Here is a 917,331-nt window from a genome sequence, read left to right on the forward strand (position 1 = left end):
GCGAGGAAATGAAGCTGGTGGAGCGGTATCGGGAACTGTCGGAGAGCGACCGGATCGCGATGCGGTATCTGGTGGATGCGATGAGGAGTGTTTCGCGGTTTTGAGCAGACCTGTCTACCGTGAGAGCCATTTGGCTTTTACGGTGGCCAGGCTGGTCAGCTTTCCTGCATCGGCGTCGGCAATGCCGAGGTCGATTGCTTGGCGGAGGGCCAATTGTCGAATGATCAACTGGAAGTAATTTTCTGCATACGAACTGTTACTTGGAATGATTTCAACGACGCTTCGTTCGGCGTTACGAGTTTTGCTCATGATGAGAGTGTCCCATTCGAATGAGTTCTCCTGTAGGAGCGAGCATGCTCGCTCCTACAGGGGACCGGGTTTATCTCTTCAGTTGCAAGTACCCACAACTGGAAACGGTCGCTGTACCTGTATCAAATCAGGCATGTCCCGCCATTTGATCCACGCGTGATATTGGTAATGCAACAAAGGCACCGTGACGCCGGCCCAATGCAATGCACTCAAGCTCGGCAAGTCTTCTGCCGTCGTTGTCTGCGTATTTCGCAACATTGGCACAACCTCATGACTCAACCACTGCCTCAAATTACGGTTTTCGGGGATGAAGTGGTGAACCAGTAACGCGTATCCCCCTGATTCGCTGACCATCAGTGATTCGAGCGTTTTGCCGTTTATCAGTGTCCAGACATGGCGGCGCTGATCGGGATCGAGCTTTTGGATGAGCCGTTCATTCAGCGGTATACCCATCAGGCGACCAAGATCCTGAACACAGAACCAGGCTTGATGGTCCTGCATGAAGGCATGGAGGAAGCGGTTGTGGCGGGTGAAGGCGGTGGGGGTGAAGCACGTAGGTGGCGAGTTTTGAGCGTTCGTAGACATGACGTGATTTCCGTTTTGAGTAAAAACCTCGCCACCAATCCTTCGACAGATTGGGTGGCGAGCCGAGTGGCGTTCGAAGTCGGGACACTTTCGGTCAAAACGGAAGGCAAAAGGCCCGCGCCACACGGCCCACCATGAAGCAGAACTGAAGGCATAAAACAGCCACAGTTCCATGGGCAACGCGCAAGCACCGTTTTGACTTGTTCCGGCTTCGACCCCGGATCGCTGATTGTGCAGCGAAGGGGGCAAAGCCTATAGGTCAGGCGCTCGCGGCGCCAAGTCTACTCTGGCGACGCTTGTTGTAGGAATGAGAGTCTTCGCAAGCAGGCAGGGTCTGTAGGGATTTTCTGTTTTTGCGCGACGTGCAGTGAAACAACACCTGAGGTGCCGTTTTTCCTTTATTTATTCGAAACCAAGGAATGAACTGCAGGTTTTCTCCATGCTGATCGAATTTTCGGTTTCCAATTACCGCTCCTTCCGCGACAGGCAAACCCTGTCGATGGCGGCAACGCCTCGTCTAAGCAAGACTCGCAATCTTTTCTCACCACCCACGAACTCAGAGAGGCTTCCTGACCTATTGAAGGTGGCTGCAATTTACGGCCCGAACGCCTCCGGAAAATCGTCGTTGATACGGGCGATGGGGGTAGTTGGCCGTTTGCTGGTCACGACCTCAGGCTCGAATGGCGAACCGCTCCCGGTCTCACCTTTTCGCTTTGATCGCGCACTGAAGAATGAACCCAGTGTTTTCGAATACAACTTCATCCAATCAGGGCTGCGCTATCGGTTTGTACTTGGATTGACCGGAGAGAGGATTGTTCAAGAACAATTGGTTGCCTATCCGAGAGGAAAAGAAACCCTCCTTTATGACCGCCACTTCGATGCTGAAGGCGAACACTATGTTTTCGGTAAAACGCTGGAGGGTGGCAAAGAGGTCCATTGCGCATGGCGGCGCTTGACTAGCCCAAAAATGTTGTTTCTCGCCCAAGCTGTAACCAACAGCAGTGAAGAATTGCGCCAGTTGCGGGCTCCATTCAGTTGGTTTCAAACCGGGCTTCTCGTGGTTGAACAAAACACTATGATAGGACTGTCTGCGGCATCTATCAGATTTCTTAAGATGGTGTCAGATCACAAAAACGACCTGCGGGACTTTCTTAAAGCGCTGGATATCCCGGTATCAGCCATCGAACTCAATTCAGACGAAGCCGATTCGACCCAGAACAATAAAAAAATCACGCTGAAGGATTTCTTTGCCGCTGCAAAAAAGGACAAGTTGACCCTGACGCACACCAGTATTTCGGGCGATGCGGATTTCGATTTTTCCGAAGAGTCGTGCGGGACAAAGAGCCTGATCGGCTTCTGGTTGCCCTGGTTCATGATGAGTCAGGCAGGTGGTAGCGGAGTCCTTTGTGTTGATGAACTGGACAGTAGCCTGCACTCTGAAATCGTTACTGATTTGATCGGCAAGCATTTGGACAGTGGTCTGGATACTCAGTTGATCTTTGCCACTCACGATACGCATCTTATGAACAAAAAGATCTTACGTCGCGATCAGTTCTGGATTACTGAACGTGATGCTCAAGGCGCCACAAGCCTGTTTTCTGTTCATGACTTTGAGGGACGGGAAAGTGAGGATTTGGAGAAGCGCTACTTTGAAGGCCGTTATCGCGGGTTACCGCTGATAAGGCAGGGATAAGTATGAAAAGTTCGAGCAAATCCTTTGATCGCAAGGCCCCCCGATTCAAACCTCAGCCAAAAGTGCTGGTGCTGTGCGAGGACAGCCAATCAGGGAAGCGGTATCTGGAAGACGCTGCATTTCATTTTCGAGCCAAGGCGCAGGTTGAGATCGTTCACTGTGGAGTAACACACCCAAGCGGTATTGTAGAGCGAGCCGTCGTCCGGCAAAAAAGCTTCGACAAAGTGTTTTGTGTTTTGGATCGCGATACGCATCTCTGCTTTCAGCGCGCAATGAATATTGCCAGCTCCCATCCCAAGATCAGAATCATTGCTTCATATCCCTGCTTCGAGTTCTGGCTTCTTCTGCACTTCGGTTTTAACCGAAAGCCGTTCAGGTCTGTCGGGAAACATTCACCGGGTGATTTGGTGGTGAAGAGTCTGAGAGAGAAACCCAGCATGGAAAAGTACGATAAGGGCAAAGGCACCCGATGTTTCGCCCAACTGCTGGGTGAGCCGTTTGCAACGGCGAGAGTGCTGGCACCGAGGATTCTTGCTGACGTCGTTATCAGTGGTGAACCTAACCCAAGTACCGAAATCCACTTGCTCATGGACGAATTCGAAACGCTTTCAAAACCGCAACTCATCTAAGGTTATCAACCCCTGCCCGCATCTCTACGGGCAGGGTGTTGGACCGAAAGGTGAAATGTTTACCGACTCACCTTCCACGCATCCCCCGCAGGCGCCGAACCGTGGTCATACGGCTTGGCGATCCACATGTACAGCAGCCCCAGGCCGATCACGATGGCAGTGCTCAGGACCATGGCGTAGTTGATGTACCACGCGGCGTCCGGGGTACGCGGCCAGGCCATGTTGATGATGGCGCCGATGCCGTAGGCCAGGGCACCGATGTTGACCAGCCAGCCCCAGGCGCCGAGAGTGAATTTGCCGCTCGGTTTCCAGCCTTTCATGCGTGCGTACAGGGCGCCGAGCACGATCATCTGGAACGCCAGGTAGATGCCGATGGCGGCGAAGCTGACGATGGTGGCGACCGCATCCTGCAGGAAGAAGCCGAGGATGATGATCAGCGCCGGCAGCACGCCGGAGACGAACAGCGCGGCAACCGGCACCTGGGTGTTAGGCGAAATCTTCTTCAGCAGTCGGCTGCCAATCACCATCTCGTCACGGGCGTAGGAGTACAGCAGGCGACTGGCCGCCGCTTGCAGGCTGATGACGCAGGAGATGAAGGAAATCATCACCACGCCCATGACCATTTTCGAGCCCACCGGGCCGAAGGCGTTGTTGAGGATGGTGCCCACCGGGTCCTTGTCGGTGCCGTCGATCACGGCCTTCATGTCCGGTACGGCGAGGATCAGCGCCAGGCAGGCGAACATCGCCGCGACACCGCCGATGTAGATGGTCATGCGCATGGCCACCGGGATTTTCTTGCTCGGGTTCGGGGTTTCTTCGGCCACGTCGCCGCAGGCCTCGAAGCCGTAGTACAGGAACATCCCCGCCAGCGAGGCAGTCAGGAACGCCGGCAGGTACGAGCCGTTGACGCTGATGTCGAAGGTGTTGAACAGCACGCTGATCGGCTGATGACGTTCGAAGATCAGCAGGTACACACCGACGATCACCGCGCCCACCAGTTCGCAGAGAAAGCCGAACATGGCAATGCGCGCCAGCACCTTGGTGCCGCTGAGGTTGACCAGGGTGGCGAACAGCGTCAGCACCAGGGCAATGACGATGTTGGTGTTGTTGCTCGGCTCAAAGCCCAGCATTGCTGCGAGGTAAGGACCGGCGCCGACCGCAACGGCGGCGATGGTCACGCACAGGGCGATGGAGTAGATCCAGCCGACCATCCACGCCCAGCGCTTGCCTACCAGGCGACGGGCCCAGGGGTACACACCACCGGAAATCGGGAACTGCGAAACCACTTCACCGAAGATCAGGCACACCAGCATCTGGCCGCAACCGACCAGCAGATAGGCCCAGAACATCGGTGGCCCGCCGGCGGCGAGGCACAGGCCGAAGAGGGTATACACCCCTACGACCGGGGAGAGGTAGGTGAAGCCCAGGGCGAAGTTTTCCCACAGGCTCATGCTGCGGTTGAAGTTGGAGGTGTAGCCCAGTTTGCGCAGTTGCTCGGCATCGCTGTCGGCAACGACTGAAGTGAGATCGGATGATGAACTCATAAGTGTGCTCCGGAAAATCGGCAGATTTCGGATGTCCGAAACCGTGGCAGGGCCTTGGCGGCGCTGCCCGGATCGGTGGTTTTTGTTGTGTTTGAAACCTGGTGGTGCGTAATGCCGGTCTCGGCCCTGAAACCGTGGGTGACTCCATCGCGGGCAAGCCTTGCTCCCACAGGTTTTGTAGCGCGACAAAAACCTGTGGGAGCAAAGCTTGCTCGCGATGCTTTTAACGCTGTTAGTGCTTGAACATCACATGGCGAACGACGGTGTAGTCCTCCAACCCATACATCGACATGTCCTTGCCGTACCCGGACAGCTTCTGACCGCCGTGAGGCATTTCGCTGACCAGCATGAAGTGCGTGTTGACCCAGGTGCAGCCGTACTGCAGGCGGGCCGACAGACGATGGGCGCGACCCACATCGGCGGTCCACACCGAGGACGCCAGGCCGTAGTCCGAATCATTGGCCCAGCCCAGAACCTGTGCCTCGTCGCTGAATTTCGTCACGGACACCACCGGCCCGAACACTTCGCGGCGAACGATTTCGTCGTCCTGTTGCGCGTCGGCCAGCACGGTCGGCTCAAAGAAGAAGCCATTGCCATCCACTGCCTTGCCGCCGGTGATCAGGCGAATGTGCGGTTGCGCGATGGCGCGCTCGACGAAACCGGCCACGCGGTCGCGGTGTTGCGCGGTGATCAGCGGGCCGAGTTCGGTCGACGGATCATCCTGCACGCCGTACTTGATGCTGCTCACGGCGGCACCGAGCTTCTCGACGAACTTCTCGTAGATGCCTTCCTGTGCATAGATGCGGCAGGCGGCGGTGCAGTCTTGCCCGGCGTTGTAGAAACCGAAGGTGCGGATGCCTTCCACGGCCGCATCGATGTCAGCGTCGTCGAAGATGATCACCGGGGCCTTGCCACCCAGTTCCATGTGCATGCGTTTGACGCTGTCGGCGGTGCTGGAAATGATGTTCGAGCCGGTGGCGATGGAACCGGTCAGCGACACCATGCGCACTTTCGGGTGGGTGACCAGCGGGCTGCCAACGGTTGGACCACGACCGAATACGAGGTTGAGTACGCCAGCCGGGAAAATGTCCGACGCCAGTTGCGCCAGGCGCAGGGCGGTCAGCGGGGTTTGCTCCGACGGTTTGAGCACCACGGTATTGCCGGCGGCCAGGGCCGGGGCGATTTTCCAGGCGACCATCATCAACGGGTAGTTCCACGGCGCGATGGAGGCAATCACGCCCACCGGGTCGCGGCGGATCATCGAGGTGTGGCCTGGCAGGTACTCGCCACCGGCCGAACCGCTCATGCAACGGCTGGCGCCGGCGAAGAAACGGAACACGTCGGCGATCGCCGGGATCTCGTCGTTCAGTGCGGCGCTGTAAGGCTTGCCGCAGTTGTCCGACTCCAGCTTGGCCAACTCTTCGCCGTGGGCTTCGATGGCGTCGGCGAGTTTGAGCAGCAGCAGCGAGCGCTCCTTTGGCGGGGTCTGCGACCAACTGTCGAACGCGGCATCGGCGGCGCGCACCGCGGCATCGACCTGGGCTTCGCTGGCTTCGCTGATTTCCACCAGCACTCGGCCCAGCGCCGGGTTGAACACCGGCTGTGCGGGGCCTTCGCCGTTGACCAGTTGGCCGTTGATCAGGAGTTGGGTTTGCATGGTTTTGTCCTCTTCAAAGCTGTTCTTGTTTTGAATACGGTCCCTGTAGGAGCGAGCCTGCTCGCGATAGCGGTCTGACCGGCGACATCTGTGTTGAATGTCAGTCAGTCATCGCGAGCAGGCTCGCTCCTACAGGGGATAGTGGATGTCTGTTGTTGGTTTACTTCCCGCCACTCCCCGCGACGCTTTCACCGCCCCGGGTCAGGTAATAGGCGCCGAGAATCGGCAGCATGGTCACCATCATCACCAGCATCGCCACGACGTTGGTCACCGGCACATCCCGTGGGCGGCTGAGCTGGTTGAGCAGCCACAGCGGCAGGGTCCGTTCGTGGCCGGCGGTGAAGGTGGTGACGATGATTTCGTCGAACGACAGCGCGAACGCCAACATGCCGCCGGCCAGCAACGCCGAGCCCAGGTTCGGCAGGATGATGTAGCGGAAGGTCTGCCAGCCGTCGGCGCCGAGGTCCATCGAGGCCTCGATCAAACTGTGGGAAGTGCGGCGCAAGCGGGCGATGACGTTGTTGTAGACGATCACCACGCAGAAGGTCGCGTGGCCGACGATGATGGTGAACATCCCCGGCTCGATCCCCAGCGTCTTGAAGGTCGCCAGCAGGGCAATCCCGGTGATGATTCCCGGCAGGGCAATCGGCAGGATCAGCATCAGCGAGATCCCTTGCTTGCCGAAGAAATCCCGGCGGTACAACGCCGCCGACGCCAGGGTCCCAAGGACCAGGGCAATCAGCGTGGCGATCGAGGCGATTTGAAGCGACAGCTTGATCGCTTCCAGCACGTCGGGCCGGGCGAACGCCACGCCGATCCACTTCAGGGTGAAGCCCTTGGGCGGAAAGCTGAACGCCGCGTCTTCGGTGTTGAAGGCGTACATGAAGATGATCAGGATCGGGAAGTGCAGGAACACCAACCCGCCCCAGGCTGCGATTTTCAGGCCTAAAGAGGCTTTCTCAGAGTGCATCGAAGGCCCCCAGACGTTTGACGATGGACAGGTAGATGGCGATCAGCACGATCGGCACCAGGGTGAACGCGGCGGCCATCGGCATGTTGCCGATCGCACCTTGCTGGGCATACACCATGCTGCCCACGAAGTAGCCCGGCGGGCCCACCAGTTGCGGCACGATGAAGTCGCCCAGGGTCAGCGAAAACGTGAAGATGGAACCGGCGGCAATCCCCGGCACCGACAGCGGCAGGATCACCTGCATGAAGGTCTGGCGTGGCTTGGCGCCGAGGTCGGCGGAAGCTTGCAGCAGCGACGGCGGCAGGCGTTCCAGCGAGGCCTGGATCGGCAGGATCATGAACGGCAGCCAGATGTAGACGAACACCATGAAGCGGCCCAGGTGCGAGGTCGACAAGGTACTGCCACCCACGCCCGGAATGCCCAGCACGACGTGCAACAGCGACTCCATCCCCAAGTGCTGGACGAACCACTGCGCCACGCCGCCCTTGGCCAGCAGCAGCGTCCAGGCATAGGCCTTGACGATGTAACTGGCCCACATCGGCATCATCACCGCGATGTAGAAAAACGCCTTGGTCTTGCCGGTGGTGTAGCGCGCCATGTAGTAGGCAATCGGGAACGCGACGATGGCGCTGGCGATGGACACGACGATGGCCATGCTCAGGGTGCGCAGGATGATGTCGAAGTTCGAGGGCTGGAACAGCGCGGCGAAATTCGCCAGGGTCAGGTCGGGAGTGACCGCCATGGTGAAGTCGTCGAAGGTGTAGAAGCCTTGCCACAGCAGCGTCAGCAAAGAGCCCAGGTAAATGGCGCCGAACCACAGCAGCGGCGGTACCAGCAGCATCGACAGGTACAGGTTCGGCCGGCGATACAGCAGGTTGGAAAACCTGCGTAGCGCGGAGCCGCCCGCTGTCGTTTCAGAGATAGCCATGGTGTTCATCTCACACCCCGCTCGCCAGGGTGTCGTGCAACGGGATCATGGCCTCGCGAGCCCAGCGCGCGGTCATGCGTTGCCCGGTCTGGTGCTGGGCGCTGGTGTCGAGCCATTGGTTGTTGGCCTGGCTGATGTTCAGGGTCTGGCCGTTATCCAGCTTCAATTCATAGCGGGTGGCGCTGCCCTGGTACTGGATGTCGTGCAGGAGCCCGGTGATCTCGATCTCGTGACTGGCCAGCGGGCCGTTGGCGAAACGCACGTGTTCCGGGCGGATCGAAAACGGCTGTGGATTGCCGCTCAACTCACGGGCCAGGTCGCCGCGAATCACGTTGGAGGTGCCGACGAATTCTGCGACGAAGGTGGTCGACGGTTTCATGTACAGGTTGCGTGGTGAGTCGACCTGTTCGATACGGCCTTTGTTGAACACCGCAACGCGGTCGGACATCGACAGCGCTTCGGTCTGGTCGTGGGTAACGAAAATGAAGGTGATGCCGAGCTGGCGTTGCAGCTTCTTCAGCTCGCCCTGCATTTGCTCGCGCAGCTTCAGGTCCAGCGCGCCGAGGGGTTCGTCGAGCAGCAGCACTCGCGGGCGGTTGACCAGGGCACGGGCCAGGGCCACGCGCTGGCGCTGGCCGCCGGAGAGCTGTACCGGCTTGCGCTCGCCGTAGCCGCCGAGGGCGACCATGTCGAGGGCTTCTTCGGCGCGCTTGAGGCGTTCGCCCTTGGCCACGCCCTTGACTTTCAAACCGTAGGCGACGTTGTCGCGTACGTTCATGTGCGGGAACAACGCGTAATCCTGGAACACGGTGTTCACGTCACGCTGATACGGCGGCAGCCCGGCGGCTTCCTCGCCATGAATACGGATGGAGCCTGCGCTCGGTTGTTCAAAACCGGCGATCAGGCGCAGACAGGTGGTTTTGCCCGAACCCGAAGGCCCCAGCATGGAGAAAAACTCGCCGTCCTGGATGTCGATGGAAACCCGGTCAACGGCTTTCACTTCGCCGAACTGACGGGAAACGTTGGTGAACTGGACTGCAAGCGTCATGGTGCGGTGCTCCAAAAAGGCGAGGGCCGTCGCAGCGGCCCTGCCTGGACTTCTGAAATCTTCATTGATGATCGTTCCCACGCTCCGCGTGGGAATGCCTCCCCGGACGCTCTGCGTCCGCTTCGGCGTGTGACGCAGAGCGTCACTGGCTGCATTCCCACGCGGAGCGTGGGAACGAGATGTGTGTGTTATCTGCCGCCCATGATCGCGATGTAGTCCTGGGTCCAGCGGCTGTACGGCACGAACTTGCCGCCCTCGGCCTGCGGGGTTTTCCAGAAGGCGATCTTGTCGAAATTGTCGAAACCGTTGGTCTTGCAGCCCTCGGCGCCGAGCAGTTCGCTTTCCTTGCACGCCGCTGGTACCGCTGGCAACGAGCCGAACCAGGCCGCTACGTCACCCTGGACTTTCGGTTGCAGCGACCAGTCCATCCACTTGTAGGCGCAGTTGGGGTGCTTGGCGTCGGTGTGCATCATGGTGGTGTCGGCCCACCCGGTAGCGCCTTCTTTCGGGATGGTCGAGGCGATCGGCTGTTTCTCGTTCACCAGGCCGTTGACCTGATACGGCCAGGCGCCGGAGGCGACCACGCCTTCGTTCTTGAAGTCGCTCATTTGTACAGTGGTGTCATGCCAGTAGCGGTGGATCAGCGGCTGCTGCGCGCGCAACAGATCGAGCACCGCCTTGTATTGCTCTTCAGTCAGTTCGTAGGGGTTCTTGATCCCCAGTTCCGGCTTGGCGGTCTTCAGGTACAGCGCCGCGTCAGCGATGTAGATCGGGCCGTCATAGGCCTGAACGCGGCCCTTGTTCGCTTTGCCGTCCGGCAGGTTTTCCGCGTTGAACACCACGCCCCAGCTATCCGGCGCGGTCTTGAACACGTTGGTGTTGTACATCAGCACGTTCGGGCCCCACTGGTACGGGGTGCCGTAGACCTGCTTGTTGACCACGTACCACGGCGCATCTTTCAGGCGCGGGTCGAGGTTCTTCCAGTTCGGGATCAGCGCGGTGTTGATCGGCTGCACACGCTTGCCGACGATCAGGCGCAGGGAGGCGTCGCCAGAGGCGGTGACCAGGTCGTAACCGCCCTTGGCCATCAGGCTGACCATCTCATCGGAGGTGGCGGCGGTTTTCACGTTGACCTTGCAGCCGGTTTCCTTCTCGAAACCGGTGACCCAGTCGTAAGCCTTGTCGCTTTCGCCACGTTCGATGTAGCCGGGCCACGCCACAATATCCAACTGGCCTTCGCCGGCGCCGACAGCCTTCAGCGGCTCGGCGGCCTGGACACAGGCACTGGCCAGCAGCGCGGTGGTGATTGCACTGAGCAGTGCGGTCTTGTGCACGAACATGGGAATTCCCTCTTCTTTAAATTATGGTCGGGGCAGTTTTGAACGTGGTGAAGCATGCCGTTGGCGGCTTGTTATTAGCGTAGTCAGAGATGTTGCCCGTGGCGCGCCATGATGTGCCGCACCACGCTGTAGTCCTGCAGTGAATCGCTGGACAGGTCCTTGCCGTAGCCCGAGCGCTTGAGGCCGCCGTGAGGCATTTCGCTGACCAGCATGAAATGGCTGTTGATCCAGGTGCAGCCGTACTGCAGGCGCGCGGCGACCTGCATCGCCTTGTCCAGGTTCTGCGTCCAGACCGAGGACGCCAGGCCGTATTCCGAGTCGTTGGCCCAGTCCACCGCATGCTCCAGTTGATCGAAGCGGGTCACGGTGACCACCGGGCCGAACACCTCGCGCTGGACGATTTCGTCGCTCTGTTTGCAGCCGGCCAGCAAGGTCGGCTGGTAGTAGAAACCGGCGCCTGAATGCACAGCCGCACCGGTCACTCGTTCGATGTGTGGCTGGCCGAGGGCGCGTTCGACGAAGCTGGCCACGCGGTCGCGCTGGCGGGTGCTGATCAATGGGCCGATTTCGTTGTCGGCGTCGCGCTTGCCGGCAAAGCGCAGGCTGCTCACTGCCGCACCGAGTTCCGCCACCAGACGGTCGTGAATTCCGGCCTGTGCGTAGACCCGGCACGCGGCGGTGCAATCCTGGCCGGCGTTGTAGTAACCGTAGGTGCGCACGCCTTCGACCACGGCCTGGATGTCGGCATCGTTGCAGACGATCACCGGGGCCTTGCCGCCGAGTTCAAGGTGCGTGCGCTTGAGGGTTTTCGACGCGGCCTGAAGGATTTTCTGGCCGGTGACGATGTCGCCGGTCAGCGACACCATGCGCACCTTGGGGTGGCTGACCAGATGGCTGCCGACGCCTTCGCCACCACCACACACAATGTTGATCACACCGGGTGGCAGGATCTCGGCCAGTGCCGGTGCGAGCGCGAGGATCGATAGCGGGGTATGTTCGGAGGGTTTGAATACCAGCGTATTGCCGGCGGCCAGGGCCGGGGCGATTTTCCACGCGGCCATCATGATTGGGTAGTTCCACGGCGCAATCGACGCCACCACGCCAATCGGATCGCGGCGCACCATGCTGGTATAGCCCGGCAGGTATTCGCCGCTGAGCTGGCCGGTCTGGCAACGCACGGCACCGGCGAAGAAGCGGAATACATCGACCGTGGCCGTCAGGTCATCCTGACGGGCCAGGTGCAGTGGCTTGCCGCAATTGAGGGCTTCGAGGCGGGCGAGCAGGTCGGCGTTTTTTTCGATGGCGTTGGCGATGTCGAGCAACAGGTTCGAGCGTTGCTGCGGCGTGGTCCGCGACCAGCCGGCGAAGGCGCGGTGGGCGGCAAGGATGGCGGCTTCGACTTGTTCGGTGCTGGCTTCGGCGATTTGCGTCAGCACTTCCCCGGTGGCGGGGTTGAGGATCGGTTCGACAAAACCCTGGCCCGCGACCAATTCGCCATCGATCAACAACGCGGTGAACAACGGGGTCTGCGCGCCAGCCATTTTTCGGGTTCTCTTTTCTTGTAAGGCCATGCTGCTCCCTGTGACTGGGGGCCGGCCGTCTTATATAGATGGATCAAGACTAGTGCGCGGACCCGAGGTCGACAAATTCTAAATACTGAAGGTGGCGTTCGATTAAATAGATGGCTTGCGTCCGCCGTGGGGTTGCTCGCGGGCGACGGTCAGGAATGGGTCCACCAGCGCCGGGCGTGCGGTGCCGCGACGCCAGGCCAGGCCGACGTCGAGGGTCTGGCTGAGGTCGGCGATCGGCCGCGCTTCGATGATGTCGCCCTCCAGCGACCACGGGCGGTAGGTCATGTCTGGCTGAATCGACACGCCCAGCCCGGCGGCCACCAGGCTTCGCACCGCTTCGGTCGAGGCGGTGCGCAAGGTGATGCGTGGCTGCAGGGACGCTGCCGTCCACATGCGCTGGGCGTTGCGGTCCATTTCATCGACGTTCAACTGAATCAAGGGCTCGCGGGCGACGTCGGCGAGGTTGATGCTGTCGTGTTCCAGCAGCGGGTGCTGGGCTGGCAGCCATAGTCGGTGGGGCGAGTGGGTCAGCACTTCGGTCTGCAAAGCGTGGCGGTCTTCGAGGTTGGAAAGGATCAGCACGCCGACATCGATCTCGCCGCTGACCAGCAAATGCTCGATGTACGGGCGTTCGTCCTCCATCACGCGGATTTCCACGTTGGGGTAGGCGCGCTGGAAGCGGGTGAGCAAATCCGCCAGGTAGTAACCGGCTACCAGACTGGTTACCCCGACGATCAATTGCCCGGCCACCTGGTCGGTGCTCTGTTGCAGGCTGCGCTTGGCGTTATCGACGGTGGCGAGAATCAGGTGTGCCTGGCGCAGGAACTGATGGCCCTGGTGGGTCAGGGTCATGCCCTTGGCGTGGCGGCTGAACAGGCTGACGCCAATTTCCTCTTCCAGTTGCTGGATCGCCAGGGTCAGGGTGGACTGGGAAATGAACGCGGTTTGCGCGGCGGCGGAGATCGAGCCGGTCTCGGCCACGGCGATGAAATGGCGGATCTGACGCAAGGTCATCATGGGATGGGTACCCGGTGGGCTGTTTTTATCGATTCGGTCGAGTGTATATCGAATTTTCCGAAAGCAGCTGCAAGCCGTGAGCTTCTAGCTGCAAGTGAAGGGGCAGCGGAGCAACATCTGGAAGCACTCTCGCGGGCGGGCGTCGGGCACTTTCGAACTAGGCTGGGGGCCTTATTAGCCGGATAAATCCTGTTACGGAGGCGCAAATGAACACCCGTGGATTGCTTGATCAACTGTTGAAATCGGGTCAGGAGCTTTTGCAGAACAAGGCCGGTGGCACACAGAACAAGAGTGCCGGCGGTCTCGGCAGCCTGTTGTCAGGGGCGGGCGGTGGCGCTTTGGCGGCTGGCGCGATGGGGCTGCTGCTGGGCAGCAAGAAGGCGCGCAAGGTAGGCGGCAAAGTCGCGGTTTATGGCGGTCTCGCCGCGTTGGGCGTCCTGGCCTACAAGGCCTATGGCAATTGGCAGGCCCAGCAGGGCGCGGCGCCGAAAAATGAACCGCAGACTCTCGATCGCCTGCCCGCCGCACAAGTGGAGCAACACAGCCAGGCGATTCTCAAGGCCCTGGTGGCGGCAGCCAAGGCGGACGGTCACATCGACGAGCGTGAGCGCGAGCTGATCGAAGGCGAATTCGTCAAACTCGACAACGATCAGGAGCTACGGCACTGGCTGCACGCCGAGCTCAACAAGCCCTTGGACCCGAGCGACGTTGCCCGCGCCGCCCGCACCCCGGAAATGGCGGCGGAGATGTACATCGCCAGCGTCATGCTGGTGGACGAGGAGAGTTTCATGGAGAAGTCCTACCTCGATGAGCTGGCGCGCCAGCTCAAGCTGGAACCTGGGTTGAAGGCCGAGCTGGAGAAGCAGGTGCGTTTGGCTTCCGCGTAGGTCTCCAGGCCGCCATCGCGGGCAAGCCTTGCTCCTACAGGATTCTGGTTGGCAGAAATTTTGTGAACGACGCGATCCTGTAGGAGCAAGGCTTGCCCGCGATGGCGTACTCAACCACACCTCATCTCTCAATGACCAATCCGCCGCCCCTTTCTGCCAAATCACCACTGGCACAAATCCCCCGCGATAGCCGACAGTCCCCCTCCAAAGCCAATCCCTGCCATACGCGGGCGGGATGAGCAGTGGCGCGCAACTGTCTTATAAATGGAACACCGCCCTCGGCTATACTCCCCCACATTTGGAAACAACCCGAGGACAGCCTGTGAAGAACTGGACGTTGCGCCAACGCATTTTGGCGAGTTTTGCAGTCATCATCGCCATCATGCTGTTGATGGTGGTCGTCTCGTATTCGCGGCTGTTGAAGGTTGAAAGCAGTGAAGCCAGCGTGCGTGATGATGCGCTGCCAGGGTTGTACTACAGCTCGATGATTCGCGGTGCCTGGTCCGACAGCTATCTGCGCATACAAGCCATGCTCGGCCTTGAAGAAGGGCAGGGCTTCAATGCCCAGGATGCGACGGATTTCAGTACCTACGCGGCTCGCCTGCAAGAGCAGATGGACCTCTATCGCGAAACCATCACCGACGATCAAGACCGGTCCGAGTACGCCGCGTTCGTGAAGTCCCATGAGGACTATCACCGGATCCTCGCGGCGGTGATCGACCTGCACAAGCGCAACCTCGACGCCGATGCCATCAAGCTGTTCAACGACGAACTGACGCCGGCCTGGACCAATGGCCGGGTCAAGCTCAGCGACATCCTGCGCCACAACAAAGCCGTGGCCGACCGGGATATCGCCGCCATCGACGACTCGGTGCTGACCGCCAAGGTCATCATGGGCATTTCCCTGCTGATCGCCGTGCTGGCGGCCGGTCTCTGCGGCCTGCTGTTGATGCGCGCGATCATGGCGCCGATGAACCGTATCGTGCAGATCCTCGAAGTGATGCGCACAGGCGATCTCAGCCGTCGCCTGAACCTGGACCGCAAGGACGAATTCGGCGCCGTGGAAACCGGCTTCAACGACATGATGACCGAGCTGACTTCCCTGGTGTCCCAGGCCCAGCGCTCGTCGGTACAGGTCACCACCTCGGTGACCGAGATTGCCGCGACCTCCAAGCAACAACAGGCCACCGCCACTGAAACGGCGGCTACCACCACCGAGATCGGCGCGACCTCCCGGGAAATTGCCGCCACCTCGCGGGACCTGGTGCGCACCATGACCGAAGTCTCCACCGCTGCCGACCAGGCGTCGGTGGCCGCCGGTTCCGGGCAACAAGGCCTGGCCCGCATGGAGGAAACCATGCACTCGGTGATGGGCGCGGCCGATCTGGTCAACGCCAAGCTGGCGATCCTCAACGAGAAGGCCGGCAACATCAATCAGGTGGTGGTGACCATCGTCAAGGTCGCCGACCAGACCAACCTGCTCTCGCTCAATGCCGCCATCGAGGCCGAAAAGGCCGGTGAGTACGGTCGCGGTTTTGCCGTGGTCGCCACCGAAGTGCGCCGTCTGGCGGACCAGACCGCCGTCGCCACCTACGACATCGAGCAGATGGTGCGCGAGATCCAGTCGGCGGTGTCGGCCGGGGTGATGGGCATGGACAAGTTTTCCGAGGAAGTGCGCCGCGGCATGGCCGAGGTGCAGCAGGTCGGCGAACAGCTGTCGCAGATCATCCATCAGGTGCAGGCTCTGGCGCCTCGCGTGTTGATGGTCAACGAAGGCATGCAGGCCCAGGCCACCGGCGCCGAGCAGATCAACCACGCGCTGGTGCAGTTGGGTGATGCCAGCAGCCAGACCGTCGATTCCCTGCGCCAAGCCAGTTTTGCCATCGATGAGCTGAGCCAGGTGGCCGTCGGGCTGCGCAGCGGCGTTTCGCGATTCAAAGTCTGATGAGCGAGCTCACCGCCAAGCGCACCGCCGTGAAACAGCCGTTGCAGGTGCTGTTTCTGGTGTTTCACATCGGCAGCGAGCGCTACGCCCTGCGCGCGACCGAGGTGGCGGAAGTGCTGCCACGGCTACCCTTGAAGCCGATTGCCCACGCGCCTCAATGGGTGGCCGGGGTGTTCGCCTGGCGCGGCGCGGTGGTGCCGGTGATCGACCTCAGTGCGTTGACCTTTGGTACGCCTGCCCAACTGCGCACCAGCACGCGGCTGGTGCTGGTGCACTACCAGGCGGATGAGAACCTGCCGGCGCAACTGCTCGGGCTGATCCTGGAACAGGCCACCGGCACCGTGCGTTGCGACCCCGCTGATTTCCAGCCCTATGGCCTGGACAATCCACAGGCCCCTTATCTTGGGCCGGTGCGCAAGGATCAGCAGGGGCTGCTGCAATGGGTGCGGGTCGCCGATCTGCTGGATGAGCGAGTTCGCGCGCTGTTGTTTCCGACGCCACCGCTGGACCTAGCGTTGCTTGAGGACCCGTCATGAGCAGCGATCAGCGTTTTTTCGATTTCCTCAAGGAACGCATCGGCCTCGATGTGACCTCGGTGGGTCCGGCGATCATCGAGCGTGCGGTGCGCCAACGCAGCCTCTTGTCCAATGCGCAGACGGCCGATGAATACTGGCGCACCCTGCAGGGCTCCAGTGATGAGCAGCAGGCGTTGATCGAAGCGGTGATCGTTCCGGAGACCTGGTTTTTCCGCTATCCGGAATCCTTCGCCACCCTGGCGAAACTGGCGACCCGGCGCCTGGCCGAGATCAACCACCTGCGCGCCCTGCGGATTCTCAGCCTGCCATGCTCCACCGGCGAAGAGCCGTACTCGATCGCCATGGCGCTGCTGGATGCCGGGTTCAAGCCGCACCAGTTCAAGGTCGAGGGCATGGATGTCAGCCCGCTGTCGGTGGAAAAGGCCCGGCGTGCGCTGTATGGCAAGAATTCCTTTCGCGGCGAAGACATCGCCTATCGCGACCGTTATTTCACCGCTGAAAACGACGGTTATCACCTGAGCAATCGCGTGCTGGATCAGGTCCGCCTGCAGGTCGGCAATGTCCTTGATCCGGGCTTGCTCGCCAACGAGCCGCCCTATGACTTCGTGTTCTGCCGCAATCTGCTGATCTATTTCGATCTGGCGACGCAAAAGCAGGTGTTCGAAGTGCTCAAGCGCTTGACCCATGTCGATGGCGTGCTGTTCATCGGCCCCGCCGAAGGCAGTCTGCTGGGGCGCCTGGGCATGCGTTCGATCGGTATCCCGCAGTCCTTCGCCTTCAGTCGCCAGAATGCTGCGGAGCCTGAGCCGTTGCCGACCATCAATCCCGCGCCATTGCCGACGCCTGTGCCCGTGCGGCAACCGGCGCGTCCTGTCGCGCCGCCACCGGTTGCCCGGCGTCCGTTCGCCAGCGTTGCGCGGCCCGTGTCTACAGAAAAGCCTGGCGGCGCCGATAGCGCGGTATTGCTGGCGAACATTGCCGGGTTGGCCAACGAAGGCAAAAGCGCCGAAGCCCGTGCCGCGTGCGAGCGCTACCTGCGCGAACACGAGCCCGTGGCGCAGGTGTTCTACTGGCTGGGGTTGCTCAGTGATGTGGGCGGTGATGTGCTGCAGGCCCAGGGTTTTTATCGCAAGGCCTTGTACCTTGAACCGCAACATCCCGACGCGTTGATGCATCTGGCAGCCCTGCTGCAAGCCCAGGGCGATAGCGTCGGTGCCAGACGATTGCAGGACCGCGCCGCCCGCAGCGAGCGCGCCGACAGTGAGCGTAAACGATGATTGCCTCCGACACCTTTAGCGTCACCCATGAAGATGCCCAGGCCATCGACGATTGCTGGAACCGTATCGGTATCCATGGCGACAAGTCCTGCCCGCTGCTGATCGAACACATCCATTGCCGCAATTGCGCGGTGTACTCGGCCGCCGCGACGCGCCTGCTGGATCGCTACGCGTTGCAGCAGGATGATCGCGCCCAGGTCGCGCATACCCTCGAAGACGAGGTGAAAACCCGCTCGCTGCTGATGTTCCGCCTCGGCGAAGAATGGCTGGGCCTGGCGACGCGCAGCCTGGTGGAGGTGGCGCCGCAACAAGCCATTCATTCGCTGCCGCATCAGCGCTCCCGCGCCTTGCTCGGGGTGGCCAACGTTCGTGGCGCGTTGGTGGCTTGCCTTTCTCTGGGCGAATTGCTGGGGCTGGAGAGTGTCGCCAGCGTGGCCTCTGGCGCGCGGGTCATGCCGCGCATGTTGATCATCGCGGCCCACGGCGGGCCGGTGGTGGTGCCGGTGGATGAGGTGGACGGTATTCACGCCATCGACGAGCGCGTCCTCGAAGCGGCATCACGCTCGGGTAGCCAGGCCAATGCGAAATACACCCGTGGCGTCTTGCAATTCAAAGGTCGCAGCCTGCGCTGGCTGGATGAAGAGCAGTTGTTATCCGCCGTGACCCGGAGCCTCACATGACCCCCGAGCAAATGCGCGACGCCTCTTTGCTGGAACTGTTCAGCCTGGAAGCCGAAGCCCAGACCCAGGTGCTGAGCGCGGGCCTTTTGGCGCTGGAGCGCGACCCGACCCAGGCCGATCAACTCGAATCCTGCATGCGTGCAGCGCACTCGCTCAAGGGCGCGGCGCGGATTGTCGGTATCGATGCCGGCGTCAGCGTGGCGCATGTCATGGAAGATTGCCTGGTCAGCGCCCAAGAGGCGCGGCTGTACCTGCGTCCTGAACACATCGATGCCTTGCTGCAGGGCACTGACCTGCTGATGCGCATTGCCACGCCGGCCAATGCGCCGCAGCCTGAGGACATCGAAGCCTATGTCACCTTGATGGCGCGCTTGCTGGACCCGGCAGCTGCGGCGATTCCGGTCCTGCCTGCCGCCGCGCCGATGATGGCCGAGTTGCAGCTTGAAGCGCCCAAAGTCGAGGCGCCGCTGGTTTCGGAAATGGCGCCGGCCGATGAAGCACAATCGGTGGAGTCCGTCGCCACCCCCAAAAAAAACAGACGCACCACGGAAACCGGCGAGCGTGTGTTGCGGGTCACCGCCGAACGCCTGAACAGCCTGCTCGACCTGTCGAGCAAATCCCTGGTGGAAACCCTTCGACTCAAGCCGCACCTGGCCACCATGCAGCGCCTCAAGCGCATGCAGAGCAACAGCCTGCGGGCGCTGGAAAATCTCAATGGCTATCTCAAGGACCATGCCCTGAGCCTCGAAGCCCAGGAAGCCCTCGAGGATGCACGGCGGTTGCTGGCCGAATCCCAGCAATTGCTGGCGGAGAAAAACGCCGAACTCGATGAGTTCGCCTGGCAAGCCAGCCAGCGCGCGCAGGTGCTGTACGACACCGCCCTGGCGTGCCGCATGCGCCCGTTCGCCGATGTGTTGACCGGCCAGGTGCGGATGGTCCGTGATTTGGGGCGCAGCCTGGGCAAGCAGGTGCGACTGGAGATCGAGGGCGAAAAAACCCAGGTCGATCGCGATGTACTGGAAAAGCTTGAAGCGCCGCTGACCCACCTGCTGCGCAATGCGGTGGATCACGGTATCGAAACCCCCGAGCAACGACTGCTGGTCGGCAAACCGGAGGAGGGGGTGATTCGTCTGCGCGCCTCCCATCAGGCCGGATTGCTGGTGCTGGAACTGAGTGACGATGGCCATGGCGTCGACCTGGAGAAGGTCCGCCGCAGCATCGTCGAACGCCAATTGTCGCCGCCGGAAACGGCCGCGCAACTGAGCGAAGAGGAACTGCTGACGTTCCTGTTCCTGCCCGGATTCAGCCTGCGCGACACCGTCACGGAAGTGTCCGGGCGCGGCGTCGGCCTCGATGCGGTGCAACACATGGTGCGTCAGCTGCGCGGTGCGGTGGAGCTGGAGCAGACGGCGGGTCAGGGCAGTCGTTTCCATCTTGAAGTGCCGCTGACCCTGTCGGTGGTGCGCAGCCTGGTGGTGGAGGTGGGTGACGAAGCCTATGCCTTCCCGCTGGCCCACATCGAACGCATGTGTGATCTGGAGGCCACGGACATCGTGCAGGTCGAGGGCCGTCAGCACTTCTGGCATGAAGGACGGCATGTCGGCTTGGTCGCGGCCACTCAGTTGCTGCAGCGTCCGGCGAGCCAGGGCAATCAGCAGACTTTGAAAGTGGTGGTCATCCGCGAGCGCGATACGGCTTATGGCATTGCGGTCGAACGTTTTATCGGCGAGCGAACCCTGGTGGTGCTGCCGCTGGATGAGCGTCTGGGCAAGGTGCAGGACATTTCCGCCGGGGCCTTGCTCGACGACGGTTCGGTGGTGTTGATCGTCGACGTCGAAGACATGCTGCGTTCGGTGGACAAGTTGCTCAATACCGGGCGCCTGGAACGCATCGCCCGCCAGGGCAATCAGGCCGCCCAGGCGGCTCGCAAACGCATCCTGGTGGTGGACGATTCCCTGACCGTGCGCGAACTGCAACGCAAGCTGCTGCTCAATCGCGGCTACGACGTGGCGGTGGCGGTCGACGGCATGGATGGCTGGAATGCCCTGCGCTCGGAAGCGTTCGATCTGTTGATCACCGACATCGACATGCCGCGCATGGATGGCATCGAACTGGTGACGTTGCTGCGCCGGGACAACCGCCTGCAATCGCTGCCGGTGATGGTGGTGTCCTACAAGGATCGCGAGGAGGATCGCCGCCGTGGACTGGATGCCGGGGCCGACTATTATCTAGCCAAGGCCAGTTTTCATGATGACGCCTTGCTCGATGCAGTCGATGAGCTCATAGGAGGAGCGCGGGCGTGAAAATCGCAATCGTCAACGATATGCCCATGGCCGTGGAGGCCTTGCGCCGGGCGCTGGCCTTCGAGCCCGCGCACCAGGTGATCTGGGTGGCCGGCAATGGCCGCGAAGCGGTGCAAAAATGTGCCGAGCAGACACCTGACCTGATTCTGATGGACTTGATCATGCCGGTCATGGACGGGGTGGAAGCCACCCGGCGGATCATGGCCGAAACGCCCTGCGCCATCGTCATTGTCACGGTGGATCGCCAGCAGAACGTGCACCGGGTGTTCGAAGCCATGGGCCACGGAGCACTGGACGTGGTCGATACTCCGGCCCTCGGCGCCGGCAACGCCCAGGATGCGGCGGCGCCGTTGCTGCGCAAAATCATGAATATCGGCTGGCTGATCGGCGACAAGAGCCATCGTGAACGACGCGACCCTGCTCCCTTGCGCAGTTCCGCCTCGCGTCAGAGCTTGATCGCCATCGGCTCGTCCGCCGGTGGGCCGGCGGCGCTGGAAGTCCTGCTCAAGGCGCTGCCACGGGATTTTTCCCCCGCCATCGTGCTGGTGCAGCATGTCGACCAGGTGTTTGCCGCCGGCATGGCCGAATGGCTGGCCAGCGCCAGCGGCCTGAACGTGCGGCTGGCCCGGGAGGGCGAGCCACCGCAAAGCGGCACTGTGCTGCTGGCGGGCACCAATCACCATATTCGATTATTGAAGAACGGCACGCTGGCCTACACCGCCGAGCCGGTCAATGAAATCTACCGGCCTTCGATCGACGTGTTCTTCGAGAGCGTGGCCAGTTACTGGAACGGTGATGCGGTCGGCGTTTTGCTGACCGGCATGGGACGTGATGGCGCACAGGGGCTTAAACTCCTGCGCCAGCAAGGTTACCTGACCATCGCACAGGACCAGGGCAGCAGCGCGGTGTATGGCATGCCCAAGGCGGCCGCGGCCATCGATGCCGCATCGGAAATCCGTCCGCTGGAGAAGATAGCGCCACGATTGCTGGAGATCTTCCCAAAGTGACTACTATTAGCAGCAATCCTGGCTTATGCAGTTTTCAGGTGAACGCACATGAATGAATTACAGCTCGACGACTTCAAGACTGACGAAAATGCCGCCATGGTGTTGTTGGTGGACGATCAGGCGATGATCGGCGAGGCCGTTCGGCGCGGGTTGTCGAACGAAGAAAACATCGATTTCCACTTCTGCGCCGACCCGCACCAGGCCATCGCCCATGCGGTGCGGATCAAGCCGACGGTGATTCTGCAGGATCTGGTCATGCCTGGCCTGGACGGGCTGAGCCTGGTGCGCGAATACCGCAATCACCCGGCGACCAAGGACATACCGATCATTGTGCTGTCGACCAAGGAAGACCCACTGATCAAGAGCGCGGCGTTCGCGGCCGGGGCCAACGATTATCTGGTCAAGCTGCCGGACAACATCGAATTGGTGGCGCGCATCCGCTACCACTCGCGCTCCTACTTGACCCTGTTGCAGCGTGATGCGGCCTACCGCGCGCTGCGGGTCAGCCAGCAGCAATTGCTCGATACCAACCTGGTGCTGCAACGCCTGATGAACTCCGACGGCCTGACCGGGCTGTCGAACCGCCGGCACTTCGACGAATACATGGAACTGGAGTGGCGGCGCTCGCTGCGCGAACAGAGTCAACTGTCGCTGCTGATGATCGACGTGGATTACTTCAAGACCTACAACGACACCTTCGGCCACCTGGAGGGCGACGAAGCCCTGCGCAAGGTCGCCGCGGCGATCCGCGACGCCAGCGCCCGGCCATCCGACCTGCCGGCCCGTTACGGCGGCGAGGAATTTGCCCTGGTATTGCCCAATACCTCCCAGGGCGGTGCGCGGCTGGTGGCGGAAAAACTGCGCATGACCGTCGAAGCCCTGAAAATCCCGCACATTTCCCCGAACGAAGGCTCGAGCCTGACCATCAGCATCGGCCTGGCAACCACCACCCCGACAGCCGGCAGCAATTGCCGGGAACTGATCTCGGCGGCGGACAAGGGGCTGTATCTGGCGAAGAACAATGGGCGTAATCAGGTGGGGATTGGCTGAGCAGTATTGACTGAACCCAGACCTTGCAATCATCGATGACTAGTTAGAGAGAGCTGACAAATTATTCTCAGTGGACAGAGAATGATTTGTCAGCTTTTGACGATTATCCAAGGCCTACTGGTGTGCCGCTTGCGGTACAAGCTCAAAGTCTGATTTGGGCATTTGGCAATCCGGACACAACCAATCATCAGGAATATCTTCCCAGAGCGTACCCGGTGGTATTCCGTTTTCGGGATCACCGGCCATTGGGTCGTACTCATATCCGCACACCGTACAGCTTATTATCTGTTTATCGTTCGACATGTTTTGTCCTTTGGGTTTTTCAGAGTGCAACGGTTGCTATTAGTCCGACGGCGCCCAAAATAAAACCAATCAGGGCGCCTCTTTCCGGTACTTCCTTCAACATGGCATATATCACGATGGGCTCAAGAATAAGCAGGAGTGTCAGGGATGCCACTGTAACGATCCAGATGTTTCCGGTGGCCTGATAACCCAGCCAGTAAGCGAAAATCAGGCATATGCCTGCAATGCAGATAAGTATTATGGGCTTCAGGAATATCAATGGCGTTTCGGTTGGACGTCCCGTAAGTTTTGATGCATATACCTCGCTGTAGATGGTTAATATTTCGCCGATGATCATGAGTGTCAGTGCGGCTGCCATGTAATAGTTGTTTTTCATGTTCGGCCTTTTGCTAGCGCTGATAAGATCGCTTCGATAATGGGGTTGCTGTGTATTTGTAAGGGGGTAAGAAATACAGCGCAACTCCTAATTAAGTAGGATTGCTCCGGTTTTATTGAGGTAATTTCCTACAGCGTTAACAAGCTGCTCAACACTTTGTGAGTAAGTGTCGAGAAATAGTTCAGGTATTAAAAAAGAAGAAAATTCTGTAGGACTTAGTTTCGGGTTTTCAGTCCGCGAGGGGTGCATCAGGATGCGCAGAAGGCGAGATTTCGACACATGACCGCCAGGCGGGCTGCCGTCCCAGCCTGTTTACGTTATACTCGCCGGCTTTCAAAAGTTCGCCTACGAGTGCTGCCCGCCATGGAAATCAACCCGATCCTGAACACCATCAAGGACCTGTCCGAGCGCTCCGAAACCATTCGGGGGTATCTTTGACTACGATCAAAAGCATGAGCGTCTGACTGAGGTCAATCGCGAGCTTGAAGATCCGAGTGTCTGGAACAAGCCTGAATACGCCCAGGAGCTGGGCCGCGAGCGCGCTGCGCTGGCGCAGATCGTCGAGACCCTGGACGAGCTGTCCAGTGGCCTGGCCGATTGCCGCGACCTGCTGGACATGGCTGTCGAAGAAAACGATGAAGGTGCGGTCGATGATGTGATCGCCGAGCTGGCCCGTCTCGAAGAGTCGCTGGCCAAGCTGGAATTCCGCCGCATGTTCAGCCACGAAATGGACCCGAACAACGCCTACCTGGACATCCAGGCCGGTTCCGGTGGCACCGAGGCCCAGGACTGGGCCAACATTCTGCTGCGCATGTACCTGCGCTGGGCCGACAAGCGCGGTTTCGACGCGACCATCATGGAGCTGTCGGCCGGTGAAGTCGCCGGGATCAAGGGCGCCACCGTGCACATCAAGGGCGAGTACGCCTTTGGCTGGCTGCGCACCGAGATCGGCGTGCACCGTCTGGTGCGCAAGAGCCCGTTCGACTCCGGCAACCGTCGCCACACCTCGTTCTCCGCTGTTTTCGTCTCGCCAGAGATCGATGACAAGGTGGAAATTGAAATCAACCCGGCAGACCTGCGGATCGACACCTATCGTTCTTCCGGTGCCGGTGGTCAGCACGTAAACACCACCGACTCGGCCGTACGTATCACCCACGTACCGACCAACACCGTGGTCAGCTGCCAGAACGAACGTTCCCAGCACGCCAACAAGGACACCGCCATGAAAATGCTGCGGGCCAAGTTGTACGAGCAGGAAATGCAGAAGCGCAACGCCGCTTCCCAGGCGCTGGAAGACACCAAGTCGGATATCGGCTGGGGTCACCAGATCCGTTCGTACGTGCTCGATGCTTCGCGGATCAAGGATCTGCGCACCAACATCGAACGCAGCGATTGCGACAAGGTGCTCGACGGCGATATCGACGAATACCTGGAAGCCAGCCTGAAGTCCGGGCTGTAAAAAACTTGTGACACCGGATCGCCCGAAACACCGCGATCCCTGTAGGAGCCAGCCTGCTGGCGATCCCCGGCCGCAGGCCGGGGGCAACGAACCCGTGATGGAATCTTTAAAGACATGAGCGACCTAGAACTCGACCCGCAAGCCCTGCAACAGGAAGAAAACTCCCTGATCGCCCTGCGCAAGGAAAAGCTTGCTGCCGAGCGCGCCAAGGGCAACGCCTTCCCGAATGACTTCCGCCGTGAAAACTACTGCGATGCCTTGCAGAAACAGTACGCGGACAAGACCAAGGAAGAGCTGGCAGAGGCTGCAATCCCGGTCAAGGTTGCCGGTCGCATCATGCTCAACCGTGGCTCGTTCATGGTGATCCAGGACATGACCGGTCGCATCCAGGTCTATGTCAACCGCAAGACCCTGTCCGAAGAAACCCTGGCAGCGGTGAAAACCTGGGACATGGGCGACATCATCGCCGCCGAAGGCACCCTGGCCCGTTCCGGCAAGGGCGACCTGTACGTTGAAATGACCCACGTGCGCCTGCTGACCAAGTCCCTGCGTCCGCTGCCGGACAAGCACCACGGCCTGACCGACACCGAACAGCGCTATCGCCAGCGTTACGTTGACCTGATCGTCAACGAAGACGTGCGCCAGACCTTCCGCGTGCGTTCGCAAGTCATCGCCCACATCCGCAGCTTCCTGATGAAGCGTGACTTCCTGGAAGTGGAAACGCCGATGCTGCAAACCATCCCGGGCGGTGCGGCAGCCAAGCCGTTCGAAACCCACCACAACGCGCTGGACATGGAAATGTTCCTGCGTATCGCACCGGAGCTGTACCTCAAGCGTCTGGTGGTTGGCGGTTTCGAGAAAGTGTTCGAGATCAACCGCAACTTCCGTAACGAAGGCGTTTCGACCCGTCACAACCCTGAATTCACCATGTTGGAGTTCTACCAGGCTTACGCCGACTACGAAGACAACATGGACCTGACCGAAGAACTGTTCCGTGAGCTGGCGCAGCTGGTTCTGGGCAGCACCGACGTGCCGTACGGCGACAAGGTGTTCCACTTCGGCGAACCGTTCGCGCGTCTGTCGGTGTTCGACTCGATCCTCAAGTACAACCCGGAACTGACCGCTGACGACCTGAACGACATCGACAAGGCCCGTGACATCGCCAAGAAAGCCGGTGCCAAGGTGCTGGGCTTCGAAGGCCTGGGCAAGCTGCAGGTGATGATTTTCGAAGAGCTGGTCGAGCACAAGCTGGAACAGCCGCACTTCATTACCCAATACCCGTTCGAAGTGTCGCCGCTGGCCCGTCGTAACGATGACAACCCGAACGTCACTGACCGCTTCGAGCTGTTCATCGGTGGTCGTGAAATCGCCAACGCCTACTCCGAGTTGAACGACGCGGAAGACCAGGCCGAGCGTTTCATGGCGCAGGTGGCCGACAAGGACGCCGGCGACGATGAAGCCATGCACTACGACGCCGACTTCGTTCGCGCGCTGGAGTACGGCATGCCGCCAACGGCGGGTGAAGGCATCGGCATCGACCGTCTGGTGATGTTGCTGACCAACTCACCGTCGATCCGCGACGTGATCCTGTTCCCGCACATGCGTCCGCAAGCGTAACGGGTTCAATAAAAAAACCGCCTCGTACAGGCGGTTTTTTATTGCCTGTCTGGTACAAACGTATCAAATAGTTACTTTTGAAGTAGAGAGAGGAATTCCCGTCGTGATCCATGCAAGGGCTCAAGAAGGTGCAGCGGGTATCGCCACTGCGGTCGCTGAGAGTGTTCAGTACCAGGGTCGCAAGGCCAGCCGTCAGGGCAGCGAACAGCGACGGCAGGAGATTCTCGATGCGGCGATGCGTATCGTCGTGCGCGATGGCGTGCGTGCGGTGCGTCACCGGGCCGTGGCCGCCGAGGCCAATGTGCCGCTGTCGGCGACTACTTACTACTTCAAGGACATCGACGACCTGCTGACCGATACCTTCGCCCAGTACGTGGAGCGCAGTGCGGCGTACATGGCCAAGCTGTGGGACAACAACCAGGGCCTGCTGCGCGAAATGATCGCCAGTGGCGATGGCAGCCCCCAGGCGCGCAAACACCTAGCGGACCAGCTGGCGCGGCTGATGACCGATTACGTTCACCGGCAACTGGTGACCCGTCGCGAGCATTTGATGGCCGAGCAGGCCTTCCGCCAGGAAGCGCTGCTCAATCCGCGCCTGGCCCAGTTGGTGCGTTCCCACCAGCAAATCCTGCTGCAGGGCTCCTGCCAGCTGTTCGAGGTATTGGGTTCGCGCGAGCCGCAGCAAGATGCCAAAGTGTTGACGGCTATAATCGGACGGATGGAGTATCAGGGCCTGCTCAACGACGCCGAGCCGGCCGCCGAAGAGGAAATGCTCGGCATACTGACGCGTTATATGCATTTGGTGCTGGCTTCGGTTTAATCCCTGTAGGAGCGAGCCTGCTCGCGATGGTCTGACATACAAATATTTGTTGTCTGACACACCGCCATCGCGAGCAGGCTCGCTCCTACAGAGGTTGGCGTTGTGTTCAAAAGGGAGTGTTGAATGAAAGCCTGGCGTGTCGTAGCGATCGCCTTGTCGTTCCTGCTGCTCAGTGGCTGCCTGGTGACCTTCAAGGAGCCGCTGCCCACGAGTGAGCCTGCGCCCAAGGGGCTGCTCGGCAAATGGACCAGCACCAACGCCTGGGGCGAGCCGGTCAACCTGGAACTGACCCGCGTCGGCGACAACCGCTATCAGGCTGTCAGCTACTTCAGGGCCAGGCCCGGGGAGCGCGAAGCCTATCCGTTCACGGTGTCGCGCCACGGCAGCCGCTGGTATCTGTCGGCGAAGGTGCCGGCCCAGTTCGGCGGGCATTTCACCATTGCCGGGTTCGAACTCACCGATAAGCATGAATTGGTGGTCTACAACCTCGACCTCGAGCAAATCAAACAGGTCTTGGGGCAGAAAACGCTCAGTGGCGAAAGCTTCCATACCGATGATGGCGATGGCGTGTTGATCGACAGCCATATGGACCAGGTGTCCGCCTATCTCGACGACCCGGCCAATTCCGATGTGTTCGTCGAAGCGGTACGCTACCAGCACCAGGCCAAAGCCAAATAACCATCACGTTTTCTTCAGGAGTTACCGGTGGACGATTACCAGCAGTCGATACGCATTCTGTCCGATCGCATTGTGCTGGCGCAGACGCCGATCCGTGTCCTTGATGCGGTCAAGTGGGACGACACCATCCGCAAGGGGTTCCTCAAGGCCAAGGGCAAGGAAATGCCGGCGGTGGATCGTGACTACTACCTCAACCGACCGCTGTCGTTCGACTCCAGCAAAGTGAAGCTGGAGTTCCAGAACATCGAGCGCGACATCACCCGCCAGCTCGGCCAGTTCAACCCGGTCGGCCAGATCATGCGCCGCATGTGCAAGGAATACCGGATGGTGGTGCGCATGCTCGAAGCGCGCGGCACCGAGGACTTCGGCCTGATTTCCCAGGAACTGTACGGCGCGGCCTCCGACGCGTTCCATGCCGGCGACCCGACGCTGTCCGATCTGGGCATGATGTTGTCCGAGTACCTGAACAACATCGACGGTCGTGGCGATCTGAAAGACGAGCCGAAGACGATGACTGCCAAGGATGCGGTCGAGATGCTGCAGCATCGCTTGAACAAGGTGTTCGGCGAGGCCGAAGAAACCATTCGCGTGTTCGAGTCCGACGGGATCGTCGCCGATGCGGCGGCCGGCGCCGATTACATCAAGATTCGCACCGACGCGATGTTCAACCAGCGCGATGTGCGCGCCCTGGAAGTCCACGAAGGCCTGGTGCACGTCGGCACCACCCTCAACGGCCTGAACCAGCCGATCTGCACCTTCCTGGCCAAGGGCCCGCCCTCGTCGACGGTGACCCAGGAAGGCCTGGCGATCCTGATGGAAATCATCACCTTCGCGTCCTACCCGAGCCGCCTGCGCAAACTGACCAACCGCACCCGCGCCATTCACATGGTGGAGGAGGGCGCGGACTTCCTGCAGGTGTTCGAATTCTTCCGCGAACAAGGCTTCGAAATGCCCGAGAGCTACAGCAACGCCAGCCGCGTTTTCCGCGGCTCGACGCCGACAGGTCTGCCGTTTACCAAAGACTTGTCCTACCTCAAGGGCTTCATCATGATTTACAACTATATTCAGCTGGCCGTGCGCAAGGGCAAGCTGGAGCAGATTCCGTTGCTGTTCTGCGGCAAGACGACGCTGGAGGACATGCGCACCCTGCGCCAGTTGGTGGATGAAGGCATGGTGGTGCCACCCAAGTACCTGCCGGAGCAGTTCCGCGACATGAACGCGTTGTCGGCGTGGATGTGCTTCTCCAACTTCCTCAACCACCTGAGCCTGGACCGGATCGAGGCGGATTACTCCAACATTTTGTGATCGACACGTCCCCTGTAGGAGCAAAGCTTGCTCGCGATGACGGCGCTACATTCAACGCATGCATTGCCGGATATACCGCCATCGCGAGCAAGCTTTGCTCCTACAGGTACCGTGTTTCAGCCCCATTTCCTGCGAGGTTTCATCGGATGAGAATCCTCGGCATGCTCTGCCTCCTCCTGGCCCTGAGCGGTTGCAGCTCTCTGCTGTTCTACCCCGAGCCCGGCCAGTTGTTCACTCCGGAAAAAGCCCATCTCGAATACCGCGAAATCACTCTGACCACCGCCGATGGCCTCAAGTTGAACGCTTGGTGGCTGCCAGCGAAAAAGGGCGTCGAGGTCAAAGGCACGGTGCTGCACCTGCACGGCAACGGCGGCAATCTGCCCATGCACTTGGGGGGTAGTTACTGGTTGCCGGAGCAGGGCTATCAAGTGCTGTTGATTGACTATCGCGGTTACGGCCTGTCCGAAGGCAAGCCGAGCCTGCCGGCGATCTATCAGGACATTGATGCAGCCTTCAAATGGCTCGACGAAGCGCCTGAGGTCAAGGGCAAGCCGCTGATCCTGCTCGGGCAGAGCCTGGGTGGTTCGATGGCTGTTCACTATCTGGCCCAGCATCCCGAACACCAGAAGCAACTCAAGGCCTTCGTGCTCGATGGTGTTCCCGCCAGTTACCGCAGTGTCGGCCAGTACGCGCTGAGCAACTCCTGGTTGTTCTGGACGTTCCAGGTGCCGTTGTCCTGGCTGGTGCCGGACGGCGACAGCGCGATCAACTCCATGGCCCAACTCAAGGGCGTGCCAAAACTGATCTACCACAGCATCGACGATCCGATCGTGCCCCTTTCCAACGGCATCCGTCTGTATCAAGCTGCGCCGCCGCCGCGCGTCCTGCAACTGACCCGTGGCGGCCATGTGCAGACCTTCGCCGACCCTGTCTGGCGCAAGGTCATGCTGCGCTACCTTGAAGACCCGCAGCATTTCAACGGCCTGCGCCGCCTGGCAGAAGTGCCCAACTACCCGGCACCCCAGAATTCAGAAGATGAACCACCAGAGAGCCCGCAATGAGTGAAGAACGTAACGCCATCCCGCTGATCATCACCGGTATCTGCAGCATCCTCGGCACTGTCGGTGCCCTGTGGTGGTACGGCTACCTGCACTTCGCCAAGCCTGAGGATGCGTTGCTGCTCAACGAGTTCACCATGCTCAAGACCGTGCCGGGGGAAGACTACCGGGTCTCCCTGGAGCCGGCGGCGCAAGTGGCACAGTGCATCGATGGGGTGTTGGTGTTGTTTGATACCGAGCAGAAGGGATTGACTGGCGTGCTGATCAACGACAAGAAGAAAGCGGTGCGGTGCATGGGGCAGGAAACCCCGCAGAAACTGCAGCCATAAACCAATCCAGTGTAGGAGCGAGCCTGCTCGCGATGGCGGTCTGACATTCAACATTGATGTTGATTGATATACCGCTATCGCGAGCAGGCTCGCTCCTACAGGTTTATGTGAAACGACGATTTATTGGGTGTTGGCACTCACCGCGGACCGCGGGATCACCGGCTGGTTGTCATTGGAAATCGTCACTTCCACCCGACGGTTCTGCGCGCGACCCGAGACGCTGGTGTTATCCGCCACCGGATACTCCTTGCCGTAACCCTGAGCAACGATGCGCGTCGGATCGACGCCCATCTTCACCAGCGCCATGCGCACCGAGCTGGCGCGACGTTCAGACAATGACTGGTTGTGCGACGCCGTACCGGTGCTGTCGGTGTATCCCTCGACGATCACTTTGCGATCCGGATTTTCCTGAAGGTACTGCGCCAGTTTGTTGATGTTCATCATGCCGTTGGATTTCAGCTCGGCCTTGTCAGTGGCAAACAGCACGTCACCGAAGGTCACCAGCGTGCCGCGATCGGTCTGTTTGGCGTTGAGGCTGTCCTGCAGTTGTTTGATCTGCTGGTCACGCGCATCCAGACGCGCCTGGGCCCGTTGCGCAGAGGCGTCTTTCATCTGGGCCTCGGCGGTGCGCAGGGCGATAGTCTGCTTCGCCACTTCGACACGCTGGTTGGTCAGGTACGCCAGTTGATCGACCTTGGCCGGGTCTTCCTTATCCAGATAGGCCTTGTCGGCCTTGTCCAGGTAATCGCTGGCGTCCTTGGTTTCCAGGGCCGCGACTTTGCTCGCTTGCGGGTCGGCTTGCAGGGCGCTGTAGTTGGTGCGGGCCTGCTCAAGGCTGGGGTTCGGTGGCGTCGAACACGCCGCCAGCGCAATGCTGGCGGCCAGCAGGGCGGGGATCATCAAATGTTTGGAATGGATGTTTTTGGAAATCATGGCTTCGTCCTTTTAGTCGATTGAAGAGTGCGTCGCGCGTCGTTACTGGACGGTGCGCTGGCTTTCCTGACGCAGTTCCTGAACCCCTTGGCGAGAGTCCTTCACCGTCTGTTTGGCTTTCATCGCCTGGGCCTTGCGCTCGGCCACGCGAGCGTCCCACTCAGCCTGTTCGGCGAGGGTCCGGGCCTGGTCGTATTGCTTGTCGTGCATGGCGATTTCGGCTTGTTTGAGCTTGTCCTGGGCGGCCTTCATTTCCACGGCGGCGAACTCGGTACCGCCTGCGCTGACCGCGCTGTTGACCGCTGATTCGGACACGGCGAACTGTTCGCTGGGTGGATTGCCGGCACAACCGGCCAGCACGAGGCTGCCGCCGATGGCCAGGGCTGCCATTTTCAGGCCGTGCAACGGGGTGAACGAGGATTTGCCTGTGCGGGTTTTCATGGTTTTCAACTCCATTGGGCTTACTCCTGAACAACTGAAAAATCCATCCTGGGCAAGGAGCCGCAACCTTCGTTTTCGGGGCGTTTTGAAACGGCCGTCCCAGGCGTGGTTACTTGGGTTGACCCGGGGCGTTTTTTAAAAGTTCAGAGAAATTGGCCAGGGGTTGGAAAACCTTTGACCGAATGGGCAGGGCTTTGGAGCGAGGATTTTGACGTTTGTAGGAGCGAGCCTGCTCGCGATGGACTTCGATACACCGCGTTGATTCAGGCATCACGCGTTATCGTTGACGACCATCGCGAGCAGGCTCGCTCCTACAGGGTGATCACAGGAGAGAATCAGTGTTTCTGCTTGTCGTGACCGGCCGACAAATCGTGCAGGTGACGACGCGACAACGCCAGGAAACGCGGCGTCGGGCCGATGTCTTCATACAGCGGATCGCCTTCCTCATCCGTGGCGACCACGGTCGAACCCTTCACATAGGGAAAGCTTTTTTCCAGCTCTTCCAGCGCGGCGCCAATCAGTTCGCCGAGCAGTTCTTCCGGTTGCCGCTTGGGGTACATGTCGATGATTGCCGCCAGTCTTGCGGCCGCTTCCACGTCCAGATGAATCGAGTAGCCGGTGTCGGTCAGGCGACCCTTGGCATTTTCTTCCCAGTGATGAGCCAGCTCGCGGATTTTCATAATGACCTCGTGGCACGCCTGCTCGTGGCAGGCCGGTGGGTGTCCGGCATTGGCCGGCGAAAGCCGTTGTACGGCTTATTGTTCAGACTAGCTTCTGCCTTGAAGGTTTAAAGACCCTTCGTCGTCCGGGTTGTAAGAAACGGCCTGGAACGGCACTCTGGCCAGTGAATGAGTGACTTGGCCGCCCGGATTCTTTGCTGGAGAACTGCTGATGACCGATATTGATGCACGCTTGCGCGAGGACGTTCACCTGTTGGGTGAACTGTTGGGCAACACCATTCGTGAGCAGTACGGGGAGGGCTTTCTCGACAAGATCGAGCAGATCCGCAAGGGGGCCAAGGCGGATCGTCGCGGCTCGATGGACGCCGAATTGAGCGCGAGTCTCAATCAACTGACTGAAGACGAATTGCTGCCGGTGGCGCGGGCGTTCAACCAGTTTCTCAACCTGGCCAACATCGCCGAGCAATATCAGCTGATTCACCGCCGCGACGAGTCGCAACCCGCGCCGTTCGAAGCTCGCGTGCTGCCGGAGCTGCTCGCTCGCTTGCGCGCAGAAGGCCACAGCGCCGAATCCCTGGCCCGGCAATTGGGCCGCCTGGAAATCGAGCTGGTGCTCACCGCGCACCCGACTGAAGTCGCGCGCCGCACGCTGATCCAGAAATACGACGCCATCGCCGCGCAACTGGCGGCTCAGGACCATCGTGACCTGACCACCGCCGAACGCGCGCAGATCCAGTCGACGCTGCAGCGCCTGATCGCCGAGGCCTGGCACACCGAGGAAATCCGCCGCACACGTCCGACACCGGTCGACGAAGCGAAATGGGGTTTCGCGGTGATCGAACATTCGCTGTGGCACGCCATTCCCAATTACCTGCGCAAGGCCGACCAGGCCCTGCATGCCGCCACCGGCTTGCGCCTGCCACTGGAGGCCGCGCCGATTCGCTTTGCCTCGTGGATGGGCGGCGATCGCGACGGCAATCCCAACGTCACCGCTCCCGTCACCCGTGAAGTGCTGCTGCTGGCGCGCTGGATGGCGGCCGATCTGTACTTGCGTGATGTCGATCATCTGGCCGCCGACCTGTCGATGCAGCAGGCCAGCGAAGCCCTGAAGGCCAAGGCGGGCGAGAGTGCCGAACCCTATCGTGCGGTGCTCAAGCAGTTGCGCGAACGCCTGCGGGCCACGCGCAACTGGGCGCATTCCGCGTTGACCGCGCCGGTGCCCGCCACCGCCGATGTGCTGCTAGACAACCGCGATCTGCTCGACCCGCTGGAGCTGTGCTACCACTCGCTGCACGAATGCGGCATGGGCGTGATCGCCGATGGTCCATTGCTTGATTGCCTGCGCCGGGCGGTCACTTTCGGTCTGTTCCTGGTGCGTCTGGACGTGCGCCAGGATTCGTCGCGCCATAGTGCGGCCATGACCGAAATCACCGATTACCTGGGCCTCGGTCGCTACGAAGACTGGAGCGAAGAGGCGCGCATCGACTTCCTCACCCGCGAACTGAACAACCGTCGACCGTTGCTGCCCGCCCACTACAAACCGTCCGCCGACACCGCCGAAGTCCTGGCCACCTGCCGGGAAATCGCCGCCGCGCCCGCCGCATCCCTCGGTTCCTATGTGATCTCCATGGCCGGTGCCGCCTCCGATGTGCTGGCGGTACAACTGCTGCTCAAGGAGTCCGGCGTGTTGCGGCCGATGCGTGTGGTGCCGCTGTTCGAAACCCTGGCTGACCTCGACAACGCGGGCCCGGTGATCGAAAAACTGTTGCTGCTGCCGGGCTATCGCGCACGCCTGCAAGGGCCACAGGAAGTGATGATCGGCTACTCCGATTCGGCCAAGGACGCCGGCACCACGGCGGCGGCCTGGGCTCAGTATCGGGCGCAGGAGCGTCTGGTGGACATCTGCCGCGAGCAACAAGTGGAACTGCTGTTGTTCCACGGCCGTGGCGGCACCGTGGGCCGTGGCGGCGGCCCGGCGCATGCGGCGATTCTGTCGCAGCCACCGGGATCGGTGGCGGGACGTTTCCGCACCACCGAACAGGGCGAAATGATTCGCTTCAAGTTCGGCCTGCCGGACATCGCCGAGCAGAACCTCAATCTGTATCTGGCCGCGGTACTGGAGGCGACCTTGCTGCCGCCACCACCACCGACGCCCGAGTGGCGGCATCTGATGGACGAACTGGCCGCCGACGGTGTCAGTGCCTATCGCGCCGTGGTGCGGGAAAATCCGCAATTCGTCGAGTATTTCCGTCAGTCGACTCCGGAGCAGGAACTCGGTCGCCTGCCGTTGGGCAGCCGTCCGGCCAAGCGTCGCGCCGGTGGTATCGAAAGCCTGCGGGCGATCCCATGGATCTTCGGCTGGACCCAGACACGCCTGATGCTGCCGGCCTGGCTCGGCTGGGAAGCGGCCCTGAGCAAGGCGCTGGAGCGTGGCGAGGGCGAGTTTCTGGGGCAGATGCGTGAGCAGTGGCCGTTCTTCCGCACCCGCATCGATATGCTGGAGATGGTGCTGGCCAAGGCTGACTCGGACATTGCCCGGTCCTACGACGAGCGTCTGGTCGAGCCGGAACTGTTGCCGTTGGGCGCGCACTTACGCGACCTATTGTCGCAGGCATGCTCGATCGTTCTGGGGATGACCGGTCAGTCTCAACTACTGGCACATAGCCCGGACACCCTCGAATTCATCCGCTTGCGCAACACTTACCTGGACCCGCTTCATCTATTGCAGGCCGAATTGCTGGCCCGCTCACGACAACAGGAAGTGGCGCAGGGCAGCCCGGTGGAGCAGGCGCTGCTGGTGTCTGTGGCAGGGATTGCCGCCGGTTTGCGTAATACCGGCTAAGGTTTTTGCCGTGGGGTGAGGCATCCGGCGCGGGCGTCGGATGCCGATTGCTGGCGGCTGAAAAAGTACGGCCAGGCGACAGTTAATGATGGGGTTGCGACGATTGGAACCGCGCCAAATGGTCGCAGCAGGCAGCGGTTTCTCCGACTTTTGGCGGCTTGTGTGGGCGCAGCCTGCTGTGTATCTTGATCAGCCTTTGGCCGTTTGGGCGGTCACGACCCTTTTTTGAGATTGGCCCCACGAGGCGAATCTGACGTTATCCATATAAAAAATTGAGGAGCACATCGATGCGCGTCATTCTGCTGGGAGCTCCCGGGGCCGGTAAAGGTACTCAGGCTAAGTTCATCACCGAGAAATTCGGCATTCCGCAAATCTCCACCGGCGACATGCTGCGTGCCGCCGTCAAGGCCGGCACCGAGCTGGGCATCAAGGCCAAGAGCATCATGGATGCCGGCGGCCTGGTCTCCGATGACCTGATCATCGCCCTGGTCAAGGACCGCATCGCCCAGGCCGACTGCGCCAAGGGTTTCCTGTTCGACGGTTTCCCGCGCACCATTCCTCAGGCTGAAGCCCTGGTGACTGCCGGCGTGGAGCTGGACGCGGTTGTTGAAATCGCCGTTGAAGACGAGGAAATCGTTCAGCGTATCGCCGGTCGCCGCGTTCACGAGGCCAGCGGCCGCGTGTACCACATCGTCTACAACCCGCCGAAAGTGGCCGGCAAGGACGACGTCACCGGTGAAGACCTGGTGCAGCGCAAGGACGACACCGAAGAAACCGTGCGTCATCGCCTGTCGGTCTACCACTCCCAGACCAAGCCGCTGGTGGACTTCTACCAGAAGCTGTCGGCAGCCAACGGCAAGCCGAAGTACAGCCACATCGAAGGCGTCGGTTCGGTAGAAGCGATCACCGCCAAGGTGCTTGCAGCCCTGAGCTGAAAAACCTGATCCGCTGCATCATCCACGGCCCGCTTGCGGGCCGTAGTTGTTTATACTGACGCCCTTTTTCCGATTTCTCTTTTTACCAACCCTCTTGTGGAAACATCGATGAGCACCTTGCTGGCCCTGGACACCGCGACTGAAGCTTGCTCCGTTGCCTTGCTGCATGACGGCAAAGTGACGAGCCATTACGAGGTGATCCCGCGCCTGCATGCGCAGAAGTTGCTGCCGATGATCCAGCAATTGCTGGCCGATGCTGGCACCACCTTGCAGGCTGTCGATGCCATCGCCTTCGGGCGCGGGCCGGGTGCATTCACCGGTGTGCGCATTGCCATCGGCGTGGTGCAGGGGTTGGCCTTTGCTTTGGATCGTCCGGTGTTGCCGGTGTCGAACCTGGCTGTTTTGGCCCAGCGCGCCTATCGCGAGCACGGTGCCAGCCAGGTCGCCGCTGCCATCGATGCGCGCATGGACGAGGTGTATTGGGGCTGCTACCGCGAGACGGCGGGGGAGATGCGACTGGTTGGCGCTGAGGCAGTATTGCCACCGGAAGCGGCTGCATTGCCGGCCGACGCCAGCGGTGAGTGGTTCGGCGCGGGCACCGGCTGGGGGTATGGCGAGCGTATCGCCGTCAACCTGAGCGGCCAGGATGCGGGCATGCTGCCCCACGCGGAAGATCTGCTGACGCTGGCGCGGTTTGCCTGGGCGCGTGGTGAAGCGATCGTGGCCGATGAGGCGCAGCCGGTTTACCTGCGGGACAAGGTGGCGACGCCTAAAGCGCGATAGTCCGAGACCGAGTTGCCCCAATCGCGGGCAAGCCTTGCTCCCACAGGTTTTTGTCGCTCCCCGTTTATGTGAACGACAAAAAACCTGTAGGAGCAAGGCTTGCCCGCGATTGCGATCTAAAGGACTGCACCAATCGTCGTTTTCTAACCGCAGCTTTTAAACCTTTTGCCTTTTATGTGTTCTAGTTATCACTCGGCGGTTTGCGAAGTGGAAGTAGCGCCACTAAACTGCCATCACTGATACCGAGCATGCACTTATGCGTATAGACGGCATTTCCTCTCAGTCCTACCCCATCAAGCGCAAGCCCCGCAAAGGCCATGTGGTTGAGGACGAGGCCGTCGATATCGAAGGCGAGCTGGAGTTTCCCTCCGAGGCGCAACTGGCCGCCCGCGCCAAAGCCGCCGCGCAACGCCTGAGCAATCTTCCCGCCCGTCAGCAGGACATGCTCTATCACCGCGCCATGAGCAAGAGCGTGGCGATGGCCCTGGCCAGTTACCTGAGCACCGCCGGTTTCGTCGATTGGGAAGGTGAAGTGCTGGGGCTCGATCTGTACATCTGATGCTGCCTTACTACCTCGGTTGCCCGTCCTGGAGCGAAAACGCCTGGCGTGATTACCTTTATCCACAAGACGCCAAGCCTGCCGAGTTTCTCGATCTCTATTCGCAAGTATTCAATGCCGTAGAAGGCAACACGACCTTCTATGCGAGCCCGGCTGCCGGCACCGTGCAGCGTTGGGCTGAAACGATGCCCGAACATTTTCGCTTCACTGCCAAGTTTCCCGGTGACATCAGTCACGGCGGCGATCTGCGCGAGCAACTGACTGCCGCTGAAACCTTCACCCGATTGCTCAGCCCCCTCGGTGAGCGGGTGTCGCCGTTGTGGTTGCAGCTGTCGAAAAGCTTCACGCCGCAACGCCTGCCCGAACTTGCCGGGTTTATCGATGCCCTGCAACGGCCGTTGGCAGTGGAAGTGCGGCACGATGATTTCTTCGCCAAGGGCGACAGTGAGCGAATGCTCAATCGCCTGTTGCTGGACCGTGGCGTCGAGCGCATCTGCCTCGACCCGCGCGCGCTGTTCAGTTGCACATCGACCGATCCTTCGGTGCTGCACGCCCAATCGAAAAAACCCAGGGTGCCAACGCGTCCCGCTGCTTTCACCCAATTCCCGCAAGTGCGTTTCATCGGCCATCCGCAACTGGAGGCCAACGATACGTTCCTGACGCCCTGGGTGGAGAAAATCGCCCTGTGGATCGAGGAAGGCCGCACGCCGTATATCTTCCTGCACACCGCCGACAACGTGTTGGCGGCGAAGCTGGCGCAGCGTTTCCATGCGCGATTGATGCTGCGATTGCCTGGCTTGCCGGCGCTGCCTGAGCTATACAGGGAGCCCGCCGCCGAGCAACTTGGCCTGCTCTGAAGGCGGATTCGTTCCCCTTTTTCAGGAGCCTGCCAATGGATGCGCAAACCCTTCGAGCCCAAGCGTTCAAAGCCCTGCACGAACGTGACGGGATTTTTGTGATGCCCAACCCGTGGGATGCGGGTTCGGCAAAAATGCTGGCGGGCCTCGGTTTTGAAGCGCTGGCGACCACCAGTGCCGGATTCGCTTTTTCCCGGGCGCGGCCCGATGGTGGCCTGACCCTGGACGACACTCTGGAAAATGTCCGGGCGATCGTGGCGGCCACCGATCTGCCGGTGTCGGTGGATCTGGAAAACGGTTTTGCCGATGATCCCGCCGAATCCGCACAAAGCATTGTGCAGGCTGCTGGCGCGGGGGCCGTCGGTGGTTCGATCGAAGACGCCACGGGCCGTCCGGACGCGCCGATCTATTGCTTCGAACATGCCGTGGCCCGGGTCAAGGCCGCGGTCGCTGCCGTGCGTAGTTTGTCTTTCCCCTTTACGCTGACCGCCCGGGCCGAGAATTATCTGCATGGCAATCCGGACCTTGATGACACGATTCGCCGCCTGCAAGCGTTCGCTGAAGCGGGTGCCGATGTGCTTTATGCGCCGGGATTGCGTAGTGCTGAAGAAGTCCTGGCCGTGGTCCGTGCCGTGGCGCCGAAACCCGTCAACGTGTTGATGTCAGGCGGATTGAAGCTGACGGTCGAACAGCTCGGCGAGATGGGCGTCAAGCGAGTCAGCGTCGGCTCGGCGCTGGCCTTGGCGGCATTGGGCGAGTTCTACCGCGCCGCTGAAGAGATCAAGACGTCGGGCACGTTCGGATTCACCTCGCAGTCCATGCCATACGCCAAGGCCAATCAGTTTTTCAAAGGCTGACGATCAGGCGGCGAGACGCAGGTTCTGCAGGACGATCGGGCGCGCCCAGCGGTTATCGAAGTCGAGTTCTTTTTGTTGCTTGACCATTTCTTCCGGCGAGAACGGCGGGAAGGGCTTGTCCAACAGATCGAGCTCGAATTCGGCGATCGGCAGGTGCAGTGCACGCGGTTGTGGCGCTGGACCGGCTTCGGGTGCAGGTTGACCGGCGGTCAGCACGATCGGGCGTACCCAGCCGCTGTCGAAGTTTTGCTGGCGTTGCTGGGCGACGATTTCTTCCGGCGGGAACGGTGGGAACGGCTTGTCGGCCAGATCCATCTCGAATTCGGCGATCGGCAGGAACAGTGGCTCGGGCGGGCGAATCTCGTTGTCCTTCACGTCGCATTCGCGCTGGGCAACGATGTGTGCCAGCAGGTCGCTGCCAACAGTGGGCTCGACCGGACTTTCCAGATCCACCGGTGGAAAATCGAGCGATTTCGGAAGGACATCCTCACCCGACTGTTCGGCCAGCGCTCGGGCAAAGAAATCCTGCCAGATATGGCTGACGCCGCTCAGTGCCTGGGTGTTTCGCAGGTTGTAGTCGCCGTAGGGCGAGATAAAACCTGTGATGATGGGTTGAATGTCTGACATTTCTCTCGGTCGACGCTCAGCTCTGGCAAAATGCTCGATAGTTTTGTTATCGGCAGTTTTTGCGGATCATTAATTTTTTGAGCGTGTTTTCTGATGATTGATCAACCGGCGGCGTGCCGCATCCGTGTCGAAGCCCTGGGCGAGACTTTTCAGCCACAGGCCGAGCACTGGGCCGAGCGCCTGGGCTTGCCGTTGCAGGTGGATGACGGTGAGTTTGCCTTGCAGGTCGGCGAGCAGGGCCTGCAGCTGCAACAGCTCGGCCCGGATGCGCCGGGGCCGGTGCGGGTGGACTTCGTCGAGGGCGGCGCGGCGCATCGGCGGTTATACGGTGGCGGCAGCGGGCAGATGATCGCCAAGGCCGTCGGCATCGCCCAGGGCGTGCGTCCACGGGTGCTGGATGCCACGGCGGGGTTGGGCAAGGATGCATTCGTGCTGGCCAGCCTGGGTTGCGAAATGAGCCTGATCGAGCGTCAGCCACTGATCGGTGCCTTGCTCGAAGATGGCCTGGCCCGTGGCGCGGAAGATTTCGACGTGGCGCCGATCGTTGCGCGCATGCGTTTGCTCAAGGGCAACTCGATCGAAGTGATGAACAACTGGGAAGGGGAGCCACCGCAGGTGATCTACCTTGACCCGATGTTTCCGCACCGAGAGAAAACCGCACTGGTGAAGAAGGAAATGCGCCTGTTCCGGCCACTGGTGGGCGATGACCCGGATGCACCGGCGCTGCTCCAGGCGGCACTGGCCCTGGCGACCCACCGGGTGGTGGTCAAGCGCCCGCGCAAGGCGCCGTGCATTGAAGGGCCCAAGCCGAGTCATGCGTTGGATGGCAAGTCCAGTCGGTATGACATTTATCCCAAGAAGGCGCTCAAGCCTTAAGACTGAGTTGCCCCAATCGCGAGCAAGCTTTGCTCCCACTGGGCTTGAGGCGTTCACAAGTGTTGAACCCTGCACAAAACCTGTGGGAGCAAGGCTTGCCCGCGATAGCGTCGCCACTGACACTAAAAATCCACAGGGTTACTCAGGCCGATAAGCCCGCATAAACAACCCCACCACCTCCCGCACATGACTCTCGGCCGCTTCATCGGTCAACGGTTCGCCACAACCAAAGAGCAGCCGGAAATTCGCCGCCCCCTTGAGCAGGCAGAAGAAGTGCTCCGCCGCATTGAGCGGTTTGTCGATGCTCAAGGCGCCACTCTGGTCCACCTTGCTCAGCAGCCTCTCCATACCCTGCAACATGCGTTGCGGGCCTGCCTCGAAGAAGATCAGCGAGAGTTTCGGGTCCTGGCTGCCCAGGGCCATGATCAGGCGATGCAGGTTCACCGATTCGTCGCTGTTGATCAGGTGATGAAAGCCGCGGGCAATGTTCAGCAGCACGGTTTCCACCGCTACGCCTTCGGGCAGTTCAAAGAACAGCGGCGGCAATTGCTCCTCGCACTTGGCCACCACGGCGGCGGAGAACAGCGTCTCCTTGTCGTTGAAATGGCTGTAGACCGTCAGCTTCGAAACGCCTGCTTCGGCGGCGACAGCATCCATGCTGGTGTTGGCATATCCCTTGGTGAGAAACAGCGTCTTGGCCGCGTCGAGGATCGCCTGGCGCTTGGCCAGATCCTTGGGGCGGCCTGGGCCGTTGGGTACTGAAGGATTGTTCGGCATATGCGCTTTTATTACTGGACTGGTGAGTTTGCTATTAATAACATACTGGCCAGTATAATTATTCCTAGCACCATTGGCGAAAGGTCCTTCACCATGTTCCGCTATGCCTTGCCCCTCGCGTTGCCTGTCAGTCTGGCGTTTTTGTTGACGGCGTGCGGTCACGAAGAAGCGCCGCCAACCAGCGTGCGTCCGGCCATGGTGGTCCAGCCAGAGCCTTCGGCACAGGCGACGGAAAGCTACCCCGGTGAAGTCCGCGCCCGCTACGAGCCGGACCTGGCGTTCCGCATCGGCGGCAAAGTCAGCCGACGACTGGTCGAGGAAGGGCAGCGGGTCAAAGCCGATCAGCCTCTGGCCGAACTCGATCCCCAGGACGTGCGCCTGCAGCTGGAAGCGACCCGCGCCCAGGTGGCTGCCGCCGAAGCCAATCTCAATCTGGTGCGCGCCGAACGTGACCGCTACAAGACCCTGATGGACCGTCAGATGGTCAGTCGTTCGCAATACGACAACGCGGAAAATCTCTATCGCTCCGGCGAAGCCCGCCTCAAGCAGATCAAAGCCGAATTCAATGTCTCGACCAACCAGGCCAGTTACGCCGTGTTGCGTGCGCCTCAGGATGGCGTCGTGGCCAAGCGTGCGGTAGAGGTCGGTCAGGTGGTGGCGGCGGGGCAGACGGTATTTACCCTGGCCACCGATGGCGAGCGCGAAGTGTCTATCAGCCTGCCGGAGCAGAACTTCGGTCGCTTCAAGGTCGGCGAGCCGGTGTCGGTGGAACTGTGGACGCAACCGGGTCAGCGTTTCGCCGGACACATCCGCGAACTGTCGCCGGCTGCCGATCCCAAGTCCCGCACCTTCGCCGCACGCATCGCTTTCAACGCCGGCAAGGTCCCCGCCGAACTGGGGCAGAGCGCCCGGGTTTTTGTGCAGAACGCCGAGACCGTGCCGCTGTCGGTGCCGCTGTCTGCGCTGACCGCTGAAAACGGCGTGACCTATGTCTGGGTCGTCAGCGCCAACAACACCCTGAAAAAGACCCCGGTGCGGGTCGGTGCCTTCGGCGAGAAAACCGTGCCGGTGCTCGAAGGTCTCAACGCCAGCGACTGGGTGGTGGCCGCCGGCGTCCATGTGCTTCTGGATGGGCAGCAGGTGCGCCCGGTGGATCGCTCCAACCGCGTGGTCAATCTGGCGGACAAGGAGTAATCCCCGATGGGCTTCAATCTTTCCGAATGGGCGCTGCGTAATCGCCAGATCGTACTGTTCCTGATGCTATTGCTGGCCATCGTTGGTGCGCTTTCCTACACCAAGCTCGGCCAGAGTGAAGATCCGCCGTTCACTTTCAAGGCCATGGTGATTCGCACCAACTGGCCGGGCGCCACGGCGCAGGAAGTTTCGCGCCAGGTCACCGAGCGCATCGAAAAGAAGCTGATGGAAACCGGCGAATACGAACGCATTGTGTCGTTCTCCCGCCCCGGTGAATCCCAGGTGACCTTCATCGCTCGCGACTCCATGCACTCGGTGGAGATTCCCGAGCTCTGGTATCAGGTGCGCAAGAAGGTCAGTGACATTCGCCATACCTTGCCACCGGGCATTCAGGGGCCGTTCTTCAACGATGAATTCGGCACCACCTTCGGCAACATCTATGCGCTGACCGGCGACGGCTTCGATTACGCCGTGCTCAAGGACTACGCCGACCGCATCCAGATCCAGCTGCAACGGGTCAAGGATGTGGGCAAGGTCGAGCTGCTTGGTTTGCAGGACGAAAAGATCTGGATCGAACTGTCCAACGTCAAGCTCGCCACCCTCGGCTTGCCCCTGGCGGCGGTGCAGCAGGCGCTGGAGGAACAGAACGCGGTATCCACCGCCGGCTTCTTCGAAACCAGCAGCGAGCGATTGCAGCTACGGGTGTCGGGGAATTTTCAGACCGTCGACGAGATAAAAAACTTTCCGATCCGGGTCGGTGATCGCACCTTCCGCATCTCCGATGTGGCGGATGTGCGCCGTGGCTTCAACGATCCTCCGGCGCCGCGCATGCGCTTTATGGGCGAAGACGCTATCGGTCTGGCCGTGGCCATGAAGGACGGTGGCGACATTCTGGTACTGGGCAAGGCGCTGGAAGTCGAGTTCGCCCGCATCCAGAAAAACCTCCCGGCAGGCATGCAGCTGCGCAAGGTGTCCGATCAACCGGCGGCGGTGAAAACCGGGGTTGGCGAGTTCGTCCAGGTGCTGGTGGAAGCGCTGGCGATCGTGTTGCTGGTGAGCTTTTTCTCCCTCGGCGTGCGCACCGGCATGGTGGTGGCCCTGGCCATCCCGCTGGTGTTGGCGATGACGTTCGCCACCATGTATTACTTCGGCATCGGTCTGCACAAGATTTCCCTCGGCGCGTTGGTGCTGGCACTGGGGCTGCTGGTGGACGACGCGATCATCGCCGTGGAAATGATGGCGATCAAAATGGAGCAGGGCTTCGACCGGATCAAGGCGGCGAGTTATGCCTGGACCAGCACCGCGTTCCCGATGCTCACCGGTACGTTGATCACTGCCGCCGGCTTCCTGCCGATTGCCACCGCACAATCGGGCACCGGCGAGTACACCCGTTCGATCTTCCAGGTGGTGACCATCGCGCTGTTGGCGTCCTGGGTGGCGGCCGTGGTGTTCGTGCCGTATCTGGGGGAAAAACTCCTGCCGGATCTGGCGAAAATTCATGCAGCGAAACACGGCCCCGATCAGCCCGATCCTTACGGCACGCCGTTTTATCAGCGAGTCCGAGGCGTGGTGGAGTGGTGCGTGCGTCGGCGCAAGACGGTGATCGCGGCGACGGTGTTGCTGTTCATCGCGTCGGTGTTCCTCTTCCGTTTTGTGCCGCAGCAGTTTTTCCCGGCATCCGGCCGACTGGAGTTGATGGTCGACCTGAAACTGGCGGAAGGCGCGTCCCTGAGCAACACTGCCGATGAGGTCAAGCGCCTCGAAGCCTTGCTCAAGGACAAGGCCGGGATCGACAACTACGTGGCCTACGTCGGCACCGGTTCGCCACGTTTTTACCTGCCGCTGGATCAGCAACTGCCGGCAGCGAGCTTCGCCCAGTTTGTCGTGCTGGCCAAGACCATCGAGGAACGCGAAACCCTGCGCAGCTGGTTGATCACCACCCTCAACGAGCAATTCCCGGCCCTGCGCTCGCGGGTCACGCGCCTGGAAAACGGCCCACCCGTGGGCTATCCGGTGCAGTTCCGGGTGACCGGTGAACACATCGAGGAAGTTCGCGCGCTGGCCCGCAAGGTCGCGGCCAAGGTGCGGGAAAACCCTCATGTCGCCAACGTGCATCTGGATTGGGAAGAACCGAGCAAAGTCGTCTACCTGAACATCGATCAGGACCGGGCGCGGGCGCTTGGGGTGAGCACGGCGAACCTGTCGAAGTTCCTGCAGAGCTCGCTGACCGGATCCAGCGTCAGCCAGTATCGCGAAGACAACGAGTTGATCGAGATCCTCCTGCGCGGCACCGTGCATGAGCGCACCGAGCTGTCGTTGCTGCCAAGTCTGGCGGTGCCGACCGACAACGGTCGCAGCGTCGCCCTGTCGCAGATCGCGACTCTGGAGTACGGCTTTGAAGAAGGCGTGATCTGGCACCGTAATCGCCTGCCCAATGTGACGGTGCGTGCCGACATCTACGGCAAGGAACAACCAGCGACCCTGGTGAAGCAGATCATGCCGACCCTCGACCCGATCCGCGCCGAACTGCCCGACGGCTACCTGCTGGATGTCGGCGGCACCGTGGAGGATTCCGAGCGGGGGCAGAAGTCGGTCAACGCCGGCGTGCCGATGTTCATCGTGGTCGTACTGACGTTGCTGATGCTGCAGCTGCGCAGTTTCTCACGCACGGCGATGGTGTTTCTGACAGCGCCCTTGGGCTTGATCGGGGTGACGCTGTTCCTGATGGTGTTCCGCCAGCCGTTCGGGTTTGTCGCCATGCTCGGGACCATCGCCTTGTCGGGGATGATCATGCGTAATTCGGTGATCCTGGTGGATCAGATCGAGCAGGATATCGCCGCAGGGCTCAAGCCTTGGCAGGCGATCATCGAAGCGACGGTGCGCAGGTTCCGGCCGATTGTCCTGACCGCGCTTGCAGCGGTGCTGGCAATGATCCCGTTGTCGCGCAGCGTGTTCTTCGGGCCGATGGCGGTGGCGATCATGGGCGGGCTGATCGTGGCGACGGCGTTGACGCTGTTGTTCCTGCCGGCGTTGTATGCGGCGTGGTTCAGGGTCAGGAAAGAGCAAGTCTGAGTCATCGGAACAACTGTGGGAGCGAGCTTGCTCGCGATGGCGGTTTATCAGTCAACGTTGATGTTGGCTGATATGGCCTCATCGCGAGCAAGCTCGCTCCCACAGGTTTTTTTGCGTTGTGGCTTAGAGCGTGCCGAACACTTTCTTGGCCAGGCTGGTCGCCGCAGCCGCCGGATCCTTGCGAATCACTTCTTCCTGCTTGCCGATCATTTCAAACAAGCCATTGAGCGCCTGTTCGGTGACGTAGTTTTCGATGTTGGCGCTCTTGGCGTCGATCACGCCCATGGTCGCGGCCTGGCCGGCGAAGGAGTTGTACTGTTGGGCCAGCCCCACCTTGTCGGTGGCTTGCTTGACGATCGGCAGGAACTTGGCGCGGATCTGTTCGCGGCTGGTCTTGTTCAGGTATTGAGTGGCCGAATCGTTGCCGCCGCTGAGAATGCCCTTGGCGTCTTCCACGGTCATTTTCTTCACGGCGTCGACGAGGATCGGCTGGGCCTGGACCACGGCGGTTTCCGCTGCCTTGTTCATGCTGGTTTCCAGTTGATCGACCTGATCACCCATGCCGAACTGCTTCATTTTGCTGGCGACCTTGCCCAGCTTGCCCGGCAGCTCGATCTTCACATCCGGGTTGTTGCTGAAGCCGCCCGGGGTGCCGAGTTGTTTCACGGCCACTTGCGCGCCTTGGGTCAGGGCGTCCTTGAGGCCGCCGGTGGCATCTTTTTGCGACAGGTCACTGAGGGACAGCGCGAGGGCGCTGGCGCTGATCATCAAACCTGCGCACAGGCCGGCAAAGCGGAGGGTAGGGCGGAGCATGGCAACTTCCTTTTTCAAAAAATTAGCGGGCAGCGTCGACGCGGACCTTCACCGGTTGCGGGTCTGAGCCATCCAGGCGCACGGCATGGTTCTCGGTGGTGATGAACAGCAGCTTGCCATCGACTTCGATGCGCGCGTTGATCGAGTAACGGTGATTGGGTTCGATCTGCTGAGGGTCGTAGGTCAGGTGGAACGGCAGCGGCACCTGGCCTTTGACCGGGCCACGTTGTTCGTCGATGACCTTGGCCGGAGCATCGGCCAGCGAAATGTCTTGCAGGCTGACGCTGAGGATTGCGGTGGGTGGCAGGGCTATGCGCTGCAGGTAGAAGACTTCGCCATCGAGGCTGGCTTTGGGGGCAGGCTGCATGGAGTGGCAGGCTCCCAGCAGTGCGGTCATGGCCAATAGAGAGAGTTTTTTCATTGCAGATTTCCTTCTCATGTAGGAGCGAGCCTGCTCGCGAATGGGGCGACATTCAACACTTTAGTCGTCTGACACACCGCTATCGCGAGCAGGCTCGCTCCTACAGGTTTTACATCAGGTCTCGGGCTGTGTAGCCGGCTGATCCGCCGCATCTTCGCTGCGATGCACCGCCACCTGCCGGATCGACAGGCGAATATCAGCCGGCAACACCCGTTTGGCCGCACCTTCGGCCAATTCACCGAGCAGCTCGTGATAGCCCAGCTTGCCGGCCTCGTCGCGCTTGAGCACCTCGAGGTCGAGCATCGTCTGGATGAAGTGGCGGAACAGGCTCTTGTCGAAGAACTCCGGCGCGTTCAGGCCGTGCAGGATCGACAGGCGCTGGGCCATGACCGTGCACAGGTCTTCCAGTTCTTCGGCGCTGATGCTGTTCTGGCCGCTGTTGAGCAGCAGGGAAACGGTCATGTAGAAGCGCTGCAGGGTCTGGGCGATGCTTTTCGACAGCAGGGTTAGCAGCACGAAATGCCGAGAGCTAGGCGCCGGACGCAGGTAGACATCGTTCTCGAAACGCAGCAGGCCTTGTTCGACGAAGGCTTCCAGCCATTGATCGATGACGGCATCCAACTCGTCCATCGACCAGCGTATGAACAGCTCCGACTGCAGGTAGGGATACAGCGCGCGGGTGTAGCGCAGGATCTGTTCGCGGCTCATGCGCGACGCGCTCTGGAAGAAGCTCGCCAGCAAGGCCGGCAGCGCGAAGATGTGCAGCACGTTGTTGCGGTAGTAGGTCATCAGGACGGCGTTTTGCTCGTCCAGATACAGAATCTTGCCCAAGGCGTCGCTCTGTTCCGAGAGCAGATCCATGTCCTTCACATGCTCGATCAGCGCTCGGCCGTCACCTTCCGGCAGGGTGGTGTGCGGCGAGTAGGGCACCTTGCGCAACAGCGCCAGATACAGGTCGAGCACCCGCGCCATGGCGCGATCGTCCAGCGCCAGGCGACTGGTGGACAGCAGCGCCAGGGCCACCAGGTTGACCGGGTTGATCGCCGCCGCTTCGTTCAGATGCTGTGCGACTTTCTCGCCCAGGCGGTTGGTGGTTTCGTTGAGCCAGGCCGGTTTGAACTGCGGGCCGAGTTCCTGCTTGCGCCAGTCCGGTTGTTCGCCGTCGAGGAATTCCGCCAGCTTGATCGGCTCGCCGAAGTTCACCGCCACCTGGCCAAAGCGCTGCTTGAGCGCGCCGATGACTTTGAAGATGTCGAAGATCGATTCTTTCTTCTTGCTCGCCCCGCGCAGCTCGCCGAGGTAAGTGCGGCCTTCCAGTACACGCTCGTAGCCGATGTACACCGGCACGAACACGATCGGTGTGCGTGAGGAGCGCAGGAAGCTGCGCAGGGTAATGGCCAGCATCCCGGTTTTCGGTTGCAGCATGCGCCCGGTACGCGAGCGGCCACCCTCGACGAAGTACTCCACCGGGAAGCCCTTGGTGAACAGGGTGTGCAGGTATTCGTTGAACACCGAGGTGTACAGCGGGTTGCCCTTGAACGTGCGGCGCATGAAGAACGCGCCGCCACGACGCAGCAGGCCGCCGATCACCGGCATGTTCAGGTTGATCCCCGCGGCGATGTGCGGTGGGGTCAGGCCATTGCGGAACAGCAGGTAGGACAGCAGCAGGTAGTCGATATGGCTGCGGTGGCACGGTACGTAGATCACCTCGTACCCCGGGGCAATCTTCTGCACGCCTTCGATGTTGTTGAGCTTGATACCGTCGTAGATCTTGTTCCAGAACCAGCTCAGCACCACTTCCAGGAAGCGAATGACGGTGTAGGTGTAGTCCGAGGCAATTTCGTTGCCGTAGCGCAGGGCCTGGGCCTTGGCTTTATCCGGGGAGATGTTTTCGCGCTCGGCTTCGTCGAGGATCGCCTGCTTGACCAGCGGCTGGTTGACCAGGCCCTTGACCAGGTTGCGCCGGTGGGAAATGTCCGGGCCGATGACGGCGGTTTTCAGGTTGCGGAAATGTACGCGCAGGATGCGTTGGGCCATGCGCACGGTGCGTTCGTGGCCCTTGTTGTGCTCGATCAACTCGCGCAGGTGAATCGGCGCGGAGAATTGCACACGGGTCTTGCGCCCCAGCACGATGATGCTCAGCAGGCGACGCAAACGGCCGGTGACGGCCCAGCTATCGGCGAACAGCAGTTTCCACGGGCTCGATTCGCTGTCCGGCGACTGGCCCCAAAACACGCTGACGGGAATGATCTGCGCATCTTCGGCGGCGTTCTGGCTCAGGGCGCTGACCAGGCGGGTCAGGGTTGGCGGCGCGCCGCGTTTGTCCTGGCGGCCGAGCCAGTCCGGATCCGGCGTGAGGTAGAAGAACGCCGCCGGTTCCAGCAGGTTACCCACCGATACCGGCAGTACCGGGCGCGGCAGGCCGGCCTTGCTGCATTCGGTGTCGACCACGGCCAGGTCGGTCAGCGAAGGGTTTTGCAGGACGTAGAACACCGGACGACTGCGGTCGAGGTTGAGGGTGAACGACGACTGGTTGATCGTCTCCGAGCGAACCCAGAGGTACAGCAGTCGGCGCAGGGTGCCAAACACAAGACGGCGGAACGGGGAACGGGTCATACGGCATCTGCATGAGTGAATAAAACCGAGCGTTTGCTCGGGAGCGCGATAGTGTGCCGGATTCGCCGAAAATCGGCAAAAAAGCGGGCATCAAACTGCTGTTGAGAGTTTAAACGTCTGACATATACTCGGCGCTCTGTCGCCTGCCTGCATTAGGCCAGCATGTGCGGCTGATGTTCCCGAGGCTTTCCTGCGAAAAGCCCGATCAATAATAAAAAAGGAGTATGAACAGATGGCAACACGTGAAACCGGCAGCGTGAAGTGGTTCAACGACGCCAAGGGTTACGGCTTTATTCAGCGTGCGGACGGGGTGGATGTGTTCGTGCACTACCGCGCCATTCGCGGCGAAGGCCACCGTTCGCTGACCGAGGGGCAACAGGTCGAGTATGCGGTGGTGGAAGGGCAAAAGGGGTTGCAGGCTGAGGATGTGGTGGGGTTGTAAATCGACTCTCAAGATCACACAAAACCCTGTAGGAGCAAGGCTTGCCCGCGATGGCGGTGTGTCAGTCAGCATAACGTTTACTGACACACCGCCATCGCGGGCAAGCCTTGCTCCTACAGGAGTGCGGTGAGTTCGATTATGCGGTCTTCCAGGTGATCTCTTCTTCACCATCGGCGCTGATGCGAATCCAGCGATCCGCCGTTTCTTCACTTTCTTCCTCGACCCAGGTGCCCGGTGCGCAGCGCACTTCGACGTTCAGCGCGGCAAAGGCGGCGCGGGCGCAGGCGATGTCGTCCTCCCACGGCGTCTCGTCGCTTTCCAGGTACAGGCTGTTCCATTTGCCGACGGCCTTGGGCAACCAGGTCACCGGCACGTTGCCGGCCTTGCACTTGTAGGTCTGGCCTTTCTGTACCCAGTCGCTGCACGGGCCCAACGCGGCGCCCAGCCAGGCGGCGATGGCCTTGTGGTCGACGTCGGCGTCTTTCAGGTAAATCTCGATATCGGGTTGGCGCATGGATGTCCTCACTGCGTGTCTGAAAAATCCATTCGCGGATTTTGTCGGTCTTGAGCCGCTGCCCAAGACCAGAATTGATAACTATTGAAGAACGAAATAATCGTAGCGCATCGAGACGGTGACCTCGAACGGCTCCACCTGCTCGATGACTGCTGCCCGGCGCTCGGCACTGGCCCGCCAGCCGTGGGGCGTCATGGCCAGCAGGTTCGCCCGGTCCTGGCCGCTGGCCAACGTCAGCTTGAATTCCAGTGTTTCGCTGTGCGCCAGCGCCATGCCTTCGGGCACCAGGGCCAGATGCTTGTCGTCGGTGTATTCCCGGACTTCGTCGTACAGTCGCTCGCGCAACTCCATCAGGTGGCCGCTGGTCGGTCCGACTTTCATCAGGCCGCCGCCAGGGCTGAGCAGGCGTTTGGCCTCCTGCCAGTCCAGCGGGCTGAAGACGCTGGCCAGGAACTGGCAGCTGCCCGACGCCAGCGGCACCCGGGCCATGCTGGCGATCAACCAGGTCAGGTTCGGGTTGCGTTTGCAGGCGCGCTTGACCGCTTCCCGGGAAATGTCCAGGGCGTAGCCATCGGCATCCGGCAGGGCGTCGGCGATTTGCGCGGTGTAGTAACCCTCGCCACAACCGATGTCGACCCAGCGCGCCGGCGCATAACCTGCCGCCAGTTCCGCCAGGCGTTTGGCCACCGGCGCATAGTGCCCGGCGTTGAGGAAATCGCGACGCGCTTCAACCATCGCCTGGTTATCCCCAGGGTCACGGCTGTTCTTGTGCTGCACCGGCAACAGGTTCAGGTAACCCTGGCGTGCGCGGTCGAAGCGATGCCCGGCGGGGCAGACCACGCCGTTGTCCACCGCGTTGAGCGGTTCGCTGCAGATCGGGCAAGCGAGCATCAGGCGAGCAACTTGACGAGGGTCTGGTAGTAGATTTCGGTCAGCACATCGAGGTCGGTGGCCAGTACGCGCTCGTTGACCTGATGGATGGTGGCGTTGACCGGACCCAGCTCGACCACTTGCGTGCCCATGGTCGCGATGAAGCGGCCGTCGGAGGTGCCGCCGGTGGTGGAGGCCTTGGTTTCGCGACCGGTGATGTCCTTGATGCTCGACGACACCGCGTCCAGCAGCGCGCCCGGCTCGGTGAGGAACGGCAGGCCGGACAGCGCCCAGTCGATGTGCCAGTCCAGGCCGTGCTTGTCGAGGATGTCGGCGACGCGCTTTTGCAGGCCTTCGACGGTGGACTCGGTGGAGAAACGGAAGTTGAACACCGCCACCAGATCACCCGGGATCACGTTGGTCGCGCCGGTGCCGGAGTTGACGTTGGAGATCTGGAAGCTGGTCGGCGGGAAGAAATCGTTGCCATGGTCCCAGTGCTCGGCGGCCAGCTCCGCCAGCGCCGGGGCGGCGAGGTGGATCGGGTTCTTGGCCAGGTGCGGATAGGCCACGTGGCCCTGCACACCACGCACGGTCAGCTTGGCGCCGAGGGAGCCGCGACGGCCGTTCTTGACCACGTCACCTACGAGTGTGGTGCTCGACGGTTCGCCGACGATGCACCAGTCCAGGCGCTCCTTGCGCGCCGCCAGGCGTTCAACCACCGCCTTGGTGCCGTGGTGCGCCGGGCCTTCTTCGTCGCTAGTGATCAGGAACGCGACCTTGCCCTTGTGATCCGGGTAGTCGGCAACGAAACGCTCGGCCGCCACGGTCATGGACGCCAGGCTGCCTTTCATGTCCGCCGCGCCACGGCCGCAGAGCATGCCGTGTTCGTCGATGACGGCGTTGAACGGGTCGATCTGCCAGGCGGTCACCGGGCCGGTCGGGACCACGTCGGTGTGGCCGGCGAAGCACAGCACCGGGCCGTCGTTTTTGCCATGGGTGGCCCAGAAGTTATCCACATCTTCGATGCGCATCGGTTCCAGCATGAAACCGGCATTGCCCAGGCGCTGCATCATCTGCTTCTGGCAATCGGCGTCCACCGGCGTCACGGACGGACGGCGGATCAGGTCGATGGCGAGTTGGAGGGTCGGCGAAAGGTCGGCGTGGGCCGTCATGGAAAACTCCGGAAGCTGTAGATATGTAGGAGCGAGCCTGCTCGCGATGGACGTTAACGATGACGCGTGAAATCTGGATGACCGCGTTGCTCTTACGTTTTTCGCGAGCAGGCTCGCTCCTACAGGTATTGGGGCAGGCCAATGGGGCGAGGCCCCGCAAAATGGCGCTTATCTTAAAGCAAAACGGCGACCATTGGCCGCCGTTTAGTGCATCGGTGAAGATTTAGACCGCTGGCGCCGTTTCGGCTTCGGCAGTCGGTTTTGGCAGCGACGACAGGAAGGCCATGATCAGCGCCGCCAGGTACGGCAGCGACTGCACCAGCAACATGGTGACCCAGAAGCGCATGTCGTTGCTCGGCATGCCGTTGACCAGGAAGATCCCCAGCGCCGCGCCCCACAGCAACAGCATGATGAACAGCTCTTCCCGGGCTTCCGAGATCGCTACCCAGAAGCCGTGGTTATCGGCGTTCTTCGGCGTGCGGAAAAATGGAATGCTGCTGGTGAAGAAGCCGTACAGCACCGCCTTGGCGATGGTGTGCGACAAGGCCAGTCCCGCCAGGGCCGCGCAGAACGCATCCTTGAGGTTCACGCCCACGGCGCGACGGTAGAGGAAGATGATCTTGCCGACCTTGAACACGAACAGCGCCAGCGGCGGGATCGCGAAAATCAGCAGCGGCGGATCGACCCGCTGCGGCACGATGATCATCGCCGCCGACCACAACAAAGCACCGACGGTGAAGAAGATGTTCATGCCGTCCGCCACCCACGGCAGCCAGCCCGCGAGGAAGTGATAGCGCTGGCCACGGGTCAGTTCGGTGTCCTTGCCGCGCAGCAGGGCGCGGGTGTGGCGCTTGATGATCTGGATCGCGCCATAGGCCCAGCGGAACCGCTGCTTCTTGAAGTCGATGAAGGTATCGGGCATCAGGCCCTTGCCGTAGCTGTCGTGGTAATAGGCTGCCGACAGACCTTTCTCGAACACCCGCAGGCCCAGCTCGGCGTCTTCGCAGATGCACCAGTCGGCCCAGCCCAGCTCTTCGAGCACCGAGCGCCGGGTCATGGTCATGGTGCCGTGCTGGATGATCGCGTCGCGGTCGTTGCGGGTGACCATGCCGATGTGGAAGAAGCCCTTGTATTCGGCGTAGCAGAGCTTCTTGAAGGTGCTTTCGTTCTGGTCGCGGTAGTCCTGCGGCGACTGCACCACGGCGATTTTCGGATCGGCGAAGTGCGGCACCATGTGCTTGAGCCAGTTGGGGTGCACGCAGTAATCGGAGTCGATCACCGCAATCACTTCGGCATCCTTGGCGGTGTGCGGAATCAGGTAGTTCAGCGCGCCGCCCTTGAAGCCGGCCAGGGGCGCGACGTGGAAGAACTTGAAGCGCGGGCCGAGGGTTTCGCAGTAATCGCGCACCGGTTCCCAGACCGCCGGGTCCTTGGTGTTGTTGTCGATGATCAGGACTTCGAAGTCCGGATAGTCGAGGTTGGCCAGGGCGTTGAGGGTCTGTTTGACCATCTCCGGCGGCTCGTTGTAGCACGGCACATGGATCGAGACTTTCGGGCGGTAGCTGGAATCACCCACCACCGGCAGGAACTCCCGGCGCCGCTTGTGGATCCACACCGCCTCGGCCAGTTCGTGTGCCTCGGTCAGCAGCACGATAAACACCCCGAGGGCGCCGAGGGCGAGGAGGAAGCCCACGGTCAGGCTGAACCAGGTGCTGTATTGCTGGCTGTAGTCGTAACCGATCCACACCAGCACCGAACCGCAGAGGAAGGCGATAAAGGTCAGGAAGGTGCGGCCACGCTGGCGCAGGGCCGAGCCGTCGATCATCAACAGGGTCAGCGACAACAGCGCCAGCACCACCGAGCCGATGGCCAACACGCGCCACTGTGGAATCGCGACCACCGGGCCTTCGAAGTTGAACTTCTGCTGACGCGCGGCGTTGAACACGCCCCAGTAAGCGCCCACCGAACCTTCGTCACTGGCCTTCCACGGCTGGTCGAACGCTTCGATCACGAAGTAGTTGAAGCCCTGGCGGTTGAGCTTGTTGACCAGCGTGCGCAGGTAAATTGCCTGGTCTGCCGGCGACGCATCGGCGCCACCGCGCATGCGGCCGTTGCTCGGCCAGCCGATTTCGGACAGCAGCAGCGGCTTTTTCGGGAACATCTTTTTCAGGTCGCGGGCGCGATCGAGGACGAACTGCCCGGCCTTGTCCATCGGGATGAATTCCCAGTAGGGCAGGACGTGGGCGGCGATCAGGTCGACGTGCTTGGCCAGTTCCGGGTGTTCTTCCCATACGTGCCATTGCTCGGACGTGGTCACCGGCACCTTCACGGCGGCACGGACGCGGTCGAGTAGGACGCTGAGTTCTTGGGCGGTGATTTCCTTGCGGAAGATCGCTTCGTTACCCACCACGACACGCACAACGCTACGGGAGGAGTTGGCCAGTTCGATGGCGCGGGTGATTTCCCGCTCGTTGCGTTCCTGGTCCGGGCTGATCCAGATCCCCAGGGTCACCCGCAGGCCGAACTCTTCTGCAAGCTTTGGAATGTCTTCCAGCGTGCCATCAACCGAGTAAATACGGATGTTGTCCGTCAGCTTGCTCATGATTTCCAGGTCACGGCGCATCTGATCGTCAGTCGGGTACTGCTGTTTCTGTGGGAATTGGCCCTGCTGGAACGGCGAGTAGGAGAAGCCGGAGATCTGTTCAGGCCAGTTGGGGGCGGTGACCGGGCGGTTGATCAACGCCCAGAAGCCGGTAAACAAGGCGGCGATGGCGAGCACCACGACCAGGTTGAGTCCAAATTTACGGGATGACATGGTTATTTCGGGTTCCAAAGGCTGTGGAACGAGGGAACGGTTGGTTGCCGCAAAAGGGCGCGCATCCTACACCGGCAGTTCACTGAACGTACATCGGACAGGGAAATGCATGATGTTGGGCAATTTTGATTCACATAAGTTCTTACACATGCAGCTTGAAACTTAAAACTTGTAGCGGCGAAGCCCTATAATGCGCGCCGGTTTTTGAGGTGACGGTCATGAGTACAGAAGATCCGCGGTTTGCAGGCATCGCCCGCTTGTATGGCATCGAGGGGCTCGAGCGCCTGCGGGCGGCCCACGTGGCGATCGTCGGCGTGGGTGGCGTCGGTTCCTGGGCGGCGGAAGCCATGGCCCGGTGCGGTGTCGGCGAGATTTCGCTGTTTGATCTGGACGACGTCTGCGTCAGCAACGCCAACCGTCAACTGCACGCGCTGGACAGCACCGTTGGCAAGCCCAAGGTCGAGGTGATGGCCGAGCGCCTGCGCGGGATCAACCCGGATTGCACCGTGCATGCAGTGGCGGATTTCGTCACCCGAGACACCATGGCCGAGTACATCACGCCGAATATCGACTGCGTGATCGACTGCATCGACAGTGTCAACGCCAAAGCGGCGCTGATCGCCTGGTGCAAGCGCCGCAAGATCCAGATCATCACCACGGGTGGTGCGGGCGGGCAAATCGACCCGACGCTGATCCAGGTCTGCGACCTGAACCGGACGTTCAACGACCCGCTGGCCTCGAAAGTGCGCTCCACCCTGCGCCGCGACTACGGCTTCTCACGCACCGTGACCCGCCATTACAGCGTGCCGTGCGTGTTTTCCACCGAGCAGCTGCGCTACCCGAAACCGGACGGCAGCATTTGCCTGCAGAAGAGTTTTGTCGGTGATGGCGTGAAGCTGGACTGCGCCGGAGGTTTTGGCGCGGTGATGATGGTGACGGCGACGTTCGGCATGGTCGCGGCGACCAAGGCGGTGGACAAGATTGTGGCGGGAGTGCGGCGGCCGGCGGATCGGGTGAAGCCTCAAGCTTGATGGGTGTGGCTGATGGCCTCTTCGCGAGCAAGCTCGCTCCCACAATGGATCTGTGTCGAATACAAATCCCCTGTGGGAGCGAGCCTGCTCGCGATGGCGATTAACCGGCCAACTCATTCATCCGCTGAAGCACTGCATTCAAACCATTACTGCGCGACTGCGATAACTGCCGCCCCAGCCCCAACTGATTGAACCAATCCGCCAGATCCACCTGCTTGAGCTCAGCTGCGGACAGTCCGTTGACCCGCGCCAGCAGCAACGCCACCAGCCCACGAATCAACCGCGCATCGCTGCCGGCCCTGAACAGCCAGTGGCCATCCTTCAGTTCACCCACCAGCCACATCTGGCTCTCACAGCCGTGCACCCGATTGGCCTCGCACATTTCCACTTCGCTCAGTGCGGGCAGGCGCTCGCCCCACTGCATCAACAGGCGCGCCCGTTGTTCCCAGCCCGGCAGATCCTGAAAGGCTTGCAGCGCGGCCATGGCTTCGGCGGGCAGGTTCATCGCAGCAGCTCCAGCGACTGATCCAGCGCTTCAAGGAATCGCTCCAGATCCTCGGAATCGTTGTACAGCGCCAGAGACACGCGAATCGCCCCGGCCAGTTCGAAGCTTTTGAGCAGCGGCATGGCGCAGTGGTGACCGGCGCGAACGGCGATCCCTTGTTCGGTCAGCAAGTGCGCCAGATCCGAGTTATGCACACCCTCGACGGTAAAACTGGCCAGCGCCACTTGCGGCTTGCCCAGCAGGCGGATGCCGCTGCGTGATGCCAGGCCCTTGAGCAGGCAGTCATGCAACGCCGCTTCATGGGCGGACACGGCGTATTGATCGAGTCCGTTGAGGTAGTCCAGGGTCGCGCCCAGGCCGATGATGCTGGAAACCGGCGGTGTGCCTGCCTCGAAACCCAACGGCGCCGGCCGAAAGCGCGCGTCGTGGTAGTTGGCGTCCAGTACCATCTCGCCGCCGAATTGCCAGTGGCGTAGCTGTTGCAGGGCTTCGTGGCGTCCGAACAACACACCCAGGCCGTCGGGGCCATAGAGTTTGTGACTGGAAAACACATAGAAGTCGCAACCCAGTGCCTGCACGTCATGGCGACCGTGGACCACGCCCTGGGCGCCATCGATGACCGTCAAGGCATTGTGTGCCTTGGCCAAGGCCAGCAATGCCGGCAACGGTTGCCAGGCACCGATCACGTTGGACAGCTGGCTGACGGCCAATAGGCGAGTGCGTGGGCCGATCAATTGTGCCGCGGCTTCGAGGTCGATCACGCCGTCGCTATCCAGCGGCAGGATGACCAGTTTCAAATCGCGTCGGTGTGCCAGTTGCTGCCATGGCAGCAGGTTGGCGTGGTGCTCCAGGGCGCTGATGACAATTTCATCTCCCGGTTGGAAAAGAGGTTCCAGGCCATAGGCCAGGAGATTCAGCGCCGATGTAGCGCCGTGGGTAAAGATGATCTGCCCGCTGTCACCGGCATTGAGCCATTGCGCGGCTTTGCGGCGGCTGTCCTCGAACGCCTGGGTGGCGTGGGCGCCGGGCAAGTGTTGCGCGCGATGCACGTTGGCCGCGCCGTTGGCGTAGTAGTGCGCCAGGGCGTCGAGCAGGGCTTGGGGCTTTTGTGTGGTGGCGGCGTTGTCCAGATAGGTCTGGGCTTGCCGTTGCAGCGCGGCGATGGCCGGGAAATCGGCGCGCCAGGGGGAGAGAATCATCATCGTGTTCGGCCTTTACGCCTGCCCCCTGTAGGAGCGAGCCTGCTCGCGATGGATACATGGACGACACGGGCTGTCTGATGCCGCGCGTTATCGTTGACGTCCATCGCGAGCAGGCTCGCTCCTACAGGGAGGCGGGTGGTCGTGTGGCTTAGTTGTGAGCGTGCAGCGCTTCGTTCAGTTCGATGGCCGATTTGTGGGTTTTGCACTCCACGGCACCGGTCTCCGAATTGCGACGGAACAGCAGGTCGGTCTGGCCAGCCAGTTCACGGGCTTTCACCACTTTGACCAGTTGGTTTTTCTCGTCCAGCAGCGCCACTTTGGTGCCGGCGGTGACGTACAGGCCCGACTCAACGGTGTTGCGGTCGCCCAACGGGATGCCGATACCGGCGTTGGCGCCGATCAGGCAGCCTTCGCCAACCTTGATGACGATGTTGCCGCCACCGGACAGGGTGCCCATGGTCGAGCAACCGCCGCCCAGGTCCGAACCCTTGCCGACGAATACGCCCGCGGATACGCGGCCTTCGATCATGCCCGGGCCTTCGGTGCCGGCGTTGAAGTTGATGAAGCCTTCGTGCATCACGGTGGTGCCTTCGCCCACGTAGGCGCCTAGGCGCAGGCGCGCGGCGTCAGCGATACGCACGCCGGCCGGTACCACGTAGTCGGTCATTTTCGGGAACTTGTCCACCGAGAACACTTCCAGCAGCTCGCCGCGCAGACGGGCTTCGAGTTGATGCTCGGCAAGTTCCGACAGGTCGATGGCGCCCTGGCTGGTCCAGGCCACGTTCGGCAGCAGCGGGAAGATGCCGGCCAGGTTCAGGCCGTGTGGCTTGACCAGGCGGTGGGACAGCAGGTGCAGCTTGAGGTAGGCCTCAGGGGTCGACGACAACTGGGCGTCTTCGGCCAGCAGGGTGGCGACCAGCGGCTTGTGGCTCTCGGCCAGGCGGGTCAGCAGTGCAGCCTGGGCAGCGTCGACACCCTTGACGGCTTCAGCCAGTTGCGAGGCTTGGGCAGTGGTGAAGGCGATGGCCTGGTTGCCTTCGCTGTAGCCCAGGATCGGCGCGATGGCGGCGACCAGTTCGGCCGACGGGTTGAGCAGTGGCTGTGCGTAGAACACTTCCAGCCAGGCGCCTTGACGGTTTTGAGTGCCGACACCGAAGGCCAGGCTGAACAGGGTAGTGGACATGTTGATACCTCTAACAAATTGAAACGGGCTGCTTACTTCAGAGCTGCCGCGTAGATATCTGGCTTGAAGCCAATCAGGGTTCGTTCACCGAGATCGAGCACCGGGCGCTTGATCATCGAGGGTTGTGCGAGCATCAGTCCGATGGCTTTCGACTGGTCGAGATCGGCTTTGCGTTCGTCATCGAGCTTGCGAAAGGTCGTGCCTGCACGGTTCAACACCACTTCCCAGCCGTGCTCGTCGCACCATTGGGTCAGGTGTTCACGGTCGATACCGACCGCTTTGTAATCATGAAAGTCGTAGCTGACAGCGTGTTCATCGAGCCAGGTGCGCGCCTTTTTCATGGTGTCGCAGGCTTTGATGCCGAAAAGGTGCAACGTTTTGCTTGAAACGGTCAAGGAATCGCCCCCTTTACAGGTGCTGGAGAAAAAAGGTGACGGATTATGCCATGACCGGACGGTTTCGCGGCGGCTGTGGTCGGGTTTGTCATGCATAAAACCCGGACCCTGTAGGAGCCGAGCTTGCTCGCGATGGTCGTTAACGATAACGCGGGGCACCAGACAGCCCGTGTCGTCCTGGCGTCCATCGCGAGCAAGCTCGGCTCCTACAGGGATTGTGGCGTGCGCGTGCGACATAGGTGCAAGGGTCATCAGCAGTCTAAGCGTCTAATATGGCACTTCTACGCTGTCGATTGCCCGGGAACCACGCTTTATGCAAACCGCTTACACCGTCCTGATCCTGTTGATGCTGGTGGGGGTTTCACGCCTGATCGGACGGGTTGTTCCGCTGCCGCTGCCCCTGGTGCAAATCGCCGCGGGTGCATTGCTGGCGTGGCCGACGCTGGGGTTGCATGTGGCGCTGGATCCCGAGCTGTTTCTGTTCCTGTTCCTGCCGCCGCTGTTGTTTTCCGATGGCTGGCGCATGCCCAAGCGCGAGTTCTGGCGCTTGCGCGGGCCGATCCTGACGCTGGCGGTGGGCCTGGTGCTGTTTACCGTGGTTGGCGCCGGGTATTTCATTCACTGGCTGTTGCCGGATATTCCACTGGCGGTGGCGTTTGCGCTGGCAGCGGTACTGTCGCCCACGGATGCCGTGGCGGTTTCGGCCATTGCCCAGAATCGCCTGCCTACACCCCTGATGCATATGCTGCAGGGCGAGGCATTGATGAATGATGCTTCGGGCCTGGTGACGTTCAAGTTCGCCCTGGCGGCGGCAATCACTGGCGTCTTTTCGCTGGCCAACGCCAGTGTGACCTTCGTGTTGGTGGCGGTAGGCGGGCTGGCCATTGGCGTCGCCTTGAGCTGGCTGGTCGGGCGCTTGCGCTCCTGGATGATCGCTCGAGGCTGGGATGATCCGGCCACCCATGTGGTGTTCATGTTGCTGCTGCCATTCGCCGCTTATGTACTGGCCGAGCGTGTAGGTGCGTCGGGCATTCTTTCGGCGGTGGCGGCGGGGATGATGCAGAGCTGGCTGGATCTGCTGCCACGCCAGACCAATACCCGCCTGCTCAATCGCAGCGTCTGGTCGTTGCTGGAGTTCGCCTTCAACGGTCTGATCTTTCTGCTGCTGGGTTTGCAGCTTCCCGACATCATCAAGGCGGTGGCCAGCCATGAAGATTCGCTGTGGCCGACGCTGCTGTATCGCGGTTTCGACGTGCTGGCGATTTTCCTGGTGCTGCTGGTGTTGCGGTTTGTCTGGGTGCAGAGCATCTGGCGGCTGTCTATTTTTGTACGGCGCCTGCGTGGGAAGGAGGAGATCACCCGGGTGCCGAGCGCGCGTTCCTGCTGGCTACTGACGGTCGGTGGTGTTCGCGGTGCGGTGACTCTGGCGGGTGTGATGTCGGTGCCGATGTTTATGGGCGCGAGTGCCTTTCCGGAACGCGACCTGCTGATTTTCATCGCTGCCGGGGTAATTTTGATGTCGTTGATTGCCGCGTGTATTGCCTTGCCGCTGTTGCTGCGCGGTATCGACAAAGGCCCGGACGACAAGCGTCGCAATGAAGTGCGCGACGCCTGGCGCAAGACGGCCGAAGCGGCGATTCATTCGCTGGAAACCGAAGAGGTCAATCCGCAGGATGCGGCTCAGGCCGCGCTGGCGGCGGAGCTCAAGGCACGGATCATGTCCGAGTACCGGCATCAACTGGAGGTGTTCAACGACTCCGCCGAGGCCCAGGCCCTGGCGTTTCAGATGGACTTGCTGGAGCGGCGCTTGCGTTTGAAGGCGCTACGGGCGCAGCGCCTGGAGTTGTACAGCCTCAGTCGGCAGCACCAGATTGGCGATGACGTGTTGCGTGAGGTGTTGGCGGAGCTTGATCTGAGTGAGGCCAAGCTCGGTCAGGTGAAATAAAATTCGGCCCCTGTAAGAGCAAGGCTTGCCCGCGATGGCGTCCTGAAGATCGCAATCGCGGGCAAGCCTTGCTCCTACAGGGGTAATGCTTACTTACGGCGCTGGATGAAATCGCGGATACGCTCGGCGGCTTCAACACATTCGGCCAGCGGCGCAACCAGCGCCATGCGCACCCGCCCGGCTCCCGGGTTTACCCCATCCACATCCCGCGACAGGTAGGAGCCCGGTACCACGGTGACATGCTCCTGCTCGAACAGGTCGCGGCAGAAGGCTGCGTCGTCACCAGCGACATTCGGCCACAGGTAGAAGCTTCCGTCGGGGCGCTGTACGTCCAGTACCGGGCTGAGAATCTCCAGTACGGCGTCGAACTTCTCACGGTACAGCGCACGGTTGGCGCGAACGTGCACTTCGTCGTTCCAGGCGGCAACGCTGGCCAGTTGCGTCTGCACCGGCATCGCGCAGCCGTGGTAGGTGCGGTAGAGCAGGAAGCCCTTGAGGATGTCCGCATCACCGGCGACGAAACCGGAGCGCAGGCCCGGCAGGTTGGAGCGCTTGGACAGGCTGTGGAACACCACGCAGCGCTTGAAATCCTTGCGACCCAGTTCGGCGCAGGCGCTGAGCAGGCCCGGTGGCGGGGTTTGCTCGTCGAAGTACAGCTCGCTGTAGCACTCGTCGGCGGCGATCACGAAGTCATGCTCGTCGGCCAGGGCGATCAGCTTTTTCAGGGTCTCGACCGGGATCAGGGCGCCGGTGGGGTTGCCCGGCGAGCACAGGAACAGGATCTGGCAGCGTTTCCAGATGTCTGGCGAAACCGCGTCGAAATCGGGGTTGAAGCCGTTTTCGTCGAGGCACGGCAGGTAGTGTGGCTGGGCGCCAGCCAGAAACGCCGCGCCTTCGTAGATTTGATAGAACGGGTTCGGGCTGACGATCAGCGCATCGTCACCCCGATTGACCACGGTCTGGGTGAACGCAAACAGCGCTTCACGGGTACCGTTGACCGGCAGTACGTTACGCGCCGGGTCGATCCAGCCGTGGGGAACGCTGAAACGGCGCTCGCACCAGGCGGCAATGGCTTCACGCAGCTCTGGAATACCGAGGGTGGTCGGGTATACCGCCATCTTTTCGAGATTGCTGGCCAGGGCTTCGGCAACAAAGGTAGGTGAACGGTGTTTCGGTTCGCCGATGGACAGCGCGATGGCACGCTTGTCCGGATTGGGGGTGACGCTGCCGAGCAGGGCGCGGAGTTTCTCGAACGGGTAGGGCTGCAGCTGGGACAAAGCGTTGTTCATTGGTAAATCTCGTTCGGTGGGCGCTGGTCCCTGTAGGAGCGAGCCTGCTCGCGATGGTGGTCAATGATTACGCGTGATTGCAAGGACAACGCGGCGTCATTGAGTTCATCGCGAGCAGGCTCGCTCCTACAAAGGGCAGGCCGTTATTAAGTCAGATGCTGATGCGCGACAGTTTGATCTCGGGTTCCTGGTTGACGCTCAACTGTTCGACGATCGCATCCTGCAGGCGACTGCACAGCAGCGGGTCGGACAACGGCTGGTTGTTGGCGTCGGTGATGAAGAATACGTCCTCCACGCGCTCGCCCAGGGTGGCGATCTTGGCGTTTTGCAGCGACAGGTGGAACTCCAGGAAGATCGTGCCGACTCGGGCCAGCAAGCCCGGGCGGTCGGGGGCGGTCAGTTCCAGGACGGTCACCGGACGCTGCGCGTCGTTGTGGATCGTCACCTGTGGCGCAAAGGCAAAATGCTTGAGCTGGCGCGGCACCCGCCGCTGAATGATCGTCGGGTAGTCATCCGGGTTGCGCAGGGCTTCGGTGAGGCCGTCGCGGATCTGCTTGACCCGTGCCGGGTTGTCGCCGATCGAGTCGCCATCGGTGTCGAGCACGATGTAGGTGTCGAGGGTGAACTGGCTGCTAGAGGTGATGACCCGGGCGTCATGGATGTTCAGGTTGAGCTGGTCCATCGCGGCCACGGTCACGGCGAAGAAGTCGTGCTGGTCCGGCGCGTAGATGAAAATCTGCGTGCCGCCTTCGAATTCCCGCTGCGTGGTTTCCTTGATCAGCACCAGTGGTCCGCCGTCGGCCGGCTGCTGGAGAATCGCATCGGTGTGCCAGGCGACATCGCCGGCGGTGTGGCGCAGGAAATAGTCATCGCCCAACTGCGTCCACAGCTGTTCGACATCGTCCGGATCGGTGCCCCCGCGCGCCAGAATGTCCAGGGCCGCGCTCTGGGTCTGGCGGATTTGCTCTTCGCGATCCACCGGGTTTTCCAGGCCGCGACGCAACGCACGCTTGGTCTCGGTGTACAGCTGGCGCAGCAGGCTGGCGCGCCAGGAGTTCCATAGCGTCGGGTTAGTGGCGTTGATGTCGGCGACCGTCAGTACGTACAGGTAATCGAGGTGGGTTTCGTCGCCGACGATCTGCGCGAAATCGTGAATCACCTGCGGGTCGGACAAGTCCTTGCGCTGGGCAGTGGTCGACATCAGCAAGTGGTTCTGCACCAGCCAGACGATCAGGCGGCTGTCCCAAATGGGCAGTTGGTGACGCTGGCAAAAGGCCTCGGCATCCACCGCACCGATTTCCGAGTGATCGCCATGCCGGCCCTTGCCGATGTCGTGGTAAAGGCCGGCCAGGTAGATCAGCTCGGGCTTGGGCAATTTGCCCATGGTTTTGGCGGCCAGCGGGAATTTTTCCGATACCTGGGTGTACTGCAGCTTACGCAGGTGTTTGATCAGGTTCAGGGTGTGCGCATCGACGGTATAGATGTGGAACAGGTCGTGCTGCATCTGCCCGACGATAAAACCGAATTCGGGCAGGTAGCGCCCGAGGATGCCGTAGCGGTTCATGCGGCGCAGGTTGCGGTGGATACCGATCTTGCACTTGAACAACTCGATGAACAGGCTGGTGTTGCGGATGTCATTGCGGAAGTCGTCGTCGATCAGGTGGCGATTTTCCCGCAACAGGCGAATGGTATCGGCGCGTACGCCCTTGATTTCCGGCTGTTGGGCCATCAATACGAAGATTTCCAGCATGGCGAAAGGGGTACGGCGGAACACGTTGTCGCTGCGCGCCTCGATGTAACCGTCGTGCAGCTGGAATCTCGAGTTGATCGGCTGCGGCTGCGCTTCATCTTCCGGTGCGAGGATGACTTCTTCGAAGTGCTGGATGATCAGGTCGCTGAGCTGGGCAATGCTCATGACCACCCGGTAATACTGCTGCATGAAGTTTTCGACGGCCTGCTTGACGTCATCGCCTTCGAATCCCAGCAGCTTGGCAATGGTGCGCTGGTGATCGAACAGCAAGCGGTCTTCGGCGCGGCCGGCGAGCATGTGCAGGGCGTAGCGCACTTTCCAGAGGAACTCCTGGGACGAAGCCAGCAGGGCGTTTTCGCTCTCTACCAGGAAACCTTCGCCGGCCAGTGCCCGCAGGTTCAGGGTCCCGTATTCGCGACGGGCGACCCAGAGAATCGTCTGGATATCCCGCAGGCCGCCAGGCGAGCCTTTGACGTTGGGTTCCAGGTTGTATTCGGTGTCGTTGTACTTGTGGTGGCGGGCCTTCTGCTCGGCGCGCTTGGCCAGGAAGAAGTCCTTGCTCGGCCACATGTGCGCCGTGCTGGTGACCTCTAGCATGCGTTGGCGCAGGTGTTCGGGACCGGTGATGGTCCGGCTTTCCATCAGGTTGGTCACCACCGTCAGGTCTGCCCGGGCTTCGACGGCGCATTCCTCGACCGAGCGAACGCTCTGGCCGACTTCCAGGCCGATATCCCACAGCAGCGTCAGAAAACGCTCGATGGAGTCGCGGAAAACTTCGTGGTCGGCGCTGTCCAGCAGGATCAGCAGGTCGATATCGGAATAAGGGTGCAGCTCGCCACGACCGTAGCCGCCGACCGCGACCAGCGCGATGTCGGCGTCTTTGCTCCAGGTGAACTGGTCCCAGGCCTTTTGCAGGATGTTGTCGATGAACCAGGCGCGATCCTCGATCAGCCGGCGGATGTCCCGGCCGTTGCGAAAGCGCGTATCGAGCACTTCCCGGGCCTGGCGGATCGCCTTCTTGAAAGCCGAAATCGGGCTTGCCTTCAGGGCCAGTTCAGCCTGGAACTGGCCGCGGTCGAAGAGTTCGGGGTCCACCTGCGGCATCGATTGGCTTTCCTGTCTATATAAGAACGGGGTGCTTTGTTGCGGATCAGGCCGAAACGCGGGCGATGGTGTCGTCGCTGCGCAGGGTGAAGATCTCGTAACCGGTTTCGGTCACCAGCAGGGTGTGTTCCCACTGCGCCGACAGCTTGCGGTCCTTGGTGATCGCGGTCCAGCCGTCGCCCAGCACCTTGGTGTCGGCGCGGCCCTGGTTGATCATCGGCTCGATGGTGAAGGTCATGCCAGCCTTCAGTTCCATGCCGGTGCCGGCGCGACCGTAGTGCAGGATCTGCGGTTCTTCGTGGAAGACTTTACCGATACCGTGGCCACAGAACTCGCGAACGACCGAGAAACCGTTCTTCTCGGCGTGCTTCTGGATCACTTCACCGATATCGCCCAGGCGGCAGCCAGGCTTGACCAGCTCGATGGCCTTGTACATGCATTCCTGGGTGACTTGCGACAGGCGTTCGGCCCACACCGGCACGGTGCCTACGTGGAACATGCGGCTGGTGTCGCCGTGGTAGCCGTCCTTGATGACAGTGACGTCGATGTTCAGGGTGTCGCCATCCTTCAGCGGTTTATCGTTCGGGATGCCGTGGCAGACCACGTGGTTGATCGAGGTGCAGATCGATTTCGGGAAGCCCTTGTAGTTGAGCGGGGCAGGGATGGCTTTCTGCGCGTTGACAATGTAGTCGTGGCAGATCTGGTTCAGCTGATCGGTGGTCACACCCGGTTTGACATGTTCTGCAATCATTTCCAGCACGTCGGCGGCGAGTTTGCCGGCAATGCGCATTTTTGCGATGTCCTCGGGGGTTTTGAGGGTGACGGTCATACAGGCTCTCTCTCTGCGCTCGACGGCGCTTCTAAAACTGGACGGGCGGTGCACGATTGAACGTTGCAGCCCTGAAAAACGCGATTCTAACAGACGATCAGCGCAAAACCGCGCCTCTGTCCATCGCTTCTCTCTATAGAATGGTGCATTCCGGGCGGATTCCAATGGCTGAACGGCCACGACTGCCTGGATTTCATAATCCGGGTTCCGTTTTTTTCGGCCCTGTGGTATAAAATGCGCCGCTTTCCGGGGATGCCCCGTAAAGCTTAAATCCACACACGTGTCGACACGATGACCTGGGTGCCTTCAGCTGATGCTGACGGGTTGGTCATTGGGATACGTGGAGGCCAAACCCGACTTATTAAGGAACTATCATGTCCCAAGTCAACATGCGCGATATGCTGAAGGCCGGTGTGCACTTCGGTCACCAGACCCGTTACTGGAACCCGAAAATGGGTAAATACATTTTCGGCGCGCGTAACAAGATCCACATCATCAACCTTGAAAAAACCCTGCCAATGTTCAACGAAGCTCTGACTTTCGTAGAGCGTCTGGCCCAGGGCAAAAACAAGATTCTGTTCGTCGGCACCAAGCGTTCCGCTGGCAAGATCGTTGCTGAGCAAGCAGCACGTTGCGGCTCGCCGTACGTCGATCACCGCTGGTTGGGCGGCATGCTGACCAACTTCAAAACCATCCGTGCTTCCATCAAGCGTCTGCGTGACCTTGAAGTACAAGCCGAAGACGGTACTTTCGCCAAGCTGACCAAGAAAGAAGCGCTGATGCGCACTCGTGACCTGGAAAAGCTGGATCGTTCCCTGGGTGGTATCAAGGACATGGGCGGTCTGCCAGACGCTCTGTTCGTTATCGACGTTGATCACGAGCGCATCGCGATCACCGAAGCCAACAAGCTGGGCATCCCGGTCATCGGCGTAGTCGATACCAACAGCAGCCCTGAAGGTGTTGACTACATCATCCCGGGTAACGATGACGCCATCCGCGCTATCGAGCTGTACATGGGTTCGATGGCTGACGCCGTCATCCGTGGTCGCAACAACGTTGCTGGCGGCACCGAAGTTTTCGTTGAAGAAGCTCCGGCAGCTGCAGCTGAGTAATTGACGCCCTGGCGTTGACTCAGTAAGCAAAAAGGGGGCTTGGCCCCCTTTTTGCCACCTTGAAAACCATTTGTCGGCGCCCACTGCCTTATTTGTAACGTGCGGCAGCTAACAAAGGTGGTTCGGGAAGAATTGAACGCCCGTTCGATCGGGTGGAATGGTTGAAAACCTATCCAAGAGGATTTTGAAATGGCAGAGATTACTGCAGCGTTGGTCAAAGAACTGCGCGAGCGTACCGGCGAAGGCATGATGGACTGCAAAAAAGCCTTGACCAAGGCTGGCGGCGACATCGAGAAAGCCATTGATGACATGCGCGCTTCGGGCGCCATCAAGGCTGCCAAGAAAGCTGGCAACGTTGCCGCTGAAGGCGCAATCGCCATCAAGGCCGACGACAAGTCCGCTGTACTGCTGGAAGTGAACTCGCAGACCGACTTCCTGGCCCTGCAAGACGATTTCAAAAACTTCGTTGCTGCCAGCGTAGAAAAAGCTTTCGACGAAAAACTGACCGACGCAGCTCCGCTGATCGCCGCTCAGGAATCGGCTCGTGAAGCCCTGGTGGCTAAAGTTGGCGAAAACGTCAACATCCGTCGTCTGATCCGCGTAGAAGGTGACGTTGTCGGCACCTACCTGCACGGTAACAAGATCGGTGTTGCTGTTGTCCTGAAGGGCGGCGACGTCCAGCTGGCCAAAGAAATCGCCATGCACGTGGCTGCCAGCAACCCTGAGTTCCTGCTGCCATCGCAGGTTTCGCCAGAAGCCATCGAGCGCGAGAAGGCTGTATTCCTGCAGCTGAACGAAGACAAGATGAAAGGCAAGCCAGCCGAAATCGTCGAGAAGATGATCGCTGGCCGTATCACCAAGTTCCTGGCCGAAGCCAGCCTGGTTGAGCAAGCTTTCGTGATGAACCCGGAAATCACCGTTGGTGCTCTGGCCAAGAAAGCCGGCGCTGAAATCGTTTCCTTCACCTACTTCAAGGTCGGCGAAGGCATCGAGAAGCCAGTTGATAACTTCGCTGAAGAAGTTGCTGCTCAACTGGCTGCCGCCAAGCAATAAGACGGTTTTTTAACTGTCGCCCTGAAGAGGCTGCCCGCTCACGCGCGCAGCCTCTTTTCAGATGGGGCACCAATTTTTTATTTGGTTTCCGTTTGGAACTGGCTTACAAAGCCATGTTCCGATGGCGCTGAAGCAGCGCCACGCTAGAGTGAACGCCAGCTGAAAACAGCTCGCAAAGAATTTTTTAATATACGCCGCAGGAGAGACTCGCAATGGCTCAGCAGGGCAGTGGTTATCAGGCTCGCTATAAACGCATTCTGCTCAAACTTAGCGGCGAGGCCCTGATGGGCTCGGAAGAGTTCGGGATCGATCCGAAAGTTCTGGATCGCATGGCGCTGGAAGTTGGCCAACTGGTCGGTATCGGCGTTCAGGTCGGTCTGGTCATCGGTGGTGGCAACCTGTTCCGCGGCGAAGCGCTGAGCAAGGCAGGCATGGATCGGGTGACCGGTGACCACATGGGCATGCTGGCCACTGTGATGAACGCCCTGGCAATGCGCGACGCGCTGGAACGTGCCAATATCTCGGCCATCGTGATGTCGGCCATTTCCATGGTTGGCGTGACCGATCACTACGACCGTCGCAAGGCCATGCGCCACCTGAATTCCAAGGATGTGGTAATTTTCGCGGCCGGTACCGGCAACCCGTTCTTCACCACGGATTCGGCAGCCTGCCTGCGTGCGATCGAAATCGACGCCGACGTCGTGCTCAAGGCAACCAAGGTTGACGGCGTATACACCGCTGACCCGTTCAAAGACCCGCATGCCGAGAAGTTCGATCATCTGACCTACGATGAAGTACTGGATCGCAAGCTGGGTGTGATGGATCTGACGGCCATTTGCCTGTGCCGTGACCACAAAATGCCGTTGCGCGTATTTAACATGAACAAACCCGGCGCCCTGCTGAACATCGTGCATGGCGGCGCTGAAGGCACCCTGATCGAGGAAGTTCAACAATGATCAACGAAATCAAGAAAGACGCTAAAGAGCGCATGCAGAAGTCGGTGGAATCGCTGGCGCACAACTTCGGCCGCATCCGTACCGGCCAGGCTCACCCAAGCATTCTGGAAGGCGTGATGGTGCCGTACTACGGCTCCGATACCCCGATCAAGCAAGTGGCGAACATTACCGTCAAGGACGCCCGTACCCTGCAAGTCGTTGCCTTCGAGCGCAACATGCTGGGCGCCGTTGACAAGGCTATCGGCAGTGCCGGCCTGAACCTCAATCCGACCAACCTGGGCGAGCTGCTGCTGATCTCCATGCCGGCGCTGACTGAAGAAACCCGCAAGGGCTTCACCAAGCAGGCTCGCGATGTGGCTGAAGACGCCCGTGTCGCAGTGCGCAACATCCGTCGTGATGCCATTGGTCAGATCAAGGACTTGACCAAGGAAAAGGAAATCAGTGAAGACGAAGAGCGTCGTGCGACTGGCGAAATCGATGATTTGACCAAGAAGTTCGTGGCTCAGATCGATGCCGATCTGGCGCAGAAAGAAAAAGACCTGATGGCCGTATAAGGGTCACGTGTTAATGGATAAGACCAAGTCGGTTGCGCCGTCCGCGGTGCCGCGCCATGTCGCGATCATCATGGATGGCAATAATCGCTGGGCGAAGAAACGCTTTATGCCGGGTGTCGCCGGGCATAAAGCGGGTGTGGATGCAGTTCGTGCGGTCATCGAAGTGTGTGCCGAGTCCGGGGTTGAAGTCTTGACCCTGTTCGCCTTCTCCAGTGAGAACTGGCAGCGCCCGGCCGATGAGGTCAGTGCCTTGATGGATCTGTTCTTCAAGGCATTGCGTCGCGAGGCCAAGCGCCTGAATGAAAACAACATCAGTTTGCGCATCATTGGCGATCGTTCGCGTTTTCATCCCGAGCTTCAGGCTGCCATGCGTGAAGCCGAGGCCATGACCGCCGGCGCCAATCGTTTCATCCTGCAGATCGCCGCCAATTATGGCGGTCAGTGGGATATCGCGCAGGCTGCCCAGCGATTGGCCCGTGAAGTCCAGGCTGGGCATCTGCGTCCGGAAGATATTACCCCGGACCTGCTTCAGACCTGCCTGGCTACCGGGGATCTGCCGCTGCCGGACTTGTGCATTCGCACCGGTGGCGAACACCGCATCAGTAACTTCCTGCTGTGGCAATTGGCTTATGCCGAGTTGTACTTCTCCGACCTGTTCTGGCCGGACTTCAAACACGACGCCATGCGCAACGCGCTGGCCGATTTCGCATCCCGCCAGCGTCGCTTCGGTAAAACGAGTGAGCAGGTTGAGGCTGGAGCCCGGGTTTAATGCTTAAACAACGAATCATCACCGCACTGATCCTGTTGCCGATTGCCCTGTGCGGGTTTTTCCTGCTCGAGGGTTCCGCCTTTGCGATGTTCATCGGGCTGGTCGTGACCCTGGGGGCGTGGGAGTGGGCGCGTCTGGCCGGATTCACTGCGCAATCGTTCCGTGTGGTATTTGCCGCGGTGGTCGCGTTGTTGCTTTTCATCATGTACATCCTGCCTGGGCTCGCACCGTGGGTACTGGGCGCATCCGTGCTCTGGTGGGCAGTGGCGACGTATTTGGTGCTGACCTATCCGCGTTCCAGCGAGCATTGGGCCAGTGCGGCCTGCAAGCTGGTCATCGGCCTGTTGATCCTTTTGCCGGCCTGGCAAGGCCTGGTCCAGATCAAGCAGCAGCCTTTGGGTAACTGGCTGATCATGGCGGTGATGGTGCTGGTCTGGGGGGCTGATATCGGCGCCTACTTTTCGGGCCGGGCCTTCGGCAAGCGCAAGCTCGCGCCACAGGTCAGCCCCGGCAAGAGCTGGGAAGGCGTTTATGGTGGTCTGGTCCTGAGTCTGGTCATCACCGTGATCGTCGGATTTTTCCGTGACTGGACGGTTGCTCAACTGTTCAAGGGCCTGATCGGTGCGGCCCTGATCGTGTTTGTCTCGGTCGTCGGCGATCTCACCGAAAGCATGTTCAAGCGCCAGTCGGGGATCAAGGACAGCAGCAATCTGCTGCCCGGCCACGGTGGTGTGCTCGATCGAATCGACAGCCTGACTGCGGCCATTCCGGTATTTGCCGTGCTGCTATGGATGGCTGCACCGTGAGCCGTCCTCAGCAGATTACCGTTCTGGGGGCGACCGGATCGATCGGCCTCAGTACTCTGGATGTCATCGCGCGTCATCCCGATCGCTATCAAGTCTTCGCCTTGAGCGGTTTTACCCGTTTGAAAGAGTTGCTGGCGCTTTGCGTGCGGCACGTGCCGCGTTTTGCCGTGGTACCTGAAGTCGCTGCGGCTCGTAGCCTTCAGGACGATTTGCGTGCCGCAGGTCTGTCCACCCGTGTGCTGGTGGGCGAAGAGGGGTTGTGCCAAGTGGCTGCCGACCCGGAAGTCGATGCGGTCATGGCGGCTATCGTCGGCGCGGCGGGCTTGCGTCCGACGTTGGCCGCAGTCGAGGCGGGCAAGAAAATCCTCTTGGCCAACAAGGAGGCGCTGGTCATGTCCGGCGCCTTGTTCATGCAAGCGGTGCGAAAGAGCGGCTCCGTATTGCTGCCCATCGATAGCGAACACAATGCAATTTTCCAGTGCATGCCGCAGGACTTCGCCCGCGGCCTCGGTGAGGTCGGTGTGCGCCGGATTTTGCTGACGGCGTCTGGCGGTCCGTTCCGGCAAACGCCCATGGCAGAGCTGGCGCATGTTTCCCCTGAGCAGGCATGTGCCCACCCGAACTGGTCCATGGGGCGCAAGATTTCGGTCGACTCGGCCAGCATGATGAATAAGGGGCTGGAGCTGATCGAGGCTTGCTGGTTGTTCGACGCCAGGCCGTCCCAGGTGGAAGTGGTGATTCATCCGCAGAGTGTGATCCATTCCCTGGTCGACTATATCGACGGTTCGGTATTGGCGCAGTTGGGCAACCCGGACATGCGCACCCCAATCGCCAACGCGCTGGCGTGGCCTGAGCGAATCGATTCGGGTGTGCCGCCGCTGGACCTGTTCGCCATCGCGCGTCTTGATTTCGAAGCGCCGGATGAGGAGCGTTTCCCTTGTCTGCGTCTTGCCCGGCAAGCAGCCGAGGCAGGTAACAGCGCACCGGCAATGCTCAATGCGGCAAATGAAGTCGCTGTGGCGGCGTTTCTCGACGGACGGGTTCGTTACCCGGAAATCGCGAGTATCATCGAGGAAGCACTGAATCTTGAGCCTGTGGTGGTCGTGGATGATCTCGAAGCAGTGTTCACCGCCGATGCCAAGGCGCGTGTGCTGGCCGAGCAGTGGTTGAGTCGTCACGGGCGCTAAGTGTTGCAATGCGTTGGCCCGTGCGGCACCAGACAGGAATGCGGAGAAAGTAGATGAGCGCACTCTATATGATTGTCGGCACCCTGGTTGCACTGGGCGTGCTGGTTACCTTCCACGAGTTCGGCCATTTCTGGGTCGCGCGTCGCTGTGGGGTCAAGGTGCTGCGTTTCTCCGTGGGCTTCGGCATGCCACTGTTGCGCTGGCACGACAAGCAGGGCACCGAGTTCGTGGTTGCCGCCATTCCACTGGGCGGTTACGTGAAGATGCTCGATGAGCGTGAAGGCGAGGTGCCTGCCGACCAGGTCGAGCATTCCTTCAATCGCAAATCGGTACGTCAGCGTATCGCCATTGTGGCGGCCGGTCCGATCGCCAATTTTCTGCTGGCTTTGGGGTTCTTCTGGGTACTGGCCATGCTCGGCAGCCAACAGGTGCGCCCTGTCATTGGGGCCGTGGAGTCCGGCAGCATTGCCGCCAAGGCCGGATTGAATGCGGGACAGGAAATCATCTCTATCGATGGCGAGCCAACGACTGGCTGGGCAGCGGTGAACCTGCAGCTGGTCCGTCGTCTGGGGGAGAGCGGAACCCTGCAGGTACTGGTCCGTGAACAGGGCTCCAGTGTGGACGTACCTCATGAACTGATCCTGGACAAATGGCTCAAGGGGGCCGAAGAGCCTGATCCCATTCAGTCGTTGGGTGTTCGTCCATGGCGTCCGGCATTGCCTCCGGTCCTGGCCGAGATCGATCCGAAAGGTCCTGCGCAGGCCGCTGGTCTGAAAACAGGGGATCGATTGCTGGCACTTGATGGCAGGTCGCTGGATGACTGGCAGCAGGTGGTCGATACCGTGCGTGCGCGCCCTGATGCCAAAATCCTGCTGCGGATCGAGCGAGATGCTGCTCAAATCGACGTCCCTGTGACGCTCGCTTCCCGCGGCGAGAAAAAAGCACCGAGTGGTTACCTGGGGGCAGGGGTGAAGGCGGTGGATTGGCCGCCGGAGATGGTTCGTGAGGTCAGTTACGGTCCCGTGGCCGCGATTGGCGAGGGGGCTCGACGTACCTGGACCATGAGCCTGCTGACCCTCGATTCGCTGAAGAAAATGCTGTTCGGCGAGCTCTCGGTAAAAAACTTGAGTGGACCGATAACCATTGCTAAAGTGGCGGGCGCTTCGGCCCAGTCGGGTGTCGCAGATTTCCTGAATTTCCTTGCTTATCTGAGTATTAGCCTGGGGGTTCTGAATTTGCTGCCCATTCCTGTGCTGGATGGGGGGCATTTGTTGTTTTATCTGATTGAGTGGGCGCGTGGTCGTCCCTTGTCGGATCGGGTGCAAGGTTGGGGGATACAGATCGGAATCAGTTTGGTGGTCGGAGTGATGTTGCTCGCTCTGGTCAACGATCTAGGCCGTCTGTAACGTCGCTGAATTGCGAATCTGCCGCATTTTGCGGCAGTTTGTTTATTGCCAGTTGGAATAAGAAAGGACTTCATGAAACGTCTGCTGCTAACTGCGGTTCTCACCGTATTGATGATCGCCGAAGTTCACGCCGAGTCCTTCACTATCTCTGATATTCGCGTTAATGGCCTCCAGCGGGTCTCCGCGGGTAGCGTCTTTGGTGCTTTGCCGTTGAACGTCGGTGAACAGGCGGATGATCACCGTCTGGTGGAAGCCACTCGTGCATTGTTCAAAACCGGTTTCTTTCAAGATATCCAGCTGGGTCGTGATGGCAACGTTCTTGTCATTACGGTAGTCGAGCGTCCGTCGGTTGCCAGTATCGAAATCGAAGGCAACAAGGCGATCTCCACTGAAGACCTGATGAAAGGCCTCAAGCAATCCGGTCTGGCCGAAGGCGAGATCTTCCAGCGCGCCACCCTCGAAGGTGTGCGTAACGAGCTGCAGCGTCAGTACGTTGCACAAGGTCGTTACTCCGCAACCGTTGATACCGAAGTGGTACCACAGCCGCGCAACCGCGTAGGCCTGAAGGTAAACATCAACGAAGGTACCGTTGCCGCTATCCAGCACATCAACGTGGTGGGTAACACTGTCTTTCCTGATGAAGACCTGATCGATCTGTTCGAACTCAAGACGACCAACTGGCTCTCGTTCTTCAAGAATGACGACAAGTACGCTCGTGAAAAGCTCTCCGGTGACCTGGAGCGCCTGCGTTCCTACTACCTGGACCGCGGCTATATCAACATGGATATCGCTTCGACCCAGGTGTCCATCACCCCGGACAAGAAACACGTCTACATCACCGTCAACATCAACGAAGGCGACAAGTACACCGTACGTGACGTCAAGCTGAGCGGTGACCTGAAAGTGCCGGAAGACCAGGTCAAGTCCCTGCTTCTGGTACAGAAAGGCCAGGTGTTCTCGCGCAAGCTGATGACCACCACCTCCGAATTGATCACCCGTCGTCTGGGTAACGAAGGCTATACCTTCGCCAACGTCAACGGCGTGCCACAGCCTCACGATGATGACCACACCGTGGACATCACTTTCGCTGTCGACCCGGGCAAGCGTGCCTACGTCAATCGCATCAACTTCCGCGGCAACACCAAGTCGGAAGACGAAGTGCTGCGTCGTGAAATGCGTCAGATGGAAGGCGGCTGGGCTTCGACCTACCTGATCGACCAGTCCAAGACCCGTCTGGAACGTCTGGGCTTCTTCAAGGAAGTGAACGTTGAAACCCCGGCCGTACCGGGCGTCGACGACCAAGTTGATGTCAACTACAGCGTGGAAGAACAGGCATCCGGTTCGATCACTGCCAGCGTCGGTTTCGCCCAGAGCGCGGGTCTGATCCTCGGTGGTTCGATCACCCAGAACAACTTCCTCGGTACCGGTAACAAGGTCAGCATCGGCCTGACCCGTAGCCAATACCAGAGCCGCTACAACTTCGGTTATGTCGATCCCTACTGGACTGCCGATGGCGTGAGTCTGGGTTACAACGCGTTCTACCGCACCACCGACTACAAAGACCTCGACGTCGACGTAGCAAGCTATGCCGTAGACAGCCTGGGTGCAGGTGTGAGCGTCGGTTATCCGATCAGCGAGACTTCGCGTCTGACCTTTGGCTTGACGGCGCAGCAGGACAAGATCAACACCGGTATCTACACCGTCGACGAGATCTTCGACTTCGTTAACCGCGAAGGCGACCAGTACCTGAACTTCAAGGCTTCGGCCGGCTGGTCCGAGTCCACCCTGAACAAGGGCGTGCTGGCGACTCGTGGTCATTCCCAGAGCCTGGTGCTGGAAACCACGACCCCGGGCAGCGACCTGTCGTTCTTCAAGCTCGACTACCGTGGCCAGTTGTTCCAGCCTTTGAGCGAAAACTACACCATGCGCCTGCACACAGAGTTGGGCTATGGTGATGGTTACGGTTCGAGTGATGGCTTGCCATTCTACGAAAACTACTTCGCCGGTGGTTTCAACTCGGTTCGTGGCTTCAAGGACAGTACTCTGGGTCCACGCAGTACCCCGAGCCGTGGTCAGGCCATTACCGGTAACGCCGGTACTCAGTTTGACCCGGATCAGGATCCGCTGCCGTTCGGTGGTAACGTCCTGATTCAGGGTGGTGCGGAACTTCTGTTCCCTCTACCGTTCGTCAAGGATCAACGTTCCCTGCGTACCTCGGTATTCTGGGATGTGGGTAACGTATTCGACTCCAAATGCTCGGACGTCACCAACGCCGATGGCACGAAGTCCAATACGCAGTGCAATGACATCAGCCTGAGCAATATGGCCAGTTCTGTCGGTGTGGGTGTGACCTGGGTCACCGCACTGGGTCCTCTGAGTTTCGCGTTGGCTATGCCAGTCAAGAAACCGGATAACGCTGAGACTCAAGTGTTCCAATTCTCCCTCGGTCAGACGTTCTAAGCGTCTGACCCAAGATAACGACAATGGATTTTGTAGGAGTGCATCGTGCGTAAGTTGACTCAATTGGTTCTCCTGGCTTCCGTACTGGTAGCAGGTCCGGCGTTTGCCGATATGAAAATCGCCGTTCTGAACTATCAGATGGCCCTGCTGGAATCCGATGCGGCCAAGAAGTACGCCGTGGATGCCGAGAAAAAGTTCGGTCCTCAACTGACCAAGCTCAAGTCTCTGGAAAGCAGCGCCAAGGGTATTCAGGATCGCCTGATGGCCGGTGGTGACAAAATGCAGCAAGGCGAGCGTGAGCGTCTGGAGCTTGAGTTCAAGCAAAAGGCTCGTGACTTCCAGTTCCAGTCCAAGGAACTGAACGAAGCCAAAGCCGTCGCCGATCGGGAAATGCTGAAGCAGCTCAAGCCAAAACTGGATAGCGCTGTGGAAGAAGTCATCAAGAAAGGTGCTTATGACCTGGTCTTCGAGCGTGGCGCAGTTATTGATGTCAAACCTCAGTACGACATCACGCGCCAGGTTATCGAGCGCATGAATCAGCTGAAGTAATCCATGACAGCGACCATTAAACTCGGCCAATTGGCCGAGTTCCTCGGCGCCACCCTGCGTGGCGACCCAGAGAAAGCAATTACTGGGCTAGCCACCTTGCAGGAGGCTGGCCCAGCTCAGTTGAGCTTTCTTGCAAACCCCCAATACCGAAAATTCCTGGCAGGCAGCCAGGCGGCAGCGCTGTTGCTCAAGGCCGCTGACGCCGAAGGTTTTGCCGGAAATGCATTGGTCGTGCCTGATCCGTACGCGGCCTACGCTCGGGTGTCCCACCTGTTCGACCCCAAGCCCAAGGCGGCTGTCGGCATTCATCCGACCGCGGTGATTGCGGCGGATGCGGTAGTCGATCCGGCTGCGAGCATCGGTGCTTTTGTCGTCATCGAAAGCGGGGCGCATATCGCGGCGGGTGCCACCATCGGTGCGCATTGCTTTATCGGCGCACGCAGCGTTATCGGTGAAGGCGGCTGGCTCGCACCTCGCGTCACCCTGTACCACGATGTGCGCGTCGGCAAGCGAGTGGTGATTCAATCCGGTGCCGTACTCGGTGGCGAGGGTTTCGGATTCGCCAATGAAAAAGGCATCTGGCAGAAAATTGCCCAGATCGGTGGCGTGCTGGTCGGCGATGACGTGGAAATTGGCGTGAACACCGCCATCGACCGTGGTGCGCTGGCTGATACGATCATTGGCAATGGCGTGAAGCTCGACAACCAGATTCAAATCGCTCACAACGTTCAGATCGGTGACCACACCGCCATGGCGGCGTGCGTGGGAATCTCCGGCAGCACTAAAATCGGCAAACATTGCATGCTCGCCGGAGGCGTTGGCCTGGTCGGGCATATCGACATTTGCGACAACGTTTTCATCACCGGGATGACCATGGTGACCCACTCGATCACCGAGCCGGGTGCCTATTCTTCCGGTACGGCGATGCAGCCGGCAGCCGAGTGGCGCAAAAGCGCGGCACGCATACGTCAGCTCGATGACATCGCGCGGCGCTTGAGACAGCTTGAAAAGCAGACAGGGGAAGTGACCCCTGGCGGTAATGCTTCATCAGATGGCTGATACCATTTCCATATCAAGCGTGCGCAGCCGCTAGACTGCGTTCTTGATTTGCTAGAGGAGTGCGCGTTCATCGCGCGCTCCCAATCTTTACATAGGCTTCCCCCCGAAATGATGGACATCAACGAGATTCGCGAATACCTGCCTCACCGTTACCCGTTCCTGCTGGTGGATCGGGTCGTGGATCTGGATGTGGAAGAGAAGCGCATTCGCGCCTACAAGAATGTCAGCATCAACGAGCCGTTCTTCAATGGTCACTTCCCCGCGCATCCAATCATGCCGGGCGTGCTGATTATCGAGGCGATGGCTCAGGCCGCCGGGATCCTTGGTTTCAAAATGCTCGATGTGAAGCCGGCCGACGGCACCCTCTACTACTTCGTTGGTTCCGACAAACTGCGCTTTCGTCAGCCAGTATTGCCGGGCGATCAGCTGATTCTCGAAGCCAAGTTCATCAGCTGCAAGCGTCAGATCTGGAAGTTCGAGTGCCAGGCTTCGGTCGATGGCAAGCCGGTCTGCTCCGCCGAAATCATCTGCGCGGAACGCAAACTATGAGTTTGATTGACCCTCGTGCAATCATCGATCCGACGGCCGTTCTGGCCGACGGTGTCGAGGTCGGCCCGTGGTCGATCGTCGGCGCAGGTGTGGAAATCGGCGAGGGGACGGTCATCGGGCCGCACGTGATTCTCAAAGGTCCGACCCGAATCGGTAAGCACAACCGCATCTACCAGTTCTCATCGGTAGGCGAGGACACGCCGGACCTGAAATACAAGGGCGAAGAAACCCGCCTGGTGATCGGTGATCACAATGTCATTCGCGAAGGCGTGACCATTCACCGCGGGACTGTGCAGGATCGTTCGGAAACGACCCTGGGTGATCACAACCTGATCATGGCCTATGCGCACATCGGTCATGACAGCGTCATCGGCAATCACTGCATCCTGGTCAACAACACCGCGCTGGCGGGCCACGTCCATGTGGATGACTGGGCGATCCTGTCCGGCTTCACCCTGGTGCACCAGTATTGCCATATCGGTGCCCACAGCTTTTCCGGCATGGGCACGGCCATCGGCAAGGATGTTCCTGCTTATGTCACGGTGTTCGGCAATCCCGCCGAGGCCCGCAGCATGAACTTCGAAGGCATGCGTCGCCGTGGATTCAGCGAAGATGCCATTCACGCCCTGCGTCGTGCCTACAAGGTTGTTTATCGCCAGGGTCTGACTGTAGAGCAGGCGCTCGCCGAACTGGCTGAACCGTCGACCCAGTTCCCGGAAGTCGCTGTATTCCGTGACTCCATCCAGTCTTCGTCCCGCGGCATCACCCGCTGACCATGGCCAATCTGCGTATTGCGCTGGTGGCGGGTGAGGCTTCCGGCGACATTCTCGGCGCGGGTCTCATGCGCGCGCTCAAGGCTCGCCATCCGGCGGTTGAATTCATCGGTGTCGGCGGTCCGTTGATGCAGGCTGAAGGCCTGGCGTCCTACTTTCCGATGGAGCGCCTGTCGGTCATGGGCCTGGTGGAGGTACTGGGTCGCCTGCGCGAGTTGCTGGCACGCCGCAAGAAACTGGTGGCAGACCTCATCGCGGCGAAGCCGGATGTGTTCATCGGCATCGATGCGCCGGACTTCAACCTCAATATCGAACTCAAGCTGCGTCAGGCCGGGATCAAGACCGTGCATTACGTCAGCCCGTCGGTCTGGGCCTGGCGGCAGAAGCGGGTGCTGAAGATTCGCGAAGGTTGCGATCTGATGCTGACGCTGTTCCCGTTCGAAGCGAAATTCTACGAAGAGAAGGGTGTGCCAGTGCGATTCGTCGGGCACTCCCTGGCCGATGCCATTCCGCTTGAAGCCGATCGCGCCGCCGCACGAGCCGAACTGGGTTTGCCCGACGGACCGCTGGTGGCATTGATGCCAGGCAGTCGTGGCGGTGAAGTCGGTCGCCTTGGTGCACTGTTCCTCGATACTGCGCAGCGCCTGCGGGCCATGCGCCCTGGCGTGCGCTTCGTCTTGCCTTGCGCCAATGCGGAGCGACGCGCGCAGCTGGAAGAAATGCTGGCCGGTCGCGACCTGCCACTGACCCTGCTTGATGGCAAGTCCCACCTCGCCCTGGCCGCCTGCGACGCCGTGCTGATCGCCTCCGGAACCGCGACCCTGGAAGCCTTGCTGTACAAGCGGCCCATGGTGGTCGCCTATCGCCTGGCACCGCTGACGTTCTGGATTCTCAAACGCATGGTGAAAAGCCCTTATGTGTCCTTGCCGAACTTGCTGGCCCAGCGTTTGCTGGTGCCCGAGTTGCTGCAGGATGAGGCGACGGTCGATGCCTTGGCGCAGACCCTGTCACCACTGATCGAAGGTGGGCAGGAACAAACCCGCGGCTTCGACGAAATCCATCGTACCCTGCGCCTGGATGCCTCCAATCAGGCGGCGGACGCGGTACTGAACCTGATCGGCCAGACACGATGAGTAAAACAAGCATGCAGATGGGGCTGGATTTCACCCTGGTTGCCGAAGTTGAAGAGTTGGTTGCCGGTGTCGATGAAGTCGGTCGCGGCCCGCTCTGTGGTGCAGTCGTCACGGCGGCGGTGATTCTCGATCCGAATCGTCCGATCCTGGGCCTGAACGATTCGAAAAAGCTCACCGAAGCCCGTCGCGAAAAGCTCTACGACGAGATCTGCGAAAAAGCCCTGAGCTGGTGCATCGCCCGCGCGGAAGTCGAAGAGATCGATGAGTTGAACATTCTGCACGCCACCATGCTGGCCATGCAGCGTGCGGTAGCCGGTCTGCACATCCAGCCGAAGCTGGCGATGATCGACGGTAACCGCTGCCCGAAACTGCCGATGCGTGCCGAAGCCGTCGTCAAGGGTGACAGCAAGGTGCCGGCCATCGCGGCGGCATCGATTCTGGCGAAGGTCAGTCGTGATCGCGAGATGGCCGCCTTCGAACTGATTTACCCGGGTTACGGCATTGGCGGCCACAAAGGCTATCCGACGCCCGTTCATCTGGAAGCGCTCGTACGCTTGGGCCCGACCCCGATCCATCGACGCTCGTTCGCCCCGGTACGGCAAGCCTACGAGGCGCGAGAAAGCCTGATCGAGAGTTAGTCGCCAGGCTGATTTTTTTTAGCGAGGCCCGGTACAATCCGGGCCTTGTTGTTTTCATGACTCACAGGATCACTATGCCGGCTTCATTCGTTCACCTGCGCCTGCACACTGAATACTCCCTGGTCGACGGTCTGGTGCGGATCAAACCGCTGGTCAAGACCCTGGTCGGCATGGGCATGCCTGCTGTCGCTGTGACCGACCAGAACAACATGTGTTCCCTGGTCAAGTTCTATAAAAACGCCATGGGTGCCGGGATCAAGCCGATCTGCGGCGCCGACCTGTGGCTGTCGAACAAGGATCCGGATGCCCCGCTGAGCAAGATCAGCCTGCTGGTGATGAATCCCCTGGGCTACCGCAACCTGACCGAGTTGATCTCACGTGGCTACATCGATGGCCAGCGCAACGGTCTGGTGATCGTCGAGCGTGAGTGGGTGGCCGAAGCCAACGAAGGCCTGATCATGCTGTCCGCGGCGAAAGAGGGCGAGATCGGACAGGCGATGCTCAGCGGCAACCCGGGTGAGGCCGAAGCCCTGGCGCGTGAGTGGATGGCGGTGTTTGCGGACCGTTTCTACCTGGAAATCCAGCGCACCAACCGTCCCAATGATGAAGAACAACTGCACGGCGCGGTGGCGCTGGCAGACAAGCTCGGCGCACCGCTGGTCGCGACCAACGACGTGCGGTTTATCAAGCAAGGCGATTTCGAAGCCCACGAAACCCGCGTTTGCATCGGCGAAGGCCGTGCCCTCGACGATCCACGGCGCTCGAAGAATTACAGCGATCAGCAATACCTCAAAAGCGCCGAGGAAATGGCCGAGCTGTTCAGCGACATTCCCGACGCGCTGGAAAATACCGTCGAGATCGCCAAGCGTTGCAATATCGATGTGAAGCTGGGCAAGCACTTTCTGCCGGACTTCCCGACGCCCAATGGCATGGGGATCGACGACTACCTGCGTCATGTTTCCCACGAAGGCCTGGAAGAGCGTCTTGCGGTGTTGTGGCCGAAGGACACCACGCCCAATTACGAAGAGAAGCGCCAGGTCTACCTCGACCGTCTGAAGTTCGAGCTGGATATCATCATCCAGATGGGGTTCCCCGGTTACTTCCTGATCGTTATGGACTTCATCAAGTGGGCCAAGAATAACGGCGTGCCGGTCGGCCCGGGTCGTGGATCGGGTGCCGGTTCGCTGGTGGCCTACGTGCTGAAGATCACCGATCTTGATCCGCTGGCCTACGACCTGCTGTTCGAACGTTTCCTCAACCCGGAACGGGTTTCCATGCCCGACTTCGACGTCGACTTCTGCATGGACGGTCGCGACCGGGTGATCGAGTACGTGGCCGACGCCTACGGCCGTAACGCGGTGAGCCAGATCATCACCTTCGGCACCATGGCCGCCAAGGCGGTGGTGCGCGACGTGGCGCGGGTGCAGGGCAAGTCCTACGGCCTGGCCGACCGCCTGTCGAAGATGATTCCTTTCGAAGTGGGCATGACCCTGGAGAAAGCCTACGAGCAGGAAGAGATCCTGCGCGATTTCCTCAAGGTCGACGAGGACGCCAAGGAAATCTGGGACATGGCGCTCAAGCTCGAGGGCGTCTGCCGTGGTACCGGCAAGCACGCCGGTGGTGTGGTAATCGCACCGACCAAACTCACCGACTTCTCTCCGATCGCCTGTGATGAAGAGGGCGGCGGCCTGGTCACCCAGTTCGACAAGGATGACGTCGAGGCAGCCGGCCTGGTGAAGTTCGACTTCCTCGGTCTGCGGACCCTGACCATCATCAAGTGGGCGATGGAAACCATCAACCGCGAGCAGGCCAAGCAAGGCCTGGATGACCTGAACATCGACTTCATCCCGCTCGATGACAAGAAAACCTACGAGCTGCTGCAGAAAGCCGAAACCACCGCGGTGTTCCAGCTTGAATCGCGGGGCATGAAGGAGCTGATCAAGAAGCTCAAGCCCGACTGCCTGGAAGACCTTATCGCACTGGTGGCGCTGTTCCGTCCCGGCCCGCTGCAATCGGGCATGGTGGATGACTTCATCAACCGCAAGCACGGTCGCGCCGAACTGGCCTACCCGCACTCGGACTACCAGTACGAAGGCCTCAAGCCCGTATTGGCACCGACCTACGGCATCATCCTGTATCAGGAACAGGTGATGCAGATTGCCCAAGTCATGGCCGGTTACACCCTCGGTGGTGCGGACATGCTGCGTCGAGCCATGGGTAAGAAAAAACCCGAGGAAATGGCCAAGCAGCGCGGCGGTTTCATTGAAGGTTGCGCCACCAACAATATTGATCCTGACCTGGCCGGTAACATCTTCGACCTGGTGGAAAAATTCGCCGGTTACGGGTTCAACAAATCTCACTCTGCGGCCTACGGCCTGGTGTCCTACCAGACTGCCTGGCTCAAGACCCACCACCCGGCACCGTTCATGGCCGCGGTGCTGTCGGCGGATATGCACAACACCGACAAGGTCGTGACCCTGATCGAGGAAGTGCGCAGCATGAAGCTGCGCCTCGATGCGCCTGACGTGAACACCTCAGACTTCAAGTTCACGGTCAACAACGATGGTCGTATCGTCTACGGCCTGGGGGCGATCAAGGGAGTGGGCGAAGGTCCGGTCGAAGCCATTGTCGAAGCCCGTGCCAGCGGCCCGTTCAAGGATCTGTTCGATTTCTGCGGGCGCGTCGACCTCAAGCGCATCAACAAGCGAACCCTTGATGCCCTGGTACGCAGTGGTGCACTGGATCGTCTGGGGCCGTACTTCCATGACGAGCTCAAGGCTTACCAGGCCAACATCGACCGCAACCGCGCGGTGCTGCTGGCGGCGATGGAAGAGGCGATCAAGGCGGCCGAACAGACCGCACGCACCGCTGACAGTGGTCACGCCGACCTGTTCGGCGGCCTGTTCGTCGAAGAAGATTCAGACGTCTATGCCAATCATCGCAAAGCCCGGGAGCTGACCCTCAAGGAGCGGCTCAAGGGTGAGAAAGACACGCTGGGCCTGTACCTGACCGGTCACCCGATCGACGAGTACGAAGGTGAAATCCGCCGTTTCGCGCGCCAGCGCATCATCGATCTGAAACCTGCCCGTGATACCCAGACGGTTGCCGGCATGATCATCGCCTTGCGGGTGATGAAGAACAAAAAGGGCGACAAGATGGGGTTCATCACCCTGGATGACCGCTCGGGGCGCATTGAAGCGTCGCTGTTTGCCGACGCGTTCCACTCGGCGCAGGCCCTGTTGCAGACGGATGCGATGGTGGTGGTCGAAGGCGAAGTCAGCAACGACGACTTCTCCGGTGGCCTGAGGTTGCGGGTCAAGCGGGTGATGAGCATGGAAGATGCGCGCACCAATCTTGCCGAGAGCCTGCGCCTGAAGGTTCAGACCCAGGATCTCAAGGGTGATCAGCTACGCTGGCTGGGTGACCTGTTCAAGCGTCATCGCGGTGCGTGCCCGATCACCATGGAGTACACCAGCCCCGATGCGAAGGCCTTGCTGCAGTTCGGCGAGGGCTGGCGAATCGATCCGGCGGATGCGTTGATTCAAGCCTTGCGTGACCAGTTCGGGCGAGACAACGTCTTCCTCCAATACCGTTAACGGTCAGTGCTATCAGTTTGCCCTGATCTTGACCCGAATTTTTAATCTCGACCTGAACGCGCCTCTCCCTTAAGGTAGGGCGCGAATAGACAACCGGCCGGCCCAAGCTCTCTTGGATGTCGACCCAAGACGGACGCCTATGAACCCGAATTTTCTTGATTTCGAACAGCCGATCGCCGACCTGCAAGCCAAGATCGAAGAGTTGCGCTTGGTCGGTAATGACAATTCGCTGAATATCGGCGATGAGATCTCCCGCCTGCAGGACAAAAGCAGCACGCTGACCGAAGACATCTTCGGCAAGCTGACCAGCTGGCAGATCGCGCGTCTGGCGCGTCACCCGAAGCGCCCCTATACCCTGGACTACATCGACCACATCTTCACCGAGTTCGATGAATTGCATGGTGACCGCCACTTTTCCGACGACGCCGCCATCGTGGGCGGTATCGCGCGTCTGGAAGACCAGCCAGTGATGGTGATCGGTCACCAGAAGGGCCGCGAAGTGCGTGAAAAGGTTCGCCGCAACTTCGGCATGCCGCGTCCGGAAGGCTACCGCAAGGCTTGCCGCCTGATGGAAATGGCCGAACGCTTCAAAATGCCGATCCTGACCTTCATCGACACGCCGGGCGCTTACCCGGGTATCGACGCTGAAGAGCGTAACCAGAGCGAGGCGATTGCCTGGAACCTGCGCGTCATGGCTCGCCTGAAAACTCCGATCATCGCCACCGTGATCGGTGAAGGTGGTTCCGGCGGTGCGCTGGCGATCGGTGTCTGCGATCAGCTGAACATGCTGCAGTACTCGACCTACTCGGTGATCTCGCCGGAAGGTTGCGCTTCGATTCTGTGGAAAACCGCGGAAAAGGCACCGGATGCCGCCGAAGCCATGGGCATCACCGCCGAGCGCCTCAAAGGTTTGGGTATCGTGGACAAGGTGATTAACGAGCCCCTGGGCGGTGCGCACCGTGATCCGGCGGCTGCGGCTGCTTCGATCCGTGCCGAACTGTGCTCGCAACTGGCGATGCTCAAGAAGTTCGATCACAAGGCGCTGCTAGACCGTCGTTACGAGCGTCTGATGAGCTACGGTCTCTAATCGGGCCTCGCTTCATCCATGTGGGAGCGAGCTTGCTCGCGATAGCGGTATGACAGCCAACAAATTTGTTGAATGTTAAACAGCCTTCGCGAGCAGGCTCGCTCCCACAGTTGTTTTGTGTAAAAGGGTCGATATGAGCCAGTCCATGCCTGATTTAGCCGTCAGACTCATGCAGAACCTCGCACCCTGGCGCAACGCCAAAACCTGGCGCATTGCCTTCTCCGGTGGCCTTGACTCCACAGTCCTGCTTCACCTTCTTGCACACCTCGCAAAAACCGAATCCCTGCCAGCGCTGAGCGCTCTCCATGTCCATCACGGCCTTCAGGCTGCAGCAGACGCGTGGCCGCAACACTGTCAGTCGATCTGTGATGTGTTGGGCGTGCCGCTGCAGGTCGTTCGCGTTCAGGTTCAACCCGGCGCCAGCCTAGAACGGGCGGCCCGGGAGGCGCGATATGCCGCTTTCGTTGAGGCCATTCAGGCTGATGAACTGCTGCTGACCGCCCAGCACCGTGACGATCAGGCAGAAACCCTGCTGTTTCGCCTGTTGCGTGGCGCCGGTGTGCGAGGGTTGTCCGGTATGCCACGTCAGCGCCCGCTGGGGGGAGGGCATCTATTTCGGCCGTTTCTCGACATCACCCGGGCCGAACTGGAGGCCTACGCCAGAGAGCACCAGTTGCACTGGATCGAAGACCCCTCCAACCAGGATCGCCAGTTCTCACGCAACTACCTGCGTCATCAAGTATTCCCTGTATTGACCTCGCGCTGGCCACAAGTGGCGGCGACCATGGCCCGCAGCGCAGAACATCTGATTGAGGCGCAGGGGCTGCTCGATGATCTGGCACGGATCGACTTGAGTCAGGCACTCAATGCCAGTGAGTTCGATTGGCTGGGCGTGCCATCCCTGGAACTGGCACCACTGGCAAGTCTCTCCGCCGCCCGTCAGCGCAATGCTCTCAGTCACTGGCTTGCGCCGCGCACACGGATGCCCGATAGCGACCATTGGTCGGGTTGGGAGAATTTGCGCGACGCTTCCGGCGATGCCCGGCCAATCTGGCGTCTGGCGGATGGGGAATTGCATCGGGCGGGTGGGCGAATCTGGTGGCTGTCGGGCAGCTGGTTGCGTGCAGCGCCCGTGGTTGAAGCGTGGTCCGATCCCTCGCAACCGCTGATTTTACCCGGCAACGGCGTAATTACGCTGACCGGGCAAATCCCCGATGGGCCTTTGCAGATCCGCTATCGTGAAGGGGGAGAGGTGATGGACGTTCCGGGGCGCGGACATCGCGACCTGAAGCGTTTGCTCAATGAAAGCGGGCTCCCGCTGTTCGCGCGCGGCAGATTGCCGCTGCTGTTCGCAGGCGGGCAATTGCTGGCGATCGCCAATCTTGCAGGGCTCAATGGCGGTCCATCGGGTCGTTGGAATTTGCACTGGCAGCCCGGGGACGAAGATCAAGGTTTGAGATGAAAGGGGCATTCCGGTAGACTACGCTCCCTTCTTGATACAACTTCTGTGGATTCGCCTGAATTGCAGGAGTTGCCGATTACCAAGCAGTCTTTGCTGGGCGATTCCAAAAAATGTGTAGCGAGCAACGTACCGGTGTTTCATCTACCGGTCTGTCCCAACGCGGCGGTTTTTTTGAAAGGTGCACTGTGATTAATGCAGGTGATCGGGGGCTTCGGCCTTCCTTCGCTTTCCCCGGCGGCTCGGACCGCTTTAACGCAGACTTCTAGGGTTTTTCATGACGCGCTACATATTCGTCACGGGCGGTGTTGTTTCTTCATTGGGGAAAGGCATTGCATCGGCATCCTTGGCGGCCATCCTGGAGGCGCGGGGACTTAAGGTCACCATGCTGAAGCTGGATCCGTACATCAACGTCGACCCGGGCACCATGAGCCCGTTCCAGCACGGCGAAGTGTTCGTCACCCACGACGGCGCCGAGACCGACCTGGATCTGGGTCACTACGAGCGGTTCATCCGCACGACCATGACCCAGAACAACAACTTCACCACCGGTCGCGTCTACGAGCACGTGCTGCGCAAAGAGCGCCGTGGTGACTACCTGGGTGCAACCATCCAGGTGATTCCGCACATCACCGACGAAATCAAGCGCCGCATCATCAAGGGTGCTGGCGATGCCGACGTGGCCATGGTCGAGATCGGCGGTACCGTGGGTGACATCGAGTCGCAACCGTTCCTCGAGGCCATCCGTCAGCTGCGTTTCGAAGTCGGCGCCAAGCGCGCGATGCTGATGCACCTGACGCTGGTGCCGTACATCGCCACCGCCGGCGAGACCAAAACCAAGCCAACCCAGCACTCGGTCAAGGAACTGCGCTCCATCGGCCTGCAGCCTGACGTGCTGGTGTGCCGCTCCGATCACCCGATCGATGTTTCCTCCCGTCGCAAGATCGCGCAATTCACCAACGTTGAAGAACGTGCGGTCATCGGTCTGGAAGACGCCGACACCATCTACAAGATCCCAGGCATCCTGCACGCACAGGGGCTGGACGATTTCGTCGTCGAGCGTTTCGGCCTGCAATGCGGCGGTGCCGACCTGTCCGAATGGGACAAGGTCGTCGATGCCAAGCTCAACCCTGAGCACGAAGTCACCATCGCCATGGTCGGCAAGTACATGGAACTGCTGGACGCCTACAAGTCGCTGATCGAAGCGATGAGTCACGCCGGCATCAGCAACCGTACCAAGGTCAACCTGCGCTACATCGATTCCGAAGACATCGAAAACCAGGGCACTGCGCTGCTGGAAGGCGTCGACGCGATCCTGGTACCTGGCGGTTTCGGTCTGCGTGGCGTGGAAGGCAAGATCACTGCCGTTCAATACGCTCGTGAGAACAAGGTGCCGTACCTGGGTATCTGCCTGGGCATGCAAGTGGCGGTCATCGAGTTCGCTCGTAACGTCATGGGCTGGAAAGACGCCAACTCCACCGAGTTCGATCGTGCCAGCGGCCATCCGGTAGTGGGCCTGATCACCGAGTGGGAAGACGCCACCGGCGCGGTTGAAGTGCGTACCGAAGCGTCCGACCTGGGCGGCACCATGCGCCTCGGCGCTCAGGAATGCCTGCTCGAAGCCGGTTCCAAGGTGCACGATTGCTACGGCAAGGACGTGATCGTCGAGCGTCACCGTCACCGCTACGAAGTGAACAACAACCTGCTGCCACAAATCATGGAAGCCGGCCTGAAGATCTCCGGTCGTTCCGGTGATGGCGCGCTGGTTGAAGTGGTAGAGGCACCGGATCATCCATGGTTCGTTGCTTGCCAGTTCCACCCGGAGTTCACCTCGACGCCTCGTGACGGTCACCCGTTGTTCAGCGGTTTCGTTAAAGCTGCTTTGGCACAACACCAGAAGAAGGCGTAAACCTGATGGCGCAGAAGATCATCCGCGTAGGCGAAATCGAGATTGCCAACGACAAGCCGATGGTGCTGTTCGGTGGCATGAACGTGCTGGAAAGCCGCGATATGGCGATGCAGGTCTGCGAAGAATACGTGAAGGTTACCCAGAAACTGGGTATTCCTTACGTGTTCAAGGCCAGCTTCGACAAGGCCAACCGTTCCTCCGTCAACTCTTACCGTGGCCCCGGCCTGGAAGAGGGCATGCGGATTTTCCAGGACATCAAGCAAGCCTTCGGCGTACCGATCATCACCGACGTCCACGAGCCTGAGCAGGCCGCGGTCGTCGCTGAAGTCTGCGACATCATCCAGTTGCCGGCCTTCCTGTCGCGCCAGACCGACCTGGTGGTCGCGATGGCGAAGACCGGTGCGGTGATCAACATCAAGAAAGCCCAGTTCCTCGCGCCTCAGGAAATGAAACACATCCTGAACAAGTGCGTGGAAGCAGGTAACGATCAGTTGATCCTCTGCGAGCGCGGTTCGAGCTTCGGCTACAACAACCTGGTCGTCGACATGCTGGGTTTCGGCATCATGAAGCAGTTCGAATACCCGGTGTTCTTCGACGTGACCCACGCCCTGCAAATGCCGGGCGGTCGCGCTGATTCCGCGGGTGGTCGCCGTGCCCAGGTCCTCGACCTGGCGAAAGCCGGCATGAGCCAGTCTCTGGCCGGTCTGTTCCTGGAAGCCCATCCGGATCCGGACAACGCCAAATGCGACGGCCCTTGTGCCTTGCGTCTGGACAAACTGGAGCCATTCCTGGCCCAGCTCAAAGCGCTGGACGAACTGGTTAAGAGTTTTCCGACGGTAGAAACCGCGTAATCCTCATTTCTCCGGTAAAGTACCGCACGATTTAACGCTCAGGCCCTCGGGCCTGAGCCTTATCGTCCGCAAGTCTGCCCCGCTGTACATCGCTTGCCGACGGTAAAAGATTTCCTCTAGCTGCGTCGTTTTCGTCAACTTTGGAGTGTTTACAACAATGGCTAAAATCGTCGACATCAAAGGTCGTGAAGTTCTCGACTCCCGTGGCAATCCCACCGTGGAAGCGGATGTGCTTCTCGATAACGGCATCATCGGCAGCGCCTGCGCGCCGTCCGGTGCTTCCACTGGCTCGCGTGAAGCACTCGAGCTGCGTGATGGCGACAAGAGCCGTTACCTGGGCAAGGGTGTCCTCAAGGCCGTAGCCAACATCAACGGCCCGATCCGCGACCTGCTCAAGGGCACTGACCCAAGCGACCAGAAAGCGCTGGACCTGGCGATGATCAAGCTGGACGGCACCGAAAACAAAGCGACCCTGGGCGCCAACGCGATCCTCGCCGTTTCCCTGGCAGCAGCCAAGGCCGCCGCACAGGATCAGGACCTGCCGCTGTACGCTCACATCGCCAACCTGAACGGCACCCCGGGTGTCTACTCGATGCCGGTTCCGATGATGAACATCATCAACGGTGGCGAGCACGCCGATAACAACGTCGACATCCAGGAGTTCATGGTTCAGCCGGTTGGCGCCAAGTCCTTCTCGGAAGGCCTGCGCATGGGCACCGAAATCTTCCATCACCTCAAAGCCGTTCTGAAGGCCCGTGGCCTGAGCACTGCCGTGGGTGACGAAGGTGGTTTCGCGCCTAACCTGGCTTCCAACGAAGACGCCTTGAAAGTGATCTCCGAAGCCGTCGCCAACGCCGGCTACAAGCTGGGCACCGACGTGACCCTGGCTCTGGACTGCGCGGCCAGCGAATTCTACGAAGACGGCAAGTACAACCTGTCCGGCGAAGGCCAGGTGTTCACTGCTGAAGGTTTCGCCGATTACCTGAAAGGCCTGACCGAGCGTTACCCGATCATCTCCATCGAAGACGGTCTGGACGAGTCCGACTGGGCTGGCTGGAAGATCCTCACCGACAAGATCGGCGAGAAGACCCAGCTGGTGGGCGACGACCTGTTCGTGACCAACACCAAGATCCTGAAAGAAGGCATCGACAAGAAGATCGCCAACTCGATCCTGATCAAGTTCAACCAGATCGGCACCCTGACCGAAACCCTGGAAGCCATCCAGATGGCCAAGGCTGCCGGTTACACCGCCGTTATCTCGCACCGTTCGGGCGAAACCGAAGATTCGACCATTGCCGACCTGGCCGTGGGCACTTCGGCAGGCCAGATCAAGACCGGCTCCCTGTGCCGTTCCGACCGCGTTTCCAAGTACAACCAACTGCTGCGTATCGAAGAGCAGTTGAACGGCAAAGCCAAGTACAACGGTCGTGGCGAGTTCCGCGGTTGATTGATGGCTGAAAAAAAGACGACAGATTGTGTCGTAATATTCGCTACGGCGACGTTTTTGCCACTAATCTGATGCCTTATAAGCACAAGCCTGGGTCTTCCAGGCTTCGTGCTATCAGTCGCTTCATGTTTTGCTGTGGCGGTCTTTTTCCACTGGATACCTGATATTCGATGCGCAGTCCCAATTGGTTGTTCCTCGTCTTGCTCCTGTTGCTGGCTGGCCTGCAGTACCGCCTATGGGTGGGCAATGGTAGCCTGGCGCAAGTGGCCGAGCTGACGCAGCAGATTGCGGATCAGCAAGCCGAGAACCAGGCGTTGCTTGAGCGCAACCGGGTGATGGACGCTGAAGTCAGTGAGTTGAAAAAGGGCATGGAGACCGTTGAAGAGCGGGCTCGCCATGAACTGGGCATGGTCAAGGACGGTGAAACCCTTTACCAGTTGGCACAATGAACCAGTCCCTGCCGGCCTTCTGGGCCGTGATTCCCGCCGCGGGCGTCGGTGCCCGTATGGCCGCGGACCGTCCCAAGCAATACTTGCAACTGGGCGGGCGCACTATTCTCGAACACAGCCTTGGCTGTTTCCTTGATCATCCATGCCTCAAAGGTGTGGTGGTCAGTCTTGCTGTCGATGATCCTTACTGGCCGAACCTGGCTTGTGCCAGCGATCCGCGCATTGCCCGTGTCGAAGGTGGTGCCGAACGTTCCGGTTCGGTGCTCAATGCCTTGCTGCATTTGCACGGGCAGGGCGCTGGTGATGAAGATTGGGTGCTGGTTCACGATGCGGCACGTCCCAACTTGAGTCGTGACGATCTGGATAACCTGCTCGCCGAGCTGGCGGATGATCCAGTGGGTGGTTTGCTGGCGGTGCCAGCACGGGACACGCTCAAGCGGGTCGACAAACACGGTCGTGTCGTCGAAACCGTGGACCGCAGCGTGATCTGGCAAGCCTATACGCCACAGATGTTTCGTCTTGGTGCCCTGCATCGGGCGTTGGCGGACAGCCTGGTGGCAGACGCAGTGATCACCGATGAAGCGTCGGCCATGGAGTGGACGGGCCAGTCACCGCGCCTGATCGAAGGACGGTCCGACAACCTCAAGGTCACTCGCCCCGAGGATCTCGAATGGCTGCGTCAGCGCTGGGCCAACCGCCGCTAACACACCCGGTATTCAGGCCTCTGCGCCAACCCTTCCTTCAAGTAATCCACCAGCTTGCGCACCTTCGGCGACAGATGCCGCTGCTGCGGATACAGCGCCCAGACTGCCGTATTCGGCGGTTGATGCGCCTCGAGCAGCGAAATCAACGCGCCGCTTTTCAGATGTTCCAGCACGTAATAATCCGGCAGCTGGCACAACCCGACACCCTGTAGCGCCGCATCCAGCACCGCCTGCCCGCTGTTGCAGCGCCAATTTCCCTGTACTCGTTGCGAAAATTCCCGCCCGTTCTGCTCCAGTTGCCACAGGTCCGAACTGCCAATGAGGCAGTTATGCCGGCTCAGCTCCGACAAGCTGTGTGGACGACCATAACGTTCCAGGTAGGAGGGCGAGGCACAGAGAAACATGCGCCGTGGTGCCAGGCGCGTGGCGACCAGTCGCGAGTCCTGCAGGCGTCCCAGGCGAATGGCCAGGTCCAGGCCTTCATGCACCAGGTCCAGTTGGCGATTGCTCAGTTCGATGTCGATCCGCAGTTGCGGGTACAGCCCCATGAATCGCGTCACCAGGGGCACGATGAAGCGTTCGCCGTAGGCCACGGCACAGGTCATGCGCAACATGCCTTTGGGCTCGCTGGTCAGATCGCCCACGGCTCGCAGTGCCTCTTCGCGGCCATCCTGCAGGCGCTGGCAGTGTTGCAGGAAGGTTTGCCCGGCTTCGGTCAGCGCGACCCGGCGAGTACTTCGATAGAGCAGTCGTGTTTGCAAACGCTCTTCGAGACGTACGATTTGACGACTGATATGGGAGGAAGAAACCCCCAATCGTTCGGCAGCCGCGGTGAACTGGCTGCATTCGGCAACGGCAACGAACTCATCTATACCTTCCCAACGACTTTCGGACATCGATGATTATCCCTGTACGGCAATAATGTTTTGCTTTTGTCCGGATTATTCACTGTGGGGCGCCGTATTACACTCCCTGTCTCGTTTTAATTCACTGGAGAAGCACCATGATCAAGTCGCGCGCTGCCGTTGCCTTCGAGGCCAAGAAACCTCTGGAGATCGTTGAAGTGGATGTCGCCATGCCCAAGGCGGGTGAAGTGTTGCTGCGCGTGGTGGCTTCCGGTGTCTGCCATACCGATGCCTACACACTGTCGGGCGCTGACCCGGAAGGTATTTTCCCGTCGATTCTCGGTCATGAGGGCGGGGCGATCGTTGAGGCGATCGGCGAGGGCGTAACCTCCGTAGCCGTGGGCGATCACGTGATTCCGCTGTACACCCCGGAATGCCGCAAATGTAAGTTCTGCCTGTCGGGCAAGACCAACCTGTGTCAGGCGATTCGTGCCACTCAGGGCAAGGGTTTGATGCCGGACGGTACTTCGCGTTTTTCCTACAAGGGCGAAGCGATTTTCCACTACATGGGGACTTCCACCTTCTCCGAATACACGGTGCTGCCAGAAATTTCCGTGGCCAAAATCGCCAAGGAAGCGCCGCTGGAAAAAGTCTGCCTGCTGGGCTGTGGCGTCACCACCGGTATCGGCGCAGTACTGAACACCGCCAAGGTGAAACCGGGTGACACCGTGGCCATTTTCGGCCTCGGCGGCATTGGTCTGTCGGCCGTGATCGGCGCGGTCAAAGCCAAGGCGGCTCGCATCATCGCCATCGACATCAACCCGGCCAAATTCGAAATCGCCAAACAGCTGGGTGCAACCGATTGTGTAAACCCGAAAGACTTCGACCGTCCGATCCAGGAGGTCATCGTCGACATGACCGACGGCGGCGTGGACTTCTCCTTCGAGTGCATCGGCAATGTGCAATTGATGCGCGCTGCGCTTGAGTGCTGCCACAAGGGCTGGGGCGAGTCGGTGATCATCGGTGTCGCCGGTGCCGGCCAGGAAATCTCTACCCGTCCATTCCAGTTGGTCACCGGTCGCGTCTGGCGCGGTTCGGCGTTTGGTGGCGTGCGTGGCCGTACCGAGCTGCCAAGCTACGTGGAGATGTCCGAAAAAGGCGAGATCCCGCTGGATACCTTCATCACCCACACCATGGGCCTGGAAGATATCAACAAGGCATTCGACCTGATGCATGAAGGAAAAAGCATTCGCTCCGTCATTCATTTCTGAGGTCTGCCATGAGCCTTGAAAATATTTCCTGCCAGAAAAGTTTTGGCGGCTGGCACAAACGTTATCGGCACCGCTCCGACGTGCTCGGCTGCGACATGGTGTTCGCCGTCTATCTGCCGCCGCAAGCGGAGCAGGGCGGCAAGCTGCCGGTGCTCTACTGGTTGTCGGGCCTGACCTGCACTGACGAGAACTTCATGCAGAAGGCCGGCGCCATGCGCGTGGCCGCCGAACTGGGGCTGATCATTGTTGCGCCGGACACCAGCCCTCGCGGCGCCGACGTGCCGGGTGATCCGGACGGTGCCTGGGACTTCGGGCTCGGTGCGGGGTTCTACCTGAATGCCACCCAGGAACCCTGGTCGCGCCACTATCGGATGCATGACTATGTCGTGCAGGAATTGCCGGCATTGGTCGAAAGCCATTTCCCGGCATCGGACAAGCGTGGCATTAGTGGCCACTCCATGGGCGGTCATGGTGCGCTGGTTTGTGCATTGCGCAATCCGGGGCGTTATCTGTCGGTGTCGGCGTTCTCGCCGATCAACAACCCGATGGACTGCCCCTGGGGGCAAAAGGCGTTTTCCCGCTATCTGGGCGAAGACCGTTCGAAATGGCGTGAGTGGGATGCCTGTGCCTTGATCGCCGAGGCAGCTGAAAAACTGCCGTTGCTGGTCGATCAGGGCGATCGCGACGATTTCCTTGCCAACCAGCTCAAGCCTGAAGCCCTGCAGCAGGCGACCAAACTGGCCGGTCATCCGCTGACGTTGCGCTTGCAACCGGGCTACGACCACAGCTACTTCTTCATTGCCAGTTTCATCGAAGATCACTTGCGGCATCACGCGCATGCTCTAGGTGCTCAATAGCAGGTAGAATCACGCCCTGACAAAAATCGGGGCGTTTTTTTATGCGTATTGGCCACGGCTACGATGTACACCGTTTCGCTGAAGGCGATTTCATTACTCTGGGCGGCGTGCGGATCGCACACGGCTTCGGGCTGCTCGCTCATTCAGACGGTGACGTCTTGCTGCATGCCTTGAGCGATGCCTTGCTCGGCGCAGCCGCACTAGGCGATATCGGCAAGCACTTCCCGGACACCGACCCGCAGTTCAAGGGTGCCGACAGCCGTGTGCTGCTGCGGCATGTCGTTGCACTGGTCCACGCCAAAGGTTGGAAGATCGGCAACGTCGACAACACCATAGTCGCCCAGGCGCCGAAAATGGCCCCGCATATCGAATCGATGCGCGCGCTGATTGCCGCGGATCTTCAAGTTGAGTTGGATCAAGTGAACGTGAAAGCCACCACTACCGAGAAGCTGGGCTTTGTCGGTCGCGAGGAAGGCATTGCCGTGCATTCCGTTGCCTTGTTGCTGCGCGCATGAATGAACTGCAATTGCTTGGCCCACGAGCCTACGGCGACGCCCTCGGTACGGCGGTATTGAAAGCCATTGCCGAAGATTTTCAGGTCGACGAAGTGCTCGATATTCCCCTGAGCGGCGACGGCGAGCACCTGTGGATCTGGGTGGAGAAGCGTGGTCTGAACACCGAGGAAGCGGCGCGGCGCATTGCCAAGGCCGCCGGTGTGCCATTGCGCACTGTCAGTTACGCGGGGCTCAAGGACCGTCAGGCACTGACCCGGCAGTGGTTCAGTGTGCAACTGCCAGGCAAGGCCGATCCCGACCTGTCGGCAGCGGAAAACGATACGCTGAAAATCCTCAAGACCAGCCGGCACAAACGCAAGCTGCAACGCGGCGCTCATTCGGCCAACGGCTTCACCTTGCGCCTGACCCAGTTCGCTGGCGACAAGGATGCGATCGAAGCCCGCCTGCAACTGATCGCCAAACACGGCATCCCCAATTATTTCGGTGCTCAGCGCTTCGGGCATGACGGCGGTAACGTGGTCGATGCCCGTGCCTGGGCCGCGCGCAAGGCCTTGCCGGAGCAGCGCAATGTGCGTTCGCGCCTGCTCTCGACTGCTCGCAGTTTTCTGTTCAACCAGGTCTTGGCTGCGCGCGTTGCCGACGGCACCTGGCAGCGCGCACAGGTCGGTGATCTGCTGGCGTTCACCGACAGCCGCAGCTTTTTCCCCGCCGGTGAGGCCGAATGCAGCGACCCGCGCCTGGCGATTCTCGATCTGCACCCGACCGGGCCGCAGTGGGGTGAAGGTGACTCGCCGACCACGGGCGCTGTCCATGAACTGGAGCAGGCTATCGCCGCTCGCGAAGCCGACCTTCGCGATTGGTTGATCAATGCCGGAATGAGTCACGAACGTCGAATCCTGCGGCTGCCCATTGCCGGGTTGACGTGGCATTATCCCGAGCCTGACATTCTGCAACTGGAATTCGTCCTGCCGGCCGGATGCTTCGCCACCGTATTGGTGCGCGAGCTTGTTGATCTGGTGCCGGTAGGGCAGACGGACAGCCCATGCGTATTCTGATTTCTAACGACGATGGGGTAACCGCACCCGGTCTCGCCGCGCTTCATGCTGCGCTGGCGGATTACACCGAATGCGTGGTTATCGCCCCGGACCAGGACAAAAGCGGCGCCAGCAGCTCGCTGACGCTCGACCGCCCGTTGCATCCGCACACGTTGGCCAACGGCTTCATCAGCATCAACGGCACGCCGACCGACTGTGTGCACCTGGGCCTCAACGGTTTACTGGAGCGTGACGTGGACATGGTGGTGTCGGGGATCAACCTGGGCGCCAACCTGGGGGACGATGTCCTGTATTCCGGAACCGTGGCGGCGGCGCTCGAAGGGCGTTTCCTCACGCGTCCCGCGTTCGCCTTTTCGCTGGTCTCGCGTCAGGTCGACAACCTGCCGACGGCCGCCTACTTTGCGCGAAAACTGGTCGAGGCCCAGGCGGATCTCGATTTGCCACCGCGCACGGTTCTGAACGTGAACATTCCCAATCTGCCGCTGGAACACATTCGCGGTGTGCAACTGACACGCCTGGGTCATCGCGCCCGCGCCGCCGCGCCAATGAAAGTGGTCGACCCGCGTGGCAAGGCAGGGTACTGGATCGCCGCCGCCGGGGACGCTGAAGATGGCGGGCCGGGCACCGATTTCCATGCGGTGATGCAGGGCTATGTGTCCATCACGCCACTGCAACTGGATCGCACCTTCAATGAGGCATTCAGAAGCCTGGATGGCTGGCTGGAGGGGCTGCGCTAATGTCTCGTGAGCAAGACGATATGCTGCGTCGCGGCATCGGCATGACCTCGCAGCGTACCCGCGAACGCCTCATCCAGCGCCTGTACGAGGAAGGGGTTTCCAACGCCAAAGTGCTGGAAGTCATCCGTCGTACTCCGCGTCACCTGTTCGTCGATGAAGCGCTGGCGCACCGTGCCTACGAGGACACGGCGCTACCGATCGGACATAACCAGACCATCTCCCAACCTTATATGGTGGCTCGCATGAGCGAGCTGCTGCTGGAGGCGGGCCCACTGGACAAGGTGATGGAAATCGGCACCGGTTCGGGCTATCAGACGGCAGTGCTGTCGCAGCTGGTTGAACGGGTCTTCTCCGTCGAACGCATCAAGGTGCTGCAGGATCGGGCCAAGGAGCGTCTTGTCGAGTTGAATCTGCGCAACGTGGTGTTTCGCTGGGGCGATGGCTGGGAAGGCTGGCCGGCGCTGGCCCCTTACAACGGCATCATCGTGACCGCCGTGGCGACCGACGTACCCCAGGCATTGCTCGATCAACTCGCGCCCGGGGGGCGTCTGGTGATTCCGGTGGGGTCCGGCGAGGTACAGCAATTGATGCTGATCATTCGCGAGGAGCAGGGTTATTCCAGGCGTGTTCTGGGGGCGGTTCGCTTCGTCCCGTTGCTCAACGGACCCCTGGCCTGAGCATTTATTCAAGCACGCTGAATTCTCTTCGATGGTCTTTGTCTTACTGCGGCATCGATGAGTTAAACAGGCTGTTTTGTGTAACGGCAAACGTGTGCGCGAAGCCATTTCGCTTCATTAAGAGTAAAGCCCGCACGGGCCGTTATACTTGCGACATTTCGTGCCGACACATGGGCAAATCATATTTTCAGCCACCACAAAGGGAGCGGCGGGTGAGTCTCACAGTCATTGCGCAGCGTATGGGTAAAACGAGCTTTCAGCGCCTGGTGACTGGCCTTGTCATGAGCACCTTGCTGGTTGGTTGTTCCAGCAATAAATCCAGCGACGTACGCGTCGTCGACCGCAACAATGCCGTGGCCCAGCGCCCGGCAGTGACCACGGGGCAGTACGTTGTCCGCCCGAAAGACACCCTGTTCTCGATCGCCTTTCGCTACGGCTGGGACTACAAGGCCCTGGCCGCGCGTAACAACATTTCCGAGCCCTACACGATCCATCCGGGTCAGACGATTCGCTTCGATGGCCGTAGTGGTTCAACGTCGACGGCGGTCGTGAGCTCGAGCAATTCAACACCGTCGTCCTCGAGTAAAACCACGGTGATTCGGCGTCCGGTCGACGGTGCTACGACCACCACGCCGGCGGTTGCACCGTCCGTCGCGAACAAGCCGGCGCCCGCACCTTTGCCGCCTCCCGGCCCAGCCCCAACGGGCTGGGGATGGCCTTCTAATGGCATTTTGATTGGAAAATTCTCTTCAAACGGTAGTTTGAATAAAGGAATTGATATCGCCGGAGATTTGGGACAGCCTGTTTTAGCTGCGTCTGATGGGACAGTGGTATACGCCGGGAGTGGCTTAAGGGGCTACGGCGAATTGGTCATCATCAAGCACAGCGAAACCTACGTCAGTGCCTACGGTCATAACCGCAGGTTGTTGGTTCGGGAGGGGCAGCAGGTCAAGGTTGGACAGACAATTGCCGAAATGGGGTCAACGGGTACAGACCGGGTGAAACTGCATTTTGAGATTCGCCGCCAAGGTAAACCTGTAGATCCGCTGCAATTCCTGCCACGCCGTTGATTGCTACCAGCCTGTTCCGTCGCGTAGAGGGGACAGGCTCCAGCGTTGCCAAGGATAAAGGCGCCGCTTGAGCTTGGGGTCGAACTCACCAAAGGACTATAACAATGGCTCTCAGTAAAGAAGTGCCGGAGTTTGACATCGACGATGAGGTTCTCCTGATGGAGACCGGCATCGATACGGATTCGATGTCGAATGATGAAGGGGCGGCTTCACCTTCCGTTCGTGCCAAATCCAAACACTCCGCTTCGTTAAAGCAACACAAGTACATTGACTACACTCGGGCGCTAGATGCCACGCAGCTGTACCTCAATGAAATCGGCTTTTCCCCGCTATTGTCCCCCGAAGAAGAAGTTCATTTTGCGCGCCTGTCGCAAAGTGGAGATCCGGCCGGGCGCAAACGCATGATCGAAAGTAACCTGCGGCTGGTGGTGAAAATCGCCCGGCGTTACGTCAATCGTGGCTTGTCGCTGCTTGATCTGATCGAAGAGGGCAACCTGGGCTTGATCCGGGCGGTGGAGAAGTTCGACCCGGAGCGCGGCTTCCGCTTCTCGACTTACGCAACCTGGTGGATTCGTCAGACCATCGAGCGCGCGATCATGAATCAGACCCGGACCATCCGGTTGCCGATCCATGTGGTCAAGGAGCTCAACGTGTACCTTCGGGCCGCACGGGAACTGACACAAAAACTCGACCATGAACCCTCACCCGAAGAAATCGCCAACCTGCTGGAAAAACCGGTGGGAGAGGTCAAGCGGATGCTCGGCCTGAACGAGCGGGTTTCTTCGGTCGACGTCTCGCTGGGTCCGGATTCGGATAAAACCCTGCTGGACACCCTCACCGACGATCGTCCGACCGATCCATGCGAACTGCTGCAGGATGACGACCTGTCCCAGAGCATCGATCAATGGCTGTCTGAGCTGACCGACAAACAACGCGAGGTGGTAGTTCGCCGCTTCGGTCTGCGCGGCCATGAGAGCAGTACCCTTGAAGACGTAGGTCTGGAAATTGGCCTGACCCGGGAACGGGTCAGACAGATTCAGGTGGAAGGCCTGAAACGACTTCGGGAGATCCTGGAGAAAAATGGCCTGTCGAGCGAGTCGCTGTTTCAATAACAGCTTCGTATAGCTGGCAACAAAGAGCCCCGACTGTTCGGGGCTTTTTGTTGCCAGGGAGAAAACCGCTGCAAAGGCCGGAATCGCTCGGGTTTGCGGACGAGAGTTGTAAGCCATCGCTTACTCTTTTCGTAAGTGTTCGTTATTTTTACAGAGAGGCAGTCGGCCTGTGGTGTTGCCAGATGATTTTATGTAATTGAAAAACAAGAGAAGTTTATAAGGTTAACGGCGTGTGACAGGCTGTTTTGACCCAGAAGAGTGGTTGCTCTGATTCAGGATCGGATTAGTATCCGGGGTGTGTAAACGGACATGCACACCCTTCAAGGATGAAGGGGCAAGGACATCGCAGGAAGCGATTCATCAGGACGATGAAAAGGAAACACAGGGAATAGGGAAAGAAAGTGGGCGGGTCAAACCGCCCCTTTTTTTTGCCTGCAAAAAAGCAAAAAGGCCCTTGTGGGGCCTTTTTCGGGAACGCGCGGGTAATCAGCGTTCGAGGTGTTCGATCTTGTTTGGCTTGCCATCCCAGTCGGCGGAATCCGGCAGCGGATCCTTGCGCTCGGTGATGTTTGGCCAGACTTCAGCCAGTTCCAGGTTCAATGCCAGGAAGTTTTCCATACCGGCTGGGACTTCATCTTCGGAGAAGATGGCCACAGCAGGGCATTCAGGTTCGCACAGTGCGCAGTCGATGCACTCATCCGGGTGAATCACCAGGAAATTCGGGCCTTCGTAAAAGCAGTCCACCGGACAGACTTCTACGCAGTCGGTGTACTTGCACTTGATGCAGTTGTCGGTGACGACGAAGGTCATTTCTAATTTTCTCCTCAGGCGCGGCTTGCTGCGCCCCTTCACGTGGGGGTCGCAAGGTTCGGGAGCGATAGTCTGCTGGCCAGGCTAATAGCCAGCAGCATCCCAAACCGCGCGAGATTCTAACAGCTTGCAAGCCGGTGCGTTAGATCCGTGTCTTTAGTGTATAGAGCATTTCGAGTGCACGCCGTGGCGTCATGTCGTCCAGATCGAGCTTGGCCAAGTCATCCAGCACCGGGTGCGGCAGGCTGGCGAACATATCGCTCTGCAGTGGCGCGGCCGGTTTGCCTTTGGCGGGTTTGGGGGCTTCATGGGGCAGGGCAGTGTCTTCCAGGCGGCTCAAATGCTCACGGGCGCGCAGAATGACCTCGCTTGGAACGCCCGCCAGTTGTGCCACTGCCAAGCCGTAACTCTGGCTCGCAGGCCCGGGCAGCACGTGATGCAGGAACACGATGCGTTCGTTGTGCTCGGTGGCATTGAGGTGCACGTTGGCTACCAGCGGCTGAGCTTCAGGAAGGACTGTCAGCTCGAAGTAATGGGTGGCGAACAACGTGTAGGCGCGCAAGTGTGCCAGTCGCTCCGCTGCTGCCCAGGCCAGGGACAGGCCGTCGAACGTACTGGTGCCGCGTCCGACTTCGTCCATCAGTACCAGGCTGCGCTCGGTGGCGTTGTGCAGGATGTTGGCGGTTTCGCTCATTTCCACCATAAAGGTCGAACGCCCACCTGCCAGGTCATCACTGGAGCCGATCCGGGTGAAAATCCGATCGACCAGCGACAACTCACAGCTGGCCGCTGGCACGAAACTGCCGATGTGGGCCAGCAGCACGATCAATGCGGTCTGACGCATGTAGGTGGATTTACCGCCCATGTTCGGACCGGTAATGACCAGCATGCGCGTGTTGTCATCGAGGTTCAGGTCGTTGGCCACAAATGGCGTGGTCAGCACTTGCTCAACCACCGGATGACGACCCTGGGTGATGCGCATGCACGGCTCGCTGACGAAACGCGGGCAGTTCAAATCGAGGTTCAGCGCCCGCTCGGCCAGGTTGCTCAATACATCGAGTTCGGCGAGTGCCGAGGCGGTGTCCTGCAGCGGTGGCAGTTGAGCGATCAGGTCTTCGAGCAGCGCTTCGTAGAGCATCTTTTCCCGGGCCAGGGCACGGCTCTTGGCCGACAGCGCCTTGTCTTCGAAGGCCTTGAGTTCCGGCGTGATAAAGCGCTCGGCCCCCTTGAGCGTCTGGCGGCGGATATAGTCCGCCGGCGCCGATTCGGCCTGCTTGCTTGGCAACTCGATGAAGTAACCGTGGATGCGGTTGTAGCCGACCTTCAGGTGCGACAGGCCAGTGCGGGCTTTTTCACGGGCTTCGAGGTCGATCAGGAATTGCCCGGCGTTTTCGCTGAGCGATTGCAACTCATCGAGTTCGCTGTCGTAACCGGTCTTCAACACGCCGCCGTCACGGATCACCGCTGGCGGATTGTCGATGATGGCCTTTTCCAGCAGTGCAGCCAGTTCGGGGTAGGTGCCGGTGGTCTTCGCCAGCGTTTGCAGGTGCGGTGCTTCCAGCTCGGTCATCGCCACTTGCAGCTCGGGCAGCGCACCGAGGGCGTCACGCAGGCGTGCAAGGTCTCGCGGGCGAGCATTACGCAGGCCGATACGCGCAAGAATCCGCTCGATGTCGCCGATTTCCTTGAGTTGCGGCTGCAGCCTTTCAAAGCGATAGCCGTCCAGCAGGCAGGAGATCGACGTCTGGCGTGCCAGCAAAACGCTCAGATCGCGCAGCGGGCGGTTCAGCCAGCGGGTCAGCAGGCGGCTGCCCATGGCGGTCTGGCAACGATCGACCACCGATTGCAGCGTGTTGTCGCGACCGCCGGCCAGGTTGGTGTCCAGTTCCAGGTTGCGACGGCTCGCGCCGTCCAGCACCACGGTATCGTCCAGGCGCTCATGACGCAGGCTGCGCAAATGGGGCAGGGCGGTGCGCTGGGTTTCCTTGGCGTAGGCCAGCAGGCAACCGGCGGCACCGATGGCCAGGGTCAGGGTCTCGCAGCCAAAACCTTTGAGGTCCTGGGTGGAGAATTGCTGACACAGGCTTTTAAACGCCGAATCACGCTCGAAATCCCAGGGCGCGCGACGGCGAACACCGCGGCGTTTCTCCGCCGGCAGGTCTTTCGGCCAGTCATCCGGGATCAGCAGTTCCACCGGGTTGACCCGCTCCAGTTCCGCCAGCAGGTTTTCCCAACCCTTGATTTCCAGCACGCTGAAGTTGCCGCTGGTGATGTCCAGCACCGCCAGGCCAAACAGGCGCTCATCGCCGAGAACGGCAGCGATCAGATTGTCGCGACGTTCATCCAGCAGCGCCTCGTCACTCACCGTTCCCGGCGTGATGATGCGCACCACCTGACGCTCCACCGGCCCTTTGCTGGTGGCCGGGTCGCCAACCTGTTCGCAGATCACCACCGACTCGCCAAGCTTCACCAGTTTCGCCAGATAGCCTTCGGCGGCATGGTAAGGAATCCCGCACATTGGAATCGCCTGCCCAGCCGACTGGCCGCGGGCGGTCAGGGTGATGTCCAGCAACTTGGCGGCCTTCTTCGCGTCCTCATAGAAAATCTCGTAGAAGTCACCCATGCGGTAGAACATCAACTGATCTGGGTGCTGGTTTTTCAGGCGCCAGTACTGCTGCATCATCGGGGTGTGGGAGGACAGATCGGAAACGGCTTTATTCATTGGGAATCGGAAAACTCGATGAAAGGTGTGGGACAAGGATGGGGCATCGGCCCGGCTTTTCCGCGATGGGCGCAAGATTAACATGGGCGGTCCGCCGGACGCAGACATGAACGCTGCACGGTCCCTTAATGCGTTTTTATGCGCAATATATGCAAATCAGCATTTGTCTTCCCTGAGAAGAACCCTCATTATGCGCGTTATGCAAAAACGCAATGTTTCTACCGTCCTCAGAGCACTGCTCGACCAACACGGGATCTCCCCCACGGAGCTTCACCGTCGTACCGGCGTGCCTCAATCAACTCTTTCGCGGATCCTCAGCGGGAAGATCGTCGATCCCTCGGATAAACACATCTCGAAGATTGCTGACTACTTCTCGGTGAGCACCGACCAGTTGCGTGGCCGCGCGGATGTCGCGCAGGCAGCTGCTGGCGGACGCGATCAATCACATTCGGAACTCAAGGACATAAGTCTGTGGGACGACGATACGCCCGTCGATGACGACGAGGTGTCGGTCCCCTTTCTTCGCGAGGTTGAATTGGCCGCGGGATCAGGAAGATTTGTCATTGAAGAGAGCGAGCGCGCTAGCTTGCGCTTCGGCAAGCGCAGCCTGCGCCATAACGGTGTGCAGTTCGACCAGGCAAAATGCGTGACCGTGCGTGGCAACAGCATGCTGCCGGTGCTGCGCGACGGCGCCACGGTCGGGGTCAATGCGGGTAAGTCCGGTATAGGCGACATCATTGATGGCGACCTTTATGCGATCAACCACAACGGCCAACTGCGGGTGAAACAGCTCTATCGCCTGCCAACCGGCATTCGCCTGCGCAGCTTCAATCGCGATGAGCATCCCGACGAGGACTACAGCTTCCAGGAAATGCAGGAAGAGCAAATCGTGATCCTCGGCCACGTCTTCTGGTGGGGCATGTACGCCCGGTAACCCATCACAGTCAGACAAAACCCGCCCTCAGGCGGGTTTTTTTTCGCCTTCCAGAACCTGCCTTCGCCTTTGATTACGGGGTTTTTCATGCGTTGGTGCATTTTCTGTGCATAAATAAATGCATTAACGCATTGACTGTATATGCATCCATGCATATTCTTTGTCTCAAGCCGCTACACAAAGTGGCTCGAAACGAAGCTCTTTAGTTCCACCAAAAGGCAGCGATGAACCGGCCTCAACGGTTCAGAGGGTTGGCAACTGACCCGGGTGTGCAGCGTAAAGCACCACAAGCAGTTATCCGGCGGGCAGGTGGGCCGCGGTCGGAGGAACAATTTGAACAGACCCGTACCGCGCCAGTAGCGCCGAAAGGTCGACGCGAAGGACCGCATTGCTGAAAAGCCCGATTCACGTCGGGCTTTTTGGAATGCCTACCTCGATAAACGACTTTCGAATCAAGTCTCCAAATCTTTCATCAATCACTCCGGGAGGCGTGACATGACAAACGAGCAACAAGCGTTGCTGGACATGCCGATCTGGCTCGTCATCGTCCTCGCCCTGGTGGGCGGGGTATCCGGCGAAATGTGGCGCGCCGACAAGGACGGCGCCCGCGGTTGGTCCTTGCTGCGCCGTCTGGCCTTGCGCTCCGGGGCCTGCATGGTCTGCGGGGTCTCGGCCTTCATGCTGCTGTATGCCGCCGGGATGTCGATCTGGGGCGCGAGCGCTTTTGGATGCCTCACCGCGATGGCGGGGGCGGATGTGGCCATCGGGCTTTATGAACGCTGGGCGGCCAAGCGCATTGGGGTTTGCGAGGTGCCGTCACGTGACTCTCGCTCCGATCAACAGTGACCCCATCGACCCATGAACAGGAAGTTTTTATGGCCCTAGTGATCGAAAAACCTTCGCAGCTTTTTGCCGCGATTGTCGCTGCGCTGCGCAGTTCACCATTGAGTATCAATGTCGGCAGTCGTGAGGATTTCATCGATGCAGGCGATCAGCCATGGGTATTGGTCGCCATTGAACGTAACGCAGCGAATGACCGCGCCAGTGATGGGCGCATCGCCCACGTGCTGACGATTTCCCTGCAAACCGTGACGCGTCCCGCATACCCAAGCCTTGCCGCCTGCGACTTGACCAGCGCACTCAAGAATCTGGTCACGGATAACCGATGGGGATTGTCGGGCGATCAATGTGATCTGCCCGCGAACCTGGACGCGATCCCGTCTTCATTGATCAACGGCACACAGGCGTTCCCTGCATGGACCCTGTCCTTCACCCAAACACTGTATTTCGGCACACCGCTGCTGGACGACCCCCTGGGCACGCCCAAATTCGCCCGCACCTGGGAAGTTTCGGACATCGACGACCCGGACCAATACACCGAACTCGAGGACTGAGCCATGTTCGATGCACTTTTACGTCTGCAGCTTGGCCCGATCATTGAACGCCTGGCGGAAATGGAGGCCGAGCTCGAAGACCTTTACCGACGCACTGACAGTCTGTGCCGGATTGGCGTCTGCCAGGAGGTCGATGCCGCGAGCAATACATGCCGGGTGCTGCACGGCGAATTGCTGACCCCGGCCATTCGGTTTTTCAATCCCAGCGCCGGGGCGCAAAGCGAATCGCGGATTCCCTCCATGGGAGAGCAATGCCTGCTGCTGAACCATGGCGCCGGCGAAAGCAGCGCGCAATCCGTTGCTTTATTCGGGCTCAACGGCAATCGGTTTCCCCCGCCCTCGACACAAGCATCGCTGACGCGTCGCCTCTATGGGGACGGTACGGAAAGCAGTTACGACGATGCCAGCCATGCGCTGCACTGGAAGAACGGCCCGGCCGCGTTCAACGGTAATCGCGAATCGCTCGACTTGAGCATTGGCCCGGCACACCTGGCAATGAGCCCTCAATCCATCGAATTGCAACTGGGCACAGTCGGTATACGGCTGGATGCGTCCGGTGTGCACCTGAGCGGCCCGTTGGTGGATCACCAGGGCCGCGTGATCAGCTCGGCATAAGAGTATTTCCAATGATAGGAATCGACAGAAACACCGGTGCGACCGTCGACGACTGGCCGCAGTTTGTGCAGCGCGCTACCCGGGCGCTGACCACACCTTTGGGTACACGCCAGAAGCGGCCGTTGTATGGCTCTGCCATCCCGGATCTGTTGGGGCAGAACCTGGGCGACGACGTGCTGATCCTGGCCCAGAGCCACGCCGCGCAGGCGTTCTATAACAGCCAGAACGGCATCAACGATTTCAAGCCGCAGGTCATTGTCGCCAGCCGTCACGGCGCGGGGTTGCTCCTGCGTTTCGCTGGCACCTGGCAAAACCGGAATCAGACGTTTGAGGTGGTGACATGAGCATGTTGATACCGGGTCAGAATCAACTGACCGAGCCGGAGATCGTCACGGTCGAAGCGTTCGAGGATCTGCTGGCTGAGTTCAAGACCTTTGTCGTCGAGTACGTCGGCGCCCGCGCTCCGCAGAGCGCAGCGAAACTCAAGGTCAGTCTGGAGAACGAAAGCGAACTGTTGACCCTGGCCCTCGAAGCGTTTTGTGTGCGCCTGCAATTGCACGAGCGCAAGTACAACGCTCGCATCAAACAGATGCTGGCGTGGTGGGCGACGGGGAGCAATCTCGATGCCCGCCTGGCAGACATGGGGCTGGAGCGTCAGTTGCTCGACCCCGGCGACCCGGCGGCGTTCCCGTCGATTGCGCCTGTGTACGAAAGCGATGATGACGCGCGGTTGCGTTATTACCTGGCGCCCCACGCACCGGCTGCCGGCTCGCGCATGCAGTACCGCCGCGAGGTGTTCACCCTTGGCGAGCGCCCGATGGTGAGGGTTGATTCCGCCGCGGCAGGCCAGGTGACGGTGACCTACACATTCGCTCCCGACGGGTTTGCCGCGCAAGTCAAGGATGGCAACGGACGGCGCACGACACCGGGTGACGTCATGGTTACGGTGCTATCCCGGGAGGGAGATGGAACAGCCTCCGCAGATTTGCTCGACGGCGTGCGCCGGCACTTCGATCGACCTGATGTGCGGCCGGAAACGGATCGGGTCACGGTGCAGAGTGCACGCATCAAACCCTACAGGATTCGGGCAACTGCCAGGATCAACTCCGGTCCCGACTCCGGTTTGACGAAAGTCGCTGCGCAGCAACAACTGCAAGCCTATGCCGACAGCTGCCATCACCTTGAAGGAAGAGTCGATCCGAGCTGGATCGACTACACACTGCATGGCGCTGGTGCAGTTCAGCTGGAGATTCTCGAGCCGCTGGCGCCGATTGTGGCGACGGCCTTCGAGGCGCCTTACTGCACCGGCATCGAGGTGGAGGTGCTTACGCTATGAGTGACTCTGCCTCTCGCCCGAGCTTGTTACCCGCCAACAGCAGCGCACTGGAAAAGGCACTCGACCTCGGGTTCGGCGACTTGCTTGATCGCATTGCGCCGCCGTTTCCCGAGTTGATGGACCCGACCACCACACCCTTGGCGTTTTTGCCCTATCTCGCGGCGGATCGGGGTGTCAGCGAGTGGAGTACCGAAGCGGTTGAGGCGGAAAAGCGTCTGACCGTTGAACTCGCCTGGCCCACGGCACGCCGGGCCGGTACACGACAGGCGCTGGAAAACGCCGCCAAAGGCTTGCGCCTGATACCTGAAGTTCGCGCCTGGTACGAGCAGGTGCCACCGGGCCAGCCCTACAGCTTTTCCGTCAGGGCCTTCACCGAACAGCCTTACAGCGAAGCCATCGATGCCCGTCTCGACCGTCGGCTGGCAGACGCCAAAAGTGAACGCGACACCCTGTCCGTGTCTGTCGGCTTGAGTGCCTTCGGCAGCCACGTCATCGGCGCATCGACGGTGTGCGGCGAGCTGACCACGGTTTTTCCCATCGTCATCGAAGGGCTGGAAGTGTCAGGCGATGTCTTCATGGCTGCCGGACTCTACAGCGTCGAAACATCCACTATTTATCCTCAGGGGGCCTGAATGGCTGACTATTACACCCTGCTAACCAACGCAGGGATTGCCTACGAAACCGCCTGCAAGGCGGCGGGCACGCCAATCAAACTGTCGCAGATTTCGGTCGGTGACGGTGGCGGCGCGGTCTACAACCCGGCGGCGACCGCCACCGCGCTCAAGCGTGAAGTGTGGCGCGGGCCGCTCAATGCGCTGTTCCAGGACGATAAGAACCCGAGTTGGTTGCTGGCCGAGGTCACGATTCCGCCTGAAGTGGGCGGCTGGTATGTGCGTGAAGCCGGGCTCTGGACCGACACCGGGATCTTGTACGCCATCGTCAAATACCCGGAGTCGTTCAAGCCGGTATTGGCGACGTCGGGGTCGGGGAAAGAGTTCTACATTCGCTCGATTTTCGAGACCAGCAATGCGTCGTTGGTGACGTTGTTGATTGATGACACGGTGGTCAAGGCGACGCGGGCGTGGGTTGTGGACTATGTGGCTGCAGAGTTGAACAAGCTTGACGCCAAACAATCGGTTCGAGTCGCGACCACGGCCAACATGGTTTTGAGTGCACCCCAAACAATTGACGGCGTGGCGGTAATCGCTGGTGATCGAGTACTGGTTAAAAACCAGACATTGGCGAAAGACAATGGTTTGTATGTTGTAGCCAATGGTGCCTGGTCGCGGTCGGAGGATGCCGACAGCAGTGTGGAAGTGACGTCGGCCCTGCAGGTTTCAGTTGAGCAGGGGGCAACGCAGGCTGACACTCGTTGGCAGTTGGTAACCGATGGGGTGATTGTTCTGGGTACCACGGCATTGGTCTTCCAGAACGTGACTTATGGTTTTGCTCCATTGGCATCACCCGCCCTCGTAGGTGTGCCCACCGCACCAACGGCTGCATTGGGCGCCAACACCACGCAAATCGCCACTACTGCGTTTGTCCAGCAGGAAATGGCCGCGGACCTGGCAACCATAGCGCCGCTGATGGATGGTGCGGCGGCAGTCGGAACAAGTACCAAACTGGCGCGTGAAGATCATCGGCACCCTATGGATACGTCGCGGGCACCCTTAGCCTCGCCCATCTTCACCGGAACTCCAACCGCTCCGACCGTCTCCCGATTTGATGCAAGTCTTAAACTGATGAACGCGTCGGCAGTTGCCAGTCGCGGCCACCAATTCTCTGCGTTCAACGCCTTTTCCGGCGCGCTAACAGGGGTTGTCTCGCATGTTGGTGGCGTTGTGCATTGTTCCGGTACAGGCCCCAATTCCTACAGTTTGCCTGACTCGACGGCCAATGTGATTCCGGCGGGGGCAACCGTACGAGTGCAGAATTGGGGTGTGACTACCCTGGGATTGGCGATTCAAGGCACCGATAAAATGCAGGAAAACATCGACGGGTCATGGACGACCACAACTCGCTCGATTCCTCCCGACACCTTTGTTGATTGCCTCTATATCGGCAACGGTCTGTGGTTACTCACCGGGCCTGGGGTATATGGGAAAACACGTTCATTCGGCGCATCGTTCAGTGACCTGGCCGGTTATCAGAAATTGCCAAGCGGGTTGATCATTCAGGGAGGGTTGGCGAGTAATGTCGGGCAGGCGACCAATGGCCCGGTACCTGGGCCAGTTCAGGATCTGACGTTTCCGGTGACCTTTCCGAATGCTGTTCTTTGGTGGGCGGTAAGCATGGGGTTTACGACCATGACCACGAGTTCGTCTTTTGCTCCGGGAATGTTGCCGTTATCGACGTCGATCTTTCGGGTTCAGAACAATTACACGGCATCTGCGGGAATGATTCGGTGGATTGCAATTGGATATTAAGGAGGCGCCAATGTTTTTTTGCTCTAAATCGGGTGGGTTCTACGATCCCGCAATAAATGGTTCGGCTATTCCAGAAGGGGCCGTTGCAATCACTCGTGATGAACACGCAGCACTGCTAAAGGGAAATTCAGAGGGAAAACGTATAGGTAGTGACGACGAAGGCCGTCCATTGTTGTTGGATCCTTTGCCGTTGACTGGAGATGAGTTGGCGGTCAATGCGCGAGCTTGGCGTGATGGTGAGCTGGATCTATCTGATCGAGTAGTCAGTCGGCATCGCGACGAAACTGAAGAGGGAGTAGTGACCACATTGACCGCCGAACAGTACGCTCAGCTTCAGATTTACCGCATGGAATTGCGCAATTGGCCAGCGTCCAAGGGCTTTCCCTTGATAGAGCATCGGCCCTCCGCGCCGGCCTGGATCTTGGACCTTCATAAATAAACGCCCCGCACCGTCGGGGCGTTTTCTTATCCGCCAAACAAGCCCCCCCCCAACAGCCCCTTACCCAAGGGGCTTTTTCATTCATGGAGTAACACAAATGGCAGAACGCCAAACCTACACCGTGCTCGTCCCATTCCCCACGGGGCGTGGTCACTGGTCGAGCATCGGCCAGGAACTGCAATTGCTCGACGTGGAGGCCAGTGCGTTGCGCAGCGCCGGTCGCCTGGAGCTGAAAAAGACCGAGGCTGCCGAGTCGGCCTCTCCATCCACTGCGGCCAAAAAGGCCGCTGCCAAGAAGGCTGAATAACCATGGCTGAGGTTTTGAACTTCGAGCACAACGGCATCACCGTCAATGCCACCGAATCTCCCGAGGCCATGGGTGGCCTGGGGGACAACGTCATCGGTCTGATCGGCACCGCGCCAAAGGCCGATCCACTGATTCCGCGCAACGCGCCGTTCCGCATCAACAGCTTCACCACCCAGGCGCTGCTCGATCCGACCGGCAGCGAGGAGGGTACGCTGTATCACGCGGTGTTCCAGATCCTGAAAGTGGTCAAGGTGCCGATCTACGTGGTCATTGTCGAAGAGGGCGATACCCCTGCCGACACGCTGAACAATGTCATTGGCGGGATCGAACCGCTGACAGGTCGCAAACTCGGTCTCGCCGCGTTGAGCGGTGTAGCTGAGGACCTGACCATCATCGGTGCGCCGGGCTTCACCGGTACCAAGGCCGTGGCTGGCGAATTCGCGTCCTTCGGCAAGCGCATCAAGGCTCGTGTGGTGCTCGACGGCAAGGACGCTGCAGTCGCCGATCAAGTGACCTACAGCCAGGAACTGGGCGGCGCGGAGCTGGGTTTCGACCGCTGCCTGCTGGTGCACAACATGCCGTCGGTGTACTCCAAGGCCGCGAAGAAAAACGTGTTCCTGTCGCCGTCGAGCCTGGCCATCGCGGCCCTGGCCAAGGTCAAGCAATGGGAAAGCCCTGGCAATCAGGTGACCTACGCCGAAGACGTTTCGCGGGTGGTGGAATACAACATCCTCGACACCTCCACCGAAGGCGATCTGCTCAATCGCTACGGCATCAGTTACTACGCCCGCACCATCCTCGGTGGCTTCTCGCTGCTGGGTAACCGCTCGATCACCGGCAAGTTCATCAGCTATGTGGGTCTGGAAGACGCCATCAGCCGCAAGCTGGTCAAGGCCGGTCAGAAAGCCATGGCGAAGAACCTGACCAAGTCGTTCATGGATCAGGAGGTCAAGCGCATCAACGACTGGCTGCAAACCCTGGTCGCCGACGAAACCATTCCCGGCGGCAGCGTGTACCTGCACCCGGAATTGAACAGCGTCGAGAAGTACAAGAACGGCACCTGGTACGTGGTCATCGACTACGGTCGCTACGCGCCGAACGAGCACATGGTTTATCAACTCAATGCCCGCGATGAAATCATCGAGCAGTTCCTGGAGGACGTTCTCTAATGTTTACCAACCGCGTAAGACAGGCCATCGCGGCCACCCTGCAAGGCCTGCCGTTGTCGGCGACGGTGGAGGAGTTCACCCCGCCGAAAATCGAATTCGATATGGAGCCTCAGTCCGGTGGGCGTTTCATCGCCGAGGAAATGGCCAAGAGCGGTAAGGTGCTGGGAGCCACTCTTGTACTGCAAGGTGCTGGCCCGGAAATTTTGCTGGCATTGGGTGTGAAACTGGGTGACGACATTCTGTTGAATGTGCGCGAAGCCGGTCAGGATCAGGATGGAAATACCTGGTTCACCTATCACACTGTTGGCGGCAAGCTTAAATCCCTCGCTGAAGCGAAGTTGAAGATGGGCGACAAGCCCACTACCACGCTTGAACTGTCCTGCCGCACTTACAACCGCCTGGAAAACGGCATCCCGGTGATCGACATCGACGTGCGCACTCAGAAGTTCGTGCTCAACGGTGTCGACATTCTCGGCGACGCCCGCCGCGCCGTCCTGCTGCCGTAACACTCAAGGCGCAAAACCTGTGGGAGCGAACCTGCTCGCGAAAGCGGTGTATCTGTCTGCGGTGATGCCGGCTGGCAGTTTGCATTCGCGAGCAGGCTCGCTCCCACAAGGAACCTGGCAATTCGCCCCTCATGTGAACCATCAAGGAATTCATTCATGTCCTGGACACCTCCTGTTCATGACCTGCTGTCGCCAATCACTTCCGACGACAATGTGCAGATCGAACACATCCAACTCAAACCCTTGTACTACGCCGCACAGAAAGAAGCCCTGGCCCGTGTGGGCGACGATGAAGATGACCAGTTTTTTGAACTGGCGCTGCTGGCCACCGGGCTTTCGGTCAAGGAACTCGACCAACTCAAACGCCCGGACTACGTGAGCATCGCTCGATACGTACACGAGATGTCGACCTTGCCGGCCTCGCACTTTCTCAAGCAAGCCGCCGATGGTGAACAACCGTCGACCGACCCCGATGCCGTGACGTTGCTGCAACCGCTCGCCGTCGCGGGACGCACCTTGACCGAACTGACCCTGGAAATGCCGGCATTGCGTGCCACCAAAGCGATGAAAAAACTCAAGACGCCCAAGGAGCGTGCCGAGTTCATCACCGCCCATTGCACCGGCCTGATGATCCCCGATCTGGCCCTGTTGACCGTGCCTGACTGGACTCAATTGCAGGTGCGTATCGACGATTTTTTAAATCAACCGGCGGCCTTCTTTCGGAGCGCGACATCGAAGTGATCCTCGATGTGGTGCCGCTCATTTACCGGGTAAGTGAGACGGAGATTCTGGAGTGGGACGTCGCAAAGGCGTTGCGCCGCTACGACATAGCGATCACTCGCCTTGGCGTGAAACAGGAGTAGAGCGGCATGGCAGACACAAAATATTCGCTCATGAATGCAGGCATCAATGCCGCAGAGATGACGCTCGGTGAAGTCAGCCAGGGTGTCACTGTAACGAACAGTGCACCAATCAATGGGCTAATTCAGGCACTGATCACGTCCAGCCTCAAGATCGGCCTGCTGACCTCGGCTATCGAGTCGTTGAATCTGACGCTGTCGTTGCAACGTTCGATGTTGAGGGCACCAGTTGCAGATGCGAAAAATGCATCAGTCAGTGGACAAACAGCGGCCGATAAATCGCCAGGTCGCATTGAGCCACCCGACATGCTCAAACCGGCAATGGCCATGGATTCGGCATTGGCAGACTTGCGCAGTGTGGCTCAACTGACCCGACCTCAGAGCGATGGCATGGGGCAGTCAAACCTGCAAATGGCAACTACCCCGATGGTGGCGGCTGGGGGTACCAGTGCGGTTGATTTGACAAGACTCGAAAGCCTGGCCGCCAGCGCTGGTATCGGCAAAACACTTGCGAATACTTCGGACAGGCAGTTTGAATTGCTGCATTTCGCCAGCGATGCCGCAGTGACTGCGGCAGCGTTCAAGGTACCGGCCCTGGAGGTCGGTGAAATGATGGCCGGTTGGCGTACGTCCATGAAGCTCAGCGGTGTTGAGGCATTTGATCTGGCGGACGCCACCCATCATCTGGGCAAAATACCCGGTGTTGCGCAAGCAGCTGACATTGGGGCGGTATTACAGCGTCACGGTAGTACGTCCGCAGCAGCAGGCCTGATGCCCGAGCAAGCCGCGGCACTCACGGCGGCATTGCTGAACACCGGGACGCAAAAGGCCGATGCCGGCAGCGCATTCAAGAGCATCATCACGGCTCTGGGCAAGGGCGATCAGGTATCAGTGAAGGAGCGAGCGGCCTGGGGTCAATTGGGCATTGACCCTCGCGAAGTGGCGAGGCTTCTGCGCGATAAGGATCAGGCTCCGGGCGCCGTGATGTCGGTGCTGGCGGCGCTGAACGCAAAGCCTGTCGAGAATCGCTCGATGCTGGCGACAACGCTGTTTGCCAACGGTGATGAAGCGGCGCTGCGACTGTCGCAAAATCTTGCGGATTTGAATGAAGCTTTCTGGCAGGTGAAGGACAAACGCCAGTACGCCACTTCCGAGCTGGGAGACAAGGGTTCCATCAGGCAGTCGGCATTGGCGCAGTCCAATACCCGGCAAGGGCAATTGAACATCTTCAACGCACAAAGTGATCGTTTGTCGACAGTGACTGGCGATGCACTGGCCCCTATATCGGATATCGCGCTTTCCTCCCTCGGTTCATTGGCCGACAGCCTGAGTAATTTGGCCAAATACAGTTCGGCAGCCACCGCTGTCATCGTGGTGGCCGCTGCGGCAGTGAAGTCGCTGGTGGGTTGGCTGTCCAAGGCAGTCGTGGATGAGATGTCCAATCGAGCGGCCAAGCGGGTATTGGGTGGTGCGGCGGCCCGTCTCCGTCGCCGGTCTGGTGGCGTGCCTGCCGAGGGCCTCAGGGGTGAGTTTCACGCCGGTACGCAGGAAATGAACGCAAATCCGGGTACCGGTTCTACCGATAAACTGAACAGTTTTTCAGGCGGGCGAGAAGTGCGGGCCCCCGGCGCACGTTATGCGCTCAGTCCTGTTGCTGCATTGCGTCCTCTGGCTGGCAAGGCGTTTGGCCCGCTGAAGATCATCAGCGCCGTCGCTGACGTGACCGAAGGGGTCGTTGCCGGTGACGCCCGCATGGTCGGTGCGGGACTGGGGGCTGCCGGTGGCGGTTGGGCCGGAGCTTCTGCCGGCTCGCTCGCAGGCGCTGCATTGGGCAGTTTCGTTCCTGTTGTCGGCACGGCTATCGGCGGGCTTCTTGGTGGGCTGATCGGTGGTTGGTTGGGGAGCGAGTCCGGTGCGTCTCTCGGGGCGAAGCTGGCGACCCCGGCAGCCGATCGACTCGGTTCGCCCGCTCAGGTCAGCAACGACCTGACCAGTACCCGCACGGACAATCAACCCATTACGTTCAATTCCACGATCCAGATCAACGGTCAGGATCTGGCCAGCGCCAGGGAGTTGGCGAATCTTGTGGTGCAAACGACGCTGGGGCAGTTGGGCCAGCTCATGCCGACCAACGCCCTCGCCACACGACGTGATACGGCCCTGACAGATGGAGCGGTTTGATGAAACAGCAAATGGCACTGGGCAGTTTCATTTTCGGCCTGTCCAGAAATTTCGCTTACAGCACTCTGCAGCGTAAGTCTGACGGGGGCTGGATGAACATCGACATCATGTCCAGCAAACCCAGGTCCAGCCAGACCGGTCAAGGCTTGCAGAGCCTGATCATAGGAGGCAAGTCGATGTACGCGCTGGCGATGGAACGCCTGGATGAATTGCGTGCCTTGCAGGCGTTGCGAGTGCCGTTGCCGTTGGTCGACGGGATCGGTCGCAACTGGGGCCTGTGGCGCATCAGCAACCTGACGGAAAACCAGAGCCTGATCATCGATGACGGCACGGCGATGGTGATCGATTGGACGATCGAACTGACGGAGTACACCAATGCGTAGAGTCAGAAGCATTGCCGGAGATTCTGTGAGTTTGCTGCTATTTCGGGAACTGGGTCGCAGTGACGATGCGGTGGAGGAAGCGCTCTGGCGACTCAATCCGACATTGGCGGAGCAGGGGGCCATATTGCCGGCGGGTGTCTGGGTCAGCCTGCCGGAAATTGATTCCCGACCCATTGTGACCCGGCCTATTTCGGCCTGGGATTAAGGAGGCTCCATGGCGCTTGGATTCACCCCGGCAGTGGAAATTTATGGTGCCAACGCGACACTGCTCAACGAACGTTTGATCGACTGGCAGCACATCGACGCGGCAGGAATCGAATCCGATCAGTTGACGCTGACCATCGATCTGCATGGATTGGAGGGACTTCCAGATCTGGGTGGGAAAATCGGCTTGCGGGTCGGTTATCTGGAGACGGGAATGGTGGATAAAGGCGAGTTCGTGATCAGCCGGCGTACACCCAAATTGTTTCCCCTCACGCTGACACTCGTGGCCACGGCAGCGCCCTTCAGGGCGGCGGACGAAACGGGTTTCAAACTGCGTCGGTCCGTCAGCCATGGCCCGACAACACTCGGCGCGCTGTTTCGTCAGTTGGCTTCGCGGCACGGTTTTTCTCCCCGTGTCGCGCCCGATCTGGCCTTGATCAGGATCGAGCACATTGATCAAGCCAACGAAACCGATATGGGGTTTCTGACACGTCTGGCCTGGATTCACGACGCGGTGGCCAAACCGGTCAACGAACTCTATGTGCTGGCGCGGCGTGGGCAAGCCAAATCACTGTCGGGCAAGGTACTGCCCAATGTCAGGCTATCAGTGACGATGAACAATCGTCCGGATGACCACGCTTTCATCGCCGCGAACCTGGATGAGACCGCCCGGGCGAAATATCAGGGTTGCAAAATGAGTTGGTGGGACGCTGCCGCTGGCAAGGAGCGCATTGTCGAAAGTGGCATTGCGCCTTTCAAGAGTATGCGTCGGCGTTGTCAGAATGCAGAGGAGGCCCGGGCAGCCTGTGAGGGCGAAGTTCGCAGGATGATGCGTGAGGCACTTAAGGTGAACATCGATTGTCCTGGCAATCCCGCTCTGTCCGCCGAAGGCATCGTGGTGCTGGACGACACCTGGCCCGATTTCATGCGTGGGCGCTGGTCAATCGACAAGGTCACGGCCAGTGGCAATCGAAAAGACAGCTATCGCTGCAAAATCGCGGCGACTTGCCTGGGCTCGCCGACATAACACGACGCAACAATTGCAGAGTCCACTCACACGGGGTGTGGCTGTAACTTCGTGCTCAACAGGGTTGTTAGTCCGAGGAAACTTACGAACGTGATTGCCGGGCAATCCCAGGCGGATGGATCCTCCATAACTCATCGGAGCGAGCGATGTATCTTACCGAACAGCAGTTACTCAAGATTTTCCCCGACGCCCGCTCTCAAGCGGGCGTTTTCATTTCAGTGCTCAATAGCGCCATGGCCCATCGCAACATCAATACGCCCTCGCGCATTGCAGCCTTTCTCGCTCAAGTCGGCCACGAGTCGGGGCAATTGCGATACGTGCGTGAGCTGGGCAGCGATCAATACTTGAGCAAGTACGACACCGGCTCGCTGGCTTCCCGGCTGGGCAATACCCCGGAGCCTGATGGCGACGGTCAACGTTATCGCGGTCGCGGCCTGATCCAGATCACCGGCCGCAACAATTATCGTCAATGCAGCCTTGGGCTGTTTGGTGATGAGCGTCTTTTGGCATCGCCTGAATTGTTGGAACAGCCGCAGTGGGCCGCTGAATCCGCGGCATGGTTCTGGGAACAGAATGGCCTCAATGAGCTGGCCGATCGTGATCAGTTCAACAGCATCACTCGCCGTATCAACGGCGGGCTGAACGGGCTGCAGGATCGCTTGCAGCTCTGGGCGCGGGCGAGGGCGGTGTTATGCCAGTCTTCGGTTTGATGCCTTTCGCTTATCGGTGGGTTGGTGCTGCTGTGATGCTGGTCCTGTTGACTTGTGGCTCGGCGGCGCTGGCCTGGAGGGTTCAGGACTGGCGATACGGTCGGCAATTGGCAGATCAGGCTCGATTGCACAGTGAAACTCTGAATCAACTGAACCTGGTTGCAGCGGCGCAGCAACGAGCCGAGCAGAGCAAGCGCCTGGCCCTTGAGCAGCAGCTGTCGGCCAGCGAACAAACCCATTACCGAGTGTTGAGCGAGGTTCAACGTGATCAGGATCGCCTGCGTGATCGTCTTGCCACTGCTGATGTGCGGTTGTCAGTCCTCCTCGATGCCAGTGGCGCAGCTTCAGTCGGTGCAGTGCCAGCCGCCTCCAGCGCCGGCGGCGTGGGTCCTGGCGCCGTACGCGCCCGACTTGACCCGGCGCATGCTCAACGAATTATCGCCATCACCGATGCGGGCGATCGCGGATTGATCGCTTTGCAGGCTTGTCAGGCTTATGTGAGGGCGCTGATCCGCTAACATTTTGATCGGCCCTGTAACTTGCAAGCGCGATGCGCTCGTGTACGGTAGGTCTAATTGCGCCCCATCAGGAGATGACCGTGAAAGTAATCACCCAACTGGCCGCCGACCTTGGCAGGCATTTGCAGATACTCAACGCCCATGTCTCCACGGCCGAATCTTGTACCGGCGGCGGGATCGCCGAGGCCATCACCCGAATTCCCGGCAGCTCGGCGTGGTTCGAGGCCGGTTATGTCACTTACTCCAATCTGCAAAAGAACATGCAATTGAATGTTCCGGTGGAATTGTTCACGACTGTAGGGGCCGTCAGTCGTGAGGTGGTCGAGGCAATGGCCAAGGGGGCGCAGGAAAAAAGTCGCGCATTCTTTTCCGTGGCGGTCAGTGGTATCGCCGGGCCGGACGGTGGTTCACCGAGCAAGCCGGTGGGCACGGTGTGGCTGGCCTGGGGCGTGGGTGAGCGGGTGTTCAGCGAGCTGCAACACTTCACCGGTGACCGTGACGAGGTCCGCCGACAAACGGTGAAGGCCGCGCTAGAGGGGTTGCTGCGGTATGCCGCGGCAGAAATCTCAAATCAGGGGTAGGCGATCCTCGAACGCTGTGGAATAATACTGGCTACTTATACAGGTGTTGGCCGTCAGGCCTTATTGATTACGTGAGGACTTTAATGGACGACAACAAGAAGAAAGCCTTGGCTGCGGCCCTGGGTCAGATCGAACGTCAATTCGGCAAGGGTGCCGTAATGCGTATGGGCGATCAGGACCGTCAGGCGATCCCGGCCATCTCTACTGGCTCTCTGGGTCTGGACATTGCTCTGGGCATTGGCGGTCTGCCAAAGGGCCGCATCATTGAAATCTACGGTCCTGAATCTTCCGGTAAAACCACGCTCACCCTGTCCGTGATCGCTCAGGCTCAAAAAGCTGGCGCGACCTGCGCATTCGTCGACGCCGAACACGCCCTCGACCCTGAATATGCCGGCAAGCTGGGCGTCAACGTCGACGATCTGCTGGTTTCCCAGCCGGACACCGGCGAGCAGGCCCTGGAAATCACCGACATGCTGGTGCGTTCCAACGCGGTTGACGTGATCATCGTCGACTCCGTGGCGGCGCTGGTACCAAAGGCTGAAATCGAAGGCGAAATGGGCGACATGCACGTGGGCCTGCAAGCCCGTCTGATGTCCCAGGCGCTGCGTAAAATCACCGGTAACATCAAGAACGCCAACTGCCTTGTGATCTTCATCAACCAGATCCGTATGAAAATCGGTGTGATGTTCGGCAGCCCGGAAACCACCACCGGTGGTAACGCGCTGAAGTTCTACGCCTCGGTTCGTCTGGACATCCGTCGCACTGGTGCGGTGAAAGAAGGTGATGAAGTCGTCGGTAGCGAAACCCGCGTCAAAGTTGTGAAGAACAAGGTGGCTTCGCCGTTCCGTCAGGCCGAGTTCCAGATTCTTTACGGCAAGGGCATCTACCTCAATGGCGAGATGATCGACCTGGGTGTCCTGCACGGTTTCGTCGAGAAGTCCGGCGCCTGGTATGCCTACAACGGCACCAAGATCGGTCAGGGTAAAGCCAACTCGGCCAAGTACCTGGCGGATAACCCGGACGTTGCAGCGGCGCTCGAGAAACAACTGCGCGACAAGCTGCTGACTCCATCTGCAATAGCTGAATCCAAGGCCTCTGCAGTTAAAGAGACCGAAGACGATCTGGCTGACGCTGATATCTGATTGATCCGATGACCGCCGTACTCGATACACTCGTCGCGGTGCGGCGAACCGCCATGGACCTGCTCGCGCGACGCGAGCACGGTCGAGTCGAGCTGACGCGCAAACTGCGTCAGCGTGGCGCTCTCCCCGAAATGATCGAAACAGCGCTCGACCGATTGACGGAAGAGGGCTTGCTTTCCGAAACCCGTTACCTCGAAAGCTTCGTGTCCTACCGGGCTCGTTCCGGCTATGGTCCTTTACGCATTCGTGAAGAGTTGAGCCAGCGTGGCCTGCAACGCAGTGATATCGAACTGGCCTTACGCGAGTGTGGTATCGACTGGCAGACGCAATTGGAAGACACCTGGCGGCGCAAGTTTTCCGAGTTGCCGATAGATGCGCGGGAGCGTGCCAAACAGGGAAGATTCCTGGTCTATCGGGGGTATTCAATGGAAATGATCAGCCGCTTGCTCAGCGGCCGAGGCATGGACGACTGAATGAAAAGGCCCGCTATTTCGATAGCGGGCCTTTTTTTGCCTCAGGTTACCTTCGAAGGTTCTCGCGAGCGTTGTTGGGTCTGGGACTGAAGTTGAGGCTGCTCCCGGTTTTCCGGCAGGTTGATGTAGTCCACCAACTCTCGTAACCGGCCATGGTCGCGGGCGTTGAAGGTGAAGGACAGTCGAGCCAGGTGGCTGAACTGTGCTTCATCGTGTTCTTCATCGCTGTAGGCGTGCTGGTGGAAGTGATCGCTCAGGCACAAGTCCGCGAATGCTTCCTGCATATGTTCGAGTGCACTGTCACTGAGCCTGTGATTCATACGAATCACGAACTGATGCTTGAGCCAACGGCTGGAGTGGAAGTTGCTGTAGAACTGGTTGATGTGTTCGACCGCCTCCTCGGCGCTATGGACCAGCCTCACCAGTTTCATGTCAGTGGGCAGGATGTAGCGATTTTCCTCCAGCTGCTGGTGGATGAAATCCAGCGCCCCTTGCCAGAATTTGCCACCGGGTACGTCCAGCAGCACCACCGGCACCAGTGGGCTTTTGCCTGTCTGGATCAGCGTCAGTACTTCCAGCGCTTCATCCAGCGTGCCGAACCCGCCAGGGCAGAGCACCAGTGCGTCGGCTTCCTTGACGAAGAACAGCTTGCGGGTGAAGAAGAAGTGGAAGGGCAGCAGATTGGTAGTGCCGTTAACGGTGGGGTTGGCGTGTTGTTCGAATGGCAGGGTGATGTTGAAGCCCAGGCTGTTGTCTCGTCCAGCACCTTCATGGGCCGCGGCCATGATGCCGCCACCGGCACCGGTGATGACCATCATTTCCGAGCGCGCGAGCGCGGCGCCGAGTTCTCGGGCCATTGAATAAAGCGGATGTTCACTCGGAGTGCGGGCCGAGCCGAATACCGTGACCTTGCGTCGCCCCTTGAACTGTTCCAGTACCCGGAAGGCCTGCTCCAGTTCGCGCAGAGCCTGCAGCGTGATCTTGGCATTCCAGCGATTGTGGTCTTCCTGGGCCATGCGCAGCACGGTCAGGATCATGTCGCGGTAGATGGGGGTGTTCGGGCTGTTGGGTGAAACCAGGTTGAGTTGTTCTTCGACCTTGCTGATGAGGTCGTGGCCGCTTTCCTGAAAATGACGGCTCAGGAGGTCATTCGGTTGGTAAGGCATTCAACTTCTCCTTCTGCACAGAACCCCAGGCTCCGACAACGCATTCGTCGACGCCACGACACTTCCTGTGTCGCTGTCTGCCCAGGCCCATGCCTGGGCGATTCACTTGACCCGAACAGACATCGGGTCGTCCATACAGGCTCTGTTTTTCCCTTGGATGAAAGAAACGTTCGCGTGACACAACGGGAAACGGGCAGCCCCCTTCAGCCCTGAAACACAATGGTAGATACCTTGAAATCTAGACCCTTGTGGTGATTTGCGCTGAGTTGATCATTGCGCCGCAAAGTCTTTCCTGGCAACCGCTTATTGACGATTTACAAGGTAGTTTCACCACTCGTCCGAACCTGCGCCGTACGTGTCCCACTCTGATTTACTAAGTTACAGGCGTCATACGACAGCTTTGCGTCAAGCGCAGAGCCAACGGTACAAGCGGTACAGGGATTGATCGCTCAACGAGAGCGAGGTGCCAGGAGGCGGGAAGCATGGCCAGAGTCGTTCTGGAAATAGAGATCGATGCGCAACTGTATCGATTGCTCAAGTCATCGGCCGAGACCAATCATTTGAGTCTTGAAGAAGAGTGCTGCCGACGACTGGAGGCGGGGGAGCGCCGCTCGCGTTACTTGCAGGCACTGCTGGCAGAATTGCGCGCCGAGGATGAACAGCGGCGCGCCAAATCCCACTGATTACTTTTTCTTCGGCGTCGCTTTCGGGCAGTCCGATTCCTGGAAGCTTGCCGAGCCGATCGGACGATTGGATTTTACTTCGGTGAAGTCGTAACGCATGACCGCACCTTTCGCCATCAACTTGCGGTAGCCGGGGTTGTTGCAAACCGAGGCGCCAAGCTGGAAGTACACCGCTTTAGGATCGGCGCGCATTTTCTGAGCGTGGCTGCTTTGTACGCTCAGGTGGTTGATCAGTGTTTTGCCTTCAACGGTGTAACCCTGATCAAGAATGTCTTCATTGATCGCCCGTGGCGTGCCAACGCTGCTTTGTGCGGCGACATTTTGCAGCTCTTTGTTCAGATTCTGCTCACTCAGAGACGCGGCCTGAGCGCTGAAGGACGACGCCAGCAGAATGGCAGCGGTGGGGACGATAAGGCGCAGCATGAAACTCTCCTGGTTCAGTGACTGGTGGTTCGACCAGCCACGTGACTGTGCGTTCAGTGGCGGCGAATTATAGGGGAGCCCGTCCGGACGGTACAGGCTTGCGCCGGCGGCTCTGGTAAACTGCCGGTCTTTATTTGCCCCGCCGAGTGCCGTTCGTGTCGAGTTTCCCTGTCTGCCGGTGTTGCCTTTGATGAACCACGCCCCCAACGCCGTAGCCCGTCTGCGTGACCAACGCGAAGATGAAGGTATCAAGCCACTTCAGGCCCGAGGCTGGCGCGCGCCCCGTTGCCGAAACTGCAGAGTGATCGAGAGCCATTGCCTGTGTGCCTGGCGCCCGCAGGTCGAGACCCGTTCCGGGGTCTGCCTGATCATGACCAGCAAGGAAGTGTTCAAGCCCAGCAATACCGGTTGGCTGATTGCCGATGTAGTGCGCGATAACCATGCATTCATCTGGTCGCGGACCGAAGTCGATCAGCAGTTGCTGGCGTTGCTGTCCGATCCGCAATGGCAGCCTTATCTGGTATTTCCTGGCGAGTACGTCGCCCCGGAACGCGTCACCAATACGGTGATGGCAGATAGCAGCAAACGCCCGCTGTTCATTTTGCTGGACGCGACCTGGACCGAGGCACGCAAAATTTTCCGCAAAAGCCCTTACTTCGATGCGCTGCCGATCCTCAGCCTGCTGCCCGAAAAACACTCCCGCTATCAGTTGCGCCGGTCTACCCGCAGTGAGCACTTGTGCACCGCCGAGGTCGCGGCGTTATGCCTGGACCTGGCGGGCGATGTGCAAGCTGCATCGGCACTGGACGCTTATTTCGATGTATTCAGCCAGCATTACCTCGATGCCAAGCGACAACTGGACATGAATGTTGAAACGCCGGCTCATGCCGAGTTGTTGCCATTTGTGCAAAACAGTGCGGCGGTCACGGGCTGATTGTCGCCCATACTGCAAAGAACTGTACCGGGAATGCGGCTTGACCACCCCGGCTTCGCTGGGCATGCTTGGCGCCGATTAGGGCACGGCCTGGATTTGATACACCGTATGTATTGGTGTTGAACGTGCCCTGTAGGTGCAGCTCCGTGGCTGTACTTCGCGTTGTTTGAAAACAGGATCACTTGAACATGTCCACATACGAAATCCTGATTGCCGATGACCACCCGCTTTTTCGTTCCGCCCTGCATCAAGCGTTGACCCTGGGACTTGGCCCGGATGTCCGTCTGGTGGAAGTGGCGAGCATTGCCGAACTGGAAGCCCGCCTGACCGAGAAGGCCGACTGGGATCTGGTACTGCTGGACCTGAATATGCCGGGGGCTTACGGTTTTTCCGGGTTGGTTCTGCTTCGTGGCCAATATCCACAAATCCCGGTGGTCATGGTCTCGGCCCAGGAAGAAGCTTCGGTGATGGTCAAGTCCCGTGAGTTTGGCGCCAGCGGCTTCATCCCCAAGTCCAGTGACCTGAGCGTGATCCAGAAAGCGGTGCGCTCCGTGCTGGATGCCGACGTATACTGGCCCGCGCAGGCATTCGAAGCGGTCAGCGTTTCCGAAGAGGCCAAGGCGGCCAGTGAAGGCCTCGCCAGCCTCACACCCCAGCAGTTCCGGGTGCTGACCATGGTCTGCGAGGGTTTGCTGAACAAGCAGATTGCTTACGAGCTAGGTGTTTCCGAAGCGACCATCAAGGCTCACGTGACTGCGATTTTCCGCAAGCTGAACGTACGAACCCGTACCCAGGCTGCATTGCTCCTGCAACAACTTGAGTCAATTTCGAGCCACTAAGGGCTGGTACCTTCACGCTTTTTTGACTTGGGTTAATCTAGTTTCCTCACTCCTTTTCTGGTCAGTTACCTACTCTTATGTCCCCTTTCAAAGGCCAGACCGGCCTTAAACGCATCCTCAATGCCTCTGGCTATTCCTTTGATGGCCTGCGCGCCGCCTTTACCGGCGAAGCGGCTTTTCGGCAACTGGTGTTGCTCAACGTCATCCTGATCCCCTTGTCGTTCTTCCTGAACGTCAGCCGCGTCGAGCAGGCGTTGCTGATTGCCGTCTGCCTGTTGGCCTTGATTGTCGAGTTGCTCAACTCTGCAGTGGAAGCGGCGATCGATCGCATTTCCCTTGAGCGGCACCCGCTCTCGAAAAACGCCAAGGACATGGGCAGCGCCGCGCAATTGGTGGCACTGACCATGATCGCGCTGGTCTGGGCGCTGATTCTGCTTTAAGCGATTGCCGGCAAAACGATCTCGTCGCTGCGCTGAACCCCGGCGGTAAAAGCGCGGCACAGATCGAGAAACTCGCGCATTGCCGAGGTCTGGTACTTCTGCTTGTGCCAGATGAAATAAAACTGCCGCGCCAAGTCCAGGTCCGGTGTCTCTACCGGTACCAGGCTGCCACGACGGAATGCATCGCGCAGTGCCAGTCGTGAAATGCAGCCAATCCCCAACCCGGACTCCACCGCACGCTTGATCGCTTCAGTGTGTTCCAGCTCCAGGCGAATGTTCAGCGCACTGTGGTGGTGACGCATGGCCTGATCGAATGTCAGCCGCGTGCCGGAGCCTTGCTCGCGCAGAATCCAGGCTTCATGGCTCAATTCATTCATGGTCGCGATGCCGCGTTGCGCCAGCGGATGTTGAGGGGCGCAAAACACCACCAGCTCGTCTTCGACCCAGCTCTGCACTTCGATGTCGGGGTGGCTGCAATCACCCTCGATTAGACCCAGATCAATTTCGTAGTGAGCGACCTGTTGCACAATATTGGCAGTGTTCTGTACATGCAGCTTCACCTGGCTTTCCGGGTGGCGCTGCATGAAACCACCGATCAGGAGGGTGGCCAGGTAGTTGCCGATGGTCAGCGTCGCACCAACGGCCAATGAACCGAATCCGGATTTGCCATTGAGCAGGTCTTCGATTTCCTTGGCCTGGTCGAGCATCGCCACCGCTTGCGGCAGCAGCTGCTTGCCGAGGGCGTTGAGGCTCAACCGTTTGCCGGCGCGGTCGAACAGCTGGCAGCTGGACTGACGCTCCAGTTCGGTGATCGATGTGCTCGCTGCCGATTGCGAGAGATTCAGCAGCCCGGCAGCGCGGGACACGCTCTCCTGCTGGGCGACGGCGACGAAAACTTGAAGTTGACGGAGAGTAAATCGCATATCGATATAACCGATAACCCTTATCTTAATAATCCATTTAACAGATATTCTCTCTGCTATTAGAATGCGATGCAATTGCGCGCCGTCCATAGAGCGCGGAGCATGCGCAGATAATCTCCAGGAGTCCCCGTACATGAGCAACATGAACCACGAGCGTGTCCTCAGTGTTCATCACTGGAACGACACTCTGTTCAGCTTCAAGTGCACCCGTGATCCGGGCCTGCGCTTCGAGAACGGTCAGTTCGTGATGATCGGCCTGCAACAACCCAACGGCCGCCCGCTTATGCGCGCTTACTCGATTGCCAGCCCGAACTGGGAAGAGCATCTCGAGTTCTTCAGCATCAAGGTGCCAGACGGCCCGCTGACTTCCCAGTTGCAGCATCTGAAGGAAGGCGACGAGATCATCATCAGCAAGAAGCCTACGGGCACGCTGGTGCTGGATGACTTGAAGCCTGGCAAACACCTGTACCTGCTCAGCACTGGTACCGGCCTGGCGCCATTCATGAGCGTCATCCAGGATCCGGAAACCTACGAGCGTTTCGAAAAAGTGATCCTGTGCCACGGCGTACGTTACGTCAACGAAGTCGCTTACCGCGAGTTCATCACCGAGCACCTGCCGCAGAACGAATTCTTCGGTGAAGCGTTGCGTGACAAGTTGATCTACTACCCGACTGTGACCCGCGAGCCGTTCGAGAACGAAGGTCGCCTGACCGACCTGATGCGCAGCGGTAAGCTGTTCAGCGACATCGGTCTGCCACCGATCAACCCGCAGGACGACCGCGCCATGCTGTGCGGCAGCCCGAGCATGCTTGACGAGACCAGCGAAGTGCTCAACAGCTTCGGCCTGAAAGTTTCGCCACGCATGCGCGAGCCGGGTGATTACCTGATCGAGCGTGCGTTCGTCGAGAAATAAGCGGCACTCAAACCTGTGGGAGCGAGCTTGCTCGCGATGACGATCTGCCAGTCAACATGGATGTTGAATGTCTAACCGCAATCGCGAGCAAGCTCGCTCCCACAAAAGCAAAAACCCGCATTGCCCGAGAAGGCAATGCGGGTTTTTTCGTTTCTGGTGCCTAGACCTTTGCGGGAATGACTTCCAGGACCCGGATCGAATCCGCTGTCGGATAGTGCCAGCGCACATCCAGATCCCAGAACTGCGCCCCATATTCCCGTTCCGGGGCGGGCGTCTGGTACGCCGGGCGAGGATCCTGCGCCAGACACTGCTCAATCAACTCAACCAGCGGCTCTGCAAGGCGCTGAGCGTGCCCGTGAGCCTGTTGCAGGGCGCTGTCGGCCCACTGCACGGGAATCAGCTGCGGCGCGGCACTGGCGATGCTGTTGGAGGCGCTGTCGATGATGTCGGCGTAAGGCACGTAGGGCTTGATGTCGAGAATCGGTGTGCCATCCAGCAGGTCGATGCCGGATATCCACAGGCGATTGGCTTCGACCTTGTCCAGTTTGACCACGGATTGGCCGATGCCATTGGGCCGATGCGTCGCGCGAGTGGCAAACACACCCATGGACTTGTTGCCGCCCAGGCGGGGAGGGCGGACCTTCAGGCGGGGCTTTTCTTCCAGGGCCTGGTGAAACAGGAACAGCAGCCAGACGTGACTGACCTGCTCCAGCCCCTGCACCGCATCACCCTGATCGAAAGGTGCCACCAGTTCCAACACACCACGCGCGGCCGGGGCCAGCTGTGGCTGGCGCGGGATGGCGAACTTCTCCTTGAAGCATGAGTGCACGAAGCCGATGGGGGAGACGTTGTAGGTCATGGTTTGCGGTCGAGGCAGAGAAGGGGCGGGCATGATAACCCGATCGACCCGGCGTCAGTTGTGCCTGTGCTGGCGTCTTCGCGAGCAAGCCCACAATGATTTGTGTGTAGTAGAAGACTTCTGCTTTACCACCAAACCCTGTGGGAGCGAGCTTGCTCGCGATGGCCACACTGCCGATCTAGAGACTGAACCCACCATCCAGCGGAATGATATTCCCGGTCATGTATGCCCCCGCCGTGCTCGCCAGGCTGATCGCCAACGCCGCCATTTCCTCTTCGCGCCCCCAGCGTTTCATCGGGATCAGCGCCGTATCCTGCGCCATTGCCTGCTCATCATTGACGATGTGCTGGGTCATTTTGCTGGGAAAGCGTCCCGGTGCGATCACGTTGACGTTGATGTGCTGGCTCACCAACTCCCGCGCCAGAATCCGTGACAACTGATGCAGGGCCGCTTTGCTCGGCCCGTAGGCGTACGCTTGCTCGCCAAAGGACGAAATCCCTGCCACTGAACCGATGTTGATGATCCGCGCCGGATTCTCCGGTGAACCGGCCTTGCGCAGCAGTGGCAGGAATTGCTGGATGCAGTTGAAGACAGACGTCACGTTGAGCTGCATGACTTTTTCCCAGCCCTTGATCGGGTAGCTCTCCAAAGGCGCGCCCCAGGTGGTGCCAGCGTTATTGACCAGAATGTCGAGATGGGAGATCTGTTCACCCAGTCGCGCGACCAGTTGCAGTACGCCTTCTTCAGTGGCCAGGTTGGCCGCCACGCCATGGCATTGGCCATAGGCACCGAGTTCGTCGGCGGTTTGCAGGCAGGCTTCGACATCACGGGCGCAGACATAGACCGTGGCGCCGGCCTCGACAAAGGCCTTGGCGATCATCTTGCCGATGCCACGGGTACCGCCGGTGACCAGAGCGACGCGGCCTTGCAGGGAGAAGTAGGGGTGCATGGCAAATCCTGAGAGCTGAAGGTCATTACACCCTAGTCGTAGGTCGCAGGAAGGGGAGCCACTATTTTTGTGCGGAATGGGAATTCATACAGCCCGCTCTTGTAGGAGCGCAGCTTGCTGGCGATGGCGATCTCAAGGACGCCATCGCCAGCAAGCTGTGCTCCTACAAGGGGCAATGGCGATTATTGCGGACGCACGCGCAAGGTCAGACCCTTGAGGAAGTTGCGCAGCAACTGGTCGCCACACGGGCGGTAGTTGGTGTGGCCGAACTTGCGGAACAGCGCGCTCAGCTCGGGTTTGGACACCGGAAACTCCGCGGCCTTGAGGATCGCGTGCATGTCGTCTTCCTTGAGTTCGAAGGCCACCCGCAGCTTTTTCAGGATGATGTTGTTGGTCACTGGCACTTCAATCGGCATTGGCGGACGGCTTTCGTCCTTGCCGCGCTTGAAGACCACCAGACCGTCGAGGAAATGCGCCATGACGTCGTCCGGGCAGCGTACGAAGCCTTCCTCGTCTTCCTCTTTCTTGTCCAGGTAGGACACAACATCTGCCAGGCTCACGTCCATGCCGCCGAGCTTGATGATCTCGACGACTTTCTTGTCGCTGATGTCGAGCATGTAGCGCACGCTGCGCAGTACGTCGTTATGAATCATGTGTGCAGTCCTGATATTCAGCTGTGGGCACCGCAACCAGGCGCGGTGCCGAAATGTTTGGCGGCGTGGGAAGCCTTAGAACTTCTCTTTGCCGGACAGGTAGCGCCATTGCCCCAATGGCACTTTTCCGATGGACACGCCGCCGATGCGGATACGACGGATGCCCACGACCTTCAGGCCGACGGCCTGGCAGAACAGGGCGATCACGCCCGGTTGTGGATTCTTCATGGCGAAGCGCAGGCGGTTTTCGTTCTGCCAGCTGGCTTTGACCGAAGGCAGTTCCTTGCCCTTGTACGTCAAACCGTGCTGCAGGCGGTTGAGACCATGCTCGACCATGTCGCCTTCTACCTCGACCACATATTCCTGCTCGATTTTCGCGGCATCGGCCGTGAGCTTGCGCAGGATCTTCCAATCCTGGGTGAACACCAGCAGACCGCTGGCATTGGGTTGCAGGTCGGTGCTGGCGGTCAGGCGCAGGAAGTGGCCCTTGAGCGGGCGTTTGGCGAAGCGGTGCTCTTCGCTCAGGGTGTCGGCGCGCAAGGTCGCCATGGCGGTCTCGGCGTCCATGCCCGCGGGCACGTTGAGCAGAATGGTGACCGGCTCCGGTGCTGTGGCCTTGGCGTCCTTGTCGAGTTCGACTTTCTGGTCGCCGACCTTGAACTGCGGCTCGTCAATGACTTCGCCGTCCACGGTGACCCAGCCGCCTTCGATGAACAGTTCGGCTTCCCGACGGGAACAGCCGACGAGTTCTATGAGGCGTTTGGAAAGTCGAATCGGGTCAGTCATGACGGGGCCGTAACAAAAAAAAGGGTGGGCATTGTACCTGCGTGGCGCGGGTTAATCCCGGAACCATTTTGCCGCAGGGGCTTTTTGTGGGAACGAGCCTGCTCGCGAAAGCGGTGTGGCATCGAACATTGATGGCGACTGATAGTCCGCTATCGCGAGCAGGCTCGCTCCTACAGGTGTTTTATGTTGGGTCAGCCATTGCCTGCTACTTGCTGGTTCTGGCGAAACCGCATGTGCAGTAACGGATATGGCTGCCCCATGCCATCGACCTCCGAACGACCGATCACCTCGAACCCCTGCTTGAAATAAAACCCCAGCGCCTGCGGATTCTGTTCGTTGACATCCAGTTCGTCGGCGTTCAGGTGTTCCATGGCGTAGCGCAGCAACTGCTTGCCCAGTCCCTGGCCGCGATGATTCGGGTCGATGAACAGCATTTCGATCTTGCCCGCCGCGACCCCGGCGAACCCGGTGATGCGCTGGCGCGAGTCTTTGGTGCAGATCAGCATCACCGCGTCGAGGTAGCGGGTCAGCACCAGATTCTTCAACAGTTCGATGTAGCTGTCCGGCAGAAAGTCGTGAGTGGCGCGCACCGATGCTTCCCAGACGCGTGTCAGTTCTTCGTAGTCGCTCAGTTTCGGTGTCTGTATGACCGAATGTTGGCGCATGCCCGTCTGCCCCTTGTGTTGTTAGCGATGAGAGTCCATTCCACACAAAACGATAGCCGTAAAAAAGCCCCGCATCTTGTTAAAAGAGCGGGGCTTTGAATTCAGGGCAACTCCTGTGGGAGCGAGCCTGCTCGCGATAGCGTCGAATCAGTCAACAAAGATGTCGAATGTGCTGACGCTTTCGCGAGCAGGCTCGCTCCCACTAGATCTGTTCGGCCCAGAGGTCGTATTCGTCGGCGTCGGTCACCTTGCACCAGACTTTGTCGCCTGGCTTGAGGTTGCTGCCGTTGTCGATGAACACGTTGCCGTCGATTTCCGGGGCGTCGAAGAAGCAGCGGCCAACCGCGCCCTGCTCGTCGACTTCATCGACCAGCACTTCGATTTCACGGCCGATGCGCATTTGCAGGCGCGCCGAACTGATTTCCTGCTGGTGCGCCATGAAGCGCTCCCAACGGTCCTGCTTGACGTCATCTGGCACCACTTCCAGGTCCAGGTCGTTGGCTGGCGCGCCGTCCACAGGCGAGTACTGGAAGCAGCCAACGCGGTCGAGCTGGGCTTCGGTCAGCCAGTCCAGCAGGTACTGGAAGTCTTCTTCGGTTTCGCCGGGGAAGCCGACGATGAAGGTCGAGCGGATGATCAGGTCCGGGCAGATTTCGCGCCAGTTCTTGATACGCGCCAGGGTCTTGTCTTCGAACGCCGGGCGTTTCATCGACTTCAGCACTTTCGGGCTGGCGTGCTGGAACGGGATGTCCAGGTACGGCAGGATCTTGCCGGCGGCCATCAGCGGGATCAGCTCGTCGACGTGCGGGTACGGGTAAACGTAGTGCAGGCGCACCCAGACACCAAGGGTGCTCAGGGCTTCGCAGAGTTCGGTCATGCGGGTTTTCACCGGCGCGCCGTTCCAGAAACCGGTGCGGTACTTCACGTCGACGCCGTAGGCGCTGGTGTCCTGAGAGATCACCAGCAGCTCTTTCACACCGGATTTGACCAGGCGCTGGGCCTCGTCGAGCACGTCACCCACCGGACGGCTGACCAGTTTGCCGCGCATCGACGGGATGATGCAGAAGCTGCAGCTGTGGTTGCAGCCTTCGGAAATCTTCAGATAGGCGTAGTGGCGCGGGGTCAGTTTGATCCCCTGCGGCGGCACCAGGTCGATCAGCGGGTTGTGATCCTGCTTGGGCGGCACGACTTCGTGCACGGCGTTGACCACTTGCTCGTACTGCTGTGGACCGGTCACGGCCAGCACGCTCGGGTGTACGTCGCGGATATTGCCTTCTTCCACGCCCATGCAGCCGGTCACGATGACCTTGCCGTTTTCCTTGATCGCTTCGCCGATCACTTCCAGGGACTCAGCCTTGGCCGAGTCGATGAAGCCGCAGGTGTTGACCACCACGACATCGGCGTCCTGGTAGGTGGACACAACGTCATAACCTTCCATGCGCAGTTGGGTCAGGATGCGCTCGGAGTCGACCAGTGCTTTGGGGCAACCCAGGGATACGAAGCCAACTTTCGGATTGGCCGGCGCAGGAGTGGTGGACATGTCTAACCTCGGTATTTGTGACGCCTCCAGCCTCTCGCCGATAAAGGCGGGGGCAAGGCGACAGACGGACGCTTTTTTGCGCCTCTGATCAAAAAGTGCGCAATTCTATCGATCAGTCGTTCACTTGACCAGCTTTATGCAGGGAAATACGACGAGTGCTGCGCTATGCTTCGCGCCGTTGGGCTTTACCGATTTTTTACAGTCAACAAAACGTCTGTAACAACAGGTAAAACAGCGCATGCTGCATCAAAAAGCATAGTGCTTCGTTCGAAGAAGCCGGTCTGGGAATCAGGAGTGTTGGATGGGTCAGGCAAGTAGTCACGCGGCGGGCGCCGGGCATTCGGCGGCAAAGCCGATCGGCATGCTGGTGGCGGCGGTCGGGGTGGTTTATGGCGATATCGGCACGAGCCCGTTGTACACCCTCAAAGAGGTGTTCTCCGGTGGCTACGGTGTGCCGGTTACCCATGACGGCGTGTTGGGGATCCTGTCGCTGATCTTCTGGTCGCTGATCTGGGTCGTGTCGATCAAATACATGATGTTCGTGCTGCGCGCCGATAACCAGGGCGAAGGCGGGATCATGGCGTTGACCGCGCTGGCCCGGCGAGCGGCGGCGGGGCATGCAAAGCTGCGCACTCTGTTGGTGGTGTGCGGGCTGATCGGCGCGGCGTTGTTCTACGGCGACAGCATGATCACCCCGGCGATTTCAGTACTCTCGGCCATTGAAGGTCTGGGGCTGGCATTCGATGGCATTGACCATTGGGTGGTGCCCATTTCACTCATTGTGCTGGTCGCACTGTTCCTGATCCAAAGCCACGGCACCGCGCGCATCGGCATCCTGTTCGGGCCGATCATGGTCACCTGGTTTCTGGTGCTTGGCGCGCTGGGTGTCTACGGCATCCTGCAGCACCCGGAAGTGATCAAGGCGGTGAACCCGGTGTGGGGCGTGCGTTTCTTCATCGTGCACCCGGGCATGGGCGTGGCGATCCTTGGCGCGGTGGTACTGGCGTTGACCGGTGCCGAAGCGCTGTACGCCGACATGGGCCACTTCGGTCGCAAGCCGATCGCTCGCGCCTGGTTCATCCTGGTGCTGCCGGCGCTGGTGCTGAACTACTTCGGTCAGGGGGCGCTGCTGCTGGGTGATCCGGAAGCCGCGCGCAACCCGTTCTATCTGCTGGCGCCGAGCTGGGCGCTGATTCCGCTGGTGGCGCTGTCGACCATGGCCACGGTCATTGCCTCCCAGGCGGTGATTTCCGGTGCGTTCTCGCTGACTCGCCAGGCGATCCAACTCGGTTACATCCCGCGCATGCACATCCGACACACCTCCAGCGCCGAGCAGGGCCAGATCTACATTGGCGCGGTGAACTGGTCGCTGATGGTCGGCGTGGTGCTGCTGGTGCTGGGTTTCGAATCGTCCAACGCCCTGGCCTCGGCCTACGGCGTGGCGGTGACCGGGACCATGCTGATGACCAGCATCCTGGTGTCGGCGGTGATGTTGCTGTTGTGGAAGTGGCCGCCGGTGCTCGCGGTGCCGGTCTGTCTCGGGTTCCTGCTGGTCGATGGCGTGTACTTCGCCGCCAACGTGCCGAAAATCGTTCAGGGCGGTGCATTCCCGGTGATCGCCGGTCTCGCGCTGTTCGTGCTGATGACCACCTGGAAGCGCGGCAAGCAGTTGCTGGTAGACCGTATCGATGAGGGCGGGCTGCCGCTGGATATCTTCATCAGCAGTATCGCCGTGCAGCCGCCGCATCGTGTGCAGGGCACCGCCGTGTTCCTCACCGCACGGCCGGACGCGGTGCCCCATGCGCTGTTGCACAACCTGTTGCATAACCAGGTGTTGCACGAGCAGGTGGTGCTACTGACGGTGGTCTACGAAGACATCCCACGGGTACCGCCGAACCGGCGCTTCGAGGTCGATTCCTATGGCGAAGGGTTCTTCCGGGTGATCCTGCACTTCGGTTTCACCGACGAGCCTGATGTGCCGCAGGCGTTGAAGCTGTGCCATCTGGCGGAACTGGATTTCAGTCCGATGCGCACCACGTACTTCCTCAGTCGCGAGACGGTCATTGCTTCCAAACTGGTGGGCATGTCCCGCTGGCGCGAGGCGCTGTTCGCCTTCATGTTGCAGAACGCCAACGGTAACTTGCGCTTCTTCAATCTGCCGTTGAACCGGGTGATCGAGTTGGGGACGCAGGTGGAGATGTAAGTCGCCTTTCTGTAGGAGCGAGCCTGCTCGCGATGAGCCTGAGTGCACCGCGGGCATTCAGGCAGCCAGCGTTATCGTTGACGACCATCGCGAGCAAGCTCGCTCCTACAGGGGGCGGTGTTGAATGAAAAAGCCCCCGCAGCCAGAGGTTGCGGGGGCTTCTTTTTCAGCGCGGTTCAGGTCACTCCTGCGCTGTCGCTTCTTCCTTGGCCTGGCGCTTCTCGATCACATCCACCAGGCGCTTGGCCAGCGCCGGATAGTTCTCGTCGAAGTGGTGACCGCCTGGCAACTTGATGGCTTCTCCTACCGCGGTTTTGTCGGTGCAACCGCTCTCGTCGGTTTCTTCTTCACCATAGATGCACACCACTTTGGCGGCTGGCAGCTTGGCCATTTCCGGACCGGTGGCGGCTTCCTTGCCGGCGTTGCCCAGCCAGCCTTCGACTTCGATTTCGAAGCTGCCGGTGCGGGCGAAGGCCAGCAGGATGATTGCGTCGACGCGCTGTTGTTCAGCTTCGGGCAGGCGGTTGTAGATGGCCGGCAAGACGTCGGCACCGAACGAGTAGCCTGTCAGGATGAAGCGCTTGGTGCCCCATTTCTGCCGGTAGTGCTGCATCAGTTCGGTCAGGTCCAGGGCACTTTGCTCGGGGCTCTTGTGCTGCCAGTAGTAGCGCAGGGTGTCGATGCCGACCACCGGATAGCCGATCTTGGCCATTTCGCCCGCGACATCGCGGTCCAGGTCGCGCCAGCCACCATCGCCGGACAGGAACAGGGTCACGGTGTCCTTGGCCTGGCCAGCTGGCACTTCGACCACAGGGATTTGCAGGCCGCCGGCGGCCTTGTCGCCGCCGACGAGGATTTTGCGCAGTTCGTTGTTCAGCACCTGTGGCAGGTTGATGTCGTAGTCGCTGATGCTGGTTTCGGCGTTCGGCTGGTCACGTACGAAGCCGGCACTGGTGTCGTCCGGGTTGTCGTTCCAGGCCACCAGCCAGTGGCCGTGGGCGGCGCTTTTCGGCAGCAGATGGGTGCAGCCGGGTTTTTCCAGGGCCAGGTCCACGGAAACGGCCTGGGCCTTGTCGTTCTTCTGTTCGGACAACCAGCGCCACGCCAGCACGGCACCCGGGCCGATACCGCTGACCAGCGTCGCCGGGCCTTTCAGCTCACGCAGGCCGGTTTGCAGGGCGCGGCTTTGCAGCAGGCAATCCTTGGGCAGGATCACCTGAACGATCTGCGCAGAGCCGCTGCGGCTCAGGGTCAGCAATTGTTTGTCGCTGAGTTTCTGGTCTTCGTTGACCGCCACCAGCACCTGGGCGCGTGGCGTGTTGCCCGGGATGACGCGGGTCATCACGGTGCCGTCGGCCGGGGTCAGTTGTTCGAGGGTCGGCTCCGGAGCCGGGCGCTTCAGGTACCAGTAGCCACCACCGAGAATCAGGGCCAGCACAACCAGCGTGCCCAGTACGTAGCGCAAGGAGCGTTGAATCATCAGCGTTTCACCAATCCAGTCAAGCCGCCCGCGATCAGGGCAGCAGTGTCGGCCAGGGCAACCAGCGGATCGAGTCCGGCGGGCACGGCCATATAACGGGGTTCCCAGTCAGGCTGGAATTTGTCTTTGAAGCGGCGCAAGCCTTGGAAGTTGTAGAGCTGCTCACCACGGCGGAAAACCATCGAGCCCAGGCGCTGGGTCAGGGGTGCACCGCGACGGGGTTGCAACCCCGACAATGGCACCATGCCCAGGCTGAAACGCGCGTATCCGTGACTCTTATAGTGTTGGATCAGGCCGACCATCATGAACTCCATGGTCAGCTTGGGGGCGTCCGGGTGCGCGCGCATCAGGTCGAGGCTGGCCAGGTCATGGCCGTAGGTCTCGAGCAGGTTGGCGAACGCCACCGGGCGCCCTTCGAAACGAATCACCGCAATGCGGAAATACTTGAGGTAGTCATCGCTGAATCGGCCGAGGGAGAAGCCTTTCTCGCGCACGTTCTTGCCGGTCAGCCAGGCGTCGGAGATGACCTTGAGCTCATCCATCGGGGCGTGGCCCGGTTCATGGATCTCAAGCGACAGGCCATCGCGCGTGCCCCGGTTCCAGGTGTAGCGCAGGTCTTTCATCTCCTTGCCCTTGGCTTCGAGATCAAAACGCTGCAGATCGACCCGGGCTTCTTCACCGAGCTTGATCGCGGTCAGGCCGATGTCCATGTAGTAGGGCAGGTTTTCGGCGCGGACTTGATAGAACACGGGACGGGCGTGGTGGATGTCGCACAGGTCGCGGAACTGCCAGATCATTTCCGCCCGTTGCTGGCCAGGGCCGATCGGGTCGTACAGTGCCACGAGGCTGCGGCCACGGCGGGCGTACATCAGGAACGCCTGGTCGTTGGGGTGAAACAGCAGCGCCTTGTCACCGGTCAGCGCCAGGCCGCCATCGGGTTGCGCCGAAGCCATGAGGATCTTGTGTGCACGCTCCAGTTCGTCGGGGGTGGGCAGGTGAATCACCGGGCGCGCGGTGCGCAGCAGCCAGGTCAGGGATACAACTACCAGCAACACCGCGGCACCCAGCAGCGAACGCAGGCCACGGGGGGCGTCGGCATCGAGGGTGAACTGCCACCACAGTTGATGGCTGTAGGGAACGTCCTGATAGGCAAACAGCAGCAGCCAGATCGAGGCGGCCAGTACGCAAAGACTGGCGACCAGATACAGCGGCGAAAAGGGCAGTTCGGTCAGGCGGCTGGGGCGATAGAACGACGTCCGGAAAACCCCCAGCAAGGCAGCGGTCAGGGTCATCAGGGTGGCTTCTTCCCAGTCGAAGCCCTTGAGCAGGGAGAGCAGGGCGCCCACCAGCAACAGAATGGTGGTCAGCATCCACGCCGCCGACAGTCGGCGGCGCAGGCCCTGGGCCAGCAGCAGGCACAGTACGCCGATCAGGCTGGCACCGAAGTGCGAGGCGTCGACCAGGCGATGGGGAATCAGAAAGCCGATGTGCTCCAGGCGGGTGTCGATTTCCGGTGTGGCACCGGAAAACAGCAGCACCACACCCGACAGGAACACCAGCACGGCGAGGATCGGAGCTGCCAGACCTGAGGCGGCACGCAGGGTCTGGCGCGTCTGGAACAGGCGTTGGCCTTCATTGATCAGCAACAACAGGCACGCCACCAGCATCGGCAGCACGACATAAATCAGGCGATACAGCAGCAAGGCGGCGGCCAGCGGCGCGGCACCGAGGGTGTCGGAAAAGGCCGCGAGCAGAATCGCCTCGAACACCCCGACACCGCCCGGTACGTGGCTGAGCACGCCTGCGGCCAGCGCCAGCAGGTACACCAGCAAAAAGGCACCGAAGGGTGGCGCTTCCGGCAGCAACAGATACAGCACGGTGGCGGCGGCGGCCACGTCCAGCGCGGTGATCACCAGTTGCAGGAAGGTCAGTCGACGCCCCGGCAGGCGCAGCGTGCGGCGACCGACCTTGACCAGCAGGTTGTCTGCGTAGGGTTGTTCCGGCAGGCGACGACGATAAATACCTATCGCGAGTACCGTGGACAGCAGCAGTACGGCGCCTGCAATGGTGCCCAGCAAGGTTTCCGAGAGCCCCAGTGCCACGGAGGCGCCGGGCAGGTTGCTCAGGGTGGCCAGCGCGGCCAGCGGCGGCAGGGCGCATCCGAGCGAGAGGCTGGCGAACAGCGTCATGTGGGCGACTTCGGTCGCTCCCAGGCCATGACGTGCATATAGACGGTAGCGAACCGAACCACCGGAAAGCATGGACAGGCCGATGGCATTGCCGATGGCAAAGGCGGTGAAGCCGCCCAGTGCAAGTGTGCGCGGTGCCAGCGTTACGCCAGCATAGCGGCTGGCCGACCATTCGTAGCCCAACAGTATGATGAAACCGGCCACGGTCGCGCCCAGCGCTCCGAGCAGGGCGGGTTTGGGGACTTCGAGGATCGAGTCGTGCAGCGCATCCAGATCCAGTTCGCTCAGCAGGTGACGACAGGCAATCAGTGCGATGGCAAACAACAGCAGGGTAACCGCCAGGCCGATGGGCTGTCGGTACTTGCTGATACGATCAAGCAAGCGCAACCGTTCAGCCTTGATCGGTTGTGTTGCAGTAGCGGTGTCTTGTACATCAGACGTGTTGGCGCGCATCAATCACCTCTTGGATTGTGCGCGACAGGATGGAGGTATCCAGCCAAGTTACCAATCCCTGTAGAAAAAAATAATCACAAATATTAACGCCTATCACCAAGTCTCGGCGATGGCGAATCATCAGTCGTGGGGTGTTCGGCCGCGATTTCAGCATAGTCTGAACTCGGCGTTCTGGTGACCACCAATGATTGGCGACACAGTGACAGATCATTGTTGCGAAAGGACTTTTTCAACAGACACAAAAAAGGCCACTCTTTCGAGTAGCCTTTTCTGATGTTTGGTTGCGGGAGCCGGATTTGAACCGACGACCTTCGGGTTATGAGCCCGACGAGCTACCAGGCTGCTCCATCCCGCGTCTGTGAGGCGGCATTCTATAGAGATACGCCGGGGTGTCAACCGTTAATCTCGAACCTGGTCAAATAAACGTAAAAGTGCGGCGAGCGGTCGCAGGGCTGGCTTAAGCTGCGGAATCTGAAAGGATTCTCATTCCTGCAACGCAGGCTTCAATTGCTCTGGTGCATTTGATCAAAGCTTTTGAGCAAAAACAGACGCGCACAAAAAAGGCCACTCTTTCGAGTAGCCTTTTTTGATGTTTGGTTGCGGGAGCCGGATTTGAACCGACGACCTTCGGGTTATGAGCCCGACGAGCTACCAGACTGCTCCATCCCGCGTCTGTGTGGCGGCATTCTACAGAGGATTGACAGGCTGTCAACTGCAATATCGATAAAACCTCTTCAGGTTCAATCAGTTAGCATTTTCAGGCGCGCACGGATCGGCCTGAGAGGCAGGTGTGGCAAGGCTTCAGGCTCTATCAGAGGATGTTCGCTGATTGAAAATTTAAATTTTCACGGCGCCTTCTCCTACGGTCATCGGAGAACATTCAGACTACTGGTGCTATATACAGGTGTCGGTGAGATACTCCCAACCTGACACGGCCCATCGCCATTTCTTCCTCTCCAGTACCGCTTTGATATGAGCCAGCGAAAAATCATCCACGTGGATTGTGACTGCTTCTACGCCGCCATCGAGATGCGTGACGACCCCAGGTTGGCCGGAAAACCGCTGGCCGTGGGCGGGGCCGCGGATCGCCGTGGCGTGATCGCTACCTGTAATTATGAGGCGCGTGCATATGGTGTGCGTTCGGCCATGTCTTCGGGGCATGCGTTGAAGCTGTGTCCGGACCTGACCATCGTCAAGCCGCGGATGAATGCCTATCGGGAAGCGTCGAAGGAAATTCATACGATCTTTCGCGATTACACCGACATCATTGAGCCGCTTTCCCTCGACGAGGCCTACCTTGATGTGTCGGACAGCGCCCATTTCGGCGGTAGCGCAACGCGTATAGCTCAGGACATCCGCCGGCGTGTGTCGAATCAGCTGCACATCACTGTCTCGGCGGGCGTGGCGCCGAACAAGTTTCTCGCCAAGATTGCCAGTGACTGGAGAAAGCCCAACGGCCTGTTCGTCATTACACCGGATCAGGTGGAAGACTTTGTCAGTGGTTTGCCGGTGAGCAAGCTGCACGGGGTCGGTAAAGTCACTGCCGATAAATTGGGCAAGCTGGGTATCAGCGATTGTGCGCAATTGCGGCAGTGGGACAAATTGGCGCTGGTGCGCGAGTTCGGCAGTTTTGGCGAGCGGCTCTGGAGCCTGGCTCGCGGTATCGACGACCGCCAGGTGCATAACGACAGTCGCCGTCAGTCGATCAGCGTCGAAAACACCTATGACGTCGACCTGCCGGACTTGAGGAGTTGCCTGGAGAAATTGCCTGAGCTGCTCGATACCCTGGCTGGTCGCATGGCGCGGATCGACAGCAGCTACCGCCCGGGGAAGCCGTTCGTCAAAGTGAAGTTTCATGATTTCACCCAGACCACATTGGAGCAGGCCGGGGCAGGGCGGGACTTGGGCAGTTATCAGTTGCTGCTGACCCAGGCGTTCAATCGAGGTGGCAAGCCGGTGCGGTTGCTGGGGGTGGGGGTGAGGCTGGAGGATTTGCGGGGCGGGTTTGAGCAGATGGAGTTGTTTGAGTTGTAGGAGCGAGCATGCTCGCGATGGACGTCAACGATAACGCGGGCTGTCTGAATGCCTGCGGTGCCTGCAAGTCCATCGCGAGCAGGCTCGCTCCTACAAAAATCTCAATTCGGCCCCGGATCCGCCACCAATCGCCCGGCATCCCTGGTCAGGGACTTGAGGAATTCGGTCTGCAGCTCGGGATCGTTGCGGGTCAGTTCGATCAAACTCTGTTCCAGCTCGCTGGCTTCTTCTTCCAGACCCAGTTCCGACAGGCGCTTGACCCGGTGTACCCACTGGCTCACTTCATCGTCTTCCAGGTCGTCGTAAATCAGTCCATGAGCTTCGAGCAGTTTGCTGCGCAGCTTGCTGCTCAAGGCCAGGGACGAGTCTGTGTGCACGTCATCCGTGGGGTTCTCGACGCGGATCTGCAGCGTGCTCAGATGGTTCAGGTCATGTTCGGCGAACGGGCTGTCCAGCAGATTCAGGCGCAGGACGCCATTCTTGTCGGTACTCAGCTCGAAGGTTTCCTTGCCGGCCTTGACCTCCACCGGACGCTCGCTCCAGGGCAGGCTCGAGTATTCGGTGCGCTTGTCGCGCTGGACTTCGTCGATCCCCGCCAGGTTCTGCTGCGCACGACCGTGAGATTGCACGTTCATGAACGGATTGAGCCCGGCGAAACCGTAGTTCAACCAGTCCTTGGTCATGCTATCGGGAAGGTTGCCCAGGGCGAACACGTTGACCACGTTCGCGCCGATACCGCCCACCACGGCCACCGCGCCCAGCGGGATCTCGTAGATCTCCCGCCACGGCTGGTAGGGTGTATAGCGATCGTAATGGCGGGTGACTTCGTACTCAGTGACTTCGAAAGTCTTCTGCTCGTGGATTTTCACCCGACGTTGCGGCAGCTCGAGCACCTTGGGCTCACCGACATCGATCTGCAGGCTGTGATCGAGCAGTTTGCGCTCGACACGTTCCTCGTGCTCGCTGCGTTGTGACATGTGATTGGCACAGCCGCTGAGCAGCAGGGTGCCGCACAGGGCGGCACCACCGAGGCCTAAGGTGTTTCGCTTGAACATGACGTCTCTATCTGGTTTCAGCGGCGGACACGGGCCTGAAGGAACGACAGTACGTCGGCAACCGGCAGCGCTTGCGGCTCGGCTTCGGTACGGCTCTTGTATTCCAGGTTGCCTTCGGCAAGGCCGCGGTCGCTGACCACGATCCGGTGAGGAATGCCGATCAGCTCCATGTCCGCGAACTTGATGCCCGGGCTGGTTTTCTTGTCGCGGTCGTCCAGCAGTACTTCGAAGCCGGCAGCGGTCAGTTGCGCATACAGCTTGTCGGTGGCTTCGCGAACCAGATCGGTTTCGTAGCGCAGTGGCACCAGGGCGATCTGGAACGGCGCCAGGGTGTCGCTCCAGATGATGCCTTTGTCGTCACTGTTCTGCTCGATGGCAGCCGCCACCACGCGGGAAACGCCGATGCCGTAGCAGCCCATTTCCAGGGTCACCGGCTTGCCGTTCTCGCCCAGCACTTCGCACTTCATCGCCTTGCTGTACTTGTTGCCCAGCTGGAAGATGTGTCCGACTTCGATGCCGCGCTTGATTTCCAGGGTGCCCTTGCCGTCCGGGCTAGGGTCGCCGCTGACCACGTTGCGCAGGTCGGCAACGGTCGGAACCGGCAGATCACGTTCCCAGTTCACGCCGAAGTAGTGCTTGTCGTCGATGTTGGCACCGATGCCGAAGTCGCTCATCAGTTCGACAGAGCGGTCGATGATGATTGGCAGTGGCAGGTTCAGCGGGCCGAGGGAACCGGCGCCGGCGCCGATGGCGTCACGCAGTTCGGCATCGGAGGCCATGACCAGCGGGCTGGCGACGCCAGGCTGGTTGGCGGCCTTGATTTCGTTCAGTTCGTGGTCGCCACGGATGATCAGGGCAATCAGCTTGCCTTCTTCTTCGGCGTGCACGATCAGGGTCTTGATGGTCTTTTCAATCGGCAGATTGAATTTCTCCACCAGCGCGGCAATGGTCTTGGTGTCTGGGGTGTCGACCAGGCGCAGCTCTTCGGTCGGCGCGGCGCGGGAGGTTTCGCGCGGTACGGCTTCGGCCTTTTCGATGTTCGCGGCGTAGTCGGATCCGTTGCTGAAGACGATATCGTCTTCGCCGGACTCGGCCAGTACGTGGAATTCATGGGAGCCGGCACCGCCGATCGAACCGTTATCGGCTTCAACCGGACGGAACTTCAGGCCCAGGCGGGTGAACACGTTGCAGTAGGCTTCGTGCATGCGGTCGTAGGTGACCTGCAGCGAGGCCTGGTCGGCGTGGAACGAGTAGGCGTCCTTCATGATGAATTCGCGGCCGCGCATCAAGCCGAAGCGTGGGCGGATCTCATCACGGAATTTGGTCTGGATCTGGTACAGGTTGATCGGCAGCTGCTTGTAGCTGCTGAGCTCGTTGCGCATCAGATCGGTGATGACTTCTTCGTGGGTCGGGCCTGCGCAGAAATCACGGCCATGACGGTCTTTGAGGCGCAGCAATTCAGGGCCGTACTCTTCCCAGCGTCCGGATTCCTGCCACAGTTCGGCCGGTTGGGTACCTGGCATCAATACTTCCAGAGCGCCAGCGGCGTCCATTTCTTCGCGAACGATCTTTTCGACCTTGCGCATCACTCGCAAGCCCATCGGCAGCCAGGTGTACAGGCCCGAGGCGAGTTTGCGGATCATGCCGGCGCGCAGCATCAGCTGATGGCTGATCACGACCGCGTCGGAAGGCGTTTCTTTCTGTGTGGCGAGCAAAAATTGACTGGTACGCATGGTTGGCCGTTATCGATAGCTGATGACGAGAAATGACGGAGCATTGTACGGGCGAGATCCGCTGTCGTACAGGCGTGCGGTCAGTGGTGTGGGAGAGGGCGAATATCGCTCCGCCTCTCCCATGTTTGCTGCGGTAACAATCCGCGAGTGCTTTTTACGATTCTTCCGCGACCTGTGCGGGAACAGGCTCCGGCGTCGGTTTCGGGCCTTCGCGGCGGCTTTCCTGGAACCAGTGCAGGGCGATCAGGACCAGGGTAGGAACACCCAGCAAGGCGGTGATCAGGAAGAACTGGTGGTAGCCGAATTTCTCTACCATGACCCCGGAGTAACCGCCGATCAGGCGTGGCAGCAAGAGCATGATCGAGCTGAGCAGGGCGTATTGGGTGGCGGAGAATTTGAGGTTGGTCAGGCTCGACAGGTAGGCGACGAACGCTGAAGTGGCCAGGCCCGAGCTGAAGTTGTCCAGGGAGATGGTGAGGATCAGCATCTTCAGGTTGGGGCCCATGTCGGCCAGCATCAGGAACAGTATGTTGGTGGCTGCCGACGCGGCGCCGCCGATGAACAGGATCGGCAGGATGCCAAAACGCACGATCAGCAGGCCGCCCATGCCAGCACCGACCAGGGTCATGATCAGGCCGAAGATTTTGCTGACGCTGGCGATCTGGTCCTTGGTGAAGCCTTGATCGATGTAGAACACGTTCGCCATCACGCCCATGACCGTATCGGACATCCGGTAGGTCGCGATCAGCCCGAGCAGCAGCAGTGCCTGCCAGCGATAGCGCAGGATGAAGTCATTGACCGGAGTCAGGACCGGCGCCAGGCCGCGGCGTCCCATGGACGACAGGCACAGGGCGGTCAGCGTGATGTAGAGGATCGCGCGCAGGAAGGCGCGGTCCTGGAGCAGCAAGTCAAGCAGGCTCACACCGTTGAACAGGACGCTGGCGAAGTCGGTGTTGTAGAGCTGGGTGAACATGGCCGGTACGGATACCAGCAACACGATCAGGACGAAAACCGAGGCCAGCTGGTGGACGAAGCTGTAGCGCCCGGCCTGCAGTTGGGTGCGCAGCGGCACCGGTGGTTCGCGCATGAACAGGCTGGTCAACAGCGCCGGAACCATCAGGGCGCCGAACAAGATGTAGGTGCCGGCCCAGGCGGAATGCTGATAGTTGAAGCCGGTAGAGCCAAAGCCCTCGGCAAAATACAGGGCGCCGGCGGTCGCCAGCAGCGCCGCGATTCGATAGCCGGACATGTAGCTCGCCGCCAGCGCCGCCTGGCGATTGTCTTCGGCGATTTCCAGGCGGTAGGCGTCGACCGCGATGTCTTGTGTGGCCGAAGCGAAGGCGACGACCACCGCGATGGCGATCAGCCAGGAGAGATGCTTTTGCGGGTCGCAGAAACCCATGCCGATCAGGCCGAGGATCACCAGACTCTGGGACAGCACCAGCCACGACCGTCGTCGCCCCAGCTTGCCGAGAAACGGCAGGCGCCATTGGTCGAGCAACGGTGACCAGACCCATTTGAAGGCATAGGCCAGACCGATCAGGCTCGCGTAGCCGATGGTTTCACGAGCCACACCGGCTTCACGCAGCCAGACCGAAAGCGTCGAGAACACCAGCATGTAGGGCAAGCCAGCGGCGAAACCCAGCAACAACAGTACGAGCGTCGAGGGGCTGGCATAGGCAGCAAGCGCGGCGCGCCAGGTTTTACGGGGCATGGGCTGGAGTCTGCCTCAAGAAATACGAAAACAAAGCGCGCACTCTAACCGCTGTGCTCTACCGGGCGCCACCCATGGCGCTGAATATCAACACGATTGTTCAGGATACTGATCCCCTCCATGCGCAATCGAGCGCGTTGTTCGTCCCCGGACGGGCTGCCTGCGGGCAGGCTGAGGCGCCCACCTGCCCCCAGAACGCGGTGCCAGGGCAATTTGCTGTCGCCGGGCAGTTGGCTCAGCGTCCGACCCACCCAGCGCGCAGCGCGGCCCAGCCCAGCGAGCTCTGCCAACTGACCATAGCTCACCACCTTGCCTTCGGGCACTTGTGCGAGCGTCAGGTAGAGCGCCGTGCGTCGGATTTGTGCCGGGCTCTCGGGTTCAGTGGTGGGTTCGTTCACGTGCAGGCTTCCGAAAAAATGTTCCTGAAAAAAGCGGTACCGTTTGTAGAGTAAATCCTGGATCAGCAGATGAGAAATGAACTCAACAGAAATCGTCGGGTCAGTCGTAGCCAGGGCGTTACTCCCGGGATAATGCCGACTTTTTCGCAAACCGAGTCTGTTTTTGCTTATGTTGTCCAGAACTTTGCTGTGCCTCGCTGTTATCAGTGCTTCCACTCCCTTGCTTGCCGATACTGTCTGGTTGAAGAACGGTGACAAGCTGAGCGGCAAGATCATCCTGTTTGACGGTGGCAAGTTGCTGGTCCAGACCGAATACGCCGGAGCGGTCCCGATCGACTGGAAACAGGTCAAGACGCTGGAAAGTGATCAGGAGTTGCTGGTCAAGCAGGACGCCTACACCGGCGAGAAGGCCAAGTCGTTGCACGCCGCCGAGGACGGCAAGGTGATCCTGGCCAACGGCGATGCCCCCAAAACCGTCGAACTGGCGAGTGTCCAGCAGATCCTCAAGCCCAAGCCGGTGGTCGAGGATCTGGTGTGGAAGGGCAATATCGATGCGGCCCTCGATTACCAGCGGGCCGACAAGGACACCGACGACTACGACATCGATTTCAAGACCACGGCCCGTCATGGTCGCTGGCGGCATACCGCGGAAGGCGAATACAACCGCGAGTTTCAGGATGATGTGGTCACCACGGACAATTGGCGGGCCGAGTATTCCCTGGACCGCTTTCTGACGGATAAATGGTTTTGGCAAGGTCGACTGGTCTACAAGCGCGACAAGGTTGAAGACCTGTCCCGTCAACGCACTGTGGGTACCGGTCCTGGCTACCAGTTTTGGGATGACGAGTTGGGCGCGTTCTCTCTCGGATCACTGGTCAATCGCACCGACTATGAGTTCGCCGATGGCAGCAAGGAAAACTTCTATTCGGTCGCCATGAAGTGGGACTACAACCGCTATCTGATCGGCAAGAAAGTGGAGTTCTTCACCAATGGCGAGGTGGGCAAGCCGCTGTCCGGCGTGGCCGACTACGCGCTGGATTCGGAGGTGGGCCTGCGCTACAAGGTGACGGACTGGGCGTCGCTCAATCTCAAGGCCGAGCGTGACATCATCAGCGGAACCGACGATGCCGATCTGGACAAGACCCGGTACACCGCAGGGTTTGGTGTGACCTGGTAAATCACTGTCGGCTGCAGGATCCAATCGCGGGCAAGCCTTGCTCCTACAGAATTTACGCAATCCTGTAGGAGCGAGGCTTGCCCGCGATAGCATCAGCACTTTCGAAATCGCCTCATGAGCAAAAATACACAGGCACAAAAAAGCCCCGCTGTTGAGGGCGGGGCTTTTTACTAAAGCAAGGACAAGTTAGATAACTTGTACTTCTTCAGCTTGCATGCCTTTCTGACCGCGAGTAGCGATGAAAGAAACCTGTTGGCCTTCTTTCAGGCTTTTGAAGCCGTCGGATTGGATAGCTTTGAAGTGAACGAACAGGTCGTCACCGGATTGTGGAGTGATGAAGCCGAAGCCTTTTTCATCGTTGAACCACTTAACGGTACCGGTTTGGCGATTAGACATGGTGTAACTCCTTGAACAAAGATAACTGCGACTCAGGAAGAACCCTGGCCGAGACTGAGTGCAAAGAGCAGGAAAAATTCTTGTAGACGGTTGGATCGAAATTCAACATATCGTGTAGAGATTCTCAGTGACACAAGCAGCACAGTGACGCCACCTTAACCCTTTTTCCGAAACGTGCCAATGCTTCGTGCGAAGGTTTCTCGGTTTTCATGATCGACGGTGCGCCGTATTGTCTCGAAGGTCCGTAAATCGTGCGTGATCGTCGAGAATTGTGCCCGGCACTTTGAACCCGGGGGCGCACCCCGGTAAGATGCCGGACAGTTTTTTCCACCTCGCTATTCAGGACACCGCCATGAGCATCAAATCGGACAAGTGGATTCGCCGCATGGCGCAAGAGCACGGCATGATCGAGCCTTTCGTTGAGCGCCAGATGCGCGGCAGCGACGACAGCCGTGTGATCTCCTACGGCGTGTCGAGCTACGGCTACGACGTTCGTTGCACCAATCACTTCAAGGTGTTCACCAACATCAACTCGGCCATCGTCGACCCGAAGAACTTCGATGCCGGCAGCTTCGTCGACATCCATAGCGACGTCTGCATCATCCCGCCGAACTCCTTCGCCCTGGCCAGCACCGTCGAGTACTTCCGTATTCCGCGCAACGTATTGACCATCTGCCTGGGCAAGAGCACCTACGCCCGTTGCGGCATCATCGTCAACGTCACCCCGCTTGAGCCGGAGTGGGAAGGTCACGTGACCCTGGAGTTCTCGAACACCACCAACCTGCCGGCGAAGATCTACGCCAACGAAGGCGTGGCGCAGATGCTGTTCCTTGAGTCCGACGAAGAGTGTGAAGTGTCCTACAAGGACCGTGGCGGCAAGTACCAGGGCCAGCGTGGCGTGACCCTGCCACGGACCTGAGTCAGCCGTCCGACAAAAACGGGGAATTCCTGGGCGGGCGTACACTCTATGGAGTGTACTGCTCCGATCCGCGCAAGGCGGATCGGGCCATCGCTCAGGAGTGCTTTATGAAGATCGACCCGCGAATAAGTGCCGAACTGGCAAGGCTTGAGCCCAATCAGGTTGGCGTTTTGGCCTGGTCCTTGTTGGCACACCCACCGATCAGTATGTCAGGGGGCATCCCTGGCCAACCTGATCCCGATACCCCCAATGAACAACCGACCGAGCCCGGTGAGCCTATGTTGCCGGATGAGCCGCCTCCCGCGCCCGTAGCCTGATTTGTCTTTCTGTAGGAGCGAGCCTGCTCGCGATGGACTGTCAGTCGACACCGCGGTGCCTGACCCACCATCGCGAGCAGGCTCGCTCCTACAGGGGGTTGCTGGTTACTTGAGGTTACCGCTCAGGAACTGCTTCAAGCGCTCGCTCTTCGGATTGCCCAGCACGTCTTCCGGCGCGCCTTCTTCTTCCACCCGACCCTGGTGCAGGAACAGCACCTGGCTCGACACCTTGCGCGCGAAGCTCATCTCGTGAGTCACCATGATCATGGTCCGGCCTTCCTCGGCCAGGCCCTGGATCACCTTGAGCACTTCGCCCACCAGCTCCGGGTCCAGCGCCGAGGTCGGTTCGTCGAACAGCATGACTTCCGGTTCCATGGCCAGCGCCCGGGCAATCGCCACGCGCTGCTGTTGACCGCCGGAGAGGAACGCCGGGTACTGATCGGCGACCCGTGCCGGCAATCCCACCTTGTCCAGGTAGCGGCGGGCGCGGTCCGTGGCTTCCTGCTTGCTGCAACCCAGCACGCGGATGGGCGCCATGGTGATGTTTTCCAGCACGGTCATGTGGCTCCACAGGTTGAAGTGCTGGAACACCATGGCCAGGCGGGTGCGGATCCGTTGCAGTTCATTGGGATCGGCGACATGCATGCCATGGCGATCCTTGATCATGCGGATCGACTGGCCGTCGAGGCTCATCGCGCCGTCGTTGGGCTGTTCGAGAAAGTTGATGCAACGCAGGAAGGTACTTTTGCCCGAGCCGCTGGCGCCGATCAGGCTGATGACGTCGCCGGTGTTGGCCTTGAGCGAAACACCCTTGAGCACCTCATGATCGCCATAGCTTTTATGCAGGTCTTCAATGGTCAGTTTGTACATGTAACAAGCATCCTCAAGGCGAAAGTAGGTAGCCGCTGCGATAGGCTTCGGCGCCCGCGACGTGGGCGATCACCATGCCGGCGGTGGCCATGCGTCGCAGCGAGCGGGCGTACATCAGACCGCTGGCGGTGCAGCGCACCGATGTGACGCTGTCGGAAATGGGGTCGATGATTTCGGCGATCAGTTGACCGGCTTCCAGGTATTCCCCCGGCAGCGCGGTGAACACCAGCAAGCCGCCAACCGGAGTGGCGACGGGCTCGACGCCGGCCAGTGGAGTGGCCGGGTAGGGCAGGTCGGGCAGTGGCGCCGGTTCGCCCGCGATTGCGCCGTAATGGATCAAGTAGTCAATCAGCGCCTGGCTGTCGAGGCTGGCCAGCGGGTGATTGACGTCGCCCTGGCCGCGCAGTTCGACGGTGACGGAAAAGCTCCCCAGTGGGATATCGAAGTGCTCGCCGAAGCGTTCCTTCAATTGCCACCACAGCAAGGTGAAGCATTCGTCGAACGACTGACCGCCGGAGTCGGTGGCCAGCAGGCTGGCTTCGGCACCAATGTAGCGCGCCAGCGGTTCGACCTGGGACCAGGCTTCGGGGGTGGTGTACAGGTGGGCGACCGCTTCGAAGTCGCAATGCAGGTCCAGCACCATGTCTGCATCGCAGGCCAGCCGTTGCAGGGTCAGGCGCTGGGATTGCAACTGGGTGCTGGCGGTCTGCCGCGCCAGAGCCTGGCGCAGGCTGTTGCGGATCAATTGCAGGTTGTGCTGCGGATCATCGCCGAGCTGGCCTTCGATCTCGTTGCCGACTTCTTCGCTCAGGTCGACGAACCAGCGATTGAAGTTCTGCCCGCTTTCCAGCTCGTAGCGGCCCAGCGGTACATCCATCAGCACCTGTTCCAGGCCCACCGGGTTGGCGACCGGGACCAGCACGATCTCACTGCGCAGGCGGCCGGCGGCTTCCAGCTCCGCCAGGCGTTGCTTGAGGTGCCAGGCCACCAGCATGCCGGGCATTTCATCGGCGTGAAGGGACGACTGGATGTAGATCTTGCCTCGGGCGCTTGTAACGGCAGGCGACGATGTCGGCCCGAAGTGGAAGCTGTGGATCTGTCGCGCTGTCCCCGGCACGGGGGACAGCAAGTCATGAATCTGGTGGCGCATCTGTTGTTCCCTGAAACAGGAGAGGTCCTAGTGGGTCGGCCCGAGGAAGGCCAGCCAGCGGCGTTCGGCGAGGCGGAACAGGCCAACCAGCGCAAAGGTGACGGTCAGGTAGATCAGCGCGGCGATGCCGAACGACTGGAAGGTCAGGAAGGTCGCCGAGTTGGCGTCCCGAGCCACTTTCAGGATGTCCGGAATGGTGGCGGTGAACGCCACGGTGGTCGAGTGCAGCATCAGGATCACTTCGTTGCTGTAGTACGGCAACGAACGACGCAGGGCCGAAGGCATGATCACGTAGGCATACAGCTTCCAACCGGTCAGGCCGTAGGCTTTCGCCGCTTCGACTTCACCGTGGGCCATGCTGCGAATGGCTCCGGCGAAAATCTCGGTGGTGTAGGCGCAGGTGTTCAGGGCGAACGCCAGGATGGTGCAGTTCATCGCATCGCGGAAAAAGCTGTCGAGCAGCGGTTGCGCGCGCACCGCGGCCAGGCTGTAGATCCCGGTGTAGCAGATCAGCAGCTGGATATAGAGCGGCGTGCCACGGAACAGGTAGGTGTAGAACTGCACCGGCCAGCGAATGTAGAAGTGCGGCGAGACCCGGGCGATCGACAGCGGAATCGAGACGATGAAACCGAAGAAAATCGACGCGCTGAGCAGCCACATGGTCATGGCCAGGCCGGTGATGTTCTGGCCGTCGCTGTAGAGGAAAGGCCTCCAGTATTCCTGCAGGAGTTCGATCATCGTACGGCCTCCCGTGTGCCGGCAGCGTAGCGGCGTTCGAGTCGGCGCAGGATGAAGTTGGACGCGCTGGTGATCACCAGGTAGATCAAGGCGGCGAGTACCAGGAAGTAGAACAGTTGATAGCTGCTTTTACCGGCGTCCTGCGCGGCCTTGACCAGATCGGCCAGACCGATGATCGATACCAGTGCGGTAGCCTTGAGCATGACCATCCAGTTGTTGCCGATACCCGGCAGGGCAAAACGCATCATTTGTGGAAATACCACGATCCAGAAGCGCTGGCCGCGTTTGAGGCCATAGGCGGTGGCGGCTTCGACCTGGCCCCGTGGTACCGCGAGAATCGCGCCACGGAAGGTTTCGGTGAAATAAGCGCCATAAATGAAGCCCAGGGTGATGACCCCGGCACTGAATGGGTTGATCTCGATGTATTCCCATTCCAGATAGTCGGTCAGCGACGTCAGCCAGGTTTGCAGGCTGTAGAAGATCAGCAGCATCAGCACCAGGTCCGGCACCCCGCGAATCAGCGTGGTGTAGCACAGGGCAGGCACGCGCAGCAGTTTGACTTTTGACAGCTTGGCACTGGCGCCGAGCAGGCCGAGCAACACGGCCACCAGCAGCGACATCGCCGATAATTTGATGGTCATCCAGGTGCCTTGCATCAGCAAAGGACCGAAGCCCTTGAGGCTGAAGGCCGAGAGCCCCAGATTTTGTAATAGGTCTTCGAACATAAATCAGCAACCTGATCGGAAGAAAAAAGCGCCCATCGTGAGATGGGCGCCGGGCATTATTTGCCGCTGTACAGATTCAGATCGCCAAAGTGTTTCTTCTGAATGGTGGCGTAGGTGCCATCATCGTGTAACGCTTTGATACCTTTATCCAAAAGGGCTTTCAGCTCGGTGTTACCTTTCTTAATGCCGACGGCGGTTTTGGCTGGCAACAGAGGGTCATCAACCGGCTTGCTGACTTCGAAATCGGCACCCTGTGGCGACTTCAGGAAACCCAGTTCGGCTTGCAGCATGTCCTGGATGCCGGCGTCGAGACGACCGGAAGTCAGGTCGGCGTAAACCTGATCCTGGTTGGCGTAGGCCTGGGTTTTCACGCCAGCCTTGTCCAGGATGGCCTTGGCGTAGGCTTCCTGAATGGTGCCTTGCTCGTAACCGACGGTCTTGCCTTTGAGGGAAGCGGTGTCGGTTGTGATGCCGGAGCCTTTCTTGTACACCAGAGCGGTCGGGCCGGAGAACAGCTCGCTGGAGAAGTCGATGACTTTTTCGCGGGCTTCGGTGACGGTCATCGAAGAGATCACGCCGTCGAATTTATTGGCCTTGAGGCCTGGAATCATGCCGTCGAAATCGCTTTCGACCCATTTGCACTTGACCTTCAGCTCAGCGCAGATTGCGTTGCCCAGATCGATATCGAAGCCCACCAGGCTGCCGTCGGCCGCTTTGGACTCGAACGGAGCGTAGGAAGGGTCAACACCGAAGCGCAGTTCCTTGTATTCCTTCGCCAGCGCAGAGCCAGCAGCTACGCACAATGCCAGTGCAGACAGGGTCAGCAATGCTTTTTTCATTATTCAATCCCTAAGAACCAATATGAGCGCTTGTGGCGCAGAATTATTGTTACTGGTAAGCGTAAGACTTAATGAAGGTAGCAATTTCCGAACCAGAGTGCCGAACAAGCGTTTAAAAGGTATTCAGGAAATTGCCGGATGGGATTAGTGCACGAAAATGGGCGCCGTGAAAAGCCTGCACTGTTGTGGATCAGGTTGATGTGAAAATCTAAAAGATCGCAGCCTGCGGCAGCTCCTACAGAGATTGGTGTAGGAGCTGCCGCAGGCTGCGATCTTTTGATCTTACTTGCCCGGCGTCAGGGTCAGGCGCTGGGTGCCGTACACCCGATCAAAGTTCTGCGGTTGCATCGGCAGGCTCATGTACTGCCCCTTGAGCCACGGGTCGATGCTGTTCAGATAATACGGGCTTGCCGGGTTGCCGGACTGGCCGGTGGCGATCTGGCCAGTCAACGGTTCGGTCTGGCCGAAGTCGACGATGAAGCGCATCGCGGGCGCCAGCGTGGTGTTGAAGTCCTGGCCCCAGGCAAATGCAGCGGTGTTGAGCGTGGTGTGATCGCCACCGGCCGGCAGCGGGCCGCGCACCGTCTGGCCGCTGCTGTTCTTCCATTCGTAGCGGTGCAGCTTGCCCCACTGCCAGGCGTTGTGGCTGCCGCCCAACTGACTGTCGCCAGCACTGATCGCCGCAGCCAGGCTACGGGCGAGGATGGCCGGTTTGTCTTCTTTCTGCGCGGTGCGCAGGTCATCCCAGAACGGGCTGTCTTCGCGACCCAGCAAGTGATCGGCCTGCGCGGCGTAGGACAACTTGCCGTTGGCGATGAAGGCCTTCCACGTCGGACTGGTTTCCGGGCCCAGTTCGTCGAGGAAAATCTGTTTGCTGCTCTCTTGCAGGAACAGCTCGTAGACCGCCGCGTCGGCGGAGGTCGGGCTGAGCTTGCCGTCGAATGCCATCAAGCGGGTAAAAGCTTCGCGCGCCTTGTCGCGCTCGGCCACCGGTAAGGCGTCGATGGCTTGTTTGAGCGGTTGGGCCATGCCCGGGGCTTCAAACATTTTCTTCAGTTTGGCGGCGAAGGTGGTGGTCTGGTCGTACTGCATGGCGATCAGGCTGCGCGTGTCATGTTTGCCGGCGCCGGCCAGCTCCGCCATGCGCTCGCCGCGTTCCGGCGCTGCCCAGGAATTGGACAATTGCATGCCATAACCATGGGGAATGACGCGCTGGTTGGCGGTGCCGAGCCAGCCTTGGGCCGGATCCTGATCGTAAGGGTGCAGCATCGGATCGGCGTAACCGTCCCAGTCGTAACGACCCTCCCAGCCCGGCGATGGCAACAAGCCTTCGCCTTCACGGCGGTTCGGATAGCGCCCGGTGACCTGCCAGCCGATGTTGCTGGCGTCGGCAAACACCAGGTTCAAGGCGATGGCGCGGATCTCGCGGCTGGCGTCGGACGCGCGCTCGACGTTTTGCGCGCGGGACAGATCGAAAAACGCGTCGAGGGTTTTGTCGTCGGTGAAGCTCGGAGTCTGCAAGGCCAGGCCGAAACCGCTGCCCTGGGCCAGGCCTTGGGCGCTGTTGAGCAACGGGCCATGGGCGGTTTCGTACACGGCTTCGCGAATCGGCCGCTGGCCTTTGACGAAATAGGTTTCGTTGCGCACGACCGCAGGCGTCCATTTGCCTTTGGTTTCATAGGCCAGACCATTGCCCTGACGTTTGATTTTCTCCAGGAACAGGTCCTGGTTGTCGCCCATGACGTTGGTCATGCTCCACGCGACCTTGCCGTTGAAACCGCCAAGGACCATTGGCAAGCCGGCGATGGTCACACCGGACGCCTGATATTTAGTGGTGCGAATCTGCACGTAACTGAACAGCGACGGCACGCCCATCGGACCGTGGCTGTCGCTGGCCAGCAAGCTCTTGCCGCTACGGCTGCGCTGTGGAGCGATGGCCCAGTTGTTCGACGAGGTGGCGCCCAGCAGATTTAGCTCGGACAGCTGGCTGGTGGCTTTGTTGATCTCGGCCAGCCCCGGTACTTGTCCCGTGAGCTTGATGCCCTGGAGCTTTTCGCTTTCGGCCAGCGGCAGTTTTTCATCCGGCGCGGAAGGGGTCAGCCATGCCAGCTTGTCGGTGGTGACCGTCTGGGCCAACACCAGCGAGGCAATTTCTTCGGGCAGGTTGGCCGACTGGCTGAAATTCAACAGGCAGAAAATCAGCGCGGAGTCTTCCGGTTGCCAGTATTCAGGCTTGTAACCGCTGGCGGCGAGGTCGGCCGGCAGTTTGTCGCGGTAGCGGAACAGGTAGGCGTTGACCCCGCGGGCATAGACCTCGAAGAAGCGCTTGAGGCGGGGGGACGATGCCTTATACAACTCGCCGGCACTCTTCTTCAGGTTGACGGCGCGCATGTAGCGGTCGGCATCCAGCAGGTCTGAACCGTGCATTTCGGCCAGGCGTCCCTGGGCCAGCAAGCGCAGGGTGACCATTTGCGTGATGCGATCGCTGGCGTGCACGTAGCCGAGGGTGAACAACGCGTCATGGAAGCTGCTGCTTTCGATCAACGGCACGCCCATGGCATTGCGTCGCACCGAAACGTTCTGCGCCAGGCCCTTGAGCGCCTGCACGCCGGTAGCGGGTGGGAGCGTGTCCTGGGCGTTGAAGCTCTGACAGCCTGTCAGGCTCAAGACCCCCGCCACTGCTGCGGCAACGCCGAACCGGGGTAGAAAATGTGTAAGGGCTGGCGAGGCCATGGCAAAGCTCCTGCGGGGGTGGTAGCGCAATAAAGCCGCTACGTTAGTGAGCGGGCAGTGGCCGCGCAAGCGGGGGACGAGGTTATTTCAGGATTTGTCTGAGAATCGAAAAGATCGCAGCCTGCTGTGCAGGTTTAGCCAGCTCTACAGTGGATTGGCGCACACCTTGTATGAGCTGCCGAAGGCTGCGATCTTTTGACCTTCAACCCAACCTTCTGGAGCAACACGGGCATGGAGCTAAGGACCAACGCAGCACTGATCATCATCGATCAGCAGAAAGGCATCCTGCATCCCAGGCTCGGTCGCCGGAACAATCCCCAGGCCGAGGAGCGCATTCTCGAACTGCTGGCGCATTGGCGCCGCAGCGGGCGGCCGATCGTGCATGTACAGCACTTGTCCCGCTCTGAGGATTCGGTGTTCTGGCCGCAGCAATCGGGGGTGGAGTTTCAGGAACGGTTTGCGCCATTGCCCGGTGAACAACTGATTCAAAAGCAGGTGCCGGATGCGTTTTGCTCGACGGCGCTGGAGGCGTACTTGCGCGGAGCGGGGATCGGGCAGTTGATCATCGTTGGCGTGGCCACTCACAACTCGGTGGAATCCACGGCGCGTACGGCGGGCAATCTGGGGTTCGATACCTGGGTGGTGGAGGATGCGTGCTTTACCTTCGACAAGGCTGACTTCTTTGGAAATGCCCGATCAGCCGAGGAGGTGCATGGGATGTCGCTGGGGAATTTGCATGGGGAGTATGCGACGGTGGTCAGTACTGCGCAGATTCTGGGGAATGGATGAAACCCTGTAGGAGCGAGCCTGCTCGCGATGGTCGTTAACGATAATGCGTACTGACTGGTTCAACGCGGCGTTTTCGAGTTTTTCGCGAGCAGGCTCGCTCCTACAGGGGGGATTCAACAGGCGAAAATGAATTCAGCCCGAAGCATCAAGCGCCGTGGCACTTCTTGAATTTCTTGCCGTTGCCGCAAGGGCAAGGGTCGTTGCGGCCGACGTCTTTCAGGGCGTTACGTACCGGCTCCTGAGGCGCGTGGTTGCAGTGCGGGCCGTGGACATGGCCATGGTCGTGATCATGATCGTGGTGGTCATGATCGTGGTTGCAGTCTGGGCCATGGACATGGGGTTGCTGGGTCATCGGGGTTACTCCGGAATTAGATCGGCGGGGATTATTACGCCATTACGCGCCAGGTGCACGTAATGGGCGATGAATAAACCGGTTTCCATCTCACCTTCCAGACGATAGGGAATACCCTGCGGGGAGTTTTTCAGCTGCTTGACCAGGTCCTTGACGTGGGGCCACAGGTTGGTGCGGATCGGGACCTTGTAGAAACGGCTGCTCTTGGGGTCGACGGTGATCCAGTGTTCATGCTCGCCTTCGGCCAGCAGGATGCCGCCCAGGTGCACGCGATACTCCAGGCCGCGCACGGTCAGGTCGCTGTCGTTGCGGTTATCGATACGAAAGTGCAGTACGAACCGCTGTTCCATCAGCTTGGCCTTTACCACTTCAACCTTGACCAGATGCACCTCTGGGTCAGGTTCATCGGTGCTGAACCAGGAGGCGCAGCCGCCGAGCCCCAGGCAAAGGGTCAATATAAGCAGGCCGTGTGCGAGTCGCCGGGTGAGCATGGTCGTTCCTCTTCCTTGAACCCCAGTCTAGTCGTTAAAAGATCGCAGTCTTCGGTAGCGCCTGCAGGCGTCCAATGCGGGCGTTGCCGCAGGCTGCGATCTTTTGACGTTGCCTCAACCGCCGAAGTACCCCGAGCAACACTTCTTGAACTTCTGCCCGCTGGCGCAAGGGCAGGCGTCGTTGCGCCCGACATTGAGCGGTACGGTGGGGTCGATGAAGTACCAGCGGCCGGCGTTCTGCACGAATGACGAGCGCTCGCGATGACTGTGTTCGCCGCTGCCGTCATGCCAGCGCGCGGTGAAGGTGACGAAGGCGTGTTCCGGCTGGCCGCCGAGCACTTCCGAGCTTTCCACTTCCAGGCCCAACCAGGTGCTCTGGGCGCTCCAGTCGCTGATCGATTGCCGATCGAGTCCGGACTGCTGGGCGGGCAGGGTGGTCGCCACCAGATAGTCGATCAGGCCCAACACATAAGCGCTGTAGCGCGAACGCATCAGGGCTTCGGCGCAGGGTGCCGGATGACCCTCATGGTAATGACCGCAGCAGGCATCGAGCAGCGTGCCGCTGCCGCAAGGGCAAATGGATGTACTCATTGCGTTACCACCAATATTTCCCGAAGTTTTCCGGATTGGCCCAGAACTTCGAGTTGAGCCAGTCGGGGACTTGCTTGTATTCAAGCAGATCGTAGGTGAACAGCGTCAGCACCTGATCGTCGCGTTGAAAACGCTCGCTGGCTTGCAGCGCCAGGGAGAAGAAATCCGTTTCCTGCCAGCCGCTGGCCGGCAGGTCGGCCAGTACCGCGATGCGGCTGGCGTTGAGGTTGCGGATGCCTCCGAGCAAATTCAGGCCATCGCGCTTGGGCAGGTGTTCGAGGCAATCGACCACCAGCGCCAGGTCAAACCGGCGCGCGGCCAGTTCATCCGGCAATGGCCCGGGTGCCGCGTGCGCCACGCAGCTGTCCGGGTGCGCGAGCTTGAATGCCTCGAGTGCCGGGAACTCGCTGGCGCCGATCAGCAACAGGCGCGAAGGGGCGTAACGGTCCAGCAAAGCGGCCAGCGCCTGCTGGGGTGTGCGCGAAGAAATACCTGCAATCATTGGAGACCCTCACTCAGATCTGCCAAGACTAGCCTGCCTGCAAGTCCGAGCCTAGAGCGTGTTTAAGGTAAAAGTGGCGATCGCCCGAGAACGTGGGATGAAACTGCAATGGCCTATTGCTGGCGGAGTTTTAAACTCCGGTCTTTACTCCCTGAATCGGTTCTAAGCCGATCATTCAGGAGAAAACTCGATGAGCATAGTTCGGACAGCATTACCCCTGGTTCTGCTAACCAGTGTTTTGACTGGTTGCGCAGGTTTGCAGAAAACCGACTGGCCGATCTGTGCGGCAGTCGGAGGTGTCGTGGGTGCGGGGCTCGGTGCCACCGAGAGTTCGTCATGGGCAGGCTGGGGTGCGCTGGTTGTCGGTGGTACGGCAGCGGCCTATTGCTGGGTTCATGGTGATGGCGACGAAGATGGCGACGGCGTACCGGATAGCCGTGACAAGTGCCCTGGCACGCCACATGGCGTGAAAGTCGATGCCGACGGCTGCCCACCGCCAGCGCCAGCTCCTGTTGTTGAAGAAGCCGTGGTGGTCAAGGAAGAAACCATCGTCATCCGTGATGTTCACTTCCAGTTCGACAAGGCAACGCTCACACCGTCCGACAAACAAGTACTCGACAAGATCGCCACTCGTTTGAAAGCGGAAGCGCCTACTGCCCGGTTGAGCGTCACTGGCCATACTGACAGCGTGGGCAGCGATACCTATAACCAGAAACTGTCGGATAAACGCGCTCACTCGGTGGTTGAGTACCTCATCCACGAAGGCGTGCCACGCAGCAACTTTGTGTCTGTTACCGGTGCGGGTGAAAGCCAGCCGGTTGCCGATAACAAAACCGCCGACGGTCGTGCGCAAAACCGTCGCACGGAAATCAAAATCCAACGCTAGATCCCTCGCATCCGTGGCTTGTGCAGTCGCGGATGCGGGTCTTTACTCCTGTGTAACCGGCATCGGCCGGTGACACAGGAGCTTTCAAAATGAGCAATCTCACACGGACCGTCTTGCCGGTTCTGCTGCTCGGCAGCCTGTTGACCGGTTGCGCTACTCACAGTGATGGCACTGCCCCCCTCAATCAACGTACCTGGCCGATCTGCAGCGTCATTGGCGGACTGGTGGGCGGAGGCCTGGGCGCCATCGAAAGTGGCGGTTGGGCGGCCGGTGGGGCAGCGCTCGGTATCTTGAGCGGTGGTTTGATTTGCTATGCCCAGGACGGCGACGAAGACGGCGATGGCGTTTTTGATCGACGGGATCGCTGCCCCGACACGCCGGCCAACACCCCCGTGGACCATCGCGGTTGCCCGCTGCCGCAATACCCGGCCAGCGTGAAAGCCGAACCTGAACCCGTGCAGTCCGAAGTCATCACCCTGAGCGATGCCGGCGATGTGCTGTTCGCCTTCAACCAGTCTGACCTGACCCCCACCGCCAAAAGCCAACTCGACTCGATCATGGGCAAGCTGGAGGACGCCAGCGTGGTCAGTATCAAAGTGGTTGGGCATACCGACAGCGTCGGCTCGGATGCCTACAACCAGGGACTGTCGGAGCGACGCGCCAGCAGTGTTGCGCAGTACCTGCTGAGTCAGGGTGTGGCGCCGGCCAAACTCACCAGTGAAGGCAAGGGTGAAAGCGAGCCGGTGGCGGATAACGCCACCGATGAAGGCCGCGCGAAAAACCGTCGAGTGGAGTTGCACATCAATCGTTGAGCACCGGAATAGAGCCGTCGGGCGCGAATTCACTGCGTCTCGACGGCCGTTCGGCGTTCTTCATCAAGTTTTTTCGCTTGCCCTCTGGCTTATCCCGCGCGGAAGCCGTTACTGTGCGCCCAAACAATAATTCTCATCGGGGGCGTGTATGAAGGTGCTATGGGGGCTGGGAAAGCTTCTCACCCTGCTGTTCTGGCTGGTGGTGCTGGTCAATCTGCTCATGCCGTTCGTTTACCCGCTGCACCCGCTGGTCAATCTGGCCGGCGCCCTGTTGGCGGGCCTTCATCTTCTCGAGGCGCTGCTGTGCTTTCGCACCCTCAGAGGCCGCGAGCATCCCTGGCGTGATCGCCTGATGATTGTCCTGTTCGGCGTTTTCCACTTGCAAACCATTCCAGCCCCTACCGCATCCAAGGCTTCCCATGCGTAAACTCTGTCTGCTCGCTGCACTCATCAGTCCATTGGCCTGCGCCCAAGTGGTGAGTGTCGAAACCAACTCGCTGATGCGCCTGCCCAACACCGCCAGCACCCTGCAACTGGAACGTCTGGTAGTGGCCGACTTCGGCACCTTGCTGATTCCTTCGAACGTCACCGAACTCAACGTGGGTGAACTTCATCTGGGGCGTGAAGCGCGAATCGCGATCGTGCCTGGCGAACAGGCGCTTGAGTTGAAGGTCAGCCGCGCTGATTTGTCCGAAGGCAGCCAGATCACGGCTCGTGGTGCGCCAGGCACTTATCAGAAAGCGGCCCGCTCGGGGCGTAACCTGAATCTGCAGATCAAAGCCCTGAACGCGCCACAATTGCTGGTGGATGCCCGCGGTGGCGCCGGGGCGCCGGGGTTTTTCGGGCTGGACGGGGCCAACGGTGAGGCGCCGGGTTGTGCCTGGGGTCAGGCCGGTCGCGGCGCCGATGGCAGCGACGGCAGTAACGGACAGCCGGGGGCGCCGGGGGCGCTGGTCAAGCTGGCCGTGCCGCATGACTACCCGGCGGAGCGGATCAAGGTTCAAGTGGCCGGTGGTGCGGGTGGCCCAGCAGGTCCTGGCGGCAAGCCGGGCGCTGGCGGCAAGGCCAAGGGCTGCATCGTCTATACAACCGATGGCGGCAAGAGCGGCAAGCCAGGGGCCGACGGGCAACCGGGGGCTGCGGGAGCGGCGGGGTCGGTGACCGTGCAGCGGTTGTAAACATGATCTGAAAGATGTGTTGCCGGATCGATAGTCTTCGCGGGCAAGCCTCGCTCCCACAGGATTTCACCGTCCTTGTAGGAACGAGGGTTGCCCGCGAAGCTTTTAAAATGTCGGTCGAACCGCGGCAATCGCCACAACCACCAACCCCACCAGCAGATTGATCCCCACCACCCGGCGAATCCGCCCCAGCACCGACGCCCCGGCCGACCAGTCCTGCGCCTGCACGGCATTGCGCAATTCCGGCAGCATCAACGCCTGAATCCGGATGAACAGCGCTGTCATCACCAGATACAGGCCCATCATCACCTGCACGTAGCGCGGCGCGTGCTCAAAACCGGTGAAGTGCAGGTTCAGCATGACCACGCCGCTGACCGGCAGCAGGATGACCGCGCCCCATATCCAGCGGAAAAAACCTTGAAATACTTCTACCCACAGCTTCAGCCGGGCGGGTCCTTCCAGTGCCTTGACCGCCGCGGGGCGCAAGACGATCCAGGCGAAAAACATGCCGCCTACCCACACCAGCGCGGCGAGGACATGCAGGCTATAAACAAGGCTAAAAGCGGTCATTGGGGTACTCCGTTCTGCGCGGGATTGATTAGCGGGGTATGATAGCGGCCGATCCGAACCACTGAAAATTTATCCAGCGTTTTTTGCGCCCGACAATCCATGATCAGCACTGAACTCAAAACCACGATCCAGGGCGCTTATTCGCGTTTTCTCGAAGCCAAGAGCCTCAAGCCGCGTTACGGCCAGCGCCTGATGATCGCCGAAGTCGCCAAGGTCCTCGGTGACATCGACACCGACGACGAAGGCCGGCGCAGCGGCGAGCCGGCGATTGTCGCGGTGGAGGCCGGCACCGGTACCGGCAAGACCGTGGCCTACAGTCTGGCGTCGATCCCGGCCGCCAAGGCCGCCGGCAAGCGCCTGGTGATCGCCACGGCCACCGTGGCCCTGCAAGAACAGATCGTCTACAAGGACCTGCCGGACCTGATGCGCAACAGCGGGTTGAATTTCAGCTTCGCTCTGGCCAAGGGGCGAGGGCGTTACATGTGCCTGTCCAAGCTCGACATGTTGCTCCAGGAAGGCCACGCGCAAACCGCCACCGCGCAGCTGTTCGAAGAGGAAGGCTTCAAGATCGAGGTGGACGAGGCCAGCCAGAAGCTGTTTACCAGCATGATTGAGAAGCTCGCCGGCAATAAATGGGACGGCGACCGCGACAGCTGGCCCAATGCGCTGGAAGATGCCGACTGGGCACGCCTGACCACTGATCACAGTCAGTGCACCAACCGTCATTGCCCGAACTTCGGCCAGTGCGCCTTCTACAAGGCCCGTGAAGGCATGGGCAAGGTCGACGTGATCGTCACCAACCACGACATGGTACTGGCCGACCTGGCCCTGGGCGGCGGCGCGGTACTGCCGGACCCGCGCGACACCATCTATGTATTCGACGAAGGCCATCACCTGCCGGACAAGGCCATCGGCCATTTCGCCCATTACACGCGCCTGCGTTCCACCGCCGACTGGCTGGAAACCACCGCCAAGAACCTCACCAAGCTGCTGGCCCAACACCCGCTGCCGGGGGATCTGGGCAAGCTGATCGAGCAGGTGCCGGAGCTGGCGCGGGAGATCAAGACCCAGCAGCAATTCATGTTCACCGCCTGCGAGCAGGTCGCCGATTTCAAACCCGGCGAAGACGTCGAAGGCCGCGAGCGGCCGCGTCACCGTTTCGTGGGCGGGGTGATTCCCGAGCACATGCGTGAGATGGGAATCGAGTTGAAGAAAGGCTTCGCCCGCTTGACCGACCTGTTCACCCGACTCACTGATCTGCTCAAGGAAGGCATGGACGGCGAGGTCAATATCGGCATCGCCAGCAATCAGGCCGAGGAGTGGTATCCCTTGTTCGGCAGCCTGTTGTCCCGCTCTTCGGGCAACTGGGAGTTGTGGACCGCGTTCACCGTCGAGGACCCGGAAGACAACCCGCCCATGGCGCGCTGGCTGACCCTGGCCGAAAGCGGTTCGCTGTTCGACATCGAGGTCAATGCCAGCCCGATCCTCGCGGCGGAAATGCTGCGGCGCAATCTGTGGAACGTCGCCTATGGCTGTCTGGTGACCTCGGCGACCTTGACTGCCCTGGGCACCTTCGACCGTTTCCGTATGCGTGCCGGCCTGCCGAAAAAGGCCGTGACCGCCGTGGTGCCCAGCCCGTTCCATCACGCCGACGCCGGTGTGTTGCGGGTGCCCAATCTCAACGCCGATCCTCGCGATGCAGCGGCGCACACCGCGGCGATCATCCGCGATCTGCCGGAACTGGTCGAAGGCTCGCGGGGCACGCTGGTGCTGTTTTCCTCGCGCAAACAGATGCAGGACGTGTTCGACGGTCTGGACCGCGACTGGCGCAAGCAAGTGTTCATTCAGGGCAATCTGTCGAAGCAGGAAACCCTGAACAAGCACAAGGCGCGGGTCGACGGCGGGGATTCGAGCGTGTTGTTCGGCCTGGCGAGTTTCGCCGAAGGGGTCGACTTGCCCGGTGCCTATTGCGAGCACGTGGTCATCGCCAAGATTCCGTTCTCGGTGCCCGACGATCCGGTCGAAGCGGCACTGGCCGAATGGATCGAAGCCCGGGGCGGCAACCCGTTCATGGAAATCTCCGTGCCGGACGCCTCGCTGAAACTGGTCCAGGCCTGCGGGCGCCTGCTGCGTACCGAAGAAGACCGCGGCACCATCACCTTGCTCGACCGGCGCCTGGTGACCCAGCGCTATGGCAAGGCGATTCTCAATGCGTTGCCTCCCTTCCGCCGAGAAATTTCCTGAGTCACCGGTGGGCAAATTTGCCCACCGCGTTGTCTATCTCTCTGCCACCGCTTTTCCACTGGCCCATTGAGGTCGTTAGGGAGAATTTCGTTCTCATGATTCGCCGTTCGTTACCTGCCGTATTTGCCTTGATCTTCGCGGCCCCATTGCTGGCGGCGCCTGCCGGTCAGCAAACCCTGTTCAACTTCGTCCGCCCCGCCGACGTGGTGCGGGTGGTCACCGAGAACGCCGACCTGCCTCAGTCCAATGCCGAGCAAACCCCCGAAGGCGAAGTGCTGCGCCGGGTGACCTTCAATCCGGTAGCCCGCCCGACCTTGCGTTTGAGCCCGCAAAGCGGTGCCTGGGACTGGTCTCAGTCCGGGATGATGAGCCTGCGCATCCAGAGCGCAATGAACTGGGCGATCACCCTTTATGTGCAAATCCAGAGCAATGACGGCAAGACACTGATCAGTCGCGTCGACCTGCCGGCAGGGCCGGCGCAGACACTGCTGGTGCCGCTGGTTGCGACTTCGCCGCTGAGCCAGGGCATGAAGGCCGGGCCTTTGATGCCGGTGACGGTCGAAGGCCAGCGGGTATTGCTGGCCAGCAGCAGCGGCGAACTCGATCGCAACCAGGTGGTATCGGTCAGCCTGTCGATGGACCAGCCAAAGGCAGCCCAGAGCATCCTGCTCGAGCGCTTCGGTGTGGATGACGGCGAGGCAGCCACCAAGGCGGCATACGGCAATCTGGTGGACGCCTACGGTCAGTCGACCCGGGCGAAATGGCCGGAAAAAGTCAGCAGCGATGAACAACTCAAAAGCGCGGCTGGCAAGGAACAGCAGCAACTGACGAGCTGGCTGGCCGAACGCGCCAAGGCACCGCTGGACAAATTCGGTGGCTGGACCCAGGGCCCGGCGTTCAAGGGCAGCGGTTTCTTCCGGACTGAAAAGCGTGACGGTCGCTGGTATCTGGTGACGCCGTTGGGCTATCCGTTCTACTCGCTGGGCGTCAACACCGTTGCGGCCGACGTCAACCAGACCTACGTTGCCGGGCGTGAGTGGATGTTCGAATCCCTGCCCAAGGCCGGCGAACCACTGGCCAGCCACTTTGGCGAAGGGGATAACCGTGGCGGCAATGGCGTCGATCAGGGGCGTGGCTTCAACGCCGGACGCTGGTATGACTTCTATGGCGCCAATCTTCAACGTTTGTACGGCGATCCCTGTGGGTCGGGTAATAGCAAGGCCGGGGTTGCCGAAGCCGCCAAGGCCGATGCCGCGGAGACCACTGTAGAAAAAGCTGCAGAGAAACCATTAGTACCGACGACTGCCGAAGCAGGTGTCGCTGAAGCCGCGAAGGCCGATGCGCAACAGGCCGCTGAAGTGAAGGCAACGGAGCCGGTACCTGCGCCGTGCAAGGCGGTTGTCGATGAAAAGCGCTGGGCAAGCCGAGCCCTCGATCGCCTGCAAGCCTGGGGATTCAACACGGTTGGCAATTGGAGCGCTCCGGTCCTGGGCGATGCGGAGCGCGTCCCATACACTCTGCCGCTATCGATCGTCGGCGATTACACCAGTATCAGCACCGGCAACGATTGGTGGGGCGGTATGCCCGATCCGTTCGACCCGCGTTTTGCCATGGCAACCGAGCGTGCCGTGGCCATCGCCGCCCGTGATCATCGCGACGATCCGTGGCTGATCGGTTACTACGCCGACAACGAACTGGCCTGGGCCGGTCCCGGTGACGATCCGAAAGCCCGCTACGCCCTGGCCTACGGCACCCTGAAGATGACCACCGACGTGCCGGCCAAACGTGCGTTCCTCAAGCAGCTGCGCGACAAATATCGCAATCAGGAAGGCCTGTCCAAAGCCTGGGGCATCGATCTGCCAGCGTGGGAGTTGATGGAAGATCCGGGGTTCGTGCCGCCACTGCCAAGCCCCGAACACCCGGAAATCGAAGCCGACTTCAAATACTTCCAGAAGGTGTTCGCCGACACCTATTTCAAAACCATTTCCGACTCACTGAAGTGGCACGCGCCGAATCAGTTGCTGCTCGGTGGCCGCTTCGCCGTCAGCACGCCAGAGGCCGTGGAATCCTGCGCCCGATACTGCGACGTACTGAGCTTCAATCTGTACACCCTGCAGCCTCAGGATGGCTATGACTTCGCCAAACTGCGCAGCCTCGACAAGCCGGTGCTGATCACTGAATTCAACTTCGGCTCGACCGATCGCGGCCCGTTCTGGGGCGGCGTGACACCAGTGGCGAAGGAAGAGGAGCGTGGCCCGGCTTACGCAAACTTCCTGAAACAGGCGCTGAACGAGCCGTCGATTGTCGGTGTGCACTGGTTCCAATACCTCGACCAGCCAGTCACCGGACGCCTGCTGGATGGTGAGAACGGTCACTTCGGCCTGATAGGCATCACCGATCTGCCGTTCCAAGGCTTTGTCGATAGCGTGCGCAAGAGCAATCTGGCGGCTGTCGATCAGTTGGCTATTGAGGCGAAAAAGGCCAGTGCCGAGGCCGATAAAGCCCGCCACGATGCCGAAGGCGGGCGCGAGGCTGAGGCGGGCAAGGGGCCGGGGAAGGGCGCGGGTGGGCATTCCGGCAAGGGTCATTAAGCAAGGTTTGGAACCGCGTCATCGTTCATCGCGAGCAAGCTCGCTCCCACAGGGATCTTCAGTACGACCTGGATCCACTGTGGGAGCGAGCTTGCTCGCGATGGCAGCCTGACAGGCAACATACATTTCTGAGCACTGTTGAGGGCGATTTACCGCCCGGCCCGCCCCTGTTCCCAAAATCCTCAGGGGCTGGAACAATGCGGGCCACTTTTTAGAGCGTTCAGCCGGGGAGTCACGGGTGCAGATTCAGGGTCATTACGAGCTTAAGTTCGAGGCAGTGCGTGAGGCGTTCGCGGTGCTGTTCGACGATCCTCAGGAACGGGGCGCGGCGCTGTGCATCAAGGTCGGTGGCGAAACCGTACTCGACCTGTGGTCCGGAACTGCGGACAAGGATGGCACCGAAGCCTGGCACAGCGACACCATCGTCAACCTGTTCTCTTGCACCAAGACCTTCACCGCCGTGACTGCCTTGCAACTGGTGGCCGAAGGCAAGCTGCAACTGGACGCCCCGGTTGCCCGCTACTGGCCGGAATTCGCCGCCGCCGGCAAGGAATCCGTCACCTTGCGCCAACTGCTCTGCCATCAGGCCGGGCTGCCGGCATTGCGCGAGTTGCTGGCCCCCGAAGCGCTCTACAACTGGCAAACCATGGTTGACGCCCTGGCGGCCGAAGCGCCCTGGTGGACGCCGGGCGAAGGCCATGGCTATGCGGCAATCACCTATGGCTGGCTGATCGGCGAACTGCTGCGGCGGGCCGACGGGCGCGGGCCGGGGGAGTCCATCGTGGCCCGGGTGGCCAAGCCCTTGGGGCTGGATTTCCATGTCGGCCTGGCGGATGAAGAATTCCATCGCGTGGCGCATATCGCCCGTGGCAAGGGCAACGTCGGCGATGCCGCGGCCCAGCGCCTGCTGCAAGTGACGATGCGCGAACCGACCGCCCTGAGCACTCGCGCCTTCACCAATCCGCCTTCGGTGCTGACCAGCACCAACAAGCCGGAATGGCGACGCATGCAGCAACCGGCGGCCAATGGCCACGGTAACGCGCGCAGCCTGGCCGGTTTCTACGCCGGTCTGCTCGATGGCAGCCTGCTTGAAGGCGAAATGCTGGACGAACTGACCCGCGAGCACAGCATTGGCGAGGACAAGACGCTGCTGACCCGGACCCGTTTCGGCCTGGGCTGCATGCTCGATCAACCGGATGTACCCAACGCCACTTACGGGTTGGGTCCGCGCGCTTTCGGGCATCCGGGGGCCGGTGGCTCCATCGGTTTTGCTGACCCGGAACACGATGTGGCCTTCGGTTTTGTGACAAATACGCTGGGACCGTACGTCTTGATGGATCCTCGCGCGCAAAAGCTTGCGCGGGTACTGGCCACTTGTCTGTAAACCCGGTCCGATGGTCCGGAATTCGGAACCCGAGCGCCTTTTAAGTTTCTAATCATGCGTTTAAGCGGGCCGTAAATGGCCTGATTTTTTTGACTTCATTTTTGTGGATATCCAATGTCAACCAAACCAACCCTCGCCTTGGCACTGTGCATCGCTGTTACCGGTTGTGCACAGAATCCTAAAAATGATGCGGATGGCGGCAGCTGGTGGCCGTTTAACTCCAGCGACAAAGTTGCCTCCAAGGAGCCAGCTCCGGCCCCGGTCAAGCCTGTAGCGGCGCCCGTCGCCAAGGCAGACACCGATTCGGGTAGCAAGTGGTGGTGGCCGTTTGGCGGCAAGGATCAAAGCACCGCCAAAGCCGTGCCGATGCCGGATCCGAAAGTGACCCAGGCCTGGCTCGACGACTACGAGCCGCGCCTGCGTACAGCGATCAAGGACAGCAACCTGCAACTCGAACGCCGCGAAAACGTGCTGGTGGTGATCGCGCCAGTCGAAGGTTCGTTCAACCCGGACCGTCCGGCCATGCTGCTGCCGGTGACCCTGGGGCCTTTCACCCGCGTGGCGAAAATCCTTGAGGCTGACCCTAAAACGGCCGTGCTGGTGCTTGGTCACAGTGATACTTCGGGCGCCGCGCCGGCCAACGTGAAACTGAGTCAGGAGCGTGCACAGGCCGTGGCGGCAATCTTCCGCCTCAGTGGTTTGCAGCGTGATCGCCTGAGTTTGCGTGGCTTGGGCGGTGATGCCCCGCGTGCGGCCAATGACAGCGCCGAAGGCCGTGCCCTGAACCGTCGCGTGGAAATGCTGGTGACGCCGCAGGAGACCATGGTCGCGCTGTTGAGCAAATACAACATGCCAGCCCCGGCGCCTGTGCGCATGGTTGCGGCTTCGGACGTCAAACCGGCTGCCAAGCCAGTGACGCCTGCACCTGCCGATGCGAAGAAAGCCGTCGCATCGACTGCGAAAAAAGCCCCGGCGAAGAAAGCCGCCAAGGCGCCAGCCAAGAAAGCACCGGCCAAAACCGCAACTCCGGCGAAAAAGACTGCACCGGCCAAAGCCGCTGCCGACTCGAAAAAAGTCACTACAGCCGCCGATACCACAAAGAAGTGATTTGCTAACCAAAAGGAATGCGCCATGACCAAGGCCCTGGCTGATATGCGCCGCGATTACACCCGTGATGGCCTGACCGAGGCGCAAGCCCCGACCGAGCCCTTCGCGCTGTTCCATCAATGGTTCGCCGACGCGGTGAAAACCGAGCAGGCACCGGTGGAAGCCAACGCCATGACCTTGGCCACTGTCGACCAGGACGGTCGACCGCATTGCCGCATCCTGCTGCTCAAGGGGCTGGATGCGCAGGGTTTCACGTTCTTCACCAACTATGACAGTGCCAAGGGCCAGCACCTGGCCGCGAACCCGTTTGCGGCCATGACCTTTTTCTGGCCGACCCTGGAGCGTCAGGTGCGCATCGAAGGGCGGGTGGTGAAGGTCACGCCTGAAGAGTCCGATGCCTACTATCAGGTTCGCCCACTGGGCAGTCGCCTCGGGGCCTGGGCTTCACCGCAAAGCCGGGTGATTGCCGATCGCGCCGAGCTGGAAGCGCTGCTCAAGGACACCGAGCAACGTTTCAGCGACAGCCAGCCTCATTGCCCTGAGCACTGGGGCGGGTATCGACTGCTGCCGGAGCGCATCGAGTTCTGGCAGGGGCGTGCGAGCCGCCTGCACGATCGCCTGAACTACCGTCAGCAGGGCGCCAACTGGATTCTTGAACGTCTGGCACCCTAAGCAGTCTACCGATCGGGATAACCTGCTGCGGCGGCCTCGAGCCACTGCGGCAGGTCCCGACGCTTGATCTTTTGCGCTTGAGCGTTCGCCAGTTGCTGGAGCATGAACGCTTTTTTGCGTTCGTCGCTGCCAGCGAGCGCCAATGCCAGATCGCGATCCATCCAGCGTTTGATCCGCACGTACAACCACCAATGGAAGTACAGCCCGGCGACGGTCGTGATGAAAATGATAAAGTAATCCATGAAAATCCTCGGCCAACGGCGCAGATTGCCGAATTTACCGCTAGTGTGTGGGAATTCGCCAAGCGCCTGTACTGGAACTGAATAAAACCATCTTTATCCGGGCGATGCCGTGACAGGCGTCAAGCCGCGGGTTTTAATGATTACCTGTCCTTTGGAGTTGATGCTATGCGTAAGTCTGTTCTGCTGGTTGCTTCCTTTTCCACGATGGCGATGTTGCTCACTGGCTGCCAATCGAGCCTGACCGGTGACTCCTACTCCCGTGACGAAGCGCGTCGCGTGCAGACCATTCGCATGGGCACCATCGAAGCGTTGCGTCCGGTGAAAATCGAGGGCACCAAGACTCCGATCGGTAGCGTCGCCGGTGCAGCGGTGGGTGGCGTTGGCGGCAGCGCCATCGGTGGCGGCAAAGGCAGCATCGTTGCTGCGGTCATCGGTGCAGTTGCCGGCGGTCTGGTGGGTTCGGCGGCCGAAGAAGGCCTGACCCGTACCCAGGGCGTCGAAATCACCGTGCGCGAGGACGACGGCAGCATGCGCGCCTACGTGCAACAGGTTCAGGAAAACGAAGTGTTCCGTGTTGGCGAGCGTGTACGAATTTCCACCGTCGATGGCACTAGCCGCGTTTCGCACTAAGCGGCAACACGGATAAAGAAAACCCCGATCAGGTGACTGATCGGGGTTTTGTTTTTTTCGGGGCGTGTCGCCCGGCCTACGCGGGTTGCAGCACTTTCTTGCGACTGGCCATCGCCGTGACCGCATAACCGATCAATGCCGCCATGATCGAACCGGTGAGAATCCCCATCCTGTCCATGCCGGCGTATTCGCTGGCGCCCGGTACGAAGGCCAGGGAGCCAACGAACAGGCTCATGGTGAAACCGATGCCGCAGAGGATCGCCACGCCCAGCACCTGGCCCCAGTTCGCGCCCTGGGGCAGGGCGGCGATGCCGGTTTTCACCGCCAGCCAGGTCAGGCCGAATACACCGACGGTCTTGCCCAGCAGCAGGCCGATCGCAATGCCCATCGGCACGTAGTGCGTGAAGCTTTCGGCGGTAACGCCGCTCAGGGACAGGCCGGCATTGGCAAAGGCGAACAGCGGCAGGATGCCGTAGGCCACCCACGGATGCAGCGCATGCTCCAAAGTCAGCAGCGGCGACTGCTCCGCGTTTCGGGTGCGCAGGGGAATGCAGAAGGCCAGTGTCACGCCGGCCAGCGTGGCGTGCACGCCGCTCTTGAGCACGCAGACCCAGAGGATCAGGCCGACGATCATGTACGGTCCGAGCTTGACCACACCGAGCCGATTCATGCCGATCAGCGCCGCTATGCAGGCCGCGGCCAGCGCCAGGGACAGGGTGGACAGGGCGCCGGAATAGAAGATCGCGATGATGATGATTGCGCCCAGATCGTCGATGATCGCCAGGGTCATCAGGAACAGTTTCAACGACACCGGAACCCGTTTGCCCAGCAGCGCCAGTACGCCGAGGGCGAAGGCAATGTCGGTGGCCGTCGGGATGGCCCAGCCATCCAGAGCCGGCGGGTTGTCACGGTTGAGGAACCAGTAGATCAATGCCGGCACCACCATGCCGCCGATGGCTGCGGCGCCGGGCAGGACGATTTGCGATGGCTTGGACAGTTGGCCGTCGAGGACTTCACGCTTCACTTCCAGGCCGATCAGCAGGAAAAACAACGCCATCAGGCCGTCGTTGATCCACAACAGCAGCGGCTTGGCGATTTTCAGCGCGCCGATTTGCGCCACGACAGGCGTGTCCAACAAACCGTTGTACAGCCAGGACAGTGAGGAGTTGTTGATGATTAGAGCCAGAACGGCTGCGGCGATCAGCAGCAGGCCGCTGGCAGCTTCCAGCTGAAAGAAACGTGTGAAAGTGCTACGCAGAGGCAAGGTTCGCTCTCCATCGATAAGGTCAAAAGGTGGGACACCCTAACCCGTGCCCTTAGTTGTTAAAACAAAAGTTATATTCTTTTTTGTTATATGTCGTTACAGAACGCCCCGGCCTTACCGACCTGAGCCTAGCAGTTGCCGGGCGTATTGAACCCCAGCTGTACCTGTGCGCGATGTAGGTTTAATCCTAAGCTTGACGTTTGAGTCAGACTCCCGCCGATACAACGAGAACAATTGCCATGAGCGACAACCGACAGTGGGCCCGCGAAGCCATCCGGATCATCGAAGCCGACTTCCAGCGTAGCGCCGACACCCACCTGATCCCTTTGCCACTGCCGGGCTTTCCGGGCATCGAGTTGTATTTCAAGGATGAGTCGAGCCATCCCACCGGCAGCCTCAAGCACCGCCTGGCTCGCTCATTGTTCCTTTATGCGCTGTGTAACGGCTGGCTCAAGCCCGGCGCGCCGGTGATCGAAGCCTCCAGCGGTTCGACGGCGATTTCCGAGGCGTACTTCGCCCGGTTGCTGGGAGTGCCATTCATTGCAGTGGTGCCCGCCAGCACTTCCAAGGAAAAGATCGCGCAGATCGCCTTCTACGGTGGCCAGACTCACCTGGTGAACGATCCAACGCAGATCTACGCCGAATCCGAGCGCCTGGCGCGGGAACACGACGGGCATTTCATCGACCAGTTCACCTATGCGGAGCGCGCCACCGACTGGCGGGCGAACAACAACATCGCCGAATCGATCTTTCAGCAGATGCGTTTTGAGAAGCACCCGGAGCCGAGCTGGCTGATCTCAAGCCCGGGCACCGGCGGCACCACGGCTACCCTGGGACGTTATGTGCGCTATCGCCAGCATTGCACCCGTGTGCTGTGTGCCGATGCCGAACGTTCGGTGTTCTTCGATTACTACCAGACTGGCGATGCCAGCCTGCGCCTGGACCATGGCTCGCGTATCGAAGGCATTGGCCGGCCACGGGTGGAAGCCTCGTTCCTGCCCAAGGTGATCGATGCGATGGTCAAGGTGCCGGACGCGTTATCGCTGGCCGCCATGCACTACCTGGCCGAACGACTGGGGCGGCATGTCGGTGGATCGAGCGGCACCAACCTGATCGGTGCCCTGATGGCTGCGCAACAGATGGCGGCAGCGGGGGAGACGGGGTCGATCGTGGCCATCCTGTGCGACAGCGGTGAGCGTTACGCCACGACTTACTACGATCAGAAATGGCTCAAGGCCGAGGGGTATGAGTTGAGTGGTTTGATGGCGGCCGTTGCTGCAACGGTCGAGCGCGGTGAGCCGCTGCCGGCGAGTGTGTTGCGGGCCAATATCTGAAGTCGGACACTCCCCTGTAGGAGCAAGGCTTGCCCGCGATGGCGGTGGATCAGTCAACAATTCTGTTGAACTTGATTCCGCCATCGCGGGCAAGCCTTGCTCCTACAGGGTTTTGTGCTGTTTCGAGGGCTGCGGTCAGGCTTCGAGGCCCAGGATGTCGCGCGCCACAGCCTCGGCAATGCGAATCCCGTCCACACCCGCCGACAGAATCCCTCCCGCGTAACCCGCGCCTTCCCCGGCCGGGAACAGACCCTTCACGTTCAGGCTCTGCATCGACTCATTGCGGGTGATCCGCAGGGGCGACGAGGTACGGGTTTCGATCCCGGTCAACACCGCATCGTGCAGTGAGTAACCGCGAATCTGCTTCTCGAAGGCTGGCAAGGCTTCGCGAATGGCCTCGATGGCGAAGGCCGGCAAGGCCAATGCCAGATCACCCAGGGCAACCCCGGGCTTGTAGGACGGTTCAACGCTGCCCAGCTCGGTGGACGGCTTGCCGGCGATGAAGTCGCCGACCAGTTGCGCCGGCGCTTCGTAATTGCTGCCACCCAGGACAAAGGCGTGGGATTCCAGGCGTTCCTGCAACTCGATCCCGGCCAGCGGGCCACCCGGATAGTCGACTTCCGGGCTGATGCCGACGACGATCCCTGAGTTGGCGTTGCGCTCGTTCCGCGAGTATTGGCTCATGCCATTGGTCACCACGCGGTTCGGCTCGGACGTGGCCGCCACCACCGTGCCGCCCGGGCACATGCAGAAGCTGTAGACCGAACGGCCGTTCTTGGCGTGGTGCACCAGCTTGTAGTCGGCGGCGCCGAGTTTCGGGTGGCCGGCGTATTTGCCCAGGCGCGCCCGGTCGATCAGCGACTGCGGGTGCTCGATACGAAAGCCTACCGAGAACGGCTTGGCTTCCATGTACACACCACGGCCGTGGAGCATGCGGAAGGTGTCCCGGGCACTGTGGCCGAGGGCCAGGATCACGTGTTTCGAATGAATCTGCTCGCCGCCATCGAGTTCGACGCCCACCAGTTGGCCGTCTTCGATCAACACATCGGTCACCCGCTGCTGGAAGCGCACTTCGCCGCCCAGGGCACGGATTTCCTCACGCATGGTTTCCACGACACCGGTCAGACGGAATGTACCGATGTGCGGTTTGCTGACGTAGAGGATTTCTTCCGGCGCACCGGCCTTGACGAACTCGTGCAGGACCTTGCGACCGATGAATTTCGGATCCTTGATCTGGCTGTAGAGCTTGCCGTCGGAGAACGTCCCCGCGCCGCCTTCGCCGAACTGCACGTTGGACTCGGGGTTGAGCACGCTCTTGCGCCACAGGCCCCAAGTGTCCTTGGTGCGCTGGCGCACATCAGGGCCGCGTTCGAGGATGATCGGCTTGAAACCCATCTGTGCCAGCAACAACCCGGCGAAAATCCCGCAGGGGCCGAAGCCGACCACCACCGGGCGCGTGCTCAGGTCAGCCGGCGCCTGGCCGACCATTTTGTAGCTGACATCCGGGGCCACGTTGACGTTACGGTCATCGGCGAACTTGCGCAGTACCGCGGCCTCATCGCGAACGTTGAGGTCGATGGTGTAGATGAAGCACAGCTCGGAAGACTTTTTGCGCGCATCGTAGCTGCGCTTGAACAAGGTGAAGTCGAGCAAGTCATCGCTGGCGATGCCCAGGCGCTGCACGATGGCAGGGCGCAGGTCTCCATCGGGATGGTCGATCGGCAGCTTGAGTTCGGTGATTCGTAACATGGCGGGATCCGGTTCGCGGGGCGCACAACTGCGCCAGGGCGTTTGAAGCCGGCGATTATAAGCCGCAAAGACCGGGTCCCGTGAGGCCTAAACGATCAGTCGTCGCGCGAACCGCCGAAATACCCGCAGCCGCGTTGCACCTGGCCGTTGATACGCAACTCGGCGCTCATGTGCTGGACGCTGCCGCTGTCGGCACAGCGTTGTGGGGCGACCCACAGTTCGATGTGCTGATTGTTGGCTTCGGTGCTGAGGTTGAAGCGGCCATCGCCCAGTTGCTCTTCGACATAGGGCACCGCCAAAGGAGGCTGGCCGGCGCGGTCAATGACCATGCCTTTGCCGCTGACACTCACTTTCCATTCAGGGCTGTGACCGGCAGCACGCAGGATCAGCTTTTTGAAATCGGGGTCTTCACAGGCATTGCCCGAGCGCTGGACGCGGTAAAGCTTTTCGAGGTCCAGTTGCCCTTCGCCGGAGCCGGTCACGATTCTCCCACGCACGTCGGCAAACAGTTGTCCTTTGGCATCGGCCAGGCTCGCGGCCTGCTGAAGGACGCTGGTGCCACCGGTGTCGTTGACCGCATAACGCTGTTGCTGGCCGCAGGGCTGGAACAGCAGCTTGCCATCGGCGGCGCTCAGTTGGCCCTGCATGCGGGTCTGGCCAGCGTGGGAGGCGCTTTCCCGGGAGCCGTCGAACAACTGGCAGGCCGCGAACAGGGGGAGCAGGGCAACAACGACTAAGGAACGGACAACACGCATCTTGGGGTCTCCTGACAAGTGCCGCCACGTTACGCAGACTGACCGTTCATCACAACCCGCGAGTGGGATTTGTCGGGGTGCGATGTCGTGCAGGACAGATTCGGCTTTACTTCAGGCGTCAGAGAAAAAGGGGTTGGGAGTACCCTTGTCGGCCTTTTCGTTACAGGAGGTGTTATGAGGGGATCAGGCAAACTGATTTTTGCGGCATTGGGAATGATGATGGTGCTGCCCTGTGTCGCAGCCGAATTCGACTTTTCGTCCAGTTCGGACTTCACCGAAATAAACCTTGAGTTGAAACAGATCGATGATCCGAATCCGCAGGCCATCATGCTCAAGGTCATGTTGAGCCATGACGCGCAGCGCCGGCTGGAGCAGGTGTCGAGTCGAGCCATACATGAGCGCTTGCGGTTATCCATCAACGGCATAGAGGTGTCGAACTCGACGATTCAATCGGCAATCAAGGGGCCCGGCATGATGATATCCGTACCGCGCGAGATCGCCCGGGACCTGCTACCCACACTACTGGAACCGTCGGCGTCCTGATGCGACGCTGAGCCAGCGCCGCATTCAGTGACTGCTCAGATGTGAAAGGTCTGACCGGTCTGCAGGCCTTCGACACTTTTCGCGTAGGCCAATGCCACATCGGCCGCCGGAACCGGTTTGAAACCACGGAAGTACGGCGCGTATTTGCCCATGGCTTCGACCAGCACGTTGGGGCTGATCGAGTTCACGCGCAGGCCGCGCGGCAATTCGATGGCGGCGGCGCGGACGAAGCTGTCCAGCGCGCCATTGACCAGTGCCGCCGAGGCGCCGCTGCGAATCGGGTCGTGGCTCAGCACACCGGTGGTGAGGGTGAACGAGGCGCCGTCGTTGGCGAACTCGCGACCAATCAACACCAGATTGACCTGGCCCATTAGCTTGTCTTTCAGGCCCAGGGCAAAACTCTCTTCGGTCATTTCAGCCAATGGGGCGAAGGTGACGTTGCCGGCGGCGCAGATCAGCGCGTCGAACTTGCCGGTTTGCTCGAACAGTTTGCGAATCGAGGCGCTGTCGCTGATATCCACCTGGAAATCACCGCTTTTGCGGCCGATACGCACGATTTCGTGGCGTTGGGACAGTTCCTTGTCGATGGCCGAACCGATGGTGCCGCCTGCACCGATCAAAAGAATTTTCATGCTGCCGTTCCTCCAGTGGTTTGAATGTGGGTTCAGTTTAGAGTGGTTTTTTCCACTGATAAGCGCGCTAATAGGCAACCTTTGGTTTTCTATTGGAAACAATCCATGAGTGAAATGGATGATCTGGCGGCGTTTGCGGTGTTGGTTGAAGTGGGTAGTTTTACCTTGGCCGCGCAACAGCTCGGCTGCAGCAAAGGGCAGTTGTCCAAGCGCATCAGCCAGCTGGAAACGCAGTTTTCCGTGGTGTTGCTGCAGCGCACCACCCGGCGTTTGAGCCTGACAGCGGCAGGCGCGGCATTGTTGCCGCAAGCCCAGGCGCTCGTAGTGCAGGTGGAGCGGGCGCGTCAGGCGCTGGCGCGGTTGAAGGACGACATGGCCGGTCCCGTGCGCATGACGGTTCCGGTGTCGCTGGGGGAAACTTTCTTCGATGGTTTGCTGCTGGAGTTCTCCGCCAAATACCCCCAAGTGCAGATCGAACTGGAGCTCAACAACAGTTACCGCGAACTGTCCCGCGACGGATTCGATCTGGCGATCCGCGCCGACGTCGCCAGTGACCAGCGATTGGTGGCGCGCCCACTGTTGGCCTGGCACGAAATGACCTGCGCCAGCCCGGCCTATCTGGAGCAATACGGTGAGCCGCAGACACCTCAGGCGTTGGCCGAGCACCGCTGCCTGCTCAACAGCCACTACAGCGGCCGCGAGGAATGGCTTTACCACCAGCAGCACGAGTTGTTGCGTGTGCGCGTTTCCGGGCCGTTTGCCAGCAACCATTACAGCCTGCTGAAGAAAGCGGCGCTGGCTGGCGCGGGGATTGCCCGCTTGCCGTCGTACCTGCTGCCACAGGAATTGGCTGACGGACGATTGCGCTGGCTCCTGCGCGATTATCAGACCCGGAGCATGCCGATGTACCTGGTGCATCCGTATCAGGGCGGCTTGCCGAAACGCACGCAGGTGCTGGCGGATTATTTGATGGGGTGGTTCAAGCGCAGTGGGGAGGCGTTGGATCGACTATAGATCGTCACACAACCCCTGTAGGAGCGAGCCTGCTCGCGATGGACGTTAACGATGACGCGGGCTGCCTGAATCAGCGCGGCGCTCTCTGGTTCTTCGCGAGCAGGCTCGCTCCTACAGGGGATCCTGACGGTTGGCGAGGTTGTGGCAGACATAAAAAAACGGCCCGAGAGGGCCGTTTTTCATTACCGCAATGGCTTAACCCCCGAGGTACGCTTCGCGCACTTTCGGGTCGGTCAGCAGGGATTCACCAGTACCTTGCATCACCACCCGACCGTTTTCCAGCACGTAGGCGCGGTCGGCGATTTTCAGCGCCTGGTTGGCGTTCTGCTCCACCAGGAACACCGTCACACCGTCCTTGCGCAGTTGTTCGATGATGTCGAAGATCTGCTGGATGATGATCGGTGCCAGGCCCAGCGAAGGCTCGTCGAGCAGCAGCAGCTTGGGCTTGCTCATCAGCGCACGACCGATGGCGAGCATTTGCTGTTCGCCGCCGGACATGGTGCCGCCGCGCTGGTTGAAGCGCTCTTTCAGGCGTGGGAAAAGTCCGAGGACCTTGTCCATCTGTTCCTGATAGTCGCCCTTGGCGGTGAAGAAACCACCCATGGAGAGGTTTTCTTCCACGGTCAGGCGGGAAAACACCCGACGACCTTCCGGAACGACCGCGATGCTCTTGCGCATGATCTGCGAAGAGTCCTGGCCGACCAGTTCCTCACCCATGTAGCGAATGCTGCCGCTGTGGGCCCGCGGCGAACCGCAGAGGGTCATCAGTAGCGTGGACTTGCCGGCACCGTTGGCGCCGATCAGGGTCACGATTTCGCCCTGGCGGACCTCGACGTTGACGCTGTGCAGCGCCTGGATCTTGCCATAGAAGGTGGAAACGTTTTCGAACTGCAGCATTTACGCTTCCCCCAGGTAGGCTTTGATCACTTCAGGATTGTCGCGGATCTGTTCCGGCGTACCGTCGGCCAGAGGCGTGCCCTGGTTGATTACGACGATGTGGTCGGAAATGCTCATGACCAGCTTCATGTCGTGTTCGATAAGCAGCACGGTGACGTTGTGCTCCTCACGCAACACGCTGATCAGCGCCTTCAGGTCCTCGGTTTCCTTGGGGTTCAGACCGGCAGCCGGTTCGTCGAGCATGAGGATCCGCGGGCGGGTCATCATGCAGCGGGCGATTTCCAGGCGACGTTGCTGGCCGTAGGCCAGGGTGCCGGCCGGGCGGTTGGCGAAATCGCGCAGGTTGACCTTGTCCAGCCAGTACTCGGCGTATTCCATGGCCTCGCGCTCGCTCTTGCGGAACGACGGGGTCTTGAACAGGCCGGACAGGAAGTTGGTGTTCAGGTGACGATGCTGGGCGATCAAGAGGTTCTCGACCGCGGTCATGTCCTTGAACAGCCGCACGTTCTGGAAGGTACGCACCACGCCTTTGAGGGCGATCTTGTGGCCGGGCAGGCCTTCGATCGACTCGCCGTCCAGCTTGATGCTGCCGCCACTCGGCTTGTAAAAGCCGGTCAGGCAGTTGAACACGGTGGTCTTGCCGGCGCCGTTGGGGCCGATCAAGGCAACCACTTGTTTTTCCTTCACGCTCAAGGCAACGCCGTTGACCGCCAGCAGGCCGCCGAAGCGCATGCTCAGATTTTCTACTTTAAGGATCTCGCGACTCATTTGCGCAGCTCCATGTGAGGACGTTGCATGGGCAGCAGACCCTGAGGGCGCCAGATCATCATCAGTACCATCAAGGCACCGAACATCAACATGCGGTACTCACTGAACTCACGCATCATTTCCGGCAGCAGGATCATCACCACCGCAGCCAGGATCACACCCAGCTGCGAGCCCATGCCACCCAGCACAACGATGGCGAGAATGATCGCCGACTCGATGAAGGTGAAGGACTCCGGGGTGATCAGGCCTTGACGAGCGGCGAAGAAGCTACCGGCGAAACCGGCGAAGCTGGCGCCCAGGGTAAAGGCCGACAACTTGATCACGGTCGGGTTGAGACCCAGTGCACGGCAGGCGATTTCGTCTTCGCGCAATGCTTCCCACGCGCGCCCCAGGGGCATGCGCAGCAGGCGATTTATGACGAACAGTGCAAGCAGTGCCAGGAGCAACGCCACCAGATACAGGAAGATCACCTTGTTGATCGAGTTGTATTCCAGGCCGAAATACTCGTGGAAGGTCTGCATCCCTTCGGCGGCCTTGCGTTCGAAGGTCAGGCCGAAGAACGTCGGCTTCTCGATGTTGCTGATGCCGTTCGGACCGCCAGTCAGGCCGGTCAGGTTACGCAGGAACAGACGGATGATTTCACCGAAGCCCAGGGTCACGATCGCCAGGTAGTCGCCGCGCAGACGCAGCACCGGGAAGCCCAGCAGGAAGCCGAAAGTGGCCGCCATCAGGCCGGCAATCGGCAGGCAGATCCAGAAGCTCAGGCCGTAGTAGTGCGACAGCAGCGCGTAGCTGTAGGCGCCGACGGCGTAGAAACCAACGTAACCCAGGTCGAGCAGACCGGCCAGGCCGACCACGATGTTCAGGCCGAGGCCGAGCATCACGTAGATCAGCACCAGTGTCGCGATGTCCACCGCGCCACGGGAGCCGAAGAACGGCCAGACCAGGGCACCGGCGATCAGGGCGATGATCAACCAGCGCTGAGTGGTCGGCAGAGTCAGGAAGTTACTGGCCTTGGCCGGAATCAGCGGCATGCGCGGCGAAGAGCGCCAGGCCGAGCTGATTTGCTGGTCGAACAGGACACGCAGGAACATCAGCACCGAACACACCGCGATGGTGATCAGGGTGGCGGTGCTGGTGCCGTGCACTTCCAGGTTGATGCCGACGATGGTCAGCTTCAGACCCAATACCGGATAGGCCACGGCCCATACCAGCAAGGCGCTGAAAAACGCCTGTTTAAGATTCCTAGTCATACTTTCTCAACCTCCGGACGGCCCAGCAGGCCGGTTGGCCGGAACAACAACACCAAAACCAGCAGGCCGAAGGCGACGACGTCCTTGTACTGGTCGCCGAAGATGTCGGCACCGAAGGCTTCCGCCACACCCAGTACCAGCCCGCCGAGCATGGCACCCGGGATGCTGCCGATCCCGCCCAGTACCGCTGCGGTGAAGGCCTTGAGGCCGACCAGGAAACCGGCGTTGGGGTTGATCACGCCGTATTGCATGCTCAGCAGCACGGCCGCGATGGCCGCTAGCGCGGCACCGATGACGAAGGTCAGGGCGATGATGTTGTTGGTGTTGATACCCAGCAGGTTGGCCATCTTGATGTCTTCGGCACAGGCGCGGCAGGCGCGGCCCAGGCGAGAGCGGGAGATGAACAGGGTCAGGCCGAGCATGGCGACCAGGGTCACCACGAACACCACGATTTGCATGTAGGAAATCAGCACTTCATGTGCGCCACCTGGGCCGAAGGCAATGTTGCCCGGAATCAGGTTGGGGATGGATTTGTCCTTGGAGTCTTGCGCCAGCAGAACGGTGTTCTGCAGGAAGATCGACATGCCGATGGCGGAAATCAGCGGAATCAGACGGTTGCTGCCGCGCAGGGGGCGGTAGGCGATCCGTTCGATGCTGTAGCCGTAGGCACTGGTGACGACGATGGTCGCCAGGAAAGCGGCGGTCATCAACAGTGGAACACTGTCGAGTCCCAGCATGGCCAGCCCGGCAATGGCGATGAACGCCACGTAGGAGCCGATCATGTACACCTCGCCGTGGGCGAAGTTGATCATTCCAATGATGCCGTAAACCATCGTATAGCCGATGGCGATCAGGGCATACGTGCTGCCAATGGTCATGCCATTAACCAGCTGTTGGAAGAAGTGATAGATGTCAGGCATTACAGCGCTCCTAAAAACCTGATACGCATTTCACTGGTGGAGTCATTTTCCCGCCCGAGCCCCGTGGATCTGCATCCACTTCGAATTCGGGGTTTGCCAGCGAACCGCTGATGACGGTTTTGAGATTTTCAGGTGGGGAGACTAGCGGATCACGCCAGCGCGGCCCAAATACGTTCGTAAAACAAAGCCCACGGCACGCCGTGGGCTTTATTGGCAGTCAGTCAGGCAGGGCCTTACTGAGGCGAAGCTTCAGTTTTTGGTTTGCCGAAGTGCCACTCGTAAACCACGAATTTGAAGTCTTTCAGGTCGCCCTTGTCGTCGAAGCTCAGGTCGCCGGTTGGAGTCTTGAAGGTGCCTTTGTGGATTTCTGCAGCCACTTTGGCGGTGTCTTCGGACTTGGCAGCCTTGATGCTTTCGGCGATCACTTCCACAGCCGAGTAGGCCGGGAACACGAACGGACCGCTCGGGTCTTCTTTCTTGGCCTGGAATGCTTCTACCAGAGCCTTGTTCGCAGGGTCTGCGTCGAAGGACTTCGGCAGGGTTACCAGCAGGCCTTCGGAAGCGTCCTTGGCGATCTGCGAGATGGAGTCGTTACCCACGCCTTCCGGACCCATGAACTTGGCTTTCAGGCCTTTTTCCTGGGATTGACGCAGGATCAGACCCAGCTCCGGGTGGTAGCCGCCGTAGTAGACGAAGTCGACGTTGGCTTGCTTGAGCTTGGCGATGATCGAGGAGAAGTCCTTGTCGCCGGCGTTGACGCCTTCGAACACGGCAACCTTGACGCCTTTGCCTTCCAGGGTTTTCTTCACGGCGGTGGCGATGCCTTCACCGTATTGCTGTTTGTCGTGCAGAACGGCAACGATTTTCGGTTTTACGTGATCGGCAATGTAGTTACCGGCGGCAGGGCCCTGGGCGCTGTCCAGACCGATGGTACGGAAGACCATTTTGTAACCACGGGCGGTGATGTCCGGGCTGGTGGCAGCCGGGGTGATCATGATCACGCCTTCGTCTTCGTAGATGTCCGAAGCCGGTTGGGTGGAGCTGGAGCACAGGTGGCCGACCACGAACTTGACGCCGTCGTTGACGACCTTGTTCGCTACCGCTACCGCTTGTTTTGGATCGCAGGCGTCGTCGTATTCAACGGCTTCGAGTTTCTTGCCGTCTACACCGCCTTTGGCGTTGATTTGTTCGATGGCCATTTTGGCGCCACTGAACTGCATGTCGCCGTATTGGGCTACAGGACCGGTTTTAGGGCCGGCGATGCCGATCTTGATGGTGTCAGCTGCGAACGAATGGCTGGCAACCCCGGCCAGAACCATAGCGGCAAACAGTTTGGAAATCTGCTTAGTAGCCTTAGTCATAGTGCTCCACTCTTACTGTTGTAATTTTTATAGTCCTGGCGCCGTGGGCAACAGAACCGGGTCAGTATCGACGACATTCCCCGGAAAAGCCCCTCGGCAACTGTACCGGTACAGTGTAGAGCGCCGATCGTCAGCCTGGGAAGCTGGCGCCGGGGGGCAAAACCTGAGCGTGTCGCGTATTTGAAAGAAAAAGACAGAATTGCGGCGGGCTTTTGACGGGTTAATAGCCAGATTCCGTGCATTCCTTGGCTTTCCTGCGCTTTTCATTCGGTACTGCTAATTGCAACCGGGTTTTTCTGCCAGACCACCGACGTTATCATTGCGCCAATTTCTTTTCCGGACAGACCCATGAACGAAGAACCTAGCACCCTCTATGCCAAGCTGCTTGGTGAAACCGCATCTATTTCGTGGAAGGAACTGGAGCCGTTCTTCGCCAAGGGTGCCCTATTGTGGGTCGACCCGGCCCTGGATTTGATCGCCGCCGCAGAGGCCATGGCCACCGATGATGGCGAGAAAGTGGCCGCCTGGCTGGCCGCCGACAAGGTCGCGAAGCTGTCTGAAACGCGGGCGCTGGATCTTTTCGAACGCGATCCGGTGTTGTGGGCGGTGGTTGTTTCGCCGTGGATCATGATCCAGGAAAGAGCAAGGGATTGACTGCGCGCACCGTCATGGTGCGCATCGCTCGCGGCTAAAAGTGTGTAGCCGAGTAGCGTGATGGCACGTTGCCGTAGAGAAAGGCCACAGCCTCACGGTGACGTAAACGTAACGGGAACAGTTGAACGGGCAGCCTGAGGGCTGCTTGATTGTTTCTGGATGTTTAACTTGTGTTGAATCCGAGATTGCCATCGCGAGCAGGCTCGCTCCCACAGTGGTCGGGTGAACACAGAATTGTGAACACCCTGGAACCCTGTAGGAGCGAGCCTGCTCGCGATCAGCGGCGACTCGGTCCCATGTCAGGCCGAGTAGGTCTTGCCCGTATGGTTATTCAGCGAAATAACCTTGGTCTTGCCAATGCGATGACGGTAGATCTCGCGCAGGTATTTGATCGCTTTCTTCACGCAATCCCGGGACAGGCGGATGTCGTTGATCGAGACGAACTTGTCCTTGTCGTTGATCAGCTCGCGGTATTTCTTTTCGTACATCGGCTTGATCGCGTACCAGTTGGTATCGAGGATCTTGGCCGGGTTTTCGAACTCGTTGAGCAGATCGTCGATGCGTGCTTCATCGAATTCCTCGTTGATGATGAAGTCGAGGATCGAGTGATCCAGGGTGTCATCGAAACGGTACGGGTTACGGGCAAAGCAGCGCTTGATGAAGGCCACGATCAGGGTCAGGAAGTCATCCGACAGGCACGGGCTCTTGGCGATCAGGGTGGTCAGCGACAGGTTGGCCGAGGCACCGATCACCAGTGCATAACGCTTGAGCGTGGTGTTGGGGAACAGGCTGTTGAGGTGGGTCTTCAGCCGGTTCAGGTCCATGTAGGACAGCTTGTAGTCCTTGGGCAGGGACACGATCGACACCACCGACGAGCAGTTCTTGAAGAAGTGCAGGTCGTGCAGCGCCGCAGCGTCGTAACCCGAGTTCTTGTACTGCTCCAGCGATGCGCGGTAGCGCTTGGACTCGATCGGCAGCAGGCTGATGCCTTCGATGGCCTGGGTCACCTTGTTGAAGTGCGGCAGGTCGATGGAGCGGAAGAACAGATCGTCGATGTTCAGGCGCTGTGGTTCTTTGTCGAACACCTTGAACTTGTCGCTGGTCGGCGCCGGGGTTTCCGGGACCACGGATTCGGCGTAGGCAATCGCCACCGGGCCGGCCAGACTCATGAACAGGTCGTTGGCGTCCAGGCGAATGGTTTCGCCGATGTCGATGCCGGCACGACGGAAATAGTTCTGGTCGTAGTCAGTCGTGACCGCCTGCGCTGTCAGAATGTTGAAGATCTGCTGCGAGATGTACTGGTTGGCGTGCTTTTCCATGGCATTGACATCAATGTTCTGGATGTTGCCGTCATCGTTCTCTTCGGCGTAACGCATGATGTCGTTGGAAATCAGCATCATCGCGTTCCACGGGCGGATGCGACCCATGACACTGGCTTCGCTGCTGTCTTCGTTGGCGAAGTTGTAGGAGAAGTCCCACTCTTCCGACAGGTATTTGCACAGCAGGCGACCGGCGTTGATGTGCAGTGCTTCGGACATTTCGCTGCGATGATCGGAAATGTTCGGCAGCACGCAGATGCCGCTGGTGAAGATCGGTTCGAAGACGAAGGAGTGGCCGCTTTTGCTGTCGTGCTCGTCCATCGGCTTGGTGTCGAACGTCTTGTTCATGTACGAGTGCTGCTGGGCCAGGCCGAACTCCGAAGCCATGCCCGAACCGGTACCGCCACCGGCACTGAAGATCGAGAAGTACAGGCGCGACTGGTTGGCCTTGATGCCGCAGCTGTCGATCAGGTACGAGTGAATCATCTTCCAGTCGGGGCTGGAGAAACGCTGGGTGTCCTTGTTCAGGATGATCTTGGCCAGGTATTGGCCGAGGATCGGCGCGTTACCGGCACCACCGGCGTGGACTTCCGACAAGTCCATGATTTTCATTTTGCTGTAGTCGCGCAGGAAACCGCTCTTTTCGCCCTTGCGCGAGAAGCGGATGCGACCGGCGATGTCTTTGTCCAGGTCGCCAAGCATGACCAGCGGCTCGACCAGGAACACAGGTTTGGTGGCCTTGTTCGGCATCAGTCGCAGGTTGTTGCGGATCCACTGCGCGGGGCTGTAGCCCTTTTCGGCAAAGCGTTTGTCCGGCGACAGGCGGTCTTCGTTGTTGAACTCGTTGAGGTAGAACTTGCGCGCGTTGTACACCAGCTCCGCGACATCCAGCGCGATATTCGAACCGCAGCGGCCCAGGCCGATCAGGCACACCGACGGGAATTCCTGGTCGTTGTGCTGCTCGTTGTCGCCTTCCAGGTGCGGCGGGCGCGGGAACACCATGTCGCGCAGGCCGTCGAGGTTGTCGAGGATGCGATCGGTGTTGGTCTCGGTGAAATAGAGATATTGCTGGGTGGCCAACGGGCGGGAGGGGAGCAATGGCTTCGGCGAGACAGGAGTGTTTGCCGCGGGGCTCAAGGTCAGGTCGGAAACCGCAGTGGCCGGATTATTTTTGGAAGTCATTGTTCGCCATCTACCTGGGCTGTTTTGGTCGAACGACAGGTTGTCGTCGTACCGTCACGGAATGAGAACTCGCGTCTTTTATCAGCGCGTATTGGGTCCGAGCGTCAGGGGCACAGCCTGGGCATCGCTCGGGGAAATCCTTTTCTAGTCATGTTGAATCGGCCAGTATTCGGCGATCTTTAATCAAAAAGAGGCGAAATGATGTCAACGCTACCTTCGTTGGGGTTTGCCGGAATCGGTCTGATGGGGCTGCCGATGTGCCGGCGTCTGCTGGCCGCGGGTTATCCGCTGACGGTGTGGAACCGTAATCCGGCCAAGTGCGCGGCACTGGTCGAAGCCGGTGCCCGCCAGGTCGCCATCCCGGCCGAACTGTGCCAGCACGCCGACGTGGTGATGCTGTGCCTGGCGGACACCTCGGTGGTGCGCGAGGTGGTGTTTGGTGCGACGGGGATTGCCGAGGGCGCGAAAAGCGGCCAGTTGCTGGTGGATTTCTCCAGCCTTGAACCCACCGCGACGCGGGAAATGGCAGCAGAGCTGCACAGTAAAACCGGTATGGGCTGGCTCGATGCGCCGGTGTCCGGTGGCGTGGTCGGTGCCGAGGCGGGCAGTCTGGCGATCATGGTCGGCGGCGATGCAGTGGATCTTGAGCGAGTGAAACCCGTTCTGTCGAGCCTGGGACAGCGGGTGACGCACATGGGCGCGGTCGGGGCGGGGCAGGTGACCAAGGCTTGCAATCAGATGATCGTGGCCTGCAACGCGCTGGTGATTGCCGAAGTGGTGGCGCTGGCGGAGCGTTCCGGAGTCGATGCCAGTCTGATCGCCGAGGCGCTGGCCGGTGGCTTTGCCGACTCCAAGCCCTTGCAGATCCTCGCCCCGCAGATGGCCGAAAGTCGTTTCGAGCCGGTGAAGTGGCACGTGCGAACCTTGCTCAAGGATCTGGATACAGCCGTGAAGTTTTCTCGCGAACAGGGTTCGGCGACGCCGGTCAGCGGCCTGGCGGCGCAACTGATGCGACTGCACGGTGCTCAGGGGTATCTGGAAAAGGATCCTTCTACATTAGTGCGGATGTACCGTGAACCAGACTCAGCGAAGTGAGGGTGTAGCGGTTCTTGCGCTGATTGATCTCGTTCAGCACTGGATGTAGTTCGGCCAGCGGCACAGGGCGGCTGAGCAGGTAGCCTTGGGCGAAATCGCAGTCGTGGCTTTCGAGAAACTGGTATTGCTCGAAGGTTTCGACGCCCTCGGTCACCACTTGCAGGTGCAGGGTATGGGCCATGGCAATGATCGCCTGGACGATCTCCATGTCCTGGGTTGATTTGGGGATGTCCTGAATGAACGAGCGGTCGATTTTCAGCGTGTTGAGTGGCAGGCGCTTGAGGTAGGCCAGGGACGAATATCCCGTGCCGAAGTCATCGATAGAGAGCGCTACGCCCAGGGCACGAATCTGCTGCAGCAACTCCAGGGTATCGGCGATATTGCCCATCAGCGCATTTTCCGTAACCTCCAGTTCCAGCCGTTGCGGTGTCACTCCGGTGCTGCGCAATACCTGCTCGATTTCACCCGCCAGTTCAACCCGGGCCAGGCTCAGGGGCGAGCAGTTCACGGCGATTTTCATTGTCTCGCAACCCTGGCGCGATAACTCGCCCAGGTCTTCGCAGGCCTTGCGCAGGACCCAGTTGTCCAGTTCGCTGATCAGGCCATTGGCTTCGGCCAGGGGGATGAAACGGTCGGGAGCGAGGAATCCGTGTACCGGATGTTGCCAGCGAATCAAGGCTTCCAGCTTGCTGACTTCGCCGGTTTTCAGGTCGTAGATCGGCTGGTAATAGAGCATCAGACCCGCGCCTTCGCGCAGGGCATGGCGCAGTTCTTCTTCCAGTTGCAGCTCCAGCGTGGCGCGGGCCTTGAGGTTGGCGCTGAAGAAATTCAAGCCGTTACGACCACTGCCCTTGGACTGATACAGGGCCAGGTCGGCATTTTTCAGCAATTCATCGCAGGTCTTGCCATCCTCGGGAAACAGGCTGATGCCGATGCTGGTGGTCATGACCATGCGCCGCCCGGCCAGCTCGATCGGCTCCTTCATTTTCAACATGATGTTCTGGGCCAGTTGGCGCGCCTCTTCGCGATCATGCAGGTTGATCAGCATGCAGAATTCGTCGCCGCCGAAGCGCGCCACCACATCTTCGTGGCTGCGCAGCGAGCTTTTGATGTGGCCGGCGAGCACTTTGAGCAGTTCGTCGCCGGCATCGTGTCCGAGGCTGTCATTGATGCGCTTGAAATGGTCGATGTCGAGAAACAGCACCGCCAGCATGCCGCCGGTGTGGGTCTTCTCGATGAGCTTTTCGGCGAAGAGTTGGTTGAAACCACGGCGGTTGATGAGGTTGGTCAGCGGATCGAAGTGCGCCACCTGTTGCAGGGATGCGCGGGCCTGATCCAGCTGACTGAGCAATGAATTGACCCGTTGCAGGTCGTTTTCCTTGTGTTGCAGCTTCTTGTCTGCCAGCGCCGCACTGATGCTGCTGCCAATGATCAGCAGGGCCATGACTGCGACCGTCAGGCCCAGTTGAAAGTGATTGTTTTCCGCAGGCTGCGTCAGGACGCTGCCCGCTGGCAGCACCAGATCGAAGGCCGCCATCCCGGTGAAGTGCATGCTGACAATGCCGGCGCCCAGGACCAGGCTGGCGCAGTACTTGAGCAGTTGATGAAACATGCCGGTGCCGTTGCGCAGGTAGCTCGACAACAGCAGTGCCGCCAGGCTGGCGCCAATCGCAATCACGATGGACAGGGCGAACAGGACAGGTTGGTAGTAGACGACCGCCTGCGAGCGCAGCGCGGACATGCCGACGTAATGCATGGTGGCGATGCCCAGGCCGACCCAGATCGAAGCTTTCAGGCAATGCCGGAAGTTCAGGGCCGGGCGACTGAGGGTTTGCATCGCCAGCCGTGCAGCGAGCAGGGCGATGAACAGGGAGGCAAGGGTGACAGGCAGTTGGTAGTGGATGTTGATAGGGGCCTGAAAGGCCAGCATGCCGATGAAATGCATGGCCCAGATGCCACCGGCCAGGCATCCGGCACCGACCCAGCGCCAGAGTCGGCGGGACGCGGGTTTTTCCGCGTGTGCGACCCGCTCCGCCATGTCCAGCGTCGCGAAACTGCCGGCACAGGCGACCAGAAAAGCCAGTAGAACGAGAAAAGGGTCATGCATGCAATTGAGAATGACCTGTCCGCCCTCTGGCAGCCCAGCAATGAAATGCAGACCCAGCCACTCCATAACATGCCCCGTCTTGTTGCCTTGACCGGCGCAAGGACACCGGAGAGTGCCTTGGAGTATAGAGGGCGTGCACAGGCTGCAAGAGGTGATGGCACTTTAGGGTCAATAAATTTGTTATTAACCCTATAGCGTTCGGTGCTAAGAATCAGGCGCTTAGTTGCTCAACAACGGCTGCGGTGGGCTCCAGAGGCGGCAAACCGAATGCCGCGCGTGCCGCGTCACAGTCGGTATTGACCTGACCATCGACCCAGGAGGCCTCGAATTCCCGACAAGGGGTCGAGCGTTGCTCATAAATCGTGCATTTCACTTCGCTTCCCACTTCCCCCTCCAGGCTGGTGCAGCGTGGGGATTTGCAGTTGGTACCCAGCATCGCCACCCGGCTGGGGGTGATTTGCTCGACAAGCTCATCGGGCACGGTTCCGCCGGATGAGGCGCATTCACCCCAAAAAAATGACACGCGAAAGAAGGAACAGCAGGCACCGCAATTCAGACACGGACTGACTTCGGACATGGGTAATTATCTAAGGAGGAGTGGGGAGGCCGGGGGGCTGACAAGGCCGCTATTCTAGGCTTCGCCAGCGGCTTGGAAAGGGGGGTAGAGAGGTATTTTTCAACGGCTGGACGTGCGGTCACAACCACCGCTGCGCACGGAAGAACATTGGACTTCACGGGTGTGCTTGGGCGAACGTTCGCCATGGGCTGATATCAGCCGGGCGAATAATGACAGACAGTTGCGACGGGCCTGTCTAGATTGCAGATTCCGGGGAAACGACGCCCCAATAACAATAAAAGAGACGGACCCATGCAGAACTCGACCCAAGCGGCGAATGCCTGGCGCATTCTGTTCCTGTTGTTCCTGGCCAATCTGTTCAACTTTTTCGACCGCACCATTCCCGCCATCATCATCGAACCGATCCGCATGGAATGGCACCTCAGCGACTTTCAGCTGGGGATCATCGGTACTGCATTCACCATTGTCTACGCGATTGCCGGCCTGCCTCTGGGGCGGATGGCCGATACCGGCTCGCGCAGCAAGTTGATGGGCTGGGGATTGGCGGCGTGGAGCGGGCTGACGGCTGTCAATGGCATGGTGGGCAGTTTCTGGAGCTTCCTGATCGTGCGCATGGGCATCGGCATTGGTGAAGCCAGCTACGCGCCAGCCGCCAATTCGCTGATCGGCGATCTGTTTCCGGCCCATCGCCGGGCGCGGGCCATGGGGATCTTCATGCTCGGCTTGCCACTGGGGCTGTTGCTGGCGTTTTTCACCATCGGCGCGATGGTCAAGGCGTTCGACAGCTGGCGTGCGCCGTTCTTTATTGCTGCCGTGCCGGGGCTGATCCTGGCGATCTTCATGTTTTACATCAAGGAACCCAAGCGCGGTGCCGCCGAGAGTGTGCAGGTGTCACAGGAGAAGGTCGACCGGCCGATCCGCCGTGTCCTGGCGGTACCGACGTTCCTCTGGCTGGTGCTGGCCGGGTTGTGCTTCAACTTCGCCACCTATGCCTGCAACTCATTCCTGGTGCCGATGCTGCAGCGCTATTTCCTGTTGCCGTTGCAGGAGGCTGCAGTCGCGACCGGGGTCATCGTCGGTGTGACCGGCTTGGTGGGCCTGACGTTGGGGGGATGGATTGCGGACAAGATTCACCAGCGCGTCGCCAACGGCCGCCTGCTGTTTGCCGCCTTCAGCCTGATCATTTCCACCTTGTGCACGGCATGGGCGCTGCATTCAGGGCGGATCGAGATTGGCGTGTTTGTCGCGGTGTTCAGTCTGGGCTGGCTGTTTGCGTACAACTTCTACACCTGCGTTTATACGGCGATGCAGGATGTGGTCGAACCACGTCTGCGGGCCACGGCCATGGCGTTGTTCTTTGCCGGCTTGTACCTGTTGGGTGGTGGGCTGGGGCCGGTGGTAGTCGGCGCCTTGTCCGATCACTTTGCGCACACCGCCATGTTGGCGGCGGGTGCCGAGCAAATGACCGAGGCGTTCAAGGCGGTCGGCCTGCATGACGCGATGTACCTGATTCCGGTGGCGCTGTTTTTCACCATGGTGTTTCTGGTGCTGGCGTCGCGGTGTTTTGTGCGGGATGCGAAGCGGATGAAGGATGGGTTGGGGGTTGTGGTTGAGCCTGAGAGAACTGCAGCGACTGCTTGATTGCTATCGCGAGCAGGCTCGCTCCTACAGGGATTTTGCATGCACTGACGTTCAAATGTAGGAGCGAGCCTGCTCGCGATGAGGCCAACTTCAGCAACACAAAACTCAAGCAAACAAAAAGGCCCGCATCACTGCGGGCCTTCTTTTTTAGCGGTGGAGCAGGGGGCTTAACCCGCCACCAACACCCGAATCGCTTCCAGTCGCAGCGCCGCCTTGTCGAGCATGGCCAAACCTTGCTCGCGTTGTTTGCGCAGGGCGACCAGTTCGCTGTCACGAACCGTCGGGTTGACCGCTTGCAACGCGGTCAGGCGTGCCAGTTCCTCATCGGTATCGGCAGCCAGACGACGTTGTGCTTCCGCCACGCGCTCGGCATGACGCGGGAAGACTTTGTCTTCGCCGGCGTTGATCCGAGGCGTCAGTTGATCGCGTTGGGCCTGGATGAATTTGTTGGCGCTGGCGCGCGGCACGCTTTCGAGTTGATCGTTCAAGGTTTCAAACGCGACACGGGCCGACAGGTCGTTGCCGTTGGCGTCGAGCAGGCAGCGCAGGGCGGCTGGCGGCAGGTAACGACCCAGTTGCAGCGAGCGTGGGGCGACCACTTCGCTGACGTAGAGCAGTTCCAGCAACACCGTGCCGGGCTTGAGCGCCTTGTTCTTGATCAGCGCCACGGCGGTGTTGCCCATGGAGCCGGACAGCACCAGGTCCATGCCGCCCTGCACCATCGGGTGTTCCCAGGTGATGAACTGCATGTCTTCGCGGGACAGCGCCTGGTTGCGGTCGTAGGTGATGGTCACGCCTTCGTCGTCGCCCAGCGGGAAGCTGGCGTCGAGCATTTTTTCGCTCGGCTTGAGGATCAGGGCGTTTTCCGAATGGTCCTCGCTGTCGATACCGAACGCATCGAACAGGGTTTCCATGTAGATCGGCAGGGCGAACTGGTCATCTTGCTCGAGAATCGCTTCCACCAGCGCATCACCTTCGCCCGCGCCGCCCGAATTGAGTTCCAGCAGGCGGTCGCGACCGGTGTGCAGCTCGGCTTCCAGACGCTCGCGCTCGGTGCGCGCTTCGTTGATCAGCGCTTGCCACTCACCGTCGTCGGCCTCTTCCAGCAGCGGCAGCAGGCGTGGGCCGAACTGATGCTGCAGGGCGTTGCCGGTCGGGCAGGTGTTGAGGAAGGCGTTCAGCGCTTCGTGGTACCACTGGAACAGACGCTCTTGCGGGCTGGTTTCCAGGTACGGCACGTGCAATTGGATGGTGTGCTTCTGGCCGATCCGGTCCAGGCGACCGATACGCTGCTCGAGCAGGTCCGGGTGGGACGGCAGGTCGAACAGCACCAGGTGATGGGAGAACTGGAAGTTGCGGCCTTCACTGCCGATTTCCGAACAGATCAGCACTTGCGCGCCAAATTCTTCGTCGGCGAAGTACGCGGCGGCGCGGTCACGCTCAAGGATGTTCATGCCCTCGTGGAACACCGTGGCCGGGATGCCGGAGCGTACGCGCAGGGCGTCTTCCAGGTCCATGGCGGTTTCGGCGTGGGCGCAGATCACCAGCACTTTGGTGCGCTTGAGCATTTTCAGCTGGTCGATCAGCCATTCGACACGCGGGTCGAATTTCCACCAGCGCTCTTCTTCACTGGCGTCCGGCTGGGCCTGGAAGCTGACCTCCGGGTACAGCTCGGCGTGATCGCCCAACGGCAGTTCGAGGTATTCGTCCGGGCACGGCAGCGGGTACGGGTGCAGTTTGCGCTCCGGGAAACCCTGCACCGCGGCGCGGGTATTACGGAACAGCACGCGACCGGTGCCGTGACGGTCCAACAGTTCGCGCACAAGGCGGGCGCTGGCTTCGGTGTCGCCGTCGTTGACCGCGGCCAGCAAGGCTTCGCCTTCGTTGCCGAGGAAACCGTTGATGGTCTGGTGGGCTTGCGGCGACAGGCGGCCCTTTTCCAGCAACTCCTGAACAGCCTCGGCGACCGGACGATAGTTTTCGCTTTCGGCACGGAAGGCGTTCAGGTCGTGGAAGCGATTCGGATCGAGCAGGCGCAGACGAGCGAAGTGGCTGTCCTGGCCCAGTTGTTCCGGGGTTGCGGTCAGCAGCAGCACGCCAGGGATCGTCTCGGCGAGTTGCTCGACCAGCGAGTATTCAGGGCTGACCTGATCTTCGTGCCACACCAGGTGGTGGGCTTCGTCGACCACCAGCAAGTCCCAACCGGCTGCGAACAGCGCATCCTGGGCCTTTTCGTCGTCCACCAGCCACTCCAGCGCAACCAGTGCCAGTTGGGTGTCTTCGAACGGGTTGGAGGCATCGCTTTCGATGAAACGCTCCTCGTCGAACAGCGCGACTTGCAGGTTGAAGCGGCGGCGCATTTCCACCAGCCACTGGTGCTGGAGGTTTTCCGGTACCAGGATCAGCACGCGATTGGCGCGACCCGACAGCAGCTGGCGATGGATGACCAGACCGGCCTCGATGGTTTTGCCCAGGCCCACTTCGTCCGCCAGCAGAACCCGTGGTGCGATACGGTCAGCCACTTCCCGGGCGATGTGCAATTGGTGCGCGATCGGTTGTGCACGCACGCCACCCAGGCCCCACAGGGAAGACTGAAGCTGGCGGCTGGTGTGTTCCAGCGTGTGGTAGCGCAGGGAGAACCAGGCCAGCGGATCGATCTGCCCGGCGAACAGGCGGTCGCTGGCCAGACGGAACTGGATGAAGTTCGACAGTTGGGTTTCCGGCAGGGTGACAACTTCGTTCTGTGCATTGAGGCCGTGGTAAACCAGCAGGCCGTCCATGTCATCGACTTCGCGAACGGTCAGTTTCCAGCCTTCGAAGTGGGTGATGGTGTCACCCGGTGAAAACCGCACACGGGTGAGGGGCGCATTCCGTAGCGCGTACTGGCGGGTGTCGCCAGTGGCCGGGTAGAGCACGGTCAACAAGCGCCCGTCCTGTGCCAGGACGGTGCCCAAACCCAACTCCGCTTCGCTGTCACTGATCCAGCGTTGCCCCGGTTGATACTGCTGCGCCATGCTGCCTGACTCCCACCTTGAAAAAGCGGGCTATGTTAACGGAACAGGTCTTAAGACCAAAGGAATACCTGTGCCGCCGCCGCTGTAGAGGGCGGTCTTTTGCTCGAAAAGACCTCAAGTGATCGTAGTCGGTGACATCTTGTAGAGTGCCAAATGGGTCACAGTTTGCGACCGATGGCTCAAGTCGCCTGCGCCGCAGCCGACATCCTGCCGACAGGAGACCAAAAATTATGCTGCCACCGATGCTCCCCCTGAGTGCCGTGCCGGTCACTTCCCAGCACGATCCGATTCGCCCGCGCCCGGACATCGCACCTGTGGTGCCGATGCAGGAGAGTTCCACCGACAGCACCATCGACCTGAGAAATCGCGATCCTGAAGACGCCGTCCTGCTGTTGCGCGAAGAGCAACGTAAAAAGCAGGAGCGCGAGCGTCGCCGTCGCGAAGCCGATGAGGATCCCGAAGCCCACCTGGCGATTCCCGGCACTGAGCTCAATGCCGACAACACCGTGCCGGTTGCGCCATTGATGGAAGATCAGCCGCGCCAGGGGTTGTGGGTCGATATCGAGATTTGAAGTCGCGTCTGGTCAGCGTCGTCGTCAGACCGCATTATTGGCGCAGTGCTGCCCGATGACGGGGCAGCTGAATTTCATTCCAAGCGATGCACTGAACGCCATGAGCCAAGACGACAAGCTGATCGACCTCAACGCCGAACGCGCCAAGCGTGTCCATGACCTCAACGAAAAACGCCTTAACGAAGTGCGCCAGGCGTTCGAGCAGGCCATGCCGTTGGGCACTGCGAAGAAAAAACCGAAGAACAAGTCAAAGAACAAGCCGAAAAAGCGCTGATCTCTTCCCTGCATCCCTGCATCCCTGCATCCCTGCATCCCTCCCTGCATCGAATGATGCAGGTCAGTTTTTCCCCTTCTTTAAGCCCGGTCCCGGGCAACATTGATCCCGGTCAATATTTTCTCCTGCGCGATTGGTTAACTTAGCTCCATCGCAACAAGGCAACCGCAGGAGACGCGTCATGTTTTTCGACAACGTGGTGATCGCCGGAGTGCTGACCGTCAGCCTCATGCTGATGTTTTTTGCAGGACTTGGAGTTTTTATCTGGAAGGACTCGCACAAGCGGGGCAAACCGTAGTTCTTATCAGATGTAATGAGCACGCAAGGCATTTTGGGCAACTTCGGTTGCCCTTTTTTTTGCCTGCGATTTCTGGCAGGTACACAAAACAACTGTAGGAGCCGAGCTTGCTCGCGATAGCGGTTTAACATTCAACATGGATGCTGAATGTTATGGCCCTATCGCGAGCAATCGAGCGTCGACCGGCTGCTCCTACAGGAGTTGGGTTGTCAGCGATTTCTACGCTAATAAAAAAGGCGCGGTCCTCACGGAGCGCGCCTTTTTAGTTCAACTATTTATCAGCTACCCAGCGCCTTCGACGCCAGCCAGAACAGGCCGGCCGACAGGGCTACGGTGGCGGGCAGGGTCAGAACCCAGGCCAGCAGGATGGTTCTGACAGTGCCGCCTTGCAGGCCGCTCTTGTTGGCGACCATGGTCCCGGCCACGCCCGAAGACAGCACGTGGGTGGTGGACACCGGCAGGCTGAAGATGTTGGCCAGGCCGATCATGCACGCGGCGGTGATCTGCGCGGACATGCCCTGGGCGTAGGTCATGCCTTGCTTGCCGATCTTCTCGCCGATGGTCAGGACCACGCGTTTCCAACCGATCATGGTGCCCAGGCCGAGGGCCAGGGCCACCGCCAGAATCACCCAGAATGGCGCGTATTCGGTGGTGGTGGTCAGGTCTTTACGCAGCTTGTCCAGGTCGGCCTTTTCGCGGGCGGCGAGGCCTGGCAGCTTGGCGACTTTCTTCGCGGTGTCATCCAGGCACAGCAGGTAGCGACGCACTTCGATACGGCTTTCCGACGGCAGCGAGTGGTAATCCGCAACGCCCTTCAGGGTGCCGAGCAAGGCATTGATGGTCGGTTCGGTCTGCTGCGGGTTGCAACGGAATTTCTCCGGCAAATCGCCTTCCACACTCTTGCCCAGGGCCAGGAATTCGCCCAGGGAGTCGGCATTGCGCTTGTAGAACTGGCTCAAGTGCAGGGTCGCATCGCGGGTGCGTTCGATCTGGTAGGTGGTGCTGTTCAGGTCGAGTACGAACTGCGCTGGCACGATACCGATCAGGACCAGCATGATCAGGCCGATACCTTTCTGGCCATCGTTGGAACCGTGCACGAAGCTCACGGCCATGGCCGAGATCACCAGTACCAGGCGGTTCCAGAACGGCGGATGCTTCTTGTCGTCGACACTGCGGCGCTGTTCCGGCGTCTTGTGCATCTTCGACAGCGGTCGCCACCATTTAAGACCGATCAGTACCAGGGCGGCGACCAGGAAACCTGCCATTGGCGAGAACACCAGCGACATGGCGATGTCGATCGCTTTCTGCCAGTTCACCCCGTCGGCCAGTGGAATGTCGTTGATCAGGGCGTTGGCCAGGCCCACGCCGAGGATCGAACCGATCAGCGTGTGGGAGCTCGAAGCCGGGATACCGAAGTACCAGGTGCCCAGGTTCCAGGTGATGGCCGCGGCGAGCAACGAGAAGACCATTGCCAGACCATGGCCGGTATTGACGTTTATCAGCAGTTCTACCGGCAGCAGGTGAACGATGGCATACGCCACGCCAACGCCGCCCAGCAGCACGCCGAGGAAATTGAACACGCCGGAAAAGAACACCGCCAGATGCGGCGGCATGGCTTTGGTGTAGATAACAGTGGCGACCGCGTTAGCGGTGTCATGAAATCCATTGATGAACTCAAAGGCGAGAACAAAAGCCAGGGCGAGCAAGAGGCTCACAAGCACCCAAGCATCCAGTCCGCTGAATAAATCGATCATGAAGGTTTTCTGACCCGGTCATAAGGGGGCGCGATTATGCCAGAAAAGACAGTGAATCGATGCACTAGCTGCTCATCGGTAACATTCTTCAATGAATTTTCTTGCGGTTGCACCCTCGAATCTGGCGGTTTTTCGGGGTTTGCAAGTCATTGAATTTCCTCGCAAACACTGGTGGCGCAAGGGTTGCGCCTGCGTGAAAGGTCGGTTTGGAGGCTTGTATGAAATTTCTGAAAGGAGGGTCAGAAATGAGCCTCGTACCCTGTCAGATGGGCAAGGTAGCTGCTGCCCGCTCATGGCGGGCGCAAAAGGCAACATCAATACTTCCCGCTTTTAACGGAGGTAAAAACAGACCCTGGAAGGCATCAAGCCGGAGCAGTCATGGCTCTTCGGCTTTGAGTTCCTTTTCCATTTTTTCCAGTTCCTGCTTGAAAACCTGATCCTGAACGGTGGCGCGCTTGCGCCAGGGTTTGCGTTCCGGTTCGGGTTGGGCGGCGTAGGTGGTGACTTCCCCGCCGTAAACTTCCTTGTAACGTTGTTCCTGGCGCTCAAGTTCCGCGCGCAGTTCGTCTTTCGTCACAGTGCTACCTGATTGAGTTGAGATAAATTCTGGTGAAACGCGCTGCGCTCAATGTATTGATCACGCTCGACAAGAGGACAACGCCCATGCAGGCATCGTTTGCGACAGGGTGATCAATACGTCCATGTTGCAGGCGGCTACGGCACCAGAGATAAATAGCTGACGTAGCATCAGTTTCCTTTTTTGGCGAGCGCGCAGGCTTTGCAATGTCGCGCCACCGAGTAGCGGCATCGGTGAATGAAGAAACACCGGGCTACTGATTTGCATTATAGCGAGCGATTCACAGAACTCTATCGCCAAACACTTAAAAGTGGATATTGCAGCGTGAATGTTTTGTTGCCCGCAAGTTTAGCGGCAACTAGCGAATGGCTGAGGTCATTGCGCAGCGATGCATTTCTGACGCCATTAAGTCGAACAACTTAGGCAACTACATCGACCTTAAATCATCATCCGGCTTGCGCGGATAGATATAGAGAAGCACATATTAACTGGCGCTGGTCACCCAGTGGTGAAGGCGAGCGGTTGCGATTATCGGTCGAGCGTTCGATAATCGCCCAATGTCGCCTGGCCGGGCTTGTTTGCGGGGGCCGTGACGCCTGTAATAGTCGCAGATCCGTACAGGAAAGGACCTTAAATGAATGATCAACTGCGCAACTCCTTCGCCTCCGTGGCGCCACCGATCGTGGCATCGCCTGCCAAGCGGATTCAGGCGCTGACCGGCGACCCGGACTTCATGACCTCGCTGGCACGCGGTCTGGCGGTGGTGCAAGCCTTCCAGGAGCGCAAGCGCCACCTGACCATCGCCCAGATCAGCCACCGCACGGAAATTCCCCGCGCCGCCGTACGGCGTTGCCTGCATACCCTGATCAAACTCGGTTACGCCACCACGGACGGCCGCACCTATTCACTGCTGCCCAAAGTGCTGACCCTCGGTCATGCCTACGTCTCCTCGACGCCATTGGCGGTATCGGCCCAGCCTTATCTGGACCGCATGAGCGAACAACTGCACGAAGCCTGCAACATGGCCACCCTGGAAGGGGATGACATCTTGTACATCGCCCGTTCCGCGACCACCCAGCGCCTGATCTCGGTCGATCTCTCGGTGGGCGGGCGCCTGCCGGCCTACTGCACATCGATGGGCCGGATTCTGCTGGCCGCGCTGGACGACACTTCGCTTCAGGAATACCTCGACCACGCCGACCTGCAAGCCAAGACCAGCCGCACACTGCACACCCCCGAGGCCCTGCTCGAATGCCTGCAGGAAGTCCGCAGACAGGGTTGGTGCATCGTCGATCAGGAACTGGAACAAGGCCTGCGTTCGATTGCCGTGCCGGTGTACGACGCCTCAGGTCAAGTGGTCGCGGCCCTCAACGTCAGCACCCACGCGGGGCGGGTCAGCCGCAACGAGCTGGAGCAGCGCTTCCTTCCCGGCCTGTTGAGTGCCAGTCGCGACCTCAGTGCGCAGCTGTTTGCCTAAGCTGTTCGATAATCGCCCGGAGTCGTTTTCGGTGAATTGACGCAATTTCCTGCGGGTTAATACTGTCGCGGCTGCGCCAGCATCGGCTGGCACCTGTTCGACTGCGTACCGCATGGAATAAAAATAATGAACCAGCCTCAGTCTGCTGTAGGAAACGTCCTCGACGTACAGTCCTTCATCAATGCTCAACCCATTTCACGCTACCAGTGGCGTGTCGTGATCCTGTGTTTTCTGATTGTGTTCCTCGATGGCCTCGATACCGCGGCCATGGGCTTCATCGCCCCGGCCCTGTCGCAGGACTGGGGCATCGACCGCGCCAGCCTCGGCCCGGTGATGAGTGCCGCGCTGATCGGCATGGTCTTCGGCGCACTGGGCTCAGGCCCTTTGGCTGACCGTTTCGGGCGAAAAGTCGTACTGGTCGGCGCCGTGTTGCTGTTCGGCGCGTTCAGCCTGGCCTCGGCCTACAGCACCAGCGTCGATCAGTTGCTGGTGTTGCGCTTCCTCACCGGCCTGGGGCTGGGCGCCGGCATGCCGAACGCCACCACACTGCTGTCCGAGTACACCCCGGAGCGCAAGAAATCCTTGCTGGTGACCAGCATGTTCTGCGGGTTCAACCTCGGCATGGCCGGCGGTGGTTTCATTTCCGCCAAGCTGATCCCGGCGTTCGGCTGGCACAGTCTGCTGCTGATCGGCGGGATCTTGCCGTTGATCCTTGGCGTCGTCCTGCTGCTCTGGCTGCCGGAATCGGCGCGCTTTCTTGTCGTGCGTAACCGTGGCACCGACAAAGTGCGCAAAACCCTGGCACCCATCGACCCGGCCGTGGTGGCTCAGGCCTCCGCGTTCAGCGTGCCGGAACAGAAAACCGTTAAGGCCCGCAACGTGTTCGCCGTGGTCTTCTCCGGCACCTACAGCGTCGGCACCTTGTTGCTGTGGCTGACCTATTTCATGGGCCTGGTGATTGTTTACCTGCTGACCAGTTGGCTGCCGACCCTGATGCGCGACAGTGGCGCAAGCATGGAGCAGGCCGCGTTCATCGGCGCGCTGTTCCAGTTCGGCGGGGTGTTGAGTGCGGTGGGTGTCGGCTGGGCCATGGACCGCTTCAATCCGCACAAGGTGATCGGCACTTTCTACCTGCTGGCCGGGGTGTTTGCCTACGCGGTGGGGCAGAGTCTGGGCAGCATCACGCTGCTGGCTACCCTGGTGCTGGTGGCCGGGATGTGCGTCAACGGCGCGCAATCGGCGATGCCCTCGTTGGCGGCACGGTTTTACCCGACCCAGGGGCGTGCCACGGGCGTGTCGTGGATGCTCGGGATTGGTCGTTTCGGCGCCATCCTTGGTGCCTGGATGGGGGCAACATTGCTGGGACTGGGCTGGAATTTCGAGCAGGTGCTGACGGCGCTGGTGATTCCGGCCGCTGTGGCAACGGCGGCGGTGGTGATCAAGGGTGTGGTCAGTCATGCGGATGCGACCTGACAGGTTGACCCGGAATCTCCATTGGTTTTGATGGCCTCATCGCGGGCAAGCCTTGCTCCCACAGGGATCACACTTGACCCCGTGGGAGCAAGGCTTGCCCGCGATGCTTTTCGAATCGGTAGGTGCGTAACAATGTGTTCGATAATCGAACGCTCAGTCGATTATCGGATTGTTTGAGGTTTTTCACAGGCTTAATCTTCAGTCATCCGGCGCTGCGCATCGGCGCCTTTTTCCACTGTCGGTTAACAACAAACGGGAGCCTGCCCCAAATGGCTGAGATTCTTTCGCTGCACGACGCGGTGAAGCAATTCGTGAATGACGGCGATACCGTCGCGCTCGAAGGCTTCACCCACCTGATCCCAACGGCGGCGGGTCACGAAATCATTCGTCAGGGCAAGAAAGACCTGACCCTGGTACGGATGACGCCTGACCTGATCTACGACCAGTTGATCGGTGCCGGTTGTGCTCGCAAGCTGGTGTTCTCCTGGGGCGGCAACCCGGGCGTCGGTTCCCTGCACCGTCTGCGTGACGCCGTCGAGAAGCAGTGGCCGCATGCGCTGGAAATCGAAGAACACAGCCACGCCGACCTGGCCAACGCCTACGTTGCCGGCGCTTCCGGCCTGCCGTTCGCGGTGCTGCGTGCCTACGCCGGTTCCGACCTGCCGAAGGTCAACCCGCTGATCAAGTCCGTCACCTGCCCGTTCACCGGCGAAGTGCTGGCTGCCGTGCCTTCGGTGCGCCCGGACGTCACCGTGATCCACGCGCAGAAAGCCGACCGCAAGGGCAACGTGCTGCTGTGGGGCATTCTCGGCGTGCAGAAAGAAGCCGTGCTGGCCGCCAAGCGCTGCATCGTCACCGTTGAAGAAATCGTCGACGACCTCAATGCGCCGATGAACTCCTGCGTCCTGCCGACCTGGGCCCTGAGCGCGGTCTGCCACGTACCGGGCGGCGCGCATCCGTCCTACGCCCACGGTTACAACGAGCGTGACAACCGCTTCTACCAGGCCTGGGACCCGATTGCCCGCGACCGTGAAACCTTCACCGCGTGGATCAACGAATTCATCCACGGCAGCGCTGACTTCAGCGAGTTCAAGGCCAAGCTGGCCGCCGCTTCGGAGGCGAAGTAATGACTTACACCACCAATGAAATGATGACCGTCGCCGCTGCCCGTCGCCTGAAGAACGGCTCGGTGTGCTTCGTGGGCATCGGCCTGCCATCCAAAGCGGCCAACCTGGCCCGCCTGACGTCTTCGCCCGACGTGGTCCTGATCTACGAGTCGGGCCCGATCGGCGCCAAGCCAAGCGTGCTGCCACTGTCGATCGGTGACGGTGAACTGGCGGAAACTGCCGACACCGTGGTGCCGACTGGCGAGATTTTCCGCTACTGGCTGCAGGGCGGTCGCATCGACGTCGGCTTCCTCGGCGCCGCCCAGGTCGACCGCTTCGGCAACATCAACACCACCGTGGTTGGCGATTACCACTCGCCGAAAGTCCGTCTGCCGGGCGCTGGCGGTGCACCGGAGATTGCCGGTTCCGCCAAGAGCGTGCTGATCATCCTCAAGCAATCGGCGCGTTCGTTCGTCGACAAGCTGGACTTCATCACCTCGGTCGGCCACGGCGAAGGCGGCGACTCGCGCAAGCGTCTCGGTCTGCCAGGCGCAGGGCCAGTGGGGATCATCACCGACCTGTGCACCATGGAGCCGGAAGCCGGCACCAACGAATTCGTGGTCACCGCACTGCACCCGGGCGTGACCCGCGAGCAAGTGGTTGCCGCCACCGGCTGGCCGATCCGTTTCGCCGACAGCGTTGCCGTGACCGCCGAGCCGACTGAAGTCGAGCTGACCGCGCTGCGTGACCTGGAAGCCCGTACCGCTGCCGCCCACGGCCAAGCCCCTGGAGAAGCGTGATGCGTGACGTCTATATCTGCGACGCGATTCGCACCCCCATCGGCCGCTTCGGCGGCGGCCTGTCGGCGGTCCGCGCCGACGACCTGGCCGCCGTGCCGATCAAGGCGCTGATGGAGCGCAATCCGTCGGTGGACTGGACGGCGGTGGACGAGGTGTTCCTCGGCTGCGCCAACCAGGCCGGTGAAGACAACCGCAACGTGGCGCGCATGGCGCTGCTGCTGGCCGGTCTGCCGGAAACCATTCCGGGCGTGACCCTCAACCGCCTCTGCGCTTCGGGCATGGACGCGATTGGCACCGCTTTCCGCGCCATCGCCAGTGGCGAGATGGAGCTGGCGATTGCCGGTGGCGTCGAGTCGATGTCCCGTGCACCGTTCGTGATGGGCAAGGCCGACGCCTCGTTCTCGCGCAACATGAAGCTCGAAGACACCACCATCGGCTGGCGCTTCATCAACCCGCTGATGAAAGCCCAGTACGGCGTGGACGCGATGCCGCAGACCGCCGACAACGTGGCTGACGACTACAAGGTCTCCCGCGCCGACCAGGACGCCTTCGCCCTGCGCAGCCAGCAACGCACCGCCGTCGCCCAGGCTGCCGGCTTCTTTTCCGAAGAAATCGTCGAAGTACGCATTGCCCACAAGAAGGGTGAAACCGTGGTCAGCCAGGACGAGCATCCTCGCGCCGACACCACCCTGGAAGCCCTGACCAAGTTGAAGCCGGTCAACGGCCCGGACAAAACCGTCACCGCCGGCAACGCTTCCGGCGTGAACGACGGCGCTGCCGCCTTGATCCTCGCTTCGGCGGAAGCGGTGAAAAAACACGGCCTGACCGCCCGCGCCAAAGTGTTGGGCATGGCCAGCGCCGGTGTTGCACCGCGCGTGATGGGCATCGGCCCGGTGCCGGCCGTGCGCAAACTGACCGAGCGCCTGGGTGTGGCGGTCGGCGATTTCGACGTGATCGAACTCAACGAAGCGTTTGCCAGCCAGGGTCTGGCGGTGTTGCGTGAGCTGGGGATCGCCGACGACGCACCGCAGGTCAACCCGAACGGTGGCGCAATTGCCCTTGGCCATCCACTGGGTATGAGCGGCGCTCGTCTGGTACTGACGGCGCTGCATCAGTTGGAGAAAACCGGTGGCAAGAAAGGCCTGGCGACGATGTGTGTCGGCGTCGGCCAGGGTCTGGCACTGGCGATCGAACGCGTCTGATGGACTGCACTTCCCCCCTGTAGGAGCGAGCCTGCTCGCGATCGCAGTGTGTCAGTCAGCTCTGATGTCACTGACACACCGCGATCGCGAGCAGGCTCGCTCCTACAAGGGAGGGATTTCCCATGAGGGAATCGTGTTGATGCTGTATCTGTGGAACGGGACTGTTGCAAAGTATGTCTAGACTCTCACTGTCCCCATTGAGTGAAAAACAATGACAACGCCAACCGCATCACCCGCGCTTTACACAGGCGAAGAGCGCCGCAAACGGATCTTTGCCATTGTCGGTGCTTCGTCCGGCAACCTCGTCGAATGGTTCGACTTCTATGTCTACGCCTTCAGCGCACTGTATTTCGCGCCGGCCTTTTTCCCTTCCGACAATCCCACGGTGCAGCTTGTAAACACCGCGGGCGTGTTTGCCGCCGGGTTCCTGATGCGCCCGATCGGCGGTTGGATCTTCGGCCGCGTCGCCGATCGGCACGGCCGCAAGAACTCGATGCTGATTTCGATTTTGATGATGTGTTTTGGCTCGTTGCTCATTGCTTGCCTGCCGACCTACAGCAGCATTGGTATCTGGGCACCGATCCTGTTGCTGTTCGCCCGTTTGCTCCAGGGCTTGTCCGTGGGCGGTGAATACGGCACCACGGCCACGTACATGAGTGAGGTGGCCCTCAAGGGCCAGCGCGGTTTCTTCGCCTCGTTCCAGTACGTGACGCTGATCGGTGGGCAATTGCTGGCGGTGCTGGTGGTGGTGATCCTGCAGCAGTTCCTGTCCGAAGAGGAGTTGCGCGCCTACGGCTGGCGGATTCCATTCGTGGTCGGTGCGTGTGCGGCACTGGTTTCGCTGTACCTGCGTCGTTCGCTGAAAGAAACCACCAGCAAGGAAATGCGTGAGAATAAGGACGCCGGCAGCATCGGCGCATTGTTCCGTGACCATAAAGCCGCCTTTATTACCGTGCTGGGTTACACCGCCGGTGGCTCGCTGATTTTCTACACCTTCACCACGTACATGCAGAAGTACCTGGTGAACACCGCCGGCATGCCCGCCAAGACCGCCAGCTACATCATGACCGGCGCGCTCTTTCTCTATATGTGCATGCAGCCGTTGTTCGGCATGCTCGCCGACAAGATCGGCCGGCGTAACTCGATGCTCTGGTTCGGCGCCCTCGGGACGTTGTGCACCGTACCGATCCTGCTGAGCCTGAAAAGTGTCGGCAGCCCGTTCCTGGCCTTCGTGCTGATCACCCTGGCCCTGGCGATCGTCAGTTTCTACACCTCGATCAGCGGCCTGGTAAAAGCCGAAATGTTCCCGCCGGAAGTGCGCGCACTGGGCGTTGGCCTGGCGTATGCGGTGGCGAACGCGATCTTCGGTGGCTCGGCGGAATACGTGGCCCTTAGCCTCAAGGCCGGCGGCATGGAAAACTCCTTCTACTGGTACGTGACGGTGATGATGGCGATTGCCTTCCTGTTCAGCCTGCGCCTGCCGAAACAAGCCAAATACCTGCACCACGACCTTTGATCCATACGCGGGCCCTGGCGGGCCCGCGCCTCCAGGGACTGTTTATGAACCAGCGACCGGGCAATCAATTGTTCGATGCCTATTTCACTGCCCGCGATATGCGTGAGGTGTTCAGCGATCAGGGCCGGGTCCAGGCCATGCTCGACTTCGAAGCGGCGCTGGCCCGGGCCGAAGCGCGGGTCGGATTGATTCCGCAGAGCGCCGTGGCCCCCATCGAATCCGCCTGCCAGGCCGGGCATTTTGATTTTGCCGCCCTCGGCGAAGCGATTGCCATTGCCGGCAACTCGGCGATTCCGCTGGTCAAGGCATTGGGCAAGCAGATTGCGGCCAACGATGCCGAGGCCGAACGTTATGTGCATCTGGGCGCAACCAGCCAGGACGTGATGGACAGCGGCCTGGTGCTGCAACTGCGCCGGGCGCTGGAACTGATCGACAGCGATCTGGCGCAGCTGGGACAAACACTGGCTAACCAAGCCGAACGTTATGTGGCGACACCGCTGGCCGGGCGTACCTGGCTGCAACACGCGACACCGGTCACCCTCGGCATGAAAATCGCCGGTTGGCTGGGGGCGGTGACCCGCAGTCGCCAGCGTCTGCAAGAACTCAAGCCGCGCCTGTTGGTGCTGCAGTTCGGCGGCGCATCCGGCACCCTCGCGGCCCTGGGCGACAAGGCGATGCCGATTGCCCAGGCGCTGGCCGAAGAACTGCAACTGAGCCTGCCTGATCAACCGTGGCACACCCAGCGTGATCGTTTGGTGGAGTTCGGCTCTGTTCTGGGTTTGATCGCCGGCAGTCTTGGCAAACTCGGCCGCGACATCAGCCTGTTGATGCAGACCGAAGCGGGCGAAGTGTTCGAACCGTCGGCGCCGGGCAAGGGCGGTTCCTCGACCATGCCGCACAAGCGCAACCCGGTGGGTGCGGCCGTGCTGATCGGCGCCGCGACCCGCGTGCCCGGCCTGCTCTCGACTTTGTTCAGTGCCATGCCCCAGGAACACGAGCGCAGCCTGGGCCTGTGGCACGCCGAGTGGGAAACCTTGCCGGAGATTTGCTGCCTGGTGTCCGGCAGCCTCAAGCAGGCGCTGCTGGTGGCCGGTGGCCTGGAAGTGGATGCCGAGCGCATGGCGCGCAACCTCGATTTGACTCAGGGCCTGGTGCTCGCCGAAGCGGTGAGCATCGTGCTGGCGCAGCGGGTAGGGCGCGATACCGCGCATCATCTGCTGGAGCAATGCTGCAAACGCGCCGTGGCCGAACAGCGTCATCTGCGCGCCGTGCTCGGCGACGAACCGCAAGTAACCGCCGAACTGTCGGCACAAGAACTCGATCATCTGCTGGACCCCGCCCATTACCTCGGTCAGGCCCGTACCTGGGTCGAGCGAGCGGTGGCTGAACATTCTGCATTGACTGCCTGAAGGAGATTGCTGTGGCTTTCGTACAACTCGCCGATGGCGAACTGCATTACCAAATTGACGGCCCGGTGGATGCGCCGGTGCTGGTGCTGTCCAACTCCCTGGGCACCGACCTGCACATGTGGGACGCGCAAATTCCGGCGTTCAGCGAGCATTTCCGGGTGCTGCGTTTCGACACCCGTGGCCATGGCAAATCGCTGGTAACCCCCGGGCCGTACAGCATCGAGCAACTGGGCCACGACGTGCTGGCGCTGCTGGATGCCTTGCACATCGAGCGCGCGCATTTCTGCGGGCTGTCCATGGGCGGTCTGATCGGCCAATGGTTGGGTATCAACGCCCCTGAGCGCCTGAACAAACTGATCGTGTGCAACACCGCGGCGAAAATCGGCGATCCGTCGATCTGGAACCCGCGCATCGAAACCGTGCTGCGTGATGGCCCGGCGGCCATGGTGGCGCTTCGTGACGCGTCGATCGCCCGCTGGTTCACCCCGGACTTCTCCGAAGCCAACCCGGCGGCGGCCAAGCAGATCACCGACATGCTGGCGGCCACTTCGCCTGAAGGTTATGCGGCCAATTGCGCAGCAGTGCGCGATGCCGATTTCCGCGATCAATTGTCGTCGATCAAGGCACCGTTGCTGGTGATTGCCGGCTCTCACGATGCGGTCACGCCACCGTCTGGCGGGCATTTCATCCAGGAGCATGTGTCGGGTGCCGAATACGCCGAGTTCTATGCCGCGCACTTGTCCAACGTTCAGGCAGGCAACGCGTTCAGCGAGCGTGTACTGGCGTTTCTGACGGCTCGTTGAGAGGGGATTTTCGTGGACGAGAAACAACGTTACGACGAAGGCATGAACGTGCGTCGCGCGGTGCTGGGCGATGCTCACGTCGACCGCAGCCTGAGCACCCTGACCGAGTTCAACTCGGAGTTCCAGGAGATGATCACCCGCCATGCCTGGGGTGACATCTGGACCCGCCCGGGCCTGCCGCGCCACACCCGCAGCCTGATCACCATCGCCATGCTGATCGGCATGAACCGCGAAGGTGAACTGAAACTGCACCTGCGCGCCGCCGCTAACAATGGCGTCAGCCGGGGGGAGATCAAGGAAGTGATCATGCAGAGCGCGATCTACTGCGGGATTCCGGCGGCCAACGCCACGTTCCACCTGGCGGAGTCGGTGTGGGATGAGTTGGGGGTTGAATCGCGGGAGTGATCCTGGCGATTTGCGGCGCCTGATCTGACGCCATCGCGGGCAGGCTCGCTCCCACAAAGGTTTGGTGTGAGCACCGATTCTGTGTTCACCAACAAACCCTGTAGGAGCAAGGCTTGCCCGCGATGGCGTCCGTGAGATCGCCATCGCGGGCAAGCTTTGCTCCTACAGGAGGGCGGCGGTGTTTACAGCAGGCTGATCGGGTAGCCGATGATCACGCGGTTCTCATCGAATTCGTTGTTGCTGTAGTCCCGGCGCATGGTCGAGTTGCGCCATTTCACGTTCAGATCCTTCAGCGCACCGCTCTGCACGGTGTAGCCCAGTTCACTTTCCCGTCCCCATTCCTTGCCGTCGGTGATGCTGCCGGTGTGTACGTTGTCGCCGCTGATGTAGCGGTTCATCAGGGTCAGGCCGGGCACGCCGAGGGCGACGAAGTTGTAGTCGTGGCGCACCTGCCAGGATTTTTCCCGGGCGTTGTCGTAGCTGGAGTTGAAGCTGTCGTTGGCCAGGGTGCCGCCGCTGGTGCCGTTGACCCGCATCCACGGGCTGTCGCCGGTGAGTTTTTGCAGGCCGACGTAAAAGGTGTTGCCGCCGTATTTCGCCGAAAACAGGCCATACATGGTCTTGTTGTCCAGGTCCCCGGCGCGGGCGCTGCCGTCATCCTTGCCGTAGAAGAAACCGAGGTTGGCGCCCAAGGTCCAGTCGCCAAGGGGTTGGCTGTGGGTCAGGTTGATGAACTGCTGGCTGTAGATGTCCTTGAGCTCGGCATTCCATACACCGATCTGGGTGCGCTTTTCGTTGAACAGGTACTCGCCACCCTGGAAGTTGAAGCGGTCTGAGGTGAACGCGGCTTTGCCGGTCATCGACATGTCGTCCATGCTGCTGTCGTCACGCGGGCTGTTCTGACGGAACTGCCCGCCGTAGAGCGTCAGGCCGCTGATTTCCTTCGAGGTGATCTGCCCGCCACGGAAGGTTTGCGGCAGCGAGCGGCCGTCGTCGGAGCGCAGGATCGGCAGCACCGGCATCCAATCGCCGACCTTCACTTCGGTTTGCGACAGCTTCGCCTTGAACGCCACGTTGGTGCGACCGAAGTTGTCCGCCGGACGACCGTCGTGGTCCAGCGGCAGCAGTTGCGTGCCACCGGTGCCTTTGCCGCCATCGAGTTTCACCGAGTACAGCCCCAGCACATCCATGCCAAAGCCGACGGTGCCCTGGGTGAAGCCGGACTTGGCGTCGAGGATGAAGCTTTGCGTCCACTCTTCAGCCTTGCCCTGCGCCTTGGTCGGGTTGGTGAAGTTGCGGTTGATGTAGAAGTTGCGCAGGTTGAGGTTGACCTTGGCGCCTTCGACGAAGCCTGCCTCCTCGGCTTGGGCGGGCAGGGCTGTGCTGGCCAGGGCGACGGCGATCAGGCCGGGAACGAAATACTGGGAGGTGGAAGGCGTCATGGGCTCGGGTCTCTCTGATTCTTGGGGGTGAAACGGGTTAGCGCCGCAGCCGGGAAGGATGCAGACATGCAATCGACGGGTTGGGGGAAAGCCTTGGGGATCAGCCGGACAGGGCAGGGCGCGGGGGCATGGTGTCGAACCTGTTGTTATTGGTTTTGTAGGCCGATGGTGATGTGAATGTACTAGGTGGTTCAATCTGGAAAAGCGGGTTTTGGGCGATTATCGAACAAAGTTTGGCTTGGGTTTTGTAGTGACTATGCGGGCCTCATCGCGAGCAGGCTCGCTCCTACAATGGATCGCATTCTTTCTGGAGAAAGCGGATCAACTGTAGGAGCGAGCCTGCTCGCGAAGGGGCCAGACCTTCCACCACACCCTTTCCAGCTGGCAACAAAAAAGCCCACCAAGTCGGTGGGCTCTTTGTGTTCACAGCGCTATCAGAACATCCGCATCTTCGGCGCTTCTTCCTTCAACGGCTCGTTCTTCGCCGTCTGTTCGTTCCAGCCACCACCCAGCGCCTTGTACAGGTTCACCTGGCTGATCAGCTGCGCCAGACGGTCGGTGATCAGCGACTGTTGGGAAGCGAACAACTGACGCTGGGCATCGAGGAAGGTCAGGTTGCTGTCGACACCGATGCGATAACGACGCTCGGCGAGACGGTAGTAGTCCTGGTTGGCGCTGACCAAATTGCGCTGAGCCTGTACCTGATCGGTGTAGGTACCACGCGCGGCCAGGCCGTCGGCGACTTCCTGGAAGGCCGTCTGAATGGACTTCTCGTAGTTCGCCACGCCGATGTCTTTCTGGATCTTCGAGTAATCCAGGCTGGCGCGCAGGCTGCCGGCGTTGAAGATCGGCAGGTTGATCTGCGGCTGGAACAGCCAGGTGCCCGAACCACCCTTGAACAGACCGGACAGGTCCGGGCTCAGGGTGCCGGCGTTGGCGGTCAGGCTGATGCTCGGGAAGAACGCAGCCCTTGCGGCGCCGATATTGGCGTTTGCAGCCTTGAGGTTGTACTCGGCCTGCAGGATGTCCGGACGACGCTGCAGCAAATCGGACGGCAGGCCGGCCGGTACTTCGCTCAGCAAGTCATCGTTGAGCGGTTGGGCCGCTTGCAGGTTGGCCGGTATGCCGGTGCCGAGCAGCAGCACCAGGCTGTTTTCATCCTGGGCGACCTGACGGGTGTACTTGGCCAGTTGTGCACGGGCGTTTTCCACCGAGGTGCGCGACTGCGCCAGGTCCAGGGCCGAGGCGACACCCACTTCGTTGCTGCGCGAGGTTAGCCTGTAGCTCTCCTCGAACGCGGCGAGAGTGTCCTGGGTTACTTTCAGCAGCTCCTTGTCCGCCTGCCAGGTCAGGTAGGCGTTGGCCACGCTGGCCACCAGGCTGATCTGGGTGCTGCGCCGGCCTTCTTCGGTGGCGAAGTACTTCTGCAGGGCCTCTTCGCTCAGGCTGCGAACCCGACCGAACAGGTCGAGTTCATAGGCGCTGATGCCGACGGTGGCCGAGTAGGAGCTGACGATGCCCGAGCGACCGGTCTGCGAGGAGTTTTCCGGAATCTTCTGGCGGCTGCCGCTGCCATCGGCCGAAACGGCCGGGTACAGGTCGGCACGCTGGATGCGGTACTGCGCGGCGAAAGCATCGATGTTCAGGGCCGCGACACGCAGGTCGCGGTTGTTTTCCAGGGCGACCTGGATCAGCTGTTGCAGTGCCGGGTCATGGAAAAACTGCTTCCAGCCTTGCTCCGCGGCGGCCTGTGCAGGCGCCTGGGCCGGCGAGTACGCCAGGCCCTGCGGATATTGATCGGCCACCGGGGCTTGCGGTTGCTGATAATCGGGAATCAGCGAGCAACCACCGAGCACAAACGCGGCAACAGCCAGGGAAAGTAGCGACTTGCTCATTAGCCAGCCTCTTTAGAAGGTTCAATGGCATCGTCCTGGCTGGCGGTTTTGCGCTGGCCCAAAGACGATACGGTGACGAAGAACAGCGGGACCCAGAAGATCGCCAGTACGGTGGCGGTGATCATACCGCCAATCACACCGGTACCGATGGCATGCTGGCTACCGGAGCCTGCGCCCGTGGAGATCGCCAGTGGCACCACGCCGAGCACGAACGCGAGCGAGGTCATGATGATCGGTCGCAGACGCATGCGGCAGGCTTCGATCGCCGCATCGCGCAGGCTGCGCCCATGTTCATGCAGCTCCTTGGCAAATTCGACAATCAGAATCGCGTTTTTCGCCGCCAGACCGATAGTCGTCAACAAGCCCACCTGGAAGTACACGTCGTTGGACAGGCCGCGCAGGCTGGTGGCCATCAGCGCACCGATGATCCCCAGCGGTACTACCAGCATCACCGCAATCGGAATCGACCAGCTTTCATACAGCGCCGCCAGGCACAGGAACACCATCAGCAGCGACAACGCGTACAACGCCGGAGCCTGGGAGCCGGACAAACGTTCCTCATAAGACAGACCGGTCCAGGAGATACCGACACCCGCTGGCAGTTTCTTGGCGATGGCTTCGACTTCGGCCATGGCTTCACCGGTGGAATAACCCGGCGCCGGAGCACCAAGAATTTCCATCGCTTCCACACCGTTGTAGCGGGCCAGTTTCGGCGAGCCGTAGATCCACTCGCCCTTGGCGAACGCCGTGAACGGAACCATGGTGCCTTCGCGGTTACGCACGTACCACTTCTGCAGGTCTTCCGGACTCATGCGCGCGCCTGGCTTGCCTTGCACGTACACCTTCTTCACCCGACCACGGTCGATGAAGTCGTTGACGTAGCTACTGCCCAGGGCAATCGACAGGGTGTTGTTGATGTCGGCGATGGTAATGCCCAGGGCACTGGCCTTCTCGTCATCGATTTCCAACTGGTACTGCGGTTCGTCGTTCAGGCCGTTCGGACGCACTTGCGCCAGCACTTTGCTTTGCGCGGCCATGCCGAGGAACTGGTTGCGCGCTTCCATCAACTTGTCGTGACCGATACCGGCGCGGTCCTGCAGGAACACGTCGAAACCGGTGGCGTTACCCAGCTCCAGTACCGCCGGCGGGGCGAAGGCGAACACCATCGCATCGCGGAAGGTGAAGAAGTGCTGCTGGGCGCGGGCCGCAACCTTGAACACATTGTTATCGGCGTTACGCTCGTCCCACGGGCGCAGCATGATGAACGCCATACCCGAGCTCTGGCCTCGGCCGGCGAAGTTGAAGCCGGTCACGGTAAACACCGAGTTCACTGCATCGCCTTCACCGCCATCCTTGCCCGGACGCAGCAGGAATTCACGCATCTGGTCCACGACCACTTGGGTGCGCTGGGACGTCGAGCCGGCCGGGGTCTGTACCTGGGCGAACAGTACGCCCTGGTCTTCTTCCGGCAGGAACGCGGTCGGAATGCGGGTGAACAGCCAGATCATGCCGACAACGATGATGAGGTAGGCCAGCAGGTACGGTGCCTTCTGCGCCAGCATGTTGCCCACGCCGCGCTCGTAGCTGCGTACGCCACGGTCGAAGTTGCGGTTGAACCAGCCGAAGAAGCCGCGTTTGGGTGTGCCGTGCTCGCCTTTCGGAATCGCCTTGAGCATGGTGGCGCACAGTGCCGGGGTGAAGATCAGGGCCACCAGTACCGACAGGGCCATGGCCGAAACGATGGTGATCGAGAACTGCTTGTAGATCACGCCGGTGGAGCCGCTGAAGAACGCCATCGGCAGCAGTACCGCCGACAGTACCAGGGCGATACCCACCAGGGCGCCCTGGATCTGCCCCATGGATTTCTTGGTGGCTTCCTTGGGTGACAGGCCTTCTTCGCTCATCACCCGTTCGACGTTTTCCACCACGACGATGGCGTCGTCCACCAGCAAGCCGATGGCCAGCACCATGCCGAACATGGTCAGGGTGTTGATGCTGAAGCCGGCGGCCGCGAGGATGCCGAAGGTACCGAGCAATACCACCGGCACGGTCATCGTGGTGATGACGGTGGCACGGAAGTTCTGCAGGAACAGGAACATCACCAGGAACACCAGCACGATCGCTTCGACCAGGGTTTCAACCACACCCTTGATCGATTCGGTCACCACCGGGGTGGTGTCGTACGGGAACACCACTTCCATCCCTTGCGGGAAGAACGGCTTGAGGTTGTCGATGGTCTTGCGCAGGGCTTTTGCGGTGTCGAGGGCGTTGGCACCGTTGGCCAGTTTCACCGCAAGGCCAGAAGCCGGTGCGCCGTTGAACTGGGCGTTGATGCTGTAGTTCTCGCCACCCAGGCCGACTTCGGCGACATCTTTCAGGCGAACCTGGGAACCGTCCTTGTTGACCTTGAGCAGGATCTTGTTGAACTGCTCGGCGGTCTGCAGACGGGTCTTGCCGATGATCGTCGCGTTCAGCTGGGTGCCGGGCAGCGCAGGCAGGCCGCCGAGCTGGCCGGAGGAGATCTGCACGTTTTGCGCGGCGATGGCGGTCTTGACGTCGATCGGGGTCAGGTTGAAGTTGTTCAACTTGGCCGGATCCAGCCAGATACGCATGGCGTACTGCGAACCGAACACCTGGAAGTCACCGACACCCGCGGTACGCGAGATCGGGTCCTGCATGTTGGACACGATGTAGTTGGACAGGTCGTCCTTGGTCATGCTGCCGTCGCGGGACACCACGCCGATCACCAACAGGAAGTTTTTCACTGCCTTGGTCACGCGGATACCCTGCTGCTGCACTTCTTGCGGCAACAGTGGGGTGGCCAGGTTCAGCTTGTTCTGTACCTGAACCTGCGCGGTGTCGGAGTTGGTGCCTTGCTCGAAGGTCGCGGTGATGGTCATGGTGCCGTCGGAGTTACTTTCCGACGACACATAACGCAGGTTGTCGATACCGTTGAGTTGCTGTTCGATCACCTGGACCACGGTGTCCTGCACGGTTTGCGCCGATGCGCCCGGATAGGTCACGGAGATGGCGATGGCCGGCGGTGCAATGCTCGGGTACTGGTTGATCGGCAGCCGCAGGATCGACAGTGCCCCGACCAGCATGATCACCAGGGCAATTACCCAGGCGAAAATCGGACGGTCGATAAAGAATTTCGACATGGTTTAATCCTTTTTACCGCTGGAAGCCTGTTCAGCTGCCTTGGCGGGTGCCGGGCTCGCGGTTCCGGCAGGGGCACCGACGTTGGTTGCATCAGTGGCCTTGACTTCGATGCCTGGCTTGACGAATTGCAGGCCTTCGGTGATCAGGCGGTCGCCGGCCTTCAGGCCGTCTTCGATCAGCCACTGATTGCCGACGGTACGGCTGGCCTTGAGCTGGCGCAGTTCGACCTTGTTGTCGGCACCGACGACCAGTGCGGTCGGCGTGCCCTTGAGGTCGCGGGTCACGCCTTGCTGCGGGGCCAGGATCGCTGCGCTGTTCACACCGGCTTGCAACTGGGCGTGAACGAACATGCCCGGAAGCAGGGTGTGGTCAGGGTTCGGGAACACTGCACGCAGGGTCACGGAGCCAGTGGTCTGGTCGACCGAGACTTCGGAGAACTCCAGCTTGCCGTCCAGTTTGTACTGGCTGCCGTCTTCGAGGGTCAGCTTGACCTTGGCGGCGTTGACGCCGGCCTTTTGCAGGCGACCGCTTTCCAGTTCGCGGCGCAATTGCAGCAGTTCCACGGAGGACTGCGTCACGTCGACGTAGATCGGGTCAAGTTGCTGGATCACGGCCATTGCTTCGGTCTGACCGTTGCTGACCAACGCGCCTTCGGTCACTGAAGAACGGCCGATACGACCGGACAGTGGTGCGTAAACCTTGGTGTAGCGCACATTGATCTGGGCGGTTTGCAGGGCGGCTTCCGACTGCAGGCGGTTGGCCACGGCGGTGTCGTATTCCTGGCGGCTCACAGCCTGCTCGTTGACCAGTTGCTGGTAGCGGTCAGAGATCGACTTGGTGGAGCGCAGGTTGGCTTCGGCACTTTTCAGTGTCGCTTCATAAACCGACGGGTCGATCTGGTAGAGCTGCTGGCCTTCCTTCACATCGCCGCCTTCCTTGAACAGGCGCTTGAGAATGATGCCGTTGACCTGCGGACGCACTTCCGCGATGCGGTACGCACTGGTGCGGCCCGGCAGATCGGAAGTCAACGTAAACGTTTGCGGTTGCAGGGTGACGACGCCGACCTGAGGCGGTGGTGCGGCCGGTGCCGCTTCTTCCTTTTTGCATCCGCTGAGCAGCGATGCCAGGGCAATGGCGGCGACCAGAGCGGTAACAGCTGGCTTGAATTGCATGAAAATCCTCGGGTCAGGCGCGTTGGAGAACGCTCAAGAAAACATGGAAGGTTAAAAAATGAGTGCCGGGTGGATAAGTAGCTTGCTAAGGAATATACTTACGTTCATGGTTGTTTGTAAATACCTTGGCTAGGTATCCTCGCCGTTACAGAGGCCGCCGCAAGGTCCGAATTGTAGGCCCGGGGACGGGAGCCCAGAACGCTCGCCCCACTTTTCTTCAGCGGATATTCAGACATCGCTGAAGCACCCTGATTGAGGTTGTACTGCCATGGTCCGTCGCACCAAAGAGGAAGCTCAAGAAACCCGCAACCAGATACTCGAAGCGGCTGAAAAAGCCTTTTACGAGCGGGGCGTGGCCCGTACCACGCTGGCGGACATCGCGACCCTGGCCGGCGTCACTCGCGGGGCCATCTACTGGCACTTCAGCAACAAGGCCGATCTGGTCCAGGCCATGCTCGACAGCCTGCACGAGCCCCTCGATGAATTGGCCAAGGCCGCCGAGAGCGAAGACGAACTCGACCCCCTGGGCTGCATGCGCCGTCTGTTGATTCATTTGTTTCATGAAGTTGCACTGGATCCCAAGACCCGGCGCATCAATGAAATTTTGTTTCACAAGTGCGAATTCACCGATGAAATGTGCGACCTGCGCCAACAGCGCCAGACCGCCAGCCTCGACTGCAACATGCGCATCGGCCTGACCCTGCGTAACGCCGTCAATCGTGGGCAACTACCGCCAGACCTCGACACTGCCCGAGCGGCCATCAGCATCCATGCCTATATAGACGGCCTGCTGTACCAATGGTTGCTGACCCCCGAAAGCTTCGAACTGCACACCGACGCCGAGCGTTGGGTCGATATCGCCATCGACATGCTGCGTTTGAGCCCCAGCCTGCGTAAATGAAACAACATGCGTAATTGCCACTACGGGTGTCAATCGTTGAAGCCGTAGATGAACAGTTCTTCACGGGCGCTGCGGCAGAAGGCTGCTTTTATATACTTACGATTGCCAGGTTGACAGTTCGCAGGCTCGGTAATTTGTAGGGATTTTGTGTCGGCCCCTGTAGGAGCAAGGCTTGCCCGCGATGGCGGCCTGACAGCCGACCAATGTCTTCCAGATGTACCCCAACCTCCTGTAGGAGCGAGCCTGCTCGCGATGGTCGTCAACGATAACGCTGGCAGCCTGACACCCCGCGGTGTTCCGTCGTCCATCGCGAGCAGGCTCGCTCCTACAGGGGACCGCGATCTGCTTTTGCTTTGGCTTTTGATCTTGATCTTGATCTGCCCCGTCGGAAGGCCGAGTGGAGGTGTTCATCCGGGGGGAAGGCGCGCAGCGCCGTGCGGCGAAGCCGCACACATCGAGAGGAGGTGCAGCGAAGCAAACCGGAGGCGATGCCCCCGGGTGAATACCGGAGCGAGGGTATGCCGAGCCTAGGCGAGGCACCGTACGTCAGGGGATCGAGCGCTTTGGTTACTTTCGCGCTCTTCGAAAGTGACCCGCCGTAAGGGCGGAACCTTAAGTGGCCGTTACCAAAAAAATGGATATGTACACCGTCAACAAAAGCATGGCCGGCTGCCAGGCCGCCATCGCGAGCAGGCTCGCTCCTACAAAGAGCAGGTCAAACCCACGATAAATAAAAAGCCCCGGCTCTCTCGAGTCCGGGGCTTTTACGTTTCAACGACTGACGATTACAACGTCGGATAGTCGATGTAACCCACCGGCCCCTTGCCATAGAACAGCTCAGGACGTGCCTCATTCAACGGCGCATCCGCCTTCAAGCGCGCCGGAAGATCCGGGTTGGCAATGAACGGAATACCAAACGCCACCGCATCCGCCTTGCCCGCTGCCAGCCAGGCGTTGGCGCTGTCCTTGGTGAAGCGTTCGTTGACGATGTACGGGCCGCCGAAGGCTTCCTTGATTTGCGGGCCGAGGCTGTCGGCGCCTTCTTTCTCGCGGGAGCAGATGAAGGCGATGCCGCGTTTGCCCAGTTCACGTGCGACGTAGGTGAAGGTTTCGGCCAGGTTGTCGTCGCCCATGTCGTGGGAGTCGGCACGCGGGGCCAGGTGTACGCCGACACGGCCGGCGCCCCAGACTTCGATGGCGGCGTCGGTCACTTCCAGCAGCAGGCGAGCACGGTTTTCCAGGGAGCCGCCGTATTGGTCGGTGCGCTGGTTGGTGCTGCTTTGCAGGAACTGGTCGAGCAGGTAGCCGTTGGCGCCGTGGATTTCCACGCCGTCGAAACCGGCGGCCTTGGCGTTTTCCGCGCCGACGCGGTAGGCGTCGACGATGTCGGCGATTTCAGCGGTTTCCAGGGCGCGGGGCGTTGGGTAGTCGGCCAGCGGGCGAACCAGGCTGACGTGGCCTTTGGGCTGGATGGCGCTCGGGGCGACCGGCTTTTCGCCGTTCAGGTACGACTCATGGGACACCCGGCCCACGTGCCACAGTTGCAGGAAGATCTTGCCGCCCGCGCCGTGGATCGCCTTGGTGACGTTGGTCCAGCCGCGGACCTGGTCGTTGGACCAGATGCCCGGGGTGTCCGGGTAGCCGACGCCCATCGGGGTGACCGAGGTGGCTTCGCTGAGGATCAGGCCGGCGGAGGCGCGTTGCACGTAGTACTCGGCCATCAGCGCGTTGGGCACACGGCCTTCGTCGGCGCGGCAGCGGGTCAGCGGGGCCATGATGATGCGGTTGGACAGCTCGAGGTCGCCCAGTTTGATCGGATCGAAAATCGTCGTCATTTACTAGCTCTCTTATGGAGATCAGTGGGTAGCAGGTGCCAGTTCGGGATTACCGCTCTGACGGAAAGTGATCAGGGTCAGGACCAGGGCGAACACCGCCAGTGCAGCGGCCGCCAGGGGCACGCTGGTCAGGCCGTAGCCGTGGGCGATGACGCTGCCGCCGACCCAGGCGCCCAGGGCGTTGCCGACGTTGAAGGCGCCGATGTTCAGGGTCGAGACCAGGTTCGGTGCGGCCTTGCCGTAGGTCACCACGTTGACTTGCAGGGCAGGCACGGCGGCGAAACACGCGGTGGCCCAGAGGAACAGGGTGATTTCGGTGGGGATCAGCGCGACGCTGGTCCAGGTCAGCACCGTGGACACCACGGCCATCGCGATGAACACGCCGATCAGCGTCGCGGCCAGGCCTTTGTCGGCCAGCTTGCCGCCGATGATGTTGCCGACGGTCAGGCCCAGGCCGATGAGCATCAGGGTCCAGGTCACGCCGCGGGGGGAGACGCCGGTGACGTCACCCAGCAGCGGCGCGACGTAGGTGAACAGGGTGAACACGGAGGCGGCGAACATCGCGGTCATACTCAGGGACAGCCAGATACCGGCGCCTTTGAGGGCACGCAGTTCGGCACGCATGTCGAGTTTCTCTTCATCGCGCTTGGCCGGCAGGAAGCGAATCAGGCCGATCAGGGCGATCACGCCAATCACGGTCACTGCCCAGAAGGTCGAGCGCCAGCCGGCTTGCTGACCGAGGGCGGTGCCCAGCGGTACGCCCAGCACGTTGGCCAGGGTCAGGCCGGTGAACATCAGGGCCACGGCAGACGCACGCTTGTTGGCCGGCACCAAACTGGCGGCGACCACCGAACCGATGCCGAAGAAGGCACCGTGACACAGGGCGGTGACAACCCGGGCGAACATCAGCACGTTGTAGTCGGTGGCCACCGCACAGAGCAGGTTGCCGACAATGAAAATGCCCATCAACGCCACCAGGGCGGCCTTGCGCGGCAGCCTGGCGGTGGCCAGTGCCATGAACGGCGCACCGATGGCCACGCCCAACGCATAACCGGTGACCAGCCAGCCGGCACCGGGGATCGACACACCGAGGTCAGCCGCCACGTTGGGCAGCAAGCCCATGATGACGAATTCGGTCGTACCGATGGCGAAGGCGCTTAGCGCCAATATGAGTAGCGGGAGGGGCATGGTTTGATTCCTTTTCGGCCTGCTGACGTAAAGGGTCAGAGCTCTTTGCTGAAGGTTTTGAGGAACTCCTGGATGGTTTCCTCGTTACGTTTGAAGAAGTGCCACTGGCCGACTTTGCGGCTGCTGATCAGGCCGGCGCGTTGCAGGGTCGCCAGGTGCGCGGACACCGTGGACTGCGACAGGCCGCAACGTTGATCGATCTGCCCGGCACACACGCCGTGCTCGTTGCTGTGAGACTGATCGGGGAATTCGACGTCCGGGTCTTTTAGCCAGTGCAGGATTTCTCGCCGTACCGGGTGCGCCAGGGCTTTTATTATTTCGTCGAGATTGATGGTCATGATGTAGGGCTCGTGATGTGTAAAACGCTATATCGCGATGAAGCGAAATTTAAATCGTTATTTCGCGATATGCCAATATGATTTCGATCTCACGACCGAGCAAATCGGTATATCGGGTTATAACGATACGTTGGCTGTAACGTTACAAGGGGGCAGTGCTAAGCTGCGCGCATGAACTATCTCGCACATCTTCATCTCGGTGGCCAGCGCCCCGGTCAATTGCTCGGCAGCCTGTATGGCGATTTCGTCAAGGGACGGCTGCAAGGGCAGTTCGAGCCGGAGATCGAAACCGCCATCCAGTTGCATCGCAGCATCGATGTCTTCACCGACCGCCACCCGCTGGTGGATGCCTCGCTGTCGCGCTTTTCCCTGACCCGCCGGCGTTACGCGGGGATCGTCCTCGACGTGTTTTTCGACCATTGCCTGGCACGGGACTGGCGGCAGTACGCGGACCGCCCGCTGGAGCAGTTCACCTCGGACGTGTACCGGGTGCTGTCCAGCCAGCAGCAATTGCCGGAGCGCCTGGCGAGGATCGCGCCGCACATGGTGGCTAATGATTGGTTGGGGTCGTATCGGGAATTTGAAGTGCTGGAGCAGGTGTTGGGGGGGATTTCACGGCGCTTGACCCGGCCTGAAGAGCTGGCGGCGGCGATGCAGGAATTGCGGGTGTTGTATGAGCCGTTGAGCGAGGATTTCCGGTTGTTCTATCCGCAGCTTCAGGCGTTCGCCCAGAATCCGCCAACACCTTAAACCCATTGTAGGAGCGAGCCTGCTCGCGATGACGATGTTCCATTCAACATCTTCATTGAATGTTGAATCGCTATCGCGAGCAGGCTCGCTCCTACAGGATTTTGTGTTTCTTCAAGGGAATCGTGTCAGGCCGCAATCGCAGGCCGCATTGGCGCTCTTTGGGTTTCCGGAACCGTCCCGAACAACGCCTTCTGCACCGCCTGCTGCGCTTCAAACGCCAGTGCCGCGCGCTCACGGCCTTCGCAGGCGATCGGCTTGAGCAAGCGAATCTCCACCTCACCGCGATCATTGGCAAACAGGCGCATCAGGTGCGAGAGCAGGTCGTCGTCGCCAATGAATGGCGCCAGCATGTCGGGGTCGCCGTTGCGCAGGTAACGGATCGCCACCGGCTGCAACTTCACCTCGGAATCGATCGCCGCCGACAACAGGCGACCATGGAAGGTGCGCAGGGAACGGCCGTCGGTGGTGGTGCCTTCGGGGAACATCAGCAGCGCGTGTTCCTGCTGCAGATGGCGAGTCATCTGTTTGCGGATCAACTGGCTGTCGCCCGAGCCGCGGCGAATGAACAGGCTGCCGGCCTTGGCCGCCAACCAGCCCGCCACGGGCCAGGTGCGAACCTCGGCCTTGGACAGGAACGACAGCGGCGTGAGCATCCCCAACAGCGGGATGTCGGTCCAGGACACATGGTTGCTGACCCACAGCATCGGGGTCTTCGGCAGTTCGCCCAGGACCCTGATGTCGAAGGGCAGGGCATTGCTCAAACGGGCCATGAAAAACCGCGACCAGCGCTGGCGACGCTCCATCGAATGGGCCAGCCCCAGGCGTTCGAACACGCCGAACACACTGGCCATGCACAAGCCCAGCACGACCACCAGCAGCACCCGGGCGATTCGCGCGTAAACGCGCAACCGACGCATCACACGGCCGCCTTGAAGTGCTTGGCGTAGCGCGGGCACAACTCGTCGCGCTTGAGCAGGATGAACACGTCGGCCACCTGGAAATCTTCGTCCCAGCAAGGCTCGCCGCAGATCTTCGCACCCAGGCGCATGTAAGCCTTGAGCAGCGGTGGCATTTCGGCGATGACGTTGGACGGGATGTCCAGCGCGGGCAGTGGTTTTTTCGGCTCGGCGCGCAGGTGTTCGGTGCACAGGTAGCGTTCGCGCAGACGCTGCATGATCGCGTGGGCCTGGATGCCGCCGTCCTGCATCGGGATGCTCGCGCAGCCCATCAGATAGCTGTAGCCGCCCTGGTTCAGCACTTCGGCCAGTTCACCCCAGAGCACGGCGATGGTGCCGCCATTGCGGTAGGCCGGGTCGACGCAGGTGCGGCCGATTTCCAGGATCGGGCCTTTGAGATGAATCAGGCCATGCAGGCTGAATTCTTCTTCGCTGTAGAACTTGCCCAGCGTGGTGGCGGCGGTGTAGTCGAGCAGGCGAGTGGTCGCCACCAGGCGCCCGGTGTTCAGATCGCGCACGCCGATGTGGAAGCAGTGAATGTCGTAGTCATCCATGTCCAGACCCAGCTCCGCGCCCTTCAGCTTGGCGTTGAATTCGCCGCTGAATACGTTGAAACGCAAGGCCTGTGCTTCTTGCAGCGCCTGGGCGCCGACCAGGCGTTCGGCTTGCAGGCGGCGTTCACTTCCGGTGTCGCTGATGCGGGCGATCTGAGTCATGGCGATTCTCCGTGCGGGCTGCTCACCCGTCTGTGGGTTACAGCGGATCGACTTTCTTTATCCAGCCTTGTTGTGCAAAGTCAGGCTATGTAGCCCCGGTGTCATCGCCGTTAAGCTTTGGTGATGCTTATATGACAGCCCTCAAGGAGCCTCCTATGCCCTGGCAAACCCTGTTGAACCGCCGCGATCGCCTGCCCGCCGAACCGGACCTGGGCGAGGGATTCGCGACGCTGCTGCAGTTGTTGGGCAACGTCACCCCGTTCGAATTGGCCGTGGCCGGTGGACGCTTGATGGCGACTCCGGGGCTGGCGTTTCTGGTGGGCTATCAGGCGGCGTTGCGCATGCTCTGGCCGAGCGCGCCCCACAGCCTTGGTGCCCTGTGCGCGACCGAGCAACGCAGCTTGCGACCGGCCGATATGCAGACTCGGCTGAGTGATTTGCGCTTGAGCGGGCGCAAGGATTTCGTCACGGCGGGCGACGCGGCCGACTGGCTGCTGGTGGCCGCTCGCAGCGAGCAACCGGGCGACGATCCGCGTCTGAGTCTTGCGGTGGTCTATCCCGGTGAACCGGGTGTGCGCGTGGAAAAGCTCCCGGCGATCCCGTTGATGCCGGACGTCAGCCATGGCCGGTTGATTCTGGATGGCGCGCTGTGCGAGTTGCTGGCCGGGGATGGCTGGGATGCTTACGTCAAACCGTTCCGCACGCTGGAAGACATCTATGTGCTCAGTGCGATGACGGCCTGGTTGTATGGCGTTGGCCAGGAGTGCGACTGGTCGCAATGTTTGCAATTGCGCTTGCTGGCGCTGTTGGCCGGGTGTGCGGAAGTCAGTCGACAGGCGCCGGGCAATGCGGCGGGGCATGTGTTGTTGGGTGGGTTGTTTACGCAGTTCGAGATGCTCAAGGGTGAGATCGATCAAGCGCTGGCCGATGGGCCGCCAGCCTGGGCGGCGATGTGGCAGCGCGATCATGCGGTGATGGATCTGGCGGCGGGGGCGCGGGGCAAGCGGTTGGCCAAGGCGTTGGCGGGATTGTCTTCTGCCTGAAGGGCCCCATCGCGGGCAAGCCTTGCTCCCACAGGTTTAGCGTCTATCGGATATTCGCGACAGACGATGAACCTGTGGGAGCAAGGCTCGCCCGCGATGCGATTTCAAGGGCAAAACAAATCCCGGAACTGTCATCAACGTCGACTAGGCTCAGCAGGTTCATCCCCAAGAGCCCCCGCCATGTCCAAAGGCTTGTCCCTGCTCTTCATCCTGCTGCTCAGCCTCTCGGCACACGCTGAAAACTGGCCCGCCGAACAATGGCCAACCGCCCGACCACCACCGGTCCGGCACTTGCGGCACTTGAGACTTACGCCTTCCCACCCCGAGATGACACCACTCGCCAGGGCATCCGCACCGACGCCTTGCTGGTGATCCGCGACGGCCAGTTGATCTATGAACGCTACGTCGGCCCGACCACCGCCAATACACCGCACCTGACCTGGTCGATCAGCAAAAGCCTGATGGCCACGGTACTCGGCGTGGCCTATGGCGAAGGCAGGTTCAAGCTCGATGACCCGGCCGCCAAATACTATCCACCGCTGCAAAAGCACCCGGACCTGACGATGGCCGATCTGCTGCACTGGGCCTCGGGCCTGGACTGGCAGGAAGACTACGAATACGCCCCGCTGAAATCCTCGGTGGTGGCCATGCTCTATACCCGTGGCCACCCGGACATGGCCGCGTTCACCGCCAGCCACGACAACTTCGCCGAGCCGGGGCAGGCGTTTCGTTATTCCAGCGGCGACAGCGGTCTGTTAGCCGCCGCGTTGAAAACCATCGTCGGCCCGGACCGTTATGCGGACTATCCGTGGACCGCTTTGTTCGAGCCACTGGGCATCCGTCATGCGGTCTGGGAAAGCGATGCCACGGGCACCTTCGTCGCCTCGTCCTATGCCTACCTCACTGCACGGGATCTGGCCCGCATCGGCCTGTTGATGGCCCGCGACGGTCGCTGGGGTGATCGGCAGTTGCTGCCCAGGGACTGGGTCGCGTTCAACCGCGAGCCGTTCGCTCGTTATCGGGCCCATCAGGATGATGCGGTGCCCGGAGGTCATTGGTGGCTCAATCGGGCAGTGGACGGTGCCGCAAAGCCCTGGCCCGACGCGCCCGACGACACCTTCGCCGCGCTGGGCCATTGGGGGCAGGCGTTGTACGTGATCCCCAGCGAGAACCTGGTGATCGTCCGTTACGCCGATGACCGCGATGACAGTTTTCAAGACAACGAACTGCTCAAACTCGCGCGCCAGGCCTTTGCCGGCAAGGTGCAGCCATGAGCGGTTCTCTGCGTCGTCATCCAATCCGTTCGCTGCTACTGATCCTGCTGCTCGCCTTGCTTGGCTGGATCTGGCATGAGCGCGTGGCCTTGTGGGCATTCCCCGACATCATCAGCGCCTACACCGCCAAGGAATATTGTTCGTGTCGGTATGTGATGAACAACGATGCGCAGTACTGCCAGGGTTATGTGAAGCAGTGGTTGCCCATCAGCGGTTTCACCGATGATGCCGCGACCAAGCGCGTCACCGTCAGCGGCATGGGGCGCAGCAATAGCGCCGTGTGGATTGGCGAGCGCCAGGGCTGCCGCCTGTCACCATAATCGACCTGTAGGAGCGAGCCTGCTCGCGATGAAATCGACAACACCGTTGGGTGTCAGGCAGCCAGCGTTATCGTTGGCGACCATCGCGAGCATGCTCGCTCCTACAGGTATTTCTGTACTCCTGCTTCTGTGGTTCCACACCGTGGAACCACATTCGATTGTCCTCGTGCGCGACTCGCGGTTATCTGGCGGTGAGCGCGACCTGCCTTGATGTGTCGCGAAATCGCCGCGAACAAAAAGAACGGGAATTCACCCGGCACGAGGACCATTTCATGACCCGACATCAGCACATCCTTGCCTGGCTCAACGACGTCGCCAGCGACCTGCACGCCACCCGCCAGGACATTCACGCCCACCCGGAACTCGGCTTTGAGGAAAACCGCACCTCGGCGCTGGTCGCCCGGTCGCTTGAAGAATGTGGCTATGAAGTGCACACCGGCATCGGCAAGACCGGCGTGGTCGGCGTGCTGCGCAATGGCAGCAGTTCGCGCAAGCTGGGGATACGCGCCGACATGGATGCGCTGCCAATCATCGAAAACACCGGCGTGGCCTACAGCAGCCAGCACCGGGGTTGCATGCACGCCTGCGGGCATGACGGCCACACCACCATGCTGTTGGGCGCGGCCCGCTATCTGGCGGCGACCCGTCAGTTCGACGGCACCCTGACCCTGATTTTCCAGCCCGCCGAAGAAGGCCAGGGCGGTGCCGAGGCGATGCTCGCTGACGGCCTGCTCGAACGTTTCCCCTGCGATGCGCTGTTCGGCATGCACAACATGCCGGGGCTGCCGGCGGGGCACCTGGGCTTTCGCGCCGGTCCCATGATGGCTTCGCAGGATCTGTTGACCGTCACTATCGAAGGTGTCGGTGGCCACGGCTCAATGCCCCATCTGGCGGTGGACCCGCTGGTGGCGGCGTCCAGCGTGGTCATGGCTCTGCAAACCGTGGTCGCGCGCAACATCGATGCGCAGCAGGCGGCGGTGGTGACGGTGGGCGCGCTGCAAGCTGGCGAAGCGGCCAACGTCATTCCACAGCAGGCCATTTTGCGTCTGAGCCTGCGGGCGCTGAATGCCCAGGTGCGTGAGCAGACCCTCGAACGCGTGCGCGGGATCATCGAATCCCAGGCCGCCAGTTTCGGCTGCACCTCACGCATCGAACATCGCCCGGCCTATCCGGTGCTGGTCAACCACGACGCCGAAACCGAGTTCGCCCGCCAGGTCGGTGTCGAGCTGGTGGGTGAAGACGCCGTGGACGGCAACACCGCCAAACTCATGGGTAGCGAAGATTTCGCCTGGATGCTGCAACGCTGCCCCGGCGCCTACCTGTTCATCGGCAACGGCGTGTCGCGGCCGATGGTGCACAACCCGGCCTACGACTTTAACGATGACATCCTCCTCACCGGCGCGGCGTATTGGGGCGCGCTGACCGAGAGCTGGCTCAAGCCGGCCTGACCTTTCCACTTTCTACTGCCGCTGGACCGGGCGTGCCTCGTCGCGCCCGTTAAAACCCAACAGGTTTCTGGAGAGTTCCCCATGCACAGTTCAAGCACTGGCGTTTCGCGTACCCGGCAGGTGGTCGCCGCCGTTATCGGCAACGCGCTGGAATGGTATGACTTCATCGTTTACGGTTTTCTGGCGAGCATCATCGCCCGGCAATTTTTCCCCTCCGACGACGACTACGCCTCGCTGTTGATGGCCCTGGCGACCTTCGGCGTCGGCTTCTTCATGCGCCCGGTGGGCGGCGTCCTGCTGGGCATGTATTCCGACCGCAAAGGGCGCAAGGCGGCGATGCAGCTGATTATCCGCCTGATGACGGTGTCCATCGCGCTGATCGCCTTTGCGCCGAACTACGCTGCGATCGGCATGGGCGCGCCGCTGTTGATCGTGGTCGCGCGGATGCTGCAAGGCTTCGCCACGGGCGGCGAGTACGCCAGCGCCACGGCGTTCCTGGTGGAGAGCGCACCGGCCCATCGCAAGGGGCTGTATGGCTCGTGGCAATTGGTCGGGCAATGCCTGGCGGTGTTTGCCGGGGCGGGGATGGTGGCGTTGTTCACCCATCTGCTGTCGCCCGAGGCGCTGGACAGTTGGGGCTGGCGGGTTCCGTTCATGATCGGTCTGCTGATCGGCCCGGTGGGTCTGTGGATTCGCAAGCACATGGAGGAGCCGGAAGAATTCCTCGAGGCGCGCAAACAGGCCAAGGGCACCGGTCCCGGTTTGCTGCAAGTGATCCGCGAACATCGGCGGGCGATCCTGGTGTCCATGGGTCTGGCCTGTGGCGCGACCGTGTCGTTCTACGTGGTGCTGGTGAACATGCCGACCTTTGCCCACAAGAACCTGGGCCTGCCGCTGGATCAGGTGCTGCTGGTGCAGATGCTCGCGGTGGCGCTGATGACCGTGGTGATCCCGTTGTCCGGCGCGCTGTCTGATCGCCTTGGCCGTCGTCCGGTGTTGATGGCGTTCACCCTGGCGTTTTTCCTGATGGTCTATCCGTTGTACGTGTGGGTCGCGGCGGCGCCTTCGGTGGAGCGCCTGCTGGTGATGCAATTGCTGCTGTGCAGCGCGATTGGCGGCTTCTTCGGTCCGGCGCCGACGGCGCTGGCCGAGCAGTTCCCGGTCGAAGTGCGCTCCACCGGCGTCTCGGTGGCCTACAACGTCGCGGTCATGATCTTCGGCGGTTTTGCCCCGTTGATCGTCACCTGGCTGAGCAAGGTCCTGGCGACGCCGGTAGCCCCGTCTTTCTACGTGTTGTTCACTTGCCTGCTGACGCTGTTGGGTACCTACTGCATGCAGGAGAAGCCGCGAGCCACGAATTCTGTCGCACTGAACCTTGAGGTGAAATCTTGAGCATCCATCCGATTGTTGAAATGGACGCCGAAGCGTTGTCCCGGGCCATTCACGAAAGGGACGTGTCCTGCCGTGAGGTGATGCAGGCGTATCTGGCGCAGATCGAGCGCTTTAATCCGCAGGTCAATGCGCTGGTGTCCCTGCGTTCGGAAGAGGAACTGCTGGCCGAAGCCGATGCTTGTGATCGACAACTGGATCAGGGCCAGTCCCGCGGCTGGATGCACGGCATGCCGCAAGCGATCAAGGATCTGGCGGCCACCGCCGGCTTGCGCACGAGCATGGGTTCGCCGCTGTTCGCCGAGCAGGTGCCGGCACAGGATGCGATCAGTGTGGCGCGTGTCCGCGAGAGTGGGGCGATCATCATCGGCAAGACCAACGTCCCGGAATTCGGCCTTGGCTCGCAGACCTACAACTCGGTGTTCGGCACCACTACCAATGCCTACGATCACTCGCGGGTGGCCGGTGGCAGCAGCGGCGGGGCGGCGGTGGCGCTGGCCTTGCGCATGCTGCCGGTGGCAGATGGCAGCGACATGATGGGTTCGCTGCGCAATCCGGCCGCATTCAACAATGTCTTTGGTTTTCGCCCGTCCCTGGGGCGCGTGCCCCACGGTCCGGCACCGGAGGTGTTCGTCCAGCAGTTGGCCACCGAGGGGCCGATGGGCCGTACCGTCACCGACATCGCCCGGTTGCTCGGCACCCAAGCCGGTTACGACCCGCGCGTGCCGCTGTCGCTGACCGGCAGTCCGGACATTTTCCAGCAACCGCTGGCACAGGATTTCCGCGATGTCCGGCTCGGCTGGCTCGGCGATTACAATGGCTACCTGCCGATGGAACCGGGTGTGATGAGCCTGTGCGAGTCGGCGCTGCAGGATTTCGCGACGCTGGGCTGCAAGGTCGAAGCCTGCCAGCCGGATTTCTCCATGGAGCGCCTGTGGCAGACCTGGCTGGTGCATCGGCATTGGCTGGTGCAGGGCAGCCTTGGTGGGTTGTACGCCGATCCGCAGAAACGCCAGCAACTCAAGCCCGAAGCCCAATGGGAAATCGAGGGTGGCTTGCGCCTGAGTGCCTTGGACGTCTACCAGGCCTCAGTCAGCCGCAGCGAGTGGTACCGCGCCTTGAACGAATTGTTCGAACGTTACGACTTCCTGCTGCTGCCCACTGCCCAGGTGTTCCCTTTTGATGCACAGACCCAGTGGCCGCGCGTCGTCGGCGGGCGGGACATGGACACCTATCACCGTTGGATGGAAGTGGTGATTGGCCCGACCCTGGCCGGTCTGCCAGCCATGAACGTGCCTGTTGGATTCAACGCGGCCGGCCTGCCGATGGGGCTGCAAATCATTGGCCCGGCCCAGGCTGACCTCGCTGTGCTGCAACTGGCCTATGCCCACGAGCAACTGACGCAATGGGTCAAGCGTCGGCCGCCCGCTTGTCTGCAACTGGCCTGAGTGTTCGAGATGGGCCTGTAACTTGCTGTAACTTGTGAAAGCAGCCTATGTTGGTCAGGCGCTAATCGGGAGATCGAACACATGGACAGCAAGGTAGAAAGCGGCAGCGTACGTTCCGTGGAGCGCGCCCTGGCGATCGTCGAGTTGCTCGGCGAGCATCAGGCGCTCGGCCTTGAGCAGTTGCACTATCTGACTGCCCTGCCCAAAGCCACGGTGTCGCGCATGTTGCTGACCTTGCAGGAGCAGGGCTGGGTCTATCGCGGCTTGAGCGACCGGCAATACCGGCTGTGCGCCAAGCGCCTGTTTGGCGACAGTCAGCAACGCTTCAAGCGGCGCCTGGTGGAAAGCGCAGCGCCCTTGCTGGTGGAGTTGAGTGAGCGCACCGGGCTGGTGGCGGACCTGTCGTGCTTTGATGGCGAACGGGTGGAGGTCATGGAGAGCTCGATCCCTTCGGCGTTGCGCAAACGCTATCCGAACAACTGCCAGATCGTCGGTCACCACGCCAGCCTGTTTCATTCCGCCATGGGCCGTGCCTGTCTGGGCGAGCTGCAAAGCCATGAAGTCGAGCGCCTGGCGGCCCGTGAGCGCATCAGCGACGAGTCCCTGTTCCGTGTCACCGGACAATCCCTGCACCAAGGCTTCGGCCAGCGCACCGAGGGCCACTGGGAATACCCGGTGCGCCTGCCATTCCTGATCCGCGCGGTGGCACTGCCAATTCGCGCCGATGGCCGTTTGGTGGGCAGCATGGCGCTGCACTGGCCGATGGACGAGGCGCCGGTGGAGCGGGTGCTGAGCCTGCATCTCAATAGCCTGGCTGCGACCATTAACGATGTGCAGCGGGTGATGGCCTGACACGTAACCTGTAGGAGCGAGCCTGCTCGCGATGGTCGTCAACGATGACACGGGAAACCTGACACCCCGCGGCGCTCTCAGGTTCATCGCGAGCAGGCTCGCTCCTACAGGCTTGCTTATTGCTCAGGGGCAGTTAAGGTTCAGCACAGGTTTATCTGCCCCACGGGTTTCTATGTTCAAGCGGTCTGTCACTCAAACCCTCGCCATCCTGCTATTGGCCGGCGCCTCCCTGTCGGCCCGTGCCGATTGGTATCTGGACGGCGAGTCCTCGCGGCTGTCTTTTGTCAGCACCAAAAATGGCAATCTGTCCGAAGTGCAGCGCTTCCTGGTCTTGCACGGCAAGGTCGAGCCCAGCGGGTTGGCGCAGGTAGAGGTCGAGCTCGACTCGGTCAACAGCGGCGTCCCGCTGCGCGATGAGCGCATGCGCAAGGAACTGTTCGAGATCGAGAAATTTCCCGAGGCCCTGATCACCACGCAAATCGATCTGCGCCCGATCAACGACCTGGCCTCCGGCGCGCAACTGGAACTGCGCCTGCCCCTGACCGTCGACCTGCACGGTCGTCAGCACACCTATAACGCCCAACTGCTGGCCACGCGTCTGGATGACCGGCGCTTTCAGGTGGTGACTCTGGAGCCACTGGTCATCAATGCCGAAGACTTCGACATGGCACCGGGTGTGGAAGCGCTACGCAAGATCGTCGGGCTGTCGGCCATCAGCTTGTCCGTACCCGTGGGTGCGGTGCTGATTTTCACGGCGCGCTGACATGGCCGGCCCGATCTTTCCCTGGCGCGAAGGCAACCACTTCGAATTGCTGATCGATGGCCCGCAGTTTTTCCCGCGCATGCTGGTGGCGATTGCCCGCGCCATCGAACAAGTCGAACTGGAGTTGTACCTGGTGGAGGCGGGTGCCTGTGCCGAAGCCATGGTGCAGGCGCTGGTCCAGGCGGCTGAGCGTGGGGTCCGGGTGCGCTGCCTGTTCGATGACTACGGCAGCCTGGCGTTTACCCTGGCACTGCGTCAGCGCCTGATGGGCGCGGGGGTGGAGTTGCGTTTCTACAACCGCCTGAGCTGGCGGCGCTGGGTCGGCAACTTCTACCGCGATCACCGCAAATTACTGCTGGTGGACCAGAGCCTGGCAGTGGTTGGCGGCACCGGCGTCACCGATGAGTTCTGGACGCCGGGCGAAGACGTCAGCGAGTGGCATGAGGTGATGGTGGAAATCACCGGCCCGCTGGTGACCGACTGGCAACTGCTGTTCGACCGCCAATGGATCGCCAACCGCCATCGCCGCGCCTGGAAACCAGCCTCGCATTTCGGCCTGCCGCGCCTGCCCCGGGTGCCATCCGTGGGCGAGGGCATGGGCCGGGTTGCCTATGCCGACGCCCGCCAGCACCGGGACATCCTGCAATCGTTGGTGCGTGCGTTGAACAGCGGCCAGCGGCGCATCTGGCTGGCCACGCCGTATTTCCTGCCCACCTGGAAAGTCCGTCGCTCCCTGCGCCGCGCGGCCTCCCGTGGTGTCGATGTGCGGCTGCTGTTGACCGGACCACGCACCGATCACCCGTCGGTGCGCTACGCCGGGCATCGCTACTACCCGCGCCTGCTCAAGGCCGGGGTGAAAATCTTCGAATACCAGCCGTGTTTCCTGCACCTGAAAATGGTCCTGATCGATGACTGGGTGAGCATCGGCTCGTGCAATTTCGATCACTGGAATTTGCGGTTTAACCTTGAGGCCAATCTCGAAGCGCTGGATCCCGGGCTGACGCGGTCGGTGAAAGCGAGTTTCGAGCGGGACTTTGCGTTGAGCCAGGAGGTGAGTCTGGACGAGTGGCGACGCCGGCCGCTGTGGAAGCGGGTCAAGCAGCGGGTGTGGGGATGGGTGGATCGGTTGGTGGTGAATCTGTTGGATAAGCGCGGATAGTCGCCACCCCAAAAACCACTGTAGGAGCGAGCCTGCTCGCGATGAGGCCATCACATTCAACATCGTTGTTGACTGTCAGGCCGTCATCGCGAGCAGGCTCGCTCCTACAGGTTTATTGCGGTGTTTGAAGGATTACAGCAACTCAAAACTCTGCTGCGTCACGTCCTGGGAATCCAGGCCGATCTGCACGTTGAACTTGCCAGGCTCCGCCGCGTATTTGAGCTGGGCGTTGTAGAACTTCAGGTCGTCCTCGCTGATGGTGAAGTGCACGACTTTCTGTTCGCCGGCCTTGAGCATCACTTTCTGGAAGTTCTTCAGTTCCTTGATCGGGCGGATCATCGAGCCGGCCACGTCCTGGATGTACAGCTGCACCACGGTTTCGCCGTCACGCTTGCCGGTGTTCTTCACCGTGACGCTGGCGTCGAGCTTGCCGGTCTTGTTCAGCGTGGTCGCCGACAGGGCCATGTCGCTCAAGCTGAAGTCGGTGTAGCTCAAGCCGTAGCCGAACGGGAACAGGGGGCCGGTGGTGTCATCGAAGTACTGCGAGGTGTAGTTGCCCGGTTTGCCCGGCGTGAACGGCCGGCCAATGGTCAGGTGGTTGTAGTAGGTCGGAATCTGGCCTACCGAACGCGGGAAGCTGATCGGCAGCTTGCCCGACGGGTTGTAATCGCCGAACAGCACGTCGGCGATGGCGTTGCCGCCTTCGGTGCCGGTGAACCAGGTTTCCAGGATCGCATCGGCCTGTTCCTTCTCCTGGAGAAGGGTCAGCGGACGGCCGTTCATCAGCACCAGTACCAGCGGTTTGCCGGTGGCTTTCAGGGCACGGATCAGTTCGCGCTGGTTTTCCGGGATGTTCAGGTCGGTGCGGCTCGACGATTCGTGGGACATGCCACGGGACTCGCCCACGGCAGCAACCACCACGTCAGCGTCCTTGGCCGCTTTCACCGCTTCATCGATCAATTCGTTGGCCGGACGCGGGTCATCGACCACTTCCGGGGCATCGAAGTTGAGGAAGTTCAGGTAGCCGAGGATCTGCTTGTCGCTGGTGATGTTGGCGCCACGGGCGTAGATCAGGTTCGACTTGTCACCGATCACGTTGCTCATGCCATCGAACAGGGTCACCGATTGCGCCGGTTTACCGGCGGCGGCCCAGCTGCCCATCATGTCGATCGGCGCCTTGGCCAACGGGCCGACCAGGGCGACTTTCGCGGTTTTCTTCAGCGGCAGGGTTTCATTGCTGTTCTTCAGCAACACCTGACTGCGACGGGCCACGTCACGGGCCTCTGTACGGTGCAGGCGGCTGTCGGCGTAGGTATCGGCCGGATCATCCTCGGCCTTGCCGATGCGCAGGTACGGGTCCTTGAACAGGCCCATGTCGTACTTGGCGTCCAGCACCGCACGTACGGCGTTGTCGATGTCGCTCTGCTTGATCTCGCCGGACTTCAGCAGCCCTGGCAGCTCCTTGCCGTACAGGGTGTCGTTCATGCTCATGTGGATGCCGGCCTTGATCGCCAGCTTCGCCGCTTCGCGCCCGTCGGCGGCGACGCCGTGCTTGATCAGCTCGAAAATCGCCCCGTGATCGCTCACGGCCAGGCCCTTGAAGCCCCACTCCTTGCGCAGCAGGTCGTTCATCAGCCAGGTGTTGGCGGTGGCCGGCACGCCGTTGATCGAGTTCAGCGCGACCATCACCCCGCCGGCACCGGCGTCGATGGCGGCGCGGTACGGTGGCAGGTAGTCCTGGTACATCTTGACCGGGCTCATGTCGACGACGTTGTAGTCGCGACCGCCCTCGACCGCGCCGTACAGGGCGAAGTGCTTGACGCTGGCCATGATGCTGTCGGCGGCGTTGGCGCCGGTGCCCTGGAACGCCTTGACCATCACCCCGGCAATGCGCGAGACCAGGTAGGTGTCTTCGCCGAAGCCTTCGGAGGTGCGGCCCCAGCGTGGGTCGCGGGAGATGTCGACCATCGGCGCGAAGGTGATGTCGAGGCTGTCGGAGGCGGCTTCCTTGGCGGCGATGCGCCCGGACAGGCCGATGGCGTCCATGTCCCAGCTGGAAGCCAGGGCCAACGGGATCGGGAAAATGGTGCGATGGCCGTGGATCACGTCGTAGGCGAAGAACATCGGGATCTTCAGCCGGCTACGCATGGCCGCGTCCTGCATCGGACGGTTTTCCGGGCGGGTGATCGAGTTGAACGTGCCACCGATGTTGCCGGCGGCGATTTCCTTGCGGATCAGCTCCCGGGGCATTTCCGGGCCGATGCTGATCAGGCGCAACTGGCCGATTTTTTCTTCGAGGGTCATCTGCTTCATCAGGTTGCTGATGAAGGCGTCCTTGTTTTCCAGCGGCGGGGGTGTCGTGGCGGCCAATACGTTATGACTGGCCAGGCTGACGAGCAGGCCCAGCAAACACAGCTTCTTCATGAATAGTTTTCTCAAGGGCCCAAACGGCGTTCGAGGCGCCGGTCAGCCAAAAGTTAGGGAGCGTCTATTGTTGTTCGGGTGGCTTTCCAAATACGGCAGTCAAAACCTGAGCCGAAAACGGCGGTGCCTGCCGGATGTTTTTTGCGCAGGGCATCTTTTAGCCCATTGTCCCGATGCAATCCAGTGGCGCGGCCGATTATGCCCCAAGAGCCCGCCGAGAGGGTCGCCGGTTGTTTTTTCCATGAAATGTGAAGGGAGCATCACTGTGATGAATGTACGACAGTCCTACCGGTCGCGGCTGCAAGTCGCCACGTTGCTGGTGATGGCCACGTTGCTGACCGCCTGCGGCATCAACAACATCCCGACCCTCGATGAGCAGGCCAAGGCCGCCTGGGGCCAGGTGCAGAACCAGTATCAGCGCCGCGCTGACCTGATTCCCAACCTTGTGGAGACCGTCAAGGGCTACGCCGCCCATGAAAAAGACACCCTGACCGCCGTCATCGAGGCCCGGGCCAAGGCCACATCGATCCAGGTCGATGCCTCCACCCTGGACAACCCGGAAAAGCTCAAGCAGTACCAGCAGGCCCAGGATCAGCTCAGTGGTGCCTTGAGCCGCTTGATGGTGGTGTCCGAGCGCTACCCGGACCTCAAGGCCAACCAGAACTTCCTCGCCCTGCAATCGCAGCTTGAAGGTACCGAGAACCGGATCAGCGTGGCCCGACGCGATTTCATCCTCGCGGTGCAGAAGTACAACACCGAGATCCGCACCTTCCCCGGTCGCCTGTGGCACGCCGTGATGTACAGCAGCTTGCCGGTGCGCGAGACGTTCGAGGCCACGCCGGGTTCGGAGAAGCCGCCCGAAGTCAAATTCTGAACTGGATGAATAACTCTGTAGGAGCTGCCGAAGGCTGCGATCTTTTGATTTTGATTTTTGGAAGATCAAGATCAAAAGATCGCAGCCTTCGGCAGCTCCTACAGTTGGACCGATGAGGTTGCTCATGCGCGTGATGAAGATGGGCCTGGTGCTGTTGCTGTGGGTACTGGCCCTGGCGGCTCAGGCGGAATTGAAATTCCCCGAGCTGACCGGGCGGGTGGTGGACACCGCCCAGATGATCGAGCCCTCGGTGCGCGATCAGCTCACGCAACAGCTTCAGGCCCACGAGAAAGCCACCGGTGAGCAGTTGGTGGTGGTTACCTTGCCGGACCTGCAAGGCACTGACATTGCCGACTTTGGCTATCAACTGGGCCGTTATTGGGGCATCGGCCAGAAGGACAAGAACAACGGCGCCTTGCTGATCATCGCCCGGGACGAGCGCAAGTTGCGCATCGAAGTCGGCTATGGCCTGGAAGATCGCCTGACCGACGCGCAGAGTTCGGTGATCATCCATCAGGTGATCACTCCGGCGTTCAAGGCCGGTAACTTCAGCAAAGGCATCAGTGACGGCGTGGCCGCGATGCTGGTGGTGCTGGGCGGCAATCCTCTGGACGAGCCATCGACGGTGTACGAATCCAGCGGCGATCCGAATGACGATTTCGTCTCGCGGCATCCGGCGCTGTTCGTATTTCTGGTGTTGTTGTTCATCCTGACGGTGTTTGTCTGCCAGATGCTCGGTATCCTTCCCGCCGGTCGCGGCGGTTCGGGAGGCTCGGGCGGTTTCGGCGGTGGCCTGGGCGGTGGCGGTTTTGGCGGCGGTGGAGGCGGGGGCTTCAGCGGCGGCGGGGGCAGTTTCGGCGGCGGTGGTTCGTCCGGCGGCTGGTAACAATAAAAATGAGCAGGCACTTCACGACATGGCATTACTGACTGAACACGAACAACGCAAAGTCGCCGAGGCAATCGCCCGGGTCGAGCGCGACACTGACGCGGAACTGGTGACCGTGCTCGCCGCCCGTGCCGACGACTATGCGTACATCCCGCTGCTCTGGGCCAGCCTGCTGGCGCTGGTGGTGCCGGGGATCGTGCATTATCTGACCGGCTGGTTGACCCTGCACAGCCTGTTGCTGGTGCAATGGATCAGCTTCATCGTCCTGTGTCTGCTGTTCCGGCTGCCGAAAATCACCACCCACCTGATCCCGCGCTCGGTGCGCCACTGGCGTGCCTCGAATCTGGCGCGCCGGCAGTTCCTCGAACAGAACCTGCATCACACGGTGGGCAGCACCGGCATTCTGATTTTTGTCTCCGAAGCGGAGCGTTATGTGGAAATCCTGGTGGATGAAGGGATTTCCAGTCGGCTGGACAACAAGAACTGGGACGCGATTGTCGCGGCGTTTACCCGGCAGGTGCGGGAAGGGCAGACGTTGCAGGGCTTCGTCAATTGTGTGGAGGCCTGTGGCGAATTGCTCAAGGTGCACGTGCCGGTGACGCAGGTGCGCAATGAATTGCCCAATCGCCTGGTGGTCCTGGGCTGAACCCGATCCCCTGTAGGAGCGAGCCTGCTCGCGATGGTCGTCAACGATAACGCGGGGATTCAGGAGAAACGTGGTGCTCTTGAGTTCATCGCGAGCAGGCTCGCTCCTACAGGGGCGGCGCCGTTCGTAAATAACTGCGTGTCCTGAAACGCCATCCCCCCTAAAATACCCGCCATTCCCGATCCGCCCCGCCCTGAGGCCGTTTTTTCCATGTCTGCTACCGCTACTCCCGCCAGCCTCGCGCCGGATCATCACGCCCAGTTCATCGATCTTCTGCAATCGAGCCTTGAGCAAAACGCCTTCATCAAACTGGTGCTGGCCAAATACGCCGGCGAAGAAGCGGACCTGCAGCGCATCATCATCAAGGCGGTGACGGTCAAGGCGCAGCCGTGCCTGTCCTTCGTCTATCGCTATAAAACCCGCGATATCACCAAGAACCTGCCCGTTACTGAAGGCGTTGCGACCATTGCCGGGCTGTTGCCGGCGGCGTTCAAAAATGCGCATTTGTTGTCCGTGACCGACGAAGCCCAGCTCGAATACAGCAAAAAGGGCAAGAGTTCGCTGTTCAAGAGCAAACCCCAGCAATTGCGTGAGGCGCCGTCCGCCGAGCACAACCGTGAGAAAAACCGCTTCCTCGAATTGAGCCGGCCATTTCTCGCTGACCTGGGTGTGACCAACAAGCAGCATGAGCTGATCCCGGCGATGTCGCGCAAGTGGAAGCAGATCAACAAGTTCATCGAGGTGTTCAGCCATGCGCTGACGTCATCGCCGCTGGCGCTGGACAAACCGGTGCGAGTGGCGGACTTCGGCTCGGGCAAGGGTTACCTGACCTTCGCCATCCACGACTACCTGCGCAACACCCTGAAGGCCGAAGGCGAAGTCACCGGTGTCGAGTTACGCGAAGACATGGTCACCCTGTGCAACACGGCGGCGGCCAAGCTCGATCATCCGGGGCTGGTGTTCAAGTGCGGTGACGTGCGCAGCGTGGCGCCGAGCGAACTGGAAGTGATGATCGCGCTGCACGCCTGCGACATCGCCACCGACTATGCGATCCACACCGGCATCCGTTCCGGTGCGTCGATCATCATGTGCTCGCCGTGCTGCCACAAGCAGATCCGCCTGCAAATCCAGAGCCCGGCACTGCTCAAGCCGATGCTGCAATACGGTTTGCACCTGGGCCAGCAGGCGGAAATGGTCACCGACAGTCTGCGGGCGTTGTTCCTCGAAGCCTGCGGTTATGAAACCAAGGTGTTCGAGTTCATCTCACTGGACCACACCAACAAGAACAAGATGATCCTGGCGGTCAAACGCGCCGAGCCGGTTGATCCGGCCCAGCTGTTGGCGAAGATTCAGGAATTGAAGGATTTCTACCGCATCACCGAGCATTGCCTGGAAACCTTGCTGCGGGCCGATGGTTACCTGAGCTAAACCAAACCCACTGTAGGAGCGAGCATGCTCGCGATGGTCGCCAACGATAACGCTGGCTGCCAGGTATCCCGCGGAGTCTGTGCTTCCATCGCGAGCATGCTCGCTCCTACAGGGTTTATGTCGTGGCGACGCGCGCGGGTTGAACGGCGGTCTTGCGCCCGAGCATCACGGTCACGATCACGCCCGCCGCGAACAGCCAGGTGATCGGCTCGACATGCTCACCGAAAAACAGTGCTGAAAAGGCGATGGTGAAGAAGATCTGCAGCAACTGGATCTGACTGACCCGCGCAATCCCGCCCATGGCCAGCCCGGCGTACCAGGCGAAGAAACCGATGAACTGCGAAAACAGCGAGACGTAGCCAAACGCCCACCAGGTTTTGGCCGAGACTTCGCCGTGATGTTGCAGTGCCAGGTACAGCACCGGGCCGATCAGCAGCGGCGTCGACAGCACCAGTGCCCAGCAGATCACCTGCCAGCCGCCCATCTCCTTGGCCAACCGGCCGCCTTCGGCATACCCCAGGCCACCCACGGCAATCGCGCCAAGCATCAGCAAGTCACCGGCCTGAATGCTGCCGGCACCGCTGATCAGCGCATAACCGAGTACCAATGCACTGCCCAGTGCAGCGCAGGCCCAGAAGGCTTTCGACGGACGTTCGTGGGACAGCCACGCGGCATACAGCGCCACGCACAGCGGTTGCAGGCCATTGACCAGTGCACCGTGAGACGCCGGCAAGGTTTGCATGGCCCAGGCGGACAGCACCGGAAAACCAAGAATCACCCCGGCGGCTACCAGGGCCAGGCCCTTGACCTGTTTCCAGGTCGGCCATTTTTCCCGGCGCCACAGCAACAGAATCGCCGCCGGCACCGCCGCGAACAGGGCTCGCCCCAGGCCATTGAGCAGCGGATGAAGTTCTTGCACGACGATTCGCGTGAAGGGCAGGGTGAGGCTGAAGATGACGACGCCGAGCAGGCCCAGGGCCATGCCGGTGTTTTCGCGGGAGGACATGATGGCAACCGGAATTGTTGTGATTGGAAGAGCCTTCATCTAGCCATAAACGGCAGGTTACGCGCTGTTACAGCTAGGCAAAGAGTTAGGCGTACAGTTCAAGGACGCTATCGCGGGCAAGCCTTGCTCCTACAGGTGCTGCGCCGTTCTTCAGACCGATACAAAACCTGTAGGAGCAAGGCTTGCCCGCGATGAACGATAACGCGGTTTACCAAGTAATAGCCGGCTGTTACCCGACCCGCCGGATAAGGACTACCTTGAATACTCCTGCATGCCTACACATGTTCCAGAGGAGTCCTCCCCATGGCCGCTAAAAAGATTCTGATGCTGGTCGGCGATTTCGTCGAAGACTATGAAGTGATGGTTCCATTCCAGGCGCTGTTGATGGTCGGCCATACGGTGCACGCCGTCTGCCCGGACAAGAGCGCCGGCCAGACCGTGCGCACGGCCATCCACGACTTCGAAGGCGACCAGACCTACAGCGAAAAACCCGGCCACATGTTCGCCCTCAACTTCGACTTCGCCAAGGTCAAGGCCGAGGATTACGACGCCGTGCTGATCCCCGGCGGCCGTGCACCGGAGTACCTGCGCCTGAACGAAAAAGTCCTGGAGCTGGTGCGCGCCTTCGACAAGGCCGGCAAGCCGATCGCCGCCGTCTGCCATGGCGCACAATTGCTTGCCGCCGCCGGGGTTCTGGAAGGCCGCGAGTGCAGCGCTTACCCGGCCTGCGCCCCTGAAGTACGTCTGGCCGGTGGTACCTTTATCGACATTCCGGTGACGGACGGCCATGTGCAAGGCAATCTGGCCACTGCGCCGGCCTGGCCCGCCCATCCGAACTGGCTGGCCGGTTTCCTCGGCTTGCTGGGCACCAAAATCACCCTGTAACGAGGAATCCCGTCCATGTGCGAGCTCTACGTCAAGGCCGACCCGATTCTCTACGAGTCGCGTTCCCGCTCGCTGCGCATCTGTGGGGTGGTGACGACTTTGCGGCTGGAGAATCAGTTCTGGGACATCCTCAGCGAAATCGCCGAGGTCGATGGCATGACCACCAACCAGTTGATCGCCAAGCTGTATGAAGAGGTGATGGATTACCGCGGCGAAGTGGTGAATTTTGCCTCGTTCCTGCGGGTGAGCTGTACGCGGTATTTGAGTCAGCGGCGGGTGGCGGCGCCGGAGTTGGCGGTGGTGCGGGCGGTGGTGAAGTAGATAGGACTGTGGTGACTTCATCGCGGGCAAGCCTTGCTCCTACAGGCCATACGACGCTGAGCTGTAGGAGCAAGGCTTGCCCGCGAAGGGGCCGGTACAGGCGACAAAGATCCTGGGCTGGTCTTTACTCTGAAACGCCCAACCTCTCATTCGCCAAGGAGAAAGAGCATGTCCGGATGGTATGAAGTGAGCAAAAGCAGCAATGGTCAGTTCAGGTTCGTGCTGAAGGCGGCGAACGCCGAAACCATTCTGACCAGCGAGCTGTACACCACCCACGCGGCTGCCGACAAAGGCATCGCCTCGGTCCAGGCCAACAGCCCGCTGGATGAGCGCTACGAGAAAAAATCCACCAAGGATGGCCACCCCTATTTCAATCTCAGGGCCGGCAACCACGAGATCATTGGCAGCAGCGAGGCCTATTCCTCGGCGGCTGCGATGGAAAAAGGCATCGCCAGCGTGAAGGCCAACGGCCCGACCAAGGTGATCAAGGACAAGACCCTGCCGGTTCTCTGAACTCAACACCTATCCCTGTAGGAGCGAGCATGCTCGCGATTGCGGTGTGTCAGTCAGTACTCATGTGGCTGACACACCATCGCGAGCATGCTCGCTCCTACAGGGATCACCTTAAACCTCCACCGGTACCGCGAGTTTCGGATTCCCCAACGCATGGGTCTTCGAATCATAAAACCGCAACTCAACCCCCGTCCCCTCGAACACCTTCGCGTAATGCCGCTTCTGGTGCAGTATGAACGCCTGGCTGCGCGGGTAAATCGAAATCGCCACAACCTTGGGTTTCGCCTGGCGCAAGGCCTGCACGATATGGCCGTCCTGCTCGCCCAGCCCATGGCCGAAAATGCACAACCCGTCGCCATGGCTTAGCAACTGCGCGTGGCAGAACGACAGGTAATCCGAGCTGCGGATGGTCTTGAGCTTGTCCGCGCTCGACCCTTCGTTGACGAACAGCGGCACGTCGTCGAGGGTCTTGATCGTATTGTTGATGGCGAAATTGCCCAGCAGCGTGCCTTCGGTCGACGTCATCCGGCGCGCGGTACCGTCCTGATTGCGCACCAGGTGCAGGCCGCCGTGCAGGTACAGCAGGCGGGTCTTGTCGGTAGCGGTGGCACTCAGATCGAAGGACGGTTCCGTGCCCTCGAACAGGTCGCTGATCGCATCCGGTTGATGCTGAATGGCCCAGTGGTTGAGCAGGTCGTAGTTGGTGGTGAACACCGTGCGATAGCTGGCCAGTTCCCGATTGATCGTCTGCAGGGTCGACGCTTCGACCAGGCGCCAGGGAATGTGTACCGCATGCACGGTGTTGATCAGCGCTTCCTTGATCGCGTAGTAACGATTGCGCGGGGCGGCGGAGCTGACGGCCAGTGCCTTGTTGACCCGGCTGGTGGTCTTCAGTGCTCCCAGCACCTGCTCGAAACTGCGCGTCTGCATGGCGTCGAACACGCTCAGTTCCGACGGGCTCAGCGGTTTTTCTTCGACGGTGCGGGCGTTTTCGAACAGCGAGTCGTAGCCGAAATCGTCCCACACCGCGCGACTGGCGCCGTTGCCCACCAGCAAGCCGGCGAACGCAGCGCTGTTGCGCAAGGTGTTCCAGTCTTCAAGGTGGGCGTCGACATCCAGGAAATCGGTCATTGCGGTCACAGTCTCGAAGCAAAAGGTCTGATGGGCGGCGACTTTATCACGACCGGGGGCCCGGACCACGGCACGGTCCGGACGAACAGCGTTATGCTGCGACTTCGCCCGAGTTGACATCGCGAGTCCCTGATGCTGCAAAAAAGCCTGATCCGCCGCCTCGACCTGATCACCCTGCAACTGTTCGTCGCCGTCCATGAAGAAGGCACCCTGACCCGTGCCGCCGCGCGCGAGGCGATTGCGGTGTCGGCGGCGAGCAAGCGCTTGATGGAACTGGAAGAGGCGCTGGGCATTAGCCTGTTCGTGCGCCAGGCCAAGGGCATGACGCTGACGCCGGCCGGTGAAACCTTGCTGCACCATGCCCGGCAGATGCTGTTCAACGTGGAGAAGATGGGCCTGGAGCTGGGCGAGCACAGTCACGGTGTGCGCGGTTACGTGCGGATGCTCGCCAACCTGTCGGCGATCATTCAGTTCCTCCCCGAAGACCTGCGGGATTTTTCCGAGCGCCATCCGCAGGTGAAAACCGACCTTGAGGAACGGCCCAGCTCCGGGGTGGTTCAAGGGGTGCTCGATGGCGTGGCCGACCTGGGAATCTGTTCCAGCGACAGCGACATCAAGGGCCTGCACAGCGTGCTTTATCGTCAGGACAAACTGATGGTGCTGATGCTGCCGGATCACCCATTGGCCAGTTGTTCGAGCCTGGCATTTGCCGATACGCTGGACAGTGATTACGTCGGTCTGCACGCGGCCAGTTCGATCAATATGCGCACCCATGCAGCGGCGCGGGAGGCGGGCAGGGTCTTGCGGGTACGCATTCATGTGCCGGGTTTTGACGCCATGTGCCGCATGATCCAGGCCAACATGGGCATTGGCGTGCTGCCGCAACGGGCCTATGAATTGTTTGGCCGGGCGTTGGGGTTGCATGCGGTGCCGTTGACCGATGACTGGTCGGACCGGGCGTTGATTCTGGTGGTGCGGGATGAGGCGTTGTTGTCGCCGGTGAGCCGGATGTTGTTTGAGCATTTGCGTGGGCAGGCCTGAAGGTTCTCTGTTGAATTCACTGGCCTCATCGCGGGCAAGCCTTGCTCCCACAGGGTTTTGTGTTGGACAAAACTCTGCGGCTGGCCGAAAACCCTGTGGGAGCAAGGCTTGCCCGCGATAGCGATTTCAAGTCAATCACCTGCGTTCGCATTTCGCGAACGCTCGTTGCCAACTGAAGGTTGGATTCCATTCCCCATCGTCCTCTAGCCTTGGCCCCATATTCCAAGAACAAGAGGTACCCCGCGATGACTGCCCCCTTGAGTGCAATCAAAGTGATCGAGATCGGCACGCTGATCGCCGCGCCATTCGCCGCGCGCATGCTCGCCGAGTTCGGCGCCGAGGTGATCAAGATCGAAGCCATGGGCCAGGGCGATCCCCTGCGTAAATGGCGCAAGCTGCACGAAGGCACCTCGCTGTGGTGGTACCTGCAATCGCGCAACAAGAAGTCCCTGGCGCTGAACCTCAAATCCCCCGAAGGCATCGAGCTGGTCAAGCAACTGGCGACCAGTGCCGATGTGCTGATCGAAAACCTGCGCCCCGGTGCGCTGGAAAAACTCGGCCTGGGCTGGGATGTACTGCACGCGCTCAACCCCAACCTGACCCTGGTGCGCATCTCCGGCTACGGCCAGACCGGTCCCTACCGTGATCGCCCGGGCTTCGGCGCCATCGGCGAGGCCATGGGCGGCATCCGTTACACCACCGGCACCCCGGGCTCACCGCCGGCACGGGTGGGCGTCAGCCTGGGCGATTCGCTGGCGTCGTTGCACGCGGTGATCGGTGCGCTGATGTCGTTGCTGCGGGTCAAGACCGGGCAGGGCGTGGGGCAAATTGTCGATGTGTCGCTGGCCGAAAGCGTGTTCAACGTCATGGAAAGCCTGGTGCCGGAGTACGACATGCTCGGCCATGTCCGTGAACGCACCGGCGGCGCCTTGCCGGGCATCGCACCTTCCAATACCTACCTCACGGCGGACGGCGCCTACGTGGTGATCGCCGGCAACAGCGACCCGATCTATCGTCGCCTGATGCACACCATAGGTCGCGCAGACCTGGCCGAAGACCCCGAGTTCGCCCATAACGATGGGCGTGCGGCCAAGAGCAACCTGCTCGACGCGGCCATCACCCACTGGACCAGCAGCCTGCCGATCGACGACGTGCTGGTAGCGCTGGAGGCCGCTGAAGTGCCGGCCGGGCGCATCTATTCGGTGGCCGACATCGTCGCCGACCCGCACTATCAGGCCCGGGACATGTTGCTCAATGCCGAGCTGCCGGGCGGCGCCACTGTGAAAATGCCGGGCATCGTGCCCAAACTCTCGGAGACCCCGGGTGAGGTGAACTGGTCCGGCCCCGGACTGGGCCAGCACACCGATGGAATCCTCGCCCAACTGGGCCTGACCGGGGCCGACATCGAACGCTTGAAAGTCGAAGGAGTGGTGCAATGATCACGGATTATTCCGACAGCCTGATCGTTCAGGAAGTCTCCCCTCGCGACGGCTTGCAGATCGAGCCGACCTGGGTCGAAACCGTCGACAAGATTGCCCTGATCGATCAGCTGTCGCTGGCCGGATTCAGCCGCATCGAAGGCGGATCGTTCGTATCGCCCAAGGCCATTCCGGCGCTGCGCGATGGCGAACTGGTGTTCAAGGGCATCACCCGCCAGCCGGGGGTGATCTACGTTGCGCTGATCCCCAACCTCAAGGGCGCACAGCGGGCACTGGCCTGCAACGCCGATGAGCTGAACCTGGTGATGTCCGCCAGCCAGACCCACAACCTGGCCAACATGCGCATGCGCTGCGAAGACTCGCTGGCGGCGTTCGGCGAAATCGTCCAGTTCGTGCAGGGCTCGAAGGTGCGACTCAACGCCAGCATCGCCACCACCTTCGGCTGCCCGTTCGAAGGCCGGATCGATGAGGACCGGGTGCTGCAAATCGTCGACGCCTACCAGGAACTCGGCATCCCGGGCATCACCCTGGCCGACACCACCGGCATGGCCAACCCGCGCCAGGTGGATCGGCTGGTGCGAAGGGTCTTGCAGCGGGTATCGCCGGCGGACCTGACCCTGCATTTCCACAACACCCGCGGCCTGGGCCTGTGCAATGTGCTGGCGGCCTACGAGGCGGGTGCTCGACGCTTCGACGCAGCGCTAGGCGGGCTTGGCGGTTGCCCGTTCGCACCGGGGGCCTCGGGGAATATCTGTACTGAAGACCTGGTCAACCTGTGCGATGAAGTCGGGATTCACACCGGTATCGATTTGCCGCTGTTGCTGAAGTTATCGCGAGGGCTGCCGGCGTTGCTTGGCCATGAAGTGCCCGGGCAACTGGCCAAGGCCGGGCGTAATTGCGATTTGCATCCGATCCCCACCTGACCGCAATCCCCTGTAGGAGCGAGCCTGCTCGCGATGGACGTTAACGATAACGCTGGATGCCTGTTACCCCATGGCGTTCTCAGGTTCATCGCGAGCAGGCTCGCTCCTACAGTGAAATCGAACATTTACCAGACAACAAAAACAATCGGACACCCCAAGGGAAGTCCGCCTGGAGAAACGCAATGAGCCTTAATGCAATGGAGGCCGGGGCGAGCCCGGCCGTCAGCCACGACGAAGAAAAAGCCCTGGTCAGCAAGGTCGCCTGGCGGTTGATGCCGCTGATCATGGTCTGCTACCTGTTCGCCTTCTTCGACCGCATCAACATCAGCTTCGCCAAGTTCCAGTTGCAGACCGACCTGAGCCTGAGCGACACCGCCTACGGCCTGGGTGCCGGGTTGTTCGTGGTCGGTTATGTGATCTTCGAAGTGCCCAGCAACATGATGCTGTACAAGGTCGGAGCCCGGCGCTGGATCGCCCGGATCATGATGTCCTGGGGCCTGGCCACCGCCTTGATGGTGTTCGTCAACAGCGAATGGCAGTTCTACGCACTGCGCTTCGTGATAGGTGCGATGGAAGCCGGTTTTGCCCCGGGCGTGCTGTACTACCTGACGCTGTGGTTCCCGCAGCACTATCGCGGGCGCATCACCTCGATGCTGTTCCTCGCTTCCGCCTTTGCCGGTCTGGTGGGCGCGCCGTTCTCCGGGCTGGTGCTGCAACACCTGGATGGCGTGCTGCAAATGCGCGGCTGGCACTGGTTGTTCCTGCTCGGTGGCGTGCCGTGCATCGGCCTTGGCTTGCTGGTGCTGACCCTGCTCAAGGACCGCATTGAAGACGCCCATTGGCTGACCGCTTCGGAGAAGACGCTGCTGGCCAGTCGCATCGCTCACCATGAACCGCACAAGTCCGGCGGCTCGCTGCTCGCGGCCCTGAAGATTCCGGGCTTCCTGACCCTGGGCCTGATCTACTTCCTGATCCAGGTCGCCTCCTACGGCCTGAACTTCTGGGCACCGCAACTGATCCGCAGCGCGGGGACCGAAAGCCCGGTGATGATCGGCTTGCTGACCGCCATCCCCTACATCTGCGGTGCCATCAGCATGGTGGTGATCGGGCGCTTGTCCGATGCCTCGGGCGAGCGGCGCAAGTTCGTGGCCGGCCTGGTGGCGGTGGGTGCACTGGGCTTCTTCAGCGCGGGGATCTTCGCCAGCCACACGACCTTCCTGATTGTCGCGCTGGGCCTGCTGGGTGCCGGGATCATCGCCTCGATCCCGAGCTTCTGGACCCTGCCGCCAAAACTGCTCGCCGGTGCGGGAGCAGGTGCCGCAGGCGGGATCGCGGTGATCAACACCCTCGGCCAGTTCGGCGGCATTGTCAGCCCGGTCATGGTCGGGCGGATCAAGGACATGACCGGAAGCACCACCCCGGCGCTGTATGTCATCGGCGTTTGCGCGCTGATCGCCGTGGCGCTGCTGATGTGGGGATTGCCGCAGAAGCTGCGGACCCTCGACAAGATTTAAGGATTCGCAGGCTACGGCAGCCCCCACAAGGACCACGCACCCTTGTAGGAGCTGCCGCAGGCTGCGATCTTTTGATCTTCAAGAAGTCACAGTCACCGATTTCCCCAGCGCATCACAAAACTGAATCAACACCACCCCGCCAACCAACATCAACGCCCCGGCCAATCTCGGCAAGGTGACATGCCGCTCCAGCAACCCAAACCACCCAAAGTGATCCAGCACCAGCGACGCCACCACTTGCCCCGCCAGTGACAGGGCCAGGAACCCCGAAGCCCCCAACTTGGGCAACAGCACCACCGCCAGCGAAATGAAACACACCCCGAAAGCCCCTCCGGCCCACATCCACAGTGGAGCCCTGGTCACGAATGCCAACGAAGGCAGTGGCAAGCGCAGCGCCAGGATGATCGGCATCAACACCACAATGCTCACCAGCAACGACGCCAACGTCGCCCACAACGGATGGCCCAGGCCACGCCCCAGGTTGAAGTTGATCGCACTCTGGAAAGGCACCACCGCCCCGGCAATCACGGCGAGTAAAAGAAAACCGATTCCGTGCAGCGTACTCATGTTCAGGCTCCAACAGGTTTTGCTGGACTCTAGGGTATTCATCGAGCAGATTTAAATTCCGTTTTGTTATCCAGAACATGCATCAGATGAATGATCTGCGGCGTATCGACCTTAATCTGCTGGTGATCCTCGACGCCTTGCTCAGCGAACAGCACGTGACCCGCGCAGCTGAACGCCTGCACCTGAGCCAACCGGCGGTCAGCCATGCCCTGGCGCGGTTGCGCGATCTGCTGGGCGATCCATTGCTGGTGCGAGCCGGCGCCAGCCTGGTGCCGACTCCGCGAGCGCAGGAGTTGGTGGCGCCACTGACCGAAGCCCTGGCCCAGGTGCAATCGCTGCTGGCGCCAAACGCCTTTGATCCGACCACCGCCAAACGCACTTTTCGCCTGGCGATGTCCGACTATGGCGCCGCCATCGTCCTGCCGGGGTTGATTCGTCAATTGCGTCGCGAAGCGCCTGGCATCGATCTGCAGATCAGCCACGCCAGCCGTGAAGGCATGCTCGAAGGCGTGCTCAACGGTGACATCGATGTCGCCGTCGGCGTGTTTCCGGAAATGCCCAACGAGTTGCGCAGCACGCCGCTGTTCGAAGAGCACTACGCGTGTTTGCTGGACCGCAACACACTCAATGGTGACCTCGATCTGCCCACTTACCTGAGTCGCCCCCACGTGCTGCTGGAAATGCGCGGCAGCGGCACCCCGGAAATCGAACGCGCATTGACCGCACTGCGTGAGCGCCGCCGAGTGGCGATCAGCCTGCCGCACTGGAACGTTGCGCCGGATCTCATCAGCGGCACCGACTTGATACTCACCGTCGCATCCCGGGCCCTGCGCGACATTGATGAATCATCACTGATCGTTGTCCCGCCACCGTTTCACATTCCCTCGTTCAGCTTTGTGCTGGTGTGGCACAAGCGGCGGGGTGGGGATCAGGCGTTGAATTGGTTGAACGGGCTGATTGGGGGGAGAGGGGAAGGCTGAATTGATGATTACCAAAGAGCAGGTGGAAGGCGACGTGTGTGAAAGATTCGAAGAACCTGTAAGCGATCTTTACGAACGCGATAGGGAATCAGATAGGGGCGATCGGTCATGACCCATTCCCGGGTGCCGGGTAAACGCCCTTCATGGCCGGTCGCTGGAAAGTGAGCAAGATGGTCCACGCTGGCGAATACAGCCTGGACGAAATCTGCGGCAGCCTTTGGATTCTCTTTTGCGATGTATGCGGCTTCGTCATCAAGATTTTTCAACGCCGTACGTAGCCACTCAACGCGCATTGGTTGTCCACTTGTCAGCGATAGCTTTCACTTCATCTGTTGTTGCGAAGTCACCGGCATCGGCTTCTTTCAGTGCTTTCTGAATCTCTTCTATTTGCCAAGCTTCCCGGGCCAGGTACTCCCGTAACGCATCCACGGCCAAAAATGATTTGCTGCGGCCAGTTGCCTTGGAAAGGCTGGCGAGGGTATCGGCGATTTCATCGGGTACGCGCAGGGACATGACTGACATGATGATCTCGGTGTAGTTGTTTGTAATACAACATACTACACCGTAGTTGCCGGGTAACGGCCAGCCCGTTCGTCTGTCGAGATCTTTCAGTCAACACCCAATAACCTGATATAGACTGGCCACCATTCACCAAACAGTTCAAAAGGACTTCCCATGACCCCATCGCTGCTAATGGCCGTGCTTGCCTCGGGTTTCATTTATGGCATCACCCCGGGGCCGGGTGTGCTGGCGGTGTTCGGGATTGGCGCGGCCCATGGGCGGCGGGCGGGGGCCGGGTTTCTCTGCGGGCATTTGCTGGGCGATGTGATCTGGTGCAGCACGGCGCTGGTGGCGATTGTCGGGGCGCGGGAAATCGGCAGCACCGCGTTCGATGTGCTGGGTGTGCTCAGTGGCCTGTATCTGTTCTGGCTCGGCTGGCGTGCGGTGCGGGCGCGTCGCAGTGGTGTCGAGGCGCCAGAAGGGCCCGCGCGACAGCCCTTCTGGCATGGCATCCTGTTCGGCCTGACCAATCCCAAGGCATACCCGGTAGCAGTCGCCACCTTCACGGCCTTGTTGTCGAGCCGCGCCGAGTTGCTGACCTGGTCGATGCTGCCGTGGCTGATTTTCCTGAGTTTCGTCGGTGGGCTTATCGCCTACGCTATCCTCATCGGCATTGTCGGGGCGCGACGGGTGCGCACCTTGTATCAACGCCATGAGCTGGCGATTACCCGGTTGTGCGGGGTGATGTTTATCGGTTTCGCCATCAACGCCCTGGCGCATGCCTTGCCGGGGCTGGTGACGAACAAGGCTTGAAGCTGATCGCAGGATTGCATCAGTGGCACGGGTTTCGGTCAGGGATGGTTTCTTATCGCGGTATCGTTCGGACACGCTCTCGGCACCATGACCATCAGTAATTCCGCTCCGTTGGCGAGCTACATCGACCTCTTGCTGGACGCCGTTTGCGCGGTGGATAAACAAGGCCGTTTCGTTTTTGTCAGCGCCGCCTGCGAGCGCGTTTTCGGTTACAGCCCGGACGAGTTGATCGGTCGCCAGATGATCGACCTGGTGCACCCGGCCGACCGTCAGCGCACCCTCGATGCCGCGCGGGACATCATGGGCGGCGAGCCCAAGCTCAATTTCGAGAACCGTTACCTGCGCAAGGATGGCCGGGTGGTGAACATCCTCTGGTCGGCGCGCTGGTCGGAGGTCGATCAGTTACGCATCGCCGTGGCCCGCGACATCACCGAGCGCAAGCAGGCCGAGTCCCGGCAGGCGGCGCTGTACGCAATTTCCGAAGCGGCCCATGCGGCGGAGGACTTGCTGGCGCTGTTCAAACGCATCCACATGATCATTGGCGAATGGCTGCCGGCGCTGAATTTTTCCGTGGCGTTGTATGACGAACACTGCGCGGAGCTGAATTTTCCCTATCACGTCGACGATCACGAGCCGCAGCCCGAGCAGCCCGGCACGATCACCGGGCGCCTGTGTGCCGAGGTGATTCGCACGGGCTTGCCGATCCTGTTGACGCCGGACCAGGACATCCCACCCACGGGTTTCGAAACTTTGGTTACCGGGCAGAATTCGCCCTGTTGGCTGGGTGTGCCGCTCAATTCGCAAAACGGCACCATCGGCGCGCTGATCGTTAAAAGCATTCCCGGCGGCGAGCGCTACACCGAGCAGGACAAAGAGCTGCTGCAGTATGTCTGCGCCCAGGTGGCGACGGCGATCGAGCGCAAGCAGTTGCATGCGCGCCTGCAACGCATGGCCCAGTACGACCAGTTGACCCAGCTGCCCAACCGCGAATTGCTGCGTGACCGGCTCAAGGCTGCACTGGAGTCGGCCCGCGAGGAGTGTGGGCGCATGGCGCTGCTGTATGTCGACCTCGACCGCTTCAAGCAGGTCAACGATACCCACGGTCATGCAGTGGGCGACATGTTGCTGCAAACCGTCGCCAATCGGCTCAAGGGTTGCGTACGGGAAACCGACACGGTGGCGCGTATCGGCGGCGACGAGTTCGTGGTGTTGTTGCACAGCATCCACGCCTCGGGCGATGCCGACACCGTGGCCGGAAAGATCCGTCAGGTCCTGGCCCAGCCGTTGCGCCTGGATGGGCACAACCTGCACATCCAGCCCAGCATTGGCGTGGCGCAATACCCGGAAAACGGCACGGAAGAAAAGCAGCTGTTCAGGCACGCCGACGAGGCCATGTATACCGCCAAGCGCGCGCATCACTTGCGGCTGGTCTGAGTGCCGGCTGCCGTTCGTCGCACTGTCGGCGCAATTTTCTAAACCTTTTGGGACGCATAAATTCAGAATCTATGCGGGCGCAAGTTCGCCAAGATCATTACCAAGAGGTAGAGAATCATGCCTAACTCAAGAAACTCGCACTCGGATCACATGGCCAACGATCGAACCAAGACGACTGAAGCGGGTCGCAAAGGTGGGAAAACCACCACCACGACTGTCGACAAAGAGCCAAAACCCGATATGAGCCGTAAAGGTGGACAGGGCGGGCAAAAATCCCGCTAGTGGATGCAGGTGGTTTTGATTGAGAAGCGGGGGCGAAAGCTCCCGTTTGAATTGTTAAAGGAGGGCGCGACCATGAACCCTGTGGCCACCCGTTTTCGCAACAGCGTTTTTGTCACTGTGTTGGGGTTGTGCGCTGGCAGCGCTTTCGCCCAGACCCCTGTTGAATTCATCAATGATGCCTCGGTGCAGGGTGTCGCCGAAATTGAAGCCAGTCGCCTGGCGCACCAGAAGTCCGAATCCAAAGAGGTCAAGGATTACACCATCATGGTGATCAATGACCGCACCACCGCCAATCAGCATCTGGCGAAGATCGCCAAGCAGCTGGATCTGCCGGTGGCTCCCCGCGAAGAGGTGGTGGACAAGGCCAAGGCCTTGATGCCTGAAGTCATGGACGGCACCAGTTTCGATGAGGCTTACGCGGCCAATCAGGTGAAAACCACCGAGCAAGCCATCGAACAGCTTGAGCAAACCGCGCAGACCACCGACGTGCCCGAGATCAAGGCATTCGCCGAGGAAACCCTGCCCAAGCTGCAGACTCACTTGCAAATGGCCAAGGCGTTGCAGGCCAGTCGCTAGCCCTTTGCGTGCGCGGGTGAGTCCGGCTCACCCGCGCATACATCCTCAGCAATCATTCAGGCCGTGCTTGCCTTTTTCTTCGACGACGGTGCCGTCGATGGAGACGGTCTGGCCTTCGCCCAGGCTGCGGTAGTGCTTGCGCAGTGCTTCCAGTTCCTTGAGATCCAGAGCCTCGAGCCCCAGCATCGCGTTCTGCGCTTCCTTCGTCACCCGCAGCAATTCATCGACTTTCAAATGCAGGATGTCAGTGTCGCGGTTCTGTGTGTTCTGGATCAGGAACACCATGAGGAAGGTGATGATGGTGGTCGAGGTGTTGATGATCAGTTGCCAGGTGTCGTTGAAACCAAAAATCGGCCCGCTCAGCCCCCACAGGAAAATCAGGATGATCGCCCCCAGGAACGTCCCTGGACTGCCAGTCCACAGGGCAAGTTTTTGTGCGATTTTTGCGAATTTCATGGCCGTGTTCCTTAAGTGAAGGCACCTGAATTTCAGACAGTGACGGCGAGCTGAAAATTCTGCTTTTCTCTGGAAAAGCACGCCTCGGCCATGGGGTAAGATGCTTGCGCATCCACGACAGGAGAACGCCATGAGCTGGTCCGCCAAGCAATACGTCGCTTTTGAAGATGAACGCACCCGTCCCGCCCGTGACCTGTTGGCGGCGATTCCCGCTGGGGAAATACGCTCGGCCGTCGACATCGGCTGCGGTCCGGGTAACTCCACCGAATTGCTGGTGGAGCGCTTTGCCGGTGCCTCGGTGCGTGGGTTGGACAGTTCGGCCGACATGATCGAGGCGGCCCGCAAGCGCTTGCCGCAGGTGCAGTTCGATATCGCCGACATCGACACCTGGAATGATCAGGGGCCGTTCGATGTGATCTTCGCCAACGCCGTGTTGCAGTGGGTGCCCGATCACGCCACGTTGCTGCCTTCGCTGGTGAGCAAGCTTGAACCCGATGGCAGCCTGGCGATCCAGATGCCGGACAACCTCAATGAGCCTTCGCACCGGTTGATGCGTGAAGTGGCTGCTGATGGTCCATGGGCCAGTAAGCTCGCAGGCGCTGCCGGCCAGCGAACCGAGATGGAAAGCGCCAGCGGTTACTACTCGATCCTCAAGGCCTGTTGTTCTCGCGTCGATGTGTGGCGCACCACTTACCATCATCCGTTGGCCGGTGGTGCCTCGGGTGTGGTCGAGTGGTTCAAGGGCAGCGGCCTGCGGCCGTTTCTCGAACCGCTGGATGAGGTGGAGCGGGCGCAGTACCTGAAGCAGTATCTGGCGGCCATCGAAAAAGCCTATCCGGCGTTGCCTGATGGATCGGTGTTATTGCCGTTTCCGCGGTTGTTTCTGGTGGCGACGCGTTGATGTGCAAAAGGGGCGGATGACAATCGTGTCATCCGCCCCTTTTCTTCGAGCTTCAGGAAATCCTCAGCGGTGAACGCTGACCAACATCATCATCGGCCGCTCCCGCTCTTCGGCCAGTGCCGGCAGGGCCGTCACTTGTGCATCCGTCGGCCCCCATTCATTGACATGCCGGATGCTGAAACCGGCGGCAATCAGGGTGTTGAGCAAGGTACCGATCGTGCGGTGCTGCTTGATCACGCCGTCCGCCAGCCAGTTGGTCACACGTTCGCCTTGCAGTTGATAGCTATCGACGGGCCAGCTCTTGCGACCGTCGGCATCGGTGATCCAGCCGGGGTTGCGCGGTGCCATGAAGATGGGGTGTTCGATGGAGAACACAAAGTGCGAACCGGGCTTGAGGGCGGTGTAAATATTGGCGAATAGACCCGCCAAATCCTTGATGTAGTGCAGGGCCAGGGAACTGTAGGCCAGATCGAAACTGGCGGCTGGCAGGTCGAGATGTTCCAGGTCGGCGCGTTCGTAGCGGATGTTGCTGTTGGGTGTTGTGCTGCGCGCCTTATCGAGCATTTTTTCCGACACGTCCAGGCCGAGCACGCTTTGGGCGCCTTGTTCACTGGCCCAGCGGCAAAACCAACCATAGCCGCAGCCGAGGTCCACGACCTTCAAGCCTTGCATGGGCGGTAGCATGGCCTTCAGTGCGGGCCATTCCGGTGCGGCATCAAGGCCATTGATGGAACGGGCCATCTGGCTGTAGCCGTGGAAGAAGTTGGAGTCGTCGTAGATATTTTGGGTCATGTTCTGGGCGCTCCGTTGAAATCGTTTGTATCCATATCGATTGTTGCCCATATGCAGCCTGCGTACTTTGAACTTGCTGCATGCAGAGAAACGTCATTGGCTGGCGGGATGGGAGCGCCATCCTCTATAAGAATCTCCAAGTGCCCCTCAATGGCTTCGCGAGCCATGACTATCACGTCGTCCAGGTTCTCAGCGGCGGAAAAACAACCTGGCAAGTCGGGGACTTCCACGCCCCATGCGTGTTGGGCGTCTCCCTTTGAAATCGCTATTGGGTAAAGCATCTTTGCGTCCTCCATGGACATGGTTGCCAGTTCTATTAAATACAAAGGGCGCCTTGACGGGCGCCCATTGGGGCATCACGACGGTTCTGCATCCATGCGTCGAGCAATAACGTCCAAAACATCGCAGCCATCGCGCAGCGGAATGCAGCAGAGCAATGCAAAGTCGCTGAGGATGACCGAGTCAGTGGTGATATCACCCCGCATCGCGAGATTTTCTAGGATCTGCGTCACGGCCCGAATTCTGTAACTGGCCGTGCTGAGCAGGGAGTGGAGGGGTTGTGTGGTATTCACAAAAAGCGAGGGGAGATCGTCGGCGTTACTGGTTAAGGCCATGAACTCTTGCATGAGTAAAGCTCCACTTAGTTGAGGTTTACCAGCCAATCGTCGCCAAACGAAAGGGTGGCAACTGTACGCAGGTTGGCGAACCGGAGTGGAAGCCGGCAGATCTTGAGATCTCCCGCGTACAGTTGCCATAAAACGACAACTTTACAGATGCAAAAACGCCTGCAAGCAAGCCAGTGCGCTTTTGCATTCCACTTCAGGTCGCCAAACCCGACACGCCAATTTGGCGCGCTGGGACTATAGGCCTCGTGGCAAAAGCGCAGCAATGCGGGAGTTTACGGACAATTCCCAGATTATTGTAGGACGTTGCCTTATTTAGAAATTGCTTCGGCAAGATCCAGAGATTCACTAAATTCCGCCCACAAAAAAACCGGCCATCAAGGCCGGTTTTTTCTTTACCTGCATCTCCCGTCAAAAACCGTCGAAAATCACTCTTCACCAATCCCCATTTCTCTATTCTCAAACACAGACCGCACAGCTTCTACAACACGTGCCGCCTTATCCTCATCCTCAAGCTGCGGATACTCTTTCTTGAGCTTGCCCGATGCCACCCAACCATTTTCCTTGATGGAGCGAATGATGCGATTTGCATCCTGGTCCGGCATCTCCAGCACTTCCTTCAACTGCTCCTGTGCCCGCTGAAAGATCATCAGTACTCTGGCTTCATCCGCCATTTCCTTTTTTATCGTGTGCTCGATGACGCGAGCGGTGTACAGGATGTGTTCGGTCAGATCGGGATAGCGCCATGCAAAGCGCGCGTCCTCGTATTCATCGAAGATGAAGTTGCTGCGGGTACCGTCCTCGTAGGTCACCAGTTCGCCGAATCGATAGGCCGTCGCGTAACGCCGCATGAACGGTCGCGAGAAAACTTCGAGCGTACGGTCGTATCCGGCCCTGAAGTCGATCGAACTTGTGATGGTGGCGGACACCGGCAGTATTACGCCGTCTGGCACTGCCTTGTCCCTGCCCAGAGTGTCGTTGATCAGGAAACGGTGAATCCGGCCGTTGCCATCGCGCATGGGATGGATGTACACGAAGCCGAATGCCAACACGGCGGCGCGTGCCACTGACTCCGCACCACGGGTGGCAACTTCAAACTCGTTGAGTCCTGCCAATAGCTGCGCGAGGTCCGCAAAATGGGGGGCGATGTAATGCACGATGTCCTCGCGCATGGTGGCTTGCCCCACAAACACCGGAGAGCGCCGCAAGCCCAGGCCGATAGCATCATGCCCAAGAATACCGGCTTGCAGTGAATGCAGACTGTCGTTACTCAATGGGTTTTTGATATGGCCGCAATGCTGCGCGATGACATGGGCAAAGCGCTGGATGCGATCGGCTTGGTCGGCTTCTTTTTCGATGAGAAAGCTCGCGCGCGATTCCTTGAACGTCAGCCAGCTGGCCGTACGCATCAGAATGTCGGCGCCGAAAGCCTGATCCAATTCTCCCAACGCTTCGCGTAGATCGAATTGCAGAGCTTCCTGCACAGGCGCCGTTCGGCGAATCAAGGGGCAGTACTGAGGCGTTCCCGGCAGGTTGTTGTTGATTCGCCAACGCCGTGCTCGTAGTGGTTCGCAGCGAGTCAGGTAATCCTGTGGCGAAAGCAGATCAACGTAGCCGCCATTGGTCACGTCAGGTACATCCAGGTGTGCCCCTGTCAGCCATTCGTAGAGGAACCCTGTGCGGCGGGCGTATTGGCCGAAAGGCTCCCGTCGACACCAATCTTCAACAGGCTGTGGACCTATGGCCGCAAACAGGCGGGCGAAAAACTCGAGGTGAATTTCTTCATATTTGAGGCCGAATTCGAAATGTCCCGCGAAATCATCCGCGGGCCGGTAGCTTGGCGGATATCGATTTTCCACATTACCGTCGATTTCGCGATGGACACGTACGGTGCCGATCATGGATTCGACACGTAGAGGCTGTACCAATGCGATGTTGTAACGGGTCGCGAGGGTCTTGAAACCTGTTTGCATTATCGAAATCCTTTATTGGCGCAATAAAAACGCTAACAGATCGTCGATCTTATGCGAAAACGCTAATTTCGAAAGTATGAAAAAATTAATGTCGGAAGAAATTTGATAACAAATCTGTGTTTTTCGAAAAAAACACTAACAAACTCAGAGTAGACGCTTTCGCCCCGGCGCATTTGTTCATTGATCAGCGGGAAATGAGTAAACGATTCATTGCTCCATCTCACCAAACCCCAGACACAAAAAAACCGGCCATCAAGGCCGGTTTTTTCTTTACCTGCATCCCCCGTCAAAAAATGACGTGAGACAAAAATTGGATTGGAGCGGGTGAAGGGAATCGAACCCTCGTTATCAGCTTGGGAAGCTGGAGTAATGCCATTATACGACACCCGCTCGGAGCGGTGACTTTGTACCAGATGTGACTGTGGAAATGAAGTTTTTCTTTGCGCTGGACGGCTTTGGACCGCGTGACGGTCAATCGCGGGCAAGCCTTGCTCCTACAGGGCGGGGCTTGCTCGCGATGACGCTGTTTCAGATGGCCAATGCATGGTGGTCCTGGACGTGGTTGTAACGCGGTCGAGCTTCATACTGCCCAGGCTTCAGGAACCCCATCAGTGCGTTGCGGCTGTCTCGGCAGGCGGCTTTGTGTTCCAGGTCGAGAAAGTGGCCGGTGGCCTGCAGGGTGCTGAAGGTGCCGTGTTGCACGTGGTTGGCGAACAGCCGGGCGTCTTCGGCGCTGGTGTACTCGTCCCATTCGCCGTTCATGAACAGCACCGGCACGTTGATTTTCTTTGCCGCGTTCAGGTAGCACTGCCGATCACTGTGCAACACGTCGTTGATGTGGAAGTGCATTTGCCCGTACTCGTGCTCGGCCAGGGAGCTGACGTGCTTGTAGTTGAAGCGCTTGAACAACGATGGCAAGTGTTTGCCAATGGTGTCGTTCACCAAGTGTCCAACCCGCTCGCCGTCCCGGCTGCCAAGGTAATCGACGCCACGTTCGAGGTAGTCGAGCATGTGCGCGTTGACCACCGGGGAGAACGAGCTGATGACGGCTTTTTCGATCCGGCGTGGCCGTTGCGAGAGTGCGACCAGAGTCGCGGCGCCGCCCCAGGAAAACGACAGCACGTGTTCGGCGGCGAAGTGGTCGATCAGCTCCAGGAGGATCTGCCCTTCGATTTCCTTGGTCAGCATTTTCTCATGCAGGTTGTGGGCTTTTGACTGGCCCGCATAGGGCTGGTCGTAGCAGACCACATTGAATTGCGGATAGAGGTTTTTCACGGTTTGAGCAAACGACGCAGTCGTGGACATCGAGCCGTTGACCAGAATGATGGTCTTCTCTGCGGCGCCTGCGCGATAGAACTCCGTGTAAACCCGATATTGACCCTGTATATCCAGCACAGCGATTTCTGGCCTCATGTCATAAGACTCCTGGCAAGCGGGTATGCGCGCAAATGAGATTGCACGAGCTTTGTGACAGGTAGGCATATGCCTGGAATTTTTGGAGGCCCATGTCGATCCATTGCAGCCGGTCGACGGGTATTGTTATTGGCGGGCAGTCTGCCGGGTGAGGCCGGAACCCATGGGTTCCTACCGGCAAAAAGTTTCTTAGAAGTATGTTGTGACTCGTCGGTCACATTTCGGCCGACGTCCTGATTCAAGCAGGGGTCACATCATTGCGCAAGTGCCGTTGGTAAATTGTTCGACAACTTTCTGCTGAGCGGTCGCGGGCTTATATCAGAGCGATCTCTTCATCGCGCAGTGGGCGGTATTCGCCCGGTTTCAACGTTTCGTCGAGCACCAGCGGGCCCATGCGTTCGCGATGCAGGCGCAGCACTTTGTTGTCGAAGTGACCGAACATGCGCTTCACCTGATGGTAGCGACCCTCGACGATGCTAAGTCGTGCGGATTTCGGTCCCAGCAGCTCTAGCCCGGCCGGTTGAGTGGTGAGGTCTTCGAAGGCGAAGTACAGGCCCTCGGTGAATTTGACGGCGTATTCCGGGCCGATGTCCTGCTCGGTCTCGACGTAATAGACCTTTGGCAGTTTGGTCTGTGGCTGGGTCAGGCGGCGTGACCAGCTGCCGTCGTTGGTGATCAGCATCAGCCCGGTGGTGTTGAAATCCAGGCGACCGGCAATGTGCAGTTCGTCCTTGTCCGGTTCATGAATCAGGTCGAGCACGGTGGGGTGCTGCGGATCGCGGGTGGCGCTGACGCAACCGGCGGGTTTGTACAGCATGAAGTGGCGCAGCGGCTTGCCGGTTTGCAGGACTTCGTCATCGACTTCGACACGACTGAACTCGCGGACCTCGGCATGGGGGTCGCTGACGATTTTTCCGTCGATCCTGACACGCTTTTCCACCAGCAACAGACGCACCTGCTTGCGGTTGAAGCGGGGCAGGTTGCTGAGGAAACGGTCGACGCGCATGACTCAAGTATCGATGGGGAAATGGGCGCGCATCTTACTTGATCGGCCGGGAGGCTGCTTGCAACTGCGCCTCGACCTCGGCGCAGCGCGGGCACAGGCAGGCGGCGTTACGCAGCTCGAGCGGCAGCGCTTCGAGTACCGCAGGGTCGATGCTGACGCCGTAGCACCAGCACGCCCGATCGGCGGTTCGCGGGTCGGCCAGGGCGCAGTCGTTGCGGGCGCCGCAGGCCGGGCAGAGGTCAGGCTGGCTCATCATGGATACGCATAGCTGGAGTGCGGCAGTTCCACACAGGTTCGGTTACGGCCACTTTGCTTGGCCCGGTACATCGCATGATCGGCCCGCGACAGCAGGGTGTGCAAGGTGTCGTCGTGTTGCAGGGTGGTCAGGCCGATACTGACGGTCAGATGCAGGCTGCGGCCATCGTAGCTGTAGGCCTGTTGCTCCACATGTTGGCGAATTTTCTCGGCGATCATCTTGCCGGTTTCGCCATCGGTGTCCTTGAGCAGCACGATGAACTCTTCGCCACCCCAGCGGCAGACGATGTCTGAATGGCGCAGGCAGCTTTCCAGGTCCCGGGCGAAGCCGATCAGCACCTGATCGCCGGCCATGTGGCCGTAGGTGTCGTTCAGGGCCTTGAAATGGTCCAGGTCCAGCAGCAACGCCGTCAGCGGCTTGGGCTCGCGCTGGGCCTCGTGCATGGCTTGCGCGGCCAGCAGGTCGAAGCCGCGACGGTTGGGCAGTTCGGTCAAGCTGTCGAGGGTGGCCTGGGTCTGAATCCTGTTCTGATAACGCTTGATCACCTGATGGATCAGCGCCAGCACGGTCAGCGTGACGATCAGGCAGATCAGCAGGTTGAGGTACAGCGAGCGGCGGATGTCACTGAGATCGCCGTCTTCGCGCTTGTCGACGAACAAGTACCAGTTCAGTTCCGGAATGAACCGCACGTTGAGGAAATGTCCCTGGCCCTCGCCTGAATATTCGTAGCTGCCGCTGTGGGGCTTGGGCAACTGGCTGACCAGGTTTTTCATGCTGTCGAGTTCACCCAAGGTGCGTCCGGCCAGCGCTCCCTCCGGACCGCCCTCGGCACCCGTGAGTACCAGGCGCCCGAACGTGTCGACGAAGTACACGCTGCGCTGATAGCGCTGCTGGTACTTGTCGATCAGCTTGATCACCGCATCGACCGTCAGCCCGACCCCTGCCGCACCGATGAAACGGTCGTTGTAGTCGTAGACCTTGTAGTTGATGAAGACCGTCAGGTTGTCCTTGTTGGCCAAATCAGGATCGACGTTGATTTCGTAGGGATCCTTCATGTCCCGCACACGGAAGTACCAGGTATCGCGCGGTTCCGTGGCCTTGACCTGCTTGAGCACACCTTTGGCGTGGTAGTAGGTCAGGCTGGCGTTGGAGACGAAGAAGGCGGTGTAGGCGCCGTAGTGGGTCATGACCTCGTTGAGGTAGCGGGTCATCTGGTCGGTGTCGCGTTCGCCGTTGACCACCCAGTCGCGCATGAAGGTGTCGCGGGCCATCATCGAGGAAATCAGGATCGGCCGGACCAGGTCTTTCTGGATTTCCGAGTAGACGGTGTCCGAAGTCAGCGGCAGCTCGGTGTTGACGATGTTGTCGCGGATCGACGCCCGTGAGGCGTAGTAACTGAGGAAGGAAGTGGCCAGGAAGCCCGCGCCCAACAATGCGACCAGCGTGAGGATCAATGAACGTTGAGAGTACAGCGGCGAGCGCAGCGGCATGGCAATTCCATTGGCAATAATCCGATGGCATGCATTCTAGTGGTAACGGCCGGGAAATAGCTGCTTCATGTGTGCTGCGAATGGTCTTGGATTGCACCCGGACCTTGTAGGAGCGAGCCTGCTCGCGATGGCGGTGTGTCAGTCGACATTCATGTTGGATGTGACGACGTCATAGCGAGCAGGCTCGCTCCTACAGGTTCCGGGTTAGCCCAGGGTTTTCAGGTATGTTCGCCACCCACCGAGATGACTGATATTGACCGCGCCTTCCAACCCATACGCCTCACAAATGAACCCGCTCTCCCAGCGCCCGTCCGCCAGTTGCACCTTGCCCAACCCCAGCGGCGCCGGGATGCCGGTGAGGAACGAGCCCAGTTCGCTGCTGGGCAATTCCCACACTTCTACGGCAATCGCCACGCCGCCGTCCTTGACCCGCACCATACCCGGACGAAACGGCGGGCCACCGGCCAGGGCATAGAGCTGATAATCAGGTGAGCTGAAGGTCGTTTCCAATAATCGCGCGCCACGCCGCTTGAGCTGCCAGTTCAACGCCAGGCCATCCAGATGCGCGCCACAGACCACCAGTCGCGCACGATCATTGCGAGCGGCAGCAGCAGGTGCAGGCATCGACAAACCTTGCAGGGCATCGGCCACGCTCAGTAGGTATTGATCGGTAAACGCCCGGCCAAACAGCGTCACGCCCCAGGGCAGGCCGTTGTCCATGAAACCGCTGGGCACGGCGATGGCGGCGTAGTCGAGCAGGTTCATGAAGTTGGTGTAGTAACCCAGTTCCGAATTGCGCAGCACGGGCTCGGCATCCAGCTCAGCCAGCGTGACAGGGCGGCCAATGGTTGGCGTGACGACGCAATCGAGTCCTTCCAGCGCCTTGTCGCACAGGGCTTTCAACGCTTGCAGCCGGTATTGGGCGCGGAAGGTCTGTACGCCGCTGACCGCCGGGGCCTTGGCCAACACCGCACGAATCACCGGCAGCACCGCTTCGGGATTCTGCTCCATCAATTCACCAGCCACGCTGTAGCGCTCAGCCACCCACGGCCCTTCGTATAGCAAGCGCGCCGCTTCGAGAAACGGTGACAGATCCAGCTCTACCGCCTCGCCGCCCAGCGCCTTCAGCTGCTCGACGGCATGAGCAAACAACGCCGGACCTTGAGTGCATCCGAAGAACTCCAGGTCTTGCGCCCGGGGCACGCCAAAGCGAAACGCACGTACCGCCCCGAACGCCGAACCGTCATTCCACAGTGGATTGCTGCGGCTGTATTCGTCCCGTGGATCGAGGCGTGCGGTAAGCGCCAGCAACTGACTGGCCTCCCGGGCGGTGGCGGTAAAGGTGGTTACGCAATCGAGCGTGCGACAGGCCGGCACGACACCCGCCGTGGAGATCAACCCTTTAGTCGCTTTCATCCCCACCAGGTTGTTCAACGCCGCCGGCACGCGTCCGGAGCCTGCGGTGTCGGTGCCAAGGGCAAAACTCGCCACGCCAAGCGCCACGGCCAGCGAAGAACCGGCGCTGGAACCACCCGACGGATACTCCGGCAGCACGCTGTTGGGGCAAACGCCGTAGGGCGAGCGACTGCCATTGAGGCCGGTGGCGAACTGGTCGAGATTGGCCTTGCCCAGTGGAATCGCGCCCAGGGCCAGCAGTTGTTCGACGATGGTGGCAGAGCGCTGCGGCACGTAGCTGAAGGCCGGGCACGCCGCCGTGGTCGGGATGCCGGCCAAATCGATGTTGTCCTTGATCGCAAATGGCACGCCGTACAGCGGCAGGCTGTCGATGTCACGACCGTCGAGCGCGGCGAGATAGGGTTCCAGTTCTTTGACGCTGAGCAGATGAATGAACAGGTGATAGTCCGGGTTCAGCGCGGCAGCTTTTTCCCGAAGAGTCAACAGTAGTTTGCGCGGCGTGGTCTCGCCGGTGCGGTAGGCAGTACGCAGGGCATCAAGTTGCAAATTCATGGTGTGTGTCCTTTTCAAAATGGGTTCAATCGAGAGCCAGCACCACGACGCGCTGTCCGGCGCGCACCGCCGAACCCGGTTGCACGCGGATTTCGCGCACCACGCCAGCGGTGGGCGCAAGTACCGGGATTTCCATCTTCATCGACTCCAGAATCACCAGCACATCGCCGGCCTCGACACGGCTGCCGATGTCCACCTGCACTTGCCAGAGATTGCCGGCGATGTGGCTGTCGACGCTCATTTCACCGACGGCCAGTGGGGCGTCTTCGCTGGTTTGTGTGGCGGCTTCTTCGCTCTCGAAGTGCGCCTGGCCGCTGGCGATCCAGCGCTCGCGCTCGGCGTTGAATGCGCCTTGTTGCTGCTCGCGAAAGGCCGCGATGGTCTGCGCCTCTTGCGCCAAAAACGCCTGGTAATCGGCGAGGTTCAACTGGCTGTGCTCGATATCCAGATCGAAGCGCCCGAGGGGGAAGTCACGACGGATGCGCAGCAGTTCATCGGCGCTCACCGGGTAGAAACGGATCTGGTCGAAGAAGCGCAGCAGCCAGGGTTTGCCATCGAACGCGGCGACCTCGCGGTAGCGGTTCCACATCTGCAAGGTCCGACCCACGAACTGATAACCGCCGGGGCCTTCCATGCCGTACACGCACATGTAGGCGCCGCCGATGCCCACCGAGTTTTCCGCGGTCCAGGTGCGTGCCGGGTTGTATTTGGTGGTCACCAGACGATGCCGCGGATCGAGGGGCGTGGCCACCGGCGCGCCGAGGTAGACATCCCCCAGGCCCATCACCAGATAGCTGGCGTCGAACACCGTGCGCTGCACTTCATCGAGGTTCCGCAGGTCGTTGATGCGGCGGATGAACTCCAGGTTGCTCGGGCACCACGGCGCGTCCTTGCGCACGGTGGTCATGTATTTCTCGATCGCCAACTGGCAGGCCGGGTCGTCCCAGGACAGCGGCAGATGGACGATGCGCGACGGCACTTGCAGGTCGTTGGCGGCGCACACGGCGTCCCATTCGCCAGCGACGATGCCCAGCAGATCGGCGAGCGGCAGTTGCTCGGGCTGGTAGTGCAGTTGCAGCGAGCGGATACCGGGTGTGAGGTCGATCACGCCGTGCAGGTTTTTGCCTTCCAGGGCCTGCATGAGGGCGTGGGCGCGGAAGCGTAAAACAAGATCCAGTTCGGGTGCGCCAATCTCTAGAAGCAGGTGGGTGTCGCCGGAAAGCCTCGCGACCAACCTCGTATCATCCTGCCCAATATCCAACACCACAGGCGACACAAGCCCCTGCAGGAGCGAGCCTGCTCGTGATTGCGGTGTGTCAGTCACGGTGATGTCGGATGTGAAGCCCTCATCGCGAGCAGGCTCGCTCCTACAGGGGGTAGTCCATTTCAGGGCGAGATGGCGGGCGGTCTTGAGATCGACAGGATGGAATTGCACCTTGTCCCCGGCCTTGAGCTGCCCCAACTGCCACAGATCTGCCTCGATCACCGTCACCGGGCACACGAAGCCGCCCAGGCTCGGCCCATCCGGCCCGAGGATCACCGGCATGTCCCCGGTGAAATCCACCGCGCCAATCGCGTAGGGATTGTCGTGAATGTTCGACGGATGCAGCCCGGCCTCGCCACCGTCGGCACGCACCCATTCCGGTTTCGGGCCGATCAGGCGGACACCGGTACGGCTGGAATTGAAATGCACTTCCCACTGGGTCGCAAAGAAGGTGCCGATGTAGTTTTCCGTGAAGTACTCCGGTGCACCGTGGGGGCCGTAAATCACCCGGATGTGTCGCACGGCAGGCAGTTCGCTGACCTGATGCTCAGCCAGTTGCGCGCCATTGCTGCGGTCGTTCAATGCCGGCACATGCAACACATCACCGGTGCGCAAGGCGCGTCCGCCATGGCCGCCGAACTGGCCGAGGGTGAAGGTGCTTTTGCTGCCCAGATAATCCGGCACTTGCAGACCACCGCGCAGGCACAGGTAGCTGCGTGCGCCCGCACCGGCGATGGTGCCCAGGCTCAAGGTCGCGCCGGCGGGAATCAGCAACGCCGTGTTCATGGCGACGGTTCCACCGTTCAACGTCAGCGGGATCGCTGCGCCGGTTACCGCCACCACGGCCGCGCAATTAAAGCGCAGCATGGGTCCGCTCATGGTGATTTCCAGCGCGGCGGCACCTTCTTCATTACCGAGCAAAAGATTACCCAGCCGCAGGGCGCGACTGTCCATCGGTCCCGAAGGCGGCACGCCCACGGCCCAGTAACCCAGGCGACCGGGGTAGTCCTGGACGCTGGTCTGGGTGCCGGCGCTGAGCACTTCAAAAGTGTTGGACTGATAGATCAGGTTTTCCAGGCAACGGGTCCACGGCTGGCCGCTGGCGAACGGCGCATCGAGCAAAATCTGCCGCAGGTAATCGCGGTTGGTTTCCACCCCGTAGAGCAGGCTGTCGCCCAGCGCCTGATGCAGATCGGCGCGGGCTGCTTCGCGGGTTGGCGCCCAACTGATGACCTTGGCGATCATCGGGTCGAAGTACGGCGGGATCTCGCACCCGGCCTCCACCCAGGTGTCGATGCGCAAGTGCTTGCCATCGGCAGCGGGGAAATTCACGGCGGTAAGCAGGCCGGGGCTCGGCTGGAAATCACGGCCCGGATCTTCTGCATACAGACGTGCCTGGATCGCATGGCCGTCGGCTTTCAAACCCTGGCTCAGTACGTTCAACGGCGGCAGATCACCGGCCGCCAACTCGATCATCCAGCGCACCAGATCCACGCCCCACACCTGTTCGGTGACTCCGTGCTCCACCTGCAAACGGGTGTTCACTTCGAGGAAGTAGAAGCGCTGGTCATCACTGTCGAACACGAATTCCACGGTGCCGGCACTGCGATAGTTCACCGCCTTGGCCAGCTTGATCGCCGCTGCGCACAGTTCATCGGCCATGCCTTCAGGCAGGTTGGGTGCCGGGGTTTCTTCGAGGACTTTCTGATTGCGCCGTTGCACCGAGCAATCGCGCACGCCGAGAGCGATCACTTCACCTTGGCCGTCACCGAACACCTGCACTTCCAGATGCCGGGCGCGCTGGATGTATTTCTCGATGAACACGCCAGCGTCACTGAAGTTGTTCTGCCCCAGGCGTTTGACCGCTTCGAAGGACTCGCTCAACTCGGCGGCGTCGCGGCACACACGCATGCCGATGCCACCACCGCCGGCGGTGCTTTTGAGCATCACCGGATAACCGACCTGTTCGCCGGCGAGCAGCGCGGTTTCGAGGCTGTCGAGCAGTTCGGTGCCTTCGAGCATCGGCACGTCGTGTTGCCTGGCCAGGGCGCGGGCGGTGTGCTTGAGGCCGAATACCCGCAGTTGCTCGGGTGTCGGGCCGATGAAGGCGATGCCGGCCGCTTCACAGGCTTGGGCAAACGCGGCGTTTTCCGAGAGAAAGCCATAGCCGGGGTGGATCGCCGTGGCGCCACTGGCTTTGGCTATGGCGAGGATTTTTTCCACCGCCAGATAAGTACCGGCAGCCGCGCCTTCACCCAGGCTGTGGGCTTCATCGGCTTGCAGGATATGCAGGCTGGCGGCATCGGCTTCGGAGTAAACGGCGACGCCCGGGACTTGCAGTTCACGCAAGGTGCGCAGGATGCGACAGGCGATGGCGCCACGGTTGGCAATCAGGACTTTTTCGAACATGGCATGACCCCTGGAGGGGATGCGGGCCGTCCCGCAGTTTTTCGATGAGCGCCGGGGTCGTCCCCGGCGGCAGAATCCATTTACTTGAGCACACCGCCGAACCCCTGTAGGAGCGAGCCTGCTCGCGATGGTCGTGAACGATGACGCGCACATCCAGATGCCCAGCGGTGGCTTCGCGTTTTTCGCGAGCAGGCTCGCTCCTACAGTGGAGGGTGGTGGTCTTGAGGTTTTAGGCACTGCCCCGAACGGGCCTGGCACAGGGCAAACAACCAGTGACGCAACCGCGCGAATTTCAGTTCCATACCAACAGCTCCGCAGGGGTCGGGTTGTAGGCGTTGCATGGGTTGTTCAGTTGCGGGCAGTTGGAAATCAGCACGATCACGTCCATCTCGGCGCGCAGGTCGACGTACTTGCCCGGTGCGGAAATCCCGTCTTCGAAGGTCAGCCCGCCGTCGGCGGTGACCGGTACGTTCATGAAGAAGTTGATGTTCGGCCCGATATCACCCTTGCCCAGTCGCCCATCGTGGACGCAGGCGCGCAGGTAGTTGTCGCGGCAGCTGTGCATGTAGCGTTTTTCCAGGGCGTAGCGCACGGTGTTGCTCTCTTGCGCGCAGGCGCCACCCAGGGTGTCGTGGCGCCCGCAGGTGTCGTCGACGATGGTCAGCATCGGTTTGCCGAGGTTGGAATACAGCACGCTGCCGGTGCTCAGGTAGACGCTGTTCTGCCGGCGCAGGGTGCGTTGCACGTCGTAGCGTTCTTTCGGGTTGGCGAGGCTGTAGAACAGCGTATCGACCGCCTGATTGCCTTCCAGGTCGAGGATGCGCAGGGTCTGGCCGGCCTTGACCTCCATCAGCCAGGGTTCGCCGGCGGGGATGGTGGCGCGGTAGATCGCGGCTTCGGGTTGCTTGGCAGCGGTAGCGAGTGCAAGTGACATGGCAACGATCCTCAGGCGAACAGGCGGTCGGTGTTGATGAAGCCGCGCTCGTTTTCCGGGCGCGAAGTACGGCAGTGTTCGGCGACGCTGGGGTCGGCGTTCATCCAGCTGAGCTTCAAGGGTTTCGGTGCGTATTGCGGCGAGGGATCCATCGGGTGTTGCAGGGCGGTGAGCACCACCAGCGTGTCCATCGGCGCGTACAACTCGATGTAGTCGCCGGCCTTGGAGTTGCCTTCGACAAAGTGGAAACGTCCGTCTTCATCGACGTTCACCCGGCTGAACAGGTTGAGCGTCATCAGCAGGTCGGACAGGCCCAAACCCCACTTGCCCAGCTCTACGAGCAGGTTGTCGGTGCCGTTGCGAAAGAAGCCGTTGCGCAGCTCCTGATAGCGCCCGGCGCCGTATTTTTCCGCGACTTCCTCGGCGCACAGCACACCGCCGAGGCTGTCACTCCAGCCGCAGGTGTCGGCGGTGATCGCTGCCAACACGCGGCCCATGTCCGAGTACAGGCAATGGCCCGTTGTGAGCTTGGCGGTGTGCTGGCATTTAAGGCTGTCGGGCAGGTTCAGGCGCTCGGTTTTTTCGTTGGCATTGAGCAACGTCAGGCTGACATTGGCGCCGCCACGAATATCGGTCAGGCGCAGCAATTGGCCGCGCTTGAGCACGAATGAACGATGGCCGCCACCGGGAAGCATTTCTTCGGCGAAGGGCGGGAACAGTTGGGTTGAATCAGTCATTTGCAGATTCCTCTAAGCGATACGAAGCGTGCCTGCCAATGGCGCCGGCAGGGCGTCGACGGCGGCGCGGCTGGCGCGGCGGTCGCTGTTCAAAGGGATGTCGTAGGTGATGCGCGCGCCATAGGCGCCGGGGGCGTGCGGGTCGAGGCGGACCTTGTCGAACACCAGCAAGCGGGTGCCGAGGCTGAAACCTTCGGACAGGTCGTGGGTGACCATGAATACGGTCAGCCGGGTCTCGCGCCACAGCTCCAGGAGCAAGGCGTGCATGTCTTTGCGAATGCCCGGATCGAGGGCGCCGAACGGCTCGTCGAGCAGCAGCACGCGGGGTTTCATGATCAGCGCCTGGGCGATGGCCAGTCGTTGCTGCATGCCACCGGACAACTGCGCCGGGTACTTGTCCAGCGAGTGGCCGAGGCCGACTTTGTGCAGCAGCACCGAGGCCTGTTCGCGGGCCTGTTTTTTAGCGCTGCCAAACAGCCGGCCAAGCAGTGGCGAACGCGGCAATTCAAGACCCAGGGCGACGTTGTCCAGCACGCTCAGGTGTGGGAACACCGAGTAGCGCTGGAACACCACGCCACGGCTGGCGTCCGGTTCTGCGGTCAGTGGTTGGCCGTCGAGGAGGATCTCGCCGCGACTGGCTTTTTCCTGACCGAGCAACAAGCGCAGGAAGGTCGATTTACCGCAGCCGGAAGCGCCGACGAGTGTGCAGAACTCACCTTCGTTGACGTTCAGGTTCAGGCCTTCCAGCACGACTTGATCGGCGTATTGCTGCCAGACGTTCTTGACGGTGATGAAGCTCATTTGGCGGCCCCCTCATACCAGGGGAACGCACGGCGGGTCAGGTATTTGAGCCCCCAATCCATCAGCCAGGCGAGCAGGGTGATCCACACCACGTAGGGCAAAATCACGTCCATCGCCAGATAACGCCGCACCAGGAAAATTCGATAGCCGAGACCGTCGGTGGAGGCGATGGCTTCGGCGGCGATCAGGAACAACCACGCCGAGCCGAGCATCAGCCGCAAAGAGATCAACAGGCGCGGCAGCAATTGCGGCAGCACCACGCGCAGCATCAAAGTCCAGGTCGAGGCACCGAGGGTCTGGGCCTTGATCAGCAACTCCACGGGAATTTCCCGGGCGCGCTGTTCCAGATCACGGGCCAGGGCCGGGGTGATGCCGATCACGATCAGCATCACTTTCGACAACTCACCCAGGCCAAAGACGATGAACAGGATCGGCAGGATCGCCAGCGGCGGCACCATCGACAGCATCGTCAGCAGTGGCGACAACGGCGCGCCGAACAGCGGCAGGGTGCCGGCGGCGATACCCAGGCACAGCCCGGCGAGCGCGCTGATGCCCAGGCCGATGGCCAGGCGTTGCAGGCTGGAGGCGGTGTCTTGCCACAGTAGATATTCGCCGGTGCGGCTGTCGGCGACGAAGGCCACGCGTTTCACCGCATCGGTCATTTGCACGGCGCTGGGCAGCAGCTTGTCGTTGGGGTTGTCCATCAGCCGTTCGGCCGAGCCCATGAAGTAGGCGAGCAGCACTAGGGCGAACGGCAGGATCACCAGCAACAGGCGACTCGGGCGATCCGGGTGGCGATTGATCAGGCGCATGGCCAGGTCCTCTTGTTACAGCTTGGCGTCGGCAGCCATCTGCACGTAGCTGGGGTCGAAGCGCAGCTTGAGGTTGCCCTTGTCACCGCTGGTCACGCCGTTGGCGAAGGCCATGCCGACGGCGCTGGTGTCTTTGGCGCCTTCACCCAGCAAACCGTGCTGGAACGAGAATTCGGCGACCTTGCGCATGGTTTCCGGCAGTTGCTTGCTGGTGCTGAACGCGAGGGCTTCCTTGGGCGTGGCGAACAATTTGGTGGTGTCCAGTTGCGCCTGGAAACCGGCCAGGTCGGTGCCCGAAGCCTTGGCCATATGTTCGAGCGCGGCGTTGCTGGCGGCGTTTTTCGCGTTCATCAACTCGACCACTTCGAACCAGGCACCGGTCAGTGCCTTGCCCAGGGCCGGGTTGTCTTTGAGGGTCTGGGAGTTGACCACCATCATGTCCATGATTTCGCCGGGGATCTGGCTGGAGTTGAAGACTTCAGTCACCGCAGGCTTGGCCTTGATGTCCGAGAGCATCGGGTTCCAGGTGGTGACAGCGTTGACCTGAGCGGTGTTGAAGGCCGCCGAGATGTCGGCGTCGGAGGTGTTGACCACTTTCAGGTCTTTTTCGGTGAGGTCCACCGAGTCCAGGGCGCGGGCCAGCAGGTAATGGGAGACCGACAACTCCACCAGATTGACGTCCATGCCCTTGAGGTCGGCGACTTTCTTGCCTTCGCCCTTGAGCACGATGCCGTCGTTGCCATTGGAGAAATCGCTGACGATCAGTGCGGTGCTGTCGACGCCACCGGCGGCTGGGATGGTCAGTGCATCCATGTTGGTCATGGTGCAGCCGTCGAACTGGCCGGCGGTGTACTGGTTGATGGATTCGACGTAGTCGTTGAGCTGCACCACATCGATCTTGATGCCGTACTTCTTCGCCCATTTATCGACGATGCCCTGGCTGCCGGCATATTCCCAGGGCATCCAGCCGGCATAGATCGTCCAGCAGACGCTGAAGTGGTCTTTCTGTGCGGCATGGGATTGGGTGCTGAGCAATGCTGCAAACGCAGCGGCGAGGAGGGCGGGGAAACGTAGTCGGGACATCTCGGATTCTCCAGTTGATCAAGGGCGGGCAGAAGGCAACGCGGCACCGCGAACGGTGGCTTGTCTCCCGGGCTTTTGTCCCGCCGTGTAACCTCAACTGGAGGTCGCCAACTCTCGGACCAGTCACTCGCCAGTGCGAGCCGGAACCCTAGTCAGCCATTGCAAATTGTGGTGCCGCGAACCTGTGATGACTCCTGCACGGCTTTGCTAAAGCGAGAGCCGTGCCAAGTCGGCGCAAGTGCTCTGGCGCGGGGATTACGCGATTGATGACTGGAGAAGGGGAGGCCGTGTTGCCTTTTGATGGTGCGTCGACGCACTGCAATGGGACGTGTCGGCCGCTGATCTGAAGGTTGCTGGCGCGATGCACTTGCTCGGCGTTTTCGAGTCAAAACAGGTATCGGTCGGCTTGTCTCGGCCGGAGGTCTTTCAGGAGGCCGCCATGTTTCGTCGATTGTTGTTCGCCGCTGTATTGGGTCTTGGTTTGTCCGGCTGCTATTACTATGCCGGTGACTATGACTACTACTCCTCGCCTTACTACTACCCCGGCTACGCGCCGTATTCCTACTACTACGGTCCGCGTTATTACTACGGCGGCCCGCGGTTTTATGGCGGCTATCGCTATTACTCCTGCTGCGGGCACGGCGCGCGTTATTACGGCGGTGGATATCACCACGGCCACCATTAATCGGCGCGTGAATGGATGAAAAACCTTTCATCGGCGAGATGTTTCAACTTGTTTCCGGAACGCACCAGATTCCGAATCCAGTGTCAGATATTGTGACAGTCACTGAATGATCGGCTGTCGCCTGCCAGCGTCGCTGGTGCGGCTCACTCGCGGTCCAGGAGGCCGCCATGTCCTGTCGAAAGCAGCTACGCCGAATTCTATTGACTGCTGTGTTGGGATTGTCCCTGGGCGGGTGCGTGCCCTATTACGATGAGGGAGGCAGCTACTACAGTTCCGAGGTCTATACGTCGCCTGCGCCGACGTATTACTCCGGTGGCTCGTACTACTCGAACGACGGGTATTACACGCCACCTCGCCGGTATTACTCACCGCCGGCCAGGTATTACCAGCCAACCCCGCGCTACTACTATCAGCCCCGGGTTTATCAGCCATCGCCGCGCTATTACCAGCAATCGCCGCGTTACTACCAGTCGCGCCCGGACTCCCGGGCGTATCAGAACCATGGATGGGACGGTCGCAACCGTGGGAACTGGGATAACGATCACCGTGGTGGTGGACGCAACGACAATCATGATCGGCGAGGCGACCGTAATGGACATGGCGATCATGATGACCGGGGGAATCACCGTTAATCGGACCTGAACGCAACCTCTTCTGTAGGAGCGAGCCTGCTCGCGATGGAGTGTCAGTCGACACCACTGTGTCTGATACACCATCGCGAGCAGGCTCGCTCCTACAGTTGGTTTTGTTCAGTACTCGGAGAGATCGGCCAGTGGATGCCGGCCTTCCCATACTTTGTGGAAATGCGCCTGCACCACCGCATCCGGCACATTGTTGATATCCGGCCAATGCCAGTGCGGTTTCTGGTCCTTGTCGATCAAACGCGCGCGTACCCCTTCGCTGAATTCCGGATGACGGCAGCAATTGAGGCTCAGGGTGTATTCCATCTGGAAAACCTGCGCCAACGACATGTGCCGGGCGCGGATGATCTGTTCCCATACCAGATGCGCGGTCAAGGGCGAGCCTTCGCTCATGGTCCGGGCGGCGCGGCCGAGCAACATATCGGTGTGATCGCGCAGTGCGCTGATGGCTTTCCAGGCGCAGCGCACATCACTGACATCCAGCAGTTCATCGATGCGCTGGCGGCGTGGCAGCCACTTGGCTTCCGGCATCTGCGCGGCAGCTTCCTGCTGCAGGGCCTTGAGCAGGCTGTTGAGCTGCATGGGCGTCTGCTCCTGCCAGTTCAACTGCAACAGGCCTTCGATCAGATCCTCCTGCTGGTCATCGCGCAGGAAGCGATCGGCCAGGTCCAGGTCGATCGCATCGCGACCGTTCATGTGCGCGCCGGTCAGACCGAGAAACAGGCCGAGCTTGCCGGGCAGGCGCGACAGGAACCAGCTGGCGCCGACGTCGGGGTACAGGCCGATGCTGATTTCCGGCATCGCCAATCGACTGCTCGGGGTGACAATGCGGATGCTTGCGCCCTGCAGCAGGCCCATGCCACCGCCCAGCACATAGCCATGGCCCCAGCAGATCAGCGGCTTGGGGTAGGTGTGCAGGCTGAAGTCCAGGCGATATTCCGCGTTGAAAAATTGCGCAGCCAGCGGCGGCACCTGGCCCGGGCTGGCGCGGCAGGCCTGCACTAGGCTGCGCACTTCACCGCCGGCGCAAAAGGCCTTGGCGCCGTTGCCACGCAGCAGGACGCAGACGATTTGCGGATCCTTGGCCCAGGCGCCCATCCGGTCGCGCAGGGCGTTGATCATGGGCAGGGACAGGGCGTTAAGTGATTGTTCAGCATCCAGACTGGCAATGCCGATGCGGGCGCCGTCGGTGCCGGTGAGTTCTTCGAAGTGCAGATTCATCATGACCTCGATCGGGAATTTGAGGGATAAGTATGATCGCTGTGTGGGAAAGTGCCGGATCCGTGTCAGATCAATTGACAAGCGCGATGGGCCTTCTTAGGGTTCGCCCCATTGTTTTTGCCGGATGTAACCATGACTGCTGATGACCGTATCAAACTCGAACCGAGCTGGAAGGAGGCACTGCGTGCCGAATTCGACCGGCCCTACATGGCAGAGTTGCGTAATTTCCTGCAAGAGGAGCGGGCGGCCGGCAAGGAAATCTATCCACCAGGCCCGTTGATCTTCAACGCCCTCAACTCGACGCCGCTGGACAAGGTCAAGGTGGTCATCCTCGGCCAGGACCCGTACCACGGCCCGGGCCAGGCCCATGGCTTGTGCTTCTCGGTGCAGCCGGGAGTGCCGACGCCGCCGTCACTGCTGAACATCTACAAGGAACTGAAACGCGACCTGAACATCGACATCCCCAACCACGGCTACCTGCAAAGCTGGGCCGATCAGGGCGTGCTGATGCTCAATACCACCATGACCGTGGAGCGCGCCAACGCCAATGCGCACAAGGACAAGGGCTGGCAATTCTTCACCGACCGGATCATTGAAGTGGTCAGCCAGACGCAGCCGCATCTGGTGTTCATGCTGTGGGGCTCCCATGCCCAGAGCAAACAGAAGCTGATCGATGCCACCAAGCACCTGGTGCTGACCTCGGTGCATCCGTCGCCGTTGTCGGCGTATCGTGGTTTTCTGGGATGCGGGCATTTCAGCCGGACTAACAAGTTTCTGGAGCAGAATGGCGAGATGCCGATTGATTGGCGGTTACCGCCAATCTGATGCGTTGACGGGGCCGGCCCCTTCGCGAGCAGGCTCGCTCCCACAGTGGATTTGTGGCGTTCACAAAATCTTTGTGGGAGCGAGCCTGCTCGCGAAGGGGGCGACTCGGTCTATCGGGAAGACTCAGGTTGCCGGTTCCAATACTTGAACAATGGCTCCGCCAGAAACAGCACAAACAACAGCCGCATCACCTGCATCGCCGTCACCAGCGGCACTGACAATTGCAGGGTCTCTGCCGTCAGGCTCATCTCCGCAATCCCGCCCGGCATCATCCCCAAAGTCAGCGAGCGCAAATCCAGGTGGGTCAGGGCACTCAGGCCCAGTGCCGCCGCTGTCGCAATCAACATGGTCAACACCGTGCCGATCAGGGTTCGGCCCATGAACGAGGGCGCGCGGCGGAAAAACTGACGGTTGAAATGACAGCCCAAACCGCTGCCGATCAGCCATTGGCCGATCTGGCTGCCACCATTGGGCAGACCGATGTGCAAGTCCCAACCGATGCTCACGGCGGCACTGACCAGCAACGGTCCGAACAGCCAGGGGTTGGGTTGGCGCAGGCGTTCCCAGATCCAGGCCGCCAAGGCGCCAGCAGGAAACAGCACCGCCAGCCAGCGCCAATCGATGCTGCCGGCGTGGGAAATCGGCGCGCCGTCGCCCAACAGGTATTTGAACGCCGCCGGCACACAGAGCACCACCACCAGCACCCGCAGGCTCTGGCCCGCCGCCACGCGGCTGAGTACCGCGCCGTTGCGGGCGCCGAGGTTGACCATCTCCCCGGAGCCGCCGGGCATGCTGGAGAAAAACGCGGTGGCGCGATCTTCTCCGGTGCGCCGCATCAGCCAGACCCCGACCACTGCGGACAGGCTGGTGACCAGTGCACCGAAGAAGATCAGACCGAAATGACTCAGCACCTGCTCCATCACCAGCGGGGTGAAGTGCAGGCCAATACCGATACCGACAATCCACTGGCCACACTTGCGGCCGCCAGGGATTTCCGCCAATTGCCAGGGGGTCAGGCAGCGCACCAGGATGATCGCCAGCAACGAGCCGACCATCCATGGCAGCGGCCAGCCGACCTGACTGGCGAGGTAACCGCCCAGCGCGCCGACCAGCGGCGTACCCCACCAGGCGTTGAAGGGTGTTCGATCAGACATCGGCAATAGCGCGCCGCGCAACCGAACGTTTGCGCCAGATTCGCAGCAATGGCACCAGCAGCATGATCACGGTCAGTACCCAGACACCGAAGGTGATCGGGCTCGACCAGAGGATCTCCAGCGCACCGTTGGAAATCGACAGCGCACGACGCAGGTTCTGCTCCATCAGACCGCCGAGGATGAACCCCAGCAGCACCGGCGACAGCGGGAAATCCAGCTTGCGCAGGATGTAGCCGAAGATGCCGATGCCAACCATCAGGAACAGGTCGAAGGTGGTGGCGTGCACCGCGTAGACGCCGATCCCGGTGATGATCGCGATCACCGGCACCAGTGCCCAGTTCGGCACGGCGAGGATGCGGGTGAAGATGCGGATCATCGGGATGTTGAGGATCACCAGCATGATGTTGGCGATGAACAACGAAGCGATCAGGCCCCAGACGATGTCCGGTTGCTGCTGGAACAACAGCGGGCCCGGTGTGATGTTGTACAGCGACAGGGCGCCGATCATCACTGCCGTGGTGCCCGAACCCGGAACGCCGAGGGTCAGCATCGGCACCAGCGCGCCGCAAGCCGAAGCGCCGATGGCGGTTTCCGGGGCGGCCAGGCCGCGCATGTCGCCCTGGCCGAAGGTGCCCTTGGTGCCGGCGATGCGTTTTTCGGTCATGTAGGCCACGGCGCTGGCGAGGGTCGCGCCCGCACCGGGCAGCACGCCCATGATGAAACCGAACACACCGCAACGGATGTTCACCACGAACACCGCCGAAGCTTCCTTGAGGTTGAACATCATGCGCCCGGTGGCTTTCACCGCTTCCTGGCCGCGATGGGTTTTTTCCAGCAGCAGGAGGATTTCGCTGATGGAGAACAGACCCAGCACCAGCACCACGAACTGAATGCCGTCGGTGAGGTGGATGTTGTCGCCGGTGAAGCGGTAAACACCGCTGTTGGCGTCGATGCCCACCGTCGACAGGAACAGGCCGATCAGCGCGGCGATGAAGGTTTTCAGCGGGCGATCACCGGCCATGCCGCCCAGGCAGACAATCGCAAACACCATCAACACGAAGTATTCCGCCGGGCCGAAGGCAATCGCCCATTTCGCCAGCAGCGGGGCGAACAGCACCATGCCGCAGGTGGCGATGAAGGCGCCGATGAACGAACTCCAGGCCGACAGCGACAACGCGACACCGGCCAGGCCTTTGCGGGCCATCGGATAACCATCGAGGGTGGTCATGACGGTGGAGGCTTCGCCGGGAATGTTCAGCAGGATCGAGCTGATCCGGCCGCCGTATTCGCAACCCAGGTACACCGCCGCCAGCAGGATCAGCGCCGATTCCGGTGGCAGGCCGAGGGCGAAGGCGATGGGGATCAGCAATGCCACGCCGTTGATCGGGCCCAGGCCCGGCAGCAGGCCGACGACGGTGCCGATCAGGGTGCCGGTCAGGGCCGTCACCAGGTTGTAAGGGCTCAGCGCGACGCCGAAACCCTGACCCAAATAACCAAGCGTATCCATATCAGTTCTCCAGAACGTCGAGCAGGCCCAGGGGCAGCGGCACGTCCATCAACTTGTCGAACAGCAGGTACAGACCCACCGCCATCAGCGTGGTGACCACGATGCTGGGCAACCAGCGACCGCCATACAGACGGGCCATGGGGATGCCGATCAAGATGCTGCTGAGGATGAAACCCAGGGGCTCGAACAGCCCGGCGAAGATCAACAGCAGCACGACGCAGAGGCCGATCTTGTTCAGGGTTTCACGGTCGAGTTTCGGGTCGTCTTCGCTGTGCACGATGGGTGTCGGGCGAAACGCCATGTACAGCAGCGCGCAGCCCATCAGCCCGAGCATCAACAATGGAAAGGCCCGAGGCCCCACCGGTTCGTAGGAATATTCGGCCTGGTAGGGCCATGCCATCAGTGCCAGCCCCAGGCAGACCAGAAGCAGCACCGAAGCGAAAATGCGTTGTAAGAGCATGAGGAACTCCTGTGCCACGGCCCCGCGAAACGGGGCCGTGGCCGCTAGACAGAGGCGATCACTGGATCAGGCCGAACTCTTTGGCCAGCACTTTGTAGTCTGCTACCTGCTTCTTCACGTAGGTGTCCAGCTCCGGGCCGGTCATGGCGAACGGGAACAGCTCACGCTGGTCGCGCAGCTTGGCGAACTCTTCGGAGGCCAGCAGTTTGTCGAAGGAGGCTTTCCACCAGGCGTAGTCCTCGTCGCTGACTTTCGGCCCGAGGTAGAAGCCGCGCACCACTGGCCAGACGATGTCGTAGCCCTGCTCGCGGGCGGTCGGAATGTCTTTCATCTCCGGCTCGTCCAGGCGCTTGTCGGCGAACACCGCCAGCAGACGCATGTCACCGCTCAGGATGTGCGGCATGGAGTCGGAGATGTCGGTGCTGCCGACCTGGATGTGACCGCCGAGCAGGGCGGTGGCGATTTCACCGCCGCCTTCGAGGGCGACGTAACGCAAGTCGCGCGGGTTGATGCCGGCAGCCTTGGCGATCAGTGCGGTCTGCATCCAGTCCTGGCTGCCGACGGTGCCGCCGGAGCCGATCACCACTTTGCTCGGATCTTTCTTCAGCGCCTGTACCAGATCGTCGAGGTTCTTGTAGGGCGAATCGCTTTTCACCGCGATGGCACCGTAGCTGGTACCGACGGCCGCCAGCCAGCGTACGTTGGTTTCATCGAAGCGACCGAACTTGCCTTGTGCCAGGTTCAACAGCGAACCGCTGGACCAGGCCACCAGGGTGCCGGCATCCGCCGGGCGCTGGGCGACCACCGCGTTGTAGGCCACCGCGCCGACACCGCCGGGCATGTAGGTCACGCGCATCGGTTTGGTCAGCAGTTTTTCGTTAACCAGCGCGCTTTGCGCCAGTTTGCAGGTCAGGTCGAAACCGCCGCCGGGCGAGGCTGGGGCGATGCATTCCGGGCGTTTCGGCTCGGCCATCAGTTGGCCGGCAAACAGCACGCAGCTGGCGGCGAGGGCGAAACGGCGCAGTGATCGATTCATTTTCTGTGTCTCCTTCGGAGTTATTGTTTTTTGGGACGATTCAGATGCGACGATTTCGCGCGGCGCCGTCGTGTACCTGCCTGAAGAGGCAGAACGACAGGCGGCCGGCTTCGGCGCTGGCAAGGGTAAACATCGGATGTGGCGGGGGAGGGCAAGCCTGGGGCTGTGTGGGCAGCATGCTGCAGTACCTCGGTTATTGTTCTTATGGCGAAAACGCTTCATGGCGTTTTTCGGGCGCTACATTCAAAAAACAGAGAGCAAAAGGCGGGTGGAATATTCAGGTCGAAACATTCCTATCCCGACTCTAACCAGCGAACCTTTCGCTAACCTTTCATCGGGCTTTCAAGGTTTTTCGGGCTTCACAGCGGCGGATGCCGCTGTAAACTCCGCGCCAAAGAGTGGCGTCGACCATTCCCTGAACGAGGTAACTATCCATGCGTGTCCTGCTCGTCGAAGACCATCTGCAGCTCGCCGAAAGCGTTGCCCAGGCGCTCAAGAGCACCGGTCTGACCGTGGATGTGCTGCACGATGGCGTGGCGGCCGATCTGGCGCTGGGCAGCGAGGATTACGCCATGGCGATCCTCGATGTCGGCTTGCCGCGCATGGATGGTTTTGAAGTGCTGGCACGCTTGCGCGCACGGGGCAAGAACCTGCCGGTGCTGATGCTGACCGCGCGCAGCGACGTCAAGGATCGTGTCCATGGCCTCAACCTTGGCGCCGACGATTACCTGGCCAAGCCTTTTGAACTCACTGAACTCGAAGCCCGGGTCAAGGCGTTGTTGCGTCGCAGTGTGCTGGGTGGCGAGCGCATGCAGCGCTGCGGCGTGCTGGCGTATGACCTCGACACGCGGCGCTTCACCCTGGGTGAAGAACTGCTGACCCTGACGTCTCGCGAGCAGGCAGTGCTCGAAGCCTTGATCGCCCGCCCCGGTCGAGTCATGAGCAAGGAACAATTGGCCTCTCAGGTCTTCGGCCTCGATGAAGAGGCCAGTCCCGATGCCATCGAAATCTACGTGCATCGCTTGCGCAAGAAACTCGACGGGCAGTCGGTGGCCATCGTGACTTTCCGGGGTCTCGGTTACTTGCTGGAAAGCCGCGATGCATAAGCCCAGCAGCCTGCGCTGGCGCTTGCTGTGGAACCTGGCGCTGTTGCTGGTGGTATTGATGCTGGCCAGCGGCTTGAGCGCCTACTGGAACGGTCGCGAAGCGGCGGATACTGCTTACGACCGAACCCTGCTCGCGTCGGCGCGGACCATTGCCGCCGGCGTTACCCAGCGTGACGGCACATTGAGCGCCGATGTGCCTTATGTGGCGCTTGATACCTTCGCCTACGACAGTGCCGGGCGGATTTTCTATCTGGTCAACGACATCAACCAGAAACTGATTTCCGGATACGAAAACCTGCCGCCACCACCGCCGGGGACGCCGCGTACCGATGACTATCCAGCGCTGGCGCGGTTCTACAACGCGACCTATCAAGGCCAGAATGTTCGTGTGGTCAGTCTGCTCAAGCCCGTCAGTGAGCCGAACATGAACGGCATGGCGGAAATCCGCGTGGCGGAAACCGATGAGGCTCGCGTGAGCATGGCCCGCAGCCTGGCGGCGGACACTTTGCTGCGTCTGGGAATGCTCGCCGTAGGGGCGCTGATGATTGTGTGGTTTGCAGTGAGTGCGGCCTTGCGTCCGCTGGAGCGTTTGCGCACGGCGGTGGAAGAGCGGCAGCCGGATGACTTGCGTGCTTTGCCCTTGGTGGAAGTCCAGCACGAGTTGTGGCCGCTGGTGCGCGCGCTCAATCACTTTACCGAACGCCTTCGCGGGCAATTCGAGCGTCAGGCACAGTTCATTGCCGATGCCGCCCATGAACTGCGCACGCCGCTGGCGGCGCTCAAGGCGCGACTGGAACTGGGCTTGCGCTCGACCGAGCCGCAAACCTGGCGCGAGACTCTGGAAACCGCAGCCCAGGGAACCGATCGCCTGACTCATCTGGCCAATCAATTGCTCTCGCTGGCGCGGGTCGAAAATGGCGCGCGGGCGATTGCCGAGGGTGGTGCGCAGTTGCTGGACTTGAGTCAGTTGGCGCGGGAGCTGGGCATGGCCATGGCGCCGCTGGCCCATAAGCGCGGCGTGGCGTTGGCGCTGGAGGCCGACGAACCGGTCTGGCTGCGGGGCGAACCGACCTTGTTGAACGAGCTGTTGAGCAATCTGGTGGATAACGCCCTGGCTCATACGCCACCGGGCGGCAATGTGATTCTGCGGGTGACGGCGCCGGCTGTGCTGGAGGTTGAGGACGACGGGCCGGGCATTCCTCTTGATGAGCGGGATCGGGTGTTCGAACGCTTCTACCGACGCAATCAACACGTGGCCGGCTCAGGCCTGGGGTTGGCCATTGTCGGGGAAATCTGCCGCGCGCATCTGGCGCAGATCAGCCTGCACGATGGTGAGCAGGCGGGGTTGAAAGTGCGGGTGAGTTTCGTTGCCGGGGAGTGATATTGACTGGACTGGCCTCTTCGCGAGCAGGCTCGCTCCCACAAAGGCTCATGGTGTTGAATGGATCAAATGTGGGAGCGAGCCTGCTCGCGAAGGGCGCGATGCGGTCTTCAATCAATAAAACATCGACCGATTTTCTTCCAGATCGGCACACATCGCCTTGTTCTCCGGGTCGATCCCGAGCTTGTTGAAGGCTGGCACGCTGAATGGATCAATGCGCGCAATCGGGTGGTCGGTGTCCTTGTGGCAATACAGGCTGGCCACCTGCACCAGGTCGACGTAATCCACCTGCGCCGATTGTCGCTTGAAATTCAGGTACAGCTGCGGCACCTGCACCAGCACATCCGGAAACTCCCAGACCCTGAGCAGTTTGTCGCCTAGCAGCGGATGAATGTGATCGATCACGTGGTTTAGGCTGACCGGATCGGACAGCAGTTCGTAGTGATCTTCGGCGTAGGTCAGGATCGGCAGCACGCCAATCTGATGCACCAGTCCGCCCAACGCCGCCTGGTCGGGCTTGAGCTGGGTGTAGCTGCGGCACAAGGCGTAGCTGACGCCGGCGATTTCCAGGCTTCTGCGCCAGACATCGCGCATCTTCTGTTCCACCACTTCGGAGCGGGCATGGAAAATCTGCTCCATGACCAGGCCGATGGCCAGGTTGCTGCTGTAGTTGATGCCCAGGCGGGTGATCGCCGTATGCAGGTCGGTGACTTCCTGGGTCGCGCGCAGCAGTGGGCTGTTGACCACTTTGATCAGCCGCGCCGAAAGCGCCGCATCGCGACCGATCACTTTGCTCAGATCACTGATACCGATGTCAGGGTCTTCAGCGGCCTTGCGAATCTGCAACGCCACTTCCGGAAGTGTTGGCAGAACCAGGTCATCGTTATCGATGGCCTCAACCAAATCCTTTTGGACCTTTTCCGCCAGCTCGCTCATTTCGTTTCTCTAGGTGTTGCCAAAAAGGTGTCGCTGAACAGTGCCGTGCTTAACGCTGGATTTCGCGGTCGCGGTCGAGTTCGTAAGGCAGGTCGAGCACGTGCAGGGCCGGGCCATCGAGGGCGCCGACGTGCAGATCACCGGACTCGGCGGCCTCGGCTTGCAGGACCGCCAGCAGTTCGATGTGCTGTCCGGCACGGGCAGCCAGCACCACCTCGCCGATCGAGCTGGCATGAGCCGGGGAAAACAGCTGGGTGCCGGGTTCAGGCAATTCACCGGCGTCCAGTTGCACGCGATACAGGCGACGCTTGAGTTTGCCCAGGTACTGCATCCGCGCGACGATTTCCTGGCCGGTGTAGCAGCCTTTCTTGAAACTCACGCCACCGACGGCTTGCAGGTTGAGCATCTGCGGGATGAACAGCTCGCGGGTGCCGGGCATCACCTGGCCGATCCCGGCGCGGATCTGGCCCAGCAACCATTGATTCAGATCGCCTTCGGCCAGCAGGGCGCCGAGCTTGCCCTTGATGACGTCGGCTTGATCGGCGGCTGCCCAGACTTCCGCGCGATCAGGCGAAACGCGAATGGCGATCAACCCGGCATGACGCACGACACTGTCGGTCTCTGCCGGCAGTTCAAGACCCAGGCTGATCAGGGCGGCATCGCCATGGTCGACGCCGAAGCGTACCCAGGCGGCGCTTTCATCGGTCAGCTTGGACTTGGAGAACACCGCGTACTTTTTCAGGTCCGCCAGTTGCGGTTCCAGCAGCTCGCTGGCCATCGCAAGCAGTACGCCGTCGCCTTCGAGCAGGATGCGGAAACTCGATTGCATCCGGCCTTTCTGCGTGCAGCGCGCACCGAGGCTGGCTTGGGTATCGCTCAGGTAATTGAGGTTGCAGGTCAATTGACCTTGCAGGAACTTGGCAGCGTCCGCGCCGCGGACCGCCAGAACACCTTCATGAGACAGCGTGCAGAAAAAAGCAGAATCGGCCATGGGTCATCGCAGGGTAAAGAGTCTGGCGGACATGATAAGGGGGCGCCCTTGAAATGGGTAGTTCACAAAGGATCGCCGGTGCCCGACCAAAGCCGACTGTTCGATCAGACACAGGGCTGTATACTTGCGGCCTATTTGAGGAGCGCTCCATGGTCGAAGATGTTGAACTGAACCGCCTCTTTTGGCACAGCCGCCGCGGCATGCTTGAGCTTGATGTGTTGCTGGTGCCGTTCACGAAAGAGGTTTACGCAACGCTCAACGAGGTGGATCGCGCGTTGTACGTCCGACTGCTGACGTGTGAGGATCAGGACATGTTCGGCTGGTTCATGGAACGGAGCGAATCCGAGGATCCTGAACTGCAACGCATGGTTCGCATGATTCTGGATCGTGTCCAGCCCAAGTAATTCGTTTGAGTGCCGCTGGCATGCCTCTTGGCAGTTGCTGGCGGCGTATCTTCTGGCCCAGCTGTTCGCGCTGGGTTCATTGTTTCTACTTTCCATTCCGCTTTGGGCCAGTCTGCTCGGCGCCTTCGGCTGCCTCCTGCATGGCGCCTGGGTTTTGCCGCGTCAAATACTCTTGATTCACCCAAAGGCATTTCGCGGTTTGCGGCGCGATGCCGACGGCTGGCAGTTATGGAATGAGTCGGCGGGATGGCAACCGGTGCAATTGCGGCCCGACAGCCTGGCGCTGCCGTTGATCGTGGTGCTGCGTTTTCGCTTGCGTGGTGAGCGGCGAGTGCGGGCTATCTGTGTACCCCGGGATTCGCAGGCGGCGGACGTGCACCGCCGCCTGCGGGTTCGACTCAAGTTCAGTCGGCGTAGGTGGGCGGCACCAGAATAGTGTCCAGGGCGACCGGCAGCATTTTCGGATAGTCGAGGGTGTAATGCAGGCCTCGGCTTTCCTTGCGCTCCATGGCTGACAGGATCATCAGTTCGGCCACCTGAGCCAGGTTGCGCAGTTCGATCAAATCGCGGCTGACTTTGTAGTTGCTGTAAAACTCGTCGATCTCGTCGAGCAACAGGCGCACGCGATGCTGCGCTCGTTGCAGGCGCTTGTTGGTGCGCACGATCCCGACGTAGTCCCACATGAATCGCCGCAGCTCATCCCAGTTGTGCGCGATGATCACGTCTTCATCGGAGTCGGTGACCTGGCTCGCATCCCAGACGGGCAGGGCGACGGGTGCAGCGACCTGCTGTAACTGCTCCATGATGTCTGCCGCCGCCGAACGGGCGTAAACGAAACACTCAAGCAACGAGTTGCTGGCCATGCGATTGGCGCCGTGCAGGCCGGTGAAGCTGGTTTCGCCGATGGCGTACAGCCCCGGTACATCGGTGCGGCCATTCTGGTCGACCATGACGCCGCCGCAGGTGTAGTGCGCTGCTGGCACCACGGGAATCGGTTGCTTGGTGATGTCGATGGAAAACTCGAGGCAGCGTTCGTAAACGGTCGGGAAGTGGGTCTTGATGAAGCTTTCGGACTTGTGGCTGATGTCCAGATAAACGCAGTCGACGCCCAGGCGCTTCATTTCATGGTCGATGGCCCGGGCGACGATATCTCGTGGGGCCAGTTCAGCCCGTGGGTCGAAGCGCTGCATGAAGCGTTCGCCATTGGGCAGCTTCAAGTGGGCACCTTCGCCACGCAGGGCTTCGGTGATCAGGAAGCTCTTGGCTTGCGGGTGATACAGGCAGGTGGGGTGGAACTGGTTGAACTCCAGGTTTGCCACCCGGCAGCCGGAACGCCAGGCCATGGCGATGCCGTCGCCACAGGCTCCATCGGGGTTGCTGGTATAGAGGTAGACCTTGGCGGCGCCTCCGGAAGCGAGGATCACGAAACGGGCACCATAGGTGTCGACTTCGCCGGTGCCGCGATTGAGCACGTAGGCACCTAGGCAGCGATCACCCTCCAGGCCGAGGCGTTTTTCCGTGATCAGGTCGATGGCTACCCGTTGTTCCAGCAGTTCGATGTTCGATCGCTGCTTGGCCTGGGCCAGCAGGGTTCTGAAGATGGCTGCGCCGGTGGCATCGGCAGCGTGGATGATGCGCCGATGACTGTGGCCGCCTTCACGGGTCAGGTGAAATTCGAATCCACCGTCTTCGGTGCTCGATTGGTCATCGCGGGTAAACGGCACCCCCTGATCGATCAGCCATTGAATCGCTTCTTTACTGTGTTCGACCGTAAAGCGCACGGCATCTTCATGGCACAGGCCACCACCGGCATTGAGGGTGTCATCGACGTGGGACTCAACGGTGTCGGTGTCGTCCAGCACGGCCGCGACGCCGCCCTGGGCCCAGAAGGTCGAGCCGTTGGCGAGGTCGCCCTTGCTCAGTACCGCAATGCGCAAATGACCGGGCAAGGTCAGCGCAAGGCTCAAGCCGGCAGCGCCGCTGCCAATTACCAGAACATCGTGTTGAAACTGTTGGCTCATTTCAGGATTCCGCTCAAGGCGACCCGGTTCGGGGGAGGCGCTGGACAACTGGACAGGCGAGTCGGGTTTGCGCACGGCCCACTAGTATATAGAGGGGTGGGGCGGCACAATAGCCGAGCCCATATGGCATTGTGAAACTACTGTGACGAGAAAAACCCGACGCTTCGTCGGATGGTTTTTCCACTGATTTGCCCGTTTGACGACTGTATCGTGGATTTAACAGTCTTTTTCTATTCACAGTTGCACAATGTCGCCGTCACACAGCTATAAATGTGTGGAACTTTTGCCAAAGGCCCAAGATCAATAGACGGTTGCCTGAAACAAGGGACAGTGTCGGGATCGTGGAGGGTTCGTGATTGGATCCTGCCGGTGAAACTGACAACAAGATTATTTGCGCAGCCGGGGCATCTCGCGCTGCGTTTTTCGTGCGTGCCGAATCAGAGCCCGCAGGAAACTTGCCCGGAGGGGGAGAACTTTTGCGAAAAGCCCGAGTCTATGTTTGCAAGCCCGGTCGTTTAGTTTTGCAAGCCTCCTCCGTGCTTATCGAGGAGTGTTCATGCTAACCCAGGAAGAGGATCAGCAACTGGTCGAACGCGTACAGCGCGGCGACAAGCGTGCTTTCGATCTGCTAGTGCTGAAATACCAGCACAAAATTCTCGGGTTGATCGTGCGTTTCGTGCACGACACCCATGAAGCCCAGGATGTGGCGCAGGAAGCCTTTATCAAGGCGTATCGCGCACTTGGAAATTTTCGCGGCGACAGCGCGTTTTATACGTGGCTTTACCGCATCGCCATCAACACGGCGAAAAACTATCTGGTTTCACGCGGCCGTCGGCCGCCGGATAGCGATGTCAGTTCCGAGGATGCAGAGTTCTACGATGGCGATCATGGCCTCAAGGATCTCGAGTCGCCAGAGCGGGCTTTGCTGCGGGATGAGATCGAAGGCACCGTCCATCGAACCATTCAGCAACTACCTGAAGATTTGCGTACGGCTTTAACTTTACGTGAATTCGACGGTCTGAGTTATGAGGACATTGCGAGCGTCATGCAATGTCCGGTGGGCACCGTGCGCTCCCGGATCTTCCGCGCCCGGGAGGCCATCGATAAAGCCCTGCAGCCGTTGTTGCAGGAAAACTAAAGACAGCGGCGACAGCCAAGAGAGGAACGCCATGAGTCGTGAAGCCCTGCAGGAATCGCTGTCCGCAGTGATGGATAACGAAGCGGACGAATTGGAACTGCGTCGGGTACTCAGTGCCTGCGACGATGTTGAAACCCGTGAAACCTGGGCTCGTTATCAGATCGCTCGGGCGGCGATGCACAAGGATCTGCTGCTTCCACGTCTGGATATCGCAGCAGCCGTTTCCGCAGCCCTGGCTGACGAAGCGGTGCCGGCCAAAGCCACCCGTGGTCCATGGCGCAGCCTGGGTCGTCTGGCCGTTGCTGCTTCGGTAACGGTTGCCGTGCTGGCAGGTGTTCGTCTGTATAACCAGGACGAAATCGCCGGTGTGGAACTGGCTCAGCAATCCACCCAGCAGAATCTGGCTGCCCCTCAAGTCAAGGGCCCGGCCGTTCTGGCAGGCTACAATGAGAGTTCGGACGCCACCGGCCCCATGGCCAACGGCGTATTGCAAGGTCAGCCGGGCTGGCACGATCAGCGTCTTCCAGGCTACCTGCGTCAACATGCGCAACAGGCTGCATTGAAAGGTACCGAGAGCGCTCTGCCTTACGCGCGTGCAGCAAGCCTGGAAAACCGTTAAGGAGGATCATGCGCGCCATACCTCTACTTTCGCTTCTGCTTGGTGGCTGGTTTGTTGTTCCAGCCCATGCCGATGAAGCTCAGGACTGGTTGACCCGTCTTGGCCAGGCCGAGCAACAGCAAAGCTTTCACGGTACTTTCGTCTACGAGCGCAACGGTAGTTTTTCTACCCATGACATCTGGCACCGCGTCCAGGACGGCAAAGTCCGCGAGCGATTGCTCCAGCTGGATGGATCTGCGCAGGAAGTCGTACGCATTGATGGACGTACTCAATGCGTCAGCGGCACCCTGATAGCGGGGCTTGGGGATTCACCAAACTCCGCAGCTCGTGCACTCGATCCTCAAAAGCTCAAGAATTGGTATGACCTTGCTGTCATCGGCAAGTCGCGCGTGGCCGGGCGTCCGGCTGTAATCGTATCGCTGACGCCTCGTGATCAGCACCGCTACGGGTTTGAATTGCATCTGGACAAGGAAACCGGACTGCCACTCAAGTCCTTGCTACTTGATGACAAGGGGCGATTGCTGGAAAGGTTCCAGTTCACGCAATTGGATACCTCCGGTGTTCCCTCCGACAGTGACTTGCAACCGGGCTCCGATTGCAAGGCCGTCAACCTGGAAAGCGACAAAGCCTCTGCGGTCAAGGCCGCGCAGGTCTGGCATTCGGACTGGCTGCCGCCTGGCTTTGAATTGACTAGTAGCACGGCGCGCAAGGATCCCGAGACCAAAACCCAGGTCAACAGCCTGATGTACGATGATGGTCTGGCGCGTTTTTCGGTGTTTCTGGAGCCACTGAATGGTGCCACGGTCACAGACACCCGCACTCAACTGGGGCCAACCGTTGCCGTTTCCCGCCGGCTGACCACTCCGCAAGGCGAAATGATGGTGACCGTTGTCGGAGAGATTCCGGTCGGTACCGCGGAACGGATTGCACTATCGATGCGTTCCGATGCTGCCACCACCAAGCAGTGAGCTGAAATCGAAATGTTTCGTGAGCATTTCAGTTTGCAAATCCCCTCAGAATTTTTTATAGGTCAGAGCCCCTCGGCTCTGGCCTTGTTTGTTGTTCCCGAAACAAAGATACCGGCGTATCTTTTCCCGGGTTCCTTGTTCCATATCGCTTAACCATGCTCGTCGTAACGGGAGCCGTATGTCGATACCACGCTTGAAAGCTTATCTCTCCATTTTTGCCACCGTGTTTGTGCTCGGTCAGGCAGTCGCTGCGCAAGCGGCGGAGTTGCCCGACTTCACGCAACTGGTCGAGCAAGCCTCGCCCGCGGTCGTGAACATCAGTACCACGCAAAAACTGCCGGATCGCAAAGTGAGCCAGCAGATGCCTGATCTCGAAGGCCTGCCACCGATGCTGCGCGAGTTCTTCGAACGCGGCATGCCGCCGCAGCAGCGTTCTCCTCGCGGCGATCGTCAGCGTGAAGCGCAGTCCCTGGGATCGGGATTCATCATTTCGTCTGACGGCTACATCCTCACCAACAATCATGTGATTGCCGATGCCGATGAAATTCTGGTTCGTCTGGCCGATCGCAGTGAAATGAAAGCCAAGCTGATCGGCACCGATACGCGTTCCGATGTGGCGCTGTTGAAGATCGAAGGCAAGGACTTGCCGGTCCTGAAACTGGGCAAGTCCCAGGATCTGAAAGCCGGTCAATGGGTCGTGGCGATCGGCTCGCCGTTCGGCTTTGACCACACGGTGACCCAAGGTATCGTCAGCGCCGTGGGTCGCAGCCTGCCGAACGAAAACTATGTGCCGTTCATCCAGACCGACGTGCCAATCAACCCGGGCAACTCCGGTGGGCCGCTGTTCAACCTGAATGGCGAAGTGGTGGGGATCAACTCGCAGATCTACACCCGTTCCGGCGGCTTCATGGGCGTTTCCTTTGCTATTCCGATCGACGTGGCCATGGACGTTTCCAATCAGTTGAAAAGCGGCGGCAAAGTCAGCCGTGGCTGGCTGGGCGTCGTGATCCAGGAAGTGAACAAGGATCTTGCCGAGTCGTTCGGTCTTGAGAAACCTGCAGGTGCTCTGGTCGCCCAGATCCAGGACGATGGTCCGGCAGCCAAAGGTGGCTTGCAAGTCGGCGACGTCATCCTGAGCATGAATGGTCAGCCGATCGTGATGTCCGCCGATCTGCCGCATCTGGTGGGTGCACTGAAGGCCGGTTCCAAGGCCAATCTCGAAGTGATTCGTGACGGCAAGCGCAAGAACGTCGAACTGACCGTTGGGGATATTCCTGACGAAGATAAAGACCTCAGCGTGTTGCCAAAATCCGGTGCCGAAAGCAGCAGCAATCGTCTCGGTGTTTCGGTCGTCGAAATCACCGCCGAGCAAAAGAAAACCTACGACCTCAAAGGTGGTGTGGTGATCAAGGAAGTTCAGGATGGACCTGCCGCCATGATTGGCCTGCAGCCGGGGGATGTGATTACCCACCTGAACAATCAGGCCATCGAGTCCACCAAGCAGTTCACCGAGATCGCCAAGGCGTTGCCGAAGAATCGCTCGGTGTCCATGCGCGTACTGCGTCAGGGTCGCGCGAGCTTCATCACCTTCAAACTGGCTGAATAATCCGGTTGCTGGCTGAATAAAAAACCGCCTCGAAAGAGGCGGTTTTTTATGACCGGAATGAAAGGTTGTCCGACTCGTCAGCCCATCATGTCCTTGATCATTCGCTCCTGTTCCATCAACTCACGCTGGCGGGCATCGATCCGCGACGATAGCGGGAAGTTGCTGCCAGCCTTGCGCTTGGCAAAATCCAGTTGCTGAATGGCCTGACGGTAGTCGCCGACCAAGGCGAAGTATTCGGCACGAGCCTGATGCAGGCCGATGATGTTGCCCGAAAGGCCGCGAGTCTCCGCCACCTGGTACCAGACATCCGGATCGTCCGGGCGCGACTTGAGTAAGGCTTCCAGCGCTTTCTCGGCATCGGCGGCACGGTTCTGTTTCAGCAACAGGTCGACACGCACCTGGTTGAGCGGATAGTTGCCAGGGTATTGGGCCAGCATCCGGTCCATTCGGGATTGAGCGTCCGGCAGGCGATTGTTGGTGATGTCCAGATCGATCTGCGCGAGGTTGTAAATGATCTCGTTGGGCGATTTGGCGAGCAAGGGCTTGAGGTTTTCCCGTGCTTCGTTCAACTGGCCGCCCTTGATCTGGGCGATGGCCAATCCATAGCGTGCGACATCGTTTTTCGGATTTTCATCCAGGAGTGCGCGGAATCGCTTGGCGCCAAGTCCGGGGGTTTCCTCATAGATCAGTTGGACACGCGCGCGGATCAGTTGATAACGCAGGGTGTCTTCAATACCACCCTGAGGGGCCTGTTCGGCGCGGTTGCGGGTGTCGGCGATTCGAGATTCGGTCACCGGGTGAGTCAGCAGGAATTCTGGCGGCTTGGCATCGAAGCGGTACTGGCGGCCAAGGCGTTCGAACATTGTGGGCATCGAGCGCGGGTCATAGCCGGCCTTTTCCAGATTGAGAATACCGATGCGGTCGGCTTCCTGTTCGTTTTGCCGCGAGAAACGCCGTTGCTCCTGAATGGCCGCTGCCTGGGTACCGGCAATGGCGGCGATCCCGGCGTCGCCGGCACCGGCGGCGGCGATCACGATCCCCGCTAGCAGCGCTGCCATCATCGGCACTTGCATGCGCTGTTGGGCTTCCACGCCACGGGCAAAGTGGCGTTGCGACAAGTGAGCCAATTCGTGAGCCATTACCGAGGCGTATTCGCCTTCGGTCTGGGCGTTGAGGAACAGGCCGCCGTTGACCCCGACAATGCCGCCCGGTGCGGCAAAGGCGTTGAGTTGCGGGCTGTTGATCAGAATGAATTCAAGGCGCCGGTCATTGACCTGACTGGTCTCTACAAGGCGATAAACACTGGATTCGACATAGTCCTTGAGCTGCGGATCGTTGAGCTGCGCGACCTGGCTTCGCAGCAGCGCCAGCCACGCACGGCCTAGTTGGTATTCCTGTTGCGGCGAGACGATGGCAGAGCTGGCGTCACCGAGTGACGGCAGATCGTCGGCAAAGCCCGGTGAGGCGAGCAGGCAAGCGAGCGTCAGCAGGGTGGGGCGCAAAAAAGTCATGCACAAAGCCTTAGTCGACAAAGACCTTACTGTAGCCGGACACCAGCGTTGCGACCAGATATTCTAGGCAGCTCAATCATCTGAAACGGAGTGATGCAATGATCGACGCTGTAGCCCATGACGTTGAACTGGACGCCAGTGGCTTGAATTGTCCGTTGCCACTACTCAAGGCCAAGATGGAACTCAATCGGATGGCCAGTGGCGCGGTGCTCAAGGTGATCGCCACGGATGCGGGCTCGCAGCGCGACTTTCGCACCTTTGCCCGTTTGGCCGGTCATACGCTGCTTCGTGAAGAAGATGAGTCGGGCGTTTACCGCTACTGGTTGAAAAAGGCCTGAAATCCGCGGCGTTTGTTCTTAAGGATTATTGATGTTCAAAGTGTTACGCGACTGGATTCAGCGCTACTTCTCCGATGAAGAAGCCGTGGTTCTGGCAGTCCTCCTGTTTTTGGCCTTTACCGCCGTCCTGACGCTGGGAGGCATGCTTGCGCCCGTGTTGGCCGGGATGGTGCTGGCGTATCTGATGCAAGGGCTCGTGCTGAGCCTCGAACGCTTGCGTGTTCCGGGCGGGGTGGCGGTAGGGCTGGTCTTCGCGCTGTTCATGGGCGTGTTGCTGGTGTTCATCGTGGTCGTGGTGCCGCTGCTCTGGCATCAATTGATCACCTTGTTCAACGAGCTTCCCGGCATGCTCGCCAAGTGGCAATCACTGCTGTTGTTGCTGCCTGAACGCTATCCGCATCTGGTGTCGGATGAACAGGTGCTGCAAGCCATCGAAGTGGCCAGGGGCGAGATCGGCAAGTTCGGACAGTGGGCGCTGACATTCTCGCTGTCGAGCCTGCCGCTACTGGTCAACATCATGATCTATCTGGTGCTGGTGCCGATCCTGGTGTTTTTCTTTCTCAAGGACCGGGCAATGATCGGTGAGTGGGTGCGTGGTTACCTGCCACGTGAGCGAGCGTTGATCACCCGTGTCGCCCACGACATGAACCGGCAGATCGCCAACTATATTCGCGGCAAGGTCATTGAAATCATCATTTGCGGCGGCGTGACCTACATCGCTTTCGTCATTCTGGAGCTCAACTACGCGGCACTCCTGGCGTTGCTGGTCGGTGTCTCGGTGGTGGTGCCCTACGTCGGGGCCGTGGTGGTGACCGTGCCGGTGCTGTTGATTGCGCTGTTCCAGTGGGGCTGGAGCGATCAGTTCATCTATTTGATGGCGGTGTACGGGATCATCCAGACACTGGACGGCAACGTGCTGGTGCCGTTGCTGTTCTCGGAGGCAGTCAATCTGCATCCGGTGGCGATCATCTGCGCGGTGCTTTTGTTTGGCGGGCTGTGGGGGTTCTGGGGGGTGTTCTTTGCGATTCCCCTGGCGACCCTGTTCAAGGCGGTGCTGGATGCATGGCCGCGCAAGGAACCGATCGTGGCGCCGCTGCTTTAGGCAAAAAAAGATCGCAGCCTTCGGCGGCTTCTACAGATACATGCGAACCTCTGTAGGAGCTGCCGAAGGCTGCGATCTTTTAGGGGTCAGGCCTTGTTCAGGGCCTGAGCCGCAGCCAATACCGCATCAACGTGACCGGGCACCTTCACGCCACGCCATTCCTGGCGCAGCACACCGTTCTTGTCGATCAGGAAAGTGCTGCGATCCACACCCATGTATTCCTTGCCGTAGAGCTTCTTCAGCTTGATCACGTCGAAAAGCTGGCATAGCGCTTCTTCCTTGTCGCTGATCAGCTCGAAGTTGAATGCCTGCTTGGTCTTGAAGTTCTCGTGGGATTTCAGACCGTCGCGCGATACACCGAAGACTTCGGTATTCGCCGCTTTAAATGCGTCGAGCTGGTCGCGAAAGCCTTGACCTTCAGTGGTGCAGCCCGGGGTGCTGTCCTTCGGATAGAAGTAGATCACCACCTGCTTGCCCTTGAGTGCCGCCAGGCTGACGGTTTGCCCGCTGGTGGCGGGGGCTTCGAAATCGGCAACCGGTTGGTCGATGGCAACGGCCATGAAAGTTTCCTTACATTGGGTTTTGAGGGCGCCACGGTTCGATCAGCGCATCCAGGTTCAGCGCATCGGCGAAATCCAGGAACTGATCGCGCAACCAGCTGATTTGCACGCCGGCCGGCAAGGTCACGGTAAAGGTGGCGTTGAGCATGGTGCCGCCGGTTTGTGGTGCCTGATACGTATCGCAGGTCAGGTTTTCCAGCTCGACGTGGTGATCCATGAAGAACTGGCACAGCTCGTTGATGATGTCCGAGCGATAGGCCGAGCTGACATAGGCGACATATGGCAGGGCTTGCGGACGGTTTTCCAGGGCGGCACTGCGCACCACATTGACGGTGAAGGCGTGTCGTTTGGCAAGGATCGGCAGGCTGCCTTCCAGGCGTGCCAGGGCGTCCCAGCTGCCGGAGACTTCAAGGACCAGCGCACTGCACTCGCCATGACGGGTCAGGCGGGAGGTGACCACGGCGCAGCGGTTTTCATGGCTGGCGCGGCACAGGACGTTAGTCAGCTCCATGGGGTTGGCGCCGAGGGCACTGATGACAAGGAATTGTTCGCGAACTGTGGGGGTGGACATGCAGCATTCCTAAAGCGATGAGCGGTCGGTACTTCTATCGGTTTGTTTTTCCCGGAGTGAGCCTGCGGATGCGAATCGCAAAGCCCCTGGCGCAGGTTGCAATGTGCTCCAGTATGGCAGGAACAGAGGAATGGCAACGCTGGAATGGGGCTTGTGATACCGAAAATGGAGGCTCAGACCTGACGAACGAGCCTGTCAGTACCGATCAAAGTCTGAAGGGTAGCGAAAAGCGGCGCCAAGGGGAATGGCGGCAGCGCAGTACTTCGCTTGTACAAGCATCTTGGCGCCAGTACCATTACGGCTCTCTTTTTCCGGCAGGAGCGGTTGCATGATTGCGGGCAGTATGGTGGCACTGGTCACACCCATGGATGCACAAGGTAATCTCGACTGGGACAGCCTGAGCAAACTGGTGGACTTTCACCTGCAAAACGGCACCCACGCCATCGTGGCGGTTGGCACCACAGGTGAATCCGCCACTCTTGATGTGAACGAACACATCGAAGTCATCCGTCGCGTCGTGAAACAGGTCAATGGTCGCATCCCGGTGATCGCCGGTACCGGCGCCAACTCGACCCGCGAAGCCATCGAGTTGACCACCAATGCGAAGACCGCCGGCGCCGATGCGTGCCTGCTGGTCACTCCGTATTACAACAAGCCGACCCAGGAAGGCCTGTACCAGCACTTCAAGGCTATCGCCGAAGCCGTCGACATTCCGCAGATCCTCTATAACGTCCCCGGCCGCACCGCGTGCGACATGCAGGCCGAGACCGTGATCCGTCTGTCGACCGTCAAGAACATCATCGGTATCAAGGAAGCCACCGGCGACCTGAAGCGTGCCAAGGCGATCATCGACGGTGTCAGCAGCAATTTCCTTGTGATCTCCGGGGACGATGCCACCGCAGTCGAACTGATCCTGCTGGGCGGCAAGGGCAATATTTCGGTTACCGCCAACGTCGCCCCGCGCGAGATGGCCGACCTGTGCATCGCCGCCCTGAACGGTGACGCCGAGAAGGCGCGTGCCATTCATGAAAAGCTGATGCCTCTCAATAAAACCCTGTTTATCGAATCCAACCCTATCCCCGTGAAATGGGCGCTGCATGAGATGGGCCTGATGCCGGACGGTATCCGTCTGCCGCTCACCTGGCTCAGCGCCGAATGTCACGAACCGCTGCGTCAGGCCATGCGTCTGTCCGGCGTCCTGGCTTAATTGAGGAAGTACAACGCATGAAGCGAATGGCCGGACTTTCCGCACTTGCCTTGATCATCTCCAGCACCAGTGGCTGTGGATGGGTCTGGGGCCCGGAAGGTTATTTCCGTGACCGTGGTAGCGATTACCTGGAAGCAAAACAGACTGCACCGATGCAAATGCCGCAGGATATCCAGACCTCCAAGCGCCTGGATCCGCTGCTGCCAATCCCGCGTAACGTCGCCGATGACACCGCCAAGGGCGAGTTTGTCGTTCCTCGTCCGCTGCCGTTGTCTTCCGTTGCCGATGCCAGTGCCTATTCCCTTCAGAAGAGCGGCGATTCGCGCTGGATCCTGGCGCAAAACCCGCCGGCCGAAGCCTGGCCCGTGGCCGTGCAGTTCTTCCAGGACAACGGTTTCCGCCTGGACGAGCAGCGCCCGCAAACCGGCGAATTCACCACGACCTGGCAGCATTCCGACGAATTGTCTGCAGCGGTGGCCAAGCGCTTGAGTGCCGCGGGTGTCGCGTCTGACAGCGAGATCCGTGCCCGCGTGCGTATCGAGCCGGGTGTGCAGCGCAATACCAGTGAAGTTTACGTAGTCACCGCCGAGCGTCCTGCCGGCAGCACTGACGACGTGGCCTTCACCAACCGTTCGGTCAACACCGGCCTGGACGCGGCGTTGGTCGATGACATGCTCGCGAGTATGAGCCGTATTTCGGAGAAGGGCGGTTCGGTCTCCATGCTGGCTTCCCGTGATTTCGACACCCCGAGTCGAGTCAGCCTGAGCGAAGACGGCAGCGGCAACCCTGTGCTGAACGTCGGCTCCGACCTGGATCGCGCATGGTCGAGTGTCGGCCGCGCTCTGGAACAAGGCGAGTGGCGTGTGGAAGACATCAACCGCAGCCTGGGCCTGTACTACATCAACCTGGCTGAAAAGGCCGAGAAGAAAGACGACAAGCCTGGTTTCTTCAGTGGTCTGTTCGGCAGCAAGCCGGACAAGGAAGAGCGTGAAGCCCGCGCCGAGCGTTATCAGGTCCGCCTGAGCAAGGTGGGCGATAGCGTCCAGGTCACCGTAGAGAAAAACATCAATACCGTGGCGCCGGCTGACGTGGCGCGCAAAGTGTTGAGCGTGATTCAGGACAATCTGGGCTGATCACATGCGTTTTGCCGTTCTCGGCAGCGGTAGCCAAGGGAACGGCACGCTGGTAGCCAGTGCTGATACCTATGTGCTGGTCGATTGTGGTTTCTCCCTGCGGGAAACCGAAAAACGCCTGCTGCGCCTGGGTGTGAACCCTGCGCAGTTGAGCGCGATACTCGTGACCCACGAACATGCCGACCACGTGCATGGCGTGGGTTTGCTGTCTCGGCGCTACAATTTGCCTGTCTATCTCAGTCGCGGGACCTTGCGCGAGATGCGCAAGCCTGTGGAGCCCACCGGCTTCCTGGCGGATGGTCAGCAACTGCAGATCGGCAACCTGAGCATCGGTGTCATTGCCGTGGCCCACGATGCACAGGAGCCGACGCAGTATGTATTCAGTGACGGTGAACGGCGCTTCGGCCTGTTGACCGACCTGGGTTCGTATTGCAACAAGGTACTGGAGGCATATCGGGATCTCGATGCGCTGATGATCGAGGCCAACCATTGCCGAGACATGCTGGCTCGTGGTCACTACCCGTACTTTCTCAAGCAGCGGGTGGGCGGCGAGCTAGGACATTTGAACAACCATCAGGCGGCATTCCTGGTGGCCGAGTTGGGCTGGCAAGGCCTGCAACATTTGGTCCTGGCCCATCTGAGCAGCAAGAACAACCTGCCGCGGCTGGCCCGGCAATGTTTTGTCGACACCTTGGGGTGCGACCCGGACTGGCTGCAATTGGCCGATCAAGATTCAGGGCTCGACTGGCGACACATCGCCTAGCCCATCTACTTAGCAAGCGGAGCCCATCATGGAAAAACGTGAAGAACTCTACCGCGGCAAAGCCAAGTCGGTTTACAAGACCGACGACGCTGACCGTCTGATCCTGCTGTTTCGCAACGACACTTCGGCGTTCGACGGCAAGCGTATCGAGCAGCTCGATCGCAAGGGTATGGTGAACAACAAGTTCAACGCCTTCATCATGCAAAAACTCGAAGCCGCCGGCGTGCCGACCCAGTTCGACAAGCTGCTGGGAGACAACGAATGCCTGGTGAAGAAGCTGGACATGATCCCGGTCGAGTGCGTCGTGCGTAACTACGCCGCCGGCAGTCTGGTCAAGCGCCTGGGCGTCGAAGAGGGCATGAAGCTCAACCCTTACACCTTCGAACTGTTCCTGAAGGACGACGCCAAGGGCGACCCGTTCATCAACGAATCCCACGTCGTGGCCTTCGGTTGGGGTACCGCCGAGCAACTGGCTCGCATGAAAGAGCTCTCGCTCAAGGTCAATGAAATCCTGAGCAAGCTGTTCGATGACGCTGGCCTGCTGCTGGTCGACTTCAAGCTCGAATTCGGCGTGTTCAGCGATGGCTCCATCGTCCTGGGCGACGAATTCAGCCCGGACGGCTGCCGTCTCTGGGACAAGGACACCAAGAAGAAGATGGACAAGGACCGCTTCCGCCAAGGCCTCGGTGACGTCATCGAAGCCTACGAAGAAGTCGCCAATCGTCTGGGCGTACCGCTTTAACCGACGCAAGCATCTGATAGCACAGAAATATTTCGCGAAAGGGGGTTCGCTTCCGGCGAAAGTGTTGTTATGATGCGCGCCGTTGGAGAGATGCCAGAGTGGCCGAATGGGACGGATTCGAAATCCGTTGTACCTTCGCGGGTACCTAGGGTTCGAATCCCTATCTCTCCGCCATTATTGAACAAGACTAAGCCCCTGAAATGGTTAAACATTTCAGGGGCTTTTTCATTTCTGTCGTTTAGTCCGTGGAATTTTCAGCGTCACCGATAATCGAGTGATGTGACTTCATTTGCATTAAACGTAAAAAATGCCGGCACCATTTGTTCTATCGCATAGACGCCAATTGTTACACCTCCCTAAACTGTCGACAGTAAACAGGCGCTGGGGCAATGGATGAACCGCAACGAACTACGCAAGGCCGACATCAATCTGATGGTGGTGTTTGAAACGCTGATGCTCGAGCGCAACGTCACCAAGGTGGCAAACAAGTTGTTTCTCGGCCAGCCCACCATCAGTTCGGCGCTCAACCGCTTGCGTACGATGTTCAACGATCCGTTGTTCATTCGCGTCGGTCATCGCATGGAGCCCACCGCACGGGCCGAAGAGATCTTTCGACACTTGTCGCCAGCACTGGATTCATTGTCGGTGGCCCTGAGCCTGACCCACGATTTCGACCCCGGCAACAGCACCATGACCTTCCGTATCGGCATGTCTGATGACGTCGAATACGGACTGCTGCCGCCGCTGCTGCACGCGCTGCGGCAGGAAGCGCCGAAGTTAGTGTTCGTGGTGCAGAACGTCGATCACTGGCGGATACCCGATCTCCTGGCTTCCGGCGATATCACCGTCGGCATTTCCCAGACCCGCGGTCTGCCAGCCAATGCCAAGCGCAAGCTGTTACGACACATCTATCCCAGCGTGCTGCGTGCGGACGCCTCGGACACGCCGCTGACCCTCGACGAATACTGCTCGCGTCCCCATGTATTGGTCTCCCACATTGCCAACGTCAGCGGGTTCGCCGATGAATGGCTGGCGCAGATTGGTCGTTCGCGTCAGGTGGTGCTATCGGTGCCGCAGTACAGTTCGTTGCCTGCGTTGCTGGCCGGTACCGATCTGATTGCCAGCCTGCCGGATTACACCGCCGAAGCCATGGCGGTGTCCGGTCAACTGTTCAAGGAGGGTTTCCCGTTCAAGACCCCGACGCTGGAGCTGTCGATGGTTTGGCTCAGTCACGTCGACAGCGATCCGGCCGAGCGCTGGCTGCGCTCACGAATCGAAACGTTCATGGGCGAGCGCAATCTGTTGTCGCTACCCCAGTAAGCGTTACATGTAAGAGTTTTCCACCCATTTACAGGAGTCACGCCATGCCTCACCTGCACCTGGAATACACCGCCAACCTGCCGGACCTGAATGCCGATGTCGCCTTGATGCGGCTCAACAATACGCTGGTGGGGTCGGGTCAGTTCGGTGCCGAATTTGACATCAAGAGCCGGGCGGTCAAGGTCGAGACTTTCAAGGTCGGCACGGCATTGACGGAACGGGCATTCGTGCATGTGAAACTGGCGCTGTTGAGTGGGCGCTCGCCGCAGATCAAGCAGCAATTGTCCGAAAGCCTGTTGGCGGTGGTGAAGGAGTTGTGTGAGTGGCCGGCGGGTGTTGAAGTCCAGCTGTGCGTGGAGATTCTAGACATTGACCGCGAGTCGTACACCAAGACCGCCATCGGCGTTTGAGTCCGCCAGGGCAAGCAAGGTTGATACCCAAAGGGAGACTGCTGAGCCCTTGGGATCTGAACCAGAGCTGAACGGATCTCAAATAAATCGAAAACTTCACTTGAATTTGCATAGCCAACTAATCGTTGGCTTCTTTTTCACGAAAAATTGATGGTCGGCTGCCTACAGTTATGCTGTCGCGGTAAATGAATTTTTCACATTTATCGACGGCATTTCTTTTCAGGAACAGCCGATTGCCATGTTGAAGATTAAAGCCGTGCGCCCGGAGTGGGTGACACTGATTGCCAGCGCCTTTTTATTGACTGCCTTCAATTTTGTGTTGTGGCAGCACCTGTTCGAAATCACTGCAGCTGACGGAAAGGGCGTGGTGATGCGCGTGGCCTTCGGCGCAATGATCCTGGCGGCCTTCAATATAGTGTTGACGTTGCTGGCGTTCCGTCCTGTCATGAAGCCGGTCTTGACCCTGCTGTTCATGGTCAGCGCCGGCGTGGCGTACTTCATGAGCCAATACGGCGTATTGATCGACGCAGGCATGTTCCGCAATTTCGCCGAAACCAATGCCACGGAAGTGCGCGATTTACTCTCGTTGAAGTTGTTTGCCTATATTTTGTTATTGGGTGTTTTGCCGTCCTGGTTATTGTGGAAAACACCGATTGATTTCCGCCGCTGGCACCGCGAACTATTAAGTAAAGTCCTGGTGACTATTGCGTCGGTTGCAGTTATTGGCGGGGTGGCCCTGGTTAACTATCAGGGCCTTTCATCGTTATTTCGCAATCACCATGAATTGCGCCTGATGGTCGTGCCCAGCAATTACATCGGCGCCTCGTTCGGTTATCTGCGTGAACAGGTAGCGTCCGCGCATCAGCCTTTTGTCAAAATCGGCGAAGACGCCCAGCGCAACCCGGCTTTGCAATCACGCACCCGTAAATCCCTGACAGTGCTTGTGGTCGGGGAAAGTGCACGGGCGGAGAACTTTGGCATTCTCGGTTACAACCGTGACACCACGCCAAAACTGAACAAGGAAGCCGGCCTGATCGCATTCACCGATGTGCACTCCTGTGGCACGGAGACTGCCGTGTCCGTGCCCTGCATGTTCTCCAACATGGGGCGCAAGGATTACAACGCCAGCAAGGCGAAGAATGAAGAAGGTTTGCTCGATGTGCTCAAGCGCGCAGGCCTTGATGTTATCTGGCGCGATAACCAGTCAGGCTGCAAAGGTACTTGCGATCGTGTCACTCTCCAGGATGTCAGCAACCTGAAAGATCCCGCCTTGTGCGCCAATAGCGAATGCCGCGATGAAATCCTGCTGCAAGGCCTGCAGCATTTCATCGATAACCTGAATAAAGACACCGTATTGGTATTGCACCAGATGGGCAGTCACGGTCCTGAATACTTCAAGCGCTACCCGAAAGAGTACGAACACTTCACCCCTGTCTGTGAAAGTAATGCGCTGAACAATTGCAGTCGCGAAAGCATCGTCAATGGCTACGACAACACCCTGGTCTACACCGACCATGTGTTGTCGAGCCTGATCGATATCTTGCGCAGCAATCAGGGCAAGGTGGATACCGCGATGCTGTACCTGTCGGACCACGGCGAGTCCCTGGGTGAATACAACCTGTTCCTGCATGGCACGCCTTACATGCTGGCGCCGGAACAACAGAAGCACGTGGCCATGCTGGCCTGGTTCTCCGACAACTATCAGAAGTCGTACTCGGTGGACACCCACTGCCTGCAATTGAACCGTGAAAAGCCGCTGAGCCAGGACAACCTGTTCCATTCAATGCTGGGTCTGCTGGAGGTCAACAGCAAGGTTTACAACCAGGATCTGGACATGTTTGCCGGATGTCGCGGGCCGGTGATCGACGGCGTGCTGGCCAGGGACTGAATGCACCAATCTTTCAATCAACGGCCGCCAACTGGCGGCCAGGCACCGATTATCAAGAGCAACGATCACCCAGAGCCATCGCCCATGTCCACCCAGTCTCTCACCGCCATTGAGCTTGAGTTTGCCCGGCGCTACGACCAGGAGCACGCCCGCGTCTGTCTGCAGCCACGGGTACAGGGCCTGAGCGGGCGCCTGGCGTTCTGGCGCGAGCAGCAGCTGGTGCGTCATGCGTTGAGGGTCGCGGGTGAGCCGGGGTTGATCCTCGATGTGGCATGCGGAGTGGGGCGTCTGTGGCCCGTGCTGGCCGAGCACGCCAATCGGGTCATTCTCGCCACCGATCCTTCCCAGGACATCCTCGATCATGCCCGGACCCATCATCCCCAAAGCCTGTTGAAGCGGGTCAGGACCTTTCAAAGTTCGGCCTTTACCATCGGGCTGTCGGAAAATGCGGTGGACAGCATTTTCTGCATGCACCTGTTCCAGCATCTGGCCAACCCCGAACATCGCCTTGCGATACTCGGCGAGTTTCACCGGGTCAGTCGCGATTCGGTGATCGTGGCGGTACAGGTCGAAGGTCGTTTCAAGGCTCGGAGTACAGGTGTTGAAGGCCTTGCAGTCGATTCGATGGTGAGCAAGGGCGAGATAGAGGCCGAATTCAGGCAAGCCGGTTTCCGTGTGCTCGGCCATCAGGACTTCCTGCCCGTGTGTTCGCCGATGCGGGTCTACGTGCTTTGTAAGATCGGATAGTCCCACTTTGTCAGACTATTCTTTTTGTTAAGCAGGTATTTTCGCCGATGCTCTCGTTCAGTGGATGCGCGGAAATCGCCGGGGGCGATATATACTGCGCGCCATTCTTCAAGGGAGAGCCGTGTGGCCATCGAAATTCACTGGATTCGCGACAACGATAGCCTTGGCCGGTTTTGCGCCGAATGGCAGCAACTGCCCTACGTTGCCCTCGACACCGAATTCATGCGGGTCGACACCTTCTATCCGATAGCCGGCCTGTTGCAGGTGGGTGATGGCACGCGCGCTTACCTGATCGATCCGCTGACCATCGACAACTGGCAGCCTCTGGCCGCGTTGCTGGAAAACAGGGCGGTGGTCAAGGTTCTGCATGCCTGCAGCGAAGACCTTGAGGTCCTGCTGCGCTTGACCGGCAGCCTGCCGGCGCCGATGTTCGACACGCAACTGGCCGCCGCTTACCTGAACCTGGGTTTTTCCATGGGCTATTCGCGACTGGTACAGGAAGTGCTCGGTATCGACCTGCCCAAGGGAGAAACCCGTTCCGACTGGCTGCAACGCCCGCTGTCCGAGACTCAAATCAGCTACGCCGCCGAAGATGCCGTGCATCTGGCGGAAGTGTTCCTACGCTTGCGTCCGAAACTTTCCGACGACAAATACGCCTGGGTTCTGGAGGATGGCGCCGAACTGGTGGCCAACCTGCGCCGTGAGACCGATCCGTACGAGGTCTATCGAGACGCCAAGCTGGCCTGGAAACTGTCCCGGGCGCAACTTGCCGTGTTGCGTGAGCTGTGCGCCTGGCGTGAAACGCAAGCACGTGCCCGTGACCTGCCGCGTAACCGGATCATTCGTGAACATTCGCTATGGCCACTGGCGCGCACCCAGCCGGATAACCTTGGCGCCCTGGCGAAAATCGAAGACATGCACCCGCGTACCGTGCGTCAGGACGGCGAATTTCTGCTTGATCTGATCAAGCGCTCTGGCAGTGTGTCGCCCGATCAGTGGCCACCCGCCGTGCCGGAGCCATTGCCGGTGGACGCTGCCGCGCTGCTCAAGCAGATGAAAGCCATCGGCCAGTCCGAGGCCGAGCGACTGGACATCGCACCAGAACTGATGCTGCGCAAGAAAACACTGGAAGCGCTGCTCAAGAGCGGCTTCCCCAATGGTCCCTACCAATTGCCTGATTCGCTGCGTGGCTGGCGCCGCGAATTGATGGGCCAGGCGCTGCTCGACAGCCTGGCCACCGCCGGAGAACAGCCTTGAAACGTATTTGCTCCATCTATCGCAGTTCGAAGAAAAACGAGATGTACCTCTATGTGCTCAAGAGCGACGCACTGGAGCGCGTACCGGAACCTCTGCTGGCCGCTTTCGGCAAGGCGATCCACGCATTCGATCTGGTGTTGACCCCCGAGCGCAAACTCTCGCGCGAAGACATCGGCGTCGTGCTGGAGAACCTCGAAAATCAGGGTTACCACCTGCAAATGCCGCCAGCCGAAGAGGAATACATCGAGCACTTGCCTGAAGAGTTGCTGCGACGCAACGATCCGGTTTGATCAGCCGACCGGCTCTGTTCTGAGCCCTGGTGAAACACTGGAATGATATTGGCGATGGCCGCGACGCGCCGCAAAAGGGCGTCGGCGGCTATCGGCAGCGCTTTTTTGAAAGGTTGAAGCATGCGCGTTCTGATTGCCGAACACGACCACCCTGTTTACACCCAGCTATTGCGTGAAGCCGCGCCGGACCTTGAGGTACTGACCAGCGGTGACTCCGCCGAACTGTCCCGTCAGGCCGCCGAGTGTTCGATCTGGCTCGGCCAGCCCGACCTGCTGGCGACGCTGTTGCGTCAAGGCCACCAACCGCAATGGATGCAGTCGACCTGGGCAGGCATCACGCCATTGCTCGTCGAGGGTTTGCCACGCAACTATCGGCTGACCCGGGCGGTGGGGATTTTTGGTCAGGTCATGGCCGAATACGTGCTCACCTACATGCTCGGTCATGAACGTGAAGTGCTGGCGCGACTGGTCAGCCAGGTCGAGCGCAAGTGGGACAGTCGCCACGGCCAGAGCCTGGCGGGGCGCAAGGTGCTGATCGTCGGTACCGGTGACATCGGCCAGACCGTGGCGCAGTTCCTGGTGCCCTTCGGTGTGGAGTTGTACGGCGTCGCCAGCGAGGCCCGGGTGCAAGCACCGTTTGTCGAAGTCGGTTCACTCAGCGATTTACCCCGGCTGGTGGGACAGGTGGATTACGTAGTCAATCTGCTGCCAAACACCCCGAGCACCCACGATATCTACGATGCAGCGCTGTTCAAGCAGTTCAAGCCGACGGGATTGTTCATCAACGCCGGACGCGGCGTGGCGGTGGTTGATGCGGATCTGGTGGAGGCCTTGAAAGAAGGGCATCTGGCGGGTGCGGTGATCGATGTCTGCCGCCAGGAACCGCTGCCTCAGCGCCATCCTTTCTGGACGGCCTGGGGTTTGCTGCTGACAGGTCACAGCTCGGCCCCGACTTCGCCGTCATTGATGACAAAGCTGTTTGTCGAGAACCTGCGGGCCTGGCAGGCGGGCGAGGCATTGCGCGGGGAAGTGGACTTCAATCGCGGGTATTGAACCGCCCCGGAGCCTGTAGGAGCCGAGCTCGCGATGGCGGCATAACAGTCAACAGTGATGTTGAATGTCATGGCCTCATCGCGAGCAAGCTCGGCTCCTACAGTCGTTCTGCGTTGTGGCTTAGAGAGAGAAATCCCCTTCGGCAGCCAGCTCGCTCAACGGACGACGCGGGCTAGGTTCTTCACGCGCCTGCAGATACTCGGCCAGCGTCGCCTTGTCCCCCAGTTTGCCGATCGCCACGGCGGCGTGCAGGGCGTAACCCTCGGGAATGTTCAGGGTCTTGCGGGTCAGTTCCTGGTCGAAACCAGCCATGCCGTGGGTGTGCCAGCCGCTGATGCTCGCTTGCAGCGCGAGGTGACCCCAGGCGGAACCGGTGTCGAAGGTATGCCACAGGGCCGGGGTTTCTTCGGTGGCGCCGGGTACGGCGAAGGTGGTTTTCGAGATCACGATCACCAGGGCCGAGGCGTGTTGCGCCCAGCTGCGGTTGAACTCGTTCAGCAAACCCAGGTAACGCTCCCAGTTTGGCGTGTCACGGCGGGCATAAAGAAAGCGCCACGGCTGCGAGTTGTACGCCGATGGCGCCCAGCGCGCGGCTTCGAAAAAGCTCAGCAGGGTCTCGACGGGAATGGCTTCGCCGGTGAAGGCGCGAGGCGACCAGCGATCGGTGAATTGAGGGTGGATGGCGTAATCGGCAATGCGCGGGTTTGCACTCATCAAGAGATTCCTTGCTACGTTTGAAAGTGAGGGTGACTTGAACCTGCGGGCGCAGTTGAGCTGGGCGATGAGGTTTGTCGAGAGCCGTGGCGATTCACCGTAATGCAACGCGGTCGAGCGTTAATGGCACGCGGGTAGGGCGCCTTGCGACTGGCAAAGCTACTGGCCTGTGGGAAAACTGACAAGTCCCGATCTACCGGCAGTCGCCAATGCTTGGCCCCGGAAGCCTTGGGCACTAGACTGGCGGCCTTTTCACCACCTGATGTTGATGCTTGAGCCATGGCCGCCAAAGTCGAACCGTTCTGGATACGTAAAACCCTCGATCAACTCGATCAGGAGGAATGGGAGTCGCTGTGCGATGGCTGCGGTCTGTGCTGCCTGCAAAAGCTCGAAGACGAAGACGACAACAGCGTTTATTACACGCGTATCGCCTGCAAGCTGCTGGACCTGAAAACCTGCCAGTGCACCGACTATCCGAACCGCCGCGACTCGGTGCCCGACTGCATCCAGCTGACGCCAGGCAAGGCCGATGAATTCAAATGGCTGCCGCCGACCTGCGGTTATCGCCTGGTCAGCGAGGGCAAGGACTTGCCGCTATGGCATCACCTGGTTTGCGGTGATCGCGATGCCGTGCATCACGAACGAATTTCCCAGTCCGGGCGTATGCTCGCCGAAGGCAGCGTGCCGGAAGAGGATTGGGAAGACCATCTGATCTTCCGTGCGGGCTGATCGTCCAGGCGAGTTCAGGTTTCACCAAGGAGTGTGTATGGCTGTGGGATGGCGGCAAGCACTGGTCGTTGGGTTACTGACCCTCGGTTCACCCGCATGGGCGGCGAAGAAGGTTGATCTGGATTACCACGTGCGCCTGTTGCCGCAGAGCGATCAGGCAGAAGTGCGCCTGACCCTGGCCCAGGGCTCGGCGGTGCGCAGTCTGGATTTCGACCTTGGCGACGGCAGCCGTTACAGCGATTTCAAGGCCGACGGCCAGTGGCAACTGACACCTGGCGCGCAGGCCCGTGGCGTCTGGCACCCGGCCACGGACAAGGCCAGCCTGACGTACCGTGTCCACGTCAGCCACGGCCGCAAGAACGGCAGCTTCGACACGCGCATGACGCCGAACTGGGCGTTGATGCGTGGTGAGGACCTGGTACCACCGGCCAGGCTTGATCAGCAGGATGGCATCGAGTTGGTTTCACGCCTGGAGTTCGAATTGCCCAACGGCTGGAAAAGCGTCGAAACCGCCTGGCCGCGTATCGGCAAGAACAAGTTCCGAATCGACAACGTCTCCCGATTGTTCGACCGGCCGACCGGCTGGATGCTCGCCGGCAACCTCGGCAGCCGCCGCACTCGCCTGGGGGAAACTGAAGTCACAGTGGCTTCGCCCCAGGGGCAGGGCATGCGACGCATGGATGTGCTGACCCTGCTGACTTTCGTCTGGCCGCAGGTTCAGGCCGTCTACCCACGACATCCCGCCAAATTGCTGATAGTCGGTGCCAACGATCCGATGTGGCGTGGCAGCCTCGCGGCCCACGAGTCCATTTACCTGAACAGTCGCCTGCCTTTGGTCAGTGAGAGCGGCAGCAGCGCTTTGGTGCGGGAGTTGGCGCAACTGTTCGGGCGAATCAACGACAAGCAGCGCAGCGAGTGGATCAGCGAGGGTTTTGCCGAGTATTACGCCATCGAACTGGTGCGCCGCGCCGGTGGCATGAGCGATGAGCGTTATCAGAGTTTGCAGGCTCGGTTGACCAAGACCGGTCAGAAAGTCACTACCTTGCGCGGCGAGCAGATCAGCCCGGCGCAGATTGCAAAAGCCGTGATCTTGATGCAGGAACTGGATCGCGAGATTCGCCTGAAGACTCGCAACAAGCGGTCGCTGGATGATGTGTTGCGCGGGGCGATGCGGTTGGGGAGCCTGGATACCAAAGAGTTTGTTCAGCTCTCGGAGAGTGTGATTGGCGATTCTTCCAAGGTCCTGGATACCGAGTTGATTCAGTAATACCGCTATCGCGAGCAAGCTTTGCTCCTACAGGATTGGTGCATTTCACAATTCCTGTAGGAGCAAAGCTTGCTCGCGAAAAGGCCATCAGCCCCCGCGAAGATTAAGGATCAAACCCCGGCCTTCGGCGATTTCAACGAATCATTGCCGGTTACCGTCGCGGTCTTGGTCGCTGCTTCGGCATTGGCCTTCAACTGGCTAAGTTCCTCACCCGCCCGCTGAATCTTCGCCCTTACGTTGTTCATGTCCTGACGGCTTTTTTCCAACAGGCTTTTCGCCGAGCTATGGCCGGTGATGCCCCGGGCCAGTGCGACGCCGCCGATGGCCACCTGAATCAGGCCGAAGATACCGCCACGCCGCAAGCCCTTGCCGACCATGACCACGCCGCCGGCCAGGGAGCCCAGGCGTTCCCAGCCCTGAACGTTCTGTTCGGAAGGGCTCTGGAATGGGGTGGATTCGATGCGTTCTACGCGTTTGAGTTCGCTCATGATCTGTCTCCAGGCAGGAAAGGCTGCGTCGTGGGTCGATAGTTAAGCTGACTGCCGAAATTGCCCGCTTGTTCCATCCAATCTTGCGCACATCAGCGGAATTTCGGACCCGAGCGGGTGTTGAGGCCCTTGGCCATGCGGTCATAGAGCACGACGTTGACCGTGGCGGCCAGGTTCATGCAACCGGTGGTGGGGATATAGACCACGTCTTCGCACCAGTCGCGGATCTCTTTGTCCAGCGAGCCGTCTTCCGGGCCGAAGATGTACAGCGCACGGTCCGGGTGGGTGTACTCGGGCAACGGGCGGGCGCCTTCGACCAGCTCCACGGCAACCGGTACGCAGTTGAGGGGCAGGATCTTTTTCAGGTCGTCGATGCCGATCAGCGGGATGTCGTAGTGCACGCGCTTGGTGTCGGTGACGAAGTCGGCGGCGCGTTCATAGCGCTTGCCGGTGTAGAACACCGACGCCACGCCATAGCAGCCAGCGGCGCGCATTACGGAGCCGACGTTTTCCGGTGATTTTGGGTTGTACAAACCAATGCAGCTGTACCGTTTGTCTGCCACGAGCGGGGTGCCTTTCGGGAAAAAAGCGCGATTATACGGGGATTGGCTGGCAGCGGTCAGTTTGGAGATTGGCGGTGTGTGAGCGATCGCTATCGCTGGCAAGCCAGCTCCCACAGGAGCTGTGGCGTACACAGAATGTGTGATCACCACCCATCACTGTGGGAGCTGGCTTGCCAGCGATGAGGCCGGTTCTGGCGCTGAGGATTATTCGTCTTTCTTCATCAAGCCAGCCAACGCAGCAAACGGATTATGCGTCGCCTTGGCAATCTTCGGCGTGCTCAGCGAGCCCTCGCCAAAGTACTGCTGGTCGGTATAGCGCGAGTGCTCGTTGTCATGGCAGTACAGGCACAGCAACTCCCAGTTCGAACCGTCCTGGGGGTTGTTGTCGTGGTTGTGATCTCGGTGGTGCACCGTCAGTTCGCTCAGGCGCTTGCCGGAGAATTCCCGGGCACAGCGGCCGCACACGTGGGGGTACATTTTCAGGGCCTTGTCGCGGTAGCCCATTTCCTTGTCGCGCTGGTTGTCGGCGAGGATGCGATCCAGCTTCGACGTGTTGGTTGGGGTGGACGAACTCATGGGTTCACCTTTGTTGAAGACTAATGACGGTTATACAGCAGAGTTTAGCTCAGCCCTTGAGCTTCTCGGCAATCCAGATGGTGTGGCGGGTGCCCCGGTTGCCGTGGGCGAACACCTGTACTTCCTCGGCCTTGAACCCGGCTTTTTTCAGTTTGTCGGAAAACTGTTTGTCGGCGCTGGCTGACCAGACCGCCAGTACGCCCTTTGGTCGCAGGGCCTTGGCGCAGGCGCTCAGGCCACCGGCGGAGTAGAGCCAGCTGTTGGCCCTCTGGGTCAGGCCTTCGGGGCCATTGTCGACATCGAGCATGATCGCGTCGAAACCCTGCGGCTCGGCTTGCAACACTTTGGCCACGTCTTCCAGGCGGATGACGGTGCGCGGATCAAGCAACGGGTTCCCTGCTTTCTCACCCAGCGGTCCTCTATTCCACTCCACAACACCGGGCACCAGTTCAGCGACTACCACTTCAGCGTTCTTGCCCAGGTGCTTGAGCGCCGAAGCAAGCGTGAAGCCCATGCCCAGGCCGCCGATCAGCACCCGCGAATTCGGGCGTCCGGCGACCTTGCGGCAGGGGATCTCGGCCAGGGCATCTTCTGAGCCGTGCATGCGGGTGTTCATCAGTTGCCCGCCGTCGCCGCCCTGGATCTTGATGACGAAATCCTCACCGTATTCGAACAGGCACAGGGCACCGCCGTTCTCGGGAATAGGGGTGGTGTCGAGCAGAACGAAACGTTTCATGGGGCTCACTTGAGGAGAAAATGGCAGCAGGGGGAAGGCAAACACGCGCAGTTGGGAGTAGCCTGCAAATGACCACAAGGCCAACGGAGCCATTGATGAAGCGCACCATTCTAACGGCCATTGCCCTGGCCGCGCTCTCGATTACTGCAGTGCAGGCCCAACAGTTGCAAACCACGCCCGTCAGTCCCTCGCCGATGCCAGGTTCCCCCGGCACCGCGACGCCCACGCCGTATCCGCAAATCACCCCCGCGCCGCTGCCCAAGGTCGGCCCCGGCAGCAGCGGTCCACCGTTGGTCCCTATCGAAAGGCCGAGCCCGCCGACCAAGGATCAGCCGGTGCCGGGGATCGAGCAGAACCCGCCGAAGGTCAAGTCGCCCGGCGGCTAGACCTGCTGCGACAGCAGTTGCCCATCGACCATGCGCAAGCGTTTGGAAAGGGAGACGGCGAGGGCGCGGATGATCTTGGCGGCGATTTTCGGGGCGTCGTTGAGCATTTTTTCCAGCGAGTCCTTGCCCAGGTTGAGCAACTGACAGTTGCTCGCCGCCACGCAACTGGCCGAGCGGCGTTCGCCATCGAGCACCGCCATTTCGCCGAACGAGCGGCCACTGCGCAAGGTGGCGATGGTCACCAGCTGTCCGTCACTGGTGGTCTTTTGCACGGCCACCTGGCCGGTGTGGATGATGCACATGAAGCTGCCGGCATCTCCCTCATGGAAAATCTCTTCGCCCTGGGCAATGGTGCTGATGCTGAAATAGCCCGAGGCCGCGGCAAAGTCGGCCGGCAACAGCTGATTGAACAGGCCGCAGTCCATCAGCCAGTCGCGGATTTCGTTGTTCAGATGAGTGGTTTCTGCCATGTCGTGCGGTCTTTGTTGTTGTGTTGGTTCCAGGATTTGGCATTGCCCTGTAGGAGCAAAGCTTGCTCGCGATGAGGCCGCTACATTCAACATCAGTAGTGGCTGACACGCCGCCATCGCGAGCAAGCTTTGCTCCTACAGAAGCGGTTTTGGCGTACGAAACTAAGACCTGTGCGCCAGGCCAAGTTCCTCACGCAATACCCAAAACCTTGAACAAAAATGCGTATTCGAGCGCTACGTCACGCAATCCCTGGTATCGACCACTCATGCCGCCATGCCCCGCGCCCAGTTCGGTCTTGAGCAGCAGGAGATTGTTGTCGGATTTGGTCGCGCGCAACTTGGCCACCCACTTGGCCGCTTCCCAGTACTGAACGCGGCTGTCGTTGTAGCCGGCGATGACCAGGGTCGCCGGATACGCCTGCGCGGTGACGTTTTCGTACGGTGCATAGGCCTTGATCCGATCGTAGACGTCCGGCTCCTGCGGATTCCCCCACTCGTCGTATTCGGTGACGGTCAGTGGCAGGTCCGGATCGAGCATGGTGTTGAGCGCATCGACGAACGGCACTTCGGCAATCGCGGCGCCAAACAGCTCCGGCCGTTGATTTAGCACGGCCCCGATCAACAGGCCACCTGCACTGCCACCGCTGATAGCCAGTTGTGGCGCGGTGGTCAGTCCGGCGGCGATCAGGTGCTCGGCACAGGCGATGAAGTCGCTGAAGGTGTTGTGCTTGTGTTCCTGCTTGCCGGCGCGATACCAGGCTTCACCCAGCTCGCCGCCGCCACGCACGTGGGCGATCGCGAACGCCACACCGCGATCGAGCAGGCTGAGGCGGGCATGGGAGAACCACGGGTCGAGGCTTTGCCCGTAGGCACCGTAGCCGTACAGATAAAGCGGCGTGGGCTTGCCGAGCGCTTCGCGCTTGACCACCAGACTGATCGGCACTTGCGTGCCATCGGGCGCCGTGGCCCAGAGGCGCTGGCTGACATAGGCATCGGCGTCGAACGGGCCGAGCACCGGCGTTTCCTTGAGCACCTTCTGCTCGCCGTTGACCAGTTCGAGCTGGCGGATCTGGGCCGGACGGTTCAACGCTTCATAGCGCAGGCGAATCCGTTCGCTGACGAATTCCAGGCTGTTCTGCACATGCAGGCTGTAGGCGGCGTCCGGCAGTTGGACCCGGTAGCTCGGCAAGTCCTGCGGGTGAACTTCGATGATCGGTAAGCCGCCTTCGCGCAGGCTCAAGGTCATGGCACCGGCGTTCAGGGTCATGCCGTCGATCATCACCGTATCGCTATGGGCAATCAGGTTTTGCCAAGTGGATTCGATGGGGGCGGCGCCGGTATCGACCGAGGTGTACAGGGCGAAATTGATACCGTCGCGGTTGGTGCGGATGAACCAGGTCCATTGGCCGTCGAGGGCGCCGTGGTCGACGTCGTATTCGTGGTCCTCGACCCGTGGCGCGATGCAGGTAAAGGCCTGCTGCGGGTGGTTGGCGTCCAGCACCCAGACTTCGCTGGTGGTCTTGCTGCCCACGGACAACAGCAATTGCTGCTCCGAGCTTGAACGGTAGCAATGCATGAAGAAGCGCCCGTCCGGCTCGTGGAACACTTCTTCGGCCGCCGTGCCGTCCAGGCGGTATCGGTACAGTTTGTGCGGGCGGTGCGTGTCGTCCAGCTCGCCGAAAAACAGGGTCAGGCTGTCATTGGCCCAGGTCATGCTGCCGTCGCAATCCTGGAATTCCAGTTCACTGACACGACCGTCGGACAATTCCTTCACGAACAGGGTGTAGATCTCATCGCCCGTGGAGTCGATGCTGTAGGCCAGTCGCTGGTGGTCCGGGCTGACGCTGAATGCGCCCAGAGAAAAGAAGCCGCCATTGGCCAGCACATTCGGGTCCAGTAGCAGCTGCTCCTGGCTTTCATCGAGGGTCAGGCTGTCATCGTCCGGGCGCGGGCAGCGATAGTGCCGGGCATATTCATCGCCCGCGGTGGTACGGGTGTAATACAGGTATGGCCCCCATGGCGAGGGCAGGGACAGGTCGGTTTCGAGAATCCGGCCCTTGATCTCCTCGAACAGGGTTTCGCGCAGCCCGGCCTGATCGGCGGTTTGCGCTTCCTGGTAACTGTTTTCGGCCTTGAGATAGTCGAGAACTGCTGCGGTATCGCGTTCCTGCAGCCAGGCATAGGGGTCGGCGCCTTCAGCCTTGTGGGCGATCGGGGGGAGGGTGGCGTTCGCTGATAAGGACATGAATGGCTCTCGAACAATGTACGAAACGGGGTTGATAACCTGTAGGAGCGAGCCTGCTCGCGATGGCGGACTGATAGACAACATTGATGTTGAATGTACCGACCTCATCGCGAGCAAGCTCGCTCCCACAGGTGCTATGTCAGGCCCAACAGGCATTGGTGCAGCCTGACGTGCGAAAAGCCGTTATCATAAGCGCCTCTTTGCCTGCCTTGCCATGGACACCATGACCGAGAACGACTATCTGATCGCTTGGGGCCTCTACGCCTTTGCCGCCTTGGGCTGCCTGTTGGTGTGGATGCGACTGACCCGCTGGATGTGGCGCTGGTTGCGCGAGCCGCTGCGGGTGCTGATGGCGGTGCTGCTGTTCAGCCCGACCATCATCGACCCGGTCAAGGAAAAGGTGGCCCCGGCCATCGCCATTACCGCCCTGGACCTGCTGTTCAAGGTCGGCAATAACGCCTGGCGGGCGATTTCCGATCTGTTCATGTACGGCATGATCGCTTTTGCCATCTATCTGGTGTTCGTGGCTATCCGCTTCCCCATCGAGCGCGCTTCCAGGGCTCGCAAGGAACAGGCTGCCGCCGCCAAGGCCGCTGCCCAGGCCGATGACCCGGAAGAAGAGCATCCCTTTGGTGGTGCCGGCAATGATCGCTACGGTCGACCGCCGGTGCCGAGCAATCCCCAGCGTATGCGGGTCGAACCCCGCCTGTAACCTTGCCCCTGGCTTTAAGCGAGAGTCCAAGCATGTGTGAGTTATTGGGCATGAGCGCCAATGTCCCGACCGATATTGTGTTCAGTTTTACCGGGCTGATGCAGCGCGGCGGGCGCACCGGTCCGCACCGGGACGGTTGGGGCATCGCGTTCTACGAAGGCCGGGGCTTGCGTCTGTTCCAGGACCCGGCGGCGAGTTGCGAGTCGGAAGTGGCGAATCTGGTGCAACGCTATCCCATCAAGAGCGAAGTGGTGATCGGCCACATCCGCCAGGCCAACGTCGGCAAAGTCTGTTTATCCAACACCCATCCGTTCGTCCGTGAGCTGTGGGGTCGCAACTGGTGTTTCGCCCACAACGGCCAGTTGGCGGATTTCCAGCCAACCGCCAGTTTCTACCGTCCCGTCGGCGATACCGACAGCGAAGCGGCGTTCTGCGATTTGCTCAACCGAGTACGTGCCGCGTTCCCTGAACCGGTGGAAGTCGAAGAGCTGCTGCCGGACCTGGTTGCCGCCTGCGCCGAATACCGCAGCAAAGGCGTGTTCAACTGCCTGCTCAGCGATGGCGACTGGCTGTTCTGCTATTGCTCGACCAAGCTGGCGCAGATCACCCGTCGTGCTCCGTTCGGCCCGGCGCGCCTGAAGGATGTCGATGTGATCGTCGATTTCCAGGCTGAAACCACGCCGAACGACGTCGTCACGGTGATTGCCACCGAACCTCTGACCGAAAACGAAACCTGGACCCGCTATGAGCCGGGCCAATGGAGCCTGTGGCGACGTGGTGAATGCGTCAGCCAGGGCAAGACCGAATAAGGACCTGTTCCATGTTGCTCAGTTATCTACGGCTGGTGTTGTTCGCGGCGGGCCTGTTGATCGGTGTCCAGGTGCCGGGTTTTCTCAGCGACTACACCAAGCGGGTCGAAGCGCACCTGATTGAAGCCCAGGCCGGCTTGAGCGGATTCCAGAACACCGCCAACCAGTTCTTCAAGGGCGATATGCAGGCACTGGTGGCCCATTATCGTGCCAGTGAAGACCCGATCTTTCGCAGCGATGCCGAGAGCCTGAACAACCTGCTGACCCGTCAGTTGGCGCTGGACAAGCAATTCCAGGCGATGCAGGGCCCGTGGTACATCCGCTTGCTGCAAGTGGTGCTGGCCGCCGATCCGGACATTCGCAAGGAAACCTGGAACGGCTACAGCTACCAGATCCTGCTGACGCCTGAAGCGATGATCTGGGGCATGAGCGGTGCGTTGTTGCTGTCGTTCGGTCTGGAATGCCTATACCGTTTGATCGACTGGGTGGTGCTGGGCGGCAAGCGCATGCGCCAGAGCCGGCCGATCGAAGAGCGGGATTTGCGGGGGCTCTGACTGTGGGAGCAAGGCTTGCCCGCGATGGCGATCTCAAGAATGTCATCGCGGGCAAACCTTGCTCCCACGGATTGGATTTGTCTCCAGCCACTGTCAATTGGCTAAAACGATGTAACGCTCACCCACCCTGCGCGCATACTCCTCCAACACCTGCCGGCACAACGCCACAATCTCCTCGACCCATTCCGCGCCCACCCGCCACGACACCACCACCTGCAGATCCGGCGGACGCTGGTCGATGTCCAGCAAGGTCAATTCCCCTCGCGCCAGTTCCTCGGCCACCAACACCGGCGGCAAGGCACCGATGCCGAAACCGTCGCGCAACAACCGGGTAATCGCCGACACCGAGTTCACGCAGTTCAGCCTCGGCGCCATGACCCCATTGGCCTGCATCAAGGCGAGCACTTCCTGATGGGGATGGGAGTTTTTCGAATAGGTGATGATTCGTTCATTGCCCAGGTCGGCGACGCCTGAGTACTCGCGGTTGTATAGGGAGTTGCTGGCGGCGATCCAGCCTATCGGGTGGCTGGCCAGCTCCAGGCTGCGCACGCTTTCCTGACGCAACAAATCGGTTTGCAGGGCCACATCGAGAAAGCCTTTTTGCAGCTGATCGCAGAGGTTGAGCGAGGTATCGGCGACCAGTTCGATTTCCACCAGCGGATAGAGATCGGTCATCTGCGCCACCAGCGGGCTGAGCCAGGTGTGGATCACGGTGTCCATCACTCCGATGCGCACACGCCCGGACTTGCTCGAGCGGGTTTCGATCGAGTGCTTGAGCGCCTGCATGGTGTCCATCATCTGCTCAGCGTAATCGAGCACTTTCAGTCCTTCGGGGGTCAGGCTCACGCCCCGGGAATCGCGCACGAACAGCTTCACCCCCAGTTCACTTTCGAGCACGGCAATGCGGCTGGAAATCGACGCCTGGGTGGTGAAGAGCTTGTCGGCGGTCAGGCGAAAACTCTTGAGGCGGGCGACCCAGACGAAGGTCTCGAGAAACTTCAGGTTCATGGGATAAAAATTTCTTATGTCTAAGGCGGGTTTTTATTAGTTGGACGAGGTGGGGGCACGCGCCCAAAAATCTGGCCATCCGGTTCCCACGATAGGCGTCGTCGGGGCTCAGAACAATACCAATAAAATCAGCGCGGAGATTTGCCATGAGTGCGCCCGACACCACCGCCATTCCAAAGGCCACGGCTCGTCCCGGACCTTTCGACTGGTATCGCAACATCAATCAGCAGGAACGTCGCACCTTCTGGAGCTGCAAGATCGGCTATGGCCTGGACGGCATGGACACCCAGATGCTCAGCTTCGTGGTGCCGACCCTGATTGCCATGTGGGGTATCACCACCGGCCAGGCCGGGCTGATTCACACCAGTACCCTGATCGCCTCCGCCATCGGCGGCTGGGTGGCGGGGATTCTCTCCGACCGCATCGGCCGCGTGCGCACGCTGCAATTGACGGTGCTGTGGTTTGCCTTTTTCACCTTCCTCTGCGGCTTCGCCCAGAGCTACGAGCAACTGCTGATCGCCCGGACTCTGATGGGCTTCGGTTTTGGCGGTGAGTGGACGGCCGGTGCGGTACTGATCGGTGAAGTCATCCGCGCCAAGGACCGTGGCAAAGCCGTGGGCATGGTGCAGTCCGGCTGGGCACTGGGTTGGGGCCTGACTGCGATTCTCTACGCGCTGCTGTTCTCGGTGTTGCCACCGGAAGACGCCTGGCGCGCGCTGTTCATCCTCGGCATCGTCCCGGCGATTTTCGTGATCTTTGTTCGCCGCCTGGTCAAGGATCCGGAAATCTATCGTGAAGCCAAGGCCAAGGAAGCCCCGGCGAACCCTTCGAAGTTCTACGAGATCTTCGCGCCCGGCATGCTCTTCACCACCGTACGCGCTTCGCTGCTGACCACCGGTGCGTTGGGCGGCTACTACGCGATCACCTCCTGGCTGCCGACTTTTCTGAAGAATGAGCGGGGTTTGAGCGTACTCAACACGAGCGGTTATCTGGCGATGGTGATCGTCGGTTCCTACGTCGGCTACGTCATCAGCGCCTACCTGACCGACATCCTCGGCCGGAAAAAGAACTTCATCCTGTTCGCCGTTGGTTCGTTCACCATCGTCCTGCTGTATACGCAAATGCCGGTCAGCAATGGCGTGATGCTGTGGCTGGGCTTCCCGCTGGGTTTCTTTGCCTCGGGGATTTTCAGCGGCATGGGCGCGTTCCTCACCGAATTGTTCCCGACACGCATTCGCGGCTCGGGCCAGGGCTTCTGCTACAACATCGGCCGCGCGCTGGCGGCGTTGTTCCCGCTGCTGATCGGCCTGCTCAGCCAGAAAGTGCCGCTGAGTGTGGGGATTGGCGCCTTTGCGGCGGTGTCCTACGGCGTGGTGATCCTTGCGGCTCTGAGTCTGCCGGAAACCCGTGGCAAGCAACTCGATGCCCAGTAACTGATAACCTGCGGGCAAGTCCTACGGACATGTCCCGCAGCTGAAAAGAATAAAACCTACAGGAGTGTTCATCGTGAGCCGCCTGCTATTGAACTGCGACATTGGCGAGAGCTTCGGCAACTGGACCATGGGTCTGGACGCGGAAGTCATGCCCTTCATCGATTGCGCCAACATTGCCTGCGGTTTCCATGCCGGCGACCCGAGCATCATGCGCAAGACCGTCAGCCTGGCCCTCAGTCACGGCGTGCAGATCGGCGCGCATCCGGCCTATCAGGACCTGGTGGGGTTCGGCCGTCGCTCCATGGCTTATGCCGCCCAGGAACTCCAGGACATCCTGCATTACCAGATCGGTGCCCTCGATGGCATCTGTCGTGCCCAGGGTGGGCGGGTCAGTTACGTCAAGCCACACGGCGCCATGTACAACGACATGATGGCCAACCCGGCCCAATTGCGTGCGGTGCTGCAAGCGGTGGCCGCTTATGACCGCAGTCTGCCGTTGATGTTGATGGCCACTAAAGACAACAGCGCCGCGCAGCGATTGGGCGACGAGTACGGCGTGACCCTCTGGTTCGAAGCCTTTGCCGACCGCGCCTACGACAGCGCCGGCATGCTGGTCTCGCGAAGCCTGCCAGGAGCGGTGCATCACGATTCGGAGACCATCATCGGCCAGGCGCTGACCATCGCCCGTGGCGAACACCTCACCGCCAGCGACGGCAGTGCCTTGCACTTGCAGGCCAACACCCTCTGCGTGCACGGCGACAACGCCAGTTCGGTCGCCGCGGTACGGCGCATTCGTGAAGCCTTGAATCAGCAGAGTGCATCATGAAATTGCGCGTGGAAGTGGTCTCGCTCGATTGCCTGATGGTGCGTCTGTTCGATGAAATCGCCGAAGCGAACATGCCGTGGATGCTGGCCGCCAGCGAAAGCCTGCGAGCCGCGTTCGGCGCGCAGTTGATCGATCTGGTGCCGTCCTATACGACCTTGATGGTGCATTACGACCTCACCGCGTTGAGCCCGGCTCAGGCCCGGGAATTGATCGCCACGGCCCTGATTGATCTGTCGCCCAACGCTCGAAGCCGCGGCAACTGCCATGTGTTGCCGGTGTGGTACGACTTGAGCGTTGGCCCGGAACTGACGCTGTTGTCCCGGCGCAGCGGGTTGGCGGTGGAGGAGGTGATCCGCCGTCACAGTGAGCGTGAATACCAGGTGTTTGCCCTGGGATTTGCACCGGGGTTTGCGTTCATGGGATTGGTAGAAGAAGTGCTCGCCGCACCACGGCTGAACACACCCCGCAAGAAAGTCGCCGCCGGTAGCGTCGGCATCGCCGAACGGCAGACGGCGGCGTATCCGGTGGTGTCGCCGGGGGGCTGGAACCTGATCGGCCGCACACCGGCCAAACTGTTCGACCGCAACCGTGACGGCTACAGCCTGATGCAACCGGGTGACACCGTGCGCTTCGAAGCGGTCGGGCACGCTGAATTCATCAATCTGGGCGGTGACGATACGCCACTGGAGGGCCAGGCATGAGCCGTCTGATGATTGAGGCGAGTACGCCGCTGTGTTTGTTGCAGGATGCCGGTCGATTCGGCGTGCGCCATCTGGGCGTGACCCAGGGCGGCGGGCTGGATTGGCGCTCGATGTCCTGGGCCAACTGGTTGCTGGGTAACGGGCTGGATGCTCCGGTGATCGAAATCACCTTGGGCGGCTTTACCGTGATTGCGGAGGATGATTGCGTACTGGCCTTGGCAGGTGCTGATCTAGGGGCGCTGCTGGACGGCGAACCACTGGCACCGTGGCGCAGCTTCAGGCTGGGCAAAGGGCAGCGTCTGCAATTTACCCAGCCCTTGCTTGGCGCGCGTGCCTACCTGGCAGCGCCGGGTGGCTTCGAGGCACCGAAGGTGCTGGGCAGCAGCGCCACGGTGGTTCGCGAAGAGTTGGGTGGCCTGGATGGCATGGGGCGGGCGCTGAGCAAGGGCGCACGGCTGAGCTATTCAGGCAACCCGGTGATGTTGCTGCGGGCGTTAACCCCGGAACAACAGCCGGACCTGACCTTGGATGCGCCTCTGGATTTGATACTCGGTGCACAAATCGGCGAATTCAGCGGCCAAAGCCTGTTCGATGCGTTCAACAGCGCGTGGAGCCTCGACAGCCGGGGCGACCGGATGGGAATTCGCCTGTTGGGCACGGCGTTGCAGTATCAGGGCAAGCCGATGATTTCCGAAGGTATTCCACTGGGGGCGGTGCAGGTGCCACCGGACGGGCAACCGATCGTGTTGCTCAATGATCGGCAGACCATTGGCGGGTATCCACGGCTGGGGGCGTTGACGCCATTGGCGTTGGCCCGGTTGGCGCAATGCCTGCCGGGGGCGCAGGTGCGGTTGCGGCCGGTGGTGCAGGAGGTTGCCCATCGGGAGCAGGTCGATTATTTGCAGCGTTTTTCAAACCGCTAGAAGCATCGCGGGCAAGCCTTGCTCCTACAGGATTTGAGCCGTGCCCAATAATTCCGGCACATTCAAATCCTGTAGGAGCAAGGCTTGCCCGCGATGGCGTCAGTCCCGACAACCGAGATTATTTGGAAAGAAACCGCATCCCTTCCTCCAACCCCCGCAACGTCAGCGGATACATCTGGTCCTCGATCAAATCCCGAACAATGTTGGTCGACGAGGTATAGCCCCAAGTGTCTTTCGGGTACGGATTGATCCAGATGAGTTTCTTGTACTTCTCCTTGAAACGCTGCATCCACACATACCCGGCTTCTTCGTTCCAGTGCTCGACGCTGCCGCCGGGCTGGGTGATTTCGTAGGGCGCCATGGCGGCGTCGCCGATGAAGATCACTTTGTAGTCGGCGCCGTACTTGTGCAGCAGGTCCATGGTCGAAGTGCGCTCGGACGTGCGGCGCATGTTGTTCTTCCACACCGACTCATAAATGAAGTTGTGGAAGTAGAAGTACTCCAGGTGCTTGAACTCGGTCTTGCAGGCCGAGAACAGCTCCTCGCAGATCTTCACATGGGCGTCCATCGAGCCACCGATGTCGAACAGCAACAGCAGCTTGACGGTATTGCGCCGTTCCGGACGCATCTGGATGTTGAGCAATCCGGCGTCCTTGGCGGTGTGGTCGATGGTGCCGTCGATGTCCAGCTCTTCCGCCGCACCCTGGCGGGCAAACTTGCGCAGACGGCGCAGGGCGACCTTGATGTTGCGCGTGCCCAGTTCCACCGAGTCATCGAGGTTCTTGTATTCGCGCTGGTCCCAGACCTTGACCGCCTTGCCCTGGCGCTTGCCGGCGTCGCCGACCCGAATGCCTTCCGGGTTGAAACCGCCGGAGCCGAACGGGCTGGTGCCACCGGTGCCGATCCACTTGTTGCCGCCGGCATGGCGTTCCTTCTGTTCTTCCAGGCGTTTCTTGAACTCTTCGATCAGCTTGTCCAGGCCGCCAAGGGACTGGATCGCCGCCCGCTCTTCGTCGGTCAGGGATCGCTCGAATTCCTTGCGCAGCCAGTCTTCGGGAATCAGCGCCTGCAGGTGATCGTCGAGTTTATCCAGGCCGTTGAAGTAGGCACCGAAAGCCCGGTCGAACTTGTCGAAATGGCGTTCGTCCTTGACCAGGATCGCCCGGGACAAGTAGTAAAACTCGTCCATGTCGGCGAAGGTCACGCGCTGCTTGAGCGCGTTGATCAGGTCCAGCAACTCGCGCACCGACACCGGCACCTTGGCTGCACGCATTTCATTGAACAGATTGAGCAACATGGCGTTGACCCTTGGTTAGCGGTACTTAGCGAGAGCCGCGACGGCTCATGAACGCCAGGCGCTCAAGCAATTGCACGTCCTGTTCGTTTTTCACCAGGGCACCGGCCAGGGGCGGGATAGCCTTGGTCGGATCGCGTTCGCGCAGTACCGCTTCGCCAATGTTGTCGGCCATCAGCAGCTTCAGCCAATCCACCAGTTCGGAGGTCGAAGGCTTCTTCTTCAGGCCCGGCACCTTGCGTACGTCGAAGAACACGTCCAGTGCTTCGCTGACCAGGTCTTTCTTGATGTCCGGGTAGTGAACATCAACGATTTTCTGCAGGGTGGTGCGGTCGGGGAAGGCGATGTAGTGGAAGAAGCAGCGGCGCAGGAAAGCGTCCGGCAGCTCTTTCTCGTTGTTGGAGGTAATGATGATGATCGGACGCTTCTTGGCCTTGATGGTCTCGTCGATCTCGTAGACGTAGAACTCCATCTTGTCGAGTTCTTGCAGCAAGTCGTTGGGAAACTCGATGTCGGCCTTGTCGATCTCGTCGATCAGCAGGATCACCCGCTCCTCGGACTCGAAGGCTTCCCAGAGCTTGCCCTTTTTCAGGTAGTTGCGAACGTCGTGAACCTTGTCCACGCCCAGTTGCGAATCGCGCAGGCGGCTGACCGCGTCGTACTCGTACAGGCCCTGATGGGCCTTGGTGGTGGATTTGATGTGCCAGGTAATCAGCTTGGCGCCAAAGGATTCGGCCAGTTGCTCGGCGAGCATGGTTTTGCCGGTGCCGGGTTCGCCCTTGACCAGCAGTGGCCGCTCCAGGGTGATGGCGGCGTTGACCGCCAGCTTCAGGTCATCGGTGGCGACGTAGGCCTGGGTGCCTTCGAACTTCATCTGCTAAATCCTCGAACGGTAAATGCCGGCCTGAGCGAGGCAGGGCGGGGCGCAATAAGGCGCAACAAAATGGTCAGCCCCGACTATAACGCGGCGCCCGGTCGACTGTGAACGCAGACGGCTTATTCAGTCTCTGAATGGAGCGTCACATCTTGACTCAGCCCGCATCCGGCTTCGGTCGTTCATAGCGGGCATTGAACGCCTGGATGAAGCCATTGCGTAAAATCTGCAAAAACGCTTCGAACGCGCTGATATCTCGCTGGTGGACGCTGCCACTGAGCTCGACGCGCGTGGCGAACTGGTTTTTACCCTGGTTCTTCAGGACGGTTTCAGTCCCTCCCACCAGGGCTTCCCACACCGAACGGAACAGACTCTTTTTCTCGTTTTCCACGTCCTGCTGCCAATTGAATACATCGACGTCGCGCAGCAGCGGTTTGATATAGCCGGTCAGGCGGCCTTTTTTGGAGTCGGCTTCGATGACTACATCACCGTGGCCTGCATTGAAATCGAACTTGCCGTAGGCCGAGGCAAAGTCATTCAGGCGCTTGAGTTCGATGTTCATGGCGCGCAAGCGAAATTCAAAGTCTTCGAAGTTGCTCAGCGGGTCGAATGTGGCGCTGGTTTCCAGCGGCGCATGGCCCAGCAACAGGGCCTTGCCTTCAAAACGGGCGTCGCGCTTGCCTTGGGTGTCGACCACGTTGGTCAGGTTGTAGATGTGGGCGTTGACCTTCGTGGCGTTCATGTTCACGGGTGGTTTGGAGTTGAAGTTGCGAAAGCTGATTTTGCCGTCGTCGATCCGAACATCGTCCAGTGTGATGGGCAGCAGTTTTCCCAGTTGGGCGCGCCAGTCGGTGCCTTGACCGGTTTGCGAGTTTTGCTTGTTGGCGCCACCGTCGACGAAGTTCACTTCGGGTTTGACGAATTTCACCCTGGCCACCACGGCATGGTCATGCCAGAGCGAATGCCAGCTGACCGAAAGATCGATCAATGGTGCATCGACGAAAGGGACCGGTACTTTCCCTTCGACCTTGACGATTTTCAGGCCATTGATTTTGTAGGCCCCGCGCCACAAGGCCAGGTCCACGTCGGCGATCTGGCCGCGGTAGTCGCCCATGTTCGCCAGCCGGTCATTTAGGTAGTCGCGCACCAGAAAGGGCAGGGCGAAGTGCAGGGCAATCAGCAGCGCAACGAAGCCGACGAGGGTCCACAGAGGCCAGCTGTATCGACGTTTCATGCTCGCAATTCTCTGGCAATCTAAAGCCATTGACTGCGCTGATAACCGGACGTTCGACCGACTGGACGACCACGGGCAACAGGCTTACCTTTGTGCGCTTATCAAATGCTGTATCAAGGACCCCGTCATGAGCCGTATTTTCGCTGACAACGCCCACTCCATCGGCAATACGCCGCTGGTGCAGATCAACCGCATCGCACCGCGCGGTGTGACCATCCTGGCCAAGATCGAAGGGCGTAACCCGGGGTATTCGGTCAAGTGCCGGATTGGCGCGAACATGATCTGGGACGCCGAAAGCACCGGCAAGCTCAAGCCTGGCATGACCATTGTCGAACCGACTTCCGGTAATACCGGTATTGGCCTGGCCTTCGTCGCGGCGGCTCGGGGCTACAAATTGATGTTGACCATGCCTTCGTCCATGAGCATCGAGCGACGCAAGGTGCTCAAGGCGCTGGGAGCGGAACTGGTGCTGACCGAGCCGGCCAAGGGCATGAAAGGCGCGATCGAGAAGGCCGGTGAAATCGTTGCCAGCGATCCTTCCAAATACTTCATGCCGGCACAGTTCGATAACCCTGCCAACCCGGCCATCCATGAAAAAACCACCGGTCCCGAGATCTGGAACGACACCGACGGCGCGGTTGACGTGCTGGTGGCAGGTGTCGGGACAGGCGGAACCATCACCGGTGTATCGCGGTATATCAAGAATACCCAGGGCAAACCGATTCTCTCGGTGGCGGTGGAGCCCATGGTTTCGCCAGTGATCACCCAGGCGTTGGCCGGTGAAGAGATCAAGCCAAGCCCGCACAAGATCCAGGGGATCGGTGCCGGTTTTGTGCCGAAGAATCTGGATCTGTCGATCGTCGATCGGGTGGAGCTGGTCAGTGACGAAGAGTCCAAGGCCATGGCCCTGCGCCTGATGCAGGAGGAAGGCATCCTGTGTGGCATCTCTTGCGGCGCGGCAATGGCGGTGGCGGTGCGCCTGGCCGAGACTCCGGAAATGCAGGGCAAGACCATCGTCGTGATCCTGCCGGACTCCGGGGAGCGTTACCTCTCGAGCATGCTATTCAGCGACTTGTTCACCGACCAGGAAAATCAGCAGTAAGATTTTGACGATAGGCCGCTGTGGTGCAGGATTCACCACAGCGTTGGGCTTTCGAAGGCGAATCAGAACAGCCAATGTTCAGCGGTCACGTGTTAAGAAAGGCTTTATTGCGCATTTAATGATACTGAATGTTGCAGAAGGCAGTTTTTCCCCGAAGTCGGTCGTGTTTATATGGCTGCTGCAATGCCGGGCGAATGGTGTTGTGCAAAGCGTTTATTACCAAGGAGTTGTAGATGACTGTATCCCTTGCCGCGAAGGCGTCGTTGTTGCTGCTGTTTATCGGCAGCACCCTCTATGTGCATTTGCGTGGCAAGGCGCGATTGCCGGTACTTCGTCAGTTCGTCAATCATTCGGCATTGTTCGCTCCCTATAACGCCTTGATGTACCTGTTCTCCGGCGTTCCTTCCAAACCTTATCTTGATCGCAGCAAGTTTCCTGAACTTGACGTGCTCAAGGACAATTGGGAGGTCATTCGCGACGAAGCGATGCATCTGTTCGACGAGGGTTATATCCGCGCTGCGGAGAAGAATAATGACGCCGGTTTTGGTTCGTTCTTCAAGAAAGGCTGGAAGCGTTTCTACCTCAAGTGGTACGACAAACCCCTGCCTTCGGCCGAGCTGCTGTGCCCGAAAACCGTGGAGCTTGTTAGCGCTATTCCGAACGTCAAGGGCGCCATGTTTGCGCTGTTGCCGGGCGGGAGTCACCTCAATCCCCACCGCGATCCGTTTGCCGGGTCGCTGCGTTATCACCTGGGTCTCTCGACACCCAACTCCGATGACTGTCGAATCTTTGTCGACGGCCAGGTTTACGCCTGGCGCGACGGTGAGGATGTAATGTTCGATGAGACTTACGTGCACTGGGTCAAGAACGAAACCGACAAGACCCGGGTCATCCTGTTTTGCGACATTGAGCGGCCGCTGAGCAATCGCCTGATGACCCGCATCAATCGCTCGATCAGCGCTTTTCTGGGGCGCGCCACCGCACCGCAGAACCTGGACGATGAGCGAGTGGGCGGGATCAACAGGGCCTATGCCTGGAGCAAGAACTCCAGCGACAAGGTCAGTGGCGTGGTCAAGCAGTGGAAGCGTCGTAATCCCAAGGCTTACAGGGTTTTGCGACCAATACTGGCGGTGGTAGTGCTGGCTGGCCTGATCTATTGGCTGTTTGGCTGAGCGACAGCTACTTCACACGTAAAGAATAGGGATCGTCTTCAGGCGATCCCTATTTTGGAATTTGTGGGAACTTTCTTACAAATTTGTAGTATCATTCTCCCCCGCAAATGCCATCATGTTTCAAGGTGTTTGCTCAGAGCCCGCCGCAGAGCAGGCCTGCACCCCGGCACCCCTTGCCATTAAAACCTTCGAACACCTTGCTTGCCCGCCTTTGTCCCCGGAGCTGGTTCGTTATTACATGGAGTTTTTGTATGTCCACTGTTCAAAAAACTACCCAAGCCATTCCCGAAGTCAGTGAGCCTCGCTGGGTGTCATTGCGCTGAGTTGCCTTGCCGCAAGCGCAGTGCGATACGCGACCTTGCTCGTTGCATCGGTGCCTTATTAAACGCATCGATGTGTGAGATGAAGGTAATCATTGAGTAGTTGTTTTGACAGATCGACCTCGCATCACGTTGATTTCATCCCAAAAATGCTGATCAACATCGATAATTGTCGAACACAGGGAAGGAATTTTTTGTGGGTATTCAGGAATCCAGTGTTCTGCGGGCTTGCATCAGTTCAACGTTAAGCCAATACGAGACTACCGACGAAGTCGCGGTACTGATGTGTTCATACAATGGCGCATCATTTATTTCGGAACAGTTGGCGTCTATCCAACGGCAGACTCACCGTAACTGGAGTGTCTATGTTTCCGATGATGGCTCTCAAGACCAAACGCTGGCGATCCTGCAGGCAACAATCAAGCAGTGGAAACCCGGGCGCCTCCAGGTTTTTGAAGGACCTCGTCGAGGTTTTGTTGCCAACTTTCTTTCCCTGACCTGCCGCCCAGATATCAGAGCCAATTTTTATGCGTGGGCCGATCAGGACGATGTCTGGAAAGACGATAAGCTCGAAAAGGCGCTTGCCTGGCTAAAGACGATTCCCTCGCATATTCCAGCGCTTTACTGTGGCCGTACCGAGCTTATCTGTGAGTCCGGGACGCCGTTTGGCTATTCACCCCGGTTTGTACTTGCACCGCATTTCTCCAATGCACTGGTTCAAAACATTGGTGGTGGCAACACCATGGTGTTTAACCAGGCAGCGCGCGAACTACTCCAGGAAGCAGGCGACCAGATCGATGTCCCTTCTCATGACTGGTGGGCGTATCAACTGATTTCCGGTGTGGGCGGGGCTGTCCACTATGACCCGGTTCCCACTGTGCTATACCGTCAACATGATGAAAATGTGGTCGGAACGAATTCCGATTGGAAGGCGCGAATCAAGCGTTTGCGCATGGCCTTCCAGGGACACTTTCATCGGTGGAATACCCAAAATATCAATGCGCTGGAGTCCATGCACCATCGACTGAGTCAAGAGCATCGCAAGAAGCTCGACGAGTTCAAGGTGGCTCGAGCCCAATCACTTCCTTTAAGGATCCTGGGGTTCAAGCGTGCTGGTTTGTATCGACAAACCCTGCTTGGAAACCTGGGGTTGATCCTCGCAACTTTACTGAAAAAGATTTGAAAAATGACCATCTTGGTAACTGGCGGCGCAGGCTTCATTGGGGCCAACTTTGTACTGGATTGGCTGGCTCATCACGATGAAACCGTGATCAACCTGGACAAGCTGACCTACGCGGGCAACCTGGATAACCTGAGCAGCCTGGCAGGTAACGAGCGGCATGTTTTTGTGCGTGGCGATATTGGCGATAGCGCCTTGGTCGCTCGCTTGCTGCAAGAGCACCAGCCTCGCGCCGTCCTGAACTTTGCCGCCGAGTCCCATGTCGATCGCTCCATCCACGGTCCCGAAGACTTTATCGAGACCAACATCGTCGGCACTTTCCGAATGCTGGAAGCCGTGCGTGCCTACTGGAAGGGCCTGGCTTGCGATGCTCAACAAGCGTTTCGTTTTTTGCATGTGTCCACCGACGAAGTCTACGGTTCGCTGGCCAAGGACGAGGCCGCATTCAGTGAAAGCCACCAGTACGAACCCAACAGTCCCTACTCGGCCAGCAAGGCCGCCAGCGACCACTTGGTTCGTGCCTATCATCACACCTACGGCCTGCCGGTACTGACCACCAACTGCTCGAACAACTACGGGCCGTATCATTTCCCGGAAAAACTGATTCCGCTGATGATCGTCAATGCGCTGGCTGGCAAGGCCTTGCCGGTCTACGGCGACGGTCAGCAGATTCGTGACTGGCTGTATGTAAAAGACCATTGCAGTGCCATTCGTCGCGTACTGGAAGCCGGAAAAGTTGGTGAGGTCTACAACGTTGGTGGCTGGAATGAAAAGCCGAATATCGACATCGTGCACACCGTCTGCACCTTGCTGGATGAGATGCGTCCACGTATCGACGGCCAGCCTTACAGCGCTCAAATCACCTACGTAACAGATCGTCCCGGGCATGATCGCCGTTACGCCATCGACGCTCGCAAGCTTGAGCGTGAACTTGGCTGGAAGCCGGCGGAAACCTTCGAGACCGGCATTCGCAAGACTGTCCAGTGGTATCTGGATAACCAGGAATGGGTCAGCAATATCCAGTCCGGGGCCTATCTTCAATGGGTAGAGAAAAACTACGCCGGACGCACGGCATGAAAATCCTGTTGCTCGGTAAAAACGGCCAGGTAGGGTGGGAATTGCAGCGAAGCCTTGCCCCACTCGGCGAGCTGCTCACCCTGGACTCCCGAAGCCAGGACTACTGCGGTGACCTGAATGATCTGCCGGGGATTGCCGCCACCGTCAAGCGCTTTGCCCCTGACGTTATTGTTAACGCGGCGGCGTATACGGCTGTCGACAAGGCCGAAAGCGAATCCGGTCTGGCCCGTCGGATCAATGCCGAAGCACCTGCGGTTTTAGCCCGGGAGGCCCTGCGCCTGAATGCCTTGCTGGTGCATTACTCCACTGATTATGTATTTGCGGGCGATGGAAATACGCCGTGGCAGGAAAGCGATCCGGTAGCGCCGCTAAGTGTTTACGGTGCCAGCAAGCTGGCCGGTGAGCAGGCGATTCAGGCCAGCGGTTGTGCTCATCTGATCTTCCGCACCAGTTGGGTGTATGGCGCGCGCGGTAACAACTTCGCCAAGACCATGCTGCGCCTGGCCAGGGAGCGTGACAGTCTGAACGTGATCGACGATCAGTTCGGTGCGCCAACCGGGGCTGAGTTACTGGCCGATGTCACCGCGCATGCAATCCGTACCATGAACTCAAATCCCGAGTTGGGCGGGCTTTATCACCTTGCTGCCGCAGGCGAAACCACGTGGTGCCGTTACGCCCGATGGGTACTTGAGCAAGCTGAACTGGCAGGTATATCCCTAAAAGTATCGCCGCAAATGATCGGAGAGATTGGAACCAAGGACTATCCGACACCAGCGCAACGCCCGGGCAACTCCCGCTTGAATACTCAGAAACTGCAGAAGGCCTTTGCGCTGACATTGCCTGAATGGCAAGTCGGCGTGACACGGATGCTCACGGAAATACTAGAGAAGTAATCATGCTTAAACGTAAAGGGATCATCCTGGCCGGTGGTTCAGGCACTCGTCTGCACCCCGCAACATTAGCAATCTCCAAACAGTTGCTGCCGGTGTATGACAAGCCGATGATCTACTATCCGCTGAGCACACTGATGTTGGCAGGCATCCGCGATATTCTGATCATATCCACGCCGCAGGATACTCCACGGTTCGAGCAACTGTTAGGCAATGGCCACAGCTGGGGATTGAACATTTCCTATGCTGTACAAGCCTCTCCAGATGGACTGGCGCAGGCCTTCATTATTGGTGAAGAGTTCATCGGTAACGATCTGTGTGCGCTGGTACTCGGAGACAACATCTTTCACGGTCACCATTTTGACGAGTTACTGCAAAGCTCAATGGCGCGAAAGGATGGGGCTACTGTTTTTGCCTACCACGTCAATGACCCGGAACGTTATGGGGTCGTGGAGTTTGATGCTCTAGGCAAGGCTGTCAGTCTTCAAGAGAAACCACTCAAACCCAAGTCGAACTACGCAGTAACCGGTTTGTACTTCTATGACCAACATGTCGTAGACATTGCCAAGAGCATCAAACCGTCTCCGCGAGGCGAGCTGGAAATTACCGACGTCAACCAAATCTATCTGGAGCAGGGCAACTTGTCGGTAGAAATCATGGGGCGTGGTTACGCCTGGCTGGACACCGGCACACATGATTCCTTGCTGGAAGCCAGCCACTTCATTGCCACGCTTGAGCATCGTCAAGGCCTCAAGGTCGCTTGTCCGGAGGAGATTGCCTTCCGGCAGAAATGGATTGATGCCGAACAACTCGAAAAGCTCGCAGCTCCCTTGGCGAAAAATGGCTATGGCCAATATCTGCGCCGCATTCTTTGGGAAACCGTTTACTAATGAAAGCCATACCCATGAACATCCCGGATGTTGTGCTGTTTGAACCAACGACATTTGGTGATGAGCGCGGTTTTTTTTATGAAAGTTTCAATCAGCGCATTTTTGAAGAAGTGATAGGTCGTACTGTTCAGTTTGTGCAGGACAACCATTCCCGTTCCAGCAGAGGCGTATTGCGCGGCCTGCATTACCAAATACAGCAGGCTCAAGGAAAGCTCGTGCGTGTGGTTCAGGGGGAGGTGTTTGATGTCGCCGTTGATATTCGTCGCAGTTCCGCCACTTTCGGGAAGTGGGTTGGTGCTCACCTGTCTGCAGAGAACAAGCGGCAGCTATGGGTGCCGGAAGGTTTTGCCCACGGATTTGTAGTGCTCACGCAGACAGCGGAGTTTCTCTACAAAACGACGAATTACTATGCGCCAGCGCATGAGCGTTGCATACGTTGGAATGATCCGGAACTGGGGATCGACTGGCCTATCAGCGAGGCTCCGGCACTATCGCCAAAAGATCAGCAAGGTGCTCTCCTGGCGCAGGCAGAGGTGTTTGATTAATGCAGCACTTTTCAACCTCTCCATTAGAGATGGGGGCCAGTGTTTGGCGTAACAGAGCACTGATAGCTGCGCTGACCAAAAGAGAAATATTGGGGCGTTATCGTGGTTCAATTTTTGGATTGCTGTGGTCTTTTTTCAATCCAATTCTAATGCTTTCGGTCTACACGTTTGTATTTAGTTTTGTTTTTAAAGCTAGATGGGGTTTGAGTGAGAGCGGTTCGAAAACGGAATACGCACTTGTCTTATTTGCTGGGATGATCGTTTTTAATGTTTTTTCGGAATGCGTCGGACGTGCACCTGGCTTAATACTGTCGAATATTAATTATGTGAAAAAAGTGGTGTTCCCCTTGGAGATTTTACCTTGGGTTTCACTGATTGCATCCTTGTTCCACAGTTCGATTAGTATTGTTGTGTGGTTGGGTTTTTATGTGATTTTCTTTGGTCTACCTGGTTTTACTGCGTTGCTTCTGCCTCTTGTTGTATTACCGCTGATGGTGTTCTCAGTGGGGCTGTCCTGGGTGCTTGCATCTTTAGGTGTGTATCTGCGTGATATATCTCAAGTTATCGGTGTTGTAATAACCATGTTGATGTTTCTTTCCGGAATATTCTATTCGGTATCATCATTGCCTGTTGAATACCAGGAAATTATGCGGCTGAATCCTCTTGTTTCTATCATTGAGCAAGCAAGAGGGGTGTTGATTTGGGGGCAGAGCCCTGATTATTTATTTTTGCTCAATTATATGGTGCTGGCGCTAATTTTTTCTTGGCTTGGTTTCGCCTGGTTTCAGAAGACGCGAAAAGGATTTGGTGATGTCCTCTGAAGAAAAAAAGGCCGTTCCAACTGAATCCTCGATCGCTTCGATGAGTCTTGTCCAAGCAAATGAGAAAGGAAAGGTCGCAATCCGTGTGGTCGATCTGAGCAAGTGCTTTCAAATTTATGAGAAGCCTAGCCATCGGTTACTGCAGATGATAACTCGAGGGTACAAAAAGTATTTTCGAGAATTTTGGGCTTTGAAAGGTGTTTCTCTAGAGGTCAAGAAAGGGGAAACCGTAGGCATTGTTGGTCGCAATGGCAGCGGAAAATCCACGCTGCTGCAATTGATCTGCGGTACTTTGAATCCCAGTGGCGGAGATATTCAAGTAAACGGTCGGATCGCCGCGCTTCTCGAACTTGGTTCAGGATTCAACCCGGAGTTCACTGGGCGTGAGAACGTGTATATGAATGCAGCCGTTCTCGGGCTTACGAAAAAAGAAATTGATGCGCGTTATGCAGAGATTGAAGCTTTCGCCGATATTGGTCAGTTTATTGATCAACCGGTTAAAACATACTCCAGTGGGATGGCAGTTCGTCTCGCATTTGCGGTGGCTATCAATTCGGATCCCGAAATTCTAGTGGTTGATGAAGCACTTTCAGTGGGGGATGAACTATTCCAGCGTAAGTGCTACTCCCGTATAGAAGCAATAAAAGCACAAGGTGCTACGATTCTATTTGTTTCCCATTCTGGGAATATTGTAGTTGAGCTCTGTGATCGAGCGGTTCTTATGGACGCCGGAGAGTTGCTGTTGGTTGGGCGGCCAAAAGATGTCATAGGCAAATACCAGCAATTGCTTTACGCACCAGAAAGCAAGCGTGCAATAATTCGAAGCAGTATTGCCGCGGCTGCTCCTGTCATGGTTGGCTCAAATACTTCGGCTGTAACCAAGGTTCAAAAGGTTGAAGATTTCCTCGATCCAGGACTTCAGTCGGATTGTATGGTGGAAACTGAATCTCAGGGGGCTCATATTAGAAGTCCAGGTATAAAGACCCTGGGTGGTCGACCTGTTAATACACTAGTGCGTGGTCGAAAATATAAATATTGTTATCAGGTTTTTTTCTCTCAATCTGCGACGCTGGTTCGGTTTGGTACTGTTATAAAGACCAAGTCAGGGTTCCCTTTGGGGGGAGTGCTATCAGTATCATCGCAAGATCGCACCATTCCCCACGTGAGCGCGGGTACAACAATTGACGTTGAGTTTGAGTTCAATTGCATATTAAGTTCGGGAGTTTACTTTTTTAACGCCGGAACATTTGGAGCGGTAGGTCAGGATGAAACGGTGCTACATCGGTTGATTGATGCCGTTGCATTTCGCGTATTACCGATCGAGCAGGATCTTGTGACCGAAATCATCGACTTTGGCTTTTCACCCAGGATTGTGATCAATGAGTAATTTTTTCTCTGGGCTTTTTATTTCCAGCCCAAACAAAGGTGGTTTGTTTTTAGTTGATGAAAACAAGGTCTATAAACTAGATGATTTTAGTACGACTGGATTGAGCCGTTCTGCCGAATATCTGGTCAGAGGGTCTCAGCCTGCTTCCCTATTCGTTTATGGCGAACAAACGCTTGAAATAACAGAGTCAAATTTCAGCTTTCATGATATTCATGATGCACTTGTCGTTGGTGAGCATGTTTATCTCGTTGCCACGACCGGGAACGAAATTATCAAGTTGAGCATGAACGGCGTTGAGGAACAGCGCTGGGTTTTTCCAGGTGAAGTTGACTCCTTGCATATCAATTGCCTCGCAGTCTGGGGTGGCGCTGTTGTGTTCTCTGCATTCGGGGCGTTTTCAGAGCACCGAGGTTATAAGGGGAATACCAAGGGGGCCGGTTATGTACAAGATCTGAATACCGGTAATCATTTGGTTGTGGGACTTTCGCAGCCTCATAGCCTAACCACTTTTGGCGAGAATCTTTTAATCGCAAACTCTGAACAGAAGGAACTTTGTGAGTATTCTCCGTCCGGTGAACTACTGCGTTCAAAGAGTCTTGGGGGATACACTCGTGGTGTGTGTGTCAGTGATAAATACATCTATGTAGGGCTGAGCAAGTCCCGAAATATCAATGCATCGGGCGTAGAAACGGCAACGCTCGTTTGTCTTGATATTGAATCTTGGCATGAGTTGGGTCGCATACAAATTCCAAGTGATGAAATCTACTCGGTTGAGTTGATCGCCGATAAACCTGAGCTATTGAGTTTCGTAGCAAAAATTTCGAGCAGTACCTCCTATAAATACTCGGCCATGGTAGGAGAGCAGGAAAAGAAAATTGCAGGGCTCGATCAGGCGATTGCCGAGAGTGAACAAAAAATACTGGGGCTAGGCGAAGTAGTCAGCGAGCGTGAAAGGCATATAGCCATTCTAAAAGACTCAGTAAAATCGCTTGAGACTCAGATATCTCATCTCAATCACACTTTGGAGTCGCGCGATCAATGGATGGCAAAGTCAACTCAACTATCGAGTGAGCGGCAGCGGCAGATCGAGGAACTTGAGACTCTGGTGCTTGAGCGTAATGGACGGGTGATGGAGTTGAACAAGCTCGTAGAGGCTCGTGAAACTCAGCTTGCGGAACAGAGTCTGGTTTCTGCACAACGCGACAGGAGCATCGCTGAGAGTAAACAAAAGATCTTGGGATTGGGCGAGATTGTTGGTGAACGTGAAAAACATATAGCCCTTCTAAAGGACTCAGTAAGTGAGCTTGAGAAGCTGGTGCTTGAGCATAATAACCGGGTATTGGAACTCAATAAACTCGCCGGGACACGCGCAGCTCAACTTGAGGAGCAGGATATAATCTCTACGCAGCGCGATAAAAGGATTGCGGAGCTAACCGGTACAATACTTGAGTATGAGCAGAAAGTCCTGACGCTTGAGGCAAATGTCAAGGGCCAGGAAAGGGTTGTGCTGGACTTGAGCAAGTCGCTGGACGAGTCCCATGAGAAGGTCAAAGAGCTTGATGACTTGTTAGTCCGAAAGGAAGAGCACATCGAAACACTTGACCAGAGTATTGTCGCGAAAAATCAGGGGCTATTTGAGTTTGAGCAGGCATTGAGCGAAGCGCAGGCGAAGCTCCATATTCTTGATGAGTTATTTTTAGATCAGGATCTCCAGATAGCAGATCTGGATGAACGCCTAGTAAATAACGAAAAGAGCTTGTTGGCTTCTGGTCAGGCTTTGATTGATGAACAATTGAAGTTGGAAGCACTTAATACTGTGCTGGGACAGCGAGATGAGCAAAATGTTCATCTTACCCAGTCGATAGCAATTCAGTTGGAAGAAATTTCAATTCTGAGTCAAACGCTCGCCGAACGCGAGTCTCAGGTTGCCAGATTGACCGAGTTGAGTTTAGAACAAGTAAATAGAATTACCTACCTTGAGCAATCTGCATTGGAGGGCGACAAGAAGCTCTCCGCTTTGAGCCTGGAACTGGTCGATCATCAAGCGCAAAAAGAAGAGGTGATTCGCCGGGGGCTTTGGGCGCTCAGACTAACAGAAGAGTTGAAGGCGGCTCAGGAACAAGTTTCTGGAATGGGTAGTAGTAACTCGTGGCGGTTGACGATGCCGTTAAGAGAAGCGAGTCGTTGGGTTTTTTCGCCCATTCAACAAAGCAAGCGTTATGTGAAATTAACGCTGAAAAGTTTAAAGCGGATGTATCAAAAACTCCCTTTTAAATCGGCAACTAAAGCGGCGCATAGAAACTTCGTTATCAAGAATTTTCCATTTGCTGTAACTGCTGCGGATATGAAAGCTGATGCTGAAACCTTTGTTGCTGGCGCGAGGGTGATCGAGCTTCAAGAATGCAGTGATCTTGAGGGCTTGGCAGCTAATATCAGCATAGATACTTCTTCTCGGCCACTAGTGTCAATTGTAATTCCGATTTATGGGAAATGTGATTTCACACTTCGGTGCCTGGCTTCTGTTGCACTAAATACCACTGGCATTCCCTTTGAAGTCATAGTTGTTGATGACTGCTCGCCGGATAACTCTGTTGAGTTGTTGCAGGCAGTGAACGGTATCAGATTGGTTTGCAACGAAACGAATCAAGGATTTATTCGCTCTTGCAACGCCGGTGCGCAGGCGGCAAAAGGGAAGTATGTATGCTTTCTTAATAATGATACAGAGGTAATGCCGCGTTGGCTCGAGGAGCTAGTCAATACTTTTCACGAATTTCCCGGCACCGGTCTGGCTGGTTCAAAGCTTGTCTATCCTGATGGCACTCTTCAAGAGGCGGGGGGATTATCTGGGAAGATGGCAGTGCTTGGAATTATGGCCGAAATCAGAATCCGGATCTGCCGATTTATAATTATGCTCGTGAAGTGGATTACTGTTCCGGTGCGTCTATTCTTATTCCGAAAGATCTCTTTGTCGAGTTGGGTGGGTTTGATGAGCACTATTTGCCGGCCTACTGTGAAGACGCTGACCTGGCTCTGAAAGTTAGAGATGCAGGTTACCGTGTAATCTATCAGCCTTTGTCCGTTGTGGTGCACTACGAGGGTGTCACTTCCGGGACAGACGAGACACAGGGTGTTAAATCATACCAAGTCGTGAATATGCAAAAAATGTTCACGCGCTGGGAAGCTCGCTTAAAGACACATCAACGAAATGGTCAAGACCTTGATCTTGCAAAGGACCGCATGGCTACCCGCCGGGTATTGATCCTGGACCATTGCACTCCAACACCGAATGAGGATGCGGGCTCCGTACTGGCTTTCAATACGTTTCTATTGTTCAGGGAAATGGGATTTCAAGTCACATTTATTCCAGAAGACAATTTCTTGTATATGCCGGGTTATACGGAAACCTTGCAACGAGTGGGCATAGAGGTGCTGTACAGGCCCTATGTCAAGTCGGTTGAAGAGCATCTAATGGAAGCTAAGGATCGGTATGATCTCGTTTATTTGCTTCGCCCGATGGTGGTCGAAAGGAATCTTGAGCTTGTTCGCAAACTCTGTCCGCGAGCTAAGGTTCTTTACCATACGGTTGATTTGCACTTCTTGCGTATGGAGCGAGAGGCGAAGTTGCTTAACGACTCGGCCAAAGCAAACGCTGCGGTAGAAATGAAGGAAATCGAGTTTGCGGCAATCCGCAATGCGGATGCTTCAATTGTAGTCAGCACCAATGAACTTGAGTTGCTTCGTCCTCAACTACCGAATGAAAAAATACACCTGTTTCCTTTGATTATGGACATCACAGGTACTGAAGCAAGCTTTAACGCCCGGCGAGACATCGTGTTTGTCGGTGGTTATCAACACACGCCTAATGTTGATGCTGTTCAGTACTTTGTCGCTGAGGTCATGCCGCATTTGCGCAAGCGTTTGCCAGGTGTGCGTTTTTATGCCGTGGGTAGCAAGCCCCCTGCGGAGATTAAAGCACTCGAGAGTGAAGATGTCGTTATTACTGGCTTTGTTGAGGATTTGCCGCCGCTGTTGGACAAAATGCGCGTGTCTGTTGCACCGTTGCGTTATGGCGCAGGCATCAAGGGCAAGATAGGCACTGCAATGGCCCACGGTCTTCCCGTTGTTGCGACATCCTTAGCGGCGGAAGGGATGTCGCTCAGTGCCAACGAAAACATTCTAGTGGCTGATGATGCGCAGTCCTTTGCAGAAGCGATTGTACGTCTCTATGAAGACGAATCACTTTGGAATGAATTGAGTTTGGCTGGCCAGGATTTTGCGCTTCAGGAGTGGGGTGTAGAGGCGGCTTGGGTATCATTAAGCAAAATTCTTGATGATATTGGTTTTAGTACAGTGCGCTCTCAGTTACCTCTAAGTTCTTATTCATTTGCTAAAAAAGATTTGGCGTATGATAAGAGTGCGTGAGCTTTGGCTGCTGCTTTAAGGGAATTATTTTTGGGCTGACTTGGAAGATTTGGCATGACAGTTTTTTTAGAAAGTGCATTCACTGTCGGGTCTTCAAGTCAACTCGTTTTGGATTTAGGCTGATGCGTGATTTAAATAATCCGGCAATTAATTATCGTCCAGATATCGATGGTCTACGTGCTGTCGCGGTTTTGTCGGTAGTGCTCTACCATGCTGGGGTGGGTGTTTTTAGTGGCGGATATATTGGCGTCGACGTTTTTTTTGTAATCAGTGGTTTTTTGATTACACGTCTACTCTTGGACGAAGTTAAAAAAGAGGGGCGACTGAGCTTCAAACGGTTTTACCTGCGCAGGGCTAGAAGGCTATTGCCAGCATTCTTCTTTACGCTGGTTTGTTCCACGATTTTTGCGATTTTATTGTTTTCTCCGAAGCTGTTGGAGAGCTATGGTGCTTCGCTAATTAATTCACTGTTATCTATATCAAATATTTATTTTTACTCTGAAAGTGGCTATTTTGATTCGGCTTCTTCTATGAAGCCGCTGCTGCATACATGGTCGCTGGGTGTTGAGGAGCAGTTTTATTTAGTTTGGCCAGTTTTGATTGGTTTTCTCGCGTCCAGGAAGTGGTTGGCCCCTGTTGTTGTTATCGCTTTGGGGTTGATTAGCTTGTGTTTTGCGCAAGCAATGTTGAGTAAACAGCCAGATGCTGTATTTTTTCTGATGCCATTCAGGGTCTTTGAGTTTTCAATTGGTGCCATTACCGTGTGGTTGCTGCAGGCCAAGCCAAAGAATAATGCGCTTCTGGAGTTATTGCTTTGTGTTGGTCTGGTTTTAATTGTGTTCTCGATTTTCTTTTACGACGAAAGAACACCGTTTCCTGGTGCAAGCGCGTTGTTGCCATGTATTGGCGCAGCACTCTGTATCTATGCAGGGCAAGCCCGTTTTACCGGAAGACTATTAAGTAATAAGCTCCTTGTCGCGTTGGGGTTAATTAGTTATTCGTTGTACTTGGCTCATTGGCCTGTGGTGGTGTTTTATAAGTACTATATTGGCGGCGTAAGCTTTTCCATGCTTCAAACCTGGCTTTTGATCGCTGCTTGTGTCGTCATTGCTATAGCAATGTATCACGGTATCGAGAAACCTTTTCGACGGAGTCGTCAGTTTAATTCAGGCTTTTTGGGCGGCAGTGTTTTCTTTGCGCTTTCAATTAGCTATTTGTCCGCTTCAATGTGGGCTGAAGATGGCTGGGGTTGGCGAAGCTGGGCAACCTCAGGCAGTATTTCCAGTGAGGCAGTGAAAAATGGAAAAGAACTTAGATTTAAAGTAAGGCAGGAGATCTGTCAGCGAAAGGGTTGGGCTTCATGTGATGAATTCATCCCTGGAACTGTCAATGCGCTGGTTTTAGGGGATAGCCATGCGGTTGATGCCTTGAATGCTTTCCAAAAGATATACCCGAAACATAATTTTGTAATGTCTACCTTGGGCGGTTGTCCGCCTTTTCGAGAAATAGAAAAAATTACATTGCCCAATCATCCAGGGCTCGAAAAATGTAAAGAGCTAAATCTTTCTAGGTTTGATGTCGAGTACCTAAAGCGTTTTGATTATATCGTTATAAACGTTCTTTTCGGGTGGTATACACCCGACCATTTACGCAGCTATTTGAGTTTTCTAAAAGAAAACGATATTCAAAAGGTGGTTGTGGTTGGTGACTATTTGGTTATGAAGAAGGATATGTATGAGCTTCTCAATCAATATGGTTTCAACTCGAATGCGTTGAGGGCGTGGGTTGACGAAAGTGCGAATGTCGAATCCTCATTGAAGCCAGAAGTGGAGGAGGCCGGTTATTTTTACTTGAGTAAGCGTCAGGCTTTATGCAAGGGTCAGGGTTGTGAGTTGTTTGATGACAAGAACATACCCTTTACTTATGACGAAAATCATTTGTCATACGAGTTTGCGTCGCGACTCGCTTTAGATTCAAAAAGTACTCTGGACCGTTATTTGGGGTTTGTCCGAAAAGAGCATTTAGCTGCGTTAAATGAAAGCCCTGAGAAGTCAGGGTCGAAAGTTATGGTGGCTACGTTTAGCTCCGAAGGTCATGCTGGAGAGAATTCAGTTTTGTCCCTTTTTCCTGCCTCTATAAACCAGTGTCAAAACGCAGAGAGGATAAATGTGCATTGGGATGTACGCGGCCTTGAAAGTGGGGATTCAATGAAGACCCAAGTATGGGTCAAGGACCTTGATGGGAAGGAAAAGTTATTCGTTTCTGGAAGCAATGCCGGAGATGAGGTTACTGGGGCGTGGGCCCGCCCAGGCATAATGTTTACTCTGAAAAATGCGGATACTGGGGCAATTCTGAATCAGGTTAAATTGCGGGGGCAAAGCTGTGTCAAGTCATGACTTAATATCTGACAATAGTTAATTTTTTATGGTGATTTGCAAAGTATCAAAGGAGTGACGCCAGTGTGCTGGAAAAATCGTCGCTTCGATCAATGCTTGGTTTAAGCAGGCCAAAAGGTCAATAACTTGAAAAGTACAGCATGAAAAAACTTCTTGTTACAGGTCTGACCGGCTTTGTCGGAAGGCATCTCAAAGCAATGCTCGGGGTCGCCATTGATGGCCCTTGGCAGCTCATCGCACCGAAGTCGTATGATCTGCTCGACAGCGCATCACTGGACGCCTGGCTGCAGGACGATTGCCCGGACGCTGTTATTCACCTGGCCGGGCAAACCTTCGTGCCTGAAGCGTTTCGCGACCCTCTGCACACCCTGCAGGTAAATTTGGTCGGTACCCTTAACTTGTTGCAGGCACTCAAGAAGAGGGGGTTCTGCGGAACATTTTTATATGTCAGCTCTGGCGATGTTTACGGTCAGGTGGATGAATCTGATCTGCCGATCAGCGAGAGCTTGCCGCCTCGCCCGCGCAATCCTTATGCAGTGAGTAAGGTTTCCGCTGAATTACTTTGCCAACAGTGGAGTTATAGTGAAGATTGGCGAATTATTATTGCTCGCCCTTTTAATCATATTGGTCCCGGGCAAGGGGAATCTTTCGTTATTCCAAGTACCGCACGTCAACTGATTCGCATACGTCATGGATCGCAATCATCCCAACTCCAAGTGGGAGATGTTGATGTAACTCGTGATTTTCTGGATGTCAACGATGTGTTGCGTGCCTATTTTTCCTTGTTGGAGTGTGGACGTAACGGTGAGATTTACAATGTCTGTTCAGGTGCTGAATCTCGAGTTAGAGATTTGATCATGCAGATGGCAGATTTGGCCGGGGTTGAAGTGCAGTTGACGCAGGATGTTAATCGGTTGCGTCGTTCGGAGCAGCGACGTGTAGTCGGGTGCTCAATGAAGTTACAAAAAGAGACTGGGTGGAAACCCCAGGTCTCTATCAAGGAAACACTTTCGAGTGTGCTCGCTGACTGGGAAGCAAGAGAACTAAAGAATGTCTAAATCTGTATTGATTACTGGTGTTACCGGCCAAGATGGCGCTTATCTAGCAAAAATGTTGTTGGAGAAAGACTATGAGGTTCATGGTCTGGTCGCTAGACGCAGTAGCGATACTCGCTGGCGTTTGCGTGAGTTAGGCATTGAAGATCAGATTCGTTATCACGAAGGTGATTTGGCTGACGCTTGCTCCATCCAAAGGGCGGTAATCAAGTCCAAACCGGATGAAATCTACAATCTCGGCGCTCAGAGCTTTGTCGGTAGCTCCTGGGATCAACCGGTGACAACCGCCATTGTTGATGGTCTTGGTGTCACCCATCTGCTTGAAGCAATTCGTCAGTTCGCACCGCATACACGTTTTTATCAGGCATCGACCAGCGAGATGTTTGGATTGATTCAGGCGGAGCGTCAGGATGAGAACACTCCGTTCTATCCGCGCAGTCCGTATGGTGTCGCCAAGGTTTACGGCCATTGGATAACTGTCAATTATCGCGAAAGCTTTGGCATGCATGCGTCCAGCGGCATTCTTTTTAACCATGAATCACCGCTGCGTGGTATCGAGTTTGTTACGCGTAAAGTGACTGATGCTGTGGCTCGCATCTCGCTTGGCAAGCAGAAAGAGTTGCGGTTGGGCAATATTGATGCGAAGCGCGACTGGGGATTCGCAGGTGACTACGTCGAAGCCATGTGGCTGATGTTGCAACAGGATCAGGCTGACGATTATGTCGTCGCCACCGGTGTAACAACCACTGTTCGTGATATGTGCAAATTGGCCTTCGAGCATGTTGGCTTGGACTATCAAGACTACGTTGTCATTGACCCGCAATTTTTCCGCCCAGCGGAAGTTGAAGTGCTGCTGGGCAATCCGGGCAAGGCTGAAAACAAACTTGGCTGGACACCTAAAACAAGTCTGGCGAGCCTTATTGATATGATGGTTGAAGCTGACCTGCGCCGCGTTGGTCGGGAGTAAGTTCCATGATTATTCCCGTCATTCTTTCTGGTGGTGCTGGTACCCGTTTATGGCCGGTATCGCGTGAAGATCATCCAAAACCCTTCATGCGTTTGCCGGATGGTCAGACTCTGCTCGAGAAAACATACCTTCGTGCTGCCAGTTTGATTGCCGAGGATTGCGAGATCGTCACGGTGACTAATCGTGAGCATTACTTTGAAAGCCGCGATCACTTCGCCAGAACCGGGCTCGGTCACCAAGCCCGCTTTTTGCTCGAGCCACAGGGACGCAACACTGCTTCGGCGATTGCTGTCGCTGCCTTAGTCCTTGCTTCCGAGCAGGGAGACAACGCAGTAATGGTGGTCATGGCGGCGGACCACCTCATAGGTGATTTGCCCGGATTCAAGGCGGCAACCGAGCAAGCAGTAACGTTGGCTCGACAGGGTTACCTTGTGACTTACGGCATTCGTCCTACTGCGCCTGAAACCGGCTTCGGATACATCGAAGCGGGTGACGCATTGGATCAGGCCGGCGGGCGCCGTGTAGTGCGTTTTGTTGAGAAACCGGATCTGGTAACTGCTCAGGAGTATCTGGATAGCGGCAGCTTCCTTTGGAACTCCGGCATGTTCTGCTTTACCGTCGGCAGTCTGATTAACGAGTTACAACAGCATGCCCCCGAGTTGCTGTCGCTAGCCCGTGACTGTGTGGCGCAAAGCCCGCGTTCCACCGGGGCGAATGCGCAAATGCACGAGTTGCACGCGCAACGTTTTGCAGCCATGCCCAATATATCCATTGATTATGCGCTGATGGAGCGCTCGTCCAGGGTGGCAGTGGTACCGGGTACATTCGACTGGAACGACATTGGTTCATGGACGGCAGTTCGTGATTTGGTCGAGTCGGATGATCTACAGAACCGTGCACTATGTGATGCAATCTTTATCGATAGTCGCAATACCTACGTTCAAAGCCAGGGGCGCGTGGTTGCGACTGTGGGGGTGGACAATCTCATTGTTGTAGAGACTGCCGATGCGGTGTTGGTGGCACATGCCGATCGGGCCCAAGAGGTTCGTCAGGTTGCCAGGCACTTGAAACTGAAAAATCACCAGGCTTACCGTTTGCACCGCACAGTTTCGCGTCCCTGGGGAACTTACACGGTGCTTGAGGAAGGGCCGCGCTTCAAGATCAAACGCATTGTCGTTAAACCTGGGGCCGCACTTTCGCTGCAGATGCATCATCATCGCAGCGAGCACTGGATAGTGGTGCAAGGTATGGCAAAGGTGGTCAACGGTGGTGAGCCTCGTTTGGTAAACACTAACGAGTCAACCTTCATTCCTGCGGGACATCAGCATCGTCTTGAGAATCCCGGCGTAATTGACTTGATGATGATCGAGGTGCAAAGCGGTGAATACCTCGGTGAGGATGATATTGTGCGTTTCGAAGATCAATACGGTCGGGTTCAGTAATTGAAACTGGATTCCTGCGTTTTTGGAGGGGTCCAGATCAGGTAAGCAACTAGCGTGCGCAAGGGCACACCCGCCCGATGATTGATACGTCAATATCTATTTTTGATAGGCGTGCTGACTTTTTTAGAGACGGTGGAGCCGTGTCGATGAGAAAAAGTTTGGCGTTGGTTTTCTGGGGTGAGTGTGAATTTCGCGGTTTTGTAAACAGTCGATCAGACTATTTTCATAAATATAGAGGTGATGTGATGCGTGTAAAATTTTTTATGCTTTCGGTTCTGACCCTGGCCTTGGTTGGTTGCGGTGAAGATAAAGTGTCGACCAAGTCTGTCGTCGATAGGGCTGATGCTGCAGGAGTAAAAAACTTGGGTGTTATCACCGTTTCCAAGGATCCTTCTGCAGAGATTAGTTGCGAAGGTTCTGTTGTGAATGTCAAGTGGGATGCCAGTAAGGCAGGCGTTACAAAGGATAAAACTGAAGTGCAGATTTGGGTTCAACCTGTTACTGGGGAGCCTGTGCTTTTTGTTGAGGGAGGCGTGGTTGGGCAAGCTAAAACAGGCAGCTGGATAAGCCCAGGAGTCAAGATTGTTGCTAAAATGAAGAGTGACAAATCTATTGTTGATGAGTTTGTTGTTGCCGGTAAAAAGTGCTGATTTTTCAGCCCTTTGATTGGTTTAAATGGATTTCAAGGCTTTTTGGATTAAGTGTATAGCTGACTTTTTGAATGAGAGTTTGGCTTTAAAATAATATTGTCTGTAGTGGTTTCTGGCTTTTAGACGCGTGGAAGCTCGAGTCGGCGTTAAAAGTAGTACGGTGTCGCGATGATATTAATATAAAAGGTTCTTTAGAAAGCTGTAAGGCTCAGAGAACTATAAATCGTGATGTCGAGACTTGGAAATTGCTTCATATTTTTGTAGTAAACGGGGGGTGATAGGTGCAAGTTCAGCCGATATTTATTATAGGTAGTTATCGATCGGCAACAAGTCTGATGGGGTGGGTGTTAGGTCAGCACACCAAAATTTTTCCGTTGGAAGAGACTCACTATATCTACAGGCTGAGTTGCGATGCAGTTTCGCAACATGAGCTAGGAACAAAAGGATTGGCTCGTTCGTTTCTTGCATCGGCCAATATCTCTCGCAGATCATATTGTGTGGCTGCAGGTGTTTCTTGTAATGATCTGATATTGCAGTCACGTCACGATATTGTTGAAAGTGCCAAGCTTCCCCAACATGCAGCAGATGCTTCGGATCATGTAAAGTTTTGCGTTACACCAGATAAAAATCGTTGGGTCGATGCGACGCCAGAGAATGCTCATTATGTTTATTCCTTGTTGCGGATGTTTCCAAAGGCAAAGTTTATACATATATTGCGTAACCCGAAATTGGTGGCGAGCTCTCTGATGAATTTTAGCGGGGTGGGTGCCAACGATTATGAAGAGGAGAACGCCTACAATACTTGGACGCGTCTGGTAGGGGCTTGTCAACTTGCGGAAAAAGCGTTTGGGTCAGAGGTGGTAAAACGAATTTACTTTGATGATATTTTGACTGACCCGGAGTCGGTTGTTAGAGAGTGCTTGGAGTTCGTTGGTGAAGAATATCAGCCTGACTGTTTGGGGCCTTTTTCGTTGAAGGTCAACTCGTCCAGGCATAAGCAACCCCAGGATATTTCTATTGAAGGAAATATTAACGACTCCAGACCCTACGTTAGAAATGCTTTCAAGCTCTATCAAGAGTTGCTGCAGAATAAAGATCTAAAAAACAAGGGTGACCTGAAATCATTACGTCTGTGCAAACAGAAAGATGCTGATTTGATTTTCTCGAGAAGTCAGAAAGGTATTGATTACATCAATGGAGATCGCGCACGTTTGCTCGCTGAAAATAGCCGCTTGCAGGCTGAAAGCCTGAAGCTAAAGGTTGAGCTAATGCGGGCACGTCTAAAAGTTATTGATTGGGGGCCGCAAGCTGTTTATGCAGGTCAGCCATTTAATGCTCAAGCTAATGGTGCTTCGGCACTTTGGATTAAAGTAAGCGGGCTTGAAGAAGATGTGGATGTTGAGTTGGGTGGGACACTATTGCCAACGTTCGTGGCGGATGACTTTAGTGTTATTACGGTGGAGGTTTCGCGCTCATTGACAAGTATTCCATGCGCTATTCCACTGACTTTTAAAGAAAAAGAAAGTGGAGCCGTTGTAGGAGAGCTTGAATTGTCAGTTCTACCTTTTGCCAAACATAAGATGTTTAGTTAATTGAAATGTCGGTTTGCTTTTCCCTTATGACTTGAGGGGTAGCAAAGGCCTTGTCAATAATCTGGATGCCGCGCCAAAGGTGCGGCATCCAGAGGGGCAGGGTATTTATGACTTCAAAATATCCACCATCTTCCCAACCGACTCTCCCACCGTCATTTCCCCCACCCCAAGTTCAATATCCGCAGCCAGCGGCGCCTCATACGGACTCCCCACCCCCGACAAATTCGGCAACTGACCCGATCTCGCCTTCTTGTACAACCCCTTCACATCCCGCTGCTCGCACACCTCCAGCGGTGTGCTGACATAGACCTCGACAAAGTTTTCCTCGCCAATCAACTCCCGCGCCATTTGCCGTTCTCTTCTGAACGGTGAAATGAATGCGGTCATGACCACCATCCCGGCATCCATCATCAGCTTTGCCACCTCGGCGATTCGGCGGATGTTTTCTACCCGATCGGCGTCGGTAAAGCCCAGATCCTTGTTGAGCCCCTGGCGGACGTTGTCGCCGTCGAGGAGGTAGGTGCGATAACCCTTGGCGTGCAGCTCGACTTCCAGAGCATTGGCCAGCGTCGATTTGCCCGAACCGGACAATCCGGTGAACCAGATGACCTTGCCCTTGTGGCCGTTTAGCTTCTCGCGGTTTTCGCGGCTGATCGAGAGCGCCTGTTTATGCACGTTTTGCGCACGGCGCAGGCTGTGGGTGATCATGCCGGCGGCGACGGTGGCATTGCTGATGCGGTCAACCAGGATGAAGCTGCCGAGGGTTTTCGAGTGCTGGTAGCTGTCGTAGACCAGCGGTTTGCTGATGGCGAAGGTGCAGACGCTGATGTCATTGAGTAGCAGTTGGGTGCTGGCGTCATGGGCCAGGGTATTGATGTCCACGCGATACTTGATGTTGGTGATCGACGCGGAGGCCCACTGCGAGGCCAGTTTGATGTCGTAGTTGCGACCGTGCAGGCCTGCGTCTTCGCTCATCCACACCAGGATGGCCTCGAACTGGTCGGTGGTCTCCAGTGGTTTGTCGCTCAGGGAAATGATGTCGCCCCGTGAGGCGTCGATCTCGCGGTCGAGCCGCAGAGTGACAGCGTCGCCCCGCTCAGCGTGTTGCATCGCGCCATCCATGCTGACAATTTCAGCGACCTTTGCCGTTTGCCCCGAGAGGGTCACCCGGACCTCGTCGCCGACGCTGACCTTGCCTTCACCGACGTAGCCGCTAAACCCTCGGAACGTCGCGTCGGGGCGGTTGACCCACTGCACGGGAAACACCAGGCGATCGGAGGTGGGCGCCGTGATTTCTGCCGTTTCGAGATACCCCATGAGCGTGGGTCCCGAGTACCAGGGCGTACGACTCGATCGCTGGGTGATGTTGTCACCTTTGAGCGCGCTGAGCGGAATGGCGGTGATTTTTTCAAAGCCCAGGGTTTGCGCGTAGGACTGAAAGGATTCAAGGGTGCGCTGGAAGGTGTCTTGGTCGAAGTCGATCAGGTCCATCTTGTTCACCGCCAATACCACCTGACCAATGCCCATCAATGAGGCCAGGTAGGCATGACGTCGAGTCTGGGTCACGACACCCTGGCGTGCGTCGACGAGCAGGATTGCCACGTCGGCGGTGGAAGCGCCTGTGACCATGTTGCGGGTGTATTGCTCGTGACCGGGCGTGTCGGCAACGATGAATTTGCGTTTGTCGGTGGCGATATAGCGATAGGCCACATCGATGGTGATGCCTTGTTCACGCTCCGCCGAGAGGCCGTCGACCAGCAAGGCGAAATCGATGTCGGCACCTTGGGTGCCATATTTTTTCGATTCGCTTTTCAGGGTGGCCAACTGATCGTCGGTCAACTGCCGGGACTCCCACAGCAGGCGACCGATCATGGTGCTTTTGCCATCATCGACACTGCCGCAGGTGATGAACCTGAGCAGGTCTTGACCTTGCTGCTGTTCCAGGTAGGCCTCAATAGTCGAAGGCATTTGTGGGGCTGTTGCCAGTGCTTTGGGTGCCATCAGAAATATCCTTCTTTCTTTTTCTTTTCCATGCTGGCGGAGCTGTCGCTGTCTATCGCCCGCCCTTGTCTTTCGGAATGGGGGGAGCCGAGCAGTTCAAGCACAATCTCGGCGACGGTCGCGGCGCTTGATTCCACGGCGCCGGTCAGGGGGTAGCAACCCAGCGTGCGGAAACGGATAGTGCGGGCTTCGATTTTTTCACCGGGCAGCAACGGCATGCGCGCGTCGTCCACCATGATTGTCATGCCGTTGCGTACGACAACAGGGCGTTGCCGGGCGAAGTACAGCGGTACCAGGGGAATGTTTTCCTGATAGATGTATTGCCAGATATCGAGTTCGGTCCAGTTCGACAACGGGAACACGCGAATGCTTTCCCCCGGTTTTTTGCGTGTGTTGTAGAGGTTCCACACTTCGGGGCGCTGCTGTTTCGGGTCCCATTGGTGGCTCTGGCTGCGAAACGAAAAGATGCGTTCCTTGGCACGGGATTTTTCCTCATCCCGGCGTGCGCCGCCGAACACGACGTCAAACTTGTACTTTTCCAGGGCCTGTTTGAGGCCTTCGGTCTTGGTGATGTCGGTATGCAGTGCCGAACCATGGTCGAACGGATTGATGTCCTTGCTGATGGCCTCCGGATTGATGTGCACCAGCAGGTCCATGCCGCTCTCACGCGCCATCAGGTCGCGGAACAGGTACATCTCCTGGAATTTCCAGCGCGTATCGACGTGCAGCAATGGCAGCGGCGGCGGAGAAGGGTAAAAGGCCTTGCGGGCCAGATGCAGCATCACCGCGCTGTCCTTGCCCATCGAGTAAAGCATGGCCGGGTTTTGCGCTTCGGCAACGGCTTCACGAATGATCTGCAGGCTTTCGGCCTCCAGGCGGCGAAGATATGGAGTGCGTATTTTCAGAGGGGCGAGTGTGCCGGTGCGAGGGCTGTCGTCCAGCGTGGCCGGGTAGCCCAGCAGTCCCAGCTTGACGTTATCTGGCGCCATGACTTGTCGGCATACCTTCACCAGGCGACCACTGGGAAAAACCACGATGCTCTTGGCGATATGCGTCTGCAGCTGTTGCAGTGCGCTGGCGAGCTGATGTGGATGCGCCAGCTGAAAGCCAAGCGGAAGCCAGTAGCGAGCACCACGAGCGTCGTTGGCATGCAGGACATCCTGCCCGTCAGCGGTGCGGTGCAATTGGGCAAAAAGCACCAGTTTGCGTTTGGTGCGGGCCTTTTCTATTTCCCAGTCCAGGATCGAGGGCGTCGGCTGGCGCCCGGACTCGTCGACGAGACGCTGGGCACTCAGTTCTTCGGGAAGCAGCGCAAGTTCATGCAACCGCCGTTCGGCGGTGCGTTTGGTGTCTGCCTGGTTGATTCGGTTCAAATGAATGAAGGCCAGCTGTGTATCCCATACAGCGGGGGCGTCCAGCCCAAAAAGATCGGGGTTTGCCAAAAAAAGTTCGTCCTTGTCGCAATATGTTGTTTTGATTCTTTTGATGGTTTTTCAGATGTTGAAAAACGGTGCTGAAGATTGGTGGTGAATTAGATCACATCTTGCGACACGCCTTCTCGGGGATTTAATCAGTTCACCGGGGTTCGACGCGTTGATCACAATCAACTTATTGCCATTTGTGTCGGGCGCTGGTTATAGTCAGTCCACTTCAGGTCCGACGACCTGTCTTCTAGACCTCTCAAAAAGATCAGCCCATGCCTGCATCCCTCATCAACGCGGTAGTCGATTCAGCGGTCAACGCTGGCGTCGTGCCGTGCGGGAATCAGCAGCCTGTGCAGATCAGTCATTACCCCCCTCCTGTCAGTCGCACCCCAGTGTGCGCGGTGGTTTCACCGCCAGGTGTTGGCATCCGGGGCTGATCGGCGTTTTCTGCTGACCCCTGCCGCCCGCCTAAAAAAACGACTGAATTTCAGCTTCGGCTGAGTTGGCTTTTTGCCTGACTACAGGTGGTATTCATGTTTGCTTTTTCTCGAAAGTCCGCGCTCGCGGCGGCTTCCACGAGCCTGTTCGTCCTGCTGTGGAGCAGTGGCGCGATCTTTTCCAAATGGGGCCTGGCCCACGCGTCACCCTTCGCCTTTTTGCTGTTTCGTTTCGTCATCGCCTTGTGCGGGTTGTTGCTGTTGGTGCCGTTGCTCAAGCTGAAGTTGCCCAAGGGCGGCAAACCGATGCAGTACGCGATGGCCACCGGCGTGGTGTTGTTGGGGGCCTATCAGATTTTCTATCTGCTGGCCCTGGACCTGAAGGTCACGCCGGGGGTGATGGCGACGATCATGGGCGTGCAGCCGATTCTCACGGTGGTGATCATGGAGCGCCAGCGCTCGGCCAGCCGGATGTTCGGTCTGTGCCTGGGGCTGGCCGGGTTGATCATGGTGGTTTACCAGGGCATCGGCCTGGCCGGCATGTCATTGACCGGGATGCTGTTCGGCCTGCTGGCGCTGGCGAGCATGACGTTCGGTTCGATCATGCAAAAGCGCATCACTGACAATCCGCTTGGCACGCTGCCGGTGCAGTACCTCGCGGGACTGCTTTTGTGTGGGGTGTTCGTGCCGTTCCAGCCGTTTCATTTTGAACACAGCAGCGGGTTTATCGTGCCGGTGTTGTGGATGGGACTGGTGGTGTCGGTGCTGGCGACCTTGCTGCTGTATCGCCTGATCGCCCGGGGCAATCTGGTGAATGTCACCAGTCTGTTTTACCTGGTGCCTGCGGTGACAGCGGTGATGGACTACCTGATCTTCGGCAACAAACTGGCGGCCTTGAGCCTGTTGGGGATGCTGCTGATCATCATCGGACTGGTCTTCGTGTTCCGTAAAAACGCGTGAATCCCCACAGGTCCGGAGCTTTGCTTCGGACCTGTGGGAGCAATGCTTGCTCGCGATAGCGGTGGTTCAGTCGACATTAATGTTGGATGGGACTCGGTCATCGCGAGCAAGCTTTGCTCCTACAGGGGATCAGGGCATTTTCATTTGGCCAGCGTATGCTCGGCCCGCACCGAATGCATGAACGCCTGCATCGCCGAGGATTGAATGCGATGGCGCCGGGTGATCAAGCCATAGGGCGGCAGGCGTGCCTCGAATTTGATCGGCAGCACCGCCAGCAAATCACGACCCGGGTAATCCTCCACCACGGACACTGGCGTCACGCCCAGCATGTCGGTCTGCTGGATCAATGAGAGCAGGGTCATGATCGAAGTGGTTTCGACGATGCTGCTGGGGATGTCAACCCGCGCGTTGTGAAACACCTGATTGATGATCGCGCGCATCGGGCTTGGATGTTGTTGCAGTACCCAGGTCTGGTTCTGCAGCTCCGCCCAGCTCAGTTGGGTTTCCTGCGCCAACGGATTTTGTGCGCCACAAATCACGCACAAGGCTTCTTCACCCAGGCTGTCAAAGAGCAATTCTTCGGCCCGCGCCCCGACAGGGATTCGCCCAAGCACCACGTCCAGTTGATCCTGCAACAGCGCCTGCACCAGCACGTCGCTGGTGTCGACCTGAATGCTCATGGACAGTCGCGGATGGCTCTGCTTCAAGGTCGCGATGGTGCGGGTCAACAATCCCGAGGCCAGTGCCGGAATCGCCCCGACAGCGACCCGGCCAAGGTTGCCCGATTCCAGCGCCACCAGTTCCTCGCGCATGCCACTGAGCTCGGCAAAGACCATGCGCGCGTAGTAGATGACGGTTTCCCCGAACGGGGTCGAGCGCATGCCTCGAGGCAGACGCTCGAAGAGTTCGACACCGAGCAGGTCCTCGGCCTCGTGCAACATCTTGGTCGCTGCCGGCTGGGTCATGCCGATATGGTCGGCGGCGCGGCGCAACGAGCCGAACTCCTGCAATGCCAGCATCAGGCGCAGCTGGCGCAGACGCAGTCGACTGTGGATCACGTTAGCTACAGGAATTCGTGTCATGGGCCGCGCTCGCAAAAAAGACTGCGGCAAGCCTGACAACAAATGTCAGGCGTTGCCAGCATTGCCGTGTCACAGCACCGATTTGGGCTTGGCAACGGGAGATTTGCGCAGCCCCATCAGCGATTGCACGGCTTTGGAAATCAACGGCCAGAACAGCATCAGCAGGGCTGCCGTGGTCAGACTTCCCACCAGCGGGTTGGACCAGAAAATCCCCAGTTGCCCGTCCGAGAACAGCATCGACTGACGGAACGCATCTTCCGCCTTGTCACCCAGCACCGCCGCCAGTACCAGCGGTGCAATCGGGTAGCCGAGTTTCTTGAACAGATACCCCAGCGCGCCGAAACCCAGCATCAGCACCACGTCGAAGAACGAGTTGTGCACCGAGTAGGCACCAATGGCACAGACCATGATGATGATCGGCGCGATGATCGAAAACGGAATGCGCAGGATCGAGGCGAACAGCGGCACGGTGGCCAGCACCACGATCAGGCTCACCACGTTGCCCAGGTACATGCTCGCAATCAGCCCCCAGACAAAATCATGCTGCTCGACGAACAGCGTCGGGCCGGGATGCAAACCCCAGATCATCAGGCCGCCGAGCATCACCGCCGCCGTGGCCGAACCGGGAATGCCCAGGGTCAGCATCGGCAGCAGGGCGCTGGTGCCGGCGGCGTGGTCGGCGGTTTCCGGGGCGATCACCCCTTCGACTTCGCCCTTGCCGAAGTTGTCGCGGTTCTTCGAAAAACGCCGGGCCAGGCTGTAGCTCATGAACGAGGCTGCGGTCGGTCCGCCTGGAGTGATGCCCATCCAGCAGCCGACCAGCGTGCTGCGCACAATGGTCCACCAGTAACGGGGCAACTTGGCCCAGGTGCGCAGGATTACCATCGGCGTGATACGCGCATGTTCGCCACGGAACACCAGGCCTTCTTCGACTGTGCAGAGGATTTCGCCGATGCCGAACAGGCCGATCACCGCCACTTCGAAGCTGATACCGGTCATCAGCACCGGCTGGTCGAAGGTCAGGCGCAGGTTGCCGGACACGGTGTCCATGCCGACCGCTGCCATGGCGAAACCGATCATCATTGCCACCACGGTTTTCAGCGGCGGGTTCTTGCTCATGCCGATGAAGGTGCAGAACGCCAACAGGTACACCGCGAAGAACTCCGGTGAACTGAACGACATGGCGAACTCGGCGATGCGAGTCGACAGGAAGGTCAGCAACAACACCCCGCAGAGGGCACCGATCAGCGCCGAGCTGAACGCAGCGGTCAGCGCTTCGGCGGCGCGGCCTTCGCGGGCCATCGGGTAGCCGTCGAAGGTCGTCGCCACCGATGAGGGCTCACCGGGAATGTTGAACAGAATCGAGGTGATCGAACCACCGAACAACGCCCCCCAATACATGCACGACAGCAAAATGATCGCCGACACCGGTGACATGGTGAACGTCAGCGGCAGCAGCAACGCCACGCCGTTGGGGGCGCCGAGGCCGGGCAACACACCGACCAGAATGCCCAGCAGTACGCCGACCACCATCAGGCCGATGTGGCCCGGGGTCAGGATCAGGTTCATGCCTTGCAGCAGGGAATCGAATTCGCTCATTTGAAATGTCTCCCGATCAGGGCAATCAAGTCGCCCAGGGGACCGGCATCCAGGGGGACCTTGAACCACAGCGCGAACACCAGGTAGCTGAACAGCGCCGCGCCGATGGACACGCTGGCGATCATCCACTTGCCATAGGGCTTGGCGCGCACGGTGTCACGCCACATGAACCAGGCGATGAACACCACAGAGGCCAGGTAGATGCCGGTGAACGGCATGGCGCCGACGAACAGGGCAATCGGCAGGAACACCGACATCACTTGCCTGAACGCACTGCGGCTGACGAAGGAAACGCTCAAGGCTTGCCAGCGCACCAGGGCCAACACGCCATTGGCGATGCTGGCTGCGCTCAGCAGCAGGCCGATATAGAAGGGGAAGTAACCTGGCTCGGGGCCGGCGTCACCCCAGCCGATGCCTTGTTCGTAACTGCCGAACATCACCACCACACCCAGCAGGGTGGTGAACAAGGCCAGGCAGAGTTCGACCCAACGGGTGCCGACCAGCGCCGGTGAATCCGAAGAATGGGACATGAAAAAATCTCCAGCAGGTGACGGCCGCCCGCGAGCGAGCGGCCGTGGCAACATCAGTTTTTCAGCCAGCCGGCTTCCTTGAACACCGGCGTGACACGGGCGGTGTCGTGCTCGATGTAGGCGGTCAACGGCTCACCTTCGAGGAAGGTCGGTACCAGCGCGTTCTGCTTCACGTAGGCCTTGAACTCATCGGTCTGGGTGACTTTGCGCATCAACTCGACGTAGAACGCCCGTTGTTCGGCACTGACGTCGCCGGGCATGAACACAGTGCGCGGGAAGCGGTACTGATCGATACCCAGGCCCTGTTCATGGCAGGTCGGTACGTCGGCCCAGGATTTATCGCCGGCGACTTTCTCGGTGTAGGCCATGCGCTCCTTGCTGAACACGCACAGCGGTTCGACCTGGTCGCCGCGCCATTGGCTGATGCTTTCGCTGGGGTTGTTGACGTTGGCGGCGATGTGTTTACCGGCCAATTGGGTCGCGGCTTCGCTGCCGCTCTTGAACGGGATGTACACCAGTTTGCTGTTGTTGGTCTGGTTGAGCAGCAGGGTCAGGGTCTGGTCGACGTCCTTGGACTGGCTGCCGCCCATGCGCAGGTTCGACGGATCGGCCTTGACCGCCTCGTAGAAGCCCTTGGCGTCTTTCCACGGCGCGCCCTTGTAGCTCCAGAGAATGAAGTCATCCTCGGCCACGGCGGCAATCGGCGTCAGTTCCTGCCATTGGTAGCCGAGCTTGGACACCAGCGGCAGCAGGTAGATGTTGTTGGTGCCGATCACCAGTTTCTCGGCATCGCCCTTGTTCATCTTCATGTCGAGGAAAGCTTCGGCGCCATTGCCACCGCCCTTGTTGAGGACGATGGTGTTCACATCGAGCAGCTTGTGGGTGGTGATGATCGACTGGATCAGGCGACCGAGCTGGTCGGTACCGCCACCAGGTCCACCGGCGACGACGATTTCGACGTTCTTGTCCGGTTGCCAGGCAGCCTGGGCGAAGGTGGGTAGGGCGCCGGCGGCGATCAGGGTGCAACCAAGAAACAGACGGGAGGTGCGACGGACGAATGCATTTCGCATGGAAGGGCCTCGTTGTTTTTGTAGTTGTTATGAGTGACTTGTCTGTGCGGTAAAGCCGCAAGCCTGGCCCGAGTGTGGGAACGTCGTGCCGCCGCGTCTACTCAAAACAATACATACACCGATAGCCTGGGGTTATAGCTGCCAGGTGCGAAGCTTGAAACGCTCGCGCAATGACCCGGAATAGAGCGGTTGCTGTAACAAGTGGAAACAGAGCTAATGCGCTGAAAGCTCATTGAAAGCGGGCTATGCCATAACCCAAGGCTATCGCCGTATTTCCAGGTTTGATTAGACGGTTATCGCTGGGCCTTCGATAGTACGGACCAAGGCCGCTCCCCTGTAGGAGCGAGCACGCTCGCGATGGTCGTCAACGATGACACGGGGTGCCTGACACCCCGCGGTGCTCTCAGGTCCATCGCGAGCAGGCTCGCTCCTACACAGAACACGGCAAAGTTGTCCCCGACAAAAATAATAAAAGAGGTACGCACCATGGCTCGTCCCAGTGCTTCCCTGCAGTTGCCCGGCACCGACGCTCCGTCCGCCGCCATCCCGCAGGCCAACACCCTCAAGGCCAGCAATGTGCGCTGGCGGATCTTCGCGATCATCTTCGCGCTGACCATGGTCAACCTGATCGACCGGGTGTCGCTGTCCATCGCCATGCCCACCATCGCCCATGAATTTTCCCTGTCTCCGAGCATGCAGGGGCTGATCCTCAGCAGCTTTTTCTGGGCCTATGCGTTGTTACAGATTCCCGGCGGCTGGTTGATCGATCGCTTCGGCCCGCATCGGGTGATCGGATGGTCCACCGGCTTGTGGGGCGCGTTCCAAGTGCTGGCGGCCTTTGCCACCGGAGGCCTCTCACTGCTGTTTGCCCGCGTGGCGCTGGGGGCTTCGGAAGCGCCGTTGTTCCCCTCCGGCGGCAAGCTGATTTCCCTGTGGCTGGCGCCCAGCGAACGCAGCCGTGGCGCCGTGCTGATGGACAGCGGCAGCCCGCTGGGTGTGGCGCTGGGCGGCTTGATCATCGCCTTCCTGATTGCCTCGCTCGATTCCTGGCGCCTGGCCTTCGTGATTGCCGGCGTCGCGACCCTGGCCCTGGCCTGGCTGGCGTGGCGCTACCTGCGCGATGACCCCAACAGCCACCCGCAGGTCAACGCGCTGGAACTGGAAAAAATCAACGCCGGACGCGCCACGCCGGCCGCCGAAGCCGCCCGCGCGCCGGTCAAGGGGCTGGGCATCGCCTTCCGCTCCTTGAGTGGTCTGCTGATCGGGCGGGCCAGCTGGGCCATGGTGTATTTCGGCCTGTTGACCTGGGGCCCGAGTTATCTGTCCCAGGCCCGTGGCTTTGATATCAAGGGCATTGGCGCAGCGACCTTCGTGATTTTCATCTGCGGCGCATTGGGCTCGCTGACCGGTGGTTTTCTCTGTGATGGCTTGATCCGCAAAGGCGTGCGGCGCGGTGTTGCGGTCAAGAGCCTGCTGGCGTTCTCCGGCCTGGTGGCCCTCGGCGCCTTCCTGCTGTTGCCGACCCTGAGCAGTCCTTATGCGGCCGTGGCGATGCTGGCCCTGACCGCGTTTTTCCTGATGTGGGGCAGTCTCTACTGGAGCTTCCCGGCACTGTTGGCGGCCCCGGCACGGGTCGGCCTGATTGGTGGCGTGATGAACATGGCCGGCAGCACCGGCGGTATCGCGGTGCCGATCCTGGTGGGCGTCATCGTGCAAATGAGCGGTGGCTTCGCGCCGGTGCTGGGGTTCTTCGCGGTGTGCTCGGCAGTGTTCGTGCTCGCCACCCTGTTCATCAGCCTGGATGAGGTGCGACATGGCTGAGTCTTCCAGAAACCTTTGGAAAGGCCCGATCATCGATGCCCATCATCACTTCTGGGACCCGACGATCAATCACCATCCGTGGCTCGCACCCGAGGCCAGCATCCCATTTCGCTATGGCGATTACAGCGCGATCAAGCGGCGTTATTTTCCCGAGGATTATTTCGCCGATGCCGGTCCCCACAACGTCGTGCAAACGGTGTACATCGAGACCGAGTGGGACCCGCAGGATCCGATTGGCGAAACCCGTTTCGTCGAGAAGCTGGCCGCCCGCTACGGCGTGCCCAACGCCATCGTCGCCCAGGCCTGGCTCGATCATCCGGACGCCATCGCGGTGCTCGCCGAACAGGCCGCTTTCAAGTGCGTGCGCAGCGTGCGACACAAGCCCGGCGGCCCGACGTCGCCGGCCGAGGTTGGCCATGTGCGCAGCCTGATGAGCAATGAACACTGGCGTCGCAGTTATGCCGCGCTGCAAGGCCTGGGGCTGCATTTCGATTTGCAGACGCCCTGGTGGAACCTGCACGAAGCCGAACGGCTGGCCCGGGATTTCCCCGGCACCACGCTGATCCTCAACCACGCCGGCCTGCCCAGCGATCGCAGCGCCGAAGGCCTGGCCGGCTGGCGCCTGGCAATGTCGCGGCTGGCCCAGTGGCCGAACGTGCAGGTGAAGATTTCCGGCCTCGGCCAGGCCGGTCGGGCATGGCGAGCCATCGACAATGCCTGGATCGTGCGTGAAGTGATTGCCATGTTTGGAAGTGGCCGGGTGATGTTCGCCAGCAACTTTCCGGTGGACAGCCTGTGCGGCTCGTTCGATGACATCTACAGCGGTTTCAAATCCATCGTCGCCGATCTGCCCGTGGCCGATCAGGAGCGACTGTTCTACAGCAACGCGCAGCGCATCTATCGCTGCGAGCCTTGCGCCATTGACCGGGCGCAGCCTGAACCCATGAGGAGTGAAGCATGAAAAAAACCACCATCGCGATGGTCCTGGGGGACCCGGCGGGCATTGGCCCGGAGCTGATCGCCCGCCTGCTTGCCGAGCCCGAAGTGCGCAGCAAGGCGCAGGTGATTCTGATCGCCGACGAGGCGGAAATGCGTCGCGGCATGGACATCGCCGGCGTGCAGTTTCCCTATCGCCAGGTGGCGTCGCTGGAGCAGTTGTCGTTCGTCGACGACACGCCGCTGTTCTACGATTTTCGCGGGGATGCCGTCGGCGAATTCCCGCGCAGCGAAGCCAGTGTGATTGGCGGTCGCTACAGCCTCGACACCTTGGAAAAAGCCCTGCGCCTGACCGAAGCCGGGATTACTGATGCGGTGCTGTTCGGCCCGCTGAACAAGACCTCGCTGCACATGGCCGGCATGGCTCACAACGATGAGTTGCACTGGTTCGCCGAGTTGCTGGATTTCCACGGGCCGTTCTGCGAGTTCAACGTGCTCGACAACCTCTGGACTTCGCGGGTGACGTCCCACGTGGCGCTGTCGGAGGTCTCGGGAATGCTTAGCGAAAAGCGGGTAGTGGAGGCGATTCAACTGATCGACACCGCGCTCAAGCGCAGCGGCCTGGAAAAACCGCGCATCGGCGTCTGCGGCTTGAACCCGCACAACGGCGATAACGGCTCGTTCGGTCGCGAAGAACTGGACATCATCGGCCCGGCGGTGCGCACGGCTCAGGGGCTGGGGATTGCCGCCGAAGGGCCGTATCCGGGGGACACGATTTTCCTGAAGGTCCAGGGTGATGCCAGTGCCTTCGACGCGGTGGTGACCATGTATCACGACCAGGGCCAGATCGCGATCAAGCTGATGGGCTTCTCCCGTGGCGTCACGGTTCAGGGCGGCCTGCCAATCCCCATCACCACCCCGGCCCACGGCACCGCCTTCGACATCGCGGGGCAGGGCAAGGCCAATGTCGGCGCAACCCGCCAAGCCTTCGAAATCGCCTGCCGGATGGGTGCCAACAGCTACTGACACAACACAAAACCCTGCAACACCCCAAATCACTGTGGAAGCGAGCCTGCTCGCGATGACGGCCTGACAGACACTATTGCAGTGACTGTCATACCGCTTTCGCGAGCAGGCTCGCTCCCACATTTCTTTGAATTGATCACAAAACCCGACAACACTCCACCCACTGTAGGAGCGAGCCTGCTCGCGATGACGGCCTGGCAGACACTATTGCAGTGACTGGTAGAACGCTATCGCGAGCAGGCTCGCTCCTACAGGTTCTTGGCTGATAACCCGATCTAGCGGATAACCGGAAATTGCTATCACCCCAGGTTATCGCCGGATACGCATAAGTGATTATCCGCCGTTCCCTGGCGCTGGCTAAAGTCGCTCCATCGAATGCCGCAAGCCGCCAACCACGCGGTTCCAGGCACACGACTCACAATGACAAGAAGCGCCAGCAAGGAACTGTATTCATGAAAATCAAAGCGATCCGTACCCGCGTATTCGAGTGGAAAGGCAAAGTCGTTCCCCCTCAGGCGCACTTCTGCACCAACGCCAGTGACATCCTCTTCGAGCGCGGCGACGCCATGGGCTCGTTCCGTTTCCACGGCTGGCTGGTGGTGGAGGTCGAGACCGATAACGGCCTCGTCGGCATCGGTAACTGTGCCCTGGCACCTCGCGTGGCCAAGGAAATCATCGATACCTATCTGGCGCCGATCGCCATCGGCGAAGACCCGTTCGACAACGAATACATCTGGCAGAAAATGTACCGTCAGAGCCACGCCTGGGGCCGCAAGGGCATTGGCATGGCGGCCATCTCGGCCATCGACATCGCGATCTGGGACATCATGGGCAAGGCGGTGAACAAGCCGGTGTTCAAGCTGCTGGGCGGACGCACCAAGGAAAAGATCTGGACCTACGCGTCCAAGCTCTATGCCAACGACAACCTCGACCTGTTCCTCGAAGAAGCCCAGGGCTATCTGAGCCAGGGTTTCACCGCGCTGAAAATGCGTTTCGGCTACGGCCCGAAAGACGGCCCGGCAGGCATGCGTCGCAACATCGAGCAAGTGCGCGCGTTGCGTGAACTGGCCGGCCCCGACGTCGACATCATGCTCGAGTGCTACATGGGTTGGACCCTGGAATACGCCCGACGCATGTTGCCAAAACTGGCCGAATTCGAACCGCGCTGGCTGGAAGAACCGGTGATTGCCGACGACATCGAAGGCTACATCGAGCTGAAAAAAATGGGGATCATGCCGATCTCCGGCGGCGAGCACGAATTCACGTCCTACGGCTTCAAGGACCTGCTGGAGCGCCGCGCCGTCGACGTGATCCAGTACGACACCAACCGTGTCGGCGGCATCACCGCCGCGCGCAAGATCAACGCCATGGCCGAAGCCTGGTCGGTGCCGGTGATCCCCCATGCCGGGCAGATGCACAACTACCACCTGACCATGTCTACCACCGCCTCACCGATGGCCGAGTTCTTCCCGGTGTTCGATGTCGAGGTCGGCAACGAACTCTTCTACTACGTGTTCAAGGGCGAGCCGCAGCCGGTCAACGGCTACATCCAGCTCGACGACAACAAGCCGGGTCTGGGCCTGGAAATCTCCGATGAGTACCTGAGCGACTTCAACATCATCGAGTGACCTTGCAGCGCCGCCCACGGGCGGCGCCATCCACGACTTTGCGGAGGCCGACATGCGCCTGATTCAATTCGAAAACACTAACGGTCAGCGCCATGTGGGCGTTGTCGATGGCTCGCAGGTACGGGTGCTCAATGACACCCGCAGTACCCGCGAACTGGCACTGGCAGCGATCCGCGCCGAGCGCAGCCTGCAAGACGAGGTGGCGCTGCGTGGCGCCGACGCCGGCCTGGACTATGCGCAATTGCTGCAGGAAGGACGGGTGCTGCCGCCGCTGGACCATGAAGACCCGGCGCATTGCCTGATCAGCGGCACCGGCCTGACCCACCTGGGCAGCGCCTCGACGCGGGACAAGATGCACCAGCAGGACGGTGCGGTCGAAGCCGGCATGACCGACACCATGCGCATTTTCAAATGGGGTCTGGAAGGCGGCAAGCCGGCGCAGGGCCAGGTCGGTGCGCAACCCGAGTGGTTCTACAAGGGCGACGGCAGCATCGTCGTGCGCCCCGGTGCCGACTTCCCGGTGCCGCCGTTTGCCGAAGATGCCGGTGAAGAGCCGGAGCTGACCGGGCTCTATGTGATCGCCGATGACGGCCAGCCCTATCGCCTCGGCTATGCGCTGGGCAACGAGTTTTCCGACCATGTGATGGAGCGGCGCAACTACCTGTACCTGGCCCATTCAAAACTGCGTAGCTGCTCTTATGGTCCGGAGTTGCGCGTTGGCGAGTTGCCCCGGCATCTGGTCGGCACCAGCCGCATCAAGCGCGACGGCCAGACCATTTGGGAAAAGGAGTTTCTCAGCGGTGAGGACAACATGTGCCACAGCCTCGCCAATCTGGAATTCCATCACTTCAAGTACGCGCAGTTCCTGCGTCCCGGCGATGTCCACGTGCATTACTTCGGCACCGCCACGCTGTCATTTGCCGACGGGGTGAAGACCCAGCCGGGGGACCGCTTCCAGATCAGCCTCCAGGAGTTCGGTGCACCTTTGGTCAACGGCATCGGTGAAAGCGCCCAGCCACTGCCCATCGGTCAGGTACGTGCGCTTTGAAACTGCAAAGGAAATACTCATGACCACGATTCTGGGACACAACTACATTGGCGGGCGGCGCAGTGCCAACGGCACCGTGCAACTGCAAAGTCTCGACGCCACCACCGGCGAACCCTTGCCGGCCCGGTTCTTCCAGGCCAGCGAAGCCGAAGTGGACGCAGCTGCCAAGGCCGCCGCCGTGGCCTACCCGATCTTTCGCAACCTGAGTGCGGAAAAACGCGCGACCTTTCTCGATGCCATCGCCGATGAGATCGACGCACTGGGCGATGATTTCGTCGCCACCGTGTGCCGTGAAACCGCGCTGCCGGCCGGGCGCATTCAAGGTGAGCGCGGTCGCACCAGTGGTCAGTTGCGCCTGTTCGCCAAGGTGCTGCGTCGTGGCGATTTTTGCGGCGCGCGGATCGACCGCGCCTTGCCCGATCGCCAGCCGATGCCACGCCCGGACCTGCGTCAGTACCGCATTGCCCTGGGGCCGGTGGCGGTGTTCGGCGCCAGCAACTTCCCGCTGGCCTTTTCCACCGCCGGAGGTGACACGGCGTCGGCGCTGGCCGCCGGCTGCCCGGTGGTGTTCAAGGCCCACAGCGGGCACATGGCAACGGCGGAGTGGGTCGCCGATGCGATCATCCGCGCCGCCGAGCGCACCGGGATGCCGGCGGGCGTGTTCAACATGATCTATGGCGGTGGTGTGGGAGAGTGGCTGGTCAAGCACCCAGCCATCCAGGCGGTGGGCTTCACCGGTTCACTCAAGGGCGGCAATGCCCTGAGCCATATCGCGGCAACGCGGGCGCAGCCGATACCGGTGTTCGCCGAGATGTCGAGCATCAACCCAGTGTTCCTGCTGCCCGAAGCGCTGGCGGTTCGCGGCGAGCAGATCGCCGCGCAACTGGCCGGTTCGGTGACGCTGGGCTGCGGTCAGTTCTGCACCAATCCAGGGTTGGTCATTGGTCTGCGTTCACCGCAGTTCAGTCAGTTTCTGCAGGCGTTTTGCGCCAATATGAACGAGCAACCGCCGCAGACCATGCTCAATGCCGGCGCATTGGCCAGCTACAGCCGAGGCCTGGGTGAACTGCACGAGCATCCGGGCCTGACGCATCTGGCGGGCAAACCGCAGCAGGGCAATCAGGCGCAGCCGCAGGTGTTCAAGGCCGATGTCAGCCTGCTGCTCAAGGGCGATGAATTGCTTCAGGAAGAAGTGTTCGGGCCGACCACCATCGTCATTGAAGTCGAGGATCGGGCGCAGTTCGCCGAAGCCTTGCACGGTCTGCGCGGGCAACTGACGGCGACGTTGATCGGTGAGCCGGATGAGTTGCTGGAGTACCGCTGGCTGGCGGAAGTGCTGCAGGAAAAGGTCGGGCGGATTCTGCTCAATGGCTATCCGACAGGCGTCGAGGTCTGTGATGCGATGGTTCACGGCGGGCCGTACCCGGCAACCTCCGATTCGCGAGGGACATCGGTGGGCTCGCTGGCCATCGACCGCTTCCTGCGGCCGGTGTGCTTCCAGAATTATCCGGATGCGTTGCTGCCCGAGGCGTTGCAGGATGCAAATCCGCTGGGGATTCGGCGGTTGGTGGATGGGGAGGTCAGTTCTTTGGCTTTGTAGTGTTTGAGCCGACGCTATCGCGGGCAAGCCTTGCTCCTACAGGATCTGTGTTGTGTGCGAACTTTGTGTACGACACACATCCTGTGGGAGCAAGGCTTGCCCGCGATGACTGAGTCAGCTACACCACAAAATTATCTGGTCACCACTTCAATTTTCTTTGCGGCAGGCTTCAACACCAACCACAACGCCGCCCCAATCAGCACCCCGCCATAAATGTGCGCCATCGACAACGGCTCATCCAGAAACAACGCCCCCCACAACACCCCGAACGGCGGAATCAGGAAGGTCGTGGTCATCGACTTCACCGGCCCGACCGAGCTGAGCAGGCGGAAGTAGATGATGTACGCAAACGCCGTGCACACCAGGCCCAGCCCCAGCAACGACAGCCAGACATTCCAGCCGCCCCAGCTCGCCGGTGGCTGGGTGATCACGCTGTAGCCAAACAAGGGCAATACGAACAGGGTCGCCCCGAGCATGCTGCCCAGCGCCGACAGGCGACTGTCCAACCCACCGGCCTGATCCAGCCAGCGGCGGGCGAGGAACCCGGCAAAGCCGTAGCAGGTGGTGGCCATCAGGCAGGCGAGGGCGCCCATCAACAGTTCCATGTCGAAGGCCACGGGACCTGCGCGGGTCAGGATGCCGACGCCGAACAGTCCGAGAAACACGCCGCCGAGCTTGGCGGAGGAGAGCCGTTCGTGGAAGAACAGGCCGCCGATCAAGACCCCCATCAAGGGCGTCGTTGCGTTGAAGATCGCCGAGTAACCGGCCGGCAGCACCTGTGCCGCCACCGAATACAGGGTCGCGGGAGCCCCGGAGTTGATCACCCCCAGCAGCATCACGGTTTTGAGCTTGCCCTTGAAATCCCAGCGCACGCGCATCAGCCCGAGAATCACCAGCAGGCCTACGGCGGCGATGGACACGCGAAAAAACGCCGTGGGGATCGTGCCAATCACTGGGGCGATGATGCGCATGAAGAGAAAGCTCGCTCCCCAAATGGCCGCCAGCGACAGTAATCGGAATAAATCGACGGGGTTCACGGCGCGCTCCAGGCATGATCGGGACGAGAGTGTTGCCGAGCGCCTGATCGATGGCAACCGGAAAACGGGCATTTAACTCCGCAGGGCGGCGATGACGCGGCAACGGAAAATTACACTTCTCCTGCACCCGCTTCACTGGCTAAGCTCAGGGCTCGAAAATTCCCGCAGAGGTCTCACCATGCCGCAGCATTGGCCAGCCGCCGACATCGCCCGTTTGATCCTCGACGGCTTTGACGATTACCGCGAGCATTTCCGCCAGATCACCGACGGTGCCCGGGCCCGTTTCGAACAGGCCCGGTGGCAGGACACGCAATCGGCGTCGGCGGCGCGGATCAATCTGTATGAAGAGAAGGTCGGCGAGACGGTGCAACGCCTGCACGTCGCTTTCGATGACGACACGCTGGACGTCAGCTGCTGGCCACTGGTCAAAAGCGCCTACATCAAACTCATCGACCTGCGTTTCGACGATGAACTGTCGGAGACCTGGTACAACTCGATTTTCTGCGGGCTGTTCAGCCACGACCTGATCAGCGACGGCTGCATGTTCATCCACACCACCCGGCCGAGCCTGCGCCGGGCCCGGGCCGCGCAAACCCGCACCTATAAACCCCAGGGCCAGTTGTCGGGCATGCTGGCGAGCATCTTTGCCGATTACCGCTTCAGCGAGGAGTACGCCGATCTGCCGGGCGACCTGCAGCGCCTCGAAGCGCAACTGCGTGAGAACCTGCCGGACTGGGTGTGCAAGGACCCAGACTTGAGCGTCGAGCTGTTTTCCTCGGTGCTTTACCGCAACAAGGGCGCGTATCTGGTGGGGCGCATCTACACCGCCGATGAACAGTGGCCGCTGGCGATTCCGCTGCTGCACCTGGAAGGTCGCGGTATCCAGATCGATGCCTTGATCACCGACGAAGCCGACGTGTCGATCATCTTCTCGTTCACCCGTTCGTATTTCATGGTGGATGTGCCGGTGCCGGCGGAGTTCATCGGCTTCCTCAAGCGCATCCTGCCGGGCAAGCACGTTGCCGAGCTGTACACCTCGATCGGCTTCTACAAGCACGGCAAGTCCGAGTTCTACCGGGCGCTGATCAATCACCTGGCCAACACCGACGACCAGTTCATCATGGCCCCCGGCGTGCGCGGCATGGTGATGAGCGTGTTCACCCTGCCGGGCTTTAACACCGTGTTCAAAATCATCAAGGACCGCTTCTCGCCGTCGAAAAACGTCGATCGTGCCACGGTGATCGAGAAGTATCGGCTGGTGAAAAGTGTCGACCGTGTCGGACGCATGGCCGATACCCAGGAGTTCGCCGACTTCCGCTTCCCGCTGAGCAAGTTCGACCCCGCGTGTCTGGAAGAACTGTTGGAAGTCGCGCCATCGACCGTGTCGGTGGAAGGCGACACGGTGCTGATCCGCCACTGTTGGACCGAACGGCGCATGACGCCATTGAACCTGTACCTGGAAAACGCCAACGAGGCGCAGGTGCGCGAGGCGCTCGATGATTACGGCCTGGCGATCAAGCAATTGGCGGCGGCGAACATCTTTCCCGGCGACATGCTGCTGAAGAACTTCGGCGTGACCCGCCACGGTCGCGTGGTGTTCTACGACTACGACGAAATCTGCTTCCTCACCGAAGCCAACTTCCGCCACATCCCGCCGCCACGCACGCCCGAGGACGAAATGGCCTCCGAGCCCTGGTATTCGATCGGGCCGCTGGACGTGTTCCCGGAGGAATTTCCGCCGTTTCTGTTTGCCGACTCCGGGCAGCGCAAGTTGTTCGATAAGCTGCATGGAGAGCTGTACAACGCCGATTACTGGAATGGATTGCAGGAGGCGATTCGGGCGGGGAAGGTGATTGATGTGTTTCCGTATCGGCGCAAGGGCCTGGATAACGCGTAGTTCTTGCTGACGCCTTCGCGAGCAGGCTCGCTCCCACAGGGATGGCCGATAACCTGTGGGAGCGAGCCTGCTCGCGATCGGCCGCGCAGCGGCCGTAAAATCTGCGACAATCTGCGACCTTGCGCCACTACACGACCGAATTGCCTACCCGATGACCGACGAATCGCCCTCCATCGACAAACTGCTGAAAAACCTCGATCACGCCATGCTCGCCGACCGTCACCGGTTGCGGCGGCAGTTGCTTGAGCTGCGCAAGAAACCCGACGAGGCCAAACTGGCCCAGTGGGTGGCGCGGATGCAGGCGTCCTGCGATCAGGTGCTGGCGCGCAAGGCCAGCCTGCCGGTGATTCGTTACGACGACAGCCTGCCGATTGCCGCCAAGCGCGACGAAATCAAGCAGGCGCTGGAAAAGCACCAGGTGCTGATCATTGCTGGCGAAACCGGCTCGGGTAAAACCACCCAGTTGCCGAAAATCTGCCTGGAAATCGGTCGCGGCCAGCATGGCCTGATCGGCCACACCCAGCCGCGCCGTATTGCCGCGCGCAGCGTGGCCAGTCGGGTCGCCGAGGAACTGGGCACGCCGTTGGGCGCGCTGGTCGGCTATCAGGTGCGCTTCGAGGACCAGAGCGACGCCAATACCCTGGTCAAACTGATGACCGACGGCATCCTGCTGGCGGAAACCCAGAACGACCGCTTCCTGGAACGCTACGACACGATCATTGTCGACGAAGCCCACGAACGCAGCCTCAACATCGACTTCCTGCTCGGTTACCTGAAAACCCTGCTCCCGCGCCGCCCTGACCTGAAAGTCATAATCACCTCGGCGACCATCGACCTGGAGCGCTTCTCCAAACATTTCGATGATGCACCGATTGTCGAAGTCTCCGGCCGCACCTTCCCGGTGGAAACCTGGTATCGCCCGCTGACCCTGGAGCAGGACGAAGAGGGCAACCGGGTCGAGGACGACCTGACCGTGGATCAGGCAATTCTCGCCACCCTCGACGAAATCGCCGCCTATGAACGCAGCGAGCGTCGCAGCCCCGGCGATGTGCTGGTGTTCCTGCCCGGCGAGCGCGAGATTCGCGACGCCGCCGACATGCTGCGCAAGGCGCAGCTCAAGCACACCGAGATCCTGCCGTTGTACGCGCGGTTGTCGCCGGCCGAGCAGCAGCGGATTTTCCAGTCGCACCCGGGGCGTCGCGTGGTGCTGGCGACCAACGTCGCGGAAACCTCGTTGACCGTGCCGGGCATCCGCTACGTGATCGACAGCGGTACCGCGCGCATCAGTCGCTACAGCTACCGCGCCAAGGTCCAGCGCCTGCCCATCGAAGCGGTTTCCCAGGCCAGCGCCAACCAGCGTAAAGGCCGGTGCGGGCGGGTCGAGCCGGGCATTTGCGTGCGCCTGTACAGCGAAGAAGATTTCCTCGCCCGTCCGGAATTTACCGATCCGGAAATCCTGCGTACCAACCTTGCCGCGGTGATTCTGCAGATGCTGCACCTGCGCCTTGGCGAGGTGAGCGCATTCCCGTTTATCGAGCCGCCGGATGGCAAGGCCATCAGCGACGGTTACAACCTGCTGCAAGAACTCTCGGCCGTGGACCGCAACAGCCAGTTGACCCCGCTCGGTCGGCAACTGGCGCGCCTGCCGGTGGACCCGCGCATGGGCCGCATGTTGCTGGAAGCGGCGAAGCTGGGCAGCTTGCAGGAAGTGCTGATCGTCGCCAGTGCCATGTCGATCCAGGACCCGCGCGAGCGACCGCCGGAGCGCCAGCAGGCGGCGGATCAGGCCCACGCGCAATGGAAGGACGCCGACTCGGACTTCGCCGGGCTGGTCAACCTGTGGCGCGGCTTTGAAGAGCAGCGCCAGGCGCTGACTGCCAATCCACTACGAAACTGGTGCCGCAAGAATTTCCTCAATTACCTGCGTTTGCGCGAGTGGCGCGACTCCCATCGCCAATTGAGCCTTATCTGCCGCGACATGCAGTTGAGCCTCAACAAAGAGCCGGCGGATTACCCGAAACTGCACAAGGCGGTGCTGGTGGGGCTGCTCAGCCAGATCGGCCAGAAAACCGAAGACGGCGACTACCTCGGCGCCCGTCAGCGGCGTTTCTGGATTCACCCTTCGTCGGGCATAGGCAAGAAGCGCCCGCAATGGTTGATGACCGCCGAACTGGTGGAAACCACCAAACTCTATGCGCGGATGGTGGCCAAGATCGACGCCGACTGGATCGAGCCGCTGGCCGGGCACCTGATCAAGAAGAACCACTTCGAACCCCATTGGGAGAAGAAGCGCGGCCAGGTGGTGGCCTACGAGCAGATCACCCTGTTCGGGCTGATCGTGGTCGGGCGCCGGCCGGTGCATTACGGCCCGGTCGACCCGGTGGTGTCCCGCGAATTGTTTATCCGCGAAGGGCTGGTGCGCGGCGAGATCCAGTCGAAGGCCAAGTGCCTGGCGGCCAATGCGCGGTTGCTGGAGCAGCTAGACGAGCTGGAGGCCAAGGCCCGTCGGCGTGACATTCTCGCCGACGAAGAAACCCTGTTTGCGTTCTACGACGCGCGGCTGCCGGCGGAGATTCACCAGACCGCGACCTTCGATAGCTGGTATCGGGTCAACAGCCAGAAAGACCCGCAGCTGCTGATCATGCGCGAGGAAGACGTACTGGCCCGCGAGGCCAGCGAAGTCACCGCCCTGCATTACCCGGACACCCTGCACATCGGTGATCTGGAACTGGCCCTGAGTTACCACTTCGAGCCCAATCATCCACGCGATGGCGTGACCCTGCGCGTGCCGGCGCCACTGTTGCCGATGCTGCCGCCGGAGCGTCTGGAATGGCTGGTGCCGGGTCTCATTGAAGCCAAGTGCATTGCACTGGTGCGCAACCTGCCCAAGGCCTTGCGCAAGAACTTCGTGCCGGTGCCGGACTTCGTCAAGGCCGCCTTGCAGCGCATGACCTTCGCCGAGGGTTCGTTGCCCCAGGCCTTGGGCCGTGAGCTGCTGCGCATGACCGGTGCGCGGGTCAGCGATGAAGCGTGGGCGGAAGCGGCACAGCAGGTGGAAAGCCATCTGCGCATGAACCTGGAAATCGTCGACGGCCAGGGCAAGTTCCTTGGCGAAGGTCGCGATCTGGCCGAGCTGACCGCGCGTTTCGCCGAAGCCAGCCAGGCGGCGCTTGCCGTACCGCAAACAGCGAAAAGCCAGCAGCCGGTGGAGCCGAAAGTGTTCGCCGCCGTGGCGGAGAAAACCCAGCAGAAGATCGCCGGGCTGTCGATGACGGTCTATCCAGCGCTGGTGGAAGAGGGCGGTACGGTCAAGGAAGGGCGTTTCTCGACGCCGGCCGAGGCCGAGTTCCAGCACCGTCGTGCGTTGCAGCGCCTGTTGCTGCAACAGCTGGCGGAGCCGGCGAAGTTCCTGCGCGGCAAGTTGCCGGGCCTGACCGAGCTGGGACTGCTGTACCGCGACATGGGCCGCGTCGATGCGTTGGTGGAAGACATCCTGCTGGCCAGCCTCGACAGCTGCATTCTCGACGGCGAAGACCCCTTGCCTCGCGATGGCGCGGGCCTTGCGTCACTGGCTGAGCGCAAGCGCGGCGCCTGGACCGAGCACGCCGAACGCGTGGCGAAGCTGACCCTGGAAATCCTCAAGCTCTGGCACGGCCTGCAAAAGCGCTTCAAGGGCAAGATCGACCTGGCGCAAGCCGTGGCCCTGAATGACATCAAGCTGCAGCTCAGCCAACTGGTGTATCCGGGCTTTGTCCGGGAAACGCCGATGCTGTGGCTCAAGGAGCTGCCGCGTTACCTCAAGGCGATCGAGCAGCGTTTTGAAAAGCTCGGCTCTCAGGTGCAGAAGGATCGGGTCTGGAGTGGCGAATTGGCCAATCTCTGGACTCAGTACCAGGCTCGTGCCAGCAAGCACGCCCAGGAAGGCAAGCGTGATCCGCAGCTGGAGCTGTATCGCTGGTGGCTGGAGGAATACCGGGTTTCGCTGTTTGCCCAGCAACTGGGGACCAAGGTGCCGATCTCCGACAAGCGCCTGAGCAAGCAGTGGAGCCAGGTGGAGCCCTGACCCGTCCCCTGTAGGAGCGAGCCTGCTCGCGATGGTCGTCAACGATAACGCTGGGTGCCTGACACCCCACGGCGTTCTCCAGTCCATCGCGAGCAGGCTCGCTCCTACAGGTATTGCGTTGTTCTTGAGAAAGGCGCCAAAAGTTAACGTTTATGGCAAACTTCGCGACCATAAACGCCGTTTTCGCGACCATGAGCCTTCGACCGTGTTGCGTGTCGGAATAAACGTTGCCAGTTTTGCGTCCCCAGGATGGGAATAGATCCTTTGTGTATTGGTACGTCGGTGCCAATGCTTTCTGCCTGAACAGATTAGAGACACGACCATGCATAACGTCGTCATCAGCGGCACCGGCCTTTACACCCCAGCCAACAGCATCTCCAACGAAGAGCTGGTTCAGTCTTTCAATGCCTATGTGGCGCAATTCAACGCCGATAACGCTGACGCCATCGCCCGTGGCGAAGTCGAAGCGTTGACTGAGTCCAGTGCCGCGTTCATCGAAAAAGCCTCCGGCATCAAGAGCCGCTTTGTCATGGACAAGGACGGCATCCTCGACCCGCAACGCATGGCGCCACGCCTGCCGGAGCGTTCCAACGACGAATGGTCGGTGCTGTGCCAGATGGCCATCGGCGCTGCCGAACAAGCCTTGCAGCGTGCCGGCAAGACCGCCGCTGACATCGACGGCGTGATCGTCGCCTGCTCCAACCTGCAACGCGCCTACCCGGCCATCGCTATCGAGGTTCAGGAAGCGCTGGGCATCCAGGGTTTCGGTTTTGACATGAACGTGGCGTGCTCCTCGGCGACCTTCGGCATCCAGGCCGCCGCCAACAGCGTCCAGTTGGGCCAGGCCCGGGCGATCCTGATGGTCAACCCGGAAGTCTGCACCGGTCACCTGAATTTCCGCGACCGCGACAGCCATTTCATCTTCGGTGATGCTGCCACGGCGGTGATCATCGAGCGCGCCGACCAGGCCACGTCCAAGTATCAGTTCGACATTGTCAGCACCAAGCTGCTAACCAAGTTCTCCAACAACATCCGCAACAACTTCGGCTTCCTCAACCGCGCGGCGGAAGAGGGCATCGGCGCCAGGGACAAGCTGTTCGTCCAGGAAGGTCGCAAGGTGTTCAAGGAAGTCTGCCCGATGGTGGCCGAGCTGATCGGTCAGCATCTGGAAGAAAACCAGTTGAACGTCAGCGACGTGAAGCGCTTCTGGCTGCATCAGGCCAACCTCAGCATGAACCACCTGATCGTCAAGAAACTGCTGGGCCGCGACGCCACCGAGCAGGAAGCCCCGGTGATTCTCGACACCTACGCCAACACCAGCTCCGCCGGTTCCGTGATTGCCTTCCACAAGAACCAGGACGATTTGCAGGCCGGTTCGCTGGCGGTGCTCAGCTCGTTCGGTGCCGGTTATTCGATTGGTAGCGTGATTCTGCGTAAGCGTTGATTCTGCGGTTCACCCGCAACCCTGTAGGAGCGAGCCTGCTCGCGAAACGGTCTGTCAGGCGCATTGATGTTGAATGTGCCACCGCCTTCGCGAGCAGGCTCGCTCCTACAGGGGGCGTGTGGTTTTCAGGTGCGCGGCAAGCGAATGACCGCGGTCAACCCGCCCCCCGGGGTTTCTTCCAGGCTCAATTGCCCACCCAGCCGTTCCGCCGCCTCGCGCGCAATGGTCATACCCAGACCCACGCCGCCGGAATTGCGATTGCGTGAACCTTCCAGGCGAAAGAAGGGTTCAAACACCGCTTCGCGCTGCTCCGCCGCGATTCCCGGCCCACGGTCGATGACTCTGATCAACAACTGGTTGCGATGATCTTCCAGGGTGATCAATGCCTGTCCGGCATAGCGCAGGGCATTGTCCATCAGGTTGTTGATGCAGGAACGCAACGCCATCGGCTGCACCTGCAGCGGCGCGCAGTGGCCACTGGTCTGAACGTCGGCGCCCTGGTCCTGGGCGTTTTCACTCAAGGATTCGATCAGCGCCTGCACGTCCATCAGTTGCAGCGCCTCGCTGGTTCGCTGTTCGTGCAGGTAGGTCAGGGTGGCGTCGAGCATGCCGATCATGTCGTCCAGATCCTGGCGCATCTGACCCTGCAGCTTGTCGTCGTCAATCTTCTCCAACCGCAGCTTGAGCCGCGACAACGGTGTGCGCAGGTCGTGGGACACCGCGCCGAGCATTCGCGAGCGCTGCTTCACCTGCTCGATGATGCGTCGCTGCATTTTGTTGAAGGTGTTCGCCGCTTGACGAGCCTCTCGGGGACCGGACTCCTCCAGGGGCGGGATGTCGAGGTTTTCACTCAAGCGCTCGGCGGCGTCGCTCAGGCGCTGAATGGGCCGACTGAGCAATTTGGCGCCGTACCAGGCCGCAATGATCAGCGAGATCAATTGGAAGGTGAACGGCACCACCGGCCCGCCGAACCACGGTCGTGGTGGTCGGTTTGCGAAACGCGGATCCGGTGGCGGGCGTTGTCCGTCGAAACCTTCGGCGGAGGCGGAGGGCGGCGGTGGGGGAGGTGGTGGCGGGCCGTAATGGTGAAACCAGGTGAAGGCCAGCAGGTGCGCGATGATGATCGCCAGCATCAGCACGCCGAACAGGCGGCTGAACAGCGTATCGAAGCGCCCGCGCATCAGCCGATGTCTCGGGCGTCGAACAGATAGCCTTCACCGCGCACGGTTTTGATCAACTGGGGAGCTTTCGGATCATCCCCGAGCTTTTGCCGCAGGCGCGACACCAGCAGGTCGATGCTGCGATCAAAGGCTTCGATCGAGCGACCACGGGCGGCGTCCAGCAGTTGCTCGCGACTCAGAACCCGGCGCGGGCGCTCGATGAATACCCAAAGCAGCCGGAACTCGGCGTTGGACAATGGCACGACCAGGCCATCGGCGGAGATCAACTGGCGCAGCACGCTGTTGAGCCGCCAGTTGTCGAAGCGAATGTTCGCCCGTTGTTCGCTGCGGTCATCACGCACCCGGCGCAGGATGGTCTGGATCCGCGCCACCAGCTCCCGGGGTTCGAACGGCTTGGCCATGTAGTCGTCGGCGCCCAGTTCCAGGCCGATGATCCGGTCGGTGGGTTCGCAGCGGGCGGTGAGCATCAGGATCGGGATATCGGACTCTGCGCGCAGCCAGCGGCACAGCGACAGCCCGTCTTCGCCGGGCAGCATCAGGTCCAGCACCACCACGTCGAAATGCTCAGCCTGTAGCGCCTGACGCATCGCAGCGCCATCGGTGACGCCGCTGGCGTGGATGTTGAACCGGGCCAGGTAGTCGATCATCAGTTCGCGGATCGGAACGTCATCGTCGACGATCAGGGCGCGAATGCTCCAGCGTTTGTCGTCGCCGGGTGCTTTTTGTTCGTCGTTCACAGGTGCGTGGATGTTGTGCATGCGTGCGTTCATCTGTCAGGTTGGCTGCCAACCACAAAGATAGGCCGCGAGGTGGTGGTTCCAGCATAGGCGCCCGGCCCGCGGGCGAAAAGTGCTGCGTCAGGACGTGTTGCGGCTGGGGAGGGTAGCGGGCATGGGTGTTGTGGACGTGTCGGTAATGTACCGGGCTCGACACAATTGGCGCAAAAGCTAGTCTTGGCTGAGCGTTCTCGATGATTTACCGATCATCGGGTCCCCCAGCGGCGCCGGTTCCGCTACAATGCGCGCCGATTTCGACTTGCCTGAGAGCCCGCTCATGTCCGCCTGCCAGACTCCTATCATCGTCGCCCTGGATTTCCCCACCCGTGACGCCGCACTGAAGCTGGCCGATCAGCTGGACCCGAAACTGTGCCGGGTCAAAGTCGGCAAGGAACTGTTCACCAGTTGCGCTTCGGAAATTGTCGGCACCCTGCGTGACAAGGGCTTCGAAGTGTTCCTGGACCTCAAGTTCCACGATATCCCCAACACCACCGCCATGGCCGTTAAAGCGGCCGCGGAAATGGGCGTGTGGATGGTCAACGTGCACTGCTCCGGTGGCCTGCGCATGATGGCGGCCTGCCGTGAAGTGCTGGACAAGCGCAGCGGCCCGCAGCCGTTGCTGATCGGCGTGACCGTGCTGACCAGCATGGAGCGTGAGGATCTGGCGGGTATCGGCCTGGATATCGAGCCACAGGAACAAGTGCTGCGCCTGGCAGCCCTGGCGGAAAAAGCCGGGATGGACGGCCTGGTGTGCTCGGCCCTGGAAGCCCAGGCCCTGAAGTCGGCGCATCCGACGCTGCAACTGGTGACCCCGGGGATTCGCCCGGCGGGCAGCGCCCAGGACGACCAGCGCCGCATCCTGACCCCGCGTCAGGCGCTGGAAGCCGGTTCTGACTATTTGGTGATTGGCCGTCCAATCAGCCAGGCGGCGGATCCTGCGCAGGCATTGGCTTCGGTTGTGGCCGAACTGGCCTAAACACCACGAAACCTGTAGGAGCGAGCCTGCTCGCGATAGCGATGTGTCAGTCAATATTAATGTCGACTGACACACCCTTATCGCGAGCAGGCTCGCTCCTACATGGGTTACTGGGTTAAACCTTCAGCACCAACTTCCCGAAATTCTCCCCGCTGAACAACTTCATCAGCGTCTCCGGGAACGTCTCCAGCCCTTCGACAATATCTTCCTTGCTCTTGAGCTGCCCCTTGGCCATCCAGCCGGCCATTTCCTGCCCGGCGGTGGCGAATTGTGCGGCATAGTCCATCACCACGAAGCCTTCCATCCGCGCGCGGTTGACCAGCAGCGCCAGGTAGTTGGCCGGGCCCTTGACTGCTTCCTTGTTGTTGTACTGGCTGATGGCGCCGCAGATCACCACTCGTGCCTTCATGTTCAGGCGGCTCAGTACCGCGTCGAGAATGTCGCCGCCGACGTTATCGAAGTACACATCGACGCCTTTCGGACATTCACGCTTGAGGCCGGCGATGACGTCTTCGTTCTTGTAGTCGATGACGCCGTCGAAACCCAGCTCATCGATCAGGAACTTGCACTTGTCCGCACCACCGGCGATGCCCACTACGCGGCAGCCCTTGATCTTGGCGATCTGCCCGGCAATGCTGCCCACCGCGCCGGCTGCGCCCGACAGCACGACAGTTTCGCCCGCCTTCGGGGCGCCAACATCGAGCAGGGCGAAGTAGGCGGTCATGCCGGTCATGCCCAGTGCGGAGAGGTAACGCGGCAGAGGAGCGAGTTTCGGATCGACCTTGTAGAAGCCTCGTGGCTCGCCGAGGAAATAGTCCTGCACGCCCAGTGCACCGTTGACGTAGTCCCCCACGGCGAACCCGGGGTTGTTCGACGCCACGACTTTTCCCACGCCCAAGGCGCGCATCACTTCGCCCAGACCGACCGGAGGGATGTAGGACTTGCCCTCGTTCATCCAGCCACGCATGGCCGGGTCCAGGGACAGGTATTCGTTTTTGACCAGGATCTGGCCCGCTGCCGGCTCGCCGACCGGTACCTCCTGATAGGTGAACGTCTCGCGGGTAGCCGCACCGACCGGGCGTTTGGCGAGCAGGAACTGGCGATTGGTCTGGGAAGTCATGTCAGGCACTCAAGATGAATGAAGCCTTGTAGATAGACGTTCAACGGCGAGGCCGCAAGTTTGGCTGATGGGGCGAATACGGTTCGATCCAGTGCAGTGATAGTTGGTACGGGAGTTCCATCACTGCAACTCATGGGCACTCAACCGGCCCTCTGATAGTGCTGCCGTGCCGGGGAACGCTGTGGCTAGACTGGGAAAACAATCACCCTCGCCAACTTTTCCCTTGAGGACATAACGATGAGCATGACTTTTTCCGGTCAGGTCGCTGTAGTGACAGGCGCCGCCAATGGTATTGGTCGCGCCACGGCCCTGGCGTTCGCCGCCGAAGGCCTGAAGGTGGTGGTGGCTGACATGGACACGGCGGGGGGCGAGGGGACGGTTGCGCTGATTCGTACAGCGGGCGGCGAAGCGACCTTCGTGCGCTGTAACGTCACTGTGGAAAGTGAAGTGAAAAATCTGATGCAAGAGGTGATCAATACCTACGGGCGTCTCGACTACGCCTTCAACAATGCCGGGATCGAAATCGAGAAGGGCAAGCTGGCGGATGGCACCATCGATGAGTTCGACGCGATCATGGGGGTCAATGTCAAAGGTGTGTGGTTGTGCATGAAGTACCAGCTGCCGTTGCTGCTGGCCCAAGGCGGTGGCGCGATCGTCAACACCGCGTCGGTGGCGGGCCTCGGGGCTGCGCCGAAGATGAGCATCTATGCGGCTTCCAAGCATGCGGTGATCGGCCTGACCAAGTCGGCGGCCATCGAATATGCCAAGAAGAAGATCCGGGTTAACGCGGTGTGTCCGGCGGTGATCGATACCGACATGTTCCGCCGCGCCTATGAAGCCGACCCGAAGAAGGGCGAGTTCGCCAATGCCATGCATCCGGTAGGTCGTATCGGCAAAGTCGAGGAAATCGCCAGTGCGGTGCTGTACCTGTGCAGCGACGGCGCAGCATTCACCACCGGGCACTCGTTGGCGGTAGATGGTGGCGTGACCGCGTTCTGATTTCCGTAGCGACATCGAACCTGTAGGAGCGAGCCTGCTCGCGATGGCGGTGTGTCAGGCAACGTGTTTGTCGACTGACACACCCTTCGCGAGCAGGCTCGCTCCTACAGTTTTTTGTATGTTGCAAAGGGTTAAAAGCAACGGCTTCAGCGGCGTTGTCGCACACCTCGGCCAGCACTCCTGTGATTAACTCCCTCTCGCATAACCAACAGGAGGTTGCCTGCTCATGGAATTGAGAATCGATCGACAGGCCATGGTGCCGGTCGTACAGCAAATCGTCGACGCGCTGGTCTGCACAATCCATTGCAATCAAATGATGCCCGGTACACGCCTACCGTCGGTACGGGCAATCGCACGAATCAACTCGCTCAACGAGTTCTGTGTCGTCCAGGCTTGCGAGCGACTGGTCGCGCAAGGCGTACTGGAGCCGTGCCATCGCGCTGGTTACCTCGTGTCAGCTCCGGCCTCTGTTGTGGCCAGTGACGCCGGATGGATCGGAGACGCTGAATTCGATCCTTGCCATTCCTCGTGCGAGTTGCAACTGGGGGCTGGAAGCCTGCCCGACAGCTGGCGTGAATCGGATGATCTGGCTTATGCGATTCGCGAGGTCAGTCGTACCGACATGGCCGGCCTGTTCAACTACAGCTCGGCACTGGGCCTGCCGCGTTTGCGCCAGCAGATTCAGAAGTGCCTGAAGCCCTTGGATATCCACGTTGAAGACAGCCGGATTCTGACCACCGATGGGGCCAGCCAAGGGCTCGATCTGATCGTGCGGACCTTGCTCAAGCCGGGCGATTGCGTCGTGGTGGAAAGCCCCGGTTGTCCGGTGTTGTTCGAGCTGCTCAGGCTGCACGGCATCAGCATGCGGCAGGTGCCGCGCACTCCGCTGGGGCCGGACCTCGCAACCCTGGATGAGCTGTTCGCGAAACATCGACCGCGCGCATTCTTCATCAATAGTTTTCATCACAATCCCACCGGAACCAGCCTCGTGCCGGAGGTAGCCAGGCAGGTACTGAAACTGGCCAGAGAGCATGACGTGCTGGTGATCGAGGACGACGTCTATGCGGACCTGCACAGCAGTTGCGGCGAACGCCTCGCAGCGCTGGATGAGAACGTGATCTACGTGGGCAGCTACTCCAAAACACTCAGTAGCGCCCTGCGAGTCGGCTTTATCGTGGCCACTGCCGAGTCGATCGAGCGACTGGCCAGCGTCAAGATGATCACCAGCATGGGCACCTCTGGATTTAGCGAGTCGGTGCTCGCGTGCCTGTTGGCCAACGGCGCCTATCGCAAACTGGTGCAACGTCAGCGGCAGCGCCTGAACAACGACAGGCTGGCGCTCCTGCAGCTGCTCGAAGACGCCGAATGGGAAGTGTTCGGCAAACCGGTGGGCGGTTTGTTTGTCTGGGCGCGCTCACGCATGGGGGACTGCGCTCAGGTGCGGGCCCAGGCGCGACGTTGCGGCATCGTGTTGTCGTCGACAACTGCCTTCAGTTCCGAGGGCACGGTCAGTGACTGGCAGCGCATCAATGTAGCTTGCGCGGGCGATCCACGCGCCCGGGCTTTTATTCAGGCCACCACTCCGGATCGACCTCAAGCGTTCTGAAAACGACGCGGGCGTAGCTTTTTGCCATTATTCCGGCGCCAGAGTCTTGTGTTGCTCAAGGGCCGTTGCGAATCTGCGTCAATCAATTCTGGCGGGGGACCAAGTCCAATGATTTCGGCCGTGCAAGGACGTTTTGCCAACCTGGGTATGGCAAAAAAAATGGGTGTCGGGTTTGTACTGGTGCTGTTGCTGACTGCCCTGGTGGCGGCCATCGGTGTCTGGTCCCTGCAAACCATCAGCTTGCGCTTCGACGGGCTCAAGCAGATGTCGTCGCTCAACAGTGGCTTGTTGAAGGTGCGTCTGCTGGAGCAGGAGTATGCCTTGCACGGCAACCCGAAAACCGTCGACGCCTTGCACGAAGGCGTGGATGGCTTGATTGCACTGGCCAATCAGCTAAAGGGGGAGTCGGCAGCCAATGTGCCGGTGATGAACGATGTCGAGCAGTCGCTCGGCGCCTATCGCAAGGCGTTCGATGAGTTTGTCTCCCTCAGCCAGGCCAAGGACCTGGCGCTGGAAATGGCCAGTTGGTCGGTCTCCAGCGTGGCCAACAATCTCGACGTGTTGCAGTCCGGGCTGGCCGATGACGGTACTTACACGCTGAAGACTTCCGAGGGCAAGGACGGTTCGCAATTCATCGAGCAGGCCAGTCAGGTCAGTCAGGTATCGCGCTTGATGCTGCAAGCGATGAACGAAGCGCGTGTGCGCCTGGATCAGAGCCGCAAGGGCGATGACAGCGCCGGCCAGGGCAAGATCGAACAGGCCAGTCAGGCGCTGGCTCAGGCCGAACAGCTGAAAACCACGGTGAAGGATGAGGGGTATCAGACCGTACTCAATGAAGTGACCGGTCATATCGCCAGTTTCAGCGACAAACTCACCGAGTACACGGGCCTGTTGGAGCAGGAAAAGACCGTCTATCAGCAATTGCATCAACGCGCCGCCCAGGTCATGGAGCGGGTTGACCAGGCCTATGTCGCCGAAGACCAGTCGATGCAGGCCGAGCTGAAAAAGAACTCCTTGATGATTATCGGTTCTTCCGCGCTGGCGTTGCTGGTTGGCCTGATTGCGGCGTGGGTGATTACCCGCTTGATCGTCGGGCCGCTGCGTAGCGTGATTCGCGTGGCGCAGCAGATTGCATCGGGGGATTTGAGCGGTACGGTCGAGGTGAACCGTCGGGACGAGATCGGCCAGTTGATGCAGGCCATGCAGCAAATGGGCGCCGGGCTTAGCCAAATCGTCAGCGGCTTGCAGGCCGGCATCGAGCAATTGGCCACGTCAGCACAATCGTTGTCCGCGGTGACTGAACAGACCAATCTTGAAGTCAGCAGCCAGAAGGAAGAAACCGAGCAGGTCGCCACGGCCATGAACCAAATGACCGCCACCGTGCACGATGTCGCGCGCAACGCCGAGGAGGCTGCCGTGGCGGCGCAGACGGCGGATGGCAAGGTCGAAAGTGGTCAGCTCGTGGTGCGTCAGAGCATGGCGCGGATCGAACAATTGGCGGATTCGGCCACGTCGGCCAGTTCGAGCATCGAAAGCCTGAGCGCGGAAATCCAGAACATCGGTACCGTGCTCGGTGTGATCAAGAGCGTGGCCGAACAGACCAACCTGCTGGCGCTCAACGCGGCGATCGAAGCCGCCCGGGCCGGTGAGCAGGGCAGGGGCTTTGCCGTGGTGGCCGACGAAGTGCGCGCACTGGCCAAACGGACCCAGCAATCGACCGAGGAAATCGAGCGTCTGGTCAGCGCCTTGCGCTCGGCGGCGCAGACGTCCGTGCAGCAGATCCAGAGCAGCGGCGATCTGGTGAAACTGGCGGTCAGCGATGCACTGCAGACCGAAAGTGCGCTGGGCAGCATTGCGGCGGCGGTGTCGTTGATTCAACAGATGAACCAGCAGATCGCCGCGGCTGCCGAAGAGCAGAGCTCGGTGGCCGAAGAGATCAATCGAAGTGTCACGAGTATTCGAGCCAGCGCCGATCAGTCTTCACTGGCGATGCAGGGGAATGCGGCGTCGAGTATCGAGCTGGCACAGCTGGGGGTTGAATTGAAGGGGATGGTGGGGCACTTCAGGCTGTAACCTGGATCGTAGTCCCTGTAGGAGCGAGCCTGCTCGCGATGGACGTCAACGATAACACTGGGGGCCTGACACCCCGCGGTGTTTTCGAGACCATCGCGAGCAGGCTCGCTCCTACAGTTGTTTCGGTGATCAGTCGTAAATCACTTTCTTTTTCCAGTCCGCATCCGCTTCAACGTCCTTGAGACCTTCGGTCAACTGGTTCACTTCGCCTTCCGTTGGGGCAATGCGGTCCATGACCTGCTCGTTGGCGCGGGCCAGGAGTTTTTCCAGATACTCCAGTTGTTCGGCGTAGATCTGCGGCTCCTGTTGCTTGCGCAAGTACTGCACGCCGCGTTCGAACGCCAGACGCGCCTGGCCTGGCTGATTCTGTTGCAGCGCGTGCTGGCCGAGGTTGTTGAAGAACTCGATGTGCAGCAGCACCAGAATGTGGCGCACTTCACGGATCCAGCGCTTGGCCTCGTTCGGTGGCAGGAAGCCGTCCTGTGCCGCGCGGGTGATCTGGCCATGCAGGGCTTCAAGCAGGAAGCGTACATCCTTGGCCTTGGCTTCAGTCTGGATCGGTGCCGGCGGGTTGTTGACCGGGATCGATTCGCCCTGGCCCACCAGCGCTTCGAGCTCGACAATCCGCGCCTTGAGGTTGGAACTGGTTTTTTCGAGGTTCAGCAGGCGTTGGCAGACATTCAATTCCAGGCGCGCCAGCAGCAGCTTGAGTCCCGGTGTCATTAACTGGCCCGGGAATGTTTCGGTGATCTCTCCGCAACGACGCAGGCGATCGTTGAGTTCAACCTTGGTGCGGGCCCTTTCCAGCTTGTTGTTCTCCACCACATGGTTGATGTAGCCAATGGCGATCAAGAGTGCGATCCCGGCTACGACGAGCAGGGTGATCATGAGTGGTGTCACCGGTAAGACCTCTTCTATGGGAGTTCGCTTGCGAGTGTATGAGCTTGGCATTTGAGCGCCTAGCGCCGCTCGACGAGTTGGATCAATGTGGCTACGCCTGTATCGGCCGTAGACCGGCCTAATTAAATGCTGGCATTTGTTTAGCACATTGCCATCACTCATGGTCGCCGACTATAACGCCTTGGCGAGTGTCAGAATATAGGCGCCAGACAACGGACAGCGCAAAAGCCGGAGAGGGGCTGAAAAGCAGGGCCAAGTCATTGATTTAAAAAAATTTATAACAGGGGGTTGACGACCTTCCAAACCATCCATAGAATGCGCGCCACTTGCAGCGTAAAGCACACAGCGAAACGAAGCAGGGAGTGAATGTTGTAGCGTGTCCCCTTCGTCTAGTGGCCTAGGACACCGCCCTTTCACGGCGGTAACAGGGGTTCGAGTCCCCTAGGGGACGCCAATGCGGGAATAGCTCAGTTGGTAGAGCACGACCTTGCCAAGGTCGGGGTCGCGAGTTCGAGTCTCGTTTCCCGCTCCAATTTTAAACAGCGTTGCTTTCGGGCAGGGCTGAGTGAAACCAGAACCAAGTCTTCGGATGCGGATCTGGACACCGAAACACACACCATGTGTTCCGGGTAGCGTGTCCCCTTCGTCTAGTGGCCTAGGACACCGCCCTTTCACGGCGGTAACAGGGGTTCGAGTCCCCTAGGGGACGCCATTTGCGGGAATAGCTCAGTTGGTAGAGCACGACCTTGCCAAGGTCGGGGTCGCGAGTTCGAGTCTCGTTTCCCGCTCCAAATTAAACGAAAACGCCGCTCAATAGAGCGGCGTTTTTGTTTGCGCGTGATTTGTACCTGCATAAAAAGGGCCCGCCAGTCAGACTGCGCGGGCCTTTTGCATTCCGGCCTTTTTTACATCGACAGGATCAACCGTCCCGCAAACAAAATCAGGATCACGCCCATGGTTCGCTCGAACCAATGCCCCATGCGCAAAAACAGCAAGCGCACCCGGCTGCTCGAAAAAAACAGCGCCACGATTACAAACCACAAGGCGTTCACGCCGCACATCCATACCCCGTATAGCGCCTGAATCGTCAGCGGTGTCGTGGTGCTGATGATGGTGGTGAAGATCGCCAGGAAAAACAACGTGGCCTTGGGATTGGTGGCATTGGTGAGAAAGCCGGTGGTGAATGCCTTGAACAGGGTTTGCTCGACCACTGGGCTGTCCGCTTCTTTTTCACCGTCGAGCACGGATTTGGGACGGCTGCGCAACAGGCTGACACCCAGGTACAGAATGTAGGCACCACCAATCACTTTGGCTGCGGTCAGCAACCATGGAGTGGTGTGCATCAGCGCGCCGACGCCCAGCAAGGTGTACAGCACATGCACGGAAATGCCGGCGCCGATACCCAGTGCCGTGCAGATACCTATCCAGCGACCAAAACGCACGCTCTGGCGGATGGTTACGGCGAAGTCCGGTCCGGGAGCGACTACGGCCAGAAAGTGGATGGTCGCCAGCGCCAGGAACTCGCCCAGATAATTGGAAAGCATTTCAACTCCAGAAGGTCAGGGGGGAAGCGGTACCGCGATAGCCGACGAAAAAAGAGAGACTCAAGCGCGGATCGTTCAGGCCCGGTGTCACCGCGTGCATGCGCCGTGAGTTGAACATGATGAAATCCCCCGGCTCGGGGCGAACTTCCAGAGTCGGCGTTCCCAGCAGGACGGGGTCGATGCCGTAACTGTTCCCGCGCATTTCGTCAAACCGTTCCGGCGAAATGTCGTGGTCCCACATCTGCAGGGCGCCGCCTTTGGTGGGCATGTTCAGATAGACATTGCAGGCGAACTGCGCCGAAAGGCTCCTGGCCTGAAAGCTGTCCGGCGCGTCCTTGGCGAAAATGTCGTGATGGGCGAGAAAACACACGTCGGGTTTCACCACCCGGGAAAGCCCGACATACATCTTGCGTCCGTAGAGGGTTTCCAGGTGAGCACCTGCTGGCCAGGACTCATCGAGCATGCAGCGCAGGGTGTCGACCGGGGAGGCGTAGGGCGCGCAGCGGTTGCGCAGTTCGGCGATGTTGCGAGTGGCGCGTCGGAAATAGTCCTCGATCAGCAGCGGCTGGTTTTCCGCTTCGTAGAACGCCATGCCGATGCGACCGATGCTCGGCGCGTTGATATAGCCTTCAAAGCCGGGTTCGAGGATCTTGTCGCCGATCCTCAAAGCCAAAGGCGGGGGTAACCAGCCCTTGATACGGATGGCGAGAACTTCTTCATTGGCCAGCTTTTTTATGCACGTCTGATCGAGACATTCGACGTCCAGCATCATGTCCTGGGTCCATCCGGCAAAGTGTCAACGAAGCCTGCGAACGCAGGCTCTCCATCCTCGGGCGATGCTGGCAAACGGCACCGTCCCGGAATTCAGTCCACGTGATAGTGAACGGACAGGATCCCTTTTTTGTGCGAAAGGGATTCAATCGTGACCGTACCCAAATCCTTCAGGCTACGTACGTGGGTGCCACCGCAACCGTAGGCGGGCAGCTCACCAAAACCGATTTCCCGGCTACCTTCGCGTGACGAGGTCAGGCGCGGCAGGTCATGGGCTATCCAGTGTTCCAGGCCGTGCTGCAGCGTCTGTGCATCAACGTCCTGTGCACAGTCCGCCGGTTTGAACTGCACTCTTGCTTCGCCCGGCCAGTGATGTGCCTTGATCGGCATCCAGCCCATGGCCTGGACGAAGTGACCGATCAGGTGGCCGGCCGAGTGCATGCGGGTATTGAACTGGCGACGTTGCTCGTCGATACGGATTTGCGTCATGCCGATGTTCACCGGGCGATCGACGAAATGGATGATCCGCTCGGGATCCTGCATCACGCGCAGAACCCGGCTTTCGCCAATCCAGCCGGTGTCGCAAGGTTGTCCGCCGCCCTGGGGGTGGAACAGTGTGGCGCGCAGTACCACGGCAAACTCCTGCTCGTGGGGCGTGCATTCCAGGATTTCCACGCTGGCCTTGAGGTCATCGCTGTGGAAAAAGAGGCGAAGCGTCATATACCAGGCTCACATAAATGTTTCTGATTTTTATTATATGGAGCGTGCTGATGCGTGATAATCCGATCAAACATCAAAGGACTGTTGCGTCGTGAGCATAAATCTTCCGCTGCCCCTGCTGGGTGAGATGGCGATTTTCGTCAAGGTTGTCGAGACCGGCAGTTTCTCCGAAGCAGCTCGCCAATTGGGCTCTTCGCCCTCGGCGGTCAGTCGCAGCATTTCGCGACTGGAGAAAGCCCTCGCCATGCGCTTGTTGCAACGCACTACACGCAAGTTGCGCTTGAGCGACGGTGGCGAGGAAGTGTTCAAGCGCTGTCAGGACATGGTCAGTGCGGCCCGGTCGGTGATGGAAATCAGTGGCCAGTTCACCGATGAGCCCGAAGGCGTGGTGCGCATCAGCGTGCCGAAAGCGGTTGGCCGAATTGTCATTCATCCGCACATGCCGGAGTTTTTGCGCCGCTACCCCAAGGTGGATGTGGAGATGCTGCTCGAGGATCGTCAGGTGGACTTGATCGACGATCATGTCGACCTGGCGATTCGTATCACCGATCGGCCACCGGCCGGGCTGGTGGGACGGCAATTGCTGAGCATCGATCATTTGCTCTGCGCGACACCACAGTATCTGGCCGAGCACGGAACGCCGACGCATCCCCATGATCTGCTCAACCACAGTTGCATCTACCTGGGTGAAACACCAAGCGATGCGCGCTGGAAGTTCAAGAAGGGCAGCAAAACCGTGACGGTCGGTGTGCGCGGGCGCTATGCCGCCAATCACACGGGTGTACGTTTCGGCGCCGTGTTGCAGCACCTGGGTATTGGCAGCCTGCCGTATTTCACGGCGCGTCGCGCTCTGGAGAAGGGGCTGATGGTGCAAGTGCTGCCGGACTGGACCTTTCTGGCGTCGTACCACGGAGGCGCCTGGTTGCTGCATTCGCCAACCCGTTACCTGCCGCCCAAGATACGGGTATTGATCGATTACCTGGTGGAGTGTCTGGAGAAGGAGCCGACGTTGCACCAACCGGGCAAGTCGGGGCCTACGAATATTGCGGTTTCGGAGTATGAGCTGCCCGAGAGTGACGGATTGTTTTAATCGACCCGGTAAATGAAAAGGCCCGCCTGGATAACCATCCGGGCCTTTTGCGTATCTGACCGTGGATCAGTGCTTGCTGTCCTCATTCGACAACGCCAGCAGCTGCTTTTCCTGATTCCAGTCAAACGGTTCGTCGTTCTGTTCGGCTTCAAAGCGACGTTCTTCCAGCGCCTGGTACAAGTCGATTTCATCATCGGGCATGTAGTGCAGGCAGTCACCGGCGAAGTACCACAGCAGGTCACGCGGGACCAGATGGGCGATTTGCGGGTAGCGGGTGATGACCTGGCACAGGATGTCCTGGCCCAGGTATTGGCTTTCGATCGGGTCGACCGGCAGCAGTGCACGCAGTTCGTCGAAGCGCTCCAGGAACAAGGCATGGCTTTCTTCGGGCACCTGGTCGGCCTCACCCACGGCGACCAGGATGCTGCGCAGGTGGTCGAGCAAAACGAGATGATCGGCAACGATGTTGGACACGAGATAAGTCCTCAAGAGCAAAACGGGCGCGGGAGTATAAAGCCCCCGCGCCCATTTTTATATGCCAGGCCTGGCCGGCTGGATCAGCGGACCTTGCCTGCGGCCAGTGCGATTTCCTCTTTGTCGAAATCATCCACATCGATCACCTTGCGCCGCGCAGTCTCGGCCTCACGCAAGGTTTGCGCTTCTGCAGCTTGCAGCACGCCGGCCTCCAGCGCCGCATCGATGACATGTTCACCGGCGACCGGTTTGACCTGGCCGCTTTTGAGCGCCAGGTGAAGCTTTTTCTGCAACGGTTGCGCAGCACTCAAGCGGTCGCAGGTGTGTTGCAGGATACCCACCGGATCGTCGTTCGATTGCGGACGGTAGCAACCCTGCAGCAGCTCTTCGAGGGCGGGATCGCCCTTGGCCCGACCGATCACCCCGGCGACGGCGGCCCCGAGCTTGTCCGACGGTCCTTTGTGGCGACGGCCAAACGGGAACATGATCACCCGCAGCAGGCACGCCATGACCTTGTTCGGGAAATTGTTCAGCAGTTCATCCATGGCGCGTTCGGCCTGGCCGAGGCTTTCCTCCATGGCCCAGATAAACAGCGGCTCCATGTGCTGTGGCGCGTCGAGGTCGTTGTAGCGCTTGAGGGCGGCGCTGGCCAGGTACAGGTTGCTCAGCACATCCCCCAGCCGTGCCGACAGGCGTTCGCGACGTTTCAGTTCACCGCCGAGCAACATCATGCTCAGGTCGGCCAGCAATGCGAACGCCGCGGCCTGTCGATTGAGGGCGCGGAAATAACCCTGGCTGAGCCTGTCACCCGGCAGGTGTTCCAGATGACCAAAGCCGAGATTCAGCACCAGCGTGCTGGCCGCGTTACCCACGGCAAACCCGATGTGCTTGAGCAGAAGGCCATCGAACTCGGTCAGTGCCTGATCCTTGTCCTCGCGACCCGCCAGGGCCATTTCCTTGAGCACGAAAGGATGGCAGCGAATGGCGCCCTGGCCGAAGATCATCAGGTTGCGCGAGAGAATGTTCGCGCCTTCCACGGTGATGCAGATGGGTGCGCCTTGCCACATGCGCCCGAGATAGTTTTTCGGCCCCAAGATGATTCCCTTGCCACCGTGCACATCCATCGCGTGGCTGATGCATTCGCGACCGCGTTCGGTGAGTTGATACTTGAGAATCGCCGACAGCACCGACGGTTTCTCTCCAAGGTCCACCGCGTTGGCCGTCAGCATCCGCGCGGCGTCCATCATCCAGGCGTTGCCGCCGATGCGGGCCATGGCTTCCTGAATGCCTTCGAACGCCGCAATCGGCACATTGAACTGCTCGCGGATCTGCGCGTACTGACCGGTGACCAGGCTGGTGAACTTGGCCATGCCGGTGCCCACCGCCGGCAGGGAAATCGAACGCCCGACCGACAGGCAGTTCATCAGCATCATCCAGCCCTTGCCGAGCATTTCCTGGCCGCCGATCAGAAATTCCAGCGGGACGAACACGTCCTTGCCGGAGTTCGGACCGTTCATGAACGCCGCGCCCAATGGCAGGTGACGGCGACCGATGTTCACGCCCGCGGTGTCGGTTGGCACCAATGCCAGGCTGATACCCAGGTCCTCCTTGTCGCCCAGCAGATGATCCGGGTCATAAGCCTTGAATGCCAGGCCGAGCAGGGTGGCCACCGGGCCGAGGGTGATATAGCGCTTTTCCCAGTTCAGACGCAGGCCGAGGGTTTCCCGACCTTCCCATTCACCCTTGCAGATAATGCCGGTGTCGGGCATGCCGCCGGCGTCGGAGCCGGCCAGCGGCCCGGTCAGCGCGAAGCAGGGAATATCCTCGCCCCGTGCCAGGCGCGGCAGGTAGTGGTTGCGTTGTTCGTCGGTGCCGTAATGCAGCAGCAGTTCGGCCGGGCCGAGGGAGTTGGGGACCATCACGGTGGAGGCGAGATCGCCGCTGTGGCTCGCCAGTTTCATCGCCACTTGCGAGTGGGCGTAGGCCGAAAAGCCCTTGCCGCCATATTCCTTGGGAATGATCAGGGCAAAAAAGCCGTTGTCCTTGATGAACGTCCAGGCCTGCTCCGGCAGGTCCAGGGTTTGCCCCAGCTGCCAGTCGCTGACCATGGCGCAGAGTTCTTCGGTCGGACCATCGATAAAGGCGCGTTCCTCTTCGTTCAGTTGTGCCTTTGGATAGGCCAGCAGTTTGTTCCAGTCCGGACGTCCGCTGAACAGTTCGCCGTCCCACCACACGGTGCCGGCTTCGATGGCGTCGCGTTCGGTCTGCGACATGGGGGGCAGGGTTTTCTGGAACCAGTTGAACATCGGCGCGCTGAAGAATTTGCGCCGCAGGTCAGGCAATAGCAAAGGCGCTGCCACTACCGCGAGCAGAACCCAGAAAATCACCAGCAACCAGCCCGGCGCGCGACTGAGGGCGCCCATGGCCAGCAGGTAGATGGCGACCATGCCCAGAGCGGGCAGCGGGGAGATACGACGGTGGGCTAAATAAGCTATCCCGACAACCAGAACCACTATCCACAACAGCAGCATATTTAATCCTCCGTGAAACCAGGGCAAACCAACCCCCAGAGCTTAGACGGCATCCACAAAACGGGGTGGTTGGCGGCAGGCGCCTGAAAAGGTGGCAAACCCGTGGTGATTGTGTAGGCCCGAGTGGCGTCGGACCGTGAAGAATCGTTCATTGAGCGGGCGCCAAAGCGTCCATATTTGGCCGAAACGTCGTTATCTCTGTGCTGAACCTCTCGCTAGACTCGAGGCTAGCCAAGGAGATTGCCCGCATGCATGAGTACCTGCTTGAGTACCTGAGTCCCGGCCGCTTCATCGATAGTGACCACCCGGCGGTGGTGGAGTTCGCCGAAAAACATCGGGGTGCCAGTCGCGATCCCATCGAGCAGGCCGTCAGCCTCTATTACGCCGTGCGCGAGGCAGTGCGCTACAACCCTTACACCTTCAGTCTCGATCCAAAGACGTTGCACGGCAGTTACGCACTGGCCACCGGTGAGAGTTATTGCGTGCCCAAGGCCACGTTGCTGGCTGGTGCCGCACGGCACTGCGGGATACCCGCGCGGATTGGCCTGGCGGACGTGCGCAATCATTTGTCGACGCCGCGATTGCTCGAGTTGCTCAAGAGCGATGTGTTCGCCATGCATGGTTACACCGAACTGTACTTGAACGGTCGTTGGGTCAAGGCCACACCAGCGTTCAATCAGGGTTTGTGTGAGCTGTTCAACGTCGCGCCGCTGGAATTCGACGGCATAAATGACAGCGTTTTTCACCCATTCAATCGCGACGGCGAAAAACTGATGGAGTACCTGGTCGATCACGGCCAGTTCACCGATGTTCCCGAAGCGTTCTTTTTCGAACACTTGCGCAAGTGCTACCCGCACTTGTTCGGCGCGCAACTGCAACCGCTGCTCGGGGACATGCAGAGCGATTTGAGTCGCGCCTGATCCGGCGTATGCTGCCCGCGCATTCATCAATCGTGAGGCGGTCATGCTGAAGATCTGGGGTCGGAAAAATTCGTCGAATGTCAGGAAACCATTGTGGGCCGCCGAGGAGCTTGGCCTGGCCTACGAGGCCATCGATGCGGGCGGTGCCTTTGGTATTGTCGATACGCCCGAGTATCGCGCCATGAACCCCAATGGCCGTGTTCCGGTGATCGAGGACGACGGTTTCGTGTTGTGGGAATCCAACGCCATCGTCCGCTACCTGATGGCCAAACACGCGGCCGGGACGGCGTGGTTCTCCTCGGATCTGCAAGCACGGGCTACCGCTGACAAGTGGATGGACTGGACCACGTCCAGTTTCGCCGGCCCTTTCCGCACCGTGTTCTGGGGCGTGCTGCGTACCCCGGCGGAGCAGCAGGACTGGCCGGCCATCAAGGCCGCGATCAAGGAGTGCGATGCGTTGCTGGCAATGGCCGATCAGGCGCTGGCGAGTAAGCCTTATTTGTCGGGCGATGAGATCGGCATGGGCGACATTCCCCTCGGCAGTTTTATTTATGCCTGGTTCGAAATGCCGATCGAGCGTGCGCCACTGCCTTATCTGCAGGCCTGGTACGAGCGCCTGAGGGAGCGTCCGGCGTATCGCAAGGCCGTCATGACCGCGTTGACTTAATACTCACTATCGACACACTTGACTGTACTTGTGTGGCGGCGACAAGCACCATTGTGCTATTGCGCTGCGGTTGCGTTGCTCGCCGTCCGCCCATATTCATTTCTTTCTTTCCTTCTTGGTGCGTAAATCCGATATGAGTTCCGCTCTGTCCATCCGGCAGCTAACCAAAACCTACGGCAACGGTTTCCAGGCCCTGAGTGGTATCGATCTGGACGTCGCCGAAGGTGACTTCTTCGCCTTGCTCGGCCCCAACGGTGCCGGCAAATCCACGACCATCGGCATCCTCTCGACCCTGGTGAACAAGACCAGCGGTACGGTGAATATCTTTGGCCATGACCTGGACAAGAACCCGGCCGCGCTCAAGCGTTCCATCGGCGTGGTGCCCCAGGAATTCAACTTCAACCAGTTTGAGAAGACCTTCGACATCGTCGTGACCCAGGCCGGTTACTACGGCATCCCGGCGAAAGTCGCCAAGGAACGTGCCGAGCAATACCTGACCCAGCTGGGCCTGTGGGACAAGCGCGATGTGCCTTCGCGTTCGCTGTCCGGCGGCATGAAGCGCCGGCTGATGATCGCCCGCGCGCTGGTTCACGAACCGCGCCTGCTGATCCTCGATGAGCCGACGGCGGGGGTGGACATCGAACTGCGTCGCTCGATGTGGACCTTCCTCACCGAACTGAACAAACGTGGCATCACGATCATCCTCACCACCCATTACCTGGAAGAGGCTGAACAGCTGTGCCGCAACATCGGCATCATCGACCACGGCACCATCGTTGAAAACACCAGCATGAAGCAGCTGCTCAGCCAATTGCATGTCGAGACTTTCCTGCTGGACCTGAAGAACGGCATGGGCGCTGCGCCGCAACTGATCGGCTACCCTTCGCGTCTGCTAGATGGCCATACCCTGGAAGTCCAGGTGGATAAAAGCATGGGCATCACCGCGCTGTTTACCCAGTTGGCGCAGCAGAACATCGAAGTGCTGAGCCTGCGTAACAAAACCAATCGCCTCGAGGAGTTGTTCGTGTCCCTGGTGGAGAAAAATCTGTCGAAGGTGGCGGTATGAGTTCCGAGCTGCGCCCCAATCTCGTTGCCCTGAACACCATCGTTTACCGGGAGGTTCGCCGTTTCACCCGGATCTGGCCGCAGACCCTGCTGCCGCCGGCGATCACCATGGTCCTGTACTTCGTCATCTTCGGTAACCTCATCGGCCGGCAGATCGGCGACATGGGTGGCTTCACCTATATGGAGTACATCGTGCCGGGGCTGATCATGATGTCGGTGATCACCAACTCCTACGGCAACGTGGTGTCGAGCTTCTTCGGCAGCAAGTTCCAGCGCTCCATCGAAGAGTTGATGGTGTCGCCGGTTTCACCGCACACCATCCTGATCGGCTACACCCTGGGCGGCGTGCTGCGCGGTCTGATGGTGGGAATCATCGTGACGCTGCTGTCGCTGTTCTTCACCCATTTGCAGGTGCATCACCTGGGTGTGACCATTCTGGTAGTGGTGCTGACGGCGACGATTTTCTCGTTGCTGGGCTTCATCAACGCGGTGTTTGCGCGCAACTTCGATGACATCTCGATCATCCCGACCTTCGTGCTGACGCCGCTGACGTACCTGGGCGGGGTGTTTTACTCGATCTCGCTGCTGCCGCCGTTCTGGCAGACCGTGTCCCTGGCCAACCCGGTGCTGCACATGGTCAACGCGTTCCGCTACGGCATCCTGGGCGTTTCGGACATCCGCATCAGCATTGCGATTACGTTCATGCTGGTGGCCACGGTGATTCTGTATTTCGGTTGTGCGCGGTTGCTGGTGAGTGGGCGGGGGATGCGTACTTAACATCAACTGTTGCATTGCCTTGTAGGAGCAAAGCTTGCTCGCGATGACGACAGCCCAGTCATCAATGATGTCGTCTGATTCACCGCAATCGCGAGCAAGCTTTGCTCCTACAGGTGTGCATGCACCAAAAAAACGGCCTCCAATCGGAGGCCGTTTTGCATGCTCACATTCGGCGCTGCTTGCGCCGTTTCCACTGCCGCGCCACCCACCAGCGCCAGTACATCATCACCAGAAAATAGGCCAGCACCCCGAGCACCAGTCCCGTCACCACCGATCCCAGCAGGAATGGCTGCCACAGGGTCGAGAGCTCTCCACTGATCCATTCCCATGTCAGCGCGTCCGGCAACTGGCGGGGCGGGACGTCCATCAGCCAGGCGCCTGCCTGGTAGGTACAAAAGAACACGGCGGGCATGGTGATGGGGTTGGTCAGCCACACCAGGCTGACGGCAATCGGCATGTTGCCGCGCACGACGATGGCGAGGACGGCGGCGACCAGCATCTGCAAGGGAATCGGCAGGAACGCCGCGAACAGCCCGACCGCCATGGCGCGGGCGACGGAGTGGCGGTTGAGGTGCCAGAGGTTCGGGTCATGCAGCAGGGTGCCGAGAAAGCGTAAGGACTTGTGTTCCCTGATGCTGGTCGGATCTGGCATGTAACGTTTGAACAAGCGCCGGGGCATAAGGCTTCTCGGTCGGTGAAGGCGGCAAGTATGTCTGGATTCCGTGAACCTCCTATTCAGACTTTGTGACAATTGTTAACGACGGTCGTGCGGTCGGCCGGCTATGCCTAGGGGCCGGACTCTCAAGGACAGGCGTATGCGCACAGGGATGGTGGCGTTGGCGCTGGGCTTGCTGGCCCTGCGTTTTTTACCGGCATTGCCGCCGGTCGGATTGTGGCTGTTGTTACCGGTAGTCGGTTTGATGCTGCTGCCGTTTCGCACCTACCCCGTGGCGTTTTTTCTCTTCGGGTTGAGCTGGGCCGGAGCCCAGGCGCAATCGGCGCTGGATGACCGGTTGCGGCCGAATCTGGATGGCGAGACACGCTGGGTTGAAGGGCGTGTCGTGGGCTTGCCTGCGCATGGCGATGCGGCCGTGCGTTTCGAATTGGCGGACACCCGGTCGCGACACGGCCGCGTGCCACAACGCATGCGCCTGGCCTGGTATGGGGGGGCTGCGGTCAACAGCGGCGAACGCTGGCGACTGGCGGTCAAGTTGAAGCGACCAGCCGGGCTGCTCAATCCCCATGCCTTCGACTACGACGCCTGGTTGCTGGCCCAGCGCATCGGCGCGACCGGCACCGTCAAGGATGGCGAGCGGCTGGCCGAGGCGCGGTGGGCTTGGCGTGACGGCGTTCGACAAAGGTTGCTGCAAGTGGACGCTCAGGGGCGAACGGGCGTGCTGGTGGCGTTGGTACTGGGGGATGGCGCCGGGCTCAGTCGCGAAGACTGGCAGGTGTTGCAGGACACCGGCACCGTGCACCTGTTGGTGATTTCCGGGCAGCACATCGGGTTGCTGGCGGGGCTGGTGTATTTGCTGATCGCCGGGCTGGCCCGATATGGCTTGTGGCCAGCCCGCCTGCTGTGGCTGCCCTGGGCCTGCGGCCTGGCTTTCGCTGCGGCGCTCGGATACGGACTGTTGGCCGGTTTCGAGGTACCGGTACGGCGTGCCTGCCTGATGATCGGTCTGGTGTTGTTATGGCGCCTGCGATTTCGCCACCTTGGCGCCTGGTGGCCGCTCCTTCTTGCGCTCAATGGCGTGCTGTTGCTGGATCCATTGGCCAGCCTGCAACCGGGATTCTGGTTGTCTTTCGGGGCGGTGTTGGTGCTGATCTTCACTTTCAGCGGACGATTGGGGCCGTGGCGATGGTGGCAAACCTGGACCCGCGCCCAATGGCTGATCGCAATCGGGTTGGCGCCGTTGTTGCTGGTTCTCGGGTTGCCGATCAGTCTCAGTGGGCCGCTGGTCAATCTGTTGGCGGTGCCCTGGATCAGCATGCTGGTATTGCCACCGGCCTTGCTGGGAACCCTTTTGCTGCCCGTCCCCTATGTAGGGGAGGGTCTGTTGTGGCTGGCCGGCGGGTTGATTGACGGGTTGTTCCGGGGGCTGGGGATGATGGCCGGGCAGGTTCCCGCGTGGATACCTGTGACGGTTTCGGGGTGGGTATGGGGCTTGGGGGCGATCGGTGCGTTTCTGCTTCTGCTGCCGCGAGGCGTGCCGCTGCGGCCCTTGGGTTGGCCATTGCTGTTGGTACTCGTCGTCCCGCCCAAACCTGCGCTGCCGGAAGGTGTTGCGGAAATCTGGCAGCTGGATGTCGGTCAGGGTTTGGCCATCCTGGTTCGAACCCGCCATCACACGCTGTTGTTTGACGCTGGACCACGCATGGGTGACAACGATCTCGGTGAGCGTGTCGTGGTACCGGTCTTGCGCAAACTGGGTGTGGATGCACTCGATCAGATGATCATCAGCCACGCCCACATTGATCATTCCGGTGGAGCTCAGGCGGTTACCAGGGCACTGCGGGTGCAGCAGGTCATCAGTGGCGAGCCCGAGGAGCTGCCGGCTGAACTACAAGCCCTGGAATGTGAAAGCGGGCGGCAATGGACCTGGGATGGCGTGAACTTCGAGCTTTGGCGCTGGGCGGATGCCCGGGAAAGCAATCCGAAATCCTGCGTCCTGCAGATTGAGGCCAGCGGCGAGCGATTGCTGTTGACCGGCGACATCGACGCCAGCGCCGAGCGTGTGCTGCTCGACAGCCCGCTGGCGGTCCAGACTGACTGGCTGCAATCGCCCCACCATGGCAGTCGCAGCTCCTCCTCAACGGCATTGCTCAATGGATTGCAGCCCAAGGCTGTGCTGATCTCTCGCGGCCGGGGCAACTCGTTCGGTCACCCCCATCCGACAGTCGTGGCGCGCTATCGAAAACGTGGCATGGCTATCTACGACAGCGCGGAGCAGGGTGCCATTCATCTGCAATTGGGGCGCTTCGAGCTGCCACGGTCAATGCGTCTGGAACGGCGGTTCTGGCGCGATCCGCCACCGGCTCCTGAATAACCTTCGGCTATCACGGACCGACCGGATGCGACATCGCGGTCTTCGGTGCGCGCACCCCCTATGTTAGAGTGGCGCACTTTTTCGAGGGGACTGTCACTGTGTGGGAATTGGTCAAATCCGGCGGCTGGATGATGCTGCCGATCATCCTGAGCTCCATCGCAGCCATGGCGATCGTCGCCGAGCGCCTGTGGACCCTGCGGGCCAGTCGCGTGACCCCGGAGCATTTGCTCGGGCAGGTCTGGGTCTGGATCAAGGACAAGCAACTCAATAAAGAAAAACTCAAGGAACTGCGCGCCAATTCGCCGCTGGGCGAGATCCTCGCGGCGGGCCTGGCCAACTCCAAACATGGTCGCGAGATCATGAAAGAGTGCATCGAAGAGGCCGCCGCCCGGGTCATTCACGAACTGGAACGCTACATCAACGCCCTGGGCACCATCGCCGCCATGGCGCCGCTGCTGGGCTTGCTCGGCACCGTGTTGGGCATGATCGATATCTTCAGTTCCTTCATGGGCACCGGCATGGCGACCAACCCGGCGGTGCTGGCCGGCGGTATTTCCAAAGCCCTGGTGACCACGGCTTCCGGTCTGATCGTCGGTATCCCGGCGGTGTTCTTCCACCGTTTCCTGCAACGTCGCATTGATGAGCTCGTCGTGGGCATGGAACAGGAAGCCATCAAACTGGTTGAAGTGGTGCAGGGCGACCGTGACGTTGACCTGGCCGGGGGCAAAGCGTGAAGTTCCGCCGCAAGCAACGGGAGACCGTGGACATCAACCTGGTGTCGCTGATCGACGTGGTTTTTGTTCTGCTGCTGTTTTTCGTGGTGACCACCACCTTTACCCGCGAAACCCAGTTACGCGTGGACCTGCCCGAAGCCGTCAGCGGCGCGCCGGCCGAGGATCAGTCGAAACAGCTGGAAATCGCCATCAGTGCTGATGGCGTGTTCTCGGTGAACAACCAGATTCTGCCGAAAAGCGATCTGGCGAGCCTGATGGACGCGCTGCAGAAAGCCTCCGATGGCGATACCAGTCGACCACTGTCCATCAGCGCCGATGGCAAATCCCAGCATCAGTCGGTGATCACTGCCATGGACGCCGCCGGCAAGCTGGGCTTCAGCCATTTGCGCATGACCACAGTCGAGGCGGCGCCTACCGCGCCATGATGGCCATGTCCGATCGTCTGCTCGCCGCCTGGTACCAGGGGCATCCGGCCCTGAAGCTGTTACAGCCGCTGGAGTGGTTGTATCGGCGTGTGGTCAACAACAAGCGCAAACGCTTCCTGGCGGGCGAGGGTGAGATCTATCAGCCGCCCGTGCCGCTAATCGTCGTTGGAAACATCACGGTCGGCGGCACCGGCAAGACGCCATTGATTCTATGGATGATCGAGCACTGCCAGCGCAGCGGCCTGCGGGTCGGTGTGGTCAGTCGAGGCTATGGCGCCAAACCGCCGCAATTGCCGTGGCGGGTCGAGGCCGATCAGGGCGCAGACGTTGCTGGTGACGAGCCGCTATTGATCGTCCAGCGCACTGGCGTGCCGCTGATGATCGATCCGGACCGCAGTCGCGCGGTCAAGGCGTTGCTGGCGAGCGAGCCGCTGGACCTGATCCTGTCCGATGACGGCATGCAGCACTATCGTCTGGCGCGTGATCTGGAACTGGTGCTGATCGACAATGCCCGTGGCTTGGGCAACGGGCGTTGCTTGCCTGCTGGGCCATTGCGCGAGCCGGTCGAGCGCCTGCAAAGCGTCGATGCGGTGCTTTATAACGGCGCCACGGCAGATCGCGAAGATGGTTTTGCCTTCCAGTTGCAGCCCAGCGCATTGATCAATTTGCGCAGCGGCGCACGACATCCCCTCGACCACTTTGCCCCGGGCCAGGCATTGCACGCCGTCGCCGGTATCGGCAACCCGCAACGTTTCTTCAATACCCTCGAAACGCTACACTGGCAGCCGGTCCCGCATGCATTTGCCGATCACGCCGAATACAGCGTGCAGGCCTTGAATTTCACGCCGTCATTGCCGTTGGTGATGACCGAAAAGGACGCGGTGAAGTGCCGTGCCTTTGCCGCCGCCGATTGGTGGTACCTGGCGGTCGATGCTGTACCGTCGCCGGCTTTCGTGGCCTGGTTCGACACTCAGCTGATGCGTCTGTTGCCGGCTCGTCTGTTGCCTTAATCCGTTTTTCTCCAGGGAATGCTCATGGACACCAAATTGCTCGACATCCTCGCTTGCCCGGTCTGCAAAGGCCCACTCAAGCTCAGCGCCGACAAGACCGAGTTGATCAGCAAGGGCGCAGGTCTTGCCTACCCGATTCGCGACGGTATCCCGGTGATGCTCGAAACCGAAGCCCGCACCCTGACCACCGACGAGCGCCTGGATAAATGACCACAGCCTTTACCGTTGTCATTCCATCGCGCTATGCCTCCACCCGCCTGCCGGGTAAGCCACTGCTGCTGATCGCCGGCAAGCCGATGATCCAGCACGTCTGGGAGCAGGCGAGCAAAAGCAGCGCCCAGCGCGTTGTAGTGGCCACCGACGATGCGCGCATCGTCGAAGCCTGCCAGGGGTTTGGCGCCGAAGTGGTACTGACCCGGGAAGATCACAACTCCGGGACCGATCGCCTGGCGGAAGTCGCGGCGAAGCTGGGACTGGCCCCGGACGCCATCGTGGTGAACGTTCAGGGTGACGAACCGTTGATCCCGCCGAGCGTGATCGATCAGGTCGCCGCCAACCTGGCCGCTCACACCGAAGCGCGCATGGCCACCCTGGGTGAGCCGATCGAAGACGTTGAGAGCCTGTTCAATCCTAATGTGGTCAAGGTCGTCAGCGACATGAACGGTCTGGCCCTGACCTTCAGCCGCGCCACGCTGCCATGGGCGCGGGATGCCTTCGCCCAGAACCGTGAGCAGCTGCCGCAAGGCGTGCCATACCGCCGTCACATTGGCATCTATGCCTACCGCGCCGGTTTCCTGCATGACTTCGTCAGCTGGGGCCCGTGCTGGCTGGAAAACACCGAATGCCTGGAGCAGCTGCGGGCGCTCTGGCACGGCGTGCGGATTCACGTGGCCGACGCGCTGATCGCGCCGCCGGCCGGTGTCGATACCGTTGAAGACCTTGAGCGCGTTCGTCGCCTGCTGGAGGCCTGATGCGGGTTCTGTTTGTCTGCCTGGGGAACATCTGCCGATCACCCACGGCCGAGGGCGTGCTGCGGCACAAACTGCGGGAAGCGGGTTTGGCCGACCAGGTCGAAGTCGCCTCTGCCGGAACCGGTGACTGGCACGTTGGCAAGGCCCCGGACAAGCGCAGCCAGGCTGCCGCGAAGCGTCGTGGCTACGACCTGTCGACCCAGCGCGCCCAGCAGGTTACTCGCGCCGATTTCGCCACTTATGACCTGATCCTGGCGATGGACAACAGCAACCTGCGCAACCTCAAGGCCCTTCAGCCGGCCAAGGGCAAGGCCGAGCTGGACCTGTTCCTGCGCCGTTATCAGGGCGAGCTCGATGAGGTACCTGACCCGTATTACGACGGCGACCAGGGTTTCGAGCAGGTACTGGATCTGATCGAGCGCGCCAGCGATCTGCTGGTGATTGAACTGAAGGGACGGTTATGAGTTTGCAACTGCGATCACAGGTATCGCTCAAGCCGTACAACAGTTTTGGCGTGGACGTTCAGGCCCGCCTGTTTGCCGAAGCCCATAGCGACGCCGATGTGCGGGAAGCCCTGGCTTACGCACAGACCCATGACGTGCCGTTGCTGGTGATTGGCGGCGGCAGCAATTTGCTGCTGACCGCCGATATCCCGGCGCTGGTGCTGCGCATGGCCACCCGCGGAATTCGTGTGGTCAGCGACGATGGCAGCAAAGTGGTGATCGAAGCCGAGGCCGGCGAGCCGTGGCACCCGTTCGTGCAGCACACGTTGGTGCAGGGTCTGTCGGGCCTGGAAAACCTCAGCCTGATTCCCGGCACGGTCGGCGCGGCACCGATGCAGAACATCGGTGCCTATGGGGTCGAGATCAAGGACGTGTTTGCCGGCCTGACCGCGCTCGATCGTCAGAGCGGTGAACTGCGCGATTTCAGCCTTGAAGAATGCAACTTTGCATACCGTGACAGCCTGTTCAAACAGGAGCCGGGACGCTGGTTGATCCTGCGCGTGCGCTTCATCCTCGACCGTACCGCGCATTTGCATCTGGAATACGGCCCGGTTCGCCAGCGCTTGACTGAGCAGGGTATCGAGCATCCGACGGCCAGTGATGTCAGCCAGGCCATTTGCACCATTCGCAATGAAAAACTCCCGGATCCGGCGGTGCTGGGCAATGCCGGCAGCTTCTTCAAAAACCCGTTGGTGCCGTCGGCGCTGGTCGCACAACTGAAGGGCCAATACCCGGATCTGGTGGCCTACCCGCAAGCCGACGGGCAGATGAAACTGGCCGCCGGTTGGCTGATCGAGCGCGCCGGCTGGAAGGGTTTCCGTGAAGCCGATGCCGGCGTGCACAAGTTGCAGGCGCTGGTGCTGGTCAATTACGGCAGCGCAACCGGGTTGCAATTGCTCGACCTGGCGCAGCGAATCCAGAAAGACATTTCAGAACGTTTCCAGGTCGAGCTGGAAATGGAGCCGAACCGCTATTGAGACTAAGCTTTCCAGGTTCAACTCGAAGCCCTGCACTGATGATAAGTGCAGGGCTTTTTTGTTAATGCTGGGTTAACTTAGCGAGCTAACGATGCAATGCTTTCCCCCATCAAAGGCCCGGTGCAGACGTTCCCGTCGGCACAAGAGAGCCTCCTTAGCCTGAGTCGATCTGCGTAATGCCAACCGCCGGACCCGGCGGCAGATTGCTCGACCCCATAAACCAATACTATGCGGGCGTGCCCATGATTACCCTGAAGCTCAATGGTCAAGACCATCAACTCGATGTCAGCGAGGATATGCCCCTGCTGTGGGCGATCCGCGACGTTGCCGGTTACAACGGCACCAAATTCGGCTGCGGCATGGGCCTGTGCGGTGCTTGCACCATTCATATCGAAGGCGCTCCGGCGCGCAGTTGCATCACCCCGATCGGTTCGGTGGTCGGCCAGAACGTCACCACCATCGACAACCTTCACGCTGACCCGGTAGGCAAGGTCGTCCAGCAAGCCTGGCTCGATACGGCCGTGGCCCAATGCGGTTACTGCCAGGGCGGGCAGATCATGTCCGCCACGGCGTTGCTCAAGACCAACCCGAACCCGAGCGATGAACAGATCGAAGAGGCGATGGTTGGCAATATCTGCCGTTGCGGCACCTACAACCGCATCAAGACCGCCATCCGCCAGGCATCCACTCACCTGAAGGAGGCCAAGGCATGAGCCGGTTACCGAATGATTTCGCCCTGAGCAATCTCAGCCGGCGTGGTTTCCTCAAAGGGGTGGGGGCCACGGGCGCCCTGGTGGTTGCCGCGAGTTGGGGCTGGCAGGACGTGTTCGCCGAAGAGCCGGAAAAGAAATTCGGCGCCGATGGCATGCCCCATGGCTGGGTCGATGATCCCAAGGTGTATGTCAGCATCGCCACTGATGGCTCGGTGACGGTGGTTTGCAACCGTTCGGAAATGGGCCAGGGCGTGCGTACCAGCCTGAGCATGGTCGTGGCCGATGAGCTGGAAGCCGATTGGGCGCGGGTCAAGGTGCGCCAGGCACCGGGCGACGAGGCCCGCTACGGCAATCAGGACACCGACGGTTCACGCAGCATGCGTCACTGGTACGAGCCGATGCGCCGTTGCGGTGCTGCGGCGCGGACCATGCTGGAGCAGGCTGCAGCGGATCAGTGGAAAGTGCCGGTCAGTGAATGCCAGGCGCAATTGCACAAGGTTGTACACAAACCTACCGGTCGCGAATTGGAATACGGCGCGTTGGCTACTGCCGCCAGCGCCCTGGCGGTACCGGCTCGCGACAGCCTGAAGCTCAAGCAGCCCTCGGAGTTCCGCTATATCGGAAAAGAGGGCAACAAGGCCATCGACGGTGACGACATCGTCAACGGTCGCGCGGTGTACGGTGCCGATGTGCATTTCGACGGCATGCTGTTCGCTGCCATTGCCCGGCCGGCGGTGTATGGCGGCAAGGTGAAGAGCTTCGACGGCTCGGCAGCGATGAAGGTCCCCGGCGTGGTCAAGGTGCTGCAGATCGAAAGCCGCCCGCTGCCTTCGGAGTTTCAGCCGCTGGGCGGTATCGCCGTGGTGGCGAACAACACTTGGGCAGCGATCAAGGGGCGCGAGGCGCTGAAAATCGAGTGGGATGACGGGCCCAACGCCAGTTACGACTCGATCGCCTATCGCAAGGAACTGGAAGCTTCTTCGCTGAAACCCGGCAAAGTGGTGCGCAACACCGGCAACATCGAGGAAGCCATGAAGAGCGCCGACAGCACGCTGACGGCCTCCTATTACTTGCCGCATCTGTCACAGTCGCCAATGGAGCCGATGGTCGGCATTGCCCGGTACAAGGATGGTGTGTGCGAAGCCTGGGGGCCGAGCCAGGCGCCTCAGGTCACCCGCGAGCGAATTGGCGAACGTCTGGGTTTGCCGTTTGATAATGTGACGTTCAACGTCACCTTGCTGGGCGGTGGTTTTGGGCGCAAATCCAAGCCGGACTTCATCATCGAAGCGGCCATCCTGGCCAAGGAGTTTCCCGGCAAGGCCGTGCGTGTGCAGTGGACCCGTGAAGATGACATCCATTGTTCGTATTTCCACACCGTATCGGTCGAGCACCTCGAAGCCAGTCTGAACAAGGATGGCCTGCCGTCCGGCTGGTTGCACCGCACGGTGGCGCCGAGCATCACCGCGCTGTTTGCGCCGAACATGAATCACGAGGCGGCGTTCGAGTTGGGCATGGGCTTTACCAACATGGCTTACGCGATCCCCAATATTCGCCTGGAAAACCCTGAAGCGACTGTCCACACCCGGGTGGGCTGGTATCGCTCGGTGTCGAACATTCCTCACGGTTTTGCGGTCCAGAGCTTCATTGACGAACTGGCACATAAAGCCAAGGAAGATCCGCTCAAGTATCAGATCAAGTTGCTCGGCCCGGATCGGCAGATCGACCCGACCACCTTGAGCGATGAGTGGAACTACGGCGAATCTCCCGAGCGTTATCCGATCGACACCGGGCGTTTGCGCACCGTGCTCGAAACCGCCGCCAAGGCCGCCGGTTGGGGGCGTCAATTGCCGAAGGGGCGGGGTCTGGGGCTCGCGGTGCACTACAGCTTCGTGACCTATGTCGCGGCGGTGATTGAGGTCGAGGTCAAGGACGATGGCACCCTGATCGTGCACAAGGCGGACATTGCCGTGGATTGCGGGCCGCAGATCAATCCCGAGCGGATCCGCGCGCAATTTGAGGGCGCCTGTGTCATGGGCCTGGGCAACGCAGTACTGGGTGAAATCAGCTTCAAGGACGGCAAGGTCCAGCAGGACAACTTCCACATGTACGAAGTGGCGCGCATGAACCTGGCGCCGAAGGAAGTGGCCGTTCATCTGGTGACGCCACCGGGCAATGTGCCGCTGGGTGGCGTCGGTGAACCGGGTGTACCGCCCATAGCTCCGGCGCTGTGCAATGCGATCTTTGCTGCTACCGGAAAACGTATACGCGACCTGCCGGTTCGCTACCAGCTCCAGGGCTGGAACAAGGCCGGCGCGTGATGGACAGCGCCGATCTGAATGTCCTGCGCAGCGTGCTGGAATGGCGCCGCGCCGGCCAGCGGGTGGTGTTGTACAGCGTGGTCCAGACCTGGGGCACCGCGCCCCGGGCTCCTGGCGCCATGCTCGCGTTGCGCGAAGACGGTGTGTTGATCGGCTCGGTGTCGGGTGGTTGTGTCGAGGACGACCTGATTGCGCGTTTGCATGACGGTCGTATCCCTGCTGACGGGCCGCCGGTGCAGTTGATTACTTACGGTGTCACCCGGGAGGAGGCGGCCCGCTTCGGATTGCCCTGCGGCGGTACCTTGCGCCTGACCGAAGAGCGCGTTGGTGACCCAGGATGGGTCGCTGAACTGCTGGCGCGTTGCGAAGACCATCAGATCGTCGCGCGTTTGCTGGATATCGCGACGGGTGAGGTGGTGCTGCAGCCGGCCAGCAAGACCGACGTGCTGACGTTCAATGACAAGAGCTTGCGGGCCATTTACGGCCCGCGCTGGCGATTGTTGCTGATTGGTGCGGGGCAATTGTCCCGCTACGTCGCCGAAATGGCCCGACTGCTGGATTTCGAAGTGCTGGTCTGTGATCCGCGTACGGAGTTCGTCCATGACTGGGAAGAACAGCACGGCCGGTTTGTCTCGGGCATGCCGGATGAGGCGGTGCTGAGCATCCAGACTGACGAACGCACGGCCATCGTCGCCCTGACCCATGATCCACGCCTGGATGACATGGCATTGCTGACCGCTCTTGATTCAAGGGCTTTCTATGTCGGAGCGCTGGGTTCGCGGGTCAACAGCCAGAAGCGTCGGGACGATCTTCTCCAGCTGGGCTTGTCGCCACAGGCTATCGCACGGCTGCATGGGCCGATCGGCCTGCACATCGGCAGTCACAACCCCGCGGAAATTGCCTTGTCGCTGATGGCCGAGATCGTGGCAATCAAGAATGGCGTCGAGTTGAAACAGAAAAAGTCGATGCAGGAGAGTGCATGAGTACGTCGGTGGGCGTGATCGTATTAGCGGCAGGGCAGGGCAGCCGGTTCAGGCAAGTGGCGGGTGCCGACAGGGACAAGCTGTTGGCGGACTGTGCGGGGCGCGACGGCGCCGTTCGTTCGGTGATCGAGCAGGGGCTGGTGAATTTGCCGGCCGACCTTGGCAAGCGCGTCCTGGTTACCACTGAGGACCGCCCGCAAGTGATCCGCATGGCCCAGGCCCATGGTTTCGAGATCGTGCTGATCGATTCGACCGGCATGGGCGACAGCATCGCGGCTGGGGTAAGGGCTTGTTCGCAGCTGGGTGGTTGGTTGATCGTGTTGGGGGACATGCCGTTCATCCTGCCATCGACAGTGGAGCAAGTGGTGGCGGGTATTGCCGACGACGGGATCAGCGTGCCGGTGATCAATGGCGAGTACGGACATCCGGTGGGGTTCGGGCGTGCGTATGGACCGGGATTGATGACGTTGTCGGGGGATCGAGGGGCCAAACCGTTGTTTGCGTCGGGCAAAGTGGTTGAAGTGGCGGTGGATGATCCCGGGGTTTTATGGGATGTCGATGTGCCTGAAAAACTGAACTTCGAGTTGTAAATCCCCTGTAGGAGCGAGCCTGCTCACGAAAGCGTCAGATCAGTCAGTCTATTTTTTGAATGTGAAACCGCCTTCGCGAGCAGGCTCGCTCCCACAGGGGGTATTAAGTCGACAGACATAAAAAAGCCCCGTCTGGCATCACCAGGCGGGGCTTTTTATCGGCTTTTGGAATCAGACGAGAGGTTTGGTCTCGTGTTCTTTTTCCTGGGCCTGTTCGTGTTGCTCCACGGCGTCCTGAACGGAGCGCGGTGCTTCGTGGATGACCGACTCAGCCGGCTCGACAGCCACTTCGGCGGCCGGGGCAGGTGCTGCCTCGACCACTTCAGCAACAACCGGCGCTGGTTCAGCGGCAACCACCTCAGCCTGAGCGGCGGCAGCGGCAGCCAGTTCGGCTTCCTTCTGCAGGCGCTCTTCTTCACGCTTGCGACGACGAACTTCACGCGGGTCATTCGGTGCGCGGCCACTTGGCGTCAGGGCGCTGACAGGAGCGGCTTCGACCACTGGAGCAGGCGCTGGAGCAACTACTGGTGCTTCAACCACTGGAGCTGGCTCGGCAGCGGCAACCACTGGCTCGGAGACCATCGCTTCAGCCACTTCCGCTGGGGCGGCAGGTGCTGGAGTTTCGACAGCGGCTGGCTCGGCTGCCCAGTTGAACGCGGTTTGCTCTTCGCGAACCTCACGGACAGCTTCGGTCACGGTTTCGACGACAGGCTCCGCGACCACGGCTGGTGCTTCGGCGACGACAGGCTCGGCAGCGGCTTCAACCACAGGCTGGGCCTCGATTGCCGGTGCCAGTTCGACTTCCGGCGATGCCGTCACTTCGACTGGTGTGGACGCTTCAACGACTGGCGCTTCTACCGGAGCAGTCTCCAGGGTGGCGGCTGTGGCGCGTTCGGCTTGCTCGTTGGCTTGGGCTTCGGCTGGAGCACTGATCACGGAGCTGGCAACAGCGGCGGTTACAGCCAGGCCGGCGGCCAGATCGGCTGTGCTTGGCGCTTCGCCGTTGGCAGTGGTCTCGCCGGCTTCGGACTCTTCCGAACCTTCGATCACGTTGCCGTTGGCATCACGCTGACGCTCGCGACGGTTGCTGCGACGACGCTGGCCACGGGAACGGCGGCGTGGACGATCGCCTTCGGCGCCTTCCTGACCATCTTCCTGCAGTTGCTCTTCGTTGGTTGGCAGCTCTTCTTCAGCTGCGGCGGCAGCGGCCTGTTCGGCGCGAGGTTGACGCTCTTCACGCGGTGGGCGTGGGGCGCGTTCTTCGCGAGGCGGACGGGCTGGACGTTCTTCAGCGGTCGCGGCGGCTGCCGGGGCGGCATCCAGAGGCTCACGCAGTTCGCGCACGCGTTCTTCACGCTCGCCACGCGGCTTGCGATCTTCGCGTGGAGCGCGCGGTGCACGTTCTTCACGCGGAGCGCGTGGTGCGCGTTCTTCACGAGCGACTACCGGAGTTTCCTCGCGGGATTCGCGTGGTTGGCGTTCTTCGCGCGGTTCACGTGGTGCGCGCTCTTCACGCGGTGCACGTTCTTCGCGAGGTTTGCGCTCTTCATCGCGGCGACCGTTACGGTTGCGGCTTTGCTGGCGACCGTTGCGACGCTCTTCGTTGCGGGCTGGGCGCTCGGTAACCGGCTTTTCGACCACGACTGGCGCGGCAGGCTCTTCCTTGGTGGCGAACAGGCTGACCAGCGACTTCACCAGGCCTTTGAACAGGCTTGGTTCCGGAGCGGCGACAGGCGCGGCAACCGGAGCTGCGACTTCGGTCGGAACCGGAGCGTTGGCGCGGGCTGGAGCGGTCTTGACCGCGGCTTCCTGGCGAACCAGGGTGCGGGTCGCGGCGGCTGGCTGGACGTCTTCCACTTCGGCAGCGGCAGCAGCGATTTCGTAGCTGGACTGGTTGGTGGCGGCTTCCGGGTTGTCATCGCGCAGGCGCTGAACTTCGAAATGCGGAGTCTCGAGGTGATCGTTCGGCAGAATGACGATGCGGGCGCGGGTGCGCAGTTCGATCTTGGTGATCGAGTTGCGTTTTTCGTTGAGCAGGAACGCGGCCACCGGGATTGGCACCTGGGCACGAACTTCGGCAGTGCGGTCTTTCAGGGCTTCTTCTTCGATCAGGCGCAGGATGGCCAGCGACAGCGATTCAACATCGCGAATGATGCCGGTGCCGCTGCAACGCGGGCAAACGATGCCGCTGCTTTCGCCCAGGGATGGACGCAGGCGCTGACGAGACATTTCCAGCAGGCCGAAGCGCGAGATGCGACCGACTTGCACGCGAGCGCGGTCGGCTTCCAGGCATTCGCGGACTTTTTCTTCCACGGCGCGCTGGTTCTTGGCAGGGGTCATGTCGATGAAGTCGATGACGATCAGGCCGCCGATGTCGCGCAGGCGCAACTGACGGGCGATTTCTTCGGCGGCTTCAAGGTTGGTCTGCAGGGCGGTTTCTTCGATGTCGCTGCCTTTGGTGGCGCGCGCCGAGTTGATGTCGATGGACACCAGGGCTTCGGTCGGATCGATAACGATGGAGCCGCCGGAAGGCAGTTCGACGACGCGCTGGAAGGCGGTTTCGATCTGGCTTTCGATCTGGAAGCGGTTGAACAGCGGAACGCTGTCTTCGTACAGCTTGATCTTGCTGGCGTACTGCGGCATCACCTGGCGGATGAAGGTCAGGGCTTCGTCCTGGGCTTCAACGCTGTCGATCAGCACTTCGCCGATGTCCTGGCGCAGGTAATCGCGGATGGCGCGGATGATCACGTTGCTTTCCTGGTAGATCAGGAATGGCGCGGAACGATCCAGCGACGCTTCTTTGATGGCGGTCCAGAGTTGCAGCAGGTAATCGAGGTCCCACTGCATTTCTTCGCTGCTGCGACCGAGGCCGGCAGTGCGTACGATCAGACCCATGTCGGCCGGGGCAACCAGGCCGTTCAGGGCTTCACGCAGTTCATTGCGCTCTTCGCCTTCGATGCGACGGGAGATGCCACCGGCACGCGGGTTGTTCGGCATCAGGACCAGATAACGACCGGCCAGGCTGATGAAGGTGGTCAGGGCGGCGCCCTTGTTGCCACGCTCTTCTTTTTCGACCTGGACGATGACTTCCTGGCCTTCGCTCAGGACGTCCTTGATGTTGACGCGGCCTTCGGGGGCTTTCTTGAAGTATTCGCGGGAGATTTCTTTGAGTGGCAGGAAGCCGTGGCGCTCAGAGCCGAAATCGACAAAGGCAGCTTCAAGGCTTGGTTCGATGCGAGTGATCCGGCCTTTATAGATGTTGGCTTTCTTCTGCTCGCGTGCACCGGACTCGATGTCCAGGTCGTAGAGGCGCTGGCCGTCTACCAGTGCAACACGCAACTCTTCGGGTTGAGTTGCGTTAATCAGCATTCTTTTCATGTAGTACCGTCGGTTTCCGGGCTGCCGGAAACGGCGTTCGGCACACACGACTTCTCACGGTCGGTGTCAGGTGCGTCGGGAGTGGTTGGCCATTCCCGTGTCCAGCGATGGCGGCCAATGCGGGCCTGCATCGCGACGTACGCGTCCTGCTTGCTGTGGCTACTTAAGCACTCAGTCAGGAGGAGGAATCAACCGCGGCTGTGGACGAGATGAAGCGTCTTGATAAAGCCTATTGCTACACAGTCCAGCGGTTGTGCATCTCCACCCTACACGTATCCCTGATAATTCGGGTGCTGCCGCGCGCAGAATCCGCAGCGGGTTGGCATTTACCGTGAGCTCCGAAAGGGGAAATCACGCATCATGGCTAATTTAGGCGTAGTTTCCGAAGCGATCGCTCGGGGTCATTCGCAGCTGACTGCACTTTGTGAACTGGCCGTGAATATGGCTCGCGTGGCGAGTTGGGAACTCTGCTTCGCGGCGTGATTCAGGCCTCATGTCACCTGCGCTCGTTACACCTGCAAACTCCACCGTTACGTAGCGAAAGCCCCGTAGGACGGCCTCGCGTCCTGGTGAATTGCGTTGGTCAGGGCCGGTTTTTGACCGTATGTCCGCTGTCCAGGCCGCTTTTGGCGGCGTTCGCGACTATAGCAGCAATGATTAAGTGCTTCAATTCCATAAAAAATTGATATCATCCGCGCCATGACGACGACTACCCCCTCGACTCCAGGCGTACAACTGCTTGAGGTCTCGCCGGAATATGCCGGCCAACGAATTGATAACTTCCTTCTCGCCCGGCTCAAGGGTGTGCCCAAGACCTTGATTTATCGCATTTTGCGCAAAGGCGAAGTGCGCGTGAACAAGGGGCGGATCAAGCCCGAATACAAGCTTCAGGCAGGCGACATCGTGCGCGTGCCGCCGGTTCGCGTGCCTGAACGTGACGAGCCGGTGCCACTTGCTCAGGGGCTGCTGCAGCGGCTCGAAGCCTCGATTGTCTACGAAGACAAGGCGTTGATCGTGATCAACAAGCCTTGCGGTATTGCCGTGCACGGCGGCAGTGGCCTGAGTTTCGGGGTGATTGAAGCGCTTCGCCAGTTGCGACCCGATTGCAAGGAGCTTGAGCTGGTTCACCGCCTCGATCGTGACACTTCCGGCCTGCTGATGATCGCCAAGAAGCGCAGCATGCTGCGTCATTTGCACACTGCACTGCGCGGCGATGGCGTCGATAAGCGCTACATGGCATTGGTTCGTGGCAATTGGGCCTCTTCGATCAAGCAAGTCCGCGCGCCGCTGGGCAAGAGCAATCTGCGCTCCGGTGAGCGCATGGTCGAGGTCGACGAGGAGGAGGGCAAGGAGTCCGTGACCGTGTTCAAGGTCCTGCGTCGCTTCGGTGACTTTGCCACCATGATCGAGGCCAAGCCGATCACCGGTCGAACCCACCAGATTCGCGTTCATACCCTGCACGCCGGGCACTGTATCGCCGGCGACACCAAGTATGGCGATGACGATTTCAGTAAAGAAATCCGCGACTTGGGCGGTAAGCGCCTGTTCCTGCACGCCTACATGCTGACTGTGCCGCTACCCGATGGTGGCGAACTGAAGCTTCAGGCGCCGGTCGATGAGATGTGGGCCAAAACCGTGGAGCGTCTGAGTGCGCCGTTCTGATTACAAGCTGTTGATTTTCGATTGGGACGGCACGCTGGCTGATTCCATTGGTCGGATTGTCGAGGCAATGCACGTTGCCTCCGAACGATCGGGTTTTCAGTTGCGTGATGACTTTGCAGTCAAGGGCATCATCGGTTTGGGCTTGCCGGAGGCGATCCGCACGCTGTATCCCGACATTGGTGATGCCGAGCTGGAAGCGTTTCGTCAGCATTACGCCGATCACTACATAGCCTCCGAGGCGGTGCCTTCGCCGCTGTTCGAGGGTGTGGTCGAGTCGATGGAGGCCTTTCGGGCCGAGGGTTATCATCTGGCGGTCGCGACTGGCAAGGCACGTCGCGGGCTGGATCGGGTGCTGAAGTCCCATGGTTGGGAAGATTACTTTGATATCACCCGTGCCGCCGACGAAACCGCCAGCAAGCCGCATCCTCTAATGCTTGAGCAGATACTTGCCCACTGTGAGGTTCATCCTGAGCAGGCGTTGATGGTCGGTGATTCGTCCTTCGATTTGCAGATGGCGCGCAATGCCGGCATGGGGTCGGTGGCGGTCAGCTATGGTGCGCAGTCCATCGAAGCACTGAAATTGTTCGAGCCGCGGTTGGCGATTGATCGCTTTTCAGAATTGCATGCCTGGCTGAATCAGCAGGCCTAATACGTTTTTGCCGGGGTAGATGGAATGGCCGACGAATGGAAGGCGCCCGCGAAGTCGAGCGCAGATGGCGGTGACGAAAAAAGCTGGAAGTTGCTGGAAAAGACGCTGCTGGCAGGTGTGCAGGAGCAGCGCCGGTCCCGTCGCTGGGGGATTTTCTTCAAGCTGCTGACGTTTGTTTACCTGTTTATCGCGCTGGCGCTGTTCTCGCCGCTGATGGACATGGAGAAAGCCGCGACTCGCAGTGGTCACTACACCGCGCTGATTGATGTGACGGGCATGATCGCCGACAAGGAGCCTGCCAGCGCTGACAATATCGTCGGCAGCCTGCGTGCCGCCTTCGAGGATGACAAGGTCAAGGGTGTCATCCTGCGTATCAACAGTCCCGGCGGCAGTCCGGTGCAGTCGGGTTACGTCTATGACGAAATTCGCCGTCTGCGCGGTCTGCACCCGGATACCAAGCTGTATGCGGTCATATCTGATCTGGGTGCATCCGGTGCCTATTACATCGCCAGTGCCGCTGACCAGATTTACGCCGACAAGGCGAGCCTGGTGGGTTCCATTGGTGTCACCGCAGCCGGATACGGCTTTGTCGGCACCATGGAGAAACTAGGGGTCGAGCGTCGTACATACACTTCCGGCGAGCACAAATCCTTTCTCGATCCCTTCCAGCCGCAGAAGCCTGAGGAAACCGCGTTCTGGCAAGGTGTGCTCGATACCACGCACAAGCAGTTCATCAACAGTGTCAAGCAAGGGCGCGGCGAGCGCCTGAAGGACAAGGAGCATCCGGAGCTGTTTTCCGGCCTGGTATGGTCTGGCGAGCAGGCGCTGCCGTTGGGGTTGATTGATGGTCTGGGTAATGCCAGTTCGGTTGCCCGTGATGTGATCGGTGAAAAAGAACTGGTGGACTTCACCGTTCAGGAATCGCCGTTCGACCGGTTCTCGAAGAAGCTCGGTGCCAGCGTGGCTGAGCATCTGGCGATGTGGATGGGGTTCAGCGGTCCATCACTGCGTTAAGTTTTTAAAGATCAAAAGATCGCAGCCTGCGGCAGCTCTTACACAGATCACCTGTAGGAGCTGCCGAAGGCTGCGATTTTTTGCTTTTCAGGGGATTTGCACGCCTTCCGCCAGCAGCATGTCCACGAGCCGGATTAGTGGCAGGCCGACCAGGCTGGTAGCGTCAGGGCCTTCGGTGCTTTGAAACAGGGTCACTCCCAGGCCTTCAGCCTTGAAGCTGCCTGCGCAGTCGTAGGGCTGCTCAGCGTGCAGGTAGCGTTCGATGCGTGCACTGTCGAGCTCGCGCATATGCACCGTGAAAGGTACGCAGTCGACCTGGCATTGACCGGTCCGGGAGTTGAGCAGGGCCAGGCCTGTCAGGAAGGTCACGCTGGTGCCACTTGCAGCCAGCAGTTGCTCCCGGGCTTTTTCGAAGGTGTGGGGTTTGCCGATAATCCGCTCGCCAAGCACGGCGACCTGGTCGGAGCCGATGATCAAATGAGTGTCATGGCTACCGGCTAATGCACGGGCTTTTTCCTCGGCCAGGCGCTTGACCAGATCAACGGCAAGCTCTCCTGGGCGATGGCTTTCGTCGATATCCGGCGAGCTGCAGGTGAACGGCAACCGCAGGCGAGCCAGCAATTCCCGGCGATAAACCGAGCTGGAAGCGAGTAATAAAGGCAGCATGTGTATCTCCGGAAGGCAGGTTGCGAATTCTAGCGGAGCCTTGCAAGTGACGGACAGGGCTGAATTTCCTTTGACATGGGCGGGGGCATCCCTATAATGCTGCGCCTATGTTGAATGACCCGATTCCACCTCACGTTGACCCGCGCAAATTGGCTGATCGTGGCACCACCCTCCAGGGTGAAATGCTGCTGGCCGATTTGGAGAGACTCTGCGACCCGCTTTCCGACAATGTCGGTACGGTGCAGGCCAAATTCGTTTTTGAACGAGATGAACGTAAATCTGTGGTCATCCACAGCTTTATCGACACCGAAGTCAAGATGGTTTGCCAGCGTTGTCTTGAGCTGGTCACCCTGCCGATCCATAGCGAATGCAGTTACGCTGTGGTGAAGGAGGGTGCGAATACCCAGTCGTTACCGAAAGGTTATGACGTGCTGGAACTGGGCGAGGATCCTTTGGATCTGCAGTCACTGATCGAGGAAGAGCTTCTGCTCGCCTTGCCCATTGTGCCTGCTCATCATCCGGAAGAATGCCAGCAGCCGGCGGGAGCAGATGAGCCCGAACCGAGCGAGGACGAGGTAACGCGGTCCAACCCGTTCAGTGTATTGGCGCAGTTAAAGCGTGACCCAAACGTTTAGGAGTTAATCAATTATGGCTGTTCAGCAGAACAAAAAATCCCGCTCTGCCCGTGACATGCGCCGTTCGCACGACGCTCTCGAGGCTAGCACTCTGTCTGTAGAAAAAACCACCGGTGAAGTTCACCTGCGTCACCACGTTTCGCCAGAAGGCGTATACCGTGGCCGTAAAGTGATCGACAAGGGCGCTGACGAGTAATCACTTGTCCGCTCAAGTCATCGCGATTGACGCAATGGGCGGGGACTTCGGTCCCCGCAGCATTGTCCAGGCCAGCTTCGCTTGCCTGTCTGCAACCCCCTCGCTGCACCTGACCCTCGTTGGTCAACCCTCCCTTCTTGAAGAATTGATCGCTGGCCAATCGGCTGTGGATCGCGCGCGCCTTTCGATTACTCCGGCATCCGAAGTCATCACCATGAGCGAAAAGCCTGCCCAGGCTCTGCGTGGCAAACCTGATTCGTCGATGCGCGTGGCGCTCGAGTTGTTGCGCGAAGGCAAGGTCCAGGCCTGCGTCAGTGCCGGCAATACCGGGGCCTTGATGGCGTTGTCGCGATTCGTGCTCAAGACGCTGCCGGGCATCGATCGGCCGGCCATGGTTGCGGCGATTCCGACACAGAGCGGTTATTGCCAATTGCTCGATCTGGGGGCCAATGTCGATTGCAGTGCCGAGCACCTGTTGCAGTTTGCAGTCATGGGTTCGGTTGCCGCGGAAACCCTGGGTGTGGTGCGCCCGCGTGTCGCTTTGCTAAATATCGGCACCGAAGACATCAAGGGTAACCAGCAGGTCAAGCTGGCTGCCACCCTGTTGCAGAGCGCACGTGGCATCAATTACATCGGTTTTGTCGAAGGTGACGGTTTGTACCGTGGCGAAGCGGATGTGGTGGTGTGTGACGGCTTTGTCGGAAACATTTTGCTCAAATCCAGCGAAGGTCTGGCAACCATGATCGCCGAGCGCATCGAGGCATTGTTCAAGCAAAGCCTGCCGTCACGCATGGTGGGGGCGCTGGCCTTGCCGTTGATGAGGCGCTTGAAGGCGGATCTGGCACCTGCGCGGCATAACGGTGCGAGCTTCCTCGGTCTGCAGGGAATTGTCGTGAAAAGTCACGGTTCTGCCGGGGTTCAGGGCTTTCAGAGTGCTATTTCCCGCGCATTGATCGAGATCCAGGAAAACCTCCCCGAGCGTATCCACGGCCGTCTGGAGGATTTGTTGCTTTAGGCGTTTTCGTCGGACAATGCTTAAATGTGACCGCTCGGTTCAACGAGCCATCCAACTGTCAGTTTCTTGCGTCCCCTCAAAAGCGGGACACCAATTCTCCGGCGATAAGATCATTAGGGGCTTGTTACATGTCTGCTTCTCTCGCATTCGTCTTTCCGGGACAGGGTTCGCAGTCCCTCGGCATGCTGGCCGAGCTGGGCGCGGAACATCCGGTTGTCCTCGAAACATTCAAAGAAGCTTCCGATGCTCTGGGTTATGACCTGTGGGCACTGACCCAGCAGGGGCCGGAAGAGCAACTCAATCAAACCGATAAAACCCAGCCGGCCATTCTGACCGCCTCGGTCGCCCTGTGGCGCCTGTGGCTGGCTGAAGGTGGTGCGCGTCCGGCCTTTGTCGCCGGTCACAGCCTGGGTGAATACAGTGCGCTGGTCGCGGCAGGCAGTCTGAGCCTGAGCGAGGCAGTGAAGCTGGTTGAAACCCGCGGCAAGCTGATGCAAGAGGCCGTACCGGCCGGGCAGGGCGCAATGGCCGCCATTCTTGGCCTGGACGATGCTGACGTGGTATCGGCCTGTGCCGAAGCGGCGCAAGGCGAAGTGGTCAGCGCCGTCAATTTCAACTCTCCGGGGCAAGTGGTTATCGCCGGTGCCAAGGCAGCGGTCGAGCGCGCCATCGAGGGCTGCAAGGCTCGCGGCGCCAAGCGCGCCCTGCCGTTGCCGGTCAGCGTGCCATCCCATTGCGAGCTGATGCGTCCGGCGGCCGAGCGTTTTGCTGAGTCGGTCGCTGCGATCAACTGGCAGGCACCGCAGATTCCTGTGGTACAGAACGTCAGTGCACAAGTGCCGGCCGATCTGGAAACCCTCAAGCGTGATCTGCTTGAGCAGCTTTTCAAGCCTGTGCGCTGGGTCGAGTCGATCCAGACGCTGGCAGCCAAGGGTGCGACCAATCTGGTCGAATGCGGCCCGGGCAAGGTTCTTGCCGGTCTGAACAAACGCTGCGCCGATGGCGTATCAACTTCCAACCTCAATACCCCAGACGCTTTCGCTGCCGCCCGTGCAGCGTTGGCCTGAATCAGGAGAAGCTTGCATGAGTCTGCAAGGTAAAGTTGCACTGGTTACCGGTGCGAGCCGCGGCATTGGTCAGGCTATCGCCCTGGAACTGGGTCGTCAGGGTGCCATCGTGGTCGGTACCGCGACTTCCGCATCGGGTGCCGAACGCATCGCTGCGACCCTGAAAGAACACGGCATTCAGGGCTCCGGCCTTGAACTCAACGTCACTAGCGACGAGTCCGTTGCAGCGGTGCTGGCGAGCATCCAGGAACAGTTCGGTGCGCCGGCGATTCTGGTCAATAACGCCGGCATCACCCGCGATAACCTGATGATGCGCATGAAAGACGACGAGTGGTATGACGTTGTCGATACCAACCTGAACAGTCTATATCGCCTGTCCAAGGGTGTTTTGCGCGGTATGACCAAGGCTCGTTGGGGCCGGATTATCAGTATTGGCTCGGTTGTGGGTGCCATGGGCAACGCAGGCCAAGTAAACTATGCCGCCGCCAAGGCCGGTCTGGAAGGTTTCAGCCGCGCGCTGGCGCGTGAAGTCGGTTCGCGTTCGATTACGGTCAACTCGGTAACCCCAGGGTTCATCGACACCGATATGACCCGCGAGCTGCCGGAAGCGCAGCGTGAAGCCTTGCAGACGCAGATTCCGCTGGGTCGTCTGGGGCAAGCTCAAGAGATCGCGTCTGTGGTCGCTTTTCTTGCGTCCGACGGTGCAGCCTATGTGACCGGGGCTACAATCCCGGTGAACGGCGGGATGTACATGTAGGTTAAATGTGACGGATTGCTTCAAAAAAATGTCATACGAGCTGTCTAAAATCCGTTATAAAGCTGCAATCTATTTATAGGCAGAGGGCTGCAGGGTTTGAGGAGTGAAGCTTTCAGTTGAAAAGCTGAAAAGCCTTTCTATACACTTACCCACTGGCCAGCTGCCTGAATTTGTCCATTAGGAGTGAAAACAAGGTATGAGCACCATCGAAGAGCGCGTCAAGAAAATCGTTGCCGAGCAACTGGGCGTTAAAGAAGAAGAAGTGGTCAACACTGCTTCCTTCGTTGAAGACCTGGGTGCCGACTCCCTTGACACCGTTGAGCTGGTGATGGCTCTGGAAGAGGAATTCGAGACCGAAATCCCTGACGAAGAAGCTGAAAAGATCACTACCGTACAAGCTGCAATCGACTACGTTAACTCCCACCAGGGTTAATCGTTTGTAATCGTTGCTTGCTGTCATGGAAAAACCGCACTGCTATCACGGCGTGCGGTTTTTTCTTTAGGCCTGATACAAAGTCGTCATTTGAAAAAGGAGAGTGCTGTGTCGCGTAGACGCGTCGTAGTCACCGGTATGGGTATGTTGTCGCCACTGGGTGCGGATGTACCAAGCAGTTGGCAGGGCATTCTGGCTGGCCGCAGTGGCATTGGTCTGATCGAACACACCGACCTTTCTGCCTATTCCACCCGCTTTGGCGGCTCGGTAAAGGGCTTCAATGTCGAGGAATATCTGTCGGTCAAGGAAGCTCGCAAACTTGACCTGTTCATTCAGTACGGTCTGGCCGCAGGTTTCCAGGCAGTACGTAACGCCGGTCTGGAAGTCACTGACGCCAACCGTGAGCGTATCGGCGTGGCCATGGGGTCGGGTATTGGCGGACTGACCAATATCGAAGAAACCAGCCGCACGCTGCATGAGACCGGTCCACGACGGATTTCTCCGTTTTTCGTACCCGGCTCGATCATCAATATGATTTCCGGCTTCCTGTCGATCCACTTGGGCGCACAGGGGCCTAACTACGCCATCGCCACGGCCTGTACCACCGGTACACACTGCATTGGCATGGCCGCTCGCAACATCATGTACGACGAAGCCGACGTGATGATCGCCGGCGGTGCCGAAATGGCGGCCTGCGGCCTGGGCATGGGCGGCTTCGGTGCCTCGCGCGCGCTGTCGACCCGCAACGACGAACCGACCCGTGCCAGCCGTCCTTGGGACAAGGGTCGTGATGGCTTCGTACTGTCCGATGGCGCCGGTGCGCTGGTTCTGGAAGAGCTGGAACACGCCAAGGCCCGCGGTGCGACCATCTATGCCGAGCTGATCGGTTTTGGTACCAGTGGCGATGCTTTCCACATGACTTCGCCACCTGCCGATGGTGGCGGGGCCGCGCGCTGCATGACCAATGCCTTGCGCGATGCCAAGGTCAATGGCGACCAGGTGCAGTACATCAATGCCCACGGTACTTCGACGCCCGCCGGCGACCTCGCTGAAGCCAATGCGATCAAGTCGGTGTTCGGTGATCACGCCTACAAGCTGGCCGTCAGCTCCACCAAGTCCATGACCGGTCACCTGCTGGGTGCGGCGGGCGCAGTCGAAGCGATCTTCAGCGTGCTGGCGATCAACAGCCAGGTAGCGCCACCGACCATCAACCTCGATGAGCCGGACGAAGGCTGCGACCTCGATTTCGTGCCGCATACCGCGCGCAACATGGATATCGATGTGGTCCTGTCCAACTCCTTCGGTTTTGGCGGTACCAACGGTTCGCTGGTGTTCCGCCGGTTCGCGGGTTGATGGACACCTGGGTCGATGGTCAACCGGCTGACGCACTGTCGCTGAAAGATCGCGGCCTGGCGTACGGCGACGGTCTGTTCGAGACCATCGCCGTGCATGATGGCTTTCCAGTCCTGCTGGATCGTCATCTGGTGCGGTTGGCCAAAGGCTGCCGGCGCCTGGCAATCAATCTGGATCAGGCCGCCGTGGTCTCGGAAGTGTTGACCTATGCCGAGCAACTCAAAGAAGGGGTGCTCAAGCTGATCGTTACCCGTGGCGACAGTCTGCGTGGTTACGCTTTCGATCCCTCGGCCCCGGCCCGGCGTATCCTGTCGGGCAATCCTCCTGCGGTTTACCCGCAGGCCCACGCAGAGCAGGGCATTCACCTGTTCCCGTGCACCACACGACTTTCCTTTCAGCCGCTTCTCGCCGGGCTCAAGCACTTGAACCGTCTGGAGCAGGTGATGGCGCGCGCCGAATGGCAGGACACTGAACACGCCGAAGGCTTGATGCTCGATCAGGCCGGTCGGGTGATCGAAGGCGTGTTCAGCAACCTGTTCATGGTGAGTGATGGCGTGTTGATCACGGCGGATTTGAGCGGCTGCGGCGTGGAAGGTGTGATGCGCGCCGAGTTATTGTCCCAGGCCGAATCCTTGGGCATCCCCGTGCAAATCACCGATATCACGCTGGAACAGCTGCAAGGCGCTGACGAAGTCTTTGTCTGCAACAGCGTATATGGCGTTTGGCCGGTGCGTGCCTATGCCGCACTGGACTGGCCGGTTGGGCCACTCACCCGTAAACTCCAAACCATTGCCCGCGCGCTACTGGATGCTTGATACGTGAGACGTAAATTCCTGCTACTGCTGGAAACCGGACTGGTTCTGGCGGGGCTGATGTTGGGCGCCTCTGCCTGGAAAATTCACTCGGCGCTGGTGCAGCCGCTGAATATCACTCAGGAAGAGCTGCTGGATGTGCCCAAGGGCACCACGCCAAATCGCACCTTCCTGCGCCTCGAAGCCGACGGCCTGATCAAGGACGCTTTCTGGCTGCGTGTCTACTGGCGCTTCAACCTGCCCAAGCAACCGCTGCATAGCGGTGAATACCGCATGGTTCCAGGCATGACGGTCGAAGGTCTGATCGACCTGTGGAAGCGTGGGGAAATGGTCCAATACAGCGTGACCCTGGTCGAGGGCTGGAACTTCCGTCAGGTCCGTGCGGCCCTGGCCAAGGAAGAAAAACTCGAACACACCCTGGGCACCCTGAGCGACAGCCAGGTCATGGACAAAATCGGGCATGCCGGGATTTTCCCTGAAGGGCGTTTCTTCCCGGACACCTACCGCTTCGTGCGGGGCATGACCGACGTCGAACTGCTGAAAACAGCCTACGAGCGCCTCGACGAAGTGCTATCCAAGGAGTGGAGTCAGCGCGCGGCCGATGTGCCGTACACCGACCCCTATCAAGCCCTGATCATGGCCTCGTTGGTAGAGAAGGAAACCGGCGTGCCACAAGAGCGTGGGCAGATCGCCGGGGTCTTCGTGCGGCGCATGGCGATCGGCATGTTGTTGCAAACCGATCCGACGGTGATCTATGGCTTGGGTGATCGTTACAGCGGCAAGCTGACTCGTGCCCACCTCAAGGAACCGACGCCTTACAACACCTACGTGATCGCCGGCCTGCCGCCGACGCCGATTGCCATGGTCGGTCGCGAAGCGATCCATGCGGCGCTCAATCCAGTGGCAGGCAACAGTCTCTATTTCGTGGCGCGCGGGGATGGCAGCCACGTGTTCTCCGACGATCTGGACGCCCATAACAACGCTGTGCGTGAGTTCCAGCTCAAGCGGCGTGCGGATTACCGTTCCAGCCCGGCGCCCATCAACGGATCCGAGGCTACGCAAGTCCCGGCCGGGCAAACCCAGGCCCTGGAATCCCGAGCGTCTGAATCCCCGGCTCCCCAAAACAATGGCGGGCAGGATCAGACACCGATCCCGGCCGCCTCGCCCAATACCGCGCCCGAGGCTGTGCCGCAGGTTCAACCGCAAGAGCCCGCCCCCGCCCCCGAGCCAGAAGCGAACGCACCGCAAGGCTCGCAATGACTTTGACTAAGGACTGCCTGTGACTGGCTTGTTTATTACGCTGGAAGGCCCGGAAGGCGCCGGCAAGAGCACCAACCGCGAATACCTGGCCGAGCGCCTGCGCTCTGCGGGTATCGAGGTTGTGCTGACCCGCGAACCCGGTGGCACGCCACTGGCCGAGCGCATCCGCGAGGTGCTGCTGGCTCCGGTCGATGAGGTCATGAACCCGGATACGGAATTGCTACTGGTATTCGCCGCTCGTGCCCAGCATCTGGCCGAGGTGATTCGCCCGGCATTGGCCCGAGGCGCCGTGGTGCTGTGTGATCGTTTCACCGATTCGACCTATGCCTACCAGGGCGGCGGCCGTGGCCTGTCGCTGGAGCGCATCGCTTCGCTGGAAGCCTTTGTCCAGGGTGATCTGCGCCCTGGCCTGACTTTGATTTTCGACCTGCCGGTGGAAGTGGGAATGGCCCGTGCCAGCGCCCGCGGCCGCCTGGATCGATTCGAGCTTGAAGGTCGAGCCTTTTTCGACGCGGTGCGCAGTGCCTTCCTCAAGCGTGCGCAAGCCGAGCCTGCGCGTTATGTATTGATCGACGCCGCGCAACCGCTGGCACAGGTTCAGCAGTCGCTGGATGCCTTGCTGCCGCGCCTGCTGGAGTTGGCCCGTGGCTGAAGCCTATCCGTGGCAGGACAGTCTCTGGCAGCAGTTCGCCGGTCGTACCCAGCACGCCCACGCCTATCTGCTGCATGGCCCGGCCGGGATCGGCAAACGCGCGCTGGCCGAGCGCCTGATGGCGAGCCTGCTATGCCAGCGTCCGACCGCGCAAGGCGCCTGTGGCGAATGCAAGTCCTGCCTGTTGCTCAAGGCCGGCAGTCACCCCGATAACTACATCCTTGAGCCGGAGGAAGCCGACAAGGCGATCAAGGTCGATCAGGTCCGTGATCTGGTCAGTTTCGTGGTGCAGACCGCGCAGTTGGGCGGGCGCAAGGTAGTGCTGATCGAGCCGGTGGAGTCGATGAACATCAACGCTTCCAACGCCTTGCTCAAAAGCCTGGAGGAGCCTTCCGGCGACACGGTCTTGCTGCTGGTGAGCCATCAACCCAGTCGTTTGCTGCCGACCATCAAGAGCCGCTGTGTGCAGCAGGCTTGCCCGCTGCCGAGCGAAGCAATGAGTCTGGCCTGGCTGGCGAACGCCTTGCCGGACTGCCCGGAAGAGGAGCGCGGCGAATTGCTCACCCTGGCTGCCGGTTCGCCCTTGGCCGCCGCCAATCTCCACGCCCAGGGTGTGCGTGAACAGCGTGCGCAAGTGGTCGACGGCGTGAAGAAGCTGCTCAAGCAGCAGCAATCGCCAACGCAACTGGCCGAAGGCTGGAATGCGATCCCGTTGTTGCTGCTGTTCGACTGGTTCTGCGATTGGTCGAGCCTGATCCTGCGCTATCAGTTGACCCAGGACGAGGAAGGGCTGGGCCTGACGGATATGCGCAAGGTCATTCAATACCTGGCGCAGAAGACCGCCCAGGACAAGGTCCTGAACATTCAGGACTGGATCCTTGCCCAGCGTCAGAAAGTTCTAAGCAAGGCCAACCTCAATCGAGTGTTGCTGCTCGAGGCGCTGCTGGTGCAATGGGCTTCATTGCCGGCCCAGAGATGAGGAACTACGCCTAGACTGCGGTTGTCGGCAGAAGAGCTCAGTAGAGGAATGCAGCAGTGGAGGTCAGCATGAATGATTCAATCAGTCCGGGGCCACGCAACGGCATTTTGTCCCTGAGCATCAAGGACAAATCCGTGCTTTACGCGGCCTACATGCCGTTTATCAAAAATGGCGGCCTGTTCATCCCGACCAACAAGAGCTACAGGTTGGGCGATGAGGTATTCATGCTGCTGCACTTGTTCGACGAGCCGGAAAAGATCCCGGTGGCCGGCAAGGTCAGCTGGATCACCCCCAAAGGCGCCCAGGGTAACCGCGCTGCCGGGGTCGGCGTACAGTTCAACGACGGCGACAACACTGCGCGCAGTCGAATCGAAACCCATTTGGCCGGAGCCCTGAAGTCCGACCGTCCCACTCATACGATGTAAGTTGCAGTCTTTTTATGCTCGTAGATTCCCATTGTCACCTTGATCGTCTCGACCTCGCCGCCCACGACGGCTCCCTGGATGCCGCACTCGATGCGGCCCGTGAGCGGGGGGTAGGGCACTTCCTGTGTATTGGCGTCAGTGCCGACAATGCCGCCGACGTCAAAGCCCTGGCCGAGCGCTACGACGATGTCGATTGTTCGGTCGGCGTGCATCCGCTGGACCTGCAGCCAGGTGCAGCGCCCGCCCTGGACTGGTTGCTGCACGAACTTAATCACCCGCGCGTAGTGGCCATCGGCGAAACCGGCCTGGATTATCACTACGAGCCGGAAGCGGCCGAGTTGCAGCAGGAATCCTTCCGGTTGCACCTGCACGCGGCGCAGCAGACCGGCAAGCCGGTGATCATCCACACCCGTGGCGCCCGAGCCGATACTTTGAACCTGCTACGCGAGGCGGCGCTGCCCCAGGCGGGCGTGTTGCATTGTTTCACCGAAGACTGGGACATGGCCAAGGCGGCGCTGGACATGGGTTATTACATTTCCCTGTCCGGCATTGTCACCTTCCGCAATGCCGATGCACTGCGCGATGTCGCGAGCAAGGTGCCAGCCGATCGTTTATTGGTGGAAACCGACTCGCCGTACCTGGCGCCCATCCCCTATCGCGGCAAGTCGAACCTGCCGCAGTACGTGCGTGAAGTAGCGGAATTTTTGGCAATGTTGCGTGGTGAGCCTTTCGAGCGATTTGCCGAACAAACGACGGAAAACTTCAAGCGCCTGTTCCCGCTGGCCCATGTGAAAGGTTAAATCGCAGGCAAAAAAAACCCGGGTTCTGGGGGGTGAATCCGGGTTAAGACCATTAGGAGTAAAACAATGGTACGCGGTCCGTTGGTACCAATATCGGCGTGACACTTGGGGGAGATGTTCCGCCGACAGTTCAAGTATTGATCAGTATTTCACCCAGTCCAGTTTGCCGGTCGCGGTTTTTAAACAAATTTGGAATACGGGCGCTTCAGAAGAGTTCTCATCAACGGGCGATCCTGCGGGAAATACTCGAGAAACACAGTTATGGTCGGATGATCCGTGCATTTTTGCGTAATTTAGGCATAATACGCGGCTTCGAATTTTGACCCCTACAGACCTTTTCTTATGCACAAAGAACCTCGTAAGGTCCGTGAGTTTCGTCGCCGCGAGCAAGAAATTCTCGATACCGCGCTCAAGCTGTTCCTCGAACAAGGTGAAGACAGTGTCACCGTCGAGATGATTGCTGATGCCGTCGGTATCGGCAAAGGCACAATCTACAAGCACTTCAAGTCCAAGGCCGAGATCTACCTGCGCCTGATGCTCGACTACGAGCGCGACTTGAACGAGCTGCTGCACTCCGCCGACGTCGACAAGGACAAGGAAGCCCTGTCCCGCGCCTATTTCGAATTCCGCATGCGCGATCCGCAACGTTATCGCCTGTTCGATCGCCTGGAAGAGAAGGTCGTCAAGGGCAACCAGGTTCCGGAGATGATCGAAGAGCTGCACAAGATCCGCGCTTCGAACTTCGAACGCCTGACCCTGTTGATCAAGGGCCGGATCAGCGAAGGCAAGCTCGAAGACGTTCCCCCTTACTTCCATTACTGCGCGTCCTGGGCGCTGGTGCACGGTGCCGTGGCGCTGTATCACTCGCCGTTCTGGAGCAATGTGCTGGAAGATCAGGAAGGCTTCTTCCAGTTCCTGATGGACATCGGCGTGCGCATGGGCAACAAGCGCAAGCGCGATACCGACACCCCGAGCAGCTGAGCCATTCAGCCGCCTGATGGCGCTATTATTTCGCTACATGGCGCAGTACCGCAGGAATATACTCAGGCATGGGACTTGCTAAAACTTGAATTGTGAGTCAAGTTTTGGCGGTCCGAATTTTCTTTCGCCGGAGTGACCATGATCGTTGACCGTCAAGGCAGGCGTTTTCGCAATTTGCGGGTCAGCCTGACCTCAGCCTGCAACTATGCCTGTACCTACTGCGTGCCCAATGGCAAGCGGCTGGTGGCTGCGCAGGACGAGTTGTCGGCCGAGGCCATGGCACGCGGTGTCGCCTATCTGATCGAAGCCGCAGGCATCGAGCGACTGCGCATCACCGGTGGCGAGCCACTGGTGAGTCCGAAGCTCGAAACCTTCATGACCGCCGTCGGGAAGATGGGCCTCGAAGACATCAGCCTGACCACCAACGGCCAATTGCTGGCGAAAAAACTGCCACTGCTGGTCAATGCCGGCATTCGGCGAATCAACGTTTCCCTCGATACCCTGGACGCCAGCGCATTCCGTGGCATTGCCCGTGGCGGCGATCTGGCGACTGTGCTCGATGGCATGGAACAGGCCCGCGCCGCCGGCATGAAGATCAAGGTCAACATGGTGCCGTTGCGGGGGCAGAATCTCGATCAGGTGATGCCGCTGCTGGATTACTGCCTGGAGCGCGGCTATGAACTGCGTTTCATCGAGCTGATGCGCATGGGCCACCTGGCCAGCGACTCCAATGCCTTCCTGCAACAGTTTGTCAGTCTTCAGCAGTTGCTGAGCCTGATTGGCGAGCGCCACGAATATCTGCAAGCCGATGCCCCGGTGGATGCGACTGCCGTGCGCTACGAGATTCCAGGGCAGGGGTATTTTGGCGTGATTGCCAACGAAAGCGTGCCGTTCTGCCGTACCTGTTCACGCTTGCGTCTTTCTTCCACGGGCTGGCTGCATGGCTGTCTGTCGTCGAGCAATCGTCATTATGTGGGTGATTTGCTGGACAAGCCGCGTCATCAGGCATTGCCGGCGCTGCAACGGCTGCTGGTGAAAGCCTTGGGTGACAAGCAGGAAGTGGCGTTTTCCGGTGGCGCGACCGTCATGAAGATTATTGGCGGCTGATCCGGCCTCATCGCGAGCAGGCTCGCTCCTACAGGGACCTTTGTAGGAGCGAGCCTGCTCGCGATTGCGATCTACCGTGCGACGACATCTTGAGCTGGCGCAAAATCTGCATCCAACGGCCATTCGCCGGTTTTCCGACACCGGCCTCTGGAGGATAGGATGCGTAGCCTGGTTTTGCTGCTGGCCGTTTTGGCGCTTGGCGGCTGCATGAATGTCAGCGATATGGCCGAAGGGGCTCGCTACCACATGAGCGACGCCGGCTTTCTGGATCACAGCGACAGTCGCCGCGTGAACAACCTGCGCATTCAACCGGACTCGTTCGTCTACATCGCCCAGGGCGCCTTCATGCCGCCGGGTGGCACCGCATATCCACGTCCCAATGTCATTGCTGAAGTCGCCTTCGATGGTTTTATCGAATACTTCCCGATGGTCCGCCGCGCGCGCACCCCGGAAGGCCTGGACGAGGCGATGAACGAAGCCCGCTCCGCCGGCGCCCATTACTTGCTCTACACCCGCTTCGCCAAGGCCGATGACCGTATCGGCAACTCGGATGAATGGCTGGATCAGGAGGCACTTGATCGCCTGGGCATCGACACCGGCGTGATTCAGATCATGTTGATCGAGACCAGCACCCAGTATTTGATTGATACTGCACGTATCAAGAGTCGTGGCGGTTTACTGACGTTCCACGACGAAAAGCCAGAAGACCTGATGGGCCCACCGCTTGAGCAATACGCTCGCAGCCTGCTGGGGCTCAGCGACCAGTAATCCAAGGAGATCGCCATGAGTGGCCCGCAAAAAGCCAACGACCTGTTGGGGCAAATCCCCAAGACCAAAGGCTTGCCGCCGGTCCACCTGTGGAACCCGGATTTCTGCGGCGACATCGACATGCGCATCGCCCGCGACGGCACCTGGTATTACATGGGCACGCCGATCGGGCGCAAGCCGATGGTCAAGCTGTTCTCCACCATCATTCGCCGCGACGGCGATGATTACTTCCTCATCACTCCGGTGGAGAAGGTCGGCATCAAGGTCGACGACGCGCCTTTCGTGGCGATTGCCGTGGAGGTAGAAGGCGAGGGCGAGTCGCAAATCCTGCGTTTTACCACTCATGTCGACGAGACCACCGAGGCCGGCGCCGAGCATCCGATTCGCGTGATGATCGATCCAGAGACGCAAGAACCATCCCCTTACGTGCATGTACGCACCAACCTCGAAGCGCTGATTCACCGCAACGTGTTTTATCAGTTGGTGGAGTTGGCCGTTACTCGCGAGATCGACGGGCAGCGGTGGCTGGGTGTCTGGAGCGGCGGCGAGTTCTTCCGCATCGGTCTCGAGCCCTGACACAAGGCCCTGTAGGAGTGAGCCTGCTCGCGATGGCAGTCGTCCAGTCGAAATCAATTTTGAATGTGCTGGCCAAATCGCGAGCAGGCTCGCTCCTACAGTGGTTCTGTTCCTTCCTTTAAAATCAATTTGACACCTAATCATATGATGATTAGCGTGTGCCTCCATCACACACGCCTCCGAGGTGTCCATGTCCAGCAGCTTTCACGCGTCGACCGTCGACTGGCTCGGCTGCTGGATCGCCACCGGGCAGGTCAAGCCGGGCGAATCGCTCAAGGTCGAAGCCGATCTGGGTGAGCAGCTCGGGGTCAGTCGCACGGTCATTCGCGAAGCCATCAAAACCCTGGTTGCCAAAGGCATGCTCGAAGTCGGGCCGAAGGTCGGCACGCGGGTGTTGCCGGTCAAGCGCTGGAACCTCTTCGATCCACAAGTCGTGGGCTGGCTGTCCCGGGGCGGGTTGCCGGAAAACTTCGTCGACGATCTGCTCGATCTGCGCCGCACCATCGAACCGATGGCCGTGCGCTGGGCCTGCGAGCGGGCCACCGCCGAACAGGTCGAAGCCATCCTGTTGGCTTGCAACGCCCTCGAGCGGGCGGTGGACAGCGGCATCGATTACAACCGCGCCGACCAGCTTTTCCACGAGTGCATCCTCGCCGCCAGCCACAATCAATTCATCGAACAAATGGTCCCGGCCCTCGGCGCACTACTGGCGGTGTGTTTCGAAGTGTCCGCCGCCGACCCGGACGAACTGCGCCGCACCTTGCCGATACACAAGGACATGGCCGAAGCCATCGCCGCCCGGGATGCCGCGCGGGGTGTCTGGGCCTGCATGACCCTGATCGATAACGCGGACCTGGCGATCAAACGCTACTACCCGCAGGTCATGGCCGATAAAAAAACCGGCTGACAACGACGATCCCCTGTAGGAGCGAGCCTGCTCGCGATGAGGCCGGTACATGCAGTACAGATGTCGACTGACCCATCGCAATCGCGAGCAGGCTCGCTCCCACAAAAAAACAAAAACAAGAACAACGCAGGAGGTTTCATGACGTGGACCGCAGTCACCGAACACCGGGCCCGGCTGGGCGAAGGCCCGTTCTGGGATGCGCCGACCCAGGCGCTCTACTGGGTGGACATCGCCGGCAAGCAAGCGCTGCGGTTGATCGGCGCCAACGTACAAATCTGGCAGATGCCCGAGCACGTCTCGGCCTTCATCCCCTGCGCCAGTGGCGATGCATTGGTGACCTTGAGCAGCGGCGTCTATCGCCTGGATCTTGACTCACCGGGGCTGGAACCGCGCCTGACCCTGTTCTGCGTGGCCGACCCGCAACCGGGCAACCGCGGCAACGAAGCCCGTTGCGATGCCCAGGGCCGGCTCTGGCTCGGCACCATGCAGAACAATATCGGGGAGAAGGGCGAGGACCTGCCCATTGAGCGGCGCTCCGGCGGGCTGTTCCGCATCGATCGTGATGCGCGAGTCACTCCGCTGCTGCGCGGCCTCGGCATCCCCAATACCTTGCTGTGGAGCGATGACGCCACCACCGTGTATTTCGGCGACAGCCTCGACGGAACGCTGTATCGGCATTTCATCCGCACCGACGGCAATCTGGAGCCTGCACAAACCTTCTTTGGCCCGCATGGTCGCGGTGGCCCGGACGGTTCGGCGATGGATGCCGAAGGCTATATCTGGAATGCCCGCTGGGACGGCAATTGCCTGCTCAGGTTGACGCCCGGCGGTCAGGTTGATCGGGTGATCGAACTGCCGGTCAGGCGTCCGACCAGTTGTGTGTTCGGCGATGCCGACCTGAAAACCCTGTACATCACCAGTGCCGCCAGCCCGCTTGGGCATCCACTGGACGGGGCGGTGTTGTCGATCCGGGTCGATGTGCCCGGCAAGCTGTGTACGCGCTTTGCTGGATAAATCCCAAAATATGGGATGTAAAATTATATATTGAGATTGTTTGGGTGCCGGGTTTATAGTCGGCACCATCGTTCCACGATGCACTCACACTTAAAAAAACAAGACAGGTGAAGTGATGCAGCGATATCCCCTCGAACTCCCCGCCGGAGTCAGTGTTTCAGACCGTCCCCGTGCTGAAACGTTTGCGCGTCTATCTGTTTTCCTTCCAACACTTTTCAACCGAAATCGGTCAGTGAAGCACCACGACTGAATGACCGGCGTTTCAGGCGTATTGCCGCGCTTGAAATCCAATCATCATACGATATGACTATTGGCAACAGGGTTACACAGAACGCTTTCAAAGAATGCTCAAAAAAATAACAAGGAGTCAGCTTATGAATCGTCGTCATGCCATCCGTTCCCTGTGCGGCGCCGCTCTGGCGGTTAGCGCGCTCAGCCTCAGCAGCACGCTGTTTGCCGCCGAGGAAGTGAAGATCGGTTTCCTGGTCAAGCAGGCTGAAGAACCCTGGTTCCAGACCGAATGGGCCTTCGCCGAAAAGGCCGGCAAGGAAAAGGGTTTCACCCTGATCAAGATCGCCGTGCCTGACGGCGAGAAAACCCTTTCGGCCATCGACAGCCTGGCGGCCAACGGCGCCAAGGGTTTCGTGATCTGCCCGCCGGACGTCTCCCTGGGCCCGGCGATCATGGCCAAGGCCAAGCTCAACGGCTTGAAAGTGATTGCCGTCGACGACCGTTTCGTCGACGCCAGCGGCAAGTTCATGGAAGACGTGCCGTACCTGGGAATGGCCGCGTTCGAGGTGGGCCAGAAACAGGGCAACGCCATGGCGGCCGAGGCGAAAAAGCGCGGTTGGGATTGGAAAGACACCTATGCGGTGATCAACACCTACAACGAACTCGATACCGGCAAGAAGCGCACCGACGGCTCGGTCAAGGCGCTGGAAGAGGCCGGCATGCCGAAGGATCACATCCTGTTCTCTGCCCTGAAAACCCTCGATGTGCCGGGCAGCATGGACGCCACCAACTCCGCACTGGTGAAACTGCCGGGCGCGGCGAAGAACCTGATCATCGGCGGCATGAACGACAACACCGTACTCGGTGGCGTACGGGCCACCGAGAGCGCCGGATTCGCAGCCGCGAACGTGATCGGTATCGGCATCAACGGCACCGACGCCATTGGCGAACTGAAAAAAGCCGACAGCGGTTTCCACGGCTCGATGCTGCCCAGCCCGCACATCGAGGGCTACAACACCGCGAGCATGATGTACGAGTGGGTCACCACCGGCAAAGAGCCGGCGAAATACACCGCCATGGACGACGTGACACTGATCACCCGCGACAACTTCAAGCAGGAACTGGAAAAAATCGGCCTGTGGAACTGACGGCCGGTTGATTTCATCGGCGGCCCCGGCAGCGGGGCACGCCTGATCTGTGTGACGAGGTAGTTATGGCGCAAACACAATTACAACAACAGACCGGTTTCCCATCGGGAGGCAGCTTGCGATTCAACGGGATCGGCAAGACCTTTCCCGGCGTGAAGGCACTGGACAACATCAATTTCGTGGCGCATCCGGGGCAGGTTCATGCCTTGATGGGCGAGAACGGCGCGGGCAAATCGACCTTGCTGAAAATCCTCGGCGGCGCCTACGTCCCGAGCAGCGGCGACCTGCAGATCGGCGAGCAGACCCACGTTTTCAAATCCACCGCCGACAGCATCGGCAGCGGCGTGGCGGTGATTCACCAGGAACTGCATCTGGTGCCGGAAATGACCGTCGCGGAAAACCTGTTCCTGGGCCACCTGCCGGCCAGTTTCGGCCTGATCAACCGCCGTCAATTGCGCCAACAGGCGCTGGCCTGTCTCAAGGGCCTGGCCGACGAGATCGATCCGCAGGAAAAAGTCGGGCGCCTGTCGCTGGGGCAACGGCAGCTGGTGGAAATCGCCAAGGCCTTGTCCCGAGGGGCGCATGTGATCGCGTTCGACGAACCCACCAGCAGCCTGTCGGCGCGGGAAATCGAACGCTTGATGGCGATCATCGGACGCTTGCGCGACGAAGGCAAAGTGGTGCTGTACGTTTCCCACCGCATGGAAGAAGTGTTCCGCATCTGCAATGCGGTGACGGTGTTCAAGGACGGGCGCTACGTGCGCACTTTCGAGGACATGAGCGAACTGACCCACGACCAACTCGTGACCTGCATGGTCGGCCGCGATATCCAGGACATCTACGACTATCGCTCGCGCCCACGTGGTGCGGTGGCCCTGAAGGTCGATGGCCTGCTCGGCCCGGGCTTGCGCGAACCCATGAGTTTCGAGGCGCACAAGGGCGAGATCCTCGGCTTGTTCGGCCTGGTCGGTGCCGGTCGTACGGAGCTGTTCCGCCTGCTCAGCGGGTTGGAGCGCAACAGCGCCGGCCGCCTGGAGTTGCGCGGTCACGAGCTCAAGCTCCACTCACCTCGCGATGCCATCGCCGCCGGCATTCTGCTGTGCCCGGAAGACCGCAAGAAGGAGGGCATCATCCCGCTGGCCAGCGTCGCCGAGAACATCAACATCAGCGCGCGCAGTGCCCATTCCGGCTTCGGTTGCCTGATCCGCGGGCTCTGGGAAAAGACCAACGCCGACAAACAGATCAAGGCGCTGCGGGTGAAAACACCCCATGCCGGGCAACCCATCAAGTTCCTCTCCGGCGGCAATCAGCAGAAGGCGATTCTCGGTCGCTGGCTGTCGATGCCGATGAAGGTCCTGCTGCTCGACGAGCCCACCCGTGGCATCGATATCGGTGCCAAGGCCGAGATCTACCAGATCATCCATAACCTGGCCGCCAGTGGCATCGCGGTGATCGTGGTGTCCAGCGACCTGATGGAAGTGATGGGCATTTCCGACCGCATCCTGGTGATGTGCGAAGGGGCGATGCGCGGCGAACTGAGCCGTGAGCAAGCCAATGAATCCAACCTGCTGCAACTGGCGTTGCCACGCCAGCGCGCTGACGGCGTGGCGAACTGAGAGGTGACTATGATGACAACCCAAAACGAAACCCTGCCGACGATGCGCAAGCCTCTGGACCTGCGGCGCTTTCTCGATGACTGGGCAATGCTGGCGGCGGCGGTGGGGATTTTCGTGCTCTGCACCTTGCTGATCGACAACTTCCTCTCGCCGCTGAACATGCGCGGCCTGGGCCTGGCGATCTCCACCACCGGCATCGCCGCCTGCACCATGCTGTATTGCCTGGCGTCGGGGCATTTCGACTTGTCGGTCGGCTCGGTGATTGCCTGCGCAGGCGTAGTGGCGGCGGTGGTGATGCGCGACACCAACAGCGTATTCCTCGGCGTCAGCGCGGCGCTGTTCATGGGGCTGATCGTCGGCCTGATCAACGGCATCGTGATTGCCAAATTGCGGGTCAATGCGTTGATCACCACGCTGGCGACCATGCAGATCGTTCGCGGTCTGGCCTACATCTTCGCCAACGGCAAGGCGGTGGGCGTGTCCCAGGAGTCGTTCTTCGTCTATGGCAATGGCCAGCTGTTCGGCGTGCCGGTGCCGATCCTGATCACCATCGTCTGCTTCCTGTTCTTCGGCTGGCTGCTGAACTACACCACCTACGGGCGCAACACCATGGCCATCGGTGGCAACCAGGAAGCGGCGTTGCTGGCGGGGGTCAACGTCGACCGGACCAAGATCATCATCTTCGCCGTGCATGGTGTGATTGGCGCGCTGGCCGGGGTGATCCTGGCCTCGCGCATGACCTCGGGCCAACCGATGATCGGCCAGGGTTTCGAACTGACGGTGATCTCGGCCTGCGTGCTGGGTGGCGTGTCGCTCAGTGGTGGCATCGGCATGATCCGCCATGTGATTGCCGGGGTGCTGATCCTGGCGATCATCGAGAATGCGATGAACCTGAAGAACATCGATACGTTTTATCAGTACGTGATTCGCGGTTCGATCCTGTTGCTGGCGGTGGTGATTGACCGTCTGAAGCAACGCTGAAAATTGTGCTGATCTGATTGACGCCATCGCGAGCAGGCTCGCTCTTACAGTGATCCGAGGTGTACACAACATCATCTGTACGCCCTAGATCCCCTGTAGGAGCGAGCCTGCTCGCGATTGACCGCGCAGCGGTCACAGCTCCCTCTCCAACACTCCTTCCGTCATCTCCCTTAAATATTCCTTGATCGTTACAAAGGATTTCGAGTTCAATTTGTACATGATTAGACAGGTTCGATTCGACAAGAAACAACGGGTGGTCGACGAGCTCATCCGGCGCATTGAAAGCGGTCTCATGGAGGACGGCTTTCAACTGCCCGGCGAGCATCAGTTGGCTCAGGAATTCAAAGTCAGCCGAGGTACTTTGCGTGAAGCCCTGGCCGAGTTGAAACGGCGCAATTACATCGCGACGCAAAGCGGGGTGGGGTCCATCGTCACGTTCGACGGTGTGGTACTCGACCAGCGCAACGGCTGGGCCCAGGCCCTGGCCGACAGCGGCGCGCTGGTCAATACCGAGGTGCTGCGGCTGGAGGCGGTGACCCGCCCGGACCTGCTGTCGCGTTTCGGCACCGACCAATTCATCACCCTCGACCGACGCCGCCGTTCCAACGACGGCACGCTGGTTTCCCTCGAACGCTCATTGATGCCCGCCACCGGAGGCCTGGAAGGCCTGCCGCGAGTCGGTTTGATCGACAACTCCCTGACCATCACCCTGGCCGCCTACGGCTATATCGGTGAACGCGGCGATCAATGGATCGGCGCCGAACCGCTGAGCGCCGAAGATGCCGAACTGCTGGGACGTCCGGCGGGTACGGTATTCCTCAAGGCCTTGCGCACCACCTACGACCGCCAGAACCGTTTCATGGAGCAGGTGGAAAGCCTGCTCGACCCTGTGCACTTTCGCATGCACCTGCAATTTGGAAGCTCGAAATGACTGCGCTCGATCGTGCCCTGGGCGCGTTTTATGGCCTTGCGCTGGGCGATGCGCTGGGCATGCCGACCCAATCCCTGAGCCGCGACGTCATCAAGGCCCGATTCGGTGAAATCGTCGACCTGCAGGACGCCGGCCCCCTTCAGCCGATTGCCGCCAACATGCCCAAGGGCTCGATCACCGACGACACCGAACAGGCAATCCTGGTCGGCCAGTTGCTGGTCGAGGGCAAAGGCCGGATCGAACCTTCGCAGCTCGCCCAACGCTTGATCGAGTGGGAGGCCGAGATGCAGGCCAAGGGCTCGCAGGACCTGCTCGGGCCTTCGACCAAGCGCGCCATCGAGATGATCCTCGCCGGTCATTCGCCGGAGGAGGCAGGTCGCTACGGCACCACCAATGGCGCGGCGATGCGCATCACCCCGGTGGGGATTGCCGCGAATGTGGCCGATCCCCTGCGTTTCATCGACGCGGTGATACAAGCCTGCCAGGTCACCCACAACACCACGCTGGGCATCTCCAGTGCAGCGGCGGTGGCGGCGGTGATTTCCGCCGGGATCAATGGCATGGAACTGGGTCAGGCGCTGAGCCTGGGCCAGCAGATCGCCCAACAGGCGCAGAGCCATGGCCACTGGGTAGCCGGTGGGAAAATCGCTTCGCGCATCAGCTGGGCGCGGACCATCAGTGTCGACAGTGACAAGGCGATGCTCGCCGATTTGCTGTACGACGTGATCGGCACGTCGGTGGCCTCGCAGGAGTCGGTGGTGGTGTCGTTTGCCCTGGCCCAGCAAGTGGCCATCCGCGAAATGACCGCGTTCGAATCGCTGTGCATGGCGGCGAGCCTGGGCGGCGACACCGATACCATCGCGGCGATTCTCGGGGCGATGCTGGGGGCCTGCCTGGGGCTTGAGAGTTGGCCGACGGCGATGATCGACAAGGTCAAGGCGGTCAATGATCTGCAGCTTGAGCCTTTGGTCAAAGGCCTTCTCGCTCTGCGCTGATGTACGCATTTCCCTGTAGGAGCGAGCCTGCTCGCGATGGACGTTAACGATAACGCGGGGGGCCTGATACCCCGCGTCGTTCTCAGGTCCATCGCGAGCAGGCTCGCTCCTACAAAATCTGATTTGCCCACAACCACAAAAATGGCAACAGGAGCATTTTTCATGAGTTCATCGAACGCCGGGCAGAACGCCGGGCAACTGGAAACCCGCGGCATCGAACCGGTACCGGAGGCCGAGTGCAATGGTCATCCGTTGCAACTGTTCTGGGTCTGGTTCGCCGCCAACATTTCCATTCTGGGTCTGCCGCTGGGTGCGACCCTCGTGGCCTTTCGCGGGCTGGCGATCTGGCAGGCGATCATCGTCGCCATTCTCGGCGCCGCCGGTTCTTTCGCGGTGGTCGGGATCATTTCCATCGCCGGTCGCCGTGGTCGTGCACCCAGCCTGACCCTGTCGCGGGCGATCTTCGGGGTGCGCGGCAATATCGGCCCGACCCTGGTGTCGCTGATGTCGCGCTTGGGCTGGGAAACCGTCAACACCACCACGGCCGCGTTCGTGCTGCTGTCGCTGTGTTCGATTCTGTTCGGCTCGCCAGTGGAAGCGAAAAGCGCACCGCTGCTGACCCTGACCTTCATCGCCATTTTCGTCCTGCTGACCCTGTCGGTGTCCGGCCTGGGCCACGCCACTTTGCTGGTGATCCAGAAGTGGGCGACCTACGTGTTCGGTGCGCTGAATATCCTGGTGGGCGGTTTCCTCTGCGCCACCATCGACTGGAGCGCGGTGTTCAACGCCACGCCGGCACCGATGAGCGCGATGATCATCGGCATCGGCACCATGGCTGCCGGCACCGGGATCGGTTGGGCCAACGCCGGTGCGGACATGTCGCGTTATCAGCACCGCAGCGTCAAAGCCGTGCGCCTGGTGGCCTCGGCGGCGTTCGGCGCGGGCATCCCGCTGGTGCTGTTGATCACCCTCGGCGGTCTGCTGTCGGTGGGCAACAACGATCTGGCCCAGGCCACAGATCCGATCATCGCCATCCGTGACATGCTGCCCACCTGGATGGCCGTGCCGTACCTGATCACCGCATTCGGCGGCCTGCTGTTGTCGAACAACCTGTCGGTGTATTCCGCCGGCCTGACCACGCTGACCCTGGGTCTGAAGGTCAAGCGCGTCTATGCGGTGGTGGTGGACATCGTCGCGATCTTCGCCGGTTCCATTTACTTCATGCTGATCGCCGACAGTTTCTACGGCCCGTTCATCACCTTCATTTCCCTGCTCGCGGTGCCGATCACCGCGTGGGTCGGGATCTTCGTGGTCGACCTGATTCACCGTCACTACTACAGCCCCAAGGACCTGCTGGACGTCAGCCCGAGCAGCGCCTATTGGTATCGCGGTGGTATCGAATGGCGTGCGTTCGGTGCCTGGGCGCTGGCGATCGTGCTGGGTTTCAGCTTCACCACCATTGGCACCACCGCTGAAAACGTCTGGTTCAAAGGTTTCCTCTCCGACTCGTGGCTCGGCCATAACGGCCTCGGCTGGATCGTGACCTTCGTGGTGGCCGGCGGGGTTTATTTTGTATTGGGCGGGGCCAGGGATCGTCGTGCCGCCGTGAACGAGAACGCTCATGCCTAAGATGTTGCACACCGGCCAGGTCATCATCGACCTGGTCATGGCGGTCGATCAGTTGCCACAAGCCGGCGGCGATGTGCTGGCGCAATCGGCCAGCTTCGAGGCCGGCGGCGGCTTCAATGTGATGGCTGCCGCTGCGCGCAATGGGTTGCCGGTGGTTTACCTGGGGCGCCACGGTACCGGGCGTTTCGGTGACCTGGCCCGTGAGGCGATGGCGGTCGAAGGCATTCGCATCGGCATTGCAAATCGCGCCGAGCGGGATACCGGATTGTGCGTGGCGATCACTGACGCTTCCGCCGAACGCAGTTTCGTTTCCTACATCGGCGCCGAAGGCGATCTGACGGTCGAGGACCTGGCCGGTGTGACCGTCGAGGCCGGCGATTATGTGTATGTCAGCGGCTACAGCTTGCTGCTGGCAGGGAAGGGGCAAGCACTGGTGGATTGGGTGTGCGCTTTGCCGGCCGAGGTCAAGGTGGTGTTCGATCCGGGCCCGCTGGTGAATTCGCCTGACGCGCCGCTGATGCAGGCCTTGCTGGCGCGCATCGATCTGTGGACCAGCAACAGCGTCGAGGCGCTGCGGTTTACCGGCGCGTCGGATATCGCCCAGGCGCTGGATCGACTGGCCGGGCATCTGCCAGCCAGTGTCCTGATGGTGGTGCGGGATGGACCGCAAGGGTGCTGGATCAATCAGAGTGGCGAGCGCCGGCATGTGCCGGGGTTCAAGGTTGATGCGGTGGACAGCAACGGCGCGGGCGATGCCCATGCCGGGGTGTTCGTGGCGGGGCTGGCGCAGGGGTTGTCGGCGTTCGATGCGGCGCGGCGGGCCAATGCGGCGGCGGCATTGGCGGTGACCCGGTGGGGGCCGGCGACAGCTCCCGGGACTGCTGAAGTCGATGCGTTGATCAGGCAGACTTTCGGCGCCTGATCTATCGCCATCGCGAGCAGGCTCGCTCCTACAGGGAATCTGTGAACGACACAAATCCCCTGTGGGAGCGAGCCTGCTCGCGATGGCGTCTTAAAACTCAACACATCAATCAAACATCCAGCTTGCGCGCCGCCTCGACACCAGCAGCGCTAAGCTTGATCGGCAAGTTAAGCGAGTGCTCGCCGTCTTCGTTGCACCGCACATGGCCGTGCTGGATCAATCCGCGTTCCTGCAGTGTGGCGAGGGTGCTGGCCACGACTTTCTCCCCCCGGTAATTGTCCAGGACCTCCTTGCCCAGACCGTTGGGGTGGGCGTGCAGCAGGCGGGTCAGGACTTCTTTCTCCAGGTTTTTATCGACGTTCATGCTTACCTCTACATGGCGATGGAAGGATTGGCGGTGAAGGTTGTTACTGACTCACGCCCCCTTCAGAGCCCGAGCCACCGGTGGTGGTTTTCGAGCCCATGCCGGAGCCTGAGTTGTCGGGTGTGCGGGTGTCCGGCAGGTTGAGCCCGCCCTGGCGGCCCGCATCGTTGCCCTGGGTCCGTGGATCGGTGCCGGTGGACGGCGGCAGGCTGTTGTCGATCCCGGTGCCGTCGGTATTAATGCCGGGGGCACTCTGGATGGCGGGAGCTCTGGGGCCTTCGACCGGGTTGGTCGGGCCGGTGCCGGAGGCGGTGGTCGCCGCGAGGGCAAGCGGGGATAGCAGGACGGCGAAGGCGAGTGCGGTCAGTCGGGACGTGATCATGGTGGAATCTCCATTGATTTAGAGTCCTTACCTGACGTTGGTCCGCCCTCGCTTCGAATTGGTGCCTGATGAACGACGAACGGTTCAGGCCTGCTGCAGTGCCCGGTCCGTGGCCAGGCGACGCCAGATCAGGCGACCCACGGTGATCAGCCAGTTGAGGGCTGCGACCGTCAGTACCGTCAACAGCAGGGTTGCCATGCCGTGCTCGACGATGATTTTCCCGGCCAGCAGTGGGAAGCCGAACACGCCGATGAAGTACGACAAGCTGAACAGCAACAACGATTGCGCGGTGGTGCCATTGGGCGCTTCGTTGGCGGCCAGGCCGTTGATCACCGAGTACGTCAGCCCGTAACCGACCCCGAGCATCACCGCCGCGAGCACGTAGCTCAAGCCGTCGTCGACCACAAAGCCGAACATCAGGATCGAGCCCATCATCAACCCAGACAGCAGGCACGACGCGCGTAGCGGATCGCGCTTGACCACGAACCCGGCGATCAGCATGCGGCTGCTGATCGCGGCGCTCATGAATCCGAGGAAGAACAGCGAGTAGTCCAGCGAGCGGGCGGCGGCGTAGCTGGTCTGGAAACTCGACAGGCCGCCGAACACGCAACCACCGAGGCCGACCATGATGATCGGCAATACCGCTCGCGACGACAGCACCTGAGCCGCCGCCTGCCAGGAAATTCGCGACACGGCCGTCGATTGCACCGCGGCATTCTTGAGGTGGCGATCCAGTCGCCAGAACAGCAACACGCCAATCAGGCTGGCCAGTGCCGCGAGATAAAACGCGGCCGTCACCGGATAACCCAAAGCGCTGGCGGCGCGACCCAGCAGCGGCCCGCTGCCGATCCCGGTCATCATGCTGCCCGAGAGCAAGGCAAAGTATTTGGCCCGTTGCGCCGGTGTAACCACGCTGGCCACGATGATCGGCCCGAGGGTGTAGAACACGCCCCAGCCGAGTCCCAAAAGCAGGCCGAAAAACAGCAGCAGATTGCCGAAACCGGGTGTCATCGCGAAGCCCAGGCTGGCGGCCACCAGCAAGAGGCCGAACAGCGCCACGGAACGGGCCGCGCCGAGCAGGTCGGACAGGTGACCAGAAGCGATCACGGCGGCGAAGGTACTGAGCATCGCCGCCGAAATCACAGTGCCGGCATCGTGCTCGTTACCGCCGCGCGAGCCGATCAGCAACGACAGCAGAAAGGTCGATCCGTAGGACAGCGACAGCAGGTAACTGGCCAGGCAAAACAGGCCGAATAACTTGCCGGAAACGGGGGGGGTTGCGGTAGACATGAAGCGGTTCCTTGACCTGAAAAATGCGCAGGGCATCTATCTACCATGTATCGCGTCAATGTTAGGTCCGAGGTTCATGATTTCAGGATCAGTCACCACCGGAGTAAACACCCCCTGTAGGAGCGAGCCTGCTCGCGATGGTGGTCCAGACAACGCATGCATCCAGACGCCCAGCGTCATCGTTAACGACCATCGCGAGCATGCTCGCTCCTACACTCGCCACAGGTCGTGCGCCGACTTAGTATGGCGTTTTCCATTTTCAGACAAGGCACGTCCATGACGATCGAAATCCGCCCGGCGACTCCCAGCGATGCTCCGCAAATTCTCGCGTTCATCACTGAACTGGCCGACTACGAACGTGCCCGCCATGAAGTCATCGCCAGCGTTGCCGACATCGAGCGCAGCCTGTTCAGCGAAGGCGCCACCGCCCACGGCCTGATCTGCCTGCGCGACGGCGTGGCCATCGGTTTCGCCGTGTTCTTCTTCAGCTACTCCACCTGGCTGGGCAGCAACTGCCTGTACCTCGAAGACCTCTACATCACCCCTGAACAACGCGGCGGCGGAGCGGGCAAGACCCTGCTGCGGCATCTGGCGAAAATCGCCTGTGCCAACGACTGCGGGCGCTTCGAGTGGAGCGTGCTGGAGTGGAACACCCCGGCCATCGACTTCTACAAATCCCTGGGCGCGCAGCCGCAGGAGGAGTGGGTGCGCTATCGCATGGATGGCAAGGTGCTGCGCGAGTTCGCTGAAGGTCATTGATTAACCTTTAAAAGATCGCAGCCCTGCGGCAGCTCCTACAGAGGAACGCATTCCACATGTAGGACCTGCCGCAGGCTGCGATCTTTTTTGCCTTTATCCCAAAATATGGGATGTATATTTATATATTGAGATTTTTATCCGTCCGGGTTTATAGTCCGCCTCACTCACTGCCAAAAACCAGAACAGGTGAAGCGATGCAGGCGCAATTGATCGCGCTCGATTGGGGGACAACCTCATTACGTGCTTACAAACTCGCCGAAGGCGGCCAGGTGCTCGAACAGCGTTCGCTGTCTTCGGGGATCATGCAGTTGCCCAAGGCGCCGCGAATCATCAAGGGCCTGGAATGCGCCGATGGTTTTGAATTGGCGTTCGATGAGGCCTGCGGAGATTGGCTTGATGCCCAGCCGGATCTGCCGGTGATCGCCTGCGGCATGGTAGGCAGCGCCCAGGGCTGGCGCGAAGCGGCCTACCGCGATACCCCGGCGAACGTCGCCACTCTCGGCACCTCATTGCAAACCGTGCGCAGCCTGCGCGGGGTCGATGTGCACATCGTGCCCGGAGTGATCCAGCGCTCGCGTCTGCCCAACGTCATGCGCGGCGAAGAAACCCAGGTCCTCGGTGTGCTGCAAACCTTGTCGCACGAGGCCGGCGCCGATCTGTTGATCGGCCTGCCGGGCAGCCATTCGAAGTGGGTGGAAGTGGTCGATGGTTGCATCGCTCACTTCGATACCTTCATGACCGGCGAAGTCTTCGCCGTGCTCAGTGAACACAGCATTCTGGGGCGCACCCAGCAGCGCGGCGGCTCGTTCGACGGCGAGGCCTTCGATCGTGGCGTGCAGGTGGCGCTATCGCAGGAGGGCGAGATCGGCGTGCTCTCGACCCTGTTCAGCGCCCGCAGCCTGGGATTGACCGGCGAACTCAGTGGCGCCGCGCAAACCGATTACCTGTCCGGCCTGCTGATTGGCCACGAACTGTCGGCGCTGGCCAACGTGCAGCGCCGCCGACGCAACAGCGTGCACCTGCCATCGATCATTCTCATCGGCAACGCCCAACTGTGCAGCCGCTATAGCCGTGCACTGGATGCCTGCGGTTTTGCCCGGGTGACCCTGGCCGAGCAGGCCACCGAGCGTGGCCTGTGGCAGCTGGCGGTCGCCGCCGGGCTGATCGCCGCCACCTCTTCCCGTTAACCCTGACTGGAGCCCTGACATGCTCAAGCAAGCACTGGCGCAAAACGGTCTGATCGCCATCCTGCGCGGCCTGCGCCCGCAAGAGGCCGCCTCCATCGGCGAAGTCCTGTACGCCGCCGGATTTCGCGTCATCGAAGTGCCGCTCAATTCCCCTGAGCCCTACGACAGCATCCGCATCCTGCGCGATACCTTGCCCGCCGATTGCCTGATCGGCGCGGGCACGGTGCTGACGCCGGAGCAGGTCGAGCAGGTGAAGGCGGCGGGCGGTCAGGTGATCGTCATGCCGCACTGCGATCCCAAGGTATTGCGTGCGGCGAAAGCGGCGGGCTTGTCGCTGTCGCCAGGTGTCGCCACGCCCACCGAGGCGTTCGCGGCACTGGCCGAAGGCGCGGACATCCTGAAGATGTTCCCGGCCGAACAGATGGGCCCGGCCGTTGCCAAGGCCTGGCTGGCGGTACTGCCGACGGGAACGATCCTGGCCCCGGTCGGCGGCATCACCCCGGACAACATGCAGGTGTTCATCGACGCGGGCGTCAAGGGCTTCGGCCTCGGTTCCGGCCTGTTCAAGCCGGGCATGACCCCTGAGCAAGTGGCGGCCAATGCCAAGGCCTACGTCGCTGCCTGGAAGGCCCTTCGCTAAGACTTTTTGGCGCTGCGAGCGCTGCATCCAATAAGAGAGACCGACAAATGAAAATCACCAAACTGACCACGTTCATCGTTCCGCCGCGCTGGTGCTTCCTCAAGGTCGAAACCGACGAAGGCGTTACCGGCTGGGGTGAACCCGTGGTCGAAGGCCGCGCCCACACCGTTGCCGCCGCCGTCGAGGAATTGTCCGACTACCTGATCGGCAAAGACCCACGCAACATCGAAGACATCTGGACCGTGCTCTACCGTGGCGGCTTCTATCGCGGCGGTGCAATCCACATGAGCGCCCTGGCGGGTATCGACCAGGCCCTGTGGGACATCAAGGGCAAGGCGCTGGGTGTGTCGGTCAGCGATCTGCTGGGCGGCCAGGTGCGGGACAAGATTCGCGTGTATTCGTGGATCGGCGGCGACCGTCCGGCCGACACCGCGCGGGCGGCGAAAGAAGCGGTCAGCCGTGGTTTCACTGCAGTGAAAATGAATGGCACCGAAGAACTGCAGTTCCTCGACACCTTCGAAAAAGTCGACCTGGCCCTGGCCAACGTCGCCGCCGTGCGTGACGCGGTGGGGCCGAACGTCGGCATTGGCGTGGACTTCCATGGCCGGGTGCACAAGCCCATGGCCAAGGTGCTGATGAAGGAACTCGACCCGTACAAACTGATGTTCATCGAAGAGCCGGTGCTCAGCGAAAACTACGAAGCGCTCAAGGAGCTGGCGCCGCTGACCAGCACGCCGATCGCGCTCGGTGAGCGCCTGTTCTCGCGCTGGGATTTCAAGCGCGTGCTCAGCGAAGGCTACGTCGACATCATCCAGCCCGATGCCTCCCACGCCGGCGGCATCACCGAAACCCGCAAGATCGCCAACATGGCCGAAGCCTACGACGTGGCGCTGGCCCTGCATTGCCCGCTGGGCCCGATTGCCCTGGCGGCGTGCCTGCAACTGGACGCGGCCTGCTACAACGCGTTCATCCAGGAGCAGAGCCTGGGCATTCACTACAACGAGAGCAACGACCTGCTCGACTACGTCAAAGATCCACGGGTGTTCGATTACGACAAGGGCTTCGTGAAAATCCCGAACGGCCCAGGCCTGGGCATCGAGATCAACGAGGAATACGTGATCGAACGCGCCGCCGTCGGCCACCGCTGGCGCAACCCGATCTGGCGCCATGCCGATGGCAGTTTTGCCGAGTGGTGAGTGCTCCCTGACCCACCACCGCCACCTGTAGGAGCGAGCCTGCTCGCGATGGTCTATCAGTCAACGACATGTTGAATGACACACCGCTATCGCGAGCAGGCTCGCTCCTACAAGGGGGCTGCGCAACGTTTCAATCCGACCTCAATAAACATAACAAGAGGCACCCCCATGCAACCGCAAACCCTCACCGGGCAGGCGTCGTTGGTGACGCCCAGTCGCAAGCGTTTTTTCATCATGGTCCTGCTGTTCATCACCGTGGTGATCAACTACCTGGACCGCAGCAACCTGTCGATTGCCGCTCCCGCGCTGACCAGCGACCTGGGCATCGACCCGATTCACGTCGGCCTGATCTTCTCCGCCTTCGGCTGGACCTACGCCGCCATGCAGATTCCCGGTGGCTGGCTGGTGGACCGGGTGCCGCCGCGCATCCTGTACACCGTGGCGCTGCTGCTGTGGTCGATTGCCACGGTGATGCTCGGCTTCGCCGCCAGTTTCATCGCGCTGTTCGTGCTGCGCATGGCGGTCGGTGCCCTGGAAGCGCCGGCCTACCCGATCAACAGTCGCGTGGTCACCACCTGGTTCCCCGAGCGTGAACGCGCCACGGCCATCGGTTTCTACACCTCCGGGCAGTTTGTCGGCCTGGCGTTCCTGACGCCGGTGCTGGCCTGGCTGCAACATGAATTCGGCTGGCACATGGTGTTCGTCACCACCGGGGCCGTGGGCATTCTGTGGGCGGTGATCTGGTACTCGGTGTATCGCGAACCCCGGGATTTCAAGGGCGCCAACGATGCCGAAATCGAGCTGATCCGCGAGGGCGGCGGTCTGGTGGACATCCAGTCCGAGCAGGCGAAAGTCAAAGCCAAATTCAGCTGGACCGACCTCGGTATTGTCCTGACCAAGCGCAAACTCTGGGGCATCTACCTCGGTCAGTTCTGCCTCAACTCGACGCTGTGGTTTTTCCTGACCTGGTTCCCGACCTACCTGGTGAAATATCGCGGCATGGACTTCATCAAGTCCGGGCTGCTGGCATCGCTGCCGTTTCTCGCCGCCTTCGTCGGCGTGCTGTGCTCGGGGTTCTTCTCCGACTTCCTGATCCGTCGCGGCTGCACCGTCGGGTTCGCCCGCAAGTTGCCGATCATCAGCGGCCTGCTGATTTCCACGTCGATCATCGGCGCCAACTTCGTGGAGTCGACACCGCTGGTGATTGCCTTCCTCGCGCTAGCCTTTTTCGGCAACGGCCTGGCGTCGATCACCTGGTCGCTGGTGTCGACCCTGGCGCCGGCGCGTCTGCTGGGGCTGACCGGTGGGGTGTTCAACTTCATCGGCAACCTGTCGGCCATCGCCACGCCGATTGTCATCGGCTTCCTGGCCACCGGGGATTCCTTCGCGCCGGCGATCACCTATATCTCGGTTCTGGCATTGATCGGTGCGCTTTCCTACATCTTGCTGGTGGGCAAGGTCGAGCGGATCAAGTTGTAGTCGTGGCACGCGGGCGACCATAATGCCGCCCGTTCACTCGCTCAACGGTAAAGGCTGGATATGCAGGAAGACGCCCCAAAAATCGCCAAGGACGCCGCGCCAACCGGCACCCAGACCCTGCTTCGTGGCCTGGGTGTGGTTCAGGCCGTGGCCAGCGGCGCCCGCGATCTGAAGGAAATCGCCCGGCTGATCGGTACCACGCGCAGCACCACCCATCGTCTGGCCAGTTGCCTGGTGGACGAACGCTATCTGCGGGTGGTGCCGCAAGTCGGTTATCTGTTGGGGCCCAAATTGATTGAGCTGGGGTTCCAGGCGCGGGAAGAGTTGCCGCTGGTGACGTTGGCAGGTCCCTACCTGGATGAGTTGTCGGTGCTGACCGGCGACACCATTCACCTGGCGATCCGCGAAGGCGATGAGGTGCTGTACCTGCACAAGAACCCGGGGCGCAACGGCCCGGAAATGCGTTCAAGGGTCGGCCATCGCATGCCACTGGCGCGCACCGGGATCGGCAAGGCGCTGATGCTGGATGACACGCCGCAAGAGTGGCAACGGCTGTACGAAGTCAGCCTGCCCGCCGGTGGGAAAAATCAGTTCTGGCCGCAGCACCCGGAGCAGTCCTGGGAACAGTTCCAGCAACGCATGCTGGAATACGTGGCCGGTGGTTATGCCTTCGATCTGGAAGACAACGAACCATCGATCCGCTGCGTGGCCGCGCCCGTTCGCGATGCCAGCAAGCGAATCGTCGCCGGTATCAGCATCGCCAGTACCGTGCCGTACATGCCGCTGGAAAAAATGGCCGAGCTGATTCCCCTCATCAAAGGCGTGACTGCAAGACTGTCAGCGGAACTGGGTCTGAAGGTTTAAGCCTTATCTTGATCGCAAGCAGGATCGCTCCTGCGCGTGGTGTGGGTCAGCTTTCGGTCTTCTTCTCTGCCGTTGCCAGTTCTTTCAAACGCTGATCGATCAACTGGCACTTGTCGGGCAGATCTTTCGCAGCCGTCCCCAGGTCCATCTTCTGCAACTCGTCGTTGATCTCCTTGGCCTTGGCCGGGTTCTGTTCTGTGAGCTTGCTGACTTCCTGCGCCAGTTGTTCGCGCTTGGCGGTGGCTTCCTCCGGCGTGCAGGCCCAGACAGGCAGGGCGCAGGCGAGGGTGGCGGCGAGGGTGAGCTTGAGCAGGGTTTTCATGGGGTATGCCTCGGTTCCGGTTAAGGCGGGTTAACCGGTTGAGGGCTTGAGGACTGGAAAAGTTCAGAGGACCTTGCAGGAGCGAGCCTGCTCGCGATAGCGGTATCTCAGGCAACATCGATGTCGACCGACATTCCGTAATCGCGAGCAGGCTCGCTCCTACAAAGGCATTCGGTGTTTATCCGGCATGACAGCAGCTGGATTTCTGCGCTTGCTCATATTTGTCGTGATGCCGCACCCACTCCATGATTTCCTCCTCATTGCGCCCCTTGGGCGTCAGGTCGAGGTAGTTGTAGGCGCCGACCAGCAGGTCCAAGCCTCGCGCGTAGGTGGAATAGGTGTGGAAAATCTCACCCGCCTCATTGCGATAAAACACGCTGAGCCCTGGGAGTTCTTCCTCTGAACCGTCGGTTTTTTCGTAGTTGTAGGTGGCGGTGCCAGCGGCCACGTCTTCGGCCCGGGCGGTCACGCCAAAGTCATAGTTGAAATCGCAACCCACGGAAGACACCCAATCGAATGTCCAGCCCATGCGCCGCTTGAAGGCCTGGAATTCGCCGAACGGTGCGTGGGAAACCGCCACCACGGCGACGTCGTGATGGGCCAGGTGCTGGTTGGCACCGTCGATGTGGTCGGAAAGGAACGAGCAGCCAGGGCAGCCTTCCTCCCAGCCTTCGGCGAACATGAAGTGGTAAATGATCAACTGGCTGCGACCGCCGAACAGGTCGGCGAGCTTCAGTTCGCCGTGCGGACCCTGGAAGTGGTAGTCCTTGTCGATCTTTACCCAGGGCAAGGCGCGGCGTTCGGCACTGAGTCTGTCCCGTTCCTTGGTGAAGGCCTTTTCGTGGGCCAGGTGCTGTTTGCGAGCGGCGAGCCATTCTTCCCGGGACACGACGGGATGATTCTGAATGTTCATGACGATTTCTCCTGCATCAGACAGGGAAGCGTGGGTTTGTGAGGCGACTTACACAGCCTAGTCGTTCGGCCCTCGGGCAATTCGACATACCGCCGGTCGGTCGTGCCACAACCCTGAGCTGAACGGCTATCGCCGCTGCCGGTCACAACCTATGAAGGCCCCCCTCAGTCACGGGCACCGGAGGTTGATTCAGGATGACGACTTATAACTGGGATTTGATTGAACGCCTGTTGCACGAAGTGCAGAACGGTGAAGCCAGTTTCACGCCACGGCCCTATGCCGAGCAGTACGTGGCGGAAAAAACGGCGCAGGGCGAGGCCACTGAAAACCTCGATCATCTGAAAGCAGTGGCCGGTGAGTACGAAAAATTACTGTTGGCACGAGGCTACATCGAGCCTCGGCCAGAAGAGCAGGGCGGCACGGGCTCCAATTACATTTTGACCCTGCGCGGTTCGAGGTTGCTGAGCCTGATCGACAGCAGCATTCCGGGTAACGATCATCCGCGGCAGGTGCTGGATGAACAGGCCGATGCGCTGGATGAAGTGACGTTTGATGAGGTGGCTTCGAGGGCGCAAATTGCCTGATTTTCGATGATCCCCTGAACTTGTAGGAGCGAGCCTGCTCGCGATAGCGATATGTCAGGCAACATCGATGTCGACTGACAGTCCGCAATCGCCAGCAGGCTCGCTCCTACAGGGGATGTGTTGGGTTCAACCCTGTTTGGCAGCCTTCAGACATTTCAAATCGCTGAAGTCCTTCTTCACCCCTTCGATTTTCGTCAGCAATCGCTGGCGCTGCACCGGCGTGCTCTGTGCCATCAAATCAACGAACAACGAGCGTGCCTGGGCTTCGGTCCGGGCGAATGCCTGTTTGTATTCCGGCGTCCACAGGCGCTCGCGATTGACCAGCAGGGTTTCGATTCGTTGTGGAAATTCCGGGGCATGTCGTTGCGCCACGGCCGCGCTGAACTGCTTCTGCCAGTGGACGCGATTGGCCAGCCACTGCGTGTTCTGGTCGCCCAGGGCGTTGGACCAGGCCACGACGCGCTGCTGTTGCGTGGCGCTGAGCGGCCCTATCCAGTCATCCAGGCGTTTCTCCATGCGCTCGGCGCGTTCCTTGATCTGCTGATCGAGGGAGGGCTTGAGGTACTCCGCCTGGCGTTTGCGCTGGTCCTTGGCGAAGGCCTCGTTCATTTCCGCGACCTGCTGGTCATCGAGCTTTTGCAATAGCTCGATGGCCGAGGGCGTGATCTCTCGGGCGGTTTCGGCGATGGCCTGTTCGGCTTCCTCTGAGCGCGCTTGCAGGGCGGCCTCGGTGACCTGATTGGTCGCCACCATGGTCTGCAAGCGGTCCAGCCAATCGAGGTATCCCGGCATTTGCGTGGTGCAGTGCCAACTCAAATGTTCCTTGAGCCGAACGTTGAGCCAGCTTTTCTGCTCGCCGTTCATGTCCAGGTAGTCGCTGAGGGTCCAGGGAATGATCACGTCGAGGTTGCGGTAGGCCAGGCCCATGCGACTACACGCACCGAGGGCGAGCGTAATGGCAAGTACGAAAGCAATGCGTGTTAACCAGCGCGACATGATCGAATCCTTGCGAAAGCCTGGCTTCGGGGTCTGATTCTTATGTGAACGCAGAATGAGTCTGGCAGTTCAGCCGATCAATAGAAGGCGCGTTCGGCCTTGAGCGTGACCAACCCGTCGCACTGGCTGTTGTGCCCGGAGTAGGCCGAGCAATAACTGCCGTTGAGACTGGAGTCGCTGTAGATCAGGTCGAGGTCGATGCCCATGAAGGGACGGGATAATTTCAGCGACCAATCGGTAAAACTGCCTACATAGCCATCGTCCACTGCGACCGGTGTGTTCAGTCGGTGGGTGGTGTATTTCATGCTGATACCGATGCCGAACGGTTGATTGCCACTCAAGTCGGCGAACAGGGTGCTGTTGCGTTTATCCGGGTCATTGCTGACGGCGACGCCGAAACGGCTGCCCAGCAAGGTCAGGCCGCCGAAGATCTCCTGGCTGTCCAAGGTGTTCACTTCGGGGTAGCTGTAATGGATGACGCCCACTTCGTAGCCGAGGCGTTGGTCGAAAGGTTGTTTAAACCCTGCGTAGGAATCGACTTCGAGATTATTACCCGGGCTGATGCCCAGGCTGGGTGACCATTGGCCAATGTAGAAGCCGCTGTCATGGGTCAGGTCCAGGCCACCATGGAATGAACCGGCGGCTGACGGTTTGACCAGGCCCTGGGCCATGCTGCGGCTTGGGCTGGTGCCGAGCTTGAGATCGAAATCACCCAACTCGCGCTGAAAGATCTGACCGTACGCCGTCGGGCATGCCAGGGTGAAGGCCAGCAACAATGAGCAGGAAGGTTTGAGCATGCGTCACTCCTTGGCTGCGAACACAGGCTTGAAGGCCTGTTGAAACGCTTGATCCAGACGCGTGCAAGGATACCGCGAATGCCTGGCTTGGGGAGCCATTGGTCAATTTTTACGGGATTGGCTGGAAAGCCGGGGAGGATGTTCGTCGAGTCCCGTCCAAGCGCTTCGGAGCTCAAAGCGCTTGTGGACCGGTTGAGGTGGGGGTCTTACTTTTTACCCAGGGAAATCTGTTTGGACGGGGCAAACGTCTGGCCGCTGACGCCCTTGGCAATTTGCTGGATTTCGCCACCGGACTTGAGGAATGCCGCGATCTGGCTGTTAAGCGATTCGCTGGTTTCGACGGCTGGGGCTGGTTTTACTTTGCTGTTGGATGCTTTTACGCGCATGACGACCATTCACCTTCAGAAAATTAAAATAGCCAGCCATCGTACAGCAATGACCCGGAATTTGCTTGGTTAATATCCCCTGGATATTCAGGCGTGCGTTGGCTAAAACGTCGATTATTATTTTGAATGGTCCCCTAAGTCGCTGTTTTAAATAAAAACATCGGAGATGAAAATTACGATTTTTGCCTGGCCGCAAATGACGAAAACCATGGCCACGGCCTGACGAGCGGCAAGCGGGTTTTGCAGAACCTCGGAAAATCAAGGCCTGCGAAGGATTTTCTGGTGCCAGTGGTTCGGCCACCAAACGCGACCGGCAAAAACGGGTAGAATGCCGCCCACGTAATGAGGGTATTTGAGATGGCTTTAGTCGGGCGTTACAACAGTTTGCAAGTGGTTAAACACACTAACTTCGGTTTATATCTGGACGGTGGCGCGGACGGCGAAATTCTTTTGCCCAATCGCTATATTCCAAAAGATATTCCCAGCGAAGATGAAGACTGGTTAAACGTTTTTGTATATCTGGACAGCGATGACAAACTTATCGCGACGACTGAAAAACCGAAAGTTCAGGTCGGTGAGTTTGCAAGTTTGAAAGTTGTTGAAGTCAACAGTATTGGTGTGTTCCTCGATTGGGGACTGCCGAAGGATCTGCTGCTGCCGTTCTCGGAAGAGAAGCGTCAGATGAAAGCGGGCGAATACGCGGTCGTGCACGTTTATCTCGACAAACATACCCGTCGAATCACCGCGACGACCCGCCTGGATCGCTACCTGGACAAGACCCCGGGCAACTATAGCCAGGGCCAGGAAGTTGATCTGCTGGTCGCCGAAGCCACCGATATGGGCTTCAAGGCGATCATCAACAACAAGCACTGGGGCTTGATCCACAAGAACGAAATCTTCAAGTTCATGCGCGCCGGCAAACAAGAGAAGGGCTTCATCAAGGAAGTGCGTGCCGACGGCAAGATCAGCCTGAGCCTGCAACCGGTTGGCCAGGAAGCGGCCTCCAGCCTTAACTCGAAGATCCTTGCCAAGTTGCGCGAGAACAACGGTTCTCTGGCTGTCAGCGACAAGAGTGATCCGACGTTGATCAGCGAGATGTTTGGCGTCAGCAAGGGCAACTTCAAGAAGGCCATCGGTGCTTTGTACAAGAATGGCCAGATTGTCATTCACGCCGACCGCATCGAGTTGACCTGACACCGACAGCTGTAGGAGCGAGCCTGCTCGCGATGGTCGTGAACGATAACGTGGGCTGTCTGGATGCCTGCGGTGTCTGAGCCTCCATCGCGAGCAGGCTCGCTCCTACAGAGGCAATTTCTGTTCTTCTGGTTAATAATCGACAGCACAATTTCTCACCCCGACCCTGCGTCGGGGTTTTGCTTTTTACTGCCGAGTCTTTGCCATGGATTGTTCGAACGAGGTTTCCCAATGAGCGCCACCCGGCGCAGCACCGATGGCTTTGCCCTGCAGGTGATGCTGGGTTTGTGCCTGGTCTGGGGCATCCAGCAGGTGTTGATCAAATGGGCGGCGCCGGACATTGCGCCGGTCATGCAGGCAGCCGGGCGGTCGGGCTTGTCCGCGTTGCTGGTGGGCTTGCTGATCTGCTGGAAAGGCGGCTGGGATCAGGTGGGCGGCACCTGGCGCGGCGGTCTGCTGGCCGGGGCGCTATTCGGTCTGGAGTTCTTCTTCATCTCCGAAGGCCTGCAACTGACCACGGCCGCACACATGTCGGTATTCCTTTACACAGCACCGATTTTCACCGCGCTGGGCGTGCACTGGCTGTTGCCGAGTGAGCGCCTGCGGCCGTTGCAATGGCTGGGGATCTTTCTGGCGTTTGTCGGCATCGCCGTCGCGTTTGCCGGTGGTGTGTCCTGGGACAACCTCGATCCGCGCATGTTGATGGGGGATGCGCTGGGTGTGCTGGCCGGTGCCGCCTGGGGCGCGACCACGGTGGTGGTGCGGGCTTCGCGATTGTCCGAGGCGCCGGTGACCCTGACCTTGTTCTACCAACTGATCGTCGGCTTCGTCGGCCTGCTGGTGATTGCCTTGTTCAGCGGCCAGATTACCCATGTCAGCCTGACCGGCGTGACCCTGACCAGCGTGCTGTTCCAAGGAATAGTGGTGTCGTTCTTCAGTTACCTGGTGTGGTTCTGGCTGCTGCGCCGTTACCTGGCCGCAAACCTGGCGGTGTTCTCATTCATGACACCGCTCTTCGGCGTTACGTTTGGTGTGGTGTTGCTGGGGGAAAAGCTAAGTGTGAATTTCGTCATTGGAGCCGTGCTGGTGTTGCTGGGCATCACCTTTGTCAGTGCCGAACAATGGCTGCGTCGGCGTTTGCGCAAAGCCCTGGGGCAATCCTGAAAGCCGTCCGGCCGAATCGATTGACATTCGTTGTAAAAGAACAATAGTGGGGGACTTGTTCTTATTTGGAGAATGGCGTGGAGTTCAGCCAGTTGCGCATCTTCCAGGCGGTTGCACAGGAAGAGTCCATTACTCGTGCAGCCGAGCGACTGCATCGGGTGCCGTCGAACCTGTCGACCCGGCTCAAGCAGCTGGAAGAACAGCTCGGTGTCGAGTTGTTCGTTCGCGAGCGTCAGCGTTTGCAACTGTCGCCTGCGGGAAAAGTCCTGCTGGACTACACCGCCAAACTGTTCGCCCTGCACGATGAAGCCCACGCGGCGGTCCAGGGCGGGCAACCCGCCGGTGACTTCGTGCTCGGCACCATGTACAGCACCGCTGCCATTCACCTTCCCGCGCTGCTGGCGCGTTATCACCGACGCTATCCGGCAGTGAACCTGCAAGTGCAGTCCGGCCCCAGTGGCGAGTTGTTCGAAGGGCTGCTTACCGGCCGGCTCGATGCGGCGCTGGTGGATGGTCCGCCAGGTCTTGCAGTGCTCGATGGCGTACTGTTGTGCGAAGAGCGCATGGTGCTGATCAGCGAGGCCGATCATCCTCCGGTGCAGAGTGCACGGGACGTGGAAGGGCGTTCGGTGTTCACCTTTCGCCAGGGTTGTTCCTATCGGATGCGTCTGGAGTCGTGGTTTTCCCACGATCAGGCGGCCATGGGCCGGGCGATCGAGATCGAGTCCTATCCGGGGATGCTGGCTTGTGTGATCGCCGGGTCGGGCGTGGCGCTGATGTCAGAGTCGATGCTCGCCAGCCTGCCGGGCCGCGAAAGCGTGGCGGTCCATCCGCTGCCTGAAGCCTTTGCCAGTGCAACCACCTGGCTGATGTGGCGCAAGGGCATGGTCGGGGCCAATCTGAATGCGTGGATCGAGGAACAGCAGGCGCTCTATCCGTCGGCGCAACAACAGCCTCGGGCGACTGCATGATTTAATGTGTCGGATTGTGATCGATTCAGTAACAGATCATTGCCACTTTCGACGAGCATTGCTCAGGACTTCGGACTATTATCAGTTCGAAGCGACTACAGAATTCCGGTCGCTCGGCACTACCCTGAAGGGGGCAACATGAAAGAGAAAATCCAAAACTGGCTGCATGACCTGGGTGTCGCGCTCGGTTTGATCGAACCGCCTCTGCAACCTGTGCCTATTCGCACTGACGACGAACAACGCCGACGTCAGCAGCGCCGCCGGTAAGCACGAAGAGCCAGGCGAAGGGTTGTTGTGGCAAGGGGATGAAACCCCTCGCCACGGACAGCATGCTCGCCACACCACTCTGTTTGCGAATCAGGCGCAGTTGAAATCAAGTTTCAATGCCGCCCGATTTCCATCAAGAACCGACTCAAGTCATTCGCCGTCCTGGCTGACTTGAGCATCCGGTCTTCCTCGGCAGTAAACGCCGTCAAACCGAACTCGTCTTCCAGGTGGAAGATCAGTTCTTCGATGTCCGATTTATCCAATCCCAACTGCATCAGGCTGGCGTTGTCGTCGAAATCGTCCTGCCGCTCCAGCAGGCGGCTGATGAAGCGATGCACGGCGGCGCGAACGGCGGCTTTTTTCATGGTGGCTCTTCGGGGCGTTGGTTTTTTGCCGTCCCTGAGTGCTTTCCTGAAAATGAGTACAGCAGGCTTCAGCCGTGTGAGCGCTGCCACTCGTCAATCATGTTGTGCAGATGCTCCCCGGAAAAACTGCCGAAATGCCCGCCATGCACGGTACGGATCGGCAACGCGCGCAAGCGTTGCAGGCTGCGGGCGTAGTCGTCGAGATTGGAGTGGTAGGCGTCTTCGATCAGCGGGCCGTCGTAGATGATGTCGCCGCTGAACAGCGTCTCGGTCGCCGCTTCATACAGACAGATACCACCCGGCGAATGCCCTGGCGTGTGCAGCACTTCCAATACCCGGTCGCCCAGATCCAGCACGTCGCCTTCTTCGATCATGCCGGTGGCCGGTGCGGCCTTGACCCGATATTCGGCATAGCACAGCGGGCAATCGGGGTGCGCTTCGAACATGTCATCACCGACAAAAGCCCGACTCAAATCGTTTTCACCGTCCGGTGCGGCCAGGATCTGTGCTTCGGCCGGGTGCACCAGGCGTTCATCGAATTCGTGATGCCCGGCAATGTGGTCGAAGTGGCAATGGCTGGCCACCGCCACCAGCGGCCGCTCGGTGATCCACGGCAATTGTTCGCGCAGGCTGACCAGCCCGGAGCCGCTGTCCAGCAAGAGATCCTTGTCACGCCCCTGCACATGCCAGAGGTTGCAGCGGTAGAAGGGGCGAATATACGGCTCGTGAATCAGGCGAATGCCGTCGCTGACTTGCTTGACCTCGAACCACTGATCGCGGGGAACAATCTTCATCAAGGGTTTTCTCCAGACGAAAAAAAACGGGTGTGGCAACCGACGCCACACCCGTCGAAGAAAGCATCAAGTCGTTATTTTCAGCTTAGATGGCGTTGGCCACCGCCACTGGGCGGCGAGACATCAGGCTCACCACAATGAAGCTCACCAGGCTTGCAACCAGGCTGTAGTAGATCGGGGTGTTGGCATCCAGACCGTCCTTGACCATGAACAGCAGGGCAGTGGCGAAGCCCAGGCCCATGCTGGCGATGGCGCCGGCGGTCGTTGCGCGTTTCCAGAAAATCGCACCCATCAGCGGAACCAGCATGCCGCCAACCAACAGGTTGTAGGCCAGGGTCAGGGCGCTGATCACGTCGTGCACCACCAGGGCGATACCCAGTACGACAATGCCGGTCAGCAGGGTCACCAGGCGGTTCAGGCCCAGGCTCGACTGCTTGCCACCGCGCAGTTTAGGCAGCAGGTCTTCGCTCAGGGTAGTCGCGGCAGCCAGCAGGCCGGCGCTTGCGGTGGACATCATGGCGGCCAGTGCGGCAGCGATCACCAGACCACGGATACCGTCCGGCAGGGACAGTTTCACGATAGCGGCGAAAGCGTTGTTGACGTTGTCCAGATCCGGGATCAGTACGTGAGCGGCCATGCCGATCAGGGCGCAGACCAGACCGTAGACGATGCAGTAGAGACCTGCGGCGGTACCGGCGACCTGTGCGACTTTGGCGGTCTTGGCGGTGAACACCCGTTGCCAGATGTCCTGACCGATCAGGATGCCGAAGAAGTAGATCACGAAGTAGGTGATGATGGTGTCCCAGCCGATGGTGGTGAAGCTGAAGCTCGCCTCCGGCAGTTTGGCCACCAACTGATCCCAGCCGCCGACGCGGTACAGGCAGATAGGCAACAGGATGAACATCAGGCCTACGGTCTTGATGACGAACTGGACGATGTCGGTCAGGGTCAGCGACCACATGCCGCCGATTGCCGAGTAGACCACGACCACGCCACCGCCAAGCAGGACCGAAATCCAGAATGGCAGGCCGAACAGCACTTGCAGGACGGTGCCGATCGCCAGGATCGAAACCACGCCGATCATCAGCGCGTAGGCCAGCATGATCACCGCGCTCGCCGAGCGGGCCATCGGGTTGTAGCGTTTTTCCAGCACCTGGGTAACGGTGTAGATCTTCAGCTTCAACAGCGGTTTGGCGAGGAACAGGTTCAGCGCCACGATCCCGCAACCCAGTGCGGCACACAGCCAGAAACCGGAGATGCCATGTACGTAGCCCAGGCGTACGGTGCCCACGGTGGACGCACCACCCAGGACGGTGGCGGCCATGGTGCCCATGTAGAGGCTCGGGCCGAGGTTACGACCGGCAACCAGAAACTCTTCGTTGGTCTTGGCCTTGCGCATGCCGTAGTAGCCGAGTATCAGCATCGCGGCTGCGTAGATGAGTACGACGAATAAATCCAAAGCCATTATGGCGTGTCTCCGATTGTCTTTTTTATGTGGAACTAAAAATCAAACCTTGTAGGAGCAATGCTTGCTCGCGATTGAGACAACACGGTCAATCAAGTTGACCGAGTGATCGTTTATCGCGGGCAAGCCTTGCTCCTACAGGTAGTGCGTTTATCAGGCGACTTGTCGCATCGCCGGTTTAGCGAGCGAATCCTTGCTCGTGTTGCGTGAATCATTCGGTCCGAACACCGCAGCCGGTTCCGGGAACAGGCTCAGCAATACCAGGTACACCACCGAGGCCAGGCCCAGGGTCACCGGCAGGCTGATGTCGATGCCGCCGGCCATTTCGCCCAGTGGTCCGACAAACTGCCCCGGCAGGTTCACGAAGCACAGGCCGACGGCCGCGCTCGGGATCCAGGCACCCAGGCCACGCCAGTTCCAGCCGTGGTTGAACCAGTAGCGGCCACCTTTCTCGCCGCGGGTGAACACTTGCAGGTCATCCGGGCAGTAGAAGCCACGACGTACCAGCAGGCCGATGATCATGATCACCATCCACGGAGTGGTGCAGGTGATGATCAGTACGGCGAAGGTCGACACGCTCTGCACCAGGTTCGCCGCGAAGCGACCGATGAAGATGAAGGCAATCGACATCACACCGATCAGCAGCGTGGCCTTGACCCGCGACAGCACCCGTGGGAACACGCTGGACATGTCCAGCCCGGTGCCATACAGCGACGTGGTACCGGTGGACATGCCGCCGATCACCGCAATCAGGCACACCGGCAGGAAGAACCAGCTTGGCGATACCGCCAGCAGGCCGCCCACGTAGTTGTTGGCCGCGATGTAGTCAGGTGCCTGGATCGCTACGATGGTGGCGGTGACCAGGCCGAACAGGAACGGGATGAAGGTCGCGATCTGCGAAATCACCACCGCCGCCATGATCCGGCGCTTGGACGTTTCGCGCGGAATGTAGCGCGACCAGTCACCCAGGAACGCCCCGAAGGAAATCGGGTTGCTCATGGCCACCAGCGCGGCACCGATGAAGGCCGCCCAGAAACCTGGCTGGCCCATGTTCACGGTGCCGGCGTAGTTCACATCGAAGGGACCTGCGAAGGCGAAGACGCCCAGCAGGAACAACAGGCTCGCGCTCCAGACTGCGATCTTGTTGACCCACAGCAAGAAACGGAAGCCATAGATGCATACAGTAAGCACCAGCACCGCGAACAGACCGTAGGCCAGACCCAGGGTCAGGTCGGTTTCCGGCAGGCCGATCAGGCGTTTCGCACCACCGATCAGCGCATCTCCCGAACTCCAGACCGAGAGCGAAAAGAAGGCGATGGCGGTCAACAGTGACAGGAACGAACCGACGATCCGCCCGTGAACACCGAAGTGTGCACCGGAAGACACGGCGTTGTTGGTGCCGTTGATCGGACCGAACAGGCCCATCGGCGCCAGGATCAGCGAGCCCAGCAGCACGCCCAGCACAATCGCCAGGGCCCCGGCCTGGAACGACAGGCCGAACAGCACCGGGAAACTGCCGAGAACGGCGGTGGCAAAGGTGTTCGAACCACCGAAGATCATCCGGAACAAGTCCGTCGGGCCTGCGGTGCGTTCGTTGTCCGGGATCTGCTCGACCCCGTGGGTTTCAATTTGTGTAAGGCTTTGGTCGTTGTTTTTGTTATTCATGATCTGCTCCGATCATAAAGGCGCGCTCATCGTGCGTGAGCGTCACCTGTGTTGGCTAAGGGGTTGGCAGCCCTTCCGGCATTGCGGACAAATGTTCGTGGCAGGCCAGCCATAGGCCTTGTTGTTCTTGGCCAGACGCTTGTTTCTTGAAAACAATCGTCTCGCGCTCCTGGCTGAAGTGTTGCTCCCCTTGCATGCGCAGCTCGGTGGCCACGTCATGGATGAAAATCGCCACGTCACCCTGCAGGCTGACGAAGGCGTTGCTCGAAGTGCACGACAGCACTTCGAAGCCATCCTCGGCGCGCCAGCTATCCCACAACGCCTGATAGGCATCGCGTGACAGCAGGGGCTGTCCGAGGGTGTAAAACACGAAGCTCGCATCGGCGCTGAACGCGCCGAAGTAGGCTTCGCGATCGTTACGGGCGAAGGCGGACACCAGATCGGCGGCCGCTTTCAAAACCTGATCGCGTTCGGTCATGACCAATCCTCAGCGGTGGACTACGCCAGGCAGTACGCAGAGCATTTCGTACAGCAGGTTGGCGGCCAGCAGCGAGGTGTTACCGGTGGTGTCGTAAGCGGGCGAGACTTCTACCAGATCGCAACCGATCAGGTCGAGGCCTTGGCAGCCACGAACGATCTCGATCGCCTGAATGGTGGTCAAGCCGCCGATTTCCGGGGTGCCGGTACCTGGAGCCCAGGCCGGGTCGATGCCGTCGATGTCGAAGCTCAGGTACACCGGACCGCCGCCGACTTTCTCGCGGACTTCGGCCATCAGTGGATCCAGCGATTTGTGCCAGCACTCTTCGGCCTGCACAACGCGGAAGCCCTGGTTGCGGCTCCAGTTGAAGTCGTCAGCGGTATAGCCCTGGGCGCGCAGACCGATCTGGACAACGCGGTCCGGGTCGATCAGGCCTTCTTCGACGGCGCGACGGAAGGTGGTGCCGTGGGCGATTTTCTCGCCGAACATGTGATCGTTCACATCGGCGTGGGCGTCGATGTGCACCAGGCCAACCTTGCCGTGCTTCTTGTGAATGGCACGCAGGATCGGCAGGGTGATGGTGTGGTCGCCGCCCAGGGTCAGCGGGATCACGTTGTGTTCGAGGATGTCGTCGTAGGCTTCTTCGATGATGCGAACGGCGTCCAGCAGGTTGAAGGTGTTGATCGCCACGTCGCCGATGTCGGCAACCGACAGCGAGTCGAACGGTGCGGCACCGGTGGCCATGTTGTATGGACGGATCATCACCGATTCGGTGCGGATGTCACGCGGCCCGAAACGGGTGCCAGGGCGCAGGGAAGTACCGATGTCCAGGGGCACGCCAACGAAGGCAGCGTCCAGGCCGGCAGCGGTAGGAACATGGGGGAGTCGCAGCATGGTGGCGATGCCGCCGAAGCGTGGCATCTCGTTGCCGCCCAGTGGTTGGTGAAGAATCTTGTCCACGGGTAGGGCCTCATCGTCGTTGTTTTATTTATGCAGGCAGCCGCTCACGGAAGGCATGGACACCTGCTTTGGGCCGATTCTGCGAAATGTAGTGGCCGGGAAGAATCGCTACGGGCAAATACTTAGTTCAGATTTTTCTAAACTAATGGCGATGACGGCGATAGACTTCACCGCATGCGCAAAATCCAATGCCAGGCACAAACCCTGTAGGAGCGAGCCTGCTCGCGATAGCGGTGGGTCAGTCAACATTGATGTTGGCTGTCATATCGCGATCGCGAGCAGGCTCGCTCCTACAAGGATCTTCATCGACTTGAGTATTGCGCGTCACCCCGTGATCGGAGCATTTCCATGGCCAACGCTTTACCCGACCTGAAACTATTGCGCATCTTCGTCAGCGTGGTGCGGCACCAGGGATTCGCCAACGCCCAGCAAGAGCTCAACCTCTCTACGTCGGCCATCAGCACCTACATGAGTCAGCTGGAGTCGGCGCTGGGGCTGGTGCTGTGCCATCGCGGCCGGGGTGGTTTCAGCCTGACCAGCAAGGGCGAGTTGTTCCATCAAGAGACCCTGCGCCTTTTAGGCGAACTGGAGGGTTTCGAACAATACGCCGCCGCGCTCAAGGGCGAATTGCGCGGCACCTTGAACCTGGGGGTGATCGACTCCACCGTCAGCGACAAGGCCCTGCCGTTCGCCGAGGCCATCGGCGCTTACAGCCAGGAACACCCGGCGGTGCATTTGCATTTGTCGGTGATGAGTCCCTACGAACTGCAACTGGGCGTGCAGGACAACCGTCTCGATCTGGCCATCGGTGCATTTTCCACGCGCATGAGCGGCCTGGTTTACATGCCGCTGTACCGCGAACAGCACTGGCTGTATTGCAGTACCCGCCACCCGCTGTTCAACGAGCGGCGCATTCCCGAGCAGGTCATCACCCAGCAGCGCATGGTCGGTCGCGGTTACTGGAGCCAGGCCGAACTGGCGCGTCACGGCTTCAAGCACAGCGCGGCGACGGTGGAAAGTATGGAGGCGCAACTGATCCTGGTGCTGTCCGGCGCCTACATCGGTTACCTGCCCGAACATTACGCCCAGGCCTGGGCCGACAAGGGCGACCTGCGGGTGCTGTTGCCGGCGACCTTCGGTTATCAGGCGCCGTTCTCGATGATCGTGCGCCGGGGCCGCAGCCGCGAACCGCTGATCCAGACCTTCCGCGATCTGCTCAAAGCACAGCTCAATCAGGCGTAAGACCATGTCCAGACTCCAATGCCCCCGCTGCCTGCGCCCGCAAAGCCATTGCCTGTGCCCGCTGATCCCCAGCCTCGACAGCCGTACCCGGGTGTTGCTGTTGCAGCATCCGAGCGAAGTGAACCATGCGCTGAATACCGCGCGGCTGGCAGCCCTGGGTTTGACCAATGCCGAGCTGATCGTCGGCGAGGTGTTCGAGGATTTGCCGGCACTGCTCAATCAACCGGGGTATCAGGCGCGGTTGTTGTTTCCCGCTGACGATGCGCAGCCGATGCAGGCCTACACCGCTTCCGATGATCCGTTGCTGCTGGTGGTACCGGACGGCACCTGGCGCAAGGCGCGCAAGATGCTGCACCTCAACCCGCTGCTGGCGGCATTGCCCAGGGTGACATTGGCCGAGGGCGGCGTGTCCCGTTACCGGCTGCGCAAGGCACCGGGGCCGGGGGCGTTATCGACGGTGGAGGCGATCGTGCAGGCGTTGCAGGTGCTGGAAGCGCCGGCTTCGTTCGAGGCGTTGTTAAAGCCGTTCGAGGCGTTGATCGAGGGGCAGATTGCGGCGATGGGGGAGGAGGTCTTTCAGCGTAATCATGGGCGGAAATAATGGTTGTCTGTGCTGGCCTCTTCGCGAGCAGGCTCGCTCCCACAGTTGATCGCATTTCCCTGTGGGAGTGAGCCTGCTCGCGATAGCGATAGAACAGGCAGCCAAAAAATCTGTTCGGGACTACCTTTCGCGCATCGCCTCAGTCCGCGCCTTCAGCACCGGCTTGAGCAGATAATCCAGCACGGTCTTCTCCCCGGTAATGATATCCACCGTCGCCACCATCCCCGGAATGATCAGCAGCGGTTTCACATCTCCGCCCAAATGGTTTTTATCGGTGCGCACCTGAATCAGGTAGAAGCTGTTGCCCTTGTCATCGGTGATGGTGTCGGCGCCGATCAGTTCAAGCTTGGCGCTCAGGCCGCCATAGATCGTGTAGTCGTAGGCGCTGAACTTGACCATGGCTTTCTGTCCTGGATGCAGAAACGCGACGTCCTGTGGCCGCACCTTGGCCTCGATCAGCAAGTTGTCTTCGAACGGTACGATTTCCACCATGTCGCTGCCCGGCTGAACCACGCCGCCAATGGTGTTGACCTTGAGCACCTTGATGATACCCTTGACCGGCGAGGTCACGGTGGTGCGGGTCACGCGGTCGTCGATGGCGATGCTCGACGCGGTGATTTTCGACAGGTCGGTGCGTTTCTCATTCAGTTCCTTGGCCGCTTCCGAACGGAAGGTTTGCTCCGATTCGTCGATCTTGCTCCTGATCTCGGCAATCGCCGATTCGGCCCGGGGAATCGCCAGGTTGGTGGCGTTGAGCGAGCCGCGGATTTCCACGGCACTGCGTTTAAGCCGCAGGATTTCAACGGGTGACACGGCGCCGGTCTTGACCAGCGGTTCGGACATGCCCATTTCCTGATTGACCAGCGCCAGGCTCGAACTGTACTGCCCGGCCTTGGAGCGAAACTCCGCCAGCTCCTGGGTTTTCTGCCGAAGCTGTTCGCTCAGGGTGCGCTGTTCACTGGCCAGGCGACGTTGCCGTTGCTCGTACAGCGCGCGCTCGTCCTCGGCCACTTGCGGCGCCTTGGCGATCACTTCATCCGACAGCTTCAGAGGCCGTCCCTCAGCCTCCGCCGATAAACGTTCGACCTGTGCGGTCAGGGCATAACGATCGGCCTCGCTTTCGCCCTTGTTCGACAGGTAGCGCGTGTCATCGAGGCGCAACAGGGTGTCGCCCTTGTTCACCATTTGCCCCTCGCGCACGAAGATCTCGGTGACGATGCCGCCCTCGAGGTTCTGGATCACTTGCACCTTGCTCGACGGAATCGCCTTGCCTTCGCCCATGGTGACTTCCTGCAGCACGGCGAACTTGGCCCAGACCAGCGCACTGATCAGCAGCGCCGCCGCCAGCCACACGGTAATGCGCGACCAGCGCGGTGAATCCTGCAGCGCCGCGCCGGCGGTTTCCGGCATGAATTCGGCCTCGGCGCTTTTGCCGAAACTGTCGAGGTAGCCACGTTCTTTCGGGGTAGCCGGTTGAGAGGCAGACATGGGCGACTCCTAGACTGCCGCAGAGCCGACACGGCCCTTGCGCAGTGCATCAATGACCGCTTCTTTCGGCCCGTCGGCGACGATCCGCCCGTTGTCCAGCACGATCAGCCGATCCACCAGGCTGAGCATCGAGGTGCGGTGGGTGACCAGCAGTACGGTTTTGCCCTGGACTAGGCCGTGGAGTTTTTGCCGCAGGACGTCTTCGCTGCTGTTGTCCATGGCGCTGGTGGGTTCGTCGAGCAACATGATCGGCGGGTCCAGCAGCATGGCCCGGGCCAGCAGCACCGCCTGGCGCTGCCCGCCGGAGAGCAGTTGCCCACGCTCGCCCACGGGCCGGTCGAAGCCTTGCGGGTGTTGCCGGGCCAGTTCGGTGACACCGGTCAGTTCCGCCACTTCCAGCATCCGCGAGTCGCTGATGTAACGCGCGCCGAGGGTCAGGTTGTCGCGCAGGCTGCCGGCCAGCAGCGGCAGGTCGTGGGCCACGTAGCCGATCTGATGGCGCAGGTCGGCGACGTCCAGTTGCCGCAGGTCCAGGCCATCGAGCAGCAGTTGGCCTTCCCCCGGTTCGAGGAAGCCCATGACCAGTCGTGCCAGAGTGCTTTTGCCCGAACCGCTGCGCCCGATGATGCCGATCCGTTCGCCGGGTTTGACGCTGAAACTGATGTTGGCCAGCGCCGCCGCGCTCTGGCCGTTGTAGTGGAAGGTCACGCCGGTCACGTCCAGCGCGCCTTGCAGATGGGTGCGCTCCAGTGGCCGCTGCCGGGCGTCGCGTTCCTGGGGCAGGGCCATCAGGGCGTCGGTGCTTTTCATGGTCAATTGCGCTTGCTGGTAACGGGTGATCAACCCGGCGATTTGCCCCAGCGGCGCCAACACCCGGCTGCCGAGCATGTAGGTTGCCACCAGCGCGCCGACGCTGAGGTTGCCTGCGATGATGCTGTAGACCCCGGCGACGATGGTGGCCATGCCGGAAATCTGTTGGATGAACAGTGTGCCGTTGGTGGCCAGCGCCGCCAGATTGCGTGCGTGGCTGTCGAGGCGGGTGAGGGCGCCGTGGGTGCTCTCCCATTTGTGCTGGCGTTCGCTTTCGGCGCTGCAGGCCTTGAGTGTCTCCAGGCCGCCGAGGGTTTCGATCAGCAGGGCCTGGCGTTCGGCGCCCAGGGTCAGGCTTTTTTGCACGGTGTCGCGCAGACGCGCCTGAATCACCATGGCGAAGATGATCGTGATCGGAAAGGCCAGAATCGGAATGACTACCAGCCAGCCGCCCAACAGGCCGATCACCAATAGCATCAGCAGGGCAAAGGGCAGGTCGATCAGGCTGGTGAGCGTCACCGCCGTCAGAAATTCCCGCAGCCCCTGGAAGTCATGGATGCTTTGGGCAAAACCGCCAATGGTCGCCGGTTTGGCTTTCATCGCCATGCCGGTGATGCGTTCGAACAAAGTCGCGGAAAGGATCACGTCGGTCTTCTTGCCGGCGGTGTCCAGCAAATGCGCGCGCACCACCCGCAGCACCAGTTCGAAACCGGTGCCGATCATCAAGCCGATGACCAGCACCCACAGGGTCGAGGTGGCCTGGTTCGGCACCACGCGGTCGTAGGTCTGCATCACGAACAGCGGCACCATCAACCCCAGCAGGTTGATCAGGAAGCTCGCCAGGATCGCATCGCTGTACAGCCATTTCGACAGCTTCAGGGTGTCGCGAAACCATGCCTGCACACGCGGTACCAGGGGCGAGCGCAGGTCTTCGAGTTCATGGCGCGGGCGGGCGAACAGGGCCTGGCCGCTGTAGTGTTCGGCGAGTTCTTCGGGGCTGATCCACTGTTCACCGCCGTCGGCTTCGCTGGGCAGGATCAGCACCCGGCCGTCTTCGCCAATACGCCGCAGCACGGCGGTGCGGTCGTTGTTCAGCAGCAACAATACCGGCAGGTTGAGCGGGGAAATGTCCTTGAGATCGCGGCGCAGCAGGCGCGCCTGCAAACCGGCCCGGGCGGCGGCGCGGGGCAGCAGGTCCAGGCTCATGCGCTGCTTGGCCATGGGCAGCCCGGCACTGAGGCTGCCGCGACTGACCGTCGCGCCGTGGAGTTTGCAGAGGATCAACAGACCGTCCAGTAACGGGTCATCGAAGCTCAGGCGCGGATCGACACCGGTGTTGCCGGGTTCCATGCTGGTCACATTGATCGCTCCCTTATTTGAACAACTCAATCAATTGTAGGAGCGAGCCTGCTCGCGATGAACCGGAGTGCGACGCGGGGTGTCAGGCTTCCCGCTTCATCGTTAACGATCATCGCGAGCAGGCTCGCTCCTACAGGAGGCGTCTCATTTGAGATCAGGCAGACGGGCTTCGTTCTTCACCTCGGCCTGGGCGACCGCATCGGCAGGCAGCACGACCCGCTGTTTGCTCAGCAATTGGCCCATGTTCGCCAGAACACGGTACATCGAAAACTCCTCGGTGTAGCGCACTTCCGTGTAGCGGCGGTTGGCGTTGTAGAGTTCGTTTTCGCTGTCCAGCAGGTCGAGCAGGGTGCGCTGGCCGAGGCCGAACTGGTCCTGGTAGGCCATGCGTACGCGCTTGCTGGTTTCGGCATATTCACGGGCGGTCGGGGTTTGTTTCTTGGCATTGACCATGGCGTTCCAGGCCAGGTGAATGTTCTCGTTGAGTTGGCGCAGGGCGTTGTTGCGGATGTCCATCGCCTGATTGATCTTGTGCGCGTCCGATTGCAGGCGCGCCTTGTCGCTGCCGCCGCGGAACAGGTTGTAGTTCATCACCACGCCGACCCGCCATTCATTGTCATGGCCCTTGTCGCCCTGGATGTTGTTGTTCGCACCGACCGCCGCTTCCGCATCGAAGCGAGGGTAGAACGGCGACTTGGCCACTTCGTACTGGCTCTCGGCCGATTGCACGTCAGCCTGGGCGGATTTCAGGTACGGGTTGTTTTCCACCATGCTCTGCTGGGCTTCGAGCAAGGTTGGCGGCAGTTCGCCCCGGGTCGAGGGCGGTGCTTCCAGTTCATCGGGCAGGCGGCCGACCACGGCGGCGAAGTTCGACTCGGCGTCGGCCAGGTCCACCTGGGCGGTATCGAGGTTGTTTTCCGCCAGGGCCCGACGGGCGGTGGACTGATCGGCGTCGGCGTTGCTGCCGACACCGCGCTGGGTGCGCAGGCCGATCTGATCGTTGACCCGCAAGTGTGCCTGCAGGTTGTTCTGCGCCAATGTCACCAGCTCACGGCGCTTGAGCACTTCGAGATAGACCTCGATGGTGCGCAGGGCCAGGTCCTGGGCGGTGCCCTGGGCGTAATAGGCACGGGAGTTGACCACGCCCTTGGTGCGCTCGACTTCATTGGCAGTGTTGAACCCGTCGAACAGCATCTGCCGCAACCGCAGCTCCGACTGGGTGTAATTGAGGATCGAGGTGTGGTGATCGCCGAACGCCCGGGTGTTGGTGTTATCGCTGTAGCCGCGCCCGTAGGCGGCATTGAGATCCACCGACGGATAAAAGCCCCCCTTGGCGACCTTTACGTCTTCATCAGCCGACAAACGGCTATCCACCCGCGACGCCAGCTCAGGGTGGGTCGCGATGGTGCTCTGGATGGCCTCGGTCATGGTCATGGCTTGAGCCTGGTAGGTGCAGGCCATGGCCAGTAAAACTGCGGAGCAGAGGGGGTTTAAGCGGCGCATGGGTGCATCTCCCTGAAGTCCTGATGGTGCTTTATCGTCGCCAAATAATTGACGACATTTATAGGTAAACCGTTTCATGGCTTTTACATCAGAGCTAAGAACATTCTGGAGAGAACCTAAGAAGTTTTTCTCATAATGTTTATGCCGAAAAAAACTTATGCGCTCTGCAAAATCCAGCACATTGTTCAGTTGCGAAGCCCTTGTTTTATGAGCTTTAGGGCGCTCTCCGAGGGCTTCGGAAAAGTTCCACCCACTTATCGACATAGGGCGGGGAAGTGCTGGAGGGAGGGAGGTGTAGCGGTACAGTGAGTGACAAAATTTTGTCACTCGTGTGATTCACCACCGTTACGCATCGTTGCAGGGTGAGTCGCCCACGAAGAAACGCCCGATACAATTGATTGCAAAGGCTTTTCTTCCGATGAAGGTGACACCCACGGGCAATACGCCGGGCGAGATCGTCGCCAGGGAAGCGGCTTACTCAGGTAAACGCTCACTTTTAGACGAACCGCCAGGCAAGTCGCCTGAGCCATCCATGAGCATGTTCTCCGCAACAAAAAAGGTGCCGACAGCGGTTGGCAGCGGAGGAAATGCACATGGCAACGCTCATCGGTATCGTCAGTAAGGTCATCGGTCAGGTGTTCGCGGTGGCGGGCGACGGCACCCGTCGCCCTCTGATCGAGGGCGACCGATTGTTCGCCGGTGATCAGCTCGTTACCGGTGCCGAAGGCGCGGTGGCGGTGCATCTGCAAAATGGCCAGGAGCTAACCCTTGGACGGGGCAGCAGCCTGAACATGACCCCACAGCTGCTGGCCCAGGAATCGCCCCACCTCAATACCAACGAATCGGTGACGCCCAGCGAGGCGCAGCTGAGTGACGTCGAGCAGCTGCAAAAAGCCATTGCTGCCGGTGACGACCCGACGCAGACCGCCGAAGCAACGGCGGCGGGACCAGGCGGCTCGACCGGACCTGCCGGCGGTGCACTGGGCGGCGGCCACAGTTTTGTGATGCTCGAAGAGGTCGGCGGACGGGTCGATCCGAACATCGGCTTCCCCACCGCCGGTTTCAACGGCATTCCCGAGTTCCCCGAAGAGCGCCACGATGCGGTGGTCAACACCGTTGTTGATGACACCCAGGGACCCGTGATCGCGCCTCCCGTTCCACTTCCGCCAGTCGTGAACAACCCTGTCACCCTCAGTGGGTTGTCGGTGGAAGGCGGCGAGCTGAACCTCAACGAAGCAAACCTGCCTGATGGCTCGGCGAGCAATCCGGGGGCTCTTACCCAGAGCGGTACGTTTACGGTCACAGCGCCCGACGGGCTGAACAATTTGAGCATCGGCGGGATCAACGTCATCACCGGCGGTGTCGCCGTGGGCTTCCCGCAATCGATCACCACGCAGCTCGGCAGCACCCTGACCATCACCGGTTATAACCCGGCTACCGGCGTGGTCAGCTACAGCTACACCCTCAACGGCAGCGAGACCCATTCGAGCGGTGATGGCACTACCCTCAGCGAGCACTTCACGGTGGTGGCTGGGGACAACAATGGCGACTCCACCACCGGGTCGCTGGACGTCAACATCACCGATGACGTGCCCAAGGCGTTCGATGACCACAATGGCACGGCTACGGAAACCCGGTTGACCCTGAATGGCAATGTCCTGACCAACGACATACAGGGCGCTGACCGCGTACCGGTGGGTGAAAATTCCGGGCCGATCACGCCCGGTACCTTTGTGGGTACCTACGGCACCCTGGTGCTGAATGCCAACGGCACCTACACCTACACCCTCAACACCGACGATGCCGACTTCAAGGCGCTGCACGGTGGTGGTGATGGCAAGGAGACGTTCACCTACACCCTCACCGATGCCGATGGCGATACCAGCACTGCCCATCTGGTGCTGGACATCCACAATGACGACGACGGTGTGACCATCAATGGGTTGGACGTCGAGGGTGGCGAGCTCACCGTCTACGAGAAAAATCTGTCTGACGGCAGTAACCCGGATAGCGGGGCGCTGACTCAGAGCGGCACCTTCACCATCACCGCTCCCGATGGCGTCGAGACCCTGAGCATCGGCGGCATCAACGTCGTGGTCGGCGGGGTGAGCGCAGGCTTCCCGCAATCAATCACCACGCCGCTGGGCAGCACCCTGACCATCACCGGCTTCAACGCCGCCACTGGCGTGGTCAGTTACAGCTACACCCTGGTGGATAACGAAGCCCACCCGACCGGCAATGGCGCCAACAGTCTGTCCGAGCAGTTCGCCGTCACCGTCGTGGATGACAACGGCACCACCGCCAACGGCAGCCTAGACGTGAACATCGTCGACGACCTGCCCAAAGCCGTGTACGACAGCAACGCCACCACCGCGTCGGAAACCCAGCTGACCCTGAACGGCAACGTGCTGACCAATGACGTGCAAGGCGCCGACCGCGTGACGGTGGGTGAAAACGCCGGCCCAATTACGCCCGGTACTTTCGTCGGTACCTACGGCACCCTGGTGCTGAACGCCAACGGCACTTACACCTACACCCTCAACCCCAGCGATGCGGATTTCAAAGCGTTGCACGGTGGCGGCAACGGCACCGAGACTTTCACTTACACCCTCACCGATGCCGACGGCGACACCAGCACCGCTAACCTGGTGCTGAACATCCACAACAACGACGATGGCGTGACCATCAATGGCCTGAACGTTGAGGGTGGTGAACTCACCGTCTACGAGAAAAATCTGTCTGACGGCAGTAACCCGGACGCCGGGGCGCTGACCCAGAGCGGCACCTTCACCATCACTGCACCGGATGGCGTCGAGACCCTGAGCATCGGCGGCATCAACGTCGTGGTCGGCGGGGTGAGCGCAGGCTTCCCGCAATCGATCACTACACCGCTGGGCAGCACCCTGACCATCACCGGCTTCAACGCCGCCACTGGCGTGGTCAGTTACAGCTACACCCTGGTGGATAACGAAGCCCACCCAGCCGGCAATGGCGCCAACAGCCTGTCCGAGCAGTTCGCCGTCACCGTCGTGGATGACAACGGCACCACCGCCAACGGCAGCCTCGACGTGAACATCGTCGACGACCTGCCAAAAGCCGTGTACGACAGCAACGCCGCGACCGCGTCGGAAACCCAGCTGACCCTGAACGGCAATGTGCTGACCAATGACGTGCAAGGCGCCGACCGTGTGACGGTGGGTGAAAACTCCGGCCCAATTACGCCCGGTACTTTCGTCGGTACCTACGGCACCCTGGTGCTGAACGCCAATGGCACTTACACCTACACCCTGAACACCAGCGATGCGGATTTCAAAGCGCTGCACGGTGGTGGCAACGGCACTGAGACCTTCACCTACACCCTCACCGATGCCGACGGCGATACCAGCACTGCCAACCTGGTGCTGAACATCCACAACAATGACGATGGCGTGACCATCAATGGCCTGAACGTTGAAGGCGGCGAGCTCACCGTCTACGAGAAGAATCTGTCTGACGGCAGCAACCCGGACAACGGGGCGCTGACCCAGAGCGGCACCTTCACCATCACCGCACCCGATGGCGTGGAGACCCTGAGCATCGGTGGCATCAATGTGGTGGTCGGCGGGGTGAGCGCAGGCTTCCCGCAATCGATCACCACGCCGCTGGGCAGCACCCTGACCATCACCGGCTTTAACGCCGCCACCGGCGTGATCAGCTACAGCTACACCCTGGTCGACAACGAAGCGCATCCAACCGGCAATGGCGCCAACAGCCTGTCCGAGCAGTTCGCCGTCACCGTGGTCGACGACAACGGCACCACCGCCAACGGCAGCCTCGACGTGAACATCGTCGACGACCTGCCCAAAGCCGTGTACGACAGCAACGCCGCGACCGCGTCGGAAACCCAGCTGACCCTGAACGGCAACGTGCTGACCAATGACGTGCAAGGCGCCGACCGCGTGACGGTGGGTGAAAACGCCGGCCCAATTACGCCCGGTACTTTCGTCGGTACCTACGGCACCCTGGTGCTGAACGCCAACGGCACTTACACGTACACCCTCAACCCCAGCGATGCGGATTTCAAAGCGTTGCACGGTGGCGGCAACGGCACCGAGACTTTCACTTACACCCTCACCGATGCCGACGGCGACACCAGCACCGCCAACCTGGTGCTGAATATCCACAACAACGACGATGGCGTGACCATCAATGGCCTGAACGTTGAGGGTGGTGAACTCACCGTTTACGAGAAGAACCTCAGCGACGGCAGCAATCCGGACAACGGGGCACTGACCCAAAGCGGCACCTTCACCATCAATGCACCCGATGGCGTCGAGACCCTGAGCATCGGCGGCATCAACGTCGTGGTCGGCGGGGTGAGCGCAGGCTTCCCGCAATCGATCACTACACCGCTGGGCAGCACCCTGACCATCACCGGCTTCAACGCCGCCACTGGCGTGGTCAGCTACAGCTACACCCTGGTCGACAACGAAGCGCATCCAGCCGGCAATGGCGCCAACAGCCTGTCCGAGCAGTTCGCCGTCACCGTCGTGGATGACAACGGCACCACCGCCAACGGCAGCCTCGACGTAAACATCGTCGATGACCTGCCCAAAGCCGTGTACGACAGCAACGCGGCGACCGCGTCGGAAACCCAGCTCACTCTCAATGGCAATGTCCTGACCAACGACATACAGGGTGCTGACCGCGTGCCGACCGGCCCAAGCGCCGGTCCGATCACCCCCGGCACCTTCGTCGGCACTTACGGCACCCTGGTGCTGAATGCCAACGGCACCTACACCTACACCCTCAACACCAGCGATGCGGATTTCAAAGCGCTGCATGGCGGCGGTAACGGCACCGAGACTTTCACCTACACGCTCACTGACGCTGACGGGGACACCAGCACTGCCAACCTGGTGCTGAACATCCACAACAATGACGATGGCGTCACGCTCACCGGCCTGGATGTGTATGGCGGCGAACTGACTGTCTACGAGAAAAACCTCAGCGACGGCAGCACCCCCAACGCGCCAGCGCTAACCCAAAGCGGCACCTTCACCGTCACGGCACTGGATGGCCTGCAAACCCTGACCGTGGGCGGCATCACGGTCGTCAGCGGCGGCGTGGCCGCCGGTTTCCCGCAATCGATCACTACACCGCTGGGCAGCACGCTGACCATCACCGGCTTCAACGCCACCACCGGCGTGGTCAGCTACAGCTACACCCTGGTGGATAACGAAGCGCACCCGACGGCCAATGGTGCCAACAGCCTCACTGAAAACTTCAACGTCGTGGCGACCGATACCGACGGCAGCACCGCCACCGGGCAGATCAACGTCAACATCGTCGACGATGTGCCCAAGGCGATGAACGACAGCAATGCGTCGACGGCTTCGGAAAGCCATCTCACCCTGAGCGGCAACGTGCTGACCAACGACGTGCAAGGCGCCGATCGTGTGCCAACTGGCCCAGGCGCCGGCCCCATCACCGCCGGCACCTTCGTCGGCACCTACGGCACGCTGGTGCTGAACGCCAACGGCACTTACACCTACACCCTCAACACCAGCGATGCCGATTTCAAAGCCCTGCATGGCGGCGGCAACGGCACCGAGACCTTCACCTATACCCTGACCGATGCCGACGGCGACAAGAGCACCGCCAACCTGGTGCTGAACATCCACAACAACAACGACCCGGTGATTATCAAGGGCCTGGATGTGTGTGGCGATGAACTCACCGTCTACGAGAAAAACCTCAGCGACGGCAGCCACCCCAACACGCCGGCACTGACCCAAAGCGGCACCTTTACCGTCACCGCGCTGGATGGCCTGCAAACCCTGATGGTGGGTGGAATCGCCGTGGTCAGCGGTGGCGTAGCCGCCGGCTTCCCGCAATCGATCACCACGCCGCTGGGCAGCACCCTGACCATCACCGGTTATAACCCGATCACCGGCGTGGTCAGCTACAGCTACACCCTGGTGGATAACGAAGCCCATCCGACCGCCCATGGTGCCAACAGCATCACCGAGAACTTCAACATCGTTGCCACCGACACCGACGGCAGTTCCGCCAGCGGGCAGATCAACGTCAACATCGTCGACGATGTGCCCAAGGCGATGAACGACACCAATGCGTCGACCGCCTCGGAAACACATCTGACCCTCAACGGCAACGTGCTGACCAACGACGTGCAAGGCGCCGACCGTGTAACGACCGGCCCGAGCAGCGGGCCGATCACCCCCGGCACCTTCGTCGGCACCTACGGCACCCTGGTGCTGAACGCCAACGGCACTTACACCTACACCCTCAACCCCAACGATGCCGACTTCAAGGCGCTGCATGGTGGCGGCAACGGCACCGAGACCTTTACCTATACCCTGACCGATGCCGACGGCGACAAGAGCACCGCGAAACTGGTGCTGAACATCCACAACAACGACGATGGCGTGACCATCAATGGGCTGAACGTCGAAGGTGGCGAGCTCAACGTCTACGAGAAGAACCTCAGCGATGGCAGCAATCCGGACGCCGGGGCACTGACCCAGAGCGGCACGTTCACCATCAACGCACCCGACGGTGTCGTGACCCTGACTATCGGTGGCATCAACGTGGTGGTTGGCGGGGTGAGCGCAGGCTTCCCGCAATCGGTCACCACGCCACTGGGCAGCACGCTGACGATTACTGGCTTCAATGCCGCGACCGGCGTGGTCAGCTACAGCTACACCCTGGTGGACAACGAAGCGCATCCAACGGCCAATGGCGCCAACAGCCTCACCGAGCACTTTGCCGTCAACGTCGTGGATGACAATGGCAGTACCGCCAATGGCAGCCTCGATGTGAACATCGTCGACGACCTGCCAAAAGCCGTGTACGACAGCAACGCCTCGACCGCTTCGGAAAGCTTGCTGACCCTCAATGGCAACGTGCTGACCAACGACGTACAAGGCGCCGACCGCGTGCCGACCGGCCCATCTGCCGGCCCGATCACCCCCGGCACCTTCGTCGGCACCTACGGCACCCTGGTGCTCAATGCCAACGGCACCTACACCTACACCCTCAATACCAGCGATGCGGACTTCAAGGCGCTGCACGGCGGCGGCAACGGCACCGAGACCTTCACCTACACCCTCACCGATGCCGACGGAGACGCCAGTACTGCCCAGTTGGTGCTGAACATCCACAACAACGACGACCCGGTGATCATCAAGGGGCTGGATGTATGTGGCGATGAACTCACCGTCTACGAGAAAAACCTCAGCGACGGCAGCAACCCCAGCGCACCGGCACTGACCCAAAGTGGCACCTTCACCGTCACCGCTCTGGATGGCCTGCAAACCCTGATGGTCGGTGGCATCGCCGTGGTCAGCGGTGGCGTGGCCGCGGGCTTCCCGCAATCGATCACCACGCCGCTGGGCAGCACCCTGACCATTACTGGCTACAACCCGACCACCGGCGTGGTCAGCTACAGCTACACGCTGGTGGATAACGAAGCGCATCCGACGGCCAATGGTGCCAACAGCATCACCGAAAACTTCAACATCGTTGCCACTGACACCGACGGCAGTTCCGCCAGCGGGCAGATCAACGTCAACATCGTCGACGATGTGCCGAAGGCGATGAGCGACACCAATGCGTCGACCGCATCGGAAACCCAACTGACCCTGAGCGGCAACGTGCTGACCAACGATGTGCAAGGCGCCGACCGTGTAACGACCGGCCCGAGCAGCGGGCCGATCACCCCCGGTACCTTCGTCGGCACCTACGGCACCCTGGTGATGAACGCCAATGGCACCTACACCTACACCCTCGACACCAGCGATGCCGACTTCAAGGCCTTGCACGGCAATGGCAACGGCACCGAGACCTTCACCTACACCCTGACCGATGCCGACGGTGACAAGAGCACCGCCAGCCTGGTGCTGAACATCCACAACAACGACGACGGCGTCACGCTCACCGGACTGGATGTGGTGGGTGGCGAACTCACCGTCTTCGAGAAAAACCTCAGCGACGGCACCAACCCCAACACACCTGCGCTGACCCAGAACGGCACCTTCATAGTCACCGCGCTGGACGGCTTGCAAACCCTGACCGTGGGCGGCATCACAGTCGTCAACGGCGGCGTGGCTGCCGGCTTCCCGCAATCGATCACCACGCCATTGGGCAGCACCCTGACCATCACCGGCTTCAACGCCACTACCGGTGTGGTCAGCTACAGCTACACCCTGGTGGATAACGAAACCCATCCAAACGCCAACGGCACCAACAGCATCACCGAGAACTTCAACGTGGTGGCCACCGACGGCGATGGCAGCACCGCGTCCGGACAGCTCAACGTCAACATCATCGACGACATTCCAACCGCCAAACCCGATACGTCCTCGGTGGTGGAGGGTGGCACCGTCAACATCAGCGTACTGGGCAACGACATCAACGGTGCCGATGGTCCGGTGACGGTGGTCGGCGTGCGCGCCGGCGGCAATACCTCGACCTCGGCGATCGGCGGCCTGGGCAATAACATCACTGGCAGCTACGGCTACCTGACCCTCGATGCCGCCGGTAATGCGGTCTATCACAGCAACCCGAACACGGTCAGCCCGGCGGGGGCGACCGATACCTTCACCTACACCGTGCGTGATGCCGACGGCGACGAAAGCACCACGACCATCACCATCAATGTCTCCGACAGCAGCATCAAGGCTGTCACAGACACCGATGTGACGGTCTACGAAAAGGCCCTCGACCTGAGCAAGGATGGTCAGGACCTGGCGGCCGGCACCGTGACCGGTAGCGAGCCGGGCAGTACTGCGGAAACGTCCAGCGGTACCCTGGTCGGTTCGGTAACCGGAGGCAGTGGCGCCATCACCTACACCCTGGTCGGCAGCGCCACCGGGACTTACGGGCAGATCCTGCTCAACCCCAATGGCACCTACACCTATACCCTGACCTCGGCGCCGAAAACCTCGCCGAATGCCAACGATGGTCCGAACACCCTGACGGAAACCTTCACCTACAAGGCCACCGATGCGCTGGGCAACAGCACCACCAGCACCATCGTGGTCAACATCGTCGATGACGTGCCCAAGGCCGCGGGTGCCGAACGTTCGGTGGCCGCCGTGGAGATCGACACCAACCTGCTGCTGGTGATCGATGTGTCCGGCAGTATGGCCGACGCTTCCGGCGTACCGGGGCTGTCGCGGCTGGAGCTGGCCAAGCAGGCGATCAGCGCGCTGCTCGACAAGTACGATGATCTGGGCGACGTCAAAGTGCAGATCGTCACGTTCAGCAGCAACGCCACCGACAAGACCTCGATCTGGGTGGACATCGCGACGGCCAAGTCGATCGTTGCCGGCCTGTCGGCGGGTGGCGGCACCAACTACGACGCCGCAGTCGACATGGCGCAAACCGCGTTCAATACCAGCGGCAAACTGACCGGCGCGCAAAACGTCGGTTACTTCTTCTCCGACGGCAAGCCCAACGAAGGATCGATCGGTGGCGGGGACGAGGCGGACTGGAAGGAGTTCCTCACCGACAATCAAATCAAGAACTACGCCATTGGCCTGGGCACCGGTGTCAGCAGCGGCGACCTCAACCCACTGGCGTATGACGGCACCGGCACGGGCACCAATACCAACGCGGTGATCGTCACCGACCTGGGGCAACTCAACTCGGTGTTGTCGGGCACCGTGATTGGCGCACCGGTCACCGGTTCGCTGCTCGAGGGTGGTTCATTCGGGGCCGATGGCGGTTTCGTCAAAACCATCACGGTCGATGGCACCACCTACACCTACGATCCGAAAGGCAACAGCAACCAGGGTTCGCTGGGCTTCAGCGGCGGCGTCAACCACGGCACCTTCAACACCGTCGACAACACCTTGAGCATCGCCACCAACAACAAGGGCACCCTGGTGGTGAACCTCGATACCGGCGAGTACAGCTACATTTCGCAGAAGGCCACGTCGGTGGTGGTGACCGAAAACATCGGCTTCACCCTCAGCGACAACGACGGCGATCTCGCCAGCTCCACCCTGGTCGTCAAAGTCGTGCCGAATGCGGCACCGGTGGCGGTCGATGACCACATCATCACCAACATCCTCTCGAGCAATATCGCCGTGGCGGGGGATGTGCTGCTGGCCAACGACAGCGATGCCGATGGCGATCCGATGAAGGCCTCGCCAACCACTTTCAACACCGGGTGGGCCAGCAAGGCGGCGGATTTCACCGGCAGCGGAGCGATCGACTTTTCCGGCAGCGGCGCCAAACCGTCCAACCAGGAACTGGCCAATGTGCGCGCTTCCTTCGCGGCCAATGCCGCGACCATGACCGCGCTGCTGGTGATCAGTGGCTACCTGGGGCCGGTCACTGCTGCCAATACCAACGATGAGGACAAGATCACCGTCAACCTCAAGCAGGGCGAAACCCTCAACCTGGACCACAACCTGGATGCCGGGCACATCACCATGGAGTACTCCGTCAACGGCGGGGCCTGGATTCCCATCGGCGATGGCCAGACCATCACCGCGGCGTCGGACGGTGTGTACCAGATCCACATCACCAACATCACCGACCCCGGCGGTGGCGGTGGCGCGGGCAATAAAGAAAGCTACGAGCTGACCATGAAGCTCAACTACGCCGGCGCCCATGACATCACCCCGGACTATCACGGCACCTACACCACCAGTGACGACCATGGCGGCAGCGCCAATGCCAACGTGACCATCAGCTACCAGGATGGCCACACCCTCACCGGGACCTCCGGCGACGACACGCTGGTGGCGGGGGACGGCAATAACATCCTCAATGGTGGCGACGGCAACGACATCCTCATGGCCGGCAATGGCAACAACGAATTGCATGGCGGTGCCGGCAATGACTTGCTGTTCAGCGGGCTGGGCAATGACCTGCTCGACGGCGGCGCCGGCAACGACACCGCCAGCTATGCCCATGCCACGGCGGGCGTCACGGTCAACCTCGGCGTCAGCGGCGCGCAGAACACCCTGGGCGCCGGCACCGACACCCTGACGGGGATCGAAAACCTCGTCGGCTCCAACTTCAACGACAACCTCACCGGCGACAACAACAGCAACATCATCACCGGCGGCCTGGGCAACGACGTGCTCAATGGTGGTGGCGGCGACGACTTCCTGATCGGCGGCCTGGGTAACAACACCCTGACCGGCGGCAGCGGCGCCGATACCTTCCAGTGGCTTAAGGGCAACAGCGGTCATGACGTGATCACGGACTTCACGCCGGGCACTGACAAACTCGACCTGTCGCAATTGCTGCAAGGGGAGAACAGCACTGCGGCTTCACTGGACGACTACCTGCACTTCACCGTCAGTGGCAGCGGCGCGTCGCTGGTGACCAGCATCGACGTCAGCGCCATGGCCGGCGCGGCACCGAACCAGACCATCGACCTGGCCGGGGTCAACCTGGCCAGCCATTACGGGGTCACGCCAGGGGCGGGCGGGGTGGTGTCCGGTGCGGACTCGGCGACCATCATCAACGGCATGCTCAATGATCATTCGTTGAAGGTGGATACGGTGTAATCAATCCGCCTCCCTGTAGGAGCGAGCCTGCTCGCGATGGTCGTCAACGATGACGCTGGGCGCTTGAAACTCCGCGGTGCTCTCAGGTGCATCGCGAGCATGCTCGCTCCTACAGGTTGCGGACGTTGTTCACATTGGTTCCGGCGGCCCGATCAGCCTGCCCATCACCCCGAACACCCCCAGCTCCCTGATGGTCTCCAGCTCGCCTTGGGTCTCGACCATCTCTGCAATCAACGGCAAATCAATACTGTTGGTCGCCCTGAAAATCGCCTCGATGAACAACCGTTTATCCCGCTGTTCATCGATATGGCGGATGTAGGCACCGTCGATTTTCAGGTACGCCAGGCCCAGTTGGGTGAGGTTGCCGATCTGGCTGAAGCTGCCACCGAAATGCTGCAGGCCCAGGCGGTAGCCGGTGTCGAGCAGGCTGTGGCTCAGCCGATGCAGTTCGTCGGGGGGCGGCAGTTGGCGTTCGTCGATTTCCAGGGTCAGCAAGGGCGCCAGTTCCGGCAGTGAGTCGAGCATGTCGAGGATCAGTTGCAGCTGCGTCTGATCGCGCAGGGTGGTCCCGGACAAACTCAGCGCCAGCGGCCAGCGATTGACGGCCAGATAGTCGAGGGTCGCTTCGAGCATGGCCAGGTCGAATCGCGCGGACCAGCCCAGACGTTCGATCCACGGCAGGAATTGCCCGGCGGCAATCGCCTGGCCCTGTGGATCGAGCAGGCGCGCGAGGACCTTGTGATGCAGCATTTCACTGGTGTCGGCGCATTGCACCACCGGCTGAAAATACAGCTGCAATTTGCCCTGATTCAGGGCGTCGTCGATCCAGGTACGCCAATCCTGTTGGGTGTGGTTCACCGTGCGCTCGCCATGACCCGATTGCACCCAGGGCCGCTCGCCGGGTTGTCGGGCCTGGGCCAGCGCCTGATCCAGGCGCATCAGTACGTCGTTGGCCGATTCGCCCGGGTGATACGCGACGATGCCCACATGCGCGACGGGCAAGCAGTCACTGGCGCCGGTCAGGCGCAGGTTTTCCAGGGTGGTACTCACTTCGGCGGCCAGGCGCGCGGCATCCTCGGCGTTCAGGCCCGGCGTCAGCAGGCTGAATTCACCCCCGCGGTTGCGCGCCGCCAGCCAGGTGCGTCGGTCCGGCAATCCGGTCAGGCGCTTGAGCAATTCGCCGACCGCGCTGATCAATGCATCGGTTTGCTGGCCACCAAGGCGTTGGTTGAGCCCGGTCAGGTCATTGAGTCGCAGCATCAGCAGATGGCCGTCGCCATGGTGCTCGGCGACCAGCAGATGGTCCGCCAGTTGTTCATCCAGCAAGCGTCGATTAGCCAGCCCGGTCAGGCTGTCCCGGTAGGACTCGTTGCGCAGTTGCTCACTGCGCGCCGCTTCTTCGCTGAACAACGCCTTGAGCTTTTCGACCATCTGGTTCATCGCCAGCACCACGCGTTTCAACTCCGGTGTGCGCGGCAGTTTCGGCAGGCTCAGGAACTCGCGTTTGCTGATGGCTTCGGCCTGTTTGACCAGGCTGTCCAGGGGGCGAAGTTGTCGGCGCAACAGCCAACCCCCGAAGACCGCGCTCAGCAGCCCGCACAGCAACAGCCAGATCAGACTGCCGAGGGTGCTGTCCCAAAGCTTGGCCAGGGCAAATTGCGGGTTGCTCAGCACTTCGACCCGTGCCGCCTGCTCCCAGCCGCGCATGATCAGGGCATCGCCGCCCTGATGACGCAGGTCGACCAGGCGAACGAACCAACCCGGGACGCCTTCGATTCGTGCCGAAGCATTGCGCTCCACCAACACCCGCTGATCCTGGTTGTCGATGATGCGAATGCTGCTGAAGTAGCCACTGTCGAAAATGGAGCTGACCATCAATTCCATCATCGCCGGATCATCGATCTGCGCGGTCAGCGACAGGCCCAGCGCGGTCGCGGCATCCTGGGCATGGGAGCGCAACTGGCCCAGCGTCTGTTCGCGAGAGCTTTCCAGGCTGACAAAAAAACTGCCGCTGAACGCCACCACCAGGAACAGGCAGATGGCGAGAAACAACTGATTGCGCAGTTTCATGACACGCTCCTTGCCAGGGCTTTCAGCCGTCGCCGACGGGGAAGCCTTCGGCCTGCATTTTTTTCAGTACGTCTTGCCAGCGCGACAGCTTTTTCGAGTCGCTGCTGCGTTTGCCGCCATTGGCGCCCGGCAGGTACAGGCCTTCGGCATTGAAGGCATACACCGGCAGCAGATCCTTGCGTTGCGAGGCGGGGCGGATGTCGCTGATCAGGTTGTCCAGCACCAGCGGGTCGGCGGTGGGGCTGCTGTAGAAGGTCAACACCATGTGCGCCTGATTCTGGGTCAGCGCCTTGACGTAGGTGATGCGCAGTTTTTCGCTGGGAATTCCCAGCTCGCGCAGGCTGAAATATTTCGCCAGGGCGTAGTCTTCGCAATCGGCGGCACCCTTGACCAGCGCCTCCACGGGGGTGGCCCAGTAATCGGTCTGGTGCCAGATTCGCATGTCGTCCTGAAAACTCAGCTGCTGATTGAAGAAGCCATTGACCGTATTCAACTGGTCACGCTCGGGGGCATTGCGCTCTCTCTGCAGCATCTGGCCCCAGGCCTCGATCCGGCCGCGCGCCGGGCCCAGGTTGCCGTAGCGCTTTTCGGCGGTTTGCAGGATCTGCGCAAAATCCCAGTCGGCCCAGACACTGCCCAGCCCGGCCAGCAGAAATCCGCCCAGCAACAGCCACCCGCCGATCCGAAGCCGGAGCGCTGACCATCCTGGACTACGCGGACTACGGAGCATGTCTGGCTGCTCGGGGGGGCGGTTCGGTGAAGTCTAGGTGGTGTTTTGGCGGGGGGAGGGCAGGTCGTCGGTAACTGTAGGAGCGAGCATGCTCGCGATGGACTTGAACGAAAACGGTGGGAACCTGTTGCCCCGCGTCGCTCACAAGATCATCGCGAGCAGGCTCGCTCCTACAGGGGAGGTATCAGGATTTACGCAAAGTCTTTTGCTTGAGGATGTAGATCGTCACCAGCACCGCACTGGTCAGCATGAATCCGCGCGCCCACGGCAACGGCACCAGATAGCAGGAAAACAGGATGCTCGCCCACATCAGGCCGATGGCGTAAACCTTGCCCTTGAGCGGAATGCCGTTGCCGTCCAGATAATCGCGGATCCATGGCCCGAGTCGTGGATGTTCCACCAGCCAGTTGTAGAAACGCGGCGAGCTGCGAGCGAAACAGGCGGCCGCCAGCAGCAGGAAAGGGGTGGTGGGCAGTACCGGCAGGAAAATCCCGATGACCCCCAGCGCCACGCTCAGCCAGCCGATGGCCAGCAGCACGTAGCGCAACATCAGGGGGCGGTTGCCTATGGGGTTGTCCATAGGCGGGACCTTAGTGGTGACGAGGCTTGAGGATCGCCGGTTTTTCGTCCGGTGCGTTGCACAGCAGGTACAGCGCCGTCAGGGCTTCCGGAATTTGCACGATCATGTCGTCCATCAGGTTGGCGTCGGCGGCAATGTCGGAGAACTCCGGCTGCTCGTCGAACAGGCCCGAACCGACCATGATCGGCAGGAGCATTTCGCTGACTTCGTCTTCGGCGGTTTCGAACCAGGCTTCCTCGCGCAGGAACACGCCTTCCATGAAGCCGATGCACCAGCCGCGCAGTTCGGAATCGTCCGGGTCGTCACCCAGGTCCAGATCGCACGGCAGCTCGAACTCTTCATCGGACGCCAATTGGCGGGCGATGTGGGCCTTCAGGCCGATCAGCGTGGCTTCGATCTCTTCGCGCTGGGCTTCGCCGCTGTAATGCGGCTCTTCGGCGAACAGTGCGTCGATCCATTCGCGATCGGGAACGGTTTCGGAACAGATCGACAGGGCAGTGAGGTAGCCGTGGGCGGCCACGTAGTCCAGAGCCTCGTCATGCAGTTCATCGGCGTCGAGGAAGACTTGCAGGCGGGTCAGTTGCTCAGCGAAGGACATTAAAGGACTACCTTGGGGAATGTGCGATGCGGGAATTCTAGGCCTTCTTGAGCGCCGGGGCCAGCCGCGCGGCATATTTGCGCCTTATTCCCCGTGGGAGCGAGCCTGCTCGCGAATGCGGTGGTTCAGTAAACATTGATGTTGAATATGGCGCCGCCATCGCGAGCAGGCTCGCTCCCACAGGTTTTCACCCTTATCGGTCTTCGAGTGTCTTCTCAGCGGCACCCTTTGCAAGGGAGGGCTCGGGTATACTCGCGCGTTTTGTGATGTCCTGCTGGCGTCACGGCTGGAATGTGAAGCGTCATGCAATGCGCACTTACGATTTGACGGTGCAGCGTTGCGGGTCCTGAACCAGCCTTGCAGGGATGTTTCGGTGATTTTTGGAGTTTTTATGCTCGAACAGGCTCAACGCGTCCTCAAGGACATCTTCGGCTACGACAGTTTCCGTGGCCGTCAGGGTGCAATCATTGAGCGCGTGGCCAGTGGCGGCGATGCCCTGGTCCTGATGCCTACCGGTGGCGGCAAGTCCCTGTGTTTCCAGGTGCCGGCGCTGTTGCGCGAAGGCCTGGCGGTGGTGGTGTCGCCGCTGATTGCCCTGATGGACGATCAGGTCGCCACCCTCGAAGAGCTGGGCGTGGCCGCTGCTGCGTTGAACTCCACCCTCAGTGCCGAGCAGCAACGAGACCTGGCGGCGCGTATCCGTCGCGGTGAGGTGAAAATGCTCTACCTCGCCCCGGAACGCCTGGTCCAGCCTCGGATGATGTCTTTCCTTCAAGGCCTGAACATTGCCTTGTTCGCCATCGACGAAGCCCATTGCGTCTCGCAGTGGGGCCACGATTTCCGCCCGGAATACCTGCAACTGGGCCAACTGGCGGAAATGTTCCCCGATGTGCCGCGCATCGCCCTGACCGCCACCGCCGACAAGCGGACCCGGGAAGAAATCGTCACCCGCCTGCACCTGCAGAACGCCGAGCGTTTCCTGTCGAGCTTCGACCGGCCGAACATTTTTTACCGCATCGTGCCCAAGGAACAGCCGCGCAAGCAGCTGCTGGCGTTCCTTGCCGAGCGGCGCGGCGATGCCGGCATCGTTTATTGCCTGTCGCGCAAAAAGGTCGAGGAAGTCGCGGCATTTCTCACCGAACAAGGCTTCCCGGCGCTGCCATACCACGCCGGCCTGCCCAACGATCTGCGTGCCTATCACCAGAAACGCTTCCTCAACGAGGAAGGTCTGATCATGGTGGCCACCGTGGCGTTCGGCATGGGCATCGACAAGCCCAACGTGCGCTTCGTCGCGCATCTGGATCTGCCCAAATCCCTTGAAGCCTACTACCAGGAAACCGGTCGTGGCGGCCGTGACGGCCTGCCGGCGGATGCCTGGATGGCCTACGGCCTTCAAGATCTGGTGATGCTCAAGCAGATGCTGCAGAACTCCGAAGGCGACGAGCGCCACAAACGTCTGGAGCAGCACAAGCTCGACGCCATGCTCTCGCTGTGCGAAGAGACCCGTTGCCGTCGTCAGGCGCTGCTGGCCTATTTCGACGAGGAGATGCCCGAACCCTGCGGGCACTGCGACAACTGCACCGACGGCGTCCAGACCTGGGATGCCACGGAACCCGCGCGGCAGGCGTTGTCGGCCATCTTCCGCACCGGCCAGCGCTACGGCGTCGGTCATCTGGTGGATGTATTGCTGGGCAAGGACAACGAGAAGGTGCGCAGTTTTGGTCATCAGCACCTGTCGGTTTACGGCGTCGGCAAGGCGCTGGGCGAGAGCGAATGGCGTTCGCTGTTCCGCCAGCTGGTGGCGCGCGGCCTGGCGGACGTTGATCATGAAGGCTATGGCGGCCTGCGTTTGAGCGACACTTGCCGGCCGTTGCTCAAGGGCGAAGTTACCCTGGAACTGCGCCGCGATCTCAAGGCGCAAACCACCACCAAAACCAGCAAGAGCCAGGCGAGCCAACTGGTGCGTGGCGAAGAGCGTGAACAGTGGGAAGCCCTGCGCGCCTTGCGTCGCAAGCTCGCCGAGGAGCATGGCGTGCCGCCGTATGTCATCTTCCCGGATTCGACCCTGCTGGAAATGCTGCGCAGCCAGCCGACCTCGCTGGCGGAAATGGCTCGGGTCAGCGGCGTCGGCGCGCGCAAGCTGGAGCGCTATGGCGAGGCCTTCCTCGAAGTTCTCGGTGGTCAGGCCGAAGCGCCAAAACCGGTGGCCGACTTGCGCCACGAACTGATTACCCTGGCACGGGCGGGCATGACGCCGCTGCAGATCGCCGGTCAGTTGCAGTGCTCGGAAAAAAACGTCTACACGATGTTGGCCGAGGCCATCGGCAAGCAGCAATTGTCGCTGGAGCAGGCGCTGGACCTGCCGGAAGACTTGCTGGGTGAAATTCAGGATGCGTTCCTGGACGGCGAGGGCGAGTTACCTTCGGTGTCGGAGATTTCCGAGCTCTTTGCAGGCCGAGTGCCGGAAGGGGTGTTGTACTGCGTTCGAGCCGCCCTTCAGTCTGAATTTGAGATTTAACCTGCTGTTTTTTAACGCCGATTCGCTGATGTAACGATTCAGTACAGAACAGGCCTTGCCACTGCTTCAGGCTCATGCTTAGCTGACTAATAATTAGTAATTATTTATTTTCAGCTAACCATGAGTGTTTTATGCCGTTAACCGATCAACACCGTTTTGGCATGCAATTGGCCCAGATGTCCCGCGGCTGGCGTGCCGAGCTGGACCGCCGTCTGGCGGGCCTTGGTTTGTCTCAGGCACGCTGGCTGGTGCTGCTGCACCTGGCTCGCTTCGAACAGGCTCCGACCCAACGTGAGCTGGCGCAATCTGTGGGCGTCGAAGGTCCGACCCTGGCCCGTTTGCTCGACAGCCTGGAAAGCCAGGGACTGGTGCAGCGACAGTCGGTGCTCGAGGACCGTCGTGCGAAGAAGATCGTCCTGTGTACCCCCGCCCGTCCGCTGATCGATCAAATCGAAACCATCGCCAATCAATTACGCCACGAACTGTTCGACGGCGTCGATGAGGCAGATCTGAAAACCTGCATGCGGGTCCACGCACATATCCTGGGCAACCTGGAAAAATCTTGAGGCAGTACCCGCCATCGGTTTTTTGAGTTAGTGCAGTGAGCAGACTATAAGAACTACCAGGCAATATCGTGTTCGTACTGGATATGTGAACACGTGGAAGCTTGTTCTGGTTATCTAAGGGATGCTCATGCTCGAAAGTCGGCGGGTCGTTGTACGGTGTTGTGCCAGGTGGATATTGGCCGGTACCGCTGTCTGTTGGTCGGCATTGGCGTCGGCACTGGGTCTGGGTGAAATCACCTTGCATTCGGCGCTGAATCAGCCATTGCGTGCCGACATTGCCCTGGTGGATGTCGGCGGGCTGGAGGAGGGCGAGCTGTCGGTCAGCCTGGCCACGGCAGACGAATTCAATCGTGCCCGCGTGGAACGGGTGTTCTTCCTCAATGATCTGAAATTCACACCTGTCCTGCGCGGCAATCGCAGCTGGATTCAGGTCACGTCCAGTAAACCGGTCAATGAACCGTTCCTGAATTTCCTGGTGCAGCTCAATCAGCCCAACGGCCGATTGCTGCGCGAATACACGGTACTGATCGACCCACCAGGTACTCCAGGTGTCGTGCCGGCCACTGAGCCGCCGGTGCCCAGTCATTCCGATTCAGCCTTTCCCAAAGTTCAGCCCGCTGTAGCTCCTGCGCCTGCGCCCAGGCAAGCGCTGCCAGCACCTGCCGCTGCCCCGGTGCCGGATCCGCTCGCCGAGCAACTGGCTGCGAGCGTCCTGCAAAATCAACAATTGCAGGCAACCATCGATCAACTCAATCTGAAAATTCAGGCACAGGACGAACAGATCGCCGTAGAGAAGAAGCAATCGGCTGAACTGCAAGCCCGGCTGGAGGAGATCAAACAGGCAGCGACGCAGCCCATCGCGCCTGTTGCCGTGGCGCCGACGCCGGTGGTGGTCGAGGAGACCGGTACCAATTGGCTGTTGGTCGGTAGCTTATTGCTGCTGATAGCGTCAGGGTTGCTGGTAGTGTGGCGTCGCCGACGGGCCCAGGCTCAGGCAGTGTTCGGGTCAACAGCCGATCAGATGTCGCGCCATGAACCGCAGCTCAGTCCTGCGGCAGAAACCCCGGGAGAGGCTCCTGCGCTGCAATCGACCCACGCACACCCTGAAGAGACGCCCGCCAGCGATGTGCTGGAAGCGGTCGCGGTCTACCTGACCTACGGTCGTTTTGCCGAGGCAATCAGCTTGTTGCGAGAGGCCATCGATAGGGAGCCGCACCGCACTGATCTTGCCGTGCAATTGCTGGAAGTGTTCGGCAAACAGGGCGACATGGCAGCTTATGACGAGCAGGAGGCCAGCCTGCGCAATGCCGGGTTTGACGGGCAGACACTTCAGGAAATCCGCTCCCGCCATCCCAAAATCGGTGCTGTTAGCCCGGTTGCTGTTGCATTGCCCGTTGTTGCCTCCATCGCTACTCCCCCGGAGCCTGAGCCCGCGGATGAGTACCAATTGAATCTGGATGAACTGTCGATGGATACCCAGTGGGATCTGGGGCCGATGGACGAGTCGCCATTGTCTGAGTCGCATTCGAGCGAACCGCCGCTGCCCGAACCGGAGATCGAATGGGAAATCGAACCCGCCTCGCGCGCACTCGACGACAGCTTTCTCGACGAATTTCGCGACAGTCCGTCTTTGGAGCTTGAACCACTGAGCCTGGAGCCAGCTGAACCCAACAGTGCGGGCAAACTGGAGCAAGCTCAGACCTGCATCGATGACGGCGATCTGGACAGCGCCATCAAACTGCTCAACGAGTTGCTCAAGGAAGCCGATGAGCCGATGAAACAGACCGCCCGAAGCTTGCTGGCCGGAATACGGTAACCTTTCGTATCTAGAATCAGCACTCTGCCTCAGGAAGGCCCGTCACTCATGACCGTTCAAAAACCGGAAATCGTCATCACCTATTGCACCCAATGCCAGTGGCTGCTGCGTGCCGCCTGGCTGGCCCAGGAGCTGCTCAGCACCTTTGGCGACGACCTGGGCAAAGTGTCGCTGGTACCGGGCACCGGCGGCGTCTTCCACATTTTCTGCGACGGCGTGCAGATCTGGGAGCGCAAGGCCGATGGTGGTTTCCCCGAGGCCAAGGTGCTCAAGCAGCGGGTTCGCGACCGGATCGATCCGGACCGCGACCTCGGCCACAACGACCGGACTCAGTGAGAGGCGGCCTCGGCGGCGACAGCTTTCTTGCTTGAGCTGCCGGAAAGCCTGCTGGACACCACAATCGCGACGATGATCAACGCCCCGCCGAGCAGCATGCGCAGGGTCGGGTTTTCATCGAACAGCAGCCAGGCCACGGTGATGCCATACACCGGCTCCAGGGCGAAAACCACAGCGGCGGTCCGTGCCTTGATCACCGCCAGGCTGGCGACGAACAGGCTGTGGGCGACGCCGGTGCAGAACACCCCGAGCAGGGCGATCCACAACCAGTCCATGGCCCGCACGTCGCTCAATTGCGGTGCCGCCACTGGCAGCAGGCACAAGGCGACCACCACGTTCTGACACAACGCAGCCTGCACCGGTGCAATACGCGCGGAGCTGGCGCGGTTGGCCAGCGACAGCAGGGAAAACAGCAAACCGGAGGCCACTGCCCAGAGCAGACCAGTGGTGGCGCCGCTGGCCAAATCGAAGTCCGGCGTCACCAGCACCAAGCCGATAGTCACTAACGTCACCAAAAGGATTTCATTGGCGCGAATCCGCTCGCGGAAAATCAGCCCTTCGAGAATCACGGTGAAGGCCGGGAAACTGGCAAAGCCCAGGGTGGCGATGGCGACGCCCGCGACCTTCACCGCAATGAAGAAACTCACCCAGTGACCGGCCAGCAGCAAACCGCTGAACAGCAGCCGACGCCAGTCCACCGCTTCGAGTTTTTGCCAGCGTGTGTGGCTGGCAAATCGGGCAAAGACGGCCAGCGCCAGCACCGCGAATGCCGCCCGGCCAAAGACAATGATGGCCGGTGAGGCGGCCGCGAGTTTGCCGAACACGCCGGTCAGGCCGAACATCAATGCGCCGATATGCAGGGCGCCCAGGGCGGTACGGGGAGTCATGGCAATCCTTAACAGCGGACAAACGAAAATGTAGGAGCATTGGAGCGCATTTCAGTCAGTCGTGTCTGTCGCAGGACTCGCGTTATTTGTCGCCAGCCTCGCGCCGCAACGCACCGGGTGAGACACCGAACTCACGCAGCACCGCAGCGCTGAAGGCGCTCTGGGAGCTGTAACCGACCCGGACGGCAATTTCACCAATGGGCAGCGTGGAATCACGCAGCAGTCCCACGGCCTTGTGCAGGCGCCGGCTGCGGATGTAATCCATCGGTGTCTGGCCGCATTCGGCGACGAATCGCGCATGCAGGCGAGCGCTGGAAAGGCCGGCTACACGGGCCAGATCGGCGACTTGCAGCGGATAGGCAGCGTATTGCTCGATGTGCGCATTGAGCGCGGCATAGGGCAGGCGCCGACCGCCGATGTGATCGGGCCTGATGTGGTTGAGGCTGGCCAGTAACAGCACCGCGCCCTGTTGGGCTATCAGCGGATCAGCGACCTCGCTGTTGGCGAGCCAGTTGACCAATTGGCTCTGACCGGCATCCAGCGACAAACGACCGGCATTGTCCAGCAAGCGACGACTGGCGTCGGCATGATCGCCCATGGACTGGTCAAGCCATTGCTCGCCGGGCACATCCAGCACCAGACAACGGCTGCCATTGGCGCTGCCGCAAGCGTGATGAAAACCCGAAGGGATCACCACGAAACTTTGCTGGACCACCTGGCTGCCACGTCCGTCGACCTCGAAATCCAGCGCACCCGACAGCCCGAACACCAATTGCGCGTGTTCGTGGCTATGGACGATCAGGTCGTGGTTGTACTGGCGTAGCGTGAGGATCGGTCTCATCACGGGTCTCGTGGCAGGTTGGATGAGTGAGCCTGCAGTCTACACCGACACGGCTGGCTGGCGCTGTCACAGGACTGACTTGCGCTTGTCATGGACGATTAATCCGATGGGCGCAAGCTTGCCAAAACCTGTCCTGAGGGCTGCCCATGACCAGCGCCGAGCTCGCCAAACCCACCCGCAAGCAACGTGTGCGGACTTTATGGATTTCCGACGTGCACCTGGGCACGCGCGATTGCCAGGCCGAGCACTTGTCGCAGTTTCTCAAGGCTTACCACGCGGACAGGATCTACCTGGTCGGCGACATCATCGATGGCTGGAAAATGCGCGGTGGCATGTACTGGCCGCAGGCTCACACCAACGTGATCCGGCGCCTGTTGACCATGAGCAAGCGCGGCACCGAGGTGATCTACGTCACCGGCAATCACGACGAGTTCCTGCGCCGCTATTCCAAACTGATTCTGGGCAATATCCAGTTGGTGGACGAAGCGGTGCATGTGACCGCCGATGGCCGGCACTTGCTGGTGATCCACGGCGACCAGTTCGACGTGATTACCCGTTATCACCGCTGGCTGGCATTTCTCGGCGACTCCGCCTACGAATTCACCCTGACCCTCAACCGCTGGCTTAACCATTGGCGTGCCCGTTATGGCTACGGGTACTGGTCGCTGTCGGCGTACCTAAAGCACAAGGTGAAAACCGCGGTCAGTTTCATCAGCGACTTTGAAGAAGCCATCGCCCATGAATGCATCAAGCGCGAGCTGCATGGCGTGGTGTGCGGGCACATTCACCATGCCGAGATTCGCAAGGTCGGCGGCGTGGATTACCTCAATTGCGGCGATTGGGTGGAGTCGTGCACGGCGCTTATCGAGCACTGGGACGGCACGATCGAGTTGTATCGATTGGCCGATGCCCAGGCGCGTGAGGCGGAGTTGAAGGCGGCCAAGGTCGCAGAGTTGGCTTAGACGTCACGGTGTCTGCGCGGGCCTCTTCGCGAGCAGGCTCGCTCCTACAGTTGATTGCATTTCCCTGTAGGAGCGAGCCTGCTCGCGATGGACCGCGAAGCGGTCCCGCTGGATCTCTCAGGCGGGTGAACGCTCTTCCATCGCCGCCTTGTAGATCGAGTTCTTCGGCTGCGCAAACAGCCGTTCCATCATCGGTTCAAAGAAGCTCAACGGCAGCGTGTCATACGCCGGATCGAACGCCGCCGCATCGTACTTGGCACAAAACTCGATGGTCGCCTGATACTGCGGATGGCCCTTGAATTGCTCGCGCAGGTGTCGGTCCATCCCCAGGTGATGAAAGAAGTAATAGCCCTGGAAAATCCCGTGCTTCTCAACCATCCACAGATTCTCGGCGCTGACGAACGGCTTGAGGATCGCGGCGGCGATGTCCGGGTGGTTGTAGGTACCCAGGGTGTCGCCGATGTCATGGAGCAGGGCGCAGACCACATATTCTTCATCGCGGCCGTCGCGCCAGGCGCGGGTCGCGGTTTGCAGCGAGTGGGTCAGGCGATCCACCGGAAAACCGCCGAAGTCACCTTCCAGCAGCTTCAGGTGCGCCGCGATCCGTGACGGCAATTGTCGGGCGTAGGCACTGAAGTCCGCGGCGATGATCGCCCAGTCTTCCTGCGTGCCGTCTTTCATGTGGGTAAAACGGGCATTGGCATTCATCGGCAATCCTCTTGAAATCTAGAACGGCACGCGTCCCAGGACCATGTCCCGGTACATGACGAAATCGCCGAGCAGGCTGTAGAAGGGGTGCTGGAATGTCGCAGGACGATTCTTTTCGAAGAAGAAGTGCCCCATCCAGGCGAAGCTGTAGCCGGCCACCGGCAACAGCCACAACAGCATCCAGGTACCCCGGCCGATGGTCAGTGCCATGATGAATATCACCAGCGTGGTGCCGATGAAATGCAACTTGCGGCAGGTACTGTTGCTGTGTTCGCTGAGGTAATACGGATAAAACTCAGCGAAGCTGTTGAATCGTCTGATGTTTTCCACGACTGCGATCTCTGTGGTTATTGTTCTGGCAGCAAGTTGTTCTGCGGGTAGCTTATTTAAGTCTAGAGTGAACAATGGTGTGAGCCAGTGACAATCGGCGCCACTTTAGTATCCTTCGGAAATTGGCCGCGTCTGCGGCTCAACATGCAAGAACCCGACATGAGCGAACGAACGACTTCTGCAAGCTGGGCGATGGGGATTGTCAAAGCACTGGAAATGGACGGCCTGGATTGCCGGGTTCTGTTCAATCAACTGGGGCTCGACTACGCGGCACTGGACGATCCGGATGCCCGTTTCCCGCAAGACTCCATGACACGACTGTGGCAACGCGCGGTTGAGCTGTCCGGCAACCCGGCGATTGGCCTGAATATGGGCAAGGTGGTGCGACCGGCACAGTTTCACGTGACCGGCTACGCCCTGATGTCCAGCCAGACCCTGGCCGAAGGCTTCCAGCGGCTGGTGCGTTACCAACGCATCATTGCCGAAAGCGCCGACCTGAGTTTCCGCCTGCTGGATGAGGGCTATGCGCTGATTCTGACGGTACACGGCGATCACTTGCCGCCGACCCGGCAAAGTGCCGAAGCCTCGCTGGCCTGTGCCCTGGCCTTGTGCGGCTGGCTGACCGGACGCACGCTGCACCCTCGAAAGGTGCTGGTGCAGGGCGACCAACCGGCCAACCTTGAACCCTATAAACAAGCCTTCCATGCACCGCTGGTGTTCAACGCGCCTTACGACGCGCTGATTTTCGAGCGCGCGGACATGGAGGCGCCGCTGCCGACCGCCAACGAGGCGATGGCGTTGCTGCATGACCGGTTTGCCGGAGAGTACCTGGCGCGGTTTTCCGAGAGTCGCGTGACGCACAAGGCGCGTCAGGTGTTATGCCGTTTGCTGCCCCAGGGCGAGCCCAAGCGCGATGCGGTGGCGCAGACGCTGCACCTGTCGCAACGCACCTTGCAGCGACGCTTGCAGGAAGAGGGCACGAGTTTTCAGACGTTGCTCGACGACACCCGACGGGAACTGGCCGAGCAGTATCTGGCGCAACCGACCATGACCCTGCTGGAAATTGCCTACCTGCTGGGGTTTGCCGATCCGAGTAACTTCTTCCGTGCCTTCCGGCGCTGGTTTGACACAACGCCCGGCGAGTACCGGCTGCGCCTGCTGCAAACCCCCGATGCGGTCAATGACGCCAAAATGCCGGAATACACAGCACAAACACCGTAATGATCTCCAGTCGGCCCAACAGCATGCCGAACGAGAGAATCCACTTGGCGGCGTCCGGCAGCGAGGCGAAGTTACCGGCCGGGCCAATGGTTTCGCCCAGGCCCGGGCCGACACCGGACACGGTGCTGGCCGCGCCGGTGAGGGCGGTCATCCAGTCCACGCCCAGTAGCGACAGCAGAAGGGCGATCACGCAGATGGTGATGGCGAAGAAGAACGAAAAGGTCAGAATCGAACGCACGATCTCTTCATCGAGGCGGTGACCGTTGTATTTCTGCTTGATCACCGCGCGTGGGTGAATCAGTTGATTGAGGTTGGCCTTGAGCAGGATGTAGGCCACCTGGAAGCGGAAAATCTTGATGCCGCCGGCGGTCGAGCCGGAACAGCCACCGACGAATCCCAGATAGAAGAACAGCATCAGCGAGAAATTGCCCCACAAGCTGTAGTCCCCCAGCGCGAAACCGGTGGTGGTCACCACCGACGTCACGTTCAGCGCCACGTGCCGCAACGCGTCCAGCCAATGCAGTTGGGTGGTCCACCAGTACCAGGTCCCCAGCACCAGCCAGGTTACCAGTAACATGCCCAGCAAGCCCTGCACTTGCTGATCCTTGATCAGCGCCATGCGATTGCCACGCAATGTGGTCACGTACAGGGTGAAAGGCAGACTGCCGAGAATCATGATGACGATGGCCACCCAGTGCACCGCCGGTTGCGTCCACTTGGCCAGGGACTGGTCCGAGGTGGAAAAACCACCGGTGGAAATCGCCGACATCGCATGGTTGATCGCATCGAACGGACTCATACCGGCCCACCAGAAGGCCAGGCTGCCGAGAATCGTGATGCCGACGTAGGCCGCGACGATCAGGCGCGCCACCATATGGGAGCGTGGCATGACCTTTTCTGAACGGTCCGACGATTCGGTCTGGAACAGCCGCATGCCACCGATACGCAGCAACGGCAGGATCGCGACCGCCATGCCGATGAACCCGATACCGCCGATCCAGTGCAGCAAAGAGCGCCACATCAGGATGCCGGGGGACATGTCGTCGAGGTGATTGAGCACCGTCGAGCCCGTGGCGGTGATGCCGGACATGCTTTCGAAGAAGGAGTCGGTGTAGCTGATGTGCTGAGTCAGCAAAAACGGCAGGGCGGCGAAGATACACACCACCAGCCAACTGCTGACGGTCAGCAGGTACATGTCCCGTGGTCGCAGGTGAACATGTTCGGGGCGTCCCGGTATGACCAGGGCCAGGCCGCCGACAAAAGTGATCATGCTGGCCCAGAGAAACGACGGCAGATCCCCCGTGCGATCGAAGATCACCAGCGTGGCCATGGGCACGACCATGGCGATGGCCAGGGTTACCAGGAAGATGCCGATGATGAAACCAATGAGACGCAAGGTCGGCAACGCCATGAAATCCGCTCGGCTGTGGTGGGGAAGGGCGCCATTCTACCTGCGGGGCAGGGCATGTAAACCGGCACTCCTGCAGGACTTACAGCTAGAATAGCCGCACATTTTTTTCAGGAGGTAGCCGATGCAGGCTCTCGACGTTTTGCTCAACCGTGTTTCCGTCCCGCGACTGGTCGAACCGGCACCGACCCAGGCACAGCGCGAAGTGCTGTTCGGCGCGGCCATGCGCGCCCCGGATCACGGCCATTTGCAGCCTTGGCGTTTCCTGACGGTCGAGGGCGCGGCGCGCGAGCAAATGGGTGAGTTGCTGGCCGAGGCGGCGAAACTGCAGGACGGCGAAGTCACCGAGGCGGCCATCGACAAGGCGCGAAATGGCCCTTTGCGTGCGCCCTTGGTAGTGGTCGTGATCGCCAAAATTCAGGATCACGTGAAGTATCCAAAGTCCGAACAGTTGCTGGCGGCGGGTTGCGCGGCCCACGGAATTTTATTGGCGGCTTATGCGCAAGGCATTGGCGCGGTGTGGCGTACAGGTGAACTGGCCTATTCGGCCCATGTGGCCAAGGGGTTGGGGCTGGCGGAAGGGGAGGAGGTAATTGCCTTCCTTTACCTGGGTACACCGCAGAAGGAGCCGCGTGTGGCGGAAAAGGTAGAGCTGGCCGAGTTTGTCAGTGCGTGGAACGGTAAAGCCTGACAGCGTAATTCCCCTGTAGGAGCGAGCCTGCTCGCGAATGCGTAGTGTCAGTCGCCACATGCATTGGCTGAAATACCGCTTTCGCGAGCAGGCTCGCTCCTACAGGGGATCAGGGTTGAACCACGGCCCCCGGCACCAACGGCAATTCCAGGCTGGCCACAAACCCGCCCTCCGGGTGATTGGCCAGCACCAGGCTCCCGCCATGCCGCTCCGCCGCGCGCCGGGCAATGGCCAGGCCCAAACCATGTCCGGCAGCGGTCTGCCCCGGTGCCCGGTAGAACGGTTCTCCCAGCTGATTCAAATGCTCGGCATCGACCCCGGGACCATGGTCTCGCACGGTCACCACAATCCGCTCGCCATTACGCAATGCCAGCATTTCAATCGGTTGCCCGCCTGCCGGGTTGAAGCGCTGGGCGTTGCGCAACAGATTGTCCACGGCACGCTCGATCATCGTTGGCCAGCCGCGCAGGTTCAGTTGCGGTTCTGCCTCGAGTCGCACGCTTTGTTCCGGTGAGCCCAGTTGCGCGTCCTTTTGCAGCGTACTGAGCAGAGCGTTGAGGTCCACGTCTTCGGCACTGGCGTTGTCGGCATCGACCCGTGCCAACACCAGGATTTCGCTGATCAACGCTTCGAGCCGGTCGCACTCACGGGTGAGGCGCGGCCAGAGTTTTTCTCGTTCTTCAGGCGAAGCCCGTTCGGCCAGGGCCAGGGCGATACGCAGGCGGGCAAGGGGTGAGCGCAGTTCGTGGGAGACGTCGCGCAGCAATTGTCGCTGGCTGCCGATCAGGCTTTGCAGGCGCGCACCCATGCGATTGAAGTCGTTGGCCAGTACCCCGAATTCATCGCGACGATTGGCCAGTTTGACCAGGCTGTTCTGTTGATAGGCGGTTTGCCCCAGATCATGTACCGCACCGCGCAAGCGACTGAGGGGGCGGGTGATGGAAAGGGTCACCAGCAGACTGAACAGGGTCAGCACCACCAGGGCGATTCCCAGTGCGCTCAACGGCCAGAGCAGACTCTCGCGGTGCCAGGCGTCCAGTTCGGGATGGGGGATGCGGTAGATCAGCAGGTAGGTGTCGCCGGTTTTTTCGCTGGTGTATTCAGCGGTCAGGCGCCGCCATGGCAGGCGCCGGTCATCGTTGTTCTGCCGGGCTTCGAAAGCTGCCGCGCGTCGCGGGAATGTGCCGCGTACCACCGGATCACCGCTCTCGTTCAGCACTTGCACGTCGATGTGATATTGGCGTTTGCGCTGTTCCAGAATGTCCTGGGCGGCTTCTTCACCCTGGGATTCGTAGGTTTGCGTCCATTGCTCGGCCAGGGTGTTCAGGCCCGGGTGGCGACTGAGAATCCAGGCGTCCTGGTTGAGCATGTGCCCAAGCAAAATCGACAGCCCCGCAACCAGAGCGATAGCCAGCCAGAAGCTGGCCAGGATCCGCCAGAACAATGAGCGCACAGAAAATCCTCGGACAAACACAAATCCATGTAGGAGCGAGCCTGCTCGCGATAGCGTCGGCACATTCAACATCAAAGTGTCTGAAAGTCCGCCATCGCGAGCAGGCTCGCTCCTACAGTATTTCGGGTGGTATCAGACCCAACGGTGTTCAGCCGTTGGGTCCGGGTTAACGCATTATTGCGCTTTTTGCGGTTGTTGCGCTTTCCACGCCTTGAACTCGGCCCATTCGGCGCGACGCTCAGCTTGTTTCTTCTGGATCTCGTCGAATTTCTTCTGTTGATCCGGCTTCAGTACAGCCCGTACATCGGCTTCGGCTTTCTTGTGGTTGGCGGCCATCTCGTCTTTCATGGCTTTCTGGTCGGCTGGCGAGAGTTTTTCCAGGTACTTGTCGACCACTTGCTTACGCTCGTGCATCTGCTCGCCCATGATTTTGCGGATCTGCTCGCGTTGTTCGCGGCTCAGGTCCAGTTGGCTGTACGGGCCCTTACCGTGCATGCCGTGCATCTGACCGCCGTGGCGTGCACCGTCCATCGGACCATCCATAGGGCCGGTGCCTTCAGGCATGGCCATGGCCACGGTCGGCAGAGCGGCGGCGAACATCAGAGCGATAAGAGTCTTGCGCATGGTGAATCTCCTTGTCTCATTCCCGGTACGTTCCGGATGAGTACAGATTACGCAGATCAAGGTCAGCGGCGGTCAGCGGAGCGTAAAGCTTGGGTAAAGACAGATTGCGGACAGCCTGACAAAGACAAACCCTGCAGGAGCTGCTGCAGGGTTCGTGTGGGTTTCAGAGGCTGTAGTAGTAACCGCGGCTGCGCAGCGCCACGATGCGCGGTCGGCCATCGGGGTGCGGGCCGATTTTCTTGCGCAGGTTGCTCACATGCATATCCAGGCTGCGGTCGTACAGGGTCAACTTGCGACCCAGGGCGATTTGCGCCAATTCCTGTTTGTCCAGCGGCTCGCCGGGCTGCTTGAGCAGCGCTTCGAGCAGACGGCTTTCGGAAACCGTGAGGGAAAATTCCTGCTCATCGATGCTGACCACGCCGCGCACCGGGCTGAAACATAGGTCGCCCAGTTCGATCTGGCTGGACACTGCCGCCGGATGACTGCGGCGCAGCACGGCGCGCAGGCGGGCGGTCAGTTCCCGCGGGTCGCAGGGTTTGGCCAGGTAATCATCGGCACCCAGTTCCAGGCCAAGGATGCGGTCCAGAGGTTCACCCCTTGCGGAAAGCATCAGCACCGGCAAGTCCGGATGATCGCTGCGCAACTGCTTGAGCAGTTCCAGGCCGCTGCCGTCCGGCAGCATCACATCCAGCACCACCGCCGCCGGGGAGGTCTCAGCCAGGGCGCGACGGGCACTCTGGCCATCGTGGCAGGCCCGTACCTGAAAACCTTCCTGGCCCAGCCAACTGCTCAGGAGCTCACACAGCTCCTGGTCATCGTCAATTAGTAACAGCTCGCTCATGACTCACTCAATTTAGCCATTGTCGACGTTTTCGACTTGCACCACTGGCGAAGATACCGCAGAGCAGGGCCAATAGTGCAACTCCGGCGCCGACGACAAACCACTGTTGCTGATCGGTCAGCAGGCGCGGAGTGGAGCTTCCGGCCAGGGCTTCGCGAAGTTGCAGCTTCAGGCGCTGGTTCTCCTGGCGCAATCGGGCCAGCTGCGGGCTTTCGCGTTCGCCATCGGCACTCTGCAATTGTTTGCTCAGTTCTTCCCGTTGCCGCTCGCTTTCTTTCAAGCGTTGCTGCAACTCGTTTATCTGGCTGCCCGCGCTCAGTGAGAGCGGCGTGGAGTTCGCGCCCTCGGCGTGTTCTTCACCGTGGGCGGGGGCCACAATCGACAACGTGACCAACATCAGACACAACGGACCCTTGCGCATCGCGACTCCTGATTCCAATACGAGTATTGGGAAGTTGTCGGCCGGCAAACGAGAATAATGAGCGATTGAGAGCGCGGTGAACCGATAAGGTTCACCGCGCAGGGGAATTGCGGGAAGAAAGTTACGGCAGGACTTGCTTGAACGGCTTGACCGACACGTTGGCGTAGACGCCGGCGGCAATGTACGGGTCGGCATCGGCCCAGGCCTGGGCGGCGCTGAGGGAGTCGAATTCGGCGACGATCAGGCTGCCGGTGAAACCCGCGGCGCCCGGATCGTTGCTGTCGATCGCCGGGTGCGGACCGGCCAATACGATGCGACCTTCGCCCTTGAGCACTTGCAGGCGCTCAAGGTGCGCAGGCCGTGCGGCCAGGCGAGCTTCCAGGGAGTTGGCGACGTCTGTGGCAATGATTGCGTAAAGCATGTCAGTCCTCGGTTTTGGGCGATGTGGTATCGGCGTCATGCAGGTGGCGGGACAGGTAGATGCCCTGGCCGACCAGGAACAGCAACGTCATGCCCAGGCTGCCGAAGACCTTGAAGTCGACCCAGTAGCTCTGGAAGGTGAACGCGACGAACAGGTTGGCGGCACCGCAAAACAGGAAGAACACGATCCAGGCGATGTTCAGTCGTGTCCAGACCGGCTCCGGCAGGGTCAGCGCGTGGCCCATGATGCGTTTGATCAGCAGGGTGTCACCGATGAAGTGACTGCCGATGAAGCCCAGGGCGAAGATCCAGTTGACCACCGGGGCTTTCCATTTGAGGAAGGTCTCGCTGTGGAAGGCCAGGGTCAGGCTACCGAAGACCAGGCAGGCGATCAGGGTCAGCCACTGGCTCTTCTCCAGCTTGCCCTGCTTGATGAACAGTGCGCCGTAGACCACCAGGGAGCTGATGATCAGCATCGCTGTGGCGCTGTAAATTCCGCCTACAGTTACCTCGTGGCCGGCAATGTCGACGACCCGTGGATCGATTTTGAAGACAATGAAAAACAGCAGGAGCGGGATGAAATCGATGAATTGTTTCACAGTGGCAGCCAGAAGCAGGATGTGGCGGCATAATAACAAACATATGGGCGCGCGATAGCGCCAGCTGATTTGAGGTTACGAAACCCTGTGAATGTTGATTTGCACTGCCATAGCACGGCTTCCGATGGCGCTCTGGCGCCTGCGGTTCTTGTAGCGCGTGCGTTCGAACACGGCGTGCGAGTCCTGTCCCTGACCGATCACGACACTATCGAAGGCCTCGATGAGGCGCGAATCGCTGCCCATGCGCTGGGGATGCAATTGGTCAATGGCGTCGAGTTGTCCTGCACCTGGGGTGGCGCGACCATCCATGTGCTCGGCTACGGTTTTGACGTGAAAGCCGCACCGTTGGTCGAGGCAATCGCCAAATTGCACGATGGCCGCTGGCTGCGGTCCGAAGAGATAAGTCGCAAACTTGCATTGAAGGGCATGCCCGGTGCGCTGGAAGGCGCCCGGCAAATCCAGCAGGAGTTGGGTGACAGCGGCAACGCGCCGGCCCGCCCGCATTTCGCCGACTGGATGGTGCGCGAAGGTTTGGTCAAGGATCGCGCCGAGGCATTTCGCAAATGGCTGGGCGCCGGCAAGCTGGGTGACGTCAAGCAGCACTGGCCGACCCTGGAGGAAACCGTCGAAACCCTGCGCGCGGCCAATGCCTGGGTCAGTCTGGCGCACCCTTGGCATTATGAATTCACCCGTAGCAAGCGCCGCCGCCTGATTGCCGACTATATTCAAGCAGGGGGCCAGGCTATCGAGGTGGTTAATGGCCATCAGCCCGCCGAGCAGGTGGGCAGCCTGGCCATTCTGGCTCGCGAGTTCGGTCTGCTGGTCAGCGCCGGCAGTGATTTTCATGGCCCTGGAGGCTGGTCCGAGATCGGTGAATACCGTCCGCTCCCGGAGGATCTGCCACCACTGTGGTGTCGGTTCAAACATGACCCAATTATTGCCGTCGTCTGAACAGGTAGAGAATGTGAGTCAATTTTTCCAGATTCATCCGGAAAACCCGCAACCGCGCCTGATCAAACAGGCAGTCGAGATCATCCGCAGCGGCGGGGTGGTGATTTATCCCACAGACTCCTCCTACGCCATCGGTTGCCAGATCGGCGACAAGGTCGCCGTGGAGCGCGTACGCCGATTGAGAGGCCTGGACGACAAACACAACTTCGCGCTGATCTGCAGCGATCTGTCGCAATTGGGCCTGTTCGCCAAGATCGACACCGGCACCTTCCGCATTCTCAAGGCACACCTGCCCGGGCCCTACACCTTCATTCTCAATGCCACCCGCGAAGTCCCGCGGCTGTTGTTGCACCCGAAAAAACGCACCATCGGCCTGCGCGTGCCTAGCCACCCGATTGCCCTGGCGTTGCTGGAGCAACTGGGCGAGCCGCTGATGAGCGTGACCCTGATCATGCCCGGTGAAACCGATCCGATGAGCGATCCCTACGAAATGCGCCAGTTGCTCGAGCATCAGGTCGACCTGATCATCGACGGCGGCTTTGGCGGCATCAAGGCATCCACCGTGATCAACCTCGCCGATGGTGAGCCTGAAGTGATCCGCGTCGGTTGCGGCGACCCTACGCCGTTCATGGCCGAGGCCTAGATGTCTGCAGTAGAACCTGTTGATCCACAAGCAGGCGCCCAGCAAGAGCTGCCGTTCGCCATGGTCTATGGCCAGGCGGTCATGGAAATGCCGCTGGACCTGTACATTCCTCCCGATGCGCTGGAAGTCTTTCTTGAAGCCTTCGAAGGCCCGCTCGACCTGCTGCTGTACCTGATCCGCAAACAAAACATCGACATTCTCGACATCCCGGTGGCGGAAATCACCCGCCAGTACATGGGCTATGTCGAGTTGATGCAGTCGGTGCGCCTGGAGCTGGCCGCCGAGTACCTGGTAATGGCCGCCATGCTCGCCGAGATCAAGTCGCGCATGCTGTTGCCCCGCTCGGAGACCATCGAAGAAGAGGAAGAAGACCCGCGGGCCGAGCTGATCCGCCGCTTGCAGGAGTACGAGCGCTTCAAGGCCGCCGCCGAAGGCATCGATGGTCTGAGTCGCGTCGGTCGTGACGTGGTGGTGCCCAAACTCGATGCGCCCGAAGCCCGGGCGCGCAAGTTGCTGCCGGACGTGCGCCTGTCAGAGTTGCTGTTGTCGATGGCCGAGGTACTGCGCCGTGGCGACATGTTTGAAAGTCACCAGGTCAGCCGCGAGGCGCTGTCAACCCGCGAACGCATGAGCGATGTGCTCGAACGTCTCAAGGGTGGCGGTTTCGTGCCGTTCGTCGAGTTGTTCACCGCAGAGGAAGGGCGCCTCGGCGTGGTTGTAACCTTTATGGCAGTCCTCGAGCTGGTCAAGGAATCCTTGGTCGAGCTGGTGCAGAATGAGCCGTTCGCAGCGATCCACGTGCGAGCCCGAGCCGAATAACGAGTTGAATCATGAACCTGAGTGAACCCCGCGAGCTGGCTCCACTGCTTGAGGCCTTTCTGTTGGCCTCGGGAAAACCGCAATCGATGGAGCGCCTGTTCGAACTCTTTGAAGAGGGCGAAAGGCCGGAGCCGGCGGTTTTCAAGAAAGCCCTGACGATACTGGGCAAGTCCTGTGATGGTCGCGCGTTCGAATTGAAGGAAGTCGCCTCCGGTTATCGCCTGCAGATCCGCGAGAAGTTTTCGCCGTGGGTCGGGCGTTTGTGGGAAGAGCGCCCGCAACGTTATTCCCGGGCCATGCTGGAAACCATTGCCCTGATCGCCTATCGCCAACCGATCACCCGGGGTGAAATCGAGGATGTGCGGGGCGTGGCGGTCAACAGTCAAATCGTCAAGACCCTGATGGAACGCGAGTGGATTCGAGTCGTCGGTTACCGCGACGTGCCGGGTAAGCCTGCGATGTTCGCCACCACCAAGGCGTTTCTCGATCATTTCAACCTGAAAAACCTCGACGATCTGCCACCGTTGGCGGAACTGCGCGAGCTGGAGCCCGATCCAGTGCTCGACTTCGACGACGCCCCGGTGCCTGCCGCATTGCAGGAACTGGCCGACGCCAGCGCCGAACCGGAAGAGCCCAAGGAGGAAACCAGTTTCCATACGCTGTTGCTGGAGCTGGACAGCATGGAAGAAGGGCTCAAAACCGATTTCGATGATTTGTTGCGTGATGGGGAGCTGCCCGGGTTCGACACGCCGTTGCCGGACTTCGAGCCGCAAGCCGAAGGGATGCAGATTGAACCGGAACCGCAAGACGAGCCTGAGCCGCCAATCGAACCGGAGCAGGAAGACGACATTCTTGGTGTCGCCGAGGCCCGGGAAAAACTCCTGGCGGCCGTTGCTGCCCTAGAACAACCCAAGCCCGAGTTGAGCGAGGAAGAAGCCGAAGCCCTGGCCCTGGCCGAAGCCATCGAAGCCGAGCGCCGCCAATTCGAAGACTGACACCAATCCTGTAGGAGCGAGCTTGCTCGCGATAGCGGCTTGTCAGTCAATTTGATATTGAATGTGCCGCCGTCATCGCGAGCAGGCTCGCTCCTACAGGGGCGCGCGCACCACCGGTCGGCGGAAAAGCAAAAAACCTTTCGTCGATCAACTAGTCTCTGATGCGCGAACGCCGACATGAGCGTATGATTCGCGGCCCTTCGACGATCCCCTCGTCAAAGTTACAGTTTTCATGGCTTCAGGCGACGCCTGAACAGACCACACCGGGAGGTGCCCAGATGAGTATCAACGACCAGCAAGACGACCAGCCAATCGGCCCAGCAGGCGAAAAACTGCAGAAAGTCCTCGCCCGTATCGGCGTCGGCTCGCGCCGTGACGTGGAAGCCTGGATCAGCCACGGCCGCATCAAGGTCAACGGCAAAGACGCCACCCTCGGCCAGCGCGTCGACATGCACGACGCCATCAGCATCGATGGCCGGGTGATCAAGCGCGAAGAAGCCGCCGAGTCGGTACGACGCGTGATCATGTACAACAAGCCCGACGGCGAAATCTGCACCCGTGTCGACCCGGAAGGCCGCCCGACCGTGTTCGACAAGTTGCCGCGTCCGAAAGAAGGTCGCTGGATCAACATCGGTCGTCTGGACATCAACACCACCGGTTTGCTGATGTTCACCACCGACGGTGAACTGGCCAACCGCCTGATGCACCCGTCTTTCGAAATGGACCGCGAATACGCCGTGCGTGTGCGCGGTGAAGTCGACGACGAGATGATCGAACGCCTGAAGGCGGGCGTCGTGCTCGAAGACGGTCCGGCGCGTTTCACCGACATCCAGCAGGCACCCGGTGGCGAAGGTTTCAACCACTGGTACCACTGCGTGGTAATGGAAGGTCGCAACCGTGAAGTCCGTCGTCTGTGGGAATCCCAGGGTTTGGTGGTCAGCCGTCTGAAGCGTGTGCGTTTCGGTCCGGTGTTCCTCAATTCCGACCTGCCGATGGGCCGCTGGCGTGAAATGAGCCAGTACGAAGTCGACGTCCTCAGCGCCGAAGTCGGCCTGACGCCTGTGGCAATGCCGCAGTTGAATGCCAAGAGCAAGGACAAGCTGGAGCGGATGCAACGTAAATCGTCGCGCCCAATGGCTCGCACCGAACGTGTGCGCACCTTGCGCCCGGCGACTGATGCGCCTGCCACGCCACGCGCGATCCGCGAGCCGCAGATCGAAGGCGAGCGTCCGGGTCGCAAGCCAGCTGCACGTCAAGACGGTGAGCGCGGTCCGCGTACTCCGCGTCCGGCCAATGGCCGTACCGAGCGTGGCGAAGGCCGTGGTGCTCCGGCAGGTCGCGGCACGCCCGTAGCCGATCGTCCAGCCGACACCAAGCGCCCGGCCAAGCCTGCGCCAAAGCGTCCGGGGATCAAACTGGTCGATGGCGATCAGCCGTCAGGCAAGCGTCGCGGCGCGCCGGCCGGTTCCGGTCAGCGTCCGGGGTTTGGACGTCGCAAGCCTGAGTGAGGCAGCGGTGAGCGTCGAGATGTAAGTGAGAAACGCCAACCTTCGGGTTGGCGTTTTTTTTGGAGCTGACTTAAGGAATGTGGCGCCTGCGAGTCAGTCTTCGCGAGCAAGCTCGCTCCCACAGATGATCGAATTTACTTGAGGGTGCGCGGACCCTTGTAGGAGCGAGCCTGCTCGCGAAGGCGTCAGTGGATACCCAATAAGTGGCGGGTTGGAAAACAGGCTTTACGCCATGTAACGAAAACCTGACGAATTCCACCGGCCTGCCCCGAGAAACCATCATCACACAGAAGCTGTAAGAAATTTCTTCCGCTCAAGAACCCCTTCGATCTCTTCCCGACCCTCTAACCCGCTTGTTTCCCCACCTCATGCAAGGTGTCATGCGCGCCATGCCTGTCGTGCAGGTGCATAACAAAAAGGAGGCGCAATGAACGCCGCAATCCGTTTCCAGCTCTCTTCGTGGGCCGGCTCCCAAGCCGACCCCGCCATTGGCCTGCAAAGGTCCGATCTTTTTTTTGCAGCCGCCCGAGCCTCTCGGGGCGGACACAGGCAATCCCGGCCGACGACACACTGATCCGTGGTGTCTGGCAGCAGGGGGTTGGCGGTGTACAATGCGCCGCGTTTTACCTGTGACCTCCTGCGCAATCGCGCAAACCTCAAGGCTACCCGCCTTGTTCACTCCGCCGCGTCACGAGCGTGTCGGGTTCGATTTCGTCACAGATAAAAACAAACAGGTGACGCATGACCGTTGTAAATACGCTGGACTCTTGGTGCCTGCGCTGGGGTTTGATCGATGCCGCTTGATGTCTTTCTTGAGGAGCAACGTTTTTCGAACATCATCAAACCTTGCGTGAGACCCTTTTCATGAGTGGACAAAACTCGCATTCAGGCGAGCTGAAACGCGGCCTGAAAAATCGCCACATTCAATTGATCGCCCTCGGTGGCGCCATTGGTACCGGTTTGTTCCTCGGCTCGGCCGGGGTCCTGAAATCCGCCGGTCCGTCGATGATCCTTGGCTACGCCATCTGCGGCTTCATTGCCTTCATGATCATGCGCCAACTGGGTGAAATGATCGTCGAAGAGCCGGTTGCCGGCTCCTTCAGCCACTTCGCCCACAAATACTGGGGCGGCTTCGCCGGCTTCCTGTCGGGCTGGAACTGCTGGATCCTGTACATCCTGGTGGGCATGTCCGAGCTGACCGCGGTTGGCAAATACATTCATTACTGGGCGCCGGATATCCCGAGCTGGGCCACGGCGGCCGCCTTCTTCGTGCTGATCAATGCGATCAACCTGGCCAACGTCAAAGTCTTTGGCGAGGCCGAGTTCTGGTTCGCGATCATCAAGGTCGTGGCGATCGTCGGCATGATCGGCCTGGGCAGCTACCTGCTGGTCAGCGGCCATGGCGGGCCGCAAGCGGCGGTCAGCAACCTGTGGTCCCACGGCGGGTTCTTCCCGAATGGCGTCAGCGGCCTGGTGATGGCCATGGCGATCATCATGTTCTCCTTTGGCGGCCTGGAAATGCTCGGTTTCACCGCCGCTGAAGCGGACAAGCCGAAAACCGTGATCCCGAAAGCGATCAACCAGGTGATCTACCGGATCCTGATTTTCTACATCGGTGCACTGGTGATCCTGCTGTCCCTGACGCCTTGGGACAGCCTGCTCAATACCCTGAATGCTTCCGGCGACTCCTACAGCGGCAGCCCGTTCGTACAAGTGTTCTCGATGCTGGGTAGCAACACCGCCGCGCATATCCTCAACTTCGTGGTCCTGACTGCGGCGTTGTCGGTGTACAACAGTGGCACCTACTGCAACAGCCGCATGTTGCTGGGCATGGCAGAGCAGGGCGATGCACCCAAGGCTCTGGCGAAAATCGACAAGCGCGGTGTGCCGGTGCGTTCGATCCTGGCCTCGGCGGCCGTGACGCTGATTGCGGTACTGCTGAACTACCTGATGCCGCAGAGCGCGCTGGAACTGCTGATGTCGCTGGTGGTGGCGACCCTGGTGATCAACTGGGCGATGATCAGCTACTCGCACTTCAAGTTCCGCCAGCACATGAACAAGACCGGCCAGACCTCCTTGTTCAAGGCCTTGTGGTACCCGTATGGCAACTACATTTGCCTGGCGTTCGTGGTGTTCATTCTCGGCGTGATGCTGCTGATTCCGGGGATCCAGGTCTCGGTGTATGCGATTCCGGTGTGGGTCGTGTTCATGTGGGTCTGCTACGGCATCAAGAACAAGCGTCGTGACGCTGCCGGGGTGGCTGCTCCAGCCCGGTAAGCGACAAGTCGGTTAGCCCGAAGACACAAATGCCCGTATCGCGAGATACGGGCATTTTTTATGGGCGCCTTGGTTTTTCAGGCTCCAGTAACGCGAATGCCCCGACGAGTCGGGGCATTCGTGGTCCAGGCGTTGGGCTTACATGTTCGGGTAAGTCGGGCCGCCGGCACCTTCAGGTGTCACCCAGGTGATGTTCTGCGCAGGATCCTTGATGTCGCAGGTCTTGCAGTGAACACAGTTCTGGGCATTGATCTGGAAGCGCTTCTCGCCGTCTTCCTTGGTCACCACTTCATACACGCCGGCCGGGCAGTAGCGCTGGGCCGGTTCGTCGTACAGCGGCAGGTTCTTCGCCAGCGGGATGCTCGGGTCGGTCAGCTTCAGGTGGCACGGCTGCTCTTCTTCATGGTTGGTACCGGAGATGAACACCGAGCTCAGTTTGTCGAAGCTGATTTTGCCGTCCGGTTTCGGGTAGTCGATCTTCTTGCAGTCGGCCGCCAGTTTCAGGCAAGCGTAATCCGGCTTGGTGTCGTGCAGGGTGAACGGCAGTTTGCCGCCGAAGATGTTCTGGTCCAGCCAGTTGAAGCCGCCGCCGACGATGGCGCCGAACTTGTGGATCGCCGGGCCGAAGTTGCGACTGGCGAACAGTTCTTCGTAGAGCCAGCTCTTCTTGAACGCGTCCACGTAGGTGGTCAGTTCTTCTGTTCCGTCCTTGTCGGCGAACAGTGCGTCAGCCACGGATTCGGCGGCGAGCATGCCGGACTTCATCGCGGTGTGGCTGCCCTTGATCTTGGCGAAGTTCAGGGTACCCAGGTCGCAACCGATCAGCGCGCCGCCCTTGAAGACCATTTTCGGCAGCGAGTTCAGGCCGCCCTTGCAGATGGCGCGAGCGCCGTAGCTGATGCGCTTGCCGCCTTCCAGGTACTGCTTGAGCACTGGGTGATGCTTGAGGCGCTGGAATTCGTCGAACGGCGACAGGAAGGTGTTGCTGTAGGACAGGTCGACGATCAGGCCGACCACGACCTGGTTGTTTTCCAGGTGATAGAGGAACGAGCCGCCAGTGTTCTCGGTGCCCATGATGTCCATCGGCCAACCGGCGGTGTGGACCACCAGGCCAGGCTGGTGCTTGGCCGGGTCGACTTCCCAGATTTCCTTCAGGCCGATGCCGTAGTGCTGGGCGTCGGCATCGCTGTCGAGGTTGAAGCGCTTGATCAGTTGCTTGCCGATGTGGCCACGGCAGCCTTCGGCGAACAGCGTGTATTTGCCACGCAGCTCCATGCCCGGGGTGTACAGGCCGTCTTTCGGATGGCCTTCTCGGTCAACGCCCAGATCACCGGTGATGATCCCGCGAACGATACCGTTTTCATCGAACAGCGCTTCCTGAGCGGCGAAGCCCGGGTAGATTTCCACGCCCAGGTTCTCGGCCTGCTGGGCCAGCCAGCGGCACAGGTTGCCCAGCGAAATGATGTAGTTGCCTTCGTTGTGCATGGTCTTGGGCACAAAGAAGTCAGGGATTTTCTGCGCGCTGTCGGCGTTTTTCAGGACGAAGATGTCGTCACGGGTCACTGGCGTATTCAGCGGCGCGCCGAGTTCTTTCCAGTCCGGGAACAGTTCGTTCAGGGCGCGTGGTTCGAACACGGCACCGGACAGGATGTGAGCACCGACCTCGGAGCCTTTTTCAACCACGCAGACGCTGATTTCCTTACCGGCTTCGGCGGCCTTCTGCTTCAGTCGGCAGGCGGCGGACAGGCCAGCGGGGCCGGCACCGACGATGACCACGTCGAATTCCATGTATTCGCGTTCCACAGGCTATCTCCTACTCAAGGCTCAACAGTTTTTCTAATTTTCAAGGTTTGGTGTCGCATCCATGAATCCCGTCGCAGTGTCGGGAGAGGACAATCGATCGACCACCTTTGTCTTTGGGTGGCGCATTATATCTACACCACTCTCAGGGTCCAATACAAACGTTTGTTTGAATTGGCTCAAAGCCAGAGAAATCAAAGTCACGCGGGTTATGAACGGCTATTTTGCCGTATTGACCGGAATAGGTGTTCCGGTCAAGATACGGGCGGTTTTGCGCTCGCCGTAGGCTGAATACAGGTATCAAGAGCACCTCTAAAGACAGGGCGAAGGCAGTGGAAAGTGAGGCACCGTTCGGATTCAACGCGCAGTTTACACGCCGCGATATTGAATGACCCGGTGGTCACTCCTGACGAATGGTCAAGGGCATCATGAGTGATGGTCGCTTGACACACATGCCGGCGTTTTTGGAGGTGCCCTTGGGCCCGATGAGCATCAACCGCCAGGTTCGCCTAGGCGACTTTCTTTTCACCGGAGAGTAACGAGGAATCCATGAAGGTTCTTGTAGCTGTCAAACGCGTTGTGGATTACAACGTCAAGGTCCGCGTCAAGGCGGACAATTCCGGCGTCGATCTTGCCAACGTCAAGATGTCGATGAACCCATTCTGCGAAATCGCTGTGGAAGAAGCCGTACGCCTGAAAGAGAAAGGCGTTGCGTCTGAAATCGTCGTCGTCTCCGTAGGCCCGTCCACCGCTCAGGAGCAACTGCGTACCGCACTGGCTCTGGGTGCCGACCGCGCCATCCTCGTCGAATCCGCCGAAGACCTGACTTCCCTGGCCGTTGCCAAACTGCTGAAGGCCGTTGTCGACAAGGAACAGCCTCAGCTGGTGATCCTTGGTAAACAAGCCATCGACAGCGACAACAACCAGACTGGCCAGATGCTGGCTGCATTGAGCGGCTACGGTCAGGGCACGTTCGCCTCCAAGGTTGAGATCAGCGGCGACAGCGTAGCTGTTACCCGTGAGATCGACGGCGGCCTGCAAACCGTTTCCCTGAAACTGCCGGCGATCGTTACCACCGACCTGCGTTTGAACGAGCCGCGCTACGCGTCCCTGCCAAACATCATGAAAGCCAAGAAGAAGCCTCTCGAGACGCTGACTCCGGACGCTTTGGGCGTTTCCACCGCCTCCACCAACAAGACCGTGAAAGTCGAAGCGCCTGCTGCACGCAGCGCGGGTATCAAGGTCAAGTCGGTGGCTGAACTGGTCGAGAAACTGAAAAACGAAGCGAAGGTAATCTAATCATGACTATCTTGGTAATCGCTGAACACGATAACAAAGCGCTGGCTGCGGCCACGCTGAACACCGTTGCTGCCGCTGCCAAAATCGGCGGCGACATTCACGTTCTGGTTGCCGGCCAAGGCGCTGGCGCCGTGGCTGAAGCCGCTGCAAAAGTCGCTGGCGTGAGCAAGGTCCTGAACGCTGACAACGCCGCTTACGCGCATCAGCTGCCGGAAAACATCGCTCCTCTGGTTGCAGAACTGGGCAAGGGCTACAGCCACATCCTGGCTGCCGCCACTTCCAACGGCAAAAACATCCTGCCGCGCGTTGCCGCTGCACTGGACGTTGACCAGATCTCCGAAATCATCTCGGTCGAAAGCGCTGACACCTTCAAGCGTCCGATCTATGCCGGTAATGCCATCGCTACCGTTCAGTCGAACGCTGCGGTCAAAGTGATCACCGTGCGCGCCACCGGTTTCGACCCGGTTGCCGCTGAAGGTGGTTCGGCTTCGGTTGAATCCGTTGCTGCTGCTCACGATGCTGGCATCTCCAGCTTCGTTGGCGAAGAACTGGCCAAGTCCGATCGTCCGGAACTGACCGCTGCCAAGATCGTCGTTTCCGGCGGCCGCGGCATGCAGAATGGCGACAACTTCAAACACCTGTACGCCCTGGCCGACAAGCTGGGCGCTGCCGTGGGCGCTTCCCGCGCCGCGGTCGACGCAGGTTTCGTACCGAACGACATGCAGGTCGGTCAGACCGGCAAGATCGTTGCGCCACAGCTGTACATCGCCGTCGGTATCTCCGGCGCGATCCAGCACCTGGCGGGCATGAAAGACTCCAAAGTGATCGTTGCGATCAACAAGGACGAAGAAGCGCCAATCTTCCAGGTGGCCGATTACGGCCTGGTGGCGGACCTGTTCGAAGCCATCCCTGAGCTGGAGCAGCTGGTTTAAGCCGGCAGCTTCACTTATAAAGAGCCCGACCTTTTGGTCGGGCTTTTTTTTGCTTTTCGTATCCCTGTAGGAGCGAGCCTGCTCGCGATGGTCGTTAACGTTGACGCGTGCATTCAGGCGAAACGCGGCGCGTTTGAAACCATCGCGAGCAGGCTCGCTCCTACAGTGGACATCACCAGATTTGATCGGGAGTGTATCGCCATGGATTTTCGCCTTGCGTTCAGCTTGCTGGGATTAGTGTTGTTGCCCGCATTGTCGAATGCCGCAGGCAAGTGCGAGCGATTGGTGGTCACCGGCAGTCCGGATGCACCACCCTACCTCTGGCAAGACCCGCAAAATCCCAAACACCTGATCGGTGCCAGCGCCGACCTGTTGCAACAAGTGGCGGGGGAACTGGGCATCAAGGTCGAGCTGCTCTATGCCGGCAAACGTTCCCAGGCCCTGGAGGAAGTGCGCAGCGGCCGGATGGACATGTTGGCTGATACCCCGCTGACAGTGAGCGAGCTGGAATCCCTGGACTACATACATCCACCGTTGCTGGAAAATGACTACCTGGTCTGGACTCGCAAGGACTCGCCATTGATTTACAACGACGTACAGGATTTGCACGGCCATGTCGGTGCCCTGTCGGAAAAGTCCAGGCTGACTGCGGAATTTGCCGCGTTTACCCAGCAGCAACTGTCGGTCATTCGCACACCCAACCTGACCCAGGCCTTCCAGAAGTTGCTGCTGGGCGAAGTGGAGTTTGTCCTGGCAGGTCGATACTCCGGCATGGCCATGGCGCAAACCCTGGGCATGGCCAATGACCTGATCGCTCGCGCACAACCCGTCGACAAGCCGGGATTGTTTCTGGCGCTTTCCCACAACTCGGCCTGCAACGATCCGTGGTTGCGCGGACAGCTGGCCAAAAAGATGACAGAATTGCCCGCGTCCGGACTGACGGAGGCTGTGTTGCAACGCAATATCGAGCGCTGGAATACACAGCAGAAACAGCCTGTCAGTACCCCAAAACAGTAGGGATTCTTAGTGAGTATTCGACCTCTTTTCGCTGCCCTGGCCGTTCTGGCTCTGGCGGGTTGCGCAACCGATCCAGCCCCCAATGAACAGATGCGCCTTACCGCGCAGGCGCTTGAACAAGCCAAGGCCGTGGGTGCCAGCGCCGATGACGTGCCGGAAATGAAGCTGGCGGAAGAAAAGTACAATCGTGCCAAGGGCAGCATGGCCGATCAATCCTTCAAGAACGCGCGCATGCGGGCCGAGCAGGCCGAACTGGATGCGCGCCTGGCCGAGGCGAAGGTCCTGACCCTCAAGAGCGAGGAACAGGTGAACGTGCTCAATACCCGCATCGCCCGTCTGCGCAAGCAAGTGGGAGATGCCCAATGAACCTCGGCTCCAAGGTGATCGGTGGTTTGATCCTGGCAGGTTGCGCGAGCCTTTACGGCTGCGCCGGTCAACACAGTGAAGCGGCGTTGCAGCAGGCCGGGGCCGACTTCCAGAAGGTCAAGGAAGACTCCAATGTATTGCGAATTGCCCCCAAGGATGTCATTCGCGCCGGTGAGTCCCTGGCCCGTGCCGATCGCCTGTCCTCCTATTGGGGCAGCGGCTCGGATGTGGCGCATTACGCCTACCTGAGCCAGCGTTACAGCGAAATCGCCAGGGAGCACACCAATCAGGTGCTCAATGAAGAGCGCGCAGCCAAGCTCGAACTGGAACGCCAGCGCCTGCAACTGGCGTTGCGCGAATCCAAGCTGTTCAGCGTACAACAGCAAGGCAAATGGCTCGAAGAGCAGATCGTGGCGCTGGCCACCACCCAGACTGATCGTGGCCTGGTCATGACCTTGGGCGATGTGCTGTTCGATACCGGTGAGGCAGAACTTAAAAACTCCGCCAACCGCGTGGTGTTGAAGATCGTGCAGTTCCTCCAGCTCAATCCCAAGCGTGTGGTGCGCATCGAAGGCTATGCCGACAGTACCGGCGGCAAGCAGGAAAACCTCAAGCTGTCCCGTGACCGTGCGCAATCGGTGGCGGACGTGCTGATGGACCTGGGCATCGACGACAAGCGTATTCAGGTCGAGGGGTACGGTGATGAGTACCCAGTGGACGCCAACGCTTCCGAGCGCGGACGCGCTCAGAACCGGCGGGTGGAAATCGTGTTTTCGGACGAAAAAGGCCAGCTCGGCGCCGCCCGCTAAGGGCTGCGTCTCTGGAAAGCCCGGCCTGTCATGCAGTGCCGGGCTTTTTTGTGCCTGCCAACTCGTTGGCAAAACAGTACAGTTTTTTGCTGACACTGCACTGTATGGTCGACTATTGTGATAACTGTCCCAGTACACTTCCTAACTGTTCCGGTATCGTTTCCTACAAGAATAAAATGCCTGTGAAATCGAGTGCTGCGTCATGACCAACCTCCTGCTCTACCAACGTATTGCTCAACAGCTGGCTGAAGACATCCGTCGCGGGGTCTATCAACCGGGGGAGCGCGTGCCTTCGGTGCGCAAGATGAGCTCGCAGCTCAATGTCAGTCATGCCACGGTCTTGCAGGCCTATGCCAACCTCGAGGACCAGGGGTTGATCCGTGCCCGGCCGCAGTCGGGTTACTACGTACACCAGACGCCGGCCCTGACCGCGCCGACTCCGGACATTGCCCGGGTGGAGCGTCCCGGTCTGGTCACGCGCAGTAGCATCATCCAGCAGGTATTGGTCGAGTCCCGCCGGGAAGGGGTGTTTCCGTTGGGCGCGGCGGTGCCGAGTGTCGATTACCTGCCGGTTCGGGCGCTGCATCAGCAATTGGCCAAAGTCACCCGTTTCCACAGCCCTCGTGCCTTCAGCTACATGTTCAGCCCCGGTTTCGAGCCGCTGCGCCGGCAAGTGGCGATTCGCATGCGCGATGCCGGCGTGGTGGTGGACCCCTCGGAAGTGGTGATCACCCACGGTTGCGTCGATGCCTTGCAGATGTCCCTGCGAGTGCTGACCCGTCCAGGGGATCTGATCGCTGCCGAGTCGCCGACCTATTACGGTTTACTGCAACTGGCCGATCTGTTGGGTCTGAAGGTCATCGAGATCCCCAGTGATCCCGCCACGGGCATGAGCCTTGAGGCCTTGCAGCTGGCGGCCAATCAGTGGTCGATCAAGGCACTGGTGTTGACCACCCGGCTGAGCAACCCTTTGGGCGGCACCATGCCCGAAGAGCGGCAGAAACAGTTGTTGCGCCTGGCGTCGGATTTCGACATCCAAATCGTCGAGGACGATATCTATGGCGAACTGATGTTCGAGCAGGGCCGTACCAAGGCGCTCAAGGCGTATGACCGGCTGGACCGGGTGATTTATTGCTCGAGCTTCTCCAAAACCTTGTCGCCGGGTGTGCGGATCGGCTGGATGATTGCCGGCAAGTTTCAGCAGGAAATCCAGCGCCTGCAAACCTTCAGTACCCATTCGGCCTGCAGCGTCACGCAAATGGGCATCGCTGCCTATCTGGAGAATGGCGGTTACGACCGGCACTTGCGCTACATCCGTCAGGAATATCGCAAGAACCTCAGCGCCTTCCAGCTGGCGGTGCAGCAGTATTTCCCCGAAGGCACGCAAATGACCCGGCCAACCGGTGGTTTCATTCTGTGGGTGAGCCTGCCGGGAAGGGTCAATACCCAGGAGTTGCATGTGCGAGCCTTGCAGCAGGGCATCAGCATTGCGCCGGGTCTGATTTTCAGTAATACCGAGCAGTTCAATCACTGTATCCGGCTCAACTGCGGCATTCCCTGGAACCGGGAAGCCGAACGTGCCTTGATGACCCTGGGCATGCTGGCTACCCAACTTTGCCAGGAGACGGCCATCGGCCTGTGACCCCGTGGGCGGGCTTTGCCTGACCACGCTTGTCATGTCACGTGCAACAGGCGAGCATATGGCCTCTGTATCGTTTGCGCCGAGTGCGCCGTTGAGTCCATGAAACCGATTTTCCCTGCCGCCTGGTTATTGATCTGCCTGTCAGTCAGCATCCAACCTATCACCGTTTTGGCCGCGTCCGTTCAGGACAAGCCGGCCACCAGCACGGCCTCGAAAAAAACCGCACCCGCCAAAGCCGCACCCGCCAAAAAAGCAGCCCCGGCCAAAAAACCGGCTGCTGTCGTCAAAAAACGACCACCGGTGGCCTCCAAGTCGAAGCCGGCCAGCGAGGTGGTCAAGACCCAGCTTCCTCCCGCCAAACTCGACTTGAGTCTTCCCCGGGACATGGTCGACGAACTGGAACCTGTTGGCACCGTACCCTTGCCCAAACGCGATCCGGTGTTGCCGCAAATGTTCGGCGACAAGACCGGCAGCAGTGGGTTTCAGCTCAATGGACGCCTGATCAGCAACGAAATGCAGCTGCAACTGCGCAATGAAGAGCGTCGTGAAGTCGAAGGCGCGGCACTGGAGTTCGAATTCAAGCGGTAAATGACACCGGACCGCGAGCCGCGGACCAGACGCTTTGTCGGAGACTGCCCGGTCACACCTGCTTACAGGTAAAAACCCTCCGTTCGGTAATTTAAAACAACTGTTTAAGCGGTTACTCTGTGCCCCGTCCTTTCACACATCGCCCGTCGCGAGGAGCTTGTCGTCATGAAATGCCGTGAAGGCTGTGGCGCCTGTTGCATAGCCCCATCCATCAGTTCAGCCATCCCCGGCATGCCCTTGGGCAAGCCAGCCGGGGAGCGTTGTGTGCAATTGTCTGCCGAAAATCTGTGCAATATTTTCGGCCAGCCCGAGCGCCCGGCGGTTTGCTCGGGGTTCAAGGCGGACGCAGAGGTGTGCGGCAACAGCAGTGAAGAAGCCATCCGGTTGATTGGCTGGTGGGAGCAAATGACGGCGGCGTGATGTGTTCGACGAACGGAACTTCAACAATAAGGAATAAAACTATGGGTTCGCTGCATCGTTTAGCTGTGTTGTGTGGGTTGACGGCGGTTCTGGCCACTTCGGTTGCCCAGGCCGAAGACTGGAAAGTCGCCAAGAACGAAGACGGCATCAAGGTGTCCCTGAGTGAGGTAGCCGGCTCCGATTACAAGGCTTACCAGGGCGTCGTTCTGATGAAGACCACCGTGGCCAAGCTGCGCGCGTTGCAGGAAGACGTGGCCGGTGCCTGTGCCTGGATTCACGAATGCAAGACCCAGAAACTGCTCAAGCACGAAGGCGATCAAAGCTGGACCTACACCCAGTTCAATACACCCTGGCCGGTCACTCCGCGTGATTCGATACTGCATGTCACCACCATCGCAGGCGCCGACGGCAGCCTGACCCGCAAGCTCGAAGGCGTGCCCAAGTACCTTCCTGAAGAAAAAGGCTTTGTGCGGGTGGCCAAGGTCGATGGCTTCTGGAAGTTCGAGCCTCAGGGTGATCAGGTCAAAGTGACCTATCAGGTGCACACCGAACCGGGTGGCAGCGTGCCGTCGATGGTTGCCAACAAGTTTGTGGTCGATGCGCCGTTCAATACCTTGAAAAACCTCAAGGCGCTGGCCGAGAAGTAAATCCCGACACACCTCCTCTTGTAGGAGCTGCTGCAGGCTGCGATCTTTTGATCTTGCTTTTAACCATCAAAAGATCGCAGCCTCGCTGCGCTCGACAGCTCCTACAAAGCTCCTACTCCATTCCTACAGCCTGCATTCAGCCAGCACCCTTTATTGTGTTTCTGAATATTCGCTGTACGAAATTTTCACGAAGCCTCCAAGACAATTCGCGCGCGTTGGCATGATCGAACAGTAATCAATGGCAATGCCTTGATTGATCGTGCAACATTTGCGCACCGCGCAAACCCCGGGGCCAGGTAATTGGCCAACAGAGGGCAGGGCGCAGCTGCATTTTTGAAACTTCAACTTCCAATGGGTCCTAAAACGACATGGCAATTCCGGACGCCCTGAATCAGCAGCGAGCTTCTAGTCGCCTGCTGCAACCGACCGTCAAATCGCATCTGGCCTACACCTTGTTGTGTGCCCTGGTCATGATGGTCATGTTCAGCCTGCTGCGCGTCGCGCTGCTGGTCTACAACCGCGAGATGATCCTCGACACGCCGGCCTCGACCTTTGTCGAAGCGTTCGCCAACGGCCTGCGTTTCGACCTGCGTCTGGTGGTGTACCTCAGCGTTCCGTTGCTGCTGGCGCTGTTCAGTGCCCGGGCCATGGCGGCGCGCGGCTTTTTCCGTTTCTGGCTGACCGTGGCCTCCAGCATCACCCTGTTCCTGGGCCTGATGGAGATGGATTTCTACCGTGAGTTCCACCAGCGCCTGAACGGCCTGGTCTTCCAGTATGTGAAGGAAGACCCGAAAACCGTGATGAGCATGCTCTGGTACGGTTTCCCGGTGGTTCGCTACCTGCTGGCCTGGGCCGTGGGCACCTGGATCCTCAGCCTTGCCTTCAAGGGCGCGGACCGCGCGACCCGTCCACGTGGTCCTTTCAGCGGCGGCAGCATCAATGCCCGGCAGGTCGCCCCTTGGTACACGCGTGTTGCAGTGTTCGTGGTCTGCCTGGTGATCTGCGTGGTCGCAGCCCGTGGCACCCTGCGTCAGGGCCCGCCAATGCGTTGGGGTGACGCCTACACCACCGATTCCAACTTCGCCAACCAGCTGGGTCTCAACGGCACGCTGTCCCTGGCGACGGCGGCGAAGAGCCGGATGTCCGAAGATCGCGACAACATCTGGAAAGCCACGTTGCCACAACCGCAGGCGCAGCAGACCGTGCGCGACATGTTGGTGATGAAGGACGAGAAGCTGGTGGACAGCGAGACCGCGGCAGTACGTCGCGACTATACGCCGCCGGCCGACAAGACCCTGCCGATCAAGAACGTTGTCGTGATCCTGATGGAAAGCATGGCCGGTCACTCGGTGGGCGCGCTGGGCGGCCCGGGTAACATCACCCCGTACCTGGACCAACTGTCGAAGGAAGGCCTGCTGTTCGACCGCTTCTTCTCCAACGGTACCCACACCCACCAGGGCATGTTCGCCACCATGGCATGCTTCCCGAACCTGCCGGGTTTCGAATACCTGATGCAGACACCGGAAGGCAGCCACAAACTGTCCGGCCTGCCGCAGTTGCTCAGCGCCCGTCACTACGACGACGTGTATGTCTACAACGGCGACTTCGCCTGGGACAACCAGTCCGGTTTCTTCAGCAACCAGGGGATGACCAACTTCGTCGGACGTAACGACTTCGTCAACCCGGTGTTCTCCGACCCGACCTGGGGTGTGTCCGACCAGGACATGTTCAACCGTGGCCTGGAAGAGCTCAAAGCCCGCGACGGCAAGGACAAGAAACCGTTCTATGCCCTGCTGCAAACCCTGTCCAACCACACGCCATACGCCTTGCCGACGCCATTGCCGGTCGAGCGCGTGACCGATCGTGGCAGCCTGAACGAGCACTTGACGGCCATGCGTTACGCCGACTGGGCACTGGGTCAGTTCTTCGAGAAAGCCCGCAAGGAGCCGTACTTCAAGGAAACCCTGTTTGTCATCGTCGGCGACCACGGCTTCGGCAACGAGCGCCAGATCACCGAAATGGACCTGGGCCGTTTCAACGTGCCGATGCTGATGATCGCCCCGGGCATCCAGGAAAAATTCGGCAAGCTTGACCACACCGTCGGCACTCAGGTCGACATCGTGCCGACCATCATGGGCCGTATCGGTGGCGAAGTACGTCACCAGTGCTGGGGTCGCGATCTGCTCAACCTGCCGGAAGGCGATACCGGCTTTGGCGTGATCAAGCCATCGGGTAGCGAGCAGACCACGGCCATCGTGACGGCGGACCAGATCCTGGTGTTGCCGAAAGACAAGGACATGGCACCGAAGATGTACGCCTACGAGCTGGGCGCCAACCCGCATGCCGAGGTCATCCCGGATGCACCGCGTACCGCGGAAATGCGCACCAAGCTGGAATCGTTCCTGCAAACGGCAACCAAGAGCCTGCTCGATAACACCGCCGGTGTTGTCGACGGCAAGCCGGACTAAGTACCCGCGTTAATAAAAAGAGGCCCTTTCAAGGGCCTCTTTTTTTGCGGTTGGAAACTTCATATCTTGCCGAGCAACAACAGGATCAATATCACTACCAACACCACGCCGATGATACCGGAGGGTCCATAACCCCAGCTTCTGGAGTGCGGGAAGACCGGCAGGCCACCGATCAGTAACAGGATCAGAATGATGAGTAGAATTGTGCCCATGTCTATTTCCTTGCTGTAAGTAGTCAGGAATGACCGAGTTGTTAATGGTCAGCGGGAATGCGATTAATTCGAGCTGCTTAAAAATTCCGACTGCCGCGCTTCGAAGAAAATTCCAAGTTTTTTTCATGTTTTTCGAACATCGGATTAATTCGTTGCGCAAGCGCTAGTTGCCGACGTTTTGCTCGGGCCATTCAGCAATCTGATGGAGCGTGGGTCGGGCAATGTCCTTCGCTACACTCAGGCGCATCTTCCCCGGAACAACAAGGCTGTTTGCTATGCAAAATCGCATGATGATCACTGGTGCGGGCTCCGGCCTGGGTCGCGAAATCGCGCTGCGCTGGGCGCGTGAAGGCTGGCAACTGGCCTTGTCCGATGTCAGCGAGCCAGGCTTGCAGGAAACCCTGAAGCTGGTCCGCGAAGCCGGTGGCGACGGTTTCATCCAGCGTTGCGATGTGCGTGACTACAGCCAATTGACGGCTTTCGCCCAGGCTTGTGAATCGAAGTTCGGCGGCATCGATGTGATCGTTAACAATGCCGGCGTAGCGTCGGGCGGTTTTTTCAGTGAGTTGTCCCTGGAGGACTGGGACTGGCAGATCGCGATCAACCTGATGGGCGTGGTCAAGGGCTGCAAGGCCTTCCTGCCACTGCTGGAGGCGAGCAAAGGCAAGATCATCAACATCGCGTCCATGGCGGCACTGATGCAAGGCCCGGCCATGAGCAACTACAACGTGGCCAAGGCCGGTGTGGTGGCGTTGTCCGAAAGCCTGCTGATTGAGCTGGCGCACCAGGAAGTGGGCGTGCATGTGGTCTGCCCATCGTTCTTCCAGACCAACCTGCTGGACTCCTTCCGTGGTCCGACCCCAGCCATGAAAGCGCAGGTTGGCAAGTTGCTGGAAAGCTCGCCGATCAGTGCGGCTGATATTGCTGACTACATCTACCAACAGGTCGCCGCCGGTGAGTTCATGATTCTGCCTCACGAACAGGGCCGCATGGCCTGGGCACTCAAGCAGAAGAACCCACAGCTGCTGTACAACGAAATGACCGTCATGGCCGACAAGATGCGCGCCAAGGCCAAGCAAACCGCGGGCTGAACTTGCCCCGCAGCGACAGCCTCGTTAGGGTGGCCGCCAATGGCAATCCTGACGAGACGCTCGCATGCTTAATTACCTGTGGTTCTTCCTCGCCGCGCTGTTTGAAATCGCCGGCTGTTTCGCCTTCTGGATGTGGCTGCGCCAGGGCAAAAGCGTTTGGTGGGTGGTGCCAGCGCTGCTCAGCCTGACCTTGTTCGCCCTGCTGCTGACTCGCGTCGAGGCCACTTATGCCGGTCGTGCCTACGCGGCTTACGGCGGCATCTACATCATTGCGTCGATTGGCTGGCTGGCGGTGGTCGAGCGGATCCGTCCGCTGGGCTCGGACTGGATCGGCGTGGCGCTTTGCGTGATCGGGGCCAGTGTCATCCTTTTCGGCCCGCGTTTTTCCGCTTCCTGAAGGATCCGTCCTGCATTTAACGCGACCTGTCAGACGTTTCCGTCAGGAGGTCTGGTCGCAGCCTGTCAGTCCGTTCTGGATTACAGCCGTTGCCTTGAAGCGCTGCCAGGGGCCGGGCATCTTCAAGGTTCGGTAATCCTGAAGGACGAAGGTCATGCTAGTACTCAGTCGCGGTGTGGGTGAATTGATTTCAATCGGCGGCAGCATCTCCATACGCGTTTTGGCTGTTGATGGAAACAGCGTGCGTTTTGGCGTCGAGGCGCCGCGCAGCGTCAATGTGCACCGATCGGAGATTTACGAGCGGATCCAGCGCAAGGAGCCGAAAAAGGAAAAATCAGTCGAATAGATGTTTGGGCACGTCGTGCTTAAGCATCAACTGGCATTGCTCGCTTTCCGGGTCGAAGACGATCAGTGCCTGGCCCTTGATCAACGCCTGGCGCACCCGCAGTACGCGGGTTTGCAGCGGCGTATCGTCGCCGTTGTCGGTACCGTCGCGGGTAACAAAGTCTTCGATCAGGCGGGTCAGGGTATCGACTTCAAGTTGGTCGTGGGGAATCAGCATAGGCACCTCGGGGAAACAATGTCGGGATGCTACGGCGAATGTTGTTTTGCGGCTAGCCTGGGGTTGATGTGTTGTCTGATACGCCGCCATCGCGAGCAGGCTCGCTCCCACAGGGGGTCGCGGCTAACTGTGGGAGCGAGCCTGCTCGCGATGGCGATTTTTCCGACGACAGAAATCCCCGATCAGTTATCCGACCGCTGCCCCACCAGACTGTCCACCGACGGTACCCGCGTATCACTCTCCATCTGCGTGTCATGTTCGAGCTGATGACTGAACCGGTCCAGCGAACCCGTGGCCGGTTGCGCATCGCTGGCGAACACCGGTGGGCTCAGGATGTAAGCACCGAGTAGACGGCTTAGCGCTGCAAGACTGTCGATGTGCGTGCGTTCATAGCCGTGGGTCGCATCGCAGCCGAAGGCGAGCAGGGCGGTGCGGATGTCATGGCCGGCGGTCACCGCCGAATGGGCATCGCTGAAGTAGTAGCGGAACAGGTCGCGACGCACGGGCAATTCATTGTCGCTGGCCAGGCGCAGCAGATGCCGTGACAAGTGATAGTCATACGGCCCGCCGGAGTCCTGCATCGCGATGCTCACGGCGTGCTCGCTGGAATGCTGACCGGGCGCGACCGGTGCAATGTCGATGCCGACGAATTCGCTGACGTCCCATGGCAGGGCCGCCGCCGCACCGCTGCCGGTTTCCTCGGTGATCGTGAACAGCGGATGACAGTCGATCGACAACGTTTCGCCGCTGTCGACGATGGCTTTCAACGCCGCCAGCAGTGCCGCGACACCGGCCTTGTCGTCGAGGTGACGGGCACTGATGTGGCCGCTTTCGGTGAACTCCGGCAACGGGTCGAAGGCGACGAAATCACCGACGCTGATCCCCAGCGAATCGCAATCGGCACGGGTCGCGCAGTAGGCGTCCAGACGCAGTTCAACGTGGTCCCAACTGATCGGCATTTCATCCACGGCGGTGTTGAAGGCGTGCCCGGAAGCCATCAGCGGCAACACGCTGCCACGGATCACACCGTTGTCGGTGAACAGGCTCACCCGACTGCCCTCGGCAAAACGACTGGACCAGCAGCCCACGGGGGCGAGAGTCAGGCGGCCGTTGTCCTTGATCGCACGCACGGCGGCGCCAATGGTGTCCAGGTGTGCTGAAACCGCGCGGTCCGGGCTGTTTTTCTTGCCTTTGAGAGTGGCGCGGATTGTACCGCGGCGGGTCATTTCGAAAGGAATACCGAGTTCTTCAAGGCGTTCGGCGACATAGCGCACGATGGTGTCGGTGAACCCGGTGGGGCTGGGAATGGCGAGCATTTCCAGCAGGACTTTTTGCAGGTAAGTCAGGTCCGGCTCTGGGAATTTACTGGTCATGGAAACTCCTGATGGGTTGAGCACATCGATGGTTTCGATGAGGAGGATTGTTGTTGCCTGTCAGGCCGCCATCGCGAGCAGGCTCGCTCCTACAGGGAGCTGCGATCCAATGTAGGAGCGAGCCTGCTCGCGAAGGGGCCGGTGCAGACACCACATCACTTGCAGGCCACCGACTGACTATGCGGAAACAACAAATCCACAAACCGCTCGGCCGTCGGTTGCGGTTCATGGTTGGCCAGTCCCGCACGTTCGTTGGCTTCGATAAAAACGTACTCTGGCTGATCGGCGGCAGACACCATCAGATCGAGGCCGACCATGGGAATGTCCAGCGCCCGCGCGGCACGCACCGCGGCATCCACCAACGTCGGGTGCAGGATTGCGGTGACATCCTCAAGTATCCCGCCCGTATGAAGATTCGCCGTACGGCGTACGAACAAATGCTCGCCCGCCGGCAGAATGCTGCTGTAGTCATAACCCGCGTCATGCAAGGTGCGCTGCGTCTCGTGGTCCAGCGGGATTCTGCTCTCGCCGCCCGTGGCCGCCTGACGCCGTCGGCTCTGGGCTTCAATCAGCGCGCCTATCGAGTGCTGACCATCGCCCACCACCTCCGCCGGCCGTCGAATCGCGGCGGCGACCACTTCAAACCCGATCACCAGAATCCGCAGGTCGAGACCTTCGTGGAAGCTCTCCAGCAGAACGCGGTTGTCGAATCGACGGGCCGCTTCAATGGCTTGCTGGACGTCTTCGATGGTGCGCAGATCCACAGCCACCCCATGCCCCTGTTCACCGTCCAGTGGCTTGACCACCACCCGATGGTGCTCGTCGAGAAACGCCAGGTTGTCATCGGCATTACCCGCCAATTGCTGAGCCGGCAGGTTCAGGCCGGCGGCCTTGAGTACTTTATGAGTCAGGCTTTTGTCCTGGCACAAGGTCATGCTGACAGCGCTGGTCAGGTCGCTGAGGGATTCGCGGCAGCGCACCCGGCGACCGCCATGACTGAGGGTGAACATCCCGGCATCGGCGTCATCCACCTGCACATCGATACCGCGCCGATGGGCTTCCTCAACGATGATTCGTGCATAAGGATTGAATTCGGCTTCCGGACCGGGGCCGAGAAACAGCGGCTGATTGATACCGTTCTTGCGCTTGATGGCAAAGGTCGAGAGGGTGCGAAAACCGAGCTTGGCGTAGAGATTTTTCGCCTGACGGTTGTCGTGCAGCACCGACAGGTCGAGGTAACTCAGACCGCGACTCATGAAGTGTTCGATCAAGTGCCGTACCAGTACCTCGCCAACGCCCGGCCGTGAGCAGTGCGGATCGACCGCGAGGCACCACAGGCTGCTGCCGTTCTCTGGATCGTTGTAGGCCTTGCGATGGTTGAGACCCATGACGCTGCCAATCACCGCGCCACTGTCCTCGTCCTCGGCCAGCCAGTACACAGGGCCACCCGAGTGATGCGGGGTCAGCAGGGTCGCATCGATGGGCAGCATGCCGCGCGCCTGATACAGCTGGTTGATCGCCTGCCAGTCCGCCTCGCTTTGCGCGCGGCGAATGCGAAAGCCGCGGAACACCCGGGTGGCCTGGCGGTAGTCGCTGAACCACAGGCGCAAGGTGTCCGATGGGTCGAGGAACAACTGGGTGGGTTCCAGCCCCAGCACTTGCTGGGGTGCGGCGACGTACAGCGCGATGTCGCGTTCACCGGGCTGCTCGTTGAGCAACTCCCGGGCGAGACTGGCCGCATCGGAGAAGGTGTGGCCGATCAGCAACCGGCCCCAGCCGCAATGCACGGCGATTGGGGCGGCACCGAGTTCGCTGCCGTCTTCGGCAAGACGCGCCTGCAAGCGTTCGTAGGAAGGCGTCTGACCTCGCAGCAAACGCTGGCTGATGGCCGTAGCGTGAGGTTTCATCGATCAGATTCCTTGTTCGCTGAGCCACAGGTTCAGGGCCGCCAGTTGCCACAGCTTGGAACCGCGCAACGGGGTCAACTGGCCTTGCGGATCGGTCAACAGGCGATCGAGCATGGCCGGGTTGAACAGACCGCGATCCTGACTCGGATCGAGCAGCAGTTCGCGCACCCAGTTAAGCGTCTCGCCCTGCAGGTGCTTGAGTCCGGGCACCGGGAAGTAACCTTTCTTGCGGTCGATCACTTCGCTGGGGATCACCAGCCGCGCGGCTTCCTTTAGCACTTGCTTGCCACCGTCCGGCAGTTTGAATTTGCCAGGCACCCGAGCCGATAGCTCCACCAGGCGATAGTCGAGAAACGGCGTACGCGCTTCCAGGCCCCAGGCCATGGTCATGTTGTCGACGCGTTTGACCGGGTCGTCCACCAGCATCACCGTGCTGTCCAGGCGCAAGGCCTTATCCACCGCCGCATCGGCGCCAGGTTGTGCGAAATGTTCCTTCACGAAGTCGCCGGCGGCGTCATTCGCGGTCAGCCATTTCGGCTGCACGGTGGCGGCGTAGTCGTCGTAGCTGCGGTCGAAAAACGCCTCCCGATAAGCGGCGTACGGATCGCTGGCACCGTCGACCTGCGGGTACCAGTGGTAACCGGCAAACAACTCGTCGGCACCCTGGCCGCTTTGCACCACTTTGCAGTGCTTGGCCACTTCCCGAGACAGCAGGTAGAAGGCGATGCAGTCATGGCTGACCATCGGTTCGCTCATCGCGCGGAACGCGGCGGGCAGTTGTTCGATGATCTCTTTTTCATCGATACGCAATTGATGGTGCTGCGTGCCGTAATGCTTGGCGATCAGGTCCGAGTATTGGAATTCATCGCCGCGTTCGCCGCCGGCATCCTGGAAGCCAATGGAGAAGGTCGAGAGGTTTTCCACACCGACTTCACGCAACAGTCCGACCAGCATGCTGGAATCGACGCCGCCGGACAGCAGCACACCCACATCCACTGCCGCACGCTGACGAATCGCCACCGCCTCGCGGGTGCTGTCGAGGACGCGATCGCGCCAGTCTTCCAGCGTCAGGTTCATCTCGTCGGCGCGCGGGCCGTAGGGCAGGGTCCACCAGGTTTGTTGTTCGGTGGTGCCGTCCGCCTCGATGCGCATCCAGGTCGCCGGTGGCAGCTTTTCGATGCCAGCCAGCAAGGTGCGCGGTGCGGGGACCACGGCGTGAAAACTCAGGTAGTGATTGAGCGCGACCGGATCGAGGATCGGATTGATATCACCGCCCTTGAGCAACGCCGGAAGAGACGAGGCAAAACGCAGGCGCTGGCCGGTGCGCGACAGATACAACGGCTTGACGCCGAGGCGGTCGCGGGCGATGAACAGGCGTTGGGCATCGCGATCCCAGATGGCGAACGCGAACATGCCGTTGAGTTTCGGCAGCAGCGCCTCACCCCAGGCGTGGAAGCCCTTGAGCAGCACCTCGGTGTCGCCACCGGAATAGAAGGCATAACCCAGGCTTTCCAGCTCGGTGCGCAGTTCCGGGAAGTTGTAGATCGCGCCGTTGAAGGCCAGGGAAAGACCCGATTGATGGTCGATCATCGGCTGCGCCGAGGCATCCGACAGGTCCATGATTTTCAGGCGCCGATGGCCCAGGGCAATCGGTCCCTGACTGTGGAAACCCCAGGCGTCAGGGCCGCGTGGTGCCAGGTGATGGGTGATTTGCTCAATGGCTGCAAGGTCTGCAGGTTGATGATCAAAACGTAACTCGCCAGCTAATCCGCACATAAATTCCTTACCGGTTTTTCCGTTGGGGAGGGTCAATCGATACCCGGCCAAAATGGCGGGTACTCAGAAACTGACCCGCCTCGGTAACCGGAGTTTTAGACCGATCGGTTATAAGCAACGGCGCAAGGGTAAATGGCGGGCGTGGCACAGGTGCGCAGTGCGAGGGCGGTAGTTAATCGTGGGATGCATGGGAGTAGTTGCTTGGATGGGCTCCGGTTGCACCCGGTATTCGAATTATTCATGACCGGCCCGGCTTCATAGACTGAGCACTTCTCAACGCAATAAGGATATTGCTCATGCTCCCCCAAACGCCCAAGCCCATCCCGGCGACAGCGCCAATTTCAGCTGCACAACACCTCGAAGTTCTGCTGGAGCACACCGGTGATCTGGACAAGGCAGAAGCACTGAAAGCGTCTATTCCACAGTGGTTGGCGACTACGGACCTGAAAGTGGTACAGGCGCTGAACATCACGTTCCAGCAATTATTCATGGCTCAAGACAAGGCTCGAGTGGCGCTCGAAAAGCTCAAGCCGCTGGATGAATTCTGTAAAGAGCAACTGACCGTCTTTCTCAAGGGTAAATGGACCGTCGGTTTCGATGTCGAGCGCGACACACTGGAGATCACTACAAGAAAGTATTCATCGACCGGACTTTTGCCGTTAGGCGTTCTGGCTGAAGAGACCACCCACTCACGCAGCCTGCTTCAGGCAGCCATGGAAAATTTCACGGCAGAGGAAGCTAACGGCGGCGTACCTCCAGTGGACGCAGTAATACGCATTGACGCAAAGATTCAGTCAGGGACTGAAATACCACCGGAAAAATTCGCAAAACACTGTCGCGACCTCGATTTGGGGGCCAGGTATCAACGTCATATCAGTCAGGCCCTGGCATTGCCGGCCAAACCCGCAAAGGGGGGACTTGTCGACAACAAGGCCAGCGCTGCCGACATCCGACGATTGAAGGTGCTGGACATGCTGGTGGCCCTTCACATGGCTCATCTGAAAAAGGACATCACGCCCGCCGTTTATACGATGCTGCTCAGTGTGATCGAACAGGATGTTCCAGCGGCCCAGACCAGGAATGCCTTGTTCGATGGCGGGCCGGTGCTTTGGCAAGGTCTGATGATCGATGACGCCTGCCTCTGTGGCGCACTGGTGTTTACCAAGGTATCCATCGATACCCGGCCGAAAGCCCGGTGCGTGGTTTACATGCCGAACGAGCCTCGGCGACCGCTTTTCGAATACGCCTCGCTGGATGATTTCAAGGCCTATCTCACCCTCCATCTGCAAAGCACAAGCTACAGAAAAACCTTCGCCGAGCAGTATCTGCATGGCCACGATAAAACCGATTTCTTCACGCGCTTTGATAGTGGCAAGACCCTGGGGGTGCTGGCTGCCGGTCCGGCCGACACCTGCGTTGCCGATTTTCTCTTCAGCGCTTTTGTCAGCACGATTCAAGAAGACGCGCGGATCCTGGCTGTCCCGACCGAAGAGGTCGATGAGCAACAACGGGAAAAAACCCTTCAGGTGTTGTTGAGTGGGGGGCTTTTGCTGTTAAACGCCGCCTCGTTTTTCGTCCCTGCCATTGGCCAATTGATGTTGCTGACAGCTGTCGTCGACATCGTCAGCGAGGTCTACGAGGGTGTGGTCGACTGGACACACGGCGAGCGAACCGAGGCGTTGTCCCACTTGTTGAACGTGGTGGAAAACCTTGCGCAAATGGCGGCGTTTGCGGCAGGCAGCAAGATTATTTCGACAGCCATCAGCACAAGGGTGAAAGAGCAGCAGGCATTCTTCGACGGTCTCGAGGCCGTCACTCGTACGGATGGCAAAACAAGATTATGGAAACCCGACCTCGAACCCTATAAGCAAATCACGACGTTGCCGGCTGATTTGCAACCCGATTCGCAAGGGCTTTACCAGCATGCAGGTCAGACCTCGATCGTCATGGAGGGCGCGCCCTATCGTGTCATGCGCAAAGGCGCGGGGACGCCATGGATCATTAACCATCCTGTTCGTGGCGAAGCGTTCCAGCCTGCCGTCGAACGAAACGTGGAGGGCGGCTGGAAGCATGTCCATGAACACGCGCATGAGTGGCACAGTGGTGCTTATGCGTTGGAGCGTACGAATCCGCTCCTGAGTGAGCTCGGCAGTGATCTGGAGAAGATTGCCGACATCACCGACATCACGCCTGACAAGTTGCACTGGCTCGACGAAAGCAACCTCAAGTTACCGGCGCGACTGAATGACTGCGTCGAACGCTTCAAAATCGACCGGCGCATCACCGCGATGGTTGCGGCGATGGAGCGGGGAGAGACAGTAAACACGGATTTTGTCCAGGAACAACTGCATTCGCTGCCGGGGTTGCCCGGCTGGCCGACGGAGCGTTTTATCGCAGTAGTCGACAAGGAAGAGGCGATCGTTTCACTGTTTCCGGAAACGGCACCGATAGAAGACGAGGTCAACTGTGTGCATGTATCCGAGGCACAGCTTGAAGCAGGGCAACTGCTTGATACGGTCATCGGTGGTCTCAAGCCCAACGAGGTCGAGGACCTGATCGGCAGTACGATCACTGAGTCCAAATCGCAGCGGTTGGCAAAGAAGATCGCCACCAGTCTCAAGAGTAATCGCCGGCCATTATTTGAGTGGCTCTATAAAACTCATGATGGCACCGCCATCGGTGACCTGGCCGCACTGCGCGAACACGCCGCTGGCCTGCCCACCCGCGTCTGCGAGGAGTTGTTGGCTAACGCTTCGGGCAGGGATCGCAGCTTTCTGCATGATCGCAAGATCCTTGGATCGGATCTCGCCCGGCAAGTCAGGGAAGCGCAGGCCACATTACGGCAAGATCGTGCGCTCACGGGGCTGCACCTGCCGCAACTGGCCAATGCTGACAGCGACAGACTGACGCTCGGATTGATGGACAGGGTGCAAGGCTGGAGTGACGGCTATCGACTTGAACTGCGACAGGGGTCAGAGACCGGTGCCTTGCTGGACAGCGTGGGTGAGGCTGATGCGCAGTCGCGAGCGGTCATCGTGAAAATGACCACCGGCTATAAGGTCACCCATCGCACAGGCAACGTATCTTCCACGCTGACGAGCGAAACGCTGCTTGAGGCGATACTGGATGCATTGACTTCCACTCAGCGCACCCAAATGGGACTCACTGGAGAAGATGCGCTAGATGTCCCGATGCTGCGATCGAGGCTGGTCAAGGCTGCCGCTGGCGATCCGGCTCACGTCGCGCGAGTGTTGCAGGGCGAGCGCCTGGTGACACCGAAACACCTTATGGCCTGTATACAGGCGGATAGCCCTGCCACAGGCTCTTATTCAAGGGGCCTGATTCGTAAAGTCAGAAAACTTTATCCACTGCTTACTGAAACCCAGGTTTCGGCGTTTCTCGACGGGGCCGGCAGCACCCTGATGCAGCGGGTGAATCGAATCCGGGAGCTTGAGCAACAACTGAAAAAGCTGCGTCAGTTGCTGCATGCCTGGCGCGATGACACCGTGCAAATGGCCACAGTGCCGGGGCGTATCAGCGATGTGCGCAGCAACCGTCGTCAGGTGGCCAGTGCCATTGAAAACAGCTGGCGTCGGGTCGAGCCGACACGCCTGCCGCATGATCAGCCATTCACCACGCTCAAGCTGGAGCGCAACCCGGCGGGACCGTTGCCAGCACTGACCGAACAGGATGTCGCCCATGTCCGTCATCTCTCGATCAAGGACATGGACGCGGGTGATGAACTGGCTTACTTCCTCAGGCCCTTCAAAGGATTGACCCGGCTGGAACTGGACGGGAACAAACTCACGCGCTTGCCCGAAGCGCTTTCGTACATGCCCAACCTTGAGCACCTGAGCCTGAACGATAATCAGCTGGTGCTGACCCAACATACGCTGCGCAAGCTGGCGGACATGCGTGAATTGCGAACCTTGTCGCTCAGTGGCAATCGCTTGGGGGCGACGGTTGATGTCAGCAAGATGTTTGATCTGCAAGGTCTGTTTCTGAGAGATACACACGCAACCGAGTTGCCGTTGGGGCTCAGTCGCTTGCCGTACCTGGACATGGTGGATCTGCGGGGCAACGAAATTGCGAATCTGCCCGACTGGCTGTTCACGATGCCGCGACGATTTTCCGAGTCGATCAATCTGCGGCATAACCCGTTGTCCACGCAGAGCGCGGCGAAATTGAAGGCTTATCGTGACACCACAGGCCTGGGGATGGGCTACCACGAAAATGATGCGGCGGTGATCAATGAGCAAATGGCCAGGGACCTGTGGATGCCTGACTCGCGAGAACAAGGCTATACCAGTCGCAACCAGGCATGGATCGCATTGAAGAACGAACCCGCTTCGGATGGTTTCTTCAGATTATTGGCAGAAGCAGGAAGCACGGCCGATAGTCGCTATGTGCGCGAAGACATGACTCGACGGGTCTGGAGCGTCATCGAGGCAACCGGGAAGGATTCGGCATTGCGCGAGCAATTGCTGTCGATGGCGGTGAAATCCAACTGCGCTGATTCTGCGGCGACGATCTTCAGCAATCTTGAAGTGGCCGTCGAAATCGACAAGGTGATTCGAGAGTCAGCCAATGCTCAGGATCGGGCTGCCCGCTTGCTCGGGTTGGGGCGCAGCCTGTTCAAGCTGGACTACCTCGCCAGGATCGCCCAGGAGCATATCAAGAACGAACCCAGGCTTGATCCGGTCGAGGTGGAACTGGCCTATCGCACCGGGCTGGCCGAAAGACTCGACCTGATCGGGCAGCCACGGCACATGCGATATGCATCACTCAGTGGCGTGAAATCCTCAGACCTGGACACCGCCTACGGCAGAGTCCTCGCAGCACAGCACTCCCCCGAACTGTTGAAGTATCTGAGTGGGCGCACGTTTTGGGTCGACTTTATGCGCGAGCACCATGGTAAGCAGTTTGCCGACCTTGCCGAGCCCTTTCACCAGCGCATGGAAACGGCCTTCGATGACCAGGCGAAGCTAGGTGATCAGTATCGCCAGCAGGTAGACGGCATCATGGATGAAATGCAAAAGGCGCAGACCGACTTGTTGGAGCGTTTGACCCAGGCGGCCATGAGGGCCGAAGAGTCAAACAGCTGCTTCGCTCTGGATTGAGTCTCAGGCCTTGCCGCGGATCACGCGACGCAAGACAAAGCGATTCGGGTGACAGGCCTCTGCCACCGCTCTTGGCAATGGCAGCGGTTCGTTGTCCAGCCAGGCGGCGAGCAATTCACCCGACAACGGTGCCGTGATCAGTCCTCGTGAACCGTGGCCGCTGTTGACATACAAGCCGTCCAGCCATGGACAAGGGATGTCCGGCGTTTGCCGGGCATCCTTGCCCAAGGCGCTATAGGCATCGACGAATGCCGGGCTGTCGGCCAGGGGGCCGACAATCGGCAGGTAATCGGGGCTGGTGCAGCGAAATGCGGCGCGTCCTTCCAGTGTTTCAGGTGCCAGGGTGTCCGTGCCGAGTCGAGCCACTAGATCCAATGAGATTTCTTCGAGCATCTGCAGGTTGCCTGCATGCTCGGCCGCCGTGGGGGTCAGATCGTCGTTGTTGAAATCGAAACTGGCACCCAGCGTGTGTTCACCCAATCGTGCCGGGGCAACATACCCCTCGGCGCAGACCACGGTGCTCAAACATTGACTGTCGGGTGTCTGGGGCAGGCGAGTAATCTGCCCTCGAATGCGCTTGAGCGGCAACTCGCTGCTGTAGGAAAAACGCTTGATCTCGGCAGCACCGGCCAGCACCACCACAGGCGCATCGGCCAGTAACCTGTCGCTATCCCATGCTTGCCATCGCCCATCCGCACGGCGCAGTTCCACTACCTCATGGTGCGTCAGCAATTGAATGTTCGATTGTGCGGCTTGCCATTGGCACAGGGCAGGGGGATGCACCCAACCGCCTTCGGGGTAAAACAGGCCACCCGATGGCAGCGCGATACCGGCGCGAGCTTCGGCGTGCGCCTGATCGAGCGTGTGCAGCAAGTCTTCGGGAAATGCCGCTGCCAATTGCGCCTGGCGTTCGGCTTCCTTGTCATTGAAGGCCAGTTGCAGGACCCCGCAACCATCCCAATCCACGCCTCTGTGCAAATGCTCAAGCAGGCGTCGGGTGTAACCGAATCCACTGACAATCAGCTGCGACAATGCCGTGCCATGGGCCGATAGCTTGAGGTAAAGCACGCCTTGAGGATTGCCCGAGGCTTCCTGCGCCAGTGCGGCGTGACGCTCCAGCAAGCTGACCTGCCAGCCCCGTGCCGCGAGGCTGGCAGCCGTTGCGCAACCGGCCAGCCCGGCGCCGATCACCAGTGCACGGCGCTCGTCGGTCAACGAGGTCGGTCGCGCAAACCACGGTTTGGTCACGGCTGGCTTCGGGGCTTCTTCCGGCCAGCCGATGAACGCGCCGCGCAGGATTTCCCATTTGTGGCCAATGCCCGGTGTGCGCTTCATCTTGAAACCGGCGGCGTTGAGCAAGCGCCGGACCCAACCGGTACTGGTGAAGGTGCTGATGGTCGATCCGGGGGCTGCCAGCCTGGCCAGTTCGGCAAACAGCTCGGCGGTCCACATATCCGGGTTTTTCGCCGGGGCGAAGCCGTCGAGAAACCAGGCGTCGATTTGCGCATCCAGTTGCGGTAGCTGTTCCAGGGCATCGCCGATCAGCAGGGTGAGGGTGACGCGCCCGCTATCGAGCACCAGGCGCTGAAAGCCTTGATGGATGGCCACGTACTGCGCCAGCAGCTGATCGGCAAACAGCTTGAGTTCCGGCCACAACGCCAGCGCCCGCTGCAGGTCCGGCAGACTCAACGGGTATTTCTCGACGCTGACAAAATGCAGGCGCGCACCGGCCACTGCGTGCAGCTCGAACAACTGCCAGGCACAGAGAAAATTCAGCCCGGTGCCGAAACCGGTCTCGCCAATCACCAGCCGTCCACCCACCGGCAACGCGGCGAAGCGCTCACGCAGTGCGTTCTGTTCAAGGAAGACGTAGCGGGTTTCGTCGAGTCCGGACAGGTCGGAGAAGTACACATCATCGAACACCCGCGAGCGCGGGAGGCCTTGGTCGTCCCAGTCGAGCTGGGCGTGGGGTGCTACAGGTTTCATGGCGGGCTCGGCATTGGCAAGGCGGCCATTCTAGCCGATCACGGGCCAGGTGCTTGATCCATGGCAACCTGTGTAAGGGCCCAGCCAATGAAAATGGGATTTCTCCCACACAGGAGAGGTCAATCCGCTAGTCTTGCTCAGATCTGGAAGGGAGCCATTCATGTTCGAATCCGCCGAAATCGATCACAGCATCGACAAAGAAACCTACGAAGCCGAAGTGCCGGCTCTGCGCGAAGCCTTGCTTGAAGCGCAGTTCGACCTTCAGCAGCAGAAACGCTTCCCGGTGATCATCCTGATCAATGGCATCGAAGGGGCTGGCAAGGGCGAGACGGTCAAGCTGCTCAACGAATGGATGGACCCGCGGCTGATCGAAGTCCGTACCTTCGATCAGCAAACCGATGAAGAGTTGGCCCGACCGCCGGCCTGGCGCTATTGGCGATTGCTGCCTGCCACGGGCCGCATGGGGATTTTCTTTGGCAACTGGTACAGCCAGATGCTGCAGGCCCGGGTCCACGGCGAGATCAAGGACCCTCGGCTCGATCAGGCCATCAATGGTGCCGAGCGCCTGGAAAAGATGTTGTGCGATGAAGGCGCGCTGATCTTCAAATTCTGGTTCCACCTCTCCAAAAAACAGATGAAGGCGCGTCTCAAGGCCCTGGCCGACGACCCGTTGCACAGCTGGCGCATCAGCCCGCTGGACTGGCAGCAATCGGAAACCTACGACAGGTTCGTGAAGTACGGCGAGCGCGTTCTGCGCCGTACCAGTCGCGACTATGCGCCGTGGCATGTCATCGCCGGCCTGGATCCGCATTATCGCAGCCTGGTGGTGGGCAAGATTCTGCTCGAGGGTCTGCAAAACGCCCTGAAACGGCCACAGATCCACCCGGAAAAAGTCAGCGCCGCGCCGGTGTTCCCCAGCGTCGATCAAATCAATCTGCTGGATAGCCTCGATCTGACCTTGCATCTGGACAAGGACGACTACGAGGAACAGTTGATTACCGAACAGGCCCGCTTCTCCGGGTTGATGCGCGACAAACGCATGCGCCGTCATGCCTTGGTGGCGGTGTTCGAGGGCAACGACGCGGCGGGCAAGGGCGGAGCGATCCGTCGGGTGGCGGCGGCACTGGACCCGCGCCAATACAGCATTGTGCCGATTGCCGCGCCGACCGAAGAGGAGCGGGCGCAGCCGTACCTCTGGCGCTTCTGGCGGCACCTCCCGGCGCGGGGCAAGTTCACCGTGTTTGACCGCTCCTGGTACGGCCGGGTGCTGGTGGAGCGCATCGAAGGATTCTGCAGCCCGGCAGACTGGTTGCGCGCCTACAGTGAAATCAACGACTTCGAAGAGCAGCTCGCCGACGCCGGCGTCATCGTGGTCAAGTTCTGGCTGGCCATCGACAAGCAGACGCAGCTGGAACGTTTCCAGGCGCGCGAAGAAATTCCTTTTAAACGCTTCAAGATCACCGAGGACGACTGGCGCAATCGCGACAAGTGGGATGACTATCGCGCCGCTGTTGGCGACATGGTCGACCGCACCAGTACCGAAGTCTCGCCTTGGACGCTGGTGGAGGCCAACGACAAGCGTTGGGCGCGGGTCAAGGTCTTGCGCACGATCAATAAGGCGCTTGAGCAAGCCTTCGAACGGTCCGACCGGCATGCGCGCAAGGAGAAGAAAGACAAGGACTGAGTCGATGGCTGCGCATACGCGAGGTGAATGATTGTCGCGGTCGGTAATTGGGTGCGCTTATGCTCGATGCACTCTCAACCGATAACAACAATGAGGTATGCCATGCGTGAAGTGGTGATCGTCGACAGCGTACGGACCGGCCTGGCCAAATCCTTTCGCGGCAAGTTCAACCAGACCCGCCCGGATGACATGGCGGCCCATTGCGTCAACGCCTTGCTGGCGCGAAGCGGCATCGACCCGGCTAGCGTCGAGGACTGCATTGTCGGCGCCGGCTCCAACGAAGGCGCCCAGGGCTACAACATCGGGCGCAACGTCGCGGTGCTGTCGCAGTTGGGTACCGGTACCGCCGGTATGACCCTCAACCGTTTTTGCTCCTCGGGCCTGCAGGCGATTGCCATCGCCGCCAACCAGATCGCCTCGGGTTGCAGCGACATCATCGTGGCCGGTGGTGTCGAGTCGATCAGCCTGACCATGAAAAGCGTCAACACCGACAACCTGATCAACCCGTTGCTGAAGGAGCAGGTGCCGGGCATCTATTTCCCGATGGGACAGACCGCCGAAATCGTCGCGCGTCGTTACAACGTCAGCCGTGAAGAACAGGACCTGTACGCGTTTCAAAGCCAGCAACGCACCGCACTGGCCCAGGCCGGCGGGTTGTTCGACGATGAAATCGTGCCGATGAGCGTGAAATATCGCGTGGAAGACAAGACGACAGGCCAGGTGCAGATCCTCGACGGTGTGGTTGATCGCGACGATTGCAACCGCCCGGACACGACCCTCGAAAGCCTGGCCGGGTTGAAACCAGTGTTTGCCGAAGACGGTTCGGTCACGGCCGGCAACTCCTCCCAGTTGTCGGATGGTGCGTCGATGACGCTGGTGATGAGTCTGGACAAAGCCCTGGAGCTGGGCTTGAAACCCAAGGCATTCTTCCGCGGCTTCACCGTGGCCGGTTGTGAGCCGGATGAAATGGGCATCGGCCCGGTGTTCTCCGTGCCCAAACTGCTCAAGGCCAAGGGCTTGCAGATTGCCGACATCGATCTGTGGGAGCTCAACGAAGCCTTTGCCTCGCAGTGCCTGTATGCGCGCAATCGACTGGAGATCGATAACGCCAGATACAACGTCAACGGCGGCTCGATATCCATCGGTCATCCCTTCGGCATGACCGGTTCGCGTCAGGTCGGACACTTGGTTCGCGAGTTGCAGCGACGCAATCTGCGCTACGGCATCGTGACCATGTGCGTGGGGGGCGGGATGGGGGCTACGGGGTTGTTTGAGGCGGTGCGGTGAGTCTGAAGATTTTTGATGATTGTTAGATAGCCATCGCGAGCAAGCTCGCTCCCACACCGGATCTTTGTCTCACATCAGATCCCTGTAGGAGCGAGCCTGCTCGCGATGCAGACACCTCGGTCTACCGACTCTGCATGTTCTGCATCCGCACGATGTAAGCCAGAATCTCCCGCTCAGCCACCTCAGCACTCACAAACGGCCCCTCCAGGGTGTTTTCCCGGGTGCTGAAGTACAACTCCCCATTCACTCGACACAACCGGTCACTGCGAAAGTGGGTGGCAGGGGCGTTGTCCTGGGCGCGCATGCCGTACATGGCTATCTCCTGAAAATCTGCGGTGGGTGGATCCAATCAGCTTATGCATGAACCACTTGCACAGCCTGACAATCGGATCGACGGCATATCGCCAATTTAATATTGCGACCTGCACAGTTTCATTCGCGGCCAGACGCCAACTGTCCCTGTGTGGCACACCGCCGTGCACCTAGAATGACGGCTCTGGACACTTGGCCTTTTGGGGGACGCATGCACATTTCATCCGGTCGCTGGGTTTACGGCCTGTTCCTGGCCTTGCTGACCGCGCTGCTGTGGGGAATCCTGCCGATCAAGCTCAAACAGGTATTGCTGGTGATGGACCCGGTCACCGTGACCTGGTTTCGCCTGACGGTCTCCGGTGGGTGTCTGTTCCTTTATCTGGCGGCGACCCGGCGCTTGCCCAGCCGCAAGGTACTCGGTCCCCGTGGCGGCTGGCTGGTGGCGATGGCTGTGCTCGGTCTGGTGGGCAACTACGTGCTGTACCTGATGGGCCTGAACCTGCTCAGCCCCGGCACCGCGCAACTGGTGGTGCAGATGGGCCCGATCATGCTGCTGATTGCCAGTGTGTTTGTGTTCAAGGAGCGTTTCAGCCTGGGGCAGGGGATTGGCCTGGTGGTGCTGTTGATTGGCTTTGCGCTGTTTTTCAATCAGCGCCTGAGTGAACTCCTGACCTCGTTGACCGACTACACCGCTGGCGTGTTGCTGGTGCTGTTGGCGTCCACGGTCTGGACTTTTTATGCGTTGGGCCAGAAGCAATTGTTGACCGTGTGGAACTCGCTGCAGGTGATGATGGTGATCTACCTGTTTTGCGCGCTGCTGTTGACGCCGTGGGTGCATCCGCTGGAAGCACTGCAGTTGAATCCGCTGCAAGGCTGGCTGCTGCTGGGATGCTGCCTCAATACCCTGATTGCCTACGGCGCATTTGCCGAAGCCCTGGCCCATTGGGAGGCCTCGCGGGTCAGCGCGACGCTGGCGATTACGCCATTGGTGACCTTTGGCGCGGTGGCGCTGGCGGCCTGGTGGTGGCCTGACTACGTGCATGCCGAGACGATCAATGGTCTGGGATATGGCGGGGCGGTATTGGTGGTGCTGGGGTCGGCGCTGGTGGCGTTGGGGCCGTCGTTGATTGCCGGGCTCAAGGCCCGCAAGGTGCGGATGGCTGCAGGTTGATCCGCGTTATCGTTCATCGCGGGCAAGCCACGCTCCCACAGGTTTCGTGTCGTTCACAGAACCTGTGGGAGCGGGCTTGCCCGCGATGACTTTCTGACAGGCGCTACAAATCTCAGCCCTTGGCCCCGGCCTCCAGCATATTCTCCGGCCGCACCCAGGCATCGAACTGTTCATCCGTCAGATAGCCCAGCTCCAGTGCCGACTCCCGCAGGGTCAGCCCTTCGCTGTAGGCCTTCTTGGCGATCTCCGCCGATTTGTCATAGCCAATGTGCGGATTCAACGCCGTGACCAGCATCAAGCCGCGCTCCAGGTGTTCGGCCATTTTCCCGGCGTCCGGCTCCAGGCCGGCAATGCAATGCTGCTGGAAGTTGCTGCAACCATCCCCCAGCAAACGGATCGACTGCAGCAGGTTGTGGATGATCACCGGCTTGAACACGTTCAATTGCAGGTGACCCTGGCTGGCGGCAAAGCCAATGGTCACGTCGTTGCCCAATACCTGGCAGGCCAGCATTGACAGCGCTTCGCACTGGGTCGGGTTGACTTTGCCCGGCATGATCGAACTGCCCGGCTCGTTGGCCGGCAGTTTCACTTCGGCGAACCCGGCACGTGGGCCGGAGCCCAGCAGACGCAGGTCGTTGGCGATTTTCATCAGGGCCACGGCGAGGGTTTTCAGGGCGCCGGAGAGCGCGGTCAGCGGCTCGTGCCCGGCCAGCGCGGCAAACTTGTTCGGGGCGGTGGTGAAAGGCAGGCCGGAAAGCGCCGCCAGCTCCGCGGCGATCGCTTCACCAAAGCCGTGGGGCGAATTCAGTCCGGTACCGACGGCGGTGCCGCCCTGGGCCAGCTCGCAGACGGCTGGCAGTGTCGCGCGGATGGCCCGTTCAGCGTAATCCAGTTGCGCTATGAAGCCTGAAACTTCCTGGCCGAAGGTGATGGGCGTGGCGTCCATCATGTGGGTGCGCCCGGTTTTCACCAGCTTCATGTGGCGCGCCGATAACTCGGCCAAACCACCGGACAACTCGGCAATCGCCGGCAGCAAATGCTGCTGCACGGCCTGGGCCGCGGCGATGTGCATGGCAGTGGGGAAGCAGTCGTTGGAGCTCTGGGAGCGATTGACGTGATCGTTGGGGTGCACCGGGGATTTGCCGCCACGGGGATTACCGGCCAGTTCGTTGGCGCGTCCGGCGATCACTTCATTGACGTTCATGTTGCTCTGGGTGCCGCTGCCGGTCTGCCAGACCACCAATGGGAACTGATCATCGTGGTTGCCGTCGAGGACTTCGTCGGCGGCCTGTTCGATCAGTCGGGCAATGTCGGCAGGCAGATCGCCATTGCGGTCATTGACCCGCGCCGCGGCTTTCTTGATCAGGGCCAGGCCGTGCAGCACCGCCAGCGGCATGCGTTCGTTGCCAATGGCAAAGTTAACCAGCGAGCGTTGCGTCTGAGCGCCCCAGTAGGCTTCATCCGGGACTTCAACCTGGCCAAGGCTGTCGGTTTCGATACGGCTCATCGGTCACACTCCTGTTGTCTGATTGCGCAGTTTAGGCCGTGCTCGACGGCCGGGGTTCCATCAGTCTCGCTTGTTTCCATTGAACCCCTCTAAATCAGGTGCGACAAGGCTTGGGGTTGAGCGAAACACTTTTTCAGGCGCAGAATGGACGTCCTTGGGGTTTTACCTCGCCTGTTAGAAAGGAAACTCGATGACTCGTCTTCGTGCCATCTGTACCGCGGTTGCATTGGTTTGTGCCAGTGGCCAGGTTTTCGCCGATACCGCCAGCCACAACGCCAGTGCCGAAGCTTTCCTGACGCTGGCGCATGCTGACAAATTGGGCACTCCGGTGTACATGCAAGTTCAGCAGATGTTCGCCCAGCGCTTCCAGCAAACCAAAGCCCCTGACTCGAAAAAAGCGGTACTGGAAACCTACCAGGCCAAGGCCAACGCGGCACTGGACCAGGCCATCGGCTGGAACAAGCTGAAGCCGGACATGGTCAAGCTCTACACCACCAACTTCACCGAATCCGAGCTCAAGGACCTGGTTGCGTTCTACCAGTCGCCCCTGGGCAAGAAAGTCCTGGAAAAAATGCCGCAGCTGACCCAGCAATCGGCACAGATGACCCAGGCCAAGCTGGAAAGCGCCGTGCCTGTGGTCAACAAGCTGCTGGCCGACATGACGGCCGAGCTGACGCCGAAAGACGCAGCGGCTCCAGCCAAGAAGAAGCCTTAAGCGGAGTTCGTAATGACCATGCAACAACGCATCGAATCGACGCTGGCCCTGCTGCAGCCCGAACACCTGCAAGTGCTGGATGAAAGCCATATGCACAGCCGCGGGTTGCAGACCCATTTCAAGGCCGTGGTGGTCAGCCAGCAGTTCGAGGGGCTCAATCGCGTCAAACGCCACCAGAAAGTCTACGGCACGCTGGGCGAGCTGATGGGCGAGTTCCATGCGTTGGCGCTGCATACCTACACGCCGCAGGAATGGGCGCAAATGGATGGGGCACCGGCCTCGCCGACCTGCGCCGGTGGCAGTAAACATTAAGATCGAAGATTTGTTAGTATGCATGACGCGCCGCTAACCCGGCGCGTTTTTTTTCGCATCCGGTTCACCCCTTACGAGGGTAGCCACCTGGAGATTTACCCATGACACAACAGATTGTCGTGGCGGCACTGTACAAGTTCGTCACCCTGGAAGATTACGTCGCCCTGCGCGAGCCACTGCTGCAGGCAATGGTCGACAACGGCATCAAAGGCACACTGCTGATCGCCGAAGAAGGCATCAACGGTACCGTTTCCGGCAGCCGTGAAGGCATCGATGGCCTGCTGGCCTGGCTGCGCAACGACCCGCGCATGGTCGACATCGATCACAAGGAATCGTACTGCGACGAGCAGCCGTTCTACCGCACCAAGGTCAAGCTCAAGAAAGAGATCGTGACCCTGGGCGTCGAGGGCGTGGACCCGAACAAAAAGGTCGGCACCTACGTCGAGCCGCAGGACTGGAATGCGCTGATCAGCGATCCGGAAGTGCTGTTGATCGATACCCGCAACGACTACGAAGTGTCGATCGGTACCTTCGAGGGCGCGATCGATCCGAAAACCACCAGTTTTCGCGAATTTCCCGACTACATCAAAGCCAACTTCGACCCGGCCGTGCACAAGAAGGTCGCGATGTTCTGCACCGGCGGCATTCGTTGCGAAAAAGCGTCGAGCTACATGCTCAGCGAAGGCTTCGATGAGGTCTATCACCTCAAGGGCGGCATTCTGAAGTACCTCGAAGAGGTGCCCCAGGAAGAAACCAAGTGGCAGGGCGACTGCTTCGTGTTCGATAACCGCGTGACGGTCCGCCACGACCTGAGCGAAGGTGACTACGATCAATGTCATGCCTGCCGCACACCGGTCAGCGTCGAAGATCGCGCTTCCGAGCATTACGTGGCCGGTATCAGTTGCCCGCATTGCTGGGACAACCTGAGCGAGAAAACCCGTCGCAGTGCCATCGACCGGCAAAAGCAGATCGAACTGGCCAAGGCGCGCAACCAGCCTCACCCGATCGGCTACAACTATAAGCAAGCATCTTCCGAGGCCTGAACCATGTCTGCATGCCGCCTGCTCTATGTGATGGACCCGATGTGTTCCTGGTGCTGGGGATTTGCCCCGGTTGCAAACGCATTGGTCGAACAGGCGGCAGCTGCAGGTGTCGACGTGCATCTGGTGGTGGGCGGTTTGCGCACCGGCAGTGGCGCGGCGCTGGAGCCTTCGACGCGACGTTACATCCTTGAACACTGGCAGGCGGTCACCGAGGCCACCGGCCAGCCGTTCAAACTGGAAGGTGCCTTGCCCGAAGGGTTCGTCTACGACACCGAGCCAGCCTGTCGGGCTCTGGTGACGGCGCGCAGTCTGGCGCCGGATTGCGCGTGGAAACTGCTGGGGCTGATCCAGCATGCGTTTTATGCCCAGGGGCGAGACGTCACCCATGCCAGTGTGTTGGTGGAGCTGGCAGAGCAGGCCGGTCTGCCGCGTATCGAGTTTGCCGGCGCGTTCGATCGTGCCGACATGCACACGGCGACGGCGGCGGATTTCACCTGGGTCCAGGATCTGGGAATCGCCGGTTTCCCTACCATGCTGGCTGAGCGAAACGGTCAATTGGCCCTGCTGACCAACGGCTATCAACCGCTCAGTGTGCTGTCACCGCTGCTCGGCCGCTGGCTGGAGCGCGCTGCCTGTGCATGACCTGCCCGACGACGTTCCAACTGCAAAACGTGTCGACCGCTTGAGCTGGGCGGAAATCCGCCGTCTGGCCCTTCATCACAAGAAATCCCTGTGGATCGCCAACGGCGTGGCGGTGCTGGCGACCCTGTGCAGCGTACCGATCCCATTGCTCCTGCCGTTGCTGGTGGACGAAGTGCTGCTGGGACTCGGTGACGCCGCGCTGAAAGTCATGAATCTCGCACTGCCCGAGGTCTGGCAGAAAGCGGCGGGCTACATCGGTCTCATGCTGCTGGTGACCTTGGCCCTGCGATGCTCGGCCCTGCTGTTCAACGTGATTCAGGCACGGTTGTTCGCCGCGTTGGCCAAGGACATCGTGTACCGCATTCGCATCCGCCTGATCGAACGGCTCAAGCGTATCTCGCTGGGCGAATACGAAAGTCTGGGCAGCGGCACGGTGACCACACACCTGGTGACCGACCTCGATACCCTGGACAAATTTGTCGGTGAAACCCTCAGTCGTTTCCTGGTGGCCATGCTGACACTGGTCGGTACGGCAGGGATTCTGGTGTGGATGCACTGGAAGCTGGCCCTGTTGATCCTGCTGTTCAATCCGCTGGTGATCTACGCCACGGTGCAGCTGGGCAAGCGGGTCAAGCACTTGAAGAAGCTCGAGAACGACAGCACCTCGCGCTTCACCCAGGCGCTGACTGAAACCCTCGACGCGATCCAGGAGGTTCGTGCGGGCAATCGTCAGGGCTTTTTCCTCGGTCGACTGGGGCTACGTGCCCGGGAAGTTCGCGATTACGCGGTCAGTTCGCAGTGGAAAACCGACGCCTCGAACCGTGCCAGCGGTCTGCTGTTCCAGTTCGGTATCGATATTTTTCGTGCCGCCGCGATGCTCACGGTGCTGTTTTCCGATCTGTCGATCGGCCAGATGCTCGCGGTGTTCAGCTACCTGTGGTTCATGATTGGCCCGGTGGAGCAACTGCTGAACCTGCAATACGCCTACTACGCTGCCGGCGGTGCGCTGTCGCGAATCAACGAACTGCTGGCGCGGGCCGATGAACCGGAATACCCCAATGGCGTCGACCCGTTCACCGGTCGCGAGACCGTGGGTATCGAGGTGCAGGGTCTGAGTTTCGGCTACGGCGACGAATTGGTGTTGAACCAGATGGACTTGTCCATCGCACCCGGTGAAAAAGTCGCCATTGTCGGTGCCAGTGGTGGCGGAAAAAGTACCCTGGTGCAATTGCTGTTGGGGCTCTATACGCCGCAAGCCGGGACCATCCGTTTCGGCGGTTCGACCCAGCAGGAAATAGGTCTGGAGACCGTGCGGGAAAACGTTGCCGTGGTGCTGCAACACCCCGCGTTGTTCAACGATACCGTGCGCGCCAACCTGACCATGGGCCGCGAACGCAGTGATGAAGCCTGCTGGCAGGCACTGGAAATCGCCCAGTTGCACGGCACGATCCGTGATCTGCCCAATGGACTGGACAGTATTGTCGGGCGTTCCGGCGTGCGATTGTCCGGCGGGCAACGGCAACGCCTGGCGATTGCGCGGATGGTACTGGCCGAACCCAAAGTGGTGATCCTCGATGAGGCCACTTCAGCGCTGGATGCCGCTACCGAGTACAACCTGCATCAGGCGCTGGCGCGTTTCCTGAGTAATCGCACCACGCTGATCATTGCCCACCGTCTGTCTGCGGTTAAACAGGCCGACCGGGTACTGGTGTTCGATGGCGGGCAGATTGCCGAAGATGGCGACCACCAGCAGCTGATTGCCGATGGGGGTTTGTACGCCAAGCTTTATGGACATTTGCAGCGGATGTAGCCGCTCATTTCCACAACACGTTCAGTGCGCCGGGGCTGCCGTCATAGCCGAATTGTTTCATCACGACTGAGCAGGAGTCACAGGGCGCCATGGTTGTGGCAATCGTGACTGAGTCCAGAGTTTTCGGATCCGGGTATTTGTCACGAATGACACTGATGAGTTTGGCTTCGGTGTCCAGCGAGGTGGGACGTGCAGTGAGTGCGGGGGTGTAGGTCTCGATGTTTTCGATGGTATGCGGGATCGCCACGAGCTTGTTTTCGGCGCTAATGCCCAGGGAGGTCTGAGGCGCACGGACTCCGCTATCGATATTGAAGTACCGGATGCCGTCGACGGTGACTTCCTTCTTGTTCGCCAGCGGCTCAAACAAGGGCAGAAAATCGGTGTCACCCTTGCTTCCGGAAACGCTGACATAAATCTCGCGCGTTCCGTCTTTGGTCTTTATTTCGGCAAACGCGATATTTCTCGGATCTTTCAAGGGTCTGCGCAGTTTGTTGCTTATGTGCTTTTGCAGTTGGCGCATCGTGTCGTCGATTTTCAGCGCCTTGGGCCCCCCCTGAGTCGATTGTGTGACGGTGATGACGGGTCTCTGGAACAGGTTGTTGAAAACCTCCGCGGTCGTCTCACGCACGCTGTCCGAAGCGTCCCTGGACAAGGTCCAGGTCGCGGCACCATCTGTGGATTTCCTGACAATCGATCGGGTTGAATGATCGAACAGGACCGCTTCTCCCGGGCTGGTATCAACCTTCAGCAGTTTGAGCGTATCGGGCGGATTCACGTGACCGCCAATCGGTATGGCAATGTCATCCATGGTTTTCATCGCACGCTCCACGGCTTCCGCGCCGTGAATCCTCACCATGTTGTTGGCATTGAGCGATCCGATGTAAACCGTCTTCAATTCTTCGACCAGGCCGGCGGGCAAGGTATGCGCCTTGCGCAAGGTCAGCGGGACGGAGAGGCTTTGGCCCGGCAGGCGCTCGGCGCCGTAAAAGTCTCCGGCGTTCAGCCGGGTAATTACATAGTGCTTTGAATTGTCCTTCGCCGGGACGATGACCGCTCCGACTTCAAGCGTATCGAACAGTCTTGAGCGGTCGTAGGGAAGGTGGACTTTGATCCGCGCAAAGATCCCTTTTTGAAACTCCAATGAGGCATTGAGCTGCTTATAGGTTTTGATCGCGTCCACCAGCAATGGCTGAGTCGAGATGGCCGGTTTGTAGATGCTGTCCCCGAACCACGGCGCCCAGCCTTTGCTTTCATCGAGACTGCCGATGGCCGGCGTCGGTGCGGGGGCGCGAGTGACGTAAATCGTTTTGCAGATTTCGTCACCCGGCGCGCGTCGTACCCGACAAGGCACGGATTTGAACAGAGATCGATCGTCGATCAGATCCGCACGGCGCAGCTGGTTTCCGTCCAGGCGATAGGGGATGTCGTCCACGAACAGCGTGGTTCGACCATCAACCTCAAGCACTTCACGGATATGGGCATGTTCCGAAAGCTCTGCCAAGGCGTGGGATTCGGTCGGTGGCTGCATTTTGAAGGTTGAGCGGCCTTGCCTGATGTTTCTGTGGTTATTGAAAAGACGAGGGCCATAGGGCAGGGACGTCACCGGGTCGACGAGATGGAAACGTTGCAAGTCCGACGGATTTGTATGACGTACGAGTACGTCATCGATGCCGTTGATCGTTGCCAGATGATCGTTGTTCGTCAGTGGTTTCCAGCTCCCGGGATCGATTGCCTGAGGCAGGTTGTGGGCCAGTCGGTAGTTGTCGGCCTGTCCGGTCAATTTTTTGATTCCGACAAGGCTCAAACGGCCTGTAGCGAGCAACCCTCTGCCGGCGCCGCTTGCCATCGACTTCAGTAAGGTTGGAAGGCCGTCCAGCGGATTCAGGTTTTTGGCCGACGCGATCAGAAGGTTGCGGGTCAGCGATGAAAACGAGGGCAGGCTCGCTTTGACGGCCATGCTTGAAACTCCATTTCCGAGCCTGATCAAACGTACGGAGCCCGACATGAACTTGCCGACAGGGAAGAGAAACGAAGCCAGATCCACCACGAGCCCGACTCCGCCTAACAGTTTCGATTTGGTATCGTCTGACAAAAGATCTTCAATGCTTCCCCAAAACGGTACAAAGCCTTTGGCAATTGCGGCGAACGTTTCCTGCCGTTTTTCATTTCTGGCCCTGATGGTGTCGAACACGGTCATGCCACGAGCCTGGATACGCAACTCCTGTTCATCGACGTACAGGAAATTCGTTGCAATGTAGTGAGCCACGGCGTTCAGTCGTGACGACTCCAGAGGTGTAACTTGACTGTCGATTGCGTTTGAACCGGAGATTGCAATGGCTGGCATGAATCCCACAGGGTCAACGATTGCCGAGCTGGATGCGCGGCTTGCAGGTGTCCTGCCACTTAAGTGAGCAGGCCAATCGATAAGCAGAGAAGTGCTGAGTCCGGGAGTAAAGGTCTGTCCGGGGATCGAGGCGTGCAAGGGGAATTCGGTAAGTACACCATCTATTGTGGAGAATCTCAGGCTTGTACGTTCACGAATGTAGCCTGCATTCGGGATGAGCTCGTAATAGGTGATGTTTTTATCGCCACCTTCTTTTTCGTTAGTCACCTGCAACAGGAAGCCTTTCCTTGCCCGAACCTCTTGTACTTGCCCGTTTTTCTGGATTCTCTGGCGCAGGCTCAGCACAACGACCTCACCTTTTTCCAATGCCAGGCGGTCAGCCAGCGGCAGCGAGGTCAGGAGGCTGATGATCAGGGTCTGATAGGCTGACTTGATGGAGGCCAGGTACTTGTTGAAATCTGTGTCGAATTGCGCATTGATGTCAGGCAACAATCTTCCAATCCAGCTAGGTCCGGGGTCTTCGGTTTTTCTGTAAATTCGCTCTGAATCCATCAGTTCCGAATAGAGTTTTCGCCGGTCGTCTATCCTGAGCGTTCGAACGGTTCTCGTTTTTCCATCGGACTGAGTGAGAACCCATCTTTTTCCGGCTACGATTTGGCCGTCTGCATAAAGATCGACAAACTCGTGGCCAGGCAGATTCAATGTCGGCGTGGATTTAGCCCCGATGTAGTTTGAATCCTCAGGCACTAACCTGCGCCCATCCGATTCGAACCCCCGACTGCCGAAGAGGTCATCCTTGATCTGTTTGGCCATCTTCAATCTTTCCGGTGGCCGCAAATCCAGTGAAAGCACGGCTTTGCGCAGGCTTTCACTGTGGGTTTCCAGTGCCGTCAGCGCCCGCTTGATGTCCTCCTCGCCATAGTCGGAGGCCGTTCGCGATTGGATAATGCCCACGCAGACCGCCCATTCCAGAGCGGGGCCCAACCTCAGTTGTGCAATCTTCTCAAGCTCCTCGGGAGAGGCGGTGACGCTGCGCTCCAAGGGCAGATTGACGAGCTGTTGAAAGGACAGCGCCGGCAGATCGAGCTCTTCTGCCAGCAGTACGCCGTGCATGAAATTCACCCACACCACTGAGCTCTTGTAGCGAATGTCGGCCGGAATATCGGGTACCGCGAAGTCTTTTGAGAGCCGGGTCTGTAACAGGTGCGCAGCCAAAATGGCTTCTTTGGTATTGGCGACCCGCCTGGTGTGCAGCAGGTGCTGTTCAAAGTCATTGCGCAGTGTCTGATAGTTTTTGCCCCAGTGCGCCGGGTCTTGCCAATTAAAACCTGCAAGCTCCTGCGGGTTGTCGGCTGACGGCCCATTCAAGTAAAGACAGATGGCATTGCAGAGCAGTTGATTGCGCACCGATGCCGGTGTCTGTTCGCCGCGGTTTGCGCCGTACCACCTGAGCTTCTTGAGCAACTGATCAGCCAAGTCCTGTGATTGCGTTGAGTTCAGCACGCGTTCGAGGACAACCAGGGGTGTTGCGCGCACTTGCGCCAAGGAGGCGGAGGACAGTACACCGGCTCCCAGGCGTTGGATGAGCATACGACTGCCATTCATGAAGCCCGATACGGTGTTCATGATTTGAGCTTTGGTGCGTTGTGCCTTGTACATGTCGACGGTCGTGGATTGTCCGAAGGCGGGTACTTCGCGCAGCAAGGCCCTGAAAAGTCTTCGGTCTCTGGCGGTAGGCAAGGGGAACAGTGATTCGATGTCTGGAGCGTTATCGAACCCCAGGGCCTGCCTGGCGCGAAGTGCTTCGGCGGCCGATGTGTCGGGTCCGGTTAATGAAGTAGAGGTCATGTGACATTCCTTGTGGAAGGGTTCTCGCAACACATGGCGAGAGCCCGGAGTGCTCATGAAATCCATCTGAAAGTCTGCGCTGGTGGTGCATAGGTACGGTTATTGCGCTTTTACCGCATGGAGGCTGATCCATCGCTTGCCGGAATCGGGAACGCCCCCTAGTCTTGCGGTAGCGATTTCGTCCGGACGACGAACAAGCAGTGCTAAAGCAAGGGAACTCATGAATCAAACGCGGACTCTCGGAACGCCACGGTTGTTGGGCATCGTCTGGCCATTTATCGCCGTTGTGTTGTTTCAAGCCTTGTTGGGTGGTGTCAGTCTTTATGTGCTGTCGGCCGTCCGAGGCTATGTGGCAGGTGAAAGCCTTTGGTCCAAGGGCCAGAAAGACGCGATCTACTATCTCAATCTCTATGCCGAAAGCGGCGACGAGGCGATTTTTCAAAAGTACCAGAACGCGATTGCCGTGCCCCAGGGCGGTCACGAACTGCGTGTAGCGCTGGATCTTGAGCCTCCCGATATCGAAGCGGCGCGCAAGGCGATTCTAAAGGGTGGCAACCATCCGGACGACGTCTCCAGCCTGATCTGGCTGTATCTCAATTTCCGGCATTTCAGCTATCTCGAAAAAGCCATCGATCTCTGGACCGTTGGCGACTCGTATCTGGTCAAACTCGATGACGTTGCCCAGGACATGCATCGGCACATCGCAGCCAGCCCGGCGTCCCGCGCGGATATCCAGCACTGGAAAGAGCAAGTATTCGCGATCAACGATGAGGTGACCCCGGCGGCGAAAGCCTTCAGTGATGCGCTTGGCGAAGGATCGCGGGTCATTTTGCGTCTGCTGTTGGTGACCAACCTCGCCACGGCCCTGGGTTTGATTGCACTGGCGTTGATGCGTACCCACAAATTGCTCAAACAGCGCCATGCCTTCGCCGACGCCCTGCAGTTGGAAAAAGATCGGGCGCAGATCACCCTTCAATCCATTGGTGATGGCGTGATCACCACTGATGTGTCGGGAGCTATTGCCTACATGAACCCGGCTGCCGAAGCGTTGACCCACTGGAAGGCGGAACAGGCGACGGGGTTGCCGTTGGCGGCGCTGTTCAATCTGCTGGACGAAAACGCGCAGGCTGACGGATTCACCTTGATCGAACGCATTTTGAACGGTCATCTCAGCGGCGGCAGCGAACACTCCAAACTGATTCAACGCCTGGACGGCAGCACGGTGTCGGTGACTCTGGTTGGCGCGCCGATCCGTAACGCCGGCAAGGTCAGCGGTACGGTACTGGTCCTGCACGACATGACTCAGGAACGGCAGTACATCGCCAATCTGTCCTGGCAGGCAACCCACGATGCCCTGACCGGCCTGGCCAACCGTCGTGAATTCGAATATCGCCTGGAGCAGGCGCTGCACAATCTGACACGCCAGTCGGGACGTCACGCGTTGATGTTCCTCGACCTGGATCAATTCAAACTGGTCAACGATACCTGTGGCCATGCGGCGGGTGACGAGTTGCTGCGTCATATCTGCGCGCTGCTGCAGTCCGGTCTGCGCGAGGGCGATACCCTGGCCCGACTCGGTGGCGACGAGTTCGGCATCCTGCTGGAGAATTGCGGGCCGGACGCGGCGGAGAAGGTGGCCGAGGGACTGCGCCAGACGGTGCAGAATCTGCACTTCGTTTGGAAGGGCCGGCCATTCGTAACCACGGTGAGTATTGGTCTGGTGCATGTTGCGCACAATCCGGTGACTCTCGAAGCTTCGCTGCGAGCGGCGGACATGGCTTGCTACATGGCCAAGGAAAAGGGGCGTAACCGGGTTCAGGTCTATCACCCGGATGATTCGGAATTGTCCCTGCGCTTCGGCGAAATGGCCTGGGTGCAGCGTTTGCATATGGCATTGGAGGAGGACCGGTTCTGTCTCTACGCCCAGGAAATCGCACCGCTGGGCACCCATGACGAGGGCGGACATATCGAAATCCTGTTGCGCCTGCATGACGAAGCCGGCCGCATGATCCTACCTGACAGCTTCATCCCGGCCGCCGAACGCTATGGTCTGATGACGTCCCTTGATCGTTGGGTGGTGCAGAACGTTTTCCGCATCATTGCCCAGTGCCGGGCCGAAAAGCGCAAGGGGCCGCTGGCGATGTGTGCGATCAATCTGTCAGGCACGACGATCGGAGATGAGGCGTTCCTGGACTTCCTCCGTGAACAGTTCGTTACCTATTCGATTCCGCCCGAAATGATTTGTTTTGAAATCACTGAAACCAGTGCAATTTCCAATCTTGGCAGCGCGATCCGGTTTATCAATGAACTCAAAGGGTTAGGCTGCCATTTTTCACTGGACGACTTTTGCGCCGGTATGTCTTCATTCGCTTATCTGAAACATTTGCCTGTAGACTTCTTGAAGATCGACGGGAGTTTCGTAAAGGATATGCTGGACGACCCGATTAACCGCGCCATGGTCGAGGTGATCAATCACATCGGTCATGTCATGGGTAAACGCACGATTGCCGAGTTTGTGGAGACACCCCAGATCGAGCAGGCATTGCTGGAGATCGGGGTGGATTACGCTCAGGGGTATGTCATAGAACGCCCGCAGTTGTTTACCTGCGACAGTTTGCAATGTCGTCCTGCCAGGCCCCAGCCTTTGCTGTTCAAGGCACCTGGCACATTCCGTTGAAGTCTCTTGCCGGTCCAACAATCACAATCAAAAGGAGCTCGACAGTGATCGACACATTCATCCGAACCGGCCCACTCATGGAAGCTGCAAGTTATCCTGCCTGGGCTCAGCGCCTGATTCAGGATTGCAGCGAGAGCAAGCGCCGGGTTGTCGAACACGAACTGTATCAGCGCATGCGTGATAACAAACTCAGCGCAAAAACCATGCGTCAGTACCTGATTGGTGGCTGGCCGGTGGTAGAACAGTTCGCGTTATACATGGCACAAAACCTGACCAAAACCCGTTTTGCCCGTCATCCGGGTGAAGACATGGCCCGTCGCTGGTTGATGCGCAACATCCGCGTCGAATTGAACCATGCGGACTATTGGGTCAACTGGAGCCGGGCCCACGGTGTCAGCCTGGAAGATCTGCAAGCGCAACAGGTGGCCCCGGAGCTTCACGCGCTCAGCCATTGGTGCTGGCACACAAGCTCCGCGGATTCGCTGATCGTGGCCATTGCCGCCACCAACTACGCCATTGAAGGCGCAACCGGCGAGTGGTCGGCGGTGGTCTGCTCCACAGGCGTGTATGCCGCATCCTTCCCCGAGGAAGAGCGCAAGCGTGCGATGAAGTGGCTGAAGATGCATGCGCAATACGATGACGCCCATCCATGGGAAGCACTGGAAATCATCTGCACGCTGGCGGGCATGAACCCGAGCAAAGCCTTGCAGATGGAGTTGCGTCAGGCCGTGTGCAAGAGCTACGACTACATGTATCTGTTCCTGGAGCGTTGCATGCAGTTGGAACATGCCGAGCGGGCGCCCGTAGCTCGTGAGCGGCTGGCTTTGGCAGAGGGTTGATCTGAGTCGACGCAACACAACTGTGGGAGCGAGCAGGCTCGCTCCCACACTGTTTTGCATTGTTGACTAACGATCAGCCCGCCATCGTCAATCGGTTACGCCCCTCGCGCTTGGCGATGTACAGCGCATTGTCGGCGCGTCGCAACAGACTCTCGGCCGACTCACCTGGCAGCAGGGTCGAGCATCCAAGGCTGATAGTCAGCGCGATCGAACGACCCTCGGCGAGGTAATCCTCAGCCTGCACCGCAAAGCGCAACCTTTCGCCGACCATCGCCGCCGCTTCCCGTGGGGTGTTGGACAGCAGGATCAAAAACTCTTCGCCACCGTAACGAAACACCATATCCACGTTGCGCAACTGGCTTTTGATCGAAGTGGCCACGGCCTTGAGCACTTCGTCACCGACGCTGTGACCATGGGTGTCATTGATCAATTTGAAGTGATCAATGTCCAGCATCAGAAGAGATAGCGGTTGCAGGTGTCGACGCGCGACTTCGATTTCTCGCTCCAGCGTCTGGTCCATGGCAATGCGATTGCCGGTGTCGGTCAGCGGATCACGCAACGCTTTTTGGGTCGCAGCCCGGTACAGCAATGTGTTGCGCATCGGGTAGAGCAAGGCGGCCAGCAGCGATTCGAGGCTACCTTGGTCCTGCTCGCTGAAACGCAGGCTGCGGCGAAACACCAGTTCACCCAGGTGTTCGCCTTCATGGCTGAGGCTATAGCTGATCGAGTGGCGACCGCGTTGACCGAACTCCAGACGCAGGTCGCTGCTCTTGTGCTCGTAAGTCAGGGCGTCGAGTGGTATGAGTCGCTGAACTTCCTGGAAAAACAGCCCGAGAATACGTTGAGGCTCAAGACTGGTTTGCAACTGCATGCTCAGTTGCTGGCGCAGTTGCGCAAGACTCACGGGTCTTTCCAGAATCGGTTGCTGCTGACCAAAGCCCAGGCGTTGCAATTTGGCGCTATCGAAGTCAATTGCGTTGGTCTGGGAGGGTGATTTCATATGGCGCGTGCTCTTGAGCGTTCAGGCTGTCTTACAAGCTGGGTGAGAGCGGCCTGGGGCAGCGCGTCATACTGGTCCGTCAGTCCCGTAGGACATTTCGTACAAGTCTAATCTGCTTTGTATAGGATTAGGGGGCGCAAGTGCCGCGACGGAAGGTCGGCGCGGCACAAAAGCGACGTACGGTATTACTGGGCGTTGAAAGCCTGGCCATTGATGCCAGTGCTGTCCGGGCCCATCAGATACAGATAGACCGGCATGATCTCTTCTGGCGTCGGATTGTTCAGCGGGTTTTCCCCCGGGTATGCCTGGGCACGCATGCTGGTGCGCGTCGCGCCCGGGTTGATGCTGTTGGAGCGCACGGGCGCGACGGTGTCGACTTCGTCCGCCAGGGTCTGCATCAGGCCCTCGGTGGCGAACTTGGATACACCGTATGCGCCCCAGTACGCGCGGCCCTTGCGGCCAACGCTGCTGGATGTGAACACGACCGAGGCGTCCTGGGACAGCTTGAGCAGTGGCAGCAGGGTGCTGGTGAGCATGAACATCGCATTGACGTTGACTTGCATCACCCGCATGAAGTTCTCGCCGGACAGTTGCTCGATCGGGGTGCGCGGACCAATGATCGAGGCGTTGTGCAGCAAGCCGTCGAGGTGGCCGAATTCGTTTTCGATCATGGCTGCCAGTTCATCGTATTGATGGGGCAGGGCGGTTTCCAGATTGAACGGGATCACAGCGGGTTGCGGATGGCCGGCGGCTTCGATTTCGTCGTAGACCTGAGTCAGGTTGGCTTCGGTCTTGCCAAGCAGCAGCACCGTCGCACCGTGGGCAGCATAGGTTTTCGCGGCAGCGGCGCCGATGCCACGACCGGCGCCGGTGACCAGAATGACGCGGCCCTGGAGCAAGTCGGGGCGGGCGGAGTAATCAAACATAAGGAACCTCAAAGTCGGTGATGGACTTGTAGGAGCACTGCTTGCCGGCGATGGCGTCCTTGAAACCGCTATCGCCGGCAAGCCGTGCTCCTACAGAGAGCGGACTGGCTCAGCAGCTGCAAAGAGCGCTATCGAGCACCTTGCGCAATTCCAACGGATGATCGACCACCACATCCGCACCCCAATTGCGAGGGTTATCATCCGGGTGGATGTAGCCAAAAGTCACGGCAGCGGTCTTGGTGCCGGCATCGCGTCCCGACTCGATATCTCGCAGGTCATCGCCCACGAACAGTACGCTGGCAGGATCCAGGTCGAGCATCTTGCAGGCGAGGATCAATGGCTCCGGGTCCGGTTTGCTGTTTTTCACGTGATCCGGGCAGATCAGTAGCGCCGATCGCTCGGCGAGGCCAAGTTGCTGCATGATCGGTTCGGCGAAACGCAGCGGCTTATTGGTGACCACGCCCCAGGTCAGATTGGCTTTCTCGATGTCTGCCAGCAATTCGCCCATGCCGTCGAACAGTTTGCTGTGGATCGCACAACCCACGAGGTAACGCTCGAGGAACTCCAGGCGCAGCGCCTCGAACCCCGGAGATTCCGGATCCATTGCGAAGGTCACGGCGACCATCGCTTTGGCGCCGCCGGAGATTTCATCGCGGATGTGTTTGTCATTCATCGGTGGCAGGCCGCGGTCGGCACGCATCGCCTGACAGATCGCAATGAAGTCCGGCGCGGTGTCGAGCAGGGTGCCGTCCATGTCGAAAAGAACTGCTCTGATTCGCATCGGCTTACTCCTCGCGCAGGGTCTGGATCATGTAATTGACGTCCACGTCGGCCGCCAGTTTGTAGTGCTTGGTGAGCGGGTTGTAGGTCAGGCCGATGATGTCCTTGACGGTCAGGCCGGCCATGCGGCTCCAGGCGCCGAGCTCGGAAGGGCGGATGAATTTCTTGAAATCATGGGTGCCGCGAGGCAACAGCTTCATGATGTATTCGGCGCCGACGATGGCGAACAGGTACGCCTTCGGGTTGCGGTTGATGGTGGAGAAAAAAACCTGGCCACCGGGTTTGACCATGCGGAAGCAGGCGCGAATGACCGAAGATGGATCGGGAACGTGCTCGAGCATTTCCAGGCAGGTGACCACATCGAATTGTTCCGGCATTTCTTCGGCCAGCGCTTCGGCGGTGATTTGCCGGTATTCGACGTTCACCCCGGACTCCAATTGATGGAGTTGAGCGACCGCCAGCGGCGCTTCGCCCATGTCGATGCCCATCACGGTGGCGCCGCGCTGGGCCATGGCTTCGCTGAGGATGCCGCCGCCACAACCGACGTCGAGGACTTTTTTGCCTGCCAGATTGACGCGCTCGTCGATCCAGTTGACTCGCAGTGGATTGATATCGTGCAGCGGTTTGAATTCGCTCTCCCTGTCCCACCAGCGATGGGCCAGGGCTTCGAACTTGGCGATTTCTGAGTAGTCGACGTTGCTCATGGTGTAGTCCTCGAAAAACTTGAAAAATCCTGATGCTCCCGGCGCCTGGTCCGGGATGCTTACGATTCGGTGTGACCGCTGATGCGCTGGCCCCAGCTTTTGGCAGTGGTGCTCAGTTGATTTTCATCCAGTCGCGTCAGGCGGCGATCGTCGAGCAGTTGCTTGCCCGCGACCCAAACATGTTTCACGCAATCCCGGCCTGTGGCGTAGATAAGTTGCGATACCGGGTCATAGACCGGTTGCTGGGCCAGGCCGGAGAGATCGAATGCCACGATGTCGGCGGCTTTGCCGACTTCCAGCGAGCCGACCTCGGCTTCCATGCCTAGGGCACGGGCGCCATTGAGGGTGGCCATGCGCAGGGCGCGATGGGCGTCCAGGGCGGTAGCCGAACCCGCGACGGCTTTGGCCAGCAGGGCGGCGGTGCGGGTTTCACCGAGCAGGTCCAGGTCATTGTTGCTGGCGGCGCCATCGGTGCCCACGGCAACATTGACCCCGGCTTGCCACAAACGCTCCACCGGGCAAAAACCGCTGGCCAGCTTCAGATTTGATTCCGGGCAGTGAATGACACTGGTGTTGCTTTCTACCAGCAGCGCCAGATCCTCATCGCTGATCTGGGTCATGTGAACCGCCTGGAAGCGCGGCCCCAGCAAACCCAAGCGAGCCAGGCGGGCCAGCGGGCGTTCACCATGCTGTTCCACGGCTTGCTGCACTTCGAAAGCGGTTTCATGCACGTGCATGTGGATCGAGGCATCCAGTTCTTCGGCGATGACCCGGATTTTTTCCAGGTTTTCGTCGCCCACGGTGTAGGGTGCATGGGGGCCGAAGGTGATTTTGATGCGTTCGTGGTGCTTGAGATCGCCAAACAGTTCTACGCCCTGACGAATGGCTTCGTCCGCGGTGCTGGCGCCGGGAATGGGGAAATCGAGGATCGGGATCGCGATTTGCGCGCGAATTCCACTGTTGTGCACACGCTCGCTGGCAACCTTCGGAAAGAAGTACATGTCAGAGAAACAGGTGATGCCGCCTTTGAGTTGTTCGGCGATGGCCAGATCCGTGCCATCACGCACGAAATCTTCACTTACCCACTTGGCCTCGGCGGGCCAGATGTGATTTTCCAGCCAGGTCATCAGGGGCAGATCGTCGGCCAGACCGCGAAACAGGGTCATCGCCGCATGCCCGTGGGCATTGATCAGGCCGGGACTGAGCAACATGTCAGGCAGTTCGCGGATTTCGACTGGGTTAAGCTTCAGCGCGGCGGAGCGCGGGCCGATGAACACGATGCGACCGTCGCGGATGCCCAGGCCATGATCCTTGAGGACAACGCCGGCAGGTTCGACGGGTACCAGCCAGGTTGGCAGCAATAACAGGTCGAGCGCAGCGGCAGTGTTCGGCATCGAGGGTCGGTTCCAGTGCTTTTGTAAAGGATGGCGAAGTATACCCGAGCGTCTTCGCGGGGGGATCGCTATAATCGGCGGCTTTTGTTCATGAGTGCGGGGTGTGGGATGCGCGATCGACTGTTGGCTGCGGAGAAGGTGAAGGCCATCGATTGGCGAGATGGCGCCCTGTATCTGCTGGATCAGCGTATTTTGCCGTTCGAGGAAACCTGGATTGCCTACACCAGTGCAGCTGGGGTGGCCGAGGCTATTCGCTCGATGGTGGTGCGCGGCGCGCCGGCCATCGGTATCAGTGCGGCCTATGGCATTGTGCTCGCGGCCCGCGCCAGGATTGCCGAGGGTGGCGACTGGTACGCGGCGCTGGAGGAAGATTTCGCGCTACTGGCCGATTCCCGTCCTACCGCAGTCAATCTGTTCTGGGCTCTGGGGCGCATGCACGATCGGCTCGATCGCTTGAAAGAGAACGCCGATCCGCTGGCGGCGCTGGAGGCTGAGGCCATCGCCATTCATGAAAGTGATCGCGAAGCTAACCTCACAATGGCTCAACTGGGTGTGGATTTGATTCGCAAGCACCAAGGCAATGCCCAGGCGATCCTGACCCACTGCAATACCGGTGCATTGGCCACGGGTGGCTTCGGAACGGCGCTGGGGGTTATCCGAGCGGCCTTCCTTGAAGGCATGGTCGAGCGTGTTTACGCCGACGAAACCCGTCCCTGGCTGCAGGGTTCACGACTGACGGCCTGGGAGCTGGCGAACGAAGGCGTTCCGGTGACCCTCAATGCCGACTCTGCGGCGGCGCACATCATGCGAACCAAGGGCATTACCTGGGTGATCGTGGGGGCGGACCGGATCACTGCCAATGGCGATGTGGCGAACAAGATCGGCACCTATCAATTGGCCGTCAATGCGATGCACCACGGTGTGCGTTTCATGGTGGTAGCACCGAGTTCGACCATCGACATGAACCTGGCCAGTGGTGACGACATTCCGATCGAGGAGCGTGATGGTCGCGAGTTGCTGGAGGTCGGCGGCAAGCGGGTCGGCGCAGAGGTTGATGCGTTCAACCCGGTGTTCGACGTGACGCCGGCGGATTTGATTGATGCCATCGTCACGGAAAAAGGCGTTGTCGAGCGCCCTGATGCGGCAAAAATGGCGCAGTTGATGTGCCGCAAACGTCTGCATTGACGGTTTTTCCTGTCTGAAAAATCGCTTTCGCGAGCAGGCTTGCTCCCACAGTATTCGAGGCGTGACCGAAATTGTCGGCACAACGAAGATCCACTGTAGGAGCGAGCCTGCTCGCGAATAGGTCCTGAAACTCAGTAAATCAGCCAGAATCAGACCTGTTTTCTACATTCAATCCGGCTCTAAGCCCCTCACGTCCCCTTCAAGCCTGTCATCGGTCAACTAACTATGCTCCATGCGCATCTGGGGGATAGGTGCGTGGCGGCTCTTGTGATAACATCCGGCGGTTTCCAGGGTTGTCCGGCGTGGCGACCTTTACTGCGCAGATCCATGGCATAACTCGTTGATTTGTCGTAAGTCGGTGCATGGCACTCAGCCTGCAACGGCGAGCTTCGTTCTTCCCATATGGATGTGACGGAGTTTCACCAGAAAAAGGAATCAGGCTTCTCATGGGCGAACTGGCCAAAGAAATCCTCCCGGTCAATATCGAAGACGAGCTGAAGCAGTCCTACCTCGACTACGCGATGAGCGTAATTGTCGGTCGGGCACTGCCGGATGCGCGCGATGGCTTGAAGCCCGTGCACCGGCGAGTGCTGTTCGCGATGAGCGAGCTGGGTAACGACTTCAACAAGCCGTACAAGAAATCTGCCCGTGTTGTCGGTGACGTGATCGGTAAGTATCACCCGCACGGTGATACCGCGGTGTATGACACCATCGTTCGGATGGCGCAGCCTTTCTCGCTGCGCTACCTGCTGGTAGACGGTCAGGGCAACTTCGGTTCGGTGGACGGCGACAACGCCGCGGCCATGCGATACACCGAAGTGCGCATGACCAAGCTGGCACACGAGCTGCTGGCAGACCTGCACAAGGAAACCGTGGACTGGGTGCCGAACTACGACGGCACCGAATTGATCCCCGCGGTCATGCCAACCCGTATTCCCAACCTGTTGGTCAACGGCTCTAGCGGCATCGCCGTGGGCATGGCGACCAACATCCCGCCGCACAACCTCGGTGAAGTCATCGACGGTTGCCTGGCACTCATCGACAACCCCGAGTTGACTGTCGATGAGCTGATGCAGTACATCCCCGGTCCGGACTTCCCGACGGCGGCGATCATCAACGGTCGCGCTGGCATCATCGAGGCCTATCGCACCGGTCGCGGGCGCATTTACATGCGCGCACGCTCGATCATCGAAGACATCGACAAAGTCGGTGGTCGTCAGCAGATCGTCATCACCGAACTCCCTTACCAGCTGAACAAGGCCCGTCTGATCGAGAAGATTGCCGAGCTGGTAAAAGAGAAGAAGCTCGAAGGCATCACCGAACTGCGCGACGAGTCCGACAAAGACGGTATGCGCGTCGTGATCGAACTGCGTCGCGGCGAAGTGCCTGAGGTCATCCTCAACAACCTTTACGCCCAGACCCAGCTGCAAAGCGTGTTCGGCATCAACATCGTCGCGCTGATCGACGGCCGTCCGCGGATCCTGAACCTCAAGGACCTGCTGGAAGCCTTCGTTCGTCACCGTCGCGAAGTGGTGACCCGCCGCACCGTGTTCGAACTGCGCAAGGCGCGTGAGCGTGGTCATATCCTCGAAGGCCAGGCGGTTGCCCTGTCGAACATCGATCCGGTCATCGCCCTGATCAAGGCCTCGCCAACGCCTTCGGAAGCCAAGGAAGCGCTGGTCAGCACCCCTTGGGAGTCCTCTGCCGTGGTGGCGATGGTCGAACGTGCCGGTGCCGACTCGTGCCGTCCGGAAAACCTCGATCCGCAATACGGTCTGCGCGACGGCAAGTACTTCCTGTCGCCAGAGCAGGCGCAAGCCATTCTGGAGCTGCGTCTGCACCGTCTGACCGGCCTGGAGCACGAAAAGCTGCTGGCCGAGTATCAAGAGATTCTCAACCAGATCGGCGAGCTGATCCGCATCCTCAACAGCGCCACGCGCCTGATGGAAGTGATCCGCGAAGAGCTGGAAGTGATTCGCGCCGAATACGGCGATGTACGTCGCACCGAAATCCTCGACGCCCGTCTCGACCTGACCCTGGGCGACATGATTCCGGAAGAGGATCGCGTCGTGACCATTTCCCACGGTGGCTATGCCAAGACCCAGCCATTGGCTGCGTACCAGGCCCAGCGTCGTGGCGGTAAAGGCAAGTCGGCCACCGGCGTCAAGGATGAGGACTACATCGCTCACCTGTTGGTCGCCAACAGCCACACCACGCTGCTGCTGTTTTCCAGCAAGGGCAAGGTGTACTGGCTGAAGACTTATGAAATCCCTGAGGCTTCCCGTGCGGCCCGTGGTCGTCCGCTGGTCAACCTGCTGCCGCTGGATGATGGTGAATACATCACCACCATGCTGCCGGTCGAGGAGTACACCGAAGGTCACTACATCTTCATGGCCACCGCCAACGGCACCGTGAAGAAGACCCCGCTGGAATCCTTCAGCCGTCAGCGCAGCGTTGGTCTGATCGCGCTGGAGCTGGACGAAGGCGACGTGCTGATTTCCGCAGCCATCACCGATGGCGAGCGTGAAGTCATGCTGTTCTCCGATGGTGGCAAGGTGACTCGCTTCAAGGAATCCGACGTCCGCGCCATGGGTCGTACCGCCCGCGGTGTTCGCGGCATGCGCCTGCCGGAAGGGCAGAAGCTGATTTCCATGCTGATCCCGGAAGAAGGCAGCCAGATTCTCACCGCTTCCGAGCGTGGTTTCGGCAAGCGTACGGCGATCACCGAGTTCCCTGAGTACAAGCGTGGCGGCCAGGGCGTTATCGCCATGGTCAGCAACGAGCGTAACGGCCGGCTGGTCGGCGCGGTTCAGGTCCTCGACGGCGAGGAGATCATGCTGATTTCCGACCAGGGCACGCTAGTACGTACCCGTGTCGACGAAGTTTCCAGCCTGGGTCGTAACACCCAGGGCGTGACCCTGATCAAGCTTGCCAAGGATGAAACCCTGGTCGGCCTTGAGCGGGTGCAGGAACCGTCGGAAGTCGAGGGTGAAGACTTTGAAGGTGAAGAAGAGGGTGCGGTGTTCGAAGGTGAAGTCGTGATCGACGACGCCGTGGAAGACCAGCAACTCGACGCCGCCGCTGACGAAGAACCACAAGAGTAAGTGGACCTGAGGGGGCGAATGAAAATTCGCCCCCTTGTTGTTTGTCCATACTGAAATATCGATACCCATGGAGACCCCTTGTGGGAGCGAGCCTGCTCGCGATGCAGGCGCCACGGTACCTCTGACGCACCGCGGTGATGCAATCGCGAGCAGGCTCGCTCCCACAAATATGCAGTTTCAGCAGGGGACCTGTATCGATTGATGATGCGATTTACCGCGTGTTACTACCAAATCAGAGCGAGATTGGATGTGAGCAAGAGAGCCTATAACTTCTGCGCTGGCCCTGCGGCGCTTCCCGAAGCTGTCCTGCAGCGCGCCCAGAGTGAACTCCTTGACTGGCACGGCAAGGGCCTGTCGGTCATGGAAATGAGCCATCGCAGCGATGAGTTCGTGTCCATTGCCACCAAGGCAGAGCAAGATCTGCGTGATCTGCTGGATATTCCCTCGAACTACAAGGTCCTGTTCCTGCAAGGCGGTGCCAGTCAACAGTTCGCCCAGATCCCGCTCAATCTGCTACCGGAAAATGGCTCGGCCGACTATATCGACACCGGTATCTGGTCGCAGAAAGCCATCGAAGAGGCCTCGCGCTACGGCCACGTCAACGTTGCCGCGACTGCCAAGCCTTACGACTATTTCGCCATTCCCGGTCAGAACGAGTGGAAGCTGTCGAAGGACGCGGCCTACGTTCACTACGCGCCGAACGAAACCATTGGCGGCCTGGAGTTCCAGTGGGTCCCGGAAACCGGTGACGTTCCGCTGGTGGCCGACATGTCCTCGGACATTCTCTCGCGTCCGATCGATGTCTCGCGCTTCGGCATGATCTACGCCGGTGCCCAAAAGAACATTGGTCCGAGCGGCATCGTCGTGAACATTGTTCGCGAAGACCTGCTCGGCAAGGCCCGCTCCCTGTGCCCGACCATGCTCAACTACAAGGTCGCGGCCGACAACGGCTCCATGTACAACACTCCACCAACCCTGGCCTGGTACCTGTCCGGTCTGGTGTTCGAGTGGCTCAAGGAACAGGGCGGCGTTGAAGCCATCGCCAAATTGAACGACGAGAAGCAGCGCACGCTGTACGAATTCATCGACGCCAGCGGCCTCTACAGCAACCCGATCAACAAGTCGGACCGCTCGTGGATGAACGTGCCGTTCCGCCTGGCGGACGACCGTCTGGACAAGCCGTTCCTGGCTGGCGCCGACGAACGTGGCCTGCTGAACCTCAAGGGGCACCGCTCCGTGGGCGGCATGCGCGCCTCCATCTATAACGCCGTCGACATCAATGCGGTCAACGCGCTGGTGGCGTACATGGCAGAGTTCGAGAAGGAACACGGCTAATGTCTGAGCAAGAACTCAAGGCACTGCGCCTGCGCATTGATGCCCTGGACGAAAAAGTCCTGGAGCTGATCAGTGAGCGTGCGCGCTGCGCCCAGGAAGTCGCGCGAGTAAAGATGGCCTCGCTGGCCGAAGGCGAAGTGCCGGTGTTCTATCGTCCCGAGCGCGAAGCTCAGGTGCTCAAGCGAGTCATGGAGCGCAACCAGGGGCCGTTGGGCAATGAGGAAATGGCGCGGCTCTTCCGCGAAATCATGTCTTCGTGCCTGGCGCTCGAGCAGCCGCTGAAAGTGGCCTATCTCGGTCCTGAGGGTACATTTACCCAGGCTGCGGCCATGAAACACTTTGGTCATGCCGTGATCAGCAAGCCGATGGCGGCGATCGATGAAGTGTTCCGTGAAGTGGCGGCCGGTGCGGTGAACTTCGGCGTGGTGCCGGTGGAAAACTCCACTGAAGGCGCGGTCAACCACACCCTCGACAGCTTCCTGGAACACGACATGGTGATCTGTGGTGAAGTCGAGCTGCGTATTCACCACCATTTGCTGGTCGGTGAAAACACCAAGACCGACAGCATCAGTCGCATCTATTCCCATGCCCAATCCCTGGCCCAGTGCCGCAAGTGGCTGGACGCCCATTACCCGAATGTTGAGCGCGTGGCGGTGTCCAGCAACGCCGAAGCGGCCAAGCGGGTTAAAGGGGAGTGGAACTCGGCGGCGATCGCCGGCGACATGGCGGCCGGCTTGTACGGGCTGACCCGACTGGCCGAGAAAATCGAGGACCGTCCGGATAACTCCACGCGCTTCCTCATGATCGGCAATCAGGAAGTCCCGCCGACTGGCGACGACAAGACCTCGATCATCGTCTCGATGAGCAATAAGCCGGGTGCGCTTCACGAGTTGCTGGTGCCATTCCACGATAACGGCATCGACCTGACGCGAATCGAGACCCGTCCGTCGCGCAGCGGTAAATGGACCTACGTGTTCTTCATCGATTTTGTCGGCCACCACCGCGATCCGCTGGTAAAAGGTGTGCTGGAAAAAATCAGTCAGGAAGCAGTAGCACTCAAAGTGCTGGGTTCCTACCCGAAAGCAGTTCTTTAAGGGGCGGTAGCAAATGAGTGGCAACTTCCTCGCTCTGGCACAGCCGGGCGTGCAACAACTTTCGCCTTATGTACCGGGCAAACCCGTGGACGAACTGGCTCGTGAGCTGGATCTGGATCCAGCCAGCATCGTCAAGTTGGCGAGCAACGAAAACCCTTTGGGTGCCAGTCCGAAAGCCTTGGCAGCCATTCGTGACGCGCTGGCCGAGCTGACCCGTTATCCGGATGGCAACGGCTTCGCGCTCAAGTCTCTGTTGGCTGAACAATGCCGCGTCGAGATTGATCAGGTGACTTTGGGCAACGGCTCCAACGACATCCTTGAGCTGGTTGCGCGCGCGTATCTGGCCCCGGGCCTTAACGCGGTGTTCAGCGAGCACGCGTTTGCGGTCTATCCGATTGCGACCCAGGCGGTCGGTGCCCAGGCCAAGGTTGTTCCTGCCAAGGATTGGGGGCATGACCTCCCAGCCATGCTGGCGGCCATCGACGCCAACACCCGTGTTGTCTTCATCGCCAACCCGAACAACCCGACCGGGACCTGGTTCGACGCCGAGGCGCTGGACGAATTCCTGCAGGACGTACCGGAACACGTCCTGGTCGTGCTGGACGAGGCCTACATCGAGTACGCCGAAGGCAGCGACCTGCCAGACGGTCTGGACTTCCTCGCGGCGTACCCGAATCTGCTGGTTTCGCGCACGTTCTCCAAGGCTTATGGTCTCGCGTCGTTGCGGGTCGGTTACGGTCTGTCCACCCCGGTAGTTGCCGATGTACTGAATCGTGTGCGTCAGCCGTTCAACGTCAACAGCCTCGCCTTGGCCGCTGCTTGCGCGGCGTTGAAGGATGAAGAGTACCTGGCTGAAAGCCGCCGTCTGAACGAAGCCGGTATGCAGCAGCTCGAAGCAGGGTTCCGCGAGCTCGGCTTGAGCTGGATTCCGTCCAAGGGCAACTTCATCTGTGTGGATATCGGGCGCGAAGCGGCTCCGATTTTCCAGGGTTTGCTGCGAGAAGGCGTGATCGTGCGTCCGGTGGCCAACTATGGCATGCCGAACCACCTGCGTATCACCATTGGCTTGCCAGCGGAAAACAGCCGCTTCCTTGAGGCGCTGACCAAGGTCCTGGCTCGTGGTTGATGTCACTTCACTGCAATCCGCCGAACCTATGATCGGACGCCTGGTGGTGGTCGGTCTGGGGTTGATCGGCGGTTCGTTTGCCAAGGGTTTGCGTGAAAGCGGCTTGTGCCGCGAAGTGGTCGGGGTCGATCTCGATTCGCAGTCGCGCAAACTGGCGGTTGAATTGGGTGTGGTGGATCGCTGCGAGGAGGACCTGGTTGCTGCTTGTCAGGGAGCGGACGTCATTCAGTTGGCCGTGCCTATCCTCGCGATGGAAAAAGTGCTTGCGCGACTGGCAGGCATGGATCTGGGCGGCGCGATCCTGACGGATGTAGGCAGCGCCAAGGGCAATGTCGTGCGTGCCGCTACCGAGGCTTTTGGCGGTATGCCGTCGAGTTTTGTGCCTGGGCATCCGATCGCCGGCTCCGAGCAGAGTGGGGTAGAAGCTTCCAATGCCGAGCTGTTTCGTCGTCATAAAGTGATTCTGACGCCGCTGGAACAGACCGATCCGGCAGCCCTGGCAATGGTTGACCGTTTGTGGCGCGCATTGGGTGCCGATGTCGAGCACATGCAGGTCGAGCGTCACGATGAAGTACTGGCGGCGACCAGCCATTTACCGCACTTGTTGGCGTTTGGCTTGGTCGACTCGCTGGCCAAGCGTAATGAAAACCTTGAGATCTTCCGTTACGCTGCGGGCGGTTTCCGCGATTTCACGAGAATCGCCGGAAGCGACCCGGTGATGTGGCACGACATCTTTCTTGCAAACCGCGAAGCTGTCCTGCGCACACTGGATACATTTCGCACCGACCTCGATGCCTTGCGCGACGCGGTCGATGCAGGGGATGGGCACCAATTGTTGGGCGTTTTCACTCGCGCCCGGGTTGCCCGCGAGCATTTCAGTAAAATCCTGGCCCGCAGGGCCTATGTGGACGCTATGAATTCCAACGATCTGATTTTCCTGGCTCAACCTGGTGGCCGCCTGTCCGGTCGGATTCGCGTACCGGGTGACAAATCTATTTCCCACCGTTCGATCATGCTCGGCTCCCTGGCTGAAGGCGTTACCGAAGTCGAGGGTTTCCTTGAGGGCGAAGACGCCCTGGCAACGCTTCAGGCTTTCCGTGACATGGGTGTCGTGATCGAAGGTCCGCACCATGGCCGTGTGACCATTCATGGTGTTGGTCTGCATGGTTTGAAACCGGCTCCGGGCCCGATCTATCTGGGTAACTCGGGTACTTCGATGCGCCTGCTTTCCGGCCTGCTGGCTGCGCAGAGCTTCGATAGCACCCTGACTGGCGACGCTTCGCTGTCCAAACGTCCGATGAATCGCGTGGCCAATCCGCTGCGGGAAATGGGTGCCGTGATCGAAACAGCTGCGGATGGCCGTCCGCCAATGACCATTCGTGGTGGACACAAGTTGAAGGGCTTGACCTACACGATGCCAATGGCCAGTGCTCAGGTGAAGTCCTGCCTGCTGTTGGCGGGGTTGTATGCCGATGGCAAGACTACCGTGACCGAGCCTGCGCCGACTCGTGACCATACCGAGCGCATGCTGCGCGGTTTCGGTTACCCGGTTACCGTCAATGGTGCGACCGCATCGGTCGAGTCCGGCAACAAGTTGACCGCAACCCACATCGAAGTGCCTGGCGATATCTCCTCGTCGGCGTTCTTCCTGGTGGCTGCGTCGATTGCCGAAGGTTCGGAGCTGGTGCTCGAGCACGTCGGCATTAACCCGACTCGCACCGGGGTGATCGACATCCTGCGTCTGATGGGCGCCGATATCACTCTGGAAAACCAGCGTGAAGTGGGTGGCGAGCCAGTAGCTGACCTGCGCGTGCGTGCAGCTAAACTCAAAGGTATCGAGATTCCGGAAGAGCTGGTGCCATTAGCCATCGACGAGTTCCCGGTGCTGTTCGTGGCAGCGGCGTGTGCCGAAGGGCGCACCGTGCTGACTGGTGCAGAAGAGTTGCGGGTCAAAGAGTCGGACCGTATTCAGGTTATGGCTGATGGTCTGCTGGCGCTGGGCGTCAAGTGCGAGCCGACGCCAGACGGGATCATCATCGACGGCGGCCAGATTGGTGGTGGCGAAGTGCACGGTCATGGCGATCATCGGATTTCCATGGCGTTCAGCGTTGCCTCGCTGCGTGCCAGTGCGCCGATCCGCATCCATGATTGTGCCAACGTCGCGACGTCTTTCCCCAACTTCCTCGCGCTGTGCGCCCAGGTTGGCATCCGCGTTGCCCAAGAGGCTCAGTCGTGAAAAACATTGCGCCAGTCATCACCATTGATGGGCCTAGCGGCTCCGGCAAGGGTACGGTCGCCGGGATCCTGGCCAAGCGCCTGGGCTGGAATCTGCTGGATTCCGGTGCGCTTTACCGCTTGCTGGCGTTCGCTGCACAGAACCATGGCGTCGACCTGACCAACGAAGAACTGCTGAAAAAACTTGCCGCTCATCTGGATGTGCAATTCATCGCGGCGACGGAAGGTCAGTTGCAGCGCATCATCCTGGAAGGTGATGAAGTCAGCGATGTGATTCGCACGGAAAGCATCGGCGCCGGTGCCTCCCAGGTGGCTGCGCTGCCGGCTGTACGTGAGGCGCTGCTGCAGCGTCAGCGCGCATTTCAGGAAGCCCCTGGTCTGGTAGCTGATGGTCGCGACATGGGGACGGTCGTTTTTCCGGATGCGCCGCTGAAGATTTTCCTCACGGCCAGTGCCGAGGAGCGCGCCCGCCGTCGATACTTGCAGTTGAAGGGCAAAGTCGATGGTGTTAGTCTGTCGAGTCTGCTAGATGAGATACGTGCACGCGATGAGCGTGACACCCAGCGAGCGGTAGCCCCGCTCAAGCCGGCGGCTGACGCCATACAGCTGGATTCCACGGAATTATCCATCGATCAGGTGCTGGAACGCATCATGAGCGAGATCGCCATTCGCGATATCGCCGGGTGACCAAGAGGGCCGCAGGGGACCAGTCATAGTCCTGCAGCGCTTCTTTTAAATGAAACCAACCCACATCGTCTGGGATGTGGAGATGGGCGTATTTCTCGCCCTCATCAACAGGAATTAAAATGAGCGAAAGCTTTGCGGAACTCTTTGAAGAAAGCCTGAAAACCCTGAACCTTCAGGCAGGCTCCATCATCACCGGTGTCATCGTTGATATCGATTACCAAGCTCGCTGGGTAACCGTTCACGCTGGCCTGAAGTCTGAAGCACTCATCCCGCTTGAGCAGTTCTACACCGACGCTGGTGAACTGAACATCAACGTTGGCGATGAAGTTCACGTTGCTCTGGACTCGGTTGAAGATGGCTTCGGTGAGACCAAGCTGTCCCGTGAAAAAGCCAAGCGTGCTGAATGCTGGATCGTTCTGGAAGCAGCCTTCGCAGCCGAAGAAGTGGTCAAGGGCGTTATCAACGGTAAGGTTAAAGGCGGCTTCACTGTCGACGTTAACGGCATCCGTGCGTTCCTGCCAGGTTCTCTGGTTGACGTCCGTCCAGTGCGCGACACCACGCACCTGGAAGGCAAAGAGCTGGAATTCAAGGTCATCAAACTCGACCAGAAGCGCAACAACGTTGTCGTTTCCCGTCGCAGCGTCCTGGAAGCCGAGAACTCCGCCGAGCGTGAAGCTCTGCTGGAATCCCTGCAGGAAGGCCAGCAAGTCAAAGGTATCGTCAAGAACCTCACCGATTACGGCGCATTCGTCGATCTGGGTGGCGTCGATGGCCTGCTGCACATCACCGACATGGCTTGGAAACGCATCAAGCATCCTTCCGAAATCGTCAATGTTGGCGACGAGATCGATGTCAAGGTTCTGAAGTACGATCGCGAGCGCAATCGTGTTTCCCTGGGCCTGAAGCAACTGGGCGAAGATCCATGGGTTGCTATCAAAGCCCGTTACCCAGAAAGCACTCGCGTTACCGCTCGTGTAACCAACCTGACCGACTACGGCTGCTTCGCTGAGCTGGAAGAAGGCGTTGAAGGTCTGGTACACGTTTCCGAAATGGACTGGACCAACAAGAACATCCATCCTTCGAAAGTCGTACAAGTCGGCGACGAAGTGGAAGTTATGGTTCTGGACATCGACGAAGAGCGTCGTCGTATCTCCCTGGGCATCAAGCAGTGCAAGTCGAACCCATGGGAAGACTTCTCTGGCCAGTTCAACAAGGGCGACAAAATCTCCGGCACCATCAAGTCGATCACCGATTTCGGTATCTTCATTGGTCTGGACGGCGGCATCGACGGTCTGGTTCACCTGTCCGACATCTCCTGGAACGAAGTGGGCGAAGAAGCCGTACGCCGCTTCAAGAAGGGCGACGAGCTGGACACCGTTATCCTGTCGGTTGACCCAGAGCGTGAGCGTATCTCCCTGGGTATCAAGCAGCTGGAAAGCGATCCGTTCTCCGAGTACGTCTCGGTTAACGACAAAGGCGCCATCGTTAAAGGCACTGTGAAAGAAGTTGACGCCAAAGGCGCCATCATCACTCTGGCCGACGATATCGAAGCGACTCTGAAAGCCTCCGAAATCAGCCGTGACCGCGTTGAAGACGCGCGTAACGTCCTGAAAGAAGGCGAAGAAGTAGAAGCCAAGATCATCAGCGTTGACCGCAAGAGCCGTGTAATCCAGCTCTCGATCAAGTCGAAAGACGTTGAAGACGAGAAAGAAGCCATCCAGAGCCTGCGCGACAAGCCAGTAGCTTCGGATGCTCCAGTAGCCACCACCCTGGGTGACCTGCTGCGTGCTGCACAAGCGGAAAAACAGAACTAAGTTCTGGGTTTCTGTAAAAAAAAGGGCGACTTTGGTCGCCCTTTTTTGTGTCTGAAATTTGACAGTTGCTCCTTAAGTTCTTGCTTTGGGTAGTGAGTTTTCATCAGTCGCCTTCACGCTGGAGCTCTCTCCCCGAAACCAATACACCCTTGAAGTTGTCTCTTTTCTCAGCGGGATCAATCGTTTATTTGCAGCTAAGCTATCCCTCAAGTGAACAGCGCGCCAGGCCGGTACAGCCGGCATAGGGATGTGAATGAGCAAGTTCATCATCGTAGTAGTATTTCTAATGCTGGCGGGTTGTACCACAAATGCCAGGACGCACGCAGTGCGGGGCGTCAGTGGAATCGAGGTTGATTGTTCTGGCTTGGGGTCCGGATGGGAGCGGTGTCAAAAGCGAGCAGCAAAGGAGTGCAAGGGGGCGGGTTACAAGGTTGTGGTGAGATCCGATGATGCAAAGGAAGAGGACTATTTTCCTTTCGGCTTCAATCCTGCGGGGTATTTTACTCGCAGTATGTTGGTAATTTGTAGATGAGGGTGTGGGTGCTGAGCAATGTAGGTGAGTTTGAGCCCAGAGATTGCGCGGTGCGCAGGGGTATGGCAAAACTCGGACTGTTCAAATCCATCCGGGCATGCTAAAACCGTCGAAGCGATTTTCCTAGCTGCTTGAAAAAGAAGGGAAAAATATGACGAAGTCGGAGTTGATCGAACGAATTGTCACCCATCAAGGGCTGCTTTCATCAAAGGATGTGGAGCTGGCCATCAAGACCATGCTTGAGCAAATGTCCCAATGTCTGGCCACGGGTGATCGTATCGAGATTCGTGGTTTTGGCAGCTTCTCCCTGCACTATCGCGCACCGCGCGTAGGTCGCAATCCAAAAACCGGTCAGTCCGTTAGTCTTGATGGTAAGTTCGTTCCGCATTTCAAGCCAGGTAAAGAACTGCGTGATCGTGTGAACGAGGATGAAGAGGAGGGGCTTTGACGTTCACTGCCATTCAAGGAATTGCTAATGCGTAATCTCAAACGTGTAATGCTGGCGGTATCAGTATTGTTGCTAATGTTGGTGATCTTGGTGTTTGTTCTCGAAAATCAGCAAACGGTTACGCTCCTTTTCCTTGGGTGGGCTGGTCCACAGTTGCCGGTGTCATTGGTGATAGTGATTGCGCTGTTATTTGGTATGATCATCAGCCCTATTATTTGTTGGTTTTTGGGGCGTAAGTCCAACGCCTTTCGTTCGCGACTTGATTGAGCGTGCGTCGCTGCTTGTCCATATCCCTTGACTGAGCCAAGATAAAGCCTTTAATGCTGCTTAAGTTGCAGAGTATTTTTCGGGTTGCTTTAGTTTTGACCACTGCACGCTAGCAATGAGTGCTGTCAATCTCCTATGTATGAGGGGGGCGTGGAAGCTCTAGGCACTGGCGGCACAGGCTTTATCGGTTGGGCAGTCATTCGTCATTTCTTTCCAGTATGACGACTTTGTTATCAAACTCGCTGAATTGACTTGCGTTATTGAGTCTGTGACTGGAATTAGGCTAACTTCGCGCTGTGTTTTCGAGTGTGTCGATATCTACGATTTTTAGCAGGTGGTTGGAGTAAATATTTAATAGGCCCCTATCTTGCATAGACAATAACAAAAATACTCAAGGGAAGCTTTGAATTGATAAATTATTGAGCGCTAAGAAAAAGTCCGAATTTTGGAAATGGTATGAAGGGTAGGGTTAAGTGAAAAAAACTCGGGTGCTTGTTACAGGTGCAAGCGGGTTCGTTGGAAGTGCTCTAGTGGCGAAGCTTCTGGCCAGTGAAGCCTTCCTCCCTGTTTGCGCGCTGCGCAACCTAGGGAGCTTTCCCTGTGAGCAGGTTCTTTTTGATCTGGAGAGTGGGCCTTTAATAGGGACATTGCAGGGCGTTGATACGATTGTGCATACCGCGGCGAGGGTTCATGTAATGGGCGCCGCGGGCTCAAATCAACTGGACGTGTTCCGACAGACTAATGTCGAGGGGACTTTAAAGTTGGCGCGCTGTGCGGTGCAGGCCGGCGTGAGGCGTTTTATTTTCATCAGTTCTGTAAAGGTTAACGGTGAGCGTACTAGTCCAGGAAAACCATTCACGCCTTTCGATCAGCCTGCCCCGGTAGATGCTTACGGAATTTCGAAGTCGGAAGCGGAAGTAGCGTTGAGTGCATTATCCGCAGATAGCGGGCTGGAAGTGGTAATTATCCGTCCGCCGTTGGTCTACGGTCCTGGCGTAAAGGCAAACTTTCAAACGATGCTTGATTGGGTACATTCCAGAATTCCATTACCATTCGGATCCATAAAAAATCAGCGCAGTCTCGTTGCTTTGGATAACTTGCTGGATCTGATTGTTCATTGTGTTGATCATCCAGCGGCACCCGGAAAAGTCTTTCTGGTCAGTGATGGCGAGGATTTGTCCACGACTCAATTGCTCAAGCGAGTGTCACGATCAATGGGGATGCGTTCTGTGTTGGTGCCCGTTCCCCAGTACCTTTTAGTCATGTGTTTGAATTTTCTGGGCAGGCGAGCGCTTGCCACGCGCTTGTGCGGGTCATTGCAGGTAGACATCAGTCAGACGCGTGAACTGTTGGGGTGGGCGCCGCCGATAAGTTGTCAGCAGGCTCTTGATGATGTAGCAAAATATTTTCTGGAAACAAAAAAGAAATGAATTCGCTATTGCTGGTTGGAGTATTCCTGGCGTCATTGCTGTTGACAAATACCCTGAGGCGCTATGCCTTGAAAAACAAGCTCATGGATGTGCCCAATGCGCGTAGTTCACACAGTACTCCAACCCCTAGGGGGGGCGGTGTCGCGATCGTTATTTCATTTTTGGCAGCGTTGTCGGTGTATGCGCTGACCGGAATCGTGCCTCAAGAGCAGTACGTCGGCTTGTTCGGCGCGGGTGCAGTGGTCGCCATTATTGGATTTGCCGACGATCATGGTCACATTGCCGCGCGCTGGCGTTTACTCGGACATTTTGTAGCAGCGAGCTGGATGCTGTTTTGTTTCGGTGGGCTCGGACCGGTAGATGTGTTCGGGATTACTGTCGATCTTGGAGGGGGCGGTGCGATTCTGGCTGCGATTTATCTTGTCTGGGTACTTAATCTTTACAATTTCATGGATGGTATCGACGGCATCGCCGGGGCTGTAGCGATCTGTATCACCATAGCCGGAGCCTGCCTCTATTGGGTTTGCGGGTTTACTCGTGAAGTGTGGACACCTTTACTTCTCGCAAGTGCCTGCGCCGGTTTTCTTGTCTGGAATTTTCCACCGGCCAAAATTTTCATGGGCGATGCGGGTAGTGGTTTTCTCGGGATAATACTGGGCGGCATGGCACTTCAGGCTGGCTGGGTAGAGCCACAACTTTTGTGGAGTTGGATAATTCTGATGGGGGTTTTCATCGTTGATGCCACCTACACCATGCTGCATCGGTTGATTCGCGGAGAGAAAATCTATGAGGCCCATCGCAGTCATGCCTACCAATATGCCTCGCGCCAACATCTCAGTCACAAGAAGGTGACGGTGGCGGTCATTTTGATCAATGTCATTTGGTTGACACCCTTGGCCTTTTGGGTGGGGGTTGGGGGGCTGGATGGCGTGAGTGGTCTTTTTCTTGCCTATCTGCCTTTGATTGTTCTCGCACTCAGATACAACGCTGGCAAAGCAGAAGCCTGAGCGAGAGCAGCTGGTTTGGGTGCTTCTGTGCGATGTGCTGCAGTGGGTGCTAATCCCGTGTGACATGGTGTGTTGCGCGAGTGGCAAGCTGTCGCCCAGCTCTCAAAGATAGAAAATTGTATGGTAAACTTCGTTGGTTTTTATAAGTTGATGGCATAAGGCCAGTGGCTGGCGAGGATTCACTTCGTGAAGGGTCAGCAGCATCGATGCCGATATGGTTTTATGTTTGTATTTGGCAGTGCCTCTTTATAGGCGTACTAAACCTGAAGCGCATTTTCTGGGCTGCATGGATGAACGGTGGGTTCCTGGTTGGCGTTCCCAAGGCGTGTTGGCCTGAGTTTTGGTACATCTGAAGCCGGATCGATTGTTTGCACCAGAGATGTCGAAAAAGGGGCCCTGTCTCGCATTGAGTGGAGATTCGCGATAAGCCGTCCCTTGGAAGCCGCGCATCACGACGTCCAACTTGAGTAGGACCCGGGTCACGAACAGCGTTTCGGGCTTGGGAAGTGAGGAGTAAGGAAATGAAAGTTTTGGTGTTGGGTGTTTCCGGAATGCTGGGTAATGCAGTCTACCGAGTGTTGTCCGCTAACCCCGATCTTAGGGTTTTTGGTACGGCTCGAAGCGAAGGCGCCCGCAAGTTTTTTTCACCGGCGTTGACCGAGAACATCGTACTGGGCGTAGACGTCGAAAGTCAGGACTCTCTTATCAAGGCTTTCGGTACGGTCCGTCCCGATGTCGTGATCAACTGCGTAGGGTTGGTCAAGCAACTGTCTGATGCCAACGACCCGTTGATGGCCGTGCCAATCAATACTTTGCTCCCGCATCGTCTGGCGGCATTGTGTAAGGCCAGTGGTGCCCGATTGGTGCATGTCAGTACCGATTGTGTCTTCTCCGGAAAGAAGGGAGGCTATCTCGAATCCGATTTTCCGGATGCCTACGATCTCTATGGTCGCTCCAAGTTGCTGGGTGAGGTCGATTACCCACACGCGATAACGTTGCGCACATCGATCATCGGTCGTGAATTGTCCGGTGCTCGAAGTCTTGTCGGCTGGTTCCTTGCGCAGCAAGGAAAAGTTGACGGTTTTACCAGAGCAGTATTCTCCGGTCTACCGACAATGGAGTTGGCGCGAGTGATCAACGAGTACGTACTGCCACGACCGCACTTGCACGGCTTGTACCACGTAGCCGCCAAACCGATTAATAAGTACGACTTGTTAAAGCTTGTAGCGAACACTTATGGGAAAGACACGGAAATTGTCCCTTCCGATAGGCTGACAATTGATCGTTCGTTGAATGCAGACCGTTTTAAGGAGGCGACAGGCTACGTTGCCCCGGAGTGGCCTGTATTGATCAAAAACATGCATGACTTCAATTAAGCGCAAGGTTTAGATAATGTTTGATAATAAGATACTGATGATTACCGGTGGCACTGGCTCATTCGGTAATGCTGTTCTTAACCGTTTTTTGAAAACCGACGTAAAAGAAATCCGCATTTTCAGTCGTGACGAAAAAAAACAAGAGGACATGCGGATTGCTTTAAACAATCCAAAGCTCAAGTTTTACATTGGCGACGTTCGCGACTACAGCAGCATTCGCGATGCGATGAAAGGCGTTGATTATGTTTTCCACGCGGCAGCGTTGAAGCAGGTCCCATCGTGCGAGTTTTACCCGATGGAGGCCGTGCGCACCAACGTACTCGGTGCTGATAACGTCATGCAGGCAGCGATCGAGAACAAGGTCGACCGCGTTATCGTGCTCAGCACGGACAAGGCCGTTTATCCGATCAACGCCATGGGCATCTCCAAGGCGATGATGGAAAAACTCATGGTCGCCAAGGCGCGTATGCAGTCGGAAGGCGAAACTGTTTTCTGCGCTACACGTTACGGCAACGTCATGGCTTCCCGCGGCTCGGTTATTCCGCTGTTCATCGAGCAATTGCGTGATGGTAAGGCCATCACCATCACCGACCCGACGATGACGCGTTTCCTGATGTCCCTGGAAGACTCCGTTGATCTGGTGCTGCACGCATTCGAGCATGGTCGCCAGGGAGATATCTTCGTTCAGAAAGCACCTGCATCGACCATCGAAGTGCTCGCCCAGGCTCTAAAAGAGCTATTCCAGAAGGACAATGAGATCCGAGTTATCGGCACACGGCATGGTGAAAAACTGTTCGAGTCACTGGTTGCGCGTGAGGAACTGGCTAAAGCGGAAGACATGGGTCAGTACTACCGCGTGCCTGCTGACAATCGCGATCTGAACTACGCAAAATTCGTGGTCGAAGGCGAACCTGAGATTTCTACTTTCGAAGATTACACTTCCCACAATACCGAACGCTTGGATGTTGAGGGCGTGAAGAAGTTGCTGTTGAAGCTTTCCTACATTCAGGAGCAACTTAATGCTTAAGGTAATGACGATTGTCGGGACGCGTCCTGAATTGATCAAGATGTCGCGTGTCATCGCTGAATTCGATACGCACACTAATCATATCCTCGTGCACACTGGGCAAAACTTCGACTATGAGTTGAACCAGGTATTTTTCGACGATCTGGATATCCGCAAACCGGATTACTTTCTCGGAGCTGTCGGAAGTAATGCCGCGCAAACCATCGCGCGAGTCATCGAGAAAGCCGATGAAGTACTGGAGGCCGAGAAGCCTGACGCCCTGATGCTCTATGGCGACACCAACTCTTGCCTGTCCGTCATCGCTGCAAAGCGCAGAAAAATCCCCGTCTTCCACATGGAAGCCGGTAATCGCTGTTTCGACCAGCGCGTCCCGGAAGAACTGAACCGTAAGGTTCTCGACCATTTGAGCGACATCAATCTGGTGTTGACCGAGCACGCTCGTCGCTATCTTCTCGACGAAGGCATTCCGCCGGACCGCATCATCAAGTCGGGTTCTCACATGGAAGAAGTGCTTGAGCACTTCATGCCAAAGATCGAGGGCTCGAAAATCCTCGATAAGCTGGAGCTTGAGTCGAAGAAGTTCTTTGTCGTCAGTACTCACCGGGAAGAAAACGTCGACACACCGGCTAACCTGCAGGACCTCCTAGATACGTTACAAGCGCTGGTTAAGACATACGATATGCCGGTTATTGTTTCCACTCACCCGCGCACTCGCCAGCGTCTGGAAGCCTTGGGCCTCGACGGCCTGGATTCGCGAATCCAATTCCTCAAGCCGTTTGGTTTCTTTGACTACATCAAGTTGCAGAAGGAAGCGTTCTGTATCCTGTCCGACAGCGGCACCATCACTGAAGAAGCTTCGCTGCTTGGCTTGACCGCTGTGACGATCCGCAACGCCCATGAGCGTCCGGAAGGTATGGACCAGGGTACGCTGATCATGAGCGGCCTGAAATCTGAACGGGTTCTGGATGCCGTGCGTATAGTGACCAGCCAGGATCAGGCCGGTGTTGCGCGTCGTGTGGTTCCGGATTACGAAGGTGGGTTAGTATCGCAGAAAGTGCTACGGATTGTTTTGAGTTATTTAGATTTTATCAATCGGACTGTCTGGTCCAAGTAATCCGAATTTCGCGCAAGCAAAAGAATTAGTGAGATATAGAAATGAGCACGAATACTCAGACGTTAGACGCGATTTATAATGAAGGTGAACGTCTGGTGCCGGGTGAGACCCACGGCCGGGATGAAGTAGTCCGCCATAAAAGTAGTTATAAATTGTTTCGTGCTGTCATCGAAGCCGACATCCTGCGCGATCCAACGATGCTGGTTTCCGGTATTAAGATTCTTGATATTGGCTGCGGCACCGGTCACGGCACATTCATGCTTAGCGAAATTCTAGGCGCCAAGATTGTTGGTATCGATCCGAGTATCGAGTCGGTTCAGTATGCGAAAGACAATTACGGATCGAAAAACATTCAGTATGTGAATGGTGATGCCGAGTCTTTCGTTCGCGACGCTCATACTTTTGACTATGTTGTCTCGCGCCATGCACTGGAGCACGTCATCGATGGTCTGAACTTCGCGCTGAAGGTGGACTGCCGGAAACGTCTGATGGTCAACGTCCCCTTTAATGAAGCGGATGGTAACCCTCATCACCTTGTTCACTGGATCAAGGAAGAGCATTTCGAGGCCTACCCAAATAAAGAGTTTTTCTATGAAGGGCTGGATGGCGTTACCGAGCTGACGCGTAACAATGAGACGCCACCCAATTCGATTCTGTGCATTTCCAGCGCTGCAGAACTAACGCCGGTACGTGAGCTGTTTGAATTCCCGATCGCCGAGTGGAAGCCGGAGTTCTTGCAGAACTTGGGTATCGAAGCGCTTGAGTCTGATCTCGAGCAACGTGAGCTGAATGTCCAGCAGCGTCAGCAGTATTGCGTTGAAAAAGAAGCTCAACTTGATGCGCATCACTCCAATCTACGTGATCTGGAAAACGATGTTCGTCGTCGTGAGGCGTGGATTGCAGAGAAAGAAGGTCAACTCGCTAATCATGAAGCGAATTTGAATGGCATTCAGGCAGAGCTTGTTCGTCGCGAACAACTCATTGCCAAGAGCCTGATCGCACGTCTTGTGCTGAAACTAGGTTCTTCTCCGAAATGAAGGTCTTACAGGTAAATGGCTATGAGTCCCCTGGTCGTCGATTTAATGGTCTTTCCATTACGCCGCTTCTAAAAAAATACGATGTCGAATCTCGGCATCTAATTTGGGAAAAGGACACTCAGAACCTGGACGTGCTGACGTTCGAGGGGAAAAATACAAGGAAAATCAACCGGATCCTCAATCGGGTTGAGCGTTTGACCTCGATGCAATCAGTGCTCTACACGAATGGCCGGCAGATGATGAAAATGCCCGCCTTCGAGGAAGCTGATGTGTTGCACCTACACATCATTCACTCGGGCTACATGAGCCTTGGTGATTTGCCCGAGATCACTCGACGTAAGCCTACGGTTTGGACACTGCATGACCCGTGGGCCATGACAGGGCATTGCGTCTACCCATTCGAGTGCAAGCGCTGGATGACCGGTTGTGGCAAATGCCCCGACCTGGACATTCACTTTCCGCTGCTAATGGATACCACCCGGTTTTTGTTTCAGTACAAAAAACGTGCGTACAACAAATCGAAGTTCGATGTAATCGTGGCCTCCAAGTGGATGCGCGATATGGTCGAGGCTTCTCCTCTTTTCAAGGATGTTGATATCCATCAGGTGCCTTTTGGCCTAGACCTGGACTTTTTCAATCCGAATGCTTCACCTGATGCGCGCAAGCGCTTCGGTATTCCTGATGATGCACTGGTCATTTGCTTTCGGGCCGTCGATAACCAGTTCAAAGGTCTGCCTTACATTATCCAGGCGTTGGAGCGCATCAGCGCCAAGCAGCCGGTTTGTCTGTTGACCCTCAACAGCAAAGGGTTGATGGAGCAGTTCAAGGATCGATTCCAGCTCGTTGAGTTGGGTTGGACCAACGATGAAGAATTGGCGCGTGATGCGTTTGTTGCATCCGACATCTTCCTCATGCCTTCGATTGTTGAGGCTTTTGGTGTAATGGCTATTGAAGCATTCGCCTGCGGCAAGCCGGTGATCGTGTTCGAAGGCACATCGCTGCCGGAAGTGACGTTTGCTCCAGAGGTTGGGGTGTCAGTGCCGATGCACGATGGCGAAGGGCTTCATCGCGCTCTGCAGCATCTGATCGACAATCCGGCTGAGCGTGAAGAACGCGGTCGCAAGGGACGAGAGATTGCCGAAAAACATTATGGCGATGACTTGTACGCACGGCGGCTGGCGGAGATCTATAAAACGGTTGCTGCTAAATGAAAGTACTGCTTTTAACTGATATTCCACCGTGTCGTAACTTTACCGCCGGTCTGGTGCTGGACCGGTTGGTTGGTTTTTTGCCCAAGGATCAGGTCGCTATCTGTGCTGTGGTCAATCCAGCGTTGAACCCGGAGATTCCTCCGGAGCTCGACGAAGTCCCTAAGCTTCTTCTACGTAAGCCACGGGAGGCCGCGGTGCGTGTATTGCCCCGCAAGGCCGGGATCCTGTCGGCGTTCCCGTTTGAGTTGGTCCAGGCTAACCGCGTTCAGCGCGAATTGCTTCCGCAAATTCTCGAATTTGCCAAGGCGCAGAAAGTTGATTCGGTGTGGGTAGTTCTGCAAGGCCAGACGATGGTGCGCCTGGCTCGCCAAGTGACCAAAGCACTCAATGTGCCACTCTTGACTCAGGTCTGGGACCCGTTCGGCTGGTGGCTGCAGGCGAATCTCATCGACGGTTTTACCCGTCGTCGCTTGCTCAAGGAGTTTGACCAGGTCATCAAAGGTAGTGCGTCCTGCGCCACGGCGTCGTGGGCGATGTCCGAGAATTACACGAACAAGTACCGTGTCGTAAATGCTCCGGTGATCGCCGGGTTACCTCGTGAACTGGCCTTGCAGCCAGCCACGAAGGTGCATGATCGCGATGAGTTCATCATTGCCATGGCCGGCCAGTTTTACGCGCAAACGGAATGGGAATGCCTGCAACATGCATTGAATGCCTGTAACTGGAAGGTTGCTGGCAAGCGTATTCGTGTGCGGGTGATGGGAGGCGCATTCAAAGTGTTCACTCAAAGTCCTTCGAATTTCGAGTATTTGGGTTGGCAAAGTCAGGAGGAAACGATTCGACTGCTTGCGGATTCTGATCTTCTCTACATGCCTTACTGGTTCTCTGGTGAGTATCACGAAGAGTCGAGCAACAGTTTTCCATCGAAGCTTGTTACCTATTTCGCTTCGGGCCGCCCGGTGTTGTGTCATGCACCGAGTTACGCCTCTCCGGCGAAGTACATCAAGGCCAATGATGCCGGCTTCCTGTGTGAATCGCTGGACACCTCCGTCATCATCAGTCAGTTGGAAAGGGCTGTGCGGGACAGCGAGGCTTATGCTCGTTTTGCAGCCAATGGCTATTCATGCTTCATGAAGGATTTCACGCTGGAGCGCATGAAAGAGTCATTTCTTGCGTTTTTGGGAAATCACACCAAAGCATCAATAGGGCTTTCTAATTGAGTCAGAATATCTTTACTGCTCATCTCCGGCATTTCGATCTCATCAAGCAACTCATCAAACGCGATGTGGACATGCGATTTAAGGGCGCCCTTCTAGGCGTCCTGTGGCCGTTAATCACGCCGCTACTGACGTTGGCTATGTACGCGGTTGTGTTCGGTTATTTCCTGCCTTCTCGCTGGCCAGGCGTTGAGGGTATTACCGGATTCGCGTTGATGCTATTTCCCGGCCTGATCGTCTTTACGTTCTTTGCCGAATGCGTGAACCGAGCGCCCAACCTGATTACTTCAAATCCCAATTTCGTTAAGAAAGTGGTCTTCCCGGTCGAGTTACTGGTCTGGGTGCCTATCGGCTCGGCGGTTTTTCAGTTATGCCTCAGTATAGTTGCGTGGGGGGCATTGCACTTTTCGTCAACGGTAGCCTTAAGTGGACCATCGTATTTCTGCCAATTGTCATTTCGCCGCTGGTGCTTTGTTTGTTGGGCATTACCTGGTTCTTGAGTGGGCTCGGGGTGTTCCTGAGAGATATCGCACAACTGACGATCGTTATCACGCAGGCATTGATGTTCTTCTCGCCGGTTCTGTACCCGCTCGATAAGCTGCCGCAATGGGCCAATCACTTGATCATGCTCAATCCGCTGTCGTTCATTGTTGAACAGGCACGGTTGGTGATGATTAACGGCGGGATTCCCAACTTCTTGGGCTTGTTGATCTATACCTGCGTCAGTCTGGTCGTTTGTTGGCTTGGCCTGCGTTTCTTCAGATCTGTCAGACACGGCTTTGCGGACGTTTTGTGAGTATGGACATGACTTCAGAAGTAAATCCACAGTCAGTTATCGAGGTGGTTGGCCTTGAAAAGGCATACCATATTTACGATGCGCCACATGATCGGCTAAAGCAGATCTTTCTGGGCTGGAAACGCAACTACTATCGGGACTTCCTGGCGCTGAAGGATGTCAATTTCGAAGTCCTCAAAGGGCAGTCAGTAGGTGTGATTGGCCGAAACGGTGCCGGTAAAAGTACTCTGTTGCAGCTGTTAACCGGCACTCTGACGCCAACCAGAGGCTCGGTGAAAATCAATGGTAAGGTCGCCGCGGTTCTTGAGCTGGGTTCGGGGTTCAACCCTGAATTCAGTGGTCGAGAAAACATCTATCTGTATGCCAGTCTGTTCGAGCTGAAGAAGTCTTGCATCGAAGAGCGCTTTCAGAAGATTGTCGATTTCTCTGAGCTTGGCGACTTTATCGAGCAGCCGGTAAAAGCCTATTCCAGCGGGATGCAGGCGCGGCTGGCGTTCTCGGTCATTGCCCATGTTGATGCCGATATTCTGATCATCGATGAAGCGTTGTCGGTAGGGGACGCTTTCTTTGCTCAGAAGTGCATGCGCTTTCTTCGGCAGTTCCAGGAGCGCGGCACGATCCTTTTCGTCAGCCATGACCTTGCCGCTGTCACGGCATTCTGTGATCACGCGATTTGGTTGGAAGGTGGGGTCGTGCGCGATGCAGGCAAAGCGAAAGATGTCTGCGAAAAATACTTTGCCCAGCTTTACATGCAACATACCGGTGCCGAAGGCGCGGCTGCCGTTGTAGAAGGTGCCGTAGAAGACGAAGAGATTGAAGAGGTAATTGAGCAAGAACCGGAAGGCGAGATCATCGAGCAGCGGATTGTCATGCAGGATGACGAGACGATTTTCAAAGGTGCTCAGGAAATCGAATGTTTCGGCTTCAACCCGCAGTCATCGACGTTTGGCACAGGTGGCGCAGAAATTCTCAACGTCAGCTTTACCAATGCCAAAGGTCGTCAATTAACCGTTTGCGAAGGGGGGGCGGACGTTGTTGTGAAGGTTACGGCAAAAGCCATACACGACGTCGATTTGCCAATTATCGGTTTCATCATCAAAGATCGGCTGGGGCAGCCGTTGATCGGTGGTAACACCTATCACTCCTACAAAGAATCACCAGTCAGAGTCATAGCCGGCAAGCGGGTCGACGCTGCATTTCATTTCAAGTTACCAATACTTGCGGTGGGTGATTATTCGATCGTTGCGGCGATTGCCAATGGCACGTTGCATGAGCATGTGCAGCTTCACTGGCTGCATGATGCGGTGCTGTTCAAAGTAGTTGCTACCAGTATTGACGGAGTGATCGTCGGGGCACCGCTGGAAAAAATTATTCTTACCTCCAAGGATTGAGCCAACAATGACTCAACAACAAGATCCAGGACGTTTAGCCTGGGCGGATGCATGCAGATTGATCGCTATGTTCGGCGTGTTGATCATTCACATTTCGGCACCGATTTTTTACGATTTCAGAAATATCGAGTTGAACAGTTTTTTGGTTGCCAACGCACTTGATTCGATTGCGAGGGTAGCTGTTCCGCTGTTTGCGATGCTTTCTGGAGCCCTGCTGTTGGGCCGCGATATGTCTAAAGGATTTGGTGGGATTGTTTCTAGAGTTCTGAAGGTTGCCATCCCATTGGCCTTCTGGAGCGTTTTGCACGTTTTCTGGATCAACTACTGGACCGGCAAGCCTCTTGATATACCGAATGCGCTGGCTCAGGCTCTGCGCGGACCGGTGATGTATCACCTGTGGTTTGTCTACATGACCATCGGTGTCTACATCCTATTGCCTATCTTACAACCGATATCGTTGTCGTTGTTGAGCAGCAAGCGCCTGGCCGCTTACTTTTTCGGTGTGTGGTTTGTAATCAATTCGGTGACTGTCTACTTCCCGGTCAGCATCTTGCCTCACCTGACGTTGACGAGTTTTCTGAACTGGCCCGGTTATTTCCTGCTAGGGTTCTACATCGTGCGTTCGGATATCCTGAGCAAGATCCCCGCCTGGTGCAGTGCTCTGGTCTTCTGTCTCGCGAGCCTGGCGACGTTCCTGCTAAGTTGGCGCATCAACTCGCTCTCGCCGACTCCAGACGAAACCGCATTCCTGTACTTCAGTCCTAACGTGCTGATCGCATCGTGTGCAGCCTTCCATTTGATCAGGAAAATTCGTGTGGCCCCACTTCTGGTGCGTCCGGTCGCATTCTTGTCCAGTATCGTTTTCCCGGTCTACTTCATGCACTTGCTGGTGATTGATCTGATTAAGGCCGGCATGTTCGGATTTACTTTGAACCTTGCATCGATGTCGACATTCTCGGCGATTTTCAGTCTGTCGTTGTCTACATTTGCGGTGTGCTTGATTCTGGCGGCTCTGACACGTGTGATACCGTATTCGGCAAAGCTGATTGGTTAACCATTTAATTCAAATAGAAACCGTACTTGAACGGCTTTTTTCGAGGGACCAAAATGACCGTAAACGAAGCTATCCCTTCATCGCCTGAAAACTTCCAATCACCGAATGCTTCAGTAGAAGACCCGATCGACCTCACGATCGTTATTCCATGTTTGAACGAAGCGGAAAACATCGTTGGCATCCTCGATAGTGTGAAGGCTGCGGTCGCTAATCAGACGTTCACTACCGAAGTCATAGTTGTCGACGACAAAAGCGATGACGAGACCTACAGCCTGGCTAACGCCTGGGGAGATGCAAACAGACAAGAACTGCCGGTTCGAGTGATCAGCCGTTCCTTGCATCGCCGTGGTTACGGCGCAGTAGTCCGTTTTGGTGCAGCGCACGGCATTGGCCGTTATTGCATCTTTGTTTCGGCTGATGCCGTTGATCCGATCCATTTGATCCCGGCGCTGTACAACGAGATGGAAAAGGGGGCGATTCTTGCCCAATGCTCTCGTTATATTCAGGCGGGCGATGACGGAACCATTCCGTTCAAATACAAATTCTTTCAGTTCTTCTTCCGTATTGGTGTGCGTATTGCACTCGGTCAATACATTCCAGACTCGACTTATGCATTCAAGATGTTCCGTCGTCGGGAAACCCTGGGTGTAGGTCTTAGCCAAAACCGGTTTAGCATCAGCCCCGAAATTACCTTCAAGTCCATCTTGATGGGCGGAGAGGTCAAATACATCGCGGGTGCTCAGGGCGTGCGCGAACGTGGTGTATCGAAATTTATCTTCCGCAAGGAAGGTCTTGGTTTTGGGTATTGTTTGATTCGAGCGTTTTTGCATAAAACCAAATTGGTTTACTGGTTCTGAGACTTGAAATTAAGAAAATGGAATTCCCGTGTATAATTTTTTTGCTGCTGTAAAAGATCGAGTCAAGATTAGTCGTAAAACTGCTGAAGCTTACCTAGTGGCTTTGCTGCTGCTGGTTGCGGCATTTCCAGACGTGATATTCAATAATGCCAGTCTGCGATTGACCGATCAGATTACAGGCGCGTACACGGCGGTTCCGCTCAAACCCTTCTACACCATCCCCAATACGACAGGATGGTGGGCTGGGTATAACGATAATGGCGGTGCTACCTATCAATCTGAACCCATGATGCAATTCATGGTTAACAGTATCCGTGATGGTCAGAGCCCTTATTGGAACCCGTATTCAGCAGCCGGGGCACTAGGACCTGAGGCGCTTGTCGATCAGAAATTCTCTGCAATGACGCTGGTTAATGCCCTGCTCGGTGGTGGTTCGGGCATCTATAATATTGTCTTCTTGCTGGCACTGTATTTCGGTGTGTTCTTCATCTACCGAATTGTCAGGGAATTGTTCGGTCTTTCCGCCGTTGCGGCACTTGCTGCAAGTGTCTTTTACCTATTGAACGGATATATAACAGCCAACCTCGGGTCGAACGTAACGCAAAGCTATCTATATGTTCCGGTATGCCTTTATACCGCCCTGTCGTTTGCCTTGCGATTCTCGATATTGCGCTGGTGCATGGCAGTTCTTGCGTTCTCGCTGTTTTTTTCCTGCACCTTTATGCCGACGACCATTACGTCTTTGATCGCAATGGGTTGCATCGTCCTAGGCTTTCTTGTCAATAATGTTCAAAATGGAAAGTACTCCGCTAAAACTGCTGCGGCGACTTCATTTTTCCTTTGCCTGAGCATGCTGGGGTCATTCCTGCTCCTGGCTCCGCTTTATTTTCCGTTCCTGGAAAACCTGAAAAGCCTCGGTACTCTTGAAGATTACTCAAAGCGGTACTTCTGGGGATTGCGTTACCCCAACGCAATCATGTCGTTCTTTTCATCGTCGCATTTGTTCGAATCGTATAACGCCGCAGAACCCCTCGCTGCTTCATTCAATGAACACGGCTCGTTCATTGGCAATACGGTTTTCCATATTGGTGTTATTGCAATTGGGCTTGCAGGCTGTGCTATTGCCAGGCGTATGCCGCAATTCAAGTGCCTGGTTGCAATCTGTATCGCTGTAACCGGTTTCGTGGTGGTGCGGCTTTTTGATCCGGTATGGATTCAAGTGTTTTTTGCCCAATTACCAATAATCGGGCATATAGGCAGTCAATATTGGTGGCCGGTGATTATGTTTCCCCTGGTTATTCTGGTGGCATTCGGGACCCATAATCTTCAGGCGAAGAATGTTCGCATTCTGCCTTGCCTGGCATTGATCGCATTTGGTATCTGGGCGTTTATGAAGATTTACGGCGTTTTCGGCCTTCAAGAGCCACGCTTGGAGTACAAGACTCTATCATTGGAATTGTTGGCTGCAGTTACCACGCTGGTCATCGCTGTAGCAGTATTCGCGAGATTCATTTCGAGTCCAGCGATTCTGCGAGCGGTGTTGGGGGGCTTAGTCGTTGTCATGTTTGTAGAGCTGATTCTCATGGGTAAGATGGTGCGTTTCGAAAGAAATGACCTGTTCTCCAACATGCCGCCGGCCCTGCAGTTCGTAAAAGATAATATCGGTAATTACCGAACGCTGAATTTCGGTCAAGGCGGCCTCTATCCCGAACTGGGTTCGGCGTTCAAGATCCAGGAAGTCAGCACCCTCAATCAGGGTGGCTTGCCGGAGTTTCGCGATTTCTTCTATGCCTCTATCAACCTTGAGAGCTCGCAACGACTGGGTTATCACGAAACTACTCCGTTGGGCTCATTTCCAACATTAATTCTGATTCAGGACAAGCCTGAAACCAATACGATCAATTGGGGGGCGATGAATTTTCTCGGGGTTAAATATGTGCTTCTGCCGTTGACTTACACGGCTTACGAAGCTGATCTGAAAGCACGTGGTTTCGAGGAGGTTTATCACAGCCTGGCAACCCGAGTGATGGAGAACAAGCATGTGCTGCCGAGAGCATTTGCTATTAGTGCCAGTGGTGTTACAGCAGACGACAGTGTCGATCTTCCTTTTGGCTACGCACAGAATCTTGTGCCAGTTTCCATAGATACCTATCGAAATGGCGAAGTGATTCTTTCCGGGCAAGTAGATCAGGAGTCTTTGGTAGTTCTTTCGGACACTTGGCACTCCAATTGGACTGCGGTTTTGAATGGAAAAAAGGTGCCTATTACTAAAGTTGACAAGGCATTTCGCGGTGTAGTCGTGCCTGCTGGCAGCTTCTCTATTCGCATGGAATATCAACCCAAGTCATTGCCTTGGGCATTCAGTTCTTCGTTCATGATGATTGCGCTGCTTCTGTTTCTGGTAGCACGCTGCAAACGCCTCAGCTCTAAAATTGATGTCCTGTGGCTTAATTTGTCTGGTTTTCGGTTTATCTCATCTCGTGTCGGCAAAAGCCTTATTCCGGAAAGACAACAAGGTTAAGAATGATGTCTCGTTCGCTGTTCAAAAAGAGCCATGTTTTACTTCTGTTCAAACTATCGCTTGCGGTGGTTCTGGTCTGGGTTTTGCTGAACAGTGGGCAACTCGACTTTCGTTCAATTCTAGTAGTTTTCGATAATCTAAATTTATTTATTCCGGCTTTGGTCTGTTTGTTTCTGGGCATCGTCATCAGCGGCTTTCGCTGGTGGTTGCTGTTGCGTGCCACGGGTAACAATATCCCTCTGGGTACGGTGCTGAACCTACAGCTGATCGGTAGCTTTTTCTCTACCTGGTTACCTGGTGCGGCTGGTGGAGATGCTGTAAGGGGAGTGCAGGTTTTTCGTTTGTTGAAAAATGGCAGGTCCACCGCTTTGCTGTCGATTGTCGCTGATCGAGTCTTTGCGATGGTTGGATTGATTTCCATTGCCGTGCTGGTTTCGGTTTTCCTGCCGAAGGCCATTTCGCCAGACGCCGATATTTTTCAGTATGCAGGGCTGATCCAGACACTGGCTTACGTGTTGACTGGAGGGATAATTTTCGGGTTGCTGGGGATCTATCTGGCGCTTCGTCATTCCGTCATTGACTATCTTCCAATCAAGATTCGTCATTACCTGCATCCGTTCGGAGTTACGATACTGATGTATCTTCGTGCCTGGCCTACCTTACTTCTATGCTTGGTGGTGTCGGTGTTGGCGACGGGGATCGTGATTATTGGCATGATCACTATCGCGTCGATATTTCCCTATGCGGCGAACCCCCAGATCACCGCTATTGCCGGAGTATTCGGCAATTTGTTTTCCGTGATCCCGATTACGCCTGGCGGTGTAGGCGTGGGTGAATCGGTCTTTTCCACGGTTTGCGCCGAGCTCGCAGCACGGGCTGCGCCATTCGCTACGATCTACTTCAGCTTTCGGGTCGGCATGTTGATCGTCAATATTCCAGGCATGATCGTTTCTGTGTTTTACAGTACCTCGAGGCACCGTGAGAAAGCGGAGACATTGAGTTGAATCCCGGATACGCTGATTTCGAAGTGCTTTAAATATACGGGTGCTGTGATGAGTTTATCCAATAACGATAATTTGATGACTGAAGAGTTCATGCCTCGGGTTTCGATCGTTATACCTGTGTACAACGGCGCGGATTTTTTGGCTGAGTCAATCCAGAGTGCCCTCGATCAGACGTATGCTGATGTTGAAGTGATCGTTGTCAATGATGGTAGCAACGATGCTGGCGCGACCGAGCGAGTTGCTAGGTCCTTTGGTGATTCCATTTGTTATTTTGAGAAAAGTAATGGCGGAGTCGCGTCTGCGCTTAATCTTGCAATCCAGCATATGACAGGAGAGTATTTTTCCTGGTTGAGTCACGATGATTTATATGCTGAAGATAAAATCGCCAGACAAATTGCGTTCTTGTCCGCGCATGAGCCTGAGCGAACGATTGTCTACTCTGATTATTTTATATTCACGGGTATTGAAAAGAATAAGGTCACCCGGATCAATATGCCTACTGTGCAGCCAGAGTTTTTTCGATACTGGATTACTGCGCAAAGTGCATTACATGGCTGCAGCCTGTTGATTCCACGCGCCGCATTTGATGTGGCCGGGTCTTTTCACGAAGGATTGCGAACCACTCAAGACTACGAGTTATGGTTCCGGATGGCGGGTATGTATCACTTCCTTCATCTACCGGAAGCACTAATAAGTGCCCGCAGCCACATAAATCAGGATACCCATCGAATTGCCGATGTCGCGTTCTCGGAGGCGGGGGATCTGTACCTTGGTTTTGTTAAATCGATGGTGCCAGCAGAAATTCCAGGCCAATCGCCTTCAGAGATTGGGGTAAATTATTTGCGCCTGGCCTCGAGTCTCTGGCAGCGTGGTTTTAATGATGCGGCGGCTTACAGCGTTAAAATGGCACGTCAATACGGCGTTTCTATAACCGAGGTGCTTGGCTCACAATTGATCGCGGTTTTCACCAGGAGCTTGCGGCGATACGCCCGTGCCGTGCTTACGCCTCAGAGCAGGCAGGCCATTCGCAGGGCTATCATGTGTCTAGCGCCTTCCCATAGAGGCCGTTAGTTCTCTTGAATATTCCTAAAAGACTGTTTTTACATGCACCGAATGTTCATGTCGGAGGGGGCCTGAATTTATTGCAGGCATTCTATGACGCGGCGGAGTCGAGTATCGATTTCGAGCAACTGGATGCTCGAGCGCAGGCCAGCCTGAAGTCGGGCCGTGCTGAACGGCATTGGGTACGTCCGACGTTGTTTTCCCGGCTGGCCTCTGAGTTGCGTCTACGTAACCGCGTGAAAGCGGGCGATGTAGTCTTGTGCTTTCATGGACTGGTGCCTTTGTTTCCTTTGAAGGGGCAGGTTACGGTCTTCCTGCAAAACAGGATCCTGCTCTCGTCAGACAGCCTTAAATCCTATCCATTGAAAACCAGAGTTCGGCTCTGGGGCGAGCGGTTTATGCTGAGTTCGTTCTCCGGGCGCATAGATAAATTTGTGGTACAGACACCGTCCATGGCGGAGCAGGTTCGCGGGTTTCTGGGAGAGGAAACTCCTGTGGTTGTTTGCCCGTTTATGCTTGCGGATGTTGACAGGGCAGAAACGCATGCTGAAAAAATCTACGATTTTGTTTATGTGGCCAGTGCGGAACCTCATAAAAATCATCAGAAATTGCTCGCCGCGTGGTGCCTGCTCGCAGAGCAGGGACTGCGCCCGAGCCTGGTGTTGACCGTGCCAACTGATACTCCTTTGTCTATTCAGATAGAGGAGCTAAAGAGGGCGTGGGGCTTGAATGTTTTCAATCTTGGTCAACTAAGTCCTGGTGAAGTAGGCGCGTTGTACGATCAATCAAAGGCATTGATTTATCCTTCAATCACAGAGTCTCTGGGATTGCCATTGATCGAGGCCAACTTGCGCCAATTGCCGATCATCGCCGCCGAGTTGGATTATGTGCGGGATATCGTCGAGCCAGCACAAACTTTCGATCCTGCCTCGCGTACGTCTATTGCCCGTGCCGTAAAGCGCCATCTCGAATCTGACGAGCCTATACAGGTGATACACGGGCCCGTAGTGTTTCTCAAGGAAATAATGCGATGAAGGTTCTGGTATGGACGCAATATTTTTGGCCAGAAAACTTCCATATAAATGAGGTGGTAGCGGAATTGGTAAGCCAAGGGGCCGAGGTCACTGTGCTTACCGGGAAGCCCAACTACCCCGAAGGCCAGATATTTTCGGGATATCGTTCTCTGGGTTGCCAGACTGAGGACTACAAGGGGGCGAAAGTCATTCGCTTGCCTCTCTATCCACGCGGGAAGAACTCTGTCAAAGGGTTGATGCTTAATTATCTGTCTTTTATTTTTTCAGGCTATTTAGTGGGTCCTTGGGTATTGCGTGGGCAAAAGTTTGACGTTGTATTTGTTTATGCGCCTTCTCCTTTGTTGCAGGCATTGCCTGCAATCTACGTGTCATGGCTCAAACGTGCTCGTCTGGCGCTCTGGGTACAGGACATCTGGCCCGAATCGTTGAAGGCAACCGGCTTCATTAAAAACAGCAAAGTCCTAAAATTTATCGAATATATTGTACGTTACATTTATCGATATTCTGATTCGATACTAATTCAGTCAGAGGGTTTTCGTGACTCTATTCAGGCTCTGTGTCGTGATTGGTCAAAGATAGAGTTCTTCCCTAACTCCGCGTTAGAGTCCGTTGTGGAAAAGGTGCCAGATAGTTTTGATATTACTCGTCTCTCTGGTTATTTTTCTGTTGTGTTTGCCGGCAATATTGGGGTGGCACAATCGTGTCGCACGATTGTCGAGGCAGCTAAAATTCTGCGGGGACACACCAATATCCATTTCTTTTTAGTTGGAAGCGGCAGTATGGAGATGTCTATTGCCGAGATGATCCATGAAGAGAAACTGGATAACGTTGAACTGACAGGTCGCGTTTCTCCTGAGGAGATATCAAGTATTTATGCCGCCTCTTCTGTCCTATTGCTAACCCTGAGAGATGATCCGATTTTCTCCCGGACGGTTCCCAGCAAATTTCAAAGCTATTTGGCCGCTGGCAAACCTATTATTGCCAGTTGCAATGGACAGACTGCGTTGATGTTGGCACAGGCTGATGCCGGACTGAGTTGCACCGCTCAAGATCCGGAGGCACTGGCTCAAGCAGTCTTGACATTGTATGGCACTGATCAGCGGCGTTTGACAGAAATGGGCGAACACGGACGCGAGTTTTTCTTGAATTACTTTTATCTTCCAGGCCGGATTGCCCAATTGATCGGTCACTTCAACGAGCTATCGGCACACAATCCTCGATAAGCTTCGATACGACGTAAATGGGCCTTTTGGCAGCGGAATGTCCGATGCTCCGATCTGTTGTCGTAATATACCTGTGAGGGTGATCCTTACCTACGTAGAATTCTTCTACCGGTTCACGCAAGGGAGTAGGGCAGATTGGAACAAGGTTTTATGGATAGAGTACGCATGTTTTTGCTGGCGTTGCCGCGACGACAAAAGCGGTTGATCCAGGTGGTAACGGACGTCGTTCTCGTCTGGGTTGCGCTGTGGATGGCATTCATTGTGCGTTTAGGGATTGACGAAATGATCAATCCTTTCAAAGTCCATGTCTGGCTGTTCATCTGTGCTCCGATCATTGCGATCCCCCTGTTTGTCCGATTTGGCATGTACCGGGCGGTGATGCGGTATTTTGGCAATGATGCTCTGGTCGCCATTATCAAGGCGGTCAGCCTCTCATCATTGATCCTTGCGCTGGTGGTTTACTGGTATAGCAACCATGAAGCCGTGGTTCCTCGTTCGATCATTTTTAACTATTGGTGGCTTAGCTTGGTCATCATCGGTGGCTTGCGCCTGTGCATGCGCCAGTACTTCATGGGTGATTGGTTTAACGCTGCCCAGCACGTCCCTTTTACCAACCGCGATGACGGGCTGACCAAAGTGGCGATCTATGGCGCGGGTGTTGCTGGCAACCAGTTAGTGGCGGCCTTGAGGATGGGGCGCGCGATGCGTCCTGTCGCCTTTATCGATGATGATTCCAGCATTGCCGATCGCTCCATTTCTGGATTGCAGGTCTACAAGCCCAAGAATATTCAGCAGATGATCGATGTAACCGGTGCACAGGAAATTCTCCTCGCGTTGCCATCTTCCACTCGTGCGCGGCGTAGGGAAATTCTCAATCTGCTGGAAGGCTTTCCTTTACACGTGCGTAGCGTGCCCAATTTCACCGATCTCGCAAGTGGGCGGGTCAAAGTAGAGGATATTCAGGAGGTCGATATTGCCGATCTGCTTGGCCGCGATGCGGTACCGCCGCAATACGACCTTCTGGAACGGTGCATCAATGGTAAGACTGTAATGGTGACCGGTGCTGGGGGCTCGATAGGCTCTGAATTGTGTCGACAAATATTTTCGTTGAACCCCTCCACACTTATTTTATTTGAGCATAGTGAGTTTAACCTCTACAACATTCTTTCTGAGCTTGAGCAACGTGGACTTCGTGAGTCAATAAGTGTTCGCTTATTGCCGATACTGGGTTCCATCCGGCAGGCAGACAAGTTGCAGGATGTGATGAGGACCTGGAAAGTTGAAACTGTTTACCACGCCGCTGCTTATAAACATGTGCCAATGGTGGAACATAATATTGCTGAAGGCGTCTTGAATAACGTCATCGGAACATTGAATACCGCTCAAGCTGCCCTTAAATGTTGTGTCGCCAATTTTGTATTGATTTCCACCGACAAAGCGGTGCGTCCAACCAACGTCATGGGTAGCACCAAACGATTGGCCGAACTGACATTGCAGGCTCTGAGTCGCGAAATTGCTCCAGTGTTGTTTGGCGACAAGGCTAATGTATCTCGAGTGAATAAAACCCGTTTTACCATGGTACGTTTTGGTAATGTTCTGGGGTCTTCCGGATCCGTTATTCCGCTTTTTCACAAGCAGATCAGATCTGGCGGTCCGCTGACAGTCACGCATCCGAAAATTACCCGCTATTTCATGACGATTCCCGAAGCTGCACAACTAGTAATCCAAGCAGGCTCCATGGGGCAGGGCGGGGATGTATTCGTACTGGACATGGGTGAACCGGTAAAGATTATCGAGTTGGCAGAGAAGATGATTCATCTTTCAGGCTTAAGCATTCGGTCGGAGAGAAACCCTCAAGGGGACATATCCATAGAGTTCACTGGACTGCGTCCAGGCGAGAAACTCTACGAAGAGCTTTTGATCGGCGACAACGTGGCGGCAACTCAGCATCCAATGATTATGAGTGCCAACGAGGATCACTTGCCTTGGGATGTGCTCAAGGGGCGCCTGACGAACTTGATGAAAGCAGTTGAAAGTGATGATTACGCGCTCGTCCGCCAACTCCTGCGCGAAACGGTCAGCGGCTACACTCCTGACGGTGAAATCGTCGATTGGATCTACCAGCAACGTCGCCTCGAACCCTAATTGTTTCACATTTCGCAACAGACACGCTTTTGACAGGCTCCAGACACCGCCTAAGTTTGAGAGGCAGCTTCGGAAAAGCTGCTTCCTCAATCGATGTCATGGAGCTTCAATTATGCGTAATGGCTTTCTCTCTTCTTTGGTTTTTGCCTTTCTCACAACAGCGTCAATGGCCTCCAATGGGGCGCCTGTGGCCAAGCCAGAAACTGGCAACGCTCCTCAGATGCAAGAAGTTTCTCCTAAGGTTGTGACCGACAAGATCGATCTCAATACCGCAGACGGACCAACTCTACAGCGCGAGTTGTCCGGCATAGGCGAAGCCAAGGCCAATGCAATTGTTGCGTACCGAGATATGAATGGACCCTTCGCATCGGTCGACGAATTGCTGGAAGTGAAAGGCATTGGCAAAGCGATCTTGGATCGTAATCGCGAGAAACTGGAAGTGAACTAAGATCATTATTCAACACCAAGGGGCCGGTCATTGACCGGCCTTTTTCCATTCTGGCGCACGCTCGGCACAGTTGCCTTTTGTCGGTATCAATAAAATTACGGCTATCATATGTTGGTTAAATTATGCCTATAATCAATTTGCTTCCGCCAAAGCGTTCTGAGATCCAGGCGCTGGGCGTTTCTTCGAGCATCCTTCCAGGAGCACAGCCATGAATTCTGTTCAGTCCCAAGGTACGGCCCTCGTCACTGGTGCTTCTTCCGGAATCGGTGCGGTTTACGCGCAACGCTTGGCGGCACGTGGTTTTGATCTCTTGCTGGTAGCTCGCGATCAGCAGCGGCTGGACGAAGCGGCGAGCCAACTGCGAACCGAATACGGTGTACAGGTCGAGGTGCTGAAGGCGGATCTGACGCAAAAGGATGACGTACTCAAACTCGAGCAGCGCCTGCGCGGCGATTCGAGTATCAGCCTGTTGCTCAATAATGCCGGTGTAGCGGCCGATGGCCTGTTGGCCAATGCCGATACCGACCAGCTCGAGCAAATGATTCAGTTGAATGTTACTGCGGTCACTCGTTTGGCGTCGGCGGCAGCGGCGGGATTTGCCAAGGCTGGCCGGGGCACGATCATCAACATCGCATCGGTGGTGGCGTTGTTCCCTGAGCGCTTCAACGCAACCTACAGCGCTAGCAAGGCATATGTTCTCAGTCTCACCCAATCACTGAATGCCGAGCTCCAGGGCACTGGCGTCAAGGTCCAGGCTGTGTTGCCGGGCGTAACACGTACCGAAATCTGGGAGCGCTCGGGTATCGACGCTTCGCAAATTCCTGCGGACATGGTCATGGAAACAGGTGAGATGGTCGACGCGGCGTTATCGGGTCTGGATCAAGGCGAGTTGGTCACCATCCCGTCGCTGCCGGATGCTGCCGATTGGAATGCATTCGTTGCGGCTCGTCATGTAATGGCGCCGAACCTTTCCAAAAGCAAAGCCGCCGCGCGCTACAAATGAAGCGAAAGAATCGGCAAGGGGTAATGCTGTATGAATGATCGTCGAGTGGTTGTAACAGGCATAGGCCTGGTGTCCCCGTTGGGTAGTGGTGTGGAAGCGGTGTGGGCACGCTTGTTGGCCGGGCGTTCCGGTATTAGAAACCTGCCGGACGCAGTAGTGGCCGACCTACCGGCCAGAGTCGGTGGTTCGGTGCCAACTTTGACAGACGATCCCGAAGCGGGGTTCGACCCGGACCGCGCCACACCACCCAAAGAACAAAAGAAGATGGACCGCTTCATCCTGTTCGCCATGGAAGCGGCCCGTCAGGCGCTGGAGCAGGCTGGCTGGCAAGCGCAGACCACTGAAACCCAGGAGCGCACAGCGACCATCATCGGTTCCGGCGTGGGTGGTTTCGGTGCGATTGCCGATGCGGTGCGTACTACCGACACCCGTGGACCACGGCGTTTGTCGCCATTCACCATCCCATCCTTTCTGGTGAATCTGGCGGCGGGGCACGTGTCGATCCAGCATGGTTTCAAGGGCCCGTTGGGAGCACCGGTGACGGCGTGTGCCGCCGGGGTCCAGGCGATTGGCGATGCGGCGCGGCTGATTCGCGCCGGTGAGGCGGACATCGCAGTGTGTGGCGGCGCGGAAGCGGCAATCGATCGTGTCAGTCTTGCCGGCTTCGCTGCAGCAAGAGCCTTGTCCAGCGCTTACAACGAGACACCGGAGCGCGCTTCGCGCCCCTTTGACAGTGGTCGGGATGGCTTTGTCATGGGGGAGGGCTCGGGCCTGTTGGTGATCGAGTCACTGGAACATGCCCTGGCTCGTGGCGCCACGCCCCTGGCAGAACTGGTCGGTTACGGCACCAGTGCCGACGCTTATCACCTGACCGCAGGCCCCGAGGATGGCAGCGGAGCGCGCCGGTCGATGTCGCTGGCTTTGGCTCAGGCGGGTGTTTCGCCGCAACAGGTTCAACATCTCAATGCCCACGCGACCTCGACGCCCGTCGGTGATCTGGGAGAGCTGGCGGCGATCAAGTCGCTGTTTGGTTCGAACAACTCAATCACAGTGACATCAACCAAATCGGCCACCGGTCATCTGCTCGGTGCGGCAGGGGGGATCGAAGCGATTTTCACACTGTTGGCGATCCGTGATCAGATCGTTCCAGCAACGCTTAACTTTGACAATCCGGACCCCGCTACCGAAGGGGTGGACATCGTTCACGGTCAAGCCAGGCCTATGGTCATCGAATACGCGTTATCCAATGGCTTCGGTTTCGGTGGGGTCAATGCCAGCGTTCTGTTCAAACGCTGGCAGGGTTAATCCAAGTCTTTTTTAAGATGTTCGCGTGTGACGTCGAGTATGCGTTGGGCAAATTCAGCGTCGGCAACGCTGCGTGACAGAAGCACTGCGCCGGCCAGTGCAGCCATGATGACGATGCTGCGCTCGCCGGCGTTTTCGCCTTCAAGAGTACTTTCGATCTGATCGAGTCTCGCCTTGAGTACAGCGTCGCTGGTTGGGCTCGGTTGGCCACGAAGGCCCAGTTCGGAGGAAATGGTCAACAGTGGGCAGCCCTCGTGAGGCGAAGTCTGGTGCCACTCGGAAAGATAAGTATCGATGAACGCTTCGAGGGGATGTTCCTCGGCGAAGATTTGCGCACACAAGCCGTCGACCTGATCACAAGCAGCCTGCAGCGCCTTTTCCACCAATTCGTCCTTGGATTTGAAGTGCGAATAAAAGCCACCGTGAGTCAAGCCCAGTGCTTTCATCAAGGGTTGCAGGCCGGTCGCGCCGATGCCGTCACGGCGAAAACGCGCCGAAGCTTCCTTGATGATGCGTTGGTGGGTCTGGGCTTTGTGGTCCTGCGAGTAACGCATCTGAATTCTCCAGCATCAATGCGCCATATTAACCAATGAAAATTGGATGGTGACTGTACTTCTACTTCTAAAAAGCACACAGATGCGTCGAATTTGTATGAAACGGCCGGATTAGTGGCGCGAATAGTGAGTACCCATTGCTTGGCGATTGTTGAGCAGTTCCCTGATGGAAAACGATCTGGTGGCTGTTTGCAACGCTTCACTTAATACCATTCCTGAAGCCTTGCACCGTCTCGGGCACGAGGGCCTGACCCGCGCAGTGCTACCCCACGGTCTGACCGAGCTTGATGTGTACGTAACTGCTGAAGGATGCACAGGATCGTTAGCGGCTCAACGATCCTTTGCATCCTTCGCATCCGCTTCGGCATTGCGCTCGGCCACGCGTCGGCGTTGTTCATCCGTCAACTCGACCTTGTTGGCGGTGTCCCGCAGCATCATCAATCCGCCAACGATCGAGCCGATTGCAACGATCAGTATCAACCAGGCATACCAAGGCATGGGACTCTCCTCAAGGACAGGCCGAGTGGCGGGGTCGCCAGTCGTACTTGCATACAGTATGGAGCGATTTGAGTTCACAGTGGTTCCATCCCGGGCCTTGTCACACTTACTCCATACATAAACCGGTGCTCTGACCCCTGATGAAAATTCTCATGGAAACGAGTCAGAGGCTTCACCTGCCAATTTGGCAAGGTACGCGCCATACCCTGTCTTGCCGAAGAGTCGGGCGCGCTCCAGTAGATGTTCGCGGCTGATCCATTGGTTGTCGTAGGCAATTTCCTCAAGGCACGCGACCTTCAAACCCTGACGGTGTTCGATGGTCTGAACATACTGAGAGGCTTCGAGCAGGCTGTCGTGGGTGCCGGTGTCGAGCCAGGCGAATCCGCGTCCGAAACGTTCGACGTGCAGATCACCACGTTTGAGATAGGCATTGCTGATGTCGGTGATTTCCAGCTCGCCGCGATGGGAAGGCTTCACGGTCCTGGCGATCTCAACCACATCGTTATCATAGAAATACAGACCCGTGACGGCATAGTTGGACTTAGGCTTTTCCGGTTTTTCTTCAATCGAGAGGGCACAGCCCTCGCTATCGAAATCAATTACGCCGAAGCGCTCAGGGTCTTTGACCCAATAGCCGAACACGGTTGCGCCGGCAGCGCGTTTTGCGGCATTGCGTAACTGTTCGCCGAAGTGTTGTCCATGGAAGATGTTGTCGCCAAGGATCAGGCATACGGAGTCATTACCAATGAAGGTTTCACCAATCAGCAGCGCTTGGGCAATGCCGTCAGGCGATGGCTGTTCGGCATAGCTGAAGTTCACTCCAAACTGATGCCCGTCACCCAGCAGGCTGCGATATTGCGGCAGATCTCGCGGTGTGGAGATCAGCAGTATGTCTCTGATGCCCGCCAGCATCAGGACTGAAATCGGGTAATAGATCATCGGCTTGTCATAGATCGGCAGCAGCTGTTTGGACACGCCGAGCGTGATCGGATGCAGACGTGTGCCCGTGCCGCCAGCCAAAACAATACCTTTCATGCGAGTAACTCCGAAGAATGGAGGGTGCCAGGTCGTGTCCTGGCCGGTCATGAACGAAGGTGGATAGCTTGTTGGCAAGACGGCAATGGTGCAATGAATTATTGATCTGCATTGGGTCTTTCCCGCTCCTGTAACCCCGCCATAAACCCACTCTTTACGTTTTCTTTATACCCCGCCATCCCCCTCGATCTCGCGCCTTTACGCCCTCCCTTCCGACAATAACCCCCACAAGCGGCAATCAGCCGTAACACGGAGATCTTCCATGAGCGTTCTGGACGGAGTGTCGCTGCTGTTGGCAGTGGGGCTGTTCATTTATCTGTTGGTTGCGCTGTTGCGCGCGGACCGGAACTAGGAGCGGCTATGCACAGTTATGACTATTGGCTGATCCTCGCGTTTTTCGCGGTGGTATTGGTCCCGGCGCCGTTTCTCGGGCGCTTCTATTACAAGGTGATGGAAGGGCAGCGCACCTGGCTGACGCCGATTCTCGGTCCGGTGGAGCGTGGCTGTTACCGCCTGGCCGGTGTCGATCCGCAGGCCGAACAGAGCTGGCAGAAGTACACCCTGGCCTTACTTGTTTTCAACCTCGCGGGCTTCCTGCTGCTGTTCGCGATCCTGTTGTTCCAGGACCACTTGCCACTGAACCCGCAAAACCTGCCGGGGCAGGAATGGACATTGGCGTTCAACACCGCCGTCAGTTTCATGACCAACACCAACTGGCAGGCCTACAGCGGCGAGGCATCACTGAGCTATCTGAGCCAGATGGTCGGCCTCACGGTGCAGAACTTCGTCAGCGCGGCCACCGGCCTCGCGGTGCTGGTGGCGTTGTGCCGTGGTATCGGTCGCAAGTCCACTCAATCACTGGGCAATTTCTGGGTCGACATGACCCGCGCCACCCTCTACGGCCTGTTGCCGATGTGCCTGCTGCTGGCGCTGTACCTGGTCTGGCAGGGCGTGCCGCAGACCTTCGCACAGTACGTGAACGCGGTGACCGTGCAGGGCGTCGATCAGGTGATCCCGCTGGGCCCGGCCGCCAGTCAGATTGCGATCAAGCAACTGGGCACCAACGGTGGTGGATTCTTCGGTGTCAACTCGGCGCACCCGTTCGAGAACCCGACCGCCTGGGCCAATCTGTTCGAGCTGGCGTCGATCATCCTGATTCCCGTTGCGCTGGTGTTCACCTTCGGCCACTACGTCAAAGACCTGCGTCAGAGCCGCGCGATCATCGCCTGCATGCTGGCCTTGTTCCTGATTGGCGGCGCGACCTCGCTGTGGGCCGAATATCAGCCGAACCCGGCCCTGAACAACGTCGCCGTCGAGCAGACCGCGCCGCTGGAAGGCAAGGAAGCCCGGTTCGGCACCACCGCCACTGTGCTGTGGTCGGTGACCACCACCGCGGCATCGAACGGCTCGGTCAACGGCATGCACGACAGCCTCAACCCGCTCAGCGGCATGGTGGCGCTGGTCAACATGATGATCGGCGAAGTGATCTTCGGCGGCGTCGGCGCCGGGCTCTACGGCATGCTGCTCAACGTGCTGATCGCGGTGTTCCTCGCCGGCCTGATGATCGGGCGTACCCCGGAATACCTCGGGAAGAAGCTGCAGGCCAAAGAAGTGCAGTTGCTGGTGGTGACCTTGATGGTCATGCCGATTGGCGTGCTGGTGCTGGGTGCGATTGCCGCGAGCCTGCCAGGCCCCGTGGCGTCGGTGAGCAACCCCGGTGCCCACGGTTTCAGCCAGTTGCTTTATGCATACACCTCGGCCAGCGCCAACAACGGTTCGGCGTTCGGCGGCTTCAGCGCCAACACACCGTTCCACAACCTGATGCTGGGCCTTGGCATGTTGATCGGTCGATTCGGTTACATCCTTCCGGTACTGGCCCTGGCCGGCAGCCTGGCGATGAAGAAAACCGCGCCGATCGGCCAGAACAGCTTCCCGACCCATGGCCCGCTGTTCGTGACATTGCTGACCGTGACCATTTTGCTGGTGGGCGGCCTGACCTTCTTGCCGACCCTGGCGTTGGGCCCGATTGCCGAACACTTGAGCATGGGCTTCTGAGGACTATTTGATGAATATGCCCGTAGTTAAGCCGGTTACCGTTAAGGCGCCGGAACAACCCAAAACCGCAATCTCGGCCCTATGGCGCCCGGCGCTGCTGCAAGCCTTCGTCAAGCTCGACCCACGGCAATTGCAGCGCGCGCCGGTGATGCTGGTGGTCGAACTGACCGCGATCCTCACCACCGTGCTGTGCTTCGTCCCGGACACAGCAGTACCCACCTTCGTCGCCGCGCAGATCGCCGTGTGGCTGTGGTTCACCGTGCTGTTCGCCAACTTCGCCGAGGCTCTGGCCGAAGGTCGCGGCAAGGCCCGCGCCGACAGCCTCAAGGCCGGCAGCGAAGGCTTGAGCGCCCGCCGCAGGACCAACAACGGCACCTTTCAAGTGGTGCCGGCCAGCAGCCTGCGCAAGGGCGATGTGGTGCGCGTCGAGGCCGGGGAAATGATCCCCGGTGACGGCGAAGTGATCGAAGGCATCGCCGCGGTCAACGAAGCGGCGATCACCGGCGAATCGGCACCGGTGATCCGCGAGTCCGGCGGCGATCGCTCGGCCGTCACCGGCAACACCCGGCTGGTCTCCGACTGGCTGCTGGTGAAGATCACCGCCAACCCCGGCGAGTCGACACTGGATCGCATGATCGCCCTGGTCGAAGGCGCCAAGCGCCAGAAAACCCCGAACGAAGTGGCGCTCGACATCCTGCTGATCGGCCTGACCCTGATCTTCCTGCTGGTGGTCGTGACCCTGCAACCTTTCGCGCACTTCGCCAACGGCAGTTTGCCGCTGGTGTTCCTGGTGGCGTTATTGGTCACGCTGATCCCGACTACCATTGGTGGCTTGTTGTCCGCCATCGGCATCGCCGGGATGGATCGCCTGGTGCGCCTGAATGTGATCGCCAAGTCCGGTCGCGCCGTGGAAGCGGCGGGGGACGTGCACGTTCTGCTGCTGGACAAGACCGGCACCATCACCTTCGGCAACCGCCGTTGCGCAGCCGTGGTCGCGGCGCCCGGTGTGACCACCCGGGAGCTGGCTGAGGGCGCCTTGTTCGCTTCGTTGGCCGATGACACGGCGGAAGGTAAATCCATCGTCGAATACCTGCGCAACACGCAACCGCAGCCCGAGCCGGCCAGCGAACTGCTGACCGCCGTACCCTTCAGCGCCGAAACCCGGCTGTCGGGTGTCGACTATCAGGGCCGTGTGTATCGCAAGGGCGCCGTGGATTCGTTGCTGGCTTTTGTCGGCCTCAAACGTGCCGATCTGGCGCCGGCCCTGTCCCGTGAAATCGACAAGATCGCCCAGAGTGGCGGTACCCCGTTGCTGGTCTGCGCGGATGGCAAGTTGCTTGGTGCGATCCACCTCAAGGACGTGGTCAAGCCCGGTATCCGCGAGCGCTTTGCCGAACTGCGCAAACTGGGGATCCGCACGGTCATGGTGACCGGCGACAACCCGCTGACCGCCGCCGCCATCGCCGCCGAAGCCGGTGTGGATGACGTGCTGGCCGAGGCCACGCCGGAGAAAAAACTGGCGCGCATTCGCCACGAACAGAATGACGGTCGCCTGGTTGCCATGTGCGGCGACGGCGCCAACGACGCCCCGGCGCTGGCCCAGGCCGACGTTGGCATGGCGATGAACGACGGCACCCAGGCGGCGCGCGAGGCAGCCAACATGGTTGACCTCGACAGCGACCCGACCAAGCTCTTGGACGTGGTGCAGATCGGCAAGGAATTGCTGGTGACCCGTGGCGCGCTGACCACCTTTTCCATCGCCAACGACGTGGCCAAGTACTTCGCGATCCTGCCGGCGCTGTTTGCCGCGATCTATCCGCAACTGGGCGTACTCAACGTCATGCACCTGAGCAGTCCGCAGAGCGCGATTCTCTCGGCGATCGTGTTCAACGCCTTGATCATCGTCGTACTCATTCCACTGGCATTGCGTGGCGTGCGAGTGCAAGCGGCAAGTGCGGCGGCGTTGCTGCGACGCAATCTGCTGATCTATGGGCTGGGCGGGATCCTGGTGCCGTTCGTGGGGATCAAGGCCATCGACATGCTGTTGACGGCGTTGCATCTGGTTTGACCCACATTGCCACCTGTGGGAGCGAGCTTGCTCACGATGGTGGCTAACGATAACGCGCCCTTTCTGACTCAACGCGGCGTCTTCAATTCCATCGCGAGCAAGCTCGCTCCCACAGGTTTATTTGCGAATTCGAGGATTATGAAATGACCACAATGATACGCCCGGCCCTGAGCCTGCTTGTGCTGATGACCCTGATCACCGGCGTCGCCTATCCCCTGGTGGTGACCGGCGTGGCGCAAGTCGCGTTCCCGGATCAGGCCAATGGCAGCCTGGTTCGCGATGCCGAGGGCAAGGTTCGCGGCTCATCGCTGATTGCCCAGGACTTCGTCGGTGATGCCTGGTTTCACCCACGACCATCGGCCGGCGCCTTTGCCACGGTGTCGAGCAGTGCCAGCAACCTGTCGCCGAGCAACCCGGCCTTGGCCACCCGTGTGATCGACGATGCCAACAAACTGCTGGTGCCCGGTCAGGGGCCGGTGCCTCTGGCGCTGCTCACCACCTCTGGCAGTGGCCTCGACCCGCACTTGCCACCGGCGGCGATTGCCTATCAACTGGCGCGTGTCGCGGCGGCGCGTAACCTGCCGGTGTCGACCCTGCAGAACCTGCTGGATGCACACATCGAGCAGCCGTTGGTAGGGCCGCCGGTGGTGAATGTGCTTGAGTTGAATCTGGCGCTGGAAAAACTTCAGTAGACGATCGTTCCCACGCTCTGCGTGGGAATGCATCAATGGACGCTCCGCGTCCGCTTTGTTGGGACGCGGAGCGTCCCGGGCGGCATTCCCACGCAGAGCGTGGGAACGATCATTAGAGAGAACATAAAACATGAGCGACTCCGGCCGCGCCGACGCGCTGTTAGCCAATCTGCCCCGCGATGGCCGTGGCCGGCTCAAGGTATTCCTCGGCGCCGCGCCCGGCGTCGGCAAGACCTACGCCATGCTGCAAGCGGCTCACACCCAACTGCGTCAGGGCGTGAAACTCATCGCAGGCGTGGTCGAAACCCATGGCCGTGCCGAAACCGAAGCCTTGCTCGGTGGCTTGCCGCAGCAACCGCTGCTGCGCTCGGAATATCGTGGTGTGATGCTCGAAGAAATGGACCTCGACGGCTTGCTGGCCGCCAGGCCGACACTGGTGCTGGTGGACGAGTTGGCCCACAGCAATGCCCCCGGCAGCCGCCACGCCAAACGCTGGCAGGACATCCAGGAACTGCTGGCCGCCGGCATCGACGTGTACACCACCGTCAACGTCCAGCATCTGGAAAGTCTCAACGATCAGGTGCGCGGCATCACCGGTGTACAAGTCCGCGAGACCTTGCCGGACTGGGTGCTGCAAGAAGCCTACGAATTGCTGCTGATCGACTTGCCCCCACGGGAACTGCTGGAGCGCTTGCGCGATGGCAAGGTCTATGTGCCGGAGCAGGCGCGGGCGGCCATCGACGCCTACTTCTCCCAGACCAATCTCACCGCGTTGCGTGAGCTGGCGATGCAAACCGCGGCGGCGCAGGTCGATAACGATCTGGCCCAGGGTTATCGCCAGCTCGGTCAGGCGGCGCCCGCGGTGCGTGGTCGCTTGCTGGTCGGTGTCGATGGCGATGCCCAGGCCGAGCGTCTGGTGCGTCACGCCAGCCGCGTCGCGCAACGTCGGCATCTGCCCTGGAGTCTGGTGCATGTAGACAACGGCAGTGTGCGCGACGAGCAGTCGCGCCTGCGCCTGCAAAGTGCCCAGCAACTGGCCGAACGCCTGGGTGGTGAGGTGGTGTTGCTGCGGGCCGGCGAAGTGGCGAAAACCCTGATCCAGCATGCTGCTGAACGCCGTGCCACGCTGGTGCTGGTCGGTCAGTCCCGGCAGCGCCTGCGCCGTCGGCTGTTCGGTGGAGGCCTGGCGGCGCGTTTGTTGCGACAGGCGCGCGGGCTGGAGATCAACGTCATCGACAGTGACCATGAACAGGATCAGGCACGTCCGCGTCCGGTCCAGTCGCTGGAGTGGTTCGACTATGCCCTGGCCGTCGTGGCGACCGTGCTTGCCAGTGCCCTGGCCTGGGCGGTGGCAAGTATTCTGCCGTTGCCGAATATCTCGCTGGTGTTCCTCGCGGCCGTGCTTTTGGTCGCGGTGCGCAGCAGCCTGGGGCCTGCGCTGTTTTGCGCCGCGCTGTCGTTCCTGACCTACGACTTCCTGTTCATCCCACCGAATTTTTCCTTCCATATCCAGCGCGAAGAAGACGTGCTGACCTTGCTGTTCTTCCTGCTGATGGCCGCGCTGACCGGCAACCTGGCAGCGCGACAGCGCCGGCAATTGCAGGCCTTGCGCGACACCCAGGAGGAAACCACCGAACTGCTCGACCTGTCGCGCAAGCTCACGGCCGCCACCGACCGGCAGGCCGTGATCAACGCCGCTGCCCATCATCTGGAAGGCTGGAGCGATTTGCAGCTGTGCCTGCTCAATCGCGACGGTCAGAGTGGCTGGAAAGTCGAAACCGGTGGCCCGCTGGAGTTCACCGAAGCGGAGCGCGCCGCCGCCGATTGGGCCTGGCAACACGATCAACCGGCAGGCGCGGGCACCGGCACCTTGCCGTTCGGGCGTTGGTGGTGGTGGTCGTTGTCCATGGAAGACGGTCCGCTGGCACTGCTCGGCGTCTGCGCCAGGGAGGGGCAGACCTTGAGCGGCCAGCGTCGGCGCTTGTTGACCGCATTGAGTCAGCCGCTGGCCCAGGCGCTGGCCCGTGCTCAATTGGCCGATGACCTGGAGGCGGCACGGCTGCACGGCGAGACCGAGCAACTGCGCAGTGCCTTGCTGGCCTCGGTGTCCCACGATCTGCGCACGCCATTGACCTCCATGCGCGGCAGCATCGACAGCCTGCTGGCGCTGGGCGAGGCGATCCCGCTGGCGGATCGCCGTGAGTTGCTCGAAGGCACCCGCGATGAAGCCGAGCGCCTGGATCGCTACATCCAGAACCTGCTGGACATGACCCGCCTCGGCCACGGCGCGCTGAAACTGGCGCGGGACTGGGTCTCGCCGGCGGACATCGTCGGCAGTGCGCTGATTCGCCTGCGTGCGGTGCTGGCGCCGTTGCAGGTCAGCACCGAGGTGCCGGCGCAATTGCCGCTGCTGTTCGTCCATGCCGCGCTGATCGAGCAGGCGTTGATCAACGTGCTGGAAAATGCCGCGCGTTTCTCGCCGTCCCACGGACGTCTTCAAGTACGCGCCGGGACGGATGACACGGAGCTTTTTTTCTCGGTGAGCGATGAGGGCCCGGGGATACCCGAGGCGGACAGGGCGAAGATTTTCGACATGTTCTACACCGCTGCACGCGGTGATCGTGGCGGGCAGGGCACGGGGCTGGGGCTGGCGATCTGTCAGGGCATGGTGGGCGCCCATGGCGGGCGGATCAGTGTTGCCGATGGCATCGAAGGGCGCGGCACCTGCATCACCTTGCACCTTCCCTTGCAGGCTCAGCCTGCTTTTGAAAATTAGGAGCCGAAAGTGAAGCCTGATCGTGCTTGCGTTACTCTTTTGCCAACTTTCTTCCTTGATGGGAAACCATGAGCCAGACCGCGACCATTTTGGTCATCGATGACGAACCGCAAATCCGCAAGTTCCTGCGCATCAGCCTCGTTTCCCAGGGCTACAAAGTGCTGGAAGCCGGAACCGGCAGCGAAGGGCTGGCCCAGGCCGCGCTGAACAAGCCGGACCTGCTGGTGCTCGACCTCGGTCTGCCGGACATGGACGGCCAACAGGTGCTGAGTGAGTTTCGCCAATGGTCCAAAGTGCCGGTGCTGGTGCTCTCGGTGCGCGCCAGCGAAGGGCAGAAGGTGGAAGCGCTGGATGGCGGCGCCAATGACTACGTGACCAAACCCTTCGGTATCCAGGAATTCCTGGCGCGGATTCGTGCGTTGCTGCGCCAGGTACCGATCGGCGAGACCCAACAAGCGGCGCTGAACTTCGGCCCGCTGACGGTGGATCTGGCCTATCGCCGGGTGCTGCTCGACGGCAACGAAGTGGCGCTGACCCGCAAGGAGTACGCAGTGCTTGCGCAACTGGCTCGCCATCCGGGACGGGTCATCACCCAGCAACAACTGCTCAAGGACATCTGGGGGCCGACCCACACCGAGGACAGCCATTACCTGCGGATCGTGGTCGGGCATTTGCGGCAGAAGCTGGCGGATGATCCGACGCAGCCAAGGTTTATCGTGACCGAGGCGGGGGTGGGGTATCGGTTGTTGAGTGAGGGGTAGCCTTTGGATTTTGTGTTGAATGATCCGGCCTCATCGCGGGCAAGCCTTGCTCCTACAGATCTGTGTCGAAATCAATATTTATGAACGACGCATGCCTGTAGGAGCAAGGCTTGCCCGCGATGAGGCCCGTCAATTCACCCGAGAAACCTCAGGACTCCCGCTCATTCTCATACCGATCCAATGTATCCCGTGCAATCTCCCGTCCCAGCGCAATCAACTCCGGCGCCTTGTAAAACTCAAAAAACCGGCACACCCGTTTCGGTACGTTGATCAGGATGTCCGGCGGATACCCGGCAATCTTGTACTGCGCCAGCGAGGTCTGCATCACCTCGAAACTCTGGTTGATCAGGTCCAGCAACGACGCCGGCCCCACGTTGTCGATGATGAACGAGCCGGTGGCGGACTTCGGCGCGCCGTCACGCTCAGGGGCGGCGGCCGGTTGCTGCGCTTCGGGTTCGGCGGACTCGACCCAGGGATTGATCTCGGCCGCTTCGGCCATCAAGGCTTCTTTCTCCAGCCGCAGTAACTGCTCGGCCTGCTTGCGCCGGAACGGCATCTTCGAGCCGAGCGAACTGATCAGGCTGTCGAAACGGGTCTTGAACGCGGCAGGGCGCTGGATCACCGGCATCTGATAGTGACGCTGGTTGGTCGAGTTGAGGTTGACCGCAATGATCAGATCGCAGTGGCTCGACACCACCGGCACGATCGGCAGAGGGTTGAGAATGCCGCCGTCCACCAGCATGCGGTTGCCCTGCATCACCGGGGTAAACAGGCTGGGAATCGCCGCCGAGGCGCGCATGGCCTGGTGCAGGCAACCTTCCTGAAACCAGATTTCCTGCTGGTTGGTCAGGTCGGTGGCCACCGCCGTGTAGGGGATGCGCAAATCTTCGATATTGATCTCGCCGACGATCTTGCGGATCTGCCCGAACACCTTTTCCCCACGAATCGCACCGAGGCGAAAACTGACATCCACCAAACGCAGTACGTCGAGATAATCCAGGCTCTCGATCCACTCGCGATAATCATCGAGCTTGCCGGCGGCGTAGATCCCGCCGACCACTGCCCCCATGGAGCAACCGGCAATGCAGGCGATGTCGTAGCCGCGCCGTTCGATCTCCTGGATCACGCCAATGTGGGCATAACCCCGGGCTCCACCCGAGCCCAATACCAGTGCGACACGCTTTTTCATGAATCGCCCTCGTTTGAATGATTGAACAATGCACCCATCGAGGGGCGTGCTTCAATCGTTCAGGTCGCATGCGCAAGAGAGTGCGTCGTTTTTTCGACAGCTTATGGCGGCACTTGATTATTCTTGTCCGCGCTATAGTTTGCGCAGGCGACGGACGGCACTTTTACCGCGCCAGACCGTCCTACGTGCATGACTGTTTCCTTTACGTTGAGGTGTAAGTGATGAAAGCCTGGATCTGTGTGCCATTGATTGCCCTGGCACTGGCCGGTTGTGCCGGCAAAACCGCTTATCGCGACAGCTGCGGTAGCAACCTCGATGCCGCATGGCGTGAACTGGATCTGGCCAAGGCCGAGGGGTTCGCCGGAACCGTCAGCTATTCCAAGGCCCTGTCGCTGCTGACTGCGGCCAAGACGCAACAGCAATTCGAGGGTTATGAGGGCTGCACCAGCAAAGCCGAGAAGGCACGTTTTTATATTCGCGAATCCCGCGCGGGGCGTTAAAAACACTGCTAATCCTGTAGGAGCCAGCTTGCTGGCGATCGACCTTCAATGATCACCACGATCTTCAGGGTGCTATCGCAGGCAAGCCAGCTCCTTCAGCTTTGCAGTCGTTCAGGAGTCACCCCATGATTGACCGGTTGGTTGCCCGTGTCCTGGGCCTGGAAGTTCGTCTGCTGGCCTGTCAGGCGCGTTTGATTGCCCGCACTGACCCGGAAGCCCTGCACGACCTGCGCACCACGGTTCGGCGCTTGCGCAGCCTGTTGCGCCCGTTGCGCGGTGTGCCCGGTGTCGAACAACTTGAAGTGGCGGCGTCCGGCGTCGGTGAGCTGACCACGCCACTGCGTGATCGCGAGGTGCTGGCGGCCTGGCTGTTCGAACACGGTCAGCCGCAAGCTGCGCAATGGCGTATGGCGCAGATGGCCAAGGCCTATCCGGCGGTCGCGACGAGCGCCGAGCTGGGGCATTTGTTGATGATTCTCGAAGCCTTTCCACGCTTTTTACGTGCAGCCCAACGTCAGGGATTGCTCAAGGGCCTGGGCAAACGCATCAGCAAGCGCCTGGGCAAACAGTGGAAAAAGCTCGACGAATCCTTGCACGATCCCGCCCACGACCGTCATCGCCTGCGTCTGTTGATCAAGCGTGTGCGCTATGGCATCGAAGCCTATCCCGAGCTGGATCGCCTGCCGAAAGCTGCCGTGCCCAGGTTGAAGTCAGCCCAGGGCGCGCTGGGGGATTGGCATGATTGTCTGCAATGGCTGGCCAGGGCTGAGCAGGAGGCGGACCTGCAGCCCTGCGTTGCCATCTGGAAAACCGATATGGCCGAGGCTGAACAGCGCGCCGACCGGGTCCTCGACAAACTTGACCGGGCCTGTTTCAAATCCTGAATCCACCACCTGACCCTGTAGGAGCGAGCCTGCTCGCGATGGCGGCCGTACAGCCAACACTAGTGTTGAATGTCATGGCCCCATCGCGAGCAGGCTCGCTCCTACAGGGTTTTGTCTCTGGCGTGAACCAGCTGCGGCCCTTCTGCCGGTTAATTTGGCCGGAACAGGCGCTGTACACCCTTGGCCGTCTGGTTAAGATCCCTCCATTCTTTTAACGCCCATTGAGGTTTCCATGCGTTTTTCCGATCTGCTTGACGCTGTCCGCCGCCAGCCACTGGAACTGTCTATTCCCGCGGGATGGGCGCAAGGGCGCGCCAGCTTCGGTGGTCTGGTCGCTGCGCTGCAATACGAAGCCATGCGCGCGAAAGTGCCGGCGGATCGTCCGGTGCGGTCATTGGCGATTACCTTCGTCGGACCGGTCGAGCCAGAGGTGCCGGTCAGCTTTGAGGTCGATGTGCTGCGCGAGGGCAAGGCCGTCAGCCAGATCCTGGGCCGGGCCATGCAGAAAGGGCAGGTGGTGACCCTGATTCAGGGCAGCTTCGGCGCGTCACGCCCGTCGGAAGTCGCGGTGCAAGCCGTGCCGGCACCGGACATGAAGCATTGGGACGATTGCCAGGAATTACCCTTCGTTGAAGGCGTCATTCCGGAGTTCATGCGTCATCTGGCGATGCGCTGGAGCGTGGGCGGCCTGCCGTTCACCGGCAACACCTCGCGGCACATGGGCGGTTGGGTGCGCTTGCGGGGTGATGTGAAGGAGGAGCCGGTGAGTGAAGCGCACATTCTGGCTCTGGTGGATGCCTGGCCACCGGCGGTCATGCCGTTTCTGAAGAAGCCGGCCATGGGCAGCACGCTGACCTGGACCATCGAATTCGTTCAGCCGCTGCTGGACCTCAGCACGCTGTACTGGTGCAAATATCTGGTCGAAACCGAACACGCCGCCGATGGCTATGGCCATGCGGCGGCGAAGTTGTGGGACCCGGAAGGGCGGTTGATCGCCATGAGCCGGCAGACCGTGACGGTCTTTGCCTAATCAGCAGCCTGATCAGTGACGGCGGTGGCGCTCACGCCAGGCGCGCCACCAGCCACCACTGAGGAAAAATCGCGGAAAGGTCAGAAACTGTTCCACCAGCAAGCGCGACACCGCATCCTTGCGGTCACTGAACGGCTCGGAGGCCTGCGCTTCGAGGCTGTGACCGTGGCGTTGCAAACCCAGGGCCGCGAACACGCCGATGACGCCGATGGCGAAATTCGCCAGATTCAGGCCGAACACGCCGGAAACAATCAGCAGGAACGCCACGATGAACAGCGGCACGGCAATCAGGTGCAACACCAGATTGGTCGGGTGCTGATGGTTGTCCGGGTAGGCACGCCATTGCCAGGAGGGAAGGTTGGGGTGACGTTTGCCCATGATGCTGATCCTCAAGTCCATGTTGAACACATGCTTGAAGGATAGGCCCGGGCAATGCGGGCGGCGAATCAAGGTTGGCTATTGGTGCGATAGTGGCGATGGTCAATATTGATGTTGAATGGGTCGGCCCCTTCGCGAGCAGGCTCGCTCCCACAGGTCGATCACTATTCCCTGTGGGAGCGAGCTTGCTCGCGATGAGGCCTCACAGCTTGAGCTGACCTATTGCCTTGCTCAATTCCCCGGCCAACGCCGCCAACTCATTGCTGGTGGTCGCCGAACCCACTGTCTGCTGCACCGTGTTTTCGGTCACATCCCGGATGCTCACCACCGCCCGGTTCATTTCTTCCGCCACCTGGCTCTGCTGTTCGGCCGCCACTGCAATCTGCGTATTGCTCTCGCGCATCTGCGCCACCGCCCCGGTGATTTGTTCCAGCGCCGCACCGGCTTCCTGTGCCTGTTGCACACAGTCATCGGCCTTGAACGAGCTTTCCTGCATGAAGTCCACGGCGTCGCGGGTTCCCGCCTGCAAGGCCGAGACCATCACGGTGATTTCGTCAGTGGAACTCTGTACGCGCTTGGCCAGATTGCGCACTTCATCGGCGACCACCGCAAAACCGCGCCCCATTTCACCGGCCCGGGCCGCTTCAATCGCGGCGTTCAGTGCTAGCAGGTTGGTCTGTTCGGCGATGCTGTGAATCACATTGACCACGCCATTGATCTTCTGGCTGTCTTCGGCCAGCCGCTGAATCATCTCGGCGGTTTGCTGCACACCGGTGGACAGCCCGGCAATCGACTTCTGCACACGCAGGACCACGGCTTGTCCGCTGCCCGCCAGCGTGTCGGCCGATTGCGAGAGGTCACGGGTGGCACCAGCGTGTTGGGCGATGTGGTGGACGGTGGCGGTCATTTCATTGATCGCCGTGGCGGCTTGATCGGTTTCGCTCTGCTGACCGAGCATGCCGTGGCGTACTTCGTTCATGCTCGAGGCCAGCCGTGCGGCGCCGTCGTCCAGTTGGCGGGCGGTGCTGGCCACGGTGTTGACCACGCGCTGATAACCGGCCTGCATGGCATTGAAAGCATTGGCCATTTGTCCGACTTCGTCGCTGCATGCCAGCGGAACCCGGGCCGAGAGGTCACCGGTCCGTTCGACGTGAAGCATCACGTCCTTCAAGGTGTTGAGCTGGCTGAGCAGGAAACGGATCAACAGCTGCGAAGCGCCGAGCATCGCCAGCATCAGAATGAACACGGCGACCGCGTAATTGACAAAACGCTCGTCGAACACCTGGCTCAGGCTAACGCCCAGGGCAAGCACCGCGACCTGCTGATCGTCAGGCCGGGTGAAGACCTCGGCGCCCAGCAACAGGTTCTCTCCCAACAGCGGTGCGGCGTGTATCTCGATCCAGCCATGGGCATTACCCAGCTCCGGTCTGGGCTGGCCGTCAAATGTCGGCGTTTGTCCGCGACTGAACGTCAGCAGGTTGTCGGCTTTGGGCAGTGGTTGCCCGGCCGGCCAGGCACCGAGCAAACGCGCCTGGGCCTGGGCCGAAGCCTGGGCGGCGTGGTTGCGGGCATGTTGTTCGAGCTGCACGGCGTACAGCACCAGCAACAGCGTAGTAACGAAGGCGACGGCATTCACCGCCCAGAATTTGTATTTCAGCGAGATATTGCTAAGCCAGGCACCCATGGAGGTCTTCTCTGATAGCGGAAACAGTATTGGCAAGGTGCCATTATTGTGCCGCTACTCAGTTCATGGGGGCTTGATATGGATCAATGTGGGAGCGAGCCTGCTCGCGAATGCGGAACTTCAGCCAACATCTACATTGACTGGCATACCGCTTTCGCGAGCAGGCTCGCTCCCACAGGGGAGTGTGTTTAGACGGAGAGGGCAGGCAACCCGTAAAACCCCCGCGCACAGGCGGTGGTATGAGCAGCGAGATCTTCCTGGGTTTCACCCCGATGCAACGCCACTTCCCGCAGTACTTCCGTCAGATAAGCCGGCTCGTTGCGGCCATTCTTCGGCTTGGGACGCAAGCTACGCGGCAGCAGGTAGGGCGCATCGCTTTCGAGCATCAGCCGCCCGCGCTTGATCTCTTTCACCAGGGGATGCAGATGAGTCCCCCGGCGTTCATCGCAGATCCAGCCGGTAATGCCGATGTGCAGGTCCATGTCGAGGTAACTGAACAACGCCTTTTTTTCCCCGGTGAAGCAGTGCACCACCGCCGCCGGCAAGCGGTCGCGGTTGTCGCGCAGAATCTCCAGCAGACGCTGACTGGCCTCGCGTTCGTGCAGGAACACCGGCATCTGCAGCTCGACCGCCAGCGCCAGGTGTTCTTCGAGGACTTTTTCCTGCTGCGGGCGCGGTGAGAAATCGCGGTTGAAGTCCAGGCCGCATTCACCCACGGCGACCACGTTGGATTCCTTGAGGAGGCTGCGCAGCTGGCGGGCACTGTCGGCGTTCCAGTCGCTGGCGCAATGGGGGTGGATACCGGCGGTGGCGAACAGTCGTTGCGCGCTCTCGTCCAGTTGTCGACACAGCTCCAGTGCCTGCTCGCTGCCCTCGACACTGGTGCCGGTCAAGACCAATTGGCAGACGCCGGCCGCGTAAGCGCGGTCGAGTACCGCTTGATGCTTCTCGTCGAAACTGGAGTTGGTCAGGTTGACGCCGATATCGATGAGTTGCATGGTGCTACCTCGGACTCAAGGCCGCCAAGCATATCAGAGCTGTAGATTTATAAGAAAAGCCAAGAACTACAAGCAGTTATCGCTGTCTTTCAAGCCGTGCCCTTGAACCTCGCACAGGACAGGGTGGCCAGAGTGCCATCACTGTGCCAGTCTTTCGCACTTTGCCTGCGTACTTTGCCAGCGATCAATGCGCGCTATTTCTTCAATGGGGTCGCATGAACATTTCATGTGCCGACCCGAATTCTCGCCGGAGAGTGGATGATTCGTCCCTCGGTTTTGCTACTGCTGTGCTGTTCGCTGCTGCTGCCGATGTCGGCGGTTGCGCGCCTGCCTGGCCCACTGCAAGCCGTACCGGCGACCAAGGTCCGCGACCTGACGGACATCCGCAGCAGTCGTGTGCTGCGGGTGTTGGTCAACCAGAGCCGTAACAGCTCCGGCGAAGTCGAGGGCCAGTCCATCGGCGTCGAATACCACCGCTTGCGTGCGTTCGAGCAATACCTCAACGGCCATGCCCGCGACGGTGAGGAAGTCAGCCTCAAGATCATTCCCAAGGCCAAGGATCAACTGTTGGGGGCCTTGCAGCGCGGGGAGGGCGACCTGGTAGCGCCGGGTGAATTGCTCGATTTGCAGGCCGGTTACGCCGTCAGCACCAGCGAGCCGATTGCCCGCAACATCCCGTTGGTGCTGGTCGGCATCAAGGGGGAGCGCCGCTATACCCGCCTCGAGCAGCTGTCGGGCAAAACCCTGGCGCTGCCCACCGGCAGTGCCGCCGGGGATGCGGTCAGCCAGATCAATCAGAAACTCGCCCTGCACAAATTGCCGCCCGTCACGATCGAGTGGGTCGACCCAAGCCTGGCGGTCGAGGATGTGCTGGAGATGGTGCAGGGCGGGATCTTTCACCTGACCATCGTCGAGCAACCGATTGCCGAGCGCTGGGGCAAGATCCTGCCCAAATTGCGTATCGACCGGCAGGTACTGGTCAGCGAGCCGGGCGAGGAGTACTGGTTCGTACGCCGTGACGCATCGATGTTGCGCGCCAGCATCGACCGCTTCCTCACTGGCTATAAAAAACCATCGGACCAGGACGCCGCGTTCCTGCGCATCTATCGCCGCCTCTATCAAGTGCACTATCCGTTGGCCAAGGCTGACCGCCAGCGTCTGGAAAAGCTGCGGCCGGTCTTGCAGAAACATGCCGACGCCCAGGGCATGGACTGGCTGAACCTGGCGGCGCTGGCGTTCAAGGAGTCGGCTTTGCAGCCAACCGCCCGCGGCGGTGGCGGCCCTACCGGCCTGATGCAAATCACACCGTCCGCGGCCCAGCGGGTCGGGGTCAACAATATTCAGGACCTCGATGGCAATGTGCAGGCCGGGGCCAAGTACCTGGCGATGATCCGCCGCAAGTTCTTCGCCAGCCCCAAACTCAACGAACGCGAGCGCATGGCATTTGTGCTGGCGGCCTACAACATCGGGCCCGAGCGTGTGCAAGGCATGCGCGCCGAAGCGCGGCGGCGAGGGCTGAATCCCAATCAGTGGTTCTTCCAGGTCGAGCGCATCGCCATGGAGCAGGTGGGCATGGGACCTGTCAGCTATGTTAATAGCGTGAACAAGTATTACCTGGCGTTCGATCGTGAACGGGAGTCGTTGGAGCCTCAGGGGCAGAAGATCGCTCTGCGGAAATGATCGAATAAGTCGAATGGTTGTAGCGGTTTTTTGCGCTTTAACTATGGTTTTTTCCGATTAGTATGGCGGCCAACCAACATACACACCCCTAAGGAAGAAACAACATGAGCACACTGATCAACAAGGTCCTCTTCACCCGCGCTGGCTACGGCCTGACCGTTCTGCGAATTTTCGTCGGTATCATTTTCGCTGCCCACGGTTCGCAAAAACTCTTCGGCGCATTCGGTGGCTACGGCCTTACCGGGACTGCCCAATACATGGAAAGCCTGGGCCTGACGCCGGGCTACCTGATGGCGACGCTGGCGGGCGGCACCGAATTCTTCGCCGGTCTTGCTCTGATCATCGGCCTGCTGGTTCGCCCGGCGGCATTGGGCCTGACCTTCCTGTCGCTGGTGGCGATCTTCTCGGTGCACATCAGTAACGGACTGTTCATGGCCAACAACGGCTACGAATTCGCCCTGGCTCTGTTGGGTGGCAGCATCGCAGTGTTGATTGAAGGTGCAGGCAAACTGTCGGTGGATCGTGCCATCGCGGGTTGATCGATCCACTTGATCGAACGTTTTCGTCCATGGCGCCTCCAATCTTTAAATCCCTTGAAGATTCGAGGCACACCATGACGGCGAATTCCAAAAGTAAAGAAGCTGGCGGCCATCGGGCTCTGCGCTCTGCGCTGCCGGCCCTGGTTTTTGGGTTGTTGCTTGCACCACTGGCCATGGCGGCCGGTGATGGCACCGCGGCGGTAGGCGGCGGTCTTGGCGGCGCACTCGGTAACGTGGTGGGTGGCCAGGTCGGCGGCAGTACCGGGGCCGCGATCGGTGCCGGTGTCGGTGGCGCTGCGGGCGGTGCGCTCGGTGCCAAAAAGGGCAGCCGCAACGAGGCAGCAATCGGCGGTGGCCTGGGCGGCGCGGGCGGCTCGGTGGTCGGTAACAGCCTTGGCGGCTCTACCGGATCAACCATCGGCGCCGGCCTCGGCGGCGCGGCGGGTAGTGCGGTCGGCAGTAATCTTGGCGGTAGTGATCACGACTCCCACTCCGGTGGTCACAAGCACAAGAACAAGCATCACAACAAACGTCACTGATCAGGCTTCACTCCATGGACAAACCCGGCCCGGCGCCGGGTTTTTCATTTTTGCCGGCGGGCCATCCGACCAGTTGTCCACCCGATCGAACGCCGGCATGGCTTGAGCCTCGAAATATCAGGGCCTGCCTTTCAGGCTCCTTGTGAGGTGCTCAATGAATGCTGATCCGAAAGAACCCGACATCGACGAAACCCCTGAATATCCGCTGCCTTCACCGACTGACCCGTTGAGTCGCGATCAGCGTCCACCTGACGAAAGCACGGATATCGAGCGAGTGCCCGACGAAGACGTCAAGCGCACCGACGTCGAGGCAAAGAGCGGCGGATAATCCGCAGGGAATTGCCTGCCCACCAACGCGTCGGTTTAAACAATCACGTGTTTAAACCGTTGCCCGATGTCTGCCACGCTCGCTATGCTGCTGAATCCTTTAATCAGTCACCGAGCCGGCCGCACCCGCGCCGCCTGGGATGTCGTTGAAAACGGATCAGATGCGATGAATGCAGCGCTGGATGAGTTCGGCCCGATCAAGGCCGTGATTTTCGATATGGACGGCTTGCTGCTGGACACCGAGGGCATTTACACCGAAGTCACGTCGATCATTGCCGGGCGCTATGGGCGTACATTCGACTGGAGCCTCAAGCAGCACATCATCGGTCGGGGCGCCGGTGATTTGGCGCGATATGTGGTCGAAGCCCTGGAGCTGCCGATCAGCGCCGAAGAATTCCTGCAGATCCGTGAACCTCTGATGCGCGAGCGCTTTCCCAACGCTCAAGCGATGCCGGGCGCGCAGCAATTGGTGCGACATCTCAAGGCCAACAACGTTCCGATCGCGGTGGGCACCAGCTCGACCAGTCATTCGTTTGGCCAGAAAACCACTTTGCACCGTGACTGGTTCGCCCTGTTCGACACCATCGTTACTGCTGACGATCCGGAAGTCGGCGCAGCCAAACCGGCGCCGGATATCTTCCTCACTGCCGCGCGCCGTCTGGGTGTCGCACCGAAGGATTGCCTGGTGTTCGAGGATTCGCCCTTTGGTGTCACGGCGGCGAAGGCGGCGGGGATGACGGCAATCGCGATACCTGACGCGGCGATGGCGGACGAAAAATACGCACATGCCGATGGGATTCTTCGTACGTTGAAGGCGTTCAGGCCAAGTGCGTTTGGTTTGCCAACCCTCGATTGGGCCTGATGCAGATCCAACTGTAGGAGCGAGCCTGCTCGCGATAGCGGTGTGTCAGGCAGCAATGATCTGTCTGGATGACCGCTATCGCGAGCAAGCTCGCTCCTACAGGGGGCTGTGTTTAGCCAGCTTGATCAGGCGCCAAAACCACCATCGATGGTCAGGCTCGCCCCGGTGATGTAACCCGCTTCGGGGCCGGCCAGGTAGGCCACGAAACTGGCAATCTCCTCGACTTTGCCGTAACGCCCCACGGCCATCAGCGGAATCAGGCTGTCGGCGAAGTCTCCGCTGGCCGGGTTCATGTCGGTATCCACCGGGCCCGGTTGCACATTGTTCACGGTGATGCCTTTGGGGCCGAGGTCACGGGCCAGACCCTTGGTCAGGCCGACAATCGCCGACTTGCTCATGGCGTACGGGCCGCCTCCGGCGAAGGGCATGCGATCGGCGTTGGTGCTGCCGATGTTGATGATGCGACCACCTTCGCCCATGTGTTTGGCCGCCGCCTGGGTGGCCACGAAAACGCTGCGAATGTTGATTGCCAGGGTCTGGTCGAAGTCCTCGAGCTTGAACTCTTCCAGTGGCGCAACCGCCAGCACGCCGGCGTTATTGACCAGAATGTCCAGCCGACCAAATGCCTCAACTGTCGCGCTTACGGCGCGGCGGATCGCCTCGGCGTCGGCACTGTCTGCCTTGATTGCCAGGGCCTTGCCGCCGTTGGTCGTAATGCTGTTTTGCAGTTCTTCGGCCTTGGCGGTGGAACTGACGTAGGTAAAGGCGACTGTCGCGCCTTCAGCGGCGAGACGCTTGACGATGGCGGCGCCGATGCCGCGGGAACCACCTTGAATCAAGGCCACTTTGCCGCTGAGGTTCTGAGTAGTCATGACGATCTCCAAAGTCCCGAGGCGAGATGTCCGGGTTGATGGAGCCTAGTCTCAAATTCCGATTGCAGTAGTGATGCGAATCGAGTCTGGCGGGATACCGAGGTGCGTCCTTCGCGAGCAGGCTCGCTCCCACAGGGGAATGCATTCCAAAATGTGGGAGCGAGCCTGCTCGCGAATGGGGCGACTCGGTCTACCGGCTGAACCGCTCCGCCCAGCCAACGATGCGTTTCGGCCGAGGCGTGGCATAGGTCCGGACTTTCGAAGTCGACAACCCCAGCCGCACCAGCGATTCGGCAATGGTCACCGCCGCCGTGACCCCATCCACCACGGGTACGCCGGTGCGCTGGCGAATCTGCTCATCCAGCCCGGCCATGCCGCCGCAGCCCAGGCAAATCACTTCCGCCTTGTCCTGGGTCACCGCCAGTTCAGCCTGATGCACGATGGCCTCCAGCGCGCGTTGCGGCTCGTGCTCCAGTTCCAGCACCGCCAGGCCGCTGGCCCGTACCGAGGCGCAGCGATCCCAGAGTCCGGAGAGTTTCAGGCGATCCTCGATCAGCGGCACGGTGCGGTCGAGGGTGGTGACCACCGAATAGGCGTGGCCGAGGTACATTGCAGTGCTGGCCGCCGCGTCGGTGATGTCGACCACCGGCACATTGAGCAATTCCTGCAGACCTTCGCGGCCGTGTTCGCCGTAGCCGGCCTGGATCACCGCATCGAAGGGCTGATCGTAGGACATCACCCGGTCCATGACCGCGATGGCGGCCAGGTAGCTTTCGAAATTGCCTTCGACGGAATCGGCGCCGAAGTGCGGCGTCAGGCCGACGATCTCGGTGCCCGGTGAAGCCACGGCCTGCGCCGAGCGGGCGATGGCTTGGGTGATGGATTCGGTGGTGTTGACGTTGACCACGAGAATGCGCATGGGAAGTCCTTATAACGGGGTGCTTTTAACTGGGTGGGGCTGCGGCCCGACGCTGCCGGGCCGCGATGGAGTCAGTGGCTGACGTTGTCGACGGCGATGGACTCACCGCTGACGTCGGCGTAGTGGGGTTGGCGTTTGGCGATGATCAGGTAGAGCATCCCGGCGATGCCGGCGCCGATCAGCCAGGAGAACGGCGAGACCAGGTGGAACCCCGGCACCAGTGCCAGGACGATGGCGATCAGGGCCGCGGGAATGAACGCCGCCACGGCGCGCAAATTCACTCCACGGCTGTAGTAATAAGCGCCGTTGGGATCTTCGCTGTACAACTGCGGCACGTTCACCTGACCTTTTCGTACCAGCCAGTAGTCGACCATGATCACGCCATACAGCGGGCCGAGCAGGGCGCCGAGGCCCGAGAGGAAGTACACGATCACCAGCGGGCTGTTGTAGAGGTTCCACGGCAGGATCAGCACGGCGATGGTGGCGCTGATCAGGCCGGCGCGGCGGAACGTCAGGTACTTGGGCGCCAGGTTGCTCAGTACGAAGGCCGGGGCAACGAAGTTGGCCATGATATTGACGGCCACCGTGACGATCAGGAATGCCAGGCAACCGAGCACCAGGAAGAAGGTGTTGGGGATGGAGGCGATGATCTCGGTCGGGCTTTCAATGATCCGGCCATCAATCTGAAATTGTGCGCCGCACAGCAGCACGGTGATCGCGGCGAACACCAGAATGTTGACCGGCAGGCCCCAGAAATTACCGATCTTGATCGTCTTGCGGCACGGCGAGGAGCGGGCGAAGTCGCAGAAGTTGAGGATCAGCGTGCCGTAGATCGCCAGCCACAAGGCGCCACCGGCGAAGATATTGCGCCACATCTCGCCGCCGGTCAGCGGTTCGCGGATCGACCAGGCGATGGTGGCGTTGGCCTGGAAGTACATCCAGGCGGCGAGGGCGGCGACGGTCAGTAGAATCACCGGCCCGGCAAACGCCTCGTAGCGCCGCACCATTTCCATGCCGTAGGCGAGAATCGCCAGTTGCACGAACCAGATCGCCACGAAGCACACCCAGCCCAGGGTCGACAGCCCGAGGATCGAGTTGTGGTCGTATTCGGCGAATCCGGGATGGACCGCCGTCAACAGCACGCGAAACACCACCGAGGCCAGGTATGTCTGAATCCCGAACCAGGCAATGGCGATCACGGCGCGGATCAGCGCAGGAATCTGCGCACCGTGGATGCCGAAACTGATCCGGCTGATCACCGGAAACGGCACGCCGGTTTTCTGCCCCATGTAGCCGGACAGGTTCATGAAGCAGTACACCAGCGCCGCGCCGATGCCCAGCGACAGCAGGATCTGCCAGCCACCCAGGCCCAGGGCATAGAGACCGATGGCGAACGAATAGTTGGCGATGTTGTGAACGTCGTTGGTCCACAGGGCGAAGATGCTGTATTTGCCCCAGCGCCGGCCTTCGACCTTGGTCGGCGCCAGGTCTTTATTGTGCAGGCGGGGGCTGAGCACCACGGGGCATTGCTGTGATTGATCCCGGTGAGTGGTATGGGAGGAGGGCAGATCCAGCGCGATGTTGTTATTGGAGAGACTTGTACGCATTCCGGCAGGCTCCTGATGTTCGGTGCCGCGATGACTGTGCATGAGCGCGGGCTCGGCAATCTTCGTCGCGGGTGGCGAATATCATTGGTTACGGGGCATCTGCAGCCTGTACGGGATAGGGCGCTTCAGGCTTGCGGATCTAAGTGTTTTTATGTTTTGAGATGATTGTATACAAAACATGTATGCACTTAAGCCAGATCCATGCCAGCCGTGGAATCTAAGGAAAGAGCGGGTGATTGCGTTTTGTTATCAGTGGAGGGGGAGGTGCTGAAAAACGAGGGATGCAGGCTGGCCGAGCGGGCGAATATTTATTTTTGCGCAGGGGTTTCAGAAGGGCGTGGTGGAGCGGGGGCAAACGCGGGAATGTAACTTTTTGGGTCGCAGAAACTAAAAGTGCACACATAAATGGCACCGATGGTGACATTCGTGTGTACACATTTATGGGTGGCTCAAACCTGTGGGAGCGAGCCTGCTCGCGATGAACCCGAGAACGCCGCGGGGTATCAGGTACCCAGCGTTATCGTTGACGACCATCGCGAGCAGGCTCGCTCCTACAGGGGGATATCAGTGTCAGGCCTTGCTGATGATATTCCCCGCATGCAACCCGCATTCCTTCTGCGTCGCTTCTTCCCACCACCAGCGACCTTCCCGTTCGTGCTGGTTTGGCAGTACCGGGCGGGTGCAGGGTTCGCAGCCGATGCTGATGAAGCCGCGTTCGTGCAGGCTGTTGTATGGCAGCTCGAGCATGCGGATGTAACCCCAGATCTCTTCACTGGTCATTTGCGCCAGCGGGTTGAACTTGTACAGGGTACGTTCCGGGGTGGAAAACGCGCTGTCGATTTCCATCACCGCCACGGCGCTGCGAGTGCCCGGGCTCTGGTCGCGGCGCTGGCCGGTGGCCCAGGCCTTCACGCCGGCGAGCTTGCGACGCAGCGGCTCGATCTTGCGGATGCCACAGCACTCGCCATGGCCGTCCTTGTAGAAGCTGAACAGGCCTTTTTCCTTCACGAAAGGTTCAAGCTTGGTGTAGTCCGGCGACACCAGTTCGATGTCGATCTTGTAGTGCTCGCGCACCTGATCGATGAAGCGATAGGTCTCGGGGTGCAGACGGCCGGTGTCGAGGCTGAACACCTTGACGTTCTTGTTCAGCTTCCAGGCCATGTCCACCAGCACCACATCCTCGGCGCCGCTGAAAGATATCCACAGGTCATCGCCGAACTCGGCAAACGCGAGTTTCAGGATGTCCTGGGCGGATTTGTTGGCATAGGTCGTGGCGAGTTCCACGACGTCGAACGTTGGGCTCATCAGGGCGGCTTCCTACAGGTCGGTGGCGCTGGGCGCTCTATATGGGGCTGATGGTAACAAAAAGCTGCAGCCGCCGGGGCGTCCTCTGCGTTGCGCGGTAGGACTTGAATCGCTAGAGTTCGGCCTCGCTCGACTCAATAAACAATACAAATGGGAGTGTCTTGTGGAAATTGCCTGTCTGGATCTTGAAGGTGTGCTGGTCCCGGAAATCTGGATCGCGTTTGCCGAAAAAACCGGGATCGAATCCCTCAGGGCCACCACCCGGGACATTCCCGACTACGACGTATTGATGAAGCAGCGCCTGCGGATTCTCGACGAACACGGGCTGAAACTCACCGATATCCAGGAAGTGATCGCCACGCTCAAGCCGCTGGACGGCGCCATCGAGTTCGTCAACTGGCTGCGCGAACGCTTCCAGGTGGTGATTCTGTCGGACACTTTCTATGAGTTCTCACAGCCGCTGATGCGTCAGTTGGGCTTCCCGACGCTGCTCTGCCATCGCCTGATTACCGACGACACCGGGCGAGTGACCGGCTACCAGCTGCGTCAGAAAGATCCCAAGCGTCAGTCGGTTTTGGCGTTCAAGAGCCTGTACTACCGGGTGATTGCCGCCGGGGACTCCTACAACGACACCACCATGCTGGGCGAGGCGGATGCCGGGATTCTGTTCCATGCGCCGGACAACGTGATCCGCGAATTCCCGCAATTCCCGGCGGTGCATACGTTTGAAGCGTTGAAGCAGGAGTTCATCAAGGCTTCGAACCGCCCCCTGAGCCTGTAAGCCCAACCCCTGTAGGAGCGAGCCTGCTCGCGATGGTCGTCAACGATGACGCGGGATGCCTGACACCCCGCGTCGTTGCCGGATTGATCGCGAGCAGGCTCGCTCCTACAGGTTTTGCAGTGTGTCCAGAAGCACCTTTACCTTGGTAATCGACTCCTGATACTCCGCCTGCCACTCGGAGTCCGCGACAATTCCGCCACCGCCCCAGCAACACACCTGCCCATCCTTGACCAGCAAACTGCGAATGGCGATGGAGCTGTCCATCTCGCCGCGCACGTCCAGGTACAACAACGAGCCGCAATACAACCCGCGTCGGGTCGGCTCCAGCTCGTCGATGATCTGCATTGCGCGAATCTTCGGGGCGCCGGTAATCGAGCCGCCGGGGAAGCTGCCGGCGATCAGGTCCAGAGCATCCCGGTCGTCCGCCAGTTCACCGGTCACGCTGCTCACCAGGTGATGCACGTTGGGGTAGCTTTCCAGGCTGAACAGTTCCGGAACCCGGACCGAACCTGTACGGCAGGTGCGACCGAGGTCATTGCGCAACAGGTCGACGATCATCAGGTTTTCCGCGCGATCCTTGGGGCTGGCCAGCAGTTCGGCGGCGTTCGCCGCATCTTCGCTGGCCGTCAGGCCACGCGGGCGGGTGCCTTTGATCGGGCGGGTTTCCACGTGGCGCTCGCTGACTTTGACGAAGCGCTCCGGAGACAGACTCAGCACTGCGCCACCATCTGGCAGGCTCTGGAAGCCGGAGAACGGTGTCGGGCAGGCCTGGCGCAACGCGCAATAGGCGGTCCAGGGATCACCGTCACAGGGCGCGCGGAAGCGTTGGGCGAAATTGACCTGATAGCAGTCGCCGGCCTGGATGTATTGCTGAATGCGCTCGATGGCCTGCCGGTATTGTTCGGCGTTCAGGTCGGCCTTCATCGGCGTTTGCAGCTTGAAGGGTTCGAACGCGTCAACCGGTGGCAGGCTGAATAGCTGGATCAGGCGCTGACGCTCGCTGTCGACCAGTGTCGGGTGAAACACCAACTGGCTGGTGGCCTGCTGGTGATCGCTGATCAGCGCCCAGTCGTACAGGCCGAAGCGCGCATCCTGCAATTGCAGATCATCCAGGGCGTGGCTGGGCAGATGCTCCAGATGACGGCCGAAGTCGTAGCTCAGGTAGCCGATCAGGCCGCCGGCAAATGGCAGTTCGCAATCTGCTGGCAGGGAGGCTTCACCCAGTCGTGTCAGGTTATCGCGCAGGCGCTGCAGGAAATCGCCACCACTTTCGTCAGGCGCCACTGTCAGTTCGGCCAGCGGCCAGGCGCTGAGCAGGTCGAAGCGTCCGCGTTCGGCAGCGGGGCGGCCACTGTCGAGCAGCACGGCGCCGGGGGCGTGGCGGATGGCCGAAAAGTAGTCGGCGGGATTGGCGCGATAGGGCAGCGGGTGTACGGAACAGGTCAACATGGGCGGGTTGGATCAGCCATCGAGGCGGGGTGGCGATTGTAGTCCCCTGCGGGATTTGGTCCTAGAGGGGATTGATGACCTGTAGGAGCGAGCATGCTCGCGATGAGCGCCAGAACACCGCGTAGTGTCAGGTTTCCATCGTCATCGTTGACGACCATCGCGAGCGTGCTCGCTCCTACAGGGGGAGGAATCAGCCTTCAACCGGCGGGATATGCCCAAACATCTCCTGCACAAACGCCACGCGCTCCTCGACGGTTTCCGTCACGCCACGGGCCTTCATCTCTTCGATCCGTGCTTCCACCGCGTGGGTGCGCAAGGTCAGGCCACAGTCGTTGGCAATCTGGATGTTCAGGCCCGGCCGGGCATTGAGCTCAAGAATCAGTGGGCCTTTTTCCTGGTCGAGCACCATGTCGACACCGATGTACCCCAACCCGCACAGCTCATAGCAGCCGGCGGCGAGTTTCATGAAACCGTCCCAATAGGGCAGTTGCACGCCGTCCACCGCGTTGGTGGTGTCCGGGTGCTTGGCGATGATGTTGTTCAGCCAGGTGCCACGCAGGGTCAGGCCGGTGGCGAGGTCGACGCCGACGCCGATGGCACCCTGGTGCAGGTTGGCCTTGCCGCCGGACTGGCGGGTCGGCAGGCGCAGCATGGCCATCACCGGGTAGCCCATCAGCACGATGATGCGGATGTCGGGCACGCCTTCGTAGCTGATGCTCTTGAAGATCTGGTCCGGGGTCACGCGGTATTCGATCAGGGCCCGGTCGCGGTGCCCGCCCAGCGAATAGAGGCCGGTGAGAATGCTGGAGATGTGATGCTCGAGCTCTTCGTGGGCGAGGATCTTGCCCGACACCGTGCGGTAGCGCCCCTCGAAGCGGTCGGCAATCACAATGATGCCGTCGCCGCCCGCGCCCTGGGCCGGCTTGATCACGAAGTCGTTGCGCCCGCCGATGATCTCGTCGAGGTTATCGATTTCCTTCTCCGTGGAGATGATCCCGTAAAGCTCCGGCACGTGGATGCCGGCGGCGATGGCGCGCTCCTTGGTGATGATCTTGTCATCGACAATCGGGTACAGGCTGCGCTTGTTGTACTTGAGCACATAGTCCGCGTTTCGCCGATTGATGCCCATGATGCCCCGGGCTTCCAGGGCCTTCCAGGTCTTCCAGAAGCCAAACATCAAGCGTCAGCCTTTTTCAGGAAGGCCTTGAAACGCACCAGTTCGGTCAGGCGGTAGCCGCGATAGCGACCCATGGCCAGCATGAAGCCCACCATGATCAGCAGGATCGCCGGGAAGGTGAAGACGAAGTACACCAGCTCCGGGATGGTCATGATCAGGTGCGCCAGGGACGCGGCGAACAGGGTGCCGACAGCCACTTTCATGGCGTGGCTGGCGCCGCGTTCTTCCCAGGTGATCGACAGGCGTTCGATGGTCATGGTCAGAATCACCATCGGGAACAGCGCCACCGACAACCCGCGTTCCAGGCCCAGTTTGTGGCTGAACAGGCTGATGGCCGCGATCAACACCACCACGAACGTCAGTACCACCGACAGCCTCGGCAGCATTTGCAGCTTCAGGTGTTCAAGGTAGGAGCGCAGTGACAGCCCCAGGGCCGTAATGATAGTGAACAGCACAATGCCGAAGCCCAGCTGGGTTTCGCGGAAGGCCAGGGCGATCAGCACCGGAGTAAAGGTGCCGAGGGTCTGCAGGCCGATCAGGTTGCGCAGGATCAGGATCACCAGCACGCCGATCGGGATCATCACCATGATCATGAAGGTCTGCTGGGTCTGCAGCGGCAAGCCGTACAGCGAGTATTCGAGGAAGTTGGCGTCGGTGTTTTCGTCGGTCAGCTTGGCCAGGCGAATGGCGTTCATTTCGCTGTTGTTCATGCTGAAGGTAACGGTGGCTTTCTTGCCGCCATCGACGGTGATCAGGTTTTCATCGCCGGTCCACCACAGCAGGCGGTCGGTCGGCAGGCCCTGTTCGCCGGTCTCCGGGTTGAAGTACAGCCAGTCGGTGCCGTTGAAGCTGCGCAGCCACAGTTCCGGGGTTTGCGGTTGATCGGCGACCAGGCGAATGGTGTGGACCTTTTCCACCGGCACGTGGGCAATGGACAGGACCAGTTCGACGATCCGGGCTTTTTGCGAGGTGGATGGATCACCCGCCAGCAGCAGCTTCACGTTGTCGTCGTTGACATTGTTGACACGTTTGATCGCCTCGCCGACGAAGGTCTCGACGTCGGCCGAGTGCTGGCGAATCGGCGCGAGCAGGGCTTCGGCGGCAATTTTCTCCGGACCTTCGACGGCGATGCTGTCGCGGAAAGTCGGGCCCTTGATCTTGGTTTTTTCGGCGCTGTAGCGCTTGGTCAGCACCAGGCGGTAATAAAGCGTCTGGTTGCCCTTGGCCCGGCGTGCCGACCAGGTGACCTTGCGGTTGCCGTCGACCCGGTTGACCGCCACCCCGTAGTTATTGGAGATGAAGCTCTCGTTGAGGCTGACATAGTCGCGGCTCAGCGGCGGCACGAACATCTGGATCTTGACCGGATCCTTTGCACTGGCGACGAACTCGACCTTGGCGTCGATGTTCCACAAGTCGTCGGTGGCGTCTTCGGTCACGGGGATGCCCAGCACGAAGATCTGATAGGCCGTAACTGAAATGCCCAGCACCACCAGGATGGCGATCAGCAGTTTCAGATGGAGGGTAAGAGAGCGCATTGGAATTACTCTGCGGTATGAGCGTCGGTGGCGCAGGCGGGTTTGCCGGCAGCGTATTTAAGACTGGGGTCGACCAGCGCGTCGAAGCGCTTGAGCGCCTCGGAGCCAATCAAAAGCGGGTATTGGAACGCGCTACGGTCGGTCAGGTTCACTTCTATGCTGCGCAGGGCCGAGCCCATGCAGATATCCAGCTCGATCACCGGGCGGGCCGTGTACTTCTTGCCTTCTTCCGGGTCGTAGTCGCCGGCGCGGCGCTTGATCTTGCTGACGCGGGCCAGCGGTCGTTCGATCGGGTGCGAATGGGCGGCGTCGATCGCCAGATAAAAGCGGACCCAGGATTCGCCATTGCGTTTGAAGCGCTTGATGTCGCGGGCACTGAGCGATGCGGTCTTGGCCCCGGTATCGAGCTTGGCCGCCACTTCCAGGTCGATGCCGCCCAGCGATGCGTACTCATTAAGGCCATACACAGTCTTTTCCCCCGCGACTGCGAACCCGGGCAGGCATAGCACATAAAGGAAGGCGGGGAAGGGCTTGAGTCTCATAAATCCTGGTGCGCAGCGGTCTGTATTTCGATTCAAGACCCTGGCATTGCTGCGCAAGCTCCTCGTATGCCTATCAGCTATTTGTGACAGACAGTGCAGATGTGACAAACAAATGCGGGCGGCATTCTAGCACGGTGGTTTTACGGCGCCAGCGCTGACCGGCAGCTGAAATTCGATGTGCTGCTTCGTTATGGTGCAGGCGGTTATTAGACGATTGTCGACAATTTCCATTTATCCTTTGACTGCGTAGCCTGAATTCGTTAGTTTTTGCCGCATCAGCTTTCAAGGTGTCGACAATATGCTGGACCAACTCGATCCGCCGGTTCCGGTTTCAGACGATTCTGAAACCCTTTCCGAGAACGTCTTCCGACGCATCCAGGCGGCCATCGTCAAGGGCGATATCGCGCCGGGCAGCAAAATCTCCGAGCCGGAGCTGGCCCGTACCTACGGCATCAGCCGCGGGCCGCTGCGCGAGGCGATCCACCGTCTGGAAGGCCAGCGCCTGCTGGTGCGCGTGCCGCATGTCGGCGCCCGGGTGGTCTCGCTCAACCATGCCGAGCTGCTGGAACTCTACGAAATCCGCGAATCCCTCGAAGGCATGGCTTGCCGACTGGCGGCCGAACGCATGAGCGTAGAAGAGATCGACGAACTGCGCCGCGTCCTCGAAACCCACGAACGTGATGAGGCGTTCCAGGCCGGTCGGGGCTATTACCAGCAGGAAGGCGATTTCGACTTCCACTACCGGATCATCCAGGGCAGCGGTAACCGCACCTTGACGCAAATGCTCTGCGGCGAGCTGTATCAACTGGTGCGCATGTACCGCATCCAGTTCTCCACCACGCCCAATCGCCCGCACCAGGCCTTTGCCGAACACCACCGAATTCTCGATGCCATCGCCGACCGTGACGGTGAACTGGCCGAGTTGTTGATGCGCCGTCACATCGGCGCTTCCAAACGCAACATCGCCCGTCATTACCAGGACGGCGCCAACCCGACAGCCAAACGAGGTGAGTCATGAGTTTGAACAAGAGCACTCCAGGCCAGCGTTTCCGCGATGCGGTCGCCAGCGAGCATCCATTGCAAGTGGTCGGCGCGATCAACGCCAACCACGCCCTGCTGGCCAAGCGTGCCGGTTTCAAGGCGATTTACCTGTCCGGTGGCGGGGTGGCTGCTGGCTCCCTGGGCGTGCCTGACCTGGGCATCACCGGCCTGGATGACGTGCTGACCGACGTGCGCCGCATCACCGACGTCTGCGACCTGCCGCTGCTGGTGGACGTGGACACCGGTTTCGGTTCTTCGGCGTTCAACGTCGCCCGTACCGTCAAGTCGATGATCAAGTTCGGTGCGGCGGCGATTCACATCGAAGACCAGGTCGGCGCCAAGCGTTGCGGTCACCGCCCTAATAAGGAAATCGTTTCGCAGCAGGAAATGGTCGACCGCATCAAGGCCGCCGTCGATGCCCGTACCGATGACAGCTTCGTGATCATGGCCCGTACCGACGCCCTGGCGGTGGAAGGTCTGGAGTCCGCCCTGGATCGCGCGGCCGCCTGCATCGAGGCTGGCGCCGACATGGTGTTCCCGGAAGCCATCACCGAGCTGGAAATGTACAAATTGTTCGCCAACCGCGTGAAAGCGCCGATCCTGGCCAACATCACCGAATTCGGCGCCACGCCGCTGTACACCACCGAGCAACTGGCTGGAGCGGATGTGTCGCTGGTGCTGTACCCGCTGTCGGCCTTCCGTGCCATGAACAAGGCCGCGGAAAACGTCTACACCGCGATCCGTCGCGACGGCACGCAACAGAACGTCATCGACACCATGCAGACTCGCATGGAGCTTTACGATCGCATCGACTACCACACCTTCGAGCAGAAGCTCGATGCGTTGTTTGCCGCGAAGAAGTAATGAACACCCTGCACCTGTAAACCCGGGACTGCACAGATCCCTGTAGGAGCGAGCATGCTCGCGATGGACGTCAACGATGACGCGGGGAGCCTGATGCCCCGCGGTGAAGCGTCCACCATCGCGAGCAGGCTCGCTCCTACAAGGGGCAGATAGAACATCTCTGACAAATTCAAGAAGACTGGAGACAGCAATGGCCGAAGCAAAAGTACTCAGTGGCGCCGGGCTCCGTGGCCAGGTTGCCGGGCAAACCGCACTGTCCACCGTGGGCCAGGCGGGCGCGGGCCTGACCTACCGCGGCTACGACGTTCGCGAACTGGCGGCTGACGCGCAATTCGAAGAAGTCGCTTACCTGCTGCTGTACGGCGAACTGCCGAGCAAGGCGCAACTGGCGGCCTACGTCGCCAAGCTGAGCAAGCTGCGCGACCTGCCACAAGCCCTGAAAGAAGTGCTGGAACGCATCCCTGCCGACGCCCACCCGATGGACGTGATGCGCACCGGTTGCTCGTTCCTGGGCAACCTGGAACCGGAGCACAACTTCTCCGAGCAACACGACAAGACCGACCGCCTGCTGGCCGCCTTCCCGGCGATCATGACCTACTGGTATCGCTTCAGCCATGAAGGCAAGCGCATCGAATGCGTGAGCGACGAGCAGTCCATCGGCGGCCACTTCCTGCACCTGCTGCACGGCAAGAAGCCAAGCGAGCTGCACGTCAAGGTGATGAACGTTTCGCTGATCCTCTACGCGGAGCACGAATTCAACGCCTCGACCTTCACCGCCCGCGTTTGTGCCTCGACCCTGTCCGACCTGTACTCCTGCGTCACCGCGGCCATCGGCTCGCTGCGCGGCCCGCTGCATGGCGGTGCCAACGAAGCGGCGATGGAAATGATCGAGCGCTTCTCGTCGCCGGAAGACGCGATCAAGGGCACCCTGGGCATGCTCGAGCGCAAGGACAAGATCATGGGCTTCGGCCACGCGATCTATAAGGACAGCGATCCACGTAACGAAGTGATCAAGGGCTGGTCGAAAAAGCTCGCCGACGAAGTGGGCGACAAGGTGCTGTTCCCGGTTTCCGAAGCCATCGACAAGACCATGTGGGAGCAAAAGAAACTGTTCCCGAACGCCGACTTCTACCATGCCTCGGCGTACCACTTCATGGGCATCCCGACCAAGTTGTTCACACCGATTTTCGTCTGCTCGCGCCTGACCGGCTGGGCGGCCCACGTGTTCGAACAACGCGCCAACAACCGCATCATCCGTCCAAGCGCCGAATACACCGGCGTTGAACAGCGCAAGTTCGTGCCAATCGAACAACGCTGAATGGTGGAGGTCGGCACCGGGATCTGAACCCGACACAGATCCCTGTAGGAGCGAGCCTGCTCGCGATGACGGACTGACATTCAACATCAATGTCGCCAGTTACATCGCTATCGCGAGCAGGCTCGCTCCTACAGTGGACTGTGTGGAACTCAAGTCTGGCGCCAGGCCCCACCCTTTGTAATTACCGTGACCGAGTCCTGACCGATGAACACAGAATTCCGTAAACCGCTGCCCGGCAGCCATCTGGCTTACTACGACGTGCGTGCGGCAGTCGAGGCCATCCAGCCCGGCGCCTATGACACCCTGCCGTACACCTCCCGCGTGCTGGCGGAAAACCTTGTGCGTCGCTGCGACCCGGCCACGCTCACCGAATCGCTCAAGCAATTCATCGAGCGCAAGCGCGACCTCGATTTCCCATGGTTCCCGGCCCGCGTGGTGTGCCACGACATTCTCGGCCAGACCGCGCTGGTGGACCTCGCCGGCCTGCGTGACGCCATCGCCCAGCAAGGCGGTGACCCGGCGCAAGTCAACCCGGTGGTGCCGACCCAACTGATCGTCGACCACTCCCTGGCCGTCGAGCGCGGCGGCTTCGATCCGGAAGCGTTCGAAAAGAACCGCGCCATCGAAGACCGTCGCAACGAAGACCGTTTCCACTTCATCAACTGGACCAAGAAGGCGTTCAAGAACGTCGACGTGATCCCGCCGGGCAACGGCATCATGCACCAGATCAACCTGGAGAAAATGTCTCCGGTGATCCAGGTGCGTGACGGCGTGGCCTTCCCTGACACCTGCGTCGGCACCGACAGCCACACCCCGCACGTCGATGCACTGGGCGTGATCGCCATCGGTGTCGGTGGCCTGGAAGCCGAGAGCGTGATGCTCGGCCGTGCCTCCTGGATGCGCCTGCCGGAAAGCGTCGGCGTCGAACTGACCGGCAAGCTGCAGCCGGGCATCACCGCCACCGACATGGTGCTGGCACTGACCGAGTTCTTGCGCAAGCAGAAGGTTGTAGGTGCGTGGCTGGAGTTCTTCGGCGAAGGCGCGTCGGCGCTGACCCTCGGCGACCGTGCAACCATTTCCAACATGGCGCCTGAGTACGGTGCTACTGCCGCGATGTTCTACATCGACCAGCAGACCATCGACTACCTCAAACTCACCGGCCGTGAAGACGAGCAGGTGCAGTTGGTCGAGAACTATGCCAAGCAGATCGGCCTGTGGGCGGACAGCCTGAAAGGTGCGCAATACGAGCGCGGCTTGACCTTCGACCTGTCTTCGGTGGTGCGCAACATGGCCGGCCCGAGCAACCCGCACGCCCGGGTCGCGGTGTCGGATCTGGCGGCCAAAGGCATTTCTGGTCAGTGGGAAGACGTTCCAGGGCAAATGCCGGACGGCGCGGTGATCATCGCTGCCATCACCAGCTGCACCAACACCAGCAACCCGCGCAACGTGATCGCCGCTGGCCTGCTGGCGCGCAACGCCAACAAGCTCGGCCTGACCCGCAAGCCATGGGTCAAATCGTCCCTGGCGCCGGGCTCGAAAACCGTGGCGCTGTACCTCGACGAAGCCGGCCTGACCGATGAGCTGGAACAGCTCGGTTTCGGCGTCGTCGCCTTCGCCTGCACCACCTGCAACGGCATGTCCGGTGCACTGGACCCGGTGATCCAGCAAGAGATCATCGACCGCGACCTGTACGCCACTGCCGTGCTGTCCGGTAACCGCAACTTCGACGGCCGGATTCACCCGTACGCCAAGCAGGCGTTCCTCGCTTCGCCACCGCTGGTGGTCGCTTATGCCATTGCCGGCACCATCCGTTTCGACATCGAAAAAGACGTGCTGGGCGTGGTCGACGGCAAGGAAATCCGTCTGAAAGACATCTGGCCGAGCGATGAAGAAGTCGACGCAGTGGTCAAGGCGTCGGTGAAGCCGGAGCAGTTCCGTCAGGTGTACATCCCGATGTTCGCCATCCACGAAGACACCGGTCCGAAAGTGAAGCCGCTGTACGACTGGCGCGAGATGAGCACTTACATCCGTCGTCCGCCGTACTGGGAAGGCGCATTGGCCGGCGCTCGTCCGCTCAAGGGCATGCGTCCGCTGGCGGTGCTGCCGGACAACATCACCACCGACCACCTGTCGCCGTCCAACGCCATCATGCTGGACAGCGCCGCTGGCGAATACCTGGCGAAAATGGGCCTGCCGGAAGAAGACTTCAACTCTTACGCGACGCACCGTGGCGACCACTTGACCGCGCAGCGCGCGACCTTCGCCAACCCGAAACTGTTCAACGAAATGGTTGTCGAGAACGGCAAGGTCAAGCAGGGCTCCCTGGCCCGCGTCGAGCCGGAAGGCAAAGTGATGCGCATGTGGGAAGCCATCGAGACCTACATGGATCGCAAGCAGTCGCTGATCATCATCGCCGGCGCCGACTACGGTCAGGGCTCGTCCCGCGACTGGGCCGCCAAGGGCGTGCGTCTGGCGGGTGTGGAGGCGATTGCCGCCGAAGGTTTCGAGCGCATCCACCGCACCAACCTGGTGGGCATGGGCGTGTTGCCGCTGGAGTTCAAGCCGGGCACCAACCGTCACACCCTGGCCATCGACGGCACCGAAGTCTATGACGTGATCGGTGATCGCACGCCACGGGCTGACCTGACCCTGGTGATCCATCGCAAGAACGGCGAGCGCGTCGAGGTGCCGGTGACCTGCCGTCTCGACACCGCCGAAGAAGTGTCGATCTACGAGGCTGGCGGCGTGTTGCAACGTTTCGCCCAGGACTTCCTCGAAGAATCGGCGGTAGCCGTTTAAAACAAGCTGTGCAGGCACGGGACCTTGGGTCCCGTGCCTGTTATGAAGGAGCAATCATGGCTCACGCACCACAGATCAAGATTCCCGCCACCTACATGCGCGGCGGCACCAGCAAAGGCGTGTTCTTCAGCCTGAAGGATTTGCCGGAAGCGGCACAGGTTCCGGGCCCTGCCCGCGATGCACTGTTGCTGCGCGTGATTGGCAGCCCCGACCCATACGACAAGCAAATCGACGGCATGGGCGGCGCGACCTCCAGCACCAGCAAAACCGTGATCCTGTCGAAAAGCATCAAGGCCGATCACGATGTCGACTACCTGTTCGGTCAAGTCTCCATCGACAAACCTTTCGTCGACTGGAGCGGCAACTGCGGCAACCTGTCGGCGGCAGTCGGTTCGTTCGCTGTCAGCAATGGCCTGGTGGACGCCAGCCGCATCCCGCACAACGGCGTTGCCGTGGTTCGCGTGTGGCAGGCCAACATCGGCAAGACCATCATCGCCCACGTGCCGATCACCAACGGTGAAGTGCAGGAAACCGGCGATTTCGAACTCGACGGCGTGACCTTCCCGGCCGCGGAAGTGCAAATCGAGTTTCTGGATCCGGCCGCGGAGGAAGAGGGTGGCGGTGGTTCGATGTTCCCTACCGGCAACCTGATCGATGACCTGGAAGTGCCGGGTGTCGGCACCTTCAAGGCGACCATGATCAACGCCGGCATCCCGACGATTTTCGTCAATGCCGAAGACATCGGCTACAAGGGCACCGAGTTGCAGGGCGCGATCAACGGCGATCCGAAAGCGCTGCTGATGTTCGAAACCATCCGTGCCTACGGCGCATTGCGCATGGGCCTGATTTCCAACATTGACGAAGCGGCCAAGCGGCAGCACACGCCGAAGGTGGCGTTCGTGGCCAAGCCTGCGGATTACGTGGCTTCCAGTGGCAAGGCGATTGCGGCTGGCGATGTCGACCTGCTGGTACGTGCGCTGTCCATGGGCAAGCTGCACCACGCGATGATGGGTACCGCAGCGGTGGCGATCGGTACGGCGGCGGCGATTTCCGGCACCTTGGTGAACCTTGCGGCCGGTGGCGTCGAGCGCAACGCGGTGCGCTTCGGTCATCCGTCCGGCACCTTGCGCGTGGGGGCCGAGGCCAGTCAGGTCAACGGTGAATGGACCGTGAACAAAGCCATCATGAGCCGCAGTGCGCGGGTGTTGATGGAGGGGTTTGTGCGCGTGCCGGGTGATTCGTTCTGACGCATACCTTATGTAGGAGCGAGCCTGCTCGCGATGGACACGAGAGCACCACGGGGTGTCAGGCGCCCAGCGTAATCGTTGACGACCATCGCGAGCAAAGCTCGCTCCTACAAGAGTGAATCGACCATGAGTGCCAACGTTGACCTCAACAACCGCCCGGACTACGACCAGGTCCTGCAGGACATTGCCGATTACGTCCTGAATTTCCGGATCGAATCGCCGGAAGCCCTCGACACCGCCCGCAACTGCCTGATGGACACCCTGGGCTGTGGCCTGCTGGCGCTGCGCTTTCCCGAATGCACCAAGCATCTGGGGCCGGTTGTCGAGGGCACGGTGGTGCCGTTTGGCGCGCGGGTGCCGGGTACGTCTTTTCGGCTGGATCCGGTCAAGGCGGCGTGGGACATCGGTTGCATCGTGCGCTGGCTCGATTACAACGACACCTGGCTGGCCGCCGAGTGGGGTCATCCGTCGGACAATCTCGGTGGCATCCTTGCGGTGGCTGACCATTTATCACAAAAACGCCTGGCCAATGGTGAGGCGCCGCTGAGCGTTCGTACCGTGCTCGAAGCAATGATCATGGCCCACGAGATTCAAGGCGTGATTGCCCTGGAAAACTCGTTCAACCGGGTTGGCCTCGATCACGTGATTCTGGTGAAAGTGGCCTCGACGGCGGTCACCGCCAAGCTGATGGGGGCCAATCGCGAGCAGCTGCTTTCGGCGTTGTCCCATGCCTTCGCCGATGGCCAGGCACTGCGCACTTACCGTCATGCGCCGAATGCCGGATCGCGTAAATCCTGGGCGGCGGGGGATGCCTCCAGCCGAGGTGTGCGTCTGGCGGATATGGCGATGCGCGGTGAAATGGGTATCCCCGGCGTTTTGAGTGCCAAACAGTGGGGCTTTTATGACGTATTGTTCAGCCACACCAACAACGATCTGGCGCTCAAGCCTGAAGACAAGCGTGCTTTCAGTTTCTCCCGGCCGTACGGCAGTTATGTGATGGAAAACGTGCTGTTCAAGATCAGTTTTCCCGCCGAGTTCCATGCGCAAACCGCCTGCGAGGCTGCCGTGACTCTGCACCCGCAAGTGCGTAATCGGTTGCACGAAATCGACAGGATCGTCATCACCACCCACGAATCGGCGATCCGCATCATTTCCAAGGTCGGCCCGCTGGCCAATGCGGCAGACCGCGACCATTGCATCCAGTACATGACCGCCGTGCCGCTGGCGTTCGGCAATCTGGTGGCCGAGTACTACGAGGATGATTTCCACCGGTCGCACACGATCATTGACGTGTTGCGCGACAAGATGGTCATCGTCGAAGACCCGCGTTTCACCCGCGAATACCTGGAAGCTGACAAGCGCTCCATCGCCAATGGGCTGCAGGTGTTTTTCAAGGATGGGTCCAGCACCGATAACGTGGTGGTGGAGTATCCGATTGGTCATCGTCGGCGGCGTGCCGAAGGGATTCCGTTACTGGAGGACAAGTTCAGGGCGAATCTGGCAACGCGGTTTGCCGGGCAGAGAGTCGAGGAGATTTTTGAGCTGTGCAAGGACCAGGCGCGGCTGGAGGCTACGCCGGTGAATCGGTTTGTGGATTTGTTTGTGATCTAGGGGACCGCGATATCGTTCATCGCGGGCAAGCCTTGCTCCCACAGATTTGATGTCGATCAAAAATTACGCGATACGACTCGCAACTGTAGGAGCAAGGCTTGCCCGCGATGAGGTCGGAACAGGCAATAGAGAACTACTTGAACCGCCGCTCGACACCTTTCTCCACCAGAATCTTCGCGGAGATTTCTTCAACGGAGAAATGCGTGGAGTTGATGTTGGGAATGTTCTCGCGACGGAACAGGTTTTCTACTTCGCGCACTTCGAACTCGCACTGGGCGTAGCTCGAATAGCGGCTGTTGGGCTTGCGCTCGTTGCGGATCGCGGTGAGGCGGTCGGGGTCGATGGTCAGGCCGAACAGCTTGTGCTGGTGGGCGCGCAGGGCGCTTGGCAGGGTCAGGCGCTCCATATCGTCTTCGGTCAGCGGGTAGTTGGCCGCGCGGATGCCGAATTGCATGGCCATGTACAGACAGGTAGGTGTCTTGCCGCAGCGCGACACGCCCACCAGGATCAGGTCGGCCTTGTCGTAGTAGTGCGTGCGGGCGCCGTCGTCGTTGTCGAGGGCGAAGTTCACCGCCTCGATCCGCTCCATGTAATTGGAATTGGAGCCGATCGAGTGGGATTTGCCGACGGAATAGGAGGAATGCTCGGTCAATTCCTGTTCCAGAGGCGCCAGGAAGGTCGAGAAAATGTCGATCATGAAACCATTGGAAGTCGCGAGGATCTCACGAATGTCCTGATTGACGATGGTGTCGAAGATAATCGGACGAAAGCCGTCGACTTCGGCGGCTTTGTTGATTTGTTGTACCATGGCCCGCGCTTTTTCCACGCTGTCGATGTACGGCCGCGTGAATTTAGCAAAGGTAATGTTTTCGAACTGCGCCAGAAGGCTTTGACCCAGGGTTTCGGCAGTGATGCCGGTGCCATCGGAGATAAAGAAAGCAGATCGTTTCATTTGCACCTTGGGCCTTAAGCTAGTGACGAATCTTGGATATGATAGGCGCGATTTGCCGGCCGCCAACGGCCCGCATTCTCACTTATTTTCCAGGTCCAGGCCATACAGCTGGCAAACGCTCCCCCGAGCAGCCGGCGTCTGAGCTTTTCCAACACAGTTAGTGGAGAGATCACCTTGGTAGAGTACGTAGTTTCCCTCGATAAGCTCGGCAAACATGATGTTGAGCATGTGGGGGGCAAGAACGCATCCCTGGGCGAGATGATCAGCAACCTTGCAGGTGCCGGTGTATCGGTGCCCGGCGGCTTCGCCACAACCGCTCAGGCTTATCGTGACTTCCTGGAATTGAGCGGCCTGAACCAGCAGATTCACGACGCCCTGGATGCACTGGACGTCGATGATGTGAATGCCCTGGCCAAGACCGGTGCCCAGATCCGTCAATGGATCATGGAAGCCGAGTTCCCTGAAAAACTGAACGCCGAAATCCGCGCCGCCTTCGCCACCCTGTCCGCCGGTAATCCCGACGTGGCCGTGGCCGTACGCTCTTCTGCTACCGCAGAAGACCTGCCGGACGCCTCCTTCGCCGGTCAGCAGGAAACCTTCCTGAACATCCGTGGTGTCGAAAACGTCATTCGCGCCGCCAAAGAGGTGTTCGCCTCCCTTTTCAACGATCGCGCGATTTCCTACCGCGTGCATCAGGGCTTCGACCACAAGTTGGTTGCCCTGTCGGCCGGCGTACAACGCATGGTCCGTTCCGAAACCGGCACCGCCGGCGTGATGTTCACCCTCGACACCGAGTCGGGCTTCCGTGACGTGGTGTTCATCACCGGCGCCTATGGCCTGGGTGAAACCGTCGTGCAAGGCGCGGTGAACCCGGATGAATTCTATGTTCACAAAGGCACCCTGACCGCTGGTCGTCCGGCGATCCTGCGCCGCAACCTGGGCAGCAAGGCCATCAAGATGATCTACGGCGACGAGGCCAAGGCCGGTCGTTCGGTCAAGACCGTCGATGTGGACAAGGCCGATCGCGCGCGTTTCTGCCTGACCGACGCCGAAGTCAGCGAGCTGGCCAAGCAGGCGATGATCATCGAGAAGCACTATCAGTGCCCGATGGACATCGAATGGGCCAAGGACGGTGACGACGGCAAGCTGTACATCGTGCAGGCCCGTCCGGAAACCGTGAAGAGCCGTACCCAGGCCAACGTCATGGAACGTTACCTGCTGAAGGAAACCGGCACCGTGCTGGTGGAAGGTCGCGCCATTGGCCAGCGCATCGGCGCCGGCAAGGTCCGCATCATCAAGGACGTGTCCGAGATGGACAAGGTCCAGGTCGGCGACGTACTGGTCTCCGACATGACCGACCCGGACTGGGAACCGGTCATGAAGCGCGCCAGCGCCATCGTCACCAACCGTGGTGGCCGTACCTGCCACGCGGCGATCATCGCCCGTGAGCTGGGCATTCCGGCCGTGGTCGGTTGCGGCAACGCTACCGAGCTGCTGAAGGACGGCCAGGGCGTGACCGTTTCCTGCGCCGAAGGCGACACCGGTTACATCTTCGAAGGCGAACTGGGCTTCGACATCAAGAAGAACTCCGTCGACGCCATGCCGGACCTGCCGTTCAAGATCATGATGAACGTCGGCAACCCGGACCGCGCCTTTGACTTCGCACAGCTGCCGAACGCCGGTGTGGGCCTGGCCCGCCTGGAGTTCATCATCAACCGCATGATCGGCGTGCACCCCAAGGCACTGCTGAACTACGACGGTCTGCCGCTGGACATCAAGGAAAGCGTCGACAAGCGTATTGCCGGCTACAACGATCCGGTCGGCTTCTACGTCGAAAAACTGGTCGAAGGCATCAGCACCCTGGCGGCCGCGTTCTATCCGAAGAAGGTCATCGTGCGTCTGTCGGACTTCAAGTCCAACGAATACGCGAACCTGATCGGCGGCAAGCTCTACGAGCCGGAAGAAGAAAACCCGATGCTGGGCTTCCGCGGCGCTTCGCGTTACATCAGCGAATCTTTCCGTGACTGCTTCGAGCTCGAATGCCGCGCCCTCAAGCGCGTGCGTAACGAGATGGGCCTGACCAACGTTGAAATCATGGTGCCGTTCGTCCGTACCCTGGGCGAAGCGAGCCAGGTGGTGGACCTGCTGGCCAAGAACGGCCTGGCCCGTGGTGAAAACGGCCTGCGCGTCATCATGATGTGCGAGCTGCCGTCCAACGCGATCCTGGCGGATGAATTCCTCGAGTACTTCGACGGTTTCTCCATCGGCTCCAACGACCTGACCCAGCTGACCCTGGGCCTGGACCGTGACTCCGGCATCATCGCGCACCTGTTCGACGAGCGTAATCCGGCGGTCAAGAAGCTGTTGGCCAACGCCATTGCCGCGTGCAACAAGGCCGGCAAGTACATCGGCATCTGCGGTCAGGGCCCTTCGGACCACCCGGACCTGGCCAAGTGGCTGATGGAGCAAGGCATTGAAAGCGTCTCGCTGAACCCTGACTCCGTGTTGGAGACCTGGTTCTTCCTGGCTGAGGGTCAGGCTTCGGCTTGATCAAGTGTGAACGGCTCGCTCTCTGTAGGAGCACAGCTTGCTGGCGATGGCGATTTTGAAGACGCCATCGCGGGCAAGCCTTGCTCCTACAGGGGGGCTGTTTTTAGAGATTGAAGTAGGGCGGGCTCCATCTGGATGCCGCCCTTTTTTGTGCAAGAGATTATGCAAAGCAGCAGCAACCTATTTCCTGTCGCCCTGATCAGCGCCGAACGGCGCGGTGATCTGAGCGAAGATGTCTATCGTTTGAAACCCGCGAACAGCCCTGACGCCAGCGTCGAAATCGCGGTGACGCGCCTGGGCATGGCCGACGAGCCAGCGGTGCGCGGCGTGCCGGTCATCCTGCTGCACGGCAGCTTTTCCAATCGCCGTTTCTGGTTCTCCCCCAAGGGCGTGGGCCTGGGTGCTTATCTGACGCGCCTGGGGTTCGATGTGTGGATTCCGGAAATGCGCGGCCATGGCTTGTCCCAGCGCAACCAGGACTACCGCAAGAACCGCGTCGCTGATTACGCGCGCTACGATCTGCCGGCCATTGGTGCATTCGTGCGCGAACAAAGTGGCCAGGTCCCGCACTGGATCGGCCACTCGCTGGGCGGTATCACCCTGGCGGCGGCGCTGGGCGGTCAGTACATCGGCGAGCCGGTGGTCGCGTCCGCGGCGTTTTTCGGTACCCAGGTCAGCCGTACCTATTGGCCGTTGAAGATCCCTCCGGTGGAGTGGAGCGGCCGCTTTATCCTCAAGCGCTTCGCCCAGTTGTCCGGGTCACGGCTCAAGCGCGGGCCGGAAGACGAGCCCATTGGTCTGGCGCTTGAGAGCATGCGCTGGTACGGCCTGTTCGGGCGTTTTGGCGATGCCGACAAGGATTGGTGGGCAGGCTTGGCCGAGGTCAATGTGCCGGTGCTGGCGGTGAGTGCTGTGGGAGATCATCAGGATCCGGCCTGGGCTTGTCGCAAGTTGTTCGATCAGTTGGGCTGCGAGCACAAGCAATTCATCAACCTGGGGCGCGAGCAGGGTTTTGCCGACAGTTTCGGTCACGTGGAAATGCTGGTCAGCAAGGCGGCGCAGGCCGAAGTTTGGCCGTTGGTGGCCCGCTGGCTGGCGGATCAACACACGCCGTTGCTGGGTGAACAGGCGGGCGTGGCCACAGCAATCTAAGCTGGAGGCTCTATCAGGGGCATTTCGCTCTGGTCGGCTTGCGGCTAAGATATGACGGATTGAGCTTTTTCGGTCATTTTCGATGATCGAACCATCCGTGATGTTCGTGCTGTCTCCCTTTTTACAGGAGTTTCTCGATGATCCATTACCTCACGCCTGACCTGTGCGACGCCTACCCGGAGCTGGTGCAGGTGCTGGAACCGATGTTCAGCAATTTCGGTGGCCGTGATTCCTTCGGCGGCGAAATCGTGACCATCAAATGCTTCGAAGACAACTCGCTGGTCAAGGAACAGGTCGAACTCAAGGGCAACGGCAAGGTGCTGGTGGTCGATGGCGGTGGCTCCCTGCGCCGCGCACTGCTGGGCGACATGCTGGCCGAGAAGGCCGCGAAAAATGGCTGGGAAGGGCTGGTGATCTACGGTTGCATCCGTGACGTCGACGTCATCGCGCAAACCGACCTGGGCGTTCAGGCGCTGGCCAGCCATCCGATGAAAACCGAAAAGCGTGGCATCGGCGACCTCAATGTTGCCGTGACCTTTGCCGGCGTGACTTTCCATCCAGGCCACTACATTTATGCGGACAACAACGGCGTGATCATCTCGCCTAGCCCGCTGAAAATGCCTGAGTAGTATTTGACCGAAGGAATGCGGATGTTCGAGGAAGAAAACGCGCAGTGGGGGTTGGTCCACGCCCTGGTGCTGGACGGTAAAGGCGGTGCGCGTTCGATAGCCCGGACAGAACTCGATGACTTGCAGCTTCAGGCCCATGAAAGCCTGTGGCTGCACTGGGATCGCAGTCATCCGCAAACCCAGACCTGGCTGCGCAAATCCAGTGGTTTGAGCGAATTCAGCTGCGATCTGTTGCTGGAAGAAAACACCCGTCCGCGTCTGCTACAGCTTTCCGACAGTGAACTGCTGCTATTTTTGCGCGGGGTGAACCTCAACCCGGGGGCCGAGCCGGAAGACATGGTGTCGGTGCGAATCTTCGGTTCCGCCCAGCGAGTGATCTCCCTGCGATTGCGGCCGTTGCGCGCCACGGAAGAGTTGTTGGTGCAACTGGCGGAAGGCAAGGGGCCGAGAACCGCCTCCGAACTCATCCTCTATATGGCGCAGTACCTGACCAACAAAGTGCAGGATCTGGTCAGCTGCCTCTCGGAAGTGGTCGATGAGGAAGAAGAAAAGCTGGATGCCGACGAACGGTATACACCTGAGCATGGAGAGGTTTTGCAGATCCGTCGCCGGGCGGCTGCGTTGAAGCGGTTTCTCGCTCCGCAGCGGGATATTTTCGGTCAACTGACGCGCATAAAATTGCCTTGGTTCGTCGAGGACGATGGCGATTACTGGAACGAATTGAACAACAGCCTTACCCGTTATCTCGAAGAGTTGGAATTGACCCGGGAGCGGGTGGGGCTGGTCCTGGAGGCCGAAGACCGAAGATTGAGCGTGCGCATGAACCGCACGATGTATCGCTTCGGGATCATCACCGGGATCTTTTTGCCGATGAGTTTTCTGACCGGTCTTTTGGGGATCAACGTCGGGGGAATTCCGTTATCCGGGAGCCCGTATGGCTTCCTCGTCGCCTGCCTGCTGATGATTGCGGTGGCGCTGGGGCAGTGGTGGATATTTCGACGTTTGCGCTGGGTTTGAATGTAAACCTTGTGACCCGACCAAATTTGACCGCGTCTTTCACAGACATCACGAGAGGTGCGTATGCACGATCCGTTTGAACAGTCTTTGCGTGACATGCTCAAGGCCAACCCGTCCACCCGGGACGACGATGCGTGCCTTGGCCGCGTACTGAAAACCGCCAACCGCCAGGTCGGCGCCGGCGATCTGTTCAGCTTGTTGGGCCGCTGGCTGCCCGCCCTGATGATCGCCCTCAATAACGGCTCGGCCCACGTTGCGCCGGTGTCCCGTCTTCGTAAACCTACCGCTCGCACTGCTGATAAGGCTGATTGAATATGGAACTTGATCTCTGGACACAGAGCCTCGTCACTGCAATGACTGCGCTATGGACCAAGGTTGCGAACTTCATTCCGAACCTGTTTGGCGCACTGGTTGTGCTGCTGCTGGGTTTCGTCGTGGCCAAGCTGCTGGACACGCTGCTGTCCAAATTGCTCGCCAAACTGGGTCTGGATCGCCTGATGGGCGGTACCGGTCTGACCAAGCTGATGTCGCGCGCCGGCCTGCAGGTTCCGATTTCGACGCTGATCGGCAAGATCGTCTACTGGTTCGTTCTGCTGATTTTCCTGGTTTCCGCCGCAGAATCCCTTGGACTTGAGCGGGTTTCGGCTACGCTGGACATGCTTGCGCTGTATTTGCCGAAAGTATTCGGCGCCGCGCTGGTGCTGCTGGTAGGGGTTTTGCTGGCGCAACTGGCCAATGGCCTGGTGCGCGGAGCGGCAGAAGGCGTAGGTCTGGACTACGCTTCCGGGCTGGGGCGTATTGCCCAGGGCTTGGTGATCATCATCAGTATCTCGGTTGCGATCAGCCAGTTGGAGGTCAAGACTGACCTGCTCAACCATGTGATCGTGATCGTTTTGATTACCGTTGGTCTGGCGGTTGCGCTGGCCATGGGGTTGGGAAGCCGGGAAATCGCCGGTCAGATTCTTGCGGGAATCTATGTGCGTGAGTTGTATCAGGTGGGGCAACAAGTGCGTGTTGGAGAGGTCGAAGGGCAGATCGAGGAGATCGGCACGGTTAAAACCACATTGCTGACGGATGAGGGTGAGCTAGTCTCTCTTTCCAATCGGATCCTTCTCGAGCAGCATGTGAGTAGCCGCTAACCCGGCAAATCCTGCTAATGTATGCCGCCGCAAAATGCCTGCTGATGCTGGCAGCGGCGGACATTGACCTGACTGTCGGCCCGACTTGTTTTGAATAAAGCCCAACCGCTATCCATGCGCTACGACCCCCGCGAGCTCTCTGATGAGGAGTTGGTCGCGCGCTCGCATACCGAGCTGTTTCACGTAACGCGCGCCTATGAAGAACTGATGCGGCGTTACCAACGAACATTATTTAACGTCTGTGCACGATATCTCGGGAACGATCGCGACGCAGATGATGTCTGTCAGGAAGTGATGTTGAAGGTGTTGTATGGCTTGAAGAACTTCGAAGGCAAGTCGAAGTTCAAGACATGGCTATATAGCATCACGTACAACGAATGCATCACGCAGTATCGGAAAGAACGGCGAAAGCGTCGCTTGATGGACGCATTGAGTCTTGACCCCCTCGAAGAAGCGTCCGAGGAAAAGGCGCCGAAACCCGAGGAGAAGGGCGGACTTGATCGCTGGTTGGTGTATGTGAACCCGATTGACCGCGAAATTCTGGTGCTACGATTTGTCGCAGAGCTGGAGTTTCAGGAGATCGCAGACATCATGCACATGGGCTTGAGTGCAACAAAAATGCGGTATAAACGTGCTCTAGATAAATTGCGTGAGAAATTTGCAGGCATTGCCGAAACTTAGTTCGGCGCAAAATTCTCTTACGTGTAGGCAAGTTCTGATAGAATTGCCGCCGAGTTGTCCCCCGGTTTGCGGGACTGCTTCACAATCACCAGATGGGGATTTAACGGATGAAACTGAAAAACACCTTGGGCTTGGCCATTGGTACTCTTATTGCCGCTACTTCGTTCGGCGCATTGGCACAGGGCCAAGGCGCAGTTGAAGGCGAGCTCAACTACGGGAAAAAGTACAACGACAGCGTGAACAACGTTGAAGATGGCTACACTCCTGGCGCCTCCATCGGTTACTTCTTGACCGACGACGTATCGTTGAACGCTACCTACAACAATGACGACCACACCCGTTCGAACAACGGTACTGGCCATCAGAAAATCGAAGGCGACCAGTTCGGTCTGAACGCTCAGTACCACTTCAACAACGCTGGTGACGCTCTGCGTCCATACGTTCAAGGTGGTGTTAAGCACGGCAGCATGACCAACGTAGCCGCTGACGGCCACACCGGTCGTGACCAGTCGACTTTCCTGACTGCAGGCGGTGGTCTGAAGTACTACTTCCTCGAAAACGTCTACGCTCGTGCTGGCGTAGAAGCTGACTACAAGCTGGACAACGGCCGTTGGGACTACATCCCGTCCGTAGGTCTGGGTGTAAACTTCGGTGGCGGCAACAAGCCAGCTGCTGCTCCGGTTCCAGCACCAGAAGTCTGCTCCGACAGCGACAACGATGGCGTTTGCGACAACGTTGACAAGTGCCCAGACACCCCAGCCAACGTTACCGTTGACGCTGATGGCTGCCCGGCTGTTGCTGAAGTTGTTCGTGTAGAGCTGGACGTGAAGTTCGACTTCGACAAGTCGGTCGTCAAGCCAAACAGCTACGGCGACATCAAGAACCTGGCTGACTTCATGAAGCAGTACCCATCCACCACCACTACTGTTGAAGGTCACACTGACAACGTCGGTCCTGACGCTTACAACCAGAAACTGTCCGAGCGTCGTGCAAACGCCGTTAAGCAAGTTCTGACCAACCAGTACGGTGTTGAATCGTCCCGCGTTCAGTCTGTTGGCTACGGCGAATCCCGCCCAGTTGCTGACAACAAAACTGAAGCTGGCCGTGCTGTTAACCGTCGCGTAGAAGCGCAGGTTGAAGCTCAAGCTAAGTAATTAGCTCGCCGCTCCGAGAAAAGCCCGGCCTAGGCCGGGCTTTTCTTTGTCTGCGATTTGGTGCCGTATCTGAAAAGATCGCAGCCTGCGGCAGCTTCTACACGGATCCCTGCATGAGCTGTCCAGGCTGCGACCTTTTGATCTTTTCTGCGGCTGCGACCTCGCCGATAACCAGAATCGCAGGACTCTTCAAACCAAAGACGCAGGCATCTTCCTCCATCGCTGTCAGATCACTCCGACACTCCCGCTGATGCGGCAGCGAAGCGTTTTCAATCATCGCCACCGGCGTATCCAGGGCCATCCCGCCCAGGAGCAACTGCTCACGGATCTCCCCGAGTTTGGCCACCCCCATGTAGATCACCAGCGTCGTCCCGCCCTGAGCCAGCGCCCGCCAATCCAGGCTGCTGCCGTCCTGGGTGTGGGCGGTCACCAGAGTCACGCCGCGTGCCACGCCGCGCAGTGTCAGCGGGATACCGCATTGCGTGGCGCCGGCAAGCCCGGCCGTGATGCCGTTGACCAGTTCCACTTCAATCCCGCGCTCACGCAACCACTGCGCTTCCTCGCCACCGCGACCGAAAATACAGGGATCACCCCCCTTGAGCCGTACCACGCATTTGCCCTGACGCGCGTATCGCAGCATCAGCCGATGAATGAAGGCCTGCGGCGTTGAGCGGCAGCCTCCGCGTTTACCAACGGGAATGATCCGCGCGCTGCCACAGTGCTCAAGGACGGCGTCATTCACCAGGTCATCGATCAGCACGACATCCGCTTCTCGCATCGCCCGAACGGCTTTGAGCGTCAGCAATTCCGGATCACCCGGGCCTGCACCGACCAGCCAGACTTTTGCGTTCATCGTGTTTTCCTCAGGCTTAGCCATGAAACAGCGCAAACATCAGCGCCAGATTGATCAACAACGATCCCAACGCCAGCGCGCGCCATACCTTCAACGGCTCGCGTTCCAGCAAGGGCCTGGGGCGCACGTTCAAACTGCGACGCTCCCCCTGTTCCATCACCAGCAACCATTCCTCCGCCGTTTCAAAACGCTGGGCCGGATCCGCCGCGACCGCACGTTCCAGGCTTTGCGTGAGCCATTCCGGCAGATCCGGGCGATAGCGGCCGGGATTGACCGGCACGCCGAAACGCGGGCGCTGGAAGGCTTCGATCTCGCCGTAGGGATAGTGCCCGGTGAGCAGGTAATACAAGGTCACCCCGACCGCATACAGGTCCTGTTGCGGTGCCGGCCTTTCACCGCGAAACGCTTCCGGCGCTATGTAGCTCGGGGTTCCGGGCAGGGTAGAGGGCTGGTCTTCGGAAAGGCCCGAGCACCAGGCCAGGCCGAAATCCAGCAGGCGTAACTCGCCGTCATCCCCCAGCAACAGGTTTTCCGGCTTGATGTCGCGATGCAGGATCTGCCGTCGATGCAGCAGCCCGACCGCCTTCAGAAGGCGTTCAGCCAGTTCCCGCCACTGGGCCAGCGGCAATGGCCCGCTCTGCGTGAACTGTTGCGCCAGAGTCGAACCCGCGTATTCGCGCATCACGTAGTACAAATGCTGACGCTGGCCCGCGACATGGACTTCAGGAAAATGCCGCCCGGCGACCCGCTTGAGAAACCACTCTTCCGACAGCAACGCCTGTCCGGCCAAGTGATCGTCATGCAGCGAGCCGGGCAGGGTTTTCAGCAGCCAGGGTTGTTGGTGAGCGTCACGCACCCGATACAGCAGCGACTGCCGACTCTGGCCCAGGATGGATTCGACATGCCAGCCTTCGAAGTCCTGACCCGGTTTCAGCGCCGGAGGCAGCGGCCATTGCTGCAAATGAATCAGCGCATCGCCGATGCTGGTTTCACCCAGGGCATCGACCCGCACCAGCATGGCGCTGGCGTTGTCCTGGCTACCGGCCAGGTGCGCGGCATTCACCAGTGTCTGCGCAGCGCTGTCGAGGTCCGGCTGATCGCGCAGAATCGCCGCAATCGCCGTATCGCCGAGCACCGCCCAGACACCGTCGCTGAGCAACACAAAGCTCTCATCGACCCGCAGTTCACCGTCGAGAAAATCCAGCACCAGATGCTGATCGAGCCCCAGCGCGCGCTTGAGCACATGCTGCATGCCCGGTTGATCCCACACATGGTCTTCACTGACCCGCTGCAACTGGTCGCCATGCCAGCGATACACCCGACAATCGCCGACATGGGCCAGGGTGAAACGCCGGCCACGCATGACCAGCGCACTGACTGTGGTCAGCAAGGGTTGCCCGCCACCATTGGCCTGCAGCCAGCGATTCTGCGCCAGCAACAGACGGTCCAGTGCCTGGGCAACGCCCCAGGTTTCCGGCGTGGCGTAGTAGTCCAGCGCCAGGGCCTGCAAGGTCGAGCGGGCGGCCAGGCCACCATCGGCGCACTGGCTGACACCGTCGGCAATGGCGAACAGGTAACCCTTGCTCGCGGCCAGTGCCGGGGCCGGCGTGACCAGGCGCAGGGCGTCCTGATTCTCCTCGCGCGGGCCAATGGCACTGGCTTCGGCAAAACTCAGCTGCAGGCTCATGGCAGTGTCAGACCCGTGCAGCCGTGACGGCGGCCGAACCCCAGGTGGTTCTCCAGCGACGTTTCACCCCGTGCAAGCCGAACCAGGCGAGCACCGCGAGACTGGCGAACAGCCACAGCGCCAATTGGTAGCTGCCGGTGCCTTGCTTGATCGCGCCCATGCCGGCCGCGAGGGCGAAACCACCGATGCCGCCGGCCATGCCGATCAGCCCGGTCATCACGCCGATCTCCCGGCGGAAGCGCTGTGGCACCAGCTGGAACACCGCGCCATTGCCGGCACCCAGGCCGAGCATGGTGCACACGAACAGTGCCAGGGCCGCGTAGGAACTCGGCAAATTGAAGCCCACGGCGGCGATGCAGATCGCCGCCACGGTGTACATCGCCAGCAAGGTGCGGATGCCACCGAAGCGATCCGCCAGTGCGCCGCCCAAGGGACGCATCAGGCTGCCACCGAACACGCAGGCGGCGGTGTAATAACCGGCGGTCACCGGGCTCAGCCCGTACTGGTCGTTGAAATAGCCGGGCAGGGCGCTGGCCAGGCCGATGAAACCACCGAAGGTCACGCTGTAGAAAAACATGAACCACCAGCTGTCACGGTCACCCAGTGCCTTGAAGTAGTCGGCCATCGACTTGGCCTTCGGCCGTTCCGGGGCATTTTTCGCGAGCCAGGCAAAGACGATCAGGGTGAGGATCAGCGGGATCAGGGCGAAGCCGAACACGTTGCTCCAGCCAAACGCGGCTGCCAATACCGGCGCAATCAGTGCCGCCAGTACAGTGCCCGAGTTACCCGCCCCGGCGATGCCCATGGCCTTGCCCTGGTGCTGCGGCGGGTACCACTGCGAGGCCAGGGGCAGGGCCACGGCGAAGGACGCGCCAGCCATGCCCAGGAAGAGTCCCAGCAGCAGTGCTTGTTCGTAGCTGTGGATGCCATGTTTCCAGGCGCCGAACAGTGCGGCGATCACGATCACCTGGCCGATCACTCCAGCGGTTTTCGGTGACAGACGATCGGCCAGCATGCCCATCACGAAGCGCAGGACCGCGCCGGCCAGAATCGGCGTCGCCACCACCAGCCCGCGTTGCTGGGTGGTCAGGTGCAGGTCGGCGGCGATTTGCACCGCCAGAGGGCCGAGCAGGTACCAGACCATGAAACTCAGGTCGAAGTAGAGGAAGGCCGAAAACAGGGTTGGCGTATGGCCGGATTTCCAGAAGCTTGAATTCATCGCGCACCTCAGCTGAAAGGAGTCTCGAACGGGAGTCAGTCGGGGCGCCGCCGGGCGGCACCACCGGCCCCGGGCAATGGGGCCAAAACAAAAAAACGCCGCTACCCGATTCGCCAGGGGCAAATGGGGTAAGCGACGTCTTTGTCGTGGGTGGGGCAACCGCCGTTGGTTACCTGTGGGGATTACAAAGCCAGATCTGTGCCAACAGGGTGAGACCGTATGATGGCCAATCGCGAGCAAGCTTTGCTCCTACAGGTTTCGGGTGAGTTCAATGTGGCGAACGACACAAAACCTGTAGGAGCAAAGCTTGCTCGCGATGGCGCCCTGACAGGCGACACACTCCCTCAGCCCAACAACTCACTCATGGCAATGATCTGCTCCGCCACCTGAATCAGCTTCTGCTGGCGGCTCATGGCCTGGCGGCGCATCAGGGTGTAAGCCTCTTTCTCATTACAGTCCTTCATCTTCATCAACAGCCCCTTGGCCAGCTCGATGCGCTTGCGCTCGGCCAGTTGCTGGTCGCGGGCGTGCAGTTGCGCGCGCAAAGCCTGGTCGCTTTCGAAGCGCGCCATGGCGACGTCGAGAATCGGCTGCAAGCGCTGTGCGTGAATGCCTTCGACGATGTAGGCACTGACCCCGGACTTGATTGCCTGGCGCATCACGTCAGGGTCGTGTTCGTCGGTAAACATCACGATGGGGCGCGGCTGGTCGCGGCTGACCAGCACCACTTGCTCCATGACATCGCGACCCGGTGACTCGGTATCGATCAGGATCACGTCCGGACGCACCGTTTCGACGCGTTCGGGCAAGTCGATGGTCAATCCGGATTCATCGATCACCTCAAAGCCCGCTTCGGTCAGGGCCGCTTTCAGGCGCCCGACTTTTTTCGCGGTATCGTTGATCAGCAGGATACGCAGCATGTTCGTGGTCTCCTGTCAGCGGCTGGCGAATCGATGGGCGCTGTCGCTCATCGCATGCAGTTTGAAGCCACGGGCATAACCGACCGGATCGGAGCCGTCCCAGACCTTGCCGTCGATCAACTGGCTGCTGCGCATGTCCGTGCCCGCAGCGGCGACACCCACGGCGCTGGCGGCCTCACGGTACAAGTCCAACCGTTGGACCTGCCGGGCCACGCCGAGGTAATCCGGGTCGTCACGCAGCAGGCCCCAGCGGCGGAACTGGGTCATGAACCACATGCCATCGGAGAGGTACGGCAAGTTGACCTCGCCATCACCGTAGAAACGCAACGCGTGGGGATCTTGCCAGCGATTGCCCAGGCCGTCGGCATAGTCGCCCAGCAGGCGCGGTTCGATGCAGTCCAGCGGTGCATCGAGGTACTGCGGTGCACTGAGCAATTGCGCGGTACTGCGGCGATTTTCGGTGCTCTCTTCAATGAAGCGACTGGCTTCAAGGATCGCCATCACCAGCACGCGCGCGGTATTGGGGTACTGCTCGACGAAGGCGCGGGTGCAGCCGAGGACTTTTTCCGGGTGATCGGGCCAGATGGCCTGGGTCGTCGCCAGGGTGAAGCCGAGATCCTGTTGCACTGCACTCGCGGACCACGGCTCACCGACGCACATACCATCGATACGGCCCGCCTGCAGGTGCGCAACCATTTGCGGTGGCGGCACCACCACGCTGTCGACATCCCGCAACGGATGAATGCCCTGACTGGCTAGCCAGTAATAGAGCCACATGGCGTGGGTGCCGGTGGGGAAGGTCTGGGCGAAGGTCAGTTTTGAGCGAGTTTGGTGCACGTGCCGGTGCAATGCTTCAGGACCGGTCACGCCCAGCCCTTGCAAGCCACGGGACAGATGGATGCCCTGGCCGTTCTGGTTCAGGCCCATCAGCACAGCCATGTCGGTCGGGGCGACGCCACCGATGCCCAGATGCACCGCGTAGATCAAACCGTACAGGCTATGGGCGGCATCCAGTTCACCGCTGACCAGATTGTCCCGCAGGTTGGCCCAGGACGATTGACGCCTGAGGTTCAGGGTCAGGCCGTAGGGCTGGGCAAAGCCCTGGGTGGCGGCAACCACCACCGAAGCACAATCGCTCAGGGCCATGAAGCCGAGATTGATTTCGCGCTTTTCCGGGGCATCGCTGCCATTGACCCAGGCCAGAGGGCCGACAGAGGGTTCGTTCATCGTCTGTTCACCTTGCAAAAAAAAGCGCCGTCCCGGTCCCTGCACGCGCAAGGCCGAGCGACGACGCCATTGTCCTGGCACGCATCCCGCCGTTGGCATGTGTGCTGATACCACTGCGGCTGCAAGGCATATGCCACTCAGGCTTTCATCAGCATTACATCAGGATTGCGCGCTTCCTCTCTTTCATCCTGCCGAGCTACGTCGAAAGGTCCAAAGGAGATTGGCGTGCACATCGAGTCATCCTGCACCACACGTTTTCCGGATGCCCGTTCCAGCGATCGGGTAGTGCATCTGCGCGTCAGCGAGTCCCCCGTTTATCTGGTCAGCGAGCAGTGCGCGCAAACCTGCTGTCTGCCGGCCGGCTGGGAAGGGCTGATGGCTGTCAACGGTGCATTTGAGGTGAAGGGCCGTTTGCAGGCGCAGTCGATCGTGCAGGCGCCGCTGATGAAATTGCAGGTATTCATCGACCTTGGCAACGCGTTGGTCGATCAACGACCCCTTCAGGCACCCTGGGCGCTATTGCCGGTGCCCTATCCGAACGTTGAGTCCGAGCGGTTGCTCGAGCGCTGGTACATCGCCCAGGCGATGGCCAGTGGCGAGGCGTGGCAAGCCTTCGCCAGTGTATTGCGGCATACCGAGAGTTACGGGCTTGTGCGCTTTTTGCTGGAGCAGGGCACCCATAGCGAAAAATTGACCACCCTGGCACAGCGCTATGGCGTTTCGGTGTCGCATTTTCGTCGCCTGTGCAGGCAAGCGCTGGGCACGGCGGCCAAGCCAGCGTTGCGTGGCTGGCGCACGGCCCAGGCGCTGTTGAACATGAGCCTGCGCGAAGGCTCCCTGACGGATGTGGCACTGGAGTTCGGTTTTGCCTCGTCGTCGCATTTTTCCAGAGAGATCCGCGAAATGGTGGGCTTCACGCCCAGCAGCCTGGCCGACATTACCTACCTTCCAGGCAAGTGAGCCAATGAACCGCCGAACGTTATCCCTCTTGCCCATCTCCTTGAGCGCCGTGTTGCTGCTCGCGCCCGTTGCCACGCAGGCCGATGTCTACAATTTCGAGGCTCGCGAACAGAGCGCGCGCACGTTTTTCAGCGAACTGGCGGGGCCACTGGGCAAGCCGGTAATCGTCAGCAAGGCCGCGGCGATCAAGCGGATTTCCGGTACGTTCGACCTGCGTACGCCACAGCGGACCTTCGAGCGGACCGCCTCGAAAATGGGCCTGATCTGGTACAGCGACGGCCAGGCGATTTATCTGTACGACGCCCCGGAAATCAAAAGCTCGATGGTCTCGCTGCAAACACTGACCGTGGCCAGGCTACAGGGGTTTCTTGAGCGTTCCGGGTTGCACGATCCCCGGTATCCGTTGCGCCATGACGGCCTGCGCACCTTTCATGTGTCGGGCCCGCCGATGTATGTCGACCTGGTGGTGCAAGCGGCCGGGATGATGGACAACCAGCGTTCGGAACTGCTGCTGGGCAAGCAGCAGATTGGCGTTATCCAGGTACGCAACACCTTTGTCAGTGATCGCAAATATGAGCTGCGCGATGACAAGGTGACCATCCCCGGGCTGGCCACCGTGATCGAGCAACTGTTGCGCGGCGAGAAGCGTGAGGTGGAGCCGTCGGTGGTGCAGACGCCGACTCAGGTGCCGACACAACGACCGCAGCCACAGATGCCGGCATTTCCCCTGGAAGGTCTGGCAAACCCATCTTCGGATCAGGATCCGGCGGCACCGCGCATCATTGCGCGGGATGTCGCCGCCGGAAACATCCGGGTGGTGGCCTATCCCGACACCAACAGCCTGCTGGTCAAGGGGTTGCCGGAGCAGGTGCGCTTCATCGAGAACCTGGTGAGCGCCTTGGACACACCGAAACGGCACGTCGAGTTGTCGTTGTGGATCATCGACTTGCACAAGGATGAACTCAACCAGCTGGGCATCAACTGGCAAGGCACGATCAATTCAGGCGGCAAATTTTCCGCATCGCTCAACGCGGGCTCGGCGACCACCCTCGATGGCGTCTCGTTCGTGACGCAGGTCATGGCGCTCGAGCGCACCAACCGGGCGAACGTGGTCTCGCGCCCGGTCATCCTCACGCAAGAGAACGTGCCGGCGATCTTCGACAACAACCGCACCTTTTATGCCCCGCTGGTGGGCGAGCGCAGTGTCGATCTGCAGCACGTGACCTATGGCACGCTGGTCAGCGTATTGCCGCGTTTCGCCCAGGCGGACGAGGTCGAGATGTCGCTCAATATCGAGGACGGCAACGAAGTCGAACGACCTGATCAGGACAAGCAGCCAGGTACCTTGCCGACGGTTGGCCGCACACGCATCAGCACGGTGGCGCGGGTGCCCCAGGGTATGCAGCTGGCACCAACAAGTACCGTCCATGCTGCTCGAGCGACTGATGCTGCAATTTTCCGAGCCGGTCGTTCGCCTGCACAGGCAGTGGCCGGTCACCGAACCCGATACAGCCCTTTTTTTTATGGCGGTGCAGCATGCTCGACGCTATCCGAACCCTGACTGAATTTGCTGAGTCGGGCGATGTGTACCTGGCTCGCGAAGACATGGCCGCAGCACGTCAGCGTCGCCAATTGCAGCATCAGGCCCGACGCTGGGCCCGCGAATGTGTCGACCAGGCTCGGCGCGACGCCGAAGCCATTCATGCCCAGGCCTTTCAGGAAGGCTATGCCGAGGGCATCTTGCGCGCGACGGAACACCTGGCCAGCGGCTTGCTGGAGTCGCAGGCGTTGGGGCGACGGTTGCGCGAGGACCTTGCGCAGGCTGCTCGCGATTTGCTTGCGCAAGCCTTGAGCCGGCCCGAATGGCTGGATGAGATGTTGGAGCGCTGGTTGAGGGATCAACAGCACGACACGGACGCCGTGCTGCAAGTGCTGCTGCCAGTGCATTGCCGTTCGCTGGGCAATGAATTGCACGAGCGATTGAGCCGTTTTTGGCCTGGCGACCTGGTCCTCGACTATCACTCCCAGGAACGCTATGTGGTGCGGCTCGCCGATCAACTGCTCGAATTCGATGTTGAAACCAGTCGGCAACGACTGGAGCCGCGGTTGTTGGCGTGCGTCGCCAACTTGCCGGCGTCGGTTCGGTCACTGGAACAGAAATCGATGCAGGCGCTTACGGATTTGTGTTCAACCTTCGTCGAGCGTTCTGCCGGTTCCAATCACGCTGAGCTGACCGGGGTTCGCCATGAAGATTGATGCCATTAACAACCGAGGCGCACTGGACAGCAGTGAGAGTGCGTCGGTCAAGACCCTGGAGTCGCGCTTGCTGGCTGCCGGTCTCGAACTATCCGACAGCAGGCGAGACAGATCGACACGTGCTGGGGAGAGCCAATGACTTTATCGAGCATGGAACGTTGCCCGAAGAGTCGATCACTGAAGACTTTTTCGCCCGCGCCGCCCAGTTGAACGCAGTCGATACCGAGCAATCGCGTGAAAGTCGTATGCGTACGCTGCTTGAGGCTGGCCTGGAGCTGCTGGAGAAAGCCAGGGATCCGGCAATCAACCTGCTGAACGTGACGGCACGCACAGGCCTGGTCGTCACGCTGACTACGGTATTACGCCAGCTTGTCAGTTATTACGTGGAGAAAGCCATCAGGGAAGGCGATTCATCCGACGCCACGCGCGCATGGGCGGTGGCCGCGATAACGATGATAGGTCCGGCCGTGAGTCTGATGGGGGCTATCCGCGATGAGTGCTCAGGAACCTCCACTGTTCAGACACGACTCGGGCGAGTGTGCATGGCCAGCATTACGCTGGGGGCGTTACTGTTGTCGCACCTGACCGGTGCCTCGAAAAACATGCTCACCGCTGTGATCAGTACGAATGTGTATACGGTGGCTCGAGATGTGGCCAACGCATTCTTTCCTCTGCAAGACAACGCGGGGGCACCCTCAACCTTGTCCACCGGAGTGACGACGGCAGCTTATGGAACCGTTCAATTTGCATTGGAGCAATTGAATGCTTTGATGCCTCTCAGTGGTGCGGGGCGGTATGCGGCGGAGCTTGGTTACAGTCTCGGGGCGGATGTCATCCAGGGCACATTGAACGCTGTCGGGGCGATCACAGACGATTTCATCTTTATCCTGTGCAGAAGCTGGTCATTGCTATCGCCGTCTACTGGATTGGCTTTGACTCCACCTGACCCCGAATCTCTACAACGAAGTGTCCTTGAGGTACGTGCCGGAGCGCGAGTGCCATCGAGGGAGCAACTGGCCAATGCGCTGCTTAACGTCAACGCCTCCCGAACGTCGGCCTTCCAGGCACTCAATCACGCATTGGGAGCGGCGGGGGTCATGCTGGCCCTCTCTGATCTGGATGAAGGTACTCAGGGTCATCTTTTGGTGCTGGGTTTGGCGACTGTGCTGATGCTCATCTATTTTCCATTCATCTGGACGTGTTCACAGCGTGTTGAACGTGTCAATGAGCCTGCGCCACTGAGTGAAAACCCTGCGCCGTAGACACTGTGCGTGGTCTTGTCTCGAGCGAGGTGTGGGCGGTGTCGCCCGCGCCCTCGCCTGTGTCCCTCCACCCGGCTATAATCGCCGCCACTTTTCGCCGCCTCGAGTCCTAGCCGCCCATGTACACCCTGGCCCGTCAGCTGTTGTTCAAACTTTCCCCGGAAACCTCCCACGATCTGTCCCTGGACCTGATCGGCGCAGGCGGGCGTCTGGGGCTCAACGGTTTGCTGTGCAAGGCACCGGCGAAGAAGCCGGTGACGGTCATGGGCCTGGACTTCCCCAACCCTGTGGGGCTGGCGGCCGGTCTGGACAAGAACGGCGCGGCCATCGACGGTTTCGCCCAGTTGGGTTTCGGCTTTGTTGAAATCGGCACCATCACGCCGCGTCCGCAGCCAGGCAACCCCAAGCCACGGCTGTTCCGCCTGCCGGAGGCCGAAGGGATCATCAACCGCATGGGTTTCAACAACCTTGGCGTCGATCACCTGCTGGCCCGCGTCGCGGCGGCCAAATACAAGGGCGTGCTGGGCATCAACATCGGCAAGAACTTCGACACCCCGGTCGAGCGTGCGGTGGACGATTACCTGATTTGCCTGGATAAGGTTTATGCCCACGCCAGCTACGTGACGGTCAACGTCAGCTCGCCGAACACCCCGGGCCTGCGCAGCCTGCAATTCGGTGACTCGCTCAAGCAATTGCTGGCCGACCTCGCCGCCCGCCGCGCCGAGCTGGCGCTGCGTCACGGCAAACACGTGCCGCTGGCGATCAAGATCGCTCCGGACATGAGCGACGAAGAGACCGCGCAGGTTGCCCAAGCCTTGATCGAAACCGGCATGGACGCGGTCATCGCCACCAATACCACTCTGAGCCGCGTCGGTGTCGAGGGTATGGAGCATGGTGACGAGGCGGGCGGTCTGTCGGGTGCACCGGTTCGCGAGAAGAGCACCCACACCGTGAAGGTGCTGGCGGCGGAACTGGGCGGTCGCTTGCCGATCATCGCGGCGGGCGGAATCACCGAGGGCAAGCACGCGGCGGAGAAAATCACTGCCGGCGCGAGCCTGGTGCAGATTTACTCGGGCTTCATCTATAAGGGCCCGGCGCTGATTCGCGAATCCGTGGATGCCATCGCAGCCCTGCGCTGATTCCTGTAGGAGCACGGCTTGCCGGCGATGGCGATCTTAAGGACGCCATCGCCGGCAAGCCGTGCTCCTACAGGGGTTGTGTCCGGCCAAACGGCAGGCATAAAAAAGGGCTCCTTCTAAGGAGCCCCTGGGCCGGAGCCCGCCGTCCGGATGGGACGTGCGTGGTTAATTCGTCAGCTGTTCAGATTGTCGTGTCGGAAGAATGTGTGCCCTGTGTTAGCCGACAGCGTGAAGTTCGTTGAGTCTGTGGATTCCCGCAGTGCCGGTCATACCGTCCCAGTTGTCGCCGCGTCCTTCTCGCCAGCCGTTGATCCAGGCTTGACGTACCGACGGTAGAGTAAATGGGCAAAGCTCACGGGATTTACCACCAACCCCATATTGATAGCCGCGCAAAAATGCTCGTTCCAAAGGATCACGCTTAAGTCTTCTCATAGGGTATTGCCCTCACTTGTTGACTGTATTTATCGCGTCGACCTCTATCGAGGCCAGGCAGAAAGACTCTGCCATTTGGGGCCCGCTGCCGGCGTGGCGAGCCAAAGTGTTGGCGTCATGGCGGCGCCAACCTGTGTTGATTTCTAACCAATGCGTCACATCGAGGGAATGATCGTTTTGTCATAAGCACGTAACCAATCATGTGCTAAGGCCATAAGTAACACGATGTTATCCAGTATTTATTGGTCAAAGCCCTGTATGATCGGCCCCCCGCTGGATAAGGGGGGCAATCCTTTACTGAGAATGTCTCGCGTTGTAATGCGGCATTATTCGACGAAGGGTCGACTTATGACATTTTATTGCATCAACTTTTTTATCTGTCCTGGCATCTAAGCTCCTTTAACCCGAGCAGTCAGGGTGGAACGGCACACCTTCGTGCCACGCGGGCGCTCTTCGAGAAAAGCGCCTGATTGAAAACCGGGCCGGCAATGCGTTGCCGGTCCACTCAGCTAAAGGCTCCGTATCCTCATGTCCGATCGTTTCGAACTCTTCCTCACTTGTCCCAAAGGCCTTGAAGGCCTGCTCATCGAGGAAGCCGCCGGGCTTGGCCTTGAGGATGCACGTGAGCACACCTCTGCCGTGCGTGGCATGGCCAGCATGGAAACCGCCTATCGCCTGTGCCTGTGGTCGCGTCTGGCCAACCGGGTGCTGTTGGTGCTCAAGCGCTTCCCGATGAAAAACGCCGAAGATCTCTATCACGGCGTGCACGACATCGACTGGCAAGACCACATGCTCAATGACGGGACCCTGGCCGTGGAGTTCAGCGGCCATGGCTCGGGCATCGACAACACCCACTTCGGTGCCCTGAAGGTCAAGGACGCCATCGTCGATAAACTGCGCACCCCGCAGGGCGACCGTCCCTCCATTGACAAACTCAACCCGGACCTGCGCATCCACCTGCGCCTGGACCGTGGCGAAGCCATTCTCTCCCTCGACCTCTCGGGCCACAGCCTGCACCAGCGCGGTTATCGCCTGCAGCAAGGCGCGGCGCCGTTGAAGGAAAACCTCGCGGCGGCGATCCTGATCCGTTCCGGCTGGCCACGTATCGCGGCCGAAGGCGGCGCGCTGGCGGACCCGATGTGTGGTGTGGGTACCTTCCTGGTGGAAGCGGCGATGATCGCCGCCGATATCGCGCCGAACCTGCGCCGCGAGCAATGGGGTTTTACCGCCTGGCTCGGCCACGTGCCGGCGCTGTGGAAAAAGCTGCATGAAGAGGCTGCCGAGCGTGCCGCGGCCGGTCTGGCCAAGCCGCCGCTGTGGATTCGCGGATACGAAGCCGATCCGCGCCTGATCCAGCCGGGTCGCAATAACGTCGAGCGTGCCGGCCTGAGCGAGTGGATCAAGATCTACCAGGGCGAAGTCGCGACCTTCGAGCCGCGTCCGGACCAGAACCAGAAAGGCCTGGTGATCTGCAACCCACCCTACGGCGAGCGTCTGGGCGAAGAGGCGAGCCTGCTCTACCTCTACCAGAACCTCGGCGAACGTCTGCGTCAGGCCTGCCTGAACTGGGAAGCGGCGGTATTCACCGGCGCGCCGGACCTGGGCAAGCGCATGGGCATTCGCAGCCACAAGCAGTATTCGTTCTGGAACGGCGCCTTGCCGTGCAAGCTGTTGCTGATCAAGGTGCAGCCGAGCCAGTTCGTCACCGGCGAACGTCGCACCCCCGAGCAGCGTCAGGCCGAGCGTGAACAGGCCGAGTACGATCAGTCGCCGAACGTGCCGCAAGAGCGCCAGTACAACAAGAATGGCAACCCGATCAAGCCGGCCCCCGCGCCTGTGATCGAGCAGCCGCGCCTGAGCGAAGGCGGGCAGATGTTTGCCAACCGCCTGCAGAAGAACCTCAAGGCCCTGGGCAAATGGGCCAAGCGTGAAGGTGTCGATTGCTATCGCGTCTACGATGCCGACATGCCGGAATACTCCATGGCCATCGACCTGTACCACGACTGGGTCCACGTCCAGGAATACGCCGCCCCCAAATCCATCGACCCGGAGAAGGCCTCGGCGCGCATGTTCGATGCCCTGGCGGCGATTCCGCAGGCGCTGAACATCGACAAGAGCCGCGTGGTGGTCAAGCGTCGCGAGCGCCAGAGCGGCATCAAGCAGTACGAGCGTCAGGCCGCCCAAGGCAAGTTCGTCGAAGTCAATGAAGGCGGCGTGAAGCTGCTGGTCAACCTCACCGATTACCTGGACACCGGCCTGTTCCTCGATCACCGGCCCATGCGCATGCGTATTCAGAAAGAGGCCGCCGGCAAGCGTTTCCTCAATCTGTTCTGCTATACCGCTACCGCCAGTGTGCATGCGGCCAAGGGTGGCGCGCGCAGCACCACCAGCGTCGACCTGTCGAAAACCTATCTGGACTGGGCACGGCGCAACCTGTCGCTCAATGGTTTCTCGGACAAGAACCGTCTGGAGCAGGGCGATGTGATGGCCTGGCTGGAGAACGCCCGGGACGAGTACGACCTGATCTTCATCGACCCGCCGACCTTCTCCAACTCCAAGCGCATGGAAGGCGTCTTCGATGTGCAGCGCGATCAGGTGCAACTGATCGACCTGGCCATGGCGCGCCTGGCAGCCGGCGGTGTGCTGTATTTCTCCAACAACTTCCGCAAGTTCGAGCTGGAGGCCAATTTGTCCGAGCGTTATGCGGTCGAAGAGATCACTGCCCAGACCATTGATCCGGATTTTGCCCGTAACTCGAAGATCCACCGCGCCTGGAAAATCACGGCTCGTTGACGCTTGTTGTGATTGGATCCACAGAGCCTTGATTTTAATAGGCTCTTGGATTCCCGCGGTACTGGTCAAATTAGTGGCTAATAGCTATAACTCAACTCAGGGCCAAAGGGCTTTCCCGCACCTGGCGTTCTGAGTTGCGTTTATGTCGTTGCACGCGGTGCGCCCAAAGATCCTGGGTTTTATCAGCGAAGATGTCTCGGCCTGGCTGGTCGCGCTGCTGGTATTGCTCGTCGGCGGCGTGCTCACCGGCTTTCTCGCCTGGTCGACCCTCGACCTGTTCAAACACCAATTGCGGCAACGTTTCCAACTGCTGGCCAGCGAGCGTTACAGCCGTATCGAAGAGCGTTTCGAGGATCAGGAACAGCGCCTCGATGGCCTGCGCCGCTTCTTTGCCAACTCCGATTCGGTGTCCCGAGAGGAATTCAACGGCTATACCCAACCTCTTTTGCATCGCACCCAGGCCTATTCGTTCGCCGAACGGGTCAGTGGCGAGCAACGGGCGGCGTTCGAGCAACGGGTGCGCGACGAGGGGCTGACTGACTTTACCCTGCGCGAACTCAATGCCGACGGTCAGTTGCAACTGGCTGGCGAACGGGATGAGTACGTGGCGGTGTTGTACAGCCAGACGCAAAGCAAGCTGGGGTCGCCATTGGGCTACGACTTGCTGGCGCAGCCATTGCGCCGCGCCACTCTGGAACGTGCCGATCAGCATGGGCGCATGGCGGTGTCGCAGCCGATGCACCTGGTCAGCATCGAGCCGGATTATGCGCGGGGTGTGCTGCTGGTGGCCCCGGTCATGTTGCGTGATGAGCCCAAGGGCGCGTCCGGCAAACCGTTCGGTTACGTGATGGCAGTGATCAGCATGCGTCAGTTGCTGTCCGATGGCTTGCCGGAAGCGGGGCGCGACTATCTCTCGGTGCGCATCCTCGACCTGTCCGTCGAAGATGCGCACGAGGTGCTGTTCGAATCGCCCAACCCGCCCGCCGTCAGTGACCTGGCCGCCAGCCGCTTGTTGCGCCTGGCCGATCACGAATATCAGGTCGACATTTATCCCAGTGAAGCCTTTCTCCAGGCCAACCACTCCTCGGTGACCACCATGGTGGTGCTCGGTGGTTTGCTCAGTGTGCTGCTCAGTGCATTGCTCTACGTGCTGGTCAGCCAGCGTCAGCGGGCGCTGAAGATGGTCGAGCAGCGGACCGAGGAATTGCGCGCCCGAGAATTGGAGTTGCGCGGCACCCACGGTCAGTTGCGCGGCGTGCTGAATGCCGCGACTCAGGTGGCAATCATCGCCACCGATCTGCGCGGGGTGATCAGTACCTTCAATGCCGGCGCCGAGCAAATGCTTGGCTACACCGCCGCCGAGGTGGTGGGGCGCATGACTCTGGAAAATTTGCACCTGCCCCGGGAGCTCACGGCCCGTTCCGTGGAGCTGAGCGCGCGTTTCGGCAAACCGGTGCCGACATGCCAGGCCATGTTGGTCGAGCCGAGCGTAGAGGGCAGGCACGAGGCGCGGGAGTGGACACTGGTGCGCGGCGATGGCAGCCATTTGATGGTCAACATGCTCGCAACGCCGGTGCTCGACGATCAGGGGTTGTGGGTCGGGCATCTGGCGGTGTGCATCGACATCACCGAACGCAAGCGGGTGCACGAGGCACTAGCGGCGCGGGATGTCTTGTTGAAGAAGCTCAGCGCCCATGTGCCTGGCGGCATCTATCAGTTCAAGATGGAGTTCGACGGTCGCTTCAGCGTGATCTACGCCAGCGACGGCATCCGCGAAATCTACGAGCTGGAGCCGGACGTGCTGCTGCTCAACGCCGAAGCGATCTTCACCCGGATTCATCCGCAAGACACGACCCGTGTTCGTGCGTCGATCCGCGCTTCGGCGGACAACCTCAGCCCCTGGCGCGAGGAATATCGCGTGCAGTTGCCCCAGCGTGGTCTGCGCTGGGTCCGTGGCGAGGCGACGCCGGAGGAGCTTCCCGGCGGCGGGGTACTGTGGCACGGCTACATCTCGGACATTTCCGATATGAAGCGGGTGGAAGAAGAACTGCGCGCGTTGTCAGTCACCGATTCCCTGACCGGCATTCACAATCGCCGCTATTTCCAGGAGCGCCTGACCACCGAGATGGCGCGGGTGGAGCGCGGAGGCGGCGAGCTGTCAGTAATCATGCTCGACATCGACCACTTCAAGCGGATCAATGACCAGTATGGGCATGCCGTGGGTGATCGGGTGCTGCAGGCCGTTTGTGAGCGCATCGGCCATCGGCTGCGGCGCACGGACGTGTTCTGTCGCCTGGGTGGCGAAGAGTTCATGGTGCTGTGCCCGGACATCAGCGGCGAGCAGGCCCACACCCTGGCCCTGGAGTTGTGGCAAAGCCTGCGCAGTGCGCCAATCGATGAGGTCGGGGTGGTCACCGCCAGTTTCGGCATTGCCAGTTGGCGGTTGGGCGAGGGCGCGGATGCGCTGTTGTTGCGGGCGGATTCGGGGGTGTATGCGGCGAAACAGGCGGGCAGGGATCGGGTGCAGGGGGAGATGAATTAGGTCTGTCTCTGTACACAAAACCTGTGGGAGCGAGCCTGCTCGCGAAAGCGGTCTATCAGACACATTAATGTTGAATGTGCTGCCGTCTTCGCGAGCAGGCTCGCTCCTACAGTGGTTCTGGGTACTTACAGAACCGAAGCCGTCTGCGGCAGTTTCGGCTGGCGGTACAGGTCCAGCAGCACTTGATCAAGCACCGACGAGGCGCCGAACGGGGCCTTGTCGTTGAGGATCGCTACCACGGCCCAGGTATTGCCGTTGATATCGCGGCTGAAACCGGCGATGGCGCGCACGGTGTTCAGGGTTCCGGTCTTGACGTGGGCTTCGCCGCGCATCGCGGTGGTCTTCAGGCGTTTGCGCATGGTGCCGTCGGTGCCGGCGATCGGCATCGAACTGATGTACTCGGCGGCATACGGGCTGTGCCACGCCGCTTGCAGCATCGAGGCCATTTCCCGGGCGCTGACGCGTTCGGAGCGGGACAGGCCGCTGCCGTTTTCCATGACCAGGTGCGGCGCGGTGATGCCTTTCTTCGCCAGCCACTGACGGACCACACGCTGGGCGGCCTTGGCGTCGTCGGCGTCGGCATCGGTGCGGAATTTCTGCCCCAGGCTCAGGAACAGCTGCTGGGCCATGGTGTTGTTACTGTATTTGTTGATGTCGCGAATGATTTCCGCCAGGTCCGGGGAGAACGCCCGGGCCAATACCTTGGCATCCTTCGGCGTTGGCGCCAGCACGTCCTTGCCCTGGATGCTGCCACCCAGCTCTTTCCAGATGGCACGCACGGCGCCGGCGGTGTAGGTCGCATGGTCGAGCAGCGACAGGTAAGTCTGCGAGCTGCAGCCGTCACCCAACTGGCCGCCAACGGTGACGGTCACGCTGCCGTCGGCCTGAGGTACCGGGTTGTAGCGCACGCCACCGGTGCATTGCTTGGAATTGAGCGCCTTGACCTGATTGTCGATGCGGATGCTGGCAATCGGCGGCTCCACCGAGACCAGCACTTTGCCCGAGTCGTTGCGCGCCACGAACCGCAGGGCCTTGAGGTTGACCAGCAGGGCATCGGGTTTGACCAGGAACGGTTTGTTCTCGTCATTGCCGTCGTCGTTGAACTCGGGCAACTGCGGTTGCACGAAGAAGTTCTTGTCCAGCACCAGATCGCCGGTAACCTGGGTCACGCCGTTGGCGCGCAGGTCGCGCATCAGCAGCCAGAGTTTTTCCATGTTCAGCTTCGGATCGCCGCCACCCTTGAGGTAGAGGTTGCCGTTGAGGATGCCGCCGCTCAGGGTGCCATCGGTGTAGAACTCGGTTTTCCACTGGTGATTCGGGCCGAGCATTTCCAGGGCCGCGTAGGTGGTGACCAGTTTCATGGTCGAGGCCGGGTTGACCGACACATCGGCGTTGAAAACGGTGGGGGTGCCGGGGCCGGTGAGCGGGATCATTACCAGCGACAGGGCGTTGTCCTGCAACTTGCTGGCCTTGAGGGCTTTTTCGACGTTGGGCGACAGGGCGGTGTTGATCGGTTCAGCGTAAACGGGGAGGGCCAGGGGCAAAAGAAAGCTGGCCAGCAGCAATGGACGCAACGATTTGATCATGAGAAATAAGACCCTGCACTCGAGGGGAAAATGACGAGGGCAAGAAAATGAAAGCCCTCAGCGGTCACAAAAGTGTCGGCATTATGCCCCAAGGTGACGTGGCTGTGGCAGGTGGAGCAGGGGGACAGAAACAAAAAGGGCCATCACGATGGATGGCCCTTTTGAACATCAAGCTACCGGATTGATCGGCTTTTCCGGGTACCAGACGTCGATCAGCGGGCTGACGGTGACTTCGGTCAGTTCGCTGCGGCCCTTGAGCCAGGCTTCAACGGCAGCACGCTGCTCTTCGGTGACCGAGCCGCGCTTTTGCAGGCAAACCAGACCGAAGTCGTCGCCGCCAACATAGCCCAGACCGTTGGCTTCCATGGCTTCTTTCAGGAACGCGTCGAGGAATGCGTCGATTGCCTCGTCAGCCAGATCTTCCTTGAAGTCCAGGTTCAATTCGAAGCCCAATTCCTGGAACTCGTCTACACAGAGCTTTTTGCGCAGACGCTGGGAGCGGTTAGTGGCCATGAAACAATCCTCTAGAGTATTAACGCGGCGCATCTTACCAGTTAAGCAACTTCCTTGCCGGTCGAGTTTTTCAATTAATAGCCCATACGGACCGCCGGTTTTATTGGGCCTTTCAAAGGCCGGGTAGCAGATCGGCAGGCACAAGGGCGCCTCCCTTCATGACCACGGGCAATTTCTCCAGAACGCTGATGTCGGCCAGCGGATCCCCGTCGACGGCAATCATGTCGGCAAAGCGACCGGCGCTGACGGCGCCAACATCCTGCTGCCAGTTCAACAGGTCGGCGGCGACCACGGTGGCGGACTGAATCGCCTGCATCGGTGTCATGCCGAACTTGACCATGTAGGCGAACTGTTTGGCGTTGGTGCCGATGGGATAGACGCCGGCGTCGGTGCCGTAAGCGATCTTCACCCCGGCCTTGACCGCCTTGCGAAACGCCTGGCGCTGCACGTCGGTGGTTTCGGCATTCTTGCGCAGGTAACTCTCCGGCCAGTTTTCCTGGTGCCCGACTTCGTTGATGTAGTCGCCGTTGTAGATGTCCATCACCAGGTACGTGCCATTGTCCTTGGCCAGCTTGATGCCTTCGTCATCCAGCAGCGAGGCATGTTCGACGGATTTGACGCCGGCGCGGATGGCCGCCTTGATGCCTTCTGCACCGTGGGCATGCACGGTGGCGTAGCTTTTGTGAACCTTGGCTTCCTGCACTACGGCGCGCATTTCTTCTTCGGTCATTTCCATCTGGCCCGGCTCGGTGCCTTCTGCCAGTACCGAGCCGGTGCCCATCATCTTGATGGTGTCCACACCGTGCTGGAACAGGTAACGGGTTTTCAGTTTGGCGTCGTTGGCATCGCGGTAGACGCCGACGCGCATATCCGCGGGGATCTCCACCCCGGGCGCAAACCCCGTCACCTCGCCACCACCGCCGGCGACGGTGATATAGGCACCCACCACGTTCATGCGTGGCCCCAGCACGCGGTTGGCGTTGATGGCATCGCGCAGGGCGACATCGGTGAAGGCGCGATAGGTGCCCAGGTCATGCACGGTGGTGAAACCGGCGCGAAGGGTTTGATAGGCATGCTTGGCGCCCATCAGCGCGACGTCTTGCGGGGAGTGCAGGAGCGGTTCGGCGACGTTGTTGGTCATGTCCCAGTCGGAAATGTGCGTGTGCATGTCGATCAGGCCCGGCAAAACGGTCTTGTTCGACCAGTCGATCACCGTGCTGTTGGCTGGTGGCGCGCTCCAGGGCTCCACGGCGACGATGCGCTCGCCATCGATCTTGATGCGTTGATCACTCAGCACCTTGCCTTTCTCGACATCCACCAGATGCCCGGCATGGACATACACCGTGTCTGCCTGTGCCGATAGCGTCATTGATGAGAGGGTTATCGCCAGCGCAATACACTTGATCCGCAAGTTCTTCATATAAAACCTCTTGTTTTTATTGTGTCGGGACAGATCAGAAAAGATCGAAGGGATATTCGGTAATGATGCGAAGTTGCTTGACGCTGTCGCCGCTGAAGGAGTGATCGGCATATCGAATGCGCACAGAAAGATTTTTCAGGGCACCACTGTCCACCACTGTTTTCAGATCGATATCGCGCTCGATCTGTTTGTCCGCGTGGGCGAAATAGGCATACAGGCCATCCGGGTCGACTTTCTCGTTATCGATATCGAAGCCGTAGACATAACGAAGTCCCAGCGTCGTATGCAGGTAACCCGTACTGCCGAAGTCATAGGCATAACCCAGGCCTATCGACTGCTCGCCCGGACCGTTGAAGTCGCCGTATTGCGAGGAGTTGGCCAGGTAGATGGAGTCCATGTAAGTACCGTCGGACGACATCAGATAGTCGAACGGTTGGTCGCCATGCACTTTTTGAAAGGACAGGGTGTAAGTGTGTGGGCCGTTGCCGTACGAAGTTGCCAGGGACCAGGCGGTGACATTGATCGCGCCGGCATTGGCCTGGCCGGTATCCAGTGAGCGATACAGATTGAAGTCCAAACCCAGTGTTTGCTCTTGTGCCAGGGGGAGCGTGTAGTTGGCATTCACGTAGTACTGGCGCCACAGGTCTTCTGCCCGTGAGGCATAGAAACCCACACTGCCTTGCTCAAGCGGTTGCCAGGTCAGGCCGGCATAGTCCACGTTCCCGGCGTCGACCCCGGCATACCCGGCCTTGAAGCCTTCGTCGTGGTTTGTGGTCGTGTAGCCACGCGAGGAATAGAAGTGCCCGAGGTCGAGACTGACTGTTTCAATGTCGTCGCTTAAGAGTTGAAAGCCTCTGGTGGTCATCGGCATCAGTCGCAAGTCGGGGGTTGCGAATACCGGGTTGTAAGGGCGCAGGTCACCAAACTTCAAAACGGTGTTGGACCATTTGGCTTTTACCGAACCGTTGAGTGTCGATGACTCGGTTCTTTCGCCGTCACCTTCGGCGGGAAACATGCCCGTGCCCACCGTGCCGCGTCCACCGTCGAGCTTGTAGGCGGTGTAGGCGCTGGCATCGATACCCAATCCGATGACGCCCTGGGTGAATCCGGACTGATAGTCCGCCAGGAAACCCTGCCCCCATCCGATGGCATCGGGATAGTGGGACAGCGAGTTGCGGTTGAAATACATATTGCGTGCGAGAACTTTGGCAGTGGCGCCTTCGATAAAACCTTCCGGGTTTTCGTCGGCCAGTACAGGTAGTGAGTTCGTGGAGATTGAAAAGACAAACAGTCCCAGCAGTGGACGATTCTTCATGGGAGGCCTTTGGGTTCTTATTGTTTTAAGGGAACGCCTGCGGGCCAAGAATGTGCTGGGGGTGGCGGGAATTACAGTGATGTCTGTGCATTAATTCGATGTGCGGAGCGCATAAAAAACGGCGACCCGAGGGACGCCGTTTTTATGTACAGGGTTCCTGTACAGGACGCTATTTACGCCAATTCAGGATCAACAAGGTCAACACGCCCGCCACGATCCCCCAGAACGCCGATCCGATGGAAAACAGCGTCAGCCCCGATGCCGTGACCATGAAGGTGATCAGTGCCGCTTCACGCTCCTTCGCTTCACTCATCGCAATGCTCAGGCCGTTGATGATCGAGCCGAACAAGGCCAGCGCAGCAATCGACAACACCAGTTCCTTGGGCAGGGCGGCGAACAGCGCCGCCAGCGTCGCGCCGAAGACCCCGGCAATACCGTAGAAAATCCCGCACCAGACCGCCGCCGTGTAGCGTTTGTTGCGGTCTTCATGGGCATGGGGCCCGGTGCAGATCGCCGCGCTGATGGCGGCGAGGTTGATCCCGTGGGAGCCGAAGGGCGCGAGCAGCAGCGAGGCGATGCCGGTGGTGGTGATCAGCGGCGAGGCCGGCACGTTATAGCCGTCGGCGCGCAGTACGGCGATGCCGGGCATGTTTTGCGAGGTCATCGCCACCACGAACAGCGGGATGCCGATGCTGATGGTTGCGGCGACGGAGAAGTGCGGGGTGGTCCACACCGGTGTGGCGACTTCCAGGCGAAACGCGCTGAAGTCCAGCAGGCCCATCAACCCGGCCAATGCGGTGCCGATCAACAACGCGCCCAGTACTGCATAGCGCGGCGACAAGCGTTTGACCACCAGGTAGGTGAAAAACATGCCCAGCACCAGTGCGGTGCGGTGCTGGGCGGCGACGAAAATTTCGCTGCCGATCTTGAACAGAATCCCGGCCAGCAACGCGGCGGCCAGGGAGGCGGGGATTTTCTTCACCAGGCGCTCGAAGCTGCCGGTCAGCCCGCAAATGGTCACCAGCACCGCGCACGTGATGTAGGCGCCGATGGCTTCGCCGTAACTGACGCCACCCAGGCTGGTAATCAGCAGCGCCGCGCCGGGGGTCGACCAGGCGATGGTGATCGGCGTGCGATAGCGCAGCGAGAGGCCGATCGAACACACGGCCATGCCGATGGAAATCGCCCAGATCCACGACGAAATCTGCCCGCTGGTCAGTCCCGCTGCCTGGCCGGCCTGGAACATCAGGACCAGGGAGCTGGTGTAGCCGGTCATCATGGCGATGAAGCCGGCGACGATGGCTGATGGCGAGGTATCGGCCAATGGGCGCAGCTGCGTGTGCGTGGCGTCGTTCATGACGGCGATGTTCCTTGTGCGTATGAAAATATCCGTGACAGCGCAACCCCTGTAGGAGCTGAGCTTGCTCGCGATGGCGGCGTATCAGTCGACATCAATGTTGAATGCGAAATCGCCATCGCGAGCAAGCTCGGCTCCTACAGGGATCGTGTAGAACCACGGATTCTGCGATCAAGCCTAAACTCAAATGTAAGCACGCATTGCCATACAGCCAAGGCGACAAACAGCCGTACAGTCGTTTTGACACTAACCATTGTGTACAATCGCAGTGTTTTTTACGCGATACTTGCCAGCGACCCACTGTGCCGTATTACAGTCACGGTCTATTCGCCGCAGTTCTCCCGACTCGAGTGCCCATGAACGAACAGTTGCAACCCCTCAAGAAACAACCGCGGGCAGGCAAAGCCGGCCGCAGCGGTACCCAGGACGATATTGTCTACGCGCATATCTTCGAGGCCATCCTCGAACAGCGTCTGGCGCCCGGCACCAAGCTGAGCGAAGAAGCGCTGGGGGAGATTTTCGGGGTCAGTCGCACCATCATTCGCCGTGCGTTGTCGCGTCTGGCCCATGAAAGTGTGGTGCTGCTGCGGCCCAATCGCGGCGCGGTGGTTGCCAGTCCCAGCGTCGAGGAGGCGCGCCAGGTGTTCATGGCCCGGCGTCTGGTCGAGCGGGCGATCACCGAATTGGCAGTCCAGCACGCCACGGCGGAGCAGATCGCCGAGTTGCGCCAGATGGTCAACGACGAACGCGACAGCTTTTCCCGCGGCGATCGTGGCGCCGGTATCCGTCTGTCGGGCGAATTTCACTTGAAACTGGCTGAAGCTGCGAAAAACGCGCCGTTGATCAGCTTCCAGCGCAGCCTGGTGTCCCAGACGTCGCTGATCATTGCCCAGTATGAAAGCGGCAACCGTTCTCACTGCTCCTACGACGAACACACCCAACTGATCGACGCGATCGAAGCGCGCAACGGCGAGTTGGCGGTGGACCTGATGATGCATCACATGGATCACATCGACAGCAAGCTCAACCTCGACGAAGAAAGTGCGTCGGATGATTTGCATGCGGTGTTCTCGCATTTGTTGCAGACCAAGAAGCCTGGGCGGTCGCCAGCGAAAATCTGACCTGTAGGAGCGAGCCTGCTCGCGATGGACTGGAGGGCGCCGCGGGGTTTCAGATGCCCTGCGTAATCGTTAACGACCATCGCGAGCAGGCTCGCTCCTACAAGGGCATAAAAAATCCCCCGGAATTCGATGATTGCGGGGGATTTTTTTGGTCTGCTGTTTCTTACCGCTGATGCACCAGATTCCCCGCCGCATAGGTCTGCAGCACCGTCCTGTCATCCCCCAGCGTCATCAACACAAACAACGCCTCGGCAATGTTGGTGGCCTGCTTCAAGCGATAGCTCAGCAATGGCGTGGCGTTGTAGTCCAGCACCACGAAGTCGGCGTCGGTACCCGGTTGCAGGTTGCCGATCTTGTCTTCAAGGCGCAGCGCACGGGCGCCGCCGAGGGTGGCCAGGTACAGCGACTTGAACGGGCTCAGGCGCGCGCCTTGCAGTTGCATGACCTTGTACGCCTCGTTCAGCGTTTGCAGCAGCGAGAAGCTGGTGCCGCCACCGACATCGGTGCCCAGGCCGACATTCAGTTTGTGCTTCTCGGCCATCGGCAGGTTGAACAGGCCGCTGCCGAGGAAGAAGTTCGAGGTCGGGCAGAACGAGATCGCCGAGCCGGTTTCCGCCAGGCGCGCGCACTCGTCGTCACACAGGTGCACGCCGTGGGCGAACACCGAGCGCTCACCCAGTAGCTGGTAATGATCGTAAACGTCGAGGTAGCCCTTGCGCTCCGGGAACAGCGCCTTGACCCACTCGATTTCCTTGAGGTTCTCGCTGATGTGGGTCTGCATGTACAGATCCGGGTATTCCGTCAGCAGCTGGCCGGCCAGGGTGAGCTGTTCCGGGGTGCTGGTCGGTGCGAAGCGCGGGGTGACCGCGTAGTGCAGGCGACCTTTGCCGTGCCAGCGCTCGATCAGCGCCTTGCTTTCCAGGTAGCTGGATTCGGCAGTGTCCGTCAGGTAGTCCGGAGCGTTGCGGTCCATCATCACCTTGCCGGCGATCATCCGCAGGTCCAGTTGCTCGGCGGCTTCGAAGAACGAGTTCACCGACTGCGGATGCACGCTACCGAACACCAGTGCGGTGGTGGTGCCGTTGCGCAGCAGTTCCTTGATGAAAATGTCCGCGACTTCGTCGGCATGGGCCTTGTCGGCGAACTGGCTTTCGCAGGGGAAGGTGTAGGTGTTGAGCCAGTCCAGCAGTTGCTCGCCGTACGCGCCGACCATGCCGGTTTGCGGCAGGTGGATGTGGGTGTCGATGAAGCCGGCGGTAATCAGCGCGTCCTGATACTGGGTGATCTCGATGTCCGCCGGCAGAGTCGGCAGCAGGTCGCTGGCGTGGCCGAGGGCGCTGATTTTGCCGTTATCGACCACCAGCAGGCCGTCCTCGAAATACTCATAGGAGGCTTCGATGCCCACTTCGGTGGGGTCGGCGATGCTGTGCAGGATGGCGGCGCGATAGGCTTTGCGAGTCAGAGGCATGGTGGTTCTCTAGTTATGAGGCTTATCAGTTCGAGGCTTTCTAGTTCGATGCTTCTAGTTCGAGGCTTTCAATTTCGTGGCCTGGCTGCGGCGCGAAACCGGCAGCAGCTTGGCAATCGGTTCGGCGCTGGACGTTTGCTGGCCGAAGTTGGCGTTGTAAGTGGCGATGATCTCGCCGGCGATGGAGATGGCGATCTCCACAGGCAATTTGCCTTTGACCTCGTCAATGCCCATCGGGCAGCGCATGCGTTGCACCACGCTCGCGTCGAAACCACGGTCGCGCAGGCGGTGTTCGAACTTGACCCGTTTGGTCTTCGAACCGATCAGGCCGAAGTAGGCGAAGTCGTTGCGCTTGAGGATCGCCGCGGTGAGTTCGAGATCGAGTTGATGGTTGTGGGTCATGACGATGCAGTAGCTGCCGGCGGGCAGGTCGTCGATTTCGTCCACCGGTTCTTCGCTGACGATCTTGCGCACGCCGTGGGGGATCTGTTCGGGAAACTCTTCTTCGCGCGAGTCGATCCAGCGCACCCGGCAGGGCAGGCCGGCGAGCAGCGGTACCAGCGCGCGGCCGACGTGGCCGGCGCCGAACACGGCGATCTGTGCCTGGACCTGGCCCATGGGCTCGAACAGCAATACCGTCGCGCCACCGCAGCACTGACCGAGGCTGGCGCCGAGGCTGAAGCGCTCCAGGTGGGTGTCCTGCTTGCCGCTGGCGAGCATCTCGCGGGCGATCTGCATGGCTTTGTATTCCAGGTGCCCGCCACCGATGGTGTCGAACGTCTGGCGGGCGCTGATGACCATCTTCGAACCGGCGTTGCGCGGCGTCGAGCCGAGCTCTTCGATGATGGTCACCAGGACGCAGGGTTCACCCTGGTTTTGCAGGTCGGCGAGGGCGTCGATCCAGTTGTACATGTCTCACCTCAACATCTCTGTTGTCTGTTCTGGCCTCATCGCGAGCAAGCTATGCTCCTACAGGGTCGTGGCGATCACTCAATCCCGTAGGAGCAAAGCTTGCTCGCGATGGCCGCACCTCGGTCTTAGAGCGGAGCCAGCTCGGTCTCTGCCTCGACAGCCTTCGCCACCTTCAACTGGCGCATCTGCTCACAGCCCCACAACACCCGCTCCGGCGTCGCCGGCGCGTCGATTTTCGGTTGATGCTTGTAGTCGCCCAAACTCGCCACGGCATCCTTGATCGCACACCACGCGGCGATGCCAAGCATGAACGGCGGCTCGCCCACGGCCTTGGAGTGGAACACCGTGTCTTCGGGGTTCTTGCGGTTTTCCACCAGCTTGACCCGCAAATCCAGCGGCATGTCCGCCACGGCCGGGATCTTGTAGCTGGCCGGGCCGTTGGTCATCAGCTTGCCCTTGTTGTTCCACACCAGCTCTTCCATGGTCAGCCAGCCCATGCCCTGGATGAAGCCACCCTCGACCTGGCCGATGTCGATGGCCGGGTTCAGCGAGGCACCGACGTCGTGGAGGATGTCGGTGCGCAGCATCTTGTATTCGCCGGTCAGGGTGTCGACCAGCACTTCGCAGCAGGCCGCGCCGAAGGCGAAGTAGTAGAACGGACGACCACGGGCCTGGCTGCGGTCGTAGTAGATTTTCGGGGTCTTGTAGAAGCCGGTGCTCGACAGCGACACCTGGGCGAAATACGCCTGCTGGATCAGCGCTTCGAAGGTCAGGATGTGATCGCGAACACGGACGTGGCCGTTGTGGAACACCACATCTTCTTCGCTGACCTTGTATTGCCGCGCGGCGAATTCGATCAGGCGTTTCTTGATGGTTTCCGCGGCGTTCTGTGCGGCCTTGCCGTTCAGGTCGGCGCCACTGGAGGCGGCGGTCGGCGAGGTGTTCGGCACTTTGTCAGTGTTGGTCGCGGTGATCTGCACGCGGTCCATTTCCACCTGGAACACTTCGGCCACCACCTGCGCGACCTTGGTGTTCAGGCCCTGGCCCATTTCGGTGCCGCCGTGGTTCAAGTGGATGCTGCCGTCGGTGTAGACGTGCACCAGGGCACCGGCCTGGTTGAGGAAGCTGGCGGTAAAGGAAATGCCGAATTTCACCGGGGTCAGCGCCAGGCCTTTTTTCAGGATCGGGCTGTTGGCGTTGTAGCGACGGATCGCTTCGCGGCGCTCGGCGTACTGGCTGCTCTCTTCCAGTTCCGCGGTCATTTCCTCGAGCATGTTGTGCTCGACGGTCTGGTAGTAGTGGGTGACGTTGCGTTCGGTCTTGCCGTAGTAGTTGGCCTTGCGCACGGCCAGCGGGTCGAGGCCCAGATGGCGGGCGATGGCGTCCATCACTTCTTCGATGGCGACCATGCCTTGCGGGCCGCCGAAACCACGGTAAGCGGTGTTCGACGCGGTGTTGGTCTTGCAGCGGTGACCGTTGATGGTCGCGTCGCCCAGGTAGTACGAGTTGTCCGAGTGGAACATCGCCCGGTCGACGATCGAGTTCGACAGGTCCGGCGAGCAGCCGCAGTTGCCGGCCAGTTCCAGCTGGATGCCGTGCAGGCGCCCGCTGTCGTCAAAGCCCACGTCGTATTCGACATAGAACGGATGACGCTTGCCGGTCATCAGCATGTCTTCGACTCGTGGCAGACGCATCTTGGTCGGCTGGCCGGTGAGGTGCGCGATCACCGCGCACAGGCAGGCCGGGCTCGCCGCCTGGGTCTCCTTGCCGCCGAAACCGCCGCCCATGCGGCGCATGTCGACGACGATCTTGTTCATCGACACGTCCAGCACTTCGGCCACCAGCTTTTGCACTTCGGTGGGGTTCTGCGTGGAGCAGTAGACGATCATGCCGCCGTCTTCGGTGGGCATGACCGAAGAGATCTGGGTTTCGAGGTAGAAGTGTTCCTGGCCGCCGATGTGCAGCGTGCCCTGGATGCGATTTTTCGCGGTCGCCAGCGCGCCCACCGAATCACCGCGTTCATGGGTGTGGCTATCCAGCACGTAATGCTTTTTGCGATAGGCCTCGACCACGTCCAGCACCGGTTCCAGGTCTTCGTATTCGATGATCGCGGCCATCGCGGCCTTGCGCGCGGTCTCCAGGTCGCGGGCGGCCACGGCCATCACCACCTGGCCGACGAACTGCACCGTGTCGATGGCCAGCAACGGGTCGCCGGGCATCAGCGGGCCGATGTCTTTCAGGCCCGGAACATCCTCGTGGGTGATGGCGATGCGCACGCCGTCGAAGGCGTAGCAGGGCGAGGTGTCGATGCTGATGACTTTCGCATGGGCGCGGTCCGACAGCCGTGCGTAGACGTGAAGCTGATTGGGGAATTCCAGGCGGTCGTCGATGTACTGCGCTTCACCGGACACGTGCTTGGCGGCGCTGTCGTGCTTGACGCTGCGGCCGACACCGGTGGTCAGGTCCTTGGCGAACAGTTCAGCCAGTTCGGCCTGGGTCTTCTCTACGGCGTGATGGTTAGACATAAGCGGTCACCCGAGTCTCGATGTGCGGTGTTTGCAGTTCGATGAAGTATTTGCGCAGCAGGTTCTGCGCGCCGAGCAGGCGATATTCCTTGCTGGCGCGGAAGTCTGAGAGCGGGGTGAAATCTTCGGCCAGTGCGGCGCAGGCGCGTTCCAGGGTGGCGTTGTTGAATGGCGAATTGAGCAGCACGGTTTCGCAGGCATTCGCCCGTTTCGGGATGGCCGCCATGCCGCCGAACGCTACGCGGGCGTCGGCGATCACGCCGTTTTCAAGGCGGATGTTGAACGCGGCGCAAACGGCCGAGATGTCATCGTCCAGGCGCTTGGAGACTTTGTAGGCGCGGAACAACTGCTCGGCACTGGCGCGGGGCAAGATGATCTTCTCGATGAACTCGCTTTCCTGACGCGCGGTGACGCGGTAGTCGATGAAGTAATCCTCCAGCGCCATGGTGCGGCGGGTTTCGCCCTTGCACAGGACGATTTGTGCGCCGAGTGCGATCAGCAGGGGAGGCGAGTCACCAATAGGCGAGGCGTTGCCGATGTTGCCGCCCAGGGTGCCCTGGTTGCGGATCTGCAGGGAGGCGAAGCGTTGCAGCAATTCGCCGAAGTCCGGGTATTCGGCCTTCAGGGCGTCGTAGCAGTCGGAGAGGGCGGTGGCGGCGCCGATTTCCAGGCGGTCGTCGAAGCGTTCGATCTTTTTCATTTCGGCAACGTTGCCGACGTAGATCATCACCGGCAGGGTGCGGTGGAACTGCGTGACTTCCAGCGCCAGGTCGGTGCCGCCAGCCAGCAGGCGGGCTTGCGGATAGGCGTCGTAGAGGTCGGCCAGATCGGCGACGGTCAGTGGCACCAGGCAGCGCTTGTCGCCACTGTTGAGTTCGCCGATGTCGGTCGGTGCGATGGCTTTGAGGCGGGCAATGGTTTCGGCTTCGCGGGCATCGAACTGGTCCGGTTGCTTGCCGCAGCAGGATTGCTCGGCGGCTTCCAGGATCGGGCGATAGCCGGTGCAGCGGCACAGGTTGCCGGCCAGCGCTTCGTGGGCCTTGTGATGATCCGGCGCGTCGCTGTTCTTTTGCAGGGCAAACAGCGACATCACGAAACCTGGGGTGCAGAAGCCGCACTGCGAGCCGTGGCACTCGACCATGGCTTTCTGCACGCTGTGCAGTTCGCCTTTGTGCTTGAGGTCTTCAACGCTGATCAGTTGTTTGCCGTGCAGGGACGAAACAAAGGTCAGGCAGGAATTGAGGCTGCGATAGCGAATGTGTTCGCGGCCGGTGTCATCCGTCTGCAACTCGCCAACCACCACGGTGCACGCGCCACAGTCACCGCTGGCGCAGCCTTCCTTGGTGCCGGGTTTGCCCACATGGTCGCGCAGATAGTTGAGCACGGTCAGGTTCGGGTCCAGGGCGTGCTCGCTACGGAGTTCCTGGTTGAGTAAAAACTGGATCACGGATGGCCTCGCAGACTCATTATTGTTGTTAACCGATGTGACCGAATTTAGCAGGTCTGACTTTTCGGTCAATGATTTTCTGACTTAAAGGTCAGGAAAAATGCATTTCGTCGATCAACCACATGTTCCTTAAGTATTGACCCTCGCGGGATAGCCTGCTTTTTGCTTGAATCGTGCCAAATTCCGCCGATTGGGCACTCCGCCATGACGTATCAATTGCGCTACACTGCGCCGCTTGTGCAGATCGAAGAGTTTGAAGGACAACCATGACGTTCAAGGCGCCGGACAGCCTCGCCGAGCAAATCGCTCACCACCTCGCCGAACGCATCATTCGCGGTGAAATGAAGCCGGGGGAGCGCATTCAGGAACTGAAGGTCACGCAGGCGCTCGACGTCAGCCGTGGTTCGGTCCGCGAGGCCTTGCTGATTCTCGAACGTCGTCATCTGATCGCGATCCTGCCGCGCCGTGGCGCCCATGTGACAGAACTCACCGCGCACAAGGTCAAGAGCCTGTGCACGCTGATGGGCGAGATGTACATCCTGCTGGCCAACGCCGTGGCCACTGGCTGGAAAGTCCAGGCCGACCTGGCGCCGTTCGTGCAGATCCAGCAGCGCCTGACCGCCAGCTACGAACGCCAGGACATTCACGCCTTCGTCGACGACAGTTTCAACGTGATGCGTGCCACGTATCCGTTCGCCGATAACCCCTATCTGCAGGAAACCGTCGAAAACCTGCAGCCGGCCATGAGCCGTGCCTACTTCCTTGCCCTGGATCAGCGTAAGGCCTCGATGAGCGAGTACCTGGAGCTGTTCGAGCGCCTGCTCGCCGCCGTTATCGCCCGTGACTTTCCACAGATTCGCGAAGTGCTGACCGCCTACGGCCAGCGTAGTTGCGATCTGGTGATCTCCGCCCTGACGGACGCCTGAGCGTGCGGCTAAAGTGCATCAAGCTGGCGGGGTTCAAGTCCTTCGTCGATCCGACCACGGTGAACTTCCCCAGTAACATGGCGGCGGTGGTCGGGCCCAATGGTTGCGGCAAGTCGAACATCATCGACGCCGTGCGTTGGGTGATGGGCGAGAGCTCGGCCAAGAACCTGCGCGGCGAGTCGATGACCGACGTCATCTTCAATGGCTCCACCAGCCGCAAGCCGGTGAGCCAGGCGAGCATCGAGCTCGTGTTCGACAACTCCGACGGCACGCTGATCGGCGAATACGCAGCCTATGCGGAGATCTCCATTCGCCGCAAAGTGACCCGCGACAGCCAGAACAGCTACTTCCTCAACGGCGCCAAATGCCGTCGTCGTGACATCACCGACATTTTCCTCGGCACCGGTCTCGGCCCGCGCAGCTACTCGATCATCGAGCAGGGGATGATCTCCAAGCTGATCGAAGCCAAGCCGGAAGACCTGCGCAATTTCATCGAGGAAGCAGCGGGGATCTCCAAGTACAAGGAGCGCCGGCGCGAGACTGAAAACCGCATCCGTCGCACCCACGAAAACCTCGCCCGCCTGACCGACTTGCGTGAAGAACTCGAGCGCCAGCTCGAACGCTTGCACCGTCAGGCCGAGGCGGCCAAGAAGTATCAGGAATACAAAGGCGAGGAACGTCAGCTCAAGGCACAACTGTCGGCGCTGCGCTGGCAGGACCTGAATGATCAGGTCGGCCAGCGCGAGGCGATCATCGGCACCCAGGAAATCAGTTTCGAAGCCCTGGTGGCCGAGCAGCGCAACGCCGACGCCAGCATCGAACGCCTGCGTGACGGGCACCATGATCTGTCCGAGCGCTTCAATCTGGTGCAGGGACGCTTCTATTCGGTCGGTGGTGATATTGCCCGAGTCGAGCAGAGCATCCAGCACGGCCAGCAGCGCTTGCGTCAATTGCAGGACGATTTGAAAGAAGCCGAGCGCGCCCGACTGGAAACCGAGTCGCACCTGGGCCACGACCGCACCTTGCTGCTGACCCTCGGTGAAGAACTGGACATGCTCACCCCGGAGCAGGAAGTCACCAGCGCCGCCGCCGAAGAGGCCGCCGCCGCGCTGGAAGAGTCCGAAACCACCATGCATGGCTGGCAGGAACAATGGGATGCCTTCAACCTGACTGCCGCCGAGCCACGGCGTCAGGCCGAAGTGCAGCAGTCGCGCATCCAGCAGTTGGAAACCAGCCTGGAGCGTCTGGCCGACCGCCAGAAACGTCTTGGTGAAGAGCGCGATCTGCTGGCGGCTGACCCGGAAGACGCGGCGATCATGGAGCTCAGTGAGCAGCTCGCTGAATCCGAGGCGACCCTTGAGGACTTGCAGACCAGCGAAGAAGCTCAGGTCGAAAAGCTTGAGCAACTGCGCCAGCAATTGCAGCAGGCGCTCACTGCGCAGCAGCAGGCTCAAGGTGATCTGCAAAGGCTCAATGGTCGCCTCGCTTCACTGGAAGCTCTGCAACAAGCCGCACTCGACCCTGGCACCAGTACCGCTGAATGGCTGCGCGAACAACACCTCGCTGAACGCCCGCGCCTGGCCGAAGGCCTGAAAGTAGAAGCGGGTTGGGAGCTGGCGGTGGAAACCGTGCTCGGCGCCGATCTGCAAGCCGTGTTGGTGGACGATTTCAACGGCTTCGATTTGTCCGGCTTCGCTCAGGGCGATCTGCGTTTGCTCAGCCCTTCCAGCGATGGCGTTCGCATGCCGGGCAGTTTGCTGGACAAGGTCGAGGCGCAGATCGACTTGTCGCCGTGGCTGGGCCAGGTCAAACCGGTCGAGAGCCTTGAACAGGCCCTGGCCCTGCGCGCTCAGTTGGCCGCCGGGCAAAGCCTGATCAGTCGCGATGGCTACTGGGTTGGCCGACATTTCCTGCGAGTGCGCCGGGTCAGCGAGGCGGAAAGCGGCGTCTTGGCCCGTGGCCAGGAAATCCAGCAGCTGAGCCTGGAGCGCGAAGAGCGCGAGGCCAGCGTCGAAACCCTGGAAACCCAACTGCAGAACCTGCGTGCTCAACAGCGCCAGCAGGAAAATGGCCGCGAACACCTGCGTCGACTGCTGCAGGACGAAGCCCGCCAGCAAGGTGAATTGAAGGCCCAGTTGTCGGCTGGCAAAGCCAAGGCCGAGCAATTGACCTTGCGCCGCACCCGTCTCGATGAAGAAATCGCCGAGTTGGGCGAACAGCGCGAACTGGAGCACGAACAGATCGGCGAAGCGCGCCTGCACCTGCAGGAAGCCCTCGACAGCATGGCGCTGGACACCGAGCAACGCGAATTGCTGCTGGCCCAGCGCGACAGCTTGCGCGAGCGTCTGGATCGGGTGCGCCAGGAAGCCCGCCAGCACAAGGATCACGCACATCAACTGGCGGTGCGCCTGGGTTCGCTCAAGGCGCAGCACGATTCGACGCGCCAGGCGCTGGAACGGCTGGAAATGCAGTCCGAGCGCCTGACCGAAAAGCGCGAGCAATTGAGTTTGAATCTGGAGGAGGGCGAGGCACCGCTGGAGGAGCTGCGCCTGAAGCTCGAAGAGTTGCTCGACAAGCGCATGACGGTCGACGAAGAACTCAAGACCGCGCAGATCGCCATGGAAGACGCCGACCGCGAACTGCGCGACGCCGAGAAACGCCGCAGCCAGGCCGAGCAGCAATCCCAGCTGATCCGCAGCCAGCTGGAGCAGCAGCGCATGGACTGGCAGGCCCTGACCGTGCGGCGCAAGGCCCTGCAGGATCAATTGCTCGAAGACGGCTATGACCTGCATGGCGTGCTCGCCACGCTGACCGCCGAGATGAGCGAAAAAGCCGCCGAGGAAGAACTCGAACGTATCGCCGCGCGGATTGCGCGCCTGGGTGCAATCAACCTCGCAGCCATCGACGAATACCAGCAACAATCCGAGCGTAAACGTTATCTGGATGCCCAGGACGCCGATCTGGTGGAAGCGCTCGAGACCCTGGAAAACGTGATTCGCAAGATCGACAAGGAAACGCGCAACCGCTTCAAGGATACCTTTGATCAGATCAATGGCGGTTTACAGGCGCTTTTCCCAAAAGTTTTCGGTGGTGGCAGCGCGTATTTGGAACTGACGGGCGAAGATCTACTCGATACAGGGGTGACGATCATGGCGCGGCCGCCAGGAAAGAAGAACAGCACCATCCATTTGCTCTCCGGTGGCGAAAAGGCCCTGACCGCACTGGCCCTGGTTTTTGCGATCTTCAAGTTGAATCCGGCGCCGTTCTGCATGCTCGACGAGGTTGACGCGCCATTGGATGACGCTAACGTGGGACGCTACGCACGACTGGTCAAGGAGATGTCGCAGACGGTGCAGTTCATCTATATCACCCACAACAAGATCGCCATGGAAATGGCTGATCAATTGATGGGGGTTACGATGCACGAGCCGGGCTGCTCGCGTCTGGTGGCGGTGGATGTCGAGGAGGCGATGGCGATGGTGGATGCCTGAGTCGCTTCTGTAAGAGGAGGACTACAGGCTGTTTGGTTGACCGGACTTGCTGGCCAATCGACATATTCGCAGTAGCCACAGTGACAGACGGTGTAAAGTTGCCTTTGGTCGTGCTAGTTTAATGTCAATTTTTCGTATACGTGGGCAAAACGCCTGTCAGAACATAGAGTTGGCGCCACGTTTTAAAGCGGTTTGCAGATTGTAAACCCCTTATTTTTCAGCATTTTTTATAGAGGCACGGGATTACATGGAAATCGGTCTGCGCGAGTGGCTGATCGTCATCGGCATCATTGTCATTGCCGGTATTCTTTTCGATGGCTGGCGCCGTATGCGCGGCGGCAAGGGAAAACTGAAATTCCGTCTTGACCGAAGTCTGTCCAACCTGCCGGACGAGGACACCAGCGCCGAGCTGTTGGGCCCGTCCCGCGTGCTGGACAACCACAAGGAACCGCAACTGGACGAGCAGGATCTGCCGTCGGTGAGCATGCCGGCCCGCGAGCCCCGTGAATCGGGTTCCAAGCGCGGCAAGCGTGGTGGTGAGCCGGCCCAGGGCGATATGAACCTCAGCCTCGACCTGGATGGCGGCCCGAGCTTCAGCAGCCGCGACGATGACTTCGTAGAAGACACCAAGACCCAGGCGTCCGGCAGCGACAAGGAACAGCCACAGGCTGAAGAAGTCCTGGTAATCAGCGTGATCTGCCGCGACGCGGCCGGCTTCAAGGGCCCGGCGCTGTTGCAGAACATTCTGGAAAGCGGCCTGCGTTTTGGCGAGATGGACATCTTCCACCGTCACGAAAGCATGGCGGGTAACGGCGAAGTGCTGTTCTCCATGGCCAACGCGGTCAAGCCAGGCGTATTCGATCTGGACGACATCGACCACTTCAGCACGCCGGCAGTGAGCTTCTTCCTCGGTCTGCCAGGTCCGCGTCATCCGAAACAGGCTTTCGACGTGATGGTGGCGGCGGCGCGCAAGCTGTCCCAGGAACTGAACGGCGAACTGAAAGACGACCAGCGCAGCGTGCTGACCGCACAGACCATCGAACACTACCGTCAGCGCATCGTCGAATTCGAGCGTCGCGCCCTGACCCAGAAGCGTTGATTCAAAGGGTTGTGCCCGCGCGGGGCGCGGGACGATCGGCAAAATAGATTGAGCAGCCTCGGCTGCTCTTTTGCTTTATGAGAGAACACCCATGACTGCCGCCAAAGACCGCATTCTAGAGCTGCGTGCCGAGCTGGATCTGCACAACTACCGTTATCACGTGCTGGACGAGCCGAGCATTCCGGACGCCGAGTACGATCGGTTGTTCAAGGAGCTCAAGGCCCTCGAAGCCGAGCACCCGGAGCTGATCACCAGCGATTCGCCGACCCAGCGAGTGGGCAGCGCGGCGTTGTCGGCATTCACCCAGGTCCGGCACGAAGTGCCGATGCTCAGCCTCGGCAACGCCTTCGAAGAAACCGACATGCGCGAGTTCGATCGCCGGGTCACCGAGGGCCTGGATCTGCCGGCGGGTGATCTGTTCGGCGGTGGCGCGGCGGTGCAATACAGCTGCGAACCCAAGCTCGATGGCCTGGCCGTCAGCCTGCTGTACCAGGACGGCATGTTGGTGCGCGGCGCAACGCGTGGCGACGGCACCACCGGCGAGGACATCAGCGTCAACGTACGCACTGTGCGCAACATCCCGCTCAAGCTGCACGGCAGCGGTTGGCCGGCGACCCTGGAAGTGCGCGGCGAAGTGTTCATGTCCAAGGCCGGATTCGAGCGGCTCAACGCCACGCAACTGGAAGTCGGCGGCAAGACCTTCGCCAACCCGCGTAACGCGGCGGCGGGCAGTTTGCGACAGCTGGATTCGAAGATCACCGCCAACCGGCCGCTGGAGTTCTGCTGCTACGGCATCGGCCAGGTGTCCGAAGATATCGCCGATACGCATATTGGCAATCTGCAACAGCTCAAGGCGTGGGGCATGCCGATCAGCCACGAACTGAAACTGGCGAACGGGATTGACGAGTGCCTGGATTACTACCGCGATATCGGCGAGCGTCGCAACGCGCTGCCTTATGAAATCGACGGCGTGGTCTTCAAGGTCAACAGCATCGCCTCGCAGCGTGAGTTGGGTTTCCGTGCCCGCGAGCCGCGCTGGGCCATTGCCCATAAATTCCCGGCCATGGAAGAACTTACCGAGCTGCTCGACGTGGAATTCCAGGTCGGCCGCACCGGCGCGGTCACGCCCGTGGCCCGCCTGAAGCCGGTCAAGGTCGCCGGTGTCACCGTGGCCAATGCCACCTTGCACAACATGGACGAAGTGGCGCGCCTGGGTCTGATGATCGGCGACACGGTGATCATTCGTCGCGCGGGCGATGTGATTCCGCAAGTGGTGCAAGTGGTCACCGAGCGTCGTCCGGCCGATGCCCGGCCGGTGCAAATTCCGGAGAAATGCCCGGTGTGCGGTTCCCATGTCGAGCGCACGCAATTGATCAAGCGCAGCAAGGGGCGCGAGACAGTCAGCGAGGGCGCGGTGTATCGCTGTGTCGGCCGCCTGGCCTGCGGCGCGCAGCTCAAGCAGGCAATCATTCACTTCGTTTCCCGCCGGGCGATGGATATCGAAGGCTTGGGCGAAAAGAGCGTCGAGCAATTGGTGGATGAAGGTCTGGTAAGTTCTCCGGCCGACCTGTACGCCCTGACGTTCGAACAGGTGGTGGATCTGGAGGGCTTTGCCGAGTTGTCCAGCCGCAACCTGCTTGGCGCCATCGAGGACAGCAAGAAACCGGGATTGGCGCGCTTCATTTATGCCCTGGGGATTCCCGATGTCGGCGAGGAGACGGCCAAGGTGCTGGCGCGCTCCCTGGGGTCGCTGGAGCGGGTGCAAAAAGCCCTGCCGCAAGTGCTGACCTACCTGCCGGATGTCGGGCTGGAGGTTGCTCACGAGATCCACAGTTTCTTTGAAGACGCGCATAACCAGCAGGTGATCGCCGATCTGCTCAGGCATGGCATGCAGATTCAGGATCAGGGCGAGTTGGGTGCTGAATTCGCCGCCAGCACCACCTTGGGTGGATTGCTCGACAAGCTGCACATTCCTTCGGTCGGGCCGGGCGGGGCGCAGAAACTCGCCGACCGATTCGGCTCGCTGCAAGCGGTGATCGAGGCGGACTGGCTGGACATGCGCCAGACATTGCCGGAAAAGCAGGCCAATTCGGTTCGCGAGTTTTTCGCTATCGAGAGCCATCGCATTCAGGCGCTCGAGGCCGAGAAGCAACTGGCTGATTTCGGCATGCACTGGCACAGCGAGAAAAAAGTCGTCGAAGGCTTGCCGCTGACCGGCCAGACCTGGGTGCTCACCGGTTCCCTCGAACTGATGAGCCGCGATGTGGCCAAGGACAAGCTCGAAAGCTTGGGTGCCAAGGTGGCCGGTTCCGTGTCCGCCAAGACCCATTGTGTGGTCGCGGGACCGGGGGCCGGCTCCAAGTTGACCAAGGCCAATGAGCTGGGGTTGAAGGTGCTGGATGAAGAGGCGTTCGTCGCGTTCCTGAAGGATCACGGCATCACGGTTTGACCTGAAAAAGATCGCAGCCTGCGGCAGCTCCTACAGAAGGGTTCGTTCTCTGTAGGAGCTGCCGCAGGCTGCGATCTTTTCCGTGATCCATGTCCTTGAAGCAGCTCATTTTTTTTAATCCGCCTGAACGGTTGTAACTTCGTCTCAGATAGGTACAATGGCGCGGCTCGCCGTCAGGTGAGCATCGTTATGGTGACCCCATCGGTCCCCCCGCAACGATCAGCCGTGAACCCGGTCAGGCCTGGAAGGGAGCAGCCGCAGCGGTGACATTGTGTGCCGGGGTGTGGCTGGTGGGGTCGCCACCTATCTCTAAGTCCTTGAATTCTCAAGGATTTCTCAGTCAAAAATCTCGAAGTGTGACAGCGTGTAGGTACACCTAAGTGGTGCACTGTACCGCAATCTTATCTTATTCATTTCACGTCGCAAGCTAAGTCGATCCGTAGCTCTGTAGCTGCCTGGCGGGGAATTCGTGCCTTGGTCAATGCTTCTCCATGGCTCCCAATCGTCGACGGGATGCAGGGAAGGACAAGATGCGGGGTTGAATGTTAATTTTTTCCACCTACAATGTAGGTATGAAAAATTGACATTGGAGCGCGCTATGCAAAGTCTTGAGACCTTGGTGATCGATCAGCCTGACGAGGTTCAGACGGCACTTGGCCGAATCGGGTTTACGAAGGATAAGGTCGTCCAGATTGCGAAAGCGGCTGTGTACGCGAGAGCTGAATATTTGCAGGGTATTGATCCAATTAATTACCAGGGTACGCGAGCTTACCAAGCTGGTATTCGTCAGCTTCGCCTTCAAATGCGACCTGAAGGGTGGCGTTCCTGCCGCTATCGGAATATTGAACTGATTTATAACGTGAGCCAGGGGCTGATGTTCAGTTTTCAGAACGTTGATCACGCTTGTATGAAGGATGATCCCAAGTCAATTTCGGCACGGGGGGAGGCCACTCGAGAGCTCATTGAAAAAGGTTACGAGGCTGATCTTTTTGGCTCCTCGGTATCCGACGAGAGAATTCTTTCTGAAAACGCGTTTCCTCAGATTTGGTGCATCTGCACTGCTGCGAAAGAAGGGCGCCTTCAAGTTGAAGTATCGCGACCTAAGCCGTTCGAAGGTGATCAATTTGAAGGATTCTTCGAGCGAATTTTTGTTGAGGATCAAGACCTTCAACCGGATTTGGTCGTCGCCCCTCCTGTAGAGTCCTTTGACGATCTTGATACTGAAATTGTGGTAACCAAAAAGCAACATGGCAATATTTAATCTGTCTAGGTTTGCCTTCGCTCGTAAGCGGAGGCAACTCACAAAAAAAGAGTTGGCTGAAGTGGCTGGTGTTGCACAGGCGACTTTAACTAGGATCGATACAGGGGCTACTTCCTCTCCCAACGAGGATACTGTTGCGGCATTGGCTAAAGCCTTGGGGTATCCCGTTGATTTCTTCTATATGGATGATGTAGACGAACTCGACTCTAAGCAGGTCAGTTTTAGAAGCTTGAAGTCAATGACCGCAAAACAAACAGATGCTGCACTTGCCAGCGGAGCTTTGGGTTGCGTATTTAACGACTGGGTATCTGACAAGTTCAATTTACCAGCTCCAAATTTGCCGGAGCTAAGGGTTGAAGATCCTGCATCTGCGGCCTCTGCTATACGAAGACATTGGGGTATTGGCTTTAGGCCCATCCCAAATCTTATTAAATTGCTGGAGTCTAAAGGTGTCCGTATTTTCACCCTTATGGAAGGAAAGGACGTAGACGCATTTTCTTTCTGGCGGGATGGTGTACCGTTTATGTTTTTGAATACGCTAAAGTCACCAGAGCGTAGTCGATTCGATGCTGCTCATGAGTTGGGACACCTCCTAATGCATGTGCACGGCTATATGGACGGTCGTGACTTCGAGCGGGAGGCTGATTTATTTGCATCGCATTTTCTAGTGCCCCGCGAAGACTTGATTGCTCATTTGCCTGCAACACCATCTCTAAAGCAAATTATGGCTAGTAAACACCGTTGGGGTGTTTCTGTAGCTGCCCTCGCTCGGTCAGCAAAAGATTCGGCTTTGCTAAGTGATTGGCATTACAGAGAGTTATGCAAACAGATTGCTATAGCTGGATATCGTACCAAGGAGCCTAATTCAATTCCTCGCGAGACATCGATATTGTGGCGGAAGGTTTTAGAGGAGCTTTGGAAAGATCGCTATACGAAAGAGAAGATTGCGCATCAGCTGAGCTTACCCTTGGATGAGGTTGAGTCGCTGCTTCAAGGGATTTTGAGTGGTGATTCGGATATGCAGCGCGTTATTCAACAACCCAATCTCCGCATTGTATAGTGTTGTGATCAGGTGGTCAGGTTGGGGGTGTGGTGAAACTGTAAAGCTGTTTAAGGGCAGAAGAATGGAAGTGTCTGTAATAACGCTAATAGTGAGTTCGGTGACGGCGTTAATTGGTTTTGCAACTTTCACTGTCGCTTACTCGCAGATGAAGATTGCAAGTGCCAAGGTTAAACTGGACTTATATAACAAGCGGTTGAGCGTGTATTTGGTAACTCTGGAGTATTATCAGTCAGCGTATGGTAAAACTGATGGGACTATGAGGGCTAAGTCTGTTGAGTTCATAAAATGTTACCGTGAGTCGCAATTCCTCTTCGATTCAAAAGATGGCATTTTTGAAACGCTGAACAGGATTATGACCAATGGCAACAAGATTCTTGTATACGAAGATACTAAGTCTGGTGATCTGCCGAACATCAGTAAAGATACGGTGCATCTTCTACATGAAAAAAAGTGTGGGGGCACGCCTAGACTTCGAAAAGGATTTGTTGATTCTTGAAAAGCAGATGATGAAGTATATTAACTTCAGGGTTGTTAGTGGTTGGAAATTCTGGTGGTGACAACACCTCCCCTTGCTCACGATTGGCGTATTCTCATAATCGCATCTGTAATAGCTTGAGCATTTCGGTCCAATGCAACTAGTGCTGTCGTAGCATTTTCAGCAACGCTTGCAACTCCATTCTCAGAGAGCCACTTGGTCACCTCTTCAATGGCCGCACATATGGCGTGCTGGTTGTGAAGAAGCAAGGTGAAAGCATCTGCTGTGGCTATGTTGGCTTTTGAGCTATCTGGCACGGCTATCGGCCTTGAGTGATGGTGTGGGAAGACTAGATCGTCTCGCTGGTGACTGGTGGGCTAGGCATGCCGGAGTAGGGTGGCCGTAGGTGTTAAAACACAATAAACATACAATGGGCATGCCGGGTTATTTTTCGCTATGGGCTCTTTAATCACCTGTCGGCTTGTTCCAACAGGTGATAGTCTGATTACTTTGTTTTTTTGGCCAGGCTCGTATTGCAAGCTTGGCAAAGGCACCGTGCATTATTGAGAGAAGTACTTCCCCCATTTGACCACTGAATGCAATGATCAGCATGCATATCGTCAATTGTTATTTCGATATCGCACTCTCCGCATTTTCTTCCTCCAAGGATCCAAATTGCCAATCGTTCCTCGTCGGAGAAAGCGCGTTTTTTATCCCTGACTTGAATTTCTGGGTTTTCTAAAAGAAAGTAGCGTATAAGTATGGCTGTCCTTTCGCGAAGGCTATTCAGGTCATTTGTACCTTGCTGCATCAGTCGGCCAAACTCAATAAGTACCGAATCTCTATCCTCTTCAGAAAGCTCAAGGTTTTTTGCTCGCTCGGCATGGAAGTTTGCTATAAATTTCCGAAGCTTTGTATATAATTTAGCGTCAGCGTAATCACTTGTGATTCGCTTGATAAAAATGTAGTAAAGCGGCGGATATGCTTGCTTAGACAGTAAAGGGTCTTTTTCAGTAAATACCCTTGAGACAGTTTTTAGTTGATCGATAACTCGCCTCTTCAGTCCTGTTGAATCAGCGGAGGTCATGGATTTATTTCTTTCAACTAAATCATCTAGAAATCTCTTCTTTAAATCCGCAAATTGACCTCCACCGTTTTGGGCGGTTCGTTCCAGGAGCAGAAACTTGGCGGCGATTTCGTAGTGCTGATATCGTTTGTTTGTGGTTTTAATTTTTTTTATAAAAAAATCATCCTCTCTAGCGATATCCCTAATTAACTTGCACATTTCCCCGTTTTTTGCATTGCGCTTCTCCGCTGCGTTTAATGGTTCCCCATTGTTCAGCCTGGAAAACAGCTCTTCAATGTCTTCATCGTTGGCGTTTTGGATTAATACGACCGACAGGGATGTTCCTTTGAATTCCTCTTTCCAGTATTCACTTAGGTCACTGAATTTTGAGCCTTTCGCTGGGGCGTCTTGTCCGGCTCGGGCTTCAAGAACAGTAAAATCAGGATGAAGTGGGAATTCATCTTGTAGAAACGAATAGATGGCATGTAGCCGTTGCTTGCCATCAACTACCGCATAGTGCTTAAGACCTTTTTCGCTTCTTATGTCATGGAAGTATATCTTGGGTACGTCAAACTTGTTAAGAATTGAATCGATAAACAGCTGCTGTTTCTCCTTAGACCAAACCGCCGATTCCCTTTGGTATTCGGGGTTTTCATTGATGGAGTTTCGGTTTACCCATAGCTTGGATATTGGGAAAGGTTGCTCAATGCATTGCATACTATAAATTCCATGTCATATGAGTTGTGGTTAGTGCTGTGCCATAAATTTCGTTTCATGATGAGCGAAAAGGTTGCAGGTTCGTTGCTTCACGTCAACGAGAATCTAGAGGTGACCAGTGAAAATTCTGTGAGTGTGTTTCGGTCGAGACAATTGCTTTCGCTTCGGTTCGAATGTCGAAGGTGGTATTGACACCAAAGAAGAGCAGCTGGATGGATTCAGCGAGTGCGTAAGCTTTTTTCTGACTACATAAGCGTTGATCAGGGGTGACTGGTAAAGCAGCGGAACCCTGTTCAAGCTGGGTCGGTGTTAAGAGCATTTGCCGTGCCAATCCGCTGCAAGTGTCTATAAATTCAAAAAATCACAGGTGTGCTAAAGCTGGGTCGAAGGCGGCTTTGGTCACGCTGTCCAGGTTACTGGTTCATCTCTTTCTTAATGCGGTAGAACGTTGCTACCCCACAACCAGCAAGTAACGCTACTTGATCGGCAGGCATCGTGGGGTGCTTGTGAATCAACGCCGCTACCTTCGCCCACTTAACTGCATTCCTGCCCTTGCCTTTGGGCTTCCACTCAGGCTCAGCAGCACGCTTGTTTTCTAGCCCTTGCCGGATTCGCTCTACGCGCTTCTCTTGATCCAACCTTGCCATCGTTGCCATGAGGTCGATGAGCATGTTGTTGATCACGTCCATTATTTGACCTGTGATCCCCTTTGCCTCAATCAGCATGTGACTGGTAGGCAGATCAGCCACGACCAAACGAAGTCCTTTAGCCTTGATGGTGGACTTGAGAGTGTCCCAGTCGGCCTGCGAGAGGCGACTCAGGCGGTCTACAGACTCAACCAGCAGCAGTTCACCAGGCTGAGCGTTGTCCAGCAACCGCATAAGCTCAGGGCGAAGAAGTTTGGTCCCGCTGATGTTCTCGGCGTAGACGCCGCTTATGTGCAACCCCTTCTCTGCGGCAAACTGTTCCAGAGCAACTTTCGCGCGGTGAGCGTCTTGATCTTTGGTTGATGCACGGAGATATAGGTGGGCGTTCATCGCGACTATCCTTTGCTCTCTGTTTTGATAGGTCTATGATAAATCAATCATATGTCTATCGACAATAGCTATTTGATAGTGTGTGGGCGGTGCTGCTCAACTACCAGACTTGTCTACTTCTTTGATAGGACTTCCGCCCCTCAGTCTGACATGAACTTGTGTCCAACCCGCTAGAACGTGGCGTCAATCTTCAAGGTCAAGATAGAAAATGTCGTATGCACTACATGCGGCACAAGCCACTTTTGTACGGAAGGGCACTACATCCAGATGCCGGAGCGAGAACGCGAACCTAAAGTTAGAGCCACCATCATTTGCCTGCGTAATGGCAGGGTTCTCCTTGTCCGGAAGAAGGGTGGCCAATGGAATTTTCCAGGGGGCGGTATCGAGGAGGGCGAGATGCCGCAAGAGGCTGCCATCAGAGAACTCCGTGAAGAGGCTTACCTACGTGGCCACGTCCTGCATGCCCTTTGCACAATCAGGGTTGGCAATACGCTCCACTACATCTTCACGATTAACGTGCCTGAGGGTGAGGAGGCAGAACCAAGCAACGAGATCGTCGCGTGCAAATGGGTCCACCGGAGTAGGCTCACTGGGTCCATGCTCAAGCCTTCTGCCGCAGCATTGTTGGCGATGGGCCTCCCAGCTCTCTCTGCGTAGCTAAGCACCCTTATTCATCATTGGCTGGCTTGAAACTGGCGCCACTCAACTCCACAAGCCGCCGCAGTGCTGGCTCCATCACGCGATCTGAATTCATCAGATGACCCACTGCCTTCATCACCGCATCTGAGCGTTCAACGTGACCGGTTTCTGCCATCCAGGGTGCGAGGACGTGTAGCGTCTCGCAGATGGCAATCTGGTTTCTCCAGAGTTGGTTGAGTGCTCTGGCGATGCAAACTTCTTGTTCCGACATCATAGCTACGCCCCTTCGCATTGATCATCGCAGCCGTTCAAGAGCGTAATGGCTGCATAGACCGAGATCCGTTGAGTGTCTTTTTCCCCATTGAAGAATCGGAGCGGGCGCTCGTTCAAGCTTAATCCCATATTTATCGTAAGGGATTTTGCGTAGATAGCGGTTTCAGCTTAGGCCCGCTGGGCTCAATCCCAATAATCATGAGGGCTATCAATCAGGTTAGCCGGTCGCAGGTCGCATACACGGCAAGTTATCCATTAGATAAGGATTAACTAAAGTGGTGAATGTGCAACGGCATTGGGCTTCGCTCACATTCCTTCGAACAATACTGAAATGCTCACGCCTAAAGCATCGGCAAGCACCTTGATGGCATGGATCGACGGGTTGGCTCCGCCTGTTTCGATGCGGGACATGTACGTTCTGGCGAATCCGCACCGATCAGCAAAAGCTTCTTGACTCATGCCCATAGCCACGCGGAGCTCCCTGACTCGGGTGCCGAACTGGTGCTGAAGTGCTGGGGAAGGAGGTGGTGCTGGCATTCCCCTATGGTCAGGTGATGTGCTCTAATCGGACACACACTAATCGTGACATGCGGGGCGTGCTCACCGATCCGCCCCGTATCCACGGCACCAGTCCAATGGCTAGACGCCATAAGACGTAGGGACGTTAAGGAATCGCAGCGTGAGACTGAAGATCAAGGGTGAAATTACTCCGGAGCAGTTGGTGAAGGCTTTTGAGATGGCGACGAAAGCATTGGAGGCCGACGTACCTGGTGGGAAGTTCTATGGGGCCAACCTGTATCTGGTTCCGTACGATCCAGATGGAGAGCGGCTTTCAGCTTTAGATGAACGTGGTTCTCCAGCAATCCTGACTGTTCCCGCTCAACCCGGAACGAACGTCAAGCCAGCCTTGAGTGCCAAAGCCCAGCAACGCCGCGATGCCGCCCTTGAGGCAAAGCTCCAACGCGAGGCCCAAGTAGCTGAACGAGATCGCAAGGAGGTTGCTGAGTACAAACGCCAGCGTCAAATTCAAGCTGTTCAATTAGCGAAAGCTCAAACAGCGTTCAATGCTCTGAACGAATTAACGTCCAAACTACTTGCCTCGGAGCCGGAAGATCTAATTGATGGACTAAACGAAGCCATCAGGACTAGTTGGCACGGCCAGGAACCCAAGGAGCCGCATGGCCCCCGGAAGGGAGAGCTAAAGCCGGTGCCAGAGTTTTCGATTGTGGATGGGAAGCTGTCACTGTTCACAGCTTCTTGGAAGAATCCAAGACTCTTATTCAACCCAATTGGCACTCTGAACCTGAACTTGAGCACGCTTGCACCCATTTGGACGCACAGCGCTTGGATGATTGCCATTGATGGGTTCCTGAACGTCATGGAACACCTGAACGGATCACTGCCGGAAGAAATCTTCGGTGAACATTTGCCTCAGAGAAAACCTGCGGACTGACAGTTATAGCGCCGCTACATGGCGGTCCACTGACACAGTAGGGTTTAGTGATCACATCTGGACGTTAACGTGCGTGGGATGAGCTAGTTAAAAGAATCTCGACTTTTCTCGCTACATCCTAATGCTCGTTATCTGGACGCTCAGGTGCTTCCCATGGGCTACTTATGCGGGTTATCCAAAGGCATCCCTGAAGGTTAGCGATCAGTGTTTTCAGTCTCTATAGGTCGCTCGGCATGGTTAACGTGGGGCAGGGGAGCAAAGCACCACAAGCTTTTGATTTGAACTGTGCCGGGGATGGGATGACTGAAATTCAAGGATATCTGCCTTCTAAGTCTTCATTCCCTAAGTAGTCAACTGTTCCCAAGGCACTAATAACAACTGTACAGGTCCGAAGGGGAGGGTAGGGCTAGGGCCCCCTCCCGCTCTTCCTTTTAATTGTGCAGGAGAACTTGTGTCCAATGGCACAGGTTTGTAGCGATGTATGGGGTGTAATCTTTCCTAAGAAGTCTTTTAGGATAGGTTACACCCCGTCGGGAGGATTAGGCTGCTTTATATGCCTGCTTCATCTTCTGTATCTTCTGGCGTGAAACTCCAGTCTGTCGATGGATCTCAAGGGCTGAAGTTTCGAGGGATATCAGGCGTTTAACCTCTTCTTCTGTCTGTTCATCAAGCCTCCTGCCATCTCGCTTGATCGGTATCGCATATGCGAGGGACCAATCCACTGTTGCATCAGGGAAGTACGTGGATAGCAGATAATCAACAACGCGGTAGTCCTGAACATAGAGTTTAGTTTTCTTTACGTTGTCACGGGAGCGAACTGCAGTACGAGTTACCGACTGTAGTGTTGGTTCAAGCAGCCTGTTTGTAATAAACGCCTCTTCGAAATCTCGTCCGTACTTTTCCTTCAGATAGACTAACCCTAGTCTCTCAGATGGGCTTGGATTGCCACCAAATAGAACTATCACTTCCGTTGCATTGGCATAACTGTTTAAGCCTCGGCAATCCTTAGGGATATATACAACACCTCTAGTGGAACTGAATCTAGCCCAAGTATTTGCCAGGAGGAGTGGTGTGCTGTTGACATGCTCCATAATTGTCGCAAGGACTATATCAATAAGGCGCTTGTCCTCGTGTTGCGCGATCATCGTCTTTTTACTGAACTTCTGGTCTTTCGGAACAACTGGGCAGATGGTGACAAGGTTGCTTACAGGCTGCCATTCCGGAGTGTACTCTGAGTCAACGAAGCGGAAACCATGCACCTGTGCAAATACCTCAAACTCACTGTTCTTGATGCTCGCTGCTAGTACGTGTGATTCAATTGCCGAGGAGAAGATGTCCCACCAGTCCGTATACTCCTCGACGGCGCGAATATGCCGTGTGCCATCGGACGTGGGCTGATCGATAAAAACCTCTACGTCTGAGAGCAGCAGTCGGAATATGTGAGCCGCAGAGGATCCCAGTGTTGAGCAATCCATTCCTCGTGCATCCGCACGGTTAGTAGATACTTGTTCCCGGACTTGTTCTTCCAGGCCGTCAATGATTTGAAGTTTTCCATCGCGTTCCACAGTGAACTGAAGTATGCGTGGCATTTCCGAGGGCTTGACTGGGTAGTCCGGGTAATCCACAACCTTTGGAAGCTCATCAAGCACCAGAGTCCAATTGTGAAGCAACGATGGGCGGATTCGCCGGATTGAGTCTTGGGTGCAGACAATGAAGTTGTCCACTTTCTCTTCCAGTGCTTTCTCCAGACTTCTGACAACCAATTCGCCGTCACGATGATCAATCGGTCGACATGTTATTCCTTTGCTGGAGGCCCGCTGAATAATCTCGTCGCTCAGAACTAGTGTCGGTAAGGCGAGAACTAGCCGTTTCCCTGAGCTTGTTAGAGAGGGGAGTTTGGACAACAGGGCTTCGGTTTTACCCGAGCCTGGAGCGGCAATTGCGGTGTGGATGGGTTTGATTCGTTCAATCCGTGACATGGTTCTTTCCTTTTATTTAGTTGTTCGCAACTCCTCGATGTGTTCCGGTTCATTGTATTTGGAACTCATGACCCTATATCGCAGACAGCACGAAACCCACTCTGCTCAGCGGCCTATTGGCTTGAACAAGCGAGGTAGTGGTCTATTAGTAGGGGAGGTTTTGCTGCACCAGCGTCGTTGGCTGGGAAGCGAAGAATACAGCGCTTGGGCAGGATGTCAAGCAGGCTTGTGAACTTTTTTGCTGGTGGTTGAGCAACTTTCAGTATGCCGCTTACTGCATTAACTTTATTGGAGGATCAGGGTTTTAAGCTTAATTGAGTGTAATGGGTGTTGGCTAGATTGGCTATTTCTGAAGAGCTTGCAGGTCTAATTTAAGTGTTTTTTTCTTTGCTGTATCTTTGGTTGATATTGTTGTATTCGCCCGTAAGGCTTCTTTTAGAGGCTCTGGGAGAGTGTTTTGAATTGTGCTAATATTTCCATAAGTGTCACCTGGTAAATTTGGCTTGTATTAATTGATCGTGCTTGTAATTGTTTGAGGTTGTCAGGGTCTCTAGAGCGTGGTTTTAACTTTTAGCTGTGCATTAGTTGGCTGTTTCTACCTGACTCAAATGTGAGGCACTGCTTGGGAGTTCCCAGCACCTGTTTCGAGGTGCCAAGATTTCCACTCCGAGCCGGAGGCTTCCCCTAAGCCTTAACCCTGCCCTAGATAAAGACGGGAAACATTTCAACGAATTGTCTAGCAGGCCTTGAGTAGCATGCACATGAACAGCTACACCCTCAGTAACCATCCGGTCGTAGGCCTCGATCACCTTCAGGCTGTACGCCGGGCTAATTCACATGGCATATGTATACACCAAAGCCTTAACAGCGTAGGTGCCGCCGTACCTGCCCGCTTTAGCTGTGAGAGGTTCAATTGTGGGATCACCCACTTTTAACTCCGCGACCAAACTTTGAGCTTCATAGCGAGCCCATTGCCCAGGGGCGTAAGTGCTACTAGTCCCGCTCGCATCGTGTACATCATTGTGGCTGTACCGGCCTTCGCTATCCTGGCGGACGGTGATCCCGTCGATTACAACTTCTTGTGTCTGATTGTCAGGCGGATTGCAATTCGATCTTTGACAGAGCTTCCGCCATCGCCTTCAGCGGGCTACGGCTGCCATAGATGCTGAATGTGACCGCACCGTCCTCGTGTCCGGCGATGCGTTTGATCAGCGAGTCCTGCACCCCTGCATCACGTAAATCGTCGATGAGGGTGTGGCGGAAGCTGTGGAACGTTTTCCTAGTGTCAGTAACGCCCCGCTTCTTTTTATACCTACCGAACCATTTTGACGGTGCATGGCCAAGTTTTCCCCGAACGGCCTCCAGTTCTGGGAACAGACTGACGGCTCCAGTAGCTCGCAACGCCTCCACATGTTGCACCAGCCCAAGGTCAATCAGAACCGGGTGCAAGGGGAGAATGCGTCGGCTACTGGAGTTCTTGAGGTTCTGGCCTTGCTGGCTGTCATCGATGCGGATGCATTGGATACCGTGTTGTTCGATGAAATCATCCACACGTAATTGGCAGAGTTCTTCCAGTCGGGCCCCGGTGGCTCGCCCAAGGAACGGCAACCAGTAACGCCATGGGTATTTGTGGGCTTCCTTTTGTAGCGTCTCGTGATTTAACAGGATTTTGAGGTCATGGCGGTCGAAGGAAAGTCGGGCATCCTTGGCTGATCCCGCCATAACCTTCATGCCCAGAAGCGGATTATCTGCGATGTACCCGTTGGACTTGCACCAGTTCAGAAAGGCGGAAAGCTTGCGTAAACGATTGTTCACGGTAACGGCAGTGATGGTTTTGTAAGTGGTGCCAGACTCGATCACCTGTCTCAGGGTCTTGCCCTCGTACTCGGGGCGTAAGCCAAAGTATTGCGGGCAACGGCTCAACCGTTCTTTCAGCAGTCTGGCCTGTTGTGCGTCGAACGCCTCGACGGGCATGTCACCCATCAGCTCGAACAGATCCCGCAGAGCACGTTCCACCTCGAAGGTGCTGACCTCCCGCCAGGTGCCACCACGTTTTCCTTCTTCTATATATAGCCGGGAGAGCGTAGCGAGGGATGGGCCGTCATCGTTCCGTACCAGTGAGTGGACGGACGCCTTTCGTTCAGCAGGTTGGATGATCGGTGAAGGGGCAGAGTCTCGCCACTGCGAACAAAGTCGACGCAGGGTCAGAACATCGGTCATGGGATGTTCAATCAGGTGGATCTGCACATGCTGGGCCAATGAGGCTGCAAGGAATAACGCAGACTGCCGGTCCCGCAGTTTCAGGCAGAGTCGAAGAGTGTGGCGGTTCGGAAATAGATGTTTGGGCAGTCGAAGGTTCAGGTAATAGACCGATTGGCGGCGGACAATGTAGGCCATGAGTGGAACACCAGAGTGGAACAGCGGAGTGGAACAATGCTGACTACACCCCGGAGTCTTGGCCGTCCGTGCAGCGAATTCGCACGGTAGAAATATGGCACCCCAAAAGCCTGAAACCCTTACCCCATAAGGCCCGCAACGATCAGCGAGCATGCTTGCATGCCACCCGGTCAGGCCTGGAAGGGAGCAGCCGCAGCGGTGACATTGTGTGCCGGGGTGTGGCTGGTGGGGTCGCCACCTTAACGCTCAGCAATTCCTCTCTCGCGTTACTTTCCTCAAGTCTTCAATTTTTCTGCCATGGACCTTCTCCATCGCGGTGTTTTGTCGTTTCTGCTCCAGGCATCGATACGACCGTCAATTCCCATTCCGAATCAAGAACTTAACGAAAGCCTGCGGTATCGTCAGGTGGAAGTGGTTTTCGCCTTGTCTTGCAAAATGTTACGCATCTCGTAGAATCGCCGCCCCAAACAGGTCGTTAGTCGCCTGTTCCCGGAAGTTCGAAAAATAATATAAGCCGACAGGGTATTCGCTTGCCGCGGTATGAGAGTCTTTGGACAGCCTTGATGTCCTGATTCCTCGCCGGTTTGCGTCGCCAATGTCAGCGACAGCGAGTCTGACTCATGGATGAGAAGTACCGCAGGGCCGTGGATGCCGCCGCCATTTTTTCCGAGACCGACCTGACCGGCCGGATTACCCACGTCAACGATCAATTCTGCGCAGTCTCTGGCTACAGCCGTGAAGAACTGCTCGGGCAAAACCATCGCCTGCTCAATTCCGGCGTGCATCGGGCGGAGTTTTTCGCCGGGATGTGGCGCACCATCGCTTCGGGCAATGTCTGGAAGGGCGAAATCTGCAACCGCGCGAAGGATGGCAGCCTGTATTGGGTTGAAAGCACCGTGGTGCCCGTTCTCGATAAGGCCACGGGGCGCGTGGAGCGTTACCTGTCGATTCGTTTTGATATCAGTGCCAAGCGCGAGCTGCTGCACACGCTGCAATGGCGAGTGGGGCATGACGTGCTGACCGGTTTGCCCAATCGCGCCTTTCTCTCGGACCTGCTGGACCAGGCGCTGGAGTTCTCCAGACAGGAAAGCACCCCGTTGGCGGTGTGCATGCTCGATCTCGACGGTTTCAAGGCGGTCAACGATGGCTATGGGCATGCCACGGGCGATCTATTGTTGGTGGAAGTTGCCAAACGATTGCGCGGCATCGTGCGCGGTGAAGATGTAGTAGCGCGGCTGGCTGGCGACGAGTTTGTGCTGGTGCTGCGTCACGTACAGGATTTGCCGGAATTGCGTTGTGCGCTGGATCGGGTACTGGAAGCGATTTCTCAGTCTTACTCGTTCAGTGGCAAGGACATCAACGTATTCGCCAGCATCGGTGTCACTCTGTTCCCCCATGACAATGAAGATGCCGAGACCCTGCTGCGCCATGCCGATCAGGCGATGTACGTGGCTAAGCAGAGTGGTCGCAAGCGCTTTCATTTATTCGATGTATCCCGGGACCAGGAGGTCAAGGCGACTCACCAGACCGTAGAACAGGTGCGTCAGGCGCTGGCCGGCGACGAGTTGCGCCTGCACTTTCAGCCCAAGATCAATATGCGCAGCGGCGAAGTCGTCGGGTTCGAGGCGTTGCTGCGCTGGGAACACCCACAGAATGGTACGGTGCCCGCCCGTGAGTTTTTGCCGCTGGTTGAAGAGACCGATCTGATCATCGATATCGGCGACTGGGTGATGAATCAGGTGCTGGAGCAATTGGATCTGTGGCAGCAAGCCGGGCATGACTGGCCGGTGAGCGTGAACATCGCGGCGCGGCATTTTCAGCGTACGGATTTTGTCGAGCGCCTGAAAAGCCTGTTGGCCCGGCACGCGGACGTCGACCCGCAGCGTCTCGATCTGGAAATCGTCGAGGCGGTCGCCATCGAGAATATCCAGCACGTCAGCGATTGCCTGCACGCCTGTCAGGCGCTGGGAGTGCAGTTTTCGCTGGGGGATTTCGGCACGGGATATTCGTCCCTGAGTTACCTCAAGCGGTTGCCGACCCAGGCCATCAAGATCGACAGGTCCTTCGTGCGTGACATCCTGCATGACAGCGGCGACCTGGCCCTGACCACAGCTGTCATCGGCCTGGCCCGGGCGTTCGGTCGACAGGTGATTGCCGAGGGGCTGGAAAGCGTCGAGCACGGCGAAATGCTGCTGCAGTTGGGGTGTGAAGTGGCCCAGGGATATTTCATTGCCCAGCCGATGCCGGCTTCGGCTGTGCCGGACTGGGTGGCGGGATTTGTCGCGCCACCGCAGTGGCGAACGATGGCTAAAACGGCCTGACGCAATTAAGGCTTGCCACCGATGTACAACCTGATGATGTCGTCGATTTCCCCGGACATTTTCATCCGCACCAGCGTGCGCAGTATCCGTTGCACGGGCACTTCGGGGTCATTGCGCACATAACAGCCGACACTTTGTTCCTGCAGTACCGCCACGGCTTGCAGTCGCTGCTCCGGCAGTAACCGCTGGTTGAACCAGTCCAGTGTCCATTGATTGCTGACGGCGTAGTGATTGCGGCCGGCCTGGAGTTTTTCCAGTACCAGTTCCTGATTGCGGGCGTCGTCCCGTTGCAGTTGATTGGCGTCGAACAGCGGTTGCAGGGTCGGATAGCTGTAGCCGAGCACGGTACCGATGGTCTGTCGCGGCAGGCTCGCAGGCAGTACGGAGGTTTGTGGGGCAGGGCGGCTGACCAGCAGATCGGGCTGGGTCCAGAGCGGGATGCTCCAGAGGTAGTCGCCGGACAGGTTGGGCAGCCAGGACTGTGCGACGTAACAGCGGATATTGATTTCGCCCTGTTCCATGGCGTTCTGGATCCGGCCACGCGGCAGTACGTGAAATTCCGCCGGCACGCCAACCTGAGTCGCGAGGCTGAGCATCACGTCGTACAGGATGCCCTGGGTCGGCCGGCCATGTTCCAGCTGCACCATGGGCATCGACCAACTGTCGGGCACCACGAAGCGCAACGGTGCCTCGGCAGCGGTGCCGTTCAGGCTGATCAACAGCAACGCCCCCAGGGCCAGCCGCATAAACGCTCCATTATTTTTTGTACAAAAGCTCCCAGAACGCAGCTTAGCCAGATTAGACGAGCACACCGGATGCAATTTCGGCCTTGCTCCGCTAGCATTAGCCGCTTCTGCTTATTCCGTTGCGATGGTTTTCGATGAGTTATCAGGTTCTTGCACGTAAATGGCGTCCGCGCTCGTTCCGCGAAATGGTCGGCCAGACCCATGTGCTCAAGGCTCTGATCAATGCCTTGGACAGCCAGCGGCTGCACCATGCCTACCTGTTCACCGGTACGCGCGGGGTCGGCAAGACCACGATCGCGCGAATCATCGCCAAATGCCTGAACTGTGAAACAGGTATCACTTCCACGCCTTGTGGCGAGTGTTCGGTATGTCGCGAGATCGACGAAGGTCGCTTCGTCGACCTGATCGAGATCGACGCCGCCAGTCGCACCAAGGTCGAGGACACGCGCGAGCTGCTGGACAATGTGCAATACGCACCGAGCCGTGGGCGCTTCAAGGTCTACCTGATCGACGAAGTGCACATGCTCTCCAGCCATTCTTTCAATGCGCTGCTCAAAACCCTCGAAGAACCGCCACCCTACGTCAAGTTCATCCTGGCGACCACCGACCCGCAGAAACTTCCTGCAACGATTCTCTCGCGGTGCCTGCAGTTCTCCCTGAAAAACATGACACCCGAGCGTGTGGTCGAGCATTTGACCCACGTGCTGGGCGTCGAGAACGTGCCGTTCGAGGACGATGCGCTGTGGCTGCTGGGTCGCGCCGCTGATGGTTCGATGCGCGATGCCATGAGCCTGACCGACCAGGCGATTGCCTTCGGTGAAGGCAAGGTCATGGCCGCTGATGTGCGAGCGATGCTCGGCACCCTGGATCACGGCCAGGTCTATGACGTCCTGCATGCACTGATCGAAGGTGATGCCAAGGCGCTGCTCGAAGCGGTCCGCCACCTGGCAGAACAAGGTCCGGACTGGAACGGGGTTCTCTCGGAAATCCTCAACGTGCTGCACCGTGTCGCCATTGCCCAGGCGCTGCCTGACGGCGTCGACAACGGTCACGGCGATCGTGACCGGGTGCTGGCGCTGGCCCAGGCCCTGCCGGCCGAAGACGTGCAGTTCTACTATCAGATGGGGCTGATCGGCCGCCGCGACCTGCCTCTGGCACCGGATCCGCGGGGTGGCTTCGAAATGGTGCTGCTGCGGATGCTCGCCTTCCGGCCCGCCGACACCGCGGATGCCCCAAGGCAACCGCTAAAGCCAGTGGGGATCAGCCAGGCCACGGTTGATTCCGCGAAATCAGTGGCTGCCACGCCGGTTGCTGCACCGGTAGTCGCTGCGGCAGTTGCACCGGTTGTGGAGCCCCCCGCACCAGAGCCGATTCCAGAGCCCGAACCGGTTGCGCCTGTGGTTGCGCCGCAGCCAGCGGTCGAAGCGGTGGTGGCCGAAGAAGTGATCGACCTGCCGTGGAATGATCCGGTCGAACCCGAGGCTGCTCAGCAGCCTGCCGTGGAACCGCTACTGGAAACCGTCAGCGAACAACCCGAACTGCCACCCGTGATGACGCCGACGCCTGACAGCGTAGTGCCGGACGCACCGGAATGGGCCGCCGCGCCGATCCCGGAGCCAACGGTGGCCGAGGTCGATGCCGCTACGCCGGGCATGGACCTGGATGATGAGCCGCCGCTGGACGAGGATTACATCGAGCCGGACATGGATTCGGCCTACAGCTACCTCGATGACCTGGCCAGCGAGCATACCGCCGAGCCGGCACCGGAGCCTGAACCCGAGCCTGCCGCCGCACCTGCCACCGGCTTGGCCCTGCAATGGCTGGAGTTGTTCCCGAAACTGCCGATTTCCGGCATGACCGGCAGCATCGCCGCCAACTGCACGCTGATCGCCGTGGATGGCGACAATTGGCTGCTGCATCTGGATCCGGCCCACAGCGCACTGTTCAACGCCACGCAGCAGCGTCGCCTGAACGATGCGTTGAACCAATATCACGGGCGTACGCTGACGCTGACCATGGAGCTGATCAAGCCCGAGCAGGAAACCCCGGCCCAGGCGGCCTCTCGCCGACGCGCAGACCGTCAGCGCGAGGCCGAGGAATCGATCCACGGCGATCCGTTCATCCAGCAAATGATGCAGCAGTTCGGTGCGGTGATCCGTAACGATACTATTGAACCTGTCGAAGCCCTGGTCAGTCAGGGCTAATAACTGAAGGCGCCCGGCCAATAGTGCCGGGCGCCGTTTTAAATCCGGTACTTTTGAGGTGATTCCCATGATGAAAGGTGGCATGGCCGGCCTGATGAAGCAGGCGCAGCAAATGCAGGAAAAAATGGCCAAGATGCAGGAAGAGCTGGCCAATGCCGAAGTCACCGGCAAGGCGGGTGGCGATCTGGTATCCGTAGTGATGACCGGTCGTCATGACTTGAAAAAAGTCAGCATCGATCCGAGTCTGCTGCCGGGTCTGGACGAGGACGACCGTGAAGTGGTCGAGGATCTGGTTGCCGCCGCGGTGAACGCCGCCGTGCGCCAGATCGAAGCCAACAGCCAGGAAAAAATGGGCAGCATGACCGCGGGCATGCAACTGCCACCGGGCATGAAACTGCCATTCTGATTCGCCTTTGGGCGTCGGATGAGCTACAAAAAAGTGCCAGGCATTGCGCCTGGCTTTTTTTTGTCTGTTGGATATCTAGTGTCTGTGAGATCGACTTCGCGAGCAGGCTCGCTCCCACAGGGGAATACAATTAACTGTGGGAGCGAGCCTGCTCGCGATGAAGTCGAATCGGTACAGCTGACTAATCATCGAACCCACTATCGCTTCAAAGGTCTGCTCCCTATACCCCGAATTCATCGACCACAGGAGACGCCGCCATGTCCGACCCCATGACCCTCAACCAACGCATCGTCCTCGCCTCGCGCCCGATCGGCGCGCCAACCCCCGAGAATTTCCGCCTTGAACGGGTCGCACTGCCCGAGCTGGCCGAAGGCGAGGTGTTGCTCAAGACCCTTTATCTGTCCCTGGACCCCTACATGCGTGGACGCATGAGCGACGCACCGTCCTACGCCGCCCCAGTGGAAATCGGCGCGGTGATGACCGGTGGCGCGGTCAGTCGGGTCGAGCGTTCGCTCAATCCGAAGTTTCAGGAAGGCGATCTGGTGGTGGGGGCCACGGGTTGGCAAAGCCACAGCATCAATGACGGTCGCAGCATCATGCCGATCCCGTCGACATTGCCTAGCCCCTCCATGGCCCTCGGCATACTGGGCATGCCGGGCATGACCGCCTACATGGGCCTGATGGACATCGGCCAGCCGAAATCCGGCGAAACCCTGGTGGTCGCGGCCGCGTCCGGTGCAGTGGGTTCGGTGGTCGGGCAGGTGGCGAAAATCAAAGGCTTGCGCGTGGTCGGGGTGGCCGGGGGAGCAGACAAATGCCGCTATGTGAAAGAGGAATTGGGCTTTGACGCCTGCATCGATCACAAAAGTGCGGACTTCGCCGGGGAACTGGCGAAAGCCTGCCCCAAAGGCATCGACATCTATTACGAAAACGTCGGCGGCAAGGTGTTCGACGCAGTGGTGCCTCTGCTCAATCCCAAGGCGCGGATTCCGTTGTGCGGCCTGATTGCTTCGTACAACGTCACAGAGGCGCCGAGCGGCCCGGACCGACTGCCGCAGTTGCAGCGCACGCTGCTGACCAAGCGCGTACGGATCCAGGGCTTCATCGTGTTCGATGACTATGGCGACCGTCAGCCGGAATTTGTCAGCGCCATGGCGCCTTGGGTGCGCGACGGCAAAGTCAAGTTCCGCGAAGATGTGGTCGATGGCCTGGAGAACGCACCCCAGGCGTTCATCGGTCTGCTGGAGGGACGCAACTTCGGCAAACTGGTGATCCGGGTTGCCCAGGGCTAATCCCGATAGCCATTTGACGCTAACCAGAGGCGCGGGTATAAACCGCGTCTCGTTGTTTTGTCGGATGTTTCCCCATGAGCTTCAGCCCTTTGATTCGCCAACTGATCGATGCCCTGCGCGTGCTGCCGGGCGTGGGTCAGAAAACCGCCCAGCGTATGGCGTTGCAGTTGCTCGAACGTGATCGCAGTGGCGGCGTGCGACTGGCGCAGGCCATGAGCCAGGCCATGGAAGGGGTCGGGCACTGCCGTTTGTGCCGCACGCTGACCGAGGACGACCTGTGCCCGCAATGCGCCGACACCCGCCGCGACGACACCTTGCTGTGCGTCGTGGAAGGGCCGATGGATGTCTATGCGGTGGAGCAGACCGGCTTTCGCGGTCGCTATTTCGTGCTCAAGGGACACCTGTCACCCCTCGATGGCCTGGGGCCGGAGGCCATTGGTATTCCGCAGTTGATGGCGCGAATCGAGGAAGCGGGGACGTTTACCGAAGTCATTCTCGCCACCAACCCGACCGTCGAAGGCGAAGCCACGGCGCATTACATCGCCCAGTTGCTCAGCAGCAAAGGCCTCGTTGCTTCACGCATCGCCCATGGCGTGCCGCTGGGTGGGGAGCTGGAGCTGGTGGATGGCGGGACGCTGGCGCATTCGTTTGCCGGGCGCAAGCCCATTTCGTTGTAGCGTTTGATCAGACGCCTTCGCGAGCAGGCTCGCTCCCACATTTGATTTGCGACGAACGCCAGACCCTTGTGGGAGCGAGCCTGCTCGCGAAGGACGCGCCTCGATCCATCTGAATCACGCAATCCTGTTGTAAACCAAGCAAGCGCTCGGTTAACGTCGGCGAACCCTTCCCGTGGAGTTCGCCGATGCCTGCCTTTGCCGACTACTTCGACCCCAGCCACCAATTGATCCGCGACAGCGTCCGACGTTTCGTCGAGCGCGAGATTCTTCCGGACATTGACCAGTGGGAAGAGGCTGAAAGCTTCCCCCGCGAGCTTTATCTCAAGGCCGGAGCGGCGGGGATTCTCGGTATCGGTTACCCGGAACGTTTCGGCGGCAGCCATGAAGGCGACCTGTTTGCCAAAGTCGCCGCCAGCGAAGAACTGATGCGATGCGGCTCAGGCGGCCTGGTCGCAGGGCTCGGGTCGCTGGATATCGGCCTGCCGCCGATTCTCAAGTGGGCCAGGCCCGAAGTCCGGGACCGGGTCGTACCGCAAGTGTTGTCAGGCGAGAGGATCAGCGCCCTGGCCGTCACCGAACCCGGTGGCGGTTCCGATGTGGCAAATCTGCAAACCCGCGCCGTGCGCGACGGTGATGTTTATCGGGTCAACGGCAGCAAGACCTTCATTACCAGCGGCGTGCGCGCGGACTTTTATACAGTTGCGGTGCGCACCGGCGAGCCGGGTTTCGCCGGCATCAGCCTGTTGTTGATCGAGAAGGGCACGCCTGGCTTCACCGTGGGCCGGCAACTGAAAAAGATGGGCTGGTGGGCATCGGACACCGCCGAACTGTTCTTCGACGATTGCAGGGTACCTGTGGGCAATCTGATTGGTAGTGAAAACATGGGATTCGCCTGCATCATGGGCAATTTCCAGAGCGAGCGCCTGGCGCTGGCCCTGATGGCCAACATGACCGCGCAGCTTGCGCTGGAGGAAAGCCTGAAGTGGGCGCGTGAGCGAGAGGCCTTCGGCAAACCCATCGGCAAATTCCAGGTGATCAAGCACCGACTCGCGGAAATGGCCACGGCGGTCGAGGTTTCAAGGGAGTTCACTTACCGGCAGGCGGCGAAGATGGCCGCAGGGCAGAGTGTGATCAAGGAGATTTCCATGGCCAAGAATGTCGCCACCGACACCGCCGACCGGGTGACCTTCGACGCCGTGCAGATCCTCGGCGGCCTGGGTTACATGCGCGAGAGCCTGGTGGAGCGGCTGTATCGGGATAACCGGATTTTGTCGATTGGCGGGGGGACGCGGGAAGTGATGAACGAGATCATCAGCAAGCAGATGGGGCTCTGAGATTTACGGTGTTGCGGCTGACGCTATCGCTGGCAAGCCAGCTCCCACAGTGATTGATGTGAGGCACAAATCCTGTGCACACCACGAACCCTGTGGGAGCTGGCTTGCCAGCGATGGCGTCAGTACAGACGCTATTTACTTCTCGGAAAGGGAAAACTGCGTCAGGCAAAACGCAGGAATGCCCATCTCGACCAAACGCTGCGACCCACCCAGCTCCGGCAAATCAATGATCGCCGCCGCTTCATGAACCCGGGCGCCCATGCGGCGAATCAGGTTCGCCGCAGCAATCAGGGTACCGCCGGTAGCGATCAGGTCATCGAACATCACCACCGAGTCGCCCTCGCACAGGCTGTCGGCATGAACTTCCAGGAAAGCTTCGCCGTATTCGGTCGCGTAACCTTCGGCCAGCACGTCGGCGGGCAATTTGCCTTGCTTGCGGAACAGCACCAGCGGTTTGTTCAACTGATAGGCCAGCACCGAGCCAATCAGGAAACCACGGGCATCCATGGCGCCGATGTGGGTGAAATCGGCCTCGACATAACGCTGGGCAAAGCTGTCCATCACCACGCGCATGGCGGTCGGCGACTGAAACAGTGGAGTGATGTCACGGAAAATCACGCCCGGCTTGGGAAAGTCGATCACAGGGCGGATAAGGGTTTTGATGTCGAAGGAGTCGAGGGCCATCGTGGGGTGTCCTGGCAGGGCTGCAAACGGCGCATTATAACGGCGGCTGAACCGTTTCGCTCAGCCGCAAATCGGCGGGATCAACCTTCGACCGAACCACCGGCCAGGGCGCACAGCTGGATCGGGTCGAGAATGCGGATCTCCTTGCCTTCGGCGGCGATCAGTTCGTTCTGCTGGAAGCGCGTGAACACCCGCGACACGGTTTCCACCGCCAGGCCCAGGTAGTTGCCGATTTCGTTGCGCGACATGCTCAGGCGGAACTGGTTGGCGGAGAAACCCCGGGCACGGAAACGTGCCGACAGGTTGACCAGGAAAGTGGCGATGCGCTCGTCGGCGGTCTTTTTCGACAGCAGCAACATCATCTGTTGATCGTCGCGGATCTCGCGGCTCATCACCCGCATCAGCTGGCGACGCAGCTGCGGCAGTTGCAGGGCCAGTTCGTCCAGGCGTTCGAAGGGGATTTCACAGACCGAGGTGGTTTCCAATGCCTGTGCCGACACCGGATGCTTTTCGGTGTCCATGCCCGAGAGGCCCACCAATTCACTTGGCAGGTGGAAGCCGGTGAGTTGTTCTTCGCCGGCATCGCTCAGGTTGAAGGTTTTCAGCGCGCCGGAACGCACGGCGTAAACGGAATCGAAGGTGTCACCCTGGCGGAACAGAAACTCGCCTTTTTTCAGTGGACGGCCACGCTTGACGATTTCGTCCAGTGCATCCATGTCTTCCAGATTCAGCGACAGTGGCAGACACAGCGGGGCCAGGCTGCAGTCCTTGCAGTGAGCCTGATTGTGAGTGCGCAGTTTTACTGGCTCGGACATTTCTTCAATCCTTGTGGGAAAACACACATAGGCTGTAAGGGTAACTCAGCGCATGACATCGAGGCCAGCGGGTGGCGGATTTGTCGCAGGTCGTCAGATCACCCGGGAAAAGCGTTGTTGGTTGTGCTGTTGCAAGTAGCCATCGAACACCATGCATACCGAACGCACCAACAGACGTCCCGCAGGCAACACGTTGATTCCTTCGCGGTCCAGTTCGATCAACCCATCCTTGGCCATTTGCTGCAATTGCGGCCAAAGTTCGCCGAAATAGCCCTGGAAATCGATATTGAAGGCCTGTTCGACCTCGGCGAAGTCCAGGCTGAAATGGCAGATCAGTTGTTGGATCACGGCACGGCGAAGCCGGTCGTCGGCGTCGCACACCAGGCCACGGCTGGTGGCCAGTTGCGCTGAGGCCAGGCTGCTCTGGTATTGGGTCAGGTCGCTGCTGTTCTGGCAGTACAGATCGCCGATCTGGCTGATCGCCGACACTCCCAGGCCGATCAAATCGCAATGACCGTGGGTGGTGTAACCCTGGAAGTTGCGTTGCAGGGTCGATTCTTCCTGGGCAATCGCCAGTTCATCATCAGGCAGGGCGAAGTGATCCATGCCGATGTAGCGGTAGCCGGCAGCGGTCAACTGATCAATGGTGCGCTGCAGCATTTCCAGTTTCTGCGCGGGCGTCGGCAGATCATTGCTGTTGATCCGCCGTTGCGGCATGAACCGCTCCGGCAGGTGGGCGTAGTTGAACACCGAGAGACGGTCCGGTTGCAGGTTGATGACTTCTTCGACGGTGCGGGCGAAGTTGTCCGGGGTCTGTTTCGGCAAGCCGTAGATCAGGTCGATGTTGATCGAGCGGAACTGCAGAGTGCGGGCCGCGTCGATCACCGCGCGGGTTTGCTCCAGGGTTTGCAGGCGATTGACCGCGCGCTGTACCGCCGGGTCGAGGTCTTGCAGGCCGATGCTGACGCGGTTGAAGCCCAGCTCGCGCAACAGTCCCATGGTCGACCAGTCGGCTTCTCGGGGGTCGATTTCGATGCCGTAGTCACCGGAATCGTCGGCGAGCAAATTGAAGTGCTCGCGCAGGTGCGCCATTAGCTGGCGCAATTCGTCATGGCTGAGGAAGGTTGGTGTGCCGCCGCCGAAGTGCAGTTGCTCGACCTTTTGCGCCGGGTCCAGATGGCAGGCGATGAGCTGGATTTCCTGTTCCAGGCGCTGCAGGTAGGGCAGGGCGCGGCCACGATCCTTGGTGATGACTTTGTTGCAGGCGCAGTAGTAGCAAATGTTCGCGCAGAACGGCACGTGCACATACAGCGACAAGGGCCGCAGGGCCTTGCGACTGTCGCGCAGGGCGTGAAACAGATCGAAGCTGGTGACCTGGGCGTTGAATTGCATGGCGGTCGGATAGGAGGTGTAGCGCGGTCCCGCCAGGTCATAACGGCGGATCAGATCGGTGTCCCAACGAATGGCGTCGAGCAGCATGCGGGCATCCCCCGGAATGGGCTGGCGGTGCTGGCCAGTCTAGGGGGCGGGGCGCTTGGGGATCTTGATTTGCATCAAGGTCAGGGTCTGTGTTGTTTGTTCTGGCCTCTTCGCGAGCAGGAGAACGCATTTCAACTGTGGGAGCGAGCCTGCTCGCGAAGAGTGCGCCGCCGATCTAATGCCCCATCAACCAATGCTGATGCGGCCCAGGCAAGGTCCAAATGCCAAACAGCATGACCAGCAACCCGCCGGTCATGCGCACGCTTCGCTTGCGCAACAACGCCGTCACCCGCTCCGCCGCCAGCCCCGTGGCGAGCAGCACCGGCCAGGTGCCGAGGCCAAACGCGAGCATCAGCAGGGCGCTATCCAGCGCATTGCCCTGGCTGGCCGACCACAGCAAAGTGCTATAGACCAGTCCGCACGGTAGCCAGCCCCAGAGCGCACCCAGCAGCAATGCACGAGGGACGCTGGACACCGGCAACAGTTTGTTCGCAACGGGCTGGATATGCCGCCACAGCCCGCGGCCGAGGCTTTCGATGCGCGTCAGCCCACTCCACCAGCCCGCCAGGTACAAGCCCATGGCAATCAGCAACAGTCCGGCTAGCACGCGCATGAACATCGCCGCCGGGCTGCTGGCCACCGCCCAGCCGGCCAGGCCAATCAGCAGGCCGGCAGTGGCATAGCTGAGAATGCGTCCGAGGTTGTAGGCCAGCAGCAGGCGAAAGCGACGGCTGCGCTGCTCCTTGGGAATCGCCAGGGTCAGCGCGCCCATCAGGCCGCCGCACATCCCCAGGCAATGACCGCCACCGAGCAGACCGAGAATCACCGCAGACACCAGCAAGGGCGCCAATTCAAGCATGGGGCGGTGCCTTGTCGTCGGGTTTGGTTGGCTGGCCGCTGGCCTCGTCGACGGCTGCGGTGTGGTTCGGGTCCTGATCGTCGAACAGGATGCTGTGGGCCGGGCCATCGAGGTCGTCGTACTGACCGCTGTCGACCGCCCAGAAGAAAATGTAGACAGCGATGGCCACGATCAGCAGGGCGGCGGGGATCATCACGTAAAGAGCTGGCATCTGGACTCCATGCCCGCGCGGCTCAGGCCGGCAGCGGGCGGGTTTCTGGCGTGGCGCTGGCAGCCGGCGCACTCGGCAGGCGAGTCAGGCGCAGGGCATTGAGCACCACGGTCAACGAACTGATGGACATGCCTACCGCCGCCCACACCGGGGTGATCCAGCCGAGGGCGGCGAACGGCAACATGAGGCCATTGTACAGCCCGGCCCACAGCAGATTCTCGATGATGACCCGACGGGTGCGCCGGGCCAGGCTGAATGCTTGCACGAGGGCGTCGAGACGATTGGACAGTAGCACCGCATCAGCGCTGGTTTTCGCCAGATCGGTGGCCGAGCCCATGGCGACACTGATGTCTGCAGCGGCCAGCACCGGCACGTCGTTGACCCCGTCCCCGAGCATCAACACCTTGCGCCCCTGCTGGTGCAGTTGCTGCAAAACCTGCAACTTGTCATCCGGGCGCAAACCGCCCCGGGCTTCGTCGATGCCCAGTTCGGCGGCGACGCTGGCGACCATCGGCGAACTGTCTCCGGACAGCAGCAAGGTCCGCCAGCCGCGCGCCTTGCACGTTGCCAGCAGGGCCGGAGCGTCGTCACGCAAACGGTCGTCGAGCACGAACCAGGCCAGTGGCCCCCGTTGATCACCCATCAGCAGCCATTGCCCGGCCTCATCCGGCATCGAGGGTTCGGCGGCACCACTGAGTTCGCAGACAAAACCGGGCTGGCCGATACGCAGGCGCTGCTCGCCCACCCGTCCTTCAAGGCCCAGGCCGGGAGAACTGTGCACCTCTTCGGCGGCCAGTGGCGCGCGACCGAAGGCACGGGCGATGGGGTGCTCGGAGCGATTCTCCAGGGCGGCGGCCAGGCTCAGGCATTGATCGCGATCGAGGGTGCCGAGGGGGCGGATCGAACGCAAGGCCAGTCGCCCTTCGGTCAGGGTGCCGGTCTTGTCGAAAATCACCGTATCGATCTGGTTCAGGCCTTCCAGCACATGACCCCGGGTCAGCAGTAAACCGAGTTTGTGCAGGGTGCCGGTGGCGGCGGTGAGGGCGGTCGGCGTTGCCAGGGACAGGGCGCAGGGGCAGGTGGCGACCAGCATGGCCAGGACAATCCAGAACGCTCGCGCCGAATCGAGCTGCCACCACAGCAGGCCGATACAGGCCGAGGCGATCAGTGTCAGCAACAGGAACCATTGCGAGGCACGGTCGGCGATTTCCGCCAGTCGGGGTTTTTCCGCCTGGGCGCGATCCAGCAGGCGGACGATGGCCGACAGTCGAGTTTCCTGGCCGAGCGCTTGGACCTGCACGGTCAGTGCGCCTTCGACATTCAGGGTTCCGGCGGTGACGGCATCGCCTGGCGTGCGCGGTTGCGGCAGGTATTCGCCAGTCAGCAGCGACTCATCGATGCTGGATTGGCCATCGAGAATCCTGCCATCTGCCGGAAGGATCGCCCCGGGGTGCACCAGCACCTGATCGCCTACTTTCAGTTCGCTCAGCAAAATGCGCTCACTCTGGCCGTCGCCATTCAGGCGCAGGCAAGAGGCTGGCAGCAAGTTGACAAGTTGAGCGGTGGCGGCGGCGGTGCGTTCCCGGGCGCGGCGTTCAAGGTAACGCCCGGCCAGCAGGAACAGTGCAAACATGCCAACCGCGTCGAAGTACAGTTCGCCGACGCCGGTAATCGAGGTCCAGATCCCGGCGATGTAGGCACTGCCAATGGCCAGCGATACGGAAACGTCCATGGTCAGGTGGCGGGTGCGCAGGTCGCGCATGGCGCCCTTGAAGAATGGCGCGCAGCTGTAGAACACGATCGGGGTGGTGAGGAACATCGCCACCCAGCGCAGAATCGCGTGCAGCTCGGGGCTGAGGTCGATGTTGAATTCCGGCCAGGTGGCCATGGTCGCCATCATCGCCTGGAACCACAGCAGGCCGGCGACCCCGAGTTGGCGCAGGGCCAGGCGATTTTCGCTGGCCAATTGCTCGCTGGCGCGGTCGGCCTGGTAAGGGTGGGCGGCGTAGCCGATGTGGCGCAACTCGCCAAGTAGCTGGCTGAGCGGCAACTGCACGTCGGCCCAGCGTACGTGCAAGCGATGGTTCGACAGGTTCAACCGTGCTTCCGCCACCCCGGGCATGGCACGCAGGTGTTTCTCGATCAACCAGCCACAGGCGGCGCAGCTGATGCCTTCCATCAGCAGTGTGGTTTCCGCCAACTCGCCGTCATGGCGGACAAAGGGTTGCTGCACTTCGGCGCGGTCGTACAGCGCCAGTTCATCGACCAATTGCACGGGCAGCGCTTCGGGGTTGGCCGAGGCTTCGCTGCGATGCTGGTAATAGGTTTCCAGTCCACCGGCCACAATCGCTTCGGCCACCGCCTGGCAACCCGGGCAGCAGAATTCGCGGGTCTGCCCAAGGACCGCCGCGGTGAAACGGCCGCCGGCAGGGACGGGCAGGGCGCAGTGGTAGCAGGGGGTTGGGGTGGTCATGTGGCTTTCACGAGGCATGGTCCAATGATCGTTCCCACGCTCTGCGTGGGAATGCCTCCCCGGGCGCTCCGCGTCCGCTTCGGCTGGGACGCAGAGCGTCCCCGGCTGCGTTCCCACGCGGAGCGTGGGAACGATCAGGGGTGTTATTTTTTCAGGTCTTCGGCGCCTTGTAGCGGTTCATCACCGAGCAACAGGTCCTTTTCATGGTCGACCGATTCTTCCTCGAACAAGCGCCATATATGGTCGTCCTGCGTACCCAGCAATTCGACAAAGCGCCGACCTTCAACCTTGTCGCTCAACTGGCCAAGGTAGCGACCCTGTTCGGTTTCGCTGCGGGTCAGGACGATCTTGCGGTCCTTCTCCGGCTGGGTCGGCGAGATCAGGTTCAGTTCCAGGGTCTTGGGCTGGCTGTTGCCGCTCAGGCGCAGGTCGACTTCACCGGTGACATCGTCCAGGTGCACGCTGGCGCGCATCAGCAGGGTCTGCGCCAGCAATTCGCGGTCCAGGGAGCGGTTGATGCCTTTACCGGCCTCGTAATAGTTGTCGTTGACCAGGTTGTCCGGGTTATTCACCGCAATGGTCACCATGGACAGGGTCAGGGTCACCGAACAGGCCAGAATCCCGATGATGATCCATGGCCAAAGGTGCTTGTACCACGGGCTTGCGGCGTTTGCTGCGGGCATGTTCGGTTCTCTCAACGATTTTGTGGGCCGATGAATCGGCTCTTGGCTTCAACGTGAATGCTGGCGTCATCGGCGTCCTTGAGGATGAATTTCACCTCGTTGGTGCTTGATGGCAGGTGTTCCGGGGCAACGGACAATTCGGCCGGCTGGCTGACGATATCACCGGCCGCCACCTTGATCTCGCGGCGGCCTTGCAGCTTGAGGTCCGGCAGGCCGGTGGCTTCAAGCACATAGGTGTGGTCGCGCTGATCCTTGTTCATGATCTTCAGGCTGTAGACGTTTTCGATCCGGCCTTCGGCGTTCTCGCGGTACAGCACGCGGTCCTTGCTGACATCGAAGCCCACCAGCGAACGCATGAAAAACGCGGTGACCAGCAAGCTGATCATGGCCAGCAGCACCACGGCATAGCCGATCAGGCGCGGACGCAGTTTGTGGGTTTTCTGCCCGGACAGGTTGTGTTCGGTGGTGTAGCTAATCAGGCCGCGCGGGTACTCCATCTTGTCCATGATGGCGTCGCAGGCATCGATGCAGGCGGCGCAACCGATGCACTCGATTTGCAGGCCGTCGCGGATGTCGATGCCGGTCGGGCAGACCTGGACGCACATGGTGCAATCGATGCAGTCGCCCAGCCCCTGGGCCTTGTAGTCGATGCCTTTCTTGCGCGGGCCACGGCCTTCGCCACGACGCGGATCGTAGGAGACGATCAGGGTGTCCTTGTCGAACATCACGCTCTGGAAGCGCGCATAGGGGCACATGTAGATGCACACCTGCTCACGCAGCCAGCCGGCGTTCCCATAGGTGGCGAGGGTGAAGAAACCGACCCAGAAATACGACCAGCCATCGGCCTCGCCGGTGAAGAAGTCGATGACCAGTTCACGAATCGGCGAGAAGTAGCCGACGAAGGTCATGCCAGTCACGAAGCCGATCAGCAGCCACATCGCGTGCTTGCTGAACTTGCGCAGGAATTTGTTGGCGCTCATCGGCGCCTTGTCGAGCTTGATCCGTTGGTTGCGGTCGCCTTCGGTGACCTTTTCACACCACATGAAGATCCAGGTCCAGACGCTCTGCGGGCAGGTGTAACCGCACCAGACCCGACCGGCGTACACCGTGATGAAGAACAGGCCGAACGCGGCGATGATCAGCATGCCCGACAACAGGATGAAGTCCTGCGGCCAGAAGGTTGCGCCGAAGATGAAGAATTTACGCTCCGGCAGGTTCCACCAGACGGCTTGATGCCCGCCCCAGTTCAGCCACACCGTGCCGAAATACAGCAGAAACAAAAAGGCACCGCCTGCCATCCGCAGGTTGCGGAACAGGCCGGTGAAGGCGCGGGTGTAGATTTTTTCCCGGGAGGCGTAGAGGTCGACGCTGTTGTTCCCGTTTTTGGCAGGCGGAGTAACGTCGTGTACCGGAATCTGGTTGCTCATCGGTTGCATCCCACGGCAGTGGAAAAATGCCTCGGTCAGTACGTGCCAACCGCGGTCAAAAGGGGTGTCGCAGTGGCGCAATGATACGCCTGTCGCTCTAGCTCAAGGGTGCGACCTTTGGTCACGTTGGTGGAAATCAAATGACCGTGTAATGACCTGTATCAATTGACTTGTGAATTATGGCCGGTTTTGCGCGGGTCAGGGTTCAATCGGCCCATGGGTTGATCAACTGAACGCCACTTGATTGGAAGTCGCTGACATTCCGGGTGACGACAATCAGGCCATGAACCAGCGCGGTCGCTGCAATCAACGCGTCTGCTTCATTGGTGCGGTCAGGAACGTGCAGGCTTGCACAGCGAAGGGCCACGGCGGCGTCGATTGGCAGGATTCGGGCATCGAAGGCCGGTATGACGTGGCGCTTGAGCCACGTACGCAATACTTTTCCCTGGACGGGATCGCGCCGCTCCATGCGCAGTACGCCTGTTTCCAGTTCTTTCAAGGTAATGGCCGAAATGAACATGCGAGGAGCGATGATGCTTTTGGCCCAGGCAACAACGTTGGTGTCAGCCTGGGGTTTGCGTAGTTCAGAAATCACGTTGGTGTCGAGTAGATACATCAGGACAGATCCACGGGGCGATGAGTGATCACGGCGCGTTCGGTTTCGAACTTGATGTCCGCCGCTTCCGGCATTACCAACAGGTCGACGATGTCGGCATTGATGCCGGTCAGTTTTTGGTAATCCTCAATGCTTAGCAGTACATGGGCCGGCTTGCCTCGGTCGGTGATGAAAACCGGTCCCTGCCGCGTGGCTTTTTTGGCACCACTTGTGTCCTGATTGAATTCGCGGCTGGAAATTGTGGTGATGGTCATCACGTCTGATCCTCCTGAATGCGTTGATGTAGAAACGTTACTACTTTGTGTTCGGTCTCTCAACTGCTCAAGGCGAATGCTCGACCATTGGTCCCGTTCGAAAATCTGCGCCACATGGCTTGCGACAAAGGCCGATGGAGGGACCACTCGCGCCGCTGTATTGTTTTTTGCGCCGCTCATGGCATCAAACGAGCGCTGCAACATTGATTTTTTGTTGTGCTGCAGCGGATTTTTTCAAGGATGAAAGTTTATGAATGACGTTATTGAACAAGAGTCGGATGTCAGTCGGGAAATAGAGGCATTGAGGGCAATACTGCGTTCGGGAACCGTCGGAGCTCCCGCTCGCGATTACCTGGAAGCGGCGCTTGCCGTGCTTGAATCAGCGAACGAGCTTCCCCAGGCCATGAGTCTCACAAGTGAGGCAAGCAGCCAGAAAGACAAAGCGTCAAAGGAGCCCGGCAGAAGCAAGAGTCTTGGCTCCATGGATAGTTTGGGAGGCGGCAATATCATCTGACCTGGTGTCAGATATCGAATGAATGATCCAGGGATCTTCCCGCAGGATTGAATGAAAAAGGCCCCGCCAATTCACATTGGCGGGGCCTTTTCTATTGCATCAAGCGTTTGCCTTACTGGGCATTTTCCGCCGCAGCCTTCTCACCGTGAGACAGGCTGTAGACGTAAGCGGCCAGCAGGTGAACCTTGTCGTTGCCCTGCATTTGCTCTTGCGCAGGCATCTGGCCCTGACGGCCGTAACGGATGGTCTGCTGCAGTTGAGCGAAGCTCGAACCGTAGATGAACGCAGCCGGGTGGGTCAGGTTAGGTGCGCCCATGGCCGGGGTGCCTTTGCCTTCCGGACCGTGGCAAGCCACGCAGTTGGCAGCAAACAACTTCTGGCCGTTGGCCGGGTCGGCCTTGGTGCCTTCCGGCAGCTTGCGGCCATCGAGGTTGGTCAGTACGAACGCGGCAACGTCCGCAACGCCTTGCTCGCCGATCACTTCAGCCCACGCCGGCATGACCGCGTGACGGCCACCCATGATGGTGGTCTTGATGGTTTCCGGCTCGCCACCCCAGCGCCAGTCGGCGTCGGTCAGGTTAGGGAAGCCGTAGGCGCCCTTGGCGTCGGAACCGTGGCAAACCGAGCAGTTGGAGGCGAACAGGCGGCCACCCATCTTCAGGGCTTGCGGGTCCTTGGCCACTTCCTCGATCGGCATGGCAGCGAACTTGGCGAAGATCGGACCGAACTTGGCGTCCGAGCGGGCCATTTCCTTTTCCCACTCGTGAACGCCGGTCCAGCCGGTCTGGCCGTTGGCGAACGCGGTCTGCTTTTCGTTATCCAGGTAGTTGTAGCCTGGCAGCAGGCCTTTCCAGTTACCCAGGCCCGGGTACAGCACCAGGTAGCCCAAGGCAAAAACGATGGTGCCCACGAACAGCATGAACCACCATTTCGGCAGCGGGTTGTCGTACTCCTCGATCCCGTCGAAAGAGTGTCCGACGGTCTCTTCGGTCGCCTCGCTGCGCTGGCCCTTGCGGGTCGACAACAGCAGCCAGGTCAGGCAAAAGATCGTACCGAGACTGAGGACTGTGACGTACAGACTCCAGAATGTAGTCATTCTTTGTTACTCCTAGAAGCTTGCTCGACGTGCTTGATGGCTTCGGGATCATCCGCGAAAGGCAGCAAGGTGGCGTCTTCAAACTCCGACTTGCGCTTGGGGCTGAACACCCACAGGGCCAGACCTACGAAGGCCACCATCACGACGACGGTGCCCAGGCCACGAATCATCCCGATATCCATTTAGATCACCGTTTGCTTTTGATGATGGTGCCCAGGCCTTGCAGATAGGCCACCAGCGCGTCCATTTCGGTTTTGCCCTTCACGGCATCCTTGGCACCGGCGATGTCTTCGTCGGTGTAAGGGACGCCGAGCGCGCGCAAGACTTCCATTTTCTTGGCGGTGTCTTTGCCGTCGAGCTTGTTTTCCACGAGGAACGGGTAGGCCGGCATTTTCGACTCAGGCACCACGTTGCGCGGGTTGTACAAGTGCGCACGCTGCCAGTCATCGGAGTAACGACCGCCGACGCGGGCCAGGTCCGGACCGGTACGTTTGGAACCCCACAGGAACGGGTGATCCCAGACGCTTTCACCGGCGACCGAGTAGTGGCCGTAACGTTCGGTTTCAGCACGGAACGGGCGGATCATCTGCGAGTGGCAGCTGACACAGCCGTTGGCGATGTAGATGTCGCGGCCTTCCAGTTCAAGGGCCGAGCGAGGCTTCATGCCTTCGACCGGCTTGTTGGTCACGTCCTGGAAAAACAGCGGAACGATCTGGGTCAGGCCGCCAACGCTGACGGCGATAACCATGAAGAAGGCCAGCAGGCCAATGTTCTTCTCGACTGCTTCATGCTTCATCAGTGAGCTCCAACTACAGCGATCTGTTCGGCGGCTTCAGCTTCTGCCGGGTTCGAGGCACGGACGGTACGCCATACGTTGTAGGCCATGAGCAGCATGCCGGTGGCGAAGAACGCGCCGCCCAGTGCACGCACGATGAAGCCCGGGTGGCTGGCCTGCAGCGCTTCGACGAACGAGTAGGTGAGGGTGCCGTCATCGTTGATTGCACGCCACATCAGGCCCTGGGTGATGCCGTTTACCCACATCGAGGCGATGTACAGAACGGTACCGATGGTTGCGAGCCAGAAGTGTGCGTTGATCAGGCCGACGCTGTGCATCTGCGCGCGACCGAACAGTTTTGGAATCATGTGGTAGACCGCGCCGATCGAAATCATCGCTACCCAGCCCAGGGCGCCGGCGTGTACGTGGCCGATGGTCCAGTCGGTGTAGTGCGACAGCGAGTTCACGGTCTTGATCGCCATCATCGGACCTTCGAAGGTCGACATGCCGTAGAAGGCCAGGGAGACGACCAAAAAGCGCAGGATCGGGTCGGTGCGCAGCTTATGCCAGGCGCCCGACAGGGTCATCATGCCGTTGATCATGCCGCCCCAGCTTGGCGCCAGCAGGATGATCGACATGGCCATGCCCAGGGACTGCGCCCAGTCCGGCAGTGCGGTGTAGTGCAGGTGGTGAGGACCGGCCCAGATGTAGAGGGTGATCAGTGCCCAGAAGTGCACGATCGACAGCCGATAGGAGTAGATCGGACGCTCGGCCTGTTTCGGCACGAAGTAGTACATCATCCCCAGGAAGCCGGTGGTCAGGAAGAAACCCACGGCGTTGTGGCCGTACCACCACTGGATCATCGCGTCGGTCGCGCCCGAGTAGGCGGAGTAGGACTTGAACAGGCTGACCGGCAGCGACATGTGGTTGACGATGTGCAGCATCGCGGTCACGACGATGAAGGCACCGTAGAACCAGTTGCCCACATAGATGTGCTTGGTCTTGCGCTTGGTGATGGTGCCGAAGAACACCAGACCGTAGGTGACCCAGACAATGGCCAGCAGAATAGCCAGCGGCCATTCCAGCTCAGCGTATTCCTTGGTGGTGGTGTAACCCAGCGGCAAGGTAACGATGGCGCCGACGATCACCGCTTGCCAACCCCAGAAGGTGAAGGCCGCGAGGCTGTCGGAAATCAGTCGCGTTTGGCAGGTTCGCTGCACGACGTAGTAGGAAGTGGCAAACAGTGCACAACCACCGAAGGCGAAAATCACCAGGTTTGTGTGCAACGGGCGCAGGCGTCCAAAGCTCGTCCAAGGCAGACCGAAGTTCAATTCCGGCCAGACCAGTTGAGAGGCGATGAAGACACCGAGCCCCATGCCAAGGATCCCCCAGACCACCGTCATGATGGCGAACTGGCGGACTACCTTATAGTTATAAGCAGTCGGACTGATTGCTGTGCTCATTCTAAGGTTCCACGGTTTGGGTGTTTTATTAGGATTAAAAATCGGCCGCAAGTATGTAGAAAGCGTAGGGTCATTGCAACGCGCCATGACCTGGGTCAATGCGTTCAAATGCTGATTCTGCGGCCTTTCCATGCACCGCGTAGGGACAAAATTGCCCACCGGCAAAACGTCCCGGAAGACTGATCAGGCGAGGGGGTCAGGTCGGATGTAACGAGGTGTGTTCAAAAGCAACGATTGGGTGACCGAAGGCAATTGGCGCGACAGCCGGTATCTACCAGCCTTTGCGGCCTGTCATCGGGCAGATTCGTCGAACACGTCCTTCAGGGTCGACCTGGAACCGGCACCGGCCAGTCCGCTTCGGGGAAAGCGTAGACCCGAATCCGAGGATTCGAAAGGCAGACTATTCGAGGTGCGACAATGAGTCGCAAAGGAGAAGGGAACTGCCGCATTCGGGAGAATGCGGCAGTAGAGCGGTCAGCGATTACTGGCTTTTACCTTCGGCTTGCAAGCGTTCGGTATTCAATCCGTGGGACAGGCTGTACACATACGCGGCCAGCAGTTGCACCTTATCGTTACCCAACAGTTCACTTTGTGCCGGCATGTGCCCCTGGCGACCATGGCGAATGGTCTGTTGCAGTTGCGCCAGGCTTGAGCCGTAGATGAACGCCGCCGGGTGCGTCAGGTTCGGCGCGCCCATGGCTTCGGTGCCCTGACCGGTTGCCCCGTGACAGGCGGTGCAGGTGGTGTTGAATACCTGCTGCCCGGCTTGCAGGTCGGCGGTGTCATCCGCCGGCAGCGGCAGGCCTGCCAGCCCATGACGCACATAAGCGGCGACGTTTTTCACGCCGGCCTCGCCGAGGATTTCACCCCAGGCCGGCATCGCCGCCATACGTCCCCCCATGATGGTGGTCTTGATGGTTTGTGCGTCGCCACCCCAGCGCCAGTCGTTGTCAGTCAGGTTGGGGAAACCGAACGCGCCCTTGGCATCCGAGCCGTGGCACACCGAGCAGTTGGAGGCAAACAGACGGCCACCCATTTTCAGCGCTTGCGGGTCCTTCGCCACTTCTTCCAGCGGCATCGCGGCGAATTTGGCGAAGATCGGCCCGAACTTCGCGTCGGCCTTGTCCATTTCCTTTTCCCACTCGTGCACGCCAGTCCAGCCGTTGTCGTAGCCGGGCAGGACGCCTTTCCAGTTGCCCAGGCCCGGATAGAGGATCAGGTAGCCGACGGCGAACACCAGGGTGCCGGCGAACAGCATGAACCACCACTGCGGCAGCGGGTTGTCGTATTCCTCGATGCCGTCAAAGCTGTGCCCCATGGTCTGGTCGACGCTGCCCTTGGTTTCGCCCCGGCGGGTGCCGATCAGCAGCCAGGTCAGGCCGATCAGGCTGCCGATGGTCAGTACGCAGATCCACGTACTCCAGAAGGTGGTCATGGCCGGGTACTCCTTGTGGCAGGTTCTTGGCTGTTATCGGGTTGTGGTTCGTCGGCGAACGGCAACAGGCGCGCTTCGGCGAATTCCGGACTGCGCTTGGCGTTGAACACCCACAGGGTCAGGCCGACGAAGGCGACGAACACCACGACCGTGCCCAGGCCGCGGATCATTCCAGTGCTAAGTTCAATGACCATGCTTCACCTCTTGCTCTTGATGGCAGTGCCAAGCACTTGCAGGTAGGCGACCAGCGCGTCCATTTCGGTTTTGCCCTTGACCGACTCTTTTGCACCAGCGATGTCGTCGTCGGTGTAAGGCACGCCCAGGGTGCGCATGGCGCGCAGCTTGGTCTCGGTGTGACTGGTATCGAGTTGATTGGCCACCAGCCACGGGTAGGCGGGCATCTTCGATTCCGGCACTACGTTGCGCGGGTTGTACAAATGCGCGCGGTGCCAGTCATCCGAGTAGCGTGCGCCGACCCGTGCCAGGTCCGGCCCGGTCCGTTTCGAACCCCACAGGAACGGGTGATCCCAGACGCTTTCACCGGCCACCGAGTAGTGGCCGTAGCGTTCGGTCTCCGCACGAAAAGGACGAATCATCTGCGAGTGGCAGCCGACGCAGCCTTCGCGGATATAGATGTCGCGACCTTCCAGTTGCAGCGCGGTGTAGGGCTTCATGCCTTCAACCGGTTTATTGGTCACGTCCTGAAAGAACAGCGGGACGATCTGGGTCAGGCCGCCGATGCTCACGGCCAGCACCATCAGAATCAGGAGCAGGCCGACGTTTTTCTCGATTGTTTCGTGTTTCATGGCGGACTCCTCAAGCCATCTGCGCGGCAGCGGCGACGTCGGCAGGCTGTGAGGCCCGCACGGTGCGCCAGGTGTTGTAGGCCATCAGCAACATGCCGCTGAGGAACACTGCCCCGCCGATCAGTCGCACGATGAAGCCGGGGTGGCTGGCCACCAGGGTTTCGACGAAGGAGTAGGTCAGCGTGCCGTCCTCGTTCACCGCACGCCACATCAGGCCCTGGGCGATGCCGTTGACCCACATCGAGGCGATGTAGAGCACGGTGCCGATGGTCGCCAGCCAGAAGTGCGCGTTGATCAGGCCGATGCTGTGCATCTGCTCGCGGCCGAAGACTTTCGGGATCATGTGGTACAGCGCGCCGATGGAAATCATCGCCACCCAGCCCAAGGCGCCTGCGTGCACGTGGCCGATGGTCCAGTCGGTGTAGTGGGAGAGGGCGTTCACGGTCTTGATCGCCATCATCGGCCCTTCGAAGGTCGACATGCCGTAGAACGCCAGCGACACCACGAGGAAGCGCAGGATCGGGTCGCTGCGCAACTTATGCCACGCGCCCGAGAGGGTCATCATGCCGTTGATCATGCCGCCCCAGCTCGGCGCCAGCAGGATCAGCGACATCACCATGCCCAGCGATTGCGCCCAGTCCGGCAGCGCGGTGTAGTGCAGGTGGTGGGGGCCGGCCCAGATGTACAGGGTGATCAGCGCCCAGAAGTGCACGATCGACAGGCGATAGGAATACACCGGGCGTTCGGCTTGCTTGGGCACGAAGTAATACATCATCCCCAGGAAGCCGGCGGTGAGGAAAAAGCCCACGGCGTTGTGGCCGTACCACCACTGCACCATCGCATCGGTAGCGCCGGAATACAGCGAGTAGGACTTGGTGAAGCTCACCGGCAACTCAAGGTTGTTGACGATGTGCAGGATCGCGACGGTGATGATGAATGCACCGAAGAACCAGTTGCCCACGTAAATATGCTTGGTCTTGCGCTGCATGATCGTGCCGAAGAACACGATGGCGTAGGCGACCCAGACGATGGTGATCAGGATGTCGATCGGCCATTCCAGCTCGGCGTATTCCTTGGAACTGGTGTAGCCCAGCGGCAGGCTGATGGCCGCCAGCAGGATCACCAGTTGCCAGCCCCAGAAGCAGAACGCGGCGATTTTCGGCGCGAACAGCTGTGTCTGGCAGGTGCGTTGCACGGAGTAGAACGAACTGGCAAACAGCGCGCAGCCGCCGAAGGCGAAGATCACGGCGTTGGTGTGCAGCGGGCGCAAGCGGCCGAAACTGGTCCACGGCAAGTTGAAGTTGAGTTCGGGCCAGACCAACTGGGCGGCGAGAAAAACCCCGAGCCCCATGCCGACGATGCCCCACACCACCGTCATAATGGCGAATTGGCGGACCACCTTATAGTTGTAGGCGGTACTGATAGAAGTGTTCATGGTTCCCCATCCACGGTTCAGCCGAAGCGCGCCAATGGCACGACCTTCGCCTGGAGTTATAGGCAGACTAAATGCGAGGCAAGCATGGACAAACGGCACAAGGCCGGTATTGACGGGGATCAATGGGCGCAGTGCGTGCAGGATCATGGATGGCTGTGGAATGCCGCTGAAGGCAAGGACTCGTCGACCCTGATCCTCGCCCATGGCGCCGGAGCGCCGATGGACAGCGACTGGATGAACGACATGGCCTCACGTCTCGCGGCGCTGGGCGTCAACGTACTGCGCTTCGAGTTTCCGTACATGGCGCAACGGCGTGTCGACGGCGGCAAGCGTCCGCCCAATCCCGCGCCGAAACTGCTGGAATGCTGGCGCGAGGTGTATGCCGAGGTGCGACGGCATGTCGCCGGGCCGTTGGCCATCGGCGGCAAATCCATGGGCGGGCGGATGGCCAGTCTGCTTGCCGATGAGTTGGGTGCGGACGCGCTGGTGTGCCTGGGATATCCGTTTTATGCAGTGGGCAAGCCGGAGAAACCCCGGGTCGAGCATTTGGCCGGATTGAAGACGCGGACTTTGATTGTGCAGGGTGAGCGGGATGCGCTGGGCAATCGTGAGGCGGTCGAGGGATACGACCTGTCAGCGAGTATCGAGGTGTTTTGGCTGGTGGCGGGGGATCATGATTTGAAGCCGTTGAAGGTTTCGGGGTTTAGTCATGAGCAGCATCTGGCGGCTGCGGCGCAGAAGGTAGCTGCATTTCTTCAGTGAGATGTGTGGTTTGGGTGAGGGCGCCATCGCGGGCAAGCCTTGCTCCTACAGGTCAGGCGCGGTTCATGCGAGCACCGATCACCTGTAGGAGCAAGGCTTGCCCGCGATGAGGCCCTGATAGTTGACATCACATTCAAACTGACAATAAAAAACCCGGAGGCTTCCACCATCCGGGTTTTTTATCCACAGCATCAATCAGCGGTTAAACCGCTCCACCAGCGAATACTGGGTATTGGCTGTCCTGGTCAGCTCTTCACTCAGCAGCGCCGAGTTCTGTGCCTGTTCCGAAGTCTGGTCGGCCAGTTCGGAGATGTTGCTGATGTTGCGGCTGATTTCCTCGGCCACGGCACTTTGCTCTTCGGTCGCCGCCGCGATCTGGGTGGTCATGTCGGTGATGTTGGCCACCGCCTCGCTGATGCCCACCAGCGCCTGGTCCGCTTCCAGTACCCGCGCCACGCCTTGCTCGGCCTGGCGATGCCCGGCTTCCATGGTTTGCACCGCCGTGCCGGCGGTTTGCTGCAGCTTGGCGATCAGGGCGTGAATCTGCCCGGTGGATTCGCTGGTGCGTTGCGCCAGCTGGCGCACCTCATCGGCCACCACCGCAAAGCCACGACCCATCTCACCGGCACGGGCCGCCTCGATGGCCGCGTTCAACGCCAGCAGGTTGGTCTGGTCGGCAATGCCCTTGATCACATCGACCACGCCACCGATCTCGTCGCTGTCCCTGGCCAGTTGGGTCACGGTCTGGCCGGTTTCGCCGACCACCACCGACAGACGCTCAATGGCCTCGCGAGTTTCCCCGGCGATATCACGACCACGGCCGGTCAGGCGATTGGCTTCCTGGGTCGCATCGGCGGTGCGCTGCACGTGGCTGGCGACTTCCTGGGTGGTGGCCGCCATCTGATTGACGGCGGTGGCCACTTGTTCGGTCTCCACGCGTTGGCGTTCCAGGCCGGAGGAGCTGTTATGCGCCAGGGCATCGGACTGCCTCGCCTGCTCGGTCAAGTGCTCGGCGGTATCCTGCAGACGGGTCAGGCAGGTTTTCAGGCGGGCTTCCTGGCTGAGGATCGACATTTCCAGACGCGCCTGGGCGCCACGGCTGTCGGTATACATCTGTGCGATCAGCGGGTCGGAGGTGGTCTGTTCGGCCAGGCGCAACAAACGCTTGATGCCGCGTTGCTGCCAACTCAACCCCATCAGGCCCAGCGGCACCGAAAGGCCGGCGGCCAGGGCAAAACCCCACTGGGAATTGAGCGAGGCACCGATCATGAAGCTCAACTGGCTGACCAGAATGAACGGCAACCAGTCCTGCAACACCGGCAACCATTTATCGGCCTTCGGGATGGCCGGCTTGCCCTGGTTGATGCGCTGGTAGAGCGCTTCGGCACGGCTGATCTGTTCGGCGGTGGGCTTGACCCGCACCGACTCGTAACCGATCACCTGATTGCCTTCGAAGACCGGCGTCACATAGGCGTTGACCCAGTAGTGATCACCGCTCTTGCAGCGATTCTTGACAATGCCCATCCATGGCAAGCCTTGTTTCAGTGTGGCCCACATGTGCGCGAAGACCGCGGCAGGAACGTCGGGGTGACGCACCAGGTTGTGCGGTGCACGGATCAGTTCTTCACGAGAGTACCCGCTGATCTCGACGAAGGCGTCGTTGCAGTAGGTGATCACGCCCTTGGCATCGGTGGTGGAAATCAACCGTTGCTGGGCCGGGAAGGTCCGTTCGCGTTGTGTAATTGGCTGGTTATTACGCATGGCTGTTTTAATCCGCAAGGCTTTCACGTGCTGTATCGGCCACCGTTGCGGTTTGTTGAGAATTTTTTCCGACTTTCAGAAGTGCGTCGCAAAATGACCCTTGCGTCAGCCGATGAGCCTTGTGTGGGGCCCGCCCTCTGTAGGAGCGAGCCTGCTCGCGATTGCGAAATGTCAGTCGACAACGATTTTGAATGTGACGGCCCCTTCGCGAGCAGGCTCGCTCCTACAAAAAACAACACCGCCCGGAGGCGGTGTCGTTGTCAGCGGCAAATCATGAAGCAATCAACTGTCGCAACACGTAGTGCAAGATCCCGCCCGACTTGAAGTATTCCACTTCGTTGAGCGTATCGATCCGGCACAGCACGTCGACCTTTTCCTGGGTGCCGTTTTCACGGGTGATGACCAGGGTCAGGTTCATCCGCGGCGTCAACTCGACGCCCGTCAGGCCGAGGATGTCCACGGTTTCGGTGCCGCGCAGGTTGAGGCTCTTGCGGTTCTGGTCCAGCTTGAACTGCAACGGCAGCACGCCCATGCCCACCAGATTGGAGCGGTGGATCCGCTCGAAGCTTTCGGCGATGACCGCCTTGACGCCCAGCAGGTTGGTGCCCTTGGCTGCCCAGTCGCGGCTCGATCCGGTGCCGTATTCCTGCCCGGCGATGACCACCAGCGGCGTGCCGGCGGCCTGATAACGCATGGCGGCGTCGTAGATCGCCAGTTTTTCCCCGGTCGGGATGTACAGGGTATTGCCGCCTTCTTCACCGCCCAGCATTTCATTGCGAATGCGGATGTTGGCGAAAGTACCGCGCATCATCACCTCATGGTTGCCCCGTCGCGAGCCGTAGGAGTTGAAGTCCCGCGGCTCCACGCCTTTGTCTCGCAGATAACGACCTGCCGGGCTGTCGGCCTTGATATTGCCGGCCGGGGAGATGTGGTCGGTGGTCACCGAATCGCCGAGCAACGCCAGCACCCGGGCAGCCTTCACATCCCTGACCACCGGCGGTGGGCCGCCAATCTCGTCGAAAAACGGTGGGTGCTGGATGTAGGTCGAGTCGTCCTGCCAGACATAGGTGGCAGCTTGCGGCACCTCGATGGCCTGCCACTGCGCGTCACCGGCAAACACTTCGGCGTATTCCTTGTGGAACATCGCGGTGTTGACCCGCTCGACGGCGTCAGCGATTTCCTGGCTGCTCGGCCAGATGTCCCGCAGGTAAACCAGCTGGCCGTTCTGGTCTTCGCCCAATGGCTCGCGACTGAGGTCGATGCGCACGGTGCCGGCCAGTGCATAGGCGACCACCAGCGGCGGTGAGGCCAGCCAGTTGGTTTTCACCAGCGGATGCACCCGTCCTTCGAAGTTGCGGTTGCCCGACAGCACGGACGCCACGGTCAGGTCGGCCTGCTGGATGGCTTTCTCGATCGGTTCCTGCAAGGGGCCGGAGTTGCCGATACAGGTGGTGCAGCCATAACCGACCAGATCAAAACCCAGCTCATCGAGGTAGTGCGTCAACCCGGCCGCCTTATAGTAGTCGGTGACCACTTTCGATCCGGGCGCCAGAGAACTCTTCACCCAAGGTTTGCGCCGCAGGCCTTTTTCCACGGCTTTTTTCGCCACCAGACCGGCGGCCATCATCACGCTGGGGTTGGAGGTGTTGGTGCAAGAGGTGATCGCGGCAATCACCACAGCACCGTTTTTCAGTCGGTGAGTCTGGCCCTCGAACTCGTAATCCGCTTCGCCGGCCATGTCCGCATTGCCCACCGCCACACCACCACCGCCCTCGCTTTCCAGGCGGCCTTCTTCTTTGCTGGTGGGCTTGAGCTGGACGCCGAGGAAGTCGCTGAACGCTTGCGCGACATTCGGCAGCGATACGCGGTCTTGCGGGCGCTTGGGGCCGGCGAGGCTGGCCTCGACGCTGGACATGTCCAGCGCCAGGCTATCGGTGAACACCGGTTCCTTGCCGGGCAGGCGCCACAGGCCCTGTGCCTTGCTGTAGGCCTCCACCAGCTTCACCGTTTCAGGGGCGCGCCCGGACAGGCGCAGGTATTGCAGCGTGACTTCATCCACCGGGAAGAAACCACAGGTGGCGCCGTATTCCGGGGCCATGTTGGCGATGGTCGCGCGGTCCGCCAGCGGCAGGTCGGCGAGACCGTCGCCATAAAACTCGACGAATTTGCCGACCACGCCTTTCTTGCGCAGCATCTGGGTGACGGTCAGTACCAGGTCGGTGGCGGTGATGCCTTCCTTGAGCTTGCCGGTGAGTTTGAAGCCGATCACTTCCGGAATCAGCATCGACACCGGCTGACCCAGCATCGCCGCTTCCGCCTCGATTCCGCCGACGCCCCAGCCGAGCACACCAAGGCCATTGATCATGGTGGTGTGGGAGTCGGTGCCCACCAAAGTGTCCGGGAACGCGTAGGTGCGGCCGTCCTCGTCCTTGGTCCAGACGGTTTTGCCCAAGTACTCCAGGTTCACCTGGTGGCAGATCCCGGTACCGGGCGGCACCACACTGAAATTATCGAAAGCACTCTGGCCCCAGCGCAGGAACGCGTAGCGCTCGCCATTGCGCTGCATTTCGATGTCGACGTTCTGTTCGAAGGCGCTGCTGCTGGCGAATTTGTCGACCATCACCGAGTGATCGATCACCAGGTCCACCGGCGACAGCGGGTTGATTCGCTGCGGGTTGCCGCCGGCCTTGGCCATCGCCGCGCGCATGGCGGCCAGATCGACCACGGCGGGCACGCCGGTGAAGTCCTGCATCAATACCCGCGCGGGGCGGTACTGGATCTCGCGGTCGGAGCGACGCTCCTTGAGCCACGCGGCAATCGCCTTGAGGTCGGCGCCAGTGACGGTTTTTGCGTCTTCCCAGCGCAGCAGGTTTTCCAGCAGCACCTTCAGCGACATGGGCAGCGTGTCGAGATCACCCAGGCTTTTGGCGGCGTCCGGCAGGCTGAAATAGTGGTAGGTCTTGTCGTCGACTTGCAGGGTCTTGAGGGTGTTCAGGCTATTTAGAGAGGGCATTACGATCACTCCTTTGAGTCCGCACGGCTACGGACTGAGGGGACGGTCAGAGCATTAAACCTAGCCCTGTTTTAGGTAGCTGGCTAATAACTGGACTCTATGGCTGAGCCCGAGGTTCCGAACTCGGCTATCATGCGCCGGTTTTCGTGACAGGCTTTGCTCCAGCGCAAGCCTGGGCATCGCGCAGTGGCTGAATGTTTCGCCACTGCCCAGGAGTAAGAATGAATACCCTCTTTATGCATTGCCGGCCGGGCTTCGAAGGTGAAGTCTGTTCCGAGATTTCCGACATTGCCGCACGGCTGAACGTGGCCGGTTATGCCAAGGCCAAACCCGCCACTGCCTGCGCCGAATTCATCTGCAGTGAAGAAGATGGCGCCGAACGCCTGATGCGCGGCCAGCGCTTTGACCAGTTGATCTTCCCGCGCCAATGGGCCCGGGGGACGTTCGTCGAGTTGCCGGAAACCGACCGCATCAGCGTGATCCTCGCGCACCTGGCGGATTTTCCGACCTGCGGCAGCCTGTGGCTGGAAGTGGTCGATACCAACGACGGCAAGGAGCTGTCGACCTTCTGCAAAAAATTCGAAGGCCCGCTGCGCAAGGCGTTGATCGGGGCCGGCAAGCTGGTGGACGACGCCGGCAAACCGCGTTTGCTGCTGACGTTCAAGAGCGGTCGTGAAGTGTTCCTCGGTCTGGCGGAATCGAACAACCAGGCCATGTGGCCAATGGGCATTCCGCGCCTGAAGTTTCCCCGCGAGGCGCCCAGCCGTTCGACCCTGAAGCTGGAAGAGGCGTGGCATCACTTCATTCCGCGCGATCAATGGGACGAGCGCCTGCACAGCGACATGACCGGCGTCGACCTCGGCGCCGCGCCCGGTGGCTGGACCTGGCAATTGGTCAATCGCGGGATGCTGGTGACTGCCATCGACAACGGCCCGATGGCTGAAAGCCTGATGGACACCGGTCTGGTCCAGCACCTGATGGCCGACGGTTTCACCTTCAAGCCCAAGCAACCGGTGGACTGGATGGTATGCGACATCGTCGAGAAACCGGCGCGCAACGCCGCGATGCTGGAAGAGTGGATCGGCGAAGGGCACTGCCGCGAAGCCGTAGTCAATCTCAAGTTGCCGATGAAACAGCGTTACGCCGAAGTGAAGCGCCTGCTGGAACGCATCGCCGACGGCTTCAAGGCACGCGGCATCAAGGTCGAGATCGGCTGCAAGCAGCTGTATCACGATCGTGAGGAAGTGACCTGTCATTTGCGTCGATTGGACGTGAAAAAGCCAAAGTCCCGCTGATCACACAGAACCCGTAGGAGCGAGGCTTGCCCGCGAAGGCAGCGCTTCGGTTCTACAGATAGACCGAGGCGCGGCCTTCGCGGGCAAGCCTCGCTCCTACGGGGTGATGTACGACAGATGACCGAACACCCGGCAATGCGCGACAATGCCGGCCAGTTTCAGGAGTGAATCATGAGTGAAATGCTTGATACGCCGGTAGACGGTACCCTCGACGCCACCGGCCTCAACTGCCCGGAACCGGTGATGATGCTGCACCAGCACATCCGTGACCTGGTGCCCGGCGGCCTGCTCAAGGTGATCGCCACCGATCCGTCGACCCGCCGCGACATTCCCAAGTTCTGTGTGTTTCTCGACCATGAACTGGTGGCGCAGCATGAAGATGCCGGGACTTATCTGTACTGGATTCGCAAGAAGTCCAGCTAAGGACAACACAAACCTGCAGGAGCAAAGCTTGCTCGCGATAGCGTCAGGCCAGTCAGCATCGATGTTGAATGTACCGCCGCTATCGCGAGCAAGCTTTGCTCCTACAGGGTTTGTCTCGGTCAGCCCATCGATTGGCTGATACGAATCCGTTTACGCGCGCTACGCGTCAAGCGGATCGACAGCATCAGTGCCGCGCAACTCAAGCCCGCAATCAAACCTTCCCACAGCCCGCTCGGGCCGCTGGCCGGGCCGAACCAGTCGGTCAGCCCCAGCACGTAACCCACCGGCAGACCGATGCCCCAGTAGGCGAACAACGTCAGGATCATCGTCACCCGAGTGTCCTGATAACCGCGCAACGCGCCGGCGCAGATCACCTGGATGGCGTCGGAGAACTGATACAGCGCGGCGTAGACAATCAGCATCGAAGCGATCTGAATCACGGTCCTGTCAGGCGTATAGATCGAGGCGATAGGTTCGCGCAGCAACAGGATCAGGCTGGCCGAGAACGCGGCAAACACCAAAGCCGCGCCCAATCCGACCTTGGCCGCGAAGCGCGCCTGCCAGGGGTTGCCGGCGCCCAGCGCCTGACCGACCCGGACCGTCACCGCCATGCCCAGGGAATAAGGAATCATGAACAGCAGCGAGCTGATGTTCAGGGCAATCTGGTGCCCGGCGACCACGGTGGGGCCGAGGCTGCCGATCAACAGCGCGATGACCGCGAAGATGCTGGACTCGGCGAATACCGCAATACCGATCGGCAAGCCGATGCCTACCAGGCGCTTGATCTCTGCCCACTGCGGCCAGTCGAAGCGCGCCAATACCCGGGTGCGGGCATAGAAGGGCGCCCAGAACGTCCAGCCGGCCATGCTCAATGCCATGAACCACATCACGATACCGCTGGCCCAGCCACAACCGACGCCGCCCAGGGCCGGCATGCCGAAATGGCCGTAGATCAGCGCGTAGTTCAGCGGGATGTTCAACAACAGTCCGCACAGGCCGATGACCATGCTCGGGCGGGTGCGCCCCATGCCATCGCTGTAGCAACGCAACACGTAATAAAAGGCGATGCCGGGCAGGCCGAAGGCGATGCCGTGCAAGTAACCCATGCTCGGTTCGATCAACTGGGGATCGACTTTCATCCAGTGCAGGATCGGTTCGGCGCTGAGCAGCAGGCCGCTGCCGATGAGTCCGACGCAGAGCGCCAGCCACAAGGCCTGACGCACCAGCGGGCCGATCTGCTCAAACTGTGCGGCGCCAAAGCGTTGGGCGACCTTGGGGGTGGTGGCCAGCAGCACGCCAGACATCAGCAAGTAAACCGGGATCCAGATCGAATTGCCCAGGGCCACCGAGGCCAGGTCCCGTGGGCTGACGCGGCCGGCCATGACCGCGTCGACGAAGCCCATGGCCGTGGTGGCCAACTGCGCGATCATGATCGGCACGGCCAGCCCCAGCAGGCCTTTGAGTTCCTGGCGCACCGGGGTTGTGCGAGGTTGGGTGGTGGTGGCAGTAGTGTCAGTCACGGAATTCACAGGCGAAGCGTCCAAAGGGTTTTGATGCGCAAGGCGGCGCATTCTACGCTTTGACGCGACAGTCAGGAAAAGACCCGTGTTGGTGATTTGTAATCACGTGGCTTCCCCTGTAGGAGCGAGCATGCTCGCGATGGGGTCGAGAGCTATGCATTCATTCAGGCATCCCTCGTTATCGTTAACATCCATCGCGAGCATGCTCGCTCCTACACAGGGACGAAATCTGCGCCTACACTGCCAACCCGCCAAAGGAGCCTGCCATGCTGATTGTTGCCGACGAAAATATCCCCCTGCTCGATGCCTTCTTCGAAGGCTTTGGCGAAATCCGCCGGTTGCCCGGACGCTCCATTGACCGCGCCAGCGTCGAACAGGCCGATGTACTGCTGGTGCGTTCGGTGACCAACGTCAACCGCGCGTTGCTTGAGGGCAGCAAAGTGCGTTTTGTCGGCACCTGCACCATCGGTACCGATCACCTGGACCTGGATTACTTCGCGCAGGCCGGCATTACCTGGTCCAGTGCGCCGGGGTGCAACGCCCGGGGGGTGGTCGACTATGTACTTGGCAGTCTGCTGACCCTGGCCGAAATCGAAGGCGTAGACCTGACCCGGCGTACTTACGGCGTGGTCGGCGCCGGCGAGGTAGGCGGGCGTCTGGTCAAGGTCCTGCGCGGCCTGGGCTGGAATACCCTGATCTGTGACCCGCCACGACAAGCCGCCGAAGGGGGCGATTACGTCAGCCTCGAACAGATCATCGAGCAGTGCGACGTGATCAGTCTGCACACGCCGCTGACCAAAAAAGGCCCGCAGTCGACCTGGCACCTGTTTGATAAAAAACAACTGAACCAACTGAAGTCCGGCACCTGGCTGATCAACGCCAGTCGCGGCCCGGTGGTCAATAACGCTGCCCTGCGTGATGTGCTGCTGGAGCGAGAAGACCTGCAGGCGGTATTGGATGTCTGGGAAGGCGAGCCGGAAGTCGACGTGGCGCTGGCCGAATTGTGCATGTTGGCGACGCCACACATTGCCGGTTACAGCCTCGATGGCAAGCAGCGTGGTACCGCGCAGATATATCAGGCGTATTGCGATTTCCTTGGCCAGCCGGCCCGGGTCAATTTGAGCGATCTGCTGCCCTCACCCTGGCTGTCGCAAGTGACCTTGGACGCTGAAAGCGATCCGGCCTGGGCGCTGGCGATGCTTTGCCGTGGCGTATACGACCCGCGCCGCGATGATGCGGATTTCCGTCGCAGTCTTGTCGGCAGCGTGAGTGAGCAGCGGGTGGCGTTCGATCTGCTGCGCAAGAATTACCCGCCGCGTCGGGAGATCGATGGGTTGAAGGTGAGGATTGATGGGGAGGCGCCGCAGTTGCAGAAAATTGTGGCGGCGTTGGGGGCTTCGTCTGTCTGAAGATCGAGTCGGCCCCCTTCGCGAGCAGGCTCGCTCCCACAATAGATCTGGCCGTACAGGGCATCTGTGTTCACTGGCGATCCTGTGGGAGCGAGCCTGCTCGCGAAGGGATGCACCACAAATCTTCCGGTAAACACCCATAAAAAACCCGGCCAACAAAGGGCCGGGTCAAGAAGACGATGGCTATATCACTTTTGTTCGGCAGGCTTGACCAATCGCTTTTCCAGATCGCGGCACGCTTTCTGGATCATGTCTTCAGTGATCGGTACTTCGCGCCCATCCTTATCGATAATCGAGCAACCCAGAGACTGGTGCGGCTTCGTGCGGATCACTTGAATCTTGTCATCGCTGCTGTTTTGCAAGGACATGGCCTGTCTCCTCTTCAGGTTGTGCGCCCAATGTAGAGCCGTCAGGTGACCGGGCTGTGACAACTCCCTGCGATCGTTTCATGGCGGCAACACCAGTCCACCAGAAATAACGCGACCTCGCTACCCGGACTTTAGATCGATAACGACTAGGATCTGGTATTGGCGGTCATAATTAACCCGACTCATTCTGATTCACCGAGTTCCACTCCATTGAGCGGTTTTGGGTGAACCTTTAAATCGTTCCGCCTGGATGATGCCAATGCTTTCAGTTCGCCACCGCCGTGCCATCCGCCTCGCCAGCCGCTTCATTGCGCCGTATCGCTGGCACGCGTTCGGTGCCCTGTTCGCATTGATCGTCACGGCAGGCATCACCCTGTCCATGGGGCAGGGCATTCGTCTGCTGGTGGATCAGGGCTTCATGACCCAGTCGCCTCACTTGCTCAACCAGTCCATCGGTTTGTTCATGTTGTTGGTGATCGGCCTGGCGGTCGGTACGTTCGCGCGGTTTTACCTGGTGTCGTGGATCGGCGAACGCTGCGTCGCGGACATCCGCCAACAGGTCTTCAATCATCTGATTTACCTGCATCCGGGCTTCTACGAAAACAACCGAAGTTCGGAGATCCAGTCACGACTGACCGCCGACACCACGTTGTTGCAATCGGTGATCGGTTCTTCGCTGTCACTGTTTTTGCGCAACCTGTTGATGGTCATCGGCGGGATCGTCCTGCTGTTCATTACCAACCCCAAACTCACCAGCATCGTGGTGGTCGCCTTGCCGCTGGTGATCGCGCCGATCCTGGTCTTCGGCCGCCGGGTGCGCAATTTGTCGCGGTTGAGCCAGGACCGGATCGCCGATATTGGCAGCTACGTCTCGGAAACCCTGGGCCAGATCAAAACGGTGCAGGCCTACAACCATCAGGCGCAGGACGAGCAGCGTTTCGCCGTGACCGTGGAAGAGGCATTCAACACCGCGCGCAAACGCATTTTTCAGCGGGCCTGGCTGATTACGCTGGTGATCGTACTGGTACTGGGCGCCGTGGGCGTGATGCTCTGGGTGGGCGGCATGGATGTGATTGCCGGGCGGATTTCCGCCGGCGAGTTGGCCGCGTTTGTCTTCTACAGCCTGATCGTGGGCAGTGCTTTCGGTACCTTGAGCGAGGTGATCGGCGAATTGCAGCGCGCGGCAGGCGCGGCGGAAAGAATCGCGGAATTGCTGCGTTCGGAGAACATCATCGTACCGCCGGTCAGCGACCGGGTGACCTTGCCTGCAAGGGTGCAGGGTAATTTGCAACTGCAGGACGTGCGCTTTTCCTATCCGTCCCGTCCGGAGAGTTACGCGGTCGATGGTTTGAGTCTGACAGTCAGGGCCGGCGAGACCCTGGCGCTGGTCGGGCCGTCCGGTGCGGGTAAATCAACAGTGTATGACCTGTTGCTGCGTTTCTATGACCCCGCCGAGGGGCGCATCCTGCTCGATGGCGTGCAACTGACCAGGCTTGATCCACTGGACCTGCGTCGTTGCTTCGCCCTGGTCTCGCAAACCCCGGCGCTGTTTTTCGGCAGCATCGAAGACAACATCCGCTACGGCAAACCGACGGCAACTCTGGCCGAGGTTCAGGAGGCAGCAAAAATCGCCTACGCCCACGACTTCATCGAAGCCATGCCCAACGGCTATCAAACCCATCTGGGGGATGGTGGCCTGGGCTTGTCCGGTGGTCAGCGTCAGCGCCTGGCCATCGCCCGGGCGCTGCTGGTGGATGCGCCGATTCTGCTGCTCGATGAAGCCACCAGCGCCCTCGATGCCCAGAGCGAGCACCTGATCCAGCAGGCGCTGCCAAGCCTGATGAAGAATCGCACGACCCTGGTCATCGCCCATCGTCTGGCGACGGTCAAAAACGCCGACCGTATTGCCGTCATGGATCAGGGAAAGCTGGTGGCGGTGGGCACGCATCAGGAGCTGATCGCCAGTAATGCGCTGTATGCGCGGTTGGCGGCATTGCAGTTCAGTGATGGCAAGACAGAACTCGACCTTCACCTGTAGGAACCATGTAGCTGTCGAGTGAAACGAGGCTGCGATCTTTTCAAAAGCCTCCAATAAAAATGCCCGCACCAATAGATGCGGGCATTTTTTAGCAGGATCAAAAGATCGCAGCCTGCGGCAGCTCCTACACAAACGGATTATTGATCGTCGAAATACCGTTCATGCCAATCCACCAACGGCTGCGGCGAATTGAGTTTCTGACCATAGATCACCGAGTAAGACAGCACGTTCTGCACATACTGGCGGGTTTCGTCGAACGGAATGCTTTCCACCCACACGTCGAAACTGAGGTGGTCCGCGCCGCGCAGCCACTGGCGGACACGGCCCGGGCCTGCGTTGTAGGCGGCGGAGGCCAGGACGCGGTTGCCGTTGAACTGGCTGTGGACCTGGCTCAGGTAAGCGGCGCCGAGCTGGATGTTCTTGTCCGGGTCGAACAGTTGCTGTGGCGAGGCATACGGAATGCTGAACTTGCGCGAGGTTTCCTTGGCGGTGGCAGGCATCAGTTGCATCAGGCCCGACGCGCCGACGCCAGAGCGGGCGTCGTCCATGAACGCACTTTCCTGACGGGTGATGGCGAACACCCAGCTCGAGTGCAGGCCGCGATTCTTCGCTTCACGCACCAGCGTGTTGCGATGGGCCATCGGGAAGCGAATGTCCAGGTCATCCCAGTACTGCGCCTGGCTGATGGTGCGAATGGCCGGAAAATACCATTTCAGGTCGTAGGCCAGTTTGGCCTGGGCGACCATTTCGTCGCGGCTGAAGTGGCGGCTGACGTGATACCACTCGCGACGCCCGTCGACGATCTGCCCGCGGGCATGGAACTCCAGGGCGCGACGCACCCCGGGAGTGTTGCGCACTTTATTGATGGTGGCCTGGCTCAGCACCAAAGGCTTGTTGATCAGCGAGTAGGGCGACTGTGAGCGGTCGGCGGCGAGGAAACCATAGAAGTCGCGCTCACGAGCAAGGCTCTTGTAGAGGGTTTGCGCTTCCGGGTTCTTCGGCTGCGCCAGTTCCAGGCTGCGGGCCTGCCAGTAACGCCAGCGATTGGTGGTTGCCAGGTCCTGGGGCAGGCGGCGGGTCAACTGATAGGCATCGTCCCAGCGGGCCAGGCGCAAGAGCAGGCGCAGACGCCATTCGGACACGGTGTTGTCGCGCAGCTCGGGGTCGTACTTGGTCATGACATCCAGGGCGCGACTGTCGAAGCGACGAGCGAGGGTCAGGCCGATTTCCCGGGCGATCGCCACTTTTTCATCACGGGAGAAGTGCATGCTGCTGGCATAGCCGTCGAGCAGGTTCATGGCCCGGTCCGGGTCCTGTTTGGCCAGGCGACGCAGGCCGAGGCTGACCACGTCCGACATCGCCTCGTCCGCTGGCGTGAAGCGCGATGGGTTATTGAGCAGTTCGGGGTTCTGCGCCACGTCGATCAACAGGCGACCGCGAGGGGCGAGGGTGGTCAGGCCGCTGACCAGGCTGGTGGCCAGTGGGTAGTTGCGCGTCTGGGCCGCGAGCTTGGCGCGTTCCCAGCGTTTTTGCTCGGTCAACTGGCCTTCGGCGGCCCACATGCCGAACAGCGCATCGCAGGCAGCGGGCTGGGATTTGCCGGTCAGCCAAAGTTTGTTGGCGTTGGCGTAGCCTTCGGACTTGAGGTTGTGGCTGATCTGATACTGCGCGTTCAGGCAGTCCAGTTCCGTGAAATTCATTTTGGGGTCGTAATATTTGACGAACGTCCCCCAATCGCCGCGATCCGCCAGCCAACGCAACCAGCGCAGTTTCATCCAGTTGGCCTGGGGCAGGTCACCGTGTTCGGCGAGGAATTTTTCGATTTCGGCATTGCTCGCGGTTTTCAGTCGCGCGGTCAGCTCGTCATACGCCAGGTAAGGTTCCAGCGGATAGTCGGCCAAGGCCTGGCTGTAACGGAAATAAGGGCCGCTGTCGCCCTTGGCCAGGGCGCGTTTGGCTTCATCGTAATACTGGCGTTGGGTGGACAGGTCCACCGCCTGGGCGGATTGAACGGCAGCGGCAGAAAGTAAAAAACACGACAAAAGATTGAAAAGGCGACTGCGCATGAGACGTCCGGACAGAAAAACCATGACAAGTGCTGGCGATGCCCACACTGAATTCTTCGTAGCTTAGCCTTTTGCCAGCAGTGGGTGAAAGGTTTGCGGACCTGTCTGCATCAGTTCGCAACATTTGTACTGCAGAGTGCTACGACAGTGAAATTGCCGGCCTTCTGAAGCCTCGATTCAGGTAGAATGCGCGCCCGGTTTTTGGAGAAGCTCATGACCCTGCTCAAATTCAGCGATGTGTCCCTTGCGTTCGGCGCTATGCCGTTGTTGGACAAGGTGTCCTGGCAGATCGCCCGTGGAGAGCGGGTGTGCATCATCGGCCGCAACGGCACTGGCAAGTCCAGCATGATGAAGCTGGTCAAGGGCGACCAGAAGCCCGATGACGGCTCCGTTTGGCGGATGCCCGGGCTTAAGATCGGCGAATTGCCGCAGGAATTGCCGGTAGCCGACGAGCGGACGGTCTTCGATGTGGTGGCCGCGGGCCTGGACGGTGTCGGTGCGTTGCTCGCCGAATATCACCACCTGAGCCAGAACATCGTCACCGATGCCGATCTGGAAAAGCTGATGCACGTCCAGCACGACCTCGAAGCCCGTGACGGCTGGCGTTTGCAAACCCTGGTCGACAGCACCCTCAGCCGCCTGCAACTGCCAGCCGACAAGACCCTCGCCGAACTGTCCGGCGGCTGGCGTCGTCGCGTCCTGCTGGCCCAGGCCCTGGTGTCCGAACCGGATCTGCTGCTGCTCGACGAACCGACCAACCACCTGGATATCGGCGCCATCGCCTGGCTTGAAGAAGCCCTGAAAGACTTCCAGGGCGCCGTGCTGTTCATCACGCACGACCGTTCCTTCCTGCAAAACCTCGCGACCCGCATCCTTGAACTGGATCGTGGTGGCTTGATCGACTGGAATGGCGACTACGCCAGTTTTCTCGTTCATAAAGAAGCCGCACTCGCCGCCGAAGAAACCGCCAATGCGTTGTTCGACAAGCGCCTGGCACAGGAAGAAGTGTGGATTCGCCAGGGCATCAAGGCCCGGCGTACCCGTAACGAAGGCCGCGTTCGTGCCTTGAAGGCGTTGCGCGTGGAGCGCAGTGAGCGTCGCGAGCGCACCGGCAAGGCGAACATCCAGCTGGAGACTGCCGAGAAGTCCGGCAAGCAGGTCATGGTCCTGGATAACGTGAGTTTCGCGCATCCGGACGGTCCGTTCCTGATCAAGGATTTCTCCATGGTGTTGCAGCGCGGCGACCGCATCGGTCTACTCGGCGCCAACGGCACCGGCAAGACCACGCTGCTGAAACTGATGCTCAATGGCTTGCAGCCAACCAGCGGGACGGTGGAAGAGGGCACGAAGATCGACGTTGCCTACTTCGATCAGTTGCGTCACCAACTGGACCTGGAAAAAACCGTGATCGACAACGTCGCCGAAGGTCGCGACTTTATCGAGATCGACGGCCAGAGCCGCCATGTATTGAGTTACCTGGGTGACTTCCTGTTCAGCCCGCAGCGTGCTCGCACGCCAGTCAAGGCACTGTCCGGTGGTGAGCGTGCGCGTCTGTTGCTGGCCAGGCTGTTCAGCAAACCGGCAAACCTGCTCGTCCTCGACGAACCGACCAACGACCTCGACGTCGAAACCCTGGAACTGCTGGAAGAGGTCTTGCTGACTTTCAGCGGTACTGTACTGATGGTCAGCCACGACCGGGCATTCCTCGATAACGTAGTGACCAGTACCCTGGTGTTCGAAGGTGAAGGCAAGGTCCGCGAATACGTCGGTGGTTATCAGGACTGGTTGCGCCAGGGTGGTTCGCCACGCCTGCTGGGCGTGACGGAAAGCAAATCCGGCAAAGCTGATCTGAACTCTGCAGTGGTCAAGGCTGAGCCGGCACCGGTCGCACCGGTTGTCGAAGCGCCGGCGGCGAAGAAGAAGCTCAGCTACAAGTTGCAGCGCGAGCTGGAAGCATTGCCAGGGCAGATCGAAGCGATGGAGCAGCAGATCGCTGCCGTTGAAGCGCAGATGGCGGATGCCGGTTTCTACCTGCGTCCGGCTGCCGAGACTGCTGCGGTGATCGAGCAGCTGGCGCAGTTGCAGGCTGAGCTCGATGTGATGGTCGAGCGTTGGGCCGAATTGGATGCGTGATTGATCCAGCCATGAAAAAGCCCGGCGTTCAGTGATGAACGCCGGGCTTTTCATATGCCGTTCTATCCATTCCCTGTAGGAGCGAGCCTGCTCGCGATGAACCTGAGAACTCCGCGGGGTGTCAGGCTGACAGCGTCATCGTTGACGTCCATCGCGAGCAGGCTCGCTCCTACAGTGGGTTATGTTCAGCTTTTGCTTTGCAAACGCACCGCCAGCACATCGCAAGGTGCGCCGTGCAGCACGTCATTGGCGGTAGAGCCCAGCAGCAGTGCCAGGCCATGCCGACCGTGGCTGCCTACCACGATCATGTCGCAGTTGTGCTCCTTGGCCAGGTGATGAATCTCCTGGCGTGGCTGGCCGTAGGTCAGGTGGCAGTTTTCCTTGCGCAGCTCCGGATACTTCACGATCAAGCGTTCAAGGCGTTCCTTGGCCTGATCGAACTGTTGCTGTTGCAGTTGTGACAGGTCCATTGGCACGTCACCACCAAAGGCCATGGCCATTGGTTCGACGATGTGGACCATGGATAATTTTGCGCCGTTGCTCACCGACAGTTCGCGAGCGCGATGGATTACAGGGTCGCACTCTTCGGTTAGATCTACAGCGACCAGAATATGCTCGTAGGGCATGAGGTGCTTCTCCTGAGAAACGCAATATTGGTAAGTATGGCTGGTTTCAGGCGTATTGGTTCCAAAGAGACTCAATCCGCTCATTCAAAATCGGGAGTACAGATATGACGGTCTGGATAGTGGTGTCAATCCTGCTGGTGGTGCTCAGCCCCCTGGCATGGTTGCGCCCGTCGCGCCAGCAGAGTGGTCGCATGGCGTTGCGCATGGAGGCGCGACGCATCGGGTTGGCCATGCAACTGGCTCCTCAGGAGTGGCCGCATTGGCTCAGCCAGGAGCCACCAAACCCTTGCGCGCAGTACCATCGACCAAGGCGGGGCACTCGGCCCGCCTGCTGGATTTACTGGCAAAAATCACCGGGATTGTGGGTGAATCAGTGGCAGGAGCCTTGCGAGGATCGGGTCCTGCTCGATCATTTCGAAAAATTGCCGGATAACGTCTACAAGGTCGAAGCCGACAAGCAAATGATCACCCTGTATTGGGGCGAAAAGGGCGAAGCCGAGGTCTTGCAGCACATCGATGCCACCCTCAAGGCGCTCGCCTGAACTCCGTCGCCTGTAGGAGCGAGGCTCGCCCGCGAAGGCCTCGTATCTGTCACACCGCATTCGCGGGCAAGCCTCGCTCCTGCAGGCAATAAAAAGCCCGACAAACATCATCGGGCGGGATGGCCAGGCAGGCCGGTAATTCGGTTTTGGTTCATCTTGCGCCTGGCATTCGCCAGTAGCGTTCATATTTTTTCCTGAAGTCCCGCCAGCTTAGCCTGTTAAACAAAGGCTGCGGTGAATTAGGGCGACTTTTCTAATGATTGATCCTATGAATGTCTCTACATGCAAACGCATGTAACAGGCCGTTGTCCTACAGAAATGACCGCGAAGTCGCGTTTCAACCCGCATTTAGGGCGATTGACAATTGGCGGAAATTCCGTGAAGGTGGCGTACCCAAATCAAACGGGCGTATGAATTGAGCGTTTGTATTACACACCGCTCCTACAGAATCCCGACTATCGCGTTGGCGGGTGTGCCGGGTGGATTGGCGTAGCATCGACGATTGACGTCCCTGCCAGCCCTTCGCCTGCTTCCAACGTGTACTGTTCAGCTTCCATATCGTGGAGATCAGTTGATGATTTACGAAGGTAAAGCCATCACGGTTAAGGCTCTTGAAAGTGGCATCGTCGAACTGAAGTTCGACCTCAAGGGTGAGTCCGTCAACAAGTTCAACCGTCTAACCCTGAACGAACTGCGTCAGGCCGTGGACGCCATCAAGGCAGATGCTTCGATCAAGGGCGTGATCGTCAGCAGTGGCAAGGACGTGTTCATCGTCGGCGCCGACATCACCGAATTTGTCGACAACTTCAAGCTGCCGGATGCAGAGCTTGTTGCTGGCAATCTCGAAGCGAACAAGATTTTCAGCGATTTCGAAGACCTCAATGTTCCGACCGTTGCCGCGATCAATGGCATCGCGCTGGGTGGCGGCCTGGAAATGTGCCTGGCCGCGGATTACCGCGTCATGTCCACCAGCGCCAAGATCGGCCTGCCGGAAGTCAAGCTGGGCATCTACCCGGGCTTCGGCGGCACTGTGCGTCTGCCGCGCCTGATTGGCGTCGACAACGCCATCGAGTGGATTGCCGCCGGCAAGGAAAACCGTGCTGAAGACGCGCTGAAAGTTGGCACCGTCGACGCCGTGGTTGCCCCGGAAAATCTGCAACAAGCTGCCCTGGAACTGATCAAGCGTGCCATTTCCGGCGAGTTCGATTTCAAGGCCAAGCGTCAGCCGAAGCTGGAAAAGCTCAAGCTGAATGCGATCGAACAAATGATGGCTTTCGAAACCGCCAAAGGTTTCGTTGCCGGCCAGGCGGGTCCGAACTACCCGGCGCCGGTTGAAGCGATCAAGACCATCCAGAAAGCCGCGAACTTCGGTCGTGACAAGGCGCTGGAAGTCGAGGCCGCCGGTTTCGTGAAACTGGCGAAGACCTCGGCCGCACAAAGCCTGATTGGTCTGTTCCTGAACGACCAGGAGCTGAAGAAAAAGGCCAAGGCCTACGACGAAATCGCCAAGGACGTGAAGCAGGCCGCCGTACTGGGCGCCGGCATCATGGGTGGCGGTATCGCCTATCAGTCGGCCTCCAAAGGCACGCCGATCCTGATGAAGGACATCAACGAACACGGTATCGAGCAGGGGTTGGCTGAAGCCGCCAAACTGCTGGTCGGCCGTGTCGATAAAGGCCGCATGACTGCCGCGAAAATGGCGGAAGTGCTCAACGGCATTCGTCCGACCCTGTCCTACGGTGACTTCGGTCATGTGGACCTGGTGGTTGAAGCGGTCGTCGAGAACCCGAAGGTCAAGCAAGCCGTTCTGGCGGAAGTCGAAGCTCAGGTTAAAGAAGGCACGATTCTCGCCTCGAACACCTCGACCATTTCCATCAGCCTGCTGGCCAAGGCCCTCAAGCATCCGGAAAACTTCGTCGGCATGCACTTCTTCAACCCGGTGCACATGATGCCGCTGGTGGAAGTGATCCGTGGCGAGAAGTCCAGCGAGCTGGCAGTTGCCACCACCGTTGCCTACGCCAAGAAAATGGGCAAGAACCCGATCGTGGTCAATGACTGCCCGGGCTTCCTGGTCAACCGTGTCCTGTTCCCGTACTTCGGCGGTTTCGCCAAGCTGGTCAGCGCCGGCGTCGACTTCGTGCGCATCGACAAGGTCATGGAAAAATTCGGCTGGCCGATGGGCCCGGCGTACCTGATGGACGTGGTCGGCATCGACACTGGCCACCACGGTCGCGACGTAATGGCTGAAGGCTTTCCGGACCGCATGCAGGACGACCGTCGTTCGGCTGTCGACGTACTGTACGAAGCCAAGCGCCTGGGCCAGAAGAACGGCAAGGGCTTCTACGTCTACGAGACCGACAAGAAGGGCAAGCAGAAGAAAGTCGCCGATCCTTCGGTGCTGGAAGTGCTCAAGCCAATCGTCTTTGAACAGCGCGAAGTCACTGACGAAGACATCATCAACTGGATGATGATCCCGCTGTGCCTGGAAACCGTGCGTTGCCTGGAAGACGGCATCGTCGAAACCGCTGCCGAAGCCGACATGGGTCTGGTCTACGGTATTGGTTTCCCTCCATTCCGTGGCGGTGCGCTGCGCTACATCGATTCGATCGGTGTTGCAGAGTTCGTTGCCCTGGCTGACCAGTACGCTGATTTGGGCGCGCTGTACCACCCGACCGCGAAGCTGCGCGAAATGGCCAAGAACGGCCAGAGCTTCTTCGGTTAAGCGCCCCCAACTAGAGTGAGAGTGAACTTATGAGCTTGAATCCTAGAGACGTCGTGATTGTCGACTTCGGTCGTACTCCGATGGGCCGCTCCAAGGGCGGCATGCACCGCAACACCCGCGCCGAAGACATGTCGGCGCACCTGATCAGCAAACTGCTGGAACGCAACACCAAGGTCGACCCGAACGAAGTCGAAGACGTGATCTGGGGCTGTGTGAACCAGACCCTGGAGCAGGGTTGGAACATCGCCCGCATGGCGTCCTTGATGACCCAGATCCCGCACACGTCGGCTGCCCAGACCGTCAGCCGCCTGTGTGGCTCGTCCATGAGTGCGCTGCACACTGCGGCACAAGCGATCATGTCGGGCAACGGTGACGTTTTCGTCGTTGGCGGCGTCGAGCATATGGGCCACGTGAGCATGATGCACGGGGTCGATCCGAACCCGCACATGTCGCTGTACGCGGCTAAAGCTTCGGGCATGATGGGCCTGACCGCGGAAATGCTCGGCAAAATGCACGGCATTACCCGCGAACAACAGGACGCCTTCGGCCTGCGCTCCCACCAACTCGCTCACAAGGCGACGGTGGAAGGCAAGTTCAAGGATGAAATCATCCCGATGCAGGGCTATGACGAGAACGGTTTCCTGAAACTGTTCGACTACGACGAAACCATTCGTCCGGAAACCACCCTGGAAAGCCTGGCGACTCTGAAGCCGGCGTTCAATCCGAAAGGTGGTACCGTGACGGCCGGTACTTCGTCGCAGATCACCGATGGTGCTTCGTGCATGATCGTGATGTCGGCGCAGCGCGCACAGGACCTGGGTATCCAGCCTATGGCTGTGATTCGCTCGATGGCAGTAGCAGGTGTGGATCCGGCGATCATGGGCTATGGTCCAGTACCGGCTACACAAAAAGCACTGAAGCGCGCGGGCCTGGGTATCAACGATATCGACTTCTTCGAGCTCAACGAAGCTTTCGCCGCACAGGCCCTGCCAGTGCTGAAAGACCTGAAAGTGCTCGACAAGATGAACGAGAAGGTTAACCTGCACGGCGGCGCGATTGCCCTGGGTCACCCGTTCGGTTGCTCCGGTGCCCGGATTTCCGGCACTTTGCTTAATGTGATGAAGCAAAATGGCGGGACCCTCGGGGTAGCCACCATGTGCATTGGCCTCGGCCAAGGCATCACCACCGTCTTCGAACGCGTTTAAGCGCGCCGTTGACGGAAGCCGGGGCCAAGTGCCCCGGTTTTTGTTTTTCCGGGCTTTATTTGTTTTTATTTTTGAAAAAATTTGAGTGAGGGCCGAAGCATGCCGATACAACCAGGGCTCTACCAACATTACAAAGGTCCGCAGTACCGCGTATTCAGTGTTGCGCGGCATTCGGAAACCGAAGAGGAAGTGGTCTTTTACCAAGCCCTGTATGGCGATTACGGCTTTTGGGTACGTCCCTTGAGCATGTTCCTTGAGTCGGTCGAAGTTGACGGAGAGCAGGTGCCACGCTTTGCTTTGATGCAGGCCGAAGAGAGCCTTTTTACCAAGCCATGAGCTGAGTGCGCGCAGAACCCTGCGCTTGACCTCACCTTGTAGCCACTATATATAGCGGTGCCGCGTCAGGCGCCAACCGCCTTTCACTTCTAGAATTCAGGAATTTTCTGATCCATGGGCAAATCGCTGGTCATTGTGGAATCCCCGGCTAAGGCCAAGACCATCAACAAGTATCTGGGCAACCAATACGTGGTGAAGTCGAGTATCGGCCATATCCGAGACCTGCCCACCAGCGGTTCGGCGAGTGCCACCAAAGAGCCGGCCGCCAAGCGTGGCAAGGCTGCTGCGGGCGAAGCGCCGGCACTGTCGCCGAAAGAAAAGGCACGCAAGCAGCTGGTTGCTCGCATGGGCGTCGATCCCGATCACGGCTGGAAGGCCAAGTACGAGATCCTTCCAGGCAAGGAAAAGGTCATCGAAGAGCTGCGACGGCTCGCCAAGGATGCTGACACCATCTATCTCGCAACCGACTTGGATCGCGAGGGGGAAGCCATTGCCTGGCACCTGCGCGAAGCCATCGGTGGTGATGACAGCCGCTACAAGCGCGTGGTGTTCAACGAAATCACCAAGAAAGCGATTCAGGAAGCCTTCTCCGAGCCGGGCGAGCTGGACATCGATCGTGTCAACGCTCAGCAGGCGCGTCGTTTCCTCGACCGCGTGGTGGGTTACATGGTTTCGCCGCTGCTGTGGGCCAAGATCGCTCGTGGCCTGTCCGCCGGTCGCGTGCAGTCGGTTGCAGTGAAGCTGGTGGTCGAGCGTGAGCGTGAAATCCGCGCGTTCATCCCGGAAGAATACTGGGAAGTCCATGCTGATCTGGGTACCGCCAAGGGCGCTACCGTGCGTTTCGACGTCGCTCGCGAGAAAGGTGAAGCCTTCAAGCCGCTGAACGAAGCCCAGGCCATGGCCGCGCTGGAAAAGCTCAAGGCCTCCAGCTACAGCATCGTCAAGCGTGAAGACAAACCGACCAGCAGCAAGCCATCGGCACCGTTCATTACTTCCACCCTGCAACAGGCCGCGAGCAACCGCCTGGGCTTCGGTGTGAAGAAAACCATGATGATGGCCCAGCGCTTGTACGAAGCGGGCTACATCACTTATATGCGTACCGACTCCACCAACCTCTCGGCCGATGCCGTGGCGATGGCGCGTACCTATATTGAAGATGAGTTCGGCAAGAAATACCTGCCGGATACCCCGAACGTCTACAGCAGCAAGGAAGGCGCTCAGGAGGCTCACGAAGCGATTCGTCCATCCGACGCCAATACCACGCCGAGCAAGCTGTCGGGGATGGAGCGTGATGCCGAGCGTCTGTACGAGCTGATCTGGCGCCAGTTCCTCGCTTGCCAAATGCTGCCTGCGCAATACCTGTCGACCACGGTCACCGTGGGTGCCGGCGACTTCGAGCTGCGTGCCAAGGGCCGTATCCTCAAGTTCGACGGTTACACCCGCGTCCTGCCGCAAATTGCCAAGCCAGGCGATGACGATGTACTGCCGGACATGGCCCAGGGCGATGCGATGAAGCTGATCAAGCTTGATCCGACCCAGCACTTCACCAAGCCGCCGGCGCGCTACTCGGAAGCCAGCCTGGTCAAGGAAATGGAAAAACGCGGTATTGGTCGTCCTTCGACCTACGCGGCGATCATTTCCACTATCCAGGATCGTGGCTACGTGACGCTGCACAACCGTCGTTTCTATTCGGAAAAGATGGGCGATATCGTCACAGAGCGTCTGGCAGAGAGCTTCTCCAACCTGATGGACTACGGCTTTACCGCCGGCATGGAAGAGCATCTCGATGACGTGGCTCAGGGCGAGCGCGACTGGAAGAACGTACTCGACGAGTTCTATGGCGACTTCAAGAAAAAACTCGAAGTAGCCGAGAGCCCGGAAAATGGCATGCGTGCCAACCAGCCGGTGATGACTAATATTCCGTGCACCACATGCGGTCGTCCGATGCAGATTCGCACGGCGTCGACTGGCGTGTTCCTCGGTTGCTCGGGCTACAGCCTGCCGCCGAAAGAGCGTTGCAAGGCGACCGTCAACCTGGTGCCCGGCGATGAAATCGCCGCGGACGATGAGGGTGAGTCGGAGTCGCTGGTTTTGCGTGGCAAGCATCGTTGCCCGATCTGCAGCACGGCGATGGACGCTTACCTGCTCGATGAGAAGCGCAAACTGCACATCTGCGGCAACAACCCCGATTGCGATGGCTACGAAATCGAAGAGGGTGTCTATCGCATCAAGGGCTATGAAGGTCCAAGCCTGGAGTGCGACAAGTGTGGCAGCGAGATGCAGCTCAAGACCGGCCGTTTCGGCAAGTTCTTCGGTTGCACCAACGCGACCTGCAAGAACACCCGCAAGCTGCTCAAGAGCGGTGACGCGGCGCCGCCGAAGATGGACCCGGTGAAGATGCCTGAGCTGAAATGCGAAAAGGTCAACGACACCTACATCCTGCGTGACGGTGCGTCCGGCCTGTTCCTGGCAGCCAGTCAGTTCCCGAAAAACCGTGAGACCCGTGCTCCGCTGGTGATGGAAATCATCCCGCACAAGGACGAGATCGATCCGAAGTACCACTTCCTTTGTGAAGCGCCGAAGAAAGATCCCGATGGTCTGCCGGCTGTAATCCGTTACAGCCGCAAGACCAAGGAGCAATACGTACAGTCCGAAGTCGACGGCAAGCCGACGGGCTGGAAAGCGTACTACGACGGTGGCAAGTGGACCGTTGAAGACAAGCGTCCTGCCGCGAAGTCTTGATCGGAGCTGTATAGAAAAGGCCGCATGCAACCATGCGGCCTTTTTTTGCGCTTGCGGTGGACTTGGTTGATCCACGACACTGTTCGACCTGCATGAAGCATTATTTCGTTGTGGAGGCTGCCGTCATGGCCCACGAACTCTATACCCGTACCAACCAGAAGATCTATTTCGCCGGCCTTTCCCTGGAGGCGCTAGCCAAGGCTGAAGAGGCGCGGGCGATGAATTCCCTGGCGTTGATCCAGGCGGGCCGCGAATCGGCGTTGTTCCATCTGTACGGCGCCTTGCTGGGGCTGTGCCATGAAATCGCCGGGTTCTATCGTTTGCCGCAGGCCAATGCTATCCGGGCGGAGTCGCTGCTGACTCGCGAGGTGCTGGAAAGCATCGCCATTCCGGAAATGGCCGAGATGGTCGAGCTGGCCAACAACCCCGAAACCTGGCTGGCCAAGCTGCTGGCGGCTCACAACGCGCTGTTCCAGCCGCCACGAGCTCCACATAAGCCCAAGGGGGACGTGACACAGCCTTTGATTCTGGCTGTCAATCTGGATGAAGAAGAGGCGCCCGAGGAATTGAGCCGGGAAGAGCTGGAGAGTTGGCGTCAGAACCTCAAGAGCCTCGCAATCCGTTTTCGAGAAGGCTTGAACGAGTGCTGAAGGTTGGGGGTCTTTGACGGGCAGTAGCCAAAGATCGCCATTTCAGTGAGGGGAGTTGTCGGATATTTCTCTTCGTGATGGCAGTTGGTCAAGATCCCGAGCGAAGCCTGCTTGATGGCTATATAATCCCCGCCTTTCTTGGAGAACACACCTTTATGCCAACGTCCTTTTTAGAAATTGTCGAGTTACCAGACGGCCGAATCGAGCTGCGCAGGGCCGAGGACGAGGGTTCTCTGGTTACTTTGGATTTCTCCGAGGATGCCAAGGCGTTCCTGCAAGGCCAGCACGTCGAGGTTGCCAAGGCGATGCTGAGCGTTGGTGTTCAGATGGCCGGGCGACTGGTTGAAGGTGAGCTGGACAAGGAAGAGGGGCCTCGGGTCCTTCATTGATCCCGCCTGTCGGTTTTTACCGACATCGTCACAGATTGGCTTCTCTGCCCCAGGAGAAGCCCTGCGCCGCTCCAGGCGCAACGTTAACCCAGACGAATATTCAGGCTTTGTGCGTCCCCGGTCCGGGCGGCGCTGATCAGCTGTTGGCGCGAGGCTGTGCTCAGGGGGTTGAGCCAGCTGACGACCGTGTGGCTGCGGCCAAGGCGAAGAGCCTCGCAGGTTAACTGCTGGGCACTTTGGGTGCCGCGCGGTTGCAGTAGAAGAATTCGCTCGCGATTGAGGCCGGCGTCCCTCAGCCAGGCCTGGGTCACGCTGGCGGGTGGTGCGATCAACGTCAACCAGCGCGCATCCTGGTCCTGGCTCAGTTCCCTGAGGATCGGTGCCAGAAGATTCAGGCAGTTCCCGGCTGCACCTCGTAGAGACAACTCACTGAAAACCTCGGGTTCGGCGCTCCAGGGCGACTCGACCACTTCGTTCAGGATCGGCGCCAGTGGTTGCGCCAGGAATGCCTCGAACAGCAATGGCAGTTGGGCTTGCTGTGATGTGTGCGGGAACTGCATAAAGCCTCCTTTAGCGGCGAATGACGCCGACGCTCAAGCCTTCGATCACCAGTTCCTGATCTTTAAGGTTCACTTCGATTGGGGCGAATTCCGGATTCTCGGCAATCAGCCAGACCTTGCTGCCGTCACGCTTGAAGCGCTTGACGGTCACTTCGTCGCCAATGCGCGCCACCACGATCTGCCCGTTACGGGCCTCGCGGGTGGTATGGACTGCCAGCAGATCGCCGTCGAAAATGCCCACGTCCTTCATGCTCATGCCGTGCACTCGCAGCAGGTAGTCGGCGCGTGGATGGAAGAAGGCAGGATTGATGTTGCAGGACTCTTCGACGTGCTGCTGGGCAAGGATCGGTGCACCGGCGGCTACGCGTCCGATGATGGGCAGGGTGGAATCGTCGGCCTTGGCTTCGAAGCCAGGAATGCGGATGCCACGTGACGCGCCCGGGGTCATTTCGATTGCGCCCTTGCGGGCCAGTGCCTTGAGGTGTTCTTCTGCCGCGTTAGGCGATTTGAACCCCAGTTCCTGAGCGATTTCCGCGCGGGTCGGAGGGTAGCCATTGTCTTCCAGGCAACGTTTGATGAAAGCCAGGATCTCGGCTTGGCGTGGCGTCAGCTTTAGCATATTGATCGCTCTGTTTTTTTATACAGTGACTGGGATTATATACAGTGAAGCGCTCTTGGCAATGCCCGTTTTTTTGCAGGCCGCCGGACGGTCGACAAGCCCGCTGATGGAAGCTTTGCGGTTGTATGGTTAAATGTCTGACCGACCATTCCCAAAACGAACTGCCAGACTTGACAAGACATAGCTTGAAACGTATGTTTCAAACAAGTGTTTGTCAGGCGGAGTAGCCATGGCCCAGTCGGAAACCGTTGAACGCATTCTTGATGCTGCAGAGCAGTTGTTCGCGGAAAAAGGTTTCGCCGAAACCTCATTGCGTCTGATCACCAGCAAGGCCGGTGTCAATCTGGCAGCGGTGAATTATCACTTCGGATCGAAAAAGGCGCTGATTCAAGCAGTCTTTTCGCGTTTTCTCGGGCCGTTCTGCATCAGCCTCGACAAAGAGCTGGAGCGGCGCCAGGCCAAGCCTGAAATCAAGCCAACCCTCGAAGAACTGCTGGAAATCCTGGTCGAACAGGCCCTCGTGGTACAACCTCGCAGCGGTAACGATCTCTCCATCTTCATGCGTCTGCTCGGCCTGGCCTTCAGTCAGAGCCAGGGGCATTTGCGTCGATACCTGGAAGACATGTACGGCAAGGTGTTCCGCCGCTACATGATGCTGGTCAACGAAGCCGCGCCACGTATTCCGCCCATCGAACTGTTCTGGCGCGTGCACTTCATGCTGGGTGCTGCGGCATTCAGCATGTCCGGCATCAAGGCATTGCGCGCGATCGCCGAAACCGATTTCGGCGTGAACACCTCCATCGAGCAGGTCATGCGCCTGATGGTGCCGTTTCTCGCCGCCGGCATGCGTGCCGAGTCCGGTGTCACTGACGCGGCCATGGCGTCCGCGCAATTGCGTCCGCGCAGCAAATCGACACCGGTCGCCGCCAAGGTTTGACCGCACGGGTGGGCGCGGCAGCTGACATCCGTTAAGCTAGCCGCCCATGCCGACTCTCGTTCTGAATCCGCTTCCCACTGATATCGCTGACCTGCCGGGCATTGCCCACGGTGGCGAATTCGTGCGAGGCGGATTCATCGTTATCAAGGAATCTCTATGACTGCTGGCCTGCAAGGCTCGTTGATGGTGGACGTCGCCGGTACCTGGCTGACGGCCGAAGATCGCCAATTGTTGCGTCAGCCCGAAGTGGGCGGTCTGATTATTTTTGCCCGCAACATCGAACATCCGCGCCAGGTCCGCGAGCTGAGCGCGGCGATTCGCGCCATTCGCCCCGATCTGCTGTTGGCGGTGGATCAGGAGGGCGGGCGGGTCCAGCGCCTGCGTCAGGGTTTTGTGCGTCTGCCAGCCATGCGCGCCATTGCCGACAATGTGAATGCCGAATATCTGGCCGAGCAGTGTGGCTGGATCATGGCCACCGAAGTTCTGGCCGTCGGCCTGGACCTGAGTTTCGCCCCGGTGCTCGACCTCGATCACCAGCGCAGCGCGGTGGTCGGTACACGTTCGTTCGAAGGCGATCCAGAACGTGCCGCACTGCTGGCCGGTGCCTTCATTCGCGGCATGAACAGTGCCGGCATGGCCGCTACCGGCAAACATTTTCCGGGCCACGGCTGGGCCGAGGCGGATTCCCACGTGGCGATCCCGAATGACGAGCGCAGTCTCGACGAGATCCGTGCCAAGGATCTGGTGCCATTCGCCAGACTGAGCAAGCAACTGGCCGCGGTGATGCCGGCCCACGTCATCTATCCACAGGTCGATGCGCAGCCCGCGGGCTTCTCCCGTCGCTGGTTGCAGGACATCCTGCGCGGCGAGCTGCAATTTGACGGGGTGATTTTCAGCGACGACCTGTCCATGGCCGGCGCTCATGTGGTGGGCGATGCTGCCAGCCGCATCGAGGCTGCGCTGACGGCCGGTTGCGACATGGGCCTGGTGTGCAACGATCGCGCCGCCGCCGAGCTGGCGCTGAGTGCCGCACAGCGCCTGAAAGTGAAGCCGTCGGCGCGCATTGCGCGGATGCGCGGTCAGTCCCATGCGTGCACCGACTACCGTCAGGATCCGCGCTGGCTGGCTGCCGTCGGCGCGCTCAAAGAAGCTCAATTGATTGATTAAGGACGGGTTGTCATGACGGTTTACGCGATTATCGGTGGTACTGGTCTTACTCAACTCGAGGGCTTGAGCATTCGTCAGTCCCTGGCGGTCGACACACCTTACGGCGCGCCTTCCGCCGAAGTGCAGATCGGCGAGTACGCTGGCAAGGAAGTACTGTTCCTTGCCCGTCACGGTCATCCGCACCGTTTCCCGCCGCATCAGGTGAACTACCGCGCCAACCTGTGGGCGCTGAAGCAGGCGGGCGCCGAGGCGATTCTGGCGGTGAATGCCGTGGGCGGGATTCATTCCGCGATGGGTACCGGGCATTTCTGCGTGCCGCATCAACTGATCGACTACACCAGTGGTCGCCAGCACACCTACTTTGCCGATGACCTGGAACAGGTCACGCATATCGATTTCAGCTATCCGTACAGCGAGCCGTTGCGCCAGCAACTGATCGCGGCACTGGCGGCAGAGGGCGTTGGTTGCAGCACTCATGGGGTGTACGCCTGCACGCAGGGGCCTCGACTGGAAACCGTTGCCGAAATCGCCAGGCTGGAGCGCGATGGCTGTGACATCGTCGGCATGACCGGAATGCCGGAAGCGGCACTGGCCCGTGAGCTGGAACTGGATTACGCCTGCCTGGCGCTGGTGGTGAACCCGGCGGCGGGCAAGTCGACGGCGGTGATCACCATGGCCGAGATCGAGCAGGCGTTACATGACGGGATGGGCAAGGTTAAGTCGACCTTGGCTCGGGTGCTCAAGGGCTGAGTCCGGCTTGGTACCGAGTTGACCCTATCGCGGGCAAGCCTTGCTCCTACAGGTTTCGTGTCGATCACCCATGCAATGATCGACACGAAACCTGTAGGAGCAAGGCTTGCCCGCGATGAAGATCTAACTGGCGCTGTAGTACTCAGCGTTTGTCGAGCTTATCCGGCAACGGCGCAAACAGCGCCTCGATATCATCGCTCTGCAGTTTCCAATCCCCGGCTTGACGCCCATCCAGTACGCCGGCCGCCAGGTCGGATTTTTCTTTTTGCAGCAGCTGAATCTTCTCTTCCACCGTACCGCGGGCGATCAGCTTGTAGACGAACACCGGCTTTTCCTGGCCGATGCGATAGGCGCGGTCGGTCGCCTGATGCTCGGTCGCCGGGTTCCACCACGGGTCGTAATGGATCACGGTGTCTGCTTCCGTCAGGTTCAGGCCAACACCACCGGCCTTCAGGCTGATCAGAAAGATCTGACGTTTGCCGCTCTGGAAGTCCTTCACCGGCGTACGTCGGTCACGGGTCTGCCCGGTCAACAAGGCATAGGCCACGCCCCGTTTGTTCAGCTCGTCTTCAATCAATGACAGCATTGAGGTGAACTGCGAGAACAGCAGAATTCGACGGCCTTCTTCAAACAACTCTTCAAGCATTTCCATCAGGCTATCGAGCTTGCCCGACGTGCTGCCGCGAGCGGGCAGGGCAGCATCGTTGACCAGACGCAAATCGCAGCACACCTGACGCAGTTTCAGTAGTGCCTCAAGGATGATGATCTGGCTGCGGGCCACGCCCTTGCGGGTGATTTCGTCGCGGACTTTCTTGTCCATCGCCAGGCGCATGGTTTCGTACACATCGCGCTGGGCTTCGTTGAGCTCGACCCAGTGAATGATTTCGGTTTTCGGCGGCAATTCGGTAGCGACCTGCTCCTTGGTCCGACGCAGCAGGAAGGGTTTGATCCGACCGTTGAGGTGCTGAAGTCTTACTTCGCTGGTGCGCTTTTCAATTGGTACGCGGTAGTCGCGATTGAAGCTTTTCACATCACCGAGCCAGCCCGGCAGCAGGAAGTGAAACAGCGACCAGAGTTCACCCAGGTGGTTTTCCAGCGGTGTGCCACTAAGGCACAGACGCTGGCGCGCATTCAGCTCGCGGGCGGCCTGCGCGGCCTTGCTGTTCGGATTCTTGATGTATTGCGCTTCATCCAGCACCAGGACGTGCAACGGCTGCGCCGCCAGGCGTTCGACGTCCTTGGGTAGAAGGGCGTAGGTGGTCAGAATCAGGTCGTAATCGGCCAGGTTCTCGAAATGCTTTTTGCGGCTGGCACCGTAGAGCGCCACCACCTTGAGTTGCGGCGTGAAATGCGCGGCTTCGTCGAGCCAGTTGGGGATCAGGCTGGTGGGCATCACCACCATGCACGGGCGGTCGAGGCGCCCGGCGTTTTTCTCGCTGAGCACGTGCGCCAGGGTTTGCAGGGTTTTGCCCAGGCCCATGTCGTCCGCGAGAATGCCGCCGACCTCCAGCTGGCGCAACGACTGCATCCAGCTCAGGCCTTCCAGCTGATAAGGGCGTAGCGTTGCGTTCAAACCCTCCGGCACAGTGGCGGTGTAGTCCTTGATGTCGCGCAGGCGCTGGGCAAAGGTGCGGATCTGCTCGCCGCCTTCCCAGAGCAGTGGCAGGTCTTCCAGTGAGTTCAGTCGCGTGGCGTCAGCCCGGCTCAGGCGCAGTGTGGTTTCGCCGGGTTCTTGCAGATAGAACTCACCGAGTGTCGCCAACACCGGCTTCAAACGGCCGAAGGGCAGGGCGACTTGCAGGGGGCCGTGCTCGGAGTTCGGGCGATTGGGGATGTTCACCAGAATCAACTCGTCGTCGCGACGTCGGGCCAGGCGCTCGGGATTGAGGATTTCGGTGTGCGAGCGCATCAAATTCAGCAGGATCGGCAGCAGGCTCAGGCGCTCGCCGTTGACGATGATGCCCAGTTCCAGATCGAACCAGTCGCGTTCAGGTGTCTGTTCGACCGTCGCGTACCAGTCGTCCACCGCCGTCAGGTCGAAACCGAAGTCCTCGTTGATCTGCAGCTCCCAACCCTGGGTGCTTAGTTTCGGCAATTCGTTGAGGGTGAAGGTCAGCCAGGCGCTGTCGTTGACCATTTGGTACAGTTCGCCGGCACTTTCCGGCAAGGCCTTGCTTTGCCGGGTGGCGATCCTGAAACCGAGGATGCGTAACTGTTCCCTGTAGGACTGTTCCACGTCCGGATGGCGTTTAATTCGTAGCGTTTGTGTCTCCTGACGAATCAGGATGTCAGTGTTTTTCTGCCCGCTGACATATTCATCCAGATAGCTGAAGGACAGCGCCGCACGGTGCTGGATGTAACGCTGCATCTTGCCATTGCGCGGTTCGAAGGCGCTGAATTCCACGCTCGCCAGCCACAGGCGCGGCACCGGTTGCACGTTGTCCACCAACACTTGCGGCGGCGCCTTCGGGCTGCGGTTTTCCAGGACGGCCTGAAGCTTTTCAAGCAGCTCGGCATCTTTGGCGGCGGCCGGGTAGTTGAGGGTTTCCTGCACTTGCAGCAATACCGCCGCGCAATGTTTGCAGTTGCTGTGGACGGGGCAGGAGCAGGTGGCATCGATCATCAGCAAAGTGCCTTTGGCCGACTCTCGCAAGCGAATGGTCTGACGGTAAACGTTACCGCCAGAGCCTTCACACGCGGCGACAATGGTGGCGTCGCCGGCTTCGACGATCCTGACGCGATTTTCCAGCGCGTAACGCCGGCCACGTTCCAGGCTCTGTTCCTTGAATCGACTGACCCAGGAAGGTGCCAGGGGTTTGCTCAGGGTCGTGGACATATGGACTCGATCAGTCCGGAATTTCTTCGGGGGCTGGCCGAGGCGCAGGGGCAGTGAGCGAGGTGATCTTGATCAGCAGGCCGAGATGGCCGGCGTCGAGGAAGTTCAGCTGCCCGTTTTTGGTGTGGCTGTCGGTCTTCAGGCGCTCGCTGGCGGTGACCAGGCCATCCGGGTTGATCTGGTTGACCCAGAAGTCGGCCTCGACGTCGGTAAAGCGCCCCAGCTTCATGTTCAGCGTGCCCTCGATCGGGAATTGGCCGAATTGTTCCTTTCCGTCGCTGATCGCCACCTTGCTGGCTTCCTCGCCAAGGTTCTGTTGCCAGGCCTTGTGCAGCAACACTGTGTATTCATTGCTGGCGGTGAGTTTTTTCACCTCGCCGTTGAGGCTCGGGGTGCGCAGGCTGTCGGGGTTGAGTCGCTTGGCGCCGGCGTCCCAGTCCTCGGGCGCGGCACGGCTGACGATGGCCGGCACGGCGTTCTGCCGCACCAGAATCATTTCAATCTGATACAGATCATCGGCGAATGCCGAAGGAGCGGCCAATGCCATCAGTAAGGTCAGTGAGCGAAACAGGCGCATGCGGCGTCCTTCAAGCAGTTTTCGGGATGAGGCGCTCGAACAGCGCCTCTACAGTATTAAAGCGCTCTTCCGCGCGCTCCATCGGCACCATGAACTTGAACATCGTGGCGCCTTCGAATTTGTAGCGTTTTGGCTGGCTCTGGATCAGTTTGATCAGGGTCAGCGGGTCGACCGGCGTTTGCGCGGCGAACTCGACACGACCGCCTTGCGGGCCACCATCGACTTTCTTGATGCCCAGCACTTCGGCCTGCAATTTCAGGGCAGTGATACGCATCAGGTTCTTGGTCGGCTCCGGCAGCAGGCCGAAACGGTCGATCATCTCCACTTGCAGATCCTTGAGGCCTTCCTCATCGGTGGCCGAGGCGATGCGCTTGTAGAGGATCAGGCGCGCGTGAACATCCGGCAGATAGTCTTCGGGAATCAATGCCGGTACGCGCAAGTTGACTTCCGGACCACCGCCCAGTGGCTGGTCGAGATTCGGTTGCTCGCCCTTGCGGATCGACTTCACGGCGCGTTCGAGCATTTCCATGTACAGCGTGAAACCGACCGCCTGGATTTGCCCGCTCTGGCCATCGCCGAGCAGTTCGCCGGCGCCACGGATTTCCAGGTCGTTGGTGGCGAGCACGAAGCCGGCGCCGAGGTCCTGGGTGTTGGCGATCGCTTCCAGACGCTTCTCCGCATCCGGGGTGATTTGCTGGCGCGGTGGTGTCAGCAGGTACGCGTAGGCCTGGTGGTGGCTGCGTCCGACCCGACCGCGCAGCTGGTGCAGCTGTGCCAGGCCGAACTTGTCGGCGCGCTCGATGATGATGGTGTTGGCGCTCGGCACGTCGATGCCGGTCTCGATGATGGTCGAGGCGATCAGCACGTTGAAGCGCTTGTGGTAGAAGTCGCTCATCACCTGTTCGAGTTCGCGCTCGCGCATCTGCCCGTGGCCGATGCCGATCCGTGCCTCCGGCACCAGTTCGGCGAGGTCGGCGGCGCACTTCTCGATGGTCTTCACGTCGTTGTGCAGGTAGTAGACCTGGCCGCCACGCAGCAACTCACGCAGCAGGGCTTCCTTGATCGTGCTCTTGTTCTGCTCCATGACGAAGGTGCGCACGGACAGGCGTCGGGCTGGCGGCGTGGCAATGATCGACAGGTCGCGCATGCCCGATACCGCCATGTTCAGCGTGCGCGGAATCGGCGTGGCAGTCAGGGTGAGGATGTCGACTTCACTGCGCAGGGCCTTGAGCTGTTCTTTCTGGCGTACGCCAAAGCGGTGTTCTTCGTCGATGATCACCAGGCCCAGGTTTTTGATTTTCACATCGTCCTGCAGCAGCTTGTGGGTGCCGATGACGATATCGATCTTGCCTTCAGCCAGGTCGGCCACCGCGGTGTTCACTTCCTTGGCCGACTTGAAGCGGCTCATCACTTCCACGGTCACCGGCCAGTCGGCGAAGCGGTCGCGGAAACTGTTGTAGTGCTGCTGGGCGAGCAGGGTGGTGGGCACCAGAATCGCCACCTGCCGGCCGCCGTGCACGGCAATGAACGCCGCGCGCATCGCCACCTCGGTCTTGCCGAAGCCAACGTCGCCACAGACCAGACGATCCATCGGTTTCGGCGCGAGCATGTCTTCGCGCACCGCCTCGATGGCGGTTTGCTGGTCGGGCGTTTCTTCGAACGGGAAGCCTGCACTGAAAGTGGCGTAATCGGCTTTCGGGTCGCTGAAGGCATAACCTTCGCGGGCTGCACGGCGTGCATAGATGTCGAGCAATTCGGCAGCCACGTCGCGCACCTGCTCCGCAGCCTTGCGCTTGGCTTTCTGCCAGGTCTCGGAGCCCAGGCGATGCAGCGGCGCCAGGGCGTCGTCGCTGCCGGTGTAGCGCGCGATCAGGTGCAGGTTGGCCACCGGCACGTAGAGCTTGGCGCCCTCGGCGTACTCCAGAGCGAGAAATTCGGCGGCCTGATTGTCGATTTCCAATGTGGCCAGGCCCAGGTAGCGACCGACGCCGTGATCGATATGCACCACCGGTGCGCCTTCGCGCAGCTCGGTGAGGTTTTTGATCACGGCATCGTTGTTGGCATCGGCGCGTTTTTCGCGGCGACGGCGTTGCATCACGCGCTGGCCGAACAGCGGGCTTTCGGCAACCAGCGCAAGGGCCGGGTCGTCCAGCAGCAAGCCTTCATCCAAAGGCGCAATGGTGATCGCCAGACGATCCTTGCCGCTGACGAAGTCCGGCCAGCTGTCGACGGTCTTCGGTCGCAGTTTCAGGCGTTCGAGCAATTCCAGCAGCACTTCGCGCCGGCCCGCGGATTCGGCGGTGAACAGCACGCGCCCGGGGAATTGATCGAGGAACTGCGACAATGCCGCCAACGGCTGGGTGGCCTTGGCTTCGATGGCCAGGTTTGGCAGTTCCCGCGCGGGGAAGCGTTCGCGCCCGGCGCCGGTCTCCACGTCCTGTTGGCTGGCCACCACCCGCGGCCAGCTCTTGAGGCGGGCGAAGCAATCTTCTACCGGCAGGAACAACTCAGCGGGCGGCAATAAAGGGCGGGATGGATCGACGCGGCGTTCTTCGTAGCGATTGCGCACATCGTTCCAGAAGTTTTCCGCCGCCTGCTCGATACCCGGCAGCGAGAACACCTGGGTGTCCTGAGGCAGATAGTCGAACAGGGTCGAGGTTTCCTCGAAGAACAGTGGCAGGTAGTACTCGATACCTGCCGGGGTAATCCCGCTGTTCAGGTCCTGGAAGATCGGGCAGCGACGGAAGTCGACATCGAAGCGCTCGCGAAAGCGCGCCTTGAAGCGGGTGACGGCTTCTTTCTCCAGCGGGAATTCCTTGGCCGGCAGCAGTTTCACCGAATCAACCTTGTCGATGGAACGCTGGTTCTCCGGATCGAAGGTGCGCAGGGTTTCGATTTCGTCGTCGAACAGGTCGATGCGATAAGGCAGCTTGCTGCCCATCGGGAACAGATCGATCAGCGAGCCGCGCACGGTGAATTCGCCGTGCTCGTACACGGTATCGACATAGCGATAACCGGTGGCTTCGAGCCGGGTGCGCATCTGTTCGACGTCGAGCTTCTGGCCGACATCCAGCACCAGGCTGCTGCCGAGCAGGAATTTGGTCGGCGCCAGGCGGTGCAGGGCGGTGGTGATCGGTACCACCAGTACGCCGTGGCTCAGTTCCGGCAATCGATACAGCGCGGAGATTCGCTGGGAAATGATGTCCTGGTGCGGCGAGAACAGATCGTAGGGCAGGGTTTCCCAGTCGGGGAAATGCAGGACAGGCAAATCCGGGGCGAAGAAACTCAGCTCCTGTTCCAGCCGTTCGGCACTTTGGCTGTCGGCGGTCAGCAGCAGGGTAAAGCGCTTGGCAGCGCTGGCAGCCTCGGCGATAGCCAGGCTCAGGGACGCACCAGGGAGGTTGCCCCAGTGCTGTTTACCTGCCGCGGCAGGGAGATGCGGTAGACGCAGAACGGGCACGGAAGGTTGAGCTCCAAGCGTTGCGACAAAGTCGGTAATTGTAGCGGTCTCGGATGCCGGCTGTCAGTTGCAGATGTGTCTATTACGCGGCTGGAGCGAAATGTAGTGGTAAAGACAAAATCGGCCGGTTTTTTGCTGAAAAAAGCTGATTATGTAGTGGCAAAAACAACGAGTGTTACGGATGGTTACGGATAAGGCTGCACTCTTCCCAAAAAATTGACGATGCTGGAAGCCCCGGTTTTATTGGGCTTCAGGGCGGCGCGATTTTTTTGAACGGAAAAATGTTACGGGCTGTGCGACAAGCGCGCATTGCTACGCGTTGCACTCGGCGGCATAATGTAGCCCCTTTTTTCTGCCCCTACATGTGGAAGGTTCCCGTGACTCAGAAGCCCGACCAGTGTCTTGGTGAATGGATCGACCGTGAAGCACTCGCAGAAGCGATGATTCCGCTTATCGGTCAGCTCTACCGCAATAACAACGTGGTGAGCTCGATCTATGGCCGCAGCCTGATCAACCGCTCGGTGATTTCGATCCTCAAAGCCCACCGCTTTGCCCGTCATCGCCAGACCGACGAAACCGAACTCTCCGTACACGAGACATTCCCACTGCTCAAGGCCATGAGCGAGCTGAAACTGGGCGCCGCTTCGGTCGACCTGGGCAAGCTGGCCAACAAGTTCAAGCAAGAAGGCAACGGCCGCAGCGCCGAGCAGTTCGTGCGTGAAGAAATGGCCGACGTGGTAGGCCAGCAGAACGCTTCCGCCCGTAAAGGCACCGACGTTGTCCTGTACGGCTTCGGTCGTATCGGCCGTCTGCTGGCGCGCATCCTGATCGAGAAAACCGGTGGTGGCGACGGCCTGCGTCTGCGCGCCATCGTTGTCCGCAAGGGCGCCGAGAACGACCTGGTCAAGCGTGCCAGCCTGCTGCGTCGTGACTCGGTTCATGGTCCGTTCGATGGCACCATCACCATCGATGAAGCCAGCAACACCATCACCGCCAACGGCAACCTGATCCAGGTGATCTACGCCAAGAGCCCAAGCGAAGTCGACTACACCCAGTACGGCATCGAAAACGCTCTGATCGTCGACAACACCGGTGTATGGCGTGATGCCGACGGCCTGGGCCAGCACCTGGCCTGCCCGGGCGCTGCCCGCGTGATCCTCACCGCACCTGGCAAGGGCGCGCTGAAAAACATCGTTCACGGCATCAACCACGGCGACATCACCGCTGACGACAAGATCATCTCGGCGGCGTCCTGCACCACCAACGCCATCGTGCCGGTGCTCAAGGCCGTCAACGACCAGTACGGCATCGTCAACGGCCACGTCGAAACCGTTCACTCGTTCACCAACGACCAGAACCTGATCGACAACTTCCACAAGGGCAGCCGTCGTGGCCGCGCCGCGCCGTTGAACATGGTAATCACCGAGACCGGTGCCGCCACCGCAGCCGCCAAGGCGCTGCCAGTGCTCAAGGGCAAGCTGACCGGCAACGCGATTCGCGTACCTACGCCGAACGTGTCGATGGCCATCCTGAACCTGAACCTGGAAAAGGCCACCACCCGCGACGAAATCAACGAGTACCTGCGCCAGATGGCCATGCACTCGGATCTGCACAAGCAGATCGACTACGTCAGCTCCCAGGAAGTGGTTTCCACCGACTTCGTTGGCTCGCGCCACGCAGGTGTCGTGGATGCTGAAGCAACCATCACCCAGGATAACCGCGTCGTTCTGTACGTCTGGTACGACAACGAATTCGGGTACAGCTGCCAGGTGGTTCGCGTGATGGAAGATATGGCCGGTGTAAACCCGCCTGCATTCCCGCGCTAAGCCTTAGCCGCTGATGAAAACGCCCCGACCTGTTCGGGGCGTTTTTGTTTGCGCTGTCTATTGCTTGGAAATCCATTGTGGGAGCGAGCCTGCTCGCGAAACAGGGAGGTCAGTCAGTATCAATGTTGGCTGACATACCGCTTTCGCGAGCAGGCTCGCTCCCACATTTTCTATCGCATAATGGCCGCCCTTGGCGGTGTGTCAGTGATTGGAAGGTGGGAGTCAGGATTTGTTGATCAGACTGTGGGGCGTTTTCATAGTGCTTGCAGGAACGTTGTCAGGCTGCGGCAATGACGACGCCATGGAAAGCTTCGGCTGCCCGACCATGGGCAGCACTTATTCAATCAAATACGTACGCTATTCCGGTTTGCCCAAGCCTGCGGGGGTTCAGGTCGAGGTTGAAAGGATCCTGTCCGACGTCGACCGGCAACTCTCGACCTATCGCAGCGACTCCGATATCGAGCGCTTCAACCAGTTGCCCGCCAACAGTTGCCAGAAAATGCCCGCGTCAGTCCTTGAGCTGGTCCGGGTCGGTGAGCAGCTTTCATCACAAAGCGACGGATCGTTCGATCTGACGGTGGAGCCGCTGCTCAATCTCTGGGGTTTCGGCCCCCAGGCGCGCGAAGAAAAAGTCCCGACTGCGCAAGCGCTGGCCGAGGTGCGGCAGCGTGTCGGGCACGCACACCTGCGCATCGAGGGTGATGAGCTGTGCAAGGACGCTGCTGTGGAAGTCGATTTCAACAGCATTGCTGCCGGCTACGCCGTCGATATGATCGCTGCGAAGCTTGAGGCGATGGGGATTCACAATTACCTGGCCGAAGCCACGGGTGAGCTGAAGGCGGCGGGGAGCAAGCTCGATGGCTCGCCTTGGCGCATTGCCCTGGAGGAGCCTCGCGACGATCAACAAGTGGCCGAGCGTATTGTCGCCATCGACGGTTACGGCCTGTCCACCTCCGGCGACTACCGGAATTATTTCGTGCAGGGTGGCCAGCGTTTTTCCCACACCTTCGATGCCCGCACCGGTGCGCCAATCTCACACGCCCTGGCGTCGGTTACGGTGATTCATCCTTCGGCGCTGATGGCCGATGGCTTGTCGACGCTTTTGTTGATTCTCGGCCCTGAGCGCGGTTGGGATTACGCAGAAAAACACGATATCGGCGCATTTTTTGTGATTCGTGCCGATACAGGTTTCGTCACACGAACCAGTCACGCTTTCGAGCGTCTCGCTGGCGGTAAAACCCAATGATTCGGGCAACTCAAGCATCGAGAACTGGCGCTGTTGTGCAGGCAAAACTAGCCTACGACGCGACCAAGGGTTAATGTGCGCGGCGTTGACGCTTCTATAGACTGTGTCCGGGTTCGGTATTGGCCCCAAATTGTTCCTTCACGCCACTGACTGGCGTGATTTAGCCGCAGGTGCCGAGGGCGCCGCGGCCTGTTCTGAGGAGTACGCATGGCTGTCTACAACTACGACGTGGTGGTGCTGGGTTCCGGTCCGGCGGGAGAAGGCGCGGCAATGAACGCCGCCAAGGCAGGACGCAAGGTGGCGATGGTCGATAGCCGTCGCCAGGTCGGCGGCAACTGCACCCACCTGGGTACCATCCCGTCCAAGGCACTGCGTCACTCGGTCCGGCAGATCATGCAGTTCAACACCAACCCGATGTTCCGGGCCATTGGTGAGCCGCGCTGGTTCTCGTTCCCGGACGTGTTGAAAAGCGCTGAGAAGGTCATCTCCAAGCAGGTCGCATCGCGTACCGGCTACTACGCCCGTAACCGCGTCGACGTGTTCTTCGGCACCGGTAGCTTCGCCGACGAGCAAACCATCGAAGTGGTCTGCGCCAACGGTGTGGTGGAAAAACTGGTGGCCAAGCACATCATCATCGCCACCGGCTCGCGCCCGTACCGCCCGGCCGACATCGATTTCCACCACCCGCGTATCTACGATAGCGACACCATCCTCAGCCTCGGCCACACCCCGCGCAAGCTGATCGTTTACGGCGCCGGCGTGATCGGTTGCGAATACGCCTCGATCTTCAGCGGTCTGGGGGTTCTGGTTGAGCTGGTGGACAACCGCGGTCAGTTGCTGAGCTTCCTCGACTCGGAAATTTCCCAGGCACTGAGCTACCACTTCAGCAACAACAACATCACCGTTCGCCACAACGAAGAGTATGACCGCGTCGAAGGCGTGGACAACGGCGTGATCCTGCACCTCAAGTCCGGCAAGAAGATCAAGGCCGACGCCTTGCTCTGGTGCAACGGCCGGACCGGCAACACCGATCAACTGGGTCTGGAAAACATCGGCGTGAAGGTCAACAGCCGTGGCCAGATCGAAGTTGACGAGAATTACCGCACCGGTATCCAGAATATCTACGGCGCAGGCGACGTGATCGGCTGGCCGAGCCTGGCCAGTGCCGCCCACGACCAGGGCCGTTCGGCCGCTGGCAGCATCGTTGATAACGGCAGTTGGCGCTTCGTGAATGACGTGCCGACCGGCATCTACACCATTCCGGAGATCAGCTCGATCGGCAAGAACGAGCAGGAACTGACCCAGGCCAAGGTGCCATACGAAGTGGGCAAGGCCTTCTTCAAGAGCATGGCGCGGGCGCAGATCGCCGGCGAGCCACAGGGCATGCTGAAGATCCTGTTTCACCGTGAAACCCTGGAAGTGCTGGGCGTGCACTGCTTCGGCTACCAGGCTTCGGAGATCGTGCACATCGGCCAGGCGATCATGAACCAGCCGGGCGAACTCAACACCCTGAAGTACTTCGTCAACACCACGTTCAACTACCCGACCATGGCTGAAGCCTATCGGGTAGCGGCGTACGACGGCCTCAACCGGCTTTTTTAAGCGGCTCCGGCCGGTGGCCTGAGCCGGCCGGGGAGACCGATTTCAGCAATTCTCGAGGGTGGCAGTGGCCAAACCGGGAAAGTCTGTAATCAGGCTGTCAACGCCGAAGTCGGCGAGCCTGCGCATCAGCGCAGGCTCGTTGACGGTCCACACCGACACATGCAGCCCTTGCCGCTGCGCCCTCTGCAGGCGTTCCGGTGTGCACAGGGTCCAGTTCAAAGCCAGAATCTCGCAACCATAGCTTGCCGCGACCTTCAGCGGGTCGAGCCAGGCGTATTCGGCCACCAGTCCGCGGGACACATCCGGTACCAGCTCCAGTGCCGCTTTCAGCACTTCTCGCGAACTCGAGGTGATTGTCACCTTGTCCATCAGGCCGTGGCGTTGAGCCATTTCGCGGATCGCCAGCACCGTGGTCGCGGCACGGGTGCGCGAGGCGCTCTTGACCTCCAGCTGCCAGTGCTCGAAGTCGCACTTCTCGAACAGTTCTTCCAACGTCGGAATCGGGCAGGGCTTGATCCAGCCCGGGCCGCCCTTGCGCGCGTCGTAGGTCACCAGTTCGGCGGCCGTGTGCTCCACGACCTTGCCGCGACGGTCGGTGGTGCGTTTGAGCGTCGGGTCGTGGATGACCATCAGCTCGCCATCCATGGAGAGGTGCAGGTCCAGTTCGCAACGGCGTACGCCGTGCTTGAGGCACTCCTGAAAGCTGGTCAGGGTATTTTCCGGTGCTTCGCCCTTGGCGCCGCGATGGCCGTAGATGAGAGTCACGGTTCTTCCTTAAATTAATTGCCTGAGTCGAGTTGTTCGCGGGCCAGACGCCGTTCCTGAGCCTGCTTTTGCAAGATGTGGCGTGCGAGCAATTGGCGCTGGGCATCGGTCAGGTGTTCGAACTCGGTGCCGACATCGTAACCGCCACCCTTGCGGTCGCAATGGGTGACACGAGCGCGCAGCAGCAGGCCCAGGGCTTGGGGCATCAGCACCAGCTTGACCGAGAGGCGCGCATTGACGTCGAACGGGGTCGGGTGCTGAAAGTCGATGCCGCCTTCGGAGATGATCACCGGCTGCGGCTCGCCGATCTGGCCCAGTACCGTGATGGCGATCACCTGGCTGAGCAGATCGATGCGTTTGTTCTGGGATTTGAGAAAGGCCGCGATATTGCGATCGCGTTCGCTGATCTGGCGCAACAGGTGTTGCGACTCGAATTCGCTCAGGTGCAATTCGCTGAGCAGATTGAAGAGTGGGGAAGCATCTTGCAACACTTCCTGACCTGCCGCTTCGGGAGCGGACAGGGGCCGAATTTCCAGTGCGATCGTGTCCTCGATACGGTAGTATTCGCGGCGATCTTCTTCATCTAATGTCGACATGGCGAACCCATGGTAGCGGCGGTGGTCTGAGTGTAAAGCTGGTTATCGACCCCCGCCACAAGGACGTTCCTTTTCCCTCCGAACAAGCCCCGACATGTTCAGACCTCTCTTCGTATTCATCGGCACGCGTTACACCCGTGCAAAGCGTCGCAATCATTTTGTGTCTTTCATTTCCCTGACTTCGATGATCGGGCTCGCCCTTGGCGTGGTCGTGATGATCGTGGTGCTATCGGTGATGAACGGCTTCGATCATGAGATGCGCACCCGTGTGCTGGGCATGGTGCCCCACGCGACCATCGAGTCCGGCGAGCCGATCAGTGATTGGCCGAGCCTTGCCGCCAAGGTCAAGCAGAACCCGCAGGTCACGGCGGTGGCGCCGTTTACCCAGATGCAGGGTTTGCTGACCAACAACGGCAAGGTCTCCAAGGTCCTGCTCAATGCCATCGACCCGGCGCTGGAGCGTCAGGTGTCGATCATCGATAACTTCATGCAACAGGGCAAACTCGACGACCTCAAGCCCGGCGAGTTCGGCATCGTCATCGGCGACAAGGCGGCAGCCAAGCTCGGCGCGGCCATCGGCGACAAGCTGACATTCGTGGCACCGGAGGTCACCGTGACCCCGGCCGGGATGTTCCCGCGCATGAAGCGCTTCACCGTGATGGGCATCTTTCACGTTGGCGCTGGCGAAATCGACGGCTACCTGGGCATCACCAATCTTCAGGATCTGGCGCGACTGCACCGCTGGAAGCCGGATCAGGTCCAGGGCATTCGCCTGAAATTCGACGACCTGTTCCAGGCGCCGCGTACCGCGTGGAGCATTGCCCGGGAACTGGGGGAAGATCGCTATTACGCCCGCGACTGGACCCGCACCCACGGCAACCTCTATCAGGCAATCCGCATGGAAAAAGCCATGATCGGCCTGCTGTTGCTGCTGATCGTCGCCGTCGCTGCGTTCAACATCATTTCCACGCTGGTCATGGTGGTCAACGACAAGAAGAGCGACATCGCGATCCTGCGTACCCTGGGCGCCACGCCGGGCACCATCATGCGGACCTTCATGGTGCAGGGCACGGTGATCGGCGTGGTCGGCACGGCCATCGGCGCGGTGCTGGGAATCTTCGCCGCGCTGAATGTCAGCGCCGCGATCTCGGCGCTGGAAGGCCTGATCGGCCATAAATTCCTCAACGCCGACGTGTACTTCATTGATTACCTGCCGTCGCAAGTGCAGAGCCAGGACGTGGTGATGGTCTGCTCCGCGGCGTTGGTCCTGAGTTTCCTCGCCACCCTGTATCCAGCCTGGCGTGCCGCGCGCACCCAGCCTGCGGAGGCGCTACGTTATGAGTGAGTCGGGCATGAGTGATAAAGCAATCTTGAGCTGCCGCAACCTGGGCAAATCCTACGAGGAAGGCCCGGAGTCGGTGGAAGTTCTTTCCGGTTTGCAGCTGGAACTGCATCCGGGCGAGCGCGTGGCGATAGTCGGCAAGTCGGGTTCGGGCAAAAGTACCTTGCTCAACTTGCTGGGCGGCCTCGATACCCCGACCAAGGGCAGCGTCTGGCTCGACGGTGAAGAACTCTCGGCATTGAGCGAGAAGAAGCGCGGCCTGCTGCGTAACCGTGCCCTGGGTTTCGTGTACCAGTTCCACCATCTGCTGCCGGAGTTCACCGCGCTGGAAAACGTCTGCATGCCGCTGTTGATCGGCAAGACGGCGATTCCCGAGGCGCGCAAGCGTGCGACCGCGTTGCTGGAGCGGGTAGGGCTGGGGCATCGCCTGGAGCACAAACCGGCGGAACTGTCCGGTGGTGAGCGCCAGCGTGTGGCCATCGCCCGCGCCCTGGTCAACAATCCAGGGCTGGTGATGCTCGACGAGCCGACCGGCAACCTCGATTTACACACGGCCGAAGGCATTCAGGATTTGATGCTCGAACTCAGCACCTCGATGCGCACGGCGTTCCTGGTGGTGACCCACGACATGAACCTGGCCCGCCAGATGGACCGCGTCCTGCACCTGCAGGAAGGTTGCCTGACGCCTATCTGACTGGTCGAAACCCGACGGGACTTATAAGTACGTCGGGTCTTTTTGTTTCTATACGGTGTCCCAGCGAATGTTCAGACCGTTATCGATCTTTATCGGCACGCGCTATACCCGCGCCAAGCGCCGCAATCGCTTTGTTTCCTTCATCTCGATGACCTCGATGATCGGCCTCGCCCTGGGCGTGCTGGCGATGATCGTGGTGTTGTCGGTGATGAACGGCTTCCAGCGCGAAATGAGTTCACGCATCCTCGGGATGGTGCCGCACGCGACTATCGTTGGCGTCAATCCGATCGATGACTGGCAGCCCGTTGCGGCTGCCGCCCTGAAAAACCCGCAAGTGACCGCAGCGGTGCCGTTCACCGAGATGGAGGGCATGCTGTCCTACAAGGGCACGATGCAGCCGATCCAGGTCAGCGGTGTCGATCCGGCGCTGGAAGGTCAGGTCTCCATCGTGGCCAAACACATCGTCCAGGGAAGCCTGGAGGCCTTGAAACCGGGTGAGTTTGGCGTGGTGATCGGTGAAATCACCGCGCGCCGCTTCCGTCTGAATGTCGGCGACAAGATCACCCTGATCGTGCCGGAAGTCAGCAATGCACCGGGTGGCATCACCCCGCGCATGCAGCGCTTGAACGTGGTTGGCGTGTTCAAGGTCGGTGCCGAGCTGGATGGTTCGATGGCCCTGATCAACGTCGCGGACGCCGCGCAGATGCAGCACTGGGAACCGAATCAGGTACAGAGCGTGCGCCTGGCGGTGAAAGACCTGTACGCCGCGCCGCAAGTGTCCAGCACCATCGCCTCGGGCCTGGGCGAAGCCTTCAAGGCTGACGACTGGACCCACACCCAGGGCAGCCTGTTCAGCGCGATGAAAATGGAAAAGACCATGATCGGCCTGTTGCTGCTGCTGATCGTGGCCGTGGCGGCGTTCAACATCATCGCGACCCTGATCATGGTGGTGAACGACAAGGGTGCGGACATCGCGATCCTGCGAACCATCGGCGCCACGCCACGGCAGATCATGGCGATCTTCATGGTGCAGGGCACGGTGATCGGGATTGTCGGCACGCTGATCGGTGGCATTCTTGGCGTGATTGCGGCGTTGAACGTCAGTGAAATGGTGGGCTGGGTCGAGCGCGTTACAGGGCAACACATCTTCAGTTCCGATGTGTATTTCGTCAGCAACCTGCCGTCCGAGCTGCAAAGTGGGGACGTGCTGTTGATCTGTTCGGCGGGGTTCATCATGAGCTTTCTGGCCACGGTTTATCCGGCGTGGCGGGCGGCGAAGGTCGAGCCGGCGACTGCCTTGCGGTATTCGTAATCTCTGAAACCGCCATCGCGAGCAGGCTCGCTCCCACAGGGGGATTTGTGAACACCGCAGATCCAATGTGGGAGCGAGCCTGCTCGCGAAGGGGCCGGTCCTGTTGGCCTCAATCTCCTGTTGGCAACTCGATCACAAACCGCGTCCATCCCCTTTCTGATTCACACCGAATCTGTCCCCCATGAGCCCGCACGATCGACTGGGTAATCGCCAGCCCCAACCCTGCATGCTCACTGCTGCCTTCATGACGCGCCGGATCAGCCCGGTAAAAACGGTCGAACAGTCGCGGTAGCAAGTCTCTGGAAATCCCTTCACCACTGTTTTCGACCGTCAGGCTCATGCCCTCCGGCTGATCGACAATGCGCACCAGAATCTCGCCATCGACCGGGGTAAACCGCAAGGCATTGTCCAGCAGATTGGAAAGCGCTCGACGCAACATGTTGCGATCGCCTTCGATTCGGCCACTCCCTTCGCGACCGAGCCTCACTCCTGCGTCCTCGGCCAATGGCGCAAAGAACTCCATCAACGCATCCACTTCCTCCGCCAACTCCAGCGGTTCGCGTTTGGGCGCGAGCAGGCCGTGATCGGCTTTTGCCAGGTACAGCATGTCGTTGACCAGTTGCGCCATCCATTGCAGCTCTTCCAGATTGCTGTGCAGCGCCTCGCGGTATTCCTCGATGGAACGGGGGCGGGTCAGGGTGACCTGAGTGTGGGTCAGCAGATTCGACAGCGGGGTGCGCAATTCATGGGCAATGTCGGCGGAAAACCCCGACAGTCGCTGGAAGGAGTCGTCGAGGCGCCTGAGCATGGCATTGAAGTGGCGAGCCATTTGAGCCACTTCCGGCGGCATGTTTTCTTCGGGCAGGCGGGCGTTGAGCGATTGCGCCGAAACGCCTTTGGCGACAGCGCTGATGCGTCGCAGCGGGCGCAAGCCGCTGCGGGCTGCCCAGGCACCCAGCAGCGCGGTGGCCAGTGCCGACAGGCCCACCGTGAGCCAGATCAGGTGCTGCATGCGTTGCAGGAAGTGCTGGTGGTGGGTGATATCCAGCAGCAGGGTCAATTGCGGCGAATCGGCCCGGTCAGGAAACAGCGGGGCATTGAGCACCCGGTAATCGGTGCCCGCGTTGTTGATCGTCGACAGCCCGGTTGTTTGCGGCAGCGTGCCCGGCAGCTCCGTCGAGCTGTCATACCAGGGCTTGCCATCGCTGCCGCTGATACGCAGCGACAGATCGGCCTGTCGGCTCAATTCATCGTTCAGCCTGACTGCACTGTCGCTGGATTGAATATCGTGCAGTGCCCGGCGCAGGCCAATCAACTTACTCTCCAGCAATTGCTGATCCAGCTCTACGAAGTGCGCCTCGCTGGCACGGCTGAACAACACTCCGGCAGTCAGCGAAACCACCGCCGTGCACGCCGCAAACAGCAGCGCCAGACGAGTGCTCAATGAAAGCCTGAGCATCAGGCGCTGCGCTCTTCGAGGACGTAGCCCATGCCGCGCACGGTGTGGATCAGTTTATTGGGGAAGTTATCGTCGATCTTCAGGCGCAGGCGGCGGATCGCGACTTCGATGACATTGGTGTCGCTGTCGAAATTCATGTCCCAGACCTGGGAGGCGATCAGCGATTTTGGCAGCACTTCGCCCTGGCGACGCAGGAGCATTTCCAGCAGGGCGAATTCCTTGGCCGTCAGGTCGATGCGCTGGCCGCTGCGCTCCACGCGCCGGCGAATCAGGTCCAGGCACAGGTCGGCCAGTTGCAGGGTGGTTTCCTGGGGCGCCGCACTGCCACGGCGCAGCAGGCTGCGTACCCGGGCCAGCAGTTCGGAAAAGGCGAAGGGCTTGACCAGATAGTCGTCGGCGCCCAGTTCAAGGCCATGAACCCGGTCCTCCACAGCATCTCGAGCGGTGAGGAACAGCACGGGCGTATCCAGGCCGGCGCCGCGCACCGCTTGCAGAATCTGCCAGCCATCGCGTCCCGGCAGCATCACATCGAGAATCAACAGTGCGTACTCACCGCTCAATGCCAGTTGCTGGCCGGTGCTGCCGTCGGCCACCCACTCGATGTTGAAGCCGGCTTCGGCCAGGCCCTGGCGCAGGTAGTGACCGGTTTTCGGTTGGTCTTCGACGATCAGCAGTTTCATGGGTGTCTCTGATTAAATGGAACGTGCGCTTTATACCGTGGCAGGGGACGGTGCAGTTCAAGCTGACAAAGTTGTAATCTGGCTGTCAGGTTACCGGCAGCGCCGGCAGTTTAGTGTTTTCCACAGGCTGAACCTTATTGTGTTGGAGTACGACCATGTTTTTGCGCAAATCAGTGGTGCTGGCTGCCTGTGTATGGGCCTTGAGTTCGCAGGTCGGCGCAGCGCCGGGACATACCTATGACTTCGGCCAACCGGCCGCGGCGGCCAAGGCGACCCGCAGTGTCGAAGTGGTGATGGGGGACATGTCGTTCACCCCCAAGGCCATCGACGTCAAGGCAGGGGAGACCGTGCGATTCGTGCTGGTCAACAAAGGCCAGTTGCTGCATGAGTTCAACCTCGGTGATGCGGCAATGCATGCCAGCCACCAGCAGGAAATGCTGAAAATGCAGCAAAGCGGCATGCTGACGCCGACCGGTATGAAGGACATGGACCACAGCGCCATGGCTGGCATGGATCACGGCGCCATGAAACACGACGATCCCAATAGCGTGCTGGTGGAGCCGGGCAAGACGGCCGAGCTGACCTGGACCTTCAGCAAGGCCACCAGCCTGGAATTTGCCTGCAATATCCCCGGCCATTACCAGGCGGGCATGGTCGGCAAACTGACAGTCAGTCAGTAAGCACTCAAAGGCGGAAGCAAAGGCTGATAGAATCCGCTGATTCTTCAGTCAGGTTTCCGCCATGCATCCCGCAGCCGAACACTCGCCGCTGGGCAAATCCAGCGAATACATCGCCACCTACACGCCGTCCCTGCTGTTCCCGATCCCGCGTACCGCGAAGTGGGCCGAACTGGGCCTGACGGCGGACACCCTGCCGTACAAGGGCGTGGACTTCTGGAACTGCTTCGAACTGTCCTGGCTTTTGCCATCGGGCAAGCCGGTGGTGGCGATCGGCGAGTTCAGCATCCCGGCGGATTCGCCGAACATCATCGAATCCAAGTCGTTCAAGCTGTACCTCAACTCCCTGAATCAGACGCCGTTCGCCGACACCGCGAGCCTTGAGGCGACGTTGGTCAAGGATCTGTCGGCCGCTGCTGGCAAGCCGGTTGGCGTGCGTGTGCGCAGCCTTAAGGATGTGGAAGCCGAGGGCGTCGTGGCATTGCCGGGTGTGTGCGTCGATGATCTGGATATCAGTGTCAGCAACTATGAGCATCCGCGCCCGGAGCTGCTGCGTTGCGACTCATCGCGCGTTGTCGAAGAGAGCGTGCACAGCCATTTGCTGAAATCCAATTGCCCGGTGACCAGTCAGCCGGACTGGGGCAGCGTGGTGGTGGAATATCGTGGTGCGGCGCTGGATCACGCGAGTTTGTTGGAATACATCGTCAGCTTCCGTCAGCATTCGGACTTCCACGAGCAGTGCGTGGAGCGGATTTTCTTGGACCTGCAGCGTTTGCTGAAGCCGGAGAAATTGACGGTGTATGCGCGCTATGTGCGCCGTGGCGGGCTGGATATCAATCCGTATCGCAGTACTGAGGAAGTGCAGTTGCCGAACCATCGTCTGGTTCGTCAATGACTGTGTTCCTGTAGGAGCGAGCTTGCTCGCGATGGAGTGTCAGTTACGTTGATGTCGACTGGTACACCATCGCGAGCATGCTCGCTCCTACATTGCATCCGGTGGGTTCAGATCCCCATGCTGTGCAGGGCCTGACCAATTTGGCGCAGGGTGGCGGCGAGGGTCGGATGCTCCAGTTCGAAGCGATCGACGGCCAGATTCACGTTATCGGCGAGGTTGACGTCCTGGGTTTTGGTTTCGAGCTCAAGCTCAAGTTTGATCTGTTCCATCAGCTTGTGCAGATCTTCACGCTCGGTTTCGGACAGCGGCGGATTCTTGTCCAATTGCTCGCGCAGGGCATTGAGCTGTTCTTGCAGTTCGCGGGCGGGCATGGCGTTCTTCCTTTTCTCGATAGGCACTGGCATAGACCGCGGCGGCACGCCAAAGATCTATGGCTTTCCTAAGATTAATCCACTCCCGAGCAACCTGCATGCCTTCATGGGTGTACAGCTGCGATCAGGGCTTTTCGCCCTTGAGCCGGCGCAGATTGATGTCCGCCAGGCAAGTGTCGAGCTCGCCGAGGTGATCGATCACCGAGTGCACGCCAAGGCCAAACAGCTGCATGGTTGCCTTGCCGCGTTTGATGTCCCGCTCTTGGGGCGGTAATGCCTGCCATTGCTCGGGCGAAAGCCCGCACAACGATCCACAGGACGCCAGGCCGATAGTCCACAAGCCGGCGTTCAGTCCCGATTGCAGCAAGCGCGGTTCACCGCTGACCAGCACGCAACCGTCCAGTCGCTCGACGTTCAATGCCATCAACGCCTGCCAGCACGCATTCGGTGCTGGCCAGGGTTGAATTGTTGCGCCGTGTTGCGAAGGTTTGATCCAGTCCGGCAGCGTCACGGCCAGGGATAGGCTGAGGGCAGGGGGCAGTTCGTCGAGCCAGGCGCAGGGGATTTGCTGGCGCTGCAGACTGTTCAGGCTGTCGAGGGCGCCGGGAGTGGCTTCGGCGTGTTCGGCCGAGTGGCTGCCATGCCGGTGCGTGTGCGCGCCGAAATCCACCAGGCAACCACTGAGACCGAACAGTACGGCGGTCAGGCTGGGTGCGTTTTGCGGCAAGGCATCGGCGTGTGGCATGTGAGCGTCCCTGAAATAGCAGGAAGACTAGAGCGTGGCAGTGACAGTAGAGTGACACTAATGTGAATCGCTCACATTTGGTTTGAATCCTTTCGGGCGAAGTTTGTGCAATATGCCTGAAAGCTGTTTCCGACTTATACTTGCCAGCTTGATGCCGGGCCAGGCGCCCGCGCCAGTACAACCCAAGGAGTTTTTTATGCGCTGGACCCACCCTCTAGCCCGCTTTTGTGTATGCGCCAGCGCATTGCTGGTTCCGTTTGTTGCCCAGGCAGCCTCGGAAGACGACCCTTGGGAAAGCATCAACCGTCCGATCTACCAGTTCAACGATGTGGTCGATACTTATGCACTGAAGCCTCTGGCGCAGGGCTATCAGTACGTGACCCCGCAGTTCCTCGAGGACGGGATCCACAACATGTTCCGCAACGTCGGTGACGTGACCAACCTCGTCAACGATCTCCTCCAGGCCAAACCTGCGGCGGCCGGTGTCGACACCGCACGTTTGATCTTCAACACCACCTTCGGCCTGCTGGGCTTCTTCGACGTGGGTACCAAAATGGGCCTGCAACGCAATGACGAAGACTTCGGCCAGACACTCGGTTACTGGGGCGTGAGCAGCGGTCCATACGTGATGCTGCCGTTGCTGGGCCCAAGCACCTTGCGCGATGCACCTTCGAAACTCGTCGACAGCTACACCGGCCCGTACCCGTACATCAACGATGTTCCGGCGCGTAACTCGATCTTCGGCCTGAACATTGTCGATACCCGCGCCAACCTGCTGTCTTCCGAGAAGCTGATCACCGGCGACAAGTACATCTTCATTCGTAACGCCTACCTGCAGAACCGTGAGTTCAAGGTGAAGGACGGTCAGGTCGAAGACGATTTCTGATCCTCTGTAGGAGCGAGCATGCTCGCGATGAACTCAAGTGCGCCGCGTTCTTCCAGCAAGGCCGCGGAGTCGTTGAAAATCATCGCGAGCTTGCTCGCTCCTACAGGTTTAACCTTCCATTGAGTTTCGCTTTGGAAGGTTCTTATAACTCCCGGTGATTTCAACGATGGGCACCTCAAAGCGACCATCGGTGTGAGCTTGAAACGCCTCGCGGATGGGAGTACCGTCTGCGCCTTAGAAGGGCACCTCTGGTGTAACTGTGTGTAGGGCAAATGCTCGAAGGCAGTGAGACAGAGAGGCTAGAAAGCGAATCCAGTAGTGTGAGCCGGGCCAAAATCCGAGCCGCTACGCCAACCTAATTCTGGCGCCGTTTGCCCACATGCCAAAAACCAGTGCCACGCTGCTGATAATCGATGATGACGAAGTAGTGCGCGCGAGCCTCGCGGCCTATTTGGAAGACAGTGGTTTCAGCGTCTTGCAGGCCAGCAATGGCCAGCAGGGTCTTCAGGTATTCGAGCAAGACAAGCCCGACTTGGTCATCTGCGATCTGCGCATGCCGCAGATGGGTGGGCTCGAACTCATTCGCCAGGTGACCGAATTGTCGCCGCAAACACCGGTGATCGTGGTCTCGGGTGCCGGCGTGATGAACGACGCGGTCGAAGCGCTGCGCCTGGGTGCGGCGGATTACCTGATCAAGCCTCTCGAAGATCTGGCTGTGCTTGAGCATTCCGTGCGTCGAGCCCTGGATCGTGCGCGTCTGCTGGTGGAAAACCAGCGTTACCGCGAGAAGCTGGAAAAGGCCAACCGCGAGCTCGCCGCCAGCCTGAACCTGCTCCAGGAAGACCAGAATGCCGGTCGACAGGTGCAGATGAACATGCTGCCGGGCAGCCCGTGGGCCATCGACGATTTCAAGTTTGCTCACCAGATCATCCCGTCGCTGTATCTGTCGGGTGATTTCGTTGACTATTTCCGGGTCGACGAGCGCCGGGTTGCGTTCTATCTGGCGGACGTTTCCGGTCATGGCGCCTCTTCAGCCTTTGTTACCGTGCTGCTGAAGTTCATGACCACGCGGCTGTTGTTCGAGTCCAAGCGCAGCGGTACGTTGCCGGAATTCAAGCCTTCAGAGGTTCTTGGTCATATCAACCGGGGCCTGATCAGTTGTAAGCTGGGTAAACACGTCACAATGGTCGGTGGAGTCATCGACGAGGAGACAGGTTTGTTGACCTATAGCATCGGCGGTCATTTGCCGTTGCCTGTGTTGTACACACCCGACAGTGTTCGTTATCTGGAAGGGCGTGGCTTGCCGGTGGGCCTCTTCAATGAAGCCACCTACGAAGACCACGTGCTGGAGCTGCCGCCGACGTTCAGCCTGACGCTGATGTCTGATGGCATTCTGGACCTTTTGCCAGAACCCACACTCAAAGAAAAAGAAGCTGCGTTGCCCCAACGGGTCAAGGCAGCGGGCGGCAGCCTGGATGGCCTGCGGCAGGTTTTTGGATTGGCCACGCTAGGGGAGATGCCGGATGATATCGCCCTGTTGGTGTTGAGCAGGAATCTTTAATGAGTACCGGTAGAATCCAGTTCGCCGAGCAGGATGGCACCTTCGTCCTGAAGTTCGTCGGTGAAGTTCGCCTGACCCTGTGTTCGGCGTTGGATGCGACTATTGAGAAAATCTTCACCGCGATGAATTTCAACGCGATCGTGATCGATTTGACCGAAACCCGCAGCATCGACAGCACGACCCTGGGCCTTCTGGCCAAGTTGTCGATCCTGTCGAGGCAGAAAGTCGGCCTGCTGCCGACGGTCGTCACCACCCACGAAGACATCACCCGGCTGTTGCAGTCGATGGGCTTCGAGCAGGTGTTCAACATCGTCAACAAGCCAATTCCGTGCCCGGAATGCCTGGACGACCTGCCTGATCAGGACCAGTCCGAAGAGGTCGTGCGGATCAAGGTGCTGGAAGCGCACAAGATCCTCATGGGTCTGAACGATTCCAACCGGGAAGCGTTCCATGACCTGGTGAATGCGCTGGAGCGGCATTGATTTCATAACCGACCACGCAAAAAAAAAGGGCGAACCTGTGAGGGTTCGCCCTTTTTGCATTTCAGCCCCTCAGATCACAGCTTGGCCTGCAGCAGTGCCTCAAGCTTCTCCTGATCCCGGGCAAACTGACGGATCCCTTCAGCCAGTTTCTCGGTCGCCATGGCGTCCTCGTTGGACAACCAGCGGAACTGCGCTTCGTTGAGGTTCAGACGCGCTTCGCCCGCGTGGCCCGGCGCCAGTTTGCGCTCGAGCTTGCCAGTGTCGGCAGCCAGTTTGTCGATCAGGTCCGGGCTGATGGTCAGGCGGTCGCAACCGGCCAGTTGCTCGATCTGGCTCAGGTTACGGAAGCTGGCACCCATCACCACGGTCTTGTAGTCGTTGGCCTTGTAGTAGTTGTAGATGCGCGTCACCGACTGCACGCCCGGATCGTCCGCACCGGTGTACTCGTTACCGGTGGCTTTCTTGTACCAGTCGTAGATGCGACCCACGAACGGCGAAATCAGGAACACGCCAGCGTCGGCACAGGCAGCGGCCTGGGCGAAGGAGAACAACAGGGTCAGGTTGGTCTGGATGCCTTCCTTTTCCAGGATCTCGGCGGCGCGGATGCCTTCCCAAGTCGAGGCGATCTTGATCAGCACGCGGTCACGGCCAATGCCGGCTTTTTCGTACAACTCGATCAGACGGTGCGCACGCTTGAGGACAGCGTCAGTGTCGAACGACAGGCGCGCATCCACTTCAGTGGAGATGCGACCGGGAATCACCTTGAGGATTTCCTGCCCCACCGCGACGCCAAAACGGTCGCTGGCCAGACCGACATCACCCTTGCAGTCACTGACACAGGCATTGAGCAGATCGGCATAGGCGGGGATGGCCGCAGCCTTGAGCAACAGGGAAGGGTTGGTGGTGGCATCCACCGGTTTAACGCGGGCGATTGCTTCGAAGTCACCGGTGTCGGCAACCACGGTGGTGAATTGCTTGAGTTGTTCCAGCTTGGAAGTCATGAGCGTGCTCTGTCCTATGGGTCTGATGACATTACCCGAGCGCTGACAGCCGCTCAAGGGCACATACGTGTATAGACGGTCCCGGCGGCAACATCCTGAAAACGGCTGTTTGAAAGGCGGGGCTCATATCGGTAATTAAGATCCCGAAACCGCTCGCAGGTTCAAATCAACTGACCGCCAGCCGCCTTAATGCCTTGGGTCCTATGGCGGATTCAACTCGCTCCTGACCGTCAGTTTGGCCGGTTTCGGTTGACCATCGGAGGTCAGCAACCCGAAGTTCTTCTCCCGATCGTCACTGCCCGAATCGCTGTTTTTCCATTCATATATCGATGCCAGGGCAATGTTCTGCCTTTTCACGTCGGCAATGAACGCACCGATCTTGCTGGCCTGTCCGTCCGCGCCGCCATTGGACACCAGCGCCGACACGCCCCATTCACTGATGACCCCTGGAATATGGAAGTTCTGCGCAATGAAGGCCTGGGCATTGCTGATCTGCGTGCTGGTCATGCCATAGGGGTGATAGGAGACGGCACTCAGGCATTTGGGGTAGGCGCTGACGATCTTGTTCAGCGCCACCGTCGATGCAGAGCCGGCAGTGGGTGGCCGGGCGAAGCCAAAGCCGACCACTGGTGTTGCCGGCGGTTTCTGCTGCAGCGAATTGCACACCGCGCTCATGAAAGGAACAAACGTGGTGTCGAAACTCCCGGTGGGCCAGTAAGTACCCAGATCCGGCTCATTCCAGATCTCGATGGCCACCAGCTGCGATCCGTAGGATTTCTCCAGGCTCATTACCGAACCGGCGAAGTTTTCCCCGGCGGTAGTTAACTCACCGGTATTGCCGGGCGCGGTGGTCAAGGCCTTGGTCGAACGCACTGTCAGCAATACCGGCAAGCCGGCGGATCGGGCGGCGGCAAAGGCATCGCTCACCTGCTTCTGATAGGCCGAACCACCCAGGCTGTTGGTCCAGACGCCAAAGCGCACGAACCCGAACCCCTGCGCCTTGATGTCCTCGGCGTCGGCGGGGGTGAAGTTCTGGATCTTGACCTGGACACCGATGGTCTTGTTGGCGGGCAGCGCTGCAAACAACTCGCTGGCGTGGGCCTGACCGGCCGCACCGAGTATCAGCAGGGCGGAAAGTGTCAGTGGTTTGAAATGTACCGAATTCATGTCTGTTCTCCTCATGAGAAGTGACATCAGTCATTAGTTGTCCCGTTACTTTGAATTCGATGATGGTTAAGGCCTTAAGTGCACGAATGTTATTTTTTGTCGGATAACTAACGTTAGGAAACTGGCGTTATTTTTGGTCCGGCAATTCTGGTTGGGTGGCTTTCCGGGGCTGTGGTACTTAATGCACCTGTACTTGCAGGGTGAATCTATTTCTGAGTGCAGGAAGGTCTGGCGGGTTCATATAAATCCGCCAGGCGCATTGGCCGATCGGCATTACACGGGAAAGTTACCTTGTTCAAAAAGATTCTTGTCGTTTGCGTGGGCAATATTTGCCGAAGTCCGACGGCAGAACTGTTGCTGCGCAACGCACTGACCACTTCATCGATCAGCGTGACCTCCGCCGGCCTGGCCGCCAGGGTCGGCGAAGCCATGGAGCCGTCTGCGCGGCAGGTCCTGGAGGATCGCGGGCACAGCGCCGAAGCCTTCAAGGCGCGGCAGATTACTTCTGACATCGTTAATGAGTCAGACCTGATTCTGGTCATGGAAAAAGAGCATGTAAAACAAGTGCTGAAGATTGCATCACACGCGCGGGGCAAGGTGTTTCTGCTCGGCAAATGGCAGAACGAACGAGAAATACAAGACCCTTATCGTCAAGGAAAAGCAGCGTTTATTCATGCCCATGCATTGATTGAAGATTCTGTTAGCTCATGGGCGCAGCGCCTCGGACATTGATCAATATTCTTCAGACCCATGAATGGTAAGAACAGACTTATGCAGTTACCGTCAGTCATCAGCACCCGCGATAACGAGCAAGACAATATTGATCTTCTCGGTATATTCGGCACTTTAATTGACCAGAAATGGTTAATCGGCGCATTCACCGGTGCCTTCATGGCGACCGGTGTCGCCTATGCGATTTTGTCGACGCCGGTGTATCAGGCGAACGCACTGGTTCAGGTCGAACCGAAAAAGAACGACATGCTCGGCTTTTCCGATCTGAGCAGCATGCTCGGTGGGCAATCGCCGTCGGTGACCGAGATCGGCATCATCAAGTCCCGCGCCATCATCGGCAAAACCGTCGATGACCTGCGCCTGGACATCGACGTCACACCCAACTCTTTCCCTGTGATCGGCAGCTTTCTCGCTCGCCGTTTCCGTGGGGATACCCCGCAGAGCGTCGCGGCGCCTCGCTTTGGCTTGAACAGCTACGCCTGGGGCGGTGAGCGACTGGAGTTCAACCGGCTCAACCTGCCCAATGAGTTGCTGGGCAAGAAGCTCACGCTGGTGGCCGGCGAGCAGCAACGTTTCCAGCTTTTCGATGACAACGACAACCTGCTGATCGAAGGCGTTGCCGGTAGTGCATTTGCCCAGGACCGGGTCGAGGGGCTGATCTCCCAACTGCAGGCTAACCCTGGCACTCGCTTCGAAGTGGTGCGCAACCCGCGCATCGTGACCATCCAGAACTACCAGGACGGGCTGGATATTTCCGAGCAGGGCAAGGAGTCCGGCATCATCCGCCTGGCCCTGGCCAGCACCGACGCGGCGGAAGCCGTGAGCATCCTCAATAAGATCTCGTCGCTGTATGTACAGCAGAACGTGCAACGCACGTCCGCCGAAGCGGCGCAGAGCCTGGACTTCCTGCAAGGCCAGCTGCCGCAGGTCAAGCGTGACCTGGCCAAGGCCAGCGAAGCCCTCAACGGCTACCAGACGCGCGGCAAGACGGTAAACATTTCCCTTGAAACCCAATCGGTGCTGGAACAGATCGTCAGCCTGGACACGCGCATTTCCGAGCTGAAAATGCAGCAGGCCGAGTTGGACCGCAAATTCACCAAACAGCATCCGGCGTATCGCGCGCTGATGACCCAGATCGGCGAATTGACCCAGCAACAGAAGGCGCTGGAGAGCAAGTCCCAGAACCTGCCGTCGACGCAGCAGGAACTGCTGAACCTGACCCGCGATGTGGAAGTGGCGTCGCAGATCTACACCCAGTTGCTGAACAAGTCCCAGGAACTGGACATCGTCAGGGCAGGGGCGGTGGGCAATGCGCGGTTGATCGACACCGCGGATGTCGACATGACCAATCCGGTCAAGCCGCGCAAGGCGCTGATCGTGTTGATCGCGACCTTCCTTGGGGCGTTCCTCGGCGTGGCGCTGGTGCTGCTGCGCAAATCCCTGAGCCGCGGACTGGAAGGACCGGAAGCCATCGAACAACTGGGGCTGCCGGTCTATGCGTCGATTCCCTACAGCACGCTGCAACAGGAAGAAGACAGCAAGAAAGTCCGCGTGCGCAGTGAAGCCGAGAAGCAGGCCTATCTGTTGGCCTTGCGCAATCCGACGGATCTTTCCATCGAATCGATCCGCAGCCTGCGCACCTGCCTGCACTTCGCGGCGCTGGATTCGACCAACAACCGCATCATGATTTCCGGTCCCAGTCCTCAGGTCGGTAAAACCTTCGTTTCCTCAAACCTCGCCGCCGTCATGGCGCAAAGCGGACAGCGGGTGGTGTTGATCGATGCCGACATGCGCAAGGGACATCTGCACAAGACCCTGAATACGCCAATCAACAATGGCCTGTCGGACCTGCTGGTCAAGCGCTGCACCATCGACCAGGCGATCAATACCGTCGAAGTCGAGAACCTGCATTTCATCAGTCGTGGACAGGTCCCGCCCAATCCGTCGGAGCTGTTGATGCACGCCAACTTCCGCGAGCTGATGGCCGAACTCAGTGAGCGCTATGACGTGGTGATCATCGACACGCCGCCACTGCTGGCGGTGACGGATGCCGCGATCGTCGGCCGTGAAGCAGGGATCAGTCTGATCGTCACCCGCTTCGCGGTGAACCCCGCCAAAGAGATCGAACTGACCATTCGACGTTTTGCCCAGAACGGCATCGAGTTGAAGGGCGCCGTGTTCAACGGCGTCGAGAAGCGTGCCGCCAGTTACTACGGCAACGGTGGCTACGGCTATTACAGCTACGAATACGCGTCGGACAAATCCTGAGTGTCAGCGACTGTCTTTACATGCATGGAAGTGGGTGGGTTGTGAAAAAAATACTGCACGTAGCCGAAACGATAAAAGGTGGTGTCGCCACGGTTATCCGCACGATATCGGCCCCGCCGGAAGGCGATGCATCGAACTATGAACTGATCTATCTGATCCCGTACGACCAGCGCAAGGAGTTGCATGGCATCGATGAGCAGCAGATCAGAACCTTCGATCGGACCCGGCGGGATGTGCTGTCGCTGCTGCGCTTTGCCTGGCAACTGGCCCGGGTGGTGCTCAAGGAAAAACCCCAGGTGGTGCATTTGCACAGCACCTTTTCCGGGGTGATCGGCCGTTGCGTGTGCCTGGTCCTGCGGCCTTGGCGCGCACCGAAAATCGTCTATTGCCCCCACGCCTTTTCGTTCCTGATGGAAAGCTCGCCGGCCAAGCAGAAGGTCTATTCGCTGATTGAGCGCGTGTTGCAGAAGGTCACGGACGTGATCATCTGCGTCAGCCAGTACGAGATGGACAAGGCCGCGGCGTTCGGTATCGATCGCCATCGCATGAAGCTCATCTACAACGGCATTCATCACAAGGACGAGCAGCAGAAGGTCGATGAACAGAAGCCGATTCATCTGCTGTTTGTGGGGCGGCTGGACTACCAGAAAGGTTTTGATGTGTTGCTCAAGGCCTACGCCAAGGTTCAGCGCAGCGATTTGAAACTGACGGTGGTGGGCAGTGCGGTCAACGAGGAATTCGTCGAGCGGCCTGAGATGGACTCGGTGGAATACCTGCCCTGGGTCACGCCGACGGAGGTCAATGCGCTGTACCAGAAGGCCGATGCCCTGATTGTCCCCAGTCGCTGGGAAGGCTTCGCCATGGTGCCTCTGGAAGGCATGGCCATGGGGCTGCCGGTGATTGCCAGCGATTGCACCTCGTTGCCGGAGTTGGTCAGCCATGGGGTGACGGGCTACGTGTTCCCCACCGGCGATCATCAGGCACTGGCCGATGTGCTGGTGAACATTCAGAAGCCCAAGTTGCAGGGCCTTGGCGCCGAAGGCCGCAAGACCGTCCGCGAGCGTTTCAGTGCCGCGTTGATGATCCGGCAAACCTATGACGTGTACTCCGCTCAAACCTATTAAGTAGACAACAGCTCATGAACGTAACGATTTTGCATGGCTACAGCGCATCCAACTCCGGCGACGGCCTGCTCGTGGATCTGGCCATTGCCCTGGTGCAACGCAATTTTGGTGAAGACACCACGATCAACGTCGTGGCCTCGGACCCCGAGTCATTCAGTTACTTGCCCCACCCGTGTCATGACGCGCCGGTGATGGCGGCCAAGGGATTGGGACGGATCAAACAGGCGGTGTTCCTCAACCAGTCGTACGCGGGACTGGCGGATCTGCTCAAGAGCACTGACTTGATCGTCGGGGTCGGTGGCGGCTACATGCGCTCCAAAAGCGCCTTCGAACATATCAAGTTGAAACTGGGGCATGCCAAGCAATTGGAAACGGCGATCCTCAGCAAGGTCCCGTCGGTTTACCTGCCGCAAAGCATCGGCCCGTTCCATGGCCAGGGCCGCCAGATCGTCGAGCATTACGCCAGTGCCGACGCGGTATTCGTGCGGGATAACCGCTCTTCGGCGATGTTCCAGGCTTATGAAAACGTCTATCGCGCGCCCGACCTGGCAGTCCAGGCGCTGGCCGCGAAAATCCTCATGCAGCCCAAGTTCACCCGCTGTGCGTCGTCGCCTGCGGTGGTGTGCGTGGTGCTGCGCAAGCCGCCGGAGTGGAGCAAGGAGAAGAAGGTCGCCTACGTGGCCAACCTCAAGCTGCTGCTGCAGCGGCTGAAGAACAAGAGCAAGGTGGTTTGCGCGGTGCAGGCCGCCGTGCGGGGCAACGACGACGGTGCGTTTTATCGGGAGCTGGGCATTACCGAAGACTTGCTGCCGTTGAAGGCGGCCCTGGCCAAACATCAACCGGACCTGGTGATTTCCGTCAGGTTGCACGGCGCTATCGAATCGCTGCTGGCGGGTGTCCCGGCGTTCCATATCAGCTATGAGCGCAAAGGCTTTGGCGCCTATCAGGACATGGGCGTGGAAGACTGGGTGATCAACGGCGGCGACATCGATGTCGACACCATCATCAACACGGTCTACGCGCCGAACGCTTTGTCCGGTTTTGGCAAGCGCCTGACCGACACCTGCCGCGAGATCGAAGCCAAGTCAGTGATGATGGACGACATCATCAAGGGAATCGTTCGATGATATTTCGCCTGTTGCTCCGGGGCGGTGCCCTGGGCGCAAAGTTTCTGCTGGTGTTGGCCATCACCCATTACCTGGGGTATGACGCCCTGGGTTTTTACGGCGTGGTGGTGGCCGCGTCGCTGATTGCGTCGAAGTTCTACAGCGTCGGTTTCAGCTCCGAAATCAATCGGCTGATCAGCGTCGGGCTCAGCTCACGTCGGGTCGTCGACAAGGTGCTGCTGCTGTATCTGGCTGTGGGGCTGGTGTTGTCGGTGGCGACGGTGGCGATCTATTCGTTGTTCCAGGACGTGCAGGCGAGTGTCGCGCTGATTCTCTGCGTGACGCTGGTGTTGCTCACCGAGCATCTGTCGTTCGAGATCAACTCCTTCGTGTTCTCCGCGCAGAAAGCCACCTGGGGCGCGCTGCTGTTTTTCATCAAGACCGGGCTTTGGGCATTGCTCGCGGTGGGCGGGCTGATGCTCGGCCAGGTGTCGGCGATCGACACGGTGCTGTGGTTGTGGGTGGCGGCCAACGGGGTGGTGATGGTGGCCGGTTACCTGATCGTCGCCCGGCTGCATCAGGGCAGGGCGAAGAGTGAGCTGGGCGCGACATCGGTGTGGAAGGCCGGCCTGCCGTTTTACCTGGGCACCGGCCTGATTGCCTTGAGTCAGTACGTCGAGCGGTTCCTGATTATCGACCTCGAACCCTATGCCAGCCTGGGTAAATACGTGTACGCCTGGTCGGCGGCCAATACCTTGCAGGCCTTGTCTTACGCGGTGGTGGCGGTGGTGGGCATTCCGGTGTTGTCCAAGCGTTTCCAGCGTGACCAGCAGGCGTTCACGGTCCGGCAACTGTTCGTCAATCAGTGGGTCATGCGCTCGCTGATGGTGTCGGCGGCGGTGGCGGTGCTGATTTATCTGTTCTTCAACGTCGCCCTGGATTACGTCGCGGCAACGGTGCCGCGTCCGGATAACGCGATCCTCGGTGTGCTGATTGTTTCCTTCGCCCTGCGCGCTGTCGGCGACATCGTCTGGGGCGGGCTGATCGCCTCGAAAAACAGCCGGGTATCGGTCGCCAGCGCAGCCATCTGTCTGCTGGTATCGACACCGGTCAGCTATCTGTTGATCAAGCACCACTCGATTTATGGCGCCGCCTGGGGCAACGTCTTCGCGATCTGCGTGCAGCTCGGCGTGATCGCCCTGTTGACCCGTGCACCTCGTGCGAAAGGGGCCCTGGCATGGGATTGAAACTGCCCAGCATCGAGTTTCGCGGTCGCAAACTCGATTCGTCGCTGTCGTTCCTGATTCTGTTCACCGGCCTGTTCCTGTCGGTGGCCATGCCGCTGCTGATCTCCCGGGATCCGGGCCCGGACGCCATGACCTTGTGGTCGTCCTACGCCCGTGCCGACAACTGCAACTTCTGGAATCCCTTCTCGCCGGATCGTTCGTCCTACGAGTGTTCGGCATTCCTCCTGCGGCCCACCGGCATCAATTTGACCAACGCCTGGGCCTACGGGATGTTCTGCAATTTCTTCCTGACGGCGATCCCGGTTTTCATCTTCCGGCGTATGCCGCTGACGATCTTCCTGACCCTGTGTCTGTGGGGCGTGGTGCGCTCGTTCTTCCTGGAAAACCTGACCAAGGAAATCATCGTGTCGGTGGCGGTCCTGTCGATCCTGCTGACGTCTTATTCCAGTCGATACCGTGTGGGGTTTTTCCTGTCCGCGCTGATTTACGGCGTGCTGATCCGACCCTACTGGATCCTGTTTTCCCTGGCCTGGGTCGGGGTCTGCGTGATGAAGAAGTACGTCTCGCGGGTGACCTTCTTCCTGATGCTGTTCCTGTTCTACCTGGCGATCGCCACGGCGATTCAATTGGCGCTTGGTTACTCGGTGTCGTCGATTCGCGCCAGCAACAACGAACTGCGCACGGCGGGGGAGGAGGGTTCGAAGTCGTTGATCGTGTCCTGGATCAACGGCGGGGATTTCGTTTCCCAGGCGCTGGACTCGCTGGTGATCTTCTTCCGGCTGTCGTTTCCCGTGGAGCTGATCATGCTGTCCGGTCCCGGCCAGGTGATCTTCGTGTCGTTGATGATCATGACCGCGTTGTTGCTGTTCAAGGTGATCACCTCGACCGACTACAAGGGCGTGCCGATCCAGACCAAGGCCAAGGAACTGATCGCGATTCCCCTGTCTTTTTTGCTGGTCCAGGGTTTGTTCGAACCGGACTTCGGTTCGTTCGCCCGGCATTTTTCCATGGTGGTGCCGGTGCTGTTCGTCGGGTTGGGCTTGATGCTGCGTGCCCGCAAACCCGTGTTGGTTGAATCAAGAATTCCTAACCTGGAAACCTGAGTCGAGGCGTGTGTTTTATGTCGAGCAAGAAAAAATCCCTGGAGATCGAAACCCTGCGCGGCCTGGCGTGCCTGCTGCTGGTGCTCTATCACGTGATCGGTCCGCTGGGCGGCGGCTTGAAAATTGACCTGGGTTCGCCGTTCCGGGTAATCGCCGATTCCATGGTGTACGTGCGCATGCCGTTGTTCACCTTTATCTCGGGCTACATCTATTCCATCTACAAAATCCGCAACAACGACTTCCAGGGCTTTTTTGCCGGCAAGGTCCGGCGGCTGCTGGTGCCGCTGTTTTGCGTGGGCGTGCCGTTTTCGGTGCTGCAGGCGGTCGGCCCCGGCGTGAACAAGGACGTGGGGGTGATCGAGGCGTTGCTGTCGTTCTACGTGCCGGTCAATCACTTCTGGTTCCTGCAGGCGGTGTTCATCATTTTCATGTTCGTCGGCCTACTGCAATGGCGTGGCCTGCTGAACGGGATGACGCGTTTGTACCTGCTGTTCGGGTTTGCCTCGGTGATGTTTCTGCTGCCGCCATTCCCGGTGGATGCGTTCGGCATCAACGGCGCGGTCTACCTGCTGCCGTTCTTCGTGGCCGGGATGATCGGCCAGGAAAAGGTCGATGCGTTGAAGCAGTCGTTCAAGGTGGCCGGCCCGCTGGTGTTCGTGTTGATCGCGCTGGTGCTGTTGTACGTGGCGGCGGTGGATCGTGAGTTGATCGTCGATCGGCGCAGCCTGATCGGTCTGGTGGTGGGCTGCGTGTCGTGCATTGCGCTGCTGTCGAGTGACGTGCGCTCGAAAGGGCTGACCTGGCTCGGTGGGTATTCCTACGCGATCTTTCTGTTTCATGTGCTGTTCGCCGCCACGTCGCGCTTTGTACTCGGACGTTTGGGAGTGAAGGACGAAAGCCTGCTGGTGTTGGGTGGCCTGCTGTGCGGGTTACTGGGGCCGGTGCTGCTGTCGATGGTGTTCAGTCGGTTCAACTTCACCTCCGTGCTGTTTCTGGGGGAGCGCGCAGCGGCGAAGAAACCCCGGGAAACCGTTATCCCCGTGCCGCAGGTTCGATAAGCCATGTATGCCGTGGATGATGCGCAGCCTGTAGCCGCTTCGGTGATAGAGGTGGGCGCGGTTAACGAACGCTTTGCGAAGTGGCGCGAGGGCAAGGCGGGGAAGGTGCTGGCGATCTCGGTGATCGGTGACAGCTACAGCGCCGGGCAGGATTTTTACCTGAACAGGCTGGTCCAGCGCCTGGCCGGCGAGGCGGGTTTCGCCGGGCCGGGTTATGTCGGGTTCAACCATGGCGCGGCGCTCGGCGGCAGCCACTTCAAGTTCACCCGCAGCAGTGAAAAGTACTTCGGTGGCGATTGGCGAGTGTCCGGCCTCGGCCAGGCGAGCCCCGACAGTCGCACGGTGACGGGGCGGCCCGGCGCGTGGCTGGAGGTGGACGCCAGTCCGGGCAAGACCATCGATACGAGCATCGCTGCAGCGAAACTGCTGTTCCTGGGTGACGGCACCTCCAGTGAGGTGCGTTATCGCTGGTCGCCGTCACAGCCATGGCAATCGTTGACCCTCACGGGGACGGGTGTTCAGGACATCCCGTTGACCGGTGTAACCCATGCAGCGGATTGGGCGTTCAGGCTCGAAGTGGTGACCGGTGCGCCAACGCTGTTCGGTGTGTGGCTGAGCAACGATCAGGGCGGGGTCAGGGTCTCCAAGCTCGCGGCGTCCGGTGCGGCGTCCGCTGACTTCTATCACCGCGATGGCCGGTGGCAGGCGCAGTGGAAAACAGTGGTGTCGAAGATCCCCGCGGACATTTACCTGATCATGCTCGGTGGCAATGACCAGGGTTTTGGCGTGAAGCCCGAACAGTATCTGCAGAACATTCAGGGGCTGGTGGGGATGGTGCGCGAGATACAACCGGCGGCCAGCATCAATCTGATCCTGCGTCAGGACACCACCCGTTCCAGTGCCTACCCGATGTCGGCCTATGCACAGGTCTTGCAGCCGTGGGCACGGGCGGAGCATCTGGGGTACGCCAATCTGCAATGTGCGTTTGGCGCGGACTTCAAGCGCTACGCCAAAGGCGGGCCCAACCCCATGATCGGTCCCGACAACATCCATCCGATCCCGGAGACGGGCGGGCGGGTGATTGCTGATTATCTTTATCGAATGATCACTGAAGACTCACCGCTGGACTGTAGGAGCGAGCCTGCTCGCGATGGTCGTGAACGATAACGCGGGCAGCCAGTTACCCAGCGGCGCCCTCGGGTTTTTCGCGAGCAGGCTCGCTCCTACAGGGCGCTGTGGGCCGTTTCGAATAACTCCAGTTGATTGAGAAGCTCCGCCGTTCTCAACGGCATCAACTGCAAGTCACACCGGGTTTCCACATTGATGATGATCGCAGGCGTGTTGCAGCACAGGCGCACCCGGAATCGCCAGTCGCTGAAAATCACTTTCAGTCCGTCGCGGTCATCGATCTCCAGGGCCTGCCCGCCATATAGATCTTTCAGGTGAGCGAGCAGGGGATAAGGGTCGGGCATCGGTCGACGAATGTCCCCGGACGAGGGGAACACGCCAATCTGCTCCACCAGCAAAGGAGCGCCCAGCCAGGGTTCGTTGGCGCTGGGCAGCGTCTGGTGTCGTGACAACCAGCTCATCACCCCGAGGTTGCCCACCTCCCGTTCAATGTCTGCCGAATGTTGTGCAATGTTCATGGTGGCCTGCCTGAAGGGAAGAGTGGGCGTTGGTCGAGGGTGAAGCGGGCCGGTCAGCGGCCCTTGAGGTACAGGTTGTCGTAGCAGAAATTGGTCGCCTGCAGGTACCCCTCCGCGTCGCCGCAATCGAAGCGCAGACCCTTGAACTTGTAAGCCAGCACGCAGCCGTTTTGCGCCTGTTTCATCAGGGCGTCGGTGATCTGGATTTCCCCGCCCTTGCCGGGCTGGGTATCAGTGATCAGATCGAAAATGTCCGGCGTCAGGATGTAGCGGCCGATGATTGCCAGATTGGACGGGGCGTCTTGCGGGGCGGGTTTTTCCACCATGCTGTTGACCCGGTAGATGCCGTCGGAGATCTGCTCGCCGGCGATCACCCCGTACTTGTGAGTCTGGTCCCGTGGCACTTCCTGGATGGCCACGATCGAGCAGCGGAATTTCTTGTAGAGCTGGATCATTTGCGCGAGCACACCGTCACCTTCCAGGTTCAGGCACAGATCGTCCGCCAGCACCACGGCGAAGGGTTCATCGCCGATCAGCGGGCGACCGCTGAGAATCGCGTGGCCCAGGCCCTTCATTTCGATCTGGCGGGTGTAGGAGAAGGTGCAGGTGTCGATGAGCTCGCGGGTGCCGGCGAGGAATTTCTCCTTCTCGGTACCGCGGATCTGATGCTCAAGCTCATAGCTGATATCGAAATGGTCTTCCAGCGCGCGTTTGCCCCGCCCGGTGACGATCGCCATGTGCTCCAGACCCGCGTCCCGCGCTTCTTCGACGGCGTACTCAATCAGCGGCTTGTTGACGATTGGCAGCATCTCCTTGGGCATGGCCTTGGTGGCCGGCAGGAAACGCGTGCCATAGCCGGCAGCGGGGAACAAACATTTACGAATCATAAAAATATCCCGGGTAGTCATGACACACAGCCAGGTGTGCGCAATAACAAGTGATTGCAAGTTGCAATGATGGTTGAAGGCTTACTTTAATACCCGAGGCGGCCAGTTGATGGCAAATGGCAATGTATGCAAAACAGCGGAATGTTATTAGATGTCGACTTGTTAGTTGTTAGTTATTTTTAGTCGGTATCTGTTGATAGTGGTGTTTGCTTTCGAGTGCTAATAAGTAACCGCTAATACAGTTTGGCCTGCAAAAATATTTATTGCCAGTCGCTGAACTAAATTTGTTTTCGGTTGTTGTCGCCCCTGTTTGTGAGGCCTGGTTCTCACATTCAATAAAGAGGGCTTGACGCACTACTTGGCATTTCTCCCACTATGGACCGCGCTATGAAGATTCTGGTAACCGGTGGAACCGGCTATATCGGTTCGCATACCACACTTGCATTGCTTGAAGCAGGTTATGAAGTTGTTGTACTGGATAATCTTTGCAATAGCTCCGACGCCGCGCTGCATGCAGTGGAAGCCATTTGCGGCAAGAGTGCGCTGATGATTCACGGCGACGTGTGCGACCGGGCCTTGCTGGACCGGATTTTCCAGCAGCACGCCATCGATGCGGTCCTGCATTTTGCCGGGCTCAAGGCCGTCGGCGAGAGCGTGCGCAAGCCGCTGGAGTATTACGAAACCAACGTGGGCGGCAGCATTACGCTGTGCCAGGCGATGGCCGCCGCCGGCGTGTTCCACCTGGTGTTCAGTTCATCGGCCACAGTGTACGGCGAGCCTGAACAGATGCCGATTCGCGAGGATTTCCCCACGGGCACGCCGACCAATCCCTACGGTCAATCCAAATTGATCGTGGAAAACGTGCTGCGCGACCTGGCGCAATCCGAACCGCGCTGGAGCATCGCACTGCTGCGTTACTTCAACCCGATCGGCGCCCATGACAGCGGCCGAATGGGTGAGGACCCCAACGGTATTCCCAATAACCTGGTGCCCTACATCAGCCAGGTCGCGGTGGGCAGCCTGCAGGAGTTGTCGATTTTCGGCGATGACTACCCCACGGTCGACGGCACCGGCGTGCGTGATTACATCCATGTAGTGGATCTGGCAGACGGGCACCTCAAGGCGTTGCAATCGATAGCCGGGCGCACCGGGATTCACACCTGGAACCTGGGCACCGGCGATGGCTACAGCGTGATGCAGGTGCTGCGCGCCTTCGAACAGGCATGCGGGCGGCCGGTGCCTTACCGGGTCATGCCGCGGCGCTCGGGGGATATCGCCGAGAGTTGGGCCGACCCGTCCAAGGCGGCCCGGGAGCTGGGCTGGAAGGCGACACGCAATCTGCAGGACATGGTGGCCGACACCTGGCGCTGGCAATCGAACAACCCCAGGGGTTATGCCGGTTGATGTCAATTTCATGACCAATAACCGTCATTTTGAAGAATGTTATTTCCGGTCAGGATGTTAGATATCGTCGGGAAAATAGACTGGAATTGCCACTTGCAAGTCCGTAGATATAAACCTCGCCGTTCGACATTTAGCTGTCAGGTAAAACTGTGAATGAACAACGGCCCTGTTCGTAATGTTTGCGAACTTGATCTCTCACCTCCAGCGGACTTCCGGTTTGTTGTCCGGATCAATGTTGGAAAGGAGTTGATATGAAGAAAGTGATGGCAATTGCCCTGTTGACGATGTTGAGCAACTGGGCAGCCGCAGTAGAGGCGCCACTAACGGCTGCCACCAATGTATTGGGTAACGTGGCGGCGACTCAAGCCACTGCAGCCAGTACTGTAATGGTGGCCAGTGCGATAGCGGCGTCCAACAGTGGTGGCAGTGCCAACGGCGGTACCACCGGTACCACAGGTACTACGGGTACAACCGGCACGCACAACTAAGTGTAAAAACTGCACGTGTAGTACAAGGTCGCCCGACGCAAGTCGGGTGACTTTGTTTTTAGAGTTACCCTTGAATAGCGTAGTGCCATTATGACTCGTAGTGTTTATCTTTTGACGTTGGCAAGTTTCGCTTTACAAGGTTGCATGTTTTCTCCCGGTCAATACCTGAACACCAGCGATATCACGCGCCAGGGTGCCAGTGAAAGCAGCCGGGTGGAGCTCATCCCGATCACCCCCAAGCTGATTTCGATGGACCGCGCCACGGTCAAGCGTGAGACGCTGCCGGCCGAGTTGCTGACGGCGCCGAGCGAATATCGCATCGGCCGCAATGACGTGCTGTACATCACCGTGTGGGATCACCCGGAGCTGACGGCACCGTCGGGCGCGCAACAGCAGATCGACGCCAACGGCCGACTGGTGCGTTCCGATGGCACGCTGTTCTACCCGTACATCAAGGAAGTCCAGGCGGCGGGCCGGACGATCCAGCAACTGCGCGCGGACATCGAGCAACGGCTGTCGGCCTTCATTGCCGAGCCGCAGGTGGATGTCGCCGTATTGCGGTTCGCCAGTCAGAAAGTGGTGGTCTCCGGTGCGGTCGAGAAGGCCGGTCCCCAGGCGATTTCCACCAACCCGCTGAGCGTGGTCGAAGCCCTCGGTTCCGCCGGGGTCGACACATCGAATGCGGATCTGTCCGGCTTGCTGCTGATGCGCAACGGGCGGGTGTACAAGCTCAATCTCGACGGGCTCAACCAGTCGGATTCCGAACTGCAGAACGTCTACCTCAAGGGTGGCGATCAGCTGTATCTGCCGTACAACGACAACAAGCGCATCTACGTCATGGGCGAGGTCAACCAGCCGCGCGCGCTGAGCTTCAAGACCGCCACCATGAACCTGTCCGACGTGCTGGGTTCGGTGGGTGGGTTGAGCCAGACCACCTCCAACGGCAATGCGGTGTACGTCATTCGTGGCGTGGAAAACCTCGACGTGGAACCGGCCAAGGTCTTCCAGCTTGAAGCCGAATCGCCGACCGCCATGGCCCTGGCCACGCACTTTCAGGTTCGTCCACAGGATGTTGTCTACGTCGGCCCTGCCAACGTGACGCGCTGGAATCGCTTTGTCAGCCAATTGGTGCCGTCGGCCTCGATTGTCGGTACGGGCGCTTCGGCTGCGAAGAACGCGAGCGAAGTCACCAGTAACAGCAAATAAGGCCGGGTCTGACAGTGAGTACGTTGAAAACAGGCGTCTGCTTGATCGCGGCCTTGTCGTTGTGTGGCTGTAACCCGCTGATGGTCGCCTCGGTGAATAACCTGCAATCGGCGCTGTTGGGGCCGGATGAAGTGGAGGTCTCGGCGGCGCAGGTGGCGGACGTTCGTTATCCGCAACTCAAGCTGACCACGCCATCCGGCTCCGGGGTGCTGGCGCTGGTGCGTGAACGTGGCGACCTGCAGTTCTGGGTGGCCTCCGGCAAACAGGTGTTGCTCCTGCGCGACGGACTTGCGGTGCGCAGCATCGGCCTGGGCCTGGGCGGTGACCTGGACGGCACGCGCCTGGCCACGGCGTCGCCCTTCAAGCAAGGCCTGCATCGATTGCCCGACGGCTACACCAGCCAGCGCTGGATCGATCTCTATCAAGGCCAGGAAGTCGGCGTGACCCTGAGCAGCCGCTTCTTTCGAAAATCCCTGGAAACCCTCGAAATTCTCAACAAGGAATACACCGTGCTACGTGTCGATGAGCAGATTGACGCCCCGGCCATCGGCCTGCGGGCGACCAATCGTTATTGGGTCGATCCCGTTGACGGTTTCATTGTGCAGAGCGAGCAACAACTGACTTCGCAACTGCGGGTCAAGATTGTGCAACTGACCCCTGAACGCAGGACCGCGCCTTGAAGCGGGTCAGGGCGTTTTCGGCGTGCCTGCTGTTGATCAGCGGCCTGAGCCAGGCCGCGGTCACCGTCACCGGCGATGTGGCCAATCCGGGGCCGGTCGAGCTGCCAGCGGGCGGCCGCTTGCTGGACGTGATCAGCGTGGCCATCCCCAATGCCGAAAGTTACTGGCTGGCGGCAGAGTTGCAGCGTCAGTCACTGATCGAGGAGCAGGAGCGACTCAAGGCCGGCGTGTTGTTCGACCTGCAGGTCTTGCAGCGCATGGCTTTGCTCTTCGACAGGCCGAGCCGGGCGGCGCTGGCGGTGCGGCTGGCCGGGGAGGTCAGCCAGATGCCGGTCACCGGACGTCAGGTCGCGGTGCTCGACCCGGTCGCGGTGGAGGTCGGCTTTGCCCGCAACATGCGCCTGGACGATGGCGATCGCCTCACTTACCCCAAGCGCGTCGATGAGGTGCAAGTGCTCGGTGCTGTCGCCGAGCCGTGCCGTTTGCCCTATGTGCCCATGCAGGACGCCAGTGACTATCTGCAAGGCTGCGCGACGCTGGACGATGCCGACGCCGACTACCTGTGGCTGATCCAGCCCAATGGCGTCTCCCGACGTGTCGGCATCGCCGCGTGGAATCGCGAGAGCGGGCAGATCCCTGCCGCGGGCAGCAAGATCCTGGTGCCGGTCAAGACAGACGATCTTGATCCGCCTGTTCCTGAACTGAATCAGCAGTTGGCCGAATTCATTGCCACGCAGCTGGCTGAGGTGGTTCGTTGAATTTACGTGTTGCAGCGGTGTTGTTATTGCCCTGTGGTCTGGCCTATGCCGAACCACGTATTACCCAAAATGACTTCGGTGGCGCCGGCCTGTTGCAGACCCCGACGGCGCGCATGGCACCCGACGGCGAGTTGAGCCTGAACGCCAACCGGACCGATCCCTACAGCCGTTACAGCGTCTCGCTGCAGCCCTTCGAATGGCTGGAAGGTTCGTTTCGCTACACCGCCATCACCAACCGCCCGTATGGCCCCGAGTCGCTGAGCGGCAACCAGAGCTATAAGGACAAGGCGGTCGATATCAAGGCCCGGCTCTGGCAGGAAACCCATTGGGCGCCCGAGCTGGCGCTGGGCTTCCGAGACATCGGTGGTACGGGCCTGTTCGCCAGTGAATTCCTGGTGGCCAACAAGCGCTATGAGAATCTCGATTTCAGCGCCGGCATTGCCTGGGGTTACCTGGGTAATCGTGGCGACTTCGACAACCCGCTGGGCGAGCTCGACGATCGCTTCAAGACCCGGCCGGCCAGTGAAGGCACCGGTGACGTCAACGCCGGCTCATATTTTCGTGGCAGTCCTTCGTTCTTCGGCGGTGTCAGCTACCAGACGCCCTGGGATCGGTTGAGCCTGAAACTCGAATACGAAGGCAACGACTACAAGCACGAGCCCAAGGACAACGTGATCGAGCAGGACTCGCCGATCAACCTCGGCGCGGTGTTCAAGCTGACCGATTCGGTGGACCTCAGCGCGGCGTGGGAACGTGGCAACACGGCGATGTTCGGCATCACTTTTCACACCAACTTCGTCAGTCGCAAGGCACCGGTGAAAAACTACGATCCTCCGGCCGAACCGCTGCCGGCCAAGGCACCGTCGACACCGACCGATCAGGTCGACTGGGCCGACGTGTCCCGACGCTTGCAGCAAAACGCCGGTTACAAGGTCGAGCGCATCAGCCAGCGTGGCCCCGAGTTGATTGTGTATGGCGAGCAGTCGCGTTATTTCCATTCGGCCAAGGCCGTGGGGCGTGCCAGCCGGATTCTGGACAATAGCGTCAACGACGATATCGACTGGTTCACCGTGGTGAACAAGCGCTACGACCTGCCGCTGGAAGAGACCAGCGTGCCTCGGCAGACCTTCCGCGAAGTGATCAACAACGAGGAGCCGCTGCAATCGCTGCACCGCACCACCGAGATCAATGCCGCGATGCCGCACAATGAAAAGACCCTCTACACCCAGGCGCCGCAGAAGTTCGCCTATGGCGTCGGGCTGGGCTTCAAGCAGAACGTTGGTGGCCCGGATGGCTTGCTCTATCAGTTCACCGCCGACGCGGATGCCGAATACCGGTTCACGCCCAATACCTGGTGGAACGGCTTGCTCAGTGCCGACCTTGCGAACAACTTCGACAAGTTCACCTACGACGCGCCGAGCAATCTGCCCCGTGTTCGCACCGACTTGCGCCAGTACCTGACGACTTCCGAAACCACCATGCCGCTGTTCCAGGTGACCCATGCCCAACAGCTGGACAAGGACCTGTACGGCATGGTCTACGGCGGCTATCTGGAATCGATGTTTGCCGGGGTCGGGGGCGAGCTGTTGTTCCGCCCGACGGGCGCGCGCTGGTCGCTGGGGGCGGATCTGAACTACGTGCGTCAGCGTGATTTCGATCAGGGCTTTGGCCTGCGCGATTACTCGGTGTTGACCGGGCACATCACCGGCTACACCGACCTGCCGTACGATACGCTGGCGGCAATCAGCGTCGGGCGCTATCTGGCGGGTGACTGGGGCGGTACGCTGGACATCTCGCGGGAGTTTTCCAACGGCGTACGCTTCGGTGCCTGGGCAACACTCACCACGGTGACCGGTGCCCAGTACGGTGAAGGCAGCTTCGACAAGGGCATTTACCTGTCCATTCCGTTCGACGAACTGATGAGCATGTCGACCATGCGTCGCGCCAACCTGGTCTGGTCACCGCTGACTCGGGACGGTGGTGCAAGGCTCAACCGCAGCTTCCAGCTGCACTCGATGACCGATAGCCGTGATGACGATATGTTCTACCGCAACTTCGAGAAGATCACTGAGTAACGGCTGACCTGTGGGGGCGTACTTGCTCGCGATAGCCAGGGTGACTGACCTGACGCCTTCGCGAGCAAGTTCGCTCCCACAGTGTTTTTGTGCCGATCACAATATCTACGAACGACAAACAACCCCTGTGGGAGCGAGCCTGCTCGCGAAGGCGTAGGCCCAACCGCCGCCGATTTCACTCGATACACATCCCGCCAATGCCCCCAAATCCCGCCCACAAAAAAGGGGACTCACGTCCCCTTGCATTACTGCCTCGCTCAACCCCGAACCATCAATAAATATCCTTCGACAACAACGTAAACGGCGTCTTGACCAGGATCTTCAGATCCAGCCACAACGACCAGTTATTGATGTACTTCAAATCAATCTCGACCCGCTTCTGCATCTTGTCCAGGGTATCGGTCTCGCCACGGCAACCATTGATTTGCGCCAGGCCCGTGATGCCCGGTTTGATTCGATGGCGCGCCATGTAGGCGAGGATTTTTCCGGAGTAATAGTTGTTGTGCGCCACCGCGTGCGGCCTTGGGCCCACCAGTGCCATGTGCCCTTGCAGCACGTTGAACAACTGCGGCAGTTCGTCCAGCGAGGTGCGGCGGATGAAGCGGCCGACAGCGGTGATGCGCGAATCGTTGCGGCTGGCCTGCTTGACGTCCTTGTCATCGTGCACGCGCATCGAGCGGAACTTCCAGACCTGGATCACCTTGCCGTTCCAGCCATGGCGGTCCTGCTTGAAGAACACCGGGCCCGGCGAGTTCAGCTTCACCGCTAGCGCGATGATCAGCAGCACGGGGCTGAGCAGAATGATCGCCAGCAATGCCACGCTTTTTTCCATCAGGCTTTTGCTCAAGGCGGCGGTAGGCCGGCTGGTCAGCGGGCTTTCGTTCAAGTAGATCGCCGGCAGGCCGTCCACGACTTTTACCGAGTGATTGAGCAGCGTCAGGCTGTTCAGATCCGGCACCCAGACCACGTCGACGTTGGCGTCCAGCAACTCGCCATACATGGCTTCGATCTTTGCTGCTTCAGACAGCGGCAGGGTGATGTACAGGCGACGGATGTCGTGGGTCTTGATCAGGTCCAGCAGCTCTTCCTGGGCACCGACGATATTCGGTGCATCCGCTTCCAGGGCGGGAAGGGCGCCGTCGCTCACCAGGCCAACCAGCGGCAGGTTTTCCAGATGGCTCAGCTTCCTGGCCAACCCCAGCGCCAGGTCGCCGGTGCCGACGATCAGAGTCTTGTGTTCGCTTTTGCGTGAGCGTTGGTAGTACTTCGAAAAAGCATGCAGCGGCGCGTACAGGAAGGCCTGCCCGAGGAAGCCGTACACCGCCCAGCTCAGGATCACCTCCCGGGAAAACAGCGCATCGGCCTTGCAGATAAAGGCAACGCAAGCCAGGCCGCCCATGGTCATGGACCAACCCATGAACAGGCGACCCAGACCTGTCACATAGTTATCCCGTTTGCGATACACCCCGCTGAAGGTATAAGCCGGGACCGAGGCCAATACCGCCAGAACTGCGCACATGCGGTAATAAAATTCGACCGATCCGGTGTGCCGCTCCGCCAGTATGAATAACAATGAAACGACAAAGGCTTGTGCCAGCGCCCATTGGCCCCAGAAGGTCAGTCCCTTGAGGCCGGTATTTCGATTGATTCGTAAACTAAGATCCATGCGATATCCCCAAAAGACGTCCGTTCAGGTTCGACAGCCGAAACCGAGTTGTTTAAGCAGGCTTATTGTTGTTATTGAAACCAGTGTCCCGAGGCTAACAACGTCGATAGGCGAACTGTCGTCAGTCAATAGATTAAGTTATTGATGAAGAGGGTGTCTGACGAGTTCTAACAAGATGACGGCGGTTTAACTTTAAAAGTTGGGGGTGATCGACCGTTAGAAAAGGTCAATCATGAGGGAATGAAATAAATGGGAAATACTGGGTATTGTAGAAGGAGGTGGAGGCAGGGAGTTAAATCAGAAGGAGAGGCAAACAAAGTGCTCTTTTTGTTGTTCTGGTCGCACTATTGATGTTTGCAATGCTGTATCGGCGTATTGCTCAGGCTGAACGTGTTTCCGAGGTCACTTCCTGAATCAGGCAATAACCGCGATTGCGCACTGCTCGAAACAGTCGTTCACCATGACTGGCGCTTTTGAACTTGTCCTGGAGACGGCTCAGGCACATTTCCAGGCCGCGATACTGCTCCGGCTCCCGGCCAATGCTCAGAATCAGTTCGTCGCGACTGACGACCCGTTCTTCGTGGTGCAGCATTTTCCTGACGAGTGCGGCTTCAAGTCCGGTAAGACTGATCTCGACATTATCCTTGATCAATACGTTTTGATCGTCATCGAGTTGCCAGGCTTCGTTAGTTGGCGCGTCACCTTCGGTTTTTTGCGGCTCCTGCGACTTGGCTGGAAGGCTGGCAAACGGATTGACCGATTGTGCGGCATTCCACTCGGCTTCCAATGTCGCGAGGATTTTCTGCGTGTCATGTTCGATGGTGTGCGGGATGTTCTTCCTGGCCACGCGTGGGTAGGTGAATTCCATCAGCATCGGAGCGGAAGAGGAGGGCGTGGCGTCTTCAATAAACATGTGCGCCTGGGATGTACTAAACGAATTGAAACGCTCGCTGGACAGTAAGCTTTCCAGTTCACGTTGCGAAGTTGTGCTGTGGGTCACAACTACAAAATATTTCCTTGGGAGAGTCGTACTGGTTTCCATGTCTTTCTCCTGAAGTACACACCAAATGTGGCGAAAAGAGGATCGGCAGTGGGAGCAATGGGCTCCCGCGGAGTTAATCGAAAAGGCAGGGTGTTTGTCCCGAACTGGCTCGATAGGTTCCACTCGATCGGCTGGATATTAAACTTTTATTGTTATGCTTTAGTGTTAACACGGTCATGGAATTGAATAAACAACTGCAGAAGCAGTGGGTGAGGCCTATATCTTCGTATAGTTGAAAAAAGGGCCCTTGTTCAGGCCCTTTTTCGCTCGCTTCAGGCTGTCGAAATCAGCCCCCTCATGAGGCGATATCCGTACCCACGAATGCTCTGGATAGCATTTGTGCCATAGGTTTCCTTGATTTTTCCACGCAAGCGGCTGATCGATTTTTCCAGTGCCCGGGGGTCATAGAAATTGGTGTTGAGCCCCATGATACTGGCGATTTCGTCGTGGCTTAGAATGTGGTTACTGTTTTGCGAAAAGGCCTCGAGTATCTTCATTTCAGCAAAGGAGATGTCCAGTCGCTTGCTGTTATCTGACAGGCAAATACGCGTAGGGTCCAATACCAGGTTGATGTCTTTTTGCCACTCTTCGCTATTGAAAAAGTCGGCAAGCAACTCAAAGCTTTCATCGGAAAGAGTATTGAACTTGATACAAAAGTCGGCGCCGGCGAGGTAGTACTTGATCTTGTTGAAAGCGCCTCGGCCGGTGATGACCGCGCATATGATAGGGGCCTGGTTGTCGTCGCGAAGGCTTTCCAGCAGCGCGAGATTTTCTTCCATGGCCTGAGGGCTGTCGATGATGACGAAGATGGCGCGATACGAATTCGGGCACTCATTCTGGTTATGCGGATGAGTGTAAGTACTTGCCTCGAGCGTTATATCTGCGCGTACGTGCCTTGCGACTAATGCACTAAAATGTTCAGCCACGCCACGAGTACGACCCAGGGTAAGAACGCCTGGTTCGCTGTTTTTCCGGTGCTGAATTCTAGTAGTCGCCAAGTTACCTGTAAGCATCATGCGTTGACTCGAAAAGGTGCTGTCATCGGGATGTTAAAGCACCGGTTCTCATCTGTGACTGACAATTGGTAACATTCACGCGGAAATCAGACGTGGGTCCCGAGTTTTTTAACAATAACTAAGCTTTTCAAGGTTTTAGTTGATTTTCTTGGCGGGCTGAACTAGTGAAATATCCTCGTTAGATGCTGGCAATATGAGATTGTGCCACTATTTTGTAATTACGCAAAAGCGATATTTATGTCCTTTTGCCACTGTCGCTTCCTGATTCCAGGTTCATGGCGAAATGGCTTTTTCCAGAGATTCTCGGGTGATTGTGAATTCGATCACATTCGTTCTCCGGTGCAACGCTTTCTACCGTTTAATTCCAGTTATTCAAAATCCAATTCCCGGACGATTATTAACAAGCCTTGAGTGGTTTATTTAATAGGGCCTATTCTCCCCGGCTGAAATCGGCCAGTAATCGCCTGCGCCGCTTCTTTCACCTTGGTTTTTCAACACCTGAAAACAATCAGCGGGCTACCACTGTAAAAGTGGCCTGAGAGAGGATTAATGGATTTCTTGACCCTTATAAAGGTGTTGATATTAGGCGCGGTAGAAGGCCTGACAGAGTTCTTGCCCATTTCCAGTACAGGGCACCAAATTATCGTTGCAGACTTGTTGGCGTTCGGCGGCGAGCGCGCCATGGCGTTCAATATCATTATTCAGTTGGGCGCCATCCTCGCCGTTGTCTGGGAGTTCCGGCGCAAGATCTTCGACATCGTCAAAGGCCTGCCGACCCAACGCAATGCCCAACGCTTCACGCTCAATCTGCTGATCGGCTTTCTTCCGGCGGTGGTGCTGGGTGTGCTGTTCGCGGACAAGATTCATCAATACCTGTTCAACCCGATCACCGTCGCGGTTGCACTGGTGGCAGGCGGTGTCGTGATGTTGTGGGCGGAGCGACGCGAGCACGTGGTGCACATCGACCATGTCGACGACATGCGTTGGTCCGACGCGCTGAAAGTGGGTTTTGCACAATGCCTGGCGATGATCCCCGGCACTTCCCGCTCCGGGTCTACCATCATCGGCGGCTTGCTCTTTGGCCTGTCACGCAAGGCGGCGACGGAGTATTCGTTCTTCCTGGCGATGCCCACCATGGTCGGTGCAGCGGTGTACTCGGGCTACAAGTATCGGGATCTGTTCCAGGCCGGTGACCTGGCGGTATTCGCGACGGGGTTCGTGATCGCCTTCCTTTTCGCCATGATCGCCGTGCGTGGCTTGCTCAAGTTCATCGCCAACCACAGCTATGCGGCATTCGCCTGGTACCGCATCGCCTTCGGATTGCTGATCCTGGCCACCTGGATCTTCGGCTGGGTGAACTGGACAGCCGCTACGGCCGCCTGACCCGCACTGCATGGCTCTACTGTAGGAGCGAGCCTGCTCGCGATGGAGAACAACGATAACGCGGGCTATCTGAATGCCCGCGTTCTCTAAAGCAGCAAGGCATCAACGCCCCTCAAGCAACGCCCCCGCCTGATCCAGCAACGCCAGCGGCTCCTTGGTCTTGTGGATATCCACCGACAACAACTGCCGAAACTTGCGCGCCCCCGGGAACCCGGTACCGAGCCCCAGCACATGCCGCGTGATGTGGTGCATCGCACCACCGGTTTCGAGATGCGCCGCTATATAAGGACGCAACTGCGCCAGCGCCTCGGCGCGGCTGATCACCGGCGCCGTACTGCCGAACAACTGCTGATCCACCTCGGCCATCACATAAGGATTGTGATACGCCTCGCGCCCCAGCATCACACCGTCGAACGTCTGCAAATGCTCGTGGCACGCCTCCAGCGTCTTGATCCCACCGTTGAGGATGATCTCCAACTCCGGGAAATCCGCCTTCAACCGCGCCGCCACGTCATATTGCAGCGGTGGAATCTCGCGGTTCTCCTTCGGCGATAACCCCTCAAGAATCGCAATCCGCGCATGCACGGTAAAACTCGTGCACCCGGCCTCACGAACCGTGCCGACGAAATCGCACAGTTGTTCATAACTGTCGCGCCCATTGATCCCGATGCGATGCTTGACCGTCACCGGAATCGACACCGCATCGCGCATCGCCTTCACACAATCGGCCACCAACTGCGGATGCCCCATCAACACCGCACCAATCATATTGTTCTGCACCCGATCACTCGGGCAGCCGACATTCAGATTCACCTCGTCATAACCATGCTCTTGCGCCATGCGCGCACAAGCGGCCAGGTCCAACGGCACACTGCCACCCAACTGCAACGCCAGCGGATGCTCGGCCTCGTCGTGGCGCAGGAAACGGTCGTGATCGCCGTTGAGCAGAGCGCCGGTGGTGACCATTTCGGTGTAGAGCAGGGCGTTTTTTGATAGCAGACGCAGGAAGTAGCGGCAGTGGCGGTCCGTCCAATCCATCATAGGTGCAACGGAAAACCGCCGAGACAGCGTAGAGCTTGAATTTACTGGGGATGTAGCTGATTTCTGTACCATTTTACTCTACGTGTTTTAGGCGGGTTTTCAGGGGTAAATGGGCGTTTTTGAGAGGCCGTTGGTACAATGTACCAACCCCTTTCACAATTGTACCAGTTGACCATGGCCACGATCAGAGCACGGAAACGCACCGACGGCAGCATCAGTTACACGGCACAGATACGCCTGTTTCGCGACGGAGCGCAAGTTTACCAAGAGAGCCAGACCTTCGCCCGAAAACAGGCTGCCCAGGCCTGGGTGCGAAAGCGCGAGACCGAACTGGACCAGCCTGGCGCCATCGAGCGGGCAAACCGCAAAGGCGCCACTATCAAGGAAATGATCGACCGTTATCTGGTCGAAATGGAAAAAGTGCGTCCATTGGGCAAAACCAAACTGGCCACGCTCAAGGCAATCAGCGAGTCGTACCTGGGCAAGCTCAACGACCAGGACATCAACAGTCAGCAGTTGGTCGAGTATGCACTGTGGCGCATGGGCAAAGAGGGCGGAAGCGTCCAACCCCAGACGGCCGGTAACGATCTGGCCCATCTCGGCGCAGTACTTTCTATCGCCCGGCCGGCATGGGGGTATGAAGTTAATCCTCACGCAATGGCGGACGCCCGTAAGGTGCTGAAGAAGCTCGGCTATAACATGAAAAGCCGGGAGCGTGATCGGCGGCCTACCCTGGAAGAGTTGGACAAACTCCTGACGCACTTTCGGGCGATTCAATCTCGCCGTCCTACTTCGATCAATATGCTCAAGCTGACCGGGTTTGCATTGTTCTCGACCCGTCGTCAGGAAGAAATCACGCGGATTTTGTGGACGGATCTGGACGAAGACGGCCGACGGGTGTTGGTGCGCGACATGAAGAATCCCGGTCAAAAGATCGGTAACGATGTGTGGTGTCATCTCCCACCCGAGGCTTGGGACATTCTTCAAACAATGCCGAAATCACTGCCGGAGATTTTTCCGTATAGCGCTGAATCAGTGTCGACGTCCTGGACCAGGGCTTGCAAGATTGTGGGCATCGAGGATCTGCATTTCCATGACTTGCGCCATGAAGGGGTCAGTCGACTGTTTGAGATGGATTGGGATATTCCGCGAGTCGCCAGCGTGTCGGGGCATAGGGACTGGAACTCGATGCGCCGTTACACGCATTTACGCGGTCGTGGCGACATTTATGGGAATTGGAAGTGGCTGGAGAAAGTCCTGCAGGCGCCCGTTATATTGGGCGCCCGGACATTGAAGTAAATCAGCTTCCTCGAGGGGCGCTGTTCAACTGGTTGCTCTCTTGAATGGCTGCTGCGCGTTGTGCGTCGAGGTATTCAGCGAGGTCCGACACGTGGATTCCTTTTGCACTCTTTTGGCTGGGTTCCAATCGAGTAATTGGGATTTTTATCTGCCCAGCTAGCACTTTGCGTTGGAACATATCGGTGGTGAGGTGCGTGAAATAGTCGTTGCAGACACGCGCCAACGGGATAATGGCCTGCCCGTCGTACTGAGCAAGCAGCACAAAAAGGGTTTTCATTGTGCTGCCCCTTTGTTGGTCGCTCCTGTCCAGCACGCGACTGGAGATGTTTGCACCGTCCGTTTGTCACCCGAAAACGTGTTCGTGATAGCCTCGGCGGTGCCATCGTTGGGGGTTTGGGCTTGCATGGTTCTCTCCTTTCAGTGGTGGTTGGTGCCGAGGGGTTGCAGCCCCTCGGTACCGTTCCTTTTTTATCGAGCCAGCCAGATCAGTACGTCTGGCACTTGTATGGCCGCGATAGCGATCAGTGCGACGGTCGCGATCGTGCCGAGCAGATTGCTCAACAATTCCCTGCTGCCCTGATGGGCGGTTTCGCTGGTGTGCTGCATGGTTCTCTCCTTTCAGTGTTGGCCGGTTGCAGCCGGCGTTACATGTCGCTGTCTGGTTGTCGCACCAGGTGCAGCTCCAAGCCTTCAAATTCGTTCTTGTCCTCGGTTATCGATTGCCACTCCAGAACCGCTTGGATCTGAAGTCGCGAGCAATTCAGCACCAGAATTTCGCGCTGCCCGTCTGTTGCCCGAACGTCCAGGATGTCGACCAACCCGTCAGCACCGTAGGCGTCGGCCTGTACGGTTTTGCGGTGGTCGTTGCCCATTTGTTTCTGCAGCACGGCAATGCGGTCTTGCCGGCTGACCGATGTCTCTGCCGTGCCTTCAGCGAGTACTTGAATCTGCATTTGCATGTCCTCTGCGGTCAGGCGCTGAAAATCCAGCACTTCACGATCGGTTGCTTGGTCATGACGGCATTGGAGTACTTCGCCTGGTGGGCACGTACCGCGCTATCGGTCGCCTTGTTCGTTTCGATCAGCTTCCGGGAGCGGGAGTCCTTGAGGCGATCGCGCAGCTCGCTAATGTCCGCGACCTTCTGACGGTGCTCGGCCGCGCACTTGACGAAATCGTTGAGGTTGATGGCGATGGTGTGGTCTTTCTTGCTGTGGTTCACCACCGGGCCGTCAGCGTCCAGGCCTTCGAGGTATTCGTAGACTTCCCAGAATTCGGCCACGACTGGGTGGTCGGAACTGATCGAGGCTTGTCGCTCGATGGCCATCCGGATGATTTGGGTTCGGGTGTGGCTGATTTGTGCATCGCTGAGGGGAACGATCAGACGTAGACAATCGAGTAGGGCGAGCAGTTGGGCGTGGTTCTTGTTGATCCGCTCCACACGGATATAGCCGCGCAAGTTGTTACCGCAATGGCCACAGGCGTTCTGTTCATCTTTGAACGGCGTTTCGCAGCCAAAGCAGTGGCTGTGCAGAGTGCGCAGTTTTGCCTCGTAGCCAGGCATGCGTTGAGCGAAAAGCTCCATCACGTCCGACTCTTTGCGCACCGCCTGCAGCAGGAAGTTGCTGAGTTTTGAGCCTTCCAGTGAGTTGAGCAGATCCGCTGCCGCACGGCTTTCCGCCGTCACGGTCGGTCGCACAAAGTGCAGTTTCACAATCCGGGTCATGATCGCTTCGGACGCGACCACCGGGGCGTTCTGGCTGATGGCAATGGTGGCGCGAAACGGTGGCTCGTAGGTCTCGTTGCCGGCGGTTTTGACGCCCTTGGTCGCCAGTGTGCCGCCGCCGTAGTAGTCCTTGAGTTCGTCCCATTCGAAGGTTTTGGCATGGGCCCTGTCGTCGCCGCTGCGATCCGACTCCAGCAGCACGACGGGCATGCCGGAGATTTGACCCATCAGGCGGCTACGGCCGGCCTTGGTGGACTTGGACGGGTCGAAACCTTCGTATCCTTCGCGGCCGAGCAGTTTCCACAGCAGGGTGAGCAGGGTGGTTTTACCGGCCCCGGCTTCGCCCGTGGCTTCCAGGAAAGGAAAGGACTGGTACCGGGCCCGGATCTGCTCGGCGAACAGCGAGCCAAACCAGAAGGTCAGCGCCACGGTGCCCTGGGCGCCGAAGCACTGCCAGAGCAAGTCCAGCCAGCGCTGGTCGTAATCCTTGGCATCCTTCTGCAGGGCGATCTTCACGCCTTTTTGCAGACTCTTGAGTTTCAGCTTGCCCATCTCGAAGAACTCCTCTTCGTTGATGGTGATGAGCTGCCCTTCCTTAACGGCGATGTCGTTGAACACGTAGCAGCCGTACTCCCGGCTGTAGCCCACATAGTCGATGGTTTGCACGGTTTTGATACCGAAAAGCTGGTCTTTCATGATTTTGTCCAACTGTTGCCCACTACCGGTGAACACGGCTCCGGCACCCATGCCGAGAAGTCTTTTCTTGAATTCGCTGGCAGCCGCGACCTGGCCACCGGTGAAGGTGTTTTTCACCGAGCCGCCGTCATGGGGGAAATCGACGCGGAAGAAGTACCAGGACTCGTCGGTAATCTCGTTGCGCTGGAAGTACAGAGCCTTGGGGTAGCAGTTGGCGATCTCGACCACGCAGCCGGACATGCGCAGCGCTTTGGCGCGACGCCCTTTGTCATTGAGCTGTTGGTCTTCATGGTTGTCGCTGGCATCCAGTGCCTGCATCGCGCTGTTGAACTTCGAGATGTCCAACTTCCACCAGTACAGGCGGGAGTCGAAGCCGAAGTGAAACTCTTCGCGCTCGCGCCACTGGTACATGAGCAAGGCCTTCTCGACGGCGCTTTCTGCGATCAGCAGCGCGCCGTGATGCTTGGCCTCGTCGAGCTCCTTGTCGATCCGTTGGGTACGGGCTTCGACATCGTCCATGAAAGCCCAACGCTGGTGCAGATCGTTCCAGTCGACTTTGCGCGAGTCGGGTTGAGGGATCTGTGCAGCCTCGCAAGTGAAGCCAAGGTCACGCGCCTGGCGGACCCACATGCGGGTGTATTTGTGAGCACCTGGTTCGTTGTCCAGGGCCCAAATCAGTTTTGGCGTTTTACCGGCGCGGGCGGTGATCAGGGCTTTCAGCGATTCCTCTGGATAGGCGTTCGAGGAAAGCGCGGCAACGGCAGGAATACCGTTTTGCACCAGGGCAATGGCGTCGAAAATTCCTTCGACAATCCAAAGTTCGTCGACCTGCAGCAGGTCAACGCAAGGCGGTACCCACCAGAAACCCTTGTAGCTTTCGCCGGGTTTGAAACGCGCCTTTTTCTTGCCGAAGCGGTTCGGTTTGTCGATGAGGCGTTCCCAGTAGCCACCTTTATCGAGTGGAAAGCGAACAGTTGCCGAGCCGATGTTCAGATCCCGATCAAAGTAATGCTCTTGGGAATACCAGCCTTCAATCTGGCTAATGTCGAAGCCGCGGGCGAAGGTCAAATAGGCCTTGGCACTGGCAGCAGGTTGGTCGTCGGTGGCCGGTGCGCGCTTGCTCCAGTCGTCGAACAGGTCGCTGTACAGCTCTTTCACCGGCTCCATGTAGCGGCACTTCTGCTCACGGCCGCAGCGGATGAACCACGGCTCGTCGTAGCGGGAAAACAGCCGCCGCTGGTTGCACTGCGGGCAGGTGCCTTTGCGCATGTACTGGGTGCCAGCCATGTGTTGCAGGCCAAAATCGGCCTCAAGGCGCTGCAGCACATCGGCGCGCAACTGGTGGTCCATGGTCTTCACTGCGCACGCTCCACAGCGCCGAGCTGCTTTTTCAGCTCGTTGCGAGTCCGGCAAATGCCGGCGAGGTGCGGGACATCATGGAGCACCTTGGGCGCTCGCTGGGCACTGGGTACATTCCGATAGCGATCGGAGTACCAGATGTCAGCCATGGTGGTGTCGTACTGGCTGTTGAGCCACTGCAGGTATTGCTTTGCCTGCTGCTCGTTCAACTCCAGTTGGATGGTGATATTGCTCATTTCGGCCACCAATAAAGTGCAGTTTCCCCTTACCCACGCAATGCGGGCATGTGTCAGGGGCGGTTCAGATTTAGTTCGAGGTGTCGCGGGAGGTCAGCAAGCGCGCTGGTAAGAAGCGCGCCGGGACCGGGTAGCGCTTCTGCGTTTGGGTATCGAGCAGCCAGACCAGGTAACGATAAGCACTGCTGCCCGGGTAGATGCCCAGCGTTGCTACGCGCTTTGTGGTCATGCTTTCGAATTCGGTAACAGCCAGTTCGGCGATGCGTTGCACCAGGTGCTCAGGCACTTCGAGCGACTGAGTGAGGTAGCGCTTGCAGTTTTCAAGCAGCAGGTGGTCGCCGGAGAGGTGTTGTCCATGTTGGCGATACAGGTAGGCCACGGCCGCTTGTTGCATGGCGGCGCGATAGTCATTGGTGGGATTGATCGTCAGGGTGATGGCGTTCATGCGTATTCAACCTCCATATCGAGTGAGTCCAGCAAATCCGGCTGATCGTCTTGGGACTTCATCGCCAGGCGACGCAATGCAACAGGGGCTACGGGCAGCTTGACGGTTGGGTTGGGCATGCCGCTCGGGCTCATTTCATGAGTCATTTCGAACTCAGCACGCACGGACCAGCCGCAAGCTTCGTTGGCGCATTGCAGGTAGGCCACGCGCAGGAAAATGTGGGTGCCTTCGCTGGTGCGGATACGCATGCGGCTCATGCAGTGGGGGCAGACCATTTTGTAGACGCTCACTGGTCGGCCTCCTTGCTGTGCAGTTGAATCGTGGCCAACACCTCGGCATGGCGAGCGCTCAGATACTTGCTGTGGGCTGCGAGAATTGCAGCGGCTTCGCCTTTCTCGATGACTCCATCAGCCAACGCTTTGTCGATGATCTGATCGACCACACCACGCTTGGCGGCAGTGCTGACCGAGCGGCTATACAACTCGATGTTGTCCAGGGTTTCTGGATTGGCGATCGGCACGAACATGCCGCTGTAAAGGGAGGCGACGTATTCGGGGAAAAAGCTAGTACCCGCGTCACGTTCGAGCATATGAATCTGGTCATCGCTCAAAGGCCGGCTGCCGGCGTTTTCGTAGAGGTGGTTATCGAACTTCTTGAGTTCGTAGCCGAGGCGCGCTGCGGCGCATTCGCGTCCGCCTGGGTAAGCACACACAATGGCGCTGACTACCTGGCGTCTGGTTTCTAGCACTGGGCGTTTCATGTTCTCGTTTCCCTCCTTGGCTAGCGGCACTACTGTGCAACCTCGCCGTCTTTGATCCCGAGCAACACTGCTGCCCGATGTGCTTCGCCTCGACGACCTTTCTTGCGTCCGTTGAGCAGATCACTGACCAAATTTTTGTTCAGATCATGTTCGCGGCTGAACTCCGCAATACTTTTTCCCCGGCGGTCTAGAGCTGCACGGGCTTGCTCGGGGGTTAGAAGGACATGCATAGTGTTCAACCGTGTTTAATCGTGTTCGACGGTGAGAATTCTTGGACAGAAAACTGTTCAAGTCAACTGGTGTTGATCAAAAAAGTGCTCATTTTATCTGGAGTAGGTGAACGCCTACGTGAAGAAAGGGATCGGTTGGGTATGAACCAGACCGATTTTGGTATTGCTGCGGGCGTCAGCCGAGGAACTCAAAAGGCATATGAACTTGAGTCAAGCTCGCCCGATGTACGCTATTTGGCAGCTTTGCAGGGCATGGCTGTGGATGTTCACTTTGTCCTCACTGGTAGTCGGCATTCGATTGATGCCACGAGCCTCAGCGAGGAGGAGTCGCTTGTTCTCGAACAGTTTCGGTCTCTCCCCGAGCACGACCGTGAATCGGTAAAACGGCTCACAGGCGCACTCGTAGCGACGATGCGAGTGAAGTTGTGATCTGACGTGTCAAGATGGCGCATAGCGCCGGCCAGAAATGAAGTGGCCGTAATCGCCTATAAGATGTGAACAGAAGCCCGGCCATCCAGCCGGGCTTTTTGATTTGCTAGGCCAAGAAACCGTGACTTTGTTGGCAAATTTCGCGCTCCCGTGTACTGTATGCGCATACAGTACTTGCGTATGGAGTTTGCGCATGTTGTCGATACGGAAGGCGGAAAGCAGTCCCGCCCAAGAACAGCCACAATCACGCCGATACATGTCTCGGAAAGAGCGTGTGCTACTGCGATGGTTTCGTCGCTTAGCGAAAGAGGACCGTGCTCATGTCCTGCGTTTTGTGTCAGCGATGGCCATAACAAAACTGCCACTCAAGTGATTTTTCATAGACGAACGAAGGCGCTCGAGGGTGCCTTTTTCATGCCTGCGCGCTTTGCATTTTCTTCCATTCCCTCTCTGCCGCTCGTTTTGCCGTCTTCTCACTGGCATACAACCACCGCAACCGCCTGGGCTTTGATTGATCTCCAGCCGTCACAGTCTTTTCCTTCCCGGTTTTTTTTTCGCGGTAGAAGGCGATGATGCCGGTGTAATTCCCTTTGTTTTCCTCGGCTAGGTCTTCGACCGTGTCCTCCGGCAGTTTGCTCTCTAGATCCAGGCTCATGGTGTAGCCGCTATCGGCGCTCAGGCTGTGCTGAACGTTCCCCCCATACCAGATGATTTCATCGATCTCAGCCTTCACCCCCTGGAGCGTGTAGGTCAGCTCCGGGATCAGATCTGGCCTGCCTCGCGCCAGGGTATAGCTCAAGGTGGCGCTACCGCGTTGCAGGCGGTTGAACTCGGCCCGGGCAGCACGCAGGGCTGACTGTCGATCGCTGTAGGTATGGCGTAGGTCCTTGAGGTTTTCACCGCCACCGGCGATAGCCTCCTGTTTTTTGGCGCTGTTCACGTCGTAGTAATAGGCGCGCACGCCGTCGTAGCTATCACGATCGGCTTGCAGATACCGGTGCTGATCGCCATCAGTACGGGTCAGAGTGATATGGGGCAATGCCTGACCGCTGGCCGTCTTGCCGCCCCCGGCGGGCATGCACAGCAAGCATCCAGCTTTGACGGTGGCCACTGCATCGAACTCCTCACCCAGTCGACTGATCAGGTTGGCATCCGATTCATTGGCCTGGTCGAGCTGCAGGATGGGCAGGGCGCCCAATGCTTCGGCAATCGTTGCCTTGAGGCCGTTGCCACTGGCAATGGCGCCCAGCACCTTGGCCAGGGTGGTGTTGCTCCAGCTGCGCTCGCGTTTGGTCTTCAGACCTTTGCGAAGGTCCGCCGATCGCGCACGGATGCTGAGCACGTCTGGCGCGCCGCTGTGCTCGGTTTCGTCGACGGTGTAGGTGCCTTTGTCGACCAGACCGGTGTCGCTCCAACCCAACCACAACCGCAGAACGGCGCCCTTTGGCGGAATGGTCAGCAGACCATCATGGTCGCTGAGGGTAATGCTGAGCTGATCGGCTTCGATGCCGCGATTGTCGGTTAGCTCCAGGCTCATCAGCCGTGGGCTGATCAACTGCGCGATATCGTTGCCGTCGACGGTCAAGCGGAAGGCTGGTACCGGATAGGTGGCATCGCGGCGTGCTTGTTCCAGGGTGTTGGTTACGTAGCCCGTGACGCGGGTAATGGCACTATCGATCACAGCAACCCCCTCAGAATGTTCAGTCCGGCACTGGTACTGGCGCCAAGCAAATCCACACGACCATCGTCGACACGCTTGAGGCTCAGGTTGAATTCAATTCGCCGCGCGGCGCCGTTGGAAAAGAAAATGGTCCTGGTCTCCGTAAGTCCTTCAATCACCCAGAGTCCGCACAGTCGGCCGGTGCCTTCGACCATGGGCCAGGCCTTGCCGGTATCAGCCATCTGGCGCAGCGCGTCCAGACTCAAGACGGTACCGGCCAACTCAGGGAGGATGATGCCGGGGAGGGTTACGGCATCTTCGCCACGGCCTAGGAACTGACGGGCAGGTTGGGCGCCGATGCGGTTACTGCTGGGGTGGCGCCATTCCGTCTGGCGTTGCATCTCCTGGTACGCGGCTGTGTGCAGGCTGAATACGAACATGCCGAGGGCGAGCATCATGCTGGTTTACTCCTGGTCGGATAGTTGGCTGCGCTTGCGGGCGGACTTTTCCCGATCGCTACGGGCCAACTCCGCGCGCACCGCACGGGCAATGGCTTGGGCATCCATGCCCGGGGCGGCATGTATGTGGATTTCGTAATGGTCGTGACTGTCATAGGTCGCGGCTGGCTGCGGTGCGACGGGGGCGCGGCTGTCGATCTCGATCGCCGGCGTTACTGCGGTACCCATCGCCATAACGGGCGCCGCGATGCTGCCCAGTGCCAGGGCACCGGCGGCGGTGATCTGCTTGCCGAGGTTGGCTAACGTCGCCAGAACGCCGGTATCAGCCCCTGATGGGCCAGCCGTGGGCACAGTGGTCCGTACAACGTTAAGTTGTGGAGCGACCCCAGCAGCTTGAGCGGCTTTAACTGGTTGTGCTGCAGCAGCGGTCTGAGCAGCCTTGATTGGTTGTTTAACTCCCACCGCTTGAGCTGGCGTGCGCTGCTCCCCCGTTGGAGAAGGTCCAGCAATCGCATTCATAACGAACGAACCCGCGCTGGTGAGCTGCTTGCTGATCTGCGCAACGGCATCCAGTGGCCCTTGCTCACCGGATTGCAGACCCTGCGTCAGGCCCGCCATTGTGAAGCCACCCAACTCGGCAAAGACCCGTGATGGGCTGTGGATGCCAAGCTTTTCCTTGAACCAGTCAATGGTCGAACCGCCGATCGAGGTGATGGCGTCTTTGATCTGTCCGGCGCCGGCCAATAAGCCGTTGACCAGACCGTTGACGATCATGCTGCCGAACTCGGTGAAACGCGTCGGCAGATCAACGCCTAGATAACTCAGCACGCCGGCAAACGCCTGGTAGATCAGTCCGATCGGACTGAAGTTGACCAGAGTCGTGATGATGCCGCCGATTCCGCTGCTGAAACCGCTCTGAATCTCGGTCCAGGCATTGGCGAAGTACGCTTTCACCTGGTCCCAGTTCTGGTAGATGAGGTAGCCGGCGCCGGCCAGTGTCGCAATCACGGCAGCGATGGCCAGCGCCACCGGGTTGGTGGCCAAGCCCCACAGAGCGATGCTGACAGCGCGAATGGCGGTCAACAGACCGCCACCGAGGGAAGTGGCCAGCACTTTCAACAAGCCGAGCAGGGTAGGGATTTTCAGCCCCACCATGGACAGGGCGAAGCGTACGGCGAGGAAGGGGCCAAGCACACCCGCGATGCCGAGCGCGACGACACCGAAGCCCGCAGACAAGGCCGCGATCCCAGCGGCGACTTTCAGCAGGCCGGCGACGAGTGTGGGGTTTTGTGAGGCCCAGGTGTTCACCCGCTCAATGATGCGGTTGAAGCCGTCGACCAGCTCGATGATGGTCGGCCGCAACGTTTCGCCAAGGGCGCTGCTGAGGTTGAACAGGCGGTTTTGAGTCATTTGCCAGCGGGCTGAAAGTTGCTGGCCTTTGATATCGCCCTCGCGCTGCATCGAGCCACTGCCCTTGGTGCTGTTTACCAAATCGAGCTGGCGTCGGTACTCGCCGATATTCGAGGCGAGTTTCGCTGCGTCGTCGCCGTATTCCTTGCCAAAAAGCTCAGTCGTGACGCCGAGCTGTTTGGTCTTGGGCAACTTGTTAATTGCCTGCAGCACCTTCTGAATCGTGCCGGTGGCGTCCTTGGCCATGCCTTCCTGAACAGCTTTTGCCTCCAGACCAATCGCTGCCAGGCCCTTTTGAAACCGCTTTGGCTGCTGTGTCGCAATTGCCAGTTCGCGGATCATGGCGTTGGTGGCCGTGCCGGCAACTTCCGCAGAGGCGCCTAGAGTCAGGAAGGTTGATCCCAGGGCCGCCGCATCCTTGAAGGACATACCCACCGAGGCAGTGATACCGGCCGTGCGCTGCATGACCTCAATGATGTCGGAGCCTTTCGACATGGCGTTATCGTCGAGGTAGTTGATTGCGTCGCCGAGCTGGCTGACGTTTTGGATAGGCAATTTGAAAAGCTGAGCGATACGCGCAAGGCTTTCACCGACCTGGTCGGCGGGCAGTTCAAAGGCCGTGGCGGCTGTGGCCGCGACACGGGCGAACTCGAGCAAGTTGTCTTTGCCCTGAATGCCCATGCGCGCGCCGCCTTCTACCAGGGCGGCAATGTCAGTGGTGGCCATGGGAATACTTTCGCCCATCTTCTTGATGGCCGCACCCATGTCGTAATAGGTCTGGGTGAGTTTTCCGTTGTCGTCTCGGGCGCCGTCGACCTGCTTGGCGACACCGGCCATGGCGTCTTCGAAACTAGCGTAGTTCTTCACCATCGCCAGAATGGGCAACCCAGCCGCCGCACCGGTGGCGACAGCACTGGCGCCGGCATTCGCGGTGACCCCGACCATCTCTCGATTCTTGGCGAAGTTGCTGCGCAATTTCGCTGCCTGAGACTGTCGTGCGTTCAAGGCTGCAAGGCGCTGGTTTTGCGTGTTGATGCTGGCCGTGGTTGCACTGATCTGCTCGCGCAGTTGGCGTTCGTGGCCGTTGAGGGCTTTGGTGCTGATCCCCGCCTCCTGCAACCGGCTGCGCAGACCCTGGAGCTTTTCGCTTTGCTGCTGGTGTGCCTGTTTCAGGGCCTGGGCTTCTCGCACTGCAGTGCGGAATTCCCTCGCCATCGCCTTGGTTGGTACGCCGGTAGCCGCGAATTGCTGACTGAGGCCTTTGACCTTCGCCTGTGCGGCTTCCAGCGCTTGGCTGGTCTCTTGCGCGGCTGCGCGCTGGGAACGCCAGGCACTGATGTCATTCTGTTGGGTGTTGAGTTCTTTCAGCCGATCGCGGGCGTCCTTCAGCGCTCGGGCAGTGTCGAGGCTGCCCTTGCTGATTTGCCGCAGTGGCGCGGAGGCCTTGTCGATTGCATTGAGCAATACCTGAAGTCGTAGATCATTCGCCATCGGCGCTACTCCTGACCCGCGCCCTCTCGCGCCAGTCCATCAATTCCTGCAGGCCCAGCCGATCCATGTCGACCGGTGCCCAGTGAAAGACCACGGCCAGGTCAGCCATGGCGTCTTCTACGCAACGAGGGATGCATCCGTCTTCGCCTGCTTCTGCAGCAAAAAACCGACGACCTTGCCACCGATGGCCAGCAGATCGGCGGGATCCATGCCGGCGGCTTCCGGGGCGGTGATACCCGGCGAACTGATGCGCGGGATGACCTTGATCAGGCTGGCCACGTCGAGGTTCAGCAACTCGGCCAGGTGAATGCCACGCAGTTCACCCGCGCACGGTTTGCGCAGGGTCACGGTGCTGATGATTTGCTTGCCGCGCTGGATGGGGGTGTCGAGTTCAATGGTGTTCTCGTCGAGCGGGGTTTCTACAGGTGCGTTAACGACGGATTCGGCGGTGTCAGGTGTGGACATGGTGTTCTCCAGGAGATGGGGTTCGCCCTCGATTGAGGGCCGGTTGAGTTAGATGCCCAGGGCTTTGCGCTGTGCTTCGAGCATGTCGACGCCATCAACCATTTCAACGAAGTTGAGCAGGTCGATTTCGATGACGGTTTCGCCGTCGACGATCAATTTGTAGTAGCTGCAGCTGGTGGTCATGCTGTGCTCGGTGTCGTCACCGGGCTTGGCGTCGCCCATTTCGATGGTCTCGTGACGGCCACGCACCACGATTTCGACGGCGCTCATTTCTTCGGTGTCGTCCTGCTGGTAGGTGCCGGCAAAACGCAGCAGCACACCGGATGCCTTGACCGTACCGAACTGGCGCAGGGAGATCAGGTCGAGGCCTCCGGTTTTCCATTCCAGCTTGATGCCGTCATCGGAGAAGCCCAGGTCAGCTTTGACTGGGCCGTTCATGCCGCCACCACGATAGGCCTCCATCTTGCGACCGAGGGCGGGCAAGGTGACGGATTTGGCGACTGCCAGGTAGCTGTTGCCGTCGTTGAAAAGGTTCATGTTCTTGAGTTTGCGGGGCAGGGCCATGGCGGTGTTCTCCGATCGGCAGGCGCAGGGTTACCTCCCCGTGAGGGGAGGCCCGGGTTAGCTGTTGAGGCGGCTGGCAAAGTCGACCAGGTAGCGGTCGGTGATGCGCTGACGCAGGGTGAGATCTTCCAGCGGCGGGACGGGGGTGTAGTCGTAGTCGATGTACAACTTGCCGGCCTTGAGTGTGGTCTCGTCGTTGATGTCGTCGGGGTACCAGGCGCTACCGCCGATCAGGTAACCGCCGGCGATCAATTCGCGGAACTTGTCGTTGATGCTTTCGAGCATGTCGCGCACCAGCGATGGGTGCATGGGTTTGTCCATGGCCCACATTTGCGCGTTGGCTATGGTGTCGGCCAGCACCTGGGCGGTGCGAGTGTAGTTTTCGAAGGCGAACAGCGGATCGTCGCTGCAGGTGCGACTGCCCCAGAAACGGTAACCGCCCTCGTTGATCAGGGTGGTGACCTCGTTGCTGTTGAGGTAGTTGGCATCGGTAGCCGGGTTCTGCAGGTCCCAGAACACGTCGGCGCTGATGCCGGTCACGCCATTGACGGCCACGTTGGACAGGGTTTTGTGCCAGCCCACTTCCTGGTCGATCTTGGCGCGCAGGCCCAGCGCTCGGGCGACGGCAGGAGCGGTGACAGTGCCGTTGGTGACGGTGTCCCAGTTCTGGAAGTCTGGCCAGATGACCATCACTTCTCGGGCGCCGAAGTTCTCCCGGTAGGTGGTCGCCTCTTCCTTGGTCTGGCAATCCCAGGCATTGACGTAGGCGAAGGCGCGCAACTGCTGGGCGATGGATACCAGTGCTGTTGCAACGGGCAAGGTATCGAGACCTGGCACACCGAGAATGCGTGGGGTGACCTTCAGTCGCGACTTGGCCGCGAGCAGGGCTTTCATTCCGGTGTATTTGCCGGTGGCAGTGGTGGTGCCGATCAGGTTGCTGGTGGTCGCGGCATCATCGACACCAGGAGCAACGCGAACGACAACGATGACCGGTTTGGTTTGGTCAGCGATCGCCTGCAGGCTGGCAGCCAATGTGCCCTTGGTTCCGGCCTTGCCGATGGCAGCCTGCACGTTGGTGATCAGGACAGGAGTGTCCAGGGGAAACATAACGGCATCGGCGTCCTCGGCAGTACAGACCATGCCGATGACAGCGGTGGAAACGGTGCGAATGGGGCGCGTGCCCTCGTTGATTTCGAGGACTCGCACGCCGTGATGGTATTCGTCGGCCATGGGGTTTGCCTGCGCAGTGATGGAAAGACACTGCACAGACTGCCGCGCGCGCGTCGGATGAACGAGCATCCGGAGTTGTAGGGGGAGGTTTTACAGGTTGCGGGAACTACTTCCCTAAACTTCCGCTAACCAGGGTGGAGCGATAGGACGGTGATCGAGTAAAGGAAACTCGCCCGATTCTGGCCAGCTGCGAAGGGCGCGCCGGAATGCCTGTAGCTCCCGGTACTGATCTGGACTCAGGGTCGTTTCGATCGCTTCTTCCAGCTCGTCACGGTGGCGCGTTACCACTCCGTCCGTAAGCGACAACAGCCCGTCTCGCCACACCCGTTCATTGCTCGCCAGTTCCTCAGCCGTCGCGCTCAGCGGGCCAGCCAGCACGGGCTCGCCTTGTTCATTCGACACAATGCGCATGCCGGCTGATTGCCCTTCCAGCAACGCGCCGTGCGCTTCGCAAGTGATCTGTACGCCGCCGTTATCGCTGTTCTGAAACAGAAAGCGCCCGTCTTGCTCAAGCCACTTTGCCCAGATCGCTGGGGCAGGCGGGGGGGGAGGATCGAACAGCACCGGGGCACCGTGCTCGTCGGCAATGATCAATTGCCCGCTTTCCAGCCCCTGCATCAGAGCCGCATGTTCTGCGTCGCTAAGTTCAAAACCGCCGTTGTCGACATCCGAGAACAGAAAGGCTTGCTGCTCATCTGACCATATAGCCCACATACTCATAGCGAGGTCCCTTTTGCTACGTAATGACAAAGTGCCGAGGGGATATTGCACCGACCGTTAAACCCCGAGGCTGACGCCGAGTCATGCCACGCCGATGAAGTCGTGGTCGAGGCGTTCGCCGGCGTGATAATCACCTCATGCACGGCGAGAAAGCCGAGCGGGAACGTCACTGGCACCGCCGCACCAGGTGTTGCGCTGGCGATGAATGAGCCTCGGCATTCCTGCATCTGGCCCGGGCTTTTCTGATAGCCATTCGGCGTGGTAGTCGCCTCGAAAATCGAGGACGCGGCAAGCGATGCCGATCCGCCGACAACGTACCAGCCCGCCGCCGTGGTCAGCATCAGCTCAGCGGTATCGTTTGGACCCAGGGTAATCGAAGCGCGAGCCGTACCGTTTTGCACAATCGTGCCGCTCGCTGGCTGAATCACCACGCCGGCCTGATTGCCAAAGAACTTGATGCTTGAACCGGCACGAATGCCCGCAGCGGGCGGCAGCGTAAAGGTCAGCCCGGCCGCGACCGGAAACACGATGTTGCCCACATGAGCCACGGTCATCGCAGTGCTGACCGCCAGCGCGGTATAGGCCGAGTAACTACCGATCGCGCGCTGTACAAACTCGGCGGTCGCAAACAACTTGCTGTTGTCGAACTGAGGCGCGGTATAGCCAAACACCTGGCCATATTGCAGCTGCGCCGAACCGGACGCCCACCAGGCAGCCGATCCGTTGCTGACCAGCTCCAGCGTGGCCCCCGGCTGCAAGACGATGCTCGCGAGCTGGTTAATGGTGCCGCCATTGATCGTGTCCGCTCCAGCGCACACAACAGTCACCACACCGCCGCCGATGTTGCGGAAGTTGATCGCGCTGCCCCACGGCACGGCGTTAGCCGCTGGCAAAGTCACGGTAAAGGTCCCGATCACCGTAACCACCGTACCGATCGCCGCCGACGTCAACGTGGTGGCCGCCGTCAAACTGGTGAAGCCGCGATAGTTGCCGAGCGCACGCATGACGTATTCAGTTGTCGCGAACGATTTCGTGTTGTCGAACAGCGGCTGTGTGGTCCAGTCAGCACCCGCCAGGGCCTTGGAATACCGCAGCGCCGAACTGCCATGTAGCCGCCACACTCCGGTCTCTTTGGTGAAAAAAGCCGTTTCGCCATAGCGAAGCGCAACAAAGCCATACTGCGATCCATCGGGACTGATCTTGTCGTTACCGGCACCAAAAACCGTCTTTTCCACCCCAGAAGGGTTATGCAGGGCAATGGTTGTACCCACAGCGACGTCAGCCAGCGGCGGCAACGTCACGGCCTGAGCCGCTCCATAAGCCACCGAAATGAACTGCCCAGCGTCGGACGCCGCCAATGTGATAGCGCCGCTGACGTTGATCGAGCGACCGCCCGACATGTTGCCCAGCGCGCGCTGCACAAACGCGGTAGGAGCCAGCAACAGACCGCTATCGAACTGAGCCGGGAGCGGCGCCGTTGGCGAGCCCAAAAATGCCGGCGAGTTGATCGGCGCAAAACCTTGGGTCACGTTCTGGAACGTCAGCGCCGTGGTGCCCAGGACAATCACCCCATCCGTCACCAGTTGCCAACGGGTGTCGGCCAGGGTGGCGCCCTGCTCAACTGACACCAACAGCGCCGAGGTCACTTCGGGGCTGATGTCGGCATCCGGCGCCCGTGTCCAGCCGCTCGCCGCCGCCAGGTAAATGCCATTGTCCTTGGCCGCCGTCTGGTTTTTCACCAACACTCGGTCACCGGCCACCAGGGCGATCCCGTCGATGGTCAACAGCCCAGCCAGGGCGATGTTGGCTGTGGTGGCCACACGCACCGATTGCTTGCTGTCGAGCTTATACAGCTCTTCCATGATGCGCTGATCGACATATTCGCGCGTCGCCAGGACCACTGCGGGGTCCATCTTGAGCGTGATATTGCCGGTACTGGCGACGATGAAATTCATCCGCACTACTTGCGTGCGGCCGGAGCCTTGCGACAGCACGGGCTTATAGCTCGGCGCGCAGTTGGCCACCGCCACCAGATCGCCGTCCGCGTCATACAGACCGATTTCGCGAATCCATTTGCCACCCTCGTCGGCCGGGATCACCTGTTCGGCGATTATTACCGCTGGGTTAACTGGGTCGATGCGCACCTGATTCAGCGGCCGGCGGCGCCATTCGTTGATCAGGCGGGTTTGTGTTGCATTGGGGATTGGGTCGGTGCCGTTGGCATCGCCAACGCCCATTTGGCTGAACTTCCATGGGATGCCGAGTGCGTCGGCGTTCGCCTGCTTGGCCATCCCCACATTCGTGAGGATCGCGAAAAACTGCGAGTTCGCATCAATCATAATAAACGTCCAGGGTGTCTATAGAGTGTTCGCGACCCACCACGCCGAGGGTCCCGGTGATTTCGATGTCGCGCATCAAAGGTGGGTAAACATCGATAACGTCGCCTTCGTAGACGGCAACACTGATGTTCAAAGTGCCTGGGCTTTCGAGGCTGATTGCCAGCCCTGTCAGGTGCCGGGTGACTGGCTTGGCGTCGTCGATCAGGCGTTCAAGCTCCTGATACATTTCTTCAGTAATGCCGGTATCCAGCACACCGAGTTTCAGAGCGAAAGAGCCTGGGATCCCCTGCGGTGTCATGTTGAACCACTCGATGACCTCGATCAGGTACCCAAGAGGTTCCACAACCCGACGCAAGGAGCCGATGGTGCCTTTACGAGAGTGCACGTAGTACGCCGAACGAATGGCGGCGCGCTTGGTTGCCTCGACCCAGTTGCTGTCCCAGCGATCAACCGAAAAAGCCCAGGCCAAATAGGGCAACAGTTCAACTGGGCACTCGCTGGGGTTCCACAGCTGTCGCAGTGGAATGGGGGTGCGCTCAATTTGTGCCAGTGCTTCGGCGGCCAGCTGTTCCAACTTGCTGGCGTTACGCGGCAAAAGCGACGTGGTACCCATTACTCCACACCCTGGGCCAGCGTGATGGCGGTGCAGTAGGGCGCTTGGTAAGGCGTGGCCGCGATGTCGGTCCAGTTATCCAATTCGACCTTGCGCACACCTTCAACGTGCAGTGCGGCATGGATGGCTGACTCCGAGACTTCCATGGCCAGTCGGCGGCGCTGATGTACGTAAGCCAGCAGGCGTTGTTTAGCAGCCAAAAGGATTGGCTCCGATTCAGGGCCACTGGTTTTCAGGTAAAGACGGGCGCTGACCTGGTAAGGCAGGACAGCCGCACCCTGCACCGTCAGGCGATCCGCCACCGGGCGGCGGTCATCGTCGCTCAGGTAGGCGTTGACGATGTTGAGCAGATCGGCATCAGTGCGACCGTCTCCAAGCAAGGACTGCACTGTAACGACTACTACGGCAGGGCTTGGGCTTTCGGCTGTGGCGTCGGCCACGCGTCCATCAGATGCGCGAGCGTGAAAGATGTAGCTGTTGCGTGGGCCGGCGGTGCTGAGGCCTTCCCAGGCCATTTGAGCTCGCTCGCGCAAACTGTCGTAACTCTCAAGGATTTCGGGAATAGGCGGCACAGCATTGGCGTTACCCACCTGTACTACCAGGCGTTTGACGTTGTAATTAGCTGCCAAGTGCTCCAGGTCGGCGCCTTGGGCAAGGGCAAGCATGTTGGCCACGGCGCCTTCGTTGACGCGCTGGCGCCAGATCGTTTCGCGGTAGGCATTTTCCTCGAGCAGTTTGGTCAGAGGCTCGGACTCCAGCTCGAGGCGAGCGGCAATTTCCGCCTGCTCTTCTGCGGGCCATAGGCTGATCGCATATGCCTTGCGCTCGGCCAGGATCAATTCGAAGTCGATCTGCTCGACGATCTGCGGCGCTGGGAGTTGGCTGAGGTCGATCGGGACAAAGGTGTTCATACGCTCGCCCCCAGTTGCAGCGGAATGCTCAGGCTGTGTTGTTGATTACTGTCGACTTCGGCGCCTTCAAGTTCCAGCACGACCGCACCCTGCAGACTGACGCCGCTGAACTGCACGCGGCTGAGGATGATTCGAGGTTCCCAGCGCAACAACGCCATGGCCGTGGCGGCATACACCCGCAGACGCGTAGCGTCGTTGAAAGGTTGATCCACCAGCTCGGGTAGCAAGCTGCCGTAGTCACGACGCATGACACGGGTGCCAATACGGGTGCTGAGGATGTCGGTGATCGACTGACGGATGTGCTCCAAGTCGCCGATGGCGCCGCCGGTTTCTCGGTTCATAGCGGTTTACCTGACTGATCAGATCCGGACTTCACGCCGCCATGCGGGTGGTTGACCAAGCTGATATTGGCGGCGATGACATCCTCCGAAACGGTGACCTTTCCGGTGACATTCTGGTTACCGGTCTGGGTGTAATCGCCTTCGTGGGTGATCGGGCCGACGATGTGAATACCGCCTTTGCTGATCAGCTCGCTGGTGCCTTCCTCGGGCAGCACTGCGCGCAGGTGATGAGCGACGCTGTCGTACTCGATGACAGCGCCGTCGCGGTAGGTGCGGCGCTGCAGGCCAGCGCGGTCGCCGTTGGCCGGGTGCTCGTCGCTGAAAATGCCAGTGAGGGCCACGCCGTTGGCGAGCAGGCCGGACGGGCTGAACAGAATGACCTGCTCATTTACCGTGGGCGGATCCCACTCCTGGTCCAAGCCTGCACGCAAGGCAATCCACGGCAACCACGCAGTGAGCAGGTCGCCGGTTTTCACACGCACACGCGGTGGCTTCATCTGGACTTCGGCGATGGTGCCAAAGCGGATGAGGTTTTCCAGCAGGCGGGAGAGGGCGGCAATATTGTTCATGCCGCCGATGGTGGCGTCACGCGTGCGCGTATGCAGCCAGTTCAACTTGTAGATGGCAACTGTACAGGCGAATGAGTCGTTGAGATTCAGGCCCAGGCGCCAGAAATTTCGAAAACTAGACTTAGTTAACGTTGAGTACGCACTTCGATGTTCATCAAAACAAGCGAGGGTGGCATAGTGATGGCGCTTTACGGGTTGGACGTTTTAAGGCTCTCTAAAAAGGATTGTTTATGGCGCAAGATACATTTCACTACCCCGACACAGACCGAAATTTGCTCTATTCAGCAGTGCTGAAATCTGTGGCGGAGCTCGGCTTTAAATTAAAGTTTTCTGATCGTGCCGGCGGCGTTATCTCGTGCGATTCAAAATGGAGCATGAAGAGCTTCGGTCAGCAAATTAACCTGACTATCGCGACTGGTAGTCCTGGAGCCGTCTTAACTATCAGTACTTTTTCTGGTCAGGCATTTGACTGGGGGGAAGGCAAAAGCATAATCCAGTCCCTAAAAAATGCTGTCGACAAACAATTCGAAGCGACTGTGGATACCCCTGTAACAGCTCCGCCACCTGCTACCCAGGCACTCACTAAAGATCTTGCTGATGAGCACCGTGCACAAGCTCAATCACTGCGTGAGACAGGCATCATTCGACAAAAGGACCACCGCACCGATATTTTTCGAATCTCTTTGTTCGGAGTCGTAGCTGGCTTCGTGCTTATGTATTTTCAACCACAGAACGTCAAAGCACTTTGGCTTTTAGGGCTTGGTTTTGGTGGATTAGCGGTTTGGTATGTGTGGGGCATGTTCATGCCAAAGCAGTGTGTTCGGTGCAGCAAGCACACGGTGAACTGCTTGAGTTCAGTGGATACGCTGGTGGGTGTGCGAACGGAACAGCGCAGTGTTACTAACCTCAATACTCGTCAGACCGAGTGGGCTCGGGTCACCGTCAGTGATATGGAGAATCGCTCGAAGTACCGTTGCACGTCGTGCAAGCATGAATGGACCGAGACCAATTACTATAAAAAAGATGGTGGCTGAGAACTGCCTCACTGCGTTAGCTGATTGAGCAACATGTCGCGGATCAGATCGAGATCCGCATCCGTGAATCCAAGTACTTCCCGCTGCTCATATTTCACTTCCGGGGCACCACGTTCAGCACGATCTTTCAGTCCGTACTGGTGCACCCGGGCGATACGTGAAATTCGTCCGGTGAAACCGACACTGACCAGGTTGCTGTCGCCTTTGGCCTTGAGATAGCTGGCATTGCGCAATTTGCGAAACATCTTCAGCTTGCGCTGAATGCGGCCCTGTTTGCCACGTAAGTCGCGTGACTTGCGGGCCGCGTACGGGCTGTCGTCCGGATTGCGCTGGGCCGTGATTCGTTGCTGCTGAGTTCGGCGCAACTGCTGGGCGATTTTTCGGGCCAATGCAGTGCGCGCAGACGGCTCCAGCCGCTGCAGCAGCACACCTGCCCAGTCTTCGAGGGCTTGCAGGTCACTCATTGCCAGGGCGCTGTGGGTGAGGGGTTGTCAACGCCATGCCCTCGGCTGGCTGTGGCGACTGCCACTCCGCTATCAACATCCCCTCAGCAAACACCTGAATTGGGCCATCGATCGTTTCGTAGGGCGTGTACTGCGGCTCGCCGGCGTGCTTCACGGTGAAGGTGCCGTCGCCCTGTTTTTTCACGATGACCCGCTCCGTCAATGGCAGGCTCAGGCTCATGTCGACTTTGCTGTTGTCGATGACGTCGGCCTCGAACTTGATGCCATCGGCGGACTTGTCCAGGTTAGTCAGTAGCTCCGATTGGTTCGTCCGCAGCCAGCCGAGCAGTGGCAGCATTACGCTGTCGGGATGGCCGGCGAAGTCGGTGAGGATGATCTGTAGATCGTAGGCGTATTCGAACGACAGACCGCCAGCCGCGGTGCAGCGAATCTTGCCGTTGTCGATGAAGACCACCAGCCGGTCGGGGTTGTATTTGAGGTCCGGGACGGACGCCAACAAGTGGGCGCGCAGGCTATCGGGTTTGTTCATGTTGCACCTGGTGCTGGTAAACCATGTCGACCTGGGCGGCGCATTCAGCCCATGCGGCCTCGACGCGCTCCTGGTCGGTGAGCAACGCGCCGTTATTGGATGGAGCTGTTTCCGGCAGGCTGCACGGCACCACGGCCGGACAGCCACTGACGATAAGCGTCGGCGCCGGTGATGGTGGGGCGCTCGCGCATCCGGCGAGCAGCATCAGGCAGAGGCTGGTCAGCCCAGCGCCGTAGGTCTTCGTTTTCACGTTTCAATCCCTCGATCGTTCTTTCGCGGTTGGCCAAGCCTTGTCGCAACTCATCCTGCTGGGTGCGCAAGGTGGCTTGGGCGTCGCGCTCCTGCTGCAGGGTGCCGCGAAGGCTGTTCGCGGTGGCCAGATTGCGGCCGGCTTCCTCACGGGCAGTCTTGAGGCTTTGCTCGGCCAGATCGGTAACCTTTTCTGCCACGCTGATGCGCAGCTCCTGAGTCCAGATCAGTAGCGTCAGGGCCGCGAGCAAGGCGAGGCCATACAGCGCCTGACGCAACGTGCTCATGCGCGGTACCAGCCGAGCTTGTTCATGTCGCCGGTATCCAGCTTGGTGATCGGGCCGCGCACAATCACGGCTTTGATGCCCGGGGTCATAAGGTGCAGGGCCTCACCCAACAAGGCCATGTCCTCATGTTCGGTGGACTCAGGCACCACCAGCAGGTCGCCATCCTTTACGTTCAGTCGTTGCACAGCGTCGAAATCAATCATGCGGCCTCCGGCACAGGGCAGCCGGCGGCGTGCCGTTGGTAGGCGCGCTCCAGCTTGGTGTCGTACAGATTGCGTTGGTAATCGGGGCCGTTGTAACCCTTGGCAAACACGGCCCATTTCTTTGCCTTGAGCGCCTTCAGCAAGGCCGGTTCGGCTTCGAGAAAGCGCACGAACGCTTCGAACTGCTCGTTTTCGTCCTTGGCCATCCGCGCAGCAAAGTCCTGCACACTGGCGTAGCCCAGGCGTACCGCATGAAAGCCCATGATCTGGAAGGCGCCCCAACTGGCCGACTCCAAGGCGCAGGTGTCATCAATGAGCCGAGCGTGTGCCAGGCGTTGGTGTTCGGCGGTACCGCCGGCATAACCACCGGCACGCGGGTTGACCAGGTTGGGCTGGGTGGTCGCCAACTCGTCGGCGTGAGCCTGCAGGGCTGTGGCGTCATCTTCCGGCGCCCGAGGCCGGCCGAGCTGGCGGTACATGATGTGCCGCTCGTAGAGAATCTTCGGCTTGCCGTTGTCCAGGAAGCCCGCGCCCAAGCTTTCCACTTCGTTGACGGCGAGAACGGCCGCCAGTTCGACGCCGAGGCGCACAGCCGCTTGGCTCAGCGTGGCATTGCGCAGCAGGCCGGAACAGTCACTGCCGGTCAGGGCCGCGAGAGTTTTGGCGCCGGCGATACCGTCAGCGACCAGTTCCCTTTGGGTCTGGTAGGCGCGCACTGCAGTCTCGGTGGCATCGCCGAACAAGCCATCTGCGTACAGCGAGGCGCCCGCCGAGTTGAGGCGCTGCTGCAGTACTCGAACATCCTGACCGCGATCACCATGGCGAAGGGGTGTCATACCTGGTCCACCTTGCGCTTGAAGAATTGATTGGCGAGTGCCCGGGTACCCTCAACGCCGAGCAGTCCAATGACGCCGCCGAAGAACGGGCCGGTCGATGCGGGAATCCCCAGCAGCGACAGCCCGTGACTGCCGGCCAGAGCGAGGGCGCCACACAACGGGGCTTCCAGCGCTACCCGGCGCCAGGTGCCGCCGCCGTACATAATCCGCAACCCTGCGATGACGGCAGCCAGGACGCCGGCGTAAATGGCGGGCCAGTTTTGTTCGAGCCAGGTGGCGAACCAAGCCCAGGTATCCGGTTTGTCAGGCATGCGCTTCATTCCGTTGTCCGAGGTTGAGGGTGGGGAGCTGGTAGGCGTCCAGGGCGAGAAAGCGTTGGTTCAGTCCCATAGGTTCACCATCTGTCGCTGCTCTGCTTGCGGGGCGACCTCTGGCAATTGCACCGGTGTGCCGTGCGGCAGGGTGATGCCGAGGTCGGCCAGCCCGGGATTGGCATCAAGCACGGCCTCGGTGACACCGGCCGTGCGGCCGTAGATTCGCCAGCAAATGGCGTCGACGGTTTCGCCTTGTTGGGCGATCACGATGGCCATCACAGCAGCTCCACGGTGGTGTGGCTGATTCCGAGAAGGGTACGCAGCGCTTTGCGCGAATCTCGACGCAGTTGGTCGGCGCTGCTTTCTTCCTCGGTGACCTTTTTCTCGCCGCTGTTGGTCGCATCAAAACTGCTGTAGCGCTCCACCAGCTCGGCCAATGCACTGCAGTAAATGACGCGGCGATAAAGGTGCAGCAGGTGGCTTTCGTCTTTGATTTTCTCGGCGGGTACTTCGGCCAATGTGGCAAAACCAAGGCTCTGCTGGGCAGTCCGGTAGCCTGCAAGCTCCCGGTTTGCCTCGATCATGGCGTTGACCGTCGCGACCTCGAGGCGATCATCAGTGACAGCATTAGTGATACGCATGGCGGCGCGCAGATGCTGGCCGTCAATCTCTGGCCAGAAGGTGCCGTTGCCGATCGGGAAGGCAGTCGTTGGGATACCGCCGGCGATAAATCCGCTCATGCTGGTCGCTCGAATAGGTCGGCGGTGGTCGGGACTTCACAGCTGGGCAAGGAGTAAACCCGCTGATCCGCCCCGAGCCGCCGGGTGCGTGGGGACGCTCGGTTAACTGGCTGGGCCAGTATGTTTCTTGAGAAGGCGCTCGGCGCGCTCCAGATCTTTCTTGCCGCCGCAGCTGCTGTGCAGCTCGATGGCGCGTTTCAACAGGCCAATGCCGGCTTGCAACTGACCGGGTTGTCCAGAATTCACGTCGTCGATGCCTTCCAGGGTGGCGTGGCCGAGGGCGAGCACGAGCTTGGCTCGGGCTTCGTCCGGCATGTCCTGGTCTTCAGTCAGCACAGCGGTTTTGGTGAGGATGTCCAGCGGGAAGGTGCCGCCGGTCTTCTGAGCCTTGAGTGCGGCCGTTGCCACTTCCTCCGCCACCAGACAACCGGTGGTGCGGTTGAATCGGTCTGGCATCAACAGCCCGTGTTGCAACACGTATTCAGCCACCTGCAACCCGCCGGCAAAGTCGCCCGCATCGAAGTGCCAGACCATCAGGGTGGTCAGCACTTCGTCCTGGGCGCCCTGGCCCGCTGAGAGCACGCCGTCAACGTAGGGCACGTATTCAGGCAGCATCTTAGCCTTGAGTTTCGCCTTGCCCTCTTGGGACTGCACCTGCTTCAGACGGAACTGGTCCTGCTGCAACTTGGCGAGCATGACCTCGTAACCGGTGGCACCTTCCATCAGGGCGGCAGGCGCGACCGCTGCGGCCTCCTGCGCTGCACGTTTGCGCAGCTGGTTCTGTTGGGCAAGGGTGAGAGCCATGGCTTACACCCGCTCGATGTTTTCGACCAGGGCGACGAGGCCGAGGTCTTCGATGACGTAGGCCTCGTTCGAGGACTGGTAGTCGGCGACGCGGTCGTATTCCGGCTCGTCTTTCAGGTGACGACGGCGAGCGCTGGCCAGGTAATAGATGGACAGGTTGTTCAGCGTGGTGATGAGCACACCGCCCTCGATGAAGAACGGTGCGTCCTCGATCGGCAGGCCACCCAGGCGCCCCTTGCTGACGACTTCGTCGGCGGCGTTTTCTTCCTGGTTGGAGGCGGCGCCTTTTTCCACGGCCTTGAGTTGCTTCTCGTGCAGCAGAGCACGGTCGACGATCACCACCAGATCAGGGCGCTTGCGGTGCCATGGGTCGAGCATTTGGATCGCATCGAACACCAGTCCATCGAGCGTCTTGTAGTCGCCGGTGGCACCCACAGTGACTTTGCCCGGGGTAGCGCCCTCATCGAGCACGCGCTCCGGCGCCGCCACGCGGATTTTTTGCAACCAGCCGATGTTGACGTCCTGCAGCAGCGGGTTGGTGGACAGGTTGGTGTCGGCAGCGACGCTGATGCCGTTGAAGCCGATCATGATCCGATCCAACCCTTGGCGTTCGGCGATCGATGCCGACAGCTTCGGTTGGAAATCAGGAAATTTTGCCCAGGTATCGAGTTTCACGTAAGGGAACGCGGTGTCGAAGTTGGTCTTCTTGCAGCTGTAGGTGTCTTTGCTCATGCCGCTGACATCACGCGGCTGTCGCGGGGTATTCCCACTGGTGTTGGTGCGGCCGGCGGTTGGCCCGTTGACGCCCAGCAGGATCGCTTCGCCATCCGCTTCATCGACGGGGATGATGTTGATCTTTTTCAGGAAGGTGCTGGATTCCTGAATCGCGGTTTCCAGCTTTTGCTGAGGCGTCGGGGCAACGGTGAATTTCACTTCAACCGAGTCGACGCCGTTGATTTTGGCCTGCTGGGACAGGTAGCCATTGAAGGCAATACGAGTTTCTTTACGCATGGTGTTCTCCGAACTGGTTTAGGTCTGCGTCAGGGGATCAGTAGTCAGCGAGGGCCTGCCCATTGCCGCCGGAAAGCGTCGGGCGGGATTGCTGACTGTGGTCCTCGGTGGCGCCGAGGCGCTTGACCAGGTCGGCGAAGTCGGTGTTGAGCTTCTCGAACTTGGTTTGCAATTCCTGGCGGGCTTTCTGTTCAGCGGCGAAGGCTTCGGCCTGTGCGCTGCCATGGGTGGCCAGGCTTTCAATCAGCTCGCCCAGGGCGGCGAAGCTGGTGGCGTCCTTGCCTTCCTTTTCCTTGCTCATGCCGAGGAGCTCGCCGACTTTCTCCTTGAGCGCGGCGAACATGCCGGGGGTATCGGTGACTTCCTCGAATTCCAGGGCGGTTTCTTCCGCAGCGGTGAACAGGTTGTCCTTGTCCTGTTTGCGATTGGTCAGGGTGCCGTGTTGAGCGCTGAACGAAAGCGCCTCAGTGCCGAGGCTGGCCGGGGTGTCGGTGATGGCAAGGCCGACCAGGTAGGCCTTGCCGCTGTCGGCGAACTTCGGTTGGACCTCGATCGAGGTGTAGACCTTCTGGCCTGCCTTGTTCAGGGCGAGCAGTGCGTCGTTGGGTTGGAGTTGCCCGAACAGGGCCAGCTTTTTCACTCCGGCGATCTCGACCTCGTCGGCCTTCAGGGCCAAAACGTCGCCATAGGCGCCGAATTCGCCACCGGGCCAGTAACCCTTGATGTGCTCGCAATTGATGCGGGCGCCGTAGGTGTTGGGGCTGTAGGTGCTGGCCATGTCCTCGATCCAGCTGCGCTCAATGTTGCGTCCATCGGTGGTGGCGCCTTCAACGGCGATGCGAGTCCATTTGGAGCGGAATTTCTTGGCTGGGGTGTCGGTCTTGCCGGCCATACAGGGAGTCCTCATTGCGGTGGCGTTGTGCCTGGCGATGAGGGCATGGTCGGCATCGCGCGATGGCGCGGCAACGTGGAGGAGTTGTAGCGGGGTGGCTTACAGGGCGCGGAGATAGGGCCGCGCGCGCGAGAGCGGCAGCATCTGCGCCATGAACGCTATCGTCGAACTACCCACTGATCACCGCCGGCATGCCAAGCACTTGTATTGGCAGGGCTACCGCGTATGTGAAATTGCCGAACTGATCGGCGAGAAGGAAAAGACCCTTCACAGTTGGAAAGCCCGCGACGAATGGGACCGGGCCACGCCGCTCGAGCGTATCCAGGCAGCCACTGAGGCCCGCCTGGTGCAACTGATCCTCAAGGATCCCAAGTCCGGCGCGGACTACAAGGAAATCGATCTGCTGCACCGTCAGTTGGAGCGGCAATCTCGAATTCAGCGTTACCAGGGCGGCGGTACCGAGACCGACCTCAACCCTGAGTTGGCCAAGCGTAACGCCGGGGAGAAGCGTAAACCGAAGCGCAACGACATCCCAGAGGAAGCCGTCGAGAAGTTGATCGAGGCGTTTCTTGAGGGATGTTTCGACTACCAGAAAGACTGGTACCGCGCAGGCAATCAGCGCACGCGCGCCATTCTGAAAAGCCGCCAGATCGGCGCCACTTACTACTTCGCTCGGGAGGCGCTGATCGATGCGCTGACCACCGGCCGCAACCAGATATTCCTGTCGGCCAGCAAGGCGCAGGCGCACATTTTCAAAGCCTACATCCAAGCTTTCGCCCGCGAGGTGGTGGACGTCGATCTGACCGGCGATCCGATCATTTTGCCGAACGGCGCCGAGCTGCACTTCCTCGGTACCAACGCCCGGACGGCCCAGGGCTACCACGGCAATTTCTACTTCGACGAATTCTTCTGGACCTTCAAGTTCAACGAGCTGAACAAGGTCGCGTCCGGCATGGCGATGCAGAAACAGTACCGCCGGACGTACTTCTCGACGCCAAGTTCGATGGCGCACGAGGCATACACCTTCTGGACCGGGGAGCGGTTCAACAAGGGCAAGCCGACCGCCCAGCAACTGAAACTGGACGTCAGCCACGATGTGCTGCAGCAGGGCAAACTCTGCGACGACCGGATCTGGCGGCAGATCGTCACCATCCTGGACGCCGAGGAGCGGGGCTGCGACCTGTTCGACATCGATGAGCTGCGCCTCGAGTACGACGCGGCGGCGTTCCAGAATTTGCTGATGTGCCAGTTTGTCGACGACGGGGCGAGCATCTTCCCGCTGAACATGTTGCAGCCGTGCATGGTGGACAGTTGGTCGATCTGGACCGATTACCAGCCCTTCGCCGCCAGGCCCTTCGCTGATCGACAGGTGTGGGTGGGTTATGACCCAGCAGAGTCGGGCGATACCGCAGGCTTGATCGTGGTTGCGCCACCGCTGGTACCGGGTGGCAAGTTTCGGGTGTTGGAACGGCATCAGTTCCGGGGAATGGACTTCACCGCCCAGGCCGAAACGATCCGCCAGGTCACGCGTCGTTACTGGGTGACCTACATCGGTATCGACACCACCGGTTTGGGCAGCGCGGTGGCGCAGCTGGTGCGCCAATTCTTCCCCGCGTTGCGCACGTTCTCCTACAGCCCCGAGGTCAAGACCCGTCTGGTGATGAAGGCATGGGACGTGATCAGCAAAGGTCGGCTGGAGTTCGATGCCGGCTGGACGGATTTGGCCCAGTCGTTGATGGCCATCCGCAAGACCGTCACCGCCGGCGGGCGTCAGTTCACCTACACCGCCGGTCGTACTGACAACACCGGCCACGCCGATCTGGCGTGGGCTCTCTTTCACGCATTGCACAACGAGCCGCTGGAGGGCCAGACCGTGGCCAACACCGGTTTCATGGAGATTTATTGATGAGCAGCCAGGTACAGCCCGCCGTATCTCAACCCATCGAAGGTGAACACCTGGTCCAAGCTGGGGGCGGTCAGTCGATGGCATTCACCTTCGGTGATCCGGTACCGGTGCTCGAGGGTAGGGAAATTCTCGATTACCTGGAGTGCTGGTCCAACGGCCGCTGGTACGAGCCACCGGTTTCATTGGACGGTTTGGCGAAGTCCTCGAAGGCCAGCGTGTATCTGCAGTCGGGCCTGATTTTCAAGCGCAATGCTTTGGCGCGCACGTTCATACCGCACCGCCTGCTGAGCCGGCAGGCGTTCGAGCAAATCGTCATGGATTGGGGATGGTCGGGAAACCTCTACCTGGAGAAGCGCGACAACATGCTCCGGCAGGCCTTGGGCCTGACACCCTGCCTGGCGAAATACATCCGCCGAGGTGTTGACCTGGACACTTACTACCAGGTGCAGGGTTGGAGGGATGAGCACGAATTCAAACCCGGCAGCGTGTGCCACCTGCGGGTGGCGGACATCAATCAGGAAATTTACGGGCTGCCCGAATGGCTCCCAGCCTTGCAAAGCGCGTTGCTCAATGAGAGCGCCACGCTGTTCCGTCGCAAGTATTACCAGAACGGCAGCCATGCCGGATTCATTCTCTACATGACCGATGCCGCGCAGAATGAGGATTTTGTCACTGATCTACGCGGTGCGATGAAGAACAGCAAAGGCCCGGGCAACTTCCGCAACCTGTTCATGTATGCACCGGGCGGCAAGAAGGACGGCCTGCAACTGATCCCGATCAGCGAGGTGGCGGCGAAGGATGATTTCGGCGCGATCAAGAACATCAGCCGTGACGATCAACTGGCGATGCTGCGGATCCCGCCTCAGTTGATGGGGGTGGTGCCGCAAAACGCTGGGGGCTTTGGATCGATCCGCGATGCGGCTCAGGTGTGGGCTGTGAACGAATTGGAGCCGGAGCAGGCCAGGCTGCTGCAGATCAATGAATGGCTGGGGGAGGAGGTGGTGCGCTTCCGGCCATATGAGGTACCGGCGCAAGGGTGAAATTCCCTGCGCAGTGAACGAGGCGACGGGTTGGTGCGTCAACACCAACCCGACGTCGAAACGCTCGAGCTAGCCGAGTGATCCAACCGAGGCCTCGCCCCTCTGCGCAGGGGGGCGAAGCCTAAGCGAATCCATAGACAGAGACAAGGATCACTTATGTCGCAACCGATTTTCCCTTGGATGGGCGGCAAGCGCCGCATGGCAAAACACATTCTCCCTGAGTTCCCTGAACACGAATGCTACGTCGAGCCGTTCTGCGGTGGCGCAGCCTTGTTCTTCATGAAAGAGCAGAGTCATGTGGAAGTCATCAACGACTACGACGGTGAAGTGGTCAACCTGTACCGGGTGGTGGCGCATCACCTGGAGGAGCTGGTCCGGCAATTTCGCTGGTCGCTGGTCAGCCGCAAGATGTTTGAGTGGACCAACATGCAGATCCCGGAAACGCTGACCGACATTCAGCGAGCGGCACGGTTTTTCTATCTGCAGCAGCAATGCTTTGGTGCCAAGCCTACGGGCCGCACCTTCGGTACCGCCACCACCTCACCGCCGAGGCTGAATCTGTTGCGGATCGAGGAGAAACTCAGCGAGGCGCATTTGCGACTGGCTCGGACCACCATCGAACACCTCGACTGGAAAGAGTGTATCCGGCGGTACGATCGCCCGCACACCCTGTTCTATCTCGATCCGCCTTACTGGGAAACGGCGGGCTACGCACCGGGCGGGTTCAATTTCGAGCAGTACCAGGTCATGGCTGAACTGGCCGCATCGATCAAGGGCCGCATGGTCATCTCAATCAATGACCACCCGCAGATCCGGGAAGTGTTTACGGGGCTACGTCTGAAGGAAGTGCCGTTCCGGCATATGGTGGGGGGGCAGGGAGGTAAGCAGGCCAATGAGTTGATCTACTTCAACTGGTGATATACGCGCGAGCCCGATGCTCGAACGAATGACTTTACTGCCGCCTTCGGGCGGCTTTTTTGTGCGCAATTCCGTGGCGTGACGCGTCACAGTTCGACGCTAAAGCCCCTGAGCCCGATGGCATCGGCAAAGCGTCCGACCGCCGTCAAACTGGCCCAGGTGCGTACCTTCTCTCGTCGTGAGCGCACCGGCACCCAGCGTGCGCCGCTGCCGCCGAGACGGATCGACAGTCCCCAGTCCGACCCACCGACAACCTTGGCCACCAGGCACTCGCGTACCGCGTGTTGTTCGACCAGGGCGCGCAATACCTCTTCCTGAATGCCTTCGCCGTTCACAAGGGTTCCTCCTGCCGACGCGCCGTGGCGGCGGCGTCGAAGACCTCATACAACGCCTGAATGCTCGCCACGTCCAGTGCCTCGACCGTCTCCAGGCCCAGGACAAAGCCGGTGGCACGATCACTGGCACGCCACAGTTCGTTGGCGTTAGGCGCCTGGTGGATGGGGGCGAGGAGCTTCAGCGTTTGTACCTTCACCGCCGGCGGCAGGTTCAGCCGTTGCAGCGGTTCGCTGATAGGGTTGTTGCCGCTCATCAGAGCCACCCGGCGTGACGGCCCGCGTCCAGGCGCTGGCTCAAGTCCCGACCTTGGCCCCGCGACAGCACACCGGCCACCACCACCCCCCAGAGGAAGCCACGTAATCGATTTTGCGTGCTAAGCAGGCCAGGGTGGTTCAGGGCCTCATAACGAAAGGCTTCAACTTGCGGACGCAGCAAGGGCAGCAGCGCTTCTGGGTCCGCCAGCGCGATGAGGTCATCAAAGTACTGATTAACGGTCTCGATGGCGACTGAGTCAAAGACGGGGGCAGGCATGGTCAGCGTCTCTTCGAGTGAGTGGCGGGTTGTGTGTAAAACCACACTGCCGGGTAATGGTAGACCAGCCTTGGCAGGGCTGGTTTCCATGGCCAAAGAAAAAGGCCCCCATGCCTGGCGCAGGCGTGGGGGCCTTTTTCACATAAACGGTGTTATGCGTTATGCGTAACGCCGTGCTCTGTCGCTGACGTCAGGCCGCCAAATGGCTCGCCGCCCAGTCTTTTTTGAAACGGGCTTTCATGGTTTCCATTTGTTCCCCGAGTTCATCGAGCTTGGCTTTACCCAAGAGCTTCTTCGCCTGAGGGAACATTTCGGTTTCCTCTTCTTCGATGTGGTGTTCCAACAATTCCTTGACGACTTTCACCCGTCCCGAAAACTCCGGGGTGCCCGGGTCAGTCTGCTTCAGATCGGGCAACACCAGCGAGTCAACGGTGCGATGTTCTTCCTTCGCTTCGAAGTACATGACGTCCTGCTCTTTGCTTCCTGCCTCCTTGAAGGCCGGATAGAGGATTTCCTCCTCCAGTTGGGTGTGGATGGAAATTTCCATCTCTAATTTGTCCAGGAGTTCAGCGCGTTTCTTGGTCGCTTTGTCCGTCGACTCACTCAACTGAGCGAGGATGCTTTTCACTTTCTGGTGGTCGGCTTGCAGAAGATCGATAGCGTTCATGGTTTCCGCCTCAGGCAATACGAAATTGAACCTCAATCAGGCCGGCATCGAGGTGTCCGAGAGCTATCGCATTTCCTGTGCCAAGGGCATCAACGCAATTAATTGCGGGTAAACAGCGACTTACGGTCCTTGCATTTCCATTGAGGCGTGCAGTCTGCAAGAAAGGGTGAATTCAGCATTGCAGATAGCGGAGAAACGTCACGGCGCGATGGCAACGAGGTCGGGTTGAACTCCAAAGTCAGACCCGCTGTCCAGACGCTTAACTGTCGCGACCGTTCGATGAACCGATTAGCGTTGCCAGTTCATATCGCAGATAACAACTTCACACGTGAAAAGTGTGCCGAGCGCATCTATGAAAATAACCGAAGTGTCTGTGATCAAGGCCGCAAGAGCATGGTCGGCCAAAAATGGTCAAAATGAAGAGCAAGCTGCGGCTGAGGCGGCCGATGCAATTGGGAAGCTTAGATTTAGGTTCACAGGTGACCAATATCAGCGGGAGCTGGAAAGCCTATATCAGCGTTATGCCGAGTCGTAGTTTTGTAAACAATAGATTTTCTAGCTGGCGCAAACGGCTAAAGCAGGTTTTTGAGGTGATCGGCACTTCCATTAGAAGCTTTGTACGCTTTGGGCCGAGAACAGCCTGTTGCGAAGGGCTGCAACCGTCCATTGCAGCCACTCACAGGTGGCCTGAACCGGACAATAGGCATCCCGTTGAATGAAGGGTTAATCGCCCGGCCAGACCACGCGTCACAAACCAAAAGCGGCGCCCTATCCTCGCTGAGGCGCGATGGCCAGCAAAGCGACATGCGCAGCATCAACAACCAAGGCCCGACCGCATTCTGTGGTTACGATACTGCCAATATATTTCGCGCCTGAGCCTGCGGTGTACACATTGTCTCCATCAATTCGGAAGAGCAGTTCACCAGAACTGCTTCGTACGAACTCGTCTTTATCAAGGCGCCCAATCAGTTCAGCCATGGGCCCCCGGCCTGCATAAACGTTGTAACGACCTTTCGCAAAAACAGTAGCCATCTGCCTCTCCTTGATCCAGCCCCATGCCTACCAGAACATCACGCCAGCTGTCGAAAATCCTCTATGCCCACACAACAGAATAAGCCCCAGTTCATCCACGGCTAACTGTAGATGTAGTTCCTCAACGAGGCCAAGGGGGAGCAAGAAAACTGCACAGCAGAAGGCGTTGGAAATCGTGGGGATAGTGCGATACGAGACGATGGATTGAGCTAATCTTTAATTGTTCGCCTCGCTAATCACGGCTCCCAATCAGCTGCTCCCTGAAGTGGCTAGCGAGGCGGGCTCAGCCCATGATTGTCCTTGCAACCGACAGTACCCAGTACCCACCTTCTTTTCCTCTGGTTGCTGCCATTTGATGAATGGTCGAAACAGCCGCGCTATCGACACCACATATGGGAGCCCCAGCACCATATTTAGGGAAAAACGCCCCCGATGTCGGGGAGTCTCCAGGAGGTAATAGGCACCAGCCGGGCAGAAGTGGCCATCCCTAAACCTCTGGCTTGGTTATTGCTCCGCTGCTCGGAGTCAACATTCTTTGAATCGTCGAAACCGGAGATCGAAGCCTTGTGGAACCATCCTCTACTACTTGGAGTAACCTTCGGAATCGGGATCCTTACATTAGGCTCGGCTATGACCCTTATTCTTATGGAATGGCTGGTGAGATAACCAGTCGGCCCAAAACAGCCGTCGGTGGTGTGAAGCCCATCATTGAAAGGCGCACTCGAACGACCGCTTTTGACTGTGGATTCAACCGATCGCTGCCACCCACAGGGCTATCCCTCGGGAAGATTCTTCCCAGAAACAGGTAATGTTTTTCCTGTCCTTTTTAAATTGCGTCTTTTCCAAGCCTTCGGGGCACGCGCCACAATTCCTACGCATCGAACCCCAGCTTGCCGGGGAGAGCCACGCCTGGCGCGCGCAGTCGTCCCCCCGCCACGCCTGCGGGCTAAATGTGTCGTTTTTTCTGCATTCCCTGCAATTGCTCCGGCGCAGGCCTGGTGGGGCTTGCTCTGGCATTGATAGGGGCGAAAAAGCCTGCGAATCCCTGCTAGGGTGGGCTGTTTTGAGAAGGCTTCTGAAGCGCAGCGGGGGAAGGATTTTGAGAGGTGGCTCGGGAAAAGGGTTAGTTTTTGAAATGGCAGCCCAATAGTGGCTGAAGCGCCCGTATTTACTGGGTTTGGGAGCTAACTTTGGAGGGTTAGTTATGGTTAGGTTTGAGGTTAGTAAATTTTAAGATGCTGATTTATAAGGATTTTATTTATTGGTTTTTTAACATCTATAAAGGTTAGGAAATAACCCTCTGCTAACCAAATCCTAACCTACGCCTATCGTCTCAAAGCCTTACAGCACAAGGCTTTCAGAGGAGTCAGTAAAAAACTAACCTTCCTAACCGTTTTCCGAGGGGTCAACATGAAAAGCCGAAAGCACCTATAGGGGAGGGCGCTGGCCCAGGTCCGTCAGTTGCTGTGCACTCACGTTGGTGCGCAAACACTCCCAGAATCCAGTAACTGTCACCGAAACTGTCACCAGTTCCATGCAACGTCACATTGATACCGTTGGAAGCCTTGAAAATAGTGGAGCGGGTGAAGGGAATCGAACCCTCGTTATCAGCTTGGGAAGCGCGTAACGAGGTGTTTAAGAAAAGGAAAGGGAGGGGAAAAACAAATTCGAACTGCCGCTTTCGACCGATTCTGTTGAAAAAGTCGCTTTGCCGAAACGGACTCATCGTTGATCGGTGAAAACACCTTTTTTGCACGCTCCTGCGCGAAATCGGAGTTCGGAAGCCTCAGCTCAAAGTAAAGATTTCAATCTCACGCACGTACTTTTTTGCCGAGCAATCCATGGACGACTTTTTCAACAGAATCGACCAATAGCGGACGATCGAAATAGGCGCCTTTCGGACAGAAGCGGGTCATTAATTGTCGTCAGTCAAACATGATTCGAGGTTACCTAGGGACTGCCCCTGTCCCGTCTGTGCAACTGGCCTGATTCATAGACAACTCTTTAGCGCGGCCAAATGTTTTTTTGATATCCAGCGATCCGTCGCAGCGTAGTACTTGGCCACCGATCCGGATGCTTCCGACTGGATATCGACAAAATAGGCTGAGCCACTCGTTGCTACTGTGTAACTACCGTTGCTGCCAGGTTTCTGCGTTGCTCCATCCCGGCCTTCAAAAACGAACAGATTTTGCCACTCACGCTGAACACATTCGGCGATGACCTTATTGTTTTTTTTTGAATGCGAAACGTCGCGAGGAGCTGCTTGACGCATCTCGTTCATCGTCGGAACTGCACATCCCGCGAATGACACAAGAGCTAATGCCCATATGGCTGATTTGATATTACTCCGCACGTTCCAACAGGATGACCAGATGACTACTGCCGCTTTGATAGGCCGATACTCGTCGTGAGGCAGAGCTGGCCTTGATACCTTTATATTGAGTTTCATCTTCCAAGTTCCTTTCATTCGGACGATGGAATGGGGAATTACGCCTTACGAAATTTCATCGTTGCATTGTCGGAAGTGGGCCAATGAACATTACCTTCAGCCGATCACGTCCGATGACGCGTGCCAACTCGGCGATCACGCAATACATGAAGATCAACGTAACGAGCAGAATCTGTATGGCCCAAAAGCGAGGCCAGTTTATCGAGGACCAAAGCAGGGAGTTGGCATCCGTGAAACCTGGCGCCTCTTTCCAGTAGTCGTACAGTCGCTCCAGGTAGTGCACGATCAGTGCGACCAAGGCGTACATGAGTGTTTTCCAGGTGACATTCCAGACCAGCGGTTTATCGGGGAAGCGGTTGATGAACGGCAGCATATCGGCGATTAATACGCACTTGCCGAGCACCAGAGAGGCGATCAGCACAGACGCCGAAACCGGTAGATCAACCCCTGATCCCTTGATCATGAGAGCTCGAATCAGGGCAACGATGTGCAAAATGACGAAAAAGAAAATGGTGGGCGGCAGAACCTTCATGAACTCATGTTTGATTTTGTGTATCACCGTACTCATATCGGCGTCCTCAATTGAGAATTCGCGTAACTTCTCAGGGCTATTCTAGGAACCCGGATTGATTGAATTTCTTGTGATTCAAAAAGAGGCAGAAAACGACTGTGGATTCATCGGTCGATGCAACGGATTGGCTAAGTCGTTAAGCGGGCGTTTCGTAGTTTAGTGTTTTTCGAGGGCGGCCATTCAGCTACCTGCCACTTCATTGAGCGTTGGTGCAGTGAAAAGCGTCCGCCAATAGGCGGACGCTAGGTACGCATTTTTCACTACTTCTGCTGTTTCATTTTCTCTTCGATTTTCTTGTCAACTTCCGAGCGGATCTGGTCGATGCTGAAGCTGGCCGGTTTCTGGCTAGGCGGGTAATCGATGAAGGTCTGCAGGAAAGCTGCAGATTTCTGTACGCCTGCGAAAATCAGGTAGTCGTTTTTGCTCAGCCAGTCATAGTACTGGTCAGACACAACGTCGGCTCGCTCATACGGGTCCATCCGCAGGTTGAAGAGCTTGGGCACACGCAGGCAGGTGAAGGGTTCGCTCCATACCTGCAGACCACCAGGAGCACGTTGCTCACAGAAGACAATTTTCCAATTGTCGTAACGCATGCCCACCAGATCACCGTCATCGCTAAAGTAGTAGAACTCGGTGCGTGCACTCTTGTCGGTCTTGCCGGTCAGGTAATCCAGCTGGTTGAAACCATCTAGGTGCACCTTGAAGTTCTTGCCGCCGACGTCGGCGCCCTTGAGCAGGCGATCCTTGATATCGGTATCGCCGACAGCTGCCAACAAGGTCGGGAACCAGTCCAGCCCGGAGAACATCTGGTTCGACACTTCACCCGGCTTGACGTGGCCCGGCCAGCGGATCATCGCCGGCACCCTGAACGCGCCTTCCCAGTTGGAGTTCTTCTCGTTGCGGAACGGTGTGGTCGCCGCGTCCGGCCAGGACCATTGGTTCGGGCCGTTGTCGGTGGTGTAGACCACGATGGTGTTGTCGGTGAGTTTCAGGTCATCCAGGGTCTTGAGCAGCTTGCCGACATCGCCGTCATGCTCAAGCATGCCATCGGCATACTCGTTACCGGGCATACCGCTCTGGCCTTGCATGGATTCACGTACATGGGTGAACGCATGCATGCGGGTGGTGTTCATCCAGACAAAAAACGGTTTGTCCGCCTTGGCCTGTTTCTCGATAAACGCCTGGGCCGCCGCCGTGGTTTCGTCGTCGATGGTTTCCATGCGTTTTTTGTTCAGCGGGCCGGTGTCTTCAATCTTGCCATCGGCAAAGCTGTGGATCACACCGCGAGGCGAAGCGGCCTTGACGAAAGCGGCGTCATCCTTCGGCCAGTAAGGACGCTCAGGCTCTTCTTCGGCATTGAGGTGGTAGAGGTTGCCGAAGAACTCGTCGAAACCGTGGTTGGTTGGCAGGTATTCGTCTTTGTCGCCCAGGTGGTTCTTGCCGAATTGTCCCGTCGCGTAGCCTTTGGCCTTTAGAGCCTGGGCAATGGTCACATCTCGTGCCTGCAAGCCGACTGGCACACCCGGCATGCCCACCTTGGACAGGCCGGTACGCAGTGCGGACTGCCCGGTAATGAAGGTCGAGCGCCCGGCGGTGCAGCTGTTCTCCGCGTAGTAGTCGGTGAACATCATGCCTTCATGGGCAATCCGGTCGATGTTGGGGGTTTTGTAGCCAACCACGCCCATGGAGTAGGCACTGATATTGGTCTGGCCGATGTCGTCGCCGAAGATTACAAGGATGTTGGGCTTATCGGCGGCCCCGGCTGTCGCCGAGAACGCCATAACCGAAGCCGCCAGCAAGGCCGCCTTCGGTATCCACTTGCGTATGCCAGTCATAGGACTTGCTCCATTACCGGTGAGTCGCAGTCTGCGACCAATTTTTAGCGAGTTCCTGCTACCACTTCGATTATTGCCGCGCTCGAATACACCGATATCCAGATGCCTTTCGACGCAACTCGGCAACCACATCGACGATAGCTTAGTTATTGGATATTGCTAAAACTGGCCAGAATGGCCTGTTGATGGCAGCTATTGAGCTGCTAGGCGGCAGCGGCGTGATGTCCCCGGATTCGAAGACGCTTTCAAAGGACCGCTTCTGGCCGATATCTGCCGGATGTGAACGCATTTATCCGGAGTGCGTAGTCAGTTGAGAGGGGCTGGTGGTACAGAACTGGTACGGAGTGAATGAGGTGTTGCTGTAAGCCTTTGTTTTAAAGACTTTTGGCGTTAATCGTTCCAATCCATCACTGAAAAAGCTGTGGGTTTTGGATAGTGACCGGTAGCAATCGACTGTGGGTTCAGCTGGGGCTAGAGACGCCGTAGAAATGATCTGACAATTGATTTCGTAGCTTCACTTGTGTCTAGGTCTTGAAACGTACTCAAGGAATGCCAAATGCACTCAATAATCTCGTTTTGAGGTGCGGCGCTTTCGGTATCTGGAACAGAGGCCTCAAAAACATGGTGGCGAGTGCTGCCTGCGTCGAACTCAAAAATGTAGAGGAGCTGATCAACATTTAGCCCGGTTTCTTCTTGGAGTTCTCGGGCGGCAGCTCCAGCGATAGCCTCGCCAGCCTCCACCTTGCCACCAGGCAAAGACCACTTTGATTTCAGTTTGCGAACGAACAAGATCTCCCGATCTCTCTCGCATATGACTGTAGCTCTGACTTTCATCTTCTGGTCCGAAACGCTTGTCATTGAATTGTAATGAAAATGCCATTTTCAGGGCACGTTTCTCGACGAGTGCAAACTTAGAGCCAACTTAACCCGAAAAAGTGCCAGGTTGCTTTACCAATCGGTGATTTTGATGTGGCTTGGGTCACCGACCGCTTCTGGTCGTTTTTTGCCAGATGTGAACGCTGCGCACGGTCAGTTGAGAGGGCTTGGTGGTACAGAGGTGGTACAGGGCAATAGAGATTCTGCTGTAAGCCTTTGTTTTAAAGGCTCTTGTCGTTAATCCTTCCAATCCATCATCGGCGCGACACTGAATCTCCTACTTATAACATCTTGTTTATTAACGATTTTTTGCAAAATTAAATGTCCATGAAATTCACGTGTGCAGTTCATAGGTGCACACGAGGTGCACATACGGGGCATATGGTAGGTATTATACAGGTGCGTCAGTCAGCACACCGGGTGTGCTTTTTTGGCAATCAAAGACAGGCCGCTGGTGCAGGTGTTGGCGATGTGGAAGGGGGGGGTGGGAATTTGAATTTTTTTTTTGAATTTCCCCTCTGCGCCGGTCGCACAGACTTCCGGAAAATCCCAAATCGCGAACCTACCTACGCGTGACTGTTGAGGAATTGGAATGGCTACCTTCACCAAATTACCAAGCGGCAAATGGCGTGCCCAGGTACGAAAAGCTGGGATCTACAAGGGGGCGACGTTTTCTACGAAGGTGGAAGCAAAAAAACTGGGCCGCCTCGATAGAACACCATGCCAATCATGTCGCGGTTAGCGGTTACGCACCACCTCCGAAGGGGGCGACGCTCGCTGATCTAATTGAAAAATACACACTAACAGCAGCTGGTGAGGCTGGAAAAACCAAAAAGGCCACACTCAAGATGCTAAGTGCAAGACTTGGGCATGTGAAGCTTTCGATGCTCAGTGCTGCCGTTCTACGGGACTTTATAGACAAACGAGAGGCTGATGGTGCCGGTGGGGTAACAATTGCCGCTGATCTTTCGTTTCTCTCGGCGGTATTGAAGTGGGCGCGCCATTCGCGACGGTTGGATGTTCATGATCGTCTTGCCCTGGAAGCTAGAGAAAGCCTAAAGCATCGTGGGATGAATACACGCAGTGCTGAACGAGAGCGTGAGCCAACTGATCAAGAACTGAAAGCACTGTACGCCTACTGGGATGAAAACCTACGTCAAAAAATCGATATGGCCACATTAGTTCGATTTGGCTTAGCGACCGGTATGCGGTTGGGAGAAATTTGCCGGATCAAGGTTGATGATGTTGATCGAGAGAAGCATACGGTCGTCATTCGAGATAGAAAGGATCCAAGGCTAAAAAAGGGAAACGATCAGACGGTTCCTTTGTTTCCACCAGCGTGGGAGATCATTAGCCCATTGATCGCTGGCCGTGAAGATGGGCAAATCTTTTCAGTGAAGGCTAGCTCTGCAAGCACAGCCTTCACGAGAGCTTGCCAACATCTGAATATTCATGGCCTCCGTTTTCACGATTTAAGGCATAAGGCCACAGCTGATTTTTTCCGATCTGGTTTAGATATACCCCATGTGGCACTACTGACCGGTCATAAAACCTGGGCGATGCTGAGGCGTTATACATCTATCAAGGCTGCTGATGTACATAGTGCGTTTGAGCGTGTTCATAGCGAATGATCAGGAGGGGGGAGTATTCGATTTTTTTCGTAATTTCACCCCTCTTAACGCTCAGCAGCTAATTCTATAGTTACCCCATCTTCCAAAGTTAGAAATAAGGTGGAGTATTCAATGATAGAGGCTGCATTCAACAACGAAGAAAAGCGGGAAAACATTGCCAGGGCACTCGGTTTCCTAACGGCTTCTGAACTCGCTATTCTTGCAGGGGTGAAGGAGTCAACCTTAGAGGCATGGCGGAAGAGAAGTGAAGGGCCCACTTATGTTCGCCTTGGCAATGAACCTCTCTATCCTCTAGAGGGCGTCAGAGATTTTTTGGTGGGAAGGATAAAGGTAAATGGGAGGCGTCACATTGTCGACGCTTTATGACGCAGGTTGCTGACATAGTACCCATTGGAGGCGGATGGGGTGTGAAAAGTAGCCTCACCTCTAAGTGTGTGCAACCTCTGCGAAGCAAAAGCCGCTCCTGCAACTGTCGTCTCCCACTTATCCTCTGGGGATACTTGTTAGCTTCTAGAGGCAAGTAAAGCGCCAAACAAAAAACAGAAGACGCGGAGAGTATATTGGCTACCTTCCGCGCGAAATGCTATCACAGTCAGTAAACCTGCCTCAACTCCTTTCTCTCTAAAGCGTTAAGCAGGTCGACTTCATTCCAGTTTATGAACCAAAAATTTTCAGTTGCATTATTGAAAAAGTCTTCAACTTGCTGTTTGGATGGCTTTGGAGTACTGCAGGTCTGATAGAAACGGTGAATCCACTTTGTCCGCTTTTTTCGATCAATGTATGGGCAGGAAACTGAGTCAAGAAATAAACAAGCTTGTTCTGCATCTGTCTGGATCGAGTCAAGATTCGCAAGACGGCGCTCTATGCTTGAAATGACATCGGATTGTATTGATGAGTATTCAGCTCTATTTTTTATATAGAACATGCATGTGACCAAGTCATAATATGAGTCTTTGCCTTGAAAGATTTTTGAAACCAATTCGGGTGGTAATAGATACCCATCACCCATGTCGCTAATTGCGAGGATGACGTTTAGGGCTTCAAGAAATATAAAGTTCTCTACATCTGATTCTACTGCCCCCAAATCTCCCTCAAGTAACTCAACCGCAAGCTCGTATGTTCTCTGTTTTACTGTGTTCTCATAAGGGCCTAAATGCATTTCGGAGAATCTGCAAAGCAAAATTACTGACGCGCACAATTTGTAGGATGCGCTAACGGATGGAGCGACGGAGTAGAAGAAAAAAATAAGCTCAAGAAATACAATTACTGCATCACGATATTTGTCTATTTCTCCTTCTTCCTGATCTATGGTGTCTATGTTGATTAGTCTTTTGACACGCTCAAAGAAAGCGGAAATTAAGTAAGAGGATACTTCGTCATATCCGACCTCGTTTGTCGAGCAAGTGGCCTTGATCGAGTCAATGAAACTGTGCACAAGTCGGTTTACTCGATGTATCTCTTTTGGAATGAATACGGAATTTCCATTTTTGCTTTCTAGAAATTTATCTGTAAACTCATTTACTTTTAAGTTTACCTCTCTGACTACTTTGGATTTTGCAGTGAAAAAGGGTCTTGAATAGGTGGAGGATTTTGATGAGTTTACATGGAGGTTGTAAGAGTTTAGGCAGTCTGCATATACTTCGTATACTTTTCGAGCGATTTTTTCTTCTTTAGCAAAAATAAAAACATCATCTACATATCTTTTAATCGAGTAGTGAACGCCAAGCTCGTAACGATATAAGTCGCCTGCGAGTCGTGTTTGTACCATTTGGTCAATGTCTTGAAATATAATTTCTGCAAAAATACGACTTATTTCTGGCCCGATTACAATTCCATTTGTTTCATTGTAGTTTGCTTTTTGCATTAATGCGTCAAAAGCTGAACCAAAAGTTGAGAGTCCAATTTTGGCTTTGACATACTGTTTTTCTTTGGTGGCCCAAGCCAATGAGTGCGTGTATATGCTATCGAAGCATTTAGATACATCAAGCGTTTTGAGTGAGGCAAAGTCTTTCTCTAAGGAAATGAATTCATTGGAGTTAAAGAATTTATAAAGTCGGTCGTGTCCTCGGTAAGAAAAAAACGAGGAGCTATGCTTGTGTCTTTTGTCTGAGCCGGTTTCCTCTACAGCGCCGCGTTTGTACTTGGAGACGTTTTCCCAGGAGTTTTTATAATAAAATACACTGGCTGTTCTTTGAGGGGCTCTTATGGAGTAGTTGCTTATTGAGCAGTAGTGGCAAATTAAAGATTCGTAAGTCTCATAGAATGTTCTCATTTCCCACTGTGAGATTGGATGAATTACAGACAGTCGTCTGTAGTCTAAAAGATTCTTTCTGATTTTGTACTGGTAAGGGATTGTGAAAAACTTTCTGCGTCCTTTTGCGAGTACAAGCCTTTGAAAAAGTTCGCTCAAGACCGAGTTTTTATCTGGTAGCGTTTTGCATATGGAATAAAAACCATCGTTTGAAAAAATCAGCGGTGTTTCGTAGGGGACGGTTTCAGTTACTAGGACTCTATTGTAGTCATTCTTTTTTATTGGTTTTGCATTTGAATTAAGCATAAGTCCAGCACTCCTGAATAAGCTTTAAGTTGTTGCGGGAGAAATACATAAAGGTTTTCTCGCGAAAGCCACGGCTAAAGCTAAATCTCAAGAGGCGACGTCGTTGTGCAACGGTGGTTTTACAAAAAAAATCATCGAATACTGTGCCGTATCCAGAAAGTATTGCTTTACGTATGTAGTTATCTAGTTTTATCAGTGCTTCTGATTTTTCTAAATCTATACGGTGGTAGTTGTAGTAAATGCCAGCGAGGCGTTTCCTTTCTCGATCTGCATCAAGAACGCTGAAGTTTGAGGTTAGAAATTTTAAGCGTGTCTCCAATAAATCGAAATCTCTAACCTTGCAATAGCTGATCATGGAGCGGGTTATTCTTGTTTTTATTTTGTTTACTTTGCTGCCTGCAATGTCTAAATGAACATCTCGGAATTGCGAACGCTCAGTTTTTATGGGTTCGCGTACTGTTAATTGATATCCAAGGAACTCAAAAGTCAGAACATCATTAGGTGCGGGGGAGGTGTGTTTAAAAGGTTTTATATCTTGAGTGGCGTGACAAATTATTGTTTTTTTATCGTTTAGCAGTAATCCCTTTGGGAGCAATTTTGAGACAGTATTTGTAAATTTTGATTCGTCTTCATTTCCACTCGAGATGATTATTATGTCATCTACATATCTTGAGTAAAAAAATACGCCGGGTTGATTGCGAATATCTTTGTCAAACTGAAGCATCATTACTTCTGATAGTGTTGCGCTTAAGGCGAGTCCGCGCGGCACCCCTAGACCACCACTGCTTTTATGGTGGGTCAGTAGGTCTTTAACCATTTTTTTGGTTGTTGGGCTTAATTTGCTGATTTTAGATATTGTGGAAATGACATCTTCGACTTGGAATGACTCATAAAAACTTTTAACGTCAAGTCGATATACTCGATATGATACGCCTTCGGATAAGATATTTTTTATGTTGGCTACTATCGAGTCGCGACTTGCATTTGGTAGTTTTGTGTTTCGTTGAATGTTCTTGTTGATTTTTCTAAGTATCAGTTCGTCGCTAAAATTTTTTATTCTATAGATGGTTTTCTTTTTAACCTTGGTGGTTAGTAGAAAGCCATAACCCTCAAATCCTAACCGTGCTCTTTCGAGGGCGTCAGCTATAATTTGCATTTTTATGGTTGGATTTCTTAGCCTAGGGGTCGTAAGAAAGTCACTTTTTCTAAGCGTTCGAGATATAGAAACTTGGTTGAAAGATTGATCGAACATGTTCTTTCCTTAGATTTTTGTCAGTCGACCCATTCGGTGTAGCGTAACATCCTCATCCTGAGCCGCTCAATACAGAAGGTGCTTTGCATTTTAATCATTCATTCGAGCTTCGCCTTAATAGTCAAGGGCTCAAACGGAGGCCGCAGCCCGCGCAGCGAGTAACGAGCGAGCAGGAACGGGCGATGTTTGAGGCGTAGCGAACCCTTTACTTTGATTGGATCGTATCCTAGGGCGAGGAGTGGGGAATGCTGTGTTCCCCACTCCCGAGCGTCTGGGGCGATCCCCAGGCAGGGGATGGCAACCCCAAAGTGGGGTTGCGGGTTTGCAAGGAGCAGAGCGACGCGCACGCAGTCCAGCGGCACGCTGGCCCACCATCGGAACGATGGGTAGTGGGTTACACATAGTGTTCAGTGCATGGGGTTGCGCGAGTCTTTGCTCCATTTGCATACTATGAAAACAATAACAAGAGCATCAGGAGATGCCGTGATGTTTAAATCAAACAATCTAATTCTATCAGAGCAACACCGAGCTACATTGGCAACAGCTAGCGCGACTTTCCCGGGAGAAAAGCTTCATCAAGTGGTAACTCGAACTCTGGCAGACCTTCCCAGTGACCGGGCTTTTGTGGACTTCTACGAATTTTCTCGAATAGATGTTCCTTCTGCTTTTGACTCGCTACTAAAACTTCAAAACACAGGTTTGGCATACAGGCATATCGAAAATGACGGAGAAGAGCTTCACGAAATTCTTAGAGTTGAGGCGACGCTTTTAGATGCCATCATACTTGCATTAGCACTGTTGCTTGATGTCATTTTGGGCATGCTTTCAGCTTGTTCGAGCGGTGGTAGTAAACCGCCGATCACGACTATTCCTTCGGCTACTTTAGTTCCCGAATACAAACCCTCTACGCCTATCCTGAAGCGAAAGCCGGAGAGCATCTGCTATGACGGGCCTTCTCTATGACTTTTGCAATCCTACGAGCTAGAAAGGTCAAGAGTTTTGGCGCATTGGCCCGCTCAGCGCGCCACACTTTCAGAGAGCAACCTACACCAAACGCAAACCCAGCCCAACTGCACCGGAACCGGACAGTTGGTGCCGTTGGAGTTGATCAGGTGCTAGAAGCCCTAAGAAGTCGACTACCAGACAAGAGGAGGAGTGATGCAGTGCTTTGCGTCGAATACTTGGTGACAGCCTCGCCCGAAGTCTTCAAGCGGCACGGAGGTTACTTGGATGATTTGGGCGGGGGCTATTTCGACGACGCGTTAAGATGGTTGAAACAACGTCATGGGGCGGAAAATGTGATTAGTTCGACTTTGCACCTAGACGAGTCGACGCCGCATCTGGTGGCATACGTTGTGCCAAGAACTAAAGACGGACGTTTATCATGCCGCGATTTCCTAGGCGGGCCCGCCAAGCTGCGTGAAATGCAAGACAGCTTCCACGCCGCTTGCGGTGTGAAACGCGGCCTGGAACGCGGAGTGAGGGGATCCAAGGCTAAACACGAGGACGTAGCGACTTTCTACGCTTCGCTGACGGCAGCGGGTGACACGCCGCAGTTGTGCCGCAAGGACTACGTGGCGGCGGCGCTCGGTATGAAAACGGAGGCTTGGCAACGAGCCGAAGGTGTAGCCAAAGCTAACGCCCTGCGCGGCGCGAATGAGGCTCGCACCAAAAAGGCCATCAGATCTAAGTTCAAAAACCTGAAAAAAATCGCAATAGAGCTGGACGAACAACATCAAATCGCCGCACACCGAGAAATCGAGCGCGCTAGTAGAGAGCTTGACCTAGAGCAGCGCTCGAGGAACCTTGTCGTTCGTGAAAATGAAATCCGTACAGCGGAGCATAAAGTATGGGTCTTGGAAGGGGAGAGAGACGCTTTACAGCGTAGGCTTGAGATGCTTGAAGCGAGGATAGACGCAGGGCTAAAGGCCCCGAGGCGAGGCCTTAAATATGATAGTCAATACACCTTAGGCTAATTCAGACTTTCTTCGGGGGGAACCCAGAAACCCCAAATAGGTGCTTTGTCGGTGTGCGCCGTTAAGATTGCAAGTTGGCTGCTATATTAGTCAATCCCGACAATTTTCCATTTTTCAACAGCGTACCGTTCGAGCTCATATAGCGCCATTTCACTCCAATCGCGTCCCCGGCGCAGGTTAATCATTGTCCAAAACAACTGCATGTTGCCACTATCTAAACGTTCGACTCCTGCAAGGCTCACAAGCCGACGCTCGCCAGTGCGGTACCAAGAAATATAAGCTTGTGCAAACCATTCTGAGCTGCTTCCCCCGTTGTTGATCATGCTCCTGATTTTCTCGATGTTTTTTTCAAATTCAGTCATGGTACGTTCTTCCATTACGCGCGATCTGCGCAAGAGCCACCAATCTGACGGGAAATCGACGCTTTAAGGAGGGGGCGATTTTGTGAGAAAAACAAAAAACTCCCCCCTGTACCTCCCTTTACTTTCTTTACGGGGGGACGTGGATATTCTGTATTTTGGCTTTTTCTTGGATAACTAAGTACAACTGTAATCCCAGATGGGGCTATGCCCTTACGATTTTGTAGGTGCTATCGTTTAGAAAGTCCGTTCCCCCTATTCGGATGCCTATTACTTTCTTTTTAGGTTCTCCATAACTGGACTGTGTTTCTTCCTTTATGAGCTTTATTTGCGCATTAGAGGTGAATAGTTCGGCGTTTTTGAGCATGTTTAGGTATCCATCGGTATTCCTCCAGATATTGTCCCTGACGTACTGAAGTATGCTGCCGTGAGGGGCTGATACGTTTTGTAAATTTAGTTTATTTATTTTTTTGAAGATTGTATTTAGCCCATATACCCCGAAGGGCTGATATTGTCTGATGCCCAGAGCTTTTAACGCCGCTTGAACTCGATCCTTGTTTCGTAGGGACGCGAGATCTCTTTTTTCTCTTTCATTGTCCATTGTGCGCTCTGAGTTAGATTTGTAGTTGGTTTTTTCTTTTGATATGCCTTTTGTGATGTATTTGTATAGATACGTAGCGGCGCTTGCACTACCACTGCCTACTTTGCCATGAACAATGGTTGCTGCTGTTTTTTCGGGAAATTTTTCTCGAATGGCTGTAGATAAGCTATCGAGGGAGTTGATATTTACAAAAACTAATAGGTGCCAATGTAGGCTCCCATCCTTGTGCGGCTCTACCGTGCGGAAACCGAAGTAGTGCTCGGGGCCCGCACTTATGCCTCGCTCGTTAAGTATGGATCTTATCTGAACCCATTGACGTTTTAAGTAATCGTGGCTTCCTCTGATGCCAACGTCAGGGTCGTAGGATCTCCGGCCTTTCAATGGGTTTGGGTGGAATTTTGAAGGGGCAGTGAGTGTAATAAAAAGCCATTTGAAGCCGCGTTCCATTGCCAGTTTTTCTAGGCTTTTGACCATAAAGTAAAGTTCGCTTATGCGGTTTTTTTCATTCGCCTGCGCTATTTTAAGTAAGCTTTCCTCCTTGTTTGTTATCGTATTGACTACCTTGTATCTGGATAATTTTTCGTCATTATCCTTTCTTTTGTTTTGCTCTCGGATAAGAGTGTCATCTGAGCAGTAGTTTTGCAGGGGGGCTTTTCCCTCTTTTTCCTTTCCGCCGATAATCGCATTTTTAGCTTCATGGTTCAGGCGCTCTTCATTTGCTTTTTTTTCAAGGGCGCGCCTCCAGAACTTTTTACATGATAATCGCTTGTATATGGCGGATTCGATGCTCGACTCAACAGTGATTCCATATACGTGCGTATTCACAATAAACTTCGAGCCCGTGAGGGCAGGCTGTGGATTTGCTTGGTTGCTGAAGTGTCGCGCAAGAGTTGACGCGAGATATAGAACGTATTCTCTCGAAAGATGACGGGCATTGGGAAGGCTGGAGACGTCGAGCAGCAGTGGCTCGACTTGGTGTGAAATGTACTTTGGGTTTTGCATGTCTGAAACCGTTTTGGTGGAAACGGAATCAGGATGTTTTGTTTGTAGAAATATTTGCGGGAGGGAAAATCAGGTATTTTCTTAAAATCTTCCCCCTTGACTAATCCCTAAAAAGATCCAGCTGCTCGGGAAAAGCTGGTATTTTGAAGTGCATAAAGGTATTAGGGTAATCTCTAGCCCATACGGCATTTGCTTTTTTAATAACATCTTTAAATTCTTTCCTGAAGTTTTTTCTTTTTTCTTCAGGCTGGTCGGCATCGAGAAAATCTGTGTGTTCAAAATAGGCCGAAACGACTTTCGTGAAACGACTAGTATCAGAGGCTGAGGGGATGATGTTGTGATTATTGCAGTTCCCACACATGTATATTACTGCGTCAAGAGTTGGATCTATTTTTTCATGCGCGACAGGAGCTTTATTTTCCAACCAGTCCTGGGCCGCACCGATTAATAGATCTATCATTTCTGTGTCGACGCTCCAGTATGCATGCTGATTAAGCACGGGCTTTCGCCATTCAGCAACAGAGTCATCGAAAAGGTATGCAAGGTTAATCTGGTCGTATTCTGGGACGTCCAATATTCCATGACCGCTTGTTAAACCATCGACGCATTTCGATAGTGATATTTGATCCTCGTTCTCCATGGAATGCCAAAGCTTTCGGGCTTTTCGCAGCGATTCCAAATACCTCCTTGCAGTATCGATTCGCTCGGTTACGTTCAGCCCCCGAATTAGCTTTTTACGCCTGGCTTCCGTTTCAATTGCACTTTGATGAGCAATTACCCACGCGAGGTCTTCAGGCTGCGGAATATCACCCCAGGCGGTGAAAAGCTTTAGGAGTGCCTCATATAGCGTTTTATTATAAATTCTTGTTATTTCTACTGAATTAGGCATATTGAGTCTGAAGTTCATATTCAGTGCACGAGGATAACAGCGTTTGCTGCACACCATGTGCACACATACCGAGATAAGTCATTGAAAATTATGAAATAGCTTATCGATCCATCATCGGTGCGACGGAAAAGCGGCGGGAGAGTGGGGCGGGTGTGGCGATGGATGCGGACATTGGGGATCTGGAATCGGTGAGGCTGGGAGGTGGGGGAGTTTAACAGGAATGGGGGGTGGGGGCTTTGACTCGTCGAGAAGCGGCCATTCGCGAGCTATTGGTGAATCGGGCGCTGGAACAAGCCCATTCCTGAACCAACGCTGTCACCCCACCAGATTTCATAATCCCCATCAGTCTCCCGACCTAGGATGAACACACAAGCCCAACCCCCACGCCTCGCACCCCAGGAACTACAAAAATGACCTCAACCCTCCTCAAGATCGCCCTGATCAGTGGTGCTGTCCTGCTGAGCGCCTGCTCCGGTGCAGGCACCCATCACGATTATTCCTACGACAACGTGCAACCCAGCGGATTCGGCCCAGGCCCTACCAACAGTAACCCCAACAAAATGAACTTCCACGGCAGTGCGCTCGGCAGCAGTTACGGCGAGTACGGTTCAGGTTTGTTGCATGGCGATTGATCAATGACGCCAACGGTGGAGTGAGTTCACCGTTGGGGTTTGTTTAAGCAGGGGTGTTACTTGGGCACTGCAATCCATTCGCCCAGAATTTTCTGGTAGCCACCCGTGACCTTGGCAAGGTGCAGCCACTGGTCCACATACAACTTCCAGGTCATGTCATCCCGCGGTAGCAGGTACGCCTTCTCGCCGTACTGCATGTATTGCGTCGGGTTCACCGCGCACAGTCCCGGTTTCAGCTTCTGTTGATACAGCGCTTCCGAAGCGTCGGTGATCATCACGTCTGCCTTGTTTTCCAGCAGTTGCTCGAAGATGGTCACGTTGTCGTGCAGCGCCAATTGCGCCTTGGGCAGGAAGGCGTGGACGAACGCTTCGTTGGTGCCGCCCGCGGGTTCGACCAGGCGTACGGTGGGTTGGTTGATCTGGTCGATGGTCTGGTATTTGGACTGGTCTTCGCAGCGCACCAGCGGGATTTTGCCGTCGACGTCGAGGGTGGTGCTGAAGAAGGCTTTTTTCTGCCGCTCCAGAGTGACTGAGATGCCGCCCATGGCGATGTCGCATTTGCCGGCGAGCATGTCGGGCATCAGGGTTTTCCAAGTGGTGGGCACCCACTGGACCTTGGCGCCGAGGGTGTCGGCCAGTGAGCGGGCCATGGCGATGTCGATGCCGGAGTATTCGCCGTCTTCGGCCTTGAGGGTGTAGGGCTTGTAGTCGCCGGTGGTGCAGACGCGCAACTGGCCTTGCTGGAGCACGCTGTCCAGATGGCTTGCGCCGTCCTGTGCCTGGGCGCCCATGGAGAGGGCGAGCAGGCCACCGAGCAGAAGGGGGCTTTTGAGCTTGTTCATTGTTATCGGGCTTTTGTGATCTGTGGTTTGGACGGGGGAGTGTAGTTAAACAACTTCCCGACCGTCATCACGCAAGCCGGATTACAAGGCGTTACTGGCGCTTGGTAGTCTTCTCTGACGACGCCACCGTGCCGCTCCCACAGTTAATGTAGGAAGAAGACTTCAGCCAGCGCTGGTCGGGGTAGTAGGAGAACAGCAGCTGCCCATCTTTCATCGAGTCGATCAGCTTGTGCGCGATTGCCGGGCGGACGGCCGGGCAGCCGAGGCTTCTGCCAATGCGGCCGTTGGCGCGGGCCAGCACCGGGCTGACGTACGGTGCGCCATGGATGACGATGGCCCGGTCGAAGGCGTTATCGTTGAAGCCCGGTTCCAGGCCTTCCATGCGCAGGGAGTAGCCGTTCTGGCCGCGATAGCTTTCCTGGGTGCGGAACAGGCCGAGGCTGGTGGCGAAGCTTTCGTTCTGGTTGGAGAACTGGGTGGCCATGTTTTCGCCGCTGTTGCGGCCATGGGCGACGAGTTCGTGGAACAGCAGTTTGCGTTTTTTCAGATCGAACACCCACAAGCGTTGTTCGGTCGAGGGCAGGGAGTAATCAATCACTGCTAGTCTTTGCGGCGCAGCGGCGCCTTGGGCGCGAGAGCATTGTGTTGCGTGGACGGCCAGGGCGATGACCTTGGCATTGGCATTCGGGGCGGCTTTGGCCAGCGCGTTTTCAAGCGATTCGGCGTAGGCTGTGGTGAGGAAGGCCGACGTCAACAGCAGCGCTGTGAGTTGCAAGCCAAAGCGATGTAGCGCCATATGTAAATCTCATCAGGAATATGTCGAGTCTAGCAGCGGTTTCAACGCTAGCTTTTTGATTTGTGGGAGATTAGGGATTATCCATGGTGCAATTAACAAGGTTATTCGTCATAAGCCGCGGTTTGTTTATGGTCTTTCTGATCAGCGGCACTGCACTCGGCGAAACTTCGCCGATCGTGCCGCCATCTCCGCAGACGACTGAATTGTCCGCCGCCCCCGACGATGTCGTCGGCCAGGGCATCCAGGCCATGCTCGAACCCTTGGAATCGGCGTTTCCACCCCTGATCACCTCCCGCAAGCATCAACGGGCGGACATCAACCGCGTTGTTCTCGACTTTTACGCCCATCGTAATTATCGCGCCGCCTGGACCGATGGTCGTGACGTCAATCAGCTGCTCAAGGGTTTGAACGGCATGGAGGCCGACGGCTTGAACCCTGCGGATTTTCGTGGAACCGAGATCGCCGAGGCTCAAGTGCTGCTGCAGGCCAATGCGCCAACCCCGGCGCAGTCGGCGGCATTCGATATCGCCCTGACCCGCACCTACATCACCGCCTTGCTGCAATTGCGGCGCGGCAAGGTTGACCCCTCGCGGCTGGATTTTCACTGGAACTTCGACCCGGTCGGCGTCGATCCCCGAGAGGATGTGAACAGCTTCTTTGCTGCCCTCGATGAACACGAAGTAGCCCGCGCGTTCGCTCAGGCGCCGCCGCAGGAGTCTGTGTATGGCGACATGCGTGAAGCCCTGGCGCGCTTGCGTCAGGTGCGCGATGCCGGTGGCTGGCCGAAGGTCGCCGAGGGGCAGTCGCTCAAACCGGGCATGGACGGGCCGGCCGTTGCGCAATTGCGCGCGCGTCTGGTGGCCGGCAGTTATCTGGAGCCGCACGCGAGCAAGCACAACGGTTACGACGACAAGGTCATCGCGGCGGTGAAGAAGTATCAAACCGAGCAGTACCTGGGCGCCGATGGCGTGGCCGGGGCGACGACCCTGGCGGCGTTGAACGTGCCTGTCGAGGCACGGATCGATCAGGTCCGGGTCAACCTGGAGCGCGCCCGGTGGTTGCTGTACAAGCTGCGCGGCACCTTTGTGGTGGTGGATATCGCCGGTTACAAGGTGGTCCTGTATCGCGACGGTCAGCCGGTCTGGCGTTCCAGGGTGCAGGTGGGCAAGCCGATCCGCAGCACTCCGGTGTTTCAGTCCGAGATTACCTACATCACGTTCAACCCGACCTGGACCGTGCCGCCGACGATTCTGACCAAGGATATGCTGCCCAAGATCCAGCAGAACCCGGATTACCTGGCGGCCAATCGGATCCGTGTGCTGGATCGGGCGGGCAATGTGCTCGATCCGTCGACCGTCGACTGGTACAACGCCCGTGGCCTGACGTTGCGCCAGGATGCCGGCCCGGAAAACTCGTTGGGGCGGGTGGTGATTCGCTTCCCCAACGACTATGCGATTTACCTGCACGACACGCCCCATCGCGAGCTGTTCGCCAAGTCCATGCGAGCCACCAGTTCCGGTTGTATCCGGGTGGAAAACCCGCTGCAACTGGTGGAGTTACTGTTCAACGACCCGGTGCGCTGGAACAGCGAGGGCATTCAGAAACAGCTGGCCAACGGTCGAACCGAAAACATCAAGCTCCCGGTCCGGGTGCCCGTGTTGTTGGCGTATTGGACGGTGGATATGAGCAACGAGGGGCGGGTGGCGTTTAAACCGGATGTTTACGGTTACGACATGCCGGTGCTGCAGCAGTTGAACAAGCCGTCGAAGTTACCCGCGTTGGAATTGCCGGGTGGCGAAGTGACCATGGTGGTTACCGGGCAACAGCAGCAGTAGTTGGCAAACGGTATGTGTTTCGGGTGTGTTACAGGTCCCGCAAGCCGGCCGACCAGCTGTCAAAACGGATCCAAATGATCGTCTAGAGTTCTGGTAGCTCTGCCGAGCCCGGCAGAACGCCCCTACGTACGGACGATCGCCAATATGTTGATAACTCAAGCATTGACAGCCGTTGCTCTGACCGTTGCCGCTTCCGCCATTTTTCCGCTTTCCGCCCAGGCTCAATCGAAACTCACATCGGAAGAAGCCCACGCCATTGGCGTGGATGCCTATGTGTATTTCTATCCGTTGTTGACCATGGATATCACCCGCAAACAGTTCACCAACATCGAACCGGGCAAGGAATTCGGGAAGGGCCCGATGAATATGTTCGTGAGCGTGCCGGAGTATCCGCCGGCGAGTTTCAAGGGTGTGGTGCGCTCGAACTTCGACACCTTGTATTCCATTGCCTGGCTGGATTTGACCAAGGAACCGCTGGTGATTGCCGCACCGGACACGGCCGGGCGTTTCTACCTGCTGCCGATGCTCGACATGTGGAGCGACGTGTTCGCTTCGCCGGGCTGGCGCACCACGGGGACTGAGGCTTCGCAGTTTCTGGTAACGCCGCCGGGCTGGGTTGGCAAGGTGCCCGCCGGGATGCAGCAACTGCCGGCGCCGACGCCTTACGTCTGGATCATCGGTCGCACCAAAACCGATGGCGCCGCGGATTATGCGGCGGTGCACAAGATCCAGGCCGGCTACACGGTGACGCCGTTGTCGCGGCTGGGTAAAGAAGCCGAACCGGTGAGCGTGCGGATCGACTCGACGGTGGACATGAAGACACCGCCGAAGATCCAGGTCGACACCATGTCGGCTGCCAACTACTTCGCTTATGCCGCCGAGTTGCTCAAGTTGCATCCGGCCCATGCGACCGATCAACCGATGCTGGCTCAGATGAAGCGCCTGGGCATCGAGCCCGGCAAATCATTCAACATGGACGCGCTGGATCCCGAGATCAAAGCCGCTCTGGAATCCGCGCCGAAAGACGCGCAGGCGTTGATGAACTGGAAAGTGGAAACCCTGGCGCGGGTGGTCAACGGCTGGTCGATGAACACCGATACCATGGGGGTTTACGGCAACTACTACCTCAAGCGCGCGATCGTCGCGCAGCTCGGGCTGGGTGCCAATCTGCCCGAAGACGCGATTTATCCGTTGAACCTGGGCGACGCCAACGGCAAGCCCCTGGATGGCGCGAACAAATACGTGCTGCATTTCGACAAGGGCGAAGCGCCGCCAGTAAACGCGTTCTGGTCGGTCACGCTGTATGACTCCGAAGGTTTCCAGGTCGCCAACGACCTCAATCGTTTTGCGGTCAGCAGCTGGATGCCGTTCAAGAACAATGCCGATGGATCGCTCGACATCTACTTCCAGAATGAAAGCCCGGGCAAGGATCTGGAGGCGAACTGGCTGCCGGCGCCCAAGGGGCCGTTCAACCTGACCATGCGTTTATACGGACCGAAGGCCGAAGCGCTGACCGGCAAGTGGAACCCGCCACCGGTCAAGCAAATGTAATGACCGGCCAGTAAAGGTGGCCGACGAGGGCTCAGTATTGGCTGCCTTTATTCGTAAAACTGCCTGTCCCGCCACCGGCGCCGCCTGTCCCACCGCCGGCCGAGCCGGTACCGCCGCCAGCGCCGGAACCTGAACCCGTGCGGCTGGCGCTGCCACTGGAGGAGCCGGTCGCGCCACCGTCACCGGCGTTGCCACCTGAGGGCGATGCGGGGGTGTTGTCGGGCGGCATGACCGGGCCACCGGTTGCGCCGGACTTGGGACGGGGCGCATCGGTAGCGTCATTGGATGCGGCGAAGGCGGCCAGTGAGGTGGCGGACAGCAAGCCGGCGAGTAGCAGTGAAGTGATTTTGATGTTCATCAGCGACCTCTCCAGAAAGTGAGTAGATACCTGACGTTGGTGTGGGTGGCGGGGTGATTGGTGCCGGATGGGTGACGAATGGTGCAAAACACACCGCAGAACCCCTGTGGGCGTTAAAGCGAACCTGATTTCGCGGATGTCACCATTCAATTGTAGGAGGAGCCTGCTCGCGAAAAATTATCCAGACAGCCCGCGTCATCGTTGACGTCCATCGCGAGCAGGCTCGCTCCTACAGGGGCTTGGCGTTTCAGCGAGTACTGTATCCCGCCAGTTTCTCCTCCAGATGCTGTCGCACCTGCGGCCATTCCTCATCAATGATGCTGAACCGCACCGAATTGCGCTTGCGCCCGTCCGGCATGATGCGTTCGTGGCGCACGATGCCTTCCTGCTGTGCGCCGAGGCGCAGAATGGCTTTGCGCGATGCCTGATTGTTTTCGTCGGTGGTGAATTGCACCCGCACGCAGTCCAGTTCCTCGAAGGCATGGCGCAGCAGCAGGTACTTGGCTTCGGTATTGACGAAGGTTTTCTGCCAGCGTGTCGAGATCCAGCTGCTGCCGATTTCCAGCTTGCGATTGAGCCGGTCGATTTTCCACAGGCGGGTTGAGCCGATCACTTCGCCGCTGTCCTTCAGCACAATCGCGAAGGGTTGAACCGTCCCGGCCTCGCGGCCATCGAGGGCTTTTTTCAGATAGGCGTCGACGGTGGTGGAAGAGGGCACGACAGTGACTGTCAGGTTCCACAGTTCACCATCGGCGGCGGCCTGAACCAGGGCGTCGGCGTCGGCATATTGCAGTGGGCGCAGGCTTATTCGCTGGCCCTCCAAAGAGGCGTCTGTCATCTGAGTCTTTCTCGGCAGGCGAATCGGGCGTGGGGTGTCTATTACGCCGTACCTGTGCCGGCCGACGCAACCACGCAGCGGCAGCGCGGTCACAGAATAGGCAACCAGGCAAAGGGATCGGTGGCCATGAAAAAGCTGAAAATCGCGACCTTCAACGTTAACGGCATGCGCGCACGGCTGCCGAACCTGCTGGCGTGGCTTGAGCGTGAGAAACCGGATATTGCCTGCTTGCAGGAGCTCAAGTCGGTTGACAGTGCGTTTCCTGCCGCGGAGCTTGAAGCGATCGGCTATGGCGCGATCTGGCAGGGACAGGCGTCGTGGAACGGCGTGGCGATTTTGGCGCGCGACGCACAGCCGCTGGAGAGCCGGCGAGGCTTGCCGGGGGATGACAGCGACAATCACAGTCGCTACATGGAGGCGGCGGTGCATGGCGTGCTGGTCGGTTGCCTGTATCTGCCCAATGGCAACCCGCAACCCGGGCCGAAATTCGACTACAAGCTGGCGTGGTTCGAGCGGCTTATCCGCCATGCGCAAACGCTGCAAGGTAGCGAGCATCCGGTGGTGCTGGCCGGTGACTACAACGTGGTACCCACCGACCTGGATATCTACAACCCGCGCTCGTGGCTCAAGGATGCGTTGCTGCAACCGCAGAGTCGTGAGTGTTATCAGCGCCTGCTGGACCAGGGTTGGACCGATGCCCTGCGGCATGTCTACCCGGATGAGCGGATCTACACCTTCTGGGATTATTTCCGCCAGCACTGGCAAAAGAACTCTGGGTTGCGTATCGATCATCTGCTGCTCAATCCGGTGTCGAGTCCTTACTTGCAGGACGCGGGCGTCGATGCCTGGGTGCGCAACGAGCCCCATGCCAGCGATCACGCGCCGACCTGGATTCAGTTGGGATCGCGTAAACACCGTTAAGGTCTGTTGCCTGGCGATTGGCTAAATCAATTGTCAGCGACATCGCTTCATCCTTTATACATAGCGCCCACTGGCGGAAAGATCCGCGACCCGCGTGTACAAGGACTGAACGATGAGCGAGCCACGCCTGAGCAACCCCGCGCTATATCTGCAACGCCTGGGTTTCGATGCGCCCCCGGCGCCGACCCTGGAAACCCTGCGTCAACTGCAATTGCGCCACACCGGCGTTTTCCCGTTCGAGAACCTCACCACGTTGTCGGGCGAGCCGGTGCTGATCGACTTGCCTTCAATCGAGCGCAAGGTCCTGCATGGAGCGCGCGGAGGGTACTGCTACGAACTCAACAATCTGTACCTGGCATTGCTTCAGGAGCTGGGTTTCGATGCGCGGGGCATCAGCGGGCGCGTGGTCATCGGCCAGCCTGAAGGCGCCTGGCCCGCTCGCACCCATCGCTTGAGCCTGGTGATCGTGGATGGCAAGCGCTACATCAGCGATGTCGGCTTCGGTGGCATGGTTCCCACTGCACCGCTGTTGCTTGATAGCCGCGAGGAACAATCAACACCCCATGAACCCTATCGCATCGAGCAACACGCCGACGGGTATACGCTGCGCGCCAAGGTCGGGAACGAGTGGCGGCAGATGTACATCTTCGACCTGCAACGCCAGGAAGACATCGATTACACCCTCGGCAACTGGTATGTCTCGACCCATCCCGACTCGTCCTTCGCCAAACAACTGATGGTGGCGCGGACCGGGGAGGGTTGGCGGCGTACGCTGAACAACGGCAGTTTCGCGATCCATCGCCTGGGTCAGGAGAGTGAGCGTCGGGAGCTGGCCGATGTTTCGGAACTGATTGCCGTGCTGGAGAGTGAATTCGGCATTCGGGTGCCGGATCATGCGAAATTGATCAGCACCCTCGAAAGCTTGGTGGAGCCGCACTAGCGTTCGATCGTGCATACAAAAAAGGGGCAGATTGAATCAATCCGCCCCTTTTTTGTGCCCGGTCTATGGCTGAGCCTCAGGTTCCATGACGCGATGAATTTCCCTGAGTGCTTCCGAAAGTTTTTTCTCCAGAGCTTTCAACTCGGAGGTCGTGACGTTGCGCTTGAGATGCCCGGCAGCTTCGGGCTTTGCCTTTTGCGGAGCTGCCAACAGGGCCCGGCGCAGGGTGTTGTTGATGGCGGTCTGGTAACCGTATCCCTCGCTTTCCGCCAGCGCGCGAGCCGCCTCGATGACGACATCGTCGAGCATGATGGTGATGCGGGTTTTGCCTTTGCTGGAAGCAACCGCTCCGCGCTTGGCGTTGCTGAAGTCATATTCGTCTTTCATCGGTCAGGCCTCTTGATACTGGCGGCGCTCGTTTTTACTGGCGAGGCGCGCGGAAATGACTCTTACGAAATTCGGATCACGATATGTGTACGCAACCACCAGCAGACGACCCTTGCCATCAAGCCCCATGGTGATCCAGCGCTGCTCATCATGGTGATCGTCCTGAAAGGTGAGAGCGCGTTCGTCATGAAACACCGGTTCCGTTTCGGCCAGGCTGATGCCGCGGTGCTTGAGTTTGTTCGCCGCGTTCTTCGCCTTGTGATACTGAATTTCGAATGACTTCATTATGCATACTTTATATGTATATGAAAGAGGGTGACCGTGACCGATGGTCGCCGCGAATTCCAAAGACTAGCGGGCGCAGGAGAATGGGACGGGGGGATGTATTTCAAGGTTTGAGGCGTACTGGCATACAGTCTGCATGACTGACCGTTCATAACTTGACGAGTAAGTTGTATACAACTCTATAGACTTTTGTCTCTGATCTTGAATACAGTGTGCGCATAACAAAAACCAGGGAACCCCCTAACATGAAAACGCCCCATGTTTCACACCAACGGCCCGAAGACGAAAATCTTGGGATCGGCGCGAATATGGCTTACGGCCTGCAACATGTTCTGACCATGTACGGTGGCATCGTCGCGGTGCCTTTGATCATTGGTCAGGCTGCCGGGCTGTCGCCGGCGGACATCGGTTTGTTGATTGCTGCTTCATTGTTTGCGGGGGGGCTGGCCACGTTGCTGCAAACCCTGGGTCTGCCGTTTTTCGGGTGTCAGTTGCCGCTGGTACAGGGCGTGTCGTTCTCTGGCGTTGCGACCATGGTGGCGATTGTCAGCACGGGAGGTGAGGGTGGCTTCCAGGCGATTCTCGGGGCGGTGATTGCGGCGTCCCTGATAGGCCTGCTGATTACGCCGGTGTTCTCCAGAATCACCAAGTTCTTTCCACCGCTGGTCACGGGCATCGTGATCACCACCATCGGTTTGACGTTGATGCCGGTGGCCGCGCGCTGGGCCATGGGTGGCAACAGCCATTCACCGGAATTCGGCAGCATGGCCAACATCGGCCTGGCCGCGCTGACTTTGGTGCTGGTGCTGTTCTTGAGCAAGATCGGCAGCGCGAGCATCTCCCGCCTGTCGATCCTGCTGGCCATGGTCATCGGTACGATCATCGCGGTGTTCCTCGGCATGGCGGACTTCTCGTCCGTCACCGAGGGCCCGATGTTCGGTTTCCCCACGCCGTTCCATTTCGGCCTGCCGACCTTCCACTTCGCGGCCATCCTGTCGATGTGCATCGTGGTGATGGTGACGCTGGTGGAAACCTCGGCGGACATCCTGGCGGTCGGTGAAATCATCGACACCAAGGTCGACTCCAAGCGCCTGGGCAACGGCCTGCGTGCGGACATGCTGTCGAGCATGATCGCGCCGATCTTCGGCTCCTTCACCCAAAGCGCCTTTGCCCAGAACGTCGGGCTGGTGGCGGTAACGGGGGTCAAGAGTCGTTATGTGGTGGCCACCGGCGGTCTGTTCCTGGTGATCCTCGGCCTGCTGCCATTCATGGGTCGGGTCATCGCCGCCGTGCCGACCTCCGTGCTCGGTGGTGCCGGGATCGTACTGTTCGGCACCGTGGCGGCCAGCGGTATCCGCACGTTGTCCAAGGTCGACTATCGCAACAACGTCAACCTGATCATCGTTGCCACCTCTATCGGCTTCGGCATGATCCCGATTGCCGCGCCGAACTTCTACGAACACTTCCCGAGCTGGTTCGCCACGATCTTCCACTCGGGCATCAGCTCCTCGGCGATCATGGCGATCGTCTTGAACCTGACCTTCAACCACCTGACTGCCGGTAACTCCGATCAACAATCGGTGTTTGCGGCGGGGACCGAGCGGGTTATTCGTTATCAGGATCTGGCGGCGTTGCGCGAAGGGGATTACTTCAGCGACGGCAAGCTGCATGACTGCGACGGCAAGGAGATTCCGGTGCTGGAATCGGCGCATGGCGCGGTAGAGCCGCGACCGGTGCTGGCGAAAAGCAGTGAGCATGTCTGACATGCGCGGGTGAAAAAGGCCGATCTGTCGCGAGACAGGTCGGCCTTTTTTATGGATCGAAAGATCCCGGCATTTATGCAGGGCCACAAAAAAGCCCCTGAATCTTTCGATTCAGGGGCTTTTCGGTCTTGCTATCTGGCTCCACGACCTGGACTCGAACCAGGGACCCAGTGATTAACAGTCACTTGCTCTACCAACTGAGCTATCGCGGAATGGCGCCTATGTTACTGATTCAAAAAGAGAAGTCAAGCGTCTGATAACAAAATGGCGGACGCCACGAGACGGACGGTGGTTTAAAGGTGCCCGAAGCGGCCTAACCGCCGAAGGTGATAGTGCCGAGCATCAGTTTGGCGTAAAGCGCGGTGGCGCCCAGCTGCACCAGCCACAGGACCAGGCCGCCGAGAAATACGCCGGTGGCGATTTGCAGCACAAGGTTATTGCCGCGCTTGGCTTGGTGGCGGGGGGTGAAGACGTCCAGATCATCCAGGTCGTCGCGGTCGGCGCGCAGGTTGTCGTTTTTCATGTCGGTTCTCTTCGGAAATCTCGGGTGTACACAAAACCTGTAGGAGCGAGCCTGCTCGCGATGGCAATGTCCAATTCAATACATCTTTGACTGAACTGCCGCCTTCGCGAGCAGGCTCGCTCCCACATTTGATCTGTGTGCAGTTTAGAGGCCCCGGTCAGGCCATCGGGAAATATCTGCCACAAATAAAAAACGGGAAGCCATCTGGCTTCCCGTTTTTCGGATCAGGCTGCGGTTCAGATGACCTGAACGATGGCATCCGTCACAGTCTTGATGTTGCTCTGGTTCAACGCAGCCACGCAGATGCGGCCGGTGTCCAGGGCGTAGATGCCGAACTCGTTGCGCAGGCGGTGAACCTGTTCAACGCTCAGGCCGGAGTAGGAGAACATGCCGCACTGACGACCGACGAAGCTGAAATCGCGCTGCGGAGCGTTTTGCGCCAGCAGATCGACCATCTGGGTACGCATGCCTTTAATGCGCAGGCGCATTTCGGCCAGTTCCGCTTCCCACTGGGCGCGCAGTTCCGGGCTGTTGAGCACGGCGGCCACGATGGTTGCACCGTGGGTTGGCGGGTTGGAGTAGTTGGTGCGGATCACGCGTTTGACTTGCGACAGTACGCGCGCGCTTTCTTCTTTCGATTCGCTGACGATCGACAGGGCGCCAACGCGCTCGCCGTACAGCGAGAAGGATTTGGAGAACGAACTGGAAACGAAGAAGGTCAGCCCCGATTCTGCGAACAGGCGCACGGCGGCGGCGTCTTCGTCGATGCCATCGCCAAAGCCCTGGTAGGCCATGTCGAGGAACGGTACGTGACCTTTGGCTTTCACGGTTTCCAGAACGTTTTTCCAGTCCGCCGGGCTCAGGTCCACGCCGGTCGGGTTGTGGCAGCAGGCGTGCAGCACGATGATCGAGCCGTTTGGCAGCGCGTTCAGGTCTTCGAGCATGCCGGCACGGTTCACATCGTGAGTCGCGGCGTCGTAGTAGCGGTAGTTCTGCACCGGGAAGCCGGCGGTTTCGAACAGGGCGCGGTGGTTTTCCCAGCTCGGGTCGCTGATCGCCACGACGGCGTTCGGCAGCAGTTGCTTGAGGAAGTCGGCACCGATTTTCAGTGCGCCGGTACCGCCGACGGCCTGGGTGGTGATGACCCGGCCAGCAGCGAGCAGTGGCGAATCATTGCCGAACAGCAGTTTTTGCACGGCCTGGTCGTAGGCGGCGATGCCGTCAATTGGCAGGTAGCCACGGGAAGCGTGTTGAGCGGCGCGAATCGTCTCGGCTTCGACAACGGCGCGCAGGAGTGGAATTCGCCCCTCCTCGTTGCAGTAAACACCAACCCCCAGGTTGACTTTGTCAGTACGGGTATCGGCGTTGAATGCTTCGTTGAGGCCCAGGATTGGATCGCGTGGTGCCATTTCGACAGCGGAGAACAGGCTCATTTTTGCGGCAGCTCTAAATGGAGAGTGGAGGGACGTGTGGCGCTCCAGCCGAATGCACTAGAGCGGTGCACAAACGGGGAGCTAGTATAGAGGCCATCTGCGATTGATGGCGACAGAGGATTTGGCTTTTACGGCAAGTTTTTCCGAATATTTATCGACCGTTAGTCGATTGGCGTAATCAAAGTCTTCACAGGATGTAGGACGTTTGCCTTGAAAGCGCTGGCAATCGGCTCCACATTCAGCACAATCCAGTTTTTTCCTCGGGCGCGTAAGTCGTTTGCGGCCTTTCCCGTTCCTGCCGGTTTGACTGCGTGGGGGCGATCGCCGCTTCCAGCACAGAGAGATACTTCATGTCTGAATTCCAGCTAGTCACCCGTTTCGCCCCCGCCGGCGACCAGCCGGAAGCCATCCGCCTGATGGTCGAGGGCATCGAGGCGGGACTCGCGCACCAGACGTTGCTCGGTGTGACCGGCTCGGGCAAGACCTTCAGTATCGCCAACGTGATCGCCCAGGTGCAGCGTCCGACCCTGGTACTGGCGCCGAACAAGACCCTGGCAGCGCAGTTGTATGGCGAGTTCAAGACGTTTTTCCCGAACAACGCCGTCGAGTATTTCGTTTCCTACTACGACTACTACCAGCCGGAAGCCTACGTCCCGTCCTCGGACACCTTCATCGAGAAAGATGCCTCGATCAACGATCACATCGAGCAGATGCGCCTGTCCGCCACCAAGGCACTGCTGGAACGCAAGGACGCCATCATCGTTACTACGGTGTCCTGCATTTATGGTCTGGGAAGCCCGGAAACCTACCTGAAGATGGTGTTGCACGTGGATCGCGGCGACAAGCTCGATCAACGCGCTCTGCTGCGTCGCCTCGCCGATTTGCAATACACCCGCAACGACATGGATTTCGCCCGTGCGACCTTCCGCGTTCGTGGCGATGTGATCGATATTCATCCGGCGGAATCGGACTTTGAAGCGATCCGCATCGAACTGTTCGATGACGAAGTGGAAAGCCTGTCGGCGTTCGATCCACTGACCGGCGAGGTGCTGCGCAAGTTGCCGCGCTTCACCTTTTATCCAAAAAGCCACTACGTGACGCCGCGGGAAACCTTGCTCGAAGCGGTAGAGGGCATCAAGGTCGAACTGCAGGAGCGCCTGGAATACCTGCGGACCAACAACAAACTGGTGGAAGCCCAGCGTCTGGAGCAGCGCACCCGTTTTGACCTGGAGATGATCCTCGAACTGGGTTATTGCAACGGCATCGAAAACTACTCGCGCTATCTGTCCGGGCGGCCGGCCGGTGCTGCGCCGCCGACGCTCTACGATTATCTGCCCGCCGACGCCTTGCTGGTGATCGACGAGTCCCACGTCAGCGTGCCGCAGGTCGGCGCCATGTATAAGGGCGACCGCTCACGCAAGGAGACGCTGGTGGAATACGGTTTCCGTCTGCCTTCGGCGCTGGACAACCGGCCGATGCGCTTCGATGAGTGGGAAGGGGTGAGCCCGCAGACGATTTTCGTCTCGGCGACGCCGGGCAACTATGAGGCCGAGCACGCCGGTCGTGTCATTGACATGGTGGTGCGCCCGACCGGGCTGGTGGACCCACAAATCGAGGTCCGTCCGGCGCTGACCCAGGTCGATGACTTGCTGTCGGAAATCACCAAGCGCGTCGCGGTCGAGGAGCGGGTGCTGGTCACCACGCTGACCAAGCGCATGGCCGAAGACTTGACCGATTACCTGGCTGACCACGGCGTGCGGGTGCGTTACCTGCACTCGGACATCGACACCGTGGAGCGCGTCGAGATCATCCGCGACTTGCGCCTGGGCACCTTCGATGTGCTGGTGGGGATCAACCTGCTGCGTGAAGGCCTGGACATGCCGGAAGTGTCGCTGGTGGCCATCCTCGATGCCGACAAGGAAGGCTTCCTGCGTTCCGAGCGCTCGCTGATCCAGACCATCGGCCGTGCCGCGCGTAACCTCAATGGTCGGGCGATTCTGTATGCCGATCGGATTACCGGGTCGATGGAACGGGCGATTGGTGAAACCGAGCGGCGGCGCGACAAGCAGATCGCCTTCAACCTGGCCAACGGCATCGTTCCTAAAGGGGTGACCAAGGACGTGGCCGACATCATGGAAGGCGCCACCGTGCCGGGTTCGCGCAGCAAGAAGCGCAAGGGCATGGCCAAGGCCGCCGAGGAAAACGCCCGTTATGAAGCCGAGTTGCGCTCGCCAGGCGAGATCGCCAAGCGGATCAAGGCGCTGGAAGAGAAGATGTATCAGCTGGCGCGGGATCTGGAATTCGAGGCGGCGGCGCAGATGCGCGACGAGATTACCAAGTTGCGCGAGCGGTTGATCGAGGTTTGAGATTTGCGAGGTCTGTGCGGGCCTCATCGCGAGCAGGCTCGCTCCCACAGTGTTTTGCGTCGTTCACAAACATTGTGTCCGGCGCTGTACCTGTAGGAGCGAGCCTGCTCGCGATGGGGGCGCCTCGGTACTAATGTGCTTCCCCAGCCTTCAACCCCGCCGGCAGTTTTTTGGTCAACAACACCGCCAACATGCTGATCCCCAGCGCAATCCCGACAAAATGAAACGCATCGTTGTAGGCCATGATCGATGCCTGCTGATGCGCAATTTCACTGAGTTTGGCCAACGCCGCTGTCTCATTGCCCAGTGTGCCGGTCAGTGACGCGAGGCGTTCGGCCACCTGCGGATTGCTCGGCACAATCGATTCGCGCAAGTAATCGAAGTAAGTCTTGGTTCGCGCATCCAGCAGCGTGGCGAGCAGGGCGATGCCGATGGCGCCACCCAGGTTGCGCAGAATGTTGAACAGGCTCGACGCTGACCCTGCATCCTTCGGCAGGATGTACGAAGTGGCGATCAACGAGATGGTGACCATGATCAGCGGCTGCCCGAGCGCGCGGATGATCTGGATCTGATTGAACTGCGGCCCGGCAAAGTCCGGGTTCAACACCCCCGACGAAAAACTCGCCAAGCCGAACAGGCCGAAACCCACGGTGCACAGCCATTTCGGCGAGACAACCTTCATCAACTTGGGCACCAGCGGAATCAGAAACAGCTGGGGCACGCCCATCCACATGATCACTTCACCGATCTGCAGGGCGTTGTAGTTCTGGATCTGCGCCAGGTACAGCGGCAACAGATAGATGGAGCCGTACAGGCCGACCCCCATCCCGACGCTGGAAATACTCGACAGGCCGAAATTGCGATTGCCCAGGATGCCGAGGTTGATCAACGGATTGGGCTTGGAAAACTGCACGATCACAAAGGTGATCAGGCTGATCAGGGCGATGCTGCCCAGCGTCACGATCAGGTCCGATTCGAGCCAGTCCTTGCGATGACCTTCCTCCAGAAACACCTGCAGGCAGCCCAGGCCAACGCCCAGGGTGACGATGCCGGCGTAGTCGGTGCTTTTGAGCAATTCCCAGTGCGCTTCTTTCTTTTCCAGACCGTACATCAGCCCGGCGATCATGATCAGGCCGGGCGGAATGTTGATGTAGAAAATGTATTCCCAGCCCCAGTTTTCCGTCAGCCAGCCGCCGAGGGTCGGGCCGATGGAGGGGGCGAAGGTGGCGGTCATGGCGAACATCGCCATGCCCTTGGCGCGGTGATGTTCGGGCAGTTTGATCAGGGTCAGGGTGAACGCCAGCGGGATCAGCGCGCCGCCGGTAAAGCCTTGTAGCGCGCGGAAGACGATCATGCTTTCCAGGCTCCAGGCCATGGAGCACAGCAGCGAAGCGACGAGAAAACCGAGGGACACCCACACCGCCAGGCGCCGCGCCGACAGCAACTGCACCAGCCAGGCCGTCAGCGGGATCATGATGATTTCCGCCACCAGGTAGGAGGTGGAAATCCACGAGCCTTCCTCCAGGGTCGCCGACAGCGCGCCCTGAATGTCCTTGAGCGATGAGTTGGTGATCTGGATGTCGAGCACGGCCATGAAGGCGCCGAGCATCACGCTCATCACCGCGATCCAGTCCCGCCGGGTCGGTTCCCCGACCGGGCGGATCAGTTGATCACCGGCCATCGTCAGAGGTGTCTTTGCTGCTTACCTTGGGCGTGACGGCTTCAGGGGCGTCCTTGATGTTCACGGTGGCGGTCACCGACATGCCCGGACGGATCTTGCCGCGCAGTGGATTGTCGGCGGCAAACGTCAGTTTGACCGGAATCCGCTGCACGACCTTGGTGAAGTTGCCGGTGGCGTTGTCTGGCGGCAACAGGCTGAACTGCGCCCCGGAGGCGGCGAACAGGCTGTCGACCCGGGCTTCGATGGGTGTGTCGCCGTAAGCGTCGAAGGTCAGCTGGGCCTTCTGCCCGGGCTGCATGTGGCCGATCTGGGTTTCCTTGAAGTTGGCCTGAATCCAGATGTCTTCGTCGGGCACGATCGACAGCAGATAAGCGCCGGCCTGCACGTACTGGCCTTCCCGGGCCGCGCGCTGGCCGATCAGGCCACTGATAGGCGCGTGAATTTCACTGCGGGTGAGGTTCAGTTCAGCCTGTGCGAGATCGGTCTGGGCGTTGGCGATCTGTGCGTCGAGGCGTTTGATTTCGGCGCTCAACGCATTGACTTGCTGGCGCTGCGCTTGGGCATCGGCCTGGGCCTTGCTCAGCTGGGACCGGGCGATATGGGATTCGGCGGAGAGGGTGGTGACCCGTTCTTCCGACACGTAGCCGGGTTTGCGCAGGGTTTCTGCCCGGTTCAGATCGATCTGCGTACGACCCAGGCTGGCCTGGCTGGAGGCGACCTGTGCTTCGCTGGCGGCAATCAGGCTGCCTTGCTGGGTCAGTTTGCTCTGGGCTTGCAGGCGCTCGGCCTGGCGAGTGGCGAGCGTCGCGTTGGCGCGGTCGACGGCGAGGCGGAAATCATCGCCTTCGAGCCGGATCAACAGCTGGCCTTTCTCGACGTGCTGGTTGTCCTGCACCAGCACCTGATCGATACGCGCGCCCAATTGGCTGGAAACGCGGGTGATCTCGCCCTGGACATACGCGTTGTCGGTGCTTTCATAAAAGCGTCCCTTGAAGAACCAATGGGCGAAGAAGCCCCCGGCAATCAGCAGGACAATCAACAGGAAAACGGACAGGCGACGCTTGAGTTGGGCAGGCATGGGGCAAACTGTAGTCGAGGATATGTAAGGAAAGTTATCAGCAGGTGAATCTGGCATACAGCCGATAAGCGGTAAATGCCATCGCTTGATATTTGGCCATTCACCGCATCATACGGGCATTCCAGACGCAATCTTGGCCTAAATGCCCTGTTCGCTGGAGCGGGGTGGGGGTCGCCTGTTACCATTCGCGGCTTGATTGTTTCTTTGCTTTTCATTCTTTTCGAGACACGCCATGACCACCGTCCGCACTCGCATCGCGCCATCGCCTACCGGGGATCCTCACGTAGGTACCGCTTACATCGCATTGTTCAACTACTGCTTTGCCAAGCAGCACGGCGGTGAGTTCATCCTGCGGATCGAAGACACCGACCAGTTGCGTTCGACCCGCGAGTCCGAACAGCAGATTTTCGACGCCCTGCGCTGGTTGGGTATCGACTGGAGCGAAGGCCCGGATGTGGGCGGCCCGCACGGTCCTTACCGTCAAAGTGAGCGTGGCGACATTTACCAGAAGTACTGCCAGCAACTGGTCGACATGGGCCATGCCTTCCCGTGCTTCTGCACCGCCGAAGAGCTGGACCAGATGCGCGCCGAGCAGATGGCGCGCGGCGAAACCCCGCGTTACGACGGCCGCGCGCTGTTGCTGTCCAAGGAAGAAGTGGCCCGTCGTCTGGCCGCTGGCGAGCCGCACGTAATCCGCATGAAGGTGCCAAGCGAAGGCGTCTGCGTGGTGCCGGACATGTTGCGTGGCGACGTTGAAATCCCGTGGGATCGCATGGACATGCAGGTCCTGATGAAGACCGACGGCCTGCCGACCTACTTCCTGGCCAACGTGGTCGACGACCACCTGATGGGCATCACCCACGTATTGCGCGGCGAAGAATGGTTGCCATCGGCGCCGAAGCTGATCCTGCTCTACGAATACTTCGGTTGGGAACAGCCGGAACTGTGCTACATGCCGCTGCTGCGTAACCCGGACAAGAGCAAGCTGTCCAAGCGCAAGAACCCGACTTCGGTGACGTTCTACGAGCGCATGGGCTTCATGCCCGAGGCCATGCTCAACTACCTGGGTCGCATGGGCTGGTCGATGCCGGACGAGCGCGAGAAGTTCTCGCTGCAGGAAATGGTCGAGAACTTCGACCTCAAGCGCGTTTCCCTGGGTGGGCCGATTTTCGACATCGAGAAGCTGTCGTGGCTCAATGGCCAGTGGCTGCGTGATCTGCCGGTGGAAGAGTTCGCCGCGCGGGTGCAGAAGTGGGCATTCAATTCCGAATACATGATGAAGATCGCGCCGCACGTACAGGGTCGCGTCGAGACATTCAGCCAGGTTGCACCGCTGGCCGGGTTCTTCTTCGCCGGTGGCGTGAATCCGGATGCCAAGCTGTTCGAATCGAAGAAGCTCTCGGGTGATCAGGTCCGTCAATTGATGCAGTTGATCCTCTGGAAGCTCGAAAGCCTGCGTCAGTGGGAGAAGGACAGCATCACGGCGACGATTCAGGCCGTGGTCGAATCGCTGCAATTGAAACTGCGTGATGCCATGCCGCTGATGTTTGCCGCGATCACCGGGCAAGCCAGCTCGGTGTCGGTGCTCGATGCGATGGAAATCCTCGGCCCGGACCTGACCCGTTTCCGCTTGCGCCAGGCGATTGACCTGCTGGGCGGCGTGTCGAAGAAAGAAAACAAAGAGTGGGAAAAGCTGTTGGGCGCGATCGCCTGATACGCGACATGAAGGACTGATGGCCATTTTGCGCGCCTGTTGCTGGGCGCAGAGCGGCCATCAGGCCCCGGATTTTCGGGGGGAGGGCGGTAAGTGATTGTAATGCCGACAAAAAATTTCAAATATTTTGAAAAATAAGTTTGACAGCCTTTCGATACGCCCTTAAGATTCGCCCCGTCCTCAGCGATGACATCAACGATGAGGGGCTATAGCTCAGCTGGGAGAGCGCTTGCATGGCATGCAAGAGGTCGACGGTTCGATCCCGTCTAGCTCCACCAATTTACACTTCAAGGTCTGGCCACACCGGCCTTGAAGCGATCAACACTCAGCGTTGATCAGTTGTATAGAAGGGTTTGCGTCCCCTTCGTCTAGTGGCCTAGGACACCGCCCTTTCACGGCGGTAACAGGGGTTCGAGTCCCCTAGGGGACGCCAGTTTTACAGAAGCGATGTTGCAAGATGTCGCTCCGCCGAGAGGCGAAAAATCCGGGGCTATAGCTCAGCTGGGAGAGCGCCTGCATGGCATGCAGGAGGTCAGCGGTTCGATCCCGCTTAGCTCCACCAATTTACAGTTCAAGGTCTGGCCACACCGGCCTTGAATCGATCAGCTCTCAGCACTGATCAGTTGTATAGAAGGGTTTGTGTCCCCTTCGTCTAGTGGCCTAGGACACCGCCCTTTCACGGCGGTAACAGGGGTTCGAGTCCCCTAGGGGACGCCACGTTTACCCGCTCTGCGGGATTTTATAAGGGTCATTCAATTATTGAATGGCCCTTTTGTTTGTCTGGCGTTTGGCCAATTCCCCCAATTTCTCTCAAACTGTTCTTCAGACCAGCGGTCACATCCACGGCTTGCAGAAAATTATTATGAGAATAATATTCTAGTCGTAATATTCGGAGGCAACGATGAACGATAAAAAAGCTCAAACCCGCGAACGCATTCTCAAGGCCGCCAGTGCAGCGCTGATCCAGCGTGGCCCGGCAGAACCGAGCGTGGGCGAGGTGATGGGCGCGGCCGGCCTGACCGTCGGCGGCTTCTATGCACACTTCGAAAGCAAGGACGCAATGATGCTGGAGGCGTTCAAGCAGCTGCTGGGTCGACGTCGTGACTTGATTGCCGACATGGATGCCGAGTTGACCGGTGAAGAGCGGCGCGCCCTGGTCGCTGCGTTCTATCTGTCGCGCAAGCACCGTGATTCCAGCGAGTCTGCGTGTCCGATCCCGGCCTCGATCGGCGAGCTCGGACGTCTGCCCGAGACGTTTCGCATCGCCCTGAATGAACACCTGGAACTGATGGTCGCGCAGTTGGCGAACAGTCCCGAAGACATCGACAAAGCCCTGGCCGACATGGCCCTGATGGTGGGCGGCCTGGCGCTGGCACGAGCGCTGGGACCGGGTGATTTATCCGATCGATTACTGCGCGCAGCCAAGTCGGCGGTGCGTTGACCTGAAGGCAAACAGCCTGGGGAGAGAGCGATGAGCACGTTGAAATGGGTTCGTGGCGTTAATGGCACCTTGGGTTGGTTTGCTCCGAAACTGGTCGCAAGCAAAATGCGCCTGGCGTTCATGACGCCACGCAATTTTCAACCGCGTGATTGGGAATTGCCGCTGCTGGCCAGGTCCGAACGGGTCACTTTGCGTTTCGGCCTCTCCGCCTTGCGTTGGGGGCAGGGGCCGACGGTATTGCTGATGCATGGCTGGGAAGGTCGTCCGACGCAATTTGCCAGCCTCATTACCGCGCTGGTCGATGCCGGCTACACCGTGGTTGCCCTCGATGGCCCGGCACACGGTCGTTCGCCGGGAACCGAGGCGAATGTCGTGCTGTTCGCCCGCGCCATGCTGGAAGCCGCCGCCGAATTGCCACCGCTGCAAGCGGTCATCGGCCACTCCATGGGCGGCGCCAGTGCCATGCTGGCCGTGCAGTTGGGCCTGCGTACGGAAACCCTGGTCAGCATTGCCGCGCCGGCGCGAATTCTTGGTGTATTGCGCGGTTTCGCCCGTTATGTCCGGCTGCCACCGAAAGCCCGCTCGGCGTTCATCCGGCAGGTCGAGAAAGATGTCGGCATGCGCGCAGCGACCCTGGATGTTGCGCACTACCAACTCGACATGCCTGGTTTGATTGTTCATGCCGAAGACGACGATTTCGTTCCGGTCAAAGAGTCGCAATTGATCCACGAAGCCTGGTTCGACAGTCGGCTGTTGCGTCTGCAGGAGGGCGGTCATCAGCGAGTGCTCGCCGACCCCCGGGTGATTGATGGCGTGTTATCACTGCTGGCCGGTCGCAGCCTGCAATCGCGCCAATCGGCCTGAGCATCCGTTACACTGCGCCGGTCGACATCATCTGACCGGGAGTGGGGCATGGGCTGGGATCGGGCAACGCCATTTATCATTGATCTGCAAGTGGCCGCCGAAGACATCGACGGTCTGGGGCACGCCAACAACGCGGTGTACGTGACCTGGCTGGAGCGCTGTGCCTGGCGCCATTCGCAGCGCCTTGGCCTGGATCTGACTGAATACCGCCGGCTGGACCGGGCGATGGCGGTGGTGCGGCATGAGATCGACTACCTCGCAGCCGCCTATGAAGGTGACGAACTGCAGATGGCGACCTGGATCGTCGATTGGGACCAGCGCCTGAAAATGACCCGTCATTTCCAGCTCAAGCGCCCCAGCGACAACGCGACGTTGTTGCGCGCGCAGACCACCTTTGTCTGCATCGAACTGTCCACGGGCAAGCCCAAGCGCATGCCGGCGGAGTTCATCGAGGGCTATGGTCCGGCGTTGCTGTCGCAAAATCCGGAAGCAGCCAAAAATCTAATGTAGGAGCGAGCCTGCTCGCGATAGCGTGTATCGGTCGACATCAATTTTGAATGTCCGGCCGCCATCGCAAGCAGGCTCGCTCCCACAAGGGAATCTGCGATGTTCTGCAGATTCCCTCCGAAACCAGTAAACTGCCCCCCGTTTTTCGTCGAGTGTGTTTTTCATGCAAATTGCCCTGGCGCCCATGGAGGGGTTGGTCGACAACATCCTGCGCGACGTGCTGACCCGAGTGGGTGGTATCGATTGGTGCGTGACCGAGTTCATCCGGATCAACGACCAACTGCTCACGCCTGCCTATTTCCACAAGTTCGGTCCTGAATTGCTCACCGGTGCCCGCACGGCGTCCGGCGTGCCGTTGCGTGTGCAACTGCTCGGATCGGACCCGGTGTGCCTGGCGGAAAACGCCGCGCTGGCCTGCGAGTTGGGTTCCGAGGTCATCGACCTGAACTTCGGCTGCCCGGCCAAGACGGTCAACAAGTCTCGTGGTGGCGCGGTGCTGCTCAAGGAACCCGAGCTGTTGAACCAGATCGTCGAGCATGTCCGTCGTGCCGTCCCCGCGCACATTCCAGTCACTGCAAAAATGCGCCTGGGTTTCGACAGTCCAGACGGTTCACTGGTCTGTGCCACGGCGCTGGCCGAAGGGGGCGCCGAGCATATCGTGGTCCATGCGCGGACCAAGACCGACGGCTACAAGCCACCGGCGCACTGGGAGTGGATCCCGCGCGTGCAGGACGTGGTCAAGGTGCCGGTGTTCGCCAATGGCGATATCTGGAGCGTCGAAGACTGGCGCCGTTGCCGCGAGATCAGCGGCGTGGAAGACATCATGCTCGGTCGCGGCCTGGTGTCGCGTCCTGACCTGGCCCGGCAGATTGCCGCGGCGCGGGCCGGTGAAGAGGTCGTCGAGATGACCTGGTCCGAGCTGCTGCCACTGATCCAGGATTTCTGGCTGCAAGCCGTGGCGCAGATGACACCACGCCAGGCACCGGGTCGCCTGAAGCAGTGGCTGGCGATGCTGACCCGCAATTATCCCGAGGCCGTAGAGCTGTTCAGCGTCCTGCGTCGTGAGACCGAGCTGGATCAGGTTTCCCGATTGCTGGGTTTACAGGTGGCTGAAGCCGCTTGAGAAAAATCTGAAAAAAATCTCTTGAAATGCAATCTGCGGTCCCTATCTAAGGGTTACGCGATGCCGAATTCGGGTCGCGGAGACAAAAACCTTGCTGATTGTTTTCAGGAGATTTGAACCATGACTACCGCATTTTCCCTGGCGCCTCTGTTCCGTTCCTCGGTGGGCTTCGATCGTTTCAACGACCTGTTCGAAACCGCCCTGCGTAACGAGCCTGGCAGCTCTTACCCTCCCTACAACGTCGAAAAACATGGCGACGATCAATACCGCATCGTCGTGGCGGCAGCCGGTTTCCAGGAAGAAGACCTGGAGCTGCAAGTGGAGAAGGGTGTGCTGACCATCAGTGGCGGCAAGCGTGATGCCAGCGAAGGCGTGACCTTCCTGCATCAAGGCATCGCCCAGCGAGCCTTCAAACTGTCCTTCCGCCTGGCGGACCACATCGAAATCAAGGCCGCGGACCTGCGCAACGGTCTGCTGAGCATCGACCTGCTGCGGGTCATCCCGGAAGAGGCGAAAGCCAAGCGCATCCCGATCAACGGGGCGCAAAAACCGGCTCTGCAACACTAAGCCGGAACAGTAAAAAAGGGCGCCATTGACGCCCTTTTTTGTGCCTGTGTTTTAACCCGCGTTTGCGTGGTACGTGTATGGCGGAAAGATAACAGTCAGCCATCGGCGATTGATTAAAAAAGCGCCCGCATAACGAGTATGCGGGCGCAGAAAACCCGGCCCTGTGATCGGGAAGAGGAGCCCGGGGTGTTACACAGGAGAATGATCGGCTGCCAGCGATCATTCTTCGGCGAGACGGGGTGCATGACCGCTTGCCGATTGCGTGGGGTTCAATTTACGGATTGGCCGGGAGGGTGTCACTTGTACAGAGGGTCAGTGGGTTTATGTGTGGGTTTAACCGATTCATACACAGGTATGACGGGCGCCAGGAGCCTGTAGGAGCAAGGCTTGCCCGCGATGGCGATCTCACGGGCCCCATCGCGGGCAAGCCTTGCTCCCACAGAAAAGCGGATCGCCTGCTGAGATCACCTCAGCAGTTTTTGGAACTCTTCCACCGGCAGCGGCTGGCTGTGCAGATACCCCTGATAGAAATGGCAACCCAACCCTTGCAGGAACTCCAGCTGTTCAGGCGTCTCCACGCCTTCGGCGATCACCTTCAATTCCAGGCTGCGGGCCATGGCGACGATGGCGCGGATGATTTCGGCGTCGTTGGGGTCGGTGGTGGCGTCACGAATGAACGACTGGTCGATTTTCAGGGTGTCGACCGGCAGGCGCTTGAGATAGGTCAGTGAGGAATAACCGGTACCGAAGTCATCCATGGCAAAGCTCACGCCGAGTTTTTTCAGGCGGCGCATTTTGCTGATGGTGTCTTCCAGGTTCTGGATGACGATGCCTTCGGTGATCTCCAGTTTCAGCATCGAGCTGGGCAGGCCGTAATGGGCGAGGCTTTCTTCGATGTGTTCGACGAAGTCGTTCTGGCGGAACTGCCTCGGACTGATGTTCACGCACAGGCTGAAGTCGTGCGGGTCCACCAGACCGTTGGCAATCAATTGCCTGAACGCCTGGCAGGCCTCATCGACGATCCAGGTGCCGACCTCCAGGATCAGGCCGCTGTCCTCCAGCACCTTGATGAACTCGGTAGGTGATTGCGCGCCGAGTTCCGGATGGTTCCAGCGCACCAGGGCTTCGGCGCCGACGATACGATTTTCCCGGGCATCGAGTTGTGGCTGGTAGTGCACGCGAAACTCGCCCCGCGACAGGGCCAGGCGCAGGTCGGTTTCCATGCGCAGGCGCTCGCTCGCGGCCTTTTGCATGGTGTTGTGGTACATCTGCGCGGTATTGCGCCCCGAATCCTTGGCTCGATACAGCGCAATGTCGGCACGCTTGAGCAGGTCGGTCGGCGTGGAACCGTGGTCGGGAATCAGAGCGATGCCAATACTCGGCGTCACTTGCAGGCGCTGGCCGTCGAGGAACATTGGCTCGGACAATAATTCGCGCAAGGTGTCGGCCAGCTCCCGCACCTGGAGGCTGACATCGTTGCGCGAACCTTCGAGGCCGCTGAGCAGTACCACGAATTCGTCGCCGCCCAGACGCGCGACGGTGTCTTCCATGCGCACGCTGGCTTCCAGGCGCGCGGTGATGATTTTCAGCACGGTATCGCCCACCGGGTGGCCGAGCGAATCGTTGATGTGCTTGAAGTGGTCAAGATCGAGGAACATCAGCGCGCCGCGCAAGTTGTGGCGCTTGAGCAGGGCGATCTGCTGGCTCAGGCGATCCATCAGCAGCGCGCGGTTGGGCAGGTTGGTCAGCGGGTCGTGGTAGGCCAGGTGACGGATCTGCGCCTCGGCGTTTTTCAACAGGCTGACATCCCGGGCGGTCAGCAACAGGCAGGCGGTTTCATTGAGGGTGATCGGTTCCACCGAGACTTCGACCGTCAGCAACTCCCCGCGCTTGTTGCGCCCTAGCATTTCCAGGTGATGCACCCGGCCCTTGATCTGCAGTTCGGCCAGCAGCGCCGAGCGCTGTTTTTCTTCGGCCCAGATGCCGACCTGATACACCGTACGGCCGATCACTTCGTCGGCGCGGTAACCGGTCAGACGGCAGAAGCCATCGTTGACCTCCAGATAGCGCCCGGTGTCGCGTTCGGTGATGGTGATGGCGTCGGGGCTGGAGTGGAACGCCTTGGCGAATTTCTCTTCGCTGGCCTTGAGTGCCGCCTCCGAGCGTTGCTGCTGGGTGATGTCGCGCAGGGTGGTGACGATGCATGGCTGCTCGCCGACGCTGATCTGGCGGCTGGAAATCACGCAGGTCAGCAGTTGCCCGTCCTTGTGCTGGACAATGATCGCCACGTTGTTCAGCGCCTGTTCGCGGATCACCTGCTCGATGCGTTGCAGGCTCTTCGCCGAGGCGTCCCACAGGCCGATTTCGTCGGCGCTGCGGCCGATCACATCGCCGGTGGTCCAGCCGAAGGTCTGGGTGAAGGCTGAGTTGATCTCGATGAACTGGCCGGTTTCCTGGTGGGTCACGCAGATCGGGTCCGGGCTGACCTGAAACAGGGTGGCGAATTTCTCTTCGGAAGCCACCAGGCGCTGTTCGCGTTCCACCTGATCGGTGATGTCGAGCAAAGTGCCGGCCATACGCAAGGGCATGCCGTTTGCGTCGCGATACAACCGCGCGCGGCTTTCCAGGTAGCGGGTGCTGCCGTCGGGCAACTGAACGCGGTAGGTCAGTTGATAGTTGCCCGCCGGGCCTTCGCGCAGGCTGCGGTAGGCATCGCGCATGGTGTCGCGTTCGTTGCCGGGCACGCCTTCGAAAAACTCTTCGAAGGATTCATGGAAAGGTTTGGCCTCCAGCCCGTGCAGCTGTGCGGCGCGAGCCGAGCCATAGAGCATGCCGCTGGGAATGTGCCAGTCCCAGGTGCCCAGTTGTGCCGAGTCCAGCGCCAAGTCGAGGCGCTCCTGGCTGTCCTTGAGCGCCTGATCGGCGGCTTTGCGCTCGGTGGTGTCGAGGAACGTGCTCAGCAGATAGGGCTGGCCCTCCAGTTCGACCTTTTGCGCGCTGAGAATGCCGTCGTGAACTTGCCCGTTGCTGGCGCGGAACTGCACTTCCATGCTGATCAGGTCGCCCTTGGCCTTGGTGGCCTTGACCAGTTCCGCTCGCTGCTCAGGGTGCACCCACAGCCCCAATTCCAGGGTGGTACGACCGATGGCTTCCTGCACCGGCCAGCCGAACAGGCTTTCGAAATACTGGTTGGCTTCGGTGATCAGCCCGTCATCCTGGCGAGTCAGCAGGACCATGTTCGGACACAGGTGAAACAGCGTGGCGAATCGCTTTTCCGAGCTGCTGAGCGCCTGTTCGCGCTGGCGCTGGTGGGTGATCTCGCGAATTACGCCGATCATCCGTGGCCGGCCGTTTTTGTCCGGCAGCAGGCTGCCGTTGATTTCCAGCCAGTGCAGGCTGCCATCGGGCCAGCGAATGCGGTGATGCATCGCCTGTTCCAGCGGTGCGCCGGCAATCACCGCATGGAAGGCGCGTACGGTTTTTGCCCGGTCTTCGGGAGGCAGCAAATCAAGGTATTCCAGGTCCGCCGGCAGCGGCTGGCGAGGATCGAATCCGAACAGTGCCTGTGTGCCACGCGACCAGCTGATCTGACCGCGCTCGATATCCCAATACCAGGCGCCCAGACGCGCGCCGTTCAGGGCAGCCAGCAATTGCGGGGCGCTTTCCCAGCTCTGCTCGGAGCGCTGGGGATCCAGCGCCTGAATACGCGGCATCGGCGGAATACGGTCAACAGATTTCGGCATTGGCAAGCCTGTACTGATGTGGGCGTTTTGTGCGGGATTTCGCGGCTCTATAGGAGTAGCACAAGTTAGCCTTGAGTCCCTGGCAGATCGATCTGCGCATCCAATAGGGCCATGAAGGCCCGTGCTGCGTTCGACAGCGTCCGTTCTGTGTGCAGGATATAGCCTAGCTGGCGAGACAGTTGTATGCCCGGCAAAGGTATTCGCGCAACCTGATCATCGAGCATGGTGCGCGGCAGGACGCTCCAGGCCAGGCCGATCGACACCATCATCTTGATGGTTTCCAGGTAGTTGGTGCTCATGGCGATGTTCGGCGTCAGGCCCTGGGCCTCGAACAGGCGCTGGACGATATGGTGGGTGAAGGTGTTGCCACCGGGAAACACCGCCGGGTGGCGAGCGATGTCCGCCAGGCTGACCTTGCCGTTTTGCAGCAGCGAATGCTCCGGGGCCACGACAAAGTCCAGCGGGTCGTCCCATACCCGAGTGGCCGCGACCAGGGCGTGGGGTTCCGGGGCCAGGGTGATGACGGCCAATTCCGCACGGCCGTGCAGGATTTCCTCGTAGGCCACTTCCGAATCGAGAAACTGAATGTCCAGCGCGACATCCGGGTAGCGGCGGGTGAACTCCCTTAATAAAGGTGGCAGTCGATGCAGGCCGATGTGGTGACTGGTGGCCAGGGTCAGACGACCGGTCACTTCCCCGGTGAGGTTGGTCAGTGCACGGCGCGTATCATCAAGGACATTGAGAATCTGATAGGCCCGGGGCAGCAGGGCACGGCCGGCTTCAGTCAGGCCGACTTCACGACCCAGTCGGTCGAACAGTCGCACCTTCAATTGCTGTTCCAGCCCGGCGATACGTTTGCTGATGGCGGGTTGGGTCAGGTGCAGTCGCTCACCGGCACCGGAGAAGCTTCCGGTCTCGGCGATGGCAATAAAGGCATTGAGGTTGGCCAGATCCATGTCGCATTCCAGTTAGTTATCCAAAGCATAAAAAATATGAATTTGAGTTATTTAATCTAACCCCATAGGATCAGCCTCACAAGCCAAAGGGTTATTGAAACCGTCAAAACCCGGGGCATAGAAACAAGCTGATGAGGAAACCGTCTGATGGCCGGCAAAACGCTCTACGACAAGCTCTGGGATTCGCATTTGGTCAAGCAGCGCGACGATGGCTCTGCCTTGATCTACATCGATCGTCACATCATTCACGAAGTGACCTCGCCGCAAGCCTTTGAAGGCCTGCGTCTGGCCGGGCGCAAGCCTTGGCGCATCGATGCCAACATCGCGACCCCGGACCACAACGTACCGACCACCCCTGAGCGCAAGGGTGGCATCGAAGCCATTGCCGATCAGGTCTCGCGTTTGCAGGTCCAGACCCTCGACGATAACTGCGATGAATACGGCATCGTCGAATTCAAGATGAATGACGTGCGCCAAGGCATCGTCCACGTCATAGGCCCGGAGCAGGGTGCCACCTTGCCGGGCATGACCGTGGTCTGCGGCGACTCCCACACCTCGACCCACGGCGCGTTCGGTGCTCTGGCTCACGGTATCGGCACTTCCGAGGTCGAGCACGTGCTCGCCACCCAGTGCCTGGTCGCCAAGAAAATGAAGAACATGCTGGTGCGCGTCGAAGGCCAATTGCCGTTCGGCGTGACCGCCAAGGACATCGTCCTGGCCGTGATCGGCAAGATCGGCACCGCCGGCGGTAACGGCCATGCCATCGAGTTCGCCGGCAGCGCGATTCGCGACCTGTCCGTCGAAGGCCGCATGACCATCTGCAACATGTCCATCGAGGCCGGCGCTCGCGTGGGTCTGGTGGCGGCTGACGAAAAAACCGTGGCCTACGTCAAAGGCCGTCCATTCGCCCCGAAAGGCGCTGAGTGGGATTTGGCGGTCGAAGCCTGGAAAGACCTGGTGTCCGATGCCGATGCGAAGTTCGACACCATCGTCGAGCTCGACGCGACCCAGATCAAGCCGCAAGTCAGCTGGGGCACTTCGCCCGAGATGGTGTTGGCTGTGGACCAGAACGTGCCGGATCCGGCCAAGGAAATGGACCTGGTCAAGCGCGGTTCCATCGAGCGTGCCTTGAAGTACATGGGCTTGACCGCCAATCAGGCGATCACCGATATCCAGCTGGACCGCGTGTTCATCGGTTCCTGCACCAACTCGCGGATCGAAGACCTGCGTGCTGCTGCCGTCATCGCCAAGGGCCGCAAAGTGGCCTCGACCATCAAGCAGGCCATTGTGGTGCCGGGCTCGGGTCTGGTGAAGGCGCAGGCGGAATCCGAAGGACTGGACAAGATTTTCCTCGAAGCCGGTTTCGAATGGCGTGAGCCGGGTTGCTCGATGTGCCTGGCGATGAACCCGGACCGTTTGGAGTCGGGCGAGCATTGCGCTTCCACTTCCAACCGCAACTTCGAAGGCCGTCAGGGCGCCGGTGGTCGTACTCACCTGGTGAGCCCGGCCATGGCCGCCGCAGCCGCTGTTAACGGTCGTTTCGTCGACGTCCGTGAATTGATCTAAAGGAGCGCAGCATGAAAGCTTTTACCCAGCACACTGGACTTGTCGCGCCTCTGGATCGTGCCAACGTCGATACCGATCAGATCATTCCGAAGCAGTTCTTGAAGTCGATCAAGCGCACCGGTTTCGGCCCGAACCTGTTCGACGAATGGCGTTACCTGGATGTCGGCCAGCCGTATCAGGACAACTCCAAACGCCCGCTGAACAAGGACTTCGTCCTCAACGCCGAACGTTATCAGGGTGCCAGCGTGCTGCTGGCCCGTGAGAACTTCGGTTGCGGCTCCAGCCGCGAGCACGCGCCGTGGGCGCTGGAAGAGTACGGGTTCCGCAGCATCATCGCGCCGAGCTACGCCGACATCTTCTTCAACAACAGCTTCAAGAACGGCTTGCTGCCGATCATCTTGAGCGACGAAGAAGTCGATGAGCTGTTCAAGCAGGTCGAGACCGAGCCGGGCTACCAGTTGCAGATCGATCTGCAAGCCCAGACCGTGACCCGCCCGGACGGCAAGGTGTACAGCTTCGAAATCGACGATTTCCGCAAGCACTGCCTGCTCAACGGCCTGGACGATATCGGCCTGACCTTGCAGGACGGCGATGCGATTGCGGCGTTTGAAGCCAAGCATCGTGCGAGCCAGCCGTGGTTGTTTCGCGACGCGTGATTGATCCGAAATTGATGCAGTAAGGGCCGGCCTCATCGCGAGCAAGCTCAGCTCCCACAGATTATGTGAACACCACAGACCCCTGTAGGAGCAAAGCTTGCTCGCGATGGCGACAGCCCAGGCACCACAAGGCTAAACCCCAAAAAAAGGAAATTCCCATGACCAGCACCGCCCAGCACAGTCAGGTAGTCCAGAAACAATTCGGTGAACAGGCCGCGGCCTACCTGAGCAGCGCCGTCCACGCTCAAGGCACTGAATTCGCACTGCTACAGGCTGAACTGGCAGGGCAGGGCGATGCCCGTGTGCTGGACCTGGGTTGCGGTGCGGGCCACGTGAGTTTCCAGGTGGCCTCGCTGGTCAAGGAGGTGGTGGCCTACGACCTGTCGCAGCAGATGCTCGACGTGGTGGCCGCCGCAGCCGTCGATCGTGGCCTGAGCAATATTTCCACGGTCAATGGCGCAGCCGAGCGCCTGCCGTTTGCCGACGGTGAGTTCGACTTCGTGTTCAGCCGTTATTCGGCTCATCACTGGAGCGATCTCGGCTTGGCCCTGCGGGAAGTGCGTCGGGTGTTGAAGCCTGGCGGCGTGGCGGCGTTCATTGACGTGTTGTCACCGGGCAGCCCGCTGTTCGACACTTACCTGCAAAGCGTCGAGGTGCTGCGTGACACCAGTCACGTGCGCGATTATTCCGCCGGCGAGTGGTTGCTCCAGGTCAGCGAGGCGGGGTTGCATACCCGCAGTACCACCCGTCAACGGTTGCGTCTGGAGTACAACTCCTGGGTTGAACGCATGCGCACGCCTCAGGTGATGCGCGCGGCAATCCGCGAATTGCAGCAGTCGATGGGCAACGAAGTACGCGAATATTTTGAGATCGGGGCCGATGGGTCGTTCAGTACCGATGTGTTGGTACTGTTCGCCGAGAAATGAGCCCCAATCGATAGACTTTTTCCGGGCGCGCCCACGGGCGCACCGACTGATGACATGAGGAAAGCATGAGCAAGCAGATTCTGATTCTCCCAGGTGACGGTATTGGCCCGGAAATCATGGCCGAAGCGGTCAAGGTGCTGGAATTGGCCAGCGACAAGTTCGCCCTGGGCTTCGAGCTGAGCCACGATGTGATCGGTGGCGCGGCCATCGATAAGCACGGCGTGCCGCTGGCCGATGAAACCCTGGAGCGTGCCCGCGCTGCCGATGCCGTGCTGCTGGGCGCCGTTGGCGGCCCGAAATGGGACACCATCGAGCGTGACATCCGCCCTGAGCGCGGTCTGCTGAAAATCCGTGCGCAACTGGGCCTGTTCGGCAACCTGCGTCCGGCGATCCTGTACCCGCAACTGGCCGAGGCTTCGAGCCTGAAGCCGGAAATCGTTTCGGGTCTGGATATCCTGATCGTTCGTGAGCTGACCGGCGGTATCTACTTCGGCGCGCCACGCGGCACCCGCACCCTGGACAACGGCGAGCGTCAGTCCTATGACACCCTGCCGTACAGCGAAAGCGAAATCCGTCGCATCGCCCGTGTCGGTTTCGACATGGCCATGGTGCGCAACAAGAAGCTGTGCTCGGTGGACAAGGCCAACGTTCTGGCGTCCAGCCAGCTGTGGCGTGAAATCGTCGAGGAAGTGGCCAAGGATTACCCGCAGGTCGAACTGAGCCACATGTACGTCGACAACGCCGCCATGCAACTGGTGCGTGCACCGAAGCAGTTCGACGTGATCGTCACCGACAACATGTTCGGCGACATCCTGTCCGACCAGGCCTCGATGCTCACCGGTTCCATCGGCATGCTGCCGTCGGCGTCCCTGGACACCAACAACAAGGGCATGTACGAGCCTTGCCACGGTTCCGCGCCAGACATCGCAGGCCAAGGCATCGCCAACCCGCTGGCGACCATTCTGTCGGTCTCGATGATGCTGCGTTACAGCTTCAATCAGCAGGCCGCGGCCGATGCCATCGAGAAAGCCGTCAGCCTGGTGCTGGATCAGGGCTTGCGCACGGGCGACATCTGGTCGGCCGGTTGCACTAAAGTCGGTACGCAGGAAATGGGTGACGCAGTAGTCGCCGCGCTGCGGAATCTGTAATCTCTCGGGCCCGCTGCTGATTTCACCCCCGAAAGCAGCGGCCCACTTTTCAAGAAGGTGTAGTTGCGATGAAACGTGTAGGTCTGATCGGTTGGCGCGGTATGGTCGGTTCCGTGCTCATGCAGCGGATGCTGGAAGAGCAGGATTTCGATCTTATCGAGCCGGTGTTTTTCACCACTTCCAATGTCGGTGGCCAAGGCCCGTCCGTGGGCAAGGACATTGTTCCGCTCAAGGACGCTTACAGCATTGAAGAGCTGAAAACCCTTGACGTGATCCTGACCTGCCAGGGTGGCGACTACACCAGCGAAGTGTTCCCCAAGCTGCGCGAAGCCGGCTGGCAGGGTTACTGGATCGACGCCGCTTCCAGCCTGCGCATGCAGGATGACGCGGTCATCGTCCTGGATCCGGTCAACCGCAAGGTCATCGACCAGCAGCTGGATGCGGGCACCAAGAACTACATCGGCGGCAACTGCACCGTCAGCCTGATGCTGATGGGCCTGGGCGGCCTGTTCGAAGCCGGTCTGGTGGAGTGGATGAGCGCCATGACCTATCAGGCGGCCTCCGGTGCCGGCGCGCAGAACATGCGTGAACTGATCAAGCAAATGGGTGCGACCCACGCTTCTGTCGCCGAGCAACTGGCCGACCCGGCCAGCGCCATCCTCGACATCGACCGTCGTGTGGCCGAAGCCATGCGCAGCGACGCGTACCCGACCGAGAACTTCGGCGTACCGCTGGCCGGCAGCCTGATCCCTTGGATCGACAAGGAACTGCCAAACGGCCAGAGCCGCGAAGAGTGGAAGGCCCAGGCCGAGACCAACAAGATCCTCGGTCGCTTCAAGAGCCCGATCCCGGTGGACGGCATCTGCGTGCGTATCGGCGCGATGCGCTGCCACAGCCAGGCGCTGACCATCAAGCTGAACAAAGACGTACCGATGGCCGATATCGAAGGCCTGATCAGCCAGCACAACCCTTGGGTCAAGCTGGTGCCGAACAACCGCGATGCAAGCATCCAGGAGCTGAGCCCGAACAAGGTCACCGGCACCCTGAACATCCCGGTTGGCCGTCTGCGCAAGCTGAACATGGGCTCGCAGTTCCTCGGCGCGTTCACCGTCGGCGACCAGCTGCTGTGGGGCGCGGCCGAACCGCTGCGCCGCATGCTGCGGATCCTGCTTGAGCGTTGATCGTTTGATGCTGTGAAAGAACCCGTGCCTTGAAAGAGGTGCGGGTTTTTTTATGGTTTTGGATTCGTCAGTGCTGCCGTCATCGCGAGCAAGCTTTGCTCCTACAGGAGGCGGTGCTTTTGATTTTGTAGGAGCAAAGCTTGCTCGCGATGACGCCGGCTCTGGCATCACAGATCCCCGCCGAATTGCCTGCATGCCCCCCACCCGGTAAAGTGCCGCTCCCCCCGTTTCGCCAGAGGTAGAACCATGACCCAGTCCTTTGATATTGCCGTGATCGGCGCCACCGGTACTGTTGGCGAAACGCTGGTGCAGATTCTCGAAGAGCGTGACTTCCCGATCGGCAACCTGCACCTGCTGGCCAGCAGCGAGTCCGCCGGCAGTTCGGTGCTGTTTCGCGGCAAGAACGTGCGGGTGCGGGAAGTCGACGAGTTCGACTTCAGCAAGGTGCAGCTGGTGTTTTTCGCTGCCGGCGCGGCGGTGACCCTGAGTTTCGCCTCCCGTGCCACGGCGGCCGGTTGCTCGGTCATCGATCTGTCGGGTGCCTTGCCGGCGGATCAGGCGCCGCAGGTGGTGCCGGAAGTGAATGCCCAGGTGCTGGCCGGCCTGAAAAAGCCGTTCCTGGTCAGCAGCCCCAGCCCGTCGGCCACCACGCTGGCGGTGGTCCTCGCACCGTTGCTGGGTTTGCTCGACCTGCAACGCATCAGCCTGACGGCAAGCCTGGCCATGTCGACCCAAGGGCGTGAAGCGGTGACCGAATTGGCGCGTCAGACCGCTGAACTGCTCAACATGCGCCCGCTGGAACCGAAATTTTTTGATCGGCAGGTGGCTTTCAACCTGCTGGCCGAGGTCGGCAAGCCGGACGAACAAGGCCACACGATGCTGGAAAAGCGCCTGGTGCGAGAGTTGCGTCAGGTGGTGGCGCTGCCTTCATTGAAGATTTCTGTCACTTGCATTCAAGCCCCGGTGTTTTTTGGCGATAGCCTTAGCGTGACCCTGCATTCGGCAAGTGCGATCGATCTGGCCAAAGTCAACACCGCGCTGGACGATGCCCCGGGTGTCGAACTGGTGGACGCCGGCGATTACCCGACTCCGGTGGGCGATGCGGTAGGGCAGGATGCGGTCTACGTTGGTCGGGTGCGCCATGGTATCGACGACCTGTCGGAACTAAACCTGTGGCTGACGTCAGATAACGTACGCAAGGGCGCCGCGCTCAATGCTGTGCAGCTGGCCGAATTGTTGATAAAAGACGGTCTGTAAAAGATACTTGGCAACAGTTTTTTTCAATGATTCCGGGCGAGTGCCATGCTTGCCGGGAATGCTGAAGGCAAGCCACCCTGTGGGGCTTTCCGGGGCATGCAGCAAACGATCGCGCGCGACGAACTTTCGCCGCCGCGCGCAATGCCTTACGGCAGCGGCAATCAATATCTTCTCGCTGGCCGAGGAATGTTCAAACTAAGGATGAGCTATGGTTCAAGTTCGCAAACTGGTGTTAGCAATAGCGGCCGCCTCGGCGCTGTCCTCCGGTATGGCGCATGCCCTCGGGCTCGGGGAACTGACCCTGAAATCGGCGCAGAACCAGCCGCTGGTGGCGGAAATCGAATTGCTCGACGTCAAGGAACTCACCGCTGCCGAAGTGGTGCCGAGCCTGGCCTCGCCTGAAGATTTCGCCAAGGCGGGTGTCGACCGCCAGGCGTTTCTCAACGACCTGACGTTTACCCCGGTGCTGAACCCCGGCGGCAAAAGCATCCTGCGTGTGACCTCCAGCAAACCGCTCTCCGAACCGATGGTGAAATTCCTGGTTCAGGTGATGTGGCCCAACGGTCGTCTGCTGCGCGATTACAGCGTGCTGCTCGATCCGTCCAAATTCTCTCCGCAAACCGCCGAGGCGGCCGCGCAACCGGCGCCACAGACCGGCACCACGCCTGTCACCGGTGCGACCAAACCGTCCCAGTACACCACCACGCCGCGCGATACCCTGTGGGAAATCGCCGCGAAGGCGCGCAATGGCGGGTCGATCCAGCAAACCATGCTGGCCATCCAGGCGCTGAACCCGGATGCCTTCATCGATGGCAACATCAACCGCTTGAAAACCGGTCAGGTCCTGCGCCTGCCGGACCAGGCGCAAAGCACCAGCCTGCCGCAACCCAAGGCAATCGCCGAGGTGGCTGCGCAGAACACGGCGTGGCGTCAGGGTCGTCGTTATGTCGCCAAGCCGGGCACGGGGCAGCAGCAACTCGATGCCACCAACCGTGGCACCGGTGAGGTGCTGCCGACGCAGGTTGCTGGGGATAAGCTGAGCCTGGTCTCTGCCCAGGCCGGTGCCCGTGGCAAGGGGGCGGCAGGTGATGCCAAGGCCTTGAGCAACAAGCTGGCGGTCACCCAGGAAAGCCTCGACACGACCCGTCGTGACAACGAAGAACTGAAAAGCCGCATGGCCGATCTGCAAAGCCAGCTGGACAAGCTGCAGCGCCTGATCGAGCTGAAGAACAATCAATTGGCCAAGTTGCAGGCCGAAGGCGCCTCGGGTGCGCCGGCAGCTACCGCTGCAGCGCCGACAATCACGGCTGAACTGGCTGCTGCTCCTGCACCAGTGCCTGCCGAACCCGCGCCTGCAACGCCAGCCGCTGCTACTCCCGAAGTTGCGCCGGCTCCGGCCGAGCAACCGGTCGAACCGACACCGGCAGCCTCCGATGAGCAGTCATTCAACGAGTTGCTGACCAACCCATGGTTGTTGGGTCTGGCCGGTGGCGGGGTTGTTGTGGCGCTGCTGTTGCTGCTATTGCTGGCCCGTCGCCGCAAGGCTCAGCAGGAAGCCGAGAAGCATCTGCGCATGGCGCGTGCCCTGGCCGAGGAGCAAGCGTTCTCCGGGGATCTCGATCTGCCGGAAAGCAGCTTCGAAGGTCTGGAAGTGCCACCGCCAAGCGTGAAGTTGGCCACCGCGCCGGCTCCTGCGCCAACTCCAGCGCCTGCTCCAGCACCGGTGGTTGCTCCGGTAGTGGTGATGCCACCGATCGCTGCACCGTTGGTTGCGCCGGCCGCCGAACGTTCCAGTGATGTATTGGGCCAGGCTCAGTCGCACATTGATGCCGGTCGTCTGAATCAGGCTGCCGCATTGCTGGAGGAGGGCGTCAAGCTCGAGCCGCAACGCAGCGATGTGCGCCTGAAACTGATGGAGGTTTACGGCCAGCAGGGCGACCGCGACGCATTCGTCACGCAGGAACGTCAATTGGTGGCCAACGGCGATAATTTTGCCCAGGTCGAAAAACTCAAGAGCCGTTTCCCGGCAATGGCGCTGGTCGCCGCCGGTGGCATCGCTGCTGCGGCTGCCGCTGCCGAGTTGGACGCGCAGTACGTCAAGGACCTGCTGCTGGACGAGCCGCAAGCGCCGGCACCGGAGCCGGAACCTGTCGATGACGATTTCGATAGCGCCTTCGATTTGAGCCTGGATGATCTGGACAACATCGCTCCAGTCGCTGCAGTTCCGGAGGTCACCGTTCCTGAAGCCGTTGCCGCAGTGCCGGCTCCAGAGCCTGAAGAGACGACCCTGGACGAGTTGGAAGATTTCCCGCTGGACGACGATTTGAGCTTTGATTCGGTCCTGCAACAGCAGACTGAAATCAGGGAAAACCTCGACGACCTGTCGGAGTTCGACCTGGATATGGATCTGGGGGCCGAGCCTTCGCCGGCGATTCTGGCCGAGGACGATTTCCTGCTGAGCCTGGATGACGACGTCAAGGACCTGCCCGTTGCCGAAGCACCGGCGGCACCGGAAGTCGCCCTGGACGATCTGGAGCTGCCAGCTGATTTCGACTTGTCCCTGGCGGAGGAGATGGATGCTCCAGTCGAGCCGGATGCCTTTGCTTCCGAGCTGGATGACGTCAACGCCGAGCTGGATCGCCTGTCCCAGAGCATCAGCGAACCTACTTTCACCGTAGACGACGCCCTGGCGACCGTGGATGACGAGCCGGAATTCGATTTCCTGTCCGGTACCGACGAAGTCGCCACCAAGCTCGATCTGGCTCAGGCCTACATCGACATGGGTGACAACGATGGTGCCCGGGACATCCTCAATGAAGTGGTGAGCGAGGGTGACGATGGGCAGAAGAGCGAGGCCAGGGAGATGCTTTCGCGTCTGGCTTGAGTGATTGATTCGTTGTAAGCAAAGCGGCAGCCCGATAAGGCTGCCGTTTTTGTTTCTGCCGTTGGTGAGGCGGCGTTTGTGAGAGCCTCATCGCGGGCAAGCCCGCTCCCACAGTGATTTGCGCCCTACACAGCACCTGTGGGAGCGAGCCTGCTCGCGATGAGGCCCTTACATTCAGCACTGCTCCGACTGTTGCACTGGCATCCCCACCAGACAGCCTTATAATGCCCGCCTTTGCGTACATCAGCAGGTTGTCCCTCCTTGGCAAACATAGATAACCCGGAAGCCGAAATGGCCGCCGAGGGCTTTTTCCGGATCGCGTTGGGCGTTGAATACAAGGGCTCGCGTTATCGCGGCTGGCAGCGCCAGGCTTCCGGCGTGCTCACGGTGCAGGAAACCCTCGAAAACGCCTTGTCCAAAGTCGCCGATTCACCGGTTTCGCTGCTTTGCGCCGGGCGTACCGATGCAGGCGTGCACGCCTGCGGACAAGTGGTGCACTTCGATACCCGGGTCGAGCGGTCGATGAAGGCCTGGGTGATGGGTGCCAACATCAACTTGCCACACGATGTCAGCGTCAGTTGGGCCAAGGTCATGCCGGCGCATTTTCATGCGCGGTTCAAGGCCATCGCCCGTCGCTACCGCTATGTGATCTACAACGATCAGATCCGTCCGGCGCACCTGAACGAAGAAATCACCTGGAACCACCGCCCGCTGGACGTCGAGCGCATGGCCGAAGCGGCGCAATACCTGGTGGGCACCCATGATTTCAGTGCCTTTCGCGCCGGTCAGTGCCAGGCCAAGTCACCGATCAAGGAGCTGCATCACCTGCGTGTCACGCGCCACGGCAAGATGATCGTGCTGGATATTCGCGCCAGTGCCTTCCTGCACCACATGGTGCGCAACATAGCAGGCGTGCTCATGACCATCGGCGCCGGCGAGCGTCCGGTGGAGTGGATGAAGGAAGTGCTGGACAGCCGCATCCGCCGCTCTGGCGGGGTCACGGCGCATCCATTCGGCCTGTATCTGGTGCAGGTCGAGTACCGCGATGAGTTCGAGTTGCCCGAGCGTTTTATCGGTCCGCACTTCCTCACCGGTTTCTCCGAACTTGACGGCTGACGCCCTCGAACGCTTTTGTTACCATCCGGGACTTTCTCGGATTTGCCGTGGGGTTTTATCGACATGTCAGCCGTTCGCAGCAAGATTTGCGGGATTACCCGCATAGAGGATGCGTTGGCAGCGGTCGAAGCCGGGGCCGATGCCATCGGTTTCGTGTTTTACGCCAAGAGCCCGCGAGCCGTGACGTTCCAGCAGGCTCGGGCGATCATCAAGGCATTGCCGCCGTTCGTCACCACCGTGGGGTTGTTCGTCAACGCGAGTCGTAGCGAGCTGGGGGAGATTCTCGACGCCGTACCGCTGGACCTGTTGCAGTTCCACGGCGATGAAAGCGCCGAAGACTGCGAAGGCTGGCACCGTCCTTACATCAAGGCATTGCGGGTCAAGGCCGGTGATGACATCGCCGCGGCTTGTCAGGCGTATCCGAGTGCAAGCGGTATCCTGCTCGATGCGTATGTTGAAGGGATCCCTGGTGGAACCGGCGAAGCGTTCGATTGGTCTCTGATACCGCAGGGCCTGAACAAGCCGATCATTCTGGCTGGCGGCCTGACCCCTGGAAATGTCGCCGAGGCGGTGGCGCGCGTCAGGCCTTATGCGGTGGACGTCAGTGGCGGGGTAGAGGCGAGCAAAGGCATCAAGGATCCTGAAAAGATTCGGGCTTTCATCAAAGCGGTACGTGGTTGATGTGACGGCTGGCAGACTGCCGCCGTCCATAACAGCACTTGCACAAAGCAGGCATGGCTGAGAGTTTTTTGGGTTGTACGCAGGTCACGTTCCCTGATCCGGCAATCCATCGATCATCGCCGCATACATGAATTTAGCTAAGGGCATACGCGGGGCTGCGAACCAGAGCGTTCGGGCCGCCGGTACTGGAGAAAGAAAGCATGAGCAACTGGTTAGTAGACAAACTGATCCCTTCGATCATGCGTTCCGAGGTCAAGAAGAGCTCGGTGCCTGAAGGTCTTTGGCACAAATGCCCGTCCTGCGAGGCTGTGCTGTATCGTCCGGAGCTGGAAAAGACCCTGGACGTTTGCCCCAAGTGCAATCACCACATGCGTATTGGCGCGCGCGCCCGTATCGACATTTTCCTCGACGCCGAAGGCCGTACCGAACTGGGCGCGGACCTGGAGCCGGTTGACCGTCTGAAGTTCCGCGACGGCAAGAAGTACAAGGATCGCCTGACCGCCGCACAGAAGCAGACCGGTGAAAAAGACGCACTGGTCTCCATGAGCGGCACCCTGCTGGGCATGCCAGTGGTGGTTTCGGCCTTCGAATTCTCCTTCATGGGCGGTTCCATGGGCGCCATCGTTGGCGAGCGCTTCGTGCGCGCTGCCAACTACGCGCTGGAAAAACGCTGCCCGATGGTCTGCTTCTCCGCCTCCGGTGGTGCGCGGATGCAGGAAGCGTTGATTTCCCTGATGCAAATGGCTAAGACCTCCGCGGTCCTGGCGCGTCTGCGTGAGGAAGGCTTGCCGTTCATCTCCGTGCTGACCGACCCAGTCTACGGTGGTGTTTCCGCCAGCCTGGCAATGCTGGGCGACGTGATCGTCGGCGAGCCGAAAGCCCTGATCGGTTTTGCCGGTCCGCGCGTTATCGAGCAGACCGTGCGCGAAAAACTGCCGGAAGGCTTCCAGCGCAGCGAGTTCCTGCTGGAGCACGGCGCGATCGACATGATCATTGATCGTCAGGAACTGCGTCCGCGCCTGGGCAACCTGCTGGCGCAAATGATGGGCCTGCCGACGCCGAAATTCGTCGCCGCACCCGTTGAAAAAATCGTCGTTCCTCCGGTGCCTGCCAACCTATGATCCAACGAACCCTTGGCGAGTGGCTCGCCTACCTTGAGCAGTTGCACCCTTCGGCCATCGACATGGGCCTTGAGCGCTCGCAACAGGTAGCGTCCCGCATGGGACTGGGCAAGCCGGCGCCTCGGGTGATCACGGTCACCGGTACCAACGGCAAGGGCTCCACCTGTGCGTTCGTGGCGTCCCTGCTGCGTGCGCAGGGCCTGAAAGTCGGTGTCTACAATTCTCCGCACCTGCTGCGTTACAACGAGCGGGTTCAAATCAATGGCGTCGAAGCCACTGACGCCGAGCTGTGCCAGGCCTTCGCGGCGGTAGAGGCGGGGCGTGGCGACACGTCCCTGACCTATTTCGAAATGGGCACCCTGGCGGCGTTCTGGCTGTTTCAACAGTCCGGACTCGATGCCGTGGTGCTGGAAGTCGGCCTGGGTGGACGTCTGGATACCGTCAATGTGGTGGATGCCGACATGGCGTTGGTCACCAGCATTGGCGTCGATCATGCGGACTTTCTGGGTGATACCCGTGAATCCGTGGCCTTCGAAAAAGCCGGCATCTTCCGTCAGGGCGCTCCTGCGCTTTGTGGCGATCTGAATCCTCCTCAACCCTTGCTGGATAAAGCGCGCGAGCTTAAGTGCCCGTTTTTCCTGCGTGGGCGCGATTTCGACCTCGGCATCACCGATCACAACTGGCAATGGCGCGGTGTAGACGCCCAGGGCCGTGAGGTCGAGCTGCGCGATCTGCCTTTGCTCGATCTACCGATGGAAAACGCGGCGCTGGCATTGCAGGCGTATCTGCTGCTCGGGCTGCCTTGGGTCGATGCCCAGATCATTCAGGCTTTGCAGGCCACGCGAGTGGTCGGACGTCTGGATCGCCGACAGTTCGACTGGCAGGGCAAGCGTCTGAATCTGCTGCTCGATGTGGGGCATAACCCCCATGCGGCGGAATACCTGGCCCGGCGTCTGGCCAGCCATCCACCGGTCGGCAAGCGCCTGGCGGTGTTCGGATTGCTGGCGGACAAGGATCTGGATGGTGTTATTGAACAATTGAGTGCTAGTGTCGAGCACTGGGCCGTTGCTCCGCTGGATTCGCCACGGGCACGACCGGTGGTCGAGTTGCACGAGGCGCTGCATCGGCGCGGTGCTTCGGTAACGTCTTATGACAGCGTGGCCGCCGCCCTGGAAGGGCAGTGCGCCCAGGCGACGAGCGACGACGAGATTCTGTTGTTCGGATCATTTTATTGTGTCGCCGAGGCCCTGGATTGGCTGGCCCGGCGCTCCACGGAGGAAGCGGCAAATGGCATTGCTGGATAAAGCCTACAAACAGCGCATGGTCGGCGCCCTGGTTCTGGTGGCGCTGGCCGTGATTTTCCTGCCGATGCTGTTTTCCCGTCAGGATGAACAGCGTCAGGTGACCGTTGATGCCCCGGCTGCGCCGCAAGCGCCTGCCATGGCGCAAGTGCAGGTGCAGCCCGTGGTGGTGCCTGAGCCGCAAGCCTTGCCTCAGGAACCGGTGCCGAGCGATGAAGAGGTTGCTCAGGAAACTCCGGCTGTCCCGACGACTCCAGTCCCGACGCCTGCTCCGGCTCCAGCCGCCAAATCCGCCACGCCGCCGGCTCCAGCTCCGGTCCCGGCATTGGCTGCCAAACCTGCGACAGCACCTGCCCAGCCAATCACGGCGGCACCGGGCAAGCCGGACACCACGCAAAGCCGGGTAGACGCCAACGGCCTGTCGGTCAGCTGGTCGGTGCAACTGGCCAGCCTGGCCAATCGCGAAAGCGCGGAAAAGCTGCAGAAAACCTTGCGTAGCCAGGGTTACAACGCCTATATCCGCTCTGCCGATGGCAAGAACCGGGTATTCGTGGGGCCGCTGATCGAGCGTGCCGAGGCTGATCGTCTGCGTGACTTGTTGAACCGCCAGCAGAACCTCAAGGGTTTTGTCGTGCGCTTTCAGCCGGAACGCGGCTGAATCTATCGCCCCGATTTGAAATGCACTGACAATCGCAGCTTACCGATCAGCATGGGCTCTGCTAAAATGCGCCGCCTTATCCGTCTGTAGGCTGCACTGTGCCATTTACCTGGGTTGACTGGGCGATCGTTGCAATCGTCGCCATCTCCGCATTGATCAGTCTGAGCCGCGGCTTCGTCAAGGAAGCCCTGTCGCTCGTGACCTGGATCATCGCAGGAGTCGTTGCCTGGATGTTCGGTGGCTCATTGTCCGAGTACCTCGCCGGATACATTCAAACTCCGTCAGCCCGCATCATCACGGGTTGCGCAATAATGTTTGTCGCCACGTTAATCGTCGGCGCAATGATCAATTATCTGATCGGCGAATTGGTGCGCGTCACCGGACTTTCCGGGACCGATCGATTCCTCGGCATGGCCTTCGGCGCCGCGCGTGGCGGGTTGCTGGTGGTCGTGGCGGTCGGGCTGTTGAGCCTGGGGCCGGTACAGCACGACGAGTGGTGGCTACAGTCCCAGCTCGTGCCAAAATTTCTATTGGTCGCCGATTGGTCCAAAAACCTGATTCTCGGGTGGAGCAGTCAGTGGCTTGCCAGCGGAATCAGCGTACCCGCTGATATTCCGTTCAAGGAGCAACTCTTGCCGATGGCCAAAACGCCTCAGTGAGTGGTGCTCAGTTCAGATCCATTAAGTAGGGGTTGCGTCGCATGTGTGGCATCGTCGGTATCGTCGGTAAGTCGAACGTCAATCAGGCGCTGTATGACGCGCTAACCGTCCTCCAGCACCGCGGCCAGGACGCTGCCGGTATCGTGACCAGCCATGATGGCCGGTTATTCCTGCGCAAGGACAATGGCTTGGTACGTGACGTGTTCCAGCAGCGTCACATGCAGCGTCTGGTCGGCCACATGGGCATTGGCCACGTGCGCTACCCGACAGCGGGCAGCTCGACCTCGGCCGAAGCTCAACCGTTTTACGTCAACTCGCCTTACGGCATCACCCTGGCGCACAACGGTAACCTGACCAACGTTGAACAACTGGCCAAGGAGATTTACGAATCCGACCTGCGCCACGTCAACACCAGTTCCGACTCGGAAGTGCTGCTCAACGTGTTTGCACACGAATTGGCCCAGCGCGGCAAGTTGCAGCCGACCGAAGAAGACGTGTTCGCCGCCGTTACTGACGTGCACAACCGTTGTGTCGGTGGTTATGCCGTCGTGGCGATGATCACCGGTTACGGCATCGTCGGCTTCCGCGACCCGCACGGCATCCGCCCGATCGTGTTCGGCCAGCGTCACACTGACGAAGGCGTCGAGTACATGATCGCTTCCGAAAGCGTCTCCCTGGACGTGCTCGGTTTCACCCTGATTCGCGACCTGGCGCCGGGCGAAGCGGTCTACATCACTGAAGACGGCAAGCTGCACACCCGTCAGTGCGCGACCAACCCGTCCCTGACCCCATGCATCTTCGAGCACGTTTACCTGGCGCGTCCGGATTCGATCATCGACGGCGTGTCGGTGTACAAGGCCCGTCTGCGCATGGGCGAGAAACTCGCCGAGAAAATTCAGCGCGAGCGTCCAGATCACGATATCGACGTGGTCATCCCGATCCCGGACACCAGCCGCACCGCGGCCTTGGAACTGGCGAACCACCTGGGCGTGAAATTCCGCGAAGGTTTCGTGAAGAACCGCTACATCGGCCGTACCTTCATCATGCCGGGTCAGGCCGCACGGAAAAAATCCGTACGCCAGAAGCTCAATGCGATCGAGCTGGAATTCCGCGGCAAGAACGTGATGCTGGTGGACGACTCCATCGTTCGCGGTACCACCTGCAAGCAGATCATCCAGATGGCACGGGAAGCGGGCGCGAAGAACGTTTACTTCTGCTCCGCGGCGCCGGCTGTGCGTTTCCCGAACGTGTACGGCATCGACATGCCAAGCGCCCACGAACTGATCGCCCACAACCGCTCGACCCAGGATGTGGCGGATCTGATCGGCGCCGACTGGCTGATCTATCAGGACCTGCCTGATTTGATCGAGGCGGTCGGTGGCGGCAAGATCAAGATCGAGAAGTTCGATTGCGCAGTGTTCGACGGCCAGTACGTGACCGGCGACGTCGACGAGGCCTACCTGAACAAGATCGAGCAGGCACGTAACGATGCCTCCAAGGTCAAGACCCAGGCGGTCAGCGCGATCATCGATCTGTACAACAACTGAGTAACTACCGGCCCTGAGGGGCCGGTTTTGTGTCCGGCTTTTAATTTACGAGAATTGGGAAAGGAGTCACAGCATGAGTCAGGATTGGGATGCCGGTCGGTTGGACAGCGACCTCGAAGGCGTAGCGTTCGATACCCTGGCCGTACGTGCCGGTCAGCACCGTACCCCGGAAGGCGAACACGGCGACCCGATGTTCTTCACCTCCAGCTATGTTTTCCGCACCGCTGGCGACGCGGCCGCGCGTTTTGCCGGTGAAGTGCCGGGCAACGTCTATTCGCGCTACACCAACCCGACCGTACGAGCATTTGAAGAGCGCATCGCCGCTCTGGAAGGCGCCGAGCAAGCGGTGGCTACGGCGACCGGCATGGCCGCGATCATGGCCGTGGTGATGAGCCTGTGCAGCGCCGGCGACCATGTATTGGTCTCGCGTAGCGTGTTCGGCTCGACCATCAGCCTGTTCGAGAAGTACTTCAAGCGTTTTGGCGTCGAAGTCGATTACGTGGCCCTGGCGGACTTGTCCGGTTGGGACGCGGCGATCAAGGCCAACACCAAGTTGCTGTTCGTCGAGTCGCCTTCCAACCCGCTGGCAGAGCTGGTGGACATCGCCGAATTGGCAAAAATTGCCCACGCCAAAGGCGCGATGCTCGTGGTCGACAACTGCTTCTGCACCCCGGCACTGCAACAGCCGCTGAAGCTGGGCGCGGACATCGTCGTGCACTCGGCCACCAAGTTCATCGATGGCCAGGGTCGTTGCATGGGCGGTGTGGTGGCGGGTCGCAGCGAGCAAATGAAGGAAGTGGTCGGTTTCCTGCGTACCGCGGGCCCGACCCTGAGCCCGTTCAATGCCTGGATATTCCTCAAGGGTCTGGAAACCCTGAACCTGCGGATGAAGGCCCATTGCGCCAACGCCCAGCAACTGGCCGAGTGGCTGGAGCAGCAGGACGGCATCGAAAAGGTCCATTACGCCGGTCTCAAGAGTCATCCGCAGCACGAGCTGGCACTGCGTCAGCAGAAGGGCTTCGGCGCGGTCGTGAGTTTCGAGGTCAAGGGCGGCAAAGAGGGCGCCTGGCGCTTCATCGATGCCACTCGCCTGATTTCCATCACCGCGAACCTGGGCGACAGTAAGACCACCATCACCCATCCGAGCACCACCTCCCACGGCCGTCTTGCGCCACAAGAGCGTGAGGCGGCGGGTATTCGTGACAGCCTGATCCGTATCGCGGTTGGCCTGGAAGACGTGGCGGATCTGCAAGCCGACCTGTCGCGCGGGCTGGCGGCTTTGTGATCGAGTTGTCTGCATCGGCTGGCTCCAATGGACGCGTAGCACTGGTTACCGGTGCTGCGCGCGGTATTGGCCTGGGCATCGCTGCATGGCTGATCAGCGAAGGCTGGCAAGTCGTGTTGACGGATCTGGATCGGGCGCGCGGTTCGAAAGTGGCCAAGGTGCTGGGTGAAAATGCCTGGTTCATTGCCATGGACGTCGCGAACGAAGGGCAGGTGGCATTGGGTGTCGCCGAGGTGCTGGGGCAGTTCGGGCGTCTGGATGCATTGGTGTGCAATGCGGCTGTGGCAGACCCGCACAACATCACCCTGGAAAGTCTCGATCTGGATTACTGGAATCGGGTGCTGGCGGTCAATCTCAGTGGGCCGATGCTGTTGGCCAAGCACTGTGCGCCGTACCTGCGTGCCCACAGCGGGGCGATCGTCAACCTGGCCTCGACCCGCGCCAGGCAGTCGGAACCGGACACCGAAGCCTATGCGGCGAGCAAGGGTGGCCTGCTGGCCCTGACCCATGCGCTGGCCATCAGCCTGGGGCCGGAGATTCGCGTCAATGCCGTCAGCCCTGGCTGGATCGATACCCGCGATCCTTCCGTGCGACGCGCCGAGCCTCTGACCGATGCCGACCACGCCCAGCATCCAGCGGGCAGGGTAGGGACGGTCGAGGACGTGGCGTCCATGGTGGCCTGGCTGTTGTCGAAAAATGCAGGGTTCGTCACGGGCCAGGAGTTCGTGGTGGACGGTGGCATGACCAAGAAGATGATTTACAGCGAGTAGTCTCAGGCATTGTTGTTGAAAGTGCAGCCGTCTTCGCGAGCAGGCTCGCTCCCACATTGGAAACACCCTCTACTGTGGGAGCGAGCCTGCTCGCGAAAGCGGTCCGACTGTTGTCGGTGCTGTATCGATTGAAAGAATTTTGTCTTTTTCAGAAAAACTTCAATCCTGCTATTGACTTAGGTTCGCTACCTGCGTAAATTTCGCGGCCTCGGAGATGCAAACGGGTGATTAGCTCAGCTGGGAGAGCGTCTGCCTTACAAGCAGAATGTCGGCGGTTCGATCCCGTCATCACCCACCACTCCCGAGAGTCTTGCGAAAGCAAGATGGAAGCTGAAAAGCCTCCACCGACGCGCAGCGGTAGTTCAGTCGGTTAGAATACCGGCCTGTCACGCCGGGGGTCGCGGGTTCGAGTCCCGTCCGCTGCGCCATATTTTACGAATCGGTTAGCTCCGGTTCGTGATTGAAAGTACCGAAGCTTTCAGTCAAGCGAGTTACCTGGACGCAAGTCCACAGCGATACGCAGCGGTAGTTCAGTCGGTTAGAATACCGGCCTGTCACGCCGGGGGTCGCGGGTTCGAGTCCCGTCCGCTGCGCCATATCTGCTTCAAGGACCACTGAACGCCTTGAAGCACGAAGAAAGCCATCAGCGCTTGCTTCGAATCGATAGCAAAGACCCTGGTCGAAAGACCGGGGTTTTTTGTTTCTGGAATTTGGTTTTCCTCTTCTTCTGTTTATGCCTGCCTGATCTTCCTGCGCCCCGTCCGCCGATTTCTGTATGAAACCCTGTAGGAGCGAGCCTGCTCGCGATGACGGCCTGACAAACACCGCAAATGGCTCGCCCAACGAATCAAATCCACAAAATTTTGATTCTTTGGTCAGTTTTTTTTGTTTCTGGTGTTTGCCGCAAGCGCATAAGCCTATAAACTTAACCCTTCAGTCAGCTTTGCGCTGTCAATTCAGCCCTTCGCAACGTCAGGAAGGGCTCCCGCAAGACCCCAGATTTCCAGTACATAACCAAAAGGGCGGCCCCCAATGACCGCCCAGAGGATGATCCATGTCCAACCGTGATATTTCCCGGCGTTCGTTCCTTCAGGGCGGGCTGGTGGCAGGTGTGAGCGTGACACTCACGCCGCTGAGCAGCCAGGCGCTGGCAGCCCTGATGGAAAACAGCGTGACCGTGCCGTCCGAGCAATGGCTTGGCAACAACGGCAAGGCGCGTGCGCGTAACGATGCATTGTCCAAGGTCTGCGGCAGCAAGGTCTTTGCCCGCGACATCCGTGCCAAGGACATGCCGGGCTGGCCGCAGCAACAGGGCCACGCCATGTTGCTCAAAACCATCAAGGCCGACCGCATCTATGACGGCTATGACCTGTCGTGGCTGGGCGCCGAGTTGCAGCCGGACCGCATCGTCACCGCCGAGGATCTGGTCAAGGACGGCATCGTCTTTCCGGAAGAGCACGCCCCCGATCCATTGTTGCCGGCCGGCAAGGTGCCGATGTTCATCGGCCATCCGGTGGCGATCCTGATCTGGAACGACTTCGAGCGTTTCCGCAAGGCCAAGGCCCAACTCAAGTTCAACGACAAGGCGATTCGTTACGGTGCCCAGGTACCGTTCTACGAAGGCGATCCCTACGGCAGCTTCCGCTACGTGCGTGTCGGCGGCGCGACCTCGGCGGACGAAGATGAATTCGCCAGCCTCAAGGATTCGATCCTGTTCCCGATGCTGCGTAACCGCCGTCCTGTGTGGAACTCGCAACCGAACCTGCACGGCAACCTGACCGAGCGCGGCCTGTTCTACGCCGAGCGCATGAAGCAGCAGATCGACACGCCGCCAGACAACTGGCTGGTGTTCGACGAGCGCTACAAGACCCCGTCGATCGAACCGGCGGCCATGGAACCGGACAACGGTAACGGCTGGTACGATCCGGCGACCAAGACCCTGCATTTTGTGGTGGCGACCCAGTGCCCGCTGGAAGCTGCGACCGAGACCGCGAAGATGATCGCTCCGTCGCGTTTCGGCCTGGCCAACCTGAACATGCACCCGGGTTACACCGTGGGTTACGGCTCCAAGGACCACAACATTTTCGTCTACTACGCAGCCCTCGCTGCGTTGTACGGCGCCGGTGTGCCGGTGCGTCTGGCCAATGACCGCTACGAGCAGTTCCAGAGCGGCATCAAGCGTCACCCGTTCGATATCCGCTACCAGTTGGCGGTGGACAAGACCGATCACAGCTTCAAGATCTTCCGCGCCGAGATGAGCGTCGACGGCGGCGGACGGATCAACTACAGCGCTTCGGTGGCGGCGGTTGGCGCCACGGCTGCGCAGTCGATCTACTACATGCCGCAGAACGATCTGCAGGTCACCGCTTACCACTCCCGTGCTGTTGAAGCCGGGTCGATGCGTGGCTACGGCACCCTGCAGAGCATGGCGTCCACCGAGATGATGGTCGATGAAATCGCCGATCGCCTGGGCGTCGACGCCATCGATCTGCGTCGCAAGAACGCCCTGCGTTCGGGCATGAAAAACACCCAGGGCGCGGTCCCTGCGGGTGCCCTGCGCCTGCACGAGATTCTCGACAAGGCGGCTGTTCACGAAACCTGGAAAAACCGCGACGCCATCAAGAAGCAGCGCGAAGCGGCCGACCCGGACAACTGGTACGGCATCGGTTTCGCCATCTGCCAGAAAGACTTCGGCACCGGTTCCGAAGCACCGATGGCCAGCATCGAATTCACCGCTGAAGGGCGCATCAACCTGCGTCATATCGGCATCGAAATCGGCACCGGCATGTCTACTTCGCAAGCGATGGTTGTGGCCGATTTCCTCGGTCTGCCGGCGCACGAAGTGAAGACTGGCGAAACCGATTGGAAGGAAATGCAGCTGATCACCGGCGGCAACCCTTACATCATGAGCCAGGCCGAACAGGATGGCTTCCTGCGCAATCCACGTTGGGTCGGCAAGATCGCGTCGGCTTCATCGGCGACCAACTCCGCCTACTACTTCAGTCACGCCACCCGTGAAGCGGCGCGTGTGCTGTTCAACCACGGCCTGTGGCCGGCAGCGCTGGAAATCTGGCGACAAGGCCCGTACGGCGGCCAGGCCAACCCATACGTGGTGCGCCGCGAAGACGCCCATTGGGTCGACGGCAAACTAACCGCCAACGGCATGGAACCGCTGCCATTCGCAATGCTGGCCAAGCGTGCCCACGAGCGCGGCCTGGTCACTGGCGCCACCGTGCACGGTTTCAACCGCTGGAGCTGGGCCGAGGCCGAGTACAGCATCGACGGCGTGCGTGAGCGTCTGCCGCTTGATGGCCTGGCGGTCAAGTACGGCGAGGGGGCGCCGAAGGCGAAGCTGGCACAGATGACCAGCGCCGGTTTCCATCTGCTGGATCGGCAGAACATCGCCTATCCGCCAACCCAGTTGAACAACGCGGCGGTGACGTACTACAGCCCCGTGGCAACCCTGGTGGAACTCAAAGTGAACAAGGGCTCGGCGGAAGTCGAAGTGCTCAACCATCACTCGTGGGTCGAGTGCGGCCGGGTGCTGGTGCCGGAGCTGGTCAAGGGCCAGATCGAAGGCGGTACAGCCATGGGCATCGGCCATGCGCTGATGGAAGACATGCCGCTGTACGAAGGCGGTCCGGGGGAGGGTGACTGGAACTTCAACCGTTACCGTCTGCCAATGGCGCGCAACGTGGCGGTCTGGAAGCAGACGTCTGAAATCCTGCCGCCGCTGTCCCCGAGCGACCCGTCCAAAGGCATCGCCGAGGTGGTGATGATTCCGGTGGTCGGCGCCATCGGCAACGCCGTGGCCCATGCCATCGGCAAACGTGTCCGCGACCTGCCTATCACTTCTGCACGCATCAAGGAGGCCCTCAATGGCTAACCGTCCGCTTCAACTGACCCTCAACGGTCAAACCGTCGGCCCGGTGGACATCCCTGATGACCTGCCGATGATCGACTACCTTCACGAATACAAGAATCTCACCGGTTCTCGCCTGGGCTGCGGCCAGGGCATCTGCCACGCCTGCGTGGTGATCGTCGATAACCCGGACGGCACCAGCGAAGAAGTGCGCACCTGCATCACCGGCGCACACTATTTCGAAGGCAAGAAAGTACGGACCATCGAAGGCCACGCCACCCGTGACGAGCAGGGCAAGGTCACCGAGTTGAACCCGATCCAGCAACGCTTCGTCGACGAATTTGCCTTCCAGTGCAGCTACTGCGCCCCGGGTTTTGTCAACGCTGCGACCGTGCTGGTGGAAAAACTGAAGCGTCAGCCGATCGTCAAGAGCCAGCTGGAAAAAGTCATCGAGGACAGCCTCGGTCACCACATCTGCCGTTGCACCGGTTACGTGCGTTACTACAACGCGACGCGCAACGTGCTGACGGATCTCGGCCTGGTCAAGGAAGGTTAAGCATGAAGCATCTATTGACCCGCCTGGCATTGGCGGTTGGTTTGGCTGCGCCGGTGTTGCTGGCGCAGGCGGATGATCAGGTCAAACGCGGTGAATACCTCGCTCGCGCCGCCGACTGCATGGCCTGCCATACCGCACCGGGTGGCGCGCCCTTTGCGGGTGGGCTGCCGATCGTCTCGCCCTTCGGCACGATCTACGGCACCAACATCACCCCGAGCAAAGAGCACGGCATCGGCCTGTACAGCGATGACGAATTCTTCGCTGCGTTGACCGAGGGTAAGCGTCGCGACGGCGCCAACCTGTACCCGGCGATGCCGTACACCTCGTATCACCTGATGCCCCGTGAGGATTCAGACGCGATTCATGCGTACCTGAAAACCTTCGAGCCTATCGAGCGTGCGGCACCGGTGACCAGTCTGAGCTTCCCGTTCAACGTGCGTCCGGGCCTGATCGCCTGGAACATGATGTACGGCAAGGACGTGAAATTGACGCCGACCGAAGGCAAGAGCGAAGCCTTCAAGCGCGGCCAATACATGGTCGATGTGCTCGGGCACTGCGGCGAATGCCACACGCCACGCAATGTCACTGGCGCGATGCAGCAGGACAAACGCCTGACCGGTGGCCTGCTCAACGGTTACCTGGCGCCGAGCCTGCTGGCCACTGACCTGGCGGCTCGCGGCTGGAATCATCAGGACCTGAGCGCGTTCCTCAAGCACGGCATGAGCGCCCAGGGCACGATGTTCAACGAGATGTTCCCGGTGTTCCACAACAGCACCCAGGGCTTGAACGATGCCGATCTGGCGGCCATGGCCACCTTCCTGCTGGGCGATCAGCCACCGGCGGCGAAAGTGTTGACCGACGTGCCGTTGGACAAGCTCAGTGCCAGTGCCCAGCGCGGCCGTCAGGAATATTTGAATGTCTGTGCTGGCTGCCATGCGCCTGAAGGCGAGGGCAAGCCGCACATCGCCGTGGCCATGCGCGGCAACACCACGCTGCGCCTGGAAGATCCGCGCAACCTGGTTCGGGTGATCGATGACGGTATCGGCGAGCAGAAGTTTGCCGGATTCGAACACATGCAACCGATGCCGGGTTTCGCCGAGAAGCTCAGCCACGAGCAACTGACCGACCTGTTGAACTACCTGCGTCAGGGCTGGGGCGGTCAATCGGGTGATCTGGCGGTGAATGACGTGCAGAAGCTGCGGGCCGATGCGCCGCCGCTCGAGCACAAGGCGCACTGACATGCAGCATCTGGATCTGCAGGTGGTGCGCCGGGCGCTGGAATGGTCGGCGGCCGGACAGCGCCTCTGGCTGTGCACCGTGCTCGCCACTTACGGCTCGGCGCCCCGAGCGCCGGGTTCGTTGCTGGTGGTCAACGACGCTGGACAGTGGATCGGTTCGTTGTCCGGCGGCTGTGTCGAGGAAGACTTCCTCGAGCGCGTCGCCGAAGGTGCCTTCGAGCAAGCAGTCAGCGTTGTGCGCTACGGCGAAGGCGATGATCCTCGCTCGAGGGTGAGTCTGCCCTGTGGTGGCGTGCTGGATGTGCTGGTCGAAAAACTCGAGCCCGATTGCGACGTGCAGGCGCATTTGCACGAACTGGAGTCGGCGCTGTTGGGCCGACGCCGGTTGATCCGGGAAGTGGATCTGGCCAGTGGTGTTCGCAGTTTGTTTGACGATCGCGAGCAGGGCATACGTGTCGAGCGCGAAATCGATCGGGTTCGGTTGCGCATTGGTGCCGCTCAGCGCCTGCTGCTGGCCGGCTATTCCAGCGTGGCCCAGGCCTGCGCTGAGTTTGCCGTGGGGTTGGGCTTTGAAGTGATTCTCTGCGATCCACGGGACGAAGTGCTGGAAGGCGTCGTGCTGGAGAACGTGGAGATTCGGCGCCAACTGCCTTCGGTGTTCATCGCCGATGGCGGCTGCCACCGAGACACGGCGGTAGTCGCCTTGACCCATGATCCGCGTATTGATGATCTGGCAATGATGGAAGCGGTGCGTACCGAAGCGTTCTACATCGGTGTGATGGGCTCGGTGCAGACTTCGCAGAAGCGCTTCGAACGCTTGCGGCGTATTGGCGGTTTGGGGGAGGGAGAGTTGGCGCGGATTCATGCGCCAATCGGTCTGAACCTGGGCAGCAAGACGCCGGCGGAAATTGCCTTGGCAGTGCTCGCTGATATTTTGCGGATTCGTAGCGGTATCGCGCGGGACAAAATGTGATTCATTGCTGAATGAAAAGGGCCGCTCTAGCGGCCCTTTTCACATCTATCGATCAATAGCCGAACTTGTCCCGCAATCCGTAATACCAGGCACCCAACGCCGCAAACGGCGTGCGCAGCAACTGGCCACCAGGGAACGGATAGTGGGGCAGGTCGGCAAACGCGTCGAAACGCTCGGCCTGGCCGCGCAGTGCTTCGGCCAGCACCTTGCCCGCCAGATGCGTGTACGTCACACCGTGGCCGCTGCAACCCTGGGAGTAGTAAATGTTGTCGCCCAGGCGCCCGACTTGCGGCAGGCGCGACAGAGTCAGCAGGAAATTGCCGGTCCAGGCGTAATCGATCTTCACGTCCTTGAGTTGTGGGAAGGCCTTGAGCATCTTCGGCCGAATAATCGCCTCGATGTTCGCCGGATCCCGCGCGCCATAAACCACGCCGCCACCGAAAATCAGGCGCTTGTCGCCACTGAGGCGGTAGTAGTCGAGCAAATAGTTGCAGTCCTCGACACAGTAATCCTGAGGCAGCAGGCTCTTGGCCAGTGCATCGCCCAACGGTTCGGTGGTGATGACCTGAGTGCCGCACGGCATCGACTTGGCCGCCAGCTCCGGCACCAGATTGCCCAGGTAGGCATTGCCCGCCACGATGATGAATTTCGCCCGGACCTTGCCTTGTGGTGTGTGCACCACCGGATTGGCGCCACGCTCGATACGCATGGCGGGTGATTGCTCATAAATCGTGCCGCCCAGCGACTCGACAGCCGCGGCCTCACCCAGCGCCAGATTGAGCGGGTGGATATGGCCGCCACTCATGTCGAGCATGCCGCCGACGTATTGATCGCAAGCCACCACTTCGCGGATGCGTCGCTCGTCCAGCAACTCGAGCTGCGTATGGCCGAAACGCTCCCACAGGCGTTTCTGGGACTCCAGGTGGCCCATCTGCTTGGCGGTGATCGCGGCAAATACACCGCCGTTCTTCAGGTCGCACTGGATGTTGTACTTCGCGACCCGCTCACGAATGATCCGTCCGCCCTCGAACGCCATCTGCCCCAGCAATTGCGCTTGCTTGGGACCGACACTGCGCTCGATCACGTCGATATCGCGGCTGTAGCTGTTGACGATCTGACCGCCATTGCGTCCCGACGCGCCGAAACCGACTTTCGCAGCTTCCAGTACCGTGACCTTGAAACCGCTCTCCAGCAAAAACAGGGCAGAGGACAAGCCGGTATAGCCGGCGCCGATGACACAAACATCAGTCTCAACGTCATCCTGCAAAGCCGGGCGCGGTGGTACCGCATTGGCCGATGCGGCGTAGTAGGACTCTGGGTAGGGGGTGCTTGCCATCCTGCTGCCTCTGTTTAATATATTTTACGAGTGCATCGATCCTACTCGAGTTAAAAAAACACCGCCAGCCATCGCAAAATCTTCTTTGCAGCGTCGAAATTAAATATTTTGCATATTCATAGGGTTAGCGTGAAAAAAGGTGTTGACACCCCTACGCAAATCCGTAGAATGCCGCCTCACAGCAGGCACGTAGCTCAGTTGGTTAGAGCACCACCTTGACATGGTGGGGGTCGTTGGTTCGAGTCCAATCGCGCCTACCAAACAAAATCCGCTCTGCTGGGCGGTCTAGAGGGGTCACCGGAAACGGTGACCCCTTTTTGCTTTCTGCGATTTGCAAAACTTTTGCAAAACTTTTGCAAAACCCCCACCTCAAAACGCCAAATCGGCGCCCACCTCCTGGTACTCGATTTCCTTTTCGTCGTGCCCCTCCTGATAGTGTTTCGTCATCTTCTCGTCTGCGTGGCCCATCAGTGCCTGGATATATTCCGTCGGGAAATTCTGCTGCTCGTAGAGCCATGAACCTAAAGCGCGGATCTCGTGAAAAGTGGGGCGCTCACCCTTCGGCACTTGGTCGTAGGCGTGCGCGGCGTCCCTCGCCTTGCTGAACTCCTTGGTCAGGTAGTCCGGTGTCACTGACGTCCAGTGGTCTTTTGCGTCGATCTGTTCTCGACGCCTGGCCTTTGGCTTGTAGTGGATCAGGTACGGCGATGCGATTGGCGAGCGCAGGCACTCACCGACAACTTCACGCAACGCCGCGCCCATGGTGATCTTCAAGTGGATCGGGTTGTCGTAGCCTTGCGTCTTCCCGGGCGAGACTGTCAGCGTGTTCTTGTCCATGTCGGCGGCTGACTTCAGCCAGGTAACGATATCCTCCCGGCGCTGAAGGCTGACCAAGGCCAGACGGATGGCTCGTTTCAGCCACGGTGGCGTGGTGGCGGCATCGATGATCTTCTTCAGCCCCTCCAGCGTGTGGCGCTGGCGCTTTTTCTCTGCCTCCTTCTTCACCAGCGTCAACTCGGCGTTGTTACGCTCGGCCAGGCCCTTGGCCACTGCGAACGCAAAGATCTGCACCCACAGCCCGCGGTGCTTCGTGTAGGCGTTGTTGCTGAATTGGTCGAGGTATTCGGCCATGGCCAGAACATCCAGTTGCCCGATGAGCCGATCGCCCAAGTCCTGCCGGTACCGCTCAAGCTTGAATTTGATTTCTTCCAGGGTGCGCGCGGCGTAGCCCTTGTCGACCAGCCATTCGTCCTCGAAGCGCTGCAGCAGGTTGCTCACGATCGGCAGTCGATCGCCGGTCAGCGCCGCGAGTAGCGAGCCATCGTCCACCACCAACTCCGCAAACTTCAGGTTCGCAGCCCTGGCTAGCTTGATTGCTTCCTCCAATGGGCGATTGATGCTGGTCATCACGCCGGTGATGGGGTTGCGGTACCGCCAATACTTACCGTTCGGGTAAAGATTCGGCGGCAGCTTTTTGTTTTTGAGCGTACGCGGCCGGGCTGCCATCAGCCGATCTCCAGCATTTTGGCCAGCAGCGGGTCATCCGACCCCATGATTGCTGCCTGCACATCGACGAAATACATCCCGCCCTTTACCTCTCCGATCACTTCGCCTTCCTCAATCCATTTTTTCAACTGCTGCAGGCTGGGCTTACCGCCGATGTACCGCAGCTTCCTGTATTCGCCTGCCTCCATGAGGCGCGGCAACTTGACCGTAATCTGGGCCAAAACTTTTGCCATGATGATGCTCCGCGCCGGGTGTCGGCAGAAGGTTTCAATGAATGGTCACGCTGTCCTGCCCTGGGGCGATCGCGCGAGCCTGTTGTTCGGTGCGTCGGCAGATGTGTTGGATCTTTCCGCCGCAGTCGGCGATGACCCACCAGAAGCCGCCGAAGCGGTGCGGGCCCTTGATGATCTTCGTGATGGTCATGGCGCACTTCCTTGCCTTGGTGACAGAGAGATATGAATAAGGGCGCACCGTTCGTCGGCCTTACCGCACGATGCGAAATTTGGTCAGCCGATGAATTACCCCGAATCGAGGTTTCTATGCGCTCATCAGTGCCCGACATGCCAAATGGCCGTGAGCTCATTGATGAGCTTGATTTAGCTACTTCTCGGATGATGGCCATTTCGGCCGATCTAATCGGAACCGTTGCTTGGCGGGAGGCTTCAGAGAGACAGCAACTCGCCTTCAAAAAATGGCGTGAGTACCTTCATCAAATGGCGGATGGTCGGGTCTGGGCCGAACCAGAAATGGCCGCATAGGATTTCAAAAACAGTTCAGTGGACAAATTGGCCGGATCGTATTCCCCGGACACCGGCGAACTCTTGTGTGGGGTAGGGGTTAGAGTTGTGGCGCGAGCAGGTCAGCAACCACTTCGCCGGTGTCGTGGAAGTACCAGTCGCTGTCGGTCAGGTTGTTGATCATGAAGGCGGCGAAGCTGTCGGCCGACATGTGCTTCATGATCCGTTCAAACTTCGGCGCCGGCCCTTTCCAGGTTGGCTCTGCGCCGACAAGGCGGGCGGCTGCCAGGTTATGGTGACCATCCAGTAGAACGCGGTAGTGCTTGCCGCGAATCTCCATCGTCACGGTCCTGACCACGAAGACCTTGAACGTGGCAGCCTTTCTGGCGATGACATCTCGGTTCAGATATCGCTGGCTGCTGATCAGCGGGGGCGAGCTCATGGCTTCCAACTCTTGCCCACGCGGAACACCATCATCAGGTTGTGATGGAGTGGCACTTTGAGGACGCTATCGAAAAACTCGCCCTTTCCAGATATGAACCCAGTAGGCACCTTGGTTCCTCCGGTGCCGAATTCTCGCCAGCATTCTTCGCCGCCGTTCTTGTCCCAGTAGGCGCGCTCGCGCTTTGGAATCTCATCGTAGGTTTTTTCGAACACGGAGAGATCCGGGATATCACAGATCCGGCGCCATGCGGGATGGCGCTTGCACCAGTCGGCAGCATGCTGAGAAGCTTGCTCGGCAGAGTAAAATTCTTTGATTTTTTGTTCGGTCATCACCGCGGCCCCTTGTAGCAGTACACGTAGGCGAACCAGGCGAGGGCGATCATCAGTACGCACTCCAATTCATCTGTTTAAAGTAATCGCCACCCTCGCAGATGTGGGGAAGCGCTGGCGGCGTAGTGATGCGATTGATCTCGGCCAGGGCAGTCTTCGCGCGCTGGAAGGCATGCTCGGTATGCCTGAGCTGCCAGCGCTTGCGGATTCGGTAGGAGTTGAACGCCTCCTCACGGGTGGGGTAGCAGAACTTCTTCCCACCGGCATATTTGAGAATTCGCTTTCTTGTGTTCTTGAGCGCCTCGGCATAGAAACTGTTGGTCATCAGGTAGTTCTGGGCTTCAGGGATCACATACCAGCACTGCGGTGTTTCGCCGCAAACGAGCCACTTTTCACAGCGTATGGTCACGCCTTCGGGCCCGATCTCATCGACATAGCGATAGTGGTCCGGCCGACCCTTGTTCATTTCTTCAGGCATAGCGATTCCTTTGCCGCTATAGCGGCTGACTTTGAAGGGGGAGGGAGTTCGCCGATTCGGCTACTATCGAGCGAGTCGACATTCGTAGGGACACGCAAATGCTTAACGATACGGATTCCGTGGGAGATACGTTCAAGCGGGCTTTCTATCGCGTGGACGGTGTAACGATGTACGTCTTTTGGGCGATCTGGGTGGGAATGTCTGCCTGGGCGATTTTTGATACCCAAGCATCGAAAATAGAAGTGATCGTCAAGTTGATGATTGGCTTGCTCAACCCATTCCTTTATGTACTGCAGGGACTTATTCGGATGCCTGGCCTGTTAAGCGCGCTGATCATTGCTGCGATAAACGCCCGGTTTCTGTTCGTTCACTTCTGAGGGCTATGCGCGGTCAGCTCATCAATCCGCTGATCCGCTGCATTCAGGCGCAGCTGCAGGGCGTCACGCTCAGCGACAACCCGGTCGAAAGTCTCGCCTAGCACATACTGCACCGGCTGGTGGCCGCACTCGCAATCAGGCCAAGGGTTGTCCTCTGCCCAGGTCCTGCCGTCGCCCTCAGCCTCGCAGGCCGGGCCGAGATAAATGATTTTTGGCTCGCTCACTTTGAACCCCTTCAATTTTCCGTACCCGTGTAGGTGCGCCAAGGGACCTTGACGCCGTTGACCAGAAATCCCCAGTCACCGCGCCACTTGCTGGTGATGAAGAGGGTGATGACGCCGCCGGGGGATACCTGGTCGATTCGGTGGTATTCGCCGTGTAGCAGCTGCGCGGTGTCGCCGGGGCGCCGATCGATGTACTCGGTGGCCTGGGCGTTGGCTGGAACGTTCAACCCGGACAGTACCGGGTCTTCGTGATCGAGCAGCCGCTGCTCCGTGTACCAGCCGCGCAGGATAATCGTCCGAGCGTTCCATGGGTGGTCATGCAGATCTCGGTCTTCGTCCGGCCGCATGATGTGGTGGATCCGGAAGGACCACGGGAACCACCAGAGCGCCGGCTTGTGCGTGGTGCGGGAGTAGGGGTTGAACAGCCACCAGCGGCCCATGTACCTCTCGGAGCCGTCGGCGGACATGATGTGCTGGTACGGGGTGAGTTTGGCGCGGGCGATCAACCAGTCGGCGATTGCCGGGCGCGCGAGCAGCTTGGCGGCCAGGCGCCAGAATAAATCGAGCATGAGGTCGTCCTATGCCGGGTCATGCCCGGGCGGTAGAGGGGCTGAAATTTTTGTGTTGCGGCGCAACGCAGGTGCTGTGCGATCTACGTCGTTTTTTTCAACCAGCGTTCATCCTTAAGTTAGTTATTACCCTCTTGAATAGCCTGAAGCAGGGGTTCAAGATAATGCTCAGTTCGCTGTGAGTCGCTGCAGTGATCGTCAATTAAATTGGGGGTTAATATGCCAGTCGACTTTGAGCGCGCAGCCGAAAACGCAAGAAAACAATTTGATTCAATGACAGATGAAGATCTTGCGAAATGGCAGGCTGCAAATGATGAAGAGCACCGGTCTCAGCACATTCGTTTCAGGCAGGGGTATGAGCAGGGTAAGTGCTACCTTTGCAATAAAGATTTTAAGACAGTGAGTAAAGATGATCCGTGCTTACATTGGCTGCTAAGGCTTGGGAAATTCAAGCCGAAGGATATTAAGCTCATTGGTGGGAAATTTGGTTATATTCAGGTTGCGGCCTATCTGCGATGGTGTGCCAATGAAGAAAGGCTTCTTGCAAATATAAATGATATTGAAGAGGAAGCTTCTGAAGGGAAGTTCCTGAGTTCAACAATTCGGTGGAAAAATATCGAATGGACTTTTGATTGTTCGGCAAACGATCTCGCTGGGCATGGGGGTAGCCATTCCAATTTTCCGCACTATCACTTTCAAATGAGAATCGATGGTCGTCAATTTATCAACTTTAACGACTATCACCTACCTTTTAGTGATGCAGATTTATTGTCCTTCCGGCTTCGCAATGAACCCGGATTTCATTTCGATTTTGGTGTTCATGGCGCTGGGATGTCACACGCCATGCAAGTGGATCCAGAGCTTATTATTGAGAACACGATTGTTTCTGCTTCGGAAGAGGACGCTGGATTTGGTTTTTCTACCATGATCATGTCTAAAAGCGGCACCATCAATGGAGATGATATTTATAAGATGATCCAGGAGAGCAAGCGGACTGGGAAGTCAATAGCAAGCATCTCGCGGAAATTCTATGAGAATGATGAGAGCGTGAATATCGGAACGATTATATCGCCATCTGATAGCGTTCCAGAGATTACTCCAAGAACAGAGATGAAGCGCCGATAATAGTTTGGCGTGATTCGTTGAAGTGGGGTATTTGTGTTCGGCCCGGCATGGAGCCGGAAGGAAAGACTTATGTTCAAAAACCCAGAACAAGACTCAGACTTAATCGTAACTATTCATCATGAATGCTTTTTAATGAAAGCGAGTTTTGATGAGTTTGAATTTCTTGCCAAGAAACAAATTCTGGCATCTTTAAATGCAGTTGAGAAAGTTCGACTGTTCAGCGCCTACACATCATTCCTTCATCATCTTTACGAATTTTACGTCGCTTGTTTTATGCGAGAGCAAGGCAGCGATGATGGATTTTCGGGAAGGGCCGGCTCAGAAAAGAAGGACAAACTTTTCTTGGGGGAGACCCATCGAGTGTTTCAGCAGTTTTGCGATAGATTGAAGGCTGGGTGCGGCTTAGGCTGGGAGAATGACCTTTCGTATTACGATGTGGAGATACCAGAAGATTTCGCGAAGAAGTTCAGAAGAATTAGAAATAGCACTGCACACGCTATAACTGAGAGAAACTCTGATGACAACAATTTGACGGACTTTTATGAGAACTACCATAAATTCATATATGAACTATATCGAAGTGCTCGTAACTACTGGGGTAGGTTCGATGTTTCTAATCTCGATATGAAGTCTATTGGAAGCTTTTCTGTAGTTGTAAAGAAAGATGGTTGATAGTTCAGGTCGGGCCAGCTCAGCTAACCCTCTGTTCCTGTCTTGGCGAACGCTTCAAGTTGTCGCGACTGCTTTTCAGTAACAACGATTTCAGGTCGCGACATGCTGGCGAAGCGGGCGGACTCTTCGGCCGGCGCCGCGGCGAGGTTTAGCAGAAACGTCGACACTGTCTCCTGCCATTCCTCGAAGTCGTGGCGCTCACCCAGCACCTGAAGAGCATCAGCGAGCGCTTTCGACACAATCAGCGTGCGCTTCTCTGCGCCGATCCGGTCCAGCAGGGCTTTCTCCTTGGCGCGCTTGTCGCGTTGAATCTGCGCATTGTCTTTGGCCATTGCCTGCCTCTTCAATTCCGTGGGCCGGTAGATCCAGCCATGTCTGTCGTCGGCGCTGGCGCACCTGGTTGTTGATGCGCTTCACTTCGGCCCCGGGAACTTGATGTTGTTCTCGCGAGCGATGAGCCTGGCGCGTTTTGTTTCCATACCCATGGCCTTGGCCGCTTCGATGACGGTGTGCCCGGCGTCTGCCAGTTCCTTGAGGCGTGGCGCCTGCTTGTTGCGCTCAATGCGCAGCTTGTTGCTGTGGGAGGTGCCGAACATCATCTCGCGTTCGCCGCTGACGCCCGGGGCGATTTCCTGCACGGTCTTTCCGGCGCCGAAGAAGTGGTCCAACTGCTGGTTCAGGTTCGCGATGATCGAGTCGCGCGGGTTGGGCATTGGCTGGCCGATCATTTCCGTTCACCTGTCAGTGCGACCTTGATGCCGTCGGCGCGAGCCTCCAATACCTGGGCGAAATTGATGGCGTCTCTCCACGTCCAGCGGAAGCCCTTCACCTTGCCGGTGGAGCGCTCGACGATGTGGTAGGCGTTGCCCTTGGTCTGGACCTGATAGCGTAACTCTGGCACTGGCTGCTCCTTGCCGATCAAGGCGTAGAACGCGGCGGTGGCGATGCTTGAGCGAATGCTCAGGGCCGCAACCCCGTCGATTCGCTGTTGAACTGATGGATGCATGGCGATTCCTCGATGGGGTTGCGTGTATTCGTCAGCACTCTGTCCGCCTGCTGGTTGCCGTTGGGCGCAGGGGAGAGTGCTGGCGGATAAACGCGGGCAAAAGAAAGGCCCGTTGGACGTTCGGGCCTTTCACAGGTGCGGTGATTTCTGGTCATGGTCTATTTCATGGCGGTCGCCCTCAGTGGGAGTGGAGTGGAAAAACTATTCCGGAAAGGTGCAATTTCTTTCCGGTCCTATGCAGGGGGCCGCATTGCGCGGTGAAGAATCGTCCGCATTGGGGTGTGATCTGAGCGCAAGCGCACTTGCCGGAAGCCCGCGTCGGACGAATCCAGCTCTACCAATCAGGCAGATCACATTCCGATGCGGCCTGGTGCTGGGGAGTACCAGGGCCTCGGGCAGTTAACGTCAGGCTGACGTGGCGCTGGTTGTCAGGCGGCGCAACGTCGAGATCGGTTCTTGGCGTCGAGCGCCTTGAGCTTGAGCACGGCTGTTGCGTATTGCGGATGATTCGAGCCCAGACGGCTCACTTCGCTCAGAATGCTGACCCGGGCAGCCCGAACATGCTTGAGCGCCTGGTTAATGTGATAGGAGCGAACGCCAGCGCGGTGTGCGAGATCACGAGCGCTACGGCAGTGCTCTTTGGCAAGGATGGTGTGGGTGTCGATTGACCACTGGTTGATTGAGCTTGCTGTCTTGCCTGCATGGTCTTGGACTTTCATCGTCGTGCCCTCGGTTGTCATCCCGCTGCCCACTCAGTGAATGGGCAGAAGTGATTCTTTCCGCCATGACCCGCTACTGGCGTCGGCCACAGGCTTGAATCTGTTGTCTCGTCTCACTATCAGTGCCGGTTCCCCGCGCACCCCAGCTCGACTTTCCGTCCCGTTTAAAGAGCTTGGTTCCAGTCGGTCCCCGGTAGGGGGCTGGGAGATCACTTCGCTGATCCCGTGCTACCTGGCGGCTTCACCAGTCGTGTGGCGCGGCTTTCGCTGCTGGGCCTGTGCTTCTGTTTGGCTTGGAATACAAATTAACCGGCGGTATACGTATCGTCAATACCGGCGGTTAATTTATTTTTTGCGAGAATGGCATATGCTTTGATGATTGCTGTACGTATATACAGTTGTCAGGGAGCAGCTATGGCCAAGTCGCAAAAGCAAAAACAAGAGGAAAGGTTTGTTATGTCGGGGGTTGAGCGCTTGGGGCTCAGGGTTTCGTCAATGATCAATCATCCTGTCGCGCAGACTCAGCGCTGGGTGACGGTTCATCGGCTGGATACAGATGGCGATCGAGAGTGGGAGGAGGTGATGGGCTTGCTATCCGAGACCGACGGCATAGACATGACGTTCAACGACGACGAATCGGTGACGCTGAGGTGGGAGGCGAGCACCGAGGAGGATCGCCCTGTAGAAGTGGAGGATGCATTTGAGGTGGAGGAGGTTGCGCCTTTCTGAGGACGAAAAAAGCCCGCTCAATGGCGGGCTTTCTGTTTGGGGTCAAATCCATTTGTATGCTCAATCTGCGCTCCATTCCGTGAGCGTTTCGTGAAAAGCATGTCGCTTATACGAAAAGCCCGGCGCTTGGCCGGGCTTAGTCAAAAGGTCCGCGCTGAGTCAGTGCAGCACCTTACGACTCTCTCCAATCCTAATCCGATCTAGCGCCCGGTTTAATGCATCCAAAGCGTCGAGCAGAGCCTTCGCTTCTGCTTCCCGACCATCTCCCCAAAGGCGCTCTGCCATTTTGTTGAGGGCTTGGATAGACCTTTCGATGTCAGCAGCATTGGCTGTTTTGGCACCTGATGCCTGATTCTTTGTCATTTCAGAACCTCTTCCCCCGCGGAAGAGCTACAGGAGCTGAGCATTCCAGACGAGGAGCACCTTCGCCTGAACGTAGGTCTCATCCGCCCTGATCGTCTGCGGCGGATGCCTATCGTTGTCGGAAATCATCTTGATCTGCTCGTCACCCAGCCACTGAAGGCGCTTGATGTAAAGGTGACCCTCCCAAGAGAACATGTAGATCCCATCTCCCGCGAATTCACGGATGCTGATGTCGACGAGTAGAGGATCCCGGTGCTTGATGGTAGGTGCCATCGACTGGCCCCATCCGGTCACCATCTTGAGATGAAAGTGCTCTTTGAACTCGACGCCCATCTCGCGCAAGTGCTGAGGGCTCACCCGGACATCCTGCAGCATCTCTGGATAGTCATGCGGGATCTGCCCGCCGCCCATTGCTGCGCGCACATCGTAATGGGCGATCCACACCTCGTCACCGACAACGCCAGGGCGGTAGTAGTCAATTTCGATGGCGCCGCCGCCATTGTCACTTTCAGCAGCGGCGAGTAGTCGCCTGCGAGCCTCCTCAGATAAGCCCTTTCCCTGCTTTTCGAGCATCTGCCGAACCATGTCGGCGGCGGAGCTGCTCTGTGATAAAGCGTTGGTTTGCTCCGCAGCTGCTGTAAGGCCGCTAATTTCATTCGCCAGGCGCTTGCTGAACTTCTCAACGGGCACATCAAGCAGGCGCGATAACACCGCGGCAAACTTTACGTTCAACGGGTTGGTGCCATTCAGGTACATCGCGACAGCTGCGGCAGAGATATCAGCCGCTTCCGCGAGGCTCGCTTGAGTCAGACCGAGGGCGTTCTTTTTCGATACGAAAAGCGCCTTGGCGGCGTCGCACTCTGCTTTTAGCTCTGGGGAAAGTTCTTTCTTTTTGCTCATCCGTGAAATTTAACCGTTGGTTAATTTATTTGCGTCAACCGGCGGTATTGCTAGAAAGCTAACCGGCGGTTAATATTGGTCTCGTAAACACCATTCGAGATTTTCAGAATGAAGCAGATCCCACTAACAGAGCTGGTTGCTACGAAAGGGCAGGCCTTTGCGGCCAAGTCTCTTGGGGTCAGCCCCGCTGCAATCAGTAAGGCCATTTCCGCCGAGCGCAACATTTCCGTCATCTGCAATGAAGACGGGACCTTTGAGGCTCATGAGCTCAAGTCCTTCCCGGCGCAGGCATCACCGAAGAAATCAGCTGCTTAACCAACCGGCTTCCTCCTTGTCGCGAGGGAGACGGTTGCGCGCTCAAAGCCGCGCAGCTCATCACCGCCGAGACGATCACGCAAAGGTCCGGCAATCCGTTCGAACGCAGGCCACAGCCTGAGTTGAGACGAGATGGGAAGGGTGGAGGCCAAGGCAACCACCAGGCAGCAAAGGGCGGTTATCTCGCCTTGCAGTTCTGAAGAGTCGGTCATGGTTGCGCCCTTGATCAGTTATTGAAACGAATGATCGCCGGGTTGGCATTGCGCCACCACGGAAACAGTAACGAGGTTTTACGAATGGACGAATTTCTGCGGGCTTGCCAAAGCGCGGTCCTGGACAACGAAGCAAAGGTGTTGGCCGGCCAGATGGGTGTTCCCCACGTCAGCCTGCTGCAGCGTGCCAATCCCGACAACGATGCCCATCACCTGACTATTGAGCACCTGTTCGGGATCTTGCTGCACACCGGCGACATGCGTCCGCTCGCCGCCCTGGCTGATCAGTTCGGTTTCGACCTGGTGAAAAGGGCAGCTCCGGCACCGAAGGAGCTCACGGCTTCGATGATGAATGTCGGCAAGGAAATCGCTGATCTGACCCTGGCTGTGCACAGCGCGCTGGATGACGGCCGCGTAACTCAAATCGAGAAGCAGGCCATTCGGAGAGAGATCGAACATGTCCGTCACGAGCTGAGCGTGATGGAAGAGTCGGTGAAGGTCGCCTGAATCGCAGACACAAAAAAGCCGGTGGCTAGACCGGCTTCTTCAACAGCAACACACTTGAGGGGCCATTATGAACACCAGCACCGCTCCAGGCAATACCCGCCGTGTCGCGACACTTTTTCGGCAAGAGCAAAACGTGTCGCGACACACAATGTCGTCTCGCGAGATCGCCGATCTGACCGGCAGCACGCATGACAACGTGCTGAAAACCATCCGCGCCTTGGTTGCAAAGGGTGTCGTT

The 917,331-nt window shown here is 59.3% G+C and carries 843 protein-coding genes, 17 tRNA genes, 1 other RNA gene, 4 pseudogenes and 1 riboswitch (2 of these 866 running past the window's edge); of the genes and pseudogenes, 506 read left to right on the plus strand and 359 right to left on the minus strand.

Annotated elements, in window-relative coordinates:
* Positions 1–104, plus strand: the 3' portion of a protein-coding gene (locus DKY63_RS25200; RefSeq protein WP_110966589.1) for a hypothetical protein. 82 nt of this gene lie to the left of the window's left edge; only the last 104 of its 186 coding nucleotides appear in the window; the start codon falls outside the window, past its left edge; its stop codon occupies positions 102–104.
* Between the two features lie 10 nt (positions 105–114).
* Here DKY63_RS25200 and DKY63_RS32725 read toward each other — a convergent pair whose 3' ends face one another.
* Positions 115–309, minus strand: a complete 195-nt coding sequence (locus tag DKY63_RS32725; protein ID WP_110966590.1) for a hypothetical protein — start codon at positions 307–309, stop codon at positions 115–117.
* Between the two features lie 78 nt (positions 310–387).
* Complete coding sequence (locus DKY63_RS25210) at positions 388–894, minus strand: BRO-N domain-containing protein (protein WP_110966591.1); 507 nt, start codon at positions 892–894, stop codon at positions 388–390.
* Between the two features lie 439 nt (positions 895–1,333).
* Between DKY63_RS25210 and DKY63_RS25215 the strand changes: the two genes are divergently transcribed.
* Both DKY63_RS25215 and DKY63_RS25220 read left to right on the plus strand, forming a co-directional pair.
* The gene (locus tag DKY63_RS25215; protein WP_110966592.1) at positions 1,334–2,587 is read left to right on the plus strand and encodes an AAA family ATPase; all 1,254 of its coding nucleotides are present in this window, start codon (positions 1,334–1,336) and stop codon (positions 2,585–2,587) included.
* Between the two features lie 2 nt (positions 2,588–2,589).
* A complete protein-coding gene (locus tag DKY63_RS25220; protein ID WP_110966593.1) occupies positions 2,590–3,216 on the plus strand; it encodes an RloB family protein in 627 nt (208 codons plus the stop codon).
* 59 nt (positions 3,217–3,275) lie between these two features.
* Here the strand turns inward: DKY63_RS25220 and DKY63_RS25225 are convergent, their stop codons facing one another.
* From DKY63_RS25225 to DKY63_RS25260, 8 genes are all read right to left on the minus strand, one after another.
* Positions 3,276–4,760, minus strand: a complete 1,485-nt coding sequence (locus tag DKY63_RS25225) for an APC family permease (protein ID WP_110966594.1) — start codon at positions 4,758–4,760, stop codon at positions 3,276–3,278.
* A gap of 232 nt (positions 4,761–4,992) precedes the next feature.
* Complete coding sequence (locus DKY63_RS25230) at positions 4,993–6,417, minus strand: gamma-aminobutyraldehyde dehydrogenase (protein WP_110966595.1); 1,425 nt, start codon at positions 6,415–6,417, stop codon at positions 4,993–4,995.
* Between the two features lie 160 nt (positions 6,418–6,577).
* Positions 6,578–7,387 (minus strand): ABC transporter permease, encoded by an 810-nt coding sequence (locus tag DKY63_RS25235; protein ID WP_110966596.1) that lies wholly within the window; start codon positions 7,385–7,387, stop codon positions 6,578–6,580.
* Positions 7,377–8,324, minus strand: coding sequence for an ABC transporter permease (locus DKY63_RS25240; RefSeq protein ID WP_110966597.1), 948 nt, complete (start codon positions 8,322–8,324; stop codon positions 7,377–7,379). Before DKY63_RS25240 ends, DKY63_RS25235 begins: the two co-directional genes overlap by 11 nt.
* A 1-nt stretch (position 8,325) precedes the next feature.
* On the minus strand, positions 8,326–9,363 hold the full coding sequence (locus tag DKY63_RS25245) for an ABC transporter ATP-binding protein (protein ID WP_110966598.1): 1,038 nt from the start codon (positions 9,361–9,363) through the stop codon (positions 8,326–8,328).
* Positions 9,364–9,551: 188 nt separating this feature from the next.
* Positions 9,552–10,703: a putative ABC transporter substrate-binding protein YdcS gene (ydcS, locus tag DKY63_RS25250; protein ID WP_110966599.1), complete on the minus strand. Its 1,152-nt coding sequence runs from the start codon at positions 10,701–10,703 to the stop codon at positions 9,552–9,554.
* Positions 10,704–10,786: 83 nt separating this feature from the next.
* Positions 10,787–12,274, minus strand: a complete 1,488-nt coding sequence (locus DKY63_RS25255) for a gamma-aminobutyraldehyde dehydrogenase (protein ID WP_110966600.1) — start codon at positions 12,272–12,274, stop codon at positions 10,787–10,789.
* Between the two features lie 102 nt (positions 12,275–12,376).
* Entirely contained in the window at positions 12,377–13,291 is a 915-nt protein-coding gene (locus DKY63_RS25260; RefSeq protein ID WP_110966601.1) for a LysR family transcriptional regulator, read from the minus strand.
* A 206-nt stretch (positions 13,292–13,497) separates the two neighbouring features.
* On the opposite strand from DKY63_RS25260, the gene DKY63_RS25265 reads away from it, so the two are divergent.
* From DKY63_RS25265 to DKY63_RS25300, 8 genes are all read left to right on the plus strand, one after another.
* Entirely contained in the window at positions 13,498–14,178 is a 681-nt protein-coding gene (locus tag DKY63_RS25265) for a tellurite resistance TerB family protein (protein WP_110966602.1), read from the plus strand.
* Between the two features lie 322 nt (positions 14,179–14,500).
* The gene (locus tag DKY63_RS25270) at positions 14,501–16,123 is read left to right on the plus strand and encodes a methyl-accepting chemotaxis protein (RefSeq protein WP_110966603.1); all 1,623 of its coding nucleotides are present in this window, start codon (positions 14,501–14,503) and stop codon (positions 16,121–16,123) included.
* Positions 16,123–16,659 carry a chemotaxis protein CheW gene (locus DKY63_RS25275; RefSeq protein ID WP_110966604.1) on the plus strand — a complete coding sequence of 179 codons (537 nt, stop codon included), beginning with the start codon at positions 16,123–16,125 and terminating at the stop codon, positions 16,657–16,659. The genes DKY63_RS25270 and DKY63_RS25275 overlap by 1 nt, the downstream gene beginning before the upstream one ends.
* On the plus strand, positions 16,656–17,936 hold the full coding sequence (locus DKY63_RS25280; protein WP_110966605.1) for a CheR family methyltransferase: 1,281 nt from the start codon (positions 16,656–16,658) through the stop codon (positions 17,934–17,936). Before DKY63_RS25275 ends, DKY63_RS25280 begins: the two co-directional genes overlap by 4 nt.
* Positions 17,933–18,616, plus strand: a complete 684-nt coding sequence (locus DKY63_RS25285) for a chemotaxis protein CheW (protein WP_110966606.1) — start codon at positions 17,933–17,935, stop codon at positions 18,614–18,616. Before DKY63_RS25280 ends, DKY63_RS25285 begins: the two co-directional genes overlap by 4 nt.
* On the plus strand, positions 18,613–20,919 hold the full coding sequence (locus DKY63_RS25290; protein WP_110966607.1) for a hybrid sensor histidine kinase/response regulator: 2,307 nt from the start codon (positions 18,613–18,615) through the stop codon (positions 20,917–20,919). The genes DKY63_RS25285 and DKY63_RS25290 overlap by 4 nt, the downstream gene beginning before the upstream one ends.
* Positions 20,916–21,926, plus strand: a complete 1,011-nt coding sequence (locus DKY63_RS25295) for a chemotaxis response regulator protein-glutamate methylesterase (RefSeq protein WP_110966608.1) — start codon at positions 20,916–20,918, stop codon at positions 21,924–21,926. The genes DKY63_RS25290 and DKY63_RS25295 overlap by 4 nt, the downstream gene beginning before the upstream one ends.
* Positions 21,927–21,974: 48 nt before the next feature.
* Positions 21,975–22,976: a response regulator gene (locus DKY63_RS25300; RefSeq protein ID WP_110966609.1), complete on the plus strand. Its 1,002-nt coding sequence runs from the start codon at positions 21,975–21,977 to the stop codon at positions 22,974–22,976.
* Between the two features lie 114 nt (positions 22,977–23,090).
* Here the strand turns inward: DKY63_RS25300 and DKY63_RS25305 are convergent, their stop codons facing one another.
* Positions 23,091–23,279, minus strand: coding sequence for a rubredoxin (locus tag DKY63_RS25305; protein ID WP_110966610.1), 189 nt, complete (start codon positions 23,277–23,279; stop codon positions 23,091–23,093).
* 19 nt (positions 23,280–23,298) lie between these two features.
* Positions 23,299–23,655, minus strand: a complete 357-nt coding sequence (locus tag DKY63_RS25310; RefSeq protein WP_430523133.1) for a hypothetical protein — start codon at positions 23,653–23,655, stop codon at positions 23,299–23,301.
* A gap of 363 nt (positions 23,656–24,018) precedes the next feature.
* Here DKY63_RS25310 and prfB point away from each other — a divergent pair.
* The 7 genes from prfB (at position 24,019) to DKY63_RS25345 (ending at position 30,921) form a co-directional block, all read left to right on the plus strand.
* A protein-coding gene (gene prfB, locus DKY63_RS25315) for a peptide chain release factor 2 (protein ID WP_110966611.1) occupies positions 24,019–25,114 on the plus strand; the annotation gives its coding sequence in 2 pieces (ribosomal slippage) (positions 24,019–24,090 and positions 24,092–25,114; 1,095 coding nt in all).
* 114 nt (positions 25,115–25,228) lie between these two features.
* On the plus strand, positions 25,229–26,731 hold the full coding sequence (gene lysS, locus DKY63_RS25320; protein WP_110966612.1) for a lysine--tRNA ligase: 1,503 nt from the start codon (positions 25,229–25,231) through the stop codon (positions 26,729–26,731).
* Positions 26,732–26,834: 103 nt separating this feature from the next.
* Positions 26,835–27,551 (plus strand): TetR/AcrR family transcriptional regulator, encoded by a 717-nt coding sequence (locus DKY63_RS25325; RefSeq protein ID WP_204354258.1) that lies wholly within the window; start codon positions 26,835–26,837, stop codon positions 27,549–27,551.
* 123 nt (positions 27,552–27,674) lie between these two features.
* Positions 27,675–28,229, plus strand: a complete 555-nt coding sequence (locus DKY63_RS25330; protein ID WP_110966613.1) for a hypothetical protein — start codon at positions 27,675–27,677, stop codon at positions 28,227–28,229.
* Between the two features lie 27 nt (positions 28,230–28,256).
* Entirely contained in the window at positions 28,257–29,534 is a 1,278-nt protein-coding gene (locus tag DKY63_RS25335) for a flavohemoglobin expression-modulating QEGLA motif protein (RefSeq protein ID WP_110966614.1), read from the plus strand.
* A gap of 146 nt (positions 29,535–29,680) precedes the next feature.
* Complete coding sequence (locus DKY63_RS25340; RefSeq protein WP_110966615.1) at positions 29,681–30,595, plus strand: alpha/beta hydrolase; 915 nt, start codon at positions 29,681–29,683, stop codon at positions 30,593–30,595.
* A complete protein-coding gene (locus DKY63_RS25345; protein WP_110966616.1) occupies positions 30,592–30,921 on the plus strand; it encodes a hypothetical protein in 330 nt (109 codons plus the stop codon). The genes DKY63_RS25340 and DKY63_RS25345 overlap by 4 nt, the downstream gene beginning before the upstream one ends.
* A gap of 120 nt (positions 30,922–31,041) precedes the next feature.
* Here the strand turns inward: DKY63_RS25345 and DKY63_RS25350 are convergent, their stop codons facing one another.
* The 3 genes from DKY63_RS25350 to DKY63_RS25360 all read right to left on the minus strand — a co-directional run bounded on the left by DKY63_RS25350 (position 31,042) and on the right by DKY63_RS25360 (position 32,975).
* Complete coding sequence (locus DKY63_RS25350) at positions 31,042–31,854, minus strand: OmpA family protein (protein ID WP_110966617.1); 813 nt, start codon at positions 31,852–31,854, stop codon at positions 31,042–31,044.
* A 42-nt stretch (positions 31,855–31,896) separates the two neighbouring features.
* The gene (locus DKY63_RS25355; protein WP_110966618.1) at positions 31,897–32,310 is read right to left on the minus strand and encodes a DUF4398 domain-containing protein; all 414 of its coding nucleotides are present in this window, start codon (positions 32,308–32,310) and stop codon (positions 31,897–31,899) included.
* A 320-nt stretch (positions 32,311–32,630) separates the two neighbouring features.
* On the minus strand, positions 32,631–32,975 hold the full coding sequence (locus DKY63_RS25360; RefSeq protein WP_110966619.1) for a pilin assembly protein: 345 nt from the start codon (positions 32,973–32,975) through the stop codon (positions 32,631–32,633).
* A 211-nt stretch (positions 32,976–33,186) separates the two neighbouring features.
* Here DKY63_RS25360 and ppc point away from each other — a divergent pair, with 211 nt between their 5' ends.
* The 6 genes from ppc to DKY63_RS25390 all read left to right on the plus strand — a co-directional run bounded on the left by ppc (position 33,187) and on the right by DKY63_RS25390 (position 39,808).
* Positions 33,187–35,817 (plus strand): phosphoenolpyruvate carboxylase, encoded by a 2,631-nt coding sequence (gene ppc / locus DKY63_RS25365; RefSeq protein ID WP_110966620.1) that lies wholly within the window; start codon positions 33,187–33,189, stop codon positions 35,815–35,817.
* 287 nt (positions 35,818–36,104) lie between these two features.
* A complete protein-coding gene (gene adk, locus DKY63_RS25370) occupies positions 36,105–36,752 on the plus strand; it encodes an adenylate kinase (protein WP_110966621.1) in 648 nt (215 codons plus the stop codon).
* 108 nt (positions 36,753–36,860) lie between these two features.
* Positions 36,861–37,535 carry a tRNA (adenosine(37)-N6)-threonylcarbamoyltransferase complex dimerization subunit type 1 TsaB gene (gene tsaB, locus DKY63_RS25375; RefSeq protein ID WP_110966622.1) on the plus strand — a complete coding sequence of 225 codons (675 nt, stop codon included), beginning with the start codon at positions 36,861–36,863 and terminating at the stop codon, positions 37,533–37,535.
* Positions 37,536–37,791: 256 nt separating this feature from the next.
* Positions 37,792–38,094, plus strand: a complete 303-nt coding sequence (locus DKY63_RS25380; RefSeq protein WP_110966623.1) for a hypothetical protein — start codon at positions 37,792–37,794, stop codon at positions 38,092–38,094.
* Positions 38,091–38,951 (plus strand): DUF72 domain-containing protein, encoded by an 861-nt coding sequence (locus tag DKY63_RS25385; RefSeq protein WP_110966624.1) that lies wholly within the window; start codon positions 38,091–38,093, stop codon positions 38,949–38,951. The genes DKY63_RS25380 and DKY63_RS25385 overlap by 4 nt, the downstream gene beginning before the upstream one ends.
* Before the next feature lie 35 nt (positions 38,952–38,986).
* Positions 38,987–39,808 carry an isocitrate lyase/PEP mutase family protein gene (locus DKY63_RS25390; RefSeq protein ID WP_110966625.1) on the plus strand — a complete coding sequence of 274 codons (822 nt, stop codon included), beginning with the start codon at positions 38,987–38,989 and terminating at the stop codon, positions 39,806–39,808.
* Between the two features lie 3 nt (positions 39,809–39,811).
* Here DKY63_RS25390 and DKY63_RS25395 read toward each other — a convergent pair whose 3' ends face one another.
* Positions 39,812–40,435: an energy transducer TonB gene (locus DKY63_RS25395; protein ID WP_110966626.1), complete on the minus strand. Its 624-nt coding sequence runs from the start codon at positions 40,433–40,435 to the stop codon at positions 39,812–39,814.
* A gap of 93 nt (positions 40,436–40,528) precedes the next feature.
* Between DKY63_RS25395 and DKY63_RS25400 the strand changes: the two genes are divergently transcribed.
* Positions 40,529–41,311 carry a class I SAM-dependent methyltransferase gene (locus DKY63_RS25400; protein WP_110966627.1) on the plus strand — a complete coding sequence of 261 codons (783 nt, stop codon included), beginning with the start codon at positions 40,529–40,531 and terminating at the stop codon, positions 41,309–41,311.
* A 138-nt stretch (positions 41,312–41,449) separates the two neighbouring features.
* Here DKY63_RS25400 and DKY63_RS25405 read toward each other — a convergent pair whose 3' ends face one another.
* The gene (locus DKY63_RS25405) at positions 41,450–42,088 is read right to left on the minus strand and encodes a TetR/AcrR family transcriptional regulator (protein WP_110966628.1); all 639 of its coding nucleotides are present in this window, start codon (positions 42,086–42,088) and stop codon (positions 41,450–41,452) included.
* A 93-nt stretch (positions 42,089–42,181) separates the two neighbouring features.
* Here DKY63_RS25405 and DKY63_RS25410 point away from each other — a divergent pair, with 93 nt between their 5' ends.
* Positions 42,182–43,282, plus strand: coding sequence for an efflux RND transporter periplasmic adaptor subunit (locus DKY63_RS25410; RefSeq protein ID WP_110966629.1), 1,101 nt, complete (start codon positions 42,182–42,184; stop codon positions 43,280–43,282).
* Positions 43,283–43,288: 6 nt separating this feature from the next.
* A complete protein-coding gene (locus tag DKY63_RS25415; RefSeq protein WP_110966630.1) occupies positions 43,289–46,354 on the plus strand; it encodes an efflux RND transporter permease subunit in 3,066 nt (1,021 codons plus the stop codon).
* Between the two features lie 123 nt (positions 46,355–46,477).
* Here DKY63_RS25415 and DKY63_RS25425 read toward each other — a convergent pair whose 3' ends face one another.
* The 3 genes from DKY63_RS25425 to plsB all read right to left on the minus strand — a co-directional run bounded on the left by DKY63_RS25425 (position 46,478) and on the right by plsB (position 50,204).
* Positions 46,478–47,167 carry a DUF4197 domain-containing protein gene (locus DKY63_RS25425; protein ID WP_110966631.1) on the minus strand — a complete coding sequence of 230 codons (690 nt, stop codon included), beginning with the start codon at positions 47,165–47,167 and terminating at the stop codon, positions 46,478–46,480.
* 22 nt (positions 47,168–47,189) lie between these two features.
* Positions 47,190–47,588 carry a YbaY family lipoprotein gene (locus DKY63_RS25430; RefSeq protein ID WP_110966632.1) on the minus strand — a complete coding sequence of 133 codons (399 nt, stop codon included), beginning with the start codon at positions 47,586–47,588 and terminating at the stop codon, positions 47,190–47,192.
* A gap of 114 nt (positions 47,589–47,702) precedes the next feature.
* Positions 47,703–50,204: a glycerol-3-phosphate 1-O-acyltransferase PlsB gene (plsB, locus tag DKY63_RS25435; RefSeq protein ID WP_110966633.1), complete on the minus strand. Its 2,502-nt coding sequence runs from the start codon at positions 50,202–50,204 to the stop codon at positions 47,703–47,705.
* A gap of 232 nt (positions 50,205–50,436) precedes the next feature.
* Here plsB and DKY63_RS25440 point away from each other — a divergent pair, with 232 nt between their 5' ends.
* On the plus strand, positions 50,437–50,646 hold the full coding sequence (locus DKY63_RS25440; RefSeq protein WP_110966634.1) for a cold shock domain-containing protein: 210 nt from the start codon (positions 50,437–50,439) through the stop codon (positions 50,644–50,646).
* Positions 50,647–50,782: 136 nt separating this feature from the next.
* Here DKY63_RS25440 and DKY63_RS25445 read toward each other — a convergent pair whose 3' ends face one another.
* The 4 genes from DKY63_RS25445 to DKY63_RS25460 all read right to left on the minus strand — a co-directional run bounded on the left by DKY63_RS25445 (position 50,783) and on the right by DKY63_RS25460 (position 56,017).
* Complete coding sequence (locus DKY63_RS25445; protein WP_110966635.1) at positions 50,783–51,160, minus strand: hypothetical protein; 378 nt, start codon at positions 51,158–51,160, stop codon at positions 50,783–50,785.
* Positions 51,161–51,241: 81 nt separating this feature from the next.
* Complete coding sequence (locus DKY63_RS25450; RefSeq protein WP_110966636.1) at positions 51,242–52,051, minus strand: putative RNA methyltransferase; 810 nt, start codon at positions 52,049–52,051, stop codon at positions 51,242–51,244.
* Positions 52,051–53,202 (minus strand): succinyl-diaminopimelate desuccinylase, encoded by a 1,152-nt coding sequence (dapE, locus tag DKY63_RS25455; protein WP_110966637.1) that lies wholly within the window; start codon positions 53,200–53,202, stop codon positions 52,051–52,053. Before dapE ends, DKY63_RS25450 begins: the two co-directional genes overlap by 1 nt.
* 223 nt (positions 53,203–53,425) lie before the next feature.
* Positions 53,426–56,017 (minus strand): glycosyltransferase, encoded by a 2,592-nt coding sequence (locus DKY63_RS25460; protein WP_110966638.1) that lies wholly within the window; start codon positions 56,015–56,017, stop codon positions 53,426–53,428.
* 218 nt (positions 56,018–56,235) lie between these two features.
* On the opposite strand from DKY63_RS25460, the gene tcdA reads away from it, so the two are divergent.
* Positions 56,236–57,048: a tRNA cyclic N6-threonylcarbamoyladenosine(37) synthase TcdA gene (tcdA, locus tag DKY63_RS25465; RefSeq protein WP_110966639.1), complete on the plus strand. Its 813-nt coding sequence runs from the start codon at positions 56,236–56,238 to the stop codon at positions 57,046–57,048.
* A 100-nt stretch (positions 57,049–57,148) separates the two neighbouring features.
* Here tcdA and DKY63_RS25470 read toward each other — a convergent pair whose 3' ends face one another.
* The 4 genes from DKY63_RS25470 to DKY63_RS25490 all read right to left on the minus strand — a co-directional run bounded on the left by DKY63_RS25470 (position 57,149) and on the right by DKY63_RS25490 (position 60,333).
* Positions 57,149–57,553, minus strand: coding sequence for a SufE family protein (locus DKY63_RS25470; RefSeq protein WP_110966640.1), 405 nt, complete (start codon positions 57,551–57,553; stop codon positions 57,149–57,151).
* On the minus strand, positions 57,550–58,755 hold the full coding sequence (locus DKY63_RS25475) for an aminotransferase class V-fold PLP-dependent enzyme (protein ID WP_110966641.1): 1,206 nt from the start codon (positions 58,753–58,755) through the stop codon (positions 57,550–57,552). The genes DKY63_RS25470 and DKY63_RS25475 overlap by 4 nt, the downstream gene beginning before the upstream one ends.
* Before the next feature lie 148 nt (positions 58,756–58,903).
* Positions 58,904–59,938, minus strand: coding sequence for a 2,3,4,5-tetrahydropyridine-2,6-dicarboxylate N-succinyltransferase (dapD, locus tag DKY63_RS25485; RefSeq protein ID WP_110966643.1), 1,035 nt, complete (start codon positions 59,936–59,938; stop codon positions 58,904–58,906).
* A 32-nt stretch (positions 59,939–59,970) separates the two neighbouring features.
* Positions 59,971–60,333, minus strand: a complete 363-nt coding sequence (locus tag DKY63_RS25490) for an ArsC family reductase (protein WP_110966644.1) — start codon at positions 60,331–60,333, stop codon at positions 59,971–59,973.
* A gap of 313 nt (positions 60,334–60,646) precedes the next feature.
* On the opposite strand from DKY63_RS25490, the gene DKY63_RS25495 reads away from it, so the two are divergent.
* Positions 60,647–62,278: a Na+/H+ antiporter gene (locus tag DKY63_RS25495; protein WP_110966645.1), complete on the plus strand. Its 1,632-nt coding sequence runs from the start codon at positions 60,647–60,649 to the stop codon at positions 62,276–62,278.
* Between the two features lie 89 nt (positions 62,279–62,367).
* On the opposite strand, the gene dapC is transcribed toward DKY63_RS25495, so the two are convergent.
* From dapC to map, 3 genes are all read right to left on the minus strand, one after another.
* Positions 62,368–63,567, minus strand: a complete 1,200-nt coding sequence (gene dapC, locus DKY63_RS25500; protein WP_110966646.1) for a succinyldiaminopimelate transaminase — start codon at positions 63,565–63,567, stop codon at positions 62,368–62,370.
* 151 nt (positions 63,568–63,718) lie between these two features.
* A complete protein-coding gene (locus DKY63_RS25505) occupies positions 63,719–66,421 on the minus strand; it encodes a [protein-PII] uridylyltransferase (RefSeq protein WP_110966647.1) in 2,703 nt (900 codons plus the stop codon).
* Positions 66,422–66,467: 46 nt separating this feature from the next.
* On the minus strand, positions 66,468–67,250 hold the full coding sequence (gene map, locus DKY63_RS25510; protein WP_110966648.1) for a type I methionyl aminopeptidase: 783 nt from the start codon (positions 67,248–67,250) through the stop codon (positions 66,468–66,470).
* 374 nt (positions 67,251–67,624) lie between these two features.
* On the opposite strand from map, the gene rpsB reads away from it, so the two are divergent.
* The 23 genes from rpsB to ispD all read left to right on the plus strand — a co-directional run bounded on the left by rpsB (position 67,625) and on the right by ispD (position 93,756).
* A complete protein-coding gene (rpsB, locus tag DKY63_RS25515; protein WP_110966649.1) occupies positions 67,625–68,362 on the plus strand; it encodes a 30S ribosomal protein S2 in 738 nt (245 codons plus the stop codon).
* Between the two features lie 189 nt (positions 68,363–68,551).
* On the plus strand, positions 68,552–69,415 hold the full coding sequence (gene tsf / locus DKY63_RS25520; RefSeq protein ID WP_110966650.1) for a translation elongation factor Ts: 864 nt from the start codon (positions 68,552–68,554) through the stop codon (positions 69,413–69,415).
* Positions 69,416–69,627: 212 nt separating this feature from the next.
* Positions 69,628–70,371 (plus strand): UMP kinase, encoded by a 744-nt coding sequence (gene pyrH / locus DKY63_RS25525; RefSeq protein ID WP_011332683.1) that lies wholly within the window; start codon positions 69,628–69,630, stop codon positions 70,369–70,371.
* A complete protein-coding gene (gene frr / locus DKY63_RS25530; RefSeq protein WP_110966651.1) occupies positions 70,368–70,925 on the plus strand; it encodes a ribosome recycling factor in 558 nt (185 codons plus the stop codon). The genes pyrH and frr overlap by 4 nt, the downstream gene beginning before the upstream one ends.
* Before the next feature lie 13 nt (positions 70,926–70,938).
* Positions 70,939–71,694: a polyprenyl diphosphate synthase gene (gene uppS / locus DKY63_RS25535; RefSeq protein ID WP_110966652.1), complete on the plus strand. Its 756-nt coding sequence runs from the start codon at positions 70,939–70,941 to the stop codon at positions 71,692–71,694.
* Positions 71,694–72,500: a phosphatidate cytidylyltransferase gene (locus tag DKY63_RS25540; RefSeq protein ID WP_110966653.1), complete on the plus strand. Its 807-nt coding sequence runs from the start codon at positions 71,694–71,696 to the stop codon at positions 72,498–72,500. The genes uppS and DKY63_RS25540 overlap by 1 nt, the downstream gene beginning before the upstream one ends.
* On the plus strand, positions 72,497–73,687 hold the full coding sequence (ispC, locus tag DKY63_RS25545; RefSeq protein WP_110966654.1) for a 1-deoxy-D-xylulose-5-phosphate reductoisomerase: 1,191 nt from the start codon (positions 72,497–72,499) through the stop codon (positions 73,685–73,687). The genes DKY63_RS25540 and ispC overlap by 4 nt, the downstream gene beginning before the upstream one ends.
* Before the next feature lie 53 nt (positions 73,688–73,740).
* Complete coding sequence (gene rseP / locus DKY63_RS25550; protein ID WP_110966655.1) at positions 73,741–75,093, plus strand: RIP metalloprotease RseP; 1,353 nt, start codon at positions 73,741–73,743, stop codon at positions 75,091–75,093.
* A gap of 72 nt (positions 75,094–75,165) precedes the next feature.
* Complete coding sequence (bamA, locus tag DKY63_RS25555; protein WP_110966656.1) at positions 75,166–77,553, plus strand: outer membrane protein assembly factor BamA; 2,388 nt, start codon at positions 75,166–75,168, stop codon at positions 77,551–77,553.
* 45 nt (positions 77,554–77,598) lie between these two features.
* Positions 77,599–78,102: an OmpH family outer membrane protein gene (locus DKY63_RS25560; protein WP_110966657.1), complete on the plus strand. Its 504-nt coding sequence runs from the start codon at positions 77,599–77,601 to the stop codon at positions 78,100–78,102.
* 3 nt (positions 78,103–78,105) lie between these two features.
* Positions 78,106–79,161 carry a UDP-3-O-(3-hydroxymyristoyl)glucosamine N-acyltransferase gene (gene lpxD / locus DKY63_RS25565; protein WP_110966658.1) on the plus strand — a complete coding sequence of 352 codons (1,056 nt, stop codon included), beginning with the start codon at positions 78,106–78,108 and terminating at the stop codon, positions 79,159–79,161.
* A gap of 108 nt (positions 79,162–79,269) precedes the next feature.
* Entirely contained in the window at positions 79,270–79,710 is a 441-nt protein-coding gene (gene fabZ, locus DKY63_RS25570) for a 3-hydroxyacyl-ACP dehydratase FabZ (RefSeq protein ID WP_110966659.1), read from the plus strand.
* On the plus strand, positions 79,707–80,483 hold the full coding sequence (gene lpxA, locus DKY63_RS25575; protein WP_110966660.1) for an acyl-ACP--UDP-N-acetylglucosamine O-acyltransferase: 777 nt from the start codon (positions 79,707–79,709) through the stop codon (positions 80,481–80,483). Before fabZ ends, lpxA begins: the two co-directional genes overlap by 4 nt.
* 2 nt (positions 80,484–80,485) lie before the next feature.
* Positions 80,486–81,616, plus strand: coding sequence for a lipid-A-disaccharide synthase (lpxB, locus tag DKY63_RS25580; RefSeq protein WP_110966661.1), 1,131 nt, complete (start codon positions 80,486–80,488; stop codon positions 81,614–81,616).
* 11 nt (positions 81,617–81,627) lie between these two features.
* Positions 81,628–82,254: a ribonuclease HII gene (gene rnhB / locus DKY63_RS25585; protein ID WP_110966662.1), complete on the plus strand. Its 627-nt coding sequence runs from the start codon at positions 81,628–81,630 to the stop codon at positions 82,252–82,254.
* Between the two features lie 74 nt (positions 82,255–82,328).
* Positions 82,329–85,850 carry a DNA polymerase III subunit alpha gene (dnaE, locus tag DKY63_RS25590; protein ID WP_110966663.1) on the plus strand — a complete coding sequence of 1,174 codons (3,522 nt, stop codon included), beginning with the start codon at positions 82,329–82,331 and terminating at the stop codon, positions 85,848–85,850.
* 139 nt (positions 85,851–85,989) lie between these two features.
* On the plus strand, positions 85,990–86,937 hold the full coding sequence (locus tag DKY63_RS25595; protein WP_110966664.1) for an acetyl-CoA carboxylase carboxyltransferase subunit alpha: 948 nt from the start codon (positions 85,990–85,992) through the stop codon (positions 86,935–86,937).
* Between the two features lie 133 nt (positions 86,938–87,070).
* A complete protein-coding gene (tilS, locus tag DKY63_RS25600) occupies positions 87,071–88,399 on the plus strand; it encodes a tRNA lysidine(34) synthetase TilS (RefSeq protein ID WP_110966665.1) in 1,329 nt (442 codons plus the stop codon).
* Positions 88,400–88,673: 274 nt separating this feature from the next.
* On the plus strand, positions 88,674–90,305 hold the full coding sequence (locus DKY63_RS25605; protein WP_110966666.1) for a CTP synthase: 1,632 nt from the start codon (positions 88,674–88,676) through the stop codon (positions 90,303–90,305).
* A 5-nt stretch (positions 90,306–90,310) separates the two neighbouring features.
* Entirely contained in the window at positions 90,311–91,156 is an 846-nt protein-coding gene (gene kdsA / locus DKY63_RS25610) for a 3-deoxy-8-phosphooctulonate synthase (protein ID WP_110966667.1), read from the plus strand.
* A 157-nt stretch (positions 91,157–91,313) separates the two neighbouring features.
* Positions 91,314–92,603 carry a phosphopyruvate hydratase gene (eno, locus tag DKY63_RS25615; RefSeq protein WP_110966668.1) on the plus strand — a complete coding sequence of 430 codons (1,290 nt, stop codon included), beginning with the start codon at positions 91,314–91,316 and terminating at the stop codon, positions 92,601–92,603.
* Between the two features lie 170 nt (positions 92,604–92,773).
* Positions 92,774–93,052 carry a cell division protein FtsB gene (ftsB, locus tag DKY63_RS25620; protein WP_007996937.1) on the plus strand — a complete coding sequence of 93 codons (279 nt, stop codon included), beginning with the start codon at positions 92,774–92,776 and terminating at the stop codon, positions 93,050–93,052.
* Positions 93,049–93,756, plus strand: coding sequence for a 2-C-methyl-D-erythritol 4-phosphate cytidylyltransferase (ispD, locus tag DKY63_RS25625; protein WP_110966669.1), 708 nt, complete (start codon positions 93,049–93,051; stop codon positions 93,754–93,756). The genes ftsB and ispD overlap by 4 nt, the downstream gene beginning before the upstream one ends.
* Here ispD and DKY63_RS25630 read toward each other — a convergent pair.
* Entirely contained in the window at positions 93,753–94,652 is a 900-nt protein-coding gene (locus DKY63_RS25630) for a LysR substrate-binding domain-containing protein (RefSeq protein WP_110966670.1), read from the minus strand. The two genes, ispD and DKY63_RS25630, sit on opposite strands and share 4 nt — an antisense overlap.
* Before the next feature lie 107 nt (positions 94,653–94,759).
* Here DKY63_RS25630 and DKY63_RS25635 point away from each other — a divergent pair, with 107 nt between their 5' ends.
* The 8 genes from DKY63_RS25635 (at position 94,760) to rpoS (ending at position 101,895) form a co-directional block, all read left to right on the plus strand.
* Positions 94,760–95,872 carry an S-(hydroxymethyl)glutathione dehydrogenase/class III alcohol dehydrogenase gene (locus tag DKY63_RS25635; RefSeq protein WP_110966671.1) on the plus strand — a complete coding sequence of 371 codons (1,113 nt, stop codon included), beginning with the start codon at positions 94,760–94,762 and terminating at the stop codon, positions 95,870–95,872.
* An 8-nt stretch (positions 95,873–95,880) separates the two neighbouring features.
* Positions 95,881–96,729, plus strand: a complete 849-nt coding sequence (gene fghA / locus DKY63_RS25640) for an S-formylglutathione hydrolase (protein WP_110966672.1) — start codon at positions 95,881–95,883, stop codon at positions 96,727–96,729.
* A 41-nt stretch (positions 96,730–96,770) separates the two neighbouring features.
* On the plus strand, positions 96,771–97,244 hold the full coding sequence (ispF, locus tag DKY63_RS25645) for a 2-C-methyl-D-erythritol 2,4-cyclodiphosphate synthase (RefSeq protein WP_110966673.1): 474 nt from the start codon (positions 96,771–96,773) through the stop codon (positions 97,242–97,244).
* The gene (gene truD, locus DKY63_RS25650; RefSeq protein WP_110966674.1) at positions 97,241–98,299 is read left to right on the plus strand and encodes a tRNA pseudouridine(13) synthase TruD; all 1,059 of its coding nucleotides are present in this window, start codon (positions 97,241–97,243) and stop codon (positions 98,297–98,299) included. The genes ispF and truD overlap by 4 nt, the downstream gene beginning before the upstream one ends.
* Positions 98,287–99,036, plus strand: coding sequence for a 5'/3'-nucleotidase SurE (gene surE, locus DKY63_RS25655; RefSeq protein ID WP_110966675.1), 750 nt, complete (start codon positions 98,287–98,289; stop codon positions 99,034–99,036). The genes truD and surE overlap by 13 nt, the downstream gene beginning before the upstream one ends.
* Before the next feature lie 41 nt (positions 99,037–99,077).
* Positions 99,078–99,713, plus strand: a complete 636-nt coding sequence (locus tag DKY63_RS25660) for a protein-L-isoaspartate(D-aspartate) O-methyltransferase (protein WP_204354371.1) — start codon at positions 99,078–99,080, stop codon at positions 99,711–99,713.
* A gap of 212 nt (positions 99,714–99,925) precedes the next feature.
* Positions 99,926–100,783, plus strand: a complete 858-nt coding sequence (locus tag DKY63_RS25665; RefSeq protein ID WP_110966677.1) for a peptidoglycan DD-metalloendopeptidase family protein — start codon at positions 99,926–99,928, stop codon at positions 100,781–100,783.
* Between the two features lie 104 nt (positions 100,784–100,887).
* Complete coding sequence (gene rpoS / locus DKY63_RS25670) at positions 100,888–101,895, plus strand: RNA polymerase sigma factor RpoS (protein WP_110966678.1); 1,008 nt, start codon at positions 100,888–100,890, stop codon at positions 101,893–101,895.
* A 486-nt stretch (positions 101,896–102,381) separates the two neighbouring features.
* On the opposite strand, the gene fdxA is transcribed toward rpoS, so the two are convergent.
* Positions 102,382–102,705, minus strand: coding sequence for a ferredoxin FdxA (gene fdxA, locus DKY63_RS25675; RefSeq protein WP_110966679.1), 324 nt, complete (start codon positions 102,703–102,705; stop codon positions 102,382–102,384).
* Positions 102,706–102,847: 142 nt separating this feature from the next.
* Positions 102,848–105,427 (minus strand): DNA mismatch repair protein MutS, encoded by a 2,580-nt coding sequence (gene mutS / locus DKY63_RS25680; protein ID WP_110966680.1) that lies wholly within the window; start codon positions 105,425–105,427, stop codon positions 102,848–102,850.
* Between the two features lie 199 nt (positions 105,428–105,626).
* Between mutS and DKY63_RS25685 the strand changes: the two genes are divergently transcribed.
* The 22 genes from DKY63_RS25685 (at position 105,627) to recX (ending at position 122,632) form a co-directional block, all read left to right on the plus strand.
* On the plus strand, positions 105,627–106,361 hold the full coding sequence (locus tag DKY63_RS25685; RefSeq protein WP_110967983.1) for an XRE family transcriptional regulator: 735 nt from the start codon (positions 105,627–105,629) through the stop codon (positions 106,359–106,361).
* Between the two features lie 495 nt (positions 106,362–106,856).
* Positions 106,857–107,207, plus strand: a complete 351-nt coding sequence (locus DKY63_RS25690) for a phage holin family protein (protein ID WP_110966681.1) — start codon at positions 106,857–106,859, stop codon at positions 107,205–107,207.
* A gap of 29 nt (positions 107,208–107,236) precedes the next feature.
* Positions 107,237–107,755, plus strand: coding sequence for a hypothetical protein (locus DKY63_RS25695; RefSeq protein WP_110966682.1), 519 nt, complete (start codon positions 107,237–107,239; stop codon positions 107,753–107,755).
* A gap of 3 nt (positions 107,756–107,758) precedes the next feature.
* A complete protein-coding gene (locus DKY63_RS25700; protein ID WP_110966683.1) occupies positions 107,759–108,370 on the plus strand; it encodes a phage baseplate assembly protein V in 612 nt (203 codons plus the stop codon).
* 11 nt (positions 108,371–108,381) lie between these two features.
* Entirely contained in the window at positions 108,382–108,714 is a 333-nt protein-coding gene (locus tag DKY63_RS25705) for a phage baseplate protein (RefSeq protein ID WP_110966684.1), read from the plus strand.
* Positions 108,711–109,706 carry a baseplate J/gp47 family protein gene (locus DKY63_RS25710; protein WP_110966685.1) on the plus strand — a complete coding sequence of 332 codons (996 nt, stop codon included), beginning with the start codon at positions 108,711–108,713 and terminating at the stop codon, positions 109,704–109,706. Before DKY63_RS25705 ends, DKY63_RS25710 begins: the two co-directional genes overlap by 4 nt.
* Positions 109,703–110,338: a phage tail protein I gene (locus DKY63_RS25715; RefSeq protein ID WP_110966686.1), complete on the plus strand. Its 636-nt coding sequence runs from the start codon at positions 109,703–109,705 to the stop codon at positions 110,336–110,338. Before DKY63_RS25710 ends, DKY63_RS25715 begins: the two co-directional genes overlap by 4 nt.
* Positions 110,339–112,132, plus strand: coding sequence for a phage tail protein (locus tag DKY63_RS32730; RefSeq protein ID WP_239499327.1), 1,794 nt, complete (start codon positions 110,339–110,341; stop codon positions 112,130–112,132).
* Positions 112,116–112,571, plus strand: coding sequence for a phage tail assembly chaperone (locus DKY63_RS25725; RefSeq protein WP_239499328.1), 456 nt, complete (start codon positions 112,116–112,118; stop codon positions 112,569–112,571). Before DKY63_RS32730 ends, DKY63_RS25725 begins: the two co-directional genes overlap by 17 nt.
* A gap of 97 nt (positions 112,572–112,668) precedes the next feature.
* Positions 112,669–112,878: a hypothetical protein gene (locus tag DKY63_RS25730; RefSeq protein ID WP_110966688.1), complete on the plus strand. Its 210-nt coding sequence runs from the start codon at positions 112,669–112,671 to the stop codon at positions 112,876–112,878.
* Positions 112,879–112,880: 2 nt separating this feature from the next.
* A complete protein-coding gene (locus DKY63_RS25735) occupies positions 112,881–114,047 on the plus strand; it encodes a phage tail protein (RefSeq protein ID WP_110966689.1) in 1,167 nt (388 codons plus the stop codon).
* Positions 114,047–114,553, plus strand: a complete 507-nt coding sequence (locus DKY63_RS25740) for a phage major tail tube protein (protein ID WP_110966690.1) — start codon at positions 114,047–114,049, stop codon at positions 114,551–114,553. The genes DKY63_RS25735 and DKY63_RS25740 overlap by 1 nt, the downstream gene beginning before the upstream one ends.
* Before the next feature lie 156 nt (positions 114,554–114,709).
* Positions 114,710–115,294 carry a phage tail assembly protein gene (locus tag DKY63_RS25750; protein WP_110966692.1) on the plus strand — a complete coding sequence of 195 codons (585 nt, stop codon included), beginning with the start codon at positions 114,710–114,712 and terminating at the stop codon, positions 115,292–115,294.
* A gap of 128 nt (positions 115,295–115,422) precedes the next feature.
* The gene (locus tag DKY63_RS25755) at positions 115,423–117,594 is read left to right on the plus strand and encodes a phage tail tape measure protein (RefSeq protein ID WP_110966693.1); all 2,172 of its coding nucleotides are present in this window, start codon (positions 115,423–115,425) and stop codon (positions 117,592–117,594) included.
* A complete protein-coding gene (locus DKY63_RS25760) occupies positions 117,594–117,977 on the plus strand; it encodes a phage tail protein (protein WP_110966694.1) in 384 nt (127 codons plus the stop codon). The genes DKY63_RS25755 and DKY63_RS25760 overlap by 1 nt, the downstream gene beginning before the upstream one ends.
* A complete protein-coding gene (locus DKY63_RS25765) occupies positions 117,970–118,182 on the plus strand; it encodes a tail protein X (protein ID WP_110966695.1) in 213 nt (70 codons plus the stop codon). The genes DKY63_RS25760 and DKY63_RS25765 overlap by 8 nt, the downstream gene beginning before the upstream one ends.
* Positions 118,183–118,191: 9 nt before the next feature.
* Positions 118,192–119,208, plus strand: a complete 1,017-nt coding sequence (locus tag DKY63_RS25770) for a phage late control D family protein (RefSeq protein WP_110966696.1) — start codon at positions 118,192–118,194, stop codon at positions 119,206–119,208.
* A 146-nt stretch (positions 119,209–119,354) separates the two neighbouring features.
* Complete coding sequence (locus tag DKY63_RS25775) at positions 119,355–119,918, plus strand: glycoside hydrolase family 19 protein (protein WP_110966697.1); 564 nt, start codon at positions 119,355–119,357, stop codon at positions 119,916–119,918.
* Positions 119,900–120,436, plus strand: coding sequence for a lysis system i-spanin subunit Rz (locus tag DKY63_RS25780; RefSeq protein WP_110966698.1), 537 nt, complete (start codon positions 119,900–119,902; stop codon positions 120,434–120,436). The genes DKY63_RS25775 and DKY63_RS25780 overlap by 19 nt, the downstream gene beginning before the upstream one ends.
* Positions 120,437–120,516: 80 nt before the next feature.
* Complete coding sequence (locus tag DKY63_RS25785) at positions 120,517–121,017, plus strand: CinA family protein (protein WP_110967984.1); 501 nt, start codon at positions 120,517–120,519, stop codon at positions 121,015–121,017.
* Between the two features lie 83 nt (positions 121,018–121,100).
* Positions 121,101–122,159, plus strand: coding sequence for a recombinase RecA (recA, locus tag DKY63_RS25790; RefSeq protein WP_110966699.1), 1,059 nt, complete (start codon positions 121,101–121,103; stop codon positions 122,157–122,159).
* An 8-nt stretch (positions 122,160–122,167) separates the two neighbouring features.
* Entirely contained in the window at positions 122,168–122,632 is a 465-nt protein-coding gene (gene recX, locus DKY63_RS25795) for a recombination regulator RecX (RefSeq protein WP_110966700.1), read from the plus strand.
* Positions 122,633–122,673: 41 nt separating this feature from the next.
* Here the strand turns inward: recX and DKY63_RS25800 are convergent, their stop codons facing one another.
* Positions 122,674–123,798 (minus strand): TIGR00730 family Rossman fold protein, encoded by a 1,125-nt coding sequence (locus tag DKY63_RS25800; RefSeq protein WP_110966701.1) that lies wholly within the window; start codon positions 123,796–123,798, stop codon positions 122,674–122,676.
* A 482-nt stretch (positions 123,799–124,280) separates the two neighbouring features.
* Between DKY63_RS25800 and DKY63_RS25805 the strand changes: the two genes are divergently transcribed.
* Positions 124,281–124,481 carry a hypothetical protein gene (locus DKY63_RS25805; RefSeq protein ID WP_110966702.1) on the plus strand — a complete coding sequence of 67 codons (201 nt, stop codon included), beginning with the start codon at positions 124,281–124,283 and terminating at the stop codon, positions 124,479–124,481.
* Here the strand turns inward: DKY63_RS25805 and DKY63_RS25810 are convergent, their stop codons facing one another.
* On the minus strand, positions 124,482–124,904 hold the full coding sequence (locus tag DKY63_RS25810) for a PA3611 family quorum-sensing-regulated virulence factor (protein WP_110966703.1): 423 nt from the start codon (positions 124,902–124,904) through the stop codon (positions 124,482–124,484).
* Positions 124,905–125,094: 190 nt separating this feature from the next.
* On the opposite strand from DKY63_RS25810, the gene DKY63_RS25815 reads away from it, so the two are divergent.
* From DKY63_RS25815 to DKY63_RS25825, 3 genes are all read left to right on the plus strand, one after another.
* On the plus strand, positions 125,095–125,838 hold the full coding sequence (locus DKY63_RS25815; RefSeq protein WP_110966704.1) for a tRNA-uridine aminocarboxypropyltransferase: 744 nt from the start codon (positions 125,095–125,097) through the stop codon (positions 125,836–125,838).
* A 188-nt stretch (positions 125,839–126,026) separates the two neighbouring features.
* Complete coding sequence (gene erdR, locus DKY63_RS25820) at positions 126,027–126,677, plus strand: response regulator transcription factor ErdR (protein WP_110966705.1); 651 nt, start codon at positions 126,027–126,029, stop codon at positions 126,675–126,677.
* Between the two features lie 77 nt (positions 126,678–126,754).
* Positions 126,755–127,117: a diacylglycerol kinase gene (locus DKY63_RS25825; protein ID WP_110966706.1), complete on the plus strand. Its 363-nt coding sequence runs from the start codon at positions 126,755–126,757 to the stop codon at positions 127,115–127,117.
* Here DKY63_RS25825 and DKY63_RS25830 read toward each other — a convergent pair.
* The gene (locus DKY63_RS25830) at positions 127,114–128,040 is read right to left on the minus strand and encodes a LysR family transcriptional regulator (RefSeq protein ID WP_110966707.1); all 927 of its coding nucleotides are present in this window, start codon (positions 128,038–128,040) and stop codon (positions 127,114–127,116) included. The two genes, DKY63_RS25825 and DKY63_RS25830, sit on opposite strands and share 4 nt — an antisense overlap.
* A gap of 133 nt (positions 128,041–128,173) precedes the next feature.
* Between DKY63_RS25830 and fpr the strand changes: the two genes are divergently transcribed.
* Positions 128,174–128,953, plus strand: a complete 780-nt coding sequence (gene fpr / locus DKY63_RS25835; protein ID WP_003443014.1) for a ferredoxin-NADP reductase — start codon at positions 128,174–128,176, stop codon at positions 128,951–128,953.
* A gap of 160 nt (positions 128,954–129,113) precedes the next feature.
* Here fpr and tsaA read toward each other — a convergent pair whose 3' ends face one another.
* From tsaA to rimO, 6 genes are all read right to left on the minus strand, one after another.
* Positions 129,114–129,812: a tRNA (N6-threonylcarbamoyladenosine(37)-N6)-methyltransferase TrmO gene (tsaA, locus tag DKY63_RS25840; RefSeq protein WP_110966708.1), complete on the minus strand. Its 699-nt coding sequence runs from the start codon at positions 129,810–129,812 to the stop codon at positions 129,114–129,116.
* Positions 129,813–129,990: 178 nt separating this feature from the next.
* Positions 129,991–130,761: an SDR family oxidoreductase gene (locus DKY63_RS25845; protein ID WP_110966709.1), complete on the minus strand. Its 771-nt coding sequence runs from the start codon at positions 130,759–130,761 to the stop codon at positions 129,991–129,993.
* A 182-nt stretch (positions 130,762–130,943) separates the two neighbouring features.
* Positions 130,944–131,414, minus strand: coding sequence for a DUF1456 family protein (locus DKY63_RS25850; RefSeq protein WP_110966710.1), 471 nt, complete (start codon positions 131,412–131,414; stop codon positions 130,944–130,946).
* A gap of 75 nt (positions 131,415–131,489) precedes the next feature.
* Positions 131,490–132,200 carry an rRNA pseudouridine synthase gene (locus DKY63_RS25855; RefSeq protein WP_110966711.1) on the minus strand — a complete coding sequence of 237 codons (711 nt, stop codon included), beginning with the start codon at positions 132,198–132,200 and terminating at the stop codon, positions 131,490–131,492.
* A gap of 191 nt (positions 132,201–132,391) precedes the next feature.
* Positions 132,392–132,865, minus strand: a complete 474-nt coding sequence (locus DKY63_RS25860) for a GNAT family N-acetyltransferase (protein ID WP_110966712.1) — start codon at positions 132,863–132,865, stop codon at positions 132,392–132,394.
* Positions 132,866–133,067: 202 nt separating this feature from the next.
* A complete protein-coding gene (gene rimO, locus DKY63_RS25865; RefSeq protein ID WP_110966713.1) occupies positions 133,068–134,405 on the minus strand; it encodes a 30S ribosomal protein S12 methylthiotransferase RimO in 1,338 nt (445 codons plus the stop codon).
* A 301-nt stretch (positions 134,406–134,706) separates the two neighbouring features.
* Between rimO and DKY63_RS25870 the strand changes: the two genes are divergently transcribed.
* Entirely contained in the window at positions 134,707–136,608 is a 1,902-nt protein-coding gene (locus tag DKY63_RS25870; RefSeq protein WP_110966714.1) for a potassium transporter Kup, read from the plus strand.
* A gap of 181 nt (positions 136,609–136,789) precedes the next feature.
* Here the strand turns inward: DKY63_RS25870 and DKY63_RS25875 are convergent, their stop codons facing one another.
* The 4 genes from DKY63_RS25875 to DKY63_RS25890 form a co-directional block, all read right to left on the minus strand.
* Positions 136,790–138,088 (minus strand): virulence factor family protein, encoded by a 1,299-nt coding sequence (locus DKY63_RS25875; protein ID WP_110966715.1) that lies wholly within the window; start codon positions 138,086–138,088, stop codon positions 136,790–136,792.
* Entirely contained in the window at positions 138,088–140,730 is a 2,643-nt protein-coding gene (mprF, locus tag DKY63_RS25880; RefSeq protein WP_110966716.1) for a bifunctional lysylphosphatidylglycerol flippase/synthetase MprF, read from the minus strand. The genes DKY63_RS25875 and mprF overlap by 1 nt, the downstream gene beginning before the upstream one ends.
* A gap of 278 nt (positions 140,731–141,008) precedes the next feature.
* Positions 141,009–141,085, minus strand: a tRNA-Met gene (locus tag DKY63_RS25885).
* 239 nt (positions 141,086–141,324) lie between these two features.
* Positions 141,325–141,401, minus strand: a tRNA-Met gene (locus DKY63_RS25890).
* Positions 141,402–141,702: 301 nt separating this feature from the next.
* Between DKY63_RS25890 and dinB the strand changes: the two genes are divergently transcribed.
* A complete protein-coding gene (gene dinB, locus DKY63_RS25895) occupies positions 141,703–142,764 on the plus strand; it encodes a DNA polymerase IV (protein ID WP_110966717.1) in 1,062 nt (353 codons plus the stop codon).
* Between the two features lie 101 nt (positions 142,765–142,865).
* Here dinB and DKY63_RS25900 read toward each other — a convergent pair whose 3' ends face one another.
* The 4 genes from DKY63_RS25900 to DKY63_RS25915 all read right to left on the minus strand — a co-directional run bounded on the left by DKY63_RS25900 (position 142,866) and on the right by DKY63_RS25915 (position 147,664).
* Positions 142,866–143,819, minus strand: coding sequence for a hypothetical protein (locus DKY63_RS25900; protein WP_110966718.1), 954 nt, complete (start codon positions 143,817–143,819; stop codon positions 142,866–142,868).
* A gap of 17 nt (positions 143,820–143,836) precedes the next feature.
* The gene (locus tag DKY63_RS25905) at positions 143,837–145,552 is read right to left on the minus strand and encodes a proline--tRNA ligase (RefSeq protein WP_110966719.1); all 1,716 of its coding nucleotides are present in this window, start codon (positions 145,550–145,552) and stop codon (positions 143,837–143,839) included.
* Between the two features lie 154 nt (positions 145,553–145,706).
* Positions 145,707–147,266, minus strand: coding sequence for an AmpG family muropeptide MFS transporter (locus DKY63_RS25910; RefSeq protein ID WP_110966720.1), 1,560 nt, complete (start codon positions 147,264–147,266; stop codon positions 145,707–145,709).
* A gap of 44 nt (positions 147,267–147,310) precedes the next feature.
* Entirely contained in the window at positions 147,311–147,664 is a 354-nt protein-coding gene (locus DKY63_RS25915) for an MGMT family protein (protein ID WP_110966721.1), read from the minus strand.
* 169 nt (positions 147,665–147,833) lie between these two features.
* Between DKY63_RS25915 and DKY63_RS25920 the strand changes: the two genes are divergently transcribed.
* The gene (locus tag DKY63_RS25920) at positions 147,834–148,841 is read left to right on the plus strand and encodes a DUF481 domain-containing protein (RefSeq protein WP_110966722.1); all 1,008 of its coding nucleotides are present in this window, start codon (positions 147,834–147,836) and stop codon (positions 148,839–148,841) included.
* 186 nt (positions 148,842–149,027) lie between these two features.
* Here DKY63_RS25920 and DKY63_RS25925 read toward each other — a convergent pair whose 3' ends face one another.
* Positions 149,028–149,237: a cold-shock protein gene (locus DKY63_RS25925; RefSeq protein ID WP_002554837.1), complete on the minus strand. Its 210-nt coding sequence runs from the start codon at positions 149,235–149,237 to the stop codon at positions 149,028–149,030.
* A gap of 352 nt (positions 149,238–149,589) precedes the next feature.
* Here DKY63_RS25925 and dcd point away from each other — a divergent pair, with 352 nt between their 5' ends.
* Entirely contained in the window at positions 149,590–150,156 is a 567-nt protein-coding gene (gene dcd / locus DKY63_RS25930; protein WP_007940589.1) for a dCTP deaminase, read from the plus strand.
* A 107-nt stretch (positions 150,157–150,263) separates the two neighbouring features.
* Positions 150,264–150,473, plus strand: coding sequence for a hypothetical protein (locus tag DKY63_RS25935; RefSeq protein ID WP_110966723.1), 210 nt, complete (start codon positions 150,264–150,266; stop codon positions 150,471–150,473).
* A 105-nt stretch (positions 150,474–150,578) separates the two neighbouring features.
* On the opposite strand, the gene DKY63_RS25940 is transcribed toward DKY63_RS25935, so the two are convergent.
* The 6 genes from DKY63_RS25940 to DKY63_RS25965 form a co-directional block, all read right to left on the minus strand.
* Positions 150,579–151,343 (minus strand): ABC transporter ATP-binding protein, encoded by a 765-nt coding sequence (locus DKY63_RS25940; RefSeq protein ID WP_110966724.1) that lies wholly within the window; start codon positions 151,341–151,343, stop codon positions 150,579–150,581.
* A 13-nt stretch (positions 151,344–151,356) separates the two neighbouring features.
* A complete protein-coding gene (locus tag DKY63_RS25945) occupies positions 151,357–152,493 on the minus strand; it encodes a succinylglutamate desuccinylase/aspartoacylase family protein (protein WP_110966725.1) in 1,137 nt (378 codons plus the stop codon).
* Between the two features lie 27 nt (positions 152,494–152,520).
* On the minus strand, positions 152,521–153,231 hold the full coding sequence (locus DKY63_RS25950) for an ABC transporter permease (protein WP_110966726.1): 711 nt from the start codon (positions 153,229–153,231) through the stop codon (positions 152,521–152,523).
* Positions 153,228–153,956, minus strand: a complete 729-nt coding sequence (locus DKY63_RS25955; protein WP_110966727.1) for an ABC transporter permease — start codon at positions 153,954–153,956, stop codon at positions 153,228–153,230. Before DKY63_RS25955 ends, DKY63_RS25950 begins: the two co-directional genes overlap by 4 nt.
* A gap of 56 nt (positions 153,957–154,012) precedes the next feature.
* Entirely contained in the window at positions 154,013–154,795 is a 783-nt protein-coding gene (locus DKY63_RS25960) for a transporter substrate-binding domain-containing protein (protein ID WP_110966728.1), read from the minus strand.
* A gap of 282 nt (positions 154,796–155,077) precedes the next feature.
* The gene (locus DKY63_RS25965; RefSeq protein ID WP_110966729.1) at positions 155,078–157,528 is read right to left on the minus strand and encodes a penicillin acylase family protein; all 2,451 of its coding nucleotides are present in this window, start codon (positions 157,526–157,528) and stop codon (positions 155,078–155,080) included.
* 231 nt (positions 157,529–157,759) lie between these two features.
* On the opposite strand from DKY63_RS25965, the gene DKY63_RS25970 reads away from it, so the two are divergent.
* Positions 157,760–158,317 (plus strand): cysteine hydrolase family protein, encoded by a 558-nt coding sequence (locus tag DKY63_RS25970; RefSeq protein ID WP_110966730.1) that lies wholly within the window; start codon positions 157,760–157,762, stop codon positions 158,315–158,317.
* A 145-nt stretch (positions 158,318–158,462) separates the two neighbouring features.
* Here the strand turns inward: DKY63_RS25970 and DKY63_RS25975 are convergent, their stop codons facing one another.
* The 4 genes from DKY63_RS25975 to DKY63_RS25990 form a co-directional block, all read right to left on the minus strand.
* A complete protein-coding gene (locus DKY63_RS25975) occupies positions 158,463–158,669 on the minus strand; it encodes an SEC-C metal-binding domain-containing protein (RefSeq protein ID WP_110966731.1) in 207 nt (68 codons plus the stop codon).
* 5 nt (positions 158,670–158,674) lie between these two features.
* On the minus strand, positions 158,675–159,160 hold the full coding sequence (locus tag DKY63_RS25980; RefSeq protein WP_110966732.1) for an LEA type 2 family protein: 486 nt from the start codon (positions 159,158–159,160) through the stop codon (positions 158,675–158,677).
* A gap of 114 nt (positions 159,161–159,274) precedes the next feature.
* Positions 159,275–159,751, minus strand: coding sequence for a YchJ family protein (locus DKY63_RS25985; RefSeq protein WP_110966733.1), 477 nt, complete (start codon positions 159,749–159,751; stop codon positions 159,275–159,277).
* A 4-nt stretch (positions 159,752–159,755) separates the two neighbouring features.
* On the minus strand, positions 159,756–160,253 hold the full coding sequence (locus DKY63_RS25990; RefSeq protein WP_110966734.1) for a DUF6231 family protein: 498 nt from the start codon (positions 160,251–160,253) through the stop codon (positions 159,756–159,758).
* A gap of 190 nt (positions 160,254–160,443) precedes the next feature.
* On the opposite strand from DKY63_RS25990, the gene DKY63_RS25995 reads away from it, so the two are divergent.
* From DKY63_RS25995 to DKY63_RS26010, 4 genes are all read left to right on the plus strand, one after another.
* On the plus strand, positions 160,444–161,139 hold the full coding sequence (locus DKY63_RS25995; protein ID WP_110966735.1) for an OmpA family protein: 696 nt from the start codon (positions 160,444–160,446) through the stop codon (positions 161,137–161,139).
* A gap of 89 nt (positions 161,140–161,228) precedes the next feature.
* Entirely contained in the window at positions 161,229–161,951 is a 723-nt protein-coding gene (locus DKY63_RS26000; RefSeq protein ID WP_110966736.1) for an OmpA family protein, read from the plus strand.
* Between the two features lie 148 nt (positions 161,952–162,099).
* Positions 162,100–162,378 (plus strand): DUF1145 domain-containing protein, encoded by a 279-nt coding sequence (locus tag DKY63_RS26005; RefSeq protein WP_110966737.1) that lies wholly within the window; start codon positions 162,100–162,102, stop codon positions 162,376–162,378.
* Entirely contained in the window at positions 162,371–163,129 is a 759-nt protein-coding gene (locus DKY63_RS26010; RefSeq protein ID WP_110966738.1) for a collagen-like protein, read from the plus strand. The genes DKY63_RS26005 and DKY63_RS26010 overlap by 8 nt, the downstream gene beginning before the upstream one ends.
* A 105-nt stretch (positions 163,130–163,234) precedes the next feature.
* Here the strand turns inward: DKY63_RS26010 and DKY63_RS26015 are convergent, their stop codons facing one another.
* Positions 163,235–163,699, minus strand: a complete 465-nt coding sequence (locus DKY63_RS26015; protein ID WP_110966739.1) for a CopD family protein — start codon at positions 163,697–163,699, stop codon at positions 163,235–163,237.
* 99 nt (positions 163,700–163,798) lie between these two features.
* Here DKY63_RS26015 and dinG point away from each other — a divergent pair, with 99 nt between their 5' ends.
* The 5 genes from dinG (at position 163,799) to pdxH (ending at position 171,697) form a co-directional block, all read left to right on the plus strand.
* Complete coding sequence (gene dinG, locus DKY63_RS26020; RefSeq protein ID WP_110966740.1) at positions 163,799–165,943, plus strand: ATP-dependent DNA helicase DinG; 2,145 nt, start codon at positions 163,799–163,801, stop codon at positions 165,941–165,943.
* A gap of 95 nt (positions 165,944–166,038) precedes the next feature.
* Positions 166,039–168,534 carry a beta-galactosidase gene (locus DKY63_RS26025; RefSeq protein WP_110966741.1) on the plus strand — a complete coding sequence of 832 codons (2,496 nt, stop codon included), beginning with the start codon at positions 166,039–166,041 and terminating at the stop codon, positions 168,532–168,534.
* 238 nt (positions 168,535–168,772) lie between these two features.
* Positions 168,773–169,918 carry a serine hydrolase domain-containing protein gene (locus DKY63_RS26030; RefSeq protein ID WP_110966742.1) on the plus strand — a complete coding sequence of 382 codons (1,146 nt, stop codon included), beginning with the start codon at positions 168,773–168,775 and terminating at the stop codon, positions 169,916–169,918.
* 114 nt (positions 169,919–170,032) lie between these two features.
* On the plus strand, positions 170,033–171,025 hold the full coding sequence (locus DKY63_RS26035) for an OmpA family protein (protein ID WP_110966743.1): 993 nt from the start codon (positions 170,033–170,035) through the stop codon (positions 171,023–171,025).
* A gap of 24 nt (positions 171,026–171,049) precedes the next feature.
* Positions 171,050–171,697 (plus strand): pyridoxamine 5'-phosphate oxidase, encoded by a 648-nt coding sequence (pdxH, locus tag DKY63_RS26040; RefSeq protein ID WP_110966744.1) that lies wholly within the window; start codon positions 171,050–171,052, stop codon positions 171,695–171,697.
* Between the two features lie 5 nt (positions 171,698–171,702).
* Here the strand turns inward: pdxH and DKY63_RS26045 are convergent, their stop codons facing one another.
* Positions 171,703–171,939, minus strand: a complete 237-nt coding sequence (locus tag DKY63_RS26045) for a hypothetical protein (RefSeq protein ID WP_110966745.1) — start codon at positions 171,937–171,939, stop codon at positions 171,703–171,705.
* A 165-nt stretch (positions 171,940–172,104) separates the two neighbouring features.
* Here DKY63_RS26045 and DKY63_RS26050 point away from each other — a divergent pair, with 165 nt between their 5' ends.
* The gene (locus tag DKY63_RS26050) at positions 172,105–172,569 is read left to right on the plus strand and encodes a glycine zipper 2TM domain-containing protein (protein WP_110966746.1); all 465 of its coding nucleotides are present in this window, start codon (positions 172,105–172,107) and stop codon (positions 172,567–172,569) included.
* A 76-nt stretch (positions 172,570–172,645) separates the two neighbouring features.
* Here DKY63_RS26050 and nhaA read toward each other — a convergent pair whose 3' ends face one another.
* Positions 172,646–173,833, minus strand: a complete 1,188-nt coding sequence (gene nhaA, locus DKY63_RS26055; protein ID WP_110966747.1) for a Na+/H+ antiporter NhaA — start codon at positions 173,831–173,833, stop codon at positions 172,646–172,648.
* Positions 173,834–174,072: 239 nt separating this feature from the next.
* On the opposite strand from nhaA, the gene DKY63_RS26060 reads away from it, so the two are divergent.
* Positions 174,073–175,167, plus strand: coding sequence for a PLP-dependent cysteine synthase family protein (locus DKY63_RS26060; RefSeq protein WP_110966748.1), 1,095 nt, complete (start codon positions 174,073–174,075; stop codon positions 175,165–175,167).
* A gap of 135 nt (positions 175,168–175,302) precedes the next feature.
* On the opposite strand, the gene DKY63_RS26065 is transcribed toward DKY63_RS26060, so the two are convergent.
* Together DKY63_RS26065 and DKY63_RS26070 are read right to left on the minus strand one after the other, a co-directional pair.
* Positions 175,303–176,916 carry an NAD(P)/FAD-dependent oxidoreductase gene (locus DKY63_RS26065; RefSeq protein WP_110966749.1) on the minus strand — a complete coding sequence of 538 codons (1,614 nt, stop codon included), beginning with the start codon at positions 176,914–176,916 and terminating at the stop codon, positions 175,303–175,305.
* A 95-nt stretch (positions 176,917–177,011) separates the two neighbouring features.
* Complete coding sequence (locus DKY63_RS26070) at positions 177,012–177,671, minus strand: hypothetical protein (protein WP_110966750.1); 660 nt, start codon at positions 177,669–177,671, stop codon at positions 177,012–177,014.
* 87 nt (positions 177,672–177,758) lie between these two features.
* Between DKY63_RS26070 and DKY63_RS26075 the strand changes: the two genes are divergently transcribed.
* Positions 177,759–178,214 (plus strand): hypothetical protein, encoded by a 456-nt coding sequence (locus DKY63_RS26075; RefSeq protein WP_239499329.1) that lies wholly within the window; start codon positions 177,759–177,761, stop codon positions 178,212–178,214.
* Between the two features lie 35 nt (positions 178,215–178,249).
* On the opposite strand, the gene DKY63_RS26080 is transcribed toward DKY63_RS26075, so the two are convergent.
* The gene (locus DKY63_RS26080) at positions 178,250–178,846 is read right to left on the minus strand and encodes a short chain dehydrogenase (RefSeq protein ID WP_110966752.1); all 597 of its coding nucleotides are present in this window, start codon (positions 178,844–178,846) and stop codon (positions 178,250–178,252) included.
* Between the two features lie 105 nt (positions 178,847–178,951).
* Here DKY63_RS26080 and DKY63_RS26085 point away from each other — a divergent pair, with 105 nt between their 5' ends.
* Positions 178,952–179,860 carry a LysR family transcriptional regulator gene (locus tag DKY63_RS26085; RefSeq protein WP_110966753.1) on the plus strand — a complete coding sequence of 303 codons (909 nt, stop codon included), beginning with the start codon at positions 178,952–178,954 and terminating at the stop codon, positions 179,858–179,860.
* Positions 179,861–180,055: 195 nt separating this feature from the next.
* Here the strand turns inward: DKY63_RS26085 and DKY63_RS26090 are convergent, their stop codons facing one another.
* From DKY63_RS26090 to DKY63_RS26110, 5 genes are all read right to left on the minus strand, one after another.
* Positions 180,056–180,757, minus strand: coding sequence for an ABC transporter ATP-binding protein (locus DKY63_RS26090; protein ID WP_110966754.1), 702 nt, complete (start codon positions 180,755–180,757; stop codon positions 180,056–180,058).
* Positions 180,758–181,525 carry a high-affinity branched-chain amino acid ABC transporter ATP-binding protein LivG gene (gene livG / locus DKY63_RS26095; protein ID WP_110966755.1) on the minus strand — a complete coding sequence of 256 codons (768 nt, stop codon included), beginning with the start codon at positions 181,523–181,525 and terminating at the stop codon, positions 180,758–180,760.
* Positions 181,522–182,778, minus strand: coding sequence for a high-affinity branched-chain amino acid ABC transporter permease LivM (locus tag DKY63_RS26100; RefSeq protein ID WP_110966756.1), 1,257 nt, complete (start codon positions 182,776–182,778; stop codon positions 181,522–181,524). Before DKY63_RS26100 ends, livG begins: the two co-directional genes overlap by 4 nt.
* Positions 182,775–183,698, minus strand: a complete 924-nt coding sequence (gene livH / locus DKY63_RS26105; RefSeq protein WP_007976647.1) for a high-affinity branched-chain amino acid ABC transporter permease LivH — start codon at positions 183,696–183,698, stop codon at positions 182,775–182,777. Before livH ends, DKY63_RS26100 begins: the two co-directional genes overlap by 4 nt.
* 233 nt (positions 183,699–183,931) lie before the next feature.
* Complete coding sequence (locus DKY63_RS26110) at positions 183,932–185,059, minus strand: branched-chain amino acid ABC transporter substrate-binding protein (protein ID WP_110966757.1); 1,128 nt, start codon at positions 185,057–185,059, stop codon at positions 183,932–183,934.
* Positions 185,060–185,407: 348 nt separating this feature from the next.
* Here DKY63_RS26110 and DKY63_RS26115 point away from each other — a divergent pair, with 348 nt between their 5' ends.
* Positions 185,408–185,713, plus strand: a complete 306-nt coding sequence (locus tag DKY63_RS26115) for a DUF2288 domain-containing protein (RefSeq protein ID WP_110966758.1) — start codon at positions 185,408–185,410, stop codon at positions 185,711–185,713.
* A 299-nt stretch (positions 185,714–186,012) separates the two neighbouring features.
* On the opposite strand, the gene DKY63_RS26120 is transcribed toward DKY63_RS26115, so the two are convergent.
* Positions 186,013–188,214, minus strand: a complete 2,202-nt coding sequence (locus tag DKY63_RS26120) for a hypothetical protein (RefSeq protein ID WP_110966759.1) — start codon at positions 188,212–188,214, stop codon at positions 186,013–186,015.
* A 198-nt stretch (positions 188,215–188,412) separates the two neighbouring features.
* On the opposite strand from DKY63_RS26120, the gene DKY63_RS26125 reads away from it, so the two are divergent.
* Positions 188,413–189,309: an NAD(P)-dependent oxidoreductase gene (locus DKY63_RS26125; RefSeq protein ID WP_110966760.1), complete on the plus strand. Its 897-nt coding sequence runs from the start codon at positions 188,413–188,415 to the stop codon at positions 189,307–189,309.
* Here DKY63_RS26125 and DKY63_RS26130 read toward each other — a convergent pair.
* Together DKY63_RS26130 and DKY63_RS26135 are read right to left on the minus strand one after the other, a co-directional pair.
* Complete coding sequence (locus DKY63_RS26130) at positions 189,266–191,482, minus strand: putative bifunctional diguanylate cyclase/phosphodiesterase (RefSeq protein ID WP_110966761.1); 2,217 nt, start codon at positions 191,480–191,482, stop codon at positions 189,266–189,268. The two genes, DKY63_RS26125 and DKY63_RS26130, sit on opposite strands and share 44 nt — an antisense overlap.
* Before the next feature lie 145 nt (positions 191,483–191,627).
* Positions 191,628–191,993, minus strand: a complete 366-nt coding sequence (locus DKY63_RS26135; protein ID WP_110966762.1) for a YkgJ family cysteine cluster protein — start codon at positions 191,991–191,993, stop codon at positions 191,628–191,630.
* 291 nt (positions 191,994–192,284) lie between these two features.
* Between DKY63_RS26135 and DKY63_RS26140 the strand changes: the two genes are divergently transcribed.
* Positions 192,285–193,634, plus strand: a complete 1,350-nt coding sequence (locus DKY63_RS26140) for a spinster family MFS transporter (protein WP_110966763.1) — start codon at positions 192,285–192,287, stop codon at positions 193,632–193,634.
* 167 nt (positions 193,635–193,801) lie between these two features.
* Here DKY63_RS26140 and rapA read toward each other — a convergent pair whose 3' ends face one another.
* The gene (rapA, locus tag DKY63_RS26145) at positions 193,802–196,648 is read right to left on the minus strand and encodes an RNA polymerase-associated protein RapA (protein ID WP_110966764.1); all 2,847 of its coding nucleotides are present in this window, start codon (positions 196,646–196,648) and stop codon (positions 193,802–193,804) included.
* 230 nt (positions 196,649–196,878) lie between these two features.
* Here rapA and DKY63_RS26150 point away from each other — a divergent pair, with 230 nt between their 5' ends.
* The 3 genes from DKY63_RS26150 to ccoM all read left to right on the plus strand — a co-directional run bounded on the left by DKY63_RS26150 (position 196,879) and on the right by ccoM (position 197,792).
* Positions 196,879–197,220 (plus strand): aspartate-semialdehyde dehydrogenase, encoded by a 342-nt coding sequence (locus DKY63_RS26150; protein WP_110966765.1) that lies wholly within the window; start codon positions 196,879–196,881, stop codon positions 197,218–197,220.
* A 100-nt stretch (positions 197,221–197,320) separates the two neighbouring features.
* Positions 197,321–197,494 (plus strand): hypothetical protein, encoded by a 174-nt coding sequence (locus DKY63_RS32430; RefSeq protein ID WP_204354259.1) that lies wholly within the window; start codon positions 197,321–197,323, stop codon positions 197,492–197,494.
* Positions 197,495–197,675: 181 nt separating this feature from the next.
* Positions 197,676–197,792, plus strand: a complete 117-nt coding sequence (gene ccoM, locus DKY63_RS32965; protein WP_343327505.1) for a cytochrome c oxidase subunit CcoM — start codon at positions 197,676–197,678, stop codon at positions 197,790–197,792.
* Between the two features lie 278 nt (positions 197,793–198,070).
* Here the strand turns inward: ccoM and DKY63_RS26160 are convergent, their stop codons facing one another.
* Together DKY63_RS26160 and DKY63_RS26165 are read right to left on the minus strand one after the other, a co-directional pair.
* On the minus strand, positions 198,071–199,546 hold the full coding sequence (locus tag DKY63_RS26160; protein ID WP_110966767.1) for an inorganic phosphate transporter: 1,476 nt from the start codon (positions 199,544–199,546) through the stop codon (positions 198,071–198,073).
* A 376-nt stretch (positions 199,547–199,922) separates the two neighbouring features.
* On the minus strand, positions 199,923–200,123 hold the full coding sequence (locus DKY63_RS26165; RefSeq protein WP_008056863.1) for a hypothetical protein: 201 nt from the start codon (positions 200,121–200,123) through the stop codon (positions 199,923–199,925).
* 634 nt (positions 200,124–200,757) lie between these two features.
* Between DKY63_RS26165 and pcaR the strand changes: the two genes are divergently transcribed.
* The 9 genes from pcaR (at position 200,758) to pcaC (ending at position 210,314) form a co-directional block, all read left to right on the plus strand.
* The gene (pcaR, locus tag DKY63_RS26170) at positions 200,758–201,600 is read left to right on the plus strand and encodes a pca regulon transcriptional regulator PcaR (RefSeq protein ID WP_110966768.1); all 843 of its coding nucleotides are present in this window, start codon (positions 200,758–200,760) and stop codon (positions 201,598–201,600) included.
* Positions 201,601–201,726: 126 nt separating this feature from the next.
* Positions 201,727–203,073, plus strand: coding sequence for an MFS transporter (locus DKY63_RS26175; RefSeq protein ID WP_110966769.1), 1,347 nt, complete (start codon positions 201,727–201,729; stop codon positions 203,071–203,073).
* Between the two features lie 269 nt (positions 203,074–203,342).
* Positions 203,343–204,200, plus strand: coding sequence for a CoA transferase subunit A (locus tag DKY63_RS26180; protein WP_110966770.1), 858 nt, complete (start codon positions 203,343–203,345; stop codon positions 204,198–204,200).
* Positions 204,200–204,979, plus strand: a complete 780-nt coding sequence (locus DKY63_RS26185; RefSeq protein WP_110966771.1) for a CoA-transferase subunit beta — start codon at positions 204,200–204,202, stop codon at positions 204,977–204,979. Before DKY63_RS26180 ends, DKY63_RS26185 begins: the two co-directional genes overlap by 1 nt.
* Positions 204,976–206,181, plus strand: a complete 1,206-nt coding sequence (gene pcaF, locus DKY63_RS26190; protein ID WP_204354260.1) for a 3-oxoadipyl-CoA thiolase — start codon at positions 204,976–204,978, stop codon at positions 206,179–206,181. The genes DKY63_RS26185 and pcaF overlap by 4 nt, the downstream gene beginning before the upstream one ends.
* 211 nt (positions 206,182–206,392) lie before the next feature.
* Positions 206,393–207,697 carry an MFS family transporter gene (locus DKY63_RS26200; protein WP_110966774.1) on the plus strand — a complete coding sequence of 435 codons (1,305 nt, stop codon included), beginning with the start codon at positions 206,393–206,395 and terminating at the stop codon, positions 207,695–207,697.
* Positions 207,698–207,741: 44 nt separating this feature from the next.
* A complete protein-coding gene (locus DKY63_RS26205) occupies positions 207,742–209,106 on the plus strand; it encodes a 3-carboxy-cis,cis-muconate cycloisomerase (protein ID WP_110966775.1) in 1,365 nt (454 codons plus the stop codon).
* A gap of 11 nt (positions 209,107–209,117) precedes the next feature.
* Positions 209,118–209,909, plus strand: coding sequence for a 3-oxoadipate enol-lactonase (pcaD, locus tag DKY63_RS26210; RefSeq protein ID WP_110966776.1), 792 nt, complete (start codon positions 209,118–209,120; stop codon positions 209,907–209,909).
* Positions 209,910–209,921: 12 nt separating this feature from the next.
* A complete protein-coding gene (gene pcaC / locus DKY63_RS26215) occupies positions 209,922–210,314 on the plus strand; it encodes a 4-carboxymuconolactone decarboxylase (protein WP_110966777.1) in 393 nt (130 codons plus the stop codon).
* A 182-nt stretch (positions 210,315–210,496) separates the two neighbouring features.
* Here the strand turns inward: pcaC and DKY63_RS26220 are convergent, their stop codons facing one another.
* The 4 genes from DKY63_RS26220 to DKY63_RS26235 all read right to left on the minus strand — a co-directional run bounded on the left by DKY63_RS26220 (position 210,497) and on the right by DKY63_RS26235 (position 217,985).
* Complete coding sequence (locus DKY63_RS26220; protein WP_110966778.1) at positions 210,497–211,756, minus strand: OprD family porin; 1,260 nt, start codon at positions 211,754–211,756, stop codon at positions 210,497–210,499.
* Positions 211,757–212,190: 434 nt separating this feature from the next.
* Positions 212,191–213,651, minus strand: a complete 1,461-nt coding sequence (gene emhC / locus DKY63_RS26225) for an efflux RND transporter outer membrane subunit EmhC (RefSeq protein WP_110966779.1) — start codon at positions 213,649–213,651, stop codon at positions 212,191–212,193.
* Positions 213,651–216,812 (minus strand): efflux RND transporter permease subunit EmhB, encoded by a 3,162-nt coding sequence (gene emhB / locus DKY63_RS26230; RefSeq protein ID WP_110966780.1) that lies wholly within the window; start codon positions 216,810–216,812, stop codon positions 213,651–213,653. Before emhB ends, emhC begins: the two co-directional genes overlap by 1 nt.
* Before the next feature lie 3 nt (positions 216,813–216,815).
* Positions 216,816–217,985 carry an efflux RND transporter periplasmic adaptor subunit gene (locus DKY63_RS26235; protein ID WP_110966781.1) on the minus strand — a complete coding sequence of 390 codons (1,170 nt, stop codon included), beginning with the start codon at positions 217,983–217,985 and terminating at the stop codon, positions 216,816–216,818.
* A gap of 268 nt (positions 217,986–218,253) precedes the next feature.
* Here DKY63_RS26235 and DKY63_RS26240 point away from each other — a divergent pair, with 268 nt between their 5' ends.
* A complete protein-coding gene (locus tag DKY63_RS26240; protein ID WP_110966782.1) occupies positions 218,254–218,886 on the plus strand; it encodes a TetR family transcriptional regulator in 633 nt (210 codons plus the stop codon).
* A 785-nt stretch (positions 218,887–219,671) separates the two neighbouring features.
* Here DKY63_RS26240 and DKY63_RS26245 read toward each other — a convergent pair.
* The 3 genes from DKY63_RS26245 to DKY63_RS26255 are packed head-to-tail and all read right to left on the minus strand — an operon-like array spanning position 219,672 to position 222,247.
* The gene (locus DKY63_RS26245) at positions 219,672–220,721 is read right to left on the minus strand and encodes an alkene reductase (RefSeq protein ID WP_110966783.1); all 1,050 of its coding nucleotides are present in this window, start codon (positions 220,719–220,721) and stop codon (positions 219,672–219,674) included.
* Positions 220,722–220,742: 21 nt separating this feature from the next.
* Positions 220,743–221,909, minus strand: coding sequence for an MFS transporter (locus tag DKY63_RS26250; protein WP_110966784.1), 1,167 nt, complete (start codon positions 221,907–221,909; stop codon positions 220,743–220,745).
* Positions 221,910–221,944: 35 nt separating this feature from the next.
* Entirely contained in the window at positions 221,945–222,247 is a 303-nt protein-coding gene (locus DKY63_RS26255) for an ArsR/SmtB family transcription factor (protein WP_110966785.1), read from the minus strand.
* A gap of 171 nt (positions 222,248–222,418) precedes the next feature.
* On the opposite strand from DKY63_RS26255, the gene DKY63_RS26260 reads away from it, so the two are divergent.
* Entirely contained in the window at positions 222,419–222,997 is a 579-nt protein-coding gene (locus tag DKY63_RS26260; RefSeq protein ID WP_110966786.1) for an ACP phosphodiesterase, read from the plus strand.
* A gap of 125 nt (positions 222,998–223,122) precedes the next feature.
* Here the strand turns inward: DKY63_RS26260 and DKY63_RS26265 are convergent, their stop codons facing one another.
* Both DKY63_RS26265 and olsB read right to left on the minus strand, forming a co-directional pair.
* Complete coding sequence (locus DKY63_RS26265) at positions 223,123–223,914, minus strand: lysophospholipid acyltransferase family protein (protein WP_110966787.1); 792 nt, start codon at positions 223,912–223,914, stop codon at positions 223,123–223,125.
* The gene (olsB, locus tag DKY63_RS26270) at positions 223,914–224,669 is read right to left on the minus strand and encodes an L-ornithine N(alpha)-acyltransferase (RefSeq protein ID WP_110966788.1); all 756 of its coding nucleotides are present in this window, start codon (positions 224,667–224,669) and stop codon (positions 223,914–223,916) included. Before olsB ends, DKY63_RS26265 begins: the two co-directional genes overlap by 1 nt.
* A 155-nt stretch (positions 224,670–224,824) precedes the next feature.
* On the opposite strand from olsB, the gene DKY63_RS26275 reads away from it, so the two are divergent.
* The 9 genes and pseudogenes from DKY63_RS26275 to DKY63_RS26320 all read left to right on the plus strand — a co-directional run bounded on the left by DKY63_RS26275 (position 224,825) and on the right by DKY63_RS26320 (position 234,365).
* Positions 224,825–225,712: an acyl-CoA dehydrogenase family protein gene (locus DKY63_RS26275; protein ID WP_110966789.1), complete on the plus strand. Its 888-nt coding sequence runs from the start codon at positions 224,825–224,827 to the stop codon at positions 225,710–225,712.
* Between the two features lie 180 nt (positions 225,713–225,892).
* Positions 225,893–226,986, plus strand: a pseudogene (locus tag DKY63_RS26280) (serine hydrolase domain-containing protein).
* A complete protein-coding gene (locus DKY63_RS26285) occupies positions 226,983–227,306 on the plus strand; it encodes an amidase (RefSeq protein WP_110966790.1) in 324 nt (107 codons plus the stop codon). Before DKY63_RS26280 ends, DKY63_RS26285 begins: the two are co-directional and overlap by 4 nt.
* Positions 227,307–227,578: 272 nt before the next feature.
* On the plus strand, positions 227,579–228,754 hold the full coding sequence (locus DKY63_RS26290; RefSeq protein WP_110967985.1) for a M20 aminoacylase family protein: 1,176 nt from the start codon (positions 227,579–227,581) through the stop codon (positions 228,752–228,754).
* 81 nt (positions 228,755–228,835) lie between these two features.
* A complete protein-coding gene (locus tag DKY63_RS26295; RefSeq protein ID WP_110966791.1) occupies positions 228,836–230,146 on the plus strand; it encodes a citrate-proton symporter in 1,311 nt (436 codons plus the stop codon).
* Positions 230,140–231,591: an amidase gene (locus tag DKY63_RS26300; RefSeq protein WP_275428117.1), complete on the plus strand. Its 1,452-nt coding sequence runs from the start codon at positions 230,140–230,142 to the stop codon at positions 231,589–231,591. Before DKY63_RS26295 ends, DKY63_RS26300 begins: the two co-directional genes overlap by 7 nt.
* 81 nt (positions 231,592–231,672) lie before the next feature.
* Positions 231,673–232,443 (plus strand): IclR family transcriptional regulator, encoded by a 771-nt coding sequence (locus DKY63_RS26305; protein ID WP_110966792.1) that lies wholly within the window; start codon positions 231,673–231,675, stop codon positions 232,441–232,443.
* Positions 232,444–232,615: 172 nt separating this feature from the next.
* Positions 232,616–233,206, plus strand: coding sequence for a YceI family protein (locus tag DKY63_RS26315; RefSeq protein ID WP_110966793.1), 591 nt, complete (start codon positions 232,616–232,618; stop codon positions 233,204–233,206).
* Between the two features lies 1 nt (position 233,207).
* Complete coding sequence (locus DKY63_RS26320) at positions 233,208–234,365, plus strand: phospholipase D-like domain-containing protein (protein WP_110966794.1); 1,158 nt, start codon at positions 233,208–233,210, stop codon at positions 234,363–234,365.
* A gap of 132 nt (positions 234,366–234,497) precedes the next feature.
* Here the strand turns inward: DKY63_RS26320 and bglX are convergent, their stop codons facing one another.
* The gene (bglX, locus tag DKY63_RS26325) at positions 234,498–236,789 is read right to left on the minus strand and encodes a beta-glucosidase BglX (RefSeq protein WP_110966795.1); all 2,292 of its coding nucleotides are present in this window, start codon (positions 236,787–236,789) and stop codon (positions 234,498–234,500) included.
* A 268-nt stretch (positions 236,790–237,057) separates the two neighbouring features.
* On the opposite strand from bglX, the gene DKY63_RS26330 reads away from it, so the two are divergent.
* The 4 genes from DKY63_RS26330 to DKY63_RS26345 all read left to right on the plus strand — a co-directional run bounded on the left by DKY63_RS26330 (position 237,058) and on the right by DKY63_RS26345 (position 240,623).
* Positions 237,058–237,663 (plus strand): LemA family protein, encoded by a 606-nt coding sequence (locus DKY63_RS26330; RefSeq protein ID WP_110966796.1) that lies wholly within the window; start codon positions 237,058–237,060, stop codon positions 237,661–237,663.
* Between the two features lie 124 nt (positions 237,664–237,787).
* Positions 237,788–238,549 carry a TPM domain-containing protein gene (locus DKY63_RS32905; RefSeq protein ID WP_110966797.1) on the plus strand — a complete coding sequence of 254 codons (762 nt, stop codon included), beginning with the start codon at positions 237,788–237,790 and terminating at the stop codon, positions 238,547–238,549.
* Between the two features lie 28 nt (positions 238,550–238,577).
* Positions 238,578–239,195 carry a TPM domain-containing protein gene (locus tag DKY63_RS26340; protein WP_110966798.1) on the plus strand — a complete coding sequence of 206 codons (618 nt, stop codon included), beginning with the start codon at positions 238,578–238,580 and terminating at the stop codon, positions 239,193–239,195.
* Positions 239,196–239,405: 210 nt separating this feature from the next.
* A complete protein-coding gene (locus tag DKY63_RS26345) occupies positions 239,406–240,623 on the plus strand; it encodes a class I SAM-dependent methyltransferase (protein WP_110966799.1) in 1,218 nt (405 codons plus the stop codon).
* Positions 240,624–240,738: 115 nt separating this feature from the next.
* Here DKY63_RS26345 and DKY63_RS26355 read toward each other — a convergent pair whose 3' ends face one another.
* On the minus strand, positions 240,739–241,629 hold the full coding sequence (locus DKY63_RS26355; RefSeq protein ID WP_110966801.1) for a DMT family transporter: 891 nt from the start codon (positions 241,627–241,629) through the stop codon (positions 240,739–240,741).
* A gap of 303 nt (positions 241,630–241,932) precedes the next feature.
* Here DKY63_RS26355 and DKY63_RS26360 point away from each other — a divergent pair, with 303 nt between their 5' ends.
* The 3 genes from DKY63_RS26360 (at position 241,933) to DKY63_RS26370 (ending at position 243,348) form a co-directional block, all read left to right on the plus strand.
* Positions 241,933–242,514, plus strand: coding sequence for a DJ-1/PfpI family protein (locus tag DKY63_RS26360; protein ID WP_110966802.1), 582 nt, complete (start codon positions 241,933–241,935; stop codon positions 242,512–242,514).
* A gap of 15 nt (positions 242,515–242,529) precedes the next feature.
* On the plus strand, positions 242,530–242,835 hold the full coding sequence (locus DKY63_RS26365; RefSeq protein WP_110966803.1) for a ribbon-helix-helix domain-containing protein: 306 nt from the start codon (positions 242,530–242,532) through the stop codon (positions 242,833–242,835).
* A gap of 168 nt (positions 242,836–243,003) precedes the next feature.
* Positions 243,004–243,348, plus strand: coding sequence for a YegP family protein (locus tag DKY63_RS26370; protein WP_110966804.1), 345 nt, complete (start codon positions 243,004–243,006; stop codon positions 243,346–243,348).
* A gap of 111 nt (positions 243,349–243,459) precedes the next feature.
* Here DKY63_RS26370 and DKY63_RS26375 read toward each other — a convergent pair whose 3' ends face one another.
* Positions 243,460–244,479 carry a DUF4917 family protein gene (locus DKY63_RS26375; protein WP_110966805.1) on the minus strand — a complete coding sequence of 340 codons (1,020 nt, stop codon included), beginning with the start codon at positions 244,477–244,479 and terminating at the stop codon, positions 243,460–243,462.
* Positions 244,480–244,611: 132 nt separating this feature from the next.
* On the opposite strand from DKY63_RS26375, the gene DKY63_RS26380 reads away from it, so the two are divergent.
* From DKY63_RS26380 to DKY63_RS26395, 4 genes are all read left to right on the plus strand, one after another.
* Positions 244,612–245,520 carry a LysR family transcriptional regulator gene (locus tag DKY63_RS26380; RefSeq protein ID WP_110966806.1) on the plus strand — a complete coding sequence of 303 codons (909 nt, stop codon included), beginning with the start codon at positions 244,612–244,614 and terminating at the stop codon, positions 245,518–245,520.
* Positions 245,521–245,765: 245 nt separating this feature from the next.
* Positions 245,766–246,959 (plus strand): CaiB/BaiF CoA transferase family protein, encoded by a 1,194-nt coding sequence (locus tag DKY63_RS26385; protein WP_110966807.1) that lies wholly within the window; start codon positions 245,766–245,768, stop codon positions 246,957–246,959.
* A complete protein-coding gene (locus DKY63_RS26390; RefSeq protein ID WP_110966808.1) occupies positions 246,956–247,882 on the plus strand; it encodes a hydroxymethylglutaryl-CoA lyase in 927 nt (308 codons plus the stop codon). Before DKY63_RS26385 ends, DKY63_RS26390 begins: the two co-directional genes overlap by 4 nt.
* A gap of 182 nt (positions 247,883–248,064) precedes the next feature.
* Positions 248,065–249,396, plus strand: a complete 1,332-nt coding sequence (locus DKY63_RS26395; protein WP_110966809.1) for an MFS transporter — start codon at positions 248,065–248,067, stop codon at positions 249,394–249,396.
* A 78-nt stretch (positions 249,397–249,474) separates the two neighbouring features.
* Here DKY63_RS26395 and DKY63_RS26400 read toward each other — a convergent pair whose 3' ends face one another.
* Entirely contained in the window at positions 249,475–249,963 is a 489-nt protein-coding gene (locus DKY63_RS26400; RefSeq protein WP_110966810.1) for a DMT family transporter, read from the minus strand.
* Positions 249,964–250,040: 77 nt separating this feature from the next.
* On the opposite strand from DKY63_RS26400, the gene DKY63_RS26405 reads away from it, so the two are divergent.
* Positions 250,041–250,943, plus strand: a complete 903-nt coding sequence (locus DKY63_RS26405) for a LysR family transcriptional regulator (protein ID WP_110966811.1) — start codon at positions 250,041–250,043, stop codon at positions 250,941–250,943.
* Positions 250,944–250,951: 8 nt separating this feature from the next.
* Here the strand turns inward: DKY63_RS26405 and DKY63_RS26410 are convergent, their stop codons facing one another.
* Together DKY63_RS26410 and DKY63_RS26415 are read right to left on the minus strand one after the other, a co-directional pair.
* Complete coding sequence (locus tag DKY63_RS26410) at positions 250,952–251,236, minus strand: type II toxin-antitoxin system RelE/ParE family toxin (protein WP_110966812.1); 285 nt, start codon at positions 251,234–251,236, stop codon at positions 250,952–250,954.
* Positions 251,226–251,465, minus strand: a complete 240-nt coding sequence (locus DKY63_RS26415) for a CopG family ribbon-helix-helix protein (protein WP_110966813.1) — start codon at positions 251,463–251,465, stop codon at positions 251,226–251,228. Before DKY63_RS26415 ends, DKY63_RS26410 begins: the two co-directional genes overlap by 11 nt.
* 153 nt (positions 251,466–251,618) lie before the next feature.
* Here DKY63_RS26415 and DKY63_RS26420 point away from each other — a divergent pair, with 153 nt between their 5' ends.
* From DKY63_RS26420 to DKY63_RS26435, 4 genes are all read left to right on the plus strand, one after another.
* Positions 251,619–252,257 (plus strand): LysE family translocator, encoded by a 639-nt coding sequence (locus tag DKY63_RS26420; RefSeq protein WP_110966814.1) that lies wholly within the window; start codon positions 251,619–251,621, stop codon positions 252,255–252,257.
* A gap of 87 nt (positions 252,258–252,344) precedes the next feature.
* Positions 252,345–253,691: a sensor domain-containing protein gene (locus DKY63_RS26425; protein WP_110966815.1), complete on the plus strand. Its 1,347-nt coding sequence runs from the start codon at positions 252,345–252,347 to the stop codon at positions 253,689–253,691.
* A 117-nt stretch (positions 253,692–253,808) separates the two neighbouring features.
* Positions 253,809–253,973 (plus strand): stress protein, encoded by a 165-nt coding sequence (locus tag DKY63_RS32745; RefSeq protein ID WP_110966816.1) that lies wholly within the window; start codon positions 253,809–253,811, stop codon positions 253,971–253,973.
* Between the two features lie 72 nt (positions 253,974–254,045).
* Positions 254,046–254,549 (plus strand): DUF4142 domain-containing protein, encoded by a 504-nt coding sequence (locus DKY63_RS26435; protein WP_110966817.1) that lies wholly within the window; start codon positions 254,046–254,048, stop codon positions 254,547–254,549.
* 45 nt (positions 254,550–254,594) lie between these two features.
* Here DKY63_RS26435 and DKY63_RS26440 read toward each other — a convergent pair whose 3' ends face one another.
* A complete protein-coding gene (locus DKY63_RS26440) occupies positions 254,595–255,005 on the minus strand; it encodes a low affinity iron permease family protein (RefSeq protein ID WP_110966818.1) in 411 nt (136 codons plus the stop codon).
* Between the two features lie 130 nt (positions 255,006–255,135).
* Between DKY63_RS26440 and tam the strand changes: the two genes are divergently transcribed.
* Positions 255,136–255,906: a trans-aconitate 2-methyltransferase gene (tam, locus tag DKY63_RS26445; protein WP_110966819.1), complete on the plus strand. Its 771-nt coding sequence runs from the start codon at positions 255,136–255,138 to the stop codon at positions 255,904–255,906.
* A gap of 63 nt (positions 255,907–255,969) precedes the next feature.
* Here the strand turns inward: tam and DKY63_RS26450 are convergent, their stop codons facing one another.
* The 16 genes and pseudogenes from DKY63_RS26450 to DKY63_RS26525 all read right to left on the minus strand — a co-directional run bounded on the left by DKY63_RS26450 (position 255,970) and on the right by DKY63_RS26525 (position 273,467).
* Positions 255,970–256,698, minus strand: a complete 729-nt coding sequence (locus DKY63_RS26450; protein ID WP_110966820.1) for a class I SAM-dependent methyltransferase — start codon at positions 256,696–256,698, stop codon at positions 255,970–255,972.
* Between the two features lie 11 nt (positions 256,699–256,709).
* Positions 256,710–256,979: pseudogene (locus DKY63_RS26455) on the minus strand (type II toxin-antitoxin system HicB family antitoxin); the annotation flags it as partial.
* Between the two features lie 75 nt (positions 256,980–257,054).
* A complete protein-coding gene (locus DKY63_RS26460) occupies positions 257,055–257,324 on the minus strand; it encodes a short-chain dehydrogenase (RefSeq protein ID WP_110966821.1) in 270 nt (89 codons plus the stop codon).
* Positions 257,325–257,749: 425 nt separating this feature from the next.
* Entirely contained in the window at positions 257,750–259,294 is a 1,545-nt protein-coding gene (locus DKY63_RS26465; protein WP_110966822.1) for a Fic family protein, read from the minus strand.
* A 316-nt stretch (positions 259,295–259,610) separates the two neighbouring features.
* Positions 259,611–259,684: transfer RNA gene (locus DKY63_RS26470), tRNA-Gly, on the minus strand.
* A 138-nt stretch (positions 259,685–259,822) separates the two neighbouring features.
* Positions 259,823–260,707 (minus strand): alpha/beta fold hydrolase, encoded by an 885-nt coding sequence (locus tag DKY63_RS26475; RefSeq protein ID WP_110966823.1) that lies wholly within the window; start codon positions 260,705–260,707, stop codon positions 259,823–259,825.
* 313 nt (positions 260,708–261,020) lie between these two features.
* Positions 261,021–261,713 (minus strand): pseudouridine synthase, encoded by a 693-nt coding sequence (locus DKY63_RS26480; protein ID WP_110966824.1) that lies wholly within the window; start codon positions 261,711–261,713, stop codon positions 261,021–261,023.
* A 34-nt stretch (positions 261,714–261,747) separates the two neighbouring features.
* On the minus strand, positions 261,748–261,966 hold the full coding sequence (locus DKY63_RS26485) for a cysteine-rich CWC family protein (RefSeq protein WP_110966825.1): 219 nt from the start codon (positions 261,964–261,966) through the stop codon (positions 261,748–261,750).
* Positions 261,966–263,459: a sensor domain-containing diguanylate cyclase gene (locus tag DKY63_RS26490; protein WP_110966826.1), complete on the minus strand. Its 1,494-nt coding sequence runs from the start codon at positions 263,457–263,459 to the stop codon at positions 261,966–261,968. The genes DKY63_RS26485 and DKY63_RS26490 overlap by 1 nt, the downstream gene beginning before the upstream one ends.
* 204 nt (positions 263,460–263,663) lie before the next feature.
* Positions 263,664–265,427, minus strand: coding sequence for an allophanate hydrolase (gene atzF / locus DKY63_RS26495; RefSeq protein ID WP_110966827.1), 1,764 nt, complete (start codon positions 265,425–265,427; stop codon positions 263,664–263,666).
* Positions 265,428–265,452: 25 nt separating this feature from the next.
* A complete protein-coding gene (uca, locus tag DKY63_RS26500; protein WP_110966828.1) occupies positions 265,453–269,100 on the minus strand; it encodes an urea carboxylase in 3,648 nt (1,215 codons plus the stop codon).
* A gap of 292 nt (positions 269,101–269,392) precedes the next feature.
* Positions 269,393–270,034 (minus strand): urea amidolyase associated protein UAAP2, encoded by a 642-nt coding sequence (locus DKY63_RS26505; RefSeq protein ID WP_110966829.1) that lies wholly within the window; start codon positions 270,032–270,034, stop codon positions 269,393–269,395.
* 11 nt (positions 270,035–270,045) lie between these two features.
* Complete coding sequence (locus DKY63_RS26510) at positions 270,046–270,771, minus strand: urea amidolyase associated protein UAAP1 (RefSeq protein ID WP_110966830.1); 726 nt, start codon at positions 270,769–270,771, stop codon at positions 270,046–270,048.
* A 12-nt stretch (positions 270,772–270,783) separates the two neighbouring features.
* Positions 270,784–271,572: an ABC transporter ATP-binding protein gene (locus DKY63_RS26515; protein ID WP_110966831.1), complete on the minus strand. Its 789-nt coding sequence runs from the start codon at positions 271,570–271,572 to the stop codon at positions 270,784–270,786.
* Entirely contained in the window at positions 271,569–272,384 is an 816-nt protein-coding gene (locus tag DKY63_RS26520; protein WP_110966832.1) for an ABC transporter permease, read from the minus strand. The genes DKY63_RS26515 and DKY63_RS26520 overlap by 4 nt, the downstream gene beginning before the upstream one ends.
* Before the next feature lie 15 nt (positions 272,385–272,399).
* A complete protein-coding gene (locus tag DKY63_RS26525) occupies positions 272,400–273,467 on the minus strand; it encodes a putative urea ABC transporter substrate-binding protein (protein ID WP_110966833.1) in 1,068 nt (355 codons plus the stop codon).
* Between the two features lie 62 nt (positions 273,468–273,529).
* A riboswitch (guanidine-I (ykkC/yxkD leader) is annotated at positions 273,530–273,630 on the minus strand.
* Positions 273,631–273,906: 276 nt separating this feature from the next.
* On the opposite strand from DKY63_RS26525, the gene DKY63_RS26535 reads away from it, so the two are divergent.
* Both DKY63_RS26535 and DKY63_RS26540 read left to right on the plus strand, forming a co-directional pair.
* The gene (locus tag DKY63_RS26535) at positions 273,907–274,152 is read left to right on the plus strand and encodes a hypothetical protein (RefSeq protein ID WP_110966834.1); all 246 of its coding nucleotides are present in this window, start codon (positions 273,907–273,909) and stop codon (positions 274,150–274,152) included.
* A 167-nt stretch (positions 274,153–274,319) separates the two neighbouring features.
* Positions 274,320–274,784: a hypothetical protein gene (locus tag DKY63_RS26540; RefSeq protein WP_110966835.1), complete on the plus strand. Its 465-nt coding sequence runs from the start codon at positions 274,320–274,322 to the stop codon at positions 274,782–274,784.
* A gap of 117 nt (positions 274,785–274,901) precedes the next feature.
* Here the strand turns inward: DKY63_RS26540 and DKY63_RS26545 are convergent, their stop codons facing one another.
* Complete coding sequence (locus DKY63_RS26545) at positions 274,902–276,014, minus strand: enoyl-CoA hydratase/isomerase family protein (protein WP_110966836.1); 1,113 nt, start codon at positions 276,012–276,014, stop codon at positions 274,902–274,904.
* 132 nt (positions 276,015–276,146) lie between these two features.
* On the opposite strand from DKY63_RS26545, the gene ung reads away from it, so the two are divergent.
* Complete coding sequence (gene ung / locus DKY63_RS26550; RefSeq protein WP_110966837.1) at positions 276,147–276,839, plus strand: uracil-DNA glycosylase; 693 nt, start codon at positions 276,147–276,149, stop codon at positions 276,837–276,839.
* Between the two features lie 110 nt (positions 276,840–276,949).
* On the opposite strand, the gene DKY63_RS26555 is transcribed toward ung, so the two are convergent.
* From DKY63_RS26555 to DKY63_RS26570, 4 genes are read right to left on the minus strand one after another with little or no spacing between them, the layout of a single operon-like run.
* On the minus strand, positions 276,950–277,993 hold the full coding sequence (locus DKY63_RS26555) for an AbrB family transcriptional regulator (RefSeq protein ID WP_110966838.1): 1,044 nt from the start codon (positions 277,991–277,993) through the stop codon (positions 276,950–276,952).
* A complete protein-coding gene (locus DKY63_RS26560; protein ID WP_110966839.1) occupies positions 277,986–279,500 on the minus strand; it encodes a tripartite tricarboxylate transporter permease in 1,515 nt (504 codons plus the stop codon). The genes DKY63_RS26555 and DKY63_RS26560 overlap by 8 nt, the downstream gene beginning before the upstream one ends.
* Position 279,501: 1 nt before the next feature.
* The gene (locus DKY63_RS26565; RefSeq protein WP_110966840.1) at positions 279,502–279,960 is read right to left on the minus strand and encodes a tripartite tricarboxylate transporter TctB family protein; all 459 of its coding nucleotides are present in this window, start codon (positions 279,958–279,960) and stop codon (positions 279,502–279,504) included.
* Positions 279,961–280,018: 58 nt separating this feature from the next.
* Positions 280,019–280,996 (minus strand): Bug family tripartite tricarboxylate transporter substrate binding protein, encoded by a 978-nt coding sequence (locus tag DKY63_RS26570; RefSeq protein ID WP_110966841.1) that lies wholly within the window; start codon positions 280,994–280,996, stop codon positions 280,019–280,021.
* Positions 280,997–281,430: 434 nt separating this feature from the next.
* On the opposite strand from DKY63_RS26570, the gene DKY63_RS26575 reads away from it, so the two are divergent.
* The gene (locus tag DKY63_RS26575) at positions 281,431–282,102 is read left to right on the plus strand and encodes a response regulator (RefSeq protein ID WP_110966842.1); all 672 of its coding nucleotides are present in this window, start codon (positions 281,431–281,433) and stop codon (positions 282,100–282,102) included.
* Positions 282,095–283,483, plus strand: coding sequence for a sensor histidine kinase (locus DKY63_RS26580; RefSeq protein ID WP_110966843.1), 1,389 nt, complete (start codon positions 282,095–282,097; stop codon positions 283,481–283,483). Before DKY63_RS26575 ends, DKY63_RS26580 begins: the two co-directional genes overlap by 8 nt.
* Positions 283,484–283,597: 114 nt before the next feature.
* Here DKY63_RS26580 and DKY63_RS26585 read toward each other — a convergent pair whose 3' ends face one another.
* Both DKY63_RS26585 and DKY63_RS26590 read right to left on the minus strand, forming a co-directional pair.
* Positions 283,598–284,419 carry an HDOD domain-containing protein gene (locus DKY63_RS26585; RefSeq protein WP_110966844.1) on the minus strand — a complete coding sequence of 274 codons (822 nt, stop codon included), beginning with the start codon at positions 284,417–284,419 and terminating at the stop codon, positions 283,598–283,600.
* A gap of 49 nt (positions 284,420–284,468) precedes the next feature.
* Positions 284,469–285,410 (minus strand): YgfZ/GcvT domain-containing protein, encoded by a 942-nt coding sequence (locus DKY63_RS26590; RefSeq protein WP_110966845.1) that lies wholly within the window; start codon positions 285,408–285,410, stop codon positions 284,469–284,471.
* 149 nt (positions 285,411–285,559) lie between these two features.
* On the opposite strand from DKY63_RS26590, the gene DKY63_RS26595 reads away from it, so the two are divergent.
* Both DKY63_RS26595 and DKY63_RS26600 read left to right on the plus strand, forming a co-directional pair.
* Positions 285,560–285,814, plus strand: coding sequence for a succinate dehydrogenase assembly factor 2 (locus DKY63_RS26595; RefSeq protein ID WP_007979797.1), 255 nt, complete (start codon positions 285,560–285,562; stop codon positions 285,812–285,814).
* Positions 285,798–286,250 (plus strand): protein YgfX, encoded by a 453-nt coding sequence (locus DKY63_RS26600; RefSeq protein ID WP_110966846.1) that lies wholly within the window; start codon positions 285,798–285,800, stop codon positions 286,248–286,250. Before DKY63_RS26595 ends, DKY63_RS26600 begins: the two co-directional genes overlap by 17 nt.
* Here the strand turns inward: DKY63_RS26600 and nadB are convergent.
* A complete protein-coding gene (gene nadB / locus DKY63_RS26605) occupies positions 286,219–287,835 on the minus strand; it encodes an L-aspartate oxidase (protein ID WP_110966847.1) in 1,617 nt (538 codons plus the stop codon). The genes DKY63_RS26600 and nadB overlap by 32 nt on opposite strands.
* A 556-nt stretch (positions 287,836–288,391) precedes the next feature.
* Between nadB and rpoE the strand changes: the two genes are divergently transcribed.
* The 4 genes from rpoE (at position 288,392) to DKY63_RS26625 (ending at position 292,166) form a co-directional block, all read left to right on the plus strand.
* Positions 288,392–288,973 (plus strand): RNA polymerase sigma factor RpoE, encoded by a 582-nt coding sequence (gene rpoE, locus DKY63_RS26610; protein ID WP_003172477.1) that lies wholly within the window; start codon positions 288,392–288,394, stop codon positions 288,971–288,973.
* A gap of 31 nt (positions 288,974–289,004) precedes the next feature.
* Positions 289,005–289,592 carry a sigma-E factor negative regulatory protein gene (locus tag DKY63_RS26615; RefSeq protein WP_110966848.1) on the plus strand — a complete coding sequence of 196 codons (588 nt, stop codon included), beginning with the start codon at positions 289,005–289,007 and terminating at the stop codon, positions 289,590–289,592.
* Positions 289,593–289,600: 8 nt separating this feature from the next.
* Positions 289,601–290,560: a MucB/RseB C-terminal domain-containing protein gene (locus DKY63_RS26620; protein WP_110966849.1), complete on the plus strand. Its 960-nt coding sequence runs from the start codon at positions 289,601–289,603 to the stop codon at positions 290,558–290,560.
* A 178-nt stretch (positions 290,561–290,738) separates the two neighbouring features.
* Positions 290,739–292,166: a DegQ family serine endoprotease gene (locus DKY63_RS26625; protein ID WP_110966850.1), complete on the plus strand. Its 1,428-nt coding sequence runs from the start codon at positions 290,739–290,741 to the stop codon at positions 292,164–292,166.
* Between the two features lie 77 nt (positions 292,167–292,243).
* On the opposite strand, the gene DKY63_RS26630 is transcribed toward DKY63_RS26625, so the two are convergent.
* The gene (locus DKY63_RS26630; protein ID WP_110966851.1) at positions 292,244–293,677 is read right to left on the minus strand and encodes a M48 family metalloprotease; all 1,434 of its coding nucleotides are present in this window, start codon (positions 293,675–293,677) and stop codon (positions 292,244–292,246) included.
* Between the two features lie 98 nt (positions 293,678–293,775).
* Between DKY63_RS26630 and DKY63_RS26635 the strand changes: the two genes are divergently transcribed.
* Complete coding sequence (locus DKY63_RS26635) at positions 293,776–294,015, plus strand: sulfurtransferase TusA family protein (protein ID WP_110966852.1); 240 nt, start codon at positions 293,776–293,778, stop codon at positions 294,013–294,015.
* 31 nt (positions 294,016–294,046) lie between these two features.
* Entirely contained in the window at positions 294,047–295,117 is a 1,071-nt protein-coding gene (locus tag DKY63_RS26640) for an AI-2E family transporter (RefSeq protein WP_110966853.1), read from the plus strand.
* A gap of 86 nt (positions 295,118–295,203) precedes the next feature.
* On the opposite strand, the gene DKY63_RS26645 is transcribed toward DKY63_RS26640, so the two are convergent.
* Together DKY63_RS26645 and DKY63_RS26650 are read right to left on the minus strand one after the other, a co-directional pair.
* Positions 295,204–295,677, minus strand: a complete 474-nt coding sequence (locus tag DKY63_RS26645; protein WP_110966854.1) for a peroxiredoxin — start codon at positions 295,675–295,677, stop codon at positions 295,204–295,206.
* 10 nt (positions 295,678–295,687) lie between these two features.
* Positions 295,688–296,248, minus strand: coding sequence for a glycine cleavage system protein R (locus DKY63_RS26650; RefSeq protein ID WP_110966855.1), 561 nt, complete (start codon positions 296,246–296,248; stop codon positions 295,688–295,690).
* 328 nt (positions 296,249–296,576) lie between these two features.
* On the opposite strand from DKY63_RS26650, the gene dapA reads away from it, so the two are divergent.
* The 12 genes from dapA (at position 296,577) to DKY63_RS26715 (ending at position 307,058) form a co-directional block, all read left to right on the plus strand.
* A complete protein-coding gene (gene dapA / locus DKY63_RS26660; protein ID WP_110966856.1) occupies positions 296,577–297,455 on the plus strand; it encodes a 4-hydroxy-tetrahydrodipicolinate synthase in 879 nt (292 codons plus the stop codon).
* Positions 297,456–297,472: 17 nt separating this feature from the next.
* Positions 297,473–298,588, plus strand: coding sequence for an outer membrane protein assembly factor BamC (gene bamC / locus DKY63_RS26665; protein WP_110966857.1), 1,116 nt, complete (start codon positions 297,473–297,475; stop codon positions 298,586–298,588).
* Positions 298,589–298,592: 4 nt separating this feature from the next.
* Positions 298,593–299,351 (plus strand): MBL fold metallo-hydrolase, encoded by a 759-nt coding sequence (locus tag DKY63_RS26670; RefSeq protein WP_110966858.1) that lies wholly within the window; start codon positions 298,593–298,595, stop codon positions 299,349–299,351.
* 28 nt (positions 299,352–299,379) lie between these two features.
* Entirely contained in the window at positions 299,380–300,093 is a 714-nt protein-coding gene (gene purC, locus DKY63_RS26675) for a phosphoribosylaminoimidazolesuccinocarboxamide synthase (RefSeq protein WP_110966859.1), read from the plus strand.
* A gap of 84 nt (positions 300,094–300,177) precedes the next feature.
* A tRNA-Ser gene (locus tag DKY63_RS26680) sits at positions 300,178–300,267 on the plus strand.
* A 219-nt stretch (positions 300,268–300,486) separates the two neighbouring features.
* Positions 300,487–301,413, plus strand: coding sequence for a LysR substrate-binding domain-containing protein (locus tag DKY63_RS26685; RefSeq protein WP_110966860.1), 927 nt, complete (start codon positions 300,487–300,489; stop codon positions 301,411–301,413).
* Positions 301,414–301,457: 44 nt separating this feature from the next.
* A complete protein-coding gene (locus DKY63_RS26690) occupies positions 301,458–301,823 on the plus strand; it encodes a 5-carboxymethyl-2-hydroxymuconate Delta-isomerase (protein WP_110966861.1) in 366 nt (121 codons plus the stop codon).
* Positions 301,824–302,061: 238 nt separating this feature from the next.
* On the plus strand, positions 302,062–303,711 hold the full coding sequence (locus DKY63_RS26695; RefSeq protein WP_110966862.1) for a phosphoethanolamine transferase: 1,650 nt from the start codon (positions 302,062–302,064) through the stop codon (positions 303,709–303,711).
* Between the two features lie 84 nt (positions 303,712–303,795).
* Complete coding sequence (locus DKY63_RS26700) at positions 303,796–304,458, plus strand: class I SAM-dependent methyltransferase (RefSeq protein ID WP_110966863.1); 663 nt, start codon at positions 303,796–303,798, stop codon at positions 304,456–304,458.
* A 123-nt stretch (positions 304,459–304,581) separates the two neighbouring features.
* The gene (gene rnd, locus DKY63_RS26705) at positions 304,582–305,715 is read left to right on the plus strand and encodes a ribonuclease D (RefSeq protein ID WP_110966864.1); all 1,134 of its coding nucleotides are present in this window, start codon (positions 304,582–304,584) and stop codon (positions 305,713–305,715) included.
* Complete coding sequence (locus DKY63_RS26710) at positions 305,712–306,005, plus strand: YcgL domain-containing protein (RefSeq protein WP_110966865.1); 294 nt, start codon at positions 305,712–305,714, stop codon at positions 306,003–306,005. The genes rnd and DKY63_RS26710 overlap by 4 nt, the downstream gene beginning before the upstream one ends.
* A 120-nt stretch (positions 306,006–306,125) precedes the next feature.
* Positions 306,126–307,058, plus strand: a complete 933-nt coding sequence (locus DKY63_RS26715) for a D-2-hydroxyacid dehydrogenase (RefSeq protein ID WP_110966866.1) — start codon at positions 306,126–306,128, stop codon at positions 307,056–307,058.
* A gap of 120 nt (positions 307,059–307,178) precedes the next feature.
* Here the strand turns inward: DKY63_RS26715 and DKY63_RS26720 are convergent, their stop codons facing one another.
* Positions 307,179–307,772 carry a nitroreductase family protein gene (locus tag DKY63_RS26720; RefSeq protein ID WP_110966867.1) on the minus strand — a complete coding sequence of 198 codons (594 nt, stop codon included), beginning with the start codon at positions 307,770–307,772 and terminating at the stop codon, positions 307,179–307,181.
* A gap of 279 nt (positions 307,773–308,051) precedes the next feature.
* Here DKY63_RS26720 and DKY63_RS26725 point away from each other — a divergent pair, with 279 nt between their 5' ends.
* The gene (locus tag DKY63_RS26725; RefSeq protein WP_057400692.1) at positions 308,052–308,501 is read left to right on the plus strand and encodes a YcgN family cysteine cluster protein; all 450 of its coding nucleotides are present in this window, start codon (positions 308,052–308,054) and stop codon (positions 308,499–308,501) included.
* A 37-nt stretch (positions 308,502–308,538) separates the two neighbouring features.
* Complete coding sequence (locus tag DKY63_RS26730) at positions 308,539–309,768, plus strand: hypothetical protein (RefSeq protein ID WP_110966868.1); 1,230 nt, start codon at positions 308,539–308,541, stop codon at positions 309,766–309,768.
* 110 nt (positions 309,769–309,878) lie between these two features.
* On the opposite strand, the gene DKY63_RS26735 is transcribed toward DKY63_RS26730, so the two are convergent.
* The 4 genes from DKY63_RS26735 to DKY63_RS26750 all read right to left on the minus strand — a co-directional run bounded on the left by DKY63_RS26735 (position 309,879) and on the right by DKY63_RS26750 (position 312,131).
* Positions 309,879–310,256, minus strand: coding sequence for a YgaP family membrane protein (locus DKY63_RS26735; RefSeq protein WP_110966869.1), 378 nt, complete (start codon positions 310,254–310,256; stop codon positions 309,879–309,881).
* A 92-nt stretch (positions 310,257–310,348) separates the two neighbouring features.
* The gene (locus DKY63_RS26740) at positions 310,349–310,819 is read right to left on the minus strand and encodes an RNA methyltransferase (protein ID WP_007911337.1); all 471 of its coding nucleotides are present in this window, start codon (positions 310,817–310,819) and stop codon (positions 310,349–310,351) included.
* Between the two features lie 204 nt (positions 310,820–311,023).
* A complete protein-coding gene (locus DKY63_RS26745; RefSeq protein ID WP_110966870.1) occupies positions 311,024–311,395 on the minus strand; it encodes a YajD family HNH nuclease in 372 nt (123 codons plus the stop codon).
* A 49-nt stretch (positions 311,396–311,444) separates the two neighbouring features.
* Complete coding sequence (locus DKY63_RS26750) at positions 311,445–312,131, minus strand: spermidine synthase (protein WP_110967988.1); 687 nt, start codon at positions 312,129–312,131, stop codon at positions 311,445–311,447.
* A gap of 95 nt (positions 312,132–312,226) precedes the next feature.
* On the opposite strand from DKY63_RS26750, the gene DKY63_RS26755 reads away from it, so the two are divergent.
* The gene (locus DKY63_RS26755; RefSeq protein ID WP_110966871.1) at positions 312,227–312,517 is read left to right on the plus strand and encodes a hypothetical protein; all 291 of its coding nucleotides are present in this window, start codon (positions 312,227–312,229) and stop codon (positions 312,515–312,517) included.
* On the opposite strand, the gene DKY63_RS26760 is transcribed toward DKY63_RS26755, so the two are convergent.
* Positions 312,514–312,987 (minus strand): cyclic nucleotide-binding domain-containing protein, encoded by a 474-nt coding sequence (locus DKY63_RS26760; RefSeq protein ID WP_110966872.1) that lies wholly within the window; start codon positions 312,985–312,987, stop codon positions 312,514–312,516. The two genes, DKY63_RS26755 and DKY63_RS26760, sit on opposite strands and share 4 nt — an antisense overlap.
* A gap of 190 nt (positions 312,988–313,177) precedes the next feature.
* On the minus strand, positions 313,178–315,232 hold the full coding sequence (locus DKY63_RS26765) for a S9 family peptidase (RefSeq protein ID WP_110966873.1): 2,055 nt from the start codon (positions 315,230–315,232) through the stop codon (positions 313,178–313,180).
* A 214-nt stretch (positions 315,233–315,446) separates the two neighbouring features.
* Between DKY63_RS26765 and DKY63_RS26770 the strand changes: the two genes are divergently transcribed.
* The 3 genes from DKY63_RS26770 to DKY63_RS26780 are packed head-to-tail and all read left to right on the plus strand — an operon-like array spanning position 315,447 to position 317,307.
* Entirely contained in the window at positions 315,447–315,944 is a 498-nt protein-coding gene (locus tag DKY63_RS26770) for an MFS transporter (protein WP_110966874.1), read from the plus strand.
* Positions 315,945–315,976: 32 nt separating this feature from the next.
* Complete coding sequence (locus DKY63_RS26775) at positions 315,977–316,753, plus strand: class II glutamine amidotransferase (RefSeq protein ID WP_034150022.1); 777 nt, start codon at positions 315,977–315,979, stop codon at positions 316,751–316,753.
* 11 nt (positions 316,754–316,764) lie between these two features.
* Positions 316,765–317,307, plus strand: coding sequence for a DUF2937 family protein (locus tag DKY63_RS26780; protein WP_110966875.1), 543 nt, complete (start codon positions 316,765–316,767; stop codon positions 317,305–317,307).
* A 93-nt stretch (positions 317,308–317,400) separates the two neighbouring features.
* Here the strand turns inward: DKY63_RS26780 and DKY63_RS26785 are convergent, their stop codons facing one another.
* Positions 317,401–318,315, minus strand: a complete 915-nt coding sequence (locus DKY63_RS26785) for a LysR family transcriptional regulator (protein WP_110966876.1) — start codon at positions 318,313–318,315, stop codon at positions 317,401–317,403.
* Between the two features lie 146 nt (positions 318,316–318,461).
* On the opposite strand from DKY63_RS26785, the gene DKY63_RS26790 reads away from it, so the two are divergent.
* The 4 genes from DKY63_RS26790 (at position 318,462) to DKY63_RS26805 (ending at position 322,198) form a co-directional block, all read left to right on the plus strand.
* Positions 318,462–319,748, plus strand: coding sequence for an MFS transporter (locus tag DKY63_RS26790; RefSeq protein ID WP_110966877.1), 1,287 nt, complete (start codon positions 318,462–318,464; stop codon positions 319,746–319,748).
* 73 nt (positions 319,749–319,821) lie between these two features.
* Positions 319,822–320,574 carry a 5-oxoprolinase subunit PxpA gene (locus DKY63_RS26795; protein WP_110966878.1) on the plus strand — a complete coding sequence of 251 codons (753 nt, stop codon included), beginning with the start codon at positions 319,822–319,824 and terminating at the stop codon, positions 320,572–320,574.
* On the plus strand, positions 320,571–321,275 hold the full coding sequence (locus DKY63_RS26800; protein ID WP_110966879.1) for a 5-oxoprolinase subunit B family protein: 705 nt from the start codon (positions 320,571–320,573) through the stop codon (positions 321,273–321,275). The genes DKY63_RS26795 and DKY63_RS26800 overlap by 4 nt, the downstream gene beginning before the upstream one ends.
* Positions 321,272–322,198: a biotin-dependent carboxyltransferase family protein gene (locus DKY63_RS26805; RefSeq protein ID WP_110966880.1), complete on the plus strand. Its 927-nt coding sequence runs from the start codon at positions 321,272–321,274 to the stop codon at positions 322,196–322,198. The genes DKY63_RS26800 and DKY63_RS26805 overlap by 4 nt, the downstream gene beginning before the upstream one ends.
* 118 nt (positions 322,199–322,316) lie before the next feature.
* Here the strand turns inward: DKY63_RS26805 and DKY63_RS26810 are convergent, their stop codons facing one another.
* From DKY63_RS26810 to DKY63_RS26820, 3 genes are all read right to left on the minus strand, one after another.
* Positions 322,317–323,495, minus strand: a complete 1,179-nt coding sequence (locus tag DKY63_RS26810; RefSeq protein WP_110966881.1) for a vWA domain-containing protein — start codon at positions 323,493–323,495, stop codon at positions 322,317–322,319.
* Positions 323,496–323,520: 25 nt separating this feature from the next.
* Positions 323,521–324,366 (minus strand): AAA family ATPase, encoded by an 846-nt coding sequence (locus DKY63_RS26815; protein WP_110966882.1) that lies wholly within the window; start codon positions 324,364–324,366, stop codon positions 323,521–323,523.
* A gap of 157 nt (positions 324,367–324,523) precedes the next feature.
* Positions 324,524–325,600 carry a DUF748 domain-containing protein gene (locus tag DKY63_RS26820; RefSeq protein WP_110966883.1) on the minus strand — a complete coding sequence of 359 codons (1,077 nt, stop codon included), beginning with the start codon at positions 325,598–325,600 and terminating at the stop codon, positions 324,524–324,526.
* 127 nt (positions 325,601–325,727) lie between these two features.
* Between DKY63_RS26820 and cysK the strand changes: the two genes are divergently transcribed.
* The 17 genes from cysK (at position 325,728) to DKY63_RS26905 (ending at position 347,508) form a co-directional block, all read left to right on the plus strand.
* Positions 325,728–326,702, plus strand: coding sequence for a cysteine synthase A (cysK, locus tag DKY63_RS26825; protein WP_110966884.1), 975 nt, complete (start codon positions 325,728–325,730; stop codon positions 326,700–326,702).
* 233 nt (positions 326,703–326,935) lie between these two features.
* Positions 326,936–327,874 carry an aspartyl/asparaginyl beta-hydroxylase domain-containing protein gene (locus DKY63_RS26830; RefSeq protein ID WP_110966885.1) on the plus strand — a complete coding sequence of 313 codons (939 nt, stop codon included), beginning with the start codon at positions 326,936–326,938 and terminating at the stop codon, positions 327,872–327,874.
* A gap of 516 nt (positions 327,875–328,390) precedes the next feature.
* Positions 328,391–329,377 (plus strand): glycosyltransferase family 2 protein, encoded by a 987-nt coding sequence (locus tag DKY63_RS26835; RefSeq protein ID WP_239499330.1) that lies wholly within the window; start codon positions 328,391–328,393, stop codon positions 329,375–329,377.
* Between the two features lie 3 nt (positions 329,378–329,380).
* Complete coding sequence (rfbB, locus tag DKY63_RS26840; protein ID WP_110966886.1) at positions 329,381–330,451, plus strand: dTDP-glucose 4,6-dehydratase; 1,071 nt, start codon at positions 329,381–329,383, stop codon at positions 330,449–330,451.
* Positions 330,448–331,344, plus strand: a complete 897-nt coding sequence (gene rfbD, locus DKY63_RS26845) for a dTDP-4-dehydrorhamnose reductase (protein WP_110966887.1) — start codon at positions 330,448–330,450, stop codon at positions 331,342–331,344. The genes rfbB and rfbD overlap by 4 nt, the downstream gene beginning before the upstream one ends.
* 2 nt (positions 331,345–331,346) lie before the next feature.
* The gene (gene rfbA / locus DKY63_RS26850) at positions 331,347–332,231 is read left to right on the plus strand and encodes a glucose-1-phosphate thymidylyltransferase RfbA (protein WP_110966888.1); all 885 of its coding nucleotides are present in this window, start codon (positions 331,347–331,349) and stop codon (positions 332,229–332,231) included.
* Positions 332,231–332,776, plus strand: coding sequence for a dTDP-4-dehydrorhamnose 3,5-epimerase (gene rfbC / locus DKY63_RS26855; RefSeq protein WP_110966889.1), 546 nt, complete (start codon positions 332,231–332,233; stop codon positions 332,774–332,776). Before rfbA (DKY63_RS26850) ends, rfbC begins: the two co-directional genes overlap by 1 nt.
* Positions 332,776–333,597, plus strand: a complete 822-nt coding sequence (locus tag DKY63_RS26860; RefSeq protein ID WP_110966890.1) for an ABC transporter permease — start codon at positions 332,776–332,778, stop codon at positions 333,595–333,597. The genes rfbC and DKY63_RS26860 overlap by 1 nt, the downstream gene beginning before the upstream one ends.
* Before the next feature lie 40 nt (positions 333,598–333,637).
* Positions 333,638–334,984, plus strand: a complete 1,347-nt coding sequence (locus tag DKY63_RS26865; RefSeq protein ID WP_239499423.1) for an ABC transporter ATP-binding protein — start codon at positions 333,638–333,640, stop codon at positions 334,982–334,984.
* On the plus strand, positions 334,977–338,018 hold the full coding sequence (locus DKY63_RS26870; protein WP_110966892.1) for a glycosyltransferase: 3,042 nt from the start codon (positions 334,977–334,979) through the stop codon (positions 338,016–338,018). Before DKY63_RS26865 ends, DKY63_RS26870 begins: the two co-directional genes overlap by 8 nt.
* Before the next feature lie 119 nt (positions 338,019–338,137).
* Complete coding sequence (locus tag DKY63_RS26875; RefSeq protein WP_162634924.1) at positions 338,138–339,406, plus strand: glycosyltransferase; 1,269 nt, start codon at positions 338,138–338,140, stop codon at positions 339,404–339,406.
* Between the two features lie 122 nt (positions 339,407–339,528).
* A complete protein-coding gene (locus tag DKY63_RS26880; protein ID WP_110966894.1) occupies positions 339,529–341,802 on the plus strand; it encodes an acyltransferase family protein in 2,274 nt (757 codons plus the stop codon).
* 140 nt (positions 341,803–341,942) lie between these two features.
* Positions 341,943–342,860, plus strand: coding sequence for a GDP-mannose 4,6-dehydratase (locus DKY63_RS26885; RefSeq protein WP_110966895.1), 918 nt, complete (start codon positions 341,943–341,945; stop codon positions 342,858–342,860).
* Positions 342,853–343,824 (plus strand): GDP-mannose 4,6-dehydratase, encoded by a 972-nt coding sequence (gmd, locus tag DKY63_RS26890; protein WP_110966896.1) that lies wholly within the window; start codon positions 342,853–342,855, stop codon positions 343,822–343,824. Before DKY63_RS26885 ends, gmd begins: the two co-directional genes overlap by 8 nt.
* Positions 343,825–343,829: 5 nt before the next feature.
* Positions 343,830–345,266 carry a mannose-1-phosphate guanylyltransferase/mannose-6-phosphate isomerase gene (locus DKY63_RS26895; protein WP_110966897.1) on the plus strand — a complete coding sequence of 479 codons (1,437 nt, stop codon included), beginning with the start codon at positions 343,830–343,832 and terminating at the stop codon, positions 345,264–345,266.
* A gap of 77 nt (positions 345,267–345,343) precedes the next feature.
* Complete coding sequence (locus DKY63_RS26900; RefSeq protein WP_162634925.1) at positions 345,344–345,916, plus strand: hypothetical protein; 573 nt, start codon at positions 345,344–345,346, stop codon at positions 345,914–345,916.
* Positions 345,917–346,197: 281 nt separating this feature from the next.
* Entirely contained in the window at positions 346,198–347,508 is a 1,311-nt protein-coding gene (locus DKY63_RS26905) for a sulfotransferase family protein (RefSeq protein WP_162634926.1), read from the plus strand.
* Between the two features lie 105 nt (positions 347,509–347,613).
* Here the strand turns inward: DKY63_RS26905 and cysN are convergent, their stop codons facing one another.
* Both cysN and cysD read right to left on the minus strand, forming a co-directional pair.
* Entirely contained in the window at positions 347,614–349,509 is a 1,896-nt protein-coding gene (cysN, locus tag DKY63_RS26910; RefSeq protein WP_110966900.1) for a sulfate adenylyltransferase subunit CysN, read from the minus strand.
* On the minus strand, positions 349,509–350,882 hold the full coding sequence (gene cysD, locus DKY63_RS26915) for a sulfate adenylyltransferase subunit CysD (protein WP_239499331.1): 1,374 nt from the start codon (positions 350,880–350,882) through the stop codon (positions 349,509–349,511). The genes cysN and cysD overlap by 1 nt, the downstream gene beginning before the upstream one ends.
* 584 nt (positions 350,883–351,466) lie before the next feature.
* Between cysD and DKY63_RS26920 the strand changes: the two genes are divergently transcribed.
* On the plus strand, positions 351,467–352,330 hold the full coding sequence (locus DKY63_RS26920) for a DMT family transporter (RefSeq protein WP_110966902.1): 864 nt from the start codon (positions 351,467–351,469) through the stop codon (positions 352,328–352,330).
* Between the two features lie 140 nt (positions 352,331–352,470).
* On the opposite strand, the gene DKY63_RS26925 is transcribed toward DKY63_RS26920, so the two are convergent.
* From DKY63_RS26925 to DKY63_RS26940, 4 genes are all read right to left on the minus strand, one after another.
* Positions 352,471–353,412: a LysR family transcriptional regulator gene (locus DKY63_RS26925; protein ID WP_110966903.1), complete on the minus strand. Its 942-nt coding sequence runs from the start codon at positions 353,410–353,412 to the stop codon at positions 352,471–352,473.
* A gap of 69 nt (positions 353,413–353,481) precedes the next feature.
* Positions 353,482–355,011 carry a tripartite tricarboxylate transporter permease gene (locus DKY63_RS26930; RefSeq protein WP_110966904.1) on the minus strand — a complete coding sequence of 510 codons (1,530 nt, stop codon included), beginning with the start codon at positions 355,009–355,011 and terminating at the stop codon, positions 353,482–353,484.
* Complete coding sequence (locus tag DKY63_RS26935) at positions 355,008–355,541, minus strand: tripartite tricarboxylate transporter TctB family protein (protein ID WP_110966905.1); 534 nt, start codon at positions 355,539–355,541, stop codon at positions 355,008–355,010. Before DKY63_RS26935 ends, DKY63_RS26930 begins: the two co-directional genes overlap by 4 nt.
* Before the next feature lie 53 nt (positions 355,542–355,594).
* Positions 355,595–356,611, minus strand: coding sequence for a Bug family tripartite tricarboxylate transporter substrate binding protein (locus DKY63_RS26940; protein ID WP_110966906.1), 1,017 nt, complete (start codon positions 356,609–356,611; stop codon positions 355,595–355,597).
* A 486-nt stretch (positions 356,612–357,097) separates the two neighbouring features.
* Here DKY63_RS26940 and DKY63_RS26950 point away from each other — a divergent pair, with 486 nt between their 5' ends.
* From DKY63_RS26950 to DKY63_RS26975, 6 genes are all read left to right on the plus strand, one after another.
* Positions 357,098–358,432 carry an MFS transporter gene (locus tag DKY63_RS26950; RefSeq protein WP_110966908.1) on the plus strand — a complete coding sequence of 445 codons (1,335 nt, stop codon included), beginning with the start codon at positions 357,098–357,100 and terminating at the stop codon, positions 358,430–358,432.
* The gene (locus DKY63_RS26955) at positions 358,425–359,393 is read left to right on the plus strand and encodes an amidohydrolase family protein (RefSeq protein ID WP_110966909.1); all 969 of its coding nucleotides are present in this window, start codon (positions 358,425–358,427) and stop codon (positions 359,391–359,393) included. Before DKY63_RS26950 ends, DKY63_RS26955 begins: the two co-directional genes overlap by 8 nt.
* Positions 359,390–360,394, plus strand: a complete 1,005-nt coding sequence (locus DKY63_RS26960) for a 4-hydroxythreonine-4-phosphate dehydrogenase PdxA (protein WP_110966910.1) — start codon at positions 359,390–359,392, stop codon at positions 360,392–360,394. The genes DKY63_RS26955 and DKY63_RS26960 overlap by 4 nt, the downstream gene beginning before the upstream one ends.
* Positions 360,395–360,846: 452 nt before the next feature.
* Positions 360,847–362,022 (plus strand): L-rhamnonate dehydratase, encoded by a 1,176-nt coding sequence (locus DKY63_RS26965; protein ID WP_110966911.1) that lies wholly within the window; start codon positions 360,847–360,849, stop codon positions 362,020–362,022.
* Between the two features lie 52 nt (positions 362,023–362,074).
* Positions 362,075–363,070 (plus strand): AraD1 family protein, encoded by a 996-nt coding sequence (araD1, locus tag DKY63_RS26970; RefSeq protein ID WP_110966912.1) that lies wholly within the window; start codon positions 362,075–362,077, stop codon positions 363,068–363,070.
* 19 nt (positions 363,071–363,089) lie between these two features.
* Positions 363,090–364,670: an aldehyde dehydrogenase (NADP(+)) gene (locus tag DKY63_RS26975; RefSeq protein ID WP_110966913.1), complete on the plus strand. Its 1,581-nt coding sequence runs from the start codon at positions 363,090–363,092 to the stop codon at positions 364,668–364,670.
* A gap of 131 nt (positions 364,671–364,801) precedes the next feature.
* On the opposite strand, the gene DKY63_RS26980 is transcribed toward DKY63_RS26975, so the two are convergent.
* Positions 364,802–365,707 carry a DMT family transporter gene (locus DKY63_RS26980; RefSeq protein ID WP_110966914.1) on the minus strand — a complete coding sequence of 302 codons (906 nt, stop codon included), beginning with the start codon at positions 365,705–365,707 and terminating at the stop codon, positions 364,802–364,804.
* 178 nt (positions 365,708–365,885) lie between these two features.
* Between DKY63_RS26980 and aceK the strand changes: the two genes are divergently transcribed.
* The 3 genes from aceK to DKY63_RS27000 all read left to right on the plus strand — a co-directional run bounded on the left by aceK (position 365,886) and on the right by DKY63_RS27000 (position 373,111).
* Positions 365,886–367,604 (plus strand): bifunctional isocitrate dehydrogenase kinase/phosphatase, encoded by a 1,719-nt coding sequence (aceK, locus tag DKY63_RS26985; protein WP_110966915.1) that lies wholly within the window; start codon positions 365,886–365,888, stop codon positions 367,602–367,604.
* Between the two features lie 151 nt (positions 367,605–367,755).
* Entirely contained in the window at positions 367,756–371,667 is a 3,912-nt protein-coding gene (gene hrpA / locus DKY63_RS26990; protein ID WP_110966916.1) for an ATP-dependent RNA helicase HrpA, read from the plus strand.
* Positions 371,668–371,989: 322 nt separating this feature from the next.
* Positions 371,990–373,111, plus strand: coding sequence for a beta-ketoacyl-ACP synthase III (locus DKY63_RS27000; protein WP_110966918.1), 1,122 nt, complete (start codon positions 371,990–371,992; stop codon positions 373,109–373,111).
* A gap of 125 nt (positions 373,112–373,236) precedes the next feature.
* Here the strand turns inward: DKY63_RS27000 and DKY63_RS27005 are convergent, their stop codons facing one another.
* Both DKY63_RS27005 and DKY63_RS27010 read right to left on the minus strand, forming a co-directional pair.
* Entirely contained in the window at positions 373,237–374,292 is a 1,056-nt protein-coding gene (locus tag DKY63_RS27005; RefSeq protein WP_110966919.1) for a sensor histidine kinase, read from the minus strand.
* On the minus strand, positions 374,292–375,050 hold the full coding sequence (locus tag DKY63_RS27010; RefSeq protein ID WP_110966920.1) for a response regulator: 759 nt from the start codon (positions 375,048–375,050) through the stop codon (positions 374,292–374,294). Before DKY63_RS27010 ends, DKY63_RS27005 begins: the two co-directional genes overlap by 1 nt.
* A 295-nt stretch (positions 375,051–375,345) precedes the next feature.
* Between DKY63_RS27010 and pyrF the strand changes: the two genes are divergently transcribed.
* Entirely contained in the window at positions 375,346–376,044 is a 699-nt protein-coding gene (pyrF, locus tag DKY63_RS27015; RefSeq protein WP_162634927.1) for an orotidine-5'-phosphate decarboxylase, read from the plus strand.
* A 115-nt stretch (positions 376,045–376,159) separates the two neighbouring features.
* Here the strand turns inward: pyrF and DKY63_RS27020 are convergent, their stop codons facing one another.
* Entirely contained in the window at positions 376,160–377,164 is a 1,005-nt protein-coding gene (locus DKY63_RS27020) for an NADP-dependent oxidoreductase (RefSeq protein ID WP_110966922.1), read from the minus strand.
* A 237-nt stretch (positions 377,165–377,401) separates the two neighbouring features.
* On the opposite strand from DKY63_RS27020, the gene DKY63_RS27025 reads away from it, so the two are divergent.
* From DKY63_RS27025 to DKY63_RS33190, 4 genes and pseudogenes are all read left to right on the plus strand, one after another.
* The gene (locus DKY63_RS27025) at positions 377,402–378,163 is read left to right on the plus strand and encodes an SDR family oxidoreductase (protein ID WP_110966923.1); all 762 of its coding nucleotides are present in this window, start codon (positions 377,402–377,404) and stop codon (positions 378,161–378,163) included.
* Positions 378,164–378,389: 226 nt separating this feature from the next.
* Positions 378,390–379,769, plus strand: a complete 1,380-nt coding sequence (locus DKY63_RS27030) for a PLP-dependent aminotransferase family protein (protein ID WP_110966924.1) — start codon at positions 378,390–378,392, stop codon at positions 379,767–379,769.
* Positions 379,770–380,786: 1,017 nt separating this feature from the next.
* A pseudogene (locus tag DKY63_RS33185) lies at positions 380,787–380,984 on the plus strand (HAMP domain-containing protein); the annotation flags it as partial.
* Entirely contained in the window at positions 380,979–381,842 is an 864-nt protein-coding gene (locus tag DKY63_RS33190) for a methyl-accepting chemotaxis protein (RefSeq protein ID WP_430523169.1), read from the plus strand. The pseudogene DKY63_RS33185 and the gene DKY63_RS33190, both read left to right, overlap by 6 nt.
* Before the next feature lie 129 nt (positions 381,843–381,971).
* Here DKY63_RS33190 and DKY63_RS27040 read toward each other — a convergent pair whose 3' ends face one another.
* Entirely contained in the window at positions 381,972–382,730 is a 759-nt protein-coding gene (locus tag DKY63_RS27040) for a hypothetical protein (RefSeq protein WP_239499332.1), read from the minus strand.
* Positions 382,731–383,120: 390 nt separating this feature from the next.
* Here DKY63_RS27040 and DKY63_RS27045 point away from each other — a divergent pair.
* The 4 genes from DKY63_RS27045 (at position 383,121) to DKY63_RS27060 (ending at position 383,533) form a co-directional block, all read left to right on the plus strand.
* Positions 383,121–383,196, plus strand: a tRNA-Glu gene (locus DKY63_RS27045).
* 2 nt (positions 383,197–383,198) lie between these two features.
* A tRNA-Gly gene (locus tag DKY63_RS27050) sits at positions 383,199–383,274 on the plus strand.
* Positions 383,275–383,378: 104 nt separating this feature from the next.
* A tRNA-Glu gene (locus DKY63_RS27055) sits at positions 383,379–383,454 on the plus strand.
* Between the two features lie 3 nt (positions 383,455–383,457).
* Positions 383,458–383,533: transfer RNA gene (locus tag DKY63_RS27060), tRNA-Gly, on the plus strand.
* 114 nt (positions 383,534–383,647) lie between these two features.
* On the opposite strand, the gene DKY63_RS27065 is transcribed toward DKY63_RS27060, so the two are convergent.
* From DKY63_RS27065 to DKY63_RS27075, 3 genes are all read right to left on the minus strand, one after another.
* Positions 383,648–384,286, minus strand: a complete 639-nt coding sequence (locus DKY63_RS27065) for a LysE family translocator (RefSeq protein WP_110966927.1) — start codon at positions 384,284–384,286, stop codon at positions 383,648–383,650.
* Position 384,287: 1 nt separating this feature from the next.
* A complete protein-coding gene (locus DKY63_RS27070; protein WP_110966928.1) occupies positions 384,288–385,058 on the minus strand; it encodes a 2OG-Fe(II) oxygenase in 771 nt (256 codons plus the stop codon).
* Positions 385,059–385,150: 92 nt separating this feature from the next.
* Positions 385,151–385,777: an alanyl-tRNA editing protein gene (locus DKY63_RS27075; protein ID WP_110966929.1), complete on the minus strand. Its 627-nt coding sequence runs from the start codon at positions 385,775–385,777 to the stop codon at positions 385,151–385,153.
* A 91-nt stretch (positions 385,778–385,868) separates the two neighbouring features.
* Here DKY63_RS27075 and DKY63_RS27080 point away from each other — a divergent pair, with 91 nt between their 5' ends.
* A complete protein-coding gene (locus DKY63_RS27080; RefSeq protein WP_110966930.1) occupies positions 385,869–386,867 on the plus strand; it encodes a LysR family transcriptional regulator in 999 nt (332 codons plus the stop codon).
* A gap of 66 nt (positions 386,868–386,933) precedes the next feature.
* On the opposite strand, the gene DKY63_RS27085 is transcribed toward DKY63_RS27080, so the two are convergent.
* Together DKY63_RS27085 and DKY63_RS27090 are read right to left on the minus strand one after the other, a co-directional pair.
* Complete coding sequence (locus DKY63_RS27085) at positions 386,934–387,341, minus strand: PA2817 family protein (protein ID WP_047526931.1); 408 nt, start codon at positions 387,339–387,341, stop codon at positions 386,934–386,936.
* An 83-nt stretch (positions 387,342–387,424) separates the two neighbouring features.
* Entirely contained in the window at positions 387,425–389,872 is a 2,448-nt protein-coding gene (locus DKY63_RS27090; RefSeq protein ID WP_110966931.1) for an acyl-CoA dehydrogenase, read from the minus strand.
* A gap of 260 nt (positions 389,873–390,132) precedes the next feature.
* Here DKY63_RS27090 and DKY63_RS27095 point away from each other — a divergent pair, with 260 nt between their 5' ends.
* The 4 genes from DKY63_RS27095 to DKY63_RS27110 all read left to right on the plus strand — a co-directional run bounded on the left by DKY63_RS27095 (position 390,133) and on the right by DKY63_RS27110 (position 393,301).
* Positions 390,133–390,792 carry a transglutaminase-like domain-containing protein gene (locus tag DKY63_RS27095; protein WP_110967990.1) on the plus strand — a complete coding sequence of 220 codons (660 nt, stop codon included), beginning with the start codon at positions 390,133–390,135 and terminating at the stop codon, positions 390,790–390,792.
* A 43-nt stretch (positions 390,793–390,835) separates the two neighbouring features.
* Positions 390,836–391,459, plus strand: a complete 624-nt coding sequence (locus DKY63_RS27100) for a glutathione S-transferase family protein (protein ID WP_110966932.1) — start codon at positions 390,836–390,838, stop codon at positions 391,457–391,459.
* 133 nt (positions 391,460–391,592) lie between these two features.
* Positions 391,593–392,525: an ABC transporter ATP-binding protein gene (locus DKY63_RS27105; protein ID WP_110966933.1), complete on the plus strand. Its 933-nt coding sequence runs from the start codon at positions 391,593–391,595 to the stop codon at positions 392,523–392,525.
* The gene (locus tag DKY63_RS27110) at positions 392,522–393,301 is read left to right on the plus strand and encodes an ABC transporter permease (protein ID WP_077047013.1); all 780 of its coding nucleotides are present in this window, start codon (positions 392,522–392,524) and stop codon (positions 393,299–393,301) included. The genes DKY63_RS27105 and DKY63_RS27110 overlap by 4 nt, the downstream gene beginning before the upstream one ends.
* Positions 393,302–393,464: 163 nt before the next feature.
* Here DKY63_RS27110 and DKY63_RS27115 read toward each other — a convergent pair whose 3' ends face one another.
* Positions 393,465–393,980: a DUF2062 domain-containing protein gene (locus tag DKY63_RS27115; protein ID WP_110966934.1), complete on the minus strand. Its 516-nt coding sequence runs from the start codon at positions 393,978–393,980 to the stop codon at positions 393,465–393,467.
* 136 nt (positions 393,981–394,116) lie between these two features.
* Between DKY63_RS27115 and DKY63_RS27120 the strand changes: the two genes are divergently transcribed.
* The 12 genes from DKY63_RS27120 to DKY63_RS27175 all read left to right on the plus strand — a co-directional run bounded on the left by DKY63_RS27120 (position 394,117) and on the right by DKY63_RS27175 (position 405,575).
* On the plus strand, positions 394,117–396,351 hold the full coding sequence (locus DKY63_RS27120; RefSeq protein WP_110966935.1) for a DNA internalization-related competence protein ComEC/Rec2: 2,235 nt from the start codon (positions 394,117–394,119) through the stop codon (positions 396,349–396,351).
* A 98-nt stretch (positions 396,352–396,449) separates the two neighbouring features.
* Positions 396,450–397,085 (plus strand): MotA/TolQ/ExbB proton channel family protein, encoded by a 636-nt coding sequence (locus DKY63_RS27125; protein WP_162634928.1) that lies wholly within the window; start codon positions 396,450–396,452, stop codon positions 397,083–397,085.
* A complete protein-coding gene (locus DKY63_RS27130; RefSeq protein ID WP_110966937.1) occupies positions 397,082–397,510 on the plus strand; it encodes an ExbD/TolR family protein in 429 nt (142 codons plus the stop codon). The genes DKY63_RS27125 and DKY63_RS27130 overlap by 4 nt, the downstream gene beginning before the upstream one ends.
* Positions 397,510–398,520: a tetraacyldisaccharide 4'-kinase gene (lpxK, locus tag DKY63_RS27135; RefSeq protein WP_110967991.1), complete on the plus strand. Its 1,011-nt coding sequence runs from the start codon at positions 397,510–397,512 to the stop codon at positions 398,518–398,520. Before DKY63_RS27130 ends, lpxK begins: the two co-directional genes overlap by 1 nt.
* 24 nt (positions 398,521–398,544) lie before the next feature.
* Positions 398,545–398,730: a Trm112 family protein gene (locus DKY63_RS27140; RefSeq protein WP_007945752.1), complete on the plus strand. Its 186-nt coding sequence runs from the start codon at positions 398,545–398,547 to the stop codon at positions 398,728–398,730.
* Positions 398,727–399,491: a 3-deoxy-manno-octulosonate cytidylyltransferase gene (kdsB, locus tag DKY63_RS27145; RefSeq protein WP_110966938.1), complete on the plus strand. Its 765-nt coding sequence runs from the start codon at positions 398,727–398,729 to the stop codon at positions 399,489–399,491. Before DKY63_RS27140 ends, kdsB begins: the two co-directional genes overlap by 4 nt.
* The gene (locus DKY63_RS27150) at positions 399,491–399,955 is read left to right on the plus strand and encodes a low molecular weight protein-tyrosine-phosphatase (protein WP_110966939.1); all 465 of its coding nucleotides are present in this window, start codon (positions 399,491–399,493) and stop codon (positions 399,953–399,955) included. The genes kdsB and DKY63_RS27150 overlap by 1 nt, the downstream gene beginning before the upstream one ends.
* Positions 399,952–400,971: a UDP-N-acetylmuramate dehydrogenase gene (murB, locus tag DKY63_RS27155; protein WP_110966940.1), complete on the plus strand. Its 1,020-nt coding sequence runs from the start codon at positions 399,952–399,954 to the stop codon at positions 400,969–400,971. Before DKY63_RS27150 ends, murB begins: the two co-directional genes overlap by 4 nt.
* Before the next feature lie 242 nt (positions 400,972–401,213).
* Positions 401,214–401,684: a (2Fe-2S)-binding protein gene (locus DKY63_RS27160; protein ID WP_110966941.1), complete on the plus strand. Its 471-nt coding sequence runs from the start codon at positions 401,214–401,216 to the stop codon at positions 401,682–401,684.
* The gene (locus tag DKY63_RS27165; RefSeq protein WP_110966942.1) at positions 401,681–404,002 is read left to right on the plus strand and encodes a xanthine dehydrogenase family protein molybdopterin-binding subunit; all 2,322 of its coding nucleotides are present in this window, start codon (positions 401,681–401,683) and stop codon (positions 404,000–404,002) included. The genes DKY63_RS27160 and DKY63_RS27165 overlap by 4 nt, the downstream gene beginning before the upstream one ends.
* Positions 404,002–404,985 (plus strand): XdhC family protein, encoded by a 984-nt coding sequence (locus tag DKY63_RS27170; protein WP_110966943.1) that lies wholly within the window; start codon positions 404,002–404,004, stop codon positions 404,983–404,985. Before DKY63_RS27165 ends, DKY63_RS27170 begins: the two co-directional genes overlap by 1 nt.
* Complete coding sequence (locus DKY63_RS27175; RefSeq protein WP_110966944.1) at positions 404,982–405,575, plus strand: nucleotidyltransferase family protein; 594 nt, start codon at positions 404,982–404,984, stop codon at positions 405,573–405,575. Before DKY63_RS27170 ends, DKY63_RS27175 begins: the two co-directional genes overlap by 4 nt.
* Positions 405,576–405,746: 171 nt before the next feature.
* On the opposite strand, the gene rne is transcribed toward DKY63_RS27175, so the two are convergent.
* The gene (rne, locus tag DKY63_RS27180; RefSeq protein WP_110966945.1) at positions 405,747–408,953 is read right to left on the minus strand and encodes a ribonuclease E; all 3,207 of its coding nucleotides are present in this window, start codon (positions 408,951–408,953) and stop codon (positions 405,747–405,749) included.
* Positions 408,954–409,652: 699 nt separating this feature from the next.
* Between rne and rluC the strand changes: the two genes are divergently transcribed.
* The 3 genes from rluC to DKY63_RS27195 are packed head-to-tail and all read left to right on the plus strand — an operon-like array spanning position 409,653 to position 412,278.
* A complete protein-coding gene (gene rluC / locus DKY63_RS27185) occupies positions 409,653–410,615 on the plus strand; it encodes a 23S rRNA pseudouridine(955/2504/2580) synthase RluC (RefSeq protein ID WP_110966946.1) in 963 nt (320 codons plus the stop codon).
* Positions 410,602–411,264, plus strand: a complete 663-nt coding sequence (locus DKY63_RS27190) for an HAD-IA family hydrolase (RefSeq protein WP_110966947.1) — start codon at positions 410,602–410,604, stop codon at positions 411,262–411,264. The genes rluC and DKY63_RS27190 overlap by 14 nt, the downstream gene beginning before the upstream one ends.
* Before the next feature lie 24 nt (positions 411,265–411,288).
* The gene (locus tag DKY63_RS27195) at positions 411,289–412,278 is read left to right on the plus strand and encodes a S49 family peptidase (protein WP_110966948.1); all 990 of its coding nucleotides are present in this window, start codon (positions 411,289–411,291) and stop codon (positions 412,276–412,278) included.
* A gap of 87 nt (positions 412,279–412,365) precedes the next feature.
* Here the strand turns inward: DKY63_RS27195 and DKY63_RS27200 are convergent, their stop codons facing one another.
* Positions 412,366–412,944 (minus strand): Maf family protein, encoded by a 579-nt coding sequence (locus DKY63_RS27200; protein WP_110966949.1) that lies wholly within the window; start codon positions 412,942–412,944, stop codon positions 412,366–412,368.
* A 107-nt stretch (positions 412,945–413,051) separates the two neighbouring features.
* Here DKY63_RS27200 and DKY63_RS27205 point away from each other — a divergent pair, with 107 nt between their 5' ends.
* From DKY63_RS27205 to DKY63_RS27330, 26 genes are all read left to right on the plus strand, one after another.
* A complete protein-coding gene (locus tag DKY63_RS27205; protein ID WP_007942001.1) occupies positions 413,052–413,579 on the plus strand; it encodes a YceD family protein in 528 nt (175 codons plus the stop codon).
* Between the two features lie 13 nt (positions 413,580–413,592).
* On the plus strand, positions 413,593–413,775 hold the full coding sequence (gene rpmF / locus DKY63_RS27210; protein ID WP_003179396.1) for a 50S ribosomal protein L32: 183 nt from the start codon (positions 413,593–413,595) through the stop codon (positions 413,773–413,775).
* A gap of 4 nt (positions 413,776–413,779) precedes the next feature.
* Entirely contained in the window at positions 413,780–414,790 is a 1,011-nt protein-coding gene (plsX, locus tag DKY63_RS27215) for a phosphate acyltransferase PlsX (protein WP_110966950.1), read from the plus strand.
* Positions 414,791–414,918: 128 nt separating this feature from the next.
* Positions 414,919–415,857: an ACP S-malonyltransferase gene (gene fabD / locus DKY63_RS27220; protein WP_110966951.1), complete on the plus strand. Its 939-nt coding sequence runs from the start codon at positions 414,919–414,921 to the stop codon at positions 415,855–415,857.
* Positions 415,858–415,873: 16 nt separating this feature from the next.
* Complete coding sequence (gene fabG, locus DKY63_RS27225; protein WP_110966952.1) at positions 415,874–416,614, plus strand: 3-oxoacyl-ACP reductase FabG; 741 nt, start codon at positions 415,874–415,876, stop codon at positions 416,612–416,614.
* Between the two features lie 196 nt (positions 416,615–416,810).
* The gene (acpP, locus tag DKY63_RS27230; RefSeq protein ID WP_025261008.1) at positions 416,811–417,047 is read left to right on the plus strand and encodes an acyl carrier protein; all 237 of its coding nucleotides are present in this window, start codon (positions 416,811–416,813) and stop codon (positions 417,045–417,047) included.
* A gap of 108 nt (positions 417,048–417,155) precedes the next feature.
* On the plus strand, positions 417,156–418,400 hold the full coding sequence (gene fabF / locus DKY63_RS27235; protein WP_110966953.1) for a beta-ketoacyl-ACP synthase II: 1,245 nt from the start codon (positions 417,156–417,158) through the stop codon (positions 418,398–418,400).
* On the plus strand, positions 418,400–419,215 hold the full coding sequence (pabC, locus tag DKY63_RS27240) for an aminodeoxychorismate lyase (RefSeq protein WP_110966954.1): 816 nt from the start codon (positions 418,400–418,402) through the stop codon (positions 419,213–419,215). The genes fabF (DKY63_RS27235) and pabC overlap by 1 nt, the downstream gene beginning before the upstream one ends.
* A gap of 3 nt (positions 419,216–419,218) precedes the next feature.
* Positions 419,219–420,472 carry an endolytic transglycosylase MltG gene (mltG, locus tag DKY63_RS27245; RefSeq protein WP_110966955.1) on the plus strand — a complete coding sequence of 418 codons (1,254 nt, stop codon included), beginning with the start codon at positions 419,219–419,221 and terminating at the stop codon, positions 420,470–420,472.
* 19 nt (positions 420,473–420,491) lie between these two features.
* Entirely contained in the window at positions 420,492–421,124 is a 633-nt protein-coding gene (tmk, locus tag DKY63_RS27250) for a dTMP kinase (RefSeq protein ID WP_110966956.1), read from the plus strand.
* Positions 421,117–422,103, plus strand: coding sequence for a DNA polymerase III subunit delta' (locus DKY63_RS27255; protein ID WP_110966957.1), 987 nt, complete (start codon positions 421,117–421,119; stop codon positions 422,101–422,103). The genes tmk and DKY63_RS27255 overlap by 8 nt, the downstream gene beginning before the upstream one ends.
* Positions 422,104–422,171: 68 nt before the next feature.
* Positions 422,172–422,528, plus strand: a complete 357-nt coding sequence (locus DKY63_RS27260) for a PilZ domain-containing protein (protein ID WP_110966958.1) — start codon at positions 422,172–422,174, stop codon at positions 422,526–422,528.
* Between the two features lie 14 nt (positions 422,529–422,542).
* Positions 422,543–423,328 carry a TatD family hydrolase gene (locus tag DKY63_RS27265; RefSeq protein ID WP_110966959.1) on the plus strand — a complete coding sequence of 262 codons (786 nt, stop codon included), beginning with the start codon at positions 422,543–422,545 and terminating at the stop codon, positions 423,326–423,328.
* A gap of 342 nt (positions 423,329–423,670) precedes the next feature.
* On the plus strand, positions 423,671–424,309 hold the full coding sequence (locus DKY63_RS27270) for a TetR/AcrR family transcriptional regulator (protein ID WP_034149949.1): 639 nt from the start codon (positions 423,671–423,673) through the stop codon (positions 424,307–424,309).
* A gap of 138 nt (positions 424,310–424,447) precedes the next feature.
* Positions 424,448–425,416, plus strand: a complete 969-nt coding sequence (locus DKY63_RS27275; protein WP_110966960.1) for a GTP 3',8-cyclase MoaA — start codon at positions 424,448–424,450, stop codon at positions 425,414–425,416.
* Positions 425,417–425,575: 159 nt separating this feature from the next.
* On the plus strand, positions 425,576–426,184 hold the full coding sequence (locus tag DKY63_RS27280; RefSeq protein ID WP_110966961.1) for a DUF4823 domain-containing protein: 609 nt from the start codon (positions 425,576–425,578) through the stop codon (positions 426,182–426,184).
* Between the two features lie 15 nt (positions 426,185–426,199).
* Positions 426,200–426,760 carry a DUF1285 domain-containing protein gene (locus DKY63_RS27285; RefSeq protein WP_110966962.1) on the plus strand — a complete coding sequence of 187 codons (561 nt, stop codon included), beginning with the start codon at positions 426,200–426,202 and terminating at the stop codon, positions 426,758–426,760.
* Positions 426,761–426,950: 190 nt separating this feature from the next.
* Entirely contained in the window at positions 426,951–427,667 is a 717-nt protein-coding gene (locus DKY63_RS27290) for a FadR/GntR family transcriptional regulator (RefSeq protein WP_110966963.1), read from the plus strand.
* A gap of 138 nt (positions 427,668–427,805) precedes the next feature.
* The gene (locus tag DKY63_RS27295; protein ID WP_110966964.1) at positions 427,806–428,681 is read left to right on the plus strand and encodes an SMP-30/gluconolactonase/LRE family protein; all 876 of its coding nucleotides are present in this window, start codon (positions 427,806–427,808) and stop codon (positions 428,679–428,681) included.
* A gap of 374 nt (positions 428,682–429,055) precedes the next feature.
* Entirely contained in the window at positions 429,056–430,060 is a 1,005-nt protein-coding gene (locus tag DKY63_RS27300) for a substrate-binding domain-containing protein (protein ID WP_110966965.1), read from the plus strand.
* A gap of 65 nt (positions 430,061–430,125) precedes the next feature.
* Positions 430,126–431,676 carry an L-arabinose ABC transporter ATP-binding protein AraG gene (gene araG / locus DKY63_RS27305; RefSeq protein WP_110966966.1) on the plus strand — a complete coding sequence of 517 codons (1,551 nt, stop codon included), beginning with the start codon at positions 430,126–430,128 and terminating at the stop codon, positions 431,674–431,676.
* A gap of 12 nt (positions 431,677–431,688) precedes the next feature.
* Positions 431,689–432,657, plus strand: coding sequence for an L-arabinose ABC transporter permease AraH (gene araH / locus DKY63_RS27310; RefSeq protein ID WP_110967992.1), 969 nt, complete (start codon positions 431,689–431,691; stop codon positions 432,655–432,657).
* 217 nt (positions 432,658–432,874) lie between these two features.
* Positions 432,875–433,588, plus strand: a complete 714-nt coding sequence (locus DKY63_RS27315; protein ID WP_110966967.1) for a GntR family transcriptional regulator — start codon at positions 432,875–432,877, stop codon at positions 433,586–433,588.
* Positions 433,585–434,583 carry an ADP-ribosylglycohydrolase family protein gene (locus DKY63_RS27320; RefSeq protein WP_110966968.1) on the plus strand — a complete coding sequence of 333 codons (999 nt, stop codon included), beginning with the start codon at positions 433,585–433,587 and terminating at the stop codon, positions 434,581–434,583. Before DKY63_RS27315 ends, DKY63_RS27320 begins: the two co-directional genes overlap by 4 nt.
* A 162-nt stretch (positions 434,584–434,745) precedes the next feature.
* Entirely contained in the window at positions 434,746–436,212 is a 1,467-nt protein-coding gene (locus tag DKY63_RS27325; RefSeq protein WP_110966969.1) for a purine-cytosine permease family protein, read from the plus strand.
* Positions 436,205–437,134 carry a PfkB family carbohydrate kinase gene (locus tag DKY63_RS27330; protein WP_110966970.1) on the plus strand — a complete coding sequence of 310 codons (930 nt, stop codon included), beginning with the start codon at positions 436,205–436,207 and terminating at the stop codon, positions 437,132–437,134. The genes DKY63_RS27325 and DKY63_RS27330 overlap by 8 nt, the downstream gene beginning before the upstream one ends.
* A gap of 109 nt (positions 437,135–437,243) precedes the next feature.
* Here the strand turns inward: DKY63_RS27330 and DKY63_RS27335 are convergent, their stop codons facing one another.
* The 3 genes from DKY63_RS27335 to DKY63_RS27345 form a co-directional block, all read right to left on the minus strand.
* Positions 437,244–437,498, minus strand: a complete 255-nt coding sequence (locus DKY63_RS27335; RefSeq protein WP_110966971.1) for a hypothetical protein — start codon at positions 437,496–437,498, stop codon at positions 437,244–437,246.
* A gap of 43 nt (positions 437,499–437,541) precedes the next feature.
* Positions 437,542–437,880, minus strand: coding sequence for a hypothetical protein (locus tag DKY63_RS27340; protein ID WP_110966972.1), 339 nt, complete (start codon positions 437,878–437,880; stop codon positions 437,542–437,544).
* Positions 437,881–437,964: 84 nt separating this feature from the next.
* Positions 437,965–439,170 carry an MFS transporter gene (locus DKY63_RS27345; RefSeq protein ID WP_110966973.1) on the minus strand — a complete coding sequence of 402 codons (1,206 nt, stop codon included), beginning with the start codon at positions 439,168–439,170 and terminating at the stop codon, positions 437,965–437,967.
* A gap of 276 nt (positions 439,171–439,446) precedes the next feature.
* On the opposite strand from DKY63_RS27345, the gene DKY63_RS27350 reads away from it, so the two are divergent.
* From DKY63_RS27350 to DKY63_RS27375, 6 genes are all read left to right on the plus strand, one after another.
* Positions 439,447–439,929 (plus strand): GNAT family N-acetyltransferase, encoded by a 483-nt coding sequence (locus tag DKY63_RS27350; RefSeq protein ID WP_110966974.1) that lies wholly within the window; start codon positions 439,447–439,449, stop codon positions 439,927–439,929.
* Between the two features lie 194 nt (positions 439,930–440,123).
* Positions 440,124–441,116 carry a 2-dehydro-3-deoxygalactonokinase gene (locus tag DKY63_RS27355; RefSeq protein ID WP_110966975.1) on the plus strand — a complete coding sequence of 331 codons (993 nt, stop codon included), beginning with the start codon at positions 440,124–440,126 and terminating at the stop codon, positions 441,114–441,116.
* Positions 441,117–441,135: 19 nt separating this feature from the next.
* The gene (locus DKY63_RS27360; RefSeq protein WP_110966976.1) at positions 441,136–441,756 is read left to right on the plus strand and encodes a 2-dehydro-3-deoxy-6-phosphogalactonate aldolase; all 621 of its coding nucleotides are present in this window, start codon (positions 441,136–441,138) and stop codon (positions 441,754–441,756) included.
* Between the two features lie 47 nt (positions 441,757–441,803).
* Positions 441,804–442,952 (plus strand): galactonate dehydratase, encoded by a 1,149-nt coding sequence (gene dgoD / locus DKY63_RS27365; RefSeq protein ID WP_007908327.1) that lies wholly within the window; start codon positions 441,804–441,806, stop codon positions 442,950–442,952.
* Between the two features lie 168 nt (positions 442,953–443,120).
* Positions 443,121–444,431 carry an MFS transporter gene (locus tag DKY63_RS27370; RefSeq protein WP_110966977.1) on the plus strand — a complete coding sequence of 437 codons (1,311 nt, stop codon included), beginning with the start codon at positions 443,121–443,123 and terminating at the stop codon, positions 444,429–444,431.
* Between the two features lie 60 nt (positions 444,432–444,491).
* On the plus strand, positions 444,492–445,295 hold the full coding sequence (locus DKY63_RS27375; RefSeq protein ID WP_110966978.1) for an IclR family transcriptional regulator: 804 nt from the start codon (positions 444,492–444,494) through the stop codon (positions 445,293–445,295).
* 46 nt (positions 445,296–445,341) lie between these two features.
* Here the strand turns inward: DKY63_RS27375 and DKY63_RS27380 are convergent, their stop codons facing one another.
* Together DKY63_RS27380 and DKY63_RS27385 are read right to left on the minus strand one after the other, a co-directional pair.
* Positions 445,342–445,617: a hypothetical protein gene (locus DKY63_RS27380; protein WP_110966979.1), complete on the minus strand. Its 276-nt coding sequence runs from the start codon at positions 445,615–445,617 to the stop codon at positions 445,342–445,344.
* 178 nt (positions 445,618–445,795) lie between these two features.
* Positions 445,796–446,530, minus strand: coding sequence for a DUF899 domain-containing protein (locus DKY63_RS27385; protein ID WP_110966980.1), 735 nt, complete (start codon positions 446,528–446,530; stop codon positions 445,796–445,798).
* Between the two features lie 194 nt (positions 446,531–446,724).
* Here DKY63_RS27385 and DKY63_RS27390 point away from each other — a divergent pair, with 194 nt between their 5' ends.
* Positions 446,725–447,114, plus strand: a complete 390-nt coding sequence (locus tag DKY63_RS27390) for a transcriptional regulator (protein WP_110966981.1) — start codon at positions 446,725–446,727, stop codon at positions 447,112–447,114.
* A 126-nt stretch (positions 447,115–447,240) separates the two neighbouring features.
* Here the strand turns inward: DKY63_RS27390 and DKY63_RS27400 are convergent, their stop codons facing one another.
* The 3 genes from DKY63_RS27400 to DKY63_RS27410 form a co-directional block, all read right to left on the minus strand.
* A complete protein-coding gene (locus DKY63_RS27400; protein ID WP_110966982.1) occupies positions 447,241–448,110 on the minus strand; it encodes a DUF6279 family lipoprotein in 870 nt (289 codons plus the stop codon).
* A 77-nt stretch (positions 448,111–448,187) separates the two neighbouring features.
* On the minus strand, positions 448,188–448,907 hold the full coding sequence (locus tag DKY63_RS27405; RefSeq protein WP_110966983.1) for a TorF family putative porin: 720 nt from the start codon (positions 448,905–448,907) through the stop codon (positions 448,188–448,190).
* A 206-nt stretch (positions 448,908–449,113) separates the two neighbouring features.
* Positions 449,114–449,302 carry a hypothetical protein gene (locus DKY63_RS27410; protein WP_204354261.1) on the minus strand — a complete coding sequence of 63 codons (189 nt, stop codon included), beginning with the start codon at positions 449,300–449,302 and terminating at the stop codon, positions 449,114–449,116.
* 348 nt (positions 449,303–449,650) lie between these two features.
* On the opposite strand from DKY63_RS27410, the gene DKY63_RS27415 reads away from it, so the two are divergent.
* The 4 genes from DKY63_RS27415 (at position 449,651) to DKY63_RS32910 (ending at position 452,889) form a co-directional block, all read left to right on the plus strand.
* Positions 449,651–450,487, plus strand: coding sequence for a CvfB family protein (locus DKY63_RS27415; protein ID WP_110966984.1), 837 nt, complete (start codon positions 449,651–449,653; stop codon positions 450,485–450,487).
* A 231-nt stretch (positions 450,488–450,718) separates the two neighbouring features.
* Positions 450,719–451,651, plus strand: a complete 933-nt coding sequence (locus DKY63_RS27420) for a DMT family transporter (protein ID WP_110966985.1) — start codon at positions 450,719–450,721, stop codon at positions 451,649–451,651.
* A gap of 77 nt (positions 451,652–451,728) precedes the next feature.
* Positions 451,729–452,622, plus strand: a complete 894-nt coding sequence (gene ptrR / locus DKY63_RS27425) for a putrescine utilization regulator PtrR (RefSeq protein WP_110966986.1) — start codon at positions 451,729–451,731, stop codon at positions 452,620–452,622.
* A 138-nt stretch (positions 452,623–452,760) separates the two neighbouring features.
* On the plus strand, positions 452,761–452,889 hold the full coding sequence (locus tag DKY63_RS32910) for a PA1414 family protein (protein ID WP_007914492.1): 129 nt from the start codon (positions 452,761–452,763) through the stop codon (positions 452,887–452,889).
* Positions 452,890–453,002: 113 nt separating this feature from the next.
* Here the strand turns inward: DKY63_RS32910 and DKY63_RS27430 are convergent, their stop codons facing one another.
* The 6 genes from DKY63_RS27430 to speB all read right to left on the minus strand — a co-directional run bounded on the left by DKY63_RS27430 (position 453,003) and on the right by speB (position 458,616).
* Positions 453,003–453,254, minus strand: a complete 252-nt coding sequence (locus DKY63_RS27430) for an acyl carrier protein (RefSeq protein WP_110966987.1) — start codon at positions 453,252–453,254, stop codon at positions 453,003–453,005.
* A 68-nt stretch (positions 453,255–453,322) separates the two neighbouring features.
* The gene (locus DKY63_RS27435; RefSeq protein WP_110966988.1) at positions 453,323–454,048 is read right to left on the minus strand and encodes an MBL fold metallo-hydrolase; all 726 of its coding nucleotides are present in this window, start codon (positions 454,046–454,048) and stop codon (positions 453,323–453,325) included.
* 85 nt (positions 454,049–454,133) lie between these two features.
* Entirely contained in the window at positions 454,134–455,513 is a 1,380-nt protein-coding gene (locus DKY63_RS27440; protein WP_110966989.1) for a sodium:solute symporter, read from the minus strand.
* Between the two features lie 153 nt (positions 455,514–455,666).
* A complete protein-coding gene (locus DKY63_RS27445; RefSeq protein WP_110966990.1) occupies positions 455,667–457,178 on the minus strand; it encodes a purine-cytosine permease family protein in 1,512 nt (503 codons plus the stop codon).
* Positions 457,179–457,233: 55 nt separating this feature from the next.
* Positions 457,234–457,656, minus strand: a complete 423-nt coding sequence (locus DKY63_RS27450; protein WP_110966991.1) for a YybH family protein — start codon at positions 457,654–457,656, stop codon at positions 457,234–457,236.
* A gap of 9 nt (positions 457,657–457,665) precedes the next feature.
* Positions 457,666–458,616 (minus strand): agmatinase, encoded by a 951-nt coding sequence (gene speB / locus DKY63_RS27455; RefSeq protein WP_110966992.1) that lies wholly within the window; start codon positions 458,614–458,616, stop codon positions 457,666–457,668.
* A 348-nt stretch (positions 458,617–458,964) separates the two neighbouring features.
* On the opposite strand from speB, the gene DKY63_RS27460 reads away from it, so the two are divergent.
* Positions 458,965–459,858, plus strand: a complete 894-nt coding sequence (locus DKY63_RS27460) for a LysR family transcriptional regulator (protein ID WP_007984914.1) — start codon at positions 458,965–458,967, stop codon at positions 459,856–459,858.
* Between the two features lie 4 nt (positions 459,859–459,862).
* Positions 459,863–460,459: a tRNA-uridine aminocarboxypropyltransferase gene (locus DKY63_RS27465; RefSeq protein ID WP_110966993.1), complete on the plus strand. Its 597-nt coding sequence runs from the start codon at positions 459,863–459,865 to the stop codon at positions 460,457–460,459.
* Positions 460,460–460,579: 120 nt separating this feature from the next.
* On the opposite strand, the gene DKY63_RS27470 is transcribed toward DKY63_RS27465, so the two are convergent.
* From DKY63_RS27470 to DKY63_RS27480, 3 genes are all read right to left on the minus strand, one after another.
* Positions 460,580–461,947 (minus strand): HlyD family type I secretion periplasmic adaptor subunit, encoded by a 1,368-nt coding sequence (locus DKY63_RS27470; RefSeq protein ID WP_110966994.1) that lies wholly within the window; start codon positions 461,945–461,947, stop codon positions 460,580–460,582.
* A gap of 9 nt (positions 461,948–461,956) precedes the next feature.
* A complete protein-coding gene (locus DKY63_RS27475; RefSeq protein ID WP_110966995.1) occupies positions 461,957–464,116 on the minus strand; it encodes a type I secretion system permease/ATPase in 2,160 nt (719 codons plus the stop codon).
* 144 nt (positions 464,117–464,260) lie between these two features.
* Positions 464,261–465,619, minus strand: coding sequence for a TolC family outer membrane protein (locus tag DKY63_RS27480; RefSeq protein WP_110966996.1), 1,359 nt, complete (start codon positions 465,617–465,619; stop codon positions 464,261–464,263).
* 593 nt (positions 465,620–466,212) lie between these two features.
* Here DKY63_RS27480 and DKY63_RS32750 point away from each other — a divergent pair.
* Positions 466,213–477,150 (plus strand): retention module-containing protein, encoded by a 10,938-nt coding sequence (locus DKY63_RS32750; protein WP_239499333.1) that lies wholly within the window; start codon positions 466,213–466,215, stop codon positions 477,148–477,150.
* A gap of 129 nt (positions 477,151–477,279) precedes the next feature.
* Here DKY63_RS32750 and lapD read toward each other — a convergent pair whose 3' ends face one another.
* The 4 genes from lapD to DKY63_RS27505 all read right to left on the minus strand — a co-directional run bounded on the left by lapD (position 477,280) and on the right by DKY63_RS27505 (position 481,128).
* Positions 477,280–479,220, minus strand: a complete 1,941-nt coding sequence (gene lapD / locus DKY63_RS27490) for a cyclic di-GMP receptor LapD (protein WP_110966998.1) — start codon at positions 479,218–479,220, stop codon at positions 477,280–477,282.
* Between the two features lie 22 nt (positions 479,221–479,242).
* Positions 479,243–479,950, minus strand: coding sequence for a cysteine protease LapG (lapG, locus tag DKY63_RS27495; RefSeq protein ID WP_110966999.1), 708 nt, complete (start codon positions 479,948–479,950; stop codon positions 479,243–479,245).
* A gap of 184 nt (positions 479,951–480,134) precedes the next feature.
* Entirely contained in the window at positions 480,135–480,530 is a 396-nt protein-coding gene (locus tag DKY63_RS27500) for a YbaN family protein (protein ID WP_110967000.1), read from the minus strand.
* Positions 480,531–480,540: 10 nt separating this feature from the next.
* Complete coding sequence (locus DKY63_RS27505; protein WP_046816855.1) at positions 480,541–481,128, minus strand: YecA family protein; 588 nt, start codon at positions 481,126–481,128, stop codon at positions 480,541–480,543.
* Positions 481,129–481,519: 391 nt separating this feature from the next.
* Here DKY63_RS27505 and recQ point away from each other — a divergent pair, with 391 nt between their 5' ends.
* From recQ to DKY63_RS27525, 4 genes are all read left to right on the plus strand, one after another.
* Entirely contained in the window at positions 481,520–483,646 is a 2,127-nt protein-coding gene (gene recQ, locus DKY63_RS27510; protein ID WP_110967001.1) for a DNA helicase RecQ, read from the plus strand.
* A gap of 131 nt (positions 483,647–483,777) precedes the next feature.
* Positions 483,778–484,212, plus strand: coding sequence for a MarR family transcriptional regulator (locus DKY63_RS27515; protein ID WP_110967002.1), 435 nt, complete (start codon positions 483,778–483,780; stop codon positions 484,210–484,212).
* A 127-nt stretch (positions 484,213–484,339) separates the two neighbouring features.
* A complete protein-coding gene (locus tag DKY63_RS27520) occupies positions 484,340–486,028 on the plus strand; it encodes a FimV/HubP family polar landmark protein (protein WP_110967994.1) in 1,689 nt (562 codons plus the stop codon).
* A gap of 48 nt (positions 486,029–486,076) precedes the next feature.
* A complete protein-coding gene (locus DKY63_RS27525) occupies positions 486,077–486,364 on the plus strand; it encodes a SelT/SelW/SelH family protein (RefSeq protein ID WP_110967003.1) in 288 nt (95 codons plus the stop codon).
* Here the strand turns inward: DKY63_RS27525 and DKY63_RS27530 are convergent.
* Both DKY63_RS27530 and DKY63_RS27535 read right to left on the minus strand, forming a co-directional pair.
* On the minus strand, positions 486,358–487,251 hold the full coding sequence (locus tag DKY63_RS27530; protein ID WP_110967004.1) for a DMT family transporter: 894 nt from the start codon (positions 487,249–487,251) through the stop codon (positions 486,358–486,360). The two genes, DKY63_RS27525 and DKY63_RS27530, sit on opposite strands and share 7 nt — an antisense overlap.
* Positions 487,252–487,333: 82 nt before the next feature.
* A complete protein-coding gene (locus DKY63_RS27535; protein ID WP_110967005.1) occupies positions 487,334–488,092 on the minus strand; it encodes a helix-turn-helix transcriptional regulator in 759 nt (252 codons plus the stop codon).
* A gap of 146 nt (positions 488,093–488,238) precedes the next feature.
* On the opposite strand from DKY63_RS27535, the gene DKY63_RS27540 reads away from it, so the two are divergent.
* A complete protein-coding gene (locus tag DKY63_RS27540; protein WP_110967006.1) occupies positions 488,239–489,054 on the plus strand; it encodes a UDP-2,3-diacylglucosamine diphosphatase in 816 nt (271 codons plus the stop codon).
* A 117-nt stretch (positions 489,055–489,171) separates the two neighbouring features.
* On the opposite strand, the gene DKY63_RS27545 is transcribed toward DKY63_RS27540, so the two are convergent.
* Both DKY63_RS27545 and DKY63_RS27550 read right to left on the minus strand, forming a co-directional pair.
* Positions 489,172–489,762, minus strand: a complete 591-nt coding sequence (locus DKY63_RS27545; protein WP_110967007.1) for an HD domain-containing protein — start codon at positions 489,760–489,762, stop codon at positions 489,172–489,174.
* A gap of 18 nt (positions 489,763–489,780) precedes the next feature.
* Positions 489,781–490,092, minus strand: a complete 312-nt coding sequence (locus DKY63_RS27550; protein ID WP_110967008.1) for a DUF962 domain-containing protein — start codon at positions 490,090–490,092, stop codon at positions 489,781–489,783.
* 159 nt (positions 490,093–490,251) lie between these two features.
* On the opposite strand from DKY63_RS27550, the gene DKY63_RS27555 reads away from it, so the two are divergent.
* Complete coding sequence (locus DKY63_RS27555) at positions 490,252–491,313, plus strand: AraC family transcriptional regulator (RefSeq protein WP_110967009.1); 1,062 nt, start codon at positions 490,252–490,254, stop codon at positions 491,311–491,313.
* On the opposite strand, the gene DKY63_RS27560 is transcribed toward DKY63_RS27555, so the two are convergent.
* Positions 491,270–492,724, minus strand: coding sequence for a TrkH family potassium uptake protein (locus DKY63_RS27560; RefSeq protein WP_110967010.1), 1,455 nt, complete (start codon positions 492,722–492,724; stop codon positions 491,270–491,272). The genes DKY63_RS27555 and DKY63_RS27560 overlap by 44 nt on opposite strands.
* A gap of 121 nt (positions 492,725–492,845) precedes the next feature.
* On the opposite strand from DKY63_RS27560, the gene DKY63_RS27565 reads away from it, so the two are divergent.
* Entirely contained in the window at positions 492,846–493,412 is a 567-nt protein-coding gene (locus tag DKY63_RS27565) for an NAD(P)H nitroreductase (RefSeq protein WP_110967011.1), read from the plus strand.
* Between the two features lie 109 nt (positions 493,413–493,521).
* Here the strand turns inward: DKY63_RS27565 and DKY63_RS27570 are convergent, their stop codons facing one another.
* The 6 genes from DKY63_RS27570 to DKY63_RS27595 all read right to left on the minus strand — a co-directional run bounded on the left by DKY63_RS27570 (position 493,522) and on the right by DKY63_RS27595 (position 497,770).
* Complete coding sequence (locus tag DKY63_RS27570) at positions 493,522–494,865, minus strand: sensor histidine kinase (RefSeq protein ID WP_110967012.1); 1,344 nt, start codon at positions 494,863–494,865, stop codon at positions 493,522–493,524.
* A gap of 174 nt (positions 494,866–495,039) precedes the next feature.
* The gene (locus tag DKY63_RS27575; protein WP_110967013.1) at positions 495,040–495,489 is read right to left on the minus strand and encodes an LTXXQ domain protein; all 450 of its coding nucleotides are present in this window, start codon (positions 495,487–495,489) and stop codon (positions 495,040–495,042) included.
* Between the two features lie 163 nt (positions 495,490–495,652).
* Complete coding sequence (locus DKY63_RS27580) at positions 495,653–496,330, minus strand: response regulator transcription factor (RefSeq protein WP_110967014.1); 678 nt, start codon at positions 496,328–496,330, stop codon at positions 495,653–495,655.
* Between the two features lie 7 nt (positions 496,331–496,337).
* Positions 496,338–496,751: a translation initiation factor 2 gene (locus DKY63_RS27585; protein ID WP_110967015.1), complete on the minus strand. Its 414-nt coding sequence runs from the start codon at positions 496,749–496,751 to the stop codon at positions 496,338–496,340.
* Positions 496,752–496,872: 121 nt separating this feature from the next.
* Positions 496,873–497,172 (minus strand): YciI family protein, encoded by a 300-nt coding sequence (locus DKY63_RS27590; RefSeq protein WP_110967016.1) that lies wholly within the window; start codon positions 497,170–497,172, stop codon positions 496,873–496,875.
* Position 497,173: 1 nt separating this feature from the next.
* Positions 497,174–497,770, minus strand: a complete 597-nt coding sequence (locus tag DKY63_RS27595; protein WP_110967017.1) for a septation protein A — start codon at positions 497,768–497,770, stop codon at positions 497,174–497,176.
* Positions 497,771–497,857: 87 nt separating this feature from the next.
* Here DKY63_RS27595 and DKY63_RS27600 point away from each other — a divergent pair, with 87 nt between their 5' ends.
* The 6 genes from DKY63_RS27600 (at position 497,858) to DKY63_RS27630 (ending at position 504,963) form a co-directional block, all read left to right on the plus strand.
* A complete protein-coding gene (locus DKY63_RS27600) occupies positions 497,858–498,721 on the plus strand; it encodes a PHP domain-containing protein (protein WP_110967018.1) in 864 nt (287 codons plus the stop codon).
* A 13-nt stretch (positions 498,722–498,734) separates the two neighbouring features.
* Positions 498,735–499,364 carry an L-threonylcarbamoyladenylate synthase gene (locus DKY63_RS27605; protein WP_110967019.1) on the plus strand — a complete coding sequence of 210 codons (630 nt, stop codon included), beginning with the start codon at positions 498,735–498,737 and terminating at the stop codon, positions 499,362–499,364.
* Positions 499,365–499,484: 120 nt separating this feature from the next.
* Entirely contained in the window at positions 499,485–500,183 is a 699-nt protein-coding gene (locus DKY63_RS27610; RefSeq protein ID WP_204354372.1) for a segregation and condensation protein A, read from the plus strand.
* Between the two features lie 11 nt (positions 500,184–500,194).
* Positions 500,195–501,178 (plus strand): SMC-Scp complex subunit ScpB, encoded by a 984-nt coding sequence (gene scpB, locus DKY63_RS27615; protein WP_110967021.1) that lies wholly within the window; start codon positions 500,195–500,197, stop codon positions 501,176–501,178.
* A gap of 278 nt (positions 501,179–501,456) precedes the next feature.
* Positions 501,457–502,686 carry a 23S rRNA pseudouridine(2605) synthase RluB gene (gene rluB, locus DKY63_RS27620; RefSeq protein WP_110967022.1) on the plus strand — a complete coding sequence of 410 codons (1,230 nt, stop codon included), beginning with the start codon at positions 501,457–501,459 and terminating at the stop codon, positions 502,684–502,686.
* Between the two features lie 864 nt (positions 502,687–503,550).
* The gene (locus tag DKY63_RS27630) at positions 503,551–504,963 is read left to right on the plus strand and encodes an amino acid permease (RefSeq protein ID WP_110967023.1); all 1,413 of its coding nucleotides are present in this window, start codon (positions 503,551–503,553) and stop codon (positions 504,961–504,963) included.
* Between the two features lie 138 nt (positions 504,964–505,101).
* Here the strand turns inward: DKY63_RS27630 and DKY63_RS27635 are convergent, their stop codons facing one another.
* Positions 505,102–506,766, minus strand: a complete 1,665-nt coding sequence (locus DKY63_RS27635) for an electron transfer flavoprotein-ubiquinone oxidoreductase (protein WP_110967024.1) — start codon at positions 506,764–506,766, stop codon at positions 505,102–505,104.
* 546 nt (positions 506,767–507,312) lie between these two features.
* Between DKY63_RS27635 and DKY63_RS27640 the strand changes: the two genes are divergently transcribed.
* The 10 genes from DKY63_RS27640 (at position 507,313) to DKY63_RS27685 (ending at position 516,951) form a co-directional block, all read left to right on the plus strand.
* Positions 507,313–508,062 (plus strand): electron transfer flavoprotein subunit beta/FixA family protein, encoded by a 750-nt coding sequence (locus DKY63_RS27640; RefSeq protein ID WP_110967025.1) that lies wholly within the window; start codon positions 507,313–507,315, stop codon positions 508,060–508,062.
* Positions 508,063–508,064: 2 nt separating this feature from the next.
* Positions 508,065–508,994, plus strand: coding sequence for an electron transfer flavoprotein subunit alpha/FixB family protein (locus DKY63_RS27645; RefSeq protein WP_110967026.1), 930 nt, complete (start codon positions 508,065–508,067; stop codon positions 508,992–508,994).
* A gap of 201 nt (positions 508,995–509,195) precedes the next feature.
* Positions 509,196–510,011, plus strand: coding sequence for a substrate-binding periplasmic protein (locus tag DKY63_RS27650; RefSeq protein WP_110967027.1), 816 nt, complete (start codon positions 509,196–509,198; stop codon positions 510,009–510,011).
* Positions 510,012–510,020: 9 nt separating this feature from the next.
* Complete coding sequence (locus tag DKY63_RS27655; protein WP_110967028.1) at positions 510,021–510,377, plus strand: DUF4398 domain-containing protein; 357 nt, start codon at positions 510,021–510,023, stop codon at positions 510,375–510,377.
* A complete protein-coding gene (locus DKY63_RS27660; RefSeq protein WP_110967029.1) occupies positions 510,374–511,186 on the plus strand; it encodes an OmpA family protein in 813 nt (270 codons plus the stop codon). Before DKY63_RS27655 ends, DKY63_RS27660 begins: the two co-directional genes overlap by 4 nt.
* A 202-nt stretch (positions 511,187–511,388) precedes the next feature.
* Entirely contained in the window at positions 511,389–512,828 is a 1,440-nt protein-coding gene (locus DKY63_RS27665) for a PLP-dependent aminotransferase family protein (RefSeq protein ID WP_110967030.1), read from the plus strand.
* A gap of 99 nt (positions 512,829–512,927) precedes the next feature.
* A complete protein-coding gene (locus DKY63_RS27670; RefSeq protein WP_110967031.1) occupies positions 512,928–513,416 on the plus strand; it encodes a translation initiation factor 2 in 489 nt (162 codons plus the stop codon).
* A gap of 165 nt (positions 513,417–513,581) precedes the next feature.
* Positions 513,582–513,836 (plus strand): YkgJ family cysteine cluster protein, encoded by a 255-nt coding sequence (locus DKY63_RS27675; RefSeq protein ID WP_110967032.1) that lies wholly within the window; start codon positions 513,582–513,584, stop codon positions 513,834–513,836.
* Positions 513,837–513,877: 41 nt separating this feature from the next.
* Positions 513,878–514,483 carry an START domain-containing protein gene (locus DKY63_RS27680; protein ID WP_110967033.1) on the plus strand — a complete coding sequence of 202 codons (606 nt, stop codon included), beginning with the start codon at positions 513,878–513,880 and terminating at the stop codon, positions 514,481–514,483.
* A gap of 368 nt (positions 514,484–514,851) precedes the next feature.
* Positions 514,852–516,951 carry an LTA synthase family protein gene (locus DKY63_RS27685; RefSeq protein ID WP_110967034.1) on the plus strand — a complete coding sequence of 700 codons (2,100 nt, stop codon included), beginning with the start codon at positions 514,852–514,854 and terminating at the stop codon, positions 516,949–516,951.
* 59 nt (positions 516,952–517,010) lie between these two features.
* On the opposite strand, the gene DKY63_RS27690 is transcribed toward DKY63_RS27685, so the two are convergent.
* On the minus strand, positions 517,011–517,169 hold the full coding sequence (locus DKY63_RS27690; protein ID WP_170948722.1) for a DUF3309 family protein: 159 nt from the start codon (positions 517,167–517,169) through the stop codon (positions 517,011–517,013).
* Positions 517,170–517,438: 269 nt separating this feature from the next.
* Here DKY63_RS27690 and DKY63_RS27695 point away from each other — a divergent pair, with 269 nt between their 5' ends.
* The 3 genes from DKY63_RS27695 to csrA all read left to right on the plus strand — a co-directional run bounded on the left by DKY63_RS27695 (position 517,439) and on the right by csrA (position 518,997).
* A complete protein-coding gene (locus tag DKY63_RS27695; protein WP_110967035.1) occupies positions 517,439–518,254 on the plus strand; it encodes an SDR family oxidoreductase in 816 nt (271 codons plus the stop codon).
* A 64-nt stretch (positions 518,255–518,318) separates the two neighbouring features.
* Positions 518,319–518,651, plus strand: a complete 333-nt coding sequence (locus DKY63_RS27700) for a YnfA family protein (protein WP_059406827.1) — start codon at positions 518,319–518,321, stop codon at positions 518,649–518,651.
* A gap of 154 nt (positions 518,652–518,805) precedes the next feature.
* Positions 518,806–518,997 carry a carbon storage regulator CsrA gene (csrA, locus tag DKY63_RS27705; RefSeq protein ID WP_110967036.1) on the plus strand — a complete coding sequence of 64 codons (192 nt, stop codon included), beginning with the start codon at positions 518,806–518,808 and terminating at the stop codon, positions 518,995–518,997.
* Here csrA and DKY63_RS27710 read toward each other — a convergent pair.
* The 4 genes from DKY63_RS27710 to DKY63_RS27725 form a co-directional block, all read right to left on the minus strand.
* Positions 518,986–519,213, minus strand: a complete 228-nt coding sequence (locus DKY63_RS27710; protein WP_110967037.1) for a YheU family protein — start codon at positions 519,211–519,213, stop codon at positions 518,986–518,988. The genes csrA and DKY63_RS27710 overlap by 12 nt on opposite strands.
* A gap of 182 nt (positions 519,214–519,395) precedes the next feature.
* Positions 519,396–520,586 carry an osmoprotectant NAGGN system M42 family peptidase gene (locus DKY63_RS27715; protein WP_110967038.1) on the minus strand — a complete coding sequence of 397 codons (1,191 nt, stop codon included), beginning with the start codon at positions 520,584–520,586 and terminating at the stop codon, positions 519,396–519,398.
* A 155-nt stretch (positions 520,587–520,741) separates the two neighbouring features.
* Positions 520,742–522,493, minus strand: a complete 1,752-nt coding sequence (gene ngg, locus DKY63_RS27720) for an N-acetylglutaminylglutamine synthetase (RefSeq protein ID WP_110967039.1) — start codon at positions 522,491–522,493, stop codon at positions 520,742–520,744.
* Positions 522,494–522,496: 3 nt separating this feature from the next.
* On the minus strand, positions 522,497–524,269 hold the full coding sequence (locus tag DKY63_RS27725) for an N-acetylglutaminylglutamine amidotransferase (protein ID WP_110967040.1): 1,773 nt from the start codon (positions 524,267–524,269) through the stop codon (positions 522,497–522,499).
* A gap of 296 nt (positions 524,270–524,565) precedes the next feature.
* Between DKY63_RS27725 and DKY63_RS27730 the strand changes: the two genes are divergently transcribed.
* Positions 524,566–529,389: an NEL-type E3 ubiquitin ligase domain-containing protein gene (locus DKY63_RS27730; RefSeq protein ID WP_110967041.1), complete on the plus strand. Its 4,824-nt coding sequence runs from the start codon at positions 524,566–524,568 to the stop codon at positions 529,387–529,389.
* Between the two features lie 3 nt (positions 529,390–529,392).
* On the opposite strand, the gene mnmC is transcribed toward DKY63_RS27730, so the two are convergent.
* Complete coding sequence (gene mnmC / locus DKY63_RS27735) at positions 529,393–531,375, minus strand: bifunctional tRNA (5-methylaminomethyl-2-thiouridine)(34)-methyltransferase MnmD/FAD-dependent 5-carboxymethylaminomethyl-2-thiouridine(34) oxidoreductase MnmC (protein WP_110967042.1); 1,983 nt, start codon at positions 531,373–531,375, stop codon at positions 529,393–529,395.
* A 160-nt stretch (positions 531,376–531,535) separates the two neighbouring features.
* On the opposite strand from mnmC, the gene pap reads away from it, so the two are divergent.
* The gene (gene pap, locus DKY63_RS27740) at positions 531,536–533,059 is read left to right on the plus strand and encodes a polyphosphate:AMP phosphotransferase (protein ID WP_110967043.1); all 1,524 of its coding nucleotides are present in this window, start codon (positions 531,536–531,538) and stop codon (positions 533,057–533,059) included.
* A 102-nt stretch (positions 533,060–533,161) separates the two neighbouring features.
* A complete protein-coding gene (locus tag DKY63_RS27745) occupies positions 533,162–534,346 on the plus strand; it encodes a thiolase family protein (protein WP_110967044.1) in 1,185 nt (394 codons plus the stop codon).
* Between the two features lie 121 nt (positions 534,347–534,467).
* On the opposite strand, the gene DKY63_RS27750 is transcribed toward DKY63_RS27745, so the two are convergent.
* Positions 534,468–534,659 (minus strand): DUF6316 family protein, encoded by a 192-nt coding sequence (locus DKY63_RS27750; RefSeq protein ID WP_110967045.1) that lies wholly within the window; start codon positions 534,657–534,659, stop codon positions 534,468–534,470.
* Between the two features lie 210 nt (positions 534,660–534,869).
* Between DKY63_RS27750 and DKY63_RS27755 the strand changes: the two genes are divergently transcribed.
* Complete coding sequence (locus tag DKY63_RS27755) at positions 534,870–535,829, plus strand: DMT family transporter (RefSeq protein WP_110967046.1); 960 nt, start codon at positions 534,870–534,872, stop codon at positions 535,827–535,829.
* 112 nt (positions 535,830–535,941) lie between these two features.
* Here the strand turns inward: DKY63_RS27755 and DKY63_RS27760 are convergent, their stop codons facing one another.
* On the minus strand, positions 535,942–537,336 hold the full coding sequence (locus tag DKY63_RS27760) for a class II fumarate hydratase (RefSeq protein ID WP_110967047.1): 1,395 nt from the start codon (positions 537,334–537,336) through the stop codon (positions 535,942–535,944).
* A 190-nt stretch (positions 537,337–537,526) separates the two neighbouring features.
* Here DKY63_RS27760 and DKY63_RS27765 point away from each other — a divergent pair, with 190 nt between their 5' ends.
* From DKY63_RS27765 to DKY63_RS27785, 5 genes are all read left to right on the plus strand, one after another.
* The gene (locus tag DKY63_RS27765; RefSeq protein ID WP_096512831.1) at positions 537,527–538,051 is read left to right on the plus strand and encodes a DUF2059 domain-containing protein; all 525 of its coding nucleotides are present in this window, start codon (positions 537,527–537,529) and stop codon (positions 538,049–538,051) included.
* 12 nt (positions 538,052–538,063) lie between these two features.
* Positions 538,064–538,363 carry a BolA family protein gene (locus tag DKY63_RS27770; RefSeq protein ID WP_110967048.1) on the plus strand — a complete coding sequence of 100 codons (300 nt, stop codon included), beginning with the start codon at positions 538,064–538,066 and terminating at the stop codon, positions 538,361–538,363.
* A 101-nt stretch (positions 538,364–538,464) separates the two neighbouring features.
* Positions 538,465–539,406: a rhodanese-related sulfurtransferase gene (locus tag DKY63_RS27775; protein WP_110967049.1), complete on the plus strand. Its 942-nt coding sequence runs from the start codon at positions 538,465–538,467 to the stop codon at positions 539,404–539,406.
* Positions 539,407–539,409: 3 nt separating this feature from the next.
* Positions 539,410–540,048, plus strand: a complete 639-nt coding sequence (locus DKY63_RS27780) for a DsbA family protein (RefSeq protein ID WP_110967050.1) — start codon at positions 539,410–539,412, stop codon at positions 540,046–540,048.
* Positions 540,041–541,858 carry an ABC transporter ATP-binding protein gene (locus DKY63_RS27785; protein WP_110967051.1) on the plus strand — a complete coding sequence of 606 codons (1,818 nt, stop codon included), beginning with the start codon at positions 540,041–540,043 and terminating at the stop codon, positions 541,856–541,858. Before DKY63_RS27780 ends, DKY63_RS27785 begins: the two co-directional genes overlap by 8 nt.
* A 4-nt stretch (positions 541,859–541,862) precedes the next feature.
* On the opposite strand, the gene DKY63_RS27790 is transcribed toward DKY63_RS27785, so the two are convergent.
* Entirely contained in the window at positions 541,863–546,050 is a 4,188-nt protein-coding gene (locus DKY63_RS27790) for a deaminase domain-containing protein (protein WP_110967052.1), read from the minus strand.
* A 220-nt stretch (positions 546,051–546,270) separates the two neighbouring features.
* Between DKY63_RS27790 and DKY63_RS27795 the strand changes: the two genes are divergently transcribed.
* Both DKY63_RS27795 and DKY63_RS27800 read left to right on the plus strand, forming a co-directional pair.
* Positions 546,271–548,727 (plus strand): EAL domain-containing protein, encoded by a 2,457-nt coding sequence (locus DKY63_RS27795; RefSeq protein ID WP_110967053.1) that lies wholly within the window; start codon positions 546,271–546,273, stop codon positions 548,725–548,727.
* A 77-nt stretch (positions 548,728–548,804) separates the two neighbouring features.
* Positions 548,805–549,566 carry a TenA family transcriptional regulator gene (locus DKY63_RS27800; protein WP_430523170.1) on the plus strand — a complete coding sequence of 254 codons (762 nt, stop codon included), beginning with the start codon at positions 548,805–548,807 and terminating at the stop codon, positions 549,564–549,566.
* 73 nt (positions 549,567–549,639) lie between these two features.
* Here the strand turns inward: DKY63_RS27800 and DKY63_RS27805 are convergent, their stop codons facing one another.
* The 5 genes from DKY63_RS27805 to DKY63_RS27825 all read right to left on the minus strand — a co-directional run bounded on the left by DKY63_RS27805 (position 549,640) and on the right by DKY63_RS27825 (position 554,370).
* The gene (locus tag DKY63_RS27805) at positions 549,640–550,566 is read right to left on the minus strand and encodes a GGDEF domain-containing protein (protein ID WP_110967055.1); all 927 of its coding nucleotides are present in this window, start codon (positions 550,564–550,566) and stop codon (positions 549,640–549,642) included.
* Positions 550,567–550,751: 185 nt separating this feature from the next.
* Positions 550,752–551,492: a YciK family oxidoreductase gene (locus DKY63_RS27810; RefSeq protein WP_110967056.1), complete on the minus strand. Its 741-nt coding sequence runs from the start codon at positions 551,490–551,492 to the stop codon at positions 550,752–550,754.
* A gap of 109 nt (positions 551,493–551,601) precedes the next feature.
* Entirely contained in the window at positions 551,602–552,273 is a 672-nt protein-coding gene (mupP, locus tag DKY63_RS27815; RefSeq protein ID WP_110967057.1) for an N-acetylmuramic acid 6-phosphate phosphatase MupP, read from the minus strand.
* Positions 552,274–552,277: 4 nt separating this feature from the next.
* Positions 552,278–552,976 (minus strand): bifunctional 2-polyprenyl-6-hydroxyphenol methylase/3-demethylubiquinol 3-O-methyltransferase UbiG, encoded by a 699-nt coding sequence (gene ubiG / locus DKY63_RS27820; protein WP_110967058.1) that lies wholly within the window; start codon positions 552,974–552,976, stop codon positions 552,278–552,280.
* Positions 552,977–553,035: 59 nt separating this feature from the next.
* Positions 553,036–554,370 (minus strand): TRZ/ATZ family hydrolase, encoded by a 1,335-nt coding sequence (locus DKY63_RS27825; RefSeq protein ID WP_110967059.1) that lies wholly within the window; start codon positions 554,368–554,370, stop codon positions 553,036–553,038.
* A gap of 108 nt (positions 554,371–554,478) precedes the next feature.
* On the opposite strand from DKY63_RS27825, the gene mtnA reads away from it, so the two are divergent.
* The 33 genes from mtnA (at position 554,479) to fabF (DKY63_RS27985) (ending at position 593,459) form a co-directional block, all read left to right on the plus strand.
* Positions 554,479–555,555: an S-methyl-5-thioribose-1-phosphate isomerase gene (mtnA, locus tag DKY63_RS27830; protein ID WP_110967060.1), complete on the plus strand. Its 1,077-nt coding sequence runs from the start codon at positions 554,479–554,481 to the stop codon at positions 555,553–555,555.
* Positions 555,556–556,001: 446 nt separating this feature from the next.
* The gene (gene gyrA / locus DKY63_RS27835) at positions 556,002–558,659 is read left to right on the plus strand and encodes a DNA gyrase subunit A (protein WP_110967061.1); all 2,658 of its coding nucleotides are present in this window, start codon (positions 556,002–556,004) and stop codon (positions 558,657–558,659) included.
* A 249-nt stretch (positions 558,660–558,908) separates the two neighbouring features.
* Entirely contained in the window at positions 558,909–559,994 is a 1,086-nt protein-coding gene (gene serC / locus DKY63_RS27840) for a 3-phosphoserine/phosphohydroxythreonine transaminase (RefSeq protein WP_110967062.1), read from the plus strand.
* Positions 559,994–561,088, plus strand: a complete 1,095-nt coding sequence (gene pheA / locus DKY63_RS27845) for a prephenate dehydratase (RefSeq protein WP_007939916.1) — start codon at positions 559,994–559,996, stop codon at positions 561,086–561,088. Before serC ends, pheA begins: the two co-directional genes overlap by 1 nt.
* A 13-nt stretch (positions 561,089–561,101) precedes the next feature.
* Positions 561,102–562,214: a histidinol-phosphate transaminase gene (hisC, locus tag DKY63_RS27850; protein WP_110967063.1), complete on the plus strand. Its 1,113-nt coding sequence runs from the start codon at positions 561,102–561,104 to the stop codon at positions 562,212–562,214.
* A gap of 28 nt (positions 562,215–562,242) precedes the next feature.
* Positions 562,243–564,450, plus strand: a complete 2,208-nt coding sequence (locus DKY63_RS27855) for a bifunctional prephenate dehydrogenase/3-phosphoshikimate 1-carboxyvinyltransferase (protein WP_239499424.1) — start codon at positions 562,243–562,245, stop codon at positions 564,448–564,450.
* On the plus strand, positions 564,447–565,136 hold the full coding sequence (gene cmk, locus DKY63_RS27860) for a (d)CMP kinase (RefSeq protein ID WP_110967065.1): 690 nt from the start codon (positions 564,447–564,449) through the stop codon (positions 565,134–565,136). Before DKY63_RS27855 ends, cmk begins: the two co-directional genes overlap by 4 nt.
* Before the next feature lie 119 nt (positions 565,137–565,255).
* Positions 565,256–566,950, plus strand: coding sequence for a 30S ribosomal protein S1 (gene rpsA, locus DKY63_RS27865; protein WP_110967066.1), 1,695 nt, complete (start codon positions 565,256–565,258; stop codon positions 566,948–566,950).
* Positions 566,951–567,203: 253 nt separating this feature from the next.
* The gene (locus tag DKY63_RS32755; RefSeq protein ID WP_110967067.1) at positions 567,204–567,482 is read left to right on the plus strand and encodes a hypothetical protein; all 279 of its coding nucleotides are present in this window, start codon (positions 567,204–567,206) and stop codon (positions 567,480–567,482) included.
* 151 nt (positions 567,483–567,633) lie between these two features.
* Positions 567,634–567,930: an integration host factor subunit beta gene (gene ihfB, locus DKY63_RS27875; protein WP_003369729.1), complete on the plus strand. Its 297-nt coding sequence runs from the start codon at positions 567,634–567,636 to the stop codon at positions 567,928–567,930.
* A 27-nt stretch (positions 567,931–567,957) separates the two neighbouring features.
* Positions 567,958–568,197: a LapA family protein gene (locus DKY63_RS27880; RefSeq protein WP_110967068.1), complete on the plus strand. Its 240-nt coding sequence runs from the start codon at positions 567,958–567,960 to the stop codon at positions 568,195–568,197.
* Between the two features lie 488 nt (positions 568,198–568,685).
* The gene (locus DKY63_RS27885; RefSeq protein WP_343327512.1) at positions 568,686–569,627 is read left to right on the plus strand and encodes a UDP-glucose 4-epimerase family protein; all 942 of its coding nucleotides are present in this window, start codon (positions 568,686–568,688) and stop codon (positions 569,625–569,627) included.
* Positions 569,624–570,634: an MraY family glycosyltransferase gene (locus DKY63_RS27890; protein ID WP_110967070.1), complete on the plus strand. Its 1,011-nt coding sequence runs from the start codon at positions 569,624–569,626 to the stop codon at positions 570,632–570,634. Before DKY63_RS27885 ends, DKY63_RS27890 begins: the two co-directional genes overlap by 4 nt.
* 521 nt (positions 570,635–571,155) lie before the next feature.
* On the plus strand, positions 571,156–572,010 hold the full coding sequence (locus tag DKY63_RS27895) for a dTDP-4-dehydrorhamnose reductase family protein (protein ID WP_110967071.1): 855 nt from the start codon (positions 571,156–571,158) through the stop codon (positions 572,008–572,010).
* 16 nt (positions 572,011–572,026) lie between these two features.
* Positions 572,027–573,037: a polysaccharide biosynthesis protein gene (locus DKY63_RS27900; protein WP_110967072.1), complete on the plus strand. Its 1,011-nt coding sequence runs from the start codon at positions 572,027–572,029 to the stop codon at positions 573,035–573,037.
* Complete coding sequence (gene wecB, locus DKY63_RS27905; protein ID WP_110967073.1) at positions 573,030–574,151, plus strand: non-hydrolyzing UDP-N-acetylglucosamine 2-epimerase; 1,122 nt, start codon at positions 573,030–573,032, stop codon at positions 574,149–574,151. Before DKY63_RS27900 ends, wecB begins: the two co-directional genes overlap by 8 nt.
* 41 nt (positions 574,152–574,192) lie before the next feature.
* Positions 574,193–575,188, plus strand: a complete 996-nt coding sequence (locus DKY63_RS27910; RefSeq protein ID WP_110967074.1) for a class I SAM-dependent methyltransferase — start codon at positions 574,193–574,195, stop codon at positions 575,186–575,188.
* The gene (locus DKY63_RS27915) at positions 575,185–576,399 is read left to right on the plus strand and encodes a glycosyltransferase family 4 protein (protein ID WP_110967075.1); all 1,215 of its coding nucleotides are present in this window, start codon (positions 575,185–575,187) and stop codon (positions 576,397–576,399) included. Before DKY63_RS27910 ends, DKY63_RS27915 begins: the two co-directional genes overlap by 4 nt.
* Positions 576,396–577,619, plus strand: a complete 1,224-nt coding sequence (locus tag DKY63_RS27920; RefSeq protein ID WP_110967076.1) for a glycosyltransferase — start codon at positions 576,396–576,398, stop codon at positions 577,617–577,619. The genes DKY63_RS27915 and DKY63_RS27920 overlap by 4 nt, the downstream gene beginning before the upstream one ends.
* Positions 577,616–578,116, plus strand: coding sequence for an ABC transporter permease (locus DKY63_RS32915; RefSeq protein ID WP_204354262.1), 501 nt, complete (start codon positions 577,616–577,618; stop codon positions 578,114–578,116). The genes DKY63_RS27920 and DKY63_RS32915 overlap by 4 nt, the downstream gene beginning before the upstream one ends.
* A complete protein-coding gene (locus DKY63_RS32920) occupies positions 578,095–578,412 on the plus strand; it encodes an ABC transporter permease (RefSeq protein ID WP_275428072.1) in 318 nt (105 codons plus the stop codon). Before DKY63_RS32915 ends, DKY63_RS32920 begins: the two co-directional genes overlap by 22 nt.
* Before the next feature lie 8 nt (positions 578,413–578,420).
* Positions 578,421–579,803 carry an ABC transporter ATP-binding protein gene (locus DKY63_RS27930; RefSeq protein ID WP_110967996.1) on the plus strand — a complete coding sequence of 461 codons (1,383 nt, stop codon included), beginning with the start codon at positions 578,421–578,423 and terminating at the stop codon, positions 579,801–579,803.
* 7 nt (positions 579,804–579,810) lie between these two features.
* Positions 579,811–580,857, plus strand: coding sequence for an acyltransferase (locus DKY63_RS27935; protein WP_110967077.1), 1,047 nt, complete (start codon positions 579,811–579,813; stop codon positions 580,855–580,857).
* A 53-nt stretch (positions 580,858–580,910) separates the two neighbouring features.
* Complete coding sequence (locus tag DKY63_RS27940; RefSeq protein WP_110967078.1) at positions 580,911–581,714, plus strand: glycosyltransferase family 2 protein; 804 nt, start codon at positions 580,911–580,913, stop codon at positions 581,712–581,714.
* Between the two features lie 28 nt (positions 581,715–581,742).
* The gene (locus tag DKY63_RS27945) at positions 581,743–584,235 is read left to right on the plus strand and encodes a hypothetical protein (RefSeq protein ID WP_110967079.1); all 2,493 of its coding nucleotides are present in this window, start codon (positions 581,743–581,745) and stop codon (positions 584,233–584,235) included.
* A 5-nt stretch (positions 584,236–584,240) separates the two neighbouring features.
* Positions 584,241–585,239 (plus strand): lysylphosphatidylglycerol synthase transmembrane domain-containing protein, encoded by a 999-nt coding sequence (locus DKY63_RS27950; RefSeq protein WP_204354264.1) that lies wholly within the window; start codon positions 584,241–584,243, stop codon positions 585,237–585,239.
* Between the two features lie 75 nt (positions 585,240–585,314).
* Positions 585,315–586,310 carry a glycosyltransferase gene (locus DKY63_RS27955; protein ID WP_162634929.1) on the plus strand — a complete coding sequence of 332 codons (996 nt, stop codon included), beginning with the start codon at positions 585,315–585,317 and terminating at the stop codon, positions 586,308–586,310.
* Positions 586,311–586,315: 5 nt separating this feature from the next.
* The gene (locus DKY63_RS27960) at positions 586,316–587,335 is read left to right on the plus strand and encodes a glycosyltransferase (protein WP_162634930.1); all 1,020 of its coding nucleotides are present in this window, start codon (positions 586,316–586,318) and stop codon (positions 587,333–587,335) included.
* A complete protein-coding gene (locus tag DKY63_RS27965; RefSeq protein ID WP_110967083.1) occupies positions 587,332–588,558 on the plus strand; it encodes a glycosyltransferase family 4 protein in 1,227 nt (408 codons plus the stop codon). Before DKY63_RS27960 ends, DKY63_RS27965 begins: the two co-directional genes overlap by 4 nt.
* Before the next feature lie 150 nt (positions 588,559–588,708).
* Positions 588,709–590,703 (plus strand): polysaccharide biosynthesis protein, encoded by a 1,995-nt coding sequence (locus tag DKY63_RS27970; protein ID WP_110967084.1) that lies wholly within the window; start codon positions 588,709–588,711, stop codon positions 590,701–590,703.
* A gap of 112 nt (positions 590,704–590,815) precedes the next feature.
* Positions 590,816–591,151, plus strand: a complete 336-nt coding sequence (locus tag DKY63_RS27975) for a ComEA family DNA-binding protein (RefSeq protein ID WP_110967085.1) — start codon at positions 590,816–590,818, stop codon at positions 591,149–591,151.
* Positions 591,152–591,359: 208 nt separating this feature from the next.
* Entirely contained in the window at positions 591,360–592,154 is a 795-nt protein-coding gene (locus DKY63_RS27980; RefSeq protein ID WP_110967086.1) for an SDR family NAD(P)-dependent oxidoreductase, read from the plus strand.
* 30 nt (positions 592,155–592,184) lie between these two features.
* Positions 592,185–593,459, plus strand: coding sequence for a beta-ketoacyl-ACP synthase II (gene fabF / locus DKY63_RS27985; protein WP_110967087.1), 1,275 nt, complete (start codon positions 592,185–592,187; stop codon positions 593,457–593,459).
* On the opposite strand, the gene DKY63_RS27990 is transcribed toward fabF (DKY63_RS27985), so the two are convergent.
* From DKY63_RS27990 to rfbA (DKY63_RS28000), 3 genes are all read right to left on the minus strand, one after another.
* Complete coding sequence (locus tag DKY63_RS27990; protein ID WP_110967088.1) at positions 593,456–594,013, minus strand: TetR/AcrR family transcriptional regulator; 558 nt, start codon at positions 594,011–594,013, stop codon at positions 593,456–593,458. The genes fabF (DKY63_RS27985) and DKY63_RS27990 overlap by 4 nt on opposite strands.
* A 330-nt stretch (positions 594,014–594,343) precedes the next feature.
* Entirely contained in the window at positions 594,344–594,511 is a 168-nt protein-coding gene (locus tag DKY63_RS27995; RefSeq protein ID WP_110967089.1) for a DUF2897 family protein, read from the minus strand.
* Positions 594,512–594,661: 150 nt separating this feature from the next.
* Positions 594,662–595,546, minus strand: a complete 885-nt coding sequence (gene rfbA, locus DKY63_RS28000) for a glucose-1-phosphate thymidylyltransferase RfbA (protein WP_110967090.1) — start codon at positions 595,544–595,546, stop codon at positions 594,662–594,664.
* A 262-nt stretch (positions 595,547–595,808) separates the two neighbouring features.
* Here rfbA (DKY63_RS28000) and kdpF point away from each other — a divergent pair, with 262 nt between their 5' ends.
* From kdpF to DKY63_RS28030, 6 genes are all read left to right on the plus strand, one after another.
* A complete protein-coding gene (gene kdpF / locus DKY63_RS28005; protein WP_007899818.1) occupies positions 595,809–595,898 on the plus strand; it encodes a K(+)-transporting ATPase subunit F in 90 nt (29 codons plus the stop codon).
* 8 nt (positions 595,899–595,906) lie between these two features.
* A complete protein-coding gene (kdpA, locus tag DKY63_RS28010; RefSeq protein WP_110967091.1) occupies positions 595,907–597,601 on the plus strand; it encodes a potassium-transporting ATPase subunit KdpA in 1,695 nt (564 codons plus the stop codon).
* A gap of 10 nt (positions 597,602–597,611) precedes the next feature.
* Entirely contained in the window at positions 597,612–599,669 is a 2,058-nt protein-coding gene (gene kdpB / locus DKY63_RS28015) for a potassium-transporting ATPase subunit KdpB (protein ID WP_110967092.1), read from the plus strand.
* A 143-nt stretch (positions 599,670–599,812) separates the two neighbouring features.
* Positions 599,813–600,361 (plus strand): potassium-transporting ATPase subunit KdpC, encoded by a 549-nt coding sequence (gene kdpC, locus DKY63_RS28020; protein WP_110967093.1) that lies wholly within the window; start codon positions 599,813–599,815, stop codon positions 600,359–600,361.
* Positions 600,362–600,491: 130 nt separating this feature from the next.
* Positions 600,492–603,137, plus strand: a complete 2,646-nt coding sequence (locus tag DKY63_RS28025) for a sensor histidine kinase (protein ID WP_110967094.1) — start codon at positions 600,492–600,494, stop codon at positions 603,135–603,137.
* Positions 603,138–603,205: 68 nt separating this feature from the next.
* On the plus strand, positions 603,206–603,898 hold the full coding sequence (locus DKY63_RS28030; protein ID WP_110967095.1) for a response regulator: 693 nt from the start codon (positions 603,206–603,208) through the stop codon (positions 603,896–603,898).
* A 148-nt stretch (positions 603,899–604,046) separates the two neighbouring features.
* Here DKY63_RS28030 and DKY63_RS28035 read toward each other — a convergent pair whose 3' ends face one another.
* A complete protein-coding gene (locus DKY63_RS28035; protein WP_110967096.1) occupies positions 604,047–605,087 on the minus strand; it encodes a patatin-like phospholipase family protein in 1,041 nt (346 codons plus the stop codon).
* Between the two features lie 221 nt (positions 605,088–605,308).
* Between DKY63_RS28035 and DKY63_RS28040 the strand changes: the two genes are divergently transcribed.
* From DKY63_RS28040 to DKY63_RS28050, 3 genes are all read left to right on the plus strand, one after another.
* Positions 605,309–605,587, plus strand: a complete 279-nt coding sequence (locus DKY63_RS28040) for a hypothetical protein (RefSeq protein WP_110967097.1) — start codon at positions 605,309–605,311, stop codon at positions 605,585–605,587.
* A gap of 125 nt (positions 605,588–605,712) precedes the next feature.
* The gene (locus DKY63_RS28045; RefSeq protein WP_110967098.1) at positions 605,713–606,471 is read left to right on the plus strand and encodes a CHAD domain-containing protein; all 759 of its coding nucleotides are present in this window, start codon (positions 605,713–605,715) and stop codon (positions 606,469–606,471) included.
* Between the two features lie 232 nt (positions 606,472–606,703).
* On the plus strand, positions 606,704–607,501 hold the full coding sequence (locus DKY63_RS28050; protein WP_110967099.1) for an acyl-CoA thioesterase: 798 nt from the start codon (positions 606,704–606,706) through the stop codon (positions 607,499–607,501).
* A gap of 12 nt (positions 607,502–607,513) precedes the next feature.
* Here DKY63_RS28050 and DKY63_RS28055 read toward each other — a convergent pair whose 3' ends face one another.
* The 3 genes from DKY63_RS28055 to DKY63_RS28065 all read right to left on the minus strand — a co-directional run bounded on the left by DKY63_RS28055 (position 607,514) and on the right by DKY63_RS28065 (position 610,561).
* A complete protein-coding gene (locus tag DKY63_RS28055) occupies positions 607,514–607,879 on the minus strand; it encodes an Mpo1-like protein (protein ID WP_110967997.1) in 366 nt (121 codons plus the stop codon).
* A gap of 202 nt (positions 607,880–608,081) precedes the next feature.
* Positions 608,082–609,563 (minus strand): methyl-accepting chemotaxis protein, encoded by a 1,482-nt coding sequence (locus tag DKY63_RS28060; RefSeq protein ID WP_110967100.1) that lies wholly within the window; start codon positions 609,561–609,563, stop codon positions 608,082–608,084.
* Between the two features lie 188 nt (positions 609,564–609,751).
* On the minus strand, positions 609,752–610,561 hold the full coding sequence (locus DKY63_RS28065; protein ID WP_110967101.1) for a TatD family hydrolase: 810 nt from the start codon (positions 610,559–610,561) through the stop codon (positions 609,752–609,754).
* A gap of 258 nt (positions 610,562–610,819) precedes the next feature.
* On the opposite strand from DKY63_RS28065, the gene DKY63_RS28070 reads away from it, so the two are divergent.
* The 5 genes from DKY63_RS28070 to DKY63_RS28085 all read left to right on the plus strand — a co-directional run bounded on the left by DKY63_RS28070 (position 610,820) and on the right by DKY63_RS28085 (position 614,508).
* Complete coding sequence (locus DKY63_RS28070) at positions 610,820–612,241, plus strand: transglycosylase SLT domain-containing protein (protein WP_110967102.1); 1,422 nt, start codon at positions 610,820–610,822, stop codon at positions 612,239–612,241.
* Positions 612,242–612,345: 104 nt separating this feature from the next.
* Complete coding sequence (locus DKY63_RS28075; protein WP_110967103.1) at positions 612,346–612,780, plus strand: DoxX family protein; 435 nt, start codon at positions 612,346–612,348, stop codon at positions 612,778–612,780.
* 119 nt (positions 612,781–612,899) lie between these two features.
* Complete coding sequence (locus tag DKY63_RS28080; protein ID WP_110967998.1) at positions 612,900–613,319, plus strand: hypothetical protein; 420 nt, start codon at positions 612,900–612,902, stop codon at positions 613,317–613,319.
* A gap of 154 nt (positions 613,320–613,473) precedes the next feature.
* Positions 613,474–613,647, plus strand: coding sequence for a hypothetical protein (locus tag DKY63_RS32445; RefSeq protein WP_204354266.1), 174 nt, complete (start codon positions 613,474–613,476; stop codon positions 613,645–613,647).
* Between the two features lie 165 nt (positions 613,648–613,812).
* Positions 613,813–614,508 carry an HAD-IA family hydrolase gene (locus DKY63_RS28085; RefSeq protein WP_110967104.1) on the plus strand — a complete coding sequence of 232 codons (696 nt, stop codon included), beginning with the start codon at positions 613,813–613,815 and terminating at the stop codon, positions 614,506–614,508.
* A 125-nt stretch (positions 614,509–614,633) separates the two neighbouring features.
* On the opposite strand, the gene DKY63_RS28095 is transcribed toward DKY63_RS28085, so the two are convergent.
* The 4 genes from DKY63_RS28095 to DKY63_RS28110 all read right to left on the minus strand — a co-directional run bounded on the left by DKY63_RS28095 (position 614,634) and on the right by DKY63_RS28110 (position 619,211).
* Complete coding sequence (locus DKY63_RS28095) at positions 614,634–615,380, minus strand: 3-oxoacyl-ACP reductase family protein (RefSeq protein ID WP_110967105.1); 747 nt, start codon at positions 615,378–615,380, stop codon at positions 614,634–614,636.
* A gap of 190 nt (positions 615,381–615,570) precedes the next feature.
* Positions 615,571–616,299, minus strand: a complete 729-nt coding sequence (locus DKY63_RS28100) for an aspartate/glutamate racemase family protein (RefSeq protein ID WP_110967106.1) — start codon at positions 616,297–616,299, stop codon at positions 615,571–615,573.
* Between the two features lie 71 nt (positions 616,300–616,370).
* Complete coding sequence (locus tag DKY63_RS28105) at positions 616,371–617,906, minus strand: NCS1 family nucleobase:cation symporter-1 (protein WP_110967107.1); 1,536 nt, start codon at positions 617,904–617,906, stop codon at positions 616,371–616,373.
* Positions 617,907–618,476: 570 nt separating this feature from the next.
* Positions 618,477–619,211 carry a phosphoadenylyl-sulfate reductase gene (locus DKY63_RS28110; RefSeq protein WP_110967108.1) on the minus strand — a complete coding sequence of 245 codons (735 nt, stop codon included), beginning with the start codon at positions 619,209–619,211 and terminating at the stop codon, positions 618,477–618,479.
* A gap of 163 nt (positions 619,212–619,374) precedes the next feature.
* On the opposite strand from DKY63_RS28110, the gene thrH reads away from it, so the two are divergent.
* Positions 619,375–619,992 (plus strand): bifunctional phosphoserine phosphatase/homoserine phosphotransferase ThrH, encoded by a 618-nt coding sequence (gene thrH / locus DKY63_RS28115; protein ID WP_110967109.1) that lies wholly within the window; start codon positions 619,375–619,377, stop codon positions 619,990–619,992.
* Positions 619,993–620,097: 105 nt separating this feature from the next.
* Here the strand turns inward: thrH and pabB are convergent, their stop codons facing one another.
* The 4 genes from pabB to DKY63_RS28135 all read right to left on the minus strand — a co-directional run bounded on the left by pabB (position 620,098) and on the right by DKY63_RS28135 (position 624,695).
* On the minus strand, positions 620,098–621,441 hold the full coding sequence (gene pabB / locus DKY63_RS28120; protein ID WP_110967110.1) for an aminodeoxychorismate synthase component I: 1,344 nt from the start codon (positions 621,439–621,441) through the stop codon (positions 620,098–620,100).
* A gap of 190 nt (positions 621,442–621,631) precedes the next feature.
* Positions 621,632–622,618 carry an alpha-L-glutamate ligase-like protein gene (locus DKY63_RS28125; protein ID WP_110967111.1) on the minus strand — a complete coding sequence of 329 codons (987 nt, stop codon included), beginning with the start codon at positions 622,616–622,618 and terminating at the stop codon, positions 621,632–621,634.
* The gene (locus tag DKY63_RS28130) at positions 622,618–624,153 is read right to left on the minus strand and encodes an inactive transglutaminase family protein (protein WP_110967112.1); all 1,536 of its coding nucleotides are present in this window, start codon (positions 624,151–624,153) and stop codon (positions 622,618–622,620) included. The genes DKY63_RS28125 and DKY63_RS28130 overlap by 1 nt, the downstream gene beginning before the upstream one ends.
* 5 nt (positions 624,154–624,158) lie before the next feature.
* On the minus strand, positions 624,159–624,695 hold the full coding sequence (locus tag DKY63_RS28135) for an ATP-dependent zinc protease family protein (protein WP_110967113.1): 537 nt from the start codon (positions 624,693–624,695) through the stop codon (positions 624,159–624,161).
* A gap of 298 nt (positions 624,696–624,993) precedes the next feature.
* Between DKY63_RS28135 and DKY63_RS28140 the strand changes: the two genes are divergently transcribed.
* The 6 genes from DKY63_RS28140 (at position 624,994) to prpD (ending at position 633,575) form a co-directional block, all read left to right on the plus strand.
* Positions 624,994–625,713, plus strand: a complete 720-nt coding sequence (locus DKY63_RS28140; protein ID WP_110967114.1) for a GntR family transcriptional regulator — start codon at positions 624,994–624,996, stop codon at positions 625,711–625,713.
* Positions 625,710–626,600, plus strand: coding sequence for a methylisocitrate lyase (prpB, locus tag DKY63_RS28145; protein WP_110967115.1), 891 nt, complete (start codon positions 625,710–625,712; stop codon positions 626,598–626,600). Before DKY63_RS28140 ends, prpB begins: the two co-directional genes overlap by 4 nt.
* A gap of 190 nt (positions 626,601–626,790) precedes the next feature.
* Complete coding sequence (prpC, locus tag DKY63_RS28150) at positions 626,791–627,918, plus strand: bifunctional 2-methylcitrate synthase/citrate synthase (protein WP_110967116.1); 1,128 nt, start codon at positions 626,791–626,793, stop codon at positions 627,916–627,918.
* Between the two features lie 204 nt (positions 627,919–628,122).
* On the plus strand, positions 628,123–630,717 hold the full coding sequence (gene acnD, locus DKY63_RS28155; RefSeq protein WP_110967117.1) for a Fe/S-dependent 2-methylisocitrate dehydratase AcnD: 2,595 nt from the start codon (positions 628,123–628,125) through the stop codon (positions 630,715–630,717).
* Between the two features lie 56 nt (positions 630,718–630,773).
* Complete coding sequence (prpF, locus tag DKY63_RS28160; RefSeq protein ID WP_110967118.1) at positions 630,774–631,964, plus strand: 2-methylaconitate cis-trans isomerase PrpF; 1,191 nt, start codon at positions 630,774–630,776, stop codon at positions 631,962–631,964.
* Between the two features lie 126 nt (positions 631,965–632,090).
* Positions 632,091–633,575, plus strand: coding sequence for a 2-methylcitrate dehydratase (gene prpD, locus DKY63_RS28165; protein ID WP_110967119.1), 1,485 nt, complete (start codon positions 632,091–632,093; stop codon positions 633,573–633,575).
* Between the two features lie 133 nt (positions 633,576–633,708).
* Here the strand turns inward: prpD and ppsR are convergent, their stop codons facing one another.
* Positions 633,709–634,527 (minus strand): posphoenolpyruvate synthetase regulatory kinase/phosphorylase PpsR, encoded by an 819-nt coding sequence (gene ppsR, locus DKY63_RS28170; RefSeq protein WP_110967120.1) that lies wholly within the window; start codon positions 634,525–634,527, stop codon positions 633,709–633,711.
* Between the two features lie 174 nt (positions 634,528–634,701).
* Here ppsR and ppsA point away from each other — a divergent pair, with 174 nt between their 5' ends.
* The 8 genes from ppsA (at position 634,702) to DKY63_RS28210 (ending at position 642,849) form a co-directional block, all read left to right on the plus strand.
* On the plus strand, positions 634,702–637,077 hold the full coding sequence (gene ppsA / locus DKY63_RS28175) for a phosphoenolpyruvate synthase (RefSeq protein WP_110967121.1): 2,376 nt from the start codon (positions 634,702–634,704) through the stop codon (positions 637,075–637,077).
* Between the two features lie 162 nt (positions 637,078–637,239).
* Positions 637,240–638,229: an alpha/beta fold hydrolase gene (locus DKY63_RS28180; RefSeq protein ID WP_110967122.1), complete on the plus strand. Its 990-nt coding sequence runs from the start codon at positions 637,240–637,242 to the stop codon at positions 638,227–638,229.
* A 140-nt stretch (positions 638,230–638,369) separates the two neighbouring features.
* Positions 638,370–638,858 (plus strand): ribonuclease E activity regulator RraA, encoded by a 489-nt coding sequence (gene rraA / locus DKY63_RS28185; protein WP_204354374.1) that lies wholly within the window; start codon positions 638,370–638,372, stop codon positions 638,856–638,858.
* Between the two features lie 21 nt (positions 638,859–638,879).
* On the plus strand, positions 638,880–639,875 hold the full coding sequence (locus DKY63_RS28190) for a zinc transporter ZntB (RefSeq protein ID WP_110967124.1): 996 nt from the start codon (positions 638,880–638,882) through the stop codon (positions 639,873–639,875).
* A gap of 63 nt (positions 639,876–639,938) precedes the next feature.
* Positions 639,939–640,187 (plus strand): CrfX protein, encoded by a 249-nt coding sequence (locus DKY63_RS28195; protein WP_110967125.1) that lies wholly within the window; start codon positions 639,939–639,941, stop codon positions 640,185–640,187.
* 2 nt (positions 640,188–640,189) lie between these two features.
* A complete protein-coding gene (locus DKY63_RS28200; RefSeq protein ID WP_007916401.1) occupies positions 640,190–641,014 on the plus strand; it encodes a mechanosensitive ion channel family protein in 825 nt (274 codons plus the stop codon).
* A gap of 90 nt (positions 641,015–641,104) precedes the next feature.
* The gene (gene sigX / locus DKY63_RS28205) at positions 641,105–641,695 is read left to right on the plus strand and encodes an RNA polymerase sigma factor SigX (RefSeq protein ID WP_110967126.1); all 591 of its coding nucleotides are present in this window, start codon (positions 641,105–641,107) and stop codon (positions 641,693–641,695) included.
* A gap of 107 nt (positions 641,696–641,802) precedes the next feature.
* Positions 641,803–642,849, plus strand: coding sequence for an OmpA family protein (locus DKY63_RS28210; protein WP_110967127.1), 1,047 nt, complete (start codon positions 641,803–641,805; stop codon positions 642,847–642,849).
* Between the two features lie 97 nt (positions 642,850–642,946).
* On the opposite strand, the gene cobA is transcribed toward DKY63_RS28210, so the two are convergent.
* The 5 genes from cobA to DKY63_RS28240 form a co-directional block, all read right to left on the minus strand.
* The gene (gene cobA / locus DKY63_RS28215) at positions 642,947–643,702 is read right to left on the minus strand and encodes a uroporphyrinogen-III C-methyltransferase (protein WP_110967128.1); all 756 of its coding nucleotides are present in this window, start codon (positions 643,700–643,702) and stop codon (positions 642,947–642,949) included.
* A gap of 16 nt (positions 643,703–643,718) precedes the next feature.
* Positions 643,719–645,389 carry a bifunctional protein-serine/threonine kinase/phosphatase gene (locus tag DKY63_RS28220; protein WP_110967129.1) on the minus strand — a complete coding sequence of 557 codons (1,671 nt, stop codon included), beginning with the start codon at positions 645,387–645,389 and terminating at the stop codon, positions 643,719–643,721.
* Between the two features lie 7 nt (positions 645,390–645,396).
* On the minus strand, positions 645,397–646,608 hold the full coding sequence (locus DKY63_RS28225) for a nitrate/nitrite transporter (RefSeq protein WP_110967130.1): 1,212 nt from the start codon (positions 646,606–646,608) through the stop codon (positions 645,397–645,399).
* Positions 646,609–646,952: 344 nt separating this feature from the next.
* Complete coding sequence (locus DKY63_RS28235) at positions 646,953–647,528, minus strand: ANTAR domain-containing response regulator (RefSeq protein WP_110967132.1); 576 nt, start codon at positions 647,526–647,528, stop codon at positions 646,953–646,955.
* A 15-nt stretch (positions 647,529–647,543) separates the two neighbouring features.
* Complete coding sequence (locus DKY63_RS28240; protein WP_110967133.1) at positions 647,544–648,755, minus strand: CmpA/NrtA family ABC transporter substrate-binding protein; 1,212 nt, start codon at positions 648,753–648,755, stop codon at positions 647,544–647,546.
* Positions 648,756–648,980: 225 nt separating this feature from the next.
* On the opposite strand from DKY63_RS28240, the gene DKY63_RS28245 reads away from it, so the two are divergent.
* The 5 genes from DKY63_RS28245 to DKY63_RS28265 all read left to right on the plus strand — a co-directional run bounded on the left by DKY63_RS28245 (position 648,981) and on the right by DKY63_RS28265 (position 654,372).
* On the plus strand, positions 648,981–649,715 hold the full coding sequence (locus DKY63_RS28245) for a helix-turn-helix domain-containing protein (RefSeq protein ID WP_110967134.1): 735 nt from the start codon (positions 648,981–648,983) through the stop codon (positions 649,713–649,715).
* Between the two features lie 4 nt (positions 649,716–649,719).
* Positions 649,720–651,276, plus strand: a complete 1,557-nt coding sequence (gene sctC / locus DKY63_RS28250; RefSeq protein WP_110967135.1) for a type III secretion system outer membrane ring subunit SctC — start codon at positions 649,720–649,722, stop codon at positions 651,274–651,276.
* Positions 651,252–651,971, plus strand: coding sequence for an oxygen-regulated invasion protein OrgB (locus DKY63_RS28255; protein ID WP_110967136.1), 720 nt, complete (start codon positions 651,252–651,254; stop codon positions 651,969–651,971). The genes sctC and DKY63_RS28255 overlap by 25 nt, the downstream gene beginning before the upstream one ends.
* Positions 651,971–653,233, plus strand: a complete 1,263-nt coding sequence (locus DKY63_RS28260; RefSeq protein WP_239499335.1) for a hypothetical protein — start codon at positions 651,971–651,973, stop codon at positions 653,231–653,233. The genes DKY63_RS28255 and DKY63_RS28260 overlap by 1 nt, the downstream gene beginning before the upstream one ends.
* Before the next feature lie 119 nt (positions 653,234–653,352).
* Positions 653,353–654,372, plus strand: a complete 1,020-nt coding sequence (locus DKY63_RS28265) for a quinone-dependent dihydroorotate dehydrogenase (protein ID WP_110967137.1) — start codon at positions 653,353–653,355, stop codon at positions 654,370–654,372.
* 216 nt (positions 654,373–654,588) lie between these two features.
* Here DKY63_RS28265 and rmf read toward each other — a convergent pair whose 3' ends face one another.
* A complete protein-coding gene (gene rmf, locus DKY63_RS28270) occupies positions 654,589–654,804 on the minus strand; it encodes a ribosome modulation factor (protein WP_003223300.1) in 216 nt (71 codons plus the stop codon).
* A 528-nt stretch (positions 654,805–655,332) separates the two neighbouring features.
* Here rmf and rlmKL point away from each other — a divergent pair.
* Positions 655,333–657,597 carry a bifunctional 23S rRNA (guanine(2069)-N(7))-methyltransferase RlmK/23S rRNA (guanine(2445)-N(2))-methyltransferase RlmL gene (gene rlmKL / locus DKY63_RS28280; RefSeq protein ID WP_110967138.1) on the plus strand — a complete coding sequence of 755 codons (2,265 nt, stop codon included), beginning with the start codon at positions 655,333–655,335 and terminating at the stop codon, positions 657,595–657,597.
* Positions 657,598–657,739: 142 nt separating this feature from the next.
* Positions 657,740–660,139: a sensor domain-containing diguanylate cyclase gene (locus DKY63_RS28285; RefSeq protein WP_110967139.1), complete on the plus strand. Its 2,400-nt coding sequence runs from the start codon at positions 657,740–657,742 to the stop codon at positions 660,137–660,139.
* 125 nt (positions 660,140–660,264) lie between these two features.
* On the opposite strand, the gene dacB is transcribed toward DKY63_RS28285, so the two are convergent.
* The 5 genes from dacB to DKY63_RS28310 all read right to left on the minus strand — a co-directional run bounded on the left by dacB (position 660,265) and on the right by DKY63_RS28310 (position 666,330).
* Positions 660,265–661,725, minus strand: a complete 1,461-nt coding sequence (dacB, locus tag DKY63_RS28290; protein WP_110967140.1) for a D-alanyl-D-alanine carboxypeptidase/D-alanyl-D-alanine endopeptidase — start codon at positions 661,723–661,725, stop codon at positions 660,265–660,267.
* Positions 661,726–661,893: 168 nt separating this feature from the next.
* Positions 661,894–662,238, minus strand: a complete 345-nt coding sequence (locus DKY63_RS28295; RefSeq protein WP_110967141.1) for a YggL family protein — start codon at positions 662,236–662,238, stop codon at positions 661,894–661,896.
* 112 nt (positions 662,239–662,350) lie between these two features.
* Positions 662,351–663,658, minus strand: coding sequence for a metal-dependent hydrolase family protein (locus tag DKY63_RS28300; protein WP_110967142.1), 1,308 nt, complete (start codon positions 663,656–663,658; stop codon positions 662,351–662,353).
* A gap of 34 nt (positions 663,659–663,692) precedes the next feature.
* Positions 663,693–664,973, minus strand: a complete 1,281-nt coding sequence (locus DKY63_RS28305; RefSeq protein WP_110967143.1) for an OprD family outer membrane porin — start codon at positions 664,971–664,973, stop codon at positions 663,693–663,695.
* 169 nt (positions 664,974–665,142) lie between these two features.
* Entirely contained in the window at positions 665,143–666,330 is a 1,188-nt protein-coding gene (locus DKY63_RS28310; protein WP_110967144.1) for a benzoate/H(+) symporter BenE family transporter, read from the minus strand.
* A gap of 356 nt (positions 666,331–666,686) precedes the next feature.
* Here DKY63_RS28310 and DKY63_RS28315 point away from each other — a divergent pair, with 356 nt between their 5' ends.
* The gene (locus DKY63_RS28315; protein ID WP_110967145.1) at positions 666,687–667,451 is read left to right on the plus strand and encodes a GntR family transcriptional regulator; all 765 of its coding nucleotides are present in this window, start codon (positions 666,687–666,689) and stop codon (positions 667,449–667,451) included.
* 163 nt (positions 667,452–667,614) lie between these two features.
* Here DKY63_RS28315 and guaD read toward each other — a convergent pair whose 3' ends face one another.
* From guaD to xdhA, 4 genes are all read right to left on the minus strand, one after another.
* A complete protein-coding gene (gene guaD / locus DKY63_RS28320; RefSeq protein ID WP_110967146.1) occupies positions 667,615–668,919 on the minus strand; it encodes a guanine deaminase in 1,305 nt (434 codons plus the stop codon).
* A gap of 54 nt (positions 668,920–668,973) precedes the next feature.
* Positions 668,974–669,831 (minus strand): xanthine dehydrogenase accessory protein XdhC, encoded by an 858-nt coding sequence (gene xdhC, locus DKY63_RS28325; RefSeq protein ID WP_110967147.1) that lies wholly within the window; start codon positions 669,829–669,831, stop codon positions 668,974–668,976.
* Positions 669,832–669,956: 125 nt separating this feature from the next.
* Positions 669,957–672,356 carry a xanthine dehydrogenase molybdopterin binding subunit gene (gene xdhB, locus DKY63_RS28330; protein ID WP_110967148.1) on the minus strand — a complete coding sequence of 800 codons (2,400 nt, stop codon included), beginning with the start codon at positions 672,354–672,356 and terminating at the stop codon, positions 669,957–669,959.
* Positions 672,349–673,803: a xanthine dehydrogenase small subunit gene (gene xdhA, locus DKY63_RS28335; RefSeq protein WP_110967149.1), complete on the minus strand. Its 1,455-nt coding sequence runs from the start codon at positions 673,801–673,803 to the stop codon at positions 672,349–672,351. Before xdhA ends, xdhB begins: the two co-directional genes overlap by 8 nt.
* Positions 673,804–674,069: 266 nt before the next feature.
* On the opposite strand from xdhA, the gene DKY63_RS28340 reads away from it, so the two are divergent.
* The 8 genes from DKY63_RS28340 to DKY63_RS32230 all read left to right on the plus strand — a co-directional run bounded on the left by DKY63_RS28340 (position 674,070) and on the right by DKY63_RS32230 (position 684,588).
* Positions 674,070–674,729, plus strand: a complete 660-nt coding sequence (locus DKY63_RS28340) for a GntR family transcriptional regulator (RefSeq protein WP_110967150.1) — start codon at positions 674,070–674,072, stop codon at positions 674,727–674,729.
* Positions 674,730–674,731: 2 nt separating this feature from the next.
* Complete coding sequence (gene smc, locus DKY63_RS28345; protein ID WP_110967151.1) at positions 674,732–678,220, plus strand: chromosome segregation protein SMC; 3,489 nt, start codon at positions 674,732–674,734, stop codon at positions 678,218–678,220.
* 247 nt (positions 678,221–678,467) lie between these two features.
* Positions 678,468–679,319, plus strand: a complete 852-nt coding sequence (zipA, locus tag DKY63_RS28350; RefSeq protein ID WP_110967152.1) for a cell division protein ZipA — start codon at positions 678,468–678,470, stop codon at positions 679,317–679,319.
* Positions 679,320–679,410: 91 nt separating this feature from the next.
* Complete coding sequence (gene ligA / locus DKY63_RS28355; protein WP_110967153.1) at positions 679,411–681,768, plus strand: NAD-dependent DNA ligase LigA; 2,358 nt, start codon at positions 679,411–679,413, stop codon at positions 681,766–681,768.
* Between the two features lie 199 nt (positions 681,769–681,967).
* Positions 681,968–682,064, plus strand: an RNA gene (gene ffs / locus DKY63_RS28360) — signal recognition particle sRNA small type.
* Between the two features lie 302 nt (positions 682,065–682,366).
* Positions 682,367–683,029: a hypothetical protein gene (locus tag DKY63_RS28365; RefSeq protein ID WP_110967154.1), complete on the plus strand. Its 663-nt coding sequence runs from the start codon at positions 682,367–682,369 to the stop codon at positions 683,027–683,029.
* A complete protein-coding gene (locus DKY63_RS28370; protein ID WP_110967155.1) occupies positions 683,016–684,089 on the plus strand; it encodes a helix-turn-helix domain-containing protein in 1,074 nt (357 codons plus the stop codon). The genes DKY63_RS28365 and DKY63_RS28370 overlap by 14 nt, the downstream gene beginning before the upstream one ends.
* Before the next feature lie 64 nt (positions 684,090–684,153).
* Positions 684,154–684,588 (plus strand): hypothetical protein, encoded by a 435-nt coding sequence (locus tag DKY63_RS32230; protein ID WP_162634931.1) that lies wholly within the window; start codon positions 684,154–684,156, stop codon positions 684,586–684,588.
* A 77-nt stretch (positions 684,589–684,665) separates the two neighbouring features.
* Here the strand turns inward: DKY63_RS32230 and DKY63_RS32765 are convergent, their stop codons facing one another.
* From DKY63_RS32765 to DKY63_RS28390, 3 genes are all read right to left on the minus strand, one after another.
* Positions 684,666–684,884, minus strand: coding sequence for a hypothetical protein (locus DKY63_RS32765; protein ID WP_110967157.1), 219 nt, complete (start codon positions 684,882–684,884; stop codon positions 684,666–684,668).
* 188 nt (positions 684,885–685,072) lie between these two features.
* Positions 685,073–686,350, minus strand: a complete 1,278-nt coding sequence (locus DKY63_RS28385) for a GmrSD restriction endonuclease domain-containing protein (RefSeq protein WP_110967158.1) — start codon at positions 686,348–686,350, stop codon at positions 685,073–685,075.
* Between the two features lie 413 nt (positions 686,351–686,763).
* A complete protein-coding gene (locus tag DKY63_RS28390) occupies positions 686,764–687,387 on the minus strand; it encodes a recombinase family protein (protein ID WP_110967159.1) in 624 nt (207 codons plus the stop codon).
* 267 nt (positions 687,388–687,654) lie between these two features.
* On the opposite strand from DKY63_RS28390, the gene DKY63_RS28395 reads away from it, so the two are divergent.
* Positions 687,655–688,044 carry an NUDIX domain-containing protein gene (locus tag DKY63_RS28395; RefSeq protein WP_110967160.1) on the plus strand — a complete coding sequence of 130 codons (390 nt, stop codon included), beginning with the start codon at positions 687,655–687,657 and terminating at the stop codon, positions 688,042–688,044.
* A gap of 10 nt (positions 688,045–688,054) precedes the next feature.
* On the opposite strand, the gene DKY63_RS28400 is transcribed toward DKY63_RS28395, so the two are convergent.
* Together DKY63_RS28400 and DKY63_RS28405 are read right to left on the minus strand one after the other, a co-directional pair.
* On the minus strand, positions 688,055–688,300 hold the full coding sequence (locus DKY63_RS28400; RefSeq protein WP_110967161.1) for a hypothetical protein: 246 nt from the start codon (positions 688,298–688,300) through the stop codon (positions 688,055–688,057).
* 305 nt (positions 688,301–688,605) lie between these two features.
* Positions 688,606–688,836, minus strand: coding sequence for a helix-turn-helix domain-containing protein (locus DKY63_RS28405; RefSeq protein ID WP_110967162.1), 231 nt, complete (start codon positions 688,834–688,836; stop codon positions 688,606–688,608).
* A gap of 142 nt (positions 688,837–688,978) precedes the next feature.
* Here DKY63_RS28405 and DKY63_RS28410 point away from each other — a divergent pair, with 142 nt between their 5' ends.
* Positions 688,979–689,752 carry an OfxX fusion product gene (locus DKY63_RS28410; RefSeq protein WP_110967163.1) on the plus strand — a complete coding sequence of 258 codons (774 nt, stop codon included), beginning with the start codon at positions 688,979–688,981 and terminating at the stop codon, positions 689,750–689,752.
* A gap of 539 nt (positions 689,753–690,291) precedes the next feature.
* On the opposite strand, the gene DKY63_RS28415 is transcribed toward DKY63_RS28410, so the two are convergent.
* The 3 genes from DKY63_RS28415 to DKY63_RS28425 form a co-directional block, all read right to left on the minus strand.
* Positions 690,292–691,731 carry a hypothetical protein gene (locus DKY63_RS28415; RefSeq protein ID WP_110967164.1) on the minus strand — a complete coding sequence of 480 codons (1,440 nt, stop codon included), beginning with the start codon at positions 691,729–691,731 and terminating at the stop codon, positions 690,292–690,294.
* Positions 691,732–692,564: 833 nt separating this feature from the next.
* Positions 692,565–692,801 (minus strand): KilA-N domain-containing protein, encoded by a 237-nt coding sequence (locus DKY63_RS33195; protein ID WP_110967165.1) that lies wholly within the window; start codon positions 692,799–692,801, stop codon positions 692,565–692,567.
* Between the two features lie 22 nt (positions 692,802–692,823).
* On the minus strand, positions 692,824–694,128 hold the full coding sequence (locus DKY63_RS28425) for a site-specific integrase (protein WP_110967166.1): 1,305 nt from the start codon (positions 694,126–694,128) through the stop codon (positions 692,824–692,826).
* Between the two features lie 620 nt (positions 694,129–694,748).
* Between DKY63_RS28425 and DKY63_RS28430 the strand changes: the two genes are divergently transcribed.
* Complete coding sequence (locus tag DKY63_RS28430; protein WP_110967167.1) at positions 694,749–696,449, plus strand: putative bifunctional diguanylate cyclase/phosphodiesterase; 1,701 nt, start codon at positions 694,749–694,751, stop codon at positions 696,447–696,449.
* A 5-nt stretch (positions 696,450–696,454) separates the two neighbouring features.
* Here the strand turns inward: DKY63_RS28430 and DKY63_RS28435 are convergent, their stop codons facing one another.
* Positions 696,455–697,195: a substrate-binding periplasmic protein gene (locus tag DKY63_RS28435; RefSeq protein ID WP_110967168.1), complete on the minus strand. Its 741-nt coding sequence runs from the start codon at positions 697,193–697,195 to the stop codon at positions 696,455–696,457.
* A gap of 134 nt (positions 697,196–697,329) precedes the next feature.
* On the opposite strand from DKY63_RS28435, the gene dnaX reads away from it, so the two are divergent.
* From dnaX to DKY63_RS28460, 5 genes are all read left to right on the plus strand, one after another.
* A complete protein-coding gene (dnaX, locus tag DKY63_RS28440) occupies positions 697,330–699,399 on the plus strand; it encodes a DNA polymerase III subunit gamma/tau (RefSeq protein WP_110967169.1) in 2,070 nt (689 codons plus the stop codon).
* A 67-nt stretch (positions 699,400–699,466) separates the two neighbouring features.
* Positions 699,467–699,805 carry a YbaB/EbfC family nucleoid-associated protein gene (locus DKY63_RS28445; protein WP_110967170.1) on the plus strand — a complete coding sequence of 113 codons (339 nt, stop codon included), beginning with the start codon at positions 699,467–699,469 and terminating at the stop codon, positions 699,803–699,805.
* A 257-nt stretch (positions 699,806–700,062) separates the two neighbouring features.
* Positions 700,063–701,097, plus strand: a complete 1,035-nt coding sequence (locus DKY63_RS28450; protein ID WP_110967171.1) for an NADP-dependent oxidoreductase — start codon at positions 700,063–700,065, stop codon at positions 701,095–701,097.
* A gap of 74 nt (positions 701,098–701,171) precedes the next feature.
* Positions 701,172–701,774, plus strand: coding sequence for a recombination mediator RecR (recR, locus tag DKY63_RS28455; RefSeq protein WP_110967172.1), 603 nt, complete (start codon positions 701,172–701,174; stop codon positions 701,772–701,774).
* Positions 701,775–701,959: 185 nt separating this feature from the next.
* Positions 701,960–703,108, plus strand: a complete 1,149-nt coding sequence (locus DKY63_RS28460; protein ID WP_110967173.1) for an acyl-CoA dehydrogenase family protein — start codon at positions 701,960–701,962, stop codon at positions 703,106–703,108.
* 135 nt (positions 703,109–703,243) lie between these two features.
* Here the strand turns inward: DKY63_RS28460 and DKY63_RS28465 are convergent, their stop codons facing one another.
* The 10 genes from DKY63_RS28465 to DKY63_RS28510 all read right to left on the minus strand — a co-directional run bounded on the left by DKY63_RS28465 (position 703,244) and on the right by DKY63_RS28510 (position 712,609).
* Positions 703,244–703,792, minus strand: a complete 549-nt coding sequence (locus DKY63_RS28465; protein WP_110967174.1) for an adenine phosphoribosyltransferase — start codon at positions 703,790–703,792, stop codon at positions 703,244–703,246.
* A gap of 80 nt (positions 703,793–703,872) precedes the next feature.
* Positions 703,873–704,607 carry a fumarate/nitrate reduction transcriptional regulator Fnr gene (gene fnr, locus DKY63_RS28470; protein WP_110967175.1) on the minus strand — a complete coding sequence of 245 codons (735 nt, stop codon included), beginning with the start codon at positions 704,605–704,607 and terminating at the stop codon, positions 703,873–703,875.
* A gap of 93 nt (positions 704,608–704,700) precedes the next feature.
* The gene (gene hemN / locus DKY63_RS28475; protein ID WP_110968000.1) at positions 704,701–706,083 is read right to left on the minus strand and encodes an oxygen-independent coproporphyrinogen III oxidase; all 1,383 of its coding nucleotides are present in this window, start codon (positions 706,081–706,083) and stop codon (positions 704,701–704,703) included.
* Positions 706,084–706,261: 178 nt separating this feature from the next.
* Complete coding sequence (locus DKY63_RS28480) at positions 706,262–706,945, minus strand: sulfite exporter TauE/SafE family protein (RefSeq protein ID WP_110967176.1); 684 nt, start codon at positions 706,943–706,945, stop codon at positions 706,262–706,264.
* Complete coding sequence (gene ccoS / locus DKY63_RS28485; RefSeq protein WP_110967177.1) at positions 706,938–707,156, minus strand: cbb3-type cytochrome oxidase assembly protein CcoS; 219 nt, start codon at positions 707,154–707,156, stop codon at positions 706,938–706,940. The genes DKY63_RS28480 and ccoS overlap by 8 nt, the downstream gene beginning before the upstream one ends.
* Positions 707,157–707,178: 22 nt before the next feature.
* Complete coding sequence (locus DKY63_RS28490) at positions 707,179–709,629, minus strand: heavy metal translocating P-type ATPase (protein WP_110968001.1); 2,451 nt, start codon at positions 709,627–709,629, stop codon at positions 707,179–707,181.
* Positions 709,630–709,772: 143 nt separating this feature from the next.
* Positions 709,773–710,312 carry a FixH family protein gene (locus DKY63_RS28495; RefSeq protein ID WP_110967178.1) on the minus strand — a complete coding sequence of 180 codons (540 nt, stop codon included), beginning with the start codon at positions 710,310–710,312 and terminating at the stop codon, positions 709,773–709,775.
* A gap of 11 nt (positions 710,313–710,323) precedes the next feature.
* Positions 710,324–711,739, minus strand: a complete 1,416-nt coding sequence (ccoG, locus tag DKY63_RS28500) for a cytochrome c oxidase accessory protein CcoG (RefSeq protein WP_110967179.1) — start codon at positions 711,737–711,739, stop codon at positions 710,324–710,326.
* Positions 711,740–711,944: 205 nt separating this feature from the next.
* Positions 711,945–712,355 (minus strand): type II toxin-antitoxin system VapC family toxin, encoded by a 411-nt coding sequence (locus tag DKY63_RS28505; RefSeq protein WP_110967180.1) that lies wholly within the window; start codon positions 712,353–712,355, stop codon positions 711,945–711,947.
* On the minus strand, positions 712,355–712,609 hold the full coding sequence (locus DKY63_RS28510) for a type II toxin-antitoxin system Phd/YefM family antitoxin (protein ID WP_110967181.1): 255 nt from the start codon (positions 712,607–712,609) through the stop codon (positions 712,355–712,357). Before DKY63_RS28510 ends, DKY63_RS28505 begins: the two co-directional genes overlap by 1 nt.
* Positions 712,610–712,859: 250 nt before the next feature.
* Between DKY63_RS28510 and DKY63_RS28515 the strand changes: the two genes are divergently transcribed.
* A complete protein-coding gene (locus DKY63_RS28515) occupies positions 712,860–713,123 on the plus strand; it encodes a hypothetical protein (protein ID WP_110967182.1) in 264 nt (87 codons plus the stop codon).
* Positions 713,124–713,235: 112 nt separating this feature from the next.
* Here DKY63_RS28515 and ccoP (DKY63_RS28520) read toward each other — a convergent pair whose 3' ends face one another.
* The 8 genes from ccoP (DKY63_RS28520) to ccoN (DKY63_RS28555) form a co-directional block, all read right to left on the minus strand.
* Entirely contained in the window at positions 713,236–714,219 is a 984-nt protein-coding gene (gene ccoP / locus DKY63_RS28520) for a cytochrome-c oxidase, cbb3-type subunit III (protein ID WP_110967183.1), read from the minus strand.
* Positions 714,216–714,401, minus strand: a complete 186-nt coding sequence (locus DKY63_RS28525; RefSeq protein ID WP_032831505.1) for a CcoQ/FixQ family Cbb3-type cytochrome c oxidase assembly chaperone — start codon at positions 714,399–714,401, stop codon at positions 714,216–714,218. Before DKY63_RS28525 ends, ccoP (DKY63_RS28520) begins: the two co-directional genes overlap by 4 nt.
* A 5-nt stretch (positions 714,402–714,406) precedes the next feature.
* Positions 714,407–715,015: a cytochrome-c oxidase, cbb3-type subunit II gene (gene ccoO / locus DKY63_RS28530; protein ID WP_095197330.1), complete on the minus strand. Its 609-nt coding sequence runs from the start codon at positions 715,013–715,015 to the stop codon at positions 714,407–714,409.
* Complete coding sequence (ccoN, locus tag DKY63_RS28535; protein ID WP_110967184.1) at positions 715,015–716,457, minus strand: cytochrome-c oxidase, cbb3-type subunit I; 1,443 nt, start codon at positions 716,455–716,457, stop codon at positions 715,015–715,017. The genes ccoO (DKY63_RS28530) and ccoN (DKY63_RS28535) overlap by 1 nt, the downstream gene beginning before the upstream one ends.
* Positions 716,458–716,938: 481 nt before the next feature.
* Positions 716,939–717,892, minus strand: coding sequence for a cytochrome-c oxidase, cbb3-type subunit III (gene ccoP / locus DKY63_RS28540; RefSeq protein ID WP_110967185.1), 954 nt, complete (start codon positions 717,890–717,892; stop codon positions 716,939–716,941).
* Positions 717,889–718,086, minus strand: a complete 198-nt coding sequence (locus DKY63_RS28545; RefSeq protein ID WP_110967186.1) for a cbb3-type cytochrome oxidase subunit 3 — start codon at positions 718,084–718,086, stop codon at positions 717,889–717,891. The genes ccoP (DKY63_RS28540) and DKY63_RS28545 overlap by 4 nt, the downstream gene beginning before the upstream one ends.
* 3 nt (positions 718,087–718,089) lie before the next feature.
* Positions 718,090–718,698: a cytochrome-c oxidase, cbb3-type subunit II gene (gene ccoO / locus DKY63_RS28550; RefSeq protein ID WP_110967187.1), complete on the minus strand. Its 609-nt coding sequence runs from the start codon at positions 718,696–718,698 to the stop codon at positions 718,090–718,092.
* Between the two features lie 10 nt (positions 718,699–718,708).
* Positions 718,709–720,133: a cytochrome-c oxidase, cbb3-type subunit I gene (gene ccoN / locus DKY63_RS28555; protein ID WP_110967188.1), complete on the minus strand. Its 1,425-nt coding sequence runs from the start codon at positions 720,131–720,133 to the stop codon at positions 718,709–718,711.
* Between the two features lie 84 nt (positions 720,134–720,217).
* On the opposite strand from ccoN (DKY63_RS28555), the gene DKY63_RS28560 reads away from it, so the two are divergent.
* Positions 720,218–720,895 carry an alpha/beta family hydrolase gene (locus DKY63_RS28560; RefSeq protein ID WP_110967189.1) on the plus strand — a complete coding sequence of 226 codons (678 nt, stop codon included), beginning with the start codon at positions 720,218–720,220 and terminating at the stop codon, positions 720,893–720,895.
* A gap of 195 nt (positions 720,896–721,090) precedes the next feature.
* On the opposite strand, the gene DKY63_RS28565 is transcribed toward DKY63_RS28560, so the two are convergent.
* Both DKY63_RS28565 and acnA read right to left on the minus strand, forming a co-directional pair.
* Positions 721,091–722,656, minus strand: coding sequence for a methyl-accepting chemotaxis protein (locus DKY63_RS28565; RefSeq protein WP_110967190.1), 1,566 nt, complete (start codon positions 722,654–722,656; stop codon positions 721,091–721,093).
* A gap of 271 nt (positions 722,657–722,927) precedes the next feature.
* Positions 722,928–725,669: an aconitate hydratase AcnA gene (gene acnA, locus DKY63_RS28575; RefSeq protein ID WP_110967191.1), complete on the minus strand. Its 2,742-nt coding sequence runs from the start codon at positions 725,667–725,669 to the stop codon at positions 722,928–722,930.
* A gap of 221 nt (positions 725,670–725,890) precedes the next feature.
* Between acnA and rlmM the strand changes: the two genes are divergently transcribed.
* Together rlmM and tusA are read left to right on the plus strand one after the other, a co-directional pair.
* Positions 725,891–726,964 (plus strand): 23S rRNA (cytidine(2498)-2'-O)-methyltransferase RlmM, encoded by a 1,074-nt coding sequence (gene rlmM / locus DKY63_RS28580; RefSeq protein ID WP_110967192.1) that lies wholly within the window; start codon positions 725,891–725,893, stop codon positions 726,962–726,964.
* Positions 726,965–727,135: 171 nt separating this feature from the next.
* Positions 727,136–727,387, plus strand: a complete 252-nt coding sequence (tusA, locus tag DKY63_RS28585) for a sulfurtransferase TusA (RefSeq protein WP_110967193.1) — start codon at positions 727,136–727,138, stop codon at positions 727,385–727,387.
* A gap of 119 nt (positions 727,388–727,506) precedes the next feature.
* Here the strand turns inward: tusA and DKY63_RS28595 are convergent, their stop codons facing one another.
* Positions 727,507–728,916 (minus strand): MATE family efflux transporter, encoded by a 1,410-nt coding sequence (locus tag DKY63_RS28595; protein WP_110968002.1) that lies wholly within the window; start codon positions 728,914–728,916, stop codon positions 727,507–727,509.
* A 257-nt stretch (positions 728,917–729,173) separates the two neighbouring features.
* Between DKY63_RS28595 and pdxB the strand changes: the two genes are divergently transcribed.
* On the plus strand, positions 729,174–730,316 hold the full coding sequence (gene pdxB / locus DKY63_RS28600; RefSeq protein WP_110967195.1) for a 4-phosphoerythronate dehydrogenase PdxB: 1,143 nt from the start codon (positions 729,174–729,176) through the stop codon (positions 730,314–730,316).
* Positions 730,317–730,504: 188 nt separating this feature from the next.
* Here pdxB and DKY63_RS28605 read toward each other — a convergent pair whose 3' ends face one another.
* Positions 730,505–730,684 carry a PA1571 family protein gene (locus tag DKY63_RS28605; protein WP_110967196.1) on the minus strand — a complete coding sequence of 60 codons (180 nt, stop codon included), beginning with the start codon at positions 730,682–730,684 and terminating at the stop codon, positions 730,505–730,507.
* A gap of 250 nt (positions 730,685–730,934) precedes the next feature.
* Here DKY63_RS28605 and DKY63_RS28610 point away from each other — a divergent pair, with 250 nt between their 5' ends.
* A complete protein-coding gene (locus DKY63_RS28610) occupies positions 730,935–732,722 on the plus strand; it encodes an ABC transporter transmembrane domain-containing protein (RefSeq protein ID WP_162634966.1) in 1,788 nt (595 codons plus the stop codon).
* 137 nt (positions 732,723–732,859) lie between these two features.
* On the opposite strand, the gene DKY63_RS28615 is transcribed toward DKY63_RS28610, so the two are convergent.
* Positions 732,860–734,788 carry a transglycosylase SLT domain-containing protein gene (locus tag DKY63_RS28615; RefSeq protein WP_110967198.1) on the minus strand — a complete coding sequence of 643 codons (1,929 nt, stop codon included), beginning with the start codon at positions 734,786–734,788 and terminating at the stop codon, positions 732,860–732,862.
* Positions 734,789–735,001: 213 nt separating this feature from the next.
* Between DKY63_RS28615 and DKY63_RS28620 the strand changes: the two genes are divergently transcribed.
* Positions 735,002–736,921, plus strand: a complete 1,920-nt coding sequence (locus DKY63_RS28620; protein ID WP_110967199.1) for an ATP-binding cassette domain-containing protein — start codon at positions 735,002–735,004, stop codon at positions 736,919–736,921.
* Positions 736,922–737,106: 185 nt separating this feature from the next.
* Here the strand turns inward: DKY63_RS28620 and DKY63_RS28625 are convergent, their stop codons facing one another.
* Complete coding sequence (locus tag DKY63_RS28625) at positions 737,107–737,547, minus strand: universal stress protein (protein ID WP_110967200.1); 441 nt, start codon at positions 737,545–737,547, stop codon at positions 737,107–737,109.
* A 104-nt stretch (positions 737,548–737,651) separates the two neighbouring features.
* Here DKY63_RS28625 and DKY63_RS28630 point away from each other — a divergent pair, with 104 nt between their 5' ends.
* From DKY63_RS28630 to DKY63_RS28660, 7 genes are all read left to right on the plus strand, one after another.
* Positions 737,652–738,089, plus strand: a complete 438-nt coding sequence (locus DKY63_RS28630) for a hypothetical protein (protein WP_110967201.1) — start codon at positions 737,652–737,654, stop codon at positions 738,087–738,089.
* Positions 738,090–738,663: 574 nt separating this feature from the next.
* Positions 738,664–740,811 carry a fatty acid oxidation complex subunit alpha FadB gene (gene fadB, locus DKY63_RS28635; RefSeq protein WP_110967202.1) on the plus strand — a complete coding sequence of 716 codons (2,148 nt, stop codon included), beginning with the start codon at positions 738,664–738,666 and terminating at the stop codon, positions 740,809–740,811.
* 29 nt (positions 740,812–740,840) lie between these two features.
* A complete protein-coding gene (fadA, locus tag DKY63_RS28640; RefSeq protein WP_110967203.1) occupies positions 740,841–742,016 on the plus strand; it encodes an acetyl-CoA C-acyltransferase FadA in 1,176 nt (391 codons plus the stop codon).
* A 99-nt stretch (positions 742,017–742,115) separates the two neighbouring features.
* Complete coding sequence (locus DKY63_RS28645) at positions 742,116–742,352, plus strand: DUF1653 domain-containing protein (protein ID WP_110967204.1); 237 nt, start codon at positions 742,116–742,118, stop codon at positions 742,350–742,352.
* A gap of 114 nt (positions 742,353–742,466) precedes the next feature.
* Entirely contained in the window at positions 742,467–745,094 is a 2,628-nt protein-coding gene (gene topA, locus DKY63_RS28650) for a type I DNA topoisomerase (RefSeq protein ID WP_110967205.1), read from the plus strand.
* Between the two features lie 125 nt (positions 745,095–745,219).
* Entirely contained in the window at positions 745,220–745,744 is a 525-nt protein-coding gene (locus tag DKY63_RS28655; protein ID WP_110967206.1) for a DUF6586 family protein, read from the plus strand.
* 155 nt (positions 745,745–745,899) lie between these two features.
* Positions 745,900–746,133: a hypothetical protein gene (locus DKY63_RS28660; protein WP_047538925.1), complete on the plus strand. Its 234-nt coding sequence runs from the start codon at positions 745,900–745,902 to the stop codon at positions 746,131–746,133.
* Between the two features lie 83 nt (positions 746,134–746,216).
* Here the strand turns inward: DKY63_RS28660 and sulA are convergent, their stop codons facing one another.
* On the minus strand, positions 746,217–746,693 hold the full coding sequence (gene sulA / locus DKY63_RS28665; RefSeq protein WP_110967207.1) for an SOS-induced cell division inhibitor SulA: 477 nt from the start codon (positions 746,691–746,693) through the stop codon (positions 746,217–746,219).
* 10 nt (positions 746,694–746,703) lie between these two features.
* Positions 746,704–747,312 (minus strand): transcriptional repressor LexA, encoded by a 609-nt coding sequence (gene lexA / locus DKY63_RS28670; protein ID WP_056857020.1) that lies wholly within the window; start codon positions 747,310–747,312, stop codon positions 746,704–746,706.
* 229 nt (positions 747,313–747,541) lie between these two features.
* Between lexA and DKY63_RS28675 the strand changes: the two genes are divergently transcribed.
* The 3 genes from DKY63_RS28675 to DKY63_RS28685 all read left to right on the plus strand — a co-directional run bounded on the left by DKY63_RS28675 (position 747,542) and on the right by DKY63_RS28685 (position 750,166).
* Complete coding sequence (locus DKY63_RS28675; RefSeq protein ID WP_110967208.1) at positions 747,542–748,249, plus strand: TetR/AcrR family transcriptional regulator; 708 nt, start codon at positions 747,542–747,544, stop codon at positions 748,247–748,249.
* A gap of 168 nt (positions 748,250–748,417) precedes the next feature.
* Positions 748,418–749,416 carry a beta-N-acetylhexosaminidase gene (gene nagZ / locus DKY63_RS28680; RefSeq protein ID WP_204354376.1) on the plus strand — a complete coding sequence of 333 codons (999 nt, stop codon included), beginning with the start codon at positions 748,418–748,420 and terminating at the stop codon, positions 749,414–749,416.
* A gap of 12 nt (positions 749,417–749,428) precedes the next feature.
* Positions 749,429–750,166 carry an S-methyl-5'-thioinosine phosphorylase gene (locus DKY63_RS28685; RefSeq protein WP_110967210.1) on the plus strand — a complete coding sequence of 246 codons (738 nt, stop codon included), beginning with the start codon at positions 749,429–749,431 and terminating at the stop codon, positions 750,164–750,166.
* Positions 750,167–750,308: 142 nt separating this feature from the next.
* Here DKY63_RS28685 and DKY63_RS28690 read toward each other — a convergent pair whose 3' ends face one another.
* From DKY63_RS28690 to mfd, 3 genes are read right to left on the minus strand one after another with little or no spacing between them, the layout of a single operon-like run.
* Positions 750,309–753,002: a DEAD/DEAH box helicase gene (locus DKY63_RS28690; RefSeq protein ID WP_110967211.1), complete on the minus strand. Its 2,694-nt coding sequence runs from the start codon at positions 753,000–753,002 to the stop codon at positions 750,309–750,311.
* Positions 753,003–753,012: 10 nt separating this feature from the next.
* On the minus strand, positions 753,013–753,579 hold the full coding sequence (locus tag DKY63_RS28695; RefSeq protein WP_110967212.1) for a CsiV family protein: 567 nt from the start codon (positions 753,577–753,579) through the stop codon (positions 753,013–753,015).
* Between the two features lie 10 nt (positions 753,580–753,589).
* A complete protein-coding gene (gene mfd / locus DKY63_RS28700; protein WP_110967213.1) occupies positions 753,590–757,039 on the minus strand; it encodes a transcription-repair coupling factor in 3,450 nt (1,149 codons plus the stop codon).
* A gap of 362 nt (positions 757,040–757,401) precedes the next feature.
* Here mfd and DKY63_RS28705 point away from each other — a divergent pair, with 362 nt between their 5' ends.
* From DKY63_RS28705 to sthA, 3 genes are all read left to right on the plus strand, one after another.
* Complete coding sequence (locus tag DKY63_RS28705) at positions 757,402–758,865, plus strand: glyceraldehyde-3-phosphate dehydrogenase (protein ID WP_110967214.1); 1,464 nt, start codon at positions 757,402–757,404, stop codon at positions 758,863–758,865.
* Between the two features lie 259 nt (positions 758,866–759,124).
* Entirely contained in the window at positions 759,125–760,111 is a 987-nt protein-coding gene (locus DKY63_RS28715) for an FAD:protein FMN transferase (protein ID WP_110967216.1), read from the plus strand.
* 207 nt (positions 760,112–760,318) lie between these two features.
* Positions 760,319–761,713, plus strand: a complete 1,395-nt coding sequence (gene sthA / locus DKY63_RS28720) for a Si-specific NAD(P)(+) transhydrogenase (RefSeq protein WP_020798487.1) — start codon at positions 760,319–760,321, stop codon at positions 761,711–761,713.
* Between the two features lie 42 nt (positions 761,714–761,755).
* On the opposite strand, the gene DKY63_RS28725 is transcribed toward sthA, so the two are convergent.
* Together DKY63_RS28725 and DKY63_RS28730 are read right to left on the minus strand one after the other, a co-directional pair.
* Positions 761,756–762,478 carry a glycerophosphodiester phosphodiesterase gene (locus tag DKY63_RS28725; protein WP_110967217.1) on the minus strand — a complete coding sequence of 241 codons (723 nt, stop codon included), beginning with the start codon at positions 762,476–762,478 and terminating at the stop codon, positions 761,756–761,758.
* Between the two features lie 14 nt (positions 762,479–762,492).
* Positions 762,493–763,074, minus strand: coding sequence for a PilZ domain-containing protein (locus tag DKY63_RS28730; RefSeq protein WP_110967218.1), 582 nt, complete (start codon positions 763,072–763,074; stop codon positions 762,493–762,495).
* Between the two features lie 94 nt (positions 763,075–763,168).
* Between DKY63_RS28730 and DKY63_RS28735 the strand changes: the two genes are divergently transcribed.
* The 3 genes from DKY63_RS28735 to DKY63_RS28745 all read left to right on the plus strand — a co-directional run bounded on the left by DKY63_RS28735 (position 763,169) and on the right by DKY63_RS28745 (position 766,422).
* Positions 763,169–764,419, plus strand: a complete 1,251-nt coding sequence (locus DKY63_RS28735; protein WP_110967219.1) for a lipoprotein-releasing ABC transporter permease subunit — start codon at positions 763,169–763,171, stop codon at positions 764,417–764,419.
* A gap of 7 nt (positions 764,420–764,426) precedes the next feature.
* Complete coding sequence (lolD, locus tag DKY63_RS28740; RefSeq protein ID WP_204354267.1) at positions 764,427–765,110, plus strand: lipoprotein-releasing ABC transporter ATP-binding protein LolD; 684 nt, start codon at positions 764,427–764,429, stop codon at positions 765,108–765,110.
* Positions 765,111–765,177: 67 nt separating this feature from the next.
* Positions 765,178–766,422 (plus strand): lipoprotein-releasing ABC transporter permease subunit, encoded by a 1,245-nt coding sequence (locus DKY63_RS28745; protein WP_110967221.1) that lies wholly within the window; start codon positions 765,178–765,180, stop codon positions 766,420–766,422.
* A gap of 109 nt (positions 766,423–766,531) precedes the next feature.
* On the opposite strand, the gene DKY63_RS28750 is transcribed toward DKY63_RS28745, so the two are convergent.
* Positions 766,532–767,881 carry a heavy metal sensor histidine kinase gene (locus tag DKY63_RS28750; protein WP_110967222.1) on the minus strand — a complete coding sequence of 450 codons (1,350 nt, stop codon included), beginning with the start codon at positions 767,879–767,881 and terminating at the stop codon, positions 766,532–766,534.
* Positions 767,881–768,561: a heavy metal response regulator transcription factor gene (locus tag DKY63_RS28755; RefSeq protein ID WP_110967223.1), complete on the minus strand. Its 681-nt coding sequence runs from the start codon at positions 768,559–768,561 to the stop codon at positions 767,881–767,883. Before DKY63_RS28755 ends, DKY63_RS28750 begins: the two co-directional genes overlap by 1 nt.
* A 155-nt stretch (positions 768,562–768,716) precedes the next feature.
* Between DKY63_RS28755 and DKY63_RS28760 the strand changes: the two genes are divergently transcribed.
* Both DKY63_RS28760 and queF read left to right on the plus strand, forming a co-directional pair.
* Positions 768,717–769,241, plus strand: coding sequence for a cupredoxin domain-containing protein (locus DKY63_RS28760; RefSeq protein ID WP_110967224.1), 525 nt, complete (start codon positions 768,717–768,719; stop codon positions 769,239–769,241).
* Between the two features lie 61 nt (positions 769,242–769,302).
* Positions 769,303–770,133 carry an NADPH-dependent 7-cyano-7-deazaguanine reductase QueF gene (queF, locus tag DKY63_RS28765; protein ID WP_110967225.1) on the plus strand — a complete coding sequence of 277 codons (831 nt, stop codon included), beginning with the start codon at positions 769,303–769,305 and terminating at the stop codon, positions 770,131–770,133.
* 107 nt (positions 770,134–770,240) lie between these two features.
* Here queF and DKY63_RS28770 read toward each other — a convergent pair whose 3' ends face one another.
* Both DKY63_RS28770 and DKY63_RS28775 read right to left on the minus strand, forming a co-directional pair.
* Positions 770,241–770,504, minus strand: a complete 264-nt coding sequence (locus DKY63_RS28770) for a DUF4404 family protein (protein ID WP_110967226.1) — start codon at positions 770,502–770,504, stop codon at positions 770,241–770,243.
* 124 nt (positions 770,505–770,628) lie between these two features.
* On the minus strand, positions 770,629–771,249 hold the full coding sequence (locus DKY63_RS28775) for an HAD family phosphatase (RefSeq protein WP_110967227.1): 621 nt from the start codon (positions 771,247–771,249) through the stop codon (positions 770,629–770,631).
* Positions 771,250–771,445: 196 nt separating this feature from the next.
* On the opposite strand from DKY63_RS28775, the gene DKY63_RS28780 reads away from it, so the two are divergent.
* From DKY63_RS28780 to rssC, 3 genes are all read left to right on the plus strand, one after another.
* Complete coding sequence (locus tag DKY63_RS28780; protein WP_110967228.1) at positions 771,446–772,135, plus strand: MlaA family lipoprotein; 690 nt, start codon at positions 771,446–771,448, stop codon at positions 772,133–772,135.
* A 379-nt stretch (positions 772,136–772,514) separates the two neighbouring features.
* Positions 772,515–773,696, plus strand: a complete 1,182-nt coding sequence (gene rssB / locus DKY63_RS28785; protein ID WP_110967229.1) for a two-component system response regulator RssB — start codon at positions 772,515–772,517, stop codon at positions 773,694–773,696.
* A complete protein-coding gene (gene rssC, locus DKY63_RS28790; RefSeq protein WP_110967230.1) occupies positions 773,696–774,178 on the plus strand; it encodes an anti-sigma factor antagonist RssC in 483 nt (160 codons plus the stop codon). Before rssB ends, rssC begins: the two co-directional genes overlap by 1 nt.
* A 74-nt stretch (positions 774,179–774,252) precedes the next feature.
* Here rssC and tal read toward each other — a convergent pair whose 3' ends face one another.
* On the minus strand, positions 774,253–775,179 hold the full coding sequence (gene tal / locus DKY63_RS28795) for a transaldolase (protein ID WP_110967231.1): 927 nt from the start codon (positions 775,177–775,179) through the stop codon (positions 774,253–774,255).
* A gap of 201 nt (positions 775,180–775,380) precedes the next feature.
* Positions 775,381–776,346: a glycosyl hydrolase family 5 gene (locus tag DKY63_RS28800; RefSeq protein WP_110967232.1), complete on the minus strand. Its 966-nt coding sequence runs from the start codon at positions 776,344–776,346 to the stop codon at positions 775,381–775,383.
* Positions 776,347–776,637: 291 nt separating this feature from the next.
* Between DKY63_RS28800 and DKY63_RS28805 the strand changes: the two genes are divergently transcribed.
* The 8 genes from DKY63_RS28805 to DKY63_RS28840 are packed head-to-tail and all read left to right on the plus strand — an operon-like array spanning position 776,638 to position 786,151.
* Positions 776,638–777,078 (plus strand): low molecular weight protein-tyrosine-phosphatase, encoded by a 441-nt coding sequence (locus DKY63_RS28805; protein ID WP_110967233.1) that lies wholly within the window; start codon positions 776,638–776,640, stop codon positions 777,076–777,078.
* Between the two features lie 39 nt (positions 777,079–777,117).
* Positions 777,118–779,346, plus strand: a complete 2,229-nt coding sequence (locus DKY63_RS28810) for a polysaccharide biosynthesis tyrosine autokinase (RefSeq protein WP_110967234.1) — start codon at positions 777,118–777,120, stop codon at positions 779,344–779,346.
* 41 nt (positions 779,347–779,387) lie between these two features.
* Positions 779,388–780,470: a glycosyltransferase gene (locus tag DKY63_RS28815; RefSeq protein ID WP_110967235.1), complete on the plus strand. Its 1,083-nt coding sequence runs from the start codon at positions 779,388–779,390 to the stop codon at positions 780,468–780,470.
* Positions 780,471–780,484: 14 nt separating this feature from the next.
* Positions 780,485–781,597: a polysaccharide pyruvyl transferase family protein gene (locus tag DKY63_RS28820; RefSeq protein ID WP_110967236.1), complete on the plus strand. Its 1,113-nt coding sequence runs from the start codon at positions 780,485–780,487 to the stop codon at positions 781,595–781,597.
* Positions 781,594–782,823 (plus strand): phosphoribosylaminoimidazole carboxylase, encoded by a 1,230-nt coding sequence (locus DKY63_RS28825; RefSeq protein WP_110967237.1) that lies wholly within the window; start codon positions 781,594–781,596, stop codon positions 782,821–782,823. The genes DKY63_RS28820 and DKY63_RS28825 overlap by 4 nt, the downstream gene beginning before the upstream one ends.
* Positions 782,814–783,926 (plus strand): hypothetical protein, encoded by a 1,113-nt coding sequence (locus tag DKY63_RS28830; protein ID WP_110967238.1) that lies wholly within the window; start codon positions 782,814–782,816, stop codon positions 783,924–783,926. Before DKY63_RS28825 ends, DKY63_RS28830 begins: the two co-directional genes overlap by 10 nt.
* A 17-nt stretch (positions 783,927–783,943) precedes the next feature.
* Positions 783,944–784,984 (plus strand): acyltransferase family protein, encoded by a 1,041-nt coding sequence (locus DKY63_RS28835; protein ID WP_110967239.1) that lies wholly within the window; start codon positions 783,944–783,946, stop codon positions 784,982–784,984.
* Positions 784,985–784,987: 3 nt separating this feature from the next.
* On the plus strand, positions 784,988–786,151 hold the full coding sequence (locus DKY63_RS28840; protein WP_110967240.1) for an SGNH/GDSL hydrolase family protein: 1,164 nt from the start codon (positions 784,988–784,990) through the stop codon (positions 786,149–786,151).
* Between the two features lie 56 nt (positions 786,152–786,207).
* Here the strand turns inward: DKY63_RS28840 and DKY63_RS28845 are convergent, their stop codons facing one another.
* Together DKY63_RS28845 and galU are read right to left on the minus strand one after the other, a co-directional pair.
* Complete coding sequence (locus DKY63_RS28845; RefSeq protein ID WP_110967241.1) at positions 786,208–786,630, minus strand: mannose-1-phosphate guanylyltransferase; 423 nt, start codon at positions 786,628–786,630, stop codon at positions 786,208–786,210.
* A 53-nt stretch (positions 786,631–786,683) separates the two neighbouring features.
* Complete coding sequence (galU, locus tag DKY63_RS28850; RefSeq protein ID WP_110967242.1) at positions 786,684–787,517, minus strand: UTP--glucose-1-phosphate uridylyltransferase GalU; 834 nt, start codon at positions 787,515–787,517, stop codon at positions 786,684–786,686.
* Positions 787,518–787,904: 387 nt separating this feature from the next.
* Between galU and galE the strand changes: the two genes are divergently transcribed.
* From galE to DKY63_RS28880, 6 genes are all read left to right on the plus strand, one after another.
* The gene (gene galE / locus DKY63_RS28855) at positions 787,905–788,921 is read left to right on the plus strand and encodes a UDP-glucose 4-epimerase GalE (protein ID WP_110967243.1); all 1,017 of its coding nucleotides are present in this window, start codon (positions 787,905–787,907) and stop codon (positions 788,919–788,921) included.
* Between the two features lie 251 nt (positions 788,922–789,172).
* Entirely contained in the window at positions 789,173–789,409 is a 237-nt protein-coding gene (locus DKY63_RS28860; RefSeq protein ID WP_110967244.1) for a hypothetical protein, read from the plus strand.
* Between the two features lie 90 nt (positions 789,410–789,499).
* Positions 789,500–790,615 carry a polysaccharide biosynthesis/export family protein gene (locus tag DKY63_RS28865; RefSeq protein ID WP_204354268.1) on the plus strand — a complete coding sequence of 372 codons (1,116 nt, stop codon included), beginning with the start codon at positions 789,500–789,502 and terminating at the stop codon, positions 790,613–790,615.
* Positions 790,616–790,629: 14 nt separating this feature from the next.
* The gene (locus DKY63_RS28870) at positions 790,630–791,295 is read left to right on the plus strand and encodes a YjbF family lipoprotein (RefSeq protein WP_110967246.1); all 666 of its coding nucleotides are present in this window, start codon (positions 790,630–790,632) and stop codon (positions 791,293–791,295) included.
* The gene (locus DKY63_RS28875) at positions 791,292–792,053 is read left to right on the plus strand and encodes a capsule biosynthesis GfcC family protein (protein WP_110967247.1); all 762 of its coding nucleotides are present in this window, start codon (positions 791,292–791,294) and stop codon (positions 792,051–792,053) included. The genes DKY63_RS28870 and DKY63_RS28875 overlap by 4 nt, the downstream gene beginning before the upstream one ends.
* Entirely contained in the window at positions 792,050–794,128 is a 2,079-nt protein-coding gene (locus DKY63_RS28880; RefSeq protein ID WP_110967248.1) for a YjbH domain-containing protein, read from the plus strand. The genes DKY63_RS28875 and DKY63_RS28880 overlap by 4 nt, the downstream gene beginning before the upstream one ends.
* Positions 794,129–794,399: 271 nt before the next feature.
* Here the strand turns inward: DKY63_RS28880 and DKY63_RS28885 are convergent, their stop codons facing one another.
* From DKY63_RS28885 to DKY63_RS28895, 3 genes are all read right to left on the minus strand, one after another.
* A complete protein-coding gene (locus DKY63_RS28885) occupies positions 794,400–795,794 on the minus strand; it encodes an undecaprenyl-phosphate glucose phosphotransferase (protein WP_110967249.1) in 1,395 nt (464 codons plus the stop codon).
* Positions 795,795–796,173: 379 nt separating this feature from the next.
* Complete coding sequence (locus DKY63_RS28890) at positions 796,174–796,836, minus strand: winged helix-turn-helix domain-containing protein (protein ID WP_110967250.1); 663 nt, start codon at positions 796,834–796,836, stop codon at positions 796,174–796,176.
* Between the two features lie 272 nt (positions 796,837–797,108).
* Positions 797,109–797,852 carry a winged helix-turn-helix domain-containing protein gene (locus DKY63_RS28895; RefSeq protein WP_110967251.1) on the minus strand — a complete coding sequence of 248 codons (744 nt, stop codon included), beginning with the start codon at positions 797,850–797,852 and terminating at the stop codon, positions 797,109–797,111.
* A gap of 549 nt (positions 797,853–798,401) precedes the next feature.
* Here DKY63_RS28895 and DKY63_RS28900 point away from each other — a divergent pair.
* Complete coding sequence (locus DKY63_RS28900; RefSeq protein WP_110967252.1) at positions 798,402–799,235, plus strand: undecaprenyl-diphosphate phosphatase; 834 nt, start codon at positions 798,402–798,404, stop codon at positions 799,233–799,235.
* A gap of 102 nt (positions 799,236–799,337) precedes the next feature.
* On the opposite strand, the gene dusA is transcribed toward DKY63_RS28900, so the two are convergent.
* Positions 799,338–800,348 (minus strand): tRNA dihydrouridine(20/20a) synthase DusA, encoded by a 1,011-nt coding sequence (gene dusA, locus DKY63_RS28905; RefSeq protein ID WP_110967253.1) that lies wholly within the window; start codon positions 800,346–800,348, stop codon positions 799,338–799,340.
* A 102-nt stretch (positions 800,349–800,450) separates the two neighbouring features.
* On the opposite strand from dusA, the gene DKY63_RS28910 reads away from it, so the two are divergent.
* Positions 800,451–801,575, plus strand: coding sequence for a site-specific integrase (locus tag DKY63_RS28910; protein ID WP_110968003.1), 1,125 nt, complete (start codon positions 800,451–800,453; stop codon positions 801,573–801,575).
* 1 nt (position 801,576) lies between these two features.
* Here DKY63_RS28910 and DKY63_RS28915 read toward each other — a convergent pair whose 3' ends face one another.
* The 9 genes from DKY63_RS28915 to DKY63_RS28950 all read right to left on the minus strand — a co-directional run bounded on the left by DKY63_RS28915 (position 801,577) and on the right by DKY63_RS28950 (position 807,024).
* Positions 801,577–801,852 (minus strand): pyocin activator PrtN family protein, encoded by a 276-nt coding sequence (locus DKY63_RS28915; protein ID WP_110967254.1) that lies wholly within the window; start codon positions 801,850–801,852, stop codon positions 801,577–801,579.
* 191 nt (positions 801,853–802,043) lie between these two features.
* Positions 802,044–802,181, minus strand: coding sequence for a hypothetical protein (locus DKY63_RS32235; protein ID WP_162634932.1), 138 nt, complete (start codon positions 802,179–802,181; stop codon positions 802,044–802,046).
* Positions 802,182–802,219: 38 nt separating this feature from the next.
* Positions 802,220–802,528, minus strand: coding sequence for a hypothetical protein (locus DKY63_RS28920; RefSeq protein ID WP_239499338.1), 309 nt, complete (start codon positions 802,526–802,528; stop codon positions 802,220–802,222).
* Positions 802,529–802,545: 17 nt separating this feature from the next.
* Positions 802,546–805,344, minus strand: coding sequence for a toprim domain-containing protein (locus DKY63_RS28925; RefSeq protein WP_110968005.1), 2,799 nt, complete (start codon positions 805,342–805,344; stop codon positions 802,546–802,548).
* A gap of 5 nt (positions 805,345–805,349) precedes the next feature.
* The gene (locus DKY63_RS28930; RefSeq protein WP_110967255.1) at positions 805,350–805,589 is read right to left on the minus strand and encodes a hypothetical protein; all 240 of its coding nucleotides are present in this window, start codon (positions 805,587–805,589) and stop codon (positions 805,350–805,352) included.
* 70 nt (positions 805,590–805,659) lie between these two features.
* Entirely contained in the window at positions 805,660–806,034 is a 375-nt protein-coding gene (locus DKY63_RS28935) for a hypothetical protein (protein WP_110967256.1), read from the minus strand.
* Positions 806,031–806,324 carry an ogr/Delta-like zinc finger family protein gene (locus tag DKY63_RS28940; RefSeq protein ID WP_110967257.1) on the minus strand — a complete coding sequence of 98 codons (294 nt, stop codon included), beginning with the start codon at positions 806,322–806,324 and terminating at the stop codon, positions 806,031–806,033. Before DKY63_RS28940 ends, DKY63_RS28935 begins: the two co-directional genes overlap by 4 nt.
* Positions 806,321–806,794, minus strand: a complete 474-nt coding sequence (locus DKY63_RS28945) for a YmfL family putative regulatory protein (protein WP_110967258.1) — start codon at positions 806,792–806,794, stop codon at positions 806,321–806,323. Before DKY63_RS28945 ends, DKY63_RS28940 begins: the two co-directional genes overlap by 4 nt.
* Positions 806,795–806,823: 29 nt before the next feature.
* Positions 806,824–807,024, minus strand: coding sequence for a DNA-binding protein (locus DKY63_RS28950; protein WP_110967259.1), 201 nt, complete (start codon positions 807,022–807,024; stop codon positions 806,824–806,826).
* A 141-nt stretch (positions 807,025–807,165) separates the two neighbouring features.
* Between DKY63_RS28950 and DKY63_RS28955 the strand changes: the two genes are divergently transcribed.
* Entirely contained in the window at positions 807,166–807,453 is a 288-nt protein-coding gene (locus tag DKY63_RS28955) for an XRE family transcriptional regulator (protein ID WP_239499339.1), read from the plus strand.
* Positions 807,454–807,865: 412 nt separating this feature from the next.
* On the opposite strand, the gene DKY63_RS28960 is transcribed toward DKY63_RS28955, so the two are convergent.
* The 13 genes from DKY63_RS28960 to DKY63_RS29020 form a co-directional block, all read right to left on the minus strand.
* Positions 807,866–809,134, minus strand: a complete 1,269-nt coding sequence (locus DKY63_RS28960; protein ID WP_110967260.1) for a phage late control D family protein — start codon at positions 809,132–809,134, stop codon at positions 807,866–807,868.
* A complete protein-coding gene (locus DKY63_RS28965; RefSeq protein ID WP_110967261.1) occupies positions 809,131–809,571 on the minus strand; it encodes a phage tail protein in 441 nt (146 codons plus the stop codon). The genes DKY63_RS28960 and DKY63_RS28965 overlap by 4 nt, the downstream gene beginning before the upstream one ends.
* 6 nt (positions 809,572–809,577) lie before the next feature.
* Entirely contained in the window at positions 809,578–812,472 is a 2,895-nt protein-coding gene (locus tag DKY63_RS28970) for a phage tail tape measure protein (RefSeq protein WP_110967262.1), read from the minus strand.
* Entirely contained in the window at positions 812,462–812,581 is a 120-nt protein-coding gene (locus DKY63_RS28975; protein ID WP_110967263.1) for a GpE family phage tail protein, read from the minus strand. Before DKY63_RS28975 ends, DKY63_RS28970 begins: the two co-directional genes overlap by 11 nt.
* A gap of 8 nt (positions 812,582–812,589) precedes the next feature.
* Positions 812,590–812,937, minus strand: a complete 348-nt coding sequence (locus tag DKY63_RS28980; RefSeq protein ID WP_110967264.1) for a phage tail assembly protein — start codon at positions 812,935–812,937, stop codon at positions 812,590–812,592.
* 48 nt (positions 812,938–812,985) lie between these two features.
* Positions 812,986–813,501 (minus strand): phage major tail tube protein, encoded by a 516-nt coding sequence (locus DKY63_RS28985; protein WP_110967265.1) that lies wholly within the window; start codon positions 813,499–813,501, stop codon positions 812,986–812,988.
* Between the two features lie 57 nt (positions 813,502–813,558).
* Positions 813,559–814,731, minus strand: a complete 1,173-nt coding sequence (locus DKY63_RS28990; RefSeq protein WP_110967266.1) for a phage tail sheath protein — start codon at positions 814,729–814,731, stop codon at positions 813,559–813,561.
* A gap of 114 nt (positions 814,732–814,845) precedes the next feature.
* Complete coding sequence (locus tag DKY63_RS32450) at positions 814,846–815,451, minus strand: hypothetical protein (protein ID WP_204354269.1); 606 nt, start codon at positions 815,449–815,451, stop codon at positions 814,846–814,848.
* Entirely contained in the window at positions 815,448–817,790 is a 2,343-nt protein-coding gene (locus DKY63_RS32770; protein WP_239499340.1) for a phage tail protein, read from the minus strand. Before DKY63_RS32770 ends, DKY63_RS32450 begins: the two co-directional genes overlap by 4 nt.
* Positions 817,783–818,403 (minus strand): phage tail protein I, encoded by a 621-nt coding sequence (locus tag DKY63_RS29005; RefSeq protein WP_110967267.1) that lies wholly within the window; start codon positions 818,401–818,403, stop codon positions 817,783–817,785. The genes DKY63_RS32770 and DKY63_RS29005 overlap by 8 nt, the downstream gene beginning before the upstream one ends.
* Positions 818,403–819,314, minus strand: a complete 912-nt coding sequence (locus tag DKY63_RS29010; protein WP_110967268.1) for a baseplate J/gp47 family protein — start codon at positions 819,312–819,314, stop codon at positions 818,403–818,405. Before DKY63_RS29010 ends, DKY63_RS29005 begins: the two co-directional genes overlap by 1 nt.
* The gene (locus tag DKY63_RS29015) at positions 819,311–819,655 is read right to left on the minus strand and encodes a GPW/gp25 family protein (RefSeq protein ID WP_110967269.1); all 345 of its coding nucleotides are present in this window, start codon (positions 819,653–819,655) and stop codon (positions 819,311–819,313) included. The genes DKY63_RS29010 and DKY63_RS29015 overlap by 4 nt, the downstream gene beginning before the upstream one ends.
* Positions 819,652–820,224, minus strand: a complete 573-nt coding sequence (locus DKY63_RS29020) for a phage baseplate assembly protein V (protein ID WP_110968007.1) — start codon at positions 820,222–820,224, stop codon at positions 819,652–819,654. The genes DKY63_RS29015 and DKY63_RS29020 overlap by 4 nt, the downstream gene beginning before the upstream one ends.
* Before the next feature lie 230 nt (positions 820,225–820,454).
* Here DKY63_RS29020 and DKY63_RS29025 point away from each other — a divergent pair, with 230 nt between their 5' ends.
* Entirely contained in the window at positions 820,455–821,258 is an 804-nt protein-coding gene (locus tag DKY63_RS29025) for a hypothetical protein (RefSeq protein ID WP_110967270.1), read from the plus strand.
* Positions 821,259–821,266: 8 nt separating this feature from the next.
* On the opposite strand, the gene DKY63_RS29030 is transcribed toward DKY63_RS29025, so the two are convergent.
* The 12 genes and pseudogenes from DKY63_RS29030 to DKY63_RS29080 all read right to left on the minus strand — a co-directional run bounded on the left by DKY63_RS29030 (position 821,267) and on the right by DKY63_RS29080 (position 827,587).
* Entirely contained in the window at positions 821,267–821,722 is a 456-nt protein-coding gene (locus DKY63_RS29030) for a phage virion morphogenesis protein (RefSeq protein WP_110967271.1), read from the minus strand.
* Positions 821,715–822,251 carry a phage tail protein gene (locus DKY63_RS29035; RefSeq protein WP_110967272.1) on the minus strand — a complete coding sequence of 179 codons (537 nt, stop codon included), beginning with the start codon at positions 822,249–822,251 and terminating at the stop codon, positions 821,715–821,717. The genes DKY63_RS29030 and DKY63_RS29035 overlap by 8 nt, the downstream gene beginning before the upstream one ends.
* Positions 822,235–822,501 carry an Rz1-like lysis system protein LysC gene (gene lysC, locus DKY63_RS32775; RefSeq protein ID WP_239499341.1) on the minus strand — a complete coding sequence of 89 codons (267 nt, stop codon included), beginning with the start codon at positions 822,499–822,501 and terminating at the stop codon, positions 822,235–822,237. Before lysC ends, DKY63_RS29035 begins: the two co-directional genes overlap by 17 nt.
* Positions 822,422–822,787, minus strand: a pseudogene (locus DKY63_RS29040) (Rz-like lysis system protein LysB); the annotation flags it as partial. The gene lysC and the pseudogene DKY63_RS29040, both read right to left, overlap by 80 nt.
* Positions 822,784–822,990 carry a hypothetical protein gene (locus DKY63_RS29045; RefSeq protein WP_110967274.1) on the minus strand — a complete coding sequence of 69 codons (207 nt, stop codon included), beginning with the start codon at positions 822,988–822,990 and terminating at the stop codon, positions 822,784–822,786. The pseudogene DKY63_RS29040 and the gene DKY63_RS29045, both read right to left, overlap by 4 nt.
* Positions 822,987–823,826, minus strand: coding sequence for an N-acetylmuramidase domain-containing protein (locus DKY63_RS29050; protein WP_110967275.1), 840 nt, complete (start codon positions 823,824–823,826; stop codon positions 822,987–822,989). The genes DKY63_RS29045 and DKY63_RS29050 overlap by 4 nt, the downstream gene beginning before the upstream one ends.
* A complete protein-coding gene (locus tag DKY63_RS29055) occupies positions 823,823–824,146 on the minus strand; it encodes a phage holin, lambda family (RefSeq protein WP_204354270.1) in 324 nt (107 codons plus the stop codon). Before DKY63_RS29055 ends, DKY63_RS29050 begins: the two co-directional genes overlap by 4 nt.
* A 60-nt stretch (positions 824,147–824,206) precedes the next feature.
* Positions 824,207–824,416: a tail protein X gene (locus DKY63_RS29060; protein ID WP_110967277.1), complete on the minus strand. Its 210-nt coding sequence runs from the start codon at positions 824,414–824,416 to the stop codon at positions 824,207–824,209.
* On the minus strand, positions 824,416–824,880 hold the full coding sequence (locus DKY63_RS29065; RefSeq protein ID WP_110967278.1) for a head completion/stabilization protein: 465 nt from the start codon (positions 824,878–824,880) through the stop codon (positions 824,416–824,418). Before DKY63_RS29065 ends, DKY63_RS29060 begins: the two co-directional genes overlap by 1 nt.
* Positions 824,881–824,982: 102 nt before the next feature.
* Positions 824,983–825,684 carry a phage terminase small subunit gene (gene gpM, locus DKY63_RS29070; RefSeq protein ID WP_110967279.1) on the minus strand — a complete coding sequence of 234 codons (702 nt, stop codon included), beginning with the start codon at positions 825,682–825,684 and terminating at the stop codon, positions 824,983–824,985.
* A gap of 3 nt (positions 825,685–825,687) precedes the next feature.
* Positions 825,688–826,695 (minus strand): phage major capsid protein, P2 family, encoded by a 1,008-nt coding sequence (locus tag DKY63_RS29075; RefSeq protein WP_110967280.1) that lies wholly within the window; start codon positions 826,693–826,695, stop codon positions 825,688–825,690.
* Positions 826,696–826,732: 37 nt separating this feature from the next.
* Positions 826,733–827,587 (minus strand): GPO family capsid scaffolding protein, encoded by an 855-nt coding sequence (locus DKY63_RS29080; RefSeq protein ID WP_110967281.1) that lies wholly within the window; start codon positions 827,585–827,587, stop codon positions 826,733–826,735.
* A 151-nt stretch (positions 827,588–827,738) separates the two neighbouring features.
* Between DKY63_RS29080 and DKY63_RS29085 the strand changes: the two genes are divergently transcribed.
* The 3 genes from DKY63_RS29085 to DKY63_RS29095 all read left to right on the plus strand — a co-directional run bounded on the left by DKY63_RS29085 (position 827,739) and on the right by DKY63_RS29095 (position 831,451).
* Positions 827,739–829,493 (plus strand): terminase ATPase subunit family protein, encoded by a 1,755-nt coding sequence (locus DKY63_RS29085; protein WP_110967282.1) that lies wholly within the window; start codon positions 827,739–827,741, stop codon positions 829,491–829,493.
* Complete coding sequence (locus DKY63_RS29090) at positions 829,493–830,533, plus strand: phage portal protein (RefSeq protein ID WP_110967283.1); 1,041 nt, start codon at positions 829,493–829,495, stop codon at positions 830,531–830,533. Before DKY63_RS29085 ends, DKY63_RS29090 begins: the two co-directional genes overlap by 1 nt.
* Positions 830,534–830,689: 156 nt before the next feature.
* Positions 830,690–831,451, plus strand: coding sequence for a DNA adenine methylase (locus DKY63_RS29095; protein ID WP_110967284.1), 762 nt, complete (start codon positions 830,690–830,692; stop codon positions 831,449–831,451).
* A gap of 86 nt (positions 831,452–831,537) precedes the next feature.
* Here the strand turns inward: DKY63_RS29095 and DKY63_RS29100 are convergent, their stop codons facing one another.
* The 4 genes from DKY63_RS29100 to DKY63_RS29115 form a co-directional block, all read right to left on the minus strand.
* Entirely contained in the window at positions 831,538–831,786 is a 249-nt protein-coding gene (locus DKY63_RS29100; RefSeq protein WP_110967285.1) for a hypothetical protein, read from the minus strand.
* Positions 831,783–832,040 carry a hypothetical protein gene (locus tag DKY63_RS29105; protein WP_110967286.1) on the minus strand — a complete coding sequence of 86 codons (258 nt, stop codon included), beginning with the start codon at positions 832,038–832,040 and terminating at the stop codon, positions 831,783–831,785. The genes DKY63_RS29100 and DKY63_RS29105 overlap by 4 nt, the downstream gene beginning before the upstream one ends.
* Positions 832,040–832,318: a hypothetical protein gene (locus DKY63_RS29110; protein WP_110967287.1), complete on the minus strand. Its 279-nt coding sequence runs from the start codon at positions 832,316–832,318 to the stop codon at positions 832,040–832,042. The genes DKY63_RS29105 and DKY63_RS29110 overlap by 1 nt, the downstream gene beginning before the upstream one ends.
* Before the next feature lie 190 nt (positions 832,319–832,508).
* Positions 832,509–832,985, minus strand: coding sequence for a hemerythrin domain-containing protein (locus DKY63_RS29115; protein ID WP_110967288.1), 477 nt, complete (start codon positions 832,983–832,985; stop codon positions 832,509–832,511).
* A gap of 352 nt (positions 832,986–833,337) precedes the next feature.
* On the opposite strand from DKY63_RS29115, the gene DKY63_RS29120 reads away from it, so the two are divergent.
* On the plus strand, positions 833,338–833,520 hold the full coding sequence (locus tag DKY63_RS29120) for a hypothetical protein (RefSeq protein WP_110967289.1): 183 nt from the start codon (positions 833,338–833,340) through the stop codon (positions 833,518–833,520).
* Positions 833,521–833,753: 233 nt separating this feature from the next.
* Here the strand turns inward: DKY63_RS29120 and DKY63_RS29125 are convergent, their stop codons facing one another.
* The 5 genes from DKY63_RS29125 to DKY63_RS29150 form a co-directional block, all read right to left on the minus strand.
* Entirely contained in the window at positions 833,754–834,017 is a 264-nt protein-coding gene (locus DKY63_RS29125) for a hypothetical protein (protein ID WP_110967290.1), read from the minus strand.
* A 1,990-nt stretch (positions 834,018–836,007) separates the two neighbouring features.
* Complete coding sequence (locus DKY63_RS32780) at positions 836,008–836,466, minus strand: hypothetical protein (RefSeq protein ID WP_239499342.1); 459 nt, start codon at positions 836,464–836,466, stop codon at positions 836,008–836,010.
* Between the two features lie 55 nt (positions 836,467–836,521).
* The gene (locus tag DKY63_RS29140; protein WP_110967292.1) at positions 836,522–837,034 is read right to left on the minus strand and encodes a hypothetical protein; all 513 of its coding nucleotides are present in this window, start codon (positions 837,032–837,034) and stop codon (positions 836,522–836,524) included.
* A gap of 263 nt (positions 837,035–837,297) precedes the next feature.
* Positions 837,298–838,872 carry an arylsulfatase gene (locus DKY63_RS29145; protein WP_110967293.1) on the minus strand — a complete coding sequence of 525 codons (1,575 nt, stop codon included), beginning with the start codon at positions 838,870–838,872 and terminating at the stop codon, positions 837,298–837,300.
* Between the two features lie 471 nt (positions 838,873–839,343).
* On the minus strand, positions 839,344–839,706 hold the full coding sequence (locus DKY63_RS29150; protein WP_110968009.1) for an NUDIX hydrolase: 363 nt from the start codon (positions 839,704–839,706) through the stop codon (positions 839,344–839,346).
* Between the two features lie 614 nt (positions 839,707–840,320).
* Here DKY63_RS29150 and DKY63_RS29155 point away from each other — a divergent pair.
* Positions 840,321–841,379 (plus strand): tyrosine-type recombinase/integrase, encoded by a 1,059-nt coding sequence (locus DKY63_RS29155; RefSeq protein ID WP_162634933.1) that lies wholly within the window; start codon positions 840,321–840,323, stop codon positions 841,377–841,379.
* Between the two features lie 592 nt (positions 841,380–841,971).
* Here the strand turns inward: DKY63_RS29155 and drt3b are convergent.
* Entirely contained in the window at positions 841,972–843,936 is a 1,965-nt protein-coding gene (gene drt3b / locus DKY63_RS29165; RefSeq protein WP_204354271.1) for an antiviral reverse transcriptase Drt3b, read from the minus strand.
* Positions 843,929–845,188 carry an antiviral reverse transcriptase Drt3a gene (gene drt3a / locus DKY63_RS29170; RefSeq protein WP_110967296.1) on the minus strand — a complete coding sequence of 420 codons (1,260 nt, stop codon included), beginning with the start codon at positions 845,186–845,188 and terminating at the stop codon, positions 843,929–843,931. Before drt3a ends, drt3b begins: the two co-directional genes overlap by 8 nt.
* A 486-nt stretch (positions 845,189–845,674) precedes the next feature.
* On the opposite strand from drt3a, the gene DKY63_RS32240 reads away from it, so the two are divergent.
* Positions 845,675–846,151, plus strand: a complete 477-nt coding sequence (locus DKY63_RS32240; protein ID WP_162634934.1) for a hypothetical protein — start codon at positions 845,675–845,677, stop codon at positions 846,149–846,151.
* On the plus strand, positions 846,148–847,164 hold the full coding sequence (gene mobV / locus DKY63_RS29175) for a MobV family relaxase (protein WP_110967297.1): 1,017 nt from the start codon (positions 846,148–846,150) through the stop codon (positions 847,162–847,164). Before DKY63_RS32240 ends, mobV begins: the two co-directional genes overlap by 4 nt.
* 86 nt (positions 847,165–847,250) lie before the next feature.
* Here mobV and DKY63_RS29180 read toward each other — a convergent pair whose 3' ends face one another.
* The 3 genes from DKY63_RS29180 to DKY63_RS29190 all read right to left on the minus strand — a co-directional run bounded on the left by DKY63_RS29180 (position 847,251) and on the right by DKY63_RS29190 (position 850,033).
* Positions 847,251–847,526 carry a hypothetical protein gene (locus DKY63_RS29180; protein WP_110967298.1) on the minus strand — a complete coding sequence of 92 codons (276 nt, stop codon included), beginning with the start codon at positions 847,524–847,526 and terminating at the stop codon, positions 847,251–847,253.
* A gap of 202 nt (positions 847,527–847,728) precedes the next feature.
* Entirely contained in the window at positions 847,729–849,126 is a 1,398-nt protein-coding gene (locus DKY63_RS29185; RefSeq protein WP_110967299.1) for a replication endonuclease, read from the minus strand.
* Between the two features lie 100 nt (positions 849,127–849,226).
* On the minus strand, positions 849,227–850,033 hold the full coding sequence (locus tag DKY63_RS29190) for a hypothetical protein (RefSeq protein WP_110967300.1): 807 nt from the start codon (positions 850,031–850,033) through the stop codon (positions 849,227–849,229).
* 392 nt (positions 850,034–850,425) lie between these two features.
* Between DKY63_RS29190 and DKY63_RS29195 the strand changes: the two genes are divergently transcribed.
* Positions 850,426–850,647: a hypothetical protein gene (locus DKY63_RS29195; protein WP_110967301.1), complete on the plus strand. Its 222-nt coding sequence runs from the start codon at positions 850,426–850,428 to the stop codon at positions 850,645–850,647.
* Positions 850,648–850,703: 56 nt separating this feature from the next.
* Here the strand turns inward: DKY63_RS29195 and DKY63_RS29200 are convergent, their stop codons facing one another.
* Both DKY63_RS29200 and DKY63_RS29205 read right to left on the minus strand, forming a co-directional pair.
* The gene (locus tag DKY63_RS29200) at positions 850,704–851,489 is read right to left on the minus strand and encodes a transporter substrate-binding domain-containing protein (protein ID WP_110967302.1); all 786 of its coding nucleotides are present in this window, start codon (positions 851,487–851,489) and stop codon (positions 850,704–850,706) included.
* Positions 851,490–851,580: 91 nt separating this feature from the next.
* A complete protein-coding gene (locus tag DKY63_RS29205) occupies positions 851,581–852,285 on the minus strand; it encodes a murein L,D-transpeptidase catalytic domain family protein (protein ID WP_110967303.1) in 705 nt (234 codons plus the stop codon).
* 83 nt (positions 852,286–852,368) lie between these two features.
* Here DKY63_RS29205 and DKY63_RS29210 point away from each other — a divergent pair, with 83 nt between their 5' ends.
* Positions 852,369–854,120 (plus strand): L,D-transpeptidase family protein, encoded by a 1,752-nt coding sequence (locus DKY63_RS29210; RefSeq protein WP_110967304.1) that lies wholly within the window; start codon positions 852,369–852,371, stop codon positions 854,118–854,120.
* A 144-nt stretch (positions 854,121–854,264) separates the two neighbouring features.
* Positions 854,265–855,671, plus strand: coding sequence for a DUF1254 domain-containing protein (locus tag DKY63_RS29215; protein ID WP_110967305.1), 1,407 nt, complete (start codon positions 854,265–854,267; stop codon positions 855,669–855,671).
* Between the two features lie 31 nt (positions 855,672–855,702).
* Here DKY63_RS29215 and DKY63_RS29220 read toward each other — a convergent pair whose 3' ends face one another.
* Together DKY63_RS29220 and DKY63_RS29225 are read right to left on the minus strand one after the other, a co-directional pair.
* Positions 855,703–856,032, minus strand: a complete 330-nt coding sequence (locus DKY63_RS29220) for a hypothetical protein (RefSeq protein WP_110968011.1) — start codon at positions 856,030–856,032, stop codon at positions 855,703–855,705.
* Positions 856,033–856,276: 244 nt separating this feature from the next.
* Positions 856,277–856,867 (minus strand): GNAT family N-acetyltransferase, encoded by a 591-nt coding sequence (locus tag DKY63_RS29225; protein WP_110967306.1) that lies wholly within the window; start codon positions 856,865–856,867, stop codon positions 856,277–856,279.
* Positions 856,868–856,993: 126 nt separating this feature from the next.
* Between DKY63_RS29225 and DKY63_RS29230 the strand changes: the two genes are divergently transcribed.
* The gene (locus tag DKY63_RS29230) at positions 856,994–857,788 is read left to right on the plus strand and encodes an exodeoxyribonuclease III (protein WP_110967307.1); all 795 of its coding nucleotides are present in this window, start codon (positions 856,994–856,996) and stop codon (positions 857,786–857,788) included.
* Positions 857,789–857,900: 112 nt separating this feature from the next.
* Positions 857,901–858,728, plus strand: a complete 828-nt coding sequence (locus DKY63_RS29235; RefSeq protein WP_110967308.1) for an arylamine N-acetyltransferase family protein — start codon at positions 857,901–857,903, stop codon at positions 858,726–858,728.
* A 63-nt stretch (positions 858,729–858,791) separates the two neighbouring features.
* Here the strand turns inward: DKY63_RS29235 and DKY63_RS29240 are convergent, their stop codons facing one another.
* Both DKY63_RS29240 and DKY63_RS29245 read right to left on the minus strand, forming a co-directional pair.
* Entirely contained in the window at positions 858,792–859,115 is a 324-nt protein-coding gene (locus DKY63_RS29240; protein WP_110967309.1) for a BrnA antitoxin family protein, read from the minus strand.
* A gap of 3 nt (positions 859,116–859,118) precedes the next feature.
* Positions 859,119–859,400 carry a BrnT family toxin gene (locus DKY63_RS29245; RefSeq protein WP_110967310.1) on the minus strand — a complete coding sequence of 94 codons (282 nt, stop codon included), beginning with the start codon at positions 859,398–859,400 and terminating at the stop codon, positions 859,119–859,121.
* A 245-nt stretch (positions 859,401–859,645) separates the two neighbouring features.
* Between DKY63_RS29245 and DKY63_RS29250 the strand changes: the two genes are divergently transcribed.
* Entirely contained in the window at positions 859,646–861,163 is a 1,518-nt protein-coding gene (locus DKY63_RS29250; RefSeq protein ID WP_110967311.1) for a nucleobase:cation symporter-2 family protein, read from the plus strand.
* A 136-nt stretch (positions 861,164–861,299) separates the two neighbouring features.
* On the opposite strand, the gene DKY63_RS29255 is transcribed toward DKY63_RS29250, so the two are convergent.
* From DKY63_RS29255 to DKY63_RS29265, 3 genes are all read right to left on the minus strand, one after another.
* A tRNA-Asn gene (locus DKY63_RS29255) sits at positions 861,300–861,375 on the minus strand.
* A 101-nt stretch (positions 861,376–861,476) separates the two neighbouring features.
* On the minus strand, positions 861,477–861,686 hold the full coding sequence (locus DKY63_RS29260) for a hypothetical protein (RefSeq protein ID WP_110967312.1): 210 nt from the start codon (positions 861,684–861,686) through the stop codon (positions 861,477–861,479).
* Between the two features lie 236 nt (positions 861,687–861,922).
* Positions 861,923–863,119: an amino acid aminotransferase gene (locus DKY63_RS29265; RefSeq protein ID WP_110967313.1), complete on the minus strand. Its 1,197-nt coding sequence runs from the start codon at positions 863,117–863,119 to the stop codon at positions 861,923–861,925.
* Between the two features lie 350 nt (positions 863,120–863,469).
* On the opposite strand from DKY63_RS29265, the gene uvrB reads away from it, so the two are divergent.
* Positions 863,470–865,485, plus strand: coding sequence for an excinuclease ABC subunit UvrB (uvrB, locus tag DKY63_RS29270; protein WP_110967314.1), 2,016 nt, complete (start codon positions 863,470–863,472; stop codon positions 865,483–865,485).
* Between the two features lie 130 nt (positions 865,486–865,615).
* Here uvrB and DKY63_RS29275 read toward each other — a convergent pair whose 3' ends face one another.
* Together DKY63_RS29275 and DKY63_RS29280 are read right to left on the minus strand one after the other, a co-directional pair.
* Positions 865,616–867,106, minus strand: a complete 1,491-nt coding sequence (locus DKY63_RS29275) for an MDR family MFS transporter (protein WP_204354377.1) — start codon at positions 867,104–867,106, stop codon at positions 865,616–865,618.
* 49 nt (positions 867,107–867,155) lie between these two features.
* On the minus strand, positions 867,156–868,244 hold the full coding sequence (locus DKY63_RS29280; protein WP_110967316.1) for an HlyD family secretion protein: 1,089 nt from the start codon (positions 868,242–868,244) through the stop codon (positions 867,156–867,158).
* A gap of 232 nt (positions 868,245–868,476) precedes the next feature.
* Here DKY63_RS29280 and gltX point away from each other — a divergent pair, with 232 nt between their 5' ends.
* The 10 genes from gltX (at position 868,477) to DKY63_RS29330 (ending at position 874,460) form a co-directional block, all read left to right on the plus strand.
* The gene (gltX, locus tag DKY63_RS29285; RefSeq protein WP_110967317.1) at positions 868,477–869,958 is read left to right on the plus strand and encodes a glutamate--tRNA ligase; all 1,482 of its coding nucleotides are present in this window, start codon (positions 868,477–868,479) and stop codon (positions 869,956–869,958) included.
* A 202-nt stretch (positions 869,959–870,160) separates the two neighbouring features.
* Positions 870,161–870,236, plus strand: a tRNA-Ala gene (locus DKY63_RS29290).
* A gap of 79 nt (positions 870,237–870,315) precedes the next feature.
* A tRNA-Glu gene (locus DKY63_RS29295) sits at positions 870,316–870,391 on the plus strand.
* 53 nt (positions 870,392–870,444) lie between these two features.
* Positions 870,445–870,520 (plus strand) — tRNA-Ala (locus tag DKY63_RS29300).
* 79 nt (positions 870,521–870,599) lie between these two features.
* Positions 870,600–870,675, plus strand: a tRNA-Glu gene (locus DKY63_RS29305).
* A 184-nt stretch (positions 870,676–870,859) separates the two neighbouring features.
* Positions 870,860–871,399, plus strand: coding sequence for a TetR/AcrR family transcriptional regulator (locus DKY63_RS29310; RefSeq protein ID WP_110967318.1), 540 nt, complete (start codon positions 870,860–870,862; stop codon positions 871,397–871,399).
* A 30-nt stretch (positions 871,400–871,429) separates the two neighbouring features.
* Positions 871,430–872,263, plus strand: a complete 834-nt coding sequence (locus tag DKY63_RS29315; protein ID WP_110967319.1) for an alpha/beta fold hydrolase — start codon at positions 871,430–871,432, stop codon at positions 872,261–872,263.
* Positions 872,264–872,311: 48 nt separating this feature from the next.
* The gene (locus tag DKY63_RS29320) at positions 872,312–872,773 is read left to right on the plus strand and encodes an acyl-CoA thioesterase (protein ID WP_110967320.1); all 462 of its coding nucleotides are present in this window, start codon (positions 872,312–872,314) and stop codon (positions 872,771–872,773) included.
* Positions 872,774–872,933: 160 nt separating this feature from the next.
* A complete protein-coding gene (locus DKY63_RS29325) occupies positions 872,934–873,893 on the plus strand; it encodes a tRNA dihydrouridine synthase (protein ID WP_110967321.1) in 960 nt (319 codons plus the stop codon).
* A gap of 120 nt (positions 873,894–874,013) precedes the next feature.
* The gene (locus tag DKY63_RS29330) at positions 874,014–874,460 is read left to right on the plus strand and encodes an Hsp20 family protein (RefSeq protein ID WP_110967322.1); all 447 of its coding nucleotides are present in this window, start codon (positions 874,014–874,016) and stop codon (positions 874,458–874,460) included.
* Positions 874,461–874,924: 464 nt separating this feature from the next.
* Here the strand turns inward: DKY63_RS29330 and DKY63_RS29335 are convergent, their stop codons facing one another.
* Both DKY63_RS29335 and DKY63_RS29340 read right to left on the minus strand, forming a co-directional pair.
* Positions 874,925–878,203, minus strand: a complete 3,279-nt coding sequence (locus DKY63_RS29335) for a PAS domain S-box protein (RefSeq protein ID WP_110967323.1) — start codon at positions 878,201–878,203, stop codon at positions 874,925–874,927.
* 65 nt (positions 878,204–878,268) lie between these two features.
* Positions 878,269–879,159 (minus strand): LysR family transcriptional regulator, encoded by an 891-nt coding sequence (locus tag DKY63_RS29340; RefSeq protein WP_110967324.1) that lies wholly within the window; start codon positions 879,157–879,159, stop codon positions 878,269–878,271.
* 147 nt (positions 879,160–879,306) lie between these two features.
* Between DKY63_RS29340 and leuC the strand changes: the two genes are divergently transcribed.
* From leuC to DKY63_RS29455, 23 genes are all read left to right on the plus strand, one after another.
* Positions 879,307–880,725 (plus strand): 3-isopropylmalate dehydratase large subunit, encoded by a 1,419-nt coding sequence (gene leuC / locus DKY63_RS29345; RefSeq protein WP_110967325.1) that lies wholly within the window; start codon positions 879,307–879,309, stop codon positions 880,723–880,725.
* A gap of 11 nt (positions 880,726–880,736) precedes the next feature.
* Positions 880,737–881,381 carry a 3-isopropylmalate dehydratase small subunit gene (leuD, locus tag DKY63_RS29350; RefSeq protein WP_110967326.1) on the plus strand — a complete coding sequence of 215 codons (645 nt, stop codon included), beginning with the start codon at positions 880,737–880,739 and terminating at the stop codon, positions 881,379–881,381.
* 158 nt (positions 881,382–881,539) lie between these two features.
* Entirely contained in the window at positions 881,540–882,307 is a 768-nt protein-coding gene (locus tag DKY63_RS29355; RefSeq protein ID WP_110967327.1) for a class I SAM-dependent methyltransferase, read from the plus strand.
* 65 nt (positions 882,308–882,372) lie between these two features.
* Positions 882,373–883,455, plus strand: a complete 1,083-nt coding sequence (leuB, locus tag DKY63_RS29360) for a 3-isopropylmalate dehydrogenase (RefSeq protein ID WP_110967328.1) — start codon at positions 882,373–882,375, stop codon at positions 883,453–883,455.
* Positions 883,456–883,523: 68 nt separating this feature from the next.
* The gene (gene asd, locus DKY63_RS29365) at positions 883,524–884,636 is read left to right on the plus strand and encodes an aspartate-semialdehyde dehydrogenase (protein WP_110967329.1); all 1,113 of its coding nucleotides are present in this window, start codon (positions 883,524–883,526) and stop codon (positions 884,634–884,636) included.
* A gap of 246 nt (positions 884,637–884,882) precedes the next feature.
* The gene (locus tag DKY63_RS29370; protein WP_110967330.1) at positions 884,883–885,893 is read left to right on the plus strand and encodes an aspartate-semialdehyde dehydrogenase; all 1,011 of its coding nucleotides are present in this window, start codon (positions 884,883–884,885) and stop codon (positions 885,891–885,893) included.
* A gap of 208 nt (positions 885,894–886,101) precedes the next feature.
* Complete coding sequence (locus DKY63_RS29375) at positions 886,102–888,777, plus strand: FimV/HubP family polar landmark protein (protein WP_110967331.1); 2,676 nt, start codon at positions 886,102–886,104, stop codon at positions 888,775–888,777.
* A 291-nt stretch (positions 888,778–889,068) separates the two neighbouring features.
* Positions 889,069–889,893, plus strand: a complete 825-nt coding sequence (gene truA, locus DKY63_RS29380; protein WP_110967332.1) for a tRNA pseudouridine(38-40) synthase TruA — start codon at positions 889,069–889,071, stop codon at positions 889,891–889,893.
* A 63-nt stretch (positions 889,894–889,956) separates the two neighbouring features.
* Complete coding sequence (locus tag DKY63_RS29385) at positions 889,957–890,574, plus strand: phosphoribosylanthranilate isomerase (RefSeq protein WP_110967333.1); 618 nt, start codon at positions 889,957–889,959, stop codon at positions 890,572–890,574.
* Between the two features lie 200 nt (positions 890,575–890,774).
* The gene (accD, locus tag DKY63_RS29390; protein ID WP_110967334.1) at positions 890,775–891,695 is read left to right on the plus strand and encodes an acetyl-CoA carboxylase, carboxyltransferase subunit beta; all 921 of its coding nucleotides are present in this window, start codon (positions 890,775–890,777) and stop codon (positions 891,693–891,695) included.
* Positions 891,692–892,999 carry a bifunctional tetrahydrofolate synthase/dihydrofolate synthase gene (gene folC, locus DKY63_RS29395; RefSeq protein ID WP_110967335.1) on the plus strand — a complete coding sequence of 436 codons (1,308 nt, stop codon included), beginning with the start codon at positions 891,692–891,694 and terminating at the stop codon, positions 892,997–892,999. The genes accD and folC overlap by 4 nt, the downstream gene beginning before the upstream one ends.
* Positions 892,983–893,654 (plus strand): SPOR domain-containing protein, encoded by a 672-nt coding sequence (locus DKY63_RS29400; protein WP_110967336.1) that lies wholly within the window; start codon positions 892,983–892,985, stop codon positions 893,652–893,654. The genes folC and DKY63_RS29400 overlap by 17 nt, the downstream gene beginning before the upstream one ends.
* A 98-nt stretch (positions 893,655–893,752) precedes the next feature.
* Complete coding sequence (locus tag DKY63_RS29405) at positions 893,753–894,313, plus strand: CvpA family protein (protein WP_110967337.1); 561 nt, start codon at positions 893,753–893,755, stop codon at positions 894,311–894,313.
* 41 nt (positions 894,314–894,354) lie between these two features.
* Positions 894,355–895,860 (plus strand): amidophosphoribosyltransferase, encoded by a 1,506-nt coding sequence (purF, locus tag DKY63_RS29410; RefSeq protein ID WP_110967338.1) that lies wholly within the window; start codon positions 894,355–894,357, stop codon positions 895,858–895,860.
* Between the two features lie 73 nt (positions 895,861–895,933).
* Positions 895,934–897,145, plus strand: a complete 1,212-nt coding sequence (locus DKY63_RS29415) for an O-succinylhomoserine sulfhydrylase (RefSeq protein WP_110967339.1) — start codon at positions 895,934–895,936, stop codon at positions 897,143–897,145.
* Positions 897,142–897,915, plus strand: a complete 774-nt coding sequence (locus DKY63_RS29420) for an SDR family oxidoreductase (protein WP_110967340.1) — start codon at positions 897,142–897,144, stop codon at positions 897,913–897,915. Before DKY63_RS29415 ends, DKY63_RS29420 begins: the two co-directional genes overlap by 4 nt.
* A 222-nt stretch (positions 897,916–898,137) precedes the next feature.
* A tRNA-Val gene (locus DKY63_RS29425) sits at positions 898,138–898,213 on the plus strand.
* A 53-nt stretch (positions 898,214–898,266) separates the two neighbouring features.
* Positions 898,267–898,343: transfer RNA gene (locus tag DKY63_RS29430), tRNA-Asp, on the plus strand.
* A 91-nt stretch (positions 898,344–898,434) separates the two neighbouring features.
* A tRNA-Asp gene (locus DKY63_RS29435) sits at positions 898,435–898,511 on the plus strand.
* A 458-nt stretch (positions 898,512–898,969) separates the two neighbouring features.
* Complete coding sequence (locus DKY63_RS29440) at positions 898,970–901,801, plus strand: xanthine dehydrogenase family protein molybdopterin-binding subunit (protein WP_110967341.1); 2,832 nt, start codon at positions 898,970–898,972, stop codon at positions 901,799–901,801.
* Positions 901,794–902,333 carry a (2Fe-2S)-binding protein gene (locus DKY63_RS29445; protein WP_110967342.1) on the plus strand — a complete coding sequence of 180 codons (540 nt, stop codon included), beginning with the start codon at positions 901,794–901,796 and terminating at the stop codon, positions 902,331–902,333. Before DKY63_RS29440 ends, DKY63_RS29445 begins: the two co-directional genes overlap by 8 nt.
* Before the next feature lie 2 nt (positions 902,334–902,335).
* Positions 902,336–903,571 carry a c-type cytochrome gene (locus DKY63_RS29450; RefSeq protein WP_110967343.1) on the plus strand — a complete coding sequence of 412 codons (1,236 nt, stop codon included), beginning with the start codon at positions 902,336–902,338 and terminating at the stop codon, positions 903,569–903,571.
* 1 nt (position 903,572) lies between these two features.
* On the plus strand, positions 903,573–904,544 hold the full coding sequence (locus tag DKY63_RS29455) for an XdhC family protein (protein ID WP_110967344.1): 972 nt from the start codon (positions 903,573–903,575) through the stop codon (positions 904,542–904,544).
* 52 nt (positions 904,545–904,596) lie between these two features.
* Here the strand turns inward: DKY63_RS29455 and DKY63_RS29460 are convergent, their stop codons facing one another.
* Entirely contained in the window at positions 904,597–905,880 is a 1,284-nt protein-coding gene (locus DKY63_RS29460) for an NAD(P)/FAD-dependent oxidoreductase (RefSeq protein WP_110967345.1), read from the minus strand.
* 183 nt (positions 905,881–906,063) lie between these two features.
* On the opposite strand from DKY63_RS29460, the gene DKY63_RS29465 reads away from it, so the two are divergent.
* Positions 906,064–906,140, plus strand: a tRNA-Val gene (locus DKY63_RS29465).
* Between the two features lie 109 nt (positions 906,141–906,249).
* Here DKY63_RS29465 and DKY63_RS29470 read toward each other — a convergent pair.
* Genes DKY63_RS29470 through DKY63_RS32245 form a run of 3 tightly spaced genes read right to left on the minus strand, consistent with a single transcriptional unit; the run spans position 906,250 to position 907,809 of the window.
* Positions 906,250–907,386 (minus strand): tyrosine-type recombinase/integrase, encoded by a 1,137-nt coding sequence (locus DKY63_RS29470; protein ID WP_110967346.1) that lies wholly within the window; start codon positions 907,384–907,386, stop codon positions 906,250–906,252.
* Positions 907,386–907,619, minus strand: coding sequence for a hypothetical protein (locus tag DKY63_RS29475; protein ID WP_110967347.1), 234 nt, complete (start codon positions 907,617–907,619; stop codon positions 907,386–907,388). The genes DKY63_RS29470 and DKY63_RS29475 overlap by 1 nt, the downstream gene beginning before the upstream one ends.
* Positions 907,620–907,653: 34 nt before the next feature.
* The gene (locus tag DKY63_RS32245; RefSeq protein ID WP_162634935.1) at positions 907,654–907,809 is read right to left on the minus strand and encodes a hypothetical protein; all 156 of its coding nucleotides are present in this window, start codon (positions 907,807–907,809) and stop codon (positions 907,654–907,656) included.
* 32 nt (positions 907,810–907,841) lie between these two features.
* Between DKY63_RS32245 and DKY63_RS29480 the strand changes: the two genes are divergently transcribed.
* A complete protein-coding gene (locus DKY63_RS29480; protein WP_162634936.1) occupies positions 907,842–908,144 on the plus strand; it encodes a hypothetical protein in 303 nt (100 codons plus the stop codon).
* 79 nt (positions 908,145–908,223) lie between these two features.
* On the opposite strand, the gene DKY63_RS29485 is transcribed toward DKY63_RS29480, so the two are convergent.
* Genes DKY63_RS29485 through DKY63_RS29495 form a run of 3 tightly spaced genes read right to left on the minus strand, consistent with a single transcriptional unit; the run spans position 908,224 to position 909,375 of the window.
* The gene (locus DKY63_RS29485) at positions 908,224–908,565 is read right to left on the minus strand and encodes a hypothetical protein (protein ID WP_110967349.1); all 342 of its coding nucleotides are present in this window, start codon (positions 908,563–908,565) and stop codon (positions 908,224–908,226) included.
* Positions 908,562–908,897 carry a hypothetical protein gene (locus tag DKY63_RS29490; protein ID WP_110967350.1) on the minus strand — a complete coding sequence of 112 codons (336 nt, stop codon included), beginning with the start codon at positions 908,895–908,897 and terminating at the stop codon, positions 908,562–908,564. Before DKY63_RS29490 ends, DKY63_RS29485 begins: the two co-directional genes overlap by 4 nt.
* A 52-nt stretch (positions 908,898–908,949) precedes the next feature.
* Positions 908,950–909,375 carry a hypothetical protein gene (locus DKY63_RS29495; RefSeq protein WP_110967351.1) on the minus strand — a complete coding sequence of 142 codons (426 nt, stop codon included), beginning with the start codon at positions 909,373–909,375 and terminating at the stop codon, positions 908,950–908,952.
* A 98-nt stretch (positions 909,376–909,473) separates the two neighbouring features.
* Here DKY63_RS29495 and DKY63_RS29500 point away from each other — a divergent pair, with 98 nt between their 5' ends.
* A complete protein-coding gene (locus DKY63_RS29500; RefSeq protein ID WP_110967352.1) occupies positions 909,474–909,752 on the plus strand; it encodes a hypothetical protein in 279 nt (92 codons plus the stop codon).
* On the opposite strand, the gene DKY63_RS29505 is transcribed toward DKY63_RS29500, so the two are convergent.
* Positions 909,743–909,976 carry a hypothetical protein gene (locus tag DKY63_RS29505; RefSeq protein WP_239499343.1) on the minus strand — a complete coding sequence of 78 codons (234 nt, stop codon included), beginning with the start codon at positions 909,974–909,976 and terminating at the stop codon, positions 909,743–909,745. The two genes, DKY63_RS29500 and DKY63_RS29505, sit on opposite strands and share 10 nt — an antisense overlap.
* A gap of 11 nt (positions 909,977–909,987) precedes the next feature.
* Positions 909,988–910,545 carry a hypothetical protein gene (locus DKY63_RS29510; protein ID WP_110967353.1) on the minus strand — a complete coding sequence of 186 codons (558 nt, stop codon included), beginning with the start codon at positions 910,543–910,545 and terminating at the stop codon, positions 909,988–909,990.
* A gap of 219 nt (positions 910,546–910,764) precedes the next feature.
* On the opposite strand from DKY63_RS29510, the gene DKY63_RS29515 reads away from it, so the two are divergent.
* Positions 910,765–911,670: a hypothetical protein gene (locus DKY63_RS29515; RefSeq protein ID WP_110967354.1), complete on the plus strand. Its 906-nt coding sequence runs from the start codon at positions 910,765–910,767 to the stop codon at positions 911,668–911,670.
* Between the two features lie 69 nt (positions 911,671–911,739).
* Positions 911,740–912,342, plus strand: a complete 603-nt coding sequence (locus tag DKY63_RS29520) for a hypothetical protein (protein ID WP_110967355.1) — start codon at positions 911,740–911,742, stop codon at positions 912,340–912,342.
* A 23-nt stretch (positions 912,343–912,365) separates the two neighbouring features.
* Here DKY63_RS29520 and DKY63_RS29525 read toward each other — a convergent pair whose 3' ends face one another.
* The 4 genes from DKY63_RS29525 to DKY63_RS32250 all read right to left on the minus strand — a co-directional run bounded on the left by DKY63_RS29525 (position 912,366) and on the right by DKY63_RS32250 (position 914,067).
* Positions 912,366–912,674, minus strand: coding sequence for a hypothetical protein (locus DKY63_RS29525; protein WP_110967356.1), 309 nt, complete (start codon positions 912,672–912,674; stop codon positions 912,366–912,368).
* Positions 912,675–912,755: 81 nt separating this feature from the next.
* Complete coding sequence (locus DKY63_RS29530) at positions 912,756–913,070, minus strand: hypothetical protein (protein WP_110967357.1); 315 nt, start codon at positions 913,068–913,070, stop codon at positions 912,756–912,758.
* On the minus strand, positions 913,067–913,348 hold the full coding sequence (locus DKY63_RS29535; protein ID WP_110967358.1) for a hypothetical protein: 282 nt from the start codon (positions 913,346–913,348) through the stop codon (positions 913,067–913,069). Before DKY63_RS29535 ends, DKY63_RS29530 begins: the two co-directional genes overlap by 4 nt.
* Positions 913,349–913,776: 428 nt before the next feature.
* On the minus strand, positions 913,777–914,067 hold the full coding sequence (locus tag DKY63_RS32250) for a hypothetical protein (protein WP_162634937.1): 291 nt from the start codon (positions 914,065–914,067) through the stop codon (positions 913,777–913,779).
* Between the two features lie 414 nt (positions 914,068–914,481).
* Between DKY63_RS32250 and DKY63_RS29540 the strand changes: the two genes are divergently transcribed.
* Entirely contained in the window at positions 914,482–914,796 is a 315-nt protein-coding gene (locus DKY63_RS29540; protein WP_110967359.1) for a DUF1654 domain-containing protein, read from the plus strand.
* A 159-nt stretch (positions 914,797–914,955) separates the two neighbouring features.
* On the opposite strand, the gene DKY63_RS29545 is transcribed toward DKY63_RS29540, so the two are convergent.
* Together DKY63_RS29545 and DKY63_RS29550 are read right to left on the minus strand one after the other, a co-directional pair.
* Complete coding sequence (locus DKY63_RS29545; RefSeq protein ID WP_110967360.1) at positions 914,956–915,159, minus strand: hypothetical protein; 204 nt, start codon at positions 915,157–915,159, stop codon at positions 914,956–914,958.
* A gap of 27 nt (positions 915,160–915,186) precedes the next feature.
* The gene (locus tag DKY63_RS29550) at positions 915,187–916,059 is read right to left on the minus strand and encodes a S24 family peptidase (protein WP_110967361.1); all 873 of its coding nucleotides are present in this window, start codon (positions 916,057–916,059) and stop codon (positions 915,187–915,189) included.
* Positions 916,060–916,167: 108 nt separating this feature from the next.
* Here DKY63_RS29550 and DKY63_RS29555 point away from each other — a divergent pair, with 108 nt between their 5' ends.
* Positions 916,168–916,374: a Cro/CI family transcriptional regulator gene (locus tag DKY63_RS29555; RefSeq protein WP_110967362.1), complete on the plus strand. Its 207-nt coding sequence runs from the start codon at positions 916,168–916,170 to the stop codon at positions 916,372–916,374.
* Here the strand turns inward: DKY63_RS29555 and DKY63_RS32255 are convergent.
* A complete protein-coding gene (locus DKY63_RS32255) occupies positions 916,371–916,586 on the minus strand; it encodes a hypothetical protein (protein WP_162634938.1) in 216 nt (71 codons plus the stop codon). The genes DKY63_RS29555 and DKY63_RS32255 overlap by 4 nt on opposite strands.
* Before the next feature lie 84 nt (positions 916,587–916,670).
* On the opposite strand from DKY63_RS32255, the gene DKY63_RS29560 reads away from it, so the two are divergent.
* Together DKY63_RS29560 and DKY63_RS29565 are read left to right on the plus strand one after the other, a co-directional pair.
* On the plus strand, positions 916,671–917,093 hold the full coding sequence (locus DKY63_RS29560; RefSeq protein WP_110967363.1) for a phage regulatory CII family protein: 423 nt from the start codon (positions 916,671–916,673) through the stop codon (positions 917,091–917,093).
* A gap of 67 nt (positions 917,094–917,160) precedes the next feature.
* On the plus strand, positions 917,161–917,331 hold the start of the coding sequence (locus DKY63_RS29565; RefSeq protein WP_110967364.1) for a phage antirepressor KilAC domain-containing protein. The gene runs 573 nt beyond the window's last position; 171 of the gene's 744 nt are visible here — the first part of the coding sequence; the start codon lies at positions 917,161–917,163; its stop codon lies beyond the right edge, outside the window.

The sequence above is a fragment of the Pseudomonas putida genome, assembly GCF_003228315.1.
Classification (GTDB): domain Bacteria; phylum Pseudomonadota; class Gammaproteobacteria; order Pseudomonadales; family Pseudomonadaceae; genus Aquipseudomonas; species Aquipseudomonas putida_S.

Coding starts and splice junctions, on each gene's coding strand:
- dgoD (WP_007908327.1), top strand. CDS start 441,804: ATGAAAATCACCAAACTGACCACGTTCATCGTTCCGCCGCGCTGGTGC.
- fpr (WP_003443014.1), top strand. CDS start 128,174: ATGAGCAACATGAACCACGAGCGTGTCCTCAGTGTTCATCACTGGAAC.
- tsaB (WP_110966622.1), top strand. CDS start 36,861: ATGAGCACCTTGCTGGCCCTGGACACCGCGACTGAAGCTTGCTCCGTT.
- DKY63_RS28750 (WP_110967222.1), bottom strand. CDS start 767,881: ATGCTCAGGCTTTCATTGAGCACTCGTCTGGCGCTGCTGTTTGCGGCG.
- DKY63_RS25910 (WP_110966720.1), bottom strand. CDS start 147,266: ATGCCCCGTAAAACCTGGCGCGCCGCGCTTGCTGCCTATGCCAGCCCC.
- DKY63_RS28430 (WP_110967167.1), top strand. CDS start 694,749: ATGGATGAGAAGTACCGCAGGGCCGTGGATGCCGCCGCCATTTTTTCC.
- DKY63_RS26715 (WP_110966866.1), top strand. CDS start 306,126: ATGCGCGTTCTGATTGCCGAACACGACCACCCTGTTTACACCCAGCTA.
- rfbB (WP_110966886.1), top strand. CDS start 329,381: ATGACCATCTTGGTAACTGGCGGCGCAGGCTTCATTGGGGCCAACTTT.
- DKY63_RS26320 (WP_110966794.1), top strand. CDS start 233,208: ATGGCCGGCCCGATCTTTCCCTGGCGCGAAGGCAACCACTTCGAATTG.
- DKY63_RS27000 (WP_110966918.1), top strand. CDS start 371,990: ATGCATAACGTCGTCATCAGCGGCACCGGCCTTTACACCCCAGCCAAC.
- DKY63_RS25410 (WP_110966629.1), top strand. CDS start 42,182: ATGTTCCGCTATGCCTTGCCCCTCGCGTTGCCTGTCAGTCTGGCGTTT.
- DKY63_RS26175 (WP_110966769.1), top strand. CDS start 201,727: ATGAACCAGCCTCAGTCTGCTGTAGGAAACGTCCTCGACGTACAGTCC.
- DKY63_RS28055 (WP_110967997.1), bottom strand. CDS start 607,879: ATGGGCAAACGTCACCCCAACCTTCCCTCCTGGCAATGGCGTGCCTAC.
- DKY63_RS29075 (WP_110967280.1), bottom strand. CDS start 826,695: ATGCGTAAAGAAACTCGTATTGCCTTCAATGGCTACCTGTCCCAGCAG.
- DKY63_RS28920 (WP_239499338.1), bottom strand. CDS start 802,528: ATGCAGATTCAAGTACTCGCTGAAGGCACGGCAGAGACATCGGTCAGC.
- DKY63_RS29240 (WP_110967309.1), bottom strand. CDS start 859,115: ATGAAAGACGAATATGACTTCAGCAACGCCAAGCGCGGAGCGGTTGCT.
- DKY63_RS28860 (WP_110967244.1), top strand. CDS start 789,173: ATGAAGAAAGTGATGGCAATTGCCCTGTTGACGATGTTGAGCAACTGG.
- ligA (WP_110967153.1), top strand. CDS start 679,411: ATGACTGCCGCCAAAGACCGCATTCTAGAGCTGCGTGCCGAGCTGGAT.
- DKY63_RS27330 (WP_110966970.1), top strand. CDS start 436,205: ATGCCTAAGATGTTGCACACCGGCCAGGTCATCATCGACCTGGTCATG.
- DKY63_RS29140 (WP_110967292.1), bottom strand. CDS start 837,034: ATGAGTACGGTGATACACAAAATCAAACATGAGTTCATGAAGGTTCTG.
- DKY63_RS27775 (WP_110967049.1), top strand. CDS start 538,465: ATGACACAACAGATTGTCGTGGCGGCACTGTACAAGTTCGTCACCCTG.
- DKY63_RS28180 (WP_110967122.1), top strand. CDS start 637,240: ATGCAAAGCAGCAGCAACCTATTTCCTGTCGCCCTGATCAGCGCCGAA.
- DKY63_RS26880 (WP_110966894.1), top strand. CDS start 339,529: ATGCGTGATTTAAATAATCCGGCAATTAATTATCGTCCAGATATCGAT.
- DKY63_RS25850 (WP_110966710.1), bottom strand. CDS start 131,414: ATGATTCATAACGACGTACTGCGCAGCGTGCGCTACATGCTCGACATC.
- DKY63_RS26140 (WP_110966763.1), top strand. CDS start 192,285: ATGCAGAACTCGACCCAAGCGGCGAATGCCTGGCGCATTCTGTTCCTG.
- DKY63_RS27295 (WP_110966964.1), top strand. CDS start 427,806: ATGACGTGGACCGCAGTCACCGAACACCGGGCCCGGCTGGGCGAAGGC.
- sctC (WP_110967135.1), top strand. CDS start 649,720: ATGAACCGCCGAACGTTATCCCTCTTGCCCATCTCCTTGAGCGCCGTG.
- DKY63_RS26975 (WP_110966913.1), top strand. CDS start 363,090: ATGACCACGATTCTGGGACACAACTACATTGGCGGGCGGCGCAGTGCC.
- DKY63_RS27525 (WP_110967003.1), top strand. CDS start 486,077: ATGACCGTTCAAAAACCGGAAATCGTCATCACCTATTGCACCCAATGC.
- rmf (WP_003223300.1), bottom strand. CDS start 654,804: ATGAGAAGACTTAAGCGTGATCCTTTGGAACGAGCATTTTTGCGCGGC.
- ccoN (WP_110967188.1), bottom strand. CDS start 720,133: ATGAACACTTCTATCAGTACCGCCTACAACTATAAGGTGGTCCGCCAA.
- fnr (WP_110967175.1), bottom strand. CDS start 704,607: ATGTCCGAGCCAGTAAAACTGCGCACTCACAATCAGGCTCACTGCAAG.
- DKY63_RS25965 (WP_110966729.1), bottom strand. CDS start 157,528: ATGGCCTCGCCAGCCCTTACACATTTTCTACCCCGGTTCGGCGTTGCC.
- DKY63_RS25960 (WP_110966728.1), bottom strand. CDS start 154,795: ATGAAAAAAGCATTGCTGACCCTGTCTGCACTGGCATTGTGCGTAGCT.
- truD (WP_110966674.1), top strand. CDS start 97,241: ATGAATGAACTGCAATTGCTTGGCCCACGAGCCTACGGCGACGCCCTC.
- uvrB (WP_110967314.1), top strand. CDS start 863,470: ATGTCTGAATTCCAGCTAGTCACCCGTTTCGCCCCCGCCGGCGACCAG.
- livG (WP_110966755.1), bottom strand. CDS start 181,525: ATGAGTCGCGAGATCCTTAAAGTAGAAAATCTGAGCATGCGCTTCGGC.
- DKY63_RS27500 (WP_110967000.1), bottom strand. CDS start 480,530: ATGGACAACCCCATAGGCAACCGCCCCCTGATGTTGCGCTACGTGCTG.
- DKY63_RS28085 (WP_110967104.1), top strand. CDS start 613,813: ATGAATGCAGCGCTGGATGAGTTCGGCCCGATCAAGGCCGTGATTTTC.
- DKY63_RS29005 (WP_110967267.1), bottom strand. CDS start 818,403: ATGGGTACCACGTCGCTTTTGCCGCGTAACGCCAGCAAGTTGGAACAG.
- DKY63_RS26295 (WP_110966791.1), top strand. CDS start 228,836: ATGCACAGTTCAAGCACTGGCGTTTCGCGTACCCGGCAGGTGGTCGCC.
- DKY63_RS26385 (WP_110966807.1), top strand. CDS start 245,766: ATGACTGCCCCCTTGAGTGCAATCAAAGTGATCGAGATCGGCACGCTG.
- recX (WP_110966700.1), top strand. CDS start 122,168: ATGACCGCCGTACTCGATACACTCGTCGCGGTGCGGCGAACCGCCATG.
- DKY63_RS27980 (WP_110967086.1), top strand. CDS start 591,360: ATGAATTCTGTTCAGTCCCAAGGTACGGCCCTCGTCACTGGTGCTTCT.
- DKY63_RS29545 (WP_110967360.1), bottom strand. CDS start 915,159: ATGACAAAGAATCAGGCATCAGGTGCCAAAACAGCCAATGCTGCTGAC.
- DKY63_RS27530 (WP_110967004.1), bottom strand. CDS start 487,251: ATGACTCCCCGTACCGCCCTGGGCGCCCTGCATATCGGCGCATTGATG.
- DKY63_RS29030 (WP_110967271.1), bottom strand. CDS start 821,722: ATGAGTGACCTGCAAGCCCTCGAAGACTGGGCAGGTGTGCTGCTGCAG.
- DKY63_RS27950 (WP_204354264.1), top strand. CDS start 584,241: ATGTCTCGTTCGCTGTTCAAAAAGAGCCATGTTTTACTTCTGTTCAAA.
- DKY63_RS27505 (WP_046816855.1), bottom strand. CDS start 481,128: ATGTCCTTCGCTGAGCAACTGACCCGCCTGCAAGTCTTCCTCGACGCC.
- DKY63_RS27265 (WP_110966959.1), top strand. CDS start 422,543: ATGCTCGTAGATTCCCATTGTCACCTTGATCGTCTCGACCTCGCCGCC.
- DKY63_RS29440 (WP_110967341.1), top strand. CDS start 898,970: ATGTCCAACCGTGATATTTCCCGGCGTTCGTTCCTTCAGGGCGGGCTG.
- ccoG (WP_110967179.1), bottom strand. CDS start 711,739: ATGAGCAACCAGATTCCGGTACACGACGTTACTCCGCCTGCCAAAAAC.
- DKY63_RS25215 (WP_110966592.1), top strand. CDS start 1,334: ATGCTGATCGAATTTTCGGTTTCCAATTACCGCTCCTTCCGCGACAGG.
- xdhB (WP_110967148.1), bottom strand. CDS start 672,356: ATGTCTAACCATCACGCCGTAGAGAAGACCCAGGCCGAACTGGCTGAA.
- DKY63_RS28110 (WP_110967108.1), bottom strand. CDS start 619,211: ATGAGCCCAACGTTCGACGTCGTGGAACTCGCCACGACCTATGCCAAC.
- DKY63_RS26065 (WP_110966749.1), bottom strand. CDS start 176,916: ATGTTACGAATCACCGAACTCAAGCTGCCGATCGACCATCCCGATGGA.
- DKY63_RS28630 (WP_110967201.1), top strand. CDS start 737,652: ATGACGGTCTGGATAGTGGTGTCAATCCTGCTGGTGGTGCTCAGCCCC.
- scpB (WP_110967021.1), top strand. CDS start 500,195: ATGAACCTGAGTGAACCCCGCGAGCTGGCTCCACTGCTTGAGGCCTTT.
- zipA (WP_110967152.1), top strand. CDS start 678,468: ATGGAAATCGGTCTGCGCGAGTGGCTGATCGTCATCGGCATCATTGTC.
- DKY63_RS28460 (WP_110967173.1), top strand. CDS start 701,960: ATGCCTGCCTTTGCCGACTACTTCGACCCCAGCCACCAATTGATCCGC.
- DKY63_RS25815 (WP_110966704.1), top strand. CDS start 125,095: ATGAACCACGCCCCCAACGCCGTAGCCCGTCTGCGTGACCAACGCGAA.
- DKY63_RS25935 (WP_110966723.1), top strand. CDS start 150,264: ATGAAGATCGACCCGCGAATAAGTGCCGAACTGGCAAGGCTTGAGCCC.
- DKY63_RS27450 (WP_110966991.1), bottom strand. CDS start 457,656: ATGACCGAACGCGATCAGGTTTTGAAAGCGGCCGCCGATCTGGTGTCC.
- DKY63_RS28075 (WP_110967103.1), top strand. CDS start 612,346: ATGAGCACACTGATCAACAAGGTCCTCTTCACCCGCGCTGGCTACGGC.
- DKY63_RS28865 (WP_204354268.1), top strand. CDS start 789,500: ATGACTCGTAGTGTTTATCTTTTGACGTTGGCAAGTTTCGCTTTACAA.
- erdR (WP_110966705.1), top strand. CDS start 126,027: ATGTCCACATACGAAATCCTGATTGCCGATGACCACCCGCTTTTTCGT.
- lpxB (WP_110966661.1), top strand. CDS start 80,486: ATGGCCAATCTGCGTATTGCGCTGGTGGCGGGTGAGGCTTCCGGCGAC.
- xdhC (WP_110967147.1), bottom strand. CDS start 669,831: ATGTACAACTGGATCGACGCCCTCGCCGACCTGCAAAACCAGGGTGAA.
- DKY63_RS26410 (WP_110966812.1), bottom strand. CDS start 251,236: ATGCGCGTTGAGTGGCTACGTACGGCGTTGAAAAATCTTGATGACGAA.
- DKY63_RS26755 (WP_110966871.1), top strand. CDS start 312,227: ATGAAGCGCACCATTCTAACGGCCATTGCCCTGGCCGCGCTCTCGATT.
- hisC (WP_110967063.1), top strand. CDS start 561,102: ATGAGTGGCAACTTCCTCGCTCTGGCACAGCCGGGCGTGCAACAACTT.
- DKY63_RS26405 (WP_110966811.1), top strand. CDS start 250,041: ATGCATCAGATGAATGATCTGCGGCGTATCGACCTTAATCTGCTGGTG.
- DKY63_RS25395 (WP_110966626.1), bottom strand. CDS start 40,435: ATGTCAGACATTCAACCCATCATCACAGGTTTTATCTCGCCCTACGGC.
- cysK (WP_110966884.1), top strand. CDS start 325,728: ATGAGCCGTATTTTCGCTGACAACGCCCACTCCATCGGCAATACGCCG.
- DKY63_RS26480 (WP_110966824.1), bottom strand. CDS start 261,713: ATGCGCGTCGACCGTTTCCTCAGCAACCTGCCCCGCTTCAACCGCAAG.
- DKY63_RS29185 (WP_110967299.1), bottom strand. CDS start 849,126: ATGCAAAACCCAAAGTACATTTCACACCAAGTCGAGCCACTGCTGCTC.
- cobA (WP_110967128.1), bottom strand. CDS start 643,702: ATGAACGCAAAAGTCTGGCTGGTCGGTGCAGGCCCGGGTGATCCGGAA.
- ppc (WP_110966620.1), top strand. CDS start 33,187: ATGACCGATATTGATGCACGCTTGCGCGAGGACGTTCACCTGTTGGGT.
- DKY63_RS27390 (WP_110966981.1), top strand. CDS start 446,725: ATGACGACTTATAACTGGGATTTGATTGAACGCCTGTTGCACGAAGTG.
- kdsB (WP_110966938.1), top strand. CDS start 398,727: ATGACCACAGCCTTTACCGTTGTCATTCCATCGCGCTATGCCTCCACC.
- DKY63_RS28945 (WP_110967258.1), bottom strand. CDS start 806,794: ATGAAACGCCCAGTGCTAGAAACCAGACGCCAGGTAGTCAGCGCCATT.
- DKY63_RS25770 (WP_110966696.1), top strand. CDS start 118,192: ATGGCGCTTGGATTCACCCCGGCAGTGGAAATTTATGGTGCCAACGCG.
- DKY63_RS27380 (WP_110966979.1), bottom strand. CDS start 445,617: ATGAAAACCCTGCTCAAGCTCACCCTCGCCGCCACCCTCGCCTGCGCC.
- DKY63_RS28830 (WP_110967238.1), top strand. CDS start 782,814: ATGGGATTGAAACTGCCCAGCATCGAGTTTCGCGGTCGCAAACTCGAT.
- DKY63_RS29520 (WP_110967355.1), top strand. CDS start 911,740: ATGTTCAAAAACCCAGAACAAGACTCAGACTTAATCGTAACTATTCAT.
- DKY63_RS32250 (WP_162634937.1), bottom strand. CDS start 914,067: ATGAAAGTCCAAGACCATGCAGGCAAGACAGCAAGCTCAATCAACCAG.
- DKY63_RS28295 (WP_110967141.1), bottom strand. CDS start 662,238: ATGGCCACTAACCGCTCCCAGCGTCTGCGCAAAAAGCTCTGTGTAGAC.
- csrA (WP_110967036.1), top strand. CDS start 518,806: ATGCTAGTACTCAGTCGCGGTGTGGGTGAATTGATTTCAATCGGCGGC.
- DKY63_RS26590 (WP_110966845.1), bottom strand. CDS start 285,410: ATGGCCGATTCTGCTTTTTTCTGCACGCTGTCTCATGAAGGTGTTCTG.
- DKY63_RS26770 (WP_110966874.1), top strand. CDS start 315,447: ATGGACACCATGACCGAGAACGACTATCTGATCGCTTGGGGCCTCTAC.
- DKY63_RS29340 (WP_110967324.1), bottom strand. CDS start 879,159: ATGGATCTGGCCAACCTCAATGCCTTTATTGCCATCGCCGAGACCGGA.
- DKY63_RS28610 (WP_162634966.1), top strand. CDS start 730,935: ATGATGCCAATGCTTTCAGTTCGCCACCGCCGTGCCATCCGCCTCGCC.
- DKY63_RS26330 (WP_110966796.1), top strand. CDS start 237,058: ATGAATGTACGACAGTCCTACCGGTCGCGGCTGCAAGTCGCCACGTTG.
- lpxA (WP_110966660.1), top strand. CDS start 79,707: ATGAGTTTGATTGACCCTCGTGCAATCATCGATCCGACGGCCGTTCTG.
- DKY63_RS26685 (WP_110966860.1), top strand. CDS start 300,487: ATGAACCGCAACGAACTACGCAAGGCCGACATCAATCTGATGGTGGTG.
- DKY63_RS25225 (WP_110966594.1), bottom strand. CDS start 4,760: ATGAGTTCATCATCCGATCTCACTTCAGTCGTTGCCGACAGCGATGCC.
- lexA (WP_056857020.1), bottom strand. CDS start 747,312: ATGCTAAAGCTGACGCCACGCCAAGCCGAGATCCTGGCTTTCATCAAA.
- DKY63_RS29310 (WP_110967318.1), top strand. CDS start 870,860: ATGAACGATAAAAAAGCTCAAACCCGCGAACGCATTCTCAAGGCCGCC.
- DKY63_RS26565 (WP_110966840.1), bottom strand. CDS start 279,960: ATGCTCTTACAACGCATTTTCGCTTCGGTGCTGCTTCTGGTCTGCCTG.
- DKY63_RS29085 (WP_110967282.1), top strand. CDS start 827,739: ATGAACGCTATCGTCGAACTACCCACTGATCACCGCCGGCATGCCAAG.
- DKY63_RS29530 (WP_110967357.1), bottom strand. CDS start 913,070: ATGATCGGCCAGCCAATGCCCAACCCGCGCGACTCGATCATCGCGAAC.
- DKY63_RS26185 (WP_110966771.1), top strand. CDS start 204,200: ATGACTTACACCACCAATGAAATGATGACCGTCGCCGCTGCCCGTCGC.
- DKY63_RS26625 (WP_110966850.1), top strand. CDS start 290,739: ATGTCGATACCACGCTTGAAAGCTTATCTCTCCATTTTTGCCACCGTG.
- DKY63_RS32730 (WP_239499327.1), top strand. CDS start 110,339: ATGGCTGACTATTACACCCTGCTAACCAACGCAGGGATTGCCTACGAA.
- DKY63_RS27920 (WP_110967076.1), top strand. CDS start 576,396: ATGAAAGTACTGCTTTTAACTGATATTCCACCGTGTCGTAACTTTACC.
- DKY63_RS27765 (WP_096512831.1), top strand. CDS start 537,527: ATGACTCGTCTTCGTGCCATCTGTACCGCGGTTGCATTGGTTTGTGCC.
- cysN (WP_110966900.1), bottom strand. CDS start 349,509: ATGGCACCCAAAGCACTGGCAACAGCCCCACAAATGCCTTCGACTATT.
- DKY63_RS32235 (WP_162634932.1), bottom strand. CDS start 802,181: ATGCAGCACACCAGCGAAACCGCCCATCAGGGCAGCAGGGAATTGTTG.
- murB (WP_110966940.1), top strand. CDS start 399,952: ATGAGTTTGCAACTGCGATCACAGGTATCGCTCAAGCCGTACAACAGT.
- DKY63_RS32445 (WP_204354266.1), top strand. CDS start 613,474: ATGAATGCTGATCCGAAAGAACCCGACATCGACGAAACCCCTGAATAT.
- DKY63_RS27535 (WP_110967005.1), bottom strand. CDS start 488,092: ATGAGACCGATCCTCACGCTACGCCAGTACAACCACGACCTGATCGTC.
- DKY63_RS29095 (WP_110967284.1), top strand. CDS start 830,690: ATGTCGCAACCGATTTTCCCTTGGATGGGCGGCAAGCGCCGCATGGCA.
- DKY63_RS28930 (WP_110967255.1), bottom strand. CDS start 805,589: ATGAGCAATATCACCATCCAACTGGAGTTGAACGAGCAGCAGGCAAAG.
- DKY63_RS25595 (WP_110966664.1), top strand. CDS start 85,990: ATGAACCCGAATTTTCTTGATTTCGAACAGCCGATCGCCGACCTGCAA.
- DKY63_RS28025 (WP_110967094.1), top strand. CDS start 600,492: ATGAGCGACTCCGGCCGCGCCGACGCGCTGTTAGCCAATCTGCCCCGC.
- DKY63_RS26860 (WP_110966890.1), top strand. CDS start 332,776: ATGCAGCACTTTTCAACCTCTCCATTAGAGATGGGGGCCAGTGTTTGG.
- DKY63_RS25760 (WP_110966694.1), top strand. CDS start 117,594: ATGAAACAGCAAATGGCACTGGGCAGTTTCATTTTCGGCCTGTCCAGA.
- bamC (WP_110966857.1), top strand. CDS start 297,473: ATGAAGCGAATGGCCGGACTTTCCGCACTTGCCTTGATCATCTCCAGC.
- rlmKL (WP_110967138.1), top strand. CDS start 655,333: ATGTCCGATCGTTTCGAACTCTTCCTCACTTGTCCCAAAGGCCTTGAA.
- hrpA (WP_110966916.1), top strand. CDS start 367,756: ATGACCGACGAATCGCCCTCCATCGACAAACTGCTGAAAAACCTCGAT.
- DKY63_RS29080 (WP_110967281.1), bottom strand. CDS start 827,587: ATGGCCGGCAAGACCGACACCCCAGCCAAGAAATTCCGCTCCAAATGG.
- rfbA (WP_110967090.1), bottom strand. CDS start 595,546: ATGAAAGGTATTGTTTTGGCTGGCGGCACGGGCACACGTCTGCATCCG.
- DKY63_RS26255 (WP_110966785.1), bottom strand. CDS start 222,247: ATGACCATCAATCTCGACGAAATAATAAAAGCCCTGGCGCACCCGGTA.
- DKY63_RS28985 (WP_110967265.1), bottom strand. CDS start 813,501: ATGGCCCTGCCCCGCAAACTCAAGAACATGAACCTTTTCAACGACGGC.
- DKY63_RS26005 (WP_110966737.1), top strand. CDS start 162,100: ATGAAGGTGCTATGGGGGCTGGGAAAGCTTCTCACCCTGCTGTTCTGG.
- DKY63_RS28305 (WP_110967143.1), bottom strand. CDS start 664,973: ATGAAGAATCGTCCACTGCTGGGACTGTTTGTCTTTTCAATCTCCACG.
- DKY63_RS25940 (WP_110966724.1), bottom strand. CDS start 151,343: ATGTACAAACTGACCATTGAAGACCTGCATAAAAGCTATGGCGATCAT.
- DKY63_RS27435 (WP_110966988.1), bottom strand. CDS start 454,048: ATGAAGATTGTTCCCCGCGATCAGTGGTTCGAGGTCAAGCAAGTCAGC.
- DKY63_RS25230 (WP_110966595.1), bottom strand. CDS start 6,417: ATGCAAACCCAACTCCTGATCAACGGCCAACTGGTCAACGGCGAAGGC.
- DKY63_RS27645 (WP_110967026.1), top strand. CDS start 508,065: ATGACTATCTTGGTAATCGCTGAACACGATAACAAAGCGCTGGCTGCG.
- lysS (WP_110966612.1), top strand. CDS start 25,229: ATGAGCGACCTAGAACTCGACCCGCAAGCCCTGCAACAGGAAGAAAAC.
- DKY63_RS33190 (WP_430523169.1), top strand. CDS start 380,979: ATGGGCGCCGGGCTTAGCCAAATCGTCAGCGGCTTGCAGGCCGGCATC.
- fadB (WP_110967202.1), top strand. CDS start 738,664: ATGATTTACGAAGGTAAAGCCATCACGGTTAAGGCTCTTGAAAGTGGC.
- DKY63_RS28395 (WP_110967160.1), top strand. CDS start 687,655: ATGCCGGAGCGAGAACGCGAACCTAAAGTTAGAGCCACCATCATTTGC.
- DKY63_RS27755 (WP_110967046.1), top strand. CDS start 534,870: ATGCACATTTCATCCGGTCGCTGGGTTTACGGCCTGTTCCTGGCCTTG.
- DKY63_RS27065 (WP_110966927.1), bottom strand. CDS start 384,286: ATGCTTTCCAATTATCTGGGCGAGTTCCTGGCGCTGGCGACCATCCAC.
- purC (WP_110966859.1), top strand. CDS start 299,380: ATGGAAAAACGTGAAGAACTCTACCGCGGCAAAGCCAAGTCGGTTTAC.
- DKY63_RS26900 (WP_162634925.1), top strand. CDS start 345,344: ATGATTGATACGTCAATATCTATTTTTGATAGGCGTGCTGACTTTTTT.
- rluB (WP_110967022.1), top strand. CDS start 501,457: ATGAGTATCAACGACCAGCAAGACGACCAGCCAATCGGCCCAGCAGGC.
- emhB (WP_110966780.1), bottom strand. CDS start 216,812: ATGTCGAAATTCTTTATCGACCGTCCGATTTTCGCCTGGGTAATTGCC.
- DKY63_RS26750 (WP_110967988.1), bottom strand. CDS start 312,131: ATGAAACGTTTCGTTCTGCTCGACACCACCCCTATTCCCGAGAACGGC.
- DKY63_RS28340 (WP_110967150.1), top strand. CDS start 674,070: ATGACGTTCAAGGCGCCGGACAGCCTCGCCGAGCAAATCGCTCACCAC.
- DKY63_RS26290 (WP_110967985.1), top strand. CDS start 227,579: ATGACCCGACATCAGCACATCCTTGCCTGGCTCAACGACGTCGCCAGC.
- DKY63_RS26570 (WP_110966841.1), bottom strand. CDS start 280,996: ATGAATCGATCACTGCGCCGTTTCGCCCTCGCCGCCAGCTGCGTGCTG.
- ftsB (WP_007996937.1), top strand. CDS start 92,774: ATGCGCAGTCCCAATTGGTTGTTCCTCGTCTTGCTCCTGTTGCTGGCT.
- DKY63_RS27725 (WP_110967040.1), bottom strand. CDS start 524,269: ATGTGCGGATTAGCTGGCGAGTTACGTTTTGATCATCAACCTGCAGAC.
- DKY63_RS32745 (WP_110966816.1), top strand. CDS start 253,809: ATGCCTAACTCAAGAAACTCGCACTCGGATCACATGGCCAACGATCGA.
- DKY63_RS26115 (WP_110966758.1), top strand. CDS start 185,408: ATGAACGAAGAACCTAGCACCCTCTATGCCAAGCTGCTTGGTGAAACC.
- DKY63_RS26950 (WP_110966908.1), top strand. CDS start 357,098: ATGGCTCGTCCCAGTGCTTCCCTGCAGTTGCCCGGCACCGACGCTCCG.
- DKY63_RS27110 (WP_077047013.1), top strand. CDS start 392,522: ATGAGTTCCGAGCTGCGCCCCAATCTCGTTGCCCTGAACACCATCGTT.
- DKY63_RS25220 (WP_110966593.1), top strand. CDS start 2,590: ATGAAAAGTTCGAGCAAATCCTTTGATCGCAAGGCCCCCCGATTCAAA.
- DKY63_RS26805 (WP_110966880.1), top strand. CDS start 321,272: ATGAGCCGTCTGATGATTGAGGCGAGTACGCCGCTGTGTTTGTTGCAG.
- DKY63_RS32245 (WP_162634935.1), bottom strand. CDS start 907,809: ATGACCATCACGAAGATCATCAAGGGCCCGCACCGCTTCGGCGGCTTC.
- DKY63_RS27460 (WP_007984914.1), top strand. CDS start 458,965: ATGGCCAACGCTTTACCCGACCTGAAACTATTGCGCATCTTCGTCAGC.
- DKY63_RS27895 (WP_110967071.1), top strand. CDS start 571,156: ATGAAAGTTTTGGTGTTGGGTGTTTCCGGAATGCTGGGTAATGCAGTC.
- DKY63_RS25975 (WP_110966731.1), bottom strand. CDS start 158,669: ATGACCCAGCAACCCCATGTCCATGGCCCAGACTGCAACCACGATCAT.
- leuC (WP_110967325.1), top strand. CDS start 879,307: ATGGCCGGCAAAACGCTCTACGACAAGCTCTGGGATTCGCATTTGGTC.
- DKY63_RS28415 (WP_110967164.1), bottom strand. CDS start 691,731: ATGTCACGGATTGAACGAATCAAACCCATCCACACCGCAATTGCCGCT.
- DKY63_RS25245 (WP_110966598.1), bottom strand. CDS start 9,363: ATGACGCTTGCAGTCCAGTTCACCAACGTTTCCCGTCAGTTCGGCGAA.
- DKY63_RS26150 (WP_110966765.1), top strand. CDS start 196,879: ATGCTGCCACCGATGCTCCCCCTGAGTGCCGTGCCGGTCACTTCCCAG.
- DKY63_RS25495 (WP_110966645.1), top strand. CDS start 60,647: ATGCAAACCGCTTACACCGTCCTGATCCTGTTGATGCTGGTGGGGGTT.
- DKY63_RS28030 (WP_110967095.1), top strand. CDS start 603,206: ATGAGCCAGACCGCGACCATTTTGGTCATCGATGACGAACCGCAAATC.
- DKY63_RS28810 (WP_110967234.1), top strand. CDS start 777,118: ATGCAGTTACCGTCAGTCATCAGCACCCGCGATAACGAGCAAGACAAT.
- DKY63_RS28095 (WP_110967105.1), bottom strand. CDS start 615,380: ATGACTACTCAGAACCTCAGCGGCAAAGTGGCCTTGATTCAAGGTGGT.
- DKY63_RS27965 (WP_110967083.1), top strand. CDS start 587,332: ATGAAGGTTCTGGTATGGACGCAATATTTTTGGCCAGAAAACTTCCAT.
- DKY63_RS25475 (WP_110966641.1), bottom strand. CDS start 58,755: ATGATGATTCTCTCCCCCTGGCGCGCCGATTTCCCGGCCATCGCCGCG.
- DKY63_RS27670 (WP_110967031.1), top strand. CDS start 512,928: ATGAAACCGATTTTCCCTGCCGCCTGGTTATTGATCTGCCTGTCAGTC.
- DKY63_RS28510 (WP_110967181.1), bottom strand. CDS start 712,609: ATGACCATCACCACAATTTCCAGCCGCGAATTCAATCAGGACACAAGT.
- DKY63_RS27855 (WP_239499424.1), top strand. CDS start 562,243: ATGATCGGACGCCTGGTGGTGGTCGGTCTGGGGTTGATCGGCGGTTCG.
- DKY63_RS28220 (WP_110967129.1), bottom strand. CDS start 645,389: ATGAGCCTGCAGCTGAGTTTTGCCGAAGCCAGTGCCATTGGCCCGCGC.
- DKY63_RS26525 (WP_110966833.1), bottom strand. CDS start 273,467: ATGTCCCGACTACGTTTCCCCGCCCTCCTCGCCGCTGCGTTTGCAGCA.
- DKY63_RS28755 (WP_110967223.1), bottom strand. CDS start 768,561: ATGAAACTGCTGATCGTCGAAGACCAACCGAAAACCGGTCACTACCTG.
- dcd (WP_007940589.1), top strand. CDS start 149,590: ATGAGCATCAAATCGGACAAGTGGATTCGCCGCATGGCGCAAGAGCAC.
- leuB (WP_110967328.1), top strand. CDS start 882,373: ATGAGCAAGCAGATTCTGATTCTCCCAGGTGACGGTATTGGCCCGGAA.
- DKY63_RS26130 (WP_110966761.1), bottom strand. CDS start 191,482: ATGGAGTGGCTGGGTCTGCATTTCATTGCTGGGCTGCCAGAGGGCGGA.
- DKY63_RS25985 (WP_110966733.1), bottom strand. CDS start 159,751: ATGAGTACATCCATTTGCCCTTGCGGCAGCGGCACGCTGCTCGATGCC.
- dusA (WP_110967253.1), bottom strand. CDS start 800,348: ATGGTACAGAAATCAGCTACATCCCCAGTAAATTCAAGCTCTACGCTG.
- DKY63_RS26285 (WP_110966790.1), top strand. CDS start 226,983: ATGAGCGGTTCTCTGCGTCGTCATCCAATCCGTTCGCTGCTACTGATC.
- DKY63_RS26425 (WP_110966815.1), top strand. CDS start 252,345: ATGACCATCAGTAATTCCGCTCCGTTGGCGAGCTACATCGACCTCTTG.
- DKY63_RS25800 (WP_110966701.1), bottom strand. CDS start 123,798: ATGCCTTACCAACCGAATGACCTCCTGAGCCGTCATTTTCAGGAAAGC.
- DKY63_RS28615 (WP_110967198.1), bottom strand. CDS start 734,788: ATGCGCAGTCGCCTTTTCAATCTTTTGTCGTGTTTTTTACTTTCTGCC.
- DKY63_RS29045 (WP_110967274.1), bottom strand. CDS start 822,990: ATGATTGATTTCGACGCTGTGCAACGACTGAACGTAAAGGATGGCGAC.
- DKY63_RS28265 (WP_110967137.1), top strand. CDS start 653,353: ATGTACACCCTGGCCCGTCAGCTGTTGTTCAAACTTTCCCCGGAAACC.
- DKY63_RS28260 (WP_239499335.1), top strand. CDS start 651,971: ATGCCATTAACAACCGAGGCGCACTGGACAGCAGTGAGAGTGCGTCGG.
- DKY63_RS28745 (WP_110967221.1), top strand. CDS start 765,178: ATGTTCAGACCGTTATCGATCTTTATCGGCACGCGCTATACCCGCGCC.
- mnmC (WP_110967042.1), bottom strand. CDS start 531,375: ATGAAACCTGTAGCACCCCACGCCCAGCTCGACTGGGACGACCAAGGC.
- fdxA (WP_110966679.1), bottom strand. CDS start 102,705: ATGACCTTCGTCGTCACCGACAACTGCATCAAGTGCAAGTACACCGAC.
- DKY63_RS25690 (WP_110966681.1), top strand. CDS start 106,857: ATGACAAACGAGCAACAAGCGTTGCTGGACATGCCGATCTGGCTCGTC.
- DKY63_RS28980 (WP_110967264.1), bottom strand. CDS start 812,937: ATGTCCACACCTGACACCGCCGAATCCGTCGTTAACGCACCTGTAGAA.
- dapA (WP_110966856.1), top strand. CDS start 296,577: ATGATTGCGGGCAGTATGGTGGCACTGGTCACACCCATGGATGCACAA.
- DKY63_RS27795 (WP_110967053.1), top strand. CDS start 546,271: ATGAATCAAACGCGGACTCTCGGAACGCCACGGTTGTTGGGCATCGTC.
- DKY63_RS28310 (WP_110967144.1), bottom strand. CDS start 666,330: ATGAACGACGCCACGCACACGCAGCTGCGCCCATTGGCCGATACCTCG.
- DKY63_RS27355 (WP_110966975.1), top strand. CDS start 440,124: ATGCAGGCGCAATTGATCGCGCTCGATTGGGGGACAACCTCATTACGT.
- DKY63_RS25900 (WP_110966718.1), bottom strand. CDS start 143,819: ATGTTCAAGCGAAACACCTTAGGCCTCGGTGGTGCCGCCCTGTGCGGC.
- DKY63_RS27360 (WP_110966976.1), top strand. CDS start 441,136: ATGCTCAAGCAAGCACTGGCGCAAAACGGTCTGATCGCCATCCTGCGC.
- DKY63_RS27760 (WP_110967047.1), bottom strand. CDS start 537,336: ATGAGCCGTATCGAAACCGACAGCCTTGGCCAGGTTGAAGTCCCGGAT.
- DKY63_RS27955 (WP_162634929.1), top strand. CDS start 585,315: ATGACTGAAGAGTTCATGCCTCGGGTTTCGATCGTTATACCTGTGTAC.
- eno (WP_110966668.1), top strand. CDS start 91,314: ATGGCTAAAATCGTCGACATCAAAGGTCGTGAAGTTCTCGACTCCCGT.
- DKY63_RS28910 (WP_110968003.1), top strand. CDS start 800,451: ATGGCCACGATCAGAGCACGGAAACGCACCGACGGCAGCATCAGTTAC.
- tcdA (WP_110966639.1), top strand. CDS start 56,236: ATGAGTACAGAAGATCCGCGGTTTGCAGGCATCGCCCGCTTGTATGGC.
- DKY63_RS27700 (WP_059406827.1), top strand. CDS start 518,319: ATGCTTAATTACCTGTGGTTCTTCCTCGCCGCGCTGTTTGAAATCGCC.
- DKY63_RS27195 (WP_110966948.1), top strand. CDS start 411,289: ATGGCCGACGAATGGAAGGCGCCCGCGAAGTCGAGCGCAGATGGCGGT.
- DKY63_RS27590 (WP_110967016.1), bottom strand. CDS start 497,172: ATGCTTTACGCAATCATTGCCACAGACGTCGCCAACTCCCTGGAAGCT.
- DKY63_RS28950 (WP_110967259.1), bottom strand. CDS start 807,024: ATGCATGTCCTTCTAACCCCCGAGCAAGCCCGTGCAGCTCTAGACCGC.
- DKY63_RS26595 (WP_007979797.1), top strand. CDS start 285,560: ATGGTCGAAGATGTTGAACTGAACCGCCTCTTTTGGCACAGCCGCCGC.
- DKY63_RS27150 (WP_110966939.1), top strand. CDS start 399,491: ATGCGGGTTCTGTTTGTCTGCCTGGGGAACATCTGCCGATCACCCACG.
- mprF (WP_110966716.1), bottom strand. CDS start 140,730: ATGCGCGCCAACACGTCTGATGTACAAGACACCGCTACTGCAACACAA.
- DKY63_RS28190 (WP_110967124.1), top strand. CDS start 638,880: ATGTTCGAGGAAGAAAACGCGCAGTGGGGGTTGGTCCACGCCCTGGTG.
- DKY63_RS26315 (WP_110966793.1), top strand. CDS start 232,616: ATGTTCAAGCGGTCTGTCACTCAAACCCTCGCCATCCTGCTATTGGCC.
- DKY63_RS28965 (WP_110967261.1), bottom strand. CDS start 809,571: ATGATGCTCGCCCTCGGCATGTTCGTATTCAGCCTGCACACAGCCGCG.
- recR (WP_110967172.1), top strand. CDS start 701,172: ATGAGCTTCAGCCCTTTGATTCGCCAACTGATCGATGCCCTGCGCGTG.
- DKY63_RS25280 (WP_110966605.1), top strand. CDS start 16,656: ATGAGCAGCGATCAGCGTTTTTTCGATTTCCTCAAGGAACGCATCGGC.
- kdpF (WP_007899818.1), top strand. CDS start 595,809: ATGAGCGTTCTGGACGGAGTGTCGCTGCTGTTGGCAGTGGGGCTGTTC.
- bglX (WP_110966795.1), bottom strand. CDS start 236,789: ATGAAGAAGCTGTGTTTGCTGGGCCTGCTCGTCAGCCTGGCCAGTCAT.
- DKY63_RS29515 (WP_110967354.1), top strand. CDS start 910,765: ATGCCAGTCGACTTTGAGCGCGCAGCCGAAAACGCAAGAAAACAATTT.
- DKY63_RS27285 (WP_110966962.1), top strand. CDS start 426,200: ATGAGTGGCCCGCAAAAAGCCAACGACCTGTTGGGGCAAATCCCCAAG.
- DKY63_RS26220 (WP_110966778.1), bottom strand. CDS start 211,756: ATGACGCCTTCCACCTCCCAGTATTTCGTTCCCGGCCTGATCGCCGTC.
- DKY63_RS26645 (WP_110966854.1), bottom strand. CDS start 295,677: ATGGCCGTTGCCATCGACCAACCGGTTGCCGATTTCGAAGCCCCCGCC.
- DKY63_RS27315 (WP_110966967.1), top strand. CDS start 432,875: ATGATTAGACAGGTTCGATTCGACAAGAAACAACGGGTGGTCGACGAG.
- DKY63_RS25305 (WP_110966610.1), bottom strand. CDS start 23,279: ATGTCGAACGATAAACAGATAATAAGCTGTACGGTGTGCGGATATGAG.
- DKY63_RS29010 (WP_110967268.1), bottom strand. CDS start 819,314: ATGAACACCTTTGTCCCGATCGACCTCAGCCAACTCCCAGCGCCGCAG.
- dapE (WP_110966637.1), bottom strand. CDS start 53,202: ATGACGGCCCACGCCGACCTTTCGCCGACCCTCCAACTCGCCATCGAC.
- DKY63_RS27770 (WP_110967048.1), top strand. CDS start 538,064: ATGACCATGCAACAACGCATCGAATCGACGCTGGCCCTGCTGCAGCCC.
- DKY63_RS28255 (WP_110967136.1), top strand. CDS start 651,252: ATGCTCGACGCTATCCGAACCCTGACTGAATTTGCTGAGTCGGGCGAT.
- DKY63_RS25635 (WP_110966671.1), top strand. CDS start 94,760: ATGATCAAGTCGCGCGCTGCCGTTGCCTTCGAGGCCAAGAAACCTCTG.
- acnA (WP_110967191.1), bottom strand. CDS start 725,669: ATGCCCTCTCTAAATAGCCTGAACACCCTCAAGACCCTGCAAGTCGAC.
- DKY63_RS28450 (WP_110967171.1), top strand. CDS start 700,063: ATGTCCGACCCCATGACCCTCAACCAACGCATCGTCCTCGCCTCGCGC.
- DKY63_RS27515 (WP_110967002.1), top strand. CDS start 483,778: ATGCCGTTAACCGATCAACACCGTTTTGGCATGCAATTGGCCCAGATG.
- DKY63_RS26620 (WP_110966849.1), top strand. CDS start 289,601: ATGCGCGCCATACCTCTACTTTCGCTTCTGCTTGGTGGCTGGTTTGTT.
- DKY63_RS25660 (WP_204354371.1), top strand. CDS start 99,078: ATGACCTCGCAGCGTACCCGCGAACGCCTCATCCAGCGCCTGTACGAG.
- DKY63_RS29455 (WP_110967344.1), top strand. CDS start 903,573: ATGCAGCATCTGGATCTGCAGGTGGTGCGCCGGGCGCTGGAATGGTCG.
- sthA (WP_020798487.1), top strand. CDS start 760,319: ATGGCTGTCTACAACTACGACGTGGTGGTGCTGGGTTCCGGTCCGGCG.
- ispD (WP_110966669.1), top strand. CDS start 93,049: ATGAACCAGTCCCTGCCGGCCTTCTGGGCCGTGATTCCCGCCGCGGGC.
- DKY63_RS26485 (WP_110966825.1), bottom strand. CDS start 261,966: ATGAGCCAGCCTGACCTCTGCCCGGCCTGCGGCGCCCGCAACGACTGC.
- DKY63_RS25715 (WP_110966686.1), top strand. CDS start 109,703: ATGAGTGACTCTGCCTCTCGCCCGAGCTTGTTACCCGCCAACAGCAGC.
- DKY63_RS25905 (WP_110966719.1), bottom strand. CDS start 145,552: ATGCGTACCAGTCAATTTTTGCTCGCCACACAGAAAGAAACGCCTTCC.
- DKY63_RS27280 (WP_110966961.1), top strand. CDS start 425,576: ATGCGTAGCCTGGTTTTGCTGCTGGCCGTTTTGGCGCTTGGCGGCTGC.
- DKY63_RS29540 (WP_110967359.1), top strand. CDS start 914,482: ATGGCCAAGTCGCAAAAGCAAAAACAAGAGGAAAGGTTTGTTATGTCG.
- DKY63_RS29495 (WP_110967351.1), bottom strand. CDS start 909,375: ATGCCTGAAGAAATGAACAAGGGTCGGCCGGACCACTATCGCTATGTC.
- tal (WP_110967231.1), bottom strand. CDS start 775,179: ATGACTTCCAAGCTGGAACAACTCAAGCAATTCACCACCGTGGTTGCC.
- DKY63_RS29555 (WP_110967362.1), top strand. CDS start 916,168: ATGAAGCAGATCCCACTAACAGAGCTGGTTGCTACGAAAGGGCAGGCC.
- DKY63_RS32780 (WP_239499342.1), bottom strand. CDS start 836,466: ATGAAACTCAATATAAAGGTATCAAGGCCAGCTCTGCCTCACGACGAG.
- DKY63_RS27335 (WP_110966971.1), bottom strand. CDS start 437,498: ATGAACGTCGATAAAAACCTGGAGAAAGAAGTCCTGACCCGCCTGCTG.
- rpsA (WP_110967066.1), top strand. CDS start 565,256: ATGAGCGAAAGCTTTGCGGAACTCTTTGAAGAAAGCCTGAAAACCCTG.
- adk (WP_110966621.1), top strand. CDS start 36,105: ATGCGCGTCATTCTGCTGGGAGCTCCCGGGGCCGGTAAAGGTACTCAG.
- DKY63_RS25945 (WP_110966725.1), bottom strand. CDS start 152,493: ATGCGCCACCAGATTCATGACTTGCTGTCCCCCGTGCCGGGGACAGCG.
- DKY63_RS26670 (WP_110966858.1), top strand. CDS start 298,593: ATGCGTTTTGCCGTTCTCGGCAGCGGTAGCCAAGGGAACGGCACGCTG.
- ccoO (WP_110967187.1), bottom strand. CDS start 718,698: ATGAAACACGAAACAATCGAGAAAAACGTCGGCCTGCTCCTGATTCTG.
- DKY63_RS27910 (WP_110967074.1), top strand. CDS start 574,193: ATGAGCACGAATACTCAGACGTTAGACGCGATTTATAATGAAGGTGAA.
- DKY63_RS27780 (WP_110967050.1), top strand. CDS start 539,410: ATGTCTGCATGCCGCCTGCTCTATGTGATGGACCCGATGTGTTCCTGG.
- DKY63_RS29475 (WP_110967347.1), bottom strand. CDS start 907,619: ATGGCAAAAGTTTTGGCCCAGATTACGGTCAAGTTGCCGCGCCTCATG.
- DKY63_RS26790 (WP_110966877.1), top strand. CDS start 318,462: ATGAGTGCGCCCGACACCACCGCCATTCCAAAGGCCACGGCTCGTCCC.
- DKY63_RS27270 (WP_034149949.1), top strand. CDS start 423,671: ATGCACAAAGAACCTCGTAAGGTCCGTGAGTTTCGTCGCCGCGAGCAA.
- dinB (WP_110966717.1), top strand. CDS start 141,703: ATGAGCCAGCGAAAAATCATCCACGTGGATTGTGACTGCTTCTACGCC.
- DKY63_RS26465 (WP_110966822.1), bottom strand. CDS start 259,294: ATGCAAACAGGTTTCAAGACCCTCGCGACCCGTTACAACATCGCATTG.
- DKY63_RS28735 (WP_110967219.1), top strand. CDS start 763,169: ATGTTCAGACCTCTCTTCGTATTCATCGGCACGCGTTACACCCGTGCA.
- DKY63_RS27400 (WP_110966982.1), bottom strand. CDS start 448,110: ATGTCGCGCTGGTTAACACGCATTGCTTTCGTACTTGCCATTACGCTC.
- DKY63_RS28690 (WP_110967211.1), bottom strand. CDS start 753,002: ATGTCCACGACCCTGAGCAAACCCCTGGCACCTTCCTGGGTCAGTCGA.
- DKY63_RS25210 (WP_110966591.1), bottom strand. CDS start 894: ATGTCTACGAACGCTCAAAACTCGCCACCTACGTGCTTCACCCCCACC.
- DKY63_RS25540 (WP_110966653.1), top strand. CDS start 71,694: ATGCTTAAACAACGAATCATCACCGCACTGATCCTGTTGCCGATTGCC.
- DKY63_RS27915 (WP_110967075.1), top strand. CDS start 575,185: ATGAAGGTCTTACAGGTAAATGGCTATGAGTCCCCTGGTCGTCGATTT.
- DKY63_RS28800 (WP_110967232.1), bottom strand. CDS start 776,346: ATGAATTCGGTACATTTCAAACCACTGACACTTTCCGCCCTGCTGATA.
- DKY63_RS27200 (WP_110966949.1), bottom strand. CDS start 412,944: ATGCTGCCTTTATTACTCGCTTCCAGCTCGGTTTATCGCCGGGAATTG.
- DKY63_RS29015 (WP_110967269.1), bottom strand. CDS start 819,655: ATGAACCGAGAAACCGGCGGCGCCATCGGCGACTTGGAGCACATCCGT.
- DKY63_RS28975 (WP_110967263.1), bottom strand. CDS start 812,581: ATGGCTGACCTGGCCGTGGTCTTTCACTGGGCACCGGTCGACATGGAT.
- DKY63_RS26265 (WP_110966787.1), bottom strand. CDS start 223,914: ATGCGTCGGTTGCGCGTTTACGCGCGAATCGCCCGGGTGCTGCTGGTG.
- DKY63_RS26490 (WP_110966826.1), bottom strand. CDS start 263,459: ATGCCGCTGCGCTCGCCGCTGTACTCTCAACGTTCATTGATCCTCACG.
- DKY63_RS26895 (WP_110966897.1), top strand. CDS start 343,830: ATGATTATTCCCGTCATTCTTTCTGGTGGTGCTGGTACCCGTTTATGG.
- DKY63_RS27975 (WP_110967085.1), top strand. CDS start 590,816: ATGCGTAATGGCTTTCTCTCTTCTTTGGTTTTTGCCTTTCTCACAACA.
- DKY63_RS28210 (WP_110967127.1), top strand. CDS start 641,803: ATGAAACTGAAAAACACCTTGGGCTTGGCCATTGGTACTCTTATTGCC.
- DKY63_RS25710 (WP_110966685.1), top strand. CDS start 108,711: ATGAGCATGTTGATACCGGGTCAGAATCAACTGACCGAGCCGGAGATC.
- DKY63_RS28315 (WP_110967145.1), top strand. CDS start 666,687: ATGAACGAACAGTTGCAACCCCTCAAGAAACAACCGCGGGCAGGCAAA.
- DKY63_RS26885 (WP_110966895.1), top strand. CDS start 341,943: ATGAAAAAACTTCTTGTTACAGGTCTGACCGGCTTTGTCGGAAGGCAT.
- DKY63_RS26875 (WP_162634924.1), top strand. CDS start 338,138: ATGCAAAAAATGTTCACGCGCTGGGAAGCTCGCTTAAAGACACATCAA.
- DKY63_RS29470 (WP_110967346.1), bottom strand. CDS start 907,386: ATGGCAGCCCGGCCGCGTACGCTCAAAAACAAAAAGCTGCCGCCGAAT.
- pdxB (WP_110967195.1), top strand. CDS start 729,174: ATGCTGATTGTTGCCGACGAAAATATCCCCCTGCTCGATGCCTTCTTC.
- DKY63_RS26355 (WP_110966801.1), bottom strand. CDS start 241,629: ATGTCCTCCCGCGAAAACACCGGCATGGCCCTGGGCCTGCTCGGCGTC.
- DKY63_RS29510 (WP_110967353.1), bottom strand. CDS start 910,545: ATGCTCGATTTATTCTGGCGCCTGGCCGCCAAGCTGCTCGCGCGCCCG.
- DKY63_RS28285 (WP_110967139.1), top strand. CDS start 657,740: ATGTCGTTGCACGCGGTGCGCCCAAAGATCCTGGGTTTTATCAGCGAA.
- DKY63_RS25955 (WP_110966727.1), bottom strand. CDS start 153,956: ATGTTCGAAGACCTATTACAAAATCTGGGGCTCTCGGCCTTCAGCCTC.
- DKY63_RS26780 (WP_110966875.1), top strand. CDS start 316,765: ATGTTGCTCAGTTATCTACGGCTGGTGTTGTTCGCGGCGGGCCTGTTG.
- DKY63_RS28675 (WP_110967208.1), top strand. CDS start 747,542: ATGGCCCAGTCGGAAACCGTTGAACGCATTCTTGATGCTGCAGAGCAG.
- DKY63_RS29120 (WP_110967289.1), top strand. CDS start 833,338: ATGAAAATAACCGAAGTGTCTGTGATCAAGGCCGCAAGAGCATGGTCG.
- DKY63_RS28035 (WP_110967096.1), bottom strand. CDS start 605,087: ATGAAAAAGCGTGTCGCACTGGTATTGGGCTCGGGTGGAGCCCGGGGT.
- ydcS (WP_110966599.1), bottom strand. CDS start 10,703: ATGTTCGTGCACAAGACCGCACTGCTCAGTGCAATCACCACCGCGCTG.
- DKY63_RS25380 (WP_110966623.1), top strand. CDS start 37,792: ATGCGTATAGACGGCATTTCCTCTCAGTCCTACCCCATCAAGCGCAAG.
- fadA (WP_110967203.1), top strand. CDS start 740,841: ATGAGCTTGAATCCTAGAGACGTCGTGATTGTCGACTTCGGTCGTACT.
- DKY63_RS25430 (WP_110966632.1), bottom strand. CDS start 47,588: ATGAAAAAACTCTCTCTATTGGCCATGACCGCACTGCTGGGAGCCTGC.
- DKY63_RS28070 (WP_110967102.1), top strand. CDS start 610,820: ATGATTCGTCCCTCGGTTTTGCTACTGCTGTGCTGTTCGCTGCTGCTG.
- DKY63_RS26520 (WP_110966832.1), bottom strand. CDS start 272,384: ATGCGCCTGATCAATCGCCACCCGGATCGCCCGAGTCGCCTGTTGCTG.
- DKY63_RS27540 (WP_110967006.1), top strand. CDS start 488,239: ATGACCAGCGCCGAGCTCGCCAAACCCACCCGCAAGCAACGTGTGCGG.
- fabF (WP_110967087.1), top strand. CDS start 592,185: ATGAATGATCGTCGAGTGGTTGTAACAGGCATAGGCCTGGTGTCCCCG.
- DKY63_RS27370 (WP_110966977.1), top strand. CDS start 443,121: ATGCAACCGCAAACCCTCACCGGGCAGGCGTCGTTGGTGACGCCCAGT.
- DKY63_RS27420 (WP_110966985.1), top strand. CDS start 450,719: ATGAGCGCCACCCGGCGCAGCACCGATGGCTTTGCCCTGCAGGTGATG.
- DKY63_RS26395 (WP_110966809.1), top strand. CDS start 248,065: ATGAGCCTTAATGCAATGGAGGCCGGGGCGAGCCCGGCCGTCAGCCAC.
- mobV (WP_110967297.1), top strand. CDS start 846,148: ATGACTTTTGCAATCCTACGAGCTAGAAAGGTCAAGAGTTTTGGCGCA.
- DKY63_RS26545 (WP_110966836.1), bottom strand. CDS start 276,014: ATGAATCTGCACTTCGAAGAACTCACCGGCACCGACGGCGCCCGCATC.
- recQ (WP_110967001.1), top strand. CDS start 481,520: ATGCTCGAACAGGCTCAACGCGTCCTCAAGGACATCTTCGGCTACGAC.
- DKY63_RS27415 (WP_110966984.1), top strand. CDS start 449,651: ATGGCTTTAGTCGGGCGTTACAACAGTTTGCAAGTGGTTAAACACACT.
- lolD (WP_204354267.1), top strand. CDS start 764,427: ATGAGTGATAAAGCAATCTTGAGCTGCCGCAACCTGGGCAAATCCTAC.
- ccoM (WP_343327505.1), top strand. CDS start 197,676: ATGTTTTTCGACAACGTGGTGATCGCCGGAGTGCTGACCGTCAGCCTC.
- DKY63_RS27890 (WP_110967070.1), top strand. CDS start 569,624: ATGAATTCGCTATTGCTGGTTGGAGTATTCCTGGCGTCATTGCTGTTG.
- DKY63_RS28890 (WP_110967250.1), bottom strand. CDS start 796,836: ATGGAAACCAGTACGACTCTCCCAAGGAAATATTTTGTAGTTGTGACC.
- DKY63_RS25920 (WP_110966722.1), top strand. CDS start 147,834: ATGTTGTCCAGAACTTTGCTGTGCCTCGCTGTTATCAGTGCTTCCACT.
- DKY63_RS26960 (WP_110966910.1), top strand. CDS start 359,390: ATGAAAAAAACCACCATCGCGATGGTCCTGGGGGACCCGGCGGGCATT.
- DKY63_RS25255 (WP_110966600.1), bottom strand. CDS start 12,274: ATGGCCTTACAAGAAAAGAGAACCCGAAAAATGGCTGGCGCGCAGACC.
- DKY63_RS27810 (WP_110967056.1), bottom strand. CDS start 551,492: ATGTTTGATTACTCCGCCCGCCCCGACTTGCTCCAGGGCCGCGTCATT.
- ispF (WP_110966673.1), top strand. CDS start 96,771: ATGCGTATTGGCCACGGCTACGATGTACACCGTTTCGCTGAAGGCGAT.
- rfbA (WP_110966888.1), top strand. CDS start 331,347: ATGCTTAAACGTAAAGGGATCATCCTGGCCGGTGGTTCAGGCACTCGT.
- gltX (WP_110967317.1), top strand. CDS start 868,477: ATGACCACCGTCCGCACTCGCATCGCGCCATCGCCTACCGGGGATCCT.
- DKY63_RS25415 (WP_110966630.1), top strand. CDS start 43,289: ATGGGCTTCAATCTTTCCGAATGGGCGCTGCGTAATCGCCAGATCGTA.
- DKY63_RS29065 (WP_110967278.1), bottom strand. CDS start 824,880: ATGAGCGGATTTATCGCCGGCGGTATCCCAACGACTGCCTTCCCGATC.
- DKY63_RS28390 (WP_110967159.1), bottom strand. CDS start 687,387: ATGAACGCCCACCTATATCTCCGTGCATCAACCAAAGATCAAGACGCT.
- DKY63_RS26345 (WP_110966799.1), top strand. CDS start 239,406: ATGTCTGCTACCGCTACTCCCGCCAGCCTCGCGCCGGATCATCACGCC.
- pyrF (WP_162634927.1), top strand. CDS start 375,346: ATGTCCGCCTGCCAGACTCCTATCATCGTCGCCCTGGATTTCCCCACC.
- DKY63_RS26865 (WP_239499423.1), top strand. CDS start 333,638: ATGAGTCTTGTCCAAGCAAATGAGAAAGGAAAGGTCGCAATCCGTGTG.
- DKY63_RS26070 (WP_110966750.1), bottom strand. CDS start 177,671: ATGCGTGTTGTCCGTTCCTTAGTCGTTGTTGCCCTGCTCCCCCTGTTC.
- araD1 (WP_110966912.1), top strand. CDS start 362,075: ATGCGCCTGATTCAATTCGAAAACACTAACGGTCAGCGCCATGTGGGC.
- emhC (WP_110966779.1), bottom strand. CDS start 213,651: ATGAGCAAGTCGCTACTTTCCCTGGCTGTTGCCGCGTTTGTGCTCGGT.
- DKY63_RS26180 (WP_110966770.1), top strand. CDS start 203,343: ATGGCTGAGATTCTTTCGCTGCACGACGCGGTGAAGCAATTCGTGAAT.
- DKY63_RS26930 (WP_110966904.1), bottom strand. CDS start 355,011: ATGAGCGAATTCGATTCCCTGCTGCAAGGCATGAACCTGATCCTGACC.
- tilS (WP_110966665.1), top strand. CDS start 87,071: ATGAGCCAGTCCATGCCTGATTTAGCCGTCAGACTCATGCAGAACCTC.
- DKY63_RS27385 (WP_110966980.1), bottom strand. CDS start 446,530: ATGAACATTCAGAATCATCCCGTCGTGTCCCGGGAAGAATGGCTCGCC.
- DKY63_RS26820 (WP_110966883.1), bottom strand. CDS start 325,600: ATGAAACGTCGATACAGCTGGCCTCTGTGGACCCTCGTCGGCTTCGTT.
- DKY63_RS27105 (WP_110966933.1), top strand. CDS start 391,593: ATGAGTTCCGCTCTGTCCATCCGGCAGCTAACCAAAACCTACGGCAAC.
- DKY63_RS25860 (WP_110966712.1), bottom strand. CDS start 132,865: ATGCGCCAACATTCGGTCATACAGACACCGAAACTGAGCGACTACGAA.
- DKY63_RS26725 (WP_057400692.1), top strand. CDS start 308,052: ATGGCCGCCAAAGTCGAACCGTTCTGGATACGTAAAACCCTCGATCAA.
- DKY63_RS26580 (WP_110966843.1), top strand. CDS start 282,095: ATGCATAAGCCCAGCAGCCTGCGCTGGCGCTTGCTGTGGAACCTGGCG.
- DKY63_RS26510 (WP_110966830.1), bottom strand. CDS start 270,771: ATGACTGATTCAACCCAACTGTTCCCGCCCTTCGCCGAAGAAATGCTT.
- nadB (WP_110966847.1), bottom strand. CDS start 287,835: ATGAGCCAACAGTTTCAACACGATGTTCTGGTAATTGGCAGCGGCGCT.
- DKY63_RS26015 (WP_110966739.1), bottom strand. CDS start 163,699: ATGACCGCTTTTAGCCTTGTTTATAGCCTGCATGTCCTCGCCGCGCTG.
- DKY63_RS28730 (WP_110967218.1), bottom strand. CDS start 763,074: ATGTCGACATTAGATGAAGAAGATCGCCGCGAATACTACCGTATCGAG.
- DKY63_RS32240 (WP_162634934.1), top strand. CDS start 845,675: ATGTTTAAATCAAACAATCTAATTCTATCAGAGCAACACCGAGCTACA.
- DKY63_RS28655 (WP_110967206.1), top strand. CDS start 745,220: ATGGCCCACGAACTCTATACCCGTACCAACCAGAAGATCTATTTCGCC.
- DKY63_RS27005 (WP_110966919.1), bottom strand. CDS start 374,292: ATGCGCGGGCGCTTCGATACGCTGTTCAGCCGCCTGTTCGGCGTGCTG.
- DKY63_RS28405 (WP_110967162.1), bottom strand. CDS start 688,836: ATGCCAGCACCACCTCCTTCCCCAGCACTTCAGCACCAGTTCGGCACC.
- DKY63_RS29525 (WP_110967356.1), bottom strand. CDS start 912,674: ATGGCCAAAGACAATGCGCAGATTCAACGCGACAAGCGCGCCAAGGAG.
- DKY63_RS26160 (WP_110966767.1), bottom strand. CDS start 199,546: ATGATCGATTTATTCAGCGGACTGGATGCTTGGGTGCTTGTGAGCCTC.
- DKY63_RS32255 (WP_162634938.1), bottom strand. CDS start 916,586: ATGACCGACTCTTCAGAACTGCAAGGCGAGATAACCGCCCTTTGCTGC.
- DKY63_RS26400 (WP_110966810.1), bottom strand. CDS start 249,963: ATGAGTACGCTGCACGGAATCGGTTTTCTTTTACTCGCCGTGATTGCC.
- DKY63_RS27545 (WP_110967007.1), bottom strand. CDS start 489,762: ATGAATGCCAATGCCCGTTTTACCCACATGAAAGACGGCACGCAGGAA.
- DKY63_RS28845 (WP_110967241.1), bottom strand. CDS start 786,630: ATGAACATTGCACAACATTCGGCAGACATTGAACGGGAGGTGGGCAAC.
- DKY63_RS27120 (WP_110966935.1), top strand. CDS start 394,117: ATGCGCACAGGGATGGTGGCGTTGGCGCTGGGCTTGCTGGCCCTGCGT.
- DKY63_RS25310 (WP_430523133.1), bottom strand. CDS start 23,655: ATGAAAAACAACTATTACATGGCAGCCGCACTGACACTCATGATCATC.
- ccoS (WP_110967177.1), bottom strand. CDS start 707,156: ATGCCAGCTCTTTACGTGATGATCCCCGCCGCCCTGCTGATCGTGGCC.
- fabZ (WP_110966659.1), top strand. CDS start 79,270: ATGATGGACATCAACGAGATTCGCGAATACCTGCCTCACCGTTACCCG.
- DKY63_RS26370 (WP_110966804.1), top strand. CDS start 243,004: ATGTCCGGATGGTATGAAGTGAGCAAAAGCAGCAATGGTCAGTTCAGG.
- DKY63_RS27205 (WP_007942001.1), top strand. CDS start 413,052: ATGTTGAATGACCCGATTCCACCTCACGTTGACCCGCGCAAATTGGCT.
- rnhB (WP_110966662.1), top strand. CDS start 81,628: ATGCAGATGGGGCTGGATTTCACCCTGGTTGCCGAAGTTGAAGAGTTG.
- DKY63_RS26690 (WP_110966861.1), top strand. CDS start 301,458: ATGCCTCACCTGCACCTGGAATACACCGCCAACCTGCCGGACCTGAAT.
- DKY63_RS26630 (WP_110966851.1), bottom strand. CDS start 293,677: ATGACTTTTTTGCGCCCCACCCTGCTGACGCTCGCTTGCCTGCTCGCC.
- DKY63_RS29260 (WP_110967312.1), bottom strand. CDS start 861,686: ATGAAAAACGACAACCTGCGCGCCGACCGCGACGACCTGGATGATCTG.
- DKY63_RS27750 (WP_110967045.1), bottom strand. CDS start 534,659: ATGTACGGCATGCGCGCCCAGGACAACGCCCCTGCCACCCACTTTCGC.
- DKY63_RS28050 (WP_110967099.1), top strand. CDS start 606,704: ATGCGTTTTTCCGATCTGCTTGACGCTGTCCGCCGCCAGCCACTGGAA.
- DKY63_RS27030 (WP_110966924.1), top strand. CDS start 378,390: ATGGAATTGAGAATCGATCGACAGGCCATGGTGCCGGTCGTACAGCAA.
- DKY63_RS29550 (WP_110967361.1), bottom strand. CDS start 916,059: ATGAGCAAAAAGAAAGAACTTTCCCCAGAGCTAAAAGCAGAGTGCGAC.
- DKY63_RS27970 (WP_110967084.1), top strand. CDS start 588,709: ATGGATAGAGTACGCATGTTTTTGCTGGCGTTGCCGCGACGACAAAAG.
- kdpB (WP_110967092.1), top strand. CDS start 597,612: ATGAATATGCCCGTAGTTAAGCCGGTTACCGTTAAGGCGCCGGAACAA.
- DKY63_RS29125 (WP_110967290.1), bottom strand. CDS start 834,017: ATGGCTACTGTTTTTGCGAAAGGTCGTTACAACGTTTATGCAGGCCGG.
- DKY63_RS28435 (WP_110967168.1), bottom strand. CDS start 697,195: ATGCGGCTGGCCCTGGGGGCGTTGCTGTTGATCAGCCTGAACGGCACC.
- DKY63_RS26965 (WP_110966911.1), top strand. CDS start 360,847: ATGAAAATCAAAGCGATCCGTACCCGCGTATTCGAGTGGAAAGGCAAA.
- accD (WP_110967334.1), top strand. CDS start 890,775: ATGAGCAACTGGTTAGTAGACAAACTGATCCCTTCGATCATGCGTTCC.
- fabD (WP_110966951.1), top strand. CDS start 414,919: ATGTCTGCTTCTCTCGCATTCGTCTTTCCGGGACAGGGTTCGCAGTCC.
- tam (WP_110966819.1), top strand. CDS start 255,136: ATGAGCTGGTCCGCCAAGCAATACGTCGCTTTTGAAGATGAACGCACC.
- DKY63_RS26365 (WP_110966803.1), top strand. CDS start 242,530: ATGTGCGAGCTCTACGTCAAGGCCGACCCGATTCTCTACGAGTCGCGT.
- DKY63_RS26920 (WP_110966902.1), top strand. CDS start 351,467: ATGTTTGCTTTTTCTCGAAAGTCCGCGCTCGCGGCGGCTTCCACGAGC.
- DKY63_RS25360 (WP_110966619.1), bottom strand. CDS start 32,975: ATGAAAATCCGCGAGCTGGCTCATCACTGGGAAGAAAATGCCAAGGGT.
- DKY63_RS26505 (WP_110966829.1), bottom strand. CDS start 270,034: ATGTCACTTGCACTCGCTACCGCTGCCAAGCAACCCGAAGCCGCGATC.
- pheA (WP_007939916.1), top strand. CDS start 559,994: ATGTCTGAGCAAGAACTCAAGGCACTGCGCCTGCGCATTGATGCCCTG.
- DKY63_RS28385 (WP_110967158.1), bottom strand. CDS start 686,350: ATGCAATGCATTGAGCAACCTTTCCCAATATCCAAGCTATGGGTAAAC.
- DKY63_RS28400 (WP_110967161.1), bottom strand. CDS start 688,300: ATGATGTCGGAACAAGAAGTTTGCATCGCCAGAGCACTCAACCAACTC.
- topA (WP_110967205.1), top strand. CDS start 742,467: ATGGGCAAATCGCTGGTCATTGTGGAATCCCCGGCTAAGGCCAAGACC.
- DKY63_RS25340 (WP_110966615.1), top strand. CDS start 29,681: ATGAGAATCCTCGGCATGCTCTGCCTCCTCCTGGCCCTGAGCGGTTGC.
- kdpC (WP_110967093.1), top strand. CDS start 599,813: ATGACCACAATGATACGCCCGGCCCTGAGCCTGCTTGTGCTGATGACC.
- DKY63_RS27995 (WP_110967089.1), bottom strand. CDS start 594,511: ATGCCTTGGTATGCCTGGTTGATACTGATCGTTGCAATCGGCTCGATC.
- DKY63_RS28445 (WP_110967170.1), top strand. CDS start 699,467: ATGATGAAAGGTGGCATGGCCGGCCTGATGAAGCAGGCGCAGCAAATG.
- DKY63_RS27930 (WP_110967996.1), top strand. CDS start 578,421: ATGACTTCAGAAGTAAATCCACAGTCAGTTATCGAGGTGGTTGGCCTT.
- DKY63_RS28970 (WP_110967262.1), bottom strand. CDS start 812,472: ATGGCGAATGATCTACGACTTCAGGTATTGCTCAATGCAATCGACAAG.
- DKY63_RS25875 (WP_110966715.1), bottom strand. CDS start 138,088: ATGATTCAACGCTCCTTGCGCTACGTACTGGGCACGCTGGTTGTGCTG.
- DKY63_RS27745 (WP_110967044.1), top strand. CDS start 533,162: ATGCGTGAAGTGGTGATCGTCGACAGCGTACGGACCGGCCTGGCCAAA.
- DKY63_RS25805 (WP_110966702.1), top strand. CDS start 124,281: ATGGCCAGAGTCGTTCTGGAAATAGAGATCGATGCGCAACTGTATCGA.
- DKY63_RS26125 (WP_110966760.1), top strand. CDS start 188,413: ATGATGTCAACGCTACCTTCGTTGGGGTTTGCCGGAATCGGTCTGATG.
- lapD (WP_110966998.1), bottom strand. CDS start 479,220: ATGAAACTGCGCAATCAGTTGTTTCTCGCCATCTGCCTGTTCCTGGTG.
- DKY63_RS29200 (WP_110967302.1), bottom strand. CDS start 851,489: ATGAACAAGCTCAAAAGCCCCCTTCTGCTCGGTGGCCTGCTCGCCCTC.
- DKY63_RS28425 (WP_110967166.1), bottom strand. CDS start 694,128: ATGGCCTACATTGTCCGCCGCCAATCGGTCTATTACCTGAACCTTCGA.
- DKY63_RS26245 (WP_110966783.1), bottom strand. CDS start 220,721: ATGACGACGATTTTCGATCCGATCAAACTGGGCGACCTCGAGCTGTCC.
- DKY63_RS27685 (WP_110967034.1), top strand. CDS start 514,852: ATGGCAATTCCGGACGCCCTGAATCAGCAGCGAGCTTCTAGTCGCCTG.
- pap (WP_110967043.1), top strand. CDS start 531,536: ATGTTCGAATCCGCCGAAATCGATCACAGCATCGACAAAGAAACCTAC.
- DKY63_RS25970 (WP_110966730.1), top strand. CDS start 157,760: ATGGAGCTAAGGACCAACGCAGCACTGATCATCATCGATCAGCAGAAA.
- DKY63_RS27565 (WP_110967011.1), top strand. CDS start 492,846: ATGCAGGCTCTCGACGTTTTGCTCAACCGTGTTTCCGTCCCGCGACTG.
- DKY63_RS26535 (WP_110966834.1), top strand. CDS start 273,907: ATGTTTCGTCGATTGTTGTTCGCCGCTGTATTGGGTCTTGGTTTGTCC.
- DKY63_RS27025 (WP_110966923.1), top strand. CDS start 377,402: ATGAGCATGACTTTTTCCGGTCAGGTCGCTGTAGTGACAGGCGCCGCC.
- prpD (WP_110967119.1), top strand. CDS start 632,091: ATGAGTGCCAACGTTGACCTCAACAACCGCCCGGACTACGACCAGGTC.
- DKY63_RS26100 (WP_110966756.1), bottom strand. CDS start 182,778: ATGACTAGGAATCTTAAACAGGCGTTTTTCAGCGCCTTGCTGGTATGG.
- ppsR (WP_110967120.1), bottom strand. CDS start 634,527: ATGAAACGATCTGCTTTCTTTATCTCCGATGGCACCGGCATCACTGCC.
- DKY63_RS32430 (WP_204354259.1), top strand. CDS start 197,321: ATGAGCCAAGACGACAAGCTGATCGACCTCAACGCCGAACGCGCCAAG.
- DKY63_RS26745 (WP_110966870.1), bottom strand. CDS start 311,395: ATGAGTTCGTCCACCCCAACCAACACGTCGAAGCTGGATCGCATCCTC.
- DKY63_RS25630 (WP_110966670.1), bottom strand. CDS start 94,652: ATGTCCGAAAGTCGTTGGGAAGGTATAGATGAGTTCGTTGCCGTTGCC.
- dnaE (WP_110966663.1), top strand. CDS start 82,329: ATGCCGGCTTCATTCGTTCACCTGCGCCTGCACACTGAATACTCCCTG.
- DKY63_RS25830 (WP_110966707.1), bottom strand. CDS start 128,040: ATGCGATTTACTCTCCGTCAACTTCAAGTTTTCGTCGCCGTCGCCCAG.
- gmd (WP_110966896.1), top strand. CDS start 342,853: ATGTCTAAATCTGTATTGATTACTGGTGTTACCGGCCAAGATGGCGCT.
- DKY63_RS26585 (WP_110966844.1), bottom strand. CDS start 284,419: ATGAGCGAGCTGGCGGAAAAGGTCCAAAAGGATTTGGTTGAGGCCATC.
- olsB (WP_110966788.1), bottom strand. CDS start 224,669: ATGACTCAGATCGCCCGCATCAGCGACACCGGAAGTGAACGCCGCCTG.
- DKY63_RS28645 (WP_110967204.1), top strand. CDS start 742,116: ATGCCGATACAACCAGGGCTCTACCAACATTACAAAGGTCCGCAGTAC.
- DKY63_RS29180 (WP_110967298.1), bottom strand. CDS start 847,526: ATGACTGAATTTGAAAAAAACATCGAGAAAATCAGGAGCATGATCAAC.
- DKY63_RS28135 (WP_110967113.1), bottom strand. CDS start 624,695: ATGAGACTCAAGCCCTTCCCCGCCTTCCTTTATGTGCTATGCCTGCCC.
- DKY63_RS29250 (WP_110967311.1), top strand. CDS start 859,646: ATGAAAACGCCCCATGTTTCACACCAACGGCCCGAAGACGAAAATCTT.
- DKY63_RS26205 (WP_110966775.1), top strand. CDS start 207,742: ATGAACCAGCGACCGGGCAATCAATTGTTCGATGCCTATTTCACTGCC.
- DKY63_RS27560 (WP_110967010.1), bottom strand. CDS start 492,724: ATGGCGTTGCCGACCTTGCGTCTCATTGGTTTCATCATCGGCATCTTC.
- ung (WP_110966837.1), top strand. CDS start 276,147: ATGACTGCTGATGACCGTATCAAACTCGAACCGAGCTGGAAGGAGGCA.
- araG (WP_110966966.1), top strand. CDS start 430,126: ATGGCGCAAACACAATTACAACAACAGACCGGTTTCCCATCGGGAGGC.
- mtnA (WP_110967060.1), top strand. CDS start 554,479: ATGCGCGATCGACTGTTGGCTGCGGAGAAGGTGAAGGCCATCGATTGG.
- DKY63_RS26060 (WP_110966748.1), top strand. CDS start 174,073: ATGAGCGACAACCGACAGTGGGCCCGCGAAGCCATCCGGATCATCGAA.
- ubiG (WP_110967058.1), bottom strand. CDS start 552,976: ATGAGCAACGTCGACTACTCAGAAATCGCCAAGTTCGAAGCCCTGGCC.
- DKY63_RS26420 (WP_110966814.1), top strand. CDS start 251,619: ATGACCCCATCGCTGCTAATGGCCGTGCTTGCCTCGGGTTTCATTTAT.
- DKY63_RS28770 (WP_110967226.1), bottom strand. CDS start 770,504: ATGCCCGCCCGCGAACTGCAAGAACAGCTCAATGCCCTGCGCGAGCAA.
- DKY63_RS28100 (WP_110967106.1), bottom strand. CDS start 616,299: ATGCGCATTCTCGTGGTCAACGTCAACACCACCGAATCCATCACCCAA.
- DKY63_RS28200 (WP_007916401.1), top strand. CDS start 640,190: ATGGAACTTGATCTCTGGACACAGAGCCTCGTCACTGCAATGACTGCG.
- DKY63_RS25505 (WP_110966647.1), bottom strand. CDS start 66,421: ATGCCGCAGGTGGACCCCGAACTCTTCGACCGCGGCCAGTTCCAGGCT.
- DKY63_RS27695 (WP_110967035.1), top strand. CDS start 517,439: ATGCAAAATCGCATGATGATCACTGGTGCGGGCTCCGGCCTGGGTCGC.
- recA (WP_110966699.1), top strand. CDS start 121,101: ATGGACGACAACAAGAAGAAAGCCTTGGCTGCGGCCCTGGGTCAGATC.
- DKY63_RS25300 (WP_110966609.1), top strand. CDS start 21,975: ATGAATGAATTACAGCTCGACGACTTCAAGACTGACGAAAATGCCGCC.
- rapA (WP_110966764.1), bottom strand. CDS start 196,648: ATGGCGCAGCAGTATCAACCGGGGCAACGCTGGATCAGTGACAGCGAA.
- DKY63_RS29210 (WP_110967304.1), top strand. CDS start 852,369: ATGGTGCAATTAACAAGGTTATTCGTCATAAGCCGCGGTTTGTTTATG.
- DKY63_RS26250 (WP_110966784.1), bottom strand. CDS start 221,909: ATGCCCCTCCCGCTACTCATATTGGCGCTAAGCGCCTTCGCCATCGGT.
- DKY63_RS25390 (WP_110966625.1), top strand. CDS start 38,987: ATGGATGCGCAAACCCTTCGAGCCCAAGCGTTCAAAGCCCTGCACGAA.
- DKY63_RS29460 (WP_110967345.1), bottom strand. CDS start 905,880: ATGGCAAGCACCCCCTACCCAGAGTCCTACTACGCCGCATCGGCCAAT.
- DKY63_RS27165 (WP_110966942.1), top strand. CDS start 401,681: ATGAGCCGGTTACCGAATGATTTCGCCCTGAGCAATCTCAGCCGGCGT.
- prpC (WP_110967116.1), top strand. CDS start 626,791: ATGGCCGAAGCAAAAGTACTCAGTGGCGCCGGGCTCCGTGGCCAGGTT.
- DKY63_RS29020 (WP_110968007.1), bottom strand. CDS start 820,224: ATGAACAATATTGCCGCCCTCTCCCGCCTGCTGGAAAACCTCATCCGC.
- wecB (WP_110967073.1), top strand. CDS start 573,030: ATGCTTAAGGTAATGACGATTGTCGGGACGCGTCCTGAATTGATCAAG.
- DKY63_RS27410 (WP_204354261.1), bottom strand. CDS start 449,302: ATGGTCGTCATGCGCGTAAAAGCATCCAACAGCAAAGTAAAACCAGCC.
- DKY63_RS26380 (WP_110966806.1), top strand. CDS start 244,612: ATGCTGCAAAAAAGCCTGATCCGCCGCCTCGACCTGATCACCCTGCAA.
- DKY63_RS28480 (WP_110967176.1), bottom strand. CDS start 706,945: ATGCTTGAATTGGCGCCCTTGCTGGTGTCTGCGGTGATTCTCGGTCTG.
- pcaR (WP_110966768.1), top strand. CDS start 200,758: ATGAATGATCAACTGCGCAACTCCTTCGCCTCCGTGGCGCCACCGATC.
- DKY63_RS28925 (WP_110968005.1), bottom strand. CDS start 805,344: ATGGACCACCAGTTGCGCGCCGATGTGCTGCAGCGCCTTGAGGCCGAT.
- DKY63_RS26360 (WP_110966802.1), top strand. CDS start 241,933: ATGGCCGCTAAAAAGATTCTGATGCTGGTCGGCGATTTCGTCGAAGAC.
- DKY63_RS26135 (WP_110966762.1), bottom strand. CDS start 191,993: ATGTCCGAAGTCAGTCCGTGTCTGAATTGCGGTGCCTGCTGTTCCTTC.
- DKY63_RS29150 (WP_110968009.1), bottom strand. CDS start 839,706: ATGAAAGTCAGAGCTACAGTCATATGCGAGAGAGATCGGGAGATCTTG.
- DKY63_RS28825 (WP_110967237.1), top strand. CDS start 781,594: ATGATATTTCGCCTGTTGCTCCGGGGCGGTGCCCTGGGCGCAAAGTTT.
- galE (WP_110967243.1), top strand. CDS start 787,905: ATGAAGATTCTGGTAACCGGTGGAACCGGCTATATCGGTTCGCATACC.
- DKY63_RS28140 (WP_110967114.1), top strand. CDS start 624,994: ATGCTGGACCAACTCGATCCGCCGGTTCCGGTTTCAGACGATTCTGAA.
- DKY63_RS27880 (WP_110967068.1), top strand. CDS start 567,958: ATGCGTAATCTCAAACGTGTAATGCTGGCGGTATCAGTATTGTTGCTA.
- DKY63_RS26450 (WP_110966820.1), bottom strand. CDS start 256,698: ATGACCCAAAATATCTACGACGACTCCAACTTCTTCCACGGCTACAGC.
- DKY63_RS26760 (WP_110966872.1), bottom strand. CDS start 312,987: ATGGCAGAAACCACTCATCTGAACAACGAAATCCGCGACTGGCTGATG.
- DKY63_RS26435 (WP_110966817.1), top strand. CDS start 254,046: ATGAACCCTGTGGCCACCCGTTTTCGCAACAGCGTTTTTGTCACTGTG.
- DKY63_RS29110 (WP_110967287.1), bottom strand. CDS start 832,318: ATGCCTGCCCCCGTCTTTGACTCAGTCGCCATCGAGACCGTTAATCAG.
- DKY63_RS25425 (WP_110966631.1), bottom strand. CDS start 47,167: ATGCTCCGCCCTACCCTCCGCTTTGCCGGCCTGTGCGCAGGTTTGATG.
- DKY63_RS29195 (WP_110967301.1), top strand. CDS start 850,426: ATGACCTCAACCCTCCTCAAGATCGCCCTGATCAGTGGTGCTGTCCTG.
- DKY63_RS26815 (WP_110966882.1), bottom strand. CDS start 324,366: ATGAAGTTCGAAGGCACCCAGGCCTACGTCGCCACCGATGACCTGAAG.
- DKY63_RS29415 (WP_110967339.1), top strand. CDS start 895,934: ATGAGTCAGGATTGGGATGCCGGTCGGTTGGACAGCGACCTCGAAGGC.
- DKY63_RS27630 (WP_110967023.1), top strand. CDS start 503,551: ATGAGTGGACAAAACTCGCATTCAGGCGAGCTGAAACGCGGCCTGAAA.
- DKY63_RS27470 (WP_110966994.1), bottom strand. CDS start 461,947: ATGTCTGCCTCTCAACCGGCTACCCCGAAAGAACGTGGCTACCTCGAC.
- DKY63_RS26870 (WP_110966892.1), top strand. CDS start 334,977: ATGAGTAATTTTTTCTCTGGGCTTTTTATTTCCAGCCCAAACAAAGGT.
- DKY63_RS27825 (WP_110967059.1), bottom strand. CDS start 554,370: ATGCCGAACACTGCCGCTGCGCTCGACCTGTTATTGCTGCCAACCTGG.
- DKY63_RS28620 (WP_110967199.1), top strand. CDS start 735,002: ATGACCCTGCTCAAATTCAGCGATGTGTCCCTTGCGTTCGGCGCTATG.
- DKY63_RS26720 (WP_110966867.1), bottom strand. CDS start 307,772: ATGAGTGCAAACCCGCGCATTGCCGATTACGCCATCCACCCTCAATTC.
- DKY63_RS28300 (WP_110967142.1), bottom strand. CDS start 663,658: ATGAAGAACTTGCGGATCAAGTGTATTGCGCTGGCGATAACCCTCTCA.
- DKY63_RS28660 (WP_047538925.1), top strand. CDS start 745,900: ATGCCAACGTCCTTTTTAGAAATTGTCGAGTTACCAGACGGCCGAATC.
- DKY63_RS26765 (WP_110966873.1), bottom strand. CDS start 315,232: ATGTCCTTATCAGCGAACGCCACCCTCCCCCCGATCGCCCACAAGGCT.
- ccoP (WP_110967185.1), bottom strand. CDS start 717,892: ATGACCACCTTCTGGAGTACGTGGATCTGCGTACTGACCATCGGCAGC.
- DKY63_RS26390 (WP_110966808.1), top strand. CDS start 246,956: ATGATCACGGATTATTCCGACAGCCTGATCGTTCAGGAAGTCTCCCCT.
- DKY63_RS29535 (WP_110967358.1), bottom strand. CDS start 913,348: ATGCATCCATCAGTTCAACAGCGAATCGACGGGGTTGCGGCCCTGAGC.
- DKY63_RS27405 (WP_110966983.1), bottom strand. CDS start 448,907: ATGCTCAAACCTTCCTGCTCATTGTTGCTGGCCTTCACCCTGGCATGC.
- tusA (WP_110967193.1), top strand. CDS start 727,136: ATGAGTGAAATGCTTGATACGCCGGTAGACGGTACCCTCGACGCCACC.
- DKY63_RS28515 (WP_110967182.1), top strand. CDS start 712,860: ATGAATGACGTTATTGAACAAGAGTCGGATGTCAGTCGGGAAATAGAG.
- rssC (WP_110967230.1), top strand. CDS start 773,696: ATGAGTACCGGTAGAATCCAGTTCGCCGAGCAGGATGGCACCTTCGTC.
- DKY63_RS27160 (WP_110966941.1), top strand. CDS start 401,214: ATGATTACCCTGAAGCTCAATGGTCAAGACCATCAACTCGATGTCAGC.
- DKY63_RS29400 (WP_110967336.1), top strand. CDS start 892,983: ATGGCATTGCTGGATAAAGCCTACAAACAGCGCATGGTCGGCGCCCTG.
- DKY63_RS28605 (WP_110967196.1), bottom strand. CDS start 730,684: ATGTCCTTGCAAAACAGCAGCGATGACAAGATTCAAGTGATCCGCACG.
- DKY63_RS27445 (WP_110966990.1), bottom strand. CDS start 457,178: ATGAATAACAAAAACAACGACCAAAGCCTTACACAAATTGAAACCCAC.
- lpxK (WP_110967991.1), top strand. CDS start 397,510: ATGGCCATGTCCGATCGTCTGCTCGCCGCCTGGTACCAGGGGCATCCG.
- dapD (WP_110966643.1), bottom strand. CDS start 59,938: ATGTCCACTACCCTGTTCAGCCTGGCCTTCGGTGTCGGCACTCAAAAC.
- DKY63_RS27345 (WP_110966973.1), bottom strand. CDS start 439,170: ATGTCTACCGCAACCCCCCCCGTTTCCGGCAAGTTATTCGGCCTGTTT.
- DKY63_RS26615 (WP_110966848.1), top strand. CDS start 289,005: ATGAGTCGTGAAGCCCTGCAGGAATCGCTGTCCGCAGTGATGGATAAC.
- DKY63_RS28990 (WP_110967266.1), bottom strand. CDS start 814,731: ATGGCCGACGAATACCATCACGGCGTGCGAGTCCTCGAAATCAACGAG.
- DKY63_RS25685 (WP_110967983.1), top strand. CDS start 105,627: ATGCAAAAACGCAATGTTTCTACCGTCCTCAGAGCACTGCTCGACCAA.
- DKY63_RS26340 (WP_110966798.1), top strand. CDS start 238,578: ATGGCATTACTGACTGAACACGAACAACGCAAAGTCGCCGAGGCAATC.
- DKY63_RS27260 (WP_110966958.1), top strand. CDS start 422,172: ATGAATGATTCAATCAGTCCGGGGCCACGCAACGGCATTTTGTCCCTG.
- DKY63_RS28780 (WP_110967228.1), top strand. CDS start 771,446: ATGCGCTGGACCCACCCTCTAGCCCGCTTTTGTGTATGCGCCAGCGCA.
- DKY63_RS25980 (WP_110966732.1), bottom strand. CDS start 159,160: ATGCTCACCCGGCGACTCGCACACGGCCTGCTTATATTGACCCTTTGC.
- DKY63_RS29315 (WP_110967319.1), top strand. CDS start 871,430: ATGAGCACGTTGAAATGGGTTCGTGGCGTTAATGGCACCTTGGGTTGG.
- frr (WP_110966651.1), top strand. CDS start 70,368: ATGATCAACGAAATCAAGAAAGACGCTAAAGAGCGCATGCAGAAGTCG.
- DKY63_RS27340 (WP_110966972.1), bottom strand. CDS start 437,880: ATGATCACGTCCCGACTGACCGCACTCGCCTTCGCCGTCCTGCTATCC.
- surE (WP_110966675.1), top strand. CDS start 98,287: ATGCGTATTCTGATTTCTAACGACGATGGGGTAACCGCACCCGGTCTC.
- DKY63_RS26000 (WP_110966736.1), top strand. CDS start 161,229: ATGAGCAATCTCACACGGACCGTCTTGCCGGTTCTGCTGCTCGGCAGC.
- DKY63_RS26640 (WP_110966853.1), top strand. CDS start 294,047: ATGTTCAAAGTGTTACGCGACTGGATTCAGCGCTACTTCTCCGATGAA.
- DKY63_RS27440 (WP_110966989.1), bottom strand. CDS start 455,513: ATGGCTTTGGATTTATTCGTCGTACTCATCTACGCAGCCGCGATGCTG.
- DKY63_RS27940 (WP_110967078.1), top strand. CDS start 580,911: ATGACCGTAAACGAAGCTATCCCTTCATCGCCTGAAAACTTCCAATCA.
- DKY63_RS28505 (WP_110967180.1), bottom strand. CDS start 712,355: ATGTATCTACTCGACACCAACGTGATTTCTGAACTACGCAAACCCCAG.
- rne (WP_110966945.1), bottom strand. CDS start 408,953: ATGAAAAGAATGCTGATTAACGCAACTCAACCCGAAGAGTTGCGTGTT.
- ccoN (WP_110967184.1), bottom strand. CDS start 716,457: ATGAGCACAGCAATCAGTCCGACTGCTTATAACTATAAGGTAGTCCGC.
- DKY63_RS27075 (WP_110966929.1), bottom strand. CDS start 385,777: ATGACGCTTCGCCTCTTTTTCCACAGCGATGACCTCAAGGCCAGCGTG.
- truA (WP_110967332.1), top strand. CDS start 889,069: ATGGCCGCCGAGGGCTTTTTCCGGATCGCGTTGGGCGTTGAATACAAG.
- DKY63_RS27175 (WP_110966944.1), top strand. CDS start 404,982: ATGAGTACGTCGGTGGGCGTGATCGTATTAGCGGCAGGGCAGGGCAGC.
- DKY63_RS26260 (WP_110966786.1), top strand. CDS start 222,419: ATGAACTATCTCGCACATCTTCATCTCGGTGGCCAGCGCCCCGGTCAA.
- DKY63_RS27710 (WP_110967037.1), bottom strand. CDS start 519,213: ATGCTGATTCCCCACGACCAACTTGAAGTCGATACCCTGACCCGCCTG.
- DKY63_RS26735 (WP_110966869.1), bottom strand. CDS start 310,256: ATGAGCGAACTCAAACGCGTAGAACGCATCGAATCCACCCCATTCCAG.
- rlmM (WP_110967192.1), top strand. CDS start 725,891: ATGAATACCCTCTTTATGCATTGCCGGCCGGGCTTCGAAGGTGAAGTC.
- gyrA (WP_110967061.1), top strand. CDS start 556,002: ATGGGCGAACTGGCCAAAGAAATCCTCCCGGTCAATATCGAAGACGAG.
- DKY63_RS25285 (WP_110966606.1), top strand. CDS start 17,933: ATGATTGCCTCCGACACCTTTAGCGTCACCCATGAAGATGCCCAGGCC.
- prpF (WP_110967118.1), top strand. CDS start 630,774: ATGGCTCACGCACCACAGATCAAGATTCCCGCCACCTACATGCGCGGC.
- DKY63_RS26090 (WP_110966754.1), bottom strand. CDS start 180,757: ATGCTGCAGTTCGAAAACGTTTCCACCTTCTATGGCAAGATCCAGGCG.
- DKY63_RS28465 (WP_110967174.1), bottom strand. CDS start 703,792: ATGGCCCTCGACTCCTTCGACATCAAAACCCTTATCCGCCCTGTGATC.
- pabB (WP_110967110.1), bottom strand. CDS start 621,441: ATGTTGACCTGTTCCGTACACCCGCTGCCCTATCGCGCCAATCCCGCC.
- DKY63_RS28915 (WP_110967254.1), bottom strand. CDS start 801,852: ATGAAAACCCTTTTTGTGCTGCTTGCTCAGTACGACGGGCAGGCCATT.
- DKY63_RS28820 (WP_110967236.1), top strand. CDS start 780,485: ATGAACGTAACGATTTTGCATGGCTACAGCGCATCCAACTCCGGCGAC.
- DKY63_RS25450 (WP_110966636.1), bottom strand. CDS start 52,051: ATGCTCGCTTGCCCGATCTGCAGCGAACCGCTCAACGCGGTGGACAAC.
- DKY63_RS32725 (WP_110966590.1), bottom strand. CDS start 309: ATGAGCAAAACTCGTAACGCCGAACGAAGCGTCGTTGAAATCATTCCA.
- DKY63_RS29245 (WP_110967310.1), bottom strand. CDS start 859,400: ATGAAGTCATTCGAAATTCAGTATCACAAGGCGAAGAACGCGGCGAAC.
- DKY63_RS26635 (WP_110966852.1), top strand. CDS start 293,776: ATGATCGACGCTGTAGCCCATGACGTTGAACTGGACGCCAGTGGCTTG.
- drt3a (WP_110967296.1), bottom strand. CDS start 845,188: ATGTTCGATCAATCTTTCAACCAAGTTTCTATATCTCGAACGCTTAGA.
- DKY63_RS27275 (WP_110966960.1), top strand. CDS start 424,448: ATGATCGTTGACCGTCAAGGCAGGCGTTTTCGCAATTTGCGGGTCAGC.
- DKY63_RS29375 (WP_110967331.1), top strand. CDS start 886,102: ATGGTTCAAGTTCGCAAACTGGTGTTAGCAATAGCGGCCGCCTCGGCG.
- DKY63_RS29355 (WP_110967327.1), top strand. CDS start 881,540: ATGACCAGCACCGCCCAGCACAGTCAGGTAGTCCAGAAACAATTCGGT.
- DKY63_RS32770 (WP_239499340.1), bottom strand. CDS start 817,790: ATGATTGATGCGAACTCGCAGTTTTTCGCGATCCTCACGAATGTGGGG.
- DKY63_RS25950 (WP_110966726.1), bottom strand. CDS start 153,231: ATGATCGAACTCCTGCAGGAATACTGGAGGCCTTTCCTCTACAGCGAC.
- rpmF (WP_003179396.1), top strand. CDS start 413,593: ATGGCTGTTCAGCAGAACAAAAAATCCCGCTCTGCCCGTGACATGCGC.
- DKY63_RS26695 (WP_110966862.1), top strand. CDS start 302,062: ATGTTGAAGATTAAAGCCGTGCGCCCGGAGTGGGTGACACTGATTGCC.
- DKY63_RS26050 (WP_110966746.1), top strand. CDS start 172,105: ATGCGTAAGTCTGTTCTGCTGGTTGCTTCCTTTTCCACGATGGCGATG.
- DKY63_RS29485 (WP_110967349.1), bottom strand. CDS start 908,565: ATGAGCTCGCCCCCGCTGATCAGCAGCCAGCGATATCTGAACCGAGAT.
- rssB (WP_110967229.1), top strand. CDS start 772,515: ATGCCAAAAACCAGTGCCACGCTGCTGATAATCGATGATGACGAAGTA.
- DKY63_RS26700 (WP_110966863.1), top strand. CDS start 303,796: ATGTCCACCCAGTCTCTCACCGCCATTGAGCTTGAGTTTGCCCGGCGC.
- plsB (WP_110966633.1), bottom strand. CDS start 50,204: ATGACCCGTTCCCCGTTCCGCCGTCTTGTGTTTGGCACCCTGCGCCGA.
- DKY63_RS25775 (WP_110966697.1), top strand. CDS start 119,355: ATGTATCTTACCGAACAGCAGTTACTCAAGATTTTCCCCGACGCCCGC.
- DKY63_RS29490 (WP_110967350.1), bottom strand. CDS start 908,897: ATGACCGAACAAAAAATCAAAGAATTTTACTCTGCCGAGCAAGCTTCT.
- drt3b (WP_204354271.1), bottom strand. CDS start 843,936: ATGCTTAATTCAAATGCAAAACCAATAAAAAAGAATGACTACAATAGA.
- bamA (WP_110966656.1), top strand. CDS start 75,166: ATGAAACGTCTGCTGCTAACTGCGGTTCTCACCGTATTGATGATCGCC.
- DKY63_RS25730 (WP_110966688.1), top strand. CDS start 112,669: ATGGCAGAACGCCAAACCTACACCGTGCTCGTCCCATTCCCCACGGGG.
- DKY63_RS25845 (WP_110966709.1), bottom strand. CDS start 130,761: ATGCACCCCTACTTCTCCCTGCAAGGCCGCGTCGCTCTGGTCACCGGC.
- DKY63_RS27790 (WP_110967052.1), bottom strand. CDS start 546,050: ATGACCTCTACTTCATTAACCGGACCCGACACATCGGCCGCCGAAGCA.
- DKY63_RS28705 (WP_110967214.1), top strand. CDS start 757,402: ATGTGGAAGGTTCCCGTGACTCAGAAGCCCGACCAGTGTCTTGGTGAA.
- DKY63_RS26810 (WP_110966881.1), bottom strand. CDS start 323,495: ATGTTGCTCAATCTGTTCAATGAAATGCGTGCAGCCAAGGTGCCGGTG.
- mutS (WP_110966680.1), bottom strand. CDS start 105,427: ATGAATAAAGCCGTTTCCGATCTGTCCTCCCACACCCCGATGATGCAG.
- DKY63_RS28545 (WP_110967186.1), bottom strand. CDS start 718,086: ATGGTCATTGAACTTAGCACTGGAATGATCCGCGGCCTGGGCACGGTC.
- DKY63_RS28565 (WP_110967190.1), bottom strand. CDS start 722,656: ATGCGTAATAACCAGCCAATTACACAACGCGAACGGACCTTCCCGGCC.
- DKY63_RS27665 (WP_110967030.1), top strand. CDS start 511,389: ATGACCAACCTCCTGCTCTACCAACGTATTGCTCAACAGCTGGCTGAA.
- DKY63_RS25870 (WP_110966714.1), top strand. CDS start 134,707: ATGGGTCAGGCAAGTAGTCACGCGGCGGGCGCCGGGCATTCGGCGGCA.
- DKY63_RS28240 (WP_110967133.1), bottom strand. CDS start 648,755: ATGAACGAACCCTCTGTCGGCCCTCTGGCCTGGGTCAATGGCAGCGAT.
- ihfB (WP_003369729.1), top strand. CDS start 567,634: ATGACGAAGTCGGAGTTGATCGAACGAATTGTCACCCATCAAGGGCTG.
- DKY63_RS27325 (WP_110966969.1), top strand. CDS start 434,746: ATGAGTTCATCGAACGCCGGGCAGAACGCCGGGCAACTGGAAACCCGC.
- dapC (WP_110966646.1), bottom strand. CDS start 63,567: ATGAACAACGCTTTGTCCCAGCTGCAGCCCTACCCGTTCGAGAAACTC.
- DKY63_RS25260 (WP_110966601.1), bottom strand. CDS start 13,291: ATGATGACCTTGCGTCAGATCCGCCATTTCATCGCCGTGGCCGAGACC.
- mupP (WP_110967057.1), bottom strand. CDS start 552,273: ATGCGAATCAGAGCAGTTCTTTTCGACATGGACGGCACCCTGCTCGAC.
- DKY63_RS29265 (WP_110967313.1), bottom strand. CDS start 863,119: ATGAGCCTGTTCTCCGCTGTCGAAATGGCACCACGCGATCCAATCCTG.
- dacB (WP_110967140.1), bottom strand. CDS start 661,725: ATGATCAAATCGTTGCGTCCATTGCTGCTGGCCAGCTTTCTTTTGCCC.
- DKY63_RS27465 (WP_110966993.1), top strand. CDS start 459,863: ATGTCCAGACTCCAATGCCCCCGCTGCCTGCGCCCGCAAAGCCATTGC.
- DKY63_RS27040 (WP_239499332.1), bottom strand. CDS start 382,730: ATGATCACCCTGCTCGTCGTAGCCGGGATCGCACTCTTGATCGCCATT.
- DKY63_RS28895 (WP_110967251.1), bottom strand. CDS start 797,852: ATGATGCTTACAGGTAACTTGGCGACTACTAGAATTCAGCACCGGAAA.
- DKY63_RS27900 (WP_110967072.1), top strand. CDS start 572,027: ATGTTTGATAATAAGATACTGATGATTACCGGTGGCACTGGCTCATTC.
- acpP (WP_025261008.1), top strand. CDS start 416,811: ATGAGCACCATCGAAGAGCGCGTCAAGAAAATCGTTGCCGAGCAACTG.
- DKY63_RS28490 (WP_110968001.1), bottom strand. CDS start 709,629: ATGACCACCCCAACCCCCTGCTACCACTGCGCCCTGCCCGTCCCTGCC.
- DKY63_RS26110 (WP_110966757.1), bottom strand. CDS start 185,059: ATGACTAAGGCTACTAAGCAGATTTCCAAACTGTTTGCCGCTATGGTT.
- DKY63_RS28625 (WP_110967200.1), bottom strand. CDS start 737,547: ATGCCCTACGAGCATATTCTGGTCGCTGTAGATCTAACCGAAGAGTGC.
- DKY63_RS27640 (WP_110967025.1), top strand. CDS start 507,313: ATGAAGGTTCTTGTAGCTGTCAAACGCGTTGTGGATTACAACGTCAAG.
- DKY63_RS27290 (WP_110966963.1), top strand. CDS start 426,951: ATGTCCAGCAGCTTTCACGCGTCGACCGTCGACTGGCTCGGCTGCTGG.
- DKY63_RS27070 (WP_110966928.1), bottom strand. CDS start 385,058: ATGATGCTGGACGTCGAATGTCTCGATCAGACGTGCATAAAAAAGCTG.
- DKY63_RS25405 (WP_110966628.1), bottom strand. CDS start 42,088: ATGCCGAACAATCCTTCAGTACCCAACGGCCCAGGCCGCCCCAAGGAT.
- galU (WP_110967242.1), bottom strand. CDS start 787,517: ATGATTCGTAAATGTTTGTTCCCCGCTGCCGGCTATGGCACGCGTTTC.
- DKY63_RS26035 (WP_110966743.1), top strand. CDS start 170,033: ATGTCAACCAAACCAACCCTCGCCTTGGCACTGTGCATCGCTGTTACC.
- DKY63_RS26730 (WP_110966868.1), top strand. CDS start 308,539: ATGGCTGTGGGATGGCGGCAAGCACTGGTCGTTGGGTTACTGACCCTC.
- tsf (WP_110966650.1), top strand. CDS start 68,552: ATGGCAGAGATTACTGCAGCGTTGGTCAAAGAACTGCGCGAGCGTACC.
- DKY63_RS26010 (WP_110966738.1), top strand. CDS start 162,371: ATGCGTAAACTCTGTCTGCTCGCTGCACTCATCAGTCCATTGGCCTGC.
- DKY63_RS28130 (WP_110967112.1), bottom strand. CDS start 624,153: ATGCGCTCTCTTACCCTCCATCTGAAACTGCTGATCGCCATCCTGGTG.
- DKY63_RS25765 (WP_110966695.1), top strand. CDS start 117,970: ATGCGTAGAGTCAGAAGCATTGCCGGAGATTCTGTGAGTTTGCTGCTA.
- DKY63_RS25235 (WP_110966596.1), bottom strand. CDS start 7,387: ATGCACTCTGAGAAAGCCTCTTTAGGCCTGAAAATCGCAGCCTGGGGC.
- DKY63_RS27350 (WP_110966974.1), top strand. CDS start 439,447: ATGACGATCGAAATCCGCCCGGCGACTCCCAGCGATGCTCCGCAAATT.
- rfbC (WP_110966889.1), top strand. CDS start 332,231: ATGAAAGCCATACCCATGAACATCCCGGATGTTGTGCTGTTTGAACCA.
- DKY63_RS28525 (WP_032831505.1), bottom strand. CDS start 714,401: ATGGATATCGGGATGATTCGTGGCCTGGGCACCGTCGTCGTGATGGTG.
- DKY63_RS28840 (WP_110967240.1), top strand. CDS start 784,988: ATGTATGCCGTGGATGATGCGCAGCCTGTAGCCGCTTCGGTGATAGAG.
- DKY63_RS26560 (WP_110966839.1), bottom strand. CDS start 279,500: ATGGATACGCTTGGTTATTTGGGTCAGGGTTTCGGCGTCGCGCTGAGC.
- DKY63_RS29235 (WP_110967308.1), top strand. CDS start 857,901: ATGAGCGAGCCACGCCTGAGCAACCCCGCGCTATATCTGCAACGCCTG.
- DKY63_RS26955 (WP_110966909.1), top strand. CDS start 358,425: ATGGCTGAGTCTTCCAGAAACCTTTGGAAAGGCCCGATCATCGATGCC.
- prpB (WP_110967115.1), top strand. CDS start 625,710: ATGAGTTTGAACAAGAGCACTCCAGGCCAGCGTTTCCGCGATGCGGTC.
- DKY63_RS28885 (WP_110967249.1), bottom strand. CDS start 795,794: ATGGATCTTAGTTTACGAATCAATCGAAATACCGGCCTCAAGGGACTG.
- DKY63_RS28065 (WP_110967101.1), bottom strand. CDS start 610,561: ATGCAACTCATCGATATCGGCGTCAACCTGACCAACTCCAGTTTCGAC.
- DKY63_RS27730 (WP_110967041.1), top strand. CDS start 524,566: ATGCTCCCCCAAACGCCCAAGCCCATCCCGGCGACAGCGCCAATTTCA.
- DKY63_RS29335 (WP_110967323.1), bottom strand. CDS start 878,203: ATGCCGAAATCTGTTGACCGTATTCCGCCGATGCCGCGTATTCAGGCG.
- DKY63_RS27660 (WP_110967029.1), top strand. CDS start 510,374: ATGAACCTCGGCTCCAAGGTGATCGGTGGTTTGATCCTGGCAGGTTGC.
- DKY63_RS25855 (WP_110966711.1), bottom strand. CDS start 132,200: ATGACTGACCCGATTCGACTTTCCAAACGCCTCATAGAACTCGTCGGC.
- rpoE (WP_003172477.1), top strand. CDS start 288,392: ATGCTAACCCAGGAAGAGGATCAGCAACTGGTCGAACGCGTACAGCGC.
- kdpA (WP_110967091.1), top strand. CDS start 595,907: ATGCACAGTTATGACTATTGGCTGATCCTCGCGTTTTTCGCGGTGGTA.
- DKY63_RS26080 (WP_110966752.1), bottom strand. CDS start 178,846: ATGAAAATTCTTTTGATCGGTGCAGGCGGCACCATCGGTTCGGCCATC.
- DKY63_RS27800 (WP_430523170.1), top strand. CDS start 548,805: ATGGAAGCTGCAAGTTATCCTGCCTGGGCTCAGCGCCTGATTCAGGAT.
- leuD (WP_110967326.1), top strand. CDS start 880,737: ATGAAAGCTTTTACCCAGCACACTGGACTTGTCGCGCCTCTGGATCGT.
- livH (WP_007976647.1), bottom strand. CDS start 183,698: ATGCCTGACATCTATCACTTCTTCCAACAGCTGGTTAATGGCATGACC.
- map (WP_110966648.1), bottom strand. CDS start 67,250: ATGACCGTCACCCTCAAAACCCCCGAGGACATCGCAAAAATGCGCATT.
- DKY63_RS29055 (WP_204354270.1), bottom strand. CDS start 824,146: ATGAAGCGCATGCCTGACAAACCGGATACCTGGGCTTGGTTCGCCACC.
- DKY63_RS25735 (WP_110966689.1), top strand. CDS start 112,881: ATGGCTGAGGTTTTGAACTTCGAGCACAACGGCATCACCGTCAATGCC.
- DKY63_RS29090 (WP_110967283.1), top strand. CDS start 829,493: ATGAGCAGCCAGGTACAGCCCGCCGTATCTCAACCCATCGAAGGTGAA.
- DKY63_RS26940 (WP_110966906.1), bottom strand. CDS start 356,611: ATGCGAAATGCATTCGTCCGTCGCACCTCCCGTCTGTTTCTTGGTTGC.
- DKY63_RS26800 (WP_110966879.1), top strand. CDS start 320,571: ATGAAATTGCGCGTGGAAGTGGTCTCGCTCGATTGCCTGATGGTGCGT.
- DKY63_RS27935 (WP_110967077.1), top strand. CDS start 579,811: ATGACTCAACAACAAGATCCAGGACGTTTAGCCTGGGCGGATGCATGC.
- DKY63_RS29115 (WP_110967288.1), bottom strand. CDS start 832,985: ATGAACGCTATCGATCTTCTGCAAGCCGACCACCAGAAAGTGAAAAGC.
- DKY63_RS27320 (WP_110966968.1), top strand. CDS start 433,585: ATGACTGCGCTCGATCGTGCCCTGGGCGCGTTTTATGGCCTTGCGCTG.
- DKY63_RS28235 (WP_110967132.1), bottom strand. CDS start 647,528: ATGCTGCGTATCCTGCTGATCAACGATACCGCGAAAAAAGTCGGGCGC.
- dinG (WP_110966740.1), top strand. CDS start 163,799: ATGATCAGCACTGAACTCAAAACCACGATCCAGGGCGCTTATTCGCGT.
- DKY63_RS29225 (WP_110967306.1), bottom strand. CDS start 856,867: ATGACAGACGCCTCTTTGGAGGGCCAGCGAATAAGCCTGCGCCCACTG.
- DKY63_RS29385 (WP_110967333.1), top strand. CDS start 889,957: ATGTCAGCCGTTCGCAGCAAGATTTGCGGGATTACCCGCATAGAGGAT.
- acnD (WP_110967117.1), top strand. CDS start 628,123: ATGAACACAGAATTCCGTAAACCGCTGCCCGGCAGCCATCTGGCTTAC.
- DKY63_RS27680 (WP_110967033.1), top strand. CDS start 513,878: ATGGGTTCGCTGCATCGTTTAGCTGTGTTGTGTGGGTTGACGGCGGTT.
- DKY63_RS26235 (WP_110966781.1), bottom strand. CDS start 217,985: ATGCAATTCAAGCCAGCTGTTACCGCTCTGGTCGCCGCCATTGCCCTG.
- DKY63_RS29450 (WP_110967343.1), top strand. CDS start 902,336: ATGAAGCATCTATTGACCCGCCTGGCATTGGCGGTTGGTTTGGCTGCG.
- DKY63_RS26575 (WP_110966842.1), top strand. CDS start 281,431: ATGCGTGTCCTGCTCGTCGAAGACCATCTGCAGCTCGCCGAAAGCGTT.
- DKY63_RS29035 (WP_110967272.1), bottom strand. CDS start 822,251: ATGAACAAACCCGATAGCCTGCGCGCCCACTTGTTGGCGTCCGTCCCG.
- DKY63_RS27375 (WP_110966978.1), top strand. CDS start 444,492: ATGCAGGAAGACGCCCCAAAAATCGCCAAGGACGCCGCGCCAACCGGC.
- DKY63_RS27140 (WP_007945752.1), top strand. CDS start 398,545: ATGGACACCAAATTGCTCGACATCCTCGCTTGCCCGGTCTGCAAAGGC.
- DKY63_RS29370 (WP_110967330.1), top strand. CDS start 884,883: ATGACCCAGTCCTTTGATATTGCCGTGATCGGCGCCACCGGTACTGTT.
- lapG (WP_110966999.1), bottom strand. CDS start 479,950: ATGCTCCGTAGTCCGCGTAGTCCAGGATGGTCAGCGCTCCGGCTTCGG.
- DKY63_RS25605 (WP_110966666.1), top strand. CDS start 88,674: ATGACGCGCTACATATTCGTCACGGGCGGTGTTGTTTCTTCATTGGGG.
- DKY63_RS28370 (WP_110967155.1), top strand. CDS start 683,016: ATGGCAATATTTAATCTGTCTAGGTTTGCCTTCGCTCGTAAGCGGAGG.
- fghA (WP_110966672.1), top strand. CDS start 95,881: ATGAGCCTTGAAAATATTTCCTGCCAGAAAAGTTTTGGCGGCTGGCAC.
- rimO (WP_110966713.1), bottom strand. CDS start 134,405: ATGTCCACCACTCCTGCGCCGGCCAATCCGAAAGTTGGCTTCGTATCC.
- folC (WP_110967335.1), top strand. CDS start 891,692: ATGATCCAACGAACCCTTGGCGAGTGGCTCGCCTACCTTGAGCAGTTG.
- DKY63_RS27555 (WP_110967009.1), top strand. CDS start 490,252: ATGAGCGAACGAACGACTTCTGCAAGCTGGGCGATGGGGATTGTCAAA.
- DKY63_RS32750 (WP_239499333.1), top strand. CDS start 466,213: ATGGCAACGCTCATCGGTATCGTCAGTAAGGTCATCGGTCAGGTGTTC.
- DKY63_RS28225 (WP_110967130.1), bottom strand. CDS start 646,608: ATGAATTCAAGCTTCTGGAAATCCGGCCATACGCCAACCCTGTTTTCG.
- DKY63_RS28105 (WP_110967107.1), bottom strand. CDS start 617,906: ATGCGTACAAGTCTCTCCAATAACAACATCGCGCTGGATCTGCCCTCC.
- DKY63_RS27805 (WP_110967055.1), bottom strand. CDS start 550,566: ATGAAATCACCCTCCCAGACCAACGCAATTGACTTCGATAGCGCCAAA.
- DKY63_RS32910 (WP_007914492.1), top strand. CDS start 452,761: ATGAAAGAGAAAATCCAAAACTGGCTGCATGACCTGGGTGTCGCGCTC.
- kdsA (WP_110966667.1), top strand. CDS start 90,311: ATGGCGCAGAAGATCATCCGCGTAGGCGAAATCGAGATTGCCAACGAC.
- DKY63_RS26540 (WP_110966835.1), top strand. CDS start 274,320: ATGTCCTGTCGAAAGCAGCTACGCCGAATTCTATTGACTGCTGTGTTG.
- DKY63_RS26830 (WP_110966885.1), top strand. CDS start 326,936: ATGACTGTATCCCTTGCCGCGAAGGCGTCGTTGTTGCTGCTGTTTATC.
- DKY63_RS28695 (WP_110967212.1), bottom strand. CDS start 753,579: ATGCGCCTGTTTCGCTCACTGACCTTACTGATGGCATTGGCCGCTCCT.
- DKY63_RS26120 (WP_110966759.1), bottom strand. CDS start 188,214: ATGACTTCCAAAAATAATCCGGCCACTGCGGTTTCCGACCTGACCTTG.
- DKY63_RS25275 (WP_110966604.1), top strand. CDS start 16,123: ATGAGCGAGCTCACCGCCAAGCGCACCGCCGTGAAACAGCCGTTGCAG.
- DKY63_RS26375 (WP_110966805.1), bottom strand. CDS start 244,479: ATGACCGATTTCCTGGATGTCGACGCCCACCTTGAAGACTGGAACACC.
- DKY63_RS29215 (WP_110967305.1), top strand. CDS start 854,265: ATGTTGATAACTCAAGCATTGACAGCCGTTGCTCTGACCGTTGCCGCT.
- DKY63_RS29205 (WP_110967303.1), bottom strand. CDS start 852,285: ATGGCGCTACATCGCTTTGGCTTGCAACTCACAGCGCTGCTGTTGACG.
- DKY63_RS25290 (WP_110966607.1), top strand. CDS start 18,613: ATGACCCCCGAGCAAATGCGCGACGCCTCTTTGCTGGAACTGTTCAGC.
- DKY63_RS28835 (WP_110967239.1), top strand. CDS start 783,944: ATGTCGAGCAAGAAAAAATCCCTGGAGATCGAAACCCTGCGCGGCCTG.
- DKY63_RS28760 (WP_110967224.1), top strand. CDS start 768,717: ATGTTTTTGCGCAAATCAGTGGTGCTGGCTGCCTGTGTATGGGCCTTG.
- DKY63_RS25445 (WP_110966635.1), bottom strand. CDS start 51,160: ATGCGCCAACCCGATATCGAGATTTACCTGAAAGACGCCGACGTCGAC.
- pyrH (WP_011332683.1), top strand. CDS start 69,628: ATGGCTCAGCAGGGCAGTGGTTATCAGGCTCGCTATAAACGCATTCTG.
- fabG (WP_110966952.1), top strand. CDS start 415,874: ATGAGTCTGCAAGGTAAAGTTGCACTGGTTACCGGTGCGAGCCGCGGC.
- DKY63_RS25755 (WP_110966693.1), top strand. CDS start 115,423: ATGGCAGACACAAAATATTCGCTCATGAATGCAGGCATCAATGCCGCA.
- atzF (WP_110966827.1), bottom strand. CDS start 265,427: ATGAATTTGCAACTTGATGCCCTGCGTACTGCCTACCGCACCGGCGAG.
- DKY63_RS27585 (WP_110967015.1), bottom strand. CDS start 496,751: ATGCGCAAGGGTCCGTTGTGTCTGATGTTGGTCACGTTGTCGATTGTG.
- rluC (WP_110966946.1), top strand. CDS start 409,653: ATGACGACGACTACCCCCTCGACTCCAGGCGTACAACTGCTTGAGGTC.
- DKY63_RS28685 (WP_110967210.1), top strand. CDS start 749,429: ATGACGGTTTACGCGATTATCGGTGGTACTGGTCTTACTCAACTCGAG.
- DKY63_RS29060 (WP_110967277.1), bottom strand. CDS start 824,416: ATGGCCATCGTGATCGCCCAACAAGGCGAAACCGTCGACGCCATTTGC.
- DKY63_RS29190 (WP_110967300.1), bottom strand. CDS start 850,033: ATGAACTTCAGACTCAATATGCCTAATTCAGTAGAAATAACAAGAATT.
- DKY63_RS27580 (WP_110967014.1), bottom strand. CDS start 496,330: ATGAGCGAGCTGTTACTAATTGACGATGACCAGGAGCTGTGTGAGCTC.
- aceK (WP_110966915.1), top strand. CDS start 365,886: ATGCCGCAGCATTGGCCAGCCGCCGACATCGCCCGTTTGATCCTCGAC.
- DKY63_RS25470 (WP_110966640.1), bottom strand. CDS start 57,553: ATGAACCTGCCCGCCGAAGCCATGGCCGCGCTGCAAGCCTTTCAGGAT.
- DKY63_RS29025 (WP_110967270.1), top strand. CDS start 820,455: ATGGCGCAAGATACATTTCACTACCCCGACACAGACCGAAATTTGCTC.
- rpoS (WP_110966678.1), top strand. CDS start 100,888: ATGGCTCTCAGTAAAGAAGTGCCGGAGTTTGACATCGACGATGAGGTT.
- DKY63_RS28495 (WP_110967178.1), bottom strand. CDS start 710,312: ATGCCCGCAGCAAACGCCGCAAGCCCGTGGTACAAGCACCTTTGGCCA.
- DKY63_RS25810 (WP_110966703.1), bottom strand. CDS start 124,904: ATGCTGCGCCTTATCGTCCCCACCGCTGCCATTCTGCTGGCGTCGTCC.
- pabC (WP_110966954.1), top strand. CDS start 418,400: ATGGACACCTGGGTCGATGGTCAACCGGCTGACGCACTGTCGCTGAAA.
- queF (WP_110967225.1), top strand. CDS start 769,303: ATGCATCCCGCAGCCGAACACTCGCCGCTGGGCAAATCCAGCGAATAC.
- DKY63_RS28365 (WP_110967154.1), top strand. CDS start 682,367: ATGCAAAGTCTTGAGACCTTGGTGATCGATCAGCCTGACGAGGTTCAG.
- DKY63_RS32230 (WP_162634931.1), top strand. CDS start 684,154: ATGGAAGTGTCTGTAATAACGCTAATAGTGAGTTCGGTGACGGCGTTA.
- DKY63_RS29560 (WP_110967363.1), top strand. CDS start 916,671: ATGGACGAATTTCTGCGGGCTTGCCAAAGCGCGGTCCTGGACAACGAA.
- DKY63_RS25440 (WP_110966634.1), top strand. CDS start 50,437: ATGGCAACACGTGAAACCGGCAGCGTGAAGTGGTTCAACGACGCCAAG.
- DKY63_RS26085 (WP_110966753.1), top strand. CDS start 178,952: ATGAGTGAAATGGATGATCTGGCGGCGTTTGCGGTGTTGGTTGAAGTG.
- DKY63_RS27520 (WP_110967994.1), top strand. CDS start 484,340: ATGCTCGAAAGTCGGCGGGTCGTTGTACGGTGTTGTGCCAGGTGGATA.
- DKY63_RS28955 (WP_239499339.1), top strand. CDS start 807,166: ATGAACCAGACCGATTTTGGTATTGCTGCGGGCGTCAGCCGAGGAACT.
- DKY63_RS28900 (WP_110967252.1), top strand. CDS start 798,402: ATGGATTTCTTGACCCTTATAAAGGTGTTGATATTAGGCGCGGTAGAA.
- DKY63_RS29480 (WP_162634936.1), top strand. CDS start 907,842: ATGAATAAGGGCGCACCGTTCGTCGGCCTTACCGCACGATGCGAAATT.
- DKY63_RS27480 (WP_110966996.1), bottom strand. CDS start 465,619: ATGCGCCGCTTAAACCCCCTCTGCTCCGCAGTTTTACTGGCCATGGCC.
- DKY63_RS27675 (WP_110967032.1), top strand. CDS start 513,582: ATGAAATGCCGTGAAGGCTGTGGCGCCTGTTGCATAGCCCCATCCATC.
- DKY63_RS29330 (WP_110967322.1), top strand. CDS start 874,014: ATGACTACCGCATTTTCCCTGGCGCCTCTGTTCCGTTCCTCGGTGGGC.
- DKY63_RS29105 (WP_110967286.1), bottom strand. CDS start 832,040: ATGAGCGGCAACAACCCTATCAGCGAACCGCTGCAACGGCTGAACCTG.
- DKY63_RS26555 (WP_110966838.1), bottom strand. CDS start 277,993: ATGTCTGATCGAACACCCTTCAACGCCTGGTGGGGTACGCCGCTGGTC.
- DKY63_RS25740 (WP_110966690.1), top strand. CDS start 114,047: ATGTTTACCAACCGCGTAAGACAGGCCATCGCGGCCACCCTGCAAGGC.
- DKY63_RS26305 (WP_110966792.1), top strand. CDS start 231,673: ATGGACAGCAAGGTAGAAAGCGGCAGCGTACGTTCCGTGGAGCGCGCC.
- DKY63_RS25350 (WP_110966617.1), bottom strand. CDS start 31,854: ATGATTTCCAAAAACATCCATTCCAAACATTTGATGATCCCCGCCCTG.
- DKY63_RS29325 (WP_110967321.1), top strand. CDS start 872,934: ATGCAAATTGCCCTGGCGCCCATGGAGGGGTTGGTCGACAACATCCTG.
- DKY63_RS25700 (WP_110966683.1), top strand. CDS start 107,759: ATGTTCGATGCACTTTTACGTCTGCAGCTTGGCCCGATCATTGAACGC.
- DKY63_RS26925 (WP_110966903.1), bottom strand. CDS start 353,412: ATGACACGAATTCCTGTAGCTAACGTGATCCACAGTCGACTGCGTCTG.
- DKY63_RS26775 (WP_034150022.1), top strand. CDS start 315,977: ATGTGTGAGTTATTGGGCATGAGCGCCAATGTCCCGACCGATATTGTG.
- DKY63_RS27575 (WP_110967013.1), bottom strand. CDS start 495,489: ATGCGCAAGACTCTTATCGCTCTGATGTTCGCCGCCGCTCTGCCGACC.
- DKY63_RS28060 (WP_110967100.1), bottom strand. CDS start 609,563: ATGGGTGCCTGGCTTAGCAATATCTCGCTGAAATACAAATTCTGGGCG.
- DKY63_RS26275 (WP_110966789.1), top strand. CDS start 224,825: ATGCCCTGGCAAACCCTGTTGAACCGCCGCGATCGCCTGCCCGCCGAA.
- rseP (WP_110966655.1), top strand. CDS start 73,741: ATGAGCGCACTCTATATGATTGTCGGCACCCTGGTTGCACTGGGCGTG.
- dnaX (WP_110967169.1), top strand. CDS start 697,330: ATGAGTTATCAGGTTCTTGCACGTAAATGGCGTCCGCGCTCGTTCCGC.
- DKY63_RS28195 (WP_110967125.1), top strand. CDS start 639,939: ATGCACGATCCGTTTGAACAGTCTTTGCGTGACATGCTCAAGGCCAAC.
- DKY63_RS26240 (WP_110966782.1), top strand. CDS start 218,254: ATGGTCCGTCGCACCAAAGAGGAAGCTCAAGAAACCCGCAACCAGATA.
- DKY63_RS26045 (WP_110966745.1), bottom strand. CDS start 171,939: ATGGATTACTTTATCATTTTCATCACGACCGTCGCCGGGCTGTACTTC.
- rpsB (WP_110966649.1), top strand. CDS start 67,625: ATGTCCCAAGTCAACATGCGCGATATGCTGAAGGCCGGTGTGCACTTC.
- DKY63_RS25705 (WP_110966684.1), top strand. CDS start 108,382: ATGATAGGAATCGACAGAAACACCGGTGCGACCGTCGACGACTGGCCG.
- DKY63_RS27650 (WP_110967027.1), top strand. CDS start 509,196: ATGGATTTTCGCCTTGCGTTCAGCTTGCTGGGATTAGTGTTGTTGCCC.
- DKY63_RS27115 (WP_110966934.1), bottom strand. CDS start 393,980: ATGCCCCGGCGCTTGTTCAAACGTTACATGCCAGATCCGACCAGCATC.
- DKY63_RS25750 (WP_110966692.1), top strand. CDS start 114,710: ATGTCCTGGACACCTCCTGTTCATGACCTGCTGTCGCCAATCACTTCC.
- DKY63_RS29320 (WP_110967320.1), top strand. CDS start 872,312: ATGGGCTGGGATCGGGCAACGCCATTTATCATTGATCTGCAAGTGGCC.
- DKY63_RS26935 (WP_110966905.1), bottom strand. CDS start 355,541: ATGTCCCATTCTTCGGATTCACCGGCGCTGGTCGGCACCCGTTGGGTC.
- pdxH (WP_110966744.1), top strand. CDS start 171,050: ATGACCAAGGCCCTGGCTGATATGCGCCGCGATTACACCCGTGATGGC.
- DKY63_RS26415 (WP_110966813.1), bottom strand. CDS start 251,465: ATGTCAGTCATGTCCCTGCGCGTACCCGATGAAATCGCCGATACCCTC.
- DKY63_RS29050 (WP_110967275.1), bottom strand. CDS start 823,826: ATGACACCCCTTCGCCATGGTGATCGCGGTCAGGATGTTCGAGTACTG.
- DKY63_RS25400 (WP_110966627.1), top strand. CDS start 40,529: ATGATTGATCAACCGGCGGCGTGCCGCATCCGTGTCGAAGCCCTGGGC.
- DKY63_RS27100 (WP_110966932.1), top strand. CDS start 390,836: ATGCTGAAGATCTGGGGTCGGAAAAATTCGTCGAATGTCAGGAAACCA.
- DKY63_RS25695 (WP_110966682.1), top strand. CDS start 107,237: ATGGCCCTAGTGATCGAAAAACCTTCGCAGCTTTTTGCCGCGATTGTC.
- DKY63_RS28560 (WP_110967189.1), top strand. CDS start 720,218: ATGGACAAACGGCACAAGGCCGGTATTGACGGGGATCAATGGGCGCAG.
- DKY63_RS25825 (WP_110966706.1), top strand. CDS start 126,755: ATGTCCCCTTTCAAAGGCCAGACCGGCCTTAAACGCATCCTCAATGCC.
- DKY63_RS25460 (WP_110966638.1), bottom strand. CDS start 56,017: ATGTCATCCCGTAAATTTGGACTCAACCTGGTCGTGGTGCTCGCCATC.
- DKY63_RS27170 (WP_110966943.1), top strand. CDS start 404,002: ATGGACAGCGCCGATCTGAATGTCCTGCGCAGCGTGCTGGAATGGCGC.
- DKY63_RS28935 (WP_110967256.1), bottom strand. CDS start 806,034: ATGAACGCCATCACCCTGACGATCAATCCCACCAATGACTATCGCGCC.
- DKY63_RS28775 (WP_110967227.1), bottom strand. CDS start 771,249: ATGCCACACGCCGATGCCTTGCCGCAAAACGCACCCAGCCTGACCGCC.
- guaD (WP_110967146.1), bottom strand. CDS start 668,919: ATGCCTCTGACTCGCAAAGCCTATCGCGCCGCCATCCTGCACAGCATC.
- lpxD (WP_110966658.1), top strand. CDS start 78,106: ATGACAGCGACCATTAAACTCGGCCAATTGGCCGAGTTCCTCGGCGCC.
- gpM (WP_110967279.1), bottom strand. CDS start 825,684: ATGGCTCTCACCCTTGCCCAACAGAACCAGCTGCGCAAACGTGCAGCG.
- DKY63_RS32905 (WP_110966797.1), top strand. CDS start 237,788: ATGCGCGTGATGAAGATGGGCCTGGTGCTGTTGCTGTGGGTACTGGCC.
- DKY63_RS29445 (WP_110967342.1), top strand. CDS start 901,794: ATGGCTAACCGTCCGCTTCAACTGACCCTCAACGGTCAAACCGTCGGC.
- DKY63_RS25990 (WP_110966734.1), bottom strand. CDS start 160,253: ATGATTGCAGGTATTTCTTCGCGCACACCCCAGCAGGCGCTGGCCGCT.
- ngg (WP_110967039.1), bottom strand. CDS start 522,493: ATGAAACCTCACGCTACGGCCATCAGCCAGCGTTTGCTGCGAGGTCAG.
- DKY63_RS32450 (WP_204354269.1), bottom strand. CDS start 815,451: ATGAGTATGTGGGCTATATGGTCAGATGAGCAGCAAGCCTTTCTGTTC.
- uppS (WP_110966652.1), top strand. CDS start 70,939: ATGGATAAGACCAAGTCGGTTGCGCCGTCCGCGGTGCCGCGCCATGTC.
- DKY63_RS29230 (WP_110967307.1), top strand. CDS start 856,994: ATGAAAAAGCTGAAAATCGCGACCTTCAACGTTAACGGCATGCGCGCA.
- DKY63_RS26460 (WP_110966821.1), bottom strand. CDS start 257,324: ATGCAAGAGTTCATGGCCTTAACCAGTAACGCCGACGATCTCCCCTCG.
- araH (WP_110967992.1), top strand. CDS start 431,689: ATGACAACCCAAAACGAAACCCTGCCGACGATGCGCAAGCCTCTGGAC.
- rfbD (WP_110966887.1), top strand. CDS start 330,448: ATGAAAATCCTGTTGCTCGGTAAAAACGGCCAGGTAGGGTGGGAATTG.
- DKY63_RS26785 (WP_110966876.1), bottom strand. CDS start 318,315: ATGAACCTGAAGTTTCTCGAGACCTTCGTCTGGGTCGCCCGCCTCAAG.
- DKY63_RS28045 (WP_110967098.1), top strand. CDS start 605,713: ATGATTGACCGGTTGGTTGCCCGTGTCCTGGGCCTGGAAGTTCGTCTG.
- DKY63_RS25330 (WP_110966613.1), top strand. CDS start 27,675: ATGAAAGCCTGGCGTGTCGTAGCGATCGCCTTGTCGTTCCTGCTGCTC.
- DKY63_RS27430 (WP_110966987.1), bottom strand. CDS start 453,254: ATGAAAAAAGCCGCCGTTCGCGCCGCCGTGCATCGCTTCATCAGCCGC.
- DKY63_RS27090 (WP_110966931.1), bottom strand. CDS start 389,872: ATGCTGCTGTTGTGGATAGTGGTTCTGGTTGTCGGGATAGCTTATTTA.
- DKY63_RS25345 (WP_110966616.1), top strand. CDS start 30,592: ATGAGTGAAGAACGTAACGCCATCCCGCTGATCATCACCGGTATCTGC.
- DKY63_RS28125 (WP_110967111.1), bottom strand. CDS start 622,618: ATGTTTGGCTTCTGGAAGACCTGGAAGGCCCTGGAAGCCCGGGGCATC.
- DKY63_RS29145 (WP_110967293.1), bottom strand. CDS start 838,872: ATGACTGGCATACGCAAGTGGATACCGAAGGCGGCCTTGCTGGCGGCT.
- DKY63_RS25355 (WP_110966618.1), bottom strand. CDS start 32,310: ATGGAGTTGAAAACCATGAAAACCCGCACAGGCAAATCCTCGTTCACC.
- asd (WP_110967329.1), top strand. CDS start 883,524: ATGAAACGTGTAGGTCTGATCGGTTGGCGCGGTATGGTCGGTTCCGTG.
- DKY63_RS26025 (WP_110966741.1), top strand. CDS start 166,039: ATGATTCGCCGTTCGTTACCTGCCGTATTTGCCTTGATCTTCGCGGCC.
- DKY63_RS25240 (WP_110966597.1), bottom strand. CDS start 8,324: ATGAACACCATGGCTATCTCTGAAACGACAGCGGGCGGCTCCGCGCTA.
- sulA (WP_110967207.1), bottom strand. CDS start 746,693: ATGCAGTTCCCGCACACATCACAGCAAGCCCAACTGCCATTGCTGTTC.
- DKY63_RS26650 (WP_110966855.1), bottom strand. CDS start 296,248: ATGTCCACCCCCACAGTTCGCGAACAATTCCTTGTCATCAGTGCCCTC.
- DKY63_RS27990 (WP_110967088.1), bottom strand. CDS start 594,013: ATGCGTTACTCGCAGGACCACAAAGCCCAGACCCACCAACGCATCATC.
- DKY63_RS29280 (WP_110967316.1), bottom strand. CDS start 868,244: ATGCCTGCCCAACTCAAGCGTCGCCTGTCCGTTTTCCTGTTGATTGTC.
- uca (WP_110966828.1), bottom strand. CDS start 269,100: ATGTTCGAAAAAGTCCTGATTGCCAACCGTGGCGCCATCGCCTGTCGC.
- purF (WP_110967338.1), top strand. CDS start 894,355: ATGTGTGGCATCGTCGGTATCGTCGGTAAGTCGAACGTCAATCAGGCG.
- DKY63_RS32755 (WP_110967067.1), top strand. CDS start 567,204: ATGAGCAAGTTCATCATCGTAGTAGTATTTCTAATGCTGGCGGGTTGT.
- DKY63_RS26475 (WP_110966823.1), bottom strand. CDS start 260,707: ATGAGGCCAGAAATCGCTGTGCTGGATATACAGGGTCAATATCGGGTT.
- ccoP (WP_110967183.1), bottom strand. CDS start 714,219: ATGACTACATTCTGGAGTCTGTACGTCACAGTCCTCAGTCTCGGTACG.
- DKY63_RS25925 (WP_002554837.1), bottom strand. CDS start 149,237: ATGTCTAATCGCCAAACCGGTACCGTTAAGTGGTTCAACGATGAAAAA.
- ccoO (WP_095197330.1), bottom strand. CDS start 715,015: ATGAAGCATGAAGCAGTCGAGAAGAACATTGGCCTGCTGGCCTTCTTC.
- DKY63_RS27020 (WP_110966922.1), bottom strand. CDS start 377,164: ATGACTTCCCAGACCAATCGCCAGTTCCTGCTCGCCAAACGCCCGGTC.
- DKY63_RS27300 (WP_110966965.1), top strand. CDS start 429,056: ATGAATCGTCGTCATGCCATCCGTTCCCTGTGCGGCGCCGCTCTGGCG.
- DKY63_RS26200 (WP_110966774.1), top strand. CDS start 206,393: ATGACAACGCCAACCGCATCACCCGCGCTTTACACAGGCGAAGAGCGC.
- tsaA (WP_110966708.1), bottom strand. CDS start 129,812: ATGACCTACAACGTCTCCCCCATCGGCTTCGTGCACTCATGCTTCAAG.
- DKY63_RS26440 (WP_110966818.1), bottom strand. CDS start 255,005: ATGAAATTCGCAAAAATCGCACAAAAACTTGCCCTGTGGACTGGCAGT.
- DKY63_RS27715 (WP_110967038.1), bottom strand. CDS start 520,586: ATGACCAGTAAATTCCCAGAGCCGGACCTGACTTACCTGCAAAAAGTC.
- DKY63_RS28040 (WP_110967097.1), top strand. CDS start 605,309: ATGAAAGCCTGGATCTGTGTGCCATTGATTGCCCTGGCACTGGCCGGT.
- DKY63_RS25995 (WP_110966735.1), top strand. CDS start 160,444: ATGAGCATAGTTCGGACAGCATTACCCCTGGTTCTGCTAACCAGTGTT.
- DKY63_RS27010 (WP_110966920.1), bottom strand. CDS start 375,050: ATGCACAACATCCACGCACCTGTGAACGACGAACAAAAAGCACCCGGC.
- DKY63_RS25780 (WP_110966698.1), top strand. CDS start 119,900: ATGCCAGTCTTCGGTTTGATGCCTTTCGCTTATCGGTGGGTTGGTGCT.
- DKY63_RS26515 (WP_110966831.1), bottom strand. CDS start 271,572: ATGAGCTTCATCACCGTCAAGAACGTCTGGCAGCAATACGCCGATCAA.
- DKY63_RS29500 (WP_110967352.1), top strand. CDS start 909,474: ATGCTTAACGATACGGATTCCGTGGGAGATACGTTCAAGCGGGCTTTC.
- DKY63_RS25265 (WP_110966602.1), top strand. CDS start 13,498: ATGAACACCCGTGGATTGCTTGATCAACTGTTGAAATCGGGTCAGGAG.